The organism is Paraburkholderia sp. (assembly GCF_028283785.1).
Lineage (GTDB): Bacteria > Pseudomonadota > Gammaproteobacteria > Burkholderiales > Burkholderiaceae > Paraburkholderia.
In genome coordinates this window covers 596,715-1,519,460 of record NZ_JAPWKB010000019.1, presented here as the reverse complement: position 1 = coordinate 1,519,460, position 922,746 = coordinate 596,715, and the positions used below count along the sequence as shown (strand labels likewise).

The 922,746-nt window shown below is 63.0% G+C and carries 762 protein-coding genes, 20 tRNA genes, 1 other RNA gene, 17 pseudogenes and 1 riboswitch (2 of these 801 running past the window's edge); of the genes and pseudogenes, 334 read left to right on the top strand and 466 right to left on the bottom strand.

Annotation, left to right across the window (positions count from 1 at the left end; all coding sequences use genetic code 11):
• The 6 genes from priB to PW947_RS28955 all read left to right on the top strand — a co-directional run.
• Window positions 1-94 carry the 3' portion of a primosomal replication protein N gene (priB, locus tag PW947_RS28980; protein WP_299635888.1) on the top strand. The gene continues 206 nt to the left of window position 1, outside the view, so 94 of the gene's 300 nt are visible here — the last part of the coding sequence; its start codon lies beyond the left edge, outside the window; it ends in the stop codon at window positions 92-94.
• A 1-nt stretch (window position 95) separates the two neighbouring features.
• Complete coding sequence (rpsR, locus tag PW947_RS28975) at window positions 96-371, top strand: 30S ribosomal protein S18 (protein ID WP_299635887.1); 276 nt, start codon at window positions 96-98, stop codon at window positions 369-371.
• 27 nt (window positions 372-398) lie between these two features.
• Entirely contained in the window at window positions 399-851 is a 453-nt protein-coding gene (gene rplI, locus PW947_RS28970) for a 50S ribosomal protein L9 (RefSeq protein ID WP_299635885.1), read from the top strand.
• A 145-nt stretch (window positions 852-996) separates the two neighbouring features.
• On the top strand, window positions 997-2,382 hold the full coding sequence (locus PW947_RS28965) for a replicative DNA helicase (protein ID WP_299635883.1): 1,386 nt from the start codon (window positions 997-999) through the stop codon (window positions 2,380-2,382).
• Between the two features lie 147 nt (window positions 2,383-2,529).
• The gene (locus PW947_RS28960) at window positions 2,530-3,156 is read left to right on the top strand and encodes a DUF47 domain-containing protein (protein WP_299635881.1); all 627 of its coding nucleotides are present in this window, start codon (window positions 2,530-2,532) and stop codon (window positions 3,154-3,156) included.
• Window positions 3,156-4,166 (top strand): inorganic phosphate transporter, encoded by a 1,011-nt coding sequence (locus PW947_RS28955; protein ID WP_299635879.1) that lies wholly within the window; start codon window positions 3,156-3,158, stop codon window positions 4,164-4,166. Before PW947_RS28960 ends, PW947_RS28955 begins: the two co-directional genes overlap by 1 nt.
• A 129-nt stretch (window positions 4,167-4,295) precedes the next feature.
• Here the strand turns inward: PW947_RS28955 and PW947_RS28950 are convergent, their stop codons facing one another.
• The 12 genes from PW947_RS28950 to PW947_RS28895 form a co-directional block, all read right to left on the bottom strand.
• Complete coding sequence (locus PW947_RS28950; RefSeq protein ID WP_299635878.1) at window positions 4,296-5,096, bottom strand: SDR family oxidoreductase; 801 nt, start codon at window positions 5,094-5,096, stop codon at window positions 4,296-4,298.
• 133 nt (window positions 5,097-5,229) lie between these two features.
• The gene (locus tag PW947_RS28945) at window positions 5,230-6,324 is read right to left on the bottom strand and encodes an NlpC/P60 family protein (RefSeq protein ID WP_299635876.1); all 1,095 of its coding nucleotides are present in this window, start codon (window positions 6,322-6,324) and stop codon (window positions 5,230-5,232) included.
• Window positions 6,325-6,567: 243 nt separating this feature from the next.
• The gene (locus PW947_RS28940; RefSeq protein ID WP_299635874.1) at window positions 6,568-8,421 is read right to left on the bottom strand and encodes a PhoH family protein; all 1,854 of its coding nucleotides are present in this window, start codon (window positions 8,419-8,421) and stop codon (window positions 6,568-6,570) included.
• A gap of 344 nt (window positions 8,422-8,765) precedes the next feature.
• Window positions 8,766-9,227 carry a peroxiredoxin gene (locus PW947_RS28935; protein WP_299635873.1) on the bottom strand — a complete coding sequence of 154 codons (462 nt, stop codon included), beginning with the start codon at window positions 9,225-9,227 and terminating at the stop codon, window positions 8,766-8,768.
• 128 nt (window positions 9,228-9,355) lie between these two features.
• Window positions 9,356-10,252, bottom strand: a complete 897-nt coding sequence (locus tag PW947_RS28930; protein WP_299635870.1) for a polysaccharide deacetylase family protein — start codon at window positions 10,250-10,252, stop codon at window positions 9,356-9,358.
• A gap of 10 nt (window positions 10,253-10,262) precedes the next feature.
• Complete coding sequence (locus tag PW947_RS28925; RefSeq protein ID WP_299635868.1) at window positions 10,263-11,309, bottom strand: bifunctional UDP-4-keto-pentose/UDP-xylose synthase; 1,047 nt, start codon at window positions 11,307-11,309, stop codon at window positions 10,263-10,265.
• On the bottom strand, window positions 11,306-12,241 hold the full coding sequence (locus PW947_RS28920) for a formyltransferase (protein WP_299635865.1): 936 nt from the start codon (window positions 12,239-12,241) through the stop codon (window positions 11,306-11,308). The genes PW947_RS28925 and PW947_RS28920 overlap by 4 nt, the downstream gene beginning before the upstream one ends.
• A complete protein-coding gene (locus PW947_RS28915; RefSeq protein ID WP_299635864.1) occupies window positions 12,238-13,293 on the bottom strand; it encodes a glycosyltransferase in 1,056 nt (351 codons plus the stop codon). Before PW947_RS28915 ends, PW947_RS28920 begins: the two co-directional genes overlap by 4 nt.
• A gap of 6 nt (window positions 13,294-13,299) precedes the next feature.
• The gene (locus PW947_RS28910) at window positions 13,300-14,451 is read right to left on the bottom strand and encodes a DegT/DnrJ/EryC1/StrS aminotransferase family protein (protein WP_299635863.1); all 1,152 of its coding nucleotides are present in this window, start codon (window positions 14,449-14,451) and stop codon (window positions 13,300-13,302) included.
• Window positions 14,452-14,777: 326 nt separating this feature from the next.
• Window positions 14,778-15,149 (bottom strand): EamA family transporter, encoded by a 372-nt coding sequence (locus tag PW947_RS28905; RefSeq protein ID WP_299635862.1) that lies wholly within the window; start codon window positions 15,147-15,149, stop codon window positions 14,778-14,780.
• Between the two features lie 88 nt (window positions 15,150-15,237).
• Window positions 15,238-16,929 carry a glycosyltransferase family 39 protein gene (locus PW947_RS28900; RefSeq protein ID WP_299635861.1) on the bottom strand — a complete coding sequence of 564 codons (1,692 nt, stop codon included), beginning with the start codon at window positions 16,927-16,929 and terminating at the stop codon, window positions 15,238-15,240.
• 160 nt (window positions 16,930-17,089) lie between these two features.
• Window positions 17,090-17,464, bottom strand: a complete 375-nt coding sequence (locus PW947_RS28895) for an Mth938-like domain-containing protein (protein ID WP_299635860.1) — start codon at window positions 17,462-17,464, stop codon at window positions 17,090-17,092.
• A 390-nt stretch (window positions 17,465-17,854) separates the two neighbouring features.
• Here PW947_RS28895 and PW947_RS28890 point away from each other — a divergent pair, with 390 nt between their 5' ends.
• From PW947_RS28890 to PW947_RS28865, 6 genes are all read left to right on the top strand, one after another.
• The gene (locus PW947_RS28890) at window positions 17,855-19,102 is read left to right on the top strand and encodes a pyridoxal phosphate-dependent aminotransferase (RefSeq protein WP_299635858.1); all 1,248 of its coding nucleotides are present in this window, start codon (window positions 17,855-17,857) and stop codon (window positions 19,100-19,102) included.
• Between the two features lie 67 nt (window positions 19,103-19,169).
• Window positions 19,170-20,501: a homoserine dehydrogenase gene (locus PW947_RS28885; RefSeq protein ID WP_299635857.1), complete on the top strand. Its 1,332-nt coding sequence runs from the start codon at window positions 19,170-19,172 to the stop codon at window positions 20,499-20,501.
• A gap of 7 nt (window positions 20,502-20,508) precedes the next feature.
• Entirely contained in the window at window positions 20,509-21,960 is a 1,452-nt protein-coding gene (gene thrC, locus PW947_RS28880) for a threonine synthase (RefSeq protein WP_299635855.1), read from the top strand.
• A 264-nt stretch (window positions 21,961-22,224) separates the two neighbouring features.
• Window positions 22,225-23,544 carry a molybdopterin molybdotransferase MoeA gene (locus PW947_RS28875; protein WP_299635853.1) on the top strand — a complete coding sequence of 440 codons (1,320 nt, stop codon included), beginning with the start codon at window positions 22,225-22,227 and terminating at the stop codon, window positions 23,542-23,544.
• Window positions 23,545-23,571: 27 nt separating this feature from the next.
• Window positions 23,572-23,829, top strand: a complete 258-nt coding sequence (moaD, locus tag PW947_RS28870; RefSeq protein ID WP_299635851.1) for a molybdopterin converting factor subunit 1 — start codon at window positions 23,572-23,574, stop codon at window positions 23,827-23,829.
• 10 nt (window positions 23,830-23,839) lie between these two features.
• Window positions 23,840-24,289, top strand: a complete 450-nt coding sequence (locus tag PW947_RS28865; protein ID WP_299635849.1) for a molybdenum cofactor biosynthesis protein MoaE — start codon at window positions 23,840-23,842, stop codon at window positions 24,287-24,289.
• Window positions 24,290-24,322: 33 nt separating this feature from the next.
• Here the strand turns inward: PW947_RS28865 and PW947_RS28860 are convergent, their stop codons facing one another.
• Complete coding sequence (locus tag PW947_RS28860; protein WP_299635847.1) at window positions 24,323-24,859, bottom strand: group III truncated hemoglobin; 537 nt, start codon at window positions 24,857-24,859, stop codon at window positions 24,323-24,325.
• A 408-nt stretch (window positions 24,860-25,267) separates the two neighbouring features.
• Here PW947_RS28860 and clpB point away from each other — a divergent pair, with 408 nt between their 5' ends.
• Window positions 25,268-27,865: an ATP-dependent chaperone ClpB gene (clpB, locus tag PW947_RS28855; RefSeq protein ID WP_299635845.1), complete on the top strand. Its 2,598-nt coding sequence runs from the start codon at window positions 25,268-25,270 to the stop codon at window positions 27,863-27,865.
• A 155-nt stretch (window positions 27,866-28,020) separates the two neighbouring features.
• Entirely contained in the window at window positions 28,021-28,344 is a 324-nt protein-coding gene (locus PW947_RS28850) for a helix-turn-helix domain-containing protein (protein ID WP_366146145.1), read from the top strand.
• 210 nt (window positions 28,345-28,554) lie between these two features.
• On the opposite strand, the gene PW947_RS28845 is transcribed toward PW947_RS28850, so the two are convergent.
• The gene (locus PW947_RS28845; protein ID WP_299635843.1) at window positions 28,555-28,986 is read right to left on the bottom strand and encodes a YidB family protein; all 432 of its coding nucleotides are present in this window, start codon (window positions 28,984-28,986) and stop codon (window positions 28,555-28,557) included.
• 153 nt (window positions 28,987-29,139) lie between these two features.
• Window positions 29,140-29,694, bottom strand: a complete 555-nt coding sequence (locus tag PW947_RS28840) for a helix-hairpin-helix domain-containing protein (protein ID WP_299635841.1) — start codon at window positions 29,692-29,694, stop codon at window positions 29,140-29,142.
• A gap of 336 nt (window positions 29,695-30,030) precedes the next feature.
• Here PW947_RS28840 and PW947_RS28835 point away from each other — a divergent pair.
• Both PW947_RS28835 and PW947_RS28830 read left to right on the top strand, forming a co-directional pair.
• Window positions 30,031-30,390, top strand: a pseudogene (locus PW947_RS28835) (MerR family transcriptional regulator); the annotation flags it as partial.
• Between the two features lie 230 nt (window positions 30,391-30,620).
• A complete protein-coding gene (locus PW947_RS28830; protein ID WP_299636078.1) occupies window positions 30,621-31,025 on the top strand; it encodes a carboxymuconolactone decarboxylase family protein in 405 nt (134 codons plus the stop codon).
• Between the two features lie 83 nt (window positions 31,026-31,108).
• Here PW947_RS28830 and PW947_RS28825 read toward each other — a convergent pair whose 3' ends face one another.
• The 3 genes from PW947_RS28825 to PW947_RS28815 all read right to left on the bottom strand — a co-directional run bounded on the left by PW947_RS28825 (window position 31,109) and on the right by PW947_RS28815 (window position 35,078).
• Window positions 31,109-32,998, bottom strand: coding sequence for an alpha/beta hydrolase (locus PW947_RS28825; RefSeq protein ID WP_299635839.1), 1,890 nt, complete (start codon window positions 32,996-32,998; stop codon window positions 31,109-31,111).
• Window positions 32,999-33,128: 130 nt separating this feature from the next.
• Window positions 33,129-34,127, bottom strand: a complete 999-nt coding sequence (locus PW947_RS28820) for a glycosyltransferase (protein ID WP_299635837.1) — start codon at window positions 34,125-34,127, stop codon at window positions 33,129-33,131.
• A 453-nt stretch (window positions 34,128-34,580) separates the two neighbouring features.
• Complete coding sequence (locus PW947_RS28815) at window positions 34,581-35,078, bottom strand: hypothetical protein (protein WP_299635835.1); 498 nt, start codon at window positions 35,076-35,078, stop codon at window positions 34,581-34,583.
• A 402-nt stretch (window positions 35,079-35,480) separates the two neighbouring features.
• On the opposite strand from PW947_RS28815, the gene PW947_RS28810 reads away from it, so the two are divergent.
• The 3 genes from PW947_RS28810 to PW947_RS28800 all read left to right on the top strand — a co-directional run bounded on the left by PW947_RS28810 (window position 35,481) and on the right by PW947_RS28800 (window position 39,796).
• Window positions 35,481-37,091, top strand: a complete 1,611-nt coding sequence (locus PW947_RS28810) for a sensor histidine kinase (RefSeq protein ID WP_299635833.1) — start codon at window positions 35,481-35,483, stop codon at window positions 37,089-37,091.
• 201 nt (window positions 37,092-37,292) lie between these two features.
• Window positions 37,293-37,775 carry a response regulator gene (locus PW947_RS28805; RefSeq protein WP_299635831.1) on the top strand — a complete coding sequence of 161 codons (483 nt, stop codon included), beginning with the start codon at window positions 37,293-37,295 and terminating at the stop codon, window positions 37,773-37,775.
• A 38-nt stretch (window positions 37,776-37,813) separates the two neighbouring features.
• Window positions 37,814-39,796 carry a response regulator gene (locus tag PW947_RS28800; protein ID WP_299635829.1) on the top strand — a complete coding sequence of 661 codons (1,983 nt, stop codon included), beginning with the start codon at window positions 37,814-37,816 and terminating at the stop codon, window positions 39,794-39,796.
• 101 nt (window positions 39,797-39,897) lie between these two features.
• Here PW947_RS28800 and mscL read toward each other — a convergent pair whose 3' ends face one another.
• The 5 genes from mscL to mfd all read right to left on the bottom strand — a co-directional run bounded on the left by mscL (window position 39,898) and on the right by mfd (window position 47,583).
• Window positions 39,898-40,344 (bottom strand): large conductance mechanosensitive channel protein MscL, encoded by a 447-nt coding sequence (mscL, locus tag PW947_RS28795; protein ID WP_299635828.1) that lies wholly within the window; start codon window positions 40,342-40,344, stop codon window positions 39,898-39,900.
• A 108-nt stretch (window positions 40,345-40,452) separates the two neighbouring features.
• Complete coding sequence (locus tag PW947_RS28790) at window positions 40,453-41,475, bottom strand: threonine/serine dehydratase (RefSeq protein ID WP_299635826.1); 1,023 nt, start codon at window positions 41,473-41,475, stop codon at window positions 40,453-40,455.
• Window positions 41,476-41,487: 12 nt separating this feature from the next.
• On the bottom strand, window positions 41,488-42,729 hold the full coding sequence (gene argE / locus PW947_RS28785; RefSeq protein WP_299635824.1) for an acetylornithine deacetylase: 1,242 nt from the start codon (window positions 42,727-42,729) through the stop codon (window positions 41,488-41,490).
• 96 nt (window positions 42,730-42,825) lie between these two features.
• Complete coding sequence (locus tag PW947_RS28780; RefSeq protein ID WP_299635822.1) at window positions 42,826-44,088, bottom strand: M20 family metallopeptidase; 1,263 nt, start codon at window positions 44,086-44,088, stop codon at window positions 42,826-42,828.
• A 9-nt stretch (window positions 44,089-44,097) separates the two neighbouring features.
• Window positions 44,098-47,583 (bottom strand): transcription-repair coupling factor, encoded by a 3,486-nt coding sequence (mfd, locus tag PW947_RS28775; protein ID WP_299635820.1) that lies wholly within the window; start codon window positions 47,581-47,583, stop codon window positions 44,098-44,100.
• 139 nt (window positions 47,584-47,722) lie between these two features.
• On the opposite strand from mfd, the gene ispD reads away from it, so the two are divergent.
• Both ispD and ispF read left to right on the top strand, forming a co-directional pair.
• A complete protein-coding gene (ispD, locus tag PW947_RS28770) occupies window positions 47,723-48,433 on the top strand; it encodes a 2-C-methyl-D-erythritol 4-phosphate cytidylyltransferase (protein WP_299635818.1) in 711 nt (236 codons plus the stop codon).
• Window positions 48,434-48,465: 32 nt separating this feature from the next.
• Window positions 48,466-48,945 carry a 2-C-methyl-D-erythritol 2,4-cyclodiphosphate synthase gene (ispF, locus tag PW947_RS28765; RefSeq protein ID WP_299635816.1) on the top strand — a complete coding sequence of 160 codons (480 nt, stop codon included), beginning with the start codon at window positions 48,466-48,468 and terminating at the stop codon, window positions 48,943-48,945.
• Window positions 48,946-49,004: 59 nt separating this feature from the next.
• On the opposite strand, the gene PW947_RS28760 is transcribed toward ispF, so the two are convergent.
• The 4 genes from PW947_RS28760 to ompR all read right to left on the bottom strand — a co-directional run bounded on the left by PW947_RS28760 (window position 49,005) and on the right by ompR (window position 52,508).
• The gene (locus PW947_RS28760) at window positions 49,005-49,529 is read right to left on the bottom strand and encodes a carboxymuconolactone decarboxylase family protein (RefSeq protein ID WP_299635814.1); all 525 of its coding nucleotides are present in this window, start codon (window positions 49,527-49,529) and stop codon (window positions 49,005-49,007) included.
• 82 nt (window positions 49,530-49,611) lie between these two features.
• Window positions 49,612-50,160, bottom strand: coding sequence for a peroxiredoxin (locus tag PW947_RS28755; protein ID WP_299635812.1), 549 nt, complete (start codon window positions 50,158-50,160; stop codon window positions 49,612-49,614).
• A gap of 213 nt (window positions 50,161-50,373) precedes the next feature.
• Window positions 50,374-51,723, bottom strand: a complete 1,350-nt coding sequence (locus PW947_RS28750) for an ATP-binding protein (protein WP_299635810.1) — start codon at window positions 51,721-51,723, stop codon at window positions 50,374-50,376.
• 59 nt (window positions 51,724-51,782) lie between these two features.
• On the bottom strand, window positions 51,783-52,508 hold the full coding sequence (ompR, locus tag PW947_RS28745; protein WP_033379433.1) for a two-component system response regulator OmpR: 726 nt from the start codon (window positions 52,506-52,508) through the stop codon (window positions 51,783-51,785).
• Between the two features lie 237 nt (window positions 52,509-52,745).
• Here ompR and PW947_RS28740 point away from each other — a divergent pair, with 237 nt between their 5' ends.
• The 3 genes and pseudogenes from PW947_RS28740 to PW947_RS28730 all read left to right on the top strand — a co-directional run bounded on the left by PW947_RS28740 (window position 52,746) and on the right by PW947_RS28730 (window position 56,256).
• Window positions 52,746-53,087 (top strand): hypothetical protein, encoded by a 342-nt coding sequence (locus PW947_RS28740; protein ID WP_299636077.1) that lies wholly within the window; start codon window positions 52,746-52,748, stop codon window positions 53,085-53,087.
• A 377-nt stretch (window positions 53,088-53,464) separates the two neighbouring features.
• Window positions 53,465-54,905: pseudogene (locus tag PW947_RS28735) on the top strand (DUF1800 domain-containing protein).
• Window positions 54,906-54,963: 58 nt separating this feature from the next.
• Complete coding sequence (locus PW947_RS28730) at window positions 54,964-56,256, top strand: DUF1501 domain-containing protein (protein WP_299635793.1); 1,293 nt, start codon at window positions 54,964-54,966, stop codon at window positions 56,254-56,256.
• A gap of 61 nt (window positions 56,257-56,317) precedes the next feature.
• On the opposite strand, the gene PW947_RS28725 is transcribed toward PW947_RS28730, so the two are convergent.
• Window positions 56,318-57,160 (bottom strand): squalene/phytoene synthase family protein, encoded by an 843-nt coding sequence (locus tag PW947_RS28725; RefSeq protein WP_299635791.1) that lies wholly within the window; start codon window positions 57,158-57,160, stop codon window positions 56,318-56,320.
• A 276-nt stretch (window positions 57,161-57,436) separates the two neighbouring features.
• On the opposite strand from PW947_RS28725, the gene PW947_RS28720 reads away from it, so the two are divergent.
• The 3 genes from PW947_RS28720 (at window position 57,437) to PW947_RS28710 (ending at window position 59,538) form a co-directional block, all read left to right on the top strand.
• A tRNA-Leu gene (locus PW947_RS28720) sits at window positions 57,437-57,523 on the top strand.
• A 213-nt stretch (window positions 57,524-57,736) separates the two neighbouring features.
• Window positions 57,737-58,537: a class II aldolase/adducin family protein gene (locus PW947_RS28715; protein WP_299635789.1), complete on the top strand. Its 801-nt coding sequence runs from the start codon at window positions 57,737-57,739 to the stop codon at window positions 58,535-58,537.
• Window positions 58,537-59,538 (top strand): 2-dehydropantoate 2-reductase, encoded by a 1,002-nt coding sequence (locus PW947_RS28710; RefSeq protein ID WP_299635787.1) that lies wholly within the window; start codon window positions 58,537-58,539, stop codon window positions 59,536-59,538. Before PW947_RS28715 ends, PW947_RS28710 begins: the two co-directional genes overlap by 1 nt.
• 97 nt (window positions 59,539-59,635) lie before the next feature.
• Here the strand turns inward: PW947_RS28710 and PW947_RS28705 are convergent, their stop codons facing one another.
• Both PW947_RS28705 and PW947_RS28700 read right to left on the bottom strand, forming a co-directional pair.
• The gene (locus PW947_RS28705) at window positions 59,636-60,088 is read right to left on the bottom strand and encodes a MarR family transcriptional regulator (protein ID WP_299635785.1); all 453 of its coding nucleotides are present in this window, start codon (window positions 60,086-60,088) and stop codon (window positions 59,636-59,638) included.
• 172 nt (window positions 60,089-60,260) lie between these two features.
• Window positions 60,261-61,408, bottom strand: a pseudogene (locus PW947_RS28700) (glycerate kinase).
• 608 nt (window positions 61,409-62,016) lie between these two features.
• On the opposite strand from PW947_RS28700, the gene tig reads away from it, so the two are divergent.
• From tig to PW947_RS28660, 8 genes are all read left to right on the top strand, one after another.
• Window positions 62,017-63,363 carry a trigger factor gene (gene tig, locus PW947_RS28695; protein ID WP_299635782.1) on the top strand — a complete coding sequence of 449 codons (1,347 nt, stop codon included), beginning with the start codon at window positions 62,017-62,019 and terminating at the stop codon, window positions 63,361-63,363.
• 176 nt (window positions 63,364-63,539) lie between these two features.
• Window positions 63,540-64,193, top strand: coding sequence for an ATP-dependent Clp endopeptidase proteolytic subunit ClpP (gene clpP / locus PW947_RS28690; RefSeq protein ID WP_299635780.1), 654 nt, complete (start codon window positions 63,540-63,542; stop codon window positions 64,191-64,193).
• A 200-nt stretch (window positions 64,194-64,393) separates the two neighbouring features.
• Window positions 64,394-65,665, top strand: a complete 1,272-nt coding sequence (gene clpX / locus PW947_RS28685; RefSeq protein ID WP_299635778.1) for an ATP-dependent Clp protease ATP-binding subunit ClpX — start codon at window positions 64,394-64,396, stop codon at window positions 65,663-65,665.
• Window positions 65,666-65,848: 183 nt separating this feature from the next.
• A complete protein-coding gene (lon, locus tag PW947_RS28680; RefSeq protein WP_299635777.1) occupies window positions 65,849-68,275 on the top strand; it encodes an endopeptidase La in 2,427 nt (808 codons plus the stop codon).
• A gap of 315 nt (window positions 68,276-68,590) precedes the next feature.
• The gene (locus PW947_RS28675) at window positions 68,591-68,863 is read left to right on the top strand and encodes an HU family DNA-binding protein (protein WP_007585907.1); all 273 of its coding nucleotides are present in this window, start codon (window positions 68,591-68,593) and stop codon (window positions 68,861-68,863) included.
• Between the two features lie 76 nt (window positions 68,864-68,939).
• A tRNA-Val gene (locus tag PW947_RS28670) sits at window positions 68,940-69,015 on the top strand.
• Window positions 69,016-69,073: 58 nt separating this feature from the next.
• Window positions 69,074-69,150 (top strand) — tRNA-Asp (locus PW947_RS28665).
• A gap of 86 nt (window positions 69,151-69,236) precedes the next feature.
• Window positions 69,237-71,174, top strand: a complete 1,938-nt coding sequence (locus PW947_RS28660) for a SurA N-terminal domain-containing protein (RefSeq protein ID WP_299635742.1) — start codon at window positions 69,237-69,239, stop codon at window positions 71,172-71,174.
• A gap of 109 nt (window positions 71,175-71,283) precedes the next feature.
• On the opposite strand, the gene PW947_RS28655 is transcribed toward PW947_RS28660, so the two are convergent.
• Window positions 71,284-71,625 carry a hypothetical protein gene (locus tag PW947_RS28655; protein ID WP_299635740.1) on the bottom strand — a complete coding sequence of 114 codons (342 nt, stop codon included), beginning with the start codon at window positions 71,623-71,625 and terminating at the stop codon, window positions 71,284-71,286.
• A gap of 122 nt (window positions 71,626-71,747) precedes the next feature.
• A complete protein-coding gene (locus tag PW947_RS28650) occupies window positions 71,748-72,392 on the bottom strand; it encodes an arylesterase (protein WP_299636075.1) in 645 nt (214 codons plus the stop codon).
• A gap of 73 nt (window positions 72,393-72,465) precedes the next feature.
• Here PW947_RS28650 and PW947_RS28645 point away from each other — a divergent pair, with 73 nt between their 5' ends.
• Window positions 72,466-73,173, top strand: a complete 708-nt coding sequence (locus PW947_RS28645; protein WP_299635738.1) for an ABC transporter ATP-binding protein — start codon at window positions 72,466-72,468, stop codon at window positions 73,171-73,173.
• A 62-nt stretch (window positions 73,174-73,235) separates the two neighbouring features.
• Here the strand turns inward: PW947_RS28645 and pgi are convergent, their stop codons facing one another.
• From pgi to PW947_RS28630, 3 genes are all read right to left on the bottom strand, one after another.
• Window positions 73,236-74,861, bottom strand: coding sequence for a glucose-6-phosphate isomerase (pgi, locus tag PW947_RS28640; protein ID WP_299635736.1), 1,626 nt, complete (start codon window positions 74,859-74,861; stop codon window positions 73,236-73,238).
• 331 nt (window positions 74,862-75,192) lie between these two features.
• Window positions 75,193-76,860: an NAD(P)H-hydrate dehydratase gene (locus PW947_RS28635; RefSeq protein ID WP_299635734.1), complete on the bottom strand. Its 1,668-nt coding sequence runs from the start codon at window positions 76,858-76,860 to the stop codon at window positions 75,193-75,195.
• Window positions 76,861-77,104: 244 nt separating this feature from the next.
• On the bottom strand, window positions 77,105-78,406 hold the full coding sequence (locus PW947_RS28630; protein ID WP_299635732.1) for an FAD-dependent oxidoreductase: 1,302 nt from the start codon (window positions 78,404-78,406) through the stop codon (window positions 77,105-77,107).
• Between the two features lie 363 nt (window positions 78,407-78,769).
• On the opposite strand from PW947_RS28630, the gene purL reads away from it, so the two are divergent.
• The gene (gene purL, locus PW947_RS28625) at window positions 78,770-82,864 is read left to right on the top strand and encodes a phosphoribosylformylglycinamidine synthase (RefSeq protein WP_299635730.1); all 4,095 of its coding nucleotides are present in this window, start codon (window positions 78,770-78,772) and stop codon (window positions 82,862-82,864) included.
• An 84-nt stretch (window positions 82,865-82,948) separates the two neighbouring features.
• On the opposite strand, the gene PW947_RS28620 is transcribed toward purL, so the two are convergent.
• The 5 genes from PW947_RS28620 to PW947_RS28600 form a co-directional block, all read right to left on the bottom strand.
• The gene (locus PW947_RS28620; RefSeq protein ID WP_299635728.1) at window positions 82,949-83,728 is read right to left on the bottom strand and encodes a peptidylprolyl isomerase; all 780 of its coding nucleotides are present in this window, start codon (window positions 83,726-83,728) and stop codon (window positions 82,949-82,951) included.
• Window positions 83,729-83,738: 10 nt separating this feature from the next.
• Window positions 83,739-84,053 carry a BolA family protein gene (locus PW947_RS28615; protein WP_299635726.1) on the bottom strand — a complete coding sequence of 105 codons (315 nt, stop codon included), beginning with the start codon at window positions 84,051-84,053 and terminating at the stop codon, window positions 83,739-83,741.
• A 1-nt stretch (window position 84,054) separates the two neighbouring features.
• Window positions 84,055-84,585, bottom strand: coding sequence for a septation protein A (locus PW947_RS28610; protein ID WP_299635724.1), 531 nt, complete (start codon window positions 84,583-84,585; stop codon window positions 84,055-84,057).
• An 86-nt stretch (window positions 84,586-84,671) separates the two neighbouring features.
• Window positions 84,672-85,103 (bottom strand): peptide-methionine (R)-S-oxide reductase MsrB, encoded by a 432-nt coding sequence (msrB, locus tag PW947_RS28605; protein WP_299635723.1) that lies wholly within the window; start codon window positions 85,101-85,103, stop codon window positions 84,672-84,674.
• Window positions 85,104-85,187: 84 nt separating this feature from the next.
• A complete protein-coding gene (locus PW947_RS28600; RefSeq protein ID WP_299635722.1) occupies window positions 85,188-86,753 on the bottom strand; it encodes a protein adenylyltransferase SelO in 1,566 nt (521 codons plus the stop codon).
• A gap of 97 nt (window positions 86,754-86,850) precedes the next feature.
• On the opposite strand from PW947_RS28600, the gene PW947_RS28595 reads away from it, so the two are divergent.
• From PW947_RS28595 to PW947_RS28580, 4 genes are all read left to right on the top strand, one after another.
• A complete protein-coding gene (locus PW947_RS28595) occupies window positions 86,851-88,581 on the top strand; it encodes a 3-(methylthio)propionyl-CoA ligase (RefSeq protein ID WP_299635721.1) in 1,731 nt (576 codons plus the stop codon).
• A 172-nt stretch (window positions 88,582-88,753) separates the two neighbouring features.
• Window positions 88,754-90,838 carry a 3-hydroxyacyl-CoA dehydrogenase NAD-binding domain-containing protein gene (locus PW947_RS28590; protein ID WP_299635720.1) on the top strand — a complete coding sequence of 695 codons (2,085 nt, stop codon included), beginning with the start codon at window positions 88,754-88,756 and terminating at the stop codon, window positions 90,836-90,838.
• Window positions 90,839-90,913: 75 nt separating this feature from the next.
• The gene (gene pncA / locus PW947_RS28585; RefSeq protein WP_299635719.1) at window positions 90,914-91,555 is read left to right on the top strand and encodes a bifunctional nicotinamidase/pyrazinamidase; all 642 of its coding nucleotides are present in this window, start codon (window positions 90,914-90,916) and stop codon (window positions 91,553-91,555) included.
• Between the two features lie 99 nt (window positions 91,556-91,654).
• Entirely contained in the window at window positions 91,655-92,833 is a 1,179-nt protein-coding gene (locus PW947_RS28580) for an acetyl-CoA C-acyltransferase (protein WP_299635718.1), read from the top strand.
• A gap of 77 nt (window positions 92,834-92,910) precedes the next feature.
• Here the strand turns inward: PW947_RS28580 and PW947_RS28575 are convergent, their stop codons facing one another.
• Window positions 92,911-93,357 carry an LEA type 2 family protein gene (locus PW947_RS28575; protein ID WP_299636073.1) on the bottom strand — a complete coding sequence of 149 codons (447 nt, stop codon included), beginning with the start codon at window positions 93,355-93,357 and terminating at the stop codon, window positions 92,911-92,913.
• 430 nt (window positions 93,358-93,787) lie between these two features.
• Between PW947_RS28575 and PW947_RS28570 the strand changes: the two genes are divergently transcribed.
• Window positions 93,788-94,543: a class I SAM-dependent methyltransferase gene (locus PW947_RS28570; protein WP_299635717.1), complete on the top strand. Its 756-nt coding sequence runs from the start codon at window positions 93,788-93,790 to the stop codon at window positions 94,541-94,543.
• A gap of 168 nt (window positions 94,544-94,711) precedes the next feature.
• Window positions 94,712-95,440 carry an alpha/beta hydrolase gene (locus PW947_RS28565; protein WP_299635716.1) on the top strand — a complete coding sequence of 243 codons (729 nt, stop codon included), beginning with the start codon at window positions 94,712-94,714 and terminating at the stop codon, window positions 95,438-95,440.
• A 9-nt stretch (window positions 95,441-95,449) separates the two neighbouring features.
• Here PW947_RS28565 and blaOXA read toward each other — a convergent pair whose 3' ends face one another.
• A complete protein-coding gene (gene blaOXA, locus PW947_RS28560; protein WP_299635715.1) occupies window positions 95,450-96,271 on the bottom strand; it encodes a class D beta-lactamase in 822 nt (273 codons plus the stop codon).
• A 659-nt stretch (window positions 96,272-96,930) separates the two neighbouring features.
• On the opposite strand from blaOXA, the gene PW947_RS28555 reads away from it, so the two are divergent.
• A complete protein-coding gene (locus PW947_RS28555; RefSeq protein ID WP_299635714.1) occupies window positions 96,931-98,076 on the top strand; it encodes a porin in 1,146 nt (381 codons plus the stop codon).
• Between the two features lie 126 nt (window positions 98,077-98,202).
• Here the strand turns inward: PW947_RS28555 and PW947_RS28550 are convergent, their stop codons facing one another.
• On the bottom strand, window positions 98,203-98,373 hold the full coding sequence (locus tag PW947_RS28550; RefSeq protein WP_299635713.1) for a hypothetical protein: 171 nt from the start codon (window positions 98,371-98,373) through the stop codon (window positions 98,203-98,205).
• Between the two features lie 236 nt (window positions 98,374-98,609).
• Here PW947_RS28550 and PW947_RS28545 point away from each other — a divergent pair, with 236 nt between their 5' ends.
• From PW947_RS28545 to PW947_RS28525, 5 genes and pseudogenes are all read left to right on the top strand, one after another.
• Window positions 98,610-98,912 carry a Dabb family protein gene (locus tag PW947_RS28545; protein WP_299635712.1) on the top strand — a complete coding sequence of 101 codons (303 nt, stop codon included), beginning with the start codon at window positions 98,610-98,612 and terminating at the stop codon, window positions 98,910-98,912.
• A gap of 8 nt (window positions 98,913-98,920) precedes the next feature.
• Complete coding sequence (locus PW947_RS28540) at window positions 98,921-99,421, top strand: PaaI family thioesterase (protein WP_299635711.1); 501 nt, start codon at window positions 98,921-98,923, stop codon at window positions 99,419-99,421.
• 59 nt (window positions 99,422-99,480) lie between these two features.
• Complete coding sequence (locus PW947_RS28535; protein WP_299635710.1) at window positions 99,481-100,479, top strand: NADP-dependent oxidoreductase; 999 nt, start codon at window positions 99,481-99,483, stop codon at window positions 100,477-100,479.
• Between the two features lie 71 nt (window positions 100,480-100,550).
• A pseudogene (locus tag PW947_RS28530) lies at window positions 100,551-101,433 on the top strand (SDR family oxidoreductase).
• Between the two features lie 159 nt (window positions 101,434-101,592).
• Entirely contained in the window at window positions 101,593-102,618 is a 1,026-nt protein-coding gene (locus PW947_RS28525; RefSeq protein WP_299635709.1) for an alpha/beta hydrolase, read from the top strand.
• A gap of 24 nt (window positions 102,619-102,642) precedes the next feature.
• Here the strand turns inward: PW947_RS28525 and PW947_RS28520 are convergent, their stop codons facing one another.
• Both PW947_RS28520 and PW947_RS28515 read right to left on the bottom strand, forming a co-directional pair.
• The gene (locus tag PW947_RS28520) at window positions 102,643-103,500 is read right to left on the bottom strand and encodes an NRDE family protein (protein WP_299635708.1); all 858 of its coding nucleotides are present in this window, start codon (window positions 103,498-103,500) and stop codon (window positions 102,643-102,645) included.
• A gap of 156 nt (window positions 103,501-103,656) precedes the next feature.
• The gene (locus tag PW947_RS28515) at window positions 103,657-104,730 is read right to left on the bottom strand and encodes a folate-binding protein (protein ID WP_299635707.1); all 1,074 of its coding nucleotides are present in this window, start codon (window positions 104,728-104,730) and stop codon (window positions 103,657-103,659) included.
• A gap of 78 nt (window positions 104,731-104,808) precedes the next feature.
• Here PW947_RS28515 and mltG point away from each other — a divergent pair, with 78 nt between their 5' ends.
• The 10 genes and pseudogenes from mltG to PW947_RS28465 all read left to right on the top strand — a co-directional run bounded on the left by mltG (window position 104,809) and on the right by PW947_RS28465 (window position 115,021).
• The gene (mltG, locus tag PW947_RS28510) at window positions 104,809-105,819 is read left to right on the top strand and encodes an endolytic transglycosylase MltG (protein ID WP_299635706.1); all 1,011 of its coding nucleotides are present in this window, start codon (window positions 104,809-104,811) and stop codon (window positions 105,817-105,819) included.
• A complete protein-coding gene (gene tmk / locus PW947_RS28505; protein ID WP_299636072.1) occupies window positions 105,819-106,439 on the top strand; it encodes a dTMP kinase in 621 nt (206 codons plus the stop codon). Before mltG ends, tmk begins: the two co-directional genes overlap by 1 nt.
• 17 nt (window positions 106,440-106,456) lie before the next feature.
• The gene (locus PW947_RS28500; protein ID WP_299635705.1) at window positions 106,457-107,491 is read left to right on the top strand and encodes a DNA polymerase III subunit delta'; all 1,035 of its coding nucleotides are present in this window, start codon (window positions 106,457-106,459) and stop codon (window positions 107,489-107,491) included.
• 68 nt (window positions 107,492-107,559) lie between these two features.
• Window positions 107,560-108,075, top strand: coding sequence for a GNAT family N-acetyltransferase (locus PW947_RS28495; protein WP_299635704.1), 516 nt, complete (start codon window positions 107,560-107,562; stop codon window positions 108,073-108,075).
• Window positions 108,076-108,135: 60 nt separating this feature from the next.
• A complete protein-coding gene (locus PW947_RS28490) occupies window positions 108,136-108,927 on the top strand; it encodes a TatD family hydrolase (protein WP_299635703.1) in 792 nt (263 codons plus the stop codon).
• A gap of 51 nt (window positions 108,928-108,978) precedes the next feature.
• Complete coding sequence (locus tag PW947_RS28485) at window positions 108,979-109,725, top strand: ankyrin repeat domain-containing protein (protein WP_299635702.1); 747 nt, start codon at window positions 108,979-108,981, stop codon at window positions 109,723-109,725.
• Window positions 109,726-109,878: 153 nt separating this feature from the next.
• A complete protein-coding gene (locus tag PW947_RS28480) occupies window positions 109,879-110,241 on the top strand; it encodes a Rap1a/Tai family immunity protein (RefSeq protein ID WP_299635701.1) in 363 nt (120 codons plus the stop codon).
• A gap of 425 nt (window positions 110,242-110,666) precedes the next feature.
• Window positions 110,667-111,959: a mechanosensitive ion channel domain-containing protein gene (locus PW947_RS28475; protein ID WP_299635700.1), complete on the top strand. Its 1,293-nt coding sequence runs from the start codon at window positions 110,667-110,669 to the stop codon at window positions 111,957-111,959.
• A 99-nt stretch (window positions 111,960-112,058) separates the two neighbouring features.
• A pseudogene (gene otsA / locus PW947_RS28470) lies at window positions 112,059-113,447 on the top strand (alpha,alpha-trehalose-phosphate synthase (UDP-forming)); the annotation flags it as partial.
• Window positions 113,448-113,953: 506 nt separating this feature from the next.
• On the top strand, window positions 113,954-115,021 hold the full coding sequence (locus PW947_RS28465) for a glycosyltransferase family 4 protein (RefSeq protein ID WP_299635698.1): 1,068 nt from the start codon (window positions 113,954-113,956) through the stop codon (window positions 115,019-115,021).
• Between the two features lie 202 nt (window positions 115,022-115,223).
• On the opposite strand, the gene PW947_RS28460 is transcribed toward PW947_RS28465, so the two are convergent.
• The 3 genes from PW947_RS28460 to PW947_RS28450 form a co-directional block, all read right to left on the bottom strand.
• On the bottom strand, window positions 115,224-115,817 hold the full coding sequence (locus PW947_RS28460) for a YSC84-related protein (RefSeq protein ID WP_299635697.1): 594 nt from the start codon (window positions 115,815-115,817) through the stop codon (window positions 115,224-115,226).
• A 498-nt stretch (window positions 115,818-116,315) separates the two neighbouring features.
• Window positions 116,316-116,765, bottom strand: a complete 450-nt coding sequence (locus tag PW947_RS28455; protein ID WP_299635696.1) for a hypothetical protein — start codon at window positions 116,763-116,765, stop codon at window positions 116,316-116,318.
• A gap of 371 nt (window positions 116,766-117,136) precedes the next feature.
• Window positions 117,137-117,451, bottom strand: a complete 315-nt coding sequence (locus PW947_RS28450) for a PsiF family protein (RefSeq protein WP_299635695.1) — start codon at window positions 117,449-117,451, stop codon at window positions 117,137-117,139.
• Between the two features lie 637 nt (window positions 117,452-118,088).
• Here PW947_RS28450 and PW947_RS28445 point away from each other — a divergent pair.
• Entirely contained in the window at window positions 118,089-118,385 is a 297-nt protein-coding gene (locus PW947_RS28445; protein WP_299635694.1) for a YciI-like protein, read from the top strand.
• A gap of 487 nt (window positions 118,386-118,872) precedes the next feature.
• Window positions 118,873-120,453 (top strand): transposase, encoded by a 1,581-nt coding sequence (locus PW947_RS28440; RefSeq protein WP_299635693.1) that lies wholly within the window; start codon window positions 118,873-118,875, stop codon window positions 120,451-120,453.
• 509 nt (window positions 120,454-120,962) lie between these two features.
• Here PW947_RS28440 and PW947_RS28435 read toward each other — a convergent pair.
• Window positions 120,963-122,525, bottom strand: coding sequence for a mannose-1-phosphate guanylyltransferase/mannose-6-phosphate isomerase (locus tag PW947_RS28435; protein WP_299635692.1), 1,563 nt, complete (start codon window positions 122,523-122,525; stop codon window positions 120,963-120,965).
• Between the two features lie 606 nt (window positions 122,526-123,131).
• On the opposite strand from PW947_RS28435, the gene PW947_RS28430 reads away from it, so the two are divergent.
• The 10 genes from PW947_RS28430 to PW947_RS28385 all read left to right on the top strand — a co-directional run bounded on the left by PW947_RS28430 (window position 123,132) and on the right by PW947_RS28385 (window position 136,283).
• A complete protein-coding gene (locus PW947_RS28430) occupies window positions 123,132-124,529 on the top strand; it encodes an undecaprenyl-phosphate glucose phosphotransferase (RefSeq protein ID WP_299635691.1) in 1,398 nt (465 codons plus the stop codon).
• Window positions 124,530-124,643: 114 nt separating this feature from the next.
• Entirely contained in the window at window positions 124,644-126,101 is a 1,458-nt protein-coding gene (locus tag PW947_RS28425; RefSeq protein ID WP_299635690.1) for a UDP-glucose/GDP-mannose dehydrogenase family protein, read from the top strand.
• 67 nt (window positions 126,102-126,168) lie between these two features.
• The gene (locus PW947_RS28420; protein WP_299635689.1) at window positions 126,169-126,612 is read left to right on the top strand and encodes a low molecular weight phosphotyrosine protein phosphatase; all 444 of its coding nucleotides are present in this window, start codon (window positions 126,169-126,171) and stop codon (window positions 126,610-126,612) included.
• Complete coding sequence (locus PW947_RS28415; RefSeq protein ID WP_299635688.1) at window positions 126,606-127,790, top strand: polysaccharide biosynthesis/export family protein; 1,185 nt, start codon at window positions 126,606-126,608, stop codon at window positions 127,788-127,790. Before PW947_RS28420 ends, PW947_RS28415 begins: the two co-directional genes overlap by 7 nt.
• Window positions 127,791-127,883: 93 nt before the next feature.
• The gene (locus PW947_RS28410; protein ID WP_299636071.1) at window positions 127,884-130,091 is read left to right on the top strand and encodes a polysaccharide biosynthesis tyrosine autokinase; all 2,208 of its coding nucleotides are present in this window, start codon (window positions 127,884-127,886) and stop codon (window positions 130,089-130,091) included.
• A 28-nt stretch (window positions 130,092-130,119) separates the two neighbouring features.
• On the top strand, window positions 130,120-131,070 hold the full coding sequence (locus PW947_RS28405) for a glycosyltransferase family 2 protein (RefSeq protein ID WP_299635687.1): 951 nt from the start codon (window positions 130,120-130,122) through the stop codon (window positions 131,068-131,070).
• Window positions 131,067-132,230 carry a glycosyltransferase gene (locus tag PW947_RS28400; protein WP_299635686.1) on the top strand — a complete coding sequence of 388 codons (1,164 nt, stop codon included), beginning with the start codon at window positions 131,067-131,069 and terminating at the stop codon, window positions 132,228-132,230. Before PW947_RS28405 ends, PW947_RS28400 begins: the two co-directional genes overlap by 4 nt.
• 3 nt (window positions 132,231-132,233) lie before the next feature.
• Window positions 132,234-133,733, top strand: a complete 1,500-nt coding sequence (locus PW947_RS28395) for a glucose-6-phosphate isomerase (RefSeq protein WP_299635685.1) — start codon at window positions 132,234-132,236, stop codon at window positions 133,731-133,733.
• Entirely contained in the window at window positions 133,730-134,938 is a 1,209-nt protein-coding gene (locus PW947_RS28390; RefSeq protein ID WP_299635684.1) for a glycosyltransferase family 4 protein, read from the top strand. The genes PW947_RS28395 and PW947_RS28390 overlap by 4 nt, the downstream gene beginning before the upstream one ends.
• 184 nt (window positions 134,939-135,122) lie before the next feature.
• Window positions 135,123-136,283, top strand: a complete 1,161-nt coding sequence (locus tag PW947_RS28385) for a glycosyltransferase family 4 protein (RefSeq protein ID WP_299635683.1) — start codon at window positions 135,123-135,125, stop codon at window positions 136,281-136,283.
• A gap of 1,139 nt (window positions 136,284-137,422) precedes the next feature.
• On the opposite strand, the gene gmd is transcribed toward PW947_RS28385, so the two are convergent.
• The 3 genes from gmd to PW947_RS28370 all read right to left on the bottom strand — a co-directional run bounded on the left by gmd (window position 137,423) and on the right by PW947_RS28370 (window position 140,546).
• A complete protein-coding gene (gmd, locus tag PW947_RS28380) occupies window positions 137,423-138,466 on the bottom strand; it encodes a GDP-mannose 4,6-dehydratase (RefSeq protein ID WP_299635682.1) in 1,044 nt (347 codons plus the stop codon).
• An 89-nt stretch (window positions 138,467-138,555) separates the two neighbouring features.
• Complete coding sequence (locus tag PW947_RS28375; protein ID WP_299635681.1) at window positions 138,556-139,323, bottom strand: GDSL-type esterase/lipase family protein; 768 nt, start codon at window positions 139,321-139,323, stop codon at window positions 138,556-138,558.
• Window positions 139,320-140,546 carry an acyltransferase gene (locus PW947_RS28370; protein WP_299635680.1) on the bottom strand — a complete coding sequence of 409 codons (1,227 nt, stop codon included), beginning with the start codon at window positions 140,544-140,546 and terminating at the stop codon, window positions 139,320-139,322. The genes PW947_RS28375 and PW947_RS28370 overlap by 4 nt, the downstream gene beginning before the upstream one ends.
• 66 nt (window positions 140,547-140,612) lie before the next feature.
• Between PW947_RS28370 and PW947_RS28365 the strand changes: the two genes are divergently transcribed.
• From PW947_RS28365 to PW947_RS28350, 4 genes are all read left to right on the top strand, one after another.
• Window positions 140,613-140,867 (top strand): hypothetical protein, encoded by a 255-nt coding sequence (locus PW947_RS28365; protein WP_299635678.1) that lies wholly within the window; start codon window positions 140,613-140,615, stop codon window positions 140,865-140,867.
• A gap of 220 nt (window positions 140,868-141,087) precedes the next feature.
• Window positions 141,088-143,268, top strand: coding sequence for a hypothetical protein (locus PW947_RS28360; protein WP_299636069.1), 2,181 nt, complete (start codon window positions 141,088-141,090; stop codon window positions 143,266-143,268).
• 200 nt (window positions 143,269-143,468) lie between these two features.
• Window positions 143,469-144,947: a flippase gene (locus PW947_RS28355; RefSeq protein ID WP_299635677.1), complete on the top strand. Its 1,479-nt coding sequence runs from the start codon at window positions 143,469-143,471 to the stop codon at window positions 144,945-144,947.
• Complete coding sequence (locus tag PW947_RS28350) at window positions 144,944-147,409, top strand: glycosyltransferase family 4 protein (protein ID WP_299635676.1); 2,466 nt, start codon at window positions 144,944-144,946, stop codon at window positions 147,407-147,409. Before PW947_RS28355 ends, PW947_RS28350 begins: the two co-directional genes overlap by 4 nt.
• A 334-nt stretch (window positions 147,410-147,743) precedes the next feature.
• Here the strand turns inward: PW947_RS28350 and PW947_RS28345 are convergent, their stop codons facing one another.
• Window positions 147,744-148,964, bottom strand: coding sequence for an acyltransferase (locus tag PW947_RS28345; RefSeq protein WP_299635675.1), 1,221 nt, complete (start codon window positions 148,962-148,964; stop codon window positions 147,744-147,746).
• Window positions 148,965-149,232: 268 nt separating this feature from the next.
• Here PW947_RS28345 and PW947_RS28340 point away from each other — a divergent pair, with 268 nt between their 5' ends.
• Window positions 149,233-149,403, top strand: coding sequence for a hypothetical protein (locus tag PW947_RS28340; RefSeq protein WP_299635674.1), 171 nt, complete (start codon window positions 149,233-149,235; stop codon window positions 149,401-149,403).
• Between the two features lie 138 nt (window positions 149,404-149,541).
• Entirely contained in the window at window positions 149,542-150,489 is a 948-nt protein-coding gene (gene galU, locus PW947_RS28335) for a UTP--glucose-1-phosphate uridylyltransferase GalU (protein ID WP_299635673.1), read from the top strand.
• Between the two features lie 218 nt (window positions 150,490-150,707).
• On the opposite strand, the gene PW947_RS28330 is transcribed toward galU (PW947_RS28335), so the two are convergent.
• On the bottom strand, window positions 150,708-152,879 hold the full coding sequence (locus PW947_RS28330) for a malate synthase G (RefSeq protein WP_299635672.1): 2,172 nt from the start codon (window positions 152,877-152,879) through the stop codon (window positions 150,708-150,710).
• 65 nt (window positions 152,880-152,944) lie between these two features.
• Window positions 152,945-153,352: a heme-binding protein gene (locus PW947_RS28325; RefSeq protein ID WP_299635671.1), complete on the bottom strand. Its 408-nt coding sequence runs from the start codon at window positions 153,350-153,352 to the stop codon at window positions 152,945-152,947.
• A 479-nt stretch (window positions 153,353-153,831) separates the two neighbouring features.
• Between PW947_RS28325 and PW947_RS28320 the strand changes: the two genes are divergently transcribed.
• Both PW947_RS28320 and cls (PW947_RS28315) read left to right on the top strand, forming a co-directional pair.
• Window positions 153,832-154,743 (top strand): MOSC N-terminal beta barrel domain-containing protein, encoded by a 912-nt coding sequence (locus PW947_RS28320; RefSeq protein WP_299635670.1) that lies wholly within the window; start codon window positions 153,832-153,834, stop codon window positions 154,741-154,743.
• Between the two features lie 113 nt (window positions 154,744-154,856).
• Window positions 154,857-156,119: a cardiolipin synthase gene (cls, locus tag PW947_RS28315; protein ID WP_299635669.1), complete on the top strand. Its 1,263-nt coding sequence runs from the start codon at window positions 154,857-154,859 to the stop codon at window positions 156,117-156,119.
• Between the two features lie 27 nt (window positions 156,120-156,146).
• On the opposite strand, the gene PW947_RS28310 is transcribed toward cls (PW947_RS28315), so the two are convergent.
• On the bottom strand, window positions 156,147-157,052 hold the full coding sequence (locus PW947_RS28310; protein ID WP_299635668.1) for an alpha/beta hydrolase: 906 nt from the start codon (window positions 157,050-157,052) through the stop codon (window positions 156,147-156,149).
• A 190-nt stretch (window positions 157,053-157,242) separates the two neighbouring features.
• Window positions 157,243-158,424 carry an NO-inducible flavohemoprotein gene (gene hmpA, locus PW947_RS28305; RefSeq protein ID WP_299635667.1) on the bottom strand — a complete coding sequence of 394 codons (1,182 nt, stop codon included), beginning with the start codon at window positions 158,422-158,424 and terminating at the stop codon, window positions 157,243-157,245.
• A 113-nt stretch (window positions 158,425-158,537) separates the two neighbouring features.
• Between hmpA and norR the strand changes: the two genes are divergently transcribed.
• Window positions 158,538-160,151 carry a nitric oxide reductase transcriptional regulator NorR gene (gene norR, locus PW947_RS28300; RefSeq protein ID WP_299635666.1) on the top strand — a complete coding sequence of 538 codons (1,614 nt, stop codon included), beginning with the start codon at window positions 158,538-158,540 and terminating at the stop codon, window positions 160,149-160,151.
• Between the two features lie 37 nt (window positions 160,152-160,188).
• On the opposite strand, the gene PW947_RS28295 is transcribed toward norR, so the two are convergent.
• Together PW947_RS28295 and PW947_RS28290 are read right to left on the bottom strand one after the other, a co-directional pair.
• Window positions 160,189-160,707 (bottom strand): ankyrin repeat domain-containing protein, encoded by a 519-nt coding sequence (locus tag PW947_RS28295; protein WP_299635665.1) that lies wholly within the window; start codon window positions 160,705-160,707, stop codon window positions 160,189-160,191.
• Window positions 160,708-162,429: 1,722 nt separating this feature from the next.
• Window positions 162,430-162,693, bottom strand: coding sequence for a hypothetical protein (locus PW947_RS28290; protein WP_299635664.1), 264 nt, complete (start codon window positions 162,691-162,693; stop codon window positions 162,430-162,432).
• 428 nt (window positions 162,694-163,121) lie between these two features.
• Between PW947_RS28290 and PW947_RS28285 the strand changes: the two genes are divergently transcribed.
• Window positions 163,122-165,257: a serine/threonine protein kinase gene (locus PW947_RS28285; protein ID WP_299635663.1), complete on the top strand. Its 2,136-nt coding sequence runs from the start codon at window positions 163,122-163,124 to the stop codon at window positions 165,255-165,257.
• Window positions 165,258-165,304: 47 nt separating this feature from the next.
• Here the strand turns inward: PW947_RS28285 and PW947_RS28280 are convergent, their stop codons facing one another.
• Window positions 165,305-167,239, bottom strand: coding sequence for an SUMF1/EgtB/PvdO family nonheme iron enzyme (locus PW947_RS28280; RefSeq protein WP_299635662.1), 1,935 nt, complete (start codon window positions 167,237-167,239; stop codon window positions 165,305-165,307).
• Window positions 167,240-167,618: 379 nt separating this feature from the next.
• Here PW947_RS28280 and PW947_RS28275 point away from each other — a divergent pair, with 379 nt between their 5' ends.
• From PW947_RS28275 to PW947_RS28240, 8 genes are all read left to right on the top strand, one after another.
• Window positions 167,619-168,053 (top strand): DUF4399 domain-containing protein, encoded by a 435-nt coding sequence (locus PW947_RS28275; protein ID WP_299635661.1) that lies wholly within the window; start codon window positions 167,619-167,621, stop codon window positions 168,051-168,053.
• 21 nt (window positions 168,054-168,074) lie between these two features.
• The gene (locus PW947_RS28270; RefSeq protein WP_299635660.1) at window positions 168,075-168,527 is read left to right on the top strand and encodes a DUF4399 domain-containing protein; all 453 of its coding nucleotides are present in this window, start codon (window positions 168,075-168,077) and stop codon (window positions 168,525-168,527) included.
• Window positions 168,528-168,870: 343 nt separating this feature from the next.
• Window positions 168,871-170,235, top strand: a complete 1,365-nt coding sequence (locus PW947_RS28265) for an efflux transporter outer membrane subunit (protein ID WP_299636067.1) — start codon at window positions 168,871-168,873, stop codon at window positions 170,233-170,235.
• Between the two features lie 265 nt (window positions 170,236-170,500).
• Window positions 170,501-173,068 carry an FHA domain-containing protein gene (locus tag PW947_RS28260; protein WP_299635659.1) on the top strand — a complete coding sequence of 856 codons (2,568 nt, stop codon included), beginning with the start codon at window positions 170,501-170,503 and terminating at the stop codon, window positions 173,066-173,068.
• Window positions 173,055-174,440 carry an HlyD family efflux transporter periplasmic adaptor subunit gene (locus tag PW947_RS28255; protein WP_299635658.1) on the top strand — a complete coding sequence of 462 codons (1,386 nt, stop codon included), beginning with the start codon at window positions 173,055-173,057 and terminating at the stop codon, window positions 174,438-174,440. The genes PW947_RS28260 and PW947_RS28255 overlap by 14 nt, the downstream gene beginning before the upstream one ends.
• A gap of 88 nt (window positions 174,441-174,528) precedes the next feature.
• Window positions 174,529-175,281: a peptidylprolyl isomerase gene (locus PW947_RS28250; protein WP_299635657.1), complete on the top strand. Its 753-nt coding sequence runs from the start codon at window positions 174,529-174,531 to the stop codon at window positions 175,279-175,281.
• A 3-nt stretch (window positions 175,282-175,284) separates the two neighbouring features.
• Entirely contained in the window at window positions 175,285-178,353 is a 3,069-nt protein-coding gene (locus PW947_RS28245; protein ID WP_299635656.1) for a peptidase domain-containing ABC transporter, read from the top strand.
• Window positions 178,350-179,720, top strand: coding sequence for a sigma-54 dependent transcriptional regulator (locus tag PW947_RS28240; RefSeq protein WP_299635655.1), 1,371 nt, complete (start codon window positions 178,350-178,352; stop codon window positions 179,718-179,720). Before PW947_RS28245 ends, PW947_RS28240 begins: the two co-directional genes overlap by 4 nt.
• Window positions 179,721-179,749: 29 nt before the next feature.
• On the opposite strand, the gene PW947_RS28235 is transcribed toward PW947_RS28240, so the two are convergent.
• Together PW947_RS28235 and PW947_RS28230 are read right to left on the bottom strand one after the other, a co-directional pair.
• Window positions 179,750-180,520 (bottom strand): protein phosphatase 2C domain-containing protein, encoded by a 771-nt coding sequence (locus PW947_RS28235; protein ID WP_299636065.1) that lies wholly within the window; start codon window positions 180,518-180,520, stop codon window positions 179,750-179,752.
• Window positions 180,521-180,525: 5 nt separating this feature from the next.
• Entirely contained in the window at window positions 180,526-180,822 is a 297-nt protein-coding gene (locus PW947_RS28230; protein ID WP_299635654.1) for a hypothetical protein, read from the bottom strand.
• Window positions 180,823-181,519: 697 nt separating this feature from the next.
• Here PW947_RS28230 and PW947_RS28225 point away from each other — a divergent pair.
• Together PW947_RS28225 and PW947_RS28220 are read left to right on the top strand one after the other, a co-directional pair.
• On the top strand, window positions 181,520-182,011 hold the full coding sequence (locus tag PW947_RS28225; RefSeq protein WP_299636064.1) for a lecithin retinol acyltransferase family protein: 492 nt from the start codon (window positions 181,520-181,522) through the stop codon (window positions 182,009-182,011).
• A 26-nt stretch (window positions 182,012-182,037) separates the two neighbouring features.
• Window positions 182,038-182,289 (top strand): hypothetical protein, encoded by a 252-nt coding sequence (locus tag PW947_RS28220; protein WP_299635653.1) that lies wholly within the window; start codon window positions 182,038-182,040, stop codon window positions 182,287-182,289.
• 123 nt (window positions 182,290-182,412) lie between these two features.
• Here PW947_RS28220 and PW947_RS28215 read toward each other — a convergent pair whose 3' ends face one another.
• Window positions 182,413-183,627, bottom strand: coding sequence for an MFS transporter (locus PW947_RS28215; RefSeq protein WP_299635652.1), 1,215 nt, complete (start codon window positions 183,625-183,627; stop codon window positions 182,413-182,415).
• 1 nt (window position 183,628) lies between these two features.
• The gene (locus PW947_RS28210) at window positions 183,629-185,011 is read right to left on the bottom strand and encodes an LLM class flavin-dependent oxidoreductase (protein ID WP_299635651.1); all 1,383 of its coding nucleotides are present in this window, start codon (window positions 185,009-185,011) and stop codon (window positions 183,629-183,631) included.
• A 222-nt stretch (window positions 185,012-185,233) separates the two neighbouring features.
• Between PW947_RS28210 and PW947_RS28205 the strand changes: the two genes are divergently transcribed.
• Entirely contained in the window at window positions 185,234-185,803 is a 570-nt protein-coding gene (locus PW947_RS28205) for an XRE family transcriptional regulator (RefSeq protein WP_299635650.1), read from the top strand.
• Window positions 185,804-185,834: 31 nt separating this feature from the next.
• Here the strand turns inward: PW947_RS28205 and PW947_RS28200 are convergent, their stop codons facing one another.
• Genes PW947_RS28200 through imuA form a run of 3 tightly spaced genes read right to left on the bottom strand, consistent with a single transcriptional unit; the run spans window position 185,835 to window position 191,205 of the window.
• The gene (locus PW947_RS28200) at window positions 185,835-189,002 is read right to left on the bottom strand and encodes an error-prone DNA polymerase (RefSeq protein WP_299635649.1); all 3,168 of its coding nucleotides are present in this window, start codon (window positions 189,000-189,002) and stop codon (window positions 185,835-185,837) included.
• A gap of 6 nt (window positions 189,003-189,008) precedes the next feature.
• A complete protein-coding gene (locus tag PW947_RS28195) occupies window positions 189,009-190,541 on the bottom strand; it encodes a DNA polymerase Y family protein (RefSeq protein ID WP_299635648.1) in 1,533 nt (510 codons plus the stop codon).
• Window positions 190,471-191,205, bottom strand: coding sequence for a translesion DNA synthesis-associated protein ImuA (imuA, locus tag PW947_RS28190; protein ID WP_299635647.1), 735 nt, complete (start codon window positions 191,203-191,205; stop codon window positions 190,471-190,473). The genes PW947_RS28195 and imuA overlap by 71 nt, the downstream gene beginning before the upstream one ends.
• A 95-nt stretch (window positions 191,206-191,300) precedes the next feature.
• On the opposite strand from imuA, the gene PW947_RS28185 reads away from it, so the two are divergent.
• Window positions 191,301-191,588 carry a hypothetical protein gene (locus tag PW947_RS28185; protein ID WP_299635646.1) on the top strand — a complete coding sequence of 96 codons (288 nt, stop codon included), beginning with the start codon at window positions 191,301-191,303 and terminating at the stop codon, window positions 191,586-191,588.
• Between the two features lie 54 nt (window positions 191,589-191,642).
• On the opposite strand, the gene PW947_RS28180 is transcribed toward PW947_RS28185, so the two are convergent.
• On the bottom strand, window positions 191,643-192,695 hold the full coding sequence (locus tag PW947_RS28180; RefSeq protein WP_299635645.1) for a LacI family DNA-binding transcriptional regulator: 1,053 nt from the start codon (window positions 192,693-192,695) through the stop codon (window positions 191,643-191,645).
• Window positions 192,696-192,979: 284 nt separating this feature from the next.
• Between PW947_RS28180 and PW947_RS28175 the strand changes: the two genes are divergently transcribed.
• From PW947_RS28175 to PW947_RS28155, 5 genes are all read left to right on the top strand, one after another.
• A complete protein-coding gene (locus tag PW947_RS28175; RefSeq protein ID WP_299635644.1) occupies window positions 192,980-194,014 on the top strand; it encodes a TRAP transporter substrate-binding protein in 1,035 nt (344 codons plus the stop codon).
• An 89-nt stretch (window positions 194,015-194,103) separates the two neighbouring features.
• Window positions 194,104-195,987 (top strand): TRAP transporter large permease subunit, encoded by a 1,884-nt coding sequence (locus PW947_RS28170; protein ID WP_299636062.1) that lies wholly within the window; start codon window positions 194,104-194,106, stop codon window positions 195,985-195,987.
• A gap of 119 nt (window positions 195,988-196,106) precedes the next feature.
• On the top strand, window positions 196,107-196,646 hold the full coding sequence (locus tag PW947_RS28165; protein ID WP_299635643.1) for a VOC family protein: 540 nt from the start codon (window positions 196,107-196,109) through the stop codon (window positions 196,644-196,646).
• Window positions 196,643-197,950: a ribulose-bisphosphate carboxylase large subunit family protein gene (locus PW947_RS28160; protein ID WP_299635642.1), complete on the top strand. Its 1,308-nt coding sequence runs from the start codon at window positions 196,643-196,645 to the stop codon at window positions 197,948-197,950. Before PW947_RS28165 ends, PW947_RS28160 begins: the two co-directional genes overlap by 4 nt.
• Entirely contained in the window at window positions 197,947-199,428 is a 1,482-nt protein-coding gene (locus PW947_RS28155; protein ID WP_299635641.1) for a four-carbon acid sugar kinase family protein, read from the top strand. Before PW947_RS28160 ends, PW947_RS28155 begins: the two co-directional genes overlap by 4 nt.
• On the opposite strand, the gene PW947_RS28150 is transcribed toward PW947_RS28155, so the two are convergent.
• Together PW947_RS28150 and PW947_RS28145 are read right to left on the bottom strand one after the other, a co-directional pair.
• Window positions 199,352-200,545, bottom strand: coding sequence for a porin (locus PW947_RS28150; protein WP_299635640.1), 1,194 nt, complete (start codon window positions 200,543-200,545; stop codon window positions 199,352-199,354). The genes PW947_RS28155 and PW947_RS28150 overlap by 77 nt on opposite strands.
• A 127-nt stretch (window positions 200,546-200,672) precedes the next feature.
• The gene (locus PW947_RS28145) at window positions 200,673-200,810 is read right to left on the bottom strand and encodes a hypothetical protein (RefSeq protein WP_299635639.1); all 138 of its coding nucleotides are present in this window, start codon (window positions 200,808-200,810) and stop codon (window positions 200,673-200,675) included.
• Between PW947_RS28145 and aldA the strand changes: the two genes are divergently transcribed.
• The 4 genes from aldA to PW947_RS28125 all read left to right on the top strand — a co-directional run bounded on the left by aldA (window position 200,809) and on the right by PW947_RS28125 (window position 206,673).
• Window positions 200,809-202,233, top strand: a complete 1,425-nt coding sequence (aldA, locus tag PW947_RS28140; RefSeq protein WP_299635638.1) for an aldehyde dehydrogenase — start codon at window positions 200,809-200,811, stop codon at window positions 202,231-202,233. The two genes, PW947_RS28145 and aldA, sit on opposite strands and share 2 nt — an antisense overlap.
• A 138-nt stretch (window positions 202,234-202,371) precedes the next feature.
• A complete protein-coding gene (locus PW947_RS28135; protein WP_299635637.1) occupies window positions 202,372-203,712 on the top strand; it encodes an MFS transporter in 1,341 nt (446 codons plus the stop codon).
• A complete protein-coding gene (locus PW947_RS28130) occupies window positions 203,713-204,930 on the top strand; it encodes a mandelate racemase/muconate lactonizing enzyme family protein (protein ID WP_299635636.1) in 1,218 nt (405 codons plus the stop codon).
• 18 nt (window positions 204,931-204,948) lie between these two features.
• Window positions 204,949-206,673, top strand: a complete 1,725-nt coding sequence (locus tag PW947_RS28125) for a GMC family oxidoreductase N-terminal domain-containing protein (protein WP_299635635.1) — start codon at window positions 204,949-204,951, stop codon at window positions 206,671-206,673.
• On the opposite strand, the gene PW947_RS28120 is transcribed toward PW947_RS28125, so the two are convergent.
• Entirely contained in the window at window positions 206,573-207,481 is a 909-nt protein-coding gene (locus tag PW947_RS28120) for a LysR substrate-binding domain-containing protein (RefSeq protein WP_299636060.1), read from the bottom strand. The two genes, PW947_RS28125 and PW947_RS28120, sit on opposite strands and share 101 nt — an antisense overlap.
• 163 nt (window positions 207,482-207,644) lie before the next feature.
• Between PW947_RS28120 and PW947_RS28115 the strand changes: the two genes are divergently transcribed.
• The 3 genes from PW947_RS28115 to PW947_RS28105 all read left to right on the top strand — a co-directional run bounded on the left by PW947_RS28115 (window position 207,645) and on the right by PW947_RS28105 (window position 211,328).
• Window positions 207,645-208,853 (top strand): amidohydrolase family protein, encoded by a 1,209-nt coding sequence (locus PW947_RS28115; protein WP_299635634.1) that lies wholly within the window; start codon window positions 207,645-207,647, stop codon window positions 208,851-208,853.
• A 137-nt stretch (window positions 208,854-208,990) separates the two neighbouring features.
• The gene (locus PW947_RS28110; RefSeq protein WP_299635633.1) at window positions 208,991-209,455 is read left to right on the top strand and encodes a DUF4126 family protein; all 465 of its coding nucleotides are present in this window, start codon (window positions 208,991-208,993) and stop codon (window positions 209,453-209,455) included.
• 193 nt (window positions 209,456-209,648) lie between these two features.
• Window positions 209,649-211,328: a long-chain fatty acid--CoA ligase gene (locus PW947_RS28105; protein ID WP_299635632.1), complete on the top strand. Its 1,680-nt coding sequence runs from the start codon at window positions 209,649-209,651 to the stop codon at window positions 211,326-211,328.
• A gap of 112 nt (window positions 211,329-211,440) precedes the next feature.
• Here PW947_RS28105 and PW947_RS28100 read toward each other — a convergent pair whose 3' ends face one another.
• Window positions 211,441-213,153, bottom strand: a complete 1,713-nt coding sequence (locus PW947_RS28100; protein ID WP_299635631.1) for a dihydroxyacetone kinase family protein — start codon at window positions 213,151-213,153, stop codon at window positions 211,441-211,443.
• A 215-nt stretch (window positions 213,154-213,368) separates the two neighbouring features.
• On the opposite strand from PW947_RS28100, the gene PW947_RS28095 reads away from it, so the two are divergent.
• Window positions 213,369-214,022 (top strand): Pr6Pr family membrane protein, encoded by a 654-nt coding sequence (locus tag PW947_RS28095; protein ID WP_299636058.1) that lies wholly within the window; start codon window positions 213,369-213,371, stop codon window positions 214,020-214,022.
• Window positions 214,023-214,071: 49 nt separating this feature from the next.
• Here the strand turns inward: PW947_RS28095 and PW947_RS28090 are convergent, their stop codons facing one another.
• Window positions 214,072-215,322, bottom strand: a complete 1,251-nt coding sequence (locus PW947_RS28090; RefSeq protein WP_299635630.1) for an FAD-binding oxidoreductase — start codon at window positions 215,320-215,322, stop codon at window positions 214,072-214,074.
• Window positions 215,323-215,796: 474 nt separating this feature from the next.
• Window positions 215,797-216,024 (bottom strand): hypothetical protein, encoded by a 228-nt coding sequence (locus tag PW947_RS28085; protein ID WP_299635629.1) that lies wholly within the window; start codon window positions 216,022-216,024, stop codon window positions 215,797-215,799.
• A 327-nt stretch (window positions 216,025-216,351) separates the two neighbouring features.
• On the opposite strand from PW947_RS28085, the gene PW947_RS28080 reads away from it, so the two are divergent.
• Entirely contained in the window at window positions 216,352-217,614 is a 1,263-nt protein-coding gene (locus PW947_RS28080) for a helix-turn-helix domain-containing protein (protein ID WP_299635628.1), read from the top strand.
• Between the two features lie 588 nt (window positions 217,615-218,202).
• Window positions 218,203-219,240 (top strand): GNAT family N-acetyltransferase, encoded by a 1,038-nt coding sequence (locus PW947_RS28075; RefSeq protein WP_299635627.1) that lies wholly within the window; start codon window positions 218,203-218,205, stop codon window positions 219,238-219,240.
• A gap of 79 nt (window positions 219,241-219,319) precedes the next feature.
• Here PW947_RS28075 and PW947_RS28070 read toward each other — a convergent pair whose 3' ends face one another.
• The 7 genes from PW947_RS28070 to PW947_RS28040 form a co-directional block, all read right to left on the bottom strand.
• Complete coding sequence (locus tag PW947_RS28070; RefSeq protein WP_299635626.1) at window positions 219,320-220,516, bottom strand: glycosyltransferase family 4 protein; 1,197 nt, start codon at window positions 220,514-220,516, stop codon at window positions 219,320-219,322.
• A gap of 381 nt (window positions 220,517-220,897) precedes the next feature.
• A complete protein-coding gene (locus PW947_RS28065; RefSeq protein WP_299636057.1) occupies window positions 220,898-222,058 on the bottom strand; it encodes an iron-containing alcohol dehydrogenase in 1,161 nt (386 codons plus the stop codon).
• A 117-nt stretch (window positions 222,059-222,175) separates the two neighbouring features.
• Window positions 222,176-222,769: a UbiX family flavin prenyltransferase gene (locus tag PW947_RS28060; protein ID WP_299635625.1), complete on the bottom strand. Its 594-nt coding sequence runs from the start codon at window positions 222,767-222,769 to the stop codon at window positions 222,176-222,178.
• Window positions 222,762-224,330, bottom strand: coding sequence for a UbiD family decarboxylase (locus PW947_RS28055; RefSeq protein WP_299635624.1), 1,569 nt, complete (start codon window positions 224,328-224,330; stop codon window positions 222,762-222,764). Before PW947_RS28055 ends, PW947_RS28060 begins: the two co-directional genes overlap by 8 nt.
• 177 nt (window positions 224,331-224,507) lie before the next feature.
• Window positions 224,508-225,311 (bottom strand): alpha/beta hydrolase, encoded by an 804-nt coding sequence (locus PW947_RS28050; RefSeq protein WP_299635623.1) that lies wholly within the window; start codon window positions 225,309-225,311, stop codon window positions 224,508-224,510.
• 64 nt (window positions 225,312-225,375) lie between these two features.
• Window positions 225,376-225,711, bottom strand: coding sequence for a DUF4148 domain-containing protein (locus tag PW947_RS28045; RefSeq protein WP_299635622.1), 336 nt, complete (start codon window positions 225,709-225,711; stop codon window positions 225,376-225,378).
• A 65-nt stretch (window positions 225,712-225,776) separates the two neighbouring features.
• A complete protein-coding gene (locus tag PW947_RS28040; RefSeq protein ID WP_299635621.1) occupies window positions 225,777-226,127 on the bottom strand; it encodes a DUF4148 domain-containing protein in 351 nt (116 codons plus the stop codon).
• A 380-nt stretch (window positions 226,128-226,507) separates the two neighbouring features.
• Here PW947_RS28040 and PW947_RS28035 point away from each other — a divergent pair, with 380 nt between their 5' ends.
• Window positions 226,508-226,945, top strand: coding sequence for a hypothetical protein (locus PW947_RS28035; RefSeq protein WP_299635620.1), 438 nt, complete (start codon window positions 226,508-226,510; stop codon window positions 226,943-226,945).
• Window positions 226,946-226,968: 23 nt separating this feature from the next.
• On the opposite strand, the gene PW947_RS28030 is transcribed toward PW947_RS28035, so the two are convergent.
• Window positions 226,969-227,880, bottom strand: a complete 912-nt coding sequence (locus PW947_RS28030; protein ID WP_299635619.1) for a LysR family transcriptional regulator — start codon at window positions 227,878-227,880, stop codon at window positions 226,969-226,971.
• Window positions 227,881-228,176: 296 nt separating this feature from the next.
• On the opposite strand from PW947_RS28030, the gene PW947_RS28025 reads away from it, so the two are divergent.
• The 4 genes from PW947_RS28025 to PW947_RS28010 all read left to right on the top strand — a co-directional run bounded on the left by PW947_RS28025 (window position 228,177) and on the right by PW947_RS28010 (window position 232,791).
• Entirely contained in the window at window positions 228,177-228,452 is a 276-nt protein-coding gene (locus tag PW947_RS28025; protein WP_299635618.1) for a hypothetical protein, read from the top strand.
• Window positions 228,453-228,579: 127 nt separating this feature from the next.
• Window positions 228,580-229,182 (top strand): YSC84-related protein, encoded by a 603-nt coding sequence (locus tag PW947_RS28020; protein WP_299635617.1) that lies wholly within the window; start codon window positions 228,580-228,582, stop codon window positions 229,180-229,182.
• 12 nt (window positions 229,183-229,194) lie between these two features.
• Window positions 229,195-231,903, top strand: coding sequence for an excinuclease ABC subunit UvrA (locus PW947_RS28015; protein WP_299635616.1), 2,709 nt, complete (start codon window positions 229,195-229,197; stop codon window positions 231,901-231,903).
• Between the two features lie 147 nt (window positions 231,904-232,050).
• On the top strand, window positions 232,051-232,791 hold the full coding sequence (locus tag PW947_RS28010; protein ID WP_299635615.1) for a hypothetical protein: 741 nt from the start codon (window positions 232,051-232,053) through the stop codon (window positions 232,789-232,791).
• 37 nt (window positions 232,792-232,828) lie between these two features.
• Here the strand turns inward: PW947_RS28010 and PW947_RS28005 are convergent, their stop codons facing one another.
• A complete protein-coding gene (locus PW947_RS28005; RefSeq protein WP_299635614.1) occupies window positions 232,829-233,776 on the bottom strand; it encodes a LysR family transcriptional regulator in 948 nt (315 codons plus the stop codon).
• 128 nt (window positions 233,777-233,904) lie between these two features.
• Here PW947_RS28005 and PW947_RS28000 point away from each other — a divergent pair, with 128 nt between their 5' ends.
• Complete coding sequence (locus tag PW947_RS28000; protein WP_299635613.1) at window positions 233,905-234,879, top strand: DMT family transporter; 975 nt, start codon at window positions 233,905-233,907, stop codon at window positions 234,877-234,879.
• Window positions 234,880-234,968: 89 nt separating this feature from the next.
• Here PW947_RS28000 and PW947_RS27995 read toward each other — a convergent pair whose 3' ends face one another.
• Entirely contained in the window at window positions 234,969-235,472 is a 504-nt protein-coding gene (locus PW947_RS27995; protein ID WP_299635612.1) for a GNAT family N-acetyltransferase, read from the bottom strand.
• Between the two features lie 101 nt (window positions 235,473-235,573).
• On the opposite strand from PW947_RS27995, the gene PW947_RS27990 reads away from it, so the two are divergent.
• Together PW947_RS27990 and PW947_RS27985 are read left to right on the top strand one after the other, a co-directional pair.
• The gene (locus PW947_RS27990; RefSeq protein ID WP_299635611.1) at window positions 235,574-236,545 is read left to right on the top strand and encodes a LysR family transcriptional regulator; all 972 of its coding nucleotides are present in this window, start codon (window positions 235,574-235,576) and stop codon (window positions 236,543-236,545) included.
• 175 nt (window positions 236,546-236,720) lie between these two features.
• The gene (locus tag PW947_RS27985; protein ID WP_299635610.1) at window positions 236,721-237,086 is read left to right on the top strand and encodes a hypothetical protein; all 366 of its coding nucleotides are present in this window, start codon (window positions 236,721-236,723) and stop codon (window positions 237,084-237,086) included.
• A gap of 123 nt (window positions 237,087-237,209) precedes the next feature.
• Here PW947_RS27985 and PW947_RS27980 read toward each other — a convergent pair whose 3' ends face one another.
• The gene (locus tag PW947_RS27980) at window positions 237,210-238,013 is read right to left on the bottom strand and encodes a transglutaminase family protein (protein WP_299635609.1); all 804 of its coding nucleotides are present in this window, start codon (window positions 238,011-238,013) and stop codon (window positions 237,210-237,212) included.
• A 221-nt stretch (window positions 238,014-238,234) separates the two neighbouring features.
• Here PW947_RS27980 and PW947_RS27975 point away from each other — a divergent pair, with 221 nt between their 5' ends.
• On the top strand, window positions 238,235-238,453 hold the full coding sequence (locus tag PW947_RS27975; protein ID WP_299635608.1) for a hypothetical protein: 219 nt from the start codon (window positions 238,235-238,237) through the stop codon (window positions 238,451-238,453).
• A 31-nt stretch (window positions 238,454-238,484) separates the two neighbouring features.
• Here PW947_RS27975 and prpR read toward each other — a convergent pair whose 3' ends face one another.
• Window positions 238,485-240,548, bottom strand: coding sequence for a propionate catabolism operon regulatory protein PrpR (gene prpR / locus PW947_RS27970; protein WP_299635607.1), 2,064 nt, complete (start codon window positions 240,546-240,548; stop codon window positions 238,485-238,487).
• Between the two features lie 279 nt (window positions 240,549-240,827).
• Between prpR and PW947_RS27965 the strand changes: the two genes are divergently transcribed.
• On the top strand, window positions 240,828-241,709 hold the full coding sequence (locus tag PW947_RS27965) for an isocitrate lyase/PEP mutase family protein (RefSeq protein ID WP_299635606.1): 882 nt from the start codon (window positions 240,828-240,830) through the stop codon (window positions 241,707-241,709).
• A 491-nt stretch (window positions 241,710-242,200) separates the two neighbouring features.
• On the top strand, window positions 242,201-244,786 hold the full coding sequence (locus PW947_RS27960) for a 7TM-DISM domain-containing protein (RefSeq protein ID WP_299635605.1): 2,586 nt from the start codon (window positions 242,201-242,203) through the stop codon (window positions 244,784-244,786).
• 264 nt (window positions 244,787-245,050) lie between these two features.
• Here PW947_RS27960 and PW947_RS27955 read toward each other — a convergent pair whose 3' ends face one another.
• Complete coding sequence (locus tag PW947_RS27955; RefSeq protein ID WP_299635604.1) at window positions 245,051-246,187, bottom strand: IS481 family transposase; 1,137 nt, start codon at window positions 246,185-246,187, stop codon at window positions 245,051-245,053.
• A gap of 1,265 nt (window positions 246,188-247,452) precedes the next feature.
• Between PW947_RS27955 and PW947_RS27950 the strand changes: the two genes are divergently transcribed.
• From PW947_RS27950 to PW947_RS27940, 3 genes are all read left to right on the top strand, one after another.
• Window positions 247,453-247,824, top strand: a complete 372-nt coding sequence (locus tag PW947_RS27950) for a hypothetical protein (RefSeq protein WP_299635603.1) — start codon at window positions 247,453-247,455, stop codon at window positions 247,822-247,824.
• A 177-nt stretch (window positions 247,825-248,001) separates the two neighbouring features.
• Window positions 248,002-248,274: a DUF1488 domain-containing protein gene (locus tag PW947_RS27945; RefSeq protein WP_299635602.1), complete on the top strand. Its 273-nt coding sequence runs from the start codon at window positions 248,002-248,004 to the stop codon at window positions 248,272-248,274.
• 98 nt (window positions 248,275-248,372) lie between these two features.
• The gene (locus PW947_RS27940) at window positions 248,373-248,687 is read left to right on the top strand and encodes a DUF2934 domain-containing protein (protein WP_299635601.1); all 315 of its coding nucleotides are present in this window, start codon (window positions 248,373-248,375) and stop codon (window positions 248,685-248,687) included.
• 95 nt (window positions 248,688-248,782) lie between these two features.
• On the opposite strand, the gene PW947_RS27935 is transcribed toward PW947_RS27940, so the two are convergent.
• Complete coding sequence (locus PW947_RS27935; RefSeq protein ID WP_299635600.1) at window positions 248,783-252,043, bottom strand: EAL domain-containing protein; 3,261 nt, start codon at window positions 252,041-252,043, stop codon at window positions 248,783-248,785.
• Between the two features lie 395 nt (window positions 252,044-252,438).
• Here PW947_RS27935 and PW947_RS27930 point away from each other — a divergent pair, with 395 nt between their 5' ends.
• From PW947_RS27930 to PW947_RS27905, 6 genes are all read left to right on the top strand, one after another.
• Window positions 252,439-252,723, top strand: coding sequence for a hypothetical protein (locus PW947_RS27930; RefSeq protein ID WP_299635599.1), 285 nt, complete (start codon window positions 252,439-252,441; stop codon window positions 252,721-252,723).
• 2 nt (window positions 252,724-252,725) lie between these two features.
• Window positions 252,726-253,250, top strand: coding sequence for a DNA-binding protein (locus PW947_RS27925; protein WP_299635598.1), 525 nt, complete (start codon window positions 252,726-252,728; stop codon window positions 253,248-253,250).
• Between the two features lie 133 nt (window positions 253,251-253,383).
• Window positions 253,384-254,133 (top strand): electron transfer flavoprotein subunit beta/FixA family protein, encoded by a 750-nt coding sequence (locus PW947_RS27920; protein ID WP_299635597.1) that lies wholly within the window; start codon window positions 253,384-253,386, stop codon window positions 254,131-254,133.
• A 13-nt stretch (window positions 254,134-254,146) separates the two neighbouring features.
• The gene (locus tag PW947_RS27915) at window positions 254,147-255,079 is read left to right on the top strand and encodes an electron transfer flavoprotein subunit alpha/FixB family protein (protein ID WP_299635596.1); all 933 of its coding nucleotides are present in this window, start codon (window positions 254,147-254,149) and stop codon (window positions 255,077-255,079) included.
• A 126-nt stretch (window positions 255,080-255,205) separates the two neighbouring features.
• The gene (locus PW947_RS27910; RefSeq protein WP_299635595.1) at window positions 255,206-255,487 is read left to right on the top strand and encodes a DUF4148 domain-containing protein; all 282 of its coding nucleotides are present in this window, start codon (window positions 255,206-255,208) and stop codon (window positions 255,485-255,487) included.
• Between the two features lie 136 nt (window positions 255,488-255,623).
• A complete protein-coding gene (locus PW947_RS27905) occupies window positions 255,624-256,388 on the top strand; it encodes an SDR family oxidoreductase (protein ID WP_299635594.1) in 765 nt (254 codons plus the stop codon).
• 61 nt (window positions 256,389-256,449) lie between these two features.
• Here the strand turns inward: PW947_RS27905 and PW947_RS27900 are convergent, their stop codons facing one another.
• The 4 genes from PW947_RS27900 to PW947_RS27885 all read right to left on the bottom strand — a co-directional run bounded on the left by PW947_RS27900 (window position 256,450) and on the right by PW947_RS27885 (window position 261,565).
• Window positions 256,450-257,142: an SAM-dependent methyltransferase gene (locus tag PW947_RS27900; protein ID WP_299635593.1), complete on the bottom strand. Its 693-nt coding sequence runs from the start codon at window positions 257,140-257,142 to the stop codon at window positions 256,450-256,452.
• Window positions 257,130-258,341: an acyl-CoA dehydrogenase gene (locus PW947_RS27895; protein WP_299635592.1), complete on the bottom strand. Its 1,212-nt coding sequence runs from the start codon at window positions 258,339-258,341 to the stop codon at window positions 257,130-257,132. The genes PW947_RS27900 and PW947_RS27895 overlap by 13 nt, the downstream gene beginning before the upstream one ends.
• Before the next feature lie 1,214 nt (window positions 258,342-259,555).
• Window positions 259,556-261,097: a methyl-accepting chemotaxis protein gene (locus PW947_RS27890; RefSeq protein WP_299635591.1), complete on the bottom strand. Its 1,542-nt coding sequence runs from the start codon at window positions 261,095-261,097 to the stop codon at window positions 259,556-259,558.
• A 321-nt stretch (window positions 261,098-261,418) separates the two neighbouring features.
• Window positions 261,419-261,565: a DUF3096 domain-containing protein gene (locus PW947_RS27885; RefSeq protein WP_299635590.1), complete on the bottom strand. Its 147-nt coding sequence runs from the start codon at window positions 261,563-261,565 to the stop codon at window positions 261,419-261,421.
• A gap of 143 nt (window positions 261,566-261,708) precedes the next feature.
• Between PW947_RS27885 and PW947_RS27880 the strand changes: the two genes are divergently transcribed.
• Entirely contained in the window at window positions 261,709-262,623 is a 915-nt protein-coding gene (locus PW947_RS27880) for a LysR family transcriptional regulator (protein ID WP_299635589.1), read from the top strand.
• 54 nt (window positions 262,624-262,677) lie between these two features.
• Here the strand turns inward: PW947_RS27880 and PW947_RS27875 are convergent, their stop codons facing one another.
• The 5 genes from PW947_RS27875 to PW947_RS27855 all read right to left on the bottom strand — a co-directional run bounded on the left by PW947_RS27875 (window position 262,678) and on the right by PW947_RS27855 (window position 267,972).
• On the bottom strand, window positions 262,678-264,123 hold the full coding sequence (locus PW947_RS27875) for an amidohydrolase family protein (RefSeq protein WP_299635588.1): 1,446 nt from the start codon (window positions 264,121-264,123) through the stop codon (window positions 262,678-262,680).
• Between the two features lie 20 nt (window positions 264,124-264,143).
• Window positions 264,144-264,965 (bottom strand): ABC transporter permease, encoded by an 822-nt coding sequence (locus tag PW947_RS27870; protein ID WP_299636056.1) that lies wholly within the window; start codon window positions 264,963-264,965, stop codon window positions 264,144-264,146.
• Between the two features lie 26 nt (window positions 264,966-264,991).
• Window positions 264,992-265,828: an ABC transporter ATP-binding protein gene (locus PW947_RS27865; RefSeq protein ID WP_299635587.1), complete on the bottom strand. Its 837-nt coding sequence runs from the start codon at window positions 265,826-265,828 to the stop codon at window positions 264,992-264,994.
• A 2-nt stretch (window positions 265,829-265,830) separates the two neighbouring features.
• A complete protein-coding gene (locus PW947_RS27860) occupies window positions 265,831-266,877 on the bottom strand; it encodes an aromatic ring-hydroxylating dioxygenase subunit alpha (RefSeq protein ID WP_299635586.1) in 1,047 nt (348 codons plus the stop codon).
• A 72-nt stretch (window positions 266,878-266,949) separates the two neighbouring features.
• Window positions 266,950-267,972 carry an ABC transporter substrate-binding protein gene (locus tag PW947_RS27855; RefSeq protein WP_299635585.1) on the bottom strand — a complete coding sequence of 341 codons (1,023 nt, stop codon included), beginning with the start codon at window positions 267,970-267,972 and terminating at the stop codon, window positions 266,950-266,952.
• 594 nt (window positions 267,973-268,566) lie between these two features.
• On the opposite strand from PW947_RS27855, the gene PW947_RS27850 reads away from it, so the two are divergent.
• Complete coding sequence (locus PW947_RS27850; RefSeq protein WP_299635584.1) at window positions 268,567-268,737, top strand: hypothetical protein; 171 nt, start codon at window positions 268,567-268,569, stop codon at window positions 268,735-268,737.
• 210 nt (window positions 268,738-268,947) lie between these two features.
• Window positions 268,948-269,169, top strand: a complete 222-nt coding sequence (locus PW947_RS27845; RefSeq protein WP_299635583.1) for a hypothetical protein — start codon at window positions 268,948-268,950, stop codon at window positions 269,167-269,169.
• Between the two features lie 47 nt (window positions 269,170-269,216).
• Here the strand turns inward: PW947_RS27845 and PW947_RS27840 are convergent, their stop codons facing one another.
• The 16 genes from PW947_RS27840 to PW947_RS27765 all read right to left on the bottom strand — a co-directional run bounded on the left by PW947_RS27840 (window position 269,217) and on the right by PW947_RS27765 (window position 292,352).
• Window positions 269,217-270,521, bottom strand: a complete 1,305-nt coding sequence (locus tag PW947_RS27840) for an MFS family transporter (RefSeq protein WP_299635582.1) — start codon at window positions 270,519-270,521, stop codon at window positions 269,217-269,219.
• 296 nt (window positions 270,522-270,817) lie between these two features.
• Window positions 270,818-272,518 (bottom strand): SpoVR family protein, encoded by a 1,701-nt coding sequence (locus tag PW947_RS27835; protein WP_299635581.1) that lies wholly within the window; start codon window positions 272,516-272,518, stop codon window positions 270,818-270,820.
• Entirely contained in the window at window positions 272,515-273,786 is a 1,272-nt protein-coding gene (locus PW947_RS27830) for a YeaH/YhbH family protein (RefSeq protein ID WP_299635580.1), read from the bottom strand. The genes PW947_RS27835 and PW947_RS27830 overlap by 4 nt, the downstream gene beginning before the upstream one ends.
• Window positions 273,787-273,918: 132 nt before the next feature.
• Window positions 273,919-275,841: a PrkA family serine protein kinase gene (locus tag PW947_RS27825; protein ID WP_299635579.1), complete on the bottom strand. Its 1,923-nt coding sequence runs from the start codon at window positions 275,839-275,841 to the stop codon at window positions 273,919-273,921.
• A 909-nt stretch (window positions 275,842-276,750) separates the two neighbouring features.
• Window positions 276,751-277,512 (bottom strand): hydratase, encoded by a 762-nt coding sequence (locus PW947_RS27820; RefSeq protein ID WP_299635578.1) that lies wholly within the window; start codon window positions 277,510-277,512, stop codon window positions 276,751-276,753.
• A 307-nt stretch (window positions 277,513-277,819) separates the two neighbouring features.
• The gene (locus PW947_RS27815) at window positions 277,820-279,586 is read right to left on the bottom strand and encodes a methyl-accepting chemotaxis protein (RefSeq protein ID WP_299635577.1); all 1,767 of its coding nucleotides are present in this window, start codon (window positions 279,584-279,586) and stop codon (window positions 277,820-277,822) included.
• A 358-nt stretch (window positions 279,587-279,944) separates the two neighbouring features.
• Window positions 279,945-280,877 carry a ribokinase gene (gene rbsK, locus PW947_RS27810; RefSeq protein WP_299635576.1) on the bottom strand — a complete coding sequence of 311 codons (933 nt, stop codon included), beginning with the start codon at window positions 280,875-280,877 and terminating at the stop codon, window positions 279,945-279,947.
• Between the two features lie 74 nt (window positions 280,878-280,951).
• Window positions 280,952-282,049, bottom strand: coding sequence for a LacI family DNA-binding transcriptional regulator (locus PW947_RS27805; RefSeq protein ID WP_299635575.1), 1,098 nt, complete (start codon window positions 282,047-282,049; stop codon window positions 280,952-280,954).
• A 104-nt stretch (window positions 282,050-282,153) separates the two neighbouring features.
• Window positions 282,154-283,239 (bottom strand): ABC transporter permease, encoded by a 1,086-nt coding sequence (locus PW947_RS27800; RefSeq protein ID WP_299635574.1) that lies wholly within the window; start codon window positions 283,237-283,239, stop codon window positions 282,154-282,156.
• A complete protein-coding gene (locus PW947_RS27795; protein ID WP_299635573.1) occupies window positions 283,236-284,936 on the bottom strand; it encodes a sugar ABC transporter ATP-binding protein in 1,701 nt (566 codons plus the stop codon). The genes PW947_RS27800 and PW947_RS27795 overlap by 4 nt, the downstream gene beginning before the upstream one ends.
• A gap of 494 nt (window positions 284,937-285,430) precedes the next feature.
• Window positions 285,431-286,417, bottom strand: a complete 987-nt coding sequence (locus PW947_RS27790) for a sugar ABC transporter substrate-binding protein (RefSeq protein WP_299635572.1) — start codon at window positions 286,415-286,417, stop codon at window positions 285,431-285,433.
• A 217-nt stretch (window positions 286,418-286,634) separates the two neighbouring features.
• A complete protein-coding gene (gene corA / locus PW947_RS27785) occupies window positions 286,635-287,612 on the bottom strand; it encodes a magnesium/cobalt transporter CorA (RefSeq protein WP_299635571.1) in 978 nt (325 codons plus the stop codon).
• A gap of 267 nt (window positions 287,613-287,879) precedes the next feature.
• The gene (locus PW947_RS27780) at window positions 287,880-288,329 is read right to left on the bottom strand and encodes a hypothetical protein (RefSeq protein WP_299635570.1); all 450 of its coding nucleotides are present in this window, start codon (window positions 288,327-288,329) and stop codon (window positions 287,880-287,882) included.
• 1,112 nt (window positions 288,330-289,441) lie between these two features.
• Complete coding sequence (locus PW947_RS27775) at window positions 289,442-290,539, bottom strand: saccharopine dehydrogenase C-terminal domain-containing protein (protein ID WP_299635569.1); 1,098 nt, start codon at window positions 290,537-290,539, stop codon at window positions 289,442-289,444.
• 309 nt (window positions 290,540-290,848) lie between these two features.
• Window positions 290,849-291,310, bottom strand: a complete 462-nt coding sequence (locus tag PW947_RS27770; RefSeq protein WP_299635568.1) for an Lrp/AsnC family transcriptional regulator — start codon at window positions 291,308-291,310, stop codon at window positions 290,849-290,851.
• A gap of 157 nt (window positions 291,311-291,467) precedes the next feature.
• Window positions 291,468-292,352: a LysR family transcriptional regulator gene (locus PW947_RS27765; protein WP_299635567.1), complete on the bottom strand. Its 885-nt coding sequence runs from the start codon at window positions 292,350-292,352 to the stop codon at window positions 291,468-291,470.
• Window positions 292,353-292,520: 168 nt separating this feature from the next.
• On the opposite strand from PW947_RS27765, the gene PW947_RS27760 reads away from it, so the two are divergent.
• Both PW947_RS27760 and PW947_RS27755 read left to right on the top strand, forming a co-directional pair.
• Window positions 292,521-293,066 (top strand): Spy/CpxP family protein refolding chaperone, encoded by a 546-nt coding sequence (locus PW947_RS27760; RefSeq protein WP_299635566.1) that lies wholly within the window; start codon window positions 292,521-292,523, stop codon window positions 293,064-293,066.
• A 169-nt stretch (window positions 293,067-293,235) separates the two neighbouring features.
• Window positions 293,236-293,694: a PGDYG domain-containing protein gene (locus PW947_RS27755; RefSeq protein ID WP_299635565.1), complete on the top strand. Its 459-nt coding sequence runs from the start codon at window positions 293,236-293,238 to the stop codon at window positions 293,692-293,694.
• A 74-nt stretch (window positions 293,695-293,768) separates the two neighbouring features.
• On the opposite strand, the gene PW947_RS27750 is transcribed toward PW947_RS27755, so the two are convergent.
• From PW947_RS27750 to PW947_RS27715, 8 genes are all read right to left on the bottom strand, one after another.
• Window positions 293,769-294,137, bottom strand: a complete 369-nt coding sequence (locus PW947_RS27750) for a DUF3022 domain-containing protein (protein ID WP_299635564.1) — start codon at window positions 294,135-294,137, stop codon at window positions 293,769-293,771.
• 138 nt (window positions 294,138-294,275) lie between these two features.
• Complete coding sequence (locus PW947_RS27745) at window positions 294,276-295,124, bottom strand: YhfC family intramembrane metalloprotease (protein WP_299635563.1); 849 nt, start codon at window positions 295,122-295,124, stop codon at window positions 294,276-294,278.
• Window positions 295,125-295,281: 157 nt separating this feature from the next.
• Window positions 295,282-296,451, bottom strand: coding sequence for a LacI family DNA-binding transcriptional regulator (locus tag PW947_RS27740; protein ID WP_299636054.1), 1,170 nt, complete (start codon window positions 296,449-296,451; stop codon window positions 295,282-295,284).
• 8 nt (window positions 296,452-296,459) lie between these two features.
• Window positions 296,460-297,428, bottom strand: coding sequence for a D-glycerate dehydrogenase (locus PW947_RS27735; protein ID WP_299635562.1), 969 nt, complete (start codon window positions 297,426-297,428; stop codon window positions 296,460-296,462).
• A 4-nt stretch (window positions 297,429-297,432) separates the two neighbouring features.
• Entirely contained in the window at window positions 297,433-298,713 is a 1,281-nt protein-coding gene (locus PW947_RS27730; protein WP_299635561.1) for an MFS transporter, read from the bottom strand.
• A 136-nt stretch (window positions 298,714-298,849) separates the two neighbouring features.
• A complete protein-coding gene (locus PW947_RS27725) occupies window positions 298,850-299,830 on the bottom strand; it encodes a sugar kinase (RefSeq protein ID WP_299635559.1) in 981 nt (326 codons plus the stop codon).
• A 69-nt stretch (window positions 299,831-299,899) separates the two neighbouring features.
• Window positions 299,900-300,685, bottom strand: coding sequence for a TIM barrel protein (locus PW947_RS27720; RefSeq protein ID WP_299635558.1), 786 nt, complete (start codon window positions 300,683-300,685; stop codon window positions 299,900-299,902).
• A gap of 244 nt (window positions 300,686-300,929) precedes the next feature.
• On the bottom strand, window positions 300,930-301,844 hold the full coding sequence (locus tag PW947_RS27715) for a LysR substrate-binding domain-containing protein (protein WP_299635557.1): 915 nt from the start codon (window positions 301,842-301,844) through the stop codon (window positions 300,930-300,932).
• 125 nt (window positions 301,845-301,969) lie between these two features.
• Between PW947_RS27715 and PW947_RS27710 the strand changes: the two genes are divergently transcribed.
• From PW947_RS27710 to PW947_RS27700, 3 genes are all read left to right on the top strand, one after another.
• The gene (locus tag PW947_RS27710) at window positions 301,970-303,082 is read left to right on the top strand and encodes a YeiH family protein (protein WP_299635556.1); all 1,113 of its coding nucleotides are present in this window, start codon (window positions 301,970-301,972) and stop codon (window positions 303,080-303,082) included.
• A gap of 169 nt (window positions 303,083-303,251) precedes the next feature.
• Window positions 303,252-303,989, top strand: coding sequence for a glutathione S-transferase (locus tag PW947_RS27705; protein ID WP_299635555.1), 738 nt, complete (start codon window positions 303,252-303,254; stop codon window positions 303,987-303,989).
• 122 nt (window positions 303,990-304,111) lie between these two features.
• The gene (locus PW947_RS27700) at window positions 304,112-305,845 is read left to right on the top strand and encodes a ClcB-like voltage-gated chloride channel protein (RefSeq protein WP_299635554.1); all 1,734 of its coding nucleotides are present in this window, start codon (window positions 304,112-304,114) and stop codon (window positions 305,843-305,845) included.
• A gap of 1,079 nt (window positions 305,846-306,924) precedes the next feature.
• Here the strand turns inward: PW947_RS27700 and PW947_RS27695 are convergent.
• Window positions 306,925-309,363: an AsmA family protein gene (locus tag PW947_RS27695; RefSeq protein ID WP_299635553.1), complete on the bottom strand. Its 2,439-nt coding sequence runs from the start codon at window positions 309,361-309,363 to the stop codon at window positions 306,925-306,927.
• 127 nt (window positions 309,364-309,490) lie between these two features.
• On the opposite strand from PW947_RS27695, the gene PW947_RS27690 reads away from it, so the two are divergent.
• Complete coding sequence (locus PW947_RS27690) at window positions 309,491-310,288, top strand: ATP-binding cassette domain-containing protein (protein ID WP_299635552.1); 798 nt, start codon at window positions 309,491-309,493, stop codon at window positions 310,286-310,288.
• Window positions 310,285-311,100 (top strand): iron export ABC transporter permease subunit FetB, encoded by an 816-nt coding sequence (fetB, locus tag PW947_RS27685; protein ID WP_299635551.1) that lies wholly within the window; start codon window positions 310,285-310,287, stop codon window positions 311,098-311,100. The genes PW947_RS27690 and fetB overlap by 4 nt, the downstream gene beginning before the upstream one ends.
• A 41-nt stretch (window positions 311,101-311,141) precedes the next feature.
• Here fetB and PW947_RS27680 read toward each other — a convergent pair whose 3' ends face one another.
• Together PW947_RS27680 and PW947_RS27675 are read right to left on the bottom strand one after the other, a co-directional pair.
• On the bottom strand, window positions 311,142-311,699 hold the full coding sequence (locus PW947_RS27680; RefSeq protein WP_299635550.1) for a DUF6013 family protein: 558 nt from the start codon (window positions 311,697-311,699) through the stop codon (window positions 311,142-311,144).
• 260 nt (window positions 311,700-311,959) lie between these two features.
• A complete protein-coding gene (locus tag PW947_RS27675; RefSeq protein ID WP_299635549.1) occupies window positions 311,960-312,976 on the bottom strand; it encodes a zinc-binding alcohol dehydrogenase family protein in 1,017 nt (338 codons plus the stop codon).
• A 148-nt stretch (window positions 312,977-313,124) separates the two neighbouring features.
• Between PW947_RS27675 and PW947_RS27670 the strand changes: the two genes are divergently transcribed.
• On the top strand, window positions 313,125-314,102 hold the full coding sequence (locus PW947_RS27670; RefSeq protein ID WP_299635548.1) for a LysR family transcriptional regulator: 978 nt from the start codon (window positions 313,125-313,127) through the stop codon (window positions 314,100-314,102).
• A 48-nt stretch (window positions 314,103-314,150) separates the two neighbouring features.
• On the opposite strand, the gene PW947_RS27665 is transcribed toward PW947_RS27670, so the two are convergent.
• The 4 genes from PW947_RS27665 to PW947_RS27650 form a co-directional block, all read right to left on the bottom strand.
• Window positions 314,151-314,450, bottom strand: coding sequence for a hypothetical protein (locus tag PW947_RS27665; protein WP_299635547.1), 300 nt, complete (start codon window positions 314,448-314,450; stop codon window positions 314,151-314,153).
• Between the two features lie 70 nt (window positions 314,451-314,520).
• The gene (gene ligD, locus PW947_RS27660) at window positions 314,521-317,373 is read right to left on the bottom strand and encodes a DNA ligase D (protein ID WP_299635546.1); all 2,853 of its coding nucleotides are present in this window, start codon (window positions 317,371-317,373) and stop codon (window positions 314,521-314,523) included.
• A gap of 11 nt (window positions 317,374-317,384) precedes the next feature.
• Window positions 317,385-318,437, bottom strand: a complete 1,053-nt coding sequence (locus PW947_RS27655) for a Ku protein (RefSeq protein ID WP_299635545.1) — start codon at window positions 318,435-318,437, stop codon at window positions 317,385-317,387.
• Window positions 318,438-318,588: 151 nt separating this feature from the next.
• The gene (locus PW947_RS27650; protein WP_299635544.1) at window positions 318,589-319,587 is read right to left on the bottom strand and encodes a TylF/MycF/NovP-related O-methyltransferase; all 999 of its coding nucleotides are present in this window, start codon (window positions 319,585-319,587) and stop codon (window positions 318,589-318,591) included.
• Window positions 319,588-319,731: 144 nt separating this feature from the next.
• On the opposite strand from PW947_RS27650, the gene serB reads away from it, so the two are divergent.
• The gene (gene serB / locus PW947_RS27645; RefSeq protein ID WP_299635543.1) at window positions 319,732-320,571 is read left to right on the top strand and encodes a phosphoserine phosphatase SerB; all 840 of its coding nucleotides are present in this window, start codon (window positions 319,732-319,734) and stop codon (window positions 320,569-320,571) included.
• Window positions 320,572-320,691: 120 nt separating this feature from the next.
• Here serB and PW947_RS27640 read toward each other — a convergent pair whose 3' ends face one another.
• From PW947_RS27640 to phaC, 10 genes are all read right to left on the bottom strand, one after another.
• The gene (locus PW947_RS27640; protein ID WP_299635542.1) at window positions 320,692-321,876 is read right to left on the bottom strand and encodes a cystathionine beta-lyase; all 1,185 of its coding nucleotides are present in this window, start codon (window positions 321,874-321,876) and stop codon (window positions 320,692-320,694) included.
• 72 nt (window positions 321,877-321,948) lie between these two features.
• On the bottom strand, window positions 321,949-322,539 hold the full coding sequence (locus PW947_RS27635; RefSeq protein ID WP_299636053.1) for a hypothetical protein: 591 nt from the start codon (window positions 322,537-322,539) through the stop codon (window positions 321,949-321,951).
• A gap of 269 nt (window positions 322,540-322,808) precedes the next feature.
• The gene (gene bktB, locus PW947_RS27630; RefSeq protein ID WP_299635541.1) at window positions 322,809-323,993 is read right to left on the bottom strand and encodes a beta-ketothiolase BktB; all 1,185 of its coding nucleotides are present in this window, start codon (window positions 323,991-323,993) and stop codon (window positions 322,809-322,811) included.
• A 224-nt stretch (window positions 323,994-324,217) separates the two neighbouring features.
• Window positions 324,218-325,174 (bottom strand): sugar kinase, encoded by a 957-nt coding sequence (locus PW947_RS27625; RefSeq protein WP_299635540.1) that lies wholly within the window; start codon window positions 325,172-325,174, stop codon window positions 324,218-324,220.
• 4 nt (window positions 325,175-325,178) lie between these two features.
• Window positions 325,179-326,573 carry a 30S ribosomal protein S12 methylthiotransferase RimO gene (rimO, locus tag PW947_RS27620; protein WP_299635539.1) on the bottom strand — a complete coding sequence of 465 codons (1,395 nt, stop codon included), beginning with the start codon at window positions 326,571-326,573 and terminating at the stop codon, window positions 325,179-325,181.
• A 104-nt stretch (window positions 326,574-326,677) separates the two neighbouring features.
• Window positions 326,678-327,700: a tRNA-dihydrouridine synthase gene (locus tag PW947_RS27615; RefSeq protein WP_299636051.1), complete on the bottom strand. Its 1,023-nt coding sequence runs from the start codon at window positions 327,698-327,700 to the stop codon at window positions 326,678-326,680.
• 221 nt (window positions 327,701-327,921) lie between these two features.
• On the bottom strand, window positions 327,922-328,533 hold the full coding sequence (gene phaR / locus PW947_RS27610; protein WP_299635538.1) for a polyhydroxyalkanoate synthesis repressor PhaR: 612 nt from the start codon (window positions 328,531-328,533) through the stop codon (window positions 327,922-327,924).
• Between the two features lie 132 nt (window positions 328,534-328,665).
• The gene (locus PW947_RS27605; protein ID WP_299635537.1) at window positions 328,666-329,406 is read right to left on the bottom strand and encodes a 3-ketoacyl-ACP reductase; all 741 of its coding nucleotides are present in this window, start codon (window positions 329,404-329,406) and stop codon (window positions 328,666-328,668) included.
• 178 nt (window positions 329,407-329,584) lie between these two features.
• Entirely contained in the window at window positions 329,585-330,766 is a 1,182-nt protein-coding gene (locus tag PW947_RS27600; RefSeq protein ID WP_299635536.1) for an acetyl-CoA C-acetyltransferase, read from the bottom strand.
• A 127-nt stretch (window positions 330,767-330,893) separates the two neighbouring features.
• Entirely contained in the window at window positions 330,894-332,792 is a 1,899-nt protein-coding gene (gene phaC, locus PW947_RS27595) for a class I poly(R)-hydroxyalkanoic acid synthase (RefSeq protein WP_299635535.1), read from the bottom strand.
• Window positions 332,793-332,932: 140 nt separating this feature from the next.
• On the opposite strand from phaC, the gene PW947_RS27590 reads away from it, so the two are divergent.
• A complete protein-coding gene (locus tag PW947_RS27590) occupies window positions 332,933-333,325 on the top strand; it encodes a hypothetical protein (protein ID WP_299635534.1) in 393 nt (130 codons plus the stop codon).
• A 32-nt stretch (window positions 333,326-333,357) separates the two neighbouring features.
• On the opposite strand, the gene pgeF is transcribed toward PW947_RS27590, so the two are convergent.
• Window positions 333,358-334,239: a peptidoglycan editing factor PgeF gene (gene pgeF / locus PW947_RS27585; protein ID WP_299635533.1), complete on the bottom strand. Its 882-nt coding sequence runs from the start codon at window positions 334,237-334,239 to the stop codon at window positions 333,358-333,360.
• A complete protein-coding gene (locus tag PW947_RS27580; protein ID WP_299635532.1) occupies window positions 334,236-335,573 on the bottom strand; it encodes an RluA family pseudouridine synthase in 1,338 nt (445 codons plus the stop codon). Before PW947_RS27580 ends, pgeF begins: the two co-directional genes overlap by 4 nt.
• 38 nt (window positions 335,574-335,611) lie before the next feature.
• On the opposite strand from PW947_RS27580, the gene PW947_RS27575 reads away from it, so the two are divergent.
• On the top strand, window positions 335,612-336,466 hold the full coding sequence (locus tag PW947_RS27575) for an outer membrane protein assembly factor BamD (RefSeq protein WP_299635531.1): 855 nt from the start codon (window positions 335,612-335,614) through the stop codon (window positions 336,464-336,466).
• A gap of 198 nt (window positions 336,467-336,664) precedes the next feature.
• Here the strand turns inward: PW947_RS27575 and rlmD are convergent.
• The 6 genes and pseudogenes from rlmD to surE all read right to left on the bottom strand — a co-directional run.
• Window positions 336,665-338,011, bottom strand: a pseudogene (gene rlmD, locus PW947_RS27570) (23S rRNA (uracil(1939)-C(5))-methyltransferase RlmD); the annotation flags it as partial.
• 251 nt (window positions 338,012-338,262) lie between these two features.
• Complete coding sequence (locus PW947_RS27565; RefSeq protein WP_299635530.1) at window positions 338,263-339,039, bottom strand: 3'-5' exonuclease; 777 nt, start codon at window positions 339,037-339,039, stop codon at window positions 338,263-338,265.
• A 7-nt stretch (window positions 339,040-339,046) separates the two neighbouring features.
• The gene (rpoS, locus tag PW947_RS27560) at window positions 339,047-340,141 is read right to left on the bottom strand and encodes an RNA polymerase sigma factor RpoS (RefSeq protein WP_299635529.1); all 1,095 of its coding nucleotides are present in this window, start codon (window positions 340,139-340,141) and stop codon (window positions 339,047-339,049) included.
• Window positions 340,142-340,152: 11 nt separating this feature from the next.
• Complete coding sequence (locus PW947_RS27555) at window positions 340,153-341,097, bottom strand: peptidoglycan DD-metalloendopeptidase family protein (RefSeq protein WP_299635528.1); 945 nt, start codon at window positions 341,095-341,097, stop codon at window positions 340,153-340,155.
• Window positions 341,098-341,102: 5 nt separating this feature from the next.
• The gene (locus PW947_RS27550; RefSeq protein ID WP_299635527.1) at window positions 341,103-342,176 is read right to left on the bottom strand and encodes a protein-L-isoaspartate(D-aspartate) O-methyltransferase; all 1,074 of its coding nucleotides are present in this window, start codon (window positions 342,174-342,176) and stop codon (window positions 341,103-341,105) included.
• Window positions 342,173-342,940: a 5'/3'-nucleotidase SurE gene (gene surE / locus PW947_RS27545; protein ID WP_299635526.1), complete on the bottom strand. Its 768-nt coding sequence runs from the start codon at window positions 342,938-342,940 to the stop codon at window positions 342,173-342,175. The genes PW947_RS27550 and surE overlap by 4 nt, the downstream gene beginning before the upstream one ends.
• A 269-nt stretch (window positions 342,941-343,209) precedes the next feature.
• On the opposite strand from surE, the gene PW947_RS27540 reads away from it, so the two are divergent.
• Window positions 343,210-344,184 carry an NADPH:quinone oxidoreductase family protein gene (locus PW947_RS27540; protein WP_299635525.1) on the top strand — a complete coding sequence of 325 codons (975 nt, stop codon included), beginning with the start codon at window positions 343,210-343,212 and terminating at the stop codon, window positions 344,182-344,184.
• A 76-nt stretch (window positions 344,185-344,260) separates the two neighbouring features.
• Here PW947_RS27540 and PW947_RS27535 read toward each other — a convergent pair whose 3' ends face one another.
• The 8 genes and pseudogenes from PW947_RS27535 to ffs all read right to left on the bottom strand — a co-directional run bounded on the left by PW947_RS27535 (window position 344,261) and on the right by ffs (window position 353,057).
• Window positions 344,261-345,085, bottom strand: a complete 825-nt coding sequence (locus PW947_RS27535; RefSeq protein ID WP_299635524.1) for an ABC transporter permease — start codon at window positions 345,083-345,085, stop codon at window positions 344,261-344,263.
• Between the two features lie 25 nt (window positions 345,086-345,110).
• Window positions 345,111-345,924: pseudogene (locus PW947_RS27530) on the bottom strand (ABC transporter ATP-binding protein).
• Window positions 345,925-345,993: 69 nt separating this feature from the next.
• Window positions 345,994-347,049, bottom strand: a complete 1,056-nt coding sequence (locus PW947_RS27525; RefSeq protein WP_299635523.1) for an ABC transporter substrate-binding protein — start codon at window positions 347,047-347,049, stop codon at window positions 345,994-345,996.
• Window positions 347,050-347,121: 72 nt separating this feature from the next.
• Window positions 347,122-348,348 carry a CaiB/BaiF CoA-transferase family protein gene (locus tag PW947_RS27520; RefSeq protein ID WP_299635521.1) on the bottom strand — a complete coding sequence of 409 codons (1,227 nt, stop codon included), beginning with the start codon at window positions 348,346-348,348 and terminating at the stop codon, window positions 347,122-347,124.
• Window positions 348,349-348,399: 51 nt separating this feature from the next.
• Window positions 348,400-348,996, bottom strand: coding sequence for a recombination mediator RecR (recR, locus tag PW947_RS27515; protein ID WP_299635520.1), 597 nt, complete (start codon window positions 348,994-348,996; stop codon window positions 348,400-348,402).
• A gap of 353 nt (window positions 348,997-349,349) precedes the next feature.
• On the bottom strand, window positions 349,350-349,676 hold the full coding sequence (locus PW947_RS27510; RefSeq protein ID WP_133648934.1) for a YbaB/EbfC family nucleoid-associated protein: 327 nt from the start codon (window positions 349,674-349,676) through the stop codon (window positions 349,350-349,352).
• Between the two features lie 92 nt (window positions 349,677-349,768).
• A complete protein-coding gene (gene dnaX, locus PW947_RS27505; protein WP_299635519.1) occupies window positions 349,769-352,570 on the bottom strand; it encodes a DNA polymerase III subunit gamma/tau in 2,802 nt (933 codons plus the stop codon).
• Between the two features lie 388 nt (window positions 352,571-352,958).
• Window positions 352,959-353,057: signal recognition particle sRNA small type (gene ffs, locus PW947_RS27500), an RNA gene on the bottom strand.
• A 485-nt stretch (window positions 353,058-353,542) separates the two neighbouring features.
• Here ffs and trxA point away from each other — a divergent pair.
• The 10 genes from trxA (at window position 353,543) to PW947_RS27450 (ending at window position 363,465) form a co-directional block, all read left to right on the top strand.
• Window positions 353,543-353,869 (top strand): thioredoxin TrxA, encoded by a 327-nt coding sequence (gene trxA, locus PW947_RS27495; protein WP_299635518.1) that lies wholly within the window; start codon window positions 353,543-353,545, stop codon window positions 353,867-353,869.
• A 215-nt stretch (window positions 353,870-354,084) separates the two neighbouring features.
• Complete coding sequence (gene rho / locus PW947_RS27490; RefSeq protein WP_299635517.1) at window positions 354,085-355,350, top strand: transcription termination factor Rho; 1,266 nt, start codon at window positions 354,085-354,087, stop codon at window positions 355,348-355,350.
• A 205-nt stretch (window positions 355,351-355,555) separates the two neighbouring features.
• The gene (locus PW947_RS27485) at window positions 355,556-356,176 is read left to right on the top strand and encodes a MerR family transcriptional regulator (protein ID WP_299635516.1); all 621 of its coding nucleotides are present in this window, start codon (window positions 355,556-355,558) and stop codon (window positions 356,174-356,176) included.
• Entirely contained in the window at window positions 356,173-357,729 is a 1,557-nt protein-coding gene (locus PW947_RS27480; protein WP_299635515.1) for an MFS transporter, read from the top strand. The genes PW947_RS27485 and PW947_RS27480 overlap by 4 nt, the downstream gene beginning before the upstream one ends.
• Before the next feature lie 32 nt (window positions 357,730-357,761).
• Entirely contained in the window at window positions 357,762-358,604 is an 843-nt protein-coding gene (locus tag PW947_RS27475) for a M90 family metallopeptidase (RefSeq protein ID WP_299635514.1), read from the top strand.
• 209 nt (window positions 358,605-358,813) lie between these two features.
• On the top strand, window positions 358,814-359,077 hold the full coding sequence (locus tag PW947_RS27470; protein WP_299635513.1) for a type B 50S ribosomal protein L31: 264 nt from the start codon (window positions 358,814-358,816) through the stop codon (window positions 359,075-359,077).
• Between the two features lie 300 nt (window positions 359,078-359,377).
• Window positions 359,378-361,141, top strand: a complete 1,764-nt coding sequence (locus PW947_RS27465) for a glycosyltransferase family 39 protein (protein WP_299635512.1) — start codon at window positions 359,378-359,380, stop codon at window positions 361,139-361,141.
• A gap of 38 nt (window positions 361,142-361,179) precedes the next feature.
• Window positions 361,180-362,544, top strand: a complete 1,365-nt coding sequence (locus PW947_RS27460; protein ID WP_299636048.1) for an MATE family efflux transporter — start codon at window positions 361,180-361,182, stop codon at window positions 362,542-362,544.
• Between the two features lie 269 nt (window positions 362,545-362,813).
• Window positions 362,814-363,062 carry a hypothetical protein gene (locus PW947_RS27455; RefSeq protein WP_299635511.1) on the top strand — a complete coding sequence of 83 codons (249 nt, stop codon included), beginning with the start codon at window positions 362,814-362,816 and terminating at the stop codon, window positions 363,060-363,062.
• Between the two features lie 172 nt (window positions 363,063-363,234).
• The gene (locus PW947_RS27450; RefSeq protein ID WP_299635510.1) at window positions 363,235-363,465 is read left to right on the top strand and encodes a DUF2795 domain-containing protein; all 231 of its coding nucleotides are present in this window, start codon (window positions 363,235-363,237) and stop codon (window positions 363,463-363,465) included.
• A 203-nt stretch (window positions 363,466-363,668) separates the two neighbouring features.
• On the opposite strand, the pseudogene PW947_RS27445 reads toward PW947_RS27450, so the two are convergent.
• A pseudogene (locus PW947_RS27445) lies at window positions 363,669-364,556 on the bottom strand (LysR family transcriptional regulator); the annotation flags it as partial.
• 216 nt (window positions 364,557-364,772) lie between these two features.
• On the opposite strand from PW947_RS27445, the gene PW947_RS27440 reads away from it, so the two are divergent.
• Window positions 364,773-364,976, top strand: a complete 204-nt coding sequence (locus tag PW947_RS27440; protein ID WP_299635508.1) for a hypothetical protein — start codon at window positions 364,773-364,775, stop codon at window positions 364,974-364,976.
• A 53-nt stretch (window positions 364,977-365,029) separates the two neighbouring features.
• Here the strand turns inward: PW947_RS27440 and PW947_RS27435 are convergent, their stop codons facing one another.
• Complete coding sequence (locus tag PW947_RS27435; protein ID WP_299635507.1) at window positions 365,030-365,653, bottom strand: TetR/AcrR family transcriptional regulator; 624 nt, start codon at window positions 365,651-365,653, stop codon at window positions 365,030-365,032.
• Window positions 365,654-365,908: 255 nt separating this feature from the next.
• On the opposite strand from PW947_RS27435, the gene PW947_RS27430 reads away from it, so the two are divergent.
• From PW947_RS27430 to PW947_RS27420, 3 genes and pseudogenes are all read left to right on the top strand, one after another.
• The gene (locus PW947_RS27430; protein WP_299636046.1) at window positions 365,909-367,003 is read left to right on the top strand and encodes an efflux RND transporter periplasmic adaptor subunit; all 1,095 of its coding nucleotides are present in this window, start codon (window positions 365,909-365,911) and stop codon (window positions 367,001-367,003) included.
• A gap of 116 nt (window positions 367,004-367,119) precedes the next feature.
• Window positions 367,120-370,261: pseudogene (locus tag PW947_RS27425) on the top strand (efflux RND transporter permease subunit).
• A gap of 2 nt (window positions 370,262-370,263) precedes the next feature.
• Entirely contained in the window at window positions 370,264-371,763 is a 1,500-nt protein-coding gene (locus PW947_RS27420; RefSeq protein WP_299635506.1) for an efflux transporter outer membrane subunit, read from the top strand.
• A 560-nt stretch (window positions 371,764-372,323) separates the two neighbouring features.
• Here PW947_RS27420 and PW947_RS27415 read toward each other — a convergent pair.
• The 3 genes from PW947_RS27415 to PW947_RS27405 all read right to left on the bottom strand — a co-directional run bounded on the left by PW947_RS27415 (window position 372,324) and on the right by PW947_RS27405 (window position 377,821).
• On the bottom strand, window positions 372,324-373,865 hold the full coding sequence (locus PW947_RS27415; protein ID WP_299635505.1) for a methyl-accepting chemotaxis protein: 1,542 nt from the start codon (window positions 373,863-373,865) through the stop codon (window positions 372,324-372,326).
• A gap of 178 nt (window positions 373,866-374,043) precedes the next feature.
• Window positions 374,044-374,922 (bottom strand): lipid A biosynthesis lauroyl acyltransferase, encoded by an 879-nt coding sequence (locus tag PW947_RS27410; protein ID WP_299635504.1) that lies wholly within the window; start codon window positions 374,920-374,922, stop codon window positions 374,044-374,046.
• A 412-nt stretch (window positions 374,923-375,334) separates the two neighbouring features.
• Entirely contained in the window at window positions 375,335-377,821 is a 2,487-nt protein-coding gene (locus PW947_RS27405; protein WP_299635503.1) for a penicillin-binding protein 1A, read from the bottom strand.
• Between the two features lie 736 nt (window positions 377,822-378,557).
• On the opposite strand from PW947_RS27405, the gene PW947_RS27400 reads away from it, so the two are divergent.
• From PW947_RS27400 to PW947_RS27390, 3 genes and pseudogenes are all read left to right on the top strand, one after another.
• On the top strand, window positions 378,558-379,163 hold the full coding sequence (locus PW947_RS27400) for a hypothetical protein (protein WP_299635502.1): 606 nt from the start codon (window positions 378,558-378,560) through the stop codon (window positions 379,161-379,163).
• Window positions 379,164-379,787: 624 nt separating this feature from the next.
• Window positions 379,788-380,468, top strand: coding sequence for a PspA/IM30 family protein (locus tag PW947_RS27395; RefSeq protein WP_299635501.1), 681 nt, complete (start codon window positions 379,788-379,790; stop codon window positions 380,466-380,468).
• 142 nt (window positions 380,469-380,610) lie between these two features.
• Window positions 380,611-381,802: pseudogene (locus PW947_RS27390) on the top strand (tetratricopeptide repeat protein).
• Window positions 381,803-381,843: 41 nt separating this feature from the next.
• Here the strand turns inward: PW947_RS27390 and PW947_RS27385 are convergent.
• Window positions 381,844-382,470 carry a TetR family transcriptional regulator gene (locus PW947_RS27385; protein WP_299635500.1) on the bottom strand — a complete coding sequence of 209 codons (627 nt, stop codon included), beginning with the start codon at window positions 382,468-382,470 and terminating at the stop codon, window positions 381,844-381,846.
• 224 nt (window positions 382,471-382,694) lie between these two features.
• Here PW947_RS27385 and PW947_RS27380 point away from each other — a divergent pair, with 224 nt between their 5' ends.
• Window positions 382,695-383,636, top strand: coding sequence for an alpha/beta hydrolase (locus PW947_RS27380; RefSeq protein ID WP_299635499.1), 942 nt, complete (start codon window positions 382,695-382,697; stop codon window positions 383,634-383,636).
• Between the two features lie 502 nt (window positions 383,637-384,138).
• Here the strand turns inward: PW947_RS27380 and PW947_RS27375 are convergent.
• From PW947_RS27375 to PW947_RS27355, 5 genes are all read right to left on the bottom strand, one after another.
• Window positions 384,139-385,365, bottom strand: coding sequence for an IS256 family transposase (locus tag PW947_RS27375; RefSeq protein WP_299635498.1), 1,227 nt, complete (start codon window positions 385,363-385,365; stop codon window positions 384,139-384,141).
• A gap of 724 nt (window positions 385,366-386,089) precedes the next feature.
• Window positions 386,090-386,908: an ABC transporter permease subunit gene (locus tag PW947_RS27370; RefSeq protein ID WP_299635497.1), complete on the bottom strand. Its 819-nt coding sequence runs from the start codon at window positions 386,906-386,908 to the stop codon at window positions 386,090-386,092.
• On the bottom strand, window positions 386,908-387,837 hold the full coding sequence (locus PW947_RS27365) for an ABC transporter permease subunit (protein ID WP_299635496.1): 930 nt from the start codon (window positions 387,835-387,837) through the stop codon (window positions 386,908-386,910). The genes PW947_RS27370 and PW947_RS27365 overlap by 1 nt, the downstream gene beginning before the upstream one ends.
• Window positions 387,834-388,997, bottom strand: coding sequence for a polyamine ABC transporter ATP-binding protein (potA, locus tag PW947_RS27360; protein ID WP_299635495.1), 1,164 nt, complete (start codon window positions 388,995-388,997; stop codon window positions 387,834-387,836). The genes PW947_RS27365 and potA overlap by 4 nt, the downstream gene beginning before the upstream one ends.
• 106 nt (window positions 388,998-389,103) lie before the next feature.
• A complete protein-coding gene (locus PW947_RS27355) occupies window positions 389,104-390,204 on the bottom strand; it encodes a polyamine ABC transporter substrate-binding protein (RefSeq protein ID WP_299635494.1) in 1,101 nt (366 codons plus the stop codon).
• Window positions 390,205-390,661: 457 nt separating this feature from the next.
• On the opposite strand from PW947_RS27355, the gene PW947_RS27350 reads away from it, so the two are divergent.
• From PW947_RS27350 to PW947_RS27340, 3 genes are all read left to right on the top strand, one after another.
• A complete protein-coding gene (locus PW947_RS27350) occupies window positions 390,662-391,966 on the top strand; it encodes an Nramp family divalent metal transporter (RefSeq protein WP_299635493.1) in 1,305 nt (434 codons plus the stop codon).
• Window positions 391,967-392,357: 391 nt separating this feature from the next.
• Window positions 392,358-393,635 (top strand): phospholipase A, encoded by a 1,278-nt coding sequence (locus PW947_RS27345; RefSeq protein ID WP_299636045.1) that lies wholly within the window; start codon window positions 392,358-392,360, stop codon window positions 393,633-393,635.
• A 151-nt stretch (window positions 393,636-393,786) separates the two neighbouring features.
• Window positions 393,787-393,990, top strand: coding sequence for a DUF1289 domain-containing protein (locus PW947_RS27340; RefSeq protein WP_299635492.1), 204 nt, complete (start codon window positions 393,787-393,789; stop codon window positions 393,988-393,990).
• Between the two features lie 110 nt (window positions 393,991-394,100).
• Here PW947_RS27340 and PW947_RS27335 read toward each other — a convergent pair whose 3' ends face one another.
• The 3 genes from PW947_RS27335 to PW947_RS27325 form a co-directional block, all read right to left on the bottom strand.
• Window positions 394,101-394,652: an OmpW family outer membrane protein gene (locus PW947_RS27335; protein ID WP_299636043.1), complete on the bottom strand. Its 552-nt coding sequence runs from the start codon at window positions 394,650-394,652 to the stop codon at window positions 394,101-394,103.
• Between the two features lie 173 nt (window positions 394,653-394,825).
• Complete coding sequence (locus tag PW947_RS27330; protein WP_299635491.1) at window positions 394,826-396,016, bottom strand: nitronate monooxygenase family protein; 1,191 nt, start codon at window positions 396,014-396,016, stop codon at window positions 394,826-394,828.
• Between the two features lie 244 nt (window positions 396,017-396,260).
• The gene (locus PW947_RS27325; protein ID WP_299635490.1) at window positions 396,261-397,853 is read right to left on the bottom strand and encodes an ABC-F family ATPase; all 1,593 of its coding nucleotides are present in this window, start codon (window positions 397,851-397,853) and stop codon (window positions 396,261-396,263) included.
• Between the two features lie 298 nt (window positions 397,854-398,151).
• Here PW947_RS27325 and PW947_RS27320 point away from each other — a divergent pair, with 298 nt between their 5' ends.
• Window positions 398,152-398,361 (top strand): dodecin, encoded by a 210-nt coding sequence (locus tag PW947_RS27320; RefSeq protein ID WP_299635489.1) that lies wholly within the window; start codon window positions 398,152-398,154, stop codon window positions 398,359-398,361.
• 147 nt (window positions 398,362-398,508) lie between these two features.
• On the opposite strand, the gene PW947_RS27315 is transcribed toward PW947_RS27320, so the two are convergent.
• From PW947_RS27315 to PW947_RS27300, 4 genes are all read right to left on the bottom strand, one after another.
• A complete protein-coding gene (locus tag PW947_RS27315; protein ID WP_299635488.1) occupies window positions 398,509-399,600 on the bottom strand; it encodes a BMP family ABC transporter substrate-binding protein in 1,092 nt (363 codons plus the stop codon).
• A 221-nt stretch (window positions 399,601-399,821) separates the two neighbouring features.
• Window positions 399,822-400,751, bottom strand: coding sequence for an ABC transporter permease (locus tag PW947_RS27310; protein WP_299635487.1), 930 nt, complete (start codon window positions 400,749-400,751; stop codon window positions 399,822-399,824).
• A gap of 20 nt (window positions 400,752-400,771) precedes the next feature.
• Window positions 400,772-401,878: an ABC transporter permease gene (locus PW947_RS27305; protein WP_299635486.1), complete on the bottom strand. Its 1,107-nt coding sequence runs from the start codon at window positions 401,876-401,878 to the stop codon at window positions 400,772-400,774.
• A 93-nt stretch (window positions 401,879-401,971) separates the two neighbouring features.
• Complete coding sequence (locus PW947_RS27300; RefSeq protein WP_299635485.1) at window positions 401,972-403,561, bottom strand: ABC transporter ATP-binding protein; 1,590 nt, start codon at window positions 403,559-403,561, stop codon at window positions 401,972-401,974.
• A 222-nt stretch (window positions 403,562-403,783) separates the two neighbouring features.
• On the opposite strand from PW947_RS27300, the gene PW947_RS27295 reads away from it, so the two are divergent.
• On the top strand, window positions 403,784-404,716 hold the full coding sequence (locus PW947_RS27295; RefSeq protein WP_299635484.1) for a LysR substrate-binding domain-containing protein: 933 nt from the start codon (window positions 403,784-403,786) through the stop codon (window positions 404,714-404,716).
• An 83-nt stretch (window positions 404,717-404,799) separates the two neighbouring features.
• Here the strand turns inward: PW947_RS27295 and PW947_RS27290 are convergent, their stop codons facing one another.
• The gene (locus PW947_RS27290) at window positions 404,800-406,185 is read right to left on the bottom strand and encodes an 8-oxoguanine deaminase (RefSeq protein ID WP_299635483.1); all 1,386 of its coding nucleotides are present in this window, start codon (window positions 406,183-406,185) and stop codon (window positions 404,800-404,802) included.
• Window positions 406,186-406,776: 591 nt separating this feature from the next.
• Between PW947_RS27290 and uraH the strand changes: the two genes are divergently transcribed.
• The 7 genes from uraH to PW947_RS27255 all read left to right on the top strand — a co-directional run bounded on the left by uraH (window position 406,777) and on the right by PW947_RS27255 (window position 413,251).
• Window positions 406,777-407,130 carry a hydroxyisourate hydrolase gene (gene uraH / locus PW947_RS27285; protein ID WP_299635482.1) on the top strand — a complete coding sequence of 118 codons (354 nt, stop codon included), beginning with the start codon at window positions 406,777-406,779 and terminating at the stop codon, window positions 407,128-407,130.
• Between the two features lie 221 nt (window positions 407,131-407,351).
• Complete coding sequence (locus PW947_RS27280) at window positions 407,352-408,542, top strand: urate hydroxylase PuuD (protein ID WP_299635481.1); 1,191 nt, start codon at window positions 407,352-407,354, stop codon at window positions 408,540-408,542.
• A gap of 293 nt (window positions 408,543-408,835) precedes the next feature.
• Window positions 408,836-409,111 carry a helix-turn-helix transcriptional regulator gene (locus PW947_RS27275; protein WP_299635480.1) on the top strand — a complete coding sequence of 92 codons (276 nt, stop codon included), beginning with the start codon at window positions 408,836-408,838 and terminating at the stop codon, window positions 409,109-409,111.
• A gap of 2 nt (window positions 409,112-409,113) precedes the next feature.
• Window positions 409,114-410,472 carry a type II toxin-antitoxin system HipA family toxin gene (locus PW947_RS27270; protein WP_299636042.1) on the top strand — a complete coding sequence of 453 codons (1,359 nt, stop codon included), beginning with the start codon at window positions 409,114-409,116 and terminating at the stop codon, window positions 410,470-410,472.
• 140 nt (window positions 410,473-410,612) lie between these two features.
• Entirely contained in the window at window positions 410,613-411,890 is a 1,278-nt protein-coding gene (locus PW947_RS27265; protein WP_299635479.1) for a NupC/NupG family nucleoside CNT transporter, read from the top strand.
• A gap of 9 nt (window positions 411,891-411,899) precedes the next feature.
• On the top strand, window positions 411,900-412,289 hold the full coding sequence (locus PW947_RS27260; protein ID WP_299635478.1) for a cytidine deaminase: 390 nt from the start codon (window positions 411,900-411,902) through the stop codon (window positions 412,287-412,289).
• Window positions 412,286-413,251, top strand: coding sequence for a nucleoside hydrolase (locus PW947_RS27255; protein ID WP_299635477.1), 966 nt, complete (start codon window positions 412,286-412,288; stop codon window positions 413,249-413,251). Before PW947_RS27260 ends, PW947_RS27255 begins: the two co-directional genes overlap by 4 nt.
• Before the next feature lie 108 nt (window positions 413,252-413,359).
• Here the strand turns inward: PW947_RS27255 and PW947_RS27250 are convergent, their stop codons facing one another.
• The 10 genes from PW947_RS27250 to PW947_RS27205 all read right to left on the bottom strand — a co-directional run bounded on the left by PW947_RS27250 (window position 413,360) and on the right by PW947_RS27205 (window position 422,734).
• A complete protein-coding gene (locus PW947_RS27250) occupies window positions 413,360-413,890 on the bottom strand; it encodes an ureidoglycolate lyase (protein ID WP_299635476.1) in 531 nt (176 codons plus the stop codon).
• Window positions 413,887-414,900, bottom strand: a complete 1,014-nt coding sequence (gene alc / locus PW947_RS27245) for an allantoicase (protein WP_299635475.1) — start codon at window positions 414,898-414,900, stop codon at window positions 413,887-413,889. Before alc ends, PW947_RS27250 begins: the two co-directional genes overlap by 4 nt.
• Before the next feature lie 109 nt (window positions 414,901-415,009).
• Window positions 415,010-415,531, bottom strand: coding sequence for a 2-oxo-4-hydroxy-4-carboxy-5-ureidoimidazoline decarboxylase (gene uraD / locus PW947_RS27240; RefSeq protein ID WP_299635474.1), 522 nt, complete (start codon window positions 415,529-415,531; stop codon window positions 415,010-415,012).
• Window positions 415,528-416,511 (bottom strand): allantoinase PuuE, encoded by a 984-nt coding sequence (gene puuE / locus PW947_RS27235; RefSeq protein ID WP_299635473.1) that lies wholly within the window; start codon window positions 416,509-416,511, stop codon window positions 415,528-415,530. The genes uraD and puuE overlap by 4 nt, the downstream gene beginning before the upstream one ends.
• 248 nt (window positions 416,512-416,759) lie before the next feature.
• Complete coding sequence (locus PW947_RS27230; RefSeq protein ID WP_366146144.1) at window positions 416,760-417,506, bottom strand: aspartate/glutamate racemase family protein; 747 nt, start codon at window positions 417,504-417,506, stop codon at window positions 416,760-416,762.
• Between the two features lie 31 nt (window positions 417,507-417,537).
• A complete protein-coding gene (locus PW947_RS27225) occupies window positions 417,538-419,037 on the bottom strand; it encodes an NCS1 family nucleobase:cation symporter-1 (protein WP_299635472.1) in 1,500 nt (499 codons plus the stop codon).
• A 420-nt stretch (window positions 419,038-419,457) separates the two neighbouring features.
• Window positions 419,458-420,174 (bottom strand): GntR family transcriptional regulator, encoded by a 717-nt coding sequence (locus tag PW947_RS27220; protein WP_299635471.1) that lies wholly within the window; start codon window positions 420,172-420,174, stop codon window positions 419,458-419,460.
• Window positions 420,175-420,541: 367 nt separating this feature from the next.
• Window positions 420,542-421,468 (bottom strand): muramoyltetrapeptide carboxypeptidase, encoded by a 927-nt coding sequence (gene ldcA / locus PW947_RS27215; RefSeq protein ID WP_299635470.1) that lies wholly within the window; start codon window positions 421,466-421,468, stop codon window positions 420,542-420,544.
• A gap of 160 nt (window positions 421,469-421,628) precedes the next feature.
• On the bottom strand, window positions 421,629-422,210 hold the full coding sequence (tadA, locus tag PW947_RS27210; RefSeq protein ID WP_299636041.1) for a tRNA adenosine(34) deaminase TadA: 582 nt from the start codon (window positions 422,208-422,210) through the stop codon (window positions 421,629-421,631).
• A 125-nt stretch (window positions 422,211-422,335) separates the two neighbouring features.
• A complete protein-coding gene (locus PW947_RS27205; RefSeq protein WP_299635469.1) occupies window positions 422,336-422,734 on the bottom strand; it encodes a DnaJ family domain-containing protein in 399 nt (132 codons plus the stop codon).
• 614 nt (window positions 422,735-423,348) lie between these two features.
• Between PW947_RS27205 and PW947_RS27200 the strand changes: the two genes are divergently transcribed.
• Together PW947_RS27200 and PW947_RS27195 are read left to right on the top strand one after the other, a co-directional pair.
• Window positions 423,349-424,560: a putative DNA modification/repair radical SAM protein gene (locus tag PW947_RS27200; RefSeq protein WP_299635468.1), complete on the top strand. Its 1,212-nt coding sequence runs from the start codon at window positions 423,349-423,351 to the stop codon at window positions 424,558-424,560.
• Window positions 424,561-424,584: 24 nt separating this feature from the next.
• Window positions 424,585-426,045 (top strand): UdgX family uracil-DNA binding protein, encoded by a 1,461-nt coding sequence (locus PW947_RS27195; protein ID WP_299635467.1) that lies wholly within the window; start codon window positions 424,585-424,587, stop codon window positions 426,043-426,045.
• A gap of 102 nt (window positions 426,046-426,147) precedes the next feature.
• Here PW947_RS27195 and guaA read toward each other — a convergent pair whose 3' ends face one another.
• From guaA to guaB, 3 genes are all read right to left on the bottom strand, one after another.
• Window positions 426,148-427,731, bottom strand: coding sequence for a glutamine-hydrolyzing GMP synthase (guaA, locus tag PW947_RS27190; RefSeq protein ID WP_299635466.1), 1,584 nt, complete (start codon window positions 427,729-427,731; stop codon window positions 426,148-426,150).
• Between the two features lie 254 nt (window positions 427,732-427,985).
• Complete coding sequence (locus PW947_RS27185; protein WP_299635465.1) at window positions 427,986-428,789, bottom strand: hypothetical protein; 804 nt, start codon at window positions 428,787-428,789, stop codon at window positions 427,986-427,988.
• 6 nt (window positions 428,790-428,795) lie between these two features.
• Window positions 428,796-430,256: an IMP dehydrogenase gene (guaB, locus tag PW947_RS27180; RefSeq protein WP_299635464.1), complete on the bottom strand. Its 1,461-nt coding sequence runs from the start codon at window positions 430,254-430,256 to the stop codon at window positions 428,796-428,798.
• A 361-nt stretch (window positions 430,257-430,617) separates the two neighbouring features.
• Between guaB and PW947_RS27175 the strand changes: the two genes are divergently transcribed.
• Window positions 430,618-431,655 carry a DMT family transporter gene (locus PW947_RS27175; RefSeq protein WP_299635463.1) on the top strand — a complete coding sequence of 346 codons (1,038 nt, stop codon included), beginning with the start codon at window positions 430,618-430,620 and terminating at the stop codon, window positions 431,653-431,655.
• Window positions 431,656-431,692: 37 nt separating this feature from the next.
• Here PW947_RS27175 and PW947_RS27170 read toward each other — a convergent pair whose 3' ends face one another.
• Entirely contained in the window at window positions 431,693-432,016 is a 324-nt protein-coding gene (locus tag PW947_RS27170; RefSeq protein ID WP_299635462.1) for an RnfH family protein, read from the bottom strand.
• 5 nt (window positions 432,017-432,021) lie between these two features.
• A complete protein-coding gene (locus PW947_RS27165) occupies window positions 432,022-432,459 on the bottom strand; it encodes a type II toxin-antitoxin system RatA family toxin (RefSeq protein WP_299635461.1) in 438 nt (145 codons plus the stop codon).
• 124 nt (window positions 432,460-432,583) lie between these two features.
• On the opposite strand from PW947_RS27165, the gene smpB reads away from it, so the two are divergent.
• Window positions 432,584-433,030, top strand: coding sequence for an SsrA-binding protein SmpB (gene smpB / locus PW947_RS27160; RefSeq protein ID WP_299635460.1), 447 nt, complete (start codon window positions 432,584-432,586; stop codon window positions 433,028-433,030).
• A 166-nt stretch (window positions 433,031-433,196) separates the two neighbouring features.
• Here smpB and PW947_RS27155 read toward each other — a convergent pair whose 3' ends face one another.
• The 3 genes from PW947_RS27155 to ppsA form a co-directional block, all read right to left on the bottom strand.
• On the bottom strand, window positions 433,197-434,159 hold the full coding sequence (locus PW947_RS27155) for an SPFH domain-containing protein (RefSeq protein ID WP_299635459.1): 963 nt from the start codon (window positions 434,157-434,159) through the stop codon (window positions 433,197-433,199).
• 88 nt (window positions 434,160-434,247) lie between these two features.
• Window positions 434,248-434,691, bottom strand: coding sequence for an NfeD family protein (locus tag PW947_RS27150; RefSeq protein ID WP_299635458.1), 444 nt, complete (start codon window positions 434,689-434,691; stop codon window positions 434,248-434,250).
• Window positions 434,692-434,868: 177 nt separating this feature from the next.
• Window positions 434,869-437,274: a phosphoenolpyruvate synthase gene (gene ppsA / locus PW947_RS27145; protein ID WP_299635457.1), complete on the bottom strand. Its 2,406-nt coding sequence runs from the start codon at window positions 437,272-437,274 to the stop codon at window positions 434,869-434,871.
• Between the two features lie 85 nt (window positions 437,275-437,359).
• Between ppsA and PW947_RS27140 the strand changes: the two genes are divergently transcribed.
• On the top strand, window positions 437,360-437,539 hold the full coding sequence (locus tag PW947_RS27140; RefSeq protein WP_299635456.1) for a hypothetical protein: 180 nt from the start codon (window positions 437,360-437,362) through the stop codon (window positions 437,537-437,539).
• A 294-nt stretch (window positions 437,540-437,833) separates the two neighbouring features.
• A pseudogene (locus tag PW947_RS27135) lies at window positions 437,834-438,650 on the top strand (pyruvate, water dikinase regulatory protein).
• Between the two features lie 100 nt (window positions 438,651-438,750).
• Here PW947_RS27135 and PW947_RS27130 read toward each other — a convergent pair.
• The 16 genes from PW947_RS27130 to rpsB form a co-directional block, all read right to left on the bottom strand.
• Window positions 438,751-439,533 carry an RNA methyltransferase gene (locus PW947_RS27130; protein ID WP_299635455.1) on the bottom strand — a complete coding sequence of 261 codons (783 nt, stop codon included), beginning with the start codon at window positions 439,531-439,533 and terminating at the stop codon, window positions 438,751-438,753.
• A gap of 77 nt (window positions 439,534-439,610) precedes the next feature.
• On the bottom strand, window positions 439,611-440,390 hold the full coding sequence (gene rnhB / locus PW947_RS27125; RefSeq protein ID WP_299635454.1) for a ribonuclease HII: 780 nt from the start codon (window positions 440,388-440,390) through the stop codon (window positions 439,611-439,613).
• The gene (lpxB, locus tag PW947_RS27120) at window positions 440,387-441,559 is read right to left on the bottom strand and encodes a lipid-A-disaccharide synthase (protein ID WP_299635453.1); all 1,173 of its coding nucleotides are present in this window, start codon (window positions 441,557-441,559) and stop codon (window positions 440,387-440,389) included. Before lpxB ends, rnhB begins: the two co-directional genes overlap by 4 nt.
• 2 nt (window positions 441,560-441,561) lie before the next feature.
• Complete coding sequence (lpxA, locus tag PW947_RS27115) at window positions 441,562-442,350, bottom strand: acyl-ACP--UDP-N-acetylglucosamine O-acyltransferase (protein WP_299635452.1); 789 nt, start codon at window positions 442,348-442,350, stop codon at window positions 441,562-441,564.
• Between the two features lie 104 nt (window positions 442,351-442,454).
• Entirely contained in the window at window positions 442,455-442,916 is a 462-nt protein-coding gene (gene fabZ, locus PW947_RS27110; protein ID WP_299635451.1) for a 3-hydroxyacyl-ACP dehydratase FabZ, read from the bottom strand.
• A 393-nt stretch (window positions 442,917-443,309) separates the two neighbouring features.
• Window positions 443,310-444,389: a UDP-3-O-(3-hydroxymyristoyl)glucosamine N-acyltransferase gene (gene lpxD, locus PW947_RS27105; RefSeq protein WP_299635450.1), complete on the bottom strand. Its 1,080-nt coding sequence runs from the start codon at window positions 444,387-444,389 to the stop codon at window positions 443,310-443,312.
• Between the two features lie 19 nt (window positions 444,390-444,408).
• The gene (locus PW947_RS27100) at window positions 444,409-444,945 is read right to left on the bottom strand and encodes an OmpH family outer membrane protein (protein WP_299636039.1); all 537 of its coding nucleotides are present in this window, start codon (window positions 444,943-444,945) and stop codon (window positions 444,409-444,411) included.
• A gap of 52 nt (window positions 444,946-444,997) precedes the next feature.
• Entirely contained in the window at window positions 444,998-447,310 is a 2,313-nt protein-coding gene (gene bamA / locus PW947_RS27095) for an outer membrane protein assembly factor BamA (RefSeq protein ID WP_299635449.1), read from the bottom strand.
• Between the two features lie 67 nt (window positions 447,311-447,377).
• Window positions 447,378-448,799, bottom strand: a complete 1,422-nt coding sequence (rseP, locus tag PW947_RS27090; RefSeq protein ID WP_299635448.1) for an RIP metalloprotease RseP — start codon at window positions 448,797-448,799, stop codon at window positions 447,378-447,380.
• 7 nt (window positions 448,800-448,806) lie between these two features.
• Window positions 448,807-450,012, bottom strand: coding sequence for a 1-deoxy-D-xylulose-5-phosphate reductoisomerase (locus tag PW947_RS27085; protein ID WP_299635447.1), 1,206 nt, complete (start codon window positions 450,010-450,012; stop codon window positions 448,807-448,809).
• Between the two features lie 10 nt (window positions 450,013-450,022).
• On the bottom strand, window positions 450,023-450,850 hold the full coding sequence (locus PW947_RS27080) for a phosphatidate cytidylyltransferase (protein ID WP_299635446.1): 828 nt from the start codon (window positions 450,848-450,850) through the stop codon (window positions 450,023-450,025).
• Entirely contained in the window at window positions 450,844-451,626 is a 783-nt protein-coding gene (locus PW947_RS27075; RefSeq protein WP_299635445.1) for an isoprenyl transferase, read from the bottom strand. Before PW947_RS27075 ends, PW947_RS27080 begins: the two co-directional genes overlap by 7 nt.
• 61 nt (window positions 451,627-451,687) lie before the next feature.
• Window positions 451,688-452,248, bottom strand: a complete 561-nt coding sequence (gene frr, locus PW947_RS27070; RefSeq protein WP_299635444.1) for a ribosome recycling factor — start codon at window positions 452,246-452,248, stop codon at window positions 451,688-451,690.
• Window positions 452,249-452,348: 100 nt separating this feature from the next.
• Window positions 452,349-453,062, bottom strand: a complete 714-nt coding sequence (gene pyrH, locus PW947_RS27065; RefSeq protein WP_299635443.1) for a UMP kinase — start codon at window positions 453,060-453,062, stop codon at window positions 452,349-452,351.
• Between the two features lie 234 nt (window positions 453,063-453,296).
• Window positions 453,297-454,178 (bottom strand): translation elongation factor Ts, encoded by an 882-nt coding sequence (tsf, locus tag PW947_RS27060; protein ID WP_299636037.1) that lies wholly within the window; start codon window positions 454,176-454,178, stop codon window positions 453,297-453,299.
• A gap of 176 nt (window positions 454,179-454,354) precedes the next feature.
• Window positions 454,355-455,107 carry a 30S ribosomal protein S2 gene (gene rpsB / locus PW947_RS27055; RefSeq protein WP_299635442.1) on the bottom strand — a complete coding sequence of 251 codons (753 nt, stop codon included), beginning with the start codon at window positions 455,105-455,107 and terminating at the stop codon, window positions 454,355-454,357.
• 574 nt (window positions 455,108-455,681) lie between these two features.
• Between rpsB and map the strand changes: the two genes are divergently transcribed.
• The 4 genes from map (at window position 455,682) to PW947_RS31290 (ending at window position 461,372) form a co-directional block, all read left to right on the top strand.
• A complete protein-coding gene (gene map, locus PW947_RS27050) occupies window positions 455,682-456,497 on the top strand; it encodes a type I methionyl aminopeptidase (protein WP_299635441.1) in 816 nt (271 codons plus the stop codon).
• A 27-nt stretch (window positions 456,498-456,524) separates the two neighbouring features.
• Window positions 456,525-459,104: a [protein-PII] uridylyltransferase gene (locus tag PW947_RS27045; protein ID WP_299635440.1), complete on the top strand. Its 2,580-nt coding sequence runs from the start codon at window positions 456,525-456,527 to the stop codon at window positions 459,102-459,104.
• Between the two features lie 229 nt (window positions 459,105-459,333).
• A complete protein-coding gene (locus PW947_RS31295; RefSeq protein WP_366146150.1) occupies window positions 459,334-460,473 on the top strand; it encodes a hypothetical protein in 1,140 nt (379 codons plus the stop codon).
• 149 nt (window positions 460,474-460,622) lie between these two features.
• Window positions 460,623-461,372 (top strand): pseudouridine synthase, encoded by a 750-nt coding sequence (locus tag PW947_RS31290; RefSeq protein WP_366146149.1) that lies wholly within the window; start codon window positions 460,623-460,625, stop codon window positions 461,370-461,372.
• Between the two features lie 122 nt (window positions 461,373-461,494).
• Here PW947_RS31290 and def read toward each other — a convergent pair whose 3' ends face one another.
• The 5 genes from def to PW947_RS27015 form a co-directional block, all read right to left on the bottom strand.
• Entirely contained in the window at window positions 461,495-462,028 is a 534-nt protein-coding gene (gene def / locus PW947_RS27035; RefSeq protein WP_299635438.1) for a peptide deformylase, read from the bottom strand.
• Window positions 462,025-464,097: an NAD-dependent DNA ligase LigA gene (ligA, locus tag PW947_RS27030; protein WP_299635437.1), complete on the bottom strand. Its 2,073-nt coding sequence runs from the start codon at window positions 464,095-464,097 to the stop codon at window positions 462,025-462,027. Before ligA ends, def begins: the two co-directional genes overlap by 4 nt.
• A gap of 258 nt (window positions 464,098-464,355) precedes the next feature.
• Window positions 464,356-465,693: a cell division protein ZipA C-terminal FtsZ-binding domain-containing protein gene (locus PW947_RS27025; RefSeq protein ID WP_299635436.1), complete on the bottom strand. Its 1,338-nt coding sequence runs from the start codon at window positions 465,691-465,693 to the stop codon at window positions 464,356-464,358.
• Window positions 465,694-465,969: 276 nt separating this feature from the next.
• A complete protein-coding gene (gene smc / locus PW947_RS27020) occupies window positions 465,970-469,488 on the bottom strand; it encodes a chromosome segregation protein SMC (RefSeq protein WP_299635435.1) in 3,519 nt (1,172 codons plus the stop codon).
• Window positions 469,489-469,636: 148 nt separating this feature from the next.
• A complete protein-coding gene (locus PW947_RS27015; RefSeq protein ID WP_299635434.1) occupies window positions 469,637-470,695 on the bottom strand; it encodes a DMT family transporter in 1,059 nt (352 codons plus the stop codon).
• A 394-nt stretch (window positions 470,696-471,089) separates the two neighbouring features.
• On the opposite strand from PW947_RS27015, the gene dapC reads away from it, so the two are divergent.
• From dapC to cls (PW947_RS26985), 6 genes are all read left to right on the top strand, one after another.
• Window positions 471,090-472,331, top strand: a complete 1,242-nt coding sequence (dapC, locus tag PW947_RS27010) for a succinyldiaminopimelate transaminase (protein ID WP_299635433.1) — start codon at window positions 471,090-471,092, stop codon at window positions 472,329-472,331.
• A 67-nt stretch (window positions 472,332-472,398) separates the two neighbouring features.
• Entirely contained in the window at window positions 472,399-473,226 is an 828-nt protein-coding gene (gene dapD / locus PW947_RS27005) for a 2,3,4,5-tetrahydropyridine-2,6-dicarboxylate N-succinyltransferase (protein ID WP_299635432.1), read from the top strand.
• A complete protein-coding gene (locus PW947_RS27000; RefSeq protein ID WP_299635431.1) occupies window positions 473,226-473,591 on the top strand; it encodes an ArsC family reductase in 366 nt (121 codons plus the stop codon). The genes dapD and PW947_RS27000 overlap by 1 nt, the downstream gene beginning before the upstream one ends.
• 137 nt (window positions 473,592-473,728) lie before the next feature.
• The gene (gene dapE, locus PW947_RS26995) at window positions 473,729-474,868 is read left to right on the top strand and encodes a succinyl-diaminopimelate desuccinylase (RefSeq protein WP_299635430.1); all 1,140 of its coding nucleotides are present in this window, start codon (window positions 473,729-473,731) and stop codon (window positions 474,866-474,868) included.
• 17 nt (window positions 474,869-474,885) lie between these two features.
• Complete coding sequence (gene prmB, locus PW947_RS26990; protein WP_299635429.1) at window positions 474,886-475,770, top strand: 50S ribosomal protein L3 N(5)-glutamine methyltransferase; 885 nt, start codon at window positions 474,886-474,888, stop codon at window positions 475,768-475,770.
• A 243-nt stretch (window positions 475,771-476,013) separates the two neighbouring features.
• Window positions 476,014-477,453, top strand: a complete 1,440-nt coding sequence (gene cls / locus PW947_RS26985) for a cardiolipin synthase (RefSeq protein WP_299635428.1) — start codon at window positions 476,014-476,016, stop codon at window positions 477,451-477,453.
• A gap of 48 nt (window positions 477,454-477,501) precedes the next feature.
• Here the strand turns inward: cls (PW947_RS26985) and PW947_RS26980 are convergent, their stop codons facing one another.
• A complete protein-coding gene (locus PW947_RS26980; protein WP_299635427.1) occupies window positions 477,502-477,990 on the bottom strand; it encodes a glutathione peroxidase in 489 nt (162 codons plus the stop codon).
• Between the two features lie 124 nt (window positions 477,991-478,114).
• Here PW947_RS26980 and PW947_RS26975 point away from each other — a divergent pair, with 124 nt between their 5' ends.
• Both PW947_RS26975 and PW947_RS26970 read left to right on the top strand, forming a co-directional pair.
• Window positions 478,115-480,067 carry an ATP-binding cassette domain-containing protein gene (locus PW947_RS26975; protein WP_299635426.1) on the top strand — a complete coding sequence of 651 codons (1,953 nt, stop codon included), beginning with the start codon at window positions 478,115-478,117 and terminating at the stop codon, window positions 480,065-480,067.
• A 48-nt stretch (window positions 480,068-480,115) separates the two neighbouring features.
• Entirely contained in the window at window positions 480,116-481,549 is a 1,434-nt protein-coding gene (locus PW947_RS26970; protein WP_299635425.1) for a CaiB/BaiF CoA-transferase family protein, read from the top strand.
• 104 nt (window positions 481,550-481,653) lie between these two features.
• Here PW947_RS26970 and PW947_RS26965 read toward each other — a convergent pair whose 3' ends face one another.
• The 3 genes from PW947_RS26965 to alr all read right to left on the bottom strand — a co-directional run bounded on the left by PW947_RS26965 (window position 481,654) and on the right by alr (window position 484,520).
• Window positions 481,654-481,917, bottom strand: coding sequence for a DUF2866 domain-containing protein (locus PW947_RS26965; RefSeq protein ID WP_299635424.1), 264 nt, complete (start codon window positions 481,915-481,917; stop codon window positions 481,654-481,656).
• A gap of 152 nt (window positions 481,918-482,069) precedes the next feature.
• A complete protein-coding gene (gene radA / locus PW947_RS26960; RefSeq protein WP_299635423.1) occupies window positions 482,070-483,446 on the bottom strand; it encodes a DNA repair protein RadA in 1,377 nt (458 codons plus the stop codon).
• 3 nt (window positions 483,447-483,449) lie between these two features.
• Entirely contained in the window at window positions 483,450-484,520 is a 1,071-nt protein-coding gene (gene alr / locus PW947_RS26955; protein ID WP_299635422.1) for an alanine racemase, read from the bottom strand.
• Window positions 484,521-484,738: 218 nt separating this feature from the next.
• Here alr and lplT (PW947_RS26950) point away from each other — a divergent pair, with 218 nt between their 5' ends.
• Both lplT (PW947_RS26950) and thiD read left to right on the top strand, forming a co-directional pair.
• Window positions 484,739-486,046 (top strand): lysophospholipid transporter LplT, encoded by a 1,308-nt coding sequence (lplT, locus tag PW947_RS26950; RefSeq protein ID WP_299635421.1) that lies wholly within the window; start codon window positions 484,739-484,741, stop codon window positions 486,044-486,046.
• A 28-nt stretch (window positions 486,047-486,074) separates the two neighbouring features.
• Complete coding sequence (gene thiD, locus PW947_RS26945) at window positions 486,075-486,881, top strand: bifunctional hydroxymethylpyrimidine kinase/phosphomethylpyrimidine kinase (RefSeq protein WP_299635420.1); 807 nt, start codon at window positions 486,075-486,077, stop codon at window positions 486,879-486,881.
• Window positions 486,882-486,909: 28 nt separating this feature from the next.
• Here the strand turns inward: thiD and PW947_RS26940 are convergent, their stop codons facing one another.
• From PW947_RS26940 to tsaB, 4 genes are all read right to left on the bottom strand, one after another.
• The gene (locus PW947_RS26940) at window positions 486,910-488,010 is read right to left on the bottom strand and encodes a DUF1853 family protein (RefSeq protein WP_299635419.1); all 1,101 of its coding nucleotides are present in this window, start codon (window positions 488,008-488,010) and stop codon (window positions 486,910-486,912) included.
• 134 nt (window positions 488,011-488,144) lie between these two features.
• Window positions 488,145-489,131: a uracil-DNA glycosylase gene (locus PW947_RS26935; protein ID WP_299635418.1), complete on the bottom strand. Its 987-nt coding sequence runs from the start codon at window positions 489,129-489,131 to the stop codon at window positions 488,145-488,147.
• Window positions 489,118-489,612 (bottom strand): ribosomal protein S18-alanine N-acetyltransferase, encoded by a 495-nt coding sequence (gene rimI / locus PW947_RS26930; protein ID WP_299635417.1) that lies wholly within the window; start codon window positions 489,610-489,612, stop codon window positions 489,118-489,120. The genes PW947_RS26935 and rimI overlap by 14 nt, the downstream gene beginning before the upstream one ends.
• A complete protein-coding gene (tsaB, locus tag PW947_RS26925; RefSeq protein WP_299635416.1) occupies window positions 489,609-490,553 on the bottom strand; it encodes a tRNA (adenosine(37)-N6)-threonylcarbamoyltransferase complex dimerization subunit type 1 TsaB in 945 nt (314 codons plus the stop codon). Before tsaB ends, rimI begins: the two co-directional genes overlap by 4 nt.
• 245 nt (window positions 490,554-490,798) lie before the next feature.
• Between tsaB and PW947_RS26920 the strand changes: the two genes are divergently transcribed.
• The 3 genes from PW947_RS26920 to aceA all read left to right on the top strand — a co-directional run bounded on the left by PW947_RS26920 (window position 490,799) and on the right by aceA (window position 494,832).
• Window positions 490,799-491,068: an acyl-CoA-binding protein gene (locus PW947_RS26920; RefSeq protein WP_299635415.1), complete on the top strand. Its 270-nt coding sequence runs from the start codon at window positions 490,799-490,801 to the stop codon at window positions 491,066-491,068.
• A gap of 457 nt (window positions 491,069-491,525) precedes the next feature.
• The gene (locus PW947_RS26915) at window positions 491,526-493,145 is read left to right on the top strand and encodes a DEAD/DEAH box helicase (RefSeq protein WP_299635414.1); all 1,620 of its coding nucleotides are present in this window, start codon (window positions 491,526-491,528) and stop codon (window positions 493,143-493,145) included.
• 379 nt (window positions 493,146-493,524) lie between these two features.
• The gene (gene aceA, locus PW947_RS26910; protein ID WP_299635413.1) at window positions 493,525-494,832 is read left to right on the top strand and encodes an isocitrate lyase; all 1,308 of its coding nucleotides are present in this window, start codon (window positions 493,525-493,527) and stop codon (window positions 494,830-494,832) included.
• 226 nt (window positions 494,833-495,058) lie between these two features.
• Here the strand turns inward: aceA and PW947_RS26905 are convergent, their stop codons facing one another.
• The 3 genes from PW947_RS26905 to PW947_RS26895 form a co-directional block, all read right to left on the bottom strand.
• On the bottom strand, window positions 495,059-495,493 hold the full coding sequence (locus PW947_RS26905; protein WP_299635411.1) for a universal stress protein: 435 nt from the start codon (window positions 495,491-495,493) through the stop codon (window positions 495,059-495,061).
• A gap of 96 nt (window positions 495,494-495,589) precedes the next feature.
• Complete coding sequence (locus PW947_RS26900; RefSeq protein ID WP_299635410.1) at window positions 495,590-496,744, bottom strand: enoyl-CoA hydratase/isomerase family protein; 1,155 nt, start codon at window positions 496,742-496,744, stop codon at window positions 495,590-495,592.
• A gap of 45 nt (window positions 496,745-496,789) precedes the next feature.
• Window positions 496,790-497,575 carry a TetR/AcrR family transcriptional regulator gene (locus PW947_RS26895; protein WP_299635409.1) on the bottom strand — a complete coding sequence of 262 codons (786 nt, stop codon included), beginning with the start codon at window positions 497,573-497,575 and terminating at the stop codon, window positions 496,790-496,792.
• A 193-nt stretch (window positions 497,576-497,768) separates the two neighbouring features.
• On the opposite strand from PW947_RS26895, the gene PW947_RS26890 reads away from it, so the two are divergent.
• On the top strand, window positions 497,769-498,743 hold the full coding sequence (locus PW947_RS26890; RefSeq protein ID WP_299635408.1) for an NAD-dependent epimerase/dehydratase family protein: 975 nt from the start codon (window positions 497,769-497,771) through the stop codon (window positions 498,741-498,743).
• 104 nt (window positions 498,744-498,847) lie between these two features.
• On the opposite strand, the gene PW947_RS26885 is transcribed toward PW947_RS26890, so the two are convergent.
• Together PW947_RS26885 and PW947_RS26880 are read right to left on the bottom strand one after the other, a co-directional pair.
• Window positions 498,848-499,144, bottom strand: a complete 297-nt coding sequence (locus PW947_RS26885; protein WP_299635407.1) for a DUF1488 domain-containing protein — start codon at window positions 499,142-499,144, stop codon at window positions 498,848-498,850.
• 191 nt (window positions 499,145-499,335) lie between these two features.
• The gene (locus PW947_RS26880) at window positions 499,336-499,629 is read right to left on the bottom strand and encodes a hypothetical protein (RefSeq protein ID WP_299635406.1); all 294 of its coding nucleotides are present in this window, start codon (window positions 499,627-499,629) and stop codon (window positions 499,336-499,338) included.
• Window positions 499,630-499,877: 248 nt separating this feature from the next.
• Between PW947_RS26880 and PW947_RS26875 the strand changes: the two genes are divergently transcribed.
• Together PW947_RS26875 and PW947_RS26870 are read left to right on the top strand one after the other, a co-directional pair.
• On the top strand, window positions 499,878-500,078 hold the full coding sequence (locus PW947_RS26875; protein WP_299635405.1) for a hypothetical protein: 201 nt from the start codon (window positions 499,878-499,880) through the stop codon (window positions 500,076-500,078).
• A gap of 67 nt (window positions 500,079-500,145) precedes the next feature.
• Window positions 500,146-500,562, top strand: coding sequence for a hypothetical protein (locus tag PW947_RS26870; protein ID WP_299635404.1), 417 nt, complete (start codon window positions 500,146-500,148; stop codon window positions 500,560-500,562).
• Window positions 500,563-500,639: 77 nt separating this feature from the next.
• Here PW947_RS26870 and PW947_RS26865 read toward each other — a convergent pair whose 3' ends face one another.
• From PW947_RS26865 to PW947_RS26855, 3 genes are all read right to left on the bottom strand, one after another.
• Window positions 500,640-500,978, bottom strand: a complete 339-nt coding sequence (locus tag PW947_RS26865) for a multidrug efflux SMR transporter (RefSeq protein WP_299635402.1) — start codon at window positions 500,976-500,978, stop codon at window positions 500,640-500,642.
• A 4-nt stretch (window positions 500,979-500,982) separates the two neighbouring features.
• The gene (locus tag PW947_RS26860; RefSeq protein WP_299635401.1) at window positions 500,983-501,480 is read right to left on the bottom strand and encodes a heme-degrading domain-containing protein; all 498 of its coding nucleotides are present in this window, start codon (window positions 501,478-501,480) and stop codon (window positions 500,983-500,985) included.
• A gap of 110 nt (window positions 501,481-501,590) precedes the next feature.
• Window positions 501,591-501,737: a hypothetical protein gene (locus PW947_RS26855; RefSeq protein ID WP_299635400.1), complete on the bottom strand. Its 147-nt coding sequence runs from the start codon at window positions 501,735-501,737 to the stop codon at window positions 501,591-501,593.
• 38 nt (window positions 501,738-501,775) lie between these two features.
• On the opposite strand from PW947_RS26855, the gene PW947_RS26850 reads away from it, so the two are divergent.
• The 5 genes and pseudogenes from PW947_RS26850 to PW947_RS26830 all read left to right on the top strand — a co-directional run bounded on the left by PW947_RS26850 (window position 501,776) and on the right by PW947_RS26830 (window position 505,430).
• A tRNA-Met gene (locus tag PW947_RS26850) sits at window positions 501,776-501,852 on the top strand.
• 154 nt (window positions 501,853-502,006) lie between these two features.
• A complete protein-coding gene (locus tag PW947_RS26845) occupies window positions 502,007-502,552 on the top strand; it encodes an NUDIX hydrolase (protein ID WP_299635399.1) in 546 nt (181 codons plus the stop codon).
• A 14-nt stretch (window positions 502,553-502,566) separates the two neighbouring features.
• Window positions 502,567-503,304: a leucyl/phenylalanyl-tRNA--protein transferase gene (aat, locus tag PW947_RS26840; RefSeq protein WP_299635398.1), complete on the top strand. Its 738-nt coding sequence runs from the start codon at window positions 502,567-502,569 to the stop codon at window positions 503,302-503,304.
• Window positions 503,305-503,407: 103 nt separating this feature from the next.
• Complete coding sequence (locus tag PW947_RS26835) at window positions 503,408-504,229, top strand: arginyltransferase (protein WP_299635397.1); 822 nt, start codon at window positions 503,408-503,410, stop codon at window positions 504,227-504,229.
• A 210-nt stretch (window positions 504,230-504,439) separates the two neighbouring features.
• A pseudogene (locus PW947_RS26830) lies at window positions 504,440-505,430 on the top strand (quinone-dependent dihydroorotate dehydrogenase).
• Between the two features lie 72 nt (window positions 505,431-505,502).
• On the opposite strand, the gene lepB (PW947_RS26825) reads toward PW947_RS26830, so the two are convergent.
• From lepB (PW947_RS26825) to PW947_RS26805, 5 genes are all read right to left on the bottom strand, one after another.
• The gene (gene lepB / locus PW947_RS26825; RefSeq protein WP_299635396.1) at window positions 505,503-506,204 is read right to left on the bottom strand and encodes a signal peptidase I; all 702 of its coding nucleotides are present in this window, start codon (window positions 506,202-506,204) and stop codon (window positions 505,503-505,505) included.
• Window positions 506,205-506,362: 158 nt separating this feature from the next.
• Entirely contained in the window at window positions 506,363-507,340 is a 978-nt protein-coding gene (locus tag PW947_RS26820; RefSeq protein ID WP_299635395.1) for a Gfo/Idh/MocA family oxidoreductase, read from the bottom strand.
• A 202-nt stretch (window positions 507,341-507,542) separates the two neighbouring features.
• The gene (locus tag PW947_RS26815; RefSeq protein ID WP_299635394.1) at window positions 507,543-508,262 is read right to left on the bottom strand and encodes an FCD domain-containing protein; all 720 of its coding nucleotides are present in this window, start codon (window positions 508,260-508,262) and stop codon (window positions 507,543-507,545) included.
• Between the two features lie 401 nt (window positions 508,263-508,663).
• Window positions 508,664-509,152: a flavin reductase family protein gene (locus PW947_RS26810; RefSeq protein ID WP_299635393.1), complete on the bottom strand. Its 489-nt coding sequence runs from the start codon at window positions 509,150-509,152 to the stop codon at window positions 508,664-508,666.
• 31 nt (window positions 509,153-509,183) lie between these two features.
• Window positions 509,184-510,761 (bottom strand): mannose-1-phosphate guanylyltransferase/mannose-6-phosphate isomerase, encoded by a 1,578-nt coding sequence (locus PW947_RS26805; RefSeq protein ID WP_299635392.1) that lies wholly within the window; start codon window positions 510,759-510,761, stop codon window positions 509,184-509,186.
• Between the two features lie 494 nt (window positions 510,762-511,255).
• Between PW947_RS26805 and PW947_RS26800 the strand changes: the two genes are divergently transcribed.
• Window positions 511,256-512,749 (top strand): flippase, encoded by a 1,494-nt coding sequence (locus tag PW947_RS26800; protein ID WP_299635391.1) that lies wholly within the window; start codon window positions 511,256-511,258, stop codon window positions 512,747-512,749.
• Window position 512,750: 1 nt separating this feature from the next.
• On the opposite strand, the gene PW947_RS26795 is transcribed toward PW947_RS26800, so the two are convergent.
• Complete coding sequence (locus tag PW947_RS26795; protein ID WP_299635390.1) at window positions 512,751-513,653, bottom strand: LysR family transcriptional regulator; 903 nt, start codon at window positions 513,651-513,653, stop codon at window positions 512,751-512,753.
• A gap of 137 nt (window positions 513,654-513,790) precedes the next feature.
• Here PW947_RS26795 and PW947_RS26790 point away from each other — a divergent pair, with 137 nt between their 5' ends.
• Window positions 513,791-514,561: a haloacid dehalogenase type II gene (locus tag PW947_RS26790; protein ID WP_299635389.1), complete on the top strand. Its 771-nt coding sequence runs from the start codon at window positions 513,791-513,793 to the stop codon at window positions 514,559-514,561.
• Between the two features lie 126 nt (window positions 514,562-514,687).
• Window positions 514,688-516,292, top strand: coding sequence for a malate synthase A (gene aceB / locus PW947_RS26785; protein WP_299635388.1), 1,605 nt, complete (start codon window positions 514,688-514,690; stop codon window positions 516,290-516,292).
• A 72-nt stretch (window positions 516,293-516,364) separates the two neighbouring features.
• Here the strand turns inward: aceB and PW947_RS26780 are convergent, their stop codons facing one another.
• Window positions 516,365-516,766: a gamma-glutamylcyclotransferase family protein gene (locus PW947_RS26780; protein WP_299635387.1), complete on the bottom strand. Its 402-nt coding sequence runs from the start codon at window positions 516,764-516,766 to the stop codon at window positions 516,365-516,367.
• Between the two features lie 353 nt (window positions 516,767-517,119).
• Between PW947_RS26780 and PW947_RS26775 the strand changes: the two genes are divergently transcribed.
• On the top strand, window positions 517,120-518,001 hold the full coding sequence (locus PW947_RS26775) for a helix-turn-helix transcriptional regulator (RefSeq protein WP_299635386.1): 882 nt from the start codon (window positions 517,120-517,122) through the stop codon (window positions 517,999-518,001).
• Window positions 518,002-518,018: 17 nt separating this feature from the next.
• Here PW947_RS26775 and PW947_RS26770 read toward each other — a convergent pair whose 3' ends face one another.
• On the bottom strand, window positions 518,019-518,483 hold the full coding sequence (locus PW947_RS26770) for a GNAT family N-acetyltransferase (RefSeq protein WP_299635385.1): 465 nt from the start codon (window positions 518,481-518,483) through the stop codon (window positions 518,019-518,021).
• Between the two features lie 242 nt (window positions 518,484-518,725).
• On the opposite strand from PW947_RS26770, the gene PW947_RS26765 reads away from it, so the two are divergent.
• The gene (locus tag PW947_RS26765; protein WP_299635384.1) at window positions 518,726-519,811 is read left to right on the top strand and encodes an aldose epimerase family protein; all 1,086 of its coding nucleotides are present in this window, start codon (window positions 518,726-518,728) and stop codon (window positions 519,809-519,811) included.
• Window positions 519,812-519,915: 104 nt separating this feature from the next.
• Window positions 519,916-520,104, top strand: a complete 189-nt coding sequence (locus tag PW947_RS26760) for a hypothetical protein (protein WP_299635383.1) — start codon at window positions 519,916-519,918, stop codon at window positions 520,102-520,104.
• 101 nt (window positions 520,105-520,205) lie between these two features.
• Here the strand turns inward: PW947_RS26760 and PW947_RS26755 are convergent.
• From PW947_RS26755 to gltX, 6 genes are all read right to left on the bottom strand, one after another.
• Window positions 520,206-520,282, bottom strand: a tRNA-Asp gene (locus PW947_RS26755).
• A gap of 77 nt (window positions 520,283-520,359) precedes the next feature.
• Window positions 520,360-520,435 (bottom strand) — tRNA-Glu (locus PW947_RS26750).
• A gap of 95 nt (window positions 520,436-520,530) precedes the next feature.
• Window positions 520,531-520,607 (bottom strand) — tRNA-Asp (locus PW947_RS26745).
• Window positions 520,608-520,684: 77 nt separating this feature from the next.
• A tRNA-Glu gene (locus PW947_RS26740) sits at window positions 520,685-520,760 on the bottom strand.
• A gap of 154 nt (window positions 520,761-520,914) precedes the next feature.
• Window positions 520,915-520,990: transfer RNA gene (locus PW947_RS26735), tRNA-Ala, on the bottom strand.
• Window positions 520,991-521,204: 214 nt separating this feature from the next.
• Window positions 521,205-522,614 carry a glutamate--tRNA ligase gene (gene gltX / locus PW947_RS26730; RefSeq protein ID WP_299635381.1) on the bottom strand — a complete coding sequence of 470 codons (1,410 nt, stop codon included), beginning with the start codon at window positions 522,612-522,614 and terminating at the stop codon, window positions 521,205-521,207.
• A 412-nt stretch (window positions 522,615-523,026) separates the two neighbouring features.
• Between gltX and PW947_RS26725 the strand changes: the two genes are divergently transcribed.
• Window positions 523,027-524,028 (top strand): patatin-like phospholipase family protein, encoded by a 1,002-nt coding sequence (locus tag PW947_RS26725; RefSeq protein ID WP_366146143.1) that lies wholly within the window; start codon window positions 523,027-523,029, stop codon window positions 524,026-524,028.
• A gap of 192 nt (window positions 524,029-524,220) precedes the next feature.
• On the opposite strand, the gene PW947_RS26720 is transcribed toward PW947_RS26725, so the two are convergent.
• The 5 genes from PW947_RS26720 to PW947_RS26700 form a co-directional block, all read right to left on the bottom strand.
• Complete coding sequence (locus PW947_RS26720) at window positions 524,221-524,901, bottom strand: C40 family peptidase (protein ID WP_299635380.1); 681 nt, start codon at window positions 524,899-524,901, stop codon at window positions 524,221-524,223.
• A 126-nt stretch (window positions 524,902-525,027) separates the two neighbouring features.
• A complete protein-coding gene (locus tag PW947_RS26715) occupies window positions 525,028-526,644 on the bottom strand; it encodes a dipeptide ABC transporter ATP-binding protein (protein WP_366146142.1) in 1,617 nt (538 codons plus the stop codon).
• A 53-nt stretch (window positions 526,645-526,697) separates the two neighbouring features.
• A complete protein-coding gene (locus PW947_RS26710; RefSeq protein ID WP_299635379.1) occupies window positions 526,698-527,804 on the bottom strand; it encodes an ABC transporter permease in 1,107 nt (368 codons plus the stop codon).
• A 1-nt stretch (window position 527,805) separates the two neighbouring features.
• A complete protein-coding gene (locus PW947_RS26705; protein ID WP_299635378.1) occupies window positions 527,806-528,843 on the bottom strand; it encodes an ABC transporter permease subunit in 1,038 nt (345 codons plus the stop codon).
• A 53-nt stretch (window positions 528,844-528,896) separates the two neighbouring features.
• Window positions 528,897-530,720 carry an extracellular solute-binding protein gene (locus tag PW947_RS26700; protein ID WP_299635377.1) on the bottom strand — a complete coding sequence of 608 codons (1,824 nt, stop codon included), beginning with the start codon at window positions 530,718-530,720 and terminating at the stop codon, window positions 528,897-528,899.
• A gap of 260 nt (window positions 530,721-530,980) precedes the next feature.
• Between PW947_RS26700 and fabI the strand changes: the two genes are divergently transcribed.
• Window positions 530,981-531,772 carry an enoyl-ACP reductase FabI gene (fabI, locus tag PW947_RS26695; protein WP_299635376.1) on the top strand — a complete coding sequence of 264 codons (792 nt, stop codon included), beginning with the start codon at window positions 530,981-530,983 and terminating at the stop codon, window positions 531,770-531,772.
• Between the two features lie 152 nt (window positions 531,773-531,924).
• Here fabI and PW947_RS26690 read toward each other — a convergent pair whose 3' ends face one another.
• The 7 genes from PW947_RS26690 to cysS form a co-directional block, all read right to left on the bottom strand.
• On the bottom strand, window positions 531,925-532,305 hold the full coding sequence (locus PW947_RS26690; protein WP_299635375.1) for a hypothetical protein: 381 nt from the start codon (window positions 532,303-532,305) through the stop codon (window positions 531,925-531,927).
• A gap of 315 nt (window positions 532,306-532,620) precedes the next feature.
• Window positions 532,621-532,714: transfer RNA gene (locus tag PW947_RS26685), tRNA-Ser, on the bottom strand.
• A 228-nt stretch (window positions 532,715-532,942) separates the two neighbouring features.
• Window positions 532,943-534,193 (bottom strand): aspartate kinase, encoded by a 1,251-nt coding sequence (locus tag PW947_RS26680; protein WP_299635374.1) that lies wholly within the window; start codon window positions 534,191-534,193, stop codon window positions 532,943-532,945.
• A 424-nt stretch (window positions 534,194-534,617) separates the two neighbouring features.
• Window positions 534,618-536,156 carry a tRNA lysidine(34) synthetase TilS gene (tilS, locus tag PW947_RS26675; RefSeq protein WP_299635373.1) on the bottom strand — a complete coding sequence of 513 codons (1,539 nt, stop codon included), beginning with the start codon at window positions 536,154-536,156 and terminating at the stop codon, window positions 534,618-534,620.
• Window positions 536,157-536,210: 54 nt separating this feature from the next.
• Window positions 536,211-537,182 (bottom strand): acetyl-CoA carboxylase carboxyltransferase subunit alpha, encoded by a 972-nt coding sequence (locus tag PW947_RS26670; RefSeq protein WP_299635372.1) that lies wholly within the window; start codon window positions 537,180-537,182, stop codon window positions 536,211-536,213.
• A gap of 122 nt (window positions 537,183-537,304) precedes the next feature.
• A complete protein-coding gene (locus tag PW947_RS26665; RefSeq protein WP_299635371.1) occupies window positions 537,305-538,471 on the bottom strand; it encodes an endonuclease III domain-containing protein in 1,167 nt (388 codons plus the stop codon).
• Window positions 538,472-538,518: 47 nt separating this feature from the next.
• Window positions 538,519-539,916 carry a cysteine--tRNA ligase gene (gene cysS / locus PW947_RS26660; protein WP_299635370.1) on the bottom strand — a complete coding sequence of 466 codons (1,398 nt, stop codon included), beginning with the start codon at window positions 539,914-539,916 and terminating at the stop codon, window positions 538,519-538,521.
• Window positions 539,917-540,193: 277 nt separating this feature from the next.
• Between cysS and PW947_RS26655 the strand changes: the two genes are divergently transcribed.
• From PW947_RS26655 to PW947_RS26640, 4 genes are all read left to right on the top strand, one after another.
• Window positions 540,194-540,919 (top strand): tetratricopeptide repeat protein, encoded by a 726-nt coding sequence (locus PW947_RS26655; RefSeq protein WP_299635369.1) that lies wholly within the window; start codon window positions 540,194-540,196, stop codon window positions 540,917-540,919.
• 39 nt (window positions 540,920-540,958) lie between these two features.
• On the top strand, window positions 540,959-541,540 hold the full coding sequence (locus tag PW947_RS26650; RefSeq protein WP_299635368.1) for a peptidylprolyl isomerase: 582 nt from the start codon (window positions 540,959-540,961) through the stop codon (window positions 541,538-541,540).
• Between the two features lie 164 nt (window positions 541,541-541,704).
• A complete protein-coding gene (locus PW947_RS26645) occupies window positions 541,705-542,199 on the top strand; it encodes a peptidylprolyl isomerase (protein ID WP_299635367.1) in 495 nt (164 codons plus the stop codon).
• A 121-nt stretch (window positions 542,200-542,320) separates the two neighbouring features.
• On the top strand, window positions 542,321-543,127 hold the full coding sequence (locus PW947_RS26640; protein WP_299635366.1) for a UDP-2,3-diacylglucosamine diphosphatase: 807 nt from the start codon (window positions 542,321-542,323) through the stop codon (window positions 543,125-543,127).
• A 4-nt stretch (window positions 543,128-543,131) separates the two neighbouring features.
• Here the strand turns inward: PW947_RS26640 and cysE are convergent, their stop codons facing one another.
• Window positions 543,132-543,959, bottom strand: coding sequence for a serine O-acetyltransferase (gene cysE / locus PW947_RS26635; protein WP_299635365.1), 828 nt, complete (start codon window positions 543,957-543,959; stop codon window positions 543,132-543,134).
• A gap of 170 nt (window positions 543,960-544,129) precedes the next feature.
• Window positions 544,130-544,888: an RNA methyltransferase gene (locus PW947_RS26630; protein ID WP_299636033.1), complete on the bottom strand. Its 759-nt coding sequence runs from the start codon at window positions 544,886-544,888 to the stop codon at window positions 544,130-544,132.
• A 536-nt stretch (window positions 544,889-545,424) separates the two neighbouring features.
• Between PW947_RS26630 and PW947_RS26625 the strand changes: the two genes are divergently transcribed.
• The 4 genes from PW947_RS26625 to PW947_RS26610 all read left to right on the top strand — a co-directional run bounded on the left by PW947_RS26625 (window position 545,425) and on the right by PW947_RS26610 (window position 551,921).
• On the top strand, window positions 545,425-546,246 hold the full coding sequence (locus tag PW947_RS26625; RefSeq protein ID WP_299635364.1) for an inositol monophosphatase family protein: 822 nt from the start codon (window positions 545,425-545,427) through the stop codon (window positions 546,244-546,246).
• 225 nt (window positions 546,247-546,471) lie between these two features.
• Complete coding sequence (gene lplT / locus PW947_RS26620; protein ID WP_299635363.1) at window positions 546,472-547,767, top strand: lysophospholipid transporter LplT; 1,296 nt, start codon at window positions 546,472-546,474, stop codon at window positions 547,765-547,767.
• Between the two features lie 151 nt (window positions 547,768-547,918).
• On the top strand, window positions 547,919-550,594 hold the full coding sequence (mutS, locus tag PW947_RS26615) for a DNA mismatch repair protein MutS (protein WP_299635362.1): 2,676 nt from the start codon (window positions 547,919-547,921) through the stop codon (window positions 550,592-550,594).
• The gene (locus tag PW947_RS26610) at window positions 550,560-551,921 is read left to right on the top strand and encodes a hypothetical protein (RefSeq protein ID WP_299636031.1); all 1,362 of its coding nucleotides are present in this window, start codon (window positions 550,560-550,562) and stop codon (window positions 551,919-551,921) included. The genes mutS and PW947_RS26610 overlap by 35 nt, the downstream gene beginning before the upstream one ends.
• A 79-nt stretch (window positions 551,922-552,000) precedes the next feature.
• On the opposite strand, the gene PW947_RS26605 is transcribed toward PW947_RS26610, so the two are convergent.
• Window positions 552,001-552,540 (bottom strand): peptidylprolyl isomerase, encoded by a 540-nt coding sequence (locus PW947_RS26605; protein WP_299635361.1) that lies wholly within the window; start codon window positions 552,538-552,540, stop codon window positions 552,001-552,003.
• Between the two features lie 32 nt (window positions 552,541-552,572).
• On the opposite strand from PW947_RS26605, the gene PW947_RS26600 reads away from it, so the two are divergent.
• The gene (locus PW947_RS26600; protein ID WP_299636029.1) at window positions 552,573-553,820 is read left to right on the top strand and encodes a cupin domain-containing protein; all 1,248 of its coding nucleotides are present in this window, start codon (window positions 552,573-552,575) and stop codon (window positions 553,818-553,820) included.
• A 756-nt stretch (window positions 553,821-554,576) separates the two neighbouring features.
• Here PW947_RS26600 and PW947_RS26595 read toward each other — a convergent pair.
• The 3 genes from PW947_RS26595 to PW947_RS26585 all read right to left on the bottom strand — a co-directional run bounded on the left by PW947_RS26595 (window position 554,577) and on the right by PW947_RS26585 (window position 558,230).
• Complete coding sequence (locus tag PW947_RS26595; RefSeq protein ID WP_299635360.1) at window positions 554,577-556,838, bottom strand: ATP-dependent DNA helicase; 2,262 nt, start codon at window positions 556,836-556,838, stop codon at window positions 554,577-554,579.
• 77 nt (window positions 556,839-556,915) lie between these two features.
• A complete protein-coding gene (locus PW947_RS26590; RefSeq protein ID WP_299635359.1) occupies window positions 556,916-557,134 on the bottom strand; it encodes a DUF465 domain-containing protein in 219 nt (72 codons plus the stop codon).
• Window positions 557,135-557,216: 82 nt separating this feature from the next.
• On the bottom strand, window positions 557,217-558,230 hold the full coding sequence (locus tag PW947_RS26585; protein ID WP_299635358.1) for a hypothetical protein: 1,014 nt from the start codon (window positions 558,228-558,230) through the stop codon (window positions 557,217-557,219).
• Between the two features lie 277 nt (window positions 558,231-558,507).
• On the opposite strand from PW947_RS26585, the gene PW947_RS26580 reads away from it, so the two are divergent.
• Window positions 558,508-560,844, top strand: a complete 2,337-nt coding sequence (locus PW947_RS26580) for a Tex family protein (RefSeq protein WP_299635357.1) — start codon at window positions 558,508-558,510, stop codon at window positions 560,842-560,844.
• 136 nt (window positions 560,845-560,980) lie between these two features.
• Here the strand turns inward: PW947_RS26580 and PW947_RS26575 are convergent, their stop codons facing one another.
• The 17 genes and pseudogenes from PW947_RS26575 to ndk form a co-directional block, all read right to left on the bottom strand.
• Window positions 560,981-562,867, bottom strand: coding sequence for a potassium transporter Kup (locus PW947_RS26575; protein WP_299635356.1), 1,887 nt, complete (start codon window positions 562,865-562,867; stop codon window positions 560,981-560,983).
• Window positions 562,868-563,120: 253 nt separating this feature from the next.
• Window positions 563,121-563,705, bottom strand: coding sequence for a phosphoribosyltransferase (locus tag PW947_RS26570; protein ID WP_299635355.1), 585 nt, complete (start codon window positions 563,703-563,705; stop codon window positions 563,121-563,123).
• A 3-nt stretch (window positions 563,706-563,708) separates the two neighbouring features.
• Window positions 563,709-565,055 (bottom strand): adenylosuccinate synthase, encoded by a 1,347-nt coding sequence (locus tag PW947_RS26565; RefSeq protein WP_299635354.1) that lies wholly within the window; start codon window positions 565,053-565,055, stop codon window positions 563,709-563,711.
• A gap of 207 nt (window positions 565,056-565,262) precedes the next feature.
• The gene (locus tag PW947_RS26560; protein ID WP_299635352.1) at window positions 565,263-566,414 is read right to left on the bottom strand and encodes an ATP phosphoribosyltransferase regulatory subunit; all 1,152 of its coding nucleotides are present in this window, start codon (window positions 566,412-566,414) and stop codon (window positions 565,263-565,265) included.
• 224 nt (window positions 566,415-566,638) lie between these two features.
• Entirely contained in the window at window positions 566,639-566,830 is a 192-nt protein-coding gene (locus PW947_RS26555) for a DUF2065 domain-containing protein (protein WP_299635351.1), read from the bottom strand.
• Between the two features lie 45 nt (window positions 566,831-566,875).
• Window positions 566,876-567,778: a protease modulator HflC gene (locus PW947_RS26550; RefSeq protein WP_299635350.1), complete on the bottom strand. Its 903-nt coding sequence runs from the start codon at window positions 567,776-567,778 to the stop codon at window positions 566,876-566,878.
• Window positions 567,779-567,790: 12 nt separating this feature from the next.
• Window positions 567,791-569,206 (bottom strand): FtsH protease activity modulator HflK, encoded by a 1,416-nt coding sequence (gene hflK / locus PW947_RS26545; protein ID WP_299635349.1) that lies wholly within the window; start codon window positions 569,204-569,206, stop codon window positions 567,791-567,793.
• A gap of 30 nt (window positions 569,207-569,236) precedes the next feature.
• Entirely contained in the window at window positions 569,237-570,436 is a 1,200-nt protein-coding gene (gene hflX, locus PW947_RS26540; protein WP_299635348.1) for a GTPase HflX, read from the bottom strand.
• Between the two features lie 60 nt (window positions 570,437-570,496).
• Entirely contained in the window at window positions 570,497-570,733 is a 237-nt protein-coding gene (hfq, locus tag PW947_RS26535; protein ID WP_153075043.1) for an RNA chaperone Hfq, read from the bottom strand.
• A 142-nt stretch (window positions 570,734-570,875) separates the two neighbouring features.
• On the bottom strand, window positions 570,876-572,213 hold the full coding sequence (der, locus tag PW947_RS26530; protein ID WP_299635347.1) for a ribosome biogenesis GTPase Der: 1,338 nt from the start codon (window positions 572,211-572,213) through the stop codon (window positions 570,876-570,878).
• Window positions 572,214-572,634: 421 nt separating this feature from the next.
• Window positions 572,635-573,781 (bottom strand): annotated as a pseudogene (gene bamB / locus PW947_RS26525) (outer membrane protein assembly factor BamB).
• Window positions 573,782-573,843: 62 nt separating this feature from the next.
• Window positions 573,844-574,473 carry a tetratricopeptide repeat protein gene (locus PW947_RS26520; RefSeq protein WP_299635346.1) on the bottom strand — a complete coding sequence of 210 codons (630 nt, stop codon included), beginning with the start codon at window positions 574,471-574,473 and terminating at the stop codon, window positions 573,844-573,846.
• A 75-nt stretch (window positions 574,474-574,548) separates the two neighbouring features.
• Complete coding sequence (hisS, locus tag PW947_RS26515; RefSeq protein WP_299635345.1) at window positions 574,549-575,910, bottom strand: histidine--tRNA ligase; 1,362 nt, start codon at window positions 575,908-575,910, stop codon at window positions 574,549-574,551.
• A gap of 20 nt (window positions 575,911-575,930) precedes the next feature.
• Window positions 575,931-577,244: a flavodoxin-dependent (E)-4-hydroxy-3-methylbut-2-enyl-diphosphate synthase gene (ispG, locus tag PW947_RS26510; RefSeq protein WP_299635344.1), complete on the bottom strand. Its 1,314-nt coding sequence runs from the start codon at window positions 577,242-577,244 to the stop codon at window positions 575,931-575,933.
• An 82-nt stretch (window positions 577,245-577,326) separates the two neighbouring features.
• Entirely contained in the window at window positions 577,327-578,475 is a 1,149-nt protein-coding gene (locus PW947_RS26505) for a helix-turn-helix domain-containing protein (RefSeq protein ID WP_299635343.1), read from the bottom strand.
• 208 nt (window positions 578,476-578,683) lie between these two features.
• A complete protein-coding gene (gene rlmN, locus PW947_RS26500; RefSeq protein WP_299635342.1) occupies window positions 578,684-579,835 on the bottom strand; it encodes a 23S rRNA (adenine(2503)-C(2))-methyltransferase RlmN in 1,152 nt (383 codons plus the stop codon).
• 127 nt (window positions 579,836-579,962) lie between these two features.
• Window positions 579,963-580,388: a nucleoside-diphosphate kinase gene (gene ndk, locus PW947_RS26495; protein WP_299635341.1), complete on the bottom strand. Its 426-nt coding sequence runs from the start codon at window positions 580,386-580,388 to the stop codon at window positions 579,963-579,965.
• A 287-nt stretch (window positions 580,389-580,675) separates the two neighbouring features.
• Here ndk and PW947_RS26490 point away from each other — a divergent pair, with 287 nt between their 5' ends.
• Complete coding sequence (locus PW947_RS26490) at window positions 580,676-581,374, top strand: Bax inhibitor-1/YccA family protein (RefSeq protein ID WP_299635340.1); 699 nt, start codon at window positions 580,676-580,678, stop codon at window positions 581,372-581,374.
• 138 nt (window positions 581,375-581,512) lie between these two features.
• Here the strand turns inward: PW947_RS26490 and PW947_RS26485 are convergent, their stop codons facing one another.
• The 10 genes from PW947_RS26485 to PW947_RS26440 form a co-directional block, all read right to left on the bottom strand.
• The gene (locus PW947_RS26485; RefSeq protein ID WP_299635339.1) at window positions 581,513-582,286 is read right to left on the bottom strand and encodes an MBL fold metallo-hydrolase; all 774 of its coding nucleotides are present in this window, start codon (window positions 582,284-582,286) and stop codon (window positions 581,513-581,515) included.
• 8 nt (window positions 582,287-582,294) lie between these two features.
• Window positions 582,295-583,434 carry an outer membrane protein assembly factor BamC gene (bamC, locus tag PW947_RS26480; RefSeq protein ID WP_299635338.1) on the bottom strand — a complete coding sequence of 380 codons (1,140 nt, stop codon included), beginning with the start codon at window positions 583,432-583,434 and terminating at the stop codon, window positions 582,295-582,297.
• 156 nt (window positions 583,435-583,590) lie between these two features.
• Window positions 583,591-584,538 (bottom strand): 4-hydroxy-tetrahydrodipicolinate synthase, encoded by a 948-nt coding sequence (dapA, locus tag PW947_RS26475; protein ID WP_299635337.1) that lies wholly within the window; start codon window positions 584,536-584,538, stop codon window positions 583,591-583,593.
• A gap of 43 nt (window positions 584,539-584,581) precedes the next feature.
• Entirely contained in the window at window positions 584,582-585,331 is a 750-nt protein-coding gene (locus tag PW947_RS26470) for an SAM-dependent methyltransferase (RefSeq protein ID WP_299635336.1), read from the bottom strand.
• 5 nt (window positions 585,332-585,336) lie between these two features.
• Entirely contained in the window at window positions 585,337-586,539 is a 1,203-nt protein-coding gene (locus PW947_RS26465; protein WP_299635335.1) for a tryptophan--tRNA ligase, read from the bottom strand.
• A 5-nt stretch (window positions 586,540-586,544) separates the two neighbouring features.
• Window positions 586,545-587,207, bottom strand: coding sequence for a site-2 protease family protein (locus PW947_RS26460; RefSeq protein ID WP_299635334.1), 663 nt, complete (start codon window positions 587,205-587,207; stop codon window positions 586,545-586,547).
• A gap of 94 nt (window positions 587,208-587,301) precedes the next feature.
• Window positions 587,302-587,937: an L-threonylcarbamoyladenylate synthase gene (locus tag PW947_RS26455; protein WP_299635333.1), complete on the bottom strand. Its 636-nt coding sequence runs from the start codon at window positions 587,935-587,937 to the stop codon at window positions 587,302-587,304.
• A 238-nt stretch (window positions 587,938-588,175) separates the two neighbouring features.
• Window positions 588,176-589,006: a 3',5'-nucleoside bisphosphate phosphatase gene (locus PW947_RS26450; protein WP_299635332.1), complete on the bottom strand. Its 831-nt coding sequence runs from the start codon at window positions 589,004-589,006 to the stop codon at window positions 588,176-588,178.
• Between the two features lie 107 nt (window positions 589,007-589,113).
• Window positions 589,114-589,998 (bottom strand): alpha/beta hydrolase, encoded by an 885-nt coding sequence (locus PW947_RS26445; RefSeq protein ID WP_299635331.1) that lies wholly within the window; start codon window positions 589,996-589,998, stop codon window positions 589,114-589,116.
• 167 nt (window positions 589,999-590,165) lie between these two features.
• Window positions 590,166-591,029, bottom strand: a complete 864-nt coding sequence (locus PW947_RS26440) for a ferritin-like domain-containing protein (RefSeq protein WP_299635330.1) — start codon at window positions 591,027-591,029, stop codon at window positions 590,166-590,168.
• 227 nt (window positions 591,030-591,256) lie between these two features.
• Here PW947_RS26440 and PW947_RS26435 point away from each other — a divergent pair, with 227 nt between their 5' ends.
• The 3 genes from PW947_RS26435 (at window position 591,257) to PW947_RS26425 (ending at window position 593,289) form a co-directional block, all read left to right on the top strand.
• The gene (locus PW947_RS26435) at window positions 591,257-591,781 is read left to right on the top strand and encodes a gamma carbonic anhydrase family protein (protein ID WP_299635329.1); all 525 of its coding nucleotides are present in this window, start codon (window positions 591,257-591,259) and stop codon (window positions 591,779-591,781) included.
• Between the two features lie 41 nt (window positions 591,782-591,822).
• Window positions 591,823-592,773: an Hsp33 family molecular chaperone HslO gene (gene hslO, locus PW947_RS26430; RefSeq protein ID WP_299635328.1), complete on the top strand. Its 951-nt coding sequence runs from the start codon at window positions 591,823-591,825 to the stop codon at window positions 592,771-592,773.
• Between the two features lie 153 nt (window positions 592,774-592,926).
• Window positions 592,927-593,289 carry a hypothetical protein gene (locus PW947_RS26425; RefSeq protein ID WP_299636028.1) on the top strand — a complete coding sequence of 121 codons (363 nt, stop codon included), beginning with the start codon at window positions 592,927-592,929 and terminating at the stop codon, window positions 593,287-593,289.
• Window positions 593,290-593,411: 122 nt separating this feature from the next.
• Here the strand turns inward: PW947_RS26425 and ftsB are convergent, their stop codons facing one another.
• The 9 genes from ftsB to PW947_RS26380 all read right to left on the bottom strand — a co-directional run bounded on the left by ftsB (window position 593,412) and on the right by PW947_RS26380 (window position 604,731).
• Window positions 593,412-593,852, bottom strand: coding sequence for a cell division protein FtsB (ftsB, locus tag PW947_RS26420; RefSeq protein ID WP_299635327.1), 441 nt, complete (start codon window positions 593,850-593,852; stop codon window positions 593,412-593,414).
• Window positions 593,853-594,004: 152 nt separating this feature from the next.
• Window positions 594,005-595,288 carry a phosphopyruvate hydratase gene (eno, locus tag PW947_RS26415; RefSeq protein ID WP_299635326.1) on the bottom strand — a complete coding sequence of 428 codons (1,284 nt, stop codon included), beginning with the start codon at window positions 595,286-595,288 and terminating at the stop codon, window positions 594,005-594,007.
• A 172-nt stretch (window positions 595,289-595,460) separates the two neighbouring features.
• The gene (kdsA, locus tag PW947_RS26410; protein ID WP_299635325.1) at window positions 595,461-596,315 is read right to left on the bottom strand and encodes a 3-deoxy-8-phosphooctulonate synthase; all 855 of its coding nucleotides are present in this window, start codon (window positions 596,313-596,315) and stop codon (window positions 595,461-595,463) included.
• A complete protein-coding gene (locus PW947_RS26405) occupies window positions 596,312-597,973 on the bottom strand; it encodes a CTP synthase (RefSeq protein ID WP_299635324.1) in 1,662 nt (553 codons plus the stop codon). The genes kdsA and PW947_RS26405 overlap by 4 nt, the downstream gene beginning before the upstream one ends.
• 262 nt (window positions 597,974-598,235) lie before the next feature.
• Complete coding sequence (locus tag PW947_RS26400) at window positions 598,236-599,039, bottom strand: alpha/beta hydrolase (RefSeq protein ID WP_299635323.1); 804 nt, start codon at window positions 599,037-599,039, stop codon at window positions 598,236-598,238.
• 94 nt (window positions 599,040-599,133) lie between these two features.
• Window positions 599,134-601,761: a DNA internalization-related competence protein ComEC/Rec2 gene (locus PW947_RS26395; RefSeq protein ID WP_299635322.1), complete on the bottom strand. Its 2,628-nt coding sequence runs from the start codon at window positions 601,759-601,761 to the stop codon at window positions 599,134-599,136.
• 119 nt (window positions 601,762-601,880) lie between these two features.
• On the bottom strand, window positions 601,881-602,669 hold the full coding sequence (locus tag PW947_RS26390) for a TatD family hydrolase (protein ID WP_299635321.1): 789 nt from the start codon (window positions 602,667-602,669) through the stop codon (window positions 601,881-601,883).
• Between the two features lie 39 nt (window positions 602,670-602,708).
• The gene (lolD, locus tag PW947_RS26385; protein WP_299635320.1) at window positions 602,709-603,422 is read right to left on the bottom strand and encodes a lipoprotein-releasing ABC transporter ATP-binding protein LolD; all 714 of its coding nucleotides are present in this window, start codon (window positions 603,420-603,422) and stop codon (window positions 602,709-602,711) included.
• Between the two features lie 55 nt (window positions 603,423-603,477).
• Window positions 603,478-604,731, bottom strand: a complete 1,254-nt coding sequence (locus tag PW947_RS26380; protein ID WP_299635319.1) for a lipoprotein-releasing ABC transporter permease subunit — start codon at window positions 604,729-604,731, stop codon at window positions 603,478-603,480.
• A gap of 342 nt (window positions 604,732-605,073) precedes the next feature.
• On the opposite strand from PW947_RS26380, the gene PW947_RS26375 reads away from it, so the two are divergent.
• From PW947_RS26375 to PW947_RS26355, 5 genes are all read left to right on the top strand, one after another.
• Window positions 605,074-606,192 carry a regulator gene (locus PW947_RS26375; protein WP_299635318.1) on the top strand — a complete coding sequence of 373 codons (1,119 nt, stop codon included), beginning with the start codon at window positions 605,074-605,076 and terminating at the stop codon, window positions 606,190-606,192.
• Window positions 606,193-606,267: 75 nt separating this feature from the next.
• Window positions 606,268-607,983 (top strand): single-stranded-DNA-specific exonuclease RecJ, encoded by a 1,716-nt coding sequence (gene recJ, locus PW947_RS26370; RefSeq protein ID WP_299635317.1) that lies wholly within the window; start codon window positions 606,268-606,270, stop codon window positions 607,981-607,983.
• 130 nt (window positions 607,984-608,113) lie between these two features.
• A protein-coding gene (gene prfB / locus PW947_RS26365; RefSeq protein ID WP_299635316.1) for a peptide chain release factor 2 occupies window positions 608,114-609,218 on the top strand; the annotation gives its coding sequence in 2 pieces (ribosomal slippage) (window positions 608,114-608,194 and window positions 608,196-609,218; 1,104 coding nt in all).
• 253 nt (window positions 609,219-609,471) lie between these two features.
• Window positions 609,472-610,998 (top strand): lysine--tRNA ligase, encoded by a 1,527-nt coding sequence (gene lysS / locus PW947_RS26360; RefSeq protein ID WP_299635315.1) that lies wholly within the window; start codon window positions 609,472-609,474, stop codon window positions 610,996-610,998.
• Window positions 610,999-611,333: 335 nt separating this feature from the next.
• Entirely contained in the window at window positions 611,334-612,029 is a 696-nt protein-coding gene (locus tag PW947_RS26355) for a glycine zipper 2TM domain-containing protein (RefSeq protein ID WP_299635314.1), read from the top strand.
• A gap of 98 nt (window positions 612,030-612,127) precedes the next feature.
• On the opposite strand, the gene iscX is transcribed toward PW947_RS26355, so the two are convergent.
• From iscX to PW947_RS26305, 10 genes are all read right to left on the bottom strand, one after another.
• A complete protein-coding gene (iscX, locus tag PW947_RS26350; RefSeq protein WP_299635313.1) occupies window positions 612,128-612,325 on the bottom strand; it encodes a Fe-S cluster assembly protein IscX in 198 nt (65 codons plus the stop codon).
• A 16-nt stretch (window positions 612,326-612,341) separates the two neighbouring features.
• On the bottom strand, window positions 612,342-612,683 hold the full coding sequence (gene fdx, locus PW947_RS26345) for an ISC system 2Fe-2S type ferredoxin (RefSeq protein ID WP_299635312.1): 342 nt from the start codon (window positions 612,681-612,683) through the stop codon (window positions 612,342-612,344).
• A gap of 61 nt (window positions 612,684-612,744) precedes the next feature.
• The gene (hscA, locus tag PW947_RS26340) at window positions 612,745-614,616 is read right to left on the bottom strand and encodes a Fe-S protein assembly chaperone HscA (RefSeq protein WP_299635311.1); all 1,872 of its coding nucleotides are present in this window, start codon (window positions 614,614-614,616) and stop codon (window positions 612,745-612,747) included.
• Window positions 614,617-614,782: 166 nt separating this feature from the next.
• Entirely contained in the window at window positions 614,783-615,310 is a 528-nt protein-coding gene (hscB, locus tag PW947_RS26335; RefSeq protein WP_299635310.1) for a Fe-S protein assembly co-chaperone HscB, read from the bottom strand.
• Window positions 615,311-615,423: 113 nt separating this feature from the next.
• Window positions 615,424-615,747 carry an iron-sulfur cluster assembly protein IscA gene (iscA, locus tag PW947_RS26330; RefSeq protein WP_299635309.1) on the bottom strand — a complete coding sequence of 108 codons (324 nt, stop codon included), beginning with the start codon at window positions 615,745-615,747 and terminating at the stop codon, window positions 615,424-615,426.
• Between the two features lie 193 nt (window positions 615,748-615,940).
• Window positions 615,941-616,351, bottom strand: a complete 411-nt coding sequence (gene iscU, locus PW947_RS26325) for a Fe-S cluster assembly scaffold IscU (protein ID WP_299635308.1) — start codon at window positions 616,349-616,351, stop codon at window positions 615,941-615,943.
• Between the two features lie 63 nt (window positions 616,352-616,414).
• Window positions 616,415-617,638 (bottom strand): IscS subfamily cysteine desulfurase, encoded by a 1,224-nt coding sequence (locus tag PW947_RS26320; protein WP_299635307.1) that lies wholly within the window; start codon window positions 617,636-617,638, stop codon window positions 616,415-616,417.
• 72 nt (window positions 617,639-617,710) lie between these two features.
• The gene (gene iscR, locus PW947_RS26315) at window positions 617,711-618,241 is read right to left on the bottom strand and encodes a Fe-S cluster assembly transcriptional regulator IscR (RefSeq protein WP_299635306.1); all 531 of its coding nucleotides are present in this window, start codon (window positions 618,239-618,241) and stop codon (window positions 617,711-617,713) included.
• Between the two features lie 176 nt (window positions 618,242-618,417).
• A complete protein-coding gene (locus PW947_RS26310) occupies window positions 618,418-618,915 on the bottom strand; it encodes a low molecular weight protein-tyrosine-phosphatase (protein WP_299635305.1) in 498 nt (165 codons plus the stop codon).
• A gap of 168 nt (window positions 618,916-619,083) precedes the next feature.
• Window positions 619,084-619,326 carry a hypothetical protein gene (locus PW947_RS26305; RefSeq protein WP_299635304.1) on the bottom strand — a complete coding sequence of 81 codons (243 nt, stop codon included), beginning with the start codon at window positions 619,324-619,326 and terminating at the stop codon, window positions 619,084-619,086.
• A 274-nt stretch (window positions 619,327-619,600) separates the two neighbouring features.
• On the opposite strand from PW947_RS26305, the gene PW947_RS26300 reads away from it, so the two are divergent.
• Window positions 619,601-620,170, top strand: a complete 570-nt coding sequence (locus PW947_RS26300; RefSeq protein WP_299635303.1) for a hypothetical protein — start codon at window positions 619,601-619,603, stop codon at window positions 620,168-620,170.
• Between the two features lie 82 nt (window positions 620,171-620,252).
• Here the strand turns inward: PW947_RS26300 and PW947_RS26295 are convergent, their stop codons facing one another.
• Window positions 620,253-621,665, bottom strand: coding sequence for a lactate utilization protein B (locus PW947_RS26295; RefSeq protein ID WP_299635302.1), 1,413 nt, complete (start codon window positions 621,663-621,665; stop codon window positions 620,253-620,255).
• Window positions 621,666-621,700: 35 nt separating this feature from the next.
• Window positions 621,701-622,423: a (Fe-S)-binding protein gene (locus PW947_RS26290; protein ID WP_299635301.1), complete on the bottom strand. Its 723-nt coding sequence runs from the start codon at window positions 622,421-622,423 to the stop codon at window positions 621,701-621,703.
• A 178-nt stretch (window positions 622,424-622,601) separates the two neighbouring features.
• Between PW947_RS26290 and PW947_RS26285 the strand changes: the two genes are divergently transcribed.
• Window positions 622,602-623,408 carry an IclR family transcriptional regulator gene (locus tag PW947_RS26285; RefSeq protein ID WP_299635300.1) on the top strand — a complete coding sequence of 269 codons (807 nt, stop codon included), beginning with the start codon at window positions 622,602-622,604 and terminating at the stop codon, window positions 623,406-623,408.
• A 60-nt stretch (window positions 623,409-623,468) separates the two neighbouring features.
• Here PW947_RS26285 and pbpG read toward each other — a convergent pair whose 3' ends face one another.
• Entirely contained in the window at window positions 623,469-624,641 is a 1,173-nt protein-coding gene (gene pbpG, locus PW947_RS26280) for a D-alanyl-D-alanine endopeptidase (protein WP_299635299.1), read from the bottom strand.
• An 804-nt stretch (window positions 624,642-625,445) separates the two neighbouring features.
• Between pbpG and PW947_RS26275 the strand changes: the two genes are divergently transcribed.
• Window positions 625,446-626,018 (top strand): phasin family protein, encoded by a 573-nt coding sequence (locus tag PW947_RS26275; RefSeq protein WP_299635298.1) that lies wholly within the window; start codon window positions 625,446-625,448, stop codon window positions 626,016-626,018.
• A 276-nt stretch (window positions 626,019-626,294) separates the two neighbouring features.
• On the opposite strand, the gene lpdA is transcribed toward PW947_RS26275, so the two are convergent.
• The 3 genes from lpdA to aceE all read right to left on the bottom strand — a co-directional run bounded on the left by lpdA (window position 626,295) and on the right by aceE (window position 632,764).
• Window positions 626,295-628,082, bottom strand: a complete 1,788-nt coding sequence (gene lpdA / locus PW947_RS26270) for a dihydrolipoyl dehydrogenase (RefSeq protein ID WP_299635297.1) — start codon at window positions 628,080-628,082, stop codon at window positions 626,295-626,297.
• Between the two features lie 241 nt (window positions 628,083-628,323).
• Window positions 628,324-629,982: a dihydrolipoyllysine-residue acetyltransferase gene (gene aceF, locus PW947_RS26265; RefSeq protein WP_299635295.1), complete on the bottom strand. Its 1,659-nt coding sequence runs from the start codon at window positions 629,980-629,982 to the stop codon at window positions 628,324-628,326.
• A 79-nt stretch (window positions 629,983-630,061) separates the two neighbouring features.
• Window positions 630,062-632,764 carry a pyruvate dehydrogenase (acetyl-transferring), homodimeric type gene (gene aceE / locus PW947_RS26260; protein WP_299635294.1) on the bottom strand — a complete coding sequence of 901 codons (2,703 nt, stop codon included), beginning with the start codon at window positions 632,762-632,764 and terminating at the stop codon, window positions 630,062-630,064.
• Between the two features lie 276 nt (window positions 632,765-633,040).
• Between aceE and fixL the strand changes: the two genes are divergently transcribed.
• Complete coding sequence (gene fixL, locus PW947_RS26255; protein WP_299636026.1) at window positions 633,041-635,554, top strand: oxygen sensor histidine kinase FixL; 2,514 nt, start codon at window positions 633,041-633,043, stop codon at window positions 635,552-635,554.
• A complete protein-coding gene (fixJ, locus tag PW947_RS26250; protein WP_299636024.1) occupies window positions 635,551-636,192 on the top strand; it encodes an oxygen response regulator transcription factor FixJ in 642 nt (213 codons plus the stop codon). Before fixL ends, fixJ begins: the two co-directional genes overlap by 4 nt.
• A gap of 510 nt (window positions 636,193-636,702) precedes the next feature.
• Here fixJ and PW947_RS26245 read toward each other — a convergent pair.
• On the bottom strand, window positions 636,703-637,929 hold the full coding sequence (locus PW947_RS26245; RefSeq protein WP_299630214.1) for an IS256 family transposase: 1,227 nt from the start codon (window positions 637,927-637,929) through the stop codon (window positions 636,703-636,705).
• Between the two features lie 783 nt (window positions 637,930-638,712).
• On the opposite strand from PW947_RS26245, the gene folD reads away from it, so the two are divergent.
• Entirely contained in the window at window positions 638,713-639,570 is an 858-nt protein-coding gene (gene folD / locus PW947_RS26240) for a bifunctional methylenetetrahydrofolate dehydrogenase/methenyltetrahydrofolate cyclohydrolase FolD (protein WP_299635293.1), read from the top strand.
• A gap of 123 nt (window positions 639,571-639,693) precedes the next feature.
• Here the strand turns inward: folD and PW947_RS26235 are convergent, their stop codons facing one another.
• Complete coding sequence (locus PW947_RS26235; protein WP_299635292.1) at window positions 639,694-640,794, bottom strand: acyltransferase; 1,101 nt, start codon at window positions 640,792-640,794, stop codon at window positions 639,694-639,696.
• A gap of 360 nt (window positions 640,795-641,154) precedes the next feature.
• On the opposite strand from PW947_RS26235, the gene PW947_RS26230 reads away from it, so the two are divergent.
• A complete protein-coding gene (locus PW947_RS26230) occupies window positions 641,155-643,275 on the top strand; it encodes a M3 family metallopeptidase (RefSeq protein ID WP_299635291.1) in 2,121 nt (706 codons plus the stop codon).
• 97 nt (window positions 643,276-643,372) lie between these two features.
• On the opposite strand, the gene PW947_RS26225 is transcribed toward PW947_RS26230, so the two are convergent.
• Complete coding sequence (locus tag PW947_RS26225) at window positions 643,373-644,671, bottom strand: amidohydrolase family protein (RefSeq protein ID WP_299635290.1); 1,299 nt, start codon at window positions 644,669-644,671, stop codon at window positions 643,373-643,375.
• A gap of 232 nt (window positions 644,672-644,903) precedes the next feature.
• Here PW947_RS26225 and PW947_RS26220 point away from each other — a divergent pair, with 232 nt between their 5' ends.
• Entirely contained in the window at window positions 644,904-645,614 is a 711-nt protein-coding gene (locus PW947_RS26220; protein WP_299635289.1) for an aspartate/glutamate racemase family protein, read from the top strand.
• Window positions 645,615-645,734: 120 nt separating this feature from the next.
• Here the strand turns inward: PW947_RS26220 and PW947_RS26215 are convergent.
• Window positions 645,735-645,811, bottom strand: a tRNA-Met gene (locus PW947_RS26215).
• A 102-nt stretch (window positions 645,812-645,913) separates the two neighbouring features.
• Window positions 645,914-646,204, bottom strand: a complete 291-nt coding sequence (locus tag PW947_RS26210; protein WP_299635288.1) for a hypothetical protein — start codon at window positions 646,202-646,204, stop codon at window positions 645,914-645,916.
• A gap of 159 nt (window positions 646,205-646,363) precedes the next feature.
• On the opposite strand from PW947_RS26210, the gene xth reads away from it, so the two are divergent.
• Window positions 646,364-647,140: an exodeoxyribonuclease III gene (gene xth, locus PW947_RS26205; protein ID WP_299635287.1), complete on the top strand. Its 777-nt coding sequence runs from the start codon at window positions 646,364-646,366 to the stop codon at window positions 647,138-647,140.
• Between the two features lie 42 nt (window positions 647,141-647,182).
• Here the strand turns inward: xth and PW947_RS26200 are convergent, their stop codons facing one another.
• The 4 genes from PW947_RS26200 to glnA form a co-directional block, all read right to left on the bottom strand.
• Window positions 647,183-649,288, bottom strand: coding sequence for a prolyl oligopeptidase family serine peptidase (locus tag PW947_RS26200; RefSeq protein WP_299635286.1), 2,106 nt, complete (start codon window positions 649,286-649,288; stop codon window positions 647,183-647,185).
• A gap of 189 nt (window positions 649,289-649,477) precedes the next feature.
• Window positions 649,478-651,013: a nitrogen regulation protein NR(I) gene (ntrC, locus tag PW947_RS26195; RefSeq protein WP_299635285.1), complete on the bottom strand. Its 1,536-nt coding sequence runs from the start codon at window positions 651,011-651,013 to the stop codon at window positions 649,478-649,480.
• Between the two features lie 71 nt (window positions 651,014-651,084).
• A complete protein-coding gene (gene glnL / locus PW947_RS26190; RefSeq protein WP_299635284.1) occupies window positions 651,085-652,227 on the bottom strand; it encodes a nitrogen regulation protein NR(II) in 1,143 nt (380 codons plus the stop codon).
• A gap of 199 nt (window positions 652,228-652,426) precedes the next feature.
• Complete coding sequence (glnA, locus tag PW947_RS26185) at window positions 652,427-653,842, bottom strand: type I glutamate--ammonia ligase (RefSeq protein ID WP_299635283.1); 1,416 nt, start codon at window positions 653,840-653,842, stop codon at window positions 652,427-652,429.
• A gap of 428 nt (window positions 653,843-654,270) precedes the next feature.
• Between glnA and PW947_RS26180 the strand changes: the two genes are divergently transcribed.
• Window positions 654,271-654,735, top strand: coding sequence for a rhodanese-like domain-containing protein (locus tag PW947_RS26180; RefSeq protein WP_299635282.1), 465 nt, complete (start codon window positions 654,271-654,273; stop codon window positions 654,733-654,735).
• 93 nt (window positions 654,736-654,828) lie between these two features.
• On the opposite strand, the gene PW947_RS26175 is transcribed toward PW947_RS26180, so the two are convergent.
• The 4 genes from PW947_RS26175 to PW947_RS26160 form a co-directional block, all read right to left on the bottom strand.
• On the bottom strand, window positions 654,829-655,659 hold the full coding sequence (locus tag PW947_RS26175; RefSeq protein WP_299635281.1) for a molybdopterin-binding protein: 831 nt from the start codon (window positions 655,657-655,659) through the stop codon (window positions 654,829-654,831).
• 65 nt (window positions 655,660-655,724) lie between these two features.
• On the bottom strand, window positions 655,725-656,555 hold the full coding sequence (locus PW947_RS26170; protein WP_299635280.1) for an EI24 domain-containing protein: 831 nt from the start codon (window positions 656,553-656,555) through the stop codon (window positions 655,725-655,727).
• Between the two features lie 319 nt (window positions 656,556-656,874).
• Window positions 656,875-657,873, bottom strand: coding sequence for a sterol desaturase family protein (locus PW947_RS26165; RefSeq protein WP_299635279.1), 999 nt, complete (start codon window positions 657,871-657,873; stop codon window positions 656,875-656,877).
• A gap of 48 nt (window positions 657,874-657,921) precedes the next feature.
• The gene (locus PW947_RS26160; protein ID WP_299635278.1) at window positions 657,922-658,935 is read right to left on the bottom strand and encodes a beta-propeller fold lactonase family protein; all 1,014 of its coding nucleotides are present in this window, start codon (window positions 658,933-658,935) and stop codon (window positions 657,922-657,924) included.
• Between the two features lie 793 nt (window positions 658,936-659,728).
• On the opposite strand from PW947_RS26160, the gene PW947_RS26155 reads away from it, so the two are divergent.
• Complete coding sequence (locus PW947_RS26155) at window positions 659,729-662,125, top strand: YadA-like family protein (RefSeq protein ID WP_299635277.1); 2,397 nt, start codon at window positions 659,729-659,731, stop codon at window positions 662,123-662,125.
• A 126-nt stretch (window positions 662,126-662,251) separates the two neighbouring features.
• On the opposite strand, the gene hrpA is transcribed toward PW947_RS26155, so the two are convergent.
• Window positions 662,252-666,928 (bottom strand): ATP-dependent RNA helicase HrpA, encoded by a 4,677-nt coding sequence (hrpA, locus tag PW947_RS26150; RefSeq protein WP_299635276.1) that lies wholly within the window; start codon window positions 666,926-666,928, stop codon window positions 662,252-662,254.
• A gap of 23 nt (window positions 666,929-666,951) precedes the next feature.
• On the opposite strand from hrpA, the gene argA reads away from it, so the two are divergent.
• From argA to proP, 3 genes are all read left to right on the top strand, one after another.
• Window positions 666,952-668,340, top strand: coding sequence for an amino-acid N-acetyltransferase (gene argA / locus PW947_RS26145; RefSeq protein WP_299635275.1), 1,389 nt, complete (start codon window positions 666,952-666,954; stop codon window positions 668,338-668,340).
• A gap of 50 nt (window positions 668,341-668,390) precedes the next feature.
• The gene (locus tag PW947_RS26140; RefSeq protein WP_299635274.1) at window positions 668,391-668,666 is read left to right on the top strand and encodes an oxidative damage protection protein; all 276 of its coding nucleotides are present in this window, start codon (window positions 668,391-668,393) and stop codon (window positions 668,664-668,666) included.
• A 740-nt stretch (window positions 668,667-669,406) separates the two neighbouring features.
• A complete protein-coding gene (proP, locus tag PW947_RS26135; protein ID WP_299635273.1) occupies window positions 669,407-670,876 on the top strand; it encodes a glycine betaine/L-proline transporter ProP in 1,470 nt (489 codons plus the stop codon).
• A gap of 120 nt (window positions 670,877-670,996) precedes the next feature.
• Here proP and PW947_RS26130 read toward each other — a convergent pair whose 3' ends face one another.
• The 6 genes from PW947_RS26130 to PW947_RS26105 all read right to left on the bottom strand — a co-directional run bounded on the left by PW947_RS26130 (window position 670,997) and on the right by PW947_RS26105 (window position 675,838).
• Window positions 670,997-671,479 (bottom strand): metallophosphoesterase family protein, encoded by a 483-nt coding sequence (locus PW947_RS26130; RefSeq protein ID WP_299635272.1) that lies wholly within the window; start codon window positions 671,477-671,479, stop codon window positions 670,997-670,999.
• 92 nt (window positions 671,480-671,571) lie between these two features.
• Window positions 671,572-672,147 (bottom strand): TMEM175 family protein, encoded by a 576-nt coding sequence (locus tag PW947_RS26125; RefSeq protein WP_299635271.1) that lies wholly within the window; start codon window positions 672,145-672,147, stop codon window positions 671,572-671,574.
• Between the two features lie 101 nt (window positions 672,148-672,248).
• Entirely contained in the window at window positions 672,249-673,661 is a 1,413-nt protein-coding gene (locus tag PW947_RS26120) for an FAD-containing oxidoreductase (protein ID WP_299635270.1), read from the bottom strand.
• A 231-nt stretch (window positions 673,662-673,892) separates the two neighbouring features.
• Complete coding sequence (locus tag PW947_RS26115; protein WP_299635269.1) at window positions 673,893-674,081, bottom strand: hypothetical protein; 189 nt, start codon at window positions 674,079-674,081, stop codon at window positions 673,893-673,895.
• Window positions 674,082-674,315: 234 nt separating this feature from the next.
• Entirely contained in the window at window positions 674,316-674,951 is a 636-nt protein-coding gene (locus PW947_RS26110; RefSeq protein WP_299635268.1) for a glutathione S-transferase family protein, read from the bottom strand.
• A gap of 131 nt (window positions 674,952-675,082) precedes the next feature.
• Window positions 675,083-675,838, bottom strand: coding sequence for an SH3 domain-containing protein (locus tag PW947_RS26105; protein ID WP_299635267.1), 756 nt, complete (start codon window positions 675,836-675,838; stop codon window positions 675,083-675,085).
• Between the two features lie 409 nt (window positions 675,839-676,247).
• Between PW947_RS26105 and PW947_RS26100 the strand changes: the two genes are divergently transcribed.
• Window positions 676,248-677,288 (top strand): hypothetical protein, encoded by a 1,041-nt coding sequence (locus PW947_RS26100; RefSeq protein ID WP_299635266.1) that lies wholly within the window; start codon window positions 676,248-676,250, stop codon window positions 677,286-677,288.
• 376 nt (window positions 677,289-677,664) lie between these two features.
• Here the strand turns inward: PW947_RS26100 and PW947_RS26095 are convergent.
• Window positions 677,665-677,749 (bottom strand) — tRNA-Leu (locus PW947_RS26095).
• Between the two features lie 198 nt (window positions 677,750-677,947).
• On the opposite strand from PW947_RS26095, the gene PW947_RS26090 reads away from it, so the two are divergent.
• The 7 genes from PW947_RS26090 to PW947_RS26060 all read left to right on the top strand — a co-directional run bounded on the left by PW947_RS26090 (window position 677,948) and on the right by PW947_RS26060 (window position 685,278).
• Window positions 677,948-678,994, top strand: coding sequence for a substrate-binding domain-containing protein (locus PW947_RS26090; RefSeq protein WP_299635265.1), 1,047 nt, complete (start codon window positions 677,948-677,950; stop codon window positions 678,992-678,994).
• A gap of 83 nt (window positions 678,995-679,077) precedes the next feature.
• Entirely contained in the window at window positions 679,078-680,217 is a 1,140-nt protein-coding gene (locus tag PW947_RS26085) for an ABC transporter substrate-binding protein (protein ID WP_299635264.1), read from the top strand.
• On the top strand, window positions 680,214-681,038 hold the full coding sequence (locus tag PW947_RS26080) for an ABC transporter permease (RefSeq protein WP_299635263.1): 825 nt from the start codon (window positions 680,214-680,216) through the stop codon (window positions 681,036-681,038). The genes PW947_RS26085 and PW947_RS26080 overlap by 4 nt, the downstream gene beginning before the upstream one ends.
• Before the next feature lie 41 nt (window positions 681,039-681,079).
• On the top strand, window positions 681,080-681,973 hold the full coding sequence (locus PW947_RS26075; protein ID WP_299635262.1) for an ABC transporter permease subunit: 894 nt from the start codon (window positions 681,080-681,082) through the stop codon (window positions 681,971-681,973).
• A complete protein-coding gene (locus PW947_RS26070) occupies window positions 681,970-683,058 on the top strand; it encodes an ABC transporter ATP-binding protein (protein WP_299635261.1) in 1,089 nt (362 codons plus the stop codon). The genes PW947_RS26075 and PW947_RS26070 overlap by 4 nt, the downstream gene beginning before the upstream one ends.
• A 48-nt stretch (window positions 683,059-683,106) precedes the next feature.
• The gene (locus PW947_RS26065; RefSeq protein WP_299635260.1) at window positions 683,107-683,934 is read left to right on the top strand and encodes a phosphodiesterase; all 828 of its coding nucleotides are present in this window, start codon (window positions 683,107-683,109) and stop codon (window positions 683,932-683,934) included.
• 129 nt (window positions 683,935-684,063) lie between these two features.
• Complete coding sequence (locus PW947_RS26060; protein WP_299635259.1) at window positions 684,064-685,278, top strand: MFS transporter; 1,215 nt, start codon at window positions 684,064-684,066, stop codon at window positions 685,276-685,278.
• Between the two features lie 44 nt (window positions 685,279-685,322).
• On the opposite strand, the gene PW947_RS26055 is transcribed toward PW947_RS26060, so the two are convergent.
• The 5 genes from PW947_RS26055 to PW947_RS26035 form a co-directional block, all read right to left on the bottom strand.
• Window positions 685,323-685,757, bottom strand: a complete 435-nt coding sequence (locus tag PW947_RS26055; protein ID WP_299635258.1) for a response regulator — start codon at window positions 685,755-685,757, stop codon at window positions 685,323-685,325.
• A gap of 22 nt (window positions 685,758-685,779) precedes the next feature.
• Window positions 685,780-686,412, bottom strand: a complete 633-nt coding sequence (locus tag PW947_RS26050; RefSeq protein ID WP_299635257.1) for a response regulator transcription factor — start codon at window positions 686,410-686,412, stop codon at window positions 685,780-685,782.
• A 178-nt stretch (window positions 686,413-686,590) separates the two neighbouring features.
• The gene (locus PW947_RS26045; RefSeq protein WP_299635256.1) at window positions 686,591-687,151 is read right to left on the bottom strand and encodes a ferritin-like domain-containing protein; all 561 of its coding nucleotides are present in this window, start codon (window positions 687,149-687,151) and stop codon (window positions 686,591-686,593) included.
• A 104-nt stretch (window positions 687,152-687,255) separates the two neighbouring features.
• A complete protein-coding gene (locus PW947_RS26040; protein ID WP_075643714.1) occupies window positions 687,256-687,417 on the bottom strand; it encodes a DUF1328 family protein in 162 nt (53 codons plus the stop codon).
• Between the two features lie 63 nt (window positions 687,418-687,480).
• Window positions 687,481-687,657 (bottom strand): DUF1328 domain-containing protein, encoded by a 177-nt coding sequence (locus PW947_RS26035; protein WP_299635255.1) that lies wholly within the window; start codon window positions 687,655-687,657, stop codon window positions 687,481-687,483.
• Window positions 687,658-687,864: 207 nt separating this feature from the next.
• On the opposite strand from PW947_RS26035, the gene PW947_RS26030 reads away from it, so the two are divergent.
• A complete protein-coding gene (locus PW947_RS26030; RefSeq protein ID WP_299636023.1) occupies window positions 687,865-689,355 on the top strand; it encodes a sensor histidine kinase in 1,491 nt (496 codons plus the stop codon).
• A gap of 240 nt (window positions 689,356-689,595) precedes the next feature.
• Entirely contained in the window at window positions 689,596-689,745 is a 150-nt protein-coding gene (locus tag PW947_RS26025) for an entericidin A/B family lipoprotein (protein ID WP_299635254.1), read from the top strand.
• A gap of 209 nt (window positions 689,746-689,954) precedes the next feature.
• Here the strand turns inward: PW947_RS26025 and PW947_RS26020 are convergent, their stop codons facing one another.
• Window positions 689,955-690,749 (bottom strand): DUF4397 domain-containing protein, encoded by a 795-nt coding sequence (locus tag PW947_RS26020; RefSeq protein ID WP_299635253.1) that lies wholly within the window; start codon window positions 690,747-690,749, stop codon window positions 689,955-689,957.
• Between the two features lie 343 nt (window positions 690,750-691,092).
• Here PW947_RS26020 and PW947_RS26015 point away from each other — a divergent pair, with 343 nt between their 5' ends.
• Window positions 691,093-693,129, top strand: coding sequence for an NADPH-dependent 2,4-dienoyl-CoA reductase (locus PW947_RS26015; RefSeq protein WP_299635252.1), 2,037 nt, complete (start codon window positions 691,093-691,095; stop codon window positions 693,127-693,129).
• A 58-nt stretch (window positions 693,130-693,187) separates the two neighbouring features.
• On the opposite strand, the gene PW947_RS26010 is transcribed toward PW947_RS26015, so the two are convergent.
• Window positions 693,188-694,111, bottom strand: a complete 924-nt coding sequence (locus PW947_RS26010; RefSeq protein WP_299635251.1) for an EamA family transporter — start codon at window positions 694,109-694,111, stop codon at window positions 693,188-693,190.
• 854 nt (window positions 694,112-694,965) lie between these two features.
• Between PW947_RS26010 and PW947_RS26005 the strand changes: the two genes are divergently transcribed.
• The 6 genes from PW947_RS26005 (at window position 694,966) to PW947_RS25980 (ending at window position 702,074) form a co-directional block, all read left to right on the top strand.
• Window positions 694,966-695,376, top strand: a complete 411-nt coding sequence (locus PW947_RS26005) for a GreA/GreB family elongation factor (RefSeq protein WP_299635250.1) — start codon at window positions 694,966-694,968, stop codon at window positions 695,374-695,376.
• A gap of 59 nt (window positions 695,377-695,435) precedes the next feature.
• Window positions 695,436-695,554, top strand: a riboswitch (TPP riboswitch).
• A 147-nt stretch (window positions 695,555-695,701) separates the two neighbouring features.
• Window positions 695,702-697,633: a phosphomethylpyrimidine synthase ThiC gene (gene thiC / locus PW947_RS26000; RefSeq protein ID WP_299635249.1), complete on the top strand. Its 1,932-nt coding sequence runs from the start codon at window positions 695,702-695,704 to the stop codon at window positions 697,631-697,633.
• A gap of 264 nt (window positions 697,634-697,897) precedes the next feature.
• Window positions 697,898-698,110, top strand: a complete 213-nt coding sequence (locus tag PW947_RS25995; RefSeq protein WP_299635248.1) for a glycine zipper 2TM domain-containing protein — start codon at window positions 697,898-697,900, stop codon at window positions 698,108-698,110.
• A gap of 225 nt (window positions 698,111-698,335) precedes the next feature.
• A complete protein-coding gene (locus PW947_RS25990; RefSeq protein WP_299635247.1) occupies window positions 698,336-698,791 on the top strand; it encodes a hypothetical protein in 456 nt (151 codons plus the stop codon).
• 362 nt (window positions 698,792-699,153) lie between these two features.
• Window positions 699,154-700,752, top strand: a complete 1,599-nt coding sequence (locus PW947_RS25985) for an L-lactate permease (RefSeq protein WP_299635246.1) — start codon at window positions 699,154-699,156, stop codon at window positions 700,750-700,752.
• A gap of 395 nt (window positions 700,753-701,147) precedes the next feature.
• A complete protein-coding gene (locus PW947_RS25980; protein ID WP_299635245.1) occupies window positions 701,148-702,074 on the top strand; it encodes a DMT family transporter in 927 nt (308 codons plus the stop codon).
• 490 nt (window positions 702,075-702,564) lie between these two features.
• On the opposite strand, the gene PW947_RS25975 is transcribed toward PW947_RS25980, so the two are convergent.
• A complete protein-coding gene (locus tag PW947_RS25975) occupies window positions 702,565-702,729 on the bottom strand; it encodes a hypothetical protein (RefSeq protein ID WP_299635244.1) in 165 nt (54 codons plus the stop codon).
• Between the two features lie 218 nt (window positions 702,730-702,947).
• On the bottom strand, window positions 702,948-704,192 hold the full coding sequence (bamC, locus tag PW947_RS25970; RefSeq protein ID WP_299635243.1) for an outer membrane protein assembly factor BamC: 1,245 nt from the start codon (window positions 704,190-704,192) through the stop codon (window positions 702,948-702,950).
• Window positions 704,193-704,675: 483 nt separating this feature from the next.
• Here bamC (PW947_RS25970) and PW947_RS25965 point away from each other — a divergent pair, with 483 nt between their 5' ends.
• Together PW947_RS25965 and PW947_RS25960 are read left to right on the top strand one after the other, a co-directional pair.
• Window positions 704,676-705,209 carry a DUF2844 domain-containing protein gene (locus tag PW947_RS25965; protein ID WP_299635242.1) on the top strand — a complete coding sequence of 178 codons (534 nt, stop codon included), beginning with the start codon at window positions 704,676-704,678 and terminating at the stop codon, window positions 705,207-705,209.
• A 12-nt stretch (window positions 705,210-705,221) separates the two neighbouring features.
• On the top strand, window positions 705,222-706,523 hold the full coding sequence (locus PW947_RS25960) for a DUF3443 domain-containing protein (RefSeq protein ID WP_299635241.1): 1,302 nt from the start codon (window positions 705,222-705,224) through the stop codon (window positions 706,521-706,523).
• A gap of 82 nt (window positions 706,524-706,605) precedes the next feature.
• On the opposite strand, the gene PW947_RS25955 is transcribed toward PW947_RS25960, so the two are convergent.
• Together PW947_RS25955 and PW947_RS25950 are read right to left on the bottom strand one after the other, a co-directional pair.
• Window positions 706,606-707,049 carry a hypothetical protein gene (locus tag PW947_RS25955; protein WP_299635240.1) on the bottom strand — a complete coding sequence of 148 codons (444 nt, stop codon included), beginning with the start codon at window positions 707,047-707,049 and terminating at the stop codon, window positions 706,606-706,608.
• Between the two features lie 80 nt (window positions 707,050-707,129).
• Window positions 707,130-707,429 (bottom strand): hypothetical protein, encoded by a 300-nt coding sequence (locus tag PW947_RS25950; protein ID WP_299636021.1) that lies wholly within the window; start codon window positions 707,427-707,429, stop codon window positions 707,130-707,132.
• 322 nt (window positions 707,430-707,751) lie between these two features.
• Here PW947_RS25950 and PW947_RS25945 point away from each other — a divergent pair, with 322 nt between their 5' ends.
• On the top strand, window positions 707,752-708,555 hold the full coding sequence (locus PW947_RS25945) for a methyltransferase (RefSeq protein WP_299636019.1): 804 nt from the start codon (window positions 707,752-707,754) through the stop codon (window positions 708,553-708,555).
• A gap of 114 nt (window positions 708,556-708,669) precedes the next feature.
• Here the strand turns inward: PW947_RS25945 and PW947_RS25940 are convergent, their stop codons facing one another.
• The 8 genes from PW947_RS25940 to PW947_RS25905 all read right to left on the bottom strand — a co-directional run bounded on the left by PW947_RS25940 (window position 708,670) and on the right by PW947_RS25905 (window position 719,584).
• Window positions 708,670-709,437: an amino acid ABC transporter ATP-binding protein gene (locus PW947_RS25940; RefSeq protein WP_299635239.1), complete on the bottom strand. Its 768-nt coding sequence runs from the start codon at window positions 709,435-709,437 to the stop codon at window positions 708,670-708,672.
• Entirely contained in the window at window positions 709,437-710,114 is a 678-nt protein-coding gene (locus tag PW947_RS25935) for an amino acid ABC transporter permease (RefSeq protein WP_299635238.1), read from the bottom strand. Before PW947_RS25935 ends, PW947_RS25940 begins: the two co-directional genes overlap by 1 nt.
• Before the next feature lie 20 nt (window positions 710,115-710,134).
• Complete coding sequence (locus PW947_RS25930) at window positions 710,135-710,914, bottom strand: amino acid ABC transporter substrate-binding protein (protein WP_299635237.1); 780 nt, start codon at window positions 710,912-710,914, stop codon at window positions 710,135-710,137.
• Between the two features lie 1,258 nt (window positions 710,915-712,172).
• Window positions 712,173-713,624, bottom strand: coding sequence for a dihydropyrimidinase (gene hydA, locus PW947_RS25925; protein ID WP_299635236.1), 1,452 nt, complete (start codon window positions 713,622-713,624; stop codon window positions 712,173-712,175).
• Window positions 713,625-713,712: 88 nt separating this feature from the next.
• Complete coding sequence (locus PW947_RS25920) at window positions 713,713-715,224, bottom strand: NCS1 family nucleobase:cation symporter-1 (RefSeq protein ID WP_299635235.1); 1,512 nt, start codon at window positions 715,222-715,224, stop codon at window positions 713,713-713,715.
• Between the two features lie 140 nt (window positions 715,225-715,364).
• The gene (gene preA, locus PW947_RS25915) at window positions 715,365-716,687 is read right to left on the bottom strand and encodes an NAD-dependent dihydropyrimidine dehydrogenase subunit PreA (protein WP_299635234.1); all 1,323 of its coding nucleotides are present in this window, start codon (window positions 716,685-716,687) and stop codon (window positions 715,365-715,367) included.
• Between the two features lie 140 nt (window positions 716,688-716,827).
• Window positions 716,828-718,180: an NAD(P)-dependent oxidoreductase gene (locus PW947_RS25910; protein ID WP_299635233.1), complete on the bottom strand. Its 1,353-nt coding sequence runs from the start codon at window positions 718,178-718,180 to the stop codon at window positions 716,828-716,830.
• A gap of 129 nt (window positions 718,181-718,309) precedes the next feature.
• Complete coding sequence (locus PW947_RS25905) at window positions 718,310-719,584, bottom strand: Zn-dependent hydrolase (protein WP_299635232.1); 1,275 nt, start codon at window positions 719,582-719,584, stop codon at window positions 718,310-718,312.
• Window positions 719,585-719,969: 385 nt separating this feature from the next.
• Between PW947_RS25905 and PW947_RS25900 the strand changes: the two genes are divergently transcribed.
• Window positions 719,970-720,650 carry a TetR/AcrR family transcriptional regulator gene (locus PW947_RS25900; RefSeq protein ID WP_299635231.1) on the top strand — a complete coding sequence of 227 codons (681 nt, stop codon included), beginning with the start codon at window positions 719,970-719,972 and terminating at the stop codon, window positions 720,648-720,650.
• A gap of 27 nt (window positions 720,651-720,677) precedes the next feature.
• Here PW947_RS25900 and boxA read toward each other — a convergent pair whose 3' ends face one another.
• The 4 genes from boxA to PW947_RS25880 form a co-directional block, all read right to left on the bottom strand.
• Complete coding sequence (gene boxA, locus PW947_RS25895; RefSeq protein ID WP_299635230.1) at window positions 720,678-721,934, bottom strand: benzoyl-CoA 2,3-epoxidase subunit BoxA; 1,257 nt, start codon at window positions 721,932-721,934, stop codon at window positions 720,678-720,680.
• 57 nt (window positions 721,935-721,991) lie between these two features.
• A complete protein-coding gene (boxB, locus tag PW947_RS25890; protein WP_299635229.1) occupies window positions 721,992-723,419 on the bottom strand; it encodes a benzoyl-CoA 2,3-epoxidase subunit BoxB in 1,428 nt (475 codons plus the stop codon).
• A 76-nt stretch (window positions 723,420-723,495) separates the two neighbouring features.
• Window positions 723,496-725,166 carry a 2,3-epoxybenzoyl-CoA dihydrolase gene (gene boxC, locus PW947_RS25885; protein WP_299635228.1) on the bottom strand — a complete coding sequence of 557 codons (1,671 nt, stop codon included), beginning with the start codon at window positions 725,164-725,166 and terminating at the stop codon, window positions 723,496-723,498.
• 121 nt (window positions 725,167-725,287) lie between these two features.
• Window positions 725,288-726,238 (bottom strand): helix-turn-helix transcriptional regulator, encoded by a 951-nt coding sequence (locus PW947_RS25880; RefSeq protein WP_299635227.1) that lies wholly within the window; start codon window positions 726,236-726,238, stop codon window positions 725,288-725,290.
• 193 nt (window positions 726,239-726,431) lie between these two features.
• Between PW947_RS25880 and PW947_RS25875 the strand changes: the two genes are divergently transcribed.
• The 6 genes and pseudogenes from PW947_RS25875 (at window position 726,432) to PW947_RS25850 (ending at window position 735,151) form a co-directional block, all read left to right on the top strand.
• Window positions 726,432-726,911: a DUF4863 family protein gene (locus PW947_RS25875; protein ID WP_299635226.1), complete on the top strand. Its 480-nt coding sequence runs from the start codon at window positions 726,432-726,434 to the stop codon at window positions 726,909-726,911.
• Window positions 726,912-727,020: 109 nt separating this feature from the next.
• The gene (locus tag PW947_RS25870) at window positions 727,021-728,646 is read left to right on the top strand and encodes a benzoate-CoA ligase family protein (protein ID WP_299635225.1); all 1,626 of its coding nucleotides are present in this window, start codon (window positions 727,021-727,023) and stop codon (window positions 728,644-728,646) included.
• Window positions 728,647-728,652: 6 nt separating this feature from the next.
• Window positions 728,653-729,510, top strand: a complete 858-nt coding sequence (locus PW947_RS25865) for an alpha/beta hydrolase (RefSeq protein ID WP_299635224.1) — start codon at window positions 728,653-728,655, stop codon at window positions 729,508-729,510.
• Window positions 729,511-729,856: 346 nt separating this feature from the next.
• Window positions 729,857-731,564: pseudogene (locus PW947_RS25860) on the top strand (alkaline phosphatase family protein).
• A 172-nt stretch (window positions 731,565-731,736) separates the two neighbouring features.
• Complete coding sequence (locus PW947_RS25855) at window positions 731,737-733,191, top strand: cytochrome c peroxidase (RefSeq protein ID WP_299635223.1); 1,455 nt, start codon at window positions 731,737-731,739, stop codon at window positions 733,189-733,191.
• A gap of 379 nt (window positions 733,192-733,570) precedes the next feature.
• Window positions 733,571-735,151: a methyl-accepting chemotaxis protein gene (locus PW947_RS25850; protein ID WP_299635222.1), complete on the top strand. Its 1,581-nt coding sequence runs from the start codon at window positions 733,571-733,573 to the stop codon at window positions 735,149-735,151.
• Window positions 735,152-735,178: 27 nt separating this feature from the next.
• Here the strand turns inward: PW947_RS25850 and PW947_RS25845 are convergent, their stop codons facing one another.
• From PW947_RS25845 to PW947_RS25770, 16 genes are all read right to left on the bottom strand, one after another.
• Entirely contained in the window at window positions 735,179-735,559 is a 381-nt protein-coding gene (locus PW947_RS25845) for a DUF5594 family protein (protein WP_299635221.1), read from the bottom strand.
• A gap of 287 nt (window positions 735,560-735,846) precedes the next feature.
• Window positions 735,847-735,923 (bottom strand) — tRNA-Pro (locus tag PW947_RS25840).
• A gap of 72 nt (window positions 735,924-735,995) precedes the next feature.
• On the bottom strand, window positions 735,996-736,397 hold the full coding sequence (locus tag PW947_RS25835) for a MerR family transcriptional regulator (protein WP_299635220.1): 402 nt from the start codon (window positions 736,395-736,397) through the stop codon (window positions 735,996-735,998).
• Between the two features lie 45 nt (window positions 736,398-736,442).
• The gene (locus PW947_RS25830; protein WP_299636018.1) at window positions 736,443-736,853 is read right to left on the bottom strand and encodes an integration host factor subunit alpha; all 411 of its coding nucleotides are present in this window, start codon (window positions 736,851-736,853) and stop codon (window positions 736,443-736,445) included.
• Window positions 736,854-736,931: 78 nt separating this feature from the next.
• On the bottom strand, window positions 736,932-739,367 hold the full coding sequence (gene pheT / locus PW947_RS25825) for a phenylalanine--tRNA ligase subunit beta (RefSeq protein ID WP_299635219.1): 2,436 nt from the start codon (window positions 739,365-739,367) through the stop codon (window positions 736,932-736,934).
• Between the two features lie 152 nt (window positions 739,368-739,519).
• Entirely contained in the window at window positions 739,520-740,533 is a 1,014-nt protein-coding gene (gene pheS, locus PW947_RS25820; RefSeq protein WP_299635218.1) for a phenylalanine--tRNA ligase subunit alpha, read from the bottom strand.
• A gap of 180 nt (window positions 740,534-740,713) precedes the next feature.
• Window positions 740,714-741,073 carry a 50S ribosomal protein L20 gene (gene rplT, locus PW947_RS25815; RefSeq protein WP_006052502.1) on the bottom strand — a complete coding sequence of 120 codons (360 nt, stop codon included), beginning with the start codon at window positions 741,071-741,073 and terminating at the stop codon, window positions 740,714-740,716.
• Between the two features lie 28 nt (window positions 741,074-741,101).
• Entirely contained in the window at window positions 741,102-741,299 is a 198-nt protein-coding gene (gene rpmI, locus PW947_RS25810) for a 50S ribosomal protein L35 (protein WP_111935491.1), read from the bottom strand.
• A 244-nt stretch (window positions 741,300-741,543) separates the two neighbouring features.
• Entirely contained in the window at window positions 741,544-742,068 is a 525-nt protein-coding gene (gene infC / locus PW947_RS25805; RefSeq protein ID WP_299636016.1) for a translation initiation factor IF-3, read from the bottom strand.
• 49 nt (window positions 742,069-742,117) lie between these two features.
• Window positions 742,118-744,025, bottom strand: a complete 1,908-nt coding sequence (gene thrS / locus PW947_RS25800) for a threonine--tRNA ligase (RefSeq protein WP_299635217.1) — start codon at window positions 744,023-744,025, stop codon at window positions 742,118-742,120.
• Between the two features lie 251 nt (window positions 744,026-744,276).
• A tRNA-Val gene (locus PW947_RS25795) sits at window positions 744,277-744,353 on the bottom strand.
• Window positions 744,354-744,472: 119 nt separating this feature from the next.
• Window positions 744,473-746,716, bottom strand: a complete 2,244-nt coding sequence (locus PW947_RS25790; RefSeq protein WP_299635216.1) for a bifunctional (p)ppGpp synthetase/guanosine-3',5'-bis(diphosphate) 3'-pyrophosphohydrolase — start codon at window positions 746,714-746,716, stop codon at window positions 744,473-744,475.
• Between the two features lie 73 nt (window positions 746,717-746,789).
• The gene (locus PW947_RS25785) at window positions 746,790-747,143 is read right to left on the bottom strand and encodes a RidA family protein (protein ID WP_299635214.1); all 354 of its coding nucleotides are present in this window, start codon (window positions 747,141-747,143) and stop codon (window positions 746,790-746,792) included.
• Between the two features lie 101 nt (window positions 747,144-747,244).
• A complete protein-coding gene (locus PW947_RS25780; protein ID WP_299635213.1) occupies window positions 747,245-748,165 on the bottom strand; it encodes an alpha/beta hydrolase in 921 nt (306 codons plus the stop codon).
• A 310-nt stretch (window positions 748,166-748,475) separates the two neighbouring features.
• On the bottom strand, window positions 748,476-749,117 hold the full coding sequence (locus PW947_RS25775) for a CoA transferase subunit B (RefSeq protein ID WP_299635212.1): 642 nt from the start codon (window positions 749,115-749,117) through the stop codon (window positions 748,476-748,478).
• A gap of 2 nt (window positions 749,118-749,119) precedes the next feature.
• Window positions 749,120-749,824 (bottom strand): CoA transferase subunit A, encoded by a 705-nt coding sequence (locus PW947_RS25770; RefSeq protein ID WP_299635211.1) that lies wholly within the window; start codon window positions 749,822-749,824, stop codon window positions 749,120-749,122.
• 307 nt (window positions 749,825-750,131) lie between these two features.
• Here PW947_RS25770 and PW947_RS25765 point away from each other — a divergent pair, with 307 nt between their 5' ends.
• Window positions 750,132-750,677 (top strand): PAS and helix-turn-helix domain-containing protein, encoded by a 546-nt coding sequence (locus PW947_RS25765; RefSeq protein WP_299635210.1) that lies wholly within the window; start codon window positions 750,132-750,134, stop codon window positions 750,675-750,677.
• 30 nt (window positions 750,678-750,707) lie between these two features.
• On the opposite strand, the gene PW947_RS25760 is transcribed toward PW947_RS25765, so the two are convergent.
• On the bottom strand, window positions 750,708-751,139 hold the full coding sequence (locus PW947_RS25760; RefSeq protein ID WP_299635209.1) for a thioesterase family protein: 432 nt from the start codon (window positions 751,137-751,139) through the stop codon (window positions 750,708-750,710).
• A 216-nt stretch (window positions 751,140-751,355) separates the two neighbouring features.
• Window positions 751,356-752,132 carry an SDR family oxidoreductase gene (locus PW947_RS25755; RefSeq protein ID WP_299635208.1) on the bottom strand — a complete coding sequence of 259 codons (777 nt, stop codon included), beginning with the start codon at window positions 752,130-752,132 and terminating at the stop codon, window positions 751,356-751,358.
• A 223-nt stretch (window positions 752,133-752,355) separates the two neighbouring features.
• Between PW947_RS25755 and PW947_RS25750 the strand changes: the two genes are divergently transcribed.
• Window positions 752,356-754,029, top strand: coding sequence for an electron transfer flavoprotein-ubiquinone oxidoreductase (locus PW947_RS25750; protein WP_299635207.1), 1,674 nt, complete (start codon window positions 752,356-752,358; stop codon window positions 754,027-754,029).
• 109 nt (window positions 754,030-754,138) lie between these two features.
• Here PW947_RS25750 and PW947_RS25745 read toward each other — a convergent pair whose 3' ends face one another.
• From PW947_RS25745 to PW947_RS25730, 4 genes are all read right to left on the bottom strand, one after another.
• Window positions 754,139-755,641: a tetratricopeptide repeat-containing glycosyltransferase family protein gene (locus PW947_RS25745; RefSeq protein ID WP_299635206.1), complete on the bottom strand. Its 1,503-nt coding sequence runs from the start codon at window positions 755,639-755,641 to the stop codon at window positions 754,139-754,141.
• A 95-nt stretch (window positions 755,642-755,736) separates the two neighbouring features.
• Window positions 755,737-756,837, bottom strand: coding sequence for a chorismate synthase (aroC, locus tag PW947_RS25740; protein WP_299635205.1), 1,101 nt, complete (start codon window positions 756,835-756,837; stop codon window positions 755,737-755,739).
• Window positions 756,838-756,945: 108 nt separating this feature from the next.
• Entirely contained in the window at window positions 756,946-758,892 is a 1,947-nt protein-coding gene (locus PW947_RS25735) for an MFS transporter (protein ID WP_299635204.1), read from the bottom strand.
• Window positions 758,893-759,088: 196 nt separating this feature from the next.
• Window positions 759,089-759,547: a CBS domain-containing protein gene (locus PW947_RS25730; protein ID WP_299635203.1), complete on the bottom strand. Its 459-nt coding sequence runs from the start codon at window positions 759,545-759,547 to the stop codon at window positions 759,089-759,091.
• 386 nt (window positions 759,548-759,933) lie between these two features.
• Between PW947_RS25730 and PW947_RS25725 the strand changes: the two genes are divergently transcribed.
• From PW947_RS25725 to PW947_RS25715, 3 genes are all read left to right on the top strand, one after another.
• Window positions 759,934-761,277, top strand: a complete 1,344-nt coding sequence (locus PW947_RS25725; RefSeq protein WP_299635202.1) for an O-acetylhomoserine aminocarboxypropyltransferase — start codon at window positions 759,934-759,936, stop codon at window positions 761,275-761,277.
• A complete protein-coding gene (locus tag PW947_RS25720; RefSeq protein WP_299635201.1) occupies window positions 761,274-762,107 on the top strand; it encodes an alpha/beta hydrolase in 834 nt (277 codons plus the stop codon). The genes PW947_RS25725 and PW947_RS25720 overlap by 4 nt, the downstream gene beginning before the upstream one ends.
• 259 nt (window positions 762,108-762,366) lie before the next feature.
• A complete protein-coding gene (locus PW947_RS25715; RefSeq protein WP_299635200.1) occupies window positions 762,367-762,687 on the top strand; it encodes an Mpo1-like protein in 321 nt (106 codons plus the stop codon).
• A 28-nt stretch (window positions 762,688-762,715) separates the two neighbouring features.
• Here PW947_RS25715 and PW947_RS25710 read toward each other — a convergent pair whose 3' ends face one another.
• Window positions 762,716-764,029 carry a YihY family inner membrane protein gene (locus tag PW947_RS25710; RefSeq protein ID WP_299635199.1) on the bottom strand — a complete coding sequence of 438 codons (1,314 nt, stop codon included), beginning with the start codon at window positions 764,027-764,029 and terminating at the stop codon, window positions 762,716-762,718.
• Between the two features lie 141 nt (window positions 764,030-764,170).
• On the opposite strand from PW947_RS25710, the gene wrbA reads away from it, so the two are divergent.
• From wrbA to PW947_RS25690, 4 genes are all read left to right on the top strand, one after another.
• Window positions 764,171-764,776, top strand: a complete 606-nt coding sequence (wrbA, locus tag PW947_RS25705; protein ID WP_299635198.1) for an NAD(P)H:quinone oxidoreductase — start codon at window positions 764,171-764,173, stop codon at window positions 764,774-764,776.
• 47 nt (window positions 764,777-764,823) lie between these two features.
• Window positions 764,824-765,231, top strand: a complete 408-nt coding sequence (locus tag PW947_RS25700; RefSeq protein ID WP_299635197.1) for a DUF2069 domain-containing protein — start codon at window positions 764,824-764,826, stop codon at window positions 765,229-765,231.
• A gap of 156 nt (window positions 765,232-765,387) precedes the next feature.
• Window positions 765,388-766,818: an FAD-binding oxidoreductase gene (locus PW947_RS25695; RefSeq protein ID WP_299635196.1), complete on the top strand. Its 1,431-nt coding sequence runs from the start codon at window positions 765,388-765,390 to the stop codon at window positions 766,816-766,818.
• 30 nt (window positions 766,819-766,848) lie between these two features.
• Window positions 766,849-767,670, top strand: a complete 822-nt coding sequence (locus tag PW947_RS25690; protein ID WP_299635195.1) for a metallophosphoesterase — start codon at window positions 766,849-766,851, stop codon at window positions 767,668-767,670.
• Between the two features lie 31 nt (window positions 767,671-767,701).
• Here PW947_RS25690 and PW947_RS25685 read toward each other — a convergent pair whose 3' ends face one another.
• Window positions 767,702-767,863, bottom strand: a complete 162-nt coding sequence (locus tag PW947_RS25685; protein WP_299635194.1) for a hypothetical protein — start codon at window positions 767,861-767,863, stop codon at window positions 767,702-767,704.
• A 173-nt stretch (window positions 767,864-768,036) separates the two neighbouring features.
• On the bottom strand, window positions 768,037-768,975 hold the full coding sequence (locus tag PW947_RS25680) for a LysR family transcriptional regulator (protein ID WP_299635193.1): 939 nt from the start codon (window positions 768,973-768,975) through the stop codon (window positions 768,037-768,039).
• Between the two features lie 155 nt (window positions 768,976-769,130).
• Between PW947_RS25680 and PW947_RS25675 the strand changes: the two genes are divergently transcribed.
• The 4 genes from PW947_RS25675 to PW947_RS25660 are packed head-to-tail and all read left to right on the top strand — an operon-like array spanning window position 769,131 to window position 774,001.
• Complete coding sequence (locus PW947_RS25675) at window positions 769,131-770,729, top strand: efflux transporter outer membrane subunit (RefSeq protein ID WP_299635192.1); 1,599 nt, start codon at window positions 769,131-769,133, stop codon at window positions 770,727-770,729.
• 12 nt (window positions 770,730-770,741) lie between these two features.
• Window positions 770,742-772,940 (top strand): FUSC family protein, encoded by a 2,199-nt coding sequence (locus PW947_RS25670; protein ID WP_299635191.1) that lies wholly within the window; start codon window positions 770,742-770,744, stop codon window positions 772,938-772,940.
• Complete coding sequence (locus PW947_RS25665; protein ID WP_299635190.1) at window positions 772,930-773,130, top strand: DUF1656 domain-containing protein; 201 nt, start codon at window positions 772,930-772,932, stop codon at window positions 773,128-773,130. The genes PW947_RS25670 and PW947_RS25665 overlap by 11 nt, the downstream gene beginning before the upstream one ends.
• 13 nt (window positions 773,131-773,143) lie before the next feature.
• On the top strand, window positions 773,144-774,001 hold the full coding sequence (locus tag PW947_RS25660) for an HlyD family secretion protein (protein ID WP_299635189.1): 858 nt from the start codon (window positions 773,144-773,146) through the stop codon (window positions 773,999-774,001).
• 777 nt (window positions 774,002-774,778) lie between these two features.
• Here the strand turns inward: PW947_RS25660 and PW947_RS25655 are convergent.
• On the bottom strand, window positions 774,779-776,449 hold the full coding sequence (locus tag PW947_RS25655) for a methyl-accepting chemotaxis protein (protein ID WP_299635188.1): 1,671 nt from the start codon (window positions 776,447-776,449) through the stop codon (window positions 774,779-774,781).
• Window positions 776,450-776,926: 477 nt separating this feature from the next.
• On the opposite strand from PW947_RS25655, the gene PW947_RS25650 reads away from it, so the two are divergent.
• From PW947_RS25650 to PW947_RS25635, 4 genes are all read left to right on the top strand, one after another.
• Window positions 776,927-778,201 (top strand): MFS transporter, encoded by a 1,275-nt coding sequence (locus tag PW947_RS25650; RefSeq protein WP_299635187.1) that lies wholly within the window; start codon window positions 776,927-776,929, stop codon window positions 778,199-778,201.
• 323 nt (window positions 778,202-778,524) lie between these two features.
• On the top strand, window positions 778,525-780,420 hold the full coding sequence (locus tag PW947_RS25645; RefSeq protein ID WP_299635186.1) for a propionate--CoA ligase: 1,896 nt from the start codon (window positions 778,525-778,527) through the stop codon (window positions 780,418-780,420).
• Between the two features lie 32 nt (window positions 780,421-780,452).
• Window positions 780,453-780,875, top strand: a complete 423-nt coding sequence (locus PW947_RS25640; RefSeq protein WP_299635185.1) for a hypothetical protein — start codon at window positions 780,453-780,455, stop codon at window positions 780,873-780,875.
• The gene (locus PW947_RS25635; protein WP_299635184.1) at window positions 780,872-781,144 is read left to right on the top strand and encodes a type II toxin-antitoxin system RelE/ParE family toxin; all 273 of its coding nucleotides are present in this window, start codon (window positions 780,872-780,874) and stop codon (window positions 781,142-781,144) included. The genes PW947_RS25640 and PW947_RS25635 overlap by 4 nt, the downstream gene beginning before the upstream one ends.
• Before the next feature lie 9 nt (window positions 781,145-781,153).
• Here the strand turns inward: PW947_RS25635 and PW947_RS25630 are convergent, their stop codons facing one another.
• Entirely contained in the window at window positions 781,154-781,966 is an 813-nt protein-coding gene (locus PW947_RS25630; RefSeq protein WP_299635183.1) for a 5'-methylthioadenosine/adenosylhomocysteine nucleosidase, read from the bottom strand.
• Window positions 781,963-784,339: pseudogene (locus tag PW947_RS25625) on the bottom strand (UvrD-helicase domain-containing protein). The gene PW947_RS25630 and the pseudogene PW947_RS25625 overlap by 4 nt, the downstream one beginning before the upstream one ends.
• 936 nt (window positions 784,340-785,275) lie before the next feature.
• On the opposite strand from PW947_RS25625, the gene PW947_RS25620 reads away from it, so the two are divergent.
• Window positions 785,276-788,158: a valine--tRNA ligase gene (locus PW947_RS25620; RefSeq protein ID WP_299635182.1), complete on the top strand. Its 2,883-nt coding sequence runs from the start codon at window positions 785,276-785,278 to the stop codon at window positions 788,156-788,158.
• Between the two features lie 61 nt (window positions 788,159-788,219).
• Window positions 788,220-789,101 carry a UTP--glucose-1-phosphate uridylyltransferase GalU gene (galU, locus tag PW947_RS25615; RefSeq protein ID WP_299635181.1) on the top strand — a complete coding sequence of 294 codons (882 nt, stop codon included), beginning with the start codon at window positions 788,220-788,222 and terminating at the stop codon, window positions 789,099-789,101.
• Between the two features lie 195 nt (window positions 789,102-789,296).
• Here galU (PW947_RS25615) and PW947_RS25610 read toward each other — a convergent pair whose 3' ends face one another.
• From PW947_RS25610 to PW947_RS25595, 4 genes are all read right to left on the bottom strand, one after another.
• Window positions 789,297-789,530, bottom strand: a complete 234-nt coding sequence (locus PW947_RS25610; protein WP_299635180.1) for a sulfurtransferase TusA family protein — start codon at window positions 789,528-789,530, stop codon at window positions 789,297-789,299.
• Window positions 789,531-789,641: 111 nt separating this feature from the next.
• Complete coding sequence (locus PW947_RS25605) at window positions 789,642-790,691, bottom strand: Gfo/Idh/MocA family oxidoreductase (RefSeq protein ID WP_299635179.1); 1,050 nt, start codon at window positions 790,689-790,691, stop codon at window positions 789,642-789,644.
• Window positions 790,691-791,713, bottom strand: a complete 1,023-nt coding sequence (iolG, locus tag PW947_RS25600) for an inositol 2-dehydrogenase (protein ID WP_299635178.1) — start codon at window positions 791,711-791,713, stop codon at window positions 790,691-790,693. Before iolG ends, PW947_RS25605 begins: the two co-directional genes overlap by 1 nt.
• Complete coding sequence (locus PW947_RS25595) at window positions 791,706-792,587, bottom strand: MurR/RpiR family transcriptional regulator (RefSeq protein WP_299635177.1); 882 nt, start codon at window positions 792,585-792,587, stop codon at window positions 791,706-791,708. Before PW947_RS25595 ends, iolG begins: the two co-directional genes overlap by 8 nt.
• Window positions 792,588-792,886: 299 nt before the next feature.
• Between PW947_RS25595 and PW947_RS25590 the strand changes: the two genes are divergently transcribed.
• From PW947_RS25590 to iolB, 7 genes are all read left to right on the top strand, one after another.
• Window positions 792,887-793,933 carry a sugar ABC transporter substrate-binding protein gene (locus PW947_RS25590; RefSeq protein ID WP_299635176.1) on the top strand — a complete coding sequence of 349 codons (1,047 nt, stop codon included), beginning with the start codon at window positions 792,887-792,889 and terminating at the stop codon, window positions 793,931-793,933.
• 192 nt (window positions 793,934-794,125) lie between these two features.
• The gene (locus tag PW947_RS25585) at window positions 794,126-795,310 is read left to right on the top strand and encodes an ABC transporter permease (protein ID WP_299635175.1); all 1,185 of its coding nucleotides are present in this window, start codon (window positions 794,126-794,128) and stop codon (window positions 795,308-795,310) included.
• 14 nt (window positions 795,311-795,324) lie between these two features.
• The gene (locus PW947_RS25580; protein ID WP_299635174.1) at window positions 795,325-796,128 is read left to right on the top strand and encodes an ATP-binding cassette domain-containing protein; all 804 of its coding nucleotides are present in this window, start codon (window positions 795,325-795,327) and stop codon (window positions 796,126-796,128) included.
• A 63-nt stretch (window positions 796,129-796,191) separates the two neighbouring features.
• Window positions 796,192-798,255, top strand: coding sequence for a 5-dehydro-2-deoxygluconokinase (gene iolC / locus PW947_RS25575; RefSeq protein ID WP_299635173.1), 2,064 nt, complete (start codon window positions 796,192-796,194; stop codon window positions 798,253-798,255).
• The gene (iolD, locus tag PW947_RS25570) at window positions 798,252-800,243 is read left to right on the top strand and encodes a 3D-(3,5/4)-trihydroxycyclohexane-1,2-dione acylhydrolase (decyclizing) (protein WP_299635172.1); all 1,992 of its coding nucleotides are present in this window, start codon (window positions 798,252-798,254) and stop codon (window positions 800,241-800,243) included. Before iolC ends, iolD begins: the two co-directional genes overlap by 4 nt.
• Before the next feature lie 22 nt (window positions 800,244-800,265).
• Window positions 800,266-801,177: a myo-inosose-2 dehydratase gene (iolE, locus tag PW947_RS25565; RefSeq protein ID WP_299635171.1), complete on the top strand. Its 912-nt coding sequence runs from the start codon at window positions 800,266-800,268 to the stop codon at window positions 801,175-801,177.
• On the top strand, window positions 801,174-801,965 hold the full coding sequence (gene iolB, locus PW947_RS25560) for a 5-deoxy-glucuronate isomerase (RefSeq protein WP_299635170.1): 792 nt from the start codon (window positions 801,174-801,176) through the stop codon (window positions 801,963-801,965). The genes iolE and iolB overlap by 4 nt, the downstream gene beginning before the upstream one ends.
• 25 nt (window positions 801,966-801,990) lie before the next feature.
• Here iolB and PW947_RS25555 read toward each other — a convergent pair whose 3' ends face one another.
• The 9 genes from PW947_RS25555 to PW947_RS25515 form a co-directional block, all read right to left on the bottom strand.
• Window positions 801,991-804,156, bottom strand: coding sequence for a hypothetical protein (locus PW947_RS25555; protein ID WP_299636014.1), 2,166 nt, complete (start codon window positions 804,154-804,156; stop codon window positions 801,991-801,993).
• 408 nt (window positions 804,157-804,564) lie between these two features.
• Entirely contained in the window at window positions 804,565-805,272 is a 708-nt protein-coding gene (locus PW947_RS25550) for an ABC transporter ATP-binding protein (RefSeq protein WP_299635169.1), read from the bottom strand.
• Window positions 805,269-806,027 (bottom strand): ABC transporter ATP-binding protein, encoded by a 759-nt coding sequence (locus PW947_RS25545; RefSeq protein ID WP_299635168.1) that lies wholly within the window; start codon window positions 806,025-806,027, stop codon window positions 805,269-805,271. The genes PW947_RS25550 and PW947_RS25545 overlap by 4 nt, the downstream gene beginning before the upstream one ends.
• Window positions 806,024-807,295 carry a branched-chain amino acid ABC transporter permease gene (locus tag PW947_RS25540; RefSeq protein WP_299635167.1) on the bottom strand — a complete coding sequence of 424 codons (1,272 nt, stop codon included), beginning with the start codon at window positions 807,293-807,295 and terminating at the stop codon, window positions 806,024-806,026. The genes PW947_RS25545 and PW947_RS25540 overlap by 4 nt, the downstream gene beginning before the upstream one ends.
• A complete protein-coding gene (locus PW947_RS25535; RefSeq protein WP_299635166.1) occupies window positions 807,282-808,226 on the bottom strand; it encodes a branched-chain amino acid ABC transporter permease in 945 nt (314 codons plus the stop codon). Before PW947_RS25535 ends, PW947_RS25540 begins: the two co-directional genes overlap by 14 nt.
• 3 nt (window positions 808,227-808,229) lie before the next feature.
• Complete coding sequence (locus PW947_RS25530) at window positions 808,230-808,691, bottom strand: thioesterase family protein (protein WP_299635165.1); 462 nt, start codon at window positions 808,689-808,691, stop codon at window positions 808,230-808,232.
• A gap of 11 nt (window positions 808,692-808,702) precedes the next feature.
• Entirely contained in the window at window positions 808,703-809,233 is a 531-nt protein-coding gene (locus PW947_RS25525) for an NUDIX domain-containing protein (protein ID WP_299635164.1), read from the bottom strand.
• Window positions 809,234-809,297: 64 nt separating this feature from the next.
• Entirely contained in the window at window positions 809,298-810,329 is a 1,032-nt protein-coding gene (locus PW947_RS25520; RefSeq protein WP_299635163.1) for a low specificity L-threonine aldolase, read from the bottom strand.
• Window positions 810,330-810,579: 250 nt separating this feature from the next.
• The gene (locus PW947_RS25515) at window positions 810,580-811,899 is read right to left on the bottom strand and encodes a YbfB/YjiJ family MFS transporter (protein ID WP_299635162.1); all 1,320 of its coding nucleotides are present in this window, start codon (window positions 811,897-811,899) and stop codon (window positions 810,580-810,582) included.
• Window positions 811,900-812,017: 118 nt separating this feature from the next.
• Here PW947_RS25515 and PW947_RS25510 point away from each other — a divergent pair, with 118 nt between their 5' ends.
• Window positions 812,018-812,953: a LysR substrate-binding domain-containing protein gene (locus PW947_RS25510; RefSeq protein WP_299635161.1), complete on the top strand. Its 936-nt coding sequence runs from the start codon at window positions 812,018-812,020 to the stop codon at window positions 812,951-812,953.
• Window positions 812,954-813,091: 138 nt separating this feature from the next.
• Here the strand turns inward: PW947_RS25510 and alaS are convergent, their stop codons facing one another.
• Window positions 813,092-815,716, bottom strand: coding sequence for an alanine--tRNA ligase (alaS, locus tag PW947_RS25505; protein WP_299635160.1), 2,625 nt, complete (start codon window positions 815,714-815,716; stop codon window positions 813,092-813,094).
• Between the two features lie 350 nt (window positions 815,717-816,066).
• On the opposite strand from alaS, the gene PW947_RS25500 reads away from it, so the two are divergent.
• On the top strand, window positions 816,067-817,287 hold the full coding sequence (locus tag PW947_RS25500) for a CaiB/BaiF CoA-transferase family protein (RefSeq protein WP_299635159.1): 1,221 nt from the start codon (window positions 816,067-816,069) through the stop codon (window positions 817,285-817,287).
• Window positions 817,288-817,352: 65 nt separating this feature from the next.
• On the opposite strand, the gene PW947_RS25495 is transcribed toward PW947_RS25500, so the two are convergent.
• Genes PW947_RS25495 through PW947_RS25485 form a run of 3 tightly spaced genes read right to left on the bottom strand, consistent with a single transcriptional unit; the run spans window position 817,353 to window position 820,144 of the window.
• Window positions 817,353-817,955 (bottom strand): alpha/beta hydrolase, encoded by a 603-nt coding sequence (locus tag PW947_RS25495; protein ID WP_299635158.1) that lies wholly within the window; start codon window positions 817,953-817,955, stop codon window positions 817,353-817,355.
• Window positions 817,952-819,814, bottom strand: a complete 1,863-nt coding sequence (gene ggt / locus PW947_RS25490; protein ID WP_299635157.1) for a gamma-glutamyltransferase — start codon at window positions 819,812-819,814, stop codon at window positions 817,952-817,954. The genes PW947_RS25495 and ggt overlap by 4 nt, the downstream gene beginning before the upstream one ends.
• A gap of 51 nt (window positions 819,815-819,865) precedes the next feature.
• Window positions 819,866-820,144 (bottom strand): YMGG-like glycine zipper-containing protein, encoded by a 279-nt coding sequence (locus PW947_RS25485; RefSeq protein WP_299635156.1) that lies wholly within the window; start codon window positions 820,142-820,144, stop codon window positions 819,866-819,868.
• A gap of 270 nt (window positions 820,145-820,414) precedes the next feature.
• On the opposite strand from PW947_RS25485, the gene PW947_RS25480 reads away from it, so the two are divergent.
• Together PW947_RS25480 and PW947_RS25475 are read left to right on the top strand one after the other, a co-directional pair.
• Entirely contained in the window at window positions 820,415-822,124 is a 1,710-nt protein-coding gene (locus PW947_RS25480) for a glutamine--tRNA ligase/YqeY domain fusion protein (protein ID WP_299635155.1), read from the top strand.
• Between the two features lie 192 nt (window positions 822,125-822,316).
• The gene (locus tag PW947_RS25475) at window positions 822,317-823,294 is read left to right on the top strand and encodes a transporter substrate-binding domain-containing protein (protein ID WP_299635154.1); all 978 of its coding nucleotides are present in this window, start codon (window positions 822,317-822,319) and stop codon (window positions 823,292-823,294) included.
• 3 nt (window positions 823,295-823,297) lie between these two features.
• On the opposite strand, the gene PW947_RS25470 is transcribed toward PW947_RS25475, so the two are convergent.
• Both PW947_RS25470 and PW947_RS25465 read right to left on the bottom strand, forming a co-directional pair.
• Entirely contained in the window at window positions 823,298-823,762 is a 465-nt protein-coding gene (locus tag PW947_RS25470) for an NUDIX hydrolase (RefSeq protein ID WP_299635153.1), read from the bottom strand.
• Window positions 823,759-824,148: an RT0821/Lpp0805 family surface protein gene (locus PW947_RS25465; protein ID WP_299635152.1), complete on the bottom strand. Its 390-nt coding sequence runs from the start codon at window positions 824,146-824,148 to the stop codon at window positions 823,759-823,761. Before PW947_RS25465 ends, PW947_RS25470 begins: the two co-directional genes overlap by 4 nt.
• Window positions 824,149-824,332: 184 nt before the next feature.
• Between PW947_RS25465 and PW947_RS25460 the strand changes: the two genes are divergently transcribed.
• Window positions 824,333-824,638 carry a hypothetical protein gene (locus PW947_RS25460; protein WP_299635151.1) on the top strand — a complete coding sequence of 102 codons (306 nt, stop codon included), beginning with the start codon at window positions 824,333-824,335 and terminating at the stop codon, window positions 824,636-824,638.
• Between the two features lie 243 nt (window positions 824,639-824,881).
• Window positions 824,882-826,492: an acid phosphatase gene (locus tag PW947_RS25455; protein WP_299635150.1), complete on the top strand. Its 1,611-nt coding sequence runs from the start codon at window positions 824,882-824,884 to the stop codon at window positions 826,490-826,492.
• Between the two features lie 73 nt (window positions 826,493-826,565).
• Here the strand turns inward: PW947_RS25455 and PW947_RS25450 are convergent, their stop codons facing one another.
• The gene (locus tag PW947_RS25450; RefSeq protein WP_299635149.1) at window positions 826,566-828,407 is read right to left on the bottom strand and encodes a tannase/feruloyl esterase family alpha/beta hydrolase; all 1,842 of its coding nucleotides are present in this window, start codon (window positions 828,405-828,407) and stop codon (window positions 826,566-826,568) included.
• The gene (locus PW947_RS25445; RefSeq protein ID WP_299635148.1) at window positions 828,404-829,510 is read right to left on the bottom strand and encodes an OpgC domain-containing protein; all 1,107 of its coding nucleotides are present in this window, start codon (window positions 829,508-829,510) and stop codon (window positions 828,404-828,406) included. Before PW947_RS25445 ends, PW947_RS25450 begins: the two co-directional genes overlap by 4 nt.
• Before the next feature lie 263 nt (window positions 829,511-829,773).
• Here PW947_RS25445 and PW947_RS25440 point away from each other — a divergent pair, with 263 nt between their 5' ends.
• Complete coding sequence (locus tag PW947_RS25440; RefSeq protein ID WP_299635147.1) at window positions 829,774-830,382, top strand: hypothetical protein; 609 nt, start codon at window positions 829,774-829,776, stop codon at window positions 830,380-830,382.
• A gap of 74 nt (window positions 830,383-830,456) precedes the next feature.
• On the opposite strand, the gene PW947_RS25435 is transcribed toward PW947_RS25440, so the two are convergent.
• From PW947_RS25435 to PW947_RS25425, 3 genes are all read right to left on the bottom strand, one after another.
• Window positions 830,457-831,047: a DUF3331 domain-containing protein gene (locus tag PW947_RS25435; RefSeq protein WP_299635146.1), complete on the bottom strand. Its 591-nt coding sequence runs from the start codon at window positions 831,045-831,047 to the stop codon at window positions 830,457-830,459.
• A gap of 620 nt (window positions 831,048-831,667) precedes the next feature.
• Window positions 831,668-831,742: transfer RNA gene (locus PW947_RS25430), tRNA-Arg, on the bottom strand.
• A gap of 176 nt (window positions 831,743-831,918) precedes the next feature.
• Complete coding sequence (locus PW947_RS25425; RefSeq protein WP_299635145.1) at window positions 831,919-832,749, bottom strand: undecaprenyl-diphosphate phosphatase; 831 nt, start codon at window positions 832,747-832,749, stop codon at window positions 831,919-831,921.
• Window positions 832,750-833,459: 710 nt separating this feature from the next.
• Here PW947_RS25425 and PW947_RS25420 point away from each other — a divergent pair.
• From PW947_RS25420 to PW947_RS25410, 3 genes are all read left to right on the top strand, one after another.
• Window positions 833,460-834,386, top strand: coding sequence for an aldose epimerase (locus PW947_RS25420; protein ID WP_299635144.1), 927 nt, complete (start codon window positions 833,460-833,462; stop codon window positions 834,384-834,386).
• Between the two features lie 127 nt (window positions 834,387-834,513).
• Complete coding sequence (locus PW947_RS25415) at window positions 834,514-835,245, top strand: peptidoglycan DD-metalloendopeptidase family protein (RefSeq protein ID WP_299635143.1); 732 nt, start codon at window positions 834,514-834,516, stop codon at window positions 835,243-835,245.
• A 100-nt stretch (window positions 835,246-835,345) separates the two neighbouring features.
• Complete coding sequence (locus PW947_RS25410; RefSeq protein ID WP_299635142.1) at window positions 835,346-835,672, top strand: hypothetical protein; 327 nt, start codon at window positions 835,346-835,348, stop codon at window positions 835,670-835,672.
• Between the two features lie 834 nt (window positions 835,673-836,506).
• On the opposite strand, the gene PW947_RS25405 is transcribed toward PW947_RS25410, so the two are convergent.
• Window positions 836,507-837,217 carry a pentapeptide repeat-containing protein gene (locus PW947_RS25405; protein WP_299635141.1) on the bottom strand — a complete coding sequence of 237 codons (711 nt, stop codon included), beginning with the start codon at window positions 837,215-837,217 and terminating at the stop codon, window positions 836,507-836,509.
• Between the two features lie 301 nt (window positions 837,218-837,518).
• Here PW947_RS25405 and PW947_RS25400 point away from each other — a divergent pair, with 301 nt between their 5' ends.
• Both PW947_RS25400 and PW947_RS25395 read left to right on the top strand, forming a co-directional pair.
• A complete protein-coding gene (locus PW947_RS25400; protein WP_299635140.1) occupies window positions 837,519-837,827 on the top strand; it encodes a DUF2288 domain-containing protein in 309 nt (102 codons plus the stop codon).
• A 63-nt stretch (window positions 837,828-837,890) separates the two neighbouring features.
• Window positions 837,891-839,276, top strand: a complete 1,386-nt coding sequence (locus PW947_RS25395; protein WP_299636012.1) for an MATE family efflux transporter — start codon at window positions 837,891-837,893, stop codon at window positions 839,274-839,276.
• A gap of 95 nt (window positions 839,277-839,371) precedes the next feature.
• Here PW947_RS25395 and PW947_RS25390 read toward each other — a convergent pair whose 3' ends face one another.
• Window positions 839,372-839,581 (bottom strand): hypothetical protein, encoded by a 210-nt coding sequence (locus PW947_RS25390; RefSeq protein WP_299635139.1) that lies wholly within the window; start codon window positions 839,579-839,581, stop codon window positions 839,372-839,374.
• 195 nt (window positions 839,582-839,776) lie between these two features.
• Between PW947_RS25390 and PW947_RS25385 the strand changes: the two genes are divergently transcribed.
• The 4 genes from PW947_RS25385 (at window position 839,777) to PW947_RS25370 (ending at window position 841,882) form a co-directional block, all read left to right on the top strand.
• The gene (locus PW947_RS25385) at window positions 839,777-839,950 is read left to right on the top strand and encodes a hypothetical protein (protein ID WP_299635138.1); all 174 of its coding nucleotides are present in this window, start codon (window positions 839,777-839,779) and stop codon (window positions 839,948-839,950) included.
• A 160-nt stretch (window positions 839,951-840,110) separates the two neighbouring features.
• A tRNA-Pro gene (locus tag PW947_RS25380) sits at window positions 840,111-840,187 on the top strand.
• 229 nt (window positions 840,188-840,416) lie between these two features.
• The gene (sixA, locus tag PW947_RS25375) at window positions 840,417-840,875 is read left to right on the top strand and encodes a phosphohistidine phosphatase SixA (protein ID WP_299635137.1); all 459 of its coding nucleotides are present in this window, start codon (window positions 840,417-840,419) and stop codon (window positions 840,873-840,875) included.
• Window positions 840,876-841,066: 191 nt separating this feature from the next.
• Window positions 841,067-841,882, top strand: a complete 816-nt coding sequence (locus PW947_RS25370) for a GNAT family N-acyltransferase (protein ID WP_299635136.1) — start codon at window positions 841,067-841,069, stop codon at window positions 841,880-841,882.
• 99 nt (window positions 841,883-841,981) lie between these two features.
• Here PW947_RS25370 and ppx read toward each other — a convergent pair whose 3' ends face one another.
• Window positions 841,982-843,514: an exopolyphosphatase gene (gene ppx / locus PW947_RS25365; protein ID WP_299635134.1), complete on the bottom strand. Its 1,533-nt coding sequence runs from the start codon at window positions 843,512-843,514 to the stop codon at window positions 841,982-841,984.
• Between the two features lie 254 nt (window positions 843,515-843,768).
• Between ppx and ppk1 the strand changes: the two genes are divergently transcribed.
• A complete protein-coding gene (gene ppk1, locus PW947_RS25360; RefSeq protein ID WP_299635133.1) occupies window positions 843,769-845,832 on the top strand; it encodes a polyphosphate kinase 1 in 2,064 nt (687 codons plus the stop codon).
• A gap of 137 nt (window positions 845,833-845,969) precedes the next feature.
• Here ppk1 and phoR read toward each other — a convergent pair whose 3' ends face one another.
• The 11 genes from phoR to PW947_RS25305 all read right to left on the bottom strand — a co-directional run bounded on the left by phoR (window position 845,970) and on the right by PW947_RS25305 (window position 858,130).
• Complete coding sequence (gene phoR, locus PW947_RS25355; RefSeq protein WP_299635132.1) at window positions 845,970-847,283, bottom strand: phosphate regulon sensor histidine kinase PhoR; 1,314 nt, start codon at window positions 847,281-847,283, stop codon at window positions 845,970-845,972.
• Window positions 847,284-847,297: 14 nt separating this feature from the next.
• Window positions 847,298-847,999, bottom strand: a complete 702-nt coding sequence (gene phoB / locus PW947_RS25350) for a phosphate regulon transcriptional regulator PhoB (RefSeq protein ID WP_299635131.1) — start codon at window positions 847,997-847,999, stop codon at window positions 847,298-847,300.
• Between the two features lie 36 nt (window positions 848,000-848,035).
• On the bottom strand, window positions 848,036-848,740 hold the full coding sequence (gene phoU / locus PW947_RS25345; RefSeq protein WP_299635130.1) for a phosphate signaling complex protein PhoU: 705 nt from the start codon (window positions 848,738-848,740) through the stop codon (window positions 848,036-848,038).
• Between the two features lie 26 nt (window positions 848,741-848,766).
• Complete coding sequence (pstB, locus tag PW947_RS25340; protein WP_299635129.1) at window positions 848,767-849,615, bottom strand: phosphate ABC transporter ATP-binding protein PstB; 849 nt, start codon at window positions 849,613-849,615, stop codon at window positions 848,767-848,769.
• A gap of 49 nt (window positions 849,616-849,664) precedes the next feature.
• Window positions 849,665-850,561, bottom strand: coding sequence for a phosphate ABC transporter permease PstA (gene pstA / locus PW947_RS25335; protein ID WP_299635128.1), 897 nt, complete (start codon window positions 850,559-850,561; stop codon window positions 849,665-849,667).
• Window positions 850,558-851,556, bottom strand: coding sequence for a phosphate ABC transporter permease PstC (gene pstC, locus PW947_RS25330; protein WP_299635127.1), 999 nt, complete (start codon window positions 851,554-851,556; stop codon window positions 850,558-850,560). The genes pstA and pstC overlap by 4 nt, the downstream gene beginning before the upstream one ends.
• Window positions 851,557-851,679: 123 nt before the next feature.
• Window positions 851,680-852,711 carry a phosphate ABC transporter substrate-binding protein PstS gene (gene pstS / locus PW947_RS25325; RefSeq protein WP_299635126.1) on the bottom strand — a complete coding sequence of 344 codons (1,032 nt, stop codon included), beginning with the start codon at window positions 852,709-852,711 and terminating at the stop codon, window positions 851,680-851,682.
• Window positions 852,712-853,035: 324 nt separating this feature from the next.
• Window positions 853,036-854,394 carry a phosphoglucosamine mutase gene (glmM, locus tag PW947_RS25320; RefSeq protein ID WP_299635125.1) on the bottom strand — a complete coding sequence of 453 codons (1,359 nt, stop codon included), beginning with the start codon at window positions 854,392-854,394 and terminating at the stop codon, window positions 853,036-853,038.
• 29 nt (window positions 854,395-854,423) lie between these two features.
• Window positions 854,424-855,290, bottom strand: coding sequence for a dihydropteroate synthase (folP, locus tag PW947_RS25315; protein ID WP_299635124.1), 867 nt, complete (start codon window positions 855,288-855,290; stop codon window positions 854,424-854,426).
• Window positions 855,291-855,400: 110 nt separating this feature from the next.
• The gene (gene ftsH, locus PW947_RS25310) at window positions 855,401-857,287 is read right to left on the bottom strand and encodes an ATP-dependent zinc metalloprotease FtsH (RefSeq protein WP_299635123.1); all 1,887 of its coding nucleotides are present in this window, start codon (window positions 857,285-857,287) and stop codon (window positions 855,401-855,403) included.
• Between the two features lie 180 nt (window positions 857,288-857,467).
• Window positions 857,468-858,130: an RlmE family RNA methyltransferase gene (locus tag PW947_RS25305; RefSeq protein WP_299635122.1), complete on the bottom strand. Its 663-nt coding sequence runs from the start codon at window positions 858,128-858,130 to the stop codon at window positions 857,468-857,470.
• 195 nt (window positions 858,131-858,325) lie between these two features.
• Between PW947_RS25305 and PW947_RS25300 the strand changes: the two genes are divergently transcribed.
• The gene (locus PW947_RS25300) at window positions 858,326-858,853 is read left to right on the top strand and encodes a YhbY family RNA-binding protein (RefSeq protein ID WP_299635121.1); all 528 of its coding nucleotides are present in this window, start codon (window positions 858,326-858,328) and stop codon (window positions 858,851-858,853) included.
• 163 nt (window positions 858,854-859,016) lie between these two features.
• Here the strand turns inward: PW947_RS25300 and PW947_RS25295 are convergent, their stop codons facing one another.
• From PW947_RS25295 to gloB, 7 genes are all read right to left on the bottom strand, one after another.
• Entirely contained in the window at window positions 859,017-859,514 is a 498-nt protein-coding gene (locus PW947_RS25295; protein WP_299636010.1) for a DUF4149 domain-containing protein, read from the bottom strand.
• Window positions 859,515-859,534: 20 nt separating this feature from the next.
• Window positions 859,535-860,011 carry a transcription elongation factor GreA gene (gene greA / locus PW947_RS25290; protein WP_299635120.1) on the bottom strand — a complete coding sequence of 159 codons (477 nt, stop codon included), beginning with the start codon at window positions 860,009-860,011 and terminating at the stop codon, window positions 859,535-859,537.
• Window positions 860,012-860,160: 149 nt separating this feature from the next.
• Complete coding sequence (carB, locus tag PW947_RS25285) at window positions 860,161-863,415, bottom strand: carbamoyl-phosphate synthase large subunit (RefSeq protein WP_299635119.1); 3,255 nt, start codon at window positions 863,413-863,415, stop codon at window positions 860,161-860,163.
• Between the two features lie 157 nt (window positions 863,416-863,572).
• Window positions 863,573-864,727: a glutamine-hydrolyzing carbamoyl-phosphate synthase small subunit gene (carA, locus tag PW947_RS25280; RefSeq protein WP_299635118.1), complete on the bottom strand. Its 1,155-nt coding sequence runs from the start codon at window positions 864,725-864,727 to the stop codon at window positions 863,573-863,575.
• 428 nt (window positions 864,728-865,155) lie between these two features.
• Window positions 865,156-866,400, bottom strand: a complete 1,245-nt coding sequence (locus PW947_RS25275) for an MFS transporter (protein WP_299635117.1) — start codon at window positions 866,398-866,400, stop codon at window positions 865,156-865,158.
• 233 nt (window positions 866,401-866,633) lie between these two features.
• Complete coding sequence (locus PW947_RS25270; RefSeq protein WP_299635116.1) at window positions 866,634-868,331, bottom strand: transglycosylase SLT domain-containing protein; 1,698 nt, start codon at window positions 868,329-868,331, stop codon at window positions 866,634-866,636.
• 156 nt (window positions 868,332-868,487) lie between these two features.
• Window positions 868,488-869,291 (bottom strand): hydroxyacylglutathione hydrolase, encoded by an 804-nt coding sequence (gene gloB, locus PW947_RS25265; RefSeq protein ID WP_299635115.1) that lies wholly within the window; start codon window positions 869,289-869,291, stop codon window positions 868,488-868,490.
• A gap of 18 nt (window positions 869,292-869,309) precedes the next feature.
• Here gloB and PW947_RS25260 point away from each other — a divergent pair, with 18 nt between their 5' ends.
• From PW947_RS25260 to PW947_RS25245, 4 genes are all read left to right on the top strand, one after another.
• Window positions 869,310-870,143 (top strand): class I SAM-dependent methyltransferase, encoded by an 834-nt coding sequence (locus PW947_RS25260; RefSeq protein ID WP_299635114.1) that lies wholly within the window; start codon window positions 869,310-869,312, stop codon window positions 870,141-870,143.
• Window positions 870,140-870,586, top strand: coding sequence for a ribonuclease HI (gene rnhA / locus PW947_RS25255; RefSeq protein WP_299635113.1), 447 nt, complete (start codon window positions 870,140-870,142; stop codon window positions 870,584-870,586). The genes PW947_RS25260 and rnhA overlap by 4 nt, the downstream gene beginning before the upstream one ends.
• Window positions 870,587-870,660: 74 nt before the next feature.
• On the top strand, window positions 870,661-871,395 hold the full coding sequence (gene dnaQ / locus PW947_RS25250; RefSeq protein WP_299635112.1) for a DNA polymerase III subunit epsilon: 735 nt from the start codon (window positions 870,661-870,663) through the stop codon (window positions 871,393-871,395).
• 49 nt (window positions 871,396-871,444) lie between these two features.
• Window positions 871,445-871,519: transfer RNA gene (locus PW947_RS25245), tRNA-Val, on the top strand.
• A gap of 100 nt (window positions 871,520-871,619) precedes the next feature.
• On the opposite strand, the gene PW947_RS25240 is transcribed toward PW947_RS25245, so the two are convergent.
• The 3 genes and pseudogenes from PW947_RS25240 to PW947_RS25230 all read right to left on the bottom strand — a co-directional run bounded on the left by PW947_RS25240 (window position 871,620) and on the right by PW947_RS25230 (window position 874,357).
• On the bottom strand, window positions 871,620-872,096 hold the full coding sequence (locus tag PW947_RS25240) for a DUF2214 family protein (protein WP_299635111.1): 477 nt from the start codon (window positions 872,094-872,096) through the stop codon (window positions 871,620-871,622).
• 76 nt (window positions 872,097-872,172) lie between these two features.
• Window positions 872,173-873,049: pseudogene (locus tag PW947_RS25235) on the bottom strand (hypothetical protein).
• A 243-nt stretch (window positions 873,050-873,292) separates the two neighbouring features.
• Entirely contained in the window at window positions 873,293-874,357 is a 1,065-nt protein-coding gene (locus tag PW947_RS25230; protein ID WP_299635110.1) for a glycosyltransferase family 4 protein, read from the bottom strand.
• A 713-nt stretch (window positions 874,358-875,070) separates the two neighbouring features.
• Here PW947_RS25230 and PW947_RS25225 point away from each other — a divergent pair.
• On the top strand, window positions 875,071-876,906 hold the full coding sequence (locus tag PW947_RS25225) for an ABC transporter ATP-binding protein (protein WP_299635109.1): 1,836 nt from the start codon (window positions 875,071-875,073) through the stop codon (window positions 876,904-876,906).
• A 67-nt stretch (window positions 876,907-876,973) separates the two neighbouring features.
• Here the strand turns inward: PW947_RS25225 and otsA (PW947_RS25220) are convergent, their stop codons facing one another.
• Together otsA (PW947_RS25220) and otsB are read right to left on the bottom strand one after the other, a co-directional pair.
• Window positions 876,974-878,419: an alpha,alpha-trehalose-phosphate synthase (UDP-forming) gene (gene otsA, locus PW947_RS25220; RefSeq protein ID WP_299635108.1), complete on the bottom strand. Its 1,446-nt coding sequence runs from the start codon at window positions 878,417-878,419 to the stop codon at window positions 876,974-876,976.
• A 49-nt stretch (window positions 878,420-878,468) separates the two neighbouring features.
• A complete protein-coding gene (otsB, locus tag PW947_RS25215) occupies window positions 878,469-879,218 on the bottom strand; it encodes a trehalose-phosphatase (RefSeq protein WP_299635107.1) in 750 nt (249 codons plus the stop codon).
• 419 nt (window positions 879,219-879,637) lie between these two features.
• Between otsB and PW947_RS25210 the strand changes: the two genes are divergently transcribed.
• Complete coding sequence (locus PW947_RS25210) at window positions 879,638-880,204, top strand: SCO family protein (RefSeq protein WP_299636009.1); 567 nt, start codon at window positions 879,638-879,640, stop codon at window positions 880,202-880,204.
• A 146-nt stretch (window positions 880,205-880,350) separates the two neighbouring features.
• Window positions 880,351-881,277, top strand: coding sequence for a cytochrome c oxidase assembly protein (locus PW947_RS25205; protein ID WP_299635106.1), 927 nt, complete (start codon window positions 880,351-880,353; stop codon window positions 881,275-881,277).
• Here the strand turns inward: PW947_RS25205 and PW947_RS25200 are convergent.
• The 6 genes from PW947_RS25200 to uvrC form a co-directional block, all read right to left on the bottom strand.
• Window positions 881,196-881,750, bottom strand: a complete 555-nt coding sequence (locus PW947_RS25200) for a GNAT family N-acetyltransferase (RefSeq protein ID WP_299635105.1) — start codon at window positions 881,748-881,750, stop codon at window positions 881,196-881,198. The two genes, PW947_RS25205 and PW947_RS25200, sit on opposite strands and share 82 nt — an antisense overlap.
• Before the next feature lie 188 nt (window positions 881,751-881,938).
• Window positions 881,939-882,012, bottom strand: a tRNA-Cys gene (locus PW947_RS25195).
• A 114-nt stretch (window positions 882,013-882,126) separates the two neighbouring features.
• Window positions 882,127-882,202: transfer RNA gene (locus PW947_RS25190), tRNA-Gly, on the bottom strand.
• Window positions 882,203-882,281: 79 nt separating this feature from the next.
• A tRNA-Gly gene (locus PW947_RS25185) sits at window positions 882,282-882,357 on the bottom strand.
• A 270-nt stretch (window positions 882,358-882,627) separates the two neighbouring features.
• Window positions 882,628-883,221, bottom strand: a complete 594-nt coding sequence (gene pgsA / locus PW947_RS25180) for a CDP-diacylglycerol--glycerol-3-phosphate 3-phosphatidyltransferase (protein ID WP_299635104.1) — start codon at window positions 883,219-883,221, stop codon at window positions 882,628-882,630.
• A gap of 111 nt (window positions 883,222-883,332) precedes the next feature.
• Window positions 883,333-885,537 (bottom strand): excinuclease ABC subunit UvrC, encoded by a 2,205-nt coding sequence (gene uvrC, locus PW947_RS25175; RefSeq protein ID WP_299635103.1) that lies wholly within the window; start codon window positions 885,535-885,537, stop codon window positions 883,333-883,335.
• A 170-nt stretch (window positions 885,538-885,707) separates the two neighbouring features.
• Here uvrC and earP point away from each other — a divergent pair, with 170 nt between their 5' ends.
• From earP to PW947_RS25155, 4 genes are all read left to right on the top strand, one after another.
• Complete coding sequence (gene earP, locus PW947_RS25170) at window positions 885,708-886,943, top strand: elongation factor P maturation arginine rhamnosyltransferase EarP (RefSeq protein ID WP_299635102.1); 1,236 nt, start codon at window positions 885,708-885,710, stop codon at window positions 886,941-886,943.
• A 204-nt stretch (window positions 886,944-887,147) separates the two neighbouring features.
• Window positions 887,148-887,705: an elongation factor P gene (gene efp / locus PW947_RS25165; RefSeq protein WP_299635101.1), complete on the top strand. Its 558-nt coding sequence runs from the start codon at window positions 887,148-887,150 to the stop codon at window positions 887,703-887,705.
• A gap of 287 nt (window positions 887,706-887,992) precedes the next feature.
• Entirely contained in the window at window positions 887,993-888,199 is a 207-nt protein-coding gene (locus PW947_RS25160) for a CsbD family protein (protein ID WP_299635100.1), read from the top strand.
• Window positions 888,200-888,315: 116 nt separating this feature from the next.
• Window positions 888,316-889,698 carry a sigma-54 dependent transcriptional regulator gene (locus tag PW947_RS25155; RefSeq protein ID WP_299635099.1) on the top strand — a complete coding sequence of 461 codons (1,383 nt, stop codon included), beginning with the start codon at window positions 888,316-888,318 and terminating at the stop codon, window positions 889,696-889,698.
• A gap of 129 nt (window positions 889,699-889,827) precedes the next feature.
• Here the strand turns inward: PW947_RS25155 and nagZ are convergent, their stop codons facing one another.
• The 22 genes from nagZ to PW947_RS25045 form a co-directional block, all read right to left on the bottom strand.
• Complete coding sequence (gene nagZ / locus PW947_RS25150) at window positions 889,828-890,859, bottom strand: beta-N-acetylhexosaminidase (RefSeq protein ID WP_299635098.1); 1,032 nt, start codon at window positions 890,857-890,859, stop codon at window positions 889,828-889,830.
• Between the two features lie 53 nt (window positions 890,860-890,912).
• Window positions 890,913-891,371: a holo-ACP synthase gene (gene acpS, locus PW947_RS25145; protein ID WP_299635097.1), complete on the bottom strand. Its 459-nt coding sequence runs from the start codon at window positions 891,369-891,371 to the stop codon at window positions 890,913-890,915.
• A 12-nt stretch (window positions 891,372-891,383) separates the two neighbouring features.
• Window positions 891,384-892,148, bottom strand: a complete 765-nt coding sequence (pdxJ, locus tag PW947_RS25140; protein WP_299635096.1) for a pyridoxine 5'-phosphate synthase — start codon at window positions 892,146-892,148, stop codon at window positions 891,384-891,386.
• Window positions 892,145-893,101 (bottom strand): DNA repair protein RecO, encoded by a 957-nt coding sequence (gene recO / locus PW947_RS25135; RefSeq protein WP_299635095.1) that lies wholly within the window; start codon window positions 893,099-893,101, stop codon window positions 892,145-892,147. Before recO ends, pdxJ begins: the two co-directional genes overlap by 4 nt.
• Complete coding sequence (gene era, locus PW947_RS25130; RefSeq protein ID WP_299635094.1) at window positions 893,088-893,987, bottom strand: GTPase Era; 900 nt, start codon at window positions 893,985-893,987, stop codon at window positions 893,088-893,090. Before era ends, recO begins: the two co-directional genes overlap by 14 nt.
• A gap of 63 nt (window positions 893,988-894,050) precedes the next feature.
• Window positions 894,051-895,223 (bottom strand): ribonuclease III, encoded by a 1,173-nt coding sequence (gene rnc / locus PW947_RS25125; protein ID WP_299635093.1) that lies wholly within the window; start codon window positions 895,221-895,223, stop codon window positions 894,051-894,053.
• Between the two features lie 176 nt (window positions 895,224-895,399).
• A complete protein-coding gene (gene lepB / locus PW947_RS25120; RefSeq protein WP_299635092.1) occupies window positions 895,400-896,293 on the bottom strand; it encodes a signal peptidase I in 894 nt (297 codons plus the stop codon).
• Between the two features lie 18 nt (window positions 896,294-896,311).
• On the bottom strand, window positions 896,312-898,105 hold the full coding sequence (lepA, locus tag PW947_RS25115; protein WP_299635091.1) for a translation elongation factor 4: 1,794 nt from the start codon (window positions 898,103-898,105) through the stop codon (window positions 896,312-896,314).
• Window positions 898,106-898,346: 241 nt separating this feature from the next.
• Entirely contained in the window at window positions 898,347-898,619 is a 273-nt protein-coding gene (locus tag PW947_RS25110) for a glutaredoxin family protein (protein WP_299635090.1), read from the bottom strand.
• Window positions 898,616-900,145 (bottom strand): DegQ family serine endoprotease, encoded by a 1,530-nt coding sequence (locus PW947_RS25105; protein WP_299635089.1) that lies wholly within the window; start codon window positions 900,143-900,145, stop codon window positions 898,616-898,618. Before PW947_RS25105 ends, PW947_RS25110 begins: the two co-directional genes overlap by 4 nt.
• 36 nt (window positions 900,146-900,181) lie before the next feature.
• The gene (locus PW947_RS25100; RefSeq protein ID WP_299635088.1) at window positions 900,182-901,225 is read right to left on the bottom strand and encodes a MucB/RseB C-terminal domain-containing protein; all 1,044 of its coding nucleotides are present in this window, start codon (window positions 901,223-901,225) and stop codon (window positions 900,182-900,184) included.
• Window positions 901,226-901,229: 4 nt separating this feature from the next.
• Window positions 901,230-901,856, bottom strand: coding sequence for an RseA family anti-sigma factor (locus PW947_RS25095; protein ID WP_299635087.1), 627 nt, complete (start codon window positions 901,854-901,856; stop codon window positions 901,230-901,232).
• A gap of 82 nt (window positions 901,857-901,938) precedes the next feature.
• Window positions 901,939-902,538: an RNA polymerase sigma factor RpoE gene (gene rpoE, locus PW947_RS25090; RefSeq protein ID WP_299635086.1), complete on the bottom strand. Its 600-nt coding sequence runs from the start codon at window positions 902,536-902,538 to the stop codon at window positions 901,939-901,941.
• A gap of 100 nt (window positions 902,539-902,638) precedes the next feature.
• A complete protein-coding gene (locus PW947_RS25085) occupies window positions 902,639-902,980 on the bottom strand; it encodes a hypothetical protein (RefSeq protein ID WP_299635085.1) in 342 nt (113 codons plus the stop codon).
• Window positions 902,981-903,146: 166 nt separating this feature from the next.
• Window positions 903,147-904,385, bottom strand: coding sequence for a beta-ketoacyl-ACP synthase II (fabF, locus tag PW947_RS25080; protein ID WP_299635084.1), 1,239 nt, complete (start codon window positions 904,383-904,385; stop codon window positions 903,147-903,149).
• Between the two features lie 217 nt (window positions 904,386-904,602).
• Entirely contained in the window at window positions 904,603-904,842 is a 240-nt protein-coding gene (gene acpP / locus PW947_RS25075) for an acyl carrier protein (RefSeq protein WP_014897657.1), read from the bottom strand.
• A 152-nt stretch (window positions 904,843-904,994) separates the two neighbouring features.
• The gene (gene fabG, locus PW947_RS25070) at window positions 904,995-905,744 is read right to left on the bottom strand and encodes a 3-oxoacyl-ACP reductase FabG (protein ID WP_299635083.1); all 750 of its coding nucleotides are present in this window, start codon (window positions 905,742-905,744) and stop codon (window positions 904,995-904,997) included.
• 60 nt (window positions 905,745-905,804) lie between these two features.
• Entirely contained in the window at window positions 905,805-906,740 is a 936-nt protein-coding gene (gene fabD / locus PW947_RS25065; protein WP_299635082.1) for an ACP S-malonyltransferase, read from the bottom strand.
• A gap of 136 nt (window positions 906,741-906,876) precedes the next feature.
• Window positions 906,877-907,866, bottom strand: a complete 990-nt coding sequence (locus PW947_RS25060; protein ID WP_299635081.1) for a beta-ketoacyl-ACP synthase III — start codon at window positions 907,864-907,866, stop codon at window positions 906,877-906,879.
• Complete coding sequence (gene plsX, locus PW947_RS25055) at window positions 907,866-908,981, bottom strand: phosphate acyltransferase PlsX (RefSeq protein WP_299635080.1); 1,116 nt, start codon at window positions 908,979-908,981, stop codon at window positions 907,866-907,868. Before plsX ends, PW947_RS25060 begins: the two co-directional genes overlap by 1 nt.
• Window positions 908,982-909,105: 124 nt before the next feature.
• A complete protein-coding gene (rpmF, locus tag PW947_RS25050; RefSeq protein WP_299635079.1) occupies window positions 909,106-909,285 on the bottom strand; it encodes a 50S ribosomal protein L32 in 180 nt (59 codons plus the stop codon).
• A 100-nt stretch (window positions 909,286-909,385) separates the two neighbouring features.
• A complete protein-coding gene (locus tag PW947_RS25045; protein WP_299636007.1) occupies window positions 909,386-910,030 on the bottom strand; it encodes a DUF177 domain-containing protein in 645 nt (214 codons plus the stop codon).
• Window positions 910,031-910,335: 305 nt separating this feature from the next.
• Here PW947_RS25045 and PW947_RS25040 point away from each other — a divergent pair, with 305 nt between their 5' ends.
• Together PW947_RS25040 and PW947_RS25035 are read left to right on the top strand one after the other, a co-directional pair.
• Window positions 910,336-910,962 (top strand): Maf-like protein, encoded by a 627-nt coding sequence (locus PW947_RS25040; protein WP_299635078.1) that lies wholly within the window; start codon window positions 910,336-910,338, stop codon window positions 910,960-910,962.
• Window positions 910,959-911,678: an SAM-dependent methyltransferase gene (locus PW947_RS25035; protein WP_299635077.1), complete on the top strand. Its 720-nt coding sequence runs from the start codon at window positions 910,959-910,961 to the stop codon at window positions 911,676-911,678. Before PW947_RS25040 ends, PW947_RS25035 begins: the two co-directional genes overlap by 4 nt.
• A gap of 106 nt (window positions 911,679-911,784) precedes the next feature.
• On the opposite strand, the gene PW947_RS25030 is transcribed toward PW947_RS25035, so the two are convergent.
• The 4 genes from PW947_RS25030 to PW947_RS25015 are packed head-to-tail and all read right to left on the bottom strand — an operon-like array spanning window position 911,785 to window position 914,871.
• Window positions 911,785-912,789: a S49 family peptidase gene (locus PW947_RS25030; RefSeq protein WP_299635076.1), complete on the bottom strand. Its 1,005-nt coding sequence runs from the start codon at window positions 912,787-912,789 to the stop codon at window positions 911,785-911,787.
• A gap of 18 nt (window positions 912,790-912,807) precedes the next feature.
• On the bottom strand, window positions 912,808-913,200 hold the full coding sequence (locus PW947_RS25025) for a Rieske 2Fe-2S domain-containing protein (RefSeq protein ID WP_299635075.1): 393 nt from the start codon (window positions 913,198-913,200) through the stop codon (window positions 912,808-912,810).
• Window positions 913,197-913,856 (bottom strand): HAD-IA family hydrolase, encoded by a 660-nt coding sequence (locus PW947_RS25020; protein ID WP_299635074.1) that lies wholly within the window; start codon window positions 913,854-913,856, stop codon window positions 913,197-913,199. The genes PW947_RS25025 and PW947_RS25020 overlap by 4 nt, the downstream gene beginning before the upstream one ends.
• The gene (locus PW947_RS25015) at window positions 913,849-914,871 is read right to left on the bottom strand and encodes an RluA family pseudouridine synthase (protein ID WP_299635073.1); all 1,023 of its coding nucleotides are present in this window, start codon (window positions 914,869-914,871) and stop codon (window positions 913,849-913,851) included. Before PW947_RS25015 ends, PW947_RS25020 begins: the two co-directional genes overlap by 8 nt.
• A gap of 730 nt (window positions 914,872-915,601) precedes the next feature.
• Between PW947_RS25015 and PW947_RS25010 the strand changes: the two genes are divergently transcribed.
• From PW947_RS25010 to PW947_RS24990, 5 genes and pseudogenes are all read left to right on the top strand, one after another.
• Window positions 915,602-918,970 carry an Rne/Rng family ribonuclease gene (locus PW947_RS25010; protein ID WP_299635072.1) on the top strand — a complete coding sequence of 1,123 codons (3,369 nt, stop codon included), beginning with the start codon at window positions 915,602-915,604 and terminating at the stop codon, window positions 918,968-918,970.
• 219 nt (window positions 918,971-919,189) lie between these two features.
• Window positions 919,190-920,297: pseudogene (gene moaA / locus PW947_RS25005) on the top strand (GTP 3',8-cyclase MoaA).
• 87 nt (window positions 920,298-920,384) lie between these two features.
• Window positions 920,385-921,035 carry a molybdenum cofactor guanylyltransferase MobA gene (mobA, locus tag PW947_RS25000; protein WP_299635071.1) on the top strand — a complete coding sequence of 217 codons (651 nt, stop codon included), beginning with the start codon at window positions 920,385-920,387 and terminating at the stop codon, window positions 921,033-921,035.
• 78 nt (window positions 921,036-921,113) lie between these two features.
• Window positions 921,114-922,424, top strand: coding sequence for a gephyrin-like molybdotransferase Glp (gene glp, locus PW947_RS24995; RefSeq protein ID WP_299635070.1), 1,311 nt, complete (start codon window positions 921,114-921,116; stop codon window positions 922,422-922,424).
• Between the two features lie 88 nt (window positions 922,425-922,512).
• Window positions 922,513-922,746, top strand: the 5' portion of a protein-coding gene (locus PW947_RS24990) for a hypothetical protein (protein ID WP_299635069.1). The gene runs 42 nt beyond the window's last position; 234 of the gene's 276 nt are visible here — the first part of the coding sequence; the start codon lies at window positions 922,513-922,515; its stop codon lies beyond the right edge, outside the window.

Sequence of the window (922,746 nt, the reverse complement as noted above, 5' to 3'; positions counted from 1 at the left end):
AACGCTCTTCACCGGTTTTCTGGCTAAAAAACACCGCAACGCGCGCACCCTGGTATTTCACATCACAGCATTGCAGGACATTGGAAAGGACTAACATGCCCCGCCCGACTGGTAAAAAATTCGACAAGCGCCGTCAGCAACAAAACCCGCTCTTCAAGCGTAAGAAGTTCTGCCGCTTCACGGCTGCAAGCGTCGATCAGATCGACTACAAGGACATCGAAACGCTGAAGGACTTCATCGGCGAAAACGGCAAGATCACGCCGGCACGTCTGACGGGTACGAAGTCGCACTATCAACGCCAGCTGGATACGGCAATCAAGCGCGCACGTTTCCTCGCGCTGATGCCGTACACCGACCAGCACAAGGCTTAATAAGACGACGCTACAAGGAGCATCCGAATGCAAATCATTCTTCTCGAAAAAGTCGTCAACGTCGGCAACCTGGGCGATATCGTCAAGGTCAAGGACGGTTACGCACGTAACTTCCTGATTCCGAACAAGCAAGCTCGCCGTGCAACGAAGGAAGCAATCGCTGAATTCGAAGTTCGCCGTGCAGAGCTGGAAAAGGTCGCCGCTGAAAAGCTGGCAGCCGCTGCAGCCCAAGGCGAAAAGCTGGCAGGTTCGACGGTTCAGATCGGCCAGAAGGCTGGCGTCGACGGCCGTTTGTTCGGCTCGGTGACCAACGCTGACATCGCTGAAGCGCTGACGAAGCAAGGCTTCGCAGTGGAAAAGGCGCAAGTGCGCCTGCCGGAAGGCCCGCTGAAGATGGTCGGCGACCATCCGGTGCAAGTTTCGCTGCACACCGACGTTCTCGTCGATGTGACGGTGTCGGTGCTGGGCGAACACGTCTAAGCATCAAGTCGTATCCGTCGCACGGGTCTCGCTGAGATCCGTCCGGCAAGAGGCAGGGGCCGGGCAACCGGCCCCTGCCTTTTTTGTTGGCCGGTTTTTGTGTCCTCCCGCCGCCATCGCTGCATTTGCAAGATAAACTTCCTCCATGAACGCACCGTCCAAAGATCCCCAAATCGAGTCGCTGAAAGTCCCGCCGCATTCGATCGAGGCCGAGCAATCGGTGCTGGGCGGCTTGCTGCTCGATAACGCGGCATGGGACCGCATTGCCGATTTCCTCTCGCAGAGTGATTTCTATCGCTACGACCACCGCCTCATCTTCGAGCACATCGGCAAGCTGATCGCGGCCACGCGTCCGGCCGACGTGATCACGGTTTACGAATCGCTCGGCACCGCGGGCAAAGCCGACGAAGTGGGCGGCCTCGCGTACCTGAACGCGCTGGCGCAGAACACGCCGAGCGCGGCGAATATCCGTCGTTACGCGGAAATCGTGCGCGATCGCGCGGTGTTGCGGCGGCTGGTGTCGGTGGCGGACGAGATTTCCGCTGACGCATTCAATCCGCAGGGCAAGGAAGTTCGCCAGTTGCTGGACGAAGCGGAATCGAAGGTGTTTTCGATTGCCGAGGACGGCGCGCGCGGCACGCAGGGTTTCCTGGAAATCGGACCGTTGCTGACGCAGGTCGTCGAGCGGATCGACACGCTGTACCACACCGCGAACCCGAGTGACGTGACGGGCACGCCGACCGGATTCGTCGACCTCGACCGGATGACTTCCGGCATGCACGGCGGCGAGTTGATCATCGTCGCGGGCCGGCCGTCGATGGGTAAGACCGCGTTTTCGATGAACGTCGGCGAATACGTTGCCGTGGAATATGGCTTGCCGGTCGCCGTGTTCTCGATGGAAATGCCGGGCTCGCAACTGACGATGCGTATGCTCGGCTCGGTCGGGCGTCTCGACCAGCATCGGATGCGGACCGGTCGTCTGACCGACGAAGATTGGCCGAAGCTGACGCATGCCGTGCAGAAGATGAGCGAAGCGCAAATCTTCATCGACGAAACCGGTGGCCTGAATCCGATGGAGCTTCGCTCGCGCGCGCGCCGTCTGTCGCGGCAATGCGGCAAACTCGGGCTGATCATCATCGACTATTTGCAGCTGATGAGCGGTTCCGGGCAGGGCGAAAACCGCGCGACCGAAATCTCGGAAATCTCGCGCTCGCTAAAGAGTCTCGCGAAAGAACTCGACGTGCCGGTGATTGCGCTGTCGCAGCTGAATCGTGGTCTCGAACAGCGCCCGAACAAGCGTCCGATCATGTCGGATTTGCGCGAATCCGGCGCTATCGAACAGGACGCGGACGTGATCCTGTTCATCTACCGTGACGAAGTCTACAACCCGGACAGCCCAGACAAAGGCACCGCGGAAATCATTATCGGCAAGCAGCGGAATGGTCCGATCGGCCCGGTTCGGCTCACGTTCCACGGTCAATTCACGAAGTTCGATAATTTTGCCGGCGCGCAGAACTTCTACGGCGAGTAAAGGGCAAATCAGCAAAAAGTCATTGGAAGGCTCGAAAAGGCGTCGATGCTGTTGTAACGACGCTTCCAAAAGTGCGACGAACCGCACGGAACGGTACAATATTGCGGTTTTATGTCAGCCAATATGTGACCATTTTTCGGGATTCCAATGTTCGGTCGATTCATGCCCACCGAGGGCAAGTTCTTTGAAATCTTCAATGCACACGCAAAGTGCATCGTCTCGGCGAGCCACGAACTCGAGCTGCTGATCGACAATCTGCAGGACGCCGAAATCCACAAGCAGAACGTGCAAAATGCCGAAAAGGCAGCTGACAAGCTCACGCACGAAACCATCGACCTGCTGCACAAGACGTTTATCACGCCGCTCGACCGCGACGAGATCCACAAGCTCATCACGACGATGGACGACATCCTCGATCTGATGGAGGACGTCGCCACCGCCATTTCGCTGTACGACGTGCGCGCCGTCACGTCCGAGGCCAGCCAGCTCGCCCATATCTGCACGGCAACGTCCGAACGCGTGCAAGCCGCTGTCGCGCTGCTGTCGGACATGAAGCAGGCGAGCGCCATCCTCAAGGCCTGCGAGGAAATCGACCGTCTGGAATCGGAAGCTGACCGCGTGCTGCGCTCGGCCATGTCCAAGCTGTTCCGCGAAGAAGACGACGTCAAGAATCTGATCAAGCTGAAGGCGATTTACGAGCTGCTGGAAACCATCACCGACAAGTGTGAGGACGTAGCGAACATCATCGAAGGTATTGTGCTGGAAAACGCCTGATGCATTCGATCCAACTCGCTATCTGGGTGGTTGCCACCCTGGTCGCCGTCGCGCTCGTGTTCGACTTCATGAACGGTTTTCACGACGCGGCGAATTCCATTGCCACGGTCGTGTCGACCGGCGTGCTGAAGCCGCAACAAGCGGTTGCTTTCGCGGCCGCCTTCAACGTGATCGCGTATTTCATCTTCCATCTGAAGGTGGCGCAGACGGTCGGCAAAGGCACGATCGACCCGGCCATCGTCGATCACTACGTGGTGTTCGGTGCGCTGGTCGGCGCGATCGGCTGGAACGTGATCACGTGGTACTACGGTATTCCGTCGAGCTCGTCGCACGCGTTGATCGGTGGTCTGGTCGGCGCGGCGCTGGCCAAGTCCGGCATGGGCTCGCTGAATTTCGACGGTCTGATGAAGACGGTCGCGTTTATTTTCATCTCGCCGCTGCTCGGTTTCGTCCTCGGTTCGTTCTTTATGCTGGCGGTTTCGTGGATCTATTTCCGCACGCCACCCAGCAAGGTCGACCGGCGGTTCCGGCGTCTGCAACTGGTGTCGGCGGGGCTGTATAGCCTGGGTCACGGCGGCAACGACGCGCAGAAAACCATCGGCATTATCTGGATGCTGCTGATCGCCACCGGTTATGCATCGGCCACCGCCGATTCCCCGCCGCTGTGGGTGATCGGCGGCTGTTATCTGTCGATGGGCTTCGGCACGCTGTTCGGCGGCTGGCGAATCGTTCGCACGATGGGTCAGAAGATCACGAAGCTGAAGCCGGTTGGTGGTTTCTGCGCGGAGTCGGGCGGGGCGATCACGCTGTTTATCGCGTCGTGGCTCGGTATTCCGGTGTCGACCACTCACACGATTACCGGCGCGATCGTCGGTGTCGGCGCGACGCGCAAGCTGAGCGCCGTGCGTTGGGGCGTGGCCGGCAATATCATCTGGGCGTGGGTGCTGACAATCCCAGCATCGGCGATCCTCGCTGCCGGTGGTTTCTGGCTCGGCCGTCAACTGTTCTAGGCGCACGGCGCACACCGCGTCATGCGTGAAGCGCGGGCCGGGCACAGCGTCCGGCACGCGCAGAACATTTCGCGACAAGCATAAGCATTACACGCACCACACACATCAATCCGCGCGCCGCAGTCTGCATCAGATCAGCGGCGCGCTGCCTCCATCCATCGGGACAATCGCGCCCGTCACATAGCTCGCGCGGCGGCTCGCCAGAAATAGCGCGACATCCGCAATCTCTTCCGGCTTCGCAAAACGTCCCAACGGCACTTTGGCCTGGCCGCGCGCAAGCGCTTCGTCGGTGCCGATGCCATGCTGCGACGCCTCGAGTTTCAGCGCTTCCTCGACGCGTTCGGTCAGCGTGGAGCCGGGATTGATCGCGTTGATCCGGATTCCATAGCGCGCGTAATAGTGCGCGAGGCCGACCGTCGCCAGCATCAGCGCGGCGTTCGCGGCGCCCCCGGCAATATGGATGTCGCTGGCGATCTTGCCGCCCATGCCGATGATATTGACGATCGTGCCCGGCTCGCCGCCGGCTTTCGCGCGCTCGGCCATGCGTCGCAACACTTCCTGCTGCGGATAGATATACGGAAAATATTTGGCTTCCATCGTCGCGCGGAATGCGTCGGCATCGAGCGATTCCGGGTCGTAGCGACGCGCGGCGCCCGCGCTGTTGATGAGCACGTCGATCGGGCCGACGGCGGTGGTGACTTCTTCGACGATGTCCGCGGCGCTGTGCGGTTCGTGCAGGTCGGCGCGGGTCAGGTGGACATTCAGTCCTTCACCCTTGAGCTGCTCGCGAGCCCGGGCGAGATTGGCCGGGTCGCGCGATACGATCGCGACTTTCGCGCCTTCTTTCGCAAATGCGCGTGCACACGCGAGGCCGATGCCTTTGCTGCCGCCCGTGATCAACACCACCTTGCTGTTTAAGCCGAGATCCATGGTGAACACCCGCTATCGGAAGAATACCGAAAACGATAGCAGATCGCGGACGACGGCGGGGCGGCCCGCTTCAACGTTAGCCGGACGGCCGGGTTTTGCACGCGTGGGTGCAGAAACCCCGCCACGCGCGACGCTAGTAGCTGCCGTTTGCGAAACGGGCGATCGGATCGTCGGTGGTGCGTGTGGCGGCGGGGATGCCGCGCGAGGCCGTCGAGGCACGCATGATCTGCACGTCGCCGGGTGAGTCGGCGGATTCGTGGTATTGGGCTTGCTGCGCCTGGCGCGCAGCGGCCGATGCGGAAGACGGCGGTGGCTCGAATGCATCGGCGGCGGCGTCGATCGCGTCTTCGCGGCCGCCAGCGCGCGTCGGCGCAACGGCCGACGGCGTCACCGCACCCGCTGCACGCGCCTGCATTTGTGCGGCACTCAGCACGGGCGGCGGCGGCTCGAACTGATCGGCCTGAGCCATCGGGGCCGGAGCCGTGGCCGTGGATACGCCAGCATTAGCCGTAGCGGAAACAGCGGAGGTCCCGCTACCCGGCGTAAGCCGCGACTGCGCGCCATATCCGGTGTTTTCATTCGACGTCGCCGCTTGTGTCGCCGGTCGCGCGACAGCTTGCGGCGCGACGGGTTCGGGTGCCACCGACGCCTGATACGCCGGGGCATCGAACGGCGCGGGTTTCGGCGGTGCGGTCGGCGCGGCCACGCGACGGATTCCGTCGAAGCGTTTGGCCCAATACGGATTGGTCAGATAGTCGAGGCGCACCGTGCCGCCCGTCGAAGGCGCGTTCACGAAGCGCAGTTTGCCGACGTAAATCCCGACGTGCGAATGCGCGCGGCCGGTGGTGTTGAAGAAAATCAGGTCGCCGGGCGCGACTTCGTCGGGGTCGATCGATTCGCCGCGGCCGCTCATGTCGGCGGTGGTGCGCGGCAGATTCACCGAAGCCGCGCGTTGAACCACATACCGAACCAGACCGCTGCAATCGAAGCCGCTATCCGGCGTATTACCGCCCCAACGGTACGGAATGCCGACCAGACTCATCGCCTGAATGGAGATTTCCTCGCGACCCACGCTGTGATCGACGAAATTCGGGAAGCCGGGCGGAATCGTGCGGAACGCGCCGCTGGCGGCCGTGGACGAACTCGGCCCGCGCGACGTTTTCTGCGGCGCGCCCGAACAGGCGGCGAGCAGCAACACGATCAGCAACGAAATTCCGAGTCGGTACATACAAGGCGGCGCGAGCGTAAACGCTCGCTTAAAGGCGAGGCAATGTGCCGATATTAGCCGTCCAGCATGGGACGGGCAAGAATTCTTGATAAATCACTTGAAGATCCGGCGCTAAGTGTCGTATCGATTTCCCGGGTTTCGGGTGATGGAGCGTCCGGCAGGCCCCGCGAATCCGGCGATGCCATGAAAAAAGCCGCGCCGGGAAACCCGGCGCGGCTTTTGGAGCCAGCGAAACAGAATGGCTTAGAGAATGTCCGACGCGTAATCCGCGAGGCGCGAACGCTCGCCGCGCGCCAGCGTCACGTGACCGCTGTGCGCCCAACCCTTGAAGCGGTCGACCACGTACGTCAGGCCGGAACTGCCTTCGGTCAGATACGGGGTGTCGATCTGCGCGATATTGCCCAGACAGATGATCTTCGTGCCCGGACCCGCGCGCGTGACCAGCGTTTTCATCTGTTTCGGCGTCAGGTTCTGCGCTTCGTCGATGATCAGGTACTTGTCCACAAACGTCCGGCCGCGCATGAAGTTCATGCTCTTGACCTTCAGACGCGAGCGGATCAGTTCCTGCGTCGCCGCGCGACCCCATTCGCCGGCGGCGTCGTCGGTTTTTTGCAGCACTTCGAGGTTGTCGTCGAATGCACCCATCCACGGCTGCATTTTTTCCTCTTCCGTGCCCGGCAGGAAGCCAATGTCTTCGCCGACCGGCACCGTCGCACGCGTCACGATGATCTCGTTATAGCGCTTGTCGTCGAGCACCTGAGCGAGACCGGCCGCCAGCGCGACCAGCGTTTTGCCGGTACCGGCCTGACCGAGCAGCGTGACGAAGTCGATGTCCGGATTCATCAGCAGGTTCAGCGCGAAGTTCTGTTCACGGTTACGCGCCGTGATGCCCCACACGTTGTTCTTGTGATGACCGTAATCGCGCAGCGTCTGCAACAGCGCGGTCTTGCCGTTCAGTTCGCGGACGATCGCGTGGAACGTCGGCTCGCCGTTTTGCGGCTCCAGATACACGAACTCGTTGACGAGCATCGACTGGCACAGCGGACCCGTCACACGGTAATACGTGGTGCCCGTTTTGGTGTCCTGCCAGCTTTCCATGCCCTTCGCGTGCTTGGTCCAGAAGTCTTGCGGCAGCGCGCGAATGCCCGAGTACAGCAGGTCCTTGTCTTCGAGAACCTGATCGTTGAAGTAGTCTTCGGCCGGCAGGCCGAGCGCGTGCGCCTTGATCCGCATGTTGATGTCTTTCGACACCAGCACGACCTCGCGATCCGAATGATCGCGTTGCAGCGCGCGCACCACACCGAGAATCTGGTTGTCGGCCTTGCCTTGCGGCAGACCTTCGACCGGCTCGATATCGGTCAGCTTGGTCTGGAAATACAGACGGCCGGATGCTTCGCGGCTGCCCAGACGCGACAGCGGAATGCCTTCCGACATCGATCCTGCATTGGCGACCAGCGCGTCCAGCGTGCGGCTGACCTGACGCGCATTGCGCGCCACTTCCGACATGCCTTTCTTGTGATTGTCGAGTTCTTCCAACGTCATCATCGGCAGATAGACGTCGTGTTCCTCGAAGCGGAACAGGCAGGTCGGATCGTGCATCAGCACGTTCGTGTCGAGCACGAACAGCTTCTTGATCTCGGCCGGGTCGGCGGCATTGCTGCGCTTTTTGGTCGTGCCGCGCGTGGCGGGCTCGGCGGCGGCGACCGGCGTGCTGGTGTCGGCCTGTTTGCCGCTGCGCGCGACGGTCGGCGCAATGGGTGCGGGCGTGGCAGCGGGCGCCTGGACGGGCGCGGCAGGCGTCGGAACTGGTTGCAGCAGGGCGGCCGTCTGTTTCTTGCGACCGCGCGTCGGCGCCGGCGCGACGGGCTCGAGTGCCGCGCTGGAAGCGGCGGCGACGGGAACCGGGCGCAACGTGGTGGCCGCGTTGGCGGCGCTCGCCATCGGCGCGGCGACGCTGGTCTGACCGTAATCGGCCGACTCCGCTTGCTCCCCAACGCTGCCCGTTTTCTTCGCGGAACGGGCCGGCTGGGCTTTGGCCTTGTACTCGTCAGGCGGCAACAGATTGCCGAGCTTGCTGGGTGGGGTAGGCAAAGGCATGGTTTCCCTCGAAATTATCGGGTCACATATCGTGCGCCGCCTGTCGCATCCTGCCGTCTTGCACACATCGTTGCTGCGCGGCAGTTTGCGCCCGGAGGCGCGCTTTCGGTCTAGAGATGCCGGTTCGCCTGAGTTTCGATCGGCTCCTTGGGAGAAGTGCGCGAACAGGCGAAAGGCCGGCTTCGCGCAATTAAAAAAGCCGCCGCCCCAGCAGATGGAGCAAGCGGCTTGCTTTCGGTCATCGCGCGGCGCCTCACGACGTCAACTTCGGCGGCGTGAAATCCGGCGCGGCGGCGGAAATGATGGGTTGGACTGGCACTCATTGAAAATCAATATAACGCGCCTCACAGCGCTTGTACAGCCGCCAGAATATCGTCGACGTGGCCCGGCACTTTCACACCGCGCCACTCCTCGCGCAGCACGCCGGCGGCGTCGATCAGGAAGGTCGAGCGTTCGATCCCACGTACTTCTTTGCCATACATTTTCTTCATTTTGATGACACCGAACAGCGCGCACAGCGCTTCGTCCTGATCGGAGAGCAGCGGAAACGGCAGTTCGAGCTTCGCCTTGAAGTTGTCATGCGAGCGCAGGCTGTCGCGCGACACGCCGAGCACTTCTGCGCCGGCTTCGACGAATTTCGGGTACAGATCGCGGAATTGCAGACCTTCGGTCGTGCAGCCCGGCGTGTTGTCCTTCGGGTAGAAATACACCACCACCTTCTTGCCCCGAAGACTAGACAACGTGATGTCGCCACCGGTAGCGGCGGCGGTGAAGTCGGGGACGGGTTGATCGACTGCGATGGACACGTGTTTCTCCGTTTGTTATTGCCGGCCGCGCGGCGCGAGGCCGTGCCGTTTCCGGTCACGGCCGGTGCGCATGCGCAGCCGGTGGTCGAGGCTGTTTGGGCAGACGATCGCGACGCAAGCGGCGTGGATCAGTCGGGTTGGACGATCAGCTCACCGGAGCGCCCGGCGATCTCACCCCAGGTCACAGGGTACGTGGGCAACGTGTCGCGGTCCAGCGTGGCGTAGTAGTCGCCCATCGTCGCGAACGTATGACCTTGCGCGCGCCAGCCGGTCAGCAGTTGCTCGAAGATCGGCGCGAGTTTCTGGCCTTCGAGTTCCGCGTGCAGCGTGAACACCTGGTCGTGCGGATTGTTTTCGGTGCGCTTCAGCAGATGCGCGGCGACGTTGCTTTCATCCACGCCATCCACGCCGAGAATCTCGTCCAGCGTGGGCAGTGTGGTGGGCATCTGCACGTGATGCAGCGTCCTGCCGTTCAGCACCGGCAGATACGGCGAATGACCGCGTCCGTCGGACGCGTACTGCATGCCCCATGCGTCGATCTGTTCGAACGCGTGACCGTTCATCTGCCAGCCCGCCGCGCCGTGCGTGACGGGCGGCGCACCGAAGATCTGCGCGAAACGGTCGTGGCTTTTCTGCATCTGCTTCGACGTCCATGCGGCGTCGCGCGCACGCACGTTGTCCTGCCAGTACACGTGATCCCACGTGTGGATGCCGCATTCGAAGCCGGCCTCGTGGATTGCACGCATCTCGGACGCAGCGCGCACGCCGATGTCCGGGCCCGGCAGCAGCACGCCGTACATCAACTGCCTGACGCCGTAATGCTCGACCACCGACGTGCGCGACACCTTCTGCAGAAACCCCGGGCGCAACACCCGACGCATCGCCCAACCGGTGTGGTCGGGACCGAGGCTGAACAGAAAGGTGGCGCGCGCCTTGAAGCGGTCGAAGATACGCGCGAGATTCGGTACGCCTTCGCGGGTGCCGCGCAGCGTATCGACGTCGATCTTCAGAACGATGCGGGCCAAGGCGCGGCCCTTATTGCTGTTCGACCAGCGCGCGCGCTTCGCCGACGTGGCCGCGATACGCTTCGAAAATCTTGCGCAACGCTTCGTCGAACGTGGACGTGGGCGCCCAGCCGAGTTCCTGCATCGTGTTGTCGATCTTCGGCACGCGGTTTTGCACGTCCTGATAGCCGGCGCCGTAGTAAGCGCCCGACGACGTCTCGACCAGCTGCACCTGCTTGGCCATGTCCGCGTATTCCGGGAACTCGGCGGCCAGCGCCAGCATCTTGTGCGCGAGTTCACGCACCGAGAAGTTGTTGGTCGGATTGCCGATGTTGTAGATCTTGCCCGACGCGACGCCGTCCTTGTTGTCGATGATCTTCATCAGCGCGGCGATGCCGTCGTCGATGTCGGTGAACGCGCGTTTCTGTGCGCCGCCGTCGACGAGGCTGATGTTCTCGCCGCGCACGATGTGACCCAGGAACTGCGTGACCACGCGCGAGCTGCCTTCCTTCGGCGTGTAGATCGAGTCGAGGCCCGGGCCGATCCAGTTGAACGGACGGAACAGCGTGAAGTTCAGGCCTTCCATGCCGTAACCCCAGATCACACGGTCCATCAACTGCTTCGAGCATGCGTAGATCCAGCGCGGCTTGTTGATCGGGCCGTAGGTGAGGGCGGATTCGTCCGGATCGAACTGCTCGTCGGAGCACATTCCGTAGACTTCCGACGTGGACGGAAACACCAGGTGCTTGCCGTACTTCACTGCGGAACGCACGATGGGCAGGTTCGCCTCGAAGTCGAGTTCGAACACGCGCAGCGGCTGCTTCACGTAGGTAGCGGGCGTCGCGATGGCGACCAGCGGCAGGATCACGTCGCATTTCTTGACGTGATATTCGACCCATTCCTTGTTGATCGTGATGTCGCCTTCGAAGAAGTGCATCCGCTCATGGTTGATCAGGTCGCCGAGGCGTTCGGTTTGCATATCCATCCCGAACACTTCCCAGTCGGTCGTTTCGAGAATGCGCTTGGACAGGTGATGGCCGATAAAGCCGTTCACGCCCAGAATCAGGACTTTTTTCATGAATGACGGGGAGAAAGAATGAGTTCGGAGAATTCGGCGGGGGTCACGACGGACTCGCGGCCGTCGTGCTGCTGCCGCAATTCGTGGATGGCGATCGCGCGGCCGTCGCCGCATATCGCGAAAACGGCATTATCGCTTACGTGCAGGCCGGGGGGCAAATCCGACTGAAGCGCGTTGGGCGGCGCCATACGCGCCCGCGCCACGATGAAACGGTGCCCGTTGAGATCCGTAAAGGCGCCGGGATACGGCGGCGCGACCGCGCGAATCAGGTTGTAGACCTGTTGCGCCGGTTGTTGCCAGTCGATCCGGCCGTCTTCCGGCTTGCGTCCACCGAAATAGCTGCCGTGTGACAGGTCGTTCGGCAAATGCGGCGCTTCACCGGCCAGCAGAGCCGGCAGCACGCGCCACAAGGTTTGCTCGGCGGCCACGGTGACTTTGTCGAACACTTGCGCGGCCGTGTCGTCGGGCAGGATCGGCACCGGCGTTTGCGCGAGGATCGCGCCCGCATCCGGCTTTGCGGCCATTTCGTGCAGCGTCGCGCCGGTTTCGGTTTCGCCGTGGATCACCGCCCAGTTGGTCGGCACGCGGCCGCGGTATTTCGGCAACAGCGAGCCGTGCACGTTGTACGCGCCACGCGCGGCTATCGCGAGCAGATCGACCGGCAACATGTGACGGTAATAGAACGAAAAGATGAAGTCGGGCCGCGCGGCGCTGAGCGCGGCGCGCAGTTCCGCGCTGTTCGGGTCTGCCGGCGTCACGACCTTGATGCCGTGTTCGGCCGCGACGGACGCGACGCTGCCGAACCAGATGTTCTCGGACGGGTTGTCTTCGTGAGTGACGACCAGCGCGACATCGACGCCGCGCGCGAGCAGCACCTGCAGGCAACGCACGCCGACGTTGTGATACGCGAAAACGACTGCACGCGGTTTCATAGTTCCGGTCCCTGGCCACGTTCCGGCGTTGCCAGCGGGGCGGCTTGCACCGCCTGCACCAGCGACTGACGCGGCGCTTCGGCGACGGCGGTGCCGTCGCGCTCTTCGAGGATGGTCTGCACCAGATAACGCGGACGGGCGCGCACCTGCTGATAGATCCGTCCGATGTATTCGCCGAGCAGCCCGAGCGCGAAGATGATCACGCCGAGCAGGAAGAACGTGATGGCGAACAGCGTGAACACACCTTGCACTTCCGCGCCGATGATAAAGCGGCGAATCAGCAGCAGCACGAACAACGCCGCCGAACCGAGCGACAGAATCACGCCGATAAACGACAGCCATTGCAGCGGCACGACCGAGAAGCCCGTCACGAGGTCGAAGTTCAGACGAATCAGGCTGTACAGCGAGTATTTCGACTCGCCCGCGAAGCGCTCTTCGTGCGCGACTTCGATCTCGACCGGGTTCTGCGCGAACGTGTACGCGAGCGCCGGAATGAACGTGTTGATCTCGCCGCAGCGGTTGATCGTGTCGATGATGTGGCGGCTGTACGCGCGCAGCATGCAACCCTGATCGGTCATCTTGATGCGCGTGATGCGCTCGCGCAGACGGTTCATCGCGCGCGACGCCTTGCGACGGAACAGGCTGTCCTGACGCTGAAGGCGGATCGTGCCGACGTAGTCGTAGCCTTCACGCATTTTCGTGACCAGCTTTGCAATTTCTTCCGGCGGATTTTGCAAATCGGCGTCGAGCGTGATGACGATGTCGCCGCGCGATTGCTCGAAGCCCGCGAGAATGGCCATATGCTGGCCGTAATTGCCGTTGAGCAGGATCACGCGCGTGGTGTCCGGGCGCGCACGAAACTGTGCGGCGAGCAGCGCCGGCGATTTGTCGCGGCTGCCGTCGTTGATGAAGATCACTTCATACGACGTGCCGAGCGCGTCGAGCGCCGGATACAGGCGCGTAAACAGCTCGCCCAGTCCGGCCTCTTCGTTGTAGACCGGAATGATGATCGACACTTCCGGCCTGACGGAGCGATATTCCGTTTGACTCATTTCCGCTTATTTTCCGTATTGTTCGCAAATTTCATTGACCGCACGACAGACTCGCGCCACGTCGTCCTCGCTCATCTGCGTGAAGAGCGGCAGGGTCACGGTGGTCGCGCCGAAGCGCTCCGCGTGCGGGAACATCCCTTCCTTGAAGCCGCGCGCACGATACAGCGAGAACAGGTGAATCGCCGGATAGTGCACGCCTGAGCCGATCCCGCGCTCCTTCAGTTGCGCCATGAACCCCGCGCGGTCGAGGTTCAGTTTGTCGAGCGGCAGCGTGATCTGGAACATGTGCCAGTTGCTGTTATCGAAGTCCGCAAACGGCAGGCCGACCCCGAGTTGCGTAGCCGGCGCGCCTTCCAGACCTGCGAAGTATGCGCGCGCAAGCTTTCGGCGCTGCGCCAGGAAGCGCTCCAGGTGCGGCAACTGACCGAGACCGACGCGCGCGGAGACATCGGTCAGGTTGTACTTGCCGCCCAGCACATCGCAGTCCATCCCGTCGAAACCGGTACGGGTGATGCCTTGCAGGCGGTACTTTTGCGCGAGCACCGCTTCGGCTTCGTCGTTCAGCACGAGTGCGCCGCCTTCGATCGACGTCAGGTTCTTGTTCGCATGGAAGCTGAACGAGACCAGATCGCCGATCGCGCCGATCCGCTTGCCGTTCCAGGTGGAACCGAACGCCTGCGCCGCGTCTTCGATCACGCGCAGCTTGTGCGCGCGGGCGATCGCGTACAGCCGGTCCATATCCACCGGGAGACCCGACAGATAGACCGGAATGATCGCCTTCGTACGCGGCGTGATGGCTTTTTCGAGCAGATCGAGGTCGATATTGCGGGTGACGGGATCGATGTCGGCGAACACGGGTGTTGCGCCTACTTCGTAGATCACGTTGCTGGTCGAGACCCACGATGCGGGTGTCGTGATGACTTCATCGCCTTCGCCCACGCCGGCAATCCGCAGACCGATCTCGAGCGTGGCCGTGCCGGAGTTGAACGTGCGCACCGGACGGCCGCCGCAGAATTCCGACAGCGCAGCTTCGAACTTCTGGTTCTGCGGGCCGGTCGTGATCCAGCCGGAGCGCAGCACGTCGACGACACCCTGAATGGTTTCTTCGTCGATTTCCGGACGGACAAACGGCAAAAACGGAACGGATGACTGGCTCATTGAAAGCTTCGCTCGTTAGCTCGATAGAAAAAGGGCGGTGCCGGCCCGGCCGCGCCTTCGTCGGGCAGCGCCTGCGCGGTTGGGCGCGGCACATGCGAGAAGGACACGACCTTGAAGCACAGCGACCGGTAAGGTACTTCGACACGGACCGGCGCGGTTCGGCGAGCACCCAGTTTAGTGTGTCATGCGCTTACCAGACCTTACCGCAGGTTATTGCGCGGCAAGATGTCCGGAGATGGAGCCGAAACCGGTTGAAGCAAGGGTAAGGCAAGGGCAGCGGCCGGTCACCGGCCACGGGCAAGGGCCGCCCATCTGCGGGTGCGCAATCAGCTGCGCGCCAGCACGACCACGCCGACCAGGATGATCGCAATCCCGACCAGCTTCTGCACCGACAGCACTTCGCCGAACAGATACCACGCGGCGAACGCATTGACGACATAGCCCAGCGACAGCATCGGATACGCGATCGACACATCGACCCGCGACAGGCCGATCACCCACACGCCGACGCTGATCACATAGCACGCCAGCCCGCCGACGATCGGCAACTGGGTGGCCAGCTTGAAGCCGATCGGCAGGATGTTCGCACGGGTGAATTCGAAGTGTCCAACGGCGTTTGTGCCGGCTTTCAGCAGCAACTGCGCACACGCGTTCAGCGACACGCCGGCCAGGATGCAGATCAGGGAAATCGGGTTCATCTAAACGTGTTTTCCGGTGTGATCGCGGCGACCCTCGGGGCGCCGCCGTCGATATTGGGCGAGGCGGGACGCCGCCTCGCGAGGACCGTTACGGCTGCGGCTTCTCGACGATCACGCGTCGCGAGTCGCGCGCGATCACCTGCATCGGCAAATGCTGCGCTGCAAACCTGTCATACGTCGACGCGGGCAGCAGCGCGACCGCGTAGCGCTCGGCCTTCCAGCGCTCGACCCATTCGTTGATCGTCGGTACCCATTTTTGCGGTTCGACCGTCACGCCAAACGTCAGTTCGTCCGCGTGTTCGACCATGATCGTCGTATGACGGACATAGAACGGCAACGTGTGATCCAGCACGCCCACCGAATAGAACGGCGTGTCGGGCGGCAGTTTCGCCAGCGCCTGGCGGACCGCCGGCGCGAGCGGCGCGCCGGAACTGAGGCGGCCGAACACGTCGTGACCGGTACCGGCGATGGTGCCCAGCAGCAGCCACGCGGTGCCGAACACGGCCACCGCGCCGACGATTCCCCGGCGTTCGCTGAAGCTGCGCCGCGCGAACCACAGCGCGATCAGCGTGAACACCAGCGCGACGCCCAGCGCGGCCCACACCCAGACGCGGAATTCGATGTAGAGCGCGGTCGGGTTGCGGGCGTCGCCGGCGCGCGACAGAAACGTCGCGCCGAACAGGCCTGCGACCAGAAACACCGCATAGCCCGCCAGATGGCGGCGCAGCGTCTGCGGCGCGACCAGCGGCAGGTACAGGCCGATCAGCAGCGCCAGCGCGGGGGCGATCGGCAACGTGTACGACAGCAGCTTCGAGTGCGACGCGCTGAAGAACAGGAAGATGAACGCGGACCAGACCAGCAGCAGGAGAGTCGGCGCGAAGCCGTTCGGCTGACGCGGCACGCGCAGCGCATGGCGCACGCTTTGCACGCTGACCGACAGCCACGGCAGGAAGCCGATCAGCAGCACCGGCACGAAGTAGTAGAACGCGCCCGGACGGTTCTGTTCAGGCGTCAGATAGCGCTTGAACTGCTGGACGATAAAGAAAAAGTTCAGGAATTCGGGGTTACGATCCTGCACCAGCACGAACCACGGTGTGGCGATCGCGAAAAACACGATCAACCCGCCGATCAGGTGCAGGCGCTTCCACAGCGCCCAGTCGCGCGCGACCAGCGTGTACAGCACCAGCACCGCGCCCGGCAGGATCAGCCCGACGAGGCCCTTCGACAACACCGCGAGCGCCATTGATCCCCAGCACACCCACATCCAGCCGCGTACCTGCGCGATGGGCAGGTTGGGGCGCTGCGCGAGCAGCAGCGCGCACATCGTCAGCTCCATCCAGAACGACAGGCCCATGTCGAGCGTGTTGAAGTGGCCCAGCAGGTTCCAGTACGGCGAGGTCGCCAGCACGATCGCGGCGAATACGCCGGTGGCTGCGTTGAACACGCGCGCGCCGGTATAGCCGATCAGCAGCACGCCGGCAAAGCCGGTCAGCGCCGTGTAGAGCCGCGCCTGCCATTCGCCGAGCCCGAACCACGCGAACGTCAGCGCGTTGGCCCAGGTTTGCAGCGGCGGCTTTTCGAAGTATTTGTAGCCGTTGTAGCGCGGCGTGATCCAGTCGCCGGTGGCGAACATCTCGCGCGCCATTTCGGCGTAGCGGCCTTCGTCGCTGGGCAGCAGATGACGCCAGCCGAGCGGCACGAACCAGATCACGGCGAGCGCCACCACCAGCAACAGGATGGCGGTGCGATTGAGCGGTAGCCGCAAAGGCGTATCGTTCATGAAGGTTTGCCTTGGTGTCGGCGCGCAGTCGCGCCGTTTGAGTTGTTCCTGGCCGCGAAGTGTACGCGAACGCTGTGGTCGCGCGGCGGCCCGCAGTATGGCAGCCGGCACTTAAGACACCCTTATGCGGGCGGGATTGCTGCGACGCGCCGGCGCGCGGTCAGCTTTCGATCAGCAACGCCGCGGCGACCTTGCGGCCTTCGGCCATCAGGATGTTATAGGTGCGGCAGGCCGCCTTGAAGTCCATCGTCTCGACGCCGATCCGTTTTGCGGCGAGCGCGGCGGTCAGGCGCGGGTGCGGAAAGCGTAGTTTCTGGCCGCTACCGAAGATCACGACTTCGGGCGCCGGCGCGATCAACATCGCGAAATGCTCGGCGCCCAGCGCGTCGAACGACGACACCGGCCATGCGACGACAGGCGTTTGGGGCATCACGAGGATGCTGCCGGTGTGACGCTGGAGATTGATTTCGACGTAGTCGGCGCCGTATGCGGTCACGGTGTTGAGGGCGCCGCTCGAATCCTGATGTAATTTCAAATTTGGTGTTCCGAAGGGGTCGTGAGGCGGCGGCGCGGGGCGCGCAAGCGTATAACAACGCTACGCGGCCCTCGCGCGCCGGGCGCAGCACGCGCCGGCCGGCTCGCCGATGCGCTTGGTGCATTGCGGAAGTCGGCCAAAATCCGCTAAATTATAACTTTTTAGCGGCTCGGCGGCGCCTGCGAAAGCTTTGCAGGACTGTCGCGCGAGATCCGTTTCCGCTTTTTTCGGGTCATTGTCGGCGCAATCCGCCGGGTCGCCCGGATTCAGACCGGTTTGCCGGAGCGCGCCCACCCGCCGCCGCCCGCCAGACTTTCGCGCCTGCCTCGCGCGTCGTTGGGTGCAACCCGCGCGCCGCTAGACCAGCCAAGCTCAATTACCCAGGATGAAGTGCCCGCCGTGAATCCGATTCTCAAATCCAACAAGCTGTTGAATGTTTGCTACGACATCCGCGGGCCGGTCCTCGAACACGCGAAGCGCCTCGAAGACGAAGGCCACCGGATCATCAAGCTGAATATCGGCAATCTCGCGCCGTTCGGTTTCGATGCGCCCGACGAGATCATTCAGGACATGATTCGCAATCTGCCGGGTTCGTCCGGCTATTCGGATTCGAAAGGCGTGTTCGCGGCGCGCAAGGCGGTGATGCACTACGCGCAGCAAAAGGGCGTGCGCGGCGTCGAACTGGACGATATTTATATTGGCAACGGCGCGTCGGAACTGATCGTGATGGCGATGCAAGGCCTGCTGAACGACGGCGACGAAGTCCTGCTGCCCGCGCCCGACTACCCGCTGTGGACGGCGGCCGTGAGCCTGTCGGGCGGCACGCCGGTGCATTACATCTGCGACGAAGCGAACCGCTGGATGCCCGACCCGGACGACATCCGCGCGAAAATCACGCCGAATACGCGGGCGCTGGTCGTGATCAACCCGAATAATCCGACGGGCGCGCTGTACTCGGACGACCTGCTGCGCGAACTGATCCAGATCGCGCGCGAACACGGCCTGATCATCTTCGCCGATGAGGTCTACGACAAGATCGTCTACGACGGCCGCGAGCACACCGCGATGGCCGCGTTGTCCGAAGACGTGCTGACCGTCACGTTCAACAGTCTTTCGAAAAGTTACCGTTCGTGCGGCTATCGCGCGGGCTGGATGTTCATTTCCGGGCTAACCGGCGACAACCGCCGTCGCGCGAAGGATTATTTCGAAGGCCTCGGTATTCTGGCTTCGATGCGCCTGTGCCCGAACGTGCCCGGCCAGTACGCGATCCAGACCGCGCTGGGCGGCTACCAGAGCATCAACGACCTGATCGTCCCCGGCGGTCGCCTGTACAAACAGCGCGAACTCGCGTATGACATGTTGACGGCGATCCCCGGCGTGACCTGCGTGAAGCCGGAAGCGGCGCTGTATATGTTCCCGCGCCTCGACCCGAAGATGTACCCGATCCAGAACGATCAGCAGTTCATTCTCGAACTGTTGCTGGAAGAGCGGGTGCTGCTGGTGCAGGGCAGCGGTTTCAACTGGAAGACGCCGGATCACTTCCGTGTCGTGTTCCTGCCGAACGTCGACGATCTCGCCGATTCGATCAACCGGATCGCGCGTTTCCTCGACGGCTACCGCAAACGTCACGCAGCCTGAACCTGCGGCCCGATCACGCGGCCCGATCCAGACACTTTTATTTTTAACCTACTAAGACACACGCTGCATGGAACCGATCAAAGTTGGACTGCTGGGCTTCGGCACGGTGGGCAGCGGCACCTTCACGGTACTGCGCCGCAATCAGGAAGAAATCAAACGTCGCGCGGGTCGCGGCATTGAGGTGACGCGCATTGCGGTGCGCAATCCGGCGAAGGCCACCACGGCGCTCGGCGATGCGGCCGGCTCCGTCGCGATTACCGACGACTTCGGTTCGGTGGTCGACGATCCGTCCATCGACATCGTCGCGGAAATGATCGGCGGCACGGGCATCGCGCGCGAACTCGTGCTGCGGGCGATCAAAAACCGCAAGCACGTGGTGACGGCCAACAAGGCGCTGCTCGCGGTGCACGGCACCGAAATCTTCGAAGCGGCGCGCGCCAACGGCGTGATGGTGTCGTTCGAGGCGGCGGTCGCCGGTGGCATTCCGATCATCAAGGCGCTGCGCGAAGGTCTGACCGCGAATCGTATCCAGTACATCGCCGGCATCATCAACGGCACGACCAACTACATCCTGTCGGAAATGCGCGATCGCGGTCTGGATTTCGCCACGGCATTGAAGGCCGCGCAGGAACTCGGTTACGCGGAAGCCGACCCGACCTTCGACATCGAAGGCGTGGACGCCGCGCACAAGGCGACCATCATGAGCGCGATCGCGTTCGGCGTGCCGGTGCAGTTCGACCGTGCGCATATCGAAGGCATCAGCAAGCTCGACGCGATCGACATCAAGTACGCGGAAGAACTCGGCTACCGGATCAAGCTGCTGGGCATCGCGCGTCGTGCGCAAACCGGCATCGAACTGCGCGTGCATCCCACGTTGATCCCGGAAAAGCGTCTGCTGGCGAATGTCGAAGGCGCGATGAACGCGGTCGTCGTGCATGGCGACGCGGTCGGCACGACGCTGTACTACGGCAAGGGCGCGGGCGCGGAGCCGACGGCGTCGGCGGTGGTCGCTGATCTGGTCGACGTGACGCGCCTGCATACGGCAGACCCGGAGCATCGCGTGCCGCATCTGGCGTTCCAGCCGGACAGCCTGTCGAACACGCCGATCCTGCCGATCGAAGAAGTGACGAGCGGCTACTACCTGCGCTTGCGCGTGGCCGACGTGACCGGCGTGCTGGCCGACATCACGCGCATCCTCGCCAACACAGGCATTTCGATCGACGCGTTGCTGCAGAAGGAATCGGAGCAGGTCGACGCGAACGGCAAGGGCGAAACCGACATCATCCTGATCACGCACGAAACGGTCGAAAAGAACGTGAACGCGGCGATCGCCACGATCGAAGCGCTGAAGACCGTGGTGTCGAAGGTCACGAAGCTGCGCATGGAATCGCTGAACTAGGCCGACTATGAACTACATCTCCACACGCGGCGCCGGTGCCGGCGAGCGTCATCTGTTTTCGGACATCCTGCTGGGCGGTCTCGCGAAAGACGGCGGTCTGTATCTGCCGGCCGAGTATCCGCGTGTCACCGCCGACGAACTGAGCCGCTGGCGCACGCTTTCGTACGCGGATCTCGCGTTCGAAATCCTGTCGAAATTCGCCGGCGACATTCCTGCCGACGACCTGCGCGAACTGACCCGCCGCACGTACACGGCGGCCACGTACTGCAACGTGCGCGACGACGAAAGCGCGTCGCAGATCACGCCGCTGAAGACGCTCGGCATTGAGGGTGACACGCAACTGTCGCTGCTCGAACTGTCCAACGGTCCGACGCTCGCGTTCAAGGACATGGCGATGCAGTTGATCGGCAACCTGTTCGAATACGCGCTGGCCAAACATGGCGACACGCTGAACATTCTCGGCGCGACCTCCGGCGACACCGGCAGCGCCGCCGAATACGCGATGCGCGGCAAGAAGGGCGTCAGCGTGTTCATGCTGTCGCCGCACAAGAAAATGAGCGCGTTCCAGACCGCGCAGATGTACAGCCTGCAAGACCCGAACATCCACAACATCGCGGTCGAAGGCGTGTTCGACGATTGCCAGGACATCGTCAAGGCAGTCTCGAACGATCACGCGTTCAAGGCGAAGCACAAGATCGGCACGGTCAATTCGATCAACTGGGCGCGCGTGGTCGCGCAGGTCGTCTACTACTTCAAGGGCTATTTCGCCGCGACGAAGTCGAACGGCGAGCGCGTGTCGTTCACCGTGCCGTCGGGCAATTTCGGCAACGTCTGCGCCGGGCATATCGCGCGCATGATGGGCTTGCCGATCGAGAAGCTCGTCGTCGCCACCAACGAAAACGACGTGCTCGACGAGTTCTTCCGCACGGGTGTGTATCGCGTGCGCAAGTCGGCGGAGACGTATCACACCACCAGCCCGAGCATGGATATTTCGAAGGCGTCGAACTTCGAACGTTTCGTGTTCGATCTGCTCGGCCGCGATTCGGCACGGGTGCTGCAACTGTTCCGCGACGTCGAGGAAAAGGGCGGTTTCGATCTGGCGGCAAGCGGCGATTTCGCTCGCGTGCAGCAGTTCGGTTTCGTGTCGGGTCGCAGCAGCCACGCCGACCGCGTCGATACGATTCGCGACGTGTTTCAGCGTTACGACACGATGATCGACACGCATACCGCCGACGGCGTGAAGGTTGCGCGCGAACATCTGCAAGCGGGCATTCCGATGATCGTTCTGGAAACCGCGCAGCCGGTCAAATTCGGCGAAACGATTCGCGAAGCGCTGTTGCGCGAGCCGGAGCGTCCGGCCGCGTTCTCCGGCATCGAGGCGTTGCCGCAGCGTTTCGACGTGTTGCCGGCGGACGCCGCGCGCGTGAAGGCGTACGTCGCCGAACACACCGGCGAATGAATTGCGCGCTCGCTGCGTCACGATCGGGATGATCCGGGCGTGACGCGGCGGCAGCGCCGTCGGAAGCCTCATCGGAAACGGCCATGGCCAGTTGTGCGAAAGCGCAATCTGCGTCATGGCCGTTCTGCTTTCGGCGAAGCCGATCCATCAGATGCGCTGGCCGTTCGGCCAGCGGTCCCCGCGTCGCGCGGCACGCCGCTACAATGATCTTTTCCGTCCCACGCGTATTCATCGATGTCGACGCCTCCCGCTCCCCGTGCTCCCATGCTGTCCACTGCCGACGCACTCGCCACCTTGCTTGGCGCCGCGCGCGCCATCGACGGCACTGAAACGCTGTCGACGCTCGACGCGCTGAATCGCGTGCTGGCTGTCGACGTCGTGTCGCCGCTAGACGTGCCGCCGATGCACACCAGTTCGATGGACGGCTACGCCGTGCGCACGGCGGATCTGACGCAGGGAACGGGCCGCTTGCCGGTCTCGCAGCGCATTCCGGCCGGCCACGCGCCGCAGCCGCTCGCAGCGGGTACGGCGGCGCGCATCTTTACGGGCGCCACCGTGCCGCCAGGCGCGGACGCGGTCGTGATGCAGGAGCAAGCCGAAGTCGCCGGTGACGAAGTGACGATCCTGCATCGACCGAATGCCGGCGAATGGATCACCGCGCAAGGTGCGGACATCCGCAGCGGCTCGGTGATCCTGCCCGCAGGGACGCGGCTGACGCCGCAGGCGTTGGGGCTGGCGGCGTCGGTCGGTTGCGCGGAATTGACCGTGCAGCGACGCGTGAAAGTGGCCGTGTTCTTTACCGGCGACGAATTGACGATGCCGGGCGACCCGCTCAAACCAGGCGCGATCTACAACTCGAACCGCTTCACGTTGCGCGGCCTGCTGGTGAACCTCGGTTGCGACGTCACCGATTACGGCATCGTCGCAGACCGGCTCGACGCGACGCGCGCCACGTTGCGCGACGCCGCGCAGGCTCACGACCTGATCCTGACGTGCGGCGGTGTGTCGGTCGGCGAGGAAGATCACGTGAAGCCTGCGGTCGAAGCGGAAGGCCGTCTGTCGATGTGGCAGATCGCGATGAAACCGGGCAAGCCGCTCGCGTTCGGCGCGGTACGACGACCGGCCAGCGATGGCGAAGCGCTCGCGGCGGAGCCGGCAACCGGCACTGACGCCACGCAAGCCACGCAAGCCACGAACGCCACGAACGCCACGAACGCCACGAACGCCACGAACACCGTGGCCGAAACCTTCTTTATCGGTTTGCCCGGCAATCCGGTATCGAGCTTCGTCACCTTTCTGCTGTTCGTCCGCCCGTTCCTGCTGCGTCTGGCGGGCGTGCGCACGGTCTCGCCGCGCGCGCTGTCGCTGCGCGCCGATTTCACGCAGCAAAAGGGCGATCGTCGTAACGAGTTTCTGCGCGCGCGCGTCAACGCGACTGGCGGGCTCGATCTGTTTCCGAACCAGAGTTCGGCGGTGTTGACCTCGACGGTCTGGGGCGACGGCCTGATCGACAATCCGCCCAATCACACCATCAGCGCCGGGGAAACCGTGCGTTTCATTCCCTTTTCCGAATTGCTGAACTGACGTCGGCGACAGCCGGCGTGCTCCGATATGAAGATTGAACTGCGATATTTTGCGAGCGTCCGCGAGGCGCTGGACAGCTCGGGCGAGACGGTCGATGTGCCCGACGGCATTGCGACGGTCGGCGACGTGCGCGGCTGGCTACGCGCGCGCGGCGGCGCGTGGGCGGAGACGCTCGCCGAAGGCCGTGCATTGCGGATGGCGTGCAATCACGAAATGACCCAGGCCAGCACGCGCATCACCGATGGCTGCGAGGTCGCTTTTTTCCCGCCCGTCACGGGTGGTTGAGCGCACAGCCATGACCATCCGTGTACAGACCGAAGATTTCGACCTCACCACCGAAGTGGCGGCGTTGCGCGCGCAGAATCCGAAGATCGGCGCGGTGGCGTGCTTCGTCGGCACGGTGCGCGATCTGAACGACGGCAGCGCCGTCGAGACGATGGAGCTCGAACACTATCCGGGCATGACGGAGAAATCGCTGGAGGCGATCGCGGGGCAGGCGCGTGAGCGCTGGGCGGGCATCGAGGTGCTGATCGTGCATCGGGTCGGCAAACTGTATCCACTCGATCAGATCGTGCTCGTCGCGACGACGGCCGCGCATCGCGGCGACGCTTTCGCATCGTGCGAATTCGTGATGGATTATCTGAAGACCGAGGCGCCGTTCTGGAAAAAGGAAAAGACCGACGCCGGAGAACGCTGGGTAGACGCGCGGCTCTCCGACGATCACGCCATCGCTAAGTGGAAATAAGCGCGACGGGCGTGTTTGACGCGGCCCGAACGCTCAGTCGTCGCCACGACCGATAATCTTCGCCGGAAACGGCTCGCCGCGCGCCCGGCCTGGATGTTCTTCGGACGGGTCGCGCGCGCGACGCGGCGCAATCCGTTCGAGCAATTCGATCTGCTCCGCCGGCACCACGTAATCCCATCCAAACTTGCTCAACTGCAGACTCTGCGCGATCCGCAACGCCGGTTCCATAAAGCGCACGGCTGCGGCGGGTTCGTATCGCGTCTCGACCGTGTCGAGAAACAGATAGAGCCAGCGGCTGAAATGGGCCGGCTCGATGCCTTCGAGCGGCTGATGCGCCTGCTGGACATTGCCACGATATTGCTTCGCGCCCAGCACGAGGCTGCCCCAGAACGTGCACATCTTCGGCAGATGCTCGTCCCAGCGGCCCGCAAGCCGTTGTTCGAAGGCCGGTCCTAGCAGCGCATCGGCGCGCACGCGGTCGTAAAACGCATAGACCAGCTCGCGGATATTGGATTCGGTGGGTTCGGACTGACGTTCGACCGTCGGTGCCGCAGGAAAGGAAGGGTTCATTCGCTCATCACCGGCAAACCGGTTCGCACCGGCACACACATCAAAAGTCATAACGGGCGCGCGCGGAACCTGCAACGCGCTGCGCGCCCGCCATCGCGGATTTCTCCCGGCATCTTATTGCCGAGCCGCACGAGCGACAAGCCTTCGGCCGGTCGGGTCATCCGTCGATTCGTCCGGGCTCGGGCAAGCCATTGCGCCAGATCAAGCCGGTCTCGTCAAAAAACGGGGTCGGCCGCTCGTATTTCCGGCTTCGCACACAATATGCGGAAGCGTGTCACGAGCCGCATAAACCGTCGTCGGCCGCGTCCTGCCGCGTCGTGCGAAAAACTTCGCGTCGCGTCCAAAAAAGTGCTTGAAACCAGCCAAAATCGCCTCATTTTGGAAGTAATTGAAATTGGAGGTCTCCTGATGAGAATCGACAAACTCACCACTAAATTCCAGGAAGCACTGTCAGACGCGCAAAGCATTGCGGTCGGTCAAGACAATCAGTATATCGAGCCACTTCACCTGCTCGCGGCGCTCGTCGCGCAACAGGACGGCTCGGCGCGTTCGTTGCTATCGCGTGCCGGCGTGCACGTGCAGGCGCTGCAAGGTTCGCTGAAAGAAGCCATTACCCGGCTGCCGCAGGTGCAGGGCGCGGGCGGAAACGTGCAACTCAGCCGCGACCTGATCGGCCTGCTCAATCAGGCGGACAAGGAAGCGCAGAAACTGAACGATACGTTCATCGCCAGCGAAATGTTCCTGCTCGCGGTCGCTGACGACAAAGGCGAAGCCGGTCGTCTGGCCCGTCAGCACGGCCTGTCGCGCAAGTCGCTCGAATCGGCCATCGCGGCGGTGCGCGGCGGCTCGCAGGTCCACAGCCAGGATGCCGAAAGCCAGCGCGAAGCGCTGAAAAAGTACACGGTGGATCTGACCGAGCGCGCCCGTGCGGGCAAGCTCGATCCGGTGATCGGCCGTGACGACGAAATCCGCCGTTCCATCCAGATCCTGCAACGCCGCACCAAGAACAATCCGGTGCTGATCGGCGAGCCGGGCGTGGGCAAGACCGCGATCGTCGAAGGGCTCGCGCAGCGCATCGTCAATGGCGAAGTGCCAGAAACCCTGAAGGGCAAGCGCGTGCTGTCGCTCGATATGGCGGCGCTGCTGGCCGGCGCGAAATATCGCGGCGAGTTCGAGGAACGTCTGAAAGCCGTGCTGAACGACATCGCGAAAGACGAAGGCCAGACCATCGTCTTTATCGACGAAATCCATACGATGGTCGGCGCGGGCAAGGCCGAAGGCGCGATGGACGCGGGCAACATGCTGAAGCCGGCGCTGTCGCGCGGCGAACTGCATTGCGTCGGCGCCACCACGCTCGACGAATATCGCAAGTACATCGAGAAAGATGCGGCGCTCGAACGCCGTTTCCAGAAGGTGCTGGTGGACGAACCGTCGGTCGAGGCAACCATCGCGATCCTGCGCGGTTTGCAGGAAAAGTATGAGCTGCATCACGGCGTCGATATTACGGACCCGGCTATCGTCGCGGCCGCGGAACTGTCGCAACGCTATATCACCGACCGTTTCCTGCCCGACAAGGCCATCGACCTGATCGACGAAGCCGCGTCGAAGATCAAGATGGAAATCGATTCGAAGCCGGAAGAGATGGATCGTCTCGATCGTCGCCTGATCCAGTTGAAGATCGAACGCGAAGCCGTCAAGAAGGAAAAGGACGAAGCGTCGCAAAAGCGTCTGCAACTGATCGAGGAAGAAATCGAGCGGCTGAACCGCGATTATTCCGACCTCGAAGAGATCTGGACCGCCGAAAAAGCAGCGGTGCAGGGCAGCGCGCAGTTGAAGGAAGAGATCGAGAAAACCCGTGCGGAAATCACGCGTTTGCAACGTGAAGGCAAGCTCGAAAAGGTGGCGGAACTGCAATACGGCAAGCTGCCGGGGCTCGAACAGCAACTGAAGGAAGTCACGCAGGCCGAAGCCGACGAGCAACACAATCCGACCCGTCCGCGTTTGTTGCGCACGCAGGTCGGCGCGGAGGAAATTGCGGAAGTCGTGTCGCGCGCAACGGGTATTCCGGTGTCGCGGATGATGCAGGGCGAGCGCGAAAAGCTGTTGCAGATCGAAGAGAAGCTGCACGAACGCGTGGTCGGTCAGGACGAAGCGATCAGCGCGGTCGCCGATGCGATCCGCCGTTCGCGTGCGGGTCTGTCGGATCCGAATCGTCCGTACGGTTCGTTCCTGTTCCTTGGGCCCACGGGTGTGGGCAAGACCGAGGTGTGCAAGGCGCTGGCGTCGTTCCTGTTCGATTCGGAAGACCATCTGATCCGTATCGACATGAGCGAGTTTATGGAGAAGCACAGCGTCGCGCGTCTGATCGGTGCGCCGCCGGGGTATGTCGGATACGAAGAAGGCGGTTATCTGACGGAAGCCGTGCGTCGCAAGCCGTATAGCGTGATCCTGCTCGACGAAGTCGAGAAGGCGCATCCGGATGTGTTCAACGTGCTGTTGCAGGTGCTCGACGACGGCCGGATGACGGACGGGCAAGGGCGCACCGTCGACTTCAAGAACACGGTGATCGTGATGACGTCGAACCTCGGGTCGCAGGTGATCCAGGCGATGGTCGGCGAGCCGCAGGAGTTGGTGAAGGACGCAGTGTGGGAAGAAGTGAAGCTGCATTTTCGCCCTGAATTCCTGAACCGGATCGACGACGTCGTGGTGTTCCACGCGCTCGACCGCAGCAATATCCAGTCGATCGCGAAGATCCAGTTGCAACGTCTGCACGAACGCCTCGCAAAGCTCGACATGCAGTTGATGGTGTCGGACGAAGCGCTCGAACTGATCGGCAAGGTTGGGTACGACCCGCTGTTTGGTGCGCGGCCGTTGAAGCGCGCGATCCAGCAGGAAATCGAAAATCCGGTCGCGAAGCTGATTCTCGCCGGCAAGTTCGGTCCGAAGGACGTGATTCCCGTCGAAGTGGAAGACGGCAAGCTGATGTTCGAACGGATCGTTCACTAAACGACAGCAGCATCGGCATGCTCGCTGTCTGACAGCGGGTGTCGCACGAAAAGGCAACGGAGCAATCCGTTGCCTTTTTTTATGCGCGAATCAAAAATGAATGTGCCGCGCCAAAGCTTTCAAAATGATAAAATCCATCAAAACGCAAGGATTTGATGATGAAGACCGAGATTACCGAATTTCACGAACTGGGCGTCGCGGTTCGCGCGGCGCGCAAAGCGCAGCATTTGCGTCAGGACGCGGCGGCGGCGGGTATCGGCGTCAGCGAGAGCTTTCTCGGCAAGGTCGAGAACGGCGCGGAAGGCGTGCACTGGGGCAAGCTGTTCAAGGTGCTCGACGGCTTGGGCGTGCGGGTGAGTGTCGATCTGCCGGACGATGCGGCAGCGCTCGTCGCCGATGAACAGCGCAAATTCCAGCGACGCCGTGCGCGGGTCGAGCAACGGGTCGCGCGTAAGGCGACGCTCAAGCAGAGCGTTTGAGTGGTTGAGCGTTGGCTGTCGTAGCAGTCGCGGCGGCTGCGAAGCGGCGACAGTGAAGAAACCCGCTCAGCAAACGCAATCACGCGAAGACCAGGCGGCGATCCGTCCGCCAAATGACAATGCCCCGTTCGGTGCAGCAGACGCTGCGTCGAACGGGGCATTTGCGTTTCCGGCGATCAACCGGTCAGTCAGTCAACCGGCCAGTCAGCGTCAGGCGCTGCCTTTGCCGAACAGGCTCGCGAGGCCGCCCAATGCGCCGAGCACCGTCGTCGAGTTGAGCTTGCCTTCTTCGGGCACATTGCCTTCGGGCGTCGCAGCGTTGACCACGTGCGGCAGCACTTGCGCGAGCATGCCCGTTACCTGGCTCGGGTCCACGCCCGCTTTCGCGGCGAGGTCGGTGACGGTGCTCGAACCGAGCACGTTGTGCAGCGCGTCGGCGGCGATCGGCTGGTTGTCGCCGTTGCTGACCCACGAACCGATCACGTCGCCGAGGCCCTTTTCCTTGAACTGCTGGATCAGGCCATTCAGGCCGCCCGGCTGGCTGTTGACGAATTCGAGCGCGGCGGCGATCAGCGCGGGTTGTCCGCCGCCACCTTCTGGCGTTTTCCCGACGAGGGATCCGAGGGTGTCGAGTAGGCTCATGACAGTCTCACTGAAATGCCGGCGAAACGACCGTGACGGCCGGCGGGTGAACGGGCCGCGTGTAAACGCGGCATCGATGACTGGCGCGCCGGAACGAGGTCCGGACGCACCGCGATGCTGACAACCTGAGACGGGCTTGCGGGCCCGCGACGCTCACGCGCCCGACGCCGCCGCAGCGGACGCCGCCTTGCTCTTTTTCGCCTTCTTGCCTTTCTTCGTGCCCGATGCCGCGTCGGGTGCGCTCGCCGTCGTCGCGGCCGTGGCTGCCGGTGCGGCGGCGGTGCTCGCGTCGGATGCGGCCGCCTTGCTCTTCTTCGACTTTTTGGTCGGCGCGGCGTCGGACGTTGCCATCGGATTCATCGTGGCACCGGTGGTGGCGGCCGGTGCGGCCGTCTTCGCGGTGGCCGGTTTGGCCGCGCTCTTGCCGCTCGGCGGCGTGGCGGAACCATTGATGGTCAGGCCGGCCGCTTCAAGGTTCGTCACCGATTTCGTACCGATGCCTTTCACACGTGTGGCGAGGTCGTCGGCGTCCTTGAACGGGCCGTTTTTACTGCGCTCGTCGATGATCGCCTTCGCATGGGCAGGGCCGATGCCCTTGACCGATTCGAGCGCCGCCTGATCGGCGGAATTCACTTCGACCGCCGCCGCGAAACCCGCGGACAGCGACAGCGCCAACGCAACACACAGCATCAGTAACTTCTTCAGCATGGCAAGCACTCCATTGAGGGCAACGTTAGAACGATAAGCCGGGAACGGACGACGCGGCCAGCCAGCGGCAGGCGCTGCGTTTAAGGATAGGACAAATGCGCATTGCGTGAGGCTGCCCACGATTTATACCGGCCGTTGCGTGACAAGACAATCGGCCTAAACATTCTTTACCGATTTGCGCGCAATACCGGCGGTTATGCGCGAACAGACGGCCGTCGCCCGGCCGCGCGCCACGTCGGTGGTCACGTCCGAGCCCACGTCCGCACCCGCAGGCCGACGATGACACACGATCGCGCTTGACTTAGAGTGCACTCGAAGTCCTAACCTGAGTTCGTCATGTCCAAAGCCCTCACCATCGGTCAGGTCGCCGCACATAGCGGCGTCTCCGCGCACACGTTGCGGTACTACGAGCAAGCCGGGTTGTTGCTGTCGATCGGCCGTTCGCAGGCGGGTCACCGTCTGTATTCGCCGGCCGACCTCGACTGGCTGCAATTCGTGATGCGTCTGCGCGCGACCGGGATGCCGGTCGCGCAGATGCAGGCGTTCGCGAGCCTGCGGGCGCAAGGCGACACGTCGATGGCGGCGCGCAGCGAGATGCTCGCCGCGCATCGCGTCGCCGTGCTCGCGCAGATCGATGCGTTGCAAACCAGTCTCGTCGCGATCACCGACAAGATCGCGTTCTACGACGCGGCACAACGCGGCCGGCGAGATCGGCGAGACCGGCGCGAGCGGACAGGGCAAGCCGTTTCCTATCACTCAGACAAGGACGCATCATGCAAGCAAGCCGCCACACGAACGCCGGAGCCCTACGCACCGACCACGCCGGCCTTATCGATGTCAAAGCAGACGCCAAAGCAGACGCCAAAGCAAAAAACAGCGTCGAAGCCGAAGCCCAATCCGCGCGCTACGCGCGCGGCTGGAACAAGCTGAAGGAAATCGACGGCGCAACGGGCGAGCAGGTGATCGCCGCGCTCGCGCCGATCGCGCCGGACTTCGGCCGGCTGCTGATCGAGTTCGGTTTCGGCGATATCTACAGCCGTCCGCAACTCGATTTGCGCGCGCGTGAAATCGCGACGATCGCGTCGCTGGCCACGTTGGGCTGCGCGCAACCGCAACTGAAAGTGCATATCGAGGCCGCGCTGAACGTCGGTTGCAGCCGCGATGAAATTGTCGAGGTGTTTATGCAGATGGCGCTTTACGCGGGCTTTCCCGCGGCACTGAACGCGCTGTTCGCGGCACGGGAAGTCTTCGAGCGGCACGACGCGCACCCGGATGGCGCGAATGACGAAGCCGACGCCGATACACCAGCCACGGCTGACGCCACCGCATAAGCGGCATCGAAGGGAATATCGCAGACCGGCACGCGCGAGGCTAGACCCCGACGCGTGCCTGGATCATTCGCCACCCACGCCGCTCAGGCAACCGGTTGCGGCGTATCGATTCCCGTCTGCCCGTCTTCGCCAACCGGCTTGGCGAAGCGAGTTGCGCTCGACGGCTCGGCGTGTCGCGCGACGAGGAACGATTCGCGCAGGTAGGTTTCGAAGTAGTCCATCACCCGATCCTGCGCGTGGCTCGACAGCAGCGCGTGATCCATCTTGTCGTGGAAATCGGCGCGAATCTGCGCGTAGCGACGCAGCCGCCGTCCACGCAGTCCGAAGTAATGTTCGAGTTCCTCGACGCCCAGATCGTTCGAACCGAACAGCAGACGCAGTTTGACGCCACGCGTATCGAGCGAGCGGAACATCTCGCGCACCACCGGATTGCCGAGACCGATATGAAACGTGCGTTCCAGCCAGTCCGCGCCGGCCGCCTTGAAGCGCGCCGAAAATCGCACGGCCAGCGCACGCGCAATACCGAGTCCGCCGGTCTGGCCTTTGAGAAAACGCATCCACTTGGCCGGTTGCAGCGCCGAGCGCAGATAGTCGCGGGTCGTGCCGAACTTGACGAGATCGACGGGCGGTTTGCCGTTGTCGTCGCAGACGTTGGTCCACACGAAGCGTTGCAGATTGACGAGCACGGCGCCGCGCACAGCCGGTTCGGCGGCGGCTGCTTTCAGGCCCGCGAATGCACCCGCGCAGACGCCGAACAGCACGGTTTCGCCGCGTCCCTGTTCGTTGAGCCAGCGCGCCGCGCGGATCGCGTCCTGCCATTGCGTGTCGGCGTTGATCGAATCCAGATTGAGCCGGTCGACCAGCGGCTGGCTTTCGCCGAGCGAGCCCAGATCGACGCGCAACGACGAAATGCCCTGGCGCGCGAGACGACGGGCGAAGCGCACGGTTAGCCGTGCATTGCCGATATGCGAGACGGCGCCCGTATTCAGAAACAGCACGGTCGGCGCGGTATTCGCGGTGCCGGAAGCGCCGGTCGGCTCGCAATAGATGCCGAACAGCCGACGCTCGCCGTCGATCCACACCGGCGTTTCGATCGCGCCGTCGTCGGCGATGCGGGCGGCGTTCAGCGCGACGGCTTCGTCCTGCGCGTTCGCGTCGGCGACGCTCGCTGCGGCATCACCGGTTTCACCGGATGCGCACACGCGATTCTCCAGCCCGAGCCACGTCGTGATGCTGGCAATCGCGTTGCGCGGCAATTCGCTGTCGAGCGATTCCAGCATGAACTTGCCGAACTCGTCGAAGTGCAGGCGTTCGACGGCGATCCGTTGCGCGCTGTAGTGATCGGCCAGCGACGCGATACGGGTCGGGTCGAGCGAATCGAGGATCAGCACGCGGCGCGCGGGCCGCGATGCGTCGCGCTTCAGATCGACCGCGATCAACGGCTCCATCGAATCGCGATACATCCGGAAGCCGAATGCTTCGACGAATTCGTTGGTGTCCGGCACCGGCTCGCTATCCTTGCCGGCCGGAATCGATCGCCAGGTCCGGTAATGCGCGCGCAGTTCGCGGATGTAGTTCTTGCCCGACAGCACCGGCGCCATCAGCACGAGGTCGTCGACGCCGTCGAGTTCCTGAGCCGCCAGCGCCGCGAGCGTCGCGCCGAGGCGCAAGCCGCAAAGCGCGACGCGCTCGACGCCGGTGGTGTCCTTCAGATACGCGACAGCATGCTTCACGCTGTCGATCCACGCGCGAAACCGCGCCGCTTCCTGTGCATCGCCGGCCGAATCACCGGTGCCGGGATAGTCGAAGCGCAAGGTCGGCATGCCGTCCTCTGCAAGCCGTTCGGCCAGGTGGCGCATGCCCCGCGCGGTGCACAACGCGTCATAGCCGAACGGCTGGCACAGCACGACCCCGGTGTTGCCCCGTGCCGGATGCAACCAGCCGAAGCAATCGTTAAAAACCACGGGTGTCATCTTGGTCTCCATTTCGTTGCGGCAAGTGCCGCCATTAGAGACGGCATTCCTTACCCCATCTGTTCGAACTACCACACAGCGGCAGTTCGTCCGCTTTACGGTTTTTTTGTATTGATTTTGTAATTTTCAATCAATGCGCGGCGTGCCTGGGTTTCAGCGTCGCGCGCAGCGCCAGCATTGCGTGGAATACGAAGCGCGCGCTCAGACGTTCGCGCATCGGATAGCGCGACGACAGCAGGATTCGCCATGCGACGGCCGCCTGTCCCGCACGTGCAAAGGCCGAGGCAGCGCGCGGCGCGAGACGGCGCAGCGCCGCTTCGCGGGCCGCTCGTGCGTCGGCGGGCACGTCGGTGGCGGCGAGCGCGGCGTACGCGTGCATCGCGGGTAACGCGTGGCGGGAGATCGATTGTTCGGTCTCGCGCGACATCGCGATGAATTCGTCGACGAAACAGACGCCCGAGGCCGCGCAGCACAGGCGCAAGCCAAAATCGAAATCGCATGCGTCGAGCACGCGATCGGTCGCGTCATAGCCGATCGCGCGCGCCGACAGCGTGTCGATCAGGTAGCCGTTGTTCGGGAACATCTGGTCGATACCGGCCAGCGCAGGCACTTTCAGCAGACCGGCGCGCTCGGGGATGCGCAGATAGTCGCGATTCAGGCGCTCGGTGGCGTCGGCACGCGGCGTGCCGTCGTTGCTGACGACGCGTTGCTTGCCGAACGCGATGCTCACGTCCGGATGCAGCGTCCAGCACCGCGCCAGCATGTCGAGCGCGCCCGGCGCGAGCAGGTCGTCGTCGTGCAGCAGCACGAGTCGAGCGCCGCGCGCGCGGGCGAACAGCCGGTTGACGTTGTTCGCCTGGCCGAGCCGCGGCACGTTGCGCTCATAGCGGATCGGTGCGCCGCCGCGCGCGCGCAGACGCAGCAGCATACGTTCGACTTCGGCGGCGGATTCGTCGCGCGAGTCGTCGTTGATCACGATTTCCACATCCGGATACGACTGCGCGAGACAACTCTCGATGGCCTGTTCGAGCAGTTGCGCACGGTTGCAGGTGGGAATGCAGATCGAGATCAGCGTCGGCGACAGCGTGCCGTCGATGGCTTCGTGGGCGGGCAGCGTGCGGGCGTTCATTGCGATGCCTCCGGATCGGCGGCATCGGAATTCACGCACTGCGTCGCGGATGGTCCAGGGTTGAGCGTGAGTCGGCATTGCAAACTGCTGCGCGCGTAGTGACGGCTGCCCCGAAGAGCGCCCGCGCAAACGACGGATTCCATTTTTCTTCCCTTGTACGAATGCTTTTCGCTTTCGGTGTTCGGCTGCGTTCGAGTCGGTGGCGGTGGGTGCTCGTGGCGTCGTGGGACAGATGTCGCCGACGCTTCGTTGTCGATGCACTTCGCGAATCGATTTAACCCGCAGGCAGGCGCCGTTTCTGTGCGGGTGCACACACATTGGGCGGTGGGGCAGGGTTTTGGTGAGCGGGGCGCGTGAACATCCGACGATTCCGGCAGCCCGCGATAAACGGCGCGCCAAAAACAAAAAGCGCACTTCGAACAGCAAGTGCGCAGTACACGACAAAAGGGAAAACTATCTTAGCGACCGGGGCGTGGCGTCGCCGCTTGCATCTTGCCGACGCACGCCTCGACGTGCCCCAACACCGATGCTGGGCGCCCCAAACTCGGGCAGGATGCGCGCGCGTGCACGACTGGCGAACACGAGAAAACCGAAGCCGTCGGCCTCATACCAGTAGCCGCCGTTTTCGAGGCCGTCGAGCGGTTGCTCCAGTGCATTGGCAATGGATTCGATACACCGGCGACGCAGTTCGGCCGGTGCGGGATACGGCGGTTGCGCGCCGCGTACGCTGCACAACAGCACGTCGAGCCCCGGCAACACGTGAGCGTAGAGGACCGGCTCGTCCTGAGCACGCGCCCGCGCGATCTTGGTATCGAGCTGTCCGAACGGTTTGAAGTGCCGTAGCACCGCGAGGAACGACTCATCGCCGTCAGCCTTCGCGCGCCTACGCTTTTTCGGGAAGGACATAAAAATTCGCCTGAAAAAGAATTGCAAGAAACGCAGCGTCCTCATGCGACCACTCCCGGCTTCGCGCCGCGCGTCGATGTTTTATAGCATACGCACATGCGGGGTTCACGGTGATTCGACGACACTGCTGCCTTCACACCCACCCGCACGAATCATGCCGAATCAGTCCCACTGCGCGCATTCGTATCCCATGACTTCTGTACCCATAATAGACGCACGCGCCGGAGAACGGAGTCCGTCACCGATAAAAAAAAGTCACTTTTGTGTGCCCTGCCGCATTCAGACGATTTATTGAAATATCTCGCGTTGCCGTCGATAATGGCCCGTCCCGGCCGCGACGCGCTTGTGGTCCGCGCTGCATCGCGTTCACCGCGAATTTGCCCGCGTTTTCCTGGCCAGCACATGGCCTCGGGCTGACCGGCGTCACCGGAAGATCGCCAGGCGACCATGAAACTTTTCACCAAGGGACTGCTGCTGATTGCGTTGCCAAGCGTCATCGAACTGGCGTTGCTCGGCGTCGTCTTCGACACGCAGCAACAAACCGCGCAGGCGGTTCAGTGGGTCGCCGACAGCCAGCAGGTGCTGTATCAGTCCACCTCGTTGATCGATCCGCTGCTGCGCCAGGCGGCGCGCGTGCGCACCGGCATGGTGGTGGGCGATCCGATGTTTATCGACCGCCGCTCGGCGTGGGTCGATCTGAACGACCGGCTCGCGCATCTGCAGCAACTCGTCAGCGACAATCCCCAGCAGATCGCGCGCGTCGAACGGATGCAGACGCTGATCGACACGTATCGCCAGCAGACCGCCGCGATCTCGCAGGCGCTTCACGAAGGCCGCAGCATGAACGCGTTCGCGTTGCTCGAAAGCGAACCGCTGCCCGCGTCGGTCGACGCGTTTCGCGATGAACTCGACGCGTTCGTCGCCGAGGCCGAACGTCGCGATGCCGCGCGCCGCGAATCGCTCGCCATCACGCGCGCGCATCAGCAGTTTGCGCTGGGCGCGGCCGTGATCGGCTCGATGCTGATCTGGGCGGTCGCCGCGCTGATGTTCGCGCGCGGTATCGGCCGCCGCATCGAAGTGCTGACCGGCAATGCCGAGCGTCTGGGCGGCGGTCGTACGCTGCACGCGCCGCTGTCCGGCACCGACGAGATCGCCGCGCTCGACGCGGTGCTGCACGACACCAGCGCCCGCCTGCGCGCAGCCGATGCCGGTCAGGCCGCGCTCAAGACCCGGCTCGAAGCGCGCGCGAAAGAACTGGCGGTGGTCAACGAAGAGTTGCGCCAGGAAACGCAAGACAACGAGATGTTCATTTACAGCGTGTCGCACGATCTCCGTTCGCCGCTGGTGAACCTGCAAGGCTTTTCGAAGGAACTGCAGGTATCGTGCGACGATTTGCGCGCGACGGTCGAAAGCGCGCAGTTGCCGCCGGCCGAGCACAAGCGGCTGGCGCATGTGCTCGACGGCGACGTTCGCGAATCCTTGCACTATCTGCGCACGGCCGTCACGCGGGCGGCGGCGATCATCGACGCATTGCTGCGTATTTCGCGCGCGGGTCGTCTGGAGTATCAGTGGCAGCGCGTCAGTATCGGGCGCACGGTCGCGCGGATCGTCGATGGTTTGCAGGCCGGTATCGGTCAGCGCGGCGCGCTCGTGACAGTGCGTGAGTTGCCGCCTGCATGGGGCGATCCCGGCGCGATCGAACAGATTTTCAGCCACCTGATCGGCAATGCGCTGAACTATCTCGACCCGTCGCGCGGCGGGCGGATCGAGGTCGGCGCGCTCGAACGCGAGCCGCTCGACGAAACCCGGCTGCCCGTCATTCGCACACGAACCTATTACGTGCGCGACAATGGGCTCGGCATTCCTGCCGCGTATATGTCGAAAGTGTTTCGCGCGTTCCAGCGCCTGCACGGCGACGTCGCGAAAGGCGACGGTATCGGACTCGCGATGGTCCGGCGACTGGTCGAGCGGCACGGCGGGCGGATCTGGGTGGAATCGTCGGAAGGTGCGGGCTCGACGTTCTTCGTCGTACTGCCCGAGCAACCGGCGCGGCTTTGACGGTATCGGGCGTGCGGCGGCCGGGTTTGGACCGACCCGCGCCGCAGAGCGCCGAAGCATGTAGCGCAGAGGCAAGACCGGACGTGGCGACACGTTAGACGGCAAGCGAACACAAGGCAGTCGAGGCGGGCGGCGCCGCGCAACAACGTGCGCTGCGATTTCCGGATTCGGGCAACAACGATATTCGCTGGCGGAGGGACTATGAAACACGGGGAGTCGGTCAGCATCATTCTGATCGAGGACGACGACGGGCATGCGACGCTCGTCGAACGTAATCTGCGGCGCGCGGGCGTGACGAACGGCTTCGTGCGCTTCAACGACGGCCAGGATGCGCTCGATTACTTCTTCGGCGAGCCGCCGGCCGATCCGGCAAGCGGCTATCCGCCGCGCGAAAACCTGCGCAACTTCGTCGTGCTGCTCGACCTGAAAATGCCGCGCGTGGACGGTTTCGAAGTGCTGCGCCGTCTGAAGGAAGCGCCGTCTACGGCGGCCGTGCCGGTGATCGTGCTGACCACCACCGACGATCCGCGCGAAATCGAGCGTTGCTATGAACTCGGTTGCAATGTCTACATTACCAAGCCGGTCGAATACGATGCGTTTATCGAAGCAGTGCGTCGTCTCGGCTTCTTTCTGCAGGTCGTCAAGCTGCCACCCGGTCACCGGTTCGCGCCGGCGGCGGCATGACGTCGTCCCGTCACGCAAACACATCCGGTAATTCCCGCATGTCCGAACCCGTTTCCTCGCTGCCCGCTGCTTACGTGCTGGTCGTCGACGACGACGAAGGCATCTTGCGGCTCGCGCGCAAATCGCTCGAGCGGGCGGGTTGCCGGGTCGCGCTGTGTCCCGGCGTCGACAGCGCGCGCGAGCGGATCGCCAACGGCGCGCCGGATCTGCTGGTGCTCGACTATCAGCTCGACGGTCCCGAGACCGGCTTGCAATTTTTTCGCCGGCTGCGCGCCGACGGCATCCGCATTCCGGCCATTCTGGTGACCGGGTTCACCGACGAATCGCGGGTGATCGAAGCGTTGCGCGCGGGTGTGTCGGACGTGGTGCCGAAGTCCGGCGATTACCTCGACTATCTGCCCGAAGCGGTGGCGCGCGTGCTGTCGCAGGTCGCGCTGCAACGCGCGTCCGCCGATGCGCTGCTGTTGCGCGAGCGCGAGCAGCATTACCGCACCTTGTCCGAAGCGTTGCCGCATCTGGTGATGACCTGCAATGCCAACGGCGATTGCGATTTTCTGTCCAAACAGTGGTTCGAATATACCGGTCTGCCCGAAGGCAGTTCGCTCGGTCTGGCGTGGCTCGAAGCGGTTCATCCGGACGATCAGGAAGAGATTCGCCGCACGTGGCTGAAAACCGTCAACAGCAGCGCGGACGATTACCGCCACGAGGTGCGGATTCGCCGGCACGACGGCGAGTTCCGCTGGTTCGACGCGCGCGTGGTCGCGATGCGCGACGCGACGGGCGCGGTGACCAAATGGTTCGGCAGTTTCACCGACATCCACCCGCAACGCGAAGCGATCGAAGAGCGTGAACGTTTGCTCGCGTCGGAGCAGGCCGCACGCCAGGCCGCCGAAGAAGCGAGCCGCGCGAAAGACCGGTTTCTGGCGATGCTGTCGCACGAATTGCGCACACCGCTGACGCCGGTGCTGGCGGGCGCGAGCGTGCTCGAACTGATTGCGGACCTGCCCGATCAGGCGCGGGCGAGCGTCCGGATGATCCGGCGCAATATCGAACTCGAAGCGCGTCTGATCGACGATCTGCTCGATCTGACGCGGGTGGCGAACGGCAAGCTGCGGCTGTCGCTGGAAACGGTGGATGTGCACGACGTGATCGACAGCGTGCTCGAACTGTTCCGCAGCGAGATTCAGGTCAAGCAGCAGGACGTCCATGTCGACAAGAACGCCGGGCATCATTACGTGCTCGCCGACCGCGCGCGGCTCCAGCAGATGCTGTGGAACCTGATCCGCAACGCCGCGAAGTTCACGCCCGACGGTGGTCACATCTACGTGCGTACCCGCGACGAACGGATGCATATCCAGATTTGTGTGGAAGACACGGGCATCGGCATCGAACCGGAGCAGATCGGCAAGCTGTTCAACGCGTTCGAGCAGGGCAACCAGAATATGACGCGGCAGTTCGGCGGGCTGGGTCTGGGCCTCGCGATCACCAAGGCGCTGACCGACGCGCATGGCGGTGTCGTGATCGCGCAGAGTCCGGGCGCGCATTGCGGCGCGACGTTTACGATCACGCTGCCTACGGCGATGCAGCCGGTGGCGCAGCCGGCGCCGGTCGTGGTGGCGCCGGTGCATCCGGAAGGCGCGTTGACGGTATTGCTTATCGAAGACCACGAAGATACCGCCGACGTGATGGCGCAACTGATTCGCGGGCTCGGTCATGAGGTGACGGTCGCGGGACGGGTGGCCGACGCGTTGGCGGCAACGCAACTCGCTACGTTCGATCTGATCGTCAGCGATGTGGGCTTACCCGACGGCACCGGACTCGATTTCATCCAGGCCTTCCGCGAGCATTCGGATGCGCCTGCGGTCGCGTTGACCGGTTTCGGCACCGACGAAGACGTGCGCCGCTGTATCGAGGCGGGCTTCACGTCGCATCTGACCAAGCCCGTCAACTTCGCGCAACTCGAACAGGTGATCGAAAGTGCGGGCGTGACGAAGGCGCAGAAATCGCAAAACGCGCTGTGATGCTGTCCTGACGTCTGCGCATCGGGCCGTCGGACCGTCCAATCAAAAAAAGCCTGCCGCGAGCAACTCGCAGCAGGCTTTTTTATCGTGACGCGACGCGTTTAGCGCGGCGTGTTCTTCAGCGAATCGCGGATTTCACGCAGCAGCAACACGTCTTCCGGCGTGGGCGCAGGTGCGGCCGGCGCGGCTTCTGCGGGTTTGCGCAGGTTGTTGATGAACTTGACCATCGCGAAGATGATGATCGCGAGAATGATGAAGTTGATCAGCACCGTGATGAACGAGCCGTAGCCGAACACCGCGACACCTGCCGTTTGCAGATCTTTGTACGATTCGGGACTGCCCTTGAAGCTGGGCGGTATATCCCCGAGCCGGATGAACTTGTTCGAAAAGTCGAGGCCGCCAGTGGCAACGCCGACGACCGGCATGATCAGGTCTTTCACAATCGAATTGACGATGGTGGAAAAAGCGCCGCCGATGATCACACCGACTGCCAGATCCATCACATTGCCCTTAAGAGCGAATTCCTTGAATTCCTTGATCATGCTCATAGGGAAGTCCTCCTTGAAGTCGTGGCTAAGCAGAAATGATAGCCAACGTGAGAGGGATAGCCAATCTGTTATGGATGGCCTGTTTCAATTTCATGGTGGGTTCAGGAACTATGACCCGAACGTACGCGCGCGTTCGATGTGCGCGGCAAATGTGACCGGGTCGGTTTGGGTGCCGCACAGCAGAACGCCGACGCGTTTGCCTTGCAGCGTTTCCCGCAATGGTCCGAGCAATGCGGCGGTGGCCGCCGCGCAAGCCGGTTCGACCGCCAGCTTCAGTTGCGAGAACAGCGTCAGCATTGCCGCACGCAATGCGTCGTCGGACACGGTGACGATACGTTCGACATGACGGCGCGCGAGCTCATAGCTGTATTGCTCGGTTTGCGGCGCCATCAGCGAATCGGCGATGCCGTGCATCGGGCCCATCTTGATGATGTGGTTCGCGGCGAAACTGCGGCTCATCGCGTCCGCGCCTTCCGGTTCGACGCCGTACACATGGAGATTCGGATTGGCGAGGCGCATTGCCGTGGAGACGCCCGCGATCAGTCCGCCGCCGCCGATCGGCACGACCACCGCGTCGAGATCCGGCGTCTGGGTCGCCCATTCGTAGCCGAGCGTGGCGGTGCCGAGCACCGTTCGATAACCGTTGAAGGGATGCACGTAATAGCGGCCTTCTTCGGCTTCGATATGACGGACCAGTTCGAACGCTTCGGCGGGTGTGTCGGCGGTGACGATCTCCGCGTGGTACTGACGGCAGAGCGCGACACGCGCCGGATTCGCCGAGCGGAACAGCACGACCTTCGCGCTGACGCCAAGCCGCATTGCCGCATACGCGACCGCCACCGCATGATTGCCGCCCGACACACAGGTCACGCCCGCGCTGCGTTGCGCTTCGTTGAGCGCGAGCAGGTTGGTGAACGCGCCGCGCGCCTTGAAGCTGCCGCCCGTCTGCAATAGCTCGAACTTGAAGTTGACGACGGTGCCTTCGAGCGACGGAAAGTCGAGCCGGTCGAAAACCGGCGTGCGCGAGACCCACGGCGTCAACGCGAAGTGTTGCGACGCGATGTCGTCGAGCGTAGGGATCGGCTCGCCGTCGATCGTATGGTCGGTGTGGTGCGGCGTGGCGGTTGACATGATCGTGAGGTCTTAGCGGGCGTGCGCGTCCACCGACATGCTGCGGACGAACTTCTGCAGGAAACGCTCGCACTCGACCAGTTGCGCCAGTTCGACGAACTCGTTGGCCTTGTGCGCCTGCACGATGTCGCCAGGGCCGCACACGATGCTCGGTACGCCCGCATTCGAGAACAGACCGGCCTCGGTGCCGTAAGCGACCTTGCGCCTGTCCTGGTCGCCCGTCAACGCGCGCACCAGTTGCGTGATCGCTGCCTGTTCCTCGGAATCGAGACCCGGCGCGGCGGCGAGACGCGTGAATTCGATCGCGCCTGCCGGATGCTCGCGCAGCATTTTCGGCAGCAAGGTTTCACGCGCGTATTGATCGATGCGCGCGAAGATCGGTTCCGGGTCGAGCGTGGGCAACGCGCGGAATTCGAACTGGAAGCGGCATTCGGCCGGAACCGTGTTGATTGCGTTGCCGCCCTGGATCGTGCTGGTTTGCGCGGTGGTGAAAGGCACGTCGTAAAGCTGGTCGAACGGACCTTGCTCGCGGAACTGGTCGGCCATGTCGCGGATGTAGCAGATCAGCCGCGCCGCGTATTCGATGGCGTTGAGACCCTTCGGCGTCAGCGACGAATGCGCGGCCTGGCCGCGCACGCAGCATTGATACGCGTTGATGCTCTTGTGCGCCACGATGGGACGCATGCTGGTCGGTTCGCCGACGATGCAGCCGTCCGGCTTCACGCCGCGCTTGAGCAGGTCGGCGATCATCAGCGGCGCACCGACGCAACCCACTTCTTCGTCGAACGACAACGCGAAGTGAATCGGCTTGGCGAGCTTCGTGTTGAGCATCTCCGGCACCAGCGTGAGCGCGGCACCGATAAAGCCTTTCATGTCGCAGGTGCCGCGGCCGTACAGTTTGTCGCCGCGAATCTCTGGCTTGAACGGGTCGCTGTCCCATTGCTGGCCGTCCACCGGCACGACGTCGGTGTGACCCGACAGCACGATGCCGCCGTTGGTCTCGCCGTCGTGCGCGGGAATAGTCGCGAACAGGTTGGCCCATTTGCCGCTGGCATCGTGCGTCAGCGTGGATTCGATGCCCGCGTGCTTCAGTTCGTCGCGAACGGTTTCGATCAGGCCGAGATTCGGATTACGGCTGACCGTGTCCATCGACACGAGGCGCGTGACCCAGGGAAGCGATGCGGGCGACGTAACAGAGGCGGCAGAGGAGGCGGACGATGTTGCGGCTTGCGCTGTATCAGCGACATGTGACATGACTGGACTCCGGCATAGGTATCTTTCGATCATACCCAAAAACCCGCAGTCAGCCCAAGCATCCAAAAGACATAAGGTGGCGCGTATTCAACGCGCTCAGCGATGCAGCAGCGCGCGCAGCGCGGCATGGTAAATGCGGTAGACGGGTGCGATGCTGGCGAGTTCGATGCGTTCGTTCGCGGCGTGAATGCCTTCGCCGCGCACGCCGAAGCCGCACAGCGCGGGCACGCCGAGCGACGCGACGTAGTTGCCGAGGTTCGACGGTCCGGCCACCGCGCATGGCGGCGTCGCGCCGAGTTCGTGGTGCGCGGCGTGCTGCAATGCAGCGACCATCGGATGCGAGTCGGGCACGCGATACGCAGGCCAGCCGGGCAGCCATTCGATTGCGCTCGCCAGCGCTACGGGATACGCGCGGTCGTGCGCGTCGATCGCGGCGCACAGCGCGCGTCGCGCGTGCGCTTCATCGAAGCGCGGCGTCAGCCGTAAGTCGAGTGTCAGTTCGCAGCGGTCCGGCACCTGGGTGAAACCGCCATCGCCGGATTGGATGCCGGTGATGGTCAGTTGCGCGGGTTTATCGAATCCGTCGCTTTCGTCCGGCGCTGCGGACAAGGTCATGGCGTTCAGCGCGTCGACCAGCGCCGCGCCGCGAACCAGTGCGCTCATACCGCGCGTGCCCGATCCGCCCGAATGGGCGGCGATCCCGCGCACGACGATGCGCGCGCGCAGAAAGCCGCGTCCGCCGACCATGATCCGGTCGAGACCCGGATAGCCGATCATCATGCCGTCGGGCCGTGGCGGCGCGTGCGGGCCGTCGGCGTGATCGAAGAATGCGCGTGCGCCGCCGAAGCGGCCGGTGTGCTCGTCGAGATCGAACAGCACGCCGAGCGTGCCGGCGAAGCTGTCGCGCCGCTGCCCGAATGCCGCAGCCAGATGCGCGAAGATCGCGGCCGCCGCCTTCGAATCGGCACAGCCGCGTCCGTGCATCCAGCCATCGACGATCCGCGCGCTGTCGGGCGGATGCGTCCATGTTTCCGGGTCGCCGAAGCCGGCGGTGTCGAGCGTCGCGTCGAGCACGTAAAACGGCCGCTTGCGCGCGCCTGGCGCTGCCGGCGCGGTGCCGTCGATCTGCGCATACAGGCCGACCGGCGTGCCGTCGCCCGACAGCAAACGACGATACGCGACGCGATGATCGTCGAACCAGCGCTCGACGCAACCGAGCACCGCGGCGTATGGATCGACGCCGCCCCGGCTCGGAATCCGGACCAGCGTCGTCAGCAGTTCGACGATGCCGTCCTCAGGCACGGGCGTCGCGCACGCGTCGTGAAGCGCGAGCCGGGCGGGCGTGTCAGGTGCACTCATGCGCGCGCGTCACGACGCCGCCACGCGGCCGGCCGATGCGCCGCGCACGGGCGCACCGAGCGCACGCAGGGTTTCCTTCACGGTCGCCACGCGCACCGCGAAATCGGGACTGCGGGTTTCGATGCGCAGCTTGTCCTGGCCCGCGAGCTTGATGTGCTTGTGCTTCTGCACCATCTCGATGATGCGCATCGCGTCGATGGGCGGGTTCGGGATGAACTGCAAGCCGATCACCGTGTCGCCCGCATCGATCTTCGAAATGCCGAGCGGTTTCGCCGCGAGCCGCAACCGGTGCGTCTCGACGAGCGCCTGCGCCTGCGGCGGCAACTTGCCGAAACGGTCGATCAACTCTTCCTGAATGCCGTCGATCGCGTCGTCGTGTTCGCAATTCGCGAGGCGCTTGTACAGCGACAGACGCTCCTGCACATCGCCGCAGTAATCGGCCGGCAAGATGGCCGGCGCGTGCAGGTTGATCTCGGTCGTGGCGGCGAGCGGCGCGGTCAGATCCGGCTCCTTGCCGTTCTTCAGCGCCTTCACCGCGTCGTTCAGCATGTCGGTGTAAAGCTGGAAACCGATCTCGTGAATTTCGCCGGACTGTTTGTCGCCCAGCACTTCGCCGGTGCCGCGAATTTCGAGGTCGTGCATGGCCAGATAGAAGCCCGAACCGAGTTCTTCCATCTGCTGGATCGCTTCGAGACGGCGTTGCGCCTGCTTCGTCAAACCTTGCGGATCATGCACCAGCAGATACGAATACGCCTGGTGATGCGAGCGCCCGACGCGGCCGCGCAACTGATGCAGCTGCGCGAGACCGAACTTGTCCGAGCGGTGGATCAGGATGGTGTTCGCGCTCGGCACGTCGATGCCGGTTTCGATAATCGTCGTACAGAGCAGCACGTTGGCGCGTTGCGCGACGAAATCGCGCATCACGCGTTCGAGTTCGCGTTCATGCATCTGACCGTGCGCAACCGCGATGCGCGCTTCCGGCACCAGCGCTTCGAGCATCTGACGACGGTTTTCGATGGTCTCGACTTCGTTATGCAGGAAGTACACCTGGCCGCCGCGCTTCAGTTCGCGCAGCATCGCCTCGCGGATCACGCTGTCTTCCTCGCGTCGCACGAAGGTCTTGATCGCGAGGCGCTTTTGCGGCGCCGTCGCGATGACCGAGAAGTCGCGCAGACCTTCGAGCGCCATGCCGAGCGTGCGCGGAATCGGCGTCGCGGTCAGCGTGAGGACGTCCACTTCCGCGCGCAATGCCTTGAGCGCTTCTTTCTGACGTACGCCGAAGCGATGTTCCTCGTCGATCACGACGAGACCGAGCCGCTTGAACTGCACATCCGACGACAACAGCTTGTGCGTGCCGATCACGATATCGACGCTACCTTCGTTGATCTGCTGGATCGCCGTGTTCACTTCCTTGGTGGACTTGAAGCGCGACAGTTCGGCGATCCGCACCGGCCAGTCGGAAAAGCGGTCGGTGAAGGTTTGCGTGTGCTGCTCGGCGAGCAGCGTGGTCGGCGACAGCAGCGCCACCTGTTTGCCGCCCATCACCGCGATAAACGCGGCGCGCAACGCCACTTCGGTCTTGCCGAAACCGACGTCGCCGCACACCAGCCGGTCCATCGGCTTGCCACTCGTCATATCGCCGATCACGGCGGCGATCGCGGCCGCCTGATCGGGCGTTTCCTCGAAGCCGAAGCTTTCGGCGAACTTCACGTAGTCTTTCGGTTCGAGCGCGAACGCATGACCTTCGCGCGCGGCGCGCCGTGCATACAGGTTCAGCAGTTCGGCGGCGGTGTCGCGAATCTGCAGCGCGGCCTTGCGCTTGGCTTTTTCCCACTGGCCCGAGCCGAGCGAGTGCAACGGCGCGCTTTCGGGATCGGCGCCGCTATAGCGCGAGATCACGTGAAGTTGCGCGACCGGCACGTAGAGCTTGCTGTCGCCTTGATATTCGAGGTGCAGGAATTCGGTTTCGCCTTCGCCGAGGTCCATCGTGACGAGGCCCATGTAGCGCCCGATGCCGTGTTGCGTATGCACGACCGGATCGCCCACTTTCAGCTCGGACAGATCGCGCACCATCGACTCGACGTTGCTCGCCTGTTCCTGGCGGCGTCGGCCGGTGCGGCGCGCGAGCGGGCCGTACAACTCGGTTTCGGTGATGATCGACAGACCGTCGGCCGGCACCGCGAAGCCGCTCGACAACGGCGCGACGCCGAGCGAAAAACGCGCGTCGCCCGTCAGCCAGTCGTCGTAGCTGTCGGCGGACGCGGGGCGCAACTGGTTGTCCGCCAGCAGTTGCGAGATCGTCTCGCGACGCCCGGCCGATTCCGCCGCGAACAGCACGCGGTTCGGCGTGGTGTCGAGATACGCGCGCAACGCGGAGAGGGGATCGGTGGCGTTGCGGTCGAGCGCGAGATTCGGCAGCGGCACCGACCAGCCGCCGCCTGCGTTCGACGGCAGCACGAGCCGCGCAAACGGCTTGGCGAGCGTGAAGAAATCGTCGTCGGACAGGAACAGGCGCTGCGGATCGAGGATTGGCCGGTCGCGATCGTGCGACAGGAAGTTGTGGCGCTGTTTGGTGTCGTTCGTAAAACGACGGATAGCGACATCGAGATCGCCGACGAACGCGAGTTGCGCGCCTGCGGGCAAATAGTGAAAAAGCGTTGCCGTTTCTTCAAAAAACAGTGGCAGGTAATACTCGATCCCCGCCGACGGCACGCCGTTGCCGATGTCCTTGTAGATCGACGCACGGCTCGGATCGCCTTCGAATTCTTCGCGCCAGCGGCTACGGAACGCGGTGCGGGCGGCTTCGTCGAACGGGAATTCGCGGCCGGGCAGCATCCGCACGTCGCGCACCGGATAAAGACTGCGCTGCGTGTCGGGATCGAACGCGCGGATCGAATCGACCTGATCGTCGAACAGGTCGATCCGGTACGGCAGCTGCGAGCCCATCGGAAACAGGTCGAGCAGCGAGCCGCGCACGCAGTATTCGCCCGGCCGCACGACCTGGCTGACGTGTTCATAGCCGGCCAGCGTCAGTTGCGCCTTCAGCTTTGCTTCGTCGAGACGCTCGCCCTGGCCGAACGAGAACGTGTAGGCGGCCATGAACGACGCGGGCGCCATCCGGTACAGCGCGGTGGTCGCGGGCACGATCAGGATGTCGCAGCGTCCTTCGCCGAGGTCGTGCAGCGTCGCGAGACGCTCGGACACGAGATCCTGGTGCGGCGAGAAGGTATCGTAAGGCAGCGTCTCCCAGTCGGGCAGCAGCCGCACGCGCGCTTGCGGCGCGAAGAAACCGATCTCCTGCGACAGACGTTGCGCGTCCACCGCGCTCGCGCAGACGACCGCGAGCAGCGGCACCTGCTGGTGGTACGCGAGGTGGTAACGGGCTATCAGCATCGCGTCGGACGAGCCGAGCGTGCCGTCGAAGGCGAAGCGCTGGCCGGCCTTGACAAGCGCGACCGGCGGATTGAACTGCGATGAAGCGGCGATGTCTGGCATAGAAAATGAGGCAGAGGCAGCCGTAAGGGCGCACTAGAGCGGCGTGCAGGCAAGCGGCAAGTTTAAGCGCGCCGCCGGGTGAACGCGAAGGACCTATTATAAAATCCGTTCTTTACTTCGACTTGAAGCCGACGCACCTGTGACTTCCCGCCTCTTTGCCTTGATCCCCTGCGCAGGCACCGGCAGCCGCTCCGGCGCGGCGATGCCCAAACAATATCGCGGCGTGGCCGGCCGTCAGTTGCTGCATTATTCGCTGGCCGCGTTCGACGCGTGCAGCGAATTTGCGCAAACGCTGGTCGTGATCGCACCCGACGACCAGCACTTCGACGCCCGCCGTTTTGCCGGTTTGCGCTTTGCGGTGCGCCGTTGCGGCGGCGCGTCGCGGCAGGCGTCCGTGCTGAACGGGCTGCAGGCGCTCGTCGAATTCGGCGCGCGCGACGACGACTGGGTGCTGGTGCACGACGCCGCGCGGCCCGGCATCACGCCCGCGCTGATCCGCACGCTGGTCGGCGCGCTGAAAGACGACGCGATCGGCGGCATCATGGCGTTGCCGGTCGCCGATACGCTCAAGCGCATCGCGCCCGGCACGGATGCACGGATTGCCCGCACGGAATCGCGCGACGGGCTCTGGCAGGCGCAGACGCCGCAGATGTTCCGCATCGGCATGCTGCGCGAAGCGATTCTGGCCGCGCAGCGCGACGGTCACGACCTGACCGACGAAGCGAGCGCGATCGAGTGGTCCGGTCATGCGCCGAAGCTCGTGCAAGGGAGCTTGCGCAACTTCAAGGTCACTTATCCGGAAGATTTCGATCTGGCTGAAGCGATTTTGAGCCAGCCGGCCACGGTATAAACAACTTCACATTTACAGGCGGATTCGACGATATGGATTTCAGGATCGGACAAGGGTATGACGTGCATCAGCTGGTCGAAGGTCGGCCGCTGATTATCGGCGGCGTGACGGTGCCTTATGAACGCGGCCTGCTCGGGCATTCCGACGCCGATGTGTTGCTGCACGCGATCACCGACGCAATTTTCGGTGCGGCGGCGATGGGCGATATCGGTCGTCATTTCTCCGATACCGACGCGCAATTCAAAGGCGCGGATAGTCGCGTGCTGTTGCGCGAATGCTTTGCCCGCGTGACGGCGGCAGGTTTTTCGATTCTCAACGTGGACAGCACGGTTATCGCCCAGGCGCCGAAACTCGCGCCGCATATCGACGCGATGCGCGCGAATGTCGCGGCGGATCTCGGCTTGCCGCTCGATCGCGTCAACGTGAAGGCGAAAACCAACGAGAAGCTCGGTTATCTCGGTCGCAAGGAAGGGATCGAGGCGCAAGCCGTCGCATTGCTGATCAAAAACTGATGCAGCGGGTCGATGGCGCGGAATTGTTTCGCGCGCCATCGGCCATTGAGATTGCGGTGTTATTTCTGTTCCGCCACGATCACCTGCGCAGCCGCGTTGACCACGGCGGCGATGCGGCCCACGTCCCGCAGTTGCGTCGAACTCATACCCTCGGCGACCAGCGTTTCGAAATGCGATTTCACACAGAAATGGCATTTGCCGATAATCGACGCCGCCAGCGCATACATTTCGAAGCGGCGTTTATCCACGCCGCCATGCGACGCGTACGCATTCATCCGTAATTGCGCCGGTTGCGATTTCAGATCCGCATTGCCGGTCATCTCGACATACGGATACCAGACGTTATTCATGCCCATCAATGCCGCGGCGGTCAATGCGCCGTTGATTTCTTCCGCGGACAGCACGCCGGCCTCGCGAATCGCGCCGATGATCGCGGGACTCTTCGCTGCAAATGCCGCAGCCAGCGCAACGCCCACCGCGTCGTGACCTTCCAGCGATGAACGCGCAATCGTGCCGTCGAGATTCAGTCGAATGTCTTTGGCGTAATCGGGAATGAGCGCTTTAATCGCAGACAAGAATTCCATACGTATTCTCCTGGCGGAAGCCGTTAAAAAAAGCCCGCGGCTTTTGCAAGCGAGGCGGGCTTTTTATCGGTCGGGTGGTGCGTTACAGCGTCGCGCCGCCGACTGCGCGGTTGCACGGACAGAGTTCGTCCGTTTGCAGACCGTCGAGAATACGCAGCACTTCTTCCGGATTACGGCCCACGTTCAGGTTGTTCACGGAAACGTGCTGGATGGTGTTGTCGGGATCGACGATGAAGGTGGCGCGCAGTGCGACGCCCGCTTCCTTGTCGCGCACGCCGAGCTGGTCGATCAGCTCGCCCTTGACGTCGCCGAACGCGTAATGGTTGAGCTTGTCGAGGTCTTTGTGCTCGCGGCGCCATGCCAGTTTGACGAACTCGTTGTCGACGCTGCCGCCCATCAACACGGCGTCGCGTTCATCGAAGTCTTTTGAAAGCTTGCCGAATTCGACGATTTCAGTCGGGCAGACGAAGGTGAAATCCTTCGGATAGAAGTAGATGATTTTCCACTTGCCCGGAAACGACTGCTCGGTGATGTCTTCGAAAGCCGACTGGCCGTTTTCTTCGTGATTGTTGAAGCCCGGCTTGGCGGCGGTGACGGTGAAAGCTTCGAGTTTATCGCCCACGGTTTTCATGCGCTTGCTCCTGTGTACGTTGAAAAAAACAGCCTGTTCAAGCTACCAGTTCGCCGTAACGATCACGTTACATCGAACTGTACACTATAGTTCTATCAACGCTATCGCCCAATAGTTTTTGACTAATGGGGTGGATAGTTATTTTTCACTGCGTCGATAGCGACTATGTCTGGAGCCGGCGACGGGCGTCAGCGGCACTGCAACGGTGTGCCGCTATACGCCCTTCGCAAGCGGGAATTCAATCGTGACTTCGAGCCCCGGTCCGGGGGTGCGGTTTCGCAGACGCAACGCGCCGCGATACCGGCTGACCAGCCGCTGCACGATGGCCATGCCGAGTCCGGTGCCGTTGGCCTGCGTGCGCGCCGAGTTCACACGATAGAACGGCCGTGTGACAAGCGCGAGTTGGTCTTCGGGGATGCCCGGGCCTTCGTCCACCACCGACAGTTCGACCCGCGAATGCGAGACGCGGGTTTCGAGAATCACGTGCGGAATGCCGTCGGTGTCGCTCAGACCGTATTTGCGCGCGTTTTCGATCAGATTGCCGATCACGCGACGCATATCGGTCTCGTCCGCCTCGATCACCGCCGACGGCGCGAGCCGCGTGATCAGCCGCATGCCGTCTTCATTGGCCACGCGTGCGGCGAGTTCGCCCGCGATCACCGACAGATCGACCGGTTCCGGCACACGTTGCACCGGCCGCGCGTAATCGAGGAAGCGCCCGATGATCATGTCCATCTGTTCGATATCGTCGACCATCGCGTTCTTGGTGGCCTGATCCGACGGGCTCATTTCGGTTTCGAGCCGCAAGCGCGCGAGCGGCGTGCGCAGGTCGTGCGAAATCCCGGCCAGCATCAATGCGCGGTCCGCTTCGAGCTGTTCGAGATCCTGCACCATCTGGTTGAAGCTTCGATTGGTTTCGGCGGCGACGCCCATGCCGCGCTCGGGTAAGGGCTCAGGCGATTGCCCCGAACCCACCTTGCGCGCGGCGATCGCGAGTCGCGCGAACGGCCGGTTCACCAGACTCGTGATGAACGCCGCGCCGAACAGCGACAGCGCGAGCGCGAACACGCCCCAGCCGGCCCATTGGAGGCCGGTGGCGTTGTCGAGCTGATCGCGGTCGAGTGCGACCCAGTAGTCGTCGTCGTCGATCTTGAAGCTGATCCACACGCCGGGAATATCGTTGACGGACTGCGCGATCACGGTGTCGTCGCCGAGGCGGCCGCGAATGTCGTGTTCGATCAGCCGGTTCAGCGATTCGTCCGGTTGCAGGTGGTATTTGTCACTGGTTTCGCGCGGGTACACGCGCACCCCTTCATTGCTCTCCAGATCCTGCAGCAGTGCGCGCCGCAGATCGGGATCGGAATAGAGGAGTGCGGTGCGCGTGAGCTTCACGATGGCGACCAGCTGCAAAGCCACGCGCTGTGCGCGCGGCTCGCGTTCGATCACCCGGAAGCTCTGGAACCACGCGGCGAGACTGACTGCGATCAACAGCGCGATCAGCAGAAAGGTCCGCCAGAAAAGGCCACCGAACGCGAGCGTCAGGAGGCGCCGGTCGATCCGCATGGGCCCTTCTTGTTGGAAAACGTGGAAAACGCGAAGCGGAAGCAAACGCAAAGGTTCAATCAGGCCGCGCCGTCAGGAATGAAGACGTAGCCAAGACCCCAAACGGTCTGGATGAAGCGCGGGCTGCCCGGATCCGGTTCGATCAGTTTGCGCAGACGCGAGATTTGCACGTCGAGACTGCGGTCGAACACTTCGTATTCACGGCCGCGAGCCAGTTCCATCAGCTTTTCACGCGACAGCGGCTGACGCGGATGACGCGCGAACACCTTCAGCACCGAGAATTCGCCGGTGGTGAGCGGGATTTCCTGGCCGGCCTTGGTCAACGTGCGGGTGGCCAGATTCAGCGCGAACTCGCCGAATTCGAACACTTCCGTTGTTTCCGACGGCGCGCCGGGCAATTCGGATGGCGACTGACGACGCAGCACCGCGTGAATTCGCGCGACCAGTTCGCGCGGATTGAACGGCTTGGGCAGGTAGTCGTCCGCGCCCATCTCCAGACCGACGATGCGATCGACGTCTTCGCCCTTGGCGGTCAGCATGATGATCGGCGTGCGGTCGTTGCTGCCACGCAGACGGCGGCAGATGGACAGACCGTCTTCGCCGGGCAGCATCAGGTCGAGCACGAGCAGATCGAAGCGCTCTCGCACCCACAATTTGTTCATCGACGGCGCATTCTCAGCGACGTAGACATTGAAGCCTTGTTCTCCGAGGTAACGGCGCAGCAGATCGCGCAGACGCGGATCGTCGTCGACGACGAGGATTTTCGAAGGGTTTTTGGTTTCCATGAGCGGCATCTTAGCGCGATTAGAAAGGGGTGCGCGGTCGCACCATTTATGGGGTTACAGTCAGTTACAAAATTTACCCGTCCTGTGGCACGACGTAAAGCGTGCACAGGTAGACTCCTTTACTGAATGCGGCTGTTCGGTGGATACTTCATTCGACAAACACTCTCGCACCCGGTTTCACCCGGGGTCTGCACACGCATTAAAGGTAGCCGGTTGCCGCACCACGAAGGGAAAAAGATGAAGGGAGGGGTTTGGCCGAACGTACGGCTGCGCGTCATTGCGCTTGCTGTCGCCGGCACACTCGCGGGCACGTTCGTACACAGACCCGTTTATGCTCAGCCTTCTCCTGACCGGCTGGTTATCCCGCGTCCGTCCCGTCCGAATAGCGGCAGCTTGCCGCGCCAGGCGCGTCAACCGCGTTACGCGAGTCACGACCGCCTAGCATCAGACGTCATGTTCCGCACTGCAGTTCCCACAGATCTCGATCAACGTCGTCGCGATGGTCACATGACCCCCGATGAACGCCGCCTGTTGCGTCAGCATATCGAAGACGCGGTCCGCGATCTCTACAAGCGCTAGGCGCTGTCCAACGCAGGCCACGCCTGTGTTTCCCGTCGTCGCGCGCCATGCGCACGTGCGCATCGCCGCCCACATTTCCGCCTTTCCCGTCGCTCGCGTCAACGCATATCTGCTGCGTGTCGTTGATGATCGATAGTCTTACCGGACCTTTGCGCGCCCGCGTAACCGGTCTCGCCCGTTCCGGATCAACCTCGTTCGATTTTTACGGATCGCCGGCCATGTCATCGTGCGCCAGAGTGTTCGTCGATGCGCTTCGTCTCGCGGCGCTGATCGCGGTCGTAGCAGTCGTTACGGTCGTCACGGTCGTCACGGCTTCGTCCGCGTGGGCGTCGTCAGCCGCGGTCACGCGTGCAAAACACGTGACCACGCATCCGCGCGTGCCGTCGCAAGACGAAACCCTGCTCGATGCCGACGACGCGCGCTTCTTTCTGACGCGCATCGGCTTTGCGCCCGACCGTGCCGAACTCGCGCGATACGTCGGCCTCACGCGTGAAGAGGCGGTCGAGCGCGTGCTCCACGAGACCCGCGACGATGCGCTGACGCCGATGCCCGCGTGGATCGACGAAGCGTTGCCATCGCGCGATGAACGCAAGTCATGGAGCGCCGAACAACGCCGCGACGCGGAGCGTCTGCGTCGCCAACGCTACGACGGGTTGCGCGCGTGGTGGGTGCAGGAGATGCGGGTCACGCCATCGCCGCTGACCGAGCGCATGACGTTGTTCTGGCATAACCACTTCACCTCGGGCGAGGACAAGGTCCCGTACCCGCAACTGGCCGCGCGCCAGAACCGGCTGCTTCGTCACGACGCGCTCGGCCATTTCGACGCGATGCTGCATGACGTCGCGAAAGATCCGGCGATGCTGCTGTATCTCGACGGCGCGTCCAATCGCAAAGGCAAGCCCAACGAAAATTTCGCGTCGCGAAGCGATGGAACTGTTCACGCTCGGCGAAGGGCAGTACACGCAGCGGGACGTGTCGGAAGCGGCGCGCGCGTACACCGGCTGGAGCGTCGATCCCGACACCGGCGCGTATATTTCGCGCGCCGCGCTGCATGACGACGATATCAAGACCGTGTTGGGTCATAGCGGCCGGTTCGACGGCGACGACGTGCTCGATATCCTGCTCGCGCAGCCGCAAACCGCGACGTTTATCGTCGGCAAGTTGTGGCGCGAGTTCGTGTCGGACACGCCCGACCCGAACCAGGTCGCGCCGATCGCCGCGCGCTTTCAGGCGAGCGGCTACGATATCAAGGTCGCGTTGCGCGCGCTGTTTCTGGGCGATGCGTTCTGGAACCCGGTCAATCGCGGCGTGCTGGTGAAGTCGCCGGTCGAGTTCACGATCGGAACGATGCGGGCGTTCGATGTCGGCTACGATGACAGTGCGTCGTCCAGTCTCGCGCTCGCCGGCACGATTCGCAGCTTCGGCGAAAACCTGTTTTATCCGCCGAATGTCAAAGGTTGGCCGGGCGGCTCGACATGGATCAATAGCTCGACGTTGCTCGCGCGCAAGCAGTTCGTCGAGCGGCTGTTTCGTTCGACGGAAAGCGTTGGGCCGCCGGGCCCGACGGCGACCATGACGGCGGGCATCGCGGGAACTGCGGCGACGCCGCGCGTGCGTCAGCGCGGCATGCGGTTCGACATCGAAGGCTGGCTTGCGTCTTACGGCGCATCGCCTGCCGAACCGGCCGGATTGTCCGCCGAGCTTCAGATGCAGCACGCGGTGTTGCCGTTCGCCCCCGTCGATGCGATCGACACGGCGTCGAGTGCGAGTGCGTATCTGGAGGCGCTGTTGATGGACCCGGCGTATCAGTTGAAATGATCACGTGAATCAGCCCGGGCCGACCCGTCCGACACTCGCGGCTTCGACGAGGTGCAGCATGAAACGACGCACGTTTCTTTCGATGACCGCCGCAGCTGGTGCCGGGCTCTGGCTGCCACCGGCGTTCTGCGCGCAAGAGCGGGATGCGGCGAGTCGCGCGTCGATGTCGGCCGCACGCGGGCCGTACGACAACCTGTTGATCCTGATCGAGCTGAAAGGCGGTAACGACGGCCTCAACACGGTGATTCCGTACGCCGATCCGCTCTACTATCAGCTGCGCAAAAATATCGGCATCCGGCGTGATCAGGCCATCGCGCTCGACGAACGCACCGCGCTGCATCCCGCGTTGCAGCCGCTGATGCCGTTGTGGCAGGCGCAGCAACTCGCCATCGTGCAGGGCGTCAGTTACGCGCAGCCGAACCTGTCGCATTTCCGTTCGATCGAAATCTGGGACACGGCATCGCGCGCCGATCAATATTTGCGCGAAGGCTGGTTGACGCGCGCGTTCGCGCAACGTGCGGTGCCGTCCACCTTTGTCGCGGACGGCGTGGTGATCGGCAGCGCGGAAATGGGGCCGCTCGCGAATGGCGCGCGCGTCGTCGCGCTGGTCAATCCGGCGCAGTTCATCAAGGCGGCGCGGCTCGCGACGCCCGTGTCGCTGCACGAACGCAACCCGGCGCTGGCGCATATTCTCGACGTCGAAAATGAGATCGTGCAGGCGGCCGTCCGTTTGCGTCCGGCATCGATCGATGGCAACACATCCGCCAGCACGCCTCGAGATAAAGCGGCTCCGAGCGGCGCTGCGATGCAGTTTTCATTCGAAACACGCTTTCCGGCGGGCGCGTTCGGCACGTCGATCAAAACTGCGATGCAGGTGCTCGCGGCTGGTGAGACGTCACACCATACGCCGGTCGAAGGGCAGGGCGTCGCCGTGATCCGGCTGACGTTGAATGGTTTCGATACGCATCAGAATCAGCCGGCGCAGCAGGCGTCGTTGCTCAGGCAATTCGCGGACGGGCTGGTGGCGATGAAATCGGCGCTGACCGAACTGGGCCGTTGGGACGACACGCTGGTGATGACGTATGCGGAGTTCGGGCGGCGCGCGCGAGAGAATCAGAGCAACGGCACGGATCACGGTACCGTCGCACCGCATTTCGTGACCGGTGGTCGCGTGCGGGGCGGTTTATATGGCCTGCCGCCGATGCTTGCGAGACTCGACGGCAACGGCAATCTGCCGGTCGGCGTCGATTTCCGGCAGTTGTATGCAACGGTGCTCGGGCCGTGGTGGGGACTGGATGCGAGCGCGGTGTTGCAGCAGCGTTTCGAGCCGCTGCCGTTGCTGCGCGTGTAGTGGCGCGTGCGGAACGCTGGCGCCCGTTGCGGTGTTGAGTGCGGACGCTGAAGCCCGGCGCTTAACCCCGGCGCGCGCCGCGCCACGCGATGAACAGCTTGCGGATCGGCGTCAGCGCGATCCGCTGATGCAGCACGTGATAGCCGTCGCGCTCGATCTCGTCGAGCAACGCGAGCGCCAGCGCGGCCAGCGCGCGCAACGTGCGTTGCGTGCGACGTTCGGTGGACGGAATCGCGGCCAGCGCGGTCGTGATTGCATCGCGCGCGCGGGTTGTCTGGAACCGCATCATGTCGAAGAACGCGTCGGAATATTTGCGGTTGATCAAGTCCGCTGCGGTCACGTTGAAGCGCTGCATCTCGTCGATCGGAATATAGATGCGGCCGTGGCGCGCATCGTCGCCGAGTTCGACGACGCATTGCGCGAGCAGCAGGGCTTCGCCCAGCGGCTCGGCCCAACTCGCGGCCTGGCCGGGCGCGTTCGCGGTGCCGCGTGCGATCAGCGCGGCAAAGTTGCCGCCCACGCCGTGCAGGTAGCGTCGCAAGTTCGGAAAGTCGAGATAGCGCGCCTGGTCCAGATCCATCTCGAAGCCGGCGAGCAAGGTCTGGATGGCCGGATATTCGTCCGCGACGGCTTGCGTGCTGCCCAGATGCGCGGCGATCGCTTTCGACACCGGGTGCGTCGGATTGCCTTCGGCCAAACCGGCGAGTTCCTTTTGCCACCACGCGAGCTTGGTCCGGCCGATGGTCGGATCGCTGGTTTCCTTGACCGTCTCCTCGAACTCCCGACGCAGTGCAAACAGGGCGGTCAGCAGCGGCTGGCGGGCGGCTGGCGCCTGCCGAAGCGCGTAATAGGTGCTGGATCCGGCGGGCGCCGCTTTCTGCTGGCAGTATTCGTCGAAGTTCACTAGGGAGGCCGTCTTGGTGCGGTGAATGTGGAAAGGCGTGGACACGCGTGGGGCAGGCGACGGGCAGCAGACAAATAAAGGCAAAGACCGCTGCCGGGCAACCAAAAATTGTAGCATCGACATCGCTTTGGCAAATGTACACAACTGCAGGCCGATCGGTTAGAATCTCGCGCTTACGCTTTTGAGGCGGCGTTCATCGGATTGAAAGGTGAGCGTGTCGCGAAGGCGAGCCACACATCGAACAACGCGCATGCGGTCTGTGCAGTTGATTCGGCTGCGAGGGTGGCGAAATTGGTAGACGCACCAGGTTTAGGTCCTGACGCCCGCAAGGGTGTAGGGGTTCGAGTCCCCTCCCTCGCACCATGCATTCTGGAAAAGCCCCGTAAGTTCAAAGACTTACGGGGCTTTTTTGTTTTCGCGAAGCGCGTCGACCGCCGCTTTGCGGTACGCGCCGCCGTATCGGCGCGCCCGCTGCCCACGGTTGCGGCGGTCGCGCAATTTCCCTATCCTCGTTGCACGCCTCACACCAAGAAAACGACGCGGCCGCCGCCGACGTCGCCCACTCTGGAGACAGACATGTCCGATGTCGCAGCGTTGCTGAACCCGCATCACGCAGGCGCTTCCCACGATCCCCATCGCCATTCCGACGCGCACGACGAAGCCGCCTTACGCGTCCAGTTGGCCGGCACCTACCGCGTGTTCGCGATGCTCGGCTGGTCCGAACTGATCTACAACCACATCACCGTGCGTGTGCCCGGTCCGCAGCGGCACTTTCTGATCAATCCCTTCGGTTTGCACTACACGGAAGTGCGCGCGTCGAACCTCGTCAAGATCGATCTGGATGGCAACGTGATCGGCAACACGGCGTATCGGGCGAATCCGGCGGGTTTCGTCGTGCACGCGGCCTTGCATCGCGCGCTGCCCGACGCGCATTGCGTGATGCACACGCACACGACCGCCGGACTCGCCGTGGCGTGCTCGCAAGCCGGGCTGGAAAACTCCAATTTCTATTCGGCGCAATTGCACGGCATGGTCGCGTATCACGACTTCGAAGGCATCACGATTCACGATGACGAAGGTCCGCGACTGGTCGCCAATCTCGGCGACAGACGCCTGATGATCTTGCGCAATCACGGCTTGCTGTCGATGGGCTCGACCATCGCGCAGGCGTTCGCGCGTTTGTGGACGCTCAATCGCGCGTGCGAGATTCAACTCGCGACGGCCGCCTTCGGCGCGCCGCGCATGATTTCCGACGACATCGCCGCACGCTGCACGCGCGATTCGTTGCAGTTCGACCCGCGTCACGGCGCGGGGCAGGACGTACTCGACGCGCTGCTGCGGCAGGTCGAGCGGATCGATCCATCCTACAAAGAGTGATGCAAACGATGAGTTCACGGCAAGTTCGTACGGCAGTGGTTGGCGCGGGCGCGATAGGCGGGTTGATCGCGGCGGCGGCGGAACGCGCGGGGCACGCGGTCGGCGTGCTCGCGCGCGGCAAGACGCTCGACGCGATTCGCGCAGACGGCATTCGTATCGTCGATGCGCAAAGCGAGTATGTCGCGCGGGTCGTCGCGAACGACGATGCCGGCGCGCTCGGCGAGCAGGATTTCGTGGTGGTGGCATTGAAGGCGCAAGCGCTGCCGGCGATCGCGGCGAGCCTCACGCCGATGATAGGTCCGCAAACGACGATCGTCGCGGCGATGAACGGCTTGCCGTGGTGGTTTCTGCATGATCTGAGCGGACCGCTGGCCGGTCGGCATATCGAGGCGGTCGATCCGGGCGGCGCGGTGTCGGCGGCGTTGTCGCCGGCGCAGTCGGTGGGGTGTGTCGTGCATCTGTCGTCGTCGACCGATGCGCCGGGCGTGATTCGTCGCGGGCGCGGCAATCAGCTGATTATCGGCGCGCCGCTCGCAGCGACGTCGGACGCGGCGCACGCGTTTGCATCGGCGATGCAGGCGGGCGGCTTCGACGTCGCCGCCACCGACGATATCCGCACCGAAGTGTGGGCGAAGCTGTGGGGCAACATGAACATGAATCCGCTCAGCGTGTTGAGCGGTTCAACCGCAGACCAACTGCTCGACGATCCGATGACACATGCGCTGATCTTGCGAATGATGGAAGAGGCCGACGCGATCGGTCGGCGGCTCGGCCTGTCCACGCGTATGAGTGCGCCCGAGCGGGTGGCGATGACGCGCAAGCTGGGTGCGTTCAAGACGTCGATGTTGCAGGATTTCGAAGCGGGACGACCGCTCGAAATCGAGCCGATTCTGGGTGTGTTCCCCGAGTTGGGCCGCAAGCTCGATATACCGACGCCGTTCTGCGACGCGGTGCTCGGCTTGTTGCGGCAGCGCGCGTTCAGCAGCGGGTTGGTGGGCTGAACGGTTCAGCGTTTAGAGGCGTGCGATGCGCGGCGCCGGACGCCGCTTGCACCGCACGTCGTGACATGCAGTCGATTGCGGTCGAAGCGCCGCGCGCTCACTCCATACGCCGCTGCGCGCTCGCGATCACCTTGTCGAGCGCGTCGCTGAGGGCGGCATGTTCGCTTTCGTCGAGACAATCGAACAGATCGAGATTCCACTTGCGTGCGATCGGCATGATCTTGCGATACAACGCGCGGCCGTCGGTTGTCAGCGAGACCAGTACGACGCGACCGTCGAGCGTGCTGGTTTCGCGCGCCATCAGATTCTGGCCGATCAACGCTTCGGCGGCGCGGCTTGCCTGGCTCTTGTCGAGGTTCGCGTGTCGCGCGAGATCCATGATCGAAAACGGACCGAAGGATCCGACCGACGCAATCACGCGCGCTTCCGGCAACGTGACGCCCAGTTTCGTCTGATAACGCTCGCCGATGCCACGTTCGGCCAACTTGTTGAGCACATGAAGACGGTACGTCAAAAACTGCTCGAGTCCGGCTTTGGCGGAGGCCTTCATGATGCTCCCGGTCGTAAGTGGAGACGGTCCTGGCGCTACGGTGATTGCCGATCTTGCAGTGTGGTTGCGAAGCGTGCCCGGGCCGGGTTCAGGACTGACCTGATACTTGCCCGGTCGGCTTTTCTTCGCAGTTCCACTGCTTGCCCGATTGTTGCCGTATCCGTCGCGACGGTCAACGCGGACCGTACTTCATGCGCGTCAACTGCTCGGCTTCGTTGGTCAGCAAACGTGCGGCTTCGCGGATCGCGGTGTCGAGCGTGATCGGCCCAGGTGCCGGCGAGAAGCATCCACTGAAATACTCCGACAGACGCGGTAGCGCGTCGCCATCGACCGCGCCCGATAGCAGCGTGGCCGGCACGCCCGCCGCCTGCGCATGCTGACACGCGATGAAGGGCGCCTTGCCGTGCAGCGTCTGCGCGTCCGAGCGGCCTTCGCCGGTGATCAGCCAGTTCGCGCCTTGCAGCGCGTCGTCGAGCCGAAGCTGGCGCGCGACGGTTTCCGCGCCCGGCTCGAATTGCGCGCCGAGCATATGCAGCGCGAAGCCGAGCCCGCCGGCGGCGCCCGCGCCTGGCAGATCGCGTGCGCGCCGGTTGAGCGCGGGTTCCAGCAGGTCGGCGAAATGGCCGAGCGCCGCATCGATCGACGCGATCTGATCCGGCTGCACGCCTTTTTGCGGACCGAAGACGGCAGTCGCACCGTGGTCGCCGGTCAGCGGGTTGTCGACATCCGACATGCCGATGAAGCGGGCGCCGGCGAGCCGCGCATCGAGTTGCGATACGTCGATCCGCGCGACCCGCGCAAGCTGCGCCGGAACGGGTTCGAGTTCGGCGTCGCGGTCGTCGTAGAGCTTCATGCCGAGGCCCGCGAGCAGGCCGGCACCGCCATCGTTCGTGCTGCTGCCGCCCAGCGCCACGTATAAAAGCGCCGCACGCCCGCGTCGAGCAGCGCGCGAATCGCTTCGCCCATCCCGCGCGTGCTGCGCGCGTCGACCGGCACGCCCATGCCGACCGGGTCGGTAATCCCGACGATTTCCGCTGTCTCCACGACCGCGCTGCCGTCTGCGAGCAGGCCGGAGATCGCCTCGCGCACCGGACCTGCCGCACCGCGCACCGTCAAACGCCGACGCTCGCCGCCGCCCGACAGCAGCGCGTCGAGCGTGCCTTCGCCGCCGTCGGCCATCGGGCACAAACGCACGGTCGCGTCGGGGCGCGCGCGCTGGATGCCTGCGGCAATGGCCTGCGCGACCTGTTCGGCGCTCAGCGAACCTTTGAACGAGTCAGGAGCAATGACGACAACGGGCGAAAGCGGGTGATTCGGCATGGTGTCTCTTGAAGTTGGTATGAGGTGATGTCGGCTTGGGTCGGCTTGTATCGGTGCGAAATCGGAATGTAGCGTGAGTCGTGCGGCTCGACAGGGCCGCTGCAGCTTGCAAACGCTGTTATTGCAGCGCCGTTGTAGCTTATCAGCAGCGTGCCCGTCGCTAAATAGGCCGGAAGGCATAGCCGGAATCGATGGCGCGTGCGGGCTGCGATCTGGCGTGCGCGGCGCAAACAGGTTGCGCGATGGCGCGCTCGCTGTGGTCCAGCGGTGGTGGAAACGGGTTCTGCGTACCCGCATCACGTGCTGTCGGCACGGTGGGTTGTACACCGGTGACGATGTCCGGTTCCGCTTGCGAATGCCTAACCTGGCGAAAAATAACGGAAAAATGGCCCCAAACGATGCTCAACCGGACAAAAAAGCATGCGCTGATGTCGAATCCGGCTTGTCGCGCAAATAGTTTGCTAAAATATTCGGCTCTTTAGGCCCCAACCGTGCCGTCGGCGGCCTGTGAGCCCGCGGCGCAGGCGCGCGAACGGTGCGAAGCGACATCGAAAGCGGCACGGAAAAGATAACTGATTCGCTCGAATAATTTTAGGACGATTGAAGCCATGGCTAACGTTGTTGAAAACCTCGGCAAGCTCGAACGCCGCGTAACGATTTCCCTGCCGAAGGATGCCGTGCAGAAGGAAGTGGACTCGCGTATCCGCCAACTGGCGAAGAACGTGCGCATGCCGGGTTTCCGCCCGGGCAAGGTGCCGCTCAAGATGGTCACGCAACAGTATTCGGGCCAGGTGGAAGCCGAAGTGCTGAGCGACAAGGTCGGCAAAGAATTCTTCGACATCAGCCGCACCGAGAACCTGCGCGTGGCGGGTCAACCGAGCTTCGCCCCGAAGGCGGACGCTGCGGAAGGCGATTACGCATTCGACGCGACCTTCGAGGTCTATCCGGAAGTGAAGCTGGGCGACGTCGCCACGGCTGAAATCGAACGCACGACCACGTCGATCAGCGAAGCGGAAATCGACCGCACGCTGGACATCCTGCGCAAGCAGCGCGTCCATTTCCACGCACGCGGCGACGCTGGCGAGCATGGCGACGGCGGCTCGGACACCGCAGCAAAAGACGGCGATCGCGTGACGGTCGACTTCGTCGGCATGCTGGAAGGCGTTGCATTTGAAGGCGGCAGCGCTGACGACTTCGCATTCGTGCTCGGCGAAGGCCGCATGCTGCCGGAATTCGAAAAAGCGGCGCTCGGCCTGAAGGTCGGCGAAGCACGCGAATTCGATCTGGCATTCCCGGCTGACTATCACGGCAAGGACGTGGCAGGCAAGACGGCGCAATTCACGATCACGATGAAGAAGATCGAATGGCCGCATCTGCCGGAAATCGACGCCGACTTCGCGAAGTCGCTCGGCATCGAAGACGGCGATCTGACCAAGATGCGCGGCGAGATCAAGGACAACCTGGAACGCGAAGCGAAGCGTCGCACGCAAGCTATCGTCAAGAACCAGGTGATGGACGCACTGCTGAAGATTTCCGAACTCGACGTGCCGAACGCACTGATCGAGCAGGATCAGCAACGTCTGGTCGAAATGGCTCGTCAGGATCTGCAACAGCGCGGCGTGCCGAACGCAGCCGACGCACCGATCCCGGCTGAAATGTTCAAGGAACAGGCCGAGCGTCGCGTGAAGCTGGGCCTCGTGCTGGCCGAGTTGGTCAAGGCCAACGAACTGCAAGCCAAGCCGGAGCAGATCCGCGCGGAAGTCGACGAGTTCGCGAAAAGCTACGAAGACCCGAAGGAAGTCGTCCGCTGGTATTATTCGAACCAGCAGCGTCTTGCAGAAATGGAAGCGTACGTCGTTGAAGCCAACGTCGTCGATTTCGTTCTCGGCAAGGCCAAGGTGACGGACAAGGAAGTGAGCTTCGAAGAGCTGGCAAGCGCAACCGCGCAAGCGTAAGCATCGCTGCAATGGCGTGCCGGCTGTCGGAGCGACGGCCCGCACGCCGTTTTTTTGTGCTGTGTGGCCGCGCCTGTGTATTTGCGCGGCTTGCGCTGGGGTTGCGCACTTGAATACCGCGCCGCCGGACTCACTTGTCCAGTACGAATAATATTTCCAGACAAAGGATCCATTGCATGACCTTTCGCGCTCAAATGCTGGACACGATGACCTCCCAACGGGATCGGGACCTCGAAGCGCAGGCGCTCGGACTCGTGCCGATCGTCGTGGAAACGAGCGGCCGCGGTGAGCGTTCGTACGATATCTACTCGCGTCTGCTGAAGGAGCGCGTGGTGTTTCTGGTCGGCGAAGTCAACGACCAGACCGCGAACCTCGTCGTCGCGCAGTTGCTGTTCCTGGAAAGCGAAAATCCGGACAAGGACATCAGCCTGTACATCAACAGCCCGGGCGGATCGGTGTCGGCCGGTATGGCGATTTACGACACGATGCAGTTCATCAAGCCCGATGTATCGACGCTGTGTATGGGCCTTGCCGCCAGCATGGGTGCATTCCTGCTGGCCGCGGGCGCAAAGGGTAAGCGTTTCACGCTGCCCAACGCGCGCGTCATGATCCACCAGCCGTTGGGCGGCGCCCGCGGTCAGGCGTCGGACATCGAAATTCAGGCACGCGAAATCCTGTACCTGAAAGAGCGTCTGAACCAGCTGCTCGCGCATCACACCGGCCAACCGGTCGAACGTATCGCCCGCGACACCGACCGCGACAACTTCATGTCCGGCGACGACGCTCAGGCATACGGTCTGGTCGATCAGGTGCTGCACAAACGCCCGTGATCCCGTTCGTTTTTGCCCTTTCCAGCCACTGAAACCCAGTGGTGAATAGGGGCAAAAACGCTGTCGGAACGGTTGTGAAATAATCAACATTCGTCCGAGCGCCTGCGGCAAACGCCGTTAAGTCCAGCTCGTCCTCAGCGTCGGCGGGGCGACAGCAAACGGCGTATTATGTAATCGAGTGTCCGGAGGCTCACACATCTATGGCGGACAAAAAAGGTTCTAACAGCGAAAAGCTGTTGTATTGCTCGTTTTGCGGCAAGAGCCAGCATGAAGTCAAGAAACTGATTGCCGGCCCGTCGGTATTCATCTGCGATGAATGTATCGACCTGTGCAACGAAATCATCCGCGACGAAGCTGCCGGTGCGGGTATCGAAGCGGGCTTGTCCAAGTCCGATCTGCCGAGTCCGCAGGAAATCCGCGAAATCCTCGATCAATACGTGATCGGCCAGGAACGCGCGAAGAAAATCCTCGCGGTAGCGGTGTACAACCACTACAAGCGCCTGAAGCACCTCGACAAGAAAGACGAAATCGAGCTGTCGAAGAGCAACATCCTGCTGATCGGCCCGACGGGTTCCGGCAAGACCTTGCTCGCGCAGACGCTTGCACGTCTTCTGAACGTGCCGTTCGTGATTGCCGACGCAACGACGTTGACCGAAGCCGGTTATGTCGGTGAAGACGTCGAAAACATCATTCAGAAGCTGCTGCAGAACTGCAATTACGAAGTCGACAAAGCGCAGCGCGGCATTGTCTACATCGACGAAATCGACAAGATCAGCCGTAAATCCGACAACCCGTCCATCACGCGCGACGTGTCGGGCGAGGGCGTTCAGCAAGCGCTGCTGAAGCTCGTCGAGGGCACGATGGCGTCGGTGCCGCCCCAAGGCGGTCGCAAGCATCCGAACCAGGATTTCATCCAGGTCGACACGACGAACATCCTGTTTATCTGCGGTGGCGCTTTCGACGGCCTCGAAAAGGTGATCGTCGATCGTACGGAAAAGACGGGCATTGGTTTCGGCGCGAGCGTCAAGAGCAAGCAGGAACGCGACGCGGGCGAAGTGCTGCGCGAAACCGAGCCGGAAGATCTGATCAAGTTCGGTCTGATTCCGGAGTTGATCGGTCGTCTGCCGGTGGTCGCAACGCTTGGCAAGCTGGACGAAGCCGCGTTGATGACGATTCTCGTCGAGCCGAAGAACGCGCTGGTCAAGCAGTATCACAAGCTGTTCGGTATGGAACGGGTCGAGCTGGAAATCCGCCCGGCCGCATTGCAGGCAGTTGCACGCAAGGCGATTCGCCGTAAAACGGGTGCACGCGGTCTGCGTTCGATACTGGAACAGGCGTTGCTTGACGTTATGTATGAGTTGCCAACGATGAAAGGCGTCAGTAAGGTCATCATCGACGACAACGTCATCGACGGCGACGGCAAACCGTTGCTGATCTACGAAGACGCACCAAAGGTCGCGGGTTCGAACTGATCGGCTTTCCGCGATTTGCAAAAAAAGCCGTTCATGGCAACGTGAACGGCTTTTTTCGTTTATCGTGTGGTTACGACGGACTCTTTTTTGGTGTCACTGAACTTTTCCCACGCGCTTAGGCTTGCAATTGTTTCTGCCGGCCTTAATTACTGAACGACTTGATTCCATTCATGGGGAAATGAAATGTCAGGAACCCAACTCCTCCCGCCGGAACACACCACGCTTCCGCTGCTCCCGCTGCGTGATGTCGTAGTTTTCCCGCACATGGTGATCCCGCTCTTCGTGGGGCGCCCGAAATCCATCAAGGCCCTCGAAGTGGCGATGGAGGGCGGCAAGCACATCATGCTGGTCGCTCAAAAGACCGCGGCGAAAGACGAGCCGACTGAAAAAGACATGTACGAAGTGGGATGTATCGCCAACATCCTGCAAATGCTGAAGCTGCCGGACGGCACCGTGAAGGTGCTCGTCGAAGGCTTGCAGCGCGCCAAGACGATTTCGATCGAAGAACAGGAAACCCAGTTCTCGTGCGAAGTCATGCCGCTCGAACCCGACCACGCCGACAGCGCTGAAACTGAAGCGCTGCGTCGCGCGATCGTGTCGCAGTTCGATCAGTACGTGAAGCTCAACAAGAAGATCCCGCCGGAAATCCTGACCTCGTTGTCGGGTATCGACGAAGCCGGCCGACTGGCCGACACGATCGCCGCGCATCTTCCGCTGAAGCTCGACCAGAAGCAGCACATCCTCGAGATGTTCCCGGTCATCGAGCGCCTCGAGCATCTGCTCGCGCAACTCGAAGCCGAGATCGACATCCTTCAGGTCGAAAAGCGCATCCGTGGACGCGTGTCTAAGCGTCAGATGGAAAAGAGTCAGCGCGAGTACTACCTGAACGAACAGGTCAAGGCGATCCAGAAGGAACTGGGCGAAGGTGAAGAAGGTGCGGATCTCGAAGAACTCGAGAAGCGCATCACCGCCGCGCGCATGCCGAAGGAAGCGAAGAAGAAGGCCGACGCGGAGCTGAAAAAGCTCAAGCTGATGTCGCCGATGTCGGCGGAAGCGACGGTCGTGCGTAACTACATCGACACGTTGATCGGCTTGCCGTGGCGCAAGAAGAGCAAGGTCAACAACGACCTGTCGAATGCGGAACGCGTGCTCGACGAAGACCACTTTGGTCTCGAGAAAGTGAAAGAGCGCATTCTCGAGTATCTCGCGGTCCAGCAACGTGTCGAGAAGGTCAAGGCGCCGATCCTGTGCCTCGTTGGGCCTCCGGGTGTCGGTAAGACGTCGCTGGGTCAGTCCATCGCGCGTGCGACGAACCGCAAGTTCGTGCGGATGGCGCTCGGTGGCGTGCGTGACGAAGCGGAAATCCGCGGTCACCGCCGGACGTATATCGGTTCGATGCCGGGCAAGATCCTGCAAAGCCTGACCAAGGTCGGCGTGCGTAATCCGCTCTTCCTGCTCGACGAAGTCGACAAGATGGGTATGGATTTCCGCGGCGATCCGTCGTCGGCATTGCTGGAAGTGCTCGATCCGGAACAGAACCATACGTTCGCCGACCACTACGTCGAAGTCGACTTCGACCTGTCGGACGTGATGTTCGTGGCGACGTCGAACTCGCTGAATATCCCGCCGCCGTTGCTCGACCGGATGGAAGTGATCCGTCTGTCGGGTTACACGGAAGACGAGAAGGTCAGCATCGCGCAACGTTATCTTTTGCCCAAGCAAAAGAAGAACAACGGCCTCAAGGAAGGCGAGGTCGATGTGACTGAAACCGCGATCCGCGACATCATTCGTTACTACACGCGTGAAGCGGGCGTTCGTTCGCTCGAGCGTGAAATTTCGAAGATCTGCCGCAAGGTCGTGAAGATGCTTCTGCTGAAGAAGGCGGAAGGCGCGGTGAAGGTCGACGGCGGCAATCTCGATACGTTCCTCGGCGTGCGCAAGTACGACTTCGGTCTGGCTGCCAAGGAAAATCAGGTTGGCCAGGTCACGGGTCTCGCGTGGACGGAAGTGGGCGGCGATCTGCTGACCATCGAAGCTGCGGTGATGCCGGGTAAGGGCAACGTGATTCGCACGGGTTCGCTCGGTGACGTGATGAAGGAATCCGTGGAAGCGGCGCGCTCGGTGGTTCGTTCGCGTTCGCTCCGTCTGGGCGTGAAGGACGAAGCGTTCGAGAAGCGGGACATTCACATCCACGTGCCGGAAGGCGCGACGCCGAAGGACGGTCCGTCCGCCGGTATCGCGATGACCACGGCGCTGGTGTCGGTGCTGACCGGCATTCCGGTTCGCGCTGATGTCGCGATGACGGGTGAAATCACGCTGCGTGGCGAGGTGCTGCCGATCGGTGGGTTGAAAGAGAAGTTGCTCGCGGCGCATCGCGGCGGCATCAAGCTGGTGCTGATTCCGGAAGAGAACGTCAAGGATCTGACGGACATTCCGGACAACGTGAAGAACGCTATCGAAATCGTGCCGGTCCGCTGGATCGACAAGGTGCTCGAACTCGCGCTCGAACGTGTACCGCAGCCCATCGTCGAAGAAGAACCGAAGGCTGCTCCCGTTGCAGCAGATGCGGCGAAAGAAGGCGGCACGACGACGGAAGTCGTCAAGCATTAAGCATCTTTAACGGTTGTTGCCTGACATCAAGCCCGCGGTTTCGTCCGCGGGCTTTTTCTTTGCGCGAACGCAATAGTTAAACGCTTTGAGTTCATGCTGCGCGAAGTTCGATGGTTGTGCGCGCATCGATCCACGGCAATATCTGGTGACCGAAAACGCGTCGCCAGGCCCCCTCCATCCGGCTCAACCCCGCTTGACACAAGGGTTTCGGCCAATTCTAATTGGCTGGCTCGGCATCTTTGCCGTGCCGTGTCACGAAGGCGCGCTGCAGAGCAGCCGGCACGATTTGCGCAATAACATTCTCGGGGGCTTGGAATGAACAAGACGGAACTGATCGATCACATCGCACAGCAGGCCGACATTTCGAAAGCAGCGGCAGGACGTGCGCTCGATGCAGTGATCGGTGGGGTGAAGGGCACGTTGAAGAAGGGTGGTTCGGTGACGCTGGTGGGCTTCGGTACGTTTGCGGTCGGTAAGCGCACCGCTCGCACGGGACGCAATCCGCGCACGGGTGCCGCTATCAAGATCAAGGCAGCCAAGGTTCCTAAATTTAGGCCTGGCAAAGCCCTAAAGGATGCGCTAAACTAATGCCCTCTCTGCTTCACGGCACAGCGCTTCTAAACCAAGCAAACGTGAAATGAAGTAGCGAAATGAACCGCGGAGCGGGTGCTTAGCTCAGTTGGTAGAGCGGCGCCCTTACAAGGCGTAGGTCGGGAGTTCGAGCCTCTCAGCACCCACCAGTTCCAGGTTCATGCAGGTCAAGCATCAGGCACAGTGACAATCAGTGCTGCAGTTTAAGGAGTGGTAGTTCAGTCGGTTAGAATACCGGCCTGTCACGCCGGGGGTCGCGGGTTCGAGTCCCGTCCACTCCGCCAGTATCCTCGAAAGGCGAACTACGGTTCGCCTTTTTTATTGCCCGCTGTTGTAAGATCGGGCGTTCTGTTTTTGGCATCCCTCACGCATGCTCGATTTTTTCCGCAATCATAAACGCCTGATGATGTTCATGCTCATCCTGGTCATTGTGCCGGGGTTGGGTTTTGTGGGGATTCAGGGCTTCCGCGGCTTCTTCGATGAAAGCGCCAACGTCGCGAGCGTCAACGGTCACAAGATCACCCGTGCCGAGTACGACGACGCGATGCGTCAGCAACTGGATCGTGCGCGGCAAATGCTCGGCGCCCAGTTCGACATGAAGGCGTTCAATACGCCGGAGCGTCGTCAGGACATGCTCGATGGTTTGATCGAGCAACGTGTGCTGGCCGACGAAACGCAGCGCTTGCATCTGACCGCATCCGACGACGCAGTGCGTCGCGTGCTGCTCAACGATCCCATCATTTCGTCGCTGAAGAATCCTGACGGATCGATCGACGTCGAGCGCTACAAGCAATTGCTCGCCATGCAGGGCATGACGCCAGATCAATACGACGAGCGCGTCCGTTACAGCATCGCGACGCAGCAGTTGCCGGCCGCCGTGCAAGGCACCGCGTTCACGTCGAAGACACTCGCCCAGCATCTGACCGAACTCGCCGACCAGCAGCGCGAAGTGCAAGGTATCGCGCTTCATCCGCGCGACTACGCGGCGAAAATCGCGCCGACCGACGCGCAGTTGCAGGCTTACTACGACGCGCATCGCAACGACTTCGCTACGCCGGCAACCGCGACGATCCAGTATCTGGTGATGTCGCCGGCTGCGGTCGCGGCCACCGTGCAACCCACGGACGCCGACGTCAAGAAGTACTACGACGACAACATCGCCCACTATCGTACCGACGGCGAAGTGCGCGCGAGCCACATCCTGATCGCCGCGCCGAAGGATGCGAGCGCAGCCGACAAGGACAAGGCCAGGCAGAAGGCCGACGCTGTCCTCGCCGAAGTGAAGGCTCATCCGGACCAGTTCGCGCAAATCGCGTCGAAGGAATCGCAAGATCCGGGTTCGGCGTCGAAGGGCGGTGATCTCGGTTACTTCAGCCGCGGGATGATCGCTGGCGGCAAGGCATTCGACGACGCGGTTTTCGCGCTGAAGAAAGACGAAGTCAGCGGTATCGTCCAGACCGATTTCGGCTATCACATCGTCAAGGTGACGGACGTGAAGCCGTCGGTGACGAAGCCGTTCGACGAAGTCAAAGCCGCGATCGCGAAAGACGTGAAGTCGCAACAGGCCACGAAGGCATACACGGAAGGCGCGGACGGTTTTACGTCCACCGTCTACGAGCAGGCCAAGAGCCTGCAACCGGCCGCCGACAAGTACAAGCTCCAGGTTCAGACGGCCACGGTCACGCCGCAGCCGAACGCGTCGTTGCCCGCGGATAGCCCGCTGAACAATGCGAAGTTCCTGACGGCCGTGTTCGCCGACGATGCAGTGAAGAATCGCAACAACACGCAGGCCATCGACGTCGGCAACAGCACGCTGATCGCCGCGCACGTGACGGACTTCAAGGCCGCAGCCGTTCCTGCGTTCGACACGGTGAAGGATGCCGTGCGTACGAAGGTGATCGCGCAGCAATCGGTTGAAGCGGCGCGCAAGGACGGTGAAGCGAAGCTGGCCGACTTCCAGAAGTCGAAGACCACGGCGGGTTTCTCGTCGCCGCTGAAAGTGTCGCGTAACGATGCGCAAGGCGTGCCGCCCGCAGCATTGAGCGCAATCTACAAGGTCGATGCGCAGAAATTGCCGGCCTATGTGGGTGTCGACCTCGGTGCGGACGGCTATGCAATCTATCGCGTGAATGCGGTTTTGCCGGGTGCGACGGTCGATGCGCAACGCCTCGCCGGCGCGCAGCAGCAGATCGCCCAGGTGGCTGCGCAGTCGCAGGCCGAAGCGTATCTGCAAGCGCTGAAGGCGCGCGCGAAGATCAAGTTCTACGGCTCGACCGACAGTCCGGCGCCGTCGTCCAGCGACGACTAAAAACGCGCAATACGGCGTTCAGTTAAAAAAAAGCCCTGCATGAACATGCAGGGCTTTTTTGTTTGCGGCGCTGACGCCGCATCCAGCAATAAGTGCAGGCAGGAGGCTCTTACAGGCAGCCGCTGATCGCGCCGGTTGCTTCACTGCCGGCGCCGCCGTTTGCACGGAAACCAACCCACGTGCCCTTGCCGGAATAGTCCGGACGAACCACGGCAGCCGCGCCGCTAGGCGGTTGTTGACCCGGCACGAACACGTCCATCGCCTGATCGTTGGCGAGCGTGTCTTGCATCACGACTTGCTGCTGGGTGCCATCCGCCCACTTTTGTGCGATGCAGGTGGCGACAGCTTTCGGGGGCTGCTGGCTGGTGCCAACAGACTGGACGCCGGCCGGCGGTTGCGCAGCACAGGCGGAAATTGCCACGGTCAAAGCGACAAGCGGTAGATATTTCACGTCATTATCTCCTCAGAAAAGCACTTGAAACGAGCCGGGAAGGCTGCATCGTGGCGAACCAGTCAGAGCGTCCCAGCCAGCAGGTGTTCCGCTAATTTCGTAACACGTTGTTAGCTCGCGTTTCAGCGCGTGGAAGCAGGGCGAAGGAGTGGCTTCAAAGTTGGCCACACGTTGTCCAGTAGCACGGGCTGTGCCTGTTCCGTTGGATGAATCTGATCCGGCTGGAACATGTCCGGTTTGTTCTCGATGCCGGCGAGCAGAAACGGCACCAACGAAGTGCTGAACTGCCTGGATAGATCGACGTAGACGCCATGAAACTTTTGCGTGTAGTCCGGGCCGTAGTTAGGTGGGACGTACATGCCCACCAATACCACTTTTGCGTGTCCGTGCTGCGCCTGTTCGACGATTGTGCGCAAATTATCTTGCGTGGTGGCGAGCGGCACGCCGCGCAGCGCGTCGTTGGCGCCCAGTTCGACGATCACCACCGCAGGTTTGAGCCGTTGCATCAACGCCGGCAAGCGGGCCAGTCCGCCGCTCGTCGTGTCGCCGCTGATGCTGGCATTGGCGACGCTATAATCGAAACGCTCATTGGCGAGCCGCGTGCGCATCAACGCAACCCAGCCGCTGTCGCGCTTCAGGCCGTATTCGGCGGAAATGCTGTCGCCGAGCACGACGATCACCGGTTTGGCCGGATTGCCGGGTTGCGAGGGCGCCGCGCTGGCGGCGGCCGTTGCGGTGTTCGCGGCGTGAGCGCCCCCGGCCGACATCGTGATCGCGAGGCCGAGCGTCGCGACTTTCAGAACCTTCAAGCCGAAGGGCACTTTCAACCTACGCTGCCACATGCAAAAGAAAACTGATCCAGTCATCGAAGTGCGGGGTTTGTGCAAAAGGGTTAAGGATGCGACGGGAGAACTGACGATTCTCGATCATATCGATCTTTCGATCGATGCCGGGAGCCGCGTGGCGATCGTCGGCGCGTCGGGTTCGGGCAAGTCCACCTTGCTCGGCCTGCTTGCGGGTTTGGACAGCGCAAGCTCCGGCTCGGTTCGTCTGCTCGGCCACGAACTCGGCGAACTGAACGAAGACCAGCGCGCGGCATTGCGCAGCGGCTCGGTCGGATTCGTGTTCCAGTCGTTTCAACTGATGCCGCATCTGACCGCGCTCGAAAACGTCACGTTGCCGCTGGAATTGCAAGGCGGCATCAGTTCGCGCGAAGCGGCCGATCGTGCGCGTCGTCTGCTCGAACAGGTCGGCCTCGGCGCGCGTACGTCGCATTATCCGAAGCTGCTGTCCGGCGGCGAGCAGCAACGCGTTGCGCTGGCACGGGCGTTCGTCACGCATCCGGCCATCCTGTTCGCGGACGAGCCCACGGGCAGTCTCGATGCGGCCACGGGCCACGCGGTGATCGATCTGATGTTCGAGATGAATCGGGCGAACGGCGCAACGCTGATTCTCGTCACGCACGACTCGGAGCTTGCGCGTCGTTGCGATTCGACGGTGACGATCGAAGCGGGCAAGCTGATACCGTCGGTATCGGTGCAGGCATAAGAAAACGGGCCGCGTTCGGCCCGTTTCTGTTTGATGCGCCTGCGTACCCGTGGGCAATCAGATCACTTCTGCAGCGCCTTGCGCGCGCGTGCGATCAACGCCGAAGTGGACGAATCGTGCTTCGATGCATCGACGCTCGCGGCCGTCAGATCCGCCTCGACCACCTTGCCGAGAATCTTGCCCAGCTCGACGCCCCATTGATCGAACGGGTTGATATTCCACACCGACGCCTGCACCAGCACCTTGTGCTCGTACAGCGCAATCAGCGCACCCAGCGAGCGCGCGGTCAGCGCGTCGACCAGCAGCGTGCTGGTCGGACGGTTGCCGGGGAATACCAGATGCGGCGCGAGTTCCGGCTTGTCCGGACCGGCCACTTTCTTCGCTTCTTCGAGCGTGCGGCCAAGCATCAGCGCTTCGCTTTGCGCAAAGCAGTTGGCCAGCAGCTTCGGATGATGATCGCCCAGCGGATGTTCCGGCGTCAGCACGGCCACGAAGTCAATCGGCACGATGGTCGGGCCTTGATGCAGCATCTGGAAAAACGCATGCTGGCCGTTCGTGCCCGGCTCGCCCCAGGTCACGGCCGAGGTCGGATAATCGACCATCTTGCCGTCTAGGCGCGCCGACTTGCCGTTGCTCTCCATTTCGAGCTGCTGCAGATACGACGGCAGATAATGCAGCGCTTCCGAATACGGCGCGACCAGGTAGCTTTGCGAGCCGAAGAAGTTGCGATACCACACGCCGATCATGCCCAGCAGCACCGGCAGATTCTTCTCCAGCGGTGCGTCGCGGAAATGCTGGTCCATGTCGTTCGCGCCTGCGAGCAGCTCGCCGAACTGGTCCGGGCCGATCGCGATCATGATCGACAGACCGACCGCCGACCACAGCGAGTAACGCCCGCCGACCCAATCCCACATCTCGAACACGTTTTCTTTCGCGATGCCGAACTTGACCACTTCGGACGGGTTCGCCGACACGCCGACGAAGTGTCTCGCCAGCGCGTTTTCCGGACAGCCTTTCTGGACGAACCAGTCGCGCAGCGAGCGCGCGTTGGTCATCGTTTCCAGCGTCGTGAAGGTCTTCGACACGATGATCGCGAGCGTCTCTTCGGGGTCGATCTGCTGCATGACGCGATACAGATCGGCGCCGTCCACGTTCGACACAAAGTGCGTCGTGATGTCCGGCGTGGCGAGATGATGCAGCGCGTGGACGACCATCTTCGGACCGAGGTCCGAACCGCCGATCCCGATGTTCACCACGTAACGAATCCGCTTGCCGGTATAGCCGGTCCATTTGCCGCTGCGCACCTGGTCGGCGAACGCGGCCATCTTCGCGCGCTCGGCGGCGATCTGCGCGTGGAACGGCGCGTTCGGATCGGTGGCGCGCAAGGCCGTGTGCAACGCAGCGCGGCCTTCGGTCGGGTTGACCACGTCACCGGCGAACATCGCGTCGCGGCGCTTCTCGACGCCGGCTTCGCGGGCAAGCTTGACGAGCAGCTCGAGCGTGGCGTCGGTGATGCGGTTTTTCGAAAAGTCGGCTGCAAGGCCGCCGCCCGCGAACAGAAAACGTTCGGCGCGGGTCGGGGCGGGGTCGTTCGCCGGTGCGAACCAGTCGCGCATATGCGCATCGCGAACCGACTCGTAATGCGCTTGCAGCGAGGCCCAGGAAGGGAGCGAATTCTGCGTCGTCATAACCGTCCTAATGAGAGCAGCGTGATGCGTGCTGCCTTGGGTGGATGTCTGATGCGGCCGCGGCTGATGCAAAGCCGCGCTGGTTTTTCATGGTGTCCGTAGTGTGGCGACGGTTGATGTCGGCACGATGAGCGGTTCATGTCCGGCCAGGCGTGGCGCTGCGGCGCAGACAATCAGTATACCGACCTTTGCTGCAAGCGCGACGCAGCGCGCACGGGACGCGGCGGTGTTTGACGGTTGGCTTTCAGCGTTGAATGCACGGCCGTGCGGGGTGATTCGCGCGCGGCTTGCCTGCATTTCGGGTGCTCGATCTGAAGGACTGGAGAACGGCTTAATGACGGATCGGATAGAACAGCCGGTTGAGCAGGCGACGCACCATCGGCGCGAGTTCGCCGGCCGTCAATCCGGCGGGGCCGTCGCCTTGCGCGGTCAGCGCATCGGCGGCGAGGCCGTGCAGATAAACGCCCGCGAGCGCGGCCTCGTAGCGCGGCACGCGTTGCGCCATCAAGGCACCGATGATGCCGCCGAGTACATCGCCCGTGCCGCCCGTCGCGAGCGCGGCATTGCCGGTGGGATTGATCGCGAGACGGCCATCGGGCGCGGCAACGATCGTGCCCGTGCCTTTCAGTACGACGACGCTTGCGTAGCGCGTCGCGAGATCGCGGGCGGCGGCGATGCGATCGCGTTGCACGGTTTTCGTATCGACGCCGAGCAGGCGCGCCGCTTCGAGCGGATGCGGCGTCAGCACGCACGGATCGCCTTGCTCGCCGCGCGCCTTGACCTGAGCGGCCAGCGACGCATCGTTCGCGATCAGGTTCAGCGCGTCGGCGTCGAGCAGTTTGGGGATGTCGAGCGCCAACGCGTCATGCAGCACGCGCGTCGCGCGATCTTCGTGACCCATTCCGCAACCGATCGACAGTGCGTCCATCGTGGCGAGCGGCACGTCGTCGACGTGATGCAGCATCAGTTCCGGATGCGGCGGATCGTAGGGCGGTGCGCCCGCGCCGAGCAATGCGACATGGACCTTGCCCGCGCCTGTGTAGAGCGCGGCGCGCGCGGCGAGGATCGGCGCACCGCACATGCCGGTCGCGCCGCCGACCACGGCGAGACTGCCGAAGCTGCCTTTGTTGGTCGAGAAATCGCGCGGCGGAAAATGCGTGGCGAACAGGCCCGGCGCGCTGAGTGTCGCGGCCCTGGCGATGAGCGTGGCACCGGTCGTGGCGGCCGCGGTGGTGCTAGCCGCGGCATCGTCGTCGGCGTGGTCAGTGTTGCCCACGTCAACCTGCTCGCCCGCGCCGAGTCCGATCGGCGCGACCGTCACCGTGCCCGCCAGATCGCGGCCCGATGCCATGAACAATCCCGGTTTCGCGCCGATGAACGTGACCGTATGGGTCGCGCGCACCGCCGCGCCCTGATCGACGACGTTGCCGGTGTCGCTGTCGAGGCCGCTCGGCACGTCGAGCGCGAGCACGCGGCCGTGGGTCCGGGCGCGCACGGCCATGCGTCCGGCGAGCGTCGCGAACACGCCGTCGAGCGGACGCGTCAGACCGATGCCGAACATGCCGTCCACCAGCCAGCCGTGGTCGTCGAAGGTTTCGGGCGCGGTCGTGACGATCGATACGCCCGCGGACACGGCTTCGGCGAGTGCCCACTGCGCGTCGTCGGGTTTGACGTCGGACGGCATGCAGACCTCGACGGCAATCCCCGCCCGATGCAGCACCGTCGCGACCACCAGCGCGTCGCCGCCGTTATTGCCGGGCCCGGCGACGATCCACACCGGATGGGCGGCATCGACCGAACCGTCGTGCGCAATCTGTTCGGCGAGAAAGCGGGCGGCCGCGCGACCGGCGCGCGCCATCAGCGTGTGCGGCGGGAGCGTGGCGGCGGCGTCGCGTTCGAGCGTGCGTAGGGTTTCGACGGACAGCAGCGGAAGCGGGCGATCGTGTGGACTGACGAGCGTGGCGGAATCGGGCGTGGCGGCGGAAAGCGCATCGGTCATGGCGACACCGGGCAAAAGCGGCAGAGCGCGTGAATGGGCGGGCAGCGGCGAAAACGTGGCAAAAAGCGGACTGTATCGATCTTCGCACAGCGCGGCGTGCGCGCGTGCATGCCTTTACGATCGGCCGGACCGGTGCGAAGTTCCTGCGGTTGTTCCGGACACGGCTGCGGTCACTGTTCCGGCCGCCGCTCGGGTCGCTGTCTGGATTGCCGCCGATCCGACGTCCGGTGGACGCGCTCCGCGATCAGTGCGCGAAGCGTGCGGCGCTGAACGCGGCGAGCGTATCCGCCGGCAATTCGCTGGCGACGCCCGACACGAGATCCGCGATCACCTTGCCCGCGCCGCACGCGAGTCCCCATCCCGTCGGTCCATGCCCGACGTTCAGGAACAGTTTGGGATGCACCGCATTGCCGATCACGCCCAGACCGTCCGGCGACAACAGCTTGATGCCTTCCCACGGCAACGCCGCGGAGATTTTCGCGGCGCCCGGCACCCAGTCGTGCGTGGCCTGACCGAGCAGCGCGAGCGCTTCCTTGGTCAGCGATTCGCCGAGCGGCTTGTCGATCTGCGCGACCGGTTGCAACACGCCGCCGCCCGCGATCCGCAAACGATGATTCATCCGCGTGATCGCGATGCGTTTGACCGAATCGACGATCGCGACGTGCGGCGCGAATTCTTCATGCGCGATGGGCGCGGCCAGCGCGTGCACTCGCAACGGATGAAACGGCAAGCGCAGATCGAACTGTTCGAGCAGCGACACGCTGCCGTAACCGGCCGCGATCACGACCGCATCGCCGTGAATCACATCGACTTCGCGCGACTTGCCCGATTCGCCTTCGCGCGGCGCGAGTTCGACGCCCGGACGTCCGTTTTCGAGCCGGATGGCGGTCACCTCGCGGCCCAGCACGAACTGCACGCCGCCTTGCGCGTCGAGCGTCTGCTTGACCAGCTTGGCGAACAGCGGGCAATTGGCGGTGCGTTCCTGTTCGAACAGCACGCCGCCGGCGAACGGCGGATCGGTCGGCACCGAATGCTCGAACCTCGCGCATTCGTCCGGCGTCATCACGTGATGGGGTACTTCGAATTGACGCAGCAGATCGAGCGCGGGCTGACATTGCTCCCACTCCTGCGCCGAGCGGACCAGATGCAACACGCCGCTCGCCTGTTCGAATTCGAGGCCGAAGCGGCTTTCGATATCGGCCATCGTGTCGCGCGATGCCTCGGCGAGCGCGCGCAGATGCGTGTACTGACGAACGAACGCGTCCGGTTCCTGCAACGTGGCGAGCTGTTTGATGAAGTCGCGCGCGGGACGGTTGAAGCCCGTCTTGCGGATCACGCCGCTTTTCGCGGCCTGGCGGCTTTGCATGAACGTCGGACCGAACCAGGCGTCGAGCGGCGTGGGCAGCACGGTGCCGCCGTGGCCATACGTGGCGCCCTGGGCGACGGTCGCGTGGCGCTCGACGACGCACACCCGGTGACCGGCCGCGCGCAACTGGTAAGCGGTGGCGACGCCGACAATTCCGCCGCCAATGACGATGACATCCATGATTTTGATTCGATTTGCCGGGCGCGTGACCGAGACCCGGCGTTCCCCGTGGAGGTGGCATGCGTCGCAAGCGGCAACCCACGCCGGCGACGGGTGGTGGAAAGGCCGAATGATAGCAGTCAAACGACGTGCCCGGAGGGGCTGCGTCGGGCCTGCATCGACACACCGGACCGGCTTGCGAAGGCCGGAGCACGGGGCGCGGAACGGTTGCCGCGAACGCGCGCCAGGTGCGTCCGATTATGGTGTCCAAACGTGCAAAACCGCATCCAGACGGGCGTGGAGAGGGGTTAACAAGGTATAATCCCGTCCTTCCTTCCGCCTCACGTCGCCTGCACGCGCGACTCATCGACGCAACGTCCAGTCATGGCCCACTTCTCGTGTTTCCCCGGCGCTTCGGCCCTTTCCGATTTCCGTCAAACCCGCCTGCTCGACACGCTGACGCGTATCGATGCCGGCATCGTCGACGTACGCGGTCAGTATCTGCATTTCGTCAACGCGCAAACGCTGCTCAGCGCGGACGACAGTGCGAAGATCGAAGCCTTGATGCATTACGGCGATCCTTTCGTCGAGTCGAAGGAGCGCGGCGCAAGCGAAACCTTCCTCGTCGTGCCGCGTTTCGGCACGGTGTCGCCGTGGGCCAGCAAGGCCACCGACATCGCGCATCACTGCGGCCTCTCGCAGGTGCGGCGCATCGAGCGCGGCATCGAGTTTACGGTCACGCTGAAAAGCGGCCTGCTCGGTGTCGGCGGCAAGAAGGCGCTGTCCGGTGAAGCGCGCGCAGCGGTAGTCGCTGCGTTGCACGACCGGATGACCGAAAGCGTCGCGTCGTCGCGCGATTACGCGATGCATCTGTTCGACGAACTGCCGGCCAGGCCGCTGCAAACCGTCGACGTGCTGACGCAAGGCCGCACCGCGCTCGAAGCCGCGAACAGCGAACTCGGGCTCGCGCTCGCCGACGACGAAATCGACTATCTGGTGAACGCGTTCACGGCGCTCGGCCGCAATCCGACCGACGTCGAACTGATGATGTTCGCGCAAGCCAACAGTGAACACTGCCGTCACAAGATCTTCAACGCCGACTGGACCATCGACGGCGAGAAGCAGGACATCTCGCTGTTCAACATGATCCGCAACACCGAGAAGCTCAATCCGCAAGGCACGATCGTCGCGTACTCGGACAACTCGGCGATCATGGCGGGCGGCATCGCGGAACGCTGGTTCCCGCGCAAGCTGTCGCAAGACGCGAGCGCGTCGAACGAACTGGCTGAACACTACGAGCGTCACACCGAACTCACGCACACGCTGATGAAGGTCGAGACGCACAATCACCCGACGGCGATCTCGCCGTTCCCGGGCGCGGCCACCGGCGCGGGCGGCGAAATCCGCGACGAAGGCGCGACGGGTCGCGGCGCGCGTCCGAAGGCCGGTCTCGCGGGCTTCACGGTGTCGAACCTCGATCTGCCGGATGCGCGCGAATCGTGGGAAAACGCGCGCGACGCGGCGCAGCCCATCGGTCATCGCAATCCGTCCGACCAGGCGGAAACCTACGGCCGTCCGGATCGCATCGCTTCGCCGTTGCAGATCATGATCGACGGTCCGCTCGGCGGCGCGGCATTCAATAACGAGTTCGGCCGTCCGAATCTCGGCGGCTATTTCCGCACGTACGAACAGAACGTCGCGGGCACCGTGCGCGGCTATCACAAGCCGATCATGATCGCCGGTGGTATCGGCAATATCTCCGACCAGCACACGCACAAGCACGACTTGCCGGAAGGCTCGCTGCTGATCCAGATCGGCGGTCCGGGCATGCGTATCGGCATGGGCGGCGGCGCGGCCAGTTCGATGGCAACCGGCACGAACACCGCCGAACTCGACTTCGACTCGGTGCAACGCGGCAATCCGGAAATCGAGCGTCGCGCGCAGGAAGTGATCAACGCGTGCTGGCAACTCGGCGACAAGAACCCGATCCTGAGCATTCACGACGTCGGCGCGGGCGGTTTGTCGAACGCGTTCCCGGAAGTCGTCGATGGCGCGGGCAAGGGCGCGGTGTTCCAGTTGCGTAACGTGCAGCTTGAAGAAAGCGGTCTGTCGCCGCGCGAAATCTGGTCGAACGAAGCGCAAGAGCGTTATGTGCTGGCCATTGCGCCGTCCGATCTGCCCGAATTCGAGGCGATGTGCGAACGCGAGCGTTGCCCGTTCGCGGTAGTCGGCGTCGCGACCGCCGAGCGTCAGCTGAAGCTGATCGACGCGGACGCGCAAGACGACGTGCATCAGCCGGTCGATATGCCGATGGAAGTGCTGCTCGGCAAGGCGCCGAAGATGCATCGCGACGTGAAGCGCGAAGTCACGACGCTGCAACCGGTGGACGTGACTAACGTGGTGCTGGCCGAGGTCGCGACGAGCGTGCTGCGTCACCCGACGGTCGCCAGCAAGTCGTTCCTGATTACGATCGGCGATCGCTCGGTGGGCGGCACGACCGCGCGCGACCAGATGGTCGGTCCGTGGCAGGTGCCGGTCGCCGATTGCGCGATCACCACGATGGACTACGCCGGTTTCACCGGCGAAGCGATGACGATGGCCGAGCGCACGCCGCTGGCCGTGATCGATGCACCGGCGTCGGGCCGCATGGCGGTCGGCGAGGCGGTGACGAACATCGCATCCGCACCGATCGCGTCGCTCGACAAGCTCAAGCTGTCCGCGAACTGGATGGCCGCATGCGGCGCAGCCGGCGAAGACGCGGCGTTGTACGACACGGTCAAGGCGATCGGTATGGAACTGTGCCCGGCGCTGGGCATCAGCATTCCGGTCGGCAAGGATTCGCTGTCGATGCGCACCAAGTGGGAAGATCAGGGCGTCGCGAAGGAAGTCGTCGCGCCGGTCTCGCTGATCATCTCGGCATTCGCGCCGGTCGAAGACGTGCGCCGTCATCTGACGCCGCAACTGCGTCGCGCGGACGAAGCCGGTGATTCCGTGCTGATCGCAATCGATCTCGGTCGCGGCAAGCATCGTCTGGGCGGCAGCATTCTCGCGCAAGTGACGCAGCAGGTCGGCGACACGGTGCCCGACGTGGACGACGCAGAAGACCTGAAGCGCTTCTTCGCGGCGATTCAGGCGTTGAACGCGGACGGCAAGCTGCTCGCGTATCACGACCGTTCGGACGGCGGCTTGTGGGCGACGGTGTGCGAAATGGCGTTCGCGGGTCGGGTCGGCGTGTCGCTGAACGTCGATATGCTCACGCTCGATCCGAATCACGAATTCGATTACGGCGACGCGAAAGACTGGACGAAGCAGACCAGCGGCCGTCGTGAAGACCGCACGATCCGCGCGCTGTTCAACGAAGAACTCGGCGCGGTGATCCAGGTTCGCGCGAGCGAGCGCGATCTCGTGCTGGGCGCGCTGCGTGAGCATGGTTTGTCCGCGTGCTCGCACGTGATCGGCAAGCTCAACGATCGCGATACCGTCGAAATCTATCGCGACGCGAAGAAGATCTACGACGCACCGCGCGCCGAGTTGCACCGCGCGTGGAGCGAAGTGAGCTGGCGCATTTCGCGTCTGCGTGACAATCCGGCCTGTGCCGACGCCGAATACGACGTGTTGCTCGACGCAGCAGATCCGGGCATCACGCCGGTGCTGACGTTCAGTCCGTCGGAAGACGTGGCGGCGCCGTTTATCGGCAAGGGCGCGCGTCCGCGTGTCGCGATCCTGCGTGAACAGGGCGTGAATTCGCACCTCGAAACCGCGTACGCATTCGACCGCGCGGGCTTCGATGCTTACGACGTGCACATGAGCGATCTGCTGGCCGGTCGCGCGACGCTGGCCGATTTCGCGGGCGCGGTTGCGTGCGGCGGCTTCTCGTACGGCGACGTGCTGGGTGCAGGCGAAGGCTGGGCGAAAACCATCCGTTTCAATGCGCAGCTCGCCGATATGTTCGCGGCGTTCTTCGGTCGTGAAGACACGTTCGCGCTCGGCATCTGTAACGGTTGCCAGATGTTGAGCAGCCTCGCGTCGATGATTCCGGGCGCGGAAGCGTGGCCGAAGTTCACGCGCAACAAGTCGGAGAAATTCGAGGCGCGCTTCTCGCTGGTCGAAGTGCAATCGTCGCCGTCGATCTTCTTCAACGGAATGGAAGGTTCGCGCATTCCGGTTGCCGTCGCGCACGGTGAAGGCTTTGCCGACTTCTCGCAGCAAGGCGATGCGTCGAAAGTCGCGGTCGCGATGCGCTTCGTCGATCATCGCGGTCAGGCGACGGAGCAGTATCCGTTCAACCCGAACGGTTCGCCGGATGGCATCACGTCGGTCACGACCGCCGACGGCCGATTCACGGTGTTGATGCCGCACACGGAGCGCGTGCATCGTACGGTGCAGATGAGCTGGGCGCCGCAAGCGTGGAGCGAAGGCAACAACGACGGCAGCCCGTGGATGCGCGTGTTCCAGAACGCGCGTCGCTGGCTGGGTTGAGGGTCGGGCGGATCGGGTTCGATCCGCTGGCAACAAACAAAAAAGCCGCCCTCGGGCGGCTTTTTTGTTGAGCGGAAAAACGCGTTACTGAATCTTCGCGTTCTTGCGCAGCGACTCTTCGTACGCTTGCAGCTTTTCCTGCTGAATCTGCTGGACGATCTGAGCCTTGACCTGTTCGAGCGGCGGCGGTGTGATGTCGCGCGTGTCGTCGAGGCGGATGATGTGCCAGCCGAATTGCGTATGCACCGGCGTGTCCGTCATTTCACCCTTCTTCAGATGCGTTGCCGCATCGGCGAACTCGGGCACATAAGCCTTCGGGTCGGACCAGTCCAGGTCGCCGCCGTTCTTGCCCGATCCCGGGTCTTTCGAGAACTGCTTGGCCAGATCTTCGAAGCTTGCGCCACCCTTGATCTTCGCGATCAGATCCTTCGCCTGTTGTTCGTTATCGACGAGGATGTGGTGCAGGTGATATTCCTTGCCGCCCGCATCTTTGACCAGCGAGTCGTAACGCGCCTTGATTTCGTCGTCGGTGGGGGCGTGGGTCTTCACGAAGTCTTCGATTAGCGCACGCAACACCACGGTTTGCTGCGCGACGGCGACTTGCGCCTTCACGTCGGTGCGGTTCGGGATGCCTTTACGTGCCGCTTCCTGCATCAGGATTTCGCGGTTCACCAGTTCTTCGCGCACGGCCATCTGCAACTGCGGCGTGTCTTGCTGGCCTTGATGCACCAACTGGCTCACTAGCGCATCGACGCGCGCTTTAGGGATTGGCGTGCCGTTGACGACGGCAACATTCTGTGCAAACGCAGGCGCGGCTGCACACGCAGCCAGCAATACCCAGAGACGGGTTTTCTTCAAGGTCATCGGCAGTTTCCTAACGGGACAGCAAAGCGAATTCTTCGGGCGTGTAAGCCGTGATTGCGAGGGCGTGAATGCCGCGCTGCATGGCATCGGCCAGCGCATCATACACCAGTCGATGCCGCGCCACGCGGGCTTTACCGGCGAAAACGGCCGCCACGATCGTGACGGTAAAGTGACCGCCGGCCTCGGCGCCGGCATGACCTGCATGCTGTGCGCTGTCGTCGCGAACCTCGATGGATTGCACCGGCGCGAGCGCCGCTGCGATGCGCGTTTCGATCAACGCGGCGCGCTCGGCGGTGGTCGCGTTCAGAAACGGATTGGCGCTCATGTCATTCTTCCTTCATATACTTCGACAGCCACAAACTCTGGCCGACGATAAACACCACCAGACAGCCGGTCGCGCCGAACAGCTTGAAATTGACCCATTGATCGGTCGTGAAGTTGTACGCGACGAACAGGTTGAGAATGCCGAGCAGCACGAAAAATACGGCCCAGACGACGTTCAGCTTGCTCCAGATTGCGTGCGGCAACGTGATCTGCTTGCCCATCATCGCTTCGATCAGATTCTTGTTGAACGCCATCTGCGACACGATCAACGCGACCGAAAACGCCCAGTACAGCACGGTGGGCTTCCACTTGATAAAGGTGTCGTTGTGCAGCACGAGCGTCGCGCCGCCGAACACGGTGACGACGCCGAGGCTGACCCACAGCATCGGATCGACCTTGCGGTGCCGGAACGCGACCCACGCGATCTGCACCAGCGTGGCGACGATCGCGACTGCCGTTGCCGTGAAAATGCCCCAGAGCTTGAACGCGACGAAGAACAGGATGATCGGAAACAGATCGAACAGGAATTTCATTATCTGGGCGGGAATTCGCGAATTCGGAAGTGAAGGGTGGCCGCGCGCGCGACACGCGCGGCATGCGCTGCGCGCGCGTCAGTGCGTTACCTGGGCTCGAATTGTAGCGCAGCGGAATTGATGCAGTACCGCTGGCCGGTCGGCGCCGGGCCGTCCTCGAACACGTGACCCAGATGCGCGCCGCAATTCTTGCATTGCACCTCGATGCGCAGCATGCCGTGCGAGCGGTCGGTTTTCTCGGCGATCACCTCGCCGTCGATCGGTTTGAAGTAGCTCGGCCAGCCGCAACCGGCGTCGAACTTGGTGTCGGATTCGAACAGCGGCGTGCCGCAGCAGACGCAATCGTAGATGCCGCGATCCCAGTGATCGTGGTAACGGCCGGTAAACGGACGCTCGGTGGCGGCGTGGCGCGTCACCTGATATTCGGTTTCGGACAGCTGCTTGCGCCATTCGGCGTCGTCTTTCTGAACGGCAGGCTGATCGGACTGCGGGCGGGTGTTGAGATCGTCGGAGTTCATGGTCGGGTCCTGTCTGAGAGTGCGTGGCGCAGGTTGAGACGAAGTATTGGCGTAACGACGTGACGGGAAACGGCTGTCACGGTTTCACGAGGAGCAGCTCACTTCCAGCGAACTGGCCCAATCCGGCGGCAAACCGGCGTACGACGCGTTTTCGGGCTGTTCGTCGAACGGACGGCGCAACACGCTTGCCAGCCGTTCCACCTCGGAGAAATCTTTTTCTTTCGCTTTGCGGATCGCGGATTCCGCCAGGTGATTGCGAAGTACGAATTTGGGGTTGACCTGGTTCATTGCAATGGCGCGCGCGGCGTCGTCGCGGGTTTCTTCCGCGAGGCGCGCGCGATATTCGACCGCCCACGCATCGAACGCGGCGCGGTCCAGAAACAGATCGCGCACCGGTGCATCGGCGGCGGCTTCGGGCGGCGTGGCTTTCGACAGTTTCGCCAGATTGCGGAATGTCAGCGTGAAGTCCGCGCGGTTCGCGTTCGTCGCGTCGAACAGCCGGTTCACCAGTGCGTCGTCGCCGTCGCGTTCGAGTTCGAGGCCGAGTTTTGCGCGCATCAACCGTTCCAGTGCGGGCGCGAAACGGCCCTTGAAACCTTCGAGCACGCGCTGCGCGTCTTCGATGGCTTTTTCGCTGCGCACGCTCTCTTCATGTTGCGCGCCGAGCAGCGGCAACAGACCCTGCGCGAGACAGAACAGGTTCCAGTACGCGATCTGCGGCTGCATCCGGTACGCATACCGGCCTTGCGAGTCCGAATGGTTACAGATGTAGTTCGCGTCGAAGCCGTCCATGAAACCGTATGGGCCGTAATCGATCGTCAGACCGAGGATCGACATGTTGTCCGTATTCATCACGCCGTGGCAGAAACCGACACCCTGCCATTGTGCGACCGTGTCGGCGGTGGACATCACGGCTTCGTTCAGCAGCGCGAGATACGGATCTTCCGCGTCGCGGCAATGCGGATAGAAACGCGCGATCACGTGATCGGCCAGCGCCTGCAACGCGTCGACGCGGTCGTTCGAATAGAAATGCTCGAAGTGCCCGAACCGGATAAAGCTGGGCGCGACGCGCGTGACGACCGCCGCCGTTTCGATCTCTTCGCGGCGCACCGATTGATCCGAGCCGGTCACGCACAGCGCGCGCGTGGTCGGAATGCCGAGATGATGCATCGCCTCGGAGCACAGGAACTCGCGGATCGACGAGCGCAGCACCGCGCGACCGTCGCCCATCCGCGAATACGGTGTGCGTCCGGCGCCCTTCAGCTGCAGTTCGAAACGCTTGCCGTCGTGTTCGACTTCACCGAACCCGAGCGCGCGCCCGTCGCCGAGCTGACCGGCCCACACGCCGAACTGATGCCCCGAATACACCGATGCATACGGCATCTCCGCCGACGGCCAGTCGCGCGTCGTGTTGCCGGAAAAGAACTCTGCGAAGCCGGGGTCGTGAGCGAGGGAAGGCTCTAAACCGAGCAGTTCGGCCGTTTCGTTCGAGAACCCGACGAGATAGGGCGCGGCCAACGGCGCCGCGGGCAAACGCGTGACGAACACCGCGCCGAGCCGCGCGAAGGCGTCGTCTTGCGACGTGCCGAGCCGGTCGGTGAAGGCCGCGAGCGGGCCGGACAAGCCGGTAATGCTTGGGGAAAACGACATGTTGAGCGCCTCTGGATTAACCGATATTGTAAATCCGCGCTAGCGGCGTTGCACGGAGCCGCAACCCAAACAGAAACAGGCGAGGAGACACCCGCATATGACGATGCCGCTGTATGGACAGATGATGGACGTGCCGCTTACGGTGTCGTCGTTGATTGCACATGCCGCCCGGCATTTCGGCGATACCGAGATCGTGTCGCGGCGCATCGAAGGTGATCTGCACCGGTACACCTATCGCGACTGCGAGCGCCGCGCGAAACGGCTGGCCCAGGCGTTGATCGCGCTCGGCGTTGAATCCGGCGAACGCGTCGCGACGCTCGCGTGGAACGGCTACCGGCATCTCGAAGCCTATTACGGCACGGCTGGTTTCGGCGCGGTCTGTCACACCATCAATCCGCGGCTGTTTCCCGAGCAGATCGCGTACATCGTCAACCACGCGGACGACAGTTTCGTGCTGTTCGACACGTCGTTCGCGACGCTGGTGGACGCGCTCGCGCCGCATTGTCCGAAGGTGCGCGGCTGGATCGCGATGACCGGCGAAGCGCATATGCCGCTGACGATGCAAACCCCGGTGCTGTGCTACGAGACGCTGCTGGACGCACAGGACGGCGACTTCGAATGGCCCGCGATCGACGAGCGGCAGGCGTCTTACCTGTGCTACACGTCGGGCACGACCGGCAATCCGAAAGGCGCGCTGTACACGCATCGCTCGACCGTGCTGCACGCGATGGGCGCATCGATGCCCGACGCGATGTGCCTGTCCGCCCGCGATTCCGTGCTGCCCGTGGTCCCGATGTTTCACGTCAACGCATGGGGCATTCCGCACGCCGCGCCGTTGACGGGCGCGAAACTGGTGTTTCCCGGCAAGGATCTCGACGGCAAGTCGCTGTACGAATTGATGGAAGCGGAGCGCGTCACGTATTCGGCGGGCGTGCCGACCGTGTGGCTCGGTTTGCTGAACCATCTGCGCGACGCGAAGGCGCGCTTCACGTCGCTGGAGCGGACGGTGATCGGCGGCTCGGCCTGTCCGCCCGCGATGCTGCGCACGTTCGAGGACGAGTACGGCATCGAGGTGATTCATGCGTGGGGCATGACCGAGATGTCGCCGCTCGGCACGCTCGCGAAACTCACGTGGGAACAGTCGCAGCGTCCGAAAGCCGAACAGCGCAAGCTGCGCGAAAAGCAGGGTCATGCGCTGTATGGCGTGGACATGAAGATCGTCGGCGACGACGGCCGCGATCTGCCGTGGGACGGCGTCGCATTCGGCGATCTGCACGTGCGGGGTCCGTGGGTGATCGACCGGTATTTCCGCAAGGACGAGTCGCCGCTGATCGACGGCTGGTTTCCGACCGGCGACGTCGCCACCATCGACCGCGACGGCTTTCTGAACATTACCGATCGCAGCAAGGACGTGATCAAGTCCGGCGGCGAATGGATCAGCTCGATCGACGTCGAGAACGTCGCGATTGCGCATCCGGCCGTGGCCGAAGCCGCGTGCATCGCCTGTTCGCATCCGAAGTGGACCGAGCGGCCGTTGCTGGTCGTCGTCAAACGCGCGGGCATGGACGTGAGCCGCGAAGCGCTGCTGGCGTTTTACGACGGCAAGGTCGCGAAATGGTGGATTCCCGATGACGTCGCATTCGTCGACGAACTGCCGCACACGGCCACCGGCAAGTTGCAAAAACTGAAGCTGCGCGAACGGTTCCGCGATCATGTTCTGCCTTCGTCGGTCGGCATCGAAGGCTGTCCGCTGACGCCGCTGGACGACGCCGCACTCGATCTGTCCACGCCGCTCGCCGGCACGAGGGAAAACCCTTCCGTTCAATAAGCTGTTTTGAAATTGAACGAGCGTGCTTTTTTGTGTATTCTGCCTGCTGACCCGGAATGTCGGACAATGAACCGGCACGGGAATCGCGCCAGCTGACCACGTCGGTTGAGCGCGTCCGAAAGTTGGGATGGGCGGCGCACGACGCGCCGCTTCCTCACATGGAGGCAGACAGATGGCAGTGGATTACACAACCCACGACGGCGTCGCCGTTATCACGCTGAACAACCCTCCGGTCAACGGGCTCGGTCTGTCGACACGAGCCGGCATCGTCGAAGGCATCGAACGGGCGCAACAGGACCCGGCCGTCACGGCGATCGTGCTGACGGGCGCCGGCAAGGCATTCTCGGGCGGCGCCGACATCACCGAATTCAACACGCCGAAAGCCACTCAGGAACCGACGCTCGGCACGGTCATCAAGGCCGTCGAAGGCAGCGCGAAGCCGGTCGTGGCCGCGATCCACAGCGTCGCGATGGGCGGTGGTCTCGAACTCGCGCTCGGCGCGCATTACCGGATCGCGGCCGTCGGCGCGCAGATCGCACTGCCCGAAGTGAAACTCGGCATCTTGCCGGGCGCGGGCGGCACCCAACGTCTGCCGCGCGCGATCGGCCTCGAAGCCGCGCTGAACATGATCGTGTCGGGCAATGTCGTGATGTCGGAGAAGCTGGCCGGATCGGGCCTGTTCGACGAAGTCGTCGAAGGCGATCTGGCGAAAGCGGCGCTCGCGTTCGCGACGAAAGTGGGCGCACAGAAAGGCCCGCATCCGAAGGTTCGCGATCGCAAGATCGTGCATGCTGAGGCGCAAGGTTTTATCCAGTTCGCGCGCAATACCGTCGCGACGCTCGCAAAGCAGTTCCCGGCGCCGCACAAGTGCATCGACGCGGTCGAAGCGGGCGTGCTGAACGGTTTCGACAAAGGCCTCGCGGTCGAACGCGAATGCTTTATGGCGCTGGTGCAGACGCCGGAAAGCCGCGCGCTGCGTCACGCGTTTTTCGGTGAGCGCGCGGCCAGCAAGATTCCCGATGTGCCGTCCGACACGCCGGTGCGCGACATCAAGTCGGTTGCGGTGATCGGCGCGGGCACGATGGGCGGCGGCATCGCGATGAACTTCCTGAACGCGGGCATCCCCGTCACCTTGCTCGAAACGAAGCAGGATGCGCTGGATCGCGGTCTCGCGACGATTCGCAAGAATTACGAAGGCAACGTCAAGAAAGGCAAGCTCACCGCCGATGCGCTCGAACAGCGCCTCGCGCTGCTGCGTCCGACGCTCTCGTACGACGACCTGAAAAATGCCGACCTGATCGTCGAAGCCGTGTTCGAAGAACTCGGCGTCAAGGAACAGGTGTTCCGGCAACTCGACGAAGTGGCGAAGTCCGGCGCGATCCTCGCGTCGAACACGTCCACGCTGGATGTGAACAGGATCGCCGCGTTCACGAAGCGTCCGCAGGACGTGATCGGCATGCACTTCTTCAGCCCGGCCAACGTGATGAAGCTGCTCGAAGTGGTGCGCGGCGAGCACACGTCCAAAGACGTGCTGGCCACGGTGATGAAGCTCGCGAAAAAGATCCGCAAGACGGCGGTGGTGTCGGGCGTGTGCGACGGCTTTATCGGCAACCGGATGGTCGAGCAGTACATCCGCCAGGCGCTGTTCATGCTCGAAGAAGGCGCGCTGCCCGCGCAGGTCGACAAGGCCATCGAGAAATTCGGCTTCGCGATGGGCCCGTTCCGGATGAGCGACCTCGCCGGTAACGATATCGGCTGGGCGATCCGCAAGCGTCGCTATCAGGAGCAGCCGGACATGCACTATTCGAAGATCGCCGACCGGCTGTGCGAAACCGGCCGCTTCGGCCAGAAGACGGGCGGCGGCTGGTACGACTACAAGGCGGGCGACCGCAACGCGCATCCGTCGAAACTCGTGGACGACATGATCGTCGCGTATTCGCAGGAAACCGGCGCGACGCGTCGCAAGATTTCCGACGACGAGATCGTCGAGCGCCTCGTGTTCGCGCTTGCCAACGAAGGCGCGAAGATCCTCGAAGAAGGCATTGCGTCGAAGGCGTCGGATATAGACATGGTCTATCTGACCGGTTACGGCTTCCCGCTCTATCGCGGCGGCCCGATGCTCTACGCGGATACGGTCGGCTTGTACAACGTCGAGCGCGCGATTCGCCGCTATGCGTCGCAGCCGAACGGCGACGCGTGGAAGGCGGCATCGTCGATTGGCGAACTGGCGCAGCAGGGCCGCGGATTCAATCGCTGACGCGAACGGCAGAACCCGCGTAGCCGAACCCGACCGCAGCCCAATCGCAGCTCAACCGCAGCAACGGAGCTCACGATGCACAACGCAAGAGGCGTGGACGAAGTCCTGCTGGTGATCGACGTACAGAACGACTTCATGCCGGGCGGCGCCTTGGCGGTCGCGCATGGCGACGAGATCGTGCCGGTCATCGAGGGGATCGCGTCCGCGTTCCGGCACGTCGTGCTGACGCAAGACTGGCATCCCGCCGCGCATGTTTCGTTTGCCGCCAATCATGCGCACCGCGTGCCGTTCGAGAAGATCGAACTGCCGTACGGCGAGCAGGTATTGTGGCCGTCGCATTGCGTGCAGGACACGCCGGGCGCCGCGCTGCATCGCGGGCTGTGCGAGACGGCGGTGCGCGCGAGAGCGGTGATCCGCAAAGGGCAACACGTGGACGTCGACAGCTATTCGGCCTTCGTCGAAGCGGATCGCGTGACGCCCACCGGCCTCGCCGGCTATCTGCGCGAACTCGGCGTGAAGCGCGTGTGGTGCTGCGGGCTCGCCACGGATTTCTGCGTGGCGTGGTCGGCGCTCGACGCACGCGCAGCGGGATTTGACGTTTCAGTGATCGAAGACGCAAGCCGCGCGATCGATCTCAATGGTTCGCTCGACGCCGCATGGCGCGACCTGCACGCAGCGGGCATCGCCCGCGTGCAAGCCGCCGACGCGCTGCGTTGATGGCTGCGGTTGCATGGGGCGGTGCCGGCAACCCGTCGCGCCTCGCCACGCAATCCGACGCAGTGAACCGACACCCAACACTGGAAGCAGGAGACATGCATGACTGACGCCGTAATCGTATCGACCGCCCGCACGGGCCTCGCCAAATCGTGGCGCGGCGCTTTCAATATGACGCACGGCGCCACGCTGGGCGGTCACGTGACGCAAGCCGCCGTCGAGCGCGCAAAGATCGACCCGGCGCGAGTCGAAGACGTGATCATGGGTTGCGCGAACCCGGAAGGCGCGACCGGCATGAACATCGCGCGCCAGATCGCACTGCGCGCCGGTTTGCCGGTGAGCGTGCCGGGCATGACGGTCAACCGGTTCTGCTCGTCGGGCTTGCAGACGATCGCGCTTGCCGCGCAGCGGATCATCGCGGGCGAGGGCGACGTATTCGTCGCGGGCGGCGTCGAGTCGATCTCGTGCGTGCAGAACGAAATGAACCAGCACATGCTCGCCGATAGCTGGCTGGCCAAAAACAAGCCGGAAATTTACTGGTCGATGCTGCAAACCGCCGAGAACGTCGCGAAGCGCTATTCGATCTCGAAGGAGCGTCAGGACGAATACGGCGTGCGCTCGCAGCAACGCGCGGCGGCGGCTCAGGAAGCAGGCCGCTTCAACGACGAGATCGTGCCGATGACCGTGCTGGCCGGTGTCGCGGACAAAGCCACCGGCCAGCTGTTCACGAAGGAAGTGACGATCTCCGCCGACGAAGGCATCCGCGCCGACACGACGCTCGAAGGCGTGTCGAAGATCCGCACCGCGATGCCGGGCGGCGTGATCACGGCCGGTAACGCGAGCCAGTTTTCCGATGGCGCGTCGGCTTGCGTGGTGATGAATGCGGCGGCGGCCGCGCGCGAAGGCCTGCAACCGCTGGGCATTTTCCGCGGCTTCGCAGTGGCCGGATGTGAGCCGGACGAAATGGGCATCGGTCCGGTGTTCGCGGTGCCGAAGCTGCTGAAGCAGGCCGGACTGAAAGTCAGCGATATCGATTTGTGGGAATTGAACGAAGCGTTCGCGGTGCAGGTGCTGTATTGCGCCGACACGCTCGGCATTCCGCACGACAAGCTGAACGTGAACGGCGGCGCCATTGCGGTCGGCCATCCGTACGGCGTGTCGGGCGCGCGGCTGACAGGCCACGCGCTGATCGAAGGAAAGCGGCGCGGCGCGAAGTTCGTCGTGGTGACGATGTGTATCGGTGGCGGTCAGGGCGCCGCGGGTCTGTTCGAGATCGTCTGACGGTCAATGGTCGAAACGGTCAACGGTCGACGTTGACCGCCTGACGTTGACCGTCCGACAAGGCTGGCCGGCCGGTCTTACTCGCCGGCCAGTCCGAGACTCGACAGCGACAGCGAACCTTGTTCGACGAAGCGCGTGCCGCCGGTCCACATGCTGGTCGCGAAACGGCCGCGCATCATATACGGGTATTCGCCCGGCGTCGGGTTCTTCGCCACCGACAGCGCCTGCCGCATCGCCGCGAGCGCGGGCACGGTCATCGGCACTTCGATGACTGCCTCGCCGAAGCGCGGCACGGTGCCCGACTGAGCGCTGACACCGCTGGCAAACAGCAAGCCATTGAGCAACAGATCGAGCGATACGCCGCTGTACTGGATCGCGCCGTCGTTCGGATTCTGCACGCGCAGTTTCAGTGTGAAGCGCGTTTCCATGCCCTGACCGCTCAGCGGACTCAATCCGACGATGTTCACCCGCAACGGGTCGCTGCCGAACATGCTCGCGCAACTGCTCAACATCCCGCTGAACATCAACGCCGCGACCAGTGCGAGCACACGAAAAATAGACATGAATGCACCTCGGATGGCGAACGGTGAATGAGTGGAGCGACGCGCTGCGTGCGTGAAACCGGCCCGCCTGTGCGCGGCGCGCAACGAACGGGCGGGCGCTGCAAACGGGAACACGTTTCAGCAGCGCATTGTAGCGTGCGCCGTTGCAATCGAAGGCCCTCCGGCAGGGTCCTCATTGCTTAACTGCGCGTCACTTTCTTGCTGTTTGTTTCAAGAAATCGACGCACTTGACAGGCATCAACCCGACACCGCGTGGACTCGCCGGAAAATGGCTGAACCGAAGGCGCACATCGACGCTTTCGCTTGGGTCTCTACGCCATTCGGGAGTAGCGTCTACTACGGCAACCGTGTCCAGGGCGCACAGCGCGCGCCTTCCTTATGCGAGCGTGTCATGCAAACTTCAGTCGTCACCGAAGCGTCCGCCGTCAGCGTGGCGGTGTGCAAGATCTGCGGCGGGAATTCGCCGCTTTATGGCGTCACAGATTTCAACAAGAATTGCGCGGAACCGGGCGGCATGTATTTGCCGTTGACCGGCGTGCCGGTCTATTACCGATGTTGTGAACACTGTGGCCTGATCTTCACGAATGCGTTCGACCACTGGCAGAAAGCGGATTTTCAGCAGCACATCTATAACGACGACTACGTGCGCGTCGATCCCGATTACGTCGAAAGCCGCCCAACCCATAATGCGACGACCGTGCTCGACTTTATCGGCAAGGGCGAGGGTCTCGTGCTGCTCGATTATGGTGGCGGCGACGGCAAGCTGAGTGCGTTGCTGCGCGCGCACGGCGTCGATGCGCATAGCTGGGACCCGATGAATGCGGCCGACAGCGCGCCGCCGCCGTTGTCGTGTGATGTCGTGACCGCGTTCGAAGTGCTGGAGCACACGCCCACGCCGCGCGAGAGCGTCGCCGAAGCGCTTGGCGTGCTGAACGCGCAGGGCGTGATGCTGTTTTCCACATCGACGATCGACCATCTGCCGGCCCGCGCGATCGACTACTGGTACATCGCGCCGCGCAACGGGCATATCACGATCTACAGCAGCCTCGCGCTGGACACGTTGTTCGCGCAGTTCGGGTATCGCGTGCATCACTTCAGTAACAACCTTCATCTGGCTGTTAAAGAGCCGCCGGCGTGGTTGCGTTGAGGTGTGTGGTTGATTCATGCGGCGGGCCGATGCTGACGTACGGTCGCCGTGGCGGTATCCAGTGATCGTGCGTTATGGCAGCATAGTGCGCGCTCGCCCGAGGTCATCGCAGGTCGGTGACGTCGTGTAGGGGCATCAACGAAGCGTCGCGGAAAATTAAAAAAGAGTATGGAAAATCGTTCAGGGGTCGTCTTTATTCATGGCTTTATCGGCACGCTAGATGTTTCCGGCTGGGACACGCGATACGAGTCACCGGACCTGTTGGGCTACGGTCGTCATCGGGCGGTGCCGATGGACGCCATTTCGCTGCCGGCGCAAGTCGAGCATCTTCATGCGTTCATCGTCGAGCACTTCGGCGATGCACCGGTCGATGTCGTGGGCCACTCAGTGGGCGGCGCAATCGCGATGTTGCTGGCGCATGCCTATCCCGAGTGTGTCCGGCGAATCGTCAACATAGAAGGTAATTTCACGCTGGACGATGCATTCTGGTCCGCATCGGTAGGGCGCATGAGCGCCACCGATGCCGACGCAATGCTCGCAGGCTTCCGGGCCGATCCGCGCGCCTGGATTGGCGGTGCGGTCAAGGACCCCACGCCGGAAATGACACGCACCGCCGCGCGCTGGCTCGATCACCAACCCGCGTCGACGCTTCGCGCGATGGGCCAGTCGGTCGTCGCAACGACCGGTAGCCCGGACTATCCCGCGGCGTTGCGGGAAGTCTTTAGCCGTCATCCTGTGTACTTGATCGCGGGCGAGCGCTCGCGGCATGCGTGGAACGCGCCGGACTCTGTGTGGGACGAATGCGCGGGGTATCAGGTCATCAAAGACAGTGGCCATTTGATGATGCTGGAACAGCCGGTGGCGTTTGCCGAGGCGCTGAGATCGTGGCTGGGTTGATTGGGTCGGCTACTGGCCGTCCGGCACGAGCCTGGCTATCGAGTTGGGAAAATCAGTGATGAACGCATCGCGGGCGCGTAGCCCAACTGGTTTTTGCCCCGGCAATGCACCGTCATCCTGTATGAGGCGCGCAAACACAAGCGTTTTGCCGTTTCGCGACGCCCAGCCGACAAACCATCCCCAGCCATGCGCGTCATCGTCGGAACCATCGATGTTCCGAGGGAATCCCGTGCCGGTTTTTCCATGAATATCCCAGCCATCGGATAACCCGGTCACTTCAGTGATCTGGCTGGTCATGTCATAGGCATGCTTGCTAACAGGCAAGGTGCGATTGACCACCTTTGTCAAAAAGGCGACTTGCTCCAATGGAGAAATCTGAAGCGACGAGTCGATCCACGCATGAGTCAGTCCGTCGTGGGTGCTGTCGCCGCGGACATCGGCGTTGCCGAAATCAAATGTCTTTGTGTAGTTTGCAAACTGCGTCATACCCAACGACCGTGTTACTTGCTGCGAGAACCATACGACCGAGTATTTGATCCACCGGGTCGGGTCGGTCGGCTGTCGCCAGGCTTCGCCGCCCCAATCGGGATAGCCCGGGCGGTACTGAAGGCTCGGGGTGTGAGCGTCTTTTAAAAAACCTGAGTCGAAACCCATCAGGCTTATCGCGATCTTAAAGGTCGATGCGGGCGTGGTCCGCGACGAACAATCCCCTTGTTGCATCAGCATTTTGCCGCTGGCTGCGTCGGCAACGGCGGTGCACACGGTATGGGCGTGTGCTGACATGCCTGTAAATGCGATTGTCACACCCAGCGCAAGCATTCGAAATTTCATCGCGTCTCTTTTATCGGCGCAAGCTTGTTAGCGAGCGGAGAGCGAATTGTCTACGATCCTGGTAGTTCGGTCGAACGTCGCTTGATGGCCAAAGCCTGCGTCACACTCAACGGACAAGCGCCGACCAAAACAATCACGCGATTGTTGAGCTGGGTGGGGATATCGTTGACTACGCGGAGATAACTCACGGAATCCGTCGACATCAAATACCCCGTCGGGGCGGTTACCGGGAAGCGGCGCGATTCAAGCCTGGTCGCTTTGGTTTGCCACTCCAGGTGACGCAGTGCTTCCAATCCTAAACTTTCTGCGGTTGTCAATAGTGCTGGCGACCTACCCGGATAAGCGACGCAAGAGCAATCCATTGAGGCCGTTCTTCGTCGACATCCTCGTTATTGCACGACAAAAATTGAAATGGCTCGGCGGTCGATCAGAGTTGGTTTGTCGTATTTTGAGCGAAATTCGGTAAATTTGGCCGGTTTTAGAGGGTGGTTGGGCTGCCGCTCCACGCGAAGCACAGCGTTCGCACCTGTTTTTTGTACAGAATTTGCGGTCGCTTGCGACTATTTGCATTTTCGCAACGCTTTATTGCACGTTTCGTCAATCGAGGTATGCTCGCTTCCGCAATGACTTTCCAATAACGTGGATAACAGGAAGCTCCAATGAAAAAGCTCGCACTCTCGTCGATGACCGTCGCAATCCTTGCAGCATCGGGTGCTGCACATGCACAGAGCAGCGTCACGCTTTATGGTTTGATCGATTCGGGCATCGGCTACGTTCATCACGCAGACGGTAGCGACAACCTCGTTGGCATGATCAATGGCAACTTGAGCGGTGATCGCTGGGGCATGAAGGGCACGGAAGACCTGGGCGCTGGCCTGAAGGCAATCTTCCAGATTGAAGGCGGCTTTGACGTCGGTACGGGCAAATTGGGCCAAGGCAGCCGCCTGTTCGGCCGTCAGGCTTACGTTGGCCTGCAAGGCGATACGTGGGGTACGGTTACGATGGGTCGCCAGTACGACCCGTTGACCGATATGGTGCAGGCTGTTACGGCCGACAACTATTTCGGTTCGGCGTTCGCAACGCCGGGTGACGTGGACAACAACGACAACAGCGCACGTTTCAACAACGCTGTGAAATACGTGTCGCCGTCGTTCGCGGGCCTGCAATTTGAAGGCATGTACTCGTTCAGCGGTGTCGCTGGCCAGGCTGGCCAAGGCTACACGTACGCAGGCGGTGTGTCGTATGCGAACGGTCCGCTCTCGTTGGCAGGTGGTTATCTGCGCGCGACGAACAATTCCGCTCGTGCAGGTACGTGGTCGAGCGCATCGGCTGATTCGATTTTCGACAGCCACATCAATGACGGCTATGTGTCCGCGAAGTCGTACAGCATCGCGCAAGCCGGTGGTCAATACGTAATCGGACCGGTGACGTTCGGTGCGTCGTACAGCAACACGCAACTGAAGGCTGACGGCTTCTCGTCCTTCGGAAGCACCGAGAAATACAACAGCGGCAAGGGCTTTATCGCGTATCAAGCTACCCCGGCATTGTTGACGGGCTTCGGCTACGCATACACGTCGGCAAGCGGCGACACGTCGGCTCATTACCACCAGTTCAGCTTGGGCGCAGACTACAACCTGTCGAAGCGCACCGATTTCTACGCTGTCGCAACGTATCAGCGCGCGTACGGTACGCAACGTCTGTCGGACGGCACGACGCAAGACGCAGTCGCATCGATCGGTTCGTATGGCTACAACGGTACGGACTCGCAGGAACTCGTCATCGTGGGTATTCGCCACAAGTTCTAAGCTTTTCAGCTTTGAAATCAAAGCCCGCTTCGGCGGGCTTTTTTTGTTTACCTGCTCAGTACCGACAACGCGTTTCCCACGCAAGAATCGCGGCGCAGGCAGGATGATTGAATGCGCGCCTCGCGACTACATGCGGGGCAAACGCTTCACGCCTTCTTTTTCGATGTTCTCCAGCCAATCGGCCCACGCCTGCATCATTTCGTGTCGCCTGGATAAATCACGCAGATGCGTCGCGGCAGTTGCTCGAAAATCATCGCCCGTTGTCGATTCGTCAGCACCGGGGAATATATAAGTCATCCCCTCGTTGATAGTAGCCCGGCGCATGTGCGGATTTCTGGTTCGTCTCTGTGCATTGGGAACAGATTTCTGCGAATCATCGACAGTGGGCGCTCGGGTGTGCCCGACAGGGGAATGTCCAGACGCATCCCCAACGCAAGCCAAACCGCACCACAACCGCAAAGCCGTTAAAGTAACAGGCTCGCGCTATCTCCCTGACTATCAACCCTGACCACAAACCCCGCAAGGACAACACCGTGATCCGACATATCGTGATGTGGAAGCTCAAAGAGTCCGCCGAAGGCGCAACCCGTGCAGAGAACGTCGTCAAGATGAAAGCGAAGCTCGAAGCCTGCCGCGACATCGTGCCGGGCATCTTGCGTCTCGACGTGGGCATCGCCGCGCCGGGCCTCGACTCGACCTACGACGTCGTGCTGGATTCCGATTTCGCCGACAAGGCCGCGCTCGACGCCTATCAGGTTCATCCCACGCATGAAGCGCTGAAAGTGTTTATCGGTGCCGTGCGCGAAGCGCGTCAATGCGTGGATTACGAAGTCTGACGCACCGCATGGTCGATCCCAAACATCCTCAATCCGCTGACGGCGCCGCATCGCCGCAACCGGCGGTCGAAAGTCCGTTCGTCGATCATCTGGGCGTGCAGGTCGTGTCCGCACTCGACGGCGAAAGCGAAGTCGTGCTGCCGCTCGCCGCGGATCACATGAATACGTGGGCGGTCGCGCACGGTGGCGTCACGATGACGCTCGCCGACGTCGCGCTTGCGATGGCCGCGCGCAGCCTGGCCGCGGACGGCGTCGGCGTGGTCACGGTCGAGATGAAGGTCAACTTCATGCAGCCGGGACGCGGCGAGTTGCGCGGTTTCGCGCGCGTGCTGCATCGCTCCACCACGATGGCGTATTGCGAAGGCGAAATTCGCGACAGCGAAGGGCACTTCGTCGCAAAAGCGCTCGGTACCTTCAAATATATGCGCAAACTCGCGGTGGGCCGCGACGTCACGCACCAGCGTCTGCGCAGCGACCCTGCGGCGAATCCCGGACCGAGCGACGGCTGACCCTTCGCCCGATCGCCCACCATCGCCCAGAACGAACAGAACTCACGGAGACAACCGTCATGACTGAAATCAATCACCAGCTAGTGCTCGCGTCGCGTCCGCAAGGCGCGGTCACGCCCGACAATTTCAGACTCGTCGAAACGCCGTTGCAGCCGCTCGCGGACGGTCAGTTCAGGGTCCGCAATCACTATCTGTCGCTCGACCCGTACATGCGCGGACGGATGAGCGACGCGAAATCGTATGCGGCGCCTCAAGCGCTCGATCAGGTGATGATCGGCGGCACGGCGGGCGAGGTGGTGGAATCGAAGCATCCGAAGTTCGCCGTCGGCGATAAGGTCGTCGCGATGTTCGGCTGGCAGGAATACGGCGTGTCGGACGGCACCGGTGTGCAGAAAATCGATACCACGCACGTGCCGTTGTCGGCGTTTCTCGGACCGGTCGGGATGACGGGCGTCACGGCCTGGTATGGCCTGAACAGGATCATCGCGCCGAAAGCGGGCGAAACCGTGGTGGTCAGCGCGGCGAGCGGCGCGGTCGGCAGCGTGGTCGGTCAACTGGCGAAGCAGGCGGGCGCGCGCGCGGTCGGAATCGCGGGTGGCGCGGAGAAATGCCGCTATGTCGTCGAGACCCTCGGCTTCGATGCGTGCGTCGATTACAAGGCCGGCAATCTGTATCCGGATCTGAAAGCGGCGACGCCCGACGGCGTGGACGGCTACTTCGAAAACGTCGGCGGCGAGGTGCTCGATGCAAGCTTGTCGCGGATGAACGCATTCGGCCGGATCGCGTTGTGCGGGATGATCGCCGGTTACGACGGCCAGCCGGTGCCGCTCAGGTATCCGCAGTTGTTGCTGACGCAGCGCTTGCTGGTGCAAGGCTTTATCGTTAGCGAACACATGGACGTGTGGCCGCAGGCGTTGAAGGAACTGGGCACGCTGGTCGCGCAGAAAAAGCTGCACTATCGCGAAAGCATCGCGCAAGGTCTGAAGGCCGCGCCGGAAGCATTTATCGGCTTGCTCAAAGGCCAGAATTTCGGCAAGCAGCTCGTCAAGCTGATCTGACCGGGCGCACGCACGGCACGCGCAAGTGCAACGCACTTGCGTCAAAACATAAGAATCATGGAGACAAGCCGATGTTCGAATTCGGAGGAAAAGTCGCGGTCATCACCGGCGCGGCAAGCGGCTTCGGTCGCGCATTCGCTGACAAAGGCGCCGCGCTCGGCATGAAACTGGTGCTGGCCGATATCGACGGCAACGCACTCGCGCAAACGGTCCAGGCGCTGCGCGCAGCGGGCGCCGACGCGATCGGCGTGCCAACCGACGTCGCCGACGCCACCCAGGTCGAAGCGCTCGCACATGCCGCGCTCGACGCGTTCGGGAAAGTACATCTGCTGTTCAACAATGCCGGTGTCGGCGCGGGCGGTTACCTGTGGGAAAGCTCCGCGCGCGACTGGGCGTGGGTCTTCAACGTCAACGTGATGGGCGTCGCGAACGGCGTGCGCAGTTTCACGCCGTTCATGCTGCGGCAGAACGAGCCTGCGCATATCGTCAACACGGCGTCGGTGGCGGGCTTGCTGTCGCCGTCGTCGAATGGGCGTGTACAACGCATCGAAACACGCGGTCGTGTCGCTGACGGAGACGCTTTATCACGATTTGCAGCATGTCGGCGGAGCGCTGGGCTGTTCGTTGCTGTGTCCGGCTTTCGTGCCGACGGGCATCGCGGATGCCGAGCGCGCGCGTCCCGACGCATTGCGCAACGACGCGCCGCTGACTGCATCGCAAGCGGCAGCGGACAGGCAACTGCATCGGGCGGTGCAATCGGGCAAGATCACGGCGGCAGACGTCGCCGCGCTGACCTTCGACGCGATCGCCTCGCGGCGTTTTTACGTCATCACCCATCCGGCGATCATGCCGAGCGTTCACTTGCGCCACGCGGATATCGAGGCGCAGCGCAATCCGACCGATCCACTGTCATTGAAGCCGCAAGTGAAGGCCGAGGTGAAGCCGTTGCAATAAGCACACGCGGCGCGCCCGATGCGCCGCCTGATCCCGTCATGGCATCATGGCGACGCCGTGAACGGGCGTCGGCAGACGCTTCGTCACGCTTCGTCACCTTATTCGTCACCTTATGTGACTCGTGATCCTTTCGCGGCGCTTTCGTGCCGTCCCCGTCCGATGCCGCTACATCCCAGGATCGAGCAGGTGCTCGACATGATCGCGCGGGCGAAACGCCCGTCCTATCACCAGCTGACCGCGCATCAGGCGCGGGAAGCGTATTCGAAAAGCGCGCCGATCCTCGAGATTCCGAGCGCGCCGATGTTCGCCGTCGACGATCTCGCCGTGCCGGTTCGAGACGGTTCGACGATACGTGCGCGCTTGTATCAACCGGTCGAACCGAGTTGGGCCGAACCCGCGCCCGCGCTGGTCTATTTTCATGGCGGCGGTTTCACGGTGGGCAGCGTGGACACGCATGACGCGTTGTGCCGGATGTTCGCGCGCGACGGTCAGTGCATCGTGTTGTCCGTCGATTACCGGCTTGCGCCCGAATTTCGCTTTCCGACCGCAGTGAACGACGCGTTCGACGCGCTCGCGTGGTTGCACGCGCAATCGGGCGTGTATGGGATCGATCCGGCGCGGATCGCGGTCGGCGGCGACAGCGCGGGCGGCACGCTCGCGACGGTGTGTGCGGTGCTCGCGCGCGATGCCGGGTTGCCGCTCGTGTTGCAGATGTTGATCTATCCGGGCGTGTCCGCGCATCAGGACAGCGCGTCGCACACGCGACTCGCCGACGGTTATCTGCTGAGCGGCGACACGATTCAGTGGTTTTTCAATCACTACATCCGTGACGCCGACGATCGCGAAGACTGGCGTTTCGCGCCGCTCGACGGCACGCACGGCGAGCGGCACGCAGCGCCGTCATCGGTTTCGGCTTCGGCGACTGACGGAAGCGACCGTGTGCCGGATTTTGCAGGCGTCGCGCCGGCATGGATCGCGACGGCCGAATACGATCCGCTCAGCGATGAAGGCGACGCTTATGCGCACAAACTCGAGGCGGCGGGCAACCGCGTGACGCTCGCGCGCTATGCGGGGATGATCCACGAGTTCTTCAAGATGGGCGGTTTCGTGCTGGACGTGATGCGCGCGCATCGGGACGCGGCGCGCGCGTTGCGCGTCGCGTTCGGCATCGAATCAGGTGATTGAAAAGAGGCGCTTGAAGCGGCAGCGTTATCGCTGGACGTCGTAGCTGAAGCTTCGTTCGAAATCGCCGGGCCGAACGATCCGGTGCGAACCGTTGTCGTCGCTGCGTTCGGTGACGCTGACGTGCAGCGTCACATCACGATCCGCGCCGCTCGCGACGACCTGCAACGCGGTCGTGCCTCGCGTGCCATAGCCGGGCGTGTCGATAAACGCCGCCGACAGCGCGCGCTCGCGTTCCAGCGGAATACCGGTTGCGGGCAGTTCGTCGTCGCGAGCAACGCGCGGGTCGCGCATCAGCTCGATCAGCGTGCCGAGCGGCGGTTGCGCGTCGGTTGCGAGCAGGCCGGCGAGTTCGCTGCGCTTGCGCACCAGTTTCGGCCAGCGCGTGTCCAGCACGGCGTTCGAAATGCCGTGCGTGCCGGGCGTGAGCAGTTGCGGCGCCGCTTGCGTCCCCATCGCGACGGGCGGACGGTTGCAATACCAGCCGAGCTCACGGCGCGTCCAGTCGCCGATCAGCAGATTGAAGCCGTTGTAGAGATCGCCATCGCGCGCGACGGCGTTCAGGTAGTCGAGCGGTGTCGCCGCGCGCTCGCCGGTCAGCCAGTTGCTGACGAGCATGCCGCGAGTGGGGGCGTCGGCGCGCATTTCGGCGGGCGCGCGATAGTTGGTCAGCGCGGCGAAGCGGCCGTCGCGCGTCATGCCGAGCCAGCTGCCGCCGCCTTGCAGATCGCGGCCGGCGAGTACGCCGGGCGCGTCGGACCACCAGTTCAGCGGTTCGGCGGTGCGATGCAAAAATTCGTCGCGATTCGCGGTGAGGGTGAACACCGCAGCGGATTTATCCGCGCCGGACGCATCGGGCCGCCAGTCGAACACGATCAGACACATTGAGCAGATTCCGCAAGGGTGACGGCGGCGCGCGATGCCGCGTCTGAAACGACGCCGGCTTCAGCGGTTTGAGCGCCGCGAAAGGCTCCGGGCTCATGCGCCACGCTGAAGCACGACGCCACAGCATCGCGCCGCGCCCGGATCATTCAGACGCGATCAGACTTCCGTCGGCAACGAATAAGGCAACGCCAGAAACGCCAGCGCCGCGCCTTCGGCCGAACCGAGATGGACGCTGCCGGTTTCGAGCGCGGCGAGCTTGATCTCGACCAGCACATCGACGCCGCCTTCGGCTGCCGCCGCTGCGTTCACGATCATCCCGCACGGTTGGCCCAGATCGTCCGAATGGAACAGTTCCGCGCCCGGTTTCACCGTGTCCGGTTCGCCCGCGACGTTCGCGAGCGACGTGCGCCGCTTGATCGTGCCGCGATACTGGCTGCGCGCGACCACTTCCTGACCCGGATAGCAGCCCTTGCGGAAATTTACCGCGCCGAGCACGTCGTAATTGACCATCTGCGGCACGAACTGCTCGACGACGGCCTGCGTGATGCGCGGTTCGCCCGCGCGAATGTCGAGCCAGTCCCAGACGGCCGGCGACACGCGCTTGAGCTTCGCGTCGAGCGCGGCGAAGTGCGACTCGACTTCGGCTTTCGGACCGACCCACAGATAGCGCAGCCGTCCGAACGCGTCCGGCACGCGGATCAGCGTGCCCGCCGGACCGTCGATTTTGACGTGGACGGCATCGGGCAACGCGTCGAACGCGGTGGACAGCGCCGCGCGGAGATCGACGGCGGAACCGGCCAGCGCGACCACGGCGAGTTCGCCGGACGCGTCGGTCAGTTTGGCTTTGGCGCGCAGCACGAACATCGACAGGCGTTTTTGCACCGCCGCCTGCACGTCTTTCGACAGCAGCAGACGGATCGTTTCGCCGCTGCGCCACGTCAGGAACGATGCGAGCAGACGGCCCTTCGCCGAGCAATAGCCCGCCAGCCGCGCGCTGGCGGCGTCGAGATGCTGGGTGTCGTTGGTCAACTGGCCGTGCAGGAAGCTGGCGGCGTCGTCGCCGGTCGCGTCGATCACACCGAACTGCGTGAGCGGCATATACGCGCCATGCGCGAACACAGCGGCAAATTCATCGCGCGACGGACGCGGCAGCGCGGCGGGTGCGTCGGCAGCGGGCGTCGAAACGGACGCCGGAGCGTTGCCGGAAGGGGAAGCGAGCGGGGCAGTCATGGATTTGAAGTACAGTCAATTCTGACTTTAGCGGAGGCAAGCAAGTATTATATGGGGTCCATCCCAGCCATGTTCCGCATGTCCCTTTTGAAAAAATGTCTCATCGCCGGTTCGACGGTCGTCGCACTGGCGGCTGCCGCCGTGGTCGGCGGCTATTACTGGGCCACCTCACCCATTGCACTGAACGTCGCGCAACTCGACGTCACGGTCAAGCCGCACAGCAGTTTGCGCAGCGTCACCGCGCAGTTGAATCGCGGCGGCGTGCCGCTCGAGCCGGAACTGTTCGTCATCATGACGCGGCTGCTCGGGCTGCAAAGCCAGCTCAAATCCGGCAATTACGAATTCAAGCAAGGCATCACGCCGTACGACGTGTTGCAGAAAATCGCGCGCGGCGACGTCAACGAATACGTCGCGACCATCATCGAAGGCTGGACGTTTCGCCGGATGCGCGCCGAACTGGACGCGAATCCCGCGCTCAAACACGATACGGCCGGCATGACCGACGCCGATCTGCTGAACGCGATCGGCGCGCCGGAAGCGTCGCTGGCCAATGGCGAAGGGCTGTTTTTCCCGGACACGTATCTGTTCGACAAAAATACCAGCGACCTCGACGTCTACCGGCGCGCGTACCGTCTGATGAAGCTGCGCCTCGACGAAGCCTGGTCAGCGCGCACGGCCAATCTGCCGTATAAGACCCCGTACGACGCGCTGACGATGGCGTCGATCATCGAAAAAGAAACCGGCAAAGCGTCGGATCGTCCGATGGTGGCGGCCGTGTTTCTGAACCGTTTGCGTGTGAACATGCCGCTGCAAACCGATCCCACCGTGATCTACGGGATGGGCGAGACCTACACCGGCCATCTGAAGAAGCGAGATCTGCAGACGGACACTCCTTACAATACCTACACGCGGATGGGCCTGCCGCCGACGCCCATCGCGCTGCCCGGCGTCGCGTCGCTGCAGGCGGCGCTCAATCCGGCGCAGTCGCCCGCGTTGTACTTCGTGTCGCGCGGCGACGGCAGCAGCATTTTTTCTGACACACTCGGCGATCACAACAAGGCCGTCGACAAATATATTCGAGGGCAATGATGGCGCGGGGCAAATTCATCACGTTCGAGGGCATCGACGGTGCGGGCAAGACCACGCACCTCGCGTGGTTTCGCGATCAGCTCGAACGCAAGGTCGCGCCTTCGGGGCGCACCGTCGTGATGACGCGCGAACCGGGCGGCACGCCGCTGGGCGAGGCGTTGCGCGATATCGTGCTGCATCAGAAGATGGACCTCGAAACCGAAGCGCTGGTGATGTTCGCCGCGCGTCGCGAGCATCTGGCACAAGTCATCGAACCGGCGCTGGCGCGCGGCGACTGGGTGCTGTCCGACCGTTTCACAGACGCGACGTTCGCCTATCAGGGCGGCGGGCGCGGGCTGCCGCGCGACAAGCTCGAAGCGCTGGAGCGTTGGGTGCAGGGCGGGTTTCAGCCCGACATGACGGTGCTGTTCGATCTGGCGCCCGACACCGCCAGCGAACGCCGGTCGGCGGCGCGCGACCCGGACCGCTTCGAAAGCGAATCCGATGCATTTTTCACCCGCACGCGCGCCGAATATCTGCGTCGCGCCGAAGAGGCGCCGTACCGCTTCGCTATCATGGATTCGTCGCAAACCATCGCGGCGATCCAGAAGCAGCTCGAGAGCCTGATCGCAATACTTTGATTTTTAAAAGAGAAACGATGATTTATCCGTGGCAAGCCGACGATTGGAGCCGCCTTCAGCAATTGCGCGGGCACTGGCCGCATGCGCTGTTGCTGTACGGCCAGGCGGGCATCGGCAAGCTGCGCTTTGCGCAGCATCTGGCGCAAGGTCTGCTGTGCGAAGCGGGGTTGCCTGACGGCCAGCCGTGCGGCGCGTGCAAGGCGTGCACGTGGTTCGCGCAGGGCAATCACCCGGATTACCGGATCGTGGTGCCCGAGGCGCTCGCGGCGGAAGCCGGCCTGAACGCCGCCGCCGACGAAAAAGCCGACAAGGCCGACGCCGACGACGCGAAGAAAACGCGCGCGCCGAGCAAGGAAATCAAGATCGAACAGGTGCGCGGACTGCTGGATTTCGTCGGCGTGGGTTCGCATCGCGGCGGCGCGCGGGTCGTCGTGCTGTATCCGGCCGAGGCGCTAAACGTCGCGGCCGCCAATGCGCTGCTGAAAACGCTCGAAGAACCGCCCGCGGGCGTGGTGTTCCTGATGGTGTCGGCGCGGATCGACCGGTTGCTGCCCACCATCATCAGCCGCTGCCGCAAATGGCCGATGGCCTTGCCCGAGCCGGAATCGGCGGTGCAATGGCTGGCGAAGCAGGGCGTCGCCGATGCGCCGGCGTTGCTGGCCGAAGCCGGCGGCGCACCGCTCGCCGCGCTCGCGCTCGCCAGCGACGACAACCGCGCGCTGCGCGACTGGACGCTGAAGCAACTCGCGGCCGGCGCCGCGTGCGACGCATTCGCATGCGGCGAAGCGTTGCAAAAGCTGCCGGTGCCGCTGGTGCTCGGCTGGCTGCAACGCTGGCTGTACGATCTGCTGGCGCAGCGCACGGCCGGCGCGCCGCGCTATTTTCCGCAGGCGGCAACCTCGCTCGCGCGCTGCGCGGAAAAACTCGACGCCAATGCGTTCAACCGTTTCAGCAAGACCGTGACGCGTCAGCGCGCGGTCGAAAACCATCCGCTGAACGCGCGGCTGGTTTTCGAAGAACTGTTTATCGGCTATCGCGACCTGTTCGCGTGAGCCCGTTGCGCGGCGCCTGCCACGCAGGCGTCGTCTGATTTTTACTCATTCACACGCTGCCCGACACCATGAGCCTGACGTATCGCGATGCCACGCTCGACGATCTGCCTGCAATCGTCGCCATCTACAACTCGACCGTTTCGTCGCGCCAGGTCACGGCAGACCTGGAACCGGTGACGGTCGAGAGCCGTCTCGCATGGTTCCATGCGCACGGTCCGAACAAACGTCCGCTGTGGGTGATCGAAGAAGGCGGCGAGATCGTCGCGTGGCTGAGCTTTTCCGATTTCTACGGCCGTCCGGCCTATCTGCGTACCGCCGAAGTCAGTATCTATCTGCACGAAAACGCGCGTGGCAAGGGCCTGGGCAAGCAGTTGCTGAAGGCGTCGCTGGATGTCGCGCCGGGGTTGGGCATCGATACCGTGCTCGGTTTCGTGTTCGGCCACAACGAACCGAGCCTGCGGCTGTTCCGCGGTTTCGGCTTCGATGTGTGGGGCACGCTGCCGCGCGTCGCGGTGCTCGACGGCGTCGAGCGCGATCTCGTGATTCTCGGCCTGCGACTGCACAAGCCGGTCGCCGCAAGCTAGCCAGGTTTATCGCGCACCGTCGCACTTCTTTCAACACCGGATTCACCGCAGGACACGATCATGTTTGTCGACTCGCATTGCCATATCAACTTCGAAGGACTCGCCGACCGCCTGCCGCAGGTGATCGAGAACATGCGCAGTCATTCGGTCACGCACGCGCTGTGCGTCAGCGTCGATCTGGAAACGCTGCCGTCGGTGCTCGACGTCGCGAATCGGTACGACAACGTGTATGCGTCGGTGGGCGTGCATCCGGATCACGAAGACATGCGCGAGCCGAGCGTCGCGGAACTGGTCGAACTGGCCGGGCATCCGAAAGTCGTGGCGATCGGCGAAACCGGTCTCGACTATTACCGTCTCGAAGGACGCTCGATCGCCGATATGGAATGGCAGCGCGAGCGCTTTCGCACGCATATCCGTGCCGCGCACGCGACCGGCAAGCCGTTGATCATCCACACGCGCGCGTCGTCCGAAGACACGCTGCGGATCATGGCCGAGGAACGCGCGAGCGAACCGGGCGGCGTGATGCATTGTTTTACCGAACCGTGGGCGATTGCCGAGCAGGCGCTGGCACAAAATTTTTACATTTCGCTGTCGGGCATTGTCACGTTCAAAAGCGCAACGGACGTGCAGGACGTGGCGCGCCGGGTGCCGCTGGAGCGTTTGCTGATCGAAACGGATTCGCCCTACCTTGCGCCAGTTCCGTATCGGGGCAAGCCTAATGAACCTGCGTACGTAAGTTATGTCGGACGCTTCATCGCACAGCAACGCGAGATGCCCGATGAGGCGCTCGCCGCCGCGACGACCGACAATTTCTTCCGTCTGTTCAGGATTCCGGCGCCCGCGCGTGCCTGATCGCTGTCAGACCACTATTCAAAAGGATAGGGACGCGTCCCGAAGCCCGTTATGAACCATCGTTCGATTCCGCTGCAACCGTCGTTTTTCAATCGCAATACCGTGGGTGCGGCGCATCGCCGGTTCACGTCGCTGGCTGCGCGCGTGGTGGTGCTCGCCGGTCTCGGCTGGGCGGCGCTCGCTGCGGTGCCGGCGCACGCAGCGCCGGCCGATACGATGATCAAGGCCGTCAAGTTCGACGACATCAATGAAGTCAACAAGCAGTTGTCGCGCGGCATGGATCCGAATCTGAAGGACGATCAGGGCATTCCGCTGCTGGTGCTGGCCGCGCGCGAGAAATCGGATAAGGTCGGCGCGGCACTGGCCGCGAACCCGAAGACCGACCTCGAAATCACCGACAAGGCCGGTGAGAACGCAATGATGCTGGCCGCACTGAACGGCGACGTCGACTTCGTCAAACTGCTGATTGCGAAAGACGCCGAAGTGAACAAGAAGGGCTGGGCACCGCTGCATTACGCGGCCGCCAACGGTCACGACGACGTCGTCGCGTTGCTGCTCGACCATTCCGCGTATGTCGACGCCGGTTCGCCGAACGGCACGACGCCGCTGATGATGGCGTCGCGCGGCGGTCATATGTCGACCATCAAGCTGTTGCTCGACAACGGCGCGGATCTGTCGGTGAAGAACCAGATCGGCATGAACGCCATCGACTTCGCGAAACAGTACAAGGAAGTCGATGCGGTCGAAGGCTTGACCGCACGGATGCAGCAGATGCAACAAACGCAGCAGCCGAAGTGAGCGACGTGCCGCCGTGGCTTCGCGTGCACGGCCGGCGCCATCCTGCTTCGCAAAACAGTGCAAAATAATGATTTCGGTGCGCTGCGCGCGGCGCACCGGTGGACGCGGCGTGAGACCGCCTGATAACCGCTTCGATTACTGGAAGGAATAACAATGTTGCGGGCTTTGATTTGCGCCAGCGCGCTTGCCATACCGCTGTCGGCCGCCGCTTTTACGGCCGGCGACCTCAAAAAGCTTTGCACGAAAACCGACGTGGTGTCGCGCGTCTCGTGCGCGTCGTACGTCGAAGGCGGGGCCGACGCGATCTACAACACGATCGACGCGATCGGCGGTACCACGGGTCCGCGGATTGGCCAGTATTTCTGCCTGCCGACCGACGCCACCGCCGAGCAGCTCACCGACGCGGTTCGCAAATACATCGCGAACAATCCCGGCGTCGAAGTGTTCAACGCGAGCACCGCGATCTCGCTGGGTTTGCAGAAGGCGTATCCGTGCAAGGTGCCCGACAAGGACTGAGCGCGGCGCGCGGAAGTCGCTGCGCGATGATATTGACTGATGTAGCCTGAATGCAGGTTGTGTTGAACTCGCGGCGCTCGCCGCGAGTTCAACCCGTTTTCGATCCATTGTTCCGACTTTTCAGATCGCCTTCCGGATCGTGCGTCCGGATTGCCCGTTGTAACGGCTTTGTCGCTTTTTCGCGGTTTCATCGTCGTTCAATCGTGCCGGTTTTATTGCGTTTATCGCGTTGCCGGCCACTCAATACGCGCGTCGCCCGACGTGACGCGGCAAGCCGGTACGGCACAGTACGGCATCTCGAGGCTTCGACGGCAGCAGCGCCGTTCGGCCAGACTTCCCGGTGGCGCAGTTCGCGCAGCGTGGCGCCATGCCCGCCGGTCCGATTCCCCAGCCCTGCAATACAGGACGCCGCCCCGGAGCACGCCATGCCCAACCTGGACGACCTCTACCGTTTTTTCGACCGGTTCACCGACGCCCCTTTACATAACTGGATCGCCGCCCTGATCGTGATGGCGATCGTGGTCGCGCTGGCGGTGATGGTGCATCGGGTCGGTGCGCGCATCGTCAAGCGGATCGCGCGACCGTTCCCGTTGACGGCGACGATCCTGCACTACGTCGATCGTTCGACGCTCGCGGTATTCGTGATTCTCGTGATCGAGGCGGTGCTCTGGGAAGCGCCGGATCACCTCAAGTTCATTTCGACGCTGCGCGATATGGCGGCGGTCGCGCTGATCGGCGCAATTACGTGGTTCTCGGTGCGCTCGGCGGCGGCGATCGGCGAGGCGATTATCCAGGCGCACCCGCTCGATACCGCCGACAACCTTCAGGCGCGCCGGATTCACACCCAGGCGCGGGTGCTGGCGCGCTCGGTGATGGTGGTGATCGTGATCATCGGGATCGGCGGCGCGCTGATGACGTTTCCGAACGTCAGGCAGATCGGCGCGAGTCTGCTGGCGTCGGCGGGTGTAGCCGGTCTGGTCGCCGGTATCGCCGCGCGGCCGGTGCTCGGCAATCTGATCGCCGGTTTGCAGATCGCGCTGTCGCAACCGATCCGCCTCGACGACGTCGTCGTGATCGAAAGCGAGTGGGGACGCATCGAGGAAATCACCGGCACGTACGTGTCGGTGCGGCTGTGGGACCAGCGGCGGCTGATCGTGCCGCTGCAATGGTTTATCGAGAATCCATTTTCGAACTGGACGCGCAGCAGCTCGCAGATCATCGGCACGGTGTTTCTGTTCGTCGATTACCGGATGCCGATGGCGCCGCTGCGCGAGGAACTGGCACGCATCGTCGAAGCCGCGCCCGAGTGGGACGGCCGCGTGCAGGTGCTGCAGGTCACCGACGGCACCGACCGGGCGATGCAGCTGCGCGCGCTGGTCAGTTCGCAGGACTCGGGCTTGAACTGGGACTTGCGATGCCGCGTCCGCGAAGGCTTGCTGGAGTTTATCCAGCGACACTATCCGCAGTATCTGCCGCGTGCGCGCGCCGAGGTGTCGGCGGAACTGGAAACCGGCAAGACCGGCACCGGTCCGCTCGACTGGGTGCCGCGTGGGGCGCAGGCGCCGGCCGGCAGCACGGCCGCGCACACGGAAGCCGATCCGGTCGCGAGCCGGGGCGCGCGGGCGCAGCCGCTGGAGGAAAAAGGGTCTGCCACGCGGAATGACGCGGGCCAGACGGTCGAGTTTGCAACTGATGAGGCCCCAGCACGGTCGAACTGAGTCTGCCGGCGTAGTGTCGCGCAATGTGCGGCACGCGCCGTGCAACAGCACGACGCGTCACGCCGACGCAATCGCATAAAACTACGGAGGAGCACACAGATGGGCCGACTGATCGTCGTATCGAACCGCGTTGCCACACCCACCGAGACCAAGGGCTCGGCGGGCGGTCTCGCCGTGGGGGTGTTCGGCGCGTTGAAGGATGCGGGCGGCGTGTGGTTCGGCTGGAGCGGCGACGTCGTCAGCGAAACCGTCGCGAACGCAGGACCGACGCTGGTCGAGGAGGGCGCGGTGACGTTTGCCACGGTCGGCCTCACGCGCAAGGACTACGACCAGTACTACCGCGGTTTTTCGAACGCCACGCTGTGGCCGGTTTTTCACTACCGCAACGATCTCGCGCGCTATGAGCGCGACGAATACGCGGGTTACCGGCGCGTCAACGCATGGCTCGCGCACAAGCTGGTCAAGCTGCTGCAACCGGACGACGTGATCTGGGTCCACGACTATCACCTGATCCCGTTCGCCGAGGCGTTGCGCGCGGAAGGCGTGACGAACCGGATCGGGTTTTTCCTGCACATTCCGTTTCCGGCGCCGCAAATCCTGCTGAACATCCCGCCGCACGAGGAACTGGTCAAGTCGTTGTGCTGCTACGACCTGATCGGCTTTCAGACCACCACCGACGAAGAAGCGTTTCAGGATTATCTGGCGCGGCACGCGCGCGGCACCGTGGATCGCGACAAGCATCTGGCCGAAGGGTTTGGGCGCAAGCTGCGCACGGGCGTGTACCGGATCGGCGTGTTTCCGGACGAAATCGCCGAGCAGGCGCAGCGCTACGAAAGCCGTCAGCACGTGATGGAACTGAAGCAGAGCCTCGAAGGACGCAAGCTGATCATGAGCGTCGACCGGCTCGATTATTCGAAGGGACTGGTCGAGCGTTTCCGGGCGTTCGAACATCTGCTGGAGCGCTCGCCCGAGTGGCGCGGCAATGTCACGCTGGTGCAGATCGCGCCGCCCACGCGGTCCGACGTCGCCACCTACCAGAAGATCCGGCAAGACCTCGAAGGCGAAGCGGGGCGCATCAACGGCCGTTATTCCGGTCTGGACTACACACCGATCCGTTATCTGAACCAGCAGTACGACCGCTGGAAACTGATGTCGCTGTTTCGCGAATCGCAAATTGGCTTTGTCACGCCGCTGCATGACGGGATGAATCTGGTCGCGAAGGAATACGTCGCCGCGCAGAATCCGGACGATCCCGGCGTGCTGGTGCTGTCCACGTTCGCGGGTGCGGCGCAGGAACTGACCGGCGCGTTGCTGGTGAACCCGCACGACGCGGTCGGCATGTGCGAGGCGTTGCAGCGCGCGCTGTCGATGCCGCTCGATGCGCGTCAGCGGCGTCACGAGATCAATATGAAGGCGCTGCGCACCAACGACCTCGGCGTGTGGCGCGATTCGTTCCTGCGCGATCTGCGCAGCATTCCGGCGCGCAAGACCGCGAATCGCGAACCGTTGCCGTCGGATACGCCGGTCAGGCAGGCGGGGGCGTCGAAGAGCGGCGCGGACAAGGCGGCGAAGGTCGAGCGTGCCGAAAAAGCCGCTGATAAGTCGGCCGAAAAACCAGCCGAAAAACCCGACAAAGCCGTCAAAGCCAGGAACGGCAACGGCGCGGACAAATCGACGAAAACCGGCAAGACTCGCGCGGCGGACAAGGGCGGCAAGCACACCTAACCCGCGCGGCAGGCGGCGGGCCGGATGTTTCCCGTGTGTAACAGCGCTCAGGAATTGAAAGCCTGGGCGCGCGCGGCGAATCGATGTTTGATAATGGTTTGCAGGGTCGGCCCGTCCGATGACGGCAATCGCGTTATCCGTTATCAGGGCGTCGCCGAATTGCCCGGCTTTACCCGCGCTGGCATACTCGTGCCCCAAACATCGGCACCCACATAGCGCGCGGCCAGGTCGGGCCCGTCGCTTGATGCGGTCGTTTCCGGAGACATTCGATGAGAATTGCGCAGATCGCCCCCTTGACCGAATCGGTGCCGCCGAAGCTGTATGGCGGCACGGAGCGCGTCGTGTCCTACATCACGGAAGCGCTGGTCGATCTTGGCCACGACGTCACGCTCTTCGCCAGCGGCGATTCGGTGACAAACGCAAAACTCGAAGCGGTCTGGCCGCGCGCGCTGCGCCTCGACCCCGGCATTCGCGACCGCATCGCCCCGCACATGCTGCTGATGGAACTGGTGCGGCGCAAAGCCGAAGAATTCGATGTGCTCCATTTCCACATGGACTACTACTCGTTTTCGGTATTCAACCGTCAGGACACGCCGTTCGTCACGACCTTGCACGGTCGTCTCGATCTGCCCGAACAGCAGCCGGTGTTCGATACCTTCGGCACCGCGCCGGTGATCTCCATTTCGAATTCGCAGCGCCATCCGTTGCCGCAGGCGAAATGGCTGCGCACGGTCTATCACGGTCTGCCGGATCAGCTCTATACGCCGCAACCCGTCGAGCCGCGCTACCTCGCGTTTCTGGGCCGGATTTCGCCGGAAAAGCGCGTCGATACCGCGATCCGGATTGCCGGGCGGTGCGGCTTGCCGATCCGGATTGCGGCGAAAGTCGATAGCGCCGACCTCGAATATTTCGAACGCGATATCCGGCCGTTGCTGGATTTGCCGCATGTCGAGTTTATCGGTGAAATCGCCGACGATCAGAAGGCCGAATTTTTGTCGGGCGCGCATGCGCTGGTGTTTCCGATCGACTGGCCGGAGCCGTTTGGGCTCGTGATGATCGAGGCGATGGCGTGCGGCACGCCTGTGATCGCGTTCAATCGCGGTTCCGTTCCGGAAGTGCTGGACGACGGCATCACCGGCTTTATCGTCGAGGATGAAATCGGCGCGGTCGCAGCGGTGAACCGCCTGAGCAAGCTGTCGCGTGCGGGCGTGCGTCGGCGCTTCGAGGAGCGCTTCACGTCGCGCCGGATGGCCGAGCAATATGTGGACGTCTATCAGTCGGTGATTCGCGCGCAGAAACGCTCGCGCTTCAAGGTGATCGATACGTCGGCGAACTAATTGCTGGCTGCGTGAAACGCGCGTGCTGCGAAGACGGCGCGCAAAACAAAACGGCGATGCTTGCGCATCGCCGTTTTTTTTGTCGTCATGCCGAAAAGGCCCGGTTCTGCCCGAGCCGAATGGCCCGGACCGAACCGGCAGCATGACAACGGACCGCGATCGCAGGCAGGCCCGGCGCCTGCGCATCGCGTGATGCGTGACTTCAGATCTTCAGACGCGACACCTTGGTGCCCGACAGCGACAGATCGCCCATCAGACCGGCGTTCGTCATCACGAACACTTCGACCGGCGCCGTGGCAGTGGTGGTGTCGATCGCGCCGTTCGCGCCCATCTTCACGACCGCGACCGATGCGTCGCCGCCCACCGACCAGCCGTCGGAATTGCGGAATTTGTCGAGCGCGTCCTGCGTCATGAACAGGAAGATGATGGCTTTGGACTGCGCGCCGGCCTGGAAGCCGAACGAGCCCGAGATCGTGCTGTAGTAGCCGACCGTGCCGCCGCCCACCTTCAGCGAACCTTCGCCATACTGCCCGCCGACGATAAAGCCGACTTGCAGCACCGACGGGAACACGAGGACGCCACGCGCCTTCGACACCAGCTCGCGCGAACCCTTCACCGTCGTGAAGAGACGCGACATGGTCGTATCGACGTTCGAGTCGATCGACTGGCGCTTCGAGGAATCCGACGTGTTGGTCGCGGAATGATCGCTACTCGTGGTCGTCGTACAACCGGCAAGTGTAAGCCCACCGAAAGCCAGTGCCGCGCTACTCTTCAGAAGGAAGTTTCGTCTTTGCATCGTTCTTCTCCATCGTGGTTCTTGGGCGCAACCTCACCTTTTATGCCGGGTTGCCTGATCAGTTATATCATACGGACGCCTGACGAGTAATTTCGACAAGCGGTGAAACCCTTATCGTACGGGGCTTTGCGGCTGGTCAGGCAAAACCTTCAGGAAATTTTGACCGAGCGCATATTTCGTGTCCGACGGTATTCGAGCGCGTGTGGTACGGCCATTCGACCCCATCCAACCGCACTGCACGACCTGCACCGCCTCAAACAGTATGCGATGCCGGTCCCGCAAAATCACCCCATTTTTACCGATTCGACCGGCGAGCGGGCGGCCCGTGAAACCGCGTTGCAAGCCTGGCTCCGGGACCGCATCCGGTCCGATCAATGCCAACCCAGCAATTCGTGTGCCTCGTCCTGCCGTGAGCGTTAGCGTGACACAAGCGTTCGAAACGTGCGTCCGATGTGCACACGCGCGGCGCCTCCCGGCGACGGAAAATCCGGTGCGTTTTCAATGTTGTTGAGGATGTTTGGCCGGCGGCGGCGGGCGACGCAATGCGCGTCGGACGCCGCCCAGCACAATGCCGATGCCGAGCAGCGTCGCCGCCGGCACGACCCAATAACCGACGAACGCGTGCCACAAATACCCGGCAAGCGTGCTCCGGCGGTCTGCGTAGAGTTTGACGGCGTCCTGCTGACGCGGCGCATTGGCCGCGAGGACGTCGGCGGGACAACCGGCGGCGCGCGCATCGTCCGGGACGCCGTGACAGCGCGGCGCGTCGCCGGCGGCGCGTTGCGCGTCGGTGAGAGTCCACGTGGTCAGGGCGGTTTGCAGATCGAGCGAGTTGTACGCCATTTCTTCCTGGATCTCCCGCACCGCGACGATTGCCACGGGCACCATCCAGAACACGATCGTGACGAGCCACCGCCTGAACCAGCGGTTCTTGTGTCTCCATGCCATCCTTGCCTCCGTTCAATGCACTGCGGCATCAACGACAAGACGGCGGCCCGATGGCGCATATTTTTGTGTGGGGTGGGCCGTCTCCGCAGCCATCATAGAAGAAAAATCCGGCCGACGGCGGATCGCATTGGCGCGGCGTAGCGGGCGCGGGGCAAGCTGGAAGGGGTGGGTGTCGCGGATCGCGCCGAAGCGTGGAAAGCGCGTGGATTGAAGCGTGGATCGACTGCGTGCGCCTAAAGCGCGGACCTGAAGCGCGAATCTAAAACTCGAATCTAAAACTCGAATCTAAAGCGGGGCGCGGGACCGCCCCACGGATCTGCTGTCCGGCACGTCGTGTGCTACCCGACATGCCGGACCCGATGGATCGACGCTCAGCCCTTGTTGCTCAGGCAGGTCTTCATAAACGCCTTGCGGTCGTCGCCTTTCTTGTCGGTCGCCTGAACGTTGCAGGCCTTCATCTTGTCCTGCTGCGTCATCGGCGCGGCGGCCGGTGTCGAAGACAGACAGGTTTTCATGAACGCCTTGCGATCGTCGCCCTTCTTGTCGGCCGCCTGCTTGTTACACACGGTCATTTTCGATTGCTGGCTGTTGTCCGCGAATGCGGACGACAACGGTGCGGCGAGCAACGCGCCCAGCGTGAGTGCGGCGAGGGCGGATTTTGCGGCCTTGGCAGTGTGGATCTTCATCGGAAACTCCATCGGTGAGAACGTTAAGAGCGTTGAGAACGTTGAAAACTCGGTGAAAATGCACATTGAACGTGCACGGTGGAAATGCGTTGCTCAACCGGGCGTTGCCGTCCGGGGCCGCTTGACGTCATCGTGCGTGAATCAATGCTGACATAGCCGCGCCGTCTGCCAGAACGGCTTCAAGCGTAACCTGGTTGACAGCCGGTACGCCAGGATTTCCCCCAGGCAGGCGAAACCTGCGCCGGGCTATTTGTCTGCTGGAAGGCGCGCCGGTAGGGGCTCGCGGCGCGGGGGAAGAAAATCGGTAGCGTATATTTCGCCCGCTATTGGCGATTGAAAGAAAATGAAAGTTTCAGATGCTGGACAAGTGGCAAACGCATCATTGCGAGAACGGATTGATTAGCGATCCTTTAAATGTGCTTATCGCAATGGCCGATGCAATTGCAATTCGATGCTATTGGCGCTTATCGAAAACCGGCAGAAAATTCCGTTAAAAGCCGATTGCGTAAATTTGACCAATCGGGATTGACGCGGCTGGCGTGAACGCTGTTTGAAACGCATTGCGCAGCGTTCGACGCCGCCAAAGCGCACGTATGCCGGGACATTCGACCGGCGCTTGATAAAGAGGAGAGACGCGATGCATTACCTGTTGATGTACGAGCTTGCACCCGACTATCTGGAACGCCGTGGCGCGTTGCGCGACGCGCATCTGAAGCTTGCGCGGGCGCATGCGGAGCGGGGCGAGCTACTGCTCGGCGGCGCGCTGGCCGATCCCGTAGACACTGCGTTGCTGCTGTTCGAAGGCGACTCGCCGGCGGTTGCCGAAGCGTTCGCCAATGCCGATCCTTACGTGCTGGAAGGCCTGGTTTCACGATGGCGCGTGCGCGTGTGGAACACGGTCGCCGGCGAGCATGCGTCGAATCCGGTTCGCTGAACGAAGGTCTGCCGCGCGCTCACGTGCGGACGCTGCCGCGTTCGTGCCGTATCAAACGCGCGGCACACGCGGCGCGCGTCGCCAGGAAGGCTTATCGCCGCCATTCAAACGCTATTGATTGCTCCGCATAGCGGCGCTTAGCGCGCTATAGCATCCGCACGAATAGGAATTGCAAAGTGTGTCGATTGGATGGAGATAAAACGAAACAAAAAGCACAAGTTTGTTTCGACGCGTAACACTTGTCGCGACGATATCCATACAAACCCTAGCAATGGTATGCTCAATGCATAAAATTCTCCGATGCACGAGTGAGACCACGTTCTGTGCTTCGCCAATGGGAATATGCGCACTGTTCAAGTGCGCCAACACCCCGCTCTAGCTGGAACGTAAAGACATATTTGTGCAACCGCGGGCACTACACGAGTCGTTAAAAAGAATTCGTGAGTGCCCAACGCCACGGCCTGGCCAGGGCTGTGTGGAGAAACACATGTTTTTCGATGAGCTAAGCAATGACGAATGGGCGATTGTCAGCACCCTTGTGTCCGACGAGCCCGCTATCCGTCTGAATCGCCGTGGGCGTCCACGTGCCGAGCCGCGCGTCGTCGCGAATGCGGTTCTCTGGATCCTGACCACGGGTGAACCGTGGTCCAAACTGCCTGGCCGCTATCCATCGGGGCCGACCTGCCGTCGCCGTTTCGAAGAGTGGCAACAGAACGGCACCTTGCTGCATATGGTGCGTCTGCTCGAACAGACCGGGCGTACCTTTGCCTATATTCCGGAAGCGGCGCCGCCCGTCGCCGCGAAGCCTGCCGTGCCCGCTGCCGCGCCCGTTGCGCCGGCGCGCGACGAAGGGCTGGGCGGCGTCAGCTGGAAACGCCCCGAATCCTGGCAGACGCCGGGCGCATCGAATGCCGCGCCGCGCTGGCGGGCTCCCGACCCGATGGCCGACATCGCCCGTCAACTCGGCGCGCTGGACCCGGTAATCGTTGACGCCGTGACGGAAGTCCGCGCGGAGACGCCGGTCGCCGTCGCGATGTCGCATGCCGAAGCCGCCAACGCAAGTGCGATGCTGCGTCCCGTGCGCGCGCCTTATGGCGCGTCGGTACCGGCCGCGTCGGTGGCGGGTGGCTATGCGCCGTATCAGCCGCAAGGCGTCCATGCGAGCACATCGTATGCGTCGTGCCCGGCGCAAGCCGGCTACGGCTTGATGCGCGAAGCCGACCGTCGCCGCCCGCTGTCGATGAGCCTGTCGCCGCGCGGCACGCCCATCGCCGACCGTCGCGGTTACGCGATCTATATTGCCGCCGAAGCAGTGCCGAACACGATGTATCGCGCGTGGGCGGAAATCGTCAAGGACGGCAAGCGCGTCGAGCGTTCCGGCCTCGTCGGTCCGCGTTTCGCCGACGCCGACGCCGCCACCCAGTTCGCGCTGGAATGGGCGCGTCAGTGGATCGACCGTCACGAGCGTTCACACGGCCAGGCGCAGGGTCAGACGAACGCTCACGCGTTGCGCGACACGCCGGCGCAGGGCAGTGGCTTTTCCCGTCAGCAAGCGCCGTTGCGTGCGCCGCAGGAACTGGCCGTGCGCAATCCGGTTGCGGCTTCGGGCGGTCCTGGCGCTCACGCCGGCAAGGCTGCGCATGGCGCACAGCATCCGTTGACAGGGCAGGTCGCGCATCACGCAATGAGTCAGCACGTCGGCCAGTCCGCCGCGCATTCGGCCAACCAGCCGATGACCCACTCGGTCAACGCCGCGCCGCATGGTGTCGCCGTACAAACGCCGTACACGGGCACGACCAGCTATCCGAATGCGCATCCGGCATCGGTGGCTTCGCATCCTGCAAGCTACGTGTCGGCGCAGGCCGGTTCGCCGAATGCAGCGGTGCCGCAGTTCAACGCACATGCGATCGCCCACGCCACGCACGTCAATGCGCATGTCAGCGGTCAACCGAGCGGCTCGATGAGCGCGCTGCGGATGCCGTTGCGTCGTTATCCGGAAGAGCCGTCCACTGAAGCATCGTCGGAGCGTTTTCCGCTGTCACACGAATTCATCTCCCACGCGGGATGAACGCAGCAAGCGCCCGCGGACGGTAGGAGCACCGCCGCAGGAACGCATTGCCCCGTCGAGGTTTCAAAGCTGCTTCAACGCTGCCGTAGTTCGTTGCTGGTTATTCGTAGTTCGTAATTCGTAGTGCGCGTCATCGTCTTTGTTCATGACGCTCCCGATGTTCCGGCTGTCCTCATCGCTTTCCAGACGTCCCCGACTTTCCACGCTGTCCAGCCTTTCCCGATTTCCCCAGTCGTTCGTTATCCGCGTCGTCACGTCGTATCCAAACCGCTTTCAGGCGGGCTGTTGCGCGCGCAGCGTGCGCCGGACAGCCGTGTCCGCCGCCGCGATGACACGCGCGCGAGAAAGATCGACAGGGAATAAAACGGAAAAGGCAAGCAGGACGACGCGCCCGGCGCGAAACACTGAAAGCCACTCAGGTTAGGTTCGCAACCGTCACGCAAAAAAGCAGGCTGACACGGACCGGCGCAGCGCGCGCGATCCGCATCAGCGGACCATCGCGGTACGGCTTACTGGCGGCCGTAAGTGTCGTCGAAGCGCACGATATCGTCTTCGCCGAGATACGAGCCCGATTGCACTTCGATGATTTCGAGCGGCATCTTGCCCGGATTTTCGAGGCGATGCTGGGTCCCGAGCGGGATATACGCCGACTCGTTTTCCGACACGATAAAGCGCTCTTCGCCACGCGTGACGAGTGCCGTGCCGCGCACGACGATCCAGTGTTCCGCGCGGTGATGATGCATTTGCAGCGACAGTTGCGCGCCCGGCTTCACGACGATCCGCTTGACCTGAAAACGGTCGCCGTTATCGACGGAATCGTAATATCCCCACGGACGATGCACCTTGCGATGGTTCGACGCCTCGCCACCGCCGTCGCCGCGAATGCGCCCGACGATCTTCTTCACGTCCTGCACGCGCGACTTATCGGCGACCAGAATCGCGTCGTCGGTTTCGACGACGACCAGATCCTGCGTGCCGAGACAGGCAATCAGCCGTCCTTCCGAATGCGCGAACGTGGACGCCGCGCCTTCGAACATCACACGACCGCGGCCGACGTTGTCGTCCGCATCCTTGGGCAGAATCTGCCAGATCGCGTCCCACGATCCGACGTCCGACCAGCCTGCCTGCAACGGCACGACCACGCCGGTCGACACGGTTGGATCGTTGCCGAGCGGCTCCATCACCGCGTAGTCGATCGAGTTCGACGGCGATGCCGCGAACGCGTCGCGTTGCAGCCGGAAGAAGTCGCCGTCGGTTTTGCCGCCCTCGTAGGCAGCCACGCACGCGTCGTAGATAGCCGGTTGAAAATGCTTGATCGACGCAAGCCAGGTGGACGCGCGCATGATGAAAATGCCGCTGTTCCACCAGTATTCCTTCGATTCGATATAGCGCTGCGCCAGTTCGAGATGCGGCTTTTCGACGAAGCGGTCGAGCGCGTGAACGTCGAGCTTGCTGGCTGCGTCGTCCGGCGTATCGGTGCCTGCCGGCTGCGTCACGGCCGCGCCGAGGCGGATATAGCCGTAACCGGTTTCCGCGTGCGTCGGCACGATCCCCATCGTCACGATCTGACCGTTGACCGCGTGACGGACACCGGCCGTCACGGCTGCATTGAACGCGGCGAGGTCGGCGACGGCGTGATCGGCGGGCATCACGACCATGATGCCGTCCTGGTCGGCCGCCGCGATCGACAGCGCGGCCACCGTGAGTGCGGGCGCGGTGTCGCGTCCGGCCGGTTCGAGAATCAGGCGGCTCAGCTTGCCGCTGGTGCGCAACTGTTCGGCGGTCGTGAAGCGATGTTCTTCATTCGCGACGACCACGAGCTCGCCCGCGAGCGGGTAATCGGTTTCGAGCGCGTCGAGACGGCGCGTGGTGGATTGCAGTAGCGAGTCGTCGCCAAGCAGGCCGATCAGCTGCTTCGGATACTGTTCACGCGACATCGGCCAGAGCCGCGTGCCTGAACCGCCCGCCAGGATGACGGGATGAACCTTCAGTTTGACGTTCAGCGACGTCGCGTTGCTGCGCGTAGTACCGGCGAGCGGCGCCGTGACCGAAGCGATGACCGAAGCTGTCATGGATTACTCCTCGAGGCTGGTGAGTGCATTCGATTTGTAGCATGACGTTAATTCGCAATAAAACGGCTTAATTAAGAATTACGCTTTTTCGATTATAAAAAACATGATGTGATGAGTGGTGCGGGAAAATAATTGATGCGGCTTCGGGTAAAAAATGAAAAATTATCCGGGACGCTTGCAAGTGTATTTTTTTATGCACACGAATTTATGCCCGAGCCAGTCGGGCGAATCGGGTGAGAGTTGCCGGTTCAAACGCGAAGCACTCGCCGATCAGCTTGCAGAACCCCCACAAATCAAGCCTGAGCGGCTTTTTGAGGTAACTTTTGCCGAACAAAAATCCACCAAAATACGGTAATAGTGACCGATACAATTGGAGATATTTTGCTATCTTGCCTGCCGAATTTTAATGCCGCTTTATCTAGTCTGTAACACGGGTATTCACCCATTCGCTGTGGCTTCTCCACAAAGCCCGCACGCTGGATGCCCGCATACCTGTTGATTGCCGGACAACCCCGCAACACGTATTTCGCTGCACACGGATTAACCCGTGGCGGTTTATCACTTCATTAACGGAAGGCCTTTGGACGACCAAATGAGAGGCGGCGCATGTTGAGCGTTCTAGCGAGAATCATCGACGTTTCGATGGTGGCCCTCGGCGCCCTGATAGCGGCGGCCGTGCATCGACGTCATGGCGTGTGGCTCGACGACATGCAAAGCGTGTCGCTCGCGTTCGACTGTCTGCTGGTCGTCGTGTTCTTTCCGGCGCTCGGTATCTATCGATCGTGGCGCGGCAAGCCGCTGGCCGATCTGCTGTGCCGCGTCGCGGTGGGCTGGCTGATGGTCGAGGGCACCGGCATCCTGATCAGCTTCAGCCTGCACCGCTCCGACCAGCTGTCGCGGCTGTGGCTCGCGTATTGGGCGGTCGCGACCGTCGTGCTGCTGGTCGTCACCAAGCTGCTGGTGCATTCGGTGCTGCGCGGCTTGCGTCGCGAGGGTTTCAACCAGAAGGCGGTGGCGATCGTCGGCGGTGCGCCGTACGACAAGTTCCTGATCGAACAGATGCGCAGCCGTCCCGAGACCGGTTTCACGCCGGCCCTCGTGTACGACGAAGACGGTTCGCGCAGCCCGTACGACGACCCCGATCAGGCGCAGCGTATCGAAGGCGTTCCGGTCGAACACGACTTCGACGCGTTGATCGCGCAGATTCGCAGCCTCCGCATCTGCGAACTGTGGCTCGCGCTGCCGATCTCGAAGGAGCGCACCATTCATCGCTTCGTGATGGAACTGCGCAACGACTTCGTGAATATCCGCTTTATCCCGGACGTGCGCAGCCTGACGCTGTTCAGTCAGCCGATGGTCGATCTGCTCGGCGTACCCGCGATCAACCTCGCGGCATCGCCGATCACCGATCTGCGCGTGCTGCCTAAGCGTGTGTTCGACCGCCTGTTCGCGTTCGGCGCGCTGACCGCGCTCGCGCCGGTGATGCTGACCATCGCCGTGGCGGTCAAGCTGTCGTCGCCGGGACCGGTGTTCTTCCGCCAGAAGCGCAAGGGCATCGACGGCAACGAGTTCTACATCTACAAGTTCCGCTCGATGAAGCTCCACCAGGAAGTCGCCGGCAAGATCACCCAGGCGACCCGGCGCGACCCGCGCATCACCGCGGTCGGCGCGCTGCTGCGCCGGACCAGCCTCGACGAACTGCCGCAATTCATCAACGTGCTGCGCGGCGAAATGTCGGTGGTCGGGCCGCGTCCGCACGCTCTCGAACACGACGACATCTACAAGGATCTGGTGAAGGGCTACATGCACCGTTACCGGATCAAACCGGGCATCACCGGCTGGGCGCAAATCAACGGCTATCGCGGCGAAACCGACCGGATCGAAAAGATGATGGGCCGCGTCAAGCTCGACCTGTACTACATGCAGAACTGGAGCTTCTGGCTCGACATCAAGATCGTCGTGCTGACGTTCTGGAAGGGCTTCGCGGGCAGCAACGCGTACTGAACGCCCCAAACGCAAACTGAACGAACTGAAAACGCCTGCCGCGGCAACCCGCAACACGTAGTACGCAACGCGGCAGGAGCTGGCAACACCAATCCAATCCTCGAGGTGTAATTCATGAACCTGACGATCATCGGTAGCGGTTACGTAGGCCTGGTCACCGGCGCCTGTCTGGCGGACATCGGCCACGACGTGTTCTGCCTCGACCTCGATCAGCGCAAGATCGACGTGCTGAACAACGGCGGCGTGCCGATCCATGAACCGGGCTTGCAGGAAATCATCGCGCGCAACCGCAAGGCGGGCCGCCTGACGTTTTCGACCGACGTCGAAGCTGCGGTCGCGCACGGCGATATTCAATTCATCGCAGTCGGCACGCCGTCGGACGAAGACGGTTCGGCGGATCTGCAATACGTGCTGGCCGCCGCGCGTAACATCGGCCGTCATATGACGGGCTTCAAGGTGATCGTCGATAAATCGACGGTGCCGGTCGGCACGGCGATGCGCGTACGTGCGGCAATCCAGGAAGAACTGGACGCGCGCGGCATCGACCAGATGTTCTCGGTGGTGTCGAATCCCGAGTTTCTGAAAGAGGGCGCGGCGGTCGAAGACTTCACGCGTCCGGATCGCATCGTGCTGGGTTGCGACGAAGACGTGCCCGGCGAAAAGGCTCGCGAGTTGATGAAGCGCCTGTACGCGCCGTTCAATCGCAACCGCGAACGCACGCTGTACATGGACGTGCGTTCCGCCGAATTCACCAAGTACGCGGCCAATGCGATGCTGGCCACGCGCATCTCGTTCATGAACGAACTCGCGAATCTCGCGGATCGCGTCGGCGCCGATATCGAAGCCGTGCGTCGCGGTATCGGTTCCGATCCGCGCATCGGCTATGACTTCCTGTACGCCGGTTGCGGCTACGGCGGCTCGTGCTTCCCGAAAGACGTGCAGGCGCTGATCAACATCGCGATCGAGCATCAGGAAGGGCTGCGCATTCTCGAAGCCGTCGAGGCCGTCAACGACACGCAGAAGAAGATTCTCGCGGGCAAGATCGTCGCGCGTTTCGGCGAAGATCTGAGCGGCCGCACCTTCGCCGTGTGGGGCCTCGCGTTCAAGCCGAATACCGACGACATGCGCGAAGCGCCGAGCCGTCCGCTGATCGCCGAACTGCTGGCGCGCGGCGCGAGCGTGAAAGCCTACGACCCGGTCGCGGTGGACGAAGCGAAGCGCGTGTTCGCGCTCGACCTGAAAGACGCGCCGCAGCAGCACGCGCGTCTGAGCTTCGCCGCCGACAGCGCCGACGCCGCGCAGGATGCCGACGCGCTGGTCATTCTCACCGAATGGAAAGCGTTCAAGAGCCCCGATTTCGACAGCCTCAAGGCGCAGCTGAAAGTCCCGCTGATTTTCGACGGCCGGAATCTGTACGAGCCGGACACGCTGCAGGAACTCGGCATCGAGTATCACGCGATCGGCCGCCGTCATGCGCAGCAACTGGCGGCGTCGAACGGTGCAAGCGGTGCAGCCGGAACACGCGCCGCTCACGCGCCAGGCGGCCGCGACGCGTACGCGATCGCACGCTGAGCACGCCATCGCGCTCGCGCCGCAGGCCGCCTCTCATCCTCAATCACATCACAACGGAGACGCAATCATGTTCGCCAACGTTCTGATCGTCTGTCACGCCAACGTGTGCCGGTCGCCGGTCGCGGAAATGCTGTTCAAGGCGCACCAGCGTGCCCGACTCGCGCTGCCGATCATGTTCCATTCGGCCGGGATTCGTGCACGCGAAGGCTTCGGAATGGACCCGGTGATGCGCGGCCTGCTCGCCGAGCGCGGCGTGCCCGCCGGCGTGCATTACTCACGGCGGCTCGACCGCGAACTGGTGCGCGGCGCGGATCTCGTGCTCGTCACCGAGCGCCGTCAGGTGCAGGCCGTCGAAGCACTCGATCCGGTCGCGCGCGGCAAGGTCTATCCGCTCGGTCAATGGGAAGACTCCGATGTCGTCGACCCGCACGGCAGCACCGACCGCGCGTATCGCGAGAGCTTCGCGCTGATCGAACATCTGGTCACGGGATGGATGAAAAAAATATGCTGAAAACAAAACACACTGCTACGTTTGCCGCTTCGTTGCTGTTGACCGCATTTCTCGGTGCCTGTGCCACGGCGCCCGGGAATTACCTCGACACATCGAGCCTGAAGGAAGAGCCGAGCAACGCGCCGGCCGAAACCTATCCAGTTCATCTGATCGACTCCGCGCTGGTCGCGCAACAGGCGCAGGACCGCGCGGCGACCCCGCAAAAGCTGCCGCCGCCGCCGATGGCCGATCCTTCGCAGTACGTCTATCACATCTCGCCGCAAGACATCCTCGGCATCACGGTGTGGGATCACCCCGAGTTGACGACGCCTAACGGCAGTTCGATGTCGTCCGGGGCGACCAGCACGCAGACGCTCGCGAGCGTCGTTCAGCAACCGTATGCGAGCCAGCAGTCGGGGCAGTCGGACCCGTTCGGTCAGACCGTCGCCGCCGACGGCACGATCTATTTTCCGTTCGTCGGCCGGATGATGGTGGCGGGCAGCACGCCCGGCGACGTGCGCGACCGGCTCGCGCGCGGTCTCGTGCGCTTCGTGCGCAATCCGCAGGTCGATGTGCGCGTGCTCGCGTATCGCGGCCAGAAAGTGCAGGTCACCGGCGACGTGAAGACGCCCGGGCCGCTCGCGATCAGCGATATGCCGCTGACGCTGGTGGACGCGATCACGCGCTCGGGCGGCGCCACCGATAACGCCGATATCCAGCGCGTCAAACTCACGCGCAACAACCAGCTTTACGTGCTCAATGCGAACCGGCTGCTCGAAGACGGCGACACCACGCAGAACGTGATGCTGCAAAGCGGCGACATCGTGAACGTGCCGGATCACACCGATAGCCGCGTGTTCGTGATGGGCGAAGTGAAGACGCCGATCCAGGTCAACATGATCAAGGGGCATCTGACGATCGCCGATGCGCTCACGCAAGGCGGCGGCATCCTCGATACCGATGCGAATCCGCGCCAGATCTACGTGATGCGCGGGATGAAGGACAACCCGACCAAGCCGGACGTCTATCGACTCGATATGACGCAGCCGAACGCGATCATGCTGTCGTCGCAATTCCAGCTGCAACCGATGGACGTCGTGTATGTCGGCACCGCTGCGTCGACCACCTTCAACCGTGTGCTGCAACAGGTTCTGCCGACGCTGGAATCGGTGTTCTACCTGAAGCAACTGACGCGTTAATCGCCTGACCCGTTGCCGGCGCGCCATCGTGACACGCGCACCCGGCAACGATCACAAGGGATGGAAACTGTGAGCACTCAATTCAACCCCCAAATGGCCGCCGCGCCGGTCAGGACCGAAGAAGAAGACGTCGTCCTCGGTCAACTGGTGCAGGCGATTCTCGACGATATCTGGTGGCTGATCGGCGTGGCGCTGATCGTGATCGCCGCAGCGGGACTGTACTGCTACGTGGCGCGGCCGGTGTATTCCGCCGACGCGCACGTGCGCGTCGAACGGTCGGACAACACGTCGCAAGCGTTGACGCAGACGCAAACCGGCGCGGCGATTTCGAGTGGCGGCGACGGCTCCGTGCCGACCGATGCCGAAATCGAAATGATCAAGAGCCGTGGCGTGGTCGGCCCGGTGGTGCAGCAACTGAAGCTGAACTTCTCGATCGCGCCGAAGACGATTCCGCTGCTGGGCAGCATCGCCGGCCGCATCGCGACGCCGGGTCAGCCGGGCAAGCCGTGGTTCGGTCTGTCGAGCTACGCGTGGGGCGGCGAAGTCGCCAACGTCGATTCAATCGACGTGCCGCGCGAACTCGAAGGCCAGAAGCTGACGCTCACGGCCGAAGCGGGCGACAAATACGTGTTGCAAGGCCCGGACGGCGCGCTGCTGCTGCGCGGCACGGTCGGACAGCCGGCGCAGGGCGCGGGCGTGACCATGCTCGTCAACCGGCTGGTCGCGCGGCCGGGCACGCAGTTCTTCGTGTCGCGTGCAAACGATCTCGACGCGATCACCGCGTTCCAGTCGAAAGTGCAGGTGTCCGAGCAGGGCAAGCAGACCGGCGTGATCCAGATTTCGCTGGAAAACACCGATCCCGAACGCGCCGCGCAGATTGCCAATGCGCTCGCGCAGTCGTATCTCGATCAGCACATTCTGAGCAAGCAGGCCGACGCAAGCCGGATGCTGGACTTCCTGAAGAGCGAAGAGCCGCGCCTGAAGGCCGATCTGGAGCGCACCGAAGCGGCGTTGACCGCGTATCAGCGCCAGTCCGGCTCGATCAACGCGAGCGACGAGGCGAAGGTGTACCTGGAAGGCAGCATGCAGTACGAGCAGCAGATTTCGGCGCTGCGGCTGCAGGTCGCGTCGCTCGAACAGCGTTATGGCGACGACCATCCGACGCTCGTGGCCGCGCGTCAGCAGATGGCCGAGCTTCAGGCGCAACGCGCGAAATACGCTGACCGTTTCCGCGATCTGCCCGCCACCGAAGTGCGCGCGGTGCAGTTGCAGCGCGACGCGAAAGTGGCCGAAGACATCTACGTGCTGCTGCTCAATCGCGTGCAGGAACTGTCGGTGCAGAAGGCGGGCACGGGCGGCAACGTCCACATCATCGACGCCGCGTTGCGTCCGGGCGTGCCGGTCAAGCCGAAGAAGGTGCTGATCCTGTCGGCGGCGGTGATTCTCGGGCTGATTCTCGGCATCGGCGTGGTGTTCCTGCGTCGCGGTCTGGTCAAGCGCGGCATCGACGATCCGGAACAGGTCGAACGCGCGTTCCATCTGCCGATCTTCGGTCTGGTGCCGTTGAGCGCCGAACAGGCGCTGCTCGAAAAGAGCTTCGTGCGCGGCGGCGACCGGCTGCGTTCGGTGCTCGCGGATGCGCGTCCGAAAGACGTGTGTATCGAAAGCATGCGCAGCCTGCGCACCGCCATGCAGTTCACGATGATGGACGCACGCAACAACGTCGTGATGTTCACCGGCCCGTTGCCCGGCGTCGGCAAGAGCTTTCTGACCGTGAATCTGGCGGTGCTGCTCGCGCATTCGGGCAAGCGCGTGCTGATGATCGACGCCGACATGCGGCGCGGCGCGCTCGAACGCTATCTGGGCGGCGCCACCGACAACGGTCTGTCGGAACTGCTGAGCGGCCAGATTTCGCTCGAAGACGCGATCCGCGCGACCAGCATCGAGAACCTGAGCTTTATCTCGTGCGGGCGTCGTCCGCCGAATCCGTCGGAACTGCTGATGTCGCCGCGTATGCCGCAATACCTCGACGGTCTGGCCAAGCGCTACGACGTCGTGCTGATCGATACGCCGCCGGTTCTGGCCGTCACCGACGCGTCGATCATCGGTGCATACGCGGGTTCGACGTTCTTCGTGATGCGCTCGGGCGTGCATGAAGAGCGCGAGATCGCCGATTCGCTGAAGCGGTTGCGCGCAGCCGGCGTGCACGTGCAGGGCGGGATTTTCAACGCGATGCCGCCGCGTGCGCGCGGCACCTACGACCACGGTTACGCGGCTGTCCAGGAATACCTGAGCGCCTGACGATTCCCCGCATTGAGGAGCACACGCAATGAAACTAACGGTCCTGGTTCCGACATTCCGCCGTCCCGACGACCTGGCGCGCTGCCTCGCGGCATTGCAGCGTCAACGCCGCGCGCCGGACGAAGTGGTTGTGGTCGCCCGTCCCGACGACGAAGCGACGCATGCGTTTTTGCGTGACATGCTGCCCAATCCGGCGATGCCGCTGGTGATTGCGCCGGTCGAGTTGCCGGGGCAGGTGGCCGCGTTGAATCGCGGTCTGGACGCCGCGAGCGGCGACGTGATCGCGATCACCGACGACGATGCCGCGCCGCACGCCGATTGGGTCGAGCGGATCGCCGCCGCGTTCGAGGCGGACCCACGCCTCGGCGCGCTCGGCGGGCGCGACTGGGTTCACGAGAAAGGCCGCGTGCTCGACGGCGAGCGGCCGCTGGTCGGCAAGGTGACGCCGTCGGGGAAGATTATCGGCAATCACCATCTGGGCGTCGGCGGCGCACGCGAGGTCGATATCCTGAAAGGCGCGAACATGAGCTACCGGCGCGCGGCAATCCAGAACATCCGCTTCGACGCGCGTTTGCGCGGCGCGGGTGCGCAGGTTCACAACGACATGGCGTTCAGCATGAGCGTCAAGAAGGCGGGCTGGAAGCTGGTCTACGACCCGCGCGTCGCCGTCGATCATTTCCCCGCCGAACGGTTCGACGACGACAAACGCGACGCGCAGAACCTGCTCGCGATCCGCAACGCCGCGTACAACCTGCATCTGATCCTGCACGACAAGCTGCCGCCGGTGCGTCGCGAGGCGGCGTGGCTGTGGTACGCGCTGATCGGCACGCGGGTCTATCCGGGGCTCGCCCATGCCGCACTCGCCCTGCGCTCGAAAGCGGGCGCGGCGCAACTGTCGCGCTGGCGCGCGGTGCGGACGGGCGCATGGGAAGCGCGCCGCGACGCGTCGTTCAACCGGCAGACCGGAGTGCCTGCATGAGTACGAAAGTTCACGTCCATCTGTTTTACGGCGCGGACCCGCGCTATTACCGGCCCGGCGACAACATCGGTTGTCTGTACGGTTATCACCATGCCGAATCGGATGCGTTCGATCTCAGCTATTCCGAGGACGCGCGCGAAAGCAAACCGGTCAAGCTGCTGCGTCGCGCGATGAAAGCCGCGCTCGGTTTCGACCTGATCCACACGCTGCGCAATCGCGATGCGATGCTGCGCTCGGACGTGATCTGGACGCATACCGAGCAGGAGTATCTGTCGGCGGCGCTGATGCTGTTGATGAGCGCGCGCCGCGTGCCGCGCGCCCGTCAACCGATGCTGCTCGCGCAAAGCGTCTGGCTGCTCGACAAGTGGCCCAGTTACGGCGCGTGGCGCAAATGGCTGTATCGCAAGCTGATCGCGCGGGCCGACGTGCTGACCACGCTCGCCAGCGACAACGCCGCGCTGTGCCCGCCGTATCTGGGGCGCGACGCGACGCACGTGTATTACGGCCTGAACACCCAGGATTTTCCGGTGCGCGCGCCGCGCACGTGGGTGCCGAACACGCCGCTGCGAATTGCGGCGATCGGCAACGACCGCGACCGCGACTGGGAGACGCTGATCAAGGCATTCGGACACGATGCGCGTTACACGGTGAAACTCGCGACGCGTCGGCGGATTCCGGCATCGCTGCGGGCGCCGAACGTGGAGATCGCACTGTTTTCCGGTATCCGGAAGCAGCACGAGTTGTACGACTGGGCCGACGTGGTAGTGGTGCCGTTGCGGCCGAATTCGCACGCATCGGGCATTACCGTGATGCTCGAAGCGGCGGCCGTCGGCAAGCCGATGATCGTCACCCAGGTCGGCGCGCTCGACGACTACTTTCCGGCGGACACGGCAGCGTATGTGCCGCCGTTCGATCCGCAAGCGTTGCGCGATGCGGCCAACCGGCTGGTCGATACGCCCGCCGAAGGCTTGCGCCAGGCGCAGGCGGCGGCCGCGCGTCTGCTGTCCGCGAATCTGACCACCGAGCATTTCGCCGCGCAACACGTGCGGATCACGCAGGACATGATGGACCAGCGCGCGAGTCACGGCACCGCGCAGGTCGCCGCGCATCGCACCGCGCATGAAGTTCGCGCGGCCGGCAGCTCGCGCGGAGGGCTGTAGACGATGGCGTCGATCCCGCACGCAAGCGTTCAGCGCCGCAAGCGCCTGTTGCCCGGCGACCCGCAGGAGTGGGGGCCGCCCGCGATGCTGTGGCTGATCACCGCGGTGCTGATCGCCGGTCACCAGGGCGGTGTGCTGACGCTGGCGTTTCCGGTGCTGGCCACGCTGACGGGCCTGTGGCTCTACTTCAAGAGTCCGGCGAAGTACATCGGGTTTATGTGGTGGCTGTGGTTTCTGAGCCCCGAGGTGCGCCGTCTCGCCGACTGGTCGAAGGGCGCGTTCACGCCGACCAGCATGATTCAGGTCGCGCCGCTTGCGGTGACGATGATCAGCGCGCTGTCGTTGGTCCGCTATTACCCGTTGCTCGCACAGCGACGCGGCTTGCCGGTGCTGCTGACACTGCTCGGGCTTGCGTATGCGTTCCTGATCGGCGTGGTGTCGAGCGGGCCGATGGCGGCCGTCTACGACCTCGCGAACTGGGTATATCCGATCCTGATCGGCTTTCACATCATGGCGAACACGCGCAATTTTCCCGCGTATCGCGAGACGATTTTGAACACGTTCATCTGGGGCATGCTCGTGATGGGCGGCTACGGCGTGATCCAGTTTTTCGTGATGCCGCCGTGGGATCAGCTGTGGATGCTCGGCGCGCAGATGAGTTCGCAGGGCGATCCGGTGCCGATGGGCGTACGCGTATTCAGCACGATGAATTCGTCCGGGCCGTTCGCGTTCGCGATGATGGCGGCGATGGTGTTCGTGATGGCGGCGAACCACAAGGTGCGCTGGGTCGCGGCGGCGCTGGGCTTTCTGTCGTTCGGGCTGAGTCTCGTGCGCTCGACTTGGGGCGGCTGGGTGATCGCGCTAATCATCCAGCTCGTCAAGTCGAGCAATCGCGTGCGGATCCGGATCATCGTCAGCGCGGTGGTGCTGGCCGGTCTGTGCGTGCCGCTGTTCGCGGTGGGACCGGTGGCCGACCGGATGCAGACGCGTCTGCAATCCATCGTGAACCTGAACGACGACCAGAGCTACGCCGCGCGCAACGAGTTCTACGCGACCTTCGCGAAAACCGCGTTCAGCGACGTCGCGGGCGAAGGGATGGGCGCCACCGGCACCTCGACGAAACTGTCGAGCGACAACGGCGAACTGGGCAAATACGGCAGCTTCGACAGCGGCGTGATGAACATTCCGTTCGTGCTCGGCTGGCCGGGTTCGCTGCTGTATCTGTCGGGCATTCTGTGGATCATGGTGCGCGCGGTGCTCGCATCGTTCCGGATGCGCGACGACAAGTTCGTGTCCGCCTGCGTGAGTCTCGGACTCGCGATCTTCGCGATGCTGGTGTTCACCAATTCGCTGGTCGGCACCGGCGGCCTGCTGCTTTTCATGAGTCTCTTTTCGATTCTTTCCGCCGCGCACTGGCAAAAACTGAATCGCGTGGCGAACCGGCCGATGCCGGCGTCCGATCCACGCGCAACCACCGCTATCTATCACGGAGGCACTGATTGAGAGTCGCCATTGTTACGCACGTCGTACGCCATAACGACGGCCAGGGGCGCGTCAACCACGAGATCGCCCGTGCGGCCCTCGACGACAACATCGGCGTGACGCTGGTCGCGTCGCACGTTGCGCCGGAGCTGCTCGCGCATCCGAACGTCCGTTGGGCACCGGTGAAGATCGGCCGGTTCTGGCCGACCAATCTGTTGCGCCAGCAGGTGTTCGCACTCAAGAGCGCGCTGTGGCTGCGGCGCCATCGCAGCGAGTACGACGTGTTGCATGTCAACGGCTTCATCACGTGGATGCCTGCCGACGTCAACACCGCGCACTTCGTGCACAGCGGCTGGTTCGGCAGCAAGTACTACCCGTTTGGTCTGACGAAGGGCGTATGGTCCGCGTATCAGTCGGTCTATACGCGCGTCAATTCGTGGCTAGAACGCTGGGCGTATCGACGCTCGCGCGTGATTACCGCCGTGTCGAAGAAAGTCGCCGACGAGATTCGCGCGATCGGTGTCGGGCCGCGCAACCGGATCGATGTGATCTACAACGGCGTCGATACGCGCGGCTTTGCCGCCGCGAGCGGCGATCGCGCGAAATTCGATTTGCCGCCGGATGCGTTTCTGTTGCTGTTCGTCGGCGATCTGCGCACGCCGCGCAAGAATCTCGGCACGGTGCTCGCCGCGCTGAAGCATTTGCCGGAGCACGTGCATATCGCGGTGGCCGGTTATCTGCCGGGCAGTCCGTATCCGGAAGAAGCGAAGGCGCTCGGCATCGCGCATCGCGTGCATTTCCTGGGGCTGGTGAAGGAGATGCCGGTGCTGATGCATTCGGTCGATGCATTCGTGTTTCCGTCGCGTTACGAGGCGATGAGTCTGTCGCTGCTCGAGGCGATGGCCGCGGGCTTGCCGGTCGTGACCGCGCGCACCGCGGGCGGGGCGGAAATCATCACGCCCGAATGCGGCATCGTGCTCGACGATCCGGACGATCCACAGGCGCTCGCACGTGCGATCGCGACGCTTGCGGATTCGGACGACAAGCGTCGCGCGATGGGCGTTGCGGCGAACGAACTGGCGGGCGATTTCGGATGGGCGCGGATGGCCGAGCAGTACATCGCGCTTTACCGTCAGATCGCGGCGGCGTCGGCGGTGGATGCGAGCGTGAGCGAGCCGGATTCGCTTGCTGCGAACGTGCTGGTCACGCACAAGACGGTTAAGTAGCAGGTCTGAAAAGCAATGAGCGGTGGGGCACATCGGATGATCGCCGCATCGTGTATCACGTGGATATCCGGTCGGCATTTCCGGCTGAAATTGCCTAATGAAAGTCTTACCGATCTGCGCCACAAACCGTTCAATCATCATTGATCAATTGACACTTATTTCACGCTGGATAGGGGAAACCGAGATGACGACAAAAAGCTCCATCAAATCGCTACAGATCGGGATGCATTGGTTTCCGGAGCGCGCAGGCGGGCTCGACCGGATGTACTACTCGCTGGTGGGTGCACTGCCTGGCGCGGGCGTCGCGGTGCGCGGCGTGGTGGCGGGATCGTCGAAGGTTGCGGAAGACACGGGCGGTGCGATCCAGGGTTTCGGCGACGCAGGCGCGTCGTTGCCGGTGCGGTTGATGGCGGCACGGCGTGCGTTGCGTCGTGAGATCACGACCCAGCGTCCGGACGTGATTTCGTCGCATTTCGCGTTGTACACATTTCCCGGGCTCGACGTGACGCGCGGAATTCCGCAGGTCTCGCATTTTCAGGGGCCGTGGGCGGACGAAAGTCACGTCGAAGGCGCGGACTCGCTGGGGCAGCGTGCGAAGCGTTATCTGGAGAGCACGGTGTATGCGCGCTCGTCGCGGCTGATCGTGTTGTCGAATGCATTCGGACAGATTCTGAGTTCGCGTTACGGCATCTCGCCGGACCTGATTCGCGTGGTGCCGGGTTGCACCGACGTCGAGCAGTTCAACCTGCCGATCACGCCCGCTGAAGCGCGACTGAAGCTGCAATTGCCGCAAGGTCGCCCGATCGTGGTGGCGGTGCGGCGTCTGGTTCGCCGGATGGGTCTGGAGGATCTGATCGACTCCGTCAAGATTTTGCGCAAGCGCGTGCCGGACGTGTTGTTGCTGATTGCGGGCAAGGGTCGTCTGGAAGCGGAATTGAATGCACGCATTCAGGAAGCCGGGCTTGAGGACAACGTGAAATTGCTGGGTTTCGTACCGGATCAGCATTTGCCGGCGCTGTATCGTGCGGCGACCATTAGCGTCGTGCCGACGGTTGCGCTTGAGGGCTTCGGGTTGATTACCGTTGAGTCGCTGGCATCGGGCACGCCGGTGCTGGTGACGCCGGTGGGTGGATTGCCGGAAGCGGTGGCGGGGTTGTCGGCGGATCTGGTGTTGCCGGAGACAGGTGCGGCGGCGATCGCCGATGGATTGGCGAAGGCGCTGAACGGCACGATGAAACTGCCGGATTCGGATGCTTGTCGCGCTTATGCGCGGGATAATTTTGATAATGCTGTGATTGCCAGGCGGGTGGCGGCGGTTTATCAGGAGGCTATTGCAGCGCATTGATCGGGGCTGGGGTTGGTTGTGCCTGGGTTTGGTCTGGTTTGGTTTGGTCGCTCCTGGCGTGGCGTGCGCGTCCTGTATTCACACTGGTTTGCCTGGATCGTCCCTGTGCGGGACCGCACCTACTTTTCTTTGCTCGCGCAAAGAAAAGTAGGCAAAAGAAAGCGCGTTTACACCGCCGCTTCGTAGCGAGTGGCGTCTAGTATTTTTCGGGTAGTGGACCGCGCACGTTTGGAGTTCGCGGTCCGTTTTTCCCGGTGGCCCGCGCCCGCACATCCCGCCCGCTTCGCGGCGGTAGCCTGCTTCAAAAACCCGTTTGCGCCACGCTATTTTTCGGTTTTCTCGACTGTTCCGGCGGCGGGCCGAACGTGCGGTTTGCGCACAAAATCTGACTTCGTTAGGAAAATTCCGGCGTCGGCTCAAGCCCGGTTTTCACCACCCGATTTGACAGCCTTCACGACCGTTAGCGTCCGGCTCAAGAGCCGGATTGCGCCACGGCGTTCACCCAACTTCACGATGGTTTCGACGCTCTGCAGCCAGGAATTGCGCGCGGGAACAGCCCCGCGCATGCGAGGAAAGTGGGTGTTGTGACGGACGGAGTGCAGCGCGCGAAGAGCGCTGAGAGATGAAGACGGGGCTGTGCCCGTCGGCTGTCGCGAAGCGAACAGCCGGAACGAATGACTGCCTTGTCACCAAGACATGCGGCGCGGTAACTCAAATCGTGCGCGGTCCACTACCCGAAAATGAATAAACGCCACTCGCTACGAAGTGTCGGTGTAAACGCGCTTTCTTTTGCCTACTTTTCTTTGCGCGAGCAAAGAAAAGTAGGTGCGGTCCCGCACAGGGACGATCCAGGCAGACCAGCGTGAAAACAGGACGCGCACGCCACGCCATGAGCAACCAAACCAACACCATGCGAACCGCAAAACGCACCGGTCCCGCGCAGGGACGATCAGGCAAACCGACGCGAAAACAGGCCGCGCACGCCACGCGAGGAGCAACCAAACCAACACCATGCGAACCGCAAAACGCGCCGGTCCCGCACAGTGACGATCAAGGCAAACCGACGTGAAAACGGGACGCGCACGAAACCATAAAACCAACAAACGCAAACCCAACCTACCGCCAGAGGCGGAAAAAAATCACCACGTCTCATGTTGCTCGTTACGAGCCAGATCCGCCACCACCATCATCTGACACAACTGCTCGAGCGTCGTCTCGGGCTTCCACCCCAGCTTCTCCCGCGCCTTATCGGCGGCCCCAATCAGCAGATCCACCTCCGCCGGCCGATAAAACTTCGGGTTCACACGCACCAGCGTCTTACCCGTCGACACGTCGATACCGATCTCGCGCTCATCCTTGCCCGACCACTCCAGCTGATAGCCGGCCGCGGCAAACGCCATCCGCACGAAATCGCGTACGGTCTCAGTGCGGTTGGTCGCCAGCACATACGTGTCCGGCTCGCTCGCCTGCAACATCCGCCACATGCCTTCGACATACTCCTGCGCAAAACCCCAGTCGCGCTTCGCATCCATATTGCCCAGCTCCAGCGCATCCACCTTGCCCAGCCGGATCTTCGCGACGGTGTCGGTGATCTTGCGCGTCACGAACTCGCGCCCGCGCAACGGCGATTCATGATTGAACAGAATCCCGCTGCTGCCGAAAATCCCGTACGACTCGCGATAGTTGATCGTCGTCCAGTGCGCAAACAGCTTCGCCACACCGTACGGACTGCGCGGATAAAACGGCGTCTCCTCGCGTTGCGGTACCGCCTGAACCTTGCCGAACATCTCCGACGTCGATGCCTGGTAATAACGCGTGTTCTTGCTGACGATCCGGATGCCTTCGAGCAGATTCAATGCGCCCACACCCGTGACTTCGGCCGTCGTGATCGGCTGGTCGAACGACACGCCGACGAAACTCTGCGCGGCAAGGTTGTACAACTCGTCGGCCTGCGTGCTGTCCAGCAGACGCAACGTCGAGCCGAGATCGGTCAGGTCGTGTTCGACCAGTCGCAGGTTCGGATGATCGAGCACGCCCAGTTCGCCCATCCGCCAGAAATTGACGGAACTGGTGCGACGGTAGGTGCCCGTCACCTGATAGCCCTTGTCGAGCAACAGCTTCGTCAGATATGCGCCGTCCTGACCGGACACGCCGGTAATAATCGCTTTCGCCTGGTTGTTCATAGGTTGCCTTCGGTCAAGAGTAAAAGTAAAAATGCCTGGCTAGCCGGCAAAGCACGGCTCGATCAACGGACTGAACTGCATGAATTGCGTCATTCGCCTGCGTGGTTCGAACCACGATCGACTGCGCCGATCAACGGTTCCACCACGGCAAAATCCTGTGCGGCTTTCAACCGGTACAACGCCGGTTTCGGATGCGCGCCGTCCGACATCATCATTTGCCAACCCGATAACCCGCTGATGTACGCGTATTGATCGACGAGCGGCACGTGCTGCTCGGCGGCAACGCGCCGCGTCATCGCGATCATCGGTGCGAGATTCGTGTTAAAGCGCGGATCGGGCATCGGGTTCGACGTCTGCAAGACCACACGCTTGCCTGCCTTCAACGCGATCTGCACGAGTGCGGTCTCAGCCGCGTAAAACTGGTCGGGCGTCTGCTTGTGCATCATTTCGTTGATGCCGTAATTGATCATCACGATCTGCGCGGACGAAGCGCTCATCCGCTCGCGCCACGGCACGCCGCGTGCGCGGTCGGTGCCGTCGAGCAGTTGCGAGGCCATGGTTCCGCCTACAGCGAGATTCGTCACGCTGATCGACGCCGCATCGGCGCTGTGCGCATCGCGCAAACGGTCCTGCAAAGCGGTCACGGCGTTGTCCGGCAACGGCGCGCAATGACCGTTCGCACAGGAAATGCCGAGCGTCGTCGAGTCGCCGTACGCTTCGATCAACACACTTCGCGTCGATACGGCCGACGCCGCAGACGCCGCGGGATCGGTCAGCACAGCGGCTGCGGCGAGTGCGATCGCACTGACGCCCAGCCGCACACGCAAGCGTCCGGCATGCGACACACGCGCCGTCATGCACGCCCCTGCGACGCCCGCGACGCCGACGCGAGGCCGTTACCCGAGCCCGCATTGGTCGACGCGTTGGCCATGCCGTGCGACGCATGGGCGGTTTTCTGCGCCTTCGAATGAGCCGGAAGCGGATGTGTGGCGTGCGTTGCATGTGCGGGCGACGTCACGCGCACCGGTTGTGCCGCACGCTTGCCCGCGCCGTGAATCAGGCGTCGCTCGAAACCGAACCAGGTCGCGCTGGCATAGGCGAGCGTGATCGCGAGCGCCAGCGCGGCCGTCACGTAGCGGTTCATATGCAGCGGCCACAGCGTGTACAGCACGCTCAGGTGAATCAGATAGATCGTGTAGCTGATCGTGCCGATATAGACGAGTACCGGATTGCACAGCAGCCGCTTGACGATGCCCTTGCTTTGCAGCGCAATCACCACGACCGACGTGCACAGCAACAGCGACACGCTATAGAGCGCTGCATTCGACAGCGGCGTATTCGCTGCACGAAAACGCGGGTAGTGCAGATGCAGCCACGCGAGCACTGCAAGCGCGGCAAGCGCGCCCAGCACGGCGAGCCCCTTGAACGGTTCGAGCGCATTCGGATTGCGTCGCACCATCACCGCGAGCAATGCGCCGGCCGCCAGCAGATCCATCCGGAACGGCGTCAGGTAATAGATCGGCCAGAACGAATCGAACCACGGCGTCGCCACGGCGCGCAGCACCGGCACGATCACGATCAGCGCGGCCGCTACGTAGCCGAGCGCGCGTTGCGGCACGAACAGGATCACGAACGGCCAGACGATGTAGAACTGTTCCTCGACCGCCAGCGACCACAGCACGTTGAGACTGTCGTGACCGCTCTGGTTCAGCGCGTCGCCGATATTCGTCGCGAAGAACGCGTACCACTGCCAGTGCTGCATCCACGCGACCCCGAACAGCAGCGACGAGACCGCCATCAGCAACAGATACGGCGGCAGGATCCGGCGTGCACGTCGCGCATAGAAATAGCTGAAATACGACTGGCCGCGCGACTTGCGTTCCATCAGGATGCCGCTGATCAGAAAGCCGCTCAGTACGAAGAACAGATCGACGCCCATCCACAACGGCGCTTTCAACGCGTGCTGGGCGAACACGGCCAGCACGGCGATCGCGCGCAGGCCGTCGAGTTGCACGATCCGCGGCGAATGCGCGGGCGCGGTCGTCGAAGCGGGTGGCGTGGAGAGAGCGCTAGCTGTCATGAACCGTCCATATGAGCGATGCATCGTGATGGGACGCGCAATGGGCATGGCGACGAGGCCGTGCGCATGGCAACGGAAGCGCGATTCATTCTAGGGAAAAGAAAATCCGAAAAAACGCGGATGAAATTGAATCCGCTATGCGCGCTGATGCACGGTTTTATTCACGACGATCACGCACAGTGGACGGCGAAGCCGTTGCAACAGGGCTTACAGCCGGATAACGCGGTGTTATCCGCGCGCAATGAATCGGTAAAGATGATTTTTTTTATCGAACCGGCGTGTAATCGCAGGTCGCTTTTGCGGATGAGCAGTTTTAATTGAATTACTTCGTAACGTCTTTAAAGCCTCGAATAATTTTGAATTAATTTCGAATTTGGCCGGAACGGCTTTCACGCGTAACGTCGCCGTGCACGGGCGGCAGCCGCGCGTCCAATCTGCCGCTGCCACCTGGAGGAATACTTTGGCTCGTTTGTCCGGTTTGTCCGTCTCATCGACCGTATCGAAAGCCGGCTTCAAGTCGGTGGCGAACTCGGTCGGCAAATTGTTGTGCGCGTTCGCATGTGTGGTCGCGGTCGGTTCGCACGCGGAAACCGCGCTGAACGTGAAGACCTCGTGGATCGGCAACACCTTCGGTTTCGGCGACGGCGCGTGGACCCAGATCAACATCTCGGCCATCGCGGTCACGCCCGACGGCAAGGTCTATACGAACACGCCGTGGGACGAAAGCGGCGCAGAAATCAGCGTGTACCAGAACGGCAAGATGCTCGGTTTCGCGGGCGGCACGCACGGCTGGGGCAATAGCGGCGGCAACGCGATCGCGTTGAACCACAAGTATCTGTATGCGGCGGTCGCGGTCGATAACGAAGGCGGTCATCTCGTCGGACAAGGCATCTGGCCGCCGAAAGGCCAGCAGTGGTTCGGCGTGTCGCGCCGCACGATCGGCGATATCAAGAACGTCGCGGCGTTTCAGGCCGCTGCGCGTCCGCTCGATCCGCATGCGCAACTCGCCACCGGTTTTCTGAAGATCAACGAGGTCGATACCGAGAACAAACGCGCGAAGGCCAGCGCGTCGGATGCGAATATCGGCGGCCTCGCGGCCAACGACACGACGCTCTATGCGTCGGACACGTCGAACGACCGGATCCTGTCGTACACCGCGGATTCGATGCAATCGAAAGCATCGTGGACGGTCCGCGAACCCGGGCGTATCGCGCTCGCGCCGGACAACTCGCTGTGGGTGCTGAGCGACACGCGCACCGCCAAGGCGCCGAAGCTGCTGCACCTGGGCGCAAGCGGCCAGCAGCTCGACGACGCACCCGCGCTGCCGCCGGAAACGGTCGCGGTGGACGTGGCGGTGGACGCGCAAGGCCGGGTGCTGATCGCCGATAATGGGCCGCGCCAGCAGGTGCTGTTCTTCACGAAGAGCGGCGCGCGTTATGCGATGTCCGGCATGCTCGGCGAGCGCGGCGGTATCTTCTCGGGCGTCGCGGGCAAGCCGGGGCCGCAGCGGTTCAACGGACTGACCAGCGTCGGCGTCGATGCGAAGGGCAACGTGTACGTCGGTTGCAACGGCACCGGGCCGAATTACGAACCGCTCGGCGCCGGTCTCGGCGCGACGCTCGAAAGCTATGCGTCGGACGGCAAGCAGCAGTGGCAGGTGCAAGGGCTGTTGTTCGTCGATGGCGCGTGGATCGATCCCGCGCGTCCGGACAGTGTCTATACCGGCAACAAGCGCTTCGAACTCGATCTGTCCAAACCGGCCGGTCAGGACTGGAAATACGTCGGCTTTCTGTCGAACCGCTTCAAGTATCCGGAAGATCCGGTGTTCCATACCGATCAATGGCCGGGCCTGCCGATCGCACGCAGCCTGAAGGGTCACACGATCCTGTATCTGACCGACATGTACGCGGATCACCTGAAAATTTACCGCTTCAATGCCGCGCGCGACGGTGAGGTTGCGATTCCGTCGGGCTTTATGGCCGACCGGGGCCGTCCGGTGGAAAACATTCCGAATGCGCCGCCAGGCGGCGACTGGATCTGGCGCGACAGCAACGGCAACGGCCGTTTCGACGCGAACGAATTCACCACCAACACCACCGGCACCAAGCTCGCGGGCGGCTGGGGCTGGTGGGTCGATACCAATGGCGACATCTGGCGCGCACGCGACGACAAAGGCATCTTCCGCTTCCGCTTCGGCGGGCTCGACGCGCAGGGCAACCCGATCTATTCGTACTCGAACCTCACCGCATATCCGGTGCCGCAACCGTTCACCGAACTGCATCGCGCCATCTACGAACCGGATACCGATTCGATGTACGCGACCGGCTACACGCCGCAACTGCCGGGCGACAAGAACTTCTGGAAGGAGGCCGGGCGTCTGCTGGTGCGCTACGACAAATGGGGCACCGGCAAGCCGGTGCAGCGCTATGCGATCACGCTGCCGTGGGAGCCGAACGCGCGGCCGGTGCGTACCGCGATCGGCCTGACGGTCGAAGGGCAATATATTTTCGTGGTCGAGCCGGTCGGCGCGGTGCATGTCTACGACAAGGACACCGGCAAGGAAATCGGCGTGATGCGGCCCGGTCCGGAAGTCGGCAGTACGTCGGGCTGGGTCGATGTGCCGAACGGCGTCAGCGCCGCGCGTCGCAAGGACGGCGAATACCTGGTGTTCGTCGAGGAAGATGCGCGCGGCAAGGTGACGATGTACCGGTGGAAGCCTTGACGATGCACTCTGCAGCGCAAGGTCCGGCGTAGTCTCCGGCGTGATCTCCGGCTTAACCCGCCGGGCACGCCGGGCCGTGCGGCACGCTGCCTTTTTTTCGATACGCGTGAATTATTTTCTAACGACTCGCGCGTATTAATGCCGATTTTTTACGTGCTTTACTCGATGCGGGATATTCGCGCGGAGAGCAAAGGCACACGATGGACAAAGGCATTCTCAGGAACGTAGCGATCAATTTCGTCGGGCTGGTGTTGCCGACGTTCGTGTCGCTCGTCACGGTTCCGTCGTACATCCACTTTCTGGGCGTCGAACGATACGGCGTGATCGCGCTGGTGTGGACGCTGATCGGCTACTTCGGGATCCTCGATCTCGGCATGAGCATGGCCGCGCAGAACCACATCTCGAAGGCGCGCGCGTCGAACGATGCCGACGAATGCGAGCGCGTGTTCTGGAGCGCGACGTGGCTCAATCTCGTGACGGGCATCATCGGCGGGCTGATCATCTATTTCGGCGCGTTTCTGTACACCGCGTATTTCACCAAGGTGTCGCCGGAACTTCAGCATGAGGTGTATCTCGCGTTGCCATGGCTCGCACTGGCGATTCCGCTCGCGAACGTGTCGTGGGTGTTTGCCGGCGCGATCAACGGCGCGGAACGGTTCGGCGTCTACAACACCAATCAGACCATCGGCACGTTCCTGTTCCAGTTGTTGCCGCTCGGCGCCGCGTGGGCGATGGGCCCGACCTTGCAGAACGTGCTGGCCGCAGCCGTGCTCGCGCGACTGATCGCGGCGGTGATGCTGGGGCGCTCGGCATTCAAGGTGCTCGACATCCGCGCGGTGCGTCCGCCGCAATTCGGCGTCGCGAAAGGGCTGTTCAGTTTCGGCGGCTGGATGCTGATTGCCAGCGTCACGCAGATGGTGATGGACTCGCTCGACCGCGTGATGCTCGGCACCGCGATGGGCGCGAAATTCGTCACGTATTACACGGTGCCGCAGAACCTCGTCACGCGTCTGAACATCGTGCCGACCGCGCTGCAACGCACGCTGTTCCCGCGTTTGTCGGCGGTTGAACGCGCGCACGCCGACACGCTCACGCAACAATCGCTCGAATTTCTCAATGGCGTGTTCACGCCGGTGGCGCTGGTCGCGTTGCTGGTGCTCGAACCGTTTCTGCATCTGTGGGTCGGCAACGAGATCGCGACCGTCGCCGCGCCGGTGGGCCGGATCCTGATCATCGCCGTGTGGCTGGTCGGCCAGGCGAACGTCACGCGCATCCTGATCCAGTCGCAGGTCAATCCGGCCACCGCCGCGCGCGTCGGGCTGTTCGAATTGCCGCTGTTCGCCGGCGCGCTGTGGTTCGGCATCTCGCACTTCGGACTGCCCGGCGCAGCCGTTGCGGTGGCCGGGCGTTCGCTGTTCGATTACGGCGTGCTGCTGAAATTCGCCGCGATTCGCGCCCGCCCGATCGTGCTCGACATGGTCGCGCACCTTGCGTTTCTGCTGGGCAGCCTGTGGCTCGCGAACGTGATGCCCAGCCTCACGAGCGCGATCGTCGCGGCGGTGCTGGTGGTGGCCGCGAACCTCGTCTGGTCGTTCACGATGACTCCCGCTTTGCGCGAACTTGCGCGTTCATTGCTGTCGCAACTGAAGTTGCGGCTGATTCCGAGGAAGAGCGCATGAAAAACGATGCCTTCGATGAAGTCGTCATGCAGCCGGCCACGCGCAGCGTGCTGGCCGAACTGACCACCGCACCGGTCGCAAGAGCGCCGCAGCGTCCCGCGACGCCGCCCGGCAAGCCCGTGCGCGTGGCGATCATCCATGACTGGCTGGTGACGTATGCCGGTGCCGAGCGCGTGCTCGAACAGATCGTCGCCTGTTTTCCGGACGCCGATCTGTTCGCGTTGGTCGATTTTCTCGGCGACGACCGCGCGTTCTTGCGCGGCAAACGCGCGACGACGTCGTTTATCCAGAAGCTGCCGAAAGCGGCCACGAAATACCGCAGCTATCTGCCGCTGATGCCGCTCGCGATCGAGCAGCTCGACGTGTCCGCGTACGACGTGGTGATCTCCAGCAGCCACGCCGTTGCAAAGGGCGTGCTGACCGGCCCGGATCAGGTGCATATCAGCTACGTGCATTCGCCGATCCGCTACGCATGGGATCTGCAGCATCAGTATCTGGAACAGTCGAAGCTGACCAATGGTCCGAAGTCCGCTCTGGCGCGGATGGTGCTGCACTACATGCGTAACTGGGACACGCGCACCGCGAATTCGGTCGATCACTTCGTGTCGAATTCGGCGTTTATCGCGCGACGCATCAAGAAGGTGTATCAGCGCGACGCCGAAGTGATTTTTCCGCCGGTCGATGTCGATGCGTTCACCGTCAACACGCAGAAAGACGACTTCTATCTGACCGCATCGCGGATGGTGCCGTACAAGAAAATCGACCTGATCGTCGAGGCGTTCGCGCAGATGCCGCAGCGCAAGCTCGTGGTGATCGGCGACGGGCCGGAGATGGAGCGGATCCGCGCGAAGGCGGGGCCGAACGTCGAGATCATGGGATATCAGCCGTTCAAGGTGTTGCAGGACCGGATGCGTCGCGCGAAGGCGTTCGTGTTCGCAGCGGAGGAAGACTTCGGCATTTCGGTGGTCGAGGCGCAGGCCTGCGGCACGCCCGTGATTGCATACGGCAAGGGCGGGGCGCTCGAAACCGTGCGCGATCTGTCCGATCCGCGCCCCACCGGGATGTTTTTCGACGAGCAGAATACCGGCTCGATCGTCGCCGCCGTCGATGCGTTCGATGCGAACCTCACGCGTTTTTCGCCGCACGATTGCCGCACGAATGCCGAGCGTTTTTCCGCCCAGCATTTCCGCGAGCGCTTCTTTGCGCATGTGAAGGCGGCGGTCCCGGCGATGCGAACGGCGACGTTGCCGGTCTATACGCCGTACGTCGCCGCGCCCGGTTCGAACGACGCCGACGTCGCCGGCGCGCCGCGCATTCTCGCGATCGATCAGAGCGGCGTGCTCGGCGGTGCGGAATTGTCGTTGCTCGAAATCGTCAAGGCGTTGCGGGCGCGGATCGAAGTCGTGCTGTTCGACGATGGACCGTTTCGCACGGCGCTCGATAAAGCCGGCGTGAAGGTCAACGTATTCGATGCGGGCGCGCTGCGGTCGGTGCGCAAGCAGGGTGCGATTCCGAAGCGTCAGGCGCTGGCGAGCGTGCTGTCGCTGGTGCGCGAGACGAAGAAGCGCGCGAAGAACGTGGACGTGATCTACGCGAACACGCAACGCGCGATGGTGATCGGCGCGATCGTCGGGCGTCTCGCGAGAAAGCCGGTGGTGTGGCATTTGCGCGATATCGTCAGTCGCGAGCATTTTGGCGGCAAGCAACTGCAGATCATCAAGTGGTGCGCGAAATTCGGTCTCGCGCATGTGATCGCGAATTCGGCGGCGTCGGCGCGTGCGTTTGCGGAGCTGACGGGTTTCGACGACCGGCATATCGACGTCGTGTTCAACGGCATTTCGGTCGAGCCGTTTTATGCGTTGCGCGCCGTGCCGGTGAGCGCGTTGCGCGCGCGGCTGAATCTGCCGCAGGATGCCTATCTGGTCGGCTCGTTCAGCCGTCTCGCGCGCTGGAAAGGCCAGCACGTGCTGCTCGAAGCGATGGTGCTGAACCCGGATATGCACGCGGTGCTGGTGGGCGCGCCGCTGTTCGGCGAAGACGCGTACGAGATCGAATTGCGTGCGTTCGCGGCGAAACACAATCTCGGCGCGCGGCTGCATTTCCTCGGTTTCCAGCATGACATCGCCGCTTGCATGCGTGCGGTCGATGCGGTCGTCCATACGTCGATCACGCCGGAGCCGTTTGGGCGCGTGATCGTCGAAGGGATGCTGGCGCAGCGCCCGGTGATCGCGGCGCGCGCCGGTGGTGTGCTCGAAATCATCGACGACGGCGTCAACGGTCTGCTGTGTACGCCCGGTGACGCGCATGCGCTCGCGGATACGCTCGCGGAAGTGCGCAGCGACGACGGGCTGCGCGAGCGTCTGGTGTCGCGGGGATATGAAACCGCGTTGAGCCGTTTCGGCACGCAAGGGTATGTCGAAGGGGTCGAGCGGATTCTGAAGGACGTTGTGGACGGACGGTAGCGGGGTGGGTGCGGGTCGATGCGGGTTGGTGCGGTTGCGGGTGGGGCAGGTATGGACAGGCCTTCAGGGAGGCCGTGGCAGTGCCGTAGAGGCAAAATCAGGTTGCACAGCGTAGCAGTGGCACGAGGGCGGTTGCGAGATTGCCTGAGTGCTTTTCAAAGCGGCCGCAAGGCCGCTTTTTTTTCGTGGGTGACTGGATTCGCTGGGGTCGCGATTCAGGTGGACAAGCGATTGGGCGATGCCGGATCGGGATCGGCAAAGAAAAAGGCGCGAAGCCGAAGCTTTGCGCCTTGAGTACTTACCGGAGCCGCACGCATTCAGCGTGCACGCTATCTCACCCCCGCCTCGGTTTCAACCGTGCCGACCAGCGCATCGCAGGCAACTCCACCAGCCGGTAAAACCCATACGCGACGATCACCGCCACCACCATGAATCCAAATGACGGCCAGATCGACACCTGCAATTCCGAGCGGAACAGCACCGACCCGAGCAGCACGAAAATCGGCAGGTGGATCAGATACAGCGAGAAACTGAAGTCGCCGAACGGCGACAGCACCTTCGACACCGCGCGTGATATCGCGCCGGGCTCGGCTTTCGGTTCCAGCGCCTTATACAGATAGAACGCGAATCCGATCGCCCAGCACTGAAACGCGCCGAACTGTCCGTAATTGAACACCACGCAACCCAGCACCGTAAACACCGCGGCGGCCACATACAGGCCGCGCGATGCCGGTCGCTGAACGATGCCCGAGGTCGCCGCAACCGACTTCGCCGCGCGCGCGTCCGCGATCCATGCGCCGATCGTCCACGCGAACCAGTACGACGTGAAAAACTGGATGTCGCGCGGTTCCAGTAGCGCCGCCGACACCACGTTCACCACCGCGACGATCGCCAGCACCTTCGTCATGCCGATCTTCCTGCGCAACGCGAACAGCAGCGGATAAATCACGTAGAACTGCACTTCCAGCGACAACGTCCACAGCGCGCCGTTCGATCCATACGTATGCAACGCGAGCCCTTGCAGCGAAAACAGGTTCACGAGAAACGGCATCAAGCCGATATCGTTGATCCGGTGATTCACCGGCGGCAGTTGCAGACTGATCGAATCGAGCGCCAGCGTAAGCACCAGCGCTGCAAGCAGAACCGGATAAATCCGCACGAAACGCCGTAGCCAGAAATTCGACGTATCGAGCCGATACGCCGGATTCTGCGCGAAACGGAACGCCGCGCTGCGGTGGATGCAATACCCGCTGATCACGAAAAAAATCGGTACGCCCGCCGATCCCCACGCAATCGGGAACGTCAGATAACCGATGATCGTGCTGAGACTGTGCGAATGCCCGACGCTCTGGTGGAACGCGCGCATCCCGACCCATTCGATCTGCCGGCAATGGAAATACGCGACCAGCAACGCCGCGAAACCGCGCATGACGTCGATGATTTCTTCCTTGCCGACCGCCGCCGTCCGCACGGGCGAGCCGATCGACGATGCCGCCGAAGCCGGCAATGTGCTGGACAGCGTCGCGCCGCTGGCATCGAATGCCGAATCGCTCATAGTCCGCTTCCCTGTAACTGGTTTGACGAAAATCGCAGATAAAAAAGGCCGCCCGCATGCACGTCGCGCGTGCATGCGGAGACATTCGGCCTCCCCATGTTAGTCGAGCGAATCAATCAAAAAATGCAGAAAAAATCAAAAGCAAACGTGTGCGCGCTTCAAACATGTGACGATTTGTAATCGCTTGCAGGCAAGGCGGCGCACGAATATTTTGTCGATTTTTTCATGCTAGTTTGAATAAACGGATTCTTTGGACAGAGGTGACACCATGAACCTGCATCTGCTGGCCGGCATTGCCGTGATTCTTGTGCTCGTGGCGGTGTCCGCCTATCGCGAAGCGTTGCGCAACGAGCCGCTGGGGCGCATGCGCATCGCGCCGGGCAAGCTGCCGCCGTCCGACGACAGCGAAGTCGCCGAGACCGACGCCATCCGGCGCTGATAAAGCGTAAGTGCCAAAGCGCCTGCGCTATGTCTGGTTTCGAACCAATTTCACGCGGTTTTTATATGGACGGCGGATTATGTTCCGTTAATCTTTCGGACAACCGAAACGAACAACCAATTTGGGGGATTGCCTACCATGCTGAAAGTCACCAAAGCTGTGTTTCCGGTCGCGGGTCTTGGAACGCGCTTTTTGCCGGCCACCAAGGCGAGCCCGAAGGAAATGCTGCCGATCGTCGATAAGCCGTTGATCCAGTACGCGGTCGAAGAGGCGATTGCGGCCGGCATTACCGAAATGATCTTCGTGACGGGTCGCAGCAAGCGCGCGATCGAGGATCACTTCGACAAGTCGTACGAGATCGAAGCCGAACTCGAAGCGCGCAACAAAAAGCAACTGCTCGACCTCGTGCGCAGCATCAAGCCCGCGAACGTCGATTGCTTCTACGTGCGTCAGGCCGAAGCACTCGGCCTCGGTCACGCGGTGCTGTGCGCGGAAAAGCTGGTCGGTGACAGCCCGTTCGCCGTGATCCTCGCCGACGACCTGCTGCACAGCAAGACGCCGGTGATGAAGCAACTGGTCAACACGTTCAACCACTATCACAGCTCGGTGGTCGGCGTCGAAACCATCGCGCGCGAAGACAGCCGCTCGTACGGCGTGGTCGATGGCCGCGAGTGGGAAGAGGACGTGATCAAGATGTCGGGCATCGTCGAAAAGCCGGCGCCGGAAAACGCACCGTCGAATCTCGGCGTGGTCGGGCGCTACGTGTTGATGCCGACCATCTTCAAGCATATTCGCGCGCTGAAGCCGGGCGCGGGCGGCGAACTGCAACTGACCGACGCGCTGCAATCGCTGCTGTCGGAAGAACAGGTGCTCGCGTATCGCTACTTCGGCACGCGTTTCGACTGCGGCAGCAAGCTCGGCTATCTGAAGGCGACGGTCGAATTCGCGCTGCGTCATCCGGAAGTGAAGGCCGAATTCGGCGCTTACCTCGAAGCCTTTCTCGCCTCGCAACAGGCGCAGCAGTCGCAACAGGATAGCCCGAAGGTCGAGCAGATCATCGCGCCGATGGCGGTCGAAGCGGCGTGATCCGGCTGTAACGCGGCTTCACCGGATGATTCGCCTCGCGTCGCCGGGAAGCCGTAAAAAACGCTGAAAACAGAAACGGGCGCCGCATTTGCATGCCGGCGCCCGTTGATGTTGCGAGTGGCTGTCACATCTTCACGTGTTCACATCTTCATGTGACGTCCAACCCGCGCTACATTTTCACCCAATAAAAACCGCGTCGAAACGCGGTCCGGTCTGCGTCAATGCTGTTTGACGGCCAGGCGGAACTTGTGCAACAGCGGCTCCGTGTAGCCGCTGGGTTGCGCGCGTCCGTCGAAAATCAATGCGGACGCGGCCTTGAACGCCAGCGATCCATCGAAGTTCGGCGCCATCGGCGAATAGTGCGGGTCGCTCTCGTTCTGCTGATCGACCACGCGCGCCATCCGTTCGAGCGTCTCGCGCACGAGCGACTCATCCACCACACCGTGATACAGCCAGTTCGCAATATGCTGGCTGGAGATCCGCAGCGTCGCACGATCTTCCATCAGGCCGATGTTGTTGATGTCCGGCACTTTCGAACAACCGACGCCCTGATCGACCCAACGCACCACGTAGCCGAGAATGCCTTGCGCGTTGTTCTCGACTTCCTGGCGAATCTCTTCGTCGCTCCATTTCGCGCTTTCGACCACCGGAATCGTCAGCAGCCCGTCGAGCAGTTCGCCGCGCACACCCGCGACATCGGTGCGTTCGAGGTCCTGCTGAACGGCTTGCACGTCGATCTGGTGATAGTGCATCGCGTGCAGCGTCGCCGCGGTGGGCGAGGGCACCCACGCGGTGTTCGCACCGGCTTTCGGATGACCGATCTTCTGTTCGAGCATCGCGTGCATCAGGTCCGGCATCGCCCACATGCCCTTGCCGATCTGCGCACGACCGCGCAAGCCCGCGTTCAGGCCTTCGAGCACGTTGCTGCGTTCGTAGGCCGCAATCCACGCGCTCGACTTCATGTCGCCCTTGCGCATCATCGGGCCGGCTTCCATCGCGCTGTGCATTTCGTCGCCGGTGCGATCGAGGAAGCCCGTGTTGATAAACGCGACGCGTGCCGATGCCTGCTCGATACAGGCGGCGAGGTTCACGCTGGTGCGGCGTTCCTCGTCCATGATGCCCATCTTGATGGTATTGCGCGGCAGGTTCAGCAGGTCTTCGACGCGCGCGAACAGTTCGCTCGCGAACGCGACTTCGGCCGGACCGTGCATTTTCGGCTTCACGATGTAGATCGAACCGGTGCGCGAATTCAGTTGCTGCTTGCGATCGTGCAGCGCACACAGCGTCGTGATCACGCCGTCGAGAATGCCTTCCGGAATCTCCTGGCCGTCGCCGTACGTGATGGCCGGATTCGTCATCAGATGGCCGACGTTACGGATAAACAGCAGCGAGCGGCCATGCAGGCGGACCGGCTGACCATCGACGCCGAGATACTCGCGATCCGGATTCAGGCGACGCGTGAAGGTCTTGCCGTTCTTCGTCACCGATTCGACCAGCGAGCCGTCCATCAGGCCGAGCCAGTTGCGGTACAGATGCACCTTGTCTTCGGCATCGACAGCGGCGACCGAGTCTTCGCAGTCGATGATCGTGCTGACGGCCGCTTCGACCAGCACGTCTTTCACGTGCGCCGCGTCGGTCTTGCCGATCGAATCCGTCGCGTCGATCTGGATTTCGAAGTGCAGGCCGTTGTGCTTGAGCAGCACCGCCGACGGCGCGGCCGCGTCGCCCTGATAGCCGATCAGTTGCGCGGGCGTGGCCAGCGCCGCCGTGCCGCTCTTCAGTGCGACGACGAGCGCGCCGTTCTCGATGCGATACGCGGTGGCGTCCACATGCGAGCCGCTTGCGAGCGGCGCGGCCTGATCGAGAAACGCGCGGGCGCGTGCGATCACCCTGGCGCCGCGCGCCGGATTGAATTGCGCGGTTTTTTCGGCACCGTCGGTGTCGGGAATTGCGTCGGTGCCGTACAGCGCGTCGTACAGGCTGCCCCAGCGCGCGTTCGCGGCGTTCAGCGCATAGCGTTGATTCGACAGCGGCACGACCAGTTGCGGGCCGGCCTGTTCGGCAATCTCGCGATCGACGTTTTCCGTGGTGGCCTTCACGCTCGACGGCACCGGCACGATGTAGCCGATGTCCGTCAAAAAGCGGCGATACGCGGGCAAATCGCGGACCGGACCCGGATTGGCTTTGTGCCATCCGTCGAGTTCGGTTTGCAGGCGATCGCGCTCGGCGAGCAACGCGCGATTTTTCGGCGCGAGGTCGTGGACCAGCGCATCGAAGCCGGCCCAGAATGCCGCGCTATCGACGCCGGTGCCGGGCAGCGCTTCCTGTTCGACGAACTGATCGAGATTCGCGGCGACTTTCAGGCCGCCGCGCTGGGTCATCTGAGTCATGGACTGCTCCATCTGATCTAAAGAAATTTTTTATGCTGCTGGGGCATGGCTGCCCGCATGCGCGCTCAGGCCTGCAGACCCGCGACCGCGCCGATCTTCGCGACCTGTGCGTCCTGGTCCGCCTTCACGCCCGATACGCCGACAGCGCCGATCACCTGGCCGTGGACCACCACCGGCACACCGCCTTCGAGCGTGCCCACGAGCGGGGCATTGAGGAACGCGGTGCGGCCGTTGTTGATCATGTCTTCATACTGCTTCGATTCGCGACGGCCGAGTGCGGCCGTGCGGGCCTTTTCGGTGGCGATATAGGCACCGATCGGCGCACAGCCGTCGAGGCGCAGCAGTGCGAGCGGGTGGCCGCCGTCATCGACGATTGCAATCGAAACCGCCCATTGATTTTTCTCGGCTTCGGCGCGCGCGGCGTCGAGCATACGGTTGATTTCGGCAACGCTCAGCACGGATTTGGTCAGCATAATGAATTTCCTGTTGGGGCGGATGGGAGGAATCTTCTACAGCTAAGGTCTTGCGCGTTCGAATGAGCCCAGGGTCGGTGCACGTCTGGATGGGCTGCCAGGACGGGCACCGCGATGGACCGGCGTAACGGCTTACGCCGCGTGCTGCGATTTTACTGCCTGCTACCGGATGCGCACACCCGAACCCGCAAACTTGGCGGACAGCGCGGGCGTCGCTGTCGGACGGGATGCGAATCGGACCTGAATCAAGGGCTTACGTGTCGATCGCAATTGGATGAACGGCGACGAGCTTGTCTCTGGCGAGTCATGTGTGTCCCGTTCGAGGTGCATGTCGAAGCCGGTCTGAATGGCGTCTGTAAGGGGATATGCACGTCCCGCCAGACGCAACCGTGCGTCGAGATATGAAAACCGGCGCTGCGCATGCGGTCGCGGACGCTTTAAAATTGCTGCTACGACATTAGAAAATCGAGCCTCACGCCATGCCCACACTTACCGCGCTCTACGTCTATCCGGTCAAATCGTGCGCCGCGATCGCGCTGAACGACGCCCATCTGCTGGCGAACGGACTCGCGTACGACCGAAACTGGATGATCGTCGAGCCGGACGGCACGATGGTCACGCAGCGGACCGTTCCGCGTCTTGCGCTGATTCGCGTCGAAATCGGCGAGCGCGATCTGATTCTCAGCGTGCCCGCCGATGCATGCGCCGATGCCGCCGGACTCGCGCCGCTTCACACCCCGTTGACGGTGGATGCGCTGGTCGCCGGGCACGGCACGCAGCATCGCAGCGTGACGATCTGGGGCGATACCGTCGATGCGCTCGATACCGGCGATGCATGCGCGCAATGGTTGTCCACGTATCTCGGCATGACGGTGCGTCTGGTGCGCTTCGATCCCGCCGCCGAGCGGATCGCGAGCCGGAAATGGACCGGCGAGCTGCGCGCGCCGACCCAATTCGTCGATGGTTTTCCGCTGTTGGTGGCCAACACCGGTTCGCTCGACGATCTGAACCAGCGGCTGACGGCGAAGGGCGCGCCCGCGATTCCGATGGACCGCTTCCGTGCGAATCTGGTGATCAGCGGCTGGGATGCATTCGAAGAAGACTTCATCGAAACCTTGACGATCGTGCCCGCAACGCACGACGGTGAGGCCGTCGAACTGCGTTTCGTGAAGCCGTGCTCGCGCTGTCCGATGCCGACCATCGATCAGGCGACGGGCGCGCCCGATCCCGCATGGCCGAACGAACCGACCGACACGCTGGTCGTCTACCGGCGCGATCCGCGTGTCAACGATGCACCGACGTTCGGACAGAATGCGGTGATCGTCTCGGGCGTCGGCGCGCGTCTCGCCGTGGGCCAGCAGGTCGAAGCGGAAATTGCATTCGGCGATTGAACGTCGCGCATGATGTGCATGATGCGCGAGCCGGCATGCCGGGCACGGCGTTTGCAAGGTCGACTGACGCTCTTGGCCTGAGTGCAGAATAATCAAACGGAGATGACACAGCCATGCTGATCGTGCCAATCACCGCGCTGGTTACGCTGATCGTCGTGCTGTTGATCGCGAACCTGTCGAGCGGCGAGAAGAAAATCGAGCATAAGATCGAGCGGCTCTACGCCAGCGACGATCCGCAATTCCTGCGCTCGATGGGCCTGCTGCTGGGTCCACCCGTCGCCGACGGCAACCGCTTCGAGGTGCTCGTCAACGGCGACCGGATCTTTCCGTCGATGCTCGACGGCATTCGCAGTGCGCGCAAAACCATCACGTTCGAAACCTTCATCTACTGGTCCGGCGAGATCGGCGAGCGGTTCGCAAAGGCGCTCGCCGACAAGGCGCGCGAAGGCGTCGCGGTTCACGTGCTGCTCGACTGGGTCGGCTCGAAGAAAATGGACAAACGCTATCTGCGGATGTTGCGCGATGCGGGCGCCGAAGTCATTCAGTATCACAAGCCGCACTGGACCGGACTCGGCCGGATGAACGATCGCACGCACCGCAAATTGCTGGTGATCGATGGCCGGATCGGGTTTACGGGCGGCGTCGGTATTGCCGAAGAATGGACTGGCAACGCGCAGGACGAGAAGCACTGGCGCGATACGCATTTTCGTATCGAGGGTCCGGCGGTCGGCCATATGCAGGCCGTGTTCATGGACAACTGGGTGAAAGCGACCGGCAACGTCCTGCACGGTCCCGCCTATTTTCCGCAGATCGACCCGCAGGGCGACGGCGTCGCGCACATGTTCAGCAGTTCGCCGTCGGGCGGCAGCGACGACATGCAGTTGATGTACCTGATGGCGATCACCGCCGCGACCCACACGATTCACCTCGCGAGCGCGTACTTCGTGCCCGACAAGCTGACGATCAACGCGATCGTCGAAGCCGCGAAGCGCGGCGTGAAAGTGCAGATCGTCACGCCCGGCAAACGGATCGACACGCACACGGTGCGCGAGGCGTCGCGCGCGTGCTGGGGCGATCTACTGGAAGCGGGCGTGGAGATCTACGAATATCAACCGACGATGTTCCACTGCAAGCTGCTGGTGGTGGACGAATATCTGGTGTCGGTCGGTTCGACGAATTTCGACAGCCGCTCGTTCAAGCTGAACGACGAAGCCAACCTGAATATTTACGATCGCGATTTCGCGCGGCAGCAGACCGCGATTCTCGCCGGCGACATCGCGAAGGCGCAACGCATCACGCTCGAGATGTGGCGCAAGCGGCCACTCGCCGAGCGGATTCTGGAGAAGTTCGTGATCGTGCTGGACGGACAGCTTTAGCACCATTTTCAGGTGCTATTGTCACGCTCATCCGCACGTCGCGCGAAAGTGCGCGAGCAATGCGTCGGCCACGGCGGCGGGTTGTTCGCGCGGCGGAAAATGACCCGCGCCGTCGATCATCACGCGCCGATACCCGCCGGTAAAGCACGCATCCTGACCTTCCGATGTCGCCGGTTCATCGCACAGATCGACCGCGCCCTGAATCATCAAGGTAGGCGTGGATAGTTGCGCGATGGTCGCGAGCCGGGCGCGCAGCGTCGCATAAGCCGGATCGGATTCGATATCGCTGCGCCAGCGGCGCCGGTAGCCGTTTAGCGTGATCGCCACCCAGTCGGGATTGTCGAATGCGGTGGCGGTCGCCGCGAATTCCGCATCGTCGAACCAGCCGGGCGGCGACCACGTGTCCCACTGAATGCGCGCGAAGCCGCGTGGATCGGCGGCGATCACGGCGGGCCCATCGTCGAGCGACATAAACCATTGATACCAGAACTTGCGCGCCTGCGAGAACGACGTCGGTAGCGTGAATGCACCGTTCGGTTGAAACGCGAGCGCAAGCGCGGCGATTCTTCGCACGCGCGGCGCAAAGAGCGCGGCCATCGTGTACGCGGCACGTGCGCCCCAATCGTGTCCTGCCACATCGAAGCGATCGATCTGCAACGCATCGGCGAGTTCGAGGGCGTCGTGCGCGAGTGCGACGCCGGAGCCATCGCGAATCGTGTCCGCATGCAGGAAACGCGTGCCGCCGCTGCCGCGCAAATCCGGCGTGATCGTGCGGAAGCCGACATCGTTCAGGCGTGGCGCCACGTGCGACCAGCCGCGCGACGCATCCGGCCAGCCGTGCAGCAAAAGAATGACGGGACCGTCGGCGGGGCCCGTGTCCGTGTAGGCGATATCGAGCGTTGACGTGGTGATGCGGCGTGACGTGTCGGGCATCGTGCGCTCCTGAATGAAGAGTTCAGTTGATTGCATGCGCGACTATTTTGCACCCGGTGCGCTTAGTGTGCTCGACGCGTGCCCGATGCAAAAACGGACCGGTTGCGCGTGCAACCAGTCCGCTTTCGATGCCGCGTGTTGAAACCATGGCTTCGACTTCAATTATCTTTTTTAGCCGCTATTCAAAGGCTTAATCGAGCGCCGACGCCGGTCCGAAGAACTCGTAACAGCTTTGCGATTCCGGCACGCCGACTGCCTTCAGATGCCGCTTGATCGCCTTCATGAATGGCACGGGACCGAGAAAATATACGTCCACGTCACGATCTTCCGGCAGCCATCGATCGAGCAGCGTTTCGTTCAGATGACCGGTGCCGTGCGCGTCGGGGTCGCCGTCGCGTGGTTGCTCGTAGCAGTAGAAGTGCGTCAGTTGCGGATGACGCGCGGCGAGCGAGTCGATCGTGTCGCGGAACGCGTGCACGCCGCCGTGACGCGCGGCGTGGATGAAGTGCACGTCGCGGCCCTGGTCGAGTGCTGCGTGCAGCATCGCGAGCGTCGGCGTGATGCCGACGCCGCCGCTGATCAGCACCAGCGGCTTGTCGGCGGGTTCGAGCCGGAAGTCGCCGGATGGGGTGAAGACATCGAGCGTGTCGCCTTCGTGAACCGCGTCGTGCAGATAGTTCGACACCTTGCCGTTCGGTTCGCGCTTCACGCTGATGCGATATTCGCGACCATTCGACGCGGCGGACAGCGAGTAGTTGCGCCGCACTTCGTCGCCGTCGATGGTCAGGCGCAAGCCGGTGTACTGGCCCGGATGGAAATCGAGGATCGCAGCGCCGTCGGCCGGTTGCAGATAGAACGACGTGATCTCGTCGCTCTCGCGCACTTTGCGCGCAACACGGAACGGCCGCGTGCCGCGCCATCCGCCCGGTGCATGGGCCTTGTCGTCGTAGATCTGCGTTTCGAGGCCGATCAGCAGATCGGCGAGCTGACCGTAGGCAGCGGCCCACGCGTCGATGACCGCGTCGGTGGCGATCTCTTCGCCGAGCACTTCGCGGATCGACGCCAGCAGACAGGTGCCGACGATCGGATAGTGCTCGGGCAGGATATTCAGCGCGACGTGCTTGTTGATGATCTGACCGACGAGGCCGCCGAGTTTTTCGAGTTCGTCGATATGCCGTGCGTACATCAGCACGCCGTTGGCAAGCGCGCGTTGCTGCGCGCCGCTCGCCTGGTGCGTCTGGTTGAACATCGGACGCACTTGCGGATAGTCGCGCAGCATCTTCGCGTAGAAGTGCGTGGTGAGCGCCTCGCCGCCGCTTTCGAGCAGCGGAACGGTGGCTTTGACGATGACGCGGTGTTCGGGCGAGAGCATGGTGTGGTCCTGTTCGAGTTGACAAGTCAGCCGGATCGCGACTGTTGTTGCTCTCTAATACAGTTTCTGTGCCAGAATTAAACATCATTGAAATCAGTGGCTTGCAAAATCAAATGGTTCATTCGACTCTCGTCAAAAAGACTGCATCAGAGGTCATATTGACTGCGCGCTCGCTACTCGACGTGCTGACGCCGCTGATCCACGATCTGTCGCTCGACCTGTCCGAAACCGAGCGCTACCGGCGTTTGCTCAAGAGCATGCTGACGTTGTTTCCGGGCGACGCCGCCGCGCTGTTGCGGCTGAGCGGCGACACGCTGGTGCCGCTCGCCACCGACGGCTTGAGCAGCGACACGTTGGGGCGGCGTTTTCGTGTCGCCGACCATCCTCGTTTCGTGCAGTTGCTGTCGCGAAGCGAACCGACCCGATTCGCCGCCGATTCCGATCTGCCCGATCCGTACGACGGACTGGTTCAAGGCGTCGAAGGCGATCTCGAAGTGCACGATTGCCTCGGTTGTCCGTTGCTGATCGGCGGTCGCGTCTGGGGTTTGCTGACGCTCGACGCGCTCGACCCGGCCCGCTTCGACCCTATCGACATGGCGTCGTTGCAGGCCTTTCTGAGTCTTGCAGCGGCGACGGTGAGCGTGGTGGAGCGGATCGATGCGCTGGCGCGCACCGGCGAGGAGGAACGGCGTCGCGCGGAGGCGTATCGGCAGGCGAGCGGCGGGCAAAGCCGTCGCGAGATGATCGGCAGCAGCGAGGCGCACAAACGGCTGATCCACGAAATCGAAACGGTCGCGGGCAGCGATCTCACCGTGTTGATCACCGGCGAAACCGGCGTCGGCAAGGAGCTGGTCGCAAACGCGATCCACGCGTTATCGCCGCGCGCGTCGAAGCCGCTGATCAGCCTGAACTGCGCGGCGTTGCCCGATACGCTGGTGGAAAGCGAACTGTTCGGGCATGTGCGTGGTGCGTTTTCGGGGGCATCGACCGACCGTCGCGGCAAATTCGAACTCGCCGACGGCGGCACGATTTTTCTGGACGAAGTGGGCGAGCTGTCGTTGGCAGTGCAGGCGAAGTTGCTGCGCGTGTTGCAGAACGGGCAGTTGCAGCGGATCGGTTCGGACAGCGATCACACGGTGGATGTCCGGTTGATCGCCGCGACCAATCGCGATCTGGCCGACGAAGTACGCGCTGGGCGCTTCCGTGCGGATTTTTACCATCGGCTGACTGTGTATCCGCTGCGCGTGCCACCGATGCGCGAGCGCGGCCGCGACGTGTTGCTGCTGGCCGGTTTTTTCCTCGAAGAGAATCGCGCGCGGCTGGGTCTGTTGAGTCTGCGGCTCGCTGCCGATGCGCAGGCCGCGTTGTTGCGTTATTCGTGGCCGGGGAATGTGCGCGAACTGGAGCATCTGATTGGGCGCAGCGCGTTGAAGGCGTTGTCGGCGTTGTCCGCGAATCGCTCGCGTCAACGGATCGTGACGATCGGCGCGGCGGACCTGGCCTTGTCGACCCTCGCGGACGAACGCAGCGACGGCGTGAGCGTCGCCGCGTCGCAGGGGGCGGCGGAAGCGGGCGGCGATTTTCGTAGCACCGTGACCACTTTCGAGCGGACGCTGCTGCTCGACGCGTTGGCGCGCAACAATCAGAACTGGGCGGCGGCCGCGCGTGAACTCGGGCTGGACCGGGCGAACCTGAATCGTCTCGCGAGGCGGCTGGGGCTGAAGTAGCGCGAAAGCCGCGCGTGCCGCTCGCGGACGTGAGTCGTCAGGGCTGGGTTTTTTGCAGTTGCGCGGGCGTATCGGTTGCGCCCATGCGGTTGGCCGCGTCGAGTGCGGTGACACCGCTTGCGTCGCGGGCTTGCGGGTTGGCGCCGTGGGCGAGCAGCAGATCGACCATATCGGTGCGATTGAACATCGCGGCGATCATCAGTGCCGTGCGGCCGTCAGGGGACGCGCCTTCGACGTTTGCGCCTTTGGCAAGCAGCACTTCGGCGACCTCTTTAAAGCCTTTGAATGCCGCGCCCGCGAGTGGCGTCTGGCCGTTATCGTTCTGCAGATCGGGATTGGCGCCACGTTCGATGAGCGTGCGGACAGCGTCCGCGTGACCGTGATAGGCCGCGAGCATCACGAGGCTGTCGCCTTTCTCGTTACGGAGGTTGGGTGGGACGCCTTTGTCGATGACAGCGGCGAGCATGGTGGCGTCGCCGCGACGCGCCAGGTCGAAGACCTCGCGGGCGAGGTCGACGAGTTGGGGGTCGATAGGGGTGGTTTTGTCTTCTGGCATTTGGGCTCCTTGGTGTGGGGTTTGGTTTGGTTTGGTTTGTGCAATATGCCATAGGTGCGTGGGCTGTGTTTATGGCGTTAGGTTGGTTGCTTTTGGTGTCGCGTGCGCGGCCTGTTTTCGCGGTGGTTTGCCTGGTTCGTCCCTGTGCGGGACCGGGTGCGGTTTGCGGTTCGCTTTGCGTTGGTTTGGTTGCTCCTGGTGTGGCGTGCGCGTCCTGTTTTCGCGGTGGTTTGCCTGGATCGTCCCTGTGCGGGACCGGTGCGTTTTGCGGTTCGCATGGCGTTGGTTTGGTTGCTCCTGGCGTGGCGTGCGCGTCCTGTATTCACGCTGGTCTGCCTGGATCGTCCCTGTGCGGGACCGCACCTACTTTTCTTTGCTCGCGCAAAGAAAAGTAGGCAAAAGAAAGCGCGTTTACACCGCCACTCCGTAGCGAGTGGCGTCTACTGACTAACGGGTAGTGGACCGCGCACGTTTGGAGTTGCCGGTCTGTTTTTCGTGGTGATCCGCGCCCGCACATCCCGCCCGCTTCGCGGCGGTAGCCCACTTCAAAACCCCGTTAGCGCTACGGCCTTGGCTCGCCTTCGCGACGGTTCCAGCGTCCAGCCCAAAGCGCGGTTTGCGCACGGCATTTGCTCTTTTTAGGACCATTCCGGCGTCGGCTCAAAGCCCGGATTTGCCAGCCTTCAAGACGGTCCAGACGCCCTGCTCAAGAGCCGGTTTCCGCCATGGCATTCACCCGCCTTCACGATGGTTTCGACGTTCTGCGTAACCTGGAATTTTGCGCGCGGGAACAGGCCGGCGCATGCCAGGAAAATGGGTTTTGTGACGAACGGAGTGCCGCGCGCGAATGGCGCCGAGAGAAAAAGACGGGGCTGTGCCCAACGGCTGTCGCGGAGCGAACAGCCGGACCGAATGACTGCCTTGTCACTCGCTTAAGCGGTGCGGCAACTCAAATCGTGCGCGGTCCACTACCCAAAAGTCAGTAGACGCCACTCGCTACAAAGTGTCGGTGTAAACGCGCTTTCTTTTGCCTACTTTTCTTTGCGCGAGCAAAGAAAAGTAGGTGCGGTCCCGCACAGGGACGATCCAGGCGTACCAGCGTGAAAACAGGACGCGCACGCGACGCTAAAGGCAACCAACCCAACACCATGCAAACCGCAAACCGCACCGGTCCCGCACAGGACCGATCCAGGCAAACCACCGCGAAAAACAGCCCACGCACGCCAACATAAAACCAACCACCCCAGCGCAAAAACCCGGCCGCGCACGCGAAAAAGAACCTCTACACCCCACTAGAATCCACTCCCACCTTGCCCTGAGAACCAGACTCCCCCTTCCGTGCCTTCCCAAAGGCACCTCCAACGGCGCCCCCGAACTCCACAACCCGTCCCCGCTCCTCGACAATCGGCGCAACCACAAAAAACCTCCGCGCCCCACCGCAAATCGCGGCCATCGCCTCGCGATCGAGCACTACGCTCTCGGTCAGATCGTCAATCTTTATCGTCGCCATAAAATCACTCCACACACAATCAACCACGGCCGCGCATCGTCGATCATCCCGTCCGCGAAGCGCAAAAAACGAGCGGCGAAGCCATCGGCCTGCCGCTCGCGTGTCTCTCTCGCATCTATGAGTATAGGTAATTCATCGGCGTTTGAAGCCGCCGTTTCCCCGGACTTCGTCGCCAGACCGCGGCCCCTCGCGGTCCATTCGTATTCGTCTACCTAGCCCTGGTAGATCGTATTCGCGTTGCTGACTGTCGGCGTGACCACCACGCCTGCTGTCGAGTTCGGTGCGCCCAATGCGTTGATCGACATGTACGTCGTGTTCGACTGCGATGCCGTGACGTGCTTGCTGAAATCCATCGTCAACGGATTGAAATTGAAATAGTCGAATGAAGGCATCTGAAAGCCGCCTCGCACCGTATACATTGCACGGCGGTCCAACGATTCGATAACGGTCAGATCTTTGATTATCAGCGTGTTCATCACAGTTCTCCTGAAGATTGGCGGATCGGATGGTTGGGTTCCGGGTATCCTCGTTTGCGTTGACGACTATAGTGCACAGGTCGTGCCAGCATGAGCTCGCGAACCCGCGAAAGTAGCTGGAATTCAGGCACGAAAGGGCGCACACGCTGCAACGCGATCGCCCACGCCGGATCGGCGAACGGTGCAAAGCATTCAGGTGGTGGCGTCGCGCCAACAACCGGAACCGCGCTGTTGGCACACACGCAACACCGCTCGCGGGCCGCTGTTGTGCAGCCGGAAACCGTGTGGCAAACGCGCGTCGCACATGGCTTTCGTGGGCAATCCTGGATTGCGAAAGAGTTATGTGCGGCCTAGTATCGAATCAGCACATGTAACCTGTTATGACAGGTGCTTCATGAGTCCATCGGGAGCTGCGTCGCTCTGCACAAATGGCTAGCCTTGCGCATGTGATTCGCGATTACCAGAGCGGCGGACTTTCGCGCGATGAATTCGTCGCGCAGGTCGACAGTACGCTCACGACGGAAGGCCCCGGCCCCGCACGCCTGCTCGATATTCTCGGCGAGGCGCACGCCCGCATGCCATTGCCGTCAGACCTGTACGCCGAAGTGCGTCGCAGGATCGAACAGCTGCCCGCGGCGCAACGCGTCACGAGCGCGGAAGAAACGCGTCTGCAAACCCGTCCGGATTACGCATTCCCACCGTCGGCGTCGGATCCTTCCGGCGGTCCGACGCCGACGCCCGCGCCGGGTCACGATCAGGTCAAAGGCACCGGCGACACGCTCAATCACCGCTTCGTGCTTGAAGAATGCCTGGGCGTCGGCGGGATGGGTTCGGTCTATAAGGCGCTCGATCTACGCAAGGTCGAGGCGTCGGATCGCAAGCCCTATCTCGCGATCAAGGTGCTGAACGTCCAGTTTCGCGGCAACCCGAAATCGCTGATCGCGCTGCAACGCGAAGCGCGCAAGGCGCAAGTGCTTGCGCATCGCAACATCGTTACGGTCTACGATTTCGACCGCGACGGCGTCATCGTCTACCTGACGATGGAATACCTCACCGGCAAGCCGCTCAGCCAGTTCATGCGCAGCAAGGATTTTCACGGGATGCCGGTTCGCGCGGCGCTGCCGATCATCCGCGGGATGTGCGGCGCGCTCGCATATGCGCACGAACGCGGTTTCGTCCATTGCGATTTCAAACCCGCGAACGTGTTCCTGACCGATGGCGGCGAAGTGAAAGTGATCGATTTCGGCATTGCGCGGGTGTTTCAGCGGCCGGAAGAGGAAAGCGATGCGACCGTGTTCGATCCCGGCAGTCTCGGCGCGTTGACGCCCGCCTATGCAAGCCCGGAAATGCTCGAACATCGCGAACCCGATCCGCGTGACGACATCTACGCGCTCGGCTGCATCACGTATGAACTGCTGACCGGGCGTCATCCGTTCGACCGGCAATCGGCGATCCAGGCGCGCAGCGCCGGTCGAAAACCGGAGCGGCCCGAGAATATCGGCACGCGTCAATGGCGTGCGCTGCGTGCGTCGCTGTCGTTCGATCGCGACGCGCGAACGCCGACGGTCAACCGGTTCATGGAAGAGTTCGGCGCCGACGAACGCTCCGCGAAACGAACCGCGCCGCATGTTCCTCCGAACGTTCGTGCACTTGGCCTGGCGGCGCTGGCGGGCGTCGCGGTGGCAAGCATAGGGGTGTACCTGTTCCGCTCGTCGTCGGGCTCGCACGAGGCCGCGCCGACCGCGCCGATGGCGTTTTCCGCATCGGCGGCGTCGTCGGCGAGTCTGGAAGGAAACGGTCGTTCCAGCGGGTCGGCGGTAAAACCCGCGATCCGCCGCGATAACGCGTCCGCCGAACCCGCGCCGAGCGGAAAGGGCGTCGATGCGTCGGTGACGATGGCGGCTGTCGCGCCGTTGCTCGCGCAGGCGCCGTGCTCGGCGTTATCGGCTTCGGTGCGCGATCATGCGCTACAGGTCAACGGATTCGTGTCGCAACGCTACGGCGCCGCGCGTCTTAAGGATGCACTGAGTCTCGCGCCGGGCGTCGATACGCTGAATGTCGACGTGACGCCGCTTTCGGACGACAAGTGCAACACGATCAAAAGCCTCGCGCCGTTCTGGACGCATAACTGGCAGAGCGGGCACGCCGCGTCGCTGCGCGTGCGGCCCGCCACGGGCTTGCTGACGGAAGGCGATCCGCTGATCGTCGATGTATCGACGCCACCGTACAACTCGTATGTGAACATCGATTACTACGAGCTGGACGGCAGCGTGGTTCATATGGTGCCGGGGCCGCGCGCGAAGGACAATCAGGCGCCGCCGCGCTACTCGGCGACGATCGGCGGCGGTGGCGACTGGATCATTTCGAAACCGTTCGGCTCAGAACTCGTCGTGTTGCTGGTTACACCCGTGCCGTTGTTCGATAGCCTGCGTCCCGAAAGCGAATCGCGCGCCGATTATCTGCGTGCACTCGACACGCGTCTGTCGCAGATCGCGGGTAAATACGGACGCGACAAGATCCTCGCCGACATCGCGCCGATCACCACGCGCGCGCGCGGCAACTGATCGGCACGGCTTGCAAGGCCGCTACCGCGTGCGACTCCCCATCAGCGTTACTTCAGTTCCTTCACCACACGAAAGCCATCCTGCGATTGACGTACGCTCGCGCTGTACTTGAAGCGCGTGGACGTCAGCATATAGCTCGCGCCTTCGCGCCACGACCCGCCGCGAATCACGCGCATATTGCAGCCCGGATAGTCCCACGCGGTGCCGTCGGCAGGTGCGTTCTGATAGGTATCGTGCCAGCAGTCGCCGACCCATTCCCAGACGCCGCCGTTCATGTCGTAAAGGCCGTACGGATTGGCCGCGAACGTGCCGACCGGTTCGGGGCCTTCCTTGTGATACGGATCGCCGCATTCGGTGCAGTTGGCGACGCCTTTGCGCATCGCATCGCCCCACCAGTACGTAGTGGAAGTGCCCGCACGGTCCGCGTATTCCCACTCGGATTCCGTCGGTAGACGATAAGTCTTGCCCGTGGTTTTCGTCAGCCATTTAACGTACTGCTGCGCGTCGTCCCAACTCAGATCGCGTGCCGGTGCGTTCTTGACGGTATTCGACTCCGGCGTCAATTTCGTACATGCATTGGCCGCAACGCACGCGCCGTATTGCTCGACAGTGACTTCGAACTTGCCGATCGCGTACGGCGCGGCAATCGTCACACGATGCGGCGGCCGCTCGGATGGGTCGGACGCCTTGTTGCCCATCGTGAACGCGCCGGGCGCAATGGCGATCATCACCGGACAGGTCGCGCAGTCCTTGCTCTCGGTGCCGTTGGTGACCGCCGTCGTATTGGCCGACGCGGTCTTAGGTGTTTGCGGCGCGGGCGTTGGCGGCGCTGCGGCGGGTGGCGTGGCGACGGGTGGCGGCGCTGCATGCGTGGCTTGCGGAACGGGCGTCGCCGACGCTGCATGTGACGGTTGCGGCGCAGCGGGCACAGGTGACGGCGCTGCGGGTGCAGGCGTTGGCGTCACCGCCGGTTTGGGCGCAGCCGACGACGACGCCTTCAACCGATCGATGCGCGCCTTCGCAAGCGGCGCAAAGCGTCCATTCGGATAGGCCTTTAAATAGGCTTCGTAATCGCTTGCGTAGGTGCTGTCCTTGATCGAATCCCAGAACGACAACTCGTATTGCTCGTTACTGTCTTTAGGCAAAATGCCGCGATGGCGTGCCCCGTCCAAGTCTTCGTTTTCACTCGGCGACGCCGCGAGCAACGTGGCCGGTGTCGAAGTGGACGAACGATCGTAAGACGATGCATGCCACGGACGTTGCCGCCCATGCGTCGCTGCGGATACATCGGACGCCGCGCGTTGCAACGCGTCGTCGAGTGTCGGCGCGTGCGATGCGGATAGCGCATCCACCAGGCTCGCCGTAAAAATGCCGTGATAAGCGCCGTCGTCTGCGAGTTCGCCGGGCGCGGTCGCGAAGGTCGCGATGGTGCGCGGTGGCAGTGCTTTTTGAGTTGACGCCATCGATGTATCACGATTCCCGAATGGATCGTTCAGACATGCATCGACGATGATCACATTGCGCATATGCGCACGCGGCGCTGCCAGGACCTGAAGCAGACGCTTCATATTGAACGCCGACGTAATGAGTTGCGCGGGTGCGTCGACATCGGTGCCGGCCGGCACCAGTAACGTGTCGCCGTGCAACTGGAAGCCGTGTCCCGCGAAATAGAACACGCCAACACCGCCTGCCTTCAGACGCGCGTTGAATGTGTCGAGTGCTTCGGACATTTGCCGAGGCGTTGCGTTGGTTCGCGCGATGACGTCGAAGCCGCGCGCGCGTAACGCATTGCCGATGCTGTAGGCATCGCGCGCGGCATTGTGCAATGCCCCGCCGGGATAATCGTCGTTGCCGATCACGAGCGCGATGCGCGGCACGTTGCCGGTGTCGGGCGAAGCATGCGTGCGCACCGCATGCGCGTATCCGATCATATGAATCTGGAGTGCGACGGCCATGCCAACCAGCAGGAGTTTTCGCCACATATTCAAATCCTGTTTGTCTGGACCGAACATCGGGGTGTCATGCATCCCGTTCCCGCAACGACTGCTGCACTGTGCGACGCCCGCAGACGGCGCTTCGCATGCGCGCCGCAATCACGTTTAAAGCAGCGATGTAGCGCTTAACAACCATAGCACGCTGTTCAGGAGTCGGAACAAAAACGACAGTGGCGTTTCTTTTTACGCAGTTCCGACCTAAGCTAAAGCACGATCGTCGCAGCACTGATCGGGGTTTTCACCGGTCGTTCCTGAACACACATCCATGCATCCGTCGCGCGCGTCCGCGACTGGATCGTCGTGTGTCGTGCGCGCCGCAACGCCGGCGTGCGAGGGGCGACCCGATCATTCTTCGGGAGAATGCGCGATGCGAAGAACCGTGGTGCTTAACGCTGTGTTCGCGCTGTGTTTCGCGCTATGCGCGGTTGTGCAGGCGGCGCCCGCACTCACGCCTTCGCCGCCGAATGCCGAGGAATACATCATCTGGCCCGCCGACGGCGCCGTGATTCACGGCGGCAAACTTTGGGTGCGGATGGGACTGCGCAATATGGGTGTCTGTCCGAAAGGCGTGAACGTGCCGAACACCGGGCATCACCATCTATTGATCGACACCGATCTGCCGCCGCTCGATCAGGAGATTCCATCCGATCGCAATCATCTGCATTTCGGTGCCGGTGAAACCGATGCGCGTATCGAATTGCCGCCCGGCAAACACACGCTGCAATTGCTGCTTGGCGACTACAACCACGTACCGCATTCGCCACCGGTGTATTCGAAAAAGATCACCATCACCGTGCAATAGCGGGCCGCGACGGAGAACGCCATGTCCAGGATCATTGCTGTTGCGGCCTTTGCTGTCGTCACCGCGCTTGCCACGATGGCCGCGGCGACCGTCAGCGCATCCGCTTACGCGGGCACGACGCCAGCGCCGCCGGGCGCCTTCGCGTACATCGGCTATCCGAACGACGGCCAGGTCGTGCAGGCGAACAAACCGTTTCGCGTGTGGTTCGGCTTGCGCTTCATGGGCGTCGCACCGAAGGGCGTCAAGTATCCGAACACCGGTCACCATCACCTGTTGATCGATACCGATCTGCCGCCGATGGACCAGGAAATTCCCTCCGACCGGAATCACCTGCATTTCGGCGCAGGCGAAACCGAGACGATGATCACGCTGCCGCCGGGTCGTCACACGCTGCAACTGTTGATGGGCGACGATATGCATATACCGCACAACCCGCCGATTTATTCGAAGAAAATTACAGTGATCGCTCGCTGATGCGCGCGACGCATGCGACACGCGTCACGTGATCGCCACATGTTTTATCCGGACCAACGATTTGTGTTGCTGTGTTGGGCGCGAGCCGTCACCCAGACATGCTTGCGCGCATGAACCAGCGTAGGCCGCGCTGGCGCCTCATTCGGTTTACCCCGTGTTTACAGGGCTTTTCGAGGCTAATTCACGATTGCTGACGCAGATGGCACGGCCTATGCCTTAGTCATTTGCGAACAGACAAACAGATGCGCCGACCCAACCGGTCTTCGGACCGAACCCCTGGCGCCCACTGGAGAGTATCGTGAATTCGTTGCTTTCGATCGGTGCAGCCGCCGTATGCGCTGCGATGCTGTGCGCGTGCGTGGATGTCAGCATGCCCGCCTATAAGCGCCCGGATACGCCGGAAAAAACGGCGTGGACGGACAACAGCGGCAAGATCGTTTCCGCTGCAGAGACGATCGAACCCGACTGGTGGACTGCGTTTCAGGACCCGGAACTCAATCGACTGATCGCGCAGGCCATCAGCGGCAACTTCGATATCAAGTCGCTGGCGGCACGTATTCAGGTGGCCGGCGCGCAGATCGCCGAAGCGCATGCAGGCGCGTTGCCGACCGCCGATCTCGGCGCGGGTGCGAACTTCCAGAAGACCACCGGCCAGGCATTCAGCAAGCAATACAACCTCGGCGGTCAGGTGAACTGGGACATCGATATCTGGGGCAAGGTCGAGAAGGGCGTGCAGGCACAAAAGGCCGAATTTCACGCGACGGAAGCGGATTGGCGCGCCGGCTACCTCGAACTCGTGTCGAACGTGTCGACCACGTATTTCCAGATTCTCCAGTTCGACGACCAGATCGACCAGCAACAGCAAACGCTCGAAACCAACCGCAAGATTCTCGCGATCTTCGACGGGATGAATCGCAACGGCCTCGTGCCGAAGACGCAGGTCTTGCGTCAGCAGGCGGAAATCAATCGCCTGACGACGGATCTGCTCGAACTGCGTCGCTCGCGAGATCTCGCCAACAATGCGCTCTCGACGTTGATCGGTACGCCCGCCGGTGAATTCCGTCTCGCCACCGGTCATTTGCAGCAGCGTGTGCAATTGCCGCCGGTTCCCGCCGGTTTGCCCGCGCAATTGTTGTCGCGTCGCCCGGACGTCGTGGCGTCCGAGTTTCGTGTGCTCGAAGCGTACGACCTCGTCGGCCAGGCCAAGCTCGCGCAACTGCCCACGATCAGCCTGACGGGGCACGGCGGCACCGCCAGTTTCGCGCTCACCGATCTGCTCAAGTCGTTCACGTACGGCTTTATGCCGAGCATCAACATTCCGTTGCTCGATCCTGGCGTGCGAGCCCATGTCAAGACCACGCAGGCGCAAACGACGGTGGCGGAGCAGGACTATCGGCGTACGGTCATGGGCGCTTTCGAAGAAGTGGAAAACGCGCTCGTCAATGTGAACGCGGACCGCCAGCAACGCACCGAATTGCAGCAGGAAGTGTCGCGTTTGCAGGTGGTCGCGGATCAAATCGAGGCGCAACTGAAAGAGGGCGTCGTGTCGCAACTCGAAGTCTTCGAAACCGAGCGCACGCTGCTTCAGGCGCAACAGGCGTTGCTGGCTAATCATCAGCAGAATCTGTCGGATACGGTGCTGCTTTACAAGGCATTGGGCGGCGGTTGGCCTGCGGTGGATGTGCAGGCGCAAGTGTCGGAAAAATAGCGACACCTCGCGTGCGAATCAACCGGTTTTCGTGGTGCATCGTGCGCACGGGCAGTTTCGCCGAAATCACAGAAAGTGCATCACGTGTCCATCGAAATGCGTATGTCAACGGGAAAATCCGGCAATTGACTACCGCAGTGTGTGACTTACAATCCATTCAGGCCGCCGCCCGGGCGGTTCGGTCGAATCATGCTTGCGCGCGGCGCCGCGCCGGCATTCCGTTGTTGCCGACGCAACAACGGGTAAACGCTTAGTGATCCAGACGATGAACCCCGGCGACGCTTCCATTGCTGAGATACATGCGACACAGGCCGATGCGTTCGACATCGTGCTGTCGCCTGTTTCTCATCCGGCGCTGGGCGCAATCCGGATCTGCGACGAACTGTTTGCGATAGGCCGCAGCGAAGCACCGTTCGACGAATACCCGCGCGAACTGCTGACCAAACTGTCGCGCCGGCACGCGCGCATTTTCATGGAACTGGGCGACGTCTATGTCGCCGATCTCGATAGCAAGAACGGCACCACGCTAAACGGCGTCGCGGTTCAACAGATTCCAAGCCGCGTGCGCGCAGGCGACGAACTGAATTTCGGCGGCGAACTGTCGTACCGCGTGGGTATCGCGCCGCGCGCGCGGGTCGTCAAACCGCGTGCACCGCAGGCGGTGTCGCTGACCTTGCATCCGGAACGGTCCGATCTCGGACTGCAACCGATCGATGTGCACGCGTTTCCGTTTCTGGTCAGTAAAGCCGACGATCTGTTCGCGCGCTACAAAGAGCGCTTTCCGCATCAGGTCAATTACATCTCGCGTCGTCACGCGCATATTTTCCTGAAAGGCGGCACGCCGTTTATCGAAGACCTCGGCAGCACCAACGGTACTTTCGTGGGCGGCAAGCGGCTCGATGAAATCGCGGTGCCGCTCAACGACGGCGACGTGGTCGCATTCGGTGGCGATCACTTCGTCTACAAGCTCGCGCTGCATAACAACGAAGTAATCGAACCGACGGTCACTCAAATGCTCCCGGCACCGGGCGCGGCCAGTACTCATGCACAGGGTCAACAGGCGGCGGAAGCGTCGGATGCGGACAAAACCCTGTTCGTAGGCGCCGCGCATTCGTTCCTCGAGATTTTCTGCGTCGATCGCGCGATGCAGCGCGAAGACGAGATCAACGACGCGTCGATTCCAACCGCGACCGATCTCGTCAAACAGGAAAAGCACGACCGTCACGACCGGCACGATGCGCTCGCGATCCGGACGCCGCGTCCGGCCCGTCCGCCGTCGAGAGGACGGGTGCTGTTGACGGAAATGAGCCGCGCGTTCGCGGGAAACGACCGGACGGCAGTGCGGCGCATCGCGTGGGGCGGCTTTTTCGTGGTCGTGGCGATTGCTGCGGTCGGCATTGCGCTGCACATGCGTGGCGCGAGCGAGCGCGAAATCCGCGACATGCTCGCCGCGGGCAATTACGAAACCGCGTCGCGTCTCGCCAACGATCATCTGAAGAGTCATCCGTCGGACACGCAATACAAGGCGCTCGGCACCGAGGCATTGATGAAGGCGCTGGTGCCGACCTGGCTCAGCGCGCTGAACCGGCGTGATTTCAACGGCGCAAGCGCGACCATCGAGCGGATGAAAGCACTCGGTGCGCCGAACTCGGACGCGAGCGCACTAATCGTCGAATTGCAGTGGGTCGGTGACCTGGAGCGGTTCGTAACGGGTCGTGGCGGCCCGGATGCGCCGATCCGGCTCTATGCCGACGAACCCACGCTTAACGATCTGCTCAGGCGCTGGAATGACGATGCGCAAAATCATCAACGCACGCTCGATCGCGTCGCGTCGTACGTTCCGGCATTCAACGAACCGTACGCTCAGGCGATGAGTCATCTGCGCAAATTGCAGAGCGACGATTCGGTCTATCTGGCGGCAATCGACCGGCTGAATACGACGATCGCCACCGAGCTCGCGCGCGACCGGCCCGATGCGCTGCCATCGGTATTCGACGATTACGCGCAGCGTTATCCGCGTCTCGCGGGACTCGACCGGCTTCGCGACGACTTGCGCCGCTACACGCAATTGCTGAACGATCTGCTCGCGCGTCGGCTGGTGCCCTTGCTCGCTTCGTTGAAGACCGCGCATTTTTCGACGCCGCCGTTTCAGGCGCAATTCCAGCAGTTGCAGACCAGTCGTCTGCCGTCCACGGATGTGATTGCGCGCCACGATGCGGTCACGGCGGCATGGCAACGCGGCGACAGCCAGCAGGCGCTCGCCGGGCTTCAGGCGATACCTGCGGGTCCGTGGTCCGACGCGCTCGGTAAAGAGCAGGCGCACAAGAAAGCGGTCGCGGATCAGTATGCCGAGGTTCGGAAGGCGCGGGGTACGGGCGGCTACGACGATCGCTTGCTGGCGTTTTACGGCGCGCTCGATCCGGTCGAAGACGCGTGGTACGTGCGCGCGGTGCAGACCGATGTGACCGCGATGCGCGACAAGGCGCTGTCGCGTGCGCAGGCGATGCTGGCGCGGGCGCAAAGCGCGTGGCGTCAATACCGCGCGGGTGGATCGATCGGAGGCGCGCAGCGGCTCGAAACGGGCATCTCCGAACGTTTTCGCAGCGAGGCGCGGTTGTTGTCCGATGCACGGACTTCCGCGCAACAGGGCATCCAGATTTACACGCAGCTGAAGGCCACGCATCCGGACGATTGGGACTCGCTGCTAAGCGATATCGACGACGAAGCGGATTTGCAGCGACGTTCACTCGAAGACTTGCGCATGGTGCTCGAACCCGGCGTGTTGCAGGCCAAGCTCGCATTGATCGGAGGCGACAGCAATGAAACGCGATAGTCACCCTGACGGTCATCCGCGGCCGCTGTCGGAAGCGCTCGAAGACCATAGCGCCGAGGGCATCGCGATCCTCACGGCGGAGCCGGTGCGGCTCGCGCGACTGCTGATCCTGACGATGGTCGGGCTGGTGGTCGCGGGTCTGCTGTGGTCGTTTATCGGACGCGCGGACGTGATCGTCAATGCACAGGGCGCGCTCGCGCCGGAGTCGGAAGTACGGCGTTTTTATGCGCCGATCGACGGCGAACTCTCCGACGTTTATGTGGCCGAAGGTCAGCCGGTTTCGAAAGGCGACGTGCTCGCGCGGCTGAACGCGCGTGGCGCGGTCGAAGCTGCCGCGAATGCATTGCAGGCGCAATTGAAGCTCGAAGATGCGGAGCGCGAATGGCAGCAGTTTCCGCAACGCAAGGAGCTGATGGAGCGAAAGGCCGCCGCGCTCAAGCAGCAGATCGAAGTGGAAGAGCATCAACACGAAAACCGCTTGTCGGAAGGCACGACGAAGCTCGCCGAAGGTCAGAAGGCACAACTCGCGGAAGCGCGCAGCGTGCTCGACAGCGCGCGCGTCACACGCGATGCGACGCGCCAGGAAGCCGACAGTTACTCGCGATTGTTCGCGCAAACGGGCGGCGGTGGCGTGTCGCAATTGCAGGTCCAGCAAAAGAAAAACGCGGCACTGGAGGCGGAGAACGCCTATCGCGTCGCGCAGTCGCGGCTTGCGGAACTCGGCTCGCGGCTGAGTCATGAATACACGCAGGCGAACGAGCAGCTCGAAACCAGCGGCCAGCAGTCGATCAATCTGCAGATCCAGTACGACGCGACGATGCGCGATATCGCCACCGCCGAAGACAAGTTGCGTCTGCAGGTTCAAGCCGCGCGACTCGCTGCCGACGCGGCCGCGCGCATCCGTTTCGAGAATATCGACAAGGATAATTTCCTGCTGATCCTCGCGCCGACCGCAGGCGTTGTCACCGATGTGACGTCCACGCAACCGGGCGACAAGATTCAGGCGAACGCGCCGCTCGGCGGCATTGCGCCGAAAGACGCGCGTCAGGTCGTAAAGATCGAAATCGCCGAGCGCGACCGCGCTTTTCTGCGTGAAGGCATGCCCGTCAAGCTGAAGTTCAATGCGTTTCCGTATCAGCGCTATGGGCTGATCGGCGGCACGCTTGCGTACATTTCTCCGGCGACCAAACTGTCGGCGCAGGACAAGCAACCGGTCTACGAAGGTCGTGTGACGCTCGATCGCAACTACTACCAGATCGCCGATAACCGCTATCCGCTGCGCTATGGGATGACCGCGATTGCGGAAATCGTCGTGCGCGAACGGCGCCTGATCGATCTCGGGCTCGACCCGTTCAGGCAACTCGCCGGCTGACTGCAAGAACACCTGTAGGCCCGCAGCGCGCGCACCACGCACGGCACTGCGACTACCCGATTCAATGGCAAAAAAAGGAGCGGAAGAGATGACCGCGATTGTGCGAATCGATGAAGAAGTCGTGGATGTCGCCGAATTTATACGGCTGCTAAAACTGACCGGCCAGTTCGAAAGCCTGATCGAACAACTGGTGCGCGACAAGCTGACGGTGCACGCAGCGAGAAAGCAGGGTCTGTCCGTGTCCGCCGACGATATTCAGGCGCGCGCGGACCAGTTCCGCCGTGTGCGCGGACTGCATCGCGCCACCGACATGAACCAGTATCTGGATGCGCTCGGTGTGAGTCTCGATGAATTCGAGGCCTTTATTACCGATGGTTTGTTTCAGGAACGGATGCTGGAGAGGGTTGGCAACGAAGCGGCGGTCGAAGAGTACTTTTCGTTGAATTCACCGAAGTTCGATGCCGTCGAAGTTAGCCACATCGTTCTGGATAGCGAGGGCAAGGCGAAGGAAATGGTCTCGTATCTACATGACGATCCGGATGCATTTGCGGAGATGGCGCGCGAACATTCGATCGCCGATACGCGCGATGCGGGCGGCATCATCGGCAAGGTGTTGCGCGGGTCCCTCAAGGCGGACATCGAAGCGAAAATATTCAACGCGGCCGTGGGCGATCTGCTCGGACCGTTTCCGTCGCCGGACCGTTCATGTTATGAAATCTTCGCCGTGACCGCGAAATATCCGGCAACGCTCGATGCCGATGTCGCGTCCGAAGTGAAGCGCCTGCTGCGCGAGGAGTGGTTGATTGCGCGCTCGCAGGAACATGTGATCGAGGCGCGCTAACTCATGGACGCTCCGCAGCTCACTCCGTCCACGCCGTCGGCGGCAGATTTTCTGGCCACGGTCGAGATCCTGTCGCCATTCACGCGCGAAGAACTCGAACGTCTCGCGCAACAGGCGCAATTGCGTGCGTATGGCTTTGGCGAAACGGTCGACCATGCGGGCGATCCGTCGGAAGGGCTGTATGTGATCAAGTCCGGCTCGGTCCGGATTTTCACCGAGGAGCATGGCAAGGAACTGAGCATGGGCGTGCGCAAGACCGGCGAGATTTTTGCCGAGATCGGAATGCTGCGTCCGTATGCGCATGAATGCTCGGTGCGTTCGTCGGGTAAAACCGAAATCCTGCTGATTCCGCGCGCCGCGATCGAACCGGTGATCGCCGCGAATCAGGCGGCGCTGGCGTTCGTGGCGAGTTACGTCGCGATCAGTTCGGCGGGCGGGTTCGTGGCGCAACTGTTCGATCTGCGCGGCAAGCTCAACAAGGAAGAACTCGAAGAATACGTGCGCAGTGTCGGGGTCAAACGTGTCAGTGCGGGAAAGGAAATCCTGAAACAGGATGCGCGCGACGATCGCCGTCTGTATGTGGTGCGGCAAGGCGAGGTGCGCATCGTGCGGCACGAGGACGGCAACGACTATCCGCTTGCGACGTTGCGCGAAGGCGAGATCTTCGGTGAGAAGGCGTGCTTGCTGCGGCAGGAACAGAGTGCGTCGGTGGTGGCCGTCACGGATGCGCGGCTGCTGGTGATTCCGGAGCGCACCGTACACTTTATTCTCGGCCGCAATCCGAAACTGCTGGAGGTGCTCGAAGAGCGCATCCGTTACGGCGACCGCGAATTGCAGCGTCAAAAGCGTATCGAGCAACGGCGCAAGCGTCCGCTGATTCTCGATCTGCATACGAAGCCGGAGTTCGGCGAGAAGGTCATCAAGCGGTTTGCGCTGGTCGAGCAAGCCGAGGAAATGGATTGCGGCGCCGCGTGTCTGGCAATGGTGTGTCGCCATTACGGCATTCCGATGACGCTCGGCAAGCTGCGCGAACTCGCCAACGTGACTACGCAAGGCGCAACGCTCGACAGTCTCGCGCGAGCGGGCGAAGCGCTGGGCTTTACGGCGCGTGGCGTGCAATGCACGTTCGATTCGCTTAAAGGATTCGATCTGCCGTTTATCGTTCACTGGGAGGGCTATCACTACGTCGTCGTGTACGGCGTATCGAAAGACACCGTGTGGGTTGCCGACCCCGGCGTCGGCTTCAGAAAGATGAGCGTCGAGGATTTCGAGCGCGGCTGGAGCGGCACCTGTCTGCTGTTCACCGCCAGCGACAACCTCGTGCAGCTGTCCGCATCGCGATCGCCGTGGATTCGTTTCATCGGCTATTTGCGGCCGTACAAAACCATACTCGGGCACCTGTTTCTGGCCACATTCGTGATTCAGGTGCTTGGCGTCATACCGCCGCTGATCATCCAGAATATTCTCGACGGCGTGATCGTTCACGAGAACGTGAGCCTGCTGCATCTTCTGATTGCGGGCTTGATCGTATCGAACGTGTTCTCTCAACTGATGGCGACGATCCGCGCGTACCTCGCGAATTTCATGGTGCGCAATATGGATTTTTCGATGATGTCGCAGTTCTTCAAACACACGATGTCGCTGCCGTTCTCGTTCTTTGCAAAGCGCAAGACCGGCGACATTTTCGCGCGCTTCCAGGAGAACCAGACGATCCGCGCGTTCCTCACGGAATCGACGGTTACCACGGCGTTGAATCTGCTGATGGTGTTTATCTACTTCTCGATCATGTTCGTCTACAACGTGAAAATGACGCTGGTGCTGATTGCTTTCGTCATTCCGATCATGGCGCTGACGGCATTGGCCACACCGAAAATAAAGGCCTATGCGCGCGAGGTGTTTACGTCATCGACGGATTCGAAGGCGTTTCTGATGGAGGCGCTGGCCGGTGTCGAGACGATCAAGGGGATGGGCATAGAACGTCCGGTGCGTTTGCGTTGGGAAAAGAAATACGTGAAGGCGCTCGAAGTGCAGTACCGCGCGCAGGCATTCAATATTCTCGTCGGCATGGGCAGTCAGTTGCTGAATGCCGCGACGACAATCGCGATTCTCTGGGTCGGCGCGAATCTGGTGCTGGCGCGCGAGTTGACCATCGGGCAACTGATCGCATTCAATGCATTCATGGGCAGCGTGCTGGGTCCGTTGATGGGGCTCGTCGGGTTGTGGAGCATGCTGAACGACGCGGGCGTTGCGATGGAACGGCTAGGCGACGTGCTCGATATCGAGCCTGAGCAGAAGCCGCAAGATCTGCCTTCGCGCGTCGTGTTGCCGGATCTGCAAGGCGAGATCAGCCTGAACGGCGTCTACTTCCGCTATGGCGACAGCGACAGCGCCTACGTGCTCGAAAACATCAGCTTCGACATCAAGCCGGGCGAACTGGTGGCGATCGTCGGTCGCAGCGGTTCGGGCAAGACCACGCTGGCGAAACTGCTGGTGGGCTTCTATGCGCCGAGCGAAGGCAAGATGAGCGTGGACGGATACGACATCAACGCCATCGACAAATCGTTTTATCGCGCACAGATCGGCTATGTCATGCAAAGCAATCTGCTGTTCTCAGGAACCATTGCCGAAAATATCGCCAGCGGCGACGACTCGCCTGACCGCCGACGTATCGAGGAAGTCGCGAAAATGGCCGACGCCCATGCGTTTATCACCAAGATGCCGCTCGGTTATGAACAGATCGTCGGCGAGCGCGGCATCGGTTTGTCGGGCGGCCAGATACAGCGGCTGTGCATCGCGCGGGCGCTGTATCACGACCCGCGTTTGCTGGTGTTCGACGAAGCTACCTCGGCGCTCGATTCGCAGTCGGAAAGCAATATTCTCGGCAACATGCACGACATCCTGAAGGGACGCACCGCCGTCATCATCGCGCACCGGCTCAGTACGATCATGCGTGCCGACAAGATTCTGGTGCTGTACGAAGGCGCCGTCGTCGAACAGGGCAGGCACGACGAACTCGTGCAGCGCAAGGGCATGTATTACCAGCTCGTCCAGAAACAGTTGAGCGCCGCATGAAAATCCTCGACCAGGTTGAAGACGCCAGCCCCGCGGTTTCCTATGCGGGTTTGATCGAGCGTATCGAGATTCTGCGGTCTACGTTGCGGTGGTCGTCGCGACTCGAACGTGCGGATATCGAGAAGCTGTTGCGGCAGGCGAGTTCGTTGCGCGACGAGGTGATGCAACTGTCGCACAAAGAGCGCTTCGTGCAGGCGGTGGCCGAACCGGTGCGGGTCGATCAATCGCGTGGCGCGCGGCGTCAGGCATTGCTCGAACGCAGTTTTATCTTCGAAGGCACGTTCGGCGATAACCCGAAGTTGCTGGAGGCGCTGGAAATCGCGGAAAAGGCCGCACCGACCGATCTCCCCGTGTTGATCGATGGTGAGAGCGGCACGGGCAAGGAGTTGATGGCGAAGGTCATTCATGCGAACGGCGGCCGCGCGGACAAGCCGTTTATCTCCGTCAACTGCGGTGCGATTCCGGAAAATCTGCTGGAATCCGAACTATTCGGTCATAAGAAAGGCGCGTTTACCGGCGCGTCGAACGACCGTAAAGGCAAATTCGAAAGCGCGCATACCGGCACGATCTTCCTCGATGAAATCGGCGAATTGCCGTTACAGGGACAGGTGAAATTGCTGCGTGTGCTGGAGTCGCATGAAATTCAGCGGGTCGGCTCGGATGAAGCCATCGCGGTCGATACGCGGATCGTGGCGGCGACCAATCGTAATCTGCGACGCCTCAGCGAAGAAGGGCGTTTTCGCGAGGACCTGTTTTATCGGCTGAGCGTGATTCACGTCACGTTGCCGCCGCTGCGCGAGCGGCGCGATGAAATACCGCTGCTATTGCAGTGGTTTGGCGATGAAGCCGCCGGCGCATTGAAACGCCGGCCGATCCGCTTGACCCCGCGTCTGCGTGATTTTCTGCTGACGTATGCGTATCCGGGCAATATCCGCGAATTGCGCAATGTGATCTACCGGATCTCATGTCTCGCCGGCGATATCGCCGATGTCGATCACTTACCGGTGGATGTCAGGCCCGTGTCGTTGGCTGGGTCGGGTTTGAATGCGTCGGCTGCGGCGGATAGCGTGTTGCTGGCGGGATCGAACGCGACGGCCGGTGTGTCGAGTCTGCTGTCGCTCAGCGACGCCAAACGCGCGGCGAGCGACGAAGCGGAGAAGGCATTTCTCGAACGCGGTTTGCATGAAGTCGGCGGCACGGTGGCCGAGCTGGCGCGGCGGGTTGACATGAACCGCTCGCATTTGCAGATGCTGCTTAAAAAGCACGGGCTGCATTCGAAGGACTTTCGCAATCATGCTGCTGCACGTGGTGCAAGAGCGAAAGACGATCTCGACGATGCGGATGCGGATACAGCGGACGCGAACTGAGTCGCGGCTGTGTCACGCAGGTGTTGACTTCAGGGCGACGGATTCAACAGCGTCTTGTCCGACGCGTCCGGATCTTCGGCCTGGACCACGACGGCCGAGATGTTGTCGTGACCGCCGCGTGACAGCGCAATGTCGACGAGTTCGTCGGATGCGCGCCGGCAGTCTTCGCCCGATAGCGCGGCCAGAATTTCGTCGTCGCTGACTTCGTTGCTGAGGCCGTCGCTGCAGAGCAGGAACACGTCGCCGTCGATGACTTCGATCGCGTCTTCATCGAGCGCGAGGCGGTCGGTTGCGCCCACGGCACGCGTGATCAGATGTTGCGCGGGATGATGGCGCGCTTCTTCCTCGGTCAGATGACCGAGCGATTTCATTTCTTCGACATGACTGTGGTCGCGTGTCAGCTGCCGCAACTGTCCTTGCCGGTAGAGGTAAATGCGGCTGTCGCCGGCCCATAGATAGCCGCAGAAGCGGTCGCAGGCGAGCAGCACCACGACAGTACTGCCGATGCGCTGAACCTGCCTGCGGGCGGCTTCCTCGCGCAACTGGCGGTTCGCCGTTTGCAGACGGGTGCGCGCGTCCGCGAGAAAGCGTTTCATGCTGGTGGGCGTGCCCATCTGACTCAAGGTATCCACGACCAGCCGGCTTGCGAGATCGCCGACGGCATGACCGCCCATGCCGTCGGCGACTGCCCACCGGCCGTGTTGCGGCTGGTCGAGGCAGGCATCTTCGTTGAGTTCGCGCACGCGTCCCGCATCGGATCGCGCCGAAGAAGACCATCGAAACAAGCTCGGACAGGTCACTGCATTCACGTCATTGAGCCCGCGTTGTTGGTGCTGCGTGCATCGGGGGACACGGTGATGGTCGAGTTGGAGCCTGCGTTCCGGACGTCGACCGTCTGAAACTGGTTGTTCATCTGGTTAGCATAGAAGCTGTTCGAGATCTCGTACAGGTTCACGACAGGTCCGAAGCTCGGCGTTTCGCGAACATAAGGCTGAATCCAGCCGTACACCCACGGTGCGCCGCCTCCGCCGCGAATCGCGGTCATCGCCTTGCGGTCGAGAGCGACATTCAACGCGAGGTCGTTGATTGTGATGGAAGCCATGATGGGTCTCCGGAGCGGCCGCAGCGTCACGGCCTTGGGTCAAAGAAGTGTCAACCGATACCGTGCAAATGTCGTGCCAATCGCATCACGCGCGCGTGCGTAGCGCGCGTGTTTACACAAGCCCTTGACTGTCCTGTGTTTGCGGGTTTTCCAGAGGGTATCCGCGCTGACGCCGCATCGGGCGGCGTTGCTTTCGGACCAACATCGCGGGTGGAAAAGCGGTGGTCGATCCAACACTTCCCAACCGGCCTGACGTGACGAAAACCGCTTCTCTGAAGCGGTTTTTTTATGGCGTCGATGGTTCGTTCGAAGCGATGTTCAAACCCGCATTCGAGCCATTTTCGCGGCCATGCGCCGACCGGTTCCGGATGCGCTGCGAGTGAGCGTCACGCGCCAACATATCGGCAAAAAAACTGTTGGCCGCATGCGGACATACCCTCACGTCAAAACATCAAGGACCGGCCGCAAAAGGCCGTTAAACAAGGGGTGAGCGCAAGGTGGCGCGATTGATGCAAATGACGACGCAACAGTGTTTGATTTTATCGATCCAGGCGCTGCCGGATCGGAACAGGACAGCGGGAAGGAAGCCATGAACAGAATCCAACGGTCGTGGGTCGCCAGAGGCAGAGGCCCGAGTCGCATCGCCGCATCCGTGTCGGCCGCCTGCCGGTCGTCGTCGTTCAAGGTCGCCGCGTCGATGCTGTCGATCGGGACTGCCGATCTGTTGCTCGACGATGCCGCCGCCGATCTGCAACCGGGCGCACATCTGGTCACGCAACGCAGCGGTTATGCGCACCACGGCATCTATGTCGGCAACGGCATGGTGGTGCACTACGCCGGCTTCGGCGGCTCCGCACAACGCGGTCCGGTCGAAGAAGTCTCGCTCGCGCAATTCGCTGCCGGTCATGCGGTTGCGATCCGCTTCGCCGCCGCGCCGAAGTTCGACAGCGACGAAGCCGTGCGTCGCGCCCGGTCCCGTCTTGGCGAAAACCGCTACAGGCTGCTGACCAACAATTGCGAACACTTCTGTGCGTGGTGCCTGTTCGGCGAAAGCCGTAGCGAACAGGTTCGCACGTGCCTCACGCACCCACGTACCGGTTTGCACACGCTGGTCGGCATGTGCGCGGCATGGATGAGAAACGGGAAGGGCGCGATCACGCGCGAATACGTTGTAGCCCGCGTCGCCTGACGCGATCTGGATCGATGGAGAACGACATGAACGCCGCCGAAAACTCGTTGCACTGGATGGTCGATAAATGGCTTGCCCCGACACCGGCGATGCCGGCACGCGTGGTCGTGCGATTCTGCCGCACCGGCGTGAACCGTCGTCGCTGCGTGTGCGTGGAATCGACCCGCCCGAGCGGCATCCTGTCGATCTTTTTCTTCCGTCACGACGACGGTTCGTGGAACGTGTTCCCGCCGCGTCATGAAACGCCGGCGATGAACGGCTACCGGATGGCTGCGTAAGATGCCGGCGATGCGCGATCGGCATGCAGGCGATGCTGCGATGCGCGCCACGCATGCAAGCCATGCTGGCATGCGCGTGACGCATGCGAACCGGGCCGCGCGACCCGATACGGCATTGAGCGGCTAACCTTTGCCGCCCGCGAGACGACGCGCATCGGGATGCCGACGCAGGCGCGCCATCGCAACACAGCCGAGCAGCGGCCCCACGGCCAGCACCGTGAAGGCGCCCGCCCAGCCCGCGACCGACACCACGTCGGGCACCAGATGGATGCTCACCAGCGTCAGCAGAAAACCCGCACAGGTCTGTGCCGTCAGCAAGGTGCCGATCGAACTGGGTTCCGCGAGTTCGGCAATGCTCGCCGAGAACTGCGCGGAATCCGCGATCACCGACACGCCCCAGCACAACGCGATGCAGCCGACGAGCCATGCCGGCGCGCCGAACAGCCAGCCCATGAGTGCCGCACATGCGCCGCTGACGGCCATCGCCGTCATCGTCACGGTTGTGCGCCCGAACCGGTCCGCCAGCATCCCGCCGAGCCACGCGCCGAGCGCGCCCGCCGCGACCGCGCCGAACGTCAGCCATTCGGCGGCCTGTCTCGGATGCATGACGCCGGATGCCGTGAAGCTCGCATCGAGGAAGACCGCGAGCCACGCCCACATCGCGTAAAGCTCCCACATGTGCCCGAGATAGCCGAGATTCGCCAGTCGCAACGACGGATTGCGCCATGCGGCAGCGAGTGCCGTCCACTGGATGCGGGTGGCGCGCGCCATGCCCGGACCGATGCCGCATAGCAGGATCGCGAAGCCCGAAACGAATGCGCAGCACGCCGCCACGCCGTAAATTGCGCGCCAGTTCGATCCGCCGAGCGCGGCGAGCAGATGCGGACTGGCGGAGCCGAAGGTCAGCGCGCCGACCAGCAAACCGATCAGCAGGCCGAGATCACGGTTCGCCCAGGTGGCCGCGAGCCGCATGCCGACCGGATAGACACCCGCCATGCAGATACCCGTCAGAAAGCGCAGCGCAATTGCAACGGGCCCGGCCGGTTCGAGCAGGGTCAGGCAAGCGGTTGCGACTGCGGCAATCAATGCACTGATCATGAAAAGCCGGCGCGGATCGTAGCGGTCGGCGAGCGACAGCAGCGCGCTGCCGATCGTGCCCGCGACGAAACCGGCCTGCACGGCACTCGTCAGCAGGGTCGCATCGAGCGCGGAGATGTGACGCGTTTCCTTGACGATGGCGACCACCGCCGACGACGAAAACCACACGCTCATCGCACCGACCTGGCAAAGCAGCAGGATTGCGAGCGAGCGGGTTTTGCCGCCTTGCACGTGAGACACGTTATTCACCTGAGCGGCGCGATGGGTCGATGTGGCGATATTGCGCGGCCGTGTGCGTGGACGGCAAGCGCGGATGGCCGAACAGTTTGTCGCGCAGCGTGCCGTCACGATACGCATGTTTGTACGCACCGCGTTCCTGAAGCACCGGCACCACGTGCGCGATGAAATCCTCGAAGCATTCGGGCGCTACGGTTCGCGACAGATTGAAGCCGTCCACACCGGCTTCGTCGGACCACGCGATCAAGGTATCCGCGACATGTTCCGCCGAGCCGACCAGCGGCGCCTGACGGCTGCCCAGCACGATCTGTTCGAGCAGCTTGCGACGGGTCCATTGCGGACCGGCTGCACGCGTCATCGCTTCGACGTTGGAGACGATCGCCTGACTCTTGCCCGTGTCGATCGGCTCGTCGGGATCGTAGCGCGCGAAGTCGATGCCGAGCGATGCGGCCGCATGAACCAGTGCCGCGTCCGAACTCGCATAGCGTTGGTATTCCGCGTATTTTTCCTGCGCGTCGGCGTCGGTGCGGCCGGTGATGACGGTCTGACCGAGGAAGATCTTCACATCGTCGGCGCTGCGACCGGAGGCGACCGCGCGTGCGCGGATGTCGTCGACCAGCGCTTTCACCGCCGGTTTCGCCTGACCGTTCAGGAATACGCATTCGGCATGCGTGGATGCGAACTGCTTGCCGCGCGTCGATGCGCCCGCCTGATACAGCACCGGCGTGCGTTGCGGCGACGGCTCGCACAGATGCATCGCATCGACGCGGTACTGCTTGCCGTGATGGTGGATCACATGGACTTTCGATGCGTCGGCATAGCGCCGCGCGGTCGTGTCGGCGAGAACGGCGTGATCTTCCCAGCTTCCTTCCCAAAGCTTGTAGACGAGCTCCATGTACTCGTCGGCGAGGTCGTAGCGGTCGTCGTGCGCCATCTGCCCGGTCAGACCGATTGCGCGCGATGCGCTGTCCAGATAACCCGTGACGATGTTCCAGCCGATCCGGCCGTTCGTCAGGTGATCCAGCGTGGACATGCGGCGCGCGAACAGATACGGCTGCTCCAGCGTCAGGTTGCTGGTGACACCGAACGACAGATGCGTGGTGACCGCTGCCATGGCCGGAATCAGAAGCGTCGGGTCGTTGACGGGGACCTGGACCGCGTGCTCGATCGCGGCGTCGGGGCTGCCGCCGTAGACGTCGTAGACACCTGCGACGTCGGCGAAGAAGATGCCGTCGAACAGGCCTTTTTCCAACGTTTTTGCGTACGCTGTCCAGTACGCCAGCTCTTTGTAACGGCTGGACTGGTCACGCGGATGCGCCCATAAACCCTGCTGGATATGGCCTACGCAGTTCATGTCGAAAGCATTCAGGTGAAGGTGCTTTGGCATCGTGTTGTGGCACTCCTGTGGACAGGGTTGTTGGGCGATATTCGGGTTGTTCGGGTCGCGAATCTGGATTTTCGCTTTTTGGTCGTGGTTTAATATAGTGGACCAAAAGGCACTATGCAAGACGACACGGTTTTTTATCACGGCGCGTGTTTTCACCTGTTTGCATTTGTGTTCGGCGTCCTCGACAGGACATTTTCGTTTCCGCTCTCGCCACGGTGTCTCATGTCCGATCCGTCTGCCAACGATCTTTCCCTTGCTATCGCGGCCCGCGTGAAAACCGAGCGCGAAGCGCGTAACTGGTCGCTGTCGGCGCTCGCGGAACGCTCCGGTGTGTCCAAGGCAATGATCAGCAAGATCGAACGCGGTGAAGCCAGTCCCACCGCAACGGTGCTCGGCCGGCTGTCCGGCGCGTTCGGGCTGGCGTTGTCGACCTTGCTCGCGCTTGCCGAGCAAACCGGCGACAGACTCAACCGGCACGCGCAACAGGCCGTGTGGGTCGATCCCGAATCAGGCTATTCGCGACGCCGTATTTCTCCCGCAAATGGCGGCATGCTCGAATTGCTCGAGGTGGAATTGCCGCCGCGCGTGCGCGTGCCTTATCCGTCCGACGCGTTCGTCTTCCAGCATCAACAGATCTGGGTCGAGGAGGGCGAATTGACGTTTCGCGAAGGCGCGCAGATGCATCGACTCGAAGCCGGCGACTGTCTGCAACTCGGCTCGGCCGCCGACTGCGAATTCATCAATGCAGGGCATAAACCCTGCCGGTATATCGTCGCGCTGGTGCGGCGCTAGGTGAGCGCGCTGGCGTCCGCCGTGTCGGCGTCTAGTGGAAATTGCGGCTGACTGTCGTCAGGCCGCCAAGCAGATACGACAGGTCTACCAGTCTTTGCGCCACCAGATGGCGGACTTCGCCTTCGCATTGCCATGTGCCGTACACGCCAAGTAAGGCCGCGCCCAATGCTTCCTTGCGCTGCTTCTCCAGCAAGCTCGGCCATACGATCACGTTCACGTTGCCGGTTTCGTCTTCGAGCGTGACGAACATCACGCCCTTGGCCGTACCGGGACGCTGCCTGACGGTGACGAGTCCGCAACCGCGTGCGAGGCGGCCATTGCGATAGGTGCGCAAGGTCGATGCGGGCATCAGGCGCTGCTCATGAAGCACGGGACGCAGCAGTTCGAGCGGATGACGGCCCAAGGTCAAGCCAACCGACCGGTAGTCGCCGACGATGTTTTCCGCTTCCGACGGCGCGCCCAGAACCGGCGTTTCGTCATCGACGCGCGCGACCGCCAGCATGTCGCGATCCGGCACCGCCGCCACCGATTGCCACAGCGCCTCGCGTCGATTGCCGGCGAGCGCGGCCAGCGCATTGGCGTCGGCCAGTACCTGCAGATCGTGCCGGTCGAGTTGCGCGCGGCGCGCGAGATCGGTCACGCCGGTGAATGGTTTGACCGCCCGCGCATTTTCGATGCGCTCGGCGGCGTCGTCCCGCATGCCGCGCAGCAGCGAGAGTCCGAGCCGCACCGCAGGACGCGTCGCGTGCGGATCGTTCGCAGGTTCCAGCGCCGAATCCCAGCCGCTGATCGTCACGTCTACCGGCGTCACCTGTACGCCATGCCGTTGCGCGTCCTGCACGAGTTGCGACGGCGAATAGAAACCCATCGGCTGACTGTTCAGCATCGCGGTCAGAAACGCTTCCGGTTCATGGCACTTCAGCCAGCTGCTTGCATACACCAGCAACGCAAAACTCGCGGCGTGACTCTCCGGAAATCCATACTCGCCGAAGCCCTTGATCTGTTCGAAAATGGCTTCGGCGAAGTCCTTCTGATAGCCGCGTTCCTGCATGCCGTTGACGATCCGGTCGTAGTATTTTTCGAGTCCGCCCTTGCGCTTCCATGCGGCCATCGCGCGACGCAACTGGTCCGCTTCGCCCGGCGTAAAACCGGCCGCGAGAATCGCGACCTGCATCACCTGTTCCTGAAAAATCGGCACGCCCAGCGTGCGTTCGAGTGCGATGCGTAAATCGTCGCTGGGATAGGTCACGGCCTCGATCTTTTGACGACGCCGCAGATACGGATGCACCGCGCCGCCCTGAATCGGCCCGGGCCGCACGATCGCCACTTCGATCACGAGGTCGTAAAACACGCGCGGTTGCAGGCGCGGCAACATGCTCATCTGCGCGCGCGATTCGATCTGGAACACGCCGATCGTATCGGCGCGCGAAATCATCTCGTAGGTCGGGTCGTCTTCGGGTGGAATGTCCTGCATCGAAAAGCGTTCGCCGCGACGCTCGGACACCAGGTCGAGCGTGCGTCGGATCGCGGACAGCATGCCCAGCGCCAGCACGTCGATCTTCAGCAAGCCAAGCGACTCCAGATCATCCTTGTCCCACTCGATCACGCTGCGATCGGCCATGGCGGCATTCTCGACCGGAACCAGGCGCGTGAGTTTGCCGCGACTGATCACGAAGCCGCCGGAATGCTGCGACAAATGCCGCGGAAAACCGAGCAGTTGCGCCGCCAGCGCCGCCCATGCCTGAATCAGCGGCTGGTTCGGATCGAGCCCGGAATCTTCGAAACGCTTCAGCAGATCCGCACTCGTATCGAACCACTGATGCGACTTCGCCACCGCGTCGACGATCTGCGGATCGACGCCGAGCGCCTTGCCGGTTTCGCGCAATGCACCGCGCGGCCGATACGTCGAGACCGCCGCGGCAATCGCCGCACGGTCGCGTCCGTACTTGCGATAGATGTACTGGATCACTTCCTCGCGCCGCTGATGTTCGAAGTCCACATCGATATCGGGCGGCTCGCCGCGCTCCTTGCTGATAAAACGCTCGAACAGCATATTGCCGCGCGCCGGGTCCACCTCGGTCACGCCGAGGCAATAACAGACCGCCGAATTCGCCGCCGACCCGCGTCCCTGACACAGGATATGCTGGCCGCGCGCATAGCGGACGATGTCGTACACCGTCAGGAAGTACGGCTCGTATTCGAGGTCCGCTATCAGGCCGAGTTCATGCTCGATCTGCTCCTGAACCTTGACGGGAATCCCGGACGGGAAGCGCCGATGCGCGCCGATATAGGTTTCCTGCCGCAAATACGCAGTAGGCGTGACGTCTGGCGGCACCAGTTCATCCGGGTATTCGTAGCGCAGTTCGTCGAGTGAAAACGCGCAGCGCGACAGCAGCGTGACGGTCTCGCGCAACGCGGATTCGGGGTACAGGTTGGCGATTCGCAAACGCGAGCGCAAATGCTGCTCGGCATTCGGCGCGAGATCGTAACCGCATTCATGTACGGGACGCCCGACGCGAATCGCTGTCATCGTGTCCTGCAACGGCTTGCGCGAACGCACATGCATCAACACATGACCGAGCGCGACGACCGGCACCGCATGACGTTGCGCGATGTATTCGATCGCACCGCGATGGATGTCGTCCATCGCGCGTTGATGCAGGATCAGACCGCACGATGCGCGATCCGGAAAGGTCTCGTCGAGCCATTCGAGTTGCGAATCGAGCACATCTTCTTTCGCCGGGAAGTCCGGCACGAGAATCGCGAGACAGTCGGGCATGCCGCGCAGATGCGTGTGATCGCGATCCGGCCGCGCCAGATCCTGCGGCGTCAGACGATAACTGCCTTTGGGCGCGCGCGTGCGCGCAAGCGTGATCAGCTCGGACAGATTGCCGTAACCCTCGCGATTCTGCGCGAGCAGGATCAGCCCGAATGCGGGCGTGCCGTCGGCGTTGACGAGCCTGAAATACGCGCCGATCACGAGCGGCAATTGCGCCTCTTTCGCGGCGACATGCGCGCGCACCACACCGGCGAGCGAGCATTCGTCGGTGATCGCGAGCCCGGCGTAACCGAGTTGCGCGGCGCGCGCGGCCAGCTCTTCAGCGTGCGATGCGCCGTGCAGGAACGTGAAGTTGGAGAAGCAGAATAGCTCGGCGTAGGCGGGCAGTCCTGACCCGGCCGCAGTGAAAGTCGCATCCATCGCGCGTCATCCGAACAGGCCGTGCAGGAACCAGCGCGACACTTGCGCGTCCCGACTGCTGGTGCGCTCGCGAAAGACCCAGTAGCACGACTGGTCGTCGGCTTGCGCGACGAAATAGTCGCGCGTGACGAGCCGTCCGTCGAACCAGCCGGATTCGATCCGTTCGCCCGGCGACACCATTTTGAGCGGCGAGCCATAGAACGGACGATGCTGGCGCATCAGCAGTTGCACGGGCGTCGCGAGCAGCCAGGTCGGGCGCGGCAAACCGGCAGGCAACGGCGCGTCTTTCGACACCTCGCCGACCGGCACCCAGCGGTTCGCAATTTCCGGCCGGTGATCCGGCGTCGGCGCGGGCCGCAGCACGTTGTCCTCGCCGAGCCGCGCGACCAGCAGTTCGACCAGCCGCGCGTGATCTTCGGCCGAACCGCCCGGTTCCGGAAACAGCGTGTCCGATGCGGGCGCGGCCGCTTGCACCTGCGATGCGTCGAGCCGCAACGCGATCATCGGCGCGTCCAGTTCGATCCGCGCGAGCCGTTCCTTGACGAGTCGCAGCAGATGGTCTTCGCGCCACGCGGGTTCGCCGAGCGCGATGTCGATACACGTGGGTTCGATCGCCTGACGGCCGCGTTCGTGTTCGAGCATGAGCGCGATGCCCATCACCGCGCACTGTTTCGCGGCCAGCCAGCCGCACAGTTGCGCGATCAGCCGATGCGCGACGAAGATCGCGGCGTCGGTGTGTTCGATGCGCTCGGGCAGTTCGATCCGCGCGGAGAAAGTGGGCGGCAACGCGAGCCAGTCGAACAGTTCGGGCGCGGTGCCGAACGCGCGGTCGAGCGAGTCGAGCAGATGCTCGCCGCAACGCCGTTGCAAACCGGCACGCGGCAGACGGCGCACGTCGCCGATGCTGGCGCAGCCGAGTCCGGTGAACCAGTCGGCGAACGGCCGCACTTCCGGCACCGACATCAACGGCAACGCCGCGAGCTGTCGTTCGAGCGAGGCCATTTTCAGCAGCCGGCGGTTGCCGCATCGGGCGAGCAGCCACGCGCCCTGGCCGGTCGGCGCGGCGCTGATGCGCGCGCTGAAACCGAGCGTCGCGAGTAGGGTTTTGGCTGCACGGCACAGCCGCAAGATGCCGCCGAACAGACGCAGGCTCGCGCTGACCTCCACCACGACGCTGGCTTCGTCGCCGAGCGCGACTTCCGGCGAAAACGTCATCAACGCAATCGCGACGTCGCGTTGCGCGTCGTGCTCGCGCACCGCGTCGCGCTCGAACATCGTGGATTCGGGCGCGACCGTCAGCACGCCGCCGCGCTTCATGCCGACACGCACGCCGTTCGCACGCGCGGTCGCATCGGCGAGTACGACGCGGTCTTTGTCCAGCACCACGCAACCGGGCGCGGGTTGCGTCGATGCGGCATCGCCGGACACGGGCGAAGGCGAGGGCAAAGGCAACGCGCCCGCCAGCGACTCAAACCGCCACTTCGGTCGGAACACTTCGAGCGGCAACCGGGGCAAGTGGACGGCGAGAAAGACGCGCATGACGGGAAAGCAGAACGGGCGTGGGTTGAAGGGGAATGGACAGCGGTTCCGCGCGTGTGGGACCTCGTCGCTTGACGATATCGACGCTGAGACTGTCGCCCGCCGGCCGCAGCGCGAGCCGCAATAGCGCCGGCGACGCGTCCTGCGCGACGGCGAGCGGGCGCACCATTACGAACAGCGTGTCGGACGACTGCGCGGCCAGATGCAGCCGCCGTAACGACGACGTCTGCACGTACTGCGCCCAGAACAGCAGCGCACCGCAACTGCCCGCGCGCAGGATCTGCTCGGCGGACCACAGCGCGTCCGCCGTCGTGGCGGCCTTGATCTGCATCACACGGTCGATCGGCAGGCCGATATAGCCGAGCCCGAGCCCGTTCGGCACATGCGGCGGCTGCACCAGCGCGATGGGACGGCGGCCCATTTCGCTCAGCGCCGGCCGCAGCAGGCGCATTTCGCCGACGCCGGCCTGCTGCACCAGCAGATCCACCAGCGCACCCAGCGGCCAGCCGCCGCCCGGCAATTCCGCCGACAGCGCCGCGTAGCCGGTATCCACCGTGCGCGCACGGCTGCGGGCGAGCTGCGAGGCGCGCCACAGCGACGGATGCAGGGTTTCCGGGTGCGCCAATAACGACGTGACCGGCGTGGAAAGCGGCGTAGAGGACATCGGAGTGCGGATTGCCTTAAATACTGTATGGATGTACAGTATCCTACACTGAATTCCGGGATAGTGAACCGGTACTTTTTCGAGGAGTGGCCGCGATGGATATGCGAGTACGGAAGCCCGTTTTGCACCCGATGCCGGAAATCGCCGCGTTCGTGGCGAATCTGAAAGCGGCGTTCGGCGACGCGGAAATCGACGACGCGATCCGTCGCGGCAAAGCCGGCGAACCGACCTTCCATGCGTCGGAGAATGGGCGTTCCGTGGGCACCGCGAGCACGGCGACGGCGAATGCGTGGCAGGTCGATCAGACCATCAGGGACCGGCACTACTGCGCTGGTTGCGACGGCGACTGCGTCGGCAAGGAAGGATCGTGCGTGGCGTGGTGACCCCGAGGCGCGCCGCTGCCGACAGCGGGGTGGCGCAGTGGATCATCCGCCGCGTCAGGGCAGATTCTCCCGCAGCACGATATTGAACTGCACCGGTTTCACGTCGTCGAGTGCATCGCGTTTGTCGTGCACGTTGCGGAAAATTTTCAGGCAATTGCCGACCATCGATTGCGGTGTTTGCGTGATCAGCGCATCCATCGTGCCGTCGATCAGCAGCGCGCGCGTGTCGGGCGTCAGGCCGTGGCCGACGAACAGGATCTTCTGGTCGGCCTTTGCCTCGACGATCGCGCGCGCGACCCCATCCGAGCCGCCGCCGCTGTTGTAGATGCCCGCGAGATCCGGATGCTGTTCCAGCAAGCGACGCGTTTGCAGATAGTTGCGCTCGCTGTCGTCATGACCTTCGCGCAGGCCGATCACGCGCACCTGCGGAAACGTCGATTCGATCAGATGCAGAAAGCCGATTTCGCGTTCCTCGTGTCCGCGATAGTTCAGGCTGCCCGCCAGCATCGCGATCTTGCCCGCCGGACGCGGCCCCATGAAACGCCCCAGCAATAGCCCCGCCGTGCGGCCGGCCGCGCGATTGTCGATGCCGACATACGCGAGCCGCCGCGCGTTCGACAGGTCGGAAATCAGCGTGATCGCCGGTACGCCCTGATCGGCGAGCGCATTCACCGCATCGCGCACGACCGGATGTTCGAGCGCCATGAACACCACGCCGTCCGCGCGCTGGCCGCAATGCAGCAGCCGCGCCGCGAGTTCGCTCGGGTTGAAGCTCTCGACGTAATGCACGCGGCAACGGATGTCGAGCGCGCTCCATTGATCGTGTGCGAACTCGATGTAATCGCCGAGCATCCGCAAATAACGGTTGGTGCCGGTCGGCAGCAGAAACGCGATGCGCAACGTGCGCGGCGGTTGCGTCGCCGGCACGGCCGCACCCAGCAGATAACCGAGTTGGGCTGCCGCCTGCAAGACGCGTTGCGCGGTGGGCGCGCGCACGCCGTGGCGGCCGTTCAGCACCCGGTCGACGGTCGCGGTCGACACGCCCGCCGCGCGCGCGATGTCCGGAATCCGGGCGCGTGCGGCAACAGTCATCGTGGTATCGGACATAAACGTTTCCCGGCGCATTCGCCTCTTCAACCGTTCGAGCCGACCGTGCGGCAGCCGGCGGCGACCTCGCGACGATCGGAATTCCATCAAAACACATCAGTTTCGCGGTTTGACGCAAATATCGCGGACGCCTAGTCTTGCACCTGTCAGCCGCGATTACGTGCCGTCAGCCACGCTGCCGATGACACGATACTAAGCCAGAACCGTCAACCGGTCGGCCCCGCGCGATGATGGTTTTTGATGGAATCAAGAACGCATCAATAAAAAGGCAAGGAGACTTCCCGATGACCCATCTCACCCGACGCGCGTTGCTACGCGCCGCTGCGGCCGCTCCGGTTGCCGGCGCGCTCGGCACGCTAGGTTTGGCCTCGACCGCCCGCGCGGCGGCCGCGCCCGAGTTCGTATTCAAGTACGGCAACAATCTGCCGCTCACACATCCGTTGAACGTTCGCGCGCAGGAAGCGGCGAACCAGATTCGCGATGCGTCGAAAGGACGGATGGAAATCCGCATCTTCCCGAACAACCAGTTGGGCGGCGACACGGACATGCTCGCGCAGGTCCGCAGCGGCGGCATCGAAATGTTCACGCCGTCGGCGCTGGTGGTGTCCACGCTGGCGCCCGCCGTCGCAATCAACGCGGTCGGCTTCGCGTTCAGCGACTATTCGCAGGTGTGGAAAGCGATGGACGGCCCGCTCGGCGCCTACGTGCGCGCGGCGATGCAGAAGGCCGGTCTCGAATCGTTCGAACGGATGTGGGACAACGGCTTTCGTCAAACCACCACCAGCACCGGCCCGATCGTCAACGCGCAGACGATGCGCAACCTGAAAATCCGCGTGCCGGTCAGTCCGTTGAGCATCGACATGTTCAAGGGTCTCGGCGCCGCACCGACGAGCCTGCAATTCAGCGAAGTCTATTCGTCGCTGCAAACGCATATCGTCGATGCGCAGGAAAATCCGCTGCCCATCGTGCAGGTCGCGAAGCTCTACGAAGTGCAGAAGTTCTGTTCGCTGACCAACCATATGTGGGACGGCTACTGGTTCGTGCTGAATCAGCGCGCGTGGCAACGTCTGCCGAAAGACCTGCAAGCGATCGCCAGCGACGCATTCAATCAGGCCGCGCTGAAGCAGCGCGACGACGTGCGCAAGCTCAACGATGCCGCCGTCGCCGATCTGCAGGCAAAGGGTCTGTCGATCAATCGTCCCGCGCCTGACACGTTCCGCGCCGCGTTGCGCCAGGCCGGTTTCTACGCGGAATGGAAAGGCCGCTTCGGCAATCAGGCGTGGGATCTGCTCGAACAGTCGGTCGGCAAGCTCGCCTGAACGGCGTCTAACAACATCATGCGCGAGGAGACCACAGCATGACGGAGCGGGCTTGGGATGCAGCACAGAACGGCGCGGGCGGCCACGCGATGCACAACGCGCAGCAGGCGGCTGCGGCCCATGCCGCGCGTCATGCGGCCAGCCTGCCGCGCCGCTGGCTGCGGATCGTCGATCGCGGGCTGATCGCACTCGTCGAATTTTGCGCGGCGAGTCTGCTTGCGCTCGAGATCGTCGTGATGCTGGCGGGCGTGGTGTTCCGCTATGCGCTGCATGCGCCGCTGGTGTGGTCCGATGAACTGGCCGGCATCCTGTTCTTGTGGCTGTCGATGCTCGGCGCGGTGCTCGCCTTGCGTCGCGGCGAGCATATGCGGATGACGGCGTTCGTCAGCCGGCTGTCGCCGCAAAAGCGCGCGTTCGTCGATACGCTCGCGATCGGCGCATCGGTGGCGCTGCTGGCGTTGCTGCTCGCGCCGACCTACGACTACGCGTCCGGCGAAGCGGCGATCGTCACGCCTGCGCTGCAAATCAGCAATGCATGGCGCGCACTCGCGTTGCCGGTCGGCGCGGGCCTGATGCTGGCTGTCGGCCTGATCCGGCTGGTGCAGACGAGCCGCGCGCGCGACGTGCTGATCGTGCTGGCAATCGCGGTCGTGCTCGGCGTGGTCGCGTACTACGGCGCGCCGTGGTTTCAGACGCTCGGCAAGCTCAATCTGCTGATCTTCTTCGTCGGCGTGGTGGGCATCGGGATTTTTTCGGGCGTGCCGATCGGGTTCTCGTTCGCGCTCGCGACCTTCGGTTACCTCGGTCTTGCCACCTACACGCCGGTCGTCGTGATGGTCGGGCGGATGGACGAGGGCATGTCGCATCTGGTGCTGCTCGCAGTGCCGCTATTCGTGTTCCTCGGCCTGCTGATCGAGATGACCGGCATGGCGCGCGCGATGATCGGTTTTCTCGCGAGCCTCGTCGGGCATCTGCATGGCGGACTGTCGTTCGTGCTGATCGGGGCGATGTATCTGGTGTCGGGCATTTCCGGATCGAAAGTCGCGGACATGGCGGCGATTGCACCGGTGCTGTTTCCGGAGATGAAAAAACGCGGCGCGTCCGAAGGCGATCTGGTGGCCTTGCTCGCCACGACCGGCGCGCAGAGCGAAACCATTCCGCCCAGCATCGTGCTGATTACGATCGGCTCGGTCACCGGCCTGTCGATTTCCGCGCTGTTTACGGCCGGCATGTTGCCGGGCGCGGTGCTCGCGCTGATCTTGTGCGCGGTCGTCTGGTGGCGCTATCGCAACGAGGACCTGAGCGGCGCGCAGCGGTTCAGCCGCCGCGAGATCGGGCGGCTGTTCGTGGTGGCGGTGCCTGCGCTGGCGTTGCCGTTCGTGATCCGGATGGCGGTGGTCGAAGGCGTGGCGACCGCGACGGAAGTCTCGACGATCGGCATCGTCTATTCGAGCGTCGTCGGGCTGCTGATTTACCGGAAATTCGCATGGCGGCGACTCGGCCGGATGCTGGTCGATGCGGCGACGCTGTCGGGTGCGATCCTGTTCATCATCGGCTGCGCGATGTCGATGGCGTGGGCGCTGACGCAATCCGGCTTTTCGCAGGACCTCGCGCAACTGATGACCACGTTGCCCGGCGGCGCATACGGTTTTCTCGCGGTGTCGATCGTCGTGTTCATCATGCTCGGCAGCGTGCTCGAAGGGATTCCGGCCATCGTGCTGTTCGGGCCGTTGCTGTTTCCGATTGCGCGCATGGCAGGCGTCAACGAAGTGCACTACGCCATCGTGGTGATTCTGTCGATGGGCGTGGGACTGTTCTCGCCGCCGTTCGGCGTCGGCTATTACTCGGCCTGCGCGATCAGCAAGGTGAACCCGGACGCGGGCATCAAACCGATCGTCGTGTATATGAGCGCGCTGCTGTTCGGCCTCGTGCTGATCGCAGCCATACCGTGGATTTCAACCGGTTTTCTGTGAGTTTTTCCAATTAGACGGATGGGCGTCATGCCTTTGGACGCTGCGTGAAAGCACAGGCTTTCCCAGCGCCGGGATTCGCTCGTCCATCGATCTTCAATCTGCCGCATCGGGAGAGTGTTATGAGTCGTTATTTTGGCGAAATCCGTCAGGCAGGCTATGTCGTGCGCGATATCGAAGCGGCGATGGAATACTGGAGCCGCGTGCTCGGCGTCGGGCCGTGGTTCTACAACGAACGCGTGCCGATCGAAAACTACACGTATCGCGGCCAGTCGTACGAGGTCCACAACTCGGTGGCGCTCGCGAACTCGGGGCCGTTGCAGGTCGAACTGATCCAGACGCGCAACGGCGCTCCGTCGATGTATCGCGACTTCCTCGAAGCCGGCCACACCGGCTTGCAGCACAACGCGTACTGGACCACGTCGTTCGATGCGGACCTCGCGCGGCTTCAGGATCAGGGCTTCAAAGTCGCGATGAGCGGCGAAGTGGGCCGCAACGGCCGCTTCGTGTACTTCGACACGGAAACGCATCCGGGCACCGTGATCGAACTTTCGGAAATCGCCGGGCCGAAAGGCAAACTGTTCGACCTGATCTATCGTGAGTCGCTGTCATGGGATGGCCGCAACGCAGTGCGGCCGTTTCCGGATCTGGGCACGCTATGAGCGATGCGCACAACGCCGTGGCGCAGCGGGCGATCGGCGACGATTGCCTCGAAGCCGACTATCTGATCGAAACGCCACTCGATCCGGCGCGGGTTGCCGATGTGATGGCCGGCGAGCAGTCGAGCGGCACCTTCGTGCGGGTCGCGAACGAAAGCGATGCGTTGCGCGCGCGAAGCCGCGCGAGCGTGGTGCGCATCGACGAACTCGAAGCCGCGTCGCAACCGGCATTGCCTAATGCATGGCTTGCGCGGCAGCACGCCAGCGGTCCGTGGCGTCGCGCGCGAATCACGCTGTCGTTTCCGCTCGCGAATATCGACGCGAATCTGCCCACGCTGGCCGCGACGGTGGCGGGCAATCTGTACGACCTCGGCGAAGTGACCGGCATGCGTCTGCTGTCGATGCGTTTGCCTGCAAGCTATCGCGCGCGTTTCGATCTGCCGAAGCACGGTGTCGCCGGGACGCGGCGACTGACCGACGTGGCGCGCGGCCCGATGATCGGCACGATCATCAAGCCGAACGTGGGCTTGAGCGCGGCGGAAACGGCGTCGCTGGTGCGCGATCTGTGCGAAGCGGGCGTCGATTTCATCAAGGATGACGAAGTCTGTGCGAACCCGCAGCATGCGCCGCTCGCCGCGCGCGTACGTGCGGTGATGGCCGAGGTTCGCGCATATCGCGAGCGCAGCGGCCGTTCGGTGATGGTCGCCTTCAATATCACCGACGAACTCGACGCGATGCGTCGTCACGCGGAACTGGTCGAACGCGAAGGCGGCAGTTGCGTGATGGCGAGCATCAACTGGTGCGGCTTTTCCGCGATCCAGAGCTTGCGGCGCGCGACGCCGCTGGCGCTGCACGCGCACCGGAACGGCTACGGCATGATGTCGCGCGATCCGTCGCTGGGCATGTCGTTCCACGCGTATCAGACGCTGTGGCGACTGGCCGGTGTCGACCATATGCACGTGCATGGGCTGGCCGGAAAGTTCGCCCAAAGCGACGCCGAAGTGACCGAGTCCGCCCGCGATTGCGCGACGCCGTTGACGTCTGAATACGACGATGCCGTGTTGCCGGCGTTTTCGTCGGGGCAGTGGGCGGGCACCGTGCCCGCGACCTTCGACAGCGTGCGCACCACCGATCTGCTGTTTATGTCCGGCGGCGGCATTCTCGCGCATCCCGATGGACCCGCCGCCGGTGTGACGAGCGTGCGGCAGGCGTGGGATGCGGTACAGGCATGCGTGCCGCTTGCCGACTATGCGCGTCATGCGCCTGAATTACAGCGTGCGCTGGCGTTTTTTGGAGCGCGCGGATGAACGATCCGGTCTCGCTTGCGCCGATGCATGCGTTTTCGTCATCCGGGCATCGGTCGCCCGCTTATGCATTTTACGGCGACGATTTCACCGGCGCGACCGACACGCTCGCGCATCTCGCGCGCGCCGGATTGCGCACGATGCTGTTCGTCGAGGCGCCCGATGCGGCGCGTCTTGCGCAATTCGGGCCGGGCCGCGCATATGACGCGCTCGATGCGATCGGCGTGGCGGGCATCGCGCGAGCGCTGGCGCCGTCGGAAATGCATGCCGAACTGACGCGGGTCGGCGCATGCTTCGCGTCGCTCGGCGTGCGGCTGATGCATTACAAGGTGTGCTCGACCTTCGATAGCGCGCCGCAGACCGGCAGCATCGGTGTCGCGGTGAATACGTTGCGCGCGCATTTTCCGAATCCGCTGGTGGCGATCGTCGGCGGGCAACCGAATCTGAAGCGTTACTGCGTTTTCGGCCAGTTGTTCGCATCGGCGGGCGGCGACGAAATTTTCCGGATCGACCGTCATCCGACCATGAGCCATCATCCGGTCACGCCGATGAACGAAGCCGATCTGCGCGTGCATCTGCAGCGACAAGGTCTGGCCGACGTGCGTTCGATCGACTGGCGTATCTATGCGCAAGCGCCGCACGCGCTGGATTCGGCGGTGGCGCATGCGCTGGAAGCCAAACCGGATGCGTTGCTGTTCGACGTGCTCGACGACGCGCATCTGACGCATATCGGTCGCACGATGACGGCGCATGCGGCCCACGCGCCGTTGCTCGCCGTGGGTCCGAGCAGCGTCGCGCACGCGTATGCGGACGCGGTGCGCGCGAGTGCGCCATCCAGTGCGAACGAGGCCGCCGATGCGCCCGACACGTCAACGATGCAAGCTGCCGACGGTCCTGTGTTCGTGCTGGCCGGCAGCCTGTCGCCCGCGACTGCCGCGCAGATCGGCGCGGCGCAGTCGTACACGCACGTCGAACTCGATCCGTCGCGGATGACCGGCGCGGCAGCGCACGCGTATCTCGACGAACAGACCGCCACCATCGCCGCGATGTTGCGCGATGGCCGCCATGTGCTCGCGTTTACGCGTCGCATGCGTAGCACGCATGCAGACAACGGCGCGCGCGACGACGCGGACGCCGGGCGCAACGCGCTCGCCATCGCATGCGCGCATCTGCTGAAAACGGTGTTGGGACAGGTGCGTCTGCGACGCATCGGCATCGCAGGCGGCGACACGTCGAGCTTCGCGATTCATGCGCTCGACGTATGGGGATTGTCGTATCTGTCGACGCTCGCGCCGGGTGTCGCGATGTGCCGCCTGCACGCCGATCGCGCGGACCTCGACGGCATCGAAGTCATGCTGAAAGGCGGGCAGATGGGCGGCACCGATCTGTTCGAGCGGCTATTGCCTAGAACCTGTGACGCAAGGCCACGCGCGCCACGATCTGACTGCCTGACGACGATGGCGCCTGCACACCCGGAATAAACGCGTTGTCGAGAATCGCGTTTGTCATGTCGCCGGTGACCTTCTGATACGCGCCTTGCAGATAGACATCGGTGCGCTTCGACAGGTTGTAATCGGCCATCAAGCCGACCGAATGAATCTTCGCCTTCACGCTACCGTTCGATGCATCGTAGTTTTCCATCGTGTACACGTATTGCACGCCCACGAAGAACGACGGCGTGAACTGATATTTGCCGTTCACTTCGAAGTTCTGATACTTCAGCGTATTCAGCGTCACACCCGTTGCGGCCAGCGGAATGCCGATATACCCGTTGCCCGACGGGTCCTGATAGTTCGTGTTGGTGTACGCAAAACCGAGCGTCGTCTGACCGAACGTGTAGTTGATGCCGCCGCCGAATATCCGCATACGTCCCGCGATAAAGCTCGCGTCGTTGGCCGCGATTGCGCCGTTCATGCCCACGCCCGGATTGTTCGCCTGCAGGTATGCGGCCGCGATCAGCCAGCCGCCGTACGCGTACTGCCCGCCCAGGCTGAACTGCCGGTTGTTCGCGAAGTTCGTGTCGTTGCTGAAGCTGTATGCGCCGCCGAACTGGAATCCGCCCAATGACGGGCTTGCATACTTGATCGTGTTGTCGATCCGGAACGAGTTGTCGGTGTTGTCGTTATCGTACGGATGCGCGAACAGATAGCCGGCCCAGTTCCCGTTGGCTGTTGTTTGCGCCAGATAGTCGACCACCGAATCGTACTGACGTCCCAGCGTCAGCGTGCCGAAACGATCGCTGGCGAGTCCCACGTAAGCCTGCCGTCCGAACATCCGGCCGCCCTGGCCCGCACGTCCGGAGTTCACGTCGAAGCCATTTTCAAGCTGGAAAATCGCCTTCGTCCCGCCGCCGAGATCTTCCGAACCACGCATGCCCCAGCGGCTGCCTTGCGCATAGCCGCTCGCCATCTCGTAGACGTGGCTGCCGCGCACGTTGCTGGTGTAGTCGAGGCCTTCGTCGATCACGCCGTAGAGCGTCACGCCCGATTGCGCGAACGCTGACGATGCGCCGACTGTGCCCAATGCGCCGACTGAGCCAATTGCCGCGAAGGCGGTGAGTGCGGCGGAAACCGCGCGTGCGAGCACTGTCTGTTTCATCGAATCTCCTGAATTGTTATCGAGTCGTGGCCGTTCCGGCCGTTATGCCGGCGGGTCGAATTCTGCGGCTGGCCGGTGCGCTTGCCAAAGGATTTGAATTCGGGTCAAACGTGCGTTTTTCGAATCTTTAACCGTCGAAATATTCGCTTGTGACGCGTTCCGGTGCGGAGAAAAATGCGCTGCATGCGGTGAAGGCTGCGCATCGAAAGCGGCCGGTCATGCGTTTTTTGCACTTTTCAACAAGTTCAAACCAGGTGAGCTTCATGCGACTCGATCGGAATTTCGTCAACGGCCGGTTTATCGAACCCGCTGGCGACGAACGCGTTACCGTCATCAATCCCGCCACCGGCGAGCGCATTGCGCAGGTGTGCGCCGCGACGCGCGAGCAAGCCGTCGCGGCGGTCGAATCGGCGGCGGTTGCGCAAAAAAGCTGGCGCACGTTGCCGTCGGCGCAAAGGGCCGTGCATCTGCACGCGCTCGCCGATGCATTGACCGACGCCGCGCCCGCGATCGGCGCGGCGCTCGCATGCGAATCCGGCAAGAGCGTCGCCGACGCCACCAACGAAGCGATCTACGCCGGCCAGATCACGCGCTATCACGCCGAATGGGCGCGCCGTATCGAAGGCGAAGTGATTCCGAGCGATACGCCCGACGAAAACCTCGTGCTGCATCGCGAGCCGATCGGCGTGGTGGCGTGCCTGATTCCGTTCAACTATCCGGTGTACACGTTCATGCGCAAGGTCGCGCCTGCGTTGATCGCCGGGAATACGGTCGTGGTGCGCCCGAGCAACAACACGCCGAGCTCCGCATTCGAAATCGCCAAAGCCGTCGAACGGGCCGGTTTGCCGCCCGGCGTCGTGAATATCCTGGCGATGAGCCACGACACCGCCGAAGCCGTCTGCACGCATCCGTCGGTCGGGATGATCACGCTGACGGGCAGCGTCAACGCGGGTCGCAAGGTGCTCGACTACTGCAAGGCGAATATCGCCAAGCCGTCGCTGGAACTGGGTGGCAAGACGCCCGCGATCATCGAACCTGACGCCGATCTGGAGAAGGCCGCACGCGACCTGGTCGCATCGAAAACAACCCATTGCGGCCAGTTGTGCACGGCGATCGAACGCGTGTACGTGCATGAGAGCGTGCACGACCGCTTCGTCGCGCTGTTGAAACAGCAGATGAGCGCAGTGCGTTCCGGCGACCGTAGCGACGATGCATCGTTGATGGGGCCGCTCGTCAACGCGTCGTCGCGCGACGGCATTCACGCGATGGTCCGCCGCGCCGTCGAAGCGGGCGCCACGCTCGAAACCGGTGGCACGCTGCCGTCGGGAAACGGCTTTTTCTATCCGGCGACCCTGCTGACCAACTGTCGTCAGGACATGGAAATCGTTCAGGAAGAAACCTTCGGTCCGATCATGCCGGTACTCCGCTACAGCACGCTCGACGAAGCACTGGCGATGGCGAACGACCATCAGTTCGGGTTGTCGTCGGTGATCTATACGGAGAACTATCGCGCTGCGATGAAGGTGGCCAATGCCATCGAAGCGGGCGAACTGTATGTGAACCGCACGCCTGCAGACCCCTATCAAGGCTTTCACGCCGGATGGAAACGTTCGGGCCTCGGCGGCGACGACGGCAAGCACGGCATGCTCGAATTCACGCAGACGCGTCTGGTCGTCATGAAGTACTGACGCATCCGGATTTCTCCGAAACCCGCATCGAAACCCGCAGTAAAAGCAGCAGTCCATCCAATCATAAAAAACATATTCGAGACCCGGCGAACCGACGCATCAGCGCGGTCGCCTTGCGTGTCTCTCAGGAGCGCAAACGTGTCATCCCAACCCGTTCAATCCGCTGCGCAACTGGCTTCGGCCGGTGACGCCGCCGCCGCGAAAGCCACTCAAGGCCAGCGCTATCTGCAACTCGCGCTGCTGGTGCTGGCCGCCGGCGCGATCTACCCGATTCTGTATCTGCGGCAGGTGTATCAGCCGACGATGCTCGACGTGTTCCACATCACCGACAGCCAGCTCGGCTATCTGTATTCGATGCTCGGCACCATCTTCCTGCTCAGCTATCTGCCAAGCGGCTGGCTGGCCGATCGCATTGCGCCGCGTCTGCTGATCTGCTTTTCGTTGATCGCGACGGGCGCGCTGGGCCTGGTTTACTCGACCGCGCCTTCGTTCGATGTGCTGCTGGTGATCTTCGGCGGGTGGGGCATCACCACCGGTTTGACGTTCTGGGCCGCGGTGATCAAGCGCGTCACGATGATCGCGGGCGCGCACGAGCAGGGCCGCTTTTTCGGCTTTCTCGACGGCGGACGCGGGCTGATCGAAGCGATGCTCGCAACCGTCGCGATCACGCTGTTCGCGTGGGCGACGCAGACACGCGGCGAGTCGGTCGCGAGCGGTTTCAAACTGGTGGTCTATCTGTACGCGTTTCTGTGTATCGGGCTCGGCATCGTGCTGGGACTCGTCAAGGATCCGCAACCGGCCCGGGACACAGTGGCAAATCGCGCCGGCCACCCGTCCAGCCCGCGCCACGCGCGCAGCAACGTGTTCGTCGAACTGAAGACACTCGCGGCGATCCCCGAACTGTGGCTGATCGCGGCCATCGTGTTTTGCGGCTATCAGGTGTTCTGGGCGACGTACAGCTTCTCCGCCTATCTGCATCAGGGCGGGATCGGTTTGTCGGTGGTGATGGCGGGCACCATCACCACGCTAAAGCTGTGGATGCGCCCGATCGGCGGGATCGGCGGCGGCTTTCTCGGCGACCGCTTTTCGAAGGTCTCCGTGCTCGTGATCGCGTTGTTTCTGGCAGCGCTGTCGCTGCTCGGACTGGTCGCCGCGCCGCGCATGTCGAGTCATGCGCTGATCGTCGTGCTCGTGCTGTTTATCGGCATCCTGACGTACGCGATTCGCGGCCTCTACTGGTCGTTGCTCGACCGCTGCAACGTGCCGGTCGAAACGATGGGTCTCGCGATCGGCCTGATTTCCGTGCTCGGTTATTCGCCGGACGTCTTTCTACCGCTGATCAACGGCTATCTGACGCAGACCTTCCCCGGCGTGTTCGGTTACCAGCTTTATTTTGCTTACGTGGCGGCGGTCGCGGCGCTCGGTGGCGTTGCGGGTCTCGCGCTCAGAAACATGCTCAACAGAAAAGAAGAGGCGTAAATGAAAGTCGTGTCGCTTGAAACGCATATCGTCGCCGTGCCGCCGCCGCACCTCGGCGGGATGTACTGGATCTTCGTGAAGCTGAAAACCGACTGCGGTATCGAAGGTGTCGGCGAAATCTATTCGGCCACGTTTCATCCGGATGCGATGACCCATATCATCGACGATGTGTTCGGCCGCTATCTGCTCGATCACGATCCGCATCATGTCGAGCGCTTCTGGCGCGAAGCGTATTCGAGCGGCTTCACCCAACGTCCCGACCTGACGATGATGGGCGTCGTCAGCGGTCTGGAAATGGCGTGCTGGGACATCATCGGCAAGGCGGCGGGCAAGCCCGTGTACGAACTGCTGGGCGGCATGGTCAACGAGCGTCTGCGTTCGTACACGTACCTGTATCCGAAGAACGCGAAGGGCGAGTACGACTACGACGACCCCGACCTCGCCGCGCAATGTGCCGCGCAAAACGTCGAACGCGGTTTTACGGCCGTGAAGTTCGATCCGGCCGGGCCCTATACCGCGTACTCCGGACATCAGCTGTCGCTGGAAGTGCTGGAGCGTTGCGAAACCTTTTGCCGCAAGGTGCGCGAAGCGGTAGGCAGCAAGGCCGATCTGCTGTTCGGCACGCATGGGCAGATGGTGCCGTCTTCGGCCATTCGTCTCGCGAAACGCCTCGAAAAATACGATCCGTTGTGGTTCGAAGAACCGGTGCCGCCGGGTCAGGACGCCGCGATGGCGAACGTCGCGCGGCATACCAGCATTCCGGTTGCCGCAGGCGAACGGCTGACGACCAAGTACGAGTTTTTCAAACTGCTCGAAGCGGGCGCCGCATCGATTCTGCAGTTGAACGTTGCACGCGTGGGCGGTCTGCTCGAAGCGAAAAAAGTCGCGACACTCGCCGAGGTCTACTACGCGCAGATCGCGCCGCATCTGTACAACGGACCGATCGGCGCGGCGGCCAGCATCCAGCTTGCAAGCTGCACGCCGAACTTCCTGATTCAGGAAAGCATCGGCACGTGGGACGGTTTTCATGCGGAGATCCTGATGAAGCCGATTCGATGGGAAGACGGCTACATCCTGCCGTCGCGCGAACCGGGCCTGGGCGTCGAACTGAATATGGATGTGGTGAAGCGTCATACGCCGTACACCGGTACGCGTTTGCATCTGCAGATGGCGGCCACGCCCGCCGACGTGAAAGACCTCGCGCCCGCGAAGGGCTGAGAGCAAGGATAGAGAAACATGGATTACGACTACATCATCGTCGGTGCGGGATCGGCGGGCTGCATTCTGGCGAACCGGCTGTCGGCGTCGGGGCAGCACACGGTGCTGCTGCTCGAAGCGGGCGGCAAGGACAGTTCGTTCTGGTTCAAGGTGCCGGTGGGGTTCACGAAGACCTACTACAACCCGACCTATAACTGGATGTACTACAGCGAGCCGGAGAAGGAACTGGACGGCCGGCCGATCTACTGTCCGCGCGGCAAGGTGCAGGGCGGTTCCGGATCGATCAACGCGATGATTTTCGTGCGCGGCCAGCCGCACGATTTCGACGATTGGGCCGCAGCGGGCAATCCGGGCTGGACGTTTCGCGATGTGCTGCCGTATTTCCGCAAGCTCGAATCGCATCCGCTCGGCAACACCGAATATCACGGTGCGGACGGTCCGATCCGCATCTCGCCGATGAACGATGCTGCGCATCCGATCTGTCATGTGTTCATCAAAGGCGCGCAACAGGCGGGTTACCAACGCAGCGACGACTTCAACGGCGCGCAGTTCGAAGGCGCGGGCATTTACGACGTCAATACGCGTAACGGACAGCGCTCGTCGAGCAGTTTCGAGTATCTGCATCCAGTGTTGACGCGCAAGAACCTGCACGTCGAGCGCGAGGTGCGGGTGGATCGCGTGCTGTTCGATGCGAACCGGCGCGCAACCGGTGTGGCGGTCACGCAGAACGGCGTGGCGCGCACGTTCAACGCGACGCGCGAAGTGATCCTGTCGGCGGGCGCGGTCGATTCGCCGAAGCTGCTGCAACTGTCGGGTGTCGGCGAGCCCGGCTTGCTGGCGAAGCATCGCATCCCGCTCGTGCACGCGTTGCCGGCAGTCGGGCAGAACTTGCAGGATCACCTGTGCGTGAGCTTCTATTACCGTGCAAACGTGAAGACGCTGAACGACGAAATGCGTTCGTTGCTCGGCAAGCTCAAGCTCGGGTTGCAGTATCTGCTAACGAAGAAAGGGCCGCTTGCAATGAGCGTCAATCAATCGGGCGGTTTCTTCAAAGGTAACGACCAGCAGGCGCATCCGAACCTGCAGCTGTACTTCAATCCGCTGTCGTACCGCATTCCGAAGAGCAACACCGCGAGTCTCGAACCGGAGCCGTATTCGGGATTTCTGCTCGCGTTCAATCCGTGCCGTCCGACGAGCCGTGGGTCGATCGAGATCGCGTCGAATCGCGCGCAAGATGCGGCGAAAATCCGCATCAATGCACTGACAACGGAAAAAGATATCGACGAAGCGATTCAAGGCTGCGAACTGGTGCGCAAGGTGATGGCGTCGCCTGCGCTGAAAGAAATCACCGTCGAGGAAATCTCGCCGGGGCCGCAAGTGAACACGCGTGATGCGTTCTTGCAGTATTTCCGCGAGCAGTCGGGTTCGATCTATCACCTGTGCGGCTCGTGCGCGATGGGCGACGACGCGTCGACGTCGGTGGTCGATGCGCGGTTGCGCGTGCATGGTGTCGATGCGCTGCGCGTGGTCGATGCGTCGATCTTCCCGAACATCACGTCGGGCAATATCAACGCACCAACGATGATGGTTGCGGAAAAAGGCGCGGCGATGATTCTCGAAGACGCCGCGATGGCCGCCGGCGTTACGACTGATCGAACGCGCGTCCGCTCAGCCAGATCTCCTGCTGCAACCACTCTCGAAACAGCGCGATGTGCGGCAGATCCTGTTGCGTCGAACGCGTGACCAGCCAGTACGATTGATGGCCGTCCACGTGCACGTTGAGCACTTGCACGAGTTGGCCTTCGGCGAGTTCGCGCGCGATCATATGCTGATCGGCGATCGTCACGCCGAGGCCGTCGATCGCCGCGCGAATCGCGTGGTCGAGCAGATCGAATTCATAGCCGCCACGGGTATCGACGTTCTCGATGCCCGCCGCTTTCAGCCAGTGCTGCCACGTCAGATAGCGCTGATCCGGATTGGCGAGCACATGCAGTAACGTGAACTGGTTCAGGTCGATCGCATCGCGTCCGGTTTGCCGCGCGAGCAACGCGGGCGCGCAGACCGCGATATGCCGCTCGTTCATCAGCAGACGGTTATCGACGCCTTCCCATTCGCCATTGCCGAAACGGATCGCGCAATCGAGCACGCCGGACTCTTCGAGCGCGTCGTCGAGACGGGTAGACAGGCTGAGTTCGAGTTCGGGCAACGCATCGCGCAGACGGCCGAGACGCGGCATCAGCCAGCGGCTCGAAAACGTGGGCGGAGCGTTGATCCGCAAGCGGTTGCGATGCGATTTCTCCTGAATGCCGCGCACGGTCAACTCGATCCGGTCGAACGATTGCTGAAGCGCCTGCAACAGCGTGCGCCCGGCCGCGGACAGTTCGAGATGATGGTGATGACGCAGCAACAAAGCCTCGCCGAGTTGCGATTCGAGTTGCCTGACTTGTCGGCTGACCGCACTTTGCGTGACGTTGAGCAATTCGGCGGCACGCGTGAAACTGCCCGTCCGGCCAGCGACTTCGAAGGCTTTGAGCGCGTTCAGCGCGGGCATTTTGCGTTTCAAGGGACGTCTCTCCAGTTTTGACGGGTGGCATCGAGCGATGCGTATTTTACGTGCCGACTCGCCATAAAAGCGATCAGGCATGCTTGCGATGCGCGTATCGATGTGTACGATAGCGTCGACAACTCTCCCTACGCGCTCACACGGAGTCGCCATGACACAGCCGCTTTTGATCACCGATATCCGCTTGCCGGATGGCGCGCGCGTGGATCTCGCCATCGTCGACGGTCGCTTCGATGCGATCTATCCGATGGACGACCACAACGCGCATCGGCAACGCGCGGGATGGACCCATGAAGACGGCCACGGCGCGCTCGCGCTGCCGGGCTTTGTCGAAGGCCATACGCATCTCGACAAGACCACGTGGGGCATGCCGTGGTATCGCAATGCGGTCGGCCCGAAGCTCACCGACCGGATCGAGAACGAACGGCAATGGCGCGCATCGAGCGGTCACGACGCGGCAACCGCGTCGATGGCGCTGGCCCGCGCATTCCTGCATGCGGGAACGACGCGGGTGCGCACGCACGTCGATATCGACACCGACGCCGGTTTGCGACATCTGCACGGCGTGCTCGCGACGCGAGACGGGTTGCGCGACGTGCTCGACATGCAGATCGTCGCATTTCCGCAGTCGGGCATGTTGAAGCGGCACGGCACCGATTCGTTGCTCGATGCTGCGCTGCGGGAAGGCGCGGACGTGCTCGGCGCGCTCGATCCCGCCGCGATCGACGGCGATCCGGTCGCGTCGCTGAATCTGACATTCGACCTCGCGCAACGCCATCAGAAGCCAATCGACATTCATCTGCATGAGCCCGCGCAGCTTGGCGCATTCACACTCAACCTGCTGCTCGACCGGGTAGCGGCAACGGGAATGCAAGGGAAGGTGGTCGTCAGCCATGCGTTCTGCCTCGGCGCATTGCCGGACGCCGAGCGCGACAGCCTGCTCACGCGCATCGCCGATCTGCGCGTCGCGCTGCTGACCACTGCGCCACCTTCGGTGCCGGTGCCGCCGTTGAAGGCGTGCATCGAACGCGGCGTGACGATTTTTGCGGGCAACGACGGCGTGCGCGATACATGGACGCCATACGGTTCGCCCGACATGCTGGAGCGCGCGATGCTGGTCGGCATGCGCTTCGATCTGCGTCGCGACGACGCGCTCGCGACGGCGTTCGATTGCGTCAGCAGCGCGGGTGCGCGTGCGTGCGGCTTCGCGGAATACGGACTGACGCCGGGCGCGCGCGCGGAGCTGGTGCTCGTCGATGCGGAAACGGTCGCGCACGCGGTGGTGTCGCGCCCGGTTCGCAAACTGGTGATGTCGAACGGACGGATCGTCGCGCGCGACGGCAAAGGCATCGACGCGTGAGCGCACCGCGCATCGTTCGCGCGTGCGTCGGGTGGGCGAACGCTTCGATACAGATCGCCGCGCACCGGATGCGCATCGCGACACCGGGCATGCGACACTGGTAACGCGGCACGTTCATCGCGGATCAGGAGTCTTCCATGACGATCTATCTGTTTGCGCTGTTGATTGGGATTGTGGCCGGCCTTCGCGCGATGACCGCGCCGGCGGCGATCAGTTGGGCCGCCCATCTCGGCTGGCTGCCGTTGCACGATACGCCGCTCGCGTTTATGGGCGCCACCGCGACGCCATATATTTTCACGGTGCTGGCGATCGTCGAACTGATCACCGATCAGTTGCCCAAAACCCCGAGCCGCACCGTGCCGATGCAGTTCGGCACGCGGATCGTGCTGGGCGGATTGTGCGGCGCGTGCATCGGCGCGGCACATGGCGGCCTGCTCGGTGGACTGATCGCGGGTGTCGTCGGCGCGGTGATCGGCACGCTCGGCGGAGCGAAAGCACGTGCGGGCCTGGCCGCGACGATGGGCCGCGATCTGCCTGCGGCGTTGATCGAAGACGTGGTGGCAATCGGCGCGGCCGTGCTGGTGGCGACGTCGGTGAGTTGAGCTGTGCGTTGAACCGCGAGTAGTGTCGTCGTCAGTTCATCCAGGCGTCGCGCAGACCGCATTGCGCTGCAACACACTCGCAACCATTGAACTTGCAGGCGGCATCGCGTACCAATGACAGGCGCGGATCGGCACGGTTGCTTCAACCGGACGCCGGTCACGCGCCGACGAAAACACAATCTGGGAGACACGCATGAACACTTTGCATCACCGGCATTGGCCGCCGCATGTGCCCTTGCATCTGACGTTGCCGCAAACCAGTCTGTTCTACAACGCCGAAGTCTCGGCGGCACGCTTTCCCGACAAACCCTTTCTGCTGTTCTACGACACGCCCGTCACGTTTGCGCAATTCGCGGACGAAGCCACGCGGCTCGCCGGTTATTTGCAGCACGAATGCGGCGTCAAGGCGGGCGACCGCGTGCTGCTCTATATGCAGAACAGCCCGCAATGGGTCATCGCTTACTACGGGATTTTGCGGGCCAACGCGGTCGTCGTTCCCGTCAATCCGATGAACCTCACCGACGAATTGCGTCACTACGTGCACGACAGCGGCGCGACGACGATCATCGCGCCGCAGTGCCTGTTCGCGAACCTCGAACCGTTGATCGGCGACGCGCCGGAGCAGGGCATCCGGCATGCGATCGTCGCGACGTATAGCGATTATCTGACGCGTCCCAGCCCGATTCCTGTCCCCGACTTCGTCACGGCCCCGCGCCGCACGTTCGACCTGCGTGGCGTCACCGCGTGGCGCGACGCGCTGGCGAGCGGCTTCGCGCCCGGTCCGCTGACAGCCGGTCCCGACGATCTTTGCGTGATGCCGTACACGTCGGGCACGACCGGCAAGCCGAAGGGCTGCATGCACACGCATCGCAGCGTGATGAGCACGCTGGTGGGCGGCAATGTGTGGTTTGGCGCATCGCAGGATTCGACGTCGTTATCGGTGTTGCCGCTGTTCCATGTGACGGGCATGCAGGGCGGCATGAACGGACCGCTGCATGCAGGCGCGACCATCGTATTGCTATCGCGCTGGGATCGCGACGCGGCGGCTGCGTGCATCGAGCGCTACCGGATCGGTTCATGGCAATCCATCTCGACGATGATGGTCGATTTTCTGTCGAACCCGAAACTCGCCGAATACGATCTGTCGGCGTCGTCGGGCGTGCGCGGCGGTGGTGCGGCGATGCCCGATGCGATCGCGAAGAAACTGAAGACGCTGACGGGGCTCGACTATGTCGAAGGCTACGGCATGTCCGAAACGATCGCGGCCACGCATATCAACCCGCCGCAGCGGCCGAAACCGCAATGTCTGGGCATTCCCGTGTTCGATCTCGACGCGCGGGTAATCGATCCCGCCAGCTTGCAGGAACTTGCGGCGGGCGAAACCGGCGAGATCGTCGTCAACGGGCCGCAGATCATGCAAGGCTACTGGCGCGATCCGAAAGGCACGCAAGACGCGTTTGTCGAACTCGACGGCAAGCGGTTCTTGCGCACGGGCGACCTCGGTCATATCGACGAAGACGGCTATTTTTTCATGACCGATCGTCTGAAACGGATGATCAACGCGTCCGGATACAAGGTGTGGCCGGCCGAAGTCGAGGCGTTGATGTACCGGCATCCGGCGATTCACGAAGTGTGCGTGATCGGCGTGCGCGATGCGAAACGCGGCGAGACGGTGAAGGCGCTGATCGTGCCGGCCGCCGCGTATCGCGACACGCTGACCGCCGATGCGGTGATCGCGTGGGCGCATGAGCAGATGGCATCGTACAAGGCGCCGCGCATCGTCGAGTTCGTCATGTCGCTACCGAAGTCGGGCAGCGGCAAGATCCTGTGGCGCAAGTTGCAGGAGGACGACGCAGCGCGTAATGGCGGTTAGCGTGACGCTTCGCATGCGTTTTGCGCATGCGCGCATGCATGCATTTGAAAAACGCATGCGAACGCTGTGGCTCGGCCCGCGACGCGATGCCCTGCACGCGGGCTCAGGGTTTTCAGCGCGACAACGCATGCTGGATTGCCGCGAGCCATAAGCCGACGGCATGCGCGCCGGGGTCGGGAAAACCGAGCGCACGATCGCCGACATAGCTCGAGCGGCCGCGTCGTGGATGCATCGACGCGGTCGATTCAGAGCCCGCCGTCGCTGCTTCGACGGCGGCTCGAAGGGCGGCCTGAAAATCTGCCGACGCATCGAGCGCCGCGTCCAGTGCGACGGCGGCCGGATGCAATGCGTCGATCATCGTCCGGTCGCCGGGCTGTGCGCCGCCGAGTTCCATCAATCCATCGACACCCGCGCCGAATGCCGCCGACCAGTCTTTCGCGGACGGCGACGCAGGCGTGGACGACTGTTCGAGCACCGCCGCGGCGCGCATCAGCAAGACCGCATACAACGGGCCGGACGTGCCGCCGACCACGCGCCGGATCGTCGCCGACAGGCTTCGCAATACCGCACCGGGCGACGTTTCGGCCGGATAGCCGTCGATGTCGTGGGCAATGCCGTGCGCCGCGCGGGCGAGGCTGATCCCGAGATCGCCGTCGCCGACACGTTGATCCATTTGCGTGAGCGTGGCTTCGGCGTCGAGCAGGCATGCGCACACCGCATCGATCGCGCGGCGCAGCGTCGCGTCGCGCGACAGATGCGCGCTCGCGTCGATCTGCGGCGCGGCCGGTGCGATGCGCGTCGTCGCCCGCGCGACACGTCCGCTCAGTGCAGGCCATGCCGAGGTTTGCGTCGCCGCGTCGAGCCAGCGCAAACGCCGGTCGTCGAGTTGCATCAGGGTCAGCGACACGCCCGCCATATCGAGCGCGCTGAGGAAGGTGCCGGACCACGCGCGTTCGACTGCGATGCCGCGCGCATCGAGGTAGCGCAATGCCGATCCCGCGACGATCGCGAGTTCGCCGGAAGGCGTGCCGCCGAGGTTGTTCACGAGCAGCGCGACGCGCGCCTGCGGCGCAATCGACAGGTCGTCGACGAGGGTCGATAGCAGGCGCGCGACAATCGCGTCCGCAGGTTCGAGTGCGCCGCGCTCGACGCCGGGTTCGCCGTGAATGCCGAGCCCCCATTCGATTTCGTCGCCGGCAAGCTCGAAGCCTGGCTTGCCCGCGGCCGGCACGGTGCAGGGCGTTAGCGCCACGCCCATCGTGCCGGTTGCCGCAGCCGCGTCGCGCGCGATCTGCGTGAGTTCGGCCAGCGGCACGCCTTCGGCGGCGGCCGCGCCCGCGATCTTGTGAACCAGCACGGTACCTGCGAGACCGCGCCGGCCCGCGTGGTCGCCGTTCGCCGATAACGCGACGTCGTCGGCGACGATCGCCATCTCCACCTCGATCCCTTCACTGCGCGCGATCTCTGCGGCGAGTCCGAAGTTGAGCCGGTCGCCGGTGTAGTTCTTGACGATCAGCAACACGCCGGCGGGCCCGGCGACCGCACGGATCGCATCGAGCACGGCATCGGTCGAAGGCGACGTGAACACTTCGCCGGAGACCGCCGCGCTCAGCATGCCCGCGCCGACGTAGCCGCCGTGCGCCGGTTCGTGACCCGCGCCACCACCGGCAATCAGGGCGACGTGACCGCGTTGCGCCGCGTCGTGCGCATCGGCGCGAATCACGATCGTGCTGCCGCTGAGTAGCGTCAGGCCAGGGTTCAGTGCAACCAGCCCTTCCAGTTGCTCGGGAACGACGTCGGACACTGCGTTGATGAGTTTCTTCATGGTTCGCCACCTTGTCGGAATGCTGCCATTCGGTGACGTCATGATAAAGGGCGATGCGTGCACGCGCTGCAGGCAGATACGCGCGCGGATAGAATCGACGCATGACTTCTTCAGACCGTTCATCCGGTCGGGCGTCGCGCAATCCGCCAGTACGTGCAGCGGACCGCGATGAACCCGATCTGCCGCTGCATACACCGGGCGTCGCGTCGTTATCGATGGCGGGGTTGATCGCGCTGATCGCGTGGGTGTCGTTCGCGCTGCAAACCGACGTCACGATCCACCGGATGCTGGCGCGCGGACTCGGTGTGATCGACGGCATCGAGCGGCTAAGCAGTTATCTGACCAACCTCACGGTGTTTGCGTGCGCGATCTGCTTTACCTGCGTCGCCGTGCGCGCCCGCACGCCGCCCGGCCATTTTTTCCGCAGGCCGCCGGTCGTGACGGCGATCGTCGTGTATGTGGTTTTCGTCGGCATCGCGTACAACGTGCTGTTACGGCATCTGTGGACGCCGAGCGGCTATCGCGCGATGCTCAACGAGTGTCTGCACACGGTGATTCCGCTGTTGGCGGTGGTTTACTGGCTGCTTTTCGTGCCGCGTTTTCATCTGCTGCCGCGCGACTGTCTGTCGTGGCTGCTCTATCCGCTGTGCTACCTGTTCGTCACGTTGTGGCGCGGCAGCCGGACCGGCTTTTATCCGTATCCGTTTATCGACGTCGACGATCTCGGCTATCGCCACGTGTTCGTCAATGCGTCGTTGCTGGTGCTGGGATTCGTGCTGCTGATGGGTGTCTTCGTCGCAATCAATCATCGACGGCCGCGCGTGACGGCTTCGTCACGCGATACGCTCGACAATCCTCCGGACGCCTGAGCGTCGAGACTCGCATGCGCGTGGCGCATGGGAGCATGCAACGATGCAATCAACGGCCGCCGGGAAAACGCGCGGCGCTAAACGGCGCGGGATCGACGAACGGGGTTTCGCCCGTCATCATTTCCGCGATCAGGCGTCCTGTCACCGGTCCGAGCGTGAGTCCATGATGCGCATGACCGAACGCGAACCACACATTGCGATGGCGCGGCGCCTGGCCGATCACCGGCATCATGTCCGGCGTGCACGGGCGACGGCCCATCCACGGCTCGTCGTCGAGACGTGAGCCGAGCGGGAACAGCGAGCGCGCGATCGGCTCGACCGCGGCGAGTTGCGTCGGCGTTTTGGGCGCTTCGCGGCGACCGAGTTCGACGCCCGTCGTCAGACGGATGCCGCGCGACATCGGCGTAATCATGTAGCCGTTTTCGCAGTCGAGCACCGGATGACTGAGTCGCGCATCGGCCTGCGTGGCGTAGTGCATGTGGTAACCGCGCTTCACCGCGAGCGGCAGGCGATAACCGAGTTTCGATGTGATCTGGTCGGACCACGGCCCCAGCGCCACCACCACCGACGCCGCTTCGATCGTGCCTTCCTGCGTGTCCACTTTCCATTGATCGCGCAACGTGTTTGCGTCGCCGGTCAGGATGCGTCCGCCGAGTTGCTCGAAGTGTCGCGCGTAGGCGCTCACGAGCGCGTTCGGATCGCTGACGGAATCCGACGCGGTGTAGCGCAAGCCGCCGCGCAACGACCGGTCCAGATGCGGTTCCATCTGTTGGAGACGGGCCGGGTCGAGCGATTCGAAGGTCACGCCGAACTCGCTGAACCAGCGTTCGGCGGCACGGGTTTCTTCTTCGCGCTTTGCATCGGTGCGGAACACCTTGACCCATCCGGTCGGCCGGATCAGTGCGGTCGCGCCCGCGTCCGACGCCATCGTCCGGTGTTCGTCCACGCAATGCTCGATCAGGGTTGCGTAGTGCCGCGCGATTGCTGCATGCGTTGTCGGATGCGAGTTTTTCCAGTAACGAAACAGGAACGGCGCGAGCGCGGCCATCGCGGCCGGATGGTACCGGACATCGAGCGAGCGGTTGCGCGCGTAGCCGAGCAACGCACTCAATGCGCGCGGAAACGCATACGGATACACACCTTCGCGCTGGATCAACCCAGCATTGCCGAACGACGTTTCGTTGCCGGGCGCCTTTCTATCGACGAGCGCGACTGCACGGCCACGCTTTTGCAGATGCACGGCCACCGACACACCAACGATGCCGCCGCCGAGAACGATTGTGTCGAATTTCGTGGTCACAGGCGCACCGTGGCGATCGTCGCCGGGCGCATGCGGGCGTGGGTCTGAAGGCGTTGAATGGGTTGGGACATGATCTGAACCGTGAATGTGAGCCCGGGCGCGACCGGAAAAACAAGCCGTGACACGAACTGAAGGACGACGCAACGGCCCTGAAAAATGGGCTATCGACGCGAGTTATCATATCCGAGAAAAATTAAAATTCTCGTATATGACAAAAATTTATCGCTTAGACGGGAAGGCGCGGGACACGCGGTAAGGGCAGGACGGAGGTTCTGCTGGGCTGCGAGGAGGGAGATAAACAGAGAAACGGCGGGAGGCGACAAAACAGCGGGGCGATCACGCAAACCGGCTCGCCTTGCATCCAGCTTTCACGCCGACCCGATCGAACGTCCCGCGCGGGGACGCTGCAATGGACCGGCGCGTGTCACGGAAGATGTGCGACGAAGCCGTATGCAAAACCTGCGAAAACGCGGTCTAGTGCACGACGCCAAACAGGCTGTAAGCCGCATCGATCGGCTCGACGCCGAACTCATACAGCGCAAGCGCCCGCTCCAGCAGATCGTCGCCGATCTTGTAAGGCGGCTTGATAAAGCCGGCCACGGTGGCCTCGACCACCCACAGTTGCACCCATGAGCGTAGCTCGTCGGCCAGATAACGGGAGATCGGTTGCGGGCGGCTGTATTCGAACGTCGGCTGTTGCATGTGAGTGTCTCTGTGCAGGCTAAAAATGCAATAACGGACGGATTGCGGAAAACTCAAGGGCGGGTCATTCCCGATGTCCCGCGATTGCGTGAAAACAGCGCGTCGAGTTCGCAAATCAGGTTCTGCCATCACCTTCCGGACCAGCATCGCAACCCCAAAAACCACGAACTGTGCGCTGCCCCGCGCTCGGCGGTCATCCGTCCGGTCCCGCCGGTTCGTGAGGTAACGAACACTGGAAAAGCGACCTCGCTGGTTAAATGCGTCTGTAAGCTGCGCCGAAACACTTTGCTACACCGTTTCGCGGACGCAGCACGACACGCAGTCCGAATGAAACCGGATGTAGCCGACAGGCTCGCCATCTTCCGGACGTACGACACGATCAAAGGGGATGCCATGCCGTACATCGGCCACGACGCGAATTCGTTCTCACCGCCGGGCCCGGGTCTGGATGGCACGAACACCCGATCGCGCCGCGCTGCGCGATCGATCGGCATCCTGCTGCTCAACCGCTTCTCGCTGATGAGCACCGGCATCATTTCCGAACTGTTCCATTCCGCCAACGCGATCGCGCAGAAGCGCGGGGCGGAAGAGCCGATCTATCACGTGCGCTTCCTGTCGCCCGAAGGCGGGAATATTGCGTGCACGTCGGCGATTCGGGTCGTCACCGACAGCCTCGATATGGGTCGCCAGGATCGCTTCGACGCGTTGTTCGTCGCAGGCGGCGAGGGCGCATTCGGCGATATCGGCGGCGGTGCCGGCAGCGTGACCAGCGGCGTCCGTGCAGGCGACGGCGCGGGCGAGCGCGTCGATGGCGGACACGTCGCGCCGCACGACGAACGCGTGCTCGACTGGCTGCGTCAGGTGCGCCATACCGCGGGCACGATTCATCCGATCGGCGATAGCTGGACCGTGCTGGCAGCCGCTGGCATCGAGCTGCGCCCGAAGACGACGGCCGCGATGTCCCATGGTGCGACTTACCCTGCGTCGCGTAACGCGCTTGTGGACGACGGCGATCCCTGTGCCGCCAGCGATGCGCGCGAGCCGCGTACAGGGCGGCGCAATGCGTCCGTAGCGGGATCGGCGATGGAAGGCGGCATCGACGACCGGCACGAATCGATCGAAAGCGCGCTGGTGCTGATCAAGCGCGACCTCGGCCTCGACGTGGCGCGCGATGTCGCCGCGCATCTGTTGCCGGGCGTCAGTCCGCGTTTGATGCGCCGCCTGAGCGGCGGCGGAGCGATGAGCATCGCGGAGAAGATCAACGCCGCGGCGCAGTGGATCGAAGAGCATTGCGACGGACCGCTGTCGGTGACGGACGCCGCGCATGCGGCCGCGATGAGCGAACGCAATTTCCTGCGGCATTTCAAGCATGAACTCGGGGTCACGCCGTCCGATTATCTGCAGCAGATGCGGCTGAAACTGGCCTGCGAATTTCTCGCCGACACCGATCTGCCGGTCGACAAGATTGCGCGTCGCTGCGGCGCTGGCAATGGGCACGGGCTCGCTAAGAGTTTTCGTCGTGTGATGGGTGTTTCGCCGACCGAATACCGGCTGAACATTCGCGCCGGCGAGGCGGTTGTCGCGTCGTAAAACACGGTTTTGACGTGGATTTGGGCGTACGCGCGATTTTCGCGCCCTTGGCGCTACCGATAGCAACATTACAAAGATAATGTCAAACATCAGATCATAAAAGGTAGATATTTACCGTATTACGACTAGTTATTTACGTTTCATTCGGAATTCTATGGCGTAATTCGGCCGCCACCGCGTCCACGCGCAATCAGCGTTTTAAAAAACGGGCGAGGGTGCCGCAGCCTCGAAAATGGCGCAAAACAGCGTTTTCCGTGCTTGAAAATTCGCAAATTGCCGCCTTCGCATAGTGCTAAGCGAAAAGCGACCTCGTTGCGCAATTCCGCGTCATTTCCTGCTCGATTTTGGCGGGGGAAACCTACCTCGCTGCGAATAGACTCCTCTGACGCGGCGACAAAAACGACGAACGGGCAGGGCATTACAGCCGCCTTATCAGTCGGATAAAGCCGTCAGGACATTGAAATCCGCGGAGACCTCGGTGCGTTTTTTCGTCGTGTTTGTGATCGATCCGGCAACGCAAGCGGTGAAAACCGTGCGTCGTCGCGACAACGCACCAGCAGGCTGGAATAGCTAGAAAGGGGAGTCGTAATGCCGTCCGTACAAGAACGTGCCTTGCCGCCCGAAATGCGCGCAAAGGATCGTCCTGAAGTGCTGTCCACGGGGTTGACAACGATAGAGAAGGGCGCGGTGGATGCCGCGCACTCGATCTTCCACGAACACTGGTGGCTCGATATCGCGACGGCCGGCGAATGGCGGCTTGCGACGGTGCGACGAAACCAGACCGTGATCGCCGAAATGCCGTATTACGTCGCGCGGATGGGGCTCTGGCGCATTTCGCAATTGCCGCCGCTCACGCGCACGCTCGGTCCCGTCATCAGATCGACCGGCTTCGGCGACGCGCGCGAAGCGCATCATCGGCGCGATCTGACCGCGCAACTGATCGAACAGTTACCTCACTGCGACAGCTTTTTTCAGGTGTTCGATCCGCGCGTCGAAGATGCGCTGGCGTTTGCGCTGAACGGTTTTACGGTGTCGGCGCGCTACACGTTCCGCATTCCCGGACATTGCTCGGTTGCCGACGCGTGGGCGAAACTCGACAGCAAAACCCGCAACGTGATCCGTGGCGCGGACAAGCAGTTGATGATCGCGCCGATCGCCACGCCCGCCGAATTCCTCGCGTTTTACGAGTCCAATCTCGCAACGCGCTCGCGGACCAACGCATACGGCACGGTGCTGATGCGGCAGCTGGTGAACGCGTTCGTCGAGCGGGAAGCAGGGCATCTGCTTGGCGCCTATGGTCCGAACGGGCGTCTGGTCGCCGCAATCGGCGTGGTGTGGGATCAGCACGCGATGCACTATCTGCTGTCCACGCGCGCGCACGACGCGCACGGCGGATCGATCAGCCTGCTGTTGTGGACCGCGATCCAGCGGTCGCTGGAACGCAAGCTGACGTTCGATTTCGACGGCTTTTCGAGCCCGTCGACATTCAATTTCCTGAAGGGATTCGGCGGCACGCTGACACAGCGGCTCGGAGTAGAACGCCTGAGTACGACGTACTCGGTCGCGCGGATCCTGAAGCGGCGCGTTGCGCCGAAATCGGGCATCGTGTTCGCGCCGCATCTGTAGCGGTCCGGCCGGTTCCGGATGCAGTCCGGAACCGGCCGGACCGCGCGTCGAACGCGGATCGTCAAAAAACCCGCGTTTTTCAGCGCATTTTTACGCGCGTCTGCGCCACCGGGTCGGCCGATGCGACCATCGTTTCGGCCAGGTCGAGCGTGTTCGTCGCGAATACGGTGGGCGTCCAGCGAGCGCTGGTCGCTGCGGCATTGGCGGCGAAACGTTCGCGGGTGTCGCGGTCGATGGCGAGGCGCTGGATGCGTTCGGCGAGAGCAGGGACGTCGCCGGGTTCGACGATATAGCCGTTAACGCCGTCGAGCACGACCTCGTTCGCGACGCCGCAGGTGCGGGTGACGATCGCCGGCCGACCGGCCGCGTAGGCTTCGCTGACGCACAGACCCCATTGATCGAAATCGCTCGCGAGCACGAGGAATTCGGCGAGCGCATAGAGGTTGGGCATGTGCTGGTTCGGGATCGACTGCAGGATCACGATGCTGGATTCGAGGCCGAGTTTTTCGATCTGTTCGCGAAGCTGCGCTTCGGACGGACCTTGCCCGACCAGCACCAGCGACACACCCGAATTCCGCACGCCCGAGCGCGCATAGGCGTCGATCAGCAGATGGATATTCTTGCGCGGCACGAAGCGGCTGACGCACAGCATATAGCGCTGCGGCAGCCCGAAACGCGCGCGGACGTCGGCGGCTTCGGCGCGCGCGTGAAGGGCTTTCTGCGCGAAATAATCGACATCGATCACGTCGAAACCGATCCGCGAACGCGACAGCGGAATCCCGAGCGATTTCGCATACTGCCGATGCTTTTCACCCGCTACCAGCGCGGCGTCGAAACGCGCGACCAGCAGCCGTTTGAGGCGTTCTTTCAGCGTGTAGCGCTTGCCGTCGTCGGCTTTCGAATCCGACATGTACATCAGGAAAAAGCGCCGAGTAAGCAGCCGCATCGCGCACAGAATCACCGAATAGTTGGTGTTGTAGCCCAGCGTGACGACCACTTGCGGATCGAATTCGCGCACTGCCTCGATCAGGCGCAGGCAGATATGCACGGTGTGGCCGTCGCCTTCGGCGGCGTCGTCAAGCAAGGTCGTCGACATTCTCGGACGCGCGCCGAAGAACGCCGCCCGGCGTTCCTGCGGAAACGCGTAGACGCCGGATTTGCCATAGATTTCGATCAGCGACACCTCGTGGCCGCGACTGGCCGCAAGGCGTGCCAGCGCCTCGTATCGCGGTACGTGATAGTCCCCAAGGTTGCCGACGACGAAAAGAACACGCATGTAGATGGATCGCTCGCAGTTGTTGTGGTTGCCGGTGCTGCACATATCATCATGGCGACGGCCGCGCAGATTTCGCCATAGATTCGCTTTTGTGCGACAACACGGACGTTTGTGCGCCGATGTGTGCGCTCGGCGACGTAGCGGGCGGTGAACCGAGGCGGAAACGCGACAGTCGGGCCAGGCTCGACGCGATTGGGCCGCACATCGCACCTTATCCACAACAAGATAAAAATGCGCTAATTTATCTTATGTTAACTACGAAAAACACGCGAGAAAAACCCATCCAAACCCGCCTCACACCCCACGCGACAACCGATTCAGACCAAAGGCAGCCGACCTCAAACCCGTCAGCCGCCTTCAGCATCAATCGACACGCCACATTCAAAACGCCGCCGTGTAAATCGCCAACGCGTCCGCTTCGGTCACCGGACACGGATTGTTCACCAGCAGCCGCGTCTGCAACATCGCGTCGCAAGCCATCCGCGCCAAACCGTCACGCTCGATACCAACCTCGCGCAGCGTCGCTGGAATACCCGTTGCGGCGATCAACGCTTCCACCTGCGCGATCAGCGCTTGCGTGCGGCTTTCTACGCTGCCCGTCGCCGACGGCACGATCACATCCGCGAGCTCCGCATACAGATTCGCCACCGCCTGCGCATTGAAGCGCAACACATGCGGCAACACGAGCGCGTTCGACAAGCCATGCGGCACGTGATAAATCCCGCCGATCGGATAAGCCAGCGCATGCACGGCGGCCACCGGCGAATTGGCGAATGCCTGACCCGCGAACGTCGCGCCGAGCAGCATCGCTTCGCGCGCGGCCCGATCCTGACCGTTTTCGCACGCCGTCAACAGGTTGCGCGACAACAACTCGAGCGCCTTGACGGCCAGCATGTCGGAGACCGGATTTTTCAACCGCGCCGATGTGTATGCCTCGATCGCATGAACCATCGCGTCGATGCCGGTTGCGGCGGTCGCGGCCTTCGGCAGACCGAGCGTGAGCTCCGCGTCGAGAATCGCCAGATCCGCGACCAGTTGCGGCGCGACCACGCCCATCTTTTTCGCTTCGCTCACCGTGACGATCGACACGGCGGTGACTTCCGAACCCGTGCCTGCCGTGGTCGGCATCTGCACCAGCGGCAGACGCCCTACTTTCACCTGGTTGACGCCGTACATCGCCGTCAACGGCTGTTCGTCCTGCGCGATGAGAACGGCGAGCAGTTTCGCAACGTCCATCGACGATCCGCCGCCCAGACCCAGCACGATCTGCGCGTCGACTTCTTTGGCGCGACGTGTCGCGTCGAGAACCACTTGCTCGGGCGGGTCGGCGATCACATCGTCGATGACGGTGGCTTGCCAGCCGTTTTCGGCGAGATCGGCGAGCGCGGGATTCAGCAGGCCGCTGCGATGCAGGAAACCATCGGTGACGACGCACAGTCGTGTCAGTGTCGGATACTGCTCGCGCAGCAGACGGCCGAGCCGCCGTGCCACGCCATATTCGACAACCAGTGTCGGGACGGTCTGAAAACGAAACGGGTTCATCATGCGAATGCCTCATCCTTCTTATGATGTGTCAGCACACGCGGCGTCAATGCGTTGTCTCCATCGCGGCCGCGACTGCGGAAAATCATAGTACAGGTTTGCGCGGCATGCGCCCGGTCACTCGCAATCCGTGCTGCGCCACGCTTCGATCCGTTCCGTATCCAAACCGAACTGATCGAGCGCGCGGCTCACCGAATGATCGACCATCTCTTCGAGCGTTTTCGGCCTTGCGTAGAACGCGGGCACGGGCGGAAACACGATCGCGCCGGCTTCCGTCACGGTAGTCATATTGCGCAGATGGATCAGGTTCAGCGGCGTTTCGCGCGCCATCAACACCAGCGGCAAACGCTCCTTGAGCACGACGTCGGCAGCACGGGTCAGCAAGGTGCTGGTGACGCCCGATGCAATCTCGCCGACCGTGCGCATCGAGCACGGCACGACCAGCATGCCCAGCGTGCGAAACGATCCCGATGAAATGCACGCGCCCACGTCGCCGATCGGATGCACGTAATCGGCAAGACCATGCATAGCATCGCGCGATAAATCCGATTCGTACTCGCGCGTCAGTTCCGCGGCCTTCGACATCACCAGATGCGTTTCCACTTCCATCTCGCGCAGCAGACGCAACGTGCGCTCTGCGTAGATGATGCCGGTCGCGCCCGTCACGCCGACGATCAAACGACGACGGCCATTCAATGCGCGCTTAGTCATGATCGGCCTCGCTGCGTGTGGCTGCGACCGGCGTGTCGAACTCGCTGTCGTCGAACATGCCGGGCGCATACGGACGCGGATCGACGTCGCGGAACTTCGCCCGTTCGAATTCGGCGCGCATGTGGAACGGCGCGGTGCAATCGAACACGGTCTTGCACGTGACGCCCTTCGCCGGCAACGCCGGATTGAAGTCCGGCGTTTGCGACGGATCGAGCACGTGTCCGTTGATCTTCGGTAGAAACATCGTCGACACATCGCCTTGAAAGCGCGTGGTCATCGCCCACAACACGTCGTCGCTGTCGAACGGATCGACGTCGCCATCGACCAGCACCACATGCTTCAATTCCGAATACACGCCGAGCGCGATGATCGCGGCCTGACGCGCACGGCCGTCGTCGAAGGCGTTTTTCTTGTTCACCTGGATCACGGCGAGCAGCTTGCCGCCGCCTGCGGTGTGCGCATAGACCTGCGTCGCGAAGCCTGGCATCGCGTCCTGCAGCGCGTTGTAGATGCTCGCTTCGGTCGGAATGCCGGCGAGGTTCGTGTGTTCTTCGCCCGGACCGACCAGCGTTTGCATGATCGCGCCGCGACGCATCGTGACGGCCTTGACCTTGATTACCGGCAGCGACGGATTCGCCGGGCCGTTATAGCCGGGAAACTCCGGCATCGCGTGACCGGTGTTCGTATTCTGATCTTCAACGACGCGCACGTTCGGCAGGATTTCGCCTTCGATCACGATCTCAGCGCGCGCAATCGACTTCTGCGCGACGCTCACGCAATCCACCAGTTCGACCGGCTTGCCGCGCAAGCCTCCCGCGATCGACAGCTCGTCGAAACCGAACGGCGTGGTCGGCGCTTCGAAACAGGCGCCAATATGGATTGCCGGATCGAGGCCCATGTTGATCGATACCGGCAACGCTTCGCCGCGCGCTTCGGCCTTCTGGCGAAACGCATCGATATGACGACCCGGCGCGAAGAAGATCGACAGTTCGTCACGGCCTTGCACGCACAAACGATGAATCGTCACGTCCGAGTGGCCTTCGTCCGGATCGGTACCAAGTACGAGGCCAAGACATAGAAACGGACCTGCGTCGCCCTCGGTATTGGTCGGCGCGGGAATCAGCGTGCGCAGATCGAAACCGGGATCGCTCGCGAGATGCACGACTTCCTGGCACGGCACGTCGCCGCTGATCGTCACTGGCGCAATCGCGTTCCTGACGGCATCGGCCATCCGCTGCGTCAAACGCGACGGTTCCGCTTCGAGCAGCAAACCGACACGCTTGCGGCTCGCCATCAAACCGACCAGCACGCGACTGTCCGGATAACCCTTCAGCGTGTTGAACATCATGGCTGGGCCGAGACGCGTCGGACGTTCGACCGTGCCGCCCGCGCCGATCCGCTTGTACACGCCCGCCAGTTCCGCGTTCGGATCGACTTCGTGCGATGTTTCGAGCAACTGGCCCGGATAGTTCGCCAAACGGTCCAGCGCGGAGCGCAGGTCGCACACTTCGCCCTGCCCGGCTGCACGGATTAAATGTTGGGCTTCGGTTCGCTTGTTCATGGTGTTCGCATCCCTCGATCGTTAAGCATTGGCAGCATTTGACGCTTTTCGAGGGGTCGAATCAATCAATGGAAAGGCACGTTTTAGATAAGAAAATCTTATCGATCAAGTTCGAGACTAACGTACGCGAGTTGACGCTCGCTGCACCGGCGCGGCGCAGCGAGCGCTGTCCCGGTTTCAACCTTGCGCCTGTTTCGCGGCGGCTTCGATCACGGCGGCGACGTCTTTCGGGCGCGATTCGTAGACCGAGTGGCTCGCGCCCTGGAGCACGGTGGTGTGGCTGTGCGCACGGGCGTAGTACCAGCGTTCGAGATCGGGATTGATGATCTTGTCGTCGGCGGCGACGATGCCCCAGCTCGGCTTGGTCGTCCACGCGGCCGCGGTGATCGGCGCGGTGAATACCTTGGCGGCCGTCAGCATCTGTTCGTGCGCTTCGAATTGCGCCTGCTTCGCGGGAAGATCGGCGGCGAAGTCCTTGTAGTAGTCGTCCGGATTCAGATACGTGTAGCCGTCGGCGGTTTTCTCGATTGCGCCTGTCTGCTTCGACGTCACGCTCGGCATGCCCTTGCCCAGTGCGCTTTCGTTTTCGCCGACGGCCGGTGCATGCGCGGCGACATACACGAGTCCGACCACGTTCGGGTTTTCGCCCGCTTCGGTGATGATCGATCCGCCGTAGCTGTGACCGACCAGGATCGTCGGTCCCGTCTGAAGATCGAGCACGCGATTGGTCGCCGCCACGTCGTCTTCGAGCGATGTCAACGGCTCCTGCACGATGCTGACGTGATACCCGTCTTTCGTCAGGATCTCGTAGACCGGTTTCCAGCCCGCACCGCCGACCCACGCGCCATGCACCAGCACGATGTTCTTGACGGGACCGTGCGTGGCGGTAGACGGTTGCGCGTCTTGCGCGAGAGCTGCGGTGGAGGCGAATGCGCAAGCGGACAACGACAAGGCTGCTGCGACGAGAGGCAAAACTTTCATCTGAAACTCCGTTTTATAGAATGCTGATCGAGGGTGAGGCGCTGATGCAATGCGATGCGGTGGCCTAGCTGCCGAAGTAAAGCGTGCAGTAGCTGACCGGGCCGACGCAGCCCGCGTCCTTCGTGACATGGGCCGGAGCACCCGATTCCGATGTGCCCTTTTGCGGCATCCCGCCGACTGCGTCGTCTTGTGCTGCGACCTTTGCTTCGGCGGCCTGGATATCGGCCGGATAGTTGGCGTCGTCGCTGCGCGAGACGTTGTAGCCGGCCTGTTCGACACGGACCAGGTCGGCGCGCACTTCAGCGCGTGTGACCGGTTCGCTGGACGATTGCGCAAAGCTGATCGCGGGCGTTGCCAGGGCGGTTGCGGCAAGAGCGATACAAACGAAAATGTTCTTCATGATGGGTCTACCTTTAAATTCGACGATGACGATGGAGTGAATCCGGTGATGCTTCAAATGCCTGCTCAGCTGCCGAAGAACGGCACGCAGAATCCGGCCGGTCCGACGCATTCGGTGTTGCCGTTCGACGCATGCGGCGCGCTATCCGCAACCCGCTTTCCCGCTGCGCTCGAACCCGACATGGCCGGACCTTCGCCGCTCTGGTTCTGCTGCTGAAGCCGCGCAACCTGCTGGGCGAAGATCGGATTGACGGCCGGATACGACGTATCCGTAACGAAACGCGAGCCGTTGTTCTCGGCCTGGATCAGTTCCTGCCGCACTTCAGCGCGGGTCTTTTCCTGCGCCGACGCATTCGAGACGAAAGCAAACGAAGTCGACGCGATAACAGCGAGTGCAACTACGAGGCGGGTTTTCATTTGGAGATCCTAACTATGTTGGGTTGATGATCGCTGGGTGTGTATCGTGGCAAACACAGCTGATCGGGTTCTATTCCAGTGTCGTTCGATGATTTTATTCGGCCGACATATGCATGACTGGTTACGCGATCCGTTTATTCGTGACGCTGAATCTCGCTTCCATGCAGGGGCAAACACACGAGGTCGCGATCTATTCCGCGATCGTCGAAATTTTTTTGATTTTTTTCGCAGCGCCCCGCTGGACGGGGTTTCGCGCGCTTGCTTTCGGATTCTTGCGAAACACCAGGTTTCGCCGTCGTGCGCCGATAAAACCTCACATGCACCACCCGATCAACACGCGTGCGCCGCACCCGGCAACGCCACTTTCAAGAAGCGCCACCATGAAACAACGTCATCTGCCCGCATTGCTGCGCGTCGGCCTGGCGGCGCTTTGCGCGGCGCTGCTCGCGATTGGCACGACGGGGCTGTATAACCCGGCCGAGCCCGCGAAAGAGCCGCCCATCGCGACGTTGACGCATTCACTGCAAACCGGGATGCCCGACATTGCGCGAATTTTCCAGCGTTTGACGGACGAGCGAAGCATGTCGCCGGTTGCCGCGCGACTCGTCGATCAGCAGCAGGTTTATGCCGTGGTCTACGAAGTTTTCTCGCGGATATTCGGCGCGGACCGTGACGATCCGGCAGAAACCTACGTGCCGCCGCCGCATCGAAGGACGGGCAATCAGACGTTGCGTCCGACCGCATGGCAAACCACCTGTATGCGCGATCCACTCGATCCGCACAGCGGCGAGATGGCGAGCGCATCGGAAAGTACCTGAAAACAGGCCACTTTCAGATAATTTCAGGATTCTTCGTGCGGCTCCCAGTAACCTGTCAAGCGCTCCTGCATAAAGTCGAGGAAGCAGCGAATCCGCAGTGCGAGCGTGCTGTTGCGGTAGTACACCGCGTGGATGGGTTGAAGCTGCGTAACGAGGTAGTCCGGCAAAACCGGCACCAGCCGCCCGCTTTCGATATCGCGTGCGGTCATGAAGCCGGCGAGGCATGCGATCCCCTGCCCTGCGAGCGCCAGCTGCCGGATCGTCTCGCCGCTCGACGCGCGCAGCGCCGGCGCGATCTGCAACGCGTCACCGCCTTGATGCCGAAGCGGCCAGGTATTGAGGAAATCCGGTTCGGTGAAACCGAGCAAGGTGTGCGACGTCAACGCGTCGACGTGAGTGGGCGCGCCGTGCTTCGCGAGGTAGTCGGGACTCGCGAGCACGTTGAGCGTACTCGCGCCGAGCGATCGCGCGTGCAAGGTCGAATCGCTGAGCGCGCCGATCCGGATCGCGATATCCGTGCTTTCGGCGAGCAGATCGATATTCAGTTCGTTGGTGTTGAGTTGCAGTTCGATGTCCGGATACAGCGCGCGAAACGCGTCGATGTGCGGCACGACCGCGTGCAGCATGAACGGCGTCGCCGCGTTGATGCGCAAGCGGCCGACCGGACTGTGCTGGCGCGCGCTCAGATGTTCTTCGAGCGCGTCCATCCGTTGCAGGATGTCCTTTGCCTGCGCGAAGAAAAACGCGCCCTCTTCGGTCAGGTTCATCCGGCGCGTGGTGCGGTTCAACAGCGTGACGCCGAGCTTTTCCTCGAGCTTCGACACCGTGCGGCTGACCGCGGACGGCGCCAGATCGAGTTGCTGGGACGCGGCCGTCAGCGAGCCCGCCTCGACCACCGTGACGAACACGCCCAGTTCGTCGGAGTTAGCTTTCATGGGAAATCCGGTGAGTGGCGATGACGAAGTTACGCGCAATCATGCCCTTCTTTTCCGGACGGCTCCACACGGTGCCCTCCAATTCCCGAAAAGCGCGGTGTACGCGGCTTTCCGGAGAGCGAGAGCCGGTGCGGTTTGCGGGTAAGCCGCAGCTTAAAAAGGCGAGGTGGCACGCGAACTGCTACAGACGAATCGCGCACGAAGCGCGGTCGTTCAAGGAACGACGGTTTTGGACGTAATACAGACATGTCCAGCATCTGCAACACGCAATACATTACTTTTTCCGAGGTCAGACGATGACTAGTCCACTTCCATTTGAATCCGCGCGGGTGCGCCCGGCCGCTGCAGGCACCGTCGAGGACATCAAAAACGCCGAACAGGTGCGTATCTGGCGCTGGTATGCGCACATGATGGAAGAGCGGCGTGTGCTCTGCGAACGCGAAGGCGTGTCGTGGACGATCTTCGTCGACTGTCGGCAGATGGCAAAGGAATCGTCGTTCGAAACCGCGATCCGGGCCGCCTACACGATGATGCGCGCGCTCACTGCGCTCAACGTACTCCGCGTCGCCTGAGTCCGGCGCGAACGAGGAACCTTCTGCCCCCTTGACCTGTCTGCCCAACAGCACGCGCAATCGTGCTGACCCGACAGCGGACAAAGTCACGGCGATATCGCCGATACCATCACAACAAGGGGAACAGATGCAACGCCGACAATTCATTCTTTCCAGCACCACGCTGCTGGCCGCGGGCGCCCTCATCGGCACGTCGGCGCTCACGGGCTGCACGACCACCTCGCCTTCGTCCGACGCATCGCCGTCGGCCAATGCCGGCAAACGTCAGACCATCGACGCCGGCGCGGACGCCACGCTCGCCCGTCTGACCGAATCCGTGCACGGCTCGCGCGAACTGCTCGCCAAAGCGCAAGGCGCACTGGTTTTCCCTGAAGTGATCTCGGCGGGTTTCTGGGTCGGCGGTCAATACGGCCAGGGCGCATTGCGAATCGGCGGCCGCACGGCGGGCTACTACAGCATCGCCGCCGCATCGTTCGGACCGCAGATCGGCGCGCAATCGAAAGCGATCGTCATGCTGTTCATGACGCAGGAAGCGCTGTCGAAATTCACCAGCAGCCAGGGCTGGGCCGCTGGCGTCGATGCGACCGTTGCCGTGCTGAAGATCGGCGCGAACGGCAATGTCGATACCTCCACCGCCACCAGTCCTGTCGAAGCCTTCGTGTTGACCAACGCGGGTCTGATGGCGGGCGTGTCGCTGGAAGGCTCGAAGATCTCGCGGCTGATCATCTAGCCGGCCAGCCGGATGGCCACCCGTAACGCCAGCCGCGACGCCGCCGATGCACCCGCCACGACGCCGTTGCACGACGGCTTCGTGCGGGTGCGCGGCGCGCGCGAACACAATCTGAAGAACGTCGATGTCGCGATTCCGCGCGATGCGCTCGTCGTGTTCACCGGCGTCTCCGGTTCGGGCAAATCGTCGCTCGCGTTCGGCACCTTGTACGCGGAAGCGCAGCGGCGCTATTTCGAATCCGTCGCGCCGTATGCGCGCCGCTTGATCGATCAGGTCGGCGTGCCGCAAGTCGATGCGATCGAAGGATTGCCGCCCGCCGTCGCACTGCAACAGCAACGCGGCACGCCGAACGCGCGATCGTCGGTCGGCAGCGTGACGACCTTGTCGAGTCTGGTGCGGATGCTGTATTCACGCACCGGCCACTATCCACCGAAACAACCGATGCTGTTCGCCGAGGACTTCTCGCCGAATACGGTTCAGGGCGCGTGTCCGGCCTGTCACGGGCTGGGCCGCGTGTACGAAGTCACCGAGCGTTCGATGGTGCCCGACGACTCGCTGACCATCCGCGAGCGCGCGATCGCGGCATGGCCGCCCGCATGGCATGGACAGAATCTGCGCGACATTCTGGTCACGCTCGGCTACGACGTCGATACGCCGTGGCGCGATCTGCCGAAGAAAGATCGCGACTGGATCCTGTTCACCGACGACACGCCCACCGTGCCCGTCTACGCCGGACTCACGCCGAAGGAAACGCGCGCGGCGCTAAAGCGCAAGGCCGAACCCAGCTATCAGGGCACCTTCACCGGCGCGCGCCGCTATGTGCTGCACACGTTCGCGAACACGCAAAGCGCGCTGATGAAAAAGCGCGTGTCGCGATATATGGTCGGCAGCGAATGCGCGAGCTGTCATGGCAAGCGTCTGAAGCCGGAAGCGTTGTCGGTGAGCTTCGCCGGCCTCGATATCGGCGAGTTTTTGCAACTGCCGATCGCCGCGCTTGCCGCGATTCTTGCGCCGATCGCGCGCGGCGACTGGCACGCGGCGCACGAGGCGTCCGCGTCTGCATCGGCAGCAGCGGCGGACGACGTGCTGACGCGCGCGGCGATTCGTGCGGCGACCCGTCGGCGAGTGGCGGCCGGTGGCTCCGCGCATGCGGCATCGCCCGATGTGCGGCGCACGCCGAATCTGTCCGAAGAGAAACGCGTCGCGGCGCAGCGGATTGCGGCCGAACTGCTCGAACGGTTGACCACGCTGATCGATCTCGGGCTCGGTTATCTCGCGCTCGAACGCAGTACGCCGACCTTGTCGTCCGGCGAACTGCAACGCTTGCGGCTCGCCACGCAACTGTCGTCGCAATTATTCGGTGTGGTCTACGTGCTCGACGAACCGTCGGCCGGTTTGCATCCCGCCGATGGCGAAGCGCTGTTCAGCGCGTTGCAGCGACTGAAGGCGGCGGGCAATTCGCTGTTCGTCGTCGAACACGACGTGCAGATGATGCGTCGCGCCGACTGGCTGGTCGATGTCGGACCCGCTGCTGGAGAAGCTGGCGGTCATGTGATCTATAGCGGACCGCCCGACGGTTTGAAGACGGTGAAAGCGTCGCAGACGCGGCGGTATCTGTTCGCATCGGAAGCGCTCGAAGCACTCGAAGCACCCAGAAAGACGGCCACCCGAAAACCGCGCGCGCCGAACGGCTGGCTGCGGCTTGCGCACATCACGCGCAACAACTTGCGCGACCTCGATGTCGCGTTTCCGCTGGGCTGCTTCACGACCGTGACGGGCGTCTCCGGCTCGGGCAAATCGAGTCTCGTCAGCCAGGCGCTGCCGGAACTGGTGTCGGCGCAACTAGGCCGTGCACTCGATCCCGTCGAAGAAGACGAACTCGATCCCCTTCTCGCGTCGGCAGAAATGCCGACGGGCGGCGAGATCGTCGACGGGATGGCGTCGATACGAAGACTCGTGCGCGTCGATCAAAAGCCGATCGGCCGCACGCCGCGCTCGAATCTCGCGACTTACACGGGGCTCTTCGATCACGTGCGCAAGCTGTTCGCCGACACGCCGATGTCGCGCAAACGCCGCTATGGCGCAGGACGGTTTTCGTTCAATGTCGCGCAAGGGCGATGTCCGACCTGCGAGGGCGAAGGTTTCGTCAGCGTCGAACTGCTGTTCCTGCCGAGCGTGTACGCGCCGTGTTCGACCTGTCACGGCACGCGATACAACCCGCAAACCCTCGAAGTCAGATGGCGCGAGCGCACGATCGCCGACGTGCTGGCGATGACCGTCGACGCCGCGTGCGCATTTTTCACCGACGAGGCTCAGGTGATGCGCGCGTTGACGGTATTGCGCGATATTGGTTTGGGATACTTGCGGCTGGGGCAACCGGCCACCGAGCTATCCGGCGGCGAAGCGCAGCGCATCAAGCTCGCCACCGAATTGCAGCGCGCCCAACGTGGCGAGACGCTTTATATCCTCGACGAGCCGACCACCGGCCTGCATCCGGCCGATGTCGACCGGCTGATGGTGCAGCTTCAGGGGCTCGTGGACGCCGGGAATTCGGTCGTCGTGGTCGAGCACGACATGCGGGTCGCGGCGCAGAGCGACTGGATCCTGGACATCGGTCCCGGCGCGGGCGATCAGGGCGGCAAGCTGGTGGTGTGCGGTACGCCGGCGGAGGTCGTGGCGAACGGTGCGACCGGAAAAACGGCGTTTTATCTGGGCCGTTGACACGCGGTAGATCCGGCTACGTTGCGACGCGGGCTTTCCCGCAACAACCCGCGCGCCGCACCGACGCCGCCGTCCTTCGCCGCAAAAAGCCTTACGCCGTTCCCACGGAGTGACCGGCCGCGTAAAAACCTATGTAAAAATCCCGCAATGTCCACACGAATCCGCCACCGCAGCCCGATCCATCGCGTCTTGCTGCCGATCATCCTGCTCCCCGCAAGCCTGCTGCTGACGGCGTGTCACCAGGAAACCGCAACGCAGGCCGTCACGCCGGCATCGGCTGCGACGTCGGCGCCGGAGCCGGCCGCGAACTACGTCGGGCAGATGGGCCAGGCCTATGTGTATCGTGAGCCGCAAACCGGCTCGCTCGAACTGGTCCGTTTCGTCGGCGATGTCGATGCGCTGCCGAGCGTGCAGATCGGCGAGACCAACGGACAACGTCAGGTGATCGTGTCGTGCTCGCTGCCGTGCGTATCGCCGGTCCAGCACGTCTACGAACGCGGCCGGTTGACGGGCACGCAGCAATTCACGCTGGAACCGGATTCGCTGATGTCGCATGTCTACGCGGATATCGCGAATCACCGCTTGCAAAGCGCCACCGACGTCTCCGTGCAACGCGTGACGCCCAAACCGACAAGCGACGCTGGTGCCGAGATCAACCGTCGGCCGCCGTGCGGCATGCCGCCGCCGTGGCCGCCAGGCGCGAACGGCGGATTCGGTGGACCGGGCGGGCCAGGTGGACCGGGTGGACCCAATGGAGCGAACGCGCCTCAAAACGCCTCCGGTCCGCAACGTGGCCGCCCGCCCGGCCCGCCCCGATTCGGCGACGCGTCGCAACCGCCTCCGCCGCCCGGACCGGGTGATTGCGACCGTCCGCCGCCGCCCGGCTGATGTCGGTAGACGTGACGTCACGCGTCGTTTCACGACATCACGTCGCGCACGTTGCCGCGCTTGCGCCGCCGTGCTGATCCAGCCGCTGCGCCAGATAATCGATCAACACGCGCACTTTCGGCGGCAGGAAACGGTTCGGCGGGTACAGCAACCAGACGGAACCGACGTACGCGCGCGCATCGAGCGTCCAGTCGGCCAGTACCTGTACCAGCGCACCGCTCGCGAGCGCTTCGCCGGTTGCGAATTCGGGCAAGGTCGCAATCCCTAAACCCTGTTGCGCCGCTTCGAGTCGCGCGCCCGCGTGATTCGCGATGTAGCGGCCGTGAACGTCGATCGTCAGCGTCTCGCCGGCGCGGCTGAAACGCCAGCGGTTGTCGTCGGCGGTCTCGCCGAGGTACAGGCAATCGTGTTGCGCGAGATCGCGCGGATGGTCGGGCGTGCCGCGTGCCAGCAAATACGCCGGCGACGCGCACAGAACCCATCGCACCGTACTGATTCGTCGTCCCGCGAGACCTTGCGGTGGATGCGCGGTTAGACGGATCACGAGATCGACATCGCTGTCGAGCGGATCGACGTCGTGATCGTTGAATTGCAATTGCAGATCGACCTCGGCGTAAGTGCGCAAAAAATCCGGCACCAGCGGATGAATCACCGATTTCGCATACGCGGTCGGCGCGCTCAAACGGACTTTGCCCTGCGGCCGGCCGACCAGTTGTCCCGCCGAATCCACCGCCGCCGATGCCGCGCTCACCATGTCGCGGCAGTAGCGCACCACCTGCGCGCCCGATTCCGTCACCCGCACCTTGCGCGTCGAGCGCTCCAGCAAGCGCGTGGCGAGCGCTTCTTCGAGACGCTTGATCTGGCGGCTGACCGTGGACGGCGTGCTGCCGAGTTGCCGTGCCGCCACCGAGAAATTGCCCGCATCGACGACGCGCGCGAACACCGCCATATCGGGCAGTAACGCAAACAGTTCTGCTGGATTCACCGTCACTCCGGTCATCGGGATTAATGCATTTGCGACACAAAGGCTGTGCGCGCTAACCCGATTATCATCGTGTATGCAACGACTGACAATGCATGTCCCGCCATCGCTTTCCTTTCGGACATCGTGTCATGAGCCAACCGTCGCATCCGTTTCACCCCGCTTCGCGGTCGCCCGCGCGTCGCCACGAACGCGTCGCGCTGTGGTCCGATCTGATGCTGCTGGCGGTCGCCGTCGTGTGGGGAACCAGTTACGGCGTCGTCAAAAGCGCCCTCGTGTTCTATCCGGTGCTTGGCCTGCTTGCGCTGCGCTTCGGCATCACGTTCGCGTTGCTGTCGCCGTCGCTGCGCGCGCTTCGTCACGCGGACGCGCGCACGCTGCGCGGCGTCGTCGGTGCGGGCGGGGTGCTGTTCGCGATTTTTCTGTGCGAGACCTTCGGCGTGTTGCTGACGCGTGCCGCGAATGCCGCGTTTCTGATCAGCCTGTGCGTGGTGCTGACGCCGCTGCTCGAATGGCCGCTGCTCAAGCGCAAGCCCGGCGGCATCGAATGGGCTGCGGTGTCGTTGTCGCTGGTCGGTGCGTGGCTGCTTGCCGGCGATGTGTCGCTGACGCTGAACACCGGCGATCTGCTGATTCTCGCGGCGGCATTGCTGCGCGCGCTGAACGTGTGTCTGACGCGGCGCGTGATGCGCACTTCCGCGTTGCCGCCGCTGACGGTGACGGCCGTGCAATCGGGCGTGGTGGCGATCGGCAGCGTCGTGGCGGCGTTGACGGTGGCGCCGGATCAGTGGCGTCATGTGCCGTCGTTCGCGGCGCACAGCGGATTCTGGTTCAGCGTCGTGTATCTGATTCTTGCGTGCACGCTGTTCGCATTCTTCGCGCAGAACTACGCGATCAAGCGCAGCAGTCCGACCCGCGTGGCCTTGCTGATGGGCAGCGAACCGGCGTTTGGCGCAGTGTTCGCGTGCGTGTGGCTGGGCGAGTCGATCGCGACGCGCGCGTGGCTCGGCGGCGGGCTGATCGTGGCCGCATCGCTGCTGGCGACCGTGCGCTGGCGCCCCGCGTCGGCAGCAGCAGCGCAGTCGATCGAAGCGCAAACGCCCTGACCGGTGACGGCGCGTCTGCCGCGTCGTCACCGGATGACGTCAGCGCGCCCCATCGCGATACCGCTGGCGATCATCTCAGCGCAACTTGCTCAACCCGCCCCATCCGGCGACGTCGCGAACGCGCGGATCGCGTCGCCTTCCATCCGGTATCGAATCCACTCGTCCTGCGGTTGCGCGCCGATCGACCGGTAGAAGCCGATCGCCGGTTCGTTCCAGTCGAGCACGCTCCATTCGAAACGCCCGCAACCGGTTTCCACCGCGATGCCCGCCAGATGCTGCAACAGACGTTTGCCTGCACCGACGCCGCGCGCATCCGGTGACACGTACAGGTCTTCGAGATAGAGGCCGGGTTTCGCGAGCCAGGTCGAATACGAAAAAAAGTAGACGGCGAAACCGACCGGCTTGCCGTCGAGTTCGCAAATCAGCGCCTTCGCGGGCGAGTGCGCGCCGAATAGCGACGAGGTGATCGTGCCAACGGTTGCGGCGACCTGATCCTCGGCCTTTTCGTAGACCGCGAGTTCGGTGATGAAACGCAGGATGAGCGCCGCATCGTCAGCGACGGCGGGCCGGATATGGAGTGTCTCGAATGTCATATGCGTGAATCGGTTCCTGTGATGAGGCAACAGCCGGACGACGATGGTAGGCGAAAGCGAAGCTGCATATACTGCATTTTCTTCAACGCAAGATGAATAGCATGCATCAAGACCTTCGCCGGCTGGATCTGAACCTGTTGCTGGTGTTCGATGCGCTGGTCCGTCATCGCTCGGTGACGCTGGCCGCCGACGAGCTGGCAATCAGCGCGTCGGCGCTCAGTCATGCGCTGGCACGGTTGCGCGACGCGCTCGCCGACGAACTGTTCGTGCGGATCGGCAACGAAATGCGGCCCACGGCTGCCGCCGAACGGATGATGCGCCCGATCGGCGAGGCGCTCGGCTTGCTGCACGCCGGTCTCGCGCCCGCGCGCCGCTTCGATCCCGCCGATAGCGACCGCACCTTCGTGTTCGCCGCCACCGACTACACCGCGTTCGCGATCCTGCCGGCGTTTATCGCGCGGATGCAGACGGCGGCGCCGAAACTGCGCTTCAAGGTCGTGCATTCGCGCGGCCGGGAATCGGCGGAAGAACTGGCGTCGGGCCGGATCGATTTCTCGCTCGGTTATGAGGAAGACGAATTGCCGTTGCCGCCCGGCGTCGAAAGCGCCGACTGGTTCGCCGACGATTACGTGGTGATCGCGAGCCGGCAGCATCCGTCGATCCGCCGCAAATTGAGCCTTGCGCAGTATCTGGCCGCGCGGCACGTGGTGGTCACGCCGTGGAACGAGGCGCGCGGCTCCGTCGATCTCGTGCTCGAACGGCTCGGCGTGGCGCGCGAAGTGGCCGTGCAATTACCGACGGTGCTGGTCGCGCCGTTCATCATCGCGCATTCGGATCTACTGATGACGGTGCCGCGTCACGCCGCGCTGACCTTGCAGGACGCCGCGCCGGTCACGCTGTTCGCCATGCCGTTCGCGATGCCGCGCTACACGCTGAAAATCTATCAGCACACGCGCCATGCGGGCACGCCCGCGCATACGTGGATACGCGAGCAACTGCTCGCCACCGTGCCCGAATTCTTGCCGCCTTCGACACCCCGTCCGATGCCGCGTCGCAGTGGCGCGCGACGCTAAGCCGGCCGTCGCGTCGCGCGCGCGTGTGGGCGAGCGCACGCGCGGGTTTCACGAGAACGGTATTTCCCCGAATGGGATGCTTTTTTTGTGCATTGGCGTGGTATCTTTTTGCCGTAGGAGACGTGGTTTACCGCGAGCGGTAGACCGAACTCAATGATTCTTCGAGAGCGTCGCTATGGATGAAGTGCGCCACCACCTCAGTCCGCGAGACCGTGTTGAGCTGCTGTGCTGGCTCACCTGCGGAAATCTCGGCGCGTACTATCTGAACGAGTCCTGGCCGTCTGCGGATTTTCACGTGCAGGCTGCGCATAAATGGCTCGATCGGCACAAGCGGCAAGCCGAGTGGCTGACCGTCGCCAGGTTGTCCGCCATCGCACAAGATATCGCCCGGCAGCATGCCGGTTTCGTCGATGCCGTCTGGGCACGCGACGCCGTAGAAGAAATCCTCGATACCGACGACCTCGATTACCAGGCCACCCTCGTCAGGGAAGTGCTTGGCGATTGCCGGTTGGCGCTCGAAGAGAAACGCCAGGCGGATTGACGCGTTTCCGGGCTGCGGGCAGTGCTGCGGACCGTGAGCCGCGTGCCGGTTTTCGGGCGCGGCGGTTCGGGCGCGTTTCAGACTGCCCCGAACGCCTCACCGCCCAAACGGCACGCGCTGTCGCTACGCCTCGTCGCAATGCACCGCGAAATGCGTCAGCACGGCCGCGCCGAACGCATTGCTGATCGCGACATCGGCCGCATCGCGACCGCGCGCCATCAACACCCGCCCGACGCGCGGCGCGTTGTTGCGCGGATCGAAGGTCTGCCAGCTTCCCCCCACATAGGCCTCGAACCAGCCCGCGAAATCCATCGGCGCGGTGACGGGCGGCAAACCCACATCGCTGATATAGCCGGTGCAGTAACGCGCCGGAATGTTCATCGCGCGACACAGCGTGACGCCGAGATGCGCGTAATCGCGACACACGCCCCTGCGTTCGCGATACGCCTCCCACGCCGTCTTGGTCGGGCGCGCATGCTCGTAGCCGAATTCGATGTGCCGGTGCACGAAGTCGCAGATCGCCAGCACGGTTTCGCGCCCCGGCACGCACTGGCCGAACATCTGCCACGCGATTTCCACCATCAGATCGGTTTCGCAATAACGGCTGCCGAGCAGAAAGATCAGCGAATCGTCGGGCAGTTGCTGGACCGGATGGCCCCAGCCGTCGCGTGGACGGGTTTCGAATGCGCCGGACACATCCAGCAGCGCGGTGGTGCGCAACGACAGACGTCCGGTTGGCGCGACGATACGGCTACACAGATTGCCGTAGACGTCGCGATATTGGGCAATCGGCACTGGCGGATCGGTGACCAGCAAGTCCGGGACGACGACATCCTGCGCATGGGAAAAATGCGTATTCAGCATCAACATCATCGGCGTGGGCTGCGGGCACTCGTACGACAGTTCGTATCCGACGCGAAGTTTCATCGACGCCTCCATGATGGGGTGATGCGGTGGGCCCGAAGCTCGGGCGCGCGTCGACGCAAGCAGCGACACGTCGATAGTCCCACGCCGCACGGCTTTACGCTCGCATTCAAAAACTTGAGGCCGCGACTAAAAAACGTTTGCGCATCAACTGTTCCAGCCATGCTGGCGGACAAATGCTGTCCGCTTGTAAAGTTTGTCGGGTTCAGGCCGTTACCTGGGGCATGGATAACGAAAACGACATCCCCTTCGGCCCCGCGCATCCCAGATATCTGGAGACGCTGGCCTTTTGCATGAGCGTCGATACGATTCGCAAGGCGCAGGGCAAATCGGACCCGAAGGAGTTCGCGTTCGGCACGCACGAGTGGATGAGCGCCCAACAGGACTTGATGCGCGACACGCTCAGAATGATGGGCATCGATCCGGGCGTCGAGGATTGCTGACGCGCCGGCGCGGGTGCGGCTGTGCGTGGGGTTAGGCGCCTGTCGAGGTCGAACCGTCGCGATTCGTCTTCAGCAGCCGCCATAGCGTGGTGCGGCTGATGCCCAGCCGTTTTGCCGCGCCGCTGCGGTTTCCGTTCGATTGGGCCAGCGCGCGCTGCACGTCGTCGAATGTCACCGGCGCATCGCCGGCGCCGAAGCGCCGCACGTCGGCGTCGTCACCGGCGCCGTAGCCGGCCGCACTGCCCTCACCGCGCTCGCGCTCATATTCGCGCCGCGCGTCGCGCTCCGCGTCGAGCAGTTCCGGAAACACCGCCAGCAGATCGTCGCGCGAGCCATTTTTCAGCTCCGCATGGTGAATTGCGGCGCGCGTCAGCAGATTGCCCAATTCCCGCACATTCCCCGGAAAACCATACGACGCGAACAGCGGCTCCAGCATCGTCATCACGCCCGCGCGCAGTTCCGTCTGCGGTTGCGGATTCGCGTCGGCAGCGGGCGCATATTCCGCAACGAGTTCGCCCAGCAGATGGCTCGCGATCTCGCGCACGTCGTCGCGCCGGTCGCGCAGCGGCGGCAGATGGATATTCAGCACGTTGAGCCGGTAGTACAGATCGGCGCGAAAGCTGCCTTGCGCGACCAGCGCTTTCAGATCGCGATGGGTCGCCGCGATCACGCGCACGTCCACCGGCGTGGCCTGGGTCGCGCCGAGCTTGACCACGTAACGCTCCTGCAGCACGCGCAGCAAGCGGCTTTGCAGCGACGCGGGCATTTCACCGATTTCGTCGAGAAAGATCGTCCCGGTATGCGCCGTTTCGAACAGCCCCGGTTTGCCGCCGCGACGCGCGCCCGTGAACGCGCCTTCTTCATGGCCGAACAGCTCGCTCTCGATCAGCCCTTCGGGCAGCGCCGCGCAGTTGAACGCGACGAACGGATTGCCGCGCCGGCGGCTCGCGCTATGGATACCTTGCGCGACCAGTTCCTTGCCGGTGCCGCTCTCGCCCGTCAGCAGCACGGTGGCGTCGTGGACCGCGCCCGTCAACGCGAGACGGCGGACCTTGTCCATCGCCGCCGACGCACCGACCAGATCTCCCAACCGATGTCGCGCGACGAGGTTGCGCGGCCGCTGGCTGGTGCGCAGCGTGCGGTCGATCCGTTGCGCGACGAGCGCATCCTGCACCGTCAGCACCGCGCCGGTCCGCGCGCCGTGTTCGGTGATCGGCATGCAGGTAATGCTGAGCGCGCGGCCGTCGATATGTTCGATGCTGTCTTCGATCGGCGTGCCGCGGGTGCCGCCGTCACGCAGAAAACGTCCGATCCGCGCGGTCAACGCCAGTTCCGCCTGCGCCGGGTCCGACAGACCGAGCAGCGACAGCATCGCCGGATTGACCGCTTCGAGACGGCCGCTGTCGTCGAAGGCGGCCACGCCGTCACGCAGATGCGCGACGATCGTATTCAGGCGCACGCGTTTCGATTCCTTGTCGCGGCTCACGCGCGCGAGTTCGACCGCGTGGCTGAACGCTTCGTCCACCGCGCCGAGCGAATACAGGAACACGCTTTCGATGCCCGCGCGTTCCGCGAAATCGCAGGCCATGCCCGGACCGATGATGGCTGCGCAATTGCGCGCGGCGAGATCGTTGACGGCACCGCGCACCTCGTCGACCGAACGGTACGCACGCTGAAGGATGTCGACGTTCAGCCATGCGCGCAGTTCGTCGATCTCCGACGAGATCGCATCGTGCAGCACGAGTCCGATTGGCTGGCCGGGATGCGCGGCGCTTGCCTGTGCGATCGCCTGCATGATGTCGAAACCGTTGACCTTGACGGTGACGACCGGCACCGGCAGATGATCGCGCAGATATGCGCCGTTCGACCCCGCCGCGATCACGACATCGACCGTGCCGCCTTCGAGATGCGCCTCGAGCGCAGTGACCGCCGCGCCGTAGCCCTCGCGCAGCGGGAAGATGCGCGCGCTGTGCTGATAGCGCGGCGCGACCGCCTCGCACAGCGACTGCAGGCGGCTGATGCTGACCACGGCAATGCCGGGACGCGCAGCGGCGAGCGGAGCGCCGTGCGGCAGCGAAGCGGAATGCGCAACCATGGGACTGTTCCGTCGTGTTTCACCGAGATGACTGAAACAGTTTGATGAAACGATGAAACCATGTCAATTCCCTTTCAGATCACGTAAACACGAACTATCTTCATGATTCTTAAACGTTTTTTAACGTCTGATAAAAGTTGCTATTTGCATGGCCCGAATCATGCACTAAGACCTGAAGCGCGCGTCTCGACGCGCGTTTCCGTCGACGGCAACGCGTGTTTTGCGATTCCCTTTCGCCGCCTTTCCGTCGCGCTTTGCGTCTTATTGAAGGAGCCTGTCATGCCAACCTCGACCGCGCGACGTCGCGCCGCTTTCCGCGCCCGCATCGACCAGCGCAATGCGCTTATCGTGCCCGGCGCATTCAACGCGCTGGCGGCGCGCGTCGCCGCCGATAGCGGATTCGAAGCGCTGTATCTCACCGGTGCCGGCGTGACCAATATGTCGCTGGGCCTGCCCGATCTGGGCTTTATCGGTCTGAACGAGATGGCCGGACACACCACGCGGATACGCGACGCGGTCGAGTTGCCGCTGATCGTCGATGCGGATACGGGCTTCGGCAATGCGCTGAACGTGCGTCACACGATCCGCGCGCTGGAGCGCGCGGGCGCGGACGCGATCCAGCTCGAAGATCAGGTGATGCCGAAAAAATGCGGACATTTCGCGGGCAAGCAGGTGATCCCGACCGCGGAAATGGTCGGCAAACTACACGCGGCCGTCGATGCCCGCGAGGACAGCAACCTGCTGATCGTCGCGCGCACCGATGCGGCGGCAGTGCATGGTTTCGACGACGCGATCGAGCGTGCGCACCGCTTTGCCGAAGCCGGTGCCGACGTGCTGTTTATCGAAGCCGTGGAGACACCCGACGAAATCGCGCGGATGCCCGCGATGTTCGATGCGCCGTTGTTGCTGAACATCGTGATCGGCGGCAAGACGCCGACCACGCCGCAGCGCGAACTTGCGGCGCTCGGTTATGGCGTCGTGCTGTACGCCAATGCGGCGTTGCAGGGCGCGGTGCTGGGGATGCAGCGCGCACTGGGACGCTTGCGCGACGACGGCAAGCTCGACGAGGACCCGGATCTGGTGGTGCCGTTCGGCGAGCGGCAGCGCCTCGTCGGAAAGCCGTTATTCGATTCGCTCGATGCGAAATATGCCGCCGGGTGACTGCGCCCTCTTCCGGATCCATCATCCGGGCGGCTGCGCAACCTGGTCGAATAGACACAGTTGTCTTTCAAACTCTTACCGCCGCAGCGGCGATTCGAGGTGTCGGCGCATCGCATCGACGCCTCCCGCCACTGTGCGCAGACACCTCGCAGACGCCGCGCAACGCCTGTCGAGCGTAGCGGAGCGCGCGAATCGCGGGCGACGGCGGCGCGTCGCGCACGCATGAAAAAGCGTGGCTGACGGACACTGTTTTCGCGTCGCCGCGCATGGCGGCGCGCCGCGCTCGCATACGGTCTCTGTGAAAAAATAGCGGCCATGACTCACCGCACTTTTTCGATCGACGCGCGACGGCCGTTGCGCGACAACTCGCGGGACATCCGGCCCATCGCACGGTTCTTCGGCGATGGATCGGTGGCATATTTTTCGACCGCGTTTCGCGCATGCTTCGGCGTGCCGCCCCGCAGTTTCAGACAAGGCATGGATCGCGCTGAATGACGTTGAAGCACTGGATTGGCGGCGCGTTGCGCGCTGCACGTAACGCATGCGTCGCACGCATCGATGGCTTTTCCCGCTCGTGCGGGTTGATTTCGCTGAGTCTGCTGGCCGTGTGTTCGACGCTTTCGTGGCCAACGTCGTGCGCCGCAACGACCTTCGACGCCGCCACGGCACCGATGTCGTCGATCGTGGACATCGCGCGTGTCGATACGCGATTGCCGCTGGCCGGACAGTTATCGTTGCTCGAAGACCGCACCGCGTCGCTCGACGCTGCACACGTGCTCGACCGCGATCGCGGCTGGCGCCCGGCGACGCCGGCCGCGCTGGACCATGGCGACTCGCGCTCTGCGTTCTGGCTCGCCGGCACGCTCGTGAACCGCAGCACACAACCGGTGACGCGCTGGCTGTCGGTCGGCGCGGCGGATGTCGACGACATTTGCTATTACCGGCTCGGTGTGGTCGGATCGAACGCGCACGGCGTGATCGAATCGATTGCGGCGGGCATCCGACGTCCTTTGTCCGCGCGACCGGTGAACACCGCGTTGCCGGTGTTTCCCGTGACGCTCGCGCCCGGCGAGCAGACCCGCTTCGTGGTGCGCGTGCAAAGCCGCACCCCGATCCATCTCGACGCCACGCTGTGGGCGCCGGACGCTTTCCGCGCCAGCGAACTGCATGCGTCGATGCTCGAAATGCTGCTCGACGGCGCGCTGCTGACGATTGCGCTGTCCACGCTGTTTCTCGGCATTACGCGCCGCGACCGTGTTTTCCTGTTGATGGCCGCGAGCATCCTGTTCGAGATTGCGCACGATCTCGCATGTCGAGGCGACATGTACCGCGCTTTCTCCATCGACGGCGGCGATTGGGCATTGCGCGCGCCGGACATGCTGTCGGCGGCCGCGACGGTCTGTTTCAGCGCGATGGCGGCGGCCTTCGCCGGGCTGGATCGCGTGCCGGTGTGGAAGTGGACTTACCGCGCGATGCTCGCCGCGCTGGGCGTGCTCTGCGCGTGGACCGGTTTCGGCGAATTCCGCGCGGCGCACAGCGCGCTGATCGCGACGATGTGGGTGTGCAACGTCGTGTGGGTCGTATCGATGTTCGACGGCTGGCGTCGCGGCCTGCCCGATGCGCGGATCGTGCTGCTGGCATTGGCCATCGGCTGTGCGACCGTGGCGTTGCCGATCGGCGACCTGCACGGTCTGTTGCCGCAGACGTGGCTGGATTTCGACGGGATCGCGTGGGCTTCGAGCCTGCCGTTCCTGCTGATGATCGCGCTGATCGCAGGCGCGCGGTCGCACATGTTGCAGCGCGAACAGCGGGCGGCGCAGCAGGCCTTGCTCGACGCCGGCACACGTGAACAGACCCGCCTCGAACGCGCGCTCGACACGCGCACGCACGCGTTGCAGATTGCGTTGCTGGATGCGAGCGACGCGAATCGCGCGAAGACGGATTTTCTGGCGCGAGTGACGCACGAGTTGCGCGCGCCGCTGACGTCGATCATCGGTTTTGCCGATCTCGAGCAGGCCGCCGGTCGCGACGACGCCGATCGCGGTCGGATCATCCGGCGCAGCGCGAATCAGATGTTGACGATGGTGAACGATCTGATCGATTACGCGGACGGCGGTGATCCGGACGCGTTACGGCTTGCGCCGGTCTACACGCATGCGTTGTTCGACGGGATTGCGCGGCAGGCCGAGCGCGTCGCACGCGAGCGCGGACACCGCTTTGCGTTCACGATCACCGGCGCGTTGCCGCCGCTTCTTGCGCTCGACGAGAAGCGGATTGCGCAGGTGCTGTCGAACCTGATCGACAACGCGTCGAAGTTCACGCTGGATGGCCGGATTGCGTTGTATATCGACTGCCGCCACGTACCCGAAATATCGACGGGAACGCATGGTTCCGTGTTGCTGACGATGTCCGTCGCGGATACCGGTTGCGGAATTGCCGCCGCCGACCAGGCGCGGATTTTCGAGCCGTTCGCCCGGCTCGACGCCGCGCGTCGCGCGTCGGGCATCGGCCTGGGGCTCGCTATCGTCAAGCAGTGGGTCACGCGGATGGGCGGCACGTTATCGCTGGACAGTACGTTGGGCGTGGGCACGACGGTCAGCCTGAGCGTACCCGTGGCGGTCGTGGATGAAGCGCAGCTTGCCGCCGACGAGGCGGCGGATCCGGTCGAGGTGTTGCCGGCTATCGACGGGAATGGACGGCGGGTGTTGATCGGTGAGGACTCGGCCGGGATACGGGCGTTTCTGGTCGATGAATTCAGCGGTCTGGGGTTCACCGTCGAAACCGTCGGCGACGCGATGGAGATGTTGGCGCGTGTGGCGCGCAAGGATCTGCCGAGGCCGGATCTTGTGGTGACCGATCCTATGATGCCCGGCATCGACGGGATGATCGTGTTGCGGGAGATCCGGTTTGGGTGGCCGGGGTGCCCGGTGATTGCGGTTTCGGCGGTTGTGCTTCCGGTGGCAGCGTATGCCGGGGATCCGGCGGGTTATGACGGGTGTGTTTTGACGCCTGTTGATTTGGCGGTTTTGCGGGGGTGTGTTGTGGGGGTGGTTGGGGAGGTGGGGGTTTTGGGGTGATTGTTGTGGTTGGTTGGTTTTATGTTGGCGTGCGTGGCCTGTTTTCCCGGTGGTTTGCCTGGATCGTCCCTGTGCGGGACCGGGTGCGTTCGGCGGTGCTCGCGGTGTTGGTTTGGTTGCGCCTGGCGTGGCGTGCGCGTCCTGTATTCACGCTGGTCTGCCTGGATCGTCCCTGTGCGGGACCGCACCTACTTTTCTTTGCTCGCGTGTACAGACTGGAGACATGGTTGACACATGTACGGGGACATCGTTGACACCTGATGGTTACGGTTTTGTGGTCTTCAGGTCAAGTCTGGCGACGCGGTGATGGGCATACCAGAACTCATACACGCCGTCCGTATCGGGCTTCGGGCGCACAGCCACGCGCAGTCCCTTGAGCGCAACCGACAGGCGCAGCACCCGATCCCGGAAGCGCACCACGCCGCTTGCATTGACCCGTAACACTTCATCGTCGGGGCTGTACTCAGGCTCCAGCAGCCGCTCGGGCATGGCCCGCTCGCTGGGCCTGTAACGCGTGAGCGGAGTGGCCATATCGAGCGCCTCGTGCGGACGCTCGGTGTTGTACACCTGGCGCCAGCGCTCGAGCTCCCGTTGCACATGGGCGTGCGTGGTGAACGCATGACGCTCGAGCACTTCGGCCTTCAGCGTGCGATGAAACCGCTCATCCTTGCCATTGGTCTGCGGGTGATACGGCCGGCTGTAGCTCACGCGGATTCCCAGCCTGATCAGCCATACCGCGAGCTCGGTGAGCTGCCGTGGGGCGCTGGGCGCCCCCGGCGCGCCATTGTCCGTATTGATACGCACGGGCAGACCGTAGCAGCGGAACGCCCGCTCCAGCTCCGTGCGCACGACCTCGGTGGTGGTTCGCGAACAGGCCGCCAGCACGATGTTGAACCGCGAGTGATCGTCCAGCACCGTGAGCGGGGAGCAGCGCCCCGTCTCCAGCGTCGCGAAATCGCCCTTGAAATCCATCTGCCAGAGCGAATTCGGATACGCATGTTCGAAGCGCTGCCAGTGCTGGCGCTGCGCGGACGCGTGTGGATGGATCATCCCGTGACGGCGAAGGATCTCGGTGATCGTGGCCGCCGCGGGAACGCCGGTCATGCCCAGATCAAGCAGGCGTCGCGCGATCTTGCGTCCGCCCCAGCCGTGCTCACGGCGCAATGCCAGCACGGCCTGAACCGCCTGATCGGGCGAAGCGCAGGGACTGTGATGCGGGCGTCGGGAGCGATCGGCAAGACCGTCGCCGCCTTCAGCCCGATGGCGCTCCAGCCACTTGTAGCCGGTCTGGCGGCTGATGTTGAAGCGCCGGCATAACTCGCTGAACGGCAACGAATGCTGGATAGCGAGGCAAACGAATTCCTGTCGGAGACTCATGGTGTCTTTTACGTTCCAGGGCATGGTTGGATCCGGGCGTTCGATTGCCCGAAAGTGTCAACCATGTCCCTGTACACCTGTCAGCTATGTCTCCAGTCTGTACACTCGCGCAAAGAAAAGTAGGCAAAAGAAAGCGCGTTTACACCGACACTTTGTAGCGAGTGGCGTCGGTTCATTTACCGGTAGTGGACCGCGCACGATTTGAGTTGCCGCACCGCTTAAGCGAGTGACAAGGCAGTCATTCGTTCCGGCTGTTCGCTCCGCGACAGCCGACGGGCACAGCCCCGTCTTTATCTCTCAGCGGCATTCGCGCGCTGCACTCCGTCCGTTACAAAACCCATTTTCCTGGCATGCGCCGGCCTGTTCCCGCGCGCAAAATTCCTGGCTACGCCGAGCGTCGAAACCATCGTGAAGGCGGGTGAATGCCATGGCGCAACCGGGCCTTGAGACAGACGCTGGAACCGTCGTGAAGGCGGGTGAATGCCGTGGCGCAAACTGGCCTTTGAGCCGGCTGCGGGAACCGTCGTGAAGACTGGCAAATCGGGGGGTGAAAACTGGGCTTTGAGCCGACGCCGGAATGGCCTTAAGGAGGGCAAATGCTGTGCGCAAACCGCGCTTCGGGCCGGACGCCGGAACCGTCGAGAGGGCCGAAAAATAGCGTGGCGAAAACGGGTTTTTGAAGTGGGCTACCGCCGCGAAGCGGGCGGGATGTGCGGGCGCGGACCACCACGAAAAACCGACCGACCACTCAAAACGTGCGCGGTCCACTACCCGAAAAATACTAGACACCACTCGCTACGGAGCGCGAGGTAAACGCGCTTTCTTTTGCCTACTTTTCTTTGCGCGAGCAAAGAAAAGTAGGTGCGGTCCCGCACAGGGACGATCCAGGCGAACCACCGCGAAAACAGGACGCGCACGCCACGCCAGGCGCAACCAAACCAACGTCAAGCGAACCGCAAAACGCACCGGTCCCGCACAGGGACGATCCAGGCGAATCACCGCGAAAACAGGACGCGCACGCCACGCCAGGCGCAACCAAACCAACGCCAAGCGAACCGCAAAACGCACCCGGTCCCGCACAGGGACGATCCAGGCAGACCAGCGCAAAAACAGGCCACGCACGCCAACAAAAAACCACCCAAACCACAAACCCCAGCCAGAAAAATCCCAGCAAAAACAAAAAACCGCCGCCCGGGCACACCACTTGCTATCCCGCCACAGCGTCCCAACAAAGACTCCAAACACCGCCCCAAACCCCAACCCCAGCAAAACCCCAAAAAACCACCACCATGCTGACGACACCACCCCGCACCGCCACCCGAGGCACCGACGCCACCGCAATCACCGTCACCTGGTACGCGGACACGGGCTGCCTGCGGTTTTCGAACGCAACGGGGCGTCGCCTGCATGAATTACTGCCACCGCATTCGTGGTTCGCACTGCTGTCGGCGGCCGGTGGCGAACAAAGCCGAAACGCGGCCCCAGAAGTCGATCTCCACGCCGTCCTGCGCGACTTCTGCGACCGCAACGCGTGGCGCAGCACGCCAACAACGCGCGATATCCGATCCCGCACAGACGCGCATTTCCACGTCCCGGCCATCGCAGCAGTTGCAGCCCCAGTCGCCAGCGCCCAACCCGACGCAGCGCTGATCGCAGCCTGACCCATGCCCCGGCAATCACATCGCACCGCCGCACCCGCTGGAAGCGAGTCCGCAAGCAGACCCGCCCAAGCAACCGCGCCTTTGCCCGTAATTGCCGCCCTGCATGCAACTATTTCAACAACGACCGGCACGAGCCGCCCGTACTTCAGACCGCAGTCAGCACGATAGGTGAGAATCATGGAGATCCTCGAACTGGAGCCTCACGTCTCCGCAGACGGCCGCAGCATCAATTTCATGCTGACGATCCGGGGCCGCGAACTCGAATGCGTCGTTACCCGCGAAGCGCTCGAACAACATTTCTGGCTGCAACGCGGCGCAAGCGAAGCGCGCATTCTCAGAACCTTCGAGGACGGCCGCAAACGCATCACCGCTGTCGCCGAACGCAAAATGCTCGCGCGACAAGCGTCGAAACTGCTGCTGGGCGTCGCCGACTTCGAAGCGCGCCGGTAACGACCCGGCGTCGCGCGTCGGAACATGAATTGCTGGACTGTAGCCTGAGCCACGCGACGACGGACGCCACGTCCGTCGCGCTTACCAGGAGACAGATCATGGCCGACGCAGACAACCGCAACACCACCGACGACGACCTCGACGCCCGCATCAGAACGCGCGCGTATCAGCTGTGGCAGGACGAGGCCAGCCCGGATGGCAAGGCGGAAGAACACTGGGAGAACGCCCGTCGGCAGATCGAGGCGGAAGGCGGCGCATCGACCGACGCCGCACCCGCCGCAGACCAGTCGGCCGAACGCGTGCGCGCCGACGAACCGCTCGACGATGCGTCATTGCAGCAGTTGCAGGACGCGGCGCAAGCGGAAGGCCAGCGCCAGAATCAGTCGCAATCGTCCGGCGGCGCATCGCGCTGAACGGAAGCGTCACGCCTGGGCCGGTACGGCATGCTTCGGCTCAACGAAGCATGCCGCGTCAACTCGTTCTTGCGATCAAGCTCTTGCAACCGCCGTCACGCAACCGCGACCATCCGTTGCTTCGACCACGACCACAATTCTTCAGGCGATAGCGCGCTCGCGAACAGGAAACCCTGCAGTTCGTCGCAACCGATACCACGCAGAATCTGCGCCTCGTGCTCGCTCTCGACGCCCTCCGCGACCACCGACAAACCGAGTTCGTGGCCGAGTTCGACGATCGCCTTTACGATCGCCAGATCGGCGGGCGCATCGAGCATGTCGTGGACGAACGCGCGGTCGATTTTCAGACGATCGAGCGGGAAGCGGTTCAGATAGCTGAGGCTCGAATAGCCGGTGCCGAAATCGTCGAGCGACAGCCGCACGCCGAGCGCGCGAATCGCATCGATCGCTTCGAGGTAGACGTCCGCGTTATCCATCAACACGGTTTCCGTAATCTCGAGTTCGAGCTGTGCCGGCGGCACCTGATGCGCGGCGAGACTGTTGCGCAGTGTGTCGATCAGATCGGGGTCGCCCAACTGGATCGCCGACAGGTTGATCGACACGCGCAGTTCGTGCCATCCGTCGCGACGCCATTCGGCAATCTGCCGGCACGCTTCTTCGATCACCCATGCACCGATCGGCACGATCAGCCGCGTTTCCTCCGCCACCGGAATGAACTGCGCAGGCGCGACCGTGCCGATTTGCGCGCTATTCCATCGCAACAACCCTTCGACACCAATCAACTCGCCAGTGTGCGCGTCCACGCACGGCTGGTAGGCGAGCCGGAATTCGCGGCTTTCGATCGCAGAACGCAAACAGGCTTCGAGCGCGAGCCGGTAACGCGCGTGCTCGGCCATATCCGCCGAGAAGAACTTGACCAGATTGCGCCCCGCCGCTTTCGCCTGATACATCGCCGCGTCGGCGTTCTGCATCAACGATTCGATATCGTGGCCGTCCTCGGGGAACAGCGCGACGCCGACGCTGCACGACACCTGCAAGCTCGCGCCCCCGATCTCGTGCGGCGCACGGATCAGCGGCAACAGCCGTTCGTCGATCGTGCGCGCGACGTCGGCGGCATTCGACACGCCGTTCAGGATCACCGTGAATTCGTCGCCGCCGAGACGGCTGACGGTATCTTTGGTTCGCACCGCCTGCATCAGACGACGCGACACCGAGCGCAGCAAGCCGTCGCCGACATGGTGACCGAGCGAATCGTTGATGTTCTTGAAGCGGTCGAGATCGATAAACAGCACGGCGATCCGCTCGCCGCTACGCTGCGCATTGCCGAGCACGCCACCCAGACGCCGCGCGAACAGCGCGCGATTCGGCAGTTCGGTCAGCACGTCGTGTTCGGCGAGAAACTGGATCCGCGCCTCGCTTTTCTTGCGGTCCGTGATGTCGATCAGCGTGCAGATGTAATGCGAAACGCCGCCGCGCTTGTCGCGCACCGCGCTGATCATCACCCACGCCGGATAATCGCCGCCCGCGCGACGCCGCACTGGCGCTTCGCCGTGCCACGTGCCGAGCCGGTCCACTTTCGCCGCGACCGTCGCCCTCGCCTCGTCGTTGTCCGGGCCGCCCGCGATAAAGCTGGGCGGCTTGCCGGTCACGTCGTCCGCGCGATAGCCGGTAGCCCGATAGAACGCGGCGTTCGCGGTGACGAGCCGATGTTCGTGATCCAGAATCAGAATCGCTTCCGACGACGCTTCGAACACCTTGCCCCACAGTTCCAGACGCTGCTCCATCAGCTTGATCTGGTTGATCGGCGTGAAGGTCGTCAGGATTGCGGCGCGCCCCTGGAAGTTCAGCCGACGCGCGGACAGCATCGCCCAGGTCGGCTCGGTGGTGGCTTTCCAGCGCACCTCGAATTCATCGACGGCATCGTGATCGGACAATTGCTGGAAGAACCGCGCGCGCACTGCCGAATCCAGACCGAAACCCCAGGGATCGGCGGCGCAACCGTTCAGCCAGAAAAGACCGGGCTGGTTCGCATGCAGCACCTCGTGACCGGGAATGGCGGTGACGACCATCGGCAGCGGCGTCGCTTCGACGAGCGCATATTGCGCCGCCGACGCACGAGCGGTCGCGGCCAGTTCTTTCTGAACGTCGCGCTCGCGATCGAGCTGTTCGAGCATCTCGTTGAAACCTGTGACGAGCTGGCCGATTTCGTCCTGGCTGTGCCACACCGCGCGCTGCGTGTGATCGCCGGTACGACGCACCGCATCCATCACGCGCGACAGTTGCCGCAGCGGCCGCGAGATTTGCTGCGCGACGAAATACACCATGCACAGGATGCTGCATAACAGGAACAGCGCCGTGCCCAGGTGCAGCCACATCTTCTGGAACAGACCGCGCACGCGTGCATGCAACAGCTCGTCGAGCTGGCTGCCGGTTGCGCTCCATGCGCCGCCGACGCTCTTCACCACTTCCTGTTGCGCCATTTCGACCGCGATCAGCATCGACGGATCGACGTGGCCGCCGTGATCGACGACGACGCGCGCCGTTTGCCGGTACGTTTCGATGGCCGCGCGCATCCGTTCGATCGACGGCGACAGCGCGACCGCCAGACGATGGTTGGCCGCGCCCGCTTCCGAGAAATCCGAACGCAGACCTTGCAACACCGCGTCGAGCTGGCCTTCCAGCACCAGATACTGCGTGCGCATTTCGTCCGGCGACGCCGTCGCGCGCGACAGGTCGTCGGGACCGGTGGCGCCAGGCGCACCCGATGCCGCGTGCAATTCCCGGCCGATCCGGTTCACCGAATCGAGCAGCGCCGGAAACCGGAGGATCGACAGCGACATCGAGTAATAGCTGTCGAGATCGGGGTCGAGGATCAGGTTCGACTGATTGCCCACGCGCGTCACGAGTTCGCGGCACGCGTCGATCGCTTCGTGGGATGCTGCGGCGACGGATTCCGGGCGGGTCGCGCGCGCGAGCTGTTCGAGCGCGAGTCGAACGCGCGCATTGATGGCCGCGCTTTGCATATGCTCGCCATAGGCCGCTTCGGCGTCGGACAGACGACGCTGGATCTGCTCCAGTTCAGTCGATGCGGGTCGCCAGCCGGCGCCCGCCAGCGCCGAGTCGAGCAACGCATCGCGGACGGTCGCCACGTATGCGTTGCCGATCGTTTCCTTGTTCGAGAAGTCGATCGAAATGTACTTCTCGTGAATCAGGATGCCGCTGATATAGAGCACGGCGGTCAGGTCGAGCAGATAGATCAGCAGCAGCTTGCGGCCGACACGAAGACGCGCGAGCGTCCTGAAGAGCAGGTTCTGTTTTTTTATCGCGCGAGTCCGACGACGGCTCAGGTCTGTCACTGCCTTCTCCAGCATCATGCACGCATGTGTTCGATTACAGCCGGATGCGCGGAAGACCGGCTTACTCCTTCCGGATTATCGGCTGACAAAAGCGCTACTTTAGGAATTACTTAAAATTCACCAAAGAAGTGCGGCGGTGCAGCACGAGAGTGCTGAAAATTGGGAAATACTGGTGGTTTTTACGGGTTGCAGTGCACAAATGGGGTTCTGAATTGGCTGCAGGGTGGTGCGGAAAATTCGCCAATAACGCGATGTGGACGCTCGTAGGATAGGTTTTGTCGGACGAAATGCAAGGTGCGCCGAAACGCACTTTTACACGGATGCAATTTATCCAACCCGTCCGACTTGGTTGTCACTTGACAACCATATCACTCAACCCTACACTGAGTTCGCAAATGAATAGACCGCATCCCAGGAAAGAGATCGAGGCAGCACTGGTATATGCCGAAACCCACGGCTGGCGCGTTGAACCCAGGAAGGGCAACGGACACGCGTGGGGCAGGATGTACTGCCCGCTCAACGATGCCGAATGTCGGTGCGGCGAGTTTTGTATCGCCAGTATCTGGAGCACACCGCGCAATTCAGGCAACCACGCGAACGACCTGAAACGTGTTGTCGACAATTGCACAGCAGTTCCCCATAAGACGGCCCCGCACGCTGTCGCGCTCACGCAGGAGTAACAATGGAATATGTTTTCACGCTCAAATATCGTCTTGCCGCCGACGACCAGGATCTTGACGCGCTCGTAGAGCGTCTGGCCGAAGCGGGTTGCGACGACGCGACTATCGGGGTCGGCCAGCCAGGGCGTATCGCCCTCGCCTTCACGCGGGAAAGCGCCGATGCGTGGAGTGCAATTTTCAGCGCGTTGCACAACGTCAAGGACGCCGTGCCTTCGGCCCGACTGGTCGAGGCCGCCCCGGATTTCGTTGGGTTGACCGACGTTGCCGACGTGGTCGGCGTCACGCGGCAAAACATGCGCAAACTGATGTTGACGCATGCAACCGACTTTCCCGCGCCCGTGCACGAAGGCAATCCCTCCGTCTGGCATCTGTCGGACATTCTGTCGTGGCTCAACCGTCGCGGCGGATATCAGATCGACGCCGATCTGTTCGACGTCGCAAAGTCCGCAAAACAGGTCAATCTGGTTAAGGAATCACGGGAAATCGAGCGCGAAATCAGCGAGCAACTGGAGTCGCTGGTCGCGTAACCCCACATCGCCGGACGCGCCCCATGCGCGCCCGCTTAACGACGCACAAACATCGTGTTAGCCAATCCGTAATTCCGCGCGGCGCTCGTGTCTGTCACAGTGGCGGCTTTACAAAGCCGCATGGAGACACCCTTTGAAAATCCTGGTGCCAGTCAAGAGAGTGGTCGATTACAACGTGAAGGTCCGCGTCAAGTCGGACGGCACGGGCGTCGACATTGCCAATGTGAAGATGTCGATGAATCCGTTCGACGAAATCGCGGTTGAAGAAGCGGTGCGATTGCGCGAAGCGGGCGTGGCGACCGAAGTGATCGCCGTTTCCGCCGGTGTGACGCAATCGCAGGAAACGCTGCGTACAGCGCTCGCGATCGGCGCGGATCGCGCGATCCTGATCGAGTCGAACGAAGACCTGCAGCCGCTGGCGGTCGCGAAGCTGCTCAAGGCGCTCGTGGACAAAGAGCAGCCTCAACTGATCATCCTCGGCAAGCAGGCCATCGACGACGATTCGAACCAGACCGGCCAGATGCTGGCCGCATTGGCAAACCTGCCGCAAGCAACGTTCGCATCGAAAGTGACGGTTGCCGACGGCAAGGCGACCGTGTCGCGCGAAGTGGATGGCGGCGCGGAAACGCTGTCGCTGACGCTGCCCGCAGTCATCACGACCGATCTGCGCCTGAACGAGCCGCGTTATGTGACGCTGCCGAACATCATGAAGGCGAAGAAAAAACCGCTCGAAATCGTCAAGCCGGAAGACCTGGGCGTGGATGTCGCGCCGCGTCTGAAGACGCTGAAAGTGGTCGAGCCGGCGAAGCGTTCGGCCGGTGTGAAGGTGGCTGACGTGAAGACGCTGGTCGAGAAGCTGAAGACCGAAGCCAAGGTGCTGTAAGGAGACCGGTGAAATGACGATTCTGGTAATTGCGGAACACGATAACGCGTCGGTGAAAGCCGCGACGTTGAATACGGTTGCGGCTGCAGCCAAGGTTGGCGGCGACGTGCATGTGCTGGTCGCAGGTCACAACGCACAGGCTGCGGCAGATGCGGCAGCGAAAATCGCAGGCGTGTCGAAAGTATTGCTGGCAGACGCGCCGCAACTGGCGGCAGGCCTCGCGGAAAACGTCGAAGCGACCGTGCTGAATATCGCAAAAGGTTATTCGCACATCTTCGCGCCGGCAACCGCATACGGTAAAAACATCGCGCCGCGTATCGCCGCGAAGCTCGACGTCGCGCAGATCAGCGACATCACCGCCGTGGACAGTGCCGACACGTTCGAGCGTCCGATCTACGCGGGCAATGCGATTGCAACGGTTCAATCGAACGATCCGATCAAGGTCATTACCGTCCGCGCGACGGGTTTCGATCCGGTTGCAGCCGAAGGCGGCAGCGCCGCGGTCGAGAAGATCGAAGCCGCAGCGGACGCAGGCATTTCCGCGTTCGTCAGCCGTGAAATCACGAAGCTCGATCGTCCGGAACTGACGTCGGCATCGATCATCGTGTCGGGCGGTCGCGGTCTGGGCAGCGGCGAGAACTACACGAAGGTGCTCGAACCGCTGGCCGACAAGCTGAACGCAGCGCTCGGCGCATCGCGTGCAGCGGTGGACGCGGGTTACGTGCCGAACGACTATCAGGTTGGCCAGACCGGCAAGATCGTCGCGCCGCAGTTGTATATCGCGGTCGGTATTTCGGGTGCAATCCAGCATCTGGCCGGGATGAAAGACTCGAAGGTGATCGTCGCGATCAACAAGGATCCGGAAGCGCCGATTTTCGGCGTCGCCGATTACGGTCTGGTCGGCGATCTGTTCACCGCCGCGCCGGAACTCACCGACGCGCTTTAACGCAGGCTGCGCGCGTAATATCCGCCATCGCGCGGTCCGACATGGCTTACGGGCCATGCCGGACCGCCGTCGGTCGCGGCACGGCCTATGCTACTTCCGGACAGAGTCATTCAAACGGAGGCCGTGATGACCCAATCCCATACGCCATTGAAGGTTTGCGCTCGTGCCGGCGCGGCCGCATTGCTCGCCATCGCCACATCCCATCTGGCGAGCGCGCAGACCCTGCCGTCCACGCTGACCACCCATCAGGCGCAACAGGTCGAGTTGCAACAACTTCAGGCAACGGGTTATCGCCAGGGTGGCGACGATCCGACCTATCCGCGAAACATTCAAAAGGCCGAACGCGCGATTCGCGCAGACGATCGAACCGGCGCCCATTCGTACGAAGGAGCCGTCCAGGTGCAATAAGCGCGATAAGGCGATACGCACAACCCGCATATCCAGCCGAACGCGCGCACCCAGCACCCAGACCCCGTACGGCCCGAACGCAAGCCTCGGCTGCGCCCCACTTTCTGTTTGCTGACACGTCAATCCAGAGGTTTTCATGCAACGTTTCGAAGGCAAGGTAGTGATCGTGACTGGCGCCGGATCGGGAATCGGCGCCGCGACTGCGCGTCGGTTTTCGGAGGAAGGCGCGACGACCGTTCTGGTCGGTCGTACGCAGGCGAAGCTGGAGCACGTCGCCGCGACGTTGCCGACCGAGCGCACGCTCGCGCAGGTCGTCGATATGCGCAACTACGACGACGTGGACATGCTCGTCACGATGATCGTGCAGCGTTACGGCCAGCTCGACGTGATCGTCAATAACGCGGGCGTGGTGAAAATGGGACCGATCGATGCGTTGTCGCTGGAGGATTGGGACGACGTGATGGCCACCGACGTCAGCGGCGTGTTTTACGGATGCCGCGCCGCGTTGCCGCATCTGAAGAAAGTCAAAGGTTGCATCGTCAACGTGTCGTCGGTATCCGGGATCGGCGGCGATTGGGGGATGAGCTTCTACAACGCGGCCAAAGGTGCGGTGACCAATTTCACGCGCGCGCTCGCGATGGATTGCGGCCCGGACGGCGTGCGCGTCAACGCCGTATGCCCCACATACACGCGCACCGAAATGACCGGCGACATGGATAGCGACGAACAACTGCAGCAAGCGTTTCGCCAGCGCATTCCGCTTGGCCGCCCCGCCGAACCGGAGGAGATTGCGAGCGTGATCGCCTTTCTCGCGAGCGACGACGCGCGCTTCGTTACCGGCGTCAACCTGCCCGTCGACGGCGGCCTGAGCGCGTCGAACGGACAACCGAAACTGGTTTGAGCTTAACGTGGTCAAGACTCATTTATGCGGTTTTCAACCGGGCATCGCGGCAGTCGGCGCGTCATGCGCGCCCTTCGCGCTCGGCCACTGATCGACCGTCGCGCGTCCATACGTCGAGCAGAAAATCCGGCTCGTCGTGATGAACGACGCGCGTGAGTCCGCAATGCGCGTCGAAGCAGTGATGAATATCGGCGGCGGTGTGGTGCGCGGCGTCGAACGGACGTTTCCAGTGACACGCGAGCAAGGTGCCGTCGCTCGAAAGGTTTTGCGCGATGCATCGCGCGAGGCCTTCCAGATCGGCGAGCGCCAGGTAGTATGCGAGTTCGCTGATGACGATCAGATCGAATGGGCCGTCGTCATTGGGCCATTCGGCAGGCATCGTCAGTCTTTCGATGCGCACGTGCCGATTGTCCGGTCGATCTTGCTGACGTAGTCCCACTCGATCGACGCGTTGTTCACATTCAACGTTCAGCCGTTCACGCGCGACGCGCACGGCCGTGTCGTGCAAATCCGCGGCGAGCAGCGCGTCGCAACGCACGGCAAGCAGCGCCGTCAATTCGCCGTTGGCGCAGCCCGGTTCGAAGGCGTTCCGATAGCGTTCGCGCGGCAACGCGGCGAGCGTCAGCTGACGCTTGCGATGTTCGTACCAGCCTTCACGAAGATGCCAGGGGTCGTCGCTGCGCGCATACAGTGCGTCGAAATAGTCGCGCGACGATTCGCTGTCCGACGATGACGGCTTGCTCACAGCATCCATGGCGTGTCCTCCCGCTTGTCCGTCCCGACGATGACTTGACCCAATGCGGCGAGATCGTTTTCCGCATGACTCTGGCGCAAGAACACCGGCAGATCGGCCATTGCACGAGCGAAACGCGCATCGCGACACAACGGCGCCGCGCCGAGTGCGCGGCCCGCGTGCGTCATGACCTCCGTTGCCGCCGCCTCGACAATCAGGCGAACCCGCAACGCGACGCGCTGGCTATCGGCGTGCGGATGCGCATCGATCGTAGCCGCCGCTTCGCGCAACGCAGCCGCAGCGCTCGCGAGCGCAACATCGATAGCGCCCAGATGCGCCAGCCGATGCGGTTCCGCGCGACGCTGCACGGCGTCGCGCACCCATCCGCCGATCGCAGCCGCCGCTCCATACCAGCACGCCGCGATCCCCGCTCCGCCGTGCCAGAAACCCGGACGCTCGACATATCGATGCGGTCCACCGACCTGGGTGGCGCTGACCCCTTCGAAATGGACGTCGGCGCTGTTGGTCGCCTGCATGCCGACCGCATGCCACTGAGCGGAATCGATCGACACGCCGGGCTGATTCATCGAAACGGCGGCGAGGATCGGCGCGCCGTCGAGCCATGCGGTGATCAACGCGGCATCGACGATGCGGGCGCCCGAGCACCAGGCTTTAGTACCGTCGAGAATCAGTTGCGGATGTTTGTCCTTGCCACCGATTGCGGTTGCGGTGACACGTGCCGTTGGGGGTTCTGCGGCCCATACGGCCCAGGCAGTGGTGTCGTTCGAAGGTGGACCTGCGAGTTCGGCGAGGATCGCTAGCGCGTCGGTGTGGCCTTCGAAGAGTTTGGTCAGCGACAGGTCGCACGCTGCGACTGCTGAGAGCGCTTGCCAGCGGGTTAGGGTTTGGCCTTTTGCGGGTAGCGGGAGCTGGTCGTAGTGGTGGGTTATCAGGTTTTTGAAGGTGGTTTCCCTGTCGGGTGTTTCAGGTGTTTCGCGTAGCGATGCGGTTAGGGAGGGGATGCCTGGGAAATGGGGGATTTTGTGGGTGGGTTCCGGGCGCTCATCGGGATTGGGTTGCGGGGACATGGGAGGTTGGTCCTTGCGGCGCGGAGTGGTTTGGGTTGCTGCGCAATGGGTGTGCCTGGGGTTTGGGTTTGGTTGTTGCGGTGGGTTGGTTGGTTGGTTGGTTTTGTGTTGGCGTGCGTGGCCTGTGTTCACGCTGGTTTGGTTGGATCGTCCCTGTGCGGGACCGGGTGCTTTTGGCGGTGCGCGCGGTGTTGGTTTGGTTGCTCCTGGCGTGGCGGGCGTGGCCTGTTTTCGCGCTGGTCTGGTTGGTTTTATGTTGGCGTGCGTGTCCTGTATTCGCGCTGGTTTGCCTGGATCGTCCCTGTGCGGGACCGCACCTACTTTTCTTTGCTCGCGCAAAGAAAAGTAGGCAAAAGAAAGCGCGTTTACCTCGCGCTCCGTAGCGAGTGGTGTCTAGTATTTTTCGGGTAGTGGACCGCGCACGTTTTGAGTTCGCGGTCCGTTTTTCGTGGTGGTCCGCGCCCGCACATCCCGCCCGCTTCGCGGCGGTAGCCCACTTCAAAACCCCGTTTGCGCTACGACCTTGGCTCGCCTTCGCGACGGTTCCGGCGTCCAGCCCAAAGCGCGGTTTGTGCACGGCATTTGCTCTCCTTAGGACCATTCCGGCGTCGGCTTTAAGCCCGGTTTTCACCACCCGATTTGCCAGCCTTCACGACGGTCCAGGCGCCCGGCTCAGGAGCCGGTTTCCGCCACGGTATTCACCCGTTTTCACGACGGTTCCGACGTTCTGCGTAGCCAGGAATTTTGCGCGCGCGACCAGACCGGCGCATGCCAGGAAAATGGGTTTTGTAACCGACAGAGTGCAGCGCGCGAATGGCGCCAAGAGATAAAGACGGGGCTGTGCCCAACGGCTGTCGCGGAGCGAACAGCCGGAACGAATGACTGCCTTGTCACTCGCTTAAGCGGTGCGGCAACTCAAATCGTGCGCGGTCCACTACCCGATAATGAATGAACGCCACTCGCTACAAAGTGTCGGTGTAAACGCGCTTTCTTTTGCCTACTTTTCTTTGCGCGAGCAAAGAAAAGTAGGTGCGGTCCCGCACAGGGACGATCCAGGCAGACCAGCGTGAAAACAGGCCACGCACGCCACGCGAGGATCAACCAAACCAACGACGCGAGCACCGCCGAACGCACCGGTCCCGCACAGGGACGATCCAGGCAAACCAGCGTGAAAACAGGCCACGCACGCCACGCCAGGCGCAACCAAACCAACGCCATGCGAACCGCCAAACGCACCCGGTCCCGCACAGGGACGATCCAACCAACCCAGCGCAAAAACAGGCCGCACACGCCAACATAAAACCAACCAACCCATCGCCAACCGAAGACCCCAAACCCCAAAAACCCTAAACCCTAAACCCCCCCGTCACTTCATTCAACCTCGCCGCCTGCCCTGCCAGCGACGCAGCCGTCGCCGCACTCTCCTCCACCAACGCCGCATTCTGCTGCGTCACCTCATCCATCTGCGTGACCGCAAGACTCACCTGCCGGATCCCCTCGCTCTGCTCACTCGACGCCGCCGCAATCTCCCCAACCAGCTTCGCCACCCGCGTAATCGCCGCCTCGATCTGCTGCATCGTCCCGCCCGCTTCGTTGACGAGATTCGCGCCGCTCTCCACCCGACTCGTCGACTCCGCGATCAACCCGCTAATCTCCTTCGCTGCCGCCGCCGAACGCTGCGCAAGACTGCGCACTTCTCCCGCCACCACCGCAAATCCGCGCCCTTCCTCGCCCGCGCGCGCTGCTTCGACGGCGGCGTTCAACGCCAGAATATTCGTCTGAAATGCAATCCCTTCGATCGCGCCGATGATCCCCGTCATCTTCGACGACCCGGCGTGAATCGCGTGCATCGTGTCCACCATGTTCCCCACCGAGCCACGTCCGCGCGCGGCCATCTCCGATGCCTCCACGGCCAGCCGGCTGGCATGCTGCGCGTTCTCCGCGTTCAACTGCACGGTCGACGTCAATTGCTCCATCGCCGATGCGGTCTGCTCCAACGACGCTGCCTGCTCCTCCGTGCGCTGCGACAGATCGAGATTGCCCGCCGCAATCTGCTGCGTCGACGATGCGATCGATTGCGATCCGGAACGCACGGTCGTGATCGTCGAGCCAAGCTTGTCCTGCATGGTCGCGAGACCGCGCAACAACATGCCCATCTCGTCGTTCGAGTGGACCGGCACGCGCGTCGTCAATTCACCGGCGGCAATTGCGTCGAACTGGGCCAACGCCTGGTTCAGCGGCGACATGATCGCGCGACGCAACGTCCGCCAGCTCATGACCGCGACCCCAAGACCAATCGCAATGCTCGCGATTACCGCCACCAGCAACGTGTGAAACAAAGCGCTCGCACGTTGATTCGCATCGTTCGCGGCATCGTCGAGATACGCTTCCAGCGCGCCCTGGCTCTTGTTCATTGCGGTGTACAAACCGATCAACGTATTCGCGCGGCTTTCGTCCATCCAGCTCGTGTCGCCACTCTGAATTGCCTTGATCAACTGATCGATGCCGTCGCGCATCACCGCGCTTCGTTTTGCGTCCAGATCGTCGGTCAGACCTTGCAATTCAGAGGTCTTAGGCAAACCGCGAAAGCGTGTCCACCATTGATCGGAATCGGCAAGCAACGCGCGCGCACGTTCGAGTTGCGCGCCGAGTTGCGGCGAATGCGGATTGCTCATCGCCCAGTCGAGCCCGAAGCGCGCGCGCGACATCGCCGTGCCCGACTTGCCCAACGCCACGACCGACGCGTAGTGCACTGCGTACGCGTCGCGTTGCCCCTGATTGCTTTCGGCCATGCCGAGAATGCCGAGCACGCCCGTGGCAATCAGCAACAGGCCGAGAAACGCGATCGTGATCGCGATCCGCAAATTGATGGTCCAGTTCTTCGTCATTGTCTTCGCTTCAATGCCAGGCTCGACAGGGGCGGCCCGCGCCCGCTCCGCCACACGACACCATCCTTCACTACGGTTTGTTTTGTTCCGTATGCGAAACGATGTGCCTTATATGGAAAGATGCCGACAAAGTATAGCGACGCGTGTCACGCCGAAAAAAAGAAATTTGGATCGTGCAGCTGCGACGCGCGCGGCGCGTCGCTAAAAAACGACGTGACGCGGCTGAATGGGTAATTACCCGAATGGTTGCAGATGCAACCAGCAATGCGTCGACGCGGTACGCATTGCTACGTACCGCGTGCGGGAAATTTCAACGGAGATTCAGTGGATGTGATCGCCGAACAGGCCGAGCAAACCGATGATGATCAGATACAACGCAACGATAAAATTCAGCAGTCGCGGCACGACAAGAATCAGGATCCCCGCGATCAATGCGACCAGCGGCCCGATGTTAGTGACGATGTGCATAGTGAGTGTCTCCGTGTGATCGATCTTCACGTGCCCACGCAAACGGCATGCCCACGGGTTGGCGATTGTCCGCATCCGCGCGTGCGCCCGGGTATTTCGCGGTAGCATGACTCGCGATGAATTCATGACAGGGGAGCATGCACATGCCATTCGATGAACGGATGCTGAACGGCATGGGTGTTTTGATCGCGATCGTCGATAGCGGCAGTTTTGCGGCGGCGGGCGATGCGCTCGACATGTCGCAATCGGGTGTCAGTCGCTCGGTCGCGCGACTCGAAGCGCGGCTCGGTATCCGTCTGTTCGACCGCACCACGCGCTCGGTCACGCTCACCGACGAAGGCCGTCGTTTTTACGAGCAGATCGTACCGTTACTCAACGGGCTCGAAGACGCGGCATCGTCGGCGGCGCTCGGGGCGACTGCGGTGCGCGGCCGGTTGCGCGTCACCATCGATCCATTCTTCTCGCGGCTCGTGCTCGGGCCACGGCTCGGCGCGTTCATGGACGCGCATCCGGATCTGCAACTCGAACTGATCACGCGCGATCAACTCGGCGATATGGTGGCCGATGGTTTCGATCTCGCCGTGCGCTTCGGCGAGCCGCGATCGTCGACACTGATTGCGCGCAAGCTGCTCGACACGCGCATCGTGACCGTGGCCGCGCCGTCGTATCTGAAGAAATACGGGCACCCCGTGACGCCGTCCGACCTCGATAAAGGCCATCACGTGTGCATCAAGTTTCGCGACCCGGAAACCGGCCAGCCGTTCGAATGGGAATTTCATCGCGGACGCAAACGCGTGATGCTCGCGCCGCGCGGCGTGTTGACCGTCAACGACGTCGGCACGCTGCACAGCGCATGCGCGGCAGGCCAGGGCATCGCGCAGATTCTCGCGCTCGGCGCGGCGCCGTTATTCGCGGACGGACGCTTCGTCGAGCTGTTTCCGGATTGGGCCGACGAGCTGTATCCGCTGTACGCGCTTTATCCGTCCCGCCACCATCCGCCCGCTAAAGTACGGGCTTTTTTCGATTTCATCGTATCGCTGACGGACGGCGCGGCGTGACTGTGCCGCACGGCCCGTCAGCGGCAATCGCCGCAATCAACACAATCGCCGCGATCAGGCCGGCGCTTCCGCGAGCAATGCCTTCACCGTTGCCCTCGCCTCGCGTCCGAGTTCGACCAGATCGACACCGTCGATCGCATCGTTGCTGACGACTCGTCGGCCCGCGCAAAACAGCGCCGCGAGCGTCGGCCGTCCGCCCGATGCAACGGGTCCGATGGCCGGGTCGTGCAAGCCGAAATAGCGCGGATCGTCGAGCCGGTAGATCGCGAGATCGGCGGAATAACCGGGCGCGACACGGCCGACTTCGTCGAGGCCCATCACCGATGCGCCGCCCGCCGTGCCCCAATGAATCACATCGGCCACGCTCGCCGCATGCGCTCCGCCTTCGAACGTGCCGCCGCGAAACTTCGGTGTGGCCGCCATGCCGACGCGCGCGCGCTGCGCAAGCCAGGTCATGTGCACTTCCGAGATCATGTCGGCCGCTTCGTTGGACGCCGCGCCGTCCACGCCGATCGAAACCGGCACGCCGGCATCGGCCATGTCGCGCACCGGGCATATGCCGCTGCCCAGACGCCCGTTGCTTTGCGGACAATGCGCGACGCCTGTGCCGGTTTGCGCGAGCATCGCGATTTCGTCGGCGTCGACTTTCACGAGATGCGCGTACCAGACGTCCGGTCCGAGCCAGTCATGCTCGCCGCAAAACGCGACCGGCGAGCGGTCGTACATCGCCTTCGCGCTGTCCTGATAGCCGACGGTTTCGGACAGGTGGCTATGCAGGCGCAGTCCGAGCTTGCGCGCGAATGCCGCGGTCGCCCGCATCTCGGCCGGCGAGATCGAGTACAGCACGGTTGTCGGCGCCATCACGACCCTGCGCATCGCCCGGGGCGAAGCATCGTGATAGGAAGCCGCCAGACGCTCCATATCGGCCAGGAATCCATCCAGCGACTCCGGGCGCAGCGCGGTGGGCAAATCGGCTTCCAGCTGGCGCGTTTGGGTCGCGCCACCGCGCAGCAACACGAACCGCAGACCGAGCTTGTCCGCTTCGTCGAACAGGATCGCCGAACTGTCGAACGGCATGTCGGGGTAGTACACGTAGTTGTGATCCGCAACCGTCGCGCAGCCGGAGCGCGCGAGTTCGATCAGCCCGATCCGCGCGGCAAGCCTGAAGCGCTTTTCATCGAACAGTGCGCGAAAACGATACGGCGTCGCGGCGAGCCACGGCGTCAAACTCGCGTCGAGTCCGGCGAGATCGCCCTTCAGCAACGACTGGAACAGATGATGATGGGTGTTGACCCACGCCGGATACACGACGCAATCGCTTGCATCGACAACCGTTTCGCCGGGCAACGGCGTCAATGCGCCGATCTCCGCGATGGTGTCGCCGTTCAGCCGGATGTCCGGACCGGCGACGCGCGCGGGGTCGTCGTCGGTGCCGCGACCGCCCGTCATGATGGCGGCCGCATTGCGGATCAACGTGCTTTTATGGGGTTCTTGTGTCACGGGCAAAGACCTGTGTGCGTTCAAAGTTGACTATCGTGCCAGCCGCGCAAACCGATGCGCGACACCCATACGGTGATGCCGAACAGCACCACGCCGGTTACCGTGATCAGCAGCAACGCCGCGAACAGGCGCGGAATGTTCAGCTGGAATCCGGCTTGCAGAATCTGATAGGCGAGCCCGGCACCGCTGCCGCCCGTGCCCGCGACGAATTCCGCGACGACCGCGCCGATCAGCGACAAGCCGCTCGAAATCCGCAGACCGCCGAAGAAGTACGGCAACGCGCTTGGAATACGCAAGCGCACCAGCGTTTGCCAACGCGTCGCGCGGTTGATCTTGAACAGGTTGATCAGTCCGGGATTCACGCTGCGCAATCCAAGCGCGGTATTCGAAATGATCGGGAACAGCGCAACCAGCGTCGCGCAGACGACCAGCGCGAGCGTGGTGTCTTTCACCCAGATGATGATCAGCGGCGCAATCGCGACGACGGGTGTGACCTGCAACAGGATCGCATACGGAAACAGGCTCGCCTCGATCAACGGGCTCTGCACGAACAGCAACGCAATGGCAACGCCGAGCACCGTCGCAAGCGCGAACGCGAGCAAGGTGATCTTCAACGTGGCGAGCAGACTGCCGAACAGAAGCGGTGCATCCTGAACCAGTTGCACGGCAATCGCGGACGGCGACGGCACCAGATACGACGGCACCTTCAGCAGCACGCACCAGCCTTCCCACAGCGCCAGCATCACGATACCGACGAGCCACGGCGCAAGCGCCTTTGCCACGCCGGGCCGCTGCAACAGCGGCGTACGTTCGCCTTGACGGATGATGCGAGCCCGTTTCATCGCACGGGCGGATAGCACTTCGCCAGTCATGATTGCACTCCTGTTTCAAGCGCGGCATCCACGTCGTTCGCACGATGCGCGTCGGTGATCAGTTCGGACAAGGTCTTGCAATGCTGCATGAACGGCGCGCTGACGCGATAGGCATCGTCACGATCCTGCGGACCGTCGATCGCGACATCCGCGATCACGCGACCGGGCCGCGCCTGCATCACCACCACGCGGCTCGACAGATAGACCGCTTCGTAGATGCTGTGCGTGACGAACACGACCGTCATCCCGCGACGGTGCCACAGCGCGCGCAGGTCGCCGTCGAGCCGGTTGCGCGTGAACTCGTCGAGTGCGCCGAACGGTTCGTCGAGCAACAGCAGATCCGGCTCGGTGACGAGCGCCCGCGCGAGCGATGCGCGCATCTGCATGCCGCCCGACAGTTCGCGCGGCAACGCGTGGCCGAACTTGCCGAGACCGACGCCGTCGAGCGCGTCGGCCACGCGCGCGTCCGCTTCGCGACGCGGCACGTGGGCAAGATCGAGCGGCAGACGCACGTTGTCGGCCACACTCGCCCACGGCATCAAGGTCGCTTCCTGAAACACCATCGACATTCGACGCCCTGCCGAACCGACCGTCTCGAACGGCTGGCCCCACCAGCGCATATGTCCATGCGTCGGCGTTTCGATGCCGGCGAACATCTTCAGCAAGGTGCTCTTGCCGCAACCGGACGGCCCGAGCAGCGACACGAACTCGCCCGGTTCGATCGACAGCCGCACGTCTTCGAGCGCCACCGTGCCGTTCGGATAGCGCTTGTCGACGCGCTGCACGGACAGCAGCGGCATCGACGTACGCGGGCTTTCAATGGACGTTTGCATGATCAGGCCTCCGCATCGGGCGACGACGTGTCGCGGAACACTTCCACTTCGCCGTTATCGTTGAGCAGTTTCAACAGCATCTTGCGCATCAGCAGGCCCGGCTTGTCCGACTCCATATGACATTCCTGCTGACGGCGCACATCGATGCAGGCGTCGTAATCGGTGGCTTCGAGGATGTCGCGATCTTCATCGGTGATCGGACGATCCCAGTCGATCAGCTCCTGCGTCGTGCATGCGTCTTCGGTGTCGTTGCGATACAGCCATTGCGACAGCATCAGCGTGCTGTCGTCGATCGGCGTCGCGCAGTTATAGATGATGTGATGCACGCCGCTCGCCGGATACGTGCAGCCGAAACGCCGCGCGAACGGCATGAACCAGCGGTTGATCAGATGGCGCTCGGTGACTTCTTCGGTGGTTCCCGTGATCCGGTAACTGGCGGGCGGATTGCGTACCGGCACATGCGTTTCCGCTTCGAAGCCCCAGTCGTTCGGACGAAATTCGTACTTCGACGGTTTGGGATTGTCGAACAGGCCGAAGTTCGATTTATGCACGAAGCTGAAGTGCGAATTGTCGAACGAGTTCTCCATCATCCGCAGCGGACTGGTTTTCCATTCTTCGTAAAACTGCAGGATGCGGCGATAGCCCGGCGCGGTTTCTTCGGGGAACTCGGGGATCGGTTGCAGCGGGTCGTCGAGTGCGACCCACGCATAACCATAGCGCTCTTCGCACCGGTACGACTGCACGATCGCGCGCGACGGGATCGTGCTGTTGTCGTTCTGCGGAATCTTCACGCATTGGCCGGAGCAGTCGTAAGTCCAGCCGTGATAGCCGCAGGCGATATTGCCGTCGCTATCGACGAAGCCTTTCGACAGTTTTGCGGTGCGATGGCAACAGCGATCGCGCAATGCATGCGGCTTGCCGCCCGCGCCCTTCCAGAGCACGATCGGCTCACCGAGCAGCGTGAACGGTTGCGGACCGGCATCGAGTTGCGTCATCGGCATGATTGCGTACCAGAATCGGCGCAAGACTTTTTGTCGGGTAACCAGCATCGTGAATCTCCTGTATTGCCTGTATCGGGGTGACTGCGTTTTCGTGCAGTTCGTTGTAAGTCGTGCGCTCGCTTACGGCATGACCTTCGCGGTCTGGATGAATTGCAGCGTGTACGCGCTGTGATAGTCGGTGGCGGGCTTCAGTAATTTCGCGCCGACCATGTAGTCGTAGGTCTTCTTCCAGCGTGCGTCGGTCATCGCGCCGATACCCATCGTCGATGCGTCGCCACCCGTCACGAGCTTCAGCTTTTTCAGTTGCGCGACGCCGTAGGCGAGTTGCGCGTCGCTCATCTCGGGGTTGTCTTTCTTGATTAACGCATTGGCCGGTGCGGGATCGTTCAGATAGCTTTTCCAGCCTTCCATCGACGCCTTCACAAAGCGCGCGACCACATCGGGTTTCGCCTTCAACGTGTCGCGCATCGCGACGATCGTGTCGTTGTACGGCGGATAGCCGTCGTCGGCGAACAGGAAGAAATGTGCGTTCGCATGGGCCTGTTCGGCCTGGAATGTTTCGGATGACGGATACGCCTGCATTGCCGTATTCGGGTCCGCGAAGAACGGTTGCAGGTTGAACGTGTACGGCCGCGCCTGCGCATCGGTGTAACCGTATTTTTCCTTCAGCCACGGCCACCAGCTGGTGCGGCCCGAACCCGCGACGAGAATCGTCTTGCCCTTGAGGCCCGCGAGACTCGTGACGTCGCTATGCGTCATCATCCCTTGCGGATCGAACTGGAATGCAGCAGCCACGGTCGTCACCGGAATCCCGGCTTCGACGCTCGACAGCACCTGAAAGTCGTAACCGAGAATGAAGTCCGCTTGTCCGCCCGCGAGCAACTGCATGCCGTTGACTTGCGGACCGCCCATCTTGATCGTCACGTCGAGACCGGCCTTTTTGTAGAGACCGGTTGCGAGCGCCTGATAGAAACCACCGTGCTCGGCTTGCGCATACCAGCTCGTGAGCAACGTGACGTGATCGGCGGCATGCGCGAGCGGCGCGGCGAGCAGCGTGCCCGCGCAGGTGGCGGCGGTTGCCGCGCGCAACAACGTGGAGCGAGTAAAACCGGCGAAACGGTAAAGAAAATCCTGGACGCGCATGGACAGACTCCGTGACGGGAGAAACAACGTGGAGAACGTAGGAAGGACAACAGGACGGGCGAGATGAACGGGTTCGGATGCGCTGTGCGCATGCCGACGCGCACGCATGCGCGTAGCGCATGCGAACGACGCGATGCCGACAATCCGGAATACCGATGTGAGAACTGGGGGCAACATTGCACGCTCCTTGTCGGCGGGACCGGACGGTCCCGTTCAAACGCCGATCCTGCGATCGACGTGGGCGCACGATGCGCCCCAAGAGCAATGCCCCACGTTACCGGCACGATGATCGTGTGCCGGTCGCTAGCCGCTTCTACTCTGATCCCGATTAAGCGAATCGCGTGCCAGATAGTGTAGGCACGGCTAACAATGCCGACGCGACAAGGCTTCGTTCACTGTCACGCGCGACGAAGCACGCATCTGCTACGCATGCGTGCGCACATCGACGACGCATGCGCGCACTGCATATGTGCATCCGGCGCGACCTGTCAGCGGGATTTGCCTGCGTTTTGCGCATACGAACGCGCGACGCGATCCGGATCGGGTCCGATCGTTGCTGCTTCAATGGCGTCATTCACCCGATGGGAGACTCAGATGAGCGAAGCCGATCAAACCCAGACTGCGGATCTCGACCATCCGCAGAAGGCCGAGCATAGCGATAACGAAAAAAGCAAAATGCCGGAGCGTCACGACGAAGCGCGCAAGCAATCTCCCGCGGACAAGCCGGGCAAGAAACCGGGTGAAGGTGAGCCGTCGGTGAGTTGACGCGCGGCGGGTGAACGCGTTCATGTGAATCACGCGCGGCGTGGCGGCATGGAGATGCCGCCACGCCGCGCGTCTTTTATTATTAGCTGGATGGAATCGCGCAATTGCGCGGCGGGGTAATTTGCTAACGCAAATTTGTCGTTTGCCGATAGGCGAGCCGCTGGCTACGATCGATTCATCGAATTGCGACCTGGCTGGAGGAACGACTACATGACGGACACCGCCTGTTTCAAACCCCGGGTCATCGAACCTGTCGTGCAAGGACGTCCTGATGGACTCGGGCTGGCAGTCGAACTCTGGCTGGCGCGCCCCGTGGATGGCATCGCGGGACGCGCCGTGCAGATCCACTTGCGCAGCGATGCGCAGATGGCGCAGGCGGAGGCGCTGCGCGATCTGCTACATCAGGTTGCAGCGGATATCGTGGTGACGTGACCGCATTCGGCGCTGAAACGGCGGACCGTCCCGCCGCGCCACGAGCTTCAAGGCTCGTTGCGCAGATACCCTTCTTTCGACGAGTCACGCATCCGGAACGACACGATCAACGCGACCGCGCACAACGCGGTGACGTACCAGTAAAACATCGACTCGTTACCGACCGACTTCAACCACAGCGCGACGTACTCCGCAGAACCGCCGAACAGCGCATTCGCAACCGCGTACGACAAGCCCACGCCGAGCGCGCGCACTTCGGGCGGGAACATCTCCGCCTTGATCAAGCCGCTGATCGACGTATAGAAGCTCACGATGGCCAGCGCGAGGGTCACGAGGCCGAACGCGGCATACGGGCTCGTGACATCCTTCAGCGTATGCAGCAACGGCACCGTGCCGATGGTCGCGAACACACCGAACAGGATCATCGACCGACGGCGGCCGATGCGGTCCGACAGTGCGCCGAACAGCGGCTGCATGATCATGTAGACGAACAGCGCCGCCGTCATTACGTTGCTGGCAGTCTTCGCATGCATGCCCGCCGTGTTGACCAGATACTTCTGCATGTACGTCGTGAACGTGTAGAAGATCAGCGAGCCGCCCGCCGTGAAACCGAGCACGGTCAGGAACGCGGCCTTGTGTTGCATCAGCCCGCGAAGCGTGCCCGCTTCCTTGCGTTGGCGCTGCTCGGCGGTGGTGGTTTCGTCGAGCGAGCGGCGCAGATAGAGCGCCACCAGCGCGGCCACCGCGCCCACCGCGAACGGCACGCGCCAGCCCCACGCCTTCAGTTCTTCGGTGCTCAACAGTTGTTGCAGGATCACCAGCACGAGCAGCGCGAACAGTTGTCCGCCGATCAGCGTCACGTACTGGAACGACGCGAAAAATCCACGACGGCCGCGCAGTGCGACCTCACTCATATAGGTCGCGCTGGTGCCGTATTCGCCGCCGACCGACAGTCCCTGGAACAGCCGTGCGACCAGCAGCAACGCCGGCGCAAGCGCGCCGATTTTCGCGTAGGTGGGCAAGACCGCGATCACCAGCGAGCCGCCGCACATCATGAACACCGACACCATCATCGCCCTGCGTCGGCCGTGTTTGTCGGCGAGGCGGCCGAAGAACCAGCCGCCGATCGGACGCATCAGGAAGCCCGCGGCGAACACGCCGGCCGTGTTCAGCAACTGCGTGGTGGGATTGCCGCTCGGGAAAAATGCGGGCGCGAAATACAGCGCGCAAAACGAGTAGACGTAGAAGTCGAACCACTCGACGAGATTGCCCGACGACGCACCGACGATAGCGAAAATCCGGCGGCGGGTGTCGTCTGCCGAGAGAGGTGGGGTGTCGGTCTGAACGTTCATGCTGGTGTCTGTCCTTGTTATTCGACGGGAGGTAGCGATCGTGTCGCCGCGTTCCAGGCGCGCTCCGCTTGCGACGGGGTGCCGTCGCGGATTTTACAGCCGCGAAAGCGGCGTGTGAGCAGAATGTAGGGTAAGACAGGATCAGGATTTGTGCGGATAGCGGCGATGTTTTTGCAGCACGTCGCCGCATCACAGCGCATCTCCGCTCGCCAATAAAAAAGCCAGCCCGAAGGCTGGCTCTCAACTGAGGCGCCGTGCGACATCGCACGACGCCTGCGGGGATGACGTATCAGCGGCTACAACCGGATTGCCGGCGGCTGATACTTGCACTCGTAGCGCTTTCTGACCGTGCCGTTTTCGTCGACGCTTTCCAGATAGACGTCGAACTGCCAGAGTCGCGCCATATGCTTCAGCACTTCGTCGCTGTCTCCCGACAGATGACGGTTATCGCTCATGAAATGCCGCAACGTCAGACTGCGGTCTCCACGCGTATTCACCGACCACACCTGGATGTTCGGCTCGCGATGATGCATGTCGTACTGCCGCGACAACGCCTGACGTACGTACTGATAACCGCTGTCGTCGTGAATCGCCGACACTTCGAGCGCATCGCGCATATCGTCGTCGAGCACCGAGAACAGCCGCATCTCGCGAATCATGTTCGGCGACAGATACTGCGCGATAAAACTCTCGTCCTTGAAATTGCGCATTGCATAGTGCAGCGCGGGCAGCCACGGGCTTCCGGCCAGTTCCGGGAACCAGCGCCGGTCTTCTTCCGTCGGGTTTTCGCAGATACGCCGAATGTCGCTCATCATCGAAAAACCGAGCGCGTACGGATTGATGCCGCTGTAATACTTTTTCGTAACGGGCGGTTGATAGACGACATTGCTGTGCGAATGGAGAAACTCCATCATGAAGCCGTCTTCCAGCTTGCCCTGGTTGTACATCGTATTGAGCAACGTGTAGTGCCAGAACGTCGCCCAACCTTCGTTCATCACCTGCGTCTGACGCTGCGGGTAAAAGTACTGGCCGACCTTGCGCACGATGCGGATCACTTCGCGTTCCCACGGCTCCAGCAACGGCGAATTTTTCTCCGCGAAGTACAGCAGGTTTTCCTGCGGCTCCGGCGGATACCGCTGGTCGATCTCTTCAGGCAACGGCGTGTGACGCGTAGGCAGCGTGCGCCACAATTCGTTGACCTGCGATTGCAGATACGCTTCGCGCTCGCGACGCGCAGCAGACTCTTTCGCCAGCGACAACTTCTGCGGCCGCTTGTAGCGGTCCACGCCGTAGTTCATCAGCGCATGGCACGAATCGAGCAGTTCCTCGACGCGATCGAGCCCGAAACGCTCTTCGCATTCCGCGATGTAATTCTTCGCGTACACGAGGTAATCGACGATGGCGTGCGCATCTGTCCAGAGCTTGAACAGATAGTTGCCCTTGAAAAACGAGTTGTGCCCGTACGCGGCGTGCGCGATGACGAGCGCCTGCATCGTCATCGTGTTCTCTTCCATCAGATACGCGATGCAGGGGTTGGAGTTGATCACGATCTCGTACGCAAGCCCCATCTGCCCGCGACGGTAGCTTTTTTCGGTAGCGAGAAAGTGTTTGCCGAACGACCAGTGACGGTAATTGACCGGCATGCCGACGGACGCATACGCGTCCATCATCTGTTCGGCGCTGATGAGTTCGAGCTGGATCGGATAGACGTCGAGTTCATATTGCTCGGCGACCTGAGCGATATGCGTGTCGTACTCTTCGATCAATTCGAAGGTCCAGTCGGACGGGCACGGCAATGGCCGTCTATCGGCTACATTCATACGGACTTCCTTTTGCCCTTCGACGGGCGTTCCGGTGTGTCCTCGCGTTCCGGCAGCCGCTTGCGCTGCACCGGCCCCGACCGCACCGGTCTCGGCATGCCCGGATGGCTTCGGCACGCCTGTCCCGCGCTCCGGCTGATAGCCGCGCGCTTCGTTATGCAGATGTCGTGTCGTCATGCAGCCGCCACCTGCTTCTCGAACAACTCCCTGAAAACCGGATAGATGTCCGCGGCCCCCTCGACCTTTTTCATCGCCATATGCGGCTGGCTGAGCGCCAGTTGCGCATATTCGAGCCACAGATTCTGCTCTTCGGGCGTTACCTGAATATAGGCAAAATAACGCACCTTCGTCAGAATGTCATCATGCAGCATCTTGCGACATTTTGGGGAGTCATCGGTCCAGTTGTCGCCGTCGGAAGCCTGCGCGCCGTAAATATTCCATTCACTCGGCGAGTAGCGTTCTTCCATCACCTTGGTCATCAATTCCAGCGCGCTCGATACGACCGTGCCGCCGGATTCGGTGGAATGAAAGAAGGTTTCTTCGTCGACTTCTTCGGCGCGCGTGTGGTGACGGATAAACACCACCTCGATCTTCTCGTAGTTCCGTTTCAGGAACAGATACAACAGGATAAAGAAGCGCTTCGCGAGATCCTTGCGCTGCTCGTCCATCGAACCGGACACGTCCATCAGGCAGAACATCACGGCCTGACTCGACGGCGTGGGTTGCTTCACGCGGTTCACGTAGCGCAAGTCGAACGGATCGATAAACGGAATGCGCCAGATGCGTCCGCGCAGATGGTGGATTTCCTCTTCGAGCAGACGGATTTCATCGCGACGGTCTGCGGTGTCGGCCTTCAACTCGTCGAGCTGCCGTTCCATCTCGCGCAGTTCGTTGGTCAACGGCGCACCGAGCGCGATGCGGCGACCGAGCGCGCTGCGCAGCGAACGGACCACGTCGATATTGTTCGGCGTGCCTTCGGCCGCCCAGCCCGCACGAATGCTTTTCCACGTGGGAACCGCGAGCAGATGGGTTTTGACGAGACGCGGCAGTTCGAGATCGTCGAAGAAGTACTGCATGAATTCTTCACGGCTCAACTCGAAGACGAAGTCGTCCTGACCGTCGCCTTCGTTGCTGGCCTGATTGCCGCCGCCCCCGCCGCCCCCGCCTTGCGGACGCTGAATCTTGTCGCCGCGGATGTAGTCCGCGTTACCGGGATGGACCATCTCACGCTTGCCGCCCGGACCATGCCGGAACGACGGCTCCGCTATGTCCTTACGCGGAATGGTGATGCTCTGCGTGTTCTGGATATCTTTGATGCTACGGTCGCGCACCGCGTCCGAGACGGCGCGACGAATGTAGTTCTTTACGCGACGCAGGAAGCGTTCGCGATTTGCAATACTCTTGTTCTTGCCAGCCAGCCTGCGGTCGATGATTTGATGAAGCACATCCGGTCTCCCATGCAGCGCCGCGAATTCGGGTGTGCGGGGCGCAAGTGGTGCATGCGACTGCTTACGATGCAGCTTGCGCCCCGCAAGGCGCCCGCGCGACGCTCTCGCGCGGGCGATGCGCCGTGCGCATCATGACGACTTGCGCACGCGCAGATACCAGTCGCACAGAAGTCGCACCTGCTTGGGCGTGTAGCCCTTCGCGACCATCCGGTTGACGAAGTCTTCGTGCTTGCGCTGTTCTTCCGCCGATCCTTTCGCGTTGAACGAGATGACCGGCAACAGCTCTTCCGTGTTCGAGAACATCTTCTTTTCGATCACGACGCGCAGTTTCTCGTAGCTGATCCACGCCGGATTCTTCCCGGCATTCGCAGCTCTTGCACGCAGCACGAAATTGACGATCTCGTTGCGGAAGTCCTTCGGATTGCTGATGCCCGCGGGCTTTTCGATCTTCTCCAGTTCCGCATTCAATGCGGCGCGGTCGAAGCTCTCGCCGGTGTCGTGATCGCGGAACTCCTGATCCTGAATCCAGAAGTCTGCGTACGTCACATAGCGATCGAAAATGTTCTGCCCGTATTCCGAATACGACTCCAGATACGCGGTCTGGATTTCCTTGCCGATAAACTCCGCGTAGCGCGACGCGAGCACGTCCTTGATAAAGGACAGGTACTTCTGTTCGGTTTCCGGCGGGAACTGCTCGCGTTCGATCTGCTGTTCGAGCACGTACATCAGATGCACCGGATTCGCCGCGACTTCCGACGTATCGAAGTTGAATACACGCGACAGGATCTTGAACGCGAAGCGGGTGGATACGCCCGTCATGCCTTCGTCGACGCCGGCGAAATCGCGGTACTCCTGATACGACTTCGCTTTCGGGTCGGTGTCTTTCAGGTTCTCGCCGTCGTACACCTGCATCTTCGAGAACAGGCTGGAATTCTCCGGCTCCTGCAGGCGCGTCAGCACCGACATCTGCGCCATCATCTTCAGCGTGCCGGGTGCACACACTGCCGTAGACAGCGACGAGTTGCGGATCAGCTTCTCGTAGATCTTGATCTCTTCCGAATAGCGCAGGCAGTAAGGCACCTTCACCACGAAGATACGATCGAGCAGTGCTTCGTTATTGCGGTTGTTACGGAATGCCTTCCATTCCGACTCATTTGAGTGGGCGAGAATCACGCCGTCGAACGGGATCGCGCCGAAGCCTTCGGTGCCCTTGAAGTTACCTTCCTGGGTGGCCGTCAACAACGGGTGCAAGACCTTGATCGGCGCCTTGAACATTTCGACGAACTCGAGCAAGCCCTGATTCGCGAGACACAGACCGCCGGAGTAGCTATAAGCATCCGCGTCGTCTTGCGCGTACTGTTCGAGCTTGCGGATATCGACCTTGCCGACGAGCGACGAGATGTCCTGATTGTTTTCGTCGCCCGGTTCGGTTTTAGCGATACCGATCTGACGCAACACGGAAGGATAACGACGCACCACGCGGAACTTGCGGATGTCGCCGTTGTACTCGTGCAGCCGCTTGACGGCCCACGGACTCAGAATGCTTTTCAGGTAGCGGCGCGGTATGCCGTACTGCTCTTCGAGGATCGGACCGTCCTCGTCGTAATCGAATAGCCCGAGTGGCGATTCATTGACGGGCGAGCCCTTGATTGCATAGAACGGTACGCGTTCCATGAGTTGCTTCAGACGTTCCGCGATGGACGACTTGCCGCCGCCGACCGGACCGAGCAAATACAGGATCTGTTTCTTCTCTTCGAGCCCCTGGGCCGAGTGCCGGAAGTACGCGACCACCTGCTCGATCACGTCTTCCATTCCGTAGAACTCACGGAATGCGGGGTATACCTTGATGACCTTGTTCGCGAAGATGCGCGACGTGCGCGGATCGTTACGCGTGTCGATCTGTTCGGGCTCGCCAATAGCCGTTAACATGCGTTCGCCAGCGGTGGCGTACGCGGCGGGATTTTCTTTGCAGAGCGCGAGATACTCCTCAAGCGAGAGTTCATCTTCTCGCGTTTTTTCGAAGCGGGTCGCGAAACTGCTGTAGATATCCATGCTACCTCCTCGCCGAAGTCTGGATTGATGTCGTGCGCGGCGCGCTATTCGGAAACGACATCGCTCGAATTCATCCTAAACCCTTTTAAATTTTTTTTCACGAACTACGTTGCGAAAAATAGCGCCGTAGTCATGACGTTACATTCGACACTTGGAAACGCAGATTCGGTCACCTACAATCTTGCGCGTCCATCAAGCCTTACTCTCGACGCTACAACAGATAGCGACATCGTCGATGCACCCTTCCGCATCACATTCGCAAGGCGACGCAGTTGCCGCTGTGTGTGAGCGAACATTGCGTCGCATTGCATACGTCCGTTACATCTTGCGGTGAGTGCTGCCCCGCTTTTTCCTGCAACGCGCGAACAGTGCGATGCGTGTACAGCGCGTGATCGTGTGTTACATCTTTAATCGCGGATGCCGCTACTTGTTCGTCGCTGAAGGTGTGAGCGACGAATCGCAAGTTGGTTCGCGATTCACCAGCAGATGATTCATTCGCAATCGATACCCGCGTCGACAGCAGGGTTTGCTTACCGCGTGTCACGCCGCTAGAAATGCACGCGCATCACTATCGTATCGGCGTCATAAAATGCCCGGAATATAGGTGTATACGGCAGGCGTGGTATATCGGATGCGCGAACGCGCGAGGCGCACGTGTGCAAGCATGCGAGCACTTGTAACAGCGCACATGCCGGCATCGTGAGAAAGAGGAACGGATAGCAGACCGACCGGCCTGTTACCAGAATTGCGGTGACGATCGCCGCGTGGATCATGGTGAGAACACGCCGTGCATCACGGCACGCTTCTCGACTCGCTTGACAGCAACGATGACCGCGCGGGACTGGCGAAGATCGCCGGGATCCGACCCGGCGTGAATGCGGATAACGCGGGGCGGCTGTCGCCCGACGTTCAGACCAGCGTGAGTTCGATATCGCCGAGGCCGTCGAAATGACCGCGCACGACACCCGGCTTATCGAGCCGGTAAGCACCGACATACGAACCGGTGGTGATGGTCCAGCCTGGATCGATCGTGATGCCCATTGCCGCGCAATGGTTGACGAACCACACCAGAAGTTCGCGCGGATCGCCTGCCGGGTTGCCGGTGGATTCAGGCACCACCGACACGCCGTCGCAGGTCAGCGACAGCACCGGCGACACGAAATCGAAGCTGCGCGCGACACCCGCGAACGCCACCGGATGTCCGGTCACCAGCGCGCCGTTGTTCTGCGCGTCGGCGAGTTGTGCGAGCGGCGCGACTTCCGGCCATTCGGCAAAGCGGCTGTCGACGATCTCGATGGTCGGCAATACCACGCCGACCCGCGACAACACGTCGTCGCGCGCATACGTATCGCGACGCGGCTCGATGACTTCGTTGAAGCGGAAGGCCACTTCCAGTTCGAGCAGCACGCGAAAAAATCCCGCATGTTGAACGCGCGCGGGCGATTCGAGCACCAGCGACGCCGGAATCGGCGCACCGGAGGTGGCGCCGCCCGGCGACTTCGCGCCGATCTTCCATGCACCCGTCAGTTCGCCGAGACCGGCGAGGACCGCCTGCTGGATCGCATAAGCGGTGGCTGCGTCGGGCGGCATGCTGTCAGGCGCAAGTGCGTCGATCAGGCGGTGCTGCCGGCGCGCGTCGATCAGGCGATGCGCGAGGTCGTATTGCGTCATGTCGGTCCTTTCTGGCTGGCGCTTCGAATCGTTGAGAAGTGATGCGTCAATGTACCGGATCAGAACCGTAACCGGGCGCTTATTGTGTGCGGATTGCGACCCACCGCGCACGATCGTGCCCACAGCGCGCAAGGTCTTGCCGGGCGGCCGCGCTGGCATCGGGTCCAGGTCTGCGTGGCCCGGCGTGACATGACGACGGACGTAAAAAGGGCCGTGGCCACTTTCGTGGTCACGGCCCTCGGGACGCCCGCTCGACGCGGGCTTCAGTTCAGATGCAGTTCAGAGACAACTCGGAGACACGCTCCGGTCAGAACGTTTCCCAATCCTTGTCGCTGCCTGCCGACGCCATTGCGGGCGCTTTGGCCGGTGCCGCTGCGGGGCGGGCCATTACCGGCTCCGATGCCGGAGCGGCTGCGGCTGCTTTGGACGCCATCGGCGCGGACTTGCGAACCGGCGCCTTGTACGCTGGCTTCTTCGCGGCCGGGCTCACATAACGCGGCTTCTGCGGCTCGATCGACGCCTTGAAGCCGTTCTCTTCCAGCTGGAACACCGCGACCGCCGTGCGCAACTTGCCCGCCTGATCTTCGAGCGACTGCGCTGCCGCGGCCGCTTCTTCGACCAGCGCCGCGTTCTGCGTGGTCACTTCGTCCATTTGCGTGACGGCGCGCGCCACCTGATCGATCCCGCCGCTCTGCTCTTCCGAGGCGGCCGCGATCTCGCCCATGATGTCGGTCACGCGCTGCACCGCGCTGATGATCTCGTTCATCGTGCGACCGGCTTCGTCCACCAGTGCCGAACCGCTCTGCACGCGTTCGACCGACGTGTCGATCAGTTCCTTGATTTCCTTCGCCGCAGCCGACGAACGTTGTGCAAGGCTGCGCACTTCGCCCGCCACCACCGCGAAACCACGGCCGTCTTCACCGGCACGCGCCGCTTCGACCGCCGCATTCAGCGCCAGAATATTGGTCTGGAACGCAATGCCTTCGATGATCGAGATGATGTCCGCGATCTTCGCCGAGCTCTGGTTGATGTCGCCCATCGTGCCGACCACCTGACCGACCACCGCGTTACCCTTGTTGGCGATCTCCGATGCGTTTGCAGCCAGCGCGCTTGCCTGACGTGCGTTTTCGGCGTTCTGACGGACGGTGCCGGTCAGTTCTTCCATGCTCGACGCGGTTTCCTGCAACGCCGACGCCTGTTCTTCAGTACGCGACGACAGATCGATATTGCCTGCCGCGATCTGACGCGTGGCCGTGGCGATCGATTCGCTGCCCGAGCGGACCGTGCGAACCGTATCGGTCAGGCTGTGCTGCATCTTCGCGATGCCGGCCATCAGCTGACCCATTTCATCGTGCGAGCGGATTTCGATCGGACGACGCAGATCGCCAGCGGAAATCGCGTCGAAATGTTCGAGTGCATCGGCGAGCGGACGGGAAATCGCACGCGCCAGCGTCAGGTACGACAAAACCGCTGCAACCACGCCTGCCAGCAACGAGGCGATCGAGATGTAACGCAGCGTCGAGTACGAACTTTGCACTTCGGTAAAGCCGCTATCGGCCTGCTCGAACTGGAACTTGCGCAGCGCGTCGTCGGCGAGCGACAACTCGTTGTAGTCCGCCTGCAGTTGCTTGGCCAGTTCGATGACCTTCGTCGAATCGTTGGCCGCGATCACCGCTGCGAACGCGTCGGCCGACTTGTGCAGAGCGTCGCGCTTACCGACGACCGTTTGCGCGAGACTGGTTTCTTGCGGACCCTGCGGCAGATCCATGTATTTTTTCCACCATTTATCCGACGTCTCGCGCATCACCTTCGCGCGATCGATCGTGCCGGCGGCTTCCGGCGTGCCGATCATAAATGCGGCGCGATCCAGCGCCAGGCGTTCGCGAGCCGCGTACAGCTCCGAATTGCCGATATTGACCGCGCTCGGCATCTGATTCGTGTAGGTATTGCGATAAGCGTCGTTCGCCTTGCCCATGCCCACCAGACCGAGGATGCCGATGGCAACCAGCAATGCGGCGAGGAAAGCCATGGTCAGGCCGATGCGCGCCTTGATTGTGATGCCTTTGTTCAACATGCTTCTCTTCCTGTGACGTATCGGGTGAATGTCTTGCGTGCGCCGCGCCGGAGACATGGGGCGGGTGCAACCGCGGCGCCACGTTCGATGCGACGCTTAATTTTGTTTACGGCAGGCACCGAGTGGACTTGAAGGATTTATATGGTCTGAACAATATCGAAATTCGTCTGAGTAATTCTTACAACGTTGAGCGATCGACAGGCCGCGCGCCGCGCGATTTCGGGGCGCAAACGCCGCTCGGGCACGGTTTCAGTGCGTTGTAGAAAAGTGCATGCGGCGCCCGTCGACATCGGCGGCCGGCGCGCAGGTAACAGGTCGAAAGATGCCGGCGGTGGCGCGACGCGATGTCGCGCTGTGCTCAGGGTGCCGTGGACAGTTCGCCGAGCGTCGGAATCGACGGTTGCGCACCCGCTCGCGTCACCGACAGCGCGGCCGCGCGTTGCGCGAAGCGGATCGCGTCGTGAACCGGCACCTGTTGCGCGAGTTGCGCGGCGAGTGCGCCGATAAACGTGTCGCCGGCCGCGGTCGTATCGACCGCGTTGACTGCCGGGGCGTCGAACAGCGCGGGCGCTGCACCGTCGAGCACGCACTGCACGCCGCGCGCGCCGAGCGTGATCAGCACGTTGCGGGCACCGGCCGCGTGCAGCGCGAGCGCGGCGCGCGCCGCGTCGTCCGGTGAATCGACGGGCGTGCCGGCGAGCGTCGCGGCTTCGAGTTCGTTCGGGACCAGATAGTCGATCAACGGCAGCCACGACGCGGGCAACGGCCCGACTGCCGGCGCGGGATTCAGGATGGTGAGCTTGCCCAGACGACGGGCCGTGTGGAGCGCGGCGTACACCGCGTCAGGTGGGGTTTCGAGTTGACAGACGACGACCTGCGCGGCCGCCAGCGCCGCTTCGTGACGGGCGATGGTGTCGGGCGTGACTTCGCCGTTGCTGCCCGCGACGATCACGATCGCGTTCTGGCTCGCATCGTCGACGACGATGATCGCGACGCCGCTCGCTGTCGACGCATGGGTTTCGAGCGCATCGCAGTCGATGCCTTCGGCTTCGAGACCGGCTCGCAGTTGCGCACCGTTCGGGTCCGCGCCGACGCAGCCGAGCATCGACACGTGCGCGCCCAGACGCGCCGCTGCGACGGCCTGATTGCCGCCCTTGCCTCCCGCGACCTGCATGAACGTCTGGCCGGCCAGCGTCTCGCCGGGCTTCGGCAGGCGCGCCGCGCGCACTACCAGATCCATATTCAGACTGCCGACCACTGCGACTGTCGGGTGTGCCGGATGCGTCGCCACCGCGCTCTCCTCGCGGCGTCAGCGCCGCATGTCGATCCCCGGTCGAACGTCGTTTCTGTTTGCGTGCTGCCGCGTTACGCCGCCGCCAGTCCTGCGCTGCCGGATTTCGCGCCGGCCCACGGCGCAGTCGATTCGCGCACCATCAGTCGCGGCGCGATCACGCGTCGCCGCGTCGCCACGATCCTGGGCGGCTCGCCCGGCGGCCGGCCGTGCTGCCCCGCCACCGCTGAACCATTGCCGTTACCGGTCGCGACGATCCGCTCGATCAGCGTTTGCGCCGCCATTTCGCCCAGCGCCCGCACCGACTGACCGACCGTCGACAGCGCCGGATAGGTGAAGTGGCCGAGTTCGATATCGTCGAAACCGATGATCGACACGTCGCGCGGAACCTTCATCCCGCGTTCGGCCGCCGCGCGCAATGCGCCGATGCCCATCATGTCGTTGCCCGCGAAAATCGCCGTGGGCTGCAACGTGTCGAACAGCGTGCTGGCCGCGCCGTAACCGCCCGCGCCCGAGAAATCGCTTTCGACGATCGCGCCCGGCGCGATCTCGATGCCGCGTTCGGCCATCGCGCGGATAAAGCCGTGCACGCGCATCGCGCTGACCGCCGTCGAGATCGGACCGGTGATACAGCCGATTTTCACGTGCCCGAGTTCGAGCAGATGACGGGTGGCCAGATAGCCGCCCTTTTCGTGGTCGATCTGCACCAGATCGGCGCTCAGCCCTTCGATATTCCGGTCGACGATCACGAGCGGCTCGCGCGCATCCGATAGCGTCTGCGCCAGCACCGAATCCTCACCCGCCGACGCGACGATCAGCCCGTCGATGCGTTTCTCCTGAAGCACGCGCAGATAGTTGCGCTGCTTGACCGGATCGTCGTCCGAGTTGCAGAAGAACACGCAGTAGCCGTTGCGCGCGCAACCATCCTCGACGCCGCGCGCCATTTCGGCGAAATAGGGATTCGTCGTGTTTGGCACCAGCAAGCCGATGGTCGAGGTGGAGCGCGCCTTCAACGAACGCGCCACCGCCGACGGCACGTAATTGAGCTGGCGGATTGCGTGTTCGACTTTCGCGCGTACGTCGGCCGACACCGGCCGTGAGTTGTTCACGACGTGCGAAACCGTCGTGAACGACACGCCGGCCACGGCCGCTACATCCTTGATCGTCGCCATAAGCTGTGGTTCTCCTGCCTGTTTTTCCTGCCGCGCGGCTCAACGAGCGCCGCACCGGGCATTTTTCCCATCGATGACAGATTATTTCCTGCTTCCCCGTTCGCCTAAGCGCGTCTGCGCCGGCTGCGATACGTGTCCAGCACGACCGCCACTACGATTACCGCCCCCGTGATGATGCGTTTGGTGGGTTCGTTCGCGCCAATCTGCGCGAGCCCGGCGGCCAGCACCGAAATGATCAACACCCCGAAAAAGGTGCTGATCACCGACCCTCTCCCGCCCATCAAACTCGTTCCACCAATGACGACCGCTGCAATCACCTGCAATTCGATGCCCGATCCGGCGTTCGGATCCGCGGCTTCGAGCCGCGAAATCTGGAACAGCGCGGCCAGTCCGGCGAGCGCGCCCATCAGCGCGAACACCACGATCTTGTAAGGCCGCGGATTGACGCCCGCGAGCCGCACCGCTTCTTCATTCGTACCGATGCCGACCAGATACCGGCCGAACACCGTGCGCGTCAGCACCAGTTGCGCGACGATCATCACCGCCAGCGCAATCAGAAAGGCCGGCGAGATGCCGAGCGCGATCGGATTGGACAGGAAGTCGAACGCATCGCCGATATACGCGGTGCGCGAATTCGTCATCTGGTACGCCAGTCCGCGCGCCGCTTCCAGCACGCCGAGCGACACGATGAACGACGGAATCCGCCAGCCCACCGTGACTGCGCCCGTCACCGTTCCGGTCAGCGCGGCCGCCGCGACGCCCAGCAGCGCGGCCGCGTAAGGCGGCCATTGCCACTTCAGCGCCGCCACGCTGACCACCGACGCGCCCAGCGCCAGCACCGAGCCGACCGACAGATCGATACCGGCGATGATCAGCACGAAGGTCATGCCCACCGCCATCACGACGAGGTCGGGAATCTGGTTGGCGATCGTGCTGAACGTATCGTAGGTGAGGAAATGCGCGCTCAGCAGCGAAAACAGCACGATCATCGCCAGCAGCGCACCGGCCAGCCCGAGATAGTTCGACAGGCCGAGCCGCGTCCCCGCGGGCTTGCGCCCGGCGAGCGGCGCCGACGGGTCCGCAGACGGCGTGCCCGGTTGCGCAGCGGTGTCGCTCCCCGCATCTTTCAGCGGGCTTAACTGGTTAACGGCAGCCTTCGCGTTTTGCTTATGGTCGAGACGATCGGTCATCGTGAATTCCCGTCGTGGTGGGCTGCTTCGCCGGCGGCCGGGGTGTCTTGCGGAACGCCGGCGGAGATGTCGAGCGGCGCCGGTGCGTGCAACAGCGCGTCGCGGCTGCGATAGCCCGCCAACGCTGCGGCCAGCAATGCGTCCTGAGTCCAGCCGCCGCGCTCGAACATGCCGGTCATCCGCCCTGCCGACATCACGCCGATGCGGTCGCAGATCAGCATCAGTTCGCGCAGATCGCTCGACACGACCACCAGCGCGCGGCCTTCGCGCGCCAGCGTCGCGAGCAGCGCATAAATATCGAATTTGGCACCGACGTCGATACCGCGCGTCGGCTCGTCGAACAGCAGTACGCGGCAATCGCGCGCCAGCCAGCGGCCGATCACCACTTTCTGCTGGTTGCCGCCCGACAGTTCACCGACCGGTTGCGCAGCGTTTGCGGTGCGGATGCGCAGCGCGTCGATCTGACGCCTCGCCAGCGCGTTTTCACGCGCGGCATCGACCACACCGCGCGTCGCGATCTGCGAAAAATTGCCCAGCGACAGGTTCGCCGCCACCGATTGCGGCAGCAACAAGCCTTCGCCCTTGCGATCTTCGGTGATCAGCGCGATGCCGAGGCGGACCGCATCGGTCGGCGATTCGATCCGGACCGGAACCGGTTCGGGACCGGGGCGATCGTCCGGGCCGAGGCCCGACGCGCGCGCCGCATCCACCGCCGGGGCCAGTGCGATCGTGCCCGCATCGGCGCTATCCGCGCCGTAGATCAGCCGCAGCAATTCGGTGCGCCCCGCGCCGATCAGCCCGCTGATGCCGAAAATCTCGCCCGCGCGGACCTCGAACGACACGTCCTTGACCCGCGTGCCGCGCGTCAAGCCGGTCACGCGCAACAGCGGCGCGCCCAGCCGTCTTTCCGCCTCGCCGGCCATTTCGATGCGCTCGCCGAGCTCCCGCCCGACCATCAGCGTGACCAGTTGATCGCCGCTCAGTTCGCGCATCGCGCCGACATGCACCAGCCGTCCGTCGCGCAACACCGCGACCCGGTCGGCGATACGCGCGAGTTCTTCGAGCCGGTGCGAGATATAGACCAGCGCGACGCCGCGCGCCTTGAGCCCCGCGATCTGTTCGAACAACAGATCGACTTCGCGCGCGGTCAGCATCGCGGTGGGTTCGTCGAGGATCAGCACACGGCAGTCGTCGATCAGGTTTCGGGCGATTTCGACCATCTGCTGATGACCGATGCCGAGCTCGCCGACCAGCGTATCGGGGTCGATCGCGTCGAGTCCGACTTGCGCCATCGCGTGACGGGCGTCGTCGCGCAGCCTGCGGCGGTCGATCCAGCCGACCGCGTTACGCGGCAAGCGGTTCAGAAACAGATTTTCCGCGACCGACAGCGTGGGCAGCAGGTTCAGCTCCTGCATCACCATCCGCACGCCGAGCGTTTCGGCCTGAGTCCGGCTGACGGGTGCATACGGGACGCCGGCCAGTTGCATCGTGCCGGCGCTGGGCGTGACGAGGCCGCCGACGATTTTCGACAGCGTGCTTTTGCCCGCGCCGTTTTCACCCGTCAGCGCCAGCACCTCGCCTGCATGCAACGCCAGCGACACGTCGGCCAGGACCGGTTCGGCATAGGTCTTGCCGAGTCCGGTCACGGACAGCAACGCAGGCGGTGCGGCTTGGTCGTCGTGGTTGGTCGAATCCATCGCGATCCTGGTGTCGGGCCGTCTCGCGTCGTTCGGCGCATGGCGATGCGCGTCTGCGATGCGGAACTGCCTCGTGTCATGCCGTCTCGATCGGGGGCAAACGCTTGCCCGTCCGTTCATGCGCTCCCGTCGCGCAATAGCCGTCATGACGCTTATCTCTGGATTATCGGCCGCGCGGGAATTTTCTTAAATATTTCGCCAAGATATTGCATCGGGTGCGAGGTCGTCGACACCGTTGTGGGTGCGAGACGGGGCTTTGCCCGGCAAAAAAACGTGATTCGATGCGGTGTTGCACAGCATGTTGCACGACCTGTTGCATCCGGTGTCGCAAGCCAGGTGCCGCTCAGGACGGGCGTGAAACGCGATGAAACGCCCGTCCTGTTTCGCCAGTTGCTGCCGTATTGCCTGTGTGCGGCCCGGCGATGTGGTTGCTGCGGTACTGCGTTGATACGGTGCGCGTCTACGGCCGGATGCGAGCCGTGATGCCGTGCACGTTACTTCGTGACCAGATCGACCGGGGTTTCGACCACACCCGACAGATCCGACTGTTTCTTGTGCTCGTTCAGCGCCTTGAGCGCGGTATCGATACCGAACACGGCCTGCTTCGCCGCGTACTGGTCTGCGGTGGCGAGCACGCGGCCGTCCTTCAGCATCGGCTTGATCGCGGTGATGTTGTCGTAGCCGACCACGTAGACCTTGCCCTGCTTACCTGCCGCGCGCACCGCCGACACCGCGCCGATCGCCATGTTGTCGTTACCGGCGAGCAGCGCCTTCAGGTTCGGATACTCGTTGAGCATCGCCGATGCGACCGCGTTGCCCTTGTCGATTTCCCAGTCGCCGGATTGGGTCGAGACGACTTTCGCGCCGGCCTTGTCCATCGCTTCCTTGAAGCCTGCCGTGCGTTGCTGCGCATTGGTCGTGGTCGATACGCCTTCGATGATGCCGACCTGATCGCCCGACTTCAGCTTCTTCGCGAGGAAATCGCCGACCTTCTGCGCGCCCTTCGCGTTGTCCGGGCCGACGAACGGCACGTTCAGGTCTTTCGATTTCAGCACATCGGGATCGAGCCGGTTGTCGATATTGACGACGATGATCCCCGCATCCACCGCTTTCTTGACGACCGGCACCAGCGCTTTCGAATCCGCCGGCGCGAGCACGATCGCATCGACCTTCGACACGATCATCTGCTCGACGATGCGGATCTGGTTGGCGGTATCGGTTTCGTCCTTGATGCCGTTCGTGACGAGATCGAACAGATTCGGGTTGTGCTTCTGGTAGTCCTTCGCGCCGGTTTCCATGGTCAGGAAGAACTCGTTGGCGAGCGACTTCATCACGAGCGCGACCTTCGGCTTGTGCGCGCTTTGCGCATAGACAGCCGGGAACGGCAGCACCAGCGTGAGCGCGGCGGCGGCGCCGAGGGTTGCCGCGCCGGCGAGAATACGGCGGCGTGCGAAGCTCCGGCATGTCGGACGGTGGGTCATTCGGGATCTCCTTTCAGGCTCTGGCGAGCCGTGTTGTTATCGCTTGATTCGTTTGGCTTTTTTGCCGTTTATAACGCAAACGTTTGCGGTCGTATTCTCTGCGCGGGATGGATTGCATGTCAACGATCGGGCGTGTTGCAGCGCACGCTTGCGGCGTACCGACCGCCGCATATGCTGGACTTTTCCTGGATTGCCCGCAAGCCAGGACAACACCGCGCTACAGCCAGCCCGCGCGCCGGAAACGCCAGTACAGCACGAGGTCCACCGCCAGCATCACGGTCAGACAGATTGGATAGCCTAGTCTGAAATGCAGTTCGGGGATGTCCTGGAAGTTCATCCCGTAGATGCCCGCGATCATGGTCGGCACCGCGAACAGCGCGGCGAACGAGCCGAGCCGCTTGGTCACTTCGCTTTCCGCGAGCGAGATCATGCCGAGATTGACCTGAATCGCCGTGACGATCATTTCGCGGCGTCCGTCGATGGTGCGAACGATCCGTTCCAGATGATCGTAGACATCGCGAAAATACGCTTGCATGCCCGAGCAGACACTCGGAATCCGGCCGCCCGTGAGTTTGCTGATGGCTTCCTGAAGCGGCGCGATGTGATGTTGCAGAATGACCAGGCGACGTTTCAGCGAATAGAGATCCTGGATGATCGCGCGCGATTCGGCCGCGCTATTGCGCTCGAAGATGCGGTCTTCGATCGACTCGACTTCGCTGCCGAGCGCCTCGACGATCGGGAAGTAACGATCGACGATATCGTCGGCCAGCGCATAGAGCACGAACGCCGAGCCTTCCTTGAGCAGACGCGGTTCGCGCTCGCAGCGTGCGCGGACGTTCTGGAAGCCGTGGCGCGTACCGCGCCGCACCGACAGCACGTAGTTCGAGCCGACGAACACATCCACTTCGCCGATCAGCAGTTCGCCGTCGTCGTCCATTTCGACCGTGTGCAGCACGGCGAACAGCGAGTCGCCGTACTCTTCGATCTTCGGGCGTTGATGGCCGTTTTGCGCGTCTTCGATGGCGAGTTCATGCAAGCCGAACTCGTGTTTCATCAACGCGAGCTCGCCCGGGCCCGGCTCTTTCAGCGCGACCCAGACGAAGCATTCGGGACGCGCGACGTAGTCGCTGATCGCGTCGATTTCTATGTCGGCCAGCTTCCGCCCGTCCTGATAGGCGGCACAATTGATCAGCATGTTGAATTACCCTGAAAACGAAAAAGCCCTGCGACGGACTCGCCGCGCCACGCGACGGGCGCGGACAGACCGACCATTATCGCCATGTTTGCGGGTGGTCGCATCGTCGCATTCGGGTGATGTCCGGATGCACGTGCGACGTGCGCGAGTTTCCTTGCGACGCCGTTTCGATGGGCTTTCGAACGGATTTCGGTGCGGGTCGAAAGGGTCGTGAATGTGTGTTGCAGGCCGTGCCGTTCCGTGGCCGTGGCTCGCGCCGATGCGCGGTCACTGGGCGACCCGTTGCAGCGTTACGCGATGCGCGGTGTTGAAATTGATCGATGCGCGGTTCGAGTAGCGCGTATCCGCGGTGACGATAAAGCCCATTTCGACGACCGGATCGAACTGTGTCGACACGCCGATCTTGTGGATGCCTGGGCTCAGGTACAGCACGATGTGTTCCCCATTCATCAGATCGGTGACCTGAACGCCGTCGACGTACACCAGCGCGTCGCGAAACCGGATGATGACGTCGCGCGAACGTTCGCGGCGCACGTCCACGGCGACGCGTCCCGGCGTTGGCTGGGTGAGGTCCGGCTGGAGGATGCGTTCGGGCGCGACGGCTTTGAAGGGCACCGGTTCGGCGGGGGTCGATGCGCAGCCCGCGCTGATGCATGCAGCGCCGCCGAGGGTGACGGCTAACGCGATCGTGGTGACGAACGATGGTCGCGCGGGCATGGTGGTCTCCGGTTAAGGTTGGTTTTTCTGGTTTTTGATTTTGGTGGTTTTTTGTCTGGCTTGGGGGATCATACCAAGGGGGGGTGGGGTTCGTAACCTGACGGTTTGGGTTGGTTTGGTTGTCCCGGCTTCACGCTGGTCTGCCTGGATCGTCCCTGTGCGGGACCGCACCTACTTTTCTTTGCTCGCGCAAAGAAAAGTAGGCAAAAGAAAGCGCGTTTACCTCGCGCTTCGTAGCGAGTGGCGTCTAGTAATTTTCGGGTAGTGGACCGCGCACGTTTTGACTCGGCGGTCCGTTTTTCCCGGTGGTCCGCGCCCGCACATCCCGCCCGCTTCGCGGCGGTAGCCCACTTCAAAAACCCGTTTGCGCCACGCTATTTTTCGGCCTTCTCGACGGTTCCGGCATCCGGCCCGAAGCGCGGTTTGCGCACAGCATCCGCCCTCTTTGGACGATGCCGGCGTCGGCTCAAAGCCCGATTTTCACCACCCGATTTGCCAGCCTTCACGACGGTCCAGGCGCCCGGCTCAGGAGCCGGTTTCCGCCACGGTATTCACCCGTTTTCACGACGGTTCCGACGTTCTGCGTAGCCAGGAATTTTCCGCGCGCGACCAGACCGGCGCATGCCAGGAAAATGGGTTTTGTGACGAACGGAGTGCCGCGCGCGAATGGCGCTGAGAGAAAAAGACGGGGCTGTACCCAACGGCTGTCGCGGAGCGAACAGCCGGAACGAATGACTGCCTTGTCACTCGCTTAAGCGGTGCGGCAACTCAAATCGTGCGCGGTCCACTACCCGAAAATTAATAGGCGCCACTCGCTACGAAGCGCGAGGTAAACGCGCTTTCTTTTGCCTACTTTTCTTTGCGCGAGCAAAGAAAAGTAGGTGCAGTCCCGCACAGGGACGATCCAGGCAGACCAGCGTGAATACAGGACGCGCACGCCACGCCAGGAGCAACCAGACCAACGCCATGCGAACCGCAAAACGCACTGGTCCCGCACAGGGACGATCCAGGCAGACCAGCGTGAAAACAGGCCGCGCACGAAACCCCAAAGCCAACCAAACCAAACCCCAACCCCAAACCAGAAAAAACCAATTAAACAGCAACAAAAAAAATTAAACCTCTACCTTCACCTCTATCCCTCTCCCCTCATACAGCCCCCCAAACCGATTCCCCAAAAAACCCTTCAACGACACCTGCTCCTGCCGCACAAACCCCTTCCTCGGCAATGCCCCCTCCCGAAAAAGATCCAGCACCGCACACATCGCCCCGGCCGTCGTAATCTGAATCGCACTCATCGCCACGCCACCCACCGTCTTCGCGAAAATCTTCCGCGTGAAAACTTCCTGCACCAACTGACCGTCACGCATCCCCGTCACCGTGATGAAAATCAACACGACATCCTGCGCCGTAGACGGTATCGCCCGACGCATGATCGATTTCAACGTGTCCCGCTCGCTCGACAGTCGCAAATCCTCCAGCAGAAACTGCATCAGGTCACGATGCCCCGGATATCGCACGGACTTGTAATCAAGCGTCTCCACCCGCCCCGCCAACGTCTCGCACAAGGTCCCCAATCCGCCCGACGTGTTGAACGCCTCGTACTCGGTGCCGTCCAGCGAGAAATGCTCGAGACCTTCCAGCGGTTGAACCCACTGCGTCCGGCTATCGCGGATCGCTTCGCATGGCTGACAGTATTCGTTGATCAACCCGTCCACGCTCCACGTCAGGTTGTATTTCAACGCATTGGTCGGAAACTCGGGCAACGCGCCCACCCGCATCTTCACGTCGCGAATCTCGGTGAAACGGTTCGCCAGTTCGTGCGCGGCAATGCCGATAAAACCCGGCGCCAATCCGCATTGCGGCATGAACGCGTGATCGGCTTCGTCGGCAAGCGCGCGGATCGCGTGGGTCGCGCGCACATCCTCGGTCAGATCGAAATAATGCACGCCCGCACCCTTCGCCGCCGACGCCACGCTCACCGCCAGGTAATACGGCAACGCATTCACCAACGCATCAAAACCCTGCAGCGCGCCACGCAACGCGGCGGCATCGCCGGAATCCACACGGCGGGTCGGAATGCCCTGCGCGGCGAGCTTGTCGAGCGCGGCCTGATCGCGATCCATCGCGACCACTTCGTAATCACCGGTTTCGCGCAACAGATGCGCAATGGTATGGCCGATCAACCCGGCACCGACGATGGCAACTTTCATGTGCTTCTCCTTGTTCTGGTTGTCTGGGCCCGCGCCCACTGGCTAAAACCCTCCAGAACAGTCTATGAAGAAGCGAATATTGAAAACAGACACACAATGATGCGCTATGACGATCAGTTTCGACGAAATGACGATATTTTGATACGTTTTGTCGTATCGCGGGGCTGCGAGCCCGATCGTGCAGCCACTCCTCCGCGCGCCCGCAACCCGCTTCGACATGACTTCGACATGACTTCGACACGTTCGACGCCCCGACACCTACCCGACACATAAGCGACCGAGCCGCGATCACTCAGCAAAGCGCCGCACTCAACCGCCCATGCCGCGATCGATTTTTCTGGCGAGAATGATCGATGTCGTGGTTCGTTCGACGCCGTCGAGTGTGCCGATATGGTCGAGCAAATCGTTGAGCCGGTCGGGCGAATCCGCGCGCAACCATGCGACGTAATCGAACTCGCCGCTGACCGCACACAGTTGCTGCACTTCCGGCATCTTGCCGAGCCGTTTCTGGACATCCGCGCCAAACTTCGGCGCGATGATGATCCCGACATACGCGTAAATGCTCGCGTCGAGCACATCCTGGCCGAGCCGCACGCTATAGCCCGCGATGACATTGCTGCGCTCGAGTCGCGCAATCCGCGCGATTACGGTCGTGCGCGCCACGCCAAGCTGACGCGCGAGATTCGCGACGCTCTCGCGTGCGTTCGCCTGCAAAAGCGCAACGAGGTTGCGGTCGAGGTCATCGAGTTGGTCGAGGCGCGGTGGTCGCATTGCAGAGTGATAAAGGATGTGAAAAGGACGTAAGTTTCGTGAACAAAGAGGCCGGCACGCGGTGCATCACATGGTGCGGCTTATCGGTCGCGCTGGCAATGTCGCGCATGCTGGCAAAACCAGCACACGGAACCCGCAAGCACCGCAGCATCGATGCTCATACGCCGAAGCGCCCCATCACGAAGTCGATAAAGCTCGTCAGCTTCGGCGTGGCGAGCCGGTCGCGTGGATAGATCAGATGCACGGGCGCGCCATCGGGCAGGAATTCGTCGAGCACCGGCACCAGGTGTCCGCTTTCGATCTCGCGCGCGAGCAGCGCTTCGGGCTGCAACACGAGCCCGAAGCCACGCAGCGCGGCCACTTTCAGCGCTTGGCCGTTATTGGCGCGAAAGCGTCCGGCGCGCAGCGTGTTCGCGTCGTCGGGGTCGCCGTCCAGTCGCCAGATGCCTTCGCGTCCCCAATGCAGAAAACCGAGGCACTCATGCTGCGCGAGATCGGCGGGCGAGCGCGGCGTGCCCGCGCGCATCAGATAGTCCGGCGATGCGCATGCCCGCATCCGGTACGGCCTGAGCGGCCGCGCGACGAAACTCGAATCCGGCAAGCGTCCGATCCGGATCGCCGCGTCGAAGCCTTCTTCGACCAGATCGGTGACGCGGTTCGACAGATCGAGTTCGAGGCTGACATCGGGCCACGCGTTCAGATAATCGGTCATCGCCGCCGAAAACACTTCGACGCCATAGGTCAGCGGCGCCGTCACCTTCAGCACGCCGCGCGGCGCGGCGGCCATCGCTTCGGCCAGTGACTCTGCCGCTTTCACATCCGCGAGAATCTGCCGGCACTGCGCGTAATACTGCCGTCCGATCTCGGTCAGGTTCTGCTTGCGCGTGGTGCGCGTCAGCAGCCGGGTCGCGAGTCGCGTCTCCAGCGAACGGATATGCTTGCCCACCATCGCCGACGAAATATCGAAGCGCTCGGCGGCGGCCGTCAAGCTGCCCGCTTCGACCACCGCGACGAAGATTTCCATACTGACGAATTTGTCCACCCGCTTTTTTTCCTGTTCGTTTCGGTTGTAAGCGTTTGTCGCACAGCCGACGCATTGTAGAGATAACGTGATACTAATAGCGGCATCGGCATTGCGGACCGGTCACCCGAATACCTTCCCGCAAGCGCTTATGCGTGGTTTTATATTTTTAGACGTCAGGGAGTATCGATGAAAAAAGCACTGGTTATCCTCGCTTCTTCGCTCGCAATCAGCAGCGCATTCGCGCAGACCGCCGCTCCGGCGTCGGCGCCGGCTGCAATGGCACCGGCATCGGCACCCGCCGGCCGTGCGATGCACGAGCACAATGTCGAAGACCGGATCGCCTACCTGCATTCGCAACTCAAGATTACGTCGGCGCAAGAACCGCAATGGGCGACCTTCGCCGACGTGATGCGCAGCAATGGCCAGAAAATGGGCGAGTTGTTCAAGGCGCGTCAGGCCGCGGGCACGAGCCAGTCGGCACTCGACGACATGAAGCAATACGCCGAGATTTCGCAGGCCCACGCCGACGGTACGAAGAAGCTGGTCGATGCGTTCGAGCCGCTGTACAACAGCTTGTCGCCGGATCAGAAGAAGCTCGCCGACACGACCTTCCGTCATCAGCCGGGTCCCGGCGGCAAGGGTGGCCCGCATTGGCGGCCGTCATCACCGCAAGCCGGCACCGGCCGCGCCCGCCAGCGACTCGACCGTCAAGCCGTAACGTGTAAAGCGTAACGCGACAAACACGTCAGACGCATCGCGACGCGAAGCTTCGCCTCAACGCCCGCCCTCACCGGCGGGCGTTGTGCATTTCGGGTTCTGGCATGATGCGGGTTGCGCGTCGCGAACGGTCCGTTCGCGACGCCGTGCATTCCTGCATTTCCCTTACCGGCATCACGTTGACATGATCGAACTCCAGCATCTCGACCTGCGCACCGACGCAGCCGCCCAACGCGTCGTCAAGGACGAAACCGTCCAGGTCGAATTCGCGGCCGTCGATGGCGAATTGATGAGCCTCGAAGGCCCGAACCGTTTCGCGCCCGGCGACGCGCTGATCACCGGTTCGACCGGCGACCGATGGGTGGTGTCGCGCGAACGGTTCGACGCGAAGTATTTGCCGGTGACGGCATCGGCGGACGCGACCGGTAGCGCATCGATTGCGCACGGCGAAGCCGGTGCGTATCGCAACCGGCCCGCGGTCGTGCTCGCGCGCCGGATGGACGAAGCGTTCTCGCTGGCGCGCTCCGCCAGCGGCGATGTATTGCGCGGCGTGGCCGGCGACTGGGTGATGCAATACGCACCCGGCGATTACGGCGTGGTCCAGGCCGCGCGCTTTGCCAAGGTCTACAGGACGGTGGACTGAGGGCTGCGCTTCAACCTCATACCACCATCGGAAGCCACCGCTCGCGGTGGCCTTCAGATCAGCACACTACCGTGTCACGCAAACTCGTCGCCGAGATCGACGGTGACGTCGCGTGGCACCGGTTGACCTTCCGCGTGCTGTTCTTCGAGCGAGCCGATGCTCGCTTCGACATACGCGCGCAACACCGCAAAGCTGCGGCCGCGCAGTCTCGGCGGCAAAGCCCGGTAACGGGCCAACGCCGCGGGCGTAATCACCACGTGCATCACGATCCGCTTCGCGGTCGCGCCGAAGCGCATCGCGACCCAATGAATCGTCAGCGTCGGCGTGCCGTCTTCGGCGGGACGTTCGATAAATTGCGTCTGCTCCGGGAGCAGGTCGCTGATCACGCGCGCCAGTTCTTCGAAATCCGGACTTGCGCAGTCGTACTGGTAGGCTTCTTCCATGAGGTCGGCTGAAAAATTTCGGTCTTGAATCAATGCGGACATTCCGGCGCGATTCTAACGGTTCGCGCGACACGCCACCCATGATTGCAGGTCGCGCGTGCGCATCGGAATCGCCCGGACGCGTGCAAAACGCCGGTGTCAGGCGGCTTGGGCCGGACGCCGCATCTGCCTGACCAGCACGCCGGCAACGGCGACAGCGGCCAGCACATACACACCGTCGACGACGATCAGCGGCAACAGGCCCGCCTGATACATCGCGGCAGGCGCATCGACCAGCGCATGCGCGACGATCGCGACCGGCAGCACCCAGCGCCATCCGGCGCGCACGCCGCGCCACATCAACACCGACAAGCCGATCTGGAATACCAGCGCCGACACGCGTTCCAGCACGAAAATTCCCGCCAGTTGCGGCGTCAGGCTGGCCAGCTGGAAATGCAGACGCATCATCGTGTCAGCGGGAAGATTACCCAGATGCGCTTCGAGTTCGCCGAGATTGTCGTAGATCGCGAACACGATCCACTGAAGCTGCACGAACACGCCGATCAGCCACGCTTCCGCACCGCCATGACCGATTCCGTATCCGAGCGCCGCGCCGTCGCCTTCGATCATCGTCGGCACGCGCGGCCGTTTGCCGACCCGCGTGTCGGCTTCGCCGTCGAGGTCGCGGCGCGCACGGTTGAGCATCAGTTTCATCGCGACGAAACGCCCGACTTCCTCGCAGAGCCCGGCCACGATCGCGCCGTAGACGACGAACGCAAACGGGTTCGCCAGCCATTCCGATGTGCGGTCGTTCTGTTGCAGGAAATAGCCGTTCACGGCCCGCTCGATCACCATCGCGAACAGCGCGAACACGGCAATGCCGGCGATCGTGTCGCGGTGATTCAACGCGAACGGTTTACGCAGGCGGCGATACAGCACGACGGGCAAGACAGCGACGAACAGCGTCGCGAGCGACAGACAGGTAAGCGTGAGCGGTGCAACGACCATGAATTTCCTTGACGACGGGACTGACGACGAATAACCGATGGAGACCGCGCGCCGACGAAGCCCGAAGCGTTCGAAGCACCCTAACGCCGCGCGTTCATCCACCGATACGGCAGCGCGCGGATCGTGACCGGTCCGCTGCGACATGCCGCAGCCCGCATCATCGCAGATTCGTCGCCGATCGCGCAGTCGAGCCGCGCGCGATCAACTCGCCGGGCAGCAGGCAATCGCGTGCGGGCGCATTCGCGCCGTCGATCCGTTCATGCAGGAATTCGACCGCCCGATAACCGATGTCGTAGGTCGGCTGGCGAATCGTCGTCACGCCGGTCAGCTCGGCCCATTCGGGATCGTCGATCGACAGCAGCGCGACGCGCTGATGCCATTGCGCGCCGTAACGCGCATTCAGATGACGCGCGAGACACAGCGCAACCGGCGCGTTCGCCGCGAACAGCGCGACGCGCTGCAAGCGGTCGGCTGGGTCGTCCGGCGTACGGGAAACGCTCGCGCCCTCGGCGGACACCGCGTCCAGCGACGCATCGAGCGCGGCCAGCGTGCGCTCGATGGCTTGCGGATCGGTCAGATCGAGCACCACGGTTTCGCCGCGCACCGCACGCGCGTCTGTCGGATGCGCGCCGTCGAGCAGATTCACGCCGCGCGCGATCGCGTCGCGAAACGCGGCTTCGCGCAGACTGCGCGAACTGACATGCTCGAACGGTTGCACGACGAAACGGATATCGTCGAAACCACGCTCCAGCAGATGTTCGACCGCGAGCCGCGCGGCCGCGGTATTGTCGAGGCCGACCATATCGGCGGTCAGGCCGTCGATCGTGCGGTCCACCAGCACCGCCGGAATGCCGCCGCCGCCGACCGGCCGCAAGGTTTCCTCATCGACGCCGAGCGCATTCACGATCACGCCTTCGACGCGATACGTGGTCAGCAGCTGCACGAAGCGCCGCTCCATCTCGATCTCGTTGGCTGCATGGCAGATCAGCGGCATATAGCCGAGCGCGTGACACGCCGCTTCGACGCCTTGCAGCACCTCGACCGTGTACGGATTGGTCAGATCGGCGAGCAGCATGCCGATCAACCGGTTGCGTCCGCGTTTCAGGCCGCGCGCCATCTGGTTCGGCTGGTAGTCGAGACGCTCGATCGCGGCTTCGATCCGCGCGCGCAATTCCGGCGACAACACGCTCAGCTCGCCGTTCAGATAGCGCGAAATACTGGTCTTGCCGGTGCCGGCTTCGCGCGCGACATCGCTGATGGTGGCCCGCCGCGGCGCAGCCGAAGGCACGCCGGCCGCCGCCCCCGCGCCACCTGCGCCGCCCGTCATGTTCGCTGTCATGTCCGCGTCAGCACGTCGCGATTGACGATGTTGATGGTCAGCGTGCCGTCGAGCGCGCCGATCAGGTTTTCGGCGGCGTTCTTCGCCATCGCGTGACGGGTCTCGTGCGTGGCCGAACCGATATGCGGTAGCGCGACCACGTTCTTCATCGACAGCAACGGCGAGCTCACCGGCAACGGCTCGGTTTCGAATACGTCGAGCCCGGCGCCGTGGATTTCGCCGTCGCGCAATGCGTCGATCAGCGCGGCTTCGTCGACGGTCGCGCCGCGCGATGCGTTGATCAGGATCGCGCTTTTCTTCATCGCGCGCAGTTCGGCCGCGCCGATCATATGACGCGTCTGCGCCGTCAGCGGGACTTGCAGCAGCAGGAAGTCGGCGGTGGCGAGCAGTTCGGCCAGTTCGACCCGACGCGCGCCGTACTGCGATTCCGCCTGCGGGTTCGGACTGCGATTCGTGTACAGCACGCGCATGTTGAAACCGAGCGCGGCACGACGCGCAACCGCCCCGCCGATGCGGCCCAGACCGACGATGCCCAACGTCTTGCCCTGCACATCGACGCCGAAATGCGCCGGGCCGATGCTGCTGGTCCACTCGCCCGCTTTCACGTATTCCGCCAGTTCGACCACGCGTCGCGCGCTGGCGAGAATCAGCGAGAACACGGTGTCGGCGGTGGATTCGGTCAGCACGTCGGGCGTATGCGTCAGCACGATGCCGCGCCGCGTCAGGTCGGCGACGTCGAACTGGTCGTAGCCGACCGAAATCGTGGAGAGCGCTTTCAGACGGCTCGCGCCTTCGATCATTTCCGGCGAGATCTTCACGCTCGCGCCGATCGCGCCGTCGGCGTCGTGCAGCGCGGCCACGAAGGCGTCGTGTTGCCCGGCATCGACCTCGACGACTTCCGCATGTTCACGCAGGTACGCGAGCACGTCATCGGGCAGTGTCTTGTACGCGACGATCTTCTTCATCGAATCATTTTCCTTGCAATGGAGTAGCGAGTCCGCCCGGCGCGCGCGGTTGCGGCTTGACGGCGAGTGTGAGGATCACGGAGGCCAGCAGCGCGACGGACATAAAACCATAGGATGCCGCAGGCGAGCCGGTCGCGCCATTCAGATAGCCGACCACATACGAGCCGACGAACGAACCGAGCGCGCCCATGCTGTTGATCAGCGCCATCGCACCACCCGCGACGTTCTTCGGCAGCAGTTCCGGCACGATCGCGAAGAACGGTCCGTAGGGCGCGTACATCGCCGCCCCGGCGATCACCAGCAATGCATACGACAGCCAGAAATGCGTGGTGCCGAGTGCATACGATCCGGCAAACGCCATCGCGCCGATCAGCAGAAACGGCCACACGAACGCCTTGCGCATGTTCAGTTTATCCGAAGCCCATGACGCGCCGAGCATCGCGATTGTCGCCGCGAGATAAGGCAGCGCGGACAGCCAGCCGGTTTCGACCATGCCCAGCGACGAGCCTTCTTTCAGAATGGACGGCAGCCACAGCACGAAGCCGTACACACCGATGCTCCAGCAGAAATACTGCGCACAGAGCTTGATCACGGCCGGCGAGCGGAACGCTTCGCCATAGTTGCGCACGGGTTTGATCGCGGCCTGTTCGGCGCGCAGCGTGTCGGCGAGGTCGTCTTTCTGCTGTTGCGTCAGCCACGCTACCTGCGCCGGTTTGTCCTGCACGATAAACCACCAGATTACCGCCCACAGCACCGCCGGAATTCCCTCGGCGATAAACATGTGACGCCAGCCGAACGAATGCACGAGATAGCCGGACACGACCGACATCCACAGCACCGTCACCGGATTGCCGAGAATCAGGAAAGTGTTCGCGCGGGAGCGCTCGGTTTTGGTGAACCAGTTGCTGATGAAGATCAGCATCGCGGGCATCACGGCCGCCTCGACCACACCCAGCATGAAGCGGATCACGATCAGCGACGGAATGTTGCTCACCACGCCCGTCAATGCCGCGCAACCGCCCCACAGGATCAGGCTCCAGAACACCAGTTTCTTGACGCTGCGACGCTCGGCGTAGATCGCGCCCGGAATCTGGAAAAAGAAGTAACCGAGGAAGAACAGCGCGCCGATCAGCGACGCGAGGCCCTTGCTGATACCGAGATCGTGATTGATGCCGGCGGCCGAGGCGAAGCCGAAGTTCGCGCGGTCGAGATACGCCAGGCTATAGGTGATAAAGACGATCGGCATGATCGTCCACCAACGGCGAATCGCTAAGGTGGGTGGCATTGCGGTGTCTCCTGTTAAGACCTGGCGTGGCCTCGGAAAGCGGGATTCGGTGTTGTTGTTCTTATGGTTCGGTTCGGTTCGGTCTGGTACGTTGCGTTGCGTTTCGTTTCGTTTAAAAGGTGGCCGGTCGCGACGCTCAGTGCGCCGCGACCGCCGGTCGTGCGTGGCTCGCCGAGTGTTCCAGCGCGTCGAGTTCGGCGCGCGTCGGTAACCCTTCGGAATCGCCGATCACCTGGATCGCGAGTGCGCCGATCCGGTTGCCGCGTTTGACCGCGTCTTCCAGACGCCGTCCTTCCAGCAGTCCGCTGACGACGCCCACTGCGAAACCATCGCCTGCACCGACGGTATCGACGACCTGTTGCACCCGCTCGCCGCTGACCATGCCCGAGCTGTCGGCGGTCTGGTAATACGCGCCGTCCGCACCCAGTTTGACGACGACGCCCTTCGCGCCGCGCGCCAGATAAAACGCCGCAATCGCTTCGGGCTGCGTGTGACCGGTCAGGATCTCGCCTTCGCCGATGCCGGGCAGCACCCAGTCGGAGAGCGCGGCGAGTGCGTTCAGCGCGTCGACCATCGCTTCCCGCGACGGCCATAAGGTCGGACGCAGGTTTGGATCGAACGAGATGCTTTTTCCGGCTGCACGCATTTCGCGCGCCAGATGGAACGCGAGTTCGCAGGAAGTCGGCGAGATCGCGGGCGCAACGCCGGTCAGATGCAGATGGCGCGCGTTCAATACGTAATCGGCGTCGTAATCGGCGATCGACAGATGACTGGCGGCCGAGCCGCGACGGAAATATTCGACCGCGGGATCGCTGCCGTCGTCGGTTTTCGATTTCAGCTGGAAGCCGGTCGGATAACGCCCGTCCGTCGTCACGCGGCGCTGGTCGATGCCCTCACGGCTCAGCGTCGCGCGCACGAAATCGCCGAACGAATCGGCGCCGATCCGGCTCATCCAGCCCACCTTGAACCCGAGTCGCGACAAGCCGATCGCCACGTTCAGGTCCGCACCCGCCACCCGTTTGGTGAACTGCCCGGCCTGCGCCAGCGACCCGCTTTCAGCGGCGACGAACATCGCCATCGCCTCGCCGTACGTCACCACATCCAACGCCTGTGTCATCTGCTGCTCCTGCTGTGTATTTCGATGTTCGTGTTGCTGGTGCTTCGCGCAACCCTTGCAACCCGCGCTTCACGCGGCCGACAGCCATCCGACGTAATGCGCCGCGTCCTGCTCGATCCGCGCTGCGTCGAACGGAAATTCGATGCCGCGCGGCACGTCGCGCGGCAAGCTCGCCAGCACCGGCGTGACGAATCCGTCATCCGCCGACGGCGCGACCGCGAAACGGCGCGCGCCTTCGCCTGTCGCCGCCTTGCAGTGGATGTACTCGACGTACGGCGCGAGCAGGCGGGCCGCATCGAGCGGCACTTCGCCGGCCCACAGCCAGTTGCCGATATCGAAGGTCATGCCCAGCACGTCGCCGTGACCGCTGCGCGTCAACGCGTCGAACAGTCCGGTGAATTGCGTCAGCGTGCCGCCCTCTTTCATCTGGCCGTTTTCGACGACCAGGCGCACGGCGGCGTCACCGTCCGCGCGCTCTCCCGCGCTGGCAAGACACGCCGCGATGCGCTGGCCGTCGGCGTCGCCGGTAAAACCGCCCAACTGCAATTTCACGAAGCGCGCGCCACATGCCCGCGCTTCGATCAGCGCGTGGCGCAGTGCGTGTTCGTCCAGCGCACCCGCCGACGTGTACAGCGTCGCGGGCGTCGACCATACGATCCAGACGCCGAGCGCGCGAATCGCGTTGCCCAGCGCGCGCAATGCATCGGGCGCTGCGGCTTCGTCGCTCATCAGTTCTCGACGCACCTCGAACGCCGCCGCGCCCGCGTGCGCGGCGGCCTGCGCCCACGGCAAATGGCCGTCGCGACGGATCGCATCGACGCCAAACGCACTCGCAACGATCGAAACTTCAGACATAGGGGGATGACTCGTCTCTTGGTCGGAAGCAGTCGGATGGAACCGGTTCCAAAATGTTCGATTAAAAAAGCGCTGGCGCGCTTCGATGTCGAAATACTGCGCCTTCGCTGTGTTCGCGGCCATTATGGAAATCCCTGGCGACGGCGCGCGCGGCTGGGTGCGGCTGCGCGCGTACGGGAAAAGCGCGGATCGCGTGCGCCCCGCCCGCTGCGGCGAAACACTGGCGAAACACCCGCTGCCCACGTTACCGCGCGATCTGCTCCTGTCCGAGACTCAGTTCGAGAAATCGCTCGACCACCCGCGACGGCGCGCTGGCATGCGGCACGAGGATCGAGAAACGCCGCGTCAACGGTTCGGGCGCGAGCGACGCCATGCGCAACGCGCCGTCCTCGTGACGCATCGACATCGCCGACACGAAACCGATCCCCATTCCCGCGCGCACCGCTTCCTTCACGCCCTCCACGCCCGCGATTTCGAGGGCGACCCGCATCGGCACCGCAGCCCGCGCGAACGCCCGCTCGACCATCTGACGCACGCCCGAACCGGCTTCACGCAACACCAGCGCATGCGCGCCCAACGCGTCGAGATCGAGTCGCGCGCGCGGCTGCGTCGGGCTCGCCGACGACGGCGCGAGCGGATGCGACGCGGGCATGATCGCGACGATCTCGTCCTCGTGCCACGGATGCACGGCGGTATCGGGCGGCAGATCGGCGCCGACCGGCCCTTCGATCATCGCGATATCGATCGTACCCAATGCACCGACGATCTCGCTCGTATTGCCGTCGGACGTCAGCAGCGCGACTTCCGGATGGCGTTGGCGAAACGCAGCAATCAGATACGGCAACAGATAACTGGCGGGCGTGGTGCTCGCGCCGATCCGCAGCGTGCCGCGCTCCAGACCGCGCAACGCATCGCGAAACGCGTGCGCCTGCCGCCACGTATCGCGCAATCGCGATGCATAGCTCGCCAGTTGCTCGCCGGCGGGCGTCAGACGGATGCCGCGCCCTTCACGCTGATACAGCGGCTCGCCGAACTCGTCCTGCAACTGCCGCAACTGGCCCGACACGGCGGGTTGCGACAGATGCAGCGCAAGCGCGGCGCGGCTGATGTTCAGGTGATCGGCAACGGCGGCGAAGGTTATAAGCTGATCGGCGGTCATGGGATGCGAAGTATCGGCTGAGCCGATATATTACGTTGCAAATCACGATTTCTCATATTCATATATTCAAACTAGGATTAGCCCATTCCGTCGATGACGTTCCATCGCACACAAGGCCGCTTGCCATGTCCTCCTCCACGCATTCCGCTTCGCTTTCTCCCGCTCCGTCGACGGCCGCTGCTGCGCCGTCCACGCGCGGTCAACTGAACGGCATCCTGTTCGTCGCGCTGTTTGCCGCTGCCGTGACGCGGATCGCGGCGGTGCCCGCGATTGCCGGTCTGGGATTGAGTCCGCTGATCGTCGGGATCGTGGCCGGGATGATCTACGGCAACGCGTTGCGCGACGGAATGCCGGAAAGCTGGGCGGCCGGCGTCAATTTTTCGGCACGCAAGCTGTTGCGGATCGCGGTCGCGTTCTTCGGTTTGCGCGTCAGTATTCAGGAAATCGCACAGGTCGGTTTGCCGGGCCTTGCGGAATCGGTGCTGATCGTCGTCAGCACGCTGGTGATCGGCACGTGGGCCGGCATGAAGCTGATGAAGCTCGACCGCGACACCGCGCTGCTGACGGCAGCGGGCAGCGCGATCTGCGGCGCGGCCGCCGTGCTCGCCTTCGAATCGACGTTGCAATCGAAGCCGCACAAGAGCGCGATGGCCGTCGGCAGTGTCGTGCTGTTCGGCACTTTGTCGATGTTCCTGTATCCGGTGCTGTTCAAGGCGGGCTGGCTGCATCTGGACACGGTCGGCGCGGGCTTGTTTTTCGGCGGCACGATTCACGAAGTTGCGCAGGTGGTCGGCGCGGCGAGCAACGTGAGCCCGGAGGCCACCCATATCGCGACGATCGTAAAAATGACGCGTGTGATGTTGCTGGTGCCGGTGCTGCTCGCGGTCGGCATGTGGGTGAATCGCACGCCGCGCGGCAAGTCGTACGGCGCCGCGAGCGATGACGGTCAGACTGCGCACACGCCGCGCAAGCTTGCCATTCCGTGGTTCGCGCTGGGCTTTCTCGCGTGTGTCGGTGTGAACTCGCTGCATGTGTTGCCGGAAGTCGCGACGCAATCGGTCAACACGCTGGACACCTTCGCGCTGACGATGGCCATGACCGCGCTCGGCATCGAAACCCGCCTGTCGCAGATTCGTCAGGCCGGACCGCGCGCGCTGACCACCGGGCTGATCCTGTATGTGTGGCTGATCGTCGGCGGTCTTGGTATCACGTGGGCGGTCCAGCGACTGCTCGGATGATCTTCCCGTCGCGACCGCCCGACGGGTCCGGATCCTGCGGGCGTCGTCCCCGTTTGCATCTCCTGTTCAACCAGCCCCGCCGCGTGCGGGGTTTTGCGCTTTCCGCGTCGCGCACGGCATACTTGCCGTTCGCGCGGCGCGGCGCGCAATCCGAGTGAGGATCGAATCGATGAGCCTGGAACTCTACTATTGGGACGGCCTGCAAGGGCGCGGCGAATTCGTCCGGCTGGCACTGGAAGAAGCCGGCGCGGATTACGTGGAAGTGGCGCGCGGCGACGAGGACGACGGACTCGGCACCGGCGCGATGATGGCGCTGCTCGACAGCGACGACGAAGCGCATCCGCCGTTCGCACCGCCCTTTCTGAAAGACGGCGACCTGATCGTTGCGCAGACCGCGAATATCCTTTTTTATCTCGGACCGAAGCTTGGTCTCGCGCCGCGCGACGAGGGCCTGCGTTATGTCGCGAACGGTCTGCAACTGACGGTTGCGGATGTCGTCACCGAGGCGCACGACACCCATCATCCGATCGCCAGCGGGCTCTACTACGAAGACCAGAAAGCTGCTGCGAAGCAACGCTCGGCGGATTTTCTCGATCATCGCGTGCCGAAGTTCATGACGTACTTCGAGAAGGTGATCCGGCAAAATCCGGCGGGCTCGCGCTACATGGTGGGCGACGCGTTGAGCTACGTGGACCTGTCGATGTTCCAGCTGATCGACGGCCTGTTTTATGCGTTTCCGCGCGCGATGAAAAAATTCGGCCAGCATTATCCGTTGCTGGCCGCGCTGCACGATGCGGTGATCGAACGGCCGAACATCGCCGCCTATCTCGACTCCGACCGTCGGCTCGCGCATAACGAGTCGTGCATTTTCCGCCACTATCCGGAACTCGATCAGGATGCGCGTTGATGTCATGCGGGCGTTATCTGGAAACCATGTCGATGCACGGTAACGCGCGCATTCCCCATCACGACAACAACGAACGCCGCACGCCGTGCGCGGCGCTTTTGACGCTCTTTCCCTGACCACTCGTGTTTTCATTCCTGCTGAAGCTGCGCACTCGCGCGCAACGTCTGTTCCGTTTGTCCGATGCACACACGATGCTGATCTGGTCGGTGATCGTCGGGATTGCCGGCGCGCTCGCCACGATTGCGTTTCGCGAGTCGATCGGCTTGATGCAGCGTGCCTATACCGGCACCGAAGGCAGTTTCGTCGAGATGGCGAAGCGTCTGCCGCTCGGCGTGCGGATCGCGATGCCCGCGCTCGGCGGGCTCGTCGCCGGTGTGTTTCTGCTGATCGCGCAGCGTTACGCGGATAAAAGCCAGCACGTCGACTACATGGAAGCGGTCGCGATCGGCGATGGCGTCGTGCCGGTTCGGCTGTCGTTGTGGCGCAGCGTGTCGTCGCTGTTCACGATTTCGAGCGGCGGCTCGATCGGGCGTGAAGGTCCGATGGTGCAACTGGCCGCGTTAGGCGCATCGCTGATCGGACGCTGGGTCAATTTCGATCCACCGCGCTTGCGTCTGCTGGTCGCGTGCGGCGCGGCGGCGGGGATCACATCCGCATACAGCGCGCCGATCGCGGGCGCGTTTTTCGTGACGGAGATCGTGCTCGGCTCGATCGCGATGGAAAGTTTCGGACCGGTGGTGGTCGCATCCGTGGTCGCGAACATCACGATGCGCGAGTTCGCCGGATACCGTCCGCCTTATGAAATGCCGGTGTTCCCGCCCGTCGCGGGCATTGAGGTATTGCTGTTCGTCGCGCTAGGCGTGCTGTGCGGTGCCGCCGCGCCGCAGTTTTTGCGCTTGCTGGCCGCCGCGAAAACCGGCTTTCGCAAGTTGCCGGTTCCGCTGCCGATCCGGCTCGGGCTGGGCGGACTGGCGGTGGGCGTGTTGTCGGTATGGTCGCCGGAAGTCTGGGGCAATGGCTACAGCGTGGTGAATTCGATTTTGCATTCGCCGTGGACGTGGAGCGCGTTGTTGCTGGTGCTGATTTTCAAGGTCGTCGCGACCGCCGCGACGACCGGTTCGGGCGCGGTCGGCGGCGTCTTCACGCCGACGCTGTTCGTCGGGGCCGTGCTCGGTTCGTTGTTCGGGCTGGGGATGCATGCGATGTGGCCCAACGGCACGTCCGCACCGTTCGCGTATGCGATGGTCGGGATGGGCGCGTTTCTCGCCGGCGCGACGCAGGCGCCGTTGATGGCGATCCTGATGATCTTCGAGATGACGCTGAGTTATCAGGTGGTGTTGCCGTTGATGCTGTCGTGCGTGGTGGCGTATTTCGTCTCGCGGGCGATCGGCAAGACATCGATGTATGAGATTACGCTGCATCGTCACGAGGAGGAGCAGAAGCGGCTGCGGTTACGGGCGACGCAGATGCGCGAGCTGATTCGTCCTGCGCAGACCGTGGTCGCACCTGACGCGACGGTTCCGGAGATGACGCGGGTGTTTCTGGAATATCCGGTGAAGTATCTGTATGTCGTGGATGCTGCGGGGTGCTTTCTTGGCGTAGTGGCGTTGAAGGACATCACGTCGGATTTGCTGGAGAAGCGGGATACGTCGGAGCGGAAGGCCGCGGATTATTTGCAGCCGCATTTCGATGTGTTGACGCCGGATATGCCGTTGGGGGTGGCGTTGCAGCATTTCATGGCGTTTCAGGGGGAGCGGTTGCCGGTTGTGGAGAGTGTTGCGCATCCTGCGCTGGCGGGGGTGGTTTATAAGAGTTCGTTGCTGGATGCTTATTTCCGGATGAATCCGGGGGGATGATAGGTTTGGGTTGGGATCGCGTGCGCGGCCTGTTTTTGCGATGGGGTGGTTGGATGGTCCCTGTGCGGGACCAGGTGCGTTCGGCGGTGCGCGCGGTGTTGGTGTTGTTGCTCCTGGCGTGGCGTGCGCGGCCTGTTATCACGTCGGCCTGCCTGGATCGTCCCTGTGCGGGACCGCACCTACTTTTCTTTGCTCGCGCAAAGAAAAGTAGGCAAAAGAAAGCGCGTTTACACCGACACTTTGTAGCGAGTGGCGTCGGTTCATTTACCGGTAGTGGACCGCGCACGATTTGAGTTGCCGCACCGCTTAAGCGAGTGACAAGGCAGTCATTCGTTCCGGCTGTTCGCTTCGCGACAGCCGTTGGGCACAGCCCCGTCTTTATCTCTTAGCGCAATTCGCGCGCGGCACTCCGTCGGTCACAACACCCAATTTCCTGGCATGCGCCGGTCCGTTCTCGCGCGCAAGATTCCAGGCCAATCAGAGCGTCGAAACCATCGTGAAGGCGGGTGAATGCCGTGGCGCAAACCGGCTCTTGAACTGGACGCTCAAACGGTCGTGAAGGCTGGCAAATCGGGTGGTGAAAATCGGGCTTTGAGCCGACGCCGGCATCGTCCAAAGAGGGCGGATGCTGAGCGCAAACCGCGCTTCGGGCGGGACGCCCGAACCGTCGAGAATGCCAAAAAATAGCGTGGCGCAAATGGGTTTTTGAAGTGGGCTACCGCCGCGAAGCGGGCGGGATGTGCGGGCGCGGACCACCGGGAAAAACGGACCGGCGACTCAAAACGTGCGCGGTCCACTACCCGAAAATTGATAGACACCACTCGCTACGAAGCGCGAGGTAAACGCGCTTTCTTTTGCCTACTTTTCTTTGCGCGAGCAAAGAAAAGTAGGTGCGGTCCCGCACAGGGACGATCCAGGCAAACCAGCGTGAATACAGGACGCGCACGCCACGCCATGAGCAACCAAACCAACACCATGCGAACCGCAAAACGCACCGGTCCCGCACAGGGACGACCCAGGCAAACCAGCGCGAAACCGGGACAACCAAACCGAACCCAACCCACAACCAACCCCAACCCTCAACTCCCCTTATATTCCGCCGCCTTCTCAGGCGAAACAGGCGAAACAGGCGAACCCGACGCCCCACCCTTCCCCGCCGCAGGCGAAGAAGCCCCCACCCCATCAGGCAAAACCGGCCCTTTAGCCTTCTGCCGAACCCCAGGCGGCGGCGCTGTCGGCCGCGCCCGCTCCGCTGCCAGCAACTCCGCACACGGCAAAGGCTGGTTGTTGCTCGGCGCAATCAACGGAATCAACGCGGCAAACGGATTGATCAACCCCAACCCCACCATCGCCCCACCCCGCAACGCCAACGCAGCCGCATCGACGCCCACATGCGGATCCTTGAACGTCCCCTTCACATACAACGGCGAGCGCAACGAGAAAATCCGGAATCCCTTCGTATGCGGATGAATCCCGAGATTCATCGTCTCGTCGCGCAGGTTCACGTTGCCGTCGATATTGATCACCGCATCGTCGGTATCCAGCGCGAACACGCGTGAATCCAGCACGCCATTGGTCGCCACGAAATCCGCTGCTGCACAGTTGATCTTCACGTCACGCTTGCCGAACAACTTCTCGTACACGACGTTCGCCACGTTCAAGCCCGCGGCTTCCATGATCAGACGGCTCACCTCGCCTTGCGTCACCAATGCCTTCACCTCGCCGTTCGATGTCGCCGCCAGCGCTGCCGGCGAATTGCCGGTCGCCGACAACGCGGCGTCGCCATTGACCTCGCCCAACGCCGACTGCATCGTCTTGAAGGTCGGGAACAACTGCTTGAGCTTCAGATGCCGAGCGGATGTCGAGAAGCGCCCCTTTAACGGTGTCGCGCTGCCGTCCAGATGGATCTCGTTCGATAACGTCCCGCCCGCCACGCCAAAATTGAGCGGCGTCAGCGACAACACGCCGTCGGTCATCACCACGTGCGTGTACAGATTCGTGATCGGCAACGCCGGATCCTTCACGATCTGCTTGCCCGTGAACTTCACGTCGGCGTCGATCGCCTTCCAGCGGTCGGTGCGGAATTCCTCGGTCGGCAATAGCTTGCTCGACGGCTGCTTCGTCGCATCGCCGCGCTTCGCCTTGCTCGCGTTCGAATCCGCGCCGACGATCGGCGCAAGATCGGCGAAGCGCAATACGTTCGACACCAGTTCGCCCTGCAACAACGGACGCGGCTGCCGGGCCACATACGTCAACGAGCCGTTCAGGTCGCTGCCGCCGACCCGGCCTGTAAAATTTTCATACTTGAAAACATTGCCGCCCTGACGGAACTGGCCGACCAGATGACCCTCGGTCGCGTACGGCGGCGTGTCGGGCAAGGTCACGCCCGTCAACGGATACAAGCGCGCAAGACTGACCCCCTGCAACCACAGCCGTAAATCGACCGCAGCCAGATGCGCGGGATCGGTAATCGTGCCGACCAGACCCACCCGCAGATCGCCGGCCTTCACGTCGGCCTGAACCGGAAACGGTCGCGACGAATCCTGCACGGCCAGCAAACCGCCGACCTTGCCGCTGCCCGACACCGGCGTGTTGTTGTACGTGCCCTTGATGGTCCATCCCAGCGCGTAAGGCGGAATGGGCTGCTTCGCGCCCGCGCCCGTGGACGGCAGATTGGCCGGCGTCTGCGACGCCGCTGCGTCGGTCTGGCCTTTGGCCGCGCCTGATGCGGCTTCGGCCGGTGCGACCGTCGATGCCGCCGTCGCGCTCGATACCGCCGACGCGCCCGACGCTTCCGATGCCGCCGCCGCTTCCGATGCCGCAATCGCATCGGCCTGTTTGCCGAGCCGGCTCGCACCGGCCTTGCCGACCATCTCCGCCGACGCGCTCCGCGACGCCGCCTCCTGCTGCTTCATCACCTCGCCGATCGGGATCGGCTGACCGAGCGTGTCGATCGAGCCTTCCATATTGGTCTTAAGCTTCGCATCAGTGTAGGCAACGTATCCTTTGGCGAACTGGATGTCGTGCAAGGTCAGCTTCCATTCGGAAGGTGTCGATGACGACTGCATCTTGAAGGTCCAGTTGTTGCGATCGTCGAGGGTCTTTTCCAGATCTACCGACGGGTTGACCAGGTTGATCGCGGGAATCACGATATCGTGCGCGAGCAACGGCAAGACCTCGACCTGAAAATCGATTTCGTCGAGGGTCGCGAAGTGCGGACGTTTGGTCCAGTCGGGATTGGCGACGACGATATTCGCCGCCGAGAAACGCGGCCACGGCACCCACGATTTCCAGCCCGTTTCGCCCACCGGATGCCGCCAGCCCACTTTCAGATCGCCGGTAATCGCGAACTGCCTGCCGATCGCCTGGCTGACCTTGTCGTTGACCCACGGGCGCGCCCGATTCCAGTCGAAGGTATAAATAAAAACCGCAAGGGCCACAATCAGAATGACGATGACTGCCACGAGCCATGCAACGATTTTTCCAATCCTTCTAGCGACTGTGCTCGTCCCTGCCATGATCGCGTAGCTCCCTTTTTCCGTTGCGCACTGCGCAGCAGTTTGTATGCCCGCCCACTGACCGGCTGCATCGTATGATGGCGGTCCAATCCGCGAGTTCCCCCGACTTCCTCCTTCATCCGCTTCCATGACAACAGTTTCGAGCGCGTCGCTGGTCGAGGCCCGGCACATCACGCGACGCGATCCGCTACGCGGTCACGTGCTGCTCCAGCCCGCATCGTTCGTGTTGCATGCGGGCGATTCCGTCTCCGTCACGGGGCCGTCCGGTTCCGGTAAGAGCGTATTTCTGCGCGCGCTCGCGCTGCTCGATCCGCTCGACGGCGGCGAGATCCTGTGGTGCGGCAACCGGCCCGGGCGTCAGGTCATTCCGGCTTATCGCCGTCATGTCGCGTACCTCCGCCAGCGGCCCGCATTGATCGACGGTACGGTCGAAGACAATCTGCGCTACCCGTTTTCCCTCGCGACCTATGCCGACATCCGCTTCGATCGCGCACGCGCCGCATCGCTGGCGACGCAGGCAGGACGCGGCCCCGATTTCCTCGATCAATACGCGTCGGATCTGTCAGGCGGCGAGGCGCAGATCGTCGCGCTGATCCGCGTGTTGCAACTCGATCCGCGCGTGCTGCTGCTCGACGAACCGACCGCCTCGCTCGATCCGGCGTCGTCGCAAGCGATCGAAGCTCTGGTGCGCGCGTGGTTCACCAATGGCAACGACGATACCGACGCCTCGCACGCACGCGCGTCGATGTGGGTGTCGCACGATCCCGCGCAGGCGCAACGGATGAGCGCGCGCCATCTGACGATGCTGGCCGGAGAGGTTTCGGAACCAGCGCTATCGGCATCGGTCGAGCCTACGGGCGGGCTTGCGACGCCAGCCGTCGCGAACGCACCGTCAACCCGCCCCGTCACCGGAGACTCACGATGAGTCTGCAGAATCTGAGCCTGTGGGACGTTGCGATTGCGGCGCTGCTGATCGTCGTGAACGGCGCGGTGTCGGTTGCGTTGAAGCTCGATCTCGAACGCAAGCTGGCGTGGGCGGCGGTGCGCACCGTCGTGCAATTGCTGGCGATCGGTTACGTGCTCGGCTGGGTGTTTCAGTATTCGCACTGGTTCGTGGTGTTGCCACTGATGATCGTGATGACGCTGATCGCCGGTTTCGCGGGCGCGCAGCGCGGCAGTCGCACGTACGCCGGGCAGCGCGTCGATAGCGTGGTGTCGATCTGGGTCAGTTCGTGGCTGGTGGCGTCGGTCGGACTGTTCGTCGTGATCCGGATTCATCCGTGGTACGAACCGCAATACGCGATTCCGATTCTCGGGATGATTCTCGGCAATACGCTGACGGGCGTGTCGCTCGGCATCGAACGGATGACCGAAGAGCTGACCGCGCGGCGCGACCGCGTCGAGATGGCGCTCGCGCTCGGCGCGACGCGTTGGGAAGCCGCGCAGGGACCGGCGCGCCAGGCGGTGCGCGCGGGCATGATTCCGACGTTGAACCAGATGGCGGTGGTCGGCGTCGTCAGCTTGCCCGGCATGATGACGGGTCAGGTGCTGGCCGGTCAGTCGCCGTTGCAGGCGGTCCGCTATCAGATCGTGATCATGTTCCTGATCGCGGCATCGTCGGCACTCGGCACGGTCGGCGCCGTGCTGCTGACGTACCGGCGACTGTTCTCGCCGGAACATCGTTTTCTGTCGTCACGACTGGTCGAACGGAGCGCAAGAAAAACCGCGCACGGCTGACGCGCGTTGCCACGCGTCACCGCGCGTCGAGTGCCTGGCGTTCAACGTTTCGCCGTGACCATCACCTGCGTGCCATCGTTGAGCGTGACGGTTTTCGAGCCGCCGTTGGTCGGCATCGTAAAGCGCACGATCTGACTAACGGTGACATCGTTGGGACACTTGATGGTTTTGCCGGCTGCCGTGACGTCTTTGCTGCCGTGCGGCATCTGCGCCTGGAAGTTCATCTGCACAGTCGCCATGCCGTCGCCGTTCACGACCGGCGCGAAACGGATCTGCGTCTGGCGGATCATCGCGCCGTTGCTGTCGATCGGCAGCGACGCGTAATTCGGACATTGATCGGTTGCCGCGACCGGACCGCCGGGCGGTACGGTTTTCCACGTAAAGTCGTCCGATTCGCCGGAGCGGATCGTGCGCGTTTCCTGAGAATTACCGAACTGTTTCGACGTGACCTTGACGGTGTACTTGATGGGGCCGTCGAGCGCGGCTTGCGAGGTCATCGTGATGGGCGTCGCGGCCCGCGTGCCGGGCGATACGACCAGACACGCAACAGCGAGCGGAACGGCAGTCAGAACAGCGGAGAGTTCGATACAGCGGCGCATACGGTGCCTCCATTGTTGTCCCGCTGCGCGTCGCGACGCCGGATAACGGATGGCGATTCATCGCGAGGTCCCGCACGAACGACCGGCCGGGCGCGCAGCTATGCCTGCATGATGCCCTGTCAGTCTATAACGACGGGACGCCGCGTGCGTGCTCCATTCGAGTCGGGAGTAACCCGCAAGGATGTCGCTTCACTGCGGCATCCGGCGCTTACCGTTGTTGTCGTCCTGGTCGTCTTTGTCGTTTCCGTGGCCTTAACCGCTCAGAATCCCGTCAGCACCAGCTTGCCGATCGCGCGTCCCTGCTCCAGCAACTGATGTGCACGACGCAGGTTCGCCGCGTCGATCTTGCCGAGGTCCTCGCCGAGCGTCGTGCGCAACGTGCCTGCATCGACCAGCCGCGCGATTTCCGTCAGCAGTTTGTGCTGCTCGATCATGTCCGGCGTCCCGAACATCGAACGCGTGAACATGAACTCCCAGTGAAAGGCCGCGCTCTTCGCTTTCAGCAGTTCGACGGGCACCGGCTTGTCGTTCTCGACGATCGAGCAGATGCTGCCTTGCGGCGCGATCGCTGCCGCGGCCGCCGGGAAATGCCGGTCCGTATCGTTGAAGATCAGCACGTAGTCCACCTGATCGACACCGATCTGTTTCAACTGCGCCGGGATGTCGCCGAAGTGATCGACGATGTGATCCGCGCCGAGTTCAGTCGCCCATTTTGCCGATTCCGGCCGCGACGCGGTCGCGATCACCTTCAGCTTCGCCAGTTGCGTGGCCAGTTGAATACCGATCGAACCGACGCCGCCCGCACCGCCGACGATCAGCACCGAGCGACCCGCGTGCTCGCCCTGCGGCGATACGCCAAGCCGGTCGAACAGCGCTTCCCATGCGGTAATCGCGGTCAACGGCAACGCTGCGGCATGCGTGAAGTCGAGCGACGCCGGTTTGCGTCCGACGATCCGTTCATCGACCAGATGAAACTCGCTGTTCGCGCCCGGACGGGTGATGCTGCCCGCGTAGAACACCGGATCGCCGACCTTGAACAGCGTAACGTCCGGCCCGACCGCGACGACCGTTCCCGCCGCGTCCCACCCCAGCACGCGCGGATTTTTCTCGACGGTGTCTTTGGGCGCGCGCACTTTCGTGTCCACCGGATTCACCGAGATCGCTTCGACCTTGACGAGCAGATCGCGGCCGGTGGCTTCGGGCGTCGGCAGATCGACGTCGATCAGCGATTCGGGGTTGTCGATGGGGAGATAACGGTGCAAGGCAACGGCTTTCATGGCAGCTCCAGTTGGATTCGGTTTGGTTTCAGGATTGATTTCGGGTTTGATGCATGACCGGTTTCGATCGTATGGTGGAATCGTAGGTTCAGGCGTCTCTTCTGAAAAGCGGCATAATCACTGAAACATTTTCTTGATTATCCGAAGAATGGCCGCTTATTCCGATTCTCCGCCGCAAGCTATCGCCGCCCATCCCGCGCGCGACCGTCTCGACCTGCTCGACGTGTCGCTGTTCGTGCGCGCGGCGTTGCTCGGCAATGTATCGGCGGCGGGACGCGAATTCGGGTTGTCGGCGGCGGTCGCCAGCGCGCGGATCGCACAACTCGAAAAGCTGCTGGGCGCACGGCTATTGCATCGGACGACCCGGCGCATCAGCCTCACACAGGACGGCGAGGTATTCATGGCGCGTGCCGGGACGCTGCTCGACGCGGCCGCCGCCGCGCGCGCGAGCGTCGGTCATGCGCATGCGGAGCCGCAAGGCCGGCTGCGGGTGACGATGCCGTCGTCGTTTGGACGGCAGCATGTGTCGCCGGTGATCCCGGCCTTTTTGCGCCGCTATCCGGGCGTAAGCGTGGATTTGCGGCTGACCGACCAGCTCGTCGATCTGGTCGATGCAGGTATCGACGTCGCCATCCGGCTGGGCGCGCTCAAAGATTCGTCGCTGATCGCGCGACGGCTCGCGTCGAACCAGCGCGTGATCTGCTGCTCGCCCGCGTATCTGGCCGCGCGCGGCACGCCGCATCATCCGTCGGATCTGGCGCAACACGAATGCATCATCCTCGCCGATCAGCGCGACTGGGCGTTCGACACCCCGGCCGGACCGCTGAACGTGCGCGTCAACGGCCGGCTCGTGACGGACAACGGCGAAGTGATCCGCGATGCGCTGCTGGCCGGTTTCGGCATTGCGCTGAAATCGACGTGGGATGTTGCGTCCTATTTGCGCAGCGGCGAACTGATCCGCGTGCTCGACAGTTATCCGCTCGGCGAAACGGTCGCGATCTGGGCGGTCTATCCGAGCCGCGCGTTCGTGCCGCCGAGGACGATCGCGTTCATCGACTTTCTGACCGCGCATTTCGGCGATCCGCCGTATTGGGATGCCGAACCGCCGTCCGCTTCGAAGCTGTAAGCACTTTAGCGCTCCAGCGCATCACCGCCGCAACCCGCCGCGCTCGAATCAGCGTTTGCCGCCCGAATTGGCGTTCGCGTGCGTGTCGTTCTGCGTGCGTTCCTGATAGTCGTCGCCGCCGCGCCGGTCGGTATCCTGAAGCCCTTTCTGGATGTCCTCGTGCGCCTGCTTGCCGACACCGCGCGGCGCCTGTTCGTGCTGCGAGCCGGGCGTCTGATCGGTTTCGTGCGGCAGCGGCGCGGCTTCGTCGCTAAACGAGCCGGGTTGATGACCCGACGCCGTATCCTCCGTTTTATCCGGCGACTGCTGTTTGCCGTCGCGGGTCGATACCTGTGGTGTCGCTTTCATCGCGTGCTCCTTTGCTGAAAAGTGATCGGTTTGTCCGGCGCGGCGGCGCTTGCATCACGTTCGATGCGGATCACGTGTCCGCCGCTGTGTCGAGCCGCTTTTTCATCGCGGCGGTGATCCGTTGACGCGTCGTCCAATAGTCTTTCCACGGATCGTCGTGCAGTGCGTCGAGCCTTTCGTGCAGGTTTTCGAGGGTCCATTGATCGCCGGACGTGGTGTCGGCGACCTCATCCCACCCGAGCGGCACCGACACGCCCAAACCCGGCCGAGCCCGTACCGAAAACGCAGCCACCGTGCTCGATCCGCGGTTGTTGCGCAGATAGTCGACAAAGATCTTGCCCTTGCGGTTTTGCGCGCCCATCTTCGCGCTGAACAGCTTCGGCAAGGTCGTGGCCATATGCTGCGCGATTGCCTGCGAGAACGCCTTCACGTCGTCCCAGCCAGCCTGTTTCGCGAGCGGCACGACGACGTGGAACCCTTTGCCGCCGCTCGTCTTGCAAAACGATGCAAGCCCGAGTTCGTCGAGCAGTTCGCGCGTCAGCAACGCGGCTTCGATCATCCGTTGCCAGCCGAGCGATGGGTCCGGATCGAGATCGAACACGACGCGATCCGGCTTCTCGATATTCGACACGACCGCGTTCCACGTATGCAACTCGATCGAGCCCATTTGCGCCGCGCCGACCAGCGCCGCTTCGGTGTCGATGGTGATCAGCGGCGGATGGCCGGGATCGAGTCCAGGATGCTGGCCGACGTTCGGAATCGACAGTTTCTGACTGTGCTTCTGGAAAAACAGCTCGCCGCCGATATCGTCGGGCGCGCGCACGAGCGACACAGGCCGCGCTTTCAGATGCGGCAACATCCAGCCAGCAACCGATGCGTAATACTCGACGAGATCGATCTTGCGCGTCCCAGACTGTTTATCGATCACCCGATCCGGATGCGAGATGCGCACCCCGGCGATGGTCGGCGTCGCTGAAGCGGTTGAGGCTTTTGCGGCGGTTTTAGCGGACGTCGTTTTGGCGGCGGCAGTTTTGGCGGCAGCAGTTTTGCCCGCGCCGGCATTACCCGCGCGCTGCTTCGCCGTCCGGGTCGATACGGTTGCGTCGTGCTCCACGTGGTCTCCTCCCTGCGGCGCTTCCCTGACGATCTGACGCGCCGGTTTATCGTGCCGCAACGCGACAAACGACGCCTGACGCACGATCCGCTCGTCGGTCCATTCGGCGAAATTGCATTCGCATACGAGCGTGGGCTTGACCCAATGAACCGGCGTGCGACTGCGTTCGCGCGGTGCGGACGCAAACGGCATCCGCGTCGTTTCACGTGCGTCGAGTTCCTTCCTGACCGCGCGCAGCAGCGCCGCGTCGAAGCCCGTGCCGACCCGGCCCGCGTATTGCAGCGCGCCTTCGTCGTCGTAGACACCGAGCAGCAACGCACCGAATTCCGCTCGCGATCCTGCCGGTTCCGTGTAACCGCCGATCACGAATTCCTGGCGGCGTCGGCATTTCAGCTTGATCCACGTAGCGGCGCGGCTCGACGTGTACAGGCTGTCGCGACGCTTGCCGATAATGCCTTCGAGCGCCATATCGCAGGCGCTTTTCAGCAGATCGTCGGCGGCAAAACCGAAGTCGTCGGAGAACCGCAGCGTGTGATCGTCGACGCCGTCCAGCAACGCCCGCAACAGCGCCCGACGCTGCACCAGCGGCACGCCGCGCAAGTCGTAGCCGTTCAGGAACGGCAGATCGAACAGATACACGACGATGTCTTGCGGACGATGCGCGTCGAACGCGTTTTGCAGCGCCTGGAAATCCGGCATGCCGTTGCGGTCGAGCACGACCGCCTCGCCGTCGAGCCATGCGCTTTGCAGATCGAGGTGGTTCAACGCGTCGATCTGCTTCGTGAATTTCGAGGTCCAGTCATTTCCGGCGCGCGTGAACATTTGCACCGGCTGTTTTTTCGACGAACGATCGATCCGCGCGAGCACGCGATAGCCGTCGAACTTGATCTCGTACAGCCAGTCGTCGCCGGGCGGTGCGCTATCGACCAGCGTCGCGAGTTGCGGCTTCAGCGTCGCGGGCAGACGCGCGTTGAGCGCGCCTTCGATCGCAGGCTCGGCGGCGAGCGCCAGCAGCGATTCGGTGTTGCGACTGGCGACGATGTCGGTCGCGTGGGGGTCGGCTTGCGCCGACTTACCGCGTGACTTCTTCGAAGTGGTTTTTTTCGCCGCCGGCTTTTTCGTAGCGGCCGGCTTCGATGCGGCTTTTTTCGCAGCAGCCGGCTTCGATGCAGCCGGCTTCGAAGCGCCGTCGGCTTTTGCCGTCGCGCCGGGAGCGTCGCTGAGCACGCTGCCCGGCAGCGCCTGCACTACGTCGAAATCGCTTTCGCTGCGGGCGTCGTCGTCGCGTTCCTTGATCAGCAGCCACTGTTCCTTGTCGCCGCTGCCGCGCATGTGACTGCGCACGAGCGTCCAGCCGCCATGGAGCTTGTCGCCGTCGAGCGTGAATTTGAGCTTGCCTGCCTCGTACGCGGCCCGCGCGTGCGCGGCGCCGTCCAGTGGCTGCCACGTGCCGCGATCCCAGACGATCACCGTGCCCGCGCCGTAATTGCCTTCGGGAATCTCGCCTTCGAACGAACCGTAGTCGAGCGGATGATCTTCGACATGCACCGCAAGCCGCTTCACCGACGGATCGAGGCTCGGGCCTTTCGGTACCGCCCACGACAGCAGCGTGCCATCGAGTTCGAGCCGGAAGTCATAGTGCAGACGCCGCGCGTCGTGCTCCTGAATCACGTATGACAGCGCGTGGCGGGCCGCCCTCGCGGTCTTCGACACGCTGGACGCCCTGACCTTGCGCGCAGCCTTGCCGGACGGCTCGGGCGTCTCTTCGAAGCGTCGTTTGCGATGATAGGTTTCGAGACGATCGGTCATGGCGATGCACCTCAGGCCGCCGCGCGACGTTTGCGGGTTGCCGGTTCCTTACTCGTCGCCGCACGGCTCGCGCCGCGCGATGCACCCGCGGAGCTGCCGGCCGGTTTGGCCGAGGTGCCGCTGCGCGATCTCGCGGTAGCCGTGGAGGATTTGCGACGCGGTTTTGTTGCGGCCGGCGAGGCTGCGTCTTCTGAGTCGTCGTCATCGCCGTTCGCGTCGTCAGCGGACGATTTCGCCGCACCGCGCGCCTTCGTACCCGACTTTTCCTTGCCGCGACCGAGACTGCGCTTGAGCAGTTCGGAGAGATCGAGAATATCTGCCGATTGCCGCGATTCGTGCGGCGCTTCGATCGCATCAACTTCCTCGGTTTTGCCCTCGCGAATCTTGCGATCGACGAGCGCCATGATGTCGTCGCGGAACGTGTCGTGATAGTCGGCGGGGTTCCAGGTGTCGCTCATATCGTCGATCAGCTTTTTAGCCATATCGAGTTCGCGTGCGTTGACGCCGGCCTTTTTCGGATCTTCCGGCGGCAGCTTGAGTTCGTCGACATCGCGCACCTCGGCCGCCCATCGCAGCGTATTGAGCGCGAGCACCGGTCCGACCGCGACCAGCGCGGCGAGATGTTGTTTGTTATGCAGCACCACGTTCGCGACGCCGATTTTGCCTGACGATTTAAGCGCGTCGCGCAGCAACGCGTAGACCTTTTCGCCTTTGCGGTCGGGTGCGAGGAAGTATGGCGTGTCGAGGTAGAGAAACGAAATTTCAGGCGCGTCGACGAACGCGAGAATATCCACCGTTTGCGTGGATTCCGGATTCGCCGCGCGGATTTCGTCATCGGACATCACGACGTATTTGCCTTTTTCGTATTCGAAGCCCCGCACGATGTTGTCGCGGGTGACGTCCTTGCCGGTGCGTTTGTTGATCTGCTTGTAGCCGACCGGATCGACGGTGCGTTTATCGAGCAGATTGAAACCGACTTTTTCCGACTGCGTCGCCGGGTAGAGTTGCACCGGCACGTGGACAAGGCCGAAGCTGATCGCGCCCTTCCAGATCATGTGTGGCATGGCGGCTCCTGAAAGGGCTCGGGTATGGGGTTGAGGTGCAGCAGGTTGTGTGCCTAAGCAAAAACCGCATGGCTGCGTCGCACAACGTCCCGACCGGGCGCCGCAAAAAAAACCGCCCAATGGGCGGCTTTCCTGTTCGAAGCTCGAACGCTTAGCGCATCTTGATCAGGAAATACTGGCTTCCCTTGAACACTTTGTAGAACCGTTTGCCCTGCTCCGACTCCAGAAACTCTTCCATCGCCAGCAGTGCGCCGTACAAACCGGGCGTCGAAGCGGGATCTTCCGCGATGATCAGCCCGCCCACTTCGATCAGATCCGCCACCTTCCGGTAAGCGGCCAGCGTGGGCTCGTACATGTCCACATCGATGTTCGCCACCGAAATACGCGTGATCTCCGCCGGAAGTTCATCCGCGCAGATATTGCCGGCCACCATCTCGAACGGCACGGTGATGTGCGACAGCGTCTCGCGAATGTGCGCCATCGTTGCGTCGCGGCCGTAGAGCTTGTGCGTATCCGACCACAGCGCATCCGAACTCGTGCGCGCCTCTTCGTAGTTGAAGCCTTCGAACGTATCCAGCAGCCATGCTTTGCGACGCGTCGCGCCCGCCGTATGTTGCTGTTGTTCGAGGTAATTCAGCGCGGTCAATGCCGAACCACCGCGGAACACGCCGATTTCGACGTAATCGCCGCCCAGATGGGACGTGATCTCGATCGCTTCGCAGATGTTTTCGTGAATCGGCATCAACAGATGAGAAACGCGATCGGACTTCGACCACGTCGCGCGAAGGGCGTCGTTCGCCTTGCGATTCACGAACCGATACTCGGTTTTCATGAAATTGAGTTGCGGAACGTAGGTTCCGCCTGCTGCCTTCAGGCGTCGCAAGCTGGCGACGGCATCGGAATCGCAGCCGAAGTAAACGTACACCAGCGCGCGCGCAATCTGGTCGTCAGTCAATCCGTCAAGCGACGGGAGGACCGTCGCGCCTAGCCGGGCGACGGTTTCGGCGGGCACCTGCTGATCCGTCACGATGTAGACGTTCCGCCCCGGAAATGCCGCCGGGCTCAAATCTTTGGTGCTGTCCGAAAACGGCTCGTACATAGCAAGATTCGAGAAAAGATCGGCTTCGGGAATACGCTTAAATTGGTCCATATCAGTGTCCGCTGGAGTCTGCGTCGAGAGGCGTGACTCTAACATGCTGGCCCCGCCAAAAGACCGGCGCGTACGCCTCGCCCGGCTACAATACCGGCATCCCGCGCCTCGCCGCGCCTGACTCGCGTCACTTCCACCGTCGACATGAACCTCGTCATCCAAAGCCTCGCCCCGCTGTCCGCCGACCATCACACCGCGCTCCTCGCGCTCGCACGCGGCGCGAGCCTCAGCCAGATCGACCCGCATGCGATCCGCATCGCCGACGCGGCGCCCGCGCAGCGCGCCGACCTCGACGTCTACTGCGGCACGCATCAGCTCGACTACGCATTCGTCGCACCGGACCGCGCGCTCGCCGACTTCGGCCTCGTCGCGATGGATATGGACTCGACGCTGATCACCATCGAATGCATCGACGAAATCGCAGACTTCTGCGGCCTCAAAGCCGAGGTCGCGGCCATCACCGAAGCGTCGATGCGCGGTGAAATCAAAGACTTCAACGAAAGCCTCACGCGCCGCGTCGCGCTGCTCAAGGGCCTCGATGCCAGCGCGCTCGAACGCGTCTACGAAGAGCGTCTGCAATTGTCGCCGGGCGCGGAGAAGATGCTCGCGGGCGCGAAAGCGGCCGGCCTCAAGACGCTGCTGGTGTCCGGCGGTTTCAACTTCTTCACCGAAAAACTCAAGGCCCGCCTCGGCCTCGATTTCACGCGCGCCAACACCCTCGAAATCATCGACGGCAAGCTGACCGGACGCGTGCTCGGCGAGATCGTCAACGCCGACGTCAAAGCCCGCACGCTGCGCGAAACCTGCGCCGAACTCGGCATCGAACCGCATCGCGCTATCGCGATGGGCGACGGTTCGAACGACCTCAAGATGATGGCCGAAGCCGGTCTGTCGGTCGCGTTCCGCGCAAAACCGGTGGTGCGCGAGGCTGCATCGGTAGCGTTTAATTTCGTCGGTCTCGACGGTTTGCTGCGCCTCTTCTGACGCACCGCGCGATATCGCTCGCGCATAAAAAAAGGCGGAGCATCGTGCTCCGCCTTTTTTCATTTTCCGCACGTGACACGCGCTATTTTCGCGCGCGGTTTCCCGCGCTATGTGTCATCGTCAAGCCAGCGCGGCGAGGCTCTGCTCGATGTCCGCGCGCAGATCCGCTTCGTCTTCAAGACCCACGTAGAAGCGCACCAGCGTGCCGCGGTGCGGCCATTGCGCTTCCGTGCGCATCGACGCGATGTCGTACGGCATCACGAGGCTCGCCGCGCCACCCCAACTCCAGCCGATCGCGAACAAGGCCAGCGACTCGCAGAACGTGTCGATTTGCGCAGCGCTGTAGCGCGCGTCGAACACCACCGAAAACAGCCCGCCCGCGCCGGTGAAGTCGCGCTTGAACGACGCGTGGCCCGGACAGTCGGCAATCGCCGGGTGCAACACCACCGCGATTTCCGGACGGGTCTTCAGCCACTGCGCGAGCGCAAGCCCGCTGCGGTCGTGCTGCTCGAAGCGCACTTTCATGCTCGGCAGACTGCGCAACACCAGCGAGCAATCGTCCGACGACACGCCGATGCCCATCCGCATCCGCGCCGCTTTCAACTTCATATGCAACTGCTTGTCGGCGGTGATGGTCGCGCCCATCAACACGTCGGCGCCGCCCGACTGATACTTGGTCAACGCCTGCACCGAAATGTCGATGCCGTGTTCGAACGGTTTCAATGCCAGTCCCGCCGACCACGTGTTGTCGATCGCGGTCAACACGTTGCGCGCGCGCGCCACGGACGTGATTGCGCGCAGGTCGGGCACTTCCATCGTCACCGAACCCGGCGCTTCGAGCCAGATCAGCTTCGTGTTGGGCTGGATCAGATCGGCGATACCGGCACCGATCATCGGATCGTAATACCGCACCTGCAAGCCGAAATCGCGCGCGAGCCAGTCGCCGTGGTCGCGGTTCGGCGAATACACGTTGTCGGGAATCAGCACGTCGTCGCCGGCTTTGACCAGCCCGAAATACACGTTCGAGATCGCCGACAATCCCGACGGCTGCAGCAACGCGTGATTGCCGCCTTCGATCTCGGCGAGGCGCTGCGCCAGCACCAGCGACGTCGGCGTCGCGTGCAGGCCGTAGCGCCATTGCGAGTCGTCGTGCCAGACCAGCGCGCGCATCGTCGCGAGATCCGGAAAAATCACCGTCGACGCCCGTTCGACCGGCACCGAGAACGATTTGAAACCCGGCGTGAGCGTGTCTTCAGGATGGACGATGCGCGTTTGCAAGCTGCGTTTCGGAGTGGACTGAGTCATGGCAAAAAGTGCTGATGATGATTCGAATGGGTTGGAGTCGAGCCGTTGCCCGACATGCGAAGGCCGAAAAACCTAGTCGCCGGTCGTCAGATTGCTGACGCCGCCGACCGGTTGACCCTGACCCGTCGTCGCGGGCTGCGCCGACGTAGCAGGCGAAGCGGGTGCGCCCGACGGCGATGGCGCGGCTTTCGACGTTTTCGCCGGCGCGGCGCCGGGCGGCGGCACCGGCTGACCGGCGGCCAGCGGACGCAAGTCGAACGGCTGCGAGTTGGAATCGTCGACGTTCATCCGGTCGCCTTCCAGCGAGCCATCGTCGGCGAACTTGCCGACCCAGTTTCCGGTGATGTGCGTGCCGTCGTTCGACTCTTCGACTTCGAGCGTCGTGCCGTCGCGGTCGCCCGCGATCAGGATCACTTCGCCGGTATCCGTGAACTGATATTCGCCATGCACGCCGGACGGATCGTCGGTCTTGGGGCCGAGCCGCAACACGATCTGCCGCGTGCCGAGCATGCCGGCGAAACGCGGAAACTTCGCGAATTCGGCGCTCGGTTTCAGCGGCAGCTGGATCGGCGGCGGTGCGGCGAGTTCCTTGACGGCATCGCTTTGTGCGTGCGCATCGACGGGCAGCCACATGGCAGCACTGGCCAGCACGCACGCGGCCATGCCGAGCTTTGCTGCCGCGCCTGCGATCCGGCTATGGCGGCGCATCGCGCCGTGCTTCGCCGTCGAGCCGTATGCGTGGTTCGCGCAGTTCGCGCCGGACGCATTCGCCGCATCACCCGCGTTCACCGCGTTCATTGCATCGACGCCTTGAATCGCTTCGACCGCTTTAACCGTTTCAACCGCTTCATCCATCCGTTCTGTTCCTTATTGCTCGTTGGTCCTGTCCATTCCGTGCGCCGACCGATGAACGGCACGGCGCACCCGCATCGTCAGATGCGCTCGAAAATCGCCGCGATACCCTGACCGCCGCCGATGCACATCGTCACCAGCGCATAGCGTCCGCCGATCCGCTGCAACTCATAGAGCGCCTTCACGGTAATCAATGCGCCGGTAGCGCCGATCGGATGCCCGAGCGAAATGCCGGAACCGTTGGGATTCACCTTGGCCGGGTCGAGTCCGAGTTCCTGGCTGACCGCGCATGCCTGCGCCGCGAAGGCTTCGTTGGCTTCGATCACGTCGAGGTCCGCAACCTTCAATCCGGCGCGTTCGAGCGCCTTGCGGGTGGCCGGCACCGGACCGATGCCCATGTAAGCCGGATCGACGCCCGCATGCGCATACGCGACCAGCCGTGCGAGCGGTTTCACGCCGCGCTTTTCCGCGACGCTGCGCTCCATCAGCACGACGGCGGCCGCCGCGTCGTTGATGCCGGATGCGTTGCCTGCCGTCACCGTGCCGTTTTCCTTGACGAATACCGGCTTCAGCTTCGAAAAGTCTTCCAGCGTGGGATTGGCGCGGACGTGTTCGTCGGTGTCGAATACGGTGTCGCCCTTCTTCGACGCGAGCGTGACCGGCAGGATCTGGTCGTTGAAGTAACCATTGGCGATTGCACTGGCCGCGCGACGGTGCGATTCGAGCGCCAGCGCATCTTGCGCGTCGCGGCCAATGCCGTATTGCTTCGCGACGTTTTCGGCGGTGACGCCCATGTGGATGGTCTGGAACGGGTCGTTCAGCGCGCCGAGCATCATGTCGATCATGCGCGCGTCGCCCATGCGCTGACCGAAACGCGCGGCCGGCATGATGTACGGCGCGCGGCTCATATTCTCTGCGCCACCGCCGATCGCGATATCCGCGTCGCCGAGCAATACGCTTTGCGCTGCCGAAATGATCGCCTGCAAGCCCGAGCCGCACAGCCGGTTGACGGTCAGCGCGGGCGCGTGTTGCGCAACGCCGCCATTGAGCGCGGCGACGCGGGCAAGGTACATGTCTTTCGGCTCGGTATGCACCACGTTGCCGAACACGACATGACCGACATCGTCGCCGGAAACATTGGCGCGCGACAGGGCTTCGCGGACCACTCGCGCGCCGAGATCGGTCGGTGAAAAGTCTTTCAGGCTGCCACCGAAATCACCGATTGCCGTGCGCACACCGCTCACCACCACCACGTCTCTTTGCATCGCTCGCTCCTTCGTTCTGTTTATGGACTTCGGAATCTGCTGCGCGTGGCGCGATCGCCGCGCGCGTGCGTGTTTCTGGTCGCGTCCCGGTTCCGGATCGGGAACCGGCTTGCCCGTTTGAGAGCGCTGCGCCGCGTGATCGTTCCACGAACGAAGATGTTTGCGGCGCATGACGCACGCGTTTGACGAATCCTGACGATTCGCCTGCGCGCGTTGCCGGACGGCTAGCCGCGCAGCGCCGCCTCGACGGTGGCGCGTGTGGGAATCGGCGCGACTGCGCCATAGCCTTGCGTGGACAGTGCCGCCGTCACGTTCGCGTAGCGCGCGGCCGTGAACGGATCGTCGCCCGCGACCACGCGCGCGATAAAGGCGCCGCCGAAGCAATCGCCCGCGCCGGTGGCGTCGATCGCGTTGACGGCGAATCCCGGCACCACGCGCCGCTCGTCCGGCGTCGCGATATACGAGCCTTCCTTGCCGAGCTTGAGCGCAACCACTTTCGGCCCGCAGCGCAGCAGAAAATCGACGATCTCGTCGCGGCCGGTCAAACCCGTCAATTCCGTGACGTCGTCCCAACTGGGCAGGCAGATGTCGGTCTGACGGATCGCTTCGAGCATCACCGCGCGCGCCCGCGCAAGCGGCCACAGTTTCAGACGCAGATTCGTGTCGAAGCTGACTTGCACGCCATGCGCGCGGGCGTGCGACATCGCGGCAAATGCCGCGTCGCAGGCCGTCACACTGATGGCGAGGCTGATGCCGGACAGATGAACCACTTTTGCTGCCGCGATGGCGTCGAGCGGCAGCGCATGCGGCGCATACCGGCTTGCCGCCGATCCCGCGCGCAGATAGTCGAACTGATGGCCGTCCGGCCCATGCGACACGAAATAGACGCCCGTGGGCGCGACACGGTCGACGTCGACGAACGACGTCTCCACATTCTCGCGCTGCCACAGATCGATCAGCAGACGCCCGAAGTGATCGTCGCCGACCGCCGACACGAAACCGGTCCGTGCGCCCTGCCGCGACGCGGCGATACAGAAGTTCGACGTGTCGCCGCCGAACCCTTGCAGATAGTCCGGCCGGTCGGCCGACGCCTGGTTGAACTCGACCATCGCTTCGCCGAGCGCCAGAATCTCAGGCGCGACGGCTTGGCCTGCGGGGTTCGTGACAGCCGTGCTAGCCATTCGCTCAGACCTCGCCCCACAGATCGTGGCCGTCGGCGCCGGTGATCTTCACCGATACGAAGTCGCCGACCTTGTAGCGCTTCGACGCTTTCGCCGCGGGCGCGATATAGACGACGCCGTCGATTTCCGGCGCGTCGGCTGCCGTACGTCCGATACCGCCGTCGGCATTGGTTTCGTCGACGAGCACTTTCAGCGTCTTGCCGACCTTCTTCGCGATCCGCTTCGCCGAGACTTCCTCCGCGACTTCCATGAAGCGCGCGCGACGCGCTTCGCGGACGTCGTCGGGCAACGCGCCGTCGAGTTCGTTGGCGGTCGCGCCTTCGACCGGCGAATACGCGAAGCAACCGACGCGATCCAGCTCCGCGTCACGGATGAAATCGAGCAGCGTTTCGAACTGCTCTTCCGTCTCGCCCGGGAAACCGGCGATAAAGGTGCTGCGGATCGTCAGGTCCGGACACATTTCACGCCATTTGCGCACGCGCTCCATCACCTTTTCCGCATTGGCCGGGCGCTTCATGCGCTTGAGCACTTCCGGATGCGCGTGCTGGAACGGGACGTCGAGGTACGGCAACACGTGACCCTTCAACGCGCCTTCGGCCATCATCGGAATCACTTCGTCGACGCTCGGATACGGGTACACGTAGTGCAGACGGACCCACGCGCCGTATTGCGCGGCCAGTTCGCCCAGCGCGCCGACGAGGTCGGTCATGCGTGTCTTGATCGGCTTGCCGTTCCAGAAACCCGTGCGATATTTGACGTCGACGCCATACGCGCTGGTGTCTTGCGAAATCACCAGCAATTCCTTCACGCCCGACTTGAACAGGTTTTCCGCTTCGAGCATCACTTCCGCGACCGGACGCGACACCAGATCGCCGCGCATCGACGGGATGATGCAGAACGTGCAGCGGTGGTTGCAGCCTTCGGAAATCTTCAGATACGCGTAGTGACGCGGCGTCAGCTTGACGCCTGCGGGCGGCACCAGATCGACGAACGGATCGTGCGGCTTCGGCAGGTGGGCGTGAACGTGCTGCATCACTTCACCGAGCGCATGCGGGCCGGTGACGGCGAGCACCTTCGGATGTACTTCTTCGATCAGGCCCGAGCCGCTCGCGCTTTTCTTCGCGCCGAGGCAACCGGTGACGATCACCTTGCCGTTTTCGGTCAAGGCTTCGCCGATCGCGTCGAGGCTTTCCTGGACGGCTTCGTCGATGAAGCCGCAGGTGTTGACGACCACCAGATCCGCGCCGTCATACGTGCCGGAAATCTGATAACCCTCGGCACGCAGTTGCGTGATGATCTGTTCGGAATCGACGAGGGCTTTCGGGCAACCGAGCGAAACGAAGCCGACTTTCGGCGCGGCGGTCGGGGAAATCGGGGCAATCGGGGAACTGGCAGACATGGGGAACCGCTTGAAGACGTTAAACCCCGAATTGTAGCGGGTCGCCACCGTCGCCGCTCGTAAGTCTTTGAATTTTCGCCTTCAACCGGCTTCTGCCCGGGGTTTCAACCCAGCGCGAGATCGGCGGTATCGAGCAGGTCGATCGCGGCGGGTTGATCCGACGGCGTGAATCCGTCGGATTGCACCGCGCGTTCGAGCAACCCGAGAATCTCGCGCGAATCGTGCAGGCGGCGGATCGCGTCGTGCAGTTCCACGGCCTGCGGCCACGTGCGTTTCAGATAGCTCAGCCACTTCTTGACGAGGCCGTCTTCATGGCGGGATTCGGCGCGCGACCGCAGTTTCTTCAGATAACCGGCGATATACCGAAGCACGACCGGCCACTCGGCGTCGCATGGGGACGGCTCCATCAGACCGCGTATCCGCAACGCGAGGAACGGATCGGACACCGCGCCCCGCCCGATCATCACGTCGTCGCAGCCGCTGACCGCGCGGCATCGCGCCCAGTCGGCGACCGTGAACACCTCGCCGTTCGCCACCACGGGTACCTGAACCGCATCGTCGATGCGCGCGATCCACTCCCAGTGCGCCGGCGGCCGATAGCCGTCGTCACGCGTGCGGGCGTGCACGACCAGCGACTGCGCACCGCCTTCGGCCAGCGCCACGGCGCAATCGATCGCGAGCGAGGTATCGGAGATGCCGAGACGCATCTTCGCCGTCACGGCGACATCGGCGGGGACAGCCGCGCGGACCGCCGAGACGATCCGGTTCAGATGCGTGGGGTCGGCCAGCAGCATGGCGCCGCCGCCGTGCTGGTTGACGAGCCGGGCCGGACAGCCGAAATTCAGGTCGATGCCGTGCGGGGACACCGCAGCCGCTTGCGCGGCATTCAGCGCCATCCAGCCGGGATCGCTGCCGAGCAGTTGGATCACTGTCGGCGTACCGCCCGGCGTGCGTGCGCCGTCAAGGACTTCGGGCACCTCGCGAGCGTACATGCGCCGCGGCAACACCGAACCCGTCACGCGGACGAATTCGGACACGCAACCGTCGAATCCGCCCGTGCGGGTCAGGACATCGCGCAAGACGTAATCGGCGAGCCCTTCCATCGGCGCGAGAAACAGCCGGTTCATGCGCGGGGCGGCGGCCTGCGAATTCGCGGTCACGCGAGCGAAGCGACGCCGGCCGTGGCGGACGGGTTCAGCGTGACGGGACAAGGGGCGAAAACGGTGTGCGGCATGGGAACGTCCGGCAAATGACTGTGGCAACGGCGAAGGCGAGTGAACCCGCAATTCTACCGCGCCCGCTCAGCCACGCTTTTGCAACGCTCCCGCCGCGCCCTGCGCGTGGCCGCTTACTTCTTCTCCGGCTCGGGATTGCCTTGCGAATTCGACGGAGCCGCAGGTTCGACCGCCGGGCCGCCCGGCTGCGTGAACGGGAACGTGCTGAACATCGACTTCGCCTGGGTTTGCATCTGTTCCTGCATCTGCACGAACATGTTCTTCGACTGCTCGATGTAGCTGGTCATCATGCCCTGCATCATCGGTGCCTGCATGTTCATGAACTGCGACCAGACTTCCGGATTCATCGCTTTGCCTTCGTACAGGTTTTTCGATTGATCCGCGAGTTTGTTCTGGATGTCGATGAACGCCTGGATGTTCTTCTCCAGATACGTGCCCATCATGCCCTGCATCGCGTGGCCGTAAAACCGGATGATCTGCGACAGCATCGACGACGAGAACATCGGCAGGCCGCCGCTTTCCTCTTCGAGGATGATCTGCAACAGAATGGCGCGCGTCAGCTCCTCGTTGCTCTTGGCATCGATGACCTTGAAATCCTCCTGCTCCAGCACGAGTTGCTTGACGTCGGTCAGCGTGATGTACGTGCTCGTCTCTGTGTCGTAGAGCCGACGATTCGGATATTTCTTGATCAGTCGTTCGGCTGTTTTCTTTGTAGTGGTGGTCATGTAATGCCTTCGCGCGCCCGAGGCGCAGAAACGGCGTCTTGCCACACGCGCAAGGGGCTATTGCACGGGCAAGACGCCGCCAAAACTATCAGAACCATGACGCACGCCGCCTCCCGGCCGCGCGCGCATCGGTTACCCCATATGCAGACCGCCGTTCAACGAGAAGTCCGCGCCCGTCGAAAAGCCCGATTCGTCCGATGCCAGCCATGCGACGATCGACCCGATTTCTTCCGGCTGGCCGAGACGGCGCACCGGAATGGTCGCGACGATCTTTTCGAGCACGTCCGGACGGATCGACTTGACCATGTCCGTACCGATATAGCCCGGCGAGATTGTATTGACCGTCACGCCCTTGGTCGCCACTTCCTGCGCCAGCGACATCGTAAAGCCGTGAATCCCGGCCTTCGCCGTCGAATAGTTGGTCTGGCCGAACTGCCCTTTCTGCCCGTTCACCGACGAAATATTGATGACACGGCCCCAGCCGCGCTCGACCATTCCGTCGATCACCTGCTTGGTCACATTGAACAGGCTGGTCAGGTTGGTGTCGATCACCGCCGTCCAGTCTTCGTGCGTCATCTTGCGAAACACGACGTCGCGCGTGATACCGGCATTGTTGACCAGCACGTCGACCTCGCCGACTTCGGCCTTGACCTTGTCGAACGCGATCTTGGTCGATTCCCAGTCGCCGACATTGCCTTCCGAGGCAATAAAGTCGTAGCCGAGCGCTTTCTGCTCTTCGAGCCATTTCACGCGGCGCGGCGAGTTCGGGCCGCAGCCTGCCACGACCTTGAAGCCCTGTTTATGCAGACGCTGGCAGATGCTCGTGCCGATGCCGCCCATGCCGCCCGTTACATACGCAATTCGCTGTGACATAAACCACTCCGTTATCGTTTTGCGGGGCGCCGACCGGCTGCCCCCTTCCTCGCCTGATGCATCATCTCCATTGCCGCCGGGCGACCGGCCGGCGAGGTCTTGGCTCTCTACCACCGCACTGCGCCGCCGCGCTCACGCCACGGCGTCCAACCGGATCGACCCCGAGGAATCGACGCCTTCAATCGCGTTCGAGCGCCAGCGCCACGCCCATCCCGCCGCCGATACACAGCGACGCGAGGCCCTTCTTCGCGTCGCGTTTCTGCATTTCGTGCAGCAGCGTGACGAGAATCCGGCAGCCGGACGCACCGATCGGATGGCCGATCGCGATGGCGCCGCCGTTGACGTTGACCTTCGACGTGTCCCAACCCATTTGCTGATGCACAGCCAGCGCCTGCGCGGCAAACGCTTCGTTGATTTCCATCAGATCCAGATCGGCCGGCGTCCAGCCCGCGCGCTCCAGACAGCGGCGCGAGGCCGGCACCGGACCCATGCCCATCACCTTCGGATCGACGCCCGCGCTGGCGTAGGCCTTGATGCGCGCGAGGATCGGCAGACCGAGCGCTTCAGCCTTCTTCGCCGACATCACGATCACCGCAGCCGCGCCGTCGTTCAGGCCGGATGCGTTCGCCGCCGTCACCGTGCCTTCCTTCGAGAAGGCCGGCTTCAGACCGGCCAGCGATTCGGCGGTCACGCCATGACGCACGAACTCGTCGGTGGCGAAGCGCAGCGGCTCGCCCTTGCGTTGCGGAATCTCGACCGGCACGATTTCGGCGTCGAAACGGCCGGCCTTTTGCGCAGCTTCTGCCTTGTTCTGCGACAGCGCCGCGAACGCGTCCTGCTGCTCGCGCGTGATCCCGTATTCCCGGGCGACGTTTTCGGCGGTGACGCCCATGTGATACTGGTTGTACACGTCCCACAGACCGTCGACGATCATGCTGTCGATCAGCTTCGCATCGCCCATCCGGAAGCCGTCGCGCGAGCCCGGCAGCACGTGCGGCGCGGCGCTCATGTTTTCCTGGCCGCCCGCCACGAGGATGTCGGCGTCACCGGCAACAATCGCGTTAGCCGCCAGCATCACGGCTTTCAATCCGGAGCCGCACACCTTGTTGATCGTCAGGCCCGGCACCGCCATCGGCAGACCGGCCTTGATCAGCGACTGACGCGCCGGGTTCTGTCCGGAACCCGCCGTCAGCACCTGGCCCATGATCACTTCGCTGACCTGCTCGGGCTTCACGCCCGCGCGTTCGAGCGCCGCGCGAATCACCGTCGCGCCGAGATCGGGCGCGGCAATCTTCGCCAGCGAACCGCCGAATTTGCCCACTGCCGTACGGGCTGCCGATACGATCACTACATCAGTCATTTCCGCTTCCTCCGGTATCACGGCCGTGCTGCGCCGCATCCCGTTCAAGTTAAAAATACGTTGGGTGATTCATTGTCGCCGCGTGCGATGCAGACCGGCCGCGCGTTACTCGTGCGTTACTCGTACGTCACTCGCGTACTTGCACGTAGCGGCCCGGCGCGGGTTCGATGGCCGGGAATTCGGCCGATCCGGCTTCCGCGCGCGGCTTCACTTTCTTGCCGCCGTACTGATCGAGCCAGTCGGTCCATTCGGGCCACCAGCTACCCGGCACTTCCGTTGCCTGTTCGAACCAGTCATCGGGCTTCGCGGGCAGGTCCTGACCTTCGCCCTGCATTACCCAGTAACTGCGCTTCTTCTTCGCGGGCGGATTGATCACTCCCGCGATATGGCCGGACGCGCCGAGCACGAACTTGCGCGGCCCGGTCAGCAACGGCGCCGACGCATAAGCGGTCTGCCACGGCACGATATGGTCTTCGCGCGAGCCATAGATGAAAGTGGGAACGTCGATCAGCGTCAGGTCGACCTTCTCGCCGCACGTGGTCAACGCGCCCGGTTCGCGCAGCTTGTTTTCCAGATAGGTATTGCGCAGATACCAGACGTACATCGGACCCGGCAGGCTGGTCGAGTCGCTGTTCCAGTACAGCAGGTCGAACGCCATCGGCGTGCGGCCCTTCAGGTAGTTATCGACGACATAGTTCCAGACGAGATCGTTCGGGCGCAGGAACGAGAACGTGTTCGCGAATTCGAGGCCGCGCATCAGACCGGGCGTGCCGCCGTTCTTGCCGCCGATGCTCTGCTCGCGCATCTGCACATGCGCCTCGTCGACGAAGATGTCGAGCACGCCGGTGTCGGAAAAGTCGAGCATCGCGGTCAGCAAGGTCAGCGATGCCGCCGGGTGCTGGCCGCGCGCAGCCGCGACTGCGAGCGCGGTGGCGAGCATCGTGCCGCCGACACAGAAACCGAGCGTGTTGATCTGCTCGCGGCCGCTGATCTTGCGCACGGTGTCGATGGCGGTGAGGACGCCGTCCTGGATATAGTCGTCCCACGTCTTGCTGGCGATCGACGCATCCGCGTTGCGCCACGAAATCAGGAACACCTGATGCCCCGATTCGAGGCCATGCGCCACCAGCGAATTCTCGGGCTGAAGATCGAGGATGTAGAACTTGTTGATGCAGGGCGGCACGATCAGCAACGGCCGCTCGCGCACGGTCGCCGTGCGCGGCTTGTACTGGATCAGCTGGATCAGTTCGTTCTCGAACACCACCGAGCCTTCGGTATTCGCGAGGTTCTTGCCGACCACGAAACGCGATTCGTCGGTTTGCGAGATCTTGCCGCGCTGCATGTCGCCGAGCAGATTCATCACGCCCTGACGCAAGCTCTCGCCACGGCTTTCGAGTAGCGTTTTTTGCGCTTCGGGATTCAGCGCGAAGAAGTTGCTGGGCGATGCCGCCGCCGTCCATTGCTGGACCGCGAAGCGGATACGTTCCCGCACCTTCGGCTCGGTATCGAGCGCATCGACCAGCTCTTGCAGATAACGCGCGTTGAGCAGATACCAGGCCGCGGTGAACGCATACGCGGGCGTTGCGCTCCACGCTTCGGCACTGAAGCGGCGGTCTTTGAGTTCGGGAATTTTGGGTGTGGCTTCACCTGCCTGCTGGATCAACTGCATCGCTTCGCGCGAATAATCCGATTGCAGCTGCTTGAGGCGTTCGGGCGGAATGGCTGCGTTAGGCAACTTCAGGCCGGCGAACGGCGACATCGAAGCGGCATTGGTGAAGTCGGGCATGCCTTGTAAACCCGGCATGTTGAGCATCGAAGGAATGCCGGGCATGGATGGCGCGCCGGGCATTCCCGGCATTGCAAACGGCGCGGCATTCGCACCGCCTTGCGGCGCAAGCGAACGCCATGCGCCCATCCAGGCATCGAACCACTGCTGCATACCGGCAGGACCTGTCTCTGCCTTTTGCTGCGTGTTGTCCGTCGAAGATTCCGTGTGTGAGAAAGTCGAGGAATGTTGGGATGCCATACCTGCTTTTGACCGGTAAGTCCTCGCGGACGGGTTGAGAGGCAGGTTACTGCGCACAAGGACGATTGCTCGCGACCTCGTCACGCCCTGTCTCATGTTTGACGAACATTCTTGCTCCCCATTGCAAGGCATGTCAATGCTTGTTCCCGATTTTGCCGCAGTGCGATAAATTTTTAATTATCGTTTTCCCGATGTATTTCAAAGGGCTTCTGAATCCCCTTCCGGCCACATGGCCGATGCACACCAAAATCAACTGCGTTGCAGCACTCGACGCTTTATCGCCCGTATTCGAACGCTTCATAAGCGCCATGCAAAGCGCGCATGTTGCACTGCAAGACAAACAAGCAAAACACGTGCGTTTCCCGCGCATCGGCATCACCAGGACATGCGATTACGCGCTTACCCTGATGAGCGAATCGAGCGACCCGATCGGTGACAATGCGAAAGAAAGCGAAAAGAATCGCAATGAAAAAAGCCGCGCGGACGCGGCTTTTTTCATCGGTTCGGGAATCTCATGTGACCGCTCGTCGTAAAGACACGATCACGATCCATTCGTGACGACCGCTCAATCCGTTATCCAGATCAACGCGGCCATCCGTCCGGTGACGCGATCGCGTCGATACGAGAAGAAGCGTTCGCGTTGCGTGACCGTGCATGCGTCGGCGCTGACGATTCGCGAGATACCGATCGACTGCAAACGCAAGCGGCCCAACCCAGGCAGATCCGCGAGGTATTTGCCCCCGGCGCCATCACGCGGAACGAACGCGTTCGATGTGGCATCGCGTTGTGCTGCGTCCACAGCGTTCATGAACGCGTCACGCACATCTGCGCCGACTTCGAACGCCGTCGGACCGATGGCCGGTCCGAGGTACGCATGCAGCGTCGAGACGTCGACGCCTGCCAGCGCGGCGACCCGTTGCGCGGTCTTCTCGACGATGCCGCCGGCAAGACCGCGCCAGCCTGCATGCGCCGCACCGACCGCGCGCCCGTCGGGATCGCAGAACAGCACCGGCATGCAGTCGGCGATCATCACCGTGCAGGCGATGCCCGGCCGGTCTGTCACGCTCGCGTCGGCACGCGTCGGGCCGTTGCCCGCCTGTGTCGCCGCGACGACGTCTTCGGCGCGAACCACGTCCGCGCCGTGGATCTGTTCGAGCCACGCGATCGCGACGTTGCCGCTTCGGTCCGCGTGTCCTGCTTGCCCTGCTTGCCCCGCTGCGTCGATCAACGCACCGAGCCGCGCGCGGTTCGCTTCGACGCTCGCCGGTTCGTCACCTGCAAGACGGCCGAGATTCAGACCGCCCGGCTGATCGACGCCATCGTGCCAACGTCCATACGGCGGTTGACCGACCCCGCCGTTGCGCGTCGTCACCAGCGCATGCACGCGCGATGCCGCGTTCCACGCGGGTTGCAGCACATCGTCCGGCGTCAGATCGGGCAAGGTCATGCTTCGCCCTCTTCTTCGTCGTCTTCACCCTCTTCTTCGTCGTCTTCGTCGTCGAGGTCTTCGTCCTCGTCGTCGCCGATCACGTAGACCTGCGCATAATTGCCGTCGGCATCGACCGCTTCGCCGTATTCGACCTCATCGTATTGCTCGTCGTCGTCGAACTCGTCGGTCTCGTCGCCGACCAGTCCAAGCGCTTCCGACAACGCCGCGATGTCGTCGGGCACATCGGCGCGCCACTGCATCGGACGACCGGTTTTCGGATGGATCAGGCCGAGCCGCCATGCATGCAACGCCTGTCGCGCGAAACCGCCGGGCAGTGGCTTCACCGAACGTTGACCGCGCGCGCGGCCATATACGGGATCGCCGAGCAACGGATGGCCGGTGTCCGCGAGGTGAACGCGAATCTGGTGAGTGCGCCCGGTTTCGAGATCGCAATGAATCGCGGTGACCGGCTGACGCTGCCAGATTGCCGTGTTGACGCGACGGAAGTGCGTGCGCGCCGCTTTACCCGATGCGCTCGTGACCACCGCCATACGCGTGCGGTCACGCGGATCGCGGCCGATCGGCGCATCGATCGTGCCGGTTTCGGGCATGTTGCCCCACACCAGCGCGAGATAACGCCGCTTCACGGTACGGGCCGCCAGCTGCCGCGTGAGATCGGTCTGCGCTTCGAGCGTGCGCGCCACCACCATCAGGCCCGAGGTCTCCTTGTCGAGACGATGGACGATGCCGGCGCGCGGCAAACCCGCCGCCGATTCGCCGTAACGATGCAGCAGCCCGTTCAGCAACGTGCCGCTCCAGTTGCCCGCGGCCGGATGCACGACGAGGCCCGCCGGCTTGTTGATCACCACCAGCGTGTCGTCTTCGTAGACGATCTCGAGCGGCACCGGCTCGGCCGTGAACGCAAGCTGTTCGGGCAGCAGATCGGGGATGAGTTCGACCGTTGCGCCGAGCGGCACCGGCTGACGGATTTTGGCCGGTTTGCCGTCGACACGCACGCGCCCTGCTTCGATCCAGCTTTGCAGGCGGTTGCGTGAAAACTCCGGAAAGATTTTTGCGAGCACCTTGTCGAGACGCTCGCCGGCGAGCGAGTCGGGCACTTCGACGCTGCGCGGCGTTTCGTCGGCGACGCGGCCAGGCACGGTCGGCGGGGCTCCCGCCGTGGATGCGGGGTTTGCGCCGGACGACGGATCGCCCGATGCGACCATGGTGTGACGCGTATCGTCGACGGGTGAATCGGTCCCCAAAGCGTCGGAGCGGTCAGCGCTTGGGCTATAATCTTTGTTGCTATTCCGGGGGCCACGAACGGTCCTCGGAGTATTTGAGCGGGTCATTGAGTCTGGGTCACCTGGACGTAAAGCTAGACTGGAAAATGCGAGCCTTGAACATCATTACGAATACGGCCCGAAAGACGGCCAGGAAAATGGTCGGAAACGTAGCGCGATACATGGCATGCGTCGCTGCCGTGGCTCTCGTGGCAGCCTGTCATGGCTTGCCGGAAAAGACCGACGAAACCGCCACGTGGACGAATAACAAATTATATACGGAGGCGCAGGACGCCTTGTCGGGTGGCGACTTCGGAAAGTGCGCCAAATACTTCGAGGCGCTCGAAGGCCGCGATCCGTTTGGTCATTATGCGCAGCAGGCGCAGATCAACGTTGCGTACTGCAACTGGAAAGATAACGAAAACGCCGCCGCCGACCAGGCGATCGACCGCTTCATCCAGTTGCACCCGGATCATCCGGATATCGCCTACGCGTACTATCTGAAGGGCATGATCCACTTCAACGACGACCTCGGTCTGTTCGGCCGTTTCTCCGGTCAGGACATGAGCGAGCGCGATCCGAAGTCGCTGCGCGAATCGTACGACGCGTTCAAGGTCGTGGTGGACAAGCATCCTGACAGCAAGTACGCACCGGACGCCGCGCAGCGCATGCGCTATATCGTGAACGCGCTGGCGTCGCACGAAGTCCACGCGGCGGATTATTACTATCGCCGTGGCGCGTATGTGGCCGCGATCAATCGCGCACAACTGTGCATCAAGGAATACAAGAATGCACCCGCTATCGAAGACGCGCTGCACATCATGATGCTGTCGTATCAGCGGCTGAACCAGCCGCAACTGGCCGACGACACGAAGCGCATTCTGGCCGGCACGTTCCCGGACAGCCCGTACATCACGGGTCATGCGCGTCCGGGCAAAGAAAAGTCGTGGTGGCAGTTCTAAGCTGAACGCCTGACTTTGCAATGCAAAACGCCACGATGAAAATCGTGGCGTTTTTGTTTGCGCAGCGTGAACGGACGGGAAGCGGGAGCCGCAATCCGATCTGCATCCGCTCCGAGAGCGCATCGCAATTCGCGCGCATAAAAAAGCCGGGACATGTCCCGGCTTTTTTCCGTCGGCGCAAACGCCGCTTAGTCCCGCTCAGTCACGCTCGAACAGCGCAATCGACTCCACGTGCGATGTATGCGGGAACATATTCACGACACCCGCGCCCTTCAACCGGTAACCGGCGCCGTTGACGAGCAGACCGGCATCGCGCGCAAGCGTTGCCGGATTGCACGACACATAGACGATGCGATTGGGCAACGGACCGTCACCGCTCTGCGCAATCTCGGCCAGCGCCTTCGATACGGCAAACGCGCCTTCGCGCGGCGGATCGATCAGGAACTTGTCGAAATGTCCGAGCGCGCGGATGTCGTCCGCCGTCACTTCGAACAGATTGCGGCACGCGAACGACGTATGTTCGGCGACGCCGTTCTTCTGCGCGTTTTCGAGCGCACGCGTGGTCAGCACCTCACTGCCTTCGATACCAACCACCTCCCGCGAAATCCGCGCGAGCGGCAACGTGAAGTTGCCGATCCCGCAAAACAGGTCGAGCACGCGATCGGTTTTTTCCGGCGCCAGCAAACGCAGCGCACGCCCGATCAGCACGCGGTTGATCTGATGATTGACCTGCGTGAAGTCGGTCGGCTTGAACGGCATCCGGATGTTGTATTCCGGCAGCGTGTAATCGAGCTGCGCGTCGAGCGGATAGAACGGATATACCGAATCCGGGCCGCTCGGCTGAAGCCAGAACTGAACATTGTGCTGGTCCGCGAAATCGCGCAACCGTTGCTCGTCGGCTCCGTTCGGCAATTCGAGCACGCGCAGCACCAGCGCCGTCACCGATGCCCCGACCGCCAGCTCGATTTGCGGCAACTGCGCGCGAATCGACAGGCTTGCCACCAGCTCGCGCAACGGCACCAGCATCGCCGACATATGCGGCGGCAGCACTTCGCAATGGGTCATGTCCGCGACATAGCCGCTCTGACGCTCGTGAAACCCGATCAGCACGGTGTTCCGCTTCGGCATGTCGCGCACGGACAGCCGCCCACGGTAGCGATATCCCCAGGACGGCCCGTGGATCGGACGAAACACGACTTCAGCACGCAGTTTGGACAGATGCGCGAGGTTGTCTTCGAGCACCCGCTGCTTGACGGCGATCTGCGCGCGCACGTCCAGATGCTGCATCGAGCAACCGCCGCACGTTCCGAAATACTGGCACTTCGGCTTCGTACGAATCACGCTTTCGCGCAGCACCTTGACCACGATCGCCTGCTCGAAGCTCGCTTTCTTGCGATAGCTCAGATAGCTGACGCGCTCGCCGGGCAATGCACCTTCGACGAAAATGACCTTGCCGGGCGTACCGTCTTCGGTTTGCGTGCGGCCGACGCCGCGCGCTTCCATATCGAGCGACGTGATTTCGATAATCGGGGATTGAGCGGGCGCGTCGGATGCGACGACTACCTTGCGACGATCGTGGGAATTTCTGCGTCCCTTGCGCGACCGGGCATGTGCGGGACGACGAGCAGTTTCAGACACCTGCGGGTTCCTGACAGACTGTGGGGGAAAGGCGAGATTGTAGACGAAGCGCATCGCCGCCACGCCAAACTGGCCGTTCGGCCAGGGTGAGGTCGGCCGGAACGCATGGCCGGAAAAAACGCCGTGGCGCACGCGCACGGCGTCGTTTCAGGCGCGGATTACTGGGTGAATGCGCCCAGATATTCGACCCAATGCGGCTTCGCTTCGTTGGCGAGCGCTTTTTTCACGAGGGAGATTTCGTCGTCGTAAGCGCGCTGATCCAGACCGCCGCGCAGCAGTTGAAAACGGCAATACAGCAAATACGTGTTCACGACGTCGGTTTCACAATAATTGCGAATTTCCTCGATCTCGCCCGCCTGATACGCGTGCCACACCTGGCCGCCGTCCATGCCGAGCTTGCCGGGAAAGCCGCACATCTTCGCGAGCGCGTCGAGCGGCGCGTTGGCGCGCGCCTGATACATCGCCAGCACGTCCATCAGATCCGTATGACGTGCGTGGTAGCGGCTGATGTAGTTGTTCCACTTGAATTCGCGGTCGTCCTCGCCGAGATCCCAGAACCGCGACGCCGGAATGCCGTTGACGAGCGCGCGATAGTTCAGCACCGGCAAATCGAAACCGCCGCCGTTCCACGACACCAGTTGCGGCGTGTATTTTTCGATCACACGATAAAACGATTGAATCAGCGCGGGCTCGCCATCGGTCAGCGTGCCGAGCGAGCGCACGCGAAAACCGCTGTCGTCGCGGAACACGCAGGAAATCGCGGCGATCCGTTGCAGATGATGCGGCAGGAAATCGCTGCCGGTTTTTTCGCGACGCGCGGAGAACGCGTATTCGGCGACTTCGTCGTCGTCGAGATCGTCGGGTAATTCTTCGAGACGGCGGATGCCGGCGACATCGGGAATCGTCTCGATGTCGAAAACTAAAATCGGAGTCATGTACTTTTTAGAGGACGGCGTCCTTGCGAACGCCGTTGGATGCGAAGAAGCGTTTCAGGCGAACCAGCGCTTCCTGCTGGATCTGGCGCACACGCTCGCGCGTGAGGCCCATTTCGTCGGCCAGCTCTTCGAGCGTGGCAGGTTCGATGTGATTGAGGCCGAAACGGCGCTCGATCACATGACGATGCTTGTCCGACAAACGCGCGAGCCACGCGCGCGTCAGCGTTTCCAGTTCGCGATGCTGAACTTCGGCGTCCGGCGACTGGCTCTGGTCGTCCGACAGCAGATCGAGCAGACTGCTGGCCGGATCGAGATCGAGCGGCGCGTCGAGCGACGCGGTGTGCTCGTTCAGCGCGAGAATGTCGGTGACTTCGTCGGTGGTTTTGCCGGTCAGATACGCGATGTCGTCGATGCTGGCGTCGCGGCGGTCGGCCGCTTCGCCGGAATTCATCGAATTTTTCTCCAGATGGCGCTTTGCGCGCAGCACCTGGTTCAGTTCGCGGATCACGTGCACCGGCAGACGCACCGTGCGCGCCTGGTTCATGATCGCGCGCTCGATGCTCTGGCGGATCCACCATGTGGCGTACGTCGAAAAACGGAAGCCGCGAGTCGGGTCGAACTTTTCGATCGCGTGCATCAGACCGAGATTGCCTTCCTCGATAAGATCGAGCAGCGGCACGCCGCGATTCAGATAACCCTTCGCGATACTGACGACCAGCCGCAAATTGCGTTCGATCATCACCTGCCGCGCCTCGAACTCGCCGGCCTTGGCGAGCCGCGAGTAACGCTGCTCTTCCTCGACGGTCAGCAGCGGCTTGACGCTGATGCGGTTCAGGTAATGCTGGATGGTGTCGGCCGTGAGTTCGGCCTGGAGCAACGCGCGGAAATCGTCGGCGTCGGGCGCGGAATCGTTTGCGCGTTCGCGCGTTTCGCCGCTCTCGTCGCCGCCCGATTGACGCTCATCGGCGTCGCGCGCGTTGTCCATGTCGTCGACGGTGTCGTCTTCGGCTTCCGAAGCGCCGCTTTCGTCCACCGTGGCAGGCGTGGCACGGCTGATCGTTTCAGACTCGGCTTGCGGTGGGCGGCGCTTCGATTTCGGCATGGTCGTATCGCTTATTGCGGCGGCAAATACTTCAGTGGGTCGACAGGTTTGCCCTGCCGGCGAACTTCGAAATGCAACATCACGCGGTCAGAGTCGCTATTGCCCATCTCTGCGATCTTCTGCCCTTTCGTCACCGCGTCACCCTCTTTTACCATCAAAGCGCGGTTGTGTGCATACGCGGTCAAATAAGTTGCGTCATGCTTGATGATAATGAGATTGCCGTATCCGCGCAGCCCATTTCCCGCATAAACCACGCGTCCATCCGCCGATGCCTTGACCGGATCGCCCGACGCACCGCCAATGTTCACGCCCTTGTTCGTTTCGTCGTTGAACGTGCCCAGAATTGGACCACGCACCGGCCACGAAAACGCGACGTTGCCGCCCGCTGCCGGCGTGCTGTCGCTCGCGCCCGATGCCGGCGGCGGAGGCGGCGGCACAGCGGCCGGATTCGACGGCTGGGTGTTCGCGCCGTACAACGGCGGCGCGGCCGTGCCGTTGCTCATGGTGTTGCCGGTGGCCGGCGACGCCGTCAGCGGCGCGGCCTGCACACCGGCGATCGGCGACGTGACGACGCCAGGCGTCAGCGCATTCACGTTCGCGCCCGGCGGCGCCACGCGCAGCAACTGATCGACCTCGATCTGGTTCGGATTGCCGAGATTATTCCAGGTCGCGATATCGCGATAGTTCTGGCCGTTCTCCAGCGCGATCCGGTACAGCGTGTCGCCCGGCTTCACACGGTAATAACCCGGAGGCGGCGGCCCGAGCGGCACCGCCGGCGCGGCAACGCCGCCGGTCGTGCTCAGCATGCCCGAGCCGGACTGGTCGGTGACGGGAGCCGGATCGAGGCGGGTCGCACAGGCGGCCAGCACGGACAGCGCGAGCACGCACACACTTCGCTGCGCTACGGTCAGGGGATCATTCAGGCGGGTTCTTTGCATCGCGCGCAACATACTCATCGGTATCAAATCACTCCGGATTTTAAGGGTACAAAGAAAACGCGATCAAGCCGCGACTCCCGCCACTGCTGCGGCCCGGTGCGCTCCACTAGCGTGAGCACCTGCTGCGTCTGGCCATCCTGCGCGCCCACGGGCGCAATCAGCCTTCCGCCGATCGCCAGCTGTTCGAGCAGCGCCTGCGGCACGTCGAGTCCGGCCGCGGCGATCACGATCGCATCGAACGGCGCGGCGGCAGGCAAGCCGAGCCGGCCGTCGCCGTAATGCAGCCGGATATTCGGAATGCGCAACGGCCGGAGATTGGTCTTCGCGCGTTCGTAAAGCGGTTTGATGCGTTCAATCGAATACACGTCACGCGCCACCTGACTCAACACGGCCGCCTGATAACCGCAGCCGGTGCCGATTTCGAGCACGTTCGACAGCGGCCGTCCGGCCGCCGCCAGTTCGATCATGCGTGCGACGACCGACGGCTTGGAGATGGTCTGGTGATGACCGATTGGCAAGGCCGCGTCTTCGTAAGCCTGGGTGGCGAGGCCGGGGTCCACGAACATATGCCGTGGCACCGCCGACATCGCATGCAGCACGCGGGAATCGGTGACGCCGTTCGCCCGCAGGCGTTCGACCATCCGTTCGCGAACCCGTTCCGACGTCAGTGCATGCGAGGTGTTCAGTGCGACGTTCGGCGCGGTGCTGCGCTCGGACGCGAGCGACGCCGCGCCCGACTTCGGCTTGCCGTGCGAAGAAGATGACGCCGCAACGGATTTCTGCGCAACGGACGGCTTCAGCGCCGCGCCCGCCGTGCCGACCGGTTTGGTGCCGGACGGCACGCCAGACTTGCCGGCCGGTTTGCCCGCGACGGGATTGGCGGCTTTGCCATTCGACTGACTCGCCGCCTGGCTCGCGTTGCGCGCGGCGGTCTGGCCGGCGTTTCTCGCGGCCGTCTGCGACGGATTCGCCAGCGACGACTTCCCCGCCGCGATGCTCGCTGCGCGCAGGTCGCCCGGACGGCCCTCGGCCCGGCGCGGTTCGCGCACCAGGTCTTCGAGGCCGAGCGGAAAGCGCTTCGCGCGCTCGCCTGTCATGAAGCGCCGCTGCCGGCGCGAATCCAGTCGCGCGTTGCGGGCAGCATGTCGGTATGCGTCAGGTCGAGTTGCAGCGGCGTGATCGACACGAGGCCGTTCGCGACCGCGTGGAAATCGGTGCCTTCACTGGCGTCGCGCGCACTGCCGGACGGACCGATCCAGTAGATCGGTTCGCCGCGCGGATTGGTCTGCCGGATCACCGGTTGCGACGGATGCCGCTTGCCGAGTCGCGTGATGCGCCACTGGCCCGGGTCGCCGATCTGGTCGTACGGCAGGTTGGGAATATTCACGTTCAGCAACGGATGACCGGGCAACGGCGCTTCGAGATACCGCGCGACGATTTGCGCGGCGACACGCACGGCGTCGTCGAGATGCACCCAGTCTTTATCGACCAGCGAAAACGCGATGGCCGGCACGCCGAACATCACCCCTTCGGTGGCGGCGGCGACCGTGCCGGAGTACAGCGTGTCCTCGCCCATGTTCTGGCCGTTGTTGATGCCGGACACGACGAGATCGGGCGTGTGGTCGAGCATGCCGGTCAGTGCGATATGCACGGAATCAGTCGGCGTGCCGTTCACGTAGTAAAAACCCGTCGACGAGCGCAGCACCGACAGCGGCCGCGACAACGTCAATGAATTCGACGCGCCGCTGCAGTTCTGCTCGGGCGCCATCACGGTCACGTCGGCCAGCGGCTTGAGCGCTTCGTAAAGCGCAGCAAGGCCTGGCGCAAGATAACCGTCGTCGTTGCTGAGTAAGATTCGCATCCGGCGATTGTAACCGAGGAAATACGGCAAACGAACGACGTACCGGTACGCGTTATAGCGAACTGTAAGCCGCGCGCGGCATGCCGGACGCCCGCGCGTGAATCGCACGGTCGTTCGTCTTGCTTTACACTGGGCCGCAGGCTTGCGATCCTGTCCACGATGGCGTCACAGCGTGCGACAGACTCGCGGCGGGCTTGCCACGCGCCTGCTACACATTCGCCGCGAGCGGCCCCAACACGCCATTGCCTGCCCAACAACAAGGAGACACGATGCGCGCAATCCGCTGCAATCAGTACGGCCCGCCCGAAACCCTCGTCGTCGAGGATTTGCCCGATCTGGTCGCGTCGCCGGGTCATGTCGTGATCGACGTGAAAGCGGCCGCCGTCAATTTCCCCGACGTGCTGATCATTGAGAACAAATACCAGTTCAAACCACCGCTGCCGTTCACGCCGGGCGCCGAAGTCGCCGGGATCGTGCGCGCGGTCGGCGATGGCGTCACGCATCTGACGCCGGGCATGCCGGTGGTCGCCTACACCGCGCAAGGCGGATTCGCGCAGCAGGTCGTCGCGCCCGCGTCCGCGTGCGTGCCGCTCGACGCCGACGTCGATCTCGCGGTGGCGGCCGCGTTCACGCTCGCGTACGGCACCTCGCATCACGCCGTGGTCGATCGCGCGGCGTTGCAGCCGGGCGAAACGATGCTCGTGCTCGGCGCGGCGGGCGGCGTCGGGCTCGCCGCAGTGGAGATCGGCAAGGCGCTCGGCGCGCGGGTGATCGCGGCCGCGTCGTCGGATGAAAAACTCGCCACCTGCGTCGCGCACGGCGCCGACGCGACCATCAACTACGCGACCGAAGACCTGCGCGAGCGCATCAAGGCGTTGACCGACGGCAAAGGCCCCGACGTGATCTACGACCCGGTCGGCGGCACGTATTCGGAGCCGGCGTTTCGCAGCATCGGATGGCGCGGACGTTATCTGGTGGTCGGCTTCGCGAACGGCGAAATTCCGAAGCTGCCGCTCAATCTGACGCTGCTGAAGGGCGCGAGCATCGTCGGCGTGTTTTGGGGCGATTTCGCGCGGCGCGAGCCGCAACGCAACTTCGCCGCGTTCAAACAGATGACCGGCTGGCTGAAGGAAGGCAAGCTGCGTCCGCTGATTTCGGCGCGCTATGCGCTCGACGACACCGGTCGCGCGCTGCGCGATATGGCCGAGCGTCGCGTGGTCGGCAAAATCGTGATCGTGCCGTAAGCGCGGTTGCACGCGCTTGTGATCGGCGTTCGCCGGCGTCGCGCGTCCGGCGAACGCGCAACGTCGCGAACGCGCGCTACATTTTTTCCGTGTCGCCGCTCTTGGGCTGCCATTTCATCAGACGCTTTTCGGCAATCCCCACCACGCCGTCGAGAATCAGCGCGAACGCGGTCAGCACCAGGATACCGGCGAACACCGTGTTGATATCGAACGTGCCTTCGGCCTGCAGGATCAGATAGCCGACGCCGCGCGCGGAACCGAGATATTCGCCGACCACCGAGCCGACGAACGCGAGCCCGACCGACGTATGCAGGCTCGAAAACACCCAGCTCATCGCGCTCGGCAGATAGACGTGACGCAGCAACTGCTTGCGGTTCGCGCCGAGCATCCGCGCGTTCGCAAGCACGACCGGGCTGACTTCCTTCACGCCCTGATAGACGTTGAAGAACACGATAAAAAACACCAGCGTCACGCCCAGCGCCACTTTCGACCAGATGCCCAAACCGAACCACACGCCGAAAATCGGCGCGAGAATCACGCGCGGCATCGAGTTGGCGGCCTTGATATACGGATCGAACAGCGCGCTCGCGAGCGGCGACAACGCCAGCCATAAACCGACGCCCAAACCGAGCGCGGTTCCCAGCGCAAACGCCAGCACCGTTTCCAGCAGCGTGATCCACAGATGCAGATAAATCTCGCCGGACACGAACCATTCCCAGATTCGTTGCAAGACTTTTTGCGGCTCGCCGAAGAAAAACGCGGCCTTGTTCGGATCGTCGAAATAAAACGCGGGCAGCAGCGTCGGACTGGTCAGCACGTACCAGAGCAGAAAGCACAGCACGAGCAGCATCCACTGCCAGATCACCAGATTCGCCCGGTTCGGGCGCAGCGTCTTCCACATGAGTCGATTGCCTTGATGGTTGGCGTCAAACCGCCGTCAATTGCTGCTGATAACCCTTCAGTACCTCGTCGCGCAGCACGGCCCAGATTTGCGCGTGCAGTTCGACGAAGCGCGGATGTGCGCGAATTTCCGCGACGTCGCGCGGACGCGGCAGGTCGATCGTGAATTCGCCGATCGGATGCGTGCCCGGCCCCGCCGACAACACCACCACGCGGTCCGACATCGAGATCGCTTCGTCGAGATCGTGCGTGATGAACAGCACGGCTTTGCGCTTGGCCGCCCACAGGTCGAGCAGTTCGTTTTCCATCAACTGACGGGTCTGGATATCGAGCGCGGAAAACGGCTCGTCCATCAGGATGATGTCGGGATCGAGAATCAGCGTCTGCGCCATCGCCCACCCGCTTTCGCATGCCGCCCGACAGTTGATGCGGATACCGGTCGCCGAAACCGCCGAGACCCACGCGCTTCAACCATTCGTCGGCACGGGCGCGCGCGTCGGCAGCGGGCACGCCGCGAAACGACAGACCCGCCATTACGTTATCGATCGCGGAGCGCCACGGCATCAGCGCGTCCGCCTGGAACATGTAGCCGGCGCGCCGGTTCAGCCCGGTCAACGGCTCGCCGAACGCGGTGACGGCGCCGGTGGTCGGCGACAGCAAACCCGCGCCGATGTTCAGCAGCGTGGACTTGCCGCAACCGGTCGGCCCGACTACCGACACGAATTCGCCGGGCGCGATCCGCAGCGTCGTATCTTTGACTGCCGTGTAACGCTGCGCGCGGTTCTCCCGCGACGTAAACGTACAGGTGATGTTTTCGAGCGCCAGGGCTGGAACGGTCATCGTGTAGCTCGCTTCTGAAGCGTTGAAACCGGTGAGAAAACGGTGTGAATACACGCGTCCCGACGAGGCTCAGGCCTTCAGCGTCGTCAGTGCTTTTTTCACGAAGTCGTTGGTCCACGCTTTCGACAGATCGATCGGCTTGCCCTGCACCGCCGGATCGAACGTCTGCAAGGTTTTCAGCGACGTTGCGGGGCCGTCGGCGGGCATCAGCCCGTCCGGCGACATTGCTTCCTTCACGTGCTGCCACGCGTCGAGATACAGCGCGCGGTCGCCGAGCAGATAGCCTTCCGGCACGGTGTTGATCAGTTCGCTGCCGGTGGCGCTTTGCAGCCATTTGAGCGCGCGGACCATCGCGTTGGTCAGCGCTTGGGTCGTGTTCGGATTTTTCGTGATGAACGATTGCGACGCGTACAGACAGCCGGCCGGCATGTCGCCGCCGAACACGGTGCGCGTGTCGCTCAGCGTGCGGGTATCGGAGACGACCCGGATTTCGCCGGCGCGTTCGAGCTTGGTCATCACCGGGTCGAGATTCGCGAGCGCGTCGATCTGGCCGGATTGCAGCGCGGCAATCGCACCCGCGCCCGCACCGACGCCGACGAACGCAACGTCTTTCGCGGTCAGACCGGCTTTGGCGAGCACGAAGCTCGCCATGATCGACGTCGACGATCCGGGCGCGGTCACGCCGATTTTCTTGCCCTTCAGATCGGCCACGCTCTTGTAATTCGGCATGGTCTTTTTCGACACGGCCAGCACGATTTGCGGCGCGCGTCCTTGCAGCACGAATTCGCGGAACATCTGCTTTTGCGCCTGCAACAGCAGCGTATGTTCGAACGCGCCGGACACGACGTCCGCGCTGCCGCCGACCGCCGCTTTCAGCGCTTGCGAGCCGCCCGCGAAATCCGAGATTTCGACGTCGAGCCCTTCGTCCTTGAAGAAATTGCGACGCTCGGCGATCGTGAGCGGCAAGTAATAGAAGAGATTTTTGCCGCCGACCGCGATTGCGACTTTCGAGGTTTCGAGTTTGCCGGCCGTGCCTTGTGCAAAGGCGAGCGGCGTGCCCGCGACATTCGCGAGTCCCGCACCGGCGATGGCGGCCGCGCCCGCCAGAAAGCTTCTGCGTTGCATGAATCAGTCTCCAGTTTTTTCTATTTTTGCTACGGCGCCGGCGCTGTTATGCGCGCCGTGCGCCCTGCTCGCTCACACGATCTGCTGTTGATGCAGCCGTGCGATGTGCTGTGCATCATAACCTAGCGAATGAAGGACTTCATCGGTATGTTCACCCAGTTCCGGGCCGAGCCAGCGGGTTTCGCCGGGCGTGGCGGACAGCTTCGGCGTGACGCCCGGCAAGGTGATCTCCTGACCGTCCTGCCACTTGAAACGCTGGATCATCTGGCGCGCGATGAATTGCGGATCTGCGAACATATCGGCGACGCTGAAGATGCGTCCGACCGGGACGTCAGCGGCATTCAGCACGTCGAGTGCTTCGTCGATGGTGCGGGTGGCGAGCCACGCGGCAATCGCGCCGTCGATCTCGGCAGTGCGCGGCACGCGGCCGTCGTTATGCGCGAGCGCGGGATCGTTCGCGAGGTCGTCGCGGTCGATCGCGATCATCAGGCGCCGGAAAATCGGATCGCTATTGCCGCCGATCACAATGCTGCCGTCGCGGCACGGATACGTATTCGACGGCACGATGCCCGGCAACGATGCGCCGGTGCGTTCGCGGACCATGCCGTACACGCCGTATTCGGGCACCACGCTTTCCATCATGTTGAACACCGCTTCGTACAGCGCGACGTCCACGACCTGACCTTTGCCGCCGTTGACCTGCTTGTGATGCAGCGCCATCAACGCGCCGATCACGCCGTGCAGCGCGGCGATCGAGTCGCCGATCGAAATGCCGATGCGCGGCGGCGGCAAGTCGGGATAGCCGGTGATATGTCGCAAGCCGCCCATCGACTCCGCGATCGCGCCAAAACCGGGACGATCGCGATACGGGCCCGTCTGACCGTAGCCGGACAGACGCACCATCACGAGCCCCGGATTTTCCGCCGACAGCACGTCGTAGCCGAGACCGAGTTTTTCGAGCAGACCCGGCCGGAAATTCTCGACGACGATATCGGCTTCTTTCGCGAGGCGTCGAACGATCTCCTTGCCTTCTTCGGCCTTCAGATTGACCGTCACCGATTTCTTGTTGCGCGCCTGCACGGCCCACCACAGCGACGTGCCGCCGACTTCCGGATAGAGCTTGCGCCATTTGCGCAACGGATCGCCGCCCTTCGGGTCTTCGATCTTGATCACGTCCGCACCGAATTCGCCGAGAAAGCGCGCCGCGAACGGACCGGCGATCAGCGTGCCGAGTTCGAGCACCTTGACGCCGGCGAGCGGGCCTGTCGGGGGCGATGCGGTATCTGTAGCGGCTGTCATACGTCTCCTTGCTGTGTTTTTTTACCCGCTACTCGCCAGTCGCCAGTCGCGTCAGAGCGAGCGCCGGTCGAGCATCGCGCGCGCGATCGTGCCCGCGTCCACGTATTCCAGTTCGCCACCGACGGGCACGCCGCGCGCCAGACGCGTCACCGACAAACCGCGCGCCTTCAGGGTTTGGCCGAGATAATGCGCGGTCGCCTCGCCTTCGTTCGTGAAATTGGTCGCAAGCACGACTTCCTTGACGACGCCGTCGGTTGCGCGTCGCACCAGCCGGTCGAAATGGATTTCCTTCGGACCGATGCCGTCGAGCGGACTCAGACGGCCCATCAACACGAAATACAACCCGCGGTATGTCATCGTCTGCTCGAGCATGATCTGGTCGGCAGGCGTTTCGACGACGCAGAGCAACGCCGGGTCACGCTCGTCGTCGAGACAGACTTCGCAAATCTGCGCCTCGGTGAAGGTGTTGCATTTCTCGCAGTGCTGCAGATGTTCCGTGGCGAACAGCAATGATTTGCCGAGCTTTTCCGCGCCTTCGCGATCGTGCTGCATCAGATGGTAAGCCATGCGCTGCGCAGACTTCGGGCCCACGCCGGGGAGCGCGCGGAGTGCTTCGACCAGCGATGACAGGGCGGACGGTTGTTTCATTCGCGGAGCGGGATGTGGGGTTTTGGTTGGTTCGCGCTGGAGCGCGGCGATGGCGCGGTTTTTCGGTTGGTCGAACCGCGCACTTTCCGGTCGGTACGATCGCGCCGAGCCGGCGTCCGGCTCGCCCGGCGGCCCGCCTGGTTCGTCCCTGTGCGGGACCGCACCTACTTTTCTTTGCCGCCGCAAAGAAAAGTAGGCAAAAGAAAGCGGCTCAAAACGCCACTTCGTAGCATGGGCGTAATTTGCTCCGCTTGCTTTTGCCTTTCCGGCCGGCCTTTCTTTTTGGATGCGCCGGGTGACCAGGGTTCATTTTGCCCGCACCGGCCTCGTTGGTCGGTGCGGCGACTGCGGTCTTAGAACGGCAGCTTGAATCCCGGCGGCAACGGCAGACCGGACGTCATGCCGCCCATTTTTTCCTGAGCGGTCGCCTCGGCTTTGCGCACGGCGTCGTTGAAGGCGGCGGCGACCAGATCTTCCAGCATGTCCTTGTCGTCGGCCAGCAGGCTCGGATCGATCGAAACGCGACGCACGTCGTTTTTGCACGTCATCGTCACCTTGACGAGACCGGCACCCGACTGCCCCTCGACTTCGATCAACGCAAGTTGATCCTGCATCTTCTTCATGTTTTCCTGCATCTGCTGAGCTTGCTTCATCAGCCCGGCGAGTTGACCCTTCATCATGGACATGCTCCTTCTTTAAACCGCGTTAAACCTTCGAAATTCGGAACTGGACGCCCCGCGTGATCGCGAAACGTCTGTGCTGTGCGCTGCGCTCAATGCGCGGCCGATGCGCCGCCCTGCGTGCCCTGCACGTCCGCCGACACCGGCCGGATCGAGCCCGGCACGATACTCGCACCAAACTCGCGAATCAACGACTGCACGAACGGGTCGGTGCCGATTTCCCGCTCGGCTTCCTTCTGACGCTGCGCGCGCGCGGCCGCGTCGGCCGCGGCGGCAGTGCGACGCGCCGCGCCGACTTCGACCTGGACCTCGACCGTGCGACCGAGCCGCTCGGCCAGCGCCGTCTTCAGCTTGGCGACCTGCGATGCCTCTGCATATTGCGGCACCGGCACGTTCAGTTTCAACACACCGCCTTCGATCGCCATCAACTCGCTGTTGAACGCGAGCTGGTACGAGATGCCCTTCAGCGCCAGACCGGCGGCGAGCGCCGGCCAGTCGCCGTCGAAACCGATCGCGTCCAGCGCAATGGCGGGCGGCAACGGACGCGCATCGACCACGGCCGGCGCTGCGGCGGGCGCGGACGGCATCCGCACGTCATCGGGACCATCGTCGAACGACGGCATGTAGTTGTCGTCGGGCGAGGCGAAATACGCGTCGTCCGACGCGAGCGGCACGTAGTCGTCGAGCGGAATGTCGTCCCACGGCGGCACGCTGTTGCCCTGCGACTGTGGTTGACTGTTGCGCTGCGCGGGTGCGCGCGAAGGCGCGGCGCCCGACGCTTGATTCGACGCGGCGCTGACGCCACCGTTCTCCGGCGCGGCGCGGCGTGGGCCGTTCGGCGTCGGAACCGGTACGTTCACGCGCGGCGCGGGCGATGCACCGGCGGCGCTCGCGCGGCCACGATCGGACGACACTTTCAGACCGGCGCTACGCAACACATCCAGCGCGGCGCTGGCGCCACCCGCTCGGCGCGGCGCGGCAACGACGGGAGACGGCGCGGCAATAGCCGGCGACGGCGAAGTCGACGCAGCGACCGGCGCGCCGACGCGTAATCCGGGACGGGTCGGCGCGCGCGATGCGGCGGCGTCCGGGGTCGGGGTCGGGATGTCGGCGGGTTCGTTTGCTGCGTTGGGTTCGTCTGCTGCGTCTGCCGTGCTTGATTCGTTTGCTACATTTGCTGCATGGATCGGGCTCGCTTCGACGAGCGGCGTGACTTGCGTCTCGACGCGTTCGGTTTCGGCTAATGCTTCGGCTTCAACCGCGATGGATGCATCGACGGCCGAGGCCGCGCTTGCATCGCCCGATACCGCGACGTCGCTTTCGACGGCGGCGGAATCCCGGACGCTGACTTCGTCCGGACCGCTCGCAGCGCCGTCGAAAGAGACGCCGTTGCTGGACGCGTTTGCGTCCGGCGTAACGGCGTTTGCGTGTTGCGTCGGGATCGCGACGGGCGTCGCGGTCGCCGGTTCGGTCGCGTGGGTCGCCTTGTTCGCCTTGTTCGCGCCCGCGTCATCGTCGATGTTTTGAGCGTTCACATCGCGTCGTGCCGCAACAGAATCGTCCGGCGCCGCGCCCTGCTCAGGCGCAGCAGCTGCCTCGACCACACCCGCCGACGTTTTCGTCGCACTAGCAGGTGTAGCGGATACAGCCGCCGTTTCCGGCGCCGGACCCGCCGCCTGGCGCGCGCCGGTGACATTCTGCGCGGCGGCAACCGCCGCGCCCGCGCTCGACTTCCCGCTACGCGCGACACCCGAAGCACCCGCACGGCCCGTCGCGCCACCCGACGGCGCTGCGCCACCACCGCCGCCCGGCGCCGGTTCGAAGGCGAGCATTCGCAGCAGCGTCATCGTGAAACCGGCGTATTCGTCGGGCGCGAGGCCCAACTCGCTACGGCCGATCGTCGCGATCTGATAGAACAGTTGGACGTGCTCGGCGCTCAGTGCATCGGCAAAACGACGCAGATCCGCCGCTTCCGGCCACTCGTCCAGCACCGACGCCGGCGCGAATTGCGCCCACGCGATCCGGTGCAACAAGCTCGCCAGATCCTGCAACGCGGTCGAGAACGACAGGCTGCGCAACGCCATTTCATCTGCCACCGACAGCACGGCCGCGCCGTCGCCATCGGCCAGCGCGTCGAGCAGACGAATCAGGTAACTTTGATCGAGCGCGCCGAGCATGCCGCGCACCGCTTCTTCCGTCACTTCGTTCGCGGAATAGGCAATGGCCTGATCGGTCAGCGACAACGCATCGCGCATCGAGCCGTCAGCCGCGCGCGCAAGCAGACGCAACGCCTGCGTCTCGTGCGGCACGTGTTCTTCACCGAGAATGTGTTCGAGATGCGTGACGATATGGCCGGCCGGCATCTGCTTCAGATTGAACTGAAGACAGCGCGACAGCACGGTCACGGGAATCTTTTGCGGATCGGTCGTGGCGAGGATGAACTTGACGTGCGCCGGCGGCTCCTCAAGCGTCTTCAACATCGCGTTGAACGCGTGATTGGTGAGCATGTGCACTTCGTCGATCATATAGACCTTGAAGCGCGCATCGACCGGCGCGTACACGGCGCGCTCGAGCAGCGCCGCCATTTCGTCGACGCCGCGATTGCTTGCCGCGTCCATTTCGACGTAATCGACGAATCGGCCTTCATCGATTTCACGGCATGCGCGGCACACGCCGCACGGTGTCGAAGTCACGCCGGTTTCGCAATTGAGCGCTTTCGCGAAAATGCGCGACAGCGTCGTCTTGCCGACACCGCGTGTGCCGGTAAACAGATAGGCATGATGCAGACGGCCGCCGTCGAGCGCGTGCGTGAGCGCGCGCACCACGTGCTCCTGTCCGACGAGCGACGCGAAATCCTTCGGCCGCCATTTGCGTGCGAGAACTTGGTAGGTCATCCGGAAATTGTATCAGTAACAATGCTGTCGAAAGACGAATCGACCGGGCGCGAATTGCGTCTCGCAATCGCGCGTGACCACGGCCTGAAGATGGATGCGACGCAGCAGAATCTCAAGCGTCGAGCCGACGCGCTCCGCTCGAAACCGGCACGCGATTTCAATAGAACGCAAGCGACGACAAAAGCACAAAGCATCAGGCGAAAAGCGCGAGAAAGAATCGGCGAGTGAGCCTGAGAGAGACGGCGACACGCATCGACACAAGAAGCGCGAAACAACGACGGCGCAAACCGCGATGCTAGCGATATTCGGAGAATTTGGAGCTGGGAAAAGTCAGTGAAAACCGACTTGAGGAACAACGATCTGCAACAAGAAATTGCAGAAAAAGGAAGGTGACGAGCCTGACCCTCGGCACTGGTGGAAAACGGCTGTGGCTGCTTCGTTCCCGACCTGACCAGATTGACCGCACCTCCATGCGAGGAGGCCCGTCACGTTGAATTCTAGCATTGGTACGTCCCCGAGCGCCAGCCATTGCTTGCATAACACCTGATAAAAGATTGAACCGCGCCCGCTTGTGTTCTTCGTTGCGGCCTCCAGATACAGTTCGTATCAGCTTTGATGGCGTTATGAATCTTGTCCGTGAGGCATCCATGCAGCGTGCGCAATTCGTTTCGACGCGCGCGTTAGCGGTTGCCAGGAAAGTCCGGAAAGGGCCGCGAAGCGCCTTGCCAGCGGGATCGGCAGCGCCGCTCGCCCTCGTACTATCACCACGGGCAACGCATAGCAATTTAGGCTAAACTGACGTACCGATATCCGCGAGACCAAGTATTCATCGCCTTCCCGGGCTTCTGGCAACATCGTTTCGGGCAGGTTCGCACTTGAGATCGCGGCAATGCGTACAGAAGTTTTTTTAGTCTCTGGTTTATCGTGGCGACCAATTCAGGCATGCCTCGACCCGATAGAGGTATTCATACAATGAGCGAAAACATCAAGCATATTAGCGACGCATCCTTTGAACAGGACGTCGTGAAATCCAGTAAACCCGTGCTGCTCGATTTCTGGGCTGAATGGTGCGGCCCGTGCAAGATGATCGCGCCGATCCTCGACGAAGTCGCCAAGGATTACGCCGATCGCGTGCAAATCGCCAAGATCAATGTCGACGAACACCAATCCACGCCGGTCAAGTTCGGCGTGCGTGGCATCCCGACGCTGATTCTCTTCAAGAACGGCGCAGTGGCCGCAACGAAGGTCGGCGCGTTGTCGAAGTCGCAACTCACCGCGTTCCTCGAAGACCACCTGTAAGCACCCCGGCGCGCACATCGCACGCCCTCCTGCGCATGTTGCCAGTCGGCAACATGCGCAGGCATAAAGATCGGACTGCGCCGCGCAGACAGAATTTTGCGTGTGCTATGCTAGAATCCGCAAAACGTCGAAAAGACGAGTAAGTCCCTGAGCGGTTCCGCTCACTCTCCTCCCAGATTTCATTCAGGTCGCACCTTCTCCTGCGGGTTCTCCGTATGCATTTATCCGAGCTTAAGACTCTGCACGTGTCCGAATTGATCGAGATGGCTAATGGCCTCGAGATCGAAAGTGCGAACCGCCTGCGCAAGCAGGAATTGATGTTCGCTATTCTAAAAAAACGCGCCAAGACCGGCGACACGATTTTCGGTGACGGCACGCTCGAGGTGTTGCCTGACGGCTTCGGTTTCCTGCGCTCGCCCGAGACGTCGTATCTCGCCAGCACGGACGATATTTATATCAGCCCGTCGCAAATTCGTCGTTTCAATCTGCATACCGGCGACACGATCGAAGGTGAAGTGCGCACGCCGAAAGACGGCGAACGCTATTTCGCGCTGGTGAAGGTGGACAAGGTCAATGGCCAGCCGCCGGAAGCGTCGAAGCACAAGATCATGTTCGAAAACCTGACGCCGCTGCACCCGAACAAGGTGCTGCTGCTCGAACGTGAAATGCGCGGCGAAGAAAACGTCACCGGCCGGATCATCGACATGATCGCGCCGATCGGTAAAGGCCAGCGCGGCCTGCTCGTCGCGTCGCCGAAGTCCGGCAAGACCGTGATGCTTCAGCACATCGCCCACGCGATCAAGCAGAACCATCCGGATGTCGTGCTGTTCGTGTTGCTGATCGACGAACGTCCTGAAGAAGTGACCGAAATGCAGCGCTCGGTGGCGGGCGAAGTGATTGCGTCCACCTTCGACGAACCGGCTGCACGTCACGTCCAGGTCGCCGAAATGGTGATCGAAAAAGCAAAGCGCCTCGTCGAAATGAAGAACGACGTGGTCATTCTGCTCGACTCGATCACGCGTCTCGCCCGCGCGTACAACACCGTCGTGCCGGCATCCGGCAAGGTGCTGACGGGCGGTGTCGACGCCAACGCGCTGCAACGTCCGAAGCGCTTCTTCGGCGCAGCGCGCAATATCGAGGAAGGCGGTTCGCTGACCATCATCGGTACGGCGCTGATCGAAACCGGCAGCCGCATGGACGACGTGATCTACGAAGAGTTCAAGGGCACCGGCAACATGGAAGTGCACCTGGAACGTCGTCTCGCTGAAAAGCGCGTCTACCCGTCGATCAACCTGAACAAGTCCGGCACGCGTCGCGAAGAACTGCTGATCAAGCCGGACGTGCTGCAAAAGATCTGGGTGCTGCGCAAGTTCATCCACGACATGGACGAAGTCGAAGCGATGGAATTCCTGCTCGACAAGATCCGTCAGACGAAGAGCAATTCCGAGTTCTTCGACATGATGCGTCGCGGCGGCGGCTAAGCCCGCAACCCAGCGTCGAAAGTCTCGCGCGGCCTGTTTCGACAGGCTCGAAAAACCGCCCCGCATTGCGCCGGGCGGTTTTTTTTCGCCCGCGTTTTCCCGTTTCCACAATCCGCATCCAGCGTCGGCGAAGCCATCAACCTGAACGTGAACGTTCACGTTGAACTATAATTCGCTCCACTCTTTTCGCGTTTCATCGAAGCCCATGTCCAACGACACGCCCACGCTGCTCACCGTGCGCGACGCCGCCGAGCGGCTGAATGTCACGCCGCGCACGCTCAAATATTACGAGGAGCGCGGACTCGTGACGCCCACACGCAGCGAAGGCCGTTACCGTCTCTACGACGAAAACGATCTCGACCGTTTCGCGCGAATCCTGCGACTGCGCTCGCTCGGTTTTTCGCTCGAAGGGATCACGGAAATGTTGAAGCGGCCGATGCAAGCCGTCGAAGGCGGCCGGCGCTTCTCCGACGACTCGTTACGCGAAATCGGCGATGCGCTGCGCGCGCAGGTTCAGGCGCTCGACGCGCGAATCGACGCGATGCGCCGCGAAATGAAAGAAGCGCAAACGCTGAAGGCCGAGCTCGCGCACGACCTGGACTATATCGAGCGACGTCTCGCTGGCGAGAACGCCGAACTGCTGATCCGGCAACGCCGCGAGGAAACCGCCAGAAAACGCGCGCTCGCGACAAAAGCCAGCCAGTCCGCCCGATCCACGAACGCGGCGCCACACGAAGCGGCGAGCGCACCGCCCTCGCCTGCCCGCCCGCAAGCCACCGCGAAACGCGCTCGAAAATCCGCAAAAAATCCGGACGACCCCGCATGAGCACGACGTCGTCAGGCAGGCCGTTATTCAGCGTCGACGCACTGCGCGGCGATTTTTTCCCTTGGGTTCTGGCCGTCGTCACCGGCCTCGATTACTTCGACAACGCGATCTTCTCGTTCTTCGCGAGCTATATCGCGGGCGGGATCAACGCATCGCCGGACGAACTGGTCTGGGCGTCGAGCGCGTATGCAATCGCCGCCGTGCTCGGCATCCTGCAACAACAATGGTGGGTCGAACGGATCGGTTACCGGCGCTACGTAGCCGGCTGCATGCTGCTCTATTCGGCGGGCGCGATTGCCGCCGCCTTGTGCGAAACGTCGATCGAACTCGCCTTCGCACGCGGTTTTCAGGGCTATTTCATCGGTCCGATGATGGGCACCTGCCGCATCCTGATCCAGATCAGTTTCAAGCCCCAGCAGCGTCCGGTGGCAACCCGCGCGTTTCTGATCCTGATCGTGCTCAGCAGTGCACTCGCGCCGCTGATCGGCGGCCAACTGGTCGCGCATTTCGACTGGCGCGCGCTGTTCGCATGCACCGCGCCGGTCGGCGTGCTGTTCGCCGTGCTCGCGATGCTCGCGCTGCCCGATTCCGGCAACCGCCTGCCGGAAGAACGCGGCAGCGGCCACTTCTGGCCGTATCTGATCTTCGCGTTCGCGCAAGGCGCACTGCAGATCGTCATGCAGCAGGTGCGGTTCCAGTTGTTCAGCGCGTCGCCGGGACTGATCTTGCTGACGATCGCCGGTGTCGTCGCGCTTGCATGGTTTGCGTATCAGCAGTGGCATCACCCGTCGCCGCTGGTGCGTCTGCATGCATTTCGCGAAAAAACCTTTCAGGTCGGGCTCGTGCTGTACGTGTTCTATTACTACGAGTCCACGGCCTTCAGTTATCTGATCTCGCGCTTTCTCGAAAGCGGACTCGGCTATCCCGTCGAAAATAGCGGACAGCTGGTCGGCGTGACATCGCTGATCTCGGCGAGCGCATTATTCGTGTACTTCCGTTACGCTAAATTGCTGACGCACAAGAAGTGGATCATCGTGCCGGGCTTCGCGGTGGCAGCGTTCGCCGCACAATGGATGACGCGCATGTCGCCCGGCGTCGGCGAGGCGGCATTGCTCGTGCCGCTGCTGCTGCGCGGGCTGTTGCTGCTGTTTATCGTGTTGCCGGTCGCCAACCTGACCTTCCGGATTTTCGCGATCGAGGAATTCACGCACGGTTACCGGCTCAAGAACATCGTCCGGCAATTGACGATCTCGTTCGCGACGGCGTCGGTCATCATTGTCGAGCAGCATCGTCAGGCGCTGCACGAAAGCCGGCTCGCGGAATTCGCAAATCCGTACAATCCGGTTTTCCAGAACACGCTGGCCACGTTGACGCACGGCTTCGAAGCGGCCGGACGCACGCTCGGCGATGCGCATGCGCTCGCGGTCGTGCAGGTCGGCCGGATGGTCGCGCAGCAGGCCAGCTTTCTGGCGTCGCTCGACGGCTTTCATTTTCTGATCGGCGTGGCAGTGTGCGGCGGCGTGTTTGCCGCGTGGCAAAAACAGATCGACTAGTCGATCGAACCGACTCATCAGCGGCCATCACGATGCTTTCGAAATTCACACACTGGCTCGACACCCGCAAACGCGAACGCGCATTGCGCGATCACGCGATCGACGATGCGCAATGGCAGGCGACGCTCGACAGCCTGCCCTTTCTCGCGCATCTCGACACGCCCGATCTCGCGCGACTGCGCGAAATGAGCAGCCTGTTTCTCGCGCGCAAGGAATTTTCGACCGCGCACGCGCTCGCGCTGACCGACGCGATGACGGTTTCGATCGCCGCGCAGGCGTGTCTGCCGGTGCTGAACCTGGACCTCGACCTGTATCGCGGCTGGGTCGGCGTGATCGTCTATCCGGGCGAGTTCGTGATCCGCAAAACGGTCGAGGACGAAGACGGCGTGGTCCACGAAATCGAGCAGGACGCGAGCGGCGAAGCGTGGGAAGGCGGCCCCGTGGTGCTGTCGTGGGAAGACGCACAGATGACCGACGGCACCGACGCATACAACGTCGTGATCCACGAATTCGCGCACAAGATCGACATGCTGACCGGCGAGGCGAACGGCCATCCGCCGCTGTTTCGTCGCTGGCACGCGCCGCTCGGTCTCGACGCGACCACGTGGGCCGATATTTTCGACACGGCTTACGACCGGTTCTGCACGCGGGTCGATGCGGTGCCCGAGCGGCGCTGGTCGCGCTTCGAACGCGATTCGCTGATCGACCCGTATGCCGCCGATCATCCATCGGAATTTTTTGCCGTATGCAGCGAGGCGCTGTTCGTGCAACCGCATGCATTCGAAGCCGAATATCCGGAGCTTTACCGGTTGCTCGCGCGCTATTACCGGCACGATCCGGCGCGGGTCGGCGTGCTGTCGATACAGGCCGGCTGACGCAGGCGGGAGCGGCGTCGCGGCGAACCGGGAAACCGCCGCCGAGACCACGCGCGATCGCCAGAAATCGCGCTGGAAATTCGTCAAGCAACTGATTTTCTGGCATAATCGCCGTTTTTCGACCTTAGGCAAGTGGCTCGCGCCTAAAGGCCGTCGCGATTCCCGTGGCGGCACGCGGGTTGGCTACCGCCAGATTAAAAGGAAAGACCATGAAAGAAGGCATTCACCCGAATTACCGCGAAGTTCTGTTCATCGATATGTCGATCGACTTCAAGTTCGTGACCCGCTCGACCATCCAGACGCGCGAAACCGGCGAATTCGAAGGCAAGACGTATCCGCTGGCAAAGATCGAAGTGTCGTCGGAATCGCATCCGTTCTACACCGGTCAACAAAAGATCATGGACACGGCTGGCCGCGTCGAGAAGTTCAACAAGAAGTTCGGCACGCGCGCAACCGGCAAGGCAGTCAAGTAATTGCTGCACAGGTCGCCGGCACATCGCCGGCACCGCACCGGGTAGCATCAAAAAAGGGCAGCTTACGCTGCCCTTTTTTATTTGACGCACCACTTTCCAACATTTGCCGCACACGGCGCAATTCCGCGCAATCCGCCGTCCGTCGATGTAACCGGCCTGCCAATGGCGTTGCGGGCCGTTACCATCCGTGACGCGGCGCGTACGGCACGACTACAATGCCGGATGCTTCGAATCGGCCCCTTTGCCGGGCACACTGCCCGCCGCCGCTCGAACCGCTTTCTCCGAAAAAAACCGATCCGCATGAGACCCGTCGTTCGCCTCACTGCCTCCGCGACCAGCGCGCTGCCGCGCTGGCTGCTTCTTGCCATCTGCATTGTCTACGCGTTTTTTGGGCTGTTCGGCCGCGATCCCTGGAAGAACGAGGACGCTGCCGGCTTCGGCGTCATGTGGACGATGGCGAACGGCTCCGCGCACGACTGGATGTTGCCGAACCTCGTCGGTAAATATCTGACCGAAGACGGCCCGCTCGGCTACTGGCTCGGCGCACTGAGCATTCGAGCGTTGTCGCCGTGGGTCGATGCGAGCAATGCGTCGCGCGTCGTCACCGGCTTGCTGTTCTGCGCGGCTTGCGCGTTCGTCTGGTACGCGGCGTATCTGCTCGGCCGCCGCCCGGAAGTCCAGCCGTTCAAATACGCATTCGGCGGTGAACCGGAACCGCGCGACTACGGCCGCACGCTCGCCGACGGCGCGCTGCTGATCCTGCTCGCCTGTTTCGGTCTCGCCGAACGCGGTCACGAAACCACGCCGCAACTCGCGCAGTTCCTGTGCGTCGCGATGCTGTTTTACGGCCTCGTGCGGATGATCGACAGCCCGGTGCAAGGCGCGCTGCTGTGGGGCTGCGGGCTTGGCCTGTTCGCGCTGGCGAGCAACCCCGTGCTGGTCGCCGCGTTGCTGATCGGCACGCTCGCGATGGCGCTGATCGTGCGTGAAGCGCGCTCGCGCTGGCTGCTGCTGGCCGGCTTGCCGGTCGCGCTGGTGCTGGCCGTGTCATGGCCGCTCATCGCGCTCGCCACCTTCCCCGACGACGCCGTCTGGTATCTGAACCAGTGGCTGCACACGAGCCGCGACGCGTTCGCGGGCCCGCCCGGCTGGTCCGCCGACGTCGCCCGTTACGCGCTGAAAAATCTGCCGCTGTTCACCTGGCCTGCGTGGCCGCTCGCGATCTGGGCGTGGTTCAGCTGGGCCGGACTGCGCCGCGCGCCGCACGTGGCGGTGCCGCTGTCGGTGATTGGACCGTTGCTGGTGCTGGTCGTGTTGCAGAGCCACCAGTCGAACCGGCTCTACATGTTGCTGCTGCCCGCGCTCGCCGTGCTCGCGACCTTCGCGTTGCCCACGCTCAAACGCGGCGCGATCAACGCAATCGACTGGTTCGCGCTGCTGAGCTTCACCGGCCTCGGCAGCTTCGTGTGGATCGTCTACATGGCCGGCCTGACCGGCTTTCCGCACCCGATCGCCCGCAACCTCGCGCGACTCGCTCCCGGCTACGTGCCGCAATTCAAGATCCTGTCGTTCGTCTGCGCGGTCGCCGTGACGGTGTGCTGGTTCGCGCTGGTGCGCTGGCGGCTCGCGCGCCATCCGAAGGTTCTGTGGCGCAGCGTCGTGCTGTCGAGCGCCGGCACCACGCTGATGTGGGTCTTGCTGATGACGCTGTGGCTGCCGGTCGTGAACTACAGCCGGACCTACAAGGACGTCGCCGAACAGATCGCCAGCCATCTGCCGGAAGATTACTCGTGCATCTCGCCGGTGCGATTGGGTAATGCGCAGATTGCGACGTTCGCGTATTTCGGCGACATGCACTTCTCGTTCAACGACGACTGCGACGTCATCCTGCGACAGGACACGCAGGATTTCGGCGAGCCGAGCGCCATGCCCGATTTCATGTGGAAGCTGGTCTGGGAAGGCCGCCGCGTCGCCGACCGCGACGAACGGTTCCGCCTGTATGTGCGGATCGACCGGCCGAAGCCGCCCGTCAAGCGCCGTCCGTGGCGAAGCAAGCGGGAGTGACCGTGGCGACGGACGGGCCTGGCGGCGCGCCGGGCGACCTGCTCGCCGACGCACGAAAAATCGCTTCGCTGGCGTGGCCGGTGTTGATCGGCCAACTGGCGATCATCGCGTTCGGCGTGATCGACACCGCGATGGTCGGCCGCTTTTCCGCCACCGATCTCGCCGCGCTCGGCCTGGGTTCGTCGGTGTACATCTCCGTGTACATCGGCCTGACGGGCATCCTCACCGCGCTTCAGCCCATCACCGCGCAACTGTACGGCGCGCGCCGTTACGCCGAGATCGGCGAGGAAGTGCGTCAGTCGTTGTGGCTGGCGTCGGTACTGACGCTGGTCGGCTTCGCGATCCTGTTCTTTCCCGGTCCGCTGCTGCAGATCGCGCACGCGCCCGACGCGCTGCGCGAACGCACCGAAGCGTATCTGCGGATTCTGTCGTTCGGACTGCCCGCGAGCCTCGCGTTTCGCGTCTACAGCTCGGTGACGAACGCGGTCGGCAAGCCGCGCCTCGTGATGATCCTGCAGATCGGCGCCCTGCTTCTCAAATTCCCGCTGAATACCTGGTTCATTTTCGGTGGACTTGGCGTGCCGGCGCTCGGCGGCCCCGGTTGCGCGCTGGCGAGCATCATCATCAACTGGTTGCTGGCGATCGTCGGCATGGCGCTGCTGACGCGCGTGGAGGTGTTTAGCCCGTTCGCGATCTTTTCGCGCTTCTGCTGGCCGGTCTGGCAACGTCAGGCCGCCCAACTCCGGCTCGGCATCCCGATGGGCCTGTCGTACCTGATCGAAGTCACGTCGTACACGTTCATGGCGCTGTTCATTGCACGCTTCGGCACGACGACGCTGGCCGGCCACCAGATTGCAGGCAATCTCGGCGCGGTGCTGTACATGACGCCGCTGTCGATCGGCATTGCCACATCGACGCTGGTTGCGCAGGCGCTCGGCGCGCATCGGCCGCACGCCGCGCGCACGTTGTCGCGCCACGGCATCCTGATGGCCGTCGGCATCGCTGCGATTTACGGGACGATCGTGCTGGTATTGCGTCCGTGGATTATCGAGGGCTATACGCCGAACCCGCAGGTGGCCGCCGCCGCGATGCCGCTCGTGCTGATCGTGGTCTGTTACCACCTGTTCGACGCATTGCAGATCACGACCGCGTTCGTGTTGCGCGCCTACAAGGTCGCCGTGGTGCCGACCGTGATTTACGCGGTGGCACTGTGGGGCGTCGGACTTGGCGGCGGATACGCGCTGGGTTTCGACGTCGGTGGCCTGACGCCGGACTGGTTGACCGGCGCGCGCGGCTTCTGGGTCGCCAATGCAGCCAGCCTCGCGATCGCAGGCGTCGGCCTTGCGCTTTACTGGCGCACCATCAGTCGTCGTCCGATCCGCGACCTCGCGCGCGAAAGCTGATCCACCTGATCTACCACTCTGCCCGGTCATGCCCGGCAAGCCGTCCGGCGAGCCCGTGGCACGGCGTATCGCGCGCGCTTCACACCCGCCCCTAACCTTTGCAACTTTTGCCGACTAAGATACTGAGGATGCGGCGTGCGCAGATGCATCGCCGCGAAGCGCTCGATCCGGCGGCAGGTGCAGAACACAACAAGCAGAAAAGAAAAACCGCACACCGGCACAGCGTTTGCTGAAGCATCTGCGCTGCGTGAGCGATAGGAGGTCGGGTGATGAAAATCTCGACACTGATGATCATGGTGACGTTGTCGGCCTCGTGTTTCGCCACGCCGGTGCATACCGCGCGCGACGCTCGCGTCGACATCGCGATCGAAAATGCCAATGCCGCACCGGTCGCGCCCGCCGCGCCCGATGTCGCCGCGATGGACACGACCCGGCCGCAGCACTGGCAGCACATCGCACTGCCCAAGTCGCGACGGCTCGACCGGATGGCGGGCCGCGCCGAACATCTGCAAACCTGACGCCGCGCACGCAAAACGCACGCAACACCTACCGGCCGCGGTTGTCCGGCATCGACGCGGTTTCGTGCACTTCGCGGATCGGCTCGCGCGCCCGGGCGCACAATGACACCATGACGCCGCCGCGCTCCGGCGCGACCGCGCTGCCGCTTTCCCACCGTCAAGGAGCAATTGAATGAATGGATCGGCCATTCCCGGCGAGTCGATTGAACTTCAGATCGCCGATGTCTTGCGCGAAATCGATTGGCCCGCCAACAAGGATGAAATCGTCGACGCGGCTCGTGACGCAGGCGCAAGTGGCGAAGTCGTCGACATGTTCGACGGCTTGCCCGAACAGGATTACGCGGACGGCGGCGCGGTGTTACGGTTGATCGGCAGCAATTTCGGGCCGGGATTGTCGTCGTAACGCAGTGAAAACGCCCGAGCGCCGTGCGTCGCACGACGTTCGGGCCCGGCACACGCCTAGATCTCCGTCGAAGCCTCTTCACGCAGCCGTGACGCGTCGTTGCGCGTCGCGTTCCGCGATGATGTGCGCTGCGGCACCTCCAACGGTCCTTCCGCCTCCGCCCCGCTTTGTGTACGCGTCCAGTGCGCGGCGCTCGCGTCGCGACTGCGCGCAAAATGGTCGACCAGATGGTCGATAAAGGTCCGCACTTTCGCCGGCAGATGATGACGACTCGGATACGCAATCGTCACGTCGATCTGGGGCAGCTGATAGTCGGTCAGCACGCGCACCAGCCGTCCGCGCTCCAGATCGCGCTCGATCAGATAACTCGGCAAAATCGCGACGCCCATCCCCAGCAGCGCCAGTTGCCGCAGCATTTCCGTGTTGTTCACGACGATCACGTTGCTCGGCCGCACCCGCGTTTCGCCTTGCGGGCCGGTGAACACGCGCTCGTCGCCGCCATGTTCGGCGGGCAGGCTCAGGCACGCGTGCGCGGTCAGATCGTCGGGACGGGCGAGCGCGCCGTGCTTCTGCAGGTACGCGGGCGTCGCGCACACGGTCATCCAGCCGGTCGTCAGACGGCGCGTGACGATGCTCGCGCTGCGCATGTGACGCGTAATCAATATTCCGACGTCGTAGCCCTCTTCGACCAGATCGACAGGCCGGTCGACCAGCGTGACGTCCGGCACGACGTTCGGATAGCGCTCGGTATAGGCCTGCAAGACCGGCGCGAAATGGTTCAGCCCGAACACCATCGGCGCGACGATCCGCAACGTACCGACCGGTTCGTGATTGCGCGCGACGACCATCTGCTCGACGCCTTCGAGGTCGTCGAGAATCGGCCGCACGCGATCCAGATACACGCGCCCCGATTCCGTCAGCGACAGACTACGCGTCGTGCGATTCAGCAGCCGCGTGCCGAGCCGGTCTTCGAGGTCGGCGACGTGCCGCGTAATCACCGCGGTGGATAGGCCGAGCGTACCGGCGGTTCGGGCAAAACTGCCCAGGTCGGCGACTTTCACGAACACGCGCATCGACTGCAAGGGATTCATGGCGACTCCTGGCGCTTTCGCCCGGCACGACATTCGCGCCACGGCTACGTTCTGTCCAATGAAATGGATTGTAAAGAGCACCCGGTGACGCAACCCTGACCCGAAAATGACAATGCGGTCAGGTTCGCCGTGGCAAACCCGATACACATGCTTTTAACCATCTAGGTATAAACCCTAGTGCTGCGGTATCATTCGTCCTGAAAAGGAACCATGACCATGCCGCAACGTTTTCAGGTACTCGAAAGAATCGCTTTTTCGCTGGTGGTGATGTCGGCGGTGTTTTGCTCGGCGTTTATCGCGTGGGAAAGCAACCCGGATCTGCAGGCCACGTGCAAAACCGTGCTGCAATTGACTGGCGAATACTCGTCGGTGTGCATCGCGGCGTCGAACGACCCGTGTGCGCAACTGCCGGTGGAATGACGCGCCACCTCGCGTAATACCGTATTCCGCAGGGCCGCAGGCCGCGTTCGGCCTCAGCCCTCGCTGCCGCGCGAATAGACCACGCGCGCAAAAAACTCCGCAAGTACCGCTTGCGCCGCTTCAGCCGGCACATTGGCGGGATCGACCGTGTAAAAGAACTGCACGCCGTCGCACAACCCCATCAAACCCAGCGCCAGTTTTTCCGCCGGCATGGTCAGCGGCGTGCCCGCGCGCGCCGAAAATTCACGGATATACGCAGCCAGCTGTTCCTGCTTCTCGTGCATGAACGCATTGAAGCGCGTGCGGAAACGTCCGTCGCGGACCGCCAGCAGCTTCGCCTCGACCCACAGCAAAAAACATTTGTTCTCACGATGCAGATTCGCGTAGTAGGTCAGCACGCGCGTCTCCAGCTCTTCGCGCGTCGCGCCTTCGGTGAAGATCGCATCGAGCCCCGCCTGCATCACTTCGTGATCGCGGCGCAGCAGTTCCAGGAATAACTCGGGTTTGCTGCTGAAGTTCGAATAGAACGCGCCGCGCGTATAACCGGCCGCCTCGGCGATATCTTCGACGCTGGTCGCGACGAAGCCTTTCTTCATAAAAATAGGTTTTGCAGCATCGAGCAGACGCTCGCGCGTCTGGTCTTTGCTCTGCTCGCGTGTGAGTCTCTGACGTTTCATCCGCGCAGTTTAGCATCGGCCGCATCGCAATTCAGCCTCGCATTCAGATACACACCTGTATTAGAATTCATTGCGTCATCTCCATGCGGGGGTCTTGTGAAGCGTTCCGGTTTCAGTACTACGCGTCGGCTATCGCACGCGTTGCGCACTCAGTCTGGCAGCAGTTTTCCTTCGTCGTTGCGCGCGGTGTTGCGTACCGCGCTGACGTTCATCGCAGGTCCCGCGCGGGCGCCGGTTTTGCGTCCGCTACCCGCCATGCTGCTCGCCAGCGCGGCGCTGCTCGCCGCCTGCCATCGCAATGAAGCGCCAGCGCCCGCGCCGCGTCCGGTCGTCGCCGTGGCCGTGCATCCGGATCGCGGCGGCGTGTCGTTCGCGTCGTCGTTGCCCGGCGAAGTGCAGGCCCGCTATACGACGCCGCTCGGTTTTCGCGTCAACGGCAAGATCATCGAACGGCGCGTGCGGCTCGGCGACACCGTGAAAAACGGCCAGATCGTCGCGCGGATCGATCCCGCCGACGCGCAGAAAAACGCCGGCAGCGCGCAAGCGCAGCTCGACGCCGCGCAACACCGGCTGGTGTTCGCGAAACAGCAGCTCGACCGCGATCAGGCGCAGGCGAAGGAAAACCTGATTTCCGCCGCGCAACTCGAACAGACCACGGATTCCTACGCGTCGGCGCTCGCCGGTCGCGATCAGGCCGCGCAGCAAGCCGCGCTCGCGAAAGATCAGTTGCAGTACACCAACCTCGTCGCCGATCACGCGGGCGTGATCACCGCCGAAAAAGCCGACACCGGACAGGTCGTGTCGGCCGGCGATCAGGTCTACGCGCTCGCATGGAGCGGCGATGTCGACGTCGTCTGCGACGTGCCGGAAAGCGCGTTGACGGCGCTGTCGGTCGGCCAAATGGCGACTATCCAGCTGCCCGCGCTGCCGGGCCGCACCTTCACCGCCCGCGTGCGCGAAGTGTCGCCCGCCGCCGACGCGCAAAGCCGCACCTACCGCGCCAAACTCACGCTCGAACAACCCGGCCCCGACGTGCGCCTCGGCATGACCGCGAGCGTCGCGCTCACGCCCACCGCCAACGCCGCGCAAGCGGCTGCCGCATCGTTCACGCTGCCCGCCACCGCGCTGTTCCACGACGGCAACGCGCCCGCCGTGTGGATCGTGCGCCCGGGCGACGACGCACTCGAATTGCGTCGCGTGCAGGTGGTTCGTTACGACGAACGCACCGTCGCGTTGAGCGGCGGCCTCAAGGACGGCGAACGCGTCGTGCTGCAAGGCGTGCACACGGTCAGCGCCGGCGAGAAAGTCCGCGCAATCGCGCCGCTGCATCCCGAGGATTTCGCGTCATGAGCACGCCCGGCACGCATCGCGGCGCCTCCACCGATACGGCAGATACCGCAGCCGCCCATCCGGCCAGCCAGAACGCTCAGGAGCCCGGCCACGGTCACGACGAAGGCCGTTTCAACCTGTCGGCGTGGGCGCTGCGCCATCAGGCGCTGGTGGTGTTCCTGATCACGCTCGCCACGCTGTTCGGCATCCTCGCGTACACGAAACTCGCGCAATCGGAAGACCCGCCGTTTACGTTTCGGGTGATGGTGATCCGCACGTTCTGGCCCGGCGCGACCGCGCGGCAGATGCAGGAGCAGATCACCGACCGGATCGGCCGCAAGTTGCAGGAAACGCCCGCCGTCGATTTCCTGCGCAGCTATTCGCGTCCCGGCGAATCGCTGATGTTCTTCACGATGAAAGACTCCGCGCCGGTCAAGGATGTGCCGGAAACCTGGTATCAGGTGCGCAAGAAAGTCGGCGACATTGCCGCCACGATGCCGTCGGGCGTGCAAGGGCCGTTCTTCAACGACGAGTTCGGCGACGTCTACACCAACATGTACACGCTCGAAGGCGACGGCTTTTCCGCCGCGCAACTGCACGACTACGCGGACCAGTTGCGCACCGTACTGCTGCGCGTGCCGGGCGTCGGCAAAGTCGATTACTTCGGCGACCCCGACCAGCACGTGTATATCGAAGTCACCAACACGCAGCTGACACGGCTGAACATCTCGCCGCAGCAACTCGCGCAGGCGATCAACACGCAAAACGGCGTCGACGCGGCCGGCACGATGACCACCTTCGACGATCGCGTGTTCGTGCGTCCGGGCGGCCAGTTCGGCGACGTGAAAGCGCTCGCCGACACGCTGATCCGTATCAACGGCCGCTCGTTCCGGCTCGGCGACATCGCGACCATCAAGCGCGGTTACGACGATCCGGTCGCCACGCAGATGCGCTTTCAGGGCAAGCCCGTGCTCGGCATCGGCGTGACGATGCAACCCGGCGGCGACGTGATCGCGCTCGGCAAGCAACTGGACGCGTCCACGACCCGATTGCGCGCGATGTTGCCTGCCGGCCTGAAGCTGGTCGAAGTGTCGAGCATGCCGCACGCGGTCGCGCACTCGGTCGACGACTTCCTCGAAGCGGTTGCCGAGGCCGTCGCGATCGTGCTGGTCGTGAGCCTCGTGTCGTTGGGCGTGCGCACCGGCATGGTGGTCGTGATCTCGATTCCGGTCGTGCTGTCGGTGACGGCGCTGTTCATGTATCTGTTCGATATCGGTCTGCACAAGGTGTCGCTCGGCACGCTGGTGCTCGCGCTCGGCCTGCTGGTCGACGACGCGATCATCGCTGTCGAGATGATGGCGGTGAAACTCGAACAGGGCTGGAACCGCACGCGCGCCGCGGCATTCGCGTACACCAGCACCGCGTTTCCGATGCTGACGGGCACGCTCGTGACCGTGTCCGGATTCCTGCCCATCGCGCTCGCCAAATCGAGTACCGGCGAATACACGCGCTCCATTTTCGAGGTGTCCGCGATCGCGCTGATCGCGTCGTGGCTCGCGGCGGTCGTGCTGATTCCGTTGCTCGGCTATCACCTGTTGCCGGAGCGCAAGCGTCAGGCGCACGAAACCCATCTGCCCGACGATCACGAACACGATATCTACGACACGCGCTTCTACACGCGTCTGCGCGGCTGGATCGGCTGGTGCGTCGAGCGGCGCTGGATCGTGCTGGCCATTACCGTCGTGCTGTTCGTCGTCGCGCTGGGTGGTTTCTCGGTGATTCCGCAGCAGTTCTTCCCGAGTTCCGACCGGCCCGAGTTGCTGGTGGACGTACGCCTGCAGGAAGGCGCGTCGTTCGATGCCACGTTGCGGCAGGCGCAGCGCCTCGAAAAAGTACTGGAAGGCCGCCCCGAGATCGATCACACGATCGACTTCGTCGGCACCGGCGCGCCGCGTTTTTATCTGCCGCTCGACCAGCAGTTGCCGACGCCGAACTTTCGCGCAGTTCGTCATCACCGCGAAGTCCGTGAAGGATCGCGAGAAGCTCGCGCAATGGCTCGAACCGACGTTGCGCGACCAGTTCCCGGCGATTCGCACGCGGCTGTCGCGGCTTGAAAACGGGCCGCCGGTCGGCTATCCGGTGCAGTTCCGCGTCAGCGGCGACGACATCGCGACCGTGCGTTCGATCGCCGATCGCGTCGCGGCGACGATGCGCGCGGATTCGCGCACGACCAACGTGCAGTTCGACTGGGACGAGCCGTCCGAGCGCTCGGTCAGCTTCGACGTCGATCAGAAAAAGGCCCGCGAACTCGGCGTGAGTTCGGCCGACGTGTCGAGCTTCCTCGCGATGACGCTGTCCGGCTACACGGTCACGCAGTATCGCGAGCGCGACAAGCTGATCAGCGTGGATCTGCGAGCGCCGAAAAGCGAGCGCGTCGATCCGGCAAAACTGATGTCGCTGGCGATGCCGACGCCGAACGGCCCGGTGCCGCTCGCCACGCTCGGCCATCTGCGGAACGACCTCGAATACGGCGTGATCTGGGAACGCGACCGTCAACCGACCATCACCGTGCAATCCGACGTGAAAGCCGGCGCGCAAGGCATCGACGTCACGCATGGCGTGGACGGTGCGCTCGCGGAGATTCGCAAGAGTCTGCCGGTCGGCTATAGGATCGAGATCGGCGGGTCGGTCGAGGAAAGCGCGAAGGGACAAACCTCGATCAACGCGCAAATGCCGATCATGATCATCGCCGTGCTGGTGTTGCTGATGATCCAGTTGCAGAGTCTGTCGCGCGTGCTGATGGTGGTGCTGACCGCGCCGCTCGGGCTGATCGGCGTGGTGCTGACGCTGCTGCTGTTCGGTCAGCCGTTCGGCTTCGTCGCGATGCTCGGCGTGATCGCGATGTTCGGGATCATCATGCGCAATTCGGTGATCCTGGTCGATCAGATCGAACAGGATATCGGCGCGGGTCACAAGCGGTTCGACGCGATCGTCGGCGCGACAGTGCGACGGTTCCGTCCCATTACGCTGACCGCCGCCGCCGCCGTGCTCGCGCTGATTCCGCTGCTGCGTTCGAACTTCTTCGGCCCGATGGCAACCGCGTTGATGGGCGGCATCACGAGCGCGACCGTGTTGACGTTGTTCTATCTGCCCGCGCTGTACGCCGCGTGGTTCAGGGTCCGCAAGGACGAGCGCGAGCCGCCTTCGTCCGGTTCGGCATCCGGGTCGGGTACCGGCACGGGTCCGGCGCTGCCCTCGCCTGCGCATACGGGGAATTGATCATGCACTTCTCATCTCTACACCGTGTCGTGCCGGCTCGCCTGACGACATGGGCGAGCGCGGCGACGCTGCTCGCCGTCGCGGGATGCGCGTTCGGGCCGAACGGCGACGCGCCGGCGATGCCGCAACCGTCGCATTACGGCGCGCATGAACAGCCTACCCAGACCGTGCCCGCGCAAGGCGTCACGCAGCAATTCGTAGTGGGCGCGAAACCGGTGCCGCGCTGGTGGACGCTGTATCGCTCCGACGCATTGAACGCGCTCGTCGATGAAGGCTTGCGCAACAGTCCGACGCTGGCCGTCACCGATAAAAGCCTGACCGCCGCGCGCGAGCAGCTGAAAGGACAAGTGGGCAGTTCGATGCTGCCGACCATCGACGCCGGTGCACAGGCCACCCGCGAACGCGCGCTCGGTATTCCGCAACTGGGCGCGAACACGTATCTGTACAACGTGTTTATCGGGCAATTGCAGATGCACTACACGTTCGACCTGTTCGGCGCATCGCGACTCGCGAACGCGGCGCTGGCCGAACGCGTCAACGTGCAGGCGTATCAACTGGATGCGGCGCGACGCGCGCTGGCGGCCAACATCGTCACGGCCGCCATTACGTCGGCGACGCTGCACGCGCAGATCGACACGACTGAGCATCTGGTCGCGCTCGCCAATGCGCAGGCGCGCGACATGCAGCGGCGCTACGCGCTCGGTGCCGTCTCGCACGCCGACCTGTTGAACGCGCAGCAAAGCGCGGCGTCGCTCGCGGCGAGTCTGCCTGGCGCGCGTCAGCAATGGAGCACGACGCGTCACGCGCTCGCGGTGCTGCTCGGCCGTACGCCCGACGCCGCGCCCGACGACATCGCGCTCGCGCAACTGCATGTGCCTGACCAGGTGCCGGTGGTGGTGCCGTCGGAACTGCTGCGCTCGCGGCCCGATATTCAGGCCGCCGATGCCGCGTTGAAGGCCGCTGCCGCCGATGTCGGCGTTGCGACGTCGCAGCTGTTTCCGAGCTTGTCGCTGACGGCGTCGATGGGACAAGGCGGCTTTAGCTGGCCGATCGCGTTGTCGGGCGCGGGTGCGCTGTGGAGCATCGGCGCATCGCTGTCGCAACCGATCTTCCACGGTGGCGCACTGTTCGCGCAGCGTCGCGCGGCGATCGCGTCGTATGACGCGGCGACCTCGCAATACAAGCAGACCGTGCTCACCGCGTTTCAGAATGTCGCCGATACGCTGGCGGCGCTGGAGCACGATGCGCAGGCGCTCGATGCGGCGAACGTCGCGGCAACCGCCGCACGCGGGATCGCGGACGAAACCACGAAGCGCTACGCACTCGGCGCGGTGCCGGTGTCGTCGACGCGCTCGGCCGATCAACAATCCGGCAACGCCGACCTCGACGAGATTCGCTATACCGGCGCACGCCTGACGGATACCGCCGCGCTGTTTCAGGCGATGGGCAATCCGCCGTTGGACGACGACGCAACCCGCGTCACGAGTGGACAGACGCAATAACCGAACGACTCGCCGTTGGCTCAAACCTGGGTATCCCAGGTTTTTGTCAACGGGAATCTATCCGCGACTTATCCCCAATTTTTGTTGATGAGGGTGTTGATAACTGCAGGACAAATACCCTAGAGCCTTGAGCCGACTACGCTTTTATACGGCGGTGTGAAAAGATGCGAATGACGCGAAACGCAGCAGCATTGCACCGATGCCGCGAGTCTTTGGCGTTGCCAAACAAGCGCAAGCGCGGTACTTATCCCCACTTTTTGTTGAGTAGCGTGTTGATAACTACAGGACAAACACGCTAGTGCGTTGAGCCAGCAACACTTTTCTGATGCGGCGTCAAAAATTGCGGACATTGCTACGTGCGTTCACGCGATGCATTGCCAGGCAATCCCTGGCTTCGACACACATGAAAGTCGCGAGACTTATCCCCAGATTTTGTTGAAGAGCGTGTTGATAACTCAAGAACAAACACGCTAGACGCTTGAGCGCAAAGGGCTTTTGCATGACGGTCCGAAAAGCGGCGCAGTCGATGCAAACCTGCGCCACTTTTGACCGCTAGCCGATCAGTTTTCCAGCCGGAACACACCGACCGTGGTACGCAAGCGGGCCGCCTGCTCATCCAGCGACGCTGCCGCTGCCGCCGCTTCCTCGACCAGTGCCGCGTTCTGTTGCGTGACTTCGTCCATCTGCGAGACCGCGCGGTTGACCTGCTCGATGCCGGTGCTCTGCTCGATTGATGCAGCGGCGATCTCGCCCATGATGTCGCTGACGCGCTTGATCGATTGCACGATCTCGCGCATCCGTTCGCCTGCGACCGCGACCTGGCCCGTACCGTCATCGACGCGCGCCACCGACGAACCGATCAGTTCCTTGATGTCTTTCGCTGCGGACGCGCTGCGTTGCGCCAAGGTCCGCACTTCGCCTGCGACCACCGCGAAACCACGGCCTTCGTCACCGGCACGTGCCGCTTCGACGGCTGCGTTCAACGCGAGGATATTGGTCTGGAATGCAATCCCTTCGATCACGCTGATGATCTGGCCGATCTTGCGCGATTCGTCCGCGATGCTCTGCATCGTGCCGATCACTTCATCGACGGCGTTGCCGCCGCGCTCGGTCGCATCCGATGCCAGCACCGCGAGTTGGCTCGCCTGGCGTGCGTTGTCCGCGTTCTGCTTCACGGTCGCGGTCAGCTGTTCCATGCTGGCGGCCGTCTCTTCGAGCGACGCAGCCTGTTCTTCCGTGCGTTGCGACAGATCGGTGTTGCCCTGCGCGATTTCACCGGAGCCGGTCGCAATCGAATCGCTCGAACGCTGGATGCCGTGCACCAGTTCACGCAGCTTGGTCCGCATCTCGCTCAATGCATACAGCAGGCTCGAACGGTCGGAAGGCGCCAGCTTGATATCCGCGGACAGATTGCCCGCCGCGATCTGCGCGGCAAATGCAGCGGCATCGGCCGGTTCGCCACCGAGCGCGCGCGTCACGCTGCGCGTCATGAACCACGCCATCGCGCCGACCGCGACGAAGATCGCCACGGCGATCCCGAGCAAGGTCTTCGCGAGTCGCCAGTAGGCTGCGTTGATGTCGTCGTAGAAGAAGCCCGTGCCGATCCACCAGCCCCATGCGGGAACGGAGACCACGCCCTGCAATTTGGCTTCGAGCGGGCCGTCCTGCGTGCGCTTGATCAGCACGTCGACGAGCGCGATATGGTTGCTCGCGAGCCCTTGCTGATACGCCTGCGTATCCGTCAGATTGCCGTTGGTGGTCTTGTTGCCGCCCGTCTTCGTGCCGACCAGCGCCGGGTTCGGATGGACGAGGTTGATGCTATCGGTACTGGTGACCCAGTAATAGCTTTTGCTATTGGCGTTCAGTTCGCTGATCGCCGTTTTCGCGGCCGTTTGAGCATCGTCGCGACTCATCTTGCCGCTGGCTTCGAGCGACTGGTAGTACAGCGCCAGATGCTCGGCCTTGGTTAGCAGTGTCGTGATCTGGCCTTGCCGGCTCTCGATCAGCGCACTGTCGAGTTGCGACAGCGCGATTGCGGCGATGCAGATGACACCAGCCAGCGCGGTGCCGACGAGTAAAAGCAGCTTGGTCGAGACTTTCATTGGGATCGAGGCGCGCACGGCGCATAGTTAAATTTGAACCAGATGGTTCATATATCGACCCGGCAAAGCTGACCTTTAGCTTTTAATTTCATCAGACGAAACAGCGTGGTTCCGGAAAAATCGCGCAAACCCCTGTCGCGCAAAGGTTTGCGTGGGTTCGCGCGCGACAGCTTTCATTTCAATACACAGCCGCTTCGCCAGCGGGCCGATGCTTGAAGCGCTTGTGCACCCAGTAATACTGGGCCGGCATCCGGCGCACCTGGGTTTCGAGGAATTCGGTCAGACGACGCGCATCGACGGTCGGATCGTCGGACGGGAAATCGCTGAGTGCATCGAAGATGGTCAGCTTGTAGCCGCGATAGTCGGGCAGCACTTCGGTGACGAACGGCACGACGCGCGCATTGCCCGCCTTCGCCATCCGCGACACCGACGTCAGCGTGCAGGCCGGCACGCCGAAGAACGGCACGAACACCGAGTCGCGCAAGCCGAAGTCCATATCGGCGGCCAGCATCACCGGCTTGCCAGCGCGCAGCACGCGCAACGCACGCCGCACGCTGTCGCTGCGCGGAATCATCTCGGTGCCGAAACGGGCGCGCTGACGGCACGCCATCGCGTCGAACAGCACGTTCGACATCGGCGTGTACAGCGACGCCACTGGATGCCGCGTCGAATACATCATGCAACCCGCTTCGATCCCGACGAAGTGAAACCCGACGAAGATCGTCGGCTGCGCATGCGCTTCGCTCAGGTCGATCGCGCTTTCCACTTCGACGAGCTTCGCGATCGCGCGCGCATTGCCGAACCATTGCGTGCCGCGCTCCGCATAGCTGCGGATCACGTGACAGAAATGCGCACGCGCGAGCTGGTCGCGCTCCACATCGCTCAGATCCGGAAAACACAGCTTCAGATTGGTGTGCACGACGCGACGGCGCGTGCTCGGAATGCGATAGAGCAGCGCGCCGAGTCCGTTGCCGAACCGCGCAACGAGGCCATAAGGCAGGAGCGCGAACGCGCGCAGCAGACCTGTCATCAGACAGACGAGAATTCGAGCTTTCACGAGCGGGGTCCGGTGGATGCCTGGTGCTAAACACGATGCCGGCGCGACATGACGCGACGGCAACGTGGGAATGCGATACGGAACAACGGGAACGCAGACGCGCCTGAAAACCAGGTGAATGCGCGCGGGGATTCGGCTGGCCGGACGCCTTGCATTGCCGAAATGCGAGGCACTGGTCGAGGATCTGTGAGGCTGGATATTACGCGATCGTTACGCGCAAACGCAGTATGGGGAGATGGAAAGTAAGGCTTTTTTACCGCATCGTCGTTCGATATGCGACGTTTTTACAGGAAAACCCGAATAAAAAAACCATCGCCCGGGACCCGGCCCGCGCGGCCGAAAGTCCGCCAGCGCACGCCCGTCGGGCTGCCGGCGCGGCTTTGACAAAGCCGCGCCGGCGATACCGAAACCGTTACGGTTTGTTCGATTCGAACAAATCCATGATCTGTTTCTTCTCGTTACTGGAGACGTCCGGCGGTGCGGCCGGCGGCGTCATCCCCGCCGGTCCGACGCCACCGACGGCGTCGCTTGCACCCGCCATCGGATTGGCGGAATCCATGCCGATACTCGCGACGAAACCGTTACCCGGCGTCATGTCCGTATAGAACAGTTCGCCGTCCACCGACGTCACGCCGTCCGGCTGTTGCGGCTCGGTCTGCGGCACGCCGCGCAACGCGCGCTGCATGTATTCGACCCAGATCGGCAATGCGAGCTGCGCACCGAATTCGCGGCTACCGAGCGTCTTCGGCTGGTCGTAACCCATCCACGCCACCGCCACCAGCGATTGCTGATAACCCGCGAACCAGCCGTCCTTCGCATCGTTGGTCGTGCCGGTCTTGCCTTGCAGGTCGTTACGATGCAGCACGTTGGTGCCCGCGCCCGTTCCGGCGCTCGCTACCGAATGCAGCAGGCTGTTCATGATGTACGCGTTGCGCGGCTCGAGCGTGCGCGGTGCATCTTTTCCGGCGGTCAGCGGCTGCGCTTTGGAGATCGGCTGGCCGCGCGCGTCGGTGACTTCTTCGATCAGATACGGATTGATCCGGTAGCCGCCGTTGGCGAACACCGAATACGCACCCGCCGACTGCAACGGCGTCACCAGTCCGGCACCGAGCGCCATCGGCAGATACGGCGGCGTTTTGTCGGCGTCGAAACCGAAACGCTGCGTGACGAAATCCTGCGCGTACTTCGTACCGATAAACGACAGGATCCGGATCGACACGAGATTCTTCGACTTCTGCAATGCGAGACGCATCGGCATCGGACCGTCCGGCTGATCGTCGTCCTTCGGTTCCCATGCATCGCCGCCCGGCGAGCTGGGCGGGAAGTACAACGGCGCATCGTTGATGATGGTCGCGGGTCCGATGCCCTTGTCCAGCGCCGCCGAATAGATAAACGGCTTGAAGCTCGAACCCGGCTGACGCCACGCCTGCGTGACGTGGTTGAACTTGTTCTTGTTGAAGTCGAAACCGCCGACCAGCGCACGGATCGCGCCGTCCTGCGGCGTCAGCGACACCAGTGCGCCTTCCACCTGCGGCAATTGCGTGATCTGCCAGTTGCCCTTGTCGTCGGCGATCAGACGAACGATCGAACCCGGCTTGATCTTCAACGCTGCGGTAGCGCGTGCGCTCAAGGCAGAGGCGACGAAACGCAGGCCTTCCGGATTGATCGTCACCTGCGTGCCGTCGAGCAGTTGCGCGGTGACCTGTTTCGGACCGACCGCGGTCGCCACCGCCGCGACGATCGCGCCGTTGTCGGGGTGATCGGTCAGCGCATCGTCGATGGCCTGATCGCGATCGTCGCCCGGCGCGGGCAATTCGACGAAGCCTTCCGGACCGCGATAGCCGTGACGGCGCTCGTAATCCATCACGCCCTTGCGCACGGCGTCGTACGCGGCTTCCTGATCGGCGGAATCGACGGTCGTGATGACGTTCAGGCCGCGCGTGTAGGTTTCGTCCTTGTACTGCGCGTACATCATCTGACGGACCATTTCCGCGATGTATTCAGCGTGGACGCTGTACTCGTTGGTCGCGGTCTTGGTGTGGATCTCTTCCTTGATCGCCTGATCGTATTGATCCTGCGAGATGTATTTCAGGTCGAGCATCCGCTTCAGGATGTATTCCTGGCGGATCTTCGCGCGCTTCGGATTGACGACCGGGTTATACGCGGACGGCGCCTTCGGCAAACCCGCCAGCATCGCGGCCTGCGCGAGCGAGATGTCCTTCAGGTCCTTGCCGAAATACACGCGCGCGGCCGCGGCAAAGCCGTATGCGCGCTCGCCCAGATAAATCTGGTTCATGTACAGCTCGAGGATCTGATCCTTGGTCAGCGCGCGCTCGATCTTGTACGCGAGCAGCATTTCATAGATCTTGCGCGTGTAGGTCTTTTCGCTCGACAGGAAGAAGTTGCGCGCGACCTGCATCGTGATCGTGCTGGCGCCTTGCGAAGCGCCGCCGTGCATCAGGTCGGTCACGCCCGCGCGCAGGATACCGACGAAGTCGACCCCGCCGTGCTCGTAGAAGCGGTAATCCTCGATCGCGAGCACCGCTTTTTTCATCTGGTCGGGGATGTCGTCGAAACGCACGAGGCTGCGACGCTCTTCGCCGAATTCGCCGATCAGCACGTGATCCGCGGTGTAGACCCGCAACGGCACCTTCGGACGGTAGTCGGTCAATGCGTCGAGCGACGGCAACTGCGGTCCCATCACGACGAGCGCATATCCGACGATCAGCGCGCCGACGACTGCGACCGTCGCCAGCAGCCCGACGAACCAGAGCGCGAGCGTGCCGACCAGCGAGCGGCCGTGCGCGTCGTCGTTGCCGTCATTGCGGGAGTAGCGGTTCGGAGGTTCCCGGTCGGAACCCGGCGATTGGGAAGATGGCGGTCGTTTGATGATTGGCATGACTCGAATGATTGGCGCTCGACTCCACGCCTCGTCGGCACGCGCTCCTCGCGCACCCAGGTCGTGATCGTAGCGTGATGACGCCGGTGTCGCCCGGCGCCGCGAAGGATAGCCGGACCACACGGACAACATACAGACGGCGCTGCAAGCGGCACAAAACGTCGTGCGGACCGACGCCCCCGGCTGGCCGCACGGCACGCCCGGACAGCGTCCGGCGCAACGTAACAGCGCATTTTAAAGAAATCAAGCGCGCTCGCTGCCAGTTTTTTTGTAAGAATTCCCTCACATCGCGGCTGATTTTGGGCAGAGCGTGCCTGAAAGCCGAAGCGCGGCGGGCATCGGCGCGACGTAAGGAACGGTTATTCGATTGCACGACGGTCGGGTGATGCGATGACGGCGTTTACGTCGTGATTACGCGGCGGTTGCGTCGTCGATGCGCCGCCAGCGTGCGTGGCGATGCGCTGTCGCGGGGCGTCGTGCACGATTCATCGGTGGAATGGATGCTTTGTGGGGCACCGTGCAGTTATCAACAGAAAATGTTGAAGAGCCTGTGGACAATCCTGCCGGAAACGCTTTAACTCGTTGATGACACGGCAAATTCACACGGCGCTCGCTTTCACCCATTCCGCTTTGCGGCGAGTCGCCTTATGATGATTTGGACGCGTCGTGGAAAAAAGCTGCGTGTCACGCTCGTTCTGCTTTTGCCTCACGACGCCAACAGGTACGCGAACCGACCATGAACAAGCCCAGCGAACGTATCGTCGTCTTCGTGACGCCCGGCCAGAAACGTGCAATCGCCGCCAGCGCGGAAAAGCTCGGCATCAGCGTGAGCGAGTTGATGAAGCGCGCGGTGTTGAGCTTCGGCGCAACCAGTGAACAGGTGAAGGCTGCCAGCATCGTCGACCGGCTGCGCGCGCCACGCGAGCCCGACGCGCTGAACGAAGCGCTGCAACGCGTCGCTCGCGGCTCGAAGCACGCGCGGGCCGCGCTGCCGCCCGCGTTGCAGGTCAAACCCCCGCCCCCACCGAATCCCGCAGCCGGGCCCGCCGATACGTCGGTGGCGGCTGCGTCGTCCGCAAGCCGCTCCGGCACGCAGAAAGCCGCCGAGCCGATGCTTCCGGCCGGTGTGCTCGCCGCGTTGCGCGCCAGCGGAGAAGAAGCCGAAGCGCTCGCGGCCGCAGCGGAAGCCGAGCGCATGGCCGACGCGGCGAAGGCCGCGCTGCGCGCCAACCACGCGGAACCCGGTAACGCGGTTTCGCCGCGTCGGCGCGTCGCCAATACGATTCGCGACGAAGACGACTCCCACGGCGATCCCACGCCCGAAGGCGGCCAGTTCGCCTGACGCGCACGTTGGGCGCACGTTGTGTTAGCGCGCCGTGGTTGGCGCGCTGACCACGGCGTTACGATCGCCGGTTGCGCACCGGCGATCGTTCGATCTCACGTCTATCACGTCAAGCGGAGCCGTCACCGGTCCTCGCGTGTCTCTTCGCCTGCCTCGCGCGCTGGCAGCCCATCTTCCTGCCACCCCGCGTCGACGCACCGCCTGCAATCACGACGTGTTCACGTCGCAACACGGCTGACACCTTTCGTTTGCATGATCTCGGCTATCCGCTGGCGAAATCGTCGCGAGCCCGTTTTCGCAGGCCGTTATCTGCGGCGCTTTAAGACCCTTTTAAGAGATGCCGGGTGTAATATCCGCGAGCATCAAGGACCGTGAATCCACGGTGGCGCATGGCCGGGCACCTGTCCACGCACGCAGACATTTTGCAGCGTCGGCTATTGCAATCCGGGCACGTGCCCCGAACTCCGGTCCGGCTGCATGCGCGACTTCGCGCGTGGCGACTACACTAGGAAACGTAGTCGCCGTGCCGAAGTCGGGCGTCACTGGTCAACGCGCTGCGGTGGGCCGCGAAGCGGTCGATCCGCTCGCGCACGTCGGCGCCGATTTCATTTTATGGAGGGTTTCATGTCGCTATTCGACAGCATCTCGCGAACGCTTAAAGGTCTCCTGAACGACGCAGCAGATTCCGTGCAGGATCCGTCGCGCGATGCACGGCAGATCGTGCGCGAACTCGACGACAGCATCGGCAAGGCCGAAAATTCGCTGATCGAGATTCAGGCGCAGGTCGCCACGCAGCAAAGCAAGCGCGACGTCGCGGCCGACAAGGCACGCAAGTACGAAGATGGCGCAAAGCGGGCGCTGCAATCCGGCGACGAAGCGCTCGCACGTGAAGCGCTCGCCGCGCAATCCACCGCCGAAGCGGAACGCGATGCGCTGGCACGGGAACTCACCACGCTCGAACCGTCGGTGGCGCAACTGAAGAGCCAGATCGACGACATGCGTTCGCGCCGCAACGACCTGAACGCACGTTCGAACGTGTTGCAGGCCAAGCAGCAGATCGCGCAGGCGAAAGACGTCGCGGCTACCGCGCTGGGTGGAATCGGCGGCAAGAATCTTGCTGAAGACTTCCAGAAGCTCGAAGACAAGGTCGCGCTGTCGAATGCCCGCTCCGATGCCCGCCTGAACTCGGCGGACGACAAAAGCGGCAAGGCGCTCGACGACAAGCTGGCCGATCTGAATCGCGGTCCGTCGGTCGAAGACCGTCTCGAAGCATTGAAGAAGCAGTTGAATACGCCGGCATCGTAATTCGCCGAACGGCAGTTGCAACGCAAGGTGTCGCGCAGCGCCGTCTGGCGGATGATCGAATCTGAACGTCCGCTGACGGCGCTGTGTTTTTACACCGCATCGATCGACATGGAGACGGGTGGGCAACCGCCCTGACCGCATCATGAAAAAATTTCTGGCTGCTGCATGTGCTTCGTTGCTGCTCGTGTCCACCGCGGCGTTTGCCGTGCCGACCGCGCAGCAGATCGAATCCGCGATGGCGCAAGGCAACTGGCAGCAGGCCGACGCCGGTTTGACCGAAGTGCTGAAGGCGCATCCGAACAACGCGCATGCGCACTACCTGTACAGCCAGGTGCTGGATCGCGAAGGTCGTTCCGCCGACGCGCTCGCCCAGGTGCAACAGGCCAAGACGCTCGATCCGCAAATTCGCTTCACCGACCCGACGCGTTTCGCGCAGACCGAAGCGCGCATCCGCCGCGACGCCGAACGCGGCACGGCGGCGGGCACGATGTCGTCGCAGACGAACAAATCCGTTCGCGCAACAGAACGCCGGCTCGCAGCAGGTTCAACCGTCGTCGCAGCTTGCGCCGGCGCCGCAACGTCACGGGCCGGGCATCGGCTTGTGGATCGGCATTCTGGTCGTGATCGGCGGGATTGCGCTGGTGTTGCGCTGGACGCTGCGTCGCGCGCGAAACAACGACGATTCGCGAGCGGACGAAGAGCGCCGCACGCAACTGAAGCGCGCCACTGAACTGCTGAACGCCGCGCGTTCGCTGAAGCTCGACGTCAAACTGTCGACGGCGGCCGGACACGACGCGCTGGAGAAGGAAGTCGAAGGCGTCGAAGACGAGCTGCGGCGCCTCGTGGAAACCTTGTCGGCGAGCAAGAACCCGGTGCCGCCGTATCAGGTCGATGAACTCGATCAGCGTGTCGGCAGTTTGCGCGCGCGTGCCGAAGGACGGCCCGATCCGAACGCGGCTGCGACGGCCAATCCGCAATTCGGCGCACAGCAATCACCTTATGCGCGTGAGGCCGAGCGGTTCGGCAATCCGCCGCAAGCGCCCTATCCGTATCCGCCGCAACAGCAGCCGCCGGTGATCGTCCAGCAAGGCGGCGGGTTCGGCGGCGGCATGGGTGGTTTGCTGACGGGCGTGTTGCTCGGTGAAGCGCTCAATTCCGGCCGCGATCGCGTCGTCGAACGGGATGTGATCGTCGACGACGAACGGCGACGCGGCGGCAACGGTGGCGACGGCGGCGGCGGCCTCGATTTCGGTCAGGGATCGAACGACTGGAACGACGGCGGCAACGTCGATATGGGCAGCAACGACGATTCCGGCGGATGGAGCGATACCTGAAGCGTGAAGCCTGAAGCGTGAGGCTAGGCACGCCCGCGCGCCTAGCCTTGATGCTGCGACAACACCGTCGCGCCGACGAACAGGCGCACGATAAAGCGTTCCGCGTAGTCGATCAGGGCTTCGCGGTTCGCTTCATTGTGAATGTACTCACCCGAAAGATGGAATAGCTGAAGCACGATCTGCGTGCAGATTTCGTCGATCGTCGCGCGCGAAAGCGACGGCATCACGTTCAGATCGACAATGTCGTCCGACATTTCAGCGGACACATCCTGCAGATTCCTACGCACGGCCTCGCGCAATGCCGCCGAAGTACCGTGATACTCCGTCAGCGCGCTCGACAGCGCGTCGCGGTTATCCAAAGCAAACGCGAAAAACGCAGCCACCGCGCGACGCGGCATCTGCGCCGGATCGTCATGGGCCGCGAGCCAGCGCTCGCGCCGCAGGATCGGCCTCAACCGGCGACTCACCCACTCCACCGCTTCGCACGCCAGATCGTCCAGCGTGTCGAAATGCCGGTAAAACGTGTTCGGATTCAGATCCGCTGCACGCGCGATTTCCCGCAAACCCAAACTCGCGAAACTGCGCCCACTCGCGGTCAGCCGCAATGCGGCTTCAATCAATCGACGCTTGCCGGGCGCGAGATCCTGCCCGGCGTCCACATCGGACATCGTCTCCGTCGATGATGTCGACGGATCTACGGTGAAGGTAGCGGGTGGCATAACGGGTGGCATACGGTTCGACTCACGCGCATCGGGCGCTTAACGCCCCACTCTAACCATCTTGACGCAATGTGTACAGTTGTCTACTCTGCAATTCACGCAGTAGACAGACGTAGACATTGCAGTCAAAACGCATCGCGCCGCTGACAAAACGAACAATCAGGGAGACAAGCATGGCAAGCCTCGACTCTGCCGTGCGGGCCGACGGTGTACCGTTGGCCCGCCGTTCACTGGCCGCACGGCTCGGCATCACGAGCGTGCCGCGCGCGGAACTGGTGCGGCGTTATACGCAAAGTGGCTCGGCGTTCGTGAAGATCATGGGCGCGGACGTGCATTACGTCGACGAAGGTAGCGGCGCGCCGATCGTGATGCTCCACGGATTCGCGTCGTCGTTGCATACGTGGAACGACGTCGCCGCGAATCTGGCGCGCGACCATCGGGTGATCCGGCTGGATCTGCCGCCGTTCGGCGTCACCGGACCCTTGCGCGCCACGAACGGCGCGATCGAGACGATGAATCTGCCCACGTACCGGCGCTTTATCGATACGTTTATGCAAGCGCTCGGGATCGGGCGCACGACCTTGATCGGCAATTCGCTGGGTGGACTGATCGCGTGGGATTACGCGGCGCGTCATCGGGACGCGGTAGACCGTCTGGTGCTGATCGATTCGGCGGGTTTTCCGATGAAACTGCCGATCTACATCGGCTTGTTCAACAGCGCGCTGGTGCGGATGAGCGCGCCGTGGTGGTTGCCCGAGGCGATCATCAAAAGCGCGGTGCGCAATGTGTATGGCGACGCGCGCAAGCTCGCGCCTTCGACGCTACGTCGATATATCGAGTTCTTTCATGGCGAGGGCACACGCGAGGCGATCGGCAAGATGGTGCCGACGCTGGATTTCGACGACGTCGACACGGATGTGCTGACGACGCTCGACGTGCCGTCGCTGGTGCTGTGGGGCGAGAAGGACCGGTGGATTCCACCTGCGCACGCTGAAGCGTTTGCCGGGCGGATTCCCGGCGCGCAATCGATGATGTATGCGGGGCTTGGGCATATTCCGATGGAGGAAGCGCCGGAGCGGGTGGTTATTGATTTGCGGCGGTTTTTGGAGGCATAAAAGGGGGGTTGGTGGCCTTGGGCGGCCGGGGTGGCTTGGTGGCCGCCCTGTGGCCCCGTGGCCCCGTGGCTAGGTTCCGCCGCCCAGGAACAGGAGCAAGTTCCACAGGAATTTGCATACCAGTACCAAAAGCTCCCAAACCCGATATAGCTGCTCCCACCCCGCCATGCATGTCAGTGATTTGATCATCACGGAAATATACTGGGATGTGGTGGTGGTTTGGTTTGTTTTGTGTTTCGGTTGTAAGGGTTTGGGATGGAAGGTTGAGGTTTGGTTTTTTTGGTTTTGGTTGGGCCGGGTTGCTGGTCCCGGTTTTATGCGCGGTTGTCCCGGTTTCGCGCTCGCTTGTCCCGGTTTCACGCGCGGTCGTCCCGGTTTCATGCTGGTTTGCCTGGATCGTCCCTGTGCGGGACCGCACCTACTTTTCTTTGCTCGCGCAAAGAAAAGTAGGCAAAAGAAAGCGCGTGAGGCTGTCAGAAATTTTGTGTGCGAGTCATGGTACTCATGGCCCGACAGTAAAGCGGTCTTCAAACTGGATGGCGAACTCCGTTCGCGCCGCGCTCCAGCACAGGGGCCGGTTGGTCCACTTGCCGACGATGTAGCGCAGGCTCAGCCAGATGAGTTTGAGCGCGGCTTCGTCGGATGGAAAGTGGCCCTTGTTGCGGATCGATTTGCGCACCTCGCTGTGCAGGCTCTCGATCGCGTTGGTCGTGTAGATCAGCGTGCGCACCGGCGCGGTGAACGCAAAGAACGGCACGACCTCTTCCCACTGCCGTCGCCACATCGGCACGATCGCCCGGTAGCGCTGGCCCCACTCGCCGGCCTCGAAGCGCGCCAGTTCCTGTTCGGCCGCCTCGGCGCCCGTCGCGGTGTAGACCGGCCTGAGCGCGGCGGCCAGCGCGGCGCGCTCCTTCCAGGTGGCGAACTGCATCGAGTTGCGCAGCAGGTGCACGATGCAGGTCTGGACCACCGTCTGCGGGAACACCGACACGATCGCCTCCGGAAACCCCTTGAGCCCGTCGACCACCGCGATCAGGATGTCGCGCGTGCCGCGCGCCTTCAGCTCGCTCATCACCCTGAGCCAGAACCGGGCGCCCTCGGTGTGCTCGATCCAGATGCCCAGCACGTCGCGGTAGCCCTCACAGTTCACGCCGATGGCCAGATACACGGCCTTGTTGCGCACCAGCCCCTCATCGCGGATCTTCACGCGCAGCGCATCGAAATAGACCAGCGCATACACCGGATCGAGCGGGCGCTCCTGCCGTGCCCGACCTCGTCGAGCACCGCGTCGGTGACCGCCGACACCAGCTCGGGCGAGATCTCCAGGCCGTAGAGTTCGGCCACGTGGGCCTCGGATATCGCGCGTACTCATGCCGCGCGCGTACAGCGCGATGATCTTCTGGTCGAAGCCGGGAAAGCGGCGCTGGTATTTGCCGATGAGCGCCGGATCAAAGCGGCCGTGGCGATCGCGGGGAATCGCCAGCTCCAGCGGGCCGTCCTCGCTGAGCACGGTCTTCGCGCTCGATCCGTTGCGGTGGTTGCCCGCGTCGTGCTCGAGCGGCTGGTCCAGATGCACGTCCATCTCGGCGTTGAGCATGCGCTCGGCCAGCGCCTTCTTGAGTTCGCCGAGCAGGCCCTGCGAACGCAGGACCGTCTGCGGATCCTGCCCCTTGAGCAGTTCGTCCAGCACCGCCGGATCGAACCGGCTCCTCGTCTTGCGCGTTGCCATATGACTCTCCTTGGCCCGTTACGGGCAATCATATGACTCGCAGACACAAAATCGCTTACAGGCTCCATGCGCCGGCCTGTTCCCGCGCGCAAAAGTCCTCGCAACTCGGAACGTCGAAACCATCGTGAAGACGGGTGAACGCCGTGGCGTAACCGGGCCTTTAGACAGACGCTGGAACGGTCGTGAAGGCGGGTGAATGCCGTGGCGCAAACCGGCCTTTGAACCGGCTGCGGGAATCGTCGTGAAGACTGGCAAATCGCGTGGTAAAAACGGGTTTTGAGCTGACGCCGGAACCGTCGAGAGGGCCGAAAAATAGCGTGGCGAAAACGGGTTTTTGAAGTGGGCTACCGCCGCGAAGCGGGCGGGATGTGCGGGCGCGGACCACCACGAAAAACCGACCGACCACTCAAAACGTGCGCGGTCCACTACCCGTTAATTACTAGACGCCACTCGCTACGAAGCGCGAGGTAAACGCGCTTTCTTTTGCCTACTTTTCTTTGCGCGAGCAAAGAAAAGTAGGTGCGGTCCCGCACAGGGACGATCCAGGCAAACCGACGTGAATACAGGACGCGCACGCCAAGCCAGGAGCAACCAAACCAACCCCAAGCGAACCGCAAAACTCACAGGGACGGTCCAGGCAAACCGACGTGAAAACGGGACAACCGAACCAAACCCCAAACCCCTAACCCCAACCAGAAGTGAGAAAACCCCGAAAAAAACCAAATCAAACCAATACCATCGTCTTCTTCCTCTCAGCCCTCTGCATAAACAGATTCGCCGCCACCACCCCAACCGTCACAACCCCAATAAACAACGTCGCCAACGCATTCATCTCCGGATTCAACCCCAACCGCACGCGCGAAAACACCACCAGCGGCAACGTCGTCGACCCAGGCCCGGACAAAAACGCCGACAAAACCAGATCGTCGATCGACAAGGTAAAAGACAACAACCACCCCGCCACCAACGCCTGCGAAATCAACGGCAACGTAATAAAGAAAAACACCCGTAACGGCGTCGCGCCGAGATCGAGTGCGGCTTCTTCAAGCGACGGATGCAAATCCCGAACCCGCGACTGAACAATAATCGCGACATACGATATGCACAGCATCACATGCCCGATCCAGATCGTGAAAATGCCACGCCCGGCGGGCCAGCCCAGCAATTTCCCCATTTCGATGAACAGCAGCAGCAGCGAAATACCCTGAATCACTTCGGGAATCACCAGCGGTGCATTGATCATCCCGGTGTAAAGCGTGAACCCGCGAAACCGCCCCATGCGCGCGAGTACGAAACCCGCCCACGTGCCGATAATCACCGACGCAAACGCCGTCAACAACCCGATCCGCAACGACAGCCACGCGGCCGAAATCAGTTCGTCGTCCTGTAACAGCGCGGCATACCAGCGCGTCGAGAAATGCGTCCACACCGTCACCAGTTGCGACTCGTTAAACGAGTACACGACCAGACTCACGATCGGGATATACAGAAACAGAAAACCCAGTCCCAATGCAACGAACTGCAGAATGCGATTCGGCTTCATCAGCGCTTTTCCTCCAGAGCCTTAGCCTGCGCATACTGGAACAACGCCATCGGCACCAGCAGCAGCAATACCATCGCACACGTCACCGCCGAAGCCATCGGCCAGTCGGCATTGTCGAAAAACTCATTCCACATCACCCGGCCGATCATCAACGTATTCGCACCGCCCAGCAATTCCGGAATCACGTACTCACCCACCGCCGGAATGAACACCAGCAGACACCCGGCAATAATCCCGTTCTTCGACAGCGGTAACGTGATCTGCCAGAACGCTTTCCACGGTTTCGCGCCGAGGTCGTACGCGGCTTCGAGCAAAGTCAGATCCATCTTCACCAGATGCGCGTAAAGCGGCATCACCAGAAACGGCAGGTACGAATACACCATGCCGATATAAACCGCGGTATTGGTGTGATACAGCTCGATCGGCGAATGAATCAGCCCGATCGACATCAGAAAATTGTTCAGCAGCCCGTTGTTCTTCAAGATGCCGATCCACGCATACACGCGAATCAGAAACGATGTCCAGAACGGCAACATCACCGCCATCAGCAGAATATTGCGGGAGCCTGGATTCGAACGCGCAATGTAATACGCCATCGGATAACCGATCAGCAGACACAGCAGCGTCGAAATCCCCGCAACCACCACCGAGTTCACATAAGTCGCGAAATACAGGCTGTCGCTAAACAGAAACGCGTAGTGCGACAGATCCAGCGCGATATGAATCACGCCGTCCGTGAACGTGGTCAGTTCGGTGTACGGCGGAATGCCCAGCCGAAGATCGGCGAAACTGATCTTCACCACCAGCAGAAACGGCACGAGGAAAAACAGCAGCAACCAGACGAACGGCCCGGCCACCACCGCAGTGCGGCCGGTCAGCCCGAAACGCCGCACCGGCCACCGCACGATCGAACCCAGCGCGGCCTTCATGACGTCAACACCACGCCGGCGTTGGCGCTCCAGCGCACATAGACTTCGTCGCCCCAGGTGGGCGTGTCGATTTCCATCAATGCGAGACTCGAGACGTTCGCCACCACCGTCTTGCCGGCGTCGAGCTTCACGTGATACAGCGAGTAACCGCCCATATACGCCACGTTCGTCACGACACCCTTGCCCCAGTTGTACGCGCCTTCGGGCGGCTTGCGCGTGAGCGCCATCCGCTCCGGTCGCACCGACACGGTCACCGGCATGCCGAGCGGCCCGGTGATGCCGTGATTCACGTACAAACGGCAGCTCAGGTCGGGCGTTTCGATAAACACGTGATCCGGCTCGTCTTCGACGGTGTTGCCGTCGAACAGATTGGTCGAGCCGATGAATTCCGCCGAAAAGCGGCTGTTCGGATACTCGTACACTTCGTGCGGCGTGCCGAGCTGCACGATCTCGCCTTCGCTCATCACGGCAAGGCGGCCCGCCATCGTCATCGCCTCTTCCTGATCGTGCGTGACCATCATGCACGTGACACCGACCGAGTCGAGAATGTTGACGAGTTCGATCTGCGTGCGCTGACGGATCTGCTTGTCGAGCGCGGACATCGGTTCGTCGAGCAACAGCAGCTTCGGCCGTTTGACCAGCGAGCGCGCCAGCGCGACGCGTTGCTGCTGGCCGCCAGACAGCTGATGCGGCTTGCGCTTCGCGTACTTCGCCATCTGCACGAGTTCGAGCGCGGTGTGCACGCGGTCGGCCAGTTCGGCCTTCGGTACCCCTTCCTGCTTCAACCCGAACGCGACGTTCGATTCGACCGACATGTGCGGAAACAGCGCATACGACTGGAACATCATATTGATCGGCCGACGATACGGCGGCAGTTGCGCGAGATCTTCACCGTCGATCAGGATCTTGCCCGACGTGACGGTTTCGAGACCCGCGAGCATCCGCAGCAGCGTGGACTTGCCGCAGCCCGAACTGCCAAGCAGCGCGAACAGCTCGCCCTTCCGCACGGACAGGTTCACGCCCTTTACCGCGACGGTTTCGCCGAATTTCTTGACGACGTCGACGATCCGCACGAAGTTTTCCGTTGCGTCGTCCGCAACGACGTTGTTGCCCGGGGGCAGCGTGCCGGCCCCTGCCGGTGCACCCGACTGGTCACTCATAATCTGCTGCTTCACTTCTGCGTTTGACGAACAAAGCCCCCGGTGGAACCGGGGGCTTCATGACTTTACAACCCGACACCCTCTTTTCCTGCGCGGGCCGCGGCGATCAGCGGCCGGACTTGAATTCGGTCCACAGGCGCGTCTGCAAGCGCTGGATTTCCGGCGGCAGCGGCTTGAGCAGGAACAGCGTCTTGATGGTCTCCTGCGACGGATACACAGCCGGGTCGTTCGCGACGTCCTTGCTCACGTACTTGCGCGCTTCGACGTTGGCGTTCGGGTAGTAGACCTCGTTCGTGATCGCCGCGTGAACCTGCGGCGTCTCGATGTAGTTGATCCACTGAAGCGCGGCTTCCTTGTTCTTCGCGTCCTTCGGGATCGCCATCACGTCGAACCAGACCGGCGCACCGCCCTTCGGAATGTAGTACTCGATCTTGTACGACTTCTTCGCTTCGACCGCGCGATGCTTCGCGATCACGACGTCGCCCGAGAAACCGTACGCGAAACAGATGTCGCCGCCAACCAGATCGTTGATATAGCCCGACGAGTTGAACTGCGTGATGTACGGACGGATCTTCTTCATCATCGCGAGCGCTTCGCGATAATCCGCCGGGTTCGTGCTCATCGGATCCTTGCCGATGTAATGCAGCGCGGCGGCGAACATCTGGTCGGGCGCGTCGAGCACCGACACGCCGCACGCCTTCAGCTTCGACAGGTTTTCCGGCTTGAACAGCACGTCCCAGCTATCCAGCGGCACGTTCTTGCCGAGGATCTGCTGCGCTTTCGTGACGTTGTAGCCGAGACCCGTGGTGCCGTAAGCCCAGGGCACCGTGAACTGGTTGCCCGGATCCGCGCCGGCGACCAGCGCCATCAGCGCGGGGTCGAGATATTTGAGGTTCGGCAGCTTCGATTTGTCGAGCGGCGCGAAGATGCCCGCGGCGATCTGCTTGCCTGCGTAATTGCTGGTGGGCACGACGATGTCGTAGCCGGAATTGCCGGTGAGCAGCTTGGCTTGCAGCGTGTCGTCGCTGTCGTAGTTGTCGTATTTGACCTGGACGCCGGTCTGCTTCGTGAAGTTCGGGATCGTGTCCTTGGCGATGTAGTCGGACCAGTTGTACACGTTCAGCTGCGTATCTTTCGCCACTGCCGTCAACCACGGTGCAGCACACAGCACCAGCGCCGCCATTTGGCTCGCCACCAGTTTTTTCATCCTGTTCTCCGTCCGGACCGGCGCACTGCCGGTCGTCTTCTTCACATATGCCGCCGTGCAAGGCCGCACGGCTCCCCTGAAAAATTCGAAAACTACCATCAATTATTACGCGCGCCAAAAAAACCGCCCGGCTGTCGTGCAAACGGTACAGCGGCAGCCAGCCCTGCGCGGCGTCGCAAAATTCGCCGCAATTTTATCGGTTTGACAGCGCGTGTCCACCCGAAAAAAACCATGGGCCTTACCGTGTCCGCGTCGCACCGGAAGCGGACTGTAAGGACATCGCCACGCAGATGCCCCGCCCGGTGCAAAATAGCTTATCGGCCGGCGCAGCGCGTCCATCGGCAGGATCCGACGGGCATAACGCTTGCGCCGCATGGCCGCGCAGCGCATGCGCAAGCCCTATGCAAAACCGTTGCACTCACCGCGACACGCGTACCACGAAGCTCAAAGGCGCTCGATGAACACGTTGCCCTCAGGTGTCCGATCCCGACGACGCCGGCGTACGCCGGACGGCAGCGGTGGCCGTCCCGCGCACTGGTTTTCGTTCGTGGGCGCGGGGGCACTGATCGCGGTCGGCTATATGGACCCCGGCAACTGGGCCACCGCGCTCGCCGCGGGCGCCACGTACGGCTATCAGCTGCTCAGCGTCGTGTTCCTGTCGAGCCTGATGGCGATGCTGCTGCAATGGGTGTCGTCGCGGCTCGGCGTCGTCACGGGCCGCGATCTCGCGCAAGTCTGCCGCGAGCGCTACAGCCCGGCCGTGTCGCGGTTTCTGTGGGTGACGAGCGAAATCGCGATCGTCGCCTGCGATGTCGCCGAAGTGGTCGGCAGCGCGGTCGCGCTGCAATTGCTGCTCGGCGTGTCGTTGACGGTCGGCGTGTTGATGTCGGCGGTCTGCACGTTCGCGATGCTCGCGCTTCATCAAACGGGGCGGCGCACGCTCGAAGCCGTGATCGTGTCGCTGATCTTCTTCGTCGGACTGTGTTTCGTGGTCGAACTGGCGCTCGCCAGACCCGACTGGCATGCGGCGCTGGCGGGTATCGCGCCGGACCCGGCGCTACTGCGCAACGCGGGCATGGTGTGGCTGGCGGCCGGGATCGTCGGCGCGACGGTCATGCCGCACAACCTCTATCTCCACTCGGCGCTCGTCAAGAAGCACGCGCCCAACGGCACCGACGACGAAATCGCGCACGCGCTGCACGGCGTGAATATCGATACCTTCGCGTCGCTGTCGATCGCGTTCGTGATCAACGCGGCCTTGCTGATCGTCGCGGCCGCGGTGTTCTACGCGAGCGGCCATCGCGACGTCACCGATCTCGCCGACGCGCACCGGCTGATCGCCCCGCTGCTCGGCACCCGCTGGGCAGGCATCCTGTTTGCTACAGCACTGCTCGCCTGCGGGCTCAGCGCAACCGTGACGGGAACGCTGGCCGGTCAGGCTGTGATGGAAGGCTTCCTCAAGCTGCGCTTGCCGCGCTGGCAGCGCGCATTGCTGACGCGTTCGCTGGCGATCGGTCCGGCGCTGTTCGCAGTGGCGATGTTCGGGCCGCACGGCTCGAATCCGCTGCTGGTCGCAAGCCAGGTGGTGCTCAGCCTGCAACTGCCGCTGGCCGTGCTGCCGCTGATCCGCTTTGCATCGGATCGTCGGCTGATGCGCGAATGGCGCGTTCGCGGCGTGCCGCTGGTGCTCGCCTGGGCGGCGGCAGGCGCGATCCTGCTGCTCAACGGCGCGTTGCTCTGGCAACTGGCAGGCGACCTCTGAGCGTGGCGGCACCGCGCGCTGCGACGTCGTTGTAAGCCTTCTTTTACAAAACCGTGTAGTTCGTGCCGATGCGGCGCGCGTTCGTGGCGGCGTTGTCGCGTCGTTGCGTTGTCGCGTCGTGGCGTTGTCGCGTCGTGGCGTTGTCGCGTCGTTGCGTCAGCGCGGCCCGCTTTGCTCCCGTTGCGACCGCTTTTCCCGCTGTTTCCGGATTGCGTTGTCTTTCCCGTCTTTCGACTGCGTTCACGCCCCTTGACCCGGAGGACAGCCCATGCGCTGCCACGCTATGCGCTCCTGTATCACCCCGTTGTCCGCCACCGGCCATCCGGACGGCGGTCAGCCGATCGATCCGCTCACGCCCGATTCTGTTCGCGCGATGCCGCCGAAGCACACGATGCCCGGCAAACACGTAGCGCGCGCCGCGCTGCTGACATGGGCCGCGTTCGCGGGCTCCGCGTATGCGGCGGTCGCCGTGCTGCAACCGCCGCGTCAGGTGGCGGCAAGCGAGCCGTTGCATATCACGCTGCTCTATTCCGACGACGACACCAAACCGTTGACCGTCACCGTGCCGCGCACGCTGAACGTCACGCTGACGACCGGCGACCGCCCGCCGATGCCGCTCGAACTCGTCCGCGAGCCGAATGTGCCGGATACCGTGCATCTGCGCGCCGGTCAATATCGGAAGGTGCGGTTTTCGGCGGCATGGCCCGATGCCGCGCGCGGTGAAGTGCGGATCGATCCGGTTGGCTTTGATGCGTCGCCGACACTGGTGTCGCTCGATCGCGGCCCGAAACAGGCAACCGATATCGCCGCCGCCCACGCGCAGAGCGAAGCGACCACGCCCGCGCAAGCCGCAGCCGCCGCCACTGCCGTCGGCGCACCGACCAGCACCGGCGACGCGCTCGCGAAATCCGCGACCACCACCACCGACACGCTCGCCTCCGCCGATCGCGGCGTGCTGTCGCGGATTTCGTATTTCGAGCCGATGTATTTCGCGGCCGGCACGAACGGCGACACCAACGCGCGCTTCCAGCTCAGTTTCAAATACCGGATCCTGACACCCGACGATCTGCGCTCGAAAGCCTTTCTCGACAACCTGTATTTCGGCTACACGCAGACGACGATCTGGGATCTGTCCGCCGATTCGCGACCGTTCCGCGACACCAGCTACGAACCGCAAGTGTTCTACTCGATTCCCGATACCGGCTGGCACAGCCCGCTGTTCACGCGAATGGGCTTCATGGGCGGCATCGGTCACGAATCGAACGGCAAGGCAGGCGACGATTCCCGCAGCATCAATACGGTGTTCGTACGGCCGACATGGGAATTCGGCGACATCGCGTCGTACCACTTCGTCGTGTCGCCGAAAATCTATTACTACCTCGGCAAGAGCAGCAACCCGGATATCGCCGACTATCGCGGCTACGTGGATCTGCTGGTCAAATACGGCAGCCCGGACGGCTGGCAACTCGCGACGACGCTGCGCAAAGGCAACAAGCACTGGTACGGCAGCGTCGATACGCAGCTGACGTATCCGCTTGCCAAGCTGCTCGGCGACAAATGGGGCGGCTATCTGTGGGTGGGATACTTCAACGGCTACGGCGAGGACATTCTCGACTACAACCAGCGCCAGCACTGGATCGCACGGATCGGCTACAGCATTTCGCGCTGAGGCTGCGTCAGCAGGCCGTCGCGCCGTCGTGCCGTTTTGTGGCGTGACGGTTGGCGCGCGGATGGCGCGGGTGGCGCGCGTCGCTCGGGGAGGGTGCTGCGCCGCATCGTTTAAGATAGCGGCACTCTCCTGTTCCGCTTTAAGGTTTTCGATGTCCTCGAATCTTCACGATCTTCCCGACAGCCCGTGCATCGGCGTGTGCTCCACCCTTTTCGACGATATCTGCAAAGGCTGCGGCCGCACCGCGATGGAAGTCTCCAACTGGGTGTTCCTGAGCGACGAGGAAAAGCGCGTCATCTGGAAGCGCATCGAAGCCGAAGGCACGGCGATGCGCTTCAGAAACGATCGGCTGTGATCGCGTGATCCTGTGACCGCGCCGGGCCGCGCGCGTCGCGCATAAAAAGACGCCGGGACAGCAACTGACCCGGCGTTTTTGTTTGTCGCGAGCGTGCGCGCGACGATCCGTCAGAACTTCATCCCGACGCCGAAACCCAGCACGACCGGATCGATATTCAGCTTGCCGAGCGACGTGCCGCCCAGCGACGCGTCGGTACGCATCCAGATTTTCTTGACGTCGGCATTCAGGAAGATCGACTTCGTCAACTGCACGTCCACACCCGCCTGAATGGCCGGCCCGAAGCTGTGATTCGTGATGGCGATGCCTTCGCCGCCCGCGTTCAGCCCGTTGTTGTAGAAGTACGTGTAGTTGACGCCCGCACCCAGATACGGACGGATCTTCCCCGCGTGGTTGAAGTGATATTGCAGCAGCAGCGTAGGCGGCAATACGTTGACGGCGCCCAGATCGCCGAGGCTCGACGTCAGGTGATGCCGCGACGTGCCGAGAATCAGCTCCACGCCCAGCCAGTCGCGAATCATGTACGTCAGATCCAGTTCCGGCACCGTCGCGTTGTTCACGTTGACGTTCAGCGTGGACAGCGTGTTATGCGTGGAGACATTCGGCATGATGCTGATGGAACGCAAACGAACCAGAACGTCGCCGGCATGAATGCCGTTCATCGGATCACCATCCGCCGCGTGCGCCTGCGTCGCGAATACACCTGCACCGAGCAGGCACGAAGCGGCTACGAAGGCACGCAAGGCGGTTTTAAGAGTTTTCATTGGGTTCCCCGAAGTGTTTTGAATTCGTCAACAATTGTCGAAGTTCTTCTGGCCCCCGATGTTGACTCGCATCAAGCGAGGGAAAACGTCGTGCGACCTGCGACAGCCGGTCGCGCCACGCCGGTCAGCAGCAACTCGATCAGGTCGTGAACGCTGCGGATCGCGTTGCCGAACGGCAGCGCTTCGCGTCCGCGAAAGAACAGGCCGTTGGCGACGTCGCCGCGCAATGCAGCCGTCAGCCGCGTGTCGATGCAGAAGTGGCCGAATTTCTCGATGCCGTCGCGCAAGCCGCACACGCTCAGGCAGTCCAGTCCGACCGGACACAACCGCTTCAGTCCGCCGATTTTTTCGCGAATACGGGTTTCGTTGCGCAGATAGCGCGTGAGCCAGGGCGTCTTGACCGCGCGCGCCGGCAAGCCGGTGACGCTGACGAATTCGACGATGTCGTCAGGTGTCGCATCGACCAGCACGCGCTTGAAGTTCGGATGCGCGTCGCCTTCTTCGGTGACGGCGAACGGCGTGCCGACCTGCACGCCATTGGCGCCCGCGTCGAGCCACGTACGCACCGCGTCATGGCTGTTGATGCCGCCCGCGACGATCACCGGCACATCGCTGCGCTTCAGCCCGAGCGTCGTGAAAACGGTCTCCAGTTCGTCGAGCACACGCGCGAAACCGAAGCGTTCGTCGTCGACATCCGCGATATTCGCGACGCCGATATGGCCGCCCGCATGCTTCGGATGTTCGATCACGATGGCGTCGGGCAAGCGGCCTTTCTTGAGCCACTTCTTCAGCACCAGCGACACGCCGCGGCTGTCCGACAGAATCGGGATCAGCGCGATATCGTGACCTTGCGTCATGTCCGGCAAGTCGAGCGGCAGACCCGCGCCCATCACGATCGCATCGGCGCCGTTCTCGCACGCGACGCGCACGTAGTCGGCGTGCGCGCTGACGGCCTTCATCACATTGACGGCGATCATGCCGTTGCCCGCGCTCAACGCGCGGGCCGACTGAATTTCACGCGCGAGCGCAATCAGGTTCGCGCGTTCGAAGGTTTCGCGAACCGGATCGGCCTGACACGTTTCGACGAGATCGGGATGATGGTGGCGCAGGTCGATACTGGCGATCGTGCCGACCGCGCCTTCACGCGCCACGCTGCCCGCCAGCCGATGCGCCGAAATGCCGACACCCATGCCGCCTTGAACGATCGGCAACAACGAGCGGCCGCGAATCACGAGCGGCGAAAAGGAATGAGATGCAAACATGACGGCCCCGCGTGTCGGATAAAAGCGTCATTTATCGTCAGCGGGACGGTGCGCACATTGCGCGAGATCAACCGTATTGATCGCGATGCGCGATGTCCGTTTTTTAATTTGTCGTATGTCATGCACCTGACGAATTGTCACGCGTATAGACCGCGCGCTTTCGACGCATGTGCATCACGCATAAAAAAAGCCCGCTTCGAAGAAGCGGGCTTTGCGGTCGCGGCAAGCGAAACCGGAGACGGGCTTACTGCACGCCCTGGCTCGTCAGGAACTCTTCGTAGTTGCCGCCGAAGTCGTTCAGCGTGCCGTCGGTTTTCACTTCGATGATGCGGTTCGCGAGGCCGCTGACGAATTCACGGTCGTGCGACACGAAGATCAGCGTGCCGTCGTACTTGTCGAGCGCGATCTGCAGCGACTCGATCGATTCCATGTCCATGTGGTTGGTCGGCTCGTCCATCAGCAGCACGTTGTGACGGCCCAGCATCAGCTTGCCCCAGATCATGCGGCCCTTCTCGCCACCCGACAGCACCTTCACCGACTTGCGGATATCGTCGGCATTGAACAGCAGACGGCCGAGCGTGCCACGCACCGACTGCTCGTCGTCGCCTTCCTTGCGGTAGCCGTCGATCCAGTCCATCAGCGTGACGTCGGTCGGGAATTCTTCGTACGTGTCTTGCGGCATATAGCCGATGTTCGCGTTTTCCGCCCACTTCACCGTGCCGTGATCCGGGTTCACCGCGCCCAGCAGCGAGCGCAGCAGCGTGGTCTTGCCCGCGCCGTTCTGCCCGATGATCGCGATACGTTCGCCCGGCTGCACGCTCAGGTTGAAGTTGTTGAAAATCGTGCGTTCGTACTTCTTCGAGATGCTGTCGGCCACCACGGCGATGTTGTGCAGCTTCTTTTCATACTCGAAGCGGATAAACGGATTCTGACGCGACGACGGCTTGAATTCCTCGATCTTGATCTTGTCGATCATCTTCAGACGGCTGGTTGCCTGACGCGCCTTCGACTTGTTCGCCGAGAAGCGGCGCACGAAGTCCTGCAGATCGGCGACGCGTTCCTTCGCCTTCGCGTTGGCGTTCTGCTGACGCTCGCGCGCCTGCGTGCTGGCCAGCATGTAGTCGTCGTAGTTGCCCGGATAGACCTTCAGCGTGCCGAAGTCCATGTCGGCCATGTGCGTGCAGACCTGGTTCAGGAAATGTCGATCGTGCGAGATGATGATCATCGTCGAGTTGTACTGGTTGAGCATGTCTTCCAGCCAGCGGATCGAGTTGATGTCCAGGTTATTGGTCGGTTCGTCGAGCAGCAGCACGTCCGGCTTCGAGAACAGCGCCTGCGCGAGCAGCACGCGCAGCTTCCAGCCCGGCGCGACGTTGCTCATCGGGCCGTCGTGGTCTTCGATTGCAATGCCGATGCCCAGCAGCAGTTCGCCCGCACGCGCTTCGGCCGTGTAGCCGTCGTACTCGGCGAACTTCGCTTCGAGTTCGGCCGCGTGCATGTAGTCGTCGTCGGTGGCTTCGGGGTTCGCGTAGATCGCGTCGCGCTCGGACATCGCGGCCCACATTTCGGCGTGGCCCATCATCACGACGTCGAGCACGCGCACGTCTTCGTACGCGAACTGATCCTGGCGCAATTTACCGAGGCGCACGTTCGGCTCGAGCATCACGGTGCCGGAGCTCGGCTCCAGATCGGAGCCCAGAATTTTCATGAACGTGGACTTGCCGCAGCCGTTTGCACCAATCAGACCATAGCGGTTCCCTCCCCCGAACTTGACCGAGATGTTCTCGAAAAGGGGCTTCGGCCCGAATTGCATGGTGATATTGGCGGTAGACAGCACGGCGCGTCCCTTTGAATGATGATCGGCGAAAAACCTAGTATTTTAGCAGGTTATTGGGATGTTATCTGGCGCGCGCCCGCCGAAATCCGCCCGAACCGCGCCCGGAATCCGGCCCCAGATGACAAAAAGTTACCCGTGTCCGGCGTGCCCGCGAGCGGCCAGGACAATCCGCATCGCGTCGCCGCCATCCGCGCGGGCACGCGACGTGCGTTCCAGATCCCGGTAAGCCCGATGGCGGCGGCCTGCGGCACGCGCCGTCGTCCAGTCCAACACCGCAACGGAACAAGGAGCAGACACCATGAACGACCACGTCTACAAGCAGATCGAGCTGACCGGTTCGTCGACCCAGTCGAGCGACGACGCAATCCGCACCGCGATCACGAAAGCGAGCAAAACCCTGCGCAATCTGCACTGGTTTCAGGTGACGGAGACGCGCGGGATGATTGAAGACGGCAAGGTGGCGTACTGGCAGGTGACGCTGAAGGTCGGCCTGCGGATCGACGATTGATCGAGCCATCTTGCGTGAAGGCAGTGAACACGCGAAAAAAAGCCGCGTCCAACGGACGCGGCTGCTAAAGCAGCGGTTGCTGAGACCGCCGCCTGGTCGACTGTGTCGCGAGATGCCGGCGTCTGGACGACGGCACCGCGAAAAGCCTTACTTGGGCAACGAACCGTCGACGCCCTCGACATACCAGTTCAGGCGTTGCAGGTCGGCATCGCCGAGCGTCTTGCCGGCCGGCACCTTGACCGCGCCCGACTGATCCTTGATCGGGCCCGTGAACACATCCCACTTGCCGCTGGCAAGCTGTTCGCGCTTCGCCTCGACGTCCTTCTGACCGGCCGCCGGAATCGCCGACGCGTTCATGTCCTCGAGATTCACGGCCTTTTGCGGGATGCCCCACCACACCGGATCGTTCTTCCACTTGCCGTCCAGCACCTGCTGGATCGCCGAGTTGTAGTACACGCCCCAATGCGCGACCACCGAACCCAGATGCGCGTCAGGACCGAACTTCTTCATGTCCGAATCCCAGCCGAACGCGTGGACGTGCTTCTCCGAAGCCGTCGCCAGCGTCGCGCTCGAATCGGTGTTTTGCAGCAGCACGTCGGCGCCCTGCCCGATCAGCGTTTCGGCAGCCTGCTTTTCCTTGCCCGGATCGAACCAGCTGTTGATCCAGATAACCTTGGTGTGCACCTTCGGATTCACCGAACGCGCGCCCATCGTGTACGCGTTGATGTTGCGGATCACTTCCGGGATCGGCACCGACGCGACGAAGCCCAGCGTGTTGCTCTTGGTCACGTGCCCGGCGGCGACGCCTGCCAGGTACGCGCCCTGATACATGCGCACGTCGTAGGTGCCGAAGTTCGGCGCCTTCTTGTAGCCGGTGGCGTGCAGGAAAATCGTGTCCGGGAAATCTTTCGCAACTTTCAGCTCGAAGTCCTGATACCCGAAGCTCGAACCGATGATGACCTTGTTGCCCTTGTTGGCGAGATCGCGGAACACGCGCTCCGAGTCTGCCGATTCCGGCACGTTCTCGACGCGGGTGATCTTGATCTTGTTGCCGAATTTCGCTTCGGCTTCTTTCGAGCCTTGATCGTGCGCGAAGGTCCAGCCGGCATCGCCCGGATTGCCGAGATAGACGAACGCGACGCCCGGCGCATCGGCGGCCTGCGCCGGCGTGAGCGTGACGCCCAGCGCCAGTGACGCCGCGCCCAGAGCGATGGCGGTCAGCGTGGTGCGTTTCTTCATGTTTTCTCCTGTCTGTTTATCAAGTGCCTGCAGCTTGTCATAGCTTGAAGCGGAATTGCGTGTCCCCTCGGGGTCTTGCATGATGCTGCGCGGCACGGCGTGTCCTTCTGTGTGCTGGACGCCGTGCCGGTTCTGCCGTGTCTGCTGCCGTGTCTCCTGCCATGCTTCGATGCATACGTCACGCCTGTCCGCGAAACCGGGACGAAGCGCGTCGCGCGCCGTTACCCCGCCGCGAAGAACGGTTTGCCGAGCGACGCCGGCGCGTTCAGGCGGATCGTGTTCGGGTTACGCGAAATCAGCACCAGCACCACGACCGTCGCCACGTACGGCAACATCGCGAGGAACTGCGTGGGCACCGGCACGCCGATCGCCTGCGCGTAAAACTGCAGCCCCGTCACCGCGCCGAACAGCAACGCGCCGATCAGCAGACGGCCCGGCCGCCATGTCGCGAACACGACCAGCGCAAGCGCGATCCAGCCGCGTCCCGAGGTCAGGTTTTCCTGCCACAGATGCAGATTGACGATCGAGTAATAGCCGCCCGCGAGGCCTGCCATTCCGCCGCCGAACGCGACCGCGCCATAACGCACGCCGACCACCGGAAACCCCACCGAGTGCGCGACCGCCGGCGATTCGCCGACCGAACGCAACACCAGCCCGGCGCGCGTGCGATACAGGAACCAGCCGACCACCGCGAACATCGCGAAGGCGAGGTAATCGAGCGGCGTGAGGCTGAACAGCGCCGGTCCGAGCACCGGAATCTTCGACAGGCCGGGGATCGTCCACGTGCCGATTGTCGCGCGCGCAGCCGCCGACGTATAAGGCTTGCCGACATACGCCGACAGGCCGATGCCGAAGATCGTCAGCGACAGGCCGGTGGCGACCTGGTTGGCGAGCATCGTCAGCGTGAGAAACGCGAACAGCAGCGACATCGCGAGTCCCGCGCTGATCGCAGCCACAACGCCGAGCCACGGGTTGCCGGTCACGGCCGTGACCGCGTAGCCGGCGACCGCGCCCATCAGCATCATGCCTTCGACGCCCAGGTTGAGCACGCCGGATTTCTCGGTGACGAGTTCGCCTGCGCCCGCGAACATCAGCGGGATCGCGGCAGTAACGGCGCTCGATGTGAGCGCGCTGGCTTGGTTGATATCCATAAGAGAAGTCGCCGGGGAAATCAGTGGGCTTGCACGGCCGGAGTCCGGCGGCGCACGCGATAGTTCACGAACAGGTCGGCGCCCAGCAGGCAGAACAGCAGCAGCCCCTGGAATACGCCCGACAACGCCTGCGGCAATTGCATCGAGGTCTGCACTGCTTCGCCGCCGAGATACAGCAGCGCCATCAGCAGACTGGCCAGCACGATCCCGACCGGATGCAGCCGGCCGACGAACACCACGATGATCGCGGTGAAGCCGTAACCCGGCGACCACGTCGCCTGCAACTGGCCGATCGGACCGGCGATTTCGCCCATGCCTGCCAGTCCGGCGAGACCGCCGCTGATCAGCAGCGAGGTCCAGATGGTTTTCTTGTCGGAGAAGCCGGCGTAGCGCGCGGCCAGCGGCGCCAGACCGCCGACGTTCATCCGGTAACCGGCGAAGCTCTTGCGCATGAAAACCCATACCAGCGGAATCGCGACCAGTGTCACGAACACCGACGCGTTCAGCCGCGTCCCGCGCAGCCATTTGATATGCCAGTCGCCGCCGAAAGTCGGATACAGCGCATCGCCGCTGAACATCTCCGACAGCGGGAAATTCATCCCCATCGGATCGCGCCACGGGCCGCTGACCAGATAGATCAGCAACTGCGTCGCGACGTAGGTGAGCATCAGGCTCGTCAGGATTTCATTCGTGTTGAAACGGCTCTTCAGCAGCGCGGGAATCGCCGCCCACGCCATGCCGCCGAGAATCCCGGCGATCATCATCACGGGCAGGATGAACCAGCCGCTGGACTGGTCGAAGTAGATCGCGATGCCGCTTGCCGCGATGCCGCCGAGCAGCATCTGCCCTTCGGCGCCGATGTTCCACACGTTGGCGCGGTAGCCGACCGCGAGGCCCAGCCCGATCAGGCACAACGGCGACGCTTTCAGCAGCAGTTCGGCCCAGCCGTTGACGCTCGACAGCGGTTCGATAAAGAACGCGTACATCGCCTGCATCGGGTCGCGGCCGACCAGACTGAAGATCAGGAAACCGATTGCCAGCGTCAACAGCGCGGCGATCAGCGGGACGGCGAGCTGCATCTTGCGCGACGGCGCAGTGCGGGCTTCGAGTCGATACGGGGAAGTCATGGGTGGCGTGTGTGCGTTATATGTTCTGGGAGGATCGGGGCCGGGCGAAGCGCGTGCGCTTCAGCGGGTCCGGCCACATAAGCGAAGTTGCGCTCACGCATGCGCCGGCTGTTCCGCCGACGGCGCCGCACCTTCCGGCTTGCCGAACAGGCCCGCCATCCAGCGGCCGATTTCTTCGGCGTTCGTGTCGCCCGTGGCGCGCACCGGCGAAAGTTTGCCGCGCGCGATCACCGCGATGCGATCGCAGATGTCGAACAATTCCTCTAGTTCCTCGGAGATCACGAGAATCGCGACGCCGCGTGCCGACAGATCGAGCAACTGCTGACGGATAAATGCGGCCGCGCCGACATCGACGCCCCAGGTTGGCTGGGCGACGACCAGCACCTTCGGCGCCTGCAGGATCTCGCGTCCGACGATGAACTTCTGCAGGTTGCCGCCCGACAGGCTTTGCGCCAGCGCGGTGTCGCCGCCGCATCGCACGTCGAATGCTTCGATGCAACGCTTTGCGAAGGCGCGCATCGGGCCGGTCCGGATCCAGCCCGAGGTGACCATCTGCTGACGATGTCCGGTCAGCAACGCGTTTTCCGCCAGCGACATCGCCGGGACCGCGCCCCGGCCGAGCCGCTCTTCCGGCACGAAGCCGAAACCGAGCGCGCGCCGTGCGCCCGCGCCGAGCTTGCCGGCCGGCTTGCCGCAGATCGTGATCGCGTCGGCGCGCGCGCCGCGCTGCTCGCCCGACAACGCCGACAGCAGTTCCGCCTGGCCGTTGCCCGACACGCCCGCGATGCCGAAAATCTCGCCCGCGTGCACGCCGAACGACACGTTGTCGAGCGACGTGCCGAACGGATCGGCGCTCGCCACGGACAAGCCCTTGACGTCGAGCAGCATGGCGCCCGGTGTATGCGTGCGACGCTCGTAGTCGGGCAGCGAATGGCCGACCATCAGTTGCGCGAGCGACGCATGGGTTTCTTCGCGCGGCGTCACATGACCCGTCACGCGGCCGCCGCGCATTACGGTGGCGGTGTCGCAGAGTTCCTGGATTTCGTCGAGCTTGTGACTGATGTAGAGAATGCTGCAGCCTTCGGCGGCGAGCCGGCGCAGCGTTTCGAACAGCTTGCGTACCGCTTGCGGCGTCAGCACGGACGTGGGCTCGTCCATGATCAGCAGGCGCGGATTCTGCAAAAGGCAACGGACGATCTCGACGCGCTGGCGTTCGCCGACCGTGAGGCTGTGCACGTGACGTTGCGGATCGATATCGAGACCGTAATCGGCCGACACGTCGCGGATGCGTTTGGCCAGCGCCTTCAGGTCGAACGGCTCTTCGAGCGCAAGCGCAATGTTCTCGCCGACCGTCAGCGTCTCGAACAGCGAGAAGTGCTGGAACACCATGCCGATACCCAAGCGGCGCGCGGCAGCCGGATTCGCGATATCGACCGGGTCGCCGTTCCAGCGAATCTCGCCGGCGTCGGGACGCACCGCGCCGTAGATGATCTTCATCAGCGTGCTCTTGCCCGCGCCGTTCTCGCCGAGCACCGCGTGGATTTCGCCCGGCTGGACGACGAGCGTCACGTCGTCGTTGGCGCGCACGGCCGGGTACTGCTTGCTGATGCCCAGCATTTCGAGCCGCGGCAGGCCGTTGCGAGCCGAGCCCGCGCCACCGTTATATGTAGAAATGTCGCCCATGTGGTTCCGTCTTACCTGTTCTAGAACGTTTTGATACCCGCAATGACGCCGGATGACGATACCTAATTCGCTTCGCCCAGTCGAGCCGCCAAAAATGCCGCAAACCCGCGCCAGTACACGCTTTTGCGGGTATCCCTCCCTTGACGGGTTTTTATGTCTATATTAAAAGTCGTATAACCCCACGCCCGTTCGATCAGCCAGAACATATATCTTGGAGAAGTCATGAGTCAGCAACGCGAGGCGATCGATACGTATCTTTTACGCGTCTTGCACACCCTGTTGATGGAACGCAGCGTGACCCGCGCGGCCGTCAAACTGAATCAGTCGCAACCGGCGATCAGCGCGGCGCTGCGCCGCCTGCGCGACATCACCGGCGACCCGCTGCTGGTGCGCGGCAAGTCCGGCATGGTGCCGACCGAATACGGCCTGCGCCTGCTCGAACCGGTGCAAAACGCACTGCGCGAGATCGAACGGATCAAGTTCCAGCAACATAATTTCGACCCTGCGACGTCGATCCGTTGCTACCGGATCGGCTGTCCCGACTATCTGAACGTGCTGTTCGTGCCGACTGTCGTCGAACGCTTCCGTCAGGCCGCGCCGAATGCCACGCTCGAATTCCATTCGCTGGGCCCCGCCTTCGACTACGAACTCGCGCTCGAGGACGGCAAGCTCGATATCGTCGTCGGCAACTGGCCGGAACCGCCCGAGCAACTGCATCTGTCCAATCTGTTCGTCGATCAGATCGTGTGTCTGATGAGCAGCACGCATCCGTTCGCCAAGCGCGGCGGCCTCACGCTCGACCAGTACCTGAACGCGCCGCATCTCGCGCCGACGCCGTATTCGGTCGGTCAGCGCGGCGCGATCGACGTCCATCTGGCGCGTGAGCGTCTGAAGCGGCACGTGGTCGTGACCTTGCCTTACTTCAATCTCGCGCCGTACGTGCTGATCAAGTCCGATCTGATTTTCACGACAACGCGGCTCTTTGCCGATCACTACGCGAAGTTCCTGCCGCTGACCGTGGTGCCCGCGCCGCTCGATTTCCCGCCGATGCAGTACTACCAGCTGTGGCACGAGCGCTGCCACTATTCCGACGAAGTGCGCTGGCTGCGCGGCCTCGTGGCCGAAGCGACCCGGACCTTGATCGAAAAGCCGTAAGGCTCCGGTCGGCGTCGATCGTATTTCAATCCACGGCGGCGGTTCGCGACAGCGGACCGCCGCTTTTTTCTGTCGGCTTACAACTAGCTCGCCGCCTGATAGAGGTGCTGCGCCAGCCGGTTATGCTGCTCGATCACCGGACCGAGTTCCAGCGTCGTCAACTGGCCGTCGCGCACCACCACTTTCCCGCCGATCACACTCAACGCCACTTGCGACGGCGCGCAAAACACCAGTGCCGCGACCGGATCGTGCAATGCGCCCGCAAACTGCGGCTGACGCAGATCGAACGCGACGAAATCCGCCGCCATGCCCGGCGCCAACGCGCCGATATCGTCGCGGTTCAGCACCTTCGCGCCACCGAGCGTCGCGATTTCCAGTGCCTCGCGCGCGGTCATCGCGTCCGGGCCGAAGCCGACGCGCTGCAACAGCAACGCCTGGCGCACTTCCGCGACCATCTGCGCGCCGTCGTTCGACGCCGATCCATCGACGCCCAGCCCGACCGGCACGCCCGCGAGCCGCATCTTCTTCACCGGCGCGATCCCCGACGCGAGCCTCATGTTCGAGCACGGACAATGCGCGACGCCGGTGCCGGTGCGCGCGAACATCGCGATTCCGGCTTCGTCGAGTTGCACACAATGCGCGTGCCACACGTCGTGACCGACCCAACCGAGGTCTTCCGCGTATTCGGCGGGCGTCATGCCGAACTTCTCGCGGCTGTACGCGACGTCGTTCACGTTCTCGGCCAGATGCGTATGCAGCGACACGCCGTACTGCCGCGCCATCACCGCCGACTCGCGCATCAGATCGCGGCTGACGGAGAACGGCGAACACGGCGCGACCACCACGCGCAACATCGCGTAGCGCCCTTCGTCGTGATACGTCTCGATCAGCCGCTGCGTGTCTTTCAGGATCGCGGCTTCGCTTTCGACCACCGAATCCGGCGGCAAGCCGCCGTCTTTCTGACCGACGCTCATGCTGCCGCGCGCCGCGTGAAAACGCATGCCGATCCGTTGCGCCGCGCCGATGCTGTCGTCGAGACGGCTGCCGTTCGGATAGATGTACAGGTGATCGCTCGATGTCGTGCAACCCGACAGCAGCAATTCGGCCATCGCCGTCAGCGTCGACACCTCGATCATTTCAGGCGTCAGGTTCGCCCATATCTTGTACAGATTCGTGAGCCAGCCGAACAACTCCGCGTTCTGCGCGGCGGGAATCGCCCGCGTCAGACTCTGATACATATGGTGATGCGTGTTGACGAGCCCTGGAATCACCAGATGCCCGCGCATGTCCAGCACTTCGTCGGCGGTGGACGGCAACTCCGCCGTCGGACCGACCGCGACAATGCGGTTGTCCTCGATATACAGTCCGCCGTCGCGCAGTTCGCGCCGTGCGCCGTCCATCGTCACCAGCACGTCCGCGTGCTTGACCAGCATGGTTTTGGGCTTGCCCGCCCGTGATTCGATCGTCATTCGTGTCTCCGCTTGAAAGCGCTTCCCGGTCGCCCCGGCTGACCGGGAGCCGCCTGAGTGGCGAGTGCAAATACGTTCGAACGCGATGCGACCGACGCGGACCGCGCCGTCGCATTCGTTCGAACGCGATTGGCCCGGTTACCCAGCGTACTCCGCCGTCTTCGGGGTGCGCCGCATGTGGCCGGCGCACAGGCATAACCTTCGATGGCCAAAATTGCGCTGACAACTCACCCCGCCGCGATACCGAACCTCACGCGGTTCATATAGTGGCCTTTTTTGGCGTGGGTACGATCCCAATCAGGATGTGGCGATACGCCGGAAGCGGATCGGGCTGGCTTGCCGGGTTCGCCCGTCAGGGTCGAAGCGTTGCGCCGGTGTGGCTTTCAGGTTGCTGTCATGCGCCGCGTATTATCTTTCTTATCGCTCACGCGCAGACGCGCAGCCTTTCTTAAAATAGCTGCCACGGCGCACGCTTGAATCCGCCGACGGGTATGTAGCCACTGACGTGGAGCCTCGATCCGCCGCACGTACATCACGTACCAGGGATCGGGCTGCCGCTGAAACCTCGCATTCACACAAGGAAAACTGCGAATGGGAAAGCTCACTACCCACGTGCTCGACACGGCGAACGGCCGGCCGGGCAACGACATCAAGGTCGAACTGTTCGCGCTGTCGGGCGACACGCGCCGCGCGCTGAAAACCACCATCACCAATAGCGACGGCCGTTGCGATCATCCGCTGCTCGAAGGCGACGCATTGCAGGCCGGCGAATACGAACTGGTGTTCCACGCAGGCGACTACTTCGCGTCGATCGGCACGAAGGTGCCGGAGCCGCGCTTCGTCGATCGCGTGGTGCTGCGCTTCGGCGTCGCCGATGCCGCCGCGCACTATCACGTGCCGCTGCTGGTGTCGCCGTGGTCGTACAGCACGTATCGCGGCAGCTGAACGTATCCGCGCTGCCGCGACCCGCATTCCGTCCCTGACCGACCGCCCGAACGCGAATCACAGGCAAGCCGACCTGTCAGACCTGGCGCGATGCGATCTGAGCGCACCGCAGCCATGACCCCGCATCACGCGCACGCGGCGGGCGCGACGAATCGAACCATCGATCGTTGCACCATCCCAGTTCCGCTGCGCGCACAACGAATCAGAAGTGGAGGAGTTTCATGGAAGGCTTTATCACCGACTGGCTGAATCTGGCGATCCGCTGGTTTCACGTCATCGCCGCGATTGCATGGATCGGCGAATCGTTTTATTTCGTCGCGCTCGACAACAGCCTGAAACCGCCGCAAGACCCGAACCAGCGCCGGCGCGGCGTGTTCGGCGAGTTGTGGCACGTTCACGGCGGCGGCTTCTACAACATGCAGAAGTACACCGTCGCACCGCCCGAAATGCCGGACGACCTGCACTGGTCGAAGTGGCCGTCGTACACCACGTGGCTGTCGGGTTTCGGTCTGTTCACGGTGCTTTATCTGTTCGCGCCGAACACCTACCTGATCGACAAAAACGTGCTCGATATGGGTCCGGTCGTGGCCATCTTCTCGGCGCTCGGTTTTCTCGCGGCGGGCTGGATCGTCTACGACTCGCTGTGCCGCCTGCTCGGCACGAAAGATCGCGTGCTCGGCATCTGCGTCGCGATTTACGTGGTGATTGCCGCATGGCTCGCGTGCCATATTTTCGCCGGACGCGCCGCGTATCTGATCATGGGCGCGATGCTCGCAACCATCATGTCGGCGAACGTGTTCGTGGTCATCATTCCGGGCCAGCGCAAGATGGTCGCCGCGATGCTCAAGGGCGAAACGCCGAACCCGATCTACGGCAAACGCGGCAAGCAACGCTCGGTGCACAACACGTATTTCACGTTGCCGGTCGTGTTCGCGATGCTGTCGAATCACTACGCGATGACGTACACGCATCCGCATAACTGGGCCGTGCTGCTGGTGATCATGCTCGCGGGCGCGCTGATCCGTCAGTTCTTCGTGATGCGCCATCGCGGACAGGTGTTGTGGTATCTGCCGCTGGCGGGTATCGCGCTGATGTTCGTCGCACTGGTCGCGACCATGCCGAAACCGGTCGTGCAAAGCGCCGAAGCGGCGAACATGCCGTCCGTGAAAGTAGCGGATATCGCGCCGGTATTGCAGCAACGCTGTGCGGCCTGCCACTCCGCCCATCCGACGATGATGGGCAGCGCGCCGGCCGGCGTGTTGCTCGATACGCCCGCTGAAATCTCGCAGAACGCGCAGCGCATCTATCAGCAGGCGGTCACGCTGAAGGCGATGCCGCTGGGCAACGTCACGCATATGACCGACGAAGAACGCACGAAGATCGCCGCGTGGTTCGAGGGCGGAGCGAAGTAAGCCCGCTTCGACCCGATCCGGCTGGTTCATCAAGGCTTCCCGCGCAACGGGAAGCCTTTTTTGTTGGCGTTTTCCGGTCACGGCGACCGCGCAATCCCGATGGCTTCAGGCCGGCAGCAGTCTCATGCCGATTCACGCCGGTAGCGGCATCAAAATTGTCGCTCTTGGGCTACAATTTCCGCTAGAAACGCCAATTCTGTAGCCCAGAGGCTACATTTTGCATGAGACGAAATTGTCGCCCTTGGGCTACAATACTACGCAAATTGGCCTTTTTTGATGCCTTGGGGCTACAAATGACCACCCTCGCCGATGTATCGGACATGCTGAAAGATGTACGCCGCAACGCGCAGTTGTCGCAAGACGAAATGGCGCGCCGCGCCGGCGTCGCGCGCACGACTGTGGCGCGAATGGAAACGCTCGCGAAAAACGACATGAGCGTCTCCGTGCTGGTGCGTCTGCTCGAAGCGGCCGGCTACGACCTCAAGGTCGTTGCGCACGGCCACGCCCGTACACTCGAAGACATCCTCGCCGAGCAGCGCGCGTTGCCGGATTCGGGGCCGACGCGATGACGATCCGGCTCGATGTTCAGGTTTTGGGCCGCAAGGTCGCGACGCTGTATCGCGATCGCGACGACCACGTGCTGCAATACGACCGCGACGTCGCGGCATCGGACTTCGTCAGTCTCGCCATGCCGGTACGCGAAGAACCGTGGCGCTGGCCGCGCGATCTGCATCCGTTCTTCCGGCAGAATCTGCCCGAAGGCTATCTGCTGAGCCTGATCCGCGAACAGTTCGGGCCGCTGCTCGACGGCACCGATCTATCCTTGCTCGCGGTGGTCGGCGGACTGGGCATCGGGCGCGTGACGGTGACGCCCGAAGGCGTCGAGCCGGGCACCGAACTGCACGCGCTCGACGTCAAGGACATCCTTCGCGGCGACAACACCGCCGATCATTTCGCCGCGCTGGTCCGCGACTACGCCCGTGCGGCAATTTCCGGCGTGGTGCCGAAACTGATCGCGCCGCAAGCCCACGCGTCGCGCACCACCGACGACATCCCGATCGGCAAGCCCACGCTTCGCACCAGCCGCTATATCGTCAAGGGTTCGGACGAAAGCACGCCCTTTCTCGGCTTCAACGAGTTCTACTCGATGCGCGTGCTCGAACGGCTCGACGCCGCGCCCGTCGCCCGCACGCAGATGTCGGATGACGGCCGCGCGCTGGTGGTCGAACGCTTCGACGTGGACGGCTACGGCTTGCCGGCATACGGCGTCGAAGACATGTGCGGCCTGCTCGGCCTGCCGCCGCACGAAAAGTACAACGCCAGCACCGAGCGGCTGCTGAACGCCGCCCGCGCGTATCTGGTGAATCGCGACACGATGCGCAAGCACCTCACGCAACTCGGCTGGCATCTGCTGACGAACTACGTGGTGCGCAATGCCGATTGCCACACGAAAAACATCGCGCTGCTCTATTCGAATATCGACGATGTTGCGTTCACGCCGGTCTACGACATCGTCACCACGCAAGCGTATCCGCGCTTCGCCGCCAATCCGCCGGGTTTGTCGGTAGACGGGCGCAAGACATGGGTGGCGGGCAAGGCGCTCGAACGTTTCTTCAATGCGCGGATGGGCATCGCGCCGCGTCAGTATGCGCAGATGGTCGACGCGTTGTGCGAGTCGGCGGTGTCGGTCGGACACGAGATGATCGAAGCGGCGCGCAACGAACCCGCGTGGCGCGACGTCGCGAAACAGATGCTGCATGCATGGAACGACGGCATGAATGCGTTGCGTCACCGGCACAAGTCCGATGCACCGGCGTCCAGCTTGATGCCCGCCATCGAAGCGGCCGGTTTCTCCGATGCGCAACCGGCCGAACGTGCGCGCGACGTGATCGGGCGTTCGCCGTTGCTGGCCACGCGCGGCAAGCGCTGACCGGAACGCTCGCGTGGCCCCGCGTGATCTCGCGTGATACTTAAGGTAAGCGAAGCGAACGCCCGAACAACGCACCGAACATTTTTTTCTCGCGGTCGTTTCGTTTAGCATCGGGCCATTCCAACGATATACCGAGAGACATGACCCTGATCGCCCGCAACGTGATCGGCATCGCAGTGCTGCTGCTGATCGCCTACCTCTTCTCCACGAACCGCCGCGCGATCAGATTGCGCACCGTCGTGCCCGCGTTGATCGCTCAAGTCGGCATCGGCGCGTTCATGCTGTTCGTGCCGTTCGGCAAATCCGTGCTCGCCACGGCGGCCACCGGCGTGAACAACGTGCTCGGTTACGGCCAGGCCGGTATCGAGTTCCTGTTCGGCGGTCTCGTGCAAACGAAGATGTTCCAGATATTCGGCGACGGCGGTTTCGTATTTGCCGTGCGCGTGCTGCCTGCCATCATCTTCGTGACCGCGTTGATCTCGGTGCTCTACTACCTCGGCGTGATGCGCTGGATCGTGATCGTGCTCGGCACGATCTTCCAGAAACTGCTCGGTGTATCGAAGCTCGAATCGTTTTCGGCGGTGACCACCATCTTTCTCGGCCAAAGCGAAATGCCCGCGGTCGTGAAACCGTTCACGCGCGATATGACCGGCGCGGAAATGTTTGCGGTGATGTCGAGCGGAATGGCGGCGGTCGCGGGATCGGTCCTCGCCGGCTATGCGGGACTCGGCGTGCGGATCGACTATCTGCTGGCCGCGTCGTTTATGGCGGTGCCCGGCGGCTTGCTGTTCGCGAAAATCATCCATCCTTCGACGGAACCGAGCCGCGTCACGCTCGACAATCTCAGCTTCGACGAAAAACGCCCGGCGAACGTGATCGAAGCGGCAAGCTCGGGTGCGACCGTCGGCTTGCGGATCGCGGCGATGGTCGGCGCGATGCTGATCGCTTTCGTCGGCCTGATCGCGCTGCTCAACGGACTGGTCGGCGGGATCGGCGGATGGTTCGGGCATCCGGGGCTCTCGCTGCAAACCATTCTCGGCACGATTTTCGCGCCGCTCGCGTATCTGATCGGCGTGCCGTGGAACGAAGCGTCGATTGCGGGAAATTTTCTCGGCCAGAAGCTGATTCTCAACGAGTTTGTCGCGTATGCATCGCTATCGCCGTATCTGAAGGATGCGGCGAGCGTGACGGCCGCGGGCCTCCAGGCGCTCGATCCGCGTACGATTGCGATACTGTCGTTCGCGCTGTGCGGCTTCGCGAATTTCGCGTCGATTGCGGTGCTGACGGGCGGCTTCAGCGCGGTCGCGCCCGAACGGCGCGCGGAGGTCGCGCGCTACGGCCTGCGCGTCGTGCTGGCCGCGACGCTGTCGAACCTGATGAGCGCGACCATCGCGGGCATGTTCGTCACGCTTCAATAAGGAATCACCATGACACTCGAACAACTACTGGAGCGCGCGAACGTCGCGCGGGAGCGCGCGTATGCGCCCTACTCGAAATTCAAGGTCGGCGCGGCGCTGCTGACGCACGACGGCCGCGTGTTCGACGGCTGCAATGTCGAAAACGCGTCATACGGTTTGTGCAATTGCGCGGAACGCACCGCGTTTTTCAGCGCGATCGCGGCGGGTTATCAACGCGACCAGTTCGCCGCGCTGGCCGTCACCGGCGACACCGACGGCCCGATCTCGCCGTGCGGCGCATGCCGCCAGGTGATTATCGAACTCGGCGGCCCGGACTTGCCGATCCGCCTCGGCAACATTCGCGGCGACACGCGCGACACCACCGCGCGCGAACAACTTCCCGACGCGTTCTATCTATGAGTCTGCACAAGGTCATTTACGACACCGATCCCGGCGTCGACGATGCGATGGCGCTGGTGTTCCAGGCGTTGCATCCGGACATTGAACTGCTTGGCGTGACGAGCGTATTCGGCAACGCCACCATCGACACCACGACGCGCAACGCCCTCTTCCTCGCGTCGCGTTTTGCGCCCGGCGTGCCGGTTTCGCGCGGCGCCGCCGCGCCGCTCAGGCGCGCCGCGCCCGAGCCGCTCGCGTGGATCCACGGCGACAACGCGCTGGGCAATATCGAACTCGGCGAGATCGATGGTTCGGCGCTCGATGCCCGTCCCGCGCACCGCTTCATCATCGACACCGTGCGCGCACATCCTCGCGAAGTGACGTTGCTGGCGGTCGGTCCACTGACCAATCTCGCGCTCGCGCTGGCCGACGACCCGCAGATCGCGTCGCTGGTCAAACAGGTCGTGGTGATGGGCGGCGCATTCGGCACCGGCGGCGTGCTCGGCAACGTGACGCCCGCGGCGGAAGCGAACATTCTCGGCGACCCCGATGCGGCCGATATCGTGTTCGGCGCGGCGTGGCCGGTGGCGATCGTCGGGCTGGACGTCACGCAAAACACGATCATGTCGACGGACTATCTCGCATCGATCCGCGATCGCGGCGGTGCCGCCGGACAATTCGTGTGGGACGTGTCGCGCCACTACGAGCAGTTTCATCGGGACAGCGCGCAACTCGCGGGCATTTACGTGCACGATTCGTCGGCGGTCGCGTACCTGGTCGCGCCGCAGTTGTATACGACGCGCAGCGGACCGGTGCGCGTGCTGACCGAAGGCATTGCGGTCGGACAAACCATCCAGAAACCGTCGACGATGCCGGTTCCCGCACCCGACTGGGACGCGCGTCCGTGCTGCACCGTGTGCATCGGCGTACAGGTCGACGCGATGCTCGCGTTGTACGAACAGACGCTTTGCGCCGCGCGATAACGGGCGCATCACGTTCCGCCAGACACCGGCACACAAACACGCGCACAAACAAAAACGCCCGCATCGCTGCGGGCGTTTTCGATTCGGCAGTGCGCCGTGACCCAGCGTTCAGGCAGCCGCGTCCATCGCGTCCTGCGTCAGCCACACGGACGCGCGCAAATCCTGCTCGTTCAGGTTCAGTCCGTCGCCGCCGCGATCCACGACGATGAAATCGCTGACGTCGTCTAGCGCGAGCAGCGGATGATGCCAGACGCCTTTTGCATAGTTCACGCCCTGCCAGCCGCTCGTGACGAATGCGCGGATCTTCGCCTCGTCGAGTTCGCCGGCCGGCGCGACCACCACCAGATACGGCTTGTCGTTCAACGGCACGAACGCCTGACTGCCGAGCGGATGCCGCTCCAGCATCTTCACCTCGAACGGCAACGCACGCGGCTGTCCGCGAAACAGATTCACCAGCGTGCGGCCGCTCTCGTCCGTCACGTCCACTTTCGCCAGATCGTGATAGCGGATCGTCGTGCCGAGGTTGATCGGAATCTGCTTCGCGCCTTCGAGCGCGATCACGTCGCCGAACGGCGCGAAAGCTTCGCGCGTCAGCGGCTCGATTTTCAGCGTGGCGAGCGTTTGCGTTTCGCTGCTCATGATGCGAGCGTGCCCCACAAGCGCAGACGCGACACGCCACCATCGGGGATGATGTTAAAGCGCACGTGCGTGACCGGGCCGAGCGCGGCCAGTTCGCTTTCGAAGTAATGCTGCTTGTCCATCTGCAGCTTCTGTTCGCCGAGCAGAACCGGCCAGAACATGGCTTGCGTGATCAGCGAGCTATCGGTGCCGCCGGTGACGCACGCGGCCTGGATCGAGCAGCGGTCCGGATAGTTGCCTTTGAAGTGCGCGGTATCCACTTCGATTTTTTTGATCACGCCCGGCTGCGCGAGCGCGATGATCGCCCAGTCGTTGCCCGGTTCGCGGCGACGACGGGTTTCCCAGCCGTCGCCCATGTTCACGCCGCGTCCCGGCATCAGCAGCGTCGATGCCGAGCCGAAGTGCTGGTTGTTCGCGCCGACCAGATACGCGCCGTTTTCCATCGCGGCGAGGTCGAACAATTCCGTGCGGCTCGCGCCCGCCCAATCGATTTGCGGTTGGCCGTACACGCGCAGACGCGCGATGCCGCCGTCCGGATAGATGTTCACGCGCAAATGCGTGAACGGCTTGTCCGCGGCGACGTCGAGATAATGATGGCTGTTGCCTTGCAACGAGGTGGACGGCACGATCTCGGTCCATTGCGTGGACTGGTTCGGTGCGCCGTCCGCGACATACGCCGCTTCGACCGATGCCGCCGGCGGGAAGTTGCCGGTGAAATGGCTCGTATCGAGATCGAGGCCTTTGATCACGCCCGGACGCGCGAGCTTGACGATGCACCAGTCATAGCCGCTGACGCGTTTGCGACGCGTTTCCCAGCCGTCCATCCACTTGCCGTGTTCGTCGTATTTGCCGGGAATAAAGACGGCGGGCTCCGGATTCAGCATCCGCGCCATCGGCGCGAAGAAGTCGTCGCTGGCTTCGAGCGCCTCGGCGCCGAGACGCGGGTCCGCCAGATTCACATAGCGGCGCGTGAAATCGGGTGCGTTGGGATCGAGAGTCGGGAGTGCCATCTGTGTCTTCCTTGAAATTGAGGGGTGCTGAAACCGCTTCTGACCTGTGCTCGTTTTGCGCGATCGACGCGCGTGGAGTGCTCGAACGCGCGCGACGCGTCACGAACGCTCACGCATCGATCAGATCGTCGAGCCTGAAGCGGGCAATCCGGTAAATCTGGTCGAGACTCGTGCGGAGTTCGTCCGCGCGACTGTTGTTCACGCGCGCCTCGAAGTTGGCGATGATGCCGTGCCGGTCGTAGCCGCGCACCGCGAGAATGAACGGAAAACCGAACTTCACGCGATACGCGTCGTTCAACCGGACCAGCGTGTCGAATTCCTGTTGCGTGCATTGATCGAGGCCCGCGCCGCTTTGTTCGCGCGTCGATTCCTCGGTCAGTTCACCACGCACCGCCGCCTTGCCCGCAAGCTCCGGGTGAGCGTTGATCAACGCAAGCTGTCGGGCTTCGCCGGCTGTTTCGACCGCCTGCGACATCGTGCGATCCAGCGTGTCGATATCGGCATACGGCCGTTGCGCGGCCGCGATTTCCGCGACCCACGGCGAGTGTTCGAAAATCCCCGACAGCGCGGCGACGAAGGCGTCGGTGGAGATGCGATTCAACTGGTCGAGTGTGTAGTGCATAACCTTCATTCCGCGACCTCGCGGTTTCCGGACGGTTGAGCCGATTGGGCGTCGCGTGCCGACGACTGATACGGATGATGTTCGCGCCAGTGCTGCGCGATATCGACCCGCCGCGTCACCCACACCCGATCGTGTTTTTCGATATGGTCGAGAAAGCGCTGCAATGCGCGGAACCGGCCCGGACGGCCGAGCAACCGGCAATGCATGCCGATCGACAGCATTTTCGGCGCTTCGTCGCCCTCTTCGTACAGCACGTCGAACGCATCGCGCAGATACGTGAAAAAATGGTCCGCCGTGTTGAACCCTTGCGGACTGGCAAAACGCATGTCGTTGGTGTCGAGCGTGTACGGCACGATCAGTTGCGGCACCTTCGCGCCGCCTGTCACCTCGACGTCCATCCAGAACGGCAGATCGTCGCCGTAGTAATCCGAGTCGTACAGGAAGCCGCCGTATTCGGCCACCAGACGGTGCGTGTTGGGACTGTCGCGGCCCGTGTACCAGCCGAGCGGACGCACGCCCGCGACGCGCTGGATCGCCTCCATGCCGAGGCGCATGTGCTCCGCTTCTTTCTCCGGGCTCATGTCCTGATAATGGATCCAGCGATAGCCGTGGCAGGCGATCTCATGGCCGAGTTCGACAAACGCGCGTGCGACATCCGGATGACGCTCCAGCGCCATCCCGACGCCGAATACCGTCAACGGCAGGCTGCGCTTTTCGAACTCGCGCAGAATCCGCCACACGCCCGCGCGCGAACCGTATTCGTAGATGGATTCCATGCTCATGTGACGCGCCGGATATGCCGCCGCACCGACAATTTCCGACAGAAACTGCTCGGAACCGGGATCGCCATGCAGCACGCAGTTTTCGCCGCCTTCTTCGTAATTCAGCACGAATTGCACGGCGACGCGCGCACGTCCTGGCCAGTTTGCCTGCACCGGATGGCGGCCGTAGCCGATCAGATCGCGCGGATAGTTCGAATCGAGTGGCATGGTGTCGAAAAGCTGCGGGTTGGCAAAAAGACGGGTTGATGGACGGAAAATCGCTCCGCCCGCATGAACCGGCACGTCGAAAACCGGAGTTGTCCGATTCGCGCACGGCGGAACCCAGTGTAGCGAAAACACTCGGGTGCGCCCATACACCGGCGCAGATAGTGCGTGTCAGACGAGGTGTATGTGCCGCCCGCCGCCCGCGCCTGAGTTCGCGCGCGCGGCCGCCCGCCGCCGCACTTCAGGACGCTTCAGCGCGCGTCGCCCGGCGGGCTGAAGCGTGCGAATTCCCCGTCGTATTGCTTCGGCAAAGGCCTCGCGTAGTCGCCTCGCTTGGCCGTGCGCAAACGCAACGACACCAGCGCCTCGACCCATTTGACCGCCGCCGTCACCCCTTCGACGACCGGCACACCCAGCGCATTCTCGATTTCCGCGCACAGTTCGGCCATGCCCGCGCAGCCGAGGACGATTGCGTCGGAACCGTCTTCGTCGAGCGCGCGACGGCATTCGTCGAGGATGATCCCGCGCGCCGCCGACCCCGGCCGGTCGAGTTCGAGAACCGCGACATCGGTGGCGCGCACGTTGCGGCAAAAGCGCGTCATCCCGTAGCGTTCCGCGAGATGCCACGCCATGCCTTTGGTGCGCGCCAGCGTCGTCACGACCGAAAAGCCCGGCGCAAGCACGCTCGCCGCATGCATCGCCGCTTCCGCGATGCCGATCACCGGCCCGCGCGCCAGTTCGCGCGCGGCATACAGGCCGGGATCGCCGAAACACGCAATCACGTAGCCGTCGTAGCCGTCACGCTCGCCGGCGGCGATTTCGGCGAGCAGACCGGGCGTCGCCAACGCTTCGTCGTAATAGCCTTCGATCGACGGCGGTCCCATCGACGGACTCACCGCCGCGATTTCGGTGCCGGGCGCGGCGACTTCGCGCGCGCATCGGCCCATCGCATCGGTCATCCGTTGCGTGGTGTTCGGGTTGATCAGTTTGATGCGCATATCGTCTCCTGCAAGGTGCGCGCAGACGCGATTACTTGAACGTCAGCGCGCGATAGAACGCGCCGCCGAGCAACGCACCGATAAACCACGAAAAGTTCGCGAGCGCGTTCAGCGACGGCGTCATCACGCAGACCACCGCAATCACCGCGGCGGGCAGCAGCGCGCCCACGGCCTTGTAATTCACGCCGTTGCGATACCAGTACGCACCGTGTTCCGACACCGTGTACAGATCGTCGAGCACGACTTTCTGACGCTTCACCAGATAGTAGTCAACGATCAGGATGCCGTACAAAGGACCGATGAACGAGCCGAGCACGTCGAGCGTGTAATGGATCACGGCCGGGTTGTTGAACAGGTTCCACGGCGTGATGAAAATCGACGCGACCGCCGCGAGCATGCCGCCCGCGCGCCACGAAATCAGACGCGGCGCGACATTCGAGAAATCGAAGGCCGGCGACACGAAATTCGCAACGATATTGATGCCGATCGTCGCAATCGTGAAGGTCAGCGCACCGAGAATCACCGCGACCGGGTAATCGATCCGGCCGACCGTTTCGACCGGGTCCGTAATCAGCTGGCCGAACACGGGCAGCGTCGCCGACGTGGTGATCACCGTCACCAGCGAAAACGCGAGGAAGTTGACCGGCAAGCCCCAGAAATTACCGCGACGCACGCTGGCCGCACTTTTGCCGTAACGCGAAAAGTCCCCAAAATTAAGCATCGGACCGGAGAAATACGACACCACCAGCGCGATGGCCGTAATCATCACCGGCACTACTTGCGCACCGTGATATTTGACCTCGCCGAGGTTCAGCCCGATGTTGCGCCAGCCCGCGCGATACACCATGTAGCCGGCGAGAATGAACATCACGACATACACAGCCGGACCAGCGAAATCGATGAATTTCTTGATGGTCTCCATGCCGTGCCAGAACACGAACGCCTGCAACACCCACAGCAGCATGAAACCCGCCCAGCCGACCGTGGACAGCCCCATGAAACCGTGCAGATGGACGTCTGCGTAAGGCATCAGTTGCGGGATGAACTTGAGCAGCACGATCACGAGCGCGCTCGATGCAAGATAGGTTTGAATGCCGTACCACGCGACCGCGATCAGGCCGCGAATCACCGCGGGAACATTGGCGCCGAGCACGCCGAAGGTTGCGCGGCACGCGACCGGATACGGCACGCCGCTTTGCTGACTCGGTTTGGAGATCAGGTTGCACAACACGTTGACGATGCCGATACCCACCAGCAACGCGATCAGCACTTGCCAGCTGGTCAGGCCGAGCGCAAACAGACTGCCCGCGAATACATAGCCGCCGACACTGTGCACGTCCGACATCCAGAATGCGAAGATGTTGTACGCGCTCCAGTTCTGCTCGCGCAAAGGTGCGAGGTCTTCGTTGTAGAGCCGCTCGCTGTAGGTCTTCGGCACGGACGGATCGCCGGGACCGTCGCCGTCGTTGCTGTCGCCGCCATCGAAAGCGGGAAGAGCCGGATTACCGGGTGCTGCACCGAATTGAGCCATGACATCTCCTGGAATGAACAGCGAGAGCGATCGAAGAAGATTTGCATCGGCCATGCCAGGCACGGTTTTGGGCGCCGGTCGCAGACGCGATCGACCGGTTTGCTTCCGTCTGGCAGGCGTGAGCGCTGGGCGCGTTGTTGTGTTTTGGGTTGCGTAAATCGACTTGCTAAATGGGCTTGCTTTGCGCGGTGCGTTCGCAGAGCCCGATGCAGCGCCTCGCGCCGGGCGCAGGACGAGCGTCGTCCTGCCGCGTTGTCGCGACACTTTCGTTTTCAGTGCAGTTTCATTCGAACCCGCGCGGGAGTTGCGCGGCGATCGCGGGACGACGGCTCGATGATCCCGGCGATGCCCGCTCCGGCAACGCTGCCGGACCGGTTACTGTGCGTGCGCACCGTTTTGAGCGGGCGGCGACGCCGTGCTTCAGATTGGCGCGGGCTTCGCGCCCCGTTCGCCGAACACTTCCTGGAGATCGGCGGCGCCACGCGCGGGCCGATCGAGCATCTTCAATTCGACACTTTGCAAATGACGCGCCATCAGCGTGGCCGCGTGCTGGGCGTCGCCCGCGTCGAGCGCGACGAGGATCGCCTCGTGATCCTCGAACGAACACGGGCTGCGCCCAAGCGATTCGTACAGCGCGGAAATCAGCGTCGATCGCGCGACGAGTCCGCTCAGGCATTCGCACAACACCGTGTTGCCCGTCAACGCAGCCAGTTCGGTGTGAAACTCGCCCGACAGCCGGATCCACGCGGAAAAATCACGCGCTTCGAACGCCTTGCGTTCCCGGCCGATCATCGAGCCGATGCCCTTCAAGCGACGCGGACCATGGCCGTTGCAAATCTTCTCGACCACCGCGAGTTCGACGATGCGCCGCATCTCGAACACTTCATGCACTTCCTGCAACGACGGACTGGCGACGAATGCGCCGCGATTCGGTTCGAGATCGACGAGGCGGTCGGTTGCGAGTTGCGCGAGCGCCTGACGGATCGTGCCGCGTTTCACGTCGAACACTTCGCAGAGCTGCGCTTCCGTCAGCTTTGCGCCCGGCGCAAGCCGATGCTCGAGGATCGCGGCGCGGATGCGCTCGGCGATCGCTTCGGGCTTCGAACCATTTGACGCGGTGTGTTCGGTCGTGGACATGGATATGCGTTTCCTTATGTGTGTCATCTTAGGATGGACATAAAGATTGTCAACAATTTCAGAATTCGCCGGATGGAAAATTGTTGGATTTGCTGCTCGTGGCTCGCTATGCCTGAGGAAATATTGACTCTATCTGCCGCTGTATCAATGACTTGGGATGTAGACCTCACTCGTTGCGAGCAAGAACTTTGTCAACAATCCTTTGGGAGGACGTTAGCGAATCCGATTTGCGCATGGATTCAAAAGCTAGGCGGTTAGTTGCTTTTGACACGTAAAAATAAAGCGGGCATCGCCCGCTTCGCTACTGACTTTCCGCTGTCCGCTGTCCGCTGTCCGCTGTCCGTGAAAACGCGTCGACGTGTAGCCGTCAACCGAGATGAGGATATCCCGACGCCGTCAGCGTAAAGCCGTGCGCCCCCGCAACGAGATGCGCATCGGCACCGACCGGCAACGTCACCATGTCCGGCACATGCCCGAACTGCAAACCGGTGATCACGGGAATGCCGACAACAGCCCTCACCTGCTCGATCATCGCCTGCAGGTCGTAGCCGTTGTCGTACTCGTACGGCTTGCCCCCCGAAAATTCGCCGAGCACGAGCGCCTGTTGTCGCTCCAGAATGCCCGCCAGATGTAGTTGATAGATCATCCGTTCGATCCGGAACGGCTGTTCGTTCACGTCTTCGAGAAACAGGATGCCGCCTTCGACGGGCGGCATATACGGCGTGCCGATCAGCGCGGCGAGCACGGCCAGATTGCCGCCCCACAAGGTGCCGGTGACGTCCACCTCACGCGCCTGCGGGATCGTCCCGCTGACGGTGATCTGCGGCTGCGTGAGCGCGCTCCAGAAATGATGCATCGTGAAGTCGCTGACTGTGTGATCGCCGAAATTGCTGACGAGCATCGGGCCGCCGAAGGTGGTCAAGCCTGCGCGCGCGAGCAGCGCCAGTTGAATCGCGGTGAAATCGCTGTGGCCGACCAGTGCAACCGGCTGATCGCGCAGACGCGCCTGCAAACCTTCGTAATCGAGCCCGTGCAGGATACGCACCGCGCCATATCCACCGCGCACCGCTAGCACGATATCCGGCAGATCGCGCGACGGGTCCGCGAGCCGGTTCAACTCCGCCGCGCGCTCGCCGTCGGTGCCGGCAAAGCGCTGATAGCGACGCTGCGTCGCGTCCGCGCCGCCGATCGTATGTCCTGCGGCGTGAAGCCGCTTCAGCGCGCGATGCACCGCCTCCTGGTCGTGCGGATAACCAGACGGGGCAATCAGCTCGATGGTGCGATGAACGGTCATGGCAAGGCCCGGATTGGATCGACGTTAGAGTTTGGGAGATTGCTGGATGCTGTGTGCTGCTGGAAACTTTGCGCTGCGAGGTATTCGTGCTGCTGGATGCTACCGGCTACATGACAGATGACGCGCGGCTGGGAAACGCCGAACTGCGGACCGAATCAGGCTACACCGCCGGATTATCGGAATTCGGTTCACTCCGCGCCGCCGCACGCGCTTCGCGGCTTGCGCGACGCCGTTCCGCAAAGAACGATTTTAGCGCCGCGCCGCACTCCTCTTCGAGCACGCCGCCTTCCACCGAGGTATGGTGATTCAGTTGCTCGTTCGCAAACGCATTGACGACGCTGCCGCACGCGCCGGTTTTCGGATCCCGCGCCCCGAACACGACCCGCGCGATACGTGCATGCATGATCGCCCCGGCGCACATCAGACACGGTTCGAGCGTCACGTACAACTCGCAACCAGGCAAACGGTAATTCTCGACGGCGAGCGCGGCCGCGCGCAATGCCGCCATTTCCGCATGCGCCGATGGATCGTGCGTACCAATTGGATGATTGAAGCCGGTCGCGATGACTTCGCCGTCCCGAACGAGCACCGCACCGACCGGCACTTCACCGGCCGCGCGCGCCTGTTCTGCGGCAGCTTGCGCGAGCAGCATGAAATGGCGATCGCGCGCGGAAACTGTGGATGGGGAAAGCGAAGAGGTGGAATCGACGGCGGCAGCGCACGTCGTTTCGTCAGACGGAATCGCAGAGGTGCGATCCGCATCGACGGAAGCGAGATCAGAAACGGGTACGGGTGCCGGAGCACAAGCCGAAGCGGGCAAATCCGGATCCGCCTGCTGCACGCGTGGCTCAGCGCGCAGGTCGGTCGTCACTGCGGCCCCGCGGCGTTACGCGCGACAACCGCCGCGCGTTCCGTCAAACGCTCCGCGATCCGGCGACAATATTCACGCGGAAGCACCAGCGGTCCGCCCCGCAACGATTCGATCGCCATATCCAGCGCAAGCAGATGCGCTTTCAGCTGACAGCGCGTGGCCTTGTCGCCGACGGAATCGATCTCGTCCTGAAGGTCGCGCAATGCGCGCAACTGCTCCGCTGCCGGCGGCACGAAGCCGGCATTCTTCAGGATCCGGTTGGCGACCCGCACTTCCTCGGGAACCAGATCGTCGTCGAGCGCCAGCGGCAAGCGGGCACCCTGTAATTCGTCGAATTCACCACGCGCGGCTGCGGCGGCAATACGTTGTTCGACTAACGCATCAAGCAATTTCATCGGCAATCCACTACGTTGCGGCCCACGCATTCTATCAGGCTGCCGCATCAACTTTCGATGCACAAACCGACGATTCCCCCTGGATTTCGGAGTTGTCTTATTTTCGTCATACACGCAGTCAGCTAGCGTTTCCGCCTCCGGCCCAGCGCGGTTCGGTAGTACGACAAGCGCCGTCGGCAGGAGCGCCATAATGGGCGTGGCCGACGGCCGTTCGGCACGCCGGCGTGCGCTTTGCTGTTCACTGTGTATTTGCATCGTCATTACTCCTGGCCTCGACCATGACACCCGTTCAACAAAGCCTTTCCATCGCTTCCCGCGCGTGCTGTCCCCTATCCACGGACTATCCGCGCCCGCCACGACGCGTGCATTGGCGCCCAGTCACACGCGCCGCCCTCGCCGCGCTGATTGCCTGCGCGGCGCTGTCGGGCTGCGGCGTGTTCTGTGGCGGCGCAGGCGGCAGCAGCGGCGGATTTGCCGGTGGTTGCGCGACGGGCGTGCGCTTTTAAGCCCGACCTCTGCCGAACGGCTAACGTCCGCCATCGCCTCACAAAGCGCTTGCAGTCCCGCTCGTCCGACGTACAATACTGTACATCCATACAGTATTCGGTGGTATCGTGGAATTGCAAAAAAAACTTGAGGTTCTCGCAGACGCAGCGAAATACGACGCATCGTGCGCCAGCAGCGGTGCGCCCAAACGCGGCTCGCGCGGCCTGGCCGGGTTGGGCGCCAGCACCGGCGCGGGCATTTGCCACAGTTTCACGCCCGACGGGCGCTGTGTGTCGCTGCTGAAAATCCTGCTGACCAATTTCTGCCTGTACGACTGTCAATACTGCGTCAATCGCCGGTCGAGCAACGTGCCGCGCGCCCGCTTTACGCCGGAAGAAGTCGTCGATCTCACGCTGGATTTTTACCGGCGCAACTACATCGACGGGCTGTTTCTGAGCTCGGGCATTATCCAGTCGTCGAATTACACGATGGAACAACTGGTGCGGGTCGCGCAGTCGCTGCGGGAAGACCACCAGTTTCGCGGCTATCTGCACCTGAAGACCATTCCCGACGCCGATCCCGAACTGATCGCGCAAGCCGGCCGGTATGCAGACAGGCTCAGCGTGAATATCGAGTTACCAACGGATAGCAGCCTCCAACAACTCGCGCCCGAAAAGAACGTGCGCACCATCAAGCTCGCAATGGGTTCGATCCGGCTCGCACAGGAAGAAGCGCAAAGCGACACCAACGCGCCCAAATTTACGCCCGCCGGGCAAAGCACCCAGATGATCGTCGGTGCGGACCAGACCGACGACCACACCATTTTGCAAACCGCGCAGACTCTGTACGGCTCGTACAAGCTAAAGCGGGTCTATTACTCGGCGTTCAGCCCCATTCCCGACAGTCCGTCGGCGCTACCTGCGCAAGCACCGCCGCTCTTGCGCGAACACCGTCTGTATCAGGCCGATTTCCTGATGCGCGGCTACGGTTTCAGCGCGGACGAACTGTTCAACGGGCCGGGCAATCTGTCGCTGGAGATCGATCCGAAGCTCGCGTGGGCGCTTGCACATCGCGACCGTTTCCCCGTGGATCTGAACCGTGCCCCACTGCGGATGATCGCGCGTGTGCCGGGCATCGGCATGCGCAATGCGGAGCGGCTGGTGGAATTGCGGCGCTCGCGGCGCGTGCGTTACGCGGATCTGCTCCGGTTGCGTTGCTCGATGGAGAAGATCAAACCGTTCGTCGTCACGCAAGACTATCGGCCGGCGCTGCATGACGCGTCGTCCGAACGGTTGAGGCGCGTGCTGACGCCCCCGCCCGTGCAACTCGCTCTGCTGTAACGCATCCGCGTGGACATGGAAGCGATGCGCACCATCGTTATCGAAGACAGCTATCCGGCATGGCGCCGCGCTGCGTTGGCCGCATTGGGCTCGGAAGTATCGCCGGAATGCATCGAATGGCGCGCCGCCGACAGCGGCGTCGAAATGCACTCGCCCGGTCTATTCGACGGTGACAGCGTCGCGCTTCCTGCTGCGAGCACGCTCGCCGACTCGCCCGTGCCCGCCGTCCACATTTCGAAAGACCTCGCCGCGTTGCTGAGCGATGCCGCGCTGTATCGCGATCCGTACCGCTGGGCGTTTCTGTACAAGGTGCTGTGGCGATGGCACGGCGGCGACCGCTCGGTCGCGTCACCCGCGGATGAAGACGGCGAGCGTCTGTACCAGATGGCAAAGGCGGTCCGTCGCGACAAACACGACATGATCGCTTACGTGCGCTTCCGCAAGAACGACGCGCCGCCCTCCGCGCCCGATTGCGGCGGTCCCGAATACGTTGCATGGTACGAACCTGAGCACGACGTGTTGCCGTGGGCGGCGGAGCATTTTTCGCAGCGCATGGGCCGCGCATCGTGGTTGATCACGACGCCGCGCGGCGCGGCGTTCTGGGATGGAAACGCGCTGCACATCGAGAACCGTCACGCGCTGTCCGCAGACCACGCGCCCGCGTCGGCCGACGAAGCCGAAGCACTCTGGCTCGCCTACTATAAAAGCACCTTCAACCCGGCTCGCCTGAACCCGACCGCGCTCGAACAGCATCTTCCCGTGCGGTTCTGGAAGGGCTTGCCCGAAGCGCATCTGATTCCGGCAATGATCAGCGAAGCGAAGAGCGGCGCCCGGCGCATCGCGCAGGCAAGCGGCGTCGGCGCGCTCGGCGGCAAGACCGTCGCAGTCGACGCCGAGCAGGCGCAACCGGCGCGCGAACGACCATCGTCGCTCGACGCATGCCGGCGCTGCGAACTCTGGCGTCACGCCACGCAAGCCGTGCCCGGCGGCGGACCGCACAACGCGCGAATCATGTTGATCGGCGAGCAGCCAGGCGACCAGGAGGATCTGGCGGGCAAGGCGTTCGTCGGTCCGGCCGGGCAATTGCTCGACACAGCGATTCAGCGCGCGGGGCTGTCGCGTGTCGATCTCTATCTGACCAATGCGGTCAAGCACTTCAAATGGGAATTACGCGGCAAGCGGCGTCTGCACAAAACGCCGGGGCAGCGCGAAGTCGAAGCGTGCGCGATCTGGCTCGAACAGGAACTTGCGACGATCAAACCGACTGTGATCGTCACGCTCGGCGCGACCGCGTTGGGCGCGGTATTGCACGAGAAGGTCAGCATGCGCGACTACGTCGACGCGCCGGTTCAACTCGACACGGCGTGGCTGGTTGCGACCTATCATCCGTCGTATGCGCTGCGTCAGCGGGACGATGATGAGAGAGAGCGTGTGCTTGGTGAGATCACCGCAGCATTGAAGCGGGCGAAGGGGCTGGTGGAGTAAACGGGAACAGCGGGCAGTTCGAAAAACGGGTGGGGTCGGCGTGAGCGGCGCGCGCCGCGTCGGCCAATAAAAAAGGCGCCGAAGCGCCTTTTTTCTACCTGCTTATTCCCACTCGATCGTCGCCGGCGGCTTACCCGAAATGTCATACACGACGCGGTTGATGCCCCGCACTTCGTTGATGATCCGGTTCGACACGTGACCCAGCAGTTCATGCGGCAGATGCGCCCAATGCGCCGTCATGAAATCCTGCGTTTGCACGGCACGCAACGCGACCACGTATTCATACGTGCGGCCATCGCCCATCACGCCCACGCTCTTCACCGGCAGAAACACCGCGAACGCCTGGCTCGTCAGTTCGTACCACGACTTGCCGGTTTCCTTGTCGATCGTCGTGCGCAGCGTTTCGATGAAAATCGCGTCCGCGCGACGCAGCAGATCGGCAAAATCGCGCTTCACTTCGCCGAGAATCCGCACGCCCAGACCCGGGCCCGGGAATGGATGACGATAGACCATCGCCGGCGGCAAACCGAGCTTCACGCCGAGTTCGCGGACTTCGTCCTTGAACAGTTCACGCAACGGTTCGAGCAGCTTCAGATTCAGCGTTTCCGGCAAGCCGCCCACGTTGTGGTGGCTCTTGATCGTATGCGCGCCCTTCTTGCCCTTGCCCGCCGATTCGATCACGTCCGGATAGATCGTGCCCTGCGCGAGCCATTTCGCGTCCGTCAACTTGCCGGCTTCCGTCTGGAACACTTCGACGAATTCCGCGCCGATGATCTTGCGCTTTGCTTCCGGGTCCGTGACGCCGGCCAGTTTCGACAGGAACGCTTCGCTGGCATCGACGTGAATCACTTTCACGCCGAGGTGATCGGCGAACGTGGCCATCACCTGCTCGGCTTCGTTCAGGCGCAGCAGGCCGTGATCGACGAAGACGCAAGTGAGTTGATCGCCGATCGCGCGATGCAGCAACGCCGCCGCCACCGACGAATCCACGCCGCCCGACAAACCGAGGATGACGTGCTCTTTACCGACTTGCTCGCGGATCTTTTCGACGGCTTCGTCGACGTAATTGCCCATTTCCCAGTCGGGCTTCGCATCGCAGATGCCGAGCACGAATCGTTCGAGCATCGCGCGGCCTTGCACCGTGTGCGTGACTTCCGGGTGCCATTGCAGGCCGTAGAAGTGGCGCGCTTCGTCGGCCATCGCCGCGATCGGGCAGGATTCGGTGGACGCCATCAACTGGAAGCCCGGCGGCATGTCCAGCACCTTGTCGCCGTGGCTCATCCAGACTTTCAGCATGCCGTGACCTTCCGGCGTCGCGAAATCCTGAATGCCATCGAGGAAACTGGTGTGGTTACGCGCACGCACTTCCGCGTAGCCGAACTCGCGCATATGGCCGTTATCGACCTTGCCGCCGAGTTGTTCGGCCATTGTCTGCATCCCGTAGCAGATGCCCAGAACCGGCACGCCGAGTTCGAAGACGCTTTGCGGCGCGCGCGGCGTGTCGGTGTCGACGACCGAATTCGGGCCGCCCGACAGGATCACGCCCTTCGGCGCGAATTCGCGGATGAAGTCGTCGCTGACGTCGTACGGATGGATTTCCGACAGCACGTGCGCTTCACGGATACGGCGTGCGATCAGTTGGGTGACTTGCGAACCGAAGTCGAGAATCAGGATCTTGTCATGCATGGCAGCGGACGGTGTCAAAAGAGAACGGATACAGAAAGCCGCGCACAGTGCGCGGCGTCGAATTCAAAGCGGTCTGGACGGTGGACAGCGCGCTGGGCCGCCGGCACGACCGGCGACGGGACATCTTGAAAAGCAGCGACACAACCGGCATTGGGGTGAATCGGGCACATTGGACGCAACGACCGCGGCGCAAGTGGCGCACGCTCGCATCACGGCATTCGGCACCTGGACGACGCGGCGAAATCTGGCTCGCGTCAACCACGAAGCGGCGGCCGGGGCGTTGCAGCATCCGTCGCGCGATCCGTTGAAGCATCGGCGGCACGTTCTCTGGCCGCTTCTTCACGCGCTCGCAACTGCTCTTCCTCGATGCGTGCCTCTTCACGTGCGCTCAACGGCGCGACCGGCCGCGACGATCCGGCGACATGCGCCGAGCTCAGCCCGGCAGCAGGATTCAACGGCGGCACCGGCTCGACGATCGGCTTCGTGCGGTACACCGGATCGACCTGAGTGACGATCGGCTCACGAACAGGCGGAACCTCAGACGTCGGCGCCACGCCGAAGCCCGGCGCAACCCGTTCCGCCTCGCGTTCGCGGACCACGTCTTTCTCCGCACGCCGCTCTGCGCGTCCGGCGGCGGTGGCTTCAGCCAACCGCACCCGCTCCCGCTTGCGCACCGCGCCCGACAGCCTCACGCTGCCCAGACCGAGCACCAGCAGCACCGCGCCCGTCAAACCGGCGACAAGCTGACCGAAGCCCGTCAGCGACGGCGTATGCAGCCCGAGCAGCCAGACCAGCATCAGCAGACCCGTCAGCCACGTAACGTGACCGATTACCTTGGCCCCCGTGGTGGTCAGCGCCCCGTCGATCGATGCGTGCAATGCAAGCCACGCCAGCCCGATCAAGGCAACCCCAAAACCCTGTCCGACCAGCACAGGTTGCGTCTGCACCAGTTGCAGCGCGTTGTACAACGAAGTCCACGGTGTCAGCAAAAACAGCAGGCCAAAAGCCAGCAACACCAGCGCATCGACGATCAGTACAGCGCGGAGCAACGGTTTCATTGGCGATTAGTCCACGTGGTAGTTGGGTGCTTCCTTCGTGATCTGCACATCGTGCACGTGCGATTCACGCATACCGGCCGACGTGATTTCCACGAAAGCCGCCTTCTCGTGCATTTCGTCGATCGTGCGGCAACCGCAGTAGCCCATCGACGCGCGCACGCCACCGATCAACTGGTACAGGATTGCATTGACCGAACCCTTGTACGCGACACGGCCTTCGATGCCTTCCGGCACGAGCTTGTCGATATTGGCCGAGTTGTCCTGGAAGTAGCGGTCTGCCGCGCCGTCCTTCATCGCGCCGACCGAACCCATGCCACGGTACGACTTGTACTGACGGCCTTGATACAGGAATACGTCGCCCGGCGCTTCTTCGGTGCCGGCGAACATGCTGCCCATCATCACGGCGTTCGCGCCGGCGGCCAGCGCCTTGCTGACGTCGCCCGAGAACCGCACGCCGCCGTCGGCGATGACCGGCACGCCCGTGCCCTTCAGCGCGTCCGACACGTTCGCGATTGCGCTGATTTGCGGCACGCCCACGCCTGCGACGATACGCGTCGTGCAGATCGAACCGGGACCGATTCCGACCTTCACGCCGTCAGCGCCGTATTCGACTAATGCCTTCGCGGCATCCGCCGTAGCGATATTGCCGCCGATCACTTCGACGTGCGGGAAGGTCTTCTTGACCCAACGCACGCGCTCCAGCACGCCCTTGCTGTGACCGTGCGCGGTATCGACGACGATCACGTCGACGCCCGCCTGCACCAGCAGCGTCACGCGCTCTTCGTTGTCCGCGCCGACACCCACGGCCGCGCCCGCGCGCAGCTTGCCGTGTTCGTCCTTACATGCGTCCGGGTGTTCGGTCTGCTTGGTGATGTCTTTCACCGTCATCAGCCCGCGCAGTTCGAATGCGTCGTTGATGACCAGCACGCGTTCGAGGCGGTGGCTGTGCATCAGCGCCTTGGCTTCGGCCAGCGGCGTGCCTTCCTTGACGGTCACGAGACGCTCGCGCGGCGTCATGATCGTGCGGACCGGTTCGTCGTAACGGGTTTCGAAACGCAGATCGCGGTTCGTCACGATGCCGATCAGTTGCGCGCCTTCGACCACCGGGAAACCGGAAATGCCATGTTGCTGCGACAGCGCCATCACGTCGCGCACTTTCATTTGCGGCGGCACCGTGATCGGATCGCGCACGACGCCCGATTCGAAACGCTTGACCTTCGCGACTTCGCGCGCCTGTTCGGCCGGGGTCAGATTCTTGTGGATGATGCCCACGCCACCCATTTGCGCCATCGCGATCGCGAGGCGGCCTTCGGTGACGGTGTCCATAGCGGCGGACACGAGCGGCATGTTCAGGGAAATGTTGCGGGTCAGCCGGGTCTTCAGGCTGGTGTCGCGCGGCAAAACGTCGGAGAAAGCCGGGACGAGGAGCACGTCATCGAACGTGAGTGCTTTTTGGATCAGACGCATGGCAAATCCTATAGGCGCAAAAGCGAATTATACGCGATACCTCCCCGGTTTTCACTGCACGAACAGCAGGTTAGGAAGTTTCCGATAGATTTTTTTACGCTTTTACCCGCTTGAATTTCGCTTCGCCGTTCGGGTCGCGTTCGATCGGGTTTCGTTTGCGCGTTCGCCGTCGCGACGGGCGATACGGGCAAACTTACCGCCACGTCTGGCCGACGGCGCGCCCGGTCGTGTGCGCCGTCGAGGTGCCGTCGGGCGTACCGTCAGGCGCTTTCACGATTGCGCCAGTGCACGATAGAACAAGACATGCGGCACGACGCCGCGCTACAGTGCGCACCGTTCCAGTATTCCGTATCGAGGATGTATGCAGCGTGGCGTGGCTTACGGCGTAATGGCCGGGGCGTTGTGGGGCATGGTGTTTCTGGTGCCGAGGATGTTGCCCGATTTTTCACCGATGCTACTGAGCGCCGGTCGTTATGTGATGTACGGTCTGGTGTCGCTTGCCGCTGCGCTGCCGATCGCGCGCTCGCTGCTCGCGCGATTGACCCGCGAGGATTTCGTCGCGCTGGTGAAACTGGCGGTCGCGGGCAACCTGCTCTACTACGTGCTGCTGTCGTTTTCCGTGCATCTGGTCGGGATTGCGCCGGCCTCGCTGATCATCGGCGTGTTGCCGGTCAGCATTACGCTGCTCGGCCGGCGCGATCACGGCGCGGTGCCGCTCGCGCGCCTCGCGTGGCCGCTCGCGACGGTCATCGCCGGCATCGTGTGCATCAACATCGACGTTTTCACCAGCACCAGCGGGCCCGAGGTGGACGTGATGACGAAACTGGCCGGGATCGGCTGCGCGCTCGGCGCGCTCGTGTGCTGGTCGTGGTTTGCGGTGGAGAACGCGCGCTATCTGAATCGTCAGACGCATTACAGCGGCAACGAGTGGTCGGTGTTGTGGGGCGTGGTGACCGGCGGTCTCGGTGCGTTGCTGTGGCTCGTCGTGCTGGTCCTGCCGTCGGGCAGCATCGCCGCGCCGCTCGCGGACACGCGCTGGCATACGTTCTGGCTGATGAATCTAGGAATCGCGATCGGTGCGTCGTGGCTTGGCAACGGGCTGTGGAATGCCGCATCGAAGCGGCTGCCGTTGACGCTGTCAGGCCAGATGATCGTGTTCGAAACGCTGTTCGCGCTGCTCTATGCGTTTATCTACGATCACCGGATGCCGCGCCCGCTCGAAATGGCGGCCATCGTGCTGCTGGTCGCAGGCGTCAGCTGGTCGGTGCGCCAGCATGCGGACGACGGGACGAATCCGGCGAAGTGTGTTTCCGACGATGCCGCTGAAGCCGGCACTGAAACCGCGACTGAACCCGCCGTCACGACTCAGGCCGCTCAGACGCAAGCGCCCGTGCATTGAAAACCGGACCGACCATCACGCCACGAGGACGACTCGCCTAGCGCGCGTCCTTGTGACGCCACCGCCGCCCTTCGATCGAGCCGTCCTTACGCGACTTCTGCACACGACGCTGACGCGCCGCCATCGGATCGACGATCAACGGACGATAAATCTCCACGCGATCATGATCGGCCAACGGCGCATCGAGCGCCTTCAGCTTGCCGAACACGCCGACCTTTTGCGTCGACAGATCGATCGTCGGAAAGCGCGCGACGATTCCGCTCGCGTCGATCGCCTGCTTGACGGTCGCCCCTTCGGGCAAGATCACGGGAATCAGCGCCTGACCGTCAGGCTGCGCATAACAGACTTCGATCGACAGCATCGCGCTCAACCTTTGCCGTAGCGCTGGTCCGCGCGCTTCACGAACGATTCGACGAAGGTGTTCGCAATATGACTGAACACCGGCCCGATGAGCTTTTCGAGCAGGATGTTCGTGAACTCGTAATGCAGCGCGAATTCGATCTTGCAGGCATCCGCGCGCAGCGGCGTGAAGCGCCAGTAGCCGGTGAACTTGCGGAACGGGCCGTCCGCGAATTCCATGTCGATCCGGGTCGGACGTTCCATGCTGTTGCGAGTCGCGAAGTGCTGCTTGATACCCTTGAAGTTGATGTCGATCCGCGCTTCCATGCAGGTTTCATCCTGACGGCGAATCTCGATACCACCGCACCAGGGCAGGAAGTTCGGGTAATCGGCCACGTCGGTGACGAGGTCGAACATCTGTTCCGCCGAGTGGCGTATCAGGACGGTTTTCTGGACATCTGCCATAAATTGAACAGCGCGCGGCGAGGGTGAACAAGCGGGGTAGACTAAGCGCCGCGAGCTTTCCCGGGTTTTCCGGGTGCCGCTGCGCTAAAATCGCAATTTTAAACGAGTTGGGCACTTTCCATTCATGAGCATCATCGACAACAGAAAAGCCTTCTTCGATTATTCGGTCGAAGAGCGCTACGAAGCAGGCCTCGTGCTCGAAGGATGGGAGGTCAAGGCACTGCGGGCGGGGCGTGGCCAGATCAAGGAAGGCTACGTCGTGATCAAGGAGAACGAGCTGTTTCTGATCGGCACGCACATCAGCCCGCTGCCGGAAGCATCCACGCACATCAATCCCGATCCCGTGCGCACGCGCAAGCTGCTGCTGCACGCGGAACAGATCAGCAAGCTGATCAGCAAGGTCGAGCAGCGCGGCTACACGCTGGTGCCGCTGAACTTCCACTACAAGGGCGGCCGCGTCAAATGCGAGATCGGTCTCGCGAAGGGCAAGAAGCTGCACGACAAGCGCGAAACCGAAAAGAAACGCGACTGGGAACGTGAAAAAGCCCGTCTGATGCGCAATCCGACCTGACGCGCTACGGTACTTCAACGAAAAAAAGCCCGCACAGAGACTGTGCGGGCTTTTTTATTCGCGGATTTTATTCGCGTGATGCGGTGTGACGGCCACGTGACTCAGCCATCGGCGCGGCGGCGCGGACGCCTTGTCAGCGCATCAGGTCAGCCGCCGTCACTGTTTGTCACCGCCCGTCACGCGACGGCGCATGCGGCGCATTCGGCACAGTCGGGCCTTTCGATTTATCGACGATAGTCAGCGCCGACGCGATCATCGTGCTCATGTCGGCCAGGTTGCCCGGCACGATCAGCGTCGTGCCCTGCTTTGCCAGGTTGCCGAACGCGCTCACGTACTGCTCGGCGACTTTCAGGTTGACCGCTTCCATCCCGCCCGCCGACTGGATCGCCGCCGCGATCTTCTGAATGGCCTGCGAGTTCGCTTCGGCCACCGCGAGAATCGCCGAAGCCTGCCCTTGCGCCTGATTGATTGCCGCCTGCCGCTCGCCTTCGGATTTCTGGATGGCCGCCTCGCGACCGCCCGACGCGATATTGATCTGCTCCTGGCGGCGCCCTTCCGATGCCGCGATCAACGCGCGCTTTTCGCGCTCGGCGGTGATCTGGGCCTGCATCGCGTGCAGGATTTCCTTCGGTGGCGTCAGATCCTTGATCTCGTAGCGCAACACCTTGACGCCCCAGTTCTGCGCCGCTTCGTCGAGCGACGACACGATGCTCTGATTGATGAAATCGCGCTCCTCGAAGGTCTTGTCCAGTTCGAGCTTGCCGATCACCGAGCGCAGTGTGGTCTGCGACAGCTGCGTGATCGCGAACACGAAATTGCTCGCCCCGTACGACGCTTTCATCGGATCGGTGACCTGGAAATAGATCACACCGTCCACCTGCAACTGCGTGTTGTCGCGCGTGATGCACACCTGGCTAGGCACTTCGAGCGGAATTTCTTTCAGGATATGTTTGTACGCGACGCGGTCGACGAACGGCAGCACGAAATTCAGGCCCGGCGTCAGCACGCCGTGAAAGCGTCCGACGCGCTCCAGCACCCACGCGTGTTGCTGCGGCACGATCTTGATGGTCTGCGCCGCCAACACGATAACGATGATCAGGATCACCGCACCGACGATAGTGGAATCCATGTCGCCTGCCCCTTAGAAATGGTTGGAATTATTGTGCGCGCGAAGCATGTCCGTCACGCTGTCGCAATTTTCACGCGCGTCTTGCGCATCACGCACTCACCGCCTGCCGGTGCGCGACGACCACCAGACAACTTCCGTCGAGCGCGGTGATGGTGTAATTGCGCGCGTCTTCCGGTTCGCCGGGCGCGAGTTGAACGTCCCACGCCGCGCCGCGATAGTTCACGCGCGCGCGCCGGTCGAGCCAGTGATCGACAGTCAGGTTTTGACCGATATCGAGATTCACATCGGGATTGTGTAGCGCTTCCTGACGCGGCTTGCGGCCCAGCCGCGAACGCCGCAGCAGCAACACGGCGGCGAGCGCCACGATGGCCGCGACAACCATCTGCGCATCGATGCCGATGCCGAACGCCCGCACCAGACCCGCTGCGATGAAACCGAGCGCGATCATCAGCAGATAGAACGTGCCGCTCAACAATTCGAACAGCACCAGCACGCCCGCGCCGACCCACCAGAGCCAACTGCTTATCGCCACGTGCACCTCCACAAAACAAAACACCCCGGGGTTACCGGGGTGTTATAGCACGAAGCTCAACGGCGTTTTCAGCGCTTTTTGTAGCGTTTTGTGTGCGCTGCGGGATGAAATTTCACGAACTTCCGATCCCGCCGCGCACCCGCCTGATGATGATTCGCCAGATGCCGGCGCCGGTATTTACTTCGCCGTCACTTTAGCCAGTTGCTGCCACGTTTCGATGATCGTATCCGGATTCAGCGAGATCGACGCAATGCCTTCTTCCGTCAACCATTGCGCGAAATCAGGATGATCCGACGGGCCCTGACCGCAAATACCAACGTACTTGTTCAGGCGCAGGCAGGTTTCGATTGCGCGCTTGAGCATGAACTTCACAGCAGGATCGCGTTCGTCGAAATCCACCGCCAGCAGTTCCATACCGGAATCGCGGTCGAGGCCCAGCGTCAACTGCGTCAGGTCGTTCGAACCGATCGAGAAACCGTCGAAGTATTGCAGGAACTCTTCGGCGAGAATCGCGTTCGACGGCACTTCGCACATCATGATCAGGCGCAGACCGTTTTCGCCGCGCTTCAGGCCGTACTTGGCCAGCAGCCCGACGACGCGCTCCGCCTGCTTCAGCGTGCGCACGAACGGCACCATGATCTCGACGTTGTCGAGGCCCATTTCTTCGCGGACCTTCTTCAGCGCGATACATTCCATTTCGAATGCCTGCGCGAAGTCTTCCGAGATGTAGCGCGACGCGCCACGGAAACCGAGCATCGGGTTTTCTTCATCCGGCTCGTAACGCGAACCGCCGATCAGCTTCTTGTACTCGTTCGACTTGAAGTCGGACAGACGCACGATCACCGGCTTCGGATAGAACGCCGCGCCGATCGTCGCGATGCCTTCGGTCAGCTTGTCGACGTAGAACGCGCGCGGCGATGCGTGACCGCGAGCAACGCTTTCCACGGCCTTCTTCAGATCCGCGTCGATATTCGGGTACTCGAGAATCGCCCGCGGGTGAACGCCGATGTTGTTGTTGATGATGAACTCGAGACGCGCGAGACCCACGCCCTTGTTCGGCAACTGTGAGAAGTCGAACGCCAGCTGCGGATTACCGACGTTCATCATGATCTTCACCGGAATTTCCGGCAATTCGCCACGCTGAATCTCAGTGACTTCGGTTTCGAGCAGACCGTCGTAGATCTTGCCTTCGTCGCCTTCCGCGCAAGAGACGGTAACCAGCGCGCCTTCCTTCAGCACGTCGGTTGCGTCGCCGCAACCCACCACGGCCGGCACGCCCAGCTCACGCGCGATAATGGCCGCGTGGCAGGTCCGGCCGCCACGATTCGTGACGATTGCCGACGCGCGCTTCATCACCGGTTCCCAGTTCGGGTCGGTCATGTCGGCGACCAGCACGTCGCCCGGCTGCACACGGTCCATTTCCGACGGATCGTTAATCACGCGCACCGGACCCGCACCGATCTTCTGACCGATTGCACGGCCGGTTGCCAGCACGTTCGACTGACCCTTCAGCTTGAAACGTTGTTCGGCCTTACCCGCCGCCTGGCTCTTCACCGTTTCAGGACGTGCCTGAAGAATGAACATCTTGCCGTCGCGACCGTCCTTGCCCCACTCGATGTCCATCGGACGCTGATAGTGCTTCTCGATGATGACGGCGTACTTCGCCAGTTCGATCACGTCTTCGTCGGTGATCGAATAACGGTTGCGCTGCTCGTGCGACACGTCGACGGTCTTCACGCGGCCTTCTTCGCCCGCTTTCGTGAATTCCATCTTGATCAGTTTCGAGCCGATCGAGCGACGGATGATCGGGTACTTGCCCTGTTCGAGCGTGGTCTTGAAGACGTAGAACTCGTCCGGATTCACCGCGCCTTGCACGACGGTTTCGCCCAGGCCATAGCTCGACGTGATGAACACGGCGTCCTTGAAGCCCGATTCGGTATCCAGCGTGAACATCACGCCCGCTGCGCCGACGTCCGAGCGGACCATGCGCTGCACACCCGCCGACAACGCGACTTCAGCGTGCGTAAAGCCCTTGTGGACGCGATAGGAGATAGCGCGGTCGTTGTACAGCGACGCGAACACGTGCTTCATGCGGTCGAGCACGTCTTCGATGCCGACGACGTTCAGATAGCTTTCCTGCTGACCGGCGAACGACGCGTCGGGCAGATCTTCGGCGGTGGCCGACGAGCGCACCGCGAACGACAGTTCTTCAGGCGAGCTGTTTTGCAGAGTGACGAAGCCCGCACGGATTTCTTCTTCGAGGCGCGGTTGCATCGGCGCATCGACGATCCATTGACGGATTTCCTTGCCCGCTTCGGCGAGCGCCTTCACGTCGTCGACGTCGAGCGTTTCGAGACGTTTGGCGATGCGTTCTGTCAGCGTGTTGTGAGTGAGAAAGTCGCGGAAAGCCAGCGCCGTCGTGGCGAAACCGGTCGGCACACGAACACCCGCTTCGGCGAGTTGACTGATCATCTCGCCGAGCGACGCGTTCTTGCCGCCCACAATTTCCACATCGGTCATCCGCAACTGCTCGAACGGAACTACATACGCCTGATCCTTTGCGACATTAACTGCGTTAGTCATACAAGCCCCTAAGTGTGAAAGAAATTCACGGTTGTGCAAGTGGGCTTGAACGCGGCGTGCCCATTGGAGGCACGGATTCCGCGTCTTGCACAACCTGTTGGAGAAGCAATCGCTGCGTGCGGCGCGCAGGCTTTTGATGGCGGGAACCGCCAAAAGCCAGCCGGAACACGGGGTTCATGTGATGGCACAATTTACCGAAATAGCCGTTTTTCATTACGAAATACCGGCAAAAGCAGTGCGTAACACGAACTTAAGCGAACGTTAGCCGCCAGTTACCGGCGATTTGTCCACAATTGCTTATCCAACAGGTTGCCGCTATTCTACCGTGCCGACTCTCAAAATGTGACAGTCGGACGAGAATTGCGCCTCGAAGCGCGTCCCGACCTGCCCGTCGGTCTTTTTGAGAGGCCTACCCCGGCAGCTGGATGCGCAAGCGGTGTACCCGGCGCGCCGCGTCGATGTGATTGTCCGCGCGGCCCGCTCCGGCCGTAGGCAGGCAACCCGTCGCGCGGCGATGATTGACCCGAGCGATTGCCTGCTCACGTTCCCTCCTCCACTGATGCCGCCCACCGTATTCATCGTCTCCGACGGTACCGGGATCACTGCCGAAACCTTCGCGCACTCGATCCTGTCCCAGTTCGACCAGAAATTCCGTCTGGTCCGCGTGCCTTTCGTCGATTCGACCGAGAAGGCGTACGCCACGGCTCGAAAAGATCAACGAAGCGATCCAGCAGGACGGCCGTCGCCCGATCGTGTTCAGCACGCTGGTCGACAGCGCGTCGAACCAGATCGTCAAAGGCTCGAACGCGTTGGTGCTGGACATGTTCCAGACCTTCGTCGAGCCGCTCGAACAGGAACTCGAGCTGAAGTCGAGCCACGCGATGGGCCGCGGCCACCAGAACGCCGACACCGAGGAATACAAAAACCGGATCGAGGCGATCAACTTTTCGCTCGCGCATGACGACGGTCAATCGGACCGCAATCTCGCCGACGCCGAAGTGATCCTCGTCGGCGTGTCGCGCAGCGGCAAGACCCCGACCAGCCTCTATCTGGCCATGCAGTACGGCGTGAAGGCCGCGAACTATCCGCTGATTCCGGAAGATTTCGAGCGCGGCAAGCTGCCGTCGGCGCTGCTCGAGCATCGTCAGAAAATGTTCGGGCTGTCGATCGATCCGCAGCGCCTGTCGGAAATCCGCAATGAGCGGCGTCCTGGCAGCAAGTACGCCGCACCGGAAAACTGCCGCTACGAGATCAACGAGGCCGAAGCGATGATGCGGCGCGAAGGGGTCAAGTGGCTGTCGTCGACGCACAAGTCGATCGAGGAAATCGCCACGACGATCTTGCAGGAAATCAAGATCGACCGGCCCGCGTACTGATTGGCGGGTCTGGCGGGCGGGTTGATCGCCCGCGCCCTGCAAATAAAAGAGCCGCTGACGTCCCACGTCAGCGGCTTTTTTACTGCACGAGTGTTTGCGCTCAGCTCACGCGCTGCTGGCGGCATTGCTCGAACAGGCACACCGCCGCAGCCGCGGCGACGTTCAATGACTCCATCCCGCCCGGTTGCGGAATCGTCACGCGCAACGGCTCGGCATCGCGCCAGATTTGCGACACGCCCGCGCCTTCGTTGCCCATCACCCAGGCCAGCGGCCGCGCCAGATCGCAATCGTAAATAGCGGCTGCGCCGTGCGAATCCGTGATGACAACAGGCACGCCGAGACGCGCGATCACCGCCTGCGGTTCGACGTCCTCGAATACCTGCAGCAGAAAATGCGCGCCCATCCCCGAGCGCAACACTTTAGACGACCACGCGTATGCGGTTCCCGGCGCGCAAAACACCTGCTGCACGCCCGCGGCCGCCGCGCTGCGCAGGATTGAGCCGACATTGCCCGCGTCCTGAACGCCGTCGAGCACCATGCAGGTCTGCGTCACGCGTTCGGGCAATGCCGCGTCGAGTTTCGGCACCACCAGCAGAATGCCGACGCCGTGCACCACGTTCGACAACTGACCGAACAACGCATCCGGCAAGGTCACGATCCGATGTTCGTCGATGCGGGCGACGATCGCCTGCGCTTCGTCGTGACGCAGCGCGCCTTCGGTGACGATGCAGGTTTCCGGCTGTCCGGCCACGTCGAGATAGGTGCTGGCGAGATGGAAACCTTCGAGCAGCGCGTGGCCGCTGCGGCGCTGTTGGTGCGTCGAGCCGGCGAGCGCCTTCAGACGCTTGTAGAGCGGGTTATCGCGTGATGTGATGGCTTTCACGGGCGGCCTGAGGCTTTATCAAGGGGGTGAAGCGGAGAACAGTCGAAGCGTAGTGTCGAACCACGCTCCGGCAAAGATCAGAATGGTTTGGCGTGGCGACCGGTTTCGTCGAACGGATCGTCGTCGAGGGTCCATTCCACTGTCTGCACGATGGCGGGCGCCACCGGCATCACGAGCGCGTCGCCTGACGCCGTGGTACGCAAGCCGAAGCGCACGTGCGCCTCGCGTACCGGCGCGAACGAGCGCCGGTGATGCGCGCACGGTCCATGCTCGCGCAACGCCGCCAGATGCTGCGGCGTGCCGTAGCCGGAATGCGCGTCGAAACCGTAGACCGGAAATTCCTGGTGCAATTGCAGCAGCATCCGGTCGCGGGTGACCTTGGCGAGAATCGACGCCGCCGAAATCGACTTCACCTTCGCGTCGCCGCCGATAATCGCTTCGCTGCGGATACTGAGCGTCGGGCAGCGATTACCGTCGATTTTCGCGAGCGTCGGCGCGACCGACAGTCCTTCCACCGCGCGCTTCATTGCGAGCATCGTGGCGTGCAGGATATTGAGCGTGTCGATCTCTTCGACCGTTGCCGATGCCACGCAATACGCGAGCGCACGATCGACGATCTTGTCGTACAACTCGTCACGCTTCTTCGCGCTGAGCACCTTCGAATCGTCGAGCCCGCGAATCATCGGGCGCGACGGATCGAAAATCACCGCCGCCGCGACTACCGGACCAGCCAGCGGGCCTCGCCCGGCTTCATCGACGCCACAAACGATTTCGTCCGGAGAATCGAAATTCAGCCCGGATTGCGCGAGTGCAGCCGCGGCCGCAGCTGCCTTGCGCGAGAAGCGAACGTCGGTCACGCGCGCACCTTGCCGCGCGTTTCCAGCACGCGCGCCACGGCTTCAGCGGCGCGCTGCGCGGTGTTCTGCTTCAGCGCGTGATGCATTTCCGTGAAAATCTCGGTGAGCGTACGGCGGTTCGCTTCGTCGCGAAGCTGCGTCAGCGTGGCTTCGGCAAGCGCTTCCGGCGTCGCGAAATGCTGAAGAATTTCCGGCACGACGAAACGCCCGGCCAGAATGTTCGGCAGCCCCACGTACGGCAGATACCCCTGACGACGCATGATCTGGCCGGTCAACCAGGGCACCTTGTACGAAATCACCATCGGCTTTTTCAGCAACGCGGCTTCGAGCGTGACCGTGCCGCTTTTGACCAGAATCGCGTCGGCGGCCGTCATCGCGACCTGCGACTGACCTTCGGTCAAGGTCAGCGCGAGATTCGGATGCGCGTCCACCAGCGGTTGCAGCAACGCGCGCAGCGCCGGCGTCGCCGCAGGCATCACGAAGCGCAGACCGGGCTCGCGCTGCTGCATCAATTCCATTGCGTCGAAAAACGTCGGTCCGATCAGCTCGATTTCGGAACGCCGGCTGCCCGGCAACACCGCGATCACCGGACCGCTTTCGGCAATGCCGAGCGTGCGGCGCGCGGCCAGCGTATCGGGCACCAGCGGAATCTCGTCAGCCAGCGGATGGCCGACATACGACGCCGAAATGCCCGCTTTTTCGAGCAGCGCGGTTTCGAACGGGAACACGCACATCATGTGATCGACCGCTTTCGCGATCTTCTTGATGCGCCCGCCCCGCCACGCCCAGATCGACGGACAGACGAAATGGATGGTCGGGATACCGGCGTCGCGCAGCGGATGCTCGAGCCCGAAATTGAAATCGGGCGCATCGACACCGATGAACGCCGCCGGCGGTTCGGCCAGCAATTGACGCTTCAGGTCGTTGCGGATGCCCAGAATCTCGGGAATATGCTTCAGTGCTTCGACATAGCCGCGCACCGTCAGCTTTTCCATCGGCCAATGCGCGTCGAAACCGGTCGCGTTCATGCGCGGGCCGCCGATGCCGTAGTACTGCGTGCCCTCCGGCAAACGGCTCGCGAGGCCGCCGAGCAGCGACGCCGCGAGCAGGTCGCCGGATGGTTCGCCGGCCACCATTGCAAGCCGCAGCGGAGTGGGTTGAAGCGCCATCGTCAGCGGATGATGCCGCGCTGCGACGCTTCGACGAAGGCCAGCAACGCCTGCACCGGAGCATCGCCGTCGCCGCCTGCGGACGCGAGGTCACGCAGTTGCAGCTTCGCTTCTTCGAGCGACAGGCCGTTCTTGTACAGCACCCGATACGCGGTGCGCAGCGCCGAGATCGCTTCCGCCGAGAAACCGCGACGGCGCAAACCTTCGACGTTGATGCCGTGCGGTTCCGCCTTGTTGCCCGCGGCGATCACGAACGGCGGGATGTCCTGCACCAGCGCCGAAGCGCCGCCGAGCATCGAATGCGCGCCGATCCGCACGAACTGGTGCACGCCCGACATGCCGCCGACGATCGCGTGGTCGCCGATCGTCACGTGGCCGGCCATTTGCGCATTGCTCGACAGGATCACGTTGCTGCCGACGTGGCAGTCGTGACCGAGGTGAACGTACGCCATGATCCAATTATCGTCGCCGAGCGTGGTCACGCCCGAATCCTGCACCGTGCCGGTGTGGATCGTGGTGAACTCGCGGATCACGTTGCGGTTGCCGATCACGAGCCGGGTCGGCTCGTCCCTGTACTTCATGTCTTGCGGACGACCGCCGACCGACGCGTAATGACCGATCTTGTTGTCTTCGCCAATCGTCGTGTGACCTTCGATCACACTGTGCGAACCGACCGTCGTGCGTGCGCCGATCGTCACGTGCGGACCGACGATCGCGTACGGTCCGATTTCGACGGTCTCGTCGAGTTGTGCGCCCGGCTCGACGATCGCAGTAGGATGAATCCTGCTCATGCGTCCTCGCTTCTGAAACTGTTGCATTGACCTGGATGCCGCGCGACCTGGCCGCTGACCGGTCATCCGTTGCTGGCGCGCCTCGATATGCCCGCTGCTGCGCGTTATTCGCTATCTGCGTTGCGGACTGCGCACATCAGGTCGGCTTCTGCCGCCACCTGACCGTCCACTTCCGCCCGTGCCTTGAACTTCCAGATGCCGCGCATATGGCGCTCGAACGTGCAGTTCAGGATCAGCTGATCGCCTGGCTGAACCACGCGCTTGAAGCGCGCGTTGTCGATGCCGACGAACAGATACAGCGTGTTCGCGGGATCGTGCGGCTCTTCCGAAAACGTCAGCAACGCTGCCGTCTGGGCGAGCGCTTCCAGAATCAGTACACCCGGCATCACCGGACGGTTCGGGAAATGGCCCATGAAGTACGGCTCGTTGATCGTCACGTTCTTCAGCGCTTTGATGCTTTTGTGCGGCTCGAGTTCGAGCACCCGGTCGACCAGCAGGATCGGGTAGCGATGCGGCAGCAGCTTGAGAATGTTATGGATGTCGAGATTGATTTTTTCGGTGCTCATGGTATTTCTGCTCACGCATTGACTGCGCGATGATGACTGCGGACGCTGAAGAAGGCAGGTGGCGCCGCGTGCCTGATGCCTGCCCGATGTGTACCGGTCGGGTACGCGCTCGGTTTGTGCTGTGTTGCTGCGACTTCTGACGCAAGCTCTACCGCGATCACTACCATCCAACTCCGGCGAGACGGGCCAGGCCCACAGACCGCCGGATACTGCGCGATGATGATGCGATTACCGTCCGCGCGCTACCTGGGACCAACCTGAGAATGCGGCCGATGCCGCTCCGCGTGCCCCAAGACGGAGCATAACGACGCGGCATGACGCGATGTAGCGTGCCGGATGTGGCCGGTTACCCTTGCCGTATCCGGCGCACGCCACGCAAACCCAGTCACGAACTCAGGCTTTGTCGCCGGAGCCGTTCGCGGCGGCCGAGGCTTCGAGTGCCTTGATCCGCTCGCGCAATTTGTCGATGTTGCGCAGCAATGCCGCGCTTTTGTTCCAGCTGGCGTGATCCACGGCCGGAAATGCGCTCGTGTACATGCCAGGCTTCAGCAACGACTTCGACACGCCCGATTTGGCCGTGACGATCACATAATCCGCCAGCGTGACGTGGCCGGCAATGCCCACCGCCCCGCCGATCATGCAATGGCGGCCGATGGTCGTACTGCCCGCGATCCCCGCACAGCCGGCGATGACCGTGTAGGCCCCAACCTTGCAGTTGTGGCCGATCTGCACGAGATTGTCGATCTTCACGCATTCTTCGATGATCGTATCGGCCATCGCGCCGCGATCGATCGTGGTATTGGCGCCGATTTCGACGTCAGGCCCGATCGACACGCCGCCCACTTGCGGAATCTTGACCCAGCTACCTGTGCGCGCGTCGCCTTCGCCGACGAAATCCGGCGCGAAGCCGAAACCGTCCGAACCGATCACCGCGCCCGCTTGCACGATTGCGCGCTCGCCGAGTTTGCAACCGTGATAGACGGCGACGTTCGGATACAGACGCGAACCCGCACCGATGCTCGTGCCACGGCCGACGAACACATTCGCGTCGAGCCGCACGTTTTCGCCGATCACCACGCCCGCTTCGATCGTCACGTTCGGACCGATCACTGCGCTCGCGGCGATGGTGGCGGACGGGTCGATCGTCGCGCTGGCGTGAACGCCGGGCGACGGCTTCGGCGTGCTCATGTCGATAAACGCCTGAGCGATGCGCGCGAAGTAAGCGTAGGGATTGGGTGTGACGATGAAGTTACGGCCGTCGCGCGCAGTGACTTTGGCGAGGTCGTTCGCGTTGATCAGCACGGCACCCGCGCGCGTCGTCTCGACCTGCGACAGGTATTTCGGGTTCGCGAGGAACGCGAGCTGGTTCGGGCCGGCCTGATCGAGCGGCGCGAGACTGCCCACCTGCTGTGTGCGATCTCCGACTATTTCACCGCCGAACTGCTGGACGATGTCCTCGAGCTTGAATGCCATGCGTGTACTGCTCCTGCTTTCAGTTGGTGCCGTTGCCACTGCCCGACGCCGCAAGCGCCTTCAGCACCTGATCGGTGATATCGATGCGCGGGCTGACATACACCGCTTCCTGAACGATCAGGTCGTAGTGCTGTTGCTCGGCGATCTGCTTGATCACCTTGTTCGCACGATCCAGCACCGCAGCCAGTTCCTCGTTGCGGCGCTGGTTCAGATCTTCGTTATACGTGCGTTGCTTGCGCTGGAACGTGCTGTCGGTTGCCGACAGTTCGCTCTGCGCCTGCGCACGCGCCGATGCCGACATTGTCGCGCCGTTCTTGTCGAGATTCTCGGAATCCGTTTTCAGCTTCTGCGCCAGGTCGGCCAGCGCCTTGCTGCGACTGGCGAACTCCGCTTCGAGCCGGGTCTGCGCCGCTTTGGCGGTGACCGATTCGCGCAGGATGCGGTCGGAGTTGACGGCCGCGATCCGCGCTTCCTGCGCGTGCGCCATGCCAGCGCCAACAGTTGCCGCCAGCACCAGCGCGCATGCCAGACGTTTCGAAAACTTACCGGTTAGCAAAGTCATCCTCTCGATACAGTGAAGAGGCCGGGTTCTTGACCCGGCCGTCCAATCAGAATGCCGTCCCGATCTGGAACTGGAATTTCTGGTACTGGTCGCCCGTATGCTTGACCAGCGGGAAGCCCAGACTGAGCTTGAGCGGGCCGATCGGCGAGATCCACGCGAGACCCACACCATAGCCGTAACGCAGACCGTTCGAGCCAATCGACGTCGCCGCCGCGCTTGCATCGGCCCACACGTTACCGCCATCGAGGAACGTAAAGACGCGCAGCGTACGGTCGTAACCGGTGCCGGGCAGCGGGAACGTCAACTCGATGTTACCGACCAGCATCTTCGAACCACCGATCGGGTCGTTCGTGGTGTTGTCGCGCGGACCCAGCGAGCTCGGCTCGTAGCCCCGCACCGAACCGATACCACCCGCGTAGTAGTTCTTGAAAATCGGATACGGCTTGCCGCCGAGACCGTTACCGTAACCGCCCTGCAGGTTGAAGCCCAGCACGAAGCCACGCGAGAACGAATAATAGTACTGCGCTTGCAAGTCGGCCTTGTAGTACTGGGTACTGCCGATCGGCGTGCCGTATTCGGCGTTCGCCTGCGTGAAGTAACCACGGCTCGGCACCAGCGCGCTGTCACGCGCGTCGCGCGACCAGCCGATCGTCAGCGGCACGTTGTTCGACACGCGGCCGAAATCCTGCACGTATTGCTTGTACGAAGCCGGCGTCGTGCTGTCGACGTCGAGCTGATTCTGTTCGAGGCCGGCGCCGAAATAAACGGTGTCGACTTCGGAGAACGGCACGCCGAACTTCAGGTCGCCACCGATCGTCACGATCTTGAAGCTCGAATCCGTCGAGTAGTACAGCGGCTGATACGTGCGGTAATAGACGTCGGTAATACGCTTGATGCCGTCGACCGTGAAGTACGGATCGACCTGCGTGACCGTCAGCGTACGGTACGTCTTCGCCGTGTTCACGTTGACCGCGAGACTCGTACCCGAACCGAACACGTTGTCTTGCGACACACCGGCCGAAAGCACGACCTTGTCGGTGGACGAGAAACCCGCGCCAAGCGTGATCGCGCCCGTCGGCTTTTCAGCAACCTTCACATCGACATCGACCTGGTCGGGCGTACCTTCGACCGGCGTGGTCGTCACGTCGACATCGGTAAAGTAGCCCAGACGGTTGATCCGGTCTTTCGACAGCGCGAGACGGTTCGAATCGAACCACGAGCTTTCAAGCTGGCGCATTTCGCGGCGCACCACTTCGTCACGCGTACGCGTATTGCCGACCACGTTGATCCGGCGCACATACACGCGGCGGCTCGGATCGACTTGCAGCGTCAGATCGACCGTGTGATGTTCCTGATCGATCTGCGGCAGCGCATTGACCGTCGCAAACGCATAGCCGTATTCGCCGAGCTTGTCGACGATGGCCTTGGTGGTGGCCTGCAGCTTTTCGGCCGAGAAGCGGTCGCCCGACTTGATCTTGACGATCTTGTTCAGTTCGGCTTCGCGGTCCAGCAGATTGCCGGCCAGCTTGATGCTCGAAATGGTGTACGGCTGACCTTCGTGCAAGGCGACGGTCAGATACATGTCCTTCTTGTCCGGCGAGATCGACACCTGGGTCGATTCGATGCTGAACTCGAGGTAACCGCGATTCAGGTAGTACGAACGAACGTTTTCGAGGTCGCCCGTCAGCTTGTCTTTCGCGTACAGGTCGTTCTTCGTGTACCACGAGAACCAGTTCGGCGTGGACAGCTGCATTTCATCGCGCAGCGTACCGGTGCTGAACGCCTTGTTGCCGATGAAGTTGATCTGACGGATCTTCGCGCTCGGACCTTCCGCCACCGAAAACAGCACCGACACGCGGTTGCGGTCGATAGGCGTAATCGTGGTGGTGACTTCGGCTGCGTAGTAACCACGCGTCAGGTACTGACGCTTGAGTTCCTGCTCGGCCTTGTCGACCAGTGCCTTGTCGTAGTAACGACCTTGCGACAGACCGACCGCGCGCAATGCCTTGGTCAGGTTGTCCTTGTCGAACTCATGGATGCCGGAGAAATCGATCGTGCCGATAGCCGGACGTTCGAGAACCTGGACCACGACGACGCTGCCTTCGGCTGCAATCTTGACGTCGTTGAAGAAGCCCGTTGCGTAAAGTGCGCGGATGGCCTCCGAGGCCTTGTCGTCCGTAAAGGTGTCGCCTTGCTTGATCGGCAGGTACGCGAACACGGTACCCGGCTCGACGCGTTGCAACCCCTCGATCCGGATGTCTTGCACCTTGAAAGGTGTCGTCGCGTGAGCCACCAGCCCGTGAGCGGCGAATGCCGCGGCTACAACCGTCTTAGGAACAAAGCGATGAGGTTTAAACAACGTGCTTCCCCAGTGTGTATAGCTGCATCAGGCCGGACGGTCGCCATCGTGAGCGCCGCCGGACAATTTAAAAATGGATTAAACGAGCCAGATCGTTGAAAAGCGCGATCGCCGACAGTGCGACGATACAGACAAGCCCCGCTCTTTGAAGCACAAGCTGCCATCGATCCGAAACGGCTTTGCCGGTTACAGCTTCAACCAAATAATATAACAGATGACCCCCGTCCAAAACGGGAATCGGTAACAGATTCAGCACGCCGAGGCTGATACTGATCAGCGCCAGAAACGACAGGAATGCCGATGGGCCGAGCCGCGCACTCTTACCTGCATAGTCTGCAATCGTTACTGGGCCTGACAGATTCTTTAAAGAAGCCTCGCCGATGACCATCCGGCCGAACATTCTGATGGAATAAACGGAAAGATCCCACGTGCGTCGCGCACCCAGTTCGACACTCTCGACCGGACCATAACGGACGTCGATCGACGGCACGTGCGTCGCGAGTTCCGCGCCGATCCGGCCGACCTGCTGCCCGGTTGCGTCGTCGCGCTGCGCGAGCGGCACGATCGCAATATCCTTGGTCTCGCCGGCCGTGGCCTGCGCCGTGTCGCTACGCGCATCGGCTGGCGCGCCACGCTCGATTCGCAGCGTGACCGGCTTGTCGGCGTGCGCCTTGATGTAGCCGATAAACGCCGTAGCGTTGTCGGCAGGCGCGCCATCGACGGCCTGCAGACGATCGCCGGCCTTCAGACCCGCACGCTCGGCCGCGCTGCCCGGCTGCACGCCCGCCACGATCAGCTTGCCGCCGCCCGGCTCGAAGCCCAGCTTCGACATGAAGTCGTCGTCGACGTCCTTGTCCGTGATCCCACTCAGGTCGAGCGGGAAATCGAACGTGCCGCGCCCGTCCTTCGCGCTCAACACCAGACGCTTATGGTCGAACGCCGCGCCGAGCAGCTTCCAGCGCAAGTCGGACCACGAACGGACCGGCGACGACTGGCTCGCGTTATCGCCATCTGCATCGCGCACGGCAACGATGGTTTCGCCGCCGTCGAAACCGGCGCGCGCGGCGGCGGTGTTCGATGCCGGCGCCGCAACGATTGCCGCAGGCTCGGACACGCCTGTGCCGAACACCACCGCGAACAGCACGATGGCGAGAATGAAGTTAGCCACCGGTCCGGCCGCGACGATCGCGAACCGTTGTGCAACCGATTTCCGGTTGAACGCGTACTCCAGATCTTCAGGCGGAATCTGCCGTTCGGTTTCGCGCTCGTCGAGCATCTTCACGAAACCGCCCAGCGGCAATGCCGCGACCGTCCACTCAGTGCCCGTTTTCGGGCTGACCCAGCGCAGCAGCGGTTTGCCGAAGCCAATCGAAAAGCGCAGCACTTTCACGCCGCACAGACGCGCGACGCTGTAATGGCCGTACTCGTGGACGACCACCAGCACGCCGATCGCGACGGCGAAGGCAACGATTTCGATCAGCAGATTCATGTGCGCCTCACTGGATGGCGCGTTCCGGGCGACGAGCGTCTACCGGCAGACGCTCGATGATGTCGGTCGCGGCGCGACGCGCGGCGGCGTCGGCGCCAATCACGTCTTCCAGCGCGTGCGCACTACCGTTCGGCAATGCGTTCAGCACGGAATCCACGACTTCGGCGATGGCCATGAAACCGATCTTGCGCGACAGGAACGCATCGACGGCGACTTCGTTAGCTGCATTCAGCGCTGCGCTGGCGAGGCCGCCTTCGGCCAGCGCCTTCATGGCGAGCGCGAGACACGGGAACCGCGTGTAATTGGGCTTTTCGAACGACAGCGACGCGATCTCGGCTAGATCGAGTTGCGCGACGCCGGAATCGACACGCTCGGGAAACGCGAGCGCGTGCGCGATCGGCGTACGCATGTCGGGGTTGCCGAGTTGCGCGAGCACCGAACCGTCCGCGTACGACACCAGCGAATGAATCACACTTTGCGGATGAATCAGCACTTCGATCCGTTCGCCCGGCAGACTGAACAGCCAGTGCGCCTCGATGACTTCGAGACCCTTGTTCATCATCGTCGCGGAATCGACCGAGATCTTGCGGCCCATCACCCAGTTCGGGTGCTTGCACGCTTCTTCCGGCGTGACGTTCGCGAGCGTCGACGGTTCGCGCATGCGGAACGGGCCGCCCGACGCAGTCAGGATGATTTTCGATACGCCACCGTGCAGCGCGGCTTCGCGCGGCAGACATTGGAAGATGGCGTTGTGTTCGCTGTCCACCGGCAACAAGACCGCGCCGTTGTCGCGCACCGCGTCCATAAAGATCGCGCCGGACATCACCAGCGCTTCCTTGTTGGCGAGCAGGATGCGCTTGCCGGCACGTGCGGCCGCGAGGCTGGGCGCGAGACCCGCCGCGCCGACAATCGCCGCGACCACGGTGTCGCACGCGTCGTTTTCCGACACGTCGACTAGCGATTGCGGGCCGTAGGTGACTTCAGTGGTGCTGCCCGCTTCGCGCAGTCGCGCCGCGACCTTCGCCGCGGTGTCGGCATCGCCGACGACGGCGACTTCGGGCTTGAAGCGCAGGCATTGCTCGACGAGCTTGTCGCCATTGCGATGCGCGGTGAGCGCGTAGACCGAAAAGCGTTCCGGATGACGCGCGACGACGTCGAGCGTGCTGTCTCCAATCGAGCCCGTGGAACCGAGCAGTGTCAGACGTTTTTGCATATCTCTTTCTCTAGCCGAGTTGCAGCACTAGCATGGCTAGCGGCAACACGGGCAACAATGCGTCGATGCGATCGAGGACACCGCCATGCCCCGGCAACAGACCGCTGGAATCTTTCACCCCGGCCTGACGTTTCATCATCGACTCGAACAGATCGCCGACGACGCTGAAAACCACCAGCAACGTCAGCGCAACCAGCGCGCGGAACGCGCCGAGGCGCTCCAGCAGCGCAGAATACAGGGTTGGCTCGAACGTATGCAGAAACGCAGCCGTTCCACCTACAATCATGACGATCAGCCAGCCGCCCAGCGCGCCTTCCCAGGTCTTGCCGGGACTGATAGACGGCGCAAGCTTGTTGCGCCCGAACGCCTTACCGGCGAAGTATGCGCCGATATCGGCCAGCCACACCACTAGCAGCAGGGACAGCACGAACGGCACGCCGGTCATCCGGGCCGCCACCAGCGCGTGCCAGCAGGCCACGAACAGGATAATCCCGGCGATCAGCAGGAACATGCGCCATGCACCTTGCGCGAGCACAGGCTTGCGACGCAGTACGAACGGCCCGACCAGAATCCAGAAGATCGACGACGCTTCGAAAAACGGCAACGCCGGCGTCAGGCCGATGCCGAGCCGCGTGCTTGCGACCAGCGCGACAGCCGCGACCAGCGCATAGACGACGGGACCCGCGCCGCTCAACTTCAGCAGACGCGCCCATTCCCACGCAGCGAATACGACGACGAAGGCGATCAGTGCGCCGAATGCGCCGATCGGCGCGAACAGCGTGACCGGCAAGAACACGGCCAACAGAATGATCGCCGTGATAACACGGGTTTTTAGCATGGAAGCGAATCGACGTTTTGCGATTGCGGTTCGAGCTGAGCGCTGGTGCGGCCAAAACGGCGCTCACGCTCTGTGTAAGAGGCGATGGCATGACCGAGCGCGTCGGCATCGAAGTCGGGCCAGAAGACGTCGGTGAAATAGAACTCGGTGTAAGCGAGTTGCCACAGCAGGAAGTTACTGATGCGCTGCTCGCCGCCGGTGCGGATAAACAGGTCCGGTTCCGGCGCGTAAGCCATAGCCAGATGGTCGGCGAAGGATTCTTCGGTGATTTCTTCGGCCTGGCCGGTTTGCGCGGCTTGCTCAGCGAGCTTTTGCGCGGCCTGCATGATGTCCCAGCGCCCGCCGTAATTGGCGGCGATGGTCAGCGTCAGGCGGGTGTTGCGTGCCGTTTTGGTTTCGGCGCGGCGAATCAGGTCTTGAATGCGCGTATTGAACATCGACACGTCGCCGACCACGCGCAGGCGGATGCCATTGGCGTGCAGCTTGCCGATTTCGCGCTCCAGCGCGGTGACGAACAGGCGCATCAGGAACGACACTTCTTCGTTCGGACGACGCCAGTTTTCGGAGCTGAACGCGAACAGCGTCAGATATTCGACGCCGCGTCGCGCGCAGGATTCGACGGCCGCACGCACCGCGTCGACGCCGCGCGTGTGACCCGCTACGCGCGGCAGCCGGCGTTGCGTTGCCCAACGGCCGTTGCCGTCCATGATGATCGCGATATGACGCGGCACCGCCGCGACATCAGGCACGCGAACGGTTGAGCTGGTATAGGTCATGGCCGTCGGGACAATAGCTGCCAAAAAGAAGTGAGAACAGAAAGACGGAAGCCGGACGGCCTCAGACCGTCATGATCTCGGCTTCTTTGGTCGTGACCATCTTGTCGATTTCGGTCACGAACTTGTCCGTCAGCTTCTGGACGTCATCCACGGCGCGACGCTCGTCGTCTTCCGAGATTTCCTTGTCCTTGACGAGCTTTTTCAGTTGCTCGTTCGCATCACGGCGCAAATTGCGGACCGCGATCTTGGCCGACTCGGCTTCGCCCCTGGCCACTTTGGTCAGCTCGCGGCGGCGTTCTTCGGTCAACGCGGGCATCGGGACGCGGATCACATCGCCCTGGGTAGCCGGGTTCAGGCCGAGATCGGAGTCGCGGATCGCCTTTTCGACGACCGGCACCATCTTCTTTTCCCACGGCTGCACACCGATCGTGCGTGCATCGATCAGCGTCATGTTCGCGACCTGGGAGATCGGTACCGGCGAACCGTAGTAATCGACCTGGACGTGGTCGAGCAGGCCCGTGTGGGCACGGCCCGTACGGATCTTCGACAGATCCGTCTTGAACGCTTCGATCGAGCGCTGCATTTTTTGATCGACGCTCTTTCTGATATCAGCCACAGACATTTTTAAACCTCCGAACCTTCAAAACGGTGCGAGCCGGCCTGCGCGCAGTGCGGGCGGCGGCCAGGGCTCGCGTCAAAGCCCACGTTATGTGAACGAGAGTTTACACGTGGACGAGCGTGCCTTCGTCCTCGCCTTGCACGATTCGTTTGAGCGCACCGGGCTTGACGATCGAAAAAACGCGGATCGGCAGTTTCTGGTCGCGGCACAGCGCAAAAGCCGTCGCGTCCATCACCTGAAGATTGCGTCCAATCGCTTCGTCGAAGCTGATCGTGGTGTAGCGCGTCGCCGTCGGATCTTTCTTCGGGTCAGCCGAATACACGCCGTCGACCTTGGTCGCTTTCAGCACGACTTCCGCGCCGATTTCCGAGCCGCGCAGTGCAGCGGCCGTATCCGTCGTGAAGAACGGGTTGCCGGTACCGGCTGCGAAAATCACGACCCGGCCTTCTTCGAGCTGGCGGATCGCGCGGGGGCGAATGTAGGGCTCCACGACCTGATCCATGCGCAGCGCCGATTGCACGCGCGCTTCGATGCCCGCGTGGCGCATCGCATCCTGCAGCGCGAGCGCGTTCATCATCGTGGCGAGCATACCCATGTAGTCGGCCGTGGCGCGGTCCATACCGGCCGCACCGCCCGCGACGCCGCGGAAAATATTGCCGCCACCGATCACGACGGCCAGTTGCGTGCCCATTCGGACCACTTCGGCCACGTCCGCAACCATTCTTTCGATCGTCGCGCGATTGATGCCGAAGGCATCATCGCCCATCAGGGCTTCGCCGGAGAGTTTAAGCAGGACGCGTTTGTAGGCAGTGGGCATAGAGGTATCCGGATCGCGCAGATTAGGGCAACAACGTGGAACTGTAGGGGTGAAATGCTGATTCGGGCAAGCGCCGCCAAATTCACGGCCGGACAAAACGCTCACGGTTTGGCCCGGACCGCGCCAGGCGGCCGCGACACGGAGATCGATCCGCGCGCGACCTTGCGGCGCTGCCGACCGCGGCGAAGTCTTGCTGCGCCGCGGGTCAAACTTGCTACTGTACTGCGGTACCGCTTATTGCTGCTTTGCAGCAGCCACTTGCGCGGCCACTTCAGCTGCGAAGTCGTCCTGCTTCTTCTCGATGCCTTCGCCGACCACGAACAGCGCGAACTTCTGCACGCTCGAGCTTGCTGCCTTCAGCATCTGTTCGATCGTCTGCTTGTCGTTCTTAACGAACGTCTGGTTCAGCAGCGACACTTCCTTCAGGTACTTCTGCACGCTGCCGTCGACCATCTTGGCGACGATTTCAGCCGGCTTGCCCGATTCAGCAGCCTTCTGTTCAGCGATGCTGCGTTCCTTGGCGATCAGATCTGCCGGGACTTCGTCAGCCGACAGCGAAACCGGCTTCATTGCAGCGATGTGCATCGCCACGTCCTTGCCGACCTGCTCGTCCGCGCCGGTGTACTCGACCAGCACGCCGATACGCGTGCCGTGCAGGTACGCTGCCAGCTTGTTCGACGTTTCGAAACGCACGAAACGGCGGATCGACAGGTTTTCACCGATCTTGCCGACCAGTGCGAGACGGACCGCGTCGACGGTCGAGCCTTCGAACGGCAGTGCCGACAGCGCAGCGACGTCAGCCGGGTTTTGCGTAGCGACCAGTTCAGCGATCTTGTTCGAGAATGCGAGGAAGTCGTCGTTCTTCGAAACGAAGTCGGTTTCGCAGTTCAGTTCGACGATCGCGCCGGCGTTGCTGCCGATAAACGATGCGATCACGCCTTCAGCCGTCACGCGCGATGCTGCCTTGCTGGCCTTGTTGCCCAGCTTCACGCGCAGCAGCTCTTCAGCGCGCGCCATATCGCCGTCGGCTTCCGTCAGCGCCTTCTTGCATTCCATCATCGGCGCATCGGTCTTGCCGCGCAGTTCTGCAACCATGCTTGCGGTAATTGCCGCCATCATTCGCTCCTTGGGTCTGTCTTTCACACGTCGCCCGCATTCGATGCCGGCGACAAGAATTCGTTTCCGCTGCAGCGAGTATTTTTACCCGCCCTACCCGCTAAACAGCAAAGTGCCGCGACTTAAAAAAAGGGGGCCTGTAGAAAGCCCCCTTTTTTGCCGGACACGGGGCAGCTTTACGCTTCCGCGTTGACCTCGACGAACTCGTCGCCGTCACCGCCGCGAGCAGCAACAACCACTTCGTTCACTGCGTTCGCACGGCCTTCCAGGATCGCGTCGGCCACGCCTTGGGTGTACAGCGCGACAGCCTTGCTCGCGTCGTCGTTACCCGGGATGACGTAGTCGATGCCTTCCGGCGAGTGGTTCGTGTCGACCACGGCGATAACCGGCACGCCGAGCTTGTTCGCTTCGGTGACAGCAATCTTGTGGTAACCGACGTCGACGACGAAAATCGCGTCAGGAATGCCGCCCATGTCCTTCACGCCGCCGATCGACTTTTGCAGCTTGGCGATTTCGCGTTCGAACAGCAGCGCTTCCTTCTTGCTCATGCGTTCGGTTTCGCCCGACTCAACTGCTGCTTCCATGTCCTTCAGGCGCTTGATCGATACCTTCAGCGTCTTGAAGTTGGTCAGCATGCCGCCGAGCCAGCGTGCGTTGACGTACGGCATACCTGCGCGCGCCGCTTCTTCAGCGATCGTGTCACGCGATTGACGCTTCGTACCGACGAACAGAATCGTGCCGCGATTGGCTGCCAGCTGACGCACGTACTTCAGTGCGTCGTTGTACATCGGCAGCGTCTTTTCGAGGTTGATAATGTGAATCTTGTTGCGATGACCGAAGATGAAGGGGGCCATCTTCGGGTTCCAGAAGCGCGTTTGGTGACCGAAGTGGACACCGGCTTCCAGCATTTGGCGCATGGTAACTGCCATGAGAATTCTCCGCGAGGGTTGGGTCTTAAGCCGGCTGCCGTATCGACCGCGCCGCGCCCGCTATTTCGGGTCGTTCAGCGCGACCGACACCCTGGGTGCGCCGGCTTGCGAATTGGTTGCCTGAGATACTGCTTTACTACCCGACCCGCAGCGTAGGCAACCACCGCTTCGAGCCGTCATTCATTCCACCGCGCACCACACAATCCGCACGAACCTTCGACCCGGTTTTCCCGAACCTGAATCCGCAACATTTTCGGATTGCGCCGATGTCAAACCCATGAATCACACGCACAAAAAATGCGCGCAACTGGCGACTTAGCCAAAGATTATAGCACGTGACTATCGGTAGACTCAACCGGCTGGATCGCCTGTCGCACAACCGGGTTGCACCTTCCGCGCAATGATCGATCCCCATCTGCCAAACAGCGCTGCGGCATGATTTACCGCAGCCTGCCGGGATCGCCCGAAAGCCCCGCCGACAACGCCGCCAGCCATCCCGCACCGCTCGCAAAAGCCTGCGGCAGCAGACAGATGGTGCGATAATCCCGAAATAATCGCATTTCAGGCCCGACTCATGGCTATTACGCTCAAAAACGAACACGATATCGCGCAGATGCGCGTCGCCTGCCGCCTCGCCAGCGAGGTGCTGGATTTCATTACGCCCCATATTCAGGCCGGCGTGACCACGGGCGAACTCGACCGTCTGTGTCACGAATACATGCTCAAGGAACAGGGCACGGTGCCCGCGCCGCTGAACTATCAGCCGCCCGGCTATCCGCCGTACCCGAAAGCCACCTGCATTTCCGTGAACGACGTGATCTGTCACGGCATTCCCGGTGAAAAGGCGCTGAAGAACGGCGACGCGCTGAATATCGACGTCACCGTGATCAAGGACGGCTATTTCGGCGACACGAGCCGCATGTTCATCGTCGGCGAAGGGTCGATCATGGCGAAGCGGCTGGTGCAAACCACCTTCGAATGCATGTGGATCGGCATCGACCAGGTGCGCCCGGGTGCGCATCTCGGCGATATCGGCTATGCAATCCAGAAGCACGCCGAAGGCAAAGGCTACAGCGTGGTGCGCGAATATTGCGGCCACGGCATCGGCACCGTGTTCCACGAAGATCCGCAGATCCTGCATTACGGCCGCCCCGGCACCGGGCTCGAACTGCAAGCCGGCATGATTTTCACGATCGAGCCGATGATCAACGCCGGCCGCCGCGACATCCGCACGATGCCCGATCAATGGACCGTGAAAACCAAGGACCGCAGCCTGTCCGCGCAATGGGAACACACCGTGCTCGTCACCGAAACCGGTTACGACGTGCTGACCGTGTCGGCGGGAACGCCTGCGCGTCCGCCCATCGTTGCCGTCACCACCGCAGCCTGACCGTCACCGCCCTTTCGCCGCCCGCTTATGAGTAGTGTTTCCGCCGTCGCCCCTCCCGATGCCACCTCGCTCAAAGCGGACTACAAGGTAGCCAAAAACCGGCTGCTGGAGCGTTTCAAGGCGTCGACCAACGTCGATCCGTTGATGCAGACGCTCGCGCGCATCACCGACAACACGTTGCGCAAGGCGTGGAACGCGTGCGATCTGCCGCACGAACTGGCGCTGCTTGCGGTCGGCGGCTACGGGCGCGGCGAACTCGCGCCGCATTCCGACATCGACATCCTCGTGTTGCTGCCGGACGAGCCCGTCGAGCATCTGGAAGCGCGCATCGAGCGCTTTATCGGTCTCGCGTGGGATCTCGGTCTGGAGCTGGGCAGCAGCGTGCGCAGCGTGTCGCAGTGCCTCGAAGAATCCGAGAACGACGTCACCGTGCGCACTTCGCTGCTCGAAGCGCGCCGGATCACCGGCAGCACGCCGCTGTTCGAAGGCTTCGCGACGCATTACCGCGCGGCGCTCGATCCGCGCTCGTTTTTCCAGGCCAAAGTCCTGGAAATGCGTCAACGTCACGCCAAGTTCCAGGACACGCCGTATGCGCTGGAACCGAATATCAAGGAAAGCCCGGGCGGCCTGCGCGATCTTCAACTGATTTTGTGGATCACCCAGGCGGCCGGGTTCGGCAGTTCGTGGCGCGAACTCGAAGCACGCGGCCTGATCACCGAGCGCGAAGCACGCGAACTGAGCCGCAACGAAGGCTTCCTGAAATCGCTGCGCGCACGGCTGCACGTGCTGGCCGGGCGTCGTCAGGACATTCTGGTGTTCGACCTGCAAACGCCGGTCGCGGATAGTCTCGGCTACAAGGCCACCGCGACCAAGCGCGCCAGCGAACAGCTGATGCGCCGCTATTACTGGGCCGCGAAAGCGGTCACGCAGCTCGCGACCATCCTGATCCAGAACATCGAGGCGCAACTGTTTCCGAGCACGAGCGGCATCACACGCGTGCTGTCGGACCGCTTCGTCGAAAAACAGGGCATGCTCGAAATCGCCAGCGACGACGTGTTCGAGCGCGAGCCGAATGCGATCCTCGAAGCGTTCCTGCTGTACGAGCAGACGCCGGGCGTCAAAGGGCTGTCGGCGCGCACGCTGCGCGCAATCTACAACGCCCGCGACCGGATGGATCGCGCGTGGCGCCGTGATCCGGAAAACCAGCGGTTATTCCTGGCCATTCTTAAAGAACCGGCCGGCGTCACCCACGCACTACGCCTGATGAATCAGACCAGCGTGCTGGGCCGGTATCTGCTGAATTTCCGACGCATCGTCGGACAGATGCAGCACGACCTCTATCACGTGTACACGGTCGACCAGCACATCCTGATGGTGCTGCGTAACCTGCGCCGCTTCGCGGTCGCCGAACACGCGCACGAATATCCGTTCTGCAGCCAGCTGATCGTCAATTTCGAGCGGCCGTGGGTGTTGTACGTCGCCGCGCTGTTCCACGATATCGCCAAGGGTCGTGGCGGCGATCACTCGCAACTCGGCATGGCCGACGCGCGTCATTTTTGCCGCGATCACGGTATCGAAGACGAAGACGCCGATCTCGTGGTGTGGCTGGTCGAGCAACATCTGACGATGAGTCAGGTCGCGCAGAAGCAGGACACCAGCGACCCGGAAGTGATTCGCCGGTTTGCCGCGCAGGTCGGCACCGAGCGGCGTCTGACGGCGCTGTATCTGCTGACGGTGGCCGATATTCGCGGCACCAGCCCGAAAGTCTGGAACAACTGGAAGGGCAAGCTGCTGGAAGACCTGTATCGCGCGACGCTTGCCGTGCTCGGCGGCGCCCGTCCCGACGCGCATTCGGAGCTGAAAACGCGTCAGGAAGAAGCGCTTGCGCTGCTGCGGCTCGAAACGGTGCCGGAAAACGCGCATCGCGCGCTGTGGGACAAACTCGACATCGGGTATTTTCTGCGGCACGACGCGTCGGATATCGCGTGGCAAACGCGGGTTTTGTACCGTCACATCGATACACCGACGCCGATTGTCCGAGCCCGTCCGTCGCCGATCGGCGAAGCCTTACAGGTTCTGGTGTATGTGAAGGACCGTCCTGACCTGTTTGCCGAAATTTGCGCGTATTTCGACCGGAATGCGCTGTCGGTACTGGATGCACGTGTCAGCACGACCCGTCACGGCTACGCAATCGACAACTTTCTGGTCGCGCATACCGAACAGGACGTGCATTATCGCGATATAGCGAATCTGGTGGAGCAGGAACTCGCCGCGCGGCTCACGGCCGACGGCACCTTGCTACCCGAACCGTCGAAGGGCCGTTTATCGCGCCTTTCGCGGACCTTCCCTGTGACGCCGCGCGTCGACCTGCGGGCCGATGAACGCGGTCAGTACTACATCCTGTCCGTGTCGGCGAACGACCGGCCGGGCCTTCTTTATTCGATCGCGCGCGTGCTGGCCGAGCACCGGGTCGGCGTCCATGCGGCGCGGATCAACACGCTCGGCGAACGCGTCGAGGACGTGTTCCTGCTGGACGGACACGGCCTTTCCAACAACCGCCTGCAAATTCAGGTCGAAACGGAACTACTGCGCGCGATCGCAGTGTGAGATTTCATGCGAGTCAAATTGACAGCCAAGCACCCGCGTCCGGCTTCGTCCGAACGCGCCCCGGTTCGCACCGGCACGACGTCCGGACGCAAGCCGACCCGCCCGACGGGCCCCAAAGCGGACGCGCCTCGCGGCGACCGTCCGCCGCGGGCCGGCCAGGGCGCAGCGGGTGACGCAAAGCGGCCTTCGGGCGGCAAATCCTTTGCCGGCGGCAACCGCGCGTCGGGTGATGCCCGACCGCCGCGCAAGTTCGACGGCGATCGTCCGGCACGTCCGTTCTCGTCGGATCGTGGCCCGCGTCCGGAAGGTGATCGTCCGCCGCGTCGCGATGGCGACCGTCCGGCACGTTCGTTCTCGTCGGATCGTGGTCCGCGTCCCGAAAGTGATCGTCCGCCGCGTCGTGACGGCGATCGTCCGGCGCGTTCGTTTTCGTCGGATCGGGGTCCGCGTCCCGAAGGTGATCGTCCGCCGCGTCGCGATGGCGATCGTCCGGCGCGTTCGTTCTCGTCGGATCGTGGTCCGCGTCCCGATGGGGATCGTCCGCCGCGTCGTGACGGCGATCGTCCGGCGCGTTCGTTCTCGTCGGATCGTGGTCCGCGTCCTGAAGGTGATCGTCCGCCGCGTCGCGATGGCGATCGTCCGGCGCGTTCGTTTTCGTCGGATCGGGGTCCGCGTCCCGAAGGTGATCGTCCGCCGCGTCGTGACGGCGACCGCCCTGCACGTTCGTTTTCGTCGGATCGTGGTCCGCGTCCGGAAGGTGATCGTACGCCGCGCCGCGATGGCGATCGTCCGGCACGCTCGTTTTCGTCGGATCGGGGTCCGCGTCCCGAAGGTGATCGTCCGCCGCGTCGTGATGGCGATCGTCCGGCACGCTCGTTTTCGTCGGATCGGGGTCCGCGTCCCGAAGGTGATCGTCCGCCGCGTCGCGATGGCGATCGTCCGGCACGTCCGTTCTCGTCGGATCGTGGTCCGCGTCCCGAAGGCGACCGCGCACCGCGCCGCTTCGACAGCGAACGTCCGCCCCGCCGTGACGGCGACCGTCCCGCACGTCCGTTTTCGTCGGACCGCGGCCCGCGTCCCGAAGGCGACCGCGCACCGCGTCGTTTCGACAGCGAACGTCCGCCGCGCCGTGACGGCGACCGCCCCGCACGTCCGTTTTCGTCGGACCGCGAGCGCGGCCCGCGTCCCGAAGGCGACCGCGCACCGCGTCGTTTCGACAGCGAGCGTCCGCCGCGCCGTGACGGCGACCGCCCCGCACGTCCGTTTACGACAACCGAGCGCGGACCGCGTCCGGAAGGCGATCGCGCACCGCGTCGTTTCGACGGAGAGCGCGGCCCGCGCCCCGAAGGCGAGCGCCCGGCTTTCGTAAAACCGGGCAAACCGGTCAAGCGGGTTGAGGTCGAGGAAGAATTCGATCGCCCGGCACGCTTCAACCAGAAGCCGCCGCGCGCACCGTCGGCATCGTCCGCACCGCGCGACGACGGTTTCAGGCCGCAGCGTGAAGACGCACCCGGCTCGCTGCGTCTGTCGAAGCTGATGTCCGAATTGGGCATGTGCTCGCGCCGCGAAGCCGACGAATGGATCGAAAAAGGCTGGGTCACCGTCGATGGCGTCGTGATCGACACGCTCGGCACCAAGGTTCGCCCGGATCAAAAGATCGAGATCAACGCGGCCGCGCAAGCATTCCAGTCGCAACAGGTCACGATCCTGATTCACAAGCCGGTCGGACTCGTGTCCGGTCAGGCCGAAGACGGTTACGAGCCGGCAATCACGCTGGTCACGCCGGAAAATCGTTGGGAAGGCGATCATTCCGATATCCATTTCATGCCTTTGCACTTGCGCCAGCTGGCGCCGGCCGGACGCCTCGATATCGACTCGACCGGTTTGCTGGTGCTGACGCAAGACGGCCGGGTCGCGAAGCAGTTGATCGGCGGCCATTCGGACGTGGACAAGGAATACCTGGTGCGCGTCAGCTACGACGACGTGCACACGGAAGTGGACCAGCATTTCCCGGCGGAAAGCCTCGCGTTGCTGTGCCACGGCCTGTCGCTCGACGACGTGCCACTGAAGCCCGCTCGGGTGAGCTGGCAAAACGGCGAGCAATTGCGTTTCGTGCTGCGCGAAGGCAAAAAACGCCAGATTCGCCGGATGTGCGAGCTGGTCGGCCTGCAAGTGGTCGGCCTCAAACGCGTCCGGATGGGTCACGTGCTGCTCGGCGCGTTGCCGCCGGGACAATGGCGTTATCTGTCGGCGGACGAATCGTTCTAAGTGTCTCGACGGTTCGACTGACCTTCGGCGTCAGATGAAAAAAAGCCCACGCACTGCGTGGGCTTTTTTTATCCGCCGTCACCGGCGCGCCGATGGGACGTGAAGCGGATTTGCCGCCACGATCAATCGTCGCTATTCGGGTCCATGTCCGGGAACAGCACTTCGGTGAAGCCGAACTTTGCGAAGTCGTTGATCCGCATCGGATACAGCTTGCCGATCAGGTGATCGCATTCGTGCTGAACGACACGCGCGTGGAAACCTTCCGCGACGCGGTCGATCGCGTTACCGAACTGGTCGAAGCCGTGATAGCGGATCATCGAAAACCGGCTCACGGCACCCCGCAAACCCGGCACCGACAGACAGCCTTCCCAACCCTCTTCCATGTCTTGCGACACCGGCGTGATCTTCGGGTTGATCAACACGGTTTCGGGCACCGGCGGCGCATCGGGATAGCGCTCGTTCTGACCAAAACCGAAGATCACCAGTTGCAGATCGACGCCGATCTGCGGCGCGGCGAGTCCCGCGCCGTTCGCGTGATGCATGGTCTCGAACATGTCCGCGATCAACGCGTGCAGTTCGGGCGTGTTGAAACGATCGACCGGCGCGGCGATGCGCAACAGACGCGGATCGCCCATCTTGAGAATTTCACGAATCATGTTGTATGCCCCTCCAGGAGCGTGCGCATACCCTCTTCGTCGAGCACGGCAATGCCGAGTTCCTCTGCTTTCACGAGTTTGCTGCCCGCGTCGGCGCCTGCCACCACGTAGTCCGTCTTCTTCGACACCGAACCCGCAACCTTCGCACCCGCCGCTTCGAGCATTTCCTTCGCTTCGTCACGGCCCAACGTCGGCAAGGTGCCGGTCAACACCACCGTCTTGCCGGCCAGCACGCCTTGCGGCGCCTTCGGCGCGGGCGGCCCTTCCACCCATTCGACCTTGCCCGGCGCGCGCAACTGGTCGATCACCGTGCGATTGTGGTCTTCAGCAAAAAACTGATGCAAGGACGCCGCGACGACCGGCCCGACGTCGTTGACTTCGAGCAGCTGTTCGACGGTCGCATCCATGATCGGATCGAGCGAACCGAAGTGCTTTGCGAGGTCTTTGGCCGTCGATTCGCCGACGTGCCGGATGCCGAGCGCATAGATAAAACGCGCGAGCGTGGTCTTGCGCGCCGTGTCGAGCGAGTCGAGCAGGTTTTGCGCGGACTTTTCCGCGAAACGGTCGAGTTCGGCGAGCGTCGAAAAACCGAGATTGAACAGATCGGCCGGCGTGCGCACCAGATTTTGATCGACCAGCTGGTCGATGATTTTTTCGCCGAGACCGTCGATATCGAGCGCGCGGCGTTGTGCGAAGTGCCAGAGCGCCTGCTTGCGCTGCGCCGGGCAGAACAGGCCGCCCGAACAGCGCGCGATCGCTTCGTCCGGCAGACGTTCGATCGCCGAACCGCACACCGGACATTCGATCGGCATCACGAATTCCGACGCGCCTTCGGGCCGTCGATCCAGCAGCGCACCGACCACTTCGGGGATCACGTCGCCCGCGCGCCGGACGATCACCGTGTCGCCGATACGAATGTCCTTGCGACGAACTTCGTCCTCGTTATGCAGCGTGGCATTGGTCACGGTCGCGCCACCGACGAACACCGGTTCGAGCCGCGCGACCGGCGTGATTGCGCCGGTCCGGCCCACCTGAACGTCGATCGCGATCAGCGTCGTCAATGCTTCCTGGGCCGGGAATTTGTGCGCCAACGCAAAACGCGGCGCGCGCGAGACGAAACCCAGCGTGTCCTGTTCGTCCCGGCGGTTCACCTTGTACACCACGCCGTCGATGTCGTACGGCAGCGCATCGCGCTTCTTGCCGACCGCAGCGAAGAACGCCAGCAAGCCGTCCGCGCCATCGACGACCGCCCGCTCGCCGTTCACCGGCAAGCCGAGTTCCGCGTACCAGTCGAGCAGATCGCGATGGGTTGCGGGCATCTCGATGCCGTCCAGCACGCCGATGCCGTACGCGAAAAACGACAGCGGCCGTTGCGCGGTGATCTTCGAATCGAGCTGGCGCAAACTGCCCGCCGCCGCGTTTCGCGGATTCGCGAACTCGCGCTGTTCGGCGTTGCGCTGACGTTCGTTGAGCCGCTCGAAATCGCGCTTGAACATCAGCACTTCGCCGCGCACGTCGAGCATGTGCGGCACGCGCTTGCCCTTGAGCGTCAACGGGATCGAGCGGATCGTGCGGACGTTTTCGGTGACGTCTTCGCCCGTCGTGCCGTCGCCGCGCGTGGACGCCTGGACGAAACGGCCGTCCACGTAACGCAGCGAGATAGCGAGGCCGTCGAACTTCAGTTCCGCCGCGTACTGGACCGGCTGCTCCGGGCTTTTGCCCAGCGCGTCGGCGATCCGTTTGTCGAACGCGACGATGTCTTCGTCGGCAAAGCCGTTGTTCAACGACAGCATGGGCTGGTCGTGGACGACCGGCGAAAAACCGCTCGCCGCTTCGCCACCGACGCGCTGCGTCGGCGAGTCGGGCGTGATCAGATCCGGATGGTCCGCCTCGATCTGCTGGAGCGCCTTGAACAGACGGTCGTATTCCGCGTCGGGCAAATCCGGCTGGTCGAGCACGTAGTACGCGTGATTCGCGCGTTCGAGTTCCGCGCGCAAAGCGGCGGCCTGCTCCGCAGGCGAAGCCGGCGTGTCGCTGGAAGCGGTGGGAGTGACGGGGTTTCGGGCCATGCTGCGGAAAAGTCGCCAGTGAAATCAGACGTCCAATTATCGCAGGAAGCGTGATCGGTGAGATAGATCAAATGGGGAACTTACGCGCGCAACCAGCGCCGGGCGTGCGTTCGGCGGCACAGGTCGGGTCGAGACGATCGGCGTTCGCCGCGCGTCGTCGCGGCGGCGACGACGACGCGAAACGCGGACGAAAAAAAACGCGCCGCATCGATGCGGCGCGTCTGGTTCCGGACGTTCCCGGCTGGGCCCGACCGGCCTTTACTGGCTGAACAGACGCCGCGTTGCCGGCGAGCCAGCGGGGATGCCCGCCTGCTCCAGCTTCGCATACAGCGTCATCAACTGCTTTTCGATTGCCAGCAACGAGCTCTCCGGCAACGGCCGACGGCCATCGTCGACCACCCGACCGCCGATCCGCTCCGCCAGGGACTTCGCGTAATCGACCATCAGTCGGAACGGCAGGATGTCTTCGTCGGCGACCGGCACGTCGAGCACCAGCGTCACGACGTCGCCGCCCTTGTACGTCAGGTCGTCGCGCAGGAAGTTGGTGTCGCCGAATTGCAGCATGAACACTGGGCTCTGCTTGCCGTCGAGCTTGACGAAGCGCGTGCCGTCGCGCGACAGCAGCAAGCCGTCTTGCGACGCGACCGCCTGCACGTAGTTCGCCGACCACGGCGCGCCGTCGGACATCACGTTGATCGACAGTTGCGCGTCGCACTGCGCGGCGAATCCGTCGAGCTCACGCGCCATCGCGACGGTTTCCATCATGTCCGGGAATTCCGGCGCGGCGTCGATTGCGTCCGCGAATTGCTGGACGCCGGTGACGAACTCGGAAAACTCCAGCTCGTTCAGCGGACCGCTGCGGTTCGCGAGCTGCGCGGCCGCGCGCAGTTCTTCGTAGCGCACGCCGTTTTGCAGCAATTCCCACGCGCCGCCGCCATCCGGCTTGCCTTCGATGTGCACCGGCTTGCTGCCCGCGCGACGCAGCCGCTGCGCCAGCGGCACCACGCGGTCGCCCGCGACCGGACCGGCGAGCCGGATCGGCACGATGCAATCGATCCGCCGATCGACCAGCGCAGGCGGCGCCGACGAAATCGTCGTGGCGGCCGGCATCACCGGTTCGATGTGATCGTCTTGCGCGTGGGTGTCGGGGGTGTCGGTTTTGACCGTCTGGGCCGCGGGCGCGCTGGCGGCTTGCGCCGACGCTTCGGCAGACGCTTCCGCGTGCGTTCCGGCGCTCGCCGCTTCGCCTTCGCGCAGCGCTTCGGCTTCCGCGAAGCCGTTCGGCGTGACGGTTTCGGCCTGAATGTCGGCGGCCGTGTCGAGCGGCGCAGCCATGCCGAAGGTCGGCTCGACGCGCGATTCCGTTTCCGCCTGGGTTTCGCCGATCACCGGCTCGCGCCGCGTAGTGGGCCGCGCCGGTTCGATAAACGGACTTTGCTCTTCGTGATCGTCGCGCGCGAAGGCTTCCGCGGCGTCGGCCGGCATCGCCCGTGGCATGCGCCGGCGCACCTTGGCGCCCTGCCATGCGTTGTACACCACCACGCCCCCGACCACCACGGCGCCAGCGCCGATCAACCCGAGTGTCAACTCGTCCATGCATGCTCCATCAGCAATTCTTCTGTTTGCGCGGGGCGCCGTCTGCCGTGCGTGCACAGGTCGAGACGTGGGTCGCCTTTGCGACCCACGTCTCGTTCCGTCTTCCGCCCTTCGGCCTGTCCGTGCGGCTGCCGGACTCCGGGTCGCCCTGTCACGTGGATCCCGTGGATCATCACATTGACCAAGCCTGCCGCGTCACACACGGCCGCATGGCGACACCCCGAAGCCCGGCGCCCGATCGCCGGGCGCCCGTCTCTAATTTCTGCTTTCTATTACCTAACCGATATTCTGGGCGAAACCGGCCGCGGTTTCCATGTCCACTGCAACGATCCGCGACACGCCCTGCTCCTGCATCGTCACGCCGATCAGTTGCTGCGCCATTTCCATCGCGATCTTGTTGTGCGAGATGAACAGGAACTGCGTCTTTTCGGACATCGCGCGCACCAGGTTCGCAAAGCGCTCGGTGTTCGCGTCGTCGAGCGGTGCATCGACTTCGTCGAGCAGACAGAACGGCGCCGGATTCAACTGGAACATCGCAAACACCAGCGCGGTCGCGGTCAGCGCTTTTTCGCCGCCGGACAGCAGGTGAATGGTCGAGTTTTTCTTGCCCGGCGGTTGTGCGAGAACCTGAACGCCGGCGTCGAGAATTTCGTCGCCGGTCATCATCAGCTTCGCCTGTCCGCCGCCGAAAAGACGCGGGAACAGTTCACCGAAATGCCGGTTGACCTCGTCGAACGTGCCTTGCAGCAGCGTGCGCGTTTCCTGGTCGATCTTGTGGATCGCGTCTTCCAGCGTGTCGATGGCGCTCGTCAGATCGGCGGACTGCGCGTCGAGGAAGGTCTTGCGCTCGCTCGCCGCTTTCAGCTCGTCGAGCGCGGCCATGTTGACCGGTCCGAGTGCGGTGATCGCGTTGTTGATGCGGGTCACTTCGCCTTGCAGATACGACGGCTTCATATCCGGCGTCAGCTTGGCCTGCAATTCGGCTTCATCGACACCCGCCGCCGCCAGCTGCTCGACGAACTGCTCGCCGTTCAGACGCGCGGCCTGTTCCTTCAACTGCAATTCCGTGATGCGATCGCGCAGCGGCTGCAAAGCCCGCTCCGAGCTCAGACGCAACTCGTCGGCCGCGCGCAGCTTCGCGGTCAGATCGTCCAGTTCGAGACGCGCCGCGTGCAGCGACTCTTCCTTCACCGCGCGCAGTTCCAGCGCTTCCTGCAAACCGGTATGCGCGGTTTGCTGGTTGATGGTTTCGAGCTCGGCGCGCGCGTCTTCCAGCGACGCGGCCACGCGTTCGCTCTGATCGTGCGCGATCTGGATGCTGCGTTTCAGCTCGTCGATCCGGTTCGCCATGTTGCGCGCGGCAAAGCGCGCGTCGGTGGCGGCGCGGTCGAGATCGCGGGTTTGCGCACGTGCAGCGGTCAACTTTTCGTCGAGCGCTTCGAACGCGAGCTGGTTGTCTTCGAAACGCGCCTGCAATTCGGCGAGTTCGCCGTCGTAACGCTCGAAATTCGCTTCCGACTCCGCGCGCATCGCGCGCTTTTCATCGACCTGCGCGGTGATTTCGTCGAGTTCCTCGCGAATCTGCGTGCTGCGCTGCGTGTAGCGTTCGTGCGCCTGCGTGAGCTTGAGCACGTCCAGTTGCAGCGCGTGGACGCGTTGCGTGGCGCGCTCGGCCTGCTGACGCACTTCGGTCAGTGCGTGCGCCGCCTGCGTGTGCGCGGCTTCGGCGCGGATCGCGGCGGCTTTCGCTTCGTCCGACAGCAAAGCCTGCGCGCGCACCTGACGCGTCAGATTTTCGATTTCCTGCTGACGGGCCAGCATGCCGGCCTGCTCGGAATCCGCCGCGTAGAGCTGAACGCCGACGCGCGTGACCAGATGCCCCGCCTTGACGACGAACGCGCCGCCTTCGGGCAACTGCGCGCGCATTGCGAGCGCTTGCGCGAGGTCGTCGGCGACGAACGCCTGGCCGAGCCAGTCGTTCAATACCGCGCGCAAACCCGCGTCGTCGATCCGCACCAGCGACAGCACCGGCCGCAGCGCGGCCGGCGTCGCGACCGGCTGACCGGCTGCGGGCGGCGAATAGAACGCGAGCTTGGCGGGCGGTGCGTCGGTGGCGAACGCCTTGACCCAATCGAGATTCGAGATTTCGAGCGCGGCAAGGCGCTCGCGCAGCAGCGATTCGAGCGCGGTTTCCCAACCGGCTTCGACATGCAGCTTTTTCCACAGACGCGGCAGGCCGCCCAGTTCGTGCTTGTCCAGCCACGGCTGGATCTTGCCTTCGGTCTGGACGTTTTCCTGCAATTGCTTCAGCGCGACAAGCCGTGCTTCGAGCTGATGAATCTGCGCGCTTTCGGACTGCACGCGTTCCTGCGCGCTGCGCCGTTCGCCATCCAGACGCGGCAGCGTTTCCTGCGCGTCGGACAGACGCATCTGCGCATCGTTGAGGATTTCCTCATGCTCGGCGAGCTGCATGCGCATCTCTTCGAGCTGCACTTCGTCGGGTGCGTCCAGACCGCCCGCTTCCGACTTCAGCCGTTCGTGACGCTGCTGCAACTGCTGCAACATCTGATCGGCATTGCGCTGATGCGCGGCTTCGAGCTTCAACGCCTGTTCGGTCTGCGCGATGCCGCCGCGCTCCGCGTTCAGTTGCGTCTGCGCATCGCGCCATTGCGCTTCGAGCGCGGGCATCGCGTCGTGCTTCGCGGCTGCGTCGTCTTCGGCGATGGCGGCCTTTTCTTCCGCCTCCGACAGCTGTTCTTCCGCGTCGGCGAGATCGTCCTGCGCCTTTTGCGCTTGCGCTTGCCATTGCTCACGCTGCGCCGTCAGCGCAGCAATCTGCGCCTGCACGCGATTGCGCGATTCGACAATGAACTTGATCTCGGCTTCGAGACGGCTGACCTCGGAATTCGCTTCGTACAGTGCGCCTTGTGCGCCCTGCATCGCGTCGCTGGCCGAATAGTGCGCGACCCGCAAGGTTTCGAGTTGCGCCTCGACTTCGCGCAGTTTTGCGGTATGCGCTTCGAGGTCGATCTGCGCCTGCTCGATGGCGCGTTTCTGACGTTCCTGCTCGCCGCCCGCTTCGTTCTTGCGCAGCAACCACAAGAGCCGCTGCTTCTCTTCGCCGTCGGCCTGCAATTCCTTGTAGCGCGTCGCGACGATCGCCTGCGCTTCGAGCTTTTCCAGATTCGCGCTGAGTTCGCGGACGATGTCCTCGACGCGCGTCAGGTTTTCGCGCGTGTCGTGCAGACGGTTTTCGGTCTCGCGGCGGCGTTCCTTGTACTTCGACACACCCGCGGCTTCTTCGAGGAACACGCGCAGTTCTTCGGGCTTCGCCTCGATGATCCGCGAGATCATGCCCTGGCCGATGATCGCGTACGCACGCGGGCCGAGCCCGGTGCCGAGGAAGATGTCCTGAATGTCGCGACGTCGCGCCGGCAGGTTGTTGATGTAGTAGCTCGACGTGCCGTCGCGCGTCAGCACGCGCTTGACGGCGATTTCCGCATACTGGCCCCACTGGCCCGCAGCACGGCCGTCGGCGTTATCGAAGACGAGTTCGACGCTGGCCCGGCTGCCGGGCTTGCGCGCGGTCGAGCCGTTGAAGATCACGTCCTGCATCGACTCGCCGCGCAACTCGGACGCGCGCGATTCGCCGAGCACCCAGCGCACGGCATCGATGATGTTGGACTTGCCGCAACCATTGGGACCGACCACGCCGACGAGCTGGCCCGGAACCTGGAAATGCGTGGGATCGACGAATGACTTGAAGCCAGCGAGTTTTATCGAGGTCAGACGCACGGCGATATCGCTGTTTGAAAGGAGTAATTGGAGGTGAGCCGGCATCTCGCGTGCGCCAACTGCTCCGGCGCCACGCGCAACGCGTGCCCACTGCGATATGAAGCGCCGCAGCCGCGCGGGTGACGCGCGCTGCGGCGAGCAGGGGCAATCATACCATCGCGCGTGGGCGGTCTTTAACCCGCGCGGACTGATCCGGCGCGCCGCCGGCCGCTTGCGCGGCGCCGTAGCTGACGCTGTGCGCGTCGTCCAGCAACGCCAGTTCGTGCGCTTCGTCGGCGCTCATGCCGCCGTTGTCCCGGGGCGGTTTGCTGCGGGTGCGATGCACCCAGCTGGACAGCAACGACGCCACGACGATGCACGCGCCGCCCGTCCATTCGCGCGGGCCGGGGGTTTCTCCCGCGAACAGCCATGCCGACAACGCGGTCACGACGATTTCGAACAGCATGATGATCGACGCCCGGTTGGCCGGCACGCGCGCGAGGCCGTATTGAACCAGCATATTGTTCGACGCCAGCACGAAACCGAGCCCGAGCACCAGCAACGCCGCCGGGCCGAAATTGGCGATATGCGCGCCGATCGGCGGCGCGGGCATCGCCTCGAAAAACGACGCGATGCAACCGAAGATCGCCGCGCCGCCGAAGATCGTCGCGGTGCGCATTTCGGGTTTCATCTGCGGCAACACGCGGCTGGTCTTGACGATCAGCACGTTGCTCATCGCGAAACCCATGCCGGCGGCGAGCCCGGCCCATTCGGCGGGACTGCCGGGCACCGGCAGACCGAGTTGCGGCGACCACAGCATCGTGACCGCGCCCATCAGCGACAGACCGGCGAGCGCCGCGCCCGACCATGTCAGACGTTCGTGCAGGATGAAGTGGGCGAACAGCGCGGTCCACGCCGGGGTCAGATAGAACAGCAGCAACACGCGCATCACTTCACCGTGGATCGTGCCCCAGACGAAGCCCAGATTGGTGATCCCGGACGCGAAACCGAGCGTGGGCAGCAGCCAGTGCCAGCGCACCGTGGCAAGCGATTTGCGGCGCACCAGCAGCACGAACAGACAGCCCGCGCCGCTCGTCAGCGCGCTCGCGGCCGTGCCGCTGACGCCGAGCGCATTGAGCATGCGCAGCGGATACCAGATCATGCCCCAGACCGACGCGCCGAGCATGATCGCGAGCGTCGGCCAGCCGTTACGCAGCCACGCGGTCATGGCGCGATGCGCCGGCACGGGGCGCCCGGCGGACGGTGCGCGATGGGTCGCGCGAAAATGGAGATGAGGACGTGCATGACGGTGGTGCGTCTCCGTGTTTCATTAGCGGGTCTTCGCGGACGACGGTCGCCTGACCCTTCGTGCTGCGTGCTGCGTACTTCGTGTGCCGTGCTGCCTGCTCTATGTTGCGTGCTGCCTGCCGTGCGCTGCTGGTGGCCGCGCGCCCGGTCGGGCTCCGGCCCGGCTCGCGCCCGGCCACGTTATAATTCGGTGCTCACCGCTGCTGCGCTGTGCGTCCAGCGGTTTCCGGCATCATCTGCATCATCTGAGCCATCCGTTCTGAACATCCGTTTCCCGCCCTTCTTCGTCGTTTCCGATCAGGCCGATCCGCCAAGTGAACCCGCTACTCGACTCCCTTCAGTCCTATCCGTTCGAAAAACTGCGCGTGCTGTTTGCCGACGTCAAGCCGTCCGCCGACCTCAAGCCGATCAGCTTCGGTATCGGCGAGCCGAAACATCCGACGCCCGCGCTGATCCGCGATGCGGTGATCGCGTCGCTCGGCGGTCTGGCGTCGTATCCGGCAACGCTCGGTTCGCTGCCGCTGCGCGAGTCGATCGCAAACTGGGTCACGCAGCGCTACAGCCTGCCGCCCGTCGATCCGGCCACGCAGGTGCTGCCGGTGTCGGGGTCGCGCGAGGCGCTGTTCGCGCTGGCGCAGACGGTGATCGATCCGTGCCGGGACGCGACGGACAACGCATCGGACGATGCCGGTGACGAGCCCGCGATCGTACTCTGTCCGAACCCGTTCTACCAAATCTACGAAGGCGCCGCGCTGCTCGCGGGCGCGCAGCCGTATTTCGTCAATAGCGATCCGGCACGTAATTTCGCCTGCGATTACTCCGCGGTCCCGGAAGCGATCTGGGCGCGCACGCAGCTGGTCTACGTGTGTTCGCCGGGCAACCCGACCGGCGCCGTGATGACGCTCGACGACTGGCGCGAACTGTTCGCGCTGTCGGACCGCTACGGTTTCGTGATCGCCTCCGACGAGTGCTACTCGGAAATCTATTTCGACGAAGCCAACCCGCCGCTCGGCGGCCTCGAAGCTGCGCACAAGCTGGGCCGCAATTTCGAACGGCTCGTGATGCTGTCGAGCCTGTCGAAGCGCTCGAACGTGCCGGGCATGCGCTCCGGCTTCGTCGCGGGCGACGCCGCGATCCTCAAGCAGTTCCTGCTGTACCGTACGTACCACGGCGCCGCGCTGTCCACGGTCTACCAGATGGCCAGCGTGGCCGCATGGAACGACGAGGCGCACGTGCGCGAAAACCGCGCGATGTACGTGCAGAAATTCAACACCGTCACGCCGATGCTCGCCGAGGTGCTCGATGTGCGTCTACCCGACGCCGCGTTTTACCTGTGGGCCGATGTCACGCGCACCGGCCTCACGGACGACGAGTTCGCCCGGCGTCTCTACGCCGACTATAATGTGACGGTCCTGCCGGGCTCGTTTCTCGCGCGTACCGCGCATGGCACGAACCCCGGCCGCAACTTCGTGCGCATCGCGCTCGTCGCCGATGTCGACGAGTGCACGCAAGGCGCACAGCGCATCGTCGATTTTTGCCGTTCGCTCGCGCGCTAACGTCAGTTGATACGCCGCTGACACGCGTCGCCCCTCCATCTTCAGACTTCAACTTCACCACACGAATATGTCGCAACAACTTCAGCAGATCATCGATACCGCCTGGGAAAACCGTGCCGAACTGTCGCCGAAAGCCGCACCGGCCGACATCCGCGAAGCCGTCGCCCACGTCATCGAAAACCTCGACAAGGGCGCGCTGCGCTGCGCCGAGAAGAAAGACGGCGAATGGATCGTCAATCAATGGGTGAAGAAGGCCGTGCTGCTGTCGTTCCGCCTGGAAGACAACGCGCCGATGCCCGCCGGCGGCTACTCGCAGTTCTACGACAAGGTACCGTCGAAGTTCGCGAACTACACCGCTGAAGACTTCGCCGCAGGCGGCTTCCGCGTCGTGCCGCCGGCCATCGCGCGCCGCGGCTCGTTCATCGGCAAGAACGTCGTGCTGATGCCGTCGTACACCAACATCGGCGCTTACGTCGACGAAGGCACGATGGTCGACACGTGGGCCACCGTCGGCTCGTGCGCGCAGATCGGCAAGAACGTCCACCTGTCGGGCGGCGTGGGCATCGGCGGCGTGCTGGAACCGCTGCAGGCAAACCCCGTCATCATCGAAGACAACTGCTTCATCGGCGCGCGCTCGGAAGTCGTCGAAGGCGTGATCGTCGAAGAAAACTCGGTGATCTCGATGGGCGTGTACCTCGGCCAGAGCACCAAGATTTACGATCGCGAAACCGGCGAAGTCACGTACGGCCGCATTCCGGCCGGCTCGGTGGTGGTCGCGGGCAACCTGCCGTCGAAAGACGGCTCGCACAGCCTGTACTGCGCGGTCATCGTCAAGAAGGTCGACGCAAAGACGCGCGCCAAGGTCGGCCTGAACGAATTGCTGCGAGGCGACTGATGGCGAACGCCACGAAGACCGTCGTCTACGGGATTCCGAACTGCGACACCGTGAAGAAAGCGCGGGTGTGGCTCGAAGAACACGGCGTCGATTTCGAGTTTCACGACATCAAGAAAGCCGGCGTGACCGAACCGCTCGTGCAGGACTGGCTGAAGGACGTGCCGCTCGACTCGCTGCTGAACCGTCGCGGTACGACGTGGCGCGCGCTGTCCGACGCGATGAAAGCCGCGGCCGACACGCCGTCCGGCGCAATCGCGCTGATGATCCACAAGCCGTCCGTGATCAAGCGGCCGGTGGTGGTCGTCAATGGCAAGGTCAAGACGCTCGGCTTCAACGCGGAGCAGTACGAGACCCTGTTTGCCTGAACGCGTTTGTACGAACGCAGTCGCGCGCGGCGCCCGTGTTTTCACACGACAACCGCGCGCGCACACGCTGTTGCCGGCGAAGGTGAGTCACCTGTTCGCCGGCTTTTTTTCATCTTCAAGTGGCTTGCACTGAATCCATGTCCGGCACCCTCGCCCTCACCGAACAACTGATCGCGCGTGCGTCCGTCACGCCCGACGACCAGCATTGCCAGCGCCTTCTGATCGAACGCCTGGGCGCACTCGGCTTCGAATCCGAAACGATCGAATCGAACGGCGTCACGAACCTGTGGGCGATCAAACGCGGCGTCGACGGCACGAACGGCAAGCTGCTCGTGTTCGCGGGCCACACCGACGTCGTGCCGACCGGCCCGCTCGAACAATGGGCGTCGGCGCCGTTCGAGCCGACGCATCGTGACGGCAAGCTGTACGGACGCGGCGCGGCCGACATGAAGACGTCGATCGCGGGTTTCGTGGTGGCCAGCGAGGAATTCGTCGCGGCGCATCCGGCGCACCGCGGCTCGATCGCGTTCCTGATCACCAGCGACGAAGAAGGCCCCGCCACCGACGGCACCGTCAAGGTAGTCGAAGCGCTGCAGGCGCGTGGCGAACGGCTCGATTACTGCATCGTCGGCGAACCCACTTCCAGTACGGAACTCGGCGACACGGTCAAGAACGGCCGTCGCGGCTCGATGTCCGGCAAGCTGGTCGTCAAGGGCGTGCAAGGTCATATCGCCTATCCGCATCTGGCTAAAAACCCGGTGCATCTGCTCGCGCCCGCGCTGGCCGAACTGGTGGCCGAGCACTGGGACGAAGGCAACGACTATTTCCCGCCCACCACGTGGCAGGTGTCGAATATCCACAGCGGCACCGGCGCATCCAACGTGATTCCGGGTCACGCCGACGTGCTGTTCAACTTCCGTTTTTCGACCGCGAGCACCGTGGAAGGCTTGCAGGCGCGCGTGCACGCGATCCTCGACAAACACGGCCTCGAATACGACCTCGCCTGGAGTGTCAGCGGCCTGCCGTTCCTGACGCCGCGCGGCGATCTGTCGAACGCGCTCGCCAAAGCCATCAAGGACGAAACCGGCGTCACGACGGAACTGTCCACCACGGGCGGCACGTCGGACGGCCGCTTTATTGCGCGCATCTGCGAACAGGTGGTCGAGTTCGGCCCGCTGAACGCCAGCATTCACAAAATCGACGAGCATATCGAGCTCGCCCATATCGAGCCGCTGAAGAACGTGTATCGCCGCGTGCTCGAACAACTGGTCGCCTGACCGAGGATTTATCAGCGATGACGCTTCCGTTTTCCACCGTCCGCGACCTGCTGCGTTTTGCAGTGACGCGTTTCACCCAAGCCGATCTGTCCTTCGGTCATGTCTCCGCCAACGCTTACGACGAAGCCGCGTATCTGGTGCTGCACACGCTGCATCTGCCGCTCGATATGCTCGAACCGTTCCTCGACGCGCGCCTCGCGCCGGCCGAGATCGACGCCGTGCTGAACGTGATCGAACGCCGGGCGACGGATCGCCTGCCCGCTGCGTACATCACGCAGGAAGCGTGGATGCACGGCTACCGTTTCTTCGTCGATCAACGCGTGATCGTACCGCGTTCGTTTATCGGCGAACTGTTGCAGGATGGCCTGCAACCGTATGTCGAAGATCCGGAACAGGTCGGCGCCGTGCTCGAACTGTGCACGGGCTCGGGCTGCCTCGCGATCCTCGCCGCGCACGCGTTTCCGAACGCGGATATCGACGCGGTGGACCTGTCCGCGCCGGCGCTCGAAGTCGCCACCCGCAACGTCGACGACTACAAGCTCGACGAGCGCATCGCGCTGTTCGAAGGCGATCTGTACGCGCCGCTGCCCGAGCGCCGCTACGACGTGATCATCACCAATCCGCCGTACGTCAACGCCGATTCGATGCAGGCGCTGCCCGCCGAATATCGTCACGAGCCGGAAATGGCGCTGGCAGGCGGAGCCGACGGCATGGACATCGTGCGCCGGATCATCGCCGAAGCCCGCAACTGGCTGACCGACGAAGGCGTGCTGGTGGTCGAGATCGGCAACGAACGCGCGCATGTCGAGGCAGCCTTCGGCGGCCTCGATCTCGTGTGGCTGTCCACCAGTGCCGGCGACGACAACGTGTTCCTGATCCAGGCCGCTGACCTGCCGTCCTGAACGCCGGGCCGAAGCTACAGCCCGCAGCCGACACGCGGCAAAACACGCAGCAACCCCGCCGCCGTTTCCTCACTGAACGGCGGCACCGAACCTCGCCGCCATCCGCGCGACGTTCATTCCCACCGACGAAGCCGACCGCAACACGGAAGGCTTCGGTAAGATGAGCGCGGTCAACCTGCCAGCCGCCCGGTCCAGCCCGATCCGGCGCGCCGGCAGGCATTTCGTGAATCCTGCGCATCCGTTATGCAATTCGATTTGCTTCACATCGGCACGCTGGTGGCGCTCGCACATGTGCTCGGCGTCGTCGCGGCGTGCCACGCCATTCTCAACACGCGCACCTCGCAAGGCGCGATCGCGTGGGCCGTGTCGCTGGTCGCGATGCCCTACTTCACGCTCGTGCCGTATCTGTTCCTCGGGCGCAGCAAGTTCGCCGGTTACGCGGACGCGCGTCGCCTCGACAACGAACTGATGCGCACCCGCACGCATCCGCCCGAGTGGGACGTGCTGGATTCATCGCGCGGCACGCCCACCCACGCGCTCGGCGCCCGCTTCGTCAATTCGCTGACCCGGCTGGGCGGCATGCCGTTCCTGCCGGGCAATCAGGTCCGCACGCTGGTCAACGGCGAAGCCACCTTCGCCGCGATCTTCGACGCAATCGAGCATGCCGAACACTATGTGATCGTGCAGTTCTTTATCGTGCGCGACGATGCGCTCGGCGAGATGCTGAAAGACCTGCTGATCGAAAAAGCGCAACAAGGCGTGCGGGTGTATTTCCTGTACGACAGCATCGGCAGTTTTGATCTGCCGCATCGTTATGTGGCCGCGTTGCGCGCGGCGGGCGTGGAAACGCATCCGTTCGCAACCAACCGGCGCTTCGTCAACCGCTTTCAGCTGAACTTCCGCAATCACCGCAAGATCGTCTCGGTGGACGGCGTGCGTGCGTTCGTCGGCGGTCATAACGTCGGCGTCGAATACCTGGGCAGCAAGCCGCCGCTGTCGCCGTGGCGCGATACGCATATCGAAGTGCGCGGCCCGGCGGTGGCCAGCATCCAGTTCGTCTTCACCGAAGACTGGCATTGGGCGACCCAGCAACTTCCGCCACTCGACACGCCGCCGTTCGACGGCAACGACGAAGGCATGCACTGCCTGGTGATCCCGACCGGTCCCGCCGACAAGCAGGAAACCTGCTCGCTGTTCTTCGTCGAGGCGATCAATGCCGCGCATCGGCGCGTCTGGATCACGACGCCCTATCTGATTCCCGACGAAGCCGTGTTCGCCGCGCTGCGCCTTGCCGTGTTGCGCGGCGTGGACGTACGCATCCTGATTCCCAGCCGGCGCGATCACCTCGTGGTGTTCGAGGCGTCGAAAGTGTATGCATACGATTCCGTGCGCGCGGGAATCCGCGTGTTTCGTTACCGCCCGGGCTTCCTGCATCAAAAGGTGGTGCTGATCGACGACGTCGCGGCTGCCGTGGGTAGCGCGAATCTCGACAACCGGTCGTTCCGGCTCAACTTCGAAGTGACCGTGCTGACCGTGGACACCGGCTTCGCCGCCGAAGTCGAAGCGATGCTGCTGCGCGACTTTGCCGATTCGTTCGAGATAGACCGCAACGAGTATCGCAAGGCGCCGGCGCTGCGCCGCGTGGCGATGCACGTTGCGCGGCTGTTCGCGCCGGTGCTGTGACGCGCAGCCGGAACCTTCCCGGCACCGCAGCGCAGCCGTTCGCGCCGGTTACAGCAGCTTTTCGATATCGCCGACGATTGCGTCGGGCTTGGTCAGCGGCGCGTAGCGCTTGATCACCTCGCCATCGCGATTCACCAGAAACTTGGTGAAATTCCATTTGATCGCTTCGATCCCGAGCACACCCGGCGCTTCGCCCGTCAGATAGCGATACAGCGGATGCGCGTTCGCGCCGTTCACGTCGATCTTGTCGAACATCGGAAACGACACGCCGTAATTCTTTTCGCAGAAACTGCCGATCTGCGTCGCGTCGCCCGGTTCCTGCTTGCCGAACTGGTTGCACGGAAACCCGAGCACGTCGAGACCGCGCGCCGCGTAAGCGTCGTGCAGCTTCTGCAAGCCTGCGTATTGCGGCGTGAATCCGCATTCGCTGGCGGTGTTCACGATAAGCAGCACCCGGCCCTTGTAGCGTTCCAGACTGATTTCCTCGCCGCCCAGCGTGCGCGCCGTGAACGAATACACCGAGGTTGCAGATGTCATAAGCGTCTCTCCCGAAAGCCGTCAGTCTAAGCGAAATGGCCCGTGTGAACAGTCGGCCGAATGGCCGATGCCGCGCATCGGGCGGGCCGGTCTAAAATAGCGTTTTTCTCCAACCGGCGTCACTGTGATCCGCTTTAACCAGTTCAGTCTCGCGCGCGGCACGAAGCCGCTTTTCGACAACACGACGTTCACGCTGAACCCCGGCGAAAAAGCCGGGCTCGTCGGTGCGAACGGCGCGGGCAAGTCCACGCTGTTTTCGGTGCTGCTCGGCGAATTGCATGCCGACGGCGGCGATTTCTCGTTGCCGCCGTCGTGGCAGATCGCACACGTCGCGCAGGAAACGCCCGCCGCAGATAAAACCGCGCTCGCGTACACGCTCGACGGCGACGCCGCGCTGCGCACCATCGAAGCGGAGATCGCCCGCGCGTCGGCCGCGCACGACGGTGCGGCGGAAGGCGAGGCGCACGCCGCATTCGCCGACGCCGACGGCTACACCGCGCCCGCACGCGCCGAAGCGTTGCTGCTCGGTCTGGGCTTCACGATGGAACAGACCCGCGAGCCGGTCAGCAGCTTCTCGGGCGGCTGGCGGATGCGCCTGAACCTCGCGCAGGCGCTGATGTGCCGCTCCGACCTGCTGCTGCTCGACGAACCGACCAATCACCTGGATCTCGACGCGATCGTCTGGCTCGAAGACTGGCTGAAGCGCTATCCGGGCACCGTGGTCGTGATTTCGCACGACCGCGAATTCCTCGATGCAATCTGTAACGTCACGCTGCATCTCGAACATCAGCAGATCAAACGTTACGGCGGCAACTACACGCAGTTCGAAATCCTGCGCGCGCAGCAACTCGCGCTGCAACAAAGCGCGTATGTGAAGCAGCAGCGCACGGTCGAGCATCTGCAAAGCTACATCAACCGCTTCAAGGCGCAGGCCACCAAGGCGCGCCAGGCGCAGAGCCGCGTGAAGGCGCTCGAAAAGATGGAGCTGATCGCGCCCGCGCATGCGGCCTCGCCGTTCACGTTCGAATTCCGCACGCCCGATTCCGCGCCCAATCCGATGCTGGTGATGGAAGGCGTGCGCTGCGGCTATCGCACGGAAGACAACACCGAGATTCCGATTGTCGAGCAGGTCACGCTGTCTATCCAGAACGGTCAGCGCATCGGCCTGCTCGGCGCAAACGGCCAGGGCAAATCCACGCTGATCAAGACGCTCGCCACCACGCTCGATCCGCTCGGTGGTCACGTGCGCGAAGGCAAAGGCTTGCGGATCGGCTATTTCGCGCAGCATCAACTGGAAACGCTGCGTCCCGACGATTCCCCGTTGCAGCATCTGGCGCGGCTCGCGCCGGACACGCGCGAACAGGAACTGCGCGACTTTCTCGGCGGCTTCAACTTCTCCGGCGAGATGGCGACCGCGAAAATCGCGCCGTTCTCCGGCGGCGAAAAAGCCCGTCTCGCGCTCGCGCTGATCATCTGGCAAAAGCCGAATCTGCTGCTGCTCGACGAACCGACCAATCACCTGGATCTCGAAACGCGTCACGCGCTGACGATGGCGCTCGCGCAGTTCGAAGGCACGCTGATCCTCGTGTCGCACGACCGGCATCTGCTGCGCGCCACCACGGATCAGTTCATGCTGGTTGCAAAGCACCGGCTGCATCCGTTCGACGGCGATCTCGACGACTACCGCGACTGGCTGCTGCAACATGCCGCCGAACAGCGCGCCGCGCTGAAAGCGGGCAACGGTAACGGCGGCGGGTCGAATGCGGACGCCGCCGACGGCGACAACGGGCAGAATCGCAAGGGACAGCGCCGTCAGGACGCGGAAACGCGGCAGAAGCTCTCGCAACTGAAGAAGCCGTTGCAGAACCGCATCCAGAAGATCGAAAAGGAGATGGACACGCTGAATGCCGAAAAAGCGACGCTCGATGCGATCGTCGCCGACCCGGCCAGTTACGATGTCGCACAGAAGGCCCGGCTGACCGACGCGATCCGTCGTCAGGCCGAGGTGAATGCGCGCCTCGAAGCACTCGAAGCCGAATGGCTCGACAAGCACGAGGAACTCGAACAAATCGGTTAGCGGCAGCTTCAGTTTTTTCGCCGCGCCCGCATCGACCAGAGGTTGGCATTGTCGACGGTTCAAACATCCCTGCCCTTGCAAGGTTTGCGCGTGCTCGATCTGACGCGTCTGTTGCCCGGCCCGGTGGCCGCGCTAAGGCTCGCGGAACTCGGCGCCGAAGTGCTGAAAATCGAAGCGCCGGGCGCCGGCGACCCGACCCGCACGATGATGCAGTCGTCGGCGGACCGGGTGGCCGGACGGCCCGGTGCGTTCTACCGGATCGTCAATCGCGGCAAGCGTGAAACGCGGCTCGACCTGAAATCCGAAGCGGGACGCACGGTGTTGCGTGCGCTCGCGCGTGAGGCGGACGTGCTGATCGAAAGCTTCCGGCCGGGCGTGATGACGCGGCTCGGTTGCGATTACGAGACCTTGCGCGAGGCCAATCCGAAGCTCGTCTATTGCGCGATCACCGGCTACGGCACCGAAGGCCCGTACGCGCAACAAGCCGGTCACGACCTGAACTACATCGCGTACGCGGGCGTGCTCGACCAGTTGTCGAGCCGCGACGGCGCGCCGATTCTCCCCAACTTCCAGATTGCCGACCTGCTCGGCGGCGCGCTCGCGGCCGTCACGCAGATTCTCGCGGCACTGTGGCAGGTTGCGCGCGGCGGCGAAGGACGCTTCGTGGATGTCTCGATGGCGCATGTCACGCACGCTCACAATCTGGTCGCGCAGATCGGCGTGCTGAACGACGGTAACGCGCCACCGGCCGGCAGCGGGCTGCTGAACGGCGGCGTGCCCTGCTACAACCTGTACGAAACGCTCGATGGCCGCTGGCTCGCGCTCGGCGCGCTCGAACACAAATTCTGGGAAACGTTGTGCATGGCGCTGGATCGGCCCGAATGGGCGGTGCGGCACTGGAGTCTCGGTCAGGCAATCGGCGGCCCGGACGCGAAGGCGTTGACGCTGGAATTGACCGAACTGTTCGGCAATCAGACGCTGGATGACTGGCTGGCGCTGCTGGAACCGCTCGACTGCTGCGTATCGCCGGTGTTGACGGCCGCCGAGGCAGCCGCGCATCCGCTGTTCAATCCGCGTCAGGATCATGCCGACCCGGACAGCGACGAGTCCGACGATGCGAACCACGCGAACGATATGCACGGCCTGAATCCCCAGCACGCGGCGTCACCTGCAGGCCCGTTCGTGCATGGCGGTTATGTGCCGTATGGCGTCAACCCCTATGCCGGCCAGCAACCGGTGGCGCCGCCCGCGCACGAGATGCAGCAGACAGAAACGCTGTCGGACGCGACGGGAGGCGCAATGGGTGAAGTGGCGTCTGAAGGAGCGATCGACGGGTCGCCTGAAAGCGCGGTTGAAGGCGCGGGCAACGCCAATCCGTCCGGTCCCGGCGTACAGCCTGCGGCTCCGGCACAAAACAGCGACGCCGCGCCAGCTGCGCCGCCGATCAATCCGAACCGCCCTCGCACGCCGTACGACACGTAAGTCGCGCGGGTGGCGGCTGCAGCGCAACGGCGTTACCGGTTTTCCGGCGCATCAACCGGCGAACGGTTCTTCCACCGCGCGGCAGCGGCACGGCCCGGCGCAAATCACCGCCGCGGCAAGGTGTGCCGCGGTGTGCCTTCGTCGTCCACGAGGAAGTGCTTGCGGCCTTCGACATGACGGTTGATCGTCGCGCGGACTTCGTCGGCGGTGACGTGTTCGGCGACCACGCGGCGCGAAATCTGGCCGCCCGACCCGATCCACTCGACGATCCGGCACGCGCCGCCCCACGGCTGGCGGATCGGCTCGGACACGCGGCAGCCGCGCAACGTCAGCGGACGGTCGATGAGGGTTTCAGCAGAATGTTTCACGGCGCAATCCTTTCTTCCGCATCAGACGGATAACGAATGCGGCCAGCTTAGGCAAAAAGAATGCGCCGTGCGTTACGGTCACCATGGAGATATTTACCGGACGTTACCGCGCGCCTCGCACGCTGCAACGCGGCAATTTCCGCCGCGCCCGATTATTCGAGGTCGCGAACCCGGTCGATCGCCTGTTCGAGACGTTCGACGGCAATAACCTGTAAGCCGTCGATCGGCTGCTTGGGCGCGTTGGCCTTGGGAATCACCGCCGACGTGAAGCCAAGCTTCGCGGCTTCCTTCAGGCGTTCCTGACCGCGCGGCGACGGCCGGATCTCGCCGGCGAGCCCCACTTCGCCGAATACCACCAAGCCCTTCGGCAACGCTTTGTTACGCATTGACGAGTGGATCGCCAGCAGAACGGCGAGGTCGGCGGCCGGTTCGGTGATCTTGACGCCGCCCACGGCGTTCAGGAACACGTCCTGATCGAAGCAGGCAATGCCCGCGTGCCGATGCAAAACCGCGAGCAGCATCGCCAGACGGTTCTGTTCGAGGCCCACTGCGAGACGACGCGGATTCGGCGCGTTGGCCGAATCGACCAGCGCCTGCACTTCGACCAGCAACGGCCGCGTGCCCTCTTGCGTCACCAGCACGCACGAGCCCGGCACGATCTGCTCGTGCTGCGACAAAAACAGCGCCGACGGATTGGCCACGCCGCGCAAGCCGCGCTCCGTCATCGCGAACACGCCGAGTTCGTTGACCGCGCCGAAACGGTTCTTGAACGCGCGCACCAGACGGAACGACGAATGCGTGTCGCCTTCGAAGTACAACACCGTATCGACGATATGTTCGAGTACGCGCGGACCGGCGAGCGCGCCTTCCTTGGTCACGTGACCGACCAGGATGATCGCCGTGCCCGACTGCTTCGCAATCCGCGTAAGCTGCGCCGCGCATTCGCGGACCTGCGCGACCGAGCCGGGCGCCGACGTCAGCGCTTCCGAATAGATGGTCTGGATCGAGTCGATGACGGCGACATCGGGCCGTTCGCTGGTGATCGTGGCCTGGATTTTTTCGAGCTGGATTTCCGCGAGCAGTTGCAGTTCGCTCGCCTTCGAACCCGGTTCGAGCAACGACAGCCGCTGCGCGCGCAACGCAATCTGCGCCGCGGATTCTTCGCCGCTGATGTAGAGCGCGCGGCGCTCGCTGGCGATTTCCGCGAGCGATTGCAGCAGCAACGTGGATTTGCCGATGCCCGGATCGCCGCCGATCAGCACCACGCCGCCCGGCACCAGGCCGCCGCCCAGCACGCGGTCGAATTCGCCGACGCCGGTGGAAAAGCGCGGGACGTCGGATGCCTGGATATCGGCGAGGCGCTGGACCGGCGCGCTCTTCGCCAGCGCCTGGAAGCGATGCGCGGACGGCGTTTCCGCGACGCCTTCGACCAGCGTATTCCACGCGTTGCAGGCAGGGCATTGACCCTGCCATTTCGGCGATTGCCCGCCGCATTCGGTGCAGCTGTACAGCGTTTTCTGTTTAGCCACGCGTTATTCCGCCCGAACCGGCACACGCGGCGCGACGGCGCACATCAACTCGTAACCGATCGTGCCGCACGCCTGCGCGACGTCGTCGATGGGCAGCGCATTGCCCCACAGTTCGACGCGCGAGCCGACGCCCGCGTTCGGACACGGCGTCAGATCGACGTTCAGCATGTCCATCGACACACGGCCGACGATCCGCGTGCGGATACCGTCGACGATCACCGGCGTGCCTTCCGGCGCGATACGCGGATAGCCGTCCGCGTAGCCGCACGCGACGATGCCCACGCGCATCGGACCGCGCGCCTTGAACGACGAGCCGTAGCCGACCGTCTGCCCTTCGCCGAGCGTCTGCACCGAGATCAGTTCCGACGCGAGCGTCATGGCCGGTTGCAAGCCGGTGCCCTCGATCGCGGCAGTCACACCCGACGGCGATGCGCCGTACAGGATGATGCCGGGACGCACCCAGTCGAAATGCGTGGTGGGATGCCACAGCGTGGCCGCCGAATTGGCCAGACTGCGCGCGCCCGCGATGCCTTGCGCGCCGCGTTCGAAGGCGTCCACCTGATAGGCGACGCCGCGCTGGCTGTCGGCGTCGGAAAAATGGGTCATCAATGTGATCTGGCCGACGCCCTGGCAGGCGCGCGCGCGCTCCCAGGCGGCACGGAATTTCTCGGGCGTGTAGCCGAGCCGGTTCATGCCGCTGTTCATCTTCAGCTGGATATTGACCGGTTTGGACAGGCGCGCCATTTCGAGCATGCGCAACTGCTCGTCCGAATGCAGCGCGGTGCTCAGGCTGTAACGGTCGATCACGTCGATATCGGTGGGACGGAAAAAGCCTTCGAGCAACAAAATTGGCCCGGCCCAGCCCAATTCACGCAACTTCACCGCTTCTTCCAGGTCCAGAAGTCCGAAGCCGTCGGTTGCGCGCAAGCCCGGAAAGGCGCGCGCCAGTCCATGACCGTACGCATTGGCTTTGACGACAGCCCAAATTTTGGAGTTCGGCGCGTAGCGACGGACGACGGCGAGATTATTGGCGAGAGCGGCGGTATGGATCGTGGCTGAGAGGGGGCGCGGCATGAGTTTTTTCAGTAAAGACGCTTGCGAATCAGGAGCTTACAGCGCGTTTTCAGCGCTACAACATCCACTGGGTGGGCCGATCAAGGATTCTGCTAGTCTGAATGTCAGTATTTTCGTGATATAAAGCCGTGCGCACAACCCATTTCGAACGGAATAAGCCCGGACGTATAGCACCCGGCCGGGGCGGACGGACCGCAGCGAGGACAGCATCGCATCAGATGAAAAAAGGTTTTTACACCATCATGGCCGCGCAGTTTTTTTCGTCGCTGGCCGACAATGCGCTTCTGATCGCTGCTATTGCACTGCTGAAAGATCTTCACGCCCCCAACTGGATGACGCCGCTGCTCAAGTTGTTCTTTGTGCTGTCGTACGTCGTTCTTGCCGCCTTCGTCGGTGCCTTCGCCGATTCGCGTCCCAAGGGGCGCGTCATGTTCGTCACCAACACCATCAAGGTGCTCGGCTGCATCACGATGCTGGTCGGCGCGCATCCGCTGATTGCGTACGGCATCGTGGGTTTCGGCGCAGCGGCGTACTCGCCCGCCAAATACGGCATTCTCACCGAACTGCTGCCGCCTGACCGGCTCGTCGCGGCAAACGGCTGGATCGAAGGCACGACCGTCGGTTCGATCATTCTCGGCACGGTTCTCGGCGGCGCGCTGATCAGCCCGCATATCGCCGCGCCCATCCTGCACTACCACATTCCCTCCGTGCACACGCCCGCCGAAGCGGCGATGCTGGTGATCATGGCGATCTACGTGATCGCGGCGCTCTTCAATCTGCGCATTCCCGACACCGGCGCGCGTTATCCGAAACAGGAACGCGGCCCGATCAAGCTCGTCACCGACTTCGCCGACTGCTTCCTCGTGCTGTGGCGCGACAAGCTCGGCCAGATTTCGCTGGCCGTGACCACGCTGTTCTGGGGCGCGGGCGCGACGCTGCAATTCATCGTGCTGAAATGGGCCGAAGTGTCGCTGAACATGTCGTTGTCCGAGGCGGCCATTCTGCAGGCCGTGGTGGCGGTCGGCGTCGCGGCGGGCGCGATCATTGCTGCATCGCGCGTGCCGCTGAAAAAGTCGCTGTCGGTGTTGCCGGTGGGCATCATGATGGGCATCGCCGTGATGCTGATGGCGTTCTACACCCGCAACCTGTTCCCCGCGCATTGGGGCATCTACTTCGGCAAGATTCACGTGCCGGGCTACCTGATCGTCGCGTACATTTTCCTGATGATCGTCGGTGGCTTGTCGGGCTTCTTCGTCGTGCCGATGAACGCGCTGCTGCAACATCGCGGCCACGTGCTGCTGTCGGCCGGTCATTCGATCGCCGTGCAGAACTTCAACGAAAACCTGTCGGTGCTGGTGATGCTGTGCCTGTACGCGGTGCTGGTGTGGCTCGACGTGCCGGTCGCCGCCGTGATCGTGCTGTTCGGCACGTTCGTCTGCGTGATGATGTGGCTCGTGATGCGCCGTCATCAGGCCAATCAGCGCGCATTCGATTCCGTCGCGCTGATCGGCGAAGTCAAGCATTGATGCGCCGACTCGTCGACCCGCTCGCTCCATGACTCAAACCATTCCCAATGTGCTGACGATCGCCGGTTCCGATTCCGGCGGCGGCGCCGGCATCCAGGCCGATCTGAAGGCGTTCTCGGCGCTCGGCGCGTACGGCGCGAGCGTGATCACGGCGTTGACCGCGCAGAACACGCGCGGCGTGACGGCGATCCATACGCCCGACGCGTCGTTCGTGACCGCGCAGCTCGACGCCGTATTCGACGATATCCGTATCGACGCGGTGAAGATCGGCATGCTCGCCAATGCGCAGGTGGTGCGCGCGGTCGCCGACGCATTGCGCCGCCATCGTCCGAAGCACATCGTGCTCGACACGGTGATGATCTCGAAGAGCAATCACGCGCTGCTCGCGCCCGATGCGGTCGCCGCGGTTCGCGACGAGCTGCTGCCGCTTGCCGATCTATTGACGCCGAATCTGCCGGAAGCCGCTGCGCTGCTCGGCCTGTCCGCCGCCACCGACGAGCCCGGCATGCTCGCGCACGGCGAAGCCTTGCGGGCGCTCGGCGCGCGTGCGGTGCTGATGAAAGGCGGCCACCTCACCGCCGCCGACAGCCCCGACTGGCTGATTCAGGACAGCGGCACGTTGCGCCTCGGCGCACCGCGCATTCCGGTGAAAAACACCCACGGCACGGGTTGCACCTTGTCGTCGGCGATTGCGGCGCTGCTGCCGCAGCGCGCGGACCTGGCGAGCGCGGTCGCCGATGCCAAGACCTATCTGACGGGCGCGCTCGAACACAGCGACATGCTGGACGTCGGCCACGGCGTCGGGCCGGTGCATCACTTCTACCGCTGGTGGTAAGCGTGCGGGTCGGGCGGACGCGCGAAGGCTAAGGCTTGCGCGCGTCGGCGGCGACGCGTTTTGCGATGAATTCCCGCGCATACGCATGCGCGCGATCGGGCCAGTCGTCCGGGACGACGAAGCCGCGTGAGCGTTCGGTGAAGCGGCCGGACGCGTCGCGCGTGAACGCTGCCACCATCGTCGGACCGGTTTGATGCGCGATCCGCGCATGCAGCGAGCCGGCATCGACGCAACCGGCGTCGGCGGCGAGCTCCGCATCCCCGTCTGAAATTTCATAGCGACGCGGCGCAAGCCACTCCAGCCGCGACAACACCTTCCAGGCGGGCGCATGCCGCGCCGCGACTTCGAGCCATTCCGCGCGCGTCGTCCACCAGCCACGCGCGTGCGCAGCCGCGAGCTCCGGCGGGATCGCCAGCGCAGCGTCGGCATGCGTCGTGACGCTGCCTTCGCCACCGTCGTTTTCGAAGTCGACATCGAGCGTGTCGCGACGCCGGTAGAACAGCCAGCCTTTGACGACCATCTGCGCGGCCCAAGGTCCGCGATAGCCCAACGACGCAAACTCGACCCGCGCGCTCAACGGCAATTGATGATCGAGCAGATGCGCGAGCTTCAGGTCGAAACGATCCTTCAGATTCGGACCGACGTAATCGGCCAGTTGCGCGCGTCCATCGCCCGCGTGCAGATAGCACTTCACCGCGAGTTCCCAATGCAGACGCTGGCCGCGTTGCGTCTCCACCAGAAAATCGCACTCGCCGAGCGTGACGCCTGCGCGCCGCAACGGCACGCCCGCCGCGACACCGCGCGCCGCCGGTCCGTGTTCCAGAAACCAGCCGAGTAGAAATTCCGCGTAGCGGCCGAGCCGCGTCAGGCGCGTCGTGGCGATGTCGTGTTGCAACGCAGCCGGCGACGCATCGAGCGCGCGCAGCCAGTCGAGCGTGGCGACGCGCTCCATCGGCGTCTCGAAAAGCTCGGCGAGCATGCCGACGGGCGGTTGTGCGTGCAACAGATCGGCGCTGAACAGCAGCCATGCAAGATCGCGGACAGCGGGGTCGTGCAGTTCGTCGAGGAAACCGGTCAGGGCAAAATGCGACGGCGACGGCGACGGCGCGGATGCTGACGGCGATGACATCGAAGCGACTGAAGCAGACGCAGTTGACGAAGCGGCCGGAAGCGGCGAAGGCAAAGGCGGCGCCGACGCAAGCGCACCGGTGGCGGCGACACTGCCCGCCGCCGCGTCCTTCGATGCCGGTTCGCCGCGCGTCATCAGCCGCCCTGCTCGCCGGCGTGACGCCACGTGTCGCGCGCGAGGCACAGATCGGCCCATGCCTTCGATTTGTCCGGCAAGCTGCGCAGCAGATACGCGGGGTGGTACGTGACGATCACGGGCACGCCTTCGTAGGTGTGGACCCGGCCGCGCAGCGACGAGATGCTGGCCTCGGTCTTGAGCAGGCTCTGCGCGGCGAAACGGCCCATCGCGACGATCACCTTCGGCTTCACGAGCGCTACCTGACGCTTCAGGTACGGCTCGCATCGCGCGACTTCATCGGGCTCGGGATTGCGGTTGCCCGGCGGCCGGCACTTGATCACGTTCGCGATGTAGACGTTGGTATCGCGCGTGAGCGTCAGTGCACGCAGCATGTTGTCGAGCAGCTTGCCGGCCGGACCGACGAACGGCTCGCCCTGCTTGTCCTCGTGTTCGCCCGGCGCTTCGCCGATCAGCATCCAGTCCGCGTCGCGATCGCCGACGCCGAACACGGTGTTCGTGCGCTTCTCGCACAACCGGCACTGTTCGCAATTCGCGACGCGTGCGGCGAGCGCGTCCCAGTCGAGCGTCTGCACCGACGGATTCGCCGCTTCACGTTCGACGGGGAAATCGGGAGCGTCGGTGGAGAAATTCGCGGGCAGATCGTCGAACCACGCGAAGTCGTCGTCTGGCGGCGCGTCGAGTTGTTGCGGGGATTTTGCTGCTGGTGGCGTCGGCGGCGTAGCTGGTGTGACCAACACGCGCGGTGCAGCGGGCGGTTGCTCAGCACGCTCGACGCGCTCGGCAGGTGCGGCGCGCTCGACACGCCCGGCGCGAACCGGCGCTGGCGTTGGCTCGGACGCGGCGACGCTATCAGGCGCCACGGCGTCGACCGCGACGTCCGCGACGTCCGCTGCAACCTCGATCGCGGCGGCGCGCGTCAGCCCGCGGCGCACCCACATCGGCGAGATGCCGAACTCTTCCAATGCCGATTCATGCAGCGCCATCTGCGCCCTCCTTGACGAACGAATAACGCATCACGATGGCGTCTTCCCGGCTGCGATGTCGCGCCGGATAGTAATTCTTGCGGCGACCGATCGACGTAAAGCCGAAATGCTCGTAAAGCTTGATCGCCCGATGGTTCGACGGCCGCACTTCGAGCAGCAGCCCGTCGAGTTTTTCGGCGCGCGTCAGACGCACCGCTTCGCGCAACAGCGCCAGCCCCGCACCCGCACCTTGCGCCGGCGGCGTCACGCAGAGATTAAGCAGATGCATTTCATCGACCACCGGCATCAGCACGCAATAACCGAGCAAGCTGCCCGTCACGTGGCGCAGACACACGCCGAAATAACCGTTGCGCAGCGAATCCTGAAAATTGCCGCGGCTCCACGGGAACTCGTAGGCGACCTTTTCGACTTCGGCGACCTCATCGAGGTCGCTTTCGGTCATTGGCGACATGTAGCGGTCAGCCAGCAGCACCCCGCTCATTGTTCACCCTCGCGGCCCTTTCCGCTGTGCTCGCTGTGTTCGTTCGGTCCGCGTTGACGCGAAGATCCGCTGCCCGACGCGTCCGCAGCGGGATCGGCCTGCACCGCCTGGCTCGCGGCCAGCGCGGCCGCAGCCTGCTCGGCTTTCTGCGCCTTGTCGGCCATACGCTCGGCCGTGGTCTGCGCGACCTTGTTGCGCACGTATTCCGGCGCGGCCTGATCGGCGGGAAGCGTGCGCCCGGCGCGATAGGCGCGCAGCGCCGCGTACGCGACCGGCTGCGCGTGCGGCAAGGCCTCGCGATCCACCGTTTGCGCCGCCGACACCGCCGGCAGCCGTTCGCCAAATGCCGCCGCCGCATTACCAGCGAGCGTGAAAGGCGTATCCGGCAGCACCAGCCGGTCGGGCGCATCCAGCGATGCCGGTTGAATGGTGCGCCACTCGCCGAGCGCGTCGTCCCATGCGTAATCGGCCCAATACACTTCGTCCATGCGTGCGTCGAGCGCAGTCAGCACACGCGTGACCGACGGATCGCGCAGACGCGCGAATTCCGCGCATGCGAGCAAGGTGCCGACCGGCACGACCGGCCGGTTCAGGCCGAACGCCAGCCCTTGAGCCACGCCGGTGGCCGTGCGCAAACCCGTGAACGAGCCGGGACCGGAACCGAACGCGACGGCATCGCAGTCGGACAGCAAAATGCCCGCTTCGTCGAACAGCTCGCGGATCGCGGGCAGCAGACGCGTGCTGGACACGGCGCCGGTCGCCTCGTGACGCACCCATACCTGCGGCGCGGCCTCGTCGCCGGATGAGTTTGAGGACGCCGTTCCGGGAGCGTTCGACGCGTTGGACGTACCGGCGGACGCCGGCGTTCGAGGGGCGGACAGAAGCGCGACCGAGCAATATTCGGTCGAGGTATCGAGGGCAAGCAGCACAGTTCGAGTCATATCCCGTATTGTAATGCGGCACTCGCGCTCGCCGGGCATCGAGCGTGCCATGTCGGCGTTGCGCGCGTGAAATTGCTGGAAACTGCCCTTTTACTTCTGATCATTTCATCCGGATCCGATCGCCCGGCGTCACGGTTTGGAAGAATCTCTCCAGCCCGATTCGGTCTGATTCAACCCCATCGAGAATCGCGCTTGATATGATCGTTGGCCTATCCCGCAATTCATATTTAGTCCGGAGAACATCTATGAGCGACGTCGACGCGCAATTCGCACAAGCCCACGAAGACGTGCAAAAGCTGCCGGAGCGCCCCGGCAATCTGACGCTGCTGCGCCTTTACGCGCTGTACAAGCAGGCCACTTTAGGCGACGTCCACGGCGACAAGCCCGGTTTCACCGATATCGTCGGCAAATACAAATATGAAGCCTGGGGCGCGCTGAAAGGCACGTCGCAAGACGCTGCGAAGCAGCAATATGCCGAACTCGTCGAAACGCTGAAAAGTGGTGCGGCGGCGTGACGCAGGCGTTTGCCACCCAAACCGCTTGACGCGAACACCAACGCAAGATTTGACGAATTAATCCGCGTCGGACGACGCGTCTGAACGCGGTTTTCTCCAGGAAACTTCCTAAAAGGTTGGCGCGGTGCAGCAAAAACGAGATACAATGCTGCCTGCGCTTCACTGCTTCTGCCCGGCTTGTTCCGGTCTTGCGGCGCAGCGCCTCGTAGCGTTTTGCTCCAATCCAGTTTAGAACCTGTCCCCTCCTGCCTGGCCCCCACGGGCCGTCATGTCCCAGGCTGGCGACGCGCCATTTGGCATGTCGCATCCGATACAGCTTCTAACGAAAAGCTCGCCTTCATTGTCGCGAGCTGCCCCCGTTTTTCGATTTGCTCGCTGCTTCATTGCTCGCTGAATCCGACGACTTGGGTATGCCGATTGGCGCCGACGTTTTATCCCCTGTGTATCAAGGATTCTCATGACTTCGAGCAATACTTCCAGCCCGTTGAACGCCATCGCCGATCAAACATTCGGTCTCGACACGCCCGCCGTTGCAGCCGATGCTGCACAAGCACCCGCAGCGGCCGTGGCCCAAGCCGCAGAGCCGACCGGTCCGACGTTCGAATCGCTGGGTCTGTCGCCGGAAATCATTTCCGCGCTGACGGCTGCCGGTTATACGGCGCCGACGCCGGTTCAACAACGCGCCATTCCCGCCGGTATCGCCGGCCGTGACCTGCTGGTTTCCAGCCCGACCGGTTCGGGCAAGACCGCAGCGTTCATGCTGCCCGCCATCGAGCGTTTCGCGCAGATCCAGAAACTGAAAGACGCGCAACCGCGCGAAGCGCGTCCGGCCGGCGCCGACAGCCGCGCACGCCGTCCGCAACCGGTCGCACGTCCGGGCCTGCTGGTCCTGACGCCGACGCGCGAACTCGCGATGCAAGTCACGACCGCCGCATCGACGTACGGCAAGCACCTGAAGCGCCTGCGCACCGTCAGCATTCTCGGCGGCGTCGCTTATGGTCAACAATTGATGCTGCTCGCGAAGAACCCGGAAATCCTGGTTGCTACGCCGGGCCGTCTGCTGGACCATCTGGAACGCGGTCGTATTGACCTGTCGCAACTGCAAATGCTGGTGCTCGACGAAGCCGACCGCATGCTCGACATGGGCTTTATCGACGACATCGAAACGATCGTGGCCGCTACGCCGGCAACGCGTCAAACGATGCTGTTCTCGGCTACGCTCGACGGCAAGATCGGTTCGCTGACGGGCCGCCTGCTGAAGGATCCGGAACGCATCGAAATCGTTCAACGTCTGGAACAGCGCACGAACATCGCGCAGACCGTCCATTACGTTGACGACCGCGATCACAAGGATCGTCTGCTCGACCATCTGCTGCGCGCCGAAGGCCTCGACCAGGCTATCGTTTTCACCGCAACCAAGATGGACGCTGACCAGCTGGCAGGCCGTCTGGCCGACGCCGGTTTCGAATCGGCTGCATTGCACGGCGATCTGCCGCAAGGCGCGCGTAACCGCACCATCAAGGCACTGCGCGAGCGTCGTGTTCGCGTGCTGGTCGCAACGGACGTCGCTGCTCGCGGTATCGACATCCCGGGCATCACGCACGTGTTCAACTACGATCTGCCGAAGTTTGCTGAAGACTACGTGCACCGTATCGGCCGTACCGGCCGTGCTGGTCGCTCGGGTATCGCGGTCAGCCTCGTGCACCACGCAGAGCAAGGCGCGCTGAAGCGCATCGAGCGTTTCGTGCGCACACCGCTGCCGGTCAATGTCGTCGCAGGCTTCGAGCCGCGCAAGTCGGCTCCGTCGGGTGGTGGCGGCCGTCCTGGCTTTGGCGGCCGTGGCCGTCCGGGCGGTGGCGCTGGTGGTGGCCGCCGCTTCGGTAGCGGTTCGGGCAAGCCGGCCGGTACTGGCGGCAATGGTGGGGGCAACGGCGGCGGCGGCGCGCGTTCGGGCGGCAGCAGCTGGGGCAGCAAGCCGGCAGGCAGCGGCTCGCGTGAAGGCTACGGCGGTTCGCGTGACGGCGGCTACGGCGCACGCCGCAGCGACGGCCCGCGTACGGCACGTCGCGGCAGCTAATTAGCTTGCTGGACGAAAACGGGCGGTGCTTCACCGCCCTGCTTCAAAAGAAACCGGTGCAGATGCGCCGGTTTTTTTTCGCCCCAACCAAGATTTCACGATGTGGAAAATTTTTTTGCGTCGTAAAAAATCGTGCTGCACGGCACAAACGGTCTCGTTGCAAGATGGAAAACATCTTTTTACGATGCAAAATGCGTCAAATAACACATTGTTTTTATTGAATAAAAAATCTATCGAAAAGACTGCGTCGCGACTTTTACCCGCATGGCCTTTTGCCTAGACTCTTATATAAGACTTCACGAACGAAACGCCTCCGGCGCACCGCTTCGTGAAGACCAGAGTCATCGAAAAACCATCTCAGGCAAACAAGGAGCACACCATGACGTCACGCAGCCAGCAAGCACAGCAACTCCATCAGCAATGGGAAACCGATCCGCGCTGGAAGGGCATCAAGCGCAGCTATTCGGCCGAGGACGTGGTGCGCCTGCGGGGTTCGGTGCAAGTCGATCACACGCTCGCGAAGCGCGGCGCGCAAAAACTGTGGGAAAGCATCCATAGCGAGCCGTTCGTCAACTCGCTCGGCGCATTGACCGGCAATCAGGCCATGCAGCAGGTCAAGGCCGGTCTGAAGGCGATCTATCTGTCGGGCTGGCAGGTGGCGGGCGACGCCAACGTCGCTGGCGAAATGTATCCGGATCAGTCGCTGTATCCGGCCAACTCGGTGCCGCTGGTGGTCAAGCGCATCAACAACACGCTGACGCGCGCCGATCAGATTCAATGGTCGGAAGGCAAGAATCCCGGCGACGAAGGCTACGTCGATTTCTTCCAGCCGATCGTGGCCGATGCGGAAGCCGGTTTCGGTGGCGTGCTGAATGCGTTCGAACTGATGAAGGCGATGATCGAAGCCGGCGCGGCAGGCGTTCACTTCGAAGATCAGCTCGCTTCGGTGAAGAAATGCGGTCACATGGGCGGCAAGGTGCTGGTGCCGACGCGTGAAAACGTCGCGAAGCTGAGCGCCGCGCGCCTCGCCGCCGACGTCTGCGGCACGCCGACAATCCTGCTCGCCCGCACCGACGCGGAAGCCGCCGATCTCGTCACGTCCGACATCGACGACAACGACAAGCCGTTCCTGACCGGCGAACGTACGGTGGAAGGCTTCTACCGCACCCGTCCGGGCATCGAGCAAGCCATCTCGCGCGGCTTGGCCTACGCGCCGTACGCCGACATGATCTGGTGCGAAACCGGCAAGCCCGACCTCGAATTCGCGAAGCAATTCGCCGACGCGATCCACAAGCAGTTCCCGGACAAGCTGCTGGCGTACAACTGCTCGCCGTCGTTCAACTGGAAGAAGAATCTGGACGACGCGACGATCGCGAAGTTCCAGAAGGAACTCGGCGCAATGGGCTACAAGTTCCAGTTCATCACGCTGGCCGGTTTCCACGCGCTGAACTACTCGATGTTCAACCTCGCGCACGGCTATGCACGCAACCAGATGAGCGCGTTCGTGGAAATGCAGCAGGCCGAATTCGCCGCCGCCGAAAAGGGCTTCACCGCGGTCAAGCATCAACGCGAAGTCGGCACCGGCTACTTCGACGCAGTCACGCAAACGGTCGAACGCGAAGCATCGACGACCGCGCTGCACGGCTCGACGGAAGACGAACAGTTCTTCGACAAGAAGGTTGCTTAAGGGTATTCGCGGTTGCCGGGGTCGTCACGACGTACTTGCGTGACGACCGCTGCAAGCTTCGACTCAAAAAAACGAAAGGGCAAAAGACAGGCGCCGTCAGTGCGAGATGACCGGCGTCGGAATCAGGGGGAACGTGGTGCGTGCACGAAGGGGCATGCACCGCAATCATCAAGCGCCGGCGCGATGCCGGCGTTTTTTTGCTCGCGACGAGCGGCGAACTGATGATCTACCGATAGACGATCACCGGAATACGCGTATGCGTCAGCACGCGTTGCGTCTCGCTGCCGATCAGCAGACTGCCGATTCCGCGCCTGCCGTGCGATGCCATGAAGATCACGTCGCAACCGCCCTGCTCCGCCGTTTCGATGATGCCGAGATACGGCGACGGATGCACGCTCGTGCGGCATTCGACATGCACGCCGACGCGCATCGCGCACTCCTCGACTTCGCGCAGATGCGCGCGCGCCTCGCGCTCGCCGCGTTCGAGAAACTCGACGGGCGGCTCCAACACGACTTCGGAAAACGGCGAATACGGATATTGCGGCAAACACGCGTACGCCGTGAGGCGCGCGCCGACGGTTTTGGCGAGGTCGATCGCGCCGTCGATCGCCTTGCGCGAGAGATCGGAACCGTCGGTCGGAACCAGAATGTGCGTGAACAATTCATGCTCCTTTCGCGCCGCGCGCGCCTACGCTTTAAGTGTAGGTCGCGCGGGATCGCTTATCGGCGTTGTTCGACGCAGTTCCGTGCGCGATGCTCAGCCTTGCAGATCGCGCAACGGATGATCCGCCGCGCCCCACGGGCTTTCGAACATGGCCGCGACGTCGGTCGGCGTGACGTCTTCGATGCGCGCGAAACGCCAGTGCGGCGCGTTGTCCTTGTCGATGATGCGCGCGCGGATGCCTTCGAGCACGTCGCCATTCGCGAACGACGTATGCGTCAGGTCGAGATCGCGGCGTAACACGTCGGCCATCGTGCCTTCGGCGCGCGTCACGACTTCGAGCGAAACCGCCATGGACAGCGGCGAGCGTTCACGCAACACGCCGATCATCTGCTCGGCCCAGTCGCGGGCTTCGCCGTCGTCGTCGCCGTGCGTGTCTTCGCCGTCACGGGTCGCTTCCAGCGACGCCAGAATCTGCCGCATATCCGGCAACGCAAAATGCCGGTCGATCCACCGACGCGACGCCGCCAGCGACGACGCGTCGGGTTTTGGCGCGCCCGGTCCTGCCGCCAGTTGCCGCACGCACGCGACCACGTCGTCGCCGAACTCGAAATGATCGGTGCGCAACAGGTCAAACAGCGCGGGCAGAACGTCATCGTCGAGATAGACGTCGGCCAGGCCCGCGTAGAGCGCGTCGGCCGCAACAATGGTCTCGCCCGTCACCGCGAGGTAACGGCCCAGCGCGCCCGGCGTGCGCGCCATAAACCAGGCCACGCCGACGTCCGGAAACAACCCGATCCGCGTCTCCGGCATCGCCATTTTGGTGGAACCGGTCACCACGCGCAGACCGCCCGTGCGATGCGCGGGTTGCGAAATACCCATGCCGCCGCCCATCACGACGCCATTCGTCAGCGCGACGATCGGCTTCGGATACGTGAACATCGCGTGATTGAGCCGGTATTCGTCGATGAAAAACGCTTCGCGCGCCGCGTGCTCGCCGCGCTGCGACGCCTCGTACAGAAACCGCACGTCGCCGCCCGCGCAAAACGCGCGCGCATGGTCGCTGCGCAGCACGACGGCCAGCACCTCCGGATTTTCGCGCCAGTGATCGAACGCGGTCTGAATGCCGCGAATCATGTCGACGGACAGCGCATTCAGCGCCTTGGGGCGATCCAGTTCGATAAAGCCGATCCGGTTTGCAACGTAAGCCTTGATTTCGTCAGTGATGCCGAGCGGGTCTTGAGTGGACATGGGCAGAACGGGCTGATTCGGGTAGTCGGTCAGAGCACGAAGGTATCACGCGAGCTTCGGCTTTGCGGCGGCGCGGCGCGGCCGCGCGGATCTTGCCGCGCGTGGCGCAGGCGGGTCGGCTGCGTCGGCCTCGGGATGCGGCGGGTCATCGGGTTGGTCGGGTTGATCCGACGCGACTCGGTTTTGCGGGACGCCGGACGCCGGAGAACCGGTGGAAGCCAACCCAACGGACCCGCCGAACCACGCCGCCAGCGACGTCTCAAGCACCGACTCCAGCGATACGCTCGGAAACACCGAGCACGTCAGCCTCAACGATACGATGCCGTGCAGGGTCGCCCACAACGCTTCGGCGCACACGGCGCTGTTCATCTCGCTGGCGATACGCCCCGCCGCTTTCAGTTCGTCGAACGCGGCGATCATCATGCGCAACGCTTCGTCGCCGTCGTTGTTCGCGTCTGCCGCGATAAGCGTCGCGCCCGTGTACGCCGGGTCTTCCATGAAGATCAGCCGGTACGTCTGCGGATGCGCGGTGCCGAACGCAACATACGCGCGGCCGATCGCCTTCAGGCGTTCAGCCGGGTCCGCGATATGCGCAGCCGGCGAAAACGTGGCGAGCAATTGCGCATAGCCTTCCGAGCACAACGCCTGCGCGATCTCGTCGCGACTGGCGAAATGCAGATACAACGTGGCCGGCGAGTATTCGATTGCGTCGGCGATCTTGCGCATCGACAACGCGGCGAAACCTTCGCGCATGACGATGCGCCGCGCGGCGTCGAGGATACGTTCGCGCAAAGCCACCTTCTGGCGATTCTTTCTTTCGGCGATTCCCATGCGTCTATTTTCAGATTGACAAACTGAAAAGTCAAATTAAACTGAACACCGTTCACTGAACGTCGTTTAGTAAATTTTCACATCTCAATTTCAACCGGAATCGGGTTTGAATCCGGGTGAAATCCGGGCTGAAAATCTCGCTTTATGTGGACGAATTCCACGGCCGTCGTCAGCACGCACGTGAGGAGAAGTCATGAATACACTCGGGAAAGTGGGCCTGTTCGGCGCTGCGGGCGCGGCCGGTCACCGCATCGCTGCAGCATTGAGCGCGGCCGGGCGTCATTACCGTGCAATCGGACGGTCGCGCGCGCCGCTCGAAGCCGCGTTCGGTCGCGATCCGCACGCGGAAATCGTCACGTGGAATCCGGACGATCCATCGTCCGTCATCGCTGCCGCAGCGGGTTTGCACACGGCAATCTATCTGGTCGGCGTCCCGTACGATCAGTTCGCGTCACATCCGCCGTTGATGCAGAAAACGCTGGACGGGCTGATCGCGGCCGGCGTCGAACAGTTGATCCTGATCGGCACGGTCTATCCGTATGGGCGGCCGCACGGCAATCCGGTGACGGAAGCGCATCCGCGCGAGCCGCACACGTTCAAGGGAAAAATGCGGCTCGCGCAGGAAAATCTCGTGCTGGACGCGCATGGTCGCAGCGGTCTGTCCACGCTGGTGTTGCGGCTGCCGGATTTCTACGGTCCGGGCGTCGAACGCAGTTTTCTCGACGGCGTGTTCAAGGGCGCGACAACCGGTGGACGCGCGCAGATGATCGGCCCGATCGACGTGCCGCACGAATTCGTGTTCCTGCCCGATATCGGGCCGGTCGTGGAGACGTTGACGCGCACGCCGAACGCGTTCGGCCGGTGGCTGCATCTGGCGGGTGCGGGCATCATCACACCGCGCGCCGTCGCCGGGAAAGCGTACGCGCTGGCCGGTCGCGAACCGAAGCTGATGGTTGCCGGCAAGACGATGCTGCGCGTGCTCGGACTGTTCAATCCGTTGATGCGCGAGCTGGTGGAAATGCATTACCTGCTGACGGATCCGGTCATTCTCGATGACACGGCGCTGCGGGCGCTGATCGGTCCGTTCAGGAAAACCTCGTATGACGAAGGCATTCGTCTGTCACACGAGGCGGCGTGCGCGGCAAACACGCTCGCCGCGCCTGCGTGAGATCGCGCTGCCGTGCGCGTGGCGCGCAGGCGGCTGAAAGGCGAGCAAAAGGCGGCTGTGGGCGGGTTCGTGCATCGGTCCGGCGCGAAAGCCGCACGACGCTATCAGGCGCTCATCGCAGACAGCGCGTCGCCGGGCGGAAAGTGACCGCTTTTGAGCAGCACCGGCAAGCCGTTGCTGATCTGAAGATGCTCGCGCGCCACCGCTTCGATCCGGGGTCGTCCGGCATCGAAAGCCCGCATCCATCCGTCGAAATCTTCGCTGCTGGCGCCGAAGTGATCTTCGAGTGCCTCGACGGAAATCGCGCACGGCACGCGCTCGCCGTCCACCAGCGCAGCAAATACAACGGTCAGATTGGAATCGCGGTATGCGGGCGCATCCGCCGGAAACCGAATTTCCATGCTCGCCTCTTCGCAGGGATCAGGTAACTGACACCGCCCGGAAACCGAAACGGAAACGGACGGAATCGCATAACGCGGTTATGGTACTCGCGCCGCGCGTGCGCAGTCCACCGTCGGCGAAAGCAGTGAAACGCGGCGACGTCGTCGAACCCATGCCGCCCGGGCGACGCCGCCAGCGCACTGCGAACCCGTCACGCGCCCTTCAGCGCATCCGACTCTTTTGCGCCGTCGATCAACCTGTCGACGAAGGTGCGCGCCGCCTGCTCGACGAAATCGAGCGCTTCGGCGTCGGTGGCGAAGCGTTGCTCGTCACCGAGATCGATCAGCGTCTCGACGCGGCGCGGATCGTCAGGACCGTGCTGCGCAAGACTGACCGAGCCGACGTATTTGCCGCCGTGCAAAGGCGCGGCTTCCGGCGACGGCACGAGCCGCGCCGCCGCGCTGATGTAATACCCGCGATATGGACCGCTGACACGTTCTGCCATCTTCGCTCTCCTCGAGTTGCGCACGGTGGCGCATTGTTTGCTATCCGCTGCAAGCAGCGGATGCTTCATCAGAGTAAGGCGCCTGCGCGCGTGTTAAGTTCTCCGCGCGCGCCAACCTGAGCCCACGTACGCCCACGCGAGCGATGACGGGCGCCTCGATAACCCGTTCGGCGCGGGGTGCGCCGCACGCTCGACCCAATCGCCTGTCGAACCCGACGAGCGGTGCAAATCAGCCAGGCAGACACAATATGGGAAAATATTTCCTGAAAAGCAGCGAAGTACCGGAGCCGACGGCCGCGAACGCATGGTTCGCCTACGCGGAAGGCCACGGCATCGATATCCCGAAAGCGATCAGCATCTGGGAAGACGCCGCCACGATCGAAGGCGAGGAAAGCCGCCGGCTCGTGAGCGCCGCGGGCATTTCACTGGATCTCGGCATCGACGGATGACGCGCAACGACGCGCTGTCGTCCGCCGCCCCGCTTCGCTCCCTCTCATCATTTCAAAAGGACGCTCCATGACTCACCGCACGCAACGCCTGCGCCCGCGCGATCTGTTCGCCATTTATTCCGCCGCCACGCGACCGGCCTCCGCTGATCGCGTCGCCGGCGAAGCAGTCCGTCGCGTCGCGCGACACGCCGCGGTGCCCGTAGTCGCGCTCGCGATTGCCAGCCTCGCCGCATGCGCATCGTCGAATACGACGTCGTTGATCAACCTTCCGAACGGCGAAACCGGCTTCGCGGTGAATTGCAGCGGCGCCGATGCCGCGTCGAGCTGGGCATCGTGCTATGTGCAGGCGGGTCAAGCGTGCGGCGCGACCGGTTATGACATCGTGTCCAAAGACAACGAAGAAGGCGGAACCACGGGCGGCAGCGTGACGAACGTCGTATCGGCGAACGTGAAGAATCGCTCGATGATCGTCCGCTGCAAGTAAAGCGCGCATTGTCCGGAACACGCACGAGATGCGGCGAGGCACAGCTTACTTACACGGCTTGCCGCATCTCGAGTGCTTTAGTGCGCTTCCATCTTCGAGAACAGGTTCAGCACGGCCACGCCCGAGATGATCAGCCCGAGCCCGATCATCGCCGGAAGGTCGGGCATCTGCCGGTACAACGCCATCGCGACGAGCGTGATCAGCACGATGCCCGCGCCTGACCACACGGCGTACACGATCCCGACCGGAATGCTGCGCAACGTCAGCGACAGGCAGTAAAACGCGACGCCGTAGCCCAGCACCACCACGGCCGACGGCAACAGTTTCGAAAAGCCATTCGACGCGCGCAGCGCGGACGTGGCAATCACTTCGGCAACGATGGCGATGGCGAGCACGGCGTAAGGAGGCACGCGCATCGGATCAGGCCTTCGCAAGCGCGAGCTTGCCGTACTCGTGGCCGAGATGCGCACACAACGCTTCGACGACGAATTCGTGATCCTGCCGCTGCGGCAATCCCGACACCGTGACCGAACCGATCACACCCGCGCCCACGACCGTCAGCGGGAACGCGCCGCCGTGCGTCGCGTACTCGGACACCGGCATGCCGTGCTTGTCGGCGAGCGTGCCGCCGGACTGCTGAAAACGCAGCCCGATCGCATACGAACTGCGACGGAAATGCGCGACCACGTTGCCCTTTCGACGCGCCCAATCGGCGTTGTCGGGCGTTGCGCCGTCGAGCGCGCTGAAGAACAGTTGCTGCCCGAAGGTGCGCACGTCGATGGCGATCGCGAGACCGCGCGCCTTGGCCACCTCATGCAGATACGCACCGACCTGCCACGCGCGATCGGCGTCGAACTGCGGAAACACGAGCGTCTGTTCCTGCACGGCGATTGACTGCAAATCGTGAACGATGTCCATAAGCGACCAGAAGAACGGCTGAAGAAGAAGGCGCCTGTGTAACGGCGCAGGGAGATCGATTCTATCGCAGCATGTTTCGCACTCGGCCACCGCCCGTGCGTCGCGCGCGCTCACGACACATGCTTTGACGTGAACGTCGCATTGATGCCGAAGCGTTCAACAAACGCATACATCGCTTCACATCGAACGCGTGTCGCAATGCTGGAAACGCGCGTCGGCAGGTCGTCGAACAGTCGTCTTGCAGAAAGCAGTTGCACGAGCTCGTTCCTTGTCTTATAATCTTTTCTTCGACGGACGCGGGGTGGAGCAGTCTGGCAGCTCGTCGGGCTCATAACCCGAAGGTCGTAGGTTCAAATCCTACCCCCGCAACCAACCATCGAAAGCAATCAAGGCTTGCCAAACCGGCAGGCCTTTTTTGTTTTCAGCGCCTGAAACACGATGCGACGTTGCGATTCACGCACGCATGGGTCGTTTTGAAAACGCGCCTCGGTGATAAACTCCTATCACCCTTTTCCGGCCCCTTTCTATGAAATTCTGTTCTGCTTGCGGCCACGCGGTCAGCCTGAGCATTCCGCCAGGCGACAATCGCGAACGCTTTGTCTGCGACAACTGCGGCACCGTGCATTATCAGAATCCGCGCAACGTCGTCGGCACGATTCCCGTTTGGGACAACAAGGTGCTGCTGTGCCGTCGCGCGATCGAACCGCGTTACGGCTACTGGACGTTGCCCGCGGGCTTTATGGAAATGGGCGAGACCACGGCCGAAGCCGCGTCGCGCGAAACGCTGGAAGAAGCCGGCGCGCGCGTCGAGGTGCAAAGCCTGTTCTCGCTGCTGAACGTCCCGCACGTGCATCAGGTTCATCTGTTCTATCTCGCGCGTCTGCTCGACCTCGACATCGAAGCCGGCGAGGAAAGTCTCGAAGTGAAGATGTTCGAAGAACACGACATTCCGTGGGACGACATCGCCTTCCCTACCGTCGGGCAGACACTGCGCTTTTTCTTCGCCGATCGTGACGCGGGCAGTTTCAGCCTGCACACGGGCGACATCTTCCGCTCGCTGCGCGAAGGTTAGGCGGCCGTCCGCGTATGGTTCCGTGGCTCGGCCCCAACGAAGCCTTTCCGCCGGTCGAGCGTGCGCTCGGCGAATCGAGCGGCGCACCCGGCCTGCTCGCCGCCAGTGCCGATCTGCTGCCGTCCCGCCTGATCGAAGCGTACCGGCGCGGCATTTTCCCGTGGTATTCCGATGGCCAGCCCGTGCTGTGGTGGAGTCCCGACCCACGCATGATCCTGCGCCCGTCCGAGTTCAAGGTCTCCCCTTCGCTGCGTAAAACATTGAAGCGCGTACTGCGTGACGACGCGTGGGAAATCCGCGTCGATCACGCGTTCGCGGCCGTGATGCGCGCGTGCGCACAAGCACCGCGTCACGGTCAGCGCGGCACGTGGATTACGTCGGATGTGATCGACGCGTACTCGGCACTGCATCGCACCGGCGACGCGCACAGCATCGAAACATGGCACGAAGGACGCCGCGTCGGCGGCCTGTACGGCGTCGCATTCGGACGGATGTTCTTCGGCGAATCGATGTTCGCCGAAGTGACGGATGCGTCGAAAATCGCGCTCTCCGCGCTGGTCGGACACTTGCGCCGTCATCAAATAGAAATGATAGACTGCCAGCAGAACACGTCGCATCTGGCGTCGCTTGGTGGGCGCGAGATTGCGCGCAAGGCGTTCATCGCGCATGTTCGCGCGTCTGTCGACGCAACGCCTATTCCGTGGCGTTTCGACAAGACCGCGCTGCTCGATGTACTCGCGCCGGCGGCGTGATGGGTACACCTCTGGTTTATCTGAATTAACCCCGGTTCGCCGTCGCCAGAACCTGGCCAGTGCACGCCGGTTTGCGCAACTGTGACGCTTCGAGAGCCGCCAAGTGACGCATCCCAACGAGCTGCCGCTTTCACCGCTTTCCGCGCTGCAATTCTATGCAACGGCGCCCTATCCCTGCAGTTATCTGGAGGGACGCGTCGCTCGCTCGCAAGTCGCGACACCCAGTCATCTGATCAACTCCGACGTCTACACCGACCTCGTCAAGGCGGGCTTCCGGCGCTCGGGCGTCTTCACCTACCGGCCGTATTGCGACGGATGCCGCGCCTGTGTGCCGGTGCGCGTGCCCGTCGATGCATTCGAGCCGAACCGCACGCAACGCCGCGTATGGAAACGCCACGGCGAGCTGGTTGCAACAGTCGCCCCGCTGCACTATGACGAAGAACATTACGCGCTGTACATGCGCTATCAGTCCGCGCGCCATGCGGGCGGCGGCATGGATCGCGACAGCCGCGACCAGTACGAACAGTTCCTGCTGCAAAGCCGGATCAATTCGCGTCTCGTCGAATTCCGCGAGCCGATTCCGGGACGCCCGGATCAACCCGGCGTGCTGCGGATGATCAGCATGATCGACATTCTCGGCGACGGTTTGTCGTCGGTGTACACGTTCTTCGAACCGAACCTGCCCAACACCAGTTTCGGCACCTACAACATCTACTGGCAGATCGAACAGGCGCGTAGCCTGAAGCTGCCGTACGTGTATCTCGGTTACTGGATTCGCGAAAGTCAGAAGATGGCGTACAAGGCGAACTTTCATCCGCTCGAAGGTCTCGTCGAAGGCGTCTGGAAACCGCTCGATCCCGCCGCGCCGGAACTGACGCCGGTTGAAATCGCGATGCAAAGCCGCCGTTCGTCGTCGCGCAAATAAGCGTCCTCGAATGCCCGGCGTCGGTCCAGCGTAGCTCGGGCAGTTTCACATCGTCACAACCCGTTTTCTCGCCGCTTGCCGCGTACTTTCCGAGTCCCGTCTCGGAATCCGCGCAAAGCCGTTAAAATAGCGGGTTATCATTTTTCGGCCGCCCGGCTTCGTCCCGTGTTCAGTTCCCTCTACCCGCTCGTACGCGCCCAACTCTTTCGCATGGACGCGGAAGACGCCCACCACCTGACGCTTGCGTCTGCTCGGCGCCGCCGGCCGTACCGGCCTCGCAGGCGCGTTTGCGCCGCGCGTGCCCGATTCGCCGCGCACCGTGATGGGTCTGACCTTCCGCAATCCGGTGGGGCTCGCTGCCGGGCTCGACAAGGACGGCGCGTGCGTCGATGGACTGGCCGCGCTCGGTTTCGGCTTTATCGAAGTGGGCACGGTCACGCCGCGTCCGCAGCCGGGCAATCCGCGCCCGCGCATTTTCCGTCTGCCGGAAGCAGGCGGGATCATCAACCGGATGGGTTTCAACAACGCCGGCGTCGATCAGTTCATCGCGAACGTGCAGGCCGCGCGCTATCGCGGGATTCTCGGGCTGAATATCGGCAAGAACGCCGACACGCCGATCGAACGCGCCGCCGACGATTACCTCTACTGCCTCGAACGCGTGTATCCGTTCGCGAGCTATGTGACCGTCAATATCTCGTCGCCGAATACGAAAAACCTGCGTCAACTGCAAGGCGCGGACGAACTCGATTCGCTGCTCGCGGCACTGAAAGACAAGCAGCAGCGTCTTGCGGATCTGCACGGCAAGCTGGTGCCGCTCGCGCTGAAGATCGCACCGGATCTCGACGACGAACAGATTCGCCAGATCGGCGACACGCTGTTGCGCCATCGTTTCGAAGGCGTGATCGCGACCAATACCACGCTGTCGCGCACGGCCGTGACCGGCATGCAGCACGGCGACGAAAGCGGCGGCCTGTCGGGCAAGCCGGTGTTCGACACGTCGAACGAAGTGATCCGCAAACTGCGCGCCGAAGTCGGCGACGAAGTGCCGATCATCGGCGTAGGCGGGATTTTCTCCGGCGACGACGCACGCGCGAAACTCGCGGCGGGTGCATCGCTGGTGCAGCTGTACACCGGCTTTATCTATCGCGGACCGCCGCTCGTCGCCGAGTGCGTGCGCGCGCTGGCAACGAACCACGCGTAAGCGGTTTCAGATAAAAAAACGGCGGTCGAGAGACCGCCGTTTTTTATTGTGCGCGCGCTACCCGTAGCGCGTTCAGCGCGCCGCCATCGTCCCGTACGGCGCATCGAGCGCCACACCGAAACGGTTGAAACGCGGCGTGTAGAAACGCGTCGGATCGAGCGAAAACGCAACGTGGCGTGTGCGGCCCATCAACTCGCTGCGCGGAAAAAACCCGAAATAGCGCGAGTCGGCGCTGTCGTCGCGATTGTCGCCGAGCATCAGATATTCGCCGGGCGGCACCGTCACCGGACCAAACGAATCGCGCGGACTCGGCGCATCCGGCGACAGCCGCACGGTATGCACGACGCCATCGAAACGCTCGGTCAGATAGTCGCCGGGCGAGGTCGCATCGCCGGGCAACGGCGCGCGCAGTTGGGTCGTATAACCGGCGCGCACACCGTTCACGTAGAGCACGTTATCGCGCATCGCGACCTGGTCGCCGGGCAGGCCGATCAGCCGCTTGACGATCAATTCATGCGCCGCCGATGAGTCGATCGTTACGATGTCGCCGCGTTGCGGATCGTGCAGATGTGCAATCGCGATATGCGTGAGCGGCACGCGTAAATCGTAGGCCATCTTGTCCACGAGAATCCGGTCGCCTTCACGGATCGTCGGCAGCATCGAACCGCTCGGCACGACGTTCCAGTCGGCGATCGCGCTGCGAAACAGCACCATCAACACCAAAAACGCGACGAGCCCCTTGTTGTCGCGCCACAATTTTCCAAGCAAGCGCATCGAGGCGACTCCTGCAAAAGGGTAACGAAAGCGTCGGCGACGCCGGAGAAGCTCCCCCGCGCGTGCCGCCGCAAATCGTACCATCGCCGCGCAAACCAGTTGCACGACACGCGCCGCTGCTGAACCGCCGTCATCGCCGCCACCGTCTACCCAGCGCGTCATTCCTGCGCGAATTTCAGCCCCAGCGTCGCCCGCGCGGCATCGGCCATCGCGATCATCTGCATCGATTTCGCGTGCGTCATCACCGGACTTTCAAGTTGCCCGGCGCGAATCAGCTCGCAGAAATGTGCGGTTTCGTAGTTGAGGCCGCCGCCGTCGAAGGGCGCGTCGAGTTCGACGACGCGCCCGTCCGCATAACGGACCGTCGCACGCGACGGGTTCCACCAGTTCTCGTGGATCGTCACGTTGCCGCCCTGGGCCATCAGTAGCGCGTCACCGCGACCGAGCAGATCCAGCCCGCAAAACAGCTGCGAAATGCCATGCTCGTGGCGGGAATTGAGACTCGCGAACACATCGACGCCGCTCGGACCGAGCCGGCCGAACGTCTGGACGTCGAGCGGCGCGCCGAGCCAGTCGACGGCGAGAAACATCTCGTAGATGCCGATATCGAGCAACGCGCCGCCCCCATGCGCGAACGACAGCGAAGGATGATCGTCGGGCACGCTCGCGACCGAACACCCGGCCCGCACCATACCGATCTCGCCGATCGGATCGCTCGCGAGATGCGCGCGCAACTGTCGATACAACGGATAGAACGGCGGCTTCATCGCTTCCATGAAAAGCCGTTGTTCCGCGCGCGCGATAGCGACCACGCGTTCGAGTTGCGCGGCGTTCAGCGTGGCGGGTTTTTCGCACAGCACAGGGATGCCGGCCTGAAGCGCGGCGATCGCGTAATCGGCGTGCGTGTCCTGCATGGTCGCGATATACAGCGCGTCGATTCCGCTCGCCAGCAGCGCGGCAAAATCGTCGCATGCGCGAGCGTCGAACGACTGCGCGAATTCCGCAGCGGGCCCGGCACGCCGCGACCACACCGCCTGCAATTGCGCGTTCGGCACATGCGCAAGACTCTGCGCGAAACGACGGGCGATGCGGCCAGTGCCAACGATGCCCCAACGAATCACAGTGTCGTCTTTCATCGGTCGGTCAGTTCCAGGCAATTGAGGAGCCGACATTGTCGCGCATTGTCGCGTCTGTCGACAGCCGCCGGCGATGTGCTCTCTCATGCACCCGCCTGTGCTGCCGGCAGCGCGTTTCAGCGCCTACCGCTCAATGCAAAGCATCCCGAAACATCGCCCTTCCCCGCATACCGCCGCATACCTCTTCACACCAGCGCCGGTCTCAACCGTGCACCGGCGGATCGATCGCGAACGCCGTCGCGATCTCGTCGGCCGAATAATCGATCAACGCGCGCGACGCCGCTTCCGCTTCTCTCGCATCGCGTCGCTCGATCGCATCGACCAGACGGCCATGCGTGCGCATCACGGTTTCCCATGCGCCTTCCTTGCCGTTGACGATCGGATTCACCGTCGACAACGCACCGCGCACGATCGCCGCCATCTGCTGAAAAAACTGGTTGCCGCTCGCCGTGACGATCCGCGTATGCAGCAGTTCGTCGGCGGCCTGATAGCCGGGATCGCTTGCCGGCAATGCGCGAAACGCATCGTAGGCTTCGCGGATCGCAGCGATATCGGCCGCACTGCCACGCGTGGCCGCCTGCGCGGACGCACGCGGCTCGATCAGGATCCTGAACTCGATCACGTCGCGCAGAAACGACGGATCGGGTTTCGCGCGAAAGCGCCAGTTCACGACGTCTTCGTCGATCATGCGCCAGTCGCGCATCGGCCTGATACGCGTGCCGATCTTCGGACGCACATCCAGCATGTCGCGCGCGAGCAGCATCGACAGCGCCTCACGCATCACCGTGCGGCTGACGTCGAACTCCTTCGACAACACATCCTGCGGCGGCAGAACCGCCCCATACTTTTCCTCGACGATGCCCGTGACCAGTCCATCCATCACCTTGCTAACCAGCGAGCGATCTTTGTTGCCCTGTTCCATGACACTCTCCCCGATACGGAGTTGCCCCCGTGCAGCCTTGTTGATAAAGCGGCCCTCGTGTGTCTTCTTTTGTATGTTTAAGTCTTGTTCATGCATACGTTGCTTGCTCTAAAACAGATGCGCCAGTTGGGAAACGTCCTGACAGGGTTATCCCCCTGAAGAATTGTTTCGTCTGTGTAACGCACGATGTTTCACCGACGAACAAGCTTGCGCAGCGCGCCTGAAGCGCCGTTCAAATTTGCATCGCGCGCCCAAAGCAGGCCGGCACCGCATGGCAAATCCGCAACAGCGCGACAGGCGCGCGCCGTGTCAAGCGTGTCAGAAAAACCGGTTGCGACGAACCGCCGCGACGCCGCGCGCCGGGTTGCGATGTGTGCAACGGACCTGCGACGACGACGCGCTCAACGCGCCACCGATGCATACCGTCCACCGAAGAAAACGAGCGGTGCGTGTTCGTCGAGCGCGAACGTCAGCACCTCGCCAATGAATAGTGTGTGATCGCCGCAAGGATGACGGTCGACGATGCGCGCAGCGAAACGCGCCACCGCGCGATCGAGCAACGCGATGCCGGGCAGCCCGTCGATTTCGGCGAAGCCCGGCGCGAGTGACGATTGCGGATCGCCCGCGAAATGGCGGCTATGCGGCTCCTGCTGATCGGACAGCACGCTGACGCCGAACAGCGCATCGTCCATCAGACGCGCATGCATTCGCGCCCGATGCCCGACCGACACGACGATCAGCGGCGGCTTCAGCGAGCCGGACATGAACGCGTTGGCGGTCATCGCATGGAGCGCGTCGCCGCACCCTGTCGAGATCACCACCACGCCGGTCGCGAAGCGGCTCAACGCGCGCCGGAAACGCGCTTCGTCGAATCCTTCGGATTCCGGCATGTCGCCGCATTCCGCCGGCGCGCTACGTGACTCAACGGCCGGTGTTGCCCGCGCGTTCATGGTCTTGCTCCTGCGTACGGCCGTATTGATCGTCGAAGCGCACGATATCGTCTTCGCCGAGATAGCCGCCCGATTGCACTTCGATGATTTCGAGCGGTGTCTTGCCCGGATTTTCGAGCCGGTGCGTGACGCCGAGCGGAATATAGGTGGACTGGTTTTCGCTCAGCAAAAACGTCTCCTGACCGCGCGTGACGAGTGCGGTGCCGCTCACCACGATCCAGTGTTCGGCGCGGTGATGATGCATCTGCAATGACAGTCGTCCGCCCGGTTTGACGACGATGCGTTTCACCTGGAACCGATCGCCGCGATCGATCGAATCGTAGAAGCCCCACGGCCGCGCGACCTTGCGATGCTCGTGCACTTCACTGCCGCGCTCGGCCTTCAGACGCCCGACGATCGCCTTCACGTCCTGCACGCGATCTTTCGATGCCACCAGCACCGCGTCGGCGGTTTCGACCACCACCACGCCGCTGACGCCGACACACGCGACCAGCCGGCCGTCGGAATGCGCGAAGCTGTCGGTCGCGCCTTCGAACAGCACGCGGCCGCGTCCGACGTTACCGTCGATATCTTTCGCCGACACGTCCCACACCGCGTCCCACGCGCCCACGTCCGACCAGCCCGCTTCGAGCGGCACCACCACGCCCGTGAGGCTGGCGTCGGCGGCGACGCGTTCCATCACCGCGTAGTCGATCGAATCGGACGGGCACGCGCCGAACGCATTGCGTTCGAGCAACTGTGCGCCGTCGGAGGTGCGGCTCGCCTGCGCGAACGCATCCGCGCAGGCCGACGCGATCGCCGGGCGGCAATGCGCAATGGCCGTCAGCCACACCGACGCACGCACGACGAAAATGCCGCTGTTCCACCAGTAATCGCCGGACGCGACGTAGTGCGCCGCGAGTTCCGCGTCGGGCTTCTCGACGAAACGTCCGATCTCGCGCGCGCCTTGCTGGCCGATCGGCGCGCCGGTGCGGATATAGCCGTAACCGGTCTCGGCACGTTGCGGCGGCACGCCGAGCGTGACGATCGCGCCGTTCGCGGCATGGGCGACCGCTTCGTCGAGCGCGCGGGCGAACGCGGCGTGATCGGCGATCAGATGATCGGCGGGCAACGCGACGATCACCGGATCGTCACCGGATACGGCTTGCGCGGCCAGCGCGGCAATCGTCAGCGCGGGCGCGGTATTGCGCGCGGCCGGTTCGAGCAGCATCTTCACATCGTCGCCATAGCGGCCGATGCATTCCGCCGTCATCAGGCGCAATTCCTCGCTGCATACGACCAGCGGCGCGAGCTTGATGCGCGCCGCGCGAGCCGGGCTGGCCGCGTCTCGCGCGAAGGCGCCGTCGATGCGTCGCAAGGTCGCTTCGAGCATCGACTCGTCCTCGATCAGGCCGATCAACTGCTTCGGGCAACGTTCGCGCGACAACGGCCACAAGCGGGTGCCGGAGCCGCCCGCGAGAATCACGGGCTGCACGGTCACTCGCACCGTCGCGGCATCCGCTTGGGGCGCAACGGCGTCAGGTGTACACGGATCGGCGATTCGGTTCATCAGTGGCCTCGGTTCGAAATCTCGGGTGGAAGATCAGGTTGAGCGTGACAGCCCGGAACCGGCGCATGCGCACGGACGCGGACCCCGAAACGGGCGGCAAGATGGGACGCGGGAAGTGACGAACGACGCGAAAACCGCCGGCAACCCGTCGTGCGCGCGACAGGTCCGAACCGCTTCCTCGTGCAAAACCCCGTGCCCACCCCGTTTGCAGGCGCGTGTCAGGCGGCTGCACCGGTGGGATTCTTTTGCCGTGCGCCGGTCCCGAAGGCGGCACGCACAGCGGCCGGACACGCCTTTTTATGTGGCGTGCCGACCATGAACCGAATTAAACCCGCGGCCGCAATGCGTATCTGTACGGACGCGCACACATTCAACGGCGGTCGTAGCGCACCATCGGGTCATTGTCCGGTTCAGGGTTTCTCCGGGGTGAACCCTTTGCCGTTTCACCGATTGCCGTCCCTAATTGCTGTCTTATTCAGTCCGACCAGCGCTTCATGGAAAAACGCATTCTTAAGAACATCGCGATCAACTTCGTCGGTTCGATCGTTCCCACTTTTGTGTCTCTCGCGACCGTCCCGGCCTATCTGCATTCGATGGGCGTGGATCGCTATGCGGTGATCAATCTGGTATGGGCGCTGATCGGCTATTTCGGGGTGCTGGATCTCGGCACGAGTCTCGCCACCGAAAACCAGATCGCGAAGGCGCGCGCCGCCAACGACGGCTCCGTCGACCGGATTTTCTGGAGCGCGTGCACGTTCAATCTCGCGACCGGGATCATCGGTGGCGTGATCATCTATTTCGGCGCGTATCTATATATTCAGCACGGCGTGAAGGTCGATCCGGCGTTCCAGCGTGAAGTGATCAGCAGCCTGCCGTGGATCGCGCTCTCGGTGCCGCTGGCGAACGTCACGTGGGTATTCGCGGGCGCGATCACCGGGGTCGAAAGCTTCACGAGCTTCAACATGATGCAGACGCTCGGCACGATGCTGTTCCAGGTGTTGCCGCTCGCCGCGATCTTCCTGTTTTCGCCGTCGCTGGCCGTGGTGATTCCGGCGGCCGTGATTGCACGCGTGCTGGCGGGCATCCTGCTCGGCATTGCGACGGTGCGCGCGCTGAAGATCCGCCGCGCGACCATGCCGGACTGGCAGACGGTGCGCGAGCTGTTCCGCTTCGGCCGTTGGGCGATCCTGTTCAACCTTCCGATGGCGATCACCGCGACGATCGACCGGATGCTGGTCGGCTCGGTCGTCGGCGCGCGTGAAGTCGCGTATTACGCGACGCCGCAAAACCTCGTCGTGCGTCTGAACATTCTGCCGATGGCGATGATGCGCACGCTGTTCCCGCGCCTGTCGGCGTCGACCAAGGAGAATGCGGACGAACTGGCGCGCAGCGCGCTGGCGTTGTTGAACGGCGTGTTCACGCCGTGCGTGCTGATTGCGATTCTCGCGCTCGAACCGTTCCTGACGATCTGGCTCGGCGCGCCGATGGCGCTTGCGTGCGCGCCGGTCGGGCGTCTGCTGATCATCGGCGTATGGATCAACGGACAATCGGCGATTCTCGGCTCGCTGATTCAGGCGCAGGCGAACCAGTCGGCGGTGGCGCGGGTCAGCTGGTTGCAGTTGCCGCTGTTCGTCGGCGTGTTGTGGATGGCGATCCGCTGGTTCGGGATCGAAGGCGCGGCGGTGACGGTCGGCCTGAAGGCCGCGTGCGATTACTGGGTGTTCCTGTACTTCGCGCGACTGCATCCGCGCGCGATCCTGCCGAACATGCTCGCGCACCTGGCCTTCCTGATCGCGACGGTCGCGATCGGCTCGCAGATCAATACGTTGCCGGCGGTGATCGTGGTCGCGCTGGCGATGGCTGCCGCGAATGTGGGCTGGTCGATCCATACATCGAGCGAGCTGCGCGGGATGCTGCGCAAGCTGTGCGTGCGCTTCGGCTTTCTGCCGGTAGACCAGCCTGCGCCGGACGAAGCGCAAGGGTCCTGACTCAGCCCCAGTATTCGCTATTGCCGTACGAATGCTTGAGGAAATCGAGAAACAGCCGCACGCGCAGCGGAAGATGCCTGCGCTGCGGAAACACCGCGTGAATGCCGATCGCGGGCGCGGCGTACGCATCGAGCACGGTGACGAGCCGGCCCGCCGCGATATCGTCGCCCACTTCCCACCACGAACGCCACGCGAGGCCGTGTCCGGCCAGACACCACTCGTGTAGTACCGCGCCGTCCGAGCACTCCATCGTGCCGGACACCCGGATCGACACCACCTTGCCGTCCTGCGCGAACATCCAGCCGCGTTGCTGATTCGCGCTCGCACCGAGCGCGAGGCAGTTATGCGCGGCGAGATCGGTCAACGCGTCGGGCGCGCCGCGTCGCGCGAGATAGTCCGGCGACGCCACGCAGACGCGACGGTTTTCGCCGAGCCGCAGCGACACCAGCGACGAATCCGGCAACTCGCCCAGCCGCACCGCGCAGTCGAAACCTTCGTTGACCAGATCGACGAGGCGGTCGGATAGATCGAGCGTGATGGTCACGTCCGGATGCGCGGCCGTGAACGCCGGCACGAGCGGCGCGACGTGACGCCGCCCGAAACCGGCCGGAGCCGACACGCGCAAATGGCCGCTCGCCTTGACGCCGCCTGCCGACACGCTCGCCTCCGAGTTCTGCATTTCGAGAAGAATGCGCTGACAGTCTTCGAGGAAGGCCGAGCCTTCGAAAGTCAGCGTGATCTTGCGCGTGGTGCGGATCAGCAGCTTTACGCCGAGGCGTTCTTCGAGCGCGTCGATGCGCCGCCCGATGATCGCGGGCGCGACCCCTTCCGCCTGCGCCGCCGCCGACAAACTGCCCTTCGCCGCCACCGCGACGAAGGTCTCGATCTGCTTGAAGCGGTCCATATCTTGCGCACACCGAAGTCGGAATGCGCATCAGATTAGGTGTGTAAAAGTAAAAGATCAAGTGATGTTTAGCCTCTTTTTACGCGCCCTGATGCACTAATACAATGTTCTTCGACCTTTAACTGGAGCGCACGGCAATGTCGGCCACAACGACACCTTTTCCCAAAGCAGTGATTTTCGACGCGTACGGCACGCTGTTCGACGTGCATTCGGTGGTGGCTGCGGCGGCGCAGATGTTTCCGGGCCACGGCGATGCGCTGTCGCAGTTGTGGCGGCAAAAACAGATCGAATACACGCAACTGCGCACGCTCGCCGATCCCGACGGCGCGCACTATCAACCGTTCTGGCACATCACGCTCGACGCGCTGCGCTTCGCGGCCGCGAAGCTCGGCCTGAACCTGAACGGCGCCGCCGAAAAGCGGTTGATGGACGAATACGCGTGTCTGTCCGCGTTTCCGGACGTGATCCCCGCATTGCGCACGCTGCGCGCTTTCGAACCGGACACCGGGCGCCCCAGCCTCGCGATCCTGTCGAACGGCAATCCGCAGATGCTCGATATCGCTGTCAAGAGCGCAGGCATGACCGGCCTGTTCGATCACGTGCTCTCCGTCGATACGGTGCGCGCGTACAAACCCGCCGCCGCAGCCTATGCGCTCGGCACACGCACGTTCGACGCGCTGCCCCGCGAGATCGTGTTCGTGTCGTCGAACGGATGGGATGCGGCCGGCGCCGGCTGGTTCGGCTACACGACGTTCTGGCTGAACCGTCAGCGGATGCCCGCCGAACAGCTCGGCATCGCGCCGCACGGCACGGGGGGCGGCATGAACGATCTGCTGGCCTTTCTGAAAAGCATCGCACCGTCCGGCAAGACCGGTTCGCGCCCTCGCCCGCCCAGCCCCGGCGCGTGACGGTTCGGCGCGGTTCCGGCGGCGACGCATTTCACGTTTCGGCTTCGCGCAGTACGCATCAGGCAACACGGATTCCGCAATACGCATTCATCACACGCAGCACTCTGACCGACCAAGGAGATATCAATGGCGAACACGTTGTCGTTGCCTAAGGGCATGGAAATTCCGGCCGACGTCTTAACGAACCTCAAGCCGGGTTTCGACACCATCCTCACGCCCGAAGCACTCGAACTCGTCGCCGCGTTGCACCGCACGTTCGAACCGCGCCGCCAGCAATTGCTGAACGCGCGCGTCGAGCGCGCCAAACGGCTCGATGCGGGCGAACGCCCCGATTTTCTCGCCGACACGCAACACATCCGCGACGCCGACTGGACCATCGCGCCGCTGCCGAAAGACCTCGAATGCCGTCGCGTGGAAATCACCGGACCGGTCGAGCGCAAGATGATCATCAACGCGCTGAATTCGGGCGCTGATTCGTACATGACCGACTTCGAGGATTCGAATGCGCCGAGCTGGGACAACCAGATCACCGGTCATATCAATCTGAAGGACGCCGTTCGCCGCACCATTTCGCTCGAGCAGAACGGCAAGTCGTACGCGCTGAACGACCGGACCGCGACGCTGATCGTGCGTCCGCGCGGCTGGCATCTCGATGAAAAACACGTGAAGGTGGATGGCCAGCGCGTGTCCGGCGGTATCTTCGATTTCGCGCTGTATATGGTTCACAACGCCAAAGAATTGCTGGCGCGCGGCTCCGGCCCGTACTTCTATCTGCCGAAGCTGGAAAGCCATCTCGAAGCGCGTCTGTGGAACGATATTTTCGTCGCCGCGCAGGAAGCGACCGGCGTGCCGCGCGGCACGATCCGCGCCACGGTGCTGATCGAAACCATTCTCGCCGCGTTCGAGATGGACGAAATCCTGTACGAGTTGCGCGAACACAGCTCGGGTTTGAACGCGGGTCGCTGGGACTACATCTTTTCGGCGATCAAGAAATTCCGCAACGATCAGGACTTCTGTCTGGCCGACCGCTCGCAGATCACGATGACCGTGCCGTTCATGCGTGCATACGCGCTGCAATTGCTGAAGACCTGCCATCGTCGCAATGCGCCTGCGATCGGCGGGATGAGCGCGCTGATTCCGATCAGGAACGATCCGGCTGCAAACGACAAGGCAATGGGCGGCGTCCGTTCGGACAAGGCGCGCGACGCCGGCGACGGTTACGACGGAGGTTGGGTCGCGCATCCGGGCCTCGTGCCGATCGCGATGGACGAGTTCGTCAAGGTGCTCGGCGACAAGCCGAACCAGATCGGCAAGCAACGCGACGACGTGATGGTCACGGCGAAGGATCTGACCGACTTCCGCCCCGAAGCGCCGATCACCGAAGCGGGCTTGCGCAATAACATCAACGTCGGGATTCACTACCTGGGGTCGTGGCTGACCGGCAACGGCTGCGTGCCGATCCACAACCTGATGGAAGATGCGGCGACCGCCGAGATTTCGCGCTCGCAGGTGTGGCAATGGATCCGCTCGCCGAAGGGTGTGCTCGACGACGGCCGCAAGGTGACGGCGGATCTGGTGCGCGGCCTGATTGCCGACGAACTGACGAAGGTGAAGCAGGCGGTCGCGGGCGACACGGCGCCGTACGCTCGCGCGGCGCAGATCTTCGAGCAGATGTCGACGTCGGCGCAATTCACCGACTTCCTGACGCTGCCTTTGTACGAAGAAATCTGATCGGCTGAACGCACGACGGCCCGCCGGACGTCCTGTCCCGGCGGGCCGTTTTGCTATCCATGCGCGCGACGCTCAGCGCGTGCGCCGATGCTCGATCCAGTCGCCCGACTTGATCAGCGGCAAGCCCTGCACCGACGTGCCCGTCACGGTGTAGAAGCGGCACGGCACCGTTTCGCCGTCGATCTTGACCATCAGGTCTTGCGGCAGGAACAGGGTGTCGTTGCCCGGATAGACCGCCTCGATTTCGTCGAGCACGGCCACCAGTTCGTCGGAGATTTCGTAGACGTCGCCGGTCACGTGACCGCCCTCCTCATCGACCACCAGCCCCGGGTAGGCGCCGAAATCGAACAGATGGCCGCGCACGGTGACCGTGCCGAGCAACGTCGGTTCAGGAATATCGTTTCGCGCGGCGGCCGCGCTGATGTCGTTGATCTCGCCGGCTCGCAGGGTGCCGTACACAAACACGTTTTGCATCGTCGTGAATCCTCTCTCTGGTGATACCAGGGGTGATGGCAGGATCGGCACGGGGCCGTCACAGACCGGTTGCACATGCGCGATGCGCACGATTGCATTGTGGTCCAGTTCGCGGCGCATGACCATCGCGCCGGATGACCGGGGCGGCCGCTTCGTTTCCGCCGCCAGCACAATCGCGTCGCCCGCACCTACAATGAGAGACCGTGTGGTCCGCGGGGTTCCCCGGATCATCTGTCGTCGTGTCGCGCGTGTTGCAGCGCGGCATGCAGGCTTTCGTTTCGCCTGAGCGCGCTGTCTGTGCCATGCCGCGTGTTCCACGTCGCGCTTTCCATGCTGCTTTCTGTCCGGCCACCATGACTTCACCCGCCGATACGCCGCTGTCTCCGTCGCACGCACCGCTCGTCCATTACGCCGATATCCCGCCCGAATTCGCGCCGAATTCCGCGCATCCGATTCGCGTGCGCTCGCGTCAGATGACGGCCGGCGTGCGGATCGCGCGGCATACGCATGCGTGGGCGCAGGTCGCGTATGCGTCGCGCGGGGTGTTGCGGGTCGCGTCGGCAGGCACGACGTGGACCGTGCCGCCGTCACGCGCTATCTGGACGCCGCCGCACGTGTCGCATGAAGTCGTCATCGTCGAGGATGCGTTTCTGCGCACGCTGTATGTCGAGGAAAACGCCGCGCCGCCGGGGCTCGATACGTGTCGCGTGGTCGAAGTGTCGGACCTGCTGCGCGAAGTGATCGCCGCGCTCGACGAACGCGATCTGCCGCCCGCGCGCGAACGTCTGCTCGGCGCGCTCGCACTCGACGAACTGACGCGCTCCGAGCCGCTGCCGCTGTCGGTGCCGATGCCCAGCGAGAAGCGCCTGCGGGCGCTATGCGAGGCCGTGATCGCCGATCCGGCCAATCCGGATTCGCTCGAACAATGGGCGGCGAGCGTCGGCGCGAGCACGCGAACCATCGCGCGGTTGTTTCGTCAGGAGCTTGGGGTGAGTTTTTCGCAATGGCGTCAGCAAGCCTTGCTGGCCCGCGCGATTCCGCTGCTCAGCCAGGGACGGCCGCTTTCGCACGTCGCGCAGGCGTTGGGATATCAGAGCCAGAGCGCGTTTTCAGCGATGTTCCGGCGCGCGTTCGGCGAGAGTCCGCGCGCGTTTATCGAACGCGGCGCCGAGCATAGAAATGGCGATCAGGCCGGCCGCGAGCGGATGGAAGCACTGCACGATCTCGACGCGTAGAGTGGTTGAAATGTCCGTCAGACGCGCCGGGCCAGATGACGGATCGGGCCGAGTTGCGCGAGATGCGGCCCGGCGAGCCGGTAACCCATCCGCTGATACAGCCGCGCGGCGGGGTTATCGACGAATACGCGCAGTTGCAGTTCGCGCAGGCCGCGCTCGCGCGCCCAACGGTGTGACATTTGCAGCAGATAAGTGCCCGCGCCGTGCTTGCGATAGCCGTCGGCGATCTGCACGTCGCGGATATGCAGCGAATCGCCTTCTTCGGTGATGCGCAGCACGCCCATCGGGACGCCGTCCACTTCGAGGATAAAGTTCTCCGACTCGCGCCAGCTTCCGAGGAACAGATCGGCGCGCCAGATCAACCGGTGACGGTCGTAGTAATGACCCATGTTGTTGCGCGTCAGCGCCTCGGCGAACTCGAAGTCGTCGATGCTGGCCTGGCGCAGATGGAACGGTGACGGAGCTTCGGACGGGTCGAACATGGCGCGGTGACAATGCATCGGAATGGCGACGTTCAAAGGTAAGGCACGCCGTGAACGGTGGCAATTATTATTTGTCCGTGATGCGTGCATGGCGATTGTTTCGTCTGTTTCAACGGGCAGGTCGATCTCCGCCGTTTTTCCCCGCCGCGTTCCACTTGCGGCAACCGAGCGCGAAACGTATTCAAGGACGACCGCATCAAAACACGCATCAGCCCATCCACCTTTTCCTTTTTGCAGACGACATGATCCGCACTGACGCCCTGTCTTCCGAGCCGTGGGGCACGCTGCCCGACGGCACGCCGCTTCGTCTCTTCACGCTACGCAACGCGAGCGGCATGCGCGTCGCGATCAGCGATCTCGGCGCGACGCTCGTGTCGTGGCTCGCGCCCGACCGCAACGGCACGCCCGGCGAGATTCTGCTCGGCCATGACACGCCCGCCGACTATCTCGAATCGACCACGTACATGGGCGGATTGATCGGACGATGGGCGAACCGGATTGCGGGCGCGCATGTCGAGATCGACGGCGTCGGCTACGCGCTGGATCGGAACGAAGGCGGCAATCTGCTGCACGGCGGCGCAAGCGGCTTTCATCGGGCGCGGTGGGATGTGGTCGAAGACGACGGCGCGCTGGTGATGCGCCACAGGTCGCCGGACGGCGACGCGGGATTTCCGGGCAACGTGGCGGTACAGGTCCGCTATACGCTCGACGACGACGGCACGCTGACGATCCAGTACGAAGCCACCACCGATGCGCCGACGCCGCTCAATCTGACCAGTCACGGCTATTTCAACCTGAGTGGCGCGGCCGACGCGGATGCGGACGTGCGAAATCATCGGCTGTCGATCGATGCCGATTCGTTCTTCGAAGTCGACGACACGATGATTCCGTGCGATCGCGCGAAAGTTGGCGGGCGGGCGTTCGATTTCCGCGAAAGTGCGCAGATCGGCGAGCGGCTCGACTGGCGCGATGCGCAACTCGATCGGGCGAAAGGCATCGATCATTGCTATGTGCTGCGTGCGTCCGACGAGGCGTCGGCGGGCCGGCAACCGGTGCGGCGCGTTGCGAGCGTCTACGAGCCGTCGAGCGGACGCGAACTCACCGTCGCCACCGATCAGCCCGGTCTGCAGTGCTATACCGGCAATTATCTGCAAGGCGAGCGCGGTCGCGGCGACGCGACGTACCGAGCCCATTCGGGCGTGTGTCTGGAGGCTGGCGGATTCCCCGATCAGGTGCACATGGCCGGGCGCGACGCGGTGATATTGCGCGCGGGGCAGACATACCGGCAGACAACGCAGTATTGTGTCAGCGTGAAGACGGCGGCATGAAGCGCGTCTGTGGCAGGTGCGGCGGGTGCGGTGGGTGCGGTGGGTGCGCATTCGCGGGCGGCACCGCCAGACGCACACTTCACTAACCCTTTGAGGAGTCGATCATGGCGAACAGTACGCAAAGTCCACAGAAGAATTCTGCATTGGAACCGAAGGCTGATCCGGATATGGGAACGCGCAGCTTCGGCGCCGGGATCGCCCCGACCGACGACGACGCAACACTCGACGCCGACGCCGAATCCACGAGCGACGAAGCGTCAGGAAAAACACCGAAGAAGGATGATCGCGCTTGATTGAAACGATACGCGGAAGCGCGGAAAAGAAAAAAGCCCGCAGAAAGCGGGCTTTTTAATCGCTATCGACGGCGTACGTCGACCACGTTGTTACTGCAATCTGGCGGAGCGGACGGGACTCGAACCCGCGACCCCCGGCGTGACAGGCCGGTATTCTAACCAACTGAACTACCGCTCCAGACTTCTCATCGAGCTTGCGAGGTTGGCTGTCCCTCTACAAGCAGCACCGCTTAACTACCTTGCGACACCGATGTTTGGCGTCCCCTAGGGGATTCGAACCCCTGTACTCACCGTGAAAGGGTGATGTCCTAGGCCTCTAGACGAAGGGGACAACGTACTTTTACTGCTCTCACTTCTACTGCTTACACCTTTAATACAAAAGCCCGTTCAGGGCGCGCGGACGCGCAAATGAACGGGCTCAATGTCTGGCGGAGCGGACGGGACTCGAACCCGCGACCCCCGGCGTGACAGGCCGGTATTCTAACCAACTGAACTACCGCTCCAGTTTTTACACCCTGGCTTTGCGAGCGTTGGTTATCTCTCACAAGCTGCACCGCTAACTACTCGCGACGCCGATGTTTGGCGTCCCCTAGGGGATTCGAACCCCTGTACTCACCGTGAAAGGGTGATGTCCTAGGCCTCTAGACGAAGGGGACATAATCTTTACAGATCTGTCTGTATCTTGCTGCTAACTTCAACTAAATCGTTTTCGTTATCAGCGAAGACCGCTATTCTATACTGTTTTGTTACTATTTGTGAAGTCTTTTTTAATACAGCATGTTGACTTAACAATATAACAATCTGCTCTGATGGTGGAGGTAAGCGGGATCGAACCGCTGACCTCTTGCATGCCATGCAAGCGCTCTCCCAGCTGAGCTATACCCCCCTTGCAGAACAGAAACGAGATTCTAGAGACCAATTCTTGTCTTGTAAAGACCCTTTGAGTGATTCCATGCAACTTTTTTCGAATAGCGGCGTGGAATCGTCTCTAAAGCCTTTACACGACCATTTGATCGCGCCCGACAGGAATAGCCAAAGCAACGCTAAAGCTTTGTTACGTCACATAAAAATCCGGACATCGGACGCGCGTCATTGCAACGTCAAGCCACGCCCTTCCCGATCCGGCTCAACACCACGTCGCGGCCAAACAGCATCAATACGCTGTCGATCGACGGCGTGTGCGTCGTGCCCGCCACCAGAAGACGCACTGGCATCGCCAGTTGCGGCATCTTCAGCTTGTGCGCGCCGAGCGTCGCTTTCAACGCGGCCGCGATGCTTTCCTTGGTCCACTCCGCCGTTGTGAGCGCGGCCGCCAGATCGGCGAGCGCCGGACGGACGGCATCGGTGATGTGCTGCGCGAGCGCGTCGGCTTCAGGTGCGGGTTCGCGGTAGAACATCGCCGCGTTTTCGGCGATTTCCTTCACCGTCGACGCGCGATCCTTCAGCAGCCCGACCACCGAAACCAGATCCGCACCACCCGCGATCGCCGCGTCGTCGATACCCAGTTCGGCGAAGAACGGCCTGGCCAGTTCCGCCAGGCGCGCGTTGTCCGCTTCCTTGATGTAGTGCGCGTTCAGCCACTTCAGCTTGTCGTGGTCGTATTGCGCCGGCGACTTGCCCAGATGATCCAGATCGAACCATTCGACGAATTGCTCACGCGAGAAAACTTCCGCATCGCCGTGCGACCAGCCAAGGCGCGCCAGATAGTTGACCACCGCTTCCGGCAGGAAACCCACGTCGCGATAGCCGACCACGCTCATCGCGCCGTGACGCTTGCTCATCTTCTCGCCCTGCTCGTTGAGCACCGTCGGCAAATGCGCGTAGACCGGCGGCTCAGCGCCGAGCGCGCGCAGGATGTTGATCTGGCGCGGCGTATTGTTGACGTGATCGTCGCCGCGAATCACGTGCGTGATCTTCATATCGAGATCGTCGACGACAACGCAGAAGTTATAGGTCGGCGTGCCGTCCGGACGCGCGATCACCAGATCGTCCAGTTCTTCGTTCGAAATTTCGATGCGGCCCTTAACGGCGTCGTCCCACGCCACCACGCCGGTCAACGGGTTGCGAAAACGCAGCACCGGTTGCACGTCTTCGGGCGGCGTCGGCAGCGTCTTGCCCGGCTCCGGGCGCCACGTGCCGTCGTAGCGCGGCTTGTCGCCGGCTTCGCGCTGACGCTCACGCAAAGCGTCCAGTTCTTCCGTCGACATGTAGCACGGATACACGAGGCCCTGATCCTGCATCTGCGCGAGCACTTCGCGATAGCGATCCATCCGCTGCATCTGATAGAACGGGCCTTCGTCGTAATCGAGACCGAGCCATTCCATGCCTTCGAGAATCGCATCGACCGATTCGGACGTCGAACGCTCGACGTCGGTGTCCTCGATCCGCAACACGAACGTCCCCTTCATCTTGCGAGCGAACGCCCACGGATACAGCGCGGAGCGAATGTTGCCGAGGTGGATGAAGCCGGTGGGGCTGGGAGCGAAACGGGTGCGAACGGGAGTGGTCATAAGCGCTTACTCGGAAGACGGGCGCCGACGCGTGAACCGCCATCCGACGAGGCGGATTCGCGGCCGGCGCGGCAGCGGAACGTGCCAATGCGGCTGACGCCGGACACGGCACGAATGAAAAATCGAGACGGGAATTATACCTGCGGGTTTTGGTTAAGTTCGCCGCCGGCTTTGCGCGCGCAGGACGTCGGGCGCCGCAGCGCGCAACAAGATCCGCTCGCCGCCAGCATTGCTTGCGCCGTGCGCGCGCCCCGCCGCGTCGACGATCGTACGCATTCATTTCGACACTTCTGCGTCGCCGGCACGCTTTGCTTTATGATGTGCGCGCGCCGCCATCCGGTCCCGGTTGACGGCGCTATGCGCGACGTCGTCCGGGCGTCGTGTCCGCCTGATCGCGGCCGGTTATTCTGCGGTGTCGCAGCGTTCCGCGCCGTTGCTGGAGAATCCGTTGAAACCGTCATCTTCCCGTTTGAGCCGCCGCGCCTTTTCGATCACGGCCGCGTCCACTTTGCTCGCCGCGTGCACCACGACCGGCAGCCGCCCCGACAACCTGACGCCGACCGCGTCGACCGGCAACGGCAACAACGCGCCCATCGCGCCGCCGGCGACGAACCGGACGCTGCGTCCAGTTCGCGTCGGACTGGCGCTCGGCGGCGGCGCGGCGCGCGGCTTTGCGCACATTGGCGTGATCAAGGCGCTCGAAGCGCGCAACATCCAGGTGGATCTGGTGGCTGGCACGAGCGCCGGTTCGGTCGTCGCGGCGCTGTACGCGTCCGGCATGAACGGGTTCGCGATCAACAAACTCGCGTTGACGATGGACGAAGCGTCGATCAGCGACTGGGCAATGCCGTTTCGTACGCGCGGTTTTCTGCAAGGCGTGGCCTTGCAGAGCTACCTGAACACGACGCTGAACAACCGTCCGATCGAGAAAATGGTGAAGCCGCTCGGCATCGTCGCCACCGATCTGCGCAACGGCCAGCCGATCCTGTTCCAGCGGGGCAATACCGGCATCGCCGTGCGCGCATCGTGCAGCGTCCCGTCCATCTTCGAGCCGGTGAAAATCGGTGGCCACGAATATGTCGACGGCGGACTGGTCAGCCCGGTGCCGGCATCGTTCGCGCGGAAAATGGGTGCGGATTTCGTGATCGCGGTGGACATCTCGCAAAGCCCCGAAACCGGCCTGACCAGTAGTTCGTTCGACGTGCTGATGCAGACGTTCACGATCATGGGCCAGACGATCAAGGCTTACGAACTCGATAAATATGCAGACGTGGTGATTCGCCCGAATCTCGCGGCGATGAGCGGCAGCGACTTTTCGCAGCGTAACGCCGCGATCCTCGCGGGCGAGGAAGCGGTCGCGAAAATGATGCCGGAACTGAGCCGCAAGCTGGCAGCGACTCGCGCGGTGGTGTAACCACGCTGTCGAAGAGTCTGGAGACGGGTGGCACAAACGGCCCGTCGCCGGATGGGAGGTGCTACCGGCGGCGCCACCCAACAAAAAAGCCTGCTTCGAGAAGCAGGCTTTTTTTGTTTCGGACCGCGCAACAGACGTCGGACAATCGTCCTTTTACGCCATCAGCACCGTCTGTCTGACGATTGACAGGCTTTAGTTGCCCGGTAACGTGGCGCTCACGCGCTGACGCAGTTCTTCGGCGCCCTGGAACGATGTTTCCACCCGACGTGCGCCGGTGAAACGCTTTTCCCAGTAGCTGTCGTCGAGATCGTCGACGCGAATCGTGCTGCCGGTAGACGGCGAATGCACGAATTTGTTGTCGCCGATATAGATGCCAACGTGCGAGAACGTGCGGCGCATCGTGTTGAAAAACACGAGATCGCCCGGCTTCAGCTCCGAAACACGGACTTTCTCGCCGACGCGGCTCATCTCTTCAGCACGACGCGGAAGCGCCATACCGAGCGTGTCTTGGAACACGTAGCGAACGAAACCGCTGCAATCGAGACCCGAATCCGGCGTGTTGCCACCCCAGCGATAACGGACGCCGATCATGTTCAACGCACCGACGACCACGTCGCCTGCCTTGCCGGCCATGCCGGACAGGAAGGAACGCGCGCTGCTGTCGCTGGAAGCGCCGGCATTTTGCGAATTGGCGGAATTGGACGAGCCAACGGCGGAAAGCATATTCGAACCGTTCTGGACCGAATACGAGGCATTCTGATTAAAACTGCTTACATCATCGGCGAAAGCGCCGGGTGCTGCTGCGATCAGTACGCCAATGAACATCCCGGCGACGACGCGCGTACAAGCCTGGGTAAGTGTGCTGTGCTGCATTGGTCGGTAGTTTTTGCCTGAAAAATCAGGGGATTAGGAAAAGTTGGAACGATACTAGCCAGATAGTATTCGTGTGTCAAAACAAATAGAAAAAAACAATCGGTGTACGCACCCAATTGGTGAAAATTAGTTCGCGTACGCTGCTTTCAGCAGCTTTCGAGTGTAAGCGTGCGATGGCTCAGCAAAAATCTTCTCGACTTCGCCCGTTTCGACAATCGAACCGTTTTGCATCACCGCGACACGGTGTGCCATTGCCCCGATCACGGCCAGGTCGTGGCTGATAAAGACGAATCCGAGGTTGTACTTCTGTTGCAACCCGGCGAGCAGTTTCAGCACTTGCTGCTGGATCGACACGTCGAGCGCGCTGGTCGGTTCGTCGAGTACCAGCACGCGCGGTTCGAGCACCAGCGCCCGCGCGATCGCGATCCGCTGACGCTGTCCGCCGGAAAATTCGTGCGGGTAGCGATGCAGCACGCTGCGGTCGAGACCGACTTCGCGCAGCACCGAAATCACCTTGTCGCGCCGCGCGTCCGCGCCGAGTTCCGGGCGATGCAGCGCCAACCCCTCCCCCACGATCCGCTCGATGGTCTGCCGCGGCGAAAGCGAACTGAACGGATCCTGAAAGACCACCTGCATATTCGAGCGCAAGACCGTCTGTTCGCGGCCGCGATAGCTGGCGAGCGGCCTGCCCTGAAATTCGATGTCGCCGTGCGCAGCGCGCTGCAAACCGAGCAAGGTCATCGCCAGCGTGGATTTGCCGGAACCCGATTCGCCGACGATCCCAAGCGTCTCGCCCTGCCGCACCGACACCGTCGCATCCGACACCGCCCGAAACCGGCCATGCCTGAACCAGCCGGCAAACCCCGGCAGCTTCGTCCTGAAATCGACCGAAACACCGCGCGCTTCGAGCAGAACCGGCGAGATCGGCAGCACCGGCACCACCGTGCGCTGCGGCCGGCTTTGCAACAGGCGCTGCGTGTACGGATGCTGGGGCGCGTCGAAAAGCTGCGTCACGGGCCCGGTTTCGACCAGCACGCCCTGCTCCATCACCGCGACACGCTGCGCAAAATGTCGCACCAGATTCAGGTCGTGCGTGATCAGCAACACGGCCATCCCGCGTTTTTCCGCTTCGTCGCGCTGCAATTCGAGCAGCAGATCGACGATCTGCGCGCGAATCGTCACGTCGAGCGCGGTGGTCGGTTCGTCGGCGAGCAGCAGTCGCGGACGGCACGCCAGCGCCATCGCGATCATCGCGCGCTGTCGCTGGCCGCCGGACAGTTCGTGCGGATAGCTGTTGACGCGCTTGCCGGGCTCCGCGATGCCGGTGCGATCCAGCAGCGCCACCGCGCGTTTGCGCGCCTCCTGCGGCGACACACCGTCATGCACGACGATCGTCTCCGCGATCTGGTTGCCGACCGTGAACAGCGGATTGAGCGCCGTCATCGGCTCCTGAAAGATCATCGCGATATCGGAACCGCGCAGACCGCGCATCTGCCGCTCGGTCTTCGTCAGCAATTCCTCGCCGTTGAAGCGGATCGAGCCGCTGACCTGCGCATCGCTGAGCAGCCGCAAGATGGACAGCGCGGTCACGCTCTTGCCCGAGCCGGATTCGCCGACCAGCGCGACCCGCTCGCCGCGCGCGATCGCAAGCGACACGTCGTTGACCGCGACGGTATCGCCGAATGTCACGTGCAGATGATCGAGTTCGAGCAAAGGCACATCGCCGTGGGTTGAATCGCTCACGCGCTGTGCCGGCAGGTTCGTCGCATCGTTCGTCACCCTCGTAGACGGATTGCTCACTGATTGCCTCCGGCGCGCATCGCATCGGAGATACGCGTGTCGAGCGCGTTGCGCAGCGCATCGCCCATGAATGTCAGCAGCAACAGCATCGCCACCAGCACGCCGAAGGTGGACAGCGAAATCCACCACGCGTCGAGATTCGCTTTACCTTGCGCGAGCAATTCGCCGAGGCTAGGCGTCGGCGCGGGCACGCCGAGCCCGAGAAAATCGAGACTCGTCAGCGCGAGAATGGCGCCGCTCATCCGGAACGGCAGAAACGTGATGACGGGCGTGAGACTGTTGGGCAACACGTGACGCCACATGATCTGCCAGTTCGACAAACCCATTGCGCGCGCGGCGCGCACGTAGTCCTGCGTGCGGTTACGCAGAAATTCCGCGCGCACGTAATCGGACAGACCGATCCAGCCGAACAGCGACAGCAACACGATCAGCAACACGAAACCGGGCTCGAAGATCGCCGAAAAGATAATCAGCAGATACAGCTCCGGCAACGCGCTCCATATCTCGATCAGGCGTTGCCCGACGATATCGATGCGCCCGCCGAAGAAACCCTGCACCGCGCCCGCGAGGATGCCGAGCACCGTGCCGATCAGCGTCAGCACCAGCGCGAATTCCACCGACACACGAAAGCCGTACAGCAGACGCGCGACCAGATCGCGACCGCGATCGTCGGTGCCGAGCCAGTTGTCGCGCGACGGCGGCGCCGGATTCGGCGCCTTCGAAAAATAGTTCAGCGTGTCGTAGTAGTACGGGTTCGGCGGATAGATCGCGAAGTTGCCCGGCTCGCTGAAACGATGCCGGATGTACGGATCGAGGTAATCAGCCGGAGTCGGAAAATCGCCGCCGAAGGTGGTCTCCGCGTATTCCTTCACGAGCGGAAAATACAGCTGCCCGTGATAGCGCACCACCAGCGGCTTGTCGTTCGACCACAGCGGACCGGCAAGGCTCGCAGCGAATGCGACGACGAAGACGATCAGGCTCCAGTAGCCCAGCCGTTGCTGCCGGAAGCGCCGCCATACGCGCCGCGCGGGCGAAGGCGACACCTGCGAAGGCGCTGGCGGGTGATGCGGAACGGCGTCGGTTTGAAGGCGGGCTCGGCTCAAGTCAGCGCTCCAGTTGTTCGAATTGAATGCGAGGATCGACCCATACGTAGCACAGGTCGGAAATCAGCTTGGTCGCGAGGCCGATCAGCGTGAACAGATACAGCGTGCCCAATACCACCGGATAGTCGCGTCGCACCACCGACTCATACGACAGCAAGCCCAGCCCATCGAGCGAAAACAGCGTCTCGATCAGCAGGCTGCCGGTGAAAAACGCGCCGATAAACGCCCCCGGAAAACCGACGATCAGCGGCAACATCGCGTTGCGAAACACGTGCTTCCACAGCACGCGTCTTTCCGACAGGCCTTTCGCGCGCGCCGTCAACACGTATTGCTTGCGGATTTCGTCGAGGAACGCGTTCTTCGTCAACATCGTGACGACCGCGAAACTGCCCACCACCGACGCGACGATCGGCAACGTGATGTGCCACAGATAATCGAGAATCTTCCCCATCACACTCAACTGCGCCCAGTTATCCGAGGTGAGATTGCGCAGCGGGAAGAGTTGCAAAAACGTGCCGCCGCCGAACAGCACGAGCAGCAGCACGCCCAGCACGAAGCCCGGAATCGCATAGCCGATCAGCACGACGAGGCTGGTCGCCACGTCGAAGCGCGAGCCGTTGCGAACCGCCTTCGCGATGCCGAGCGGCACCGAGATCAGATAGGTCAGAAAGAACGTCCACAAGCCGATGCTGATCGATACCGGCAGCTTCGACACGATCAGCGACCACACGCTTTGATGACGGAAATAGCTCTGACCGAGATCGAAGGTCGAGAAGCGCTTGAGCATCAGCCAGTAGCGTTCGAGCGGCGGCTTGTCGAAGCCGTACAGCGCCTTCAGCTGCGCGACCTGCTGCGCATCGACGCCGCTATGCGCGCGCAGGCCGAACGGCGTGCCGCCCTCCGCGCCCTTGCGCAATTCGTGCTGCATCTGTTCGACCGGACCGCCCGGCACGAACTGGATCACCGCGAAGGTCAGCGTCAACACGCCGAGCAAGGTCGGGATCATCAACAGCAGGCGTTTGAGGATGTAGCTCCACATGACGGCGCTCCGTGCGGCGGCAAAAACACTGTTAAGGATTGATTCGGCGCCGCTTACCGGGGCGACTTGAACCACCACATCGACGTGATCCAGTCGTCCGCCGAATAGTACAGCGGCAACGTGGACGGCCACGCCAGGCCACGTTTGAACGCAACCCGATGGGTCGCGCTGTACCAGTGCGGAATCACGTAATAGCCGTGCATCAGCACACGATCCAGCGCGTGCGTCGCATCGACCAGTTGCTCGCGCGTTTGCGCCTGAACCAACGCTTTCAGGATCGAATCGACGACCGGCGACTTGAGCCCGATCACGTTGTCCGAACCGGGGGTATCGGCGGCCTTGCTGCCGAAGCGGTCCACCTGTTCGGTACCCGGCACCTGTACATCGGGCAGACGGATGGTCGTGGTGTCGTAGTCGAATGCGTCGAGGCGCTTCTGGTAGATCGCGAAATCGGCAACCCGGAAATGCGCGACGATACCGAGCTTGCCGAGATTGCGCACGAACGGCGCGATCACCGGCTCCATCGTCGCCGCCGAACCGGAGTCGTCGAGGATCTCGAACTCGAACGGCTGCCCTTTCGCGTCACGCAACGCGCCATCGCGATACGTCCAGCCGGCCTGCGCGAGCAACGCGCGCGCTTCGAGCAGATTGGCGCGCAGCGAGCCCGGCGGGTCGGTGTCGGGCTGCGTCGGCGGCGCTCCGAACACGGCCGGATCGAGCTTGCTGCGCCACGGCTCGAGCAACGCGAGTTCACCCGGCGACGGCAAGCCTTTCGCCTGCAGATCCGTATTCACGAAGAAGCTGTCGATCCGTTTGTACTGGCCGTAAAACAGTTGCCGGTTCAGCCATTGATAGTCAAGCGCGAGATCGAGCGCCTTGCGCACCCTGACATCCTGGAACAGCGGCCGACGCTGGTTCAGCATAAAGCCCTGCATGCCGGTGCCGTTGTGATGCACGAATTCGCGCTTGATCAGCTCACCGCTGTCGAACTTCTTGCCGACATCGCGACGCACCCAGCTGCGCGCGACGTTCTCGACCATCGCGTCGTATTCGCCCGCCTTGAACGCTTCGAGCCGCGCGACGCCGTCCGAATAGAGCTTGTAGTTGATGCGCTCGAAGTTGTACATGCCGACTCGCACCGGCAACGCGCTGCCCCAATACTTCGGGTCGCGCTTATACGTGATCGTGCGGCCGTTGTCGTATTGCTCGATCAGATACGGACCGCTGCCGATTGGCTTTTCGAATGCGAGTTGATCGAACGCAATGCGGGTTCCGTCCGGCTTCACACCCCACTTGCGCGAGAACACCGGCATGCCGCCCGCGAGCAATGGCAACTCGCGATTGCCCGCACGAAACTCGAAGCGCACCGTGTGCGGATCGACGATCACCACCCGCGCGATCTCGGCGAAATACGCGGCGAATTGAGGTGCGGCTTGCGGGCTTTTCAGTGTGTCGAACGAGAACTTGACGTCGTCGGCGAGGACCGGATCGCCGTTCGAGAAGTGCGCTTTCGGATTGATGTGGAAGGTCGCGGACATCCGGTCGGATGCGACCTCGACGTCGTCGGCCAGCAGCCCATATGCCGACGCGACTTCGTCCGCGCTGCCCGTCAGCAGACTCTCGAACAGCAGCCCGACGCCGGGCGCGGTATTGCCACGAAGGGTGAATGGATTGAATTTATCGAAGCTCGTCAGACGGCTCGGATTGGCCAGCACCAGCGTGCCGCCCTTCGGCGCATCGGGGTTCACGTAGTCGAAATGCGCAAAGCCCGCGGGATACTTCGGCTCGCCGTATTGGGCGATCGCATGGGCCGCATAAGCGTTCGACGCGCTTGCCAGTATGCCGCCGAAAACCGCCGCACACAGCGCTGCCGCCATCGACACACTGCGCAAAACCGACCGACCGACACGCGACGCACGGGCCGTCAAAGGGTGCCGTTGCTCGCCGCGCGAGGGGCGCTGCAACGCATGCTGCGGGTCACACTTTGAAGCACGCTGTGCTCGAAGCCATCGCGAGCCAGTTGTCATAAGGGCCTTGTCGGTCAGTGATCGGTTGCAATGTGAGAGAATTCTACCCATTATTCTGCGCGATCCCGCACATCGGACGATGCGGTGCGCTGTTTTCATTAGGAGAATTCATGGGCTTCCTCGCTGGTAAACGAATCTTGCTGACCGGCCTTCTGTCGAACCGTTCCATTGCTTACGGTATTGCGCAGGCATGCAAGCGCGAAGGTGCAGAACTGGCGTTTACATATGTCGGCGACCGTTTCAAGGACCGCATCACCGAGTTCGCGACCGAATTCGGTAGCGACATGATCTACCCGTGCGACGTCGCCGACGACGCGCAGATCGATGCGCTGTTCGTGTCGCTGAAAGAGCGCTGGGACAGCCTCGACGGTCTCGTGCACTCGATCGGCTTTGCGCCGCGCGAAGCGATCGCGGGCGACTTCCTCGACGGCATGACGCGCGAAAACTTCCGTATCGCGCACGACATCTCGGCATACAGCTTCCCGGCACTCGCGAAAGCCGCACAGCCGATGCTGTCGCAAGACGCGGCGCTGCTGACGCTGAGCTATCTCGGCGCGGAACGCGTGATCCCGAACTACAACACGATGGGTCTGGCCAAGGCGTCGCTCGAAGCGAGCGTTCGTTATCTGGCCGTGTCGCTGGGTGCGAAGGGTGTGCGCGTCAACGGCATTTCGGCAGGCCCGATCAAGACGCTCGCGGCAAGCGGCATCAAGGGCTTCAGCAAGATTCTCGACTTCGTCGAAGGCAACGCGCCGCTCAAGCGCAACGTGACGATCGAACAGGTCGGCAATACGGCGGCGTTCCTGCTGTCGGATCTGGCAGCGGGCGTGACCGCTGAAATCCTGCACGTCGACAGTGGCTTCAGCAATGTCGTCGGCGGCATGATGGTGGCGGCAGAGTAACGCGTCATCGCCGGCGCGCAAGCGCGTCGCGAGAGCGCCCGTTGCGATCGTCGAGATCGGCGCGGGCAATAAAAAAACCGCCTGAAAAGGCGGTTTTTTTATGTCGGAAACAACTGGGTTGCCCATGCGCCGTCGACGACGCATGGAGCACGTTAGTGCCAGTGTCCGTGATCATCACCGTGGTTGCCGCCATGACCGTGATCGTCGTGGTAGCCGCCGTGATCGTAATGGCCCGGAGGATGATGACGATTCCAGTCGTCACGCGCCCAGTAGCGGCGGCCATCCCAGTAACGATCGCCATGCCAGCCGATCACGATAGTCGGACCACCGTAGCCATAGCCATACACAGGCGCCGGCTGATACACGACGGGCGGCGGAGGCGGCGGCGGTGCGTAGATGGGCGCGGGTGCAACATAGACCGGCGCGGGAATACCGATGTTGACTCCGACGTTCAAACCGCCGGCCATCGCAGCGCTCGACGCGCCCAGCACGATAACCCCGGTCAGCAACGATGCAAGACGAACGGACTTCATTGATTCACCCTTTTACGAACGTGTGTGATTGGGCGCAAATATAGCGCACGTCCACTTAACGCGTATTTCAACTTTGTAATAACTGATGCAGCAGATGGCGGAAACCGAACCGCATTAACGTCTCGTTACACGCGAGCGTATTTCGTGACGTGATGGCGGCGACGTGATGCGCGGAACATGCGCTGAAGATGCCCGACAAGCCCGCGAAAAAACACGATGCGATGTGCGATGCGAACGATGCAGATGAGTGTTTTGGCGAGCACAAAACAAAAACCCCGCAGAGCCTAGACTCTGCGGGGTTCTCTCTACCATTTCTGGCGGAGACGGAGGGATTCGAACCCTCGATCCAGGTTTTGGCCCAGATGCTCCCTTAGCAGGGGAGTGCCTTCGACCTCTCGGCCACGTCTCCCAAACTTTCTATCGCACAGGGAGTCAGTGCGACGAAGCCAAGACTATAGCGGGTTCGAAGGCCCAGGTCAATTTCTCAGGCACACTTTTTTTGTGTTCGACGCGGCATCCGGAAACGGATTGCGATCGGCCGGTTAACGCACACGATGCACCGCATGCGCCGCCATCAAAACGACATGTGCCCCGCACAACGAATAGGCCGTTAAAACAGGCCCAAAACGCTGCGTGCTTACGCGCGATCGAGTTCGAACGCCTTATGCAGCGCGCGCACGGCGAGCTCCATGTACTTCTCGTCGATCAGCACCGAGATCTTGATTTCCGACGTGGAGATCATCTGGATATTGATGCCCTCTTCCGACAGCGTGCGGAACATCTTGCTCGCGATACCGACGTGCGAACGCATGCCCACGCCGACCACCGATACCTTCGATACCTTGAGGTCGCCCGAGACCTGTTCGGCCTGAACGTGATCCTTGACCTGGTTCGTCAGGATGTCCATCGCGCGCTGATAATCGCCGCGACCGACCGTGAACGTGAAGGCCGTTTTACCTTCGACGCTCTGGTTCTGGATGATCATGTCGACGTCGATATTCGCGTCGGCGACCGGGCCGAGGATCTGGTACGCGATGCCCGGCTTGTCGGGCACGCCCATTACCGCGATGCGGGCCTCGTCGCGCTGGAACGCGATGCCCGAAATGACTGCTTTTTCCATGGTCTCGTCTTCTTCAAAAGTAATCAGGGTGCCCGACTTCATCTCGGCGTCGAGCGGCATCAGCGGATCGGTCAGGCTGGACAGCACACGCGTCTTCACCTGATATTTGCCGGCGAATTCCACCGAGCGGATCTGCAGCACCTTGGAACCCAGGCTCGCCATTTCCAGCATTTCTTCGAACGTCACGCGGTCGAGACGACGGGCGTCGTCGACCACGCGCGGATCGGTCGTGTAGACGCCGTCGACGTCGGTGTAGATCAGGCACTCGTCGGCTTTCAGCGCCGCCGCCACCGCCACCGCCGACGTGTCCGAACCGCCGCGGCCGAGCGTCGTGATGTGGCCGTCAGGGTCGATGCCCTGGAAGCCGGTGATCACGACCACCTTGCCCGCGTCGAGGTCGCGCTTGACGCGTGCGTCGTCGATCTCGTTGATGCGCGCTTTCGTGAACGCGCTGTCGGTTTTGACGGGGACTTGCCAACCGGTGTAGCTGATCGCGTCGACGCCGGCGTCTTGCAGCGCGATGGCCAGCAGGCCTACGCTGACCTGCTCGCCGGTGGCCGCAATCATGTCGAGTTCGCGCGGGCTGGGCTGGGCGGTAATTTCTTTTGCGAGACCCAGCAAACGGTTGGTTTCGCCGGACATTGCAGACGGCACGACGACCATCTGGTGGCCGGCCTTATGCCATTTCGCGACGCGCTTCGCGACGTTCTTGATGCGCTCGACCGAGCCCATCGAAGTACCGCCGTATTTGTGTACGATGAGTGCCATTGTCGTTCTGAACTGAAGGAGAAACCGCGCTGGCGCGCTGGTGACGACCGCACAAAAAACACAGGAAGCGCAACGTTCAGGAACGACGGCGAAGTGTGGCGGCGTAGATGCAGCGCACGTGCAGCACGCGCGGATTTGCCCGTGAATGGCCGCTGATGATGTCTGATGGCCACCGGAAACTCCCCGGAAACGCGAAAAAAGGCGGCAAAAGCGGGTCGGGCAAACAAGCTAAATTAACTGATCGGACGCGAAAAGACAAGCCAAAATCCGTTTGGCAAGCCCCGCAAACGCTTATGCGCAAAGGCGTCGGACGCTATTTTGAGATTTTCGCGGAGTGTTCGCGATGCGCGTCGCCGGTGCAACGTGATCGCGACCTGATCGCGACGAAAACGGTAGGCGCAGGAAATATCGACGCCACGTGCGCTCACGCGAGTTGCAGATCCTCGCGCCAGTCGATCCTGACGTAGCGAGCAGCGGAATCTGCGCTCGCTTCACGCGCGCTCACGACGGCCCGATTCACGCCGATGAGCGGCACGAACAGCAGCGTCTCACCGACATACAGCAACGGCACATCGCGCTTCCACGCGGGCACGCCGCGCTCCTGAAACAGATTCTTCAGCGTGCGGCTCGCGCCGTTCACGCCGGTTTTCAGGCGCTCGCCGCCCTCGCGCGAGCGCGCCCGCAGCGTCGCCGCGGCCAGCGTCGCGACGGGAATCGCGTCCACATCGTCCGCCGATGCTTCCGCGAAAACGAAGGTGCCGCGCCATTGCGGCAGTCGCCAGACCGATTCGCCGCGCCACACCAGTTCGCTGGTTTCGCGTGCGTCGATAGCGGTTTCGTCGGGCGGCTCGGCACTGTCGCCGGCTTCCCAATAGACGCGCCCGCGATAGCTGCGCAGCGCGTGCCCCGCGTGATCGACGCGTAATGCGTGGCCGGTCGTGGCGCTCGCGGCATTTGGAGCGCTCGTGTCGCCGACGCCGCATCCTTCGGCGCCCTCGCCTGTTTCGCGCAACTGACGCAACGCATCGCCCATTCGCGCCGCCGACGCCGCGGGCAAACCCTGCGCGCGCGTCCAGTAACGCAGCAGATTCAACGCGCGATCGTCGTCGAGTGCGAGCAGCGCGCGCTGCGAGAGCGCGCCGGACGCGTCGGACTCATCGCTCGCCAAATCGGCCGATGCATCGCTCAGATCGCGACGCGCGAGCTCGTCGAGCAGACGCTGTGCCGATGCGGCATGCGCGGCCGTACGCGCCAATGCGTCGCGAAAACCGGGAAAGTGAATGGCCAGCGCGGGCAGCACGTCGTGACGCAACGCGTTGCGCGCGTAACGCGTGTCGGCGTTGGATTCGTCGTAGATCCATGTGAGCGAGCATGCCAACGCGTACTGCTCGATCTGCGCGCGCAGCACATGCAGCAGCGGCCGCATCCGCGTCACGCTCGCGCCGTTCGGCAAGCGCTGCGGCGCCATCGCTGCAAGCCCGGCGAGACCGGCGCCGCGCAGCAATTGCAGCAGCACGGTTTCGGCCTGATCATCAGCGTGTTGCGCGAGCCATAACGTCTGCACGTCGTGCCCGGCGCACATCGCGTCGAGCGCGGCATAACGCGCATCGCGCGCCGCGGCTTCGAGGCCCGCACCGCTATCGCGCGACACCTCGACGCGTCGCGCGTCGAAGCTCACGCCGCGCGCTTGCGCAAACGCCGCGCAATGCGCGAGCCATTGATCCGCGTGCGCGTTCAAGCCGTGATGCACATGCAGTGCAATGCAACGCCCGGCGCCGATCATCCGCACAGCCGCGTCGAGCAGCACGCTCGAATCGACGCCGCCGCTAAACGCGATCGCGATCCGCGCATTGGAATCCGCTAAAGACGACGCACGCAAAGCAACGCCGAGCGCATCGAGAACGACGCGTTCGGCGTGTGGACCGGTTGAAGAACCGGCAGGCGAATCGGCGGAGGCCGTCACGGCAGGCGGGCGAAAAATGCCGGTGCGCGTGAAGAAGTCATCGTGCGTGCGGGCTCAGGCGCCCGGCATCGATTCCTTGAACTTGCCGTACGACATCAGGCGTTCGAAGCGACGTTGCTTCAGATCCTGAATGCTCATACCCTGGAACTGGCGCAGCGAGTCGGCCAGCGCACGGCGCAGCATGGCAGCCATGCCCTTCGGATCGCGATGCGCGCCGCCCAGCGGCTCGTTGACGATCTTGTCGATCAGACCCAAGGCCTTCAGACGATGCGCGGTCAGACCGAGCGCTTCCGCCGCTTCCGGCGCTTTTGCGGCGCTCTTCCACAGGATCGACGCGCAGCCTTCCGGCGAGATCACCGAATAGGTCGAGAATTGCAACATCAACACGTTGTCGCCGACCGCGATGGCCAGCGCGCCGCCCGAACCGCCTTCACCGATGATCGTCGCGATGATCGGCGTTTTCAGTTCGGCCATCACGTACAGATTGCGGCCGATCGCTTCCGACTGGCCCCGCTCTTCCGCGCCGATGCCCGGATAGGCGCCCGGCGTATCGATAAACGTGAAGATCGGCAGGTTGAATTTTTCGGCGAGACGCATGAAGCGCTCGGCCTTGCGATAGCCTTCCGGACGCGGCATACCGAAGTTGCGCAGCGCGCGTTCCTTCGTGTCGCGGCCCTTCTGATGGCCGATCACCATGCACGCCTGACCATTGAAACGCGCCAGCCCGCCGACGATCGACAGATCGTCCGCATACGAGCGGTCGCCGTGCAATTCGTGGAAATCCGTGAACAGTTCGCTCACGTAATCGAACGTGTACGGACGCTGCGGATGACGCGCGATTTGCGAAACCTGCCACGGGCTCAGGTTCGTGTACAGATCCTTGGTCAGTTGCTGGCTTTTCTTCGAGAGCCGCTCGATCTCTTCCGAAATATCGACGGCCGAATCGTCCTGCACAAAGCGCAATTCTTCGATCTTCGCTTCGAGTTCAGCGATCGGCTGTTCGAAATCCAGAAAGGTGGTTTTCATGAGTTGTAATCCTTGGACTTACCGGCAGCGCGTATTCTAACCGCGCGCGCCGATGTCAAAACCCTGTCGCAACTATCGATCTCAAAAATTCAATAGCCTCGATAATTGCGATTCTGCTTCTATCAGTAGTCGACCGGTAGCGGGTCGAGGCTACGCCACATATACCAGGTCGCGACAGTTCGCCACGGCTCCCAGTTCGCGGCAACCTCACGCGCTTCGCTGCGCGTGACGGGTTCGCCGCTGAAATAATTCACGCTGATCGCACGAATCAGGCCAAGGTCGTCGAGCGGTAGCACGTCCGGACGCGACAGGTTGAAGATCAGGAACATTTCCGCGGTCCAGCGGCCGATGCCGCGAATCTGCGTCAGTTCGGCGATCACCGCCTCGTCGTCCATCGACGTCCATTTGCCGACGTGCAAAGCGCCGGACACGAAGTGCTGCGCGAGGTCGAGGATGTATTCCGACTTGCGCTTCGACAACCCGCACGCGATCAGCTTTTCCTGACCGACCTTGATGAACTGTTGCGGCACGAGCTTCGGACACGCCGCTTCGACACGCTGCCACACGGCTTGCGCAGCCGCGACCGAAATCTGCTGACCGACCACCGACCGCGCGAGGGTGACGAACGGATCGCCACGGCTCAGCAGATGCACCGGACCGAATTTCGGAATCAGCTTCTTCAGGATACGGTCGCGCTTCACGAGGTCGGCGCACGCTTTGTCCCAGTACGCTGGCCGCGTGACTTCCGGCGACAGCCCGCCGATCTGCACCGGCACCGCCACTTCCGACTCACCGACCACCCGCGTCTTGCGGACCACTTCGCCTTCGCGCGTATCGCGGGCGAGTTCCTGCACGTCGCCGGCGAGTTGCGCAGGCAACACGCCGTTCGCTTGCGGCTTTGCGGCGGGTTTTGCCGTGGGCTTGACCGCAGGTTTCGCAGCCGGACGCGCGACGGTTTTCACCGCGCTTTTCGCGCCGGTTTTGACCGGCGCTTTCGCCGGCGACTTGACGGCTTCGCTCGCGACTTCCGATGCCTTGACGGGCTTCGTGGTCCGGGTGGTTTTCGCCGCCGGCTTGCCAGACGAGGCCGTACCGTTGGCCGCGCGCTTCGTCGCGACCTTCTTCGTCTCCACCGACGCGCCGCGTGCGGACACGCCGCCGGCAGCGTTGCCGCTTACGGATGCTTTCTTTGCTGCCGTACCGCTGCGCGCGCCGGCCGACTTCGATGCGGCTGTCGCGCTGGTTTGAGACGCGGCTCGTTTAGCCGGCGTCTTCGTGGCCGATGCCATCCTGCCTCCTGCCTGGCGTGTCGATCAGAGGGACGAACGTGGCGCGTTCACACGCGCCGCCACTCGGTCAACCCGCCGGGTTTGTCTTCAAGTGCAACGCCGGCCTCGAGCAATTCGGCCCGAATCCGGTCTGCTGCCGCGTAGTCTTTCGCCTGCTTCGCCGCCACGCGATCCGCGATCTTTGCTTCGATCGCCGCGGAGTCGAGCGCGCCTTCGTTCGCGCTGCCCGACGCCTGCTGCAGAAATGCGCGCGGGTCGCGACCGAGCAAACCGATCACGCCTGCAAGACCGCGCAACTGCCGCGCCAATTCCGGCTCGCGCGTGCGGTTCAATTCGCTTGCCAACTCGAACAGCACCGATACTGCCACCGGCGTGTTGAAGTCGTCGTTCATGGCCGCGTGGAAACGCTGCGCGTGCGCCTCGTTCCAGTCGAGCGCCGCCGGGTCGGGCGTGACGTCTTTCAGCGCTGTGTACAGACGCGTCAGCGCGTTACGGGCGTCGTCGATATGCGTGGTGCTGTAGTTCAACGGCGAGCGGTAATGCGCGCGCACGATGAAGAACCGCACCACTTCGGCGTCGTATTGCTCGAGTACCTCGCGGATCGTGAAGAAGTTGTTCAGCGACTTCGACATCTTCTCATTGTCGATCTGCACGTACCCGTTGTGCATCCAGTAATTCACGAAGGTTTGACCGGTCGCACCTTCGCTTTGCGCGATCTCGTTCTCATGGTGCGGGAACTGCAGATCCTGCCCGCCGCCGTGGATGTCGAAATGCTCGCCGAGCAACGTGCAGCCCATTGCCGAGCATTCGATATGCCATCCCGGACGACCGCGCCCATACTTCGAATCCCAGCCAGTGTCGGCGGGTTCTTCGGGCTTGGCCTGTTTCCACAGAACGAAATCGAGCGGGTCCTGCTTCGCGTCGTTGGCCGCGACGCGCTCGCCCGCGCGCAGGTCTTCGAGCGATTTGCCCGACAGCTTGCCGTAGCCAGAAAACTTGCGCACCGCATAATTCACGTCGCCGTCGGCGGCCTGATACGCGTAGCCGTTCGCTTCGAGCCGCTCGATCATGCCGAGCATCTGCGGAACGAAATCGGTTGCGCGCGGTTCGAGGTCGGGACGCTGGATGCCGAGCGCGTCGGCATCTTCGTGCAATGCCGCGATGAAACGGTCGGTCAGCGACTTGATGGTCTCGCCGTTTTCCACCGCGCGACGGATGATCTTGTCGTCGATATCCGTGATGTTGCGCACATAGGTGACCGAGTAGCCGAGCTTGCGCAGCCAGCGCTGCACGACGTCGAACACGACCATCACGCGTGCATGGCCGATGTGGCAATAGTCGTAGACCGTCATCCCGCAGACGTACATCCGCACGACGCCTTCCTGGAGCGGCACGAAATTTTGCTTGTCACGCGCGAGCGTGTTGTAGATGCGCAGTGGTTCCATAGAGACGATGCGTGGGCCGAAAGAAACCGCAATGTACTTTGCCGCGTGTCGCACCGGCGTTGCCTGACGTAGCCACCTATGATGCAACCGGGGTTGCAACGGCGACAAGGGCATTCGGTGCGGCGCACTCGGCAGCGAACCGGCGCACTGGGTGCGGCGATCGGACTGCCATCAAGGCGGAGACGACCACGAGTGGCGAAAAGACAGTCTGAGGTTCAACGGAACGCGCAGACCTTTTGTTAGAATGGGTCGGAGTATAACATCCAGACCTGAGCCTATGAAACCTTCCAGCGGCCGCGCGCGAAGCGCCGCGACCCTTGCCGCGACGGCCTTGTGCAGCGTCGTCCTGATGGCTTTGCCCGGCGCTGCAGCGTATGCCCAGAAGGCTGCGCCGATGCCCAAAGGCCCGGCCGTACGCGACAACACGCCCGACGTCGACGCGAGCATTTCACAACGCAACTGGACCGCCGCCCTCGCGCAACTCGACGCGCGCATCGCGTCGAATCCGCGTGACGCGCAAGCGAAATTCAAGCGCGCCACGGTGCTTGCGCGCCTGAATCGCGACGACGAAGCGATCACCGCGTTCACCGAGCTCACGCAGACGTATCCGGAGTTGCCGGAACCGTATAACAATCTCGCCGCGCTGTATGCGAAGCACGGTCGTTACACGGAAGCCCGCGTCGCGCTCGAAACCGCCACCAAGACCAATCCGAACTACGGGCTCGCGTACGAGAATCTCGGCGACCTGTATCTGCGCCTCGCCGACGCCGCGTATCGGCGCGCGCAAGGTCTCGGTCAGGCGAGCGGCCCCACCGCCCAGCGCCTCGCCGACATCGAGAAAATCGTGAATCCACCGAAAGATACCGGCGCGAAGAAAAAGGTCAGCCCGGTCGACAACTACACGAGCCGTGCCACCTCGAACATCACGGAGACGCCGGCCTTCCAGTTCGGCGGTGCAGGCGGTTCGCTCGCCACGCCGCCGTACATGGCGCCGTCGCAGTAAGCGCCCGGCCACATCGTTTTTTCCACCCTGAGGATCCTCATGAAATGGTTGATGTTGGCGCTCGGCAGCGCCGCCCTGATCGCAAATGCACCCGCCTTTGCCCAGTCCGCGCCGCAAGCCACGCATCCGTCCGTGCTGTTCAAGACCACGGCGGGCGATATCCGCGTCGAACTGTATCCTGAGAAAGCGCCGAAGTCGGTCGCGAACTTCCTCGAGTATGTGAAATCCGGCCAGTACAGCGGCACGATTTTCCATCGTGTGATTCGCGGCTTCATGATCCAGGGCGGCGGCTACACGCAGAGTTTCGCGGAAAAGCCGACCCGCGCGCCGATTCCGCTCGAAAGCCGTAACGGCCTGAAGAACGCCGCCGGCACGCTCGCGATGGCGCGCACCAGCGACCCGAATTCGGCCACCGCGCAATTCTTCATCAACACGGTCGACAACACCGGCCTCGACTACCCGAATCCGGACGGCAACGGCTACGCGGTGTTCGGCAAGGTCACGGGCGGCATGGACGTCGTGAAGAAGATCGAAGGCACGCCTACCACGTCGCGTGGTCCAATGAGCGATGTACCGCAAACGCCGATCGTGATCGAATCGGCAAGCGTGGTCGGCAAATAAGCAAACAAGCGGCCGGCGGCGTTGCGCGGCATGATCCGCGCCGCGCCGAAACGGCCCCGTCGATATTTACCGGCGCCTCTGGCGCGGCCCGCTCGCCGGACATCGCAGCACGTCCGATGCAACGCGCCGCGCTTCCTCTCACTCGCACCTTTAAGGATTTCATCATGGTCGAACTCCATACGAACCACGGCATCATCAAGATCGAACTGAACGCTGAGAAAGCACCGAAGTCGGTCGAGAACTTCCTGAACTACGTGAAGGCCGGCCACTACGACAACACGGTGTTCCACCGCGTGATCGACGGCTTCATGATCCAGGGCGGCGGCTTCGAACCCGGCATGAAGCAAAAGCCGACGGCCGAGCCGATCACGAACGAAGCGAACAACGGTCTGAAGAACGTCAACGGTTCGGTCGCGATGGCGCGCACCAACGACCCGCATTCGGCCACCGCGCAGTTCTTCATCAACGTGAACGACAACGACTTCCTGAACCACTCGTCGCCGACGCCGCAAGGCTGGGGCTACGCGGTGTTCGCCCAGGTCGTCGACGGTCTGGATATCGTCGAAAAGATCAAGAAGGTGAAGACCGGCTCGAAGGGCTTTCACCAGGACGTGCCGGCCGATGACGTCGTCATCGAAAAGGCAGTCGTCGTAGAGTAAGGGCGAATCGCGTCGGTCCGACGCGATTCATGCGGGCCGGTCGCGCTGCGCGGTAGATGCCGCCGCGCCACCGGCCCGCGGTCCGTCAAACGTTTTAACCACAGCACTCAGGCACACTTCGATGCTGCAAGAAACGCCGCTGCGAAGCGTCGCCGCAGGCGTGCCTGGCGAGGGCAAACGCCCGCACGCCGCACGCCCGTTTTTTTTTATCTCGGATCTCCATCTGAGCGACGCGATCCCGCACACGGTCGCGGCATTCGAGCACTTCGTCCGCGTCACGGCCGAACAGGCGGATTCCGTGTTTATCCTCGGGGATCTGTTCGAATACTGGATCGGCGACGACATGCTCGCCGAACCGTTCGTCGCACGCATGGCGGCGCTGATGCACACGTTGCCGGAACGCGGCATCGCGCTCTACATCATGCACGGCAATCGCGATTTCCTGATGGGCAAGCGCTTCATGAAAGCGGCCGGCGCAATCTGGCTGCCCGATCCGTTCGTGATCACCGCTTTCGGCACACGCATCGCGCTCGCGCACGGTGACGCGCTATGCACCGCCGATCGTGGCTATCAGTGGTTTCGCAAGCTGGCGCGCAGTCGCTTTGCGCAGATGCTGTTTCTGGCGTGGCCTTACCGTTGGCGGCGGGCGCTGGCCGAACGGATGCGCTCCGACAGCGAAGCGGGACGCGCCCGTCCGCCGCTGCCGAAATACGACGTGACTGCCGAAGGCGTCGGCGCGCTGTTCAAAAAGACCGGCACGACCACGCTGATTCACGGCCATACGCACCGGCCGGCGCAGCATCGCGAGCCGGGCGGCACGCGCTGGGTCCTGCCCGATTGGGATCTGGACCACGGCGCGCACGGTGAAAAGCGCGGCGGCTACTTGCGCATCGATACCGAAGGAATTCGCGCGTACCGACTCGATTGATGCGTCACGCGTTCTGACCAACGCCGGCGACAGGCTGCGGCGTGCCTTCGAGCGCCGCCGACAGACGACGCAAATCGATCAACGCGGCATCCGTACCTTGCATCGCTTCCAGACTCGCACCCAGACGCTCCAGCGCGCCGACGATTTCGTCGATGCGCTGCGTTTGCGTCGCCGCGTGATCGATCAGACCGTGGATGGCCAGCGACATCGGATCGTCCGCGTTCGGCGTGATCCCGTATGCGCAGAACGCGTTGCGCGGCGCCGCGGATTTGTCGGCGGCTGGGGCGGCGGCCGCCTGCGCAGCTTGCGCCGCCGTTGCCGCGACGATCACGCGCGCCGGATTGCCGACCGCCGTGCCACCCGCAGGCACCGGCTTCACGACCACCGCGTTCGAGCCGATCTTCGCGTCGGCGCCGATCGTAAAGCCGCCGAGCACTTTCGCCCCGGCCCCGACGATCACGCCGCGCTCGAGCGTCGGATGGCGCTTCGCACCGCGCGTGAGCGACGTGCCGCCGAGCGTCACGCCCTGATAGATCGTGCAATCGTCACCGACTTCCGCCGTCTCGCCGATCACGACGCCCATGCCGTGATCGATAAACACGCGCCGCCCCATCGTCGCGCCCGGATGGATTTCGATACCGGTCAGGAAACGCGCGAATTGCGACACGCAGCGCGCGAGCCAGCGGCGCTTCGCGAGCCAGCAGGCGTGCGCAAAACGATGCAGGATCAGTGCGTGCAGGCCCGGATAGCACGTCAGCACTTCCCAGGCGCTGCGAGCGGCGGGATCGCGCTCGCGGATCGTGGCGATGTCTTCGCGGAGTCGGGTGAACATGGCAGTCGCGTTGTAAGGGGGAAATCGTCGCGGCCCGGCGGGCGCACGACACGCTGCTGCCGTTAGCACAACGGCAGCGAGTCTTATGACGTTTTCGGGATTGTAGGGCGATTGCGGCGAAGCTGCCGGAAGCCCCCGCGCGCGACAAGGTCGTCCGCGCGGCCTGAAAATCAGCGCGGCGAACCGTCGCCGCTACGCACCTTCAGCAGAATATGTTTGGCGATGCCACGCACGATATTCACCTCTTCGCGTTCCAGACCCGAACGCGCGAACAGCCGACGCAAGCGCGACATCAGTTTCTTCGGATTGTCGCGATCGAGAAAGTCGAGCGCGACCAGCGCGTCTTCGAGATGCGTGAACATGCCTTCGATTTCATCGCTCGGCGCGCGTGGCGCGGGCGGCTCGACCGACGCGGCGGGATCTGCGTGACCGGCGACATGCGCGACGCTGCCGGCATCGAGAAACGCCGTGCGCAATTCATAGGCGAGCACCTGAACGGCTTGCGCGAGATTGAGCGAGCTATACGCGGGGTTCGCCGGAATATGCGCGAGCACGCTACAGCGTTCGACGTCTTCGTTCGACAGGCCGGTGCGTTCGTTGCCGAATACCAGCGCGATTTCTCCCTGCGACGCATACTGCCGCGCGTCGCCCGCCGCGACCCGTGGCGTCAGTTGCGGCGGACCGTATTCGCGCATCCGCGCAGTCATCGCCACCGACCACTGCACGCCCGCGAGCGCATCCTGCAGGCTCGATACCACGTGCACGGACGCGAGCACATCGTCTGCGCCGCTGGCCATTGCGATCGCTTCCGGATCGTTCTGCACGTTCGGTACGCGCGGCGACACCAGCACCAGCCGCGCGAAGCCCATCGTCTTGATCGCGCGCGCCGCAGCGCCGACATTGCCCGGATGACTCGGCTCGACCAGCACGAAGCGCGTCGACGTGAAGCCGCCGGCGACGGGCGTGTGCGCGTCGGCATCGCCGGTTGCGCTGAAAGAGGATGACGGTGTGACGGGCGGTTGGGACACGATGGGTTCGCAGCAAAAGTAGGACTCGAAGACCCGTATGGTAGCGCCAACCGGGTCACGAACCCAGCCGCGAGACGCCGGGTTGGCCGTTCGGCCAGGGTTTCGGGCGGATTCGGGGACTTTCCAGCCCGCTTGCGCGCGCTCGGGCACGTTCAGGCGCGTCCGGACACACCCACGCACCGTCAGACCGACTCACGCCGGGACGGTCCTCCGAAATCTCCGCGCCGCCCTCACCTCGCGATGCCGCCGTGCCCAGACTCGGGTAAAATCTCAATATTCGCGCCGCGCCGGTCACTCCCGGTCCGCCGGTCGCCCTGTTCTTATCCAATTCGTCTTTCGTCAACGGAACGTCCGCTGAACCCCGTCATGCGTGGGTGCAGCCCCGTTTCAGCTATACCGGTACGCAGCCGTGCTGCGCCGGCACAAGGATCCGCCTCATGCATCCCATGCTCAACATCGCCATCAAGGCTGCTCGCCGCGCCGCGCAGATCATCAATCGCGCGTCGCTCGATCTCGACCTGATCCAGGTCAGCAAGAAACAGCACAACGATTTCGTGACGGAAGTCGATAAGGCCGCGGAAGCTGCCATCATCGATACGCTCAAGACCGCGTATCCGGATCACGCGATCCTCGCCGAAGAATCGGGCCAGTCCGACAACGAATCCGATTACCAGTGGATCATCGATCCGCTCGACGGCACGACCAACTTCATCCACGGCTTCCAGTACTACTGCGTGTCCATCGCGCTCGCGCACAAGGGCGTCGTCACGCAGGCCGTCGTCTACGATCCGACCCGCAACGACCTGTTCACCGCCTCGCGCGGCAGCGGCGCGTTCCTGAACGACCGCCGCATCCGCGTCGCGAAGCGCGACCGTCTGGCCGACGGCCTGATCGGCACGGGCTTCCCGTTCCGTGAGCAGGACAGCCTCGGCGCGTACACGCGCATGTTCACCGAAATGACCGAAGCCTGCGCGGGCCTGCGTCGTCCGGGCGCGGCTGCGCTGGATCTCGCCAACGTCGCGGCCGGCCGCATGGACGGCTTCTTCGAACAGGGTCTGAATCCGTGGGACGTCGCCGCGGGCAGCCTGCTGATCACCGAAGCGGGCGGTCTGGTGGGTAACTACACCGGCGACTCGAACTTCCTGCACGTCGGCGAAATCGTCGCGGGCAATCCGAAGATCTACGCACAGATGGTGCCGATCCTGTCGCGCTACAGCCGCACCAAACAGAAAGCGAAAGACGAAAACAAGGCCGACTAAGCCTCGCGGACCGATCCGTCAGACGAACGGCTGACGGGCGAGCGGGTCGAGGTCACGGCCCGCTAACACTCCGAAACAAAAAAAGGCGGCTACGGCCGCCTTTTTCGTCTGTGTCGTCAGCGGCGCGGATAGCTTCATGCTACAAGACGGCAAGACCGCCCGCCTCGGCTGCGGCGGCGTTCGCCGCCCACGTCGCGACCCCGTGCACGATTACCGCTCCGCTCAATGAAAAAAGGTTTCTACACGATCATCGCGGCACAGTTCATCTCGTCGCTCGCCGACAATGCACTGCTGATCGCCGCCATCGCGCTTCTGACGGTGATCCGTTCGCCCGCGTGGATCACGCCGCTGCTGCAGATCTTCTTTACCGTGTCTTACGTGCTGCTCGCGCCTTTTGTCGGCGCATTCGCCGACGCGCTGCAAAAGCGCCACGTGATGTTCGTCTCCAATGCGCTGAAAGCCGGCGGCTGCCTGATGATGATCTGCGGCGTGCATCCGATGCTCGCGTATGCCGTGGTCGGCTTCGGCGCCGCCGCGTATTCGCCGGCGAAATACGGCATTCTCACCGAGCTTCTGCCGCCCGATAAACTGGTGCAGGCGAACGCGTGGCTCGAATCGGCCACGGTGCTGTCGACGATCGTCGGCACGATGCTGGGCGGCGCGCTGATCAGCAATTACGCGGTCCATTACGTGTCGCATGCGCATCTGCCGCTGATCCACTCCGCCGCCGATCTCGCGATGCTCGCGGTGATGATCACCTACGCGATCGCCGCCGCGCTGAACGTCGGCATTCCCGACACGGGCGCGCGCTATCCGAACCGGCTGACCGAACCGGGCAAACTGATCGGCGATTTCGCGAACTGCTTCAACGTGTTGTGGGCCGACAAGCTTGCGCAGATTGCGCTGTGGGTCACGACGCTGATGTGGGGCGGCGCGGTTACGCTGCAACTGCTGGTGCTCAAGTGGGCGGACGCGAATCTCGGCCTGACGCTGTCGAAAGCGGCGGTGATGCAAGGCGTGACCGGGCTCGGGATTGCAGTCGGCGCGACGGCCGCGGCCGCATGGATTCCGCTGCGCAGTTCGTTGCGCGTGCTGCCGGTCGGCATCATCACCGGCGCGGTGGCGATTGCAATGGCCTTCTACAACAAGAACCTGTTTCCGCCCGGACTCGGCTTTCATATCGGTCCGCTGAGCATGCCGATTTACATCCTGCTCGCGTATCCGATGATGATCCTGCTCGGCGCGTTGTCGGGTTTCTTTATCGTGCCGATGAACGCGGTTCTCCAGCATCGCGGTGCAACGCTGCTGTCCGCGGGTCATTCGATCGCCGTGCAGAATTTCAACCAGAACCTCGCCGTGTTGCTGATGCTCGGCCTGTATGCGTTGCTGCTCACCGCGAAGATGCCGGTGCAATGGATCATCGTGGTGTTCGGCACCTTCATTACCTTCATGATGTGGCTCGCGAAACGGCGCAGCGACGCGAACGCGCGGCAGGTCGATCTGCGCGCGCTGGTCGAGTAATGACCCGGAAACCGGCGCAATCAGCGCCACATCCTTCGAGTATCGCCCGTCTGCGCGATGCGCAACAGATCGGCCATCCGGCCAGGTTCGCGCGACGGCACGACGGGTTAAACTCACGCCCTATACCGTACTTGCAAGAAAGACACTGAAATTGGCCACCCCTACCGCAGCGGCTAGCGACGTCGCACAACACACGCCGATGATGCAGCAATTTTTGCGCATCAAGGCCGACCATCCGGACACGCTGGTGTTCTACCGGATGGGCGACTTTTACGAGCTCTTTTTCGAAGACGCCGAGAAAGCCGCGCGCCTGCTCGATCTGACGCTGACTCAACGCGGCGCATCGGCGGGCACGCCGATCAAGATGGCGGGCGTTCCGCATCACGCGTGCGAACAGTATCTGGCGAAGCTCGTGAAGCTCGGCGAATCGGTCGCGATCTGCGAACAGATCGGCGATCCGGCCACGTCGAAGGGTCCGGTCGAACGCAAGGTCGTACGCGTCGTCACGCCCGGCACGCTGACCGACGCGGCGCTGCTGTCCGACAAGAACGACGTGTTTCTGCTCGCGATGTGCGTCGGACACAACCGGCGCGGCGTGCCGACCAATGTCGGTCTTGCGTGGCTGAATCTGGCAAGCGGCGCATTGCGCCTCACCGAAGTCGCGCCCGACCAGGTCGGCACCGCGCTCGAACGCATCCGTCCGGCTGAAATCCTCGTTGCAGACACGCCGTCCGATACGAACACGTGGACGCCGCCAGTAGGTTTCGGCGCGCTGACACGCGTGCCCGTCTGGCATTTCGACGTGACGTCGGGCACGCAACGTCTGTGCGATCAACTCGACGTCGCCGGGCTCGACGGTTTCGGCGCGCACTCGCTGTCGAGCGCGTGCGGCGCGGCCGGCGCGCTGCTGCTCTACGCGGCGGCCACGCAAGGTCAGCAATTGCGTCACGTGCGCAGCCTGAAAGTCGAGTTGGAATCGGAATACATCGGACTCGATCCGTCCACGCGTCGCAATCTCGAATTGACCGAGACCCTGCGCGGTACCGAGTCGCCCACGCTCTGCTCGTTGCTCGACACCTGTTGCACGACGATGGGCAGTCGTCTGCTGCGTCACTGGCTGCATCATCCGCCGCGCGATGCATCGATCGCGCAGGCGCGCCAGCAAGCTATCGGCGCACTGCTCGACGCGCCGCCGGGCGCGGGCGTCGAACCATTGCGCAGCGCGTTGCGCCAGATCAGCGACATCGAACGGATCACCGGCCGGCTTGCGTTGCTGTCCGCACGTCCGCGCGATCTGTCGAGCTTGCGCGATACGTTTATCGCGTTGCCCGAATTGCGCACGCAGCTCGCGGCAGTGACGGCGGCGGCCGACTCGCTGGCGCGCATCGACGCGGCGCTGGAACCGCCTGCGCCATGCGTCGAGTTGTTGCAACGCGCGGTCGCACCGGAACCGGCCGCGATGATCCGCGACGGCGGCGTGATTGCGCGCGGCTACGATGCCGATCTCGACGAACTTCGCGACATCTCGGAAAACTGCGGCCAGTTCCTGATCGATCTCGAAACCCGCGAACGCGCGCGCACCGGCATCAACAATCTGCGCGTCGAATACAACAAGGTTCACGGTTTCTATATCGAAGTCACGCGCGGTCAAACCGACAAGGTGCCGGACGACTATCGCCGTCGTCAGACGCTGAAAAACGCCGAGCGCTACATCACGCCGGAACTGAAAACGTTCGAAGACAAGGCGCTGTCCGCGCAGGAACGTGCACTCGCACGCGAGAAGTCGCTGTACGACGCGCTGCTGCAATCGCTGTTGCCGTTTATCGCCGATTGCCAGCGTGTCGCCAGCGCGCTCGCCGAACTCGATCTGCTGACCGCGTTCGCCGAACGTGCACGCGCGCTCGACTGGGTCGCGCCGAGCTTCAGTTTGAGCGCCGGCATCGACATCGAACAGGGGCGTCACCCGGTCGTCGAAGCGCAGGTCGAGCAGTTCATCGCCAACGACTGCGTGCTCAATCCCGAGCGCAAGCTATTGCTGATCACCGGCCCGAACATGGGCGGTAAGTCCACGTTCATGCGGCAGACCGCGCTGATTGCGCTGATGGCTTACGTGGGCAGTTACGTGCCCGCGCGTCGCGCCGCCTTCGGCCCGATCGACCGCATCTTCACGCGTATCGGCGCCGCCGACGACCTGGCCGGCGGCCGCTCCACGTTTATGGTGGAAATGACGGAAGCCGCCGCGATCCTGAACGACGCGACACCGCAAAGTCTCGTGCTGATGGACGAGATCGGGCGCGGCACCTCGACCTTCGACGGCCTCGCGCTCGCGTGGGCAATCGCCCGTCATCTGCTGTCGCACAACGCGTGTCACACGTTGTTCGCCACGCACTACTTCGAGCTGACGCAACTGCCGCTCGAATTCGCGCAGGCGGCGAACGTGCATCTGTCGGCGGTCGAACATGGCCACAACATCGTGTTCCTGCACGCGGTCGACGAAGGTCCGGCAAGCCAGAGTTACGGCTTGCAGGTCGCGCAACTCGCCGGTGTGCCGACCGCGGTGATCCGCGCGGCGCGCAAGCATCTGGCGCATCTCGAACAGCAATCGGCGGGACAGCCTACGCCGCAACTCGACCTGTTCGCCGCGCCCGTTCTGATCGCCGAAGATCGTGACGACGATGCACCGGCCGCCGCCGCGTTGCCGGTCTCGACGCAAACGCTGCTGGACCGGCTTCGCGCGCTCGACCCGAACGACCTGCGTCCGCGCGATGCGCTCGACCTGCTGTATGAACTGCATGACCTGGCCGTTGCGCCGGATGCGGACCGTTGAGCGGCGTGATGTCCACCGCGCGCCGCACGCTTTGCGTGCGGCGCGACGCATCGCATTCGACGATGCGTTCGCGCAGCTGATTCCGCGCGCAACCCGCAGTTTCGTTTCGCTGATCTCGCGGCCGGCATCGGCTTCATGGCTGCTGGCCCTGTTCGCGCTATTCATTCTGTCCACGCCCGACGCACGCGCCGCCGCGCCACGTTACAGCTTCGCGGTCATCGCCGGCACGATGACGGGCAGCGGCGACGAAGCGCCGACCCAACGCCTGATCGATGCGATCGGTCGCGAGCGCGATCTGTCGTTCATCGTCTACGACGGCAACCTGAAAGGCGCCAAAGAAGCGTGCCGGGATTCACTTTACGAACGACGTCACGTGGTGCTCGACACGTCGCGCGTACCGCTCGTGTTCGTGCCGGGCCAACACGACTGGACCGATTGCGGCAGCACCGAAGCCGGCTCGTTCGATCCCGTGGAACGCCTCGATCTGCTGCGTCAGACGCTATTCTCCGATCCCACGTCACTCGGCCTGACAACCGTCAACCTGACGCGCGAAAGCGAAGTCGCACGTTTTCATCAATATCGGGAAAACGTCCGCTGGCAATCCGACGACACAGTCTTCGTGGGTTTGAACGCGCCAGGCCCGAACAACCATTATCTAAGCGCGGGCGGACGCAACGGCGAGTTCGAGGACCGGGTCATCGCCAACGCGTTCTGGCTCGAACACGCCGCCGAATATGCGAAACGCCGCGACGCGCGGGCGCTCGTGATTTTCATGCAAGGCGATCCCGATCCAGAACGCTATGAGCGGCCGGAACGCTTCGCGTGGTTGCGCTTCGGGCGCAATACGCGTCGGGATGGCTATCTGGAATTGAAACGCACGATGGTGAAGGTCGCGGAGATTTTCCACGGACCGGTAGTGCTAATTCATTGCGACGACGATCACGCGCCGAAAGGCTTTCTGATCGATCAGCCGCTACGCAATGACAAAGGTGCTGTGGTGACGAATCTGACGCGAATCGCGTTGGCGCCGCATGAGCGCCTGAGCCAATGGATTCAGATTGATGTGGATCTGGCGCGACGTCCGCCATTCCGGGTGAGTGTGCACGATGTGCCGAAGAATGTGCCGCTGCCGCCGATGCTGCCGCAGCCGTCGCGGGAACTGCCCGGCTCCGCGCCTGCGATGCCGGAAGTGCCGAACCTGAGTCCGGCTTCCGAATTGCCGCCGATCTTGCCGACACCGCCTGCGCCGTCGCAACAGGACATGCCGAACAGCCCGCCCGTAAACGGCGACGCGCCGGCTTCGAGCGGCGCGCCATCCGGTTACTGACGGATACCGTCGGGGGTCGCGGTGATCAGCGACCCGGTTCCGGACGGTTGGGTGTGACTTCGGACTTCGGACTTCAGCTTTAGTGCAGCGTCGGAGCCGACGGCGTGTCGTCTTCGTCGTCGTCTTCATCGAGCACTTCGAGGCCATCTGCGCCATGCGCGTGCTCATGCTGGATTTCGTCTTCGGTAGCGGGACGGACTTCCTTCACCGACAGGTCGAAACGCAGCGCCATACCCGCGAGCGGATGATTGCCGTCGAGCACGACCTTGTCTTCGGCGACGTCGGTCACGATGTAGACCAGCGAGTCCAGGTCTTCGTCACCTTCTTCCGGCGTGCCTTCAAACTGCATGCCGACTTCGAGCGGCTCGGGAAAGCGGTCACGCGGCTCGATCTTCACGAGTTCCGGATCGTACTCGCCGAATGCATCTTGCGGTTCGAGCTGGACTGCAGTCTCGAAGCCGGCCTCGTGGCCGTCGAGCTCTTCCTCGATCTTGGGGAACGTGCCATCATAGCCGCCGTGCAGATAGACCATCGGCTCGTCGCTTTCCTCGATCAGATTGCCCTGCGCATCCGACAGCTTGTAAGCGACCGACACGACGGTGTTCTTTGCGATTTTCATTCGATTCTCCAGAATACAACTCACATTATACGATGCCCAAGCGGCCCCAAGACCACCCGGCGCAAGCCGGTTCGACCCGGTTCACGATGCCGGTGCTGCCGCCCTCGCCCGACACGCCCACGCCACTGCTCGGTAACCTGACGCCCGCACAATTCATGCGCAGGTACTGGCAGAAAAAGCCGCTGCTGATTCGCCAGGCCATTCCCGACATCGTGGCCCCGCTGTCGCGCGATGAACTGTTCGAGCTCGCCGATCAGGACGAAGTCGAATCCCGGCTCATCACGCATTTCCGCAACAAGTGGCAGATGGAGCACGGCCCTTTCGCGCCCGACGAACTGCCTTCGGTCAAACAGCGTGCCTGGACCCTGCTCGTGCAAGGCGTCGATCTTCACGACGATCGCGCGCGTGCGTTGCTCGACCGCTTCCGTTTCGTGCCCGACGCGCGCCTCGACGACCTGATGATCTCCTATGCGACCAACGGCGGCGGTGTCGGTGCGCATTTCGACTCCTACGACGTCTTCCTGTTGCAGGTTCATGGCAAGCGCCGCTGGCGCATCGGCGCGCAAAAAGACCTGAGCTTGCGCGACGACCTGCCGTTGAAAGTTTTACAGCACTTCGAGCCCGAAGAGGAATGGGTACTCGAACCAGGCGACATGTTGTATCTGCCGCCGCATATCGCCCACGACGGTATCGCCGAAGGCGAGTGCATGACGTGCTCGATCGGCTTTCGTGCACCGTCTACCGGCGAGCTCACCTCGCAGTTCCTCTATCACCTCGCCGAACGCGGCGAACGTGAAGCCGATGAAGCCCCTGCCGATCGCGCGCCGCAGTTGTATCGGGATCCGCAACAGCCGGCCGTGGCTCATCCGGGTGAACTGCCGCAAGCGCTGGTCGACCGGTTGGGCGCGATCCTTGCTGGCGTCAAATGGAACGAGCATGACATCGGCGCATTCCTCGGTACGTATCTGAGCGAACCCAAGCCGACGGTCGTATTCGACGCACCCGAAAAACCATTGACGGAAGCCCGTTTCAATGCAGTTGCATCGAAGTCTGGCATCCGGCTCGATCGTAAAGCATCGATGTTATATAACCGACGCTTTTTCTTCCTGAATGGAGAACAAAGTCGGATTGCCGGCGTTAAAAAATGGGTAGTTGAACTCGCCGACAACCGGTGTTTGAGTGCGAAACGCTTTGTAACACTCTCAGACGATTCGTCGGTGACAGCATTGCTACACGAGTGGTATTGTGCGGGCTGGATACAGGTCGGCGAGTTTGCTTGAAAGGCTTGCCGGGCGTTGTACCGCACTGTGAAATTTTGTATGAGAAAGACAACGTATTGACCCCGCATTTGTCGACGGTCACTACGAAAGTGCCTATAATTTCCGCCCAAGCCGTAGGGAAGATTCACGCTCATAAGTGCGTCTCCACCAGCGGCCAAAGTCGGTGTTGGAGCACATTACCGGTATTATTTAGCGCTGTTGCTTACCTTTAACCATAAAAGGACGTGATCATGAAGAAATCCCTCCTCGTAGCATCCCTGTTGGCAGCTGTGGCATTGGCTGCGTGCAACAAGAGCAGCGACCAAGCTGCTGCACCGGCTAGCGACGCTGCTGCCGCATCGGCACCGGCTGCTGCAGCTTCGGATTCGGCAGCTGCTGCATCGGGCGCTGCTGCTGCTGCGAGCGACGCTGCTGCTTCGGCTACGACGGCTGCTTCGGACGCAGGCGCTGCTGCTTCGGCTGCTGCTCCGGCTTCGGGCGCAAGCCAGTAAGCTGTTGCACATTCGCCTTTTGGCGGATTCGCTGCATCGGGGGATCGTCTGATCTCCTGGGCGGCAAAGCAAAACGCCACGGATTCATCTCCGTGGCGTTTTGCTTTTAAGGCTCGATCTGTATCTGAGTCTCGATGCGTGCAGGTGTCAACACACGTTCGATAACCTGCGCGATTCAATACGTGAATTCAACACGTTTCCAATCGCTACGGTTTGTAGCCAGATGCACGCGGCCACGCTGCAAATCGCACACGCGGCCACCGCATTACGCGCGTTGTTTCGACGCGGCTTTCTCTTCAAAGAACGCTCTCACTACATCGATCTCACGCGTGCGCTTGAACGGCGGCAGACTCTGCCAGATCCGGCGCCCATACGGCTTATCGACGAGCCGCGTATCGCAGATCATCAACACGCCACGATCCGTTTCCGCGCGAATCAGGCGCCCAGCGCCCTGCTTCAACGTAATCACGGCCTGAGGCAACTGGTGGACCGCGAACGGGCTGAGCCCTTTCTTGGTCAGCGCTTCGAGCCTTGCCGACAGCACGGGGTCGTCGGGCGGCGCAAACGGCAGCTTGTCGATCACCACCAGCGACAACGCATCGCCGCGCACATCGACACCTTCCCAGAAGCTTTGACTGCCGACGAGGATCGCATTGCCATACGCGCGAAAACGATCCAGCAGTTCGGTACGGCTCGCGTCGCCCTGAACCAGCAGCGGTGTATCCCAGCCACGCGATTCGATGACGTCGCGCAACTTCGTCGCAATCCGGTCGACCGCGCGCAGCGTCGTGCACAACATGAACACGCCGCCGCCCGCGGCTTCGATCGCGGGTAACGCGGCGTCGAACACGGCGTCGGTGAACATCGGCGACGACGGTTGCGGCAAGTTGCGCGGCACGTACAGCAAGCCTTGCTCGGGATAATCGAACGGGCTGGGCAGCGTCATCGAACGACGTGCGTTCAGGCCCATTTGCGCGGCGTAATGCGTGAAGTCGCCACGCACCGACAGCGTCGCCGACGTGAAGATCCACGCGCGCGGCACGCCTGCGCGCTGCTTCGCGAAAATCGGCGCGACCGACAGCGGCGTCTCGTGCAACTGCACCGTGTGCGAGAACACTTCGATCCAGCGGACCTTTTCGTTAGGGTCGCTCTTCTGCGATTTCCCGTTGTCGCCGGACGCGGACGCAGCACCCGACGCCGATTCCCGTTCCGCTTCAGTGGGCGGCGTGGTCCATCCGGACAGAATATCTTGCAATTCGCGCGCCCGACGCAGACACACGCCGATCGATTCCGCGCGCTCCGCCTGGCTCGACAACGCGGACGTGAGCGCATCCAGTTCGGTCTCGAGCACGTCGAGCGCGCCGAACAATGGGTGATCGTCGGACAGCTGACCGATCGACAACCTCACCACTTCTTCCTTGAACGCAAGCCGCACATCCCGAGCGGCCTTTTCGAGCGCGGCGCCGAGCTTCACCCAGTCCACCGTCTCGCGCGCGTGCCCCAAGCCTTCGGCGACGCTATCGCGTGCGAGTTCGAGGAATTGCGTCGTGGACAAGGTTTCGCCGAAGAACAGCGTTGCGGTTTCAGGCAGTTGATGTGCTTCGTCGAAGATCACCGTGTTCGCGGTGGGCAGCAACTCGGCCATGCCGGTATCGCGCAGCATGATGTCCGCGAAAAACAGATGGTGATTGACCACCACGATATCGGCCTGCTGCGCCTCGCGACGCGCCTGCATCACGAAGCATTCCTTGTATTGCGGACACTCCTGACCCAGACAGTTGTCGCGCGTGGACGTCACCATCGACCACACCGCTGCCGTTTCCGGCACGCTCGCAAGCTCGGCTTTATCACCAGTCCGCGTGATCTTCGCGAAGCGGATGATGTCCTGCAAATAAGACGTTTCCTGACGCGACGGCAAGCGTCCGTTATCCGCCGTGCGTTGCAGATAGTAGTGACACAGATAGTTCGCGCGGCCCTTCAGCATTGCGATGGAAACAGGCACGGCGAGCGCGTCGCGCACGGTCGGGATATCGCGCTGGAACAACTGGTCCTGCAAGTGCTTGGTGCCGGTCGAGACGATGACCTTGCCGCCCCACAACATCGCCGGGACCAGATACGCATAGGTCTTGCCGGTGCCCGTGCCGGCCTCGACGATCAGCGTGTTCTCGCCGCCATCGACGCCATTGGCTTCGTCTTCGGGTTTCGCGGCGGACGCGTCGCCGTCCGCGGGCGCTTGCAGCTTGCGCGCGGGACGCTTCTGCGCCTCGAACATCGCGGGTTCGGGCATCGCGCGGCCGGATGCTTCCATCGCGGCGGCAACGGCGCGTGACATTTCGATCTGCGACGCGCGCGGCCGATAGCCGTCGATCTGCCGCGCGAGCAGGCCGTCGGCGGCGAAGATGTCGTTGAGTTCGGCAACGCGGCGGGGATTCAACGCAGCCGGCGTCACGCCGTTCGCGCTGCGTGCATCGCGCGCGGTGGCGGCGTCGGCTGGCGCCGGGCGGGAAGGTGTAAGCGGTGAATTCAAGGCAAGCGTTTCCTGCAAAGTCGGGCGCGCGTGGGTGACCGGCGAATCCGCGACCCGGCGCCTGCCAGGCCGCGCGCTTAAGGTCGCGCGTCCGGTTCGAGCTGCAATTGCAGCAAGATGATGGTGTCCTTGACCTTGAGCTTGCGCTTTTTCAGGCGCTGAATCTCGAAGTCGTCGATGCCGGGCTCATCCGACACTTTGTCGATCAACCGATCGAGCCCGCTGTGTTCCGATTCCAGTTGCAGAATCCGATCGCGCAGTGTGTTCGCGTCGATGACATGATGATGATCGCGCATGCTCGCCTCCTCTTGCCAAAGCGGCGCAGGCTGCGAGGTGCAGCCCGGCGCCTGAGGTTGCTGTCCGGCCTGAAACGCGTAACTACTTTTTCTGCTGCTGTTGCTGAAGCTTTTGCTGCTCTTCGAGCTGTTGCTGCTGCTTCAGGTCGTCTTCCTGCTTTTGCTTCGCTTTCTCGGCGGCCTGCTTCTGACGCGCCTCGACGTCGGCTTTGTGCTGCGCGGCCGTGGTCTGCTTGCTCTCGAAGCTCTGCTGCTTCTCGACGCGCTCCTGCGCCTTCTGCGCGCCCTGTGCATGCGCTTCTGCGAGCTTACGCTGGAAATCGGCCTGCTTCGCGTCGTAGGCCGCCTGATTCGCGGCCGTTTGCGACGGCGTCGCGCCGCGCTGCGCCTGATCGATCACATGCTGTTGCTGCTTGGCCTGATACGCCTGCGCATTCGCAGCGCGCTGCGGTGCTTCCGCGTTGCGTTGCGCTTCGTCAATTGCATTCTGGCGCTGCTTGTCCTGATACGACTGTTCATTGCGCGCGTCGGTCGCGGCACGCTGCGGCGCGGCGGCGGCGTCTTGCGCGGCGTTCAGCGCTTCCTGCTCGTCACGCTTGCGGGCGTGTTCGATGCGCTGTTCCTCGTCGAGCGCCAGCTGTTCCTTGCGAATCTGCGCGCGCTCGTCACGCATCTTGTCGCGCGACACGTTGATGCAGTGATTGACGAAGAACTTGCTGTAGCAATCGTGTTCGGCGACGCCGTAGCGATAGTTGTTTTCGTCGGTGCGGCGATCCAGTTCTTTCTGCCGCGCGCCGTAACCGCTGTCTTCCGACGATTGCGCATCCGACGCGGCTGCCGACGTAGCGGCCGACGCCGACAGCGGCGTGGCCGCACCGGCTTGCGCCGACTGCGCCGACTGCGCCGTTTGCGCCGGTTTCGCGGTCTGCGCGAACGCAGGCGCGGACGACACGAGCGCGGTCACAGCAGCCAGCGCGGCAATCCGCGCGAATACGGCCGGCGCGAAAGCCCGGTTGAGCGGCGAGTCGAAACGCGCGCCGCAAGCGACCCTGGCCGTCACGTCGGACACCGCGCCGGAACGCATGAGGGAACGCACGAAGAAACGCACACCCGAAGGCGCATTCGAATCCGTACCTGACAGCGCGATGCGCTGTGCCGTGAGCGCGGCAAGCCGCGAAGCGAGAGAGAAACGGGAGGTCGGCAACGTCGTAGATGGGCAGCGGAACATGCCCGAAATTCTATCACCCCGCGGTTGAGCCCTTTGGCATTTATGGCAAAATGCCCCGCTCAAGCAACCCGGTCGCGGCGGGCGCACGTTCAGGCGCCGCGCCCGCACGGCCCCAGATCGAGTCCGGCAGGAACACCTAGACCTTATGACGGAAACCGTAGCACTCAAGATCGTACAGCGCATCGCCAGCGAACTGTCCGTCCAGCCGCGTCAGGTCGCGGCGGCGGTGCAACTTCTCGACGAAGGCGCGACTGTGCCGTTTATCGCGCGTTACCGCAAGGAAGTGACCGACAACCTCGACGATACGCAATTGCGTAATCTGGAGGAACGCCTGCTCTATCTGCGCGAACTCGAAGATCGCCGCGCGGCGATCATCACGAGCATCGACGAGCAAGGCAAGCTGACCGACGAACTGCGCACCGCAATCGAGACCGCCGACAGCAAGCAGGTGCTGGAAGACCTGTATCTGCCGTACAAGCCGAAGCGCCGCACGCGCGCGCAGATCGCCCGTGAAGCCGGTCTGGAACCGCTCGCGCAAGCGCTGCTGGCCAATCCGCTGCTCGATCCGCAAACCGAGGCCGCTCAATACGTCGACGCCGAAAAGGGCGTGGCCGACGTGAAGGCCGCGCTCGACGGCGCCCGCGATATTCTCTCCGAACAGTTCGGCGAAACCGCCGAAGTGCTCGGCAAGCTGCGCGATTACCTGTTCAACCAGGGCGTGGTGTCGTCGAAGGTCGTGGAAGGCAAGGAAAGCGCCGAAGAAGAAAAATTCCGCGATTACTACGACTACTCGGAAACCATCCGCACGGTGCCGTCGCATCGCGCGCTGGCGCTGTTCCGCGGCCGTAACGCGGGCGTGCTGATGGTCAAGCTCGGTCTCGGCGAGGAACTCGACGCGGTCGTGCCGCATCCGGGCGAAACGCTGATCGCGCGTCACTTCGGCATTACCAACCAGAACCGTCCGGCCGACAAATGGCTGTCCGACGTGTGCCGCTGGTGCTGGCGCGTCAAGGTGCAGCCGCACATCGAAAACGAACTGCTGACGAACCTGCGCGATGAAGCCGAACACGAAGCGATCCGCGTGTTCGCGCGCAATCTGAAAGACCTGCTGCTGGCCGCGCCGGCCGGCCCGAAGGCCGTGATCGGCCTCGATCCGGGCATGCGCACCGGCGTGAAGGTGGCCGTGGTCGATCGAACCGGCAAGGTGCTCGCCACCGACGTGATCTATCCGCACGAACCGCGTCGCGACTGGGACGGCTCGATCGCCAAGCTCGCGCGCCTGTGCGCGCAAACGCAGGCGGAACTGATCAGCATCGGCAACGGCACGGCCTCGCGTGAGACCGACAAGCTCGCGAGCGAACTGATCGCGCGTCACCCGGAATTCAAGCTGCAGAAGATCGTCGTGTCGGAAGCAGGCGCGTCGGTGTATTCGGCGTCGGAACTGGCCGCGAAGGAATTCCCGGACATGGACGTGACGCTGCGCGGCGCGGTGTCGATCGCCCGGCGCCTGCAGGATCCGCTCGCCGAGCTCGTGAAAATCGAGCCGAAAGCGATCGGCGTCGGCCAGTATCAGCACGACGTCAATCAGCGCGAACTGGCCCGCTCGCTCGACGCGGTGGTCGAGGATTGCGTGAACGCGGTCGGCGTCGATGCGAATACGGCGTCGGTTGCGCTGCTCGCGCGCGTGTCCGGCCTGAACGCGACGCTCGCGCGCAATATCGTCGATTTCCGCGACGCGAACGGCCCGTTCCCGTCGCGCGAACATCTGCGTAAAGTGCCGCGTCTCGGCGACAAAACCTTCGAACAGGCGGCCGGCTTCCTGCGCATCAACAACGGCGAGAATCCGCTCGACCGTTCGTCGGTTCACCCGGAAGCGTATCCGCTCGTCGAACGGATGCTCGCGAAGATCAACAAGCATGTCGGTGACGTACTCGGCAATCGTGACGCGCTGAGCGGCCTGTCGCCGGTCGAATTCGTCGACGAACGCTTCGGCTTGCCGACTGTGCGCGACATCCTGTCCGAACTCGAAAAACCGGGCCGCGATCCGCGTCCCGAGTTCAAGACGGCGACCTTCCGCGAAGGCGTCGAGAAGGTGTCGGACCTGACGCCGGGCATGGTGCTCGAAGGCGTCGTGACTAACGTCGCCGCGTTCGGCGCGTTTATCGATATCGGCGTTCACCAGGACGGTCTGGTGCACGTGTCGGCGTTGTCGACGAAGTTCATCAAAGACCCGCACGAAGTCGTGAAGGCCGGCCAGATCGTCAAGGTCAAGGTGCTCGAAGTCGACGTGAAACGTCAGCGTATCGCGCTGACGATGCGCATGGACGATGAAGTCGGGATGTCGTCGGCACCGCGCGGCGGCGGCTCGCAGCAGGACCGCGGCGCGGGTCGCTCGGGCGGCGGCGCACGCGCACCGCAACGCTCGCGTGAGCCGGAACCGGGCGGCGCAATGGCCGCGGCATTCGCGAAGCTCAAACGCTGAGCGATGCCGGATGCATGACCGCGGTCCGCATCGCGCGGACCGCGCCGCGCGCGTTAAAGACCGCGACACCTCAAGCGGTTCGCCATGAAAAAAGCCCACGCAGTGCGTGGGCTTTTTTTCGTCCGGCGGACGCCGTTCAGATCTCGATCTTCGTTCCCAGTTCCACGACCCGGTTGGCCGGAATGCTGAAGAAATCGGTCGGCTTCGCCGCGTTCTGATGCATCCACGCGAACACACGTTCGCGCCACACCGACATGCCCGGCAACTGCGTCGGCACGACCGTCTCGCGCGCGAGGAAGAACGACGTGTCCATCAGTTCGAACGTCATGTCGTGCGTACGACCCACCTCGAGCAGGACCGCCTTCACGTCCGGCGTCTCGTTGAAGCCGTACACGGCCTTGACGAGAAACAGTCCGCCTTCGATATCTTTCACGGTGACACGTTCCGCGTCGTTCACATACGGAATGTCGCGCGTGACGAAGGTCAGGAAAATGGTGCGCTCGTGCAGCACCTTGTTGTGCTTCAGATTGTGCAGCAGGCTCACCGGCACCAGCGAGTCGCTGCCGGTCAGGTAGATCGCCGTGCCCGACACGCGGTGCGGCGGATGCGCGAGCAAACCTTGCAGGAACGGCATCAGCGGAATACCGTCGGCGGCCGTGCGCTCCTTGACGATCATGCGGCCCTTGAACCACGTCATCAGCAGGAAGAACAGCAACGCGCCGATGCCGAGCGGCAGCCAGCCACCCTCCTCGACCTTCAGCAGATTCGCGCCGAAAAAGCCGAGATCGACCGTCATGAACACACCGATGATCAGCGCGACCAGCAGCTTGTTCCAGTTCCACACGTTGACCATCACGACGCACGCGAGCACCGTGGTGATCACCATGGTTGCGGTCACGGCGATACCGTACGCGGCCGCGAGATTTTCCGAGCTCTTGAACGCCAGCACGATGCACAGGATGATGAACAGCAGCATCCAGTTGACGACCGGCACGTAGATCTGGCCGATCGCCAGGTCAGACGTGTGCAGGATCTTCATGCGCGGTACATAGCCGAGTTGAATGGCCTGGCTGGTCAACGAATACGCGCCGGAGATCACGGCCTGCGAAGCGATCACCGTGGCGACCGTCGACAGAATCACGAGCGGCAGCAACGCCCATTCAGGTGCGAGCAGGAAGAACGGGTTTTCGATCGCTTTCGGGTTTTGCATCAGCAGCGCGCCCTGGCCGAAGTAGTTCAGCACCAGCGACGGCATCACGAGCACGTACCACGCCATCCGGATGGGCTTCGCGCCGAAGTGCCCCATGTCCGCGTACAACGCCTCCGCGCCCGTCAGCACCAGCACGACCGAGCCGAGCACCACGTAGGCCTGCAACACGTGCGCGGCCATGAAGCTGTATGCGTAATACGGACTGAGCGCCTTGAGGACCATTGGCGCCTGGACGATGTGCGAAATGCCGAGCACCGCGAGCACGACGAACCACACCAGCATGATCGGCCCGAACAGGCGCCCGACCACCGACGTGCCGTGCCGCTGGATCCAGAACAGCAGCACGAGGATGATCATCGTGAGCGGCATGACGAGATGCGAGAGTTTGGGCGCGGCGATCTGCAGGCCTTCGACCGCGGACATCACGGAGATCGCGGGCGTGATCACCGCGTCGCCGTAGAACATGCATGCGCCGAAGATGCCGAGCATCACCAGCATGCCGGCCATTCTGGTCTTGTGCTCGACCGAGCGCAGCGCCAGCGCCATCAACGCCAGCACGCCGCCTTCGCCGTTGTTGTCCGCGCGCATCACGAACAGCACGTACTTGACGCCCACGACGATCACGATCGCCCAGAACAGCAGCGAGATCACACCGAGGATGGATGCATCGGTCAGCGGGATGCCGTGCGACGGACTGAAGGCTTCCTTGAGCGAATACAACGGGCTCGTGCCGATATCGCCGAACACCACGCCGACCGCGGCAAGCGCGAGCGAGGGCAAGGGCTGTTTGTGCACGTGATGGTTATCTGTCATAAACGCGTGGAATCCATTCCTGTGCGGAAAAAAACGAGCGCTATTCTAAACGCGGCGTTGATACTGCCCGCCGGGCATGTTGCGGATACACCACGTGTGTAGCCCGCGCAGTTTAGCACTGCGTCGACAGCGCGTCTGCGGCTTGGATGACCGTTTTCGCGCCGTGCAATAACGACAAAAAGACATAAAAAAAACGGAGTCCAAAGGACTCCGTTTTCAAGACTGGACGCATTCCGACGCGAGTCGGTATGGATCACTTTGCTGCTTCGTCCTGCGCCATGCCGCGCTTGATCCACGCGCCGAGGTTATGCGGACGAACCGTGTCCCATTCCTCGAACGGTTGGTGGATCCACGGATTGGTGGGCAGATACTGCACGTGATAGTCGGGCTTCACCTTCGAGCAGCCCTTGTACCAGAGCACCGCCGAACGCACCGCCGTGATGGCCGGATAGCGCTCTTTCAGGTGCTGCTGAACGCGTGCGAGCGTCACGCCCGAATCCACCAGATCGTCGACCAGCAGCACGTTGCCGTGCAACTCGCCGCGCGTCATCGTGATGTATTGCGCGATGTCGAGGTCGCCCTGCTCCGTGCCCGCCGCTTCGCGATACGAACTCGTCGCGAGAATGGCCAGCGGGAGATCGTAAATGCGCGACAGCTGATCGCCGACGCGCAGACCGCCGCGTGCGAGGCACAGGATCTGGTCGAACTTCCAGCCCGACTCGTGGACGGACAGCGCCAGCAGTTCGATCAAACGATGATATTCATCCCAACCGACCCACAGGTTTTTCTCGTCGTTGCGCGGGTCTTTCATCGCAATCATGGGTACACCCTGCGTCATGAGTTAAACCTTGAACGGATGGCGAAGAAGAATGGTTTCGTCACGATCCGGACCGGTCGACACCATGTCGATCGGAATGCCCGCGACGTCCTGCACACGGCTCAGATACGCGCGCGCATTGGCCGGCAGCTTGTCCCATTCCTTGATGCCTACCGTGCTTTCCTTCCAGCCCGGGAACGTCTCGTAGACCGGCACGCAACGCGCCACTTCCGTCGAGCCGCGCGGCAGCAGGTCGGCGGCCTGACCGTCGATCGTGTAGCCGGTGCACAGCTTCACTTCGTCGAGACCGTCGAGCACGTCGAGCTTGGTCATGCACAGACCCGACACGCCGTTGATCTGGATCGAGCGACGCAGCGCTGCCACGTCGAGCCAGCCGGTGCGGCGCGGACGGCCGGTGACCGAGCCGAATTCCTTGCCGACCGTAGCCAGTTCCAGGCCGATCGCTTCCTGACGCTGCGGATTGTCCGCGTCGTACAGTTCGCTCGGGAACGGGCCCGAACCGACGCGCGTGCAATACGCCTTCGTGATGCCGAGGATGTAGTTCAGCTTTTGCGGACCGACGCCCGCGCCTGCCGACGCTGCACCCGCCACGCAGTTGCTCGACGTAACGAACGGGTATGTGCCGTGATCGATGTCGAGCAGCGTGCCTTGCGCGCCTTCGAACAGCAGATTGCGGCCGGCTTCGTTTTCGTCGTACAGACGACGCGAAACGTCGGTCACCATCGGCTTCAGACGGTCGGCGTAGCTCAGCATCGTGTCGAGCGTCTGCTGGAAGTCGACGGCCGGCGCGTTCAGATACTGCGTCAGCACGAAGTTGTGATAGTCGAGGTTTTCACGCAGACGATCGGCGAAGGCGGCGGCGTCGAACAGATCCTGCACGCGCAGACCGCGGCGAGCGACCTTGTCTTCATACGCCGGGCCGATGCCGCGACCCGTCGTACCGATCTTGCTCGCGCCGCGGCGTGCTTCGCGCGCCTGGTCGATCGCGACGTGGTACGGGAGGATCAGCGTGGTGGCTTCGGAAATGAACAGGCGGTTCTGGACATCGACGCCTGCGGCTTCGAGTTCGCCGATTTCCTTGAACAGCGCTTCCGGCGACAACACGACGCCATTGCCGATGTAGCACGCGACGCCCGGGTGCATGATGCCCGACGGGATCAGACGCAAAATGGTTTTCTTGCCGCCGATGATAAGCGTGTGGCCGGCATTGTGACCGCCCTGGAAGCGAACGACGCCGTGAGCGTGGTCCGTCAGCCAGTCGACGATCTTGCCCTTGCCTTCATCACCCCATTGGGTTCCCACGACGACGACGTTGCGCCCGGGGTTCACATTCACTGCGCTGGCAGACATGTTGTTTCGTAAGCTGGTTAAAAACGTATTCTACCTATGTTCGCGAAACGATCCGAACTTTTCCGTTTCCGCTCAACGGTATAAACGCTAAATTAAGATAAAAAGACACTGCGCGACGGGCTCGCCGCGCATTGTCCGGTGCAGAAAAATTGTGTTCCGACTGTGAGCCGAATGCTATCCAGGCCTTATCTGGATGACGCCGGACGCTTACGCGCGAACCTCGACGACCCACGCGCCGTCGCGTTCGACCAGCACGCGATCGCACGCGAACTCGTCGAGCGCATGATCGTGACCCGGCAGCGCCTGAATCACGACTTCGCCCGCGTTACGGAGCGCCGCGACGCTCGCGCGCAATGCATCGTCGTGTTGCCACGGCGCGAGAATCGCGCTGCTGCGCGCTTCGACCGGCGAAATACGCGCCACTTCGCGCAGATCCAGCGAGAAACCGGTTGCCGCGCGTGCGCGGCCGTACACCTGGCCGACGTGATCGTAACGGCCGCCTTGCGCAACCGCGTTCGGCACGCCATCGACATAAGCCGCGAACATCACGCCGCTGTGATACGCATAGCCGCGCAGATCGGCCAGATCGATCATCACTTCGGCGCCATCGACCTGCGACGCGAGGAACGACAGATCGTCCAGCGCACGTGCGATCTCCGGCGTATTGGGCAAGCTCGCGCGCGCGAGGTCGAGCACGGACGCGTCGCCGTAAAGGGTCGGCAGTGCGCGCAACGCGTCGCGCGTCACCGGCGTCAGATTGGCCGTGAGTTCGGCCAGACGCGGCACGTCCTTGCCTGCCAGCGCGTTGTACAGCGATTCGCCCAGCGCAGCCGCCGCCGGCTCGCCGTCGATCAGCGCCTTCAGCACGCCCGCGTGGCACAGATCCAGACGCACTTTGGTCAGACCCGCGAGACGCAACGCGTCGAGCATCAATTGCTGAATTTCGAGGTCGGCTTCGAGGCCGGCGTGACCGTAGATTTCGGCGCCGATCTGAATCTGCTCGCGCGTGGCGTGCAGGCCGCGCGGACGCGTATGCAGCACGTTGCCCGCGTAGCACAGGCGCGTCACGCCCTGACGGTTCAGCAGATGCGCGTCGATCCGCGCGACCTGCGGCGTCATGTCGGCGCGCAGGCCGAGCGTGCGGCCCGACAACTGGTCGACGAGCTTGAACGTTCGCAGATTGAGATCGTGACCGCCGCCGGTCAGCAGCGACTCCAGGTACTCGAGCAGCGGCGGCATGACCATTTCATAGCCGTAGGCGCGGAAACGGTCCAGCAGCCGACGCCGCAATACTTCGATCTTGCGGGCTTCCGACGGCAATACGTCGGCAATATTCTCGGGAAGTAACCAGGTCGACATCGATACAGTCCTACGACGTTGAACCCGGCGCGTCAACGCGAAACGCGCCGGTAAAAAGAGTGAAAGGCTTCGAGGGAACGCCGCACGCGCATTCAGCTGCGCGACCCGCTGGCGGGTTCCGGCGGCGACTTCCGCGTGCGGCTGACTTCATGCGAGGCCACGCCGGAATCGAGGGCGTGCCGCGTTCGGCGCCGCCCCGCGCCCGTCGCGCACTTGTGGTGCGCTCAGGTCGCCAGCATCAGCAGGATCAGTCCGAGTGCCATCACGATCAGACCGCCGATGCGGATCTGATTCGGCGACCGCTCTGCCATTTTACGAAACGTATCCTGCCAGGCAGCGGGAAAAACGAAGGGGAACATCCCTTCGATGATCAGCATCAGGGCGATCGCGAGCAACAACGAACCGGCTATGTCCATGCGGGTAACTGTGCCGCGATGCGTATGCCGCGGCGTCTCCGATTATCAGTGTTTGCGCGGCGCGGCCGCGGCCTCCGGCGCTGCGCCGCCGGTCGGGCTGCGCATGAAGCGGAAGAAATCGCTGCTCGAATCGACCACGATCACGTCGCCCGGTTTGAAGCTGGCCCGGTACGCCTGCATGCTTTGATAGAACTGGTAAAACTGCGGGTCGCTGCCGAACGCATCGGCGGCGATCGACGCAGCCTTGCCGTCTCCTTCGCCCTTGATCGTCTGCGCTTGCAGATAGGCTTCGGCGAGCATCGTCTGCTGCTTGTTGGTCGCGTCCGCGCGAATCTGGGCGGCTTCGGCCGCGCCCTTTTCGCGCTCCTGGTTCGCGACCTGTTCGCGCGCGGCGATCATCCGCTTGTAGACGGAATCGGCCATCGCCGCCGGGAAGTCGACGCGCGTCAACTGCATGTCGATCACCTCGACACCCAGCGACGCCGCCGGCTTCGCCATCTCGGCGCGCGCCTGAGCCGCTACATCCTGTTGCTTCGCGAGCACGTCGGACAGCGAGTACTTCGAGAACGCATCGCCGAGCGCACCGCGCGACAACAGCGCGAGACGGTCGGGCAAGCTCTGCGCGTCGCCACGCGTTTCGGCGAACAGCTTGAGCGGATCCGTCACCCGATACTTGATGACCGGATTGACCAGCAGATCGGCTTTGTCGGCGGTGACGTAACGGTCTTCGTCCGGTGCGTCGACGCTCTGGATGCGGTTATCGACCAGCATCACCGACTGCAACGGCGGCGGCAACTTCACGTGCACGCCGGGGCCGAGCAAGGTCGGCGCATCGCCGCCACGCGCGGACAACACGGCCATATGACGTTGATCGACGACGAACACCATCGACGACGCGACGAACAGCACGATCACGATCGCAACAACGAGCGCAATGATTCGATTCATGATTTGCGCTCCTTATTGCACGTCGTCTTCGCGGCCGCGGCTGCGAAACGATTCGCGCGATCGCAGCGGGTCGCCGGCGGATGCCGCCTGGCTGGCCGGCGCTGCCGCGCTCGCCGCGGCGGCCGGAGCCGTTGCGGGGCTGTTGGCATTGGCCGGCGCAGCAGCCGGAGCATTCGCCGCGTTGCCAGCATTGGCCGCGGCCGTCGCGTTAGCGGGCGCATTCGCTGCCTGCGCGGCAGACGCTGCGCTCGCGGCATCGGCATTGCGCTGGCGGGTCAGGTCGACCAGTTTGTCGAGTGGCAGATACAGCACGTTATTGCCGCTCTTGCTGTCGACAAATACCTTCGTCGTATTCGAATAGATCTGTTGCATGGTGTCCAGGTACATGCGCTGACGGACCACCGCCGGCGCCTTCGAATACTGCGCGTACACCTGCTTGTAGCGCTCGGCATCGGCTTGTGCCTGAGCGACGACCTTGTCGCTGTAAGTCTTCGCGTCGTCGATCATTCGCGTCGATTCGGCTTCGGTGCGCGGCAGCAGATCGTTCGCAAAATTCTGCGCGTCGGTCTTCGCACGATCGTTTTCCTGGCGAACCTTGCCGGCTTCGTCGAACGCGGCCTGCACTTGCGCCGGCGCCTGCACGCCCTGAATCGTCACACCGGTGACGGACAGACCGGTCTTGTAAGTATCGAGCGATTGCTGGATCGAATCGACCAGCTGCTGACGGATTGCTTCGCGATCCTGATAGAGGATGTCGTCTGTGCTACGCGAACCGACCAGCGTACGCACGGCCGCTTGCGCCGCCTGCGTCACGCTCAGATCGGGATCGACGCTGCGGAACAGAAAATCCGTCGGCTTCGAAATCTGGTATTGCACGGAAAAGCGCATATCGACGATATCGCCGTCGTGCGTGAGCATGGACGCGTCTTTCACGTTGGCCATGCGCACGACGTTATTGCGACCAATCTCCACCGAACGCACCTGGCCGATATTGACGAACTCGTGGTTTTCGAACGGATACGGCAGACGCCAGTGCACGCCTTGCGCGGCCGTATAGCGGTACTGACCGAACTGCATCACGACCGCCGCCTGACCTTCCTGGACGACGAACACGCCGCTGCCGACATAGATGGCGATCAGCACGCCGATCACGATGCCCACGCCGATGCGCGCGCCGCGACCGTTATCCGGACGACCGGCACCGCCGCCGCCCTTACGACCGAAGACGCGGCTCAGCTTGCGATTGAATTCACGCCACATTTCGTCGAGGTCGGGCGGACCTTCGCCGTCCTTGCCGTTTTGCGGCTTCTTGGGTTCGACCGGACGTTGTCGCTCGCCGTTGCCGTCACCCCGGCCCCAGCGCGGATCGTTCATCGAAAGAATGGCGCGCAGACGCAACCAGTTACTCCGCTCGTTGTAATCGTTCACCTGTGTTCGTTCACCAGAGTAGACAGCGGGTCAATGCAATTGGAACGGGTCTGTGCCCGGATCTGTGTGGTCGTCGCCAGAGGCGTTGGACCGGTCATCTTCCGGCAAGACGCGCGGCGCGTCGGAAAGAGAGTCGGCCGTAGCGATTTCGGCGATGGCAGCGCGCAATGTATCGAGCCCCTGCCCCGTGCGCGCGCTCAAAAAGACGCGCGAAATATTACCATATTCATCCCGCTCGACCGCGTCGCCGCGGGCCGCCAACTCCGGCACCGCGTCGATCTTGTTGAACACGAGAACCTGCCGGATGGTGTCTGCGCCGATCTCGCGCAGCACCTCGTTCACCTGGTCGATCTGGTCGAGACGCACGGCGCTCGACGCATCCACCACGTGCAACAGCAGGTCGGCGTGAATCGTTTCTTCCAGCGTGGCGCGAAACGCGGCGACCAACTGGTGAGGCAATTCGCGAATGAAACCAACCGTGTCCGACACCACGACCTGCCCGGCTTCATCGCCGAGATACACGCGCCGCGAGGTGGTGTCGAGCGTAGCGAACAACTGGTCCGCCGCATAGGCCTGCGCCTTCGTCAGCGCGTTGAACAGCGTGGACTTGCCCGCGTTCGTATAGCCGACCAGCGAGACCGACAGCGTGCGGTTACGCTGACGCGCCCGACGTTGCGTGCCGTGCTGACGCCGCAGCTTTTCCAGACGCGTCTTGAGTGCCTTGATGCGTTCCCCGATCAAACGACGGTCGGTTTCGAGCTGGGTTTCACCCGGGCCACGCAAACCGATACCGCCTTTCTGACGTTCGAGGTGAGTCCATGCGCGGATCAGCCGCGTGGACAGATATTGAAGTTGTGCGAGTTCGACCTGCAGCTTGCCTTCGTGGCTGCGTGCGCGTTGCGCAAAGATGTCGAGGATCAGGCTCGTCCGGTCGATCACGCGTCTGTTAAGCGCGCGCTCCAGATTGCGCTGCTGGGCGGGCGCAAGAGCATGATTGAAAATGACGAGCTCGATGTCGTTCGCTTCGCACGCGAGGCGCAGCTCTTCGGCTTTGCCGCTACCGACGAACATTGCTGCGTCGGGACTGGAACGGCGGCCGGTGAGCGTAACGGCAGGATGGGCACCCGCGCTTTGCGCGAGCAGGCTGAGTTCTTCGAGACTGGCTTCGAAATCGATCTTACCGAAGTCGATGCCGACAAGCGCTGCGTTGATCAAATTGGAGGGTATCAAAAATGAAGCGGCCGGGAGTGGATCGCCAACGGGCGACGCTGCGCCGGCCGCGACAAGGGGTTAGGGCTGTTCAGAATCCGGGTGGAAATTCACCGGACGGGCAGGCACGACGGTCGAGATTGCATGCTTGTACACCATCTGGGTAACCGTATTCCGGAGCAACACGACGTACTGGTCGAACGATTCAATGTTCCCTTGAAGCTTGATGCCGTTGACCAGGTAGATCGAGACCGGCACATGCTCTTTGCGCAGTGCGTTCAAAAACGGGTCTTGTAACAATTGCCCTTTGTTGCTCATAGCTAACTCCGTATTTTTTTGCAGGTTGACTAAATTGTCGGCGAAGAAAAAGAAATCCGCCGTCAATCGCTACACTATAGCCGATTTTTCTTTTCGCGCGCGGGGCCTGGCCATCCGGCCAAACCCAATGCACACGCGGGTTTCAGCCTTTGTCCGCGTAAGGGTTCGTCGATGATCTGAACTCTATGCGCAATGGAGTCCCGGTCAACGAGAAAGTTTCTCGGAAGCGGTTTTCGAGGTAGCGTTTGTAAGTATCGGTGATCGCGTCGAGGGCATTTCCGTGAATCACGATCAGCGGCGGATTCTGTCCCCCCTGGTGCGCATAGCGCAGTTTCGGACGCACCGGACCGCGTCGGCGCGGCTGCTGGAATTCGACCGCGTCGATCAGCGCGCGAGTCAGTTTAGGTGTCGGAAGCTTCGCCATCGCAGCGGCATACGCGTCGTCGACCGAGCGCATCAACGCGCCGATACCGGTCTTTTCCAGCGCCGAAACAAAGTGGAATTTCGCGAAGTCGAGGAATTTTAGCTTGCGCTCGAGATCGCCTTTGGTGCGGTCACGCACATGAGGGTCGAGGCCGTCCCACTTGTTCACGCCCACCACCAGCGCACGTCCCTGCTCCACCACGAAGCCCGCGATATGCGCGTCCTGTTCGGAGATATCCTGACGTGCGTCGAGCAGAAGAATCACGACGTTCGCATCGGAAATGGACTGTAACGTCTTCACGACCGAAAACTTTTCGATCGCCTCGAACACCTTGCCGCGACGACGCAAACCCGCCGTGTCGATCAGCGTGTAGTTCTTGCCCTGACGTTCGAAATCGACGTAGATCGAGTCGCGCGTGGTGCCCGGCATGTCGAACGCGATCACGCGGTCTTCGCCGACCAGCGTGTTGATCAACGTCGACTTGCCGACGTTCGGACGGCCGACGATCGCGATCTTGATGCCGCGCGGTTCCTTCTCCTCGTCGCTCTCTTCCGGCTGACCCGCGTAGGCCACGCCGAGCGCCTCGTTGATCATTTCCGTGACGCCGTCGCCGTGCGCCGCGGAAATCGCGCGCGGGTCGCCGAGACCGAGTTCGTAGAAGTCGTTCGCGACCGCGCTGTACTTCATCCCCTCGGCCTTGTTGACCACGAGGAAGATCGGGCGGCCGGTCTTGCGCAGATAGTCGGCGATCGCCTTGTCTTGCGGCGCGAGACCGTTGCGGCCATCGACGATAAACACGACGACGTCCGATTCCTCGACGGCCTGACGCGTCTGCAGCGCCATCGCGTGAAGGATGCCGTCTTTCGCGACCGGCTCGAAACCGCCGGTATCGACGACCAGATACGGACGCTCGCCCGTTCGGCCTTCACCGTAGTGGCGGTCGCGTGTGAGACCCGGCAAATCGGCGACGAGCGCATCGCGCGAACGCGTGAGCCGGTTGAACAGCGTGGATTTCCCCACATTGGGGCGCCCGACGAGGGCAATAACGGGTTTCATCTGATGTTGTTCACAGTGAAACGCGGCGTCGGAATCGACCGCCCGCGTTGCGACGCCATACGGCCGTCGCAGGTGCGACGGCTCGCGATTGACGAAAATTATCACGAATTCGACCGGCCCCGGACGCGCGTCAGGTATGCACGTCCAGCCGGACGCTGGATTGGCTGTATGGGCGGACGTCATGCCGCCGGAGTTGCACGCGATCGGATCGGAGCCGGTAGCCGCGACTCAATCCAGTCCGGGCCGGGCGAGCGGAACGTGTCCGCTGCCGGGCCGGGCGCCGGGCGGCGAGATAAGCCTGACCCGGAGTCAACCGCCGGCCCAGCCGCGCCGGCAGTGAATATTCAATTCTTTGCTTCCACAAACACATGCGGCCGGCAAAGCCGGCCTGCACGTTACGCGGTATCAGCGCGTGTCTTGCTTAACGCGGACGGAAACCGTAGATGTCGCCGTCGTGCGTTTGTACGACCAGTGTCTCACCCGCGATGACCGGTGCGGCGGTGATCGGGCTGCCGTCGGTCTTCATGCGGGCGACGAGTGTGCCGTCGTCGCGCGACAGGAAGTGCACGTAGCCCTGATAGTCACCGAACACAGCGGCGTGACCGAGCAACATCGGCACGCTGACTTCACGATTCTTCAGCTTGTCGTTGCGCCACAGCTGGTTGCCGTTGGTTGCGTCGTACGCCGACACCACCGACCAGTCGTCGCCCGCTACGACCGTGCGATCGTCCTGCGCGAGACCGCTGGTGCTCGAGAATGCCTTTTCCCACACGGCACGGCCCGAGTTCGCATCGAAACAGCCCAACTGGCCCTGGAACGTCACCGCGCAGGTCTGCGCACCCACGAGGGTCGGCGGGCCCGTCACGTCGTTGATACGCTCGACTTCGGTCACGCCCTTCGGATACGACACCGGCGTTTCCCAGAAGGTGTCACCGGTTTGCAGATTGATTGCCGCGAACGAGCCGCCCGGGAAACCGGCCAGCACGGCCGCGTCGCCCGCGAAGGTCATGCCCGACGACACACGCAGGTTCAACGGCACCGCGCGATTGCGATAGACCCACTTCTGCTCGCCGGTTTGCGCGTTGAATGCGGTGATCTGACCGTCGATGGTACGCACGATCACGAAGCCATTGCCGACCAGCGGCGGCGAAATGATTTCGCCCGGCGCCGTGGCCTTCCACAACAGCTTGCCGTCGTTGCCCAGCACGAAGACTTCGCCCTTCAGCGCGCCGACCGCGGTCAATGTGCCATCGCTGCCGAGCGCCGGCGGACAGATCGCTGCCCACCTTGATACGCCACACATCTTTACCCGTCGACGCGTCGATCTTCGCGACCGAACCGTTCGCTCCTGCGGCATACACGAAGTCGCCCACGGCGACCGGCGAGAACAGATAGCGACCGGCCTTACCTACGCTGGTCTTCCACGTCTGCTGCACGTCGAGCACAGGTTTGAACTCAGTGAGCGGCGTCGGCACGCGGCGATCGTCTTTCGTGGATGAGCAAGCCGCCAGACCCAGCACGGTCATCGCACAGGCAACGGGCACAACGTAACGTTTCAGCAGATTCATCGGTGGACGAAGCATTTAGGAAGATTAATCGAATGGAACTGGTTGATCGTTTCGAAGAACGATCAACCGCCCAGCGCGTCGAGCTTGAACTGGATCAATTGACGCGCGGATGTGTCGTTTTTCGACAGCGAGTCGAGTGCGAGCTTGTAGGCGGTACGCGCATCGTCGCGCTTGCCTTGTGCCGCGAGCAGGTCGCCGCGACCATCCGCGACAACGCCCTTGAACGCGTCGGACTGCGGGTCGGACAGCAACGCGAGACCTTGATCGTAGGCTTTTTCGTCGAGCAGCAACGAAGCGAGACGCAGCTTGGCGACCTGTTTGAACTCGTCGTCTTTCGCGTGATCGATGGCCCATTGCAACTGCGCTTTCGCGCCCGCTTCGTCGCCGGTCGTGTACAACGCCTTCGCGGCGGTCAGCGCGGTCATTTGCGCGTAAGCCGTGCCGCTGAACTTGTCTTCCATGTCGGCTGCGACGCGGCTGACCTTGGCTTTGTCGCCAGCGCTCACGGCTTGCTGAACCTGGTCATACAGCACAGCGGCTTCCGCTGCCTGACGACGTTGCCAGAAATTCCAGCCGTTCCAGCCCGCTGCAGCGACGAGCGCCACCAGCACGATCCACGTGGTCGCATTGCCCCACTGCGTCCACCATGCTTTCAGACCTTCAATCGATTCTTGTTCGTCGTGGTAACTCATCGCCCAGCGATTCCTTCTTCTTTGAGACTCAAGGTGTGTCGGGCCACTGACGTGTCGGGCCCGACGACATCGCGATCAGTCGTCGCTGTCATCGCCGTCGTCGGCGGATGCAACCATCGCATTGATTAGAAATTCGGTCAAGTCTTCGGCCGGCACGTTTTGTTGCTCACTTTTACCGCCGTTAGCCGCAATATTGCGAAGCGGTTTGACGCCGACCGTACCATTCGCGATTTCGTCTTCGCCGAGCACGACCGCAAACGCGGCGCCGCTTGCATCGGCGCGCTTCATCTGCGATTTGAAGCTGGCCGATTGACCGTCGGCGCTGCAATGCAGGATCACGTCGAGACCCGTATCACGCAGACGTTCGGCGATGATGAACGCCTGCTCGCGCGCCACGTCGCCCTGATGGACGACGTACACGTCGCAGCCCTCGTCCTCAGGAACGAGGTTTTCTTCTTTCAACAGTTCGAGAATGCGCTCGACGCCCATTGCCCAACCGCACGCTGCCGTCGGCTTGCCGCCGAGTTGCTCGATCAGCGGATCGTAACGGCCGCCTGCCGCCACCGTACCTTGTGCGCCGAGCTTGTCGGTAATCCACTCGAACACGGTCAGATTGTAATAATCCAGACCGCGCACCAGACGTGGATTGATCTTGAACGGGATGTTGTTCGACTTCAGGATGCGTTGCAGCCCCTCGAAGTGCGCGCGCGATTCCTCACCGAGGAAGTCGATCAGCTTCGGCGCATTTTGTGCAATTTCCTGCAACGCCGGGTTCTTCGTATCGAGCACGCGCAACGGGTTCGTGTACAGACGACGCTTGGCTTCTTCGTCCATCGCGTCCTGATGCTGTTCCAGATACGCGATCAGTTCGACGCGATGCGCCGCGCGTTCTTCCGCGAGGCCGAGCGAATTGATTTCGAGCTTGATGCCGGTCAGGCCGAGGTCGTCCCACAGGCGCTGACACATCATGATGATTTCAGCGTCGGTATCCGGACCGGCGAAACCGAGCGCCTCGACACCGACCTGATGGAACTGGCGATAGCGGCCGCGTTGCGGACGCTCGTGACGGAACATCGGACCGACGTACCACAACCGCTTCGGGCCGTCGTACAGCATGTTGTGCTCGATCGCTGCGCGCACCACGGCGGCGGTATTTTCCGGACGCATCGTCAGGTTTTCGCCGTTCAGTGCGTCGGTGAAGCTATACATTTCCTTCTCGACGATGTCGGTCACTTCGCCGATACCGCGCGTGAACAACTGCGTATGCTCGACGATCGGCGTGCGGATATTCTGGTATCCGTACGAACGGAGCATCGACTTGACGGTGGTTTCGAAGAACTCCCACAACCCGGCTTCCTGCGGCAGGATGTCGTTCATGCCCTTCACGCCGGACAACTTCTCGAGCTTTTTCTTCTGCTCAGTTTTCTGTTCAGTCATCTGTGTTCGATCTGCAGTTCTTAGTTGAGCACGGCCGCGCGGCCATAACGGCGCTCGACGTAATCGCTCACGATTTGCTGGAATTCTTCCGCGATATGCTCGCCGCGCAGCGTCTTGACCTTCTCGCCGTCGATAAACACCGGTGCGGCCGGATTTTCGCCCGAACCCGGCAAGCTGATGCCGATGTTCGCCTGCTTCGACTCGCCCGGACCGTTGACGATGCAGCCCATCACCGCGACGTGCATCTTCTCGACGCCAGGAAACTGATCGCGCCAAACCGGCATCTGCGTCCGCAGATACGTCTGGATTTGCGACGCGAGTTCCTGGAACAGCGTGCTGGTGGTCCGACCGCAACCCGGACACGCGATGACCATCGGCGTGAACGAACGCAGGCCCATGGTTTGCAGGATTTCCTGGCCGACGATGACTTCGCCGGTACGCGATGCGCCCGGTTCCGGCGTCAGCGAAATGCGGATCGTGTCGCCGATACCTTGCTGCAACAGCACCGACAGCGCTGCCGTCGATGCGACGATGCCCTTCGAGCCCATGCCGGCTTCGGTCAAGCCGAGATGCAACGCGAAGTCGCAACGACGCGAGAGTTCGCGATACACCGCGATCAGATCCTGCACGCCGCTGACCTTGCACGACAGAATGATCTGGTTACGCGACAGGCCGAGTTCGACCGCGCGTTCCGCCGAGCCGATCGCCGACTGGATCAACGCTTCGTACATCACGCTTTGCGCGTCCCACGGCTTGGAACGTGCCGCGTTTTCGTCCATCATGCGCGCGAGCAGATCCTGGTCGAGACTGCCCCAGTTCACACCGATCCGAACCGGCTTGTCGTACTTCGCAGCCGCTTCGATCATTTGCGCAAACTGGGTGTCGCGCTTCGCGCCCTGGCCGACGTTGCCGGGATTGATCCGGTACTTCGACAACGATTCCGCGCACGCGGGATAGTCGCGCAGCAACAGGTGGCCGTTGTAATGGAAGTCGCCGATCAACGGCACCGACACACCCATCCGGTCGAGCTGTTCACGCACGGCCGGCACGGCTGCTGCCGCTTCCGGCGTGTTCACGGTGATGCGCACCAGTTCCGAACCGGCTTGCGCCAGTTCCTTGATCTGGATCGCGGTGCCGATCGCGTCGGCCGTGTCGGTGTTCGTCATCGACTGCACGCGCACCGGCGCGTCACCGCCGATTGTTACCAGATTGCCGCCCCAACGAACGTCGACGGCATGCGACACACGACGTGCTGCCTGGCCGCCGAACACCGGTTCGGTCGAAACGATTTGACTATTGGATTGCACTTGATCGGAATGCATCAAAAAACCCACTTACGCCGCAGGCGCCGCGCACGAATGCACAGCGCCTGAATTGAAAAGGCGTCGCAGCCCGGTTGGGCGCGACGCGTACCCGTCATGGCAGCGCAAAGCGCGCCACGTTACCTTTTGCAGACGAATATTTCGACGGATCGACCGGCTGGCCGTCGAGCGTGACCGAATCGAGGCCGGCTCTGTTGCCAACCGTTACCTTGAAAGGACCCTCGCCGCTTACTTCTTTCGCATCTCCGGAATGCACGATGCCGGAGAACAATTCTTTACCGTCCTTCTGACGGACGCTGAGCCAGCTGTCTTCTGTCACGCGAACCGCGACAATCGAACTTCCGCCGCTGGATGTCGCCGTGTTTGCCAATGCCGCCGCCGCGACCGCAGCACTCGAAGCGGCTGCCGGCGCGCTCGCCAGCACAGCGGGCTTCGGAGCCACGACCGGCGCAGCCGGTGCGGACGCAGCCGTGGTCGGCGAAACAGCCGGCGCGCCGGGTTGTGCGCCGACCATCGGCAACGGCGCAGGCATCGGTGCAGCCGACGACGACGCCGAGCTCGACGTGCCCGCCGCAGCCTGCTCATCCGGCGTGGCCGAAGCCGCTTCCGTGCCCGCCGCGTCGGAACCTGCGCCGTCTGCGCCCGCCACTGCGCCGGATGCGCCACCCGCGCTGCCCGTCGCACCGTTGGCGCTCGCTTTCAGACGCGCCAGCCAGGCCGACGAATCACCGCCATTGGTGTGCCACATGCCCAACGCAATCACCGCGACGATCACCGCCGCGACGCCCCACAACCACGAGCGATGTTTCTGGCCGCCGCCACCGAGCGACAACGACACGCGCCCGCGCGGCAAATCCCGTCCGGACGACGCCGGCATCGACAGATCCGGTTCCGGCACGCCTTTTTCACGGCGCAGCGCCTGGGTGAACGGCATCGGATCCGCGCCGAGCATCTTTGCATAACTGCGCACGACGCCGAGCGCGAAGGTCGTGTCGGGCAAATGGCTGATGTCACCGGATTCGAGTGCGCGCAACTTCGTCGACGAGACCTTGAGTCGGGCCGACACGTCATCCACCGACCAGCCTTTCGCTTCGCGCAACTGCGTCAGCCGCGCGCCCACTGCCGCCAGCGAGTCAAAGCTGGATGGCGCGACGGGCGGAACGGTAGCACGCGTGGCTGCCGGATCCGGACGGCCTGCGTTCGTCTCTGTGTCGTGCGGTTGCGGGTGCTGCGGCTCACTCATCCCAAATCCTCGCGTCGATTCTTTTTCGCTGGTCATACCGTCGGGGGCAGCATGCCCCGATTCGGTTTCGCAGACCGTTTATAACAAAATGCGCGGCCTCTTGTGCCGCTTCCGATCGCTTCTGCAAACTTTCTTTTCAACACCTGTGACGATGCAGGATTTTACGCGGCCTCGACGACAGCACGCTCCCCGCCCGCAAACGCCACAGTTATACGGCGCGAATATCGATTACTTTGCCCGCGCGGCCGGTACGCTCGGCGAGGCGCGTGCGGTCTTTGACCGCACCGGCCAGCTGGCCACACGCCGCGTCGATGTCGTCGCCGCGGGTCTTGCGCACCGTCGTCACGACGCCGGCGTCCATCAGCACCTGCGCGAACCGCTTGATCTGCTCGTTCTTCGAGCGGAGCAGACCGGATTCCGGGAACGGATTGAAGGGAATCAGATTGAATTTACACGGGACGTCGCGCGTGACGGCCAGCAGTTCGCGGGCTTGCGCTTCGCTGTCGTTGACGCCGTCGAGCATGCAATATTCGAAGGTAATGAAGTCGCGCGGCGCCACTTTCAAATAGCGCTGGCAAGCTGCCATCAACTCGCGCAACGGATACTTCTTGTTCAGCGGCACCAGCATGTCGCGCAGCGGATCGCTTGGCGCGTGCAGCGACACCGCCAACGCCACCGGCAGATCGGCGCCGAGCCGGTCCATCATGGGCACCACGCCCGACGTGGAAAGCGTCACGCGACGGCGCGACAGCCCATACGCGTTGTCGTCGAGCATCAGGCGCATAGCCGGCACGACAGCGTCGTAATTGAGCAGCGGCTCGCCCATGCCCATCATCACGACGTTCGTGACGACCCGCTCGCCCTTACCCTCACCGCCGACCGCACGACCGCCTTCCGGCCCGCGCGTGGCGCGCAACGCGAACTCGGCCATGCGCAACTGGCCGATGATTTCCGCGGTAGTGAGGTTGCGGGAGAATCCCTGCTTGCCGGTCGAACAGAAACGGCAGTTCACCGCGCACCCGGCCTGCGACGACACGCACAGCGTGCCACGCGTTTCTTCCGGGATGTAGACGGTCTCGACTGCGTTACCGTTGCCGACGTCGATCAGCCACTTGCGTGTGCCGTCGGTCGAAATATGGTCGCTGGCGATGGCGGGCATGTCGATCGTTGCGCGGCCTTTCAGCTTTTCGCGCAGCGATTTCGCCAGGTCCGTCATGCCATCGAAGTCTGCAGCGTTGTACTGGTGAATCCAGCGCTGCAATTGCTTGGCGCGAAACGGCTTTTCGCCGAGGCTGCCGCAATAGGCGACAAGTCCTTGAGCGTCGAGATCGAGAAGGTTGACGGTGGAGCTGCTCGTCATATCGAATCCTGCCATCTGGTTGCGAGACTGCGTTCATGCGTTGATACAACAAGCTGCATGAACGCGTGGACCGTTCGCGCCCTTTCCTGCTGTTGTAACCATCTACCCGGTAGAGCCGGGCCGAAGATTAACGCGAGTAGACGTTGACTTCCGGGAAGAAGAACGCGATTTCGACTGCTGCGGTTTCCGCTGCGTCGGAGCCGTGAACGGCGTTGGCGTCGATGCTGTCTGCGAAGTCAGCGCGGATCGTGCCCTTGTCTGCCTTCTTCGGATCCGTTGCGCCCATCAGGTCACGGTGCTTCAGGATCGCGCCTTCGCCTTCCAGCGCGGTGATTTGCACCGGGCCGGAGATCATGAATTCGACCAGATCCTTGAAGAACGGGCGTGCTGCGTGAACAGCATAGAACTTCTCTGCATCAGCGCGCGACAATTGAACCATGCGCGATGCAACGATCTTCAGACCTGCGTTTTCGAAACGGCTGTAGATCTGACCAATGACATTCTTGGCCACTGCGTCCGGCTTGATAATCGACAGGGTGCGTTCGATCGCCATAAAAACTCCAGAAAATTAAGAGGTTACAGATTTAAATGAATCCGCTATTGTAGCATGTTCCGATGTATGATTGCGATGGAACCCTTACAGAACTGAAAGGTCAAATCTTTTGTCTCGAAATGCACAAGACAGCGTGCGCGAAGCCGTTGAAACTCCGTAGTGCGAGACTTATCTTAGATACGTAGGACCGTGTAGCCGGCGGGCGAAATGCTCCGTCGGTAACTTGATAAAACACGGCGAGTCATCCGAACCACTGCGCAACACTGCGTCTGACGCAAGGAGAAACCATGAATCAGTACCCGTACAACTTCGGTCGCGGCGGCACGGTCACCACGGCCGAAACGCGCAACCGCGTGCTCCGCAACACCTACTGGCTACTCGCGCTGTCCATGATTCCGACGGTGCTCGGCGCGTGGATCGGCGTGACGACCGGGTTCTCGCTGTTCGCGGCCACCAGCCCGGCCATGAGCATGCTGGCGTTTTTCGCGATCGCGTTCGGTTTCATGTTCGCCATCCAGAAGACGAAAGACAGCTCGGTCGGCGTGTTCGTGCTGCTGGGCTTCACGTTCTTCATGGGCCTGATGCTGTCGCGACTGCTGAGCTTCATCCTCGGCTTTTCGAACGGCCCGTCGCTGATCATGCTCGCCTTCGGTGGCACCGGCATTATCTTCGCCGCCATGGCAACCGTTGCCACGGTCAGCAAGCGTGACTTTTCCGGCCTCGGCAAGTGGTTGTTCGTCGGTGTGATCGTGCTGCTGCTGGCCATGGTCGCGAACATGTTCCTGCACCTGCCGGCGTTGATGCTGACGGTGTCGGTGCTGGCCATCGTGATCTTCTCCGCGTACATCCTCTTCGACGTGCAGCGCGTCGTGAACGGCGGCGAAACGAATTACATCACCGCCACGCTCGCGATCTACCTGGATCTGTACAACGTGTTCGTGAATCTGCTGTCGCTGCTTGGCATTTTCGGCGGCAACCGGAATTAATCGGCGCGTCGGGCCGCGACGGAAACGTCCGGCCCGGTCACACACGCTGAGCTGCATTAAACAAAAAGCCCATGACGATCACTCGTCATGGGCTTTTTCTATGGTTCGGCGTTTATCGACGCCGGCAATCCGCCGACATCAAAGACTCAACCAGTCGAACCCCGTTTCCTGCGTCGCGACCACCACTTCCGTCGGCGCCGCACCCAACACCGCGGCGACCGCCGCTTGCGCCAGTTCCGGCGAGTTGTTTTGCTGACTCAGATGCGCGGCGACCAGATGACGCAGCTTCGACCGATCGAGCGAAGCCAGGATTTCCGCCGCCGCGTCGTTGTTCAGATGCCCATGATTGCCGCCGATGCGCGCCTTCAACGAAGGCGGATAACGGCTCGTCTGAAGCATCTGCACGTCGTGATTGCATTCGAGAATCAGTGCATCGCACCCGCTCAGCACCTGACTGATATGCGGCGTAGACGTACCAACATCGGTCAGCACGCCCAGCCGTTGCGCGCCGTCCGACAGAACGTACTGCAAAGGCTCTCGGGCATCGTGAGGCACGGTGTAGGGCAACACGCTGAGATCGCCAATCGCAACCGCCTCATCGCCCCACAACACGTTCAGTTCGACATCGGCTTCGTCGGCGCCAACGGCGCGCGCCGTACCCCAGCTCATATACAGCGGGATCGACCACTTGCGCGCCAACGTCAGCGCGCCACCGATGTGATCGCTATGCTCATGCGTGATCAGGATCGCAGTCAGCCCGTCGGGCGCCGCGCCCAGACGCGCGAGGCGCCGCTCGACTTCCTTCGCCGAAAACCCGCAGTCGAGCAACACGCGCGTGGTCGTTGCACCGCTTTGTGCCTCGACCAGCAGCGAGTTGCCCTCGCTGCCGCTGCCGAGGCTGGCGAAACGCACCGCGCGCCTTAGTTCAGTTGCGCGTGAAGCAGCGACACGAGGCGCTGCGCGTCCGACGACGTATCCACCTGGCCATTTGCATCGACCACGGCAACTTGCGTCAGCGCATCGCCCTTCGAACGGACGTTGACGAGGAATTCATGCGCAGGCTTCTTCGACGGGCCGCTGTAGAACAGCTTGCCGAACAGCCCTTCCTTCTTCAGCTCTTCCATCGAATCGGCGTAGCGCACGTAGTAAATGCCCTTCGTGCGGTCGCGATTGTCGACCGTGAAGTTCGTGCGATCCAGCGCGAGGCCGACGCGCAACCACGCGCGGTCGAACGACTCCGGCAGATCGAGCGTCGCGCCGCCGTCCGACGCGTCGACCACCTTGGCCGGTTGCGTGGCCGGACGCGCGTCCGTCAGCAATTGCTTCGACTGTGCGTCGGTGAGGCCGAACTTCTGCATCAGCTTCGCGAGGAACAGCGCTTCGAGCGCCGGATCGCGCGGACGCTCGACCCAACGCGACGACGTCTTGTCCTGACCCGTCATCATTTCTTCCATCGCGCTGTGCGTGATGGAGATGTCCGTCGTGTCGCCCGGCATCCGCGAAACGAGCGTCCGGAAGCTGTCACGCGTGCCCGACGAATACGCGAAATCGATCACCTTGCCGACCGTGCGACGGAACCAGTCGTCCGGAATGTTCGCGCGGTTTTCGGCCCAATCGGTCGTCATGATGCCGGTTGCCGGCGCGTCGGATTTCAGCGCGAAACCGTTTTCCTTCCAGAAGTCCTGCAGCAGCGGCCACAGTTGTTCCGGCGAACGGCCGTCGACGACCAGCCAGCGGTGATCGCCGTCGCGTTCGATGTGCATGCCGAGCGGATCTTGCGTGGTCGGCTTGCCTTCGGACGCGTTGCCCGCCGCCGTCATGTTGCGCGGCGTGGCGCCGCCGAGTGCCAGCGTGGCCGGCGGTGCGATGTAGCGTTGATCGGTCGGCGTGGCTTGCAGATCGCTCGGAACGGCGAGCGGCGGCGCACTGCCCGCGACCTTGTAATTGACACGGTCCGAAGCGAACCAGTCGTTCAGCGTGTCACAGCCGGCGAGCGTCGCCAGGCCAAGCGCCAGCGCCGCCATGCGGGTTGCGTGGAGGGAAAGTGCGGAACGTTTCATGAGGGCCTTCGTGATGCTGGAACGCGGTGCCTGGTTCTATGCCGGGAACGTGGGCGATATCGACGTCGGTTAAAGGAATGCCGGTGAAAGGCTCGGCAACTGCGTAGACGATCGGCGTCGGGCCCGGCCGCGCGTGGCGGCGAGCCCGTCAGCCTGTTAGCCGAGCAATCCGGCTTCGCGCAACGCTGCGCGCACGACGTCGTGATAACGCACGTCGAGCGGCGTCAGCGGCAGGCGGATGCCGCCTTGCGCGCGACCCAGCTGCTGCAATGCCCATTTCGCCGGAATCGGGTTCGATTCGATGAACAGGTTCTTGTGCAGCGACAGAAGCTTCAGGTGAATCTCCCGCGCGGTTTTGGCGTCGGCTGCGAGCGCAGCCTTGCACAACTCGCTCATCGCGCGCGGCGCGACGTTGGCCGTCACGGAAATATTGCCATGGCCGCCGAGCAGCATCAGCGCGATCGCGGTCGGATCGTCGCCGCTATAGATGCCGAAATGCGCAGGCGCCGATTTGATCAGGTGCGCAGCGCGTTCGAGGTTGCCGGTGGCTTCTTTCACACCGACGATGCCCGGCACGTTCGCGAGGCGCAGGATGGTTTCGTTCGCCATGTCGGCGACCGTGCGGCCCGGCACGTTGTACAGGATCACCGGCAGATCGACCGTTTCGGCGATCTTCGTGAAGTGGCGGAAGATGCCTTCCTGGGTCGGCTTGTTGTAGTACGGCACCACTTGCAGCGATGCGTCCGCGCCGACCTTGCGCGCGTGTTCGGTGAGCTCGACGGCTTCGGCGGTCGAATTGCCGCCCGAACCCGCGATCACCGGAATACGACCGGCGACGTGCTCGACGGCCGTCTTGACCATCAGCACATGCTCTTCCACCGACAACGTCGCCGACTCGCCGCTCGTACCGACCACGACGAGGCCATTGGTGCCTTCGTCGATATGCCAGTCGATCAGTTTTCGGAACGCCGGCAGATCGAGACTGCCGTCTTCGAGCATCGGGGTGATGATGGCCGGAATGCTGCCGCGAATCTTGACGCCGTCGTTGCTTTCCATCTTGCTCTCACTGCCGCTTTGAATGCCGGTTTGAATGCCGTTAGTCATGAAACGCCATGAATTTAGATCAGTAAACCGCGATTGTAGCGGATTAGCCGGCCAACTCGTAACAACGGGGAAGCGAGTCGCCCGTCGGGTCGGTAAGCTGTTCCGCCTCCCGTATCGCGCAGATCCGCTGAATGTAGGCGGGACGCGGCTGCGCGAGAAAACCATCCTGAAATGCAATGACCCGCAACGCGGGCCGAACCACGTCCAGCAACTCGCCGGGCGCAAGTAAAAACGCCGGATTCGACGGCTTGCCGACGCGCTCGTTGCCTTGCGCGAAAGTCTCGTAGATCAAGACGCCGCCGGGCGCGAGCGCCGCCAGCAACTGCGGAAAAAGCGGCCGGTGCAGATAGTTCGTGACGATCACCGCCGCGAACTTCGTTTCGGCATCTTTCTGGCCTTTCACCGTGTCATGTTCTTGCGCCGACGAAGCCGTCGAAGGCGTTACCGAAGCCAATCCTGGCAACGGCCACGGCGCGTTTTCGAGGTCGGCGATGCGCGTCGTGATGCGCGGATCATCGGCCATCGCGGCGAGTGCGGCGGCGTCGCGATCCAGCGCCGTCACCGGATGCCCGCGCGACGCGAACCAGCGCGCATGACGCCCCGCGCCCGACGCGACATCGAGCACCGCGCCGCCCGGCGCAACCAGATGCGACCAGCGTTGCACCCAGCGCGACGCGTCGCCCGTTCCATGCGGCTGCGGAAAGCGCCCGGCCGCGGCGGTCGCAGCGGCCGGTTCGTCGGTTGTGGCGCGAGCGCCGTTTTCGTTATCCGGACACATATCGGCAGAGGCCATCGCGCTCAGTTGTACGACAGGCCCATTGCGTCACGCACGTCGCGCATCGTTTCCACCGCGAAGCGGCGCGCCTTGTCACAGCCGTCGGCGACGATCGCGCGCAGCAGCGACGGATCGTCCATGTACTTCTGCGCGCGTTCGAGCATCGGTTGCTGTTCGTGCAGAATCCCTTCGATCACCGGCTGCTTGCAGTCGAGACAGCCGATTCCCGCCGACCGGCAGCCCTGCTGCACCCATTCGTGCGTGGTTTCGTCGGTGTAGACCTGATGCAGCTGCCACACCGGACACTTGTCGGGATCGCCCGGATCGGTGCGGCGCACGCGTGCGGGATCGGTCGGCATCGTGCGGACTTTTTTCGTGATCGTGTCCGCGTTTTCGCGCAAGCCGATCGTATTGCCGTACGACTTCGACATCTTCTGACCGTCTAGGCCCGGCATCCGCGACGCCGCCGTCAGCATCGCCTGCGGCTCGACCAGAATCAGCTTGCGCGAGCCTTCCAGATAACCGAACAGCCGCTCCCGATCGTTCATCGACAGGCTTTGCGACTCCTGCAACATCGCGCGCGCCTGTTCGAGCGCCTCGTCGTCGCCTTCCTGCTGATACGCGTTGCGCAACTCGTGATACAGCTTCGAGCGCTTGCCGCCGAGCTTCTTGGCCGCATCGTTGGCCTTCTGCTCGAAACCCGGCTCGCGGCCGTACAGATAGTTGAAGCGGCGCGCGATTTCACGCGTCATCTCGACGTGCGGCACCTGATCCTCGCCCACCGGCACCAGCGAGCCGCGATACAGCAGGATGTCGGCGGCCATCAGCACCGGATAGCCGAGAAAGCCATACGTGGACAGATCCCGGTCCTTCAGCTTCTCCATCTGCTCCTTGTAGGTCGGCACGCGTTCGAGCCAACCGAGCGGCGTGCTCATACCGAGCAGCAACGCGAGTTCCGCGTGCTCGGGCACCTTGCTCTGGATAAACAGCGTGGCCTGCGCCGGATCGATTCCCGACGCGAGCCAGTCGATCAGCACATCCCATACGTTCTTTTCGATGACCTCGGGCGTTTCGTAATGCGTCGTCAACGCATGCCAGTCGACCACGCAGAAAAAACACGGGTATTCGGACTGCAACCGCACCCAGTTTTTCAGCACACCGTGGTAGTGGCCGAGATGCAGCGACCCGGTGGGCCGCATGCCGGAAAAGATACGGTCTGGGTACATGATTTTTATAGAAGCGAAACAAGGGGAGTCAGAATCGCCGTCACCGCGCCGTAGCCGAGCGTGACGAGCGGGCTGAGCCAGTAACGCGTGAGAATCCCGGTCATCACGAGCACCATCACGATCAGGAAACCGTAAGGCTCGATGCGCGACAGCGCGATAGCCTGACGCGGCGGCAACAGCGCGACCAGCACGCGCCCACCGTCGAGCGGCGGCAACGGGAACAGGTTCAGCACGCCGAGTACCAGATTCACGCCGACGCCGGCCGCGGCCATGCGCGTGAAGAACGGCTCATCGACGCCGCCCACCGCCAGCCCGACACCGACGACACCCCAGATCAACGCCTGAATGAAGTTGCACGCGGGACCCGCGAGCGCAACCCACAGACTGCCCCAACGCGGATTGCGCAGATTGCCGAACGAGACCGGCACCGGCTTCGCATAGCCGAACATGAATGCGCCGCTCGTCGCGAAATAGAGAATCAGCGGAATCGCGATGGTGCCGAGCGGATCGATATGGCGCATCGGATTGAACGACACGCGACCGAGCGCATATGCCGTGTTGTCGCCGAGAAGACGCGCGACATAGCCGTGCGCCGCTTCATGCAAGGTGATCGCGAAAATCACCGGCAGTGCGTAGACCGCAATAGTTTGTATCAGGGAAGAATCCATATCTCTCTATTGTAACAACGCCGTTGGGGACTTCCTCGCGCATCGGCGGGCTTTCGCGCGGCGCGTTTGAAACGCGGCGTTCACCGCAATCCGCTTACGCGGGTTCTTCGATTCCGAACGGCGCGAGGCTGCCGCGTCCGGCACGCACCAGCACCGCTTCGGGCCCGGTCAGATCGACGATGGTGGACGGCTCGCACGCGCACGCGCCGCCGTCGATCACCAGATCGAGCTGCTTCTCGAGACGGTCTCGGATTTCTTCGGGATCGTTCAGCGGCTCCGTTTCACCGGGCATGATCAGCGTCGTGCCGAGCAGCGGCTGGCCGAGTTCTTCGAGCAGCGCGAGCGTGATCGCATGATCCGGCACCCGCAAACCGATGGTCTTGCGCGACGGATGCGACAAGCGGCGCGGCACTTCCTTGGTGGCCTGAAGCACGAACACGTACGGACCCGGCGTCACGGACTTGATCAAGCGGTACTGGCGGTTATCGACCATCGCGAAATTAGCCAGTTCGGACAGATCGCGCACCAGCAGCGACAGCAGCTGACGCTCGTCGAGACCGCGAATCCGCCGCAAACGCTCGACGGCGTCCTTGTCGTCGAGGTGACAGGCGAGCGCGTAGCTGGAGTCGGTGGGCATCGCGACGATGCCGCCGTCGTTGATGATCTGCGCGGCCTGCTTGATCAGCCGCGGCTGTGGATTGTCTGGGTGAACGCGAAAATATTGGGACATGGCGATGTGATGAGGAATCGGACCCGCTCTTGATTTTGCACGTCAGCCGCTGACACCGGCCGATGCTTCGACCGCCGAACTTAACCGATGAAAACGCTCGCCTGAGTGGGCCAGCGAGCAGATCGACGACAACAGACGCAGAAAAAGTGCCGGCCGGAACGCGCGACGCGCGCGCCAGCGACGCGGCCGCCCGCGCACACCGTGATGCGCGAACCCCGCGCGGCGCGGCGATCCGGGCCTAGAGCCAGCGCTCCCAGACCGGCTTCAGATCGGGCGGCAATTGCGGCAGCGTGCCGATATCGACACGTCCTTCGTCCGCCGCGTGAAAATCCGATCCGCGCGATGCCTCGAAGCCGAAACGGCGCGCGACGTCCGCATATTCGCGATATTGGTCCGGCGTATGGCTGCCGGTGACGACTTCGATCGCCTTGCCGCCGAGATCGATGAATTCGCCGAAAAGCGCGTCAAATTCGAGCGGCGAGTATGCATAACGGCCCGGATGCGCGATCACCGCCTCGCCGCCGGCGGCCTGAATCCACCCTACCGCATCGGCCAGCTTCGCCCAACGATGCGACACGTAACCGGGCTTGCCGTCGCCGAGGTAGCGCGAAAACACGTCTTGGGCGGAACGCGCGTAGCCGGCATCGACCATGAACCGCGCGAAATGCGTGCGCGAAATCATGTCGGGGTTCGACACGTACTTCAGCGCGCCTTCATACGCACCCGGCACGCCGAGCGAGGCCAGCTGCTCGCCGATCGCTTCCGCGCGCGCCGCGCGGCCGTTACGCGTGCGCGCAAGCCCGTCGATCAGCGCGCGGCAATCGGGATCGACGTGCAGCCCGACGATATGCACGGTACGTGACGCCCACGTGACCGAAATCTCGACGCCCGCCAGATAGCCCATGCCAAGCGCTTCGGCCGCGGCGCGCGCCTCTTTTTGACCGCCGAGTTCGTCGTGATCGGTCAATGCCCACAACGTCACGCCGCCCGCATGGGCGCGGCGCGCAACGTCGGCGGGCGCAAACTGCCCGTCGGACACCGTGGAATGGCAGTGGAGGTCGGCGTTCATCGTCATCTTCGAAAAAGTCAGGGTTCATTTTACTGCAACGCAGTAAGCGAACGCGGCCGATTCACCACGAGCCAATCATCCCGGAAATCAGAAAATTTCTAAAAAGTTTATGCGCAAAACCCGTCGATCAACGCAGCAACCTGCTCCGGCTGATCGTGGTGGACCATGTGTCCGGCATCGTCGATGATTTTTTCGCGCCAGTTCGGAAACGCGCTGAAACGCGCCTTGAATTCGTCGAGCGGAATATCGCCGGCGATACTCGCGAGCGTCGGCGATCCGGCGGCTTCGATATGCAGCACCTTGGCCTGAACCTGCGACCACACCGCCATCACTTCGTCGAGTCGATACAGCGACGGCCCGCGCAGCTTGTGCGCAGGATCGGCGAGCAACATGTGACCGCCGTTGCCGTCCGGCTTCGACCAGTGTGCCGCGAGAAAACGCGCGCGCGACGGCGCGAGACGCGGATTGGTCTTGATCAGGCGAGCGGCGACGTCGTCCAGCGATGCGTAGCCGCGCAATTGCGGCGGCTCGCGCAATTCGTCGAGCCATCCGCGCAACCGCTTCGGCGCTTGCGAAGCCTTGCCCGGCGCCAGTCCGAAGCCTTCCAGATCGACCACCCGACGAACCCTTTCCGGCCGAACGCCCGCATACAGACAAACGATGTTCGCGCCCATGCTGTGCCCGACCAGGTTCACTTCGCCGCTCGGCGCGTAATGGTCGAGCAATGCATCGAGGTCGGCGACGTAGTCGGGAAACCAGTAGCTGCCGCCGCCCTGTGCCGCGACCGGCCAGCCGGACAAGCCGAAGCCGCGGCCGTCGGGTGCGATGACCTGCCAGTTGTCGCCCAACGCATCCACCACGAACTGGAACGACGCTGCAACGTCCATCCAGCCATGCAGCATGAACAGCGCGGGTGCGTCGCGGTGGCCCCAGCGCCGCACATGCAGACGCACGCCGCGCACATCGATGAAATCCGACTGGGAAGTGATCATGCGTCGCACGCCTCAGAAAAGAATGATCGTTCGATTATAACGAGACAAGCGATTTGCGCGAGTGGGCCGGATCGAGGCGCGGTTCGGTTTTAACGCGAACAGCATGGCAGCGCGCCAGCGCGCACTGCCCGATGCGCAAGCCGCCGGGCGTCGTCGCGCTGGATGGACTATGCATCCGCGTTGTCGGCGTCCTGAGACAGCCCGGCGAGCGCTGCGAGTTCCTGCTCGTCGAAGCCCGCTTCGCGGCGTGCGTCGAAATTGAACGGGCCGCGCAATTTCGGCGCGTGATACTCGTTTGCAAGACGCAGATACGTGACGTGCGGATCGTGACCGTGCTGGTCGCACAGAAACCGGAACCATCGGTTGCCGATCAGCACGTGGCCGATTTCGTCGCGCAGGATTACGTCGAGAATCGCCGCCGACGCGTGATCGCCCGCCTGCTGCAAGCGCGCGCGGATCGGTGGCGATGCGTCGAGGCCGCGCGCTTCGAGCGTGCGCGGCACCAGCGCCATCCGCGCCAGCACATCGACGCGAGTGCGTTCGCACATGTCCCACAAGCCGTCGTGCGCGGCGAAGTCGCCGTACACATGGCCGAATTCCGCGAGTCGCGCGCGCAGCAACGAGAAGTGATGCGCTTCTTCGGCCGCGACTTTCAGCCAGTCGCCATAAAAATCGACGGGCATGCCGGAAAAACGCCAGACGGCGTCGAGCGCGAGATTGATCGCGTTGAACTCGATATGCGCGAGCGCGTGCAGCAGCACGGCGCGGCCTTCCGGCGATTGCATGCCGCGTCGCCGGAGCTGACGCGGCTCGACCAGTTCCGGCTTTGGCGGACGGCCGGGCAAACCGGCTGGTTCGTCGAACGCGGCGGACGGATCGCACTGCGCGTGGCCATCGAGCCAGCGCGCATACAGCGCGCGGACCGCGTCGGCCTTGACGACAGGCTCGTGCTCACGCAGCGCGTCGAGCGCGGCACGCCGGATGCAGGTCACGTGCGACGAGGCGGATTCAACGGAATCGGAGCAATTCATTCGTGAAGGACAGATGGGCCGGAAGGCGCCAGACGAAAGGGATATGTCCACCGGCGACACACCGCGACATGCGGCCCGGCGGACGATGCACACAACCGTTTACAATACAAGATTCGAACACGCAGCGAGCAACACCGAACACTCGACAGCGCCGCCCGCGCGCATCGCGCCGGACTTCGCGGCATCGCCGTCACCCCCAGCATATTGACTGACCGACAGGAGACACTGTGGCAATTTACAAGCTTGGCGATTCGGCCCCGACGATTCATGAAAGCGTATTCGTCGCCGACACCGCGACGATCATCGGCGACGTGACGCTCGAAGAAAATGCGAGCGTGTGGTTCGGCGCCGCGTTGCGCGGCGATAACGAGCCGATCCGGCTCGGCAAGGGCAGCAACGTGCAGGAAAACGCGGTGTTGCACGCAGATCCCGGCTTTCCGCTGACGATCGAAGCCAATGTCACCGTCGGCCATCAGGCCATGCTGCACGGCTGCACGATCAAGGAAGGATCGTTGATCGGAATTCAGGCGGTGGTCTTGAATGGCGCGGTCATCGGCCGCAACTGTCTGGTTGGCGCGGGCGCCGTCGTCACCGAAGGCAAAGTGTTTCCCGACAACTCCCTGATTCTGGGCGCGCCGGCCAAAGTGGTCCGCGAACTGTCGGAAGCCGACATCGCCGGGTTGCACCGTGCCTCTGCTGTCTACGTCGAGCGGCGCGAATATTTCAAGGCGCAGCTGGTGCGCATCGGCTAATCCGCCGACACGCACGCTGCCCCATTACCGAAGGAAAAGTTGTGAACGACCAGTTGCAAAAATTCATGTTCAGCGCGGCGCCGGTGCGCGGCGAGATCGTTTCGCTGCAAAACACATGGCAGGAAGTGCTGACGCGGCGCGACTATCCGGCGCCCGTGCGGACAATCCTTGGCGAAATGATGGCCGCGTGCGCGCTGCTGTCGGCCAATCTGAAGTTCGACGGCACGCTCGTGATGCAGATTTTCGGCGACGGTCCGGTGAAGATGCTGGTCGTCCAGTGCAGCTCCGACCTGTCGATGCGCGCGACCGCCAAGTTCTCCGGCGAAGCGGACGCCACCATCGGTGACGACACGACGCTGATCGAACTCGTCAACGCGAGCGGCCACGGCCGTTGCGTGATTACGCTCGATCCGCGCGACAAGAAGCCTGGCCAGCAGCCGTATCAAGGCATCGTGCCGCTGTCCGGTCTCGACGGTCCGCTGAAGTCGATGAGCGAAGTGCTCGAGCACTACATGCATCACTCGGAACAGCTCGACACGCGGTTGTGGCTTGCCGCGAACACCGAGCGCGCAGTCGGCATGCTGCTGCAAAAGCTGCCCGGCGACGGCGGCATCGTCCCGCATCCGGGCGATCTCGACACCGACACGTGGGCGCGTGTGTGCACGCTCGGCAGCACGCTGTCGCAAGACGAACTGCTGAAGGAAGAACCGGAAACCCTGTTCCGCCGTTTGTTCTGGCAGGAAAACGTCCAGCATTTCGAGCCGGCGAAAACGCGCTTCGAATGCTCGTGCTCGCGCGAGAAAGTCGGCGCGATGCTGAAAATGCTCGGCCGCGAAGAGGTGGATAGCGTGATCGAAGAACGCGGACACGTCGAGATTCACTGCGAGTTCTGTAATCAGCGGTACGAATTCGACCCGGTCGATGTGGCGCAACTTTTCAGCGCCAACGCGCTCTCAGAAGGTGTGTCGCCCGCTGCCGACCAGCGACATTGAGACGCGTCAAAGCGCGCGGCCGGATCCGCACCTGCGTGTGCGGCCGCGCGGTATTGTTGAACATTGGACGGCGCCGGCATGCCCATGCGGCGGCATCGTGCGATGGAGGCCATGATGAACACCCATAATTTCGTGCTCACGCTGCGCAACCGTATGCCAACGCGGACGCTGACGTTCGCGCTGGCGGCGGGCAGCGTCGTGTTGTCGGCGTGCATGATGGATCCGCCGGGTCCGTCGCCGATCTACAGCCGTCTGCCGTCGGATCAAACCACGGCAGGCGCGCGTCCGTTGACACCCGACGAGCGCAAGCAGTACGACGCGATCGACCGTGAGGTGCTGGCCGAGCAAAATCAGGCCATTGCCAACGACGCAGCAGCGCAGGCATGGGCGCGCTACTACACGCCGCCTGTGACCGTCTACGGCAGCTATTACAGCGGTGGCGGCTGGGGCCGCGGTTGGGGCACCGGCGTCGGTTATGGTTGGGGCGGCGGATACGGCCCGGGCTGGGGCTGGTAAGCAGCCTTTAGCCGTTGCTTCGAACCGCCCGATCGCGGTTGACGCAGATTGGCGGCTCGCAGAAAAGAAAAAAGGCGCGGTTTTCACCGCGCCTTTTTCTTGCTCTCCCAGGCTCCGCCCTCTTAATGTGCGGGTTTCTTTTCTTTGGCGTTCTTGCTCGCGGCGTGCTTGCGCTCGGGCTTCAACCGCGATTCCGGCGTCGGCACCACACGCAGCGGTGCAGCCGAAACTACACCGCGTGTGGACGTATCCGACGGCGCCGAATTCGCATTCGACGTCGGCAGCGGCGCATTCGGCGATACGAACTGCACGAACACTTCGCTGTCTTTCACCATGCCCATTTCGTAGCGCGCCCGCTCTTCGACGGCGGCCGTGCCGTTCTGCAAATCCTGTACTTCCCCTTCGATCCGCTCGTTACGCACCTTCGCGTCGGCGTTCTTCTGCAGCTGCTGCGCGAGTTGTCCCTGCAATTCATGGACGCGCAACCAGCCGCCGTGACCCCACCAGAGCGGGTACTGGATCATCGCCAGCAGAACGATCAGAACGACAGTGACAAGCCGCATGAAGTTAGCGCACTAAATACGCGCCGCCCTGCGCTATACGCAGGGCGGCGGGCTGAATCAGGAACGAAGGTGAATGACCGCATGACCGGCACGCTGCGAGCATAGCGCATGCGACACGCTGCTGCGAACGGCCATGGCGATCAATGCAGCGCTCAACGGAGGTTGTAGAACGCCGACTTACCCGGATAGCTGGCGATATCGCCGAGGTCTTCTTCGATACGCAGCAACTGGTTGTACTTCGAGATGCGGTCCGAGCGCGACAGCGAACCCGTCTTGATCTGACCGGCGTTCAGGCCAACCGCGATATCGGCGATGGTCGAATCTTCGGTTTCGCCCGAGCGATGCGAGATCACAGCCGTGTAGCCAGCGCGCTTGGCCATTTCGATTGCCGCGAAGGTTTCCGTCAGCGTACCGATCTGGTTGATCTTGATCAGGATCGAGTTCGCGATGCCCTTATCGATGCCTTCCTTCAGGATGCGCGTGTTCGTGACGAACAGATCGTCGCCGACCAGCTGAATCTTCTTGCCGAGTTTTTCGGTGAGGGTCTTCCAGCCGACCCAATCGCTTTCGTGCATGCCGTCTTCGATCGACACGATCGGGAACTTGTCCGCGAGCGTTGCCAGATAGTCGGCGAATTCCGTCGACGACAGTTGCAGGCCTTCGCCCGCCAACTGGTACTTGCCGTCGTGGTAGAACTCGCTGGCGGCGCAGTCGAGCGCGAGCAGCACGTCTTCACCGGCGCGGTAGCCGGCTTTTTCGATAGCTTGCAGGATCGTGGACAGGCATTCGTCGTTGCTGCCGAAGTTCGGTGCGAAGCCGCCTTCGTCGCCCACTGCCGTGCTCATGCCGCGGTCGGCCAGGATCTTCTTCAGCGCGTGGAACACTTCGGCGCCGCAGCGCAGTGCTTCGCGGAAGGTCGGCTGGCTCACCGGCACGATCATGAATTCCTGGATGTCCAGGCTGTTGTTCGCGTGCGCGCCGCCATTGACGATGTTCATCATCGGCACCGGCAGTTGCATCGCGCCCGAGCCGCCGAAGTAGCGATACAGCGGCAGACCGGCTTCTTCAGCCGCAGCCTTCGCGACAGCCATCGACACGGCGAGCATTGCGTTCGCACCGAGGCGCGACTTGTTGTCGGTGCCGTCGAGTTCGAGCAGCGTCTTGTCGAGGAAGGCTTGTTCGGAAGCGTCGAGACCCATGATCGCTTCGGAGATTTCGGTGTTGATGTGCTCGACCGCTTTCAGGACGCCCTTGCCGCCGTAGCGACCGGTCTCGCCGTCGCGCAGTTCGATGGCTTCCCGCGAGCCGGTCGATGCGCCCGACGGCACCGCAGCGCGGCCCATCGTGCCCGACTCGAGCAGCACGTCGCATTCGACGGTGGGGTTGCCTCGCGAATCCAGAATCTCGCGACCAATGATATCTACGATAGCACTCATGGTTTCCTCAAGAAATGACGTTGAATTCTTACGGTGAAACAGCCTTGAGTCGCGTCCGCGCAGTCTCCACTCGACGCGTCATCCGCAGCGCAACGCTGCCCGACGACGGCCCGCTTCCGACGACCCTCGGCTCACGCCGCGCGGCACCTTGCGGCACGGCGCGGCTTGCACATCAGTTGAAATCGCTTTCGAGAAACGGCGCGCGCTTCACGGCCTGATCGAGCGTAACGAGCGTCTCGAGCAGTTCGGCCATACGATGCAGCGGCACCGCGTTCGGACCGTCCGACATGGCTTTCGCCGGATCCGGATGGGTTTCCATGAACAGGCCCGACACGCCCACGGCGACAGCCGCGCGCGCCAGAACCGGCACGAATTCGCGCTGGCCGCCGGAGCTGGTGCCCTGCCCGCCCGGCAACTGCACCGAGTGGGTGGCGTCGAACACGACCGGCGCGCCGGTCTCGCGCATGATGGCGAGCGAGCGCATATCCGAGACGAGATTGTTATACCCGAACGACACGCCGCGTTCGCACGTCATGAAGCGGTCTTCCGACAGACCGGCTTCACGCGCAGCGTCGCGCGCCTTGTCGATCACGTTCTTCATGTCGTGCGGCGCGAGGAACTGGCCTTTCTTGATGTTGACCGGCTTACCCGAACGCGCGCACGCGTGGATGAAATCGGTCTGACGGCACAGAAACGCCGGCGTTTGCAGCACATCGACCACCGACGCGACCTGTTCGATCTCGTGTTCCGCGTGAACGTCGGTCAGCACCGGCAAACCGAGTTGACGCTTCACTTCGGACAGGATGCGCAGACCTTCGTCCATGCCCAGACCGCGAAACGACTTGCCGCTGCTGCGATTGGCCTTGTCGTACGACGATTTGTAGATGAACGGGATATTCAGCTTCGCGCAGATTTCCTTGAGCCGACCCGCCGTGTCGATCGTCATCTGTTCCGATTCGACGACACAGGTGCCGGCGATCAGGAAAAACGGCTTGTCGAGGCCGATTTCGAAATCGCCCAGTTTCATGCTTGCTCCTCGCCGCGGTCGCCTTTGTACGCACGCGCCGCTTCGACAAACGACTTGAACAACGGATGACCGTCACGCGGCGTGGACGTGAATTCCGGGTGGAACTGAACGCCGACGAACCACGGGTGCATCGAACGCGGCAGTTCCATCATTTCCGGCAGATCTTCGCTCGGCGTATGCGCGCTGATGATCAGGCCTTTCTCTTCGAGCTGCGGTACGAAGCGGTTGTTGACTTCGTAACGGTGACGGTGACGCTCGTTCACGTCCGCGCCGTAGATCTCAGCCGCCATCGTGCCGGGCTTGATCGGGCAGCGTTGCGAACCGAGACGCATCGTGCCGCCGAGATCCGACTCTTCGTCGCGCTTCTCGACACGGCCTTCGCGGTCGTACCACTCGGTGATCAATGCGACGACGCGATTCGGCGTGGTCTGATCGAACTCGGTGCTATTCGCGTCCGTCAGGCCTACCGCGTGACGGGCGAACTCGATGACGGCCAGCTGCATGCCGAGGCAGATGCCGAGATACGGCACTTTCGCTTCGCGGGCGTACTGGATCGCCTTGATCTTGCCTTCGGTGCCACGACGACCGAAGCCGCCCGGAACCAGCACGGCGTCGAGATGCTTGAGGCTGTCGACACCATTGGTTTCGATTTCTTCCGAATCCAGGTATTCGATGTTGACCTTGGTCGACGTGTGGATCGACGCATGGCGCAGCGCTTCGATCAGCGACTTGTACGACTCGGTCAGATCGACATACTTGCCGACCATGCCGATCGTCACTTCGCTCTTCGGGTGTTCGAGCTTTTCGACGAGGTCGGACCACATCGACAGATCGGCCGGCTTCGGCGTGAGCTTCAGCTCTTCGCAGATGATCTCGTCGAGGCCTTGATCGTGCAGCATCTGCGGAATCTTGTAGATGCTGTCGGCGTCCCACACGGAGATGACCGCGTCTTCCGGCACGTTCGAGAACATCGAGATTTTCGCGCGCTCGTCGTCGGGAATGCGGCGGTCGGCACGGCACAGCAGCACGTGCGGCAAGATGCCGATTTCACGCAGCTTCTGCACGCTGTGTTGCGTAGGCTTGGTCTTGAGTTCGCCGGCCGTGGCGACCCATGGCACCAGCGTCAGGTGCACGAAGCACGCACTGTTGCGGCCCATGCGCAGGCTCATCTGACGGGCGGCCTCGAGGAACGGCAGCGATTCGATATCGCCGACCGTACCACCGACTTCGACGATGGCGACATCCGGCTCGCCGCACGTCGCGGATGCCGCGCCGCGTTCGACGAATGCCTGGATTTCGTTCGTGATGTGCGGGATGACCTGCACCGTCTTGCCGAGATAATCGCCCCGGCGTTCCTTGCGGATAACCGATTCGTAAATCTGGCCGGTGGTGAAGTTGTTGGCCTTGCGCATCTTCGTGCTGATGAAGCGCTCATAGTGGCCAAGGTCGAGGTCAGTCTCCGCGCCGTCTTCCGTGACAAACACTTCGCCGTGTTGAAACGGACTCATCGTGCCGGGGTCGACGTTGATGTACGGATCGAGCTTAAGGAGGGTGACTCTGAGACCGCGCGATTCGAGGATCGCGGCGAGGGAAGCGGCGGCAATACCCTTGCCGAGGGAAGAAACTACGCCGCCGGTGACGAAAACATATTTGGTCATCGCTGGATGCTCGCGGGAAAAACGGATTATACCGTAAAGGCCGTTCCCGACCCAGCAAAATGCGCGAGCCGCGAGTCGATTCGGCACCCTTTTTCAGCGGACATTCGCAGGCAACGGAATGCACCGGGCCGCACGGCGCGCGCCCCTGATCCAAAGTACTTCCAGCGCACTTCCAACGCACTTCTCACCCGCAATCCGCAGCGGAATCCCGACACATCCAGCGCCCATCCACGACGGAATGACGCACTGGTTCACCGCACTGTCACGCACGCCGCGCCAGTTCGTGCAGCATTCGCTGCACCGCCCGCGCCGTTTCGAGCGGCTTTTCCATCGGGTACAGATGACTGCCCTCGATCCACTCGATGTCGCCACCGGTCGCGCGACGCGTCGCGGCGAGACCGCACTGCCGCACTTCCTTCGAATGCGTACCGGCGATAAATCCGACCGGCACCGGCGCGCCGCGCGCAAGCCGCGCGCCGAGCGTATGCGGCAACGTCTTGTAGATCTGATATTCGGTGCGGCGGTCGAACGCGAGCGTGCGCGAACCGTCGGGCGAGCTTTGCGGCATCCCGAACTCGATATAGTCGGACAGCATCCGCTCGTCCCAGCGCGCGAACGCCGGCTTCGAATGAAAATGGCGCCATGCTTCGTCGCGGCTCGCCCATTGCGTCCGGCGCGTGCGGGTCGCAGCGGCGGGCGATAGCCGTTCGTCGAGCCCCGTCCATTGCGAGATCCGCAACACGCTGCTGCGCCATCCGTTGATCACCGGCGAGTCGAGCATCAGCACGCCCTTGACCCACTGCGGCTTCTTCAGCGCGGCCATCAGCGACAGATAACCGCCCAGCGAATGCCCGACCAGCCACACCGGCCGCTCGTAACGACGCTCGACGTCGTCGAGCAGTTGATCGACCAGATGCGGCCAGTCCTGCGTGACCGGAAACCGCGGATCGTGACCGATGCGTTCGATATGGCGCAGTTCGTAGTCGTCGGCCAGCTCGGCGAAAATGGTCCGGTAGGTGGACGCGGGAAAACCGTTCGCGTGCGAGAAGTGGATGATGTTTTTCAACTGTTGTTGTCTCCATTCTGTTTTATGCCGCGCGGCGCTGGACCCGACCTCGACCGGCCGCCCGAGCGCGCCCGCTGCCACCGAAACGAACCGGTCAGCGGTCCATCCAGTAACGCCGGTGGGTCTCGCGATAGCGCGAAATCGACAGCGTTGCGCCCTGCGCATCGATGCTGACCGCGCCGTCGGAATCGCTGCGCGCGAGCGGGATTTTCCGCGCAAGATAACGTTCGAACACGCCCGCTTGCGGATGATGAAAACGGTTGCGATAGCCTACCTGAAATAGCGCGACGAGCGGCCCGATCGCGTCGAGGAAGGGCTCGGTCGACGACGTCCTGCTGCCGTGATGCGGCACGACCAGCACGTCGGCGCGCAACGCATCGCGATCGCGGGCGAGCAACGTGCGCTCGGCGGGCGCTTCGATGTCGGCGGCGAGCAGCGCGCTAATTTCGGGCGCTTGCCGCGGCACGGATTGCCGCGTGGCTAGAGGCTCGCGCGCGAGGTCGCGTCGAGCAGCCGCGTCGTCCGCTGTGTCTACCGCCACGGTTTTCACGCGCAACACGCAACAATGCGCGTTCGGCTTGCTGGTGAGCGGTCCGGCGTCCGGCCAGAGCATCGCAAATTCGACGCCGTCCCATTGCCAGCGCTGCCCCGCCACGCATCGCACGGTGGTGGCGCCGAGCGTGCGCGCGCGCGTCCACAGCGGATGGTCCGGCGGCAACGCGCCGAGCAGTTGCGCCACCCCGACCCCATCGAGCACGGCCGGCGCACCGCCCGAATGATCGGAGTCGGCATGACTGACGATCAGCGTATCGAGCGTGTCGATCCCTCTTGCCTGCAGATACGGCACGACGATCCGCTCGCCCGCGTGTGTCGACTCGGGCCCCGGACCCGCATCGAACAACAGCGTGTGATGCGCGGTTTCGATCAGCACCGACGACCCTTGCCCGACATCCAGCGCAGTCAGACGGAACGCCCCCGTTGACGGCGCGGACGACGGCGGCATCAACAGCGGCAGCCAGGTCAGCGGCGCGGCCCAGCGCAACGGCCAGCCCTTCGGCGCCAGGCACCAGATCACGCCGAGCGCGGCCGCAGCCAGCGTCCAGGCGCCAGGCTGCGCCACATGCCACAGCGTCCATGACGGCCCCGACACATGCTGCAAACCGCGCACGAGCCACGTCAGCATTCCGTGCGCGCTGCGCCACGCATAGGCATCGAGCGGTTGCGGCAGCGCAATGCCGGTCAGCACGGCCGGCGTGACGAACAGACTGACCCACGGAATCGCGAACGCATTCGCGAGCGGTCCGATCAGCGGAATCTGAGAAAACCAGTAGACGGTCAGCGGAGCAAGCGCGATCGTCACCGCGAACTGCACGTGCGCGGCGCTATGAATGCGCTCGAATCCTGCGCGACACCATCGCCCGGACACGTCGCGCCAACGGCGTAACAGCGGCAGACGAACGTCATGCTCCGGTGTGTCGTCGGACGATGTCCGGTGCACACGGCGCGGCCGTCCCGACAACGCAAACAGGATCGCTGCGACCGCACAGAACGACAGCCAGAAACCGGGCGCCACCACCGCCCACGGGTCGATCAGCAGCACCAGCCCCAACGCCCACGCCAGCACCAGCGAAGACGCAACGCTGCGTCCGCTGACGAAGGCCAGCGCCACCACGCCGAGCATCCACAACGCGCGTTGTGCCGGCACGTTGAAACCGGCCAGCGCGGCATGCGCCGCCGCGAACAGCGCGCCGACCGTGACCGCGACATACGGCGCGGGCACGCGCAATGGCCAGTCGCGGCCGATAAAACACGAGCGCCGCCACAACGCGCCGGCCAGCCATCCTGCGAGTCCTGCGGCAAAGCCGATATGCAGCCCGGAAATCGCCACCAGATGACTCGTGCCGGTGCGGCGCATCAGTTGCCAGTCGGTGTCGCGGATGTCGTCCTGCGCGCCCACCGACAGCGCGACGACGATCCCGCGATGCGGCGCATCGCCCAGCACCTCGCCGATCCGCGCGCGCAAGCTCGCGCGCCATCGATCGATCGCGACCGCGAATCCGGTGGCCCGACCGGCGAGCCGTGTGGCGCTCGAGAGATCGGCGACATAGCCCGTCGCGCGGACATTGCGCGCGAGAAGCGCCGCTTCCGGATCGCGCACACCGGCGTTCGCGTTGCCATGCGGCCGCTTGAGCCGTGCCGTCAGGTTCCAGCGTGCGCCGGGTTCGAGTATGGGCGGCGGCACGCCGTCATCGGACGGACGCCACGACAGTTGAACGATGCGCGGAAAATCGGGCAATCGCGGATGCGTCGAATCGACGACGAACAGGAAACGCGCGCCGCCCGCCTCGTCGCGAGACGGCAAGCCTTTGATGCTGCCCGTCAACCCAATGGAACGCCCTTCCCATTCGAGCGGCAAGCTGCGTACAAGACGCCATTCGGCCCGCGCTGCGGCGTAGCCGAAACCTGCGCATGCGGACGCCGTCCACAGTGCCGTCCACACCACGCACACACGCCACCGGCCAAAGCGGAAAATACGATCCAGCACGCGCCCGTGCGCGTCGCAAACGACCGCCCCGGCGCTTTCACGCGACAGCCACGCAGCCAGCACCGCGCCGCCCACGCACCCGCCGACCAGCGCGCACCACGCCAGGGCGCCCGGCAACATCGGCTGACGCTGCAACGCAAACACGCCCAACGCAAATCCACACAACACAGCGCGCATTTTTCCTCCGCCCGGCAATGCCAATAGCCGGGCGCAGACGAAGTGCGTGCAGGTTGGGAATGGATAACAGCAGCCGCATCGCCGGTGGCGTGTTCCGCCCGGCGCGAATCACCGATTGATTATGCAGACAAAAGCGACAGCCGCGGCAGCGCGGCGTGCGCGTTAGCCGTTGTGCCTACTGCGACCGCTGCGGGGTCCATGCCGCGCAGTTCGGCGAGGCCGTTGCCGATCGCCGGAATCTGTTCGGGCGAGTTGCGTTGCTTGTAAATCCACGACGGCGCGATATCCGGCGCGTCGGTTTCGACGACGATCGCGTCGAACGGCAACTGTTCGGCGAGACGGCGAATCTGCCGGGCGCGCTCGAAGGTAAGGTTGCCGCCGAAACCCAGGTGCATGCCGTGATCGATATACGCCTGCGCCTGCTGGAAACTGCCGTTGAACGCATGCGCGATGCCGCGATGCACCTGATTGCGCCGCAGCCCTTTCAGCACTTGATCCTGCGATTTGCGTACATGACAGATGACGGGCAGATCGAACTCACGCGCGAGCTTCAGTTGCTCGTTGTAGAAGAACTGCTGACGCGCGTCGTCGAGACCGGGCACGAAGTAATCGAGACCGATCTCGCCGATGCCGACGAAGCGCGGATCGTCGAGCGACGCTTCGATTTCCATCCGCAACACGTCGAGATCGGCGTCGGCGGATTTCGGTGTGAACAGCGGATGAATGCCGAGCGCGTAAGCACCGCCGGGGAAGCGATGCGCGAGCTCGCGGACCGTCGTGAAGTTCGACCGGTCGACGCCCGGAATCACGATGCGCGACACGCCCGCGCCAAGCGCGCTCGCGGCGACCGCGTCGCGGTCGGCGTCGAACTCACCCGCGTCCAGGTGACAGTGCGTGTCGATCCACATCGGCGCAGCCCTCGCAAAAACGTGAAACGTTGCTGTTGCTCAGATCGGCACGACCGGCTCTTCGTACAGCACACCGTCACGCAGACGCATCGTGCGATCACAGCGCGCGGCGAGGTCCGGGTCGTGCGTGACGATGACGAAGCTCGTATCGAGCGTTTGCGACAGTTCGAGCATCAGGTTGAACACCGTATCTGCCGTGCCGCCGTCGAGATTGCCGGTCGGCTCGTCGGCGAGCACGCACGCCGGTTTGGTCACCAGCGCACGCGCGATCGCGACGCGCTGACGCTCGCCGCCCGACAGCTCGCCCGGCCGATGTTTCGCGCGATGCGCAAGCCCGACCCGTTCGAGCGTTGCCATCGCTTCGGCGCGCGCGGCTTCGGTGCTCATGCGGCGAATCCGCAGCGGCATCGCGACGTTATCGAGCGCGGTAAATTCCGGCAGCAGATGATGGAACTGATAGACGAAACCGAGTGCACGATTACGCACATCGTTGCGTTCGCGCTCCGACAGTTTGGTGAACGGCCTGCCCTGCACCGACACTTCGCCGGTGCTCGGATCGTCGAGGCCGCCGAGCACATGCAGCAGCGTGCTCTTGCCCGAACCCGACGCGCCGACGATGGCCAGCTTTTCGCCGCGCCGCACGCTCAGTTGCGTGTTGTTCAGCACCTGCACGTTCAGGCCGCCCTGGATGAACGCTTTCGAAATGCCGGTGGCTTCCAGCACGTAGGGATGAGGCGCGGAATCACCGGTCATGGCTTGAGCTGTCGATCGTTTTTCGTTGGATGAAGTGAAGCGGTCGTTCACGCGATCATTCATAGCGCAGCGCCTCCGCCGGACGCACCTTCGCGCCGCGCCAGCTTGGATACAGCGTGGCCAGCGACGACAGCACGAACGCGATCAGGCCGATCCTGATCACGTCGGCGGGGACGAGTTCCGACGGCAGTTCGCTGATGAAGTACACGGACGGCGGCAGGAATTGCACGCCGAGCAGATGCTCGATCATCGGCACCAGCCACGGAATGCTCCACGCGATCAGACAGCCGAGCGCAACGCCCGTCGCGGTGCCGATGAACCCGATCGTCACGCCTTGCACCACGAAAATCTTCATGATCGAGCCGGGCTGTGCACCGAGCGTGCGCAAGATCGCGATGTCGGCCTGCTTGTTGGTCACGGTCATCACCAGCGACGACACCAGGTTGAACGCCGCCACCGCGATGATCAACGTCAGGATGATGAACATCATGCGTTTTTCGATCTGCACGGCCGAGAACCACGTCTTGTTCTGCTGCGTCCAGTCGCGGATATACAGGTCGCCCGACAGCGTTCGGGCCAGTTGATGCGCGACTTCCGGCGCGCGCTGCATGTCGGTCAGCCTTAGCCTCACGCCGGTCGGCGCCTGCAGCCGGAACAGCGCCTGCGCGTCCTTGATGTTGATCAGCGCGAGCGAGCTGTCGTACTCGTAATGCCCCGATTCGAACACGCCGACCACGGTGAACTGCTTGAGCCTCGGCAGCATGCCGGCCGGTGTCATCGTGCCTTCGGGCGCGACCAGCGTGATCTTGTCGTTGACCTGCACGCCGAGATTGGTGGCGAGATCCGCGCCCAGCACGATGCCGAAATCGCCCGGCACGAGATTGGTCAGCTTGCCGCCCTTCATCTCTTTCGCGATGTCGGACACCTGCGGTTCGAGCGACGGCTCGACACCGCGAAGCATCACGCCGCTGACGGCGTCCTGGCGAGTCAGCAGCGCCTGCGCTTCGACATACGGCGCCGCGCCGATCACCTCTTTGTTCTGGCGCGCTTCGAGTGCGGTTTGCTGCCAGTTCGGCATCGAACCGGTCGGCGAGAAGATTTCGACGTGTGCGAGCACCGACAGCATCCGGTCGCGCACTTCCTTCTGAAACCCGTTCATCACCGACAGCACGACGATCAGCGCCGCGACGCCGAGCGCGATGCCCGACATCGACACCAGCGCGATGAACGAGATGAAGCCGTTACCGGTCGTGCGTTTGCCGGCGCGCGTGTAGCGCCAGCCAATCGTCCATTCGTAGGGAAATTTCAAGCGAGTCCTTTCTGCGTGTTGCGCTGTTGTGGTCGGGTCGATGCCGGCGATACGGGCAAAACCGGCGAGAGCGGCGGAGCGCCGCCGACGATGCGTGACCCAGGCCCGAGCGTCGTAAGTATTGGGTTCCGGACGGCCCTGATGGTTCCACGAAAGCCGCGCCACGCGGCCCTCACACATGATTACGCGGTATTTCATACGTGGTTCGCGACGACGCCATCCGGCCCCGACCGGCATGTCCCGCAAGCCCGGTCGTGCGCGCATTATCCCGCATGCGCGCACCGTCCGGCTCCGCGCCGGTTCCGCGCATCGGTCCCGATCAAGCGCGAAGTTTGCCATACAATGCCGACCATCATGAACGCCAACCGCCTCCATCTTTTGCTGCCCTTCGTGCTGCCCGCCGCCGCCGAAGCGTCGACCGCCCTGCACGGCATCCGCTCACCCGCGCTCGACACGCTGCTGGCCCGCGCGACGCTCGGCGAACAGGTGATCGGCGAGGATTTTCAGCGCACGCTGCCGCACGAACGCTGGGTCGCGCGGCAGTTCGGCGCGGTGCCGCAAGGCGTCGGCACCGGCGCGGCCAACGACGAGGCGCCGCTCGCGCCCTATATGCTGCGCGCCGACGGCGGCGACCCCGGCAACGCAATCTGGGCGTGCGTGCAGCCGGTTCACGTGCGTATCGCACATGACCATCTGGTGCTGATCGATCCCGCTTCGCTGGATCTGCCGGACGACGAAGCCGCCGCGCTGCTTGCGGTCGCGCGTCCGCTGATCGAGGAACTCGGCGTCACGCTCGAAGCGCCCCGCCCGACCCGCTGGTATCTGTCCAGCGACGCATTCGGCACGCTCGCCGGCGCGTCGCCGCTGCGTGCGAGCGGCCGCAACATCGAAATCTGGTTGCCGCACGAAGCGCATACGGGCGAACGCTCGCGCGCGTGGATGAAGCTGCAGAACGAAGTGCAGATGGCGTGGTTCGAACATCCCGTCAACGAGGCGCGCGAAGCCCGCGGGCTGCCCGCCGTGAATTCGATCTGGTTCCACGGGCAAGGCTCGGCGCAACCGGTGCGCAGTCCGTTCGGCCGGGTGCTGTCCGAGGCCGCCGCGACCCTCGGCCTCGCGATCGCCGCGCGCACCGACACAGGCGCGCCGCCCGCCACGTTCGCCGCGTACTCGCTGGAATCGGGCGTGGCCGAAACCGCGTCGGCGCTGCCCACGCTGATCGAACTCGAGACGTTTTCGACGCCCTATATCGAACAGGACTGGGGCCGCTGGAACGACGCGTTCGCCGCGCTCGAACGCAACTGGTTCGCGCCCGCGCTCGCCGCGCTGCAAAACGGCAAACTCGACGAACTGGCGCTGACCTTGTGCGGCGACACCGGCTCGGTGACACTGAACGTCACCCGCGCCGATCTGCGCAAATTCTGGCGACGACGCATGCTCGCGTCGCTGCTCGTCGAATGATGCGAACGCGCGGCCTGGCCGCGCGCACCGAACGCCATCACCCGAACCAAACCGCTTGTTTTCCGGCCTGACCGCATGACCCGAATCGTTACCCGCGCCTGCTCCCCGGTCGACGCAGAAATCCTCACCCGCCACGGCCTGCACCCGGTGCTCGCGCGCCTGTACGCGTCGCGCGGCGTCTGCCAGCCCGACGAGATCGAAACCGGTCTCGCGCGTCTCGTGCCGCCCGCGCAGCTGAAAGGCTGCGACGCCGCTGCCGCGCTGCTCGCCGACGCAATCGGGCAAAACCGCCGCCTGCTGGTAATCGCCGACTACGACTGCGACGGCGCGACCGCGTGTGCGGTCGCGGTTCGCGGGCTGCGTATGTTCGGCGCGCAAATCGACTATCTGGTGCCGAACCGCTTCGAATACGGCTACGGCCTGACGCCGGAAATCGTCGCGCTGGCCGCGCAGCGCAAGCCGGACATGCTGATCACGGTGGACAACGGCATCGCCAGCGTCGACGGCGTCGAAGCGGCCAATGCGCTCGGCATCGACGTGCTGGTGACCGACCATCACTTGCCCGGCGACGAATTGCCCGCCGCACGTGCCATCGTCAATCCGAACCAGCCGGAATGTACGTTTCCGAGCAAGTGCATCGCCGGGGTCGGCGTGATGTTTTACGTGCTGCTCGCGTTGCGTGCCGAATTGCGCCGCCGTGGCGCCTTCTCCGACGCGCGCCCCGAGCCGCGTCTGGACGGCCTGCTCGACCTGGTCGCGCTCGGCACCGTCGCCGACGTCGTCAAGCTCGACGGCAATAATCGCGTGCTGGTCGCGCAAGGCCTGCAACGCATCCGCAAGGGCAAGATGCAGCCTGGCATCGCCGCGCTGTTTCGCGCCGCCGCCCGCGATGCGCGCAGCGCGTCGGGCTTCGACCTCGGCTTCGGGCTCGGCCCGCGCCTGAACGCGGCCGGACGGCTGTCGGACATGTCGCTCGGGATCGAATGCCTGATTACGGACGACATCGGCCGCGCGTGGGACCTCGCGCAGCAACTGGACACGATGAACCGCGAGCGTCGCGAGATCGAGGCCGGTATGCAGGCGCAGGCGCTGAAGGATCTGGCGTCGCTCGATCTGTCTGGCGCCGACGGCCTCGCCGGCAACGCCACCATCACGCTGTTCAACGAAACGTGGCACCAGGGCGTGATCGGGATCGTCGCGGGCCGGCTGAAGGAGAAATTCCACCGGCCGTCGTTCACCTTCGCGCTCGCCGACGACACCGGCGTGCTGGTCAAAGGTTCCGGCCGCTCGATCCCCGGCTTCCATCTGCGCGACGCGCTCGACCTGATCTCGAAGCGCGAACCCGGCATGATCGTCAAGTTCGGCGGTCACGCGATGGCCGCCGGCCTCACGCTGGCCGCCGCCGACGTGCCGCGCTTCACGGCCGCGTTCGAGGCGGTCGGACGCGAATGGCTGTCCGACGACGCGCTCGCGCGCACGGTCGAAACCGACGGCGACCTCGAAGACGCGTATTTCACGCCGCAATTCGTCGAAATGCTCGACGCCGCCGTGTGGGGACAAGGCTTCCCTGCGCCGGTTTTTTCCGGCGAATTCGACATCGCGTCGCAGGCGCTGGTCAAGGACAAGCATCTGAAGCTGCAACTGCTGCGCGGCCGTCAGCGTTTCAATGCAATCTGGTTCAACCACACCGACCTGCTGCCGGCCCGCACGACCGTCGCGTACCGGTTGTCGAGCGATACGTGGAACGGCGTGTCGCGCGTGCAACTGATCGTCGAGCACGCAGCCGCCTGAACGGCGTCAAACCACGCCGAAAAGCGGCGAAATCCTGCTTCGATCCGCCGCCGCGGCGCGCTCATGCGCCCGGCGGCGCCCTCCGATCGGCTATAATTTCCCCTTTTCAAGAAAGCCGAACTAGATCGATATGGAAGCGGAACGTCTCAATGCGATCGAAGCCTCTCTGGCAGACCTGCGCCATCGCGCGGGCGAGCTACGGGGGTATCTTTGACTACGATAACAAGTCGATACGTCTGATCGAAGTCAATCAGGAACTCGAAGACCCGAACGTCTGGAACGACTCGAAGCACGCGCAAGCGCTCGGTCGTGAAAAGAAGCTGCTCGACGACGTCGTCGGCAAGCTGAACGCGCTCGACACCGACCTGCGCGATACGCAGGATCTGTTCGAGATGGCGCGCGAGGAAGCCGACGAAGACACGCTGATCTCGTGTGAAAGCGACGCGGCCGGCCTCGAAGCACGCGTCGCCGACATGGAATTCCGCCGGATGTTCTCCAAACCGGCCGATCCGAACAACGCGTTCCTCGACATCCAGGCGGGCGCCGGCGGCACCGAAGCGTGCGACTGGGCGTCGATGCTGCTGCGTCAGTATTTGCGTTACTGCGAGCGCAAGGGCTTCAAGACCGAAGTGCTCGAAGAAACCGAAGGCGACGTCGCCGGCATCAAGAACGCGACGATCAAGATCGAAGGCGAATACGCATACGGCTTTTTGCGCACCGAAACCGGCGTGCACCGCCTCGTGCGCAAGTCGCCGTTCGATTCGTCGGGCGGCCGTCATACGTCGTTCTCGTCGGTGTTCGTGTATCCGGAAATCGACGATTCGATCGAAGTGGACGTCAACCCGGCCGATCTGCGCATCGACACGTATCGTGCGTCAGGCGCGGGCGGTCAGCACATCAACAAGACCGATTCCGCCGTGCGTATCACGCACATGCCGTCGGGCATCGTCGTGCAGTGCCAGAACGACCGTTCGCAGCACCGCAACCGCGCCGAAGCAATGGCCATGCTGAAGTCGCGCCTGTACGAAGCGGAAATCCGCAAGCGTCAGGAAGAGCAGGACCGCCTCGAAGCCGGCAAGACCGATGTGGGCTGGGGCCATCAGATCCGCTCGTACGTGCTCGATAACAGCCGTATCAAGGATTTGCGCACCAACGTTGAAATCAGCAACACGAAGAGCGTGCTGGACGGCGATCTCGATCCGTTCATCAGCGCGAGCCTGAAACAGGGCGTGTAAGCGCCGGGAGCGCGGCGGCCTGCATCGCCGCCGCCGCTCCGGTCACACATTGCGCGTCCGCCGTTTTTGCAGTCCGTTGCACCGCGCGTCCCGTTCGCGCAGCGTGTCCATCTCGTGCGCCTGGCGCTGCCCGCGTTTCCACGCACCGGGCGCCACGCGAGCGCTGGACAGCCCGAAGCCGCACATCCGCAAGCACGCCTCCAGCGAAACCGGCGCGTGAGCCGCTCACCGTCACCACCGAATACGAACCACCATGACCGAACCGACCCAGACGAACGCCGTCACCGAACTGGACGAAAACCAGATCATCACCGAGCGCCGTGAAAAACTGCGCGCGTTGCGTGAACAGGGCATCGCCTATCCGAACGACTTCCGTCCGACCCACCACGCCGCCGATCTGCAAACCCAGTACGCCGACACCGACAAGGAAGCGCTCGAGGCGAATCCGCTTCAGGTCGCCATCGCCGGCCGGATGATGCTCAAGCGCGTGATGGGCAAGGCAAGCTTCGCGACGGTGCGCGACGGTTCGGGTCAGATCCAGTTCTTCATCACGCCCGCCGACGTCGGCCAGGACATCTACGACGCGTTCAAGAAGTGGGATCTGGGCGATATCGTCGCCGCGCGCGGCGTGCTGTTCCGCACCAACAAGGGCGAGCTGTCGGTGCGTTGCACGGAGTTGCGTCTGCTGTCGAAGTCGCTGCGTCCGTTGCCCGACAAGTTCCACGGTCTGTCCGACCAGGAAATGCGCTATCGCCAGCGCTACGTCGATCTGATCGTCACGCCGGATACCCGCAAGACTTTCGTCGCGCGCACCAAGGCGATCGCGTCGATCCGCAAATACATGGCCGACGCCGACTTCATGGAAGTCGAAACGCCGATGCTGCACCCGATTCCCGGCGGCGCGGCGGCCAAGCCGTTCACCACGCACCACAACGCGCTCGATATGCAGATGTTCCTGCGTATCGCGCCGGAGCTGTACCTGAAGCGGCTGGTGGTCGGCGGCTTCGAGCGCGTGTTCGAGATCAACCGCAATTTCCGTAACGAAGGCGTGTCGGTCCGGCACAACCCCGAGTTCACGATGATCGAGTACTACGCGGCCTACACCGATTACAAGTGGCTGATGGACTTCACCGAAGCGTTGATCCGCCAGGCGGCGGTCGATTCGCTCGGCAGCGCGTCGATCACGTATCAGGGCCGCGAGCTGGATCTGGCGAAGCCGTTCCATCGGCTGACGATCACGCAAGCCATCCAGAAATACGCGCCGCAATACACGGACGCGCAACTGGCCGACGGCGATTTCCTGCGCGTCGAACTGAAGAAGTTCGGTGTGGACGCGTCGCAGCCGCAATTCCTGAACGCGGGCATCGGCGCGCTGCAACTCGCGCTGTTCGAGGAAACCGCCGAATCGCAATTGTGGGAGCCGACCTTCATCATCGATTACCCGATCGAAGTGTCGCCGCTCGCGCGCGAATCGGACACGGTGCCGGGCATCACCGAGCGTTACGAACTGTTCATCACGGGTCGCGAGATCGCCAACGGCTTCTCGGAGCTGAACGATCCGGAAGATCAGGCCGCGCGCTTCCAGAAGCAGGTCGATCAGAAAGACGCCGGCGACGAAGAAGCGATGTTCTACGACGCCGACTACATTCGCGCGCTCGAATACGGCATGCCGCCCGCCGGTGGCTGCGGGATCGGCATCGACCGTCTGATCATGCTGCTGACGGACAGCGCAAATATCCGCGATGTGATCCTGTTCCCGCATCTGCGTCGCGAAGACTGACAATCGCGTGCTGCACCGCCCTTTTCAGGCGGTCTTTCGCAGACGAAAAAAAGCCCGGCCGCGCGCCGGGCTTTTTTATTGCTACATCGTTGGTGAGCATGGACGGACAAAAGCCCGCAAGGCTTTGTAACCATCGGTAAAAGCTGCGGAACCTCCGCGCAGCGCCCGCCAGCCGGGCGCCCGGAAAATCCCGGCCCGCCTGAGGTTCCGGCCGGGCGTGTACACAGCACGGACGACGCGCGCCGATTTCGGTTACAAGTTGAAACCCTGCTCACCCCGGAATCCCGGACACTTGAGCGAGATAACACTCGACTCTGCCTAGACGGAGGCCAACCATGAACAATCCAGTCGATCAAAAGCCCGCGCCCACTCGCCGCCTTCATCCGCTCGTCGCCACGGCGGCCGGTGCGGTCATCATCGCCAGTCTCGCCGCGACGGCGGCCGTCACCGGTCTATTTCCGAAAGCGTCGAGCAATGGCGCGCAAACCGACCAGACGCAATCGGCGCAGATCGCGTCGCAGCCGGTCGTAGACTCGGCGAACCCGTCGACGTACGCGCAACAGCAGCAAGCGCAGCAACAGCAGGCGCAAGCGACCCAAGCCGCACGCACGCCGGAACCGGCGCCGACGCAACAGGCGCCCGCACAACCCGCGCCGCAGTACGCGCAACAGCCGCAACCGGCCGCGCCGTCGTATTGCTCGACGTGCGGCACCGTGGTCGCGATTTCCGCAGTCAAGCAGGAAGGCCACGGCACCGGGATCGGTGCGGTTGGCGGTGCGGTGGCGGGTGGCGTCGTCGGCAATCAGTTCGGCAGCGGCGGCGGACGGACCGCGATGACACTGCTCGGCGCGGTCGGCGGCGGTCTGGCCGGGAACTCGGTCGAAAAACACATCCGCAGTACGACGTCGTACTCGGTGCGCGTGCATATGGAAGGCGGCAAGACCCGTTATTTCACGTATCACGAAGCGCCGCCGTTCGCCCAAAGTCAACGCGTGCGCATCGAGAATGGCACGCTGGTCGCGGCGGGCTGACACGCATCCGCGCGAATTCCTGAGCCGCAACGAAAAAAAGGCGATTTCCCTTCCGGGAAATCGCCTTTTTCTATCTTTGGCGGATCAACGTGAACCGCTCAGTAATCCGCGTCTTCGATCCACGCAGTCTGGATCGCTTCGAGGATCTTTTCGTTCGAGCGGCTGGGATCGTCGTCGAAACCTTCCAGATCCGTCACCCACTTATGCAGATCGGTAAAGCGGATCTGTTGTGGGTCCACTTCCGGGTGCTTGTCCGTCAGGGCCATCGCGATGTCTTGCGTGTCGGTCCACTTCATGGCTGCTCGCCTCCTGTTAGTGATTCTCCTTCGCGTGGTTGATCGTGTAACGCGGAATTTCGACCACCAGATCGGCCTCTTCGGGAACGATAGCCTGGCAGGACAGACGCGATTCGGGTTCGAGACCCCACGCCTTGTCCAGCAGATCGTCCTCGTCTTCCTCGGATGGCGTCAACGCGGCGAAACCCTCACGCACGATCACGTGACACGTCGTGCACGCGCACGATTTCTCACACGCATGCTCGATTTCGATGCCATGTTCGAGCAGGCTGTCGCAGACGCTCTTGCCCGGCACGGCGTCGATCACCGCGCCTTCCGGGCACAGTTCGACATGGGGCAGCACAACGATTTGAGGCATACGGTTTCCGTTTTATCTGAGGTACGGCGGCCGGCTTCCGGCGCGATACCATTTTACTAATTTAAATCTCGTCGAGCTTCTTGCCGGCGAGTGCGCGGCGGATGCCCTTGTTCATCCGGCGCGCGGCGAATTCGTCCGTCCCTTCGGCCAGCGCCTTGGTGGCGGTTTCGATCGTGTCGGCGTCGTCGCTGTCCGTGAGCTTGCGCAGCGCGTCGAGCAAGCTGTCGAGTGCGGCACGTTCGCTGTCGTCGAGCAGTTCGGCATCGGCGGCGAGCGCGCTATCGGTCGCTTCGATCACGCGACGCGCCTCGACCTGCGCTTCGCGCAGCGCGCGGGCGCGCATATCGACTTCAGCGGTCGTGAAACTGTCTTCGAGCATTTTCGCGATGTCGTCGTCGGCGAGACCATACGACGGCTTGACCACCACCGACGCCTCGACGCCCGACAACTGTTCGCGCGCGAACACCGACAACAGGCCATCCGCATCGACCTGATAGGTCACGCGGATGCGCGCAGCGCCGGCGGCCATCGGCGGAATGCCGCGCAACTCGAAGCGCGCGAGCGAGCGGCAATCGCTCACCAGTTCGCGTTCGCCTTGCACGACGTGGATCGCCATCGCCGTCTGCCCGTCTTTAAACGTGGTGAAGTCCTGCGCACGCGCGACCGGAATCGTCGAATTGCGCGGGATGATCTTTTCCGTCAGACCGCCCATCGTTTCGACGCCGAGCGACAGCGGAATCACGTCGAGCAGCAACCAGTCTTCGCCGTCCGCGCTGCGGTTGCCCGCGAGCAGATCGGCCTGGATCGCCGCGCCGAGCGCGACCACCTGGTCTGGATCGAGATTGATCAGCGGCGGCTGGCCGAAGAATGTTTCCACGGCGCGGCGCACCACCGGCATGCGCGTCGCGCCGCCGACCAGCACCACGCCCTTGATTTCAGCGGGCGTCACCTTCGCGTCGCGCAGCGCCTTCTTCGTCGGACCGAGTGTGCGCTGAACCAGCGCCTGCGTGATCGCCTCGAAGCTCGCTTCGTCGATTGTCTGATCGATCGTCGTGCCGTTCGACAGCGTCACGTTCAACGCAGCGGCCGGTGCATCCGACAGCGCTTCCTTCGTCACGCGGACAGCGTCGAGCAACAGCCGGACGTCTTCGGGCGCGAGCGTGGCCGCTGCGATGCCCGCTTGCGTCAGCACGTGGCGATACAGCGCGTGATCGAAGTCGTCGCCGCCGAGCGCGGAATCGCCGCCCGCCGCCAGCACTTCGAAGACGCCCTTGGTCAGCTTGAGGATAGACAGGTCGAACGTGCCGCCGCCCAGATCGTAGACGGCGAACAGGCCTTCGGAGCCGTTGTCGAGACCGTACGCGATCGCGGCGGCCGTCGGTTCGTTCAGCAGACGCAGCACGTTGAGGCCGGCGAGACGCGCGGCGTCTTTGGTGGCCTGGCGCTGCGCTTCGTCGAAATACGCGGGCACCGTGATCACCGCGCCGACCAGGTCGTCGCCGAGCGTGTCTTCGGCGCGCTGACGCAAGGTGGCGAGGATTTCGGCGGACACTTCGACCGGGCTTTTGATGCCGTCGATCGTGCGGATCTGCACCATGCCGGGCGCGTCGACGAAGTCGTACGGTGCGTTCTCCGCGCCTTCGACTTCGCTCTTGCCGCGTCCCATGAAGCGTTTCACCGAAACGATGGTGTTGCGCGGATCGCTTGCCGCCTCGGCCTTCGCCGTGCGGCCGATACGGCGGCCGCCCTTCTCCAGATAGCGCACGACCGACGGCAGCAGCATATGGCCGTCTTCGTCGGGCAACACGTCCGGGGAACCGCTACGCACGGCAGCGACGAGGGAATTGGTGGTGCCGAGATCGATACCGACCGCGAGACGCCGCTGATGCGGCGCCGTCGCCATGCCGGGTTCGGAAATTTGCAGTAGGGCCATCTGGATTCTTCTTCGGGGCGCGTTCGGCCCCTTCCTGATTGATTCGCGTTGCTGGGGAATGCTGGCGGCTGGGTTCGCTGGCTGGCTACGTATGCTGCGCTCGTACTCTGACGCGTGATGTTCGCGCGGGATGCGTGCGTGCGGCTGGCGCGCGGACCGGGTTCAATCAGTCTTCGAGCCGGTCGATCTGCGCGCTGATCTCCGCGGCGACGCGTTCGATAAACATCAACTGGCGCACCGCTTCGCTCGCCGCGGCGTTCGCGCCGCTGTCGAGCAGCGCCGCCAGTTTATCGAAGCGCGCGCGTTCTTCACCGCGAAGCTCGACGAGCAGCGCATCGAGCGCATCGACGTTTTTCGCGGCCGCTGCGTCTTCGATGCCTTCGCGCCATTCCATCTGCTGCATCAGGAACGCCGGTTCCATCGCCGTGTTGTTCTCGGCGCCGACATCGATATCGCGCAAAGCCAGCAGATACGTGGCGCGTTTGAGCGGATCGCGCAGCGTCTGGTACGCCTCGTTCGCACGCGTCGCCCATTGCATCGCCACGCGCTTTTGCGCGTCGCCGGCGGCAGCAAAACGGTCGGGGTGCACTTGCGCCTGAACCGTGCGGTACGCGTGATCGAGCGTGGGCGTGTCGAGCGCGAATTGCGCCGGCAGATTGAAAAGTTCGAAGTGGCTGTCGTTCAGCGAGGCCATCGGCGCACAGAGTCCGTTCAAAGCGCGCAAACCGGCTGCGAAATGCAACCTCATGCACGACGTCAAAAATCAAAAAGGCGGCACGCGCCGCCTTTTTCCCGCCCGCCGCGGATTTATACGCGGAACGATTCGCCGCAACCGCACTCGTCTTTCACGTTCGGGTTGTTGAACTTGAAGCCTTCGTTCAACCCTTCGCGTGCGAAGTCGAGTTCGGTGCCGTCGATATACGCGAGGCTTTTCGGATCGACGATGATCTTCACGCCATTGCATTCGAAGACCTGATCTTCCGACGCCAGTTCGTCCACGTATTCGAGCTTGTAGGCCAGACCCGAGCATCCGGTCGTGCGCACGCCGAGCCGAAGACCGACGCCTTTACCGCGCCGGATCAAATACTTCTGGACGTGCTGTGCTGCCTTTTCGGTCAACGTAATTGCCATAGCGTTTCTCATTGTGCCGCGGCGCCCGCGTGAATGACGCTGTTCGCGTCTGCTGCGCCGCCGCCCTGCCTGCGTCAAATATCGCTCATGCCGGACGACGCACGATGCGCTTGCGTGCCGTCCCGCCTACAACCTGCAGATGCCGCCCGAAGGGACTGATTTCAAGCGGCGTCCGGGTCTCGGGCCAAAAAGCTTAAGCCGTCTGACCGTCTGCCGCGACGGTTTCGCCGTGGCGCTGCTTGTAGTCTGCAACCGCTGCCTTGATCGCGTCTTCCGCGAGGATCGAGCAGTGAATCTTGACCGGCGGCAGCGCGAGTTCTTCGGCGATATGCGTGTTCTTGATGGACATTGCCTGATCCAGCGTCTTGCCCTTCACCCATTCGGTGACGAGCGAGCTGGACGCGATGGCCGAACCGCAGCCGTACGTCTTGAACTTCGCGTCTTCGATGATGCCGTCCGCGCCCACGCGGATCTGCAACTTCATCACGTCGCCGCAAGCCGGTGCGCCGACCATGCCGGTGCCAACTGCGTCGTCGTCTTTCGCGAACGAACCGACGTTGCGCGGGTTTTCGTAGTGATCCAGAACCTTGTCGCTATAAGCCATGATGACACTCCTTGATTCGGTTGAAGCTGCGTTCTATTCGATTCGACGTCGTGCGGGAGGCGCTTAGTGCGCGGCCCACTGGATGGTCGAGATATCGATGCCGTCCTTGTACATTTCCCAAAGCGGCGACAGATCGCGCAGCTTCGCAATCTTGCTTTTCAGCAGATTGATCACGTAATCGACATCCTGCTCGGTCGTGAAACGGCCGACCGTGAAACGGATCGAGCTATGCGCGAGTTCGTCGTTGCGACCCAGCGCGCGCAGCACGTAAGACGGTTCCAGCGACGCCGACGTGCACGCCGAACCCGACGATACCGCCACGTCCTTCACCGCCATGATCAGCGACTCGCCTTCGACGAAGTTGAAGCTGATGTTCAGGTTGTGCGGCACACGATGGTCCATGTCGCCGTTCACATAGGTTTCTTCCATTTCCGACAGGCCGCGCAGCAGACGGTCGCGCAGCATGCGGATGCGTTCGTTTTCCGTCGCCATTTCTTCGCGTGCGATGCGGAACGCTTCGCCCATTCCGACGATCTGGTGCGTGGCCAGCGTGCCCGAACGCATGCCGCGCTCGTGACCGCCGCCGTGCATCTGCGCTTCGATGCGGATACGCGGCTTGCGACGCACGAACAGCGCGCCGATGCCCTTCGGGCCGTACGTCTTGTGCGCCGAGAACGACATCAGGTCGACCTTCAGCTTTTGCAGGTCGATCTCGACCTTGCCGGTCGCTTGCGCGGCATCGACGTGGAAAATGATGCCCTTCTCACGCGTGATCTCGCCGATCGCGGCGATATCCTGAACCACGCCGATTTCATTGTTCACGTGCATCACCGACACGAGAATCGTGTCCGGGCGGATCGCCGCCTTGAACACGTCGAGGTCGAGCAGGCCGTCGTCCTTGACGTCCAGATACGTGACTTCGAAGCCTTCGCGCTCCAGCTCACGCGTGGTGTCCAGCACAGCCTTGTGCTCGGTCTTCACGGTGATGATGTGCTTGCCCTTGCCCTTGTAGAAGTGCGCCGCACCCTTGATGGCCAGGTTGTTCGACTCCGTCGCGCCCGAGGTCCAGACGATTTCGCGCGGATCGGCGTGAACCAGCGCCGCGACGTTCTCGCGCGCTTCTTCGACCGCCCGCTCCGCATCCCAGCCGTAGGCGTGACTACGCGACGCCGGATTGCCGAACTGTTCACGCAGGTACGGGATCATCTTGTCCACCACGCGCGGATCGACCGGCGTCGTGGCGCTGTAGTCCATGTAAATGGGCAGGTGGGGAATATCGTTGTTCATCAATCGCTCCGGGGGACGTTCTATGCTTGGCTTCTGATTCAAGGTTGCGCGCTTATGGCTTGGGTGCGACGCCTATGAACCGGCCATATTGAATACTGAGTTCGGGCCGAGCGGCGCGGCGCGGGCGGGTTCCGCCGCGGCCGTTTCGCTGCGACGGTCGCGCAGCACGGCAGGCGCGCCTTCGCGCGAGCGTTGCTGATCGACGAGATCTTTGAGCGACACCGAATCCAGGTACTCGACCATCTTCTGATTCAGCGTAGACCAGAGTTCGTGCGTCATGCAGTGGCCGTCGTGCTGCTTGGTGCCTTCGCACGAGCCCTTGCCACCGCACTGGGTGGCGTCGAGCGGCTCATCGACGGCGATGATGATGTCCGCCACCGTGACGTTTTCGGCACGGCGCGCGAGGTTGTAGCCGCCGCCCGGCCCGCGCACCGACTCCACGATTTCGTGGCGACGCAACTTGCCAAACAGCTGTTCGAGGTAGGAAAGCGAAATATGCTGACGCTGGCTGATACCCGCGAGCGTCACCGGGCCCTGCTCCTGGCGCAGTGCCAGGTCAATCATCGCCGTGACGGCGAAACGGCCTTTCGTGGTGAGTCTCATGATGGGGATCACTATTCTCGACAATTTTCGTCAAGTATAAATACATGACTGAATTAGTCAAGTATCCCTGACGCCATCTGGGTCAATTACTTAATTGTGACAAGGTGTTCTGGCGCGTTCCGCTGCGCGTGCGGGACAAGCCTTGACGTACGCCGAACCGCCGCGTGAAAGCCCTGTCAGGCAACGAGGCGCGGACGCAGCGTCTCGATCAGCCCCGCGCAGGCGGCCTCGCATTGATCGAGCACCGTTTCGAAACCCGCAGCGCCGCCGAAATACGGATCGGCGACTTCGCGCGTGCCATTGAAGCGCTGATCCGATGCCGGCACGAATTCCATCAGCAGATGGATGCGGTCGCGCTGCGACGGCGGACAGACCGCGCGCAATGCGGCAACGTTGGCGTCGTCCATCGCAATCACGAAGTCGAAGCGTTCGAAATCGACAGCGCCGATCTGGCGGCCGCGCAACTCGGCAAGTTCGTAGCCGCGCTGACGGCCCGCGTGCTGCGCGCGCTCGTCGGGTGCTGCGCCGATATGCCAGTTACCGGTGCCGGCCGAATCGATCGCGATGCGCTCCGCCAGCCCCGCGTCGGCCACAAGGCGACGCATCACACCCTCGGCAGTCGGCGAACGGCAGATGTTCCCGAGACAGACGAAGAGGATCGCGAGCGTTTTCATCAGAGGCAGCGAATGCGAAATGTCCGCATCGGTTGGCAGAAAGTGCCGCGATTATACAAAGGCGTCTGAAAGCGCGCCGACGAGACGCCAGTTGCCCTTACCCGCTGTGGGGACGTTTCGCGTCCGCGCCAGTGCGGGCCGGCCAGGCGACATCCGCCGCGACGCGCATTACAGCGTCGTTGCCGCTGACGACATGCCGGTCGGCGCCGAACTCGGCTTGATCGCCGCGACGGCTTCGTCGTCCACGAGACCGAACGAAATCGCGCGCGCGAGCTGCGCCGTCACTTCGTCCGCCGCGAGCGGCGCCTGATGTGCGCGCGCCACGACATCGCCACAGATATGGATAAGCGCCGCCGCAGCCAGCGACAGCACGATGGCCAAGGGCCAGTACACCACTATTGTCTTTTTCATGATGGTTGATTTCCCGTTAAAGGCGCATGAGCTTGTGACCCAATTTGCCCATTCGAGATGATAGAGGACGCAGCAATGGGGATAAACCCGTTGAACTGAGACACTGCGTTGCGTCCTGATAAACAATGCCTATCGCAACGGCCGAAGCGATGCCCGACGCGCTGTGGTAGCGTACGGCCGCTACAAACTTTACAAACTACTACAAAGCATCACGAGACAAATCGCGTCGAAAGCTGTCTTAATCGATATGTAATGTCTCGTGGTGATACGACTAATGAAACGATTCAGCTGTTTTTTGGGTGTTGCGGGCGCGCTGGGAACTCTGTTGCTCGGCGGCTGCGTGGGCGTGCCGTACGGCGCGCCGGGTTATGGCGATGCCTACGACGGCGCGTATGGCGGTGCATACGGCGGCGCAGTTGTGCAACCGGATGCGTATTACGGCGTCGGCGGCTATTCGGGCCCGGCGTATTACGACACGTACCCGTATCGCGGATACGGCCCCGGATATCGTGGACGGCCGGACTATGACTCGCGACGTCCGCCGCCTAACAATGGCGGCCCGCACGGCGGCGGCAATCAAGGTAATCAGGGTAATCAGGGCAATCCGCCGCCGCGCGCGGGCGGACCGTCGGGTGGCGGCTGGCACGGCGGAGCACCGGCCGTGAGCGGCGGCCCTGGCGGCGGCAATCCACCGCCGCAGGCACAGCAGGCTCGTCCGCAACAACAGCCACAGCCGCAGCAGCAAGGCAATAACGGCGGCGGCCGCGGCAACGGTGGAGGTGGCGGCAATCGGGGCAACGGCGGCGGCAACAGCACCGCCAACGACCGCTCCCACGACCACTAAAAGAAAACCGGACAACCTGTAAGGGTGTCCGGTTTTTTATTTGCCTGGCAAACCACGCGGTCTGGACCGCGCCAGTCACGCTTCAGCCAAGATGGCTTCGCTGCGCGGCGTACAGCTCGCGGAAGGTGCGCCCAACCGGCGCGGGCATATCGCGCGTATTGGTCCAGCCGCTGGCCATCGGCAGCTTCGAGATCGCGCGATTGCGTCCGCCCAGTCTTTCGAGCACGCGCACGGCCAGTTTCGTCAGCAATGCATACGCATCCGGGTGAAGCGCGAGATAACCCCAGACCGCCAGCCCGACGCGCTCGCGCCACGGCCGCAGGTGTCGCTCGACCTGCTTCTCGCGCAGTTTGCGCAACAGATCCGAGATCGGAATACCGACCGGACATACGCTGTTGCATTCACCGCAGAGCGTTGCCGCCTGCGGCAGATCGAGCGCCTTGTCGATACCCACGTAACTGGGCGTCAGCACCGAGCCCATCGGCCCCGGATAGACCCAGCCGTACGCGTGACCGCCGACCTTCTGGTACACCGGACAATGGTTCATGCATGCGCCGCAGCGAATGCAGCGCAGCATTTCCTGAAAATCACCGCCGATCAGCCCCGTACGCCCGCCGTCCACCAGCACCACATACATATGTTCCGGGCCGTCCTGATCGCCGGGACCGCGCGGACCGGTCAGCACCGAGAAGTAATTCGACGTTGCCTGGCCGGTCGCCGAGCGCGGCAACAGACGCATTGCGGTGGCGAGATCTTCGAGCGTGGGCAGCACTTTCTCGATGCCCGTGACGGCCACGTGCACGCGCGGCATCACCGTGCACATGCCTTCGTTGCCCTCGTTCGTGACGATCGCCACCGACCCCGTCTCCGCGACGACGAAATTCCCGCCCGTCACGCCCATATCCGCCGACATGAAATGCGGCCGCAACACTTCGCGCGCTTCGCGGGTCATATCGGTGATTTCGGTCAGACGCGGACGTTGATGGGTCTTCGCGAACAGATCGGCGATCTCGTCCTTATCTTTATGGACGACCGGCGCGATGATGTGGCTGGGCGGCTCGCTGTCGTTGATCTGCAGGATGTATTCGCCGAGATCGGTTTCAATGGACTGCACGCCCATCTGCCCGAGCACCTCGTTCAGGCGCATTTCTTCGGTGACCATCGACTTGGTCTTGATCACCTTCTTCACGTCGTGGCGCTTCGCGATATCGGCGATCAGCTTTGCCGCGTCTTGCGTGGTTTCCGCGAACAGCACCGTGACGCCGCGCCGCGTCGCTTCACGCTCGAAGGTTTCCAGCCAGACGTCGAGATTCTCCAGCGCGCGATTGCGGCGCTCTTTCAGCGCGGCGCGCGTGGCCGGGAAATCGATCGCGGTGATGGCGTCGGCCCGCGCGGACACGAACTTGGTGGAGAGTTTGGTGAGGTTTTGCTGCAGACGTTGATCGGCGAGTTTCTGTCCCGCGCGCGCCTTGAATTGCATCGACTGGATTTGCATGGCAGCCCTGTTGATCTTCGGAACACGCGGCCCGCTTAAGCGTCGCCGGCCAGCACTTGCGCGATATGCAGCACGCGCGTGGTCGCGTCGCCGGTGCGTCGCAAACGCCCTTCTATATTGAGCATGCAGCCGAGATCGCCGAGCACCACCGCGCCGGTGCCGCTGGCCGCTATATTCGCGCATTTTTCGTCGACGATCGCGGTGGAAATGTCACCGTATTTGATCGCGAACGTGCCGCCGAAACCGCAGCAATGCTCGCAGTCTTTCATCTCCGTCACCGGCACGCCGACTTGCGCGAGCAACGCGCGCGGCTGCTGCTTGACGCCGAGTTCGCGCAGCCCGGAACAGGAATCGTGATACGTGACCGGCCCCTGAAACTCGCCGCGCGGCAATTCGACCTTCGCGACATTGACGAGGAAATCGGTCAGTTCGTAGACCTTCGGGCGCAACCGGCCGAACCGCCCGGCCATTTGCGGATCGTCGCGGAACAGGTCGGCGTAATGCTCGCGAATCATCCCGCCGCACGACCCCGACGGCACCACGACGTAGTCGAACTGTTCGAATTCACGCAGCGTCTTTTCGGCCAGATCGCGCGCGATACCGCGCTCGCCCGAGTTGTAAGCGGGCTGTCCGCAACACGTCTGCGCCGGTGGCACGATCACTTCGAATCCAGCGTGTTCCAGCAGCTTGATGACCGAGAACCCAATTTCGGGCCGCATCAGGTCGATCAGGCAGGTGACGAACAATCCAACTCGCATGAGCCCTCCTCCGGCAAAACGTGCCTGATTATCCGCTGTTTTGCGCACAACACCAACGCTGCTGGCCGTTTGGCCTATTTATCGGGAATTGGAGGCGTGCCTCGAACGGCGTTCGCTTTTTTCACGATACGAGATACAATCAATTCTCCGCTGTTTGACGCGTCAACCAATTTCCCCCATGAGCGACACGAACCCGGATCCAAAAACTTCGATCCAGGTGATCGAGCGCATGATGCGGCTCCTCGACGCCCTCGCCGCCCATAGCGACCCGGTCAGCCTGAAAGAACTCGCGCTGCGCACCGAGCTGCACCCGTCCACCGCACACCGCATCCTGAACGACATGGTGACCTGCCGTCTGGTCGACCGGTCGGATCCGGGCACGTACCGGTTGGGCATGCGACTGCTCGAACTCGGAAATCTGGTCAAGGCGCGGCTGTCCGTGCGCGACGCGGCGTTGACGCCGATGCGCGAACTGCATCGGCTGACGGGACAAACGGTGAATCTGTCGGTGCGTCAGGGCGACGAAATCGTGTATATCGAACGCGCCTATTCCGAACGCTCGGGCATGCAGGTGGTTCGCGCGATCGGCGGACGCGCGCCGCTGCATCTGACGTCGGTGGGCAAGCTGTTCCTCGCCGCCGACGAATCCACCCGCGTGCGCGCCTACGCAACCCGCACCGGCCTGTCGGGCCACACGCAAAACAGCATCACGGATCTCGGCAAGCTCGAGCGCGAACTGAGCCACGTGCGCCAGCAGTCGTCCGCGCGCGACAACGAAGAACTCGAACTCGGCGTGCGTTGCATCGCCGCCGGCATTTACGACGACACCGGCAAGCTGGTCGCCGGTTTGTCGCTGTCGGCGCCGGCCGATCGTCTGCAGGATTCCTGGCTCGGTCAGCTGAGCAAGACCGCGCTGATGATTTCGGAATCGCTGGGGTATCACCCGCAAGGTCCGACCGGCGACGCGCATCCGTCGCTGTCGTAAAAGTACAGACGAAAAAAAGCCCGGCAATGCCGGGCTTTTTTATTGGGCGCGCCGTCGGGATCAGGTACCCGAACCGCCAGCGTCCGCGCTGGTGATGCGCTGTTCGCCGCCGTTGTCGAGCCACGTACGCAGACGCGTCGCGTCAGCGAAACGCGAGTACTTGCCCGACGAGTCGAGCAGCACCATGATCATCGGGCGGTTGTGGATGGTTGCCTGCATCACGAGGCACTCGCCCGCTTCGTTGATGAAGCCGGTCTTCTGCAGACCGATATCCCACGTGGGGTTGCGCACCAGTGCGTTCGTGCTGTTATAAGCCAGCGAACGCTTGCCGGTGTAGACCTCGTAGCTGTGATCCGTCGAGAACTTGCGGATCAGCGGATATTGATACGCCGCGTTGACCATCTTCACGAGATCGCGCGCGCTCGACACGTTCTGGCTCGTCAAACCCGTGGGGTTTTCGAAGTGCGTGTCGGTCATGCCGAGTTGCTTGGCCTTGGCGTTCATTGCCATCAGGAACGCCGGACGGCCGCCCGGGAAATAGCGCGACAACGCAGCCGCCGCACGGTTTTCCGACGCCATCAACGCGATGTGCAACATATCTTCACGCGACAGCACCGACCCGACCGACAGACGCGAGCCGGTGTTCTTCTCGTAGTCGCGGTCTTCGTCGGTGACTTCGATCTGCTCGGTCATCGATTCCTTCGAATCGAGCACGACCATCGAGGTCATCAGCTTGGTGATGGAAGCGATCGGCACCACCGCGCGCGAGTTCTTGTCGAACAGCGATTCGCCGGTGTTCTGGTCGATCACGTAAGCGACGCTCGAACGCAGCGCCAGCGCATCCGGCGTTTCGTGCAGGCCAAATGCCTGACCGACCGTCGGTTGACGCGGCTCGAAAGCGACGCGGCGCACCACCGAACGGTGATGACCGTTCATCGTGTACGCGACGCGCTTGCTGCGCTTGCCGGTGGCGCGCGGGGCGTCGTCGTCCGCAGCGGCTTTCACCACTTTCGACGACTTGTCCGACGCGGTTTTCGCGACCGGCCTGGCGCCCGCTTTGGCAGCGGCTTTCTTGGATTTGGAGGATTTGGCGTGAGTCGCGGTGGATGCGGCGAACGCATCGACCGGCGCGGCAAACGCCGCAGTGATGACCATCGAAACGGCCACCGACAGCGCGGTGCCGCGAGCCGCGCTGTGAAGCATTTTTAGCGACGAAAACATGTCGGTTTTCATTGATGTTCGGTAAGGAGCGGCCAGAGGGTTCCGCAAGTGTAGTAAAACAACGAAAAATTAGCAATATTAAGCACTTAAGGGCGCTCCTTAATCCGGCTTGTCAGCAACGATTGCTTAAACGCAATCAGCATCTGACACCCGATCGGAAAAATCGATCGGGCTTGCGGCCCTTTCGCAACCCGCGTGGCACCCATCCAGACCTGCAATGACAGATCATCCGACAGATTTAACGACGCGACGCGCGAAAACTTGACCAGGATTTACACCGGGAGGCACAGCAAGGTTCGAATGCATCCGGCACAGAACGCGCCGGGTGCGCGCGACACTTTCCAGGTCGTTTAACCAGCGGTGTTAAGCACCCGCCGGGGACCCAGGCATCGCGGTTTCGACCGGGTTGTAGGATTAACGTTCCGTCGAGCGATCTGGTTTACATCAACGACTAAGGTGTAATCCTACGTGCCTGCGTTATGTTTCTGTCACACACAAAGCGCATTCTGACAGCGTTAGCCGACACGCGCTGTTCGCGCTTCGGCAAGAAATGCCGGGCAGCCCGCATTCCGAGCGCTTTTCCGGTCAAATTTCCGTCAATTCTCAGACAGAAGCGCGCCCTAACCTTCTGTTTTATCAAGGCATTCCATTCATTGTGCAACGCACAAAAAAGCCCTTGACATCCATCGGCAGCGTCCTAAAATGAGAACCATTGTTGCAACGCACAAATCGTTGTGACCGGGCAAAACGGCCCTGCCGGCTTGCCATTAACCCACGCGGTCTGCGCCAGATGGACCGCAATCCAGGAGCGTAAACATGACTCTGCTGACCCCTGAGCAATTCGCCGCAGCCCAGAAAGCCAACCTCGATACGCTGTTCGGCCTGACCACCAAAGCATTTGAAGGCGTCGAAAAGCTGGTTGAGCTGAATCTGCAAGTCGTGAAATCGACGCTCGCGGAAAGCCAGGAAAATGCGCAACGTGCGTTGTCGGTTAAGGACGCGCAGGAACTGCTGTCGTTGCAGGCCAGCCTGACGCAACCGGTCGCTGAAAAAATGCTGTCGTACGGCCGTCACGTGTATGAAATCGTCTCCGCAACGCAAGGTGAATTCACCCGCGTCGCTGAAGCCCAGCTCGAAGAGCAGAACAAGAAGGTGCAGGCACTCGTCGACAACGTCGCGAAGAACGCACCGGCCGGCTCGGAAACCGCTGTCGCCGTGATGAAGTCGGCGATCACCGCCGCCAACACCACGTACGAAACGGTTCACAAGGCAACCCGCCAGGCTGTCGAAATCGCCGAAAGCAACTTCAATGCAGCCGCTACGGCCGCTTCGAAGGCTGCTACGCAAGCTGCAGCACAAGCTTCGCGCTCGGTGAAGAAGGCTGTCTAAATGAATTTGCGCGCACGGCCGGCCCAAGCCTGCTGCGCGCGCTCACGTCAGCAACAGCGTCGTGCATTTTTCGCTCCACGCGGATGACGCATCGATCGACGCTCCGATACGTCGACAGTATCCAACGTATCGTTCACCCGGCTCCGTCCGGGATTTTTTTTGCCTGGACGGTTCTGCCAAAAAGAAAAAGCGCGCTCGGTTGAGCGCGCTTTTTTCATTTCACCGCCACTAGCCGCCACCGCCCATGCCTTGCGGCACGCGCGGCGCGTCACGCGATTACTTCTTTTTCTGCGGCGGCAGATCCGTACAGACACCTTCGTACAGTTCAGCGGCCATGCCGACCGATTCGCCGAGTGTCGGATGCGGATGGATCGTCTTGCCGATATCCGTCGCGTCCGCGCCCATTTCGATCGCCAGACACACTTCGCTGATCAGGTCGCCCGCATTCAGACCGACGATCCCGCCGCCGATCACCCGATGCGTTTCCTCGTCGAACAGCAGCTTCGTGAAACCTTCGTCGCGGCCGTTGGCGATCGCGCGGCCCGATGCGGCCCACGGGAACACTGCCTTGCCGAACTTGACGCCTTCGGCCTTCAGCTGGTCTTCGGTCTTGCCGGCCCACGCCACTTCCGGGTCCGTGTAAGCGACCGACGGAATCTGCAACGCGTCGAAGTACGCCTTCTCGCCGTGCGCCGCTTCAGCCGCGACGTGACCTTCATGCACGGCCTTGTGCGCGAGCATCGGTTGACCGACCACATCGCCGATCGCGAAGATGTGCGGCACGTTGGTGCGCAACTGCTTGTCGACGTCGATAAAACCGCGATCCGTCACCGCCACGCCGGCCTTGTCCGCGCCGATCTTCTTGCCGTTCGGGCTGCGGCCCACCGCAACCAGCACGAGGTCGTAGCGCTGCGCTTCGGCCGGCGCCTTTTCGCCTTCGAACGACACGTAGATGCCGTCTTCTTTCGCTTCGGCCTTGGTGGTTTTGGTCTTCAGCATGACGTTCGCGAAACGCTTGCTGTTGTACTTCTCCCAGACCTTGACCAGATCGCGGTCCGCGCCGGCCATCAGGCCGTCGAGCATTTCGACCACGTCGATCTTCGCGCCGAGCGTCGCATAGACCGTCGCCATTTCCAGACCGATGATGCCGCCGCCGATCACGAGCATGCGCTCGGGAATCTGGCGCAGTTCGAGCGCGCCGGTCGAATCGACCACGCGCGGATCTTCCGGCATAAACGGCAGCTTCACCGCTTGCGAACCGGCGGCGATGATCGCCTGCTTGAACTTGACGACCTTCTTGCCGCTGTCGCCGACCACTTCGATGTGGTTCGGACCGACGAACGAGCCGACGCCCGTGACGACTTCGACCTTGCGCGCCTTGGCCATACCGGCGAGACCGCCCGTCAGCTTCTTGACGACGCCCGACTTGAAGTCGCGCAGTTTGTCGAGATCGATCTGCGGCTTGCCGAACGTGATCCCGTGCGATGCCAGCGCTTCCGCTTCGTCGATGACGAGCGCGGTGTGCAGCAAGGCTTTCGACGGAATACAACCGACGTTCAGACACACGCCGCCGAGCGTCGAATAGCGCTCGACGATCACCGTCTTCATGCCCAGATCGGCCGCGCGGAACGCTGCCGAGTAGCCGCCGGGACCGGCGCCGAGCACGAGCATGTCGCATTCGACATCGGCATTGCCACCGAAACTCGCCGCTTGCGGCGCAGCGGCAGCGGCAGCGGCCGGAGCCGGTGCTGCAGCAGGTGCAGGTGCGGCAGCCGGCGCCGCGGCAGGCGCTTTCTCAGCGGCCTTGGCGGGCGCGGCAGCTTCGCCGGCGGTTTCGACGATAGCGATGACCATGCCTTGAGAGACCTTGTCACCCGCTTTGATTTTGACTTCCTTGACCGTACCGGCGGTATCGCTGGGTACTTCGATGGAAGCCTTATCGGATTCCAGCGTCATCAGCGCCTGTTCGTTCTCGATGACATCGCCGGCCTTGATATTGACTTCGACGACATCGACGTCCTTGAAGTCACCGATATCCGGCACTTTCACTTCGACGAGACTCATGGTGTCCCCTTCTATATCGACCCGTTGAGAGAAACCGGCAAAAAAACGACAACCCAAAAAAGCACACCAGCAAGTCAGAAAGCAGGCCGGGTGTAAGCGGCTTTTTTTTGCCTACTTTTCTTTGCCGCGGCAAAGAAAAGTAGGTGCCACCCCGCACAGGGGCGACGCGATCAGGGCTGACGCGAAAGCAGGTTTCAAGGTAGCGCCCGAACAATCCAGTCAGGCGCCACGCGCAACAGAATCACAGCATCACACGCCGGAAATCGGCAAGAATCGCACCCAGATACGCATTGAAGCGCGCCGCTTCCGCCCCGTCGATCACACGATGGTCGTACGACAGCGACAACGGCAGCGTCAGGCGAGGCACAAACTGCTTGCCGTCCCAAACCGGCTTCATCGCGCCACGCGACAAGCCCAGGATCGCGACTTCAGGCGCGTTGATGATCGGCGTGAAGTTCGTGCCGCCAATTCCGCCCAGCGACGAAATCGAGAAGCAACCGCCTTGCATCTGGTCCGGCTTCAGCTTGCCGTCGCGGGCGAGCTTCGACAGTTCGGCCATGTCCTTCGCGATATCGACCAGACCCTTCTTGTCCGCGTCGCGAATGACCGGCACGACCAGACCGTTCGGCGTATCGGCGGCGAAACCAACGTGGTAGTACTGCTTGAACACCAGGTTGTCGCCGTCGAGGCTCGCGTTGAACGTCGGGAATTTCTTCAGCGCGGCGACGACTGCCTTGATCACGAACGCCAGCATCGTGAACTTCACGCCGGACTTTTCGTGTTCCTTGTTCAGCGTCACACGCAGCGCTTCCAGTTCCGTGATGTCCGCTTCGTCGTTGTTCGTGACGTGCGGGATCATCACCCAGTTGCGATGCAGATTCGCGCCCGAGATCTTCTTGATACGCGACAACGGCTTCGGATCGACCGGGCCGAACTTCGCGAAATCGACCTTCGGCCATGCGAGCACAGTCAGACCGCCACCCGCTGCTGCCGGTGCGGCGCCTGCGGCCGGCGCTGCCTGCGCGCCCGACATCACGCCCTTGATGAACGCCGTGACGTCCGCTTGCGTAATGCGGCCCTTCGGACCCGTACCCTTGACGCGTGCAACGTCGACGCCCAGTTCGCGTGCGAACTTGCGCACCGACGGCGATGCGTGGCTCGCGCCGCGCGAACCGCCTTCGCCTGCCGGAATCAGCGGCGCCTGCGCGAGCGCCGACGGCTGTGCCGGTGCGGGGCTCGGCGTGGCCGGTGCGTCGGACGGCTTTTCGACGGCCTGCGGTGCGGCGGCCGGTGCCGGTGCCGCAGCGGCTGCGCTGCCGTCCGCTTCCAGCACGACGATCACGCTGCCTTCCGACACGTTATCGCCGACCTTGACCTTCACTTCCTTGACGACGCCCGCTGCCGAACTCGGCACGTCCATCGTCGCCTTGTCGGATTCGAGCGTCACCAGCGACTGCTCTTTCTCGACGCGATCGCCGACCTTCACCGAGATTTCGATCACGGGAATGTCTTTGTAGTCGCCGATATCCGGGACCTTCACTTCCTGCACGCCGCCGCTTGCCGCAGGTGCGGCAGCCGGTGCAGGCGCCGCAGCCGGAGCGGGCGCAGCGGCAGGCGCCGGTGCGGGAGCCGCAGCCGGGGCCGGCGCAGCCGCGCCACCGGAGGCTTCCAGCACGACGATCAACACGCCTTCCGACACGTTGTCGCCGACCTTGACCTTCACTTCCTTGACGACGCCCGCTGCCGAACTCGGCACGTCCATCGTGGCCTTGTCCGATTCGAGCGTAACGAGCGACTGCTCTTTCTCGACGGTGTCACCCGCCTTCACCAGCACCTCGATCACAGGAATGTCCTTGTAATCGCCGATGTCCGGCACCTTGACTTCGATCGCTTGACTCATTGTTAGTGTCTCCTGGGCCGCGCGCGCCCGCCCGCCCTTTCGGGCAGGCGGCGCACGCAAGGCACTCGGGGAAGATGCCTTAGACGGTCATCGGGTTGGGTTTGGACGGATCGAGGCTGTACTTCTTCAGCGCCTCGGCGACGACCTTGCGCTCGATCGTGCCTTCGTCAGCCAGTGCGTTGAGGGCCGCGACCGTGACCCAGTAACGATCGACTTCGAAGAAGTGACGCAGCTTTTCACGCGTGTCCGAGCGGCCGAAACCGTCCGTACCCAGCACGACGAAGCGTTGCGGCACGAATGCACGGATCTGCTCGGTCAGCGCGCGGATGTAGTCGGTCGACGCGATCACCGGACCCGGCGCATCCTTCAGCAGCTTCTCGACGTGCGACACCTTCTTCTCTTCGAGCGGATGCAGCAGGTTAAAGCGCTGGACTTCGTGACCTTCGCGGGCCAGTTCGGTCAGGCTCGGAACGCTCCAGAGGTCGGCGTTGACGCCCCAGTCGTTCTTCAGCAGCTCGGCGGCGGCGATCACTTCGTTGAAGATCGTGCCCGCGCCCATCAGCTGGACGTGCGGCGTCTTCTTGTCGGCATCCGTCTTTTTGAACGAATACATACCCTTGATGATGTCCGACGCGATCGTCTCTACGTTGCCCTGCGGAATCGCAGGGTGTTCGTAGTTCTCGTTCATCACCGTGATGTAGTAGTACACGTCTTCCTGGTCCTGCACCATGCGGCGCAGACCGTCCTGCATGATGACCGCGAGTTCGTAACCGAACGTCGGGTCGTAGCTCACGCAGTTCGGCACCGAAGCGGCCCACATCAGCGAGTGGCCGTCTTCGTGTTGCAGACCTTCGCCGTTCAGCGTCGTGCGGCCAGCGGTGCCGCCCAGCAGGAAGCCGCGTGCGCGCATGTCGCCCGCCGCCCATGCCAGATCGCCGATGCGCTGGAAGCCGAACATCGAGTAGAAGATGTAGAACGGGATCATCGTCTCGCCGTGCGTCGAGTACGACGTCGCGGCGGCGATCCAGTCACACATACCACCGGCTTCGTTGATGCCTTCCTGCAGGATCTGACCGGATTCCGACTCACGGTAGAACATCAGCTGGTCGGAATCTTCCGGCACGTACTTCTGGCCGTCCTGATTCCAGATACCGATCTGACGGAACAGACCTTCCATACCGAAGGTACGCGATTCGTCCGGGACGATCGGCACCACGCGCTTACCCAGCGCCTTGTCCTTCAGCAGGATGTTCAGGATCCGCACGAACGCCATCGTCGTGGAGATCTCGCGGCCTTCGCCCGTGCCCTTGAGCAGCGGTTCGAATGCGGACAGCGCCGGCACCGGCAGCGATTCCGCCTTCTGGCGACGCGCCGGCAGATAACCGCCGAGCTCCTGACGACGGGCGCGCATGTATTCCAGTTCTTTCGAACCTTCTTCGAACTTCAGGTACGGCACGTTGACGAGCGCGTCGTCGGCGATCGGCAGGCTGAACTGGTCGCGGAATTTCTTCAGCTGATCCACCTGCATCTTCTTCTGCTGGTGGGTGATGTTCATTGCCTGACCGGCTTCGCCCATCCCGTAGCCCTTGATCGTCTTCGCGAGGATGACGGTCGGCTGGCCCTTCGAGTTGGACGCTTCCTGGAATGCCGCGTAGATCTTGTGCGGATCGTGGCCGCCACGGTTCAGGTTCCACACGTCGGCGTCGGACCAGTCTGCAACCAGCGCCTTCAGTTCCGGCGTGTTGAAGAAATGCTCGCGCACATACGCGCCGGATTCCGACTTGTACGTCTGATATTCACCGTCGACGACTTCCATCATCCGGCGCATCAGCGCGCCCGACTTGTCGCGTTGGAACAGCGCATCCCAGCGGCTGCCCCAGATGACCTTGATCACGTTCCAGCCTGCGCCGCGGAATTCGCTTTCCAGTTCCTGGATGATCTTGCCGTTGCCGCGCACCGGGCCGTCGAGACGCTGCAGATTGCAGTTGATCACGAAGACGAGGTTGTCGAGGCGTTCGCGGCCGGCCATGCCGATCGCGCCGAGCGATTCCGGTTCGTCGGTTTCGCCGTCGCCGAGGAACGCCCAGACCTTACGGCCTTGCGTTTGCGTGATGCCGCGCGCCTGCATGTACTTCATGAAGCGGGCTTGATAGATCGCCATGATCGGGCCGAGGCCCATCGAGACGGTCGGGAACTGCCAGAAGTCCGGCATCAGCCACGGGTGTGGGTACGACGAAATGCCTTCGCCGCCGACTTCCTGACGGAAGTTGTCGAGCTGGTTCTCGGTCAGACGGCCGAGCAGGAACGCGCGCGAGTAGACGCCCGGCGACGAGTGACCCTGGACGAACACGAGATCGCCGCCATGCTGAGCCGACGGAGCGTGCCAGAAGTGGTTGTAGCCGACGTCGTACAGCGTCGCGGCCGACGCGAACGACGCGATGTGACCACCGACGTTCGTATCCTTGCCCGCGCGCAGCACCATCGCGATGGCGTTCCAGCGCGTGTACGAGCGGATGCGGTGTTCGATGTCCTGGTCGCCGGGGATTTGCGCCTGGCGGCCAACGGGAATCGTGTTGATGTACGGGGTATTGGCCGAGAACGGCAGATGTTCGCCATGCACGCGCGCGAATTCGATCTGCTTTTCGATCAGGTAGTGGGCGCGATCGGGGCCAACAGCAGAAATCACGCCATCCAGCGCTTCAAGCCATTCGCCGGTTTCCTGGGGATCGTCGTCTTTCTCGGCGGCGACATATTTCATGACTTCGTCGGGTACAGCGGACATGCTCGTCTCCTGAAAATAAGGAACGCTTTGTTTGGACAACGCGCGGACGAGGCCCGGCCGCGGCAGCTTCGGGGCCGATTGTAATTAGGGGGTCGGCGTCAGCGCAACATAATTTTCGAATTGCGAGATCACTTCCCATAATGCGGAAAATTGCTGCGACGCACCGTGATCTAACGGACGATCAGCGGATACGTCGGCTAGTTTGCGCCGAATAACGTGACTTTCCGCTCTTTTTTGCGCCATTTGCCGATTGCACCGTGCGCTACAATGCCTGCCATGTTGACCGAACGGCTATTCGCACGCTCGGCGCGACCGTCCGGTTCGCCGGCGGATACGTCGCCGTCCCGCTGGCACCACGGACCGTGGTGGTCCAATTCCTATCTGCTCACCCCGCTTTTGTCGATCCTGGTGTTCCTGGTCGTCATGAGCCTGATTTTGTGGAGCCTTAACCGGCGCGAGCAACAACAGCAAGAAGACACGCTGTATCGAAATGTCGCATGGGCGCAGCAGCAGATCCGGCTGTCCATGACCAGCGCGCAGGAGCAGATCCAGTCGCTGTCGCGCGATCTGTCGGTCGGCCATGCCGACCCGCATTCGTTCCAGATTTCGACCGGCGACATCATGCAGGGTCATCCGGAAATCCTGTATCTGAACTGGTACACGAGCCAGCAGCAGCCGCGCTGGCCGGACACCGCACTGCCGGTTCTCGGTCAGCGCCTTGCCCGTCCGAACGACCAGCAGATGGACGAAGCAGTCAAAGCCGCGTTCGCCGAAGCGCGCGCCACGCGCCGCCAGGTCTATTCGCCGCTGATCTACGACGACCTCGGCAACGGCTACATCACGCTGCAGACGCCGGTTTATCGCGACCGCGACTTCCTCGGCTCGATTGCCGCCGTGTTCTCGATCGAGGGCATGCTCAAGCGCGACATTCCGCAGGAGTTGTCGGCGAAGTACAAGATTTCGATCGTCGATGTGAATAATCGCGAGCTCGCGACCACGTCGAGCCGTCCGCGCCTGCCGCGCGACGCGTTTTACGATCTGCCGCTCGATCCGCCCGGCCAGGGCGTGTCGGTGCGCGTGTACGCGTATCCGCAGATGACGAACTTCACGAACAACACGCTGGTCTGGCTGGTCGCCGGGCTCTCGTGTTTCGTCCTGTGGAGTCTGTGGAGCCTGTGGAAGCACACGCGGCAACGTTTCGAGGCGCAGCAGGCGCTGTACGCGGAAGCGTTTTTCCGGCGTGCGATGGAAAATTCGGTGTTGATCGGCATGCGCGTGCTCGACATGCACGGCCGTATCACGCACGTGAATCCGGCGTTTTGCCGGATGACCGGCTGGGACGAAGGCGATCTGGTCGGCAAGAACGCGCCCTTCCCGTACTGGCCACGCGACGCGTATCCGGAAATGCAGCGTCAACTCGACATGACGCTGCGCGGCAAGGCGCCGTCGTCCGGTTTCGAATTGCGCGTGCGGCGCAAGGACGGCACGTCGTTCCACGCACGGCTTTACGTGTCGCCGCTGATCGACAGTTCGGGGCGTCAGACCGGCTGGATGTCGTCGATGACCGACATCACCGAGCCGAAACGGGCGCGCGAGGAACTCGCCGCCGCGCACGAGCGCTTCACGACCGTGCTCGAAAGTCTCGACGCCGCCGTGTCCGTGCTCGCCGCCGACGAAGCGGAACTGCTGTTCGCGAACCGGTATTACCGGCATCTGTTCGGCATTCGCCCGGACGGACATCTGGAGCTGGCGGGCGGCGGATTCGACAGTTCGCAGGCGTCGTCCGACTCGATCGACATGGTGGACACCTACGCGGGCCTGCCCGCCGCCGCGTTGACAGAAAGCACCGCCGACGCACAGGAAGTGTATGTGCAGGGCATCCAGAAATGGTTTGAAGTGCGGCGTCAGTATATTCAGTGGGTGGACGGCCATCTGGCGCAAATGCAGATCGCGACGGATATCACCACCCGCAAGCAGGCGCAGGAACTCGCGCGTCAGCAGGACGAGAAGCTTCAATTCACGAGCCGCCTGATGACGATGGGCGAAATGGCGTCGTCGCTCGCGCACGAATTGAATCAGCCGCTCGCCGCGATTAATAACTATTGCTCCGGAACCGTTGCACTGGTTAAATCTGGCCGGACGACATCCGATAATCTGTTGCCGGTTCTGGAGAAAACCGCGCAGCAGGCGGTGCGGGCCGGGATGATTATCAAGCGGATTCGCGAGTTCGTGAAACGCAGCGAGCCGAAGCGTCAGGCAACCCGTGTATCGGATATTGTCGCGGACGCCGTTGGACTCGCCGAAATCGAAGCGCGCAAACGGCGCATCCGGATCGTGACGGATATGCGTTCGCGACTGCCGGTGATTTACGTCGATCCGGTTCTGATCGAGCAGGTTCTGGTGAATCTGTTGAAAAACGGCGCTGAGGCGATGCATGATGCGCGTCCCGATGCCGTGGATCCGGTGATTCGGGTCGTGGTCAGGCTGGATGCCGGATTCGTTTGCATCAGCGTGGTCGATCAAGGGCCGGGCGTCGATGAAGCGACCGCGGAGCGTCTGTTTGAACCGTTTTACAGCACCAAGTCCGACGGCATGGGCATGGGGTTGAATATTTGCCGTTCGATTATCGAATCGCATCGCGGCCGTCTGTGGGTGGTGAATAACATCGAATCCGATGGCCACGTCACAGGCGCCACGTTCCATTGCAGTCTGCCTATTGGAGAGCCCGATGGCCCGAGCAACGGCGGGTCACAGGCGCCGAAACCACAAACCGTTACGGGAGAGCTATGAATAGCCCAGTCACCACACAGGAAACTGTCTTTGTCGTCGACGACGACGAGGCCGTGCGAGATTCGCTGCGCTGGCTGCTGGAGGCGAACGGTTATCGCGTGCAGTGTTTTTCGAGCGCGGAGCAGTTTATCGACGCCTGGCAGCCGCATCAGCATCCGGGCCAGATTGCGTGTCTGATTCTCGACGTGCGGATGTCGGGAATGAGCGGGTTGGAATTACAGGAACGCTTGATTGCGGATAACACGTTGCTGCCGATTATCTTCGTGACCGGCCACGGCGATGTGCCGATGGCGGTTTCGACGATGAAAAAAGGCGCGATGGACTTTATCGAAAAGCCGTTCGACGAAGCCGAATTGCGCAAGCTGGTCGAGCGGATGCTGGACAAGGCACGCAGCGAGAGCACGAGTGTTCAGCAGCAGCGTGCGGCGGCCGAACGTCTTGGCAAGCTGACGGCGCGTGAGCATCAGGTGCTGGAGCGGATTATTGCCGGCCGGTTGAACAAGCAGATTGCCGATGATCTTGGCATTTCGATCAAGACGGTTGAGGCGCATCGCGCGAATATCATGGAGAAGCTGAACGTTAATACGGTGGCGGATCTGTTGAGGTTGGCGCTTTCTAATAAGCCGCAGCAGGCGTAATAACAGGTTTTTCCTTGCCGGGGGCTTTTGGGGTTTTTGCCTCCGGTGGGGTTTGGTTTTTGCTGGTTTTTGCTGGCCTGGTTTTGCTGGTTTTGCTGGTTTTGCTGGTTTTGCTGGTTTTGCTGGTTTTGGGTTTTTGGCTTGCTCCTGTTTCTCGGCGTTGCTGCTTTCGCGCTCGCTCTCTCGGTTTTTTCTCCGCCCTTCGGCTTCGGTTTTGCGCTCGGTTGTCCCGGTTTCGCGGTGGTCCGCCTGGATCGTCCCTGTGCGGGACCGCACCTACTTTTCTTTGCTCGCGCAAAGAAAAGTAGGCAAAAGAAAGCGCGTTTACACCGACACTTCGTAGCGAGTGGCGTCCTTTCAGAACGGGTAGTGGACCGCGCACGTTTGGAGCTGCCGCGCCGCCTGACGTGGTGGTCCGCACCCGCACATCCCGCCCGCTTCGCGGCGGTAGCCCACTTCAAAAACCCATTTTCGGAGCCTGTCAGAAATTTTGTGTGCGAGTCATGGTACTCATGGCCCGACAGTAAAGCGGTCTTCAAACTGGATGGCGAACTCCGTTCGCGCCGCGCTCCAGCACAGGGGCCGGTTGGTCCACTTGCCGACGATGTAGCGCAGGCTCAGCCAGATGAGTTTGAGCGCGGCTTCGTCGGATGGAAAGTGGCCCTTGTTGCGGATCGATTTGCGCACCTGGCTGTGCAGGCTCTCGATCGCGTTGGTCGTGTAGATCAGCGTGCGTACCGGCGCGGTGAACGCAAAGAACGGCACGACCTCTTCCCACTGCCGTCGCCACATCGGCACGATCGCCCGGTAGCGCTGGCCCCACTCGCCGGCCTCGAAGCGCGCCAGTTCCTGTTCGGCCGCCTCGGCGCCCGTCGCGGTGTAGACCGGCCTGAGCGCGGCGGCCAGCGCGGCGCGCTCCTTCCAGGTGGCGAACTGCATCGAGTTGCGCAGCAGGTGCACGATGCAGGTCTGGACCACCGTCTGCGGGAACACCGACACGATCGCCTCCGGAAACCCCTTGAGCCCGTCGACCACCGCGATCAGGATGTCGCGCGTGCCGCGCGCCTTCAGCTCGCTCATCACCCTGAGCCAGAACCGGGCGCCCTCGGTGTGCTCGATCCAGATGCCCAGCACGTCGCGGTAGCCCTCACAGTTCACGCCGATGGCCAGATACACGGCCTTGTTGCGCACCAGCCCCTCATCGCGGATCTTCACGCGCAGCGCATCGAAATAGACCAGCGCATACACCGGATCGAGCGGGCGCTCCTGCCAGGCCCGGACCTCGTCGAGCACCGCGTCGGTGACCGCCGACACCAGCTCGGGCGAGATCTCCAGGCCGTAGAGTTCGGCCACGTGGGCCTGGATATCGCGCGTACTCATGCCGCGCGCGTACAGCGCGATGATCTTCTGGTCGAAGCCGGGAAAGCGGCGCTGGTATTTGCCGATGAGCGCCGGATCAAAGCGGCCGTGGCGATCGCGGGGAATCGCCAGCTCCAGCGGGCCGTCCTCGCTGAGCACGGTCTTCGCGCTCGATCCGTTGCGGTGGTTGCCCGCGTCGTGCTCGAGCGGCTGGTCCAGATGCACGTCCATCTCGGCGTTGAGCATGCGCTCGGCCAGCGCCTTCTTGAGTTCGCCGAGCAGGCCCTGCGAACGCAGGACCGTCTGCGGATCCTGCCCCTTGAGCAGTTCGTCCAGCACCGCCGGATCGAACCGGCTCCTCGTCTTGCGCGTTGCCATATGACTCTCCTTGGCCCGTTGCGGGCAATCATATGACTCGCAGACACAAAATCGCTTACAGGCTCCATTTTCGCCACGTCGTTTGGCCGCCGCTTCGACGGTTCCAGCGCCGACTCGAAGCCCGGTTTTCGCCACACCATTCGGCCGGTTTAACGACGGTTCCGGCGTCAGCTCAAAGCCCGTTCACGCCACACGATTTTCCCGCCTTAACGACCCTTCCCGCGTCCGGCCCAAAACCCGGTTTGCCCCGGACCGCCCACCCTCCTTCGCGATGGTTTCGACGCTCCGAGTTGCCAGGAATTTTGCGCGCGCAACCATACCGGCGGATGCCAGGAAAGTGGGTTTTGTGACCGACGGAGTGCAGCGCGCGAATGACGCCGAGAGAAAAAGACGGGGCTGTGCCCGTCGGCTATCGCGAAGCGAACAGCCGGAACGAATGACTGCCCTGTCACCAAGTAAAGCGGTGCGGCAACTCAAATCGTGCGCGGACCACTACCCGATAATGAATAGACGCCACTCGCTACGAAGAAGCGGTGTAAACGCGCTTTCTTTTGCCTACTTTTCTTTGCGCGAGCAAAGAAAAGTAGGTGCGGTCCCGCACAGGGACGATCCAGGCATACCACCGCGAAACCGGGACCAACCAAACCAAACAGAACCAAACCAAGCCACCCCCACCCCCAACCCAAACACCCAAAAAAGCTATAATCCCGCCATCCACCGCCGCCGTGCGCACCTCGCCTCAACCCCAGCCCCATGCCCGGCGCAGCCACCAAGCCACCACCTATGACTGCCACCCTGATCGACGGCCTCGCCCTCTCCAAGACCCTTCGCGCCGATGTCGCTTCCCGCGCCGCCGCCCTCACCGCTCGCGGTCATCAACCGGGCCTCGCTGTCGTGCTGGTCGGTGACAATCCGGCTAGCGAGGTCTACGTCCGCAACAAGATCAAGGCATGCGAGGACACCGGCCTGCATTCGTCGTATGACCGCTACCCGGCCACGCTGTCGGAAGCCGACCTGCTCGCGCGGATCGATCAGCTGAACCGCGATCCGAAAATCCACGGCATCCTCGTCCAGTTGCCGCTGCCGAAACATATCGACAGCCACAAGGTGCTCGAAGCCATCTCGCCGGAAAAAGACGTCGACGGCTTTCACGTCGCCAATGCCGGTGCACTGATGACCGGCAAGCCGCTGTTTCGCCCCTGCACGCCCTACGGCGTGATGAAAATGTTCGACGCGTACAAGATCGCGCTGCAAGGCGCGAACGCGGTCGTGATCGGACGTTCGAATATCGTCGGCAAGCCGATGGCGCTGCTCCTGCTCGAAGCCGGCGCCACCGTCACGATCTGCCACAGCAAAACCCGCGATCTCGCCGCCCATACGCGCAACGCGGATATCGTCGTCGCGGCCACCGGTCTGCGTAATATCCTGACCGCCGATATGGTCAAGCCGGGCGCCGCCGTGATCGACGTCGGCATGAATCGCGACGAGGCCGGCAAGCTGTGCGGCGACGTCGACTTCGCAGGCGTCAAGGAAGTGGCCGGCTTCATCACGCCGGTCCCGGGCGGCGTCGGCCCGATGACCATCACGATGCTGCTCGTCAACACGATCGAAGCCGCCGAACGCGCCGCCGCTCACGCATAAACGCTCGCATAAACGCCCGCACAGGCACCGGCATCCACCGGTCGCAGATGCAAAAAGACCGCTGCTGAACGCCTTCTCCCGGCATTCACAGCGGTCTTTTTTACGTCCCATCCTCCCGCTACCTCACTCCGCCGCGACACCACTCGCCGGCGCACTCGCGCGACGCGCCATCCGTCGACGGCAACCCATTAACACCGGCCGCTCGACGCCATGCCACGACAACACCGCGCACGCGGCAATAAACGGCGCGGCAATCAGCACCGCCGTCAGATGATCCAGCCCCGGCGCGATATTCGCGACGCACTGCTGGACCATGAATCCGTAAATATAAATCCCGAACGAATAGTCGTTGCGCGGCACCCAGCGGCGCAGCATCGGCGTCGTGCCGAGCCACAGCACACCGTAAATGAACGCGAGATAAAACAGCGGCTGCGCGGCCGCAGTATCGTGAAACACGAGATACACCATCGTAAGACCGATCGCCGGTACACCGTTGATCACGATCCGCTCGCGCCATCCGTACAGCAGCATGCCCACCAGAAAGAACGGCTCCGGCCAGAACGAATAGCCACCGGGCTTGTCGGCGAAATCGCGCAGCGACGGATACAGGTCCGGCAAATGCACGCGCAACATAAACGCCGCGCTTCCGATCGCGAACGCCAGCAGCATCCCGCGACGCGTCGACAGCAAACCGAGCATGCCGGTCACCAGCACGATCAGATAACAGCGCACTTCGATCGGCAGCGTCCACAGCGGCGCACAGACATCGGCGACGAAACGGTTGTGCTCGAACACGCCAGGCAACGCCCAGCCCTTCTTCATCACGATCGTCGAGAAATTGTCGAGATTGGCCCATGTCATCGGCGACGCGAAATACTCGCGCAGCGGCAAGGTCGTGAACAGCGGCCCGATCAGAAACACGGTGACGAGCGAGCCCACCGCGACCGCCGGCCACAGACGCGCGATCCGCAGCACCATGAAGCGCGGCACCGAGCGTTGCCGGTCGAAACTGCCGGCAACCAGCATGCCGCTCAGCAGAAAGAACGCGTACACGCCAAGCGCGCCGAATCCATCGAAGCCGAGCGCGGCCTCGACGCCGTCACGATGACCGTCGGCGGCCTGCACGACGTAAGAATGCCCGTACACGACGAAAATCGCCGCGACGAGCCGCACCAGATCGAAATTGTTGCCGTTGCGTTTGAGTGCGTGCGAGAGCTGGATCATCGGAGGCTTCGAGCGGGGAATCACGTTGCTACGATGCCGCAAACGCTTGCGCGCGACAGTACGCTCACCCACAGAACGGCATGCGCGCCGCCCATCGTGCCGTGCGTCGTCACGCCGCACGGCCGTCACCCGATGACAGTCCAACGACAAGCCTGCGACAGCCTGAAGACCCCGCGCACAGCCCGCGCCGCGCCCCGTCCCATACCATCGCGCGACAACTTCTGATAATTTGTCCGGCAAGCCGGTTGGAAACGCGGTATCCCGCCCCAATCATCCAGAAAGCGGCGCAATGAAGTCCATGCGGTCGAACCGTCCGCGTGCGCATCGCGCCATTTTTACCCGCGTCAGACAGGAAGCACTATGTCCACTCAATCTTCGAAACACGACAACCCGCTCCTCGATTTTTCCGATCTGCCGCGTTTTGGCGAAATTCGCCCCGAACACGTAACGCCTGCCCTAGACGTGCTGCTCGCCGATGCGAATGCCGCCGTCGATCGCGCCAGCCAGCCGTCCACGCCCGCATCGTGGGCCGATGTGGTCGAACCGGTCGAGCGCGCCACCGAACCGCTCGCGCGCGCGTGGGGCGTGATCGGCCATCTGAACGCCGTCGCCGATACGCCGGAACTGCGCGCGGTGTACGGTGAAAACCTGCCGCGCGTCACCGAATTCTGGTCGAGCGTCGGACAAAACCTGGCGCTGTACGAAAAGTACAAGGCGCTGTCGGCGAGCGGTGAATTTCCGTCGTTGACGGCCGAGCGCAAAAAGATCCTCGATAACTCGCTGCGCGATTTCCGTCTGTCGGGCGCGGAATTGCCGGAAGACCGCAAACCGCATTTCGCCGAATTGCAGGAACGCCAGGCGGGCTTGTCGAAAGGTTTTTCGGATCACGTACTCGACGCGACCAACGCGTATTCGTATATCGTCGAAAACGAGGCGGAGCTTGTCGGCCTGCCCGACGATGTGATCGAAGGCGCGAAAGAAGCGGCCGAACGCGAAGGCCTGAACAATGGCGCCGACCGGCAGGCGTGGAAGTTCACGCTGCATTTCCCGTCGTATTTCCCGGTGATGCAATACTCGGAAAACCGTGCGATGCGCGAAACGATGTACCGCGCCTACGTCACGCGCGCGTCCGAAATGGGCCCGACTTACGGCCGCGGCAAGCCGGAATGGGACAACACCGCGAACATCGCCGAGCAGCTCAAGCTGCGCGCGGAAGAATCGCATATGCTCGGCTACCGGAATTTCGCCGAAGTGTCGCTTGCGCCGAAGATGGCGGAATCGCCTGCGCAGGTGATGGCCTTCCTCGAAGACCTCGCCACGCGCGCGCGCCCGCACGCTGAAAAAGACTGGCAGGAACTGCGCGATTTCGCTGCCAACGAACTCGGCATGACCGAGCTTCAGCCGTGGGACATGACCTTCGCCGCCGAGCGTCTGCGTCAGAAGCGCTATGCGTTCTCCGAAAACGAAGTCAAACAGTATTTCCCGGAAGACGCGGTATTCAAGGGCTTGTTCAAGGTCACGGAAACGCTGTTCGGCGTGAAGATCCGTCGTGACGAAGCGGCCGTGTGGCATCCGGACGTGCGCTTTTTCCGCGTCGAGAATCAGGACGGCGGCCTTGTCGCGCAGTTCTATCTCGACCTCTACGCGCGCGAAGGCAAACGCGGCGGCGCATGGATGGACGACGCCCGCGCGCGTCACAAGCACGCGCACGGCGCCGTGCAGACGCCGGTTGCGTATCTGACCTGCAACTTCTCGGCGCCGGTCGGCGGCAAACCCGCCTGCTTCACGCACGACGAAGTGATCACGCTGTTCCACGAGTTCGGCCACGGGCTGCATCACATGCTCACGCGCGTCGACGAACTCGGCGTGTCGGGTATCAACGGCGTCGAATGGGATGCGGTCGAACTGCCGTCGCAGTTCATGGAAAATTTCGCGTGGGAGTGGGACGTGCTGTCCGACATGACGTCGCACGTCGAAACCGCGAAACCGTTGCCGCGCGATCTGTTCGACAAGATGCTGGCGGCAAAGAACTTCCAGAGCGGTTTGGGCACGTTGCGCCAGATCGTGTTCTCGATGTTCGACATGCAGTTGCACGTCGATTTCGATCCGTCGGGCACGAAGAGCGCGAACGATCTCGCGCGCGAAATCAACGAGCGTTTCCACGTCGTGCCGCAAGCGGCGTTCTCGCGCTGGCCGAACACGTTCAGCCATATTTTCGCGGGCGGTTACGCGGCCGGTTACTACAGCTACAAGTGGGCGGAAGTGTTGTCGGCGGATGCGTATGCGGCGTTCGAAGAGGCCGCGCAGGCCGCGAGCGGCAGCGTGCTGGATGCGGCAACGGGCACGCGCTATCGTAAAGAGATTCTCGAAGTGGGCGGCAGCCGTCCCGCGATGGAATCGTTCAAGGCGTTCCGCGGCCGCGAGCCGAATATCGACGCGTTGCTGCGTCATAACGGCATGACGCCGGGCGCAACGCACTAAGCGCTCTGACGTAGCGCGCCGTACCACATACGGCGCGCGCTCACGATAAAAAGCCGGCGGTTGCGATAGCAACCGCCGGCTTTTTTCATGCGGCGGATCAGCCGCGACGCAGCTTGAAATCCACGTGCGCGGGCCGCCCTTCCAGCGACAGCGTCGCGCGCGCGGCCGGCGCTCGGCTGACGACCTTGCCGCGGCTCACCACTGCCGTCCGTCCGGCGCGCAGGCGGATCGCTTCGACCGGATCGCGTGCATCGAGCACCACCAGATTAGCCGCGCAGCCAGGCGCGATGCCGTAGCCTTCGAGACCGAGGATGCGCGCCGGGTTGACCGTCACCGCGTCGAAGCACGCGTGCATCGCGTCGAGCCCGGTCATCTGCGCGACGTGCAGGCCCATGTGCGCGACTTCGAGCATGTCGCCGGACCCGAGGCTGTACCACGGGTCCATCACGCAATCGTGGCCGAACGCGACGTTGATGCCCGCCGCCATCATCTCCGGCACGCGCGTCATCCCGCGTCGTTTGGGATACGTGTCGCTGCGGCCTTGCAGCGTGATGTTGATCAGCGGATTCGCGATCGCCGCGACGCCCGCCTCGCGAATCAGCGGCAACAGTTTGCTGACGTAGTAGTTATCCATCGAATGCATCGACGTCAGATGCGAGCCGGTCACGCGTCCATGCAGACCGAGACGATGCGTTTCGGCAGCCAGCGTCTCGATATGGCGCGACATCGGATCGTCCGATTCGTCGCAATGCATATCGACGCGCAAGCCCTTCTCCGCCGCGAATTCGCACAGAAGTCGCACCGACGCCGCGCCGTCGCTCATGGTCCGTTCGAAATGCGGGATACCGCCGACCACATCGACACCCATCGAAATCGCGCGCTTCAGGTTGTCGAACGCGCCCGGACTGCGCAGCACGCCGTCTTGCGGAAACGCGACCAGTTGCAGATCGAGATACGGCGCGACACGGCGCTTCACTTCGACCAGCGCCTCGACCGCGAGCAGACGCGGATCGCACACATCGACATGACTGCGGATCGCCAGCAGACCGCGCGCGACCGCCCAGTCACAATAGTCGAGCGCGCGATCGATCAACGCCTGCTGCGTCAGCTCCGGCTTCAGTTCGCCCCATAGCGCGATGCCTTCGAGCAGCGTGCCGGACGCGTTCACGCGCGGCAAGCCATACGACAGCGTCGCGTCCATATGGAAATGCGGATCGACGAACGGCGGCGTGACCAGCGCGCCGGCCGCATCGATCTCTTCGGCGGCGGTCGCGGCGAGCCGCGGCTGCACGGCGACGATGCGCCCCGCGTCGATGCCGATATCGACGGGTTCGGTGAATTCGGTGGCGGGCGCCGCACTGCGCGGCAGGACGGCACGGCGGATGATCAGATCCATGTATCGCTCCTCGATGTCTGCTACCGATTCTAGCGGCGCCAGAAAGCCCGTGGGCGGCTTCGTTGCGTAGGCGTGGGTGTTTGCAGCACCGACCACACCCGCGCCGTACTGGCGGCTTTTACGTGGACCGTACCGCTTTGGCCCAAACGCGCCGCCTATACTCGATTAATTTCGGCGAAGGTCGATGACGCTCGACGACACGGGCAACACAGACACGACAGGAACACACAGCATGAAGACGATAGGCGTGATCGGCGGGATGAGTTGGGAATCGTCCGCCGAGTATTACCGGCTGCTCAACCGTCACGCGAAAGCGCGGCTTGGCGGCCATCACAATGCGCGCAACCTGATGGTGACGGTGGACTTCGCCGAAGTCGAAGCATGCCAGCGCGCGGGCGACTGGGACGCGCTCGGTGTGCAGATGTCGAATGCCGCGCAGCAACTCGAACGCGGCGGCGCCGACCTCGTGATTCTCGCGACCAACACGATGCACCGGGTACATGCCGCGATCGAAGCGGCCATCAGCGTGCCGTTCCTGCATATCGCAGATCCGACCGGCAGTGCATTGCGCGCGGCAGGCGTCGAGCGTGTCGGCTTGCTGGGCACGCGCTATACGATGGAACAGGATTTTTACAGCGGACGTCTGCGTGACAGATACGCACTCGATACGTTGACGCCGAACGAAGCGGATCGCGCGAACGTGCACCGGATCATTTACGACGAACTGTGTCACGGCGAAATCGAAGCGGCGTCGCGCGATGTGTATCGACGCGTTATCGACGATCTCGCTGCGCGCGGCGCGCAGGCGGTGATCCTGGGTTGTACGGAAATCACGCTGCTGATCAAGCCGGAACACGCTTCGTTGCCGGTGTTCGATACGACGGCGTTGCATGCGCAAGCCGCAGTCGAATGGGCGATCGGTACGGACGATACCGTGCGTTGATGTGATGTCTTGCGTGCGATGCGCTGACGCATGATGCGCATCGCGGAAACATCGAACACGATGCAGAGGCACCAATGCAAAAAGCCCGCGTGGCATGCGCCAGCGGGCTTTTAAACATCTTGGTTGCGGGGACAGGATTTGAACCTGTGACCTTCGGGTTATGAGCCCGACGAGCTGCCAGACTGCTCCACCCCGCGTCAGAGAGACCGAATAGTACTGACGTGACGGAGATGCGTCAAGCGATCTCGTTAATTATTTTCAACGGACGACTTTGCGAGCCGAAACGCATGAACCGAAGTTCATAGATCCTTGACGCTCGCACCTTCGATCTTGCCGTCGATGATGTCGGCGCCATACTGGCTCGCGCTGCGTTTCGCGACACCGAAGTCGGAGAACGTCAGCGGCAACACGAGGCGAAACACGCGACTCGCCTTCGACCCGCTGATCGCACCGGGACGGCACACGCGCACCGCGACGTCATACCCTTCTGCCTGGCGTTTGTGACCGTCGAACTTGTCGAACTCACGCGAGAACACCAGCGGGTGCACTTCGAAGTCCTTATAGAGCGCGGGATAAAGTCGTTCGGCCATGACGTGTCTCCGGTTCATGAGTATCGACTCACTATACGCCGCACGCCGACACGCTCCGCGATTTATTTTGGCGCGGCGCGAGCACGGACGGGCGCGACGATCGCGGTAAAATCAGCGGATGAACCGGCGCTGTCCGGCCGACCCAACACGAGAAAATCAATGAAGTTAGCCACCTGGAACGTCAACTCCCTGAAAGTGCGTCAACAGCACGTGATCGACTGGCTCGAAACGAGTCAGGTCGACGTACTGTGTCTCCAGGAACTGAAGATGACCGACGACAAATTTCCGCGCGCCGCACTCGAAGAGAAAGGCTACCGGAGCTGGTTCGCCGGACAGAAAACCTATAACGGCGTCGGCATTCTGGTGCGCGACGGATTGACCGTGGACGACGTCACCGTCGTGCGCAACATCCCCGGTTTCGACGATCCGCAGCAACGCGTGATCGCGGCGACGGTGGAAGGCGTGCGGGTGATTTCCGCTTACTTTCCGAACGGCCAGGCGCCCGGCAGCGAGAAGTTCGCGTACAAACTGCGCTGGCTCGAAGCGCTGCATGACTGGGTCGGCGGCGAGCTTGCGGTGCACCCGAATCTCGCGCTGCTCGGCGACTACAACATCGCCCCCGACGATCGCGACGTGCACGATCCAAAAGCGTGGGAAGGACAGAACCTGGTGTCGCCGGAAGAGCGCGCGGAATTCGTGCGGCTGATCGAACTCGGTCTGGTCGATGCATTCCGGATGTTCGAACAGCCGGAGAAAGTGTTCTCGTGGTGGGACTACCGGATGCTCGCGTTTCGCCGCAACGCAGGTCTGCGCATCGACCACATCCTGCTGTCCTCCACGCTCGCCACGCGCTGCACCGGATGCGAGGTCGATCGCGTGCCGCGCAAGTGGGAACAGCCGTCGGACCACGCACCGGTCGTCGCGACACTCGGCTGACAGCCGGGCGTCGCGTCATGCGGCGTGTGGTCGCCGCTCGCGCTACACGCCGCCCAGACACGCCCACAGGAAGCGGTAGACCATCGCGTCGTGTTCGGCCTGTTCGAGCTCGTCACCGCCGCCGTGGCCGCCTTCAGTATTCTCGCGATACCACACCTGCGGATGCCCGAAATCCTGCATCCGCGCGACCATCTTGCGCGCGTGTCCGGGGTGAACGCGATCGTCGCTGGTCGAGGTCGCGAACAGCACGGGCGGATACGTCGCGTCTTTCGACACGCGGTGATACGGCGAGTACGTTGCCAGCGCCTGCGCTTCTTGAGCGTCGTCGGGGTCGCCGTATTCGTCGATCCACGACGCGCCTGCGTGCAGCAGGTGATACCGGCTCATATCGAGCAACGGCACTTCGCAAACCACCGCGCCGAACAGTTCCGGGCGTTGCGTCAAGCACGCGCCGACCAGCAGGCCGCCGTTGCTGCCGCCCTTGATACCCAGTTGCGCCGCGGTCGTGATGCCTTCGGCGATCAGCGCCTGCGCGACCGCGATAAAGTCGTCGAAAGCGCGCTGACGATGCTCGCCTTGCGCCGCGAGATGCCACGCCGTGCCGAACTCGCCGCCGCCGCGAATATTCGCGACGACGAACACACCGCCCTGCTCCAGCCAGCCGATGCCGGGTCCGGTCAGATAGTTCGGCGTCAACGGAATCGCGAAGCCGCCGTAACCGGTCAGCAGACACGGCAACGGCTTGCGTGCGGCGTCCGCTCCGGCGTCGAGCAAGCTGCGCGGTCCGATCATCGTGAACGGCACGCGCGTGCCGTCAGCGGATACGGCGTGACCGCGTTTCACCGTGAACGGCGTCGCGTCGAACTGCGTCGGCCAGCGGTCGAGCAACTCCCATTGCGTCAGGTCGCCGTGCGCGAAATCGGCCAGGTCGGTCAGGCAATATTCCGGCGGCAGCAGATAGTCGTCCACATCGACGAAGACTTCGTCGTTCAGCGTCGGTTCGACCGGCGATACATCGACCTGCGAACTCGCGCGCGCGGGAAACGCGCGCGATTGCCAATGCCACGCGCCGTCGTCGGCGGCGACCGTTTGCCAGAGCATGGTCTTGCCCTGCACATCGTCGAGGTACGACACGATCAGTTGATGCCGCGTGTGAGTCCATTCGCACGCTGACGTCTGCGCATTCGGCTCGAACAGCACGGTGAAGCGTCGCTCGCCGCGCATAAATGCATCTTCGCGGATCGCCAGCAGCGCGCCGCCTGCGAAGGTCGCGCCGTCACACGTCCAGTCGAGACGCGGCTCCAGCATCAACCAGCCTTGCCACGCGCCCACGCCGACATGCGACGGCAGGTCGTAACGCTGCCATTGACCGTCGGCATCCGGGTAATACGAATGCGAGTCGAAGAAATCGACGCTGCGGATCACCGCGTGACGGCCTTCGACAGGGTCGTACGAGCCTTCCACGCCGATGTCGCCGAATTCGCCACGGAACACCACAGGCGCATCGGCGAGCGCCGTGCCACGAGCCCAGCGGCGCACGTCGCGCGGATAGCCGGAGCGCGTCAGCGTGCGCTTGCCGTGATCCCAGCCGACATACACCGCATCGCGATCGATCCACGACACCGTGTGCTTGCCCGCGTCGTCGATGCGGAATCCGCCGTCGATAAAGCGTTGCGCGTCGATATCGAACTCGCGCACGACAACCGCATCCGAGCCGCCCGGCGACAAGGTCACCAGCGCGCGATCGCCGTCCGGATAAAGAATGTCGAGATCGACGCAGACCCACGGTGTGTCTTCCGCCGCGCCCAGCGCGTCGAGGTCGAGCAGGTTCTGCCACGTGTGCGTGCCCGCGCGCCAGTCGGCCCACGGCGTGCGTCGCCAGATCCCTTTCGGGTTGTGCTCGTCCTGCCACAAGTCGTACGCCCAGTCCTGCCAGCGATCGGGAATCACCGGCCGCTCCTGCGGCAGATACGCGGCGGCAAGGCGCCGGCGCAAGCTCGCGAACTGCTCGCCGGTACACCACGCGTCGCGCGTGCGGACGTTCTGCTGTTCGACCCACGCCATCGCGGCGGAATCGTCGAGCACTTCGAGCGACAAAAAGGGATCGGGGGAAAGCGGCCAGATGGAGGACAAAGCGGAATCAGGCATGGTGGACCATCGAAACTCGAGAGCGTCGATTATGCCTTGACCGGACGCCGCGAGCGGAGGCGCCCAAAAAAACGGCTACGCGAAGTACCCAATAAAAAGGACGGCGCGTATTGCACGCGCCGTCCTGTGTACTACGTCGAAACACCGCTCGACACGGCGCGATTCACATTGCTCGCGCGGCGCTCGCGATCACGGCTCCAGATTCAGTTCCTGAATCTTGCGCGTAATCGTATTGCGACCGATGCCCAACCGCTCCGCCGCTTCGACCTTGCGGCCGCGCGTGAAATCGAGCGCCTCGCGGATCACCGCGGCTTCGAAGCGTCGCGCAAGTTCGTCCATCACGTCGGCGGCGTTTTCACGCAGCATCCGCGCGACTTCGGTGCGCAACCCGCCTTCCCACGCGCTGACCGGCGACGTCGTCGGTGCGCCGGGTGCCGCGCCGGCTGCTTGCGCCGGATTGCCGTTGGCCGGTTGACCGTTGCCGCCATTGGCGGACAGCGAGCCGTTGGCGCTCGTGCCGTCGCCGGAACCGCCGTTGCCGACTCCGAGCAGATCGGCGCTGCCGCCTTCGGCCGGGCCGAGATCCGGCGGCAGATCCTTGATCTCGATGGTCTGCGCCGGCGCCATCACCGTCAGCCAGTTCGCGAGATTTTCGAGCTGGCGCACGTTGCCCGGGAACGGCAGCGTCGCCATATGCGCAAGCGCTTCGTCCGACACGCGCTTGGGTTCGACACCGAGATCGCGCGCGCTCTTTTGCAGGAAGTGACGCGCCAGCAAAGGAATGTCTTCGCTACGTTCGCGCAGCGCAGGCAGACGCAGCCGGATCACGTTCAGACGGTGATACAAGTCTTCCCGGAACAGGCCCTGCCGCACCCGCGCCTCGAGCGCCTGGTGCGTCGCCGCGATCACGCGAACGTTCGCACGCAACGGGTTGTGACCGCCGACACGATAGAACTGCCCGTCCGACAGCACACGCAGCAAACGCGTTTGCAGATCGAACGGCATGTCGCCGATTTCGTCGAGAAACAGCGTGCCGTTCTCCGCCTGCTCGAAGCGGCCCTGACGCATGGCCTGCGCGCCGGTGAACGCGCCGCGCTCATGGCCGAACAGTTCGGATTCGAGCAGGTCTTTCGGAATCGCGGCGGTGTTCAGCGCGATAAACGGACCGTTCGCGCGTGGGCTATGTCGGTGCAACGCACGCGCGACCAGTTCCTTGCCGGTGCCCGATTCGCCGGTAATGAGCACGGTTGCGGAGGAATGCGACAACCGGCCGATCGCGCGAAACATGTCCTGCATCGCGGGCGCCTGGCCGAGCATCTCCGGCGCTTCCGCGGGACGGTCGTCCCACGTCTGCTCGCCGCGCATGCTTTCATCGACCGCGCGACGGATCAGCTCGACCGCCTTGTCGACGTCGAACGGCTTGGCGAGGTATTCGAACGCGCCGCCCTGGAACGCGGCGACCGCGCTGTCCAGATCGGAGAACGCCGTCATGATGATGACGGGCAATCCCGGCAGGCGCTCGCGCACCGTTTGCAGCAACTCGAGGCCCGAGCCGCCCGGCATCCGGATGTCGGACACCAGCACTTGCGGGCTGTCGTGGTCCAGCGCGTTGGACGCCTCGCGCACGTTGGCGAAACTGCGCGTCGCGAAGTTCTCGCGGGCGAGCGCTTTTTCGAGCACCCAGCGGATCGATTGATCGTCGTCTACTATCCAGATCGGCTTCATATGGTCGGCGAAGTCTTTAGGTGCGTTTTTGTGTCAACAAAGTTCAACATCGGCTATTGCAGCTAAACCGTTCAGGTTTCGAGCGGCAGCAAGATCTGAAACTGCGTATGGCCCGGCCGGCTTTCCACTTCGATCAGCCCGTCGTGCTGTTGCACGAAAGTCTGCGCGAGCGTGAGACCCAAACCGCTGCCATCCTCGCGCCCCGAAACGAGCGGATAGAAAATGCGGTCGCGAATCTCGGCCGGAATGCCCGGACCGTTATCAACGATATGCAAGTCCAATGCCAGCTTACATAAGCGTTTCGCAATCGTGATCTTGCGTGCGATCCGCGTGCGCAACTCGATGCGCGCGTCGCCTTGCGAAATGCGTTCGCGCAATGCCTCGGCCGCGTTACGCACGATGTTGAGCACCGCCTGAATCAGTTGTTCCTTGTCGCCGCGCAGATCCGGCACGCTGACGTCGTAGTCGCGCTCGATGGTCAGCCCGCGCGGGAATTCCGCGAGAATCACCGCGCGCACGCGCTCGCAGACTTCGTGAATATTCACGTCGCCGACGATATGCGGATGCCGGTGCGGTTCGAGCAACCGGTCGACCAGCGTTTGCAGCCGGTCCGATTCCTTGATGATGACTTGCGTGTATTCGCGCAACTCGTCGCGCTCACGCTCGCCGAGTTCGAATTCGAGCAATTGCGCCGCGCCGCGAATGCCGCCGAGCGGATTCTTGATTTCGTGCGCGAGATTGCGGATCAGTTGCTTGTTGACCGCAGTGAGATCGTTGATGCGCTCTTCGCGGTCGGTGCGCAGATGGCGCTCGTTCTCGAACAGTTCAAGCAGCACGTAATCCTGCGCGCTGTCCAGATAGCCGACGATCGCGTGCACATGCAGCGGTTCGCGGCCCGCGCGTTGCAGCACGGCATCGACGTGCGTGGCATGAAAGCGGTGCTCGACGATCGAGCCGATAGTCTTCAGCAGTTCGTCCGCATTCGTGAAGATGTCGGTCCACGCCATTTGCGTCAGTTGCCGGCGCGACAGCTCCAGCATCGCCTCCGCGGACGGATTCGCGAACGCGACCCGCAGCGTGCGTTTTTCCAGTACGAGAACGACAGTCGGCAATGCCTCGAAACCCGGCAGCAAACCGGAATCGACGAGCTGCGCGTCACTCGACAGCGGCTCGGCATGCCCTCTTTTTGCCTTGATCAGATTCTTCAGAACCATCTTGCCGTGTGTTCGCCCTTTGAGATGGTGATAAAGGAGCCAGCGCCAGATAAGACCGATTGACGTTGGAGCGTCACTGCGCTGTCTGCGGCTCAACGAAAAAGGGACGGCGCCGCCGTCCCTTCGTGACCCGTTATCCGGTCGATTGCGAGCGTCGGACGCGCGCTTCGCCGTTCACGAAGCCACGCGCCGTCGCCGGTTACAGCGAGTAGTACATTTCGAATTCGATCGGGTGCACCGACTGACGATAGCGTTGCAGTTCGCCCGTCTTCAGTTCGATGTACGCGTCGAGCATCGAATCCGTGAACACGCCACCGCGCGTCAGGAACTCACGATCCGCGTCGAGTGCGTCGAGCGCCTGGTCGAGGCCGGCACACACGGTCGGGATCTTTGCATCCTCTTCCGGCGGCAGGTCGTACAGGTTCTTGTCGGCAGCTTCGCCCGGGTGGATCTTGTTCTGCACGCCGTCCAGACCTGCCATCATCAGTGCCGAGAAGCACAGATACGGGTTGGCCATCGGATCCGGGAAGCGCGTTTCGATACGGCGGCCCTTCGGATTCGGCACGTGCGGAATGCGGATCGAAGCCGAACGGTTGCGTGCCGAGTAAGCCAGCTTGACCGGTGCTTCGAAGTGCGGCACGAGACGCTTGTACGAGTTCGTCGACGGATTCGTGATGGCGTTCAGCGCGCGAGCGTGCTTGATGATGCCGCCGATGTAGAACAGCGCGAATTCCGACAGACCTGCGTAACCGTTGCCTGCGAACAGGTTCTGGCCGTCTTTCCAGATCGACTGGTGAACGTGCATGCCCGAACCGTTATCGCCGACGATCGGCTTCGGCATGAACGTTGCCGTCTTGCCGTACGTGTGCGCCACGTTGTGGATGATGTACTTCATCTGTTGCAGCCAGTCGGCGCGCTGAACCAGCGTCGAGAACTTCGTGCCGATTTCGTTCTGGCCTTGACCTGCCACTTCGTGGTGATGCACTTCGACCGGGATGCCGATCTGTTCGAGCAGCAGACACATTTCCGAACGGATGTCCTGGAACGTGTCGACCGGAGCGACCGGGAAGTAGCCGCCCTTCGTGCCCGGACGGTGGCCGGTGTTGCCGCCTTCGAAGTCCATCGACGACGACCACGGTGCTTCTTCCGAACCGATCTTGACGAACGTGCCCGACTGGTCCGTGTTCCACTTGACCGAGTCGAAAATGAAGAATTCGGGTTCCGGGCCGAAGAATGCCGTGTCGCCGAGGCCCGTGCTCTTCAGATAGGCTTCAGCGCGCTTTGCCAGCGAGCGCGGGTCGCGCTCGTAGCCCTTGCCGTCAGCCGGTTCGACGACGTCGCAAGTCAGCACGAGGGTGGATTCTTCGTAGAACGGGTCGATGAAAGCCGTGTCTGCGTCCGGAACCAGCAGCATGTCCGAGGCTTCGATGCCTTTCCAGCCGGCGATCGACGAACCGTCAAATGCATGGCCGCTTTCAAACTTGTCTTCTTCGAATGCCGACACCGGCACCGAAACGTGTTGTTCTTTGCCGCGCGTGTCGGTGAAACGGAAGTCGACAAACTTGACGTCCTCGTCCTTGACGAGTTGCATGACGTCGGCCACGGATTTACTCATAACCTATCTCCTGATTAACGAATTCGGCGGATGGTGCCGCCGCCCCAATCTAGCTGACCTGCCCCTGCACGTCCACCTTGGCGGCGGTCGAAAACGGTGACTGAATCGATCGGAACCTCTAAAGCAGTTTTTGTGCCAAGTATGCGCCAATCCGGCGCAGCCCCTTTTTCCACGCGCATTCACGGGGAATTCCCGGATACGCGCTGGCGCAGCGACACGGTTTGATGCGACGCAAAAGCACCATAAGCGTGCAGAGCGCAAATACGAACCGGATCGATGTTTCACTATGGTGCATTATCGCGCATTTGCACCACAATGATACATCGCCGTTTCATCCGGATTCGCGTTTCGTGGAAGCGTCCGGCTGCCCCCCGCGTCGCCGGGCCGCCGCGCTAGAATGTTCATTTGCCCCGAGGAGAGATGCCGTCATGAGTACGCTCGAACAGTTGTATGCCCAGGCGGAAAAACGTCGCGCCGACAACCAGTTGCCCTACGCGGGCGCGGTGTCGCCGGCCGAGGCCTTCGAGCTTCTCCAACTCGACCCGCGTGTGCGCCTGATCGACGTGCGCACGCGCGCCGAACTCGATTGGGTCGGGCGTCCGGTGATCGGCGACGGCCAGTACGTGCATATCGAATGGACGCGTTACCCGGGCGCGGTGCCGAATCAGGACTTCATCCGGCAACTGGCCGAATCCGCCACGCCGGATACACCGGTGCTGTTCCTGTGCCGCAGCGCCGCGCGCTCGAAGCTGGCTGCGATCGCCGCGACCCAGGCGGGCTTCACGCACGCGTACGACCTGCTGGAAGGCTTCGAAGGCGACAAGGACGGTCAGGGCCATCGGAAGACGGTAACGGGCTGGTGCCATCGCGGTTTGCCGTGGATCGGCGCCTGACGCGACAATCCGTGAGAGCAAGATAGAAAACGGGCGCTGTAGCGCCCGTTTTTCATGGTGATCCGGTTCGCGTCAGCGAACGCAACGCGTGGATTACGTCAGCTGTTCGCCCGACACCGCGCCCGGTTCGACGATATCGCCGCCCAGCAGATGCACGCCTTCGCGCAGCTTCACGAACGCCGCCGCGACCGCTTCCGGCTCGCCTTTCACACCGAGATCGATATGCCGGCGCGCATACACGCCGCCCCGCTCCGCATCGCCGACGCTCGGCAGACTGAACACGCGCACGCCCGGAAAATCGTGTTCGATCTTCTCCATCAACGGCGTCAACGTCGATTCCGCCAGTTCGAACACCAGCAGCGATTTTTCCGCGTGCGGCATCGCGTGATGCAGATGCGCGTATTTCGTATCCAGCACCCATTCGATCATCGGCCACGCCATCACTGGAAAGCCCGGCACGAAATGATGATCGGCGACCGAAAAGCCCGGAATCTTGTTGTAGCCGTTCGGGATGACCGACGCCCCTTGCGGGTACGTGCCCATATTCAGCCGGTGCAGATTTTCCGGCGAATTCAGATCGATCGGCGACGGCGAACTGGCCGGATGCATGTCGCGAATCCGTTCCTGAATCAGCGCCGCGGCTTCCGGATGAAGCTCCAGCGGCACGCCCAGCGCGGCCGCCGCGCATTGGCGGGTGTGATCGTCCGGCGTCGCGCCGATACCGCCCGTCGAAAATACGATGTCGCCCGACGCGAACGTGCGTCGCAGCGTGTTGGTGATCCGCTCCGGATCGTCGCCGATGTATTCGGCCCAGCCCAGCGACAAGCCGCGTGCGCTCAGCAGCTCGATGACTTTCGGCAGATGCTTGTCGATGCGTCTGCCCGACAGGATTTCGTCGCCGATGATGATGACGCCAAATGCCATTGCCGCCTCTCCTTGTTATCTGTCAGTGTGAGGATGTTGTCGTGTCGGATCTAACCGCATGACTGTCAGTAGACGACCGGCACCGTGCGAGGCGCATCGTGCTCGTGCGCGCGCATTCGCTGCAACGCGCGCAGACAGTAATTGCCGAACCACAACGCCGAAAATACGAGGATGAACGCGTAGATCCAGATCGTCACCGCCGTGACGACCGGGAACAGCACGACCATCCAGACCGACGACGCCCACAGCAGCGTCGGCAGCGAGCCGAGCAAACCGCTTGCGACGCCGATCGCGAGCAAAGGCCACCGGTAACGCCGCACCAGCGCGCGCCGCTCGTCGACGCTGGCGTGCAACGCGAGCGCGTCGTAAGTCATCACGCGATACGTGAGCCAGCCCCACAACAGCGGCGGAATCAGCGCGAAAAACGGCGGAATCAGCCATAACGGCAGCGTCACGAACAACAACACGATGCATACCGCCGTGGTCCACAGCGAATGCCCGAGGCTACCGTACCACGTTCCGCCGCGCCGCATTTCCAGACCGGCAAACTGCCGCGCGGCCAGATGACGGACCACGCCGGGCATCGACAGCGTGGCGATCAGCAGCAGGATCGACACGACGATCAGCGGGATCGCGACGGCCACCACGATAAACGGCGCGAGCGCGACATGAAGCGCGGAAAAACCGACCCAGTCGAACAGCCGGTACAAGGTCAGCGTCAGCGGCCAGCCTTCGAGCCAGATGCGGGTCGCGCCGATCAGCGTCTGCCACGAAAACCACAGGATGACACCCCACACAACCGATGCCGCGAAAAACGGCATGAAGGTGAGCCAAAGCATGCGCGGGTGGAGCGCACTGGCCAGCGCGCGCCCAAACGAGCGCAACAGATCATTCATGCGAGCAATTGGAGTAATTGAAACGTTAGGACCGGTCACGCGGACGATCGTGCGACAGACGCGCACGTCGCAATGCAACGCGACCGGCAGACGTGAACAGCATAAACCACGACGCATGATGACGGCGAGCACCGCGCCGCCGATTGACGAAGCCGGGCGGCGTGTCGCGAGAGGATGCGGGGTTGGTGCGATGCGGCGGAGGACGCCGGCGAGGTGTGGGTGAAACGCGGAAGTTGCGGTGGTACGTGTGATACGTGTGAGTTGTGCGAGTCGCAATTGAGCGAGGCGTCATGCCCCGCCGCCCGATGCGAATCGCGCTTTACACGCGCGCGGTGTCGCTGCCCGCCGAGCGACGCTTCGGCGCGAGCCGTGCCGCAATCCGCACCAGCGCGAGCCAATGTTGCGCCCAGAAACCATCGCCGTAACGACGACCATCGCGTTGATCGGCGATGCCGGTCGGCTCCATATCGCGAACCCACGACACGCTCCGGAACAGCATGTCCCACCACGGAAACAGAACGCCGAAGTTGCAGCCGTACTGCATGCCTTCCGCGGGGATATCGATTGCATGGTGACGGCGATGGAACGTCGGACTCACCAGCAAACGCTCGCCCAGCCAGCCGAAGTGCATGCGGATATTCGCATGCTGCACGCTTTGCGCGAGATTCGTGATCGCGACCAGCACGACGAACTGCGACGGCGGCACGCCGATAACCAGCGCGATGGTGGCGAAGTAACATGCTTGCAGCAGATCGTCGAGCAGGTGATTCCGGTCGTCCGACCACAGCGACATCTGACGCTGACTGTGATGCACTGCGTGCAACTCCCACCACACGCCGACCCGATGTTCCCACCGGTGATACCAGTAACCGGCGAAATCGAGCACCAGCAGGTACATCACGAACGTGACCAGCGGCTGTGTAGTGACGCCGGGCCACAGATTGTCGAATTCGATATTGGCGATATTGTGCAGACGCAGCCAGCTTTGCACGGTGTCGAACAACGGCTGCATCGCGAAGAAGAAGAACAGGTTCAGAATGCCGAGCTTCGCGATCCACGTATAGATCACATCGACCCGCACCGCCTTGCGGTTTTCCCACTTCTCGACCGGGCGAAGCGCTTCGAGCGGACGCAGCACCGCGTACATCGTCACCACTTCCAGCACACCGACGATCACCCAGTACAGGCTGTCGTACGTGTCTTCGTCGTAGCCCATCAGATCGAAGCGGAACAGCAACGGCTGCACCACGTCGACGTACAGCAGTGTTTGCACTGCTGAAACGAAGTTGTCTAGCGACGAAAAAATCAGATGGAACATGGTGCTCGCTTCACTGCGTGATCGTGATCGTATTGCCCGGCGCCAGGATCAGGCGCCGTTCGGTGCCATAACCGGCGCGCGGTTGAAGAAGTAGATGCCATGCGGCGAACGGCCGACGGCGATCGTTTGAATCAGCTTACGCGTGTTCAGGTCGATGATACCGATATGTTTTGCGAAGCGGAACGTGACCCACAGATACCGCTTGTCGGCCGACAGTTCCATGTCGTCCGGGCCCGGCATCAGACCGGTGATGTCGCCGACGTTGGTCAGCGATTCTTCGTCGATGATGCTGATGGTGCTGGCCATGCGGTTCGACACGACGACGTGCTTGCCGTCGGCGAGCGAACGGAAATTGTGCGCGCCGTTACCGGTGTGGATGGTCTTGACGACCTTCTGCGCACGCCAGTCGACGACCGCCACGTAATCCGCGCCAGTCATGCCGACGAGCAGATATTTCTCGCCGGGCGTCATCCACAAACCGGCGGGCACCTTGCCGACCTTCATCTTCCACTTCACCTGCTGCGTGGCGAGATCGACCGCGGCGAGTTCACCCGAAACCTGCAACGTGACGAATACCGTCTTGCTGTCGTTCGTGAATGCCATGTGACTCGGCATCACGGCCAGCGGCAGACGGCTGGCAAGCGTCATGTTCTTGCCGTCGAAGTGATAGACGTCGAGCCGGTCGAGACGAAGACCCGTGGTCACCATCCATTTGCGGTCCGGCGAAAAGCCGATCTGATACGGATCTTCGATGTTCTCGACCCAGCGTTGCACCTTGCCGGTTTTCGGATCGACGAACATCAGATTGTTGGACACCGAATTGGCGACGATCAACGAACTGTTGTCAGGCGTGGCCATCAGATGATGCGGCTCCTTGCCGGTCGGCACCGTGCCGACGACCTCACGCGTTGCCTCGTCGATCAGGCTAAGTGTTGCCTCGCCGGAATTCAGCACGATCACGTTATTCGCGTGCGCGGCGGGGGAAAAGAAGCCTGTTGCCGCGACCACTGCTGCGCTTGCCAGGAAAGTGCCGGTCAGACCGGAGAGGGAAAAATTGCGCATGAAAACTCACATCGGAGAACGTGCACCATTGTAAACCGTTTGCGAGCGCGCCAAGCTTGACTTAAATCGCTGAAAACCCTGCCAGTTCAAACGTTTGAACACTGCAACGGCAAGCCGGGAACGGCACTCCGACAGGTGGACTTATCCGGATGGCCAACGGCCGTCATGTTGCATTTTCGCCAAACGTGCGGATTCCTATAAAAATCGCATCACGCGACGAATCTCCGCGTCACAACGGAATAATCCTAATGCACCACGGTTTTCAAGCGCGGTTATAAGCATTCCCCAGACACCGATACCGTTAAATCAGCAATTTCAAAAAGCCACTCTTATAAAACGAGGTCAAAGCCCTATTGAATTCCTGTCTGCGCTACACGCTTTAAGAATGAAAAGAATGTTCAAAAAATGGCCCATTCGATTTTAAGAATTTGCCCATCAACGCTGCCGCCGCGATTCACGAGAATCTGCCTGATCCTCACCCAAGTTCTAAACACAGCGGGTCGCTACCGGACGCACCGAACCGCGCAACGTCGCGTCATGGCCATTGATTCGTCGGCCATGACGCAGGCCTGGCGCGATAAAACGTGGCGCATCGTCGGCACTCGCATCTGCATCACGCGGAGCCCTAAAAATAATGAACAGAAATCGCAAATCGTTTTGGAATCAGGCTATCGGGAATCCGGTAAAACCGGCAGGAACCATCCGATCGGCGCGTTCGCCATCCAGAGCGGGGACATTACGCAGACACGCCGCAGCACGGGCGATCGTCTCAGGCGCCACCTTGATCGGCGGCATGGCGGCAGCGCATGCGGGCACGCCGGGCACAGCCGACCGGTATCTCGATGTCGGCGCGGGCAGTTCGGGCGCCTCACCGGCAATCGCCTCCGGCGCCGACGCGCTGGCGGTCGGGAACCGCGCATTCGCCGGCGGACAGTTTTCGGTCGTGATCGGCACCGATGCCACCGCGACCACGAATTACGCGACCGTGGTCGGCGGCAACGCGACAGCACAATCGGCGGGAAGCGCATTCGGTTACGGGTCTCTCGCCGAATTCGGCGGATCCGCTATGGGGCAATTTGCCAACGCCACGTATCACGCCAGCGCATTCGGCGTGAACGCCACGGCAAGCGGTGAATCGGCGGTGGCGGTCGGCTATCAGGCCACCGCGAGCGGCGCATCGGCCATCGCGATCGGCAATACCGCCAAAGCATCGGACGCCACGGCCATCGCGGTCGGATACGGATCGTCCTCGATCGGCGAAGCGTCGGTGGCAATCGGAAAAGGCGCTTACGCCGAGGCGTTCGCAACCGCGGTTGGGGGCTCGGCACGCGCCGCGGGAATGGGCAGCGCATTCGGCCAGCGCGCTAACGCGGCACTGCACGGCGTCGCGGTCGGCTATGCCGCAAACGCGAGCGGCGACAACGCCAGCGCGTTCGGCTATCAGGCTGCGGCGACGCATCTGTTCTCGGTTGCAATCGGCAGCAATGCGAAAGCCGACGGCGACGCGGCCGTTGCGCTGGGTAGCGACGCGCTCGCCGCCGACACCAGCGCCACCGCCGTCGGAACGGCGGCAAACGCGCTCGGCAAACGAAGTATCGCGCTCGGTGCCGGTGCAAGCGCCACAGCCGACAACACCATCGCGCTGGGCTATATGGCAGCGGCAAGCAACGCGTCGGCCATCGCTATCGGCCAGTCGGCGAGTGCGACCAACGACTCCGCGGTTGCAATCGGCAAAGACGCGTCGGCATCGAACGATTTCACCTCGGCGTTCGGTGGTGCATCGAAAGCCACAGGCGTCGCCGCCACCGCAGCCGGCTATCTGGCGGAGGCCGGCGGCTCGTCCGTAGCGGTCGGCTATCAGGCCATCGCGACCTTCCGGGCGAGCGCATTCGGCTACGGTGCAAACGCGGCCGTCGACAGCGCCGCATTCGGTTTCGGTGCGATGGCGTCGGGCAGCAATAGCGTCGCGCTCGGTGCGCAAGCCACGGCGGGCGAACTGGGCAGCGTGGCGATCGGCGACGGCGCAATCGTGCGGGAAGCGCACAGCGTCGCGCTCGGCGCGGGTTCGGTCGCCACGGCGATGACCGGTACCGCGTACCTTCCCGACGCGTCCGCGACCACGGTCGTCAAAGGCGTCGCGGCGATCGGCCAGGTGTCCGTCGGATCGGCAGGCAGCGAACGCCGCGTGACCCATGTAGCCGCCGGCGCCAACGATACCGACGCCGTCAACGTGAGCCAGCTCAAGGCGGTAGCGAGCAAGGCCGACGCAGCGGCCGCGAAGATCGACGGCGCGGTGATGTACGACACCGACTCCGCTGGTACCGTAAACCGCAACAGCATCACGCTCGGTGCCGACACCGGCGCCGGCACGCTGATCCACAACGTCGCCGACGGCATCGGTGCGCATGACGCCGTCAACCTGGGGCAACTGCAAGCGGCCATTTCCGGCGCGGTCAACAACATCACGATTCCGGGCGCGGACCCCTTCCTGAGCGCCGACGGCAATCGTGATACCGAAGCCGCGTCGGCAACGGGCACCTACGCGCTCGCCACCGGCGCGAACGCGGTGGCGGCCGGTACCCATGCCACCGCGATCGGTGCCAATGCTCAAGCCGTAGCCGCCAACGCCACCGCGATCGGTGCCAATGCTCAAGCCGTAGCCGCCAACGCCAGCGCGATCGGCGCTGACGCACACGCTACCGGCGCAAATTCGACCGCACTCGGCGCAAACGCAAACGCAGGCGCGGCCAACGCCGTCGCATTGGGCCAAGGCTCGGTGGCGGATCGCGACGACACGGTGTCGGTCGGTGCGGCGGGACAAGAACGGCAGATCACCCACGTCGCAGCCGGCGTGCAAGGCACCGACGCCGTCAACGTCAATCAGTTGAACCAGAGCACGGCCGGAAGCCAGAGCCTGGCGCACGCGTACACCGACGATCAGATCCGTTCGGCGCGACGCGACGCGTATGGCGGCACCGCCGCGGCGCTCGCCGTCGCCGGTTTGCCGCAGGCGGTTTTGCCCGGTCACGGGATGGTTGCTGTCGCGGCCGGCACCTATGGTGGGCAATCGGCGGTCGCGTTAGGCGTGTCGCAATTGACCGAAACCGGCAAGTGGGCGTTCAAGGCGCAAGGCACCACCAGTTCGCGCGGCGAATTCGGCGCGTCGGTCGGGGCCGGGATGCACTGGTAATTCAGCGTCGGGGAGAAAACGGTCCGCGCGCGTTTAGCGCGCTATTTAGCGTGTTAAACAGCCGTTCAACGCGTCGCGGACGCTTTGCAAAACGGGGTTGCGCGTGAACGCGGATTCGCCCCGCCGTCACCGCTGCATCGACTCCCACACTTTGTACAGACGCTTCACCGAAACCGGCATCGGCGTGCGCAGTTCTTGCGCGAACAGCGAGATCCGCAATTCCTCCAGCAGCCAGCGGAATTCGCCAAGACGCGGATCGAGCACGCCGCCGCGCTGCGCAACCGCACGCTGGTAGTTTTGCAGCAGCGGCTGGAACTCGGCGAACTGTCGCGCGTCGCGCACTGAATCGGCCTTCAGCTTGTCGATTCGCAACGCAATGCCCTTCAGATAGCGCGGGAAATGCGCAAGCTGCGGATACGGCGTGTCCACGACAAAACGCTTGGCGATCAGCGTATCGAGTTGATTTTGCATATCCGCGTGCGCGGCCGTGAACGAGCGCGCCTGTACCAGTTTCTTCGTCACCGTCGCATATTCGGTGAGGATCAGCCCGATCAGCCGCGCGATTTCCTGCGCGAGCAACGTCAAACGGCTGCGGCCTTCGTCGCGACGCGTGTGAAACGACACGTCGTCGTCAGGCAACGGGTCTTGCAGACACGCACGATCCAGCGCGGTATCGATCAACTGATCCCGCAACTCTTCCTGCGTGCCGCGCGGCATGAAATGCATTGCCATTTCGCGCATGCCCGGCAGGTTCTTTTCCAGATACTTGATCGGCTCGCGCAACTGCAACGCAAACAGACGGCGCAAGCCCGCGCGATGAATCCGCGCAGCCTCGTCGGGCGAATCGAACACTTCGACGTCGCAATGCGTGACGCGATCCACCAATGCGGGAAACCCGAACAAGGTCTGGCCGCCGCGCCGGATTTCGAGCAATTCCGGCAATTTGCCGAAGTTCCACGTCGTCAGTTTTTCGTACAACGCGGTCGCCGCACTCCCGTCAGAAGCCTTGGCCGTATGCGGGGCCGACGCGCCATCGCTCGCACGCCCACTTGTTGCCGGCGCTTTTCCGACACTCTCGCCGGACGAATCCGACAACGTCGCACTCGCCGCGATCTTCTGAAAATGCTGCTGCGCCTGGCCGCCCAACTCCGCGCGCAATTGCGCGAGATTGCGTCCCATCGCCAGTTGCCGGCCGTGCTCGTCGATGACCTTGAAGTTCATGAACAGATGCGCCGGCAAGGTCTCCAGCTTGAAGTCGGACTGCTTCATCGCGACTTGCGTCTGTTCGCGAATATCGGCGATCAGCACATCGAGAAAACCGCCTGCGGCAAATCGCGGCCCGCTATGGCGATCGACGAATCCCGCTGCATATTCCGGCAGCGGCACGCAATGACGACGCAGCTTCTGCGGCAAGGACTTCAGCAGCAGTTGCGTCTTCTCTTTCAGCATGCCGGGCACGAGCCATTCGCAGCGTCGTGCATCGACCTGATTGAGCGCGTACAACGGCACGCCGAGCGTGACGCCGTCGCGCGGCGAACCGGGCTCGAAGTGGTAAGTCAGCGCCATTTCGACGCCGGACATCGTCATCCGTTTCGGGAAGAGATCGGTCGTGACGCCGGCCGCTTCGTGCCGCATCAAGTCGTCTCGCGACAGATACAGCAGCTTGAGCTTGTCTTCCGCCTGCCCTGCCTTTTTCACTTCGTCGCGATACCAGCGTTCGAACGACGCGCCCGTGTAGATCCCTTCCGGCAACGCCTGATCGTAGAACGCATAAATCAGGTCGTCGTCGACGAGCACATCCTGGCGACGCGATTTGTGTTCGAGTTGCTCGATATCCGCGAGCAGCTTGCGGTTGTGCGAGAAAAACGCCAGCTTCGTGTCGAATTCACCGTCGACCAGCGCGCCGCGAATAAACAGCTCGCGCGCGCGCGCCGGGTCCTGCTTGCCGAAACTGACGCGCCGCCGATGATAGATCGGCAAACCATACAGAACCGCGCGCTCGAACGCCGACACCTGCGCCGCGCGCTTTTCCCAATGCGGCTCCGACAGCGATTTCTTCAGCAAATGCGCGCCAATCTGCTCGATCCATTCGGGCTCGACCTTCGCGATGCAACGCGCGTACAGGCGACTCGTTTCGACCAGTTCGGCGGCTATCACCCAACGCCCGGCTTTTTTCACCAGCGCCGAACCCGGCCACAGATAAAACTTGATGCCGCGTGCGCCGAGGTAATGCGGCTCGTCGTCGGCTTTCAGACCGATGTTGCCGAGCAAACCCGTCAGCAACGCGAGATGGATCTGCTCGAAGGTCGCTTCCGCTTCGTTGATCCGCCAGCCGTGCTCGCGCACCACCGTCAACAATTGCGAGTGCACGTCGCGCCATTCGCGCAGTCGCAGTTGCGACAAAAAGTTAGCGCGGCATGCATCGTTCAGTTGCTTGTTCGATTTCTTATGCGCAATGGCGTCTTCGAACCATGCCCAGATCCTGATCCACTGTAGGAATTCCGAACGATCATCAGCGAATCGACGATGTGCCTGGTCAGCCTGCTCCTGCGCCTCGATAGGACGATCGCGCGGATCTTGTACGGACAACGCGCTTGCGATGATCAGCACTTCGCGCAACGACTGTTGGTCACGCGCGGCGAGAATCATCCGGCCGACCCGCGGATCGAGCGGCAGGCGCGCGAGTTCGCGGCCGAGCGGCGTCAGCGCGTTGTCGTCATCGACCGCGCCGAGTTCGTTCAGCAACTGGTAGCCGTCCGCAATCGCGCGGCCGGGCGGCGGTTCGATAAACGGAAACGTCTCGATCGCGGTCAGATGCAGCGACTTCATCCGCAGAATCACGGACGCGAGCGACGAACGCAAAATTTCCGGATCGGTAAAGCGCGTGCGGCCCTGGAAATCGCTGTCCTCGTAAAGACGGATGCACACGCCGTCCGCGACCCGGCCGCAGCGTCCGGCGCGCTGATTCGCGGCCGCCTGCGAGATCGACTCGACCTGAAGCTGTTCGACCTTGTTGCGGTACGAGTAGCGCTTGACCCGCGCGAGACCGGTATCCACCACGTAACGGATGCCCGGCACCGTCAGCGAGGTCTCGGCCACATTGGTCGCGAGCACGATACGGCGCGCGTTCGAGATGCGGAACACGCGCTCCTGTTCGGCCGCCGACAGCCGCGCGAACAGCGGCAGAATTTCAGTGTGGGGCGGATGATGCTTGCGCAGCGCTTCGGCGGCATCGCGGATTTCCCGCTCGCCCGGGAGAAAAACGAGCACGTCGCCGGGGCCTTCGCGGCACAGTTCGTCGACCGCGTCGACGATTGCGTCCATCAGGTCGCGGTCGGCTTCGCGCTGGGTTTTCGGGCGCGTGCGATCGGTGTCGCGGCTCGATGTGCCTTCGGCGGCCTTTACCGCCGGGCTGTCTTCCGCGACCGGCCGGTAGCGCACCTCGACCGGATACAGACGGCCGCTGACCTCGATCACCGGCGCGGGCTTTTCGTCGCTGCCGAAATGGCGGGCGAAACGGTCGGCGTCAATGGTCGCCGATGTCACGATCAGCTTCAGATCGGGCCGCTTCGGCAGGATTTCGCGCAGATAGCCGAGCAGAAAATCGATGTTCAGGCTGCGTTCGTGCGCTTCGTCGATGATGATCGTGTCGTAGGCATTCAGCAGCGGATCGGTCTGCGTTTCGGCGAGCAGAATGCCGTCCGTCATCAGCTTCACGGATGCGCCCGGCGACAGGTTGTCGGTGAAACGCACCTTGTAGCCGACCACTTCGCCGAACGGCGTGCCGAGTTCTTCCGCGATCCGCCGACCGGTCGCCGACGCCGCGATCCGGCGCGGTTGCGTGTGACCGATCAAGCCCTTGCCGCCCGTACCGAGGCCGCGACCGAGCGCGAGACAGATCTTCGGCAACTGCGTGGTCTTGCCCGAACCGGTCTCGCCACTGACGATCACCACCTGATTGTTCGCAATCGCAAGAGCGATCTCTTCGCGGCGGCCGGACACCGGCAGCGCTTCGGGGAACGTGATCGGCGGCACCGGATTCGGTGCGATCACGCGGCGTTCGCGCGCGGGTTTCGGTTCACGTGGCGTGGATTCGCGTGGCACGCGCGGGTCGGCGGGTTGCTCCGGCTGCCGACCGGATCCGCCGGCTTTCGAGGTCGCGTCGTCCGGTCGGCCCGGACGGTCGCCGCGCGTCTGGCCAGGCTGCGCTGGCTGGCGCGCCGGATTTCTCGGCGGATTTCCCGTCACATCGCCGGACTTGCGCGGCGGCGGGTTTTGCCGGGCGTCGCCCCGCGCTGCCGGCTGCGTGCTTCCCTCGTTCGGCCGTTGCTTCGGGGCGCGCGTCGGATTTCCCTTCGCAGCAGCGTCCTTCCGGCCATGCGTTTGCCCGTCACGCGGCGCGCCTTTCTGCCGTTCTTCACGGCCGTCCGCAGCCGCATCACCGGCACCCGGCGAAGCAGCGACCGGCGTAGCGGGAGTAGGCGACGTGGTTGGCGTATGCGGCGGCTGTCCGCCCTTGCGTTTTTGCGGCGCGCCTTCCTGCGGCCGCTGCTGAACCAGTTGCTGACGCAGCGCCGCGAGCGGGTTCGCGTTGCTATCCTGCGACGCGCCGCGCGCGGTCTGGTCGCGACCCGCGCCGCCGCCACGCGGCGCAGCGGAGGGACCCGGCGACGCGGCATGCGGCTTTTGCGGCACAGGTGTGTCGCGCGCGTCATCGTGACGCGAGTGTGACGGTTGGCGCTGCGCGTCGTCGGACACGGGTTTCGCGTTCGACGCGGCAGGACTTTTGGGTACGTTCGACATGGGGGCGCATTATAATCCCGGGCATGAATTCCCAAACCGACCTCGTCCCCGCGCCCGCGAGCGCCCCGGCCACGTCCGGCGCAACGGAAGCCCTCGCCCAGCATGCGCAATTTGTCGACTGGATGCGTTCGGTCGCCCCTTATATTCACGCGTTTCGCAACAAGACCTTTGTCGTCGGTTTCGGCGGCGAGGTCGTGCATCAGGGTCTGCTGAATGCACTCGTGTCCGACATCGCGCTTTTACAGGCCATGGGCATCCAGATCGTGCTCGTGCACGGTTCGCGACCGCAGGTCGAAGAGCAGATGAGTCTGCACGGCGTCGAGTCGGAGTTTTCGCACGGCATGCGGATCACCGACGCGCGCGCGCTCGAATCCGCGAAAGAAGCGGCCGGCGAAGTGCGTCTGGATATCGAGGCGGCGATCAGTCAGGGCTTGCCGAACACGCCGATGGCGCACGCGCACATCAGCGTCGTGTCGGGCAACTTCGTGACGGCGCGCCCGGTCGGGATACTCGACGGTGTCGATTTCGCGCACACCGGCGTGGTTCGGAAGATCGACGCGGATTCGATCCGCCATTCGCTGGCCAGCCGCAAGCTCGTGCTGCTGTCGCCGCTCGGCTTCTCGCCGACCGGCGAAGCGTTCAATCTGTCGATGGAAGATGTCGCCTCCGCCGCCGCCATCGCGCTGCGCGCCGACAAGATCGTGTTCCTGACGGAAACGCCCGGCCTGATGCAAACCGGCGAGGACGGCCAGGAACTGGTCCGCGAACTGTCGCTCGACGACGCGTACAAGCTGCACGAAAGCGGCGAAGTCACCGGCGACGCGGGCTTCTATCTGAAACACTCGATCCGCGCCTGCCGCGGCGGCGTCGCGCGCGCGCACATCATCCCGTACGCGCTCGACGGCAGCTTGCTGCTCGAACTGTTCCTGCACGATGGCGTCGGCACGATGATCTCGTACGAGAACCTCGAAAGCCTGCGTGAAGCGACGCCGGACGACGTCGGCGGCATTCTCGCGCTGATCGAGCCGCTCGAATCCGACGGCACGCTGGTGCGGCGCGGCCGCCACCAGATCGAACGCGACATCGACCATTTCTCGGTCATCGAGCACGATGGCGTGCTGTTCGGCTGCGCGGCGCTTTATCCGTACACGCAGGAACGCATCGGCGAAATGGCCTGCCTCACCGTCGCCCCGGAAGCGCAAGGCACCGGTGACGGCGAGCGGCTGCTCAAGCGCATCGAACAACGCGCGCGGGCACGCGGCCTGACACGCATTTTCGTGCTGACTACCCGCACCGAACACTGGTTCCTGAAGCGCGGCTTCGTCAAGGTCACGGTTGACGACCTGCCCGAAGACCGTCGCCGACTCTATAACTGGCAGCGCAAATCGCTCGTGCTGATGAAAACGCTCTGAGCGCCGCTTTCCGCGACTGCCGCCCCACACTGATACAGGAGAAACACAGCATGGCTCGTACGATTCAATGCGCGAAGCTCGGCAAAGAAGCCGAAGGTCTCGATTTTCCGCCGCTGCCGGGCGAACTCGGCAAGCGGATCTACGAAAGTATTTCGAAAGAAGCATGGCAGGCCTGGTTGAAGCAGCAGACCATGCTGATCAACGAAAACCGCCTGAATATGGCCGATCCGCGCGCGCGCCAGTATCTGATGAAGCAGACCGAAAAGTTCTTCTTCGGTGAAGGCGCCGACCAGGCCACGGGCTACGTGCCGCCGTCGGAAGGCTGATTCGTCGAACGACACGACGCGCTTGCGTCGTCCCCGCCGCTCTCCGGAGCAACGAAAATCCGCGCCGCGTGCGCGGATTTTTTTTCGCCGTTCGCACGGAATTTCGACAGGCCAATGGGCGTTTCGGGCACCCCGAAAGCACGGTTTCGCGGTCGCCGCGCACACGCTTTCATCGGCAGAACGGTCCGCTTTTAACCGTCCCGCCCAAATTTTTACATTTCCGCCAATCCACCGCCAGGCAAGGGATTGCGCCGGTCGGCCCGGGCTTTGCAGAGACCCCGGTTTGCACGATCCTCTGTCATCGTGCTAACATGTTCATCGTTCCAACAGCAATAACCCTTCATTTCGCGTTCGGTTCAGCAAGTGGCGTGCCTCGCGGCGGCCATTGAATCAGAGTGTTTTTTGAACAAGAAGGCTTGTCGGTTCCGCGGTGCCCACCTCTTCGGGCGTCGTATCTCACCGGCCTTTTTCGTGCCAAGCCTTCAACGGCGCCTGCGTTAGCTCCTCGCTTTCCGGCGTCAGTCCTGTATCTGCCCCCCTACAAGGCCACGCAGATGCAAACCTAGCAAATCAGACGAGTGCACTTTCGCGACAATTTTCGCGATGCATGGGCGTTGTGCTTTCTTTTTTCGCCCCTCGCCCTGCACGGCCCAAGCCGTTGCTTTTTTCGCGAAACTGCACTTCCAGCAACCGTGGCGGAACGTTCATGCGTTTTGCCGCAGTCATCGGAGTATTTCACCTTGACCGCTTCCAGCAACGGCTTCTGGCGACATCACAAAGAAGAACAACGCCTCTCGCTTGACGACATCACCGTCGTCGATCATTCCCTCCTCAAGCGTGCCGTGGGCGCAATGGCGCTCGGCAACGCAATGGAATGGTTCGACTTCGGCGTGTACAGCTACATCGCCGTGACCCTCGGCAAAGTCTTTTTCCCGTCCAGCAACCCGTCGGCGCAACTGATCGCGACCTTCGGCACGTTCGCGGCGGCCTTCCTCGTGCGCCCGATCGGCGGCATGGTGTTCGGCCCGCTCGGCGACAGGATCGGCCGTCAGCGCGTGCTCGCGATGACCATGATCATGATGGCGCTCGGCACCTTCGCGATCGGCCTGATCCCGAGCTACAACTCGATCGGCATCATGGCGCCGGTTCTGCTGCTGGTCGCGCGTCTCGTCCAGGGCTTCTCGACGGGCGGCGAATACGGCGGCGCAGCGACCTTCATCGCCGAATTCTCGACGGACAAGCGCCGCGGTTTCATGGGCAGCTTCCTCGAATTCGGCACGCTGATCGGCTATGTGCTCGGCGCAGGCACGGTCGCGGTGCTGACGGCGACGCTGTCGCAGGAATCGCTGCTGAGCTGGGGCTGGCGCGTGCCGTTCATGATCGCGGGTCCGCTGGGTCTGATCGGTCTGTTCATCCGGATGAAGCTCGAAGAAACGCCCGCGTTCAAGAAGCAGGCCGAGGAACGCGAAGCCGAAGACAAGGCAATGCCGAAGCAGTCGTTCAGCGAGTTGCTCGCGAAGCAATGGCGTCCCCTGCTGCTGTGCGTCGGTCTGGTGCTGATCTTCAACGTGACCGATTACATGGCGCTGTCGTATCTGCCGAGCTATCTGTCGGCGACGCTGCACTTCGACGAAACGCACGGTCTGTTCGTCGTGCTGGCCGTGATGGTGCTGATGATGCCGATGACGATCGCCGCCGGCCGTCTGTCCGACACGATCGGCCGCAAGCCGGTGATGCTGGCCGGTTGCGTGGGTCTGTTCGCTCTGGCGATTCCGGCGCTGCTGCTGATCCGCATGGGCACGCTGCTGCCGGTGTTCGGCGGGCTGATGATTCTGGGCGTGATGCTGTCGTGCTTCTGCGGCGTGATGCCGTCGGCACTGCCGGCGCTGTTCCCGACCAAGATCCGTTATGGCGCGCTGGCAATCGGCTTCAATATTTCGGTGTCGCTGTTCGGCGGTACGACGCCGCTGGTGACGGCATGGCTGGTCGATCGCACCGGCAACCTGATGATGCCCGCGTACTACCTGATGGGCGCATCGCTGATCGGTATCGTGTCGGTCGTCGCACTGCGCGAAACCGCCCGGAAGCCGCTGCTCGGCTCGGGTCCGTCGGTTGCCACGCGTGCCGAAGCGCATGCGGTGCTGCGCGGCGAACGCGAAGCCGCCGAGATGGATGAGCACTACGCATCGGTCGCAACCGCGCGTGCATGACCGTTCGATGCGGCGGGTTTGACGAACCGCATCGACGTCACACAGCGTGACGCAGTATTCGGAAACGGGCCGGCAATTTGCCGGCCCGTTTTTTTTGTCCTGCGTTTTGTGTCTTGTGTCTTACGTCAGCAACGTATGCAGCGACGCATCCACGTGCTCGCCGTCCACGATCAGCAACCCCGCCGATACCGGCAACTTGAAGCGTCGCGGCCCCGCGCTACCTGGATTGACGAACAGCACGCCATCGCGTTCGACGACCAGCGGCTTGTGCGAATGGCCGGTCACGACCACCGCGAATCCGTCGTCACGCGGATTGCCGCGCACGTCGGCGATGTCGTGCACGACGAGGATCTTCACCTGCTGCACGTGCAGCGCCGCGTGAACCGGCAACGCCTGCGCCCATTCGCCGACATCGTTATTGCCGCGCACTGCGGTGACGGGCGCGAGTTGCCGCAACGCATCGAGCACGGCTTCGTCGCAGATATCGCCCGCGTGGATGATCGCGTCGCAACCGGCCAGGTGATCGAGCGCTTCGGGCCGCACCAGATTGTGCGTATCCGAGATCAGCCCGATCCGGGCGGGGGCGGCAGTTCGCTCGTTCATGGGATCGCTCGCTGGATGGGTGGTCTGGCGAGCAGCGGAATCACGCTGGCCTCGCCGGGAAATCAGGTGCCGGACGTATCGTCAGACACGTATCACGATTCGACGACGTGTTCGATGCGCCGGTCGGGCACCAGCCACCATGCGGCGGCCGACGCGTACAGCAGCGCGGAAATCCACGGCGCGACGAACGCGAGCGACACGCCGAGCAGATAGATCACCACCGACACCTTGCCCTTGAAGTCGTTGCCGAGCGCCTTCGCGAGCGTCGAGTTCTCGCCGTGATTGCGCATCAACGTCTGCGTGAGAATGAAATACGCGATCGCCGACATGAACAGCACGATCCCGTAACACGCGAGCGGCCATGCGCTCAGATGCGCTTCGCCCACCCAATGCGTGACGGCGGGCAGCAACGACAGCCAAAACAGCAGATGCAGGTTGGCCCACAGCACCCCGCCGCTGACCTTCTGCACGGCATGAAACAGATGATGATGGTTGTTCCAGTAGATGCCCACGTAGATAAAACTCAGCACGTAGGCGAGGAACACCGGAATCAGCGGCTTGAGCGCCGCGAGGTCGAAACCTTCCGGCACGCGCAATTCCAGCACCATGATCGTGATGATGATGGCGATCACGCCATCGCTGAACGCTTCGATACGTCCTTTGCCCATCGGCCGGATTCCTGTGGTGTATGTGCTTCGTAAGGGACACTGCGCGCCGATTATCGCGAACCCGACGGGCTTTGTCGATTTGGCCGCGCGCGCCGCCTTCTTCACTTCATCGGCTTCAGACCGTCGAGCAAGGTCGGAATCAGTTCGCTGATGGTCGGATGGATATGCATCGCGAATTGCAGCGTCGTGTACGGCACGTTTGCCGTCATCGTGTCGATGAACGCGTGAATCGCCTCGTCGCCGTCCACGCCGTGAATCGCCGCGCCGAGAATGCGCTGGGTCGGCGCATCGACCAGCACTTTCATAAAGCCGTCGGTTTCGCCCTTTTCGCGCGCGCGGCCCACCCGCGTCATCGGCATCGTGGCGATCAGCGTATCGGCGGCGCTGCGACCGGCCTTGCGCACGTCCGCCTCGGACAAGCCGACGCGCGCGAGCGGCGGATCGACGAACACCGCATAGGCCATGATCCGGTCGTCGACACTGCGCGCAGCGCCGTTCAGCAGATTGGCCGAGACGATCTGGAAGTCGTCGTAGGACGTGTGCGTGAACGCCCCGCGCCCGTTGACGTCGCCGATCGCCCACACGTTCGGCACGCTGGTGCGCAACTGGCCGTCCACGGGAATGATGCCGTGACGATCGCGCGCGATGCCCGCGTGTTCGAGGCCGAGATCGTCGGTGTTCGGCTCGCGGCCGGTGGCGAACAGCAGATGCGTGGCGTCGAGCGCGGGCGCGCCGTCGCCGAACAGGATGCGCACGTCGGAGCCGGACCCGCCCGCGAGCGGCTCGACGCGCGTGGGCTCGGCGCCGAAGCGGAACTCGATGCCTTCGCGTGCCAGCACCGTGTGCACCGATTTCGCGAAGTCAGCGTCCTCGCGGCTGAGGATGCGTTCGCCGCGCACGATCACCGTCACGCGACTGCCGAAGCGCCGGAAAATCTGGGCGAATTCGAGCGCGATATAACTGCCGCCGACAATCGCCAGATGCGCGGGCAAATCGGTGAGTTCGAGCAGCGTCGAGTTGGTGAAGTAGCGGATGCCGTCGAGACCGTCGACGGGCGGTACGATCGCGCGCGTGCCGGTATTGATAAAGATTTCGTCGGCTTCGATTTCGTCGGTGATGCGGCCGTCGGGCGCCGCGATCGACACCGTGCGCGGACCGGTGAAGCGTGCGTGTCCATTGAAGACCGTCACGTGATCCGCTTCGCGCAGCCATTTTTCGACGCCGCTGCGCGACTGTCCGACGATGCCGTCCTTGCGCGCCTTGATGGCGGCCAGCTCGACGCCGACCTCGCCCGCGACCCGCACGCCGAGGTCCGCCGCATGACGCGCGACATGCGCCGCGCGGGCGCTTGCGACATAGCTTTTGGTGGGTGTGCAACCGACGTTCACGCAGGTGCCGCCGAACAGCGCACGTTCGATCACCGCCGTCTTGCGACCGCTTGCGCCGAGCCGCACGGCAAGCGGTGCGCCGCCCTGTCCCGTACCGATTACGACTGCGTCGAAATGCTGTGCCATCGCGTATCTCCCGGAAGCCTGTAAGCAGGTCCGTGCCATCTTACGCCAGCGGATTACGACGGGTAGCCGCAAGTGTGCGGCGCGGCGGACGGGATCGGGGGCAGCGCTTCGCGAGGCGCTCGGCAACGACGTTCACCTGCGAGGCGCAGGGAAAAACTCACGAACGACGGCAGAATTAAAGCGGAAAGACGACGATGAAAAGCTGACGACGGGTCGGCAAAAACGCGCGACTCAACCGTGGCAATGCGCGGCGCAGATCAGATCGCGCGAACGTTGCAGCGCGACGCGCGCGCCTTTGGTCGCGACCATAAAGCCGACCTGGCTCAGATTGAAGTCTTGCGACACCATCATCTGCATTAACGCGACCATCGGCAGTACAACCGATGGATGGTACAACTGTCTTTCGATCAAGGCTCGCATGCTCTGCTCCATTGCGCGACGTCGCTTCGGCGCTGCGCCAGATATCTGTTTCGATGCATGCATTCTAGGGACGCCCGCGCAAGCGATAAAGATGCGCAAACGGAAGACACTTGTCAGCCGGGGAGAACAATCGACGGTGCAGCGGCGCGTTCGAGCGACACGCCGCTGCCCGTGCGGCCGGTAAAGCGCGCTACCAGGTTGGCGAACAGGTGCGCGAACAGGCCGGCGAACGGCTTACGCCGGTACGCATTTCGCGAATGCAGGCAAGGTTTCGGCGCGTGCGGCAAACGCTGCGATTGACGGATAGTCAGCCGGATCGATCGCGCCCGGCAGCAGGTCGTGCGTGAAAAACCATGTCACCGCCACGGTGATATCGGGCAGCATCAGACGATCGCCGAGCAGCCATGCGTCGTGCGCATCGCGATTGCCGATCAATGTGCCGAGTTGCGTGTCGAGCGCGTGAAACGCCGCGTGCATCTGCGTCGTCACCCGATCGATCCACGGTTCGTGCTGCCGTTCCGCAGGACGCAGATTGCGTTCGTAGACGATCTGCATCACTTTCTCGGTCGCGGCGAGCGCGAGGCCGATCACCTGCAACGCGCGCAGACGCGTCGCGATGTCTTGCGGCATCAGACGGCGCGCCGGATCGACCTTTTGATCGAGATAGTCGAGGATCAGCGTCGAATCGAGCAGCATCGTGCCGTCGTCTTCGAACAGCGTCGGCGCCTTGACGACCGGATTGATCTTTGCGAACGCGTCGTAGTCGCGAAACACCGACACGTCGCGCCGTTCGAACGGCAGATCGAGCACGGCGAGCGCAATCGCGACCCGCCGCACGTACGGCGAGTCCAGCTTGCCGATCAGTTGCATCGAATAGTCCTCGTGAATGACAAGGGTTGGCCTTCCGACGATGCGTGCGCAATGCGCGGCATCGTTCGGGTGTCCGGTGTCGTGCTTCCGGACCGTGCGGCTGGGTGCGGCTGGGTGCGGCTCAGCGTGGCTCAGTTCGGGCGGTTGCCGCCACCACCGCCGCCACCCCCACCGCCTTGCGGCGGACGTCCACCGCCGCCACCGCCACCGCCTCCACCACCGCCCTGCGGCGGGCGACCCCCGCCTCCACCGCCACCGGCTTGTCCCGGTGGGCGTCCGCCGCCATGTTGTGCGCCCGGTTGTCCGCCTGGCGGCCGTCCGCCGCCGTTGGCCTGGCCCGGCGGGCGTCCGCCGGGTTGCGCGCCCGGTTGTCCGCCCGGTGGCCGTCCGCCGCCATTGGCCTGCGGCGGACGACCGCCGCCACCCGGATGACCGCCGCCCGGTGGGCGGCCCGCGCCCGGACGCGGCGGCGGAGGCGGCGCGTGGCGCGACCAGCGCGACTGCTGTCCGTACCACGACCGATCCCGATAATAGTTGCCCCAATACGAACCGATCGAGAACGTCAGGATAGGCAGACCGATCATCGCCCCGTAGCTCATGATCGGCACCGGATTGCCCTGATACGCGTAATTCAGGCTGCCGCCGTACACCCAGCCGCGCAAATTCGGCACGGACACGTCGCACCACTGGTAATTCGCGACGCAGCCGTTGACCGCGACCGGCGAACCGGGCGGCAATTGCGCGACGAGCGGATAGTCGCTGGCCGGACCTGCACGCACGCTGACCGGCTGATTCGTCATCGCTTGCGACTGCGCAAGCGCGGCCCCGGGTAATGCAGCCAGCGCGACGATGCCTGCCGCTGCGCATCGAACGAAGGGTTGTTTCATGGACGCTCCGGATTGGCAGTTCGCGGATCCGCTTGCGAATTCGTTACTGCTCGCTTGCGAATATTCTTTGCCCTGCCTGATTAAGTAACGATCTGCGACACGCACAAAGCGTACCGCTTCCCGCAACAGCGCGCACGTAGATAGACAGGGATTTTGATAATCCCGCATTCGCGCTTTCGAACCGGTCGCTTATCGCGACTTTCAATGCCGGCTTAAAGCTCCGCCGAGGCTGTTTCGATACCACGGACATGCGGCTTTGATGCCGGTCCGGATTCGATCCGCGCCATTTCAGACACGATGGAAATATCTCGTAAGCAGTTGTCGAACACGTCGTTTATTCGATGCCTTTGCAGATGCGCGCCGGGGTGATCATGCGCCACCCGTGACCCGATGCTGTTACCCGAGCGTAATGAAAACCTTCCGATATATTCTCGTTTCCGGCGTGCTGCTGAACGCCTTCGCAGCCCACGCGGCCAGCTTCGATTGCGCGCGCGGCCATTCGGCGGCGGAACGCGTGATCTGCCATGACGCGGCGCTCTCGTCGCTCGACGACCAGCTCGGCAAGCTGTACCGGCAAGCCCGCCGCACGGCGCCGAATCGCCGCGCATTCACCGCCGACAGCGACGCCAAATGGGCGTGGCGCGAAGCAAACTGCACCGACGCCGCGTGTCTGACGACGTGGTACACCGGGCGTATCGCGGACCTGCAAAAGCTGGTCGCGGAAACGCCGGCGCGGCCGCAAACACAGCCGCAGCCGCAAGCCCAAATCCAAACGCCGCCTCAGCCCGCGCACGCCGCCGTACCCGCACCGGCCGCGCATCCAGTTGCTCACGCCGCCGCGCCCGCAGCGGTAACGGCAGCGCCGAGCGCGCCGGGTGCCGCAGGCGTTGCCGTGCCCGTGCCCGTCGTCACCGCAGCCGTAGCCGCGCCGGCACATCCGGTGCCGCCCGCGCAAACGCCGCCCAAGCCGCAGCCTCAAGCGAAACCGCACGCTGAACCGGCCGCGCAGGCAGCACCCGCGCATCAGGCCGCGGCCAGCAAAACCGTCGTCGAAGGCGCCGTGGAAGGGACCGCGAAAACGCACGGTGCAGCGGGTACACCCGACGCGCACGCGTCGAACCACGCACAGCCGGTCGAGAAAACCGTCGCTCAAGCCGCACCGGCCACCGCCGACAAGGCCGTAGAACAGGCCGCGCCGAAAACCACGCCGAAAGCGCCATCGAAGCCCGTCGCCAAAACGGCGTCGCGCGCGGCCGCAACGACGCTGGCCAGCGCCGATCTCCAGCAATGCACGGCCACCGATCCGGTATTGAACGTGCCGGAACAATGTCCGTCGATGATGAAGCACCGCAAATACCGTCAGGGCGGCGGCGATTCATCGAACCGCGACTGGTTCTGCGGCGTCGCGATGCTCGATGCCGCGCCGACCCAAACCGCTTCCGCCGATTAAGCGTTTGACCGTTTAAGCAACGAATCGACCCCACGCCCGACCGCCCCCCGGTCGGGCCGATACAGCCACCGCCCCGCCTCGCCGAAGTCCTGTCGCGCAGCGCCCTGCTGCGCATCGGCGAATGGCCACTCCCAATAGAATTGAAATGCCGCACGTCGATACCGGAGACGATGATCCGCTATTGACTGAATTGGCTTTGCCGTTTGCTGCCCGATATAAAACCGGCATTCGATCTGAATAAACCGGATCGGGAATTAAAACGGATAAACGTTGAAAACGATTTAGCGCGAACGCACCAACCACGCGAACGGCAAAGCTCGAAAAAACGGGAATCTGGAAAGCGGAAGGTCCAACGGAGGTCTGCAGCAAGGGCCTGTGGTGCCGGGGACGGGACTTGAACCCGTAAGCTGTGAAGCGGCGGATTTTAAGTCCGCTATGTTTACCAATTTCATCACCCCGGCTGGGCGGACGCGATTCTACCATCGCGGTGCACCCGATCCAATCCCGGCCTGTCCCTGGGCTCGTCCGGCCCGATGCGTCGCGCGGATTCGTCGCGCCAACCCGCAAAACCGTCATCGCCCAGTCACACTCCGTTCCGATAATCCCGCCATCGAAAACGTTTTCACAACGTTCAACCGGCAGGCTTACGGGGTGCTCAGATGACTCAGACGATCAAGGATGTCGCCGCGCATGCGGGCTTTTCGATCGCAACCGTGTCGCGCGCGATCAACGCGCCGCACACGGTCAATCCCGTCACGCTCGAAAAAGTGCGTCTGTCGATCGACGCGCTCAACTTCCGTCCCAGTCCGCTCGGACGCCAGCTTCGCGGCGAGCGCTCGCGGCTGATCGGCGTGGTGCTGCCGACCATCGCGAATCCCGTGTTTGCCGAATGCCTGCAAGGGATCGACGAACTCGCGTCGCGCCAGGGCTACCGGCTGATGCTGATGACCACCGAATACGACGCCGACCGCGAACGTCACGCCATCGAGACACTGCGCGAACATCGCGTCGAAGGCTTGATCCTGACCGTCGCCGATGCCGATACGCACCCGCTGCTCGACGCGCTCGACCGCGACGGCCCGTTGTACGTGCTCACGCATAACGACACGGTGCGCCGTCCGTCGGTGTCGGTGGACAACCGGCAGGCCGCTTACGACGGCGTGCGGATGCTGATCGCGCATGGCCATCGACGCATCCTGATGCTCGCCGGCACGCTGGCCGCGTCGGATCGCGCGCGTCTGCGTCATCTCGGCTACACGCAGGCGATGCAGCAAGCTGGCCTCACTGCCGCGCCCGCGCTCGAAATCGATTTCAACGCGAAAGAACTCGCGCCGTCGGTGCTCGCGCATCTGACGACCGGCGCGAACCGCCCGACCGCGCTCTTTTGCAGTAACGATCTGCTCGCGATGGTCGTGATGCGCGGCCTGCGCGGCGCCCGGATGCGGATTCCCGCCGATATGTCGATTCTCGGCTTCGACGGGCTGACGATGGGCGAGTTGCTGCAACCGACGCTCGCCAGCGTCTGCGCACCGAATCGGGAGATTGGCGGTTCGGCGTTTCGCAGGTTGCTGGCCCGCATCGGCGGCGAATACACCGACGCGTCGCTGGCGCTGACCTTGCCGCACCGGCTGCGCGAAGGCGCAACCATCGCCGCGATCGCCAGCACCACCGATGCCCCCGGCGCGCGCATGCAGCCGCACGCCTGATCGATGCGCGCCACGCATGCATGCGTGGCGCGCATCCCCGTACCCGCTTTCGCATGCGTGTCACGCATGCATGCGTGACACGCATGGATTCCCATGCGCGCCTGCATTTGCGTGATACCAACGATTCGACACCACTGTTTTTCGACAAGGAGATCTCCGTGATCCGCCGCCCGATGTGCACACGCACGCTAATCCAACGATTCACCCGCGCCGCCGCGCTGGTCGCCGTCACGCTGACGAGCGGCCTTGCGTTCACGCTTGCCGCATCGCAAGCCGCACGCGCCGACGAAACCGCGATCTGCTACAACTGCCCGCCCGAATGGGCCGACTGGGCCGCGCAAATCAAGGCGATCCAGCAAAAGACCGGCATCCGCGTACCGTTCGACAACAAGAACTCCGGCCAGTCGATCGCGCAGATGATGGCCGAGCAGAAGAGCCCCGTCGCCGACGTGGTCTATCTGGGCGTGTCGTCGGCATTCCAGGCGAAAGACAAAGGTCTGATCCAGCCGTATGAACCCGCGCATTGGGCCGACATCCCCGCCGATCTGAAAGACCCGAAGGGTTACTGGTTCACGATCCATTCCGGCACGCTCGGTTTCTTCGTCAACAAGGACGCGCTCGAAGGCAAGCCCGTGCCGCGTTCGTGGGCCGATCTGCTGAAGCCCGAATACAAGGGCATGGTGGGCTTTCTCGATCCGTCCAGCGCGTTCGTCGGTTATGCCGGCGCGGTTGCGGTCAACCAGGCGCTGGGCGGCAGCTTCGACAACTTCCAGCCGGGTCTCGACTGGTTCCGCAAGCTGAAAGCGAACGATCCGATCGTGCCGAAGCAGACCGCCTATGCGCGCGTGCTGTCCGGCGAAATTCCGATCCTGCTCGACTATGACTTCGATGCCTATCGCGCGAAGTACAAGGATCACGCGAATGTCGAATTCGTGATTCCGAAGGAAGGCACGATCTCCGTGCCCTACGTGATGAGTCTCGTGAAAGGCGCGCCGCACGACGCGAACGGCAAGAAAGTGCTGGATTTCGTGCTGTCCGACGAAGGCCAGAAGCTGTGGGCCGATGCGTATCTGCGTCCGGTTCGCGCCAGCGTGATGACGAAGGAAGCCGCGGCGAAGTTCTTGCCGGCCAGCGAATACGCGCGTGCGCATGCAGTGAATTTCGCAAAGATGGCGGAAAAGCAGCAGGCCTTCGGCGAGCAGTATCTACAGGTGATGCATTGAACGATCTCACGTTCCCGCTGCGCTGGCGCATCGCATTGATCGCGCCCGCGCTCGCGGTTTTCCTCGCATTCTGGCTGCTGCCGATGGTGTCGCTGGCGCAGATCAGCGGCGACGGTCACGCGTTCGCGACCTATCGCGCGATGCTCACGCATCCGCGCTATATGTCGAGCCTCGCGGCGACCGTCGCGCTGTCGGCGGCGGTCACGCTGGCGACGCTCGTGCTGTCGGTGATCGCGGGTTTGCATCTGGCGCGCCGCGAGTTCGCGGGACGTCGCACGCTGCTCGCGCTGCTGACCTTTCCGCTGGCGTTTCCGGGCGTGGTCGTCGGCTTTATGGTGATTATGCTGGCCGGTCGTCAGGGCTTGATCGGCGCGCTGTCGATGAAGCTGACCGGCGATCGCTGGGTGTTCGCGTATTCGATGACGGGGCTGTTTCTCGGCTACCTGTACTTCTCGATTCCGCGCGTGATCGTGACGGTGATGGCGTCGGCCAGCAAGCTCGATCCGACGCTCGAAGAAGCCGCGCGTTCGCTCGGCGCATCGTCGTTGCGCATCAGTTGCGACATCGTGTTGCCCGCGTTGTCGCCGGGACTGATCGCGGCGGGCGCCGTGTGCTTCGCGACCGCGATGGGCGCGTTCGGCACCGCCTTCACGCTCGCCACCGATATCGACGTGCTGCCGATGACGATCTACACCGAGTTCACGCTGAACGCGAACATGGTGACGGCCGCCGGTCTGTCGATCGTGCTGGGTCTCGTTACGTGGCTCGTGCTGTGGCTTGCACGCAATGTCAGCGGCTCGGCAGTCGCCGCGAGCGCATGAGCGCCACGCATGCGATGTCCGCAACCAAGGATTCCGAACCGATGAATTCCCTTCCCTCGCAGGCAGGCACGGCACCCGTGCCCGCCCGAAAAGCCGCCTTCGCGCTGAAGCTGCCGTCGTCGCGCGGCTGGCTCGCGGCCGGGCAATGGTTCGTCACGCTGCTGTTGTGCGCGTTTCTGATCGTGCCGATCGCGATGTCGATCCTGGCCGGCCTGACGGTCAACTATTTCAAGGGCGTATCGAGCGGTCTCACGCTGCGCTGGGTGATCGAAGTGTGGACGCAGTATCACGCGTCGGTATTTCTGTCGCTCGAAGTCGCGGCGGCCACGCTCGCGATCACGCTGTTGACCGGCGTGCCTGCCGGTTACGTGCTCGCGCGCAGTCAGACCCGCATCGCGCGCCTGATCGAAGAACTGCTGGTGCTGCCGATCGCACTACCCGGCCTCGCATCCGCGCTCGCGTTGCTGGTCGTGTACGGCGGTTTCACGTGGTTCCGGATGAGCGTCGCGTTTATCGTGGTCGGTCATGTGGTGTTCACGCTGCCGTTCATGGTGCGCGCGGTCGCCGCCGTCTGTGCGAGCGCGGAGTTGCGCACGCTCGAAGAAGGCGCGGCAAGCCTCGGCGCGAGCTTCGTTCAGCGCTTCGTCACGATCGTCTTGCCGAACGCGCGCGCGGGCATCGTCGCGGGTGCGCTGGCCGTGGTCACGCTGTCGATCGGCGAATTCAACCTGACGTGGATGCTGCACACGCCCGACACCAAAACGCTGCCCGTCGGTCTCGCCGACACCTATGCGTCGCTGCGCATCGAGATCGGCAGCGCGTACACCATCCTGTTCTTTGTGATGACGATGCCGCTGCTCGTCGCGATGCAATGGCTCGGCGTCGATGCGACCGGCCAGCGCGCCAACGCTTCATCACGGAAATCCAAGCCATGACACTCGACTCCGTTCCCTCCGTTCCTATCACCCTCACGCAATGCGCGAAGACGTTTCGCGGCACCCGTGTGCTCGAACCGCTCGACCTGAGCATCGGCGCGGGCGAAACGCTGGTGCTGCTCGGCCCGTCCGGATGCGGCAAGACCACCACGCTGCGGATGATCGCGGGACTCGAAACGCCCGATGCGGGCGGACGTATCGCATTCGGCGACGACGACGTCACCGCATTGCCGATCGAGCGACGCCAGGTCGGCATGGTGTTTCAGAGCTATGCGCTGTTTCCCAATCTCACGGTGCGCGGCAACATCGGTTATGGACTGAAGATCCGCCGCGTGCCCGCGCAGATCGCGCGGCAACGCGTCGACGACCTGCTCGCGATGATGCGTCTGGGCGCGCATGCGGACAAGCCGATCGCGCAACTGTCCGGCGGCCAGCGGCAACGCGTCGCGCTCGCGCGCGCACTGGCGGTACAGCCACGCGTGCTGCTGCTCGACGAACCGCTGACCGCGCTCGATGCGCGGCTGCGCGACAGCTTGCGCGCCGACATGAACGCCCTGCTGCGCGAACTCGGCATCACCACGATCTACGTCACGCACGATCAGGCCGAAGCGATGGAACTCGGCGACCGCATCGTGGTGATGAGCGAAGGCCGGATCGAACAGATCGGCACGCCGCGCGATATTTACTATCGTCCCGCCAACCGTACGGTGGCGCAGTTCATCGGCACGCTGAACCGGCTGGCCGGCGAAAGCCGCGACGGTGTGTTGCAGACGACCGGCGGTGCGGTGCCGTTGCCGTCCCATGCATGCGCGCCACGCATGCATGCGTCGCACGCATCGATCGGGCATGACGCGCCGCACGAACTGTTCTTCCGTCCCGAAGACGCGTATCTGGCCGATCCCGCCAGCGCGCATCTGCGCGGCACCGTCGAGCATGCGTCGTTTCTCGGCGAGCGCACGCGCTTGACTATCGGCGGTGCTGCGCCCGATGCGCTGCTGATCGATGTCGCCGGACGCGTCGAGCTTGCGCGCGGCACGCCGGTAGGCGTCTCGATCGCGCAAGACGCGCTGATTGCACTATCTTGATGATTGAGACGCCACGCGCCCGATCATCCGACACCTGAAGGATTTGCCATGTTGCTTGCCCAGATCAGCGATCTGCATATCAAACGGCCCGGCGCGCTCGCTTACCGCCGCGTCGATACCGCACCGTTTCTCGCCCGCTGCATCGCAGCACTGAACGCGCTCGAACCGCGCCCGGACGCAGTCATCATGACCGGCGATCTCGTCGATCAGGGCGATCCCGAGCAATACGCGCATCTGAAGACCTTGCTCGCGCCGCTTGAAATTCCGTACTTCCTGCTGGTCGGCAATCACGACGACCGCGATGCATTGCGCGATGCGTTTCCCGAGCGGGCGGAGTTGCGCAGCGGCGGCGAGTTCGTCCAGTACGCGGTGGACGTCGGCGCGATGCGCGTGATCGCACTCGATTCGATGGTGCCGGATCAAAGCGCGGGCGACCTCTGCGATGCGCGCCTCGCATGGCTCGAAACCCAACTCGACGCGTGCGCGGGCAAGCCCGCCGTGGTCGCGCTGCATCATCCGCCGTTCGTGTGCGGAATCGGCCATATGGACGAACTGCGGCTCGCGCCCGCAGCGGCCGCGCGACTGGAAGCGCTGATTGCGCGGTATCCGAACGTGGAACGGGTGATCTGCGGCCACGTGCATCGGCCGATGTTCGTGCGCTTCGGCGGCACGATCGCGTCGGCGGTACCGGCGCCCGCGCATCAGGTCGCGCTCGATCTGCGCACCGACGCGCCGTCCGCGTTCATGATGGAGCCGCCCGCCTACGCGCTGCACAGGTACGCGCCCGATACCGGCATGGTCACGCACCATGCGTATGTCGAACGCGGCGACGGTCCGTATCCGTTTTACGAGCCCGAGGGCGCACTGATCGACTGACCCGGCGGCGTCACGTTGCGGCGCGCTGCCGGCCATCCGGGCGGCAGCAGGATTCGCGTTGCTCCGGTATGATCGGCACGCCTGAAGCCACGTCTTCACAGGCCTTCCCAGGTCATCCAACGCCCCGCCATGCCCAGATCCGAGTCCGCCACCTTCCCCGTCACCGACGAACGCGCGCTGCGCGCGCTGCTGCTGTTGCTGGCGACGATCGCGGGCGTCGCGGTCGCGAACATCTACTACAACCAGCCGCTGCTCGACAACTTCCGTCAGTCGTTCCCGGGCAGCGCCTCGTGGATCGGCACGGTGCCCGCCGTCACGCAACTCGGTTATGCCTGCGGGATGTTGCTGCTCGCGCCGCTCGGCGACCGCTTCGACCGCCGGATGCTGATCCTGCTGAAGATCGCGGGCCTGTGCGTCGCGCTGATTTTCGCGGCGAGCGCGACCACGCTCGGCGTGCTGATCGGCGCCAGTCTCGCGATCGGCATTCTGTCGACCATCGCGCAGCAGGCCGTGCCGTTCGCCGCCGAACTCGCGCCCGCGTCGAAGCGCGGCCAGGCGGTCGGCACGGTGATGAGCGGTTTGCTGCTCGGCATTCTGCTGGCGCGGACCGCCGCCGGTTTCATCGCCGAATACTTCGGATGGCGAGCGGTGTTCGGCACCTCGGTGGTGGCGCTGCTCGGGCTCGCGGTGGTGATCGCGATGCGCCTGCCGCGCAGCCAGCCGACCTCGTCGCTGCCCTACGCCAAACTGCTCGGCTCGATGTGGCATCTGACGGTGGAATTGCGCGGCTTGCGCGAAGCGTCGCTGACGGGCGCGGCACTGTTCGCGGGCTTCAGCATCTTCTGGTCGGTGCTGGCGCTGCTGCTCGCGGGCGCGCCGTTCCATCTCGGCCCGCAGGCCACTGGCCTGTTCGGCATCGTCGGTGCGGCAGGCGCGATGGCCGCGCCGTTCGCGGGCAAATTCGCCGACCGGCGCGGACCGCGCGCGATCATCACGCTGTCGATTGCGTTAGTGGCTGCGTCGTTCGTGATCTTCGGCGTGTCGGGCGCGAGTATCGCCGGTCTCGTGATCGGCGTGATCGTGCTCGATGTCGGCGTGCAGGCCGCGCAGATTTCGAATCAGTCGCGCATTTACGCGCTGAAGCCGGACGCGCGCAGCCGTGTGAATACGGTGTACATGGTCGCGTATTTTATCGGCGGTGCGGCAGGGTCAGCGGTTGGCGCAGCGGTGTGGCCGGCGTTCGGATGGGTGGGCGTCAGCGTCGCCGGGTTCGCCTTCGCCGCGCTCGCAGCGTGGAATCATCTGCGGGGCGGACGGCACACGGAAGCGGTCGCGCAGTCGTAAGCGGCAAGCGGCCGCGCCGGAGTCAAGCCAAACTCAAGCCACACTCAAGACGCGCCGACGCCCCGCTCGCGCGCATAGTCGTGCAGCGCGTCGAGGACGCGGTCGAACTCGAACGACTTGTCGTAAAAGTGCGTGACGCCGTACTGTTCGCAGCGCTCGCGATACGTCGGCAACGCGTGATTGGTCAGCACGGCGGCAAACGTCGAGTCGAGCAGGCCAGCCTGTTGCAGATACGCCAGCACCTGCACGCCCGAGCCGCGCTTCAGTTGCAGATCCACGATCACCACGTCGAAGCGTTCGTCGCCCAGCAGCGCAATCGCTTCGTCGGCGGATTCGGCCCACGCCGACACCTGGAGCATCCCGGATGCGTCGATCGCTTCGACGAGACTGCGGCGGATCAGCGGCGAATCCTCGATCAGCAACACGCGCAACGGCCCGTGTTCGGGCGGTGCGGATGACGTGGACGATTCGCGGCTCATCGAAAGTTCCCGGGCGTGCATGTCACTCGATCAAACCGTTCTTGATCGCGTAGTAGGTCAGATCGGCGTTGCTGGCCAGCCGCATCTTTTCGAGCACGCGCGCGCGGTAAGTGCTGACCGTCTTCACCGACAGATGCAATTCCTCGGCGATATCCGTCGGAATCTGACCGGCGGCCAGCTTGCAGAAAATCTGGAATTCACGCTCGGACAACATCTCGTGCGGCCGCGCGACACCCGGTTTGTCGAGCGCGTCGGCGAGCGTGTCGGCCACCGCTTCCGACAGATAACGATGCCCGCGCGCCACCGCGCGAATCGCGCGCACGATCTCTTCCGGCTCGCAATCCTTGTTCAGATAGCCGTTCGCGCCCGCGCGCAGCAGGTTGATCGCGTACTGGCTTTCCGGATAGCCGGACAGGATCAGCACGCCCTGCTCCGGTCTGACCTGACGGATCACGCGCAAGGTATCGATGCCGTTCTTGTCGGGCATCGCGATGTCGAGCAGCACCACGTCGAAGGCCTGCTCACGCACGAGGCTGATGGTTTCGTCGCCGGTCGATGCTTCGGCGGCCACGCACATGTCCGGCTCGTCGGCGACGAACTGTCTGAAACCGCCCCGGACGATCGCGTGATCGTCAGCTATCAACACTCGAATCATCGGCTGGTGTCCGTCCGGTTGCGTGAACCGGTTGCATGAAGCATGTCCGTGAAAAGTTGAAACCCCTTCCCCGTGCATTGTAATGATCTCGCGCCGCGCGAACAGTCACTTCACCTGTCGCGCGACGCGAGCGTACCGGTCGCCGTCGTGAAAACGGCATGCGGGCGCACCGCGCGGGTCAGCCGTCGCGACCTTCGAGCAGATCGGCCATATCGTCGGCGTGCTCTTCCTCGACCGCGAGAATGTCTTCGAACAGACGGCGCGTCGTGACATCCTTGTCGCCCAGGTAGTTGATGATCGCGCGATACGTATCGATCGCGATCCGTTCGGCCACCAGGTTTTCGCGAATCATGTCGGTCAGGTCTTTGCCTTCCTTGTATTCGGAATGCGAGCGCGACGCGAGACTGGCCGGTGCGAAGTCCGGCGCGCCGCCAAGCTGCACGATGCGTTCGGCGAGCGAATCGGCGTGGCCCTGCTCTTCGGCAGCGTGCTCGTTGAACTCGGCGGCGACGGCTTCGGAATGAATGCCCTTGGCCATGAAGTAATGTCGCTTGTAACGCAATACGCAGACGATTTCCGTCGCCAGCGCCGCATTCAGCAGCTTGATCACAGTCTCGCGATCCGCCGCATAGCTTTCCGTGACCGGACCTTCGGACATATGCATACGCGCCTGCTCGCGAATCTTCGCGAGGTCGAGCACGAACGGGTCCTTCGACTTGACGGTGTCAGATGATTTCATTGACGACTCCTTGATCCGTATGGGTGGGGGAATCCGCATCACGCACGAAACGCGCCTGATGCGTCAGTTTCCGGAGAAAGTGCGGCGGCGCAGCGCCGCGTCCGCTATGTCCTGAACACGCCCAGCAACAGCGTGACGACGAACACGACGAGGAAAATGTAGAACAGGATCTTGGCGATTTCCGCCGCCCCGGCAGCGATACCGGTAAAGCCGAACACGGCGGCAATAATCGCGATCACGAAAAATACGACGGCGTAATGCAGCATGGCGACTCTCCTTGATTCGAATGAATCCGTGGCTGATCGATCCGGCGAATCCGGGCCGCGTCGCTAGTCGATGATCTTTTTAGTCACGACGAAGCCGAGCACGAGGAACACCACGCACAGGATCAGGAACACGACGAACAGGAATTTCGCGATCGCAGCCGCGCCAGCGGCGACGCCCGTAAAACCGAGCAAGCCCGCGATCACGGCGATCACGGCAAAAACCAGCGCCCATTTCAGCATGATGTAGTCCTCCTGAATCGAAGATAAGGTTTGGCTGCAACCATCGTATCGAGCCCGGTCGCCGCGCGCATTCCGACGCACTCCGGTTTTCGTGTGGGAATCCGCTGACATTGGATTACGGCCGCGTTACAGCGTCGTGCGGACAATCGGCCCGACGCCGCGCGCTACACTGATGCACACATCACAGGAGAGCGACGCGTGACAAGCGTGGAAGGTATCGACGACGGACGGCAGACACGCAGCGCGACACTGCCCGCGCTCGGCGCGTGGGTGCGCAATCGCAGTTGGGCCATCGCGATGACGGTGGCGATCGTGATTACGGTCGGCGGTCTGGTGATTCTCGAAACCGCGCGTCAACGGATTGCCGCCGAATACGAAACCGCGCTCGGCGCGCGCAACGTCACCGTGCAGCTGAGTGCGCTCGAAAGCGCGTTGTCCCGGCTCGACGCGCTGCAAAGCGCGTTTCTGCTGACGCCGCAAGCGTCGGTTGCGCACGAATACTGCGCGAGCGCGACGCAGATTCGCCGTGGCACGCAACAGCTCGGCGCGTGGTATCGGCGCGAAGCCGACAGCGCCGAACTCACCAGTTTCACGCAGATCGCCGCGCTGCTCGACGCGCGGATCGGCGCGGGCGCGGCGGCATTGCAACAGGCGGCCGGATCGCAGACGATCGATCTTTCCGCGTGCGGACCGGTGCCGTCGATAGCGGAAACGCGCACCGTGGATACCGCGCTGGTCGGCAGCACGCTGACCTTGTTGCGCGACAACGAAGAACGCCGCGCGCAACACGCGCTCGACGGCAGTCACGCCGATCAACGCCTGTCCACGCTGTGCGCGGCCGCGTTGTCGGCGCTCAATATCGTGCTGTTTATCCTGCTGTTCCGCACGCTCGGCATTCAGATCGACCGGCAGGCGCGCGTGCAACGTCAGTTGATCACGCAGCAGGAAGAACTGGATCAGCTGGTGCTCGACCGCACGCGGCAACTCGAAGCGCTCGGCTGGCATTTGCAGGCGGTCAGCGAGAACGAGAAGACCCAGCTCGCGCGCGAGCTGCACGACGAACTCGGCGCGATTCTCACCGCGAGCAAGATGGACGTCGCGTGGGCGAACCGCAAGCTGCGCGACAACGAGCCGGCAATCGCGGAAAAACTCGCGCGCGCGCTCGCGAATCTCGATCAGGGCATTGCGCTGAAGCGGCGCATCATCGAAGACATGCGGCCGACCGTGCTGGCCAATTTCGGTCTCGTCACCGCGCTGCGCACGCTCGCCGACGAAGCCGCGCAGCGCAATAACTGGCTGCTCGACCTGCACCTCCCCGCCGACGATATCAAGCTCGACGAGCACACCGAGATCGCGCTGTTCCGCGTCGCGCAGGAATCGCTGACGAATGCGGCGAAATACGCGCACGCGTCGCAGGTGTCGATCGGACTCGAAATCGGCGATGCGCAGGTCGCGTTGCATATCGCCGATAACGGCGTCGGCATCACGCCCGGCGATCTGAACCGCACGCACACGCACGGGCTGCTCGGCATGCGTCAGCGGGTCGCCGCGCGCGGCGGCCGGTTCGATATCCGGCGCGGCGTGCCGAACGGCACCGACATCGACGTCGTAATGCCGGTCGCGCGCCTCGCCGCGCAGCACCCGATCGTCGGATCCGATGTAGGCGCGGGACTGACAAACGGTCCTGCAAACGTCTGAGTCTGACGCGCGGAAACGCGCTACCCATGCGCGGAAACGCCCGGGCACACGGGCGTGGCACGCGACGCCGCGCAATCCATGTAGGACGACACCGACACGAACACAGGCGCACGCCTACAACAGAATCGCAACAGCACTGACAGCGCGCCCGCCCCTCTTTTTTTAACATGCAATCAGACCGGATCGGATGACGTGATGTCCCGGTCGGACCACGATGCATTCTTGATAAGGGGAACATCCATGAAACGACTGATCGCACTGCTTCTGATCGCTGGCACGGCTACGCTGGGCACGGCCGCACTGTCGGGTTGCAATACGGTGTCGGGCGCAGGCCAGGACATCTCGAAGGGCGGCGACGCCATCACGAACTCGGCTGAAAAGGCCAAGTAAGCCGCTTCGACGCGCATCGGACGCGTCGCGGGCTTGCCCGCCGCGTCCCTGTCGAAACAGCTTTGAAGCCCGTCACCGGCGATCCCGGCGACGGGCTTTTTTTCGTGCGTCCGGCTGGAACGGGCCCGTCGCGAATGCCCGCAAGAATACCCGCAAAAAAGCGGCGAACCACCGACGTGGTTCGCCGCCCGACCTCCGTGCCTTCCCGCTTAACTGCCGGTCAGCGCGTTGCTCAGTTCGATCGCCGGCGTGGTCGTGTTGCCCGCCTGCGCGATCAGCATATGGATCTGGCCCGGCAGAAGCTGGCTCAGCGCGCCCGCGATCGGTACCGTGGTGATCAGCCAGTCGGCGTTGTTACCCAGCGTGAAGGTATCCGACTGATAGATCACGGTCTTGTCGCCGGACGCGGTTGCCAGCAACACGTAGTTGCCGCCCGACACATACAGCGAATCCTGCCCGCTCGCCGGCACTGCACTCTTGAACTGCACACCGGTCATCGTCGGGCTCAGGCTGGTGACGCTGGTGGTGCCGGCCGGTGCCAGATAGATATCGAGGTTCTGGGCATTGGCCGACGCATTGAAGCCGCGAATCCGCGCGCTGTTCGACAGCAAGCCCTTGTCGAACGGATCGTCGATCAGGCCGATATCCGAGCCCGTGAGTGCGGGCAAAGCGAGCACCGTGTATTCGTGTCCCTTCGCGACATTCGGAAAATTGCTGCTGGCCAGCGCGGTCGTGGTGCCGGTCGCCGCATAGCCCACATTGACACTGCCGGTGCTGATGTTGGTCAGGTTGGTGACGCCTTTATAGCTGACGTTGGTTTGACCGGACAGCGTCGCGCCGTTGACGAGCAGATCGACCGCCGGGCCGCTCGGAATCGCATGGATAAAGTGGATTTCCGGATTGGTGAGGCCCAATTCCTTACCGACGTCGTCGGTGCCGCCGCCGCATGCGGCCAGCACGGATGCCACGCCAACCATTGCTGCCATAGTTCGGATCAGCTTCATAAAGTCACCTGTTTTCGATGTGTGTGCAACGACCCTGTACGTGGTCGGCCGCGTCGCCCGGACACCTTGCTGGTTGATGGTTTGAGCAGTGTCCGGGTGCCTCCCGTGAAGCGCGGCGACCCCCTCCTTGTTTCCGGTTCACCGCGCTCGCGTGGTTCACGATGCGCGGGATCCGGACGCCCGGACACAGCAATCGGTGTGCCGTCGGGCACGCTTCGTATGCGGCATCGCCCGGTAAGGATTTCCTTACATGGTCTTACGTGGTTTAGAGTATTTTGTCGGAATGCGCGAACGGTAAAGCGCGCTATCGTGCGAGCGGTCCCACAATTACAAGGTGTTCTGCATGTCTTACCGCCATCTGCTGGACGGACTCGATCTCGGCTTTACGACGCTGCGCAATCGCGTCGTGATGGGATCGATGCATACGGGCATGGAAGACCGCTTCTGGCATTACCCGAAGCTCGCCGAATACTTCCGCGAGCGCGCTCGCGGCGGTGTCGGACTGATCATCACGGGCGGCATCTCGCCCAATCGCGAAGGCTGGTTGCTGCCGTTCGGCGGCACGCTGAATTCATCGCTGGATCTGCGCAACCATCGTCTGGTGACGCGTGCGGTCCACGAAGAAGGCGGCAAGATCGCGCTGCAGATCCTGCATGCGGGACGCTACGGATATCAGCCGCTGGTCGTGTCGGCGTCGCCGCTGAAGTCGCCGATCTCGCCGTTCAAGCCGCGCGCGTTGACCGAAGGCGGCGTCGCGCGGACCGTCGCTGCGTATGCGCGATGCGCGCGGCTCGCGCAACGCGCCGGTTACGACGGTGTCGAAATCATGGGCAGCGAAGGCTATCTGCTGAACCAGTTTCTCTGTCCGCGCACCAACCGGCGCACCGACCGCTACGGCGGCAGCATCGACAACCGGATGCGGCTCGCGCGCGAGATCGTCGAGCGGGTGCGTGCGGCATGCGGCGAGCGTTTTATCGTGATCTACCGGATGTCGCTGATCGATCTGGTCGAAGGCGGCAATACGTGGGACGAAACGATTCAGGTAGCGCATGCGCTCGAAGCGGCCGGCGTGACAATCTTCAATACCGGCGTCGGCTGGCACGAGGCGCGTGTGCCGACCATCGTCACGTCCGTGCCGCGCGCTGCGTTCGCACCGCTGGCCGCGCGTCTGAAAGCGGCCGTCAAGGTGCCGGTGATCGTATCGAACCGGATCAACACGCCCGAACTCGCGGACGCGCTGATCGCGGACGGCAGCGCCGATCTGGTGTCGATGGCGCGTCCGCTGCTGGCCGATCCGGAGTTCGTCAACAAGGCCGCCGAAGGCCGCGCGAACGAGATCAACACCTGTATCGCCTGCAACCAGGCGTGTCTCGATCATACGTTCCAGAATAAGCGCGCGACCTGCCTCGTCAATCCGCGCGCCGGACGCGAAACCGAACTCGTCTACGTGCCGCTCGCGACGGGCGCGGCGCGGCTGAACGTGGCGGTCGTCGGTGCGGGGCCCGCGGGTTTGTCGGCGGCGACGGTGGCGGCTTCGCGCGGACATCGCGTGACGCTGTTCGATGCGGGCGATCGTATCGGCGGTCAGTTCCGTCTCGCGATGCGGGTGCCGGGCAAGGAAGAATTCAGCGAGACGATCCGCTATTTCGACAGCCAGTTGAAGCGGCACGGCGTGGACGTGCGGCTGGCCACCCAGGTCGATGGCGCGCTGCTCGCGGCGGGCAATTACGACGACGTGATTCTCGCGACCGGCATCGTGCCGCGCCGTCCGGCGATCGACGGCATCGACGGTCCGAACGTGCTGTCGTATGCCGACGTGCTGCGCGGTGCGCCGGTCGGCCGGCGGGTCGCGGTGATCGGCGCGGGCGGGATCGGCTTCGACGTCAGCGAATTCCTGCTGCATCGTCCGGGCGCGCCGCTGCCGCAGCCGCGCGACGCGTGGTTCGAAGAATGGGGCATCGACCCGCATGTCGGCGAACGCGGCGGACTGACGCCGGGCGGTGCGCCGAAGCCCGTTCCGCCGCGCGAAATCTGGCTGTTGCAACGCAAGGAGGGACGGCTCGGCGCGGGACTAGGCAAGACGTCGGGCTGGGTGCATCGCGCGACGCTCGTGCGCAACCGGGTGAAGATGCTCGACGGCGTCACGTATCGCGAGGTCAGCGAACGCGGGTTGAGGATTGCGCGCAAAGGCGTGGAAGAATGGCTGACGGTGGATACGGTCGTCGTGTGCGCGGGACAGGAATCGCTGCGCTCGCTGTTGCCGGCTACGCCGCTGCCGGGCGGCCCGGTGTATCACGTGATCGGCGGTGCGGCGCTCGCCACCGAACTCGACGCGAAACGCGCGATCCGCGAAGGCGCGGAACTGGCCGCGCGGTTGTAGCGGGCGGCTAAACCCGGTTAAAGCGCGCGGCTTGCGCGGACGGTGAACATCGAACGCGTCACGCGAGGCCGCGTCGCCGGTAGTCGAACCAGAACGACAGACCGACGCTCGACAGGATCACGGCGGTCGCGATCACCGTCGCTTCCGTCACCGGTTCGCCGAGCAGCAACGCGCCCAGCGCCACCGCGACGACCGGATTCACGTACATGCAACTGCTCGCGATGATCGGGCTCGTATGCCGGATCAGATACCCGTACGCGACATACGCGGCCATCGTGCCGACCACCACCAGATACAGAAACGCGATAAACGGCAGGAAGTGCATCGGCAGCATCCGCTCGCCGGAGATCAGCGCGACCAGCGTGGACATCGCGCCGCCCAGCCCGATCTGCAACGCGGTGGACAGAAACAGATCGGACGGCAGTTTGAGACGGCTCGCCAGATGCGCGCCGCCCGCCCAGAACAACGCGCCGCAGAGAATCGCGAGACTGCCGCCGGCCGATCCGGTCGCGCTGTCGCCGTGACTCAGGATTGCAATGCCGACTAGCCCGAGACCGATCGCGAACCATTCGCCCTTGCCGATCTTGCGGCCGGCCAGCGCGGCGATCACGGTGGCGAACAGCGGCACTGTCGCCACCATCACGGCCGCCGTGCCGGTGCCGACGGTGCGCATCCCGTAAGCGAGCATGCCGCTCGACAAACCGACCAGCATCGTGCCGACCAGACCCGCGTTGCGCACCTCGGCGACGCTCGGCCAGACCGGATTGCGACGCGCGGCGAACACGAACAGGCCCACACCCGCGAGCAGGTTGCGCAGCCCCGACAGCAACAGCGGCGGAAACGATCCGAGCGCGACGTGCACGCCCAGATAGGTCGAACCCCACACGAGATACACGACGGCCAGCGCCAGCGCGATACGGCCGTTTTGCGATTGCGGCAGACGCAACGGCACGCGCGTGGCGATGCGCTCCGCGAAACTCATCGGAAGATGCGGCGGCTGGGCAGACGATGCAGGGGGAAGTGAACGCTTGCGCATGCAGTCAGCCCTCCGCCGCCGCGCTGAAGACCCGAAGGCCGGAAGGCGGACGCCGCAACGAGGTTGCGGACTGGCAGGCGAGACTGGATGACATGGCGGTAGAACGGGAGAAACGAGGACGGCCGGAGGAGCCGGTTAGGCCGCTGGGCGGCCGACATTCACCAGACCTCTGGCGAACACCGCCGCATTATGCAGCAAGCCCACGGGCTCGCAACGAAAGAATCGTAACTTGTGTTGCGGCGTGTGAAGCCGGTGCCACACCGTCGCTTTAACCGCTAAACGGCAATCCGCCACGCCGGGCATCCCTAAGCATTCGGGCGGTGCGTGTTAGCATCGTCCGCTGTGTGTGCATGACGTCGTGCGGCGCGGCGCCGGAATACGTTTCGACGATACTTCCGGCTGATGCTGATCTGAGTTCAGTTCGCCGCCAGCGTGATTCTCTTGCAATAATCCTGCTTACTTCGCCTGCCCTAACTGCCCTTTCTGCTTATGCGTGCTTCGTTCGTCCGTGTCCTGCATCCTCTGCGCCATCGTCGCGCAGCGGGTTGCGCGCGCGTGCGCGACCTGAGGCACGAGACGTGTCCGCCGCGCGGTCCGTCGGGCAGGTCCAGTCATCTCTGCGGCAACCGTCCCACGCGCACTACGCCACTCGCCCGTCGTCTTCTCTCGCCGCTTCACGACGCCCGGCACGCCAGCTAAACGCTTCTCCGCACCGGAGCCGCGTTTGCGGCGGGCCGGGCCGATCTCATCTGTGTTGCATCCGCATTGCTTCCCTATCCTGATCGAACTGGAGACCCGTCATGAAGAAGACGAAAACCTGCTATCTCACCGAACTCGACGTCGCGCGCCTTGAAAAACACGCGGCCCATCCCGCCGCCGACGCGCGACTGGCCGACATGCTCGACACCTTGCTGATGCGCGCCGCAATCGTGCCGCCGCAAGACATTCCCGCCAACGTCGTGACGATGAACACGCAAGCCGCGCTTGCCGACGAAACCGGCAACGAGCAGATGACGTGGACCGTCGTGTATCCGCCGGATGCGAATTTCGGCGAAGGCCGGCTCAACGTGTTTTCGCCGGCCGGACTCGCGTTGCTCGGCGCGAAACGCGGCGAGACGATCCGCTTCACGACGCCCGGCGGCGAAGTCCGGTCGCTGAAAGTCGAGCGGATCCTGTTTCAGCCGGAAGCAGCCGACAACTTCACTTTGTAAGCGGTCCGTCATTGTCGGGACGGGTTGCCAAGCGCGCCCGGCCCGGTGTATCGTGTGCGCTGCTAACGCGGGGGTCCTGCGTCGCACGGTGGCTGGAATGCCGTGCTGCGTGGGTGAGAAATACCCTTTGAACCTGATCTGGATAATGCCAGCGCAGGGAAGCGTACGGAATTCGCCACTGCCTCACCTGTTTCACCGCAACACATCCGGCGCGAATTCCGCTCACCTTCCATCTCGTTTCCGCTTTAGCTTTTCCCCCTATCGCATTGCATACGACCCGCGTACGCGCTCAAGCGCCATCGCTCCGGTCGATAAGGAGAGAAGCATGAACGCCAATCCGAAATTCCTTTCCGCTGACGCGCACGTCGATGCCGCTGCGGTCGCCCCGCTGCCCAATTCCCGCAAGATCTACGTGACCGGATCGCAGCCCGATATCCGGGTGCCGATGCGCGAAATCACGCAGGCCGACACGCCCGACAGTTTCGGCGGCGAGAAGAATCCGCCGGTCTACGTGTACGACACGTCGGGCGCGTACACCGATCCCGACGCCACCATCGATATCCGCGCCGGTCTGCCCGCGCTGCGTCAGCGCTGGATCGAAGCGCGCGGCGACACGGAATCGCTGGACGGTCTGTCGAGCGATTACGGCCGCGAACGCGCCGCCGACCCCGCCACCGCGGATCTGCGGTTTCCCGGCCTGCATCGCACGCCGCGTCGCGCCAGCGCCGGCAAAAACGTGTCGCAGATGCACTACGCGCGACAAGGCATCGTCACGCCGGAAATGGAATACATCGCGATCCGCGAAAACCAGCGGCGCGCCGAGTATCTGGACAGCCTGCGCACCAGCGGTCCGAACGGCGAAAAGCTGGCCGCGATGATGGGCCGTCAGCATCCGGGGCAATCGTTCGGCGCGGCGTCGTTCGATCCCGCCGCGTTGCGCGCGATCACGCCGGAATTCGTTCGCGACGAAGTGGCGCGCGGCCGCGCGATCATTCCGAACAACATCAATCACCCGGAAACCGAGCCGATGATCATCGGTCGCAATTTCCTCGTGAAGATCAACGCGAATATCGGCAATTCGGCGGTGACGTCATCGATCGGCGAGGAAGTCGACAAGATGACCTGGGCGATCCGCTGGGGCGGCGACACGGTGATGGATCTGTCCACCGGCAAGCACATTCACGAAACGCGCGAGTGGATCATCCGTAATTCGCCAGTGCCGATCGGCACGGTGCCGATCTATCAGGCGCTCGAAAAGGTCAACGGCAAAGCCGAAGACCTGACGTGGGAAATCTTCCGCGACACGCTGATCGAACAGGCCGAACAAGGCGTCGATTACTTCACGATTCACGCGGGCGTGCGTCTGCAATACGTGCCGCTGACCGCGAAGCGGATGACCGGGATCGTGTCGCGCGGCGGCTCGATCATGGCGAAGTGGTGCCTCGCGCATCACAAGGAAAGCTTTCTCTACGAGCATTTCGAAGACATCTGCGAAATCATGAAGGCGTACGACGTGAGCTTCTCGCTCGGCGACGGCCTGCGTCCGGGTTCGATCTACGACGCGAACGACGACGCGCAACTCGGCGAACTGAAGACGCTCGGCGAACTCACGCAGATCGCGTGGAAGCACGATGTGCAGGTGATGATCGAAGGTCCGGGCCATGTGCCGATGCAACTGATCAAGGAGAACATGGACCTGCAACTGGAATGGTGCGACGAAGCGCCGTTCTACACGCTCGGACCGCTGACCACCGACATCGCGCCCGGCTACGATCACATCACGTCCGGCATCGGCGCGGCGATGATCGGCTGGTTCGGCACGGCGATGCTCTGCTACGTGACGCCGAAGGAGCATCTCGGTCTGCCCAACAAGGACGACGTCAAGACCGGCATCATCACGTACAAGCTCGCGGCGCACGCGGCGGATCTCGCCAAAGGTCATCCGGGCGCGCAGGTTCGCGACAACGCGTTGTCGAAAGCGCGCTTCGAATTCCGCTGGGAAGACCAGTTCAACCTCGGCCTCGATCCGGACAAGGCGCGCGAATTCCATGACGAAACCTTGCCGAAGGATTCCGCGAAGGTCGCACACTTCTGCTCAATGTGCGGTCCGCACTTCTGCTCGATGAAGATCACGCAGGACGTGCGCGAGTTTGCAGCGCAGCAAGGCGTGACCGACGACGAAGCGTTGAAAAAAGGTATGGAAGTGAAGTCCATCGAGTTCATGAAGAAGGGCGCGGAAATCTATCAGCGCCAGTAAGTTCTGACGCACCCGTCAGGTACACGTCGCGAACGCATCACGCGTTCGCCGAGGCCCGCTTTCGAGCGGGCTTTCTTTTTGCTGACGATGTTCATGCGGAGGCGCGCGAGTAGCGAAGCGGCGTGGCGGTGAGAGAAACATCTGATTACGAAACCGACACTCTGCTGACAAGCGCACACAAATCGAAACGGGACGCGGCGATACGATGCACCAGCAGGTGAGCGCACGACGCCCGCCCTTTCATAAGACACAGGAGTCGACATCATGAAATCGTTCCATCGAATCGGTACGCTCGCGGCGCTGGTCGCAGTGGTCGCGAGTCTGTCCGCGTGTGACGGCATGACCACACGTCAACGCGATACCGCTATCGGCGCGGGTGTCGGCGGCGCGGCGGGCGCGGCGCTCGGCGGCAATGCGTTATCGACGCTCGGCGGCGCGGCAGCGGGCGGCATCATCGGCAATCAGGTCGGTAAGTAACGCAGTCACGCAGTCAGGCTGACAGGCGGCGCATTCACGCCGCACGACGGACGGCGCCGCATCGCAACACGATGAAATACGCCGTTACCAGTTTGCAACATGGCCGCGACGCCGCGAGCGTAAGCTCGGAAGTCTGATTCGCGCCGGATCGATTGCACAGCGGATTGCACAGCGTCCCGACGCTGCGGCAAGCAGCCGGACGGCGCGACGCAACCGGAGCGCGTCATGAGCACCCAGTACACCGTTACCTTTACGTTTGCCCGTCTTCGCGCGGCGCGACATTCGCGTCTCGCCCGTCTGCTCACGCTGCCCGCTGCAGCGGTCGCGTTATGCGGCTCGCTGGCCGGTTGCTATTACCCGTACGGCTACTATCCGTACGGCTACTCCGGCTATTACCAGACCGTGCCGGTGGGCGCCGCGCAAACCGAAGTGCCGGTCGGCTCGACCAATCCGCCGCCGCCCGCTCCGAGCCAGGCCGCGCCGCCCACGTACGCGGTCGCGCAACCGCCGGTGTATGTCGCGCCGCCACCGCCGGTCTACTATCCCGCGTATTACCCGGCTTACTATCCGTCGTATCCTGCGTACTACGGCTGGGGCGGCCCGGCGATCTCGTTCAGTTTCGGCGGCTACTGGGGTGGCGGTCGCGGCTGGCACGGCGGCGGCTACGGACATCGCCACTGACGCCCGCCAGCGCTCACTTTTTCACGGATCACACCCATCACACGACGCGGCCGCGGCACTCCCGGCCGCGTTGTCGTATCTGCGGGCCGGTCTGCTTCACTCGTTTGATGCGCGCCATCCGGCGTCGCCGGTAGTTCCCCGCCTTGACTCCGCGTGACGGGGTTCTATGCTGGAACCAGTCCCACGCACTACCTGCTTAATACTTTTCAGATGATCCGGCTGCGTGCATCACGCCGAGGTCCGTGCGCAAGCCGTCGTCATCCGCTTTATCGCGTGACCGCTCCATCTGGTTTCAGACGCTATCCGCGACGCGCGGGGCAGTCGATTCGCGCGCCGACTCGAACAACAACGAAGGAGACGTGATGTTTCACCAACTGCTCACTCCCATCGGCAATGCGCTACTGCCGTCTTTCCTCGTCGCGGCGCTGCCGATCATCGTCGTGCTGTTGCTGCTCGGTGTCGCGCGCCGACCTGCGTGGCAGGCGTCGCTGGCCGGGCTGGTCGTCGGCTTGCTGGTCGCGATTTTCGGCTGGCATTTCCCGGTCGGTCTGGCGATCGACTCGGTCGTCGCGGGCGCGGTGTTTGCGTGCTGGCCGGTGATGTGGATCGTGTTCGCGGCGATCCTGCTCTACAACATTTCGCAGCGCTCGGGCCGCTTCGCCGCGTTCCGGATGTGGATGATCGACAACCTGCCGAACGATCGGCGCATCGTGCTGGTGGTGATCGGCTTTTCGTTCGGCGCGCTGCTCGAAGGGATTTCCGGTTTCGGCACGCCGGTCGCCATCACCAGTTCGCTGCTGATCCTGCTCGGCTTCCCGACGCTCGAAGCGCTGACCTTTACGCTGATCTTCAACACCGCGCCGGTCGCGTTCGGCGCGCTCGGCGTGCCGATCACCGTACTCGGCGCGGTCACCCATCTGCCCACCGACGCGCTCGCGAAAATGGTCGGCCGCCAATTGCCGTTCTTCGCGTGTCTGCTGCCCTTCTACGTGATCGGCATCTACGCGGGCTTTCGCAACATGCTGCGGGTGTGGCCGGTGCTGCTGGTGTCGGGACTGAGCTTCGCGCTGACGCAGTTCATCGCGTCGAACTACGTGAACTACAGCCTGACCGACGTGCTGTCGTCGATGGTGTCGCTGATCGTCACGATCGCGTTTCTGAAAGTGTGGAAGCCGCTGCCCGACCCTGCGTTCGCGATCAACATCGACCGCGTCGGCGAGACGCGCGGCAAGATCAGCGGCGCGCAGGGCTGGTATCCGTGGATCATCGTGTCGGTGGTCGTGATCGTGTGGACCATCGCGAAGGTCTTTATGATCGGCGACATCAAGATTCCGTGGCCCGGTCTCGACAAGGCGGTCTACATCACGCTGTACAACACGCCTTACAGCGCGGTCTGGGACTTCCAGCCGCTCGCCACCGGCACCGCGATCCTGGTCGCGGCGATCATCACGTCGCTGGTGGTCGGCCTGAAGCCGGTGGAATTCGGCGCCGCGATCGTCGACACCTGGGTGCAGACGCGCATCGCGATCCTGACGGTCGCGACCATCGTCGGGCTCGCGTATCTGATGAACTACTCGGGGCTGAACTACACGCTCGGTCTCGGCGTCGCGTCGGTCGGGCCGTTCTTTCCGCTGGTGTCGGCGTTTCTCGGCTGGGTCGCGGTGTTTTTGTCCGGCAGCGATACGTCGGGGAACGCGCTGTTCGGCAACCTGCAGGTGGTCGCCGCGCATCAGCTCAATCTGAATCCGGTGCTGATGGCCGCGACCAATTCGTCGGGCGGCGTGATGGGCAAGATGATCTCGCCGCAAAATATTTCGACCGGCGTTGCGACCACCGAGCTCAAAGGCAAGGAAGGCGTGGTGTTCGCGAAGACCTTCAAGCATTCGATCCTGCTGACGATCGTGCTCGGCATCCTCGTGTGGCTGCAGCAAAACTATCTGCAAGGGATGATTCCGCATTAGATCGCCCGGCGGAACGCGACCGGTAATCCAGCCAATCGCGTCGCCGGACCGTCGCCGGTCCGGACCTTACGCCCTCAGCGTCGCTACGACGACGCTGAGGGCGTGATGCATCTCATATCGCAATTTTTCTCACAAATCGGTGAGATTTCCTCGTTTTGCTTCTTTCCTTTCGACGCTTACGATACAAGGGTTCCGGCGCGAACGACGGAACCCGCCAGGCGTCCACGACGCCAGCAAAGCAGCGCAAACGTGAATACAGGTACGACATCACGAACCCTTGAGACAGTCGCGCGATTCCCGTTGCTTGCTGTTTCATTCCAGCGTGAAACGTTGCACCTGCCAGCGCTGCTACCATCCGTTCGCGTCCCGACTCAACCGCGCGTGACCACCGCTCGATGAACTCAAAACACCTGTTTCAGTTGCTGATCCTCGCCGCGCTATGGGGCGCGTCGTTCCTGTTTATCCGGGTCGGCGTAACCGATTTCGGCGTGGCGCCGCTGATGGCCTTGCGCGTGGGCATCGGCGCGGCGTTTCTGCTGATCGTGCTGGTGACCCGTCGCCCGCTGCGCGAAGCCGCAGCGACGATGCGCGCGCGCGCCGTGCCGCTGCTCGCGGTGGGCATCCTGAACTCGGCCGCGCCGTTCTGCCTGTTCGCCTACGCGGAGTTGACGCTGTCGGCGGGCGTGACGTCAGTGATCAACGCGACCACGCCTTTATGGGGCGCGCTGGTCGCGTTCCTGTGGCTCAAGGACCGCTTGAATGCACTGCGCAGCATCGGCCTGGTGGTCGGTTTCATTGGCGTGCTGATGCTGGTCTGGGATCAGATCGCGACGCCGCACGGCGCGGCCGCCACGCCCGCGACCACCGCGCTCGCCGCCGCCGCTGCCCTCGGCGCGACGCTGCTGTACGGGATCGCCGCAAGCTGGACCAAGCGTCATCTGACCGGCGTCGATTCGCTGACCGTCGCCGCGGGCACGATGACCGCCGCGACCGTCGTGCTGCTGCCGCTCGCCGTGATCTACTGGCCGTCCACGCCCATCTCGATGCGCGCGTGGGGCGCCGTGCTCGGACTCGGCGTGGCGTGTACGGGCATCGCGTACCTGCTGTTCTTCCGGCTGATCGCCGCAGTCGGTCCGGCACGGACCATCACCGTCACCTTCGTCATTCCGATCTTCGGCATTCTGTGGGGCGCGCTGTTCCTCGGCGAAACCGTCTCGCCCGGCATGCTCGAAGGGTGTGCGGTGATTCTCGCGGGCACGGCGCTGGCCACCGGCGTCATCAAGCGTTTGCCGGGCATGCACACGCGCCGCGCCGATACCTGAAACCGCCCGCATCGCCTCTGCGCTGATTCCCGAAAGCGCGGCCCGTTAAACGGCCGCGCTTTTTTTCATGTCGTTGCGGCCGACAAAAAAATCGCCCGCGCTCCAAGGGGGCGCGGGCGAAACCGTCACCCTACGAGGATAGGCGACGGGGCCACTGTGGCCGCGCAACGCGCTGGCCGTCATTCGACGCAACGCCGGCGAGGTCGCCGTCATTGCCTGTATCTGGGTATTCGCTTTGAAACTTCAGGGTCACTCGTCTGGTGGCATTGCCGCGCGTGTCGCGGGGGTCTGCATTCAGCGCATCGCGCCCTTTGATACCTATAAAGCAGCTAATGTGCCAACCAGATATCAAACGAAGATGATGGGTGTAGTACGTTGATTTACTGCGCTTTTTTATTTTTCACCGGCACGAAACCGGCAGCGTGTCGGTTAACGTCCGCACGTTACGAGGCGTTACGTCACGTAACGCCTCGCCGCACATTCCGGCGCGTCACCGGACATCGTGAACGCCCGGCGAAACCGGCGCGGACGCGCGCGACCGACTACGCGCGAGCCGGATCGACCGGTCTTCACGCGGCGACAAAGCCGCGCCGCACACGAGCGCCAGCACGAGCAGGCTGGCTGCCCACATCCAGTAGGGAATCACGTCGAACATGGCCGTCTCCTGATTGTTATGGCTCAGGATCGGTCAAGCAAAATGCATGCGAATCGGCGGGCGCCGCACGCGGCCGCATGCACGATTCGCGCAGCCATAAAAAAACCCGCGCCGGGGATGACCCTCGGCGCGGGTTTTTCGCTGCATCCGCTCAGGCGCCGAAACGTCTGGAGCCCCGGCCGGAGCGGGCTCCGGCGCGGACGATGCATGCGTAACGCTTAGTGCAACTGGTCGACCATCAGACCCATGATCTGCTTGGCCGGCGCCGACGAATCGATATTGCCGGCATTGTCGACCACGGCGACGCGCGTCTGGTTTTGCGTGACAGCGCGCACGTTGACCAGATATTGCTTCGCTACCTTTTCCTTCTTGCCATGGAACACCTGGCTCCAGAAGCCCTGCTCCGCCGACGTCATATCTTGCGGATCGACGTAACGGACGTAGTACACGCCACGGTTGCGATCGCGGTCGTCGACGGTGAAGTTGCTGCGATCGAGCGCGACGCCCACACGCAGCCATGCACGGTCATACGACTCGCCGAGCGTGAGTTCGGTCGACGTGGCTTGCGCCGACATCTCGTCGCCATTCGCCGACGGATGAACGGCCGGTGCGGGCGGTTGCTGCGCCGCGAACGCGACGTTTTGCGCGGCCGTCGCCGCTGCCGCCGACTTCGCGCCTGCGGTGGCCGCGCCCGGTGCATCCTGCGAACCAGCCGGCGACAACGTAGCCGACGCCGTGGTGGCCGGCTTCGTACGCGAATCGGCCAGCGCCAGTGCGCTCATCAGACGCTTCAGGTATTCGGTTTCGAGACCCGGATCGTTCGGCTTCGCGACCCACTTGCTGGAATCGTTGTTGTTGCCGCTCAGCTGTTCGGTCATGCCCTTCTGGCTGATGAACACGTAGGTGCCACCGTTCGGCGCCGTTTCGAGACGCGTGCGGTACTTGTTGCGCTCCGACGTGACATACGAGTTGCCCATTGCCTTCGACAACGTGCCACGGATCAGGCCGTCGTTGATCTGCGCGTGGGTTTCGTTCCAGTCGGTTTCCATCACGCCCTTGTCGCGCTGGTCGACCACCAGCAGGAAGCCCTGCTCCTGCCAGAAACGGCGGATTTGCGGCCAGGCGTCGGCGGGCGCCTTGCTGTCGAGCACGAGCCAGCTTTCGGTGCCGTCGCGCTGGATATGCATGCCGGTCACCGGCGGGACCACGGCGGTGTCGGTCACCGGCGCTTGCGCCTGGACCTGCTTCAACTGCGACAGCGACGTTTCACCACCTTGCGGCGGGAGCGAACGTTGATCGGCGGTTTCGTCGATCAGGTTCGGCGGAACGGCAAGTGACACTTCCTTCGATTTCGAGTCGCTCTTGTAATCGATTTTGGTCGGCGACGAGGTGCCACAGCCGGCGACCAGACCGCCTGCCATCAGCAATGCTGCGAACCGCTTGGTAAGACGAAGATCAGTCATGTTCGGGGAATCCTTCCGCAACGCCACGGCAAGTTTCCGTGGATCAACCCGGCATTTTACCGGTCCCCGATCAACCTGTGCAAAAAGCACAGCTTCCGATCCTTTCCGGCATCGCAAAACCACCGGCAAGACCGCATCGGCACGGGGCCGGATGGAAACTTCCGGCAGCTTTGCGACGCTCGAAAAGCGGCCCGAATCGCGCCGCGTCGAGGTCGTTGCCGTTCGCTATCCCGTACCGACGAGAGACGAAATACCGCGTCGATTTAACAGCAGTTCACATTTCCGTAACTGGTGTACGGCATTCCCTACACCATCGCCACCTGATTGATTCAACGGAACATTCCGCCATTTTGCGACAGCGCCGAAACGCGGCGCGGCGCCGCGCGTGGACCGTCCGCGTGGGTCGGCGACGAAAGCCCGGTGGTATCTTGAATTTGAGTTTTGCAGACAAAAACACACGATAATTTCGAGGCCATCCCATCCATGAATGCCACCGCAGCCCGCCATGGCGGCGCACTGACGATCGCGCTCGCCGCGCTGATCCAGGCGCCCGCCGCTCGCGCCGAACTCGGCGGCACGATGTCCGCCGCGCCGTCTGCGCACAGCGCGGCGCAATCCGTCAGCGCAACGGCAGCCGCCGTTCAAGCCATGCAAGCCACCCAGGTCACCCAAACTGCATCGCCGACGATGCGGGTCAACGGCGCGGTCCAGGTGCGCGCAACGACCGACGCAGGCGGCACGACGATCGACGAATACGCGTCCGCCGATGGCCGGATCTTCGCCTACACATGGGAAGGCCCGACGATGCTGGACTTGCGAAACCTGCTCGGGCCGTATTACGACGCGTACCGCGCGGGCACCGATGCGAGCCGCGCCGACCTTCGCAGCCTGCACGCGAACCGCGTCGCGCGCGATGGCGTGATCGTCGAGGCGGGCGGACAGATGCGCAGCTACGTCGGCCGGGCGTGGCTGCCCGCCGCGTTGCCGCCGGGCGTCACACCCGACGATCTGCAATAACCGGAGCGCGCGATGTCGAAAGCTTGGATTGGCGCGTTGACCGGCGCGACGGTCGTGGTGGCGCTCGCCGCGTGCGGCGGCGGCGGATCGGACAGCGGAAGTAGCGGAAACGCTGGAAACGGTACGAACGGCGGCGGGAACGGTAACGGCGCGTCCGCGCCTGTCGCGGCGAGTGCACCGGCTGCGTCGGCGCCGGTTTCGATCCCGCAATCGACGCTCGCGAACGTCCAGCCGATTACCGTCACCACCGCGCCCGGCCTGACGCGCAACATGCTGACCACCAGCGTGACCGTCTGCGCGCCCGGCACGTCGAACTGCGCGACCATCGATAACATCCAGGTGGACACGGGTTCGCACGGCCTGCGCGTGCTGGCGTCGGCGTTGCCCGCCAGCATGTCGCTCGGCGCGGTGACGCCCGGCACGTCGTCGGGCGGGTCGTCGAATACAGGCACGACCAGCGCCGAATGCGCGGTTTTCGGCGGCGGCTTCACATGGGGCACGGTCCGTCTCGCCGACGTCCGGATGGCCGGACAGCTGGCCGGATCGGTGCCGATCCAGCTGATCGCCGACCCCGCCGTCCCCACGACGCCGGCCGATTGCGCCGCCACCGGCTCGCCGATGCAGTCCAGCACGGCGCTGCACAGCAACGGCATTCTGGGCGTCGGCCTGTTCGCCGCCGATTGCGGCAGCGGCTGCGCGAACGCGGCTCTGCCCCGCTGGTATTACGCGTGCACGGACGGCACGTGTGCGGCCAGCGCGCAACCGGTCGCGTCGCAGGTGACCAACCCCGTAAGCCGTTTCGCGCTCGATAACAACGGCGTCGTGATCGATCTGCCGGACGTGCCCGATGCGGGCGCGGTATCGGTGACGGGCTCGATGATTTTCGGCATCGATACGCAGTCGAACAATACGGTCGCCGGCGCGACCGTGCTGAAAGCGAATTCCCAAAGCGGCTTCGTCACCACGACCATCGACGGGACGAACTTCACGCGCAGCTACATCGACAGCGGGTCGAATGCGGTGTTTTTCAGCAGCGCCGATCTCACGCAATGCGGGTACTGGTATTGCCCGGCGTCGCCGCAAACGAAAAGCGCGAGCGTCGCCGGCAGCGACGGCGCGGCCCGCCCGGTGACGTTTACGGTCGCGAACTCGCGCAACCTGTTTTCGAGCGTGAACTATGCGTTCGACAATCTCGCGGGCATCGCGAGCAACAGCTTCGGATGGGGATTGCCGTTTTTCTTCGGACGACGCGTTTTTACGGCCATCGCGTCGCGCGCGACCACGGCCGGCAGCGGACCGTATTTCGCATTCTGATGGTGGGATGACGGCGAGCGGCGGTCTGCGACCGCCTTCGGCTCACGCGATCCGGCCGGACCGCGCGCACATGCGGCGACGCTTACTCGTCCGATTCGTGATTTACCGTGTCGTCGTTGAGTTTGACGAGCTTCGCGGGATTGAGCCAATGAAACGCCGACAGCGTTTTGCCATCGAACGAGCATTCGGCGGCCGCCTGCTCGACGATCTTTTTGGGCTTGCCGTTGTCGCGCTTCGGCGTGGCCAGCGCCACCACTTTGCCGAGCAGCGTCGGGTCCGACTCCGGCTTCGCGGCCGCAGCCTCGGACGCGGTCATATCCCGCGTGACCGTGGCTTCGACCACCACGCGTTCGCCGTGAATCGCCGTCCCCGTATGCGTGATCGCGACACGCCCAGGCTCCGCCGACGTCTCCGCCAGTTTGCTGCGCATCGTCTGCTCGCAGGCGCTGGGATTCGTGTAGACGCTGACGCAACCCGCCACGAGGGCGGCGAGCGTCACGCATGCGAGAGTGATTCGAATAGTCATTGAACGGGCGCAGGAAGTGGGGTTTTAGCTGTCGGGGATTGTAGCGTATGGCTTCCTCGCGCACCGGCAGCGCCACACTGTCACTGCGTTACACCGCCTCGCCATCCCGCCAGCGGCGAGCCATATCCGCCCGCCTGGGTATTGTTGGGCAAACCGTTGACGAGTTGCGCCCTCGGGTCGGTCGGGTTGAGTTCCATCTCACCCGCCTGGCGGTTGCCGTGCGTCGGATACTCGCTGCCGCGCGCGGCGTTCGGCATCAGCCGCGTGCTGTTCTGCGCTGCGTGAATGTCGTCCTGTGGCGTCAGCCCTTGCGCGAACGCGCCACATGTCAGTCCAATACCCAGTACGACGACCGAAACCTTGCTAGCCAGATGATTCATGTTCATGTCCATCTCCTTCGACAAGAGTGAGACCACGCGCCACCGTCAACGCAAAAACCACGCGCTCACACGAGAGACAGCAGCCCTTTCCCCTATACGCACATCGCACGCATGCGGATGCAGAAGCACGCAGCACGCCCGATCGCCTATCCTTATACGAATCGCCGCGAAGACCATGCCGACGACGACGATGCGCCTTCGCGAATGCCCCAATCTCTGACCCGAGCCTGCCATGCCACCGATCACCTCACATCCCTTCGCCACCCTCCGGCTCGCCACGTCGATCATGCTGGGCGCGTCGTTGCTCGCGGCCGGATGCACGATGACGCCGAAGCCGCGCACCGACACTGCGGACGCATCCGCAACCGCAGCAACCGCACCGACGACGTTACAGGCGGCCATCGCCGGCCCGCAACGCACCGACCGCGCCAGAGCGCGCGACGTCTACCGGCATCCCGCGCAAACCTTGCAATTCTTCGGCGTCACGCCGACGCAGACCGTGCTGGAAATTGCGCCCGGCGGCGGCTGGTACACCGACATCCTCGCGCCGTGGCTGCACGCCGACGGCAAGCTTTACGAAGCGGAATACGACAGTCCGTCGCATGAAGACGACGCCGAGGAACAGGCGAGCCGCGCCGCACTCGCGCGCAAGTTTGCCGCCACGCCTGCGCTTTACGGCGGCGTCGTGATCGGCACGTTACGCGACGGCCAGTTTCAGGGCTTCGATTCGAATGCCACGTTCGACGCCGTGCTGACCTTCCGCAATATCCACAACTGGATCAAGGACGGTCAGATCGACGCGAATTTTCATGCGTTCTATGCTGCGCTCAAACCGGGCGGCGTGCTGGGCGTCGAGGAACATCGCGCACGGCCTGGAACCACGCTTCAACAGATGATCGATAGCGGCTACGTGACCGAGGCGTATGTGATCCAGCATGCGCGCGCGGCCGGTTTCGAACTGGCCGGGTCGAGTCCCGTGAATCACAATTCGCGCGACACCACGCAGCATCCGAACGGCGTGTGGTCGTTGCCGCCCAGCTACAAAGGCGGCGACATCGACAAGGCGAGCTTTGCCGCGATCGGCGAATCCGACCGGATGACGCTGCGATTCGTCAAACCGCAGTAAGCGGACCGACCCCGGTTACCGCGACGATTGCATCACCGCGCACGTACGAAAAAAAACGCCGCTATCGATCGATAGCGGCGTTTCCGTTTTTGCGTCCGTGAAGCGAAACAGGCGTTACTGTCCCCACGATTCCGGCAGACTGTGCGTGAGCGTTTCGACGAAACGCGCGGTTTCGGGCGCACGCGGTCGGGTGAAGATATCGCGCGACGCACCCTGCTCGACGATCACACCGTTGCTCAGAAACACAACGTCGCGCGCAATCGATGCGGCAAGCCGCAGATCGTGCGTCGCCATCAGCATCGTCATGCCTTCTTTCGCGAGCTGCTTCAGCACTTCGACTACTTCGGCCGCAAGACCGGGATCGAGCGCCGACGTCGGCTCGTCGCACAACAGCACTTCCGGCGAAGGCGCAAGCGCGCGCGCAATCGCCACGCGCTGCTGCTGACCGCCCGACAGCGTCGCAGGCCACGCATCGGCCTTGTGCGCAATGCCGACCTTCGTCAGCAATTCCTGCGCACGCACGCGAGCGCGTTCCTTGTTCCACTTCTGCACGGTCAGCAGACCTTCCATCACGTTCTGGATCACCGTCAGGTGAGGAAACAGCTGGAAGTTCTGGAACACCATGCCGGTACGACGCCGCACACCGAGCACCGCGTCGCGCGAAGGCTTCGTGTCGCGATTGAATACGATCCGCTGATCGCCGAGTTCGAGCGAACCCGCCTCGGGAATTTCGAGCAGATTCACGCAGCGCAGCAAGGTGCTCTTGCCGCTGCCCGACGGTCCGATCAACGCGGTAACGTTACCGGCCGCGAGATGCAGATTCACCGAATCGAGCACCTTGTGCTCGCCGAAATACTTGTCGATGTTATCCAGCTTGATCATCAGTTACCCGTCTGGAAAAGCGCGTGACGGCCGAACTTGCGTTCGAGACGAACTTGCGCGGACGACAGTACCGAGCTGAACAGCAGGTACACCAATGCTGCTTCCGTGTAGAGAATCAGCGGTTCGTAGGTGACCGACGCGATTCGCTGTGCGGCCTGAAACACTTCGGGCACCGTCAGCACAGCGGCAAGCGACGTGTCCTTGACCAGCGCGATAAACGAGTTCGACAACGGCGGCAATGCCACGCGCGCCGCTTGCGGCAGGATCGCGCGACGCAATGCCTGCGCGCGCGTCATGCCCATCGAATACGCGGCCTCCCACTGTCCTTTGGGAATCGACTCGATGACGCCACGAATCACTTCGGAGTTATACGCACCGACGTTCAGCGAAAAACCGATGATCGCCGCCGTCAGCGGATCGAGCACGATACCCACGTTCGGCAGGCCGTAGAAGATCACGAACAGCTGCACGAGCAGTGGCGAACCGCGGATCAGCCAGACGTAGAAACGCACGATCGCGACGGACCATGCAGGTCCGAACAGGCGCACCAACGCGACGACAAACGCGAGCGTCAGACCGAGAGCGAACGATGCGAGAGTAAGCGGCACAGTGAACACCAGCCCCGCATACAGCAGGGGCCACAGCGACTGCGCCATCAGATGCAACCAGGCGGGCATGATTCAGACTCGCGACAGGATTACTGGGAGACGTCCTTGCCGAAATACTTCTTCGAAATCTTTTCGTACGTGCCGTCTTTCTTCATGTCGGCGAGCGCCTTGTTGATCGCGGCTTGCAGTTCGGGGTTGCCCTTGCGGATCAGCACGGCCGACTGGTCGCCGCTATCGGCGGCGTTGTCGAGCGCGGCGATCTTCACCTTGGCGTCCGGCTTATGCTTCTTGAAGTCGAGGTACGACAGCGAATCGTTGACGGTGGCATCGACGCGGCCCGACAGCAGCAGGTCGATCGATTCGTTGAAGCCTTGCACCGGCACGACGTCGGCGCCATGCGCCGCGGCCAGTTTGCCGAAGTTGCTGGTCAGCGTATTGGCCGACTTCTTGCCTTTCAGATCGTCGAAAGTCTTGATGCTCGTGTTGTCCGATTTGACGATCAGCGCCGGATGCGACGTGATGTACGGCTCCGAGAAATCGTATTTGACCTTACGGGCATCGGTGATACCGACTTCGTTGATAACCGCGTCATAGCGATTGACATCGAGACCTGCGATCAGGCCGTCCCATTTGCCTTCGATGAATTCCGGCTTGACGCCCAGGCGTTGCGCGATTGCCGTACCGATTTCGACGTCGAAGCCCGTCAGTTTGCCCGACGCGTCATGGAACGTGAACGGTGCGTAGGTACCTTCGGTGCCGATCTTGAACACACCGGCCTGCTTGATTTGCGCGAGGTTGTCGGCGGCGAAAGCGGCGGTTGCGGTGACGGCTTGCAGCAGCGCTACCAGCAGGATGGAACGGATTTTCATGTCGTTGGGCTCCGGAGAGATGTGATTCGTGGTGTTGGGCTAGTGTTCGCTACAGCTTTTTTGCTTGCGGCGGACTGTAGCAAACCAGCGGGGCTTCCACAAAGCATCTGGTTTTCGAATCATATGCCGTGGGGTTATATGGCGCTTTCTGGACGCCTTTTGGGCGCCTGCGGCGGGCCATTTTTGGGCTCGCCCCTGACTGGCGGCGGGTCGCTGCGCCCCACGTGGCGGGAATGTCGCGGGAGTTTAACGCAAATGGGAATGGGGGTTGGGTGGCGGGTTTGGGGTGGCGTGGGTTGGTTGTCCCGGTTTCGCGGTGGTTTGCCTGGATCGTCCCTGTGCGGGACCGGGTGCGTTTTGCGGTTCGCATGGTGTTGGTTTGGTTGCTCATGGCGTCGCGTGCGCGTCCTGTATTCACGCTGGTCTGCCTGGATCGTCCCTGTGCGGGACCGCACCTACTTTTCTTTGCTCGCGCAAAGAAAAGTAGGCAAAAGAAAGCGCGTTTACCTCGCGCTTCGTAGCGAGTGGCGGCTAGTAATTTTCGGGTAGTGGACCGCGCACGTTTGGAGTCGGCGTTCCGTTCGGCTTGGTGGTCCGCGCCCGCACATCCCGCCAGCTGCGCGGCGGTAGCCCACTTCAAAAACCCATTTGCGCCACGCTATTTTTCGGTCTTCTCGACTGTTCCGGCGTCCGGCCCGAAGCGCGGTTTGCGCACGGCATCCGCCCTCCTTAGGACCATTCCGGCGTCGGCTCAAAGCCCGGTTTTCACCACCCGATTTGCCAGCCTTCACGACCGTTCCAGCGTCCGGCTCAAGGCCCGGTTTGCGCCACGGCATTCACCCGCCTCCACGATGGTTTCGACGTTAAGCCTAGCCTGGAATTTTGCGCGCGAGAACGGACCGGCGCATGCCAGGAAAATGGGTGTTGTGACGGACGGAGTGCAGTGCGCGAATGGCGCTGAGAGGAAAAGACGGGGCTGTGCCCGTCGGCTGTCGCGGAGCGAACAGCCGGAACGAATGACTGCCTTGTCACTAGCTTAAGCGGTGCGACAACTCAAATCGTGCGCGGTCCACTACCCGTTCTGAGAGGACGCCACTCGCTACGGAGTGGCGGTGTAAACGCGCTTTCTTTTGCCTACTTTTCTTTGCGCGAGCAAAGAAAAGTAGGTGCGGTCCCGCACAGGGACGATCCAGGCAAACCGACGTGAAACCGGGACCAACCAACCCAGACCAAACCAAACCAAACCGACCCCAAACCTTCACCTCTCCACCGCCACCGGCTCCTTCAACCGGTTCGCCACCCTGACAGCATCAAAATAAGCCCCATTAGCGGGCCGTTTCAAATACCGCCCTGCCCCGCGAACCGCCCTCAAATCCCCATCGCTCCACACATGCGCGCCACGCGAAAACGTCTGCGTCGCAACACCCTTCACCGTCATCCCCTCGAACACATTGAAGTCCACTTTCTGATGATGGGTCTTCACCGAAATCGTTCGCGTCGCTTCCGGATCCCACACGACAAGATCGGCATCCGCGCCAACCTGCACCGCGCCCTTGCGCGGATAAAGATTGAAAATCTGCGCTGCATTCGTCGACGTCACCCGCACGAATTCATTCGGCGTCAACCGCCCACTGTTCACGCCGTGATGCCACAAAATCGACATCCGGTCTTCCACACCACCGCATCCGTTCGGAATCTTCGTGAAGTCCTCGCGCCCCATCGCTTTCTGCGACGCGCAAAACACGCAGTGATCGGTCGCGGTGGTATGCAACTGCCCCGCCTGCAATCCGCGCCACAGCGCCTCACGATGCTCGGCCGAACGGAACGGCGGACTCATCACGTGCGCGGCTGCACGATTCCAGTCGGGATCGCGATACACCGCTTCGTCGATCACCAGATGCCCGGGTAACACTTCCCCAAACACACGCAAACCCTCGCTGCGCGCTCGCGCAATCACATCCACGGCATCCTTCGCCGAGACATGCACGATGTACACCGGCACGCCCAACACCTGCGCAATCCGGATCGCCCGGTTCGCGGCCTCGCCCTCCACCTCCGGTGGCCGCGACAATGGATGCGCCTCCGGTCCGGTCAGTCCGCGCGCCAGCAACTGACGCTGCAACTGAAAGACCAGTTCGCCATTCTCCGCATGCACGGTCGGCAACGCGCCCAGCTCCAGCGAGCGCGTGAAACTGTTCACCAGCACTTCGTCGTCGGCCATGATCGCGTTCTTGTAGGCCATGAAATGCTTGAAACTCGATACCCCATGCTCGTTCACGAGCGTGCCCATGTCGCGATGCACGGACTCGTCCCACCATGTCACCGCCACATGAAAACCGTAATCCGCCGACGCCTTCTCCGCCCAGCCGCGCCATTCGCGAAACGCATCCATCAACGGCTGCTTCGGACTCGGAATCACGAAATCGATGATGCTGGTCGTGCCGCCCGCCAGACCCGCCGCGGTGCCCGTGTAGAAATCGTCGCTCGCGGTCGTGCCCATGAACGGCAACTCCATATGCGTGTGCGGATCGATTCCGCCCGGCATCACGTACTGTCCGCTCGCGTCCACGATCGTCGCACCCGCAGGCGCCTCGAGGTCCGCGCCGATCTGCAGGATCGTGCCGCCATCCTGTGGGTCCGCACACAACACGTCAGCGCGATACGTACGCTCCGCATCGATCACCATGCCGCCACGAATCAGGGTCGTCATCTGCTTGCCTCCTCTACGACTGCAATATGGGTTTGCCGCTTCTGTACCGATTCGCGCATGCGAGCATGCATCGGTATCGTCGCATGCGTCACGCACTCGCAATGCGTGCGCTCGATCCTTTGCTCAACTTCATCCACGCGCTGTAGACGATCGACGCCAGCGCGAGCCCAACGAACCATGCATACGTGTACACCGTATTGAAGAATGCCGGCACGTTCGGGAACGACGCGGGGAACGCGGTATGCAAAAAGCCCGGCAGATTCGGCAGCACGCCGATCACCAGTGCCACCACCGCACCGATATTCCAGCCGCCCGTGTAACTGTATTCGCCATGCTCGTCGAACAGTTCGCGTTGATCGAGACGAGTGCCGCGAATCAGGAAGTAATCCACCATCAGAATGCCTGCGACCGGTCCGAGCAACGCGGAATATCCCACCAGCCACGTGAAGATATAACCCTGCGTCGTTGCGAGAATCTTCCACGGCATCATCACGATCGCGATCGTCGCCGTAATCATGCCGCCCGCGCGATATGAAATACCCTTCGGCCAGAGGCTCGAAAAGTCATAGGCCGGACCGACGAGATTCGCGGCGAGGTTGCAGCACATCGTATCGAGCGTCAGGATGATCAACGCGACACCGACGCCCACGCCCGTCATCCGGCTCGTCAGATCGATCGGGTCCCAGATCGCCTTACCGTAAATCACCACGGTCGCCGACGTCACCACCACCGAGATCACCGACAACAACGCCATCGGCAGCGGCAAGCCGATCGATTGCCCGACGATCTGGTCACGTTGCGATTTCGCAAAGCGCGTGAAGTCGGGAATGTTCAGCGCGAGTGTCGCCCAGAAGCCCACCATCGCCGTGAGGCCCGGCCAGAATGTGACCCAGAACAAGCCCTCTTTCTTGCCGCCCGCGACGAATTGCGACGGCGCCGACAGCATCGTGCCGATCCCGCCCGCCTTCGTCGTCGCCCACCACACGAGCGCGATACACATGATCACCTTGACCGGCGCGGACCAGCTTTCGAGCCAGCGAATCGAATCGGTGCCATGCAGGATGAAGTAAATCTGCAAGGCCCAGAACGCCAGAAAACACGCGAGCTGTCCGAGCGAAATATCCAGCAGCGGCAGTGCGGCGCCATGCAACGCATTGCCGGTCAGGATCTTCAGCAACGTATAGATCGCGCTGCCGCCGAGCCATGTCTGGATCCCATACCAGCCGCATGCGACGATCGCCCGCAACAACGCCGGCAGTTTCGCCCCTTGCGTGCCGAACGACGACCGCACCAGCACCGCATACGGAATGCCATGCTTCGCGCCCGCATGGCCGATCAGCAACATCGGCACCAGTACGATCAGATTGCCGAGCAAGACTGTAATCACGGCCTGCCACGGCGACATGCCCTGCTCGGTAAGCCCCGCGGCGAGCATGTACGACGCGATATTCATCACCATCCCGACCCACAGCGCGGCAAAGTGATACCAGCGCCACGTGCGTTGCGCGGCACCCGTCGGCGCGAGGTCGTCGTTATAGAGACTGCTGTGCTGCGCGCCTGCGGCCAACTGCGCGTCGGCGGGTTGCGCTGTGTGCTTCATCAAGGATCTCCACGTGGCGTTGTCACCCGCGCGACATCGTCGTGCGCGTCGGGTTCGGTCAAAGAACGGTTAGGGCAGAACGGTCAGACACAACATTCACAGCGCGCCCGAGGCCCGAGGCGCGATCCACAATTCACGATTTACACCGCATGAACCGCGACGGGCGCGAGCGCATCGCCTACTGCACTTGCTTCGGCCGGTGCATCGACTCGCGCCGGGTTGTTCGGATGCGTGGTCCAGTTCGCGTACTCGCCGCTGTCGACGCGCTCCATCGTGATGCATTGCTCGACCGGGCAGACATGCATGCATAAATTGCACCCGACGCATTCGGCGTCCACCACGTCGAAATGACGCACGCCGTCTTTTTCGCGCGTGATTGCCTGATGCGATGTGTCCTCGCAAGCGATATGGCACAGGCCGCACTGGATGCATTTGTCCTGATCGATACGCGCCTTGATGTCGTACTTCATGTTCAGGTACTTCCAGTCGGTGACGTTCGGCACGGCGCGTCCGCGAATGTCGTCGAGCGTCGCGTAGCCTTTCTCGTCCATCCAGTTCGACAGGCCGTCCGCGAGGTCCGACACGATCCGGAAACCGTAATGCATCGCCGCCGTGCATACCTGCACGCTGCCCGCGCCGAGCACCATGAATTCGGCGGCGTCGCGCCAGGTGCTGATGCCGCCGATGCCGGAGATCGGCAGGTTCGGCGTTTCGGCGTCGCGCGCGATTTCCGCGACCATATTCAACGCGATCGGCTTGACGGCCGGACCGCAATAGCCGCCGTGCGTGCCCTTGCCATCCACGGTCGGCTGCGGCGCCATCGCGTCGAGATCCACGGAGACGATGGAGTTGATCGTGTTGATCAGCGACACGCCATCGGCGCCGCCCTTATAGGCGGCACGCGAGCCCAGCCGGATATCGCTGATGTTCGGCGTCAGCTTCACGAGGCATGGCAGCTTCGTGCCTTCCTTGACCCAGCGCGTGACCATCTCCACATACTCGGGCACCTGTCCCACCGCCGCGCCCATACCGCGCTCGCTCATCCCATGCGGACAGCCGAAATTCAGTTCGACCGCATCGGCGCCGGTGTCTTCGACCAGCGGCAAGATCCATTTCCAGTCGCGCTCGTTACACGGCACCATCAACGAGACGATCATCGCGCGGTCCGGCCAGTCGCGCTTCACTTGCGCGATCTCTCTCAGGTTCACGTCGAGCGGACGATCGGTAATCAGTTCGATGTTGTTCAGTCCGGCCATCCGCTGGCCGTTCCATTGCACCGCGCCGTAGCGCGAGCTGACGTTGACCACGTGCGGGTCGAGTCCCAGTGTTTTCCAGACCACGCCGCCCCAACCCGCTTCGAACGCGCGATTCACGTTGTAGGCTTTGTCGGTCGGCGGCGCGGACGCCAGCCAGAACGGATTCGGCGAGGTGATGCCGGCGATCGTGCAACGGAGGTCGGCCATGATCGGCTCCTGTATTGTGGCTTCGCGCGTGTCGCGTGATGGGTCGGATCGGGCTCTGCGGCCCGGATGCTTGCGATGCATGCGTATCGCGCATGCATCGCAACGTACCGCTATTCAGGTATCGAAAGCATGCGTAGCCGTCATGCGGCCTTGATTGCGGCATGCGCGAGTTGCGCATCGATCGACGCCGCCGCGAGCTTGCCGTCCTGCACCGCCTGCACGGTCAGATCGAGCGTGGGCGTATCGCCGATCGCACAATCGCCGCCCGCCCAGACACCCGCCAGCGATGTCCGGCCATGCAGATCCACCGCGATCCGGTTGCCGTCGAGCGTCAACAGATCGCGTTCGAGTCCGACCGGCACCAGCGTCTGGCCGATTGCCTTCAGCACCATGTCCGCCTCGACGACGAAACGCTCCGTCGCGCCGTCGACCACACGTTCGAATTCGACGCCGCTCACCTGTCCTTGCGCACCCGTCAGCCGAACCGGCTTCGCATGCGTGACCAGCGTCACGCCCTGCGTCTGCGCAAATTCGCGCTCGGCCCACGTTGCGCTCATTGCATCGACACCGCGCCGATACACCATCGTCACCGATGTCGCGCCAAGCTTGCGGCTCTGCACTGCCGCATCGACCGCCGTATTGCCGCCGCCGATCACCACCACGCGCCGGCCTACCGGCACGGTCGACAGATCGCCGGCCTGGCGCACCTGTTCGATAAACGTGACGGCATCGAGCACGCCGTCGAGCGCCTCCCCTTCGATGGCCAGTTCACGCACGCCCGTCAAACCGATCGACAGAAACACCGCGTCGTGTTGACGGCGCAACGCATCGAGGCTTACATCGCGGCCCAACGCGACACCCGTTTCGATGTCGATACCGCCGACCGAGCACAACCAGTCCACCTCACGCTGCGCAAACGCATCGACCGTCTTATACGCCGCGATGCCGTATTCGTTGAGTCCGCCCGCCTTGTCACGCGCGTCGAAAATCGTCACACGATGGCCCGCGAGCGCTAGCTTGTGTGCGCACGCCAGACCCGCCGGACCCGCACCGACGACCGCGATGTGCCGCCCCGTTTCAGGCGCACGCGCGAACAGCGGTTGATCGCGTTGCATCGCCCAATCGGTTGCATGACGTTGCAGCGCGCCGATCGCCACCGGTTTCGCATCCTGATGATTTCGGACGCAGGCGCCTTCGCACAGGATTTCCGTCGGGCATACCCGCGCGCACATGCCGCCCAGCGGATTCGCCGACAGAATATCGACGGCTGCGCCCTTCAGATTGCCGTTGCCGATCTTGCGGATAAAGCTCGGGATATCGATCTGCGTCGGGCATGCGTTGACGCAGGGTGCGTCGTAACAGTAGTGACAGCGACTCGCAGCCGCAGCGGCCGCAGTGGGATCGAGCAACGGTGCGACATCGCTGAACTTGCACGACAACTCATCAGCCGACAAACGATGCGCGGCGATATCGCCGAAAGACGGGGTGGCCATAGATGCTCCCTTCGACACAACGCAATATGAGGACGTAGCCGGTCCCGCCGGTCGCGCGCGAAGCGAAACCGGGCCGGCTTTTTAGGGGTAAAACGTCAGGTAACGCGTCTGGCTACAGCGGATAGCAGATCACGGTTCGCATGCACGCTCGAGCATCGCATGCAGCAACACATTCGCGCCCGCTTCGATCCATTCGATGGTCGCGTCTTCGATCTCGTTGTGACTGATGCCATCGACGCACGGCACGAACACCATCGACGTCGGCGCGACCTTCGCGAGATAACACGCATCGTGTCCCGCGCCCGACACGATGTCGCGGCTCGGATAACCGAAGCGCTCCGCTGCGGCGCGTACCGAATTCACGCAGGCGGCATCGAAAGCGACGGGCTTGTAGTAGAAAATCTGTTCGAGTTCGGTTTCGAGGCCAATCGCCGAGGTGATCTTTTCGATGCCTTCGCGCAACGCGGCATCCATCTTTGCGAGCACGGCATCGTCCGGGTGACGGAAATCGACCGTGAAAAATACCCGGCCCGGAATCACGTTCCGCGAGTTCGGATACACCTGAAGCATGCCGACCGTCGCGCATGCGTACGGCGCATGATCCAGACCGATACGGTTGACCAGATCGACGACGCGCGCGGCGCCGAGCAACGCATCGCGCCGACGCGGCATCGGCGTCGGACCGGCGTGCGCCTCCTGTCCCGTCAGCGTGATTTCGTACCAGCGCTGACCTTGCGCGTCGGTCACGACACCGATCGTCTTGTGTTCGGCTTCGAGAATCGGGCCTTGTTCGATGTGCAATTCGAACGCGGCATGCAACGGCCGTCCGCCGCAAGGCACGTCGCCCGCATAGCCGATGCGTGCGAGTTCTTCGCCGATCGTCTTGCCGTCCACGTCCTTGCGCGACAGACCGTAATCGAGCGTGAAGACACCCGCGAACACGCCGGAGGCGACCATCGCAGGCGCAAAGCGCGAGCCTTCCTCATTGGTCCAGATCACGAATTCGACCGGATGTTCGGTCTCGATGTTGTGGTCGTTCAGGCTTCGAATCACTTCGAGTCCGCCCAGCACGCCGTAGATGCCGTCGAAGCGGCCACCGGTCGGTTGCGAGTCGGCATGCGAACCGGTGACGACCGGCAGTGCGTCCGGATTGCGACCGGCGCGGCGCATAAACACGTTGCCCATCTGATCGACGGTGACGGTACATCCCGCTTCCTTCGCCCAACTGACGATCAGGTCGCGTCCCTGCTTGTCGAGATCGGTCAGCGCGAGGCGGCACACACCGCCCTTCGGCGTGGCGCCGATCTTCGCCATCGTCATCAGGCTGTCCCACAGGCGCTGGCCGTTGACGGTAATCGCGGTGGACGGTTCAGCGACCTTGATCGCTTCGGATACGACGTTCATTCGACTCGCTCCTTATGCTCGAAACGGTACTGCATCTTTAAACGGACACCCATTCATGCGATGAAACTGGTGCATGCATGGCGGTATTTTGGGGCGCACCGGCACGGCGGCGGTGCAATCAATCCAGCTTCAAAACAGCGGGCTTACCCTGATTTAGACCCTCGTTCGCCCGCTCATCGAATCCTGTCCAGTTGGACAGGTTGTAGTCGATCAAAAACGCCAGTTCAATCATTTTCGTTCGGTGCATCACAGATCGAATGCAGAGCGAGAACCGTGCCATGGCGATGCAGCATGCGTCAAGCGAGCGGTAAAAACACGGTATCGCGCGAAGCGGATCAGCGGCTAGAATGAGTCGCGACGCGGCCCTCGCCGCGAAAGGCCGACCATGACACACGACGACGCGCTTGCCACTCCGACCGAAAACGATGAACCTGCTGCGCCGATGCGGCGACGCAAGGCGCACATCCGCGAGTCGAACGAAGCGCATCTCGTCGCGTGTGCGGAAGCGGTTTTCGCGGAGCGCGGTCTCGCGGGCGCGAGTACCGCGATGATTGCTGAGCGCGCGGGTTTACCCAAGGCCAACCTGCATTACTACTTTCCGACCAAGCTGGATCTTTACCGGCGCGTGCTCGAGGATCTGTTCGAAGACTGGTATCGCGCGGCGGACACCTTCGAATGCAGCGACGACCCGGTCGAAGCGATCGGTGGCTATGTGCGCGCCAAGATGGCCTTATCGCAACGTCGGCCGCTGGGCTCGAAAGTGTGGGCGAATGAAATCATTCATGGCGCCGAGCACATGCAGGACATTCTCACGCAGCGTGTGAAGCCGTGGCTCGACAGCCGGGTCGTCGTGATCGAGAGTTGGGTATCGCGAGGCCTGCTCGCGCCGGTCGAGCCGCAAACGTTCATGTTCATGATCTGGGCGATCACGCAACACTATGCGGATTTCGACGCGCAGATTTGCGCGCTTCGCGGCGAGCGCGAGATATCGCGCCGCGCATTCGATGACGTCACCGAAGAGGTCGTCGCACTGGTGATCCGGGCATGTGGCGCGCGCTCGCCGTGAGCGCGTCCGAACCCGAATCCTGATGCATCAGTAAGTCTCGAGATGCAAACGGCCCTCTCGTTTGAGCGTGGCCCAAAGCGCTTCCCATTCGATGCCGGCGCCGCATGCAATTTCCCTGAGCGCCTGCAGCACGCCGTCCTCCATGCCCTTCAGGCCGCACACGTAAATGTGCGTCCCCGACTCGCCGAGCAGATGCGCGACATCGACGGCACGCTGCCGCATCGCGTCCTGCACATACCGTTTCGGCTGCCCAGGCACGCGTGAAAACGCGAGATTCGTATCGATGAAATCCTTCGGCAAATTCGTCAACGGCCCGAAGTACGGCAACTCTTCCTGGCTGCGCGCGCCGAAGAACAGCATCAGCTTCCCCGTTGCGCCCTTCAACCGGCGACGCCGCCGATACTCGGTCATCGCCCGCATCGGCGCGGAACCTGTGCCGGTGCAGATCATCAGCAGATGCGAGTCCGGATGGTTCGGCATCAGGAACGTGCCGCCGAACGGTCCGATCACGTTCACCACGTCGCCCTTCCTGAGGTCGCACAGGTAGTTCGAGCACACGCCGTTCGCCGCGCCGCCCGCGTGATCTTCGGTGACGCGTTTGACGGTCAGCGAGACGTTGTTGTAACCCGGCCGCTCGCCGTCGCGCGGACTCGCGATCGAATACTGCCGCGCGTGATGCGCACGACCATCGGCGGTGACGCCGGGCGGCAGAATGCCGATCGATTGACCTTCCAGCACCGGAAACGGCATCGAGCCGAAATCCAGCACGATATGGTGAATGTCGCTTTGCGTCGCTGCGCCGGTCAGCCGGTAATTGCCCACTACCGTCGCGCGGGTCGGCGAATTGTGGGTGTAGAGATTCACATACGGCTTCGCGGCGGACCAGGGCGGCACCGTCGAGCCACGCACCAGATCGACGTTTAAGCCGTCCGCGCCGGCGGCGACATCGCCCGCATCGACCGGCGGCTGTGCGCCGCTCTCAGCGGCTTGTACGACGCCTGCAGCGGCGGTTCCCTGTTCGGGCAACACGTCCCACGCGTACTGCTCGTCGAGCGCGTACGCGTCGGCTTTCAGCACGCTGCGCCAGTTGTCGATCGCGCCGGTCGGGCACGGCGGCACGCAGGCCATGCAGCCATTGCACACGTCCGCTTTCACGACGTAGTTGTTGTCGTCGTGCGTGATCGCATCGATCGGGCAGGTTTCCTCGCAGGTGTTGCAGCGAATGCAGATTTCCGGATCGATCAGATGCTGCTTCAAAATCTCGATCGAGACTGGCGCGTTCATGCCTTCCTCCAACTCGTATCCAATGCAGCGCGTCCCACACTGAGCGCGACGTCGCGCTCAGTTGAACCGCACGTATTCGAAATCCACCGGCTGGCGGTTGATGCCCATCGGCGGCGGCGCAATCCAGTTCGCGAACTTGCCCGGTTCGGTCACGCGTCCCATCAACGATGCGACATACGCGCGATCCTCGGGCATCGGCAGCCACTTCGCTTCGTTCGCGGCCCATTCGGTCTCGCCGATCACGCGACCGTCCGGCGACACACGCGTGCCGGCGAAGGTGCCGATCTGACGATTGAACGCCTTGTGCGGCACGGTCAGGCGCACATCGATGCCGGCTTTCTCCAGCACCTTGTTCCAGCGATTCACCCCCGCCACCGAATCCTTGATGTAGTCGTCGCGCAGCACTTCGTTCATCGCGTTGAGCATCGGCACCTCGCGCTCGACCAGCTTGCCGTCCTGCACATCCAGCAAGCGGTAATGACGGTCGGCGAGCTGATGATCGTCGTCGCGTTTGCCTTCTTCGTAACGCCCCTTCAAACCGGAGCTGTAGAAGGTCGCCGCATTCGACGAATGATCCGCACCGAACAGATCGATCGTCACCGAGTAATGGAAATTCAGATACCGCTGAAGCGTCGGCAGATCGATCACGCCTGCGGCGCGCAAGCGGTTCACGTCGTCGGTGTGCAACTCGTTCATCACCTGCGCGGTCCGCTGGATTACCCGCGACACGCCCGACTCGCCGACGAACATGTGATGCGCTTCTTCGGTCAGCATGAACTTCGTGGTGCGCGCGAGCGGATCGAAACCCGACTCGGCGAGCGCCGACAACTGGAACTTGCCGTCGCGATCGGTGAAGTACGTGAACATGAAAAACGCCAGCCAGTCAGGCGTTTTCTCGTTGAACGCGCCGAGGATGCGCGGGTTGTCGTCGTCGCCGGAACGACGACCGAGCAAGGCTTCCGCTTCCTCGCGACCGTCGCGTCCGAAGTAGCGATGCAGCAGATACACCATCGCCCACAGATGCCGCCCTTCCTCGACGTTGACCTGAAACAGGTTGCGCAAGTCGTACATCGACGGCGCGGTCAAACCCAGGTGGCGTTGCTGCTCGACCGAAGCCGGCTCCGTGTCGCCCTGCGTGACGATGATGCGTCGCAGGTTCGCACGATGCTCGCCCGGCACGTCTTGCCATGCGGCCTCGCCCTTATGCTCGCCGAACTGGATCTTGCGGTCCTGTTCGCCCGGCGTCAGAAAAATTCCCCACCGGTAGTCCGGCATTTTCACGTGATCGAAATGCGCCCAACCGCCTGCATCGACGCTAATCGCCGTACGCAGATACACGTCGTAGCCATGCGAGCCGTCCGGGCCCATATCGCCCCACCACGACAGGAAATTCGGCTGCCATTGTTCGAGTGCGCGTTGCAGCGTGCGGTCGTCGGCGAGGTTGACGTTGTTCGGAATCTTTTCGCTGTAATTGATTGTGGACATCACAGTTCCTGTGTCGATACCAGCAGATATTCAATCGATGGAATGCGCGTGAACGTGCCGCGCGGCCACGCGCATGTCACACGCGCGCGAGCTCGAATTGCGCCTTGCTGCCCTTGCCGTAGACCTTGAGCGCGCCCTTCTCGCCCACCGCATTCGGCCGGTTGAAAATCCAGTTCTGCCATGCGGTCAGGCGCCCGAAAATCCGCGTTTCCATCGTTTCCGGGCCGTTGAACCGCAGGTTCGCTTCGAGACCGGTCAATGCATCGGGCGACATCGCCGCGCGTTCTTCCAGTGCAATACGGATTTCATCGGCCCAGTCGAGATCGTCGAGAGAGGCCGTGACGAGACCGAGCCGTTCGGATTCCACCGCGTGAATCGGCGTGCCGATCCTGTCGCGCACCGCGTCGAGCGGCGCGCGCTCTTCATAGAAACGGCGGCCCAGCCGCGATTGATGCGTGACCATCGGATACAGACCGAAATTGACTTCCGACAGCGTGATCGCCGGTTCCTCGTCTTCGTTCGACGGCAACGCGGCCATATACGTGCGATCGGCGGCGAACGCGAGTTCAGCGAACGTGCCGGCAAAGCACGAACCCGGTTCGATCAGCGCGAACAGCGAACGCGACGACACGTCGATGCGCGCCAGCGTGCGGCGCAACAGCCCGATCGTTTCGCGGACGAACCAGTGGTCTTTGTGCGCCATCAGCGCGGCATCGGCGGCGAGCACCGTGCGGGCGTCGCCTTCGGTACGCAGGATCCACGTGCCGATATCGAGTTCGTTGGTGCGCATCGTGAGGATCGCGTCGTCGAGTTCCCGCGCGAATTGCAGCGGCCACCAGTTCGCGCCTGCCGCGACGATCGATTCGATATCGGCGGCGGGTGTCTCTGCCGGTGCTTTCGCGGTGAAGGTCGCCGTGCGTTTGGCCCGGTCGATCGTGATCTCGAGCGTCCGGTAGGTCAGCCCGTCGTCACGCCGCGTGCGCTCGATGCGCTGCAGCGCCACACCTTTCGCGTCGGCGGGACGATCGCTTTGCGCGGCGAGTTCGAGTGCCCGCGCCGCGATTGCCTGATCGAACTGGTTGGGCTTCACCACTTCATCGACGAGCCGCCATTCCTTGGCCCGTTCGCCGCGAATGCCTTCCACGACGGTGCAAAAAATATCCGCGCGGTCATGACGTACGCGGCGCTTGTCCGTCACGCGTGTCAGTCCGCCCGTGCCGGGCAGCACGCCGAGCAAGGGCACTTCCGGCAACGACACGGATGACGAACGGTCGTCGACCAGATAAATCTCGTCGCATGCGAGCGCGAGTTCATAGCCGCCACCGGCGCAGGCGCCGTTCACCGCCGCAAGAAATTTGAGCCCGGAATGACGCGACGAATCTTCGAGACCGTTACGCGTCTCGTTGGTGAACTTGCAGAAATTGACCTTCCACGCATGGGTCGAGAGACCCAGCATGAAGATATTCGCGCCCGAGCAGAACACGCGGTCTTTCAGGCTGGTGACGACCACCGTGCGCACTTCCGGATGCTCGAAGCGGACCCGTTGTATTGCGTCGTGCAACTCGATATCGACGCCCAGATCGTATGAATTCAGCTTGAGCTTGTAGCCGTCGCGGATGCCGCCGTCTTCGGCGATGTCGATGGCGAGGGTCGCGACCGGGCCGTTGAACGTCAGCTTCCAGTGCTTGTACTGCGACGGGTCGGTGCGATAGTCGACCGGCGCGAGAGCGGTTTCTGCTGCGGACATGGGGCGTCTCCTGGGGACAATGCTGTGCTGTTTGAAGAACAATAGTGCATCGATCTTCGCCGGTAAAGCACTTTAGTGCATGCATCCAGATAAACCCCTACGCTTCAGTGCATGTCGGCGCTCAGCCCTCCGCTGTCTCGGCGGCGAGACGCGCGGCCAGCCGGTCGCGCAGTTGCAGATAGGCGTCCGCGAGGGTTTGCTCGCTGGTGTCGAAGCTCATATCCGCGCGGCCGTACAGCTCGCTGCGCCCGGCCAGAATGCGCTTCAGGTCGTCCATCGCCTCCTTGTTGCCCGACATCGGACGCATGTCGCCCTGCGCGACCACGCGGCGCATATGCTCCTCCGGCGTCGCTTGCAACCACACGGTGTAGCAATGCGCGAGCAGCGTGTTGAAGGTGCCCGCCTCCGACACCAGACCGCCCGGCGACGCGATCACCGCGCACTCGTGCTCGGCGATCACCGCTTCCATCGCACGCTGCTCGTAACGGCGATACGCGCTCGCGCCGTACAGCGAATGAATCTCCGACGGCGGACATCCGGCCATCTGCTCGATCACCCGCGTCAGCTCGACGAACGGTACTTTGCGCTCCTGCGCGAGCATCCGCCCGAGCGTCGATTTGCCCGCGCCACGCAGTCCGATCAGCGCAATCCGGTCCTTGCGATGCGGGTCGCGCGGCACCTGCGCGAACATCTCGGCAAGCGCGACGCGGGCGCGCTGCAACGCGGCCTGATCGCGACCTTGCAGCAGTTCGCGGATCAACAGCCATTCCGCCGACGACGTGGTTTCGTCGCCGGTCACTTCCGCCAGCGAACAGTTCAGCGTGGTCGCGATCTGCCGCAGCACCAGCACCGACGCATTGCCGACACCCGATTCGAGATTGGCCAGATGCCGCTCCGACAACCCGGTTTCGAGAGCCAGCGTCTTGCGCGTCATGCCGCGCCGCGCCCGCAGCAGCCGCACGCGCTCGCCCATCGCAGTCAGAAACGGATCGCGCTCGGCGCGTTCGCCCGATGGCGTGCTTTCGTCGGCGGCAGCATCGGTCAGCGGCTCGCGGGAGTAATTCTGGTTCATGTTTAAACACCTTCTGACATCGATACATGTACTATAGTGCTTGACACGCACCGGGTGAACGGTTAATTTTCGCCAAATATTGATCCAATAACAAACTCCGCGCAGGTTCGCGTCAGGGATTTGCGCAGGAGCGGAGACGGACGACGGGCGCGCATGCAATAAGCTGCGTGTCCGCTCAGCCCAGGAGGCTTGCATGTCCCCCCAAGACTTCCAGCGCCTGATCGCGACAGTGACGGCGCAGATCGACGGCCGGCCGCTCGATGGCGCGCTCGCCGACTGGCTCAACGCCACGTGGCCCGCTGACAGCACCACCTTCCGCGAACTCGCCGACGCGTGCCGCGCAGGCGTTGCACAAGGCTGGCTGTGCAATCGCGAAGGCGGCGGCATCCGTTATGGACGCGTGTTCAAGGCGCTCCCCGCGACCCACGGTTTTTCAGTCGACGTGGTCGATATGAATGACATCGCCGGTCCGCACCATGTGCATCCTCACGGCGAAATCGATCTGGTCATGCCGCTCACCGACGGCGCGCGATTCGACGGCCACGCGGCCGGCTGGTGCGTGTACGGCGCAGGCAGCGCGCATCGCCCCACTGTCTCCGGCGGCCATGCGCTCGTGCTCTATCTGCTGCCGCAAGGCGCGATCGAATTCACGCCCGCGTCCGGCACCGCCTGAATCGCGGCACCTGATCGACTTGCCTCATCGACATCGCCACATCCACGCATCGACACTGATCACGCATCTGCCCGAAGCCTGAGCGGTGCGACATAACGCTGGAGGAGACATGGAAGCCTTGCTGGACACGCCCGCCAACCGGAACCCGCAGCCGGACGCAGGCGCCGCGACGGTCGATGCGCCGCCTGCCCAATTCAACTTCGCGACGCACCTGTTCGCCTTGAACCGGTTGCGTGGCGACAAGCCCGCGTATATCGACGACAACGGCGTGACGACTTACGCCGAACTCGAACAGCGCGCGCGACGTTGCGCGACCGCGTTACGCACGCTGGGCGTTCATCCGGAAGAGCGCGTGTTGCTGGTGATGCTCGATACGGTCGAATTGCCGGAGATCTTTCTCGGTGCGTTGTATGCGGGCGTCGTGCCGGTGGTCGCGAATACGCTGCTGACGTCGGCCGATTACGCTTATATGCTCGCGCACAGTCATGCGCGCGTGGTCATTGCATCGGGCGCTGTATTGCCGACTGTCGCGCGTGCACTCGACGAAGCCGCGCCCGACGATGGTTGTACGTTGATCGTGTCGCAACCGCTGGCCGGCGAAGTCTATCCGGACAATCCGCCGATGCAGGTGCTCGGCGAACTGATCGATGCCGCGCCGCCCGCACTAAAGCCCGCACTCACTGCCAGCGACGACATGGCGTTCTGGCTGTATTCGTCGGGATCGACCGGCAAGCCGAAGGGCACCGTCCACACGCATGCGAATCTCTACTGGACTGCGGAGTTGTACGCGAGGCGCGTGCTGGGGATCGTCGAAAGCGACGTGGTGTTTTCCGCGGCCAAACTATTCTTTGCGTACGGCCTCGGAAACGGCTTGACCTTTCCGCTCAGCGTCGGCGCGACCGCCGTGCTGATGGCCGAACGCCCCACGTCCGCCGCGATTTTCGCGCGACTGACCCAGCATCGTCCTACGGTTTTTTATGGCGTGCCGACCTTGTACGCGAGCATGCTCGTGTCACCTGATCTGCCAGCACGCGCGGACGTGTCGATTCGCGTGTGCACGTCCGCGGGTGAAGCGTTGCCGCGTGAAATCGGTGAACGCTTCAAGGCGCATTTCGGTTGCGACATTCTCGACGGCATCGGCTCGACCGAAATGCTGCATATCTTTCTGTCGAATCAACCGGACGATGTTCACTACGGCACGACCGGGCGACCTGTGCCCGGCTATGAAGTCGAACTGCGAGACGATGCCGGTCACGCAGTCGGCGATGGCGAAGTGGGCGATCTGTTTATCAAAGGACCGAGTGCGGCACTGATGTACTGGTGCAATCGCGAGAAAACCCGTGCGACGTTTCTGGGCGAATGGATTCGCAGCGGCGACAAGTACCAGCGGCTTGCAAACGGCTGCTATGTGTATGCGGGCCGCAGCGACGACATGCTGAAAGTCAGCGGGCAATATGTATCGCCGGTGGAAGTGGAAATGGTGCTGGTTCAACACGACGCCGTGCTCGAAGCGGCCGTGGTCGGCGTGGATCACGCCGGTCTCGTCAAGACGCGGGCGTTCGTCGTGTTGAAGGACCCGGCTTTAGCGTCCGATGCGCTAGGCGAAGAACTCAAGGCATTCGTCAAGGAACGACTCGCGCCGCATAAGTATCCGCGTGACATTGTCTTCGCCGACGATCTGCCCAAGACGGCAACCGGTAAGATTCAGCGGTTCAAACTGAGAGCGTTGAGTTAGCCCGCCATGTCTTCCGCACCGACGTCTTTGGCTTCGAGCCAGTTTGCCCGCCTGCCTGAAAACGCGTCGCGCGACGCGCTGGATATCGAGTACCGCTTTGTTGAATGCGCATCCGGCGAGACATCCGGCGATGCGCCGTTGATCGTCTTTCTACATGAAGGGCTCGGCTCTATCGACATGTGGCGCGACTGGCCGCGAGCGTTATGCGAGCGGCTAAAGATGCGCGGACTCGTCTATGCGCGTCCCGGCTATGGACGCTCTACGCCGCGCCCGCATCACGTGCGCCTGCCCGTGGAATTCATGACCTCGCAAGCGGACGACGTGCTGCCCGCCCTGCTCGATGTGCTGCAGATCGATGAAGCACAACGGCAGCGCATGTGGGTCGTCGGCCACAGCGACGGCGGCTCGATTGCACTGTTATATGCGGCCACGTTTCCCGAACAGCTAGCGGGTGTCGTCGCCATTGCACCGCATGTCTTCGTCGAAGACATCTCTGTCGAAAACATCGCCGCTGCAAAAACGGCCTATGAACACGGCGATTTGCGCGCGCGTCTGGCCCGCTATCACGCTGACGTCGACTCGGCGTTTTATGGCTGGAACGACATCTGGCTCGATCCAGCCTTCCGGCATTGGCGCATTGCCGAACGTCTGTCTACGATCCGTTGTCCGCTGCTCGCGGTACAAGGCTACGACGACAACTACGGAACGATGGCGCAAATCGACACGATCGCCGAATACGTGCCCCACGCGCAACTGACCCGGCTCGACCGATGCGGACACTCGCCGCATCGCGACGCACCCGAAGCACTCACGGACGCAATCGCGCGCTTCGTTCTATCCAGTAGCACGCAGCGTCACGCGTAAAACGCGCGGCGCTTGCGCGCCAAAGCACTCGCTTTAGAAAAAACGAAAGGCGGCCCACGCATTTTGCGTGACGGCCGCCTTTCGTTTTTTTCAATCCTATCAATCACATTGCCTTACACCGAAAGCACTTTCGCAATATACCGAAAGCATTACGCAATGAAAGCGACGCTAAAGGTTAATAACGCGGTGTTTCAATTCGCCCTGCCCGAAATGCATCACGGTCATGGCGCATCGAGGCGTGGACGCATCAAGGCATAGCTGCACGAGAACCTCTAACAACATTACCAGTCCCGCCCCCCACTCTCTGCCGGGCGTCGGGCTGGTCAGCGAATCTGGAGCCAGTCACATGTTCCCCAAAGCCCTGTTACCCATTCCGTTTGCCGCAGCGCTGCTCGCGCTAGCCGCATGCGGAAGCAGTAACCACAACAATACGTCGCACGACTGCGCCCGCTTCGGGCGCATCCTCTCCGGCCGCATCGGTGTCTGCACAGGACGCACTCACCACGAAGACGCCGATCAAGCATCTGGTCGTGATCTTCGGCGAGAACCGTTCGTTCGATCACTACTTCGCCACTTACCCGAACGCGGTCAACCCGGCCGGCGAGCCGGCGTTCACGCCTGCAGCCGGCACGCCCGCGAGCCCGAACGGTCTGACCCAGGCGCTGCTGACCAGCAATCCGAACAAGACGGCATCGGGTAACGGCGCCAACGCATCGAACCCGTTCCGCCTCGACCGCACGCAAGCGAATACCGAAGGCCAGAACCACGCGTACACGGCCGAACAGGAAGCGTACGACAACGGCAATATGGACCTGTTCCCGGAATACACGGGTAACAACACGGTCAGCAGCACGGGCGTGTTCGGTACGCCGGGTCTCGTCATGGGTTACTACGACGGCAACACCGTGACCGCGATGTGGAACTACGCGAACAACTTCGCGATGAGTTCCAACATGTACACGGACAGCTTCGGTCCATCGACGCCGGGCGCGCTGCACGTCATTTCCGGCCAGACCAACGGCGTGATTCCGACGGGCGGCACGGCCGTCGCCGGCGAGATGATCTCCGACGACAACGGCGGCTTCACGATGACCGGCGACGCCGACCCGCAAGGCGACGTGTGCTCGGGCACGACCACCGGCCAGATGTCGTCGAACAACAAGAACATCGGCGACCTGTTGAACGGCAAGGGCATCACGTGGGGCGGCTTCATGGGCGGCTTCGACCTGACCTCGACCAATCCGAACGGCACGCAAGGCTGTAGCCGTACGACGTATTCGTCCGTGCTGAACACGTCGCCGAAGGACTACAGTCCGCACCACAACTGGTTCCAGTACTACGCGAGCACGGCGAATGGCGCGCATACGCGTCCGACTTCGGTGGCGTCGATCGGTACAACGGATCCGCTCGACAGCACGGCGACGCCGGTTCACCACGAGTACGACGTCAACGACTTCTTCACGGCAGTGAAGGCGGGCAATTTCCCGTCGGTCAGCTATCTGAAGGCACCGGCCGTCAACGATGCGCACCCGGGCAATTCGGATCCGCTCGACGAGCAGGCGTTTATCGTCAAGGTGGTCAACTTCCTGCAGCAGCAGCCGGACTGGAAGAACACCGCCGTGATCCTGACCTACGACGATTCGGATGGCTGGTACGACCATCGTTATGCAACGCCGACCACGGCTTCGTTCTCGTCGGCAGATGCGCTCAACGGCGCGGCAACCTGCGGCGTGTCAGGTACGACGCCGCGCGGTGTCGGTCCGACAGGTCTCGCGGTTGACGGTCGTTGCGGTCCGGGAACGCGTGTGCCGCTGATCGTGGTGTCGCCGTATGCAAAGGCGAACTATATCGACGACACGTTGATTACGCAGTCGTCGGTGGTTCAGTTCATCGAAGACAACTGGCTTGGCAGTCAACGCCTGGGCGGCGGTTCGAACGATGCCGCTGCGGGCAGCATCATGAGCCTGTTCGACTTCACGAACGGCGGTGCCACGCCGACGCTGTATCTCGACCCGAACCTCGGCACGAAGCTGTCGTCGCCGCCGTCGAGCTAAGCCCTGCATCACGGGTCCGGTCGTCTCGCATCGCGCATTGATCCGATGTCGAGCGACCGGACCGATTGATGAATCGAATCGAAGCGACGTGTCCGGTGTCGAGCCTGCTTGATCGAGGCTCGACATGTCCGTTTGTATCGCATCCGTCAGGGTGCCTGTACCAGTCATCGCCATGAGCCATCCGAATACCGTTCTGCCGCCGGCGCTGCCCGCCGGCCGTCAACCCAACCGCACGCCCGGTGGACGCGCAGGTCGCACGTCGTTGCGCCGTATCGTGCTGCGCGTCGTGCTCGGTCTCGTCATCGCATGCGCCGCGCTGGCCGGCTATGCGCTCGCGTATCCGGAACGGATGCCGGACGCGATCGGCGAGGCCGTCGAGAACATGACCGGTGCGAACGCGCATCCTGTGCATTTCGAGCGCCCCGCCGTCGAACCGATGAGCGCGATCGCACTGCTCGGCAAACAGCTTTTCAACGACCCATCGCTGTCGGCGTCGGGTCAGCAATCCTGTGCGTCGTGCCATAGCGCGTCGCACGCGTACGGGCCGCCCAACGATCTGTCGGTGCAGCTTGGCGGTCCGCACATGCAGGATGCGGGTTATCGGCCGCCGCCGTCGCTGACGTATCTGTATCGCCAGGCGCCGTTCAGTATCGGTCCCGATGCCGCCGACGCCGACATTCCCGTGAGTCTCGACCAGGCCGCTTCCGCGGCGCAAGGCGTGCAGCGTGCGGTGAAAACCGCGGGCGCTGCGCCCGCCGCGCCCGCGATGGTGCCGCAAGGCGGTCTCTTCTGGGACGGTCGCGCAGATTCGCTGCAACGTCAGGCACTCGGACCGCTGACGAATCCGGTTGAAATGGCCAACAAGGATCTCGGCGCGGTCGTGCAGAAACTGTCGCAGGACAAGTATCGCGATACGTTCGGGAAACTGTTTGGACCGGCTGTTTTGCACGATCCGAATCTGCTTGCGTCCGAAGCGATGTTCGCGATTGCGCGCTTCCAGATCGAGGATCCGTCGTTCCATGCGTTCAGCAGCAAATACGATTACTGGCTCGAAGGACGCGCGCGTCTGTCGCAAGCGGAGTTGCACGGCCTGCGTCTGTTCAACGATCAGAACAAGGCCAATTGCGCGGGCTGTCATCTGAGCGCGGTGAGCCGCGACGGCTTGCCGCCGATGTTCACGGACCAGCAATACGAAGCGCTCGGTGTGCCGCGCAATACGTCGCTTGCGCTCAACAAGGATCCGAAGTTCTACGACATGGGCACCTGCGGCCCGTTCCGCAAGGACATCGCGGACCAGACGCAATATTGCGGAATGTTCCTTACGCCGACACTGCGCAATACGGCCACACGTCATGCGTTTTTTCACAACGGCGTGTATCACGACCTGAAGCACGTGATGGATTTCTACAACCTGCGCAATACCAGCCCGGAAAAAATCTATCCGCGTGACGCATCGGGCAAGGTGCAGAAGTACGACGATCTGCCCGCGAAATACCAGGCGAATATCGACGTCGCCGATGCCCCGTTCGATCGCAAAGCCGGCGAAAAACCGGCAATGACCGACCAGGATATCGACGACATCATCGCGTTTCTGAAAACACTGAACGATGGCTACAAGGTGAATTGACACCCACATCGTGCAGCATGAAAGCGGCGGTCGCGTAATACGCGATCGCCGCATTTTATTTCGTCATACCAAATGTATCGAAGATTCATCCAAGAGCCTTTCCTTACGCGGTGAAATATCGATCGCCGCGTTGTCGCGCGCACATGCTCAAGCTTTGACGATTCCTGCCGTTTACCTCGCTGAGGCCCTTCGTTCGTGCAACGCCGCTGGCCGGCAACATCATGTTGTCGCGCGCGAATCAAGGGTAACGCCCAACGCAGTCCGGAATCACGACGCGCCACCCGCTACGTCGCCGGCAATGTGAGACCGGCCCGCCGCATCGACGCTACCCGCGTCCGGTCCGGTGCAAGCGCCGGAGTAGATGTTTTCAGGAGTCTGTGTGTCTTTCATCAGGAATCTCAAGATCGCCGTCAAGCTGGCACTGCTGGGCGCCGTGCTGCTGATCGCAACGATGCTGGTCGGGCTCGAAGGATGGCATGCGCTGTCCGCGACCCATGCATTGCAAACGCGTTCGACGCGCACCCTCAGCGAGTACGCCGAAGCCGCCGACACCGCGCGCGTCGCGCAGGTCGAATTCAAGAAGCAGGTGCAGGCATGGAAGGATTTGTTGTTGCGCGGCGCGGACGCTGCATCGTTCGATAAATACCGTCACGAATTTCTTGCCGAAAGCACCACCACCGACGCTGCATTGCAAGCGCTGAAAAATCAGCTGACGACGTTGGGTGCGGCAACCGATGGCGTCGATGCGGCACTGTCCACGCATGCGTCGTTGCAGACCAGCTATCTCGACGCGTTGAAACACTACGATGCCGCCGATCCGAACACCGCGCATGTCGTCGACGGTCTGGTCAAGGGAATCGACCGCGCGCCGACCGCCGCGATCGACGCGATCGTCGCATCGGTGATGCAGCAGGCAAAGACATCGAGCGACAGCACCACGCAGGCCGCTGAAGCGTCGTACACGCTCGCGTGCACGTTGTTGCTCGTGGTCGTACTCGCAGCGCTCGCGGGCGGCACGGCGACCGTCCTGTTCCTCAGCCGCAGTATCACGGTGCCGGTGCAACAGGCAGTGGGCGTCGCACAAGCGGTTGCGTCGGGCGATCTCGCCACGGACGTGGTCGTGCGCAGCAACGACGAAACCGGACAGTTGCTCGCCGCGCTCAACCAGATGAATCAGCGCCTGCGTCATATCGTCGGAGAGATTCGCGAAGGCGCGACGACGATTTCGAGCGCGACCGAGCAGATCGCGGCCGGCAATCTCGATCTCTCGGCGCGCACCGAACAGCAAGCGGCGTCGCTCGAAGAAACGGCGGCGTCGATGCAGCACTTCACCGAGTCCGTGCAACGCAACGCCGGACACGCGCGCGATGCGACCGCGCTCGCACAAACCGCTGCGCAAGCGGCACGCGACGGCGGCGCCGTGATGGTCGATGCAGTGCGCACGATGGGTCAGATCGAAGCGTCGTCGAAGAAGATCGTGGACATCATTGCCGTGGTCGAAGCGATCTCCGCGCAGACCAATATTCTTGCGCTGAATGCCGCCGTCGAAGCGGCGCGCGCCGGAACCGAAGGTCGTGGCTTCGCGGTGGTCGCGTCCGAAGTGCGGAGTCTCGCGCAACGTTCCGCCGATGCTGCACGCGAAATCAAAGGCTTGATTCGCGACTCGGTCGCCACGATCGATTCGGGCACGCAACTGATCCAGCATGCGAGCGAAACGATGGACGGCGTGGTGGAAAGCGTCGGCCGCGTGACGCAGATCGTCGAAGCGATCGCGGCAGCGAGCGGCGATCAGGCGGCCGGCATCTCCGAAGTGAACGATGCGGTCACGCAGATGGACCAGGTCACGCAGAGCAATGCGGCACTGGTCGAGGAAGCGGCGGCGGCGGCTGACGCGGTGCAAGGCAAGGCGTCGGGACTGGTACGCAGCGTCAGCTTTTTCCGGCTCGGCGCGGCGTCGTAAGAAAATGGATTGGCGGCAAGCCTGAGCTCAGGCTTCGAAGTCGAGACCGCCTAACAGAATCTGGACTTCCGCTTGCGTGTGCGAGTGGAAGTCGATGTGCCGCGCAAAATGCCATGCATCGAACTTGCGTGGAATCGCATCCAGATACCGCGTGAAGCGCTGCTCTGCGCCCGCGTCCATCAAACACGCGATCTCGTCGCTGTCCCACGTCAGGATCACGTTCAGCGGATGCGGATAGCGATGCGCGTCGCCGCGCGGTTCACCCCACAGATGAATGCGCGAAGGATGACCGTGCCCTTCGTAGCGCAATACTTCGGCATGAACGCCGTCATCGAACAGACTGCTGATTTTCGATGCGATGCGCGGCGCGAATTCGGTGTCGAACCGGGCCGCTGTATCTGGTTTCATGCGTCGTCTCCATCGCCGTATGCGAACGATCCTAGCATGGCGCATGCACGCATACGTATGACGCATCGCTGCATGCTCGCATGCGTTTCGCGCATGCGAGCATGGCTCGTGAGTGGGCTACGTGGGCGCGGTGCGAATGCGCAAGCGCTGATGAAGCGAGGTATCGATTAGCGAAATCGTGTCACCGACTTTCGGCGTATAGCCAGGACGTCCCTGCCCGTTTGCGCCGATAACGCGACGGAAATGAAAAAGGCCTTCCGGTTAAAACCGGAAGGCCTTTTAAATACTGGTCGGGGCGAGAGGATTTGAACCTCCGACCACCTGCACCCCATGCAGGTACGCTACCAGGCTGCGCTACGCCCCGAAAGCACAAAAGTATAACAGACAGTTCACACGATTAGAACCGGTTCACTGCAACAAAAGCGAAGCGAAACGACTAGCGGCTCAACAAATCGATCACGTGCAGTAACTCCTTGCGCAACTGATCGACATCGACGGCTTCACCCGTTTGAACCTCACCGGTTTCGCGCTCTTCGTCGGGATCGGGTGGGGCACCGTGAGCACCACCGTGTCCTGAATCCAGGCGGTTACGCGCGCCGTTGATCGTGAATCCCTGCTCGTAAAGCAACTCACGAATTCGCCGGATCAACAGCACTTCATGGTGCTGGTAATACCGGCGATTGCCGCGTCGTTTGACGGGCCTCAACTGCGTGAACTCCTGCTCCCAATAGCGCAGTACATGCGGTTTGACGCCGCACAATTCGCTGACTTCACCGATGGTGAAGTAACGCTTCGCCGGAATCGGAGGCAAGACGACTTTTTCGATCGTCGCTGTCATCGTCAGTTAGCCGTCGTGGTGGTTGCGCAGGAACGCGCCGGTCGATCAGCGCGTGAAGCTTGCCTCGGCGCCGTTCTCAACCAGCGCTTTCAGCTTTTGACTTGCATGGAACGTCACGACGCGGCGCGCGGCGATGGGAATCGCCTCGCCGGTCTTGGGATTTCTGCCGGGACGCTGCGGCTTGTCGCGCAGCTGAAAATTGCCGAAGCCGGACAGCTTCACGCTATCGCCACTTTCCAACGCGTCGCGAATCACCTCGAAGAACGCTTCGACCATGTCTTTCGCTTCGCGCTTGTTAAGTCCGACATTGTCGAACAGCAACTCGGCCAGCTCAGCTTTGGTCAGCGTAGGCGTTTCAGCCGACGCGCCAGCGGGTGATGTCGGAATGTCGCGAATCATGGCGCTGCGTTGCGCCGTAAGAAGGGCTTCGAAATCACTCGAGTTCATTTCATTCATATCTATCAAATGGCGCGCCAACCAGAAAGCGGGATGCGGAATAGCCGTTCGAAGGTTATCCCGCGAGTTACCCGCGGGTTATCCGCGCAACCGTGCGCCATATACTCGAGCCACACTATTTACCAGGGTTTGAATGGCCAGATCGACCGTTTCGTCCTGAAGAGTCCCGCCAGTATCTTGCAAGGTAACACGGAACGCAAGGCTTTTCTCGTGAGCTGCCAGACCACCGGAAGTGTTTGATTTTGGACGGAATTCGTCGAAAAGCGCAACCTTCTGAACCGTCTTGCAGGCGTCTTCCGACAGCGCCTTTTGCATCTCGTCGAGCAATGCCTGGACCTCGATTTTCTGATCGACGACAAGCGCAATATCACGCTTGACCGGCGGGAATTTCGACACGTCCGATGGAGTCGGCAAAGCACGTTGCATTAATGCTTCGGCTTCAATTTCAAACAGAATCGGCGCATGCGGCAAATCATATTTCTGCATCCAGCGCGGATGCAATTCACCAATCCAGCCCACTGCGCGACCATCGATTTCAACGCGCGCTGAACGTCCCGGATGCAGCGCCGGATGCTCGGCCTTGACGAAACGCGGCACGACCGGCGCGAACAACGCTTCGAGATCGCCCTTCACATCGAAGAAATCCACCGCGCGCGACTGCGACGCCCACTGTTCGTCGAGCGCCGGACCATAGGCGAGCGCACCGATCATCTTCGGTTGCGCGAAACCTTCGACCGTCAACTCGCCTGCCTTGATCGACGGATCGTGCAGAAACACGCGACCGACTTCGAACACGCGCACGCGATCCGCGCGACGGTTCAGATTCGAACGCAGCACGTTGATCAGGCTGCCGAACAAGGTCGTGCGCATCACCGAAAGCTGACTCGCGATCGGGTTCAGCAGACGGACCGGATTCGCATTGCCCGCGAAGTCCTGTTCCCACTCGGCGTCGACGAAGCTGAAGTTGACCGTTTCCGCGAAATCGCGCGCGGCCAGCGCATGACGCAACACGTGGATCGAACGCTTGGTTTCGTCGGTGCGGCGCATTTCGCTCGTCGCAACCGGCGGACGCGCGGGGATCTTTTCGAAGCCGTAGATACGCGCGACTTCTTCGATCAGGTCTTCTTCGATTTCGATATCGAAACGGAACGACGGCGGCGTCACCGAGAACGACGTGTCACCGTCACGCTCGAAACTGAGACCGAGGCGCGTGAAAATCTGCGCGATCTCGTCGGCGGAAATCGCCACGCCGATGATCTTGTTCGCGCGAGCGACACGCATCGTAACCGGCGCGCGTTGGGGCACGTTGACCGTCTGGTCGTCGACCGGACCGGCTTGACCGCCGCAGATTTCGAGGATCAGTTGCGTGATGCGCTCGATGTGTTCGACGGTGGTTGCATAGTCGACGCCGCGCTCGAAGCGATGCCCTGCGTCAGTCGAAAAGTTGTACTTGCGCGAGCGGCCACGAATGCTGTCCGGCCACCAGAATGCGGCTTCCAGATAGATGTTGGTCGTGTCGAGCGTGACGGCCGTGCTGTCACCGCCCATGATGCCCGCGAGGCTTTCGATATGCTGTTCGTCGGCGATCACGCCGACCGTTTCGTCGAGCTCGACGGTGCTGCCGTTCAGCAGTTTCAGCGTCTCGCCCTTGCGCCCCCAACGCACGTCCATGCCGCCGTGGATCTTGTCGAGATCGAACACATGCGACGGACGGCCGAGTTCGAGCATCACGTAATTCGAAATGTCGACCAGCGCGGAAATGCTGCGTTGTCCCGAGCGTTCGAGACGTTGCACCATCCACTGCGGCGACTTCGCGCGCGCATTCACGCCGCGAATCACGCGGCCCGAGAAACGGCCGCACAAGTCGGGCGCCGAAATCCTGACCGGCAAGGTTTCGTTCAGCGTGACCGCTGCCGGCTTGATGTCGAGCGGGCGCAACGGCGCGCCGGTGATCGCCGACGTTTCGCGCGCCACACCGAACACAGACAGACAGTCGGCCTTGTTCGGCGTCAGCTTGATTTCGAATACGGTGTCGTCGAGATTCAGCGTCTCGCGGATGTCCTGGCCGATCGGCGTCGCTTCCGGCAGGATCATCAGGCCGCTATGATCTTCCGACAGCTTCAGTTCGCGCGCCGAGCACAGCATCCCCTGACTTTCGACGCCGCGCAGCTTGGACAGCTTGATCGCGAACGGTGCGCCGCCCTCTTCGGCCGGCGGCAGTTCCGCGCCGACCAGCGCGACCGGCACCTTGATACCCACCGACACGTTCGGCGCGCCGCACACGATGGTCAGCGTCGCGCCGGTGCCGGCATCGACCTGACAGACGTTGAGCTTGTCAGCGTCGGGATGCTTGACGACTTCGAGCACCTGACCGACGACGATCTTCGACGTAGGCGGCGCAGCCGGACGCAAGCCCTCGACTTCGAGCCCCGCCATCGTCAGCGCGTGCGACAGCTCATCGGTGCTCAGCTGCGGATCGACGAAGGTTCTCAACCAGGATTCGGGGAATTGCATGGTGGTGTACGTTCTAATCAGGTTGGGCCCATGTCCGGCCGATGCTTCGCACCCTGCCGGGGGCACTGCTTGCTTGCGACGGCGCGTCGGATGACGCGCGGCCGCCCTCGTTGCATGTCAGGCTGGTCCGACGACGATCGCCGGCGCGAGCCTTAAGCGAATTGACGCAGGAAACGCAGATCGTTTTCGAAGAACAGACGCAAATCCTGCACGCCGTAGCGCAGCATGGTCAGCCGTTCGAGGCCGCTGCCGAACGCGAAACCGATATAACGCTCCGGGTCGAGACCCATGTTGCGGATCACGGTGGGGTGCACCTGACCCGAGCCCGAGATCTCGAGCCACTTGCCGGCGTTTTTGCCGTGCTCGAACATCATGTCGATTTCCGCCGACGGTTCCGTGAACGGGAAATACGACGGGCGGAAACGTACGAGGATGTCGTCGCGTTCGAAGAATTTTTTGAGGAAGTCGGAGTAGACGCCCTTCAGGTCGGCGAAGCTGATGTTCTCGTCGATCCACAGGCCTTCGACCTGATTGAACATCGGCGAGTGCGTCGCGTCGCTGTCCACGCGATACGTGCGACCCGGCACGATGACCTTGATCGGCGGCGTGTTGGTGCGTGCGTAGCGAACCTGCATCGGGCTCGTGTGCGTGCGCAGCAGCAACTGGCGGCCGTCGGCACCTTTACCGTCGACGTAGAAGGTGTCTTGCATCGATCGCGCCGGGTGGTTTTCCGGGCTGTTCAGTGCGGTGAAGTTGTACCAGTCGGTTTCGATTTCGGGGCCGTCGGCCACGTCGAATCCGATCGTACGAAAAATCTGTTCGACGCGTTCCCACGTGCGCATCACCGGATGCAAACTACCCGCTCCGATGCCGCGACCGGGCAAGGTCACGTCGATGGCTTCTGCGGCGAGACGCTGACTCAGCAACGCGTCGGCGAGCGCCTGGCGGCGGGCCGTCAAGGCCGCTTCCACCTGCTGCTTCGCGACGTTGATACGGGCGCCGTCGGTCTTGCGTGTCTCGGGATCGAGCTTGCCAAGGCCCTTCAACAACTCGGTCAGCGCACCCGATTTACCGAGAAAGCGGGCTTTCTCGTTCTCGAGGGTGGTGACATCCGCGGCTTGTTCGAAGGCTGTTTGCGCGTCGGCGACAATCTGGTCCAGATCCATTGATCCCATCTTTCAACGTCAGTGTTCAATTGAGGCAAAACTGGCTCGACCAACAAAAACGGGGCTCGGTAAGGAGCCCCGTTTTTGTTGCAGCGTCACCGAGACTACCGGATGTTCGCTACAACGAACCATGCAGTTTGATTTAGCAAACGCGATGATCAGCGTTTGCCAAATGCGCAATCAGGCTGCAACGGCGGCTTTCACCTGCTGAACGATCGCAGCAAAAGCAGCCTTGTCGAACACAGCCATGTCGGCCAGCACCTTGCGGTCCAGTTCGATCGAAGCCTTCTTCAGGCCGTTGATGAACACGCTGTACGTCATGTCGTGCTGACGCACCGCCGCGTTGATACGCGTGATCCACAATGCACGGAACACACGCTTCTTGTTGCGGCGATCGCGGTAGGCGTATTGGCCTGCGCGCATGACCGCCTGCTTGGCGATGCGATAGACGTTATTGCGACGGCCGCGGTAACCCTTGGCCAGCTTGATGATCTTCTTGTGACGGGCCCGTGCGGTAACCCCACGTTTGACTCTAGGCATATTTGCTCCTGTGAGTTTTAGTTAAGGGTTAAGCGAACGGCAGCATTGCGCGCACGGAGTTCATATCGGAATCATGAACTGCCGTCGAACCGCGCAGATGGCGTTTGTTCTTGGTGGTCTTCTTCGTCAGAATGTGGCGCTTGAAGGCTTGACCGCGCTTGACGGTACCGCCCGGACGCACCACGAAGCGCTTTGCAGCACTCTTCTTGGTCTTCATCTTCGGCATGACAACTCCATTATTAGATGGATATGGGTGTGCGGTTGGCCCAAAAAGCCCTATCCCGCCCTTCGAAACCCACTCCACTTGGTATGCAGCTAACCCAGACTTCAGGCGCCGCGTTTTCAGAAGTCGTGACCGCAAAAACGGTCGCGCTCCGAAAATCTGCCGGTGTTCGCCGAATCCGGCGAACACCGTTGAACCTTGATACGACTTCGGCGCGCGCTTCACAGCGCGCAGCCGGTCAAGCCGCTTACTTCTTTTTCTTCGGGCCGAGCACCATGATCATCTGGCGCCCTTCCATCTTCGGCATTTGCTCAACCGTGCCGACTTCGTCGAGATCGGCGCGCAGACGCTCAAGCATCCGCATACCGATTTCCTGGTGAGCCATTTCGCGGCCGCGGAAACGCAACGTGATTTTCGTCTTGTCGCCATCGTCGAGGAAGCGGATGAGGTTGCGCAGCTTGACGTTGTAGTCACCGTCGTCGGTACCCGGGCGGAATTTGACTTCCTTGACCTGGATGACTTTCTGCTTGAGCTTCGCCTCGTGCTGCTTTTTCGCTTCCGAGTACTTGAACTTGCCGTAATCCATCAAACGGCAAACCGGTGGAACCGCTTGAGGCGCGATTTCGACCAGATCCACGTCCTGCTGTTCCGACATGCGGAAAGCATCGGCGAGTTTTACGATGCCGAGCGGTTCGTTCTCGACTCCGACCAGACGCACCTCAGGTGCCGTGATTTCACCGTTGATGCGATGAGCAGACTTATCAGTAGCGATGTTACGTTTCCTTTAAAAATTAAAAAGCGAGCCGGGCCGCCGGGTGGCTTTACTTGAACGACTGCACGTCCTGACGCAGACGTTCAATAAAGGTATCGACCGGCATCACGCCAAGATCGACACCGCCACGGGCGCGCACGGCTACCGTTTGGGCTTCACGCTCTTTGTCGCCGACCACAAGCAGGTACGGCACCTTCTCTAGCGTGTGCTCGCGTATTTTATAGCTAATCTTCTCGTTGCGCAAATCAGCCTCAACTCTAACCCCTTGTTTTTGCAACGATTGGGCCAGAGCAGCAGCATATTCCGCCTGACTTTCGGCGATATTCATCACAACGACCTGCATCGGTGCCAGCCAGGACGGCATTGCACCAGCATGGTGCTCGATCAAAATGCCGAGGAACCGCTCCATCGACCCGACGATCGCACGGTGCAACATGATCGGCCGGCGACGGCTATTGTCTTCCGCGACATACTCCGCGCCGAGACGCTCCGGCAGCACCATATCGAGCTGCAGCGTGCCGCACTGCCACGAACGGCCGAGCGCATCCTTGATGTGATACTCGACCTTCGGGCCGTAAAACGCGCCTTCGCCCGGCAGTTCTTCCCACGTGACGCCGCAGGCCGTCAACGCGTCGCGCAGACCTTGCTCGGCACGATCCCACGTTTCGTCGGTACCCGCGCGTGCATCCGGACGCAGCGACAGCTTGATCTGCACGTCATCGAAACCGAAGTCCTTGTACACGCTCATCGCCAGCGTATTGAACGCGATCGATTCGCTGATGAACTGGTCTTCGGTACAGAAAATGTGCGCGTCGTCCTGCACGAAACCCCGCACGCGCATCAGCCCGTGCAACGCGCCCGACGATTCATTGCGATGGCACGAACCGAACTCCGCGTAACGCAGCGGCAGATCGCGATACGAACGCAGACCGTGATTGAACACCTGCACGTGTCCCGGACAGTTCATCGGCTTGATCGCGTAATCGCGCTTTTCCGATTCCGTCGTGAACATGTTTTCACGGTAGTTCTGCCAGTGACCCGACGCTTCCCACAACGAGCGGTCCATGATCATCGGCGTCTTGATCTCGAGATACCCGGCGTCGTTCACGCGACGGCGCATGTACTGTTCGACCTGCTGCCACAGCGTCCAGCCGCGCGGATGCCAGAACACCATGCCCGGCGATTCGTCCTGCATATGGAACAGGTCGAGTTGCTTGCCGAGCTTGCGGTGATCGCGCTTTTCCGCTTCCTCGAGCATGTGCAGATACTGCTCCTGGTCTTCCTTCTTCGTCCAGGCCGTACCGTAAATGCGCTGAAGCTGTTCGTTCTTCGCGTCGCCACGCCAGTACGCGCCAGCGAGCTTCATCAGCCTGAAGACCTTGAGCTTGCCCGTGGACGGCACGTGCGGGCCACGGCACAAGTCCGTGAATCCGCCATGCGAGTAAAGCTTGATGTCGTCGGCAGCGGGGATCGATTCGATGATCTCGGCCTTGTACTTTTCGCCAATGCTCTTGAAGTAGTCCACTGCTTCGGCGCGCGACACCACGCGACGCGTAACCGGCTCGTCTTTCTTTGCCAGTTCCTGCATGCGCTTTTCGATCTTTTGCAGATCTTCGGGCGTGAACGGGCGGCTATACGCGAAGTCGTAATAGAAGCCGTTGTCGATCACCGGACCGATCGTGACTTGCGCTTCCGGGAACAGATCCTTCACCGCGTACGCAAGCAAGTGCGCCGTCGAGTGACGGATGATGTCGAGACCGTCGGCGTCTTTTTCGGTGATGATGGCAAGCGCGACGTCGTGATCGATCAACGCGGACGTATCGACCAGTTCACCATCGATCTTGCCGCCGAGCGCGGCTTTCGCAAGACCGGGACCGATCGACGCCGCCACTTCCGCGACGGTCACAGGGTGATCGTACTGTCGAACAGAACCGTCAGGCAGGCGTATCGAAACCATTGTGTTCTCCGTGGTGCCGGCGGGCGGCGGCGCTTGCAACGACCCGTAAAAAAGCCAAAAAAAATGCGGCCCCGCTTTCGAGGGGCCGCATTCACATTTCCATCAAACTACAAAGGCGAAAGTGGTCCTCGACTAGCGTCGCTCCGAAGTAGTTTCGGTCAACGTTCGCGGTGCCATAACCGTATTTGCCTTTGGCGCTAATGCGCTTACTACGTTTGCGAAACCCCGGCGAACCAGAGTTTCAATTTCGTTGGTAGGCTCGATTGGACTCGAACCAACGACCCCCACCATGTCAAGGTGGTGCTCTAACCAGCTGAGCTACGAGCCTGAAGAAGCAAGATTATAAGAAGCGCTACTACGCTTGGCAAGTACTTTTACGCGATGACAGCAAAAAACGCATCACGCCCGATCGCACTCCAATCGCAATCGCGATCGCGATCGCCCTTCCTACGACTTCCGTGAAGCACGCACGACACCGCTCACCTCGCCGAGCAACGAACACGCACGCTGGATCTGCGCCGCGTTCGACACCTCGACCGTGAACTGCATATAGGCCGCATTGCGCCGCGTCTGCGTCTTCACGCCGATCACGTTCATCTTTTCGCGCGCGAACACTTCGGAGATATCGCGCAGCAAGCCCTGGCGATCGGTTGCGTCGATCGTGAAGTCGACCGGGTAGACCGACTGGCCACGGCCGCTCATCACGTCGGCGGACCAGGCGGTTTCGAGCACGCGTTCCGGCGCCCGTTCGGCCATGCGCCGGAACGTGGCGCAGTCGCGACGGTGGATCGACATGCCCTTGCCACGCGTGACGAAGCCGCTGATATCGTCGGGCGGAGCCGGACGGCAACACCGCGCGAGTTGCGTGAGCAACGCATCGACGCCGACCACCAGCACACCCGCCGACGCACCATGCGCGACGCTCGCGCCGCTGCCGCGCTTTTCGAACTGCTCGGGCGCTTCGGGTTTCGGCTCCGGCGGCGGCGCATCGCGCAACGCCTGCTCGACCTGCCGCAGACTGAACTCGTCCTTGCCGACAACCGAGAACAGATCGTCAGGCGCATCGAAGCCGAGCTTGCCCGCGAGCTGATCGAGATTGACCGACGTCTTGCCTTCGCGCTGCAAGGTCTTTTCGACCATCGCGCGTCCGTTGGCGATGTTTTCCGCGGCGTCGATCGCGTTGAACCACGCGCGCACTTTCTGCCGCGCACGCGGGCTATGCATGTACCCCAGTTGCGGATTGAGCCAGTCGCGCGACGGACCGCCCTCTTTCACCGCGACGATCTCGATCGTCTGGCCGTTTTCCAGCGAGGTATTGAGCGGCACCATCGTGCCATCGACACGCGCGCCACGGCAGCGATGCCCCAGCTCGCTATGCACGTGATACGCGAAATCCACCGGCGTGGACCCGACCGGCAACGGGATCACGCGCGCCTGCGGCGTCAGCACGTAAATATGGTCGTCGTCGAACGAGGCCTGACGCAGTTGCTCCCACGGCTGCGCCGCGCGCTCGTCGCCATGCTCGCCAACCGTGACTTCGTCCTTCCACGCAAGCAGTTGACGCAGCCACGCGATCTTCTCGTCGTATTTGTCGTTCGCGCTGAACTGGCCGCCGTAACCGCGCACGCCCGCTTCCTTGTAGCGCCAGTGCGCGGCCACGCCGTACTCCGCGAACTGATGCATGTCCTGCGTGCGGATCTGCACTTCGAACGCACGCCCGTCGTCGCCGATCACCACCGTGTGCAGCGACTTGTAGCCGTTCGGCTTGGGACGCGAAATATAGTCGTCGAACTCTTTGGGCACCGGCTGCCACAGGTTGTGGACGATGCCCAGCACCGTATAACAATCCTTGATGTCCGGCACGATCACACGGAACGCGCGCACGTCGTACAGTTCGGAGAAATCCAGCTCCTTGCCGTGCATCTTCTTCCAGATGCTGTAGATGTGCTTCGGACGCCCGCTGACTTCCGCGCGGATATTCGCGGCCGCCAGCTCGCTTTGCAGCCGCGCGATCGCCTCGGCCACATAAGTTTCACGCTCCGCGCGCTTCTCGTCGAGCAGCTTGGCGATGCGCTTGTAAGTGGCCGGCTCCTGGAAGCGCAACGCGAGATCTTCGAGTTCCCACTTCAACTGCCAGATGCCCAGACGGTTCGCGAGCGGCGCGTAAATATCCAGCGTTTCGCGTGCGACGTCGGGCGAAGGCGTGACCTTCGCCGCTGCGTAATACCGCAGCGACTGCAGCCGCGACGCAAGACGAATCAGCACCACGCGGATATCCTGCGCGAACCCGAGCAGCATCTTGCGCAACGCTTCGACCTGCGCACGACGCGCAGCCTGCGCCTCGCGACCCACCTCGGGCAACGCGTTCTGCGCGGCGCGCAAGCTGACGCTGCCCAGCCGCAACAGCTTGCGCACGTCGAACACCAGTTGATTCACTTCCTCGCCGAAGCGCTCGGAGATCATGCGCTCCGGCTCCTGCAGATGCGGCGTCAGCGCGAATAGCGCCGCGGCCAGCACGGCCGCCGGATCGACGTTCAGCGTGCGCATGATCGCCGCCGTGCCCGCCGCGTGATCCGCCAGCAATTCGCCCGACGACAGCCGCACCTCACCGGCATGCTCGCGCACGAACGCCATCGCCTCCTCGAACGAAGGAACGGGAATGACGGCGGACGTGACGGAATCGGTATTCATGGTACGGCGGCCCGACGGGCCAGGCGGATCAAGGAAAATTCAACTGCAAAAATAGCCGCTGGCGCGGCCGGCCTTAGTCTCGCTGTGCAGCGAACGCAACGACTTCGACGAGGCACTTCGGATTGGCGAGTTTTGCCTCGACCGTGGCGCGCGGCGGCGTGCTGCCTTGCGCGACCCACTCGTCCCACACCGCATTCATGCCGGCAAAGTGAACCATGTCGGAGATGAAAATCTGCACCGACAGCAGCAACGACTTGTCGCTGTTGACTTCCGCGAGCAGACGGTCGATGTGGCCGAGCACTTCGCGCGTCTGGCCGGCGATGTCCTGATCGGTGTCTTCGGCGATCTGTCCCGCGAGATACACGGTGCCGTTGTGAACCGCGATTTCGGAGAGACGCTTGCCGACGTGATGACGAATGACTGCCATGAAAAATCCTGATTCGGGTTGGTTGAAATAGCGTTGCCGCGTGCCGCCGGTGTGTCCGATGCGCCGCCGCTCTTTGGCGGACCGCGGCGCGCAGCCTTATATTATGACGCGTCGCCGGGCGGCGCGATGAAGAAGCGCCGCGCGATGTCGATCTGCGCGTCGCTCAGAAACGCCGGCGCATGACCGACGCCCGGCACTTCCACCGACGACACCGCGTGCCCCTGCTCGATCATTTTCCCGACCGTCTCGCGCGACAGCAGATCGGACTTTTCGCCGCGCACCACCAGCAACGGACCGTCGAACGCCGCGACCGAATTCCACAATGCCGCTTCGCCCAGAGCCGCGAGTTCTTCGGTGGTTGCCGTGAACGGCACCGCGATGCGCGGGTCGTAGCGGAACTGCCATGCGCCGTCGCGCTCGTGCAGAAGCGGCGTGTTGATCTCGCGCCAGTCTTCGGGCGTCAACGGCCCGAACGTCTGCGCGAGCAGCGCCGCGTAGTCGATACCTTGCTGCAGCGTCTCGAAGCGCACCGGCTTGCCGAGGTAGTCGCCGATACGCGCGACCGCCGCCGGTTCGAGATGCGGACCGACGTCGTTGACGAGCATCTTGCGCACCGGCGTGTCCGGCAAGCCAGCGAGCGCCATGCCGATCAAACCGCCCATCGACGTACCGAACCAGTCCACCCGATCGACGTTCAGACGCGCGATCAGCGTGACCATGTCGGCCACATATTGGGGAACGCTGTAATAGTTTGGGACGCTCAGCCACGAAGACAAGCCGCGCCCGACCACATCCGGGCAAACGACCCGATAGGTGCCCGCGAATTGCGCCGCCAGCCGGTCGAAATCGCGGCCGGAGCGGGTCAATCCGTGCACGCACAGCAGCACGCGCGGATTGTCCGGATCGCCCCACTCGGTGTACGCGACGCGATGCAGGCCGCCGGGGCTTGCGCACTGGACGAAGCGTTGACGGGGTGCGGAGGCGTCGCTGATGGCGGACGAGGCGGGAAACGGATCGGTCATCGGATGTCCTTCGTGGCGCCTCGTGCGCGCGGCATGGGCAACGCGCAACCGGGGCGTAAACGGGCGCAGAACTACGCGGAATCGGAACCTGCTACGTATGAAAGATTGTAAACCGCTTTGTGCCCGCGCACGCCTGATCCAGACAGCCGCGGACGATCGGTCGTGGACCGCGCCTCCGTAGCCGCTGCGCCGCCGCACCGCAAAGCAAAACGGGCGAGACTCGCGTCTCGCCCGTTTCGATACCGCTCACACCGCAGGACCGCCAGCGCGCCGCCTCAACTGGATCGACGTCGCGGCCCGCCGGCCGACATCAGCTGACCGCGCTGACGTCGAGCGGTGCGCCCGTTTTCGCCTTGATTTCGTCGACCGTGACGCCCGGCGCCAGTTCGACCAGCTTCAGGCCGTCTTCCGTGACGTCGATCACGCCGAGGTCGGTGATGATCTGATCGACCACGCCCACGCCCGTCAGCGGCAACGTGCAGTCTTCGAGAATCTTGTGCTGGTCGCCCTTCGCGACGTGCTCCATCAGCACGACCACGCGCTTGACGCCCGCGACCAGATCCATCGCGCCGCCCATGCCCTTGATCATCTTGCCCGGAATCATCCAGTTGGCCAGATCGCCCTTCTTGCTGATCTGCATCGCGCCGAGGATGGCCAGGTTGATGTGACCGCCGCGAATCATCGCGAACGAGTCGGCCGACGAGAAAATCGACGAACCCGGCAAGGTGGTGACCGTCTGCTTGCCCGCGTTGATCAGGTCGGCATCCACTTCTTCTTCGGTCGGCGACGGGCCGATGCCCAGCAAACCGTTTTCCGATTGCAGCCACACTTCGACGCCGGCCGGCACGTGGTTCGCCACCAGCGTCGGCAGACCGATACCGAGGTTCACGTAGAAACCGTCCTGCAATTCTTTCGCCGCGCGCGCGGCCATTTCGTCACGAGTCCATGCCATGATCAGTCTCCTTTCGCGCGGACGATGCGTTGTTCGATGCGTTTTTCCGGATGCGCATTGAGCACGAGGCGCTGCACGAAAATGCCCGGCGTGTGGATCGCGTCCGGATCGAGTTCGCCCACTTCGACGATCTCTTCGACCTCGGCCACGGTAATCTTGCCCGCCATCGCGCACATCGGGTTGAAGTTGCGCGCGGTGCGGCGATAGATCAGGTTGCCCGATTTATCGGCCTTCCATGCCTTTACGATCGCGACGTCCGCCGTCAGCGAGTGTTCGAGCACGTAGTGGTTTTCGCCGAACTGGCGGGTTTCCTTGCCCTCGGCGATCAGCGTGCCGTAGCCGGTGTTCGTGAAGAACGCCGGAATGCCCGAGCCGCCGGCGCGCAGTTTCTCGGCCAGCGTGCCTTGCGGCGTGAATTCGAGTTCGAGTTCGCCGGCCAGATATTGCCGTTCGAATTCCTTGTTTTCGCCCACGTACGACGAGATCATTTTCTTGATCTGACGTGTTTCGAGCAGCAGGCCCAGGCCGAAGCCGTCGACGCCCGCGTTATTGCTGATGCACGTAATGCCTTTGACGCCGGTATCGCGCAGCGCGGCGATCAGCGCTTCGGGAATCCCGCACAGTCCAAAGCCGCCGACGGCAAACGTCTGCCCGTCCTTGACGATGTCTTTGAGCGCGTCGGCCGCGCCTGGATAGACCTTGTTCATCAGTGTGTCCCTTCCTTTATGGAAATCAGCTCAACGGTTTGGCCGTCGGTACGTGGCGAAGCGCGGTACGCGGGCGTGAGCCGTGATGTCATTCTAGTCATCCCGGATTCGCCGTGCGCTGCTGCGCGACGAACGAGTAACGGGAACATTCAGCAAAGCCCGCGCCCGCTGGGCACGACCACGTGAACGTCACGATTGATCCGGTTGATTTATGTCCGAAAGGGTACGATGCCGCCATGCTGCGGCACAATACGCAAAAATACATAAGTAGTCGCCTCCGTGCGGCTGCCGCACGTCGACGTCACTCATGACCGCACTGGATTACCAAACCGCTTTTCACCTCGCGCCGATCGGACTCGTGCTGTCGCGCGAACGCACGATCGAAGACTGCAACGACCAGCTCGCGGCGATCTTCGGCCATCCGCGCGGCTCGCTGATCGGGCAGTCGTTTCAGGTGCTGTATCCGTCCGCCGATGAATTCGAGCGCATCGGCGAGCGCATTCCGCCGATCATGACCGCGCTCGGCAGCTACGCCGACGACCGCATCATGAAGCGCGCGAACGGCGAATTGTTCTGGTGTCACGTGACGGGACGCTCGCTCGAACGCAACGCGCCGCATGCGGCCGGCATCTGGACTTTCGAGGATTTGAGCGCGACGCGCCGGGTAGCGGTCGAACTGACGCCGCGCGAGCGGGAAATCGCCGCGCAGCTGGTGACGGGCAAAACGAGCAAGCAGATCGGTCGCACGCTCGACATCAGCTCGCGAACCGTGGATGTGTACCGGTCGCGGCTGATGCGCAAATACGGCACCGGCAACGCGACCGAACTGTTGCAGCGGCTGCTCGGCAACTGACGGGCGACGCAACGCCCGCGCGCTTACCGCTCAGGCGGTCTTGACGAGCTTCGCCTGTTCGATGGTCGTGCGCAGCAGATCGGGAATCGGCACCGACTTGCCCGCCGCATAGTCGATCCACACGCATTTCGCCGCGCCGCGCGCGTAAAGCGTGTCGGGATCGTCCGCGCGATACAGCTCGAAACCGGTGTCGAAACTGCTGCGGCCCGGCTCACCGACCGTCATCCGGCCGATGATGTCGCCCGGATAGTGAAGCTGCCGCAAAAATTCCATCGACGCCGTGACGATCACCGGCCCTTGCCCTTCGCCGTTGCCGCCGGCAATGCCGAGCTGCTCGAACCAGGAAATCCGCACCTGTTCCATATAGCGGAAATAGACCGTGTTGTTCACATGGCCGAACGCGTCCATGTCGCCCCAACGGATCGGCATGGCCATTTCGAAAACTGCGTGGTAATCGCTCATACTTCTTCAGCTGGTCGGAAAACGGATAACGGGTGAACGCGGCGCCCGCCTTCATGGGGCGAGACCGCAAACAAAGGTGACGCCGGGAATGGCGTCGGAATCGCGCGGGAATGGCGCGAAACGTGCCGCCGATTATGCGCGTCGCGCGGCAAACGCGTCGCGCAGACGGGCAATCCGGCGATGCCGTGCAAGGTGCGAGATGCGGGCCGATTCCGCTCAGGCGAGACCAAAGCCGTCGTCGGCGGCGATGATCGAGCCGTTGATGAACTGCGACTCGTCGGCGGCGAGCAGCAACAGCAGACCGTCGAGATCGTCCGGTTTGCCGACGCGATGACGCGGCAGCATCGACACGAGCTTTTGCCCCTGCTCGGTCTGCCAGTGATGATGGTTGATTTCGGTGTCGATATAGCCGGGGCAGATGGCGTTGACGTTGATACCGTAGCGGCCCCATTCGAGCGCCATCGCTTTCGTCATATGGACGACGGCGGCCTTGCTCATCGAGTACAGACCGATCTGCGGCAACACGCGCAACCCCGCCATCGACGCGATATTGATGATCCGGTAAGACGGCTTCTGGCCGCCGTTGCCGCGCATGATCATCCGCTTGGCGACTTCCTGCGCGACGAAAAACGAGCCGCGCGTGTTGGTGTCGAACACGTATTCGAAGTCGGCCGGCGTGACTTCGGCCAGCTTTTGCGTGGTGGACACGCCGGAGTTGTTCACGAGGATATCGATCGTGCCGGCCTCGGTTTCCGCATGCGCGACCGCCGACTTGATGCTCTGATAATCCGTCACGTCGAGCGACACGACGTGCGCCGCGCCGCCCGATGCCTCGATCTCGGCACGCAACTCTTTCAACCGTTCGGTGCGGCGGCTCGCCAGCACGACTTTTGCGCCCGCCTGCGACAACACTTGCGCGAAACGCTTGCCCAGCCCGCTGGAGGCGCCTGTGATCAGCGCAACCTTGCCTTCCAGATTGATCGAACGGCCCATTGTCGTTCCTCTACTCGGTAGTGGTTACAGATGCGGCGTGGCCGCGACGTACGTGTTACTGACATGCGGTAAATCGCGGATACCGGCTGCCAGGCAGCCGGGCCGTCACCGTAGCACACAATAGAACGATCGTGCTAATCGCGGTTCACCGGGTTGCGGCGCGGGGATCGTTCGCCCACAATACGATCCCGAAAAAAGCATTCTAACGGCAAGCGGAGCATCAATGACCCCCACAAGTCTGATTGAGCAATACGGCCCTCGAGAGTCGATGGAATATGACGTAGTCATCGTCGGCGGCGGCCCTGCGGGTTTGTCCGCAGCAATCCGGCTCAAGCAGATGGCACAGGAAAAAGGCGTCGAGATCGGCGTCTGCGTGCTGGAAAAGGGCTCGGAAATCGGTGCGCACATCCTGTCGGGCGCGGTGATGGACCCCCGCGCGATCACCGAACTGATCCCTGACTGGAAGGAAAAAGGCGCGCCGCTGACGGTCGACGTCACCGAGGACAAGTTCCTGTTCCTGACCGAAACCGGTTCGAAGAGCGTGCCGGTCTGGGCGTTGCCCGACAACTTCAAGAACCACGGCAACTACGTGATCAGCCTCGCGAACGTGACGCGCTGGCTGGGTCAACAGGCCGAAGCGCTCGGCGTCGAGATTTTTCCGGGCTTCCCCGCGGCCGAAGTGCTCTATCACGAAGACGGCTCGGTCAAGGGCGTCGCGACGGGCAATCTGGGGATCGGCAAGGACGGCGAGCCGACCGAAAACTTCCAGCTCGGCATGGAGCTGCACGCGAAGTACACGCTGTTCTGCGAAGGCGCGCGCGGCCATCTGGGCCGTCAGCTGAACGACAGGTTCAAGCTGCGCGAAGCGTCCGACCCGCAGGTCTACGGGATCGGCATCAAGGAACTGTGGGAAATCGATCCGTCGAAACACAAGCCGGGTCTGGTGATGCACACGGCCGGCTGGCCGCTGGAAAACGACACGTACGGCGGCTCGTTCCTCTATCACATGGACAACAACCAGGTGGTGGTCGGTTTCGTGGTCGGCCTGGGTTATTCGAATCCGTACCTGTCGCCGTTCGAGGAATTCCAGCGCTACAAGACGCATCCGGCGATCCGCGCCGTGCTCGAAGGCGGCAAGCGCGTGTCGTACGGTGCGCGCGCGATCACCGCAGGCGGCCTGATGTCGCTGCCGAAGCTGGTGTTTCCGGGCGGCGCGCTGGTCGGCGACGACGCGGGTTTCCTGAACGCATCGCGGATCAAGGGCTCGCACGCCGCGATCAAGACCGGCATGCTGGCCGCCGAAGCCGCGTTCGAAGCGGTTCAGGCCGGCCGCCAGTCGGACGAACTGACTGCCTATCCGGAGTCGTTCAAGACCTCGTGGCTGCACACGGAGTTGTACCGCGCGCGCAATTTCAAGCAGTGGATGAGCAAGGGTCTGTATCTCGGCACGCTGATGGTCGGCATCGAGCAGAAGCTGCTGGGCGGCAATGTGCCGTGGACGCTGCATCATCAGCATTCCGATCACGAGATGCTGAAACCCGCGTCGCAATGCACGCCGATCGTCTATCCGAAGCCGGACGGCAAGCTGACGTTCGATCGTCTGTCGTCGGTGTTTATCTCGAACACCAATCACGAAGAGAACCAGCCTGCACATTTGACGCTGAAAGATCCGTCGGTGCCGGTGAACGTGAACTGGCAAACCTATGCCGGTCCGGAAAGCCGTTATTGCCCGGCAGCCGTGTACGAATTCGTGAAAAACGAAGACGACACCGAACGCCTCGTGATCAACGCGCAAAACTGCGTGCACTGCAAGACCTGCGATATCAAGGACCCGACGCAAAACATCGTGTGGGTGACGCCGGAAGGCGGCGGCGGTCCGAACTATCCGAATATGTGAGGATGCCGGCGCACGTCGCCGCGCACGTCGAATAAAAAAACGCCGCAGATTCAAAATCTGCGGCGTTTTTTTATTTGCGGCGACACACGATGCGCGCCTGCTGTGCGGCCTACGTGCCGCGCGACACGAGCGCTTCGAGACGCTCGCGCACCGCGCTCAACGCCGGCGCCCACGCGCCAATCGACGGCTGACGGAACAGTTCGACCGCGTCGTACCACGGCGTCACGCGCTGCCGGTTGCCCCAGAACCACGCGGACACATGGTCGATCAGCAGACAGGTCGGCACGCCCAACGCGCCGGCCAGATGCGCGGGGCCGCTGTCGATCGTGACGACCAGATCGAGGTTCGCCATCAACGCGGCGACATCGTCGAACCCCGCGTCGAACTGCACGGTCGGATCGACGATATCGATCCCGCGCGCCTGCCAGTGCGCGACCGTTTCGCCCCGTCCCGGCGACAGCGCGAACCACACGAGCCCCGGCACCGTCAGCAACGGCGCGAGTTGATCGACGGGCACCGAGCGCCGTATATCGCGAACGTGCGCCGGATTGCCGTTCCACACGATCCCGACCGCGCGCTTGCGACCGCGAGCCTGCGCGACACGTTCGCGCCATACCGCCGTGCGCGCCGCGTCTGCGGTCAGATAAGCCCTACCCCATCCGGCCGAATCGACAATGCCGAGTCGCAGCGGCAAACTCATCAGACCGCAATGAAAATCGGGCTGTGTGTCGAGACCGGTTTCGAGCGTGATCCCAGCCGGCAACATCCGTTCGAACAGATGACGCAACGGCCCGTCGTGACCGAAGATCACGCGAGCGCCTTCGCGGCGCGCGCGCTCGGCGAGCAGCGGCAGAAACCGCACGGCCCACAGGCAATCGCCATGTCCTTGCTCGCCGTAGACGACCAGCGTTTTGCCGGTCAGCGGCTCGCCCTGCCAATGCGGGGCGATCTTCGACAGCACGGCTTGCGCGTTGCCCGGTTGTTCGTCGAATGCGACGCGCGCTTCGTAGCGTGGCCAGCCGTCGGCGAAACGTTCGGCGCGGATTTCGAGTTCGGACAGATCGAATTGCGCGGCCGCGCTGTCGGGGTCGAGCTTCAGCGCGCGGCGCAACAGCGCTTCGGCTTCGTCGAAACGGGCTTGCTCTTTGATGCAGAGCGCAAGTTTGTGGAGGGCGATGGGATTGTCGGGCAGCACCGCCACCGCTTTGCCGAGCAGGCGCTCGGCTTCGTCGAAATCGTCGCGGGATTGATGAACCGCCGCGCGCCACACGAGTGCGTCGGCCAGCATCGATCCGGCCGTATGGCGATTTTGCAGCAACACGTCGGTGAAGGCCTCGACGCAGGCCCAGTCTTTGACGATGAATGCGCTTTGCGCGGTCGCGGCGAAGTCTTCGATGCCGAGCAGACCGTCGTTCGCCGATGCCTGTAACAACGCGTCGAGCGCTTCCGCATGAAGCGGGAGATAGTGTGGACCGGGCAACGCCGCGGCGCGCAGCGCAAGCCCGAGTTCGCGCCAGTCTCTGCCCACGCCGAAACCGGACGACGCCGCGCAGCGCGCGCGGAGAGTATCGAGTGTCTCGTGAAATTCGTTCGATTCGTTCGATTCGTTCATCGGAGCGTGCCTCGTGAACAGACAATCAAGCCCGACGATCGCCGCATCATCCGCATGGTTGCGCGAAACCTGACACGGCCGCGATCGGCACGCGCTTAGGGCGCGCTCGCCGCGATGGTCGGCGTGGTGACGCTCACGTCGCCGTTTTGCGCACGATGGCGCAGCGCGTGGTCGATCAGCACCAGCGCCAGCATCGATTCCGCGATCGGCGTGGCGCGAATGCCGACGCACGGATCGTGGCGGCCGAAGGTCTCGACGACCACCGGCTCGCCCGCTTTATCGATCGAGCGGCGCGGCGTGCGGATGCTCGATGTCGGTTTGATCGCGATCGAAACCGTGATGTCCTGGCCCGTCGAAATCCCGCCGAGCACGCCGCCCGCGTGATTGCCGACGAAGCCTTCCGGCGTGAGTTCGTCGCCATGTATCGAACCGCGTTGCGCGACGCTCGCAAAGCCCGCACCGATCTCGACGCCCTTCACCGCGTTGATGCCCATCATCGCGTGCGCGATGTCGGCGTCGAGGCGGTCGAACAGCGGCTCGCCGAGGCCCACCGGCACGCCCGACGCAACCACGTTGATGCGCGCGCCGATCGAGTCGCCGTCTTTGCGCAGCGCGTCCATATAGGTTTCGAGTTCCGGCACGACATCGGCATTCGGCGCGAAAAACGGGTTTTCGCGAACATGCTGCCAATCGACGAACGGAATGTCGATCTCGCCCAACGCCGCCATATACCCGCGAATTTCAACGCCGAAATGCTCGCTCAGCCACTTTTTCGCGACCGCGCCGGCCGCGACGGTGGGCGCCGTCAGACGCGCCGACGAACGGCCCCCGCCACGGTAGTCGCGAATGCCGTATTTCTGCCAGTAGGTGTAGTCGGCGTGGCCGGGACGGAAGGTATCGACGATATTGCCGTAGTCCTTGCTGCGCTGGTCCGTGTTGCGGATCAGCAGCGCAATCGGCGCGCCGGTGGTCTTGCCTTCGAACACGCCCGACAGGATCTCGACCTTGTCTTCTTCCTGACGCTGCGTCACGTGGCGCGAGGTGCCCGGTTTGCGGCGATCGAGTTCGATCTGGATATCGGCTTCGGTCAGCGACAGGCCCGGCGGGCAACCGTCGATCACACAGCCGATCGCGGGACCGTGCGATTCGCCGAAGTTCGTGACAGTGAAAAGCGTACCGAGCGTGTTACCGGACATGAGCGTCGTCCAAAGGAATTGCGGGAGACCGCTATTATGCCAGCGCCGGCGCGGCTGCGCGGGCCGCCGCCCGACTTTGCGCGGCGTCGGCGGCGGCCGCAAAGCGCGTTACTTCCGCGCGCCCCGCAATTCGTTGACGATCTGTTGCAGGCCGTCCGGCGTGACCGCGGCCGGATCGAGCGGTTCGCCGACGGCCAGCGTCAGACGACTCATCACGCCCTTGTGCAGCGGTCGCGGCAAATGCGCCGCCGAGCCGCGCGAAAACACGCTGCCCCACAAGCCGCGCAGCGCCATCGGAATGACCGGCGCGGGCGAACGCCGCAGAATTTCCGACACGCCGTGCCGGAACGGATTGATCTCACCGGTCTGCGTGAGCTTGCCTTCCGGAAAAATGCACACGAGTTCGCCATCTTCCAACGCACGCGCGCATGCGTCGTACGCCCGGGCCAGCATCGGCGCATCTTCGTGTCCGGGCGCGATCGGAATGGCCTTTGCGTGACGGAACACCCAGCCGGCGAGCGGCGAGCGGAAAATCCGGTAATCCATCACGAAGCGAATCGGACGCGGACTCTCGGCCATGATCACGATCGCGTCGACGAAACTGACGTGGTTACACACCAGCACGGCCGCGCCCTCTTCCGGAATCCGCTCCGCATGGACGAGGCGGATCCGGTAGAACGTGTGGACCAGCACCCATGCGACGAAACGCAGCAAAAACTCCGGCACCAGCGAGTAGATATACGTCGCGACGACGATATTGAGCAGCGCAGTAACGAGGAAAATACCCGGAATGCCGACGCCCGCCGACGTCAGCCCCATCGCCATCAACGCCGAAACAATCATGAACAGCGAGTTCAGGATATTGTTCGCGGCGATGATCCGGGCGCGGTGGCTGGGCTGGCAACGCGACTGGATCAGCGCGTACAGCGGCACGCTGTAAAAGCCGCCGAACATCGCCAGCAGGAACAGGTCGGCCAGCACGCGCCAATGCACCGCGCGCGTCAGGAATTCGCCGACGCCGAGCAGATGTCCGGCCGGCGGCATATCGTGGCTGGCGAAAAACAGGTCGATCGCGAACACGCTGATGCCGATCGACCCGAGCGGTACCAGACCGATCTCGATACGCCGTTTCGACAACCGCTCGCACATCAGCGAACCGAGTCCGATCCCGAGCGAAAACGTCGCGAGCAGCACGGTCACGACATCGGGATTCGCCGACAGCACGTCTTTCGCGAAGTTGAAAAACGACGCGAGAAACGTCGCGCCGACAAACCACAACCACGAAATGCCGAGCAGACTCAGAAACACCGTGCGGTTTTCGCGCGCGAGTTTCAGATTGCGCCAGGTTTCGGTGACCGGATTCCAGTTGATCCGCAAATCCGGCTGCGACGACGCCGACACCGGCACGCCCGACGACACCCCGCGCCCGATCACCGCGATCGCCACGCACGCGCAGGCCAGCACCGTCGCGCCATGCTCGACGAACCCCGCCGCCGCGCCGCCGATGATCGTGCCGATCAGGATCGCGACGAAGGTGCCCATTTCGACCAGTCCGTTACCGCCCACCAGCTCGTCCTTGCCCAGATGCTGCGGCAGATACGCGTATTTGACGGGACCGAACAGCGTCGAATGCACGCCCATCAGAAACGTGCAGGTGTAAAGCAGTGGCGCGCTGTGAAACCAGAATCCCGCGCCGCCGACCAGCATCACCGCGATTTCGAAGGTCTTCACGAAACGCGTGAGCATGGCCTTGTCGTACTTGTCCGCGATCTGCCCCGACGTCGCGGAAAACAGCACGAACGGCACGATGAAAATCGCGGAAATCAGGAACGCGGCGGTTTTGGGATCGACCCCGGCGAAGCGCGACGCCTGGTACGTGACCAGCGACGTGAACCCGATCTTGAATACGTTGTCGTTCATCGCGCCGAGAAATTGCGTCCAGAAAAACGGCGCAAAACGGCGCTCGCGCAACAGCGCGAACTGCGACTGATGGCCCGCTTTGTCGCGCGCGGCACGGCGCGACGCGGGTACCGCTGAAGTCTGTCGATCGGTCATGGCGTGGCTGGCGTCCGCGGACGCCGTGGCTTGAGCGGTCTGCACCGCAATGCGCCGGTTGCGCGACACGCGACCGGCGCGGACACAAAAAAAGCGCTCGCTCGCGCGTGCGCTTTCCGGTTTGGGACGGCAACGCCCCCGAGTATCGCCAGCTGGCCCGCGTCGCAACGCACGACGCAAGCCGACGCCGTGCGGCTCAACGTGCCGGCTGCTGCTCCTGCTCTTCCGGCCAGTCGCGGATATAGGCTTTCAGCATCCGGTTTTCAAAACCTTGTTCCTCGACGACCGCCTTCGCGACGTCGTAGAACGAAATCACGCCCATCAGCGTGCGGCTTTCCATCACCGGCAGATAGCGCACGTGATGTTCGAGCATCATCCGGCGCACTTCGTTGACGTCGGTTTCCGGCGTGCAGGTGAGCGGATGGTCGTCCATCACCTTGCGGATGGTCGACGTGCCGACCGCGCCGCCCTGCTTGCTGAGCGTCAGGATAATTTCACGAAAGGTCAGCATGCCGACCAGATCGCCGTATTCCATCACGACCAGCGAGCCGATATCGTGGTCGGCCATCGCATCGACGGCTTCGGCCAGCGGCGTGTCCGGCGTGACCGTGAAAAGCGTGTTGCCCTTGACCTTGAGAATGTCGCTGACTCGCATGATTGTCTCCTGTGAAGCCGCTAAAGCTGCCATGGCGCCCGGCCGACGCCTGTTTGAACGTGATTGAACGAGAGCACGGCGCCCGGTTCGGGCTTTCCCGGCTTGGGCCGGACGTGCGCCGGGCAAGCGCCCGGGCGGCATCGGATACCGTATGACTGACTTTCGATCCTAGCGGAAAGGTTCATAAAAAGAAAGCGCACAGGCCACGCCCAGCGTGCGCCGGACACCGTAGAAACCCTGCTGCTGCGGCATCCCGCGCGGCGCGCTCGACGTCTTGCCGACGTGCCGCGCATTCTCGTCAGACCCAATTGCCGCGTCCGGCACGGGTGATAGGATGCCCTCACCTTCACCCTTCGCGAACGCCGTGCGCGGCTTCGCTGTCCAGGATGTCCGCCAACCGTTTCGATACGCTTGCGCTGCACGCCGGCGCCGCCCCCGATCCCACCACTGGCGCGCGCGCCACGCCGATCTACCAGACCACCTCGTTCTCGTTTCGCGACACCGATCACGCCGCCGCGCTATTCAATATGGAGCGCGCCGGCCACGTGTATTCACGCATTTCGAACCCGACCGTGGCCGTGTTCGAAGAGCGCGTCGCCGCGCTCGAAAACGGCGCGGGCGCGATCGGCACGGCCAGCGGTCAGGCGGCCCTCCACCTCGCGATTGCGACCTTGATGGGCGCGGGTGGACATATCGTCGCATCCAGTGCGCTCTACGGCGGCTCGCACAACCTGCTGCACTACACGCTGCGCCGTTTCGGCATCGACACCACCTTCGTGAAACCCGGCGACACCGACGCCTGGCGCGCGGCGTTGCGGCCGAATACGCGGCTGCTGTTCGGCGAAACGCTCGGCAATCCGGGCCTCGACGTGCTCGATATCGGCGCGGTCGCGGAGATCGCGCATGCGCATCGGGTGCCGCTGCTGGTCGATTCGACCTTCACGACGCCCTATCTGCTCAAGCCATTCGACCACGGCGCGGACTACGTGTATCACTCGGCGACCAAGTTTCTCGGCGGCCACGGGACGACCATCGGCGGCGTGCTGGTGGACGGCGGCACGTTCGACTTCGACGCATCCGGTCTCTTTCCCGAATTCACCGAGCCCTACGACGGCTTTCACGGCATGGTGTTCGCCGAAGAAAGCACGGTCGCGCCGTTCCTGCTGCGCGCGCGCCGCGAGGGCTTGCGCGACTTCGGCGCGTGCCTGCATCCGCAAGCCGCATGGCAGTTGCTGCAAGGCATCGAAACGCTGCCGCTGCGGATGGAACGCCATGTCGCCAACACCCGCAAGGTCGTCCAGTTCCTGGTCGCGCACGACGCGGTCGAGTCGGTCGCGTATCCGGAACTGCCGTCGCATCCGGATCACGCGCTCGCGCAACGCCTGCTGCCGCGCGGCGCGGGCGCGGTGTTCAGCTTCGATCTTCGCGGCGACCGCGCCGCCGGCCGGCGCTTTATCGAGGCGCTGACACTGTTTTCGCACCTCGCGAACGTCGGCGACGCGCGCTCGCTGGTGATCCATCCCGCCTCGACGACGCATTTCCGGATGGACGCCGACGCGTTGCTCGCAGCGGGCATCGCCGAAGGCACGATCCGGTTGTCGATCGGTCTGGAAGATCCGGACGACCTGATCGACGATCTCAAGCGCGCGCTGAAAGCCGCGCAAAAAACCGGCGCAACGGCTGCCACCCAACGGCCCGGCGCGGACGACGCACGCAAGGAGCCGGCATGATCGTCGAGGTTCAGGGCAAACCGGCGTACGCGTACACCGGCGGCAAACGCTTCGACCCGGCGCTGCCCGCCGTCGTGTTCATTCACGGCGCGGAGCACGACCATAGCGTCTGGGCGCTGCAATCGCGTTACTTCGCCAATCACGGTTTCGGCGTGCTGGCGGTCGATCTGCCCGGCCATCGGCGCAGCGCCGGACCCGCGCTGAGGTCGATCGGCGCGCTCGCGGACTGGCTCGCCGCGCTGCTCGACGCGAGCGGCGTCGAGCGCGCGTGCGTGATCGGACACAGCATGGGCTCGCTGGTCGCGCTGGAGTTCGCCGCGCGTTATCCCGACCGCGCAACGCATCTCGCACTGATCGCGACCGCCGTGCCGATGGCCGTCTCCGACGCGCTGCTCGACGCCGCGCAACACGACGAGCCGCACGCCATCGCGATGGTCAACGCGTGGTCGCATTCGACGCTCGCCGCGAAGCCGTCGTGTCCCGGACCAGGCTTCTGGTTGCACGGGATGAACCGTCGGCTGATGGAACAGGTGGCCGCGACCGGCGAGCCGCAGCTGTTTCACACCGACTTCACCGTTTGCAACGATTACGCGGACGGCTTCGCGCGCGCGGCGCAGGTGCGCTGCCCCGTGCGTCTGATCGTCGGAAAACGCGACGCGATGACGCCGCCGCGCGCCGCCCGCGCGCTCGCCGACGCGCTCACGCAGGCCGGCGTCGACGCACGGACGATCGCCCTCGACGCCGGACACGCCGTGATGAGCGAGCAGCCCGACGCGACGCTCGACGCGCTGTTCAGCTTCGCGCGCATGCCGCTGGAAAGCCGCCGCTGACCTCGCTGGCGTGCACGTTCGCTCACAGTGACTGGTCACGATTCGCCGCAAAAAACCATCGGCACGACAACGACGATAACCGCGCGGCGAAAGTCGCGCCATTAGCCGAACGGCCAGGTTGCGCGGCGTCGTCGATCGCATCACAATGAGTTTGAGCTTGCGCGAATTCGACGGCGAATCAGGTGCTTACCTGCGTCGGGCTCGTGCCGCACGCGCCGCGCCAACCCCACGCGCGGCCACGCGGATAACGGAGGCCATCATGGCTGATACCACTCACAGTCACCACTTCGCGAACTTCGCGGAGTTCTATCCGTTCTATCTGGGAGAGCATGTCAATCGCGTGTCGCGGCGGCTGCATTTCGTCGGTTCGCTCGGCGTGATCGGCTGTCTGGCGATGGCGCTTGCCACCGGCGACTGGCTATGGCTTCCGGCTGCCGTGGTGTGCGGCTACGGCTTCGCGTGGGTCGGACATTTCTTCTTCGAGAAGAACCGTCCGGCTACGTTCCGGCATCCGGTCTATAGCCTGATGGGTGATTGGGTGATGTTCAAGGACATCTGCACCGGCAAGATTTCGCTGTAGCCGCGCAGGCGTAAGCCTACGCGCCACACTATGCAGTCTGGTGCGGCATCGACGTCGCGGTGTCTCCCGCTTCGGCGTCGTTTGCTTCGCGGGCGGCGGCCCGCGCGGCCAGCAACGCGGCGAGCGTCACCGTCATCCGTTCGCTTTCGAGCGCGGCGAGCAGCATCGGGCCGTCAACGCGGGTCGATTGCAGATTCAACTGGTATTCGAGTTCCGCCCGGTCGATCACGAACAGCCCGTACAGACGCTCGACGCTGACCTGATTCGGATTGGCCAGCAGCACGAAACGCGGTCGCGCATCCGCTTCCTGCAACCGCGCAATCCACTCGATTTCTTCGAGCTTTTCCAGCAGAAAAATAGTCGTATCCATATCGCGACGCAGCTTGCGCGCGAGTTCCGGCATCGTGTAGCCGTGGGTGCCCGCGTCGCGCGCTTCGGCAAGGCGGGCAAGCAACTCGAGCGCGTCGAACAGATCGCTGCCCGCAAACCGCGGACGATGAAACTGGCCGATCCGGATGGCAGGCAACGCCGACGCCACCATCGCGCCGACCAGTGTGATGAACCAGCTCAGATACATCCACAGCAGGAACATCGGCACGGCGGCGAACGCACCGTAGACCGCGGTGTAGGTTGGAATACGCCGGATGTAGTAGCCGAAGCCGCGCTTCGCGAGTTCGAACGCGACCGCCGCGCCCAGACCGCCGATCACCGCGTCGCGCCATTCGACGCGGCAGTTCGGCAGGAACACGTAGAGCATCGTGAAAGCGAGCGCGGTCAGCGGTAACACCGCGCCCGTCAACGCCCATTCGATCACCATCGGCATATGCTGCGCGCCCGCAAAAGCCATCGATTGCGACATCAGGTAAGACGACACCGACAGACTCACGCCGATCAGGATCGGCCCGAGCGTGATGATCGCCCAGTAGACGAGGATGCGCTGCGCCAGCGGACGCGATTTGCGCACCCGCCAGATCACGTTGAACGCGGATTCGACCGTCATCATCGTCATGACCGACGTGACGAACAGCACGATCATCCCCATCGTCGTCAGGCCTTTGGCCTTCGCTGCGAACTGGTTCAGGTATTTGAAAATCTGGTCGTTGATCTGCGCGGGCATCAGATGTTCGGCGAGGAACGCCTGCAACGACATCTGGAACGAACCGAAAATGGGAAACGCGGTGAACAGCGCGAACGCGACGGTCGCGAGCGGCACGATGGCCAGCATCGACGTGAACGTGAGACTGCCGGCCACCTGCGGAATGCGGTCTTCGCCGCTGCGTTTCGCGGCGAACTGCGCGAGACGTTTCAGCGCATCGAGATCGAAACGCACTCTGGACAACAAACCCACCTCCCAGCGTCGTGAAACCACGCGCGACATGCGCGATGCAAGCCGTCATGACGGCCTGAAAACGCCCGCCAGTGGCCGTTCCGACCGACCGACAGCGAACCCAGCCCCTATAATACCCGTTCACCGAAGAGGCTTATGAAAGACATTCTCGTGCTCTATTACAGCCGTTACGGCGCCACGCGAGAGCTCGCGCTGGCGATCGCCCACGGCATCGACAGCGTTGCCGGCATGCAGGCCCGCGTGCGCACCGTCCCGCCGGTTTCGACCGTGTGCGAAGCGACCCAGCCGGAGATTCCCGCCGAAGGTCCGCCGTACGTCGAACTGCGCGACCTCGAAGAATGCGCCGGCCTCGCGCTCGGTTCGCCCACCCGCTTCGGCAACATGGCCGCCTCGCTCAAATACTTCCTCGACGGCACCACGCCGCAATGGTTGTCCGGCGCGCTCGCGGGCAAACCGGCGTGCGTGTTCACGTCGACCGGCAGCATGCACGGCGGCCAGGAAACCACGTTGCTGTCGATGATGCTGCCACTGATGCATCACGGCATGCTGATCGTCGGGATTCCGTACACCGAAAGCGTGCTGACCACTACGCAAACCGGCGGCACGCCTTACGGCGCGTCGCATTTCGCGCGCGCGGATTCCGCCGGACAGGGCATTTCCGCCGATGAAAAAACCCTCGCCATAGCACTCGGCGCACGGCTTGCGCGTACTGCCGCGGCGCTATCGGGCGAACGGCCGTGACGTCCCCGGAACGTGTCGGGGCGGCGGCCGAGTCGACGGCTGAGTCTGTGCCTGATTCCGGACGCGACGGCCTGATACCCACGCCCACGCCGGAAAAACGCGGCGCGGCGCTCGGCGCGAGCGCGGCACTGATCCTGCTGATCATGCTGTGCATTGCGTGGGAATGGCGTCTCGCGCCGCTGCGGCCCGGCGGTTCGGCGCTGATCCTTAAAGTCGTGCCGTTGCTGTGCGCCCTGCCCGGCGTGCTGCGTCGGCGGCTTTATACGTTGCAGTGGGCGTCGATGCTGATCCTGCTGTATTTCGCCGAAGGCATCGTGCGCGGCATGTCGGACCGTGGTTTCAGCGCGCGGCTCGGCTGGCTCGAAACGCTGCTGGCGCTGGTGTTTTTCGTGTGTGCGCTGGTGTATGTCGCGCCGTTCAAGCGCGCCGCGCGACGCGCGAGGCGGGCCGCATGACACTCGCGGCCCTTCGTTGAAGCTTCGTTGAAACCTCGCTGAAACGCCGTTGAAATCCGATCAAAGCCCGTTGACAGGCTACGCACAACCGCAACGCCAGGCGCCGAAGCCGCGCACGACTCACCGTTTTTCAGACCCATTTTCCGACCGACCATCATGACCGACCCGACTTCCGCCCAGGCTTTCGTCGCCGCATGCCGCGACGCGATCGGCACGGCGCACGTTCTGACCGACTCGCACGACACCGCCGCCTTTCTGACCGACTGGCGACGCCGCTATACCGGCGCCGCGTGCGCGGTGCTGTTGCCCGGCACGCCGCAGGAAGTCGCCGCGATCGTGAAACTGGCGGTCGAATATCGCATCGCGATCGTGCCGCAAGGCGGCAATACCGGTCTCGCAGGCGGCGCGACGCCCGACACGAGCGGTGCGCAGGCCATCGTCAGCTTGCGCCGCCTGAACCGCGTGCGCGACACCGATCCGCATAACAACACCATCACCGTCGAAGCCGGCGTGCTGCTCGCCGACGTCCAGGCACGCGCCGACGAAGCCGGACGCCTGTTCCCGTTGAGCCTCGCAGCCGAAGGCAGCTGCACGATCGGCGGCAATCTGGCCACCAATGCCGGGGGCACCGGCGTGCTGCGCTACGGCAACACGCGCGAACTGTGTCTCGGACTCGAAGTGGTGACGCCGCAAGGCGAGCTGTGGGACGGCCTGCGCGGTCTGCGCAAGGACAACACCGGCTACGATCTGCGCGACCTGTTTATCGGCGCGGAAGGCACGCTCGGCATCATTACGGCCGCGGTGATGAAGCTGCATCCGCAACCGGCCGCGCGCGTCACCGCGCTGGCCGCGCTCGCGTCGCCGCATGCCGCGCTCGATTTCCTGTCGCTGGCGCAACGTTTCGCCGGTCCGCTGCTGACCGGTTTCGAGTTGATGTCGGATTTCTGCGTGCGCCTTGTAGGACGTCACTTCCCGCAGATGCGCTATCCGTTCGCGGAGTCGCACGGACAAGTTGTCCTGCTGGAATTGTCCGACAGCGAAAGCGAAGAACACGGACGTGCGCTGTTCGAGCGTCTGATGGAGCATGCGCTCGAAAGCGGCCTCGTCGACGATGCGGTGGTCGCGGCGAATCTCGCGCAATCGAAGGCATTCTGGGCGATGCGCGAACACATTCCGCTCGCGCAGGCCGAGGAAGGTTTGAACATCAAGCACGATATCGCGGTGCCGATTTCGCGGATCGGCCACTTCATCGAAGAAACCGACGCCGCCATCGCGCAGTTCGTGCCGGGCGCGCGGATGGTCACGTTCGGCCACCTCGGCGACGGCAATCTGCATTACAACGTGCAGGCGCCGGAAGGCGGCGATCCGAAGGCGTTCCTGAAGCAATACCAGTCGGACATCAACACGATCGTCTACGACAACGTGCACCGGCATCGCGGCAGCATCAGCGCCGAACACGGTCTGGGTCAGCTGAAAGTGGACGAAGCGATGCACTACAAGCAAGCCGTCGAAGTGCAGATGATGAAGGCCGTCAAACGCGCGTTCGATCCGCTGAACCTGATGAATCCCGGTAAGGTGATACGCTGAAAAACCCGTCTGTCATCGAGGAGCGCCGCCGTGAAGATTCGAGTGCTGTCCGACCTGCATCTGGAATGCGACGAGCCTGAAATCATCCCGCATGCCGCCGCCGACCTGATCGTGCTGGCCGGCGATATCCACAATCACGCGGAGGGCGCGCGCTGGGCGGCGGAAGTGTTCGACGGCGAAACGCCGGTCGTGTACGTGCCCGGCAATCACGAGTATTACGACGGCGAATTCGGCGCGATGGAAACGGCGATGCGCGACGCGGCGGCATCGGTGGAAAACGTGCATTTTCTGAACAACGCCGCGCTGGTCGATCCGGCCGGGCAATGGCGCGTGCTCGGCACGACCTTGTGGACGGATTTCGCGCTATATGGCGCGCAGCCCGACGTGAAAGCGGCGTCGATCGCGGCGGCGCAGCGCGTGATGCTCGATTTTCATGGGGTGATTCAGGTGACGTGGCCGCAGGACGCGGACGCCGCGCCGGACCATTCGGCCGCACGCGACCTGACGCCGGACGACACGCTGGCGCTGCACGCGCAGGCGCGCGCATGGCTGGAGGGGGAACTGGCGAAGCCGTTCGGCGGCAAGACGATCGTAGTCACGCATCACGCGCCGCACCGGTCGAGTCTGGCCGCGCAGTACGCGGACGACCGGGTGTCGGCAGGTTTCGTGAACCACCTGCCGGATCTGGTGCGCGAACCCGTCGCGCTATGGATTCACGGGCACACGCACACCGCGTTCGATTACACGGTGAACGGCACGCGCGTGGTGTGCAACCCGCGCGGTTACCGCGACAGGCGCACCGGCAAGATGGAAAACCCTGCGTTCGCGTGGGATCGGGTCGTCGAAATCTGACCGGCCCGGCCTCCCCGCAACCGCTGTCTTTTTACCAGTCCTGACCGCGACGCGGCTGACGCTGCACGTCAGTTTCGACGCGAACCGGCACCAGCCGCTGTTGCGCGCGCAAGCGTCGCAACAGATCGCGCGCCGCTGCAATGCCAATCAAACCCATCATGACGGCAACGCCGATCATCAGATGCGTATCCATGAATCCCTCTTCTTTCCAGTTGATCTAAAGCCTGGCGCAGCGCGGCGGGCGCGCTGCAATAGACCCAACGTTATCAAATCGCTCCGGACCCGGAAGTAAGGAAATGTTGCGGCACCGCATCCGTCTGTAACACGCCGTCTTGCGCGCAGCAGCGACGCGGCCCGCCCAGCCGCTCAGGTGCGCGCGAACTGACGCAATTCGGTCTGATCTTCGGCGAGCGTCGGCGGCAACACATCGCGCAGATATTCGACCCACGTCCGGATCTTCGCATCCAGATACTGCCGCGACGGATAGAGCGCATACACGTTCATTTCCTGCGACTTGTATTCGGGAAGAATCCACACCAGATCGCCGCTGCGCAAACCGCTGATGGCCGAGTAGATCGGCATCAGGCCGATGCCCATGCCTTCGCGCACCGCCACTGCCGCCGCTTCCGCCACGTTCACCTGGAACGTTGCCGTCGGCAGTTTGTAGGTTTCCTGTCCGTTCGGCCCCTGAAAGGTCCATTCGTCAGTCGGAAACACCGGCGTGACGAGTTGCAGACACGTATGACGCGCGAGATCGGTGGGCGTTTGCGGCACGCCGTGGCGTTCCAGATAAGCCGGCGACGCGCACGCGATGCTGAACGCGCTGCCCAGCCGTTGCGACACCAGACCCGAATCCGGCAAATCCTGCGCGAGCACCAGCGCGACGTCGTAACCCTCGTCGAGCAGATCGGGCACGCGCTGCGCCAGCGTCAGTTCGACCTGCACTTCCGGATAACGCTGCTGGTAACCGCCCACCGCCGGCACGACGTAGTGCTGGCCGAAGCTGGTCATTGCGTGGACTTTCAGCTTGCCGGACGGACGCGCGTGCGCGTCGCTGGCTTCGGCTTCGGCCTGATCGACGTAGGCGAGGATCTGCTCGCAGCGCTGTAAGTAGCGTTCGCCCGCCTCGGTCAGCGCGATGCGGCGCGTGGTGCGGTTCAACAGCCGCGTGCGCAGGTGCGCTTCGAGATCGGAGACTGCGCGCGATGCGTACGCGGTGGTCGTATTCAGGTGCTGCGCGGCCCCGGTAAAGCTGCCCGCTTCGACGACGCGAACGAATACGCGCATGTTTTGGAGCGTGTCCATAGATACCCTTGCTGTGACGGACCGATTGTTACATGAACAGAAAGAGCAATTATCTCACTGTCCGTAAGAATGACTTGCATCTTTACGGGTTATTCATAAATAGATCGAAAAATATAATGACGCCACGGGTTTCATAGTCATTTAGGGAGCAAATCGTGCAGTCTCCGGTTCAGAAAAGGGTCGCAATTTCGGCGGTTCTTACAATCTGTTTAATAATCGCCGGCTGCGCGAGCACCGGAGGCGTCGCCCCGGAATCCCACACGACCGAACCGTCGACGCTCGACGCCGGCGCTGCGATTCGTGCCGCCAACGCCGATGCGCAATGGCCCGCCGTCGACTGGTGGCGTGCGTATAACGACCCGCAGCTCGACGCGTGGATCGACGCCGCGCAAAACGGCAATCCGACGCTCGCCGTCGCCGCTGCCCGCGTGCGCGAAGCCCGCGCGATGGCCGGTGTCGCGAAGTCGGCGCTGTCGCCGCAGGTGAACGGCAGCATGTCGCTGCAACGCCAGCACTGGGCCGACAACATCTATTACGGTCCCGGCTCGCTCGCCGACACGACCACGTACAACAACACGGGCACGCTCGCGCTGTCCTATCACCTCGACGTGTGGGGCAAGGACAAGAACGCGGCCGAACGCGCGCTCGACATGGCGCACGCCAGCGCCGCCGATCTGCGCGCGGCGCAGCTCGAACTCGAGGCGAACGTGGTGCGCACGTATATCAGCATGTCGCTGAACTACGCGCTGCTCGATATCGCCAGGGCGACGCTCGCGCAACAGCAACAGGTCGTCGATCTGGCGACGCGTCGTCTGAAAGGCGGACTCGGCACGCAGCTCGAAGTGAGCCAGGCCGAAACGCCGATGCCGGAATACGAACGCCAGATCGACGCGATCGAAGAAGAGATCGCGCTCGGTCGCAACCAGATGGCCGCGCTGGCCGGCAAGGGTCCGGGCGCCGGCGATTCGATCACCCGTCCGACGCTCGCACTGACCGACGTTCCGGGTCTGCCGTCGAGCTTGCCCGCCGAGCTGATCGGCCACCGGCCGGACATCGTCGCGGCTCGCTGGACCGTGGCAGCGCAGGCGCGCGGCATCGACGTCGCGAAGGCGAATTTCTATCCGGATATCAACCTGCTCGCGTCGGTGGGCGGTTATGCGGCCGCCGGTCCGCTGTTCAACTTCGTGCGCGCGATGAACAACGGCTGGAGCGCCGGACCGGCGATGTCGCTGCCGATCTTCGATGGCGGTCGTCTGCGTTCGCAACTCGGCGCGCAATCGGCGTCGTACGACGAGGCGGTCGAGCATTACAACCAGACCATCGTCAGCGCGCTGAAGGATATTTCCGATCAGGTGATCCGGATCCGTTCGTTCGAAACGCAACAGAAGGATGCCGAGCGCTCGGTCGCGGCGGCTCGCAAGAATTACGACCTGTCGCGTGAAGGCTATCGGCGCGGTCTGACCGACTATCTGAACGTGCTGATCGCGCAAACGCAATTGCTGCGCTCGCAGGAAGGCGTCGCGAAGATCCAGGCCGAGCGTCTGGGCGCGCGTGCGTCGCTGGTGACGGCGCTGGGCGGCGGTCTCGCCGGTCCGGCCGACGGTCCCAAAGCCGACGAGACGCTGCCCGCGCACGGCAAGGGCAAGGCCGCGAAGGCGTCGAACGCGGCGTCGGCGCCTGCCGCAACGGCAAACGCAAACGCAACGGCAACCGCTACGGCCGACGCTGCGGCGTCCACTGCGGCCGTCCGCTAACCGGAGCCGACGATGTCCGCCTCCTCCTCCAGCGCGCCGGCCCAAGGATCGCTCGCGACGTTCGCCGCCGCGGCCGCCGACTGGGCGCGCACCGACGGCCAGACGTGGATCTATCTGTTCAAGGCGTTGTGCGCGGCGTTTCTCGCGCTGGGCATCGCGATGAAGCTCGATCTGCCGCAACCGCGCACCGCGATGACGACCACTTTCATCGTGATGCAGGCGCAAAGCGGCGCGGTCTTCGCGAAAAGTTTCTACCGGATCTGCGGCACGCTGGTCGGCCTGATCGTGATGCTGGTGCTGATCAGCCTGTTTTCGCAGACGCCCGAACTGTTTATCGTGTCGACCGCGATCTGGGTCGGCATCTGCACGGCGGGCGCGGCGCGCAATCGCAATTTCCGCTCGTACGGTTTCGTGCTGGCGGGCTACACGGCCGCGCTGATCGGCTTTCCGGCGTCGCAACATCCGGACACCGCGTTCATCACCGCGATGACGCGGGTAGCGGAAGTGACGCTCGGGATCGTCTGTTCGGGCGTGGTCAGCGGTCTCGTGCTGCCGAAATACGTCGGCGAGCAGATGCGCTCGACAGTCCGCGCGCGCTTTTCCGCGTTCGTCGAATACGTGTCGGCGTCGCTCGCGGGCAAGGGCGACCGCGCGACGATCGAGGCGACGAATGCCCGCTTCGTCGCCGACGTGGTCGGCTTCGAGGCGACCCGCAGCATGGCGGTGTTCGACAGCCCCGACGCGCGGATGCGCGGCGGTCGCCTGAAGCGGCTGAACAGCGAATTCATGACCGCCTCGACGCGTTTTCACGCGCTGCATCAGTTGATGAACCGGTTGCGTCACGCGAACGCGATGGCGACCGTCGATGCACTCGAACCGTATTTCAAGGAAATCGCGCCGTTGCTGGCGAAGTCGGGCGAACCGGTGTTGACCGCCGCCGACGCGAGCCACGCCGCCGCGCAACTCGACACGTACAAGGCCGAATTGCCGCACCGGATTCGCGACACGCGCGCCGCGCTGGCGCTCGATGCCGACGTGCCGCTGCTCGATTTCGACACCGCGTCGGAACTGCTGTACCGCTTTATCGACGACCTGCACGCGTACGCATCGACCTATGCATCGCTCGCGGTGGATACGCACGAACGGGAACGCTGGATCGAGCGTTACGAGCCGAAGACCAATCTGATCGCATCGAGCGTGGCCGGCTTGCGCACCGTGGTCGTGATGATCGTGCTCGGCGCGTTCTGGCTCGCGACCGCGTGGCCGAGCGGCGTGACGCTGGTGCTGAACGCCGCCGCCGTGTGCGGGCTGGCCGCTTCCGCGCCGCGTCCGACCAGGATGGTGTTTCAGATGACCTGCGGCACGATGCTCGCGACCGTGATGGCGATGATCGTCGAGCTGGCCGTGTATCCGCATATCGACGGTTTCGTGATGCTGTGCGCCGGGCTGACGCCGTTCCTGCTGATCGGGGTGTATCTGACCACCCGTCCGGCGACGCTCGGTTACGGCTTCGGTTACTGCGTGTTTTTCAGCACGCTGGTCGGACCGGACAACGTGATTCACTACGATCCAAGCGCGCTGATGAACGACGGGATTGCGCTGGTGCTGTCGATGATCGTGTCGTTTATCGCCTTTGCCGTGCTGCTGCCGCCGTCCACACCGTGGTTGCGCAGGCGGTTGTCGAGCGATTTGCGGCGTCAGGTGGTGCTCGCGTGTCGTGGCCGGATGCTGCGTCTGCGTTCGCGTTTCGAAAGCGGCGCGCGCGACCTGATGTTCCAGATCAACGCGTTGGCGTCCGAAGCCGACGAAAAGCGCGACACCTTGCGCTGGCTGTTTGCGGTGCTCGAAGTGGGCAACGCGATAATCGATCTGCGACACGAGATCGCGACCTTGCCGAAAGATCCGCGGTATGCCGCGTCGATGCCGTGGCGCGTGGCGACGCGATCGATGCGCGATGCAGTGGCGTCGCTGTTCGACCGGCCGACCGCGACGCGGCTGGACCGGGCGTTATCCGCGACCGCCGACGCGATCGCCGCCGTTCAGCAGGTCCTGGCGACGTTTACGCCACCGCGCGACGAGCGACATCAGTTGCAGCGGATTCTGAGTCATCTGCATTTCATACGTACTGCGCTGCTGGATCCGCAATCGCCGCTGGGAAGTCTGGCGAGCGGCCCGGCGAGCGCATCAGAGGGAGTTCGTCATGCCGCGTGAGATTGCCGTCTTCGACGCGTACGTGCCCGCCATCGTGCTGCTGTTCGTAGCCGGGGCCGTGCTGACCTGGATGCTTGACCGCGTGATTGCGTGGACGGGTCTGTATCGCGTCGTGTGGCATCCATCCCTGTTCCGGGCCAGTTTGCTTGTTTGTGTGTGCGGCGTGCTCGGTCTCGCCGTTTATCGTTGAATCGAGTCGAATCATGACCATCCGAAATCTTATTGGCTTCGTTGCGACAGCCGTCATTTTCATCATTGCGATCCTGATCGGGCGCGCGTTGTGGGTCCATTACATGGACGAACCGTGGACCCGCGACGGCCGCGTACGCGCCGAGGTCGTCAACATTGCGCCGGACGTCTCCGGGGCCGTGGTGGAGATGCCCGTGCACGACAATCAGCTGGTGAAGAAAGGCGATCTGTTGATGCAGATCGATCCGTCGCACTATCAGATTGCCGTCGAGCAGGCGGAGGCCGCCGTCGCCGCGCAGAAGGCCAATTTGCAGATGAAGCGTGACGATGCGAAGCGTCGTGCGGACATGGATTCGCTGGTGGTTTCACGCGAAAGCCGCGAGAACGCGACGAGTTTTGCATCGGCCGCGGAAGCGTCGTATCAGCAGGCGCTGGCAGCACTGGACGCAGCGAAGTTGAATCTGTCGCGCACGCGGGTGGTGGCACCGGTTGACGGGTATGTGACGAACCTGAACGTGTATCGCGGTGATTACGCGATTGCGGGCACGGCGAAGCTTGCGGTGGTCGATAGTCACTCGTTCTGGGTGTACGGGTACTTCGAGGAAACGAAGTTGCCGCGGGTTCAGGTTGGGAAGAAAGCCGAGATCCGGTTGATGAGCGGTGGCGTGTTGCAGGGAACCGTCGAGAGCGTTTCGCGGGGTATTTACGATCGCGATAATCCGGAGAGCAAGGAGTTGCTGGCGGATGTGAATCCGACTTTTAACTGGGTTCGGTTGGCGCAGCGCGTGCCGGTGAGGGTTCGGATTGATTCGGTGCCCGATGGTGTGACTTTGTCGGCTGGGACGACTTGTACGGTTGTGGTTAAGGGTTGAGGTTTGGGGTTGCCTGGTTTTGCCTGGTCTGGTTTGGTTGTCCCGTTTTCGCGCTGGTTTGCCTGGATCGTCCCTGTGCGGGACCGCACCTACTTTTCTTTGCTCGCGCAAAGAAAAGTAGGCAAAAGAAAGCGCGTTTACCTCGCGCTTCGTAGCGAGTGGCGTCTAGTATTTTTCGGGTAGTGGACCGCGCACGTTTTGACTCGGCGTGCCGTTTGGCGTGGTGGTCCGCGCCCGCACATCCCGCCCGCTGCGCGGCGGTAGCCTGCTTCAAAACCTATTTTCGTCACGTCATTTGCACGCCGCTTCGACGGCTCCGGCGTCCGCACCGAAGCCCCGTTTACGCCAGATGATCCGTCCATATTCACGATGGTTTCTACGGTCAGATTGGCCTGGAATTTTGCGCACGCGACCAGACCAGCGCCTGCCAGGAAAATGGGTGTTGCAACGGACGAAGTGCAGCGCGCGAAGGGCGCTGAGAGATAAAGACGGGGCTGTGCCCGTCGGCTGTCGCGGAGCGAACAGCCGGAACTAATGACTGCCTTGTCACTAGCTTAAGCGGTGCGGCAACTCAAATCGTGCGCGGTCCACTACCCGATAATGAATAAACGCCACTCGCTACGAAGTGGTGGTGTAAACGCGCTTTCTTTTGCCTACTTTTCTTTGCGCGAGCAAAGAAAAGTAGGTGCGGTCCCGCACAGGGACGAACCAGGCATACCAGCGCGAAACCGGGACAATCAAACCAGACCGAACCAGAAACCAAAAACCAAAACCCAACTACAAAACAAACCGCCCCACCATCCCCTTCAAAACCCTAGCCTGATCATCCAGCGACCGCGCCGCAGCGGTAGCCTCCTCCACCAAAGCAGCATTCTGCTGCGTCCCCGCATCCATCTGGCTAACCGCGAGGTTAATCTCCTCGATCCCCGCCGACTGCTCGGCGGAAGCCGCCGAAATCTCCCCCATGATGTCCGTCACGCGCTTCACCGCCTTCACGACTTCGTCCATCGTCGCGCCGGCGTCCACGGCGAGTGTCGAGCCGCTGTTGGCCCGCTCCACCGACGCGTTGATCAAACCTTTGATCTCCTTCGCCGCGGCAGCACTGCGCTGCGCCAGATTGCGCACCTCACCGGCCACCACCGAAAAACCGCGCCCTTCCTCGCCCGCGCGCGCGGCTTCGACCGCTGCGTTCAACGCGAGAATATTGGTCTGGAACGCAATGCTCTCGATCACGCCAATGATGTCGCCAATGCTGCGCGCGCTCTCGTTGATCTGACCCATCGTCGCGACCACCCGGCTCACCACCGCGCCACCCTTCTCCGCAATCTCCGACGCATTGTTCGCCAACGTGCTCGCCTGCTTCGCGTTGTCCGCGTTCTGACGCACTGTCGATGTCAGTTGCTCCATGCTGCTGGCGGTGCGCTCCAGCGCCATCGCCTGCTGCTCGGTACGGTTCGATAGATCCAGATTGCCCATCGTGATCTCGCCGGAAGCGGTCGCAATCGCATCGGCGCTCGCGGCAATGTCCGAGACCGTCGTCGACAACTGGCTCTGCATGTCGCCCAACGCCGACAGCATGCTCGAACGGTCGTTACGCGCCAGCGTGATGTCGCTCGACAGATCGCCCGACGCGATCCGGCTCGCAATCTCCTTCGCGTACACCGGCTCGCCGCCCAACTGACGCGAAAGACGCCGCACCACCCATTCGCTGACGAAAAACGCGAGCACGATCAGCAGGACCGTCATCACGGCCATCATCACGAACGACGAACGGTAAATGACATTCGAGGCCTGCAGCGTCGCTTTCGCGGCAGCCGATCGCTGCGCCACCAGTTCGTCGACGCTCTTCTCCAGCTTGCCGGTTTCGACCAGCAACGACACGTCCTGCATGCCGACCTGCCAGCCCATTTGCGACAGATCGAGTGGCTGGGTCTTCACCAGCGTCACGAATGCACGCAAATGGTCGCTCCATTCGGCCACGCCCGCGGCGAACTTCTTCTGCTGCGCAACCGACGCCGCATTCTTCACGTCCACGTACTGCTGCAACGTGCCCATTTCCGTCGACAGACCGGACAGATCCTTGTCGATGTCCGCGCCAAGTTCGTCGCGCTCTTTCGCCGTGGTCGCCGTCAACAGCATTTTTTGCGCGCGGCTCGCACGCAACATGTGCCCGCGCACCTCTTCCGCTGCGCGACTCGCGACGTGCCCCTGATCGTAGATGGACTGCATCGAGCCGTTCAGACGGCTCACCTGCGTCAGCGAAAACACGCCGATCGCCAGTGTGCCGATCAGCAGCACGGCAAACGCCAGACGCAACGTCGTTTTCACCGACACGCCCCGTCCGCCCGTGAGTTCGCCCGCTTGCGCCGCGTGCGGCATGTCTCCCGCCGATTCGTCAGCCGCAATAAATCCCGCGCTCGCGCGCTTCCCCAGCGACACTGCTTTCATTTTTCTATTCCCCACGTTTCTAGCGGCCGGATGGTCGTTCCGGCATTTCCGCTTCTCTTCCGGGTCATCGGCAATCTGCGACGCGATCTTTAGTATCGGCGTTCTAACCCGGCTCCCCCGCGCAGCTTCGTGAGCCGCACATTTCTTCAGCACTTTATACATGGCCAAAAATCGCCCGAACCCGCGCTGACGACAACTCACGACTTTCGTCATATCCCGACAGCCCCACACACTCGCCTGGTCATTTGCCCTGTTTCAGTGCCGTATCGACGGCGGAAACGCGCATCTCCGTGTCCGATTCGCGACAAAAATTGTCCTTACAATGGTTGCGAGCCACATTAAACTTTTAAAAACACCAAAAAGCACCGGTCAATGCGTTTAAGCGACGCACACGCCGCGTGGCCATGCACCGGCGCGATGCCGGTCAGCGTCTGGGCTTGCCCACTTTTCGCCTACTTTCTCCGCTCACGTAAAGATATGGAAACGAGCCTCGATAAAAGCGCCCTCGGCGGCGCATCCGCCGCCTCTGCCACCACTGCTACCGCCTCCGTCGCTGCCGGCACGGGCGGCGCCGCGAAGGTGCAGCGCACCGTGTACTCCGTGCTCGGCGCGATCAGCTTCACGCATCTGCTCAACGACATGATCCAGTCGCTGATCCTCGCGATCTATCCGATGCTGAAAGACAACTTCTCGTTGTCGTTCGGACAGATCGGGCTGATCACGCTGACGTATCAGATCACTGCGTCGCTGCTGCAACCGCTGATCGGCATTTACACGGACAAGCATCCAAAGCCGTATTCGCTGCCGGTCGGGATGGGCTTTACGCTCAGCGGTCTGCTGCTGATGTCGGTTGCGCCGAGTTTCGGCGTGCTGCTGGTCGCGGCGGCGCTGGTCGGTTGCGGGTCGTCGGTGTTTCACCCGGAGTCGTCGCGGGTCGCGCGGATGGCATCGGGCGGCCGTCACGGCCTCGCGCAGTCGCTGTTTCAGGTCGGCGGCAACGCCGGTTCGTCGCTCGGACCGCTGCTCGCCGCGCTGATCGTGATTCCGCACGGCCAGCGCAGCATCGCGTGGTTTTCGGTCGCGGCGCTGGTCGCGATGGTCGTGCTGACGCAGATCGGCCGCTGGTACAAACAGCATCCGTCGGTGAAAAAAGCCCGTGCGGGCGCGGGACACCCCACGCTGCCGCGCTCGAAAGTCGTGATCGCGATGAGCGTGCTGGTGTTGCTGGTGTTCTCGAAGTACTTCTACCTCGCGAGCATCAACAGCTATTTCACGTTCTATCTGATCGACCGTTTCCATCTGCCGGTTCAGGCCGCGCAGATCCATCTGTTCGTATTCCTCGCGGCGGTCGCGGCGGGCACGATCATCGGCGGGCCGATCGGCGACCGGATCGGGCGCAAGTACGTGATCTGGGTGTCGATCCTCGGCGTTGCGCCGTTCACGCTGCTGCTGCCGTATGCAAACCTGTTCTGGACCGGCGTGCTGACGGTCGTGATCGGCGTGGTGCTGGCGTCGGCGTTCTCGGCGATCCTCGTCTATGCGCAGGAACTGATTCCGGGCAAGGTCGGGATGGTCGCCGGACTTTTCTTCGGTTTCGCGTTCGGCATGGGCGGGATCGGCGCGGCCGTGCTCGGTCATCTCGCGGATGCCACCAGCATCGGTTATGTGTACAAGGTGTGCTCGTTCCTGCCGCTGCTCGGCGTGCTGACGGTGCTTCTGCCGGATGTCGAAGGCAAGAAGGCCGGCGCGTGACGATGTCGCGCCGGACGCCCGGCGTTCGCTAAACAGAAAAAGGCGCTGCGGCGCCTTTTTCTTTGGCTGTCCGGCACCGGCGACACCGCCGCGCGGTGCGCGTCGGCCGCGTGCCGGACGGCCGGTTCGCGTCCTTATGGTGAACCCGCGTTGCCGCGCCGCGCCCGCGTGCTTATGCTGTCCCCGACTGGACGATGCGGCCGAAACGCCCCGGCCCCGCTTGCGATACGTGCAACGCTTGCCCGCACGCACCCGGCCGCGGCACCGGCGCACCGCCAGTCGCCAGTCCGCCCTCCACTCCGCCGCAGGAAGGATCGCCGCCGATGCCCAGCTACCGCGATTTTCACCGCCTCTCGATCGACGACCCCGAAACGTTCTGGCGCGAGCAGGCGCGGCGCATCCATTGGGACACGCCGTTCGACACCGTGCTCGACCGGTCGAATCCGCCTTTTGCGCGGTGGTTCGTCGGCGGGCGGACCAACCTGTGCCATAACGCGGTGGACCGTCATCTCGCCGATCGCGCGCAGCAGAATGCGCTGGTCTACGTGTCGACGGAAACCGGCATCGAGCGACGCTACACCTACGCCGAGCTTTACGCGGAAATCAACCGGATGGCTGCGGTGATGCGCTCGCTCGGTGTGAAGCGCGGCGAACGCGTGCTGCTGTATCTGCCGATGATTCCCGAGGCGCTGTTCGCGATGCTCGCGTGCGCGCGGCTCGGCGCGATTCATTCGGTGGTGTTCGGCGGATTCGCGGCGCCGAGCCTGGCCGCGCGGATCGACGACGCGAAACCCGTGCTGATCGTCACCGCCGATGCCGGCGCGCGCGGCGGCAAAGTGATCGACTACACGCCGTTGATGGACGAAGCCTTGGCGCGCGCAAAGCATCAACCCGCGCACGTGCTGCTGATCGACCGGCAGCTCGCGCCGGAACGGCTAAACGCGACGTACCTGGTCGCCTACGAACCGCTTCGCGAACAGTTTTTCGATGCGCACGTGCCGTGCGAATGGCTCGAATCGAACGAACCGTCGTACGTGCTGTACACGTCCGGCACGACCGGCAAGCCGAAAGGCGTGGTTCGCGATGTCGGCGGATACGCGGTCGCGCTGGCGGCGTCGATGGAATACATCTTTCAGGGACGCGCGGGCGACACGATGTTCACCGCGTCGGATATCGGCTGGGTGGTCGGTCACAGCTACATCATCTATGCGCCGTTGCTCGCCGGTCTTACGACGGTGATGTACGAAGGCACGCCGATCCGGCCCGACGGCGGCATCTGGTGGCGGCTCGTCGAGCAGCACAGGATCAACCTGATGTTCACCGCGCCGACCGCGTTGCGCGTGCTGAAAAAGCAAGACCCGGCGTTGCTGAAGAAATCGGATCTATCGAGTTTGCGCACGCTGTTTCTGGCCGGCGAGCCGCTCGACGAACCGACATCCGCCTGGATCGCCGACGCGCTCGGCAAACCCGTGGTCGACAATTACTGGCAGACGGAAACCGGCTGGCCGATTCTCGCGATTCCCGGCGGCGTCGAAGCGTTGCCGCCTAAGCTCGGTTCGCCGGGCGTGCCGTCCTACGGTTACGACGTCACGTTGCGCAACGAGGCGACCGGCGACGAATGCACGCCCGGCGAAAAAGGCGTGATCGCGATCGGTTATCCGTTGCCGCCCGGCTGCATGAAAACCGTGTGGGGCGACGACGCGCGCTTCGTCAGCACGTACTGGTCGAGCGTGCCTGGACATCAGCTGTATTCGACGTTCGACTGGGGCATTCAGGACGAAGACGGCTACGTGACGATTCTCGGCCGCACCGACGACGTGATCAACGTCGCCGGTCACCGGCTGGGCACGCGCGAGATCGAGGAAGCGCTATCGAGCCACGCGGCGGTGGCGGAAGTGGCAGTGGTCGGCGTCACCGATGTGGTCAAAGGTCAGGTGGCGTTTGCGTTCGTGGTCGTGCGCGACGCGCAGCAGTTCGCCGACGACAAGGCGCGCAACAAGCTCGCCAGTGAATTGATGAAGACGGTGGATCGTCAGTTGGGCGCGATCGGCCGGCCGGCGCGCGTGCTGCTGGTGTCGATGCTGCCGAAAACGCGCTCCGGCAAGCTGTTGCGCCGCGCGATCGCAGCGCTGGCCGAAGGCCGCGAGCCCGGCGACCTGCCGACCATCGAGGATGCGTCGGCGCTGACGATGGTGAGGGACGCGTTGGCGGGGCGCTAGCATCGGCCAGTGCTGCCGTAAAGGCGGGCGGCGTGTCGTCGGCCGTGTTGCGCGCGGAACAAGGCACGTTCTACGTCGAACTGGAAACCCGTGAATCAGGACTCGTCGAACTCGTGACGTCGATTGGGCGCGAACGGCGTGTGTTCCGCGACCCGGGGCAAGCGCTGAAAGTGCTTCGCGCACTGGGCGTCGAAACGGGACGCTTCGCGCTTCAGGAATGGGACCCGCGTGCGCCGAAGGCAAAAGCGTGGTCGCGGCCGGATCAATCGGCACAGATGAAGGCCCGGCACGTGCGTGCCGACGAAGCCGCCGAATTCGAAAAGGATGTGCTGGAAGCGCTGGCCGAAGCGGATAACCCCGACGTCGAAAAAATCGCTCATGACGATGCGATGGCGATGCTCGACGCAAAGCTCGCGAGTCTCGACAGAAAGCCCAAACGCAAGGCGCGTGAATGACCGTCGTGTGGTTGCCGCGCGCAATCCAGCAACTGCTTGGGGTCATCGACTTTATCAGCGAGGACAATCCGCAAGCCGCGATCGAACTGGCGCAAACTATCCGTACCAAAGGCGGCGCCCTCTCCGCTCATCTCAACCGGTATCGCACCGGCCGCATTGCGGGTACACGCGAGATGGTGGTCGAACCGAATTACATCGTGGTGTATCGGGTGATGCCCGACGAAGTGCAAGTGCTGCGCGTACGCCATGCCCGCAGACTCGATCACTGACCCAGCGCTTTACACCCCGCTGCGCCCCATCAAAAACCGCTTCAATATCCCACTCGAATACGTGCCCGCGATCTGACGCAAGAAGTTCGTGAACGTCTCGGGCGCTTCCGCATCGGCGGTGTCGGAAATCGTCCGGACGACGGCGCACGGCACATCGTATTCGTAGCAAACCTGCGCGATCGCCGCGCCTTCCATCTCGACGGCCAGCGAATCGGGCAACGCGTCGCGCAGACGCTGAACCGCCGCCGCGCTCGCGACGAACTGGTCGCCGCTCAGAATCAAGCCTCGATGCACGCGTGCGGTCTGTGTACCGAAGCGCGCGGCCAGATCCGCACCCTCTTCGGCGACGAAACGCTCGCACGCGGCGCTCAGTTGCGCGACCAGCGCGGCGTCGGCGGCGAAGCGCGACACGCCGAGCAACGGCACTTCGAAGCACGGAAAGATCGGTGAGGCGTCGAGATCGTGCTGCATCAGCGAATCCGCAACCACCACGTCGCCGACCCGCACATCGCGCCCCACGCCACCGGCGACGCCGGTAAAGACCACCGCTTCGACATCGAACGCGTGAATCATCGCGCTGACGGTGGCCGCCGCCGCGACCTTGCCGACGCGGGCCAGCGTCACCACGCACGGCACGCCGTACACGGTGCCGAGGTGATAGTCGCGCCGGCCGTGCGTGATCGTGCGTACGCCCGCTTCGCCGCGCATCGCGTCGACCAGGTCGCCGAGCTCTTCCGGCAACGCGGCCAGAATACCCAGCGGACGATGCGATACCGGTGCGCCGTCGCGCGCGAGATCGTCGTGCGCGATTGCGCCGCTCATTCGACCGCCTGCAATTTCGCGACCGCGAGCGCCAGCCACTTTTCGCCGTGCCGCTTGAACTTGACTTGCGCTTTCGCGTCGGCGCCACCGCCTTCGAGCGCCGTGATCACGCCTTCGCCGAACTTGGTGTGGAACACCTGCTGACCGACGCGGAAACCGCTTTCGGCCGCGCGCTGTTCGTTCGCGAACGCGGGCAACGGCGCCGACACCGCCGCACTGCCGGCGTAACCACCGGCGCCGCCCTGCCGTTCGCGATCGCCGCGTCCGAACCAGTCGCGGCCCCAACCGGCGTTATCCTGTTTGCCGCCCCAGCGTGCGCCCGCCTCGACCTTCGGCGTCAGCCATTTCAGCGTTTCGGCGGGCAGTTCGTCGAAGAAACGCGAACGGATGTTGTAGCGCGTCTGACCGTGCAGCATCCGGCTCTGCGCGAACGACAGATACAAACGCTCCTTGGCCCGCGTGATCGCGACGTACATCAGGCGGCGCTCTTCTTCGAGGCCGTCGGTTTCCATCGCGCTGTTCTCGTGCGGGAACAAACCTTCTTCGAGGCCCGTGATGAACACCGACGTGAATTCCAGCCCTTTCGCCGCGTGGACCGTCATCAACTGCACCGCTTCCTGACCGGCCTGCGCCTGGTTGTCGCCGGCTTCCAGCGAAGCGTGCGACAGGAAACCCGCAAGCGGCGTCATCGTGTCGGGGTTTTGCGCGGGATCGGCGAGATCGGGCGCATCGAGCACGACCACGTTCGGATCGTCGGTGGCGACACCGATCTCCGGCGCGGACGTCGCACCCGGTCGCAGCGGAATCGAGCGCGCCGGGGTCTCACGTCCGTAGCCTTCTTCGGCGACGAACGCCGCCGCCGCGTTGACCAGTTCCTGCAAGTTCTCCAGCCGGTCCTGACCTTCGCGTTCGTTCTGATAGAAGTCGGAGAGACCGCTGACGCGCACGACGTACTCGACCGTATCCGGCAAGGCTCATCTGCTGCGTTTCGGCGCGCATCTTCGCGATCAGGTTCGCGAAACCGCCGAGGCTCGATCCGGCTTTTCCGGTGACATAGGGAATCGCCGCCGCCATCGACACGTTGTACAGACGCGCCGCGTCCGCCACCTGTTCGATCGAGCGCGCGCCGATTCCGCGCGTCGGGAAATTGACCACGCGCGCGAACGCGGTGTCGTCGTTCGGGTTGTCGATCAGCCGCAGATAGGCGAGCGCGTGCTTGATTTCCTGACGCTCGAAGAATCGCAGGCCACCGTACACGCGATACGCGATTCCCGCGTTGACGAGCGTGTGTTCGATGGTGCGCGACTGCGCGTTGCTGCGATACAGGATGGCGATTTCGCTGCGCGACGTGCCGGTGGCGATCAGCGCCTTGATTTCCTCGACGATCCAGCTGGCTTCCTGGGTATCGGTCGCGGACTCGTAGACGCGGACCGGTTCGCCGTGTCCGGCGTCGGTCCGCAGATTCTTGCCGAGGCGGCGCGAATTGTTCGCGATCAGCTGATTGGCAGCGTCGAGAATATGGCCATGCGAGCGGTAATTCTGTTCGAGCTTGATCAGGTTACGCACATTGAATTCGTGCTCGAAGTCGCGCATGTTGCCGACGTTCGCGCCACGGAACGCGTAAATGGACTGATCGTCGTCCCCGACCGCGAAGATCGCGTTCGACTGATCCGCGAGCAGTTTGAGCCATGCGTATTGCAGCTTGTTGGTGTCCTGAAACTCGTCGACGAGAATCTGGCGGAAGCGCGCCTGATAGTGGGTGCGCAGCGGCGGATTGTTCGCGAGCAGCTCATAGCAGCGCAGCAGCAGTTCCGGAAAATCGACGACGCCTTCGCGCTGGCATTGCTGGTCGTAGGCTTCGTACAGTTCGACGAATTTGCGATTGAAGTTATCGGTTGCGTCGACGTCTTTCGGGCGCAGGCCTTGTTCTTTCGCGTTGTTGATGAAGTACTGGAGGTTTTTGGCCGGGTACTTTTCGTCGTCGATATTGAGGCCTTTCATCAGGCGCTTGATCGCCGAGAGTTGATCGGCGGTATCGAGAATCTGGAAAGTCGCGGGCAAGCCGGCATCGCGATGATGCGCGCGCAGCATGCGGTTGCACAGGCCGTGGAACGTGCCGATCCACATGCCGCGGGTGTCGATGGGCAGCAGCGCTTGAAGCCGCGACATCATTTCGCGCGCGGCTTTGTTGGTGAAGGTAACGGCGAGGATCGTCGCGGGCGACGCGAGGCCTTGCTGGATCAGCCAGGCGATGCGGGTGATCAGAACGCGGGTTTTGCCGCTGCCCGCGCCGGCCAGGATGAGCGCCGGTTCGTTCGGGAGCGTGACCGCGGCGTGTTGTTCGGGGTTCAGATTGGCGAGCAGTTCGGGCATTTCATCTTCGCGGTGCGGGGTGTTGCTTATTATAAGCTGGGTGGTTTGGGGTGGGTTTTGGTTTGGTTTGGGGTGGTCTGGTTTGGTTGTCCCGGTTTCGCGCTGGTATGCCTGGTTCGTCCCTGTGCGGGACCGCACCTACTTTTCTTTGCTCGCGCAAAGAAAAGTAGGCAAAAGAAAGCGCGTTTACACCGACACTTCGTAGCGAGTGGCGTCCTTCCAGAACGGGTAGTGGACCGCGCACGTTTTGACTCGGCGGTCCGTTTGGCGTGGTGGTCCGCGCCCGCACATCCCGCCCGCTGCGCGGCGGTAGCCCACTTCAAAGACCCATTTTCGCCACGGCATTCGCTCGCCTTCTCGACGGTTCCGACGCTCCGATTGACCTGGAATTTTGCGCGCGTGATCAGACCGGCGCATGCCAGGAAAATGGGTGTTGTGACCGACGGAGTGCAGAGAGCGAAGAGCGCCAAAAAGAAAAGACGGGGCTGTGCCCGTCGGCTGTCGCGGAGCGAACAGCCGGAACTAATGACTGCCTTGTCACCAGGTCTTGTGGTGCGGCAACTCAAATCGTGCGCGGTCCACTATCCGTTCTGAAAGGACGCCACTCGCTACGGAGCGCGAGGTAAACGCGCTTTCTTTTGCCTACTTTTCTTTGCGCGAGCAAAGAAAAGTAGGTGCGGTCCCGCACAGGGACGATCCAGGCGGACCAGCGTGAAAACAGGCCACGCACGCCAACCCAAGACCAGCCCGACCCAACGCCAAAAGCACCGCCCAAAGCACTCATCCCCGCACAGGGACGATCCAGGCAAACCAGCGTGAAAACAGGACAACCAGACCAAAGCCAAACCAGCCACCCGAAATCAGCCCCGCGCGCCGCGCCACACCCCAGACCCCTTATAATCCCTAATTCCATTGCATTTCCAGCAGACCCCAACAATGACGACTGACAGCACGCCCGACAGCACGCTTGCCAAGAGCTTCGAGCCCCACACCATCGAAGCCCACTGGGGCCCCGAGTGGGAAAAACGCGCCTACGCCACGCCGACGTTCGACGCAGATCGCAAGAATTTCTCGATCCAGCTCCCGCCGCCGAACGTCACCGGCACGCTGCACATGGGCCACGCGTTCAATCAGACCATCATGGACGGTCTGACCCGCTACCACCGGATGCTCGGCGAAAACACCCTCTGGGTGCCGGGCACCGACCACGCGGGCATCGCCACCCAAATCGTCGTCGAACGGCAACTGGACGCGAAAGGCATCTCCCGCCACGACCTCGGCCGCGAAAAATTCACCGAGCGCGTCTGGGAATGGAAACAGCAGTCCGGTAATACGATCACGGGTCAGGTCCGCCGCCTCGGCGCATCCATCGACTGGTCCCGCGAATACTTCACGATGGACGACAAAATGTCGGCCGCCGTGCGCGATGTGTTCGTCACGCTCTACGAACAAGGCCTCATCTATCGCGGCAAGCGCCTCGTCAACTGGGACCCGGTCCTGATGACGGCCGTCTCCGACCTCGAAGTCGTCAGCGAAGACGAAAAAGGCAGCCTCTGGCATATCCAGTACCCGCTCGCCGATGGCTCCGGTCATCTGACGGTCGCCACCACCCGCCCCGAAACCATGCTCGGCGACGTCGCGGTCATGGTCCACCCGGAAGACGAGCGCTATAAGCACCTGATCGGCAAATCGGTGAAGCTGCCGCTGTCGGATCGCGAAATCCCGATCATCGCCGACGACTACGTCGATCTCGAATTCGGCACCGGCGTCGTCAAGGTCACGCCCGCGCACGACTTCAACGACTATGCGGTCGGCCAGCGCCACGCGCTGCCGCAAATCGAAATCCTCACGCTCGACGCGAAAATCAGCGACAACGCGCCGGAAAAATATCGCGGCCTCGACCGTTTCGACGCGCGCAAACAGGTCGTCGCCGACCTCGAAGCGATCGGCCTGCTCGAATCCGTCAAGCCGCACGACCTGAAAGTGCCGCGCGGCGACCGCACGGGCGTGGTTATCGAGCCGATGCTCACCGACCAATGGTTCGTCGCGATGAGCAAGCCGGCGCCGGAAGGCACCTTCAATCCGGGTAAATCGATCGCGGAAACCGCGCTCGACGTCGTCCGCAGCGGCGAAATCCGCTTCGTGCCGGAAAACTGGTCCAGCACGTACTACCAGTGGCTCGAAAACATCCAGGACTGGTGCATCTCGCGTCAACTCTGGTGGGGCCATCAGATTCCGGCGTGGTACGGCGAAAACGGCGAGATTTTCGTCGCCAAGACCGAAGACGACGCAAAGGCGCAAGCCGCCGCGAAGGGCTACACCGGCGCGCTCAAGCGCGACGAAGACGTGCTCGACACGTGGTTCTCGTCGGCGCTGGTGCCGTTCTCGTCGCTCGGCTGGCCGAACGAGACGCCGGAACTCACGCAGTTCCTGCCGTCGTCGGTGCTGGTCACGGGCTTCGACATCATCTTCTTCTGGGTCGCGCGGATGGTCATGATGACCACCCACTTCACCGGCAAGGTGCCGTTCGACACGGTCTACGTGCACGGTCTCGTGCGCGACGCCGAAGGCCAGAAGATGTCGAAGAGCAAGGGCAATACGCTCGACCCGATCGATATCGTCGACGGTATCGACCTCGAAACGCTGGTCGCAAAACGCACGACCGGTCTGATGAATCCGAAGCAGGCCGCGCAGATCGAAAAGAAAACCCGCAAGGAATTCCCCGACGGCATTCCCGCGTTCGGCACCGATGCGCTGCGCTTCACGATGGCGTCGATGGCCACGCTCGGCCGCAACGTCAACTTCGACCTCGCACGCGCCGAAGGCTATCGCAACTTCTGCAACAAGCTGTGGAACGCCACGCGCTTCGTCCTGATGAATTGCGAAGGCCACGACTGCGGTTTCGGCAAGCCGGAACTGTGCGACGCGGGCGCTTGCGGCCCCGGCGGCTATCTCGACTTCTCGCAGGCCGACCGCTGGATCGTGTCGCTGCTGCAACGCGTCGAAGCGGACGTCGCGAAGGGATTCGCCGACTACCGTTTCGACAACGTCGCGTCTACCTTGTACAAATTCGTCTGGGACGAATACTGCGACTGGTATCTGGAACTGGCGAAAGTGCAGATCCAGACCGGCAAGCCGGAACAGCAGCGCGCCACGCGCCGCACGCTGTTGCGCGTGCTGGAAACCGTGCTGCGCCTCGCGCATCCGGTGATTCCGTTCATCACCGAAGCGCTGTGGCAGAAGGTGGCGCCGCTCGCCGGCCGCTATCCGGAAGGCAAGACCGACGGCGAAGCATCCATCATGGTGCAGCCGTATCCGGTCGCCGACCTGTCCAAACTCGACGAAGCCGCCGAGCAATGGACGGCCGACCTGAAGGCCGTGATCGACGCATGCCGCAACCTGCGCGGCGAGATGAACCTGTCGCCGGCCGTCAAGGTGCCGCTGCTCGCCACCGGCAACGCCGAACGCCTGCAAAGCTTCGCGCCGTACGCCCAGGCGCTCGCCCGTCTGTCGGACGTGCAGATCATCGCGGACGAAGCCTCGCTCGACGCACAGACGGCTGGCGCGCCGATTGCTATCGTTGGCACGGACAAACTCGTGCTGAAGGTGGAAATCGATGTTGCCGCCGAACGCGAGCGTCTGTCGAAGGAAATCGCCCGCCTGACCGGTGAGGTTGTGAAATGTCAGGCCAAGCTCGAAAACGAGAGCTTCGTCGCGCGCGCACCCGCTGCGGTCGTTGAGCAGGAACGGAAAAGGCTGGCAGAATACGACAGTACGATTGGCAAACTGACCGCGCAGCTTGCACGCCTGCCGGCATGATTGACGCTCCACGGCGCACGCGGTTAGTGCGCCTGGCTACTAGAGGATCCAGGGTAAACACATGCTAAAAGTTACAAAGGCGGTATTTCCGGTAGCAGGACTTGGCACCCGCTTCCTCCCTGCCACGAAGGCGAGCCCGAAGGAAATGCTGCCGATCGTCGACAAGCCTTTGATCCAGTACGCGGTCGAAGAAGCGATGGCGGCCGGCATCACCGAAATGATCTTCGTGACCGGGCGCAGCAAGCGCGCGATCGAAGATCACTTCGACAAGTCCTACGAGATCGAAGCCGAACTCGAAGCCCGCGGCAAGAAGCAACTGCTCGAACTCGTGCGCGGTATCAAACCGAGCCACGTCGACTGCTTCTACGTGCGCCAGCCGGAAGCGCTCGGCCTCGGCCACGCGGTGCTGTGCGCGGAAAAGCTGGTGGGCGACAACCCGTTCGCCGTGATCCTCGCGGACGACTTGCTGTACGGCACGCCGCCCGTGATGACGCAGATGATCGAAGTGTTCGACCACTACCATAGCTCGGTGATCGGCGTGGAAGAGATTCCGGCGGCGGAGACGAAGTCGTACGGCATCGTCGACGGCAAGGAGTGGGAAGACTCGATCATCAAGCTGTCGGGCATCGTCGAAAAGCCGGAGCCGGAAGTCGCGCCGTCGAACCTCGGCGTAGTGGGCCGTTACGTGCTGAAGCCGCGCGTTTTCGATCACATCCGCGCGTTGAAGCCGGGCGCCGGCGGCGAACTGCAACTGACCGACGCGATCATGTCGCTGCTGGCCGACGAGCAGGTCCTCGCGTACAAGTATCACGGCACGCGTTTCGACTGCGGCAGCAAGCTCGGTTATCTGAAGGCAACCGTCGAATTCGCGCTGCGTCACCCGGAAGTCGCGGCGGATTTCGAAGAGTATCTGCGCACCCGCTCGCCGATTCTCGAAGGCTGAACACGCTGACGCGGGCCGCCTCGTGCGGCCCGCGCCGGCTTCTCCGCGCTATCGGCGGAGACAAAAAAGGCGCTGTAGCACCGCTTGTGCGGGCTCAGCGCCTTTTTTATTGGGCTTTGAAATTCGAAGCCGCGAACGGAATCTTCAGCAGAACCCGTCAACACCTGGCCATCACGACAGGCCGCACGCGTTGTTTCAACGCCGGCGCATCAGAAACACGAACACCTTGTCTTGCGTCGAGCTTTCGACGATCTCGTTGCCGGTCTGCTTCGCGAACGCGGCGAAATCGCGTTGCGAACCGGGGTCGGTGGCGAATACCTTCAGAATCTGACCGCTTTCCATATCGGCGAGCGCTTTCTTCGCGCGCAAGATGGGCAGCGGGCATTTCAGCCCGCGCGCGTCGACTTCTTTGTGAACCTGTACTTGCATCGGGGACCTTCGGATTGAGGCGCCAAACGACGCCGGACGAAGCCCAAATTCTACCGCAGCCGTCTGCGCCGCGCCGTCGCTGCGCATCCGCTACGCCCCAGACGCGTCAGATCACAGCAGGACGGCCTGCCCGCTCTGCAGCGAGGCCCTAAGCGCACTACCGATCCGCGTCGCCTCCAGCGCGTCGGAAAGCGTCGCGCCAAGCTGCGCCCCGCCCTTCACCGCCGCGACGAACGCGCGCGCTTCGTGCAGAAACGCGTCGTCGAAACGATCGAAGAACGTCGGCGTGCACGCGTGACGGATACCGTTCGCATCGGCGATTTCGACGCGATTCAGACGCGGATCGCGCCCGATCGACAGCGCGCCCGCCGTGCCGATCACTTCGCTGCCGGTGTCGTGACCATGCGCCATGGTTCGCGACGCGTAGAACATCGCCAGCCGCCCGTCTTCGAATTCGCAGATCGCGACGCCGTTATCGACATCGCCCGAGGCGCGCAGTCCTTCGTGCAACGCGACCGTGCCGCTCGCGAATACGCGCATCGCGCGCGGCTTGCCGAGCAGCCAGCGCGCCACGTCGATATCGTGCACGGTGCAATCCAGAAAGATGCCGCCGGACGTCCGCGCGAACTGCACGAAAAACCCGGTCGGGTCGTTCTGGTCGCAGGTTTGCGAGCGCACCAGAAACGGTCGCCCGATCAGACCCGCTTCGACCTTATCGAACGCATCGCGATAGCTTGGATCGAAACGCCGCATAAAGCCGATCGTCGCCTGCAAATGCGGATATTCCGTGGACGCATGGATCACGCGCTCGCATTCGCCGACATCGAGCGACAACGGTTTCTCGCAGAACACATGCTTGCCCGCGCGCAATGCATCGACGATCTGTTGCGCATGCAACGACGACGGCGTCACCAGCCACACCGCATCGACGTTTTTATCAGCGAGCAGATCGCCGTAATGCGCGTGCAGATGCAGCGGCGGCAACGTGCGTTGCGCCCACGCGCGTTCATCGTCGAGCGGACTGCACGCTGCGACCAGCCGCGCGCCCGGCACGCGGTACGCGAGGTTTTCCGCATGCCGCTTGCCCAGCCGCCCGAGCCCGACAATGCCGACCCGCACCGTGTCCGCGTCACGCCCGGCGTCACTCACGGCGGCGTTCATCACCGGTCCTCGCCCATGCGCACGACACGTCCTTCGCGCCACGAACGCGTGGCCGCTTCCGCGAGTTCGAGCGCTTTCAAACCGTCCGCGACCGTCGTGCGAACCGGTTTGCCATGCGTGACCGCTTCGAAGAAATGCGCGATTTCCAGTGCATACGCCGCGCGATAGCGTTCGAGAAAAAACGCTTCGGGTACGTCGCTCGACACCGCCTGCTTCGAATACGCGGTGACTTCGGTGGGACGCACATTGCCCGCTTGCAACATGCCGTCGCTGCCGAGTACTTCGAAGCGCTGATCGTAGCCGTACGCTGCGCGGCGTGCGGTATTGATCTGGCACAGGCGGCCGCGTTTCGTGCGGATCGTCACGGCGGTGGAATCGATATCGCCGGCCTCGGCGATATCCGGATTACTCAGCACGCTGCCGGTGGCGTGCACGGTCTCGGCTTCGTCGTCGAGCATCCAGCGGAAGATGTCGAAGTCGTGAATCAGCATGTCCTTGAAAATGCCGCCCGAATGACGGATGTAATCGACAGGTGGCGCGCCGGGATCGCGACTCGTGACGATCAGCATTTCCGGCGCGCCGATCTCGCCGAGATCGATACGCGCCTTCACCGCCGCGAAGGTCGGATCGAAGCGTCGCTGGAAACCGATCATGCACACCACGCCCGCTTCCTCGACGGCTTTCGCACACGCACGCGCGCGATCAAGCGTCAGGTCCACCGGCTTCTCGCAGAACACATGCTTCTTTTGCGCCGCCGATTGCAGGATCAGATCTGCATGGGTGTCCGTGCTCGAACAGATCACCGTCGCACCGACCGACGCATCGCCGAACACCGTGTCGCCGTCGGCCACTTGCGCGCCGTGCTGCGCAGCAAGCACCGCAGCGGCGTCGCGGTTAACATCGACCACGTACTTGAGCCGCACGCCCGGCTGCCGTGCAAGATTGCCCGCATGAATGCGGCCGATGCGCCCTGCGCCGAATACCGCTACGTCGATGGTCTTGCCGCCTGCCATGTCAGTCATCGTATCCTCCGGAGTCTGTCGATTCCTCGACGTTCAGTTCGAGCTTGTACGCAAGCGCGATGAACAGCGCCTGGCACAGGCAAATCGTGCTGGTCAGCGAGCGGAACGCAAATGCGCTGCCCTCTTTCACATAAAGCTGGGTGGTCGCGTAGCGCGCCAGCGGCGATAGTTGGCTATCCGTAATGACGAGTGTCTTCGCCTGCTGATGATGCGCGACGCGCAGACAGTGCTGGGTTTCCTTGCCATACGGCGCGAAGCTGATCGCAATCACCACATCGCCTTTTCGCACGCTGCGAATCTGCTCGCGATACATCCCGCCGAAACCCGAAACGAGATGCACGCGCTTCGCCGTATGTTGAAGTGCGTAGACGATATAGCTCGCCACCGGAAACGAGCGCCGCACGCCGATCACGTAGATGTTGTCGGCCTTTTGCAGCATCTTCACGGCGGCGTCGAACTGCGCGTCGTCGAGATTCGCGTCGAGCTCGTCGAGACCGTCGCGGCATGCCGCGATGAATTCACGCGCAACCGATCCCCCCGACAGCGCGCCCGGCTTGTCGTCGATCAGCTTACGAATGCGTTGCTGATAGCTGGTGGTCGATGCGGATTGACCCGCATACGCCTGGCGGAATACCGCCTGCAAATCGGAGAAACCCGAGAAGCCGAAACGCTGCGCAAAGCGCACCACCGCCGATGGATGAACCCCGCAACTCGCGGCGATGTCGCTCGTGCGATCCATCATCACGCTCGTGCGGTTTTGTTCGATATAACTCGCGACGTTTTTCAGCTGACGCGGCAATGCTTCGTAATGCTCCGCGATGCGCTGCATCAATTCTTCGACGCTCGGTAGTGCTTCTGTGCTCTCTTCGGCCATCGTGGTTCCTTCAAGGCGCTTCTCGCAGTGCAACAGCCGCATCTTGCGTGCTATGAAAACCCTTCAGGGTCTTCACCAGGCCGCACGGCGAGCACTGCATCGACGCTGCCGATTATAGGCAGAGCCAGGGCCAAATGGAACGGTTTTTCCATTTTTCGCCCCGGTGAAATATCCATTGCAACCCCGCACGAGTTGACCTACTCTTGGTTGCGAGCGACGGTGCGGCAGCAGGCACGACGTTGTGCAGGCAGCGCGTAAGACGCTCCTTCCATAACGACAGACCGAGAAAGGTGGAGACAATGAGACTTTGCAAGGGCAAGGCTACGCTCAGGGTTCTGGTTGCCGCATTGACGTTGGCGACCGGATTCGGCGCCGCGTCGGCGGCACGCGCGGCCGACGGCCATTTCGTGTTGATCAGCCATGCGCCGGACTCCGATTCCTGGTGGAACACCATCAAGAACGCCATCAAACAGGCTGACGAAGATTTCAACGTCGAGACCGACTACCGCAATCCGCCCAACGGCGATATCGCCGACATGGCCCGTCTGATCGAACAGGCCGCGGCCCGCAACTACGATGGCGTGATCGTCACCATCGCAGATTTCGATGTGCTGAAAAGCTCGATCGGCAAAGTCACCGCGAAGAAGATTCCGCTCGTGACGATCAACTCCGGCACCGAAGAACAGAGCGCACAACTCGGCGCGATCATGCACGTCGGACAGCCTGAATACGTGGCGGGCAAAGCGGCCGGCGAAAAGGCCAAGGCCGCTGGCGTGAAGTCGTTTCTGTGCGTGAATCATATTGCGACCAACACGGTGTCGTTCGACCGTTGCCGTGGTTTTGCCGAAGCGATCGGCGTCGACTACAAGACCTCGACGATCGACTCGGGCCAGGACCCGACCGAAATCCAGTCGAAGGTCAGCGCGTATCTGCGCAACCATCCGAATACCGGCGCCATCCTCACGCTCGGACCGACGCCCGCTTCCGCGACCTTGAAAGCCGTTCAGCAGATGGGACTCGCGGGCAAGATCTACTTCTGCACCTTCGATTTCTCCGACGATATCGCCAAGGGCATCCAGAGCGGGACAATCCAGTTCGCAATCGATCAGCAACCGTATTTGCAGGGCTATATTCCGGTCGCCGTACTGGCAATCGCCAAGAAGGAACACACCACCGATACCGCGAAGATCCGCCAGATTCTCGAAGCGAATCCGAAGTTCAAGGCGCGGCTCGACACTTACGGACTCGCACCGTCTTATGGGCCGAAGAACATTCGCTCAGGCCCGGGCTTTATCACTAAAGCCAATATCGACAAGGTCATCAAATACGCAGGTCAGTACCGCTGATTCCTTAAGCATGTTTAACGCCGTTTAAAAACGCTGAAGCAACTCAGGTCAGTCTGGCGATTTATCAGCAGGCGTTTTCCAGTGCAGGTTCAAGTGCCGTTTCTTTAGCACGCATTTCACCGACTCTTTGCCCGTCGCGTCTTGCTCCGGTTAGACGACGACGCGGCAAGGTGCCGGTATCGAGGAGACATCATGGGTGTAGCCGGTAAGCACTACCCTTCCCACGCAACGCCGCAAGACGACAGCGCCGACACGACGTCCACATCGCAATCCGTCGCGCCGACGGCCGTTGCATCCGATGAGCGCGTGCGCAAGGAGTCGTGGTTCGGGCATCTATTGAACCGCCCGGAATTCGCCGCAATTTCCGGCACCGTGCTGGTTTTTCTGGTGTTCGCGCTGACCGCCGGCAGTTCCGGCATGTTCAATCTCGACGGCGTGATGAACTGGTCGCAGGTGTCCGCGTATCTCGGCATTCTCGCGGTCGGTGCGTGCCTGCTGATGATTGCCGGTGAATTCGATCTGTCGATCGGCTCGATGATCGGTTTCTCGGGAATGATGGTCGCGATTCCCGCCGTCTATTTTCATTGGCCGCTGTCGGTTGCGATCCTGTTTGCATTCGTCGGCTCGATGCTGCTCGGCGCACTGAACGGCTATCTCGTGATGCGAACGCGCCTGCCGTCGTTCATCGTCACGCTCGCGTTCCTGTTTATTCTGCGCGGCCTCACGCTGGCGTTGTCGATCATGTTTGCCGACCGCACCATCGTGTCCGGCGTCGGCGATCTGGCGCAGCAGGACTGGATCGCGAACACCTTCTTTCATGGTGTCGCGCTAAACGGACTCTTCACGTTCCTCGCCCAGCACGGCGTTGGGCAGATGCTCGATAACGGCCATGCGCTGGTGCCCGGCATTCCGAAAGTCATCTTGTGGTGGTTCGGACTCGCCGCGGTCTGTGCATTCGTGCTGGCAAAGACCCGCGCGGGAAACTGGATTCTCGCCGTGGGCGGCGACGCGAATGCCGCAAAGAATGTCGGCGTGCCCGTGCGCCGCGTAAAGATCTCGCTGTTCGTGCTGACCGCCTTCTGCTCGTGCCTGTTCGCCGTGCTGCAAGTGTGCGACATCGGCTCGGCTGCCGCGGATCGCGGCTTGCAAAAGGAATTCGAGGCGATCATCGCTGCGGTGATCGGCGGCACGTTGCTGACGGGTGGCTACGGTTCGATTATCGGCGCGTGCTTCGGCGCGTTGATCTTCGGTGTCGTTCAGATCGGCATTACGTACACGAATGTCAGCTCCGACTGGTTCCGCGTCTTCCTCGGTGTGATGCTGCTGCTCGCGGTGCTGTTCAATCACTATGTGCGCCGCCGCGTCGCGCAATCGTAAGGGTGGAGGCTCTCATGTCCGATATGCAACACGACGGCGACGTCATTCTCGCACTCGAAAACGTCAACAAGTTCTTCGGCAAAGTGATTGCGCTAAGCGGCGTCACGCTAAGGCTCAAACGCGGCGAAGTGCATTGCCTGCTGGGCGATAACGGCGCGGGAAAATCCACGTTGATCAAAACGCTGGCCGGTGTGCATCAACCGTCTTCCGGACAGTACCTGGTGGACGGCAAGCCGGTGTTGTTCGAGTCGCCCAAGGACGCACTCGACCTGGGCATCGCGACCGTCTATCAAGATCTCGCATTAGTGCCGCTGCTATCGGTTGCGCGCAACTTCTTTATGGGCCGCGAACCGCAAAAGAAGCTGTTTGGGTTTCTGAACGTGATGGACCTCGAAACCTGCGCCGAAACCGCACGCGACAAACTCGCGGAAATGGGCATACGGGTACGCGATCCGCATCAGGCGATCGGCACGATGTCCGGCGGCGAAAAGCAGTGTCTCGCGATTGCACGCGCGATTCACTTCGGCGCACGCGTACTGATTCTCGACGAACCGACCGCCGCACTCGGCGTGAAGCAGAGCTTCAACGTACTCAAGCTGATTCACATGGCGCGCGCCAAAGGGATCTCCGTAATCTTCATCACGCACAACGTGCATCACGCATATCCGATCGGCGACTCCTTCACCTTGCTCAATCGCGGCAAGTCGCTCGGCACGTTTACCAAAGACACGATCAGCAAGGACGAAGTGCTCGACATGATGGCCGGTGGCGCAGAGATGCAGAAGATGATCGGCGAACTCGAAGGCGCGACGATCTAGCCCGAGTCGAACCTCATTGCATCGCATCGCGCGACGATATCCACGATACCTCCAGGAATCTTCATGGCTCTTACCTCTCCTTCGCCGGCCGCATCCACGACGCCGGCCGGTAGCGCGGCAAGCCGGTTTGCACCTGGCCGCAGTCGCGACATCGTGTGCCTTGGCCGGCTTGCCGTCGACCTCTACGCGCAGCAGGTCGGCGCGCGACTCGAAGACGTCGCGAGTTTTGCGAAGTACCTCGGCGGATCGTCGGCGAATATCGCATTCGGCTGCGCACGGCTTGGCTTGAATTCGGCGATGCTTGCGCGCGTCGGCGACGATCATATGGGCCGCTTCCTGACCGAAACGCTCACGCATGAAGGGTGCGACGTGAGTCATGTGCGGATCGATCGGGAACGGTTGACTGCACTCGTGCTGCTGGGACTCAAGGATCGCGACACGTTTCCGCTGATCTTCTATCGCGAGAATTGCGCCGATATGGCCGTCGATGAACACGATTTCGACGAAGCCTTTATCGCATCGTCGAAATCGTTGCTGATTACGGGCACGCATTTTTCGACGGAACAGGTCAACCGTACCAGCATGCGTGCGCTCGAATTCGCGCGGCGCAACGATGTGCGCACCGTGCTCGACATCGACTACCGGCCGGTGTTGTGGGGCTTGGCCGGCAAGGCCGACGGCGAGACGCGCTTCGTTGCGAACGACGGCGTGACCGCACACCTGCAACGCATCCTGCCGCAGTTCGATCTGATCATCGGCACCGAAGAAGAATTCCGGATCGCAGGCGGCGGCGCCAGTCCGATCGAAGCGCTTGCGGCCGTGCGCGAAGTCACGCAGGCGACACTCGTGCTCAAGCGCGGGCCGCTGGGCTGTCAGATCATCGACCGCGCGGTCCCTGTGTCGCTCGACGACCTGCCTGTGCAACGCGGCGTCGAAGTGGACGTGCTCAACGTACTCGGCGCAGGCGATGCGTTCGCGTCCGGCTTTCTATCCGGCTGGTTGCGCGATCATCCATTCGACGCATGTGCGCGTGCGGCGAACGCGAGCGGCGCACTCGTCGTCTCGCGGCACGGTTGCGCACCGGCAATGCCGACGCCCGCCGAACTCGACTACTTTCTTCGTGAAGCCAAAGTCGATCCGCAACGGATGCGCCGTCCGGATCGCGACGCGACGCTGGCGCGTTTGCATCGCGTGTCCCCTGCCCGCACACCGCGCGACGAAGTGCTTGGTTTCGCATTCGATCATCGCAACCAGTTCTTCGAACTCGCGCAGCAAACCGGTGCGCATCCGGCGCGCATCTCGACGCTAAAGAGTCTGTTCGTCGAAGCCGTCGCGCAAACCGAGGACGCGCTGAATCTGCATGGACGGGTCGCCGTTCTGATCGACGACCGCTATGGCGAAGATGCGCTGAACGCGGCAACCGGACGAGGCTGGTGGATCGGCCGCCCGGTCGAACTGCCGGGCTCGTTGCCGCTCGTGTTCGATCACGGCCGCTCCATCGGCACGACGCTCGCGTCGTGGCCGCGCGAGCATGTCGTCAAGTGTCTGGTCCAATACCATCCCGACGAAGCGTTCGAACAACGGCTGGAGCAGGAGTCGCAATTGCGCGCGTTGTACGACGCGACGCAGGCAAGCGGACACGAGTTGCTGCTCGAAGTCATTCCGCCGAAGCATATGCCGGTCGCCACCGGAACCGACAGTGCCGACACCGTGTATCGCGCGTTGAAGCGGCTGTACAACATCGGCATCTATCCGGAATGGTGGAAGCTCGAAGCGATGGACGCCGCCCAATGGCGCGCAATCGATGCGCTGATCGCCGAGCGCGATCCGTACTGCCGTGGCGTGGTGTTACTGGGCTTGTCCGCGAGCATCGAACAGTTGACCGAGGGCTTTCGTGCAGCCGCGCATGCGTCGTCATGCCGTGGCTTCACCGTGGGCCGCACGATCTTCCATGAGCCGAGCCGCGCGTGGCTCGCCGGTGAAATCGGCGACGACGATCTTGTCATGCGCGTACGTCATGCGTTCGAAACCTTGATTGCCGCGTGGCGCGACACACGCAGCCAGCGTGACGCGACAGACCCGGCTGCGACGCACCCGACCGCGGTTCATCAGGAGCAGGCGGCATGAACAAGCGTGTGCTGGACCACGATACCGTCGCGGGCACGACCGGCGCGCCGCATGTTCCGGACAGCCGTTCGCGGACGATCCGTCTGACGATGGCACAGGCCTTGATCCGCTATCTGGCCGCGCAACGCGTCGAGACCGAAGACGGCAACGGCGACGAGCCCCTGTTTGCAGGTGTATTCGCAATCTTCGGACACGGCAACGTGGCGGGCATCGGCGAAGCGCTGTATCAGCATCGCGACGCGCTGCCGACCTTCCGGGCGCACAACGAGCAGGCGATGGCGCACAGCGCGATTGCCTATGCGAAGGCGCAATTTCGCAGACGCATGATGGCCGTGACCACGTCGATCGGGCCGGGCGCGACCAATCTCGTCACCGCGGCTGCACTCGCGCATGTGAACCGCTTGCCGGTGCTGCTGTTGCCCGGCGACACGTTCGTGTCGCGCGCGCCCGACCCGGTCTTGCAGCAGGTCGAAGACTTTCACGACGGCGGCATTTCCGCGAACGATGCGCTAAAGCCTGTCTCCCGTTACTTCGATCGCATCGTGCATCCGGCTCAATTGCTGACGGCGTTGCCGCGTGCAATCCGTGTGCTGACCGACGCTGCGTTATGCGGTCCGGTCACGCTCGCGTTGCCGCAGGACGTGCAGGCCGCCGCGTACGACTTCCCGCTGGCGTTCTTTGCACCTCGCGTCGTCACGTTGCATGCGCCCGCTCCGCGCGCCGATGAAATCGCGCGAAGCGTCGCGCGTCTGAAGCAATCGCAGCGGCCTTTGATCGTCGCCGGTGGCGGCGTTCTGTACGGCCGCGCGACCGATGCGCTACGCGCATTCGCAAGCGCGCATGGCATTCCCGTCGCTGAAACGCAGGCGGGAAAAGGCGCGCTCGCATGGGACGATCCGTTGAACGCCGGCGCGCTCGGCGTTACCGGCTCACCCGCCGCGAATGCGCTCGCGCACGATGCCGATTGCGTGCTTGCAATCGGCACGCGCCTGCAGGATTTCACGACCGGCTCGAATACGCTGTTCACGCAGGCCGACGTCATCGCCATCAATCCGAACGCATTCGACGGACTCAAACATCATGCGCAGACCGTCGAATCCGACGCACGCATGGCACTCGATGCGCTTGGCGCATGCGTGCATGACTGGCATGCGCACAGCGCATGGACGGAACGCGCGCGACAACTCAGTGCGCAATGGCGTGAATCGGTCGGCGCGATCACGCATGCGACGCAGGAAGATGCCGTGTTGCCCTACGACGCCGACGTGATCGGTGCAGTCCAGCGCTCGCATCCGGAGTCGGCGTCGCACGACATCGTCGTGTGCGCGGCGGGCACCTTGCCTGCGGAACTGCACAAGCTGTGGCGCGCAGGTCGGCCGGGCGCGTATCACGTCGAATACGGCTACTCGTGCATGGGTTACGAAATTGCGGGCGGCCTCGGCGCAAAACTCGCGCGGCCCGAGCGCGACGTGATCGTGATGGTCGGCGACGGCAGCTATCTGATGATGAACAGCGAGATCGCGACGTCGGTCATGCTAGGCGCGAAACTGATCGTGGTGGTACTCGATAATCGCGGTTACGGGTGCATCAATCGCTTGCAGCAGGCGTGTGGCGGTGCGCCGTTCAACAATATGTTCGAAGACTGCGCGCAAGGTCCGCTCGGCGCACCGTCGATCGATTTCGCGATGCACGCGCGCGCGCTCGGCGCGCATGCGGAACACGTCGCAAATGTCGGCGAACTCGACGCCGCGTTGCAACGCGCGCGCGCGGCCGACCGCACTTACGTCATCAGCATCGACACCGACGCCGCGCGCACCACCGACGACGGCGGCTGGTGGTGGGAGGTCGCCGTTCCAGAAGTGTCGTCACGTACCGCCGTGAACGACGCGCGCGCGGCCTACGAAGCGCAACTCGATCAACGCGCTCAACGCGCTCACGGCGACGATGCGGCGAAGCGCGCCGATATCGGCCCTGGCACTCAAGATTAAGCCCGTCACTGAGGACGCTCGTATGAATGCTTTCGACGTACGTATCGGTATCAATCCACTGTCATGGATGAACGACGATCTGCCATCACTGGGCGGCGAGACACCGCTCGAGGTCGCGCTCACCGAAGGTCGCAAGATCGGCTACCAGGGTTTCGAACTCGGCAACAAGTTTCCGCGCGACCCCGACGCGCTCAACGCGTTGTTAGCCCAATGCGATTTATCGCTGGTATCGGGCTGGTATTCCGGGCGGCTCGCACGACGCAGTGTGGCCGACGAGATTGCGGAAGTCGGCGCGCATCTGGAACTGCTCGCTAAGAACGGCGCGACCGTGATGGTCTACGGTGAAGTGGCCGACTCCATTCAGGGCGCACAGCAACCGTTGTATCAGCGGCCGCGATTCTTTAGCGACGCGCAATGGGACGCCTATGCCGCGCGCGTCGATGAGTTTGCGCGCTATACGTTGAGTCGTGGCGTCCGGCTTGCCTATCACCATCACATGGGTGCCTATGTCGAGACACCCGCCGATGTCGACAAGCTGATGGCACGCACAGGCGATGCAGTCGGCCTGTTATTCGATGCGGGGCACATCACGTTTGCCGGCGGCGATCCGCTCGTGATGCTCGACAAACATATCGCGCGGGTCTGCCATGTGCATTGCAAGGATGTGCGACCGGCTGTGATGAAGCTCGCGCGCAACCGGAACTGGAGTTTTCTAGATGCGGTATTGAATGGCGCGTTCACCGTTCCGGGCGACGGCGCGATCGATTTCCCGTCGATCATCGCGCGTCTGAAGCAGCATGGTTATCAGGGCTGGCTCGTGGTCGAAGCGGAACAGGACCCGGTCGTCGCACCGTCTTATGCTTACGCGGACAAAGGCTATCGCACGCTGCGCAGTCTGGTCGACGCACCACTGGATACGAAGGAGGCAGCATGAGCTTGCTAGTTAAAGCACAGCGCGAAGGCCAGACGATTGCACGCGTGACACCAGCGTCGGCCGGTTGGCGATATGTGGGATTCGCCGCGTACCGGTTGGCCACGAATGAAGTGGCGCACGTGTTCGAGCCATCGCGCGAAGTGTGCATCGTGGTGCTGTCCGGCGCGGTGGATATCGAGTCCGACGATCAGACTTGGCACGCACTCGGCTCGCGCGATAGCGTGTTCGAAGATGCGTCGCCGTATGCGGTGTATTTTCCGCCTGGCGTGCGCGTGACAGTACGCGCGAATCGCGATGCGGAAGTGGGCGTGGCGAGCGCCCCCGCCACGGGAACCCATCCCGCGCGGTTGATCGATCCATCGACGATGAAGCGTTCGACGCGCGGCACCGGCCTCAATACGCGCTACGTATGCGATATCCTGCCGGAAACGGCAGTTGCAGAGAGCCTGCTGGTGGTCGAAGTACGGACGCCGGGCGGCCATGCGTCCAGCTACCCGCCGCATAAGCACGATACCGACAACATACCCGTCGAGAGCTCGCTCGAAGAGACTTACTATCACCGTCTGAATCCGCCGCAGGGCTTTGCATTTCAGCGGGTCTATACGGATTCAAGAGATATCGACGAATCGATGGCGGTCGAAAATCACGATGTGGTGATGGTGCCTAAAGGCTATCACCCGGTCGTGGTGCCGGTCGGCTATGACTCGTACTATCTGAACGTGATGGCAGGCGGCAAACGCGTGTGGCACTTCAAGAACGATCCGGCCCATGAATGGATGCTCAAGTGAACGCGTGTGTCATCGCATCGCAACGTCAATGGTTCAGATCGACGAGCAGCGCGCCGTCCTCGCTCATCCGGACGGTGCCCTTCGCCACATCGCGGCGATACCCGTAGAGATCGAATTTCATATCGTTGGCTCGCGATGAATCGCGAATGAAGGTGCGTCCGTTCACGACCAGCGAGTTGAACATCTTGATATCGCCGCCTTCGATCCACACAAAACTTTTCCCCGACGATGCAGGCGGCCGCGCGGTGGCGATGCCGCTGTCACGCTTGAACTTCAGGACGAGTCCTTCGTCCGTCACCGTCGCGCTCGCGAGACGCCCCTTCAGCAACGGCGCAGGGAACACCGAGTACTGATCGAACACAAGTTCATTGCCTTGCAAGGCCACACCTTTGCGCATAAATGGCGTCAACGACGCCAGTGGGATATCCAGCGCCTTCAGCAAGCCCGCCTGCGGCACGCCCAACACCTTCACCGATGTCGGCGAATAGACGAGATGACGCTCGTCACGCGCGACGAGCGTGCCGCTCATCGTGGTCGGCAACCACACGCCCGGAAAGTGATTCCACAGCTTGATGCCGCCCGTTACCTGCAACGCACCGTCAACCGGCTTCAGTTGCAGATCGTTCAACGATCGCGGCTGATAGTCGAGCAGATAGTCGTTGAATAGTGCGGCCATCGCAGGCCACGGCTCCACCACTTCGCCTTCGATGATGTGAATATCGTACTGATCCGGATCGTCCAGATCGACCGGTTGCCCCGGCGTTTTCGGGACCATCTGCGCGTCCAGCGACCGCACGTGAAAACCGATTCTGCCCGCGACGTAGAAGTCCACGTTCTGCACATGAATCAGTGGCGCCGCATGGGTCGAATGACGCTCATCGACAAACGCGGTGCCCGGCTTCGCCATATTCACGCCCGACAGATTCGTGCGGGCGCTGACCGGTATCGCACGGGCCTCGGTCGTGCTACGCGTGCTCGCAGGCAATTGCTGCCAATGCAGACGCGCTTGCGCGAGCGCGAATTGCTGCGCGCGAATAAAGCTGTCGTTGTAGCGGGCACTGGCCGTGCCGGTCGATGCGACGCCCGATACCGTCGTTGCATCGTGCGCGGCGAGTGCCGGATAAGAAGGCAAATGCACGTTCAGTGCACCGGCTTCGTCGAACGTGAAATAGCCTGCGGCCATCTGCTCGCGGTAATGATAAAGATCGAGTACGAACGACGCTTTCGCGTCGGTCGGTGTGAGCGTCATGTCGATATTCATCGGCATCGAGCGCATGAATTTGACGTCGCCGCCTTGCACCAGCATGCCGCGCGCGGGCATCGACGCAGGCCAGTCGATACGTTGCAACGCATGGTCGTCGAGCGTGAAATCGACACCTGCAGGCGTGGTCTGTATTTCTACGATGGTCATTTTCAATGCGGGCGGCGGCGTCAGCTTCGCGACCTGCATCACGACGTCGTCGCCATCGAGACGGGCAATCGGCGTATCGACTTTCAACAGATCGGCCATCTTCACATGCGCGGCCTGCATCAACCGGTCCGCACCCACACCCGCCACTTCGACGTGCTCGGGATGGAACACGAGTTCATCCGGATTTCGCATCGATAGCGTGCCGGTCAATACGATCGGCACCCAGCCGTCGCGATGCATTTCACCGGTAATGCGCAACTGTCCGTCCTGTGGCTCGACCCGCATATTGCGCAGCGGCGAACCTTGGTACTGAAACAGGTAGCGGTCGAAAATCGCTGTCAGCTTCGCGCTATTCAGCGTGACGTGGCCGCGATGCACGTCGATGGTCACACTCGTCGGATCGTCGAATACGATCGGTGCGCCGGGATGCGTCGGCACGAGCGTCGCGGCCATGTCATGAATCATGAAGCCGATCTCGCCGGTCACCCGAAAATCGACATCGCGCGCGAACATCATCGAACCATCGATGCCGGAATCCCGCAACGTCAACGGACGGTTCCGCTGTTCGGTCATTCCGCTTGCCGACGGAATGCGCGCGGCGATGCGTTGTTCGCCGGCGAGCTGGCGGCTTTTGGCGATTTCCAGCGAGGGTCGCGAGTCTGTGCGTTTCGGCAGGATGTCGGCGTCGGTTCGGGTCGGCTGTGCGGCGACCGGCGACGCGGACGCGGTATCGGTCGAGGTCGAGGCCGAGGTCGAATTCGCGTCGGCGCAGGCCGACATCCATACGACCACGCCGAGCAACACCGCATATCGTGCGGCGCGAGTCGAACGAACAACGCGCGCGGCATTCATGCATGAATTCACGCATGACGCACGCGCATGGATCGATGACGCCTTCATGATGTCTCCTCCCTCTTCAGGCCGTCACGCATCGCACGACGCTCGGGATTATCTTGAGCCATGACGTGCACGCATGCGAAGCGTCGCGTCCATCAACGGCCTGTGATCCGATTGTCTTGCTTTGCGGCCGCGCTGCCGACAACATTTCTGGAGGAGGATTACCAAACGGTCAAGCGTTTGAAATGGATAGCGAACCTGCCCGGAAACCGCATGGACAAGGGCTGAAGCGCGCCGCTGCCGTGAGATTCAAACAGCACACCGGGCGCGCACGGCCAGACTGTGGCGTGCCTAGCCCACGCCGAGCCACGCACGCTTCACATCGGCGTGCTGTTCGAGTGCATCGAGTGAACCATCGAACACGATTTCGCCGCGCCCCATCACCGCGACCCGATTCGCGAGTCCGCGCGCTATCGCCAGCCGTTGCTCGATCAACAGCATTGCAATGCCCCGCTCGCGCAGCATCTTCAGACAGTCCGCCACCTGGACGATCACCTGACCGGCGAGCCCTTCGGTCGGTTCGTCGATGACGAGCAGATCGGGATCGCCCAGCAATGCGCGCGCAAGCGTCAGCATCTGCTGCTCGCCGCCCGACAACGCTCCGGCACGCGTGCGTTGTCGTTCTTTCAGCACCGGAAATAGCGTGTACGCATCGTCGAACGAAAAGCGCGGCGGACGGCCGCGCGACGCCACGCCGAGCACCAGGTTCTCGTGAACGCTCAAGCCTGGAAACACGTCGCGATGCTCCGGCACGTAACCGATGCCAAGCCGTGCAATCTGAAAAGTGCGCAGCCCGTTCAATGCATGACCGTCGAACTGCAAGCCGCCTTCGATGCGAACCAGACCCATGACCGCGCGCGCCAGCGTCGAGCGGCCGGAACCGTTGCGCCCGACGAGTGCAACGACTTCACCTGCATCGATATGCAGGTTCACACCGAACAGCGCCTGACTCGTTCCGTGCCATGCGCGCAGCGCATCGATCCGCAACAGCGCGCTCATGCGAGCGCTCCATCGGCCGCACCGAGATACGCGGCCTGCACTGCCGGGTCCGCGCGGATCGCCGACGGTGTGCCGGTTGCGATCACGCGCCCTTGTACAAGCACCGAAATGCGGTCGGCAAGACCGAACACCGCGTCCATATCGTGTTCGACCATCAGCAGCGTGCGCCCCGCCGTGATGGTGCGAATCAACTCGATCGCGCGCGCGGCCTCGGCGCGATTCATCCCGGCGGTCGGTTCATCCAGCAGCAAGGTATGCGCACCGCTCGCCAGCGCAATGCCGAGGTCCAGTGCACGTTGTTCCGCGTAGCTCAGAGCGCCGGCCAGCACGTCACGTTTCGCGGCCAGGCCCACTGCGTCGAGAATGTCCGTTGCGCGCGAATCGACTGCCGGCGAACCGCTGAAACGTTGCCACCAGCGCGCGCGATCGCGCTCGGCGATGCTCGCCGCGCAGCGCAGGTTGTCGAACACGGTCAGGCGCGCGAATACGCTGGTGGTCTGGAAACTGCGCGCGAGTCCGCGACGGCAAATCGCGGCGGGCGCGACACGCGTGATGTCCGCACCGTAGAGTTCGATGCGTCCGCGATTGGGCCGCTGATTACCGGCGATCAGGTTGAACAGCGTCGATTTTCCAGCGCCGTTCGGTCCGATCAATGCGTGACGTTCACCCGGATCGATCGCGAGATCGACGCCGCGCAAAATCTGCGTCGCGCCGTAGCGTTTGGTCACCTGTTGCACGGACAGGGCGAATGTCATCGCGCGTCTCCGTATGCGGTTTCAACGTCAAGCGACGCGCTCGCGTCGAGTTGTCGCCACGCACGCGACGCACGATGCGTGGCAAGCCCGCCGACGCATATCAGCGCAAGCAGCGCGCCGGATAGCCGCATCACGGAAGCGCTGTTGGTGGCGAGACCCCAAGGCAGGCTCTCGCCGCCATCGACGCCGAATTGCACCGCATACGCGGTCTGCACGATCAGCACCACCGCGACGGACCACGCGCCCGTTGCAATCGCACTGTTCAGATACGCGCCCGCACAAGGTCGCCATCCGGACACGGCGATGCGGGCGCGTTGGCGCTGCGCGAATCCGGCCATACCGTCGGGCGCCGCGACGACGATCACGACGAAAAACAGGCCGAGATACAGCAGCCATGCACGCGTCATGCTCGCAACCGCGACGCTGAAAAACGTTAGCGCAACTGCACCGGCAACCGGTCCGAAGAAGGCGCCGGTGCCGCCGATCACCGTCGCGATCAGCACCGCGCCGGAGCGCAGCATGCCCACGCTTTCGGTCGATACGAGTTCGAGGTTGATCAGGCCGAGCGTGCCTGCGATACCCGCGAAAAACCCGGACGTGACGACGACGGCATACCGCACGCGACGCGGATAACATCCGATCGCGGCCGCGCGCGTCGGGTTGTCGCGGACCGCATTCGCGAGTCGCATCAGCGGCGTGCGCGACAGCGCCGCCATCGCGACGCACGCGATCACGCACCACACGGCGATCAACGCATACGCTTCGCGTGCGGGGCCGAATGTCAGTGAAGCAAAGGGCACGCCGCTCGCGCGGTCGATCGGTACGCCCGCCTCACCGCCGAACCAGTCGGGCAAGGTCCACGCCGCGGCCGCAACGAGTTCGCCGATGCCGAGCGTGATCATCGCGAATGCGGTGCCCGCGCGGCGCGTCGAGACGAAGCCGAAGATCACACCCGCCAGCGCGCCGCCGATCCCGCCGATCAGCGGCATCGCGGGTAACGGCAACAAGCCGGTATTGAAGACGCGCGCGGCGAACAACGCGCCGAGCCCCGCATACGCGGCGTGACCGAACGACAACAAGCCGGTTTCGCCGAGCAGCAGGTTGTACGACAGCGCGAACACGATCATCGTCGCGGTCTGCGCGAGATAGGCCAGCAACCAGCTTTGTGGCGCAACGCAAGGCGGAATCGCGAGCAGCGCAATCAACGCGAGCCACGGCAGGTACGCCGTCCACCGCCGCTGGAACACGAGGCGCTCAGAGTTCGTCATCGCGCCGCCCGAACAGACCACGCGGCCGCAGTGCCAGCACCGCGACCAGCATCAGATACGGCAGCAACGGCGCGAGTTGCGCGAGCGTCAGCGCGTCCCACGCGGACGGCAGCGCGAACCCCATGCCGAGCAGATCGACCAGCGCGCCCAGCGACGCGTCGCTGGTGACGGCGAACGTCTGAGCACAGCCGACGATCAACGACGCCACCAGCGCCCCGCCAAGCGAGCCCAAACCGCCGATCACGACCACGACGAACACGATCGAGCCGACCGAGTCGGCCATCGCTGGTTCGATCACGAACAACGGCGCGCCGATCACGCCCGCAAGCGCGGCGAGCGCGGTGCCGGTTGCGAACACGCCGGTGAATACGCGGGGCACGTCATGGCCCAACGCTTCGACAGCATGCGGGTGCGTCAACGCGGCGCGCACGATCAGACCCGCCTTCGACACACGCAAGCTCGCGTACAACACGCCGAGCATCGCGATCGAAACCGCCATCATGAACGCGCGATAGCGCGGAAACGCCGCGCCGTACACCGTGAACAGCGGGCCGTCGAGAATGGCGGGAATGCGCGCGTTCAATGCGCTCAAACCCCAGCCGAGCTTCACCCCTTCGGCGATCAGATAAGCCGCGCCGAAGGTCAGCAGGAGTTCGGCGAGATGGCCGTGCGGTCTCACGCGGCGCAACAGCCAGCGTTCCAGCGCCGCCCCGATTGCACCGACGATCAGCGGCGCGATCACCAGCGCGAGCCAGAAACCCGCATACGCAGCCACGGAAAAGCCGACGTATGCGCCGAGCATGTAGAAGCTCGCGTGCGCGAAGTTGAGCACGCCCAGCATGCTGAAAATCAGCGTGAGTCCCGCGGACAGCATGAACAGCAGCAGCCCGTACGAGACGCCGTTCAACGCATCGATAACGAACGACTGCACGCGCTAGTCCGGTTGCACGAGCAACGGTTCGAGCGCGGCGCGCAACGGTGCGGGCAAGCTCACCGGACGACGCGATTCACGATCCACGTAGACATGCACGAAGTGACCTTGCGCGCACGCCTGCGCTTCGCCGTCGCGAAACAGCCCGACCTCGTAGCGCACGCTCGTCGCGCCGAGACGCGTGACGCGCAAACCGGCTTCGACACGATCCGGAAACGCAATCGACGCGAAGTAGTTGCACTGCGTTTCGACCACCAGTCCGATCGTCGCGCCGCGCTCGAAATCGAGCACGCCGCTGCGGATCAGATACTCGTTCACGACCGTGTCGAAATAGCTGTAGTAGACGACGTTGTTCACATGTCCGTACACGTCGTTGTCCATCCAGCGGGTGGGAATGGACAGAAAATGGCGGTACCCGTCGCGCGTTCCGGCAATCGGCTTGTTCGTGGTGGTCGGTGTATTCATCGGCCGCTCCGTCATTGTCCGGGACGTTCGACGAACTCGAACGGCAGGCCGCGCCGCCGCATCCATTCGCCCAGCGCCTGACCGGTTCCGGCACGCCACGGACGCAGCTTCGCCGGTTCGACCAGCCGGTATTCGAGTAACTCCGGCGACAACGCGATGGTGCCGTATGCCTTCACGTGATACGCAATGATCAGCTCGTTTTTACGGATGAATTCGTACACGCCGATCAGTTCGACCGTCTCCGTTTCGAGCGCGGTTTCCTCTCGGACCTCGCGCGCGATGCCCTCTTCCGGCGTCTCACCGTTTTCGAGGAAACCGGTGATCAGCGCGAACATCCCTTCCTGCCAGGCCGCGTTGCGCGCGAGCAGGATCTTGCCTTCGTATTCGACGATTGCCGCGACGACCGGCAGCGGATTGTTCCAGTGCACATAGCCGCACGTCGGGTCCGGACAGACCTGACGAACGCGCGCGCCTTCGTGTTCGGGATCGGTGCGTTCGGTCAACGGCGTCGCGCATCGGGGGCAAAAACGGTAATCGGTCATGTCGGGCTCGATAGTCTTATGGTGGTTCTGATCGCTTTTTACTGCGGTTTCAAGCCGCCTTGCACTACAAGGCACAGAGTTCGCGGACGTCGGCGGCGAAGCGTTCGACGGTTTCCGGCTGCGTGTCCCACGCGCACATCAGGCGGCAACCGCCCGCGCCGATGAACTCGTAAAATTTCCAGCCGCGTGCGCGCATTGCCTTCGAGACCACCGGCGGCAGCTGCGCGAACACCGCATTCGATTCGGACGGGAACATGATGCTGACGCCCGGAATTTCCGCGAGCCGCGCTTGCAGCAGTTGGGCCATCGCGTTCGCATGACGGGCATTGCGCAGCCAGACATCGTTGTCGAGCAGACCGAGCCACGGCGCGGAAATAAAGCGCATCTTCGATGCAAGCTGTCCAGCCTGTTTCAGGCGATACGCGAAGTCGTCGGCGAGCGTGCGGTCGAAAAACACCACGGCCTCGCCGACCGGCAAGCCGTTCTTGGTGCCGCCGAAGCACAGCACGTCGACCCCGGCGCGCCACGTGATTTCGGACGGATGCACGTCGAGCGCGGCGACGGCATTGGCGAAGCGCGCGCCGTCCATATGCACTTTCAGATGACGGCGTTTCGCAATCGCGGCAATCGCGCGGATTTCTTCGACGGTGTAGACGGTGCCCACTTCCGTCGATTGCGTCAGCGTCACGACTTTAGGCTTGGGATAGTGAATGTCGGCGCGACGCGTGATGACGGCTTCGATCGCGTCCGGTGTCAGTTTGCCGCCGACGCCTGGCGCGGTCAGCAGTTTCGAGCCGCCCGAGAAAAACTCGGGGCCGCCGCATTCGTCGGTTTCGATATGCGCGAGTTCATGGCAGATCACCGAGTGATACGACTGGCACAACGAGGCCAGCGCCAGCGAGTTGGCGGCCGTGCCGTTGAAGACGAAGAACACTTCGCAATCGGTCTGGAACAGGTCGCGGATACGGTCGCAAACCTGATTGGTCCAGGAGTCGTCGCCGTAAGCGGGTTCGTGGCCGCTGTTGTTGGCGGCGATCAGCGCATCGAGCGCTTCGGGGCAAATGCCTGCGTAGTTATCGGACGCGAAATGTTGCATATCGGGCGACGCACCCGGCGACGGGCGCAAGGGAAGGACCGGGAAGCGGTCATTTTAGTGCGACCCTTTGCGATGCGTGAGACTTCTGCACGCGACGCCGCGACCGATATGCATGCGTGGCGCGCATGCATGCGTCCGGCGCATGCGAGACGATGCGCGGACCATACCTCGATGCGCTGTGCGCATGGATCGCGCGAATCGCCGTCGCGAACCATGCGTTTGATGCATGCATGCGCTGCACGCATGCGAACTACCGGCACCCGCAATCGGGCGGCCCGTCCTGCCGACGTGGCATCTTCACCACCGCCATCAACCCGGCAGCCCCGACCATCAACGATCCTGCTGCAATCCACAACGCCGGTGAGAATGAACCGGTGTGCGCGGCGATCGGCGCCGCGACCAGCGGACCGGCAATCTGACCGATCCCGTATGCGGCGGTCGCATAGCCCATCAGACCGGCCGCGTGATCGCCTCGCAAGCGGCGCGCTTCGCGCATCGCAAACAGCGTAATCGCCGTGAACGGCAGGCCGGCGAGCACGCTGCCCATTGCGAAACCACCGGCGCTCGGCCAGATCATCCCGAGCGCGACGCCGACCGATTGCACCACGTAGCATCCGGCCAGCAGACTGCGGTTGTCCCAGTGCAACGGCAAACGCGCAGCGACCAGCGCGCCGACGATCAGCGCCGCGCCGAACATCGGCCAGAAGAGGTCGGGCCAGCTCGAACCCGGCAACGCGTGACGCGCGATCACCGGCAGGAAGGTGGCAGTAATGATGTAGCCGAAGCCGGGAATGCCGTAGAGCACGACAAGCCAGAACGCATCGGCGCGATGGGGATCGGCATGGGTTTGCGTCGGGGACGAAGTCGCGGGATGTGCCCGGGCCGTGGCGTTCGAAGACGCATTGAGCGCGCCGCTCACCGCCGCCGCGCGATCATCGACGAATACCGGCCAGACCAGCGCCGACAGCAACAGCGCAATCACGCCGAAGCCGATCCAGCCGGCGTTCGCACCCATGCCGCCCGCGACGCTCACCAGCAAACCGGTCGCGACGATACCGACGCCCGGCCCCGTATAGATCACCCCGCTCCACCCATGCGCGCCGAGCAACGCGAGCCGCCGCAATCCCCACTGCGAGGCGAACACGAACGTCCACGCGCTGACCGCGCCGCCGACGAAGCGGACCACGGCCCAGAACCAGAACGCCGACGTCACGCCCATCGACAGCGTCAACACAGTCGTGACGACGAGGCCGAGTCGCACCATCCGCGCGTGCGGGATGCGCAACGCCGCGCAGGTGACAGCGCCGACGAAATAACCGGCGTAGTTCGCCGAAGCCAGCCAGCCGCCGTGGCGAATGTCGATCATGCCGCCGTGCAGCATCAACGGCAGCAGCGGCGTGAACGCGAACCGGCCGATGCCGAGCGCAACCGCCAGCGCGATCGCGCAGCCGAGCGCGGCGCGGCGGGCGGCGCCGCGCTCGCTGTGCGGATGATCGTTCAGCGCGGAACTGGCGGCGGTCCGCGCGGCGTGCGTCGCCGACGTGTCGGCGGTATGGGGAAGGTCGGTCATCGGGCGTCGTCTTCTGCGCCCCGGTCGGGCGCGGTGGAATCGGTCATTTCATCTTAGCTTGACCTTTCGATCACGAAAAATGAATAATTTAGATCACATTCATCGCCCGGAGAGAATCATGGATCTCGCCGCCCTGACGATTTTTCGCGCGGTCGTCCGCGAAAACGGCGTCACGCGCGCTGCCGCGAAGCTCAACCGCGTTCAATCGAACGTGACGACGCGAATCAAGCAGCTCGAGGAACAACTCGGCACCGAACTGTTTATCCGCGACGGCCGGCGGCTCGTGCTGACGCCCGCAGGAGAAACGCTGCTGCCCTATGCCGAACGCCTGCTGGCACTCGCCGACGAAGCGCGCCACGCGGTCCGCGACGACCGGCCGCAAGGCCGTTTGCGGCTCGGCACGATGGAAAGCGTCGCGGCAAGCCGTCTGCCGGCGCTGCTCGCGCAGTATCACCAGGCGTGGCCGGACGTTGCGCTCGAATTGCGAACCGGCACGACCGGCCATCTGATCGATCTCGTGCGCGAGTACGAGGTGGACGCGGCGCTGGTCGCGACGCCGCTCGATGTGCGCTCGTCGTTGGGCGACATCTTCGAAAGCGTGCCGGTGTTTCGTGAAGAACTGGTGATGCTGACGCCGCGCGGGCATCGGCCGATCCGCGCGGCAGGCGATATCGCGCTGTCCACACTGATTGCGTTCGAGCAGGGTTGCGCGTACCGGACTTATGTCGAGAAGTGGTACATCGAGAACGGTTTGCGGCCGGCCCGCGTGCTGGAACTCGGCTCGTATCACGCGATCGTCGCGTGTGTCGCGGCGGGTGCGGGCGTGGCGGTGGCGCCGCGCTCGGTGCTCGGCCTGATGAACGAAACGCGTGAGGTCGCGGTTCATCCGCTCGACGATCTCGCGCCGATCGAGACCTTGCTGATCTGGCGTCGCGGGCATTTTTCGGCGGCGCTCAATGCGTTGCGTCGAGCGCTGGTCGAGAACGGGAATCTACAGCCGGAAACGGAAAAAACGGTGACCGACGATGTCGGCGTCAGTGCCGTGCCGGTCTAACGGGATATTCGGCTTCGATGCCGGGGCCGGTCGCAGCGCACAAAGCAAAAAAAGCCGTGAGTCCTGTCGGACTCACGGCTTTTTTATCAGCGCACGCGGATTGCCACGTGCGCCAGATCACCTGAAAACGCTACGCGCTCAAAGCTGCGCGGCCACCCAGCCTTGCACGCCTGCCAGCGCCGCCGGCAGGTTTGCCGGTTCGGTGCCGCCAGCCTGCGCCATGTCCGGACGACCGCCGCCCTTGCCGCCGACCTGCTGCGCGACGAAGTTCACGAGTTCGCCCGCCTTGACCTTCTTGCTTGCGTCCGGCGTCACACCCGCGATCAGGCTGACCTTGCCGCCGTCAACCGACGCCAGCACGATCGCCGCGCTCTTCAGCTTGTCTTTCAGCTTGTCGACCGTTTCGCGCAGCGTCTTCACGTCCGCACCTTCGAGCGTTGCGGCCAGCACCTGCACGCCGGATACGTCGATGGCCTGACCGGCGAGTTCGTCGCCCTGGCTCGACGCCATCTTCGACTTCAGCGCGCCCAGTTCTTTTTCCAGCGCCTTCACCTGATCCTGAACCTGGGTGATGCGCTGCGTGAGTTCCGACGGTTGCGCCTTCAGCACGGCAGCCGCCGCATTGATACGCGCATCCAGGTCTTGCACGAAACGCACGGCGTTGTCGCCGGTGATGGCTTCGACGCGGCGGATACCTGCCGCGACGCCGCCTTCCATCACGATCTTGAACAGACCGATATCGCCGGTGCGGTTCACGTGCGTACCGCCGCACAGCTCACGCGAGAAACCGAGGTCGAGCACGCGCACTTCGTCGCCGTACTTTTCACCGAACAGCGCCATTGCGCCGCCCTTCACCGCTTCGTCGTACGACATCACCTGTACGATGCCGGGCGCGTTCGCCAGCACTTCCGCGTTGACGATGGCTTCGACCTGACGGATCTGTTCGTCGGTCATCGGCGCGTTGTGCGCGAAGTCGAAACGGGTCTTGTCGGCGTCGACCAGCGAGCCCTTCTGCTGCACGTGCGAACCCAGCACTTCACGCAATGCCTTGTGCATCAGGTGGGTGGCCGAGTGATTGCGCGCGGTGCGGGCGCGGCGAATCGTGTCGATTTCCGCCTTCACGACGTCGCCTACCTTCAGCGAGCCCTGTTCGACCGTGCCGTGATGACCGACGACATCAGCCTGAACCTTCAGGGTATCGGCGACAGCAAAGCGCACGGCGGCGTTCGCGAGCAAGCCCTGATCGCCCGCCTGACCGCCCGATTCCGCGTAGAACGGCGTGTGATCGAGCACGACGACCGCCTGCTGGCCTTGCGCGGCCTGTTGCACCGACGCGCCGTCCACATACAGCGCAATGACCTTCGCGTCGTCGAACACGATGTTTTCGTAGCCGTGGAACGTGGTCTTCGCGCCCGAGTATTCGAGGCCCTGCGCCATCTTGAACTTGCCGGCCGCGCGCGCCTGGTCGCGCTGACGCGCCATGGCTTCGTCGAACGCGGCTTCGTCCACCGTCATTTCGCGTTCGCGGCAGACGTCGGCGGTCAGGTCGAGCGGGAAGCCGTACGTGTCGTGCAGCTTGAACGCCAGTTCGCCGTCGAGCGTCTTGCTGCCCTTCGCGTCCAGATCGGCCAGCGCGCCTTCGAGAATCGACATGCCGTGCTCGATCGTTTCGAAGAAGCGCTCTTCTTCCTGACGCAGCACGTCGGTCACGCGTTGTTCCGCTTCCTTCAGTTCCGGATACGCGTCGCCCATCTGCGCCACCAGATCCGCAACCATCCGGTTGAAGAACGAACCCTTGCGGCCGAGCTTGTAGCCGTGACGGATCGCGCGGCGCACGATACGGCGCAGCACGTAGCCGCGGCCTTCGTTGCCCGGAATCACGCCGTCGACGATCAGGAACGAGCACGCGCGGATGTGATCGGCGATCACCTTCAGCGAATTGTTGGTCAGATCTTCAACGCCGGTCTCGCGACCCGCTGCCTTGATCAGCGCCTGGAACAGGTCGATTTCGTAGTTGCTGTGAACGTGCTGGAGCACGGCCGCAATACGTTCGAGGCCCATGCCGGTGTCGACGCACTGCTTGGGCAGCGGCGTCATGTTGCCTTGCGCGTCGCGGCTGAACTGCATGAACACGAGATTCCAGATCTCGATGTAGCGGTCGCCGTCTTCGTCGGGCGATCCCGGCGGGCCGCCCCACACGTCCGGACCGTGGTCGTAGAAGATTTCCGAGCACGGACCGCACGGGCCGACGTCGGCCATCTGCCAGAAGTTGTCCGACGCGTAACGCGCGCCCTTGTTGTCGCCGATGCGGATGATGCGCTCGACCGGCACGCCGACTTCTTTCGCCCAGATGTCGTGCGCTTCGTCGTCTTCGTGATAGACGGTGACCCACAGTTTGTCTTTGGGCAGTTGATACACGCCCGTCAGCAGTTCCCACGCGTAGTGGATCGCGTCGCGCTTGAAATAGTCGCCGAACGAGAAGTTGCCCAGCATTTCGAAGAACGTGTGATGACGCGCGGTATAGCCGACGTTTTCGAGGTCGTTGTGCTTGCCGCCCGCGCGCACGCTGCGCTGCGAGGTCGTGGCGCGCGAATACGGACGCGATTCCGCGCCGAGGAACACATCTTTGAACTGCACCATTCCCGAATTGGTAAAGAGCAACGTCGGGTCGTTGCCGGGCACGAGGCTCGACGAACGGACGATCGTATGGCCCTTCGATTCGAAGAACTTGAGGAATTTCTCGCGGATTTCGGAGGCTTTCATGGCGTGCTGGGGACGTCCTGGCTATGTCCGGCGTCATCGACGGATGCGCCTGCTGACTGATTGATTCTGAACGCCCGATTATACGGGATCGGCGCGCCCGCGCGGCGGCCCGGGCAGCGGCGCCGGCCATCCGGCCAGGGCCGATGCGCGCCGGCCAGGTCCGGGCACCCCGTTCCGGCCCGCGCGACGACGCAAAACATCTGGACCAGCGCCGTCGATCCTATGCCGTCCGGCCGACTGCGCCGGCCTGCGGGAATCGCTTAAGATGCCAGCCATCGATGCCGCTTTGCGCGCTCACCGGTGCGCGGTCCGGCACGCTTGCCACAGCACATAGGAGACAGCAGAACAATATGGGCGCTCTCAGTCATATCCGTGTACTCGACCTCACCCGCGTGCTCGCCGGTCCGTGGTGCGCGCAGACGCTCGCCGATTTCGGCGCGGACGTCATCAAGATCGAACGGCCTGAAGTGGGCGACGACACACGCCATTGGGGGCCGCCGTATCTGAAGACGCCGGACGGCGACGATACCCGCGAGGCCGCGTATTACCTTGCGGCGAACCGCAACAAGCGCTCGGTCACGGTGGATATCGGCACGCCGGAAGGTCAGCGGATCGTGCGCGAACTGGCCGCGCAAAGCGACGTGGTGCTGGAAAACTACAAGGTCGGGCAACTGCAGAAGTACGGGCTGGATTACGCGTCGCTGAAGGCGCTCAAACCGGACCTGATCTACTGCTCGGTGACGGGCTTCGGGCAAACCGGGCCGTATGCGCAGCGCGCGGGCTACGACTTCATCGTGCAGGGAATCGGCGGCTTCATGAGCATCACGGGCGAGCGCGACGGTCAGCCGGGCGGCGGCCCGCAAAAGGCCGGCGTGGCGATCGCGGACCTGATGACGGGCATGTATTCGACGGTCGCCGTGCTGACCGCGCTCACGCATCGCGACCGCACCGGCGAAGGCCAGTACATCGACATGGCGCTGCTCGACGTGCAGGTCGCGATGCTGGCCAACATGAACTCGAACTACCTCGCCAGCGACACGCCGCCGGTGCGCTGGGGAAATGCGCATCCGAACATCGTTCCGTATCAGACCTTCCAGACCAGCGACGGCTGGATCATCGTCGCGGTGGGCAACGACCTTCAGTTCCGCAAGTTCGTCGAAGCGGGACACTGCCCGGAACTGGCCGACGACGCGCGTTTCGCGACCAATCCGGCGCGCGTGCGCAACCGTGACGTGCTGGTGCCGATCCTCGCCGGAATGGTCCGGCAGCAGGGCAAACAGGCGTGGATCGCCACGCTGGAGGCAGCGGGCGTGCCGTGCGGGCCGATCAACGATCTGGGCGAAGTGTTCGAGAACGAGCAGGTGATCGCGCGCGGTCTGCGGGTGGATTTGCCGCATCCGTCGGGCGGGACGGTCAAGCTGGTGCGCAATCCCGTCAACATGAGCGTCACGCCGCCGCAAGCGGCGACGCATCCGCCCACGCTCGGCGAGCATACGGACGCGGTCTTGCGCGATGTGCTGGGCTACGACGACGCGCGGATCGCGGCGTTGCGCGACGGATCGGTGATCTAGGCGGCGGGATCACGGGACGGCGCGAGCCCGTCGTCCGTCGTCCGTCGTCCACCACGTGTCACGGTTCAAGCGCCGCGCGCTTGCGCCAGCGAAACCAGCAGGCTCTGCCCTTCTTCCCAGTCTGCGAGGCCGCTTTCCCCGTTGATATGGCCGCGCGCTCCGACATCGACGCGCCGGCTGCCCCATGCGTCGGCACAGCGTTCCGAGAACGCGACGCCGCCGTACGCATCGTTGGTGCTGCCCACCACGATCGACGCAAACGGCAGACGCGACATCGGCACGGGCTCGAAACCCGACGCGTCGGCGGGAAACGCGCCGCCGTCGGGGTCCGGCAACGCCACCAGCAACGCGCCGGCCACCCTCGCGCGCTGCGCATCGCTTGCATACTGCGCGGCCCAGAACACGACCGTCAGACAACCGAGGCTATGCGCCGCGAACAGCACCGGACGCGTCGGCGCGCACGCGGCGACCGCGGCGTCCAGCGTTCGACACCATGCGTCGCGGTCGGGATGCATCCAGTCGGGCATCTGTACCCGCGTGAAGGCCGGATTCAGCGCTTCCCAACGCGTCTGCCAGTGAGGTTCGTCCGAATCCTCGTAACCGGGCAGCACCAGAACCGTGTGTGTATCCGTCAGCGCGCCAATTCGCGAACGGCCGGGCACGCTCACGGCATCACCCGCGCCACGCCCACGCCGCGCGGATCGGCGGCCGGTTGCGCGGTCGTGCCTTCGACGCGAATCAGTTGCACGTCGCCATTGAACGACTGACCCTCGATCGTGTACCCGAGCGCTTGCAACTGCTGCGCCAGTTCACCGCCGATCGGCATATACGGTTCGTAGTAGATCGTTTTTTGCGGCAACAACTGATGGTGGAAGCGCATCGCGGCGAGCGCGTCGGCGGGCGTCATGTTGAAGTCGGACAGGTTCGTCATCACCTGAAAGATCGACGTGAAGATGCGCGAGCCGCCCGGCGTGCCGATCACCATCGAAACCTTGCCGTCCTTCAGCACGATCGTCGGGGTCATCGACGACGCCGGCCTGCGGCCCGGCGCGACCGTGTTGACGTCGTTGGCGGTCGCGCCGGGCGGGTTCGCATCGCCCGGCTTCGTAACGAAGTCGTCCATCGCGTCGTTCAGCAGAAAGCCCGCGCCGTCGACCACTACGCCCGAGCCGAACGACCCGTTCAGCGTGTACGTGTTCGACACCGCGTTGCCCCATTTATCGACCACCGAGAAATGCGTGGTCTGCGCTTTTTCCGGCATCGACTCGCCAAGACCGGGTTTGACCGGCGTTGCGCCCGGCACTTCGTCGGCCTTGACCTCGGCGGCACGCTGCGCGAGATACGCATCGTCGATCAGCTTGTCGACAGGAATCTTGTATGCGTCGGGATCGCCCAGATACTGCTGACGGTCGGCGAACACGCGGTCTTCGATCTGCGCAATCAGGTGGATATACGGCGCGGAATTCAGCGCAAGACCGTCGAACACAGGCTTCAGATCGGCCTTCATCTTCAGCATCTGGATCAGCCCGACGCCGCCCGAACCCGGCGGCGGCGCCGTGACGACCTGATAGCCGTTCCAGTTCGCCGTCACGGGCTGACGCCACACGGCCTTGTACTGGCCCAGATCGCCCTTCGTGATCAGGCCGTGACCGTACATCTGCTGCGCGATCAGGTCTGCCGTGCGCCCTTCGTAGAATTCGCGGCCGCCGTCGCTCGCGATCCGGCTCAGCGTCTGCGCCAGCTCAGGTTGGCGGAACGTCGCGCCGACCTTCAGATTCGAAAAATACGCGCCGAAATTGGTCTTGCCAGAGAAACTCGGCGCGGCGTCGTCCCGGCGCTTTTGCAGCCAGGATTCGACCACGAAGCCGTCGTTCGCGTACTTGATCGCGGGCGCCAGCACCTGCTTCCATTTCAGTTTGCCGAACCGCTTTTGCGCTTCCCACATGCCATCGACGGTGCCCGGCACGCCCACCGCGCGATGTCCGACGAGACTCATGCCGGCGATCAGGTTGCCCTTGCCGTCGAGGTACATCTCGCGGGTCGCCTGCTGCGGCGCGCGTTCGCGGTAGTCGAGAAAATACGGTTTGCCGTCGATATACAGCGTCATGAAGCCGCCGCCACCGATGTTCCCGGCGTCCGGATACGTCACCGCGAGCGAAAACGCGATCGCCACGGCCGCATCGACGGCGTTGCCGCCCGCCGCGAAAATCTGCTGCGCGGTGTCGGCGGCGTAACGATCGGGCACCGCCACCGCCGAGCCGTCGAGCACCGGTTTCGGCGCGCTCGTCTTCGCGATGGCCGGAGCTGCGGGCAGCACGCTCGCCGACAGTATCGCGGCAACCGCCAGCGTGGCGGCCAGCGGACGATTCAGCCGCGCGAAACCTGCGCGCCCGGCCGGCGCGGCACAAACGTCAGACGTGGACGACCCGACCGAAGCGGCTGAAGTCGCCTCGGCGGCGGAACCGGCCGAAGCATTCTGAACGGTGAAAGCGGCGCAAAACGGCGCGTCGGACGAGGTGTCGGCCATCGGATGGCACTCCGGAGGTTTAAGGGCTGAATCTTGCCGAACGGCGGGGGTTCACGCAAGGCAACGGACAACGGCGCACGACGGCGCGCGACGGCACATGCCGTCGCCGCAAGCCCAATGCCCCGCGCCGATCAGGCCGCCGGCCGCGGCGCCGACGATCGTCCCGACCGGGCCGCCCGTCAGCACATAGCCGATCGCGCCGCCCGCGCCCGCGCCGATCGCCGCGTGTTTTTGCGAGCGCGACAGCGATCCGCACGCGCCGAGGCTGACGCAAAGCGCCGCGAGCGCGACCACCCTGGAGAAACGGCTCACAGCCTTGATATCGAACATGACAATGCCCTGAATGAGTTGTTGTGCGTTGTTGGCTCATCGGCCGCCGGAATGCGGCGGCGCAGCACCGTGCCGGTCGGATCGTACCGTCGGCGCACAAGCGCGAACAAAGCGATTTACCTCCCGTTACAGCGTGCAACAGAGCGGGCACCGCGAATCCGTTGGGTCCGCGCCGCACTCGGTCCACGCCGCCGTTGCACGTCGGGTAGAATTGACAGACAAACGGGCTATCGGGGCAACCCCCGCCCTCTACGGACTTTTCCATCTCGCATGAATACCGAACGCAACGACGCGCCTGCGGCATCCAATTTCATCCGCAATATCATCGACGAAGACAACCGCTCCGGTAAGTGGACGCAGCGCGTGGAAACGCGCTTTCCGCCCGAGCCGAACGGCTATCTGCATATCGGCCACGCGAAAAGCATCTGCCTGAATTTCGGCGTCGCGCGCAGCTACGGCGGCGTGTGCCATTTGCGCTTCGACGATACGAATCCGGAAAAGGAAAGCGTCGAGTACGTCGATTCGATCATCGACTCGGTTCGCTGGCTCGGTTTCGAGTGGGAAAAAGACGGCAAGGAACAGCTCTATTACGCGAGCGACTATTACGACAAGCTGTACGAATTCGCGGAGCTGCTGATCACGCGCGGCAAGGCTTATGTCGATAGCCAGTCGGCCGAGGAAATGCGCGCGAACCGCGGTTCGGCCACCGAAGTCGGTACGCCGTCGCCGTTCCGCGAACGCAGCGTCGAAGAAAACCTCGACCTGTTCCGCCGCATGAAAGCCGGCGCGTTCAAGGAAGGCGAGCACGTGCTGCGCGCGAAGATCGACATGTCGTCGCCGAACTTCAACATGCGCGACCCGGTCATCTACCGCATCCGTTTCGCGCATCACTACCGCACCGGCGACACATGGTGCGTGTATCCGATGTACGACTACACGCATTGCATCTCGGACGCGCTGGAAAACATCACGCACTCGCTGTGCACGCTGGAGTTCGAAGATCACCGTCCGCTGTACGACTGGATCCTGAACGAACTCGCCGAAGCGGGCATCTTCACGCGTCCGTTGCCGCAACAGATCGAATTTTCGCGGCTGAACCTGACGTATGCGATCACCAGCAAGCGCAAGCTGCTGCAACTCGTCACCGAAGGTCACGTCGACGGCTGGGACGATCCGCGGATGCCGACCATCGTCGGCGTACGCCGTCGCGGTTTCACGCCGGAAAGCATCCAGCTGTTCTGCGAACGCATCGGCATCACGAAGGTCGATTCATGGATCGACATGAGCGTGTTCGAAGGCGCGTTGCGCGACGACCTCGACGCGAAAGCGCCGCGTACCGTCGCCGTGCTCGATCCGCTGAAGCTGATCATCGACAACTATCCGGAAGGCACGAGCGAAGAATGCAGCGCGCCGGTCCATCCGCATCATCCGGAACGCGGCACGCGCACGTTCCCGATTTCGCGCGAACTGTGGATCGAACGGGAAGACTTCAACGAAACGCCGCCGAAGGGTTATTTCCGTCTGTTCCCGGGCAACAAGGTACGTCTGCGTTACGGCTTCGTGATCGAATGCACGGGCGCGGACAAGGACGAGAACGGCAACGTGACGGCCGTCCATTGCACGTACTTCCCGGATAGCAAGTCGGGCACCGAAGGCGCGAACAACTACAAGGTCAAGGGCAACATTCACTGGGTCAGCGCAGCGACCGCGGTGCCGGCCGAAGTGCGCATCTACGACCGCCTGTTCAAGGAAGCGCAACCCGACGCGGGCGGACGCGACTATCTCGACGCGCTGAATCCGAATTCGAAGCGCATCGTCAACGCGTATCTGGAACCGGGCGCGAGCGATGCGTTGCCGGAAGAGCGCTACCAGTTCGAGCGTCACGGCTACTTCGTCGCGGATCGCGTCGATTCGAAGCCGGGCAAACCGGTGTTCAACCGCATCGTCAGCCTGCGCGACAGCTGGGGCAAACCGGCCTGAAGCCGAGGTCGGGGCTGAGGCGATCGGGGGCAAGCGGGCTTCGGCCTGCCGGGCTTCGGTGAGCTCGGCTCTTATCGAACGTTGCATGCGGCTCGACCGCTGAAACCGCGCCATCGACTCCGATGGCGCGTCGCTTGCTCCCTCCCGTCAGGCACGCGTTCCGGCAACGGCTGCCACGCGCGCCCAGGAGCCATGATGAATGCAGCCCGTCGCACCTCAGACCCGCGCGCACCGCTGTCGGCGCTATCGCGATACGTGCGGCGTTTATCGACCCGCAGTACATCCTTCGCACTGATCGCACTCGTCGCGGCGTCGATCGCCCTTTGCGGCCCCGTGTTCGCCGACGATCAGGCCAGCACGCTCAAACGCATTCACGACGACAACGCCATTTCGCTCGGCGTGCGTGAAGCATCGGTGCCTTTTTCCTATTTCGACGGCGAGAAGACGGTCGGTTATTCGCAGGCCATCGCGCTGAAGATCGTCGATGAAATCCGGAAAACGCTCGACCGGCCCGATCTGACCGTCAACGAAGTGCCGATCACGTCGTCCACGCGCATTCCGATGCTGCTGAACAACCAGATCGATCTGGAATGCAGCTCCACCACGCACACGCGCGAACGCGAAGCGCAGGTGGCGTTTTCGCATAGCTTCTTCGTGTATCCGGTGCGCATGCTGGTGCGCCGGAACAGCGGTATCGCCGATTTCAACGACCTCACCGGCAAGACCATCGTGACGACAGCGGGCACGTCGGTCGAGCGGGTCGTGCGTCGGCTGGACAGCGACCGGCATCTGAACATGCGGATCATCAGCGCGCCCGATCATCCGCAGGCGCTCGCGGCGGTGCGCGACGGTCGCGCGGTGGCGTTCCTGATGGACGAGCCGATTTTGACCGGCATGCGCGCAACCCAGCCGCATCCCGCCGACTTTGTCGTGACGGGCACGCCGCTGATGAGCGAATCGTATGCGTGCATGTTCCGTAAAGGCGACGCGCCGCTGCGCGCGCTGGTGAACCGGGTGATCGACCGGATGCAGGTATCCGGCGACGCCGAACGGCTGTACGACACGTGGTTCACGCAGCCCATTCCACCGCACGGGATCAATCTGGACACGCCGCTGTCGCCGCAGATGCGGGCCTTGTTCGCGCATCCGAACGACGTGCCGCTGGACTAGCGCTTACGCGTCGCCGCTTCGGAGCGTGCGATGCAAGTCCGCGAGCGACAACGACGTCTCGAACAGCCGCGCGAGACTGCGGCTCGCGTAGCGGTCGATTTCGTCGAGCGGGGTCCAGCGATACGCGTCCATTTCCGGAATCATCGTGCCGTCTGACCGACGCGGAAACAGCGACGTGCACGTGCAGGCCGACAGATCGAGTTCATCCGCCGCCGCGCGCGCCGCGAACAGATGCAGATCCTTGTCGCGCCGGTAGACGAACAGGCCGAGATCGGTCAGCCGCGCGGGCGCGACCACGATGCCGGTTTCTTCGACCATCTCGCGCAAGGCCGTGACATGCGCGGCCTCGCCTTCTTCGCCGTGCCCTTTAGGAATGTCCCAGTGCGATGTTTCCGTGGCGTGCGCGAGCAGCACGCGCCCCGCCGGATCGAGAAACACCACACCGCACGAAACGATGCGCCCGCTCAAGGCTTTTTCTGGAGCGCCCACGCGCCGCTGCCCTGCTTGCAGAACTTCGGATGCAGCGTCATGGACTGGCCCTTCGCGTTCAGCACGACCGTCGTATCGCGGCAGGTTCGCGCGTCGTCTTTGGCGGTGCCGGCGAGCGTGACGGTCGCGTCGATTTTCACGCTGTTACGCGTGTCCGCGTTGTCCCAGCTCACCGATTCGCCGTCCTGTTTGGAGTCGAGCGCGGCGAACACTGCTTTTTTGATCGAATCGACGTCGCGCTGTTTCATGTAGCTGATCGGCGTGTCGTTCAGAAAGCCGAGGTTCGCAGCCTGCGCGCCGGCCATGCCGGCAAGCAGCGCGCCACCGACGGTCAGATGTAACAGCACACGGTTTCGCATCGACATAAATCGTTCTCCTCGGAAAGACGGTGGGCCGCCGTCACGCATCGTGGCGCGGGGCGTCGTACGGTTCATGATCTGGACCTGAAAAGGATAGCATGCGTGCCGCGCGACCCATCGCCCGGACGACCGGACACCCTGTTCCCGTACGCGACCGCACGTCGCGGCGACGTGTTTTAGGACCGCTCTCATGTCCGTCGACGCGGCCGATCCTTACGATACAACGGTCTTCATTCGAGGCGCATCGCGCCGCAACTGGCCGCCCATCATGGATTATTCGTTCGCGCTTCAGGTTTTCGCCGTGTTGTTGTCGCTGATTTCGCTGGCGCTGGTGCCGCTGACGCTGCCCATGCGCGCGACGTCCCTCGACGCCATCGTGTCGATCGACGCATTGCCGCGCGCGCGCTGGCCCGCTCTACTGACCCGCGCGGGAACGGTCGGGCTGCTGGCGTCGTTCGTCGCGCTGCTCGGCGGTTGTTATCTGCTGCTGCGCTGACCGGCACGCGTCGCCAATCCGCGCGACGCATTCCCTGCGTCGTTCTCCGCATCCCCTCGCATTCCCCGCATTCCTGGCATTCCCCCGGCGTCATCCACGCCATTCGCAGCACCGCCGTCCCCGCATTGCCTTCCCCTACATCTTTGTGTCAAATTGCGCTGCGATACTGCGCGTTTGCGCGCGTGACGCTGTCCGCTCCGGTCGCGCTTCCTGTGCGCTTCATCCGAATACGAGAACAAGACCATGAACGTATCCCCGATCCGCCTGAGTGGCACCGCGCTGGCCGTTGCCGCCGCGCTTGCGTCGGTCGTCGCCGTGACGGCCTGTAGCGGCCCCGGCACGCATGCCGACAACACAGCGGCAGCGAATCTGAACGATATCCAGAATATCGTCGTGATCTACGCGGAGAACCGCAGCTTCGACAATCTGTATGGCAATTTCCCGGGCGCGAACGGCCTGTCGAACGTATCGGCGGCGAACACGCGCCAGTTGGACCGCGACGGCCGCCCGCTGACGTCACTGCCGGCCATCTGGAACGGCCTCACCGCGACCGGCGTCACGCCCGCGATCACGCAGGCAATGACCACCGACCTGCCGAACGCCAGCTTCGCAATCGACGCCCACGACGGCTTCAACACGCCGGTCACCGCGACCACGCGCGATCTGTGGCACCGTTTCTACGAAAACCAGATGCAGATCGACGGCGGCCGCAACGACAAGTTCGCCGCGTGGGCCGATTCCGGCGGTCTCGTGATGGGCCATTACGCGCTGAATGCCGACTCATTGCCGCTGTGGAAAGTCGCGCAGCAATACACGCTGGCGGACAACTTCTTCATGGGCGCGTTCGGCGGCTCGTTCCTGAATCACCAGTGGCTGATCTGCGCATGCACGCCGCTCTATCCGAACGCGGACAAAAGTCCGGCGGCCAGCTCGGTCTCGGCCGTCGAGTCGGACGGCGTGACGCTGAAGGTCGCGGCGAACTCGCCCGCTTCGGCGTTGAACGGACCGCCCAAATTCGTCAACTCGGGCAATCTGACGCCGGATTTCTACGCAATCAACACGATGCAGCCGCCGTATCAGCCGAGCGCCAACAAGCCGGCCGCAGGCGGCGATGCGCGTTTCGCCGATCCGACCGTCGCGACGACGCTGCCGCCGCAGACGCAGACGACCATCGGCGACCTGCTGAACGGCGCGAAGGTATCATGGGCATGGTACGGAGGCGCGTGGGGCCAGGCGCTGGCGGCGGCCGAAGGCGGCCAGAAAGGCGTGATCTACAGCGCCCCGCTGACCGCGCCGAATTTCCAGACCCACCATCAGCCGTTCAACTACTTCGCCGATCTCGCGCCGGGCACGGCGAATCGCGCCGCGCATCTGCGTGACGGCGGGCCGGACGGCGCGGGCTTTATCGCCGCGATCGACTCCGGCACGCTGCCTCAGGTCGCCTTCTACAAGCCGCAGGGCAACCTGAACGAGCACGCGGGCTATACGGACGTCGCGTCCGGCGACCGCCATATCGCCGATCTGATCGCGCATCTGCAAAAGAGTCCGCAGTGGGCGCATATGGTCGTGATCGTCACTTACGACGAAAACGGCGGATTCTGGGATCACGTGTCGCCGCCGAAGGCCGATCGCTGGGGTCCGGGCACGCGGATTCCGACGCTGATCGTGTCGCCGTTCGCGAAGCGCGGCTATGTCGATCACACGCAATACGATACGACCTCGATTCTCCAGCTAATCTCGCGACGCTTCGATCTTCCGGCGCTGGCCGGCGTCGAGGCGCGTAACGCGGCGCTGGTGAAAAACGGCGGAAAGCCGATGGGCGATCTGACCGCAGCGCTGAACGTCGCGCTTTAAAGCCGCCGTTATATCGAGCAATCACGCAATCGCGCGACCACGCAACAGGGCGGCTCCGGCCGCCCTGTTGCGTTTACGGCGTCGGACTTTCGTCGCAGCGAAAACTGCTTGCCTGATTGATGCTGCCCTTGCCCACGTAACGCGGAAACAGCGGATACCGGCACAGCGGACGCGTGCGGCCGTTGGTGGGCGGCGCGATATCGGCGGCGACCAAGGTTTCGGGCGACACGCCGTGCGTGACCCAGTTGTCGAGCGCGCCCAGCAGATCCACCGACGGAATGAATACGCCGTTGCCGTGCTGGAAGCCCGGCACCATGTAGAGACGCATGAACTGGTTGACGGTATCGAAGCCGTACAGCGTCAGCAGCGTGTTGTAGTAGTCGATCGTCGTATTCGGGCTGATGACTTCGTCGGCGAGGCCGTGCAGCGTAATCAGCTTGCCGCCGCGCGCGATGAAATGCGACACGTCCGGATTCATCGCGCCGATGGTCCCCGACAGCGCCACCAGCTGCGCCTGATATTTTCCCGGCCGCTGCACGTTGAAACGCATCGTGTCGAATCCGGCATCGTGCGTCACGAAGTAGCGCACGTAGCCGTCGCCCTGTGCGTACAGATAGCCGTTCGGCACGAAGGTCGGCACGGGCGGCGGACGCGCCGGGTCGTGCGCGAGACCGAGCATGCCGGTAAAGCGCGTGCCCTGAAACACGTTGTAGCCGCGATAACCGTGCACGTCCCACGCGAGCCGGTACGGCAGGTTCAAGCCGTCGCGCAACGCGACCAGCGTCGATAGCTGCGCGTCGGTCAGACAGGCGTCGGTGTCCGGCGCGGGCGCGTCGGAGCGGGCGCGCGCCGGACACCGCAACGGGTCGATCACCTCCGCCTCGTGCGCGCGGCAACTGGACACATCGCTGATGATGCCGTCGGCGGCGCCGTCGAGCCGGTCGCACACGTCGAGCGTGCGTTGATAGACCCGTTCGAGCAACGCGGGCGGCACGAAGCCGCCCGGCGACGCGTATTCCGCCTGGCCGATCCGCACGCCGAACAGCCGCACGCCGCTGAAATTCAGCGCAGGCGAATCGGCGATCACGCCGTCGTAATCGTCGGGAAAGCGTTGCACGACGGTGTAGCCTTCGCGCCCGCCGGTCGATCCGCCCGCGAAATACATATGTTCGGGCGCACGTCCATAGACCAGTTGAATCAGCGACAACGCGGCATCATGCGTTTTCTTCAGATGCGCATAGCCGAAGTTGATCACCGCTTCGTCGATCAGGCCGAACACCGCGAGCGCGGGTGTGCCGACATGGCCGGAGTCGTCGCCGAACGTCGCATAACCCTGACCGAGCGGCGCGCGAAACGGCGAGAACGGCATCACACCGGTGCCGCTGACGACGACGCCGTTATACCCGCCGCCGCCGATCTGCAACGCGCGCTCGTTCCAGCGACGCGGCAGGTTCAGGTCGAAGTGAATATCGGGCGTATTCGGTTTGATTGTGCGAATGCTGCCGGTGATACGACAGAATTCTCCGTTCTGGTTGCCGGGCGCGGTCGCCGCGACGATTGCCGCCGAGTCGATTTGCGCGCCGCGCGTCGGCAAACCGATCGATTGCGCGGGCAGGCTCAGTCCGTTGAGTTGCGCGCAGCGGGTCGCGAACTGCGTCGCCCGTTGCACGTAGAGCGCGCCGGATGCCGGAAGCACCACGGCGGGCGCCGGGCGGCTCGCGCGGCCGGAGGTCGGAGTCGGGATCGTGGTCGGCGAGACTGGGCCAGGCGGCGCGATGGAAGGAAGGACGGGCACAGAGGCTGCGCCCGGTGTGTCGAACGGTACAGGATTCGCACCGTTGGATGGCGACGGCGTCTGGGCCGCCGCCCCGGTCATCACAAACAGCAACAGCCACGCGCGTGCGCGGGCCGTCATCGACACTCCGCGCCGCGAACGGCGGCGCGCGATTGATGGGTCTTCCAGTCGCTCCACATTCGCGCGATCACCAGCAGCGCACCGATCGCGATCAGGTCGCCGCCGAGCGCGGCGAGCATGCCTCTGAAGCCGTGCAGCGAATGCGGCGTGGCGGTATCGACGATCAGCGACACCAGCGTACCGGCTACAAAGCACACGAGCCCGGTGCGCCCCACCGTCACCACCGCAGGCAACCGCTTCGCCAGCCATGCGATCGATCCGGAGCGGACAAAGCGCGCCGCCAGCCATGCAATCGCGACGAAATTCGCGACCCGCTCAACCGACAGGTTCTGCTTATGCTCGCCGGGCAGCGGCTGGGTCAGCACGAACAGCCGGACGACCGCGAACGCAAGCACCGCGACGCACGCGATGCGCACCAGCCAGCGCGCGGTGTTCGAGCCGTGGAAGCGCTCGCCGATCGGCTGCGCGCGGCACAGGATGCCGAACATGAACACCAGTTGCCATGCGAACGGATTGAAGGCCCAGTCACCGACATCGTCGATGCTGAACAGCGACGCGAGCGGCCGCGCGACCAGCCACACGCCGATGCTCGCCAGCAGCGCGACCAGCGGACGGCGCAACGCCAGTGGCACGGCAAACGGCACGCACAACGCAAAAATCACATACATCGGCAACACGCTCGAAAGATAGGGCTGACGGCGCAGCAGCGCGATATCGACCGCCTGGCGCAGCGGCTCGCCGGCGAACGCGGGCCAGCCGGTGAGATCGACCATCGGCCGGTTCAGGTGCCATTTCGCAAGGAGCGCGCCCGAGACGAGCGTGAGCACCGCCGTCAGCAGATACGCGCGATAGATTTCCCAGCACCGTCTGAAAAAACGCATCTGCGCCGCGCCCGCGCCGCGCCGGTCGAGCACCGCCGTATAGGCCGCCGCCGATGCATAGCCGCCAAGAAACACGAACACCTCCGCCGAGTCGCACAACGCATACGCGTGCAGCATCAGATGCGACAGCACGCTGCCGGGAATATGGTCGAGCACGATCACGATCAGCACGATGCCACGGAAGAAGTCCACTTCGATCGAACGTTGTCGGCGAGATTCCATACGCATCCTCGTGAGGAGCGGCGCGCGGTCGGCGTCGCCACAGCGGGTAGATCGTCTTTAGGAACCGGCCGGCACCGATCGTTCCCGCTCGATGCGCGTTCATTCTGCGTGGATTTCACAATACTCAATTTGGCTTTTCACCCGCCCGCGTGGGCCGGGCTCTTGCTCGTCGCCCGATGCGCCCGCGCCGCCCGCTAAAGTTCACCGCCTGTGTGCCGATATCCCTCGAAAGGTCTAACCAGCACTCATCAGCGGAGCGTCGTTTGAACAACAAGAACCTGGCCGTCCGGATCACCGGCGCTGCCTGCGTCGCCATGCTGGGCGGATGCGTCGTCACGCCGCCTTCGCATCCCGCCCATGCCACCGTCATCGTGCCTGCGCCCGCTCCCGCGCCGGCCCGTGCGACCGTCGTGATTCAGGACGCGCCGCGGCCGCTGCCGTACGTCGGACCGGCGCGGGTCGCCTATGTCGCGTCGGGCGACGATCGCGACGTGCTGTTCGCGGGCGGCAACACGTACAGCTGGGTGTCCGGTGCCGACGGCCGGCGACATCGACGCTTCTACGCGCACGGCGATCATCGTCAGGAATACATCGACCGTCATGCGCCGATGTATCGCGTCGCCGATCACGACGAACGCGGTCCGCACCACGAACCGGATCGTCACGCGCCGACGCCGCATCACGACGGACATCGTCCGGGCGGCGGTCAGCCGGTTCAGCGTCAGGCGTCGCATGTGGGATCGCACGCGCCCGCACCCAACCGGCAGGCGAGCCGCGGCCAGGCTCACCACGGCGCGCCTACGCGCACCGCGATGAACCGCAACGATCAGCCTGGCAAGCCGCATCATCCGTCCAACGACGGCAAATCGTAATCTCGCGCAAGCACTTCGTACGCTTCAACCCTTCGTACGTTTCAAACGTTGAAGCGCGTCGCGCGGTCCCTCGTTTATCCGTCGGCGACCTCGCTCGCCAACGCGGCCGCGAGAATCATCTCGTTGCAGTTCACCGGACGATGCGCGCCGCGCGAGCGCGGCTTGAAGATCGAATCGCCGCGCCGGATCCGGTTGCCGGTCAACGCGCAATAACCGCCGCTGCGCGCGGTCACGCTGATCCACACCTGATCGACGTAATGACACATGGTCGGATCGCACCACGACACCAGCATCGACGCATCGTTCTGCGGTTCGATCGCGGTGATCATGGTCCGGTGCGAAGGCGCTTGCGAATCCGGTAACGCAGCCACCGATGCCACGCACGCGTGAGTGTCGCGCGACGGCTTCGCCGGCTTGCCGGCTGCTGCGTCCGGATCGGACTTCGAAGCGGGCCTGGATGCGGTCCGGGCGGTGGCCTTGATAAGCGCCTGGCCGACGGCCGGATCGACGGAACGGATCACGCTGCTGTTCGCCTTGCTCGTCCGCCCGGGTAGCGAGCGGCCAGGCCGCCCGGTGTCGCAATGTCTGACACTTGCCAGGCCATTCTGGCCGGTTGCTACGGCAAGCAGTGCGACCATCTGGTTCCACGAGTTCAGTTCTTCCATATCAGCTGGCACCCTCGATCGAATGCGGACATGGGTCGCCCCACGCCTGTTGATGATGTTCTGCCCGTTTCCCCGCGATGACTCAGGTCGGTTGCCTGAGCCTGGAATGTGATGCGTGATACGCGTTCGTGCCGACGATCTCACCGTCGTGGCTCCTGGCCCGAGCACACGGCGGTCGTCTCATATCGTCATGTCTGATTTATTTCACTGTCCTCAACGTCTGTTGCGCAGGCGATCGCACAAGCCCGCACGTTAGCCTGCCACGCTCAGGTGGCGAGCGTTTTACAACGACGTCTGACAAACGGCTTTCGGTGGCGCTGATCTGGGTGTCGCGCCGGTTCGGCAACGACCACGATTACGGTGCGTCTGGCACTGCGGAGAGGCTTGACTGGGGACGTGCTACTGGCGGCGTCGAAGGCCGGCCTTTGGATAGTAAGCGAGTTCCGATGTCAGACAGACGTCGGGACATGCGCTGCACGCCGCATTAGTTGACCAAATGTTACACCGGCGTTTTGCTTGCCTCAATATGCCAACATTTGATTAAGGGGATTCGGGGTGAATCGACGGCGGGAAAAGTGGAAGATCAACGACGACGCTATGGAAGCGCACTGGGAAATCAGTGGCCCCCCCACGAGGAATCGAACCTCGATTTCAGGTTTAGAAGACCCGTGTTCTATCCGTTGAACTATGGGGAGGCGGAAACCGGAATTCTAACCGACCGGCATGGGCCGATCGGCAATGCCCCTGTTCGACGTGCATTCGAATCATGCGGAGATCGCGTGCCGCCAGGGCAAACGACGCGGCCTGAGTCGCGTCGGGCCCGGATTATAACCGATCGCCCGCGCGCCGCCGCGCCGCATTTAACGCGTGCTCAAACCGGTTGCGGATGAAGCATGAACCAGCCGAGGAATACGATGCCCGCGAGTACGCAATACACACCGAACGACGCCAGCTTGCCGCGCCCTTCGAAATAGCGCATCAGGAACCGGATGCTCAGATACGCGGCGATCGCGGTGAGCACGCCGCCGAGCAATGCGTCCGCGAGCTGGCCCGGCGCATGGAACAGCTTCGGCAGTTCGAGAATCCCCGCCGCGAAGATGATCGGCGTGCCGAGCAGGAACGAAAACTCGGCGGCTTTTTCGGTGGACAGCCCTGCCGCGTTGCCGGCGATCATCGTCAGACCGCTACGCGAGAAGCCCGGAATCAGCGCGCCAACTTGCGCGAGACCCACGAGGAACGCCTGGCCGAAGCTCAGTTTCTCCGGCGCCTGATGCAGGCGCGTGCGCTGCAGCCGGTCGCCGACCCACAGCAGGATGCCGTTGACGATCAATGCAATCGCAACGATCCGCAGGTCGTGGAAAATCCGTTCGAGACGCTTTTCGAGCAGCAGACCGACCAGACCCGCCGGGATCGTGCCGATGATCAGCGCCCACATCATGTGACCGTCGTCGTTGCGATGCCCGCGCAGCGAACGCGCGAACCCTGCAATCAACGCGATCCAGCGCTTGCGGAAGTACCACAGCAGCGCGAATGCGGTGCCCAGATGCAGCGCGACCAGGAACGGCAGCAATTGCGGCGCGTGCTTGTCGATATGCATGCCGAACAGCGCGGGGACGAGAAGCGTATGCCCGAGACTGCTGACCGGAAACAGTTCCGTGACGCCCTGCAACACGCTCAGAAAGATAAGAAACGACAAGCTCACGCGGCGGTCCTCTTTGATTGAATAGGATGGGGAAATTCGGCGGGACGGCACGCGCGGCAACGCTCACCGCGCACACCCGAAAGCGCCCCGATTATGCCTGGCCGCTGTGACAGCGCCAAGCTTTTGGCCGTGCGATAACGGGTTTTGGCGCAGCGCGTCACAACTCGCGACCATTGTTACGCGAGCGAAAGCTGCAATGAAAGCAATCGCACATCCAGATGAAGTGCAATTGAAAGAAATGACGGGGAGACGCAGCGGAGGAGAACGCGACGGGAATCCGGCGCGATGCGGGATGATGCGTCAGTGATGCAGAAGCCGGGCGAAGCGTCGGCGCGACGATCGGCCGAACGGCTTCGCACAAAACCGACGCGGCTCGGGCCCGATCCGATCAGGCGCGACCCAACGTCGGCGTTACAGCGTCACAGTTTGTAAAAGAAGTACACCGTGCTGCACGTGAACATGCCGAACAGTGCCACACCCATTGCCATTGCGAGATCCATGACGCCTCCTGAAGCGGTCGGCCCGGCGCTTTTCGCAGCGGGCAGTCAGACGAATTATCGACAACGATCAGGCCCCGGCACACCCGGCAATGTCCCCGAGAGGGTTTCCCCGTAGCGCAAAGCGGCGCAAAATCGGCGTCGCGCTGCCGTCGCTGTCGCATGACGGCGGTTCCTACGACCGTTTTCCTTTTGCGCGCTTACCCGTCAGCCATGACCTTATTCCAGCAACAGGACATCCTCGAACTCACGCAGGGCAACGCCCTGCTCCGCATCGCCCCGCAAGCCGGCGGACGGCTGCTGTCGTGGCATATCGACGGCGCACCGGTGATCCATTGGCCCGATCATCCCGACTGGTCCGCGCCGCCGAAAATCCGCGGCGGCAATCCGCTGCTGTTTCCGTTTCTCGGCCGGCATCGGGTGGATGGCGAGATCGGTTTCTGGAAAGACGCCCAGGGCGTGGTCCGCGAACTGCCGATGCACGGCTTCGCGCGCGACCTGCCATTCGAAGCCAGCGTGGACGCGGACAACGCCGGCGTTCGGATGACGCTGACCGATAACGCCGCAACCCGCGACGGCTATCCGTTCGGCTTCCGCTTCGAGGCCGCCTACCGTCTGGTGGACGCGAACACGCTCGATGTCGAGCTGACGACCTTCAACACCGGCGCGACCGGCACGCCGGCATTGCCGTACTACGCCGGGCATCACTTCTACTTCTCGTTGCCGCACACGCAGCGCGGCGAGACCGTGCTGACGCTGCCGCCGACCCAGCGCCGTCATCAGCAGGCCGACGGCACGATCAGCGCGCCCGAGACCGGCGATCCGCGCTACACGCTCGACGATCCGCGCATCTACGACCGCTTTCATTGCCTCGACACGTCGGCCGCGCGCGCGACGCAACCGGTCCGGGTCGAGATGCCGGGCCTGAACCGCAGCGTCACGATCGATCTGAACCGGCCCGGTTCGCTGCCGTGGTACGCGGTCACCACCTGGACCGAAGCGCCCGACTCCGACTTCTATTGCGTCGAGCCATGGCTCGGCTTGCCGGACGCGATTCACAACGGCCTCGGACTGCGCTGGATCGAACCCGGCAGCCACGAAACCGCCACATTGCGTATCACCGTCGGCGCATTGCGCTGACTCGACGCCGCGCCCGGTCACGATGCTGCATCGCAAAACCGTTAGAATCGGGCGTTTTGCAGATGCTGCGCGCCGGTTGTAGTACCACCGCGGGGAACCGGGGCGCGGCGGCGTTTTGCGAGGTCAAATGCTTTTTACAACAAGAATCAGACGGGTCGGTTGCGGGGTATTGCTGGCGGCATTGACCGCTTGCGGGTCGGCACCGGTAGGACCGGGGTTTTATCGCGTCGAGCGGGGCGACACGCTGTCGAAGATCGCGCGCGATCACCGGCAGTCGATACAGAGTCTTTCGCGCTGGAACAATCTGACGAACCCCGACAGCATCGAGGTCGATCAGGTGTTGCGCGTCGCGCCGCCGGCCGGCTCCGCGCCGATCACGGCATCCACTGGCGGCGCGCGCAGCAGCGCGCCGGCCGCGCGTGAGGCAGCGCCGCGCAGCGCGCCGTCGGCCGCGGCCGATACCGACAGCACGCCTTCAGGCGCGCCGTCGGGTTCGATCGCGCTGGTGTGGCCGACCAACGGCACCGTCGTGCGGCGCTTCGACGGCGTCAATTCGAAGGGCATCGACATTGCCGGCGCGGCCGGCACGCCGGTCGTCGCGGCCGCGGGCGGCACCGTCGTGTACGCGGGCAACGGCCTGCGCGGCTACGGCAATCTGCTGATCCTGAAACACAATGCCGATTACCTGACCGCCTACGCACACAACCAGACCTTGCTCGTGAAGGAAGGCCAGGCGGTCAAGCAAGGCCAGACCATCGCGCAGATGGGCAGCACCGACTCCGACCGGACGATGCTGCACTTCGAGCTGCGTTACGGCGGCCGCTCGATCGATCCGTCGCGCGATCTGCCGGCGCGCTGAGCGGTAACCGGCGCGACCGGGAACCATGACGCCTGCCGCCGCCTCTGACAGAGAACGCGGCAAGCCGCAGCACCGTCAGCACTTTATAAGGAAACCTGTGATGAAGAACCGACTGGCCCACGCGGCAACGGCCGCAGCGGCGAGCGTCGCCGTTTTGATGCTTTCGAGCCTGAGCGGTTGCTCGAGCACCACCACGATGACCTACCTGCCCACCGGCGACACAGGCTTCGCAATCAATTGCAGCGGCAGCGATGCGAGTTCGAGCTGGGCCGAATGCTACAAGCAGGCCGGCCAGGTCTGCGGCAATTACGGCTATGACGTGATTTCGAAAGACGTCGATAACGGCGCGACGTCGGGCGGCACGGTGGCCGGGATTTTCGGTGCGAATGTGAAAAACCGGTCGATGGTCGTCAAGTGCAAGCAATAAGCATCGGATCTTTTGCGGCGGGTTGGCAAATCGTCTGCAAATCGATTGGATGCCTTCTATGAAATGCCGGACAAGATCGTTTACCCGGATTCGCACTGCGCATTATTCGAAGTTGAATCGTGCTTTGAATCGTCGTCGATAATTCGCGCCGGGCGAAGCATTTTTTACTTGCCGCGCGCGACGGCTTTATGATTTGATTCGTTTCGCCGCTATTAAAAAAAACGCCCGGCACGTAGCCGGGCTAACGGGGGTTCGGCGCATATCGGCAAAGGACCGGTTCACCATGCGCCGAGACGAAATCTAACAATGCCCCATCACCCATGCAATCCATTAATTGCGTAGAAAATGTGACGCGGCGCACGGATTCCGCATTCCGTGAATTGAAAACAGCGAGAATATCGAAAGGAATCAACCCGAAAGGGCTATTGAATTCGCTGCCCAATTAATACGCAAGCTCGCTGCAAACCCGCATGAAACCGTGCTTTAGGCGTCATCCGGCAACGCGGCATCGGGTTGCAGCGGACCACTAAAGTACGCAATCCGCAGTGTGCACCTCGTGATTATTTCGGGGTTCGGCCTTTAGTGCGCAAACGCACCTTCGCAATCATCTTTCATCAAAGGCATGCACAAGCGGGCGAGTGGCTGGCGGATAAGCGCTCGCCCCGAATGCGCATGCAAATCCGCATTTAGTATGCGGAATAGCGTTTTGAATACGCCCAAACGACGATTGAATCAGACTGTTTATTTATCGCCGCTTTCAATCCGACCGCGTATATTTTTCTGATTCGCAAATTGCGGTTATTGTTTCGACCGCGATTTATTCAGATGATGGGATCACAGCACGCGCAGACCGAGTTCCATCACGAGCACGGCAGCCTGCTGATGCGAGATCGTCGCGCCGCGAAACAACGCTGCATCGGTAAGGCGAATGCCGCTCAGGTCCGCGTCTCGCAAATCGGCGCCATCGAATCGCGCGCCTTTCAGATGCGCGTCCTTCAGGCTGCCGCCGTCGAAGATCGCTTCGCGGAAATCGGCGCCGCTCAGGTCGGCGTCGGAAAAGTCGAGTTGCTGAAGCCGTGCCTTGCGAAACGACACGCCGCGCAAATGCGCCCCCACCAGCAAGGTTTCGACAAAGCTCAGGCCGAGCGTCGCGCAATCTTCGAAATTCGCGCCGGTCAGCTTGCAACCAGTAAAGGTCGCCGACGCCAGCTTCGCGCGACGCCAGTTCGTATTGTTCAGATCGCACGACTGAAACACCGCGTCGACCAGATCGGCCGACGCAAAATCCGCTTGCCGCCCGCGACAACGCTCCCAGCGCGTATGCGCGAGCGTCGCGCCAAAAAACGACGCTTCGGCAATCGCGCACCGGAAGAACGACGCGCCGCTCAGGTCGAGCCGCGACAGGTCGGCGTCTTCGAAATCGCAGTCTTCGAAACGCAGGCGTAGCCGGCCGTCGGCCAGCGCGCGCTGGACGTCGGCGCGCGACACGGTGGCGTTGGCGATCAGTTGGATGTCAGGGGACGACGGGCTGGAATTGGAAGGCATCGGGAAAACGGACGAGTGGCAAAAAAGGAGCAGCGAACAGGTAACGGACGATTGCCGGACGATTACCGGACGGCAACCGCCGGACATCCCGCCAGGACACGCCGCGCAGCGACAGCACGACACGACACGACACGAAAGCCTGCGCGACAATGACACGACAACGCAACGCGCGTTCCGGCGTTCGCAAGCGTACAGCAAGCCGACGCGTCCGTGGCCGGGCCGCGCGCTTGCGTAAGCATCGCGGCGAGGCCGCACGCGCGATGGTTTATAGTATCGGCCGCCTTTCGGATTCCCCTACGCCATGACTGCCCACGACGCCTCCCAATCCCCGCTGTATGCCAAGCTGCTCGCCGAAACCGCGAAAATCGGCTGGGTCGAACTCGAACGATTCTTCGCGCGCGGGATCTTGCTGCGCGTTGCCCGCGATCTCGACCTGGTCAGCGTCGCCGAAGCGATTGCCAGCGACGACACCACGCAGATCACGCAATGGCTGTCGGCGGGACTGGTCGAACGGGTTCAGGCCGAGACCGCCGCCGATTTCGCCGCCCGCGATCCCGATCTGTGGGCGGTCGTCGTCTCGCCGTGGGTCTGCGTGCAGGAACGCGGCTAAATCGCCGCCAACGTTAGCCGCATCGCCGGATTCGAGTTGACCGATCACCTCCCCACCCCGCCCATCGGCGCCGCAGCCGCCGCGTTGCCGGTACGCTGGCATCGCCGGGTCCTGACGCTCGCGTTTCCGATCGTCCTCGCCAATCTGACGCAGCCGATTCTCGGCGCGGTCGATACCGCCGTCGCCGGCCATCTCGACGGCGCGGCGTATCTGGGCGGCGTCGCGTTGGGCGGCCTGTTCTTCAGCTTCGTGTTCTGGGGCTTCGGCTTCTTGCGGATGGGCACCACCGGCCTCGTCGCGCAGGCGCACGGCGCGAACGACCGCACGGGATTGCGGGACAACATCGTCCGCGCGATGCTGCTGGCGTTCGCGATCGGCGCGCTGGTGCTGATGCTGCAAACGCCGCTGATCCACTACGCCGTCCACGCGATCGGCGGCAGCGGCGACGCGATGGCGTACGCGCGCGCGTATTGCCACGCGCGAATCTGGGCCGCGCCGCTCGCGCTCGGCAACTACGTCGTGCTCGGCTGGTTGCTCGGCACGCAACGGGTCCGGCTCGCGCTGCTCACGCAGGCCTTTATCAACGGCGCGAACATCGTCGCGGTGCTGCTCTACGTGTACGGATTCGGCTGGGGCGTGGCGGGCATCGGCGCCGCGACGGCCACCGCCGACGCGCTCGGCTTCGTGCTCGGCGCCCTGTTGCTGTGGCGCTTGCGGCCGCGTGGACTCGCGCCGCTGAACCGCGCATCGCTGTTCGACCGGGTCGCGCTGACACGGCTCATCACGCTCAATCGCGACATTTTCGTACGCACGCTGTGTCTGCTGATCGTGTTCGCGTGGTTCGCGCATCTCGGCGCGCGTCAGGGCGACGCGACGCTCGCCGCGAACGCGTTGCTGCTCAATTTTCAGACGTTCATGGCCTACGGACTCGACGGCTTCGCGCACGCAGCCGAAGCGCTGGTCGGCGCGGCGATCGGCGCGCGCGACCGGCATGCGTTTCGTCACGCGGTGCGGGTCACGCTGCTGTGGTCCGCGCTCGGCGCGCTGGGTTTTACGCTCGCGTATGAATTCGCCGGGCCGTGGATCATCTACCGGCTGACGGATCAGGCGGACGTCCGCGCAATCGCGATCGCGTATTTGCCGTGGGCGGTGGTGTCGCCGGTGGTGTCGGTGTGCGGCTTTCTGCTCGACGGCGTGTTTATCGGCGCGACGCGCACGCGCGCGCTGATGCTGTCGATGGTGGTGTCGTTCGCGGTGTTCGTCGCGGCGTCGTGGGGATTGCTGACGCTGTTCGGCAACCACGGCTTATGGGCCGCGATGACGGTGTTCATGGCCGCGCGCGGCTTGACCTTGCTGTGCGCGTTGCCGCGCCTGACGCGCAGCGTGCCGGTGATGCCGCACGCTACGCCAGGCGCATCGGCGGACGCATCGGGTGCGTCGATAGCGTGAGCGGAGACGGGCTCGCCGTCAGCATTCGCGCCGGGCATCACGCCCGGCCTGTCGCGCGATGCCGTGCACGACCGGCATCGTCGCGACCCGCTCGATCATTGCGGCGCGGTCTGCGATTTCGCTTGCGACGCAGCTCGCGGCGCGTCGGGGACTTCGGTGATCTTCGGCGGCGTGACGTCGGTCGGAACGCCGTGATAGTCGACCGGATCTTTCGGAGGCGGACCGCCATGATGGCTGACCGACGGATCGTTCGTGCAGCCGCTCAAGGCCGCCGCGAGAAGTACAAGCAGGAAGGCGCGATTCATAGACTCTCTGAACAAAGACACCGCAACGACGCGGTCCGTGAGTCTACCTGCAAAGCACGCAGGACGTCGCCAGCGCAAGGCTCGCACCGTCGCGACGACGTGTGCTGCACCGCATTGCGGTCCGCCAGCAGTTCGACCTTTGAGCGCGCGTGAACTAGTATTCAGACAGGGTCCGGATAGCCTGAGGAGGTTGCCATGGATGCTGAAACGATCGCGGGTTTTGTCGGACTCGCCATAGGTTTGCTGGTGCTGGCCGGTCTGTCGGTGTACGAGTCGCGTACGTATCGGCGCGAACACGACGGTGAAGGGATGATGCATCACTGGCTGGCGTCGCATCATGTGCTCGACCGGGTGCGTCGGCGACACTGAGTGCCACGATAGCGCGAGTGCGTGCGCGTCGTTGCGACGCGTGACGCTGCCCGACGATGACTTTTCGTGCATCGCGCATGCCGCGATCCATGCTGCCGATAAATCTTCGCATCAATCGATTGACGCTATCGGATAAAGACCTATAGAATCTCGGATTCGTCGGAGCGTAGCGCAGCCTGGTAGCGCATCTGATTTGGGATCAGAGGGTCGTAGGTTCGAATCCTATCGCTCCGACCACGAAATAAGCAAAATCGAAACCCGCGTAGCCTTCGGCTTCGCGGGTTTTTGCTTTTTGGGCTCCGCTTCGCGTATGACGCCGCGGACCACGTTCATGCATCGGTTCATGCCGGGTTCATGCCTTGCTGACGGCAACCGGCAACCCACTGCAAGCACGGTGTGTCGAACCCACTCGCATGCCGCATCGACATCCGCCGGCGACATCTCGCGGAAAGACAAGGAGTTCATCATGAATCTGATCCTGTGGCGTCATGCCGAGGCCGAAGACAGCGCATCCAGCGACCTTGCCCGACAGCTGACCGTGCGTGGCCGCAAGCAGGCGCAGAACGTGGCCAAGTGGTTACGCGCACGGCTCGACGACGATGCGGTGATCCTCGTCAGTCCCGCCACCCGCACGATCCAGACCGTCGAATGTCTGACCGATCAATATCGCGTAGTCCGCGAGCTCGCGCCGAACGCGCGCGTCGCCGATGTGCTGACGGCCGCAGGCTGGCCCGAAGGCATTGCATCGACGGTACTGGTGGTCGGCCATCAACCGACCCTCGGCGAAGTCGCGGCGAGCCTGCTGTCCGGCAGCCCGTCGAGCTGGGCGCTGAAGAAAGGCGCGGTATGCTGGCTGAGCGGCCGCGAACGCAACGGCGACGACGAAGTCGTGTTGCGCGCCGCCATCACTCCCGACCTCGTCTGAGGCCGCTTCAACGGGCGCGCAAACGGCGCGTCCGGTCGCGACAAACCACGGCGCCGCGCGGCGCGCGCACCTGATTGCAAGGTACGAGCTTACGAGCCGTCACCCAATCGTCACCGCGTTGCCATGCGAACGTCACCGGGCGTTACTACATTGGCGAAAAAGCGAATCCCCTTTTTCGACCAGGACGCCCCATGCGAGAACTGCCGACGCCTACCCTGCCCTTCGCTTCGATCCCACTCGAGCGTCGTCGTCTGCCGCGCGCCGAGGAAACCCTCACTGCGCAACACCGCCTGCAAGTGGCGTGGGCGCGCACCGACGAAGAGCTTCGTGAAGCACAGCGTCTGCGTTACCGTGTTTTTGCCGATGAAATGGGCGCGCGACTGAGCGGTCCCGCCGGTCTCGATGTCGATGCATTCGACGCGTATTGCGATCATGTGCTGGTGCGCGATCTCGACACGCTGAAGGTGGTCGGGACGTATCGCGCGCTGCCGCCGCATCAGGCTGCACGGATCGGCCGTCTGTATGCCGAAAGCGAGTTCGACGTGTCGCGCCTCACGCACCTGCGCCCGAAGATGGTCGAAGTGGGCCGCTCGTGCGTCCACCCCGACTATCGCAGCGGCTCGGTGATCATGTCGTTGTGGGCCGGCCTCGCGTCGTACATGAAGCACAACAACTACGAAACGATGCTCGGCTGCGCGAGCGTGTCGATGGCCGACGGCGGTCACTTCGCCGCGAACCTGTATTGCGCGCTGCGCGGCAACGCGCTGACCGCGCCGGAATATCGTGCCTTCCCGCATACGCCGTTGCCTGTGGACGAACTGCAAACCGGCGCCGATGCCGCACCGCCGCCGCTCGTCAAAGGCTATCTGCGGGTCGGCGCGAAAATTTGCGGCGCACCGGCATGGGATCCCGACTTCAACACGGCCGACTTCCTCACGCTGTTGCATCTGTCGGAAATCAACGCGCGCTACGCAAAGCATTTCCTCGGCGACACGCTGGCGCGCTAACGCGGTTTGCCGCGATGGCCGCAAACACAACGGCCCGGCAGCTTGCGCTGCCGGGCCGTTTTATCTGAAGCGGCGCGGTTCGTTAAACCTGCTGGCGGATCACGCGTCCGTGTACACGACGCGGTACGGCGTACCGACCTTCTCCCACTCCGCCGCCTCCTGAATCAGGCTGTAATCGGTCAGCGGATTATTCGCGACCCAGTCGTTCGGCAGACGCACTTCGTAGCCGCCATTGACCTGCGCGACATCGATGCCCGGCAAGCCGACGTCCGCACGACGACGGCACAGCAACGCCGCCAGCCGCAGACAGAACAGCAACGGCCATTCGACTTCGCGGGTTTGCGACAGCTTGCCGAGTTTGCCCGCGTGACCGAGCACCAGCGCCGCGAGGCGGGCCTGATCGGTTCGCGAGAAACCCGGCATATCCGCGTTGCTCGCGATATACGCGGAGTGCTTGTGATAGGCGCTGTGCGAAATGGACAGGCCGATTTCATGCAGCGCCGCCGCCCAGTTCAGAAACACCCGATTCTCCGCGCGACGCTCGGCGTCGGGTTCGATCGCGAACTGGTCGTACAGACGCACGGCCATGTCGCCGATACGATGCGCCTGCGCACGATCGACGCCGTAGCGGCGCATGAAACCCTCGACGGTGACCGTACGCATGTCTTCGTGCTGCGAGCGGCCCAGCAGGTCGTACAGCACGCCCAGACGCAACGCGCCGTCGGTGGTGTCGACGTAATCGACGCCGAGTTCTTCGAACACCGCGATCATGATCGACAGCCCGCCGGCCAGCACCGGAATCCGGTCGCCCTTCAGCGCGACCAGCTTCAGCCGGTTGACGTTTTCCGCCTTGATCAGCGCGCGCTTCAGACGTTCGAGACCGCCGCGCGAAATACCGTGCGTAATGCCGGGATCGTTGAAACCGTTCGCCTCGACGAGTTCGGCTAGCGCGCGCGCCGTACCCGACGAACCGATCGCCTGATCCCAACCGGTTTTCTTGTATTCGCTGGAGATGATCTGGATTTCGCGTGCGGCGGCGAGTTCGGCCTGCCGCATCGTGTATTCGTCGACATTGCCGGCCGGGAAAAATGCGCGGCTATGGCTGACGCAGCCGATATACAGGCTTTCCATCTTGATCGGCGTGTAGTGCGAACCGATGATGAATTCGGTCGAGCCGCCGCCGATATCCACGACGAGCCGCTTGCCCGCGCTGGCCGGCACGGAATGCGCGGCGCCCGCGTAGATCAGCCGCGCTTCTTCGCGTCCGGCGATCACTTCGATCGGGAAACCGAGCGCAGCCTGCGCCTCGGCCAGAAAATCGCCGGCGTTTTTGGCGACGCGCAACGTATTGGTGGCGACCGCGCGAACGTGATCGGGGTGGAAATCGCGCAGACGCTCGCCGAAACGCTTCAGCGCGTCGCACGCGCGCACCTGCGACGCACGGTCGAGCATCTTGTCGCTCGACAGCCCGGCGCCCAGCCGCACCGGCTCGCGCAATGCATCGACCTGGTAGATCTGGCTACCGGCATCGGTTTCTTCGACACGGCCGACGATCAGCCGGAAGCTGTTCGAGCCGAGATCGACAGCGGCAAGGAGTGGCGGAGGATTGACCATCGGGTGTGCGGACTCCATGCGCGTGAATCGGGCGCGGCAACGACCGCTCCGCATTCACCGTTTAAAGACGCCATTTTAAGCGTACCTGGCCCCGCATTGTCACCCACGCGCGGCTGTTGCGGCGGATGGATTTATTTGCGTTATTGCATCGTTAGACATACCACGAATCCGGCGTAGAATTTATTCATCGAATGTCATAAGAACTTCATCATACTGTGAGAATTTCCGAGCGTCTTTTCACGTCTCCACCCGACATTCCATTCTCGCTGCCGATGTCCATCCGCTACCCGCTGTTAAATCGCGAACTGGGCATTCTTGGTTTCAACGAGCGTGTACTCGCGCAGGCTGCTGATCCTGCCGTGCCGCTGCTCGAACGCCTCCGGTTCATCTGCATCACCAGTAGCAATCTCGACGAATTCTTCGAAGTCCGGATGGCCGGGCTTCACGAACAGATGCGCGACAACCCGGGCGCGCTGTCGCCCGACGGCATGTCGTTGCAACACGTGTACGACCTCGTCGTCGAACGCGCGCAGAAGCTCGTCCATCGTCAGTACACGATGCTGCACGACACCGTGCTGTCCGCGCTCGAAGAAGAAGGTATTTATTTTCACGGCACCGAAGCGTGGAACGAGGCGCAAACCGACTGGGCGCGCACGTACTTCCTCGAAGAACTGCTGCCCGTGCTGACGCCGATCGGTCTCGATCCCGCGCATCCGTTTCCGCGCGTGCTCAACAAGAGCCTGAATTTCGTGGTCGAACTGGAAGGCCGCGATGCATTCGGCCGTCAGGCGCTGATGGGCATCGTGCAGGCACCGCGCGCGTTGCCGCGCCTCGTGCGCATGCCGCAGGAACTGTCCGGCTATCCGCATGGTTTCGTGCTGCTGTCGTCGCTGTTGCAGCGCTTCGTTGGCGAATTGTTCCCGAACCTCGTGGTGCGAAGCTGCAACCAGTTCCGGATCACCCGCAACAGCGAACTGTTCGTCGACGAAGACGAAATCACCAATCTGCGTGTCGCGCTGCAGGGCGAATTGCCCGCGCGTCATCTGGGCAACGCGGTGCGCCTCGAAGTGTCGGCGGAAACGCCGCCGCATCTGGTGCGCCGTCTGCTCGACGAAAGCAGTTTGTCCGAAAAAGACTGCTATTACGTCGATGGTCCGGTGAATCTGGTGCGTCTGATGCAACTGCCGGAAATGGTCGACCGGCCGGACCTGAAGTTCGTGCCGCACATTCCCGCGATTCCCGCGCAAGTCGCCAACAGCGCAAGCATGTTCGACGTGATCGATCAGGGCGACGTGCTGCTGCATCATCCGTACGAAAGTTTTCAGCCGGTGCTGGAGTTGCTGCTTCAGGCGGCCAAAGATCCGAACGTGGTCGCGATCAAGCAGACCATCTACCGGACCGGCACCGACTCGCCGCTGATGGACGCGCTGATGCAGGCCGCGCGCAACGGCAAGGAAGTCACGGTGGTCGTGGAGTTGCTGGCGCGCTTCGACGAAGAGACCAACATCAACTGGGCGTCGCAACTCGAAGCCGTCGGCGCGCATGTCGTGTACGGCGTCGTGGGCCACAAGTGCCACGCAAAGATGATGCTGATCGTGCGACGCGCATCGGTGAACGGCAAGGCTACGCTGAAGCGCTACGTCCATCTGGGCACGGGCAACTATCATCCGCGAACCGCGCGTCTGTACACCGACTTCGGCTTGATGACGTCGGATCAGAAGACCTGCGAGGACGTGCATCACGTATTCCAGCAATTGACCGGCATCGGTGGCGAACTGAAGCTGCACGCGTTATGGCAATCGCCGTTCACGCTGCATCCGAAGCTTATCGAGGCGATTCGCGCGGAAGCCGATCACGCGCGTGCGGGCAAAAAAGCGCGGATCGTCGCGAAGATGAATGCGCTGCTCGAACCCACGGTGATCGCGGAGTTATACGAAGCGTCGCAGGCAGGCGTGAAGATCGATCTGATCGTGCGGGGCGTGTGTTCGTTGCAACCCGGCGTGCCGGGCCTGTCGGAGAACATCACCGTGCGCTCGATCGTCGGGCGCTTTCTCGAACATCACCGTATCTATTATTTCTACGATAGCGGCAAGGAACAGGTGTATCTGTCGAGCGCCGACTGGATGGACCGCAATCTGTTCCGGCGTATCGAGGTCGCTTTCCCGATCAATAACCGGCGTCTGAAACGGCGGGTTATTGCAGAAGGCCTGTCGGCGTTTCTCGGCGATAACCAGACCGCATGGCTGATGCAAAGCGACGGCCATTATCGGCGCAGAAGGCCCGGAAAATCGTCGCGCAATGCGCAAATGAGTTTGCTGGGCAAGTTTTGTCCGTGAACGTCGATGACTGCATCCGGTAAAGCGCCGGATGCGGACGTAAAAAAGCCCGCCTGAAAGGCGGGCTTTTTTACGACATCTTTACGACATCGCGCTGCGGATACATCGACCGGACGATACGTGGCAAACCGCGCCCGTCACACCGGTGCGGGCATCCTTCGCGCGGTTCGCGACATCGGGAAGCGCACGGTGAAGGTACTGCCCCGGCCCTCTTCGCTTTTCACTTCGAGCTGCGCCTCGTGCCGTTGCAACACGTGCTTGACGATTGCAAGCCCGAGGCCCGTGCCGCCGGTATCGCGCGAGCGGCTCCGGTCCACGCGATAAAAACGTTCGGTCAGCCGCGGAATATCCGCCGCCGGAATACCGAGCCCGCTGTCCGTGACCGCAAACACCGCGCTGCCGCGTTCCGCCTTCCACGACACGCGGATCGTGCCGCCGTCGGGCGTATAGCGGATCGCATTGGTGACGAGGTTGCCCAGCGCACTCATGATTTCCGTCTCGACACCCGTCACCGTCAAGCCTTCATCGCAGTCGAAGGTGATCCGGTGATGGTCGCTGGAGAGATTGTCCGCATCGTCTTCGAGATGGCTCAACACCGCGCGCATGTCGATCATCTGGTCGCCCGGATGCTTGTTGTCGCCTTCGAGCGTGGCCAGCACCAAAAGATCGCTGACGATATGCCGCATTCGCGTGGACTGCTGATCCATCAGTTCGAGATACCGTGCGCGCTCTTCATCGCTCAACGGCAACTCGCGCATCGTCTCCAGAAACCCCGACAACACCGTCAACGGCGTCTTCAGTTCATGCGACACGTTCGCGACGAAATCGCGTCGCATCGCGTCGGTGCGCTCCAGCTCGGTGATGTCTTGCGACAGCACCAGCTTACGGTTTTCGCCGTACGGGAACACCTGCACGGACAGCACGTTCTGACGCTTTTCGCCCATCCGCCGCATGATCAGCATCTCGTCGTACTGATGCGAATTCAGATATTTGACGAAGTCGGGCTGACGTACCAGATGGGTGATGTGCTGACGCAGATCGCGCTTTGCATCGAGCCCGAAATGCACTTCGGAAATGGAATTGCACCACTCGATCTGGTCGTGATCGTCGAGCATCGCCACACCGTTCGGCGACGCCTGGATAGCCTGAATAAAGCGCGAATGTTGTTGCTCGACCTGACGCACCTGCGCATGCCAGCGTTTCGCGAGCTTGTGCAGACGGTAGTAGATTTCGCCCCACACGCCCGGTGCGCTCGGCACTTCGCCGTACACGGGCGCGTCGAGCAGACGCCACAGACGCTGTTTATGAAACGTGCTGAAGGCACTTTGCGCGAGCAGCACGATCACCGCCACGATCAACGCAATCTTCAGATTGGTGAACGCGGTCAGCGCCGCGCACACCAGCGCCAGCAGCACGAGCGATACAACGGACCGCGCCCAGATGACGTTCATGGCTGAGCGGCCGGTCAGGCGTTTTTCGCGAGCCGGTAACCGCTACCACGCACCGTTTCGATCATCATGTCGCAACCGGCCGGCTTCAGCGCTGCGCGCAATCGTTTGATGTGGACGTCGACCGTGCGTTCTTCGACGAACACGTGGTCACCCCAAACCTGATCGAGCAGCTGGGTGCGGCTATGGACGCGCTCCGGATGCGTCATGAAGAAGTGCAGCAGACGGAATTCGGTCGGACCGAGATCGAGCTTGATCTCGCTGCCTTCCGCATGCGCCGCGACGCGATGCGTGGCCGGATCGAGCTTCAGGCCGTTGATCGCGACGACGTCTTCGGTCAACTGCGGCGCACGACGGCGCAACACCGCCTTGATCCGCGCCATCAGTTCCTTCGGCGAAAACGGCTTGGTGACGTAGTCGTCGGCGCCAATTTCAAGACCGAGCACCTTGTCCTGTTCGTCGCCGCGCGCGGTCAGCATGATGATCGGGATGTGCTTCGTGCGCTCGTTGTTGCGGAGATCGCGCGCGAATGCGATGCCGGATTTACCCGGCAGCATCCAGTCCAGCAAAACGAGATCGGGCAACACGTCGCTGATCAGGTTCTGCGCCTGTTCCGCGTTATATGCGCGGATGGGGCAATGTCCCGCGTGCTGAAGATTCACCGAAATCAGTTCGGAGATAGCGGGCTCATCTTCAATGACGAGAATGCTGCTGGGCATCGGCACCTCTTGACCTTTATGCTTGGAGTAACGGGATTAACTGAGGGCTTCGCGTTCGAGCGCGTCGCGCGACTTATGGCGCACGTCGGTACCCTTGACGATATAGATGATGAATTCCGCGATGTTCTTCGCGTGGTCGCCGATCCGCTCGATCGCCTTCGCGATGAACAGGAAGTCGAGACCGACGGAGATCGAACGCGGATCTTCGGTCATGTACGAAATCAGCTTGCGCACGAACGCGCGGAATTCTTCGTCGATGGCTTTATCGTCGCGCACGATCTGCGCGGCGGCCACGGTATCGAGACGCGCGAACGCGTCGAGCGCGCGGCGCAGGATCGACACCGCCATCTCGCCGGACAGCTTGATTTCGGCGATATTGATGGTGCGCGACGCGCCGTCTTCCATCAAACGACGCGTACGCTTGGCGATTTTTTCCGCTTCGTCGCCGGCGCGTTCGAGGTTCGTGATGGTCTTCGAAATGGCGATCAGCAGGCGCAGATCGCGCGCGGCCGGTTGACGGCGCGCGATGATGTTGCTGCACTCTTCGTCGATCTCGACTTCCATCGTGTTCAGACGATCTTCAGCGGCGATCACTTCGTCGGCGATCTCGCCATCGAAGTTGTTCAGCGCGAGCATCGCTTTGACGATTTGCGATTCGACGAGGCCGCCCATTTCGAGCACCTTCGACGAAACGAGATTCAGGTCGGCGTCGAACTGGCTGGAGAGGTGTTTGTCGGACATGTGAGGCTCCCTTATGACGCGACGGCTTAGCCGAAGCGGCCGGTAATGTAATCCTCGGTTTCCTTGCGGACCGGCTTGATGAAGATCTTTTCGGTGTCGCCGAATTCGATCAGTTCACCAAGGTACATATAGGCAGTGTAGTCCGAACACCGTGCCGCCTGTTGCATGTTGTGAGTGACGATCACGACCGTGTAATCGCTCTTCAACTCGGCAATCAGCTCTTCGATGCGGCCGGTGGAAATCGGGTCCAGCGCCGAGCACGGTTCGTCGAGCAACAGCACTTCCGGACGGATCGCGATACCGCGCGCGATACACAAGCGTTGCTGCTGACCGCCGGACAGACCGTAGCCGCTCTGGCCGAGTTTGTCCTTCACTTCGTTCCACAACGCAGCCTTGGTCAGCGCCCATTCGACGCGATCGTCCATCTCCGAACGCGGCAGCGTTTCGAACATCTTCACGCCGAATGCGATGTTGTCGTAGATCGACATCGGGAACGGCGTCGGCTTCTGGAACACCATGCCGATCCGCGCGCGCAGCAGCGAGATATCGCGCTTGGATGTCAGCAGGTTTTCGCCGTCCATCAGGATCTCGCCTTCCGCGCGTTGCTCCGGATACAGCGCATACATCTTGTTGAACGTGCGCAGCAACGTGGACTTGCCGCAACCCGACGGACCGATGAAGGCCGTGACCTTGCCTTCCGGAATGTCGAGGTTGATGTTCTTCAGCGCGTGATACTTGCCGTAGAAGAAGTTGAGGTCGTTGACCTTGATCTTCGGGCGCGACGGTTCGAGCAACGAGCCGCTCTGGGCGGGATCGAAACCGGCGGGCGCCGTCGGGCGCGCGATTGGGTTGAGGTGCGTCTCTGCCATATTCATCGGATGACTCCGCCGTGACTGTTACTCGAGTACGACTCGAAAGTGTTCATTACTTGTTCGAAAAGATCGTGCGCGCGAGGATGTTCAGACCGAGCACGGCAAGCGTGATCAGGAACACACCGGCCCATGCGAGCGACTGCCATTGCGAAAACGGGCTCATCGCGAACTGATAGATGATGACCGGCAGATTCGCCATCGGCTGGTTCACATTCACCGAGAAGAACTGGTTCGACAGCGCGGTGAACAGCAGCGGCGCGGTTTCACCGGCGATCCGGGCGATCGCGAGCAGCACGCCCGTCGTAATACCCGCCACCGACGCCTTCAGCGTGATCGACATCACCATCTTCCACTTCGGCGTACCGAGTGCGAATGCCGCTTCGCGCAGCGCGTTCGGCACCAGCTTCAGCATGTTTTCGGTGGTGCGGATCACGATCGGGATTTGCAGCAACGCCAGCGCGACGATACCCGCGATGCCGCTGAAGTGCCCCATGTTCGCGACGATCAGCGCGTAGACGAACAGCCCCACGACGATCGACGGCGCCGACAACAGAATATCGTTGATGAAACGCGTGACGCTCGCGAGCCAGCCCTTCTGTCCGTATTCGGCGAGATACACGCCGGCCATGATGCCGATCGGCGTGCCGACGAACGTGGCGAGCACCACCATCATCAGACTGCCGACGATCGCGTTGGCGAGACCGCCGCCATCGGTGTTCGGCGGCGGCGTGGACTGCGTGAACAGTTCCACCGACAGACCGCCGATACCCAGACGCAGCGTCGTGTAGAGAATCCAGACCAGCCACAGCAGACCGAACGCCATTGCCGCCAGCGACAACGTCAGCGCGAGCGCATTGGTGCGGCGGCGACGACGTTGCAGCTTGTTGCGCATCGCGTCGAGCGCGACGGCGTCGTTCGTGCCGGGCATGTTCAACGAAGGCTGGCTCATTTTGCACCTTCCGATTTTTCGAGGCGCAGCAGCATGATCTTCGACACGGCAAGCACGATGAAAGTAATCACAAAGAGGATCAGACCGAGTTCCATCAGCGCGGCCGTATGCAGCCCGCTGCTGGCTTCGGCGAACTCGTTGGCGAGCGCCGACGTAATGCTGTTACCCGGCGAGAACAGCGACACGTTGTCGAGCAGATTGGTGTTGCCGATCACGAACGTGACCGCCATCGTCTCGCCGAGCGCGCGGCCGAGGCCGAGCATCACACCGCCGATCACACCGCTTTTGGTGAACGGCAGCACGATTTTCCACATCACTTCCCACGTCGTGCAGCCGATTCCGTACGCGGATTCCTTCAGCAGCACGGGCGTGACTTCGAACACGTCGCGCATCACCGCGGCGATGTACGGAATGATCATGATCGCGAGAATGACGCCTGCGCACAGGATGCCGATACCGATCGGCGGGCCCTGAAACAGCGCACCGATAATCGGCATGCCGCCGAGCAAGGTGCCGAGCGGCTTCTCGAAGTAGCCGGCGAAGATCGGCGAAAAAACCAGCAGACCCCACATCCCGTAGACGATCGACGGAATCGCCGCGAGCAGTTCGATCGCGACGCCAAGCGGGCGACGCAACCAGGCCGGGGACAGTTCGGTCAGGAAAAGCGCGATGCCGAAGCTGACGGGCACCGCGATGATGAGTGCAATGATCGACGTGGCGAGCGTGCCGTAGATCGGCACCAGCGCACCGAATTTCTCGCTGGGCGGATCCCATTCGGCGGTCCACAGGAAGCTCAAGCCAAATTTTTCGATCGACGGCAGAGAAGCGACGATCAGCGACACGATGATGCCGCCGAGCAGCAGCAACGTGACGATCGCAGCCAGGCGCGCGAGACCGCCGAAAACGACGTCGCCGAGGCGGCTGGGCGCCTTCTGCTGCGACGTGCTGGACGGCGCGGACCGTGCAGCGCCAGGCGCTAGAGGGGTGTCGGACATGGGAGCGTGTTGGACCTGTTCCAGTTGCCGCACGGCACACGCCGTACAGCCCTTGCGACGACTGCGCGGCCCCGAACGGGGCCGCGCAGCTTAACTACATTAGTGCATGAAACCGCGCACTGCTTACTCTGCGATCGACTTGCCCGACGCGTCCTTCACCTTCGACTTCCATTGCGTGCGGATTTCCGACACGACGGATTGCGGCAGCGAGATGTAATCGAGGTCGTTGGCAGCCTGGTTGCCGTTCTTGAACGCCCAGTCGAAGAACTTCAGCGTTTCCGTACCTTGTGCCGGCTTGTCCTGTGCCGTGTGGATCAGCACGAAGGTTGCGCCGACGACCGGCCATGCGTCCTTGCCCGGCTCGTCCGTCAGGATCTGGTAGAACGACTTCGACCAGTCTGCACCGGCCGCTGCGGCCTTGAAGGTTTCCGTCTTCGGCTCGACAACCGCGCCCGACGAGTTCTTCAGTGCTGCATACGTCATGTGGTTTTGCTTCGCGTACGCCCATTCGACGTAGCCGATTGCGCCCGGCAGACGTTGCACGAACGCTGCGACGCCGTCGTTACCCTTGCCGCCCGTACCCGTCGGCCAGTTGACCGTCGAACCTTCGCCGACCTTCGCCTTCCAGTCTGCGTTGACCTTCGACAGGTAGTTCGTCCAGATGAAGCTGGTGCCCGAACCGTCGGCGCGGCGAACCACGGCGATGTCGGTGTCCGGCAGCTTCAGCTTCGGGTTCAGTGCGACGATCGCCGGATCGTTCCACTTCTTGATCTTGCCCAGATAAATGTCGCCCAGCAGTTCGCCCGACAGCACGAGCTCACCCGGCTTCACGCCCGGCACGTTGATCGCCGGCACGACACCGCCGACCACCGTCGGGAACTGGAACAGGCCTTCCTTGGCGAGTTCGTCGTCTTTCAGCGGAGCGTCCGAGCCAGCGAAGTCGACCGTCTTGGCAACGATCTGCTTCACGCCGCCCGACGAACCGATACCTTGATAGTTGACCTTGCCGCCGCCGGTCTTCGCGTAGGCGTCTGCCCACTTCGTGTAGATCGGTGCTGCGAAGGTGCTGCCCGCGCCGGTGATGTCAGCGGCTTGTGCAGCGATCGCGAAGAACGCGCCAGCGACGCCAGCGAACACGGTTTGCATCAGTTTCATGGTCTCTCCGTAGGTGTGAGCAAATACACAACACCGCGAAGGATAGTGCCGCTTTGTGACAGTAACGTGACTCACCGTGAAATGCGGATGACGTTTGGATTACGACATGAAAGGCGAAGTTTCGATGTGCACTGATTTGTGCAGGATATGGCCCGTTTTAGGCCAAAAATGGGGTGCGCAAGCGTTTGCGAAATTTTCCGGTTCCAGGAAAATAATTCAGCGGCTTGCGAATTCATCGACGCAACCGGCGGTGAATTGCCGCCGGCGAATGTGACAACGGCGCCCGGAGGCGCCGTTGTTTCGGTCTGGAAAAACGTCCGGTACTCAGGCCGTTGCCGCCTTGACGACTTCGGCAATCGCTTCCGCATGCTGGACCGCGTCGCGCTCGCGCTCGGCTTCGACCATCACGCGCAACACCGGCTCGGTGCCCGACGCACGGATCAGCACGCGACCACGGCCGCTCAGCGCGGTCTCGGCGTCGCCGATGGCGCGACGGATTGCGTCGCTGCCCTTCCAGTCGGCGTCCGGCTGCATCCGCACGTTGATCAGCTTTTGCGGGAACAGTGTCACGCCGTCGAGCATCTCCGCGAGCGTTTTGCCGCTGCGCTTGAGCGCGGCGAGCACCAGCAACGACGAGACGATGCCGTCGCCAGTGGAATGCCGATCCAGCGACAGAATATGGCCCGACCCTTCCGCGCCGAGCTGCCAGCCGTGCTCGCGCAACTGTTCGAGCACGTAGCGGTCGCCCACCGCCGCCCGCACGAACTTGACGCCGGCGCGCTGCAACGCGACTTCGACCGCCATATTCGTCATCAGCGTGCCGACCGCGCCTTCGACGCGGCCGTCGGTTGCGATGCGGTCGTTGACCAGCACGTACAGCAATTCGTCGCCGTTATACAGACGCCCTTCGGCATCGACGACTTGCAGACGGTCGGCGTCGCCGTCGAGCGCAATGCCCAGGTCGGCGTTGTTCGCGCGCACGGCCCGCACCAGCGCATCCGGCGCGGTTGCACCGACGCCGTCGTTGATATTGAAGCCGTTCGGCGCGACGCCGATCGGCACTACGTCCGCGCCGAGTTCGTGGAACACGTGTGGCGCGACGTCGTACGCGGCACCGTGCGCACAATCGACGACCAGCTTCATGCCACGCAGATCGAACGCGGCCGGGAACGTGCTCTTGCAGAATTCGATGTAACGCCCTGCCGCGTCGTCCAGACGACGCGCCTTGCCGAGTTGCTCCGACGGCGCGCAGTCGAGCGGCATATCGAGTTGCTGCTCGATCAGCAGTTCGGTTTCGTCGGGCAGCTTGTTGCCGTCAGCCGAGAAAAACTTGATGCCGTTGTCGTAATACGGGTTGTGCGATGCGCTGATCACGACACCCGCGGCGAGCCGCAGCGCGCGCGTCAGATAGGCGACGCCGGGCGTGGGCATCGGCCCGGCCAGCATCACATCGACGCCCGCCGCCGAAAAGCCGGATTCGAGCGCGGCTTCGAGCATATAACCGGACACCCGCGTGTCCTTGCCGATCAGCACCGTCGGGCGCTGGCCCGAACGGCCGCGCCGGTCCGCGCCCGCCAGCACCTTGCCGGCCGCATAGCCCAGACGCAACACGAAGTCTGGCGTGATTGGCGCATCGCCGACCTTGCCGCGGATTCCATCGGTTCCAAAATAACGACGTGACATCTTCAAACCTTCCTTATTACCTTGATGGATCAGCCGCGGCGCATTGCGTCCCGCATGGCTGCCCAGACTTTCAATGCATCGACGGTTTGCGCCACGTCATGCACACGAATGATTGCCGCACCGCGACTGGCTGCGCAGACCGCCGCCGCGACGCTTGCCGCGACCCGATCCGACGGTGTGGTGCGGCCGGTGACGGCGCCCAGCATCGACTTGCGAGACATGCCGGCGAGAACCGGATACGGTTTCTCTGCGCGCGGCGCGGTATCCGGCAAGTGCGCGAGCAGCGCGTAATTGTGTTCGACCATTGCCTTGCCGAATCCAAAGCCCGGATCGACGCTGATCCGGTTTTTGGCGATGCCGGCTGCCTGCAGCGTCGCGATCTGGTCTTCGAGAAAGGCGCGGACTTCCGCGACGACGTCTTGATACGCGGGTTCGCCCAACTGCATGGTTTGCGGCTCGCCGAGCATATGCATCACGCACAGGCCGCAAGCGCTGTCGCGGACCGCGTCGATCGCGCCGGGCATCCGGAAACCCCAGATATCGTTGATCAGATCGGCGCCGGCGGACAGCGCGTGACGCATGACTTCGGGCTTGTAGGTATCGATAGACAGCGGGACCTTCGCGCCGTGCAGCGCCTCGACCAGCGGAATGACGCGTTCGAGTTCTTCGTCGAGCGGGACCGGTGGCGCGCCAGGCCGCGTCGATTCCCCACCGATGTCGATGATGTCGACACCGTCGAGCATCATCCGCTCGGCCTGTCGGATCGCTTCACCGCGCACCGCGTATTTACCGCCGTCGGAGAATGAATCGGGCGTGACGTTGAGAATGCCCATAACCAGCGGGCGCTCGAAGGACAGCGTGAACCGGCCGCACTGGAGCGACTCGGGGATAGCCATAGGCTGAAATTCGGAAATCGACACGAACAGCTTTTTACAAAAAGAAGAGTTAGATGCAAAACGGGCCGGTGTGTGAACACAACCGGCCCGTCCCTGGAACATAGCTTACATCACGCCGGCGCAGTCGCGCCCGGCTTGACTTCGGTGCCCGTGCTACCGCCCGAAGGTGCATCACCGGCCGGCGGCACCGAGGTCTTCGGTGAACGCGGCGGACGGCCTGCCATGATGTCGTTGATCTGATCGGCGTCGATCGTTTCCCACTCCATCAGCGCGGCGGTCATTGCTTCGACCTTGTCGCGGTTTTCGTCGAGCAGACGCTTGGCCAGCGAATATTGCTCGTCGAGCACGCGACGGATTTCAGCGTCGACCTTTTGCTGCGTCGCCTCGGAAATCGTGCGGGTGAAGCCGCGGCCGAACGGCGTAGCGTCGTTCTCGTCATCGACATACACCATCGGTCCCAACGCGTCCGTCATGCCGAAGCGGGCAACCATTGCGCGAGCCGTAGCCGTTGCCTTGTTGAAGTCGTCCGAAGCGCCCGTGCTGAGCAGGTTCAGGAACAACTCTTCGGCAACCCGGCCGCCGAACAGGATGGCCAGACGGTCGAGCAGATAGTCTTTCGAGTACGTCTCGTTGTCGTGCTCCGGCAACTGCCACGTGACGCCCAACGCACGGCCACGCGGAATGATCGTGACCTTGTGAACCGGATCGGCCTTCGGCAACAGCTTGGCGATGACCGCGTGACCCGATTCGTGATACGCCGTGGCGCGCTTCGATTCTTCGCGGATCACGGCGGACTTGCGCTCCGGACCCATGAAGATCTTGTCCTTCGCATCTTCGAAATCGTCCATCTCGACGATGCGCTTGCCGCGACGTGCCGCGAACAGCGCAGCTTCGTTCACGAGATTCGCGAGGTCAGCACCCGAAAAGCCCGGCGTGCCACGCGCGATCACTGCTGCGTCGACGTCGTTCGCGATCGGCACCTTGCGCAGGTGAACCTTCATGATGTGTTCCCGACCACGAATGTCCGGCAGACCGACGTACACCTGACGGTCGAAACGGCCCGGACGCAGCAGCGCCTTGTCCAGCACGTCCGAACGGTTGGTTGCCGCGATCACGATCACACCGGAATTCGCTTCGAAGCCGTCCATTTCGACGAGCATCTGGTTCAACGTCTGTTCGCGTTCGTCATTACCGCCGCCCATGCCGGCGCCACGATGACGACCGACCGCGTCGATTTCGTCGATGAACACGATGCACGGTGCATGCTTCTTCGCCTGTTCGAACATGTCGCGAACGCGTGCCGCGCCCACACCGACGAACATTTCGACGAAATCGGAACCCGAAATGCTGAAGAACGGTACTTTCGCTTCACCGGCGATTGCACGCGCAAGCAGCGTCTTACCGGTTCCCGGCGGGCCGACCAGCAGCACGCCGCGCGGAATGCGACCGCCCAGCTTCTGGAATTTCTGCGGATCGCGGAGGAAGTCGACCAGTTCCGAGACTTCTTCCTTCGCTTCGTCGCAACCGGCGACATCGGTGAAATTGATGGCGTTGTTGTTTTCGTCGATCAACCGCGCTCGCGATTTACCGAACGAGAAAGCCCCGCCTTTGCCGCCCCCTTGCATCTGTCGCATCATGTAGAACCAGAAACCGATGATCAGGATCGTCGGTCCGAGGTAGTACAGCGCGGACACCAGCGCATTGGGTTCGTCGTCAGCCTTGCCGCTCACCTGAACGCCATACTTCATCAGGTCGCCGACCATCCAGATGTCGCCCGGCGACACGATCTGGTACTTCTGACCGTCTGCAGGAGTGACGGTGAGGTTCCGTCCCTGAACGATAACGTTCTTGACTTTGCCGCTCTTCGCATCTTCCATGAACTGCGAATAGGACACGCCTTCCTGGACACGGGGCTTGTCGAACTGCTTGAACACCGTAAACAGCACCAGTGCGATAACCAGCCACACTGCCGCCTTCGAAAACATGTTGTTGTTCAAAGCACCACTCCTTCACTCATAGACGGGCGCCTACATTTGCCTTGCGGCACCACGAAAGCATTCTAATCCAGTCCGCAGACCCCTGCCATAACGTTTAGCTACCACATAAATAGGTCGCTGCGTCGTGATGGTGCCGCTTTCGCGACGGTTTCAGAAATCTTGCTACCGGCTTCGAGCCCGTCAGCCGGGCCGCTTCAAATGCTTACCCAAAATAAACGTTTCCGACGATTTATCCCGCGACGCTTTAGGCTTGCGGGCCGCCACCGTTTTGAACTGATGCTTGAACTTCTCGACGATCTGGCTATAACCACTACCGTGAAAGCATTTGACTAAAAGGGCGCCATCTTGCTTCAGATGGTTTTGCGAAAATTCCAGCGCGAGATCGCATACGTGCTCGATCCGCGCGGCATCCGCAAGCGCCACTCCCGACAGGTTGGGTGCCATATCCGAAATTACAAGATCGACTTGCCGTCCTCCGACCAATTCTTCGAGTTGCGCCACCACGCTGTCGTCGCGGAAGTCGCCCTGAATAAAATGGACGTCGGCGATCGGCTCCATCGGCAGCAGGTCCAACGCAATGATTGTGCCGTCGATTCCGCCCGCGCGCTCGGTGTCGCGGCGTTTGCCCTGCGCGAGTTTATTGCGGACGTACTGGCTCCAGCTGCCCGGCGCCGCGCCCAGATCGACGATCACCTGCCCTGCACGGATCAGTTTGTCCTGCTCGTCGATTTCCTTGAGTTTGTAGGCCGCACGGGCGCGATAGCCCTCCCGCTGGGCCATTTTTACGTAAGGGTCGTTGATATGGTCGTGAAGCCACGCCGTATTGAAGCGATTTTTTGCCATTAGGGGTTCAACTGTTGCTGCGTGAAGTCGCGCTTTTAGCGGATAATACGCGTTTAATTTCCGCGGCTGCCGCCCAATGGGCGATCATCCGCGATTCTCTGTTGTCCTGACGCGTCGCTGCGCATGGGCTGGATCGTTCCAAACGCCCCGTACGGCCCGCAAGCGTCGCCATTTTAGTCGAGTCTCCCACTTCCCATGCCAGCCCTCCAAGTCTCTTCCGACCAACGCGCCGAGTTGCGCTCCCAGGCGCATGCGCTCAAACCGGTCGTGCTCGTCGGCGCCGAAGGGTTGACCGACGCCGTGCTGACCGAAATCAAGGTCCACCTGAACGCGCATCAGCTGATCAAGATCCGCGTATTCGGCGACGAGCGCGAAGCCCGTCTCGCCATCTACGAAGAAATCTGCGATCGCCTGAACGCCGCGCCGATCCAGCATATCGGCAAATTGCTGGTGATCTGGAAGCCGGAATCCACGCAACCCGTGTCGAAAGCCAAACGCGGTGCGCTGCCGAGCGTGCGCGAAGCCGCCGCCGAAGATAGCAAGGCCAAGGGTCGTGCGCCGCGCGTCGTGAAGGTCGTCAAGCCTTCCGAAGTTCCGATGCGCAAGCCGAAAGCGAAGAAAGTGCTGGTGCGCGGTAACGAACGCGTCACGCAAGGCGGCAATATCAAGCGTGCCAAGAAGCGTCAAACCAGCGCCAAGCGCTCGCATCAGACCGTCAAGTAAAGTGGTTCGAAGCGTGCGGGCGCAAGGTCCGCACGTCCGACGCGGCTGATGCCGTTGACGAAAGCCGTCGCAAAACGGTTGAAGATAAAGCGGTCGAATATAGCGGTTGAGGCAACGTTGGAAACGACGGGTCGAAAGGCGGATTGCCGACGACCCAGCGGCCTCAACCGGCGACGCGTCGCGCAGGCTGTTCCATCGCGCCGGCGTTCGATGCCACCGGCAGCTTCCACACCAGAACGATGCCCAGCAGGCTTTCGATCAGATAGAACACGGTCGACACCCCGTGCAACATCCCGAAGCGCGCGGCAAAGGCAGAGTGACCGACATCCGTGCCCGCTTCCGCGGCGGCGATGCGCAGCGCATTCATGAACGGCTGCAACGCGAAGTAGCCGACCAGCACGCAAATCAGCATGCCCATTACCGGCCAGCGCAGGCGACGATACGTTTCGTTGCCACGACGCACCAGCATATTGGCGAGCACCAGCAGCAGCACGCCGCAGATCACGCCCACCACGCCTTCGATACGAAATAACTGTGCGGCCACCGCGCCCGCCGTCATCCGGTCGAGCGACGTGAACAACACCGGCGCGACTGCGTAACCGATGGTCAGCAGACTGCCGACCCAGATTACCGTCAGCAGCCTGAACACCCGATGCGGCATTACGGACACGCTTAGCCCCTTCAGACGTAACTCACCGCGATGATTTCGTACTCGCGGATGCCGCTCGGCGCCTGCACCGACGCGACGTCGCCTTCCGTCTTGCCGATCAACGCACGCGCGATGGGCGAGCCGATCGAGATCATGCCGTGGTCGATATCGGCTTCGTCGTCGCCGACGATCTGATACTTCACCGATGCACCCGACGCCAGGTCTTCGAGCTCGACCGTCGCGCCGAACACCACGCGCCCGTCCGCTTCCACCGCCGACGGATCGATCACCTGTGCACCAGCCAGCTTCGATTCGATCTCCGCAATACGGCCTTCGATAAAACCCTGCTTCTCTTTCGCCGCGTCGTATTCGGCGTTTTCCGACAGATCGCCCTGCGCACGCGCTTCGGCGATCGAGTTGATGACTGCCGGGCGTTCAACCGATTTCAGGCGCTGCAATTCATCGCGCAACATTTCCGCGCCGCGCTTCGTCAATGGAATAGTGCTCATAAACAGCTCTTTGGCAAAAAACGGCCATTAAAAAAATTACCGCGGTTAAGTGCATCCCCGCTGGAACCGTTTGCCCGGAAAAACCGGATCGGTTCCATGAGGACGCCGCTTAACCGCGGCACGTACGTCTTGGACAGATATCTGAAGCCTTAGTTTAGGCGAGCGTGCAGGCCTTGTAAATCATAGACTTCGAGGTCTTTCAGATAGCGCAAGCCTTCAACGGCGGCACGCGCACCCGACATCGTCGTGTAGTACGTGACCTTGTTTGCCTGTGCGCTCATCCGGATCGAACGCGAATCGGCGATGGCCGCGCGCGTTTCATCGACCGTCGTGAAGACCAGTGCAATCTCGCCGTTCTTGATCATGTCGACGATGTGCGGACGGCCGTCCTTCACCTTGTTGACGACCTTGACCGGCACGCCGGCCGCTTCGATCGCGGCAGCCGTACCCTTGGTCGCGACGATCGGGTAGCCGAGTTCGTGCAGCATGCGCGCAACTTCGACTGCCTTCGGCTTGTCGGCGTCCATCACGGTCAACAGCACCGTGCCGGATTCCGGCAAACGCGAACCCGCCGCGAGCTGCGACTTGAACAGCGCTTCGCCGAACGTCTGACCCACGCCCATCACTTCCCCGGTCGAACGCATTTCGGGTCCGAGCACCGGATCGACCGCCGGGAACTTCACGAACGGGAATACCGCTTCCTTGACGCTGAAGTACGGCGGATTCACTTCCTTCGTGACGCCTTGATCGGCGAGCTTCTGGCCGACCATCGCGCGCGCCGCGATTTTCGCGAGCGGCAGGCTGGTCGCCTTCGACACGTACGGCACCGTACGCGATGCGCGCGGATTCACTTCCAGCACGTAGATGATGTCTTCTTTCGAACCGTCCGCCTGCGGCACCTGCTGGATCGCGAACTGCACGTTCATCAGGCCGATCACGTTCAACGCCTTCGCCATTGCGCCGGTCTGACGCTTCAGTTCGGCGATGGTTTCCTGCGACAGCGAATACGGCGGCAACGAGCACGCCGAGTCGCCCGAGTGAACGCCCGCCTGTTCGATGTGTTCCATCACGCCGCCGATAAACACGGCTTCGCCATCGGAGATGCAATCGACGTCGCATTCGATCGCGTCGTTCAGGAAGCGGTCGAGCAGCACCGGCGAATCGTTCGACACCTTCACGGCTTCGCGCATATAGCGTTCGAGGTCGCGCGGTTCGTGGACGATTTCCATCGCGCGGCCGCCGAGCACGTACGACGGACGCACGACGAGCGGATAACCGATTTCGTCGGCGAGCTTCAGCGCTTCCTCTTCGGCACGTGCGGTGCGGTTCGGCGGTTGACGCAGATTCAGGTCTTGCAGCAGCTTCTGGAAACGCTCGCGGTCTTCGGCGGCGTCGATCATGTCCGGCGACGTACCGACGATCGGCACACCGTTGGCTTCGAGATCGAGCGCAAGCTTCAGCGGCGTCTGGCCGCCGTATTGCACGATCACGCCGACCGGCTTTTCCTTGTCGACGATTTCGAGCACGTCTTCGAGCGTCAGCGATTCGAAGTACAGGCGATCCGACGTGTCGTAGTCGGTCGAGACGGTTTCAGGGTTGCAGTTGACCATGATCGTTTCGTAGCCGTCTTCGCGCATCGCGAGCGCGGCGTGAACGCAGCAGTAGTCGAACTCGATGCCCTGGCCGATCCGGTTCGGGCCGCCGCCCAGCACCATGATCTTCTTGTTGTTCGTCGGGTTCGCTTCGCACTCTTCCTCGTAGGTCGAGTACATGTACGCAGTCTTGGTCGCGAATTCGGCGGCGCAGGTGTCGACGCGCTTGTAGACCGGACGCACGTTCAGTTCGATACGACGCGCACGCACGTCCGCCGGCTTCGCGCCGAGCAGCTTCGCGAGGCGACGGTCCGAGAAACCGCTTTGCTTCAGGTACTTCAGCTCTTCCTTCGACAGGCTCGCCAGCGTACGGCCGTCGAGCGCCTTTTCCTTCAGCACGATCTGTTCGATCTGCGCGAGGAACCACGGGTCGATCGCGGTTTCTTCGAAGATTTCCTGCTGCGTCATGCCCACGCGGAATGCGTCGCCGACGTACCAGATGCGATCCGGACCGGCTTCGCCGATCTCGCGGATGATTTCGTCGCGGCTGGTGGTCTTTTCGTCCAGACCGTCCACGCCGACTTCCAGACCGCGCAGCGCTTTCTGGAACGATTCCTGGAAAGTGCGACCGATCGCCATCACTTCGCCGACCGACTTCATCTGCGTGGTCAGGCGCGAATCGGCTTCGCGGAATTTTTCGAACGCGAAACGCGGGATCTTGGTGACGACGTAGTCGATGGTCGGTTCGAACGACGCCGGGGTCTGGCCGCCGGTGATTTCGTTCTTCAGTTCGTCCAGCGTGTAGCCGACTGCCAGCTTCGCCGCGACCTTCGCGATCGGGAAACCGGTTGCCTTCGACGCCAATGCCGACGAACGCGACACGCGCGGATTCATTTCGATCACGATCATCCGGCCATCGACCGGGTTGATCGAGAACTGGACGTTCGAGCCGCCCGTGTCCACGCCGATTTCGCGCAGCACGGCGAGCGACGCGTTACGCAGGATCTGATATTCCTTGTCCGTCAGCGTCTGAGCGGGTGCGACGGTGATCGAGTCGCCGGTGTGGATGCCCATCGGGTCCAGGTTTTCGATCGAGCACACGATGATGCAGTTGTCCTTTTTGTCGCGGACCACTTCCATCTCGTACTCTTTCCAGCCCAGCAGCGATTCTTCGATCAGCAGTTCGCGGGTCGGCGACAGATCCAGACCGCGCTTGCAGATCTCCTCGAATTCTTCGCGGTTGTACGCGATGCCGCCGCCCGAACCGCCGAGCGTGAACGACGGGCGAATCACGACCGGGTAGCCGCCGTTGCCGGTGAGCGTGGAAATTTCCGCCTGCACGGCAAGCGCTTCTTCCATCGAATGCGCGACGCCCGACTTGGCCGAACCGAGGCCAATCTTCGTCATTGCATCCTTGAACTTCTGACGGTCTTCCGCCTTGTCGATCGCTTCCGGCGATGCGCCGATCAGTTCGACCTTGTACTTTTCCAGCACGCCGTGCGCGTGGAGGTCGAGCGCGCAGTTCAGTGCGGTCTGGCCGCCCATCGTCGGCAGGATCGCGTCCGGGCGCTCCTTGGCGATGATGCGTTCGACCACTTCCCACGTGATCGGCTCGATGTAGGTCACGTCGGCCGTGTTCGGGTCGGTCATGATCGTCGCCGGATTGCTGTTGACGAGGATGACCTTGTAGCCTTCCTCACGCAGCGCCTTGCATGCCTGCGCGCCCGAGTAATCGAACTCGCACGCCTGGCCGATGATGATCGGACCCGCGCCGATGATGAGGATGCTCTTGATGTCTGTCCGCTTGGGCATAACGCTCTCGCTAATGTATTCCTGTGTTCTTACCGTTGGCGCGCGTCGGTACGGCGGTGCGCGCGCTCTGTTTTTGCCGCCCGTGATCGTGATGCGGGGCGGCGGCGTGATGCGAATCGCGCGTCAGGCGCTGCGCTTCGCATCACGCGTCAGCCGATCAGGCTGCTGCGGTCGTGTTGCCTTTCTTCTGGTCCATCAACGCGGTGAAGCGGTCGAACAGATAGGCGACGTCGTTCGGACCCGGCGACGCTTCCGGGTGACCCTGGAAGCAGAACGCGGGCTTGTCGGTCAGCGCGAAGCCTTGCAGCGTGCCGTCGAACAGCGACACGTGCGTGACCTTGGCGTTGGCCGGCAACGTCGATGCGTCCACCGCAAAGCCGTGGTTCTGCGACGTGATCACGACACGACCGTCTTCCAGGTCTTTCACCGGATGGTTTGCACCGTGGTGACCGGTCTTCATCTTCATGGTCTTGGCGCCGACGGCGAGACCCATGATCTGGTGACCGAGGCAGATACCGAACGTCGGAATGCCGCGTTCGATGAATTCCTTCGTCGCCGCGATCGCGTAGTCGCACGGTTCCGGGTCGCCGGGGCCGTTCGACAGGAACACGCCGTCCGGATTGAGCGCGAGCGCGTCGGCCGCAGTGGCTTGCGCCGGCAGCACGGTCACTTCGCAGCCGCGTTCGGCCAGCATGCGCAGGATGTTGTACTTGACGCCGTAATCGAACGCGACGACACGGTACTTCGGCGCATCTTGCGTGCCGTAGCCCGAGCCGAGACGCCATTCGGTCTGCTTCCAGTCGTAGGCTTCTTTCGTCGACACGACCTTGGCGAGATCCATACCGGCGAGACCGGGGAACGAACGCGCGAGTTCGATTGCCTTCGCTTCGTCATCCGAGCCGGCGAGAATGGCGCCGTTTTGCGCACCCTTGTCGCGCAAAATGCGCGTCAGCATGCGGGTGTCGATTCCGGCGATCGCAACGACGCCTTCGTCCTGCAAGTACTGCGTCAGCGTGCGCTCCATGCGGAAGTTCGACGCGAGGACCGGCAGGTCGCGAATGATAAGACCGGCGGCATGGACTTTCGTGGCTTCGACATCTTCGGCATTGACGCCGACGTTGCCGATATGCGGATACGTGAGGGTGACGATCTGGCGCGAATAGCTCGGGTCAGTCAGGATTTCCTGATAGCCGGTAATAGCCGTGTTGAACACGACTTCGCCAATCGTATGACCGGCGGCGCCGATCGAGTAACCACGAAAGACCGTGCCGTCGGCGAGCGCGAGCAGAGCGGGAGAAAAAGACGGCAACACGGGAGACTCCTTGGGGAACACCCTGTTGCCGACCTGTCTATCCGACCGTGCGGGCCGCGGCGAGGCGCATCGGATGATGCGCGCGCAGGCTCGCTCGCGCGTACCGCTGAGAAACGTCGCAGGTGCGCGAATCGGTCCACTTCGTGGGCGGGACGGAATCGGCTGGGTGCGGTGCGTTCGCGGCGCGCGGCGGATGAACGGTGTGAGAGAGGTAGGCGCTAGGGGTGCGGGTTGATAAGCTCAAACCTTGAAATTATAGCTCGAAACCACCCTTCCCTTCAAATCCGAGATGGGAAATCGAGCTGTCGCGCGGCGGACGGAACAGCGCGAAGCCAAGCTGGGCTTGGCGCTGCGCCCGACATACAGCAATGATCTGGACAGTTTCGAGATACGGCGACCGACCCGCCCGTCGCCGTATCGGACACGCATCAGCCTCGTGACGATCCAGCCTGCATCGGCGTGGCCTGATGCAGCACCCGGCTTGGCAATACGTACCAGACCGCGCCGCCCACTTGCAGCACGATCAGCACGATCCACGCGGTCAGATGTGCGGACACCGGGTAATGACCGTCGATCGCGGGCCAGTGCGACAAAACAGCGCCAACGCCGATTTGAAACGCAAAAATCAGCAGAAAAATGATCAGGTTCAAGGTCGTGTTCGCACGGCCGATCAGTTGCGCCGGAAAGTAACGCGGCACGATCGCGTAACTCAAAATGCCGGTGCCGCCGAACGCGCCGTAAGCGGCCCACAACAGCGCGGGCGGCAACGGCGCGCGCAGCACGATCAGCAACTGCGTGATGACGAACAGCGCCATGCCGATTCCGCAAAACGCATACAGCGACACGCCGCGCCGCTCCAGGCTGCGCGCCGCCGCACCGAAGCCGACGCAGCCGGCCATCATCGCGAAACCGAGCACCGACACCAGCGACGCCGCCTCGCGCGGCGCCAAACCGGCGACATCGCGCAGCCACGCGCCGACCCACAGCGACTGCATCGCGTAAAACACGCCCTGCGTCAGCACCGAAAACGACGCGATCTTCCAGAACGCCGGACTTTGCAGAATCTGCCACGTGCCTTTGAATTGCGCGACGAGCGTCGCGCCGTGATTCGGCTCGCGCGTCTTCGGCGCGCCCACCCACAGCGCAATCGCGACGATCACGGTCATCACGCCCAGACCGCCGCACACGGCGCGCCATCCGGTGAAAGTGAGGATCCACGTAAGCGGCGTACCGACCATCACCCCGCCCATCCCGCCGACCGCCATCGTCAGGCCGTTCATCAGCGGCAGCCGCGCCGGCTCGAAATGCTGCGCGAGCGCCTTGAACGCCGCGCCGAGGCACACGGACACGCCCACACCGATCAACAGCCGCCCGAACATCATCACGCCGATCCCGTGCGCGGCACCGAACACCCACGCGCCGAGCGCCGCGAACAGCAGCATCCCGGCCGCGACGCGGCGCGCGCCGAAATGGTCGAGCAATACGCCGGCCGGCAATTGCGCGCCGGCGAAACCGAGGAAATAGAGGCTCGTCAGCAGACCGAGATCGGCCGCCGACAAGCCGAGATCGTGGGTAATCAGCGGCGCAAAACCGAGATTGACGCCGCGAAAGACGTAGGAAACGAAATAGCCTGCGGAGAAAAGCAGAAAGACACGGAACTGGGTCGTCGACATGAGAATGATTGGAATAGCCGAGCGGGCGGGATCAGGAAAGATAAAGCAAAGTGCGGAAAATCGCTGGAGTTTCCGTCGACGCGATCCGGTCATCCGCGCCGAAAATCGCGCGCTGAAATGAAAAACGCCGTCACCACAGGTGACGGCGCCGAAAATTACGAGGAGTGGTCGGAGCGCAATTCATGCGATGCCCCCGCAACGCATGTGGCCACTCCCGTGTCAGCCGCTTTGGTCTAGTTGCGCTTCTGCGCGTGGGCCACGGTCTTTGGGCGGCTTGCTACCGGAGCCTTCGACGCCTTGCTGGACGTTTGCGAGGAAGCCGCTTTCGACGATTTGCCCCTGGAAGCGGCACTCACAGTCGATTTCGCAGGCTTTGAGACCGGATCCGAAACCTTGACTACTCCGCCCCGGCTATGTCCGACTTTTCTATCGTATCTCGAAACATTCTTTGTGTCTGCGACGCGGGTGCTGATCTTTTCGACGCCGCCCGGCTGGGCCGCGGTCGCGATCCGCTCGGGACCGGGCTCGCTCGGCAACGCCTTGCCCACCGGCACGTGCAGCACGATCACCTGACCCGGCGACACCAGATCGCGACGGGTGCGATTCCACGCCTTCAACTGACCGACCGACACGCCGTAACGCACCGCGAGTGAGGCAATCGGCTGCTTGCGGCGCACGCGAATCAGCATTTTGCGGGTATCCGGAACGTCCGGCTCCATCGCGAGCACGGCGCTTTCGGCGACATCGGCGCTGATGTCTTCGTCATCGTCGTCGCCGCGCGGCACGACGATCGTCGAGCCCGGCTTCAGACGCATACCGACCGGAATCTTGTTGACCGCCATCAGCGTGTCGGCATCGACGCCGATTTTTTGCGCAATCGCAGCGGGCGCCGCGCGCTCGGTCACCGTGTAAGTCGTCCACGACGACAGCGAGCCGCTGAACGTCTTCAGATTGCGTTCGAACGCGCTGGCGTTGTCGAACGGCAGCAGGATTTGCGGCTGCGTCGCGCCGAGAATCACCGGCTTCTTGAACGACGGATTCAGCGAACGGAACTCGTCCGACGACATATTGGCCAGCTTGGCGGCCATATCGACGTCGATATCGTGCGACGTGGTGACCGTCACGAAATACGGGTGATTCGGAATCGACGGTAGCGTCAGCCCGTACATCTGCGGATTCGAGATGATGTTCTTCACGGCCTGCAACTTCGGCACATAGTTACGCGTCTCGTTGGGCATCCGCAGACTTTGGTAGTCGGTCGGCAGACCGGCGGCTTCGTTGCGCGCGATCGCGCGCTGCACGTTGCCCTCGCCCCAGTTGTACGCGGCCAGCGCGAGTTGCCAGTCGCCGAACATGTCATGCAGACGCGACAGATAATCCAGCGCGGCACTGGTCGAGGCCAGCACGTCGCGGCGTTCGTCCTGCCACATGTTCTGCTTCAGGTTGTACGTGCGACCGGTACCCGGCATGAACTGCCACATACCCGCCGCTTTCGCGACCGACAACGCCTGCGGGCTATACGCGGACTCGATGAACGGCAGCAAGGCCAGTTCGGTCGGCATATGACGCGCTTCGAGTTCTTCGACGATGTGGTACAGATATTTTTGCGAACGCTCCGTCATACGCTGCACGTAATCGGGACGCTGCGTGTACCAGTTGACCTGCATATCGACGAGGTCGCTTTGCAGATCGGGCATCTGGAAACCGCGACGGATGCGGCCCCAAAGATCGGCATCGGGGCTGGTCAACTGATCGACCGAGCTTTGATCGACGTTGATCGTCTCTTTGGCGCTGGCTGTCTTGCGGAGGGCGTCAGCGACGGCTTGCTGACTGGCGGGATTGGTGGCGGTGGTAGAGCTATTCGTCGTCGGTCCCTGGCTCGCGCAAGCGGCGAGCGTGAGGACCAGCAACGCACTAAAGATAAATCTCATGAACGTCTCGGCTTCCATAGGGGCTGGAATTTGCAGCCGATAGTACGAAAGCGAAACGTTTCCGTCAATCGGAATAATTCGAAAAAGCCAGCTAAATCTTAGGCTTGGCATCACTTTGCTACGTTGAGGATGAGCTTAACCCTTTCTTCATACAGGCTAGCGGAACCGGTTTTTCCACTCGCGCATCAGTGTAAACGCCGCCAGCCGATCCGGCACCGCTTCGTGTAATTGCGCTGAAAGCGTTGCCTGGATTGCCGCCACGTCCGAGCGCAGGAACGGATTGACCGCCTGTTCGTGCGCGATCGTGGTGGGCAAGGTCGGCACGCCGCGTTCGCGCAACGCGGACGCTTTGTCGCGCCATGCCTGAAGTGCCGCATTGTCCGGTTCGCACGCGAGCGCGAAGCGGATATTCGACAACGTGTATTCGTGGGCGCAGTGGACGTGCGTGTCGCCGGGCAACGCGGACAGTGAATCGAGCGAGTCGAGCATCTGCGCGGGCGTGCCTTCGAACAGACGGCCGCAGCCGCAGGCGAACAGCGTGTCGCCGCAAAATACGTGAGGCGTGCCGGCCGGATCCGCCGCCTGGAAATAGGCAATGTGGCCGCTCGTATGGCCGGGCACGTCGAGCACGGAAAATTCGAGCGCCGGCGACGCGATGGTCACGCGGTCGCCCTGCTTCAACCGGCGCGTCAGATGGGCGATGGATTCGCCCGCGGGCCCGTACACAGGCAGCTTTGCGCCTTCACCTAGACCATTCAGCAGATCGGCCACCCCGCCGACGTGGTCTTGATGATGGTGCGTGAGTAAAATAGCGCTCAACCGCCAGCCCCGTTTCGCGAGATATGCGCGAACCGGAGCGGCCTCGCCTGGATCGACGGCCACCGCATCATGTCCGTCCGACACGAGCCAGATGTAATTGTCTTCAAACGCCGGGACCGGAACGTACTCGAGCGCATTCATAGGCGACCCATTCCCAATATGTCTAACCGTCCGATTATAGACTGGCCTGCCTGGACCGATTCGCCGCCCGGACGCTACGTGCTCGAATGGGAGCAGGCGCAGCTGGACCGCGTGGTATCCGACGTGTTCGGCTATCATGCGCTGCAACTCGGCTTGCCGCAGCTCGACGCACTGCGCGAAAACCGGATGCCGTGCCGCGGCCTCGTGCTCGACGCCGCGAGCGGCGCCAGTGCACCGTATCAGTTGCCGCGCACGGCGTCGAACGTGCTGACGGGCAACGGCGGGTCGGTGCATCAACACGCGCCGGGCGGTCGCAGCGCAGTCTGGTGCGACCTGCTCGAATTGCCGTTCGAAGCGCAGAGCGTCGATCTGATCGTGATGCCGCATACGCTGGAATTCACGCGCGACCCGCACCGCCTGCTGCGCGAAGCCGAACGCGTGCTGATGCCCGAAGGGCAACTGATCATCATGGGCTTCAACTCGCTGTCGCTGTGGGGCGCGCGGCAATCGGTCGGCAAGATGACCGGACGCCCGTTCGTTCCCGCCGCGCACGACCTGATCGCGTTCACGCGCCTGAAAGACTGGATCAAGCTGCTGGGTTTCGACCTCGAACGCGGGCGTTTCGGCTGCTATCGTCCGCCGCTCGCCAGCGACCAATGGTTCGCCCGCTATAACTTCATGGAGGCCGCCGGCGACCGCTGGTGGCCGATTTTCGGCGCCACGTACATGGTGAAGGCGATCAAGCGCGTGCGCGGCATGCGCCTCGTCGGCCCTCTGAAGGTGAAGAAACCCGTGCTCGCCGCGGGGCTCGCACCCGCCGCCACCCCGAACACACGTAACCATACAGAATGACTTCCGATCTGATCGATATTTATACCGACGGCGCCTGCAAGGGCAATCCCGGCCCTGGCGGCTGGGGCGTATTGCTGCGCTTCGGCGCGCAAGAAAAAGAACTGTTCGGCGGTGAGCCCAATACCACCAATAACCGGATGGAACTGATGGGCGTGATCGCCGCGTTGCAGGTGCTCAAGCGCCCGTGCAAGGTGATCGTGCACACCGACTCGCAATACGTGCAAAAAGGCATCAGCGAGTGGATTCACGGCTGGAAGAAAAAGAACTGGATGACGGCCGCGAAAACGCCGGTCAAGAATTCGGATCTCTGGAAGCAACTGGATGAACTCGTTCAGCAGCATCAGATCGAATGGCGCTGGGTGAAAGGTCACGCCGGCCATCCGGAGAACGAACGCGCGGACGCGCTCGCCAATCGCGGCGTCGCGTCGCTCACCGAACTCTGATGCCGCGCGGTTCGCCGCCGGTGAACCGCGCGATTTCCGCCCCTCCGTCCTGCCCGAACTCACGTTAAACCGCTATGCGTCAAATCATTCTCGACACCGAAACCACCGGCCTGAACGCACGCACCGGCGACCGCGTCATCGAAATCGGCTGCGTCGAACTGCTCAACCGGCGTTTGACCGGTAACAACCTGCACTTCTACGTGAATCCGGGACGCGACAGCGATCCGGGCGCACTCGCCGTCCACGGCCTGACCACCGAATTCCTCAGCGACAAGCCGAAGTTCGGGGAGATCGCGGCGGAGCTGCGCGACTTCATCGACGGCGCGGAGTTGATCATCCACAACGCGCCGTTCGACATGGGCTTTCTCGACGCCGAATTCGGCCTGCTCGGCTTGCCGCCGTTCAGCAAGCATTGCAGCGGCGTGATCGACACATTGGTCCGCGCAAAGTCGATGTTCCCGGGCAAGCGCAATTCGCTCGATGCGTTGTGCGACCGGTTCGGCATCAGCAACGCACATCGCACGCTGCACGGCGCATTGCTCGACTCGGAGTTGCTCGCCGAGGTCTATCTGGCGATGACGCGCGGTCAGGAAAGCCTCGTGATCGACATGCTCGGCGAGGCGTCGGCGGCCGGTGGCGAGCATGCGCCGCGCGTCATGTTCGAGTCGCTCGATCTGCCGGTGCTAGCCGCCTCCGCCGACGAACTCGGCGCGCATGAATCCCTGCTCGATGGTCTCGACAAAGCGGTCAAAGGCACGAGCGTCTGGCGCACCGAACCAGCACAGGTAGAAAGTGCGCAAACCGTTTAAAAAGTACTTTACGCGATCGGATAGCTCTGACATAATCTCAAATCTCTTCGGGTGGTTAGCTCAGCGGTAGAGCACTGCCTTCACACGGCAGGGGTCACTGGTTCGATCCCAGTACTACCCACCAGAATTCGAAGAAATTAAAAAGCCTCAAGTCGCAAGACTTGAGGCTTTTTTCTTTGCTGCGCCCGTCTGGCGCAATCACGCGGCAACGCGTCCGCTCCGCATCACACAGCGTCCGACGGCAATCCGATTCCGCGCGCCATTCCCGACGCCGCAAACACCATCACCACCAGCAGCCACGCCTGAATCACGCCGAGATTCGCGAAAAACATCGCGCGCCCGAAATCGGGGATGCCGCCTTTGCGCAACTCGATCCGCCATTTGATCAACGCGACCATCGGCGGGATTTCGAAGAGCAGGATCAGGATCAGCGCGCCCATCTTCGCGAGGAAGAGCGGTTCGTGAAGATAGTAAGCCGCGCCCTTCTCGACGCCGCCGAATGCGCGCGTCAAACCCGTGACGATCAGCGCGAGCGCCGACAATCCCCAAATGGCGTCGGCGCGGAAAACGGTCCGAAGAATCTCGGGAGACACAACGGGCCCGTTGCATCGGCGTAATGCGGACGTGCGTCGCAAGATCGACGCGAGCGCGAAACCGAAGGCGAGCAGATGGATTGCGGCCAGCAACCAGCGAATCAACATAGCGACTCCCGCGACGAAGACGAACAGGTCGAACCACGATCAATACGCTAAAGAATATGCGCCAGCTTCGGCGTCGTCAGACTTGCCGCAGCGAGGTATCGAGCGCGCGCGCGGCGACGCGGTCGCCTTCGGTGGTCAGCGCGGCGCGAAATACCGTCTGCCGGTTGTGCCCCGCCGCTGCGGGCGAGTCCCACAGCAGTTCGATTTTGGGACGACGCCGCCAGCCGGTGCGCGTATTGGCCGGCGCAGGCGCCGAAGGCGGCACTGGAGGCGCGAGCGATATGTCGCTGGAACCGGGCGCGTCGGCGATCGGCTCGACCTGCGTGACCGCAGTTGCGTCCGCCAGCCACGCCGGGACCGGTCACGCCCTCGGGCCAGCGCACCGACAATTCACGCGCGTCGTACTGACCGAGCTTGCGGCTTTCTTTCCACACGATGGTCGTGCGGGTTGCCGTGTCGAGCGAGATCGCATAACGACCGATCGCAAACCGCCGAGCGGCGATATTGGTACGCCACAACGCACGCGGACGGCAAATCCACAGCACGGCCGCGTACAACGCAGGCGCCGCCAGCAGCCAGCCGTTGGTTTCCGCGATCGCGTGCAGCGCGCGCCGCCCGCCCGCCGCCCAGATAAACGCGCCGACCGAGAACGCCGCGAACACGAAACCGAGCAGAGCAAACAGACGCAGCGCCTGACGCAGCCATTGCGGCAGCGGATGAAACGGACGCTCCGCGCGAGCACGTGCGCCCGGCAGGAAGATCACGAGGAACAGGAAAACGAGGTTGATGCAGGCCCACGGCGACGACGCCATCGCCGACAGCGACGCCATCAGGCCCATCGCCGACATCGAAAACAGCCAGCGCGCGGCCAGAACGAGACCGATGGCGCGCAGCGCGAAAACCGTTCCGGCGCCAGGCGCCGCGTTCGCACGCGTGGTTTTCGTTCTCGGCAAAGGACTCTCCTGTCATCAACGATGCCGCAGCCAGATTTTGCGGCACGGCCATTATAGGGATTTTACGGGGCGACTCGCCGTTTCTGGCCCTCAAAACCGTTCGCGTCACGCGAATCCGTGGGTTTCAGTGCAGTTGTAGGCGGATATACAACAACGCCCCGCATGCTCGACGCATGCGGGGCGTTGTTCGAACCGGCTACGCGGTGCGACGGTGGCTCACGCCGCCGTCGCCGCCGACGCAACTCAGTTTGCGTTGACTTCGCGCAGCACCGTACGGCGCTTTTGACGCAGCAGTTCTTCGTAGACGTGCACGTAGTTCTGCGCCATCACCTTCGACGAGAAACGCGACTCGAACGCCTTGCGAACCGTTGCGCGCGGCAGCGTGTGCAGACGCTTGACCGCTGCGACCGCGCTGATTTCGTCTTCGACGACAAAGCCCGACACGCCGTTTTCGATCACTTCCGGCACCGAACCGCGATTGAACGCGATCACCGGCGTACCGCAGGCCATCGCTTCGATCATCACCAGACCGAAGGGCTCCGGCCAGTCGATCGGGAACAGCAGCGCGTGCGCGTTGCCCAGGAATTCGGTCTTTTCCGACTCGCTGATTTCGCCGATGTACTCGACGTGCGGCAGCGCCATCAGCGGCTTGATCACTTCTTCGTAGTACGCGCGGTCGGCCTTGTCGAGCTTCGCGGCAACCTTGATCTTCATGCCGGCTTGCTGGGCGATGCGGATTGCCGTGTCCAGGCGCTTTTCCGGCGAAATACGGCCGAGGAATGCGAGGTAGCCCGGTTCGACGTTCGGGATCGGCGTCAGCAGGTTTTCCGGCAGGCCGTGATAAACGGTTTGCTGGAAGTTGGCTTGCGGCAGCGGGATGCGCTGGTTGTCCGAGATGGACACGACCGGCACGTCGCTAAACGTCTTGAAGATGGGTTGCAGTTCCGGCAGATCGAGACGGCCGTGCAGCGTGGTGATGAACGGCACTTCCTGACGCGCGAACAGCGAGAACGGGTAGTAGTCGATGTGGAAATGCAGCACGTCGAATTCGTCGGCGCGACGGCGCACTTCTTCCAGCAGCAACATGTGCGGCGCCATCACGTCGCGGATCGTCGGGTCGAGGCGCAGCGCCTGCGGCCAGAACGCTTCGAGCTTTGCCGAGGTCTGCGAATCGCCGCTTGCGAACAGCGTGACATCATGGCCCTGTTCGACCAGTGCTTCGGTCAGGTAAGACACCACCCGTTCCGTTCCACCGTAAAGCTTGGGGGGAACCGCCTCGTGCAAGGGAGCGATTTGAGCGATTCGCATAGGGACTACTCCTCGTAAATAATCAGGCAAAAATGTACTGCAATTGTGAAAAGCGACTCGCTTGCTCGCCGAGGCCGTTTTGCCGGTTTTCACCGGAACACCCTGGTTACTTCGAGGAATCCTGCGATGGATCGCTTGGTAAGGATGGCCAGACGGGTCTCTCACCAGGCTGCGCCTGAGGCATTAAACGCACATCTCGCACAGCCGTTGACAGTCCGACAGCAATTTTCGTAAGGCATCCGACGACCAACAAGCACGCATTATGGGTGCCAGGCCGGCTGCTCTACAGCGGGCATTTCAAAGTATTTACCTTGTTACAAGCGGGATACACTTTGCAAACCCTTGTTCTATAAGACAGTTCTACATTTACAACTGGTTTGCCGCCATCCAGATGCTGGCAATTTGCTAACGTAAGACTGAATGGACTGCTTGCAAGCTTCGTGGGCTTTGGTACGCTGCGCCCCACGCTGAATGCAATTTGTAATTATATCCCGAATTTTTCCTCATTCGACGTGAACCACCCGCCCGGCGCGGGGTCGAGCTAAGGTGGCTTACGGATCTCCATCGCGATATTGATCGCGCCCCGATGCTGTTTGAAGGCGGCGCAATGGCTTTTGCATGTTTACAATGCGAACCATTCGTCGGGCCCGCGACCATTTGCCGTGGCGCGCCTCTTGCAAGCAAAACCCGAAACACACCGACCACACGATCAATTGGAACATTTGACTATCGCCCAGCGTAACGCCGAGAACGCAAAGCTCGCGAGCTATGCGGAGCGTCCGCTCGCGTTTCTTTTCCGCTTCATCCGCCGCCATCCGGTCTCGCACCTGATCGTCCTGATCAGCGTGTTCGCCGCTGTCGGGTGCGCACTCGCCTCGCAATATGCGATCAAGCACCTGATCGACGTGCTGGCCTCCGGCCGCCACCATCCCGGTCCGCTGTGGGGCGCGTTCGCGATCCTCGTCGGGCTGATTGCCGCTGACAACCTGCTGTGGCGAATCGGCGGCTGGGTGGCCGCGCACACCTTCGTCGCCGTGACGGGCGACCTGCGCCGCGACCTGTTCCAGTATCTGAGCGGCCACTCGCCGACGTACTACGCGGAGAAACAGCCGGGCATGCTCGCGAGCCGGATCACCGCCACGTCGAACGCGGTCTATACGGCAGAAAATACGACGGCGTGGAACGTTTTGCCGCCTTGCATCGCCGTCGCCGGCGCAATCGTGATGATCGTCGCGGTCAATCCGCTGATGGCGGGCGGCCTGCTGCTCTGCTCGGCGATCCTGTCCGTGATTCTCTACAAGCTCGCAGGACGCGGTTCCGCGCGCCACCACCACTTCGCGACCCGCGCGGCGTCGGTGGATGGCGAACTGGTCGACGTGATCAGCAACATGGGCCTCGTGCGCGCGTTCGGCATGACCTTGCGCGAGCAGTCGCGTTTCGGCGCGACGGTCAAGGCCGAAATGGACGCGCGCCAGCAAAGTCTGCTGTACCTCGAAAAGCTGCGGCTGCTGCACGCGGTGATCACCGCGATGCTGTCGGCGGGTCTGCTCGGTTGGGCGCTGTGGCTGTGGGATCAGGGCCGTGCCACATCGGGCGATATCGTGCTGGTCAGCTCGCTCGGTTTTACGATCCTGCACGGCACGCGCGATCTCGCCGTCGCGCTGGTCGACGTCACGCAGCACATCGCGCGTCTCGCCGAAGCGGTGCGCACGCTGCTCGAACCGCACGGCATGCCGGACCGTTCCGATGCCACCGAACTCGTGCCTCAAGGCGGCCAGGTGGCGTTCGAGGGCGTGACATTCGCCTATCCGCGCCGCAAGCCGATCCTCGATCATTTCGATCTGCGCATCGAAGCCGGCCAGCGCGTCGGACTGATCGGCAAATCGGGCGCGGGCAAGTCCACCGTGCTGGCGCTGCTGCAGCGCTTCTACGAGACCCAGGGCGGCGCGATCAAGGTCGATGGCCAGGATATCGCGGCGATCACGCAAGACAGCCTGCGGCACGCCATTGCGCTCGTCCCGCAGGATATTTCGCTGTTCCATCGCTCGGTCTACGAGAACATCGCGTACGGCCGTCCGGAAGCGAGCCGCGACGAAGTGCTCGCGGCCGCTCGCGAAGCGCGCTGCTCCGACTTTATCGAAGCGATGCCGGAAGGCTACGACACGATCGTCGGCGATCGCGGCGTGAAGCTCTCCGGCGGTCAGCGTCAACGTATCGCGATCGCGCGCGCGATCCTGAAGAACGCGCCGATTCTCCTGCTCGACGAAGCCACGTCCGCGCTCGACAGCGCATCGGAAGAAGCGATCCAGAAAGCGCTCGACCGTCTGATGGTGGGTCGCACGGTGATCGCGATCGCGCACCGTCTGTCGACGCTGAACAACTTCGACCGCATCATCGTGATGAGCGCGGGCAAGGTGATCGACGACGGCAGCCCCGAAGAATTGCGCAACCGTCCGGGCCTGTATCGCGACCTGCTGTCGAAGCAGTACGGCAAGGGCCAGACGCTGCATGTCGGCGGCAAGAAAATCGACGAGCAGCACGTGGTCTGAATGTCGTGATGCAATAAAAAAAGCCGCTTTTCAGCGGCTTTTTTTTCGTGCTTCGGCGATTCAGGATTCAGGCCGTCGCCCGCCCTGCCCGCACCGTGCGCGTCGCACGCGACTTCTTCGCCACCGGTGTCGCCTTCAGGTCGCGCATGAAGTTATCGCGCCACACAGACACGTTGTTCTCGCGCAGTTGGGCCATCATCCCGCGATAGCGCGCCTGACGCTCGGCGAGCGGCATCGACAGCGCCGTGGCAAGGGCCTCCGCCATTCCGTCGATATCGACCGGATTCACGATCAGCGCGCCGTCCAGTTCCTGCGCAGCGCCCGCGAAGCGCGACAACACCAGCACGCCCGGATTGTCCGGATCCTGCGCGGACACGTACTCCTTCGCGACCAGATTCATCCCGTCGCGCAACGGCGTCACGTAACCGACGTGCGCGGTCCGGAACAGCGCGGCCAGCACCGAGCGTTCGTACTGACGATGAATGTAGAGAATCGGCGTCCAGTCGAGTTCGGCGAAACGGCCGTTGATGCGCCCCGACTCGCCTTCCAGTTGCAAACGGATGTCCTGATACGTGTTCAGATCGGCACGCGTCGGCGGCGCGATCTGAAGGAACGATACCTTGTCGCGTTGCGCGGGAACATGGTCCAGCAGCCGCTCGAACGCACGGAAACGTTCTACGAGGCCCTTCGAATAATCGAGCCGGTCGACGCTCATCACCAGCTTGCGTTCGTGCAGCGTCTTTTTCATCGTGCGAACCGGCTTGCCGCGATCGCCGGCTTTCGCCAGTTCCGCGATTTCATCCGGATACACGCCGATCGGATACGCGGCCGCACGCAACGTGCGGCCGAACGCGCGAATGGTCGACGGTCCTTCGCCCTGCGCCGCGCTATCCACTTCGCCGTTCGCCTCGTTGACGATGTAATCGCAGAACGCGCGCAAATCCGGCGCGGTCTGAAACCCGATCAGATCGAACGAGCACAAGGCCTCGACCAGTTCGCGATGCGGCGGCACGGCCAGCAGCACTTGCGACGCCGGAAACGGAATGTGCAGGAAAAAGCCGATGCGGTTTTTCACGCCGGCCGCGCGCAACGCCTGCGCGAACGGAATCAGGTGATAGTCGTGCACCCAGATCACGTCGTCGTCGCGCAGCAGCGGCACGAGTTGCTGCGCGAGCCACGCGTTGACGCGTCCGTAGCCTTCGAAATCGTGACGGTTGTACTGCAACAGATCCGCGCGATAGTGGAATGCCGGCCACAGCGTCGCGTTCGAGAAACCCCGGTAGTACTGGTCGTAATCGCGGCGCATCAGGCCGATGGTCGCGAACGTCACCGGTCCGCGTTCCTCGACCTTGATCTGCGGCTGACCGGACGCGAGCACGTCGCCGCTCCAGCCGAACCACATACCGCCGGTTTCCTTCAGCGCGTCGTACACGCCCACCGCGAGGCCGCCTGCGGCCGGGCCGCCTTCCGAGATCGGCGCGACCCGGTTCGATACGATGATCAATCGGCTCATGACGCGCGATTTTCCTGCTGAAGATGATGATAAAAAGTCGACAAGGCCATCAGGCTCCGCGCGCCGCCGCGACGATCGCGCCGAGCCATTGGATCAGCGCGCCGACCGATTCGATCCGCGACGTGGCGATGGTCTCGCCCGCGCCGACCTTGATCGACAACCCACCTTTTTCATTGACGACAGCGAAGCCTTTCTCGTCGGTGAGATCGTCGCCGGCGAACACGGGATTGCGGCCCGCGAACGGCGGCTCGTCGAGAAACGCGCGCATCGCGCGGCCTTTGTCGACGTCTTTCGGCTTGATTTCGTAGACCATCTTGCCCGGCTGCAACACGTACGCGCTCGGGTAATCCGCGACGAGGCGTTCGGTGGCGGTGCGCGCGAGCGCCTCTTTGTCCGGCGCGTTGCGATAGTGCAGCGCGAGCGCCGCGCCCTTGATTTCGAGCAGCATGCCGGGATTCGCGTTGACGACCTCCGCGAGCACCTGCTCCATGCGCAGCAGACGCTCATCGTGAAAGCCGATGCGTTGCGTGTCGCCGTTCGCGTCGCGCCGCTCGGCGCCGTGCAAACCGGCGATCGGCATTTCGGGCAGGCCGAGAAACGCATCGATGCTGTCGATCCCGCGGCCCGACACGATCGCCACCGCGCCATTGGTCAGGCGCCGCAGTTCGTTCAGCAGCGGCACGACCTCGGGTTGCACCAGCACGCCGTCGGGCGTCGGAGCGAGTTCGACGAGCGTGCCGTCGAAGTCGAAAAAGAAAGCCGTCTCGCTCGGAGACAGAACAGCCGGAAGTGGTTGCATCGGTTTATCTTGCCTTTCAGCCGCTCGCAGCCGGAAAAGTGTGCGCATCTTACCGCGCATCGGTCAAATTTTCGAGAAAGTAAGCTTCGAGGCCGCGTGCATCGGCTTCGACGCGGACGCCCGTGTTCCCGTCCGTTCAAAACGCCGTCGATCCGGCTACACGTGGCTTTCAGTCCAACGCACGACGCTGCGTCGTGCGCTGATAATGCGGGCTATCCTACGACGCCGGCCTCTGATTTGCGATACAGTCGCAACGACATCGACCGGTCGAACCGGTTCAGCATCGCCGGGGCGCGCTTCGCCGGGCCGGTCTTTAAATCGAGTAATCGACACCTGTTTTGTTCCCCACCTACGCCGTTTTACGCCGTCTTCTTCGCCTGTGCACATCATGGCGTATCGCCGTTCGTGCAGCGCTGACGCTGGGCGTGGTCGCGACGCTTGCCGGTTGCACGCGGCACGACGCACACTGGCAACTCGCCGACGTCAGCGGCCATCTGCCCGACCTCGATTTTGCGCTGACCGACGATCTCGGCAAGCCCGTCGATGGCGCGAGCTTCAAGGGACGCGCGTCGCTGGTGTATTTCGGCTACACGCATTGCCCGGACGTCTGTCCCGAAACGATGGGACGGCTAATGCAGGTGATCGGCAAACTCGGGCCGGACGCGTCGAAAGTGCGCATCCTGTTCATCACCGTCGATCCCGCCCGCGACACACCGAAGGCGCTTCACGACTATGTCGGCGCATTCGATCCGCAACACGCGCTGGGGCTGACCGGCAGCGACGCGCAGATCGAGTCGCTCGCGAAGCGCTACCGCATCGCGTATCAGATGGAAAAGCGCGATGCGCGTGGCGATTACGAGGTCACGCATAGCTCGGCGGTCTATGTATTCGACGCACAAGGCCACGCCCGCCTGCTCGCCACCGACCACGACTCGCCAGACACGATCGCGCACGACCTGCGCCGCGTGATCGACGATCCCGCGTGAACGTGCCCGCACGATCGACCGTCGATGACCGCGAGCACTTGCCCACAGTATGAAACCCGAACGCACACCGAACCCATGAGACCCGAACGACCCGAACGCCCGTTGTCCACCGCACGCGTCGTTCCAGCAACATTTCAACGCCGCCGATGAATCTGCTCGCCTGGCTCGATCCGTGGGAACCGTCGCCGACCGTCGTGATCGCGATCGTGCTGAGCGCCGTGCTGTTCGTGCGCGGCGCGTCGAAAGCACGCGTCACGCTGCTGCGTCGCGTGTCGTTCTGGTTCGGGCTGACGGCCTTGTATATCGCGCTGCACACGCGCCTCGATTATTTCTTCGAACACGAGTTTTTCATGCATCGCGCGCAGCATCTGGTGCTGCATCATCTCGGGCCGTTTTTTATCGCGCTGTCGTATCCCGGTCCGGCGCTGCGCGCGGGGATTCCGTTTAGCTGTCGGCAAGGTTTTCTGCGGCCCGTGATGCGCACGTACGCGGTCCGCAAGACGGTGGACGTGCTGATGCATCCGGTCGTCGCGGTGACGCTGTTTGTCGGGCTGATTTATTTCTGGTTGCTGTCGCCGGTTCACTTCGTCGCGATGCTCGACTGGCGGCTGTATCGCGTGATGAACTGGAGCATGGTGATCGACGGGTTGCTGTTCTGGTGGCTGGTGCTCGATCCGCGACCCGCGCCGCCTGCGCGACTGGCGCCGGGGCGGCGCATTCTCGTCGTGATCGCCGCGATTCCACCGCAGATCGCGCTGGGCGCGTTTATCTTTTTCTCGTCACACGAGCTGTATCCCGTGTATTCGATTTGCGGACGCGCATTCACGTGGCTCAGCCCGATGCGCGATCAGCAGATTGGCGGCTTGTTGCTATGGATTCCCGGCTCGATGATGAGCGTGATCGGTGCGCTGGTGGCGTTGCGCCACTGGATGCGCCTGTCTGCGCGCGGCCGTTTGCGCGAGCCGCGCGCGCGAACGCGGCCGGTTCACGCTCAGGCGGAACGCATCCACACGTGCGGGATGCCGTCGTCGTCATGCACGTCGGACACCGGCGCAAAGCCGAACGCGCCGTAAAACGCCTGCAGATGCGCCTGCGCATGCAGACGGATCGGCGTGCCGGGCCATTGCGCGCGAATCAGTTGCAGCGCGCGTTCGAGCATTGCGTTGCCCAGACCCTTGCCGCGAAACGCAGACGTGGTCAGCACGCGACCGATACGGATATCGGTTTCCGCACCATCGACGGAGAGATCGGCGTCGGGCAACAGCACACGCAGATAGCCGGCCAGTTGCGGCTTGCCGCTCGCCGCCGATGCCGCGTCCGGTTCGCCGTCAGCGGTGCCGTAAGCGAACAGATGCCACGCTTCGGTATCGAGACCGTCGATGTCTTCGTACACACATTTCTGCTCGACCACGAACACTTCGCTGCGCGCGGCCAGCATCGCGTAGACCTCGACGGTGCTGAGCGCGTCGAACGGTTTCCAGCGCCAGTCGAGTGCGGTTTGCGGGGATGAATCGGGAAATTGCGCGGAGGCGTGCGGCGTAGTCATCAGCTTTGCGTCACTTCAAAAACGTGGGAGTGTCGGGATCGCGATGGCGCATGCGGCCACCGGATTCATCGCGTATTCGCGATTATGCCAGCGTCGCGCGACGCGAACGCCGCACCGACGTTTGCGAATCAGAAGTGAAAAACCAAAAAGAAAAGCCCCGACGGTGCGGGGCTTTTCTTTACAACTTCTGGAGGCGCGAGCCGGAGTCGAACCGGCCTAAACGGCTTTGCAGGCCGCTGCATAACCGCTTTGCTATCGCGCCATAAGCGGGCTCTGGCTAACCGTTGCAACATTCGCACTGACACGGCCAAGCCGATGTTTGCGCTGGCCTGACGGCCAACCAAACAAAAAGGGAAGCGCTGCTTCCCCGAATGTCTGGAGCGGGAGACGAGGCTCGAACTCGCGACCTCAACCTTGGCAAGGTTGCGCTCTACCAACTGAGCTACTCCCGCATGGTCCTGCTTAACACCGTACAGCATCACTACCGGCTTCTGCCACAAAGCCCACCGCACATACGCTGCTTCAAAATTCTGGAGCGGGAGACGAGGCTCGAACTCGCGACCTCAACCTTGGCAAGGTTGCGCTCTACCAACTGAGCTACTCCCGCGTTGTGCTACCTGCTGTGTTGCTTACTTACTGCAACTTCAGCGTTCTCATCGTAAAGCGCCTGCTTCTGCTGCTTTACTTCGCCGCCTGCTTTGTACTGCGTGCAGCGGAGAAGCAGGATTATGGAGAAGCCGCCGAAGAGTGTCAACCCCTTTCACGCATCTATTTGAATCGGACATCGCTGAAAGTGTTGATGAGATGTTGCACGGACATTGATGCCGTCAACGTGCATGCATCGATGTCCGCGCAAACCGCCTTTGCGCTCATGCACTTATGCGACGCCGCCTCGCTCGCGAATCTGCGGCCATGCGAGCTTCATGTAGTACAGCATCGACCAGATCGTCAGGAAGGCCGCGAGATAGATCAACCACGCGCCCCACACCCGCGTGTCGATCGTGAAGCCGCCGCCGAGCGGCAACGGCCCGTACAGCAGCAACATCGGGATCGCGATCATCTGACACGCGGTCTTGAACTTGCCGAGCGAATTCACCGCGACGCTCTTCGAAGCGCCGATCTGCGCCATCCATTCGCGCAGCGCAGAAATGGCGATCTCGCGCCCGACGATCACGAGCGCGATCGCCGAGTCGAGTCGTGCGAGTTGCACGAGCACCAGCAACGCAGCCGTCACCATCAGCTTGTCGGCGACCGGATCGAGGAACGCGCCGAACGCGGACGTCTGGTTCCATTTACGCGCGAGATAACCGTCGAACCAGTCGGTGAGCGCGGCCAGGATAAAGATGGTCGCTGCCGCCACGTTGCGATGCACCGGGCTCATCATCAGATCCGGCAAATAGAACACGCCGACGACCAGCGGAATCAGCACGATCCGCAGCCACGTCAAAAAAATCGGGAAATTAAACGGCATGAGGGCAGGCGCAGCGTCTGACAAGGGAGATGCAATTGTGCCGCGTCGTGGGGCCTGCCACAAGCAAAGCGGCGGCGACGCGGCCCGAGTGCCGCGTCGCGCGGGTGTGCGTCAGTGCAATTGACGGTAAATCTGCTCGGCCAGCGCGAGCGAAATACCTTCGACGCTGGCGAGATCCTCGACGCTTGCCGCGACCACGCCGCGCAAGCCGCCAAAGCGCGCGAGCAAGCGCTGACGCCGCTTCGCGCCCACGCCTTCGAGTTCTTCGAGGCGCGACGTCTGCCGCGTCTTCGCGCGTTTGGCGCGCATTCCGGTGATCGCGAAGCGGTGCGCTTCGTCGCGGATCTGCGCGACCAGCATCAACGCCGCGCTTTCCTTGCCGAGTTCCAGCGACGGCCGGCCGTCCGCGAAAATCAACGTCTCCAGACCGACCTTGCGCCCCTCGCCTTTCGCGACGCCGACCAGCATGCCGATATCCAGCCCGACTTCGGTGAACACCTGCCGCGCGATTTCCACCTGCCCTTTGCCGCCGTCGATCAGCACGATGGTCGGCAACGTGCCGCCCGTCGCAGCGGTCACGTCCGGCTCCGCGCCTTCCGCTGCCGGATCGGATTGCAGTTCGGCGGCTTGATCGGCGGCATTGGCGGCCGCTTGCGCGACCATTTTTTCGTAGCGGCGCGTCAACACCTGGCGCATGGCCGCGTAATCGTCGCCGGGCGTGATGCCGGTGATGTTGTATCGACGGTATTCCGACGACTGCATCTTGTGATGGTGATACACGACGCACGACGCCTGAGTCGCTTCGCCCATCGTATGGCTGATGTCGAAGCATTCGATGCGCAGATGCGCGAGATCTTCGCCTTCGAGCCCGAGCGTTTCCGCGAGCACGCGCGTGCGCGATTGCTGCGAGCCCTGCTCCGACAGCAGACGCGCCAGCGCGAGGCGCGCATTCTGTTCGGCCATCGAGAGCCACGCGCGTTTTTGTCCTTGCGGCTGACGCAGCAGACTGACCTTGTGACCGGCCTGCTCGATCAGCAGATCGACCAGTTCGCGGCTGGCCGGCGCGTGACTGACGACCAGCACCGGCGGCACGCGATTGCCGAGGTAGTGCTGAGCGATAAACGCTTCAAGCACTTCGGCCTCGATGCCCGCGCGCACGCGTCGGCCGCGTTGCGAGGTAGCGGATGCGGCAGACGTGGCGCTCGTCGCGGCGGTGGTGTCGTCGTCGGCTGCGGCGTTGTCACTGTCTTCGCTATCTTCGGCGTCTTCGGCGTCGCTGTCCGTGTCGTCGTCGCTTTCGGGTTGCAGGTCTTCGGCGATCGCGAGCGGATCCGGCGCGTCCACCTCGGCCGACGCCACCGCCCGCTCTCCCGCGAGCAACGCCGCCACGCCGGCTTCATCGTCGGCGACACCGCCTTCGTCGGCTGTCAGCGCAGTCTCGACGTGCGCGGGAAAATAAGCCTTGTCGCCCAGATGACGACCGCCCCGCACCATCGCGAGATTGACGCACACGCGCCCGCCCAGCGCGACCACCGCGAGAATATCGACGTCGCTGTCGCCGCCCACTTCGATAGCCTGCTGATGCAGCACCGTCGAAAGCGAACTCATCTGGTTGCGCACCGCCGCCGCCTGCTCGAACTTCAGTTCGGCAGCGAATCCGTGCATCTTCTGCTCCAGTTCCTTCATCACCTCGTTCTGCCGACCCAGCAGAAAGCGCGACGCGTTCGCGACATCGCGCGCGTAATCTTCCGCGGTGATCGCCGCGACGCACGGCGCGGTGCATCGTCCGATCTGATGCAGCAGACACGGCCGCGTGCGGTTGTTGAACACGGAGTCTTCGCAGGTGCGCAACTGGAACACCCGCTGCAGGATCTGGATGCTTTCGCGCACGGCCCACGCGCTCGGGAAAGGTCCGAAATACTGGTTCTTGCGGTCCACCGCGCCTCGGTAATAGGCCATGCGCGGGAACGTGTGCCCCGTCAGCTTCAGATACGGATACGACTTGTCGTCGCGAAACAGGATGTTGTAGCGCGGCGCGAGCGCCTTGATCAGATTGTTTTCGAGCAGCAGCGCTTCCGCTTCCGAACGCGTGACAGTCGTCTCGATCTTCGCGATGCGCGTCACCATCATCGCGATACGCGGCGACAGCAAGGTCTTCGTGAAATAGCTCGACACGCGCTTCTTCAGATCGCGCGCCTTGCCGACGTACAGCACGGCGCCGTGCGCGTCGTAATACCGGTAGACGCCGGGAAGATGCGGTAACTGCGCGAGGATCTTCTTGGGCTCGAACGCGGGAGTTGCTTCGGATTCGGACATGCAGGGTCGGGCTGAAGAACGGTCTGGAATGGTGGGCGGAATTGTCTGCCGGCACGCACCGGCGACGCAGCGCGCAGCCAGCGAAGGCGCCGGCGTGTGCTTTAGAATCGCCAGTTTAGAACATTCCGCTCGCGGCCGAGCCACCCACGCCGCGAATCTGACAGGCCATCATGCCCACTCGATCTTCCGCGCCTTCTCCCGATCCGTCGCGCGGGTCGCCGCCGCTCACGCCGACCGCCGACACGACCGCCTGCGACATCTTTTGCGCGGTCATCGATAACTTCGGCGATATCGGCGTGTGCTGGCGTCTGGCACGCCAGCTTGCGCATGAACACGGCTGGCAGGTGCGCCTGTTCGTCGACGATCTGCACGCGTTCCAGCGGCTCTGCCCTTCGCTCGTGATCGACGCGCCGCGTCAGCACGTCGACGGCATCGTGGTCGAACATTGGCACGAACCGGCGCACGCGGGCGACACATTGCAGATCGCCGACGTCGTCATCGAAGCGTTCGGCTGCGAGTTGCCGAACGTGTACGTCGCGGCGATGGCGCGTCGCGAGCGCGCGCCCGCGTGGTTCAACCTCGAATACCTGAGCGGCGAAGACTGGGTCGCGGACTTTCATCTGCGACAGTCGCCGCATCCGCGTTACGCGCTGACCAAAACCTTCTTCTTCCCCGGACTCGGGCCGGGCACGGGCGGTGTGCTGAAAGAGCGCGATCTCGATGCCGCGCGCGCCGCGTTCGAATCGTCCGCCGACGCCCGCGCCGCGTGGTGGCACGATGCAACCGGCGTCGCGCCGCCTGCGCCGGACGCGACCGTGGTGTCGCTGTTCGCGTACGAAAACCCGGCCGTCGATAGCCTGCTCGAACAATGGCGACACGCGGCGTCGCCGGTCGTGTTGCTGGTGCCCGAAGGCCGTATCTCCGGCGCGCTCGGACGCTTTTTCGAACTGCCGGCGCACGCGTCGGGCGTGTCGTTCGCGGCCGGCACGCGGGCGCAGCGCGGCAACCTGACCGCCTGTTCGCTCGCGTTCACCGAGCAATCGCGCTACGACGCGCTGCTGTGGGCAAGCGACGTGAACTTCGTTCGCGGCGAGGATTCGTTCGTGCGCGCGCAATGGGCGGCGCGGCCGTTCGTGTGGCAGATCTATCCGCAAGCCGACGACGCGCATCTGCCGAAACTCGACGCCGCGCTCGCGCATTACGCCGCGTCGCTGCCCGACGACGCACGCACTGCGCTCGCGCGCTTCTGGCATGCATGGAACGGGGTCGGAACGCCCGACTGGGCCGATTTCATGCGTCATCGGACCACGCTGGAACGGCGCGCCGCGACGTGGGCGACCGAGCTCGCGAGCCTCGGCGACCTGGCTGGAAATCTGGCCTTATTCGCAAAAACTCAGTTAAAATAAGCGGTTATCCAGCGGCAGACGACGCAAGCGCAGTCCAGTATCGAAAGCATCTGGCAACCGTAGGGAATCCCGCATGGAAACCTCGTGGGTGGACCGCACACCGTTCAGCGGCGTCGACTCCACTTCCGTTCGCGCTGAAGTCCGCGTTTACGTCGTCGACCGCAGAGCACAGTTAGCAATTCATTTCGCACAGGACAGTTTTTTATGAAGACCGCACAGGAACTCCGCACCGGTAACGTCGTGATGATCGGCGCAGACGCGATGGTCGTGCAAAAGGCCGAATACAACAAATCGGGCCGCAACTCCGCCGTCGTCAAGATGAAATTCAAGAACCTGCTGACGAACGCCGGCATGGAATCGGTCTACAAGGCCGACGACAAGTTCGACGTCGTGATGCTGGAACGCAAGGAAGTGACGTACTCGTACTTCGCCGACCCGATGTACGTGTTCATGGACGCAGACTACAACCAGTACGAAGTCGAAGCGGAAATGATGGGCGAAGCGCTCAACTACCTCCAGGACGGCATGACGTGCGAAGTCGTGTTCTATAACGAGAAAGCCATCTCGGTCGAACTGCCCACTACGCTGGTCCGCGAAATCATCTACACGGAACCGGCAGTCAAGGGCGATACGTCGTCGGGCAAGGTTCTGAAGACTGCCAAGCTGAGCACGGGCTTCGAACTGCAAGTGCCGCTGTTCTGCAGTATCGGTGACAACATCGAAATCGACACCCGCACGAACGAGTACCGCAGCCGCGCTTAATTGCGCCTGGTTGCAGCTCGCAGGCTGCAGTTTTCTCCCGACGATTCATTCGTTCGTGAAAACTGCCGGAAAGCGCCCCTCGGGGCGCTTTTTCTTTTTTGCGCGACCGTGTATGGTTAAGGAAAACTTTACCGGTCGATTGCGTCAAATTTCCAGGCTTCGCGTCGTTACCGCCACGCCGATGCAGGCTAGTCGCCTGATTCGTCTAAGTAATTAATGCGTGGCACGCTCCCTGCTTATGTGTAGAACAAGCTCTAAAAGATTACTTTCTACACGGGAGAAGCGACATGAATAACGACATCGCTGAAGGTAAGTGGAAGCAACTGCTCGGAAAAGCAAAGACTGCGTGGGGTGAGTTGACCGACGACGAACTGACGAAAGCCGAAGGTCGGGCCGAAAAACTCGCCGGACTGATTCAGGAGCGCTACGGCAAGACGCGTGAAGAAGCGGTGCGTGAAGTGCGCCGGTTTTTCGACAGCAACCGCGACTTCTGAAGGCGCTGGGGCGCGTCGCGCGGTTTGCGTCAGCGCTCTCGCTTGCACCCATGTCACGCGCCGGATTACCGGCGGCGTGAAATGGATTTTCGTTCAATCCCAGAATAGCGCTTGCCATGCCACACGCTCTCATTGTCGAAGACGATCCTAATAGCCTGTCCGGCCTGTCCGCCATCCTCGCGGCCGACGGTTTTTCCGTCGACACCGCCACCACGCTGGCCGAAGCCCGCTCTGCGCTGGGCCGTTTTATCCCTGACGTCGTGCTCGTCGATCTGAATCTGCCCGATGGCCGCGGTCTGGATCTGTTGCAGCATTTGCCGACGCAGCCCAAGGGCGGCGCGTTGCCGGTGATCGTGATGACGGGCAACGCCACCGTCGAAAGCGCGATCGAAGGCTTGCGGCACGGCATCTGGGACTATCTGCTGAAGCCGGTCAATATCCCGCGTCTGCGCAGTCTGCTGGCGCGCATTCCGCGTCCGTACGAGCTGACCGAGGAAGTCCAGACCTTGCGCTCGACGCTGCGTCAACTCGGCCGCTTCGGTCCGATGATCGGCCGCAGCACGGCGATGCAGCATGTGTACGACTCGATCGAACATCTCGCGCCGACCGAAGCCGCCGTGCTGGTCTGCGGCGAAGCGGGCACCGGCAAGGAAATCGCCGCGCGCACGCTGCATGAGATGAGCCGTCGCCGCAAAGGGCCGTTCCTCGTGTTCGATTGCCGCAACGCGGCAGCAATGGGCGTGTCGCGTCCGCTCGACAGCCTGATGTTCGGCCACGAGCGCGGCGGCTACGACGGCGCCGACCAACGCGAACCTGGCCTGTTCGAACAGGCGAGCGGCGGCACGCTGTTTATCGACGAAATCGACGAATTGCCGCGCGCACAACAGGAAGCGCTGCTGCGCGCGCTGGATTCGCAAACGTTCATGCGGGTCGGCGGCACGCAACAACTGGTGACGGACTTCCGGCTGATCGCGTCGAACCGCAAGCCCACGCGGGTCGCGGTCGCGGACGGCAGCCTGCATCCGGAACTCGCGCTGCGCCTCGACGCGGCCGCCGTGTCGTTGCCGTCGCTGCGCGATCGCGGCGACGACGCTGCGTTGATCGCGCAGGTGCTGGTCGACGAACTGAATCACGAAGCGAGCGCGCGCGGCAATGGCGAGCCGCCGAAGCAGATCGGCCCGAACTTCCTGCGCGAGTGCCTCGCTTACGAATGGCCGGGCAACGTCGCCGAATTGATGGATCGGGTGCGGCGCGCGTATCACGCGTCGGGCGATGTCATCGAAACGCTGCGCGCCGACGAAAACGGCTCGACGAACGGTCGCGATCTGAACGGCAGCCGCGTTCAGGTGACAGTCGGCACGCCGCTCGCGGACGTCGAGGAAATGCTGATCCGCGCAACGCTCGACGCTGTCGGCGGTACGCGGCATCGTGCGGCGTCGCTGCTGGGTATCAGTCCGAAGACGCTTTACAACAAGCTGCAACGGATGCGTCTGAACTGATCGCACCGCGTCCGCATCGCAGGTGAACGTGGCAGTCAGCGCGGCAAAAACAAAACGGCGACACGCATGCGTGTCGCCGTTTTTCATTACTGCGTGGGCATTGTCGGTCAGCGCATCGCCCGGCCTTACTCAGGCAAACGCGCTACGCAACAGCGACTGCGCGTTCTGATACGCGGGATCGGCGACCAGTTTGTTCCAGGTCAGCGCCTTGCCACGCGGGCGCATCAGCTTCAGACGCTTCACCGAATCTTTCGACGGCGTGTGCCGCAAGCCGTCCAGCACTTTCTCGGCTTCGTGCGGCTGGTTGCAGATCAGCACCATGTCACAACCGGCCTCCAGCGCCGCCTTCGACGCCTCGGTCAACGTACCGCCCTGCCGCGCCGCTTCCATCGAAAGATCGTCGCTGAAGATCGCGCCCGGAAAGCGCAGCTTGCCGCGCAAGATTTCCTGCAACCACACGCGCGAAAAACCGGCCGGTTTCGGATCGACCTGCGGATAAATCACATGCGCAGGCAGCACCGCCGACAGCGACAAACCGAGCCAGTCGTACGGCGCGACGTCGTCGCGCAAGATCGTCTCGAGCGGCCGGTCGTCGACCGGCATCGCGACATGCGAGTCCGCGCTCGCGAAACCGTGACCCGGAAAGTGCTTGCCGCAGTTCGCCATGCCCGCCAACGCGAGACCATGATTCAGACTCTTCGCCAGCAACGCGACGACACGCGGGTCCCGATGGAACGCGCGATCGCCGATCACCTGCGAGTGTCCGTAATTCAGATCGAGCACCGGCGTAAAACTCATATCGATGCCGCATGTGCGCAATTCGGCGGCCAGGATATAACCGACCGCCGTCGTCACTTTGGTGGCGTGCAGCACGTCGGAATCCCACAACGCGCCGAGCTTGCCCATCGCCGGCAAGACGGTGAAGCCATCGGTACGAAAACGCTGCACGCGACCGCCTTCGTGATCGACGGCGATCAGCAGATCGTCGCGCACGCCGCGAATCGCGTCGGTCAGCGCAGTCAGTTGCGCGCGATTTTCATAGTGCCGCGCGAACAGGATCACGCCGCCCGTCATCGGATGCGCAAGACGGCGGCGATCGTCGTCGTTCAGCGTGGTGCCGGCCACGTCGAGCATCACCGGTCCGGGTGTGGGGTTTTTCATCGGGAATATCTTGAGAAGACACCGCGCGTCGAGACGCGCAGTGCAAGGTGGAATCAGGCGTCGGCGGGCGGCGTTGCGGATGCGTCGGGCACGTGGCTCGCAGTCGGCGCGCCGGCGTCCGGCACTTCCGCGATCACGAACGACACCGCGTAATCGCGCTCGTCGGAGATCGTCACGCGCGCCGTGATGCCGCGCGCGCTCAGCCAGTCGGCGAGTTCGCCGGACGCGACGACGATCGGTTTGCCGCTCGATTCGTTGAGCGTCTGCAATGCGCGCCACGTCATCGGCCAGCGCATGCCAAGCCCGATCGCCTTCGAAAACGCTTCTTTCGCGGAAAAACGCGTGGCGAGAAACGCGAGGCCGCGCGCCGCCGACCGTGCATGCCGCGCGTGATAGACGCGCAACTCGTCCGCGCCGAGCACCTTTTCGGCGAAGCGGCCGTTAGTGCGCGCCATCACCGCCGCGACGCGGCTGACCTGAACGATGTCGGTACCGATGCCGTAGATCGCCATGGCCGGTATCGATCAGCCGCGCGACGCGCAGCGCGCGGCGACCATGATTGCCTTCATCTCGCGCACCGCGTTGTCCCAGCCGGCGAAGATCGCGTGCGCGACGATCGCGTGACCGATATTCAGTTCGACGATGCCTTCGATCGCCGCGATCTGCTGGACGTTCGTGTAGTGCAGGCCGTGGCCCGCGTTGACCTTCAATCCAAGCGAGCGGCCCAGTTCGACACCGCGCACCACGCGCTCGTATTCGCGACGCTGCCCGGCTTCGTCGTGCGCTTCGGCGTAACGACCGGTGTGCAGTTCGATCACGGGCGCGCCCGCGTCTTTCGCTGCGCGAATCTGGGTTTCGTCGGCGTCGATGAAGAGCGACACGCGCGAGCCCACGTCGGCCAGTTGCCGGCATGCGGCGCTCACCGCCTGAAACTGACCGGCGACATCGAGGCCGCCTTCGGTCGTCAGTTCCTCGCGCTTCTCCGGCACCAGACACGTATCGTGCGGGCGCACGTCACAGGCGATATCGAGCATCTCCTGCGTCACCGCGCATTCGAGGTTCATCCGCGTGCGCAATTGCGGACGCAACGCGCGCACATCGGCGTCGACGATATGGCGGCGGTCTTCGCGCAGATGCAGCGTGATCGCGTCGGCGCCCGCTTCTTCGGCCATCAGCGCCGCGCGGATCGGATCGGGATAAGACGTGCCGCGCGCGTTGCGCAGCGTAGCGACGTGATCGATATTGACGCCCAGGTCGATCACGTTCGGCGACGTAAGAAAGAAGCTCATAGATTCTGCAAGTCGATCAGGATCTGGCGCGTCGCGAGCGGCGTGCCACCAAGGTAAGTGTTCAGCAGGAAACGCATCAGCGTCTTGCTTTGCGAGACAGTCTGCGGTCGATGGTAATCGTCCTGCTCCATATCGAGCAAGGTTTGTCCGGATACGACCGGCCATTGCGCGGGTTGACCGCCGGACGCTTCGCGCACGCCGCGATCGGGATCGAACACATAACGGCCGTCCGCCTGCACGGTCTGACGCGTGACCGTGCGGCCCAGCGCCATCGCGTATCCGGTCTCCTTGAGCAGCACGCGTTCGAACGAGCGCAGCACTTGCACGGGCGGCTCGTCGTGCGCGAGACGCGTCATCGTGATGACGTAGTGTCGGAACAGATCAGGATGCGGATCTTCGCGCGCGCAGAATTTGACCAGCAATTCGTTGACGTAGAAGCCGCACAGCAGCGCGTCGCCGGTCAGCGGCAGCATGCCGCCCACCCATTCCGCGCCGGTCAGCGTGCGGATTTCCGACTTGCCCGACCACGACAGCGCGAGCGGCTGGAAGGTTTGCAGCACGCCGCGCAACGCCGAATGCGGCCGCTTCGCGCCTTTTGCGACGAGCGCGAGCCGGCCATGATCGCGCGACAACACGTCGATGATCAGGCTGGTTTCTCGATGCGGATAACTGTGCAGCACGAACGCGGGCTGTTCGGCGATTTTGTAATCGGATGCGGTGCTGCGGGGCGTACGACGCGGCGCAGCGGCTTTTTTAGGCTCGCGCGGCGGTGCGTCGGGGTCGGCGCTTCTGGCCGACGAAGATGAGGCTTTTTTCGACGCGCGAGCGGGCTTCGCCGTCGCGTGCGTCGTCGCGGAATCCGCGGCGGGTTCCGGCGCATCGTTGCGCCCGGACTCGCCGTCGTCGGATTCAGCGTTGGCGTGCAAGGTCATCCATGCGTCATTCGTACCCATACGCGCGGAGTCCGGCTTCGTTGTCCGCCCAACCGCTCTTCACCTTGATAAAGGTTTCGAGGTACACCGGACCGTCGAACAGCTTGGCCATGTCCAGACGCGCTTCGGTGCTGATCTGCTTCAGCTTCGCGCCCTTCTGGCCGATAATCATTGCCTTGTGCGTGTCGCGTTCCACGAGGATGGTCGCGAAGATACGACGCAAGCGCCCTTCCGTCTCGAACTTCTCGATCAGCACGGTGCTCGTGTACGGCAGTTCGTCGCCGGTCCAGCGGAACACTTTCTCGCGCAGGATTTCAGCGGCGAGAAAGCGCTCGCTGCGGTCGGTCAGATCGTCTTCGCCGTAGATCGGTTCGCCTTCCGGCAGATACGGCTTGATCGTCGCCATCAGACGCTTGATGTCGTCCATGTTCTTCGCCGCCAGCGGCACGATTTCCGTGAACGGGTGCAGCCCGCTCATCTGCTGCATGAACGGGAACAGCGAGTCTTTATCCGATACGCGATCCAGCTTGTTCGCGATCAGCAGCGTCGGCACGTTCTTCGGGATCAGGTTCAGCACTTTCTGGTCGTCCGGACCGAAACGGCCGGCCTCGATCACGAACAGGATCATATCGACCGAACTCAGCGTGGACGTGACCGCGCGATTCAGCGAGCGGTTCAGCGCGCCGCTGTGCTTGGTCTGAAAACCCGGCGTATCGACGAAAATATACTGCGCGTCTTCCAGCGTATGAATGCCGGTGATGCGGTGGCGGGTGGTCTGCGCCTTGCGCGACGTGATGCTGACTTTCTGGCCGACCAGCGCGTTCATCAGCGTGGATTTGCCGACGTTCGGCCGGCCGACGATCGCGACCATGCCGCAACGAAAACCAGTGGGTGTGGAAGCGTTCATATTCGGGTGCTGCTTTCGAGTAGACGCGCGCGGCGACGGTGTGTCGCCGCGCGCGTCGGTGCATCAATGGCCCGCATCGGCGACGCGGGCTTGCACCGCGTCGGCAACGCCGGGTTCGTGTCCGGGTTCGGTGGGCGCGGCAGCGCCGTCGCGCACGCGCGCAACGCCTTTTTCTGCGGCCCGATCGGTATTTTTATCAGCGTTCTTTTCTGCTGCCGGCTTGTCGGATGGCTTGTCAGCGCCCTTGTCCGCCGCGGTCTTATCGGCTCTGTCTTTCTCGTTCAATCTTTCGCGCTCCAGCGCCGCCCCAACCGACGGCACGCTGTGCTCGACATGCGCCGCGCGAATCACAGCGACCGGCGCGGGTGCGCCGCCCGTCGATGCGGCGCGGTGCGCGTCGTGCGCGTCGGCGCGCGGTTGCCTGTCGGCGCGGTCGGCCTTGCGATCCGGCGCCCGCAGATCGAGAGCGGCTTGTACGCCAGTGACGCCCGGCACGACTTCCAGCGCCGCCTGCTTCGCAGCACGCGAACCCTTCGACCGCTTCGGCTTCGCGACAACCGCAGGTGCAGCCGCCATCACGTCGTCGAGCGCCTTTTTGGCCGCTGCCTGCTCGGCCGCGCGGCGGCTCGCGCCGGAACCGGACACTTTCACGTCCAGCTTCGGCACCGTGCATTCGACTTCGAACTGCTGATTGTGCGCCGCGCCATGCGTGGCGACGACGGTGTAGGTCGGCAACGCGATCTTGTGGCCTTGCAGATATTCCTGAAGCAGCGTCTTCGCGTCCTTGCCGAGCGTGCGCGGATCGATATGGTCGAGGATCGGCACGTACAGACGTTTGATGACCGTCTGCGCCGCATCGAAACCGCCATCGAGAAACACCGCACCGAGGATCGCCTCGAGCGTGTCCGCGAGAATCGACGGACGACGGAAGCCACCGCTACGCAATTCGCCCTCACCGAGACGCAAACCCTCGGACACATTGAGGGCCTGAGCGATCTCGTAAAGCGACTGCTGCTTGACCAGATTGGCCCGGACGCGCGACAGATCGCCTTCGTCCAGCTTGCTGAAGCGTTGGAACAAAAGCGCAGCCACCGCGCAATTGAGAACGGAATCGCCGAGAAACTCGAGCCGTTCGTTATGCGTGGCACTGTGACTGCGGTGTGTTAAAGCCTGACGCAACAATTCCGCATTGCGAAATTCGTAGCGCAAACGGCTTTCCAACGGAGATTGGGGCATGGGCAGAGTATAACGCGGGCGCCTGCCCCGGCAAAAACGCGGGACGGCCAACGAAAAAGCGATGTGAAGCGAGGTTACCGCACGTTCTTAAAGTAGCGTGATAACACGCCGCGCCTGGGCGACGTGTTATCCGCTGCGTGCGGTGAACGCGATTTTATTTTTAGCAGCAACCGCGCTTAGCTGAACGAGCCAATGCGCTTCAGGTCGCTGAAGTTCATCCAGATGAAGAACGCACGACCGACGATATTGTTGTCCGGCACAAAGCCCCAATAGCGGCTGTCCAGACTGTTATCGCGATTGTCGCCCATCATGAAGTAGTGACCCGGCGGCACTTTACAGATCACGCCGCGCGCGTTGTACGTGCAGTTGTCGCGAAACTCGAACTGATCCGCGCCCGTGACGAACGGCGGCACAGCCGGATTATTCAGGATCGCGTTCTTGCGACCGTCGAGGTCTTCGCTGAACTGCTTCGCGTAACCGATGCGCTCTTCGTCGAAGTAATCCGGCATCGCCGTTTCGGGTACCGGCTTGCCGTTGATCGTCAGTTGCTTGTCCTGATAGGCGATCACGTCGCCCGGCAAGCCGATCACGCGCTTGATGAAGTCGACCGATTCGTCTTTCGGATAGCGGAACACGACGACGTCGCCATGTGCCAGCGGTCGGCCTTGCGTGAGCTTCGTGTTGACGATCGGCAGACGGATGCCGTAGTCGAATTTATTGACGAGGATGAAGTCGCCGACCACCAGCGTCGGCACCATCGAACCCGAAGGAATCTTGAACGGCTCGACCACGAACGAGCGCACGACGAACACCACCAGGATCACCGGGAAAAAGCTCGCCGAATACTCGAGCCACCACGGTTGGCGCAGCGTGTCGTCACGCAGACGCGCTCGCGTTTGCGGCGCGTTTTCGTCGGCGAAACGCTCGCCGACCCGTTCCTGCTGACGGTCGAACTCAGCGACCGCGGCTTGCGCCGCGCGCCGCCGTTGCGGCATGAACACCAGTTTGTCTGCGACCCACGCGATACCCGTGATGACCACGAGCACAAAAAGAATCAACGCAAAATTCATAGGTTTTCGTTCTTCGTCTTATTTATCTTCGACACGCAAAATGGCAAGGAAAGCCTCTTGCGGAATCTCAACGGAGCCAACCTGCTTCATCCGCTTCTTACCCGCTTTCTGCTTTTCCAACAGCTTCTTCTTGCGGGAAATGTCGCCGCCGTAGCATTTTGCCAGCACGTTCTTACGAAGCGCCTTGATGTTCTCACGCGCGATGATGTTCGCGCCGATGGTGGCCTGAATCGCTACGTCGTACATCTGCCGCGGGATCAGTTCGCGCATCTTGGCCGCGACTTCGCGACCGCGATACTGGCTCTGCGAACGGTGAACGATCACCGACAACGCATCGACCTTGTCGCCGTTGATCAGCATGTCGACCTTCACGACGTCGGCCGCGCGATATTCCTTGAACTCGTAATCCATCGACGCATAACCGCGCGACGTGGACTTCAGCCGGTCGAAGAAGTCCATCACGATTTCGCCCATCGGGATTTCGTACGTGAGCTGAACCTGGCGGCCGTGATACTGCATGTTGATCTGGCTGCCGCGCTTCGCCGTACAGAGCGTGATCACCGAACCGACATAGTCTTGCGGCATGTACAGGTTCACCGTGACAATCGGCTCGCGCACTTCTTCGATACGCGACGGGTCCGGCATCTTGGCCGGATTCTCGACCATGAGGATCGTGCCGTCGCGCTGCAGGACTTCGTAGACCACCGTGGGTGCGGTGGTGATCAGGTCCATGTCGAACTCGCGTTCGAGACGTTCCTGGACGATTTCCATGTGCAACAGACCGAGGAAGCCGCAACGGAAGCCGAAGCCGAGTGCTTGCGACACTTCCGGTTCGTATTGCAGCGCCGCGTCGTTCAGGCGCAGCTTTTCCAGCGATTCGCGCAGCGCGTCGTACTGGTTCGCCTCGACCGGATACAAGCCTGCGAACACCTGCGGCTTCACTTCCTTGAAACCGGGCAGCGGCTCGGCGGCAGGACGGTTGACCAGCGTGACGGTATCGCCGACCTTCGCGGCCGCGAGTTCCTTGATGCCGGCGATGATGAAGCCCACCTGCCCTGCCGACAGCACGTCCAGATTCTTCGACTTCGGCGTGAACACGCCGATATGTTCGACCGGATATTGCGCGCCGGTCGCGAGCATGCGGATCTTGTCTTTCGGACGCAGCGTGCCGTTGACGAGACGCACCAGCATCACGACGCCGACGTAGTTGTCGAACCAGGAATCGATGATCAGCGCTTGCAGCGGCGCTTCCGGATCGCCCTTCGGCGGCGGTACCTTGACGATCAGCGCTTCGAGCACGTCTTCGACGCCGAGGCCGGTTTTCGCGCTGCAATGCGTCGCATCGGTTGCGTCGATGCCGATCACGTCTTCGATTTCGGCGATCGCGCCTTCCGGGTTTGCCGCCGGTAAGTCGATCTTGTTCAACACCGGCACCACTTCGACGCCGAGCTCGATCGCCGTGTAGCAGTTCGCAACGGTCTGCGCCTCGACGCCCTGACTCGCATCGACGACCAGCAGCGCGCCTTCGCACGCGGACAGCGAGCGGCTGACTTCATACGAGAAGTCGACGTGGCCCGGCGTGTCGATCATGTTGAGGTTGTAGACCTGTCCGTCGCGCGCGCGATAGGACAGCGCTGCCGTTTGCGCCTTGATGGTGATACCGCGTTCGCGCTCGATATCCATCGAATCGAGCACCTGGGCTTCCATTTCGCGGTCGGACAAGCCACCGCACAGTTGGATGATGCGATCGGCGAGCGTCGACTTGCCGTGGTCGATGTGCGCAATGATCGAAAAGTTACGAATATGATTCATTCAGTGCCGATCAAGCGAAAAAGGCGCGCTCGGACGATAGCGGAGCACGCCTTGTAAGTAGGTGAAAAACCTGCCTATTTTAGCCGAAAAGGCTGTCGGCCAGGCGGATCTTACTGGGGGCGGACTGGTGCGGCTTCCCGGCGGCACGCGCCGGGCGCCGAAAAACGCGCGTCTCGACGCGTTCAAAACGCGGGAATTGCAACGCAGTTGCGCAAGATTGCGCGAATCGAAGAGGCCACGCTCACGCGCGATGCGCGTTGCGAGCGGCCCAGGCGGCAAGCGCGTCGCGCGCGCGAGCCTGATCGAGATGATAGCGACACACTTCGACGCCATCACAAACCAGCACGGGCACGAGTTCGTTGTAGCGCGCTTCGAGTTGCGGATCGGCGTCGATATCGACGACATCCACCTGGACCGCGAACTCGACCAGCAGCGGGTCGAGCGCGGCGCGCATGTCGTCGCACAGGTGGCACCACGCGCGCCCGTAAAGCGTGAGCGCGCGGGCGACGGTCATTTAGGCGCTGCGGTGCCGCGCGGACGGATCGGCACGAACTGCGTGTTCTCGCCACGACGCACCAGCAGCGCCACCATCTTTTGCGGATCGAGATTCGACGTGACCGCGTCGAACTGTTTGGCGCTGGCGATATCCGTATCGCCGATACGCAGGATGATGTCGCCCTTCTGCAAACCAACGCGCACGGCCGGACCGTCGACCACGTCGACCTGCACGCCGTTGTGCAGCTTCAGCGATTTCAATTGATCCGACGACAGGTCGCTCACCGCAATACCCAACGCATTGGTGGCACGCGGCTTCGGTGCGGGCGGCTTCTTGTCTTCGGCCTTCGCGGTCTTCTCCGCCTGCATCTCGGCGATCGTCACCGACATGTCGCGCGTCTGGCCCTTGCGCCACACGGTGATAGTCGCCTTCGTGCCCGGCTTCGTGTCGCCGACCATCCGCGGCAGATCCGTCGCGGTATCGACCGAATGACCGTTGAACTTCAGGATAATGTCGCCCGGTTGCACGCCGGCCTTGTCGGCGGGACCGCCCGGCTCGACGCTGCTGACGAGCGCGCCCTGCGCCTTCGGCAAGCCCAACGTGTCCGCGACTTCCTTCGTCACTTCGCCGATGGCCACCGCAATGCGGCCGCGCGTCACCTTGCCGGTGGTCTTCAGTTGATCGGCCACACGCATCGCTTCATCGATGGGAATCGCGAACGAAATGCCCATGAACCCGCCGGTACGGCTGTAGATCTGCGAGTTGATGCCGATCACTTCGCCTTGCATATTGATCAGCGGACCGCCCGAATTGCCCGGATTCACCGCGACGTCGGTCTGGATAAACGGGAGGTAGTCGCCGGTATCGCGCCCCTTCGCGCTGACGATGCCGGCCGTCACCGTGTTTTCAAGCCCGAACGGCGAGCCGATTGCCACGACCCATTCGCCGACGCGAACCTTGTTCGAATCGCCGATGGTGATGGTGGGCAGGCTCGACGCGTTGATCTTGACGACGGCGACGTCGGTGCGATCGTCGACGCCGACGAGTTTGGCCTTGAACTCGCGCTTGTCGGTCAGCGTGACGTAGATCGTGTCCGCGTCGTCGACGACGTGTGCGTTGGTCATCACGTATCCGTCGGCGGACAGGATGAAGCCCGAGCCGACGCCGCTGTTTTGTTCGGGATCGGTGTTGTCGGGCGCGTCCTGATTGCCGCCGCTGCCGCTGCCGCTGCCGCCGTTGTCACCGCCGCGTGGCGTGCCTGGCTGTTGCGGCGTTTGCGGACCGCCCGGCATCGGAATGCCGAAGAAGCGCCGGAAAAACTCCGACATATCGCCATCGTCCATGCCTGGCGGCAGGCCGCGCGTGCTGCTCGACACCCGCGTGGTAGTGCGAATATTGACGACCGCCGGGCCGACTTTATCGACGAGATCAGTGAAATCCGGAAGATTGGCCGCGGGAGCCGCCGACGCCGTGTGCGGCAGAAGCGGCAAACAGGCCGCCACTACTGCGGCCGCGAGGAATTTGCGCACCGAGAAAGTCGTCATATCGTAGCAAGCCGAGGGATTCGAGGATTCGGGAGGTTACTTCGGAGCTTTGTATTCTATGGCAGACGCAAACTGCTGCAACGTGGTCTGGGGCACTTCGCCGAGCAAGGTAATCCAGAAATTGCCACGACGCTTGACCAGCACGTGCGTCGCGCCGCTGTCGCCCACGCCTTCCTTGCGCGTGTTGTTTTCCACCGGCTCGACGAACACCGAGATTGCCGCGAGGCCGTCGGAGAACACTGCCTGATCGACCGGGATGGGCGGCGTGCCGGGATCGCGCGCGGCCATAGGTCGACGCAACTCACGAATCATACGGAAACCGGGCACGTTGGGTTCGATCTGCCAGCCTTGCGCCGACATATCCACCGGTTCGACCGGCGGACGCACCATCGTCCAGCCCGCAGTGTTCTTGATACCGTTGACGATCGGGGTCTTGTCGACCGGCACGCCAATCCGGATCTGCGAAAACGCGAGTTGTTCGAGCACCTGGCCGTTCGGATCGAGCGTTTGCGTGCGCAACAGCAGGCCCGTCTTCTGATCCGCCCACAGCTTGTACGCGAAGCGATACGCGTCTTTCGGATCGAGTTCGATCACCTGACTGTCGACGCCCGCGACGCGATCGTTGCCGAGCAACTTCGCGTCGTAGACGGAAAGCACCTGGTCGCCGCTTGCCTGCAGCAGCGCCGGAAACGAATCTTTGTTCTGGCGTTTCTCGACCACGCACAAGTGCCGCTCGGGCACGAACGTGTACATGTCGTCGTTATGGCGGAGCATGCGGCGCGGCTTGCCGTCGAGACTTTCGATCTGCTCGAATTCGCCGTCGGTGCGGGTCGCGTAGTGCGAGATCCGCGAAGATTGCACGAAGGCGCCCCGTTGATACACGAAGGCGCCTTCGTAGTTCTGCTGCTGGGCAGCCTGATGGATGCGGTTGAGCCAGTCCGCCGCCGAACGGTGCGCGGCGGCCGCGTCATCGGCCTGCGCCGAAGCGTGCGATGAAGCGGACAACAATACGGCTGCGCAGAACATGAATGCCGGCAGCCGCCCCCATATAGTCGTTTTATTCAACCGCGTTGTCTGCATCAGACTATTGGCCTTGCGTGGTCACAGCGGCAGCACGGATCAGCGGCATCGAACCGGACATGGCCGGTTGCTGTGCGAATTGCTGATGCGCTTCCAGATATTGATCGAGACTTGCGTCGCGGATGATGTTTGCGTCCTGCACGACCGGTTGCAGGGTCGCAGCCGGCACCGATGCCATTGCGACGCGTTGCACCGAATCGCCATGCGACTGCACCGACGCGATTTGCGCGACGCCCGGACCGCCCGGCACGCCTTGCAACTGCGGCACGACGATCCATGTCAGCGTAGCAGCCGCGGCCGCGACGGCAAATGCCGGCACGACACGACGACGGAACGCCAGAAGCTTGCGCGCGGCAGGCACGGCGGACGGCGCAAGCAGATGCGGCTCGCTTTCCAGACGCGCGGCAAAACCGCTCAAAAACGCAGCGCTTGCTGCCGGACTGACAGCCAGATCGTCGGAACGCAATGCGTCCCCGATCAGATGATAGTGCGACCAGGTCGCACGATCTTCGCTGTTCAGCTCAGAAATAAACTTGTTCAGATGCGCTTCGCCGAACAACTCGCCGTCGACAACAGCGGACAGACGCTCGCCTCGCGAGCTTGCTTGCGATTGCATCGAGACCGAACCCATGATGCTCCCCATCTTGCAGACACCCTGTAGTGACACCACCTAACCCAGATATTGCGTCCTTGCCCCTGCTGCCGGCTGGCGATTACCAGCGTTTGCCCTCGGGTGTGTCAAGCAATGGACGCAATTTTGCCGCAATGGCTTCGCGAGCACGAAAAATTCGCGATCTAACGGTGCCGATCGGGCATCCCATCATCTCAGCGATTTCTTCATAGCTCAGACCTTCAATTTCACGAAGAGTTATGGCGGTGCGCAGCTCTTCCGGTAAAACCGCCATCGCAGCATTGACCGTCTCAGCGATCTGCTTGCTCATCAACATCGACTCAGGCGTGTTGATATCCCTTAGTTGGTCCGCGTCCGAGAAAGTTTCAGCTTCTTCAGCATCCGCTTCGGTAGAAGTTGGAGCACGCCGACCTTGGGTCGCAAGGTAGTTCTTCGCCGTATTTACCGCAATACGGTACAACCATGTATAGAAAGCCGACTCGCCGCGAAATTGCGGGAGCGCCCGATATGCCTTGATAAACGCATCCTGCGCGACATCCTCGACCTCGGCGGGGTCCCGCACGAGGCGCGAAATCAGCCGGATGATCTTGCGCTGGTATTTGGAGACCAGAAGCTCGAACGCGGCCTTGTCGCCTTTTTGCACACGTTCAACCAGCACCTGATCAATTTCTTTTTCGCTCACCTGATAAATCCGTTCACTTGGGGGTGCATGGCGGGGCACCATTGTAGCGTCCCCATCATAACGTCACGCCACTCCGGTAACAGCGGTTACAGTCGTTACATCAGTTATTTGCGCTTCGGCGGCAGAAAACCGCCAGCTCACGGAAGGTTTCCGCAGAGAGTGACGCGGCGGCGATAAGCACGCTGCGACCCCAACGCGGCGGCCCATCCCCGCCCGCCAGCGAGACGATCAGCAAGCGCCCGGTCCATTGGCTGCAGCCTGTGACCGCGCCCTGCGCGATCAGTTTGCCATCGCGATTCCAGACCGACAAACCATCCGGCCCGATTTTCACCGATGCCGGCGCATTGCGCCAGTAACCCACCGCGCTCAATCCGAGCGTGGCGATTGTCGCCAGAACCAGCGGTAGCGCCCGCCATCCGCCCAACCATGCGGTCAGATTCACGAAAACACAGGCGACGACCACGCATGTGAAGACCATTGTGAGCGCGCCCAAAATAAAAGAGCGCCGCAACGTAAAACGTTGCGGCGCTCTTTCCGGCAAAACCGTTCCAGCGCAGTGCGCCGGAACGGTTTGCGTAGACGGAAGCGGTATCTGGGCCGTCAAACGATCAGAAACGCTTGAAAACCAAGGTTCCGTTCGTGCCGCCGAACCCGAACGAGTTCTTCAGCGCGACGTCGATCTTCATGTCCCGCGCGGTGTTTGCGCAGTAATCGAGATCGCACTGCGGATCCTGATTGAAGATGTTGATCGTCGGCGGGGAGATCTGGTGATGCACGGCGAGAACCGTGAATACCGACTCCAGACCGCCGGCGCCGCCCAGCAGGTGACCCGTCATCGACTTGGTGGAGTTCACCACCATGTCTTTGGCGTGGTCGCCGAACGCGCGCTTGATACCCGTGGTTTCAGCAAGGTCACCGAGCTGCGTGGACGTGCCGTGCGCGTTCAGGTAGTTGACCTGATCCGGATTGATGGCCGCGTTTTTCATCGCAGCCAGCATGCAGCGGCGTGCGCCGTCGCCGTCTTCGACCGGAGCGGTCATGTGATAAGCGTCGCCGCTCATCCCGTAGCCGCCCACTTCCGCGTAGATCTTCGCGCCGCGGGCCTTGGCGTGTTCGTACTCTTCGAGCACCATCACGCCCGCGCCTTCGCCCAGCACGAAACCGTCGCGGTCTTTGTCCCACGGACGGCTCGCCGTTGCCGGATCATCGTTGCGTTGCGACAGCGCACGCGCCGCCGCAAACCCGCCGATACCCAGCGGCGACACGGTCGATTCCGCACCGCCCGCGATCATCACGTCGGCATCGCCGTACTCGATCAGCCGCGATGCTTCGCCGATGCAATGCAAACCGGTCGTGCAAGCGGTGACGATGGCGAGATTCGGACCTTTGATGCCGAACTTGATCGACAGATGGCCGGAGATCATGTTGATGATCGATGCCGGAACGAAGAACGGCGAAATACGACGCGGGCCGCGGTTCAGCAGTTCGGTTTGCGTGACTTCGATCATCGGCAGACCGCCAATGCCCGAACCCACGACAACGCCGATGCGCTCCGAGTTTTCGTCGGTGACTTCGAGACCGCTATCACGCATGGCCTGGATGCCGGCAGCCACACCATAGTGGATGAAGGTATCCATATGGCGCGCTTCCTTACCGGGGATGTAGTCCTCGATATTGAAGCCCTTGACCTCGCCGGCAAAGCGCGTGGTGAAGTTCGACGCATCGAACTTCGTGATGTCGGCAATACCCGACTTGCCGGCGACCAGATTGGCCCAGCCGTCGGCAACATTATTGCCAACAGGCGAAATCAGCCCCAGGCCTGTAACAACAACACGACGACGGCTCACGGTAACCCCTTTTCCATAGAATGACTAAAGCAAAAGCCACAGCGACCACGGGCATCAGACCCGTAAGCTCTGTGGCTGTTAATCCGGCAGCGCAGAGACATGCGCATGCGGCATCGCTCGCGCCGGCAGCGGGAATAGCACGAACCCCGCTGACGCCAGAAACCGGCGCGACAGGGCGTCATACGCTACCAACGCTGCGATGCGTGCGCGAATGACCTTAGGCCTTGACGTTCGCGCGAGCGTAGTCGATCGCCTGTTGAACGGTCGTGATCTTCTCGGCTTCTTCATCCGGAATTTCCATGCCGAATTCGTCTTCGAGGGCCATCACGAGTTCCACGGTGTCGAGCGAGTCGGCGCCGAGGTCGTTCACGAACGAAGCTTCCGTCTTGATTTCGGCTTCTGCGACGCCCAGTTGTTCTGCGACGATCTTCTTCACGCGCTGTTCGATGTTGTCCATTAACCCCTCCAAGGGAAAAGTAAGTTCAAAAATACAGGTGCGCGCATTTTATCAGGTTTGCTTCTGTAAAAAAGCACGCACAAGGTTCGTGTCGAGGCATGCGCCTTACGCTTTTGCTAACGCATCAAGGCGCGGATAGTAACCGAATTCGGTTACGACATATACATCCCGCCGTTCACATGCAGCGTCGTGCCGGTGATGTAGCCAGCCAGCGGCGACGCGAGAAATGCGACGGCGTGCGCGATGTCTTCCGGGCTGCCCAGACGGCCAAGCGGAATCTGTGCCTTAAGCGCGGTCTGCTGCTCTTCCGGCAAGGTCTTCGTCATGTCGGTGTCGATAAAGCCGGGCGCGACGCAGTTCACCGTGATACCGCGGCTACCGATCTCGCGTGCCAACGCGCGCGTCATGCCGGCCACACCGGCCTTCGCGGCGGCGTAGTTGGCCTGACCCGCGTTGCCGGACGAGCCGACCACCGACGTGATGTTGATGATGCGGCCACCGCGCGCTTTCATCATAGGGCGCAGCACGGCGCGCGACAGACGGAAGACCGAACGCAGGTTGGTGTCGATCACCGCGTCCCAGTCTTCGTCTTTCATGCGCATCGCGAGTTGATCTTGCGTGATGCCCGCGTTGTTCACCAGCACGTGCAGCGCGCCGAATTCCTTCACCGTGCCGTCGATCAGCGCGTCGGTTGCGGCTGCGTCGTTGACGTTCAGCACCGCACCGTGGCCGTTCACGCCTTCGGCCTTGAAGCCTTCGGTGATAGCCTGCGCGCCGCTTTCGCTGGTGGCCGTGCCGATTACCGTCGCGCCCTGGCGCGCCAGTTCCAGCGCAATCGCGCGACCGATACCGCGCGAAGCGCCGGTGACGATCGCGATCTGCTTGTCGAGAGTCTTTTCCATCTTGTCAGTCCGGATTGCCTTTGCAGGCGGATTGGAGACGTGTGTAGCCGCGCGCAGCGCTCAGGCTGCCGTCACGAGCTTCAGCGTTTCTTCGAGCGATGCGGGATCGAACACCGAGACGCCCGTCAACGTACCGTCGATACGCTTGGTCAAACCCGCAAGGACCTTGCCCGGCCCGCATTCGACGATGTGCGAGACGCCCTGCGCCGCCATTGCCTGCACGCATTCGACCCAACGTACCGCGCCCGCCGCCTGGCGAACCAGCGCGTCCTTGATGGCGGCCGGTTCGTTGACGATCGCGACGTCGACGTTATTGATCACAGGAATCTGCGGCACCTGAACGTTGACGCTCGCCAGGTATTCGCGGAGTTGGTCCGACGCCGGCTTGAGCAGCGACGAATGGAACGGCGCCGATACCGGCAGCGGCAACGCGCGCTTCGCGCCCTTCGCCTTCGCCACTTCGCAGGCTTTCTCGACCGCCGCCTTCTGACCCGCGATCACGACCTGCGCCGGCGCGTTGAAGTTGACGGCTTCGACGATGCCCGCCACCGATGCTTCCGCGCAGACCGCACGGACGGTGTCGTCGTCGAGACCGAGAATCGCGGCCATGCCGCCTTCGCCGACCGGAACCGCCGTTTGCATGGCTTGCGCGCGGAACCGCACGAGCGGCACAGCATCGCGAAACGCGATGGCGCCGGCCGCGACCAGCGCCGTGTATTCACCGAGGCTGTGGCCCGCGACAATTGCGGGCGCCGGGCCGCCGGCCTGCTGCCACGCGCGATACATCGCGTAGGCGGCCGTCAGCATGACCGGTTGCGTGTTGGTGGTGAGGTTCAGATCCTCGGCCGGACCTTCGGCGATCAGCTTGCCGAGATCCTGGCCCAATGCGTCGGACGCTTCCTGGACCGTTTCGCGCACGATAGCGTGATCGGCGAACGCGTTGAGCATACCGACCGACTGCGAACCCTGGCCGGGAAAAACGAAGGCGAATTTCATATCGTCCCCAAATTCGATGAGTTCAGATGTGGGTGGCGCGCATGATGGATGCACTTAATGACACATCTCAAAACACGATGCACGCACGGACGCGCCGCGTGACGCTTTGCGCCGCGCGGCAACGACCTTGGCCGGATCAATAACGAATGACCGACGCGCCCCACGTGAAGCCGCCGCCGACGCCCTCGATCAGGACGTTCTGGCCGCGCTTGATGCGACCGTCGCGAACCGCGACGTCAAGCGCAAGCGGAATGGACGCAGCCGACGTGTTGCCGTGCTCGCCCACTGTGACGACCATGCGTTCCTGCGGCAAACCGAGTTTGCGGCAGGTACTGGTCATGATACGGATATTGGCCTGGTGCGGTATCAGCCAATCGATCTGGTCTGCAGTCAGATTGGCTTTTTCCAGCGCCTCGACCGCGACCTTTTCGAGCACGTTGACGGCCAGCTTGAACACTGCCTGCCCATCCATATGCAGGAAAGCGCTGCCGGCGACGATCCCGCCGTTCACATTGCCCGGCGTGCACAGAATGTTCGAGTGGCTGCCGTCCGCATGCAATGCGCTGGCCAGCACGCCCGGCTCTTCCGACGCCGACAGGATCACGGCACCGGCGCCATCGCCGAACAGCACGCAGGTCGTGCGGTCGTTGAAATCGAGGATCCGCGAGAACGTTTCGGCGCCGATCACCAGCGCGGTACGGTGCTGACCGCTGCGGATGAAGCTGTCGGCGGTCGCGACCGCGTAAGCGAAGCCCGAACACACCGCCTGGACGTCGAACGCGGCGCCGTGATTCTTGATGCCGAGCTTGTTCTGCAACAGGCACGCCGTGCTCGGAAACACGAAGTCCGGCGTGGACGTTGCGACGATGATCAGATCGATGGATTGGGGATCGATGTCAGCGGCTTCGATTGCGCGTTGCGCGGCGATCAGTGCGAGATCGCTGGTGCTGACATCGGGATCGGCGAAGTGACGCGCATGGATGCCCGTGCGGGCGACAATCCATTCGTCGCTCGTCTCGACGCCCTGGCTGGCGAGACGTTCAGCCAGATCCTGATTGGTGACGCGGTTGGGCGGCAGGTAGCTGCCGGTGCCCAACACGCGGGAATACAGTGTTGTTTGAGCCATTATGCCTTCGAAGATAGCGCAGCGTAGGGCTCGGCTGGCTGGCCGGCAACGGGACTTGCAGTCCCCGCACCGCCCGACACGCCTGGATCACGAGCCGCCTGCTCCAGAGGACCCGCATTGTCCTCCATCGCTCGCGCGAGGCGTTCCAGCACGCCGTTTTTGACGGCATCATACCCGCGTTTGATTGCCCACTCAAACGCGTAGGCGTCCGCGGAACCGTGGCTTTTGATGACCAGGCCACGCAAACCGAGCAACGCTGCACCATTGTATTGCCGATGGTCGACGCGCTTCTTGAAGCGCAGCAAAACCGGCAACGCGAGCACGGCCATCACCTTGGTCAGCCACGAGCGGCCGAACTCTTCCTTGATGATATTGGTCAGCATCTGCGCGAGACCTTCCGACGTCTTAAGCGCGACATTACCGACGAAGCCATCGCAGACGATCACGTCGACGGTGCCCTTGAAGATGTCGTTGCCTTCGACGTTACCGCGGAAGTTCAGCGTACTGGCGCGCAGCAACTCGCCTGCGCGCTTGATGGTTTCGTTGCCCTTGATCACTTCTTCGCCGATATTCAGCAAGCCGATCGTCGGACGATCCTTGCCTTCCAGCGCGGCGACCAGCGCATGCCCCATCTCGGCGAACTGCAACAGATGCTGCGGCTCGCAATCGACGTTGGCGCCGAGGTCGAGCATCATCGTGTAGCCGGTCGGATTGGGCAACGCAAAAGCAATTGCCGGGCGTTCGATGCCAGGCAAGGTTTTGAGCACATAACGGGAGACCGCCATCAGCGCGCCGGTATTGCCGGCGGAGATGCAGGCTTGCGCCTCGCCTTCCTTGACGCGATTAAGCGCCACGCGCATCGACGAGTCTTTCTTCTTGCGCAGTGCCACCTCAACCGGATCGTCCATAGTGACGATTTCGGACGCGGGCACGACTGTCAGCGCGGGATTGTCCTGCGCCTTCAGCTTCTTCAATTGCGTACGGATCGCAGTTTCAATACCGACGAGCAGCAACTGCGCATCGGGATGCGACCGGACGAAATTGACGGCGGCGGGAACGGTCACGGACGGGCCGTGGTCGCCCCCCATGCAATCTATCGTGAGCTTTACAGTCATGGAGTGCGACGAATTTCAGGCACAAAAAAGCGGCAGTTGAATGCCGCCTTTTTGCTGAGCCGGGAAAATGTCAAGCGAGCCGATCGCCACGCGAAACGCCAAAGGGCGCATCGCAGTGTAGCGATTAGTCGTTCTTCGTCTTGACAACTTTCTTGCCGCGATAATAACCATTCGGGCTGATGTGGTGACGCAGATGCACTTCACCCGTAGCCGGTTCGATTCCCAGCGGCGCTGCCGTCAGGAAATCGTGCGAACGGTGCATGCCGCGCTTCGACGGCGTCTTCTTGTTTTGCTGAACTGCCATGACTAACTCCTAAAAATTTTCCGAATTCTAACACAGCCCGATCCGGTCTCTGCCACTGACCAAAAGGCCAATGCGCCGCATCGCGCTACCCTGCAACTGTTCAGTGCTTCTTGCCGCCAGAACCACCTTGTTTCAAGCCTTCGAGTGCCGCAAACGGATTCGGCCGTTCGGGCTCATCGCCCGCACCTGCCTCGTCCGCCGCCGCCTCTTCATCCTCACCGTCGGCACCGCTCACGCCCGACACGAGACTCTCGTGGACTTCGGGACAAACTTCGTGTTTCGGCACCAGCGGTATGGTGAGCAGCAACTCTTCCTCGATCAAGTCGACGAGATCGAACTGGCGCGAGCCCACGATCACATCCACTTCATCTTCGTCCAACGGAAATTCGTCGGCTTCCGCTTCCGTGTTGACGATCCGGTAAATTGCATCGGCGTTGAACGCCTGATTGTACGGCGTCAAACACCGTTGGCACGTGAGCCATGCCGCACCGTGAAGCGCGAGCCGCAAATACGGCTGCGGACCCTCGGTGCCATCGTCCTGCAATTCAGGTTGCGTCGAGCCTTCAGCCTGCCAGGTGAACGCGGCATCGCGATCTGGCGCATCCGCCGGGACTTCGTTTAACATGCGCGGCAGTTGCGAGACGCGCACGACACCCGCAGCCTGGCGTGCGCTCCGAGCGAATTCGAAAATATCGAGATCACGCGGATCGACGTGGCCAGCAGGTTTGCCAGGATGTTCAGTCATGTGCGCTCCTGCGTCGGCGATGATTTCGCCGGGGGTCAATCGGTCATTCAGTGTACGGGCTTTGGTGCCAACCTTGACTACCAGGGCCGGCCCTAACCGCTTCCACTTTACGCGCCCGGAACCGCTTCGAGTCTTGCTTTGAGACTGCCTGGGAACCGTGATGGAACCGCGCAAACTCGCCGCGCGCGCAATAGGACACCGATGAAAAGCCCAAAATTATATCCCGTTTATCTTTTCGAGTCAAACACTTAAGCCCTCACGCGCAAAGCGTCGCGAGGCCCGCCCCACCTGCCGTTTGGTCCACCATGCCGGATTCCCCTAATCGCCCGCCGCGCCTGATTCTGGCGTCGAGCTCCCCCTACCGTCGCGAGTTGCTCGAGCGCCTGCGCATCCCGTTCGACGTGATCGTCCCTGCGATCGACGAAACGCCGCTCGATGGCGAATCGCCCGAAGCGACGGCCATGCGGCTGTCCGAAGCGAAAGCGCGCGCCGTCGCGCACCGCCTGAGCAACGAAAACGCGCCAGACGCCGCGCTGATCATCGGTTCGGATCAGGTCGCGACGTTCGACGGCCTGCAAATCGGCAAGCCGGGCACGCACGACAAGGCGCTCGCGCAACTGCAAGCCATGCGCGGTCGCGAAGTGCTGTTCCACAGCGCGCTTTGCCTGCTCGACACGCGCTCGGGCGAGGCGCAGACGCTCGACGTCATCACCCGCGTGCACTTTCGGAATCTGTCAGATGCCGCGCTCGACGCCTACCTGCGTGCCGAAACCCCTTACGACGTCGCGGGCAGCGCAAAATCCGAAGGTCTCGGCATTGCGCTGCTGGACGCGATCGAATCCGACGATCCGACCGCGCTGGTCGGATTGCCGCTGATCGCGTTGTCCCGGATGCTGCTGGCGACCGGTTATCCACTTCTGGAGGCGCGATGAGCGGCACTCTGTATCTGATCCCGAACACCTTGGGCGACGGCGACGCCGACGCGCTCGACCTGGTCCTGCCTGCACCGGTACGCGCCAAAGCTGCGGCTTTGCACTACTACATCGGCGAAAACGCAAAAACTACGCGAGCATTTCTGAAGAAAGTCGGCACCGACCGACCGATCCAGGACATCGAAATCCGCGAACTCAACGTGAACACGCCGGCCGGCGAAATCAACAAATTGCTCGAACCGCTGCTCGCGGGCACAGACGCGGGACTCGTATCGGAGGCCGGTTGCCCGGCCGTTGCCGATCCGGGCGCCCTACTGGTGCGTCGCGCGCATGAGCGCGGCGTCAAGGTCGTACCGTTCGTGGGGCCGAGCTCGATTCTGCTGGCGCTGATGGCGTCGGGCCTGAACGGCCAGAGCTTTGCGTTTCACGGCTACTTGCCCGTCGATGCAACCGAGCGCGCCAAACGCCTGCGCGAGCTCGAACAGCAGTCGCGCAAGGCGAAACAGACGCAGATTTTTATCGAGACGCCGTATCGCAACAAGCCGCTGCTGGACACGTTGCTGGCGTCTTGCGCGCCGTCGACGCTGGTTTGCGTGGCCGTGGATCTGACCTTACCCACGGAAACGATCGCCAGCCGGACGGTCATGGACTGGAAAAAAGCCCCGGCCCTCGATCTTCACAAGCGACCGGCGATTTTTCTGCTGCTCGCGGTTTGACCACCGCATAAAAAAGCGCGGCGCCCTCACGACGCCGCGCCTTCAGCCATCCGTTCCTACGGCGCGCATAGCGAGCCGCTGCGCGCCGGAAAACATGAATCAGGTCTTAACGCAGACCGACCCTCCCGCCCAAGACCATCGCGTGAATCGCAGCATTGCCGACTGACGCCCCAAATTTGCGCGCGACGCGATCCGTGATGCTTTCCTTCACCGTGTAATCGACGAGATCCGGCGCCTTGATGATGTCGCGCGCGACGTAGTCGGTATCGCCGAAACCATCAGCGAGGCCAAGCTGGACGCTCTGCTCGCCGGTCCAGAAGAGGCCCGAGAAAATATCCGGCGTTTCATGCAGCCGCGAGCCACGCCCCTGACGCACCGCCGCGATGAATTGCGCGTGAATCTGATCGAGCATCTGTTGTGCATGTTCGTCCATCTTCGGCGTTTCCGGCGAGAACGGATCGAAAGCACCCTTGTTCTCCCCCGAAGTATGCAGACGACGCTGGATGCCGAGTTTGTCCATCAAGCCGGTGAACCCGAAACCATCCATCAACACGCCGATCGATCCGACGATGCTGGCCTTGTCGACGTAAATCTTGTCGGCCGCCGCCGCCGCGTAGTAACCGCCCGACGCGCACATATCGCCCACTACCACGTAGAGCGGAATAGACGGATATTTCGCGCGCAATCGACGAATTTCGTTGTAGATGATGCCTGCCTGCACCGGACTGCCGCCCGGGCTGTTACACCGCAAGACCACCCCCGCCGTACCTGCATCTTCGAATGCGCTGTCGAGGGCCGTGTTCACATCTTCGGCGTTCGCATTGGTATCTGCGGAGATTTCGCCGTCTAACGACACCAAAGCCGTGTGACGACCGGTGGGCGCGACCTTGTCGCCGGAGACGTCGAGCGCAGCCCAGACCACCAGCAGAACGACCGCGAGAAACACGAAGCGGAAAAAAATCTTCCAGCGCCGCGCGGCGCGCTGCTCGGTGATTGCCGCGAGCGCGATACGTTCGAGCGCAGCGCGTTCCCAGCCGGGTTCGCCGGCAGGCGCGGAACCACGCGCGGGCGAAGACGGTTGATTCGGATCAGGAGTGAGATTGTCGGCCATGCTTCACAGGTAAAAGAATCAGGGGGTGGCCGGGCGCAGATCGCCGTCCGGAAGCCAGAATACTGCACGGCCATCCGGGGTATCCCGCTCTTCAACCTGAACGGGACGCAACTTGCCGCCACGGCACGGGCCGCCGACACACTTGCCGGTGTCGGGCGCGTAAATCGCACCGTGCGTGGCGCACATCAAGTATAAACCGGACGATTCGAAGAACTGACCCTCGGCCCAGTCCAATTCCATCGGTACGTGCGCGCAACGGTTCAGATAGCCGTAGGCCTGTCCGTCGAAACGCACGAAAAAGACCACCACATCGCCGCCGCCGGATTTAGCGGCAACGCGTACGCCTGTGCCGCCGTCGATCAGATCGCCCGATGCGCAGACGCGCACGGCGTCGGTCGTGGCGTCGCTCATGCGTTCTCGCGCAGCCAAGTGGACAGCGAACCGACGCTATCCGCGACGAACTTCGGCGCAAGTGCGCTCAACGACGCCGCCGGATGCGCGCCGTACGTGACGCCGATGGCCGCCGCGCCCGCGTTGACGGCCATTTGCAGATCGTGCGTCGTATCGCCCACCATCACGGTGCGCCCGATATCCTGCCCCAGTTCGCGGGTGAGTTCGTGCAGCATCGCCGGATGCGGCTTGGAGAAGGTTTCGTCCGCGCAACGGGTGCCGTCGAACAGGCTGGTCAGCCGCGACTGGTCCAGCGCGCGGTTGAGCCCCACGCGGCTCTTGCCGGTTGCGACGCCCAGCAGATAGCCGGTATCGCGCAACTCCTGCAACATCTCGCGCACACCGGTGAAGAGTTCGGTGGTTTGATCCTTCACCAGATAATGAAAGCGGTAGCGTTCGGCGAGACGCGGATAGTCGGCCGGATCGAGCGTCGGCGCGGCGATCTGCAACGCGTCGCGCAAACCCAGGCCAATCACGTAACTGGCGGCTTCGTCAGCCGGAACGGGCAGACTCAGATCGCGGCAAGCCGCCTGGATGCTCCGCGTGATATGCGCGGTCGAATCCATCAGCGTGCCGTCCCAGTCAAAGACGATCAGATCGAATTGCTCTCTAGCCATGCGCGTGCGTCTCCGGATTTGAGCCCTTATTGGCTGCTTTTAGCTGCTCGATAAAGCGACGGCAATCAGCCGGCAACGGCGCCTCGAACTGCAGCGTGGCGCCCGTGGCCGGATGCGTGATCTTCAGCCGGTAAGCGTGCAGGAACATTCGCTTAAGGCCGGGATTGGCGTCGGTGCGCGCGAGCGCTTTATTCAGCGCGAAATCCCCGTATTTGGCGTCGCCGACGATCGGCAGCTCCAGATGTGCGAGGTGAACGCGTATCTGATGGGTCCGACCCGTTTTAAGTTCAGCTTCGAGCAATGCGTAGTCGGGCCAGCGGTCGATCAGGTTGAACACCGTGTGCGACGGCAAGCCGTCGGCCTGGACGCGGACGCGACGCTCGCCGTCACCCGTCAAATATTTGTGCAACGGCTCCTTCACTGCCCGGCGACGTCCCCAATCGCTCGCCCAGTCGCCATGGACGCACGCATAGTAGCGCTTGTCCATCCGGTTCTCGCGAATCTGCTCGTGCAGCGCGACCAGCGCCGAACGCTTTTTCGCGAGCATCAGGATGCCGGACGTTTCGCGGTCGAGGCGGTGCACCAGTTCGAGGAATTTCGCGTCCGGCCGCGCTTCGCGCAACTGCTCGATGACGCCGAATGCGACGCCGCTGCCGCCGTGCACCGCGACGCCTGCCGGTTTGTCGATCACCAGCATGTGATCGTCTTCGAACAGGATCGTGAAGTGTCCGGCGGGAACCGGCGCACGAGCCGTTTCGCTCGGCTGGGCGACCCGGATGGGCGGCACGCGCACCAGATCGCCGAGTTCGAGCCGGTACTGCGCATCGACCCGGCCCTTATTCACACGCACTTCGCCGCTACGCAAAATGCGATAAATATGGCTTTTTGGCACGCCTTTACACACGCGCAACAAGAAGTTGTCGATGCGCTGTCCGGCCGCGCTGTCGTCGATCTCGAGGATCGAGACCTGGTCGCTTGCGACCGATTTCTGGGATATTTTGCCTAACTCTTTCATTCTGAATATAATTTGCCCAGCAGTCTGCGGCGGCCGGCGCATTGTCCGGTATTCTGGCGGATTGCGCAGGTGCAAGCGATAAACCGTCATTTTACTTGCGCCCGGGTCTGGTTGCTCACCCGCATAATGAGATGCAACACGTTGTACGCACGGAATCATGTCCGGCAGGGACGGCGCCCACAGGCGCGTTCGGTCAGGGCCGGTTCCGACGGTAACGGAATTTTGGTAAAAAAGAATTTAACCGGCGAGCTTCGGTATGCGGATGGCCTGACGCCTTCGCAGCCAGTGCTGCCGTTGCGAAAATACGGCGTGCGCCCATAGCGTCTTGTAGAAAGTGCAAGACATGGCGACGTCAAAATGAGGCGAGACACCCCGAGCGAGAAAAGACGCGCCGCCTGCGCGAACTTCCCGCTGCGGCATGACCGCAACCTTCGACCCTCCGGTCACGCGCCCAGTTGGCGCACCGGCGCGAGTGGACGAAGGTGTATGAAGGTCTGCCGGCAGTTACCACGGCGTGTCGTGCCGTTATTTGAAGCCGTGTTCGCGTGTGCCCTGCGGCAGCGTGTCCGTTATTTCCGGACGCCGCCCTCTCAGGCAATTCTCCCGCCATTCTTCCCGCTCCAGCGTACTTGTAAAACACCACAAGGTGCGGCATGCCGCTGCCCTCATCGACCGTGCGACTGACACTCGTACGGCGCGGGCAAGGTTTGAGCCGCTCTGGAGCCGTTCAATGAAACGAATGTTGTTCAACGCGACGCAGCAGGAAGAACTGCGCGTCGCCATCGTCGATGGGCAAAAACTCATCGACATCGACATCGAAACCGCCGGTCGCGAACAGCGTAAAGGCAATATTTACAAAGGCATCATTACCCGCATCGAGCCATCGCTCGAAGCGTGCTTCGTCAACTACGGCGAAGACCGCCACGGCTTCCTGCCGTTCAAGGAAGTCGCCCGTCAGTATTTCCGCGACGGCGTCGACATGCGTTCCGCACGCATCCAGGACGCGCTGCGCGAAGGCCAGGAACTGATCGTCCAGGTCGAGAAAGAAGAACGCGGCAACAAGGGCGCTGCCCTGACCACGTTCATCTCGCTCGCCGGCCGCTATCTGGTCCTGATGCCGAACAACCCGCGCGGCGGCGGCGTGTCGCGCCGGATCGAAGGCGACGACCGTCAGGAACTGCGCGAAACCATGGCGCAACTGCAATTGCCGGAAGGCATGAGCATCATCGCGCGCACGGCCGGCATCGGTCGCAGCGCCGAAGAGTTGCAGTGGGACCTGAACTACCTGATGCAACTGTGGCGCGCCATCGAAGCCGCGTCGCAAAGCGGTTCCACCGGTCAGCCGATGCTGATCTATCTGGAATCGAGCCTCGTGATCCGCGCGATCCGCGACTACTTCCAGCCGGACATCGGCGAAATCCTGATCGACACCACCGAAATCCATGACCAGGCACGCGCCTTCATGGACATCGTGATGCCGGATAATGTCAGCAAGGTGAAGCGGTATCACGACGATGTACCGCTCTTCTCGCGCTTCCAGATCGAACACCAGATCGAAACCGCGTACTCGCGCACGGTTCCGCTGCCGTCGGGCGGCGCGATCGTGATCGACCACACGGAAGCGCTGGTCGCGATCGACGTGAACTCGGCACGCGCCACCAAGGGCGCCGACATCGAGGAAACGGCTGCGCGCACCAACCTCGAAGCCGCCGACGAAGTCGCCCGCCAGCTGCGCTTGCGCGATCTGGGCGGCCTGATCGTGATCGACTTCATCGACATGGAATCGGCCAAGAGCCAGCGCGAAGTCGAGCAGCGTCTGAAAGACGCGCTGAAGCACGACCGCGCACGCGTGCAGATGGGCAAGATCTCGCGTTTCGGCCTGATGGAACTGTCGCGTCAGCGTCTCCGTCCGGCGCTGTCGGAAGGCAGCCACGTGACCTGCCCGCGCTGTAACGGCACGGGTCATATCCGCGACACCGAATCGTCCGCGCTGCAAGTACTGCGGATCATTCAGGAAGAAGCAATGAAGGAAAACACCGCGGCGATTCATTGCCAGGTGCCGGTCGAAGTCACCGCCTTCCTGCTGAACGAAAAACGCGCCGAGATCAACAAGATCGAGTCGCGCTTCAAGGTCAACGTCGTCCTGATCCCGAACAAGCATCTCGACACGCCGCACTACAAACTCGAACGCCTGCGTCACGATGACGCACGCCTCGACGATCCGCGCGCATCGTGGAAGATGGCCGAAGAAGCGGCACGCGAACTGGAATCGGAAACCGGTTACAGCAAGCGCACCGAAGAAGTGAAGCCGAAGCAGGAAGCCGCCGTGAAGGGCTTCGCGCCCGCGCAGCCGGCACCGGCTGCACCGGTTCGCACGGCAGCGCCCGCAGCGGCGCCTGTCGCAGCGGCACCGGCGAGCGGCGGTTTCATCGGCTGGCTGAAGAACCTGTTCGGCGTCGCGCCTGCTGCACCGGCACCGGCAACCCCGGCTCCGGCCGACAAGACCGCACGCCCGCAACGCGGCGAACGCACCGAGCGCGGCGAGCGTACGGGTGAACGCGGCGGCGATCGCAACCGCAATCGTCGTGGCGGCGCAGGCGCAACCGGCGGCCGCGACGCGGCAGGCCGTGGCGAAGGCGCTTCGGGCGGCCGTCAAGGTCAACCGTCGCAACGTCGCGAAGAACGTGAAGGTCGCGAGCCGCGTGAAGCACGTGAGCCGCGCGAGACACGTGAAGGCCAAGGTCAAGGTCGTGAGGCCCGTGAAGGCCGCGAGCCGCGTGAAGCGCGCGAAGGTCGTGAACCGCGCAACGGTCGCGAGCCGCGTGAAGCACGCGAGTCCCGCGAACCGCGTGACGCACGTGAATCCCGTGAGCCGCGCGACGCGCGTGAAGCACGCGAGCCGCGCGAAACCCGTGAAGGACGTGACAACCGCGCAGAACGCGGTCAGGAACGTGCTGAAACGGCTGACGGCGCACCGCGTGGTGAGCGTCAGGAACGCAACGAACGTCGTGAACGTCGCAATCGCCAGCCGGCTGACGCGGTCGATGCACTGAACCCGAACGAAGCGCTCGCGCAAGACGCGACGCCGGTTCAGGAAGGTGTACTCGATGGCGGTGTTCCGGGCGATCAGGAAGCCGTGGCGCGTGATGGTGAAGAGCGTCGTCGTCGTCGTCGCGGTCGTCGCGGCGGTCGTCGTGAGCGTGAAGAAGACGGCATGAACGTCAACCAGGCCGCCGATATCGCCGAAGGCGAAGGCGAAAACGACATGCTGACAGCCGCCGCCGAAGCGCCGGCCCACGTGTCGTCGCCGGAACAGCCGGTCGAAACGCGTGAAGTCGCGCAAGCTGCGCAAGCCGCGCCGGTCGCGTCGGAAGTGAAGCCGGTCGAAGTCGTCGTTGCCGCTGTCGCAACGGAGACGGCCGTCGTCACCGAACTGCACGCTGTCACGGAAACGCCTGCGCTGGCTGTGGAAAAAGCGGTCAAGGCCGAAGCGATCGTTCCGGTCGAAGCAGCGCCTGCAGCCGTCGAAACCCCGGCAGCGCCGGTCGTGACGGAAGCGGCTGAACCGGTCGCAGCAGTCGCGCCGGTCGTGATCGAAGCCGTGAAGCCGGTGGAAACCGCAACGCATCTGCCGACGCAAGTCGAAGCTGCGCCGGTCGAAGCGCTCGGCGTCACGCCGGTGGAAACGCAACCGGCCGCGCCGGTTGTCGAGGCCGTCGTCGAAGCAGCGCCGGCACCGGTTCAAGTGGTCGAAGCACCGGCTGCCGCACCGGCACCGCAAGCCGAGATCATCGAATCGAAGCCGGTCGTGGTCGAAGCGCCTGCGGTTGCGCCGGTCGCGGTTGAAACGGCTCCGGCTCCGGTTGCAGCTCCGGTCGCCGCGCCCGCTTCGCAAACGACGTCGCCGGAAGTGTTGAAGTCGGTGCTGGACCAGGCTGGTCTGGTGTGGGTCAATACCGACGCCGACAAGTTCCGCGTCGCGCAGGAAGCGGCATCGCAAAGCGTGAAACCGGCGCGCGCGCCGCGTGAACGCAAGCCGTTGCCGCCGGTTGACGCTGCGCCGATGCAACAGGTCGAAACCGGCAAGCACTCGCAATAAACCGCGAAGTCTGCCGTCGAATGCGACGCCCGCGCGGTTTGCGAGCGTCGCACCAGAAAGCCCGCCTTTATCGGCGGGCTTTTTTTTGCGTCGGCGAAAGCGCGAAAATGCACGTCGACGGGCTTGTGACTTACCCGAATCTGTACTCCTCCGCCAGGCTTGCGAAGCGGCGCTGCGTTAGAATGAAAGCCAACTGTTCCACGCATCGTCAGAGCCATCATGTCCCGACGCATCATCCCACTCACCGACGTCAGTACCATGCCGGTCATCGCCGGTCCGGCGCTGGCGCCAAGCGGCGTTCTGAGCGACACGCTCGGCCGGCCGCTGCGCGATCTGCGCATTTCGGTGACGGATCGGTGCAACTTCCGCTGCGTCTACTGCATGCCGCGTGAAGTGTTCGACAAGGATCACGCGTTCCTGCCGCACAGCGCGCTGCTGAGTTTCGAAGAAATCGAACGGCTGGCGCGTATTTTTCGTCGCACATGGCGTCGAAAAAATCCGGCTGACCGGCGGCGAACCGCTGCTGCGCAAGAACATCGAATTCCTGATCGAGCGTCTGGCGTTGCTGCAAACGCCGGAAGGCCGTCCGCTGGATCTGACCTTGACCACCAACGGCTCGCTGCTCGAACGCAAAGCACGCAGTCTGAAAGATGCCGGGCTCAACCGTGTGACGGTCAGCCTCGATGCGATCGACGACGCGCTGTTCCGCAAGATGAACGACGCCGATTTCGCGGTCGCCGACGTGCTGGACGGCATCGAGGCAGCACAAGCGGTCGGACTTGCGCCCGTGAAGGTCAACATGGTGGTCAAGCGCGGCACCAACGACTCACAGGTCGTGCCGATGGCGCGCCACTTCAAAGGCAGCGGCAACGTATTGCGCTTTATCGAATACATGGACGTCGGCACGTCGAACGGCTGGAACATGACCGAAGTATTACCGTCCGCCGACGTGATCGCGCGGATCGACGACGTCTTCCCGCTGCACCCGCTCGACGCGCACAGCGCCGCCGAAACCGCGCAACGCTGGGGCTACGTCGACGGCAGCGGTGAAATCGGCGTGATCTCCAGCGTCACGCGCGCGTTTTGCGGCACGTGTACGCGCGCCCGGCTGTCGACGGAAGGCAAGCTCTACCTGTGCCTGTTCGCGTCCGGCGGCCACGATCTGCGCGCGCTGATCCGCAGCGGCGCGAGCGAAGCCGACGTCGCAAGCGCCGTCGCGCATATCTGGCAGGCGCGCGCCGACCGCTACTCGCAACTTCGCGGCAGCGACGCCGCCGCGCGCTCGACCGAAGCGCGCCGGGTCGAAATGTCGTATATCGGCGGCTGAGTTGGGCTGCGTATCCCGCTTCGTATCCCACTTCGGGCCACGCTTGGTAACCCGCTCCGTCACGCCGCACCATCCGGCCGTCACACGATGACCGTCACCCGCGAACAGATCACCGGCTTGCTACTCGCTGGCGGACGCGGCCTGCGCATGGGCGGCGTCGACAAAGGCCTGCAAATGCTCGATGGCGAAGCGCTTGCCGCGCATGTGTTGCGACGGCTCGCGCCGCAGAGCGGCGCATTGCTGATCAGCGCCAATCGTCATCGCGAAACCTACATCGACTTGGGCCAGCCTTACCGAGCATCGGTGATCTCCGACACCTTGCCGGACTTTCCCGGACCGCTAGCGGGATTGCTGGCTGGCATGCGCGCCGCCCGCACGCCGTTCGTGCTGAGCGCGCCTTGCGATACGCCTTCATTTCCCGCCGAACTCGCCGACCGGCTGGCCGCCGCGTTCAACGACGCACCCGCCGATACGCCCATCGACATCGCCACCGTGCGCACCACCGGCACCGACGGACATCACTCGATGCACCCCGTCTTCGCGTTGCTGCGCACGTCGCTCGCGGATGACCTCGCCGCCTTTCTGGACGCCGGAGAGCGTAAGGTTCGCGCGTGGTACGCGCGCCACACGACGGTTGAAGTCGCCTTTGCCGACGAGCGCGCGTTTTACAATATCAACTCGATACAAGAACTCGCCGACCTCGAACGCAGCCGGGTGCGCAAGCTCGAAGATCGCTGACGCATCGGCTATTCAGCTGACTCCCGCTCCGGTCGCGCGACCGCCGGACCCGCATCCGGCCGCGACGCTCCTCCATCCATGACCACGCTCAACGAACTCTCTGGCTGCGTCGTTCAGTACGACCCCGATGCATTACCGGTACCGTCCGCGCAAGCCATCGTGCGCGAATGGGCCACGCCCGTCGGCGTGGTCGAACGCGTGCCGCTGCACGATGCGCTCGATCGCGTGCTCGCCGAAGACATCGTGTCGCCGATCGACGTTCCCGCGCACGACAACTCCGCGATGGACGGCTACGCATTCAAAAGCGCGGCCCTCGATCTCGAACGCGGCACGGATGCCAGCGCGCATCTGAACCTGACCGTCGCCGGCAAGGCGCTCGCCGGCCATCCGTTCAACGAACACATCACCGCGGCGCAATGCGTGCGCGTGATGACGGGCGCCTGCATTCCGCCGGATTGCGACACCGTGATCCCGCAAGAACTGGTCACGCGTGAAGGCGACGTCATCCAGTTCGCGTTCGATGCAGTCAAGCGCGGCGCCAATCGTCGCCGGGCCGGGGAAGATCTTGCGCGCGGTCACGCGGCGTTGCGCGCGGGCCGGATCGTGCGGGCATCGGATCTGGGCTTGCTGGCGTCGCTCGGCATTGGCGAAGTGCCGGTTCGACGCCGGTTGCGAGTGGCGTTTTTCTCGACCGGCGACGAACTGCGCTCGCTCGGCGAGCCGCTCGATCCCGGTTGCGTGTACGACAGCAACCGTCACACGCTGTTCGCGATGCTGCGTCGGCTGAATGTCGATGCACTCGATCTCGGCGTGGTTCGCGATCAACCCGACGCGCTCGAAGCCGCATTGCGCAGTGCCGCCGCCAGCGCCGACGTCGTGTTGACGTCGGGCGGCGTATCGGTCGGCGAAGCGGATCTGACGAAGAAAATGCTGCGCACCTTCGGCGACGTCGCGTTCTGGAGTCTGGCGATGCGTCCGGGCCGCCCGCTCGCGTTCGGCCGCGTCTGGTCCGGCGATCGTCCCGGCGACGGTTCGCCTGCGTTATTCTTCGGCTTGCCGGGCAATCCGGTCGCGGTGATGGTCGCGTTTTACCAGATCGTGCGCGACGCGCTGCTGCTGATGTCGGGCGCGACGCCGCAACCCGTACCGCTGATCCGCGCGGCCAGCCGCGTCGCGATTCGCAAGCGCGCGGGCCGCACCGAGTTTCAGCGCGGCATCGCCGAACGCGACGCACACGGTCAGTGGCACGTCGCGCCGACCGGCTCGCAAAGCTCCGGCGTTCTCAGTTCGATGAGCGAAGCCAACTGCTTCATCATGCTCGGACACGAACAATCCGATCTTGCCGTCGGAGAAGCCGTCGATATCCTGCTGTTCGACGGACTGATCTGACTTCGCGTTATCGCGAAGCACGCCGCCCGATCCGCCTTTATCATCTCAACCGTTCACCCCACTACCACGTTCATCGGGTTTGACTTACATGAAAAAACAGATCTCGTTCATTGCACCGGGACAAACGGCGAAAGCGCTCATTCTGGTGTACCTGACGTTCAGCGTGCCGATCGTGCTGCTGGGCGTGCTGGTCGCGTTTTTCCGCTACGGGTCGGTCGAACTGAGCACCGTGTTCAGCGCGCTGCTGCTGAACGCCATCCTCGGTTTTATCCTGCTGTGGATCGCTTGCCACGCGTACAACTGGGTGGCGTCGCGCTTCGGC

What these genes read in the sequence shown, in the direction of transcription:
- rpsR (WP_299635887.1), top strand. Translation starts at nt 96, where the DNA reads ATGCCCCGCCCGACTGGTAAAAAATTCGACAAGCGCCGTCAGCAACAA.
- rplI (WP_299635885.1), top strand. Translation starts at nt 399, where the DNA reads ATGCAAATCATTCTTCTCGAAAAAGTCGTCAACGTCGGCAACCTGGGC.
- PW947_RS28965 (WP_299635883.1), top strand. Translation starts at nt 997, where the DNA reads ATGAACGCACCGTCCAAAGATCCCCAAATCGAGTCGCTGAAAGTCCCG.
- PW947_RS28960 (WP_299635881.1), top strand. Translation starts at nt 2,530, where the DNA reads ATGTTCGGTCGATTCATGCCCACCGAGGGCAAGTTCTTTGAAATCTTC.
- PW947_RS28955 (WP_299635879.1), top strand. Translation starts at nt 3,156, where the DNA reads ATGCATTCGATCCAACTCGCTATCTGGGTGGTTGCCACCCTGGTCGCC.
- PW947_RS28950 (WP_299635878.1), bottom strand. Translation starts at nt 5,096, where the DNA reads ATGGATCTCGGCTTAAACAGCAAGGTGGTGTTGATCACGGGCGGCAGC.
- PW947_RS28945 (WP_299635876.1), bottom strand. Translation starts at nt 6,324, where the DNA reads ATGTACCGACTCGGAATTTCGTTGCTGATCGTGTTGCTGCTCGCCGCC.
- PW947_RS28940 (WP_299635874.1), bottom strand. Translation starts at nt 8,421, where the DNA reads ATGCCTTTGCCTACCCCACCCAGCAAGCTCGGCAATCTGTTGCCGCCT.
- PW947_RS28925 (WP_299635868.1), bottom strand. Translation starts at nt 11,309, where the DNA reads ATGAAAAAAGTCCTGATTCTGGGCGTGAACGGCTTTATCGGCCATCAC.
- PW947_RS28920 (WP_299635865.1), bottom strand. Translation starts at nt 12,241, where the DNA reads ATGAAACCGCGTGCAGTCGTTTTCGCGTATCACAACGTCGGCGTGCGT.
- PW947_RS28915 (WP_299635864.1), bottom strand. Translation starts at nt 13,293, where the DNA reads ATGAGTCAAACGGAATATCGCTCCGTCAGGCCGGAAGTGTCGATCATC.
- PW947_RS28910 (WP_299635863.1), bottom strand. Translation starts at nt 14,451, where the DNA reads ATGAGCCAGTCATCCGTTCCGTTTTTGCCGTTTGTCCGTCCGGAAATC.
- PW947_RS28905 (WP_299635862.1), bottom strand. Translation starts at nt 15,149, where the DNA reads ATGAACCCGATTTCCCTGATCTGCATCCTGGCCGGCGTGTCGCTGAAC.
- PW947_RS28900 (WP_299635861.1), bottom strand. Translation starts at nt 16,929, where the DNA reads ATGAACGATACGCCTTTGCGGCTACCGCTCAATCGCACCGCCATCCTG.
- PW947_RS28885 (WP_299635857.1), top strand. Translation starts at nt 19,170, where the DNA reads ATGGAACCGATCAAAGTTGGACTGCTGGGCTTCGGCACGGTGGGCAGC.
- thrC (WP_299635855.1), top strand. Translation starts at nt 20,509, where the DNA reads ATGAACTACATCTCCACACGCGGCGCCGGTGCCGGCGAGCGTCATCTG.
- PW947_RS28875 (WP_299635853.1), top strand. Translation starts at nt 22,225, where the DNA reads ATGCTGTCCACTGCCGACGCACTCGCCACCTTGCTTGGCGCCGCGCGC.
- moaD (WP_299635851.1), top strand. Translation starts at nt 23,572, where the DNA reads ATGAAGATTGAACTGCGATATTTTGCGAGCGTCCGCGAGGCGCTGGAC.
- PW947_RS28865 (WP_299635849.1), top strand. Translation starts at nt 23,840, where the DNA reads ATGACCATCCGTGTACAGACCGAAGATTTCGACCTCACCACCGAAGTG.
- PW947_RS28860 (WP_299635847.1), bottom strand. Translation starts at nt 24,859, where the DNA reads ATGAACCCTTCCTTTCCTGCGGCACCGACGGTCGAACGTCAGTCCGAA.
- clpB (WP_299635845.1), top strand. Translation starts at nt 25,268, where the DNA reads ATGAGAATCGACAAACTCACCACTAAATTCCAGGAAGCACTGTCAGAC.
- PW947_RS28850 (WP_366146145.1), top strand. Translation starts at nt 28,021, where the DNA reads ATGATGAAGACCGAGATTACCGAATTTCACGAACTGGGCGTCGCGGTT.
- PW947_RS28845 (WP_299635843.1), bottom strand. Translation starts at nt 28,986, where the DNA reads ATGAGCCTACTCGACACCCTCGGATCCCTCGTCGGGAAAACGCCAGAA.
- PW947_RS28840 (WP_299635841.1), bottom strand. Translation starts at nt 29,694, where the DNA reads ATGCTGAAGAAGTTACTGATGCTGTGTGTTGCGTTGGCGCTGTCGCTG.
- PW947_RS28825 (WP_299635839.1), bottom strand. Translation starts at nt 32,998, where the DNA reads ATGACACCCGTGGTTTTTAACGATTGCTTCGGCTGGTTGCATCCGGCA.
- PW947_RS28820 (WP_299635837.1), bottom strand. Translation starts at nt 34,127, where the DNA reads ATGAACGCCCGCACGCTGCCCGCCCACGAAGCCATCGACGGCACGCTG.
- PW947_RS28815 (WP_299635835.1), bottom strand. Translation starts at nt 35,078, where the DNA reads ATGAGGACGCTGCGTTTCTTGCAATTCTTTTTCAGGCGAATTTTTATG.
- PW947_RS28810 (WP_299635833.1), top strand. Translation starts at nt 35,481, where the DNA reads ATGAAACTTTTCACCAAGGGACTGCTGCTGATTGCGTTGCCAAGCGTC.
- PW947_RS28805 (WP_299635831.1), top strand. Translation starts at nt 37,293, where the DNA reads ATGAAACACGGGGAGTCGGTCAGCATCATTCTGATCGAGGACGACGAC.
- PW947_RS28800 (WP_299635829.1), top strand. Translation starts at nt 37,814, where the DNA reads ATGTCCGAACCCGTTTCCTCGCTGCCCGCTGCTTACGTGCTGGTCGTC.
- mscL (WP_299635828.1), bottom strand. Translation starts at nt 40,344, where the DNA reads ATGAGCATGATCAAGGAATTCAAGGAATTCGCTCTTAAGGGCAATGTG.
- PW947_RS28790 (WP_299635826.1), bottom strand. Translation starts at nt 41,475, where the DNA reads ATGTCAACCGCCACGCCGCACCACACCGACCATACGATCGACGGCGAG.
- argE (WP_299635824.1), bottom strand. Translation starts at nt 42,729, where the DNA reads ATGTCACATGTCGCTGATACAGCGCAAGCCGCAACATCGTCCGCCTCC.
- PW947_RS28780 (WP_299635822.1), bottom strand. Translation starts at nt 44,088, where the DNA reads ATGAGTGCACCTGACACGCCCGCCCGGCTCGCGCTTCACGACGCGTGC.
- mfd (WP_299635820.1), bottom strand. Translation starts at nt 47,583, where the DNA reads ATGCCAGACATCGCCGCTTCATCGCAGTTCAATCCGCCGGTCGCGCTT.
- ispF (WP_299635816.1), top strand. Translation starts at nt 48,466, where the DNA reads ATGGATTTCAGGATCGGACAAGGGTATGACGTGCATCAGCTGGTCGAA.
- PW947_RS28760 (WP_299635814.1), bottom strand. Translation starts at nt 49,529, where the DNA reads ATGGAATTCTTGTCTGCGATTAAAGCGCTCATTCCCGATTACGCCAAA.
- PW947_RS28755 (WP_299635812.1), bottom strand. Translation starts at nt 50,160, where the DNA reads ATGAAAACCGTGGGCGATAAACTCGAAGCTTTCACCGTCACCGCCGCC.
- PW947_RS28750 (WP_299635810.1), bottom strand. Translation starts at nt 51,723, where the DNA reads ATGCGGATCGACCGGCGCCTCCTGACGCTCGCGTTCGGTGGCCTTTTC.
- ompR (WP_033379433.1), bottom strand. Translation starts at nt 52,508, where the DNA reads ATGGAAACCAAAAACCCTTCGAAAATCCTCGTCGTCGACGACGATCCG.
- PW947_RS28740 (WP_299636077.1), top strand. Translation starts at nt 52,746, where the DNA reads ATGAAGGGAGGGGTTTGGCCGAACGTACGGCTGCGCGTCATTGCGCTT.
- PW947_RS28730 (WP_299635793.1), top strand. Translation starts at nt 54,964, where the DNA reads ATGAAACGACGCACGTTTCTTTCGATGACCGCCGCAGCTGGTGCCGGG.
- PW947_RS28715 (WP_299635789.1), top strand. Translation starts at nt 57,737, where the DNA reads ATGTCCGATGTCGCAGCGTTGCTGAACCCGCATCACGCAGGCGCTTCC.
- PW947_RS28710 (WP_299635787.1), top strand. Translation starts at nt 58,537, where the DNA reads ATGCAAACGATGAGTTCACGGCAAGTTCGTACGGCAGTGGTTGGCGCG.
- PW947_RS28705 (WP_299635785.1), bottom strand. Translation starts at nt 60,088, where the DNA reads ATGAAGGCCTCCGCCAAAGCCGGACTCGAGCAGTTTTTGACGTACCGT.
- tig (WP_299635782.1), top strand. Translation starts at nt 62,017, where the DNA reads ATGGCTAACGTTGTTGAAAACCTCGGCAAGCTCGAACGCCGCGTAACG.
- clpP (WP_299635780.1), top strand. Translation starts at nt 63,540, where the DNA reads ATGACCTTTCGCGCTCAAATGCTGGACACGATGACCTCCCAACGGGAT.
- clpX (WP_299635778.1), top strand. Translation starts at nt 64,394, where the DNA reads ATGGCGGACAAAAAAGGTTCTAACAGCGAAAAGCTGTTGTATTGCTCG.
- lon (WP_299635777.1), top strand. Translation starts at nt 65,849, where the DNA reads ATGTCAGGAACCCAACTCCTCCCGCCGGAACACACCACGCTTCCGCTG.
- PW947_RS28675 (WP_007585907.1), top strand. Translation starts at nt 68,591, where the DNA reads ATGAACAAGACGGAACTGATCGATCACATCGCACAGCAGGCCGACATT.
- PW947_RS28660 (WP_299635742.1), top strand. Translation starts at nt 69,237, where the DNA reads ATGCTCGATTTTTTCCGCAATCATAAACGCCTGATGATGTTCATGCTC.
- PW947_RS28650 (WP_299636075.1), bottom strand. Translation starts at nt 72,392, where the DNA reads ATGTCGGCCGGGGGCGCTCACGCCGCGAACACCGCAACGGCCGCCGCC.
- PW947_RS28645 (WP_299635738.1), top strand. Translation starts at nt 72,466, where the DNA reads ATGCAAAAGAAAACTGATCCAGTCATCGAAGTGCGGGGTTTGTGCAAA.
- pgi (WP_299635736.1), bottom strand. Translation starts at nt 74,861, where the DNA reads ATGACGACGCAGAATTCGCTCCCTTCCTGGGCCTCGCTGCAAGCGCAT.
- PW947_RS28635 (WP_299635734.1), bottom strand. Translation starts at nt 76,860, where the DNA reads ATGACCGATGCGCTTTCCGCCGCCACGCCCGATTCCGCCACGCTCGTC.
- PW947_RS28630 (WP_299635732.1), bottom strand. Translation starts at nt 78,406, where the DNA reads ATGGATGTCATCGTCATTGGCGGCGGAATTGTCGGCGTCGCCACCGCT.
- purL (WP_299635730.1), top strand. Translation starts at nt 78,770, where the DNA reads ATGGCCCACTTCTCGTGTTTCCCCGGCGCTTCGGCCCTTTCCGATTTC.
- PW947_RS28620 (WP_299635728.1), bottom strand. Translation starts at nt 83,728, where the DNA reads ATGACCTTGAAGAAAACCCGTCTCTGGGTATTGCTGGCTGCGTGTGCA.
- PW947_RS28615 (WP_299635726.1), bottom strand. Translation starts at nt 84,053, where the DNA reads ATGAGCGCCAATCCGTTTCTGAACGCGACCACCGCCGAGCGCGCCGCG.
- PW947_RS28610 (WP_299635724.1), bottom strand. Translation starts at nt 84,585, where the DNA reads ATGAAATTCCTGTTCGATCTGTTTCCGATCATCCTGTTCTTCGTCGCG.
- msrB (WP_299635723.1), bottom strand. Translation starts at nt 85,103, where the DNA reads ATGAACTCCGACGATCTCAACACCCGCCCGCAGTCCGATCAGCCTGCC.
- PW947_RS28600 (WP_299635722.1), bottom strand. Translation starts at nt 86,753, where the DNA reads ATGTCGTTTTCCCCAAGCATTACCGGCTTGTCCGGCCCGCTCGCGGCC.
- PW947_RS28595 (WP_299635721.1), top strand. Translation starts at nt 86,851, where the DNA reads ATGACGATGCCGCTGTATGGACAGATGATGGACGTGCCGCTTACGGTG.
- PW947_RS28590 (WP_299635720.1), top strand. Translation starts at nt 88,754, where the DNA reads ATGGCAGTGGATTACACAACCCACGACGGCGTCGCCGTTATCACGCTG.
- pncA (WP_299635719.1), top strand. Translation starts at nt 90,914, where the DNA reads ATGCACAACGCAAGAGGCGTGGACGAAGTCCTGCTGGTGATCGACGTA.
- PW947_RS28580 (WP_299635718.1), top strand. Translation starts at nt 91,655, where the DNA reads ATGACTGACGCCGTAATCGTATCGACCGCCCGCACGGGCCTCGCCAAA.
- PW947_RS28575 (WP_299636073.1), bottom strand. Translation starts at nt 93,357, where the DNA reads ATGTTCAGCGGGATGTTGAGCAGTTGCGCGAGCATGTTCGGCAGCGAC.
- PW947_RS28570 (WP_299635717.1), top strand. Translation starts at nt 93,788, where the DNA reads ATGCAAACTTCAGTCGTCACCGAAGCGTCCGCCGTCAGCGTGGCGGTG.
- PW947_RS28565 (WP_299635716.1), top strand. Translation starts at nt 94,712, where the DNA reads ATGGAAAATCGTTCAGGGGTCGTCTTTATTCATGGCTTTATCGGCACG.
- blaOXA (WP_299635715.1), bottom strand. Translation starts at nt 96,271, where the DNA reads ATGAAATTTCGAATGCTTGCGCTGGGTGTGACAATCGCATTTACAGGC.
- PW947_RS28555 (WP_299635714.1), top strand. Translation starts at nt 96,931, where the DNA reads ATGAAAAAGCTCGCACTCTCGTCGATGACCGTCGCAATCCTTGCAGCA.
- PW947_RS28550 (WP_299635713.1), bottom strand. Translation starts at nt 98,373, where the DNA reads ATGACTTATATATTCCCCGGTGCTGACGAATCGACAACGGGCGATGAT.
- PW947_RS28540 (WP_299635711.1), top strand. Translation starts at nt 98,921, where the DNA reads ATGGTCGATCCCAAACATCCTCAATCCGCTGACGGCGCCGCATCGCCG.
- PW947_RS28535 (WP_299635710.1), top strand. Translation starts at nt 99,481, where the DNA reads ATGACTGAAATCAATCACCAGCTAGTGCTCGCGTCGCGTCCGCAAGGC.
- PW947_RS28525 (WP_299635709.1), top strand. Translation starts at nt 101,593, where the DNA reads ATGCCGCTACATCCCAGGATCGAGCAGGTGCTCGACATGATCGCGCGG.
- PW947_RS28520 (WP_299635708.1), bottom strand. Translation starts at nt 103,500, where the DNA reads ATGTGTCTGATCGTGTTCGACTGGCGGCCCGATGCGTCCGGCGCGGAT.
- PW947_RS28515 (WP_299635707.1), bottom strand. Translation starts at nt 104,730, where the DNA reads ATGACTGCCCCGCTCGCTTCCCCTTCCGGCAACGCTCCGGCGTCCGTT.
- mltG (WP_299635706.1), top strand. Translation starts at nt 104,809, where the DNA reads ATGTCCCTTTTGAAAAAATGTCTCATCGCCGGTTCGACGGTCGTCGCA.
- tmk (WP_299636072.1), top strand. Translation starts at nt 105,819, where the DNA reads ATGGCGCGGGGCAAATTCATCACGTTCGAGGGCATCGACGGTGCGGGC.
- PW947_RS28500 (WP_299635705.1), top strand. Translation starts at nt 106,457, where the DNA reads ATGATTTATCCGTGGCAAGCCGACGATTGGAGCCGCCTTCAGCAATTG.
- PW947_RS28495 (WP_299635704.1), top strand. Translation starts at nt 107,560, where the DNA reads ATGAGCCTGACGTATCGCGATGCCACGCTCGACGATCTGCCTGCAATC.
- PW947_RS28490 (WP_299635703.1), top strand. Translation starts at nt 108,136, where the DNA reads ATGTTTGTCGACTCGCATTGCCATATCAACTTCGAAGGACTCGCCGAC.
- PW947_RS28485 (WP_299635702.1), top strand. Translation starts at nt 108,979, where the DNA reads ATGAACCATCGTTCGATTCCGCTGCAACCGTCGTTTTTCAATCGCAAT.
- PW947_RS28480 (WP_299635701.1), top strand. Translation starts at nt 109,879, where the DNA reads ATGTTGCGGGCTTTGATTTGCGCCAGCGCGCTTGCCATACCGCTGTCG.
- PW947_RS28475 (WP_299635700.1), top strand. Translation starts at nt 110,667, where the DNA reads ATGCCCAACCTGGACGACCTCTACCGTTTTTTCGACCGGTTCACCGAC.
- PW947_RS28465 (WP_299635698.1), top strand. Translation starts at nt 113,954, where the DNA reads ATGAGAATTGCGCAGATCGCCCCCTTGACCGAATCGGTGCCGCCGAAG.
- PW947_RS28460 (WP_299635697.1), bottom strand. Translation starts at nt 115,817, where the DNA reads ATGCAAAGACGAAACTTCCTTCTGAAGAGTAGCGCGGCACTGGCTTTC.
- PW947_RS28455 (WP_299635696.1), bottom strand. Translation starts at nt 116,765, where the DNA reads ATGGCATGGAGACACAAGAACCGCTGGTTCAGGCGGTGGCTCGTCACG.
- PW947_RS28450 (WP_299635695.1), bottom strand. Translation starts at nt 117,451, where the DNA reads ATGAAGATCCACACTGCCAAGGCCGCAAAATCCGCCCTCGCCGCACTC.
- PW947_RS28445 (WP_299635694.1), top strand. Translation starts at nt 118,089, where the DNA reads ATGCATTACCTGTTGATGTACGAGCTTGCACCCGACTATCTGGAACGC.
- PW947_RS28440 (WP_299635693.1), top strand. Translation starts at nt 118,873, where the DNA reads ATGTTTTTCGATGAGCTAAGCAATGACGAATGGGCGATTGTCAGCACC.
- PW947_RS28435 (WP_299635692.1), bottom strand. Translation starts at nt 122,525, where the DNA reads ATGACAGCTTCGGTCATCGCTTCGGTCACGGCGCCGCTCGCCGGTACT.
- PW947_RS28430 (WP_299635691.1), top strand. Translation starts at nt 123,132, where the DNA reads ATGTTGAGCGTTCTAGCGAGAATCATCGACGTTTCGATGGTGGCCCTC.
- PW947_RS28425 (WP_299635690.1), top strand. Translation starts at nt 124,644, where the DNA reads ATGAACCTGACGATCATCGGTAGCGGTTACGTAGGCCTGGTCACCGGC.
- PW947_RS28420 (WP_299635689.1), top strand. Translation starts at nt 126,169, where the DNA reads ATGTTCGCCAACGTTCTGATCGTCTGTCACGCCAACGTGTGCCGGTCG.
- PW947_RS28415 (WP_299635688.1), top strand. Translation starts at nt 126,606, where the DNA reads ATGCTGAAAACAAAACACACTGCTACGTTTGCCGCTTCGTTGCTGTTG.
- PW947_RS28410 (WP_299636071.1), top strand. Translation starts at nt 127,884, where the DNA reads ATGGCCGCCGCGCCGGTCAGGACCGAAGAAGAAGACGTCGTCCTCGGT.
- PW947_RS28405 (WP_299635687.1), top strand. Translation starts at nt 130,120, where the DNA reads ATGAAACTAACGGTCCTGGTTCCGACATTCCGCCGTCCCGACGACCTG.
- PW947_RS28400 (WP_299635686.1), top strand. Translation starts at nt 131,067, where the DNA reads ATGAGTACGAAAGTTCACGTCCATCTGTTTTACGGCGCGGACCCGCGC.
- PW947_RS28395 (WP_299635685.1), top strand. Translation starts at nt 132,234, where the DNA reads ATGGCGTCGATCCCGCACGCAAGCGTTCAGCGCCGCAAGCGCCTGTTG.
- PW947_RS28385 (WP_299635683.1), top strand. Translation starts at nt 135,123, where the DNA reads ATGACGACAAAAAGCTCCATCAAATCGCTACAGATCGGGATGCATTGG.
- gmd (WP_299635682.1), bottom strand. Translation starts at nt 138,466, where the DNA reads ATGAACAACCAGGCGAAAGCGATTATTACCGGCGTGTCCGGTCAGGAC.
- PW947_RS28375 (WP_299635681.1), bottom strand. Translation starts at nt 139,323, where the DNA reads ATGACGGCGCGTGTGTCGCATGCCGGACGCTTGCGTGTGCGGCTGGGC.
- PW947_RS28370 (WP_299635680.1), bottom strand. Translation starts at nt 140,546, where the DNA reads ATGACAGCTAGCGCTCTCTCCACGCCACCCGCTTCGACGACCGCGCCC.
- PW947_RS28365 (WP_299635678.1), top strand. Translation starts at nt 140,613, where the DNA reads ATGGCAACGGAAGCGCGATTCATTCTAGGGAAAAGAAAATCCGAAAAA.
- PW947_RS28355 (WP_299635677.1), top strand. Translation starts at nt 143,469, where the DNA reads ATGGACAAAGGCATTCTCAGGAACGTAGCGATCAATTTCGTCGGGCTG.
- PW947_RS28350 (WP_299635676.1), top strand. Translation starts at nt 144,944, where the DNA reads ATGAAAAACGATGCCTTCGATGAAGTCGTCATGCAGCCGGCCACGCGC.
- PW947_RS28345 (WP_299635675.1), bottom strand. Translation starts at nt 148,964, where the DNA reads ATGAGCGATTCGGCATTCGATGCCAGCGGCGCGACGCTGTCCAGCACA.
- PW947_RS28340 (WP_299635674.1), top strand. Translation starts at nt 149,233, where the DNA reads ATGAACCTGCATCTGCTGGCCGGCATTGCCGTGATTCTTGTGCTCGTG.
- galU (WP_299635673.1), top strand. Translation starts at nt 149,542, where the DNA reads ATGCTGAAAGTCACCAAAGCTGTGTTTCCGGTCGCGGGTCTTGGAACG.
- PW947_RS28330 (WP_299635672.1), bottom strand. Translation starts at nt 152,879, where the DNA reads ATGACTCAGATGACCCAGCGCGGCGGCCTGAAAGTCGCCGCGAATCTC.
- PW947_RS28325 (WP_299635671.1), bottom strand. Translation starts at nt 153,352, where the DNA reads ATGCTGACCAAATCCGTGCTGAGCGTTGCCGAAATCAACCGTATGCTC.
- PW947_RS28320 (WP_299635670.1), top strand. Translation starts at nt 153,832, where the DNA reads ATGCCCACACTTACCGCGCTCTACGTCTATCCGGTCAAATCGTGCGCC.
- cls (WP_299635669.1), top strand. Translation starts at nt 154,857, where the DNA reads ATGCTGATCGTGCCAATCACCGCGCTGGTTACGCTGATCGTCGTGCTG.
- PW947_RS28310 (WP_299635668.1), bottom strand. Translation starts at nt 157,052, where the DNA reads ATGCCCGACACGTCACGCCGCATCACCACGTCAACGCTCGATATCGCC.
- hmpA (WP_299635667.1), bottom strand. Translation starts at nt 158,424, where the DNA reads ATGCTCTCGCCCGAACACCGCGTCATCGTCAAAGCCACCGTTCCGCTG.
- norR (WP_299635666.1), top strand. Translation starts at nt 158,538, where the DNA reads ATGGTTCATTCGACTCTCGTCAAAAAGACTGCATCAGAGGTCATATTG.
- PW947_RS28295 (WP_299635665.1), bottom strand. Translation starts at nt 160,707, where the DNA reads ATGCCAGAAGACAAAACCACCCCTATCGACCCCCAACTCGTCGACCTC.
- PW947_RS28290 (WP_299635664.1), bottom strand. Translation starts at nt 162,693, where the DNA reads ATGAACACGCTGATAATCAAAGATCTGACCGTTATCGAATCGTTGGAC.
- PW947_RS28285 (WP_299635663.1), top strand. Translation starts at nt 163,122, where the DNA reads ATGGCTAGCCTTGCGCATGTGATTCGCGATTACCAGAGCGGCGGACTT.
- PW947_RS28280 (WP_299635662.1), bottom strand. Translation starts at nt 167,239, where the DNA reads ATGTGGCGAAAACTCCTGCTGGTTGGCATGGCCGTCGCACTCCAGATT.
- PW947_RS28275 (WP_299635661.1), top strand. Translation starts at nt 167,619, where the DNA reads ATGCGAAGAACCGTGGTGCTTAACGCTGTGTTCGCGCTGTGTTTCGCG.
- PW947_RS28270 (WP_299635660.1), top strand. Translation starts at nt 168,075, where the DNA reads ATGTCCAGGATCATTGCTGTTGCGGCCTTTGCTGTCGTCACCGCGCTT.
- PW947_RS28265 (WP_299636067.1), top strand. Translation starts at nt 168,871, where the DNA reads ATGCTGTGCGCGTGCGTGGATGTCAGCATGCCCGCCTATAAGCGCCCG.
- PW947_RS28260 (WP_299635659.1), top strand. Translation starts at nt 170,501, where the DNA reads ATGAACCCCGGCGACGCTTCCATTGCTGAGATACATGCGACACAGGCC.
- PW947_RS28255 (WP_299635658.1), top strand. Translation starts at nt 173,055, where the DNA reads ATGAAACGCGATAGTCACCCTGACGGTCATCCGCGGCCGCTGTCGGAA.
- PW947_RS28250 (WP_299635657.1), top strand. Translation starts at nt 174,529, where the DNA reads ATGACCGCGATTGTGCGAATCGATGAAGAAGTCGTGGATGTCGCCGAA.
- PW947_RS28245 (WP_299635656.1), top strand. Translation starts at nt 175,285, where the DNA reads ATGGACGCTCCGCAGCTCACTCCGTCCACGCCGTCGGCGGCAGATTTT.
- PW947_RS28240 (WP_299635655.1), top strand. Translation starts at nt 178,350, where the DNA reads ATGAAAATCCTCGACCAGGTTGAAGACGCCAGCCCCGCGGTTTCCTAT.
- PW947_RS28230 (WP_299635654.1), bottom strand. Translation starts at nt 180,822, where the DNA reads ATGGCTTCCATCACAATCAACGACCTCGCGTTGAATGTCGCTCTCGAC.
- PW947_RS28225 (WP_299636064.1), top strand. Translation starts at nt 181,520, where the DNA reads ATGCTGTCGATCGGGACTGCCGATCTGTTGCTCGACGATGCCGCCGCC.
- PW947_RS28220 (WP_299635653.1), top strand. Translation starts at nt 182,038, where the DNA reads ATGAACGCCGCCGAAAACTCGTTGCACTGGATGGTCGATAAATGGCTT.
- PW947_RS28210 (WP_299635651.1), bottom strand. Translation starts at nt 185,011, where the DNA reads ATGCCAAAGCACCTTCACCTGAATGCTTTCGACATGAACTGCGTAGGC.
- PW947_RS28205 (WP_299635650.1), top strand. Translation starts at nt 185,234, where the DNA reads ATGTCCGATCCGTCTGCCAACGATCTTTCCCTTGCTATCGCGGCCCGC.
- PW947_RS28200 (WP_299635649.1), bottom strand. Translation starts at nt 189,002, where the DNA reads ATGGATGCGACTTTCACTGCGGCCGGGTCAGGACTGCCCGCCTACGCC.
- PW947_RS28195 (WP_299635648.1), bottom strand. Translation starts at nt 190,541, where the DNA reads ATGCGCGTCTTTCTCGCCGTCCACTTGCCCCGGTTGCCGCTCGAAGTG.
- imuA (WP_299635647.1), bottom strand. Translation starts at nt 191,205, where the DNA reads ATGTCCTCTACGCCGCTTTCCACGCCGGTCACGTCGTTATTGGCGCAC.
- PW947_RS28185 (WP_299635646.1), top strand. Translation starts at nt 191,301, where the DNA reads ATGGATATGCGAGTACGGAAGCCCGTTTTGCACCCGATGCCGGAAATC.
- PW947_RS28180 (WP_299635645.1), bottom strand. Translation starts at nt 192,695, where the DNA reads ATGTCCGATACCACGATGACTGTTGCCGCACGCGCCCGGATTCCGGAC.
- PW947_RS28175 (WP_299635644.1), top strand. Translation starts at nt 192,980, where the DNA reads ATGACCCATCTCACCCGACGCGCGTTGCTACGCGCCGCTGCGGCCGCT.
- PW947_RS28170 (WP_299636062.1), top strand. Translation starts at nt 194,104, where the DNA reads ATGCACAACGCGCAGCAGGCGGCTGCGGCCCATGCCGCGCGTCATGCG.
- PW947_RS28165 (WP_299635643.1), top strand. Translation starts at nt 196,107, where the DNA reads ATGAGTCGTTATTTTGGCGAAATCCGTCAGGCAGGCTATGTCGTGCGC.
- PW947_RS28160 (WP_299635642.1), top strand. Translation starts at nt 196,643, where the DNA reads ATGAGCGATGCGCACAACGCCGTGGCGCAGCGGGCGATCGGCGACGAT.
- PW947_RS28155 (WP_299635641.1), top strand. Translation starts at nt 197,947, where the DNA reads ATGAACGATCCGGTCTCGCTTGCGCCGATGCATGCGTTTTCGTCATCC.
- PW947_RS28150 (WP_299635640.1), bottom strand. Translation starts at nt 200,545, where the DNA reads ATGAAACAGACAGTGCTCGCACGCGCGGTTTCCGCCGCACTCACCGCC.
- aldA (WP_299635638.1), top strand. Translation starts at nt 200,809, where the DNA reads ATGCGACTCGATCGGAATTTCGTCAACGGCCGGTTTATCGAACCCGCT.
- PW947_RS28145 (WP_299635639.1), bottom strand. Translation starts at nt 200,810, where the DNA reads ATGAAGCTCACCTGGTTTGAACTTGTTGAAAAGTGCAAAAAACGCATG.
- PW947_RS28130 (WP_299635636.1), top strand. Translation starts at nt 203,713, where the DNA reads ATGAAAGTCGTGTCGCTTGAAACGCATATCGTCGCCGTGCCGCCGCCG.
- PW947_RS28125 (WP_299635635.1), top strand. Translation starts at nt 204,949, where the DNA reads ATGGATTACGACTACATCATCGTCGGTGCGGGATCGGCGGGCTGCATT.
- PW947_RS28120 (WP_299636060.1), bottom strand. Translation starts at nt 207,481, where the DNA reads ATGCCCGCGCTGAACGCGCTCAAAGCCTTCGAAGTCGCTGGCCGGACG.
- PW947_RS28115 (WP_299635634.1), top strand. Translation starts at nt 207,645, where the DNA reads ATGACACAGCCGCTTTTGATCACCGATATCCGCTTGCCGGATGGCGCG.
- PW947_RS28110 (WP_299635633.1), top strand. Translation starts at nt 208,991, where the DNA reads ATGACGATCTATCTGTTTGCGCTGTTGATTGGGATTGTGGCCGGCCTT.
- PW947_RS28105 (WP_299635632.1), top strand. Translation starts at nt 209,649, where the DNA reads ATGAACACTTTGCATCACCGGCATTGGCCGCCGCATGTGCCCTTGCAT.
- PW947_RS28100 (WP_299635631.1), bottom strand. Translation starts at nt 213,153, where the DNA reads ATGAAGAAACTCATCAACGCAGTGTCCGACGTCGTTCCCGAGCAACTG.
- PW947_RS28095 (WP_299636058.1), top strand. Translation starts at nt 213,369, where the DNA reads ATGGCGGGGTTGATCGCGCTGATCGCGTGGGTGTCGTTCGCGCTGCAA.
- PW947_RS28085 (WP_299635629.1), bottom strand. Translation starts at nt 216,024, where the DNA reads ATGCAACAGCCGACGTTCGAATACAGCCGCCCGCAACCGATCTCCCGT.
- PW947_RS28080 (WP_299635628.1), top strand. Translation starts at nt 216,352, where the DNA reads ATGAAACCGGATGTAGCCGACAGGCTCGCCATCTTCCGGACGTACGAC.
- PW947_RS28075 (WP_299635627.1), top strand. Translation starts at nt 218,203, where the DNA reads ATGCCGTCCGTACAAGAACGTGCCTTGCCGCCCGAAATGCGCGCAAAG.
- PW947_RS28070 (WP_299635626.1), bottom strand. Translation starts at nt 220,516, where the DNA reads ATGCGTGTTCTTTTCGTCGTCGGCAACCTTGGGGACTATCACGTACCG.
- PW947_RS28065 (WP_299636057.1), bottom strand. Translation starts at nt 222,058, where the DNA reads ATGAACCCGTTTCGTTTTCAGACCGTCCCGACACTGGTTGTCGAATAT.
- PW947_RS28060 (WP_299635625.1), bottom strand. Translation starts at nt 222,769, where the DNA reads ATGACTAAGCGCGCATTGAATGGCCGTCGTCGTTTGATCGTCGGCGTG.
- PW947_RS28055 (WP_299635624.1), bottom strand. Translation starts at nt 224,330, where the DNA reads ATGAACAAGCGAACCGAAGCCCAACATTTAATCCGTGCAGCCGGGCAG.
- PW947_RS28050 (WP_299635623.1), bottom strand. Translation starts at nt 225,311, where the DNA reads ATGAAAGTTTTGCCTCTCGTCGCAGCAGCCTTGTCGTTGTCCGCTTGC.
- PW947_RS28045 (WP_299635622.1), bottom strand. Translation starts at nt 225,711, where the DNA reads ATGAAGAACATTTTCGTTTGTATCGCTCTTGCCGCAACCGCCCTGGCA.
- PW947_RS28040 (WP_299635621.1), bottom strand. Translation starts at nt 226,127, where the DNA reads ATGAAAACCCGCCTCGTAGTTGCACTCGCTGTTATCGCGTCGACTTCG.
- PW947_RS28035 (WP_299635620.1), top strand. Translation starts at nt 226,508, where the DNA reads ATGAAACAACGTCATCTGCCCGCATTGCTGCGCGTCGGCCTGGCGGCG.
- PW947_RS28030 (WP_299635619.1), bottom strand. Translation starts at nt 227,880, where the DNA reads ATGAAAGCTAACTCCGACGAACTGGGCGTGTTCGTCACGGTGGTCGAG.
- PW947_RS28025 (WP_299635618.1), top strand. Translation starts at nt 228,177, where the DNA reads ATGACTAGTCCACTTCCATTTGAATCCGCGCGGGTGCGCCCGGCCGCT.
- PW947_RS28020 (WP_299635617.1), top strand. Translation starts at nt 228,580, where the DNA reads ATGCAACGCCGACAATTCATTCTTTCCAGCACCACGCTGCTGGCCGCG.
- PW947_RS28015 (WP_299635616.1), top strand. Translation starts at nt 229,195, where the DNA reads ATGGCCACCCGTAACGCCAGCCGCGACGCCGCCGATGCACCCGCCACG.
- PW947_RS28010 (WP_299635615.1), top strand. Translation starts at nt 232,051, where the DNA reads ATGTCCACACGAATCCGCCACCGCAGCCCGATCCATCGCGTCTTGCTG.
- PW947_RS28000 (WP_299635613.1), top strand. Translation starts at nt 233,905, where the DNA reads ATGAGCCAACCGTCGCATCCGTTTCACCCCGCTTCGCGGTCGCCCGCG.
- PW947_RS27995 (WP_299635612.1), bottom strand. Translation starts at nt 235,472, where the DNA reads ATGACATTCGAGACACTCCATATCCGGCCCGCCGTCGCTGACGATGCG.
- PW947_RS27990 (WP_299635611.1), top strand. Translation starts at nt 235,574, where the DNA reads ATGCATCAAGACCTTCGCCGGCTGGATCTGAACCTGTTGCTGGTGTTC.
- PW947_RS27985 (WP_299635610.1), top strand. Translation starts at nt 236,721, where the DNA reads ATGGATGAAGTGCGCCACCACCTCAGTCCGCGAGACCGTGTTGAGCTG.
- PW947_RS27980 (WP_299635609.1), bottom strand. Translation starts at nt 238,013, where the DNA reads ATGAAACTTCGCGTCGGATACGAACTGTCGTACGAGTGCCCGCAGCCC.
- PW947_RS27975 (WP_299635608.1), top strand. Translation starts at nt 238,235, where the DNA reads ATGGATAACGAAAACGACATCCCCTTCGGCCCCGCGCATCCCAGATAT.
- prpR (WP_299635607.1), bottom strand. Translation starts at nt 240,548, where the DNA reads ATGGTTGCGCATTCCGCTTCGCTGCCGCACGGCGCTCCGCTCGCCGCT.
- PW947_RS27965 (WP_299635606.1), top strand. Translation starts at nt 240,828, where the DNA reads ATGCCAACCTCGACCGCGCGACGTCGCGCCGCTTTCCGCGCCCGCATC.
- PW947_RS27960 (WP_299635605.1), top strand. Translation starts at nt 242,201, where the DNA reads ATGACGTTGAAGCACTGGATTGGCGGCGCGTTGCGCGCTGCACGTAAC.
- PW947_RS27955 (WP_299635604.1), bottom strand. Translation starts at nt 246,187, where the DNA reads ATGCCCTGGAACGTAAAAGACACCATGAGTCTCCGACAGGAATTCGTT.
- PW947_RS27950 (WP_299635603.1), top strand. Translation starts at nt 247,453, where the DNA reads ATGCTGACGACACCACCCCGCACCGCCACCCGAGGCACCGACGCCACC.
- PW947_RS27945 (WP_299635602.1), top strand. Translation starts at nt 248,002, where the DNA reads ATGGAGATCCTCGAACTGGAGCCTCACGTCTCCGCAGACGGCCGCAGC.
- PW947_RS27940 (WP_299635601.1), top strand. Translation starts at nt 248,373, where the DNA reads ATGGCCGACGCAGACAACCGCAACACCACCGACGACGACCTCGACGCC.
- PW947_RS27930 (WP_299635599.1), top strand. Translation starts at nt 252,439, where the DNA reads ATGAATAGACCGCATCCCAGGAAAGAGATCGAGGCAGCACTGGTATAT.
- PW947_RS27925 (WP_299635598.1), top strand. Translation starts at nt 252,726, where the DNA reads ATGGAATATGTTTTCACGCTCAAATATCGTCTTGCCGCCGACGACCAG.
- PW947_RS27915 (WP_299635596.1), top strand. Translation starts at nt 254,147, where the DNA reads ATGACGATTCTGGTAATTGCGGAACACGATAACGCGTCGGTGAAAGCC.
- PW947_RS27910 (WP_299635595.1), top strand. Translation starts at nt 255,206, where the DNA reads ATGACCCAATCCCATACGCCATTGAAGGTTTGCGCTCGTGCCGGCGCG.
- PW947_RS27905 (WP_299635594.1), top strand. Translation starts at nt 255,624, where the DNA reads ATGCAACGTTTCGAAGGCAAGGTAGTGATCGTGACTGGCGCCGGATCG.
- PW947_RS27900 (WP_299635593.1), bottom strand. Translation starts at nt 257,142, where the DNA reads ATGGATGCTGTGAGCAAGCCGTCATCGTCGGACAGCGAATCGTCGCGC.
- PW947_RS27890 (WP_299635591.1), bottom strand. Translation starts at nt 261,097, where the DNA reads ATGACGAAGAACTGGACCATCAATTTGCGGATCGCGATCACGATCGCG.
- PW947_RS27885 (WP_299635590.1), bottom strand. Translation starts at nt 261,565, where the DNA reads ATGCACATCGTCACTAACATCGGGCCGCTGGTCGCATTGATCGCGGGG.
- PW947_RS27880 (WP_299635589.1), top strand. Translation starts at nt 261,709, where the DNA reads ATGCCATTCGATGAACGGATGCTGAACGGCATGGGTGTTTTGATCGCG.
- PW947_RS27870 (WP_299636056.1), bottom strand. Translation starts at nt 264,965, where the DNA reads ATGAAACGGGCTCGCATCATCCGTCAAGGCGAACGTACGCCGCTGTTG.
- PW947_RS27865 (WP_299635587.1), bottom strand. Translation starts at nt 265,828, where the DNA reads ATGCAAACGTCCATTGAAAGCCCGCGTACGTCGATGCCGCTGCTGTCC.
- PW947_RS27860 (WP_299635586.1), bottom strand. Translation starts at nt 266,877, where the DNA reads ATGCTGGTTACCCGACAAAAAGTCTTGCGCCGATTCTGGTACGCAATC.
- PW947_RS27855 (WP_299635585.1), bottom strand. Translation starts at nt 267,972, where the DNA reads ATGCGCGTCCAGGATTTTCTTTACCGTTTCGCCGGTTTTACTCGCTCC.
- PW947_RS27850 (WP_299635584.1), top strand. Translation starts at nt 268,567, where the DNA reads ATGAGCGAAGCCGATCAAACCCAGACTGCGGATCTCGACCATCCGCAG.
- PW947_RS27845 (WP_299635583.1), top strand. Translation starts at nt 268,948, where the DNA reads ATGACGGACACCGCCTGTTTCAAACCCCGGGTCATCGAACCTGTCGTG.
- PW947_RS27840 (WP_299635582.1), bottom strand. Translation starts at nt 270,521, where the DNA reads ATGAACGTTCAGACCGACACCCCACCTCTCTCGGCAGACGACACCCGC.
- PW947_RS27835 (WP_299635581.1), bottom strand. Translation starts at nt 272,518, where the DNA reads ATGACGACACGACATCTGCATAACGAAGCGCGCGGCTATCAGCCGGAG.
- PW947_RS27825 (WP_299635579.1), bottom strand. Translation starts at nt 275,841, where the DNA reads ATGGATATCTACAGCAGTTTCGCGACCCGCTTCGAAAAAACGCGAGAA.
- PW947_RS27820 (WP_299635578.1), bottom strand. Translation starts at nt 277,512, where the DNA reads ATGACGCAATACGACCTCGCGCATCGCCTGATCGACGCGCGCCGGCAG.
- PW947_RS27815 (WP_299635577.1), bottom strand. Translation starts at nt 279,586, where the DNA reads ATGTTGAACAAAGGCATCACAATCAAGGCGCGCATCGGCCTGACCATG.
- PW947_RS27805 (WP_299635575.1), bottom strand. Translation starts at nt 282,049, where the DNA reads ATGGCGACGATCAAGGATGTAGCGGCCGTGGCCGGCGTGTCGTTCACG.
- PW947_RS27800 (WP_299635574.1), bottom strand. Translation starts at nt 283,239, where the DNA reads ATGACCGATCGTCTCGACCATAAGCAAAACGCGAAGGCTGCCGTTAAC.
- PW947_RS27795 (WP_299635573.1), bottom strand. Translation starts at nt 284,936, where the DNA reads ATGGATTCGACCAACCACGACGACCAAGCCGCACCGCCTGCGTTGCTG.
- PW947_RS27790 (WP_299635572.1), bottom strand. Translation starts at nt 286,417, where the DNA reads ATGACCCACCGTCCGACATGCCGGAGCTTCGCACGCCGCCGTATTCTC.
- corA (WP_299635571.1), bottom strand. Translation starts at nt 287,612, where the DNA reads ATGCTGATCAATTGTGCCGCCTATCAGGACGGGCGGAAGCTGGCCGAC.
- PW947_RS27780 (WP_299635570.1), bottom strand. Translation starts at nt 288,329, where the DNA reads ATGCCCGCGCGACCATCGTTCGTCACCACGATCGCGTTAGCCGTCACC.
- PW947_RS27775 (WP_299635569.1), bottom strand. Translation starts at nt 290,539, where the DNA reads ATGAAAGTTGCCATCGTCGGTGCCGGGTTGATCGGCCATACCATTGCG.
- PW947_RS27770 (WP_299635568.1), bottom strand. Translation starts at nt 291,310, where the DNA reads ATGCGACCACCGCGCCTCGACCAACTCGATGACCTCGACCGCAACCTC.
- PW947_RS27760 (WP_299635566.1), top strand. Translation starts at nt 292,521, where the DNA reads ATGAAAAAAGCACTGGTTATCCTCGCTTCTTCGCTCGCAATCAGCAGC.
- PW947_RS27755 (WP_299635565.1), top strand. Translation starts at nt 293,236, where the DNA reads ATGATCGAACTCCAGCATCTCGACCTGCGCACCGACGCAGCCGCCCAA.
- PW947_RS27750 (WP_299635564.1), bottom strand. Translation starts at nt 294,137, where the DNA reads ATGGAAGAAGCCTACCAGTACGACTGCGCAAGTCCGGATTTCGAAGAA.
- PW947_RS27745 (WP_299635563.1), bottom strand. Translation starts at nt 295,124, where the DNA reads ATGGTCGTTGCACCGCTCACGCTTACCTGTCTGTCGCTCGCGACGCTG.
- PW947_RS27740 (WP_299636054.1), bottom strand. Translation starts at nt 296,451, where the DNA reads ATGACGGGCGGCGCAGGTGGCGCGGGGGCGGCGGCCGGCGTGCCTTCG.
- PW947_RS27735 (WP_299635562.1), bottom strand. Translation starts at nt 297,428, where the DNA reads ATGAAGAAGATCGTCGCGTACAAGACACTGCCCGATGACGTGCTCGCG.
- PW947_RS27730 (WP_299635561.1), bottom strand. Translation starts at nt 298,713, where the DNA reads ATGCCACCCACCTTAGCGATTCGCCGTTGGTGGACGATCATGCCGATC.
- PW947_RS27725 (WP_299635559.1), bottom strand. Translation starts at nt 299,830, where the DNA reads ATGACACAGGCGTTGGATGTGGTGACGTACGGCGAGGCGATGGCGATG.
- PW947_RS27720 (WP_299635558.1), bottom strand. Translation starts at nt 300,685, where the DNA reads ATGTCTGAAGTTTCGATCGTTGCGAGTGCGTTTGGCGTCGATGCGATC.
- PW947_RS27715 (WP_299635557.1), bottom strand. Translation starts at nt 301,844, where the DNA reads ATGACCGCCGATCAGCTTATAACCTTCGCCGCCGTTGCCGATCACCTG.
- PW947_RS27710 (WP_299635556.1), top strand. Translation starts at nt 301,970, where the DNA reads ATGTCCTCCTCCACGCATTCCGCTTCGCTTTCTCCCGCTCCGTCGACG.
- PW947_RS27705 (WP_299635555.1), top strand. Translation starts at nt 303,252, where the DNA reads ATGAGCCTGGAACTCTACTATTGGGACGGCCTGCAAGGGCGCGGCGAA.
- PW947_RS27695 (WP_299635553.1), bottom strand. Translation starts at nt 309,363, where the DNA reads ATGGCAGGGACGAGCACAGTCGCTAGAAGGATTGGAAAAATCGTTGCA.
- PW947_RS27690 (WP_299635552.1), top strand. Translation starts at nt 309,491, where the DNA reads ATGACAACAGTTTCGAGCGCGTCGCTGGTCGAGGCCCGGCACATCACG.
- fetB (WP_299635551.1), top strand. Translation starts at nt 310,285, where the DNA reads ATGAGTCTGCAGAATCTGAGCCTGTGGGACGTTGCGATTGCGGCGCTG.
- PW947_RS27680 (WP_299635550.1), bottom strand. Translation starts at nt 311,699, where the DNA reads ATGCGCCGCTGTATCGAACTCTCCGCTGTTCTGACTGCCGTTCCGCTC.
- PW947_RS27675 (WP_299635549.1), bottom strand. Translation starts at nt 312,976, where the DNA reads ATGAAAGCCGTTGCCTTGCACCGTTATCTCCCCATCGACAACCCCGAA.
- PW947_RS27670 (WP_299635548.1), top strand. Translation starts at nt 313,125, where the DNA reads ATGGCCGCTTATTCCGATTCTCCGCCGCAAGCTATCGCCGCCCATCCC.
- PW947_RS27665 (WP_299635547.1), bottom strand. Translation starts at nt 314,450, where the DNA reads ATGAAAGCGACACCACAGGTATCGACCCGCGACGGCAAACAGCAGTCG.
- ligD (WP_299635546.1), bottom strand. Translation starts at nt 317,373, where the DNA reads ATGACCGATCGTCTCGAAACCTATCATCGCAAACGACGCTTCGAAGAG.
- PW947_RS27655 (WP_299635545.1), bottom strand. Translation starts at nt 318,437, where the DNA reads ATGCCACACATGATCTGGAAGGGCGCGATCAGCTTCGGCCTTGTCCAC.
- PW947_RS27650 (WP_299635544.1), bottom strand. Translation starts at nt 319,587, where the DNA reads ATGGACCAATTTAAGCGTATTCCCGAAGCCGATCTTTTCTCGAATCTT.
- serB (WP_299635543.1), top strand. Translation starts at nt 319,732, where the DNA reads ATGAACCTCGTCATCCAAAGCCTCGCCCCGCTGTCCGCCGACCATCAC.
- PW947_RS27640 (WP_299635542.1), bottom strand. Translation starts at nt 321,876, where the DNA reads ATGACTCAGTCCACTCCGAAACGCAGCTTGCAAACGCGCATCGTCCAT.
- PW947_RS27635 (WP_299636053.1), bottom strand. Translation starts at nt 322,539, where the DNA reads ATGGCCGCGTGCGTGCTGGCCAGTGCTGCCATGTGGCTGCCCGTCGAT.
- bktB (WP_299635541.1), bottom strand. Translation starts at nt 323,993, where the DNA reads ATGCAAAGAGACGTGGTGGTGGTGAGCGGTGTGCGCACGGCAATCGGT.
- PW947_RS27625 (WP_299635540.1), bottom strand. Translation starts at nt 325,174, where the DNA reads ATGGCTAGCACGGCTGTCACGAACCCCGCAGGCCAAGCCGTCGCGCCT.
- rimO (WP_299635539.1), bottom strand. Translation starts at nt 326,573, where the DNA reads ATGTCTGCCAGTTCCCCGATTGCCCCGATTTCCCCGACCGCCGCGCCG.
- PW947_RS27615 (WP_299636051.1), bottom strand. Translation starts at nt 327,700, where the DNA reads ATGAACCGGCTGTTTCTCGCGCCGATGGAAGGGCTCGCCGATTACGTC.
- phaR (WP_299635538.1), bottom strand. Translation starts at nt 328,533, where the DNA reads ATGACCACCACTACAAAGAAAACAGCCGAACGACTGATCAAGAAATAT.
- PW947_RS27605 (WP_299635537.1), bottom strand. Translation starts at nt 329,406, where the DNA reads ATGTCACAGCGAATTGCGTATGTAACGGGCGGCATGGGCGGCATCGGC.
- PW947_RS27600 (WP_299635536.1), bottom strand. Translation starts at nt 330,766, where the DNA reads ATGACTGATGTAGTGATCGTATCGGCAGCCCGTACGGCAGTGGGCAAA.
- phaC (WP_299635535.1), bottom strand. Translation starts at nt 332,792, where the DNA reads ATGGCATCCCAACATTCCTCGACTTTCTCACACACGGAATCTTCGACG.
- pgeF (WP_299635533.1), bottom strand. Translation starts at nt 334,239, where the DNA reads ATGACCTTGCCCGATCTGACGCCGGACGATGTGCTGCAACCCGCGTGG.
- PW947_RS27580 (WP_299635532.1), bottom strand. Translation starts at nt 335,573, where the DNA reads ATGACCCGCTCAAATACTCCGAGGACCGTTCGTGGCCCCCGGAATAGC.
- PW947_RS27575 (WP_299635531.1), top strand. Translation starts at nt 335,612, where the DNA reads ATGCGAGCCTTGAACATCATTACGAATACGGCCCGAAAGACGGCCAGG.
- PW947_RS27565 (WP_299635530.1), bottom strand. Translation starts at nt 339,039, where the DNA reads ATGACTCCGATTTTAGTTTTCGACATCGAGACGATTCCCGATGTCGCC.
- rpoS (WP_299635529.1), bottom strand. Translation starts at nt 340,141, where the DNA reads ATGCCGAAATCGAAGCGCCGCCCACCGCAAGCCGAGTCTGAAACGATC.
- PW947_RS27555 (WP_299635528.1), bottom strand. Translation starts at nt 341,097, where the DNA reads ATGAGTATGTTGCGCGCGATGCAAAGAACCCGCCTGAATGATCCCCTG.
- PW947_RS27550 (WP_299635527.1), bottom strand. Translation starts at nt 342,176, where the DNA reads ATGACAGGCGAGCGCGCGAAGCGCTTTCCGCTCGGCCTCGAAGACCTG.
- surE (WP_299635526.1), bottom strand. Translation starts at nt 342,940, where the DNA reads ATGCGAATCTTACTCAGCAACGACGACGGTTATCTTGCGCCAGGCCTT.
- PW947_RS27540 (WP_299635525.1), top strand. Translation starts at nt 343,210, where the DNA reads ATGCGCGCAATCCGCTGCAATCAGTACGGCCCGCCCGAAACCCTCGTC.
- PW947_RS27535 (WP_299635524.1), bottom strand. Translation starts at nt 345,085, where the DNA reads ATGTGGAAGACGCTGCGCCCGAACCGGGCGAATCTGGTGATCTGGCAG.
- PW947_RS27525 (WP_299635523.1), bottom strand. Translation starts at nt 347,049, where the DNA reads ATGCAACGCAGAAGCTTTCTGGCGGGCGCGGCCGCCATCGCCGGTGCG.
- PW947_RS27520 (WP_299635521.1), bottom strand. Translation starts at nt 348,348, where the DNA reads ATGACAGCCGCTACAGATACCGCATCGCCCCCGACAGGCCCGCTCGCC.
- recR (WP_299635520.1), bottom strand. Translation starts at nt 348,996, where the DNA reads ATGAAACAACCGTCCGCCCTGTCATCGCTGGTCGAAGCACTCCGCGCG.
- PW947_RS27510 (WP_133648934.1), bottom strand. Translation starts at nt 349,676, where the DNA reads ATGATGAAGGGTCAACTCGCCGGGCTGATGAAGCAAGCTCAGCAGATG.
- dnaX (WP_299635519.1), bottom strand. Translation starts at nt 352,570, where the DNA reads ATGACCTACCAAGTTCTCGCACGCAAATGGCGGCCGAAGGATTTCGCG.
- trxA (WP_299635518.1), top strand. Translation starts at nt 353,543, where the DNA reads ATGAGCGAAAACATCAAGCATATTAGCGACGCATCCTTTGAACAGGAC.
- rho (WP_299635517.1), top strand. Translation starts at nt 354,085, where the DNA reads ATGCATTTATCCGAGCTTAAGACTCTGCACGTGTCCGAATTGATCGAG.
- PW947_RS27485 (WP_299635516.1), top strand. Translation starts at nt 355,556, where the DNA reads ATGTCCAACGACACGCCCACGCTGCTCACCGTGCGCGACGCCGCCGAG.
- PW947_RS27480 (WP_299635515.1), top strand. Translation starts at nt 356,173, where the DNA reads ATGAGCACGACGTCGTCAGGCAGGCCGTTATTCAGCGTCGACGCACTG.
- PW947_RS27475 (WP_299635514.1), top strand. Translation starts at nt 357,762, where the DNA reads ATGCTTTCGAAATTCACACACTGGCTCGACACCCGCAAACGCGAACGC.
- PW947_RS27470 (WP_299635513.1), top strand. Translation starts at nt 358,814, where the DNA reads ATGAAAGAAGGCATTCACCCGAATTACCGCGAAGTTCTGTTCATCGAT.
- PW947_RS27465 (WP_299635512.1), top strand. Translation starts at nt 359,378, where the DNA reads ATGAGACCCGTCGTTCGCCTCACTGCCTCCGCGACCAGCGCGCTGCCG.
- PW947_RS27455 (WP_299635511.1), top strand. Translation starts at nt 362,814, where the DNA reads ATGAAAATCTCGACACTGATGATCATGGTGACGTTGTCGGCCTCGTGT.
- PW947_RS27450 (WP_299635510.1), top strand. Translation starts at nt 363,235, where the DNA reads ATGAATGGATCGGCCATTCCCGGCGAGTCGATTGAACTTCAGATCGCC.
- PW947_RS27440 (WP_299635508.1), top strand. Translation starts at nt 364,773, where the DNA reads ATGCCGCAACGTTTTCAGGTACTCGAAAGAATCGCTTTTTCGCTGGTG.
- PW947_RS27435 (WP_299635507.1), bottom strand. Translation starts at nt 365,653, where the DNA reads ATGAAACGTCAGAGACTCACACGCGAGCAGAGCAAAGACCAGACGCGC.
- PW947_RS27430 (WP_299636046.1), top strand. Translation starts at nt 365,909, where the DNA reads ATGCTGCTCGCCAGCGCGGCGCTGCTCGCCGCCTGCCATCGCAATGAA.
- PW947_RS27420 (WP_299635506.1), top strand. Translation starts at nt 370,264, where the DNA reads ATGCACTTCTCATCTCTACACCGTGTCGTGCCGGCTCGCCTGACGACA.
- PW947_RS27415 (WP_299635505.1), bottom strand. Translation starts at nt 373,865, where the DNA reads ATGAAAGTCTCGACCAAGCTGCTTTTACTCGTCGGCACCGCGCTGGCT.
- PW947_RS27405 (WP_299635503.1), bottom strand. Translation starts at nt 377,821, where the DNA reads ATGCCAATCATCAAACGACCGCCATCTTCCCAATCGCCGGGTTCCGAC.
- PW947_RS27400 (WP_299635502.1), top strand. Translation starts at nt 378,558, where the DNA reads ATGAACAAGCCCAGCGAACGTATCGTCGTCTTCGTGACGCCCGGCCAG.
- PW947_RS27395 (WP_299635501.1), top strand. Translation starts at nt 379,788, where the DNA reads ATGTCGCTATTCGACAGCATCTCGCGAACGCTTAAAGGTCTCCTGAAC.
- PW947_RS27385 (WP_299635500.1), bottom strand. Translation starts at nt 382,470, where the DNA reads ATGTCCGATGTGGACGCCGGGCAGGATCTCGCGCCCGGCAAGCGTCGA.
- PW947_RS27380 (WP_299635499.1), top strand. Translation starts at nt 382,695, where the DNA reads ATGGCAAGCCTCGACTCTGCCGTGCGGGCCGACGGTGTACCGTTGGCC.
- PW947_RS27375 (WP_299635498.1), bottom strand. Translation starts at nt 385,365, where the DNA reads ATGGCAACGCGCAAGACGAGGAGCCGGTTCGATCCGGCGGTGCTGGAC.
- PW947_RS27370 (WP_299635497.1), bottom strand. Translation starts at nt 386,908, where the DNA reads ATGAAGCCGAATCGCATTCTGCAGTTCGTTGCATTGGGACTGGGTTTT.
- PW947_RS27365 (WP_299635496.1), bottom strand. Translation starts at nt 387,837, where the DNA reads ATGAAGGCCGCGCTGGGTTCGATCGTGCGGTGGCCGGTGCGGCGTTTC.
- potA (WP_299635495.1), bottom strand. Translation starts at nt 388,997, where the DNA reads ATGAGTGACCAGTCGGGTGCACCGGCAGGGGCCGGCACGCTGCCCCCG.
- PW947_RS27355 (WP_299635494.1), bottom strand. Translation starts at nt 390,204, where the DNA reads ATGAAAAAACTGGTGGCGAGCCAAATGGCGGCGCTGGTGCTGTGTGCT.
- PW947_RS27350 (WP_299635493.1), top strand. Translation starts at nt 390,662, where the DNA reads ATGAACACGTTGCCCTCAGGTGTCCGATCCCGACGACGCCGGCGTACG.
- PW947_RS27345 (WP_299636045.1), top strand. Translation starts at nt 392,358, where the DNA reads ATGCCCGGCAAACACGTAGCGCGCGCCGCGCTGCTGACATGGGCCGCG.
- PW947_RS27340 (WP_299635492.1), top strand. Translation starts at nt 393,787, where the DNA reads ATGTCCTCGAATCTTCACGATCTTCCCGACAGCCCGTGCATCGGCGTG.
- PW947_RS27335 (WP_299636043.1), bottom strand. Translation starts at nt 394,652, where the DNA reads ATGAACGGCATTCATGCCGGCGACGTTCTGGTTCGTTTGCGTTCCATC.
- PW947_RS27330 (WP_299635491.1), bottom strand. Translation starts at nt 396,016, where the DNA reads ATGTTTGCATCTCATTCCTTTTCGCCGCTCGTGATTCGCGGCCGCTCG.
- PW947_RS27320 (WP_299635489.1), top strand. Translation starts at nt 398,152, where the DNA reads ATGAACGACCACGTCTACAAGCAGATCGAGCTGACCGGTTCGTCGACC.
- PW947_RS27315 (WP_299635488.1), bottom strand. Translation starts at nt 399,600, where the DNA reads ATGAAGAAACGCACCACGCTGACCGCCATCGCTCTGGGCGCGGCGTCA.
- PW947_RS27310 (WP_299635487.1), bottom strand. Translation starts at nt 400,751, where the DNA reads ATGGATATCAACCAAGCCAGCGCGCTCACATCGAGCGCCGTTACTGCC.
- PW947_RS27305 (WP_299635486.1), bottom strand. Translation starts at nt 401,878, where the DNA reads ATGACTTCCCCGTATCGACTCGAAGCCCGCACTGCGCCGTCGCGCAAG.
- PW947_RS27300 (WP_299635485.1), bottom strand. Translation starts at nt 403,561, where the DNA reads ATGGGCGACATTTCTACATATAACGGTGGCGCGGGCTCGGCTCGCAAC.
- PW947_RS27295 (WP_299635484.1), top strand. Translation starts at nt 403,784, where the DNA reads ATGAGTCAGCAACGCGAGGCGATCGATACGTATCTTTTACGCGTCTTG.
- PW947_RS27290 (WP_299635483.1), bottom strand. Translation starts at nt 406,185, where the DNA reads ATGACGATCGAATCACGGGCGGGCAAGCCCAAAACCATGCTGGTCAAG.
- uraH (WP_299635482.1), top strand. Translation starts at nt 406,777, where the DNA reads ATGGGAAAGCTCACTACCCACGTGCTCGACACGGCGAACGGCCGGCCG.
- PW947_RS27280 (WP_299635481.1), top strand. Translation starts at nt 407,352, where the DNA reads ATGGAAGGCTTTATCACCGACTGGCTGAATCTGGCGATCCGCTGGTTT.
- PW947_RS27275 (WP_299635480.1), top strand. Translation starts at nt 408,836, where the DNA reads ATGACCACCCTCGCCGATGTATCGGACATGCTGAAAGATGTACGCCGC.
- PW947_RS27265 (WP_299635479.1), top strand. Translation starts at nt 410,613, where the DNA reads ATGACCCTGATCGCCCGCAACGTGATCGGCATCGCAGTGCTGCTGCTG.
- PW947_RS27260 (WP_299635478.1), top strand. Translation starts at nt 411,900, where the DNA reads ATGACACTCGAACAACTACTGGAGCGCGCGAACGTCGCGCGGGAGCGC.
- PW947_RS27255 (WP_299635477.1), top strand. Translation starts at nt 412,286, where the DNA reads ATGAGTCTGCACAAGGTCATTTACGACACCGATCCCGGCGTCGACGAT.
- PW947_RS27250 (WP_299635476.1), bottom strand. Translation starts at nt 413,890, where the DNA reads ATGAGCAGCGAAACGCAAACGCTCGCCACGCTGAAAATCGAGCCGCTG.
- alc (WP_299635475.1), bottom strand. Translation starts at nt 414,900, where the DNA reads ATGGCACTCCCGACTCTCGATCCCAACGCACCCGATTTCACGCGCCGC.
- uraD (WP_299635474.1), bottom strand. Translation starts at nt 415,531, where the DNA reads ATGAAGGTTATGCACTACACACTCGACCAGTTGAATCGCATCTCCACC.
- puuE (WP_299635473.1), bottom strand. Translation starts at nt 416,511, where the DNA reads ATGCCACTCGATTCGAACTATCCGCGCGATCTGATCGGCTACGGCCGC.
- PW947_RS27230 (WP_366146144.1), bottom strand. Translation starts at nt 417,506, where the DNA reads ATGCGCATCAAACTGATCAACCCGAACACCACGCAACGGATGACCGAT.
- PW947_RS27225 (WP_299635472.1), bottom strand. Translation starts at nt 419,037, where the DNA reads ATGGCTCAATTCGGTGCAGCACCCGGTAATCCGGCTCTTCCCGCTTTC.
- PW947_RS27220 (WP_299635471.1), bottom strand. Translation starts at nt 420,174, where the DNA reads ATGTCCACGACCGAACACACCGCGTCAAATGGTTCGAAGCCCGAAGCG.
- ldcA (WP_299635470.1), bottom strand. Translation starts at nt 421,468, where the DNA reads ATGACCGTTCATCGCACCATCGAGCTGATTGCCCCGTCTGGTTATCCG.
- PW947_RS27205 (WP_299635469.1), bottom strand. Translation starts at nt 422,734, where the DNA reads ATGAAATTGCTTGATGCGTTAGTCGAACAACGTATTGCCGCCGCAGCC.
- PW947_RS27195 (WP_299635467.1), top strand. Translation starts at nt 424,585, where the DNA reads ATGCGCACCATCGTTATCGAAGACAGCTATCCGGCATGGCGCCGCGCT.
- guaA (WP_299635466.1), bottom strand. Translation starts at nt 427,731, where the DNA reads ATGCATGACAAGATCCTGATTCTCGACTTCGGTTCGCAAGTCACCCAA.
- PW947_RS27185 (WP_299635465.1), bottom strand. Translation starts at nt 428,789, where the DNA reads ATGAAACCGTTGCTCCGCGCTGTACTGATCGTCGATGCGCTGGTGTTG.
- guaB (WP_299635464.1), bottom strand. Translation starts at nt 430,256, where the DNA reads ATGCGTCTGATCCAAAAAGCACTCACGTTCGATGACGTGCTCCTCGTC.
- PW947_RS27175 (WP_299635463.1), top strand. Translation starts at nt 430,618, where the DNA reads ATGCAGCGTGGCGTGGCTTACGGCGTAATGGCCGGGGCGTTGTGGGGC.
- PW947_RS27170 (WP_299635462.1), bottom strand. Translation starts at nt 432,016, where the DNA reads ATGCTGTCGATCGAAGTCTGTTATGCGCAGCCTGACGGTCAGGCGCTG.
- PW947_RS27165 (WP_299635461.1), bottom strand. Translation starts at nt 432,459, where the DNA reads ATGGCAGATGTCCAGAAAACCGTCCTGATACGCCACTCGGCGGAACAG.
- smpB (WP_299635460.1), top strand. Translation starts at nt 432,584, where the DNA reads ATGAGCATCATCGACAACAGAAAAGCCTTCTTCGATTATTCGGTCGAA.
- PW947_RS27155 (WP_299635459.1), bottom strand. Translation starts at nt 434,159, where the DNA reads ATGGATTCCACTATCGTCGGTGCGGTGATCCTGATCATCGTTATCGTG.
- ppsA (WP_299635457.1), bottom strand. Translation starts at nt 437,274, where the DNA reads ATGACTAACGCAGTTAATGTCGCAAAGGATCAGGCGTATGTAGTTCCG.
- lpxB (WP_299635453.1), bottom strand. Translation starts at nt 441,559, where the DNA reads ATGGCGCTTCAACCCACTCCGCTGCGGCTTGCAATGGTGGCCGGCGAA.
- lpxA (WP_299635452.1), bottom strand. Translation starts at nt 442,350, where the DNA reads ATGAGCAGGATTCATCCTACTGCGATCGTCGAGCCGGGCGCACAACTC.
- fabZ (WP_299635451.1), bottom strand. Translation starts at nt 442,916, where the DNA reads ATGAGCACCGAAAAAATCAATCTCGACATCCATAACATTCTCAAGCTG.
- lpxD (WP_299635450.1), bottom strand. Translation starts at nt 444,389, where the DNA reads ATGGCATTCAAGCTCGAGGACATCGTCCAGCAGTTCGGCGGTGAAATA.
- rseP (WP_299635448.1), bottom strand. Translation starts at nt 448,799, where the DNA reads ATGAATCTGCTGATCGAAATCGTTGCCTTCGCCGTCGCGATCGGCGTG.
- PW947_RS27085 (WP_299635447.1), bottom strand. Translation starts at nt 450,012, where the DNA reads ATGCAAAAACGTCTGACACTGCTCGGTTCCACGGGCTCGATTGGAGAC.
- PW947_RS27080 (WP_299635446.1), bottom strand. Translation starts at nt 450,850, where the DNA reads ATGCTAAAAACCCGTGTTATCACGGCGATCATTCTGTTGGCCGTGTTC.
- PW947_RS27075 (WP_299635445.1), bottom strand. Translation starts at nt 451,626, where the DNA reads ATGACCTATACCAGCTCAACCGTTCGCGTGCCTGATGTCGCGGCGGTG.
- frr (WP_299635444.1), bottom strand. Translation starts at nt 452,248, where the DNA reads ATGTCTGTGGCTGATATCAGAAAGAGCGTCGATCAAAAAATGCAGCGC.
- pyrH (WP_299635443.1), bottom strand. Translation starts at nt 453,062, where the DNA reads ATGCCCACTGCCTACAAACGCGTCCTGCTTAAACTCTCCGGCGAAGCC.
- tsf (WP_299636037.1), bottom strand. Translation starts at nt 454,178, where the DNA reads ATGGCGGCAATTACCGCAAGCATGGTTGCAGAACTGCGCGGCAAGACC.
- rpsB (WP_299635442.1), bottom strand. Translation starts at nt 455,107, where the DNA reads ATGGCAGTTACCATGCGCCAAATGCTGGAAGCCGGTGTCCACTTCGGT.
- map (WP_299635441.1), top strand. Translation starts at nt 455,682, where the DNA reads ATGGCTATTACGCTCAAAAACGAACACGATATCGCGCAGATGCGCGTC.
- PW947_RS27045 (WP_299635440.1), top strand. Translation starts at nt 456,525, where the DNA reads ATGAGTAGTGTTTCCGCCGTCGCCCCTCCCGATGCCACCTCGCTCAAA.
- PW947_RS31295 (WP_366146150.1), top strand. Translation starts at nt 459,334, where the DNA reads ATGCCCGACCGCCGCGCAAGTTCGACGGCGATCGTCCGGCACGTCCGT.
- def (WP_299635438.1), bottom strand. Translation starts at nt 462,028, where the DNA reads ATGATTCGTGAAATTCTCAAGATGGGCGATCCGCGTCTGTTGCGCATC.
- ligA (WP_299635437.1), bottom strand. Translation starts at nt 464,097, where the DNA reads ATGGCCCGAAACCCCGTCACTCCCACCGCTTCCAGCGACACGCCGGCT.
- PW947_RS27025 (WP_299635436.1), bottom strand. Translation starts at nt 465,693, where the DNA reads ATGGACGAGTTGACACTCGGGTTGATCGGCGCTGGCGCCGTGGTGGTC.
- PW947_RS27015 (WP_299635434.1), bottom strand. Translation starts at nt 470,695, where the DNA reads ATGACCGCGTGGCTGCGTAACGGCTGGCCGACGCTCGCGATCATGCTC.
- dapD (WP_299635432.1), top strand. Translation starts at nt 472,399, where the DNA reads ATGTCGCAACAACTTCAGCAGATCATCGATACCGCCTGGGAAAACCGT.
- PW947_RS27000 (WP_299635431.1), top strand. Translation starts at nt 473,226, where the DNA reads ATGGCGAACGCCACGAAGACCGTCGTCTACGGGATTCCGAACTGCGAC.
- dapE (WP_299635430.1), top strand. Translation starts at nt 473,729, where the DNA reads ATGTCCGGCACCCTCGCCCTCACCGAACAACTGATCGCGCGTGCGTCC.
- prmB (WP_299635429.1), top strand. Translation starts at nt 474,886, where the DNA reads ATGACGCTTCCGTTTTCCACCGTCCGCGACCTGCTGCGTTTTGCAGTG.
- cls (WP_299635428.1), top strand. Translation starts at nt 476,014, where the DNA reads ATGCAATTCGATTTGCTTCACATCGGCACGCTGGTGGCGCTCGCACAT.
- PW947_RS26980 (WP_299635427.1), bottom strand. Translation starts at nt 477,990, where the DNA reads ATGACATCTGCAACCTCGGTGTATTCGTTCACGGCGCGCACGCTGGGC.
- alr (WP_299635422.1), bottom strand. Translation starts at nt 484,520, where the DNA reads ATGCCGCGCCCCCTCTCAGCCACGATCCATACCGCCGCTCTCGCCAAT.
- lplT (WP_299635421.1), top strand. Translation starts at nt 484,739, where the DNA reads ATGAAAAAAGGTTTTTACACCATCATGGCCGCGCAGTTTTTTTCGTCG.
- thiD (WP_299635420.1), top strand. Translation starts at nt 486,075, where the DNA reads ATGACTCAAACCATTCCCAATGTGCTGACGATCGCCGGTTCCGATTCC.
- PW947_RS26940 (WP_299635419.1), bottom strand. Translation starts at nt 488,010, where the DNA reads ATGTCATCGCCGTCAGCATCCGCGCCGTCGCCGTCGCCGTCGCATTTT.
- PW947_RS26935 (WP_299635418.1), bottom strand. Translation starts at nt 489,131, where the DNA reads ATGGCGCTGCATGAATCGGCATTGGAAGAGTTCGGCATCTCGCCGATG.
- rimI (WP_299635417.1), bottom strand. Translation starts at nt 489,612, where the DNA reads ATGAGCGGGGTGCTGCTGGCTGACCGCTACATGTCGCCAATGACCGAA.
- tsaB (WP_299635416.1), bottom strand. Translation starts at nt 490,553, where the DNA reads ATGACTCGAACTGTGCTGCTTGCCCTCGATACCTCGACCGAATATTGC.
- PW947_RS26920 (WP_299635415.1), top strand. Translation starts at nt 490,799, where the DNA reads ATGAGCGACGTCGACGCGCAATTCGCACAAGCCCACGAAGACGTGCAA.
- PW947_RS26915 (WP_299635414.1), top strand. Translation starts at nt 491,526, where the DNA reads ATGACTTCGAGCAATACTTCCAGCCCGTTGAACGCCATCGCCGATCAA.
- aceA (WP_299635413.1), top strand. Translation starts at nt 493,525, where the DNA reads ATGACGTCACGCAGCCAGCAAGCACAGCAACTCCATCAGCAATGGGAA.
- PW947_RS26900 (WP_299635410.1), bottom strand. Translation starts at nt 496,744, where the DNA reads ATGTCCACTCAAGACCCGCTCGGCATCACTGACGAAATCAAGGCTTAC.
- PW947_RS26895 (WP_299635409.1), bottom strand. Translation starts at nt 497,575, where the DNA reads ATGGGAATCGCCGAAAGAAAGAATCGCCAGAAGGTGGCTTTGCGCGAA.
- PW947_RS26890 (WP_299635408.1), top strand. Translation starts at nt 497,769, where the DNA reads ATGAATACACTCGGGAAAGTGGGCCTGTTCGGCGCTGCGGGCGCGGCC.
- PW947_RS26885 (WP_299635407.1), bottom strand. Translation starts at nt 499,144, where the DNA reads ATGGAAATTCGGTTTCCGGCGGATGCGCCCGCATACCGCGATTCCAAT.
- PW947_RS26880 (WP_299635406.1), bottom strand. Translation starts at nt 499,629, where the DNA reads ATGGCAGAACGTGTCAGCGGTCCATATCGCGGGTATTACATCAGCGCG.
- PW947_RS26875 (WP_299635405.1), top strand. Translation starts at nt 499,878, where the DNA reads ATGGGAAAATATTTCCTGAAAAGCAGCGAAGTACCGGAGCCGACGGCC.
- PW947_RS26870 (WP_299635404.1), top strand. Translation starts at nt 500,146, where the DNA reads ATGACTCACCGCACGCAACGCCTGCGCCCGCGCGATCTGTTCGCCATT.
- PW947_RS26865 (WP_299635402.1), bottom strand. Translation starts at nt 500,978, where the DNA reads ATGCGCGTGCCTCCTTACGCCGTGCTCGCCATCGCCATCGTTGCCGAA.
- PW947_RS26860 (WP_299635401.1), bottom strand. Translation starts at nt 501,480, where the DNA reads ATGGACATCGTTCACGATTTGCAGTCAATCGCCGTGCAGGAACAGACG.
- PW947_RS26845 (WP_299635399.1), top strand. Translation starts at nt 502,007, where the DNA reads ATGAAATTCTGTTCTGCTTGCGGCCACGCGGTCAGCCTGAGCATTCCG.
- aat (WP_299635398.1), top strand. Translation starts at nt 502,567, where the DNA reads ATGGTTCCGTGGCTCGGCCCCAACGAAGCCTTTCCGCCGGTCGAGCGT.
- lepB (WP_299635396.1), bottom strand. Translation starts at nt 506,204, where the DNA reads ATGCGCTTGCTTGGAAAATTGTGGCGCGACAACAAGGGGCTCGTCGCG.
- PW947_RS26820 (WP_299635395.1), bottom strand. Translation starts at nt 507,340, where the DNA reads ATGAAAGACGACACTGTGATTCGTTGGGGCATCGTTGGCACTGGCCGC.
- PW947_RS26815 (WP_299635394.1), bottom strand. Translation starts at nt 508,262, where the DNA reads ATGGAACAGGGCAACAAAGATCGCTCGCTGGTTAGCAAGGTGATGGAT.
- PW947_RS26810 (WP_299635393.1), bottom strand. Translation starts at nt 509,152, where the DNA reads ATGCCGGAATCCGAAGGATTCGACGAAGCGCGTTTCCGGCGCGCGTTG.
- PW947_RS26805 (WP_299635392.1), bottom strand. Translation starts at nt 510,761, where the DNA reads ATGAACCGAATCGCCGATCCGTGTACACCTGACGCCGTTGCGCCCCAA.
- PW947_RS26800 (WP_299635391.1), top strand. Translation starts at nt 511,256, where the DNA reads ATGGAAAAACGCATTCTTAAGAACATCGCGATCAACTTCGTCGGTTCG.
- PW947_RS26795 (WP_299635390.1), bottom strand. Translation starts at nt 513,653, where the DNA reads ATGGACCGCTTCAAGCAGATCGAGACCTTCGTCGCGGTGGCGGCGAAG.
- PW947_RS26790 (WP_299635389.1), top strand. Translation starts at nt 513,791, where the DNA reads ATGTCGGCCACAACGACACCTTTTCCCAAAGCAGTGATTTTCGACGCG.
- aceB (WP_299635388.1), top strand. Translation starts at nt 514,688, where the DNA reads ATGGCGAACACGTTGTCGTTGCCTAAGGGCATGGAAATTCCGGCCGAC.
- PW947_RS26780 (WP_299635387.1), bottom strand. Translation starts at nt 516,766, where the DNA reads ATGCAAAACGTGTTTGTGTACGGCACCCTGCGAGCCGGCGAGATCAAC.
- PW947_RS26775 (WP_299635386.1), top strand. Translation starts at nt 517,120, where the DNA reads ATGACTTCACCCGCCGATACGCCGCTGTCTCCGTCGCACGCACCGCTC.
- PW947_RS26770 (WP_299635385.1), bottom strand. Translation starts at nt 518,483, where the DNA reads ATGTTCGACCCGTCCGAAGCTCCGTCACCGTTCCATCTGCGCCAGGCC.
- PW947_RS26765 (WP_299635384.1), top strand. Translation starts at nt 518,726, where the DNA reads ATGATCCGCACTGACGCCCTGTCTTCCGAGCCGTGGGGCACGCTGCCC.
- PW947_RS26760 (WP_299635383.1), top strand. Translation starts at nt 519,916, where the DNA reads ATGGCGAACAGTACGCAAAGTCCACAGAAGAATTCTGCATTGGAACCG.
- gltX (WP_299635381.1), bottom strand. Translation starts at nt 522,614, where the DNA reads ATGACCACTCCCGTTCGCACCCGTTTCGCTCCCAGCCCCACCGGCTTC.
- PW947_RS26720 (WP_299635380.1), bottom strand. Translation starts at nt 524,901, where the DNA reads ATGCAGCACAGCACACTTACCCAGGCTTGTACGCGCGTCGTCGCCGGG.
- PW947_RS26705 (WP_299635378.1), bottom strand. Translation starts at nt 528,843, where the DNA reads ATGTGGAGCTACATCCTCAAACGCCTGCTGTTGATGATCCCGACCTTG.
- PW947_RS26700 (WP_299635377.1), bottom strand. Translation starts at nt 530,720, where the DNA reads ATGGCGGCAGCGCTGTGTGCGGCGGTTTTCGGCGGCATACTGGCAAGC.
- fabI (WP_299635376.1), top strand. Translation starts at nt 530,981, where the DNA reads ATGGGCTTCCTCGCTGGTAAACGAATCTTGCTGACCGGCCTTCTGTCG.
- PW947_RS26690 (WP_299635375.1), bottom strand. Translation starts at nt 532,305, where the DNA reads ATGAAGTCCGTTCGTCTTGCATCGTTGCTGACCGGGGTTATCGTGCTG.
- PW947_RS26680 (WP_299635374.1), bottom strand. Translation starts at nt 534,193, where the DNA reads ATGGCACTCATCGTACACAAATACGGCGGTACTTCGATGGGCTCGGTC.
- PW947_RS26670 (WP_299635372.1), bottom strand. Translation starts at nt 537,182, where the DNA reads ATGAAAACCACCTTTCTGGATTTCGAACAGCCGATCGCTGAACTCGAA.
- PW947_RS26665 (WP_299635371.1), bottom strand. Translation starts at nt 538,471, where the DNA reads ATGGCATCGGCCACGAAGACGCCGGCTAAACGAGCCGCGTCTCAAACC.
- cysS (WP_299635370.1), bottom strand. Translation starts at nt 539,916, where the DNA reads ATGGAACCACTGCGCATCTACAACACGCTCGCGCGTGACAAGCAAAAT.
- PW947_RS26655 (WP_299635369.1), top strand. Translation starts at nt 540,194, where the DNA reads ATGAAACCTTCCAGCGGCCGCGCGCGAAGCGCCGCGACCCTTGCCGCG.
- PW947_RS26650 (WP_299635368.1), top strand. Translation starts at nt 540,959, where the DNA reads ATGAAATGGTTGATGTTGGCGCTCGGCAGCGCCGCCCTGATCGCAAAT.
- PW947_RS26645 (WP_299635367.1), top strand. Translation starts at nt 541,705, where the DNA reads ATGGTCGAACTCCATACGAACCACGGCATCATCAAGATCGAACTGAAC.
- PW947_RS26640 (WP_299635366.1), top strand. Translation starts at nt 542,321, where the DNA reads ATGCTGCAAGAAACGCCGCTGCGAAGCGTCGCCGCAGGCGTGCCTGGC.
- cysE (WP_299635365.1), bottom strand. Translation starts at nt 543,959, where the DNA reads ATGTTCACCCGACTCCGCGAAGACATCGCCACGATCCGCGAGCGCGAT.
- PW947_RS26625 (WP_299635364.1), top strand. Translation starts at nt 545,425, where the DNA reads ATGCATCCCATGCTCAACATCGCCATCAAGGCTGCTCGCCGCGCCGCG.
- lplT (WP_299635363.1), top strand. Translation starts at nt 546,472, where the DNA reads ATGAAAAAAGGTTTCTACACGATCATCGCGGCACAGTTCATCTCGTCG.
- PW947_RS26610 (WP_299636031.1), top strand. Translation starts at nt 550,560, where the DNA reads ATGACCTGGCCGTTGCGCCGGATGCGGACCGTTGAGCGGCGTGATGTC.
- PW947_RS26605 (WP_299635361.1), bottom strand. Translation starts at nt 552,540, where the DNA reads ATGAAAATCGCAAAGAACACCGTCGTGTCGGTCGCTTACAAGCTGTCG.
- PW947_RS26600 (WP_299636029.1), top strand. Translation starts at nt 552,573, where the DNA reads ATGCCCAAGCGGCCCCAAGACCACCCGGCGCAAGCCGGTTCGACCCGG.
- PW947_RS26590 (WP_299635359.1), bottom strand. Translation starts at nt 557,134, where the DNA reads ATGCGCGATCATCATCATGTCATCGACGCGAACACACTGCGCGATCGG.
- PW947_RS26580 (WP_299635357.1), top strand. Translation starts at nt 558,508, where the DNA reads ATGACGGAAACCGTAGCACTCAAGATCGTACAGCGCATCGCCAGCGAA.
- PW947_RS26575 (WP_299635356.1), bottom strand. Translation starts at nt 562,867, where the DNA reads ATGACAGATAACCATCACGTGCACAAACAGCCCTTGCCCTCGCTCGCG.
- PW947_RS26570 (WP_299635355.1), bottom strand. Translation starts at nt 563,705, where the DNA reads ATGACGCAGGGTGTACCCATGATTGCGATGAAAGACCCGCGCAACGAC.
- PW947_RS26565 (WP_299635354.1), bottom strand. Translation starts at nt 565,055, where the DNA reads ATGTCTGCCAGCGCAGTGAATGTGAACCCCGGGCGCAACGTCGTCGTC.
- PW947_RS26560 (WP_299635352.1), bottom strand. Translation starts at nt 566,414, where the DNA reads ATGTCGACCTGGTTACTTCCCGAGAATATTGCCGACGTATTGCCGTCG.
- PW947_RS26555 (WP_299635351.1), bottom strand. Translation starts at nt 566,830, where the DNA reads ATGGACATAGCCGGTTCGTTGTTGCTCGCGATCGCCCTGATGCTGATC.
- PW947_RS26550 (WP_299635350.1), bottom strand. Translation starts at nt 567,778, where the DNA reads ATGAATCGAATCATTGCGCTCGTTGTTGCGATCGTGATCGTGCTGTTC.
- hfq (WP_153075043.1), bottom strand. Translation starts at nt 570,733, where the DNA reads ATGAGCAACAAAGGGCAATTGTTACAAGACCCGTTTTTGAACGCACTG.
- der (WP_299635347.1), bottom strand. Translation starts at nt 572,213, where the DNA reads ATGAAACCCGTTATTGCCCTCGTCGGGCGCCCCAATGTGGGGAAATCC.
- PW947_RS26520 (WP_299635346.1), bottom strand. Translation starts at nt 574,473, where the DNA reads ATGAGTTACCACGACGAACAAGAATCGATTGAAGGTCTGAAAGCATGG.
- hisS (WP_299635345.1), bottom strand. Translation starts at nt 575,910, where the DNA reads ATGACTGAACAGAAAACTGAGCAGAAGAAAAAGCTCGAGAAGTTGTCC.
- PW947_RS26505 (WP_299635343.1), bottom strand. Translation starts at nt 578,475, where the DNA reads ATGAGTGAGCCGCAGCACCCGCAACCGCACGACACAGAGACGAACGCA.
- rlmN (WP_299635342.1), bottom strand. Translation starts at nt 579,835, where the DNA reads ATGACGAGCAGCTCCACCGTCAACCTTCTCGATCTCGACGCTCAAGGA.
- ndk (WP_299635341.1), bottom strand. Translation starts at nt 580,388, where the DNA reads ATGGCGATCGAACGCACCCTGTCGATTATCAAGCCGGACGCAGTGGCC.
- PW947_RS26490 (WP_299635340.1), top strand. Translation starts at nt 580,676, where the DNA reads ATGAATCAGTACCCGTACAACTTCGGTCGCGGCGGCACGGTCACCACG.
- bamC (WP_299635338.1), bottom strand. Translation starts at nt 583,434, where the DNA reads ATGAAACGTTCCGCACTTTCCCTCCACGCAACCCGCATGGCGGCGCTG.
- dapA (WP_299635337.1), bottom strand. Translation starts at nt 584,538, where the DNA reads ATGACTAACGGCATTCAAACCGGCATTCAAAGCGGCAGTGAGAGCAAG.
- PW947_RS26470 (WP_299635336.1), bottom strand. Translation starts at nt 585,331, where the DNA reads ATGGCCTCTGCCGATATGTGTCCGGATAACGAAAACGGCGCTCGCGCC.
- PW947_RS26465 (WP_299635335.1), bottom strand. Translation starts at nt 586,539, where the DNA reads ATGTACCCAGACCGTATCTTTTCCGGCATGCGGCCCACCGGGTCGCTG.
- PW947_RS26460 (WP_299635334.1), bottom strand. Translation starts at nt 587,207, where the DNA reads ATGGATTCTTCCCTGATACAAACTATTGCGGTCTACGCACTGCCGGTG.
- PW947_RS26455 (WP_299635333.1), bottom strand. Translation starts at nt 587,937, where the DNA reads ATGTCCCAATATTTTCGCGTTCACCCAGACAATCCACAGCCGCGGCTG.
- PW947_RS26450 (WP_299635332.1), bottom strand. Translation starts at nt 589,006, where the DNA reads ATGAACGCCGACCTCCACTGCCATTCCACGGTGTCCGACGGGCAGTTT.
- PW947_RS26445 (WP_299635331.1), bottom strand. Translation starts at nt 589,998, where the DNA reads ATGATCACTTCCCAGTCGGATTTCATCGATGTGCGCGGCGTGCGTCTG.
- PW947_RS26440 (WP_299635330.1), bottom strand. Translation starts at nt 591,029, where the DNA reads ATGAATTGCTCCGATTCCGTTGAATCCGCCTCGTCGCACGTGACCTGC.
- PW947_RS26425 (WP_299636028.1), top strand. Translation starts at nt 592,927, where the DNA reads ATGCCAACGCGGACGCTGACGTTCGCGCTGGCGGCGGGCAGCGTCGTG.
- ftsB (WP_299635327.1), bottom strand. Translation starts at nt 593,852, where the DNA reads ATGCGGCTTGTCACTGTCGTTCTGATCGTTCTGCTGGCGATGATCCAG.
- eno (WP_299635326.1), bottom strand. Translation starts at nt 595,288, where the DNA reads ATGAGTGCTATCGTAGATATCATTGGTCGCGAGATTCTGGATTCGCGA.
- kdsA (WP_299635325.1), bottom strand. Translation starts at nt 596,315, where the DNA reads ATGAAACTGGGCGATTTCGAAATCGGCCTCGACAAGCCGTTTTTCCTG.
- PW947_RS26405 (WP_299635324.1), bottom strand. Translation starts at nt 597,973, where the DNA reads ATGACCAAATATGTTTTCGTCACCGGCGGCGTAGTTTCTTCCCTCGGC.
- PW947_RS26395 (WP_299635322.1), bottom strand. Translation starts at nt 601,761, where the DNA reads ATGCGCGCTGTGTTGTGTGGATTTGCGTTGGGCGTGTTTGCGTTGCAG.
- PW947_RS26390 (WP_299635321.1), bottom strand. Translation starts at nt 602,669, where the DNA reads ATGTGGATCGACACGCACTGTCACCTGGACGCGGGTGAGTTCGACGCC.
- lolD (WP_299635320.1), bottom strand. Translation starts at nt 603,422, where the DNA reads ATGACCGGTGATTCCGCGCCTCATCCCTACGTGCTGGAAGCCACCGGC.
- PW947_RS26375 (WP_299635318.1), top strand. Translation starts at nt 605,074, where the DNA reads ATGCCGACCATCATGAACGCCAACCGCCTCCATCTTTTGCTGCCCTTC.
- recJ (WP_299635317.1), top strand. Translation starts at nt 606,268, where the DNA reads ATGACCCGAATCGTTACCCGCGCCTGCTCCCCGGTCGACGCAGAAATC.
- lysS (WP_299635315.1), top strand. Translation starts at nt 609,472, where the DNA reads ATGACCGAACCGACCCAGACGAACGCCGTCACCGAACTGGACGAAAAC.
- PW947_RS26355 (WP_299635314.1), top strand. Translation starts at nt 611,334, where the DNA reads ATGAACAATCCAGTCGATCAAAAGCCCGCGCCCACTCGCCGCCTTCAT.
- iscX (WP_299635313.1), bottom strand. Translation starts at nt 612,325, where the DNA reads ATGAAGTGGACCGACACGCAAGACATCGCGATGGCCCTGACGGACAAG.
- fdx (WP_299635312.1), bottom strand. Translation starts at nt 612,683, where the DNA reads ATGCCTCAAATCGTTGTGCTGCCCCATGTCGAACTGTGCCCGGAAGGC.
- hscA (WP_299635311.1), bottom strand. Translation starts at nt 614,616, where the DNA reads ATGGCCCTACTGCAAATTTCCGAACCCGGCATGGCGACGGCGCCGCAT.
- hscB (WP_299635310.1), bottom strand. Translation starts at nt 615,310, where the DNA reads ATGGCCTCGCTGAACGACAGCCACTTCGAACTTTTCAATCTGCCGGCG.
- iscA (WP_299635309.1), bottom strand. Translation starts at nt 615,747, where the DNA reads ATGGCAATTACGTTGACCGAAAAGGCAGCACAGCACGTCCAGAAGTAT.
- iscU (WP_299635308.1), bottom strand. Translation starts at nt 616,351, where the DNA reads ATGGCTTATAGCGACAAGGTTCTGGATCACTACGAAAACCCGCGCAAC.
- PW947_RS26320 (WP_299635307.1), bottom strand. Translation starts at nt 617,638, where the DNA reads ATGAACAACGATATTCCCCACCTGCCCATTTACATGGACTACAGCGCC.
- iscR (WP_299635306.1), bottom strand. Translation starts at nt 618,241, where the DNA reads ATGAGACTCACCACGAAAGGCCGTTTCGCCGTCACGGCGATGATTGAC.
- PW947_RS26310 (WP_299635305.1), bottom strand. Translation starts at nt 618,915, where the DNA reads ATGAAAACGCTCGCGATCCTCTTCGTCTGTCTCGGGAACATCTGCCGT.
- PW947_RS26305 (WP_299635304.1), bottom strand. Translation starts at nt 619,326, where the DNA reads ATGAAAAAGACAATAGTGGTGTACTGGCCCTTGGCCATCGTGCTGTCG.
- PW947_RS26300 (WP_299635303.1), top strand. Translation starts at nt 619,601, where the DNA reads ATGAAACGATTCAGCTGTTTTTTGGGTGTTGCGGGCGCGCTGGGAACT.
- PW947_RS26295 (WP_299635302.1), bottom strand. Translation starts at nt 621,665, where the DNA reads ATGCAAATCCAGTCGATGCAATTCAAGGCGCGCGCGGGACAGAAACTC.
- PW947_RS26290 (WP_299635301.1), bottom strand. Translation starts at nt 622,423, where the DNA reads ATGCGAGTTGGATTGTTCGTCACCTGCCTGATCGACCTGATGCGGCCC.
- PW947_RS26285 (WP_299635300.1), top strand. Translation starts at nt 622,602, where the DNA reads ATGAGCGACACGAACCCGGATCCAAAAACTTCGATCCAGGTGATCGAG.
- pbpG (WP_299635299.1), bottom strand. Translation starts at nt 624,641, where the DNA reads ATGAAAACCGACATGTTTTCGTCGCTAAAAATGCTTCACAGCGCGGCT.
- PW947_RS26275 (WP_299635298.1), top strand. Translation starts at nt 625,446, where the DNA reads ATGACTCTGCTGACCCCTGAGCAATTCGCCGCAGCCCAGAAAGCCAAC.
- lpdA (WP_299635297.1), bottom strand. Translation starts at nt 628,082, where the DNA reads ATGAGTCTCGTCGAAGTGAAAGTGCCGGATATCGGTGACTTCAAGGAC.
- aceF (WP_299635295.1), bottom strand. Translation starts at nt 629,982, where the DNA reads ATGAGTCAAGCGATCGAAGTCAAGGTGCCGGACATCGGCGATTACAAG.
- aceE (WP_299635294.1), bottom strand. Translation starts at nt 632,764, where the DNA reads ATGTCCGCTGTACCCGACGAAGTCATGAAATATGTCGCCGCCGAGAAA.
- fixL (WP_299636026.1), top strand. Translation starts at nt 633,041, where the DNA reads ATGTTGACCGAACGGCTATTCGCACGCTCGGCGCGACCGTCCGGTTCG.
- fixJ (WP_299636024.1), top strand. Translation starts at nt 635,551, where the DNA reads ATGAATAGCCCAGTCACCACACAGGAAACTGTCTTTGTCGTCGACGAC.
- PW947_RS26245 (WP_299630214.1), bottom strand. Translation starts at nt 637,929, where the DNA reads ATGGCAACGCGCAAGACGAGGAGCCGGTTCGATCCGGCGGTGCTGGAC.
- folD (WP_299635293.1), top strand. Translation starts at nt 638,713, where the DNA reads ATGACTGCCACCCTGATCGACGGCCTCGCCCTCTCCAAGACCCTTCGC.
- PW947_RS26235 (WP_299635292.1), bottom strand. Translation starts at nt 640,794, where the DNA reads ATGATCCAGCTCTCGCACGCACTCAAACGCAACGGCAACAATTTCGAT.
- PW947_RS26230 (WP_299635291.1), top strand. Translation starts at nt 641,155, where the DNA reads ATGTCCACTCAATCTTCGAAACACGACAACCCGCTCCTCGATTTTTCC.
- PW947_RS26225 (WP_299635290.1), bottom strand. Translation starts at nt 644,671, where the DNA reads ATGGATCTGATCATCCGCCGTGCCGTCCTGCCGCGCAGTGCGGCGCCC.
- PW947_RS26220 (WP_299635289.1), top strand. Translation starts at nt 644,904, where the DNA reads ATGAAGACGATAGGCGTGATCGGCGGGATGAGTTGGGAATCGTCCGCC.
- PW947_RS26210 (WP_299635288.1), bottom strand. Translation starts at nt 646,204, where the DNA reads ATGGCCGAACGACTTTATCCCGCGCTCTATAAGGACTTCGAAGTGCAC.
- xth (WP_299635287.1), top strand. Translation starts at nt 646,364, where the DNA reads ATGAAGTTAGCCACCTGGAACGTCAACTCCCTGAAAGTGCGTCAACAG.
- PW947_RS26200 (WP_299635286.1), bottom strand. Translation starts at nt 649,288, where the DNA reads ATGCCTGATTCCGCTTTGTCCTCCATCTGGCCGCTTTCCCCCGATCCC.
- ntrC (WP_299635285.1), bottom strand. Translation starts at nt 651,013, where the DNA reads ATGAAGCCGATCTGGATAGTAGACGACGATCAATCGATCCGCTGGGTG.
- glnL (WP_299635284.1), bottom strand. Translation starts at nt 652,227, where the DNA reads ATGGTTCTGAAGAATCTGATCAAGGCAAAAAGAGGGCATGCCGAGCCG.
- glnA (WP_299635283.1), bottom strand. Translation starts at nt 653,842, where the DNA reads ATGAGTAAATCCGTGGCCGACGTCATGCAACTCGTCAAGGACGAGGAC.
- PW947_RS26180 (WP_299635282.1), top strand. Translation starts at nt 654,271, where the DNA reads ATGAGTACGCTCGAACAGTTGTATGCCCAGGCGGAAAAACGTCGCGCC.
- PW947_RS26175 (WP_299635281.1), bottom strand. Translation starts at nt 655,659, where the DNA reads ATGGCATTTGGCGTCATCATCATCGGCGACGAAATCCTGTCGGGCAGA.
- PW947_RS26170 (WP_299635280.1), bottom strand. Translation starts at nt 656,555, where the DNA reads ATGAATGATCTGTTGCGCTCGTTTGGGCGCGCGCTGGCCAGTGCGCTC.
- PW947_RS26165 (WP_299635279.1), bottom strand. Translation starts at nt 657,873, where the DNA reads ATGTTCCATCTGATTTTTTCGTCGCTAGACAACTTCGTTTCAGCAGTG.
- PW947_RS26160 (WP_299635278.1), bottom strand. Translation starts at nt 658,935, where the DNA reads ATGCGCAATTTTTCCCTCTCCGGTCTGACCGGCACTTTCCTGGCAAGC.
- PW947_RS26155 (WP_299635277.1), top strand. Translation starts at nt 659,729, where the DNA reads ATGGCGGCAGCGCATGCGGGCACGCCGGGCACAGCCGACCGGTATCTC.
- hrpA (WP_299635276.1), bottom strand. Translation starts at nt 666,928, where the DNA reads ATGTCGAACGTACCCAAAAGTCCTGCCGCGTCGAACGCGAAACCCGTG.
- argA (WP_299635275.1), top strand. Translation starts at nt 666,952, where the DNA reads ATGAATTCCCAAACCGACCTCGTCCCCGCGCCCGCGAGCGCCCCGGCC.
- PW947_RS26140 (WP_299635274.1), top strand. Translation starts at nt 668,391, where the DNA reads ATGGCTCGTACGATTCAATGCGCGAAGCTCGGCAAAGAAGCCGAAGGT.
- PW947_RS26130 (WP_299635272.1), bottom strand. Translation starts at nt 671,479, where the DNA reads ATGAACGAGCGAACTGCCGCCCCCGCCCGGATCGGGCTGATCTCGGAT.
- PW947_RS26125 (WP_299635271.1), bottom strand. Translation starts at nt 672,147, where the DNA reads ATGGGCAAAGGACGTATCGAAGCGTTCAGCGATGGCGTGATCGCCATC.
- PW947_RS26120 (WP_299635270.1), bottom strand. Translation starts at nt 673,661, where the DNA reads ATGGCACAGCATTTCGACGCAGTCGTAATCGGTACGGGACAGGGCGGC.
- PW947_RS26115 (WP_299635269.1), bottom strand. Translation starts at nt 674,081, where the DNA reads ATGCGAGCCTTGATCGAAAGACAGTTGTACCATCCATCGGTTGTACTG.
- PW947_RS26110 (WP_299635268.1), bottom strand. Translation starts at nt 674,951, where the DNA reads ATGCAACTGATCGGCAAGCTGGACTCGCCGTACGTGCGGCGGGTCGCG.
- PW947_RS26105 (WP_299635267.1), bottom strand. Translation starts at nt 675,838, where the DNA reads ATGAAACAACCCTTCGTTCGATGCGCAGCGGCAGGCATCGTCGCGCTG.
- PW947_RS26100 (WP_299635266.1), top strand. Translation starts at nt 676,248, where the DNA reads ATGAAAACCTTCCGATATATTCTCGTTTCCGGCGTGCTGCTGAACGCC.
- PW947_RS26090 (WP_299635265.1), top strand. Translation starts at nt 677,948, where the DNA reads ATGACTCAGACGATCAAGGATGTCGCCGCGCATGCGGGCTTTTCGATC.
- PW947_RS26085 (WP_299635264.1), top strand. Translation starts at nt 679,078, where the DNA reads ATGGATTCCCATGCGCGCCTGCATTTGCGTGATACCAACGATTCGACA.
- PW947_RS26075 (WP_299635262.1), top strand. Translation starts at nt 681,080, where the DNA reads ATGAATTCCCTTCCCTCGCAGGCAGGCACGGCACCCGTGCCCGCCCGA.
- PW947_RS26070 (WP_299635261.1), top strand. Translation starts at nt 681,970, where the DNA reads ATGACACTCGACTCCGTTCCCTCCGTTCCTATCACCCTCACGCAATGC.
- PW947_RS26065 (WP_299635260.1), top strand. Translation starts at nt 683,107, where the DNA reads ATGTTGCTTGCCCAGATCAGCGATCTGCATATCAAACGGCCCGGCGCG.
- PW947_RS26060 (WP_299635259.1), top strand. Translation starts at nt 684,064, where the DNA reads ATGCCCAGATCCGAGTCCGCCACCTTCCCCGTCACCGACGAACGCGCG.
- PW947_RS26055 (WP_299635258.1), bottom strand. Translation starts at nt 685,757, where the DNA reads ATGAGCCGCGAATCGTCCACGTCATCCGCACCGCCCGAACACGGGCCG.
- PW947_RS26050 (WP_299635257.1), bottom strand. Translation starts at nt 686,412, where the DNA reads ATGATTCGAGTGTTGATAGCTGACGATCACGCGATCGTCCGGGGCGGT.
- PW947_RS26045 (WP_299635256.1), bottom strand. Translation starts at nt 687,151, where the DNA reads ATGAAATCATCTGACACCGTCAAGTCGAAGGACCCGTTCGTGCTCGAC.
- PW947_RS26040 (WP_075643714.1), bottom strand. Translation starts at nt 687,417, where the DNA reads ATGCTGCATTACGCCGTCGTATTTTTCGTGATCGCGATTATTGCCGCC.
- PW947_RS26035 (WP_299635255.1), bottom strand. Translation starts at nt 687,657, where the DNA reads ATGCTGAAATGGGCGCTGGTTTTTGCCGTGATCGCCGTGATCGCGGGC.
- PW947_RS26025 (WP_299635254.1), top strand. Translation starts at nt 689,596, where the DNA reads ATGAAACGACTGATCGCACTGCTTCTGATCGCTGGCACGGCTACGCTG.
- PW947_RS26020 (WP_299635253.1), bottom strand. Translation starts at nt 690,749, where the DNA reads ATGAAGCTGATCCGAACTATGGCAGCAATGGTTGGCGTGGCATCCGTG.
- PW947_RS26015 (WP_299635252.1), top strand. Translation starts at nt 691,093, where the DNA reads ATGTCTTACCGCCATCTGCTGGACGGACTCGATCTCGGCTTTACGACG.
- PW947_RS26010 (WP_299635251.1), bottom strand. Translation starts at nt 694,111, where the DNA reads ATGAGTTTCGCGGAGCGCATCGCCACGCGCGTGCCGTTGCGTCTGCCG.
- PW947_RS26005 (WP_299635250.1), top strand. Translation starts at nt 694,966, where the DNA reads ATGAAGAAGACGAAAACCTGCTATCTCACCGAACTCGACGTCGCGCGC.
- thiC (WP_299635249.1), top strand. Translation starts at nt 695,702, where the DNA reads ATGAACGCCAATCCGAAATTCCTTTCCGCTGACGCGCACGTCGATGCC.
- PW947_RS25995 (WP_299635248.1), top strand. Translation starts at nt 697,898, where the DNA reads ATGAAATCGTTCCATCGAATCGGTACGCTCGCGGCGCTGGTCGCAGTG.
- PW947_RS25990 (WP_299635247.1), top strand. Translation starts at nt 698,336, where the DNA reads ATGAGCACCCAGTACACCGTTACCTTTACGTTTGCCCGTCTTCGCGCG.
- PW947_RS25985 (WP_299635246.1), top strand. Translation starts at nt 699,154, where the DNA reads ATGTTTCACCAACTGCTCACTCCCATCGGCAATGCGCTACTGCCGTCT.
- PW947_RS25980 (WP_299635245.1), top strand. Translation starts at nt 701,148, where the DNA reads ATGAACTCAAAACACCTGTTTCAGTTGCTGATCCTCGCCGCGCTATGG.
- PW947_RS25975 (WP_299635244.1), bottom strand. Translation starts at nt 702,729, where the DNA reads ATGTTCGACGTGATTCCCTACTGGATGTGGGCAGCCAGCCTGCTCGTG.
- bamC (WP_299635243.1), bottom strand. Translation starts at nt 704,192, where the DNA reads ATGACTGATCTTCGTCTTACCAAGCGGTTCGCAGCATTGCTGATGGCA.
- PW947_RS25965 (WP_299635242.1), top strand. Translation starts at nt 704,676, where the DNA reads ATGAATGCCACCGCAGCCCGCCATGGCGGCGCACTGACGATCGCGCTC.
- PW947_RS25960 (WP_299635241.1), top strand. Translation starts at nt 705,222, where the DNA reads ATGTCGAAAGCTTGGATTGGCGCGTTGACCGGCGCGACGGTCGTGGTG.
- PW947_RS25955 (WP_299635240.1), bottom strand. Translation starts at nt 707,049, where the DNA reads ATGACTATTCGAATCACTCTCGCATGCGTGACGCTCGCCGCCCTCGTG.
- PW947_RS25950 (WP_299636021.1), bottom strand. Translation starts at nt 707,429, where the DNA reads ATGAATCATCTGGCTAGCAAGGTTTCGGTCGTCGTACTGGGTATTGGA.
- PW947_RS25945 (WP_299636019.1), top strand. Translation starts at nt 707,752, where the DNA reads ATGACGCCGAAGCCGCGCACCGACACTGCGGACGCATCCGCAACCGCA.
- PW947_RS25940 (WP_299635239.1), bottom strand. Translation starts at nt 709,437, where the DNA reads ATGATCAAGCTGGATAACATCGACAAGTATTTCGGCGAGCACAAGGTG.
- PW947_RS25935 (WP_299635238.1), bottom strand. Translation starts at nt 710,114, where the DNA reads ATGCCCGCCTGGTTGCATCTGATGGCGCAGTCGCTGTGGCCCCTGCTG.
- PW947_RS25930 (WP_299635237.1), bottom strand. Translation starts at nt 710,914, where the DNA reads ATGAAAATCCGTTCCATCCTGCTGGTAGCGCTGCTGCAAGCCGTCACC.
- hydA (WP_299635236.1), bottom strand. Translation starts at nt 713,624, where the DNA reads ATGACGACCCTGATTCGTGGCGGCATGGTGATCGATGCGGAGCGTACG.
- PW947_RS25920 (WP_299635235.1), bottom strand. Translation starts at nt 715,224, where the DNA reads ATGAAGCACACAGCGCAACCCGCCGACGCGCAGTTGGCCGCAGGCGCG.
- preA (WP_299635234.1), bottom strand. Translation starts at nt 716,687, where the DNA reads ATGGCCGACCTCCGTTGCACGATCGCCGGCATCACCTCGCCGAATCCG.
- PW947_RS25910 (WP_299635233.1), bottom strand. Translation starts at nt 718,180, where the DNA reads ATGGCCACCCCGTCTTTCGGCGATATCGCCGCGCATCGTTTGTCGGCT.
- PW947_RS25905 (WP_299635232.1), bottom strand. Translation starts at nt 719,584, where the DNA reads ATGAACGTCGTATCCGAAGCGATCAAGGTCGCTGAACCGTCCACCGCG.
- PW947_RS25900 (WP_299635231.1), top strand. Translation starts at nt 719,970, where the DNA reads ATGACACACGACGACGCGCTTGCCACTCCGACCGAAAACGATGAACCT.
- boxA (WP_299635230.1), bottom strand. Translation starts at nt 721,934, where the DNA reads ATGAACGCGCCAGTCTCGATCGAGATTTTGAAGCAGCATCTGATCGAT.
- boxB (WP_299635229.1), bottom strand. Translation starts at nt 723,419, where the DNA reads ATGTCCACAATCAATTACAGCGAAAAGATTCCGAACAACGTCAACCTC.
- boxC (WP_299635228.1), bottom strand. Translation starts at nt 725,166, where the DNA reads ATGTCCGCAGCAGAAACCGCTCTCGCGCCGGTCGACTATCGCACCGAC.
- PW947_RS25880 (WP_299635227.1), bottom strand. Translation starts at nt 726,238, where the DNA reads ATGAACCAGAATTACTCCCGCGAGCCGCTGACCGATGCTGCCGCCGAC.
- PW947_RS25875 (WP_299635226.1), top strand. Translation starts at nt 726,432, where the DNA reads ATGTCCCCCCAAGACTTCCAGCGCCTGATCGCGACAGTGACGGCGCAG.
- PW947_RS25870 (WP_299635225.1), top strand. Translation starts at nt 727,021, where the DNA reads ATGGAAGCCTTGCTGGACACGCCCGCCAACCGGAACCCGCAGCCGGAC.
- PW947_RS25865 (WP_299635224.1), top strand. Translation starts at nt 728,653, where the DNA reads ATGTCTTCCGCACCGACGTCTTTGGCTTCGAGCCAGTTTGCCCGCCTG.
- PW947_RS25855 (WP_299635223.1), top strand. Translation starts at nt 731,737, where the DNA reads ATGAGCCATCCGAATACCGTTCTGCCGCCGGCGCTGCCCGCCGGCCGT.
- PW947_RS25845 (WP_299635221.1), bottom strand. Translation starts at nt 735,559, where the DNA reads ATGAAACCAGATACAGCGGCCCGGTTCGACACCGAATTCGCGCCGCGC.
- PW947_RS25835 (WP_299635220.1), bottom strand. Translation starts at nt 736,397, where the DNA reads ATGACAGCGACGATCGAAAAAGTCGTCTTGCCTCCGATTCCGGCGAAG.
- PW947_RS25830 (WP_299636018.1), bottom strand. Translation starts at nt 736,853, where the DNA reads ATGAATGAAATGAACTCGAGTGATTTCGAAGCCCTTCTTACGGCGCAA.
- pheT (WP_299635219.1), bottom strand. Translation starts at nt 739,367, where the DNA reads ATGCAATTCCCCGAATCCTGGTTGAGAACCTTCGTCGATCCGCAGCTG.
- pheS (WP_299635218.1), bottom strand. Translation starts at nt 740,533, where the DNA reads ATGGATCTGGACCAGATTGTCGCCGACGCGCAAACAGCCTTCGAACAA.
- rplT (WP_006052502.1), bottom strand. Translation starts at nt 741,073, where the DNA reads ATGCCTAGAGTCAAACGTGGGGTTACCGCACGGGCCCGTCACAAGAAG.
- rpmI (WP_111935491.1), bottom strand. Translation starts at nt 741,299, where the DNA reads ATGCCGAAGATGAAGACCAAGAAGAGTGCTGCAAAGCGCTTCGTGGTG.
- thrS (WP_299635217.1), bottom strand. Translation starts at nt 744,025, where the DNA reads ATGGTTTCGATACGCCTGCCTGACGGTTCTGTTCGACAGTACGATCAC.
- PW947_RS25790 (WP_299635216.1), bottom strand. Translation starts at nt 746,716, where the DNA reads ATGAATACCGATTCCGTCACGTCCGCCGTCATTCCCGTTCCTTCGTTC.
- PW947_RS25785 (WP_299635214.1), bottom strand. Translation starts at nt 747,143, where the DNA reads ATGGCAGTCATTCGTCATCACGTCGGCAAGCGTCTCTCCGAAATCGCG.
- PW947_RS25780 (WP_299635213.1), bottom strand. Translation starts at nt 748,165, where the DNA reads ATGACCGATCCGTTTCCCGCCTCGTCCGCCATCAGCGACGCCTCCGCA.
- PW947_RS25775 (WP_299635212.1), bottom strand. Translation starts at nt 749,117, where the DNA reads ATGGCATGGACTCGTGACGAAATGGCCGCGCGCGCGGCGAAAGAATTG.
- PW947_RS25770 (WP_299635211.1), bottom strand. Translation starts at nt 749,824, where the DNA reads ATGAACAAGGTCTATCCAGGCGCGGCCGACGCGCTCAAAGACATCGTC.
- PW947_RS25765 (WP_299635210.1), top strand. Translation starts at nt 750,132, where the DNA reads ATGACCGCACTGGATTACCAAACCGCTTTTCACCTCGCGCCGATCGGA.
- PW947_RS25760 (WP_299635209.1), bottom strand. Translation starts at nt 751,139, where the DNA reads ATGAGCGATTACCACGCAGTTTTCGAAATGGCCATGCCGATCCGTTGG.
- PW947_RS25755 (WP_299635208.1), bottom strand. Translation starts at nt 752,132, where the DNA reads ATGGGCCGTTCGATCAATCTGGAAGGCAAGGTTGCGCTGATCACAGGC.
- PW947_RS25750 (WP_299635207.1), top strand. Translation starts at nt 752,356, where the DNA reads ATGACCCCCACAAGTCTGATTGAGCAATACGGCCCTCGAGAGTCGATG.
- PW947_RS25745 (WP_299635206.1), bottom strand. Translation starts at nt 755,641, where the DNA reads ATGAACGAATCGAACGAATCGAACGAATTTCACGAGACACTCGATACT.
- aroC (WP_299635205.1), bottom strand. Translation starts at nt 756,837, where the DNA reads ATGTCCGGTAACACGCTCGGTACGCTTTTCACTGTCACGAACTTCGGC.
- PW947_RS25735 (WP_299635204.1), bottom strand. Translation starts at nt 758,892, where the DNA reads ATGACCGATCGACAGACTTCAGCGGTACCCGCGTCGCGCCGTGCCGCG.
- PW947_RS25730 (WP_299635203.1), bottom strand. Translation starts at nt 759,547, where the DNA reads ATGCGAGTCAGCGACATTCTCAAGGTCAAGGGCAACACGCTTTTCACG.
- PW947_RS25725 (WP_299635202.1), top strand. Translation starts at nt 759,934, where the DNA reads ATGTCCGCCAACCGTTTCGATACGCTTGCGCTGCACGCCGGCGCCGCC.
- PW947_RS25720 (WP_299635201.1), top strand. Translation starts at nt 761,274, where the DNA reads ATGATCGTCGAGGTTCAGGGCAAACCGGCGTACGCGTACACCGGCGGC.
- PW947_RS25715 (WP_299635200.1), top strand. Translation starts at nt 762,367, where the DNA reads ATGGCTGATACCACTCACAGTCACCACTTCGCGAACTTCGCGGAGTTC.
- wrbA (WP_299635198.1), top strand. Translation starts at nt 764,171, where the DNA reads ATGAAAGACATTCTCGTGCTCTATTACAGCCGTTACGGCGCCACGCGA.
- PW947_RS25695 (WP_299635196.1), top strand. Translation starts at nt 765,388, where the DNA reads ATGACCGACCCGACTTCCGCCCAGGCTTTCGTCGCCGCATGCCGCGAC.
- PW947_RS25685 (WP_299635194.1), bottom strand. Translation starts at nt 767,863, where the DNA reads ATGGATACGCATCTGATGATCGGCGTTGCCGTCATGATGGGTTTGATT.
- PW947_RS25680 (WP_299635193.1), bottom strand. Translation starts at nt 768,975, where the DNA reads ATGGACACGCTCCAAAACATGCGCGTATTCGTTCGCGTCGTCGAAGCG.
- PW947_RS25670 (WP_299635191.1), top strand. Translation starts at nt 770,742, where the DNA reads ATGTCCGCCTCCTCCTCCAGCGCGCCGGCCCAAGGATCGCTCGCGACG.
- PW947_RS25665 (WP_299635190.1), top strand. Translation starts at nt 772,930, where the DNA reads ATGCCGCGTGAGATTGCCGTCTTCGACGCGTACGTGCCCGCCATCGTG.
- PW947_RS25660 (WP_299635189.1), top strand. Translation starts at nt 773,144, where the DNA reads ATGACCATCCGAAATCTTATTGGCTTCGTTGCGACAGCCGTCATTTTC.
- PW947_RS25655 (WP_299635188.1), bottom strand. Translation starts at nt 776,449, where the DNA reads ATGAAAGCAGTGTCGCTGGGGAAGCGCGCGAGCGCGGGATTTATTGCG.
- PW947_RS25650 (WP_299635187.1), top strand. Translation starts at nt 776,927, where the DNA reads ATGGAAACGAGCCTCGATAAAAGCGCCCTCGGCGGCGCATCCGCCGCC.
- PW947_RS25645 (WP_299635186.1), top strand. Translation starts at nt 778,525, where the DNA reads ATGCCCAGCTACCGCGATTTTCACCGCCTCTCGATCGACGACCCCGAA.
- PW947_RS25635 (WP_299635184.1), top strand. Translation starts at nt 780,872, where the DNA reads ATGACCGTCGTGTGGTTGCCGCGCGCAATCCAGCAACTGCTTGGGGTC.
- PW947_RS25630 (WP_299635183.1), bottom strand. Translation starts at nt 781,966, where the DNA reads ATGAGCGGCGCAATCGCGCACGACGATCTCGCGCGCGACGGCGCACCG.
- PW947_RS25620 (WP_299635182.1), top strand. Translation starts at nt 785,276, where the DNA reads ATGACGACTGACAGCACGCCCGACAGCACGCTTGCCAAGAGCTTCGAG.
- galU (WP_299635181.1), top strand. Translation starts at nt 788,220, where the DNA reads ATGCTAAAAGTTACAAAGGCGGTATTTCCGGTAGCAGGACTTGGCACC.
- PW947_RS25610 (WP_299635180.1), bottom strand. Translation starts at nt 789,530, where the DNA reads ATGCAAGTACAGGTTCACAAAGAAGTCGACGCGCGCGGGCTGAAATGC.
- PW947_RS25605 (WP_299635179.1), bottom strand. Translation starts at nt 790,691, where the DNA reads ATGAACGCCGCCGTGAGTGACGCCGGGCGTGACGCGGACACGGTGCGG.
- iolG (WP_299635178.1), bottom strand. Translation starts at nt 791,713, where the DNA reads ATGACTGACATGGCAGGCGGCAAGACCATCGACGTAGCGGTATTCGGC.
- PW947_RS25595 (WP_299635177.1), bottom strand. Translation starts at nt 792,587, where the DNA reads ATGGCCGAAGAGAGCACAGAAGCACTACCGAGCGTCGAAGAATTGATG.
- PW947_RS25590 (WP_299635176.1), top strand. Translation starts at nt 792,887, where the DNA reads ATGAGACTTTGCAAGGGCAAGGCTACGCTCAGGGTTCTGGTTGCCGCA.
- PW947_RS25585 (WP_299635175.1), top strand. Translation starts at nt 794,126, where the DNA reads ATGGGTGTAGCCGGTAAGCACTACCCTTCCCACGCAACGCCGCAAGAC.
- PW947_RS25580 (WP_299635174.1), top strand. Translation starts at nt 795,325, where the DNA reads ATGTCCGATATGCAACACGACGGCGACGTCATTCTCGCACTCGAAAAC.
- iolC (WP_299635173.1), top strand. Translation starts at nt 796,192, where the DNA reads ATGGCTCTTACCTCTCCTTCGCCGGCCGCATCCACGACGCCGGCCGGT.
- iolD (WP_299635172.1), top strand. Translation starts at nt 798,252, where the DNA reads ATGAACAAGCGTGTGCTGGACCACGATACCGTCGCGGGCACGACCGGC.
- iolE (WP_299635171.1), top strand. Translation starts at nt 800,266, where the DNA reads ATGAATGCTTTCGACGTACGTATCGGTATCAATCCACTGTCATGGATG.
- iolB (WP_299635170.1), top strand. Translation starts at nt 801,174, where the DNA reads ATGAGCTTGCTAGTTAAAGCACAGCGCGAAGGCCAGACGATTGCACGC.
- PW947_RS25555 (WP_299636014.1), bottom strand. Translation starts at nt 804,156, where the DNA reads ATGTCGGCCTGCGCCGACGCGAATTCGACCTCGGCCTCGACCTCGACC.
- PW947_RS25550 (WP_299635169.1), bottom strand. Translation starts at nt 805,272, where the DNA reads ATGAGCGCGCTGTTGCGGATCGATGCGCTGCGCGCATGGCACGGAACG.
- PW947_RS25545 (WP_299635168.1), bottom strand. Translation starts at nt 806,027, where the DNA reads ATGACATTCGCCCTGTCCGTGCAACAGGTGACCAAACGCTACGGCGCG.
- PW947_RS25540 (WP_299635167.1), bottom strand. Translation starts at nt 807,295, where the DNA reads ATGACGAACTCTGAGCGCCTCGTGTTCCAGCGGCGGTGGACGGCGTAC.
- PW947_RS25530 (WP_299635165.1), bottom strand. Translation starts at nt 808,691, where the DNA reads ATGAATACACCGACCACCACGAACAAGCCGATTGCCGGAACGCGCGAC.
- PW947_RS25525 (WP_299635164.1), bottom strand. Translation starts at nt 809,233, where the DNA reads ATGACCGATTACCGTTTTTGCCCCCGATGCGCGACGCCGTTGACCGAA.
- PW947_RS25520 (WP_299635163.1), bottom strand. Translation starts at nt 810,329, where the DNA reads ATGCAACATTTCGCGTCCGATAACTACGCAGGCATTTGCCCCGAAGCG.
- PW947_RS25515 (WP_299635162.1), bottom strand. Translation starts at nt 811,899, where the DNA reads ATGACCGACCTTCCCCATACCGCCGACACGTCGGCGACGCACGCCGCG.
- PW947_RS25510 (WP_299635161.1), top strand. Translation starts at nt 812,018, where the DNA reads ATGGATCTCGCCGCCCTGACGATTTTTCGCGCGGTCGTCCGCGAAAAC.
- alaS (WP_299635160.1), bottom strand. Translation starts at nt 815,716, where the DNA reads ATGAAAGCCTCCGAAATCCGCGAGAAATTCCTCAAGTTCTTCGAATCG.
- PW947_RS25500 (WP_299635159.1), top strand. Translation starts at nt 816,067, where the DNA reads ATGGGCGCTCTCAGTCATATCCGTGTACTCGACCTCACCCGCGTGCTC.
- ggt (WP_299635157.1), bottom strand. Translation starts at nt 819,814, where the DNA reads ATGGCCGACACCTCGTCCGACGCGCCGTTTTGCGCCGCTTTCACCGTT.
- PW947_RS25485 (WP_299635156.1), bottom strand. Translation starts at nt 820,144, where the DNA reads ATGTTCGATATCAAGGCTGTGAGCCGTTTCTCCAGGGTGGTCGCGCTC.
- PW947_RS25480 (WP_299635155.1), top strand. Translation starts at nt 820,415, where the DNA reads ATGAATACCGAACGCAACGACGCGCCTGCGGCATCCAATTTCATCCGC.
- PW947_RS25475 (WP_299635154.1), top strand. Translation starts at nt 822,317, where the DNA reads ATGATGAATGCAGCCCGTCGCACCTCAGACCCGCGCGCACCGCTGTCG.
- PW947_RS25465 (WP_299635152.1), bottom strand. Translation starts at nt 824,148, where the DNA reads ATGTCGATGCGAAACCGTGTGCTGTTACATCTGACCGTCGGTGGCGCG.
- PW947_RS25460 (WP_299635151.1), top strand. Translation starts at nt 824,333, where the DNA reads ATGTCCGTCGACGCGGCCGATCCTTACGATACAACGGTCTTCATTCGA.
- PW947_RS25455 (WP_299635150.1), top strand. Translation starts at nt 824,882, where the DNA reads ATGAACGTATCCCCGATCCGCCTGAGTGGCACCGCGCTGGCCGTTGCC.
- PW947_RS25450 (WP_299635149.1), bottom strand. Translation starts at nt 828,407, where the DNA reads ATGACGGCCCGCGCACGCGCGTGGCTGTTGCTGTTTGTGATGACCGGG.
- PW947_RS25445 (WP_299635148.1), bottom strand. Translation starts at nt 829,510, where the DNA reads ATGGAATCTCGCCGACAACGTTCGATCGAAGTGGACTTCTTCCGTGGC.
- PW947_RS25435 (WP_299635146.1), bottom strand. Translation starts at nt 831,047, where the DNA reads ATGGAAGAACTGAACTCGTGGAACCAGATGGTCGCACTGCTTGCCGTA.
- PW947_RS25420 (WP_299635144.1), top strand. Translation starts at nt 833,460, where the DNA reads ATGACCTTATTCCAGCAACAGGACATCCTCGAACTCACGCAGGGCAAC.
- PW947_RS25415 (WP_299635143.1), top strand. Translation starts at nt 834,514, where the DNA reads ATGCTTTTTACAACAAGAATCAGACGGGTCGGTTGCGGGGTATTGCTG.
- PW947_RS25410 (WP_299635142.1), top strand. Translation starts at nt 835,346, where the DNA reads ATGAAGAACCGACTGGCCCACGCGGCAACGGCCGCAGCGGCGAGCGTC.
- PW947_RS25405 (WP_299635141.1), bottom strand. Translation starts at nt 837,217, where the DNA reads ATGCCTTCCAATTCCAGCCCGTCGTCCCCTGACATCCAACTGATCGCC.
- PW947_RS25400 (WP_299635140.1), top strand. Translation starts at nt 837,519, where the DNA reads ATGACTGCCCACGACGCCTCCCAATCCCCGCTGTATGCCAAGCTGCTC.
- PW947_RS25390 (WP_299635139.1), bottom strand. Translation starts at nt 839,581, where the DNA reads ATGAATCGCGCCTTCCTGCTTGTACTTCTCGCGGCGGCCTTGAGCGGC.
- PW947_RS25385 (WP_299635138.1), top strand. Translation starts at nt 839,777, where the DNA reads ATGGATGCTGAAACGATCGCGGGTTTTGTCGGACTCGCCATAGGTTTG.
- sixA (WP_299635137.1), top strand. Translation starts at nt 840,417, where the DNA reads ATGAATCTGATCCTGTGGCGTCATGCCGAGGCCGAAGACAGCGCATCC.
- PW947_RS25370 (WP_299635136.1), top strand. Translation starts at nt 841,067, where the DNA reads ATGCGAGAACTGCCGACGCCTACCCTGCCCTTCGCTTCGATCCCACTC.
- ppx (WP_299635134.1), bottom strand. Translation starts at nt 843,514, where the DNA reads ATGGAGTCCGCACACCCGATGGTCAATCCTCCGCCACTCCTTGCCGCT.
- ppk1 (WP_299635133.1), top strand. Translation starts at nt 843,769, where the DNA reads ATGTCCATCCGCTACCCGCTGTTAAATCGCGAACTGGGCATTCTTGGT.
- phoR (WP_299635132.1), bottom strand. Translation starts at nt 847,283, where the DNA reads ATGAACGTCATCTGGGCGCGGTCCGTTGTATCGCTCGTGCTGCTGGCG.
- phoB (WP_299635131.1), bottom strand. Translation starts at nt 847,999, where the DNA reads ATGCCCAGCAGCATTCTCGTCATTGAAGATGAGCCCGCTATCTCCGAA.
- phoU (WP_299635130.1), bottom strand. Translation starts at nt 848,740, where the DNA reads ATGTCCGACAAACACCTCTCCAGCCAGTTCGACGCCGACCTGAATCTC.
- pstB (WP_299635129.1), bottom strand. Translation starts at nt 849,615, where the DNA reads ATGAATATGGCAGAGACGCACCTCAACCCAATCGCGCGCCCGACGGCG.
- pstA (WP_299635128.1), bottom strand. Translation starts at nt 850,561, where the DNA reads ATGAGCCAGCCTTCGTTGAACATGCCCGGCACGAACGACGCCGTCGCG.
- pstC (WP_299635127.1), bottom strand. Translation starts at nt 851,556, where the DNA reads ATGTCCGACACCCCTCTAGCGCCTGGCGCTGCACGGTCCGCGCCGTCC.
- pstS (WP_299635126.1), bottom strand. Translation starts at nt 852,711, where the DNA reads ATGAAACTGATGCAAACCGTGTTCGCTGGCGTCGCTGGCGCGTTCTTC.
- glmM (WP_299635125.1), bottom strand. Translation starts at nt 854,394, where the DNA reads ATGTCACGTCGTTATTTTGGAACCGATGGAATCCGCGGCAAGGTCGGC.
- folP (WP_299635124.1), bottom strand. Translation starts at nt 855,290, where the DNA reads ATGGCTATCCCCGAGTCGCTCCAGTGCGGCCGGTTCACGCTGTCCTTC.
- PW947_RS25305 (WP_299635122.1), bottom strand. Translation starts at nt 858,130, where the DNA reads ATGGCAAAAAATCGCTTCAATACGGCGTGGCTTCACGACCATATCAAC.
- PW947_RS25300 (WP_299635121.1), top strand. Translation starts at nt 858,326, where the DNA reads ATGCCAGCCCTCCAAGTCTCTTCCGACCAACGCGCCGAGTTGCGCTCC.
- PW947_RS25295 (WP_299636010.1), bottom strand. Translation starts at nt 859,514, where the DNA reads ATGCCGCATCGGGTGTTCAGGCTGCTGACGGTAATCTGGGTCGGCAGT.
- greA (WP_299635120.1), bottom strand. Translation starts at nt 860,011, where the DNA reads ATGAGCACTATTCCATTGACGAAGCGCGGCGCGGAAATGTTGCGCGAT.
- carB (WP_299635119.1), bottom strand. Translation starts at nt 863,415, where the DNA reads ATGCCCAAGCGGACAGACATCAAGAGCATCCTCATCATCGGCGCGGGT.
- PW947_RS25275 (WP_299635117.1), bottom strand. Translation starts at nt 866,400, where the DNA reads ATGTCGACGACCCAGTTCCGTGTCTTTCTGCTTTTCTCCGCAGGCTAT.
- PW947_RS25270 (WP_299635116.1), bottom strand. Translation starts at nt 868,331, where the DNA reads ATGAGATTTATCTTTAGTGCGTTGCTGGTCCTCACGCTCGCCGCTTGC.
- gloB (WP_299635115.1), bottom strand. Translation starts at nt 869,291, where the DNA reads ATGAATGCGCTCGAGTACGTTCCGGTCCCGGCGTTTGAAGACAATTAC.
- PW947_RS25260 (WP_299635114.1), top strand. Translation starts at nt 869,310, where the DNA reads ATGTCTAACCGTCCGATTATAGACTGGCCTGCCTGGACCGATTCGCCG.
- rnhA (WP_299635113.1), top strand. Translation starts at nt 870,140, where the DNA reads ATGACTTCCGATCTGATCGATATTTATACCGACGGCGCCTGCAAGGGC.
- dnaQ (WP_299635112.1), top strand. Translation starts at nt 870,661, where the DNA reads ATGCGTCAAATCATTCTCGACACCGAAACCACCGGCCTGAACGCACGC.
- PW947_RS25240 (WP_299635111.1), bottom strand. Translation starts at nt 872,096, where the DNA reads ATGTTGATTCGCTGGTTGCTGGCCGCAATCCATCTGCTCGCCTTCGGT.
- PW947_RS25230 (WP_299635110.1), bottom strand. Translation starts at nt 874,357, where the DNA reads ATGCGAATCGCTCAAATCGCTCCCTTGCACGAGGCGGTTCCCCCCAAG.
- otsA (WP_299635108.1), bottom strand. Translation starts at nt 878,419, where the DNA reads ATGAGCCGATTGATCATCGTATCGAACCGGGTCGCGCCGATCTCGGAA.
- otsB (WP_299635107.1), bottom strand. Translation starts at nt 879,218, where the DNA reads ATGCAACCACTTCCGGCTGTTCTGTCTCCGAGCGAGACGGCTTTCTTT.
- PW947_RS25205 (WP_299635106.1), top strand. Translation starts at nt 880,351, where the DNA reads ATGAATCTGCTCGCCTGGCTCGATCCGTGGGAACCGTCGCCGACCGTC.
- PW947_RS25200 (WP_299635105.1), bottom strand. Translation starts at nt 881,750, where the DNA reads ATGACTACGCCGCACGCCTCCGCGCAATTTCCCGATTCATCCCCGCAA.
- pgsA (WP_299635104.1), bottom strand. Translation starts at nt 883,221, where the DNA reads ATGCCGTTTAATTTCCCGATTTTTTTGACGTGGCTGCGGATCGTGCTG.
- uvrC (WP_299635103.1), bottom strand. Translation starts at nt 885,537, where the DNA reads ATGTCCGAATCCGAAGCAACTCCCGCGTTCGAGCCCAAGAAGATCCTC.
- earP (WP_299635102.1), top strand. Translation starts at nt 885,708, where the DNA reads ATGCCCACTCGATCTTCCGCGCCTTCTCCCGATCCGTCGCGCGGGTCG.
- efp (WP_299635101.1), top strand. Translation starts at nt 887,148, where the DNA reads ATGAAGACCGCACAGGAACTCCGCACCGGTAACGTCGTGATGATCGGC.
- PW947_RS25160 (WP_299635100.1), top strand. Translation starts at nt 887,993, where the DNA reads ATGAATAACGACATCGCTGAAGGTAAGTGGAAGCAACTGCTCGGAAAA.
- PW947_RS25155 (WP_299635099.1), top strand. Translation starts at nt 888,316, where the DNA reads ATGCCACACGCTCTCATTGTCGAAGACGATCCTAATAGCCTGTCCGGC.
- nagZ (WP_299635098.1), bottom strand. Translation starts at nt 890,859, where the DNA reads ATGAAAAACCCCACACCCGGACCGGTGATGCTCGACGTGGCCGGCACC.
- acpS (WP_299635097.1), bottom strand. Translation starts at nt 891,371, where the DNA reads ATGGCGATCTACGGCATCGGTACCGACATCGTTCAGGTCAGCCGCGTC.
- pdxJ (WP_299635096.1), bottom strand. Translation starts at nt 892,148, where the DNA reads ATGAGCTTCTTTCTTACGTCGCCGAACGTGATCGACCTGGGCGTCAAT.
- recO (WP_299635095.1), bottom strand. Translation starts at nt 893,101, where the DNA reads ATGGGTACGAATGACGCATGGATGACCTTGCACGCCAACGCTGAATCC.
- era (WP_299635094.1), bottom strand. Translation starts at nt 893,987, where the DNA reads ATGAACGCTTCCACACCCACTGGTTTTCGTTGCGGCATGGTCGCGATC.
- rnc (WP_299635093.1), bottom strand. Translation starts at nt 895,223, where the DNA reads ATGCCCCAATCTCCGTTGGAAAGCCGTTTGCGCTACGAATTTCGCAAT.
- lepB (WP_299635092.1), bottom strand. Translation starts at nt 896,293, where the DNA reads ATGAATTTTGCGTTGATTCTTTTTGTGCTCGTGGTCATCACGGGTATC.
- lepA (WP_299635091.1), bottom strand. Translation starts at nt 898,105, where the DNA reads ATGAATCATATTCGTAACTTTTCGATCATTGCGCACATCGACCACGGC.
- PW947_RS25110 (WP_299635090.1), bottom strand. Translation starts at nt 898,619, where the DNA reads ATGACCGTCGCCCGCGCGCTCACGCTTTACGGGCGCGCGTGGTGCCAC.
- PW947_RS25105 (WP_299635089.1), bottom strand. Translation starts at nt 900,145, where the DNA reads ATGACGACTTTCTCGGTGCGCAAATTCCTCGCGGCCGCAGTAGTGGCG.
- PW947_RS25100 (WP_299635088.1), bottom strand. Translation starts at nt 901,225, where the DNA reads ATGCAGACAACGCGGTTGAATAAAACGACTATATGGGGGCGGCTGCCG.
- PW947_RS25095 (WP_299635087.1), bottom strand. Translation starts at nt 901,856, where the DNA reads ATGGGTTCGGTCTCGATGCAATCGCAAGCAAGCTCGCGAGGCGAGCGT.
- acpP (WP_014897657.1), bottom strand. Translation starts at nt 904,842, where the DNA reads ATGGACAACATCGAACAGCGCGTGAAGAAGATCGTCGCAGAACAACTG.
- fabG (WP_299635083.1), bottom strand. Translation starts at nt 905,744, where the DNA reads ATGGAAAAGACTCTCGACAAGCAGATCGCGATCGTCACCGGCGCTTCG.
- fabD (WP_299635082.1), bottom strand. Translation starts at nt 906,740, where the DNA reads ATGAAATTCGCCTTCGTTTTTCCCGGCCAGGGTTCGCAGTCGGTCGGT.
- PW947_RS25060 (WP_299635081.1), bottom strand. Translation starts at nt 907,866, where the DNA reads ATGGCTCAAACAACACTGTATTCCCGCGTGTTGGGCACCGGCAGCTAC.
- plsX (WP_299635080.1), bottom strand. Translation starts at nt 908,981, where the DNA reads ATGACTGTAAAGCTCACGATAGATTGCATGGGGGGCGACCACGGCCCG.
- rpmF (WP_299635079.1), bottom strand. Translation starts at nt 909,285, where the DNA reads ATGGCAGTTCAGCAAAACAAGAAGACGCCGTCGAAGCGCGGCATGCAC.
- PW947_RS25045 (WP_299636007.1), bottom strand. Translation starts at nt 910,030, where the DNA reads ATGACTGAACATCCTGGCAAACCTGCTGGCCACGTCGATCCGCGTGAT.
- PW947_RS25040 (WP_299635078.1), top strand. Translation starts at nt 910,336, where the DNA reads ATGCCGGATTCCCCTAATCGCCCGCCGCGCCTGATTCTGGCGTCGAGC.
- PW947_RS25035 (WP_299635077.1), top strand. Translation starts at nt 910,959, where the DNA reads ATGAGCGGCACTCTGTATCTGATCCCGAACACCTTGGGCGACGGCGAC.
- PW947_RS25030 (WP_299635076.1), bottom strand. Translation starts at nt 912,789, where the DNA reads ATGGCCGACAATCTCACTCCTGATCCGAATCAACCGTCTTCGCCCGCG.
- PW947_RS25025 (WP_299635075.1), bottom strand. Translation starts at nt 913,200, where the DNA reads ATGAGCGACGCCACGACCGACGCCGTGCGCGTCTGCGCATCGGGCGAT.
- PW947_RS25020 (WP_299635074.1), bottom strand. Translation starts at nt 913,856, where the DNA reads ATGGCTAGAGAGCAATTCGATCTGATCGTCTTTGACTGGGACGGCACG.
- PW947_RS25015 (WP_299635073.1), bottom strand. Translation starts at nt 914,871, where the DNA reads ATGAAAGAGTTAGGCAAAATATCCCAGAAATCGGTCGCAAGCGACCAG.
- PW947_RS25010 (WP_299635072.1), top strand. Translation starts at nt 915,602, where the DNA reads ATGAAACGAATGTTGTTCAACGCGACGCAGCAGGAAGAACTGCGCGTC.
- mobA (WP_299635071.1), top strand. Translation starts at nt 920,385, where the DNA reads ATGACCGTCACCCGCGAACAGATCACCGGCTTGCTACTCGCTGGCGGA.
- glp (WP_299635070.1), top strand. Translation starts at nt 921,114, where the DNA reads ATGACCACGCTCAACGAACTCTCTGGCTGCGTCGTTCAGTACGACCCC.